This is a genomic window from Mycobacterium lacus (genome assembly GCF_010731535.1).
GTDB classification, from domain to species: Bacteria; Actinomycetota; Actinomycetes; order Mycobacteriales; family Mycobacteriaceae; genus Mycobacterium; species Mycobacterium lacus.
In genome coordinates this window covers 1,383,471-2,306,216 of record NZ_AP022581.1, presented here as the reverse complement: position 1 = coordinate 2,306,216, position 922,746 = coordinate 1,383,471, and the positions used below count along the sequence as shown (strand labels likewise).

The 922,746-nt window shown below is 66.7% G+C and carries 735 protein-coding genes, 3 tRNA genes, 73 pseudogenes and 5 riboswitches (1 of these 816 cut by a window edge); of the genes and pseudogenes, 343 read left to right on the top strand and 468 right to left on the bottom strand.

Features of this window, described 5'->3' with window-relative positions; genetic code table 11:
• Nucleotides 1-54 precede the first annotated feature (54 nt).
• A complete protein-coding gene (locus G6N24_RS10535; protein WP_085161939.1) occupies nucleotides 55-3,309 on the top strand; it encodes a helix-turn-helix transcriptional regulator in 3,255 nt (1,084 codons plus the stop codon).
• Nucleotides 3,310-3,375: 66 nt separating this feature from the next.
• Here the strand turns inward: G6N24_RS10535 and G6N24_RS10530 are convergent, their stop codons facing one another.
• Nucleotides 3,376-3,786: a J domain-containing protein gene (locus tag G6N24_RS10530; RefSeq protein WP_372514574.1), complete on the bottom strand. Its 411-nt coding sequence runs from the start codon at nucleotides 3,784-3,786 to the stop codon at nucleotides 3,376-3,378.
• A gap of 239 nt (nucleotides 3,787-4,025) precedes the next feature.
• Nucleotides 4,026-4,448, bottom strand: a complete 423-nt coding sequence (locus G6N24_RS10525; RefSeq protein ID WP_269151276.1) for an Hsp20/alpha crystallin family protein — start codon at nucleotides 4,446-4,448, stop codon at nucleotides 4,026-4,028.
• 127 nt (nucleotides 4,449-4,575) lie between these two features.
• Between G6N24_RS10525 and G6N24_RS10520 the strand changes: the two genes are divergently transcribed.
• The 16 genes from G6N24_RS10520 (at nucleotide 4,576) to G6N24_RS10445 (ending at nucleotide 21,710) form a co-directional block, all read left to right on the top strand.
• Nucleotides 4,576-4,938, top strand: a complete 363-nt coding sequence (locus G6N24_RS10520; protein WP_085161941.1) for a MerR family transcriptional regulator — start codon at nucleotides 4,576-4,578, stop codon at nucleotides 4,936-4,938.
• A gap of 319 nt (nucleotides 4,939-5,257) precedes the next feature.
• A complete protein-coding gene (locus tag G6N24_RS10515; RefSeq protein ID WP_085161893.1) occupies nucleotides 5,258-6,862 on the top strand; it encodes a UDP-N-acetylmuramoyl-L-alanyl-D-glutamate--2,6-diaminopimelate ligase in 1,605 nt (534 codons plus the stop codon).
• Nucleotides 6,859-8,397: a UDP-N-acetylmuramoyl-tripeptide--D-alanyl-D-alanine ligase gene (locus tag G6N24_RS10510; RefSeq protein ID WP_085161894.1), complete on the top strand. Its 1,539-nt coding sequence runs from the start codon at nucleotides 6,859-6,861 to the stop codon at nucleotides 8,395-8,397. Before G6N24_RS10515 ends, G6N24_RS10510 begins: the two co-directional genes overlap by 4 nt.
• Nucleotides 8,394-9,473, top strand: a complete 1,080-nt coding sequence (gene mraY, locus G6N24_RS10505; protein WP_085161895.1) for a phospho-N-acetylmuramoyl-pentapeptide-transferase — start codon at nucleotides 8,394-8,396, stop codon at nucleotides 9,471-9,473. Before G6N24_RS10510 ends, mraY begins: the two co-directional genes overlap by 4 nt.
• A gap of 1 nt (nucleotide 9,474) precedes the next feature.
• A complete protein-coding gene (gene murD, locus G6N24_RS10500) occupies nucleotides 9,475-10,941 on the top strand; it encodes a UDP-N-acetylmuramoyl-L-alanine--D-glutamate ligase (RefSeq protein ID WP_085161896.1) in 1,467 nt (488 codons plus the stop codon).
• Nucleotides 10,934-12,493, top strand: coding sequence for a putative lipid II flippase FtsW (ftsW, locus tag G6N24_RS10495; RefSeq protein ID WP_085161942.1), 1,560 nt, complete (start codon nucleotides 10,934-10,936; stop codon nucleotides 12,491-12,493). Before murD ends, ftsW begins: the two co-directional genes overlap by 8 nt.
• Nucleotides 12,490-13,695: an undecaprenyldiphospho-muramoylpentapeptide beta-N-acetylglucosaminyltransferase gene (gene murG, locus G6N24_RS10490; RefSeq protein ID WP_085161897.1), complete on the top strand. Its 1,206-nt coding sequence runs from the start codon at nucleotides 12,490-12,492 to the stop codon at nucleotides 13,693-13,695. Before ftsW ends, murG begins: the two co-directional genes overlap by 4 nt.
• Nucleotides 13,692-15,170 (top strand): UDP-N-acetylmuramate--L-alanine ligase, encoded by a 1,479-nt coding sequence (gene murC, locus G6N24_RS10485; RefSeq protein WP_085161898.1) that lies wholly within the window; start codon nucleotides 13,692-13,694, stop codon nucleotides 15,168-15,170. Before murG ends, murC begins: the two co-directional genes overlap by 4 nt.
• Nucleotides 15,171-15,196: 26 nt before the next feature.
• The gene (ftsQ, locus tag G6N24_RS10480) at nucleotides 15,197-16,117 is read left to right on the top strand and encodes a cell division protein FtsQ (RefSeq protein WP_232070790.1); all 921 of its coding nucleotides are present in this window, start codon (nucleotides 15,197-15,199) and stop codon (nucleotides 16,115-16,117) included.
• A gap of 201 nt (nucleotides 16,118-16,318) precedes the next feature.
• On the top strand, nucleotides 16,319-17,458 hold the full coding sequence (ftsZ, locus tag G6N24_RS10475) for a cell division protein FtsZ (RefSeq protein ID WP_085161943.1): 1,140 nt from the start codon (nucleotides 16,319-16,321) through the stop codon (nucleotides 17,456-17,458).
• A 91-nt stretch (nucleotides 17,459-17,549) separates the two neighbouring features.
• On the top strand, nucleotides 17,550-18,257 hold the full coding sequence (gene pgeF / locus G6N24_RS10470; protein WP_179963482.1) for a peptidoglycan editing factor PgeF: 708 nt from the start codon (nucleotides 17,550-17,552) through the stop codon (nucleotides 18,255-18,257).
• Nucleotides 18,258-18,262: 5 nt separating this feature from the next.
• Entirely contained in the window at nucleotides 18,263-19,039 is a 777-nt protein-coding gene (locus tag G6N24_RS10465) for a YggS family pyridoxal phosphate-dependent enzyme (protein WP_085161901.1), read from the top strand.
• 81 nt (nucleotides 19,040-19,120) lie between these two features.
• Entirely contained in the window at nucleotides 19,121-19,765 is a 645-nt protein-coding gene (locus G6N24_RS10460) for a cell division protein SepF (protein WP_085161902.1), read from the top strand.
• Nucleotides 19,766-19,937: 172 nt separating this feature from the next.
• Nucleotides 19,938-20,228 carry a YggT family protein gene (locus G6N24_RS10455; RefSeq protein ID WP_085161903.1) on the top strand — a complete coding sequence of 97 codons (291 nt, stop codon included), beginning with the start codon at nucleotides 19,938-19,940 and terminating at the stop codon, nucleotides 20,226-20,228.
• Between the two features lie 246 nt (nucleotides 20,229-20,474).
• Nucleotides 20,475-21,266 carry a DivIVA-like cell division protein Wag31 gene (wag31, locus tag G6N24_RS10450; protein ID WP_085161904.1) on the top strand — a complete coding sequence of 264 codons (792 nt, stop codon included), beginning with the start codon at nucleotides 20,475-20,477 and terminating at the stop codon, nucleotides 21,264-21,266.
• A gap of 87 nt (nucleotides 21,267-21,353) precedes the next feature.
• On the top strand, nucleotides 21,354-21,710 hold the full coding sequence (locus G6N24_RS10445; RefSeq protein WP_085161905.1) for a hypothetical protein: 357 nt from the start codon (nucleotides 21,354-21,356) through the stop codon (nucleotides 21,708-21,710).
• Nucleotides 21,711-21,946: 236 nt separating this feature from the next.
• On the opposite strand, the gene G6N24_RS10440 is transcribed toward G6N24_RS10445, so the two are convergent.
• From G6N24_RS10440 to G6N24_RS10430, 3 genes and pseudogenes are all read right to left on the bottom strand, one after another.
• The gene (locus G6N24_RS10440; protein WP_085161906.1) at nucleotides 21,947-22,381 is read right to left on the bottom strand and encodes a type II toxin-antitoxin system VapC family toxin; all 435 of its coding nucleotides are present in this window, start codon (nucleotides 22,379-22,381) and stop codon (nucleotides 21,947-21,949) included.
• 3 nt (nucleotides 22,382-22,384) lie between these two features.
• Nucleotides 22,385-22,838 (bottom strand): annotated as a pseudogene (locus G6N24_RS24470) (type II toxin-antitoxin system Phd/YefM family antitoxin).
• A gap of 650 nt (nucleotides 22,839-23,488) precedes the next feature.
• A tRNA-Leu gene (locus G6N24_RS10430) sits at nucleotides 23,489-23,574 on the bottom strand.
• Between the two features lie 137 nt (nucleotides 23,575-23,711).
• Between G6N24_RS10430 and G6N24_RS10425 the strand changes: the two genes are divergently transcribed.
• Both G6N24_RS10425 and G6N24_RS10420 read left to right on the top strand, forming a co-directional pair.
• Entirely contained in the window at nucleotides 23,712-25,067 is a 1,356-nt protein-coding gene (locus tag G6N24_RS10425) for a M20/M25/M40 family metallo-hydrolase (protein ID WP_085161908.1), read from the top strand.
• 27 nt (nucleotides 25,068-25,094) lie between these two features.
• Nucleotides 25,095-25,625 (top strand): YbhB/YbcL family Raf kinase inhibitor-like protein, encoded by a 531-nt coding sequence (locus G6N24_RS10420; protein WP_085161909.1) that lies wholly within the window; start codon nucleotides 25,095-25,097, stop codon nucleotides 25,623-25,625.
• A gap of 135 nt (nucleotides 25,626-25,760) precedes the next feature.
• Here G6N24_RS10420 and G6N24_RS26075 read toward each other — a convergent pair whose 3' ends face one another.
• Both G6N24_RS26075 and G6N24_RS26070 read right to left on the bottom strand, forming a co-directional pair.
• Nucleotides 25,761-27,770 (bottom strand): beta strand repeat-containing protein, encoded by a 2,010-nt coding sequence (locus G6N24_RS26075; RefSeq protein WP_308204434.1) that lies wholly within the window; start codon nucleotides 27,768-27,770, stop codon nucleotides 25,761-25,763.
• Nucleotides 27,686-29,287, bottom strand: a pseudogene (locus tag G6N24_RS26070) (hypothetical protein); the annotation flags it as partial. The gene G6N24_RS26075 and the pseudogene G6N24_RS26070, both read right to left, overlap by 85 nt.
• A 352-nt stretch (nucleotides 29,288-29,639) precedes the next feature.
• Between G6N24_RS26070 and G6N24_RS26065 the strand changes: the two are divergent.
• Nucleotides 29,640-31,568, top strand: coding sequence for a PE family protein (locus G6N24_RS26065; RefSeq protein WP_085161910.1), 1,929 nt, complete (start codon nucleotides 29,640-29,642; stop codon nucleotides 31,566-31,568).
• Nucleotides 31,569-31,606: 38 nt separating this feature from the next.
• Here the strand turns inward: G6N24_RS26065 and G6N24_RS10405 are convergent, their stop codons facing one another.
• The 3 genes and pseudogenes from G6N24_RS10405 to G6N24_RS10395 all read right to left on the bottom strand — a co-directional run bounded on the left by G6N24_RS10405 (nucleotide 31,607) and on the right by G6N24_RS10395 (nucleotide 33,913).
• Entirely contained in the window at nucleotides 31,607-32,686 is a 1,080-nt protein-coding gene (locus G6N24_RS10405; protein ID WP_085161944.1) for a quinone-dependent dihydroorotate dehydrogenase, read from the bottom strand.
• Between the two features lie 2 nt (nucleotides 32,687-32,688).
• Nucleotides 32,689-32,931: a DUF5703 family protein gene (locus G6N24_RS10400; RefSeq protein WP_085161911.1), complete on the bottom strand. Its 243-nt coding sequence runs from the start codon at nucleotides 32,929-32,931 to the stop codon at nucleotides 32,689-32,691.
• A pseudogene (locus G6N24_RS10395) lies at nucleotides 32,928-33,913 on the bottom strand (hypothetical protein). Before G6N24_RS10395 ends, G6N24_RS10400 begins: the two are co-directional and overlap by 4 nt.
• A 187-nt stretch (nucleotides 33,914-34,100) precedes the next feature.
• Here G6N24_RS10395 and G6N24_RS10390 point away from each other — a divergent pair.
• From G6N24_RS10390 to G6N24_RS10370, 5 genes are all read left to right on the top strand, one after another.
• Nucleotides 34,101-34,403, top strand: a complete 303-nt coding sequence (locus G6N24_RS10390; RefSeq protein WP_085161912.1) for a hypothetical protein — start codon at nucleotides 34,101-34,103, stop codon at nucleotides 34,401-34,403.
• Between the two features lie 152 nt (nucleotides 34,404-34,555).
• A complete protein-coding gene (locus tag G6N24_RS10385) occupies nucleotides 34,556-35,386 on the top strand; it encodes an undecaprenyl-diphosphate phosphatase (protein WP_085161945.1) in 831 nt (276 codons plus the stop codon).
• Entirely contained in the window at nucleotides 35,383-36,087 is a 705-nt protein-coding gene (locus tag G6N24_RS10380) for a histidine phosphatase family protein (protein WP_085161913.1), read from the top strand. Before G6N24_RS10385 ends, G6N24_RS10380 begins: the two co-directional genes overlap by 4 nt.
• Before the next feature lie 233 nt (nucleotides 36,088-36,320).
• Nucleotides 36,321-36,908 (top strand): DUF3090 domain-containing protein, encoded by a 588-nt coding sequence (locus G6N24_RS10375; protein ID WP_085161914.1) that lies wholly within the window; start codon nucleotides 36,321-36,323, stop codon nucleotides 36,906-36,908.
• On the top strand, nucleotides 36,892-37,707 hold the full coding sequence (locus G6N24_RS10370; RefSeq protein ID WP_085161915.1) for an SCO1664 family protein: 816 nt from the start codon (nucleotides 36,892-36,894) through the stop codon (nucleotides 37,705-37,707). Before G6N24_RS10375 ends, G6N24_RS10370 begins: the two co-directional genes overlap by 17 nt.
• A 380-nt stretch (nucleotides 37,708-38,087) precedes the next feature.
• Here G6N24_RS10370 and G6N24_RS23900 read toward each other — a convergent pair whose 3' ends face one another.
• Nucleotides 38,088-38,267 (bottom strand): hypothetical protein, encoded by a 180-nt coding sequence (locus tag G6N24_RS23900; RefSeq protein WP_085161916.1) that lies wholly within the window; start codon nucleotides 38,265-38,267, stop codon nucleotides 38,088-38,090.
• Between the two features lie 99 nt (nucleotides 38,268-38,366).
• On the opposite strand from G6N24_RS23900, the gene G6N24_RS10355 reads away from it, so the two are divergent.
• From G6N24_RS10355 to G6N24_RS23895, 4 genes are all read left to right on the top strand, one after another.
• Complete coding sequence (locus G6N24_RS10355; protein ID WP_085161917.1) at nucleotides 38,367-39,155, top strand: 3'(2'),5'-bisphosphate nucleotidase CysQ; 789 nt, start codon at nucleotides 38,367-38,369, stop codon at nucleotides 39,153-39,155.
• A 147-nt stretch (nucleotides 39,156-39,302) separates the two neighbouring features.
• On the top strand, nucleotides 39,303-40,547 hold the full coding sequence (mshC, locus tag G6N24_RS10350) for a cysteine--1-D-myo-inosityl 2-amino-2-deoxy-alpha-D-glucopyranoside ligase (protein ID WP_085161918.1): 1,245 nt from the start codon (nucleotides 39,303-39,305) through the stop codon (nucleotides 40,545-40,547).
• A 24-nt stretch (nucleotides 40,548-40,571) separates the two neighbouring features.
• The gene (locus tag G6N24_RS10345) at nucleotides 40,572-41,456 is read left to right on the top strand and encodes an SDR family oxidoreductase (RefSeq protein ID WP_085161919.1); all 885 of its coding nucleotides are present in this window, start codon (nucleotides 40,572-40,574) and stop codon (nucleotides 41,454-41,456) included.
• A gap of 33 nt (nucleotides 41,457-41,489) precedes the next feature.
• On the top strand, nucleotides 41,490-42,536 hold the full coding sequence (locus tag G6N24_RS23895) for a hypothetical protein (protein ID WP_179963481.1): 1,047 nt from the start codon (nucleotides 41,490-41,492) through the stop codon (nucleotides 42,534-42,536).
• On the opposite strand, the gene G6N24_RS10335 is transcribed toward G6N24_RS23895, so the two are convergent.
• Nucleotides 42,500-43,366: a PAC2 family protein gene (locus G6N24_RS10335; protein ID WP_085159056.1), complete on the bottom strand. Its 867-nt coding sequence runs from the start codon at nucleotides 43,364-43,366 to the stop codon at nucleotides 42,500-42,502. The two genes, G6N24_RS23895 and G6N24_RS10335, sit on opposite strands and share 37 nt — an antisense overlap.
• A gap of 84 nt (nucleotides 43,367-43,450) precedes the next feature.
• Between G6N24_RS10335 and metH the strand changes: the two genes are divergently transcribed.
• A complete protein-coding gene (gene metH, locus G6N24_RS10330) occupies nucleotides 43,451-47,029 on the top strand; it encodes a methionine synthase (protein ID WP_085159058.1) in 3,579 nt (1,192 codons plus the stop codon).
• Between the two features lie 246 nt (nucleotides 47,030-47,275).
• Here metH and G6N24_RS24465 read toward each other — a convergent pair whose 3' ends face one another.
• From G6N24_RS24465 to G6N24_RS24455, 3 genes and pseudogenes are all read right to left on the bottom strand, one after another.
• A complete protein-coding gene (locus tag G6N24_RS24465) occupies nucleotides 47,276-47,413 on the bottom strand; it encodes a hypothetical protein (protein ID WP_232070747.1) in 138 nt (45 codons plus the stop codon).
• A gap of 344 nt (nucleotides 47,414-47,757) precedes the next feature.
• On the bottom strand, nucleotides 47,758-47,967 hold the full coding sequence (locus G6N24_RS24460; RefSeq protein WP_232070746.1) for a hypothetical protein: 210 nt from the start codon (nucleotides 47,965-47,967) through the stop codon (nucleotides 47,758-47,760).
• Between the two features lie 141 nt (nucleotides 47,968-48,108).
• Nucleotides 48,109-48,313 (bottom strand): annotated as a pseudogene (locus G6N24_RS24455) (hypothetical protein); the annotation flags it as partial.
• Nucleotides 48,314-48,684: 371 nt separating this feature from the next.
• On the opposite strand from G6N24_RS24455, the pseudogene G6N24_RS24005 reads away from it, so the two are divergent.
• The 3 genes and pseudogenes from G6N24_RS24005 to G6N24_RS10305 all read left to right on the top strand — a co-directional run bounded on the left by G6N24_RS24005 (nucleotide 48,685) and on the right by G6N24_RS10305 (nucleotide 51,028).
• Nucleotides 48,685-49,673: pseudogene (locus G6N24_RS24005) on the top strand (IS256 family transposase).
• Nucleotides 49,666-49,887, top strand: coding sequence for a hypothetical protein (locus G6N24_RS25795; RefSeq protein WP_163745365.1), 222 nt, complete (start codon nucleotides 49,666-49,668; stop codon nucleotides 49,885-49,887). Before G6N24_RS24005 ends, G6N24_RS25795 begins: the two are co-directional and overlap by 8 nt.
• 109 nt (nucleotides 49,888-49,996) lie before the next feature.
• Nucleotides 49,997-51,028: an IS110 family RNA-guided transposase gene (locus G6N24_RS10305; RefSeq protein WP_085159019.1), complete on the top strand. Its 1,032-nt coding sequence runs from the start codon at nucleotides 49,997-49,999 to the stop codon at nucleotides 51,026-51,028.
• A gap of 49 nt (nucleotides 51,029-51,077) precedes the next feature.
• Here the strand turns inward: G6N24_RS10305 and G6N24_RS24450 are convergent, their stop codons facing one another.
• The 3 genes from G6N24_RS24450 to G6N24_RS23890 all read right to left on the bottom strand — a co-directional run bounded on the left by G6N24_RS24450 (nucleotide 51,078) and on the right by G6N24_RS23890 (nucleotide 52,518).
• Nucleotides 51,078-51,419 carry an integrase core domain-containing protein gene (locus G6N24_RS24450; RefSeq protein WP_163745447.1) on the bottom strand — a complete coding sequence of 114 codons (342 nt, stop codon included), beginning with the start codon at nucleotides 51,417-51,419 and terminating at the stop codon, nucleotides 51,078-51,080.
• 118 nt (nucleotides 51,420-51,537) lie between these two features.
• Nucleotides 51,538-51,927 (bottom strand): DDE-type integrase/transposase/recombinase, encoded by a 390-nt coding sequence (locus G6N24_RS10295; protein WP_163745488.1) that lies wholly within the window; start codon nucleotides 51,925-51,927, stop codon nucleotides 51,538-51,540.
• Between the two features lie 147 nt (nucleotides 51,928-52,074).
• Nucleotides 52,075-52,518, bottom strand: coding sequence for a transposase (locus tag G6N24_RS23890; RefSeq protein ID WP_179963428.1), 444 nt, complete (start codon nucleotides 52,516-52,518; stop codon nucleotides 52,075-52,077).
• A gap of 1,070 nt (nucleotides 52,519-53,588) precedes the next feature.
• Between G6N24_RS23890 and G6N24_RS10280 the strand changes: the two genes are divergently transcribed.
• The 4 genes from G6N24_RS10280 to G6N24_RS10265 all read left to right on the top strand — a co-directional run bounded on the left by G6N24_RS10280 (nucleotide 53,589) and on the right by G6N24_RS10265 (nucleotide 55,338).
• Nucleotides 53,589-53,900, top strand: a complete 312-nt coding sequence (locus tag G6N24_RS10280; protein WP_163745486.1) for a hypothetical protein — start codon at nucleotides 53,589-53,591, stop codon at nucleotides 53,898-53,900.
• A gap of 118 nt (nucleotides 53,901-54,018) precedes the next feature.
• Entirely contained in the window at nucleotides 54,019-54,360 is a 342-nt protein-coding gene (locus G6N24_RS24445) for an integrase core domain-containing protein (protein ID WP_163745447.1), read from the top strand.
• A gap of 352 nt (nucleotides 54,361-54,712) precedes the next feature.
• A complete protein-coding gene (locus G6N24_RS10270) occupies nucleotides 54,713-54,982 on the top strand; it encodes a hypothetical protein (RefSeq protein WP_197743115.1) in 270 nt (89 codons plus the stop codon).
• Nucleotides 54,979-55,338 (top strand): type II toxin-antitoxin system PemK/MazF family toxin, encoded by a 360-nt coding sequence (locus G6N24_RS10265; protein WP_085161436.1) that lies wholly within the window; start codon nucleotides 54,979-54,981, stop codon nucleotides 55,336-55,338. Before G6N24_RS10270 ends, G6N24_RS10265 begins: the two co-directional genes overlap by 4 nt.
• A 29-nt stretch (nucleotides 55,339-55,367) precedes the next feature.
• Here G6N24_RS10265 and G6N24_RS10260 read toward each other — a convergent pair whose 3' ends face one another.
• Nucleotides 55,368-56,792: a PPE family protein gene (locus tag G6N24_RS10260; RefSeq protein ID WP_085161438.1), complete on the bottom strand. Its 1,425-nt coding sequence runs from the start codon at nucleotides 56,790-56,792 to the stop codon at nucleotides 55,368-55,370.
• 125 nt (nucleotides 56,793-56,917) lie between these two features.
• On the opposite strand from G6N24_RS10260, the gene G6N24_RS10255 reads away from it, so the two are divergent.
• The 3 genes from G6N24_RS10255 (at nucleotide 56,918) to G6N24_RS10245 (ending at nucleotide 58,634) form a co-directional block, all read left to right on the top strand.
• On the top strand, nucleotides 56,918-57,199 hold the full coding sequence (locus G6N24_RS10255; protein ID WP_085161440.1) for a phosphoribosyl-ATP diphosphatase: 282 nt from the start codon (nucleotides 56,918-56,920) through the stop codon (nucleotides 57,197-57,199).
• 2 nt (nucleotides 57,200-57,201) lie between these two features.
• Nucleotides 57,202-58,062 carry an ATP phosphoribosyltransferase gene (gene hisG, locus G6N24_RS10250; RefSeq protein WP_085161442.1) on the top strand — a complete coding sequence of 287 codons (861 nt, stop codon included), beginning with the start codon at nucleotides 57,202-57,204 and terminating at the stop codon, nucleotides 58,060-58,062.
• An 89-nt stretch (nucleotides 58,063-58,151) separates the two neighbouring features.
• A complete protein-coding gene (locus tag G6N24_RS10245; RefSeq protein ID WP_085161444.1) occupies nucleotides 58,152-58,634 on the top strand; it encodes a glycine zipper 2TM domain-containing protein in 483 nt (160 codons plus the stop codon).
• A gap of 10 nt (nucleotides 58,635-58,644) precedes the next feature.
• Here the strand turns inward: G6N24_RS10245 and G6N24_RS10240 are convergent, their stop codons facing one another.
• Together G6N24_RS10240 and G6N24_RS10235 are read right to left on the bottom strand one after the other, a co-directional pair.
• Complete coding sequence (locus G6N24_RS10240; protein WP_085161452.1) at nucleotides 58,645-59,421, bottom strand: thioesterase family protein; 777 nt, start codon at nucleotides 59,419-59,421, stop codon at nucleotides 58,645-58,647.
• A complete protein-coding gene (locus G6N24_RS10235) occupies nucleotides 59,418-60,275 on the bottom strand; it encodes a RecB family exonuclease (protein ID WP_085161446.1) in 858 nt (285 codons plus the stop codon). Before G6N24_RS10235 ends, G6N24_RS10240 begins: the two co-directional genes overlap by 4 nt.
• A gap of 73 nt (nucleotides 60,276-60,348) precedes the next feature.
• Between G6N24_RS10235 and trmI the strand changes: the two genes are divergently transcribed.
• Nucleotides 60,349-61,191 (top strand): tRNA (adenine(58)-N(1))-methyltransferase TrmI, encoded by an 843-nt coding sequence (trmI, locus tag G6N24_RS10230; protein WP_085161448.1) that lies wholly within the window; start codon nucleotides 60,349-60,351, stop codon nucleotides 61,189-61,191.
• 32 nt (nucleotides 61,192-61,223) lie between these two features.
• Here trmI and G6N24_RS23885 read toward each other — a convergent pair.
• From G6N24_RS23885 to G6N24_RS10215, 3 genes and pseudogenes are all read right to left on the bottom strand, one after another.
• A pseudogene (locus G6N24_RS23885) lies at nucleotides 61,224-62,953 on the bottom strand (PE family protein).
• Between the two features lie 74 nt (nucleotides 62,954-63,027).
• Complete coding sequence (locus tag G6N24_RS10220) at nucleotides 63,028-63,321, bottom strand: DUF503 domain-containing protein (protein WP_085161602.1); 294 nt, start codon at nucleotides 63,319-63,321, stop codon at nucleotides 63,028-63,030.
• An 8-nt stretch (nucleotides 63,322-63,329) separates the two neighbouring features.
• Nucleotides 63,330-63,914, bottom strand: a complete 585-nt coding sequence (locus G6N24_RS10215) for a hypothetical protein (protein WP_085161604.1) — start codon at nucleotides 63,912-63,914, stop codon at nucleotides 63,330-63,332.
• A gap of 273 nt (nucleotides 63,915-64,187) precedes the next feature.
• Here G6N24_RS10215 and arc point away from each other — a divergent pair, with 273 nt between their 5' ends.
• Nucleotides 64,188-66,017, top strand: coding sequence for a proteasome ATPase (gene arc / locus G6N24_RS10210; RefSeq protein WP_085161607.1), 1,830 nt, complete (start codon nucleotides 64,188-64,190; stop codon nucleotides 66,015-66,017).
• Between the two features lie 4 nt (nucleotides 66,018-66,021).
• Here arc and G6N24_RS10205 read toward each other — a convergent pair whose 3' ends face one another.
• The 3 genes from G6N24_RS10205 to G6N24_RS10195 are packed head-to-tail and all read right to left on the bottom strand — an operon-like array spanning nucleotide 66,022 to nucleotide 68,101.
• Nucleotides 66,022-66,654, bottom strand: a complete 633-nt coding sequence (locus G6N24_RS10205; RefSeq protein ID WP_085161609.1) for a hypothetical protein — start codon at nucleotides 66,652-66,654, stop codon at nucleotides 66,022-66,024.
• A gap of 9 nt (nucleotides 66,655-66,663) precedes the next feature.
• Nucleotides 66,664-67,857 (bottom strand): hypothetical protein, encoded by a 1,194-nt coding sequence (locus tag G6N24_RS10200; RefSeq protein ID WP_085161611.1) that lies wholly within the window; start codon nucleotides 67,855-67,857, stop codon nucleotides 66,664-66,666.
• Nucleotides 67,858-67,894: 37 nt separating this feature from the next.
• Nucleotides 67,895-68,101: a hypothetical protein gene (locus G6N24_RS10195; RefSeq protein WP_085161613.1), complete on the bottom strand. Its 207-nt coding sequence runs from the start codon at nucleotides 68,099-68,101 to the stop codon at nucleotides 67,895-67,897.
• 110 nt (nucleotides 68,102-68,211) lie between these two features.
• Here G6N24_RS10195 and dop point away from each other — a divergent pair, with 110 nt between their 5' ends.
• The 15 genes from dop to G6N24_RS10120 all read left to right on the top strand — a co-directional run bounded on the left by dop (nucleotide 68,212) and on the right by G6N24_RS10120 (nucleotide 83,070).
• Nucleotides 68,212-69,720: a pup deamidase/depupylase gene (gene dop / locus G6N24_RS10190; RefSeq protein ID WP_163745484.1), complete on the top strand. Its 1,509-nt coding sequence runs from the start codon at nucleotides 68,212-68,214 to the stop codon at nucleotides 69,718-69,720.
• A gap of 103 nt (nucleotides 69,721-69,823) precedes the next feature.
• Nucleotides 69,824-70,018 (top strand): ubiquitin-like protein Pup, encoded by a 195-nt coding sequence (locus G6N24_RS10185; protein ID WP_085161617.1) that lies wholly within the window; start codon nucleotides 69,824-69,826, stop codon nucleotides 70,016-70,018.
• Nucleotides 70,015-70,887 carry a proteasome subunit beta gene (prcB, locus tag G6N24_RS10180; RefSeq protein ID WP_085161619.1) on the top strand — a complete coding sequence of 291 codons (873 nt, stop codon included), beginning with the start codon at nucleotides 70,015-70,017 and terminating at the stop codon, nucleotides 70,885-70,887. The genes G6N24_RS10185 and prcB overlap by 4 nt, the downstream gene beginning before the upstream one ends.
• Nucleotides 70,884-71,675, top strand: coding sequence for a proteasome subunit alpha (prcA, locus tag G6N24_RS10175; protein ID WP_085161620.1), 792 nt, complete (start codon nucleotides 70,884-70,886; stop codon nucleotides 71,673-71,675). The genes prcB and prcA overlap by 4 nt, the downstream gene beginning before the upstream one ends.
• A 260-nt stretch (nucleotides 71,676-71,935) precedes the next feature.
• Complete coding sequence (locus G6N24_RS10170) at nucleotides 71,936-72,190, top strand: antitoxin (RefSeq protein ID WP_085161621.1); 255 nt, start codon at nucleotides 71,936-71,938, stop codon at nucleotides 72,188-72,190.
• A gap of 6 nt (nucleotides 72,191-72,196) precedes the next feature.
• Entirely contained in the window at nucleotides 72,197-72,631 is a 435-nt protein-coding gene (locus G6N24_RS10165; protein ID WP_085161622.1) for a type II toxin-antitoxin system VapC family toxin, read from the top strand.
• Between the two features lie 118 nt (nucleotides 72,632-72,749).
• Entirely contained in the window at nucleotides 72,750-73,259 is a 510-nt protein-coding gene (locus tag G6N24_RS10160) for a nitroreductase family deazaflavin-dependent oxidoreductase (protein ID WP_085161623.1), read from the top strand.
• A gap of 165 nt (nucleotides 73,260-73,424) precedes the next feature.
• Entirely contained in the window at nucleotides 73,425-74,936 is a 1,512-nt protein-coding gene (locus G6N24_RS10155) for a PE family protein (protein WP_163745483.1), read from the top strand.
• A 49-nt stretch (nucleotides 74,937-74,985) separates the two neighbouring features.
• Complete coding sequence (pafA, locus tag G6N24_RS10150) at nucleotides 74,986-76,344, top strand: Pup--protein ligase (protein ID WP_139822307.1); 1,359 nt, start codon at nucleotides 74,986-74,988, stop codon at nucleotides 76,342-76,344.
• A 7-nt stretch (nucleotides 76,345-76,351) separates the two neighbouring features.
• Nucleotides 76,352-77,338, top strand: a complete 987-nt coding sequence (locus G6N24_RS10145; protein ID WP_085159047.1) for a helix-turn-helix transcriptional regulator — start codon at nucleotides 76,352-76,354, stop codon at nucleotides 77,336-77,338.
• Nucleotides 77,339-77,387: 49 nt separating this feature from the next.
• Nucleotides 77,388-78,359, top strand: a complete 972-nt coding sequence (locus G6N24_RS10140) for a helix-turn-helix transcriptional regulator (protein WP_085159045.1) — start codon at nucleotides 77,388-77,390, stop codon at nucleotides 78,357-78,359.
• A 29-nt stretch (nucleotides 78,360-78,388) separates the two neighbouring features.
• A complete protein-coding gene (tatA, locus tag G6N24_RS10135; RefSeq protein ID WP_085159043.1) occupies nucleotides 78,389-78,643 on the top strand; it encodes a Sec-independent protein translocase subunit TatA in 255 nt (84 codons plus the stop codon).
• A 20-nt stretch (nucleotides 78,644-78,663) separates the two neighbouring features.
• Nucleotides 78,664-79,560, top strand: a complete 897-nt coding sequence (gene tatC, locus G6N24_RS10130; RefSeq protein ID WP_085159041.1) for a twin-arginine translocase subunit TatC — start codon at nucleotides 78,664-78,666, stop codon at nucleotides 79,558-79,560.
• Nucleotides 79,561-79,567: 7 nt separating this feature from the next.
• Nucleotides 79,568-82,273 (top strand): DEAD/DEAH box helicase, encoded by a 2,706-nt coding sequence (locus G6N24_RS10125; RefSeq protein WP_085159039.1) that lies wholly within the window; start codon nucleotides 79,568-79,570, stop codon nucleotides 82,271-82,273.
• A gap of 50 nt (nucleotides 82,274-82,323) precedes the next feature.
• On the top strand, nucleotides 82,324-83,070 hold the full coding sequence (locus G6N24_RS10120; RefSeq protein WP_085159038.1) for a DUF4333 domain-containing protein: 747 nt from the start codon (nucleotides 82,324-82,326) through the stop codon (nucleotides 83,068-83,070).
• Between the two features lie 6 nt (nucleotides 83,071-83,076).
• Here G6N24_RS10120 and G6N24_RS10115 read toward each other — a convergent pair whose 3' ends face one another.
• On the bottom strand, nucleotides 83,077-84,054 hold the full coding sequence (locus G6N24_RS10115) for a 5'-3' exonuclease (protein WP_372514464.1): 978 nt from the start codon (nucleotides 84,052-84,054) through the stop codon (nucleotides 83,077-83,079).
• A 19-nt stretch (nucleotides 84,055-84,073) separates the two neighbouring features.
• Here G6N24_RS10115 and G6N24_RS10110 point away from each other — a divergent pair, with 19 nt between their 5' ends.
• Nucleotides 84,074-85,198 (top strand): M24 family metallopeptidase, encoded by a 1,125-nt coding sequence (locus G6N24_RS10110; RefSeq protein ID WP_085159054.1) that lies wholly within the window; start codon nucleotides 84,074-84,076, stop codon nucleotides 85,196-85,198.
• 21 nt (nucleotides 85,199-85,219) lie between these two features.
• On the opposite strand, the gene G6N24_RS10105 is transcribed toward G6N24_RS10110, so the two are convergent.
• From G6N24_RS10105 to G6N24_RS10055, 11 genes and pseudogenes are all read right to left on the bottom strand, one after another.
• Nucleotides 85,220-85,798, bottom strand: a complete 579-nt coding sequence (locus tag G6N24_RS10105) for a hypothetical protein (protein WP_085159036.1) — start codon at nucleotides 85,796-85,798, stop codon at nucleotides 85,220-85,222.
• Complete coding sequence (locus tag G6N24_RS10100) at nucleotides 85,779-87,749, bottom strand: putative alpha/beta hydrolase (RefSeq protein ID WP_085159034.1); 1,971 nt, start codon at nucleotides 87,747-87,749, stop codon at nucleotides 85,779-85,781. The genes G6N24_RS10105 and G6N24_RS10100 overlap by 20 nt, the downstream gene beginning before the upstream one ends.
• Nucleotides 87,749-87,958, bottom strand: a complete 210-nt coding sequence (locus tag G6N24_RS10095) for a DUF2563 family protein (RefSeq protein ID WP_163745482.1) — start codon at nucleotides 87,956-87,958, stop codon at nucleotides 87,749-87,751. The genes G6N24_RS10100 and G6N24_RS10095 overlap by 1 nt, the downstream gene beginning before the upstream one ends.
• Nucleotides 87,959-88,062: 104 nt before the next feature.
• Nucleotides 88,063-88,455 (bottom strand): hypothetical protein, encoded by a 393-nt coding sequence (locus tag G6N24_RS10090; protein WP_232070745.1) that lies wholly within the window; start codon nucleotides 88,453-88,455, stop codon nucleotides 88,063-88,065.
• Between the two features lie 131 nt (nucleotides 88,456-88,586).
• Complete coding sequence (locus G6N24_RS10085) at nucleotides 88,587-89,159, bottom strand: hypothetical protein (protein WP_232070744.1); 573 nt, start codon at nucleotides 89,157-89,159, stop codon at nucleotides 88,587-88,589.
• Nucleotides 89,128-91,074 (bottom strand): putative alpha/beta hydrolase, encoded by a 1,947-nt coding sequence (locus tag G6N24_RS10080; protein WP_085159028.1) that lies wholly within the window; start codon nucleotides 91,072-91,074, stop codon nucleotides 89,128-89,130. Before G6N24_RS10080 ends, G6N24_RS10085 begins: the two co-directional genes overlap by 32 nt.
• 263 nt (nucleotides 91,075-91,337) lie before the next feature.
• Nucleotides 91,338-91,748, bottom strand: coding sequence for a hypothetical protein (locus G6N24_RS10075; protein WP_139822305.1), 411 nt, complete (start codon nucleotides 91,746-91,748; stop codon nucleotides 91,338-91,340).
• A gap of 719 nt (nucleotides 91,749-92,467) precedes the next feature.
• Nucleotides 92,468-92,572: pseudogene (locus G6N24_RS25790) on the bottom strand (hypothetical protein); the annotation flags it as partial.
• Nucleotides 92,573-92,741: 169 nt separating this feature from the next.
• On the bottom strand, nucleotides 92,742-94,895 hold the full coding sequence (locus tag G6N24_RS10065; protein WP_085159024.1) for a DUF5631 domain-containing protein: 2,154 nt from the start codon (nucleotides 94,893-94,895) through the stop codon (nucleotides 92,742-92,744).
• A complete protein-coding gene (locus G6N24_RS10060; RefSeq protein WP_163745481.1) occupies nucleotides 94,885-95,424 on the bottom strand; it encodes a hypothetical protein in 540 nt (179 codons plus the stop codon). Before G6N24_RS10060 ends, G6N24_RS10065 begins: the two co-directional genes overlap by 11 nt.
• Nucleotides 95,425-95,494: 70 nt before the next feature.
• Nucleotides 95,495-96,784: pseudogene (locus tag G6N24_RS10055) on the bottom strand (DUF5632 domain-containing protein); the annotation flags it as partial.
• A 130-nt stretch (nucleotides 96,785-96,914) separates the two neighbouring features.
• Between G6N24_RS10055 and G6N24_RS24435 the strand changes: the two are divergent.
• Nucleotides 96,915-97,322, top strand: a complete 408-nt coding sequence (locus tag G6N24_RS24435) for a TNT domain-containing protein (RefSeq protein ID WP_331253228.1) — start codon at nucleotides 96,915-96,917, stop codon at nucleotides 97,320-97,322.
• Here the strand turns inward: G6N24_RS24435 and G6N24_RS24430 are convergent.
• Together G6N24_RS24430 and G6N24_RS24425 are read right to left on the bottom strand one after the other, a co-directional pair.
• Nucleotides 97,300-98,156, bottom strand: a pseudogene (locus G6N24_RS24430) (ISAs1 family transposase). The gene G6N24_RS24435 and the pseudogene G6N24_RS24430 sit on opposite strands and share 23 nt — an antisense overlap.
• A complete protein-coding gene (locus tag G6N24_RS24425; protein ID WP_232070740.1) occupies nucleotides 98,066-98,470 on the bottom strand; it encodes a transposase family protein in 405 nt (134 codons plus the stop codon). Before G6N24_RS24425 ends, G6N24_RS24430 begins: the two are co-directional and overlap by 91 nt.
• A 242-nt stretch (nucleotides 98,471-98,712) precedes the next feature.
• Between G6N24_RS24425 and G6N24_RS10040 the strand changes: the two genes are divergently transcribed.
• Nucleotides 98,713-99,288 (top strand): hypothetical protein, encoded by a 576-nt coding sequence (locus G6N24_RS10040; RefSeq protein WP_139822157.1) that lies wholly within the window; start codon nucleotides 98,713-98,715, stop codon nucleotides 99,286-99,288.
• Between the two features lie 20 nt (nucleotides 99,289-99,308).
• Nucleotides 99,309-100,400, top strand: a pseudogene (locus tag G6N24_RS10035) (hypothetical protein); the annotation flags it as partial.
• A 7-nt stretch (nucleotides 100,401-100,407) separates the two neighbouring features.
• Here the strand turns inward: G6N24_RS10035 and G6N24_RS10030 are convergent.
• Nucleotides 100,408-100,845 carry a F420-dependent biliverdin reductase gene (locus tag G6N24_RS10030; protein WP_372514565.1) on the bottom strand — a complete coding sequence of 146 codons (438 nt, stop codon included), beginning with the start codon at nucleotides 100,843-100,845 and terminating at the stop codon, nucleotides 100,408-100,410.
• 10 nt (nucleotides 100,846-100,855) lie between these two features.
• Between G6N24_RS10030 and G6N24_RS10025 the strand changes: the two genes are divergently transcribed.
• Genes G6N24_RS10025 through G6N24_RS10010 form a run of 4 tightly spaced genes read left to right on the top strand, consistent with a single transcriptional unit; the run spans nucleotide 100,856 to nucleotide 104,301 of the window.
• A complete protein-coding gene (locus G6N24_RS10025; protein ID WP_085155759.1) occupies nucleotides 100,856-101,605 on the top strand; it encodes an SDR family NAD(P)-dependent oxidoreductase in 750 nt (249 codons plus the stop codon).
• Nucleotides 101,606-101,654: 49 nt separating this feature from the next.
• A complete protein-coding gene (gene cbiE, locus G6N24_RS10020; protein ID WP_085155755.1) occupies nucleotides 101,655-102,827 on the top strand; it encodes a precorrin-6y C5,15-methyltransferase (decarboxylating) subunit CbiE in 1,173 nt (390 codons plus the stop codon).
• Nucleotides 102,824-103,576 carry a precorrin-4 C(11)-methyltransferase gene (gene cobM / locus G6N24_RS10015; protein ID WP_085155774.1) on the top strand — a complete coding sequence of 251 codons (753 nt, stop codon included), beginning with the start codon at nucleotides 102,824-102,826 and terminating at the stop codon, nucleotides 103,574-103,576. The genes cbiE and cobM overlap by 4 nt, the downstream gene beginning before the upstream one ends.
• A complete protein-coding gene (locus tag G6N24_RS10010; RefSeq protein WP_139822158.1) occupies nucleotides 103,573-104,301 on the top strand; it encodes a cobalt-precorrin-6A reductase in 729 nt (242 codons plus the stop codon). The genes cobM and G6N24_RS10010 overlap by 4 nt, the downstream gene beginning before the upstream one ends.
• Here the strand turns inward: G6N24_RS10010 and sigC are convergent.
• Both sigC and G6N24_RS24415 read right to left on the bottom strand, forming a co-directional pair.
• Nucleotides 104,298-104,852, bottom strand: a complete 555-nt coding sequence (sigC, locus tag G6N24_RS24420) for an RNA polymerase sigma factor SigC (RefSeq protein WP_232070789.1) — start codon at nucleotides 104,850-104,852, stop codon at nucleotides 104,298-104,300. The two genes, G6N24_RS10010 and sigC, sit on opposite strands and share 4 nt — an antisense overlap.
• 207 nt (nucleotides 104,853-105,059) lie before the next feature.
• Nucleotides 105,060-105,653 (bottom strand): annotated as a pseudogene (locus G6N24_RS24415) (DUF2275 domain-containing protein); the annotation flags it as partial.
• A 95-nt stretch (nucleotides 105,654-105,748) separates the two neighbouring features.
• On the opposite strand from G6N24_RS24415, the gene bla reads away from it, so the two are divergent.
• On the top strand, nucleotides 105,749-106,675 hold the full coding sequence (gene bla / locus G6N24_RS10000; RefSeq protein ID WP_085155749.1) for a class A beta-lactamase: 927 nt from the start codon (nucleotides 105,749-105,751) through the stop codon (nucleotides 106,673-106,675).
• Nucleotides 106,676-106,769: 94 nt separating this feature from the next.
• On the opposite strand, the gene G6N24_RS09995 is transcribed toward bla, so the two are convergent.
• From G6N24_RS09995 to G6N24_RS09980, 4 genes are read right to left on the bottom strand one after another with little or no spacing between them, the layout of a single operon-like run.
• Complete coding sequence (locus G6N24_RS09995; protein WP_085155746.1) at nucleotides 106,770-108,242, bottom strand: precorrin-2 C(20)-methyltransferase; 1,473 nt, start codon at nucleotides 108,240-108,242, stop codon at nucleotides 106,770-106,772.
• Nucleotides 108,239-108,865: a precorrin-8X methylmutase gene (locus G6N24_RS09990; protein ID WP_085155742.1), complete on the bottom strand. Its 627-nt coding sequence runs from the start codon at nucleotides 108,863-108,865 to the stop codon at nucleotides 108,239-108,241. The genes G6N24_RS09995 and G6N24_RS09990 overlap by 4 nt, the downstream gene beginning before the upstream one ends.
• Nucleotides 108,866-108,874: 9 nt before the next feature.
• Nucleotides 108,875-110,032, bottom strand: a complete 1,158-nt coding sequence (gene cobG, locus G6N24_RS09985) for a precorrin-3B synthase (protein WP_085155738.1) — start codon at nucleotides 110,030-110,032, stop codon at nucleotides 108,875-108,877.
• A gap of 1 nt (nucleotide 110,033) precedes the next feature.
• Nucleotides 110,034-110,519, bottom strand: a complete 486-nt coding sequence (locus G6N24_RS09980) for an Rv1419 family lectin (protein WP_085155735.1) — start codon at nucleotides 110,517-110,519, stop codon at nucleotides 110,034-110,036.
• Nucleotides 110,520-110,593: 74 nt separating this feature from the next.
• On the opposite strand from G6N24_RS09980, the gene cobN reads away from it, so the two are divergent.
• From cobN to G6N24_RS09965, 3 genes are all read left to right on the top strand, one after another.
• Nucleotides 110,594-114,169, top strand: a complete 3,576-nt coding sequence (gene cobN / locus G6N24_RS09975) for a cobaltochelatase subunit CobN (protein ID WP_085155768.1) — start codon at nucleotides 110,594-110,596, stop codon at nucleotides 114,167-114,169.
• A gap of 81 nt (nucleotides 114,170-114,250) precedes the next feature.
• Nucleotides 114,251-114,646, top strand: a complete 396-nt coding sequence (locus G6N24_RS09970) for a PPOX class F420-dependent oxidoreductase (protein WP_085155732.1) — start codon at nucleotides 114,251-114,253, stop codon at nucleotides 114,644-114,646.
• Nucleotides 114,647-114,651: 5 nt separating this feature from the next.
• Nucleotides 114,652-115,530 (top strand): type 1 glutamine amidotransferase domain-containing protein, encoded by an 879-nt coding sequence (locus G6N24_RS09965; protein ID WP_085155727.1) that lies wholly within the window; start codon nucleotides 114,652-114,654, stop codon nucleotides 115,528-115,530.
• Here G6N24_RS09965 and G6N24_RS09960 read toward each other — a convergent pair.
• Complete coding sequence (locus tag G6N24_RS09960; RefSeq protein WP_085155724.1) at nucleotides 115,527-116,225, bottom strand: dienelactone hydrolase family protein; 699 nt, start codon at nucleotides 116,223-116,225, stop codon at nucleotides 115,527-115,529. The two genes, G6N24_RS09965 and G6N24_RS09960, sit on opposite strands and share 4 nt — an antisense overlap.
• Before the next feature lie 75 nt (nucleotides 116,226-116,300).
• On the opposite strand from G6N24_RS09960, the gene G6N24_RS09955 reads away from it, so the two are divergent.
• The 3 genes and pseudogenes from G6N24_RS09955 to lnt all read left to right on the top strand — a co-directional run bounded on the left by G6N24_RS09955 (nucleotide 116,301) and on the right by lnt (nucleotide 121,147).
• On the top strand, nucleotides 116,301-116,840 hold the full coding sequence (locus G6N24_RS09955) for an FxsA family protein (RefSeq protein ID WP_139822156.1): 540 nt from the start codon (nucleotides 116,301-116,303) through the stop codon (nucleotides 116,838-116,840).
• A gap of 164 nt (nucleotides 116,841-117,004) precedes the next feature.
• Complete coding sequence (locus G6N24_RS09950) at nucleotides 117,005-118,537, top strand: amidohydrolase (RefSeq protein ID WP_085155765.1); 1,533 nt, start codon at nucleotides 117,005-117,007, stop codon at nucleotides 118,535-118,537.
• Nucleotides 118,530-121,147, top strand: a pseudogene (gene lnt, locus G6N24_RS09945) (apolipoprotein N-acyltransferase). Before G6N24_RS09950 ends, lnt begins: the two are co-directional and overlap by 8 nt.
• 13 nt (nucleotides 121,148-121,160) lie before the next feature.
• Here lnt and rbpA read toward each other — a convergent pair.
• A complete protein-coding gene (rbpA, locus tag G6N24_RS09935; protein WP_036359704.1) occupies nucleotides 121,161-121,496 on the bottom strand; it encodes an RNA polymerase-binding protein RbpA in 336 nt (111 codons plus the stop codon).
• Between the two features lie 166 nt (nucleotides 121,497-121,662).
• Between rbpA and G6N24_RS09930 the strand changes: the two genes are divergently transcribed.
• The 3 genes from G6N24_RS09930 (at nucleotide 121,663) to G6N24_RS09920 (ending at nucleotide 137,384) form a co-directional block, all read left to right on the top strand.
• Nucleotides 121,663-122,022 (top strand): hypothetical protein, encoded by a 360-nt coding sequence (locus G6N24_RS09930; protein WP_085155716.1) that lies wholly within the window; start codon nucleotides 121,663-121,665, stop codon nucleotides 122,020-122,022.
• A 313-nt stretch (nucleotides 122,023-122,335) separates the two neighbouring features.
• Complete coding sequence (locus G6N24_RS09925) at nucleotides 122,336-134,800, top strand: type I polyketide synthase (protein ID WP_163745478.1); 12,465 nt, start codon at nucleotides 122,336-122,338, stop codon at nucleotides 134,798-134,800.
• 25 nt (nucleotides 134,801-134,825) lie between these two features.
• Entirely contained in the window at nucleotides 134,826-137,384 is a 2,559-nt protein-coding gene (locus G6N24_RS09920) for a sugar epimerase family protein (RefSeq protein ID WP_085159105.1), read from the top strand.
• 51 nt (nucleotides 137,385-137,435) lie between these two features.
• On the opposite strand, the gene G6N24_RS23715 is transcribed toward G6N24_RS09920, so the two are convergent.
• From G6N24_RS23715 to G6N24_RS09870, 10 genes and pseudogenes are all read right to left on the bottom strand, one after another.
• Nucleotides 137,436-139,526, bottom strand: coding sequence for a thioester reductase domain-containing protein (locus tag G6N24_RS23715; RefSeq protein WP_170296068.1), 2,091 nt, complete (start codon nucleotides 139,524-139,526; stop codon nucleotides 137,436-137,438).
• A pseudogene (locus G6N24_RS25785) lies at nucleotides 139,469-148,084 on the bottom strand (amino acid adenylation domain-containing protein). Before G6N24_RS25785 ends, G6N24_RS23715 begins: the two are co-directional and overlap by 58 nt.
• Before the next feature lie 234 nt (nucleotides 148,085-148,318).
• Nucleotides 148,319-150,163 (bottom strand): annotated as a pseudogene (locus G6N24_RS26060) (acyltransferase domain-containing protein); the annotation flags it as partial.
• Between the two features lie 99 nt (nucleotides 150,164-150,262).
• Complete coding sequence (locus G6N24_RS09900) at nucleotides 150,263-151,840, bottom strand: type I polyketide synthase (RefSeq protein WP_269151274.1); 1,578 nt, start codon at nucleotides 151,838-151,840, stop codon at nucleotides 150,263-150,265.
• A 33-nt stretch (nucleotides 151,841-151,873) separates the two neighbouring features.
• A pseudogene (locus tag G6N24_RS09895) lies at nucleotides 151,874-158,485 on the bottom strand (SDR family NAD(P)-dependent oxidoreductase); the annotation flags it as partial.
• Between the two features lie 435 nt (nucleotides 158,486-158,920).
• Nucleotides 158,921-161,238, bottom strand: a pseudogene (locus tag G6N24_RS25775) (type I polyketide synthase); the annotation flags it as partial.
• A 177-nt stretch (nucleotides 161,239-161,415) separates the two neighbouring features.
• Nucleotides 161,416-164,811: pseudogene (locus G6N24_RS25475) on the bottom strand (beta-ketoacyl synthase N-terminal-like domain-containing protein); the annotation flags it as partial.
• A 105-nt stretch (nucleotides 164,812-164,916) separates the two neighbouring features.
• The gene (locus tag G6N24_RS09880; RefSeq protein ID WP_085161973.1) at nucleotides 164,917-165,636 is read right to left on the bottom strand and encodes a chorismate--pyruvate lyase family protein; all 720 of its coding nucleotides are present in this window, start codon (nucleotides 165,634-165,636) and stop codon (nucleotides 164,917-164,919) included.
• Between the two features lie 622 nt (nucleotides 165,637-166,258).
• On the bottom strand, nucleotides 166,259-167,455 hold the full coding sequence (locus tag G6N24_RS09875; protein ID WP_085161975.1) for an aromatic ring-hydroxylating dioxygenase subunit alpha: 1,197 nt from the start codon (nucleotides 167,453-167,455) through the stop codon (nucleotides 166,259-166,261).
• A 313-nt stretch (nucleotides 167,456-167,768) separates the two neighbouring features.
• Nucleotides 167,769-168,425, bottom strand: coding sequence for a hypothetical protein (locus G6N24_RS09870; protein ID WP_085161976.1), 657 nt, complete (start codon nucleotides 168,423-168,425; stop codon nucleotides 167,769-167,771).
• A 78-nt stretch (nucleotides 168,426-168,503) separates the two neighbouring features.
• Here G6N24_RS09870 and G6N24_RS09865 point away from each other — a divergent pair, with 78 nt between their 5' ends.
• From G6N24_RS09865 to G6N24_RS09815, 11 genes are all read left to right on the top strand, one after another.
• Entirely contained in the window at nucleotides 168,504-170,009 is a 1,506-nt protein-coding gene (locus G6N24_RS09865; RefSeq protein WP_085161977.1) for a carboxylesterase/lipase family protein, read from the top strand.
• A 5-nt stretch (nucleotides 170,010-170,014) separates the two neighbouring features.
• Nucleotides 170,015-170,170: a hypothetical protein gene (locus tag G6N24_RS09860; protein WP_163745475.1), complete on the top strand. Its 156-nt coding sequence runs from the start codon at nucleotides 170,015-170,017 to the stop codon at nucleotides 170,168-170,170.
• Between the two features lie 17 nt (nucleotides 170,171-170,187).
• Complete coding sequence (locus tag G6N24_RS09855; protein WP_085162017.1) at nucleotides 170,188-170,670, top strand: gluconokinase; 483 nt, start codon at nucleotides 170,188-170,190, stop codon at nucleotides 170,668-170,670.
• On the top strand, nucleotides 170,663-171,061 hold the full coding sequence (locus tag G6N24_RS09850) for a DUF2784 domain-containing protein (protein WP_085161979.1): 399 nt from the start codon (nucleotides 170,663-170,665) through the stop codon (nucleotides 171,059-171,061). Before G6N24_RS09855 ends, G6N24_RS09850 begins: the two co-directional genes overlap by 8 nt.
• Before the next feature lie 51 nt (nucleotides 171,062-171,112).
• A complete protein-coding gene (gene pncA / locus G6N24_RS09845; RefSeq protein WP_085161980.1) occupies nucleotides 171,113-171,673 on the top strand; it encodes a pyrazinamidase PncA in 561 nt (186 codons plus the stop codon).
• On the top strand, nucleotides 171,673-172,470 hold the full coding sequence (locus G6N24_RS09840; RefSeq protein ID WP_085161981.1) for a nuclear transport factor 2 family protein: 798 nt from the start codon (nucleotides 171,673-171,675) through the stop codon (nucleotides 172,468-172,470). Before pncA ends, G6N24_RS09840 begins: the two co-directional genes overlap by 1 nt.
• Before the next feature lie 147 nt (nucleotides 172,471-172,617).
• On the top strand, nucleotides 172,618-173,934 hold the full coding sequence (locus tag G6N24_RS09835; protein ID WP_085161982.1) for an ABC transporter substrate-binding protein: 1,317 nt from the start codon (nucleotides 172,618-172,620) through the stop codon (nucleotides 173,932-173,934).
• Nucleotides 173,931-174,875: a carbohydrate ABC transporter permease gene (locus tag G6N24_RS09830; protein WP_085161983.1), complete on the top strand. Its 945-nt coding sequence runs from the start codon at nucleotides 173,931-173,933 to the stop codon at nucleotides 174,873-174,875. Before G6N24_RS09835 ends, G6N24_RS09830 begins: the two co-directional genes overlap by 4 nt.
• The gene (locus G6N24_RS09825; protein WP_085161984.1) at nucleotides 174,862-175,704 is read left to right on the top strand and encodes a carbohydrate ABC transporter permease; all 843 of its coding nucleotides are present in this window, start codon (nucleotides 174,862-174,864) and stop codon (nucleotides 175,702-175,704) included. The genes G6N24_RS09830 and G6N24_RS09825 overlap by 14 nt, the downstream gene beginning before the upstream one ends.
• 2 nt (nucleotides 175,705-175,706) lie before the next feature.
• Nucleotides 175,707-176,777: an ABC transporter ATP-binding protein gene (locus tag G6N24_RS09820; RefSeq protein WP_085161985.1), complete on the top strand. Its 1,071-nt coding sequence runs from the start codon at nucleotides 175,707-175,709 to the stop codon at nucleotides 176,775-176,777.
• Nucleotides 176,778-176,788: 11 nt separating this feature from the next.
• Nucleotides 176,789-177,736 (top strand): patatin-like phospholipase family protein, encoded by a 948-nt coding sequence (locus G6N24_RS09815; protein WP_085161986.1) that lies wholly within the window; start codon nucleotides 176,789-176,791, stop codon nucleotides 177,734-177,736.
• 81 nt (nucleotides 177,737-177,817) lie between these two features.
• Here the strand turns inward: G6N24_RS09815 and G6N24_RS09810 are convergent, their stop codons facing one another.
• Complete coding sequence (locus tag G6N24_RS09810) at nucleotides 177,818-178,114, bottom strand: DUF3349 domain-containing protein (RefSeq protein ID WP_085161987.1); 297 nt, start codon at nucleotides 178,112-178,114, stop codon at nucleotides 177,818-177,820.
• Nucleotides 178,115-178,282: 168 nt separating this feature from the next.
• Between G6N24_RS09810 and G6N24_RS09805 the strand changes: the two genes are divergently transcribed.
• From G6N24_RS09805 to G6N24_RS09770, 8 genes are all read left to right on the top strand, one after another.
• Nucleotides 178,283-179,116: a DUF3097 domain-containing protein gene (locus G6N24_RS09805; protein WP_085161988.1), complete on the top strand. Its 834-nt coding sequence runs from the start codon at nucleotides 178,283-178,285 to the stop codon at nucleotides 179,114-179,116.
• A gap of 107 nt (nucleotides 179,117-179,223) precedes the next feature.
• Nucleotides 179,224-179,748, top strand: coding sequence for an OsmC family protein (locus G6N24_RS09800; protein WP_085161989.1), 525 nt, complete (start codon nucleotides 179,224-179,226; stop codon nucleotides 179,746-179,748).
• A gap of 10 nt (nucleotides 179,749-179,758) precedes the next feature.
• A complete protein-coding gene (gene cynS, locus G6N24_RS09795; protein ID WP_085161990.1) occupies nucleotides 179,759-180,223 on the top strand; it encodes a cyanase in 465 nt (154 codons plus the stop codon).
• Nucleotides 180,220-181,287 carry an acyl-CoA dehydrogenase family protein gene (locus tag G6N24_RS09790; protein ID WP_085161991.1) on the top strand — a complete coding sequence of 356 codons (1,068 nt, stop codon included), beginning with the start codon at nucleotides 180,220-180,222 and terminating at the stop codon, nucleotides 181,285-181,287. Before cynS ends, G6N24_RS09790 begins: the two co-directional genes overlap by 4 nt.
• Before the next feature lie 16 nt (nucleotides 181,288-181,303).
• The gene (locus G6N24_RS09785; protein WP_085161992.1) at nucleotides 181,304-181,924 is read left to right on the top strand and encodes an RNA polymerase sigma factor; all 621 of its coding nucleotides are present in this window, start codon (nucleotides 181,304-181,306) and stop codon (nucleotides 181,922-181,924) included.
• Complete coding sequence (locus tag G6N24_RS09780) at nucleotides 181,921-182,190, top strand: anti-sigma factor (RefSeq protein ID WP_085161993.1); 270 nt, start codon at nucleotides 181,921-181,923, stop codon at nucleotides 182,188-182,190. Before G6N24_RS09785 ends, G6N24_RS09780 begins: the two co-directional genes overlap by 4 nt.
• Entirely contained in the window at nucleotides 182,187-182,744 is a 558-nt protein-coding gene (locus G6N24_RS09775) for a flavin reductase family protein (RefSeq protein ID WP_139822521.1), read from the top strand. Before G6N24_RS09780 ends, G6N24_RS09775 begins: the two co-directional genes overlap by 4 nt.
• Nucleotides 182,745-182,785: 41 nt before the next feature.
• Nucleotides 182,786-183,679, top strand: coding sequence for a formate/nitrite transporter family protein (locus G6N24_RS09770; RefSeq protein ID WP_331253195.1), 894 nt, complete (start codon nucleotides 182,786-182,788; stop codon nucleotides 183,677-183,679).
• Here G6N24_RS09770 and G6N24_RS09765 read toward each other — a convergent pair.
• Nucleotides 183,624-184,139, bottom strand: coding sequence for a 6-pyruvoyl trahydropterin synthase family protein (locus G6N24_RS09765; RefSeq protein WP_085161994.1), 516 nt, complete (start codon nucleotides 184,137-184,139; stop codon nucleotides 183,624-183,626). The two genes, G6N24_RS09770 and G6N24_RS09765, sit on opposite strands and share 56 nt — an antisense overlap.
• A gap of 585 nt (nucleotides 184,140-184,724) precedes the next feature.
• Between G6N24_RS09765 and G6N24_RS09760 the strand changes: the two are divergent.
• Nucleotides 184,725-185,093: pseudogene (locus tag G6N24_RS09760) on the top strand (DUF222 domain-containing protein); the annotation flags it as partial.
• 32 nt (nucleotides 185,094-185,125) lie between these two features.
• On the opposite strand, the gene G6N24_RS09755 reads toward G6N24_RS09760, so the two are convergent.
• The 5 genes from G6N24_RS09755 to G6N24_RS09735 all read right to left on the bottom strand — a co-directional run bounded on the left by G6N24_RS09755 (nucleotide 185,126) and on the right by G6N24_RS09735 (nucleotide 191,269).
• A complete protein-coding gene (locus G6N24_RS09755; protein ID WP_085161995.1) occupies nucleotides 185,126-186,064 on the bottom strand; it encodes a fumarylacetoacetate hydrolase family protein in 939 nt (312 codons plus the stop codon).
• 540 nt (nucleotides 186,065-186,604) lie between these two features.
• Entirely contained in the window at nucleotides 186,605-187,924 is a 1,320-nt protein-coding gene (locus tag G6N24_RS09750; protein WP_085161996.1) for an acyltransferase family protein, read from the bottom strand.
• Between the two features lie 79 nt (nucleotides 187,925-188,003).
• Nucleotides 188,004-188,987: a cation diffusion facilitator family transporter gene (locus G6N24_RS09745; RefSeq protein WP_085161997.1), complete on the bottom strand. Its 984-nt coding sequence runs from the start codon at nucleotides 188,985-188,987 to the stop codon at nucleotides 188,004-188,006.
• Between the two features lie 110 nt (nucleotides 188,988-189,097).
• Nucleotides 189,098-189,853 (bottom strand): acyl-[acyl-carrier-protein] thioesterase, encoded by a 756-nt coding sequence (locus tag G6N24_RS09740; RefSeq protein ID WP_085161998.1) that lies wholly within the window; start codon nucleotides 189,851-189,853, stop codon nucleotides 189,098-189,100.
• Between the two features lie 9 nt (nucleotides 189,854-189,862).
• Nucleotides 189,863-191,269: an NAD(P)-binding protein gene (locus tag G6N24_RS09735; RefSeq protein WP_085161999.1), complete on the bottom strand. Its 1,407-nt coding sequence runs from the start codon at nucleotides 191,267-191,269 to the stop codon at nucleotides 189,863-189,865.
• A 383-nt stretch (nucleotides 191,270-191,652) separates the two neighbouring features.
• Between G6N24_RS09735 and G6N24_RS09730 the strand changes: the two genes are divergently transcribed.
• The 5 genes from G6N24_RS09730 to G6N24_RS09710 all read left to right on the top strand — a co-directional run bounded on the left by G6N24_RS09730 (nucleotide 191,653) and on the right by G6N24_RS09710 (nucleotide 195,335).
• The gene (locus G6N24_RS09730; RefSeq protein WP_085162000.1) at nucleotides 191,653-192,411 is read left to right on the top strand and encodes a hemerythrin domain-containing protein; all 759 of its coding nucleotides are present in this window, start codon (nucleotides 191,653-191,655) and stop codon (nucleotides 192,409-192,411) included.
• A 434-nt stretch (nucleotides 192,412-192,845) separates the two neighbouring features.
• Complete coding sequence (locus tag G6N24_RS09725) at nucleotides 192,846-193,727, top strand: universal stress protein (protein ID WP_085162020.1); 882 nt, start codon at nucleotides 192,846-192,848, stop codon at nucleotides 193,725-193,727.
• A gap of 41 nt (nucleotides 193,728-193,768) precedes the next feature.
• Complete coding sequence (locus G6N24_RS25770) at nucleotides 193,769-193,957, top strand: hypothetical protein (protein ID WP_232070738.1); 189 nt, start codon at nucleotides 193,769-193,771, stop codon at nucleotides 193,955-193,957.
• Between the two features lie 728 nt (nucleotides 193,958-194,685).
• The gene (locus tag G6N24_RS09715; RefSeq protein WP_085162001.1) at nucleotides 194,686-194,919 is read left to right on the top strand and encodes a type II toxin-antitoxin system Phd/YefM family antitoxin; all 234 of its coding nucleotides are present in this window, start codon (nucleotides 194,686-194,688) and stop codon (nucleotides 194,917-194,919) included.
• A gap of 26 nt (nucleotides 194,920-194,945) precedes the next feature.
• Nucleotides 194,946-195,335, top strand: coding sequence for a type II toxin-antitoxin system VapC family toxin (locus G6N24_RS09710; protein ID WP_085162021.1), 390 nt, complete (start codon nucleotides 194,946-194,948; stop codon nucleotides 195,333-195,335).
• A gap of 96 nt (nucleotides 195,336-195,431) precedes the next feature.
• Here the strand turns inward: G6N24_RS09710 and G6N24_RS09705 are convergent, their stop codons facing one another.
• Both G6N24_RS09705 and G6N24_RS09700 read right to left on the bottom strand, forming a co-directional pair.
• Nucleotides 195,432-195,767 carry a hypothetical protein gene (locus G6N24_RS09705; protein WP_232070737.1) on the bottom strand — a complete coding sequence of 112 codons (336 nt, stop codon included), beginning with the start codon at nucleotides 195,765-195,767 and terminating at the stop codon, nucleotides 195,432-195,434.
• A 405-nt stretch (nucleotides 195,768-196,172) separates the two neighbouring features.
• On the bottom strand, nucleotides 196,173-196,601 hold the full coding sequence (locus G6N24_RS09700) for a cellulose-binding domain-containing protein (RefSeq protein ID WP_085162002.1): 429 nt from the start codon (nucleotides 196,599-196,601) through the stop codon (nucleotides 196,173-196,175).
• 385 nt (nucleotides 196,602-196,986) lie between these two features.
• Between G6N24_RS09700 and G6N24_RS09695 the strand changes: the two genes are divergently transcribed.
• Together G6N24_RS09695 and G6N24_RS09690 are read left to right on the top strand one after the other, a co-directional pair.
• Nucleotides 196,987-198,468 carry a biotin carboxylase gene (locus tag G6N24_RS09695; RefSeq protein ID WP_139822523.1) on the top strand — a complete coding sequence of 494 codons (1,482 nt, stop codon included), beginning with the start codon at nucleotides 196,987-196,989 and terminating at the stop codon, nucleotides 198,466-198,468.
• A complete protein-coding gene (locus tag G6N24_RS09690; RefSeq protein WP_085162004.1) occupies nucleotides 198,465-199,643 on the top strand; it encodes a serine hydrolase domain-containing protein in 1,179 nt (392 codons plus the stop codon). Before G6N24_RS09695 ends, G6N24_RS09690 begins: the two co-directional genes overlap by 4 nt.
• 63 nt (nucleotides 199,644-199,706) lie before the next feature.
• On the opposite strand, the gene G6N24_RS09685 is transcribed toward G6N24_RS09690, so the two are convergent.
• Together G6N24_RS09685 and G6N24_RS09680 are read right to left on the bottom strand one after the other, a co-directional pair.
• Nucleotides 199,707-200,135: a type II toxin-antitoxin system VapC family toxin gene (locus G6N24_RS09685; protein WP_085162005.1), complete on the bottom strand. Its 429-nt coding sequence runs from the start codon at nucleotides 200,133-200,135 to the stop codon at nucleotides 199,707-199,709.
• The gene (locus G6N24_RS09680) at nucleotides 200,132-200,377 is read right to left on the bottom strand and encodes a FitA-like ribbon-helix-helix domain-containing protein (protein WP_085162006.1); all 246 of its coding nucleotides are present in this window, start codon (nucleotides 200,375-200,377) and stop codon (nucleotides 200,132-200,134) included. The genes G6N24_RS09685 and G6N24_RS09680 overlap by 4 nt, the downstream gene beginning before the upstream one ends.
• A gap of 432 nt (nucleotides 200,378-200,809) precedes the next feature.
• Between G6N24_RS09680 and G6N24_RS09675 the strand changes: the two genes are divergently transcribed.
• Together G6N24_RS09675 and G6N24_RS09670 are read left to right on the top strand one after the other, a co-directional pair.
• The gene (locus tag G6N24_RS09675; RefSeq protein ID WP_163745474.1) at nucleotides 200,810-201,970 is read left to right on the top strand and encodes an enolase C-terminal domain-like protein; all 1,161 of its coding nucleotides are present in this window, start codon (nucleotides 200,810-200,812) and stop codon (nucleotides 201,968-201,970) included.
• Entirely contained in the window at nucleotides 201,945-203,129 is a 1,185-nt protein-coding gene (locus G6N24_RS09670) for a cyclic nucleotide-binding domain-containing protein (protein WP_163745473.1), read from the top strand. Before G6N24_RS09675 ends, G6N24_RS09670 begins: the two co-directional genes overlap by 26 nt.
• 37 nt (nucleotides 203,130-203,166) lie before the next feature.
• Here the strand turns inward: G6N24_RS09670 and G6N24_RS09665 are convergent, their stop codons facing one another.
• Genes G6N24_RS09665 through G6N24_RS09650 form a run of 4 tightly spaced genes read right to left on the bottom strand, consistent with a single transcriptional unit; the run spans nucleotide 203,167 to nucleotide 204,531 of the window.
• Nucleotides 203,167-203,565: a type II toxin-antitoxin system VapC family toxin gene (locus tag G6N24_RS09665; protein WP_179963478.1), complete on the bottom strand. Its 399-nt coding sequence runs from the start codon at nucleotides 203,563-203,565 to the stop codon at nucleotides 203,167-203,169.
• Entirely contained in the window at nucleotides 203,562-203,822 is a 261-nt protein-coding gene (locus tag G6N24_RS09660; protein ID WP_085162009.1) for a type II toxin-antitoxin system Phd/YefM family antitoxin, read from the bottom strand. The genes G6N24_RS09665 and G6N24_RS09660 overlap by 4 nt, the downstream gene beginning before the upstream one ends.
• A 53-nt stretch (nucleotides 203,823-203,875) precedes the next feature.
• Nucleotides 203,876-204,298: a type II toxin-antitoxin system VapC family toxin gene (locus tag G6N24_RS09655; protein ID WP_085162010.1), complete on the bottom strand. Its 423-nt coding sequence runs from the start codon at nucleotides 204,296-204,298 to the stop codon at nucleotides 203,876-203,878.
• Nucleotides 204,295-204,531 (bottom strand): type II toxin-antitoxin system Phd/YefM family antitoxin, encoded by a 237-nt coding sequence (locus G6N24_RS09650; RefSeq protein ID WP_085162023.1) that lies wholly within the window; start codon nucleotides 204,529-204,531, stop codon nucleotides 204,295-204,297. The genes G6N24_RS09655 and G6N24_RS09650 overlap by 4 nt, the downstream gene beginning before the upstream one ends.
• A gap of 84 nt (nucleotides 204,532-204,615) precedes the next feature.
• Here G6N24_RS09650 and G6N24_RS09645 point away from each other — a divergent pair, with 84 nt between their 5' ends.
• Nucleotides 204,616-205,278, top strand: a complete 663-nt coding sequence (locus tag G6N24_RS09645) for a cutinase family protein (protein WP_139822524.1) — start codon at nucleotides 204,616-204,618, stop codon at nucleotides 205,276-205,278.
• A gap of 10 nt (nucleotides 205,279-205,288) precedes the next feature.
• Here the strand turns inward: G6N24_RS09645 and G6N24_RS09640 are convergent, their stop codons facing one another.
• Together G6N24_RS09640 and G6N24_RS09635 are read right to left on the bottom strand one after the other, a co-directional pair.
• A complete protein-coding gene (locus tag G6N24_RS09640; protein WP_085162012.1) occupies nucleotides 205,289-206,995 on the bottom strand; it encodes a PecA family PE domain-processing aspartic protease in 1,707 nt (568 codons plus the stop codon).
• A 69-nt stretch (nucleotides 206,996-207,064) separates the two neighbouring features.
• Complete coding sequence (locus tag G6N24_RS09635; protein ID WP_085162013.1) at nucleotides 207,065-207,922, bottom strand: PPOX class F420-dependent oxidoreductase; 858 nt, start codon at nucleotides 207,920-207,922, stop codon at nucleotides 207,065-207,067.
• Between the two features lie 125 nt (nucleotides 207,923-208,047).
• Between G6N24_RS09635 and G6N24_RS09630 the strand changes: the two genes are divergently transcribed.
• Both G6N24_RS09630 and G6N24_RS09625 read left to right on the top strand, forming a co-directional pair.
• Nucleotides 208,048-208,596: a thioredoxin family protein gene (locus G6N24_RS09630; protein ID WP_085162024.1), complete on the top strand. Its 549-nt coding sequence runs from the start codon at nucleotides 208,048-208,050 to the stop codon at nucleotides 208,594-208,596.
• 30 nt (nucleotides 208,597-208,626) lie between these two features.
• A complete protein-coding gene (locus G6N24_RS09625; RefSeq protein WP_085162014.1) occupies nucleotides 208,627-209,814 on the top strand; it encodes a glycosyltransferase in 1,188 nt (395 codons plus the stop codon).
• Between the two features lie 36 nt (nucleotides 209,815-209,850).
• On the opposite strand, the pseudogene G6N24_RS23870 reads toward G6N24_RS09625, so the two are convergent.
• A pseudogene (locus G6N24_RS23870) lies at nucleotides 209,851-210,318 on the bottom strand (hypothetical protein); the annotation flags it as partial.
• A 79-nt stretch (nucleotides 210,319-210,397) separates the two neighbouring features.
• Here G6N24_RS23870 and G6N24_RS24385 point away from each other — a divergent pair.
• The 7 genes and pseudogenes from G6N24_RS24385 to G6N24_RS09585 form a co-directional block, all read left to right on the top strand.
• Nucleotides 210,398-210,686: pseudogene (locus G6N24_RS24385) on the top strand (DUF899 domain-containing protein); the annotation flags it as partial.
• Complete coding sequence (locus G6N24_RS09610; protein ID WP_085162015.1) at nucleotides 210,683-211,168, top strand: SRPBCC family protein; 486 nt, start codon at nucleotides 210,683-210,685, stop codon at nucleotides 211,166-211,168. The pseudogene G6N24_RS24385 and the gene G6N24_RS09610, both read left to right, overlap by 4 nt.
• A 107-nt stretch (nucleotides 211,169-211,275) precedes the next feature.
• The gene (locus G6N24_RS09605; RefSeq protein WP_085162016.1) at nucleotides 211,276-211,728 is read left to right on the top strand and encodes a Fur family transcriptional regulator; all 453 of its coding nucleotides are present in this window, start codon (nucleotides 211,276-211,278) and stop codon (nucleotides 211,726-211,728) included.
• Nucleotides 211,729-211,764: 36 nt separating this feature from the next.
• Complete coding sequence (gene katG, locus G6N24_RS09600; RefSeq protein ID WP_232070735.1) at nucleotides 211,765-213,945, top strand: catalase/peroxidase HPI; 2,181 nt, start codon at nucleotides 211,765-211,767, stop codon at nucleotides 213,943-213,945.
• A 411-nt stretch (nucleotides 213,946-214,356) separates the two neighbouring features.
• Nucleotides 214,357-215,292, top strand: a complete 936-nt coding sequence (locus tag G6N24_RS09595; protein ID WP_163745472.1) for a DUF732 domain-containing protein — start codon at nucleotides 214,357-214,359, stop codon at nucleotides 215,290-215,292.
• A gap of 85 nt (nucleotides 215,293-215,377) precedes the next feature.
• Complete coding sequence (locus G6N24_RS09590; RefSeq protein ID WP_085160116.1) at nucleotides 215,378-216,421, top strand: FUSC family protein; 1,044 nt, start codon at nucleotides 215,378-215,380, stop codon at nucleotides 216,419-216,421.
• Entirely contained in the window at nucleotides 216,414-218,042 is a 1,629-nt protein-coding gene (locus G6N24_RS09585; RefSeq protein WP_085160118.1) for an FAD-binding protein, read from the top strand. Before G6N24_RS09590 ends, G6N24_RS09585 begins: the two co-directional genes overlap by 8 nt.
• Before the next feature lie 6 nt (nucleotides 218,043-218,048).
• Here G6N24_RS09585 and G6N24_RS09580 read toward each other — a convergent pair whose 3' ends face one another.
• Both G6N24_RS09580 and G6N24_RS09575 read right to left on the bottom strand, forming a co-directional pair.
• A complete protein-coding gene (locus tag G6N24_RS09580) occupies nucleotides 218,049-218,855 on the bottom strand; it encodes a DUF1906 domain-containing protein (RefSeq protein ID WP_085160120.1) in 807 nt (268 codons plus the stop codon).
• A 234-nt stretch (nucleotides 218,856-219,089) separates the two neighbouring features.
• Complete coding sequence (locus G6N24_RS09575) at nucleotides 219,090-219,914, bottom strand: TIGR03560 family F420-dependent LLM class oxidoreductase (RefSeq protein WP_085160122.1); 825 nt, start codon at nucleotides 219,912-219,914, stop codon at nucleotides 219,090-219,092.
• A 240-nt stretch (nucleotides 219,915-220,154) separates the two neighbouring features.
• Between G6N24_RS09575 and G6N24_RS09570 the strand changes: the two genes are divergently transcribed.
• The 6 genes from G6N24_RS09570 (at nucleotide 220,155) to G6N24_RS09545 (ending at nucleotide 225,819) form a co-directional block, all read left to right on the top strand.
• On the top strand, nucleotides 220,155-220,781 hold the full coding sequence (locus tag G6N24_RS09570; protein WP_085160148.1) for a cutinase family protein: 627 nt from the start codon (nucleotides 220,155-220,157) through the stop codon (nucleotides 220,779-220,781).
• A 123-nt stretch (nucleotides 220,782-220,904) separates the two neighbouring features.
• Nucleotides 220,905-222,293: an APC family permease gene (locus G6N24_RS09565; RefSeq protein WP_085160124.1), complete on the top strand. Its 1,389-nt coding sequence runs from the start codon at nucleotides 220,905-220,907 to the stop codon at nucleotides 222,291-222,293.
• 270 nt (nucleotides 222,294-222,563) lie between these two features.
• Nucleotides 222,564-222,863 (top strand): PE family protein, encoded by a 300-nt coding sequence (locus tag G6N24_RS09560; RefSeq protein ID WP_085160126.1) that lies wholly within the window; start codon nucleotides 222,564-222,566, stop codon nucleotides 222,861-222,863.
• Nucleotides 222,864-222,905: 42 nt separating this feature from the next.
• Complete coding sequence (locus G6N24_RS09555; RefSeq protein WP_085160128.1) at nucleotides 222,906-224,078, top strand: PPE family protein; 1,173 nt, start codon at nucleotides 222,906-222,908, stop codon at nucleotides 224,076-224,078.
• Nucleotides 224,079-224,265: 187 nt separating this feature from the next.
• A complete protein-coding gene (locus tag G6N24_RS09550; RefSeq protein WP_085160130.1) occupies nucleotides 224,266-225,090 on the top strand; it encodes a glycoside hydrolase family 16 protein in 825 nt (274 codons plus the stop codon).
• Nucleotides 225,091-225,231: 141 nt separating this feature from the next.
• Nucleotides 225,232-225,819, top strand: coding sequence for a TetR/AcrR family transcriptional regulator (locus G6N24_RS09545; protein ID WP_163745471.1), 588 nt, complete (start codon nucleotides 225,232-225,234; stop codon nucleotides 225,817-225,819).
• Here G6N24_RS09545 and G6N24_RS09540 read toward each other — a convergent pair.
• Nucleotides 225,732-227,432 carry an FAD-dependent monooxygenase gene (locus G6N24_RS09540; protein ID WP_232070734.1) on the bottom strand — a complete coding sequence of 567 codons (1,701 nt, stop codon included), beginning with the start codon at nucleotides 227,430-227,432 and terminating at the stop codon, nucleotides 225,732-225,734. The two genes, G6N24_RS09545 and G6N24_RS09540, sit on opposite strands and share 88 nt — an antisense overlap.
• Before the next feature lie 81 nt (nucleotides 227,433-227,513).
• Nucleotides 227,514-228,560, bottom strand: coding sequence for a M48 family metallopeptidase (locus tag G6N24_RS09535; protein WP_085160135.1), 1,047 nt, complete (start codon nucleotides 228,558-228,560; stop codon nucleotides 227,514-227,516).
• 501 nt (nucleotides 228,561-229,061) lie between these two features.
• Here G6N24_RS09535 and G6N24_RS09530 point away from each other — a divergent pair.
• Nucleotides 229,062-230,075, top strand: a complete 1,014-nt coding sequence (locus G6N24_RS09530; protein ID WP_085160150.1) for an NADP-dependent oxidoreductase — start codon at nucleotides 229,062-229,064, stop codon at nucleotides 230,073-230,075.
• Here G6N24_RS09530 and G6N24_RS09525 read toward each other — a convergent pair.
• Complete coding sequence (locus tag G6N24_RS09525; protein WP_085160136.1) at nucleotides 230,059-230,670, bottom strand: TetR/AcrR family transcriptional regulator; 612 nt, start codon at nucleotides 230,668-230,670, stop codon at nucleotides 230,059-230,061. The genes G6N24_RS09530 and G6N24_RS09525 overlap by 17 nt on opposite strands.
• A gap of 98 nt (nucleotides 230,671-230,768) precedes the next feature.
• Here G6N24_RS09525 and G6N24_RS09520 point away from each other — a divergent pair, with 98 nt between their 5' ends.
• Together G6N24_RS09520 and G6N24_RS09515 are read left to right on the top strand one after the other, a co-directional pair.
• Nucleotides 230,769-231,668, top strand: a complete 900-nt coding sequence (locus tag G6N24_RS09520; RefSeq protein WP_085160152.1) for a haloalkane dehalogenase — start codon at nucleotides 230,769-230,771, stop codon at nucleotides 231,666-231,668.
• A 407-nt stretch (nucleotides 231,669-232,075) separates the two neighbouring features.
• The gene (locus tag G6N24_RS09515) at nucleotides 232,076-233,263 is read left to right on the top strand and encodes a sensor histidine kinase (protein ID WP_085160138.1); all 1,188 of its coding nucleotides are present in this window, start codon (nucleotides 232,076-232,078) and stop codon (nucleotides 233,261-233,263) included.
• 40 nt (nucleotides 233,264-233,303) lie between these two features.
• On the opposite strand, the gene G6N24_RS09510 is transcribed toward G6N24_RS09515, so the two are convergent.
• Together G6N24_RS09510 and G6N24_RS09505 are read right to left on the bottom strand one after the other, a co-directional pair.
• Nucleotides 233,304-233,948 carry a response regulator transcription factor gene (locus G6N24_RS09510; protein WP_085160140.1) on the bottom strand — a complete coding sequence of 215 codons (645 nt, stop codon included), beginning with the start codon at nucleotides 233,946-233,948 and terminating at the stop codon, nucleotides 233,304-233,306.
• 162 nt (nucleotides 233,949-234,110) lie between these two features.
• A pseudogene (locus G6N24_RS09505) lies at nucleotides 234,111-234,855 on the bottom strand (ribonuclease Z); the annotation flags it as partial.
• 339 nt (nucleotides 234,856-235,194) lie between these two features.
• On the opposite strand from G6N24_RS09505, the gene G6N24_RS09500 reads away from it, so the two are divergent.
• The 6 genes from G6N24_RS09500 to G6N24_RS09480 all read left to right on the top strand — a co-directional run bounded on the left by G6N24_RS09500 (nucleotide 235,195) and on the right by G6N24_RS09480 (nucleotide 238,244).
• On the top strand, nucleotides 235,195-235,545 hold the full coding sequence (locus G6N24_RS09500) for a hypothetical protein (RefSeq protein ID WP_232070733.1): 351 nt from the start codon (nucleotides 235,195-235,197) through the stop codon (nucleotides 235,543-235,545).
• Nucleotides 235,546-235,619: 74 nt separating this feature from the next.
• Nucleotides 235,620-235,889, top strand: coding sequence for an EF-Tu/IF-2/RF-3 family GTPase (locus tag G6N24_RS09495; protein ID WP_085160142.1), 270 nt, complete (start codon nucleotides 235,620-235,622; stop codon nucleotides 235,887-235,889).
• Nucleotides 235,890-236,603: 714 nt separating this feature from the next.
• Nucleotides 236,604-236,759, top strand: a complete 156-nt coding sequence (locus tag G6N24_RS24380) for a hypothetical protein (RefSeq protein ID WP_232070732.1) — start codon at nucleotides 236,604-236,606, stop codon at nucleotides 236,757-236,759.
• Nucleotides 236,728-236,946: a hypothetical protein gene (locus tag G6N24_RS24375; RefSeq protein ID WP_232070731.1), complete on the top strand. Its 219-nt coding sequence runs from the start codon at nucleotides 236,728-236,730 to the stop codon at nucleotides 236,944-236,946. The genes G6N24_RS24380 and G6N24_RS24375 overlap by 32 nt, the downstream gene beginning before the upstream one ends.
• Nucleotides 236,943-237,410, top strand: a complete 468-nt coding sequence (locus tag G6N24_RS09485; RefSeq protein ID WP_232070730.1) for a hypothetical protein — start codon at nucleotides 236,943-236,945, stop codon at nucleotides 237,408-237,410. Before G6N24_RS24375 ends, G6N24_RS09485 begins: the two co-directional genes overlap by 4 nt.
• Nucleotides 237,411-237,422: 12 nt before the next feature.
• Nucleotides 237,423-238,244 carry an alpha/beta fold hydrolase gene (locus G6N24_RS09480; protein ID WP_085160144.1) on the top strand — a complete coding sequence of 274 codons (822 nt, stop codon included), beginning with the start codon at nucleotides 237,423-237,425 and terminating at the stop codon, nucleotides 238,242-238,244.
• A 22-nt stretch (nucleotides 238,245-238,266) separates the two neighbouring features.
• Here G6N24_RS09480 and G6N24_RS09475 read toward each other — a convergent pair whose 3' ends face one another.
• Nucleotides 238,267-240,051: a PE family protein gene (locus tag G6N24_RS09475; RefSeq protein ID WP_163745470.1), complete on the bottom strand. Its 1,785-nt coding sequence runs from the start codon at nucleotides 240,049-240,051 to the stop codon at nucleotides 238,267-238,269.
• Nucleotides 240,052-240,537: 486 nt separating this feature from the next.
• Between G6N24_RS09475 and G6N24_RS09470 the strand changes: the two genes are divergently transcribed.
• The 3 genes from G6N24_RS09470 (at nucleotide 240,538) to G6N24_RS09460 (ending at nucleotide 242,018) form a co-directional block, all read left to right on the top strand.
• On the top strand, nucleotides 240,538-241,182 hold the full coding sequence (locus G6N24_RS09470) for a PE domain-containing protein (protein ID WP_085155783.1): 645 nt from the start codon (nucleotides 240,538-240,540) through the stop codon (nucleotides 241,180-241,182).
• A 110-nt stretch (nucleotides 241,183-241,292) separates the two neighbouring features.
• The gene (locus tag G6N24_RS09465; protein ID WP_085155786.1) at nucleotides 241,293-241,574 is read left to right on the top strand and encodes a hypothetical protein; all 282 of its coding nucleotides are present in this window, start codon (nucleotides 241,293-241,295) and stop codon (nucleotides 241,572-241,574) included.
• A 36-nt stretch (nucleotides 241,575-241,610) separates the two neighbouring features.
• Nucleotides 241,611-242,018 carry an NYN domain-containing protein gene (locus tag G6N24_RS09460; RefSeq protein ID WP_085155789.1) on the top strand — a complete coding sequence of 136 codons (408 nt, stop codon included), beginning with the start codon at nucleotides 241,611-241,613 and terminating at the stop codon, nucleotides 242,016-242,018.
• Nucleotides 242,019-242,070: 52 nt separating this feature from the next.
• Here G6N24_RS09460 and G6N24_RS09455 read toward each other — a convergent pair whose 3' ends face one another.
• Genes G6N24_RS09455 through G6N24_RS09400 form a run of 12 tightly spaced genes read right to left on the bottom strand, consistent with a single transcriptional unit; the run spans nucleotide 242,071 to nucleotide 253,022 of the window.
• Entirely contained in the window at nucleotides 242,071-242,736 is a 666-nt protein-coding gene (locus tag G6N24_RS09455) for a CAP domain-containing protein (RefSeq protein ID WP_085155792.1), read from the bottom strand.
• Nucleotide 242,737: 1 nt separating this feature from the next.
• Nucleotides 242,738-243,070 carry a DUF732 domain-containing protein gene (locus tag G6N24_RS09450; RefSeq protein ID WP_085155795.1) on the bottom strand — a complete coding sequence of 111 codons (333 nt, stop codon included), beginning with the start codon at nucleotides 243,068-243,070 and terminating at the stop codon, nucleotides 242,738-242,740.
• Between the two features lie 7 nt (nucleotides 243,071-243,077).
• Nucleotides 243,078-243,560 carry a hypothetical protein gene (locus tag G6N24_RS09445; protein WP_139822160.1) on the bottom strand — a complete coding sequence of 161 codons (483 nt, stop codon included), beginning with the start codon at nucleotides 243,558-243,560 and terminating at the stop codon, nucleotides 243,078-243,080.
• Between the two features lie 26 nt (nucleotides 243,561-243,586).
• Nucleotides 243,587-244,111, bottom strand: a complete 525-nt coding sequence (locus G6N24_RS09440; protein ID WP_085155802.1) for a mammalian cell entry protein — start codon at nucleotides 244,109-244,111, stop codon at nucleotides 243,587-243,589.
• Entirely contained in the window at nucleotides 244,078-245,490 is a 1,413-nt protein-coding gene (locus G6N24_RS09435; RefSeq protein ID WP_085155805.1) for an MCE family protein, read from the bottom strand. Before G6N24_RS09435 ends, G6N24_RS09440 begins: the two co-directional genes overlap by 34 nt.
• Complete coding sequence (locus G6N24_RS09430; protein WP_085155808.1) at nucleotides 245,490-246,629, bottom strand: virulence factor Mce family protein; 1,140 nt, start codon at nucleotides 246,627-246,629, stop codon at nucleotides 245,490-245,492. The genes G6N24_RS09435 and G6N24_RS09430 overlap by 1 nt, the downstream gene beginning before the upstream one ends.
• Entirely contained in the window at nucleotides 246,626-247,867 is a 1,242-nt protein-coding gene (locus G6N24_RS09425) for a virulence factor Mce family protein (RefSeq protein WP_085155812.1), read from the bottom strand. Before G6N24_RS09425 ends, G6N24_RS09430 begins: the two co-directional genes overlap by 4 nt.
• Nucleotides 247,864-249,096 (bottom strand): virulence factor Mce family protein, encoded by a 1,233-nt coding sequence (locus G6N24_RS09420; protein ID WP_085155874.1) that lies wholly within the window; start codon nucleotides 249,094-249,096, stop codon nucleotides 247,864-247,866. Before G6N24_RS09420 ends, G6N24_RS09425 begins: the two co-directional genes overlap by 4 nt.
• On the bottom strand, nucleotides 249,093-250,121 hold the full coding sequence (locus tag G6N24_RS09415; protein WP_085155815.1) for a virulence factor Mce family protein: 1,029 nt from the start codon (nucleotides 250,119-250,121) through the stop codon (nucleotides 249,093-249,095). Before G6N24_RS09415 ends, G6N24_RS09420 begins: the two co-directional genes overlap by 4 nt.
• On the bottom strand, nucleotides 250,118-251,407 hold the full coding sequence (locus G6N24_RS09410; protein ID WP_085155818.1) for an MCE family protein: 1,290 nt from the start codon (nucleotides 251,405-251,407) through the stop codon (nucleotides 250,118-250,120). Before G6N24_RS09410 ends, G6N24_RS09415 begins: the two co-directional genes overlap by 4 nt.
• A 4-nt stretch (nucleotides 251,408-251,411) precedes the next feature.
• Complete coding sequence (locus G6N24_RS09405) at nucleotides 251,412-252,227, bottom strand: ABC transporter permease (protein ID WP_085155823.1); 816 nt, start codon at nucleotides 252,225-252,227, stop codon at nucleotides 251,412-251,414.
• A 9-nt stretch (nucleotides 252,228-252,236) separates the two neighbouring features.
• Entirely contained in the window at nucleotides 252,237-253,022 is a 786-nt protein-coding gene (locus G6N24_RS09400) for an MlaE family ABC transporter permease (RefSeq protein WP_085155877.1), read from the bottom strand.
• Between the two features lie 500 nt (nucleotides 253,023-253,522).
• Between G6N24_RS09400 and G6N24_RS09395 the strand changes: the two genes are divergently transcribed.
• Nucleotides 253,523-253,915, top strand: coding sequence for a limonene-1,2-epoxide hydrolase family protein (locus G6N24_RS09395; RefSeq protein WP_085155827.1), 393 nt, complete (start codon nucleotides 253,523-253,525; stop codon nucleotides 253,913-253,915).
• Nucleotides 253,916-253,929: 14 nt separating this feature from the next.
• Nucleotides 253,930-255,132: a TetR/AcrR family transcriptional regulator gene (locus tag G6N24_RS09390; RefSeq protein ID WP_085155830.1), complete on the top strand. Its 1,203-nt coding sequence runs from the start codon at nucleotides 253,930-253,932 to the stop codon at nucleotides 255,130-255,132.
• A gap of 120 nt (nucleotides 255,133-255,252) precedes the next feature.
• Here G6N24_RS09390 and G6N24_RS09385 read toward each other — a convergent pair whose 3' ends face one another.
• Nucleotides 255,253-256,620 carry an HNH endonuclease signature motif containing protein gene (locus tag G6N24_RS09385; RefSeq protein ID WP_085155832.1) on the bottom strand — a complete coding sequence of 456 codons (1,368 nt, stop codon included), beginning with the start codon at nucleotides 256,618-256,620 and terminating at the stop codon, nucleotides 255,253-255,255.
• Nucleotides 256,621-256,740: 120 nt separating this feature from the next.
• Here G6N24_RS09385 and G6N24_RS09380 point away from each other — a divergent pair.
• A pseudogene (locus G6N24_RS09380) lies at nucleotides 256,741-256,956 on the top strand (SEC-C metal-binding domain-containing protein); the annotation flags it as partial.
• A gap of 57 nt (nucleotides 256,957-257,013) precedes the next feature.
• Here the strand turns inward: G6N24_RS09380 and G6N24_RS09375 are convergent.
• From G6N24_RS09375 to G6N24_RS09350, 6 genes are read right to left on the bottom strand one after another with little or no spacing between them, the layout of a single operon-like run.
• Nucleotides 257,014-257,784: an SDR family oxidoreductase gene (locus tag G6N24_RS09375; RefSeq protein ID WP_085155835.1), complete on the bottom strand. Its 771-nt coding sequence runs from the start codon at nucleotides 257,782-257,784 to the stop codon at nucleotides 257,014-257,016.
• Nucleotides 257,771-258,823 (bottom strand): 3,4-dihydroxy-2-butanone-4-phosphate synthase, encoded by a 1,053-nt coding sequence (locus tag G6N24_RS09370; RefSeq protein WP_085155838.1) that lies wholly within the window; start codon nucleotides 258,821-258,823, stop codon nucleotides 257,771-257,773. Before G6N24_RS09370 ends, G6N24_RS09375 begins: the two co-directional genes overlap by 14 nt.
• Nucleotides 258,820-259,323, bottom strand: coding sequence for a flavin reductase family protein (locus tag G6N24_RS09365; protein ID WP_085155841.1), 504 nt, complete (start codon nucleotides 259,321-259,323; stop codon nucleotides 258,820-258,822). Before G6N24_RS09365 ends, G6N24_RS09370 begins: the two co-directional genes overlap by 4 nt.
• Complete coding sequence (locus G6N24_RS09360) at nucleotides 259,320-260,387, bottom strand: alpha/beta fold hydrolase (protein ID WP_085155843.1); 1,068 nt, start codon at nucleotides 260,385-260,387, stop codon at nucleotides 259,320-259,322. The genes G6N24_RS09365 and G6N24_RS09360 overlap by 4 nt, the downstream gene beginning before the upstream one ends.
• A gap of 13 nt (nucleotides 260,388-260,400) precedes the next feature.
• Nucleotides 260,401-262,920, bottom strand: a complete 2,520-nt coding sequence (locus G6N24_RS09355; protein ID WP_085155846.1) for an FAD-binding oxidoreductase — start codon at nucleotides 262,918-262,920, stop codon at nucleotides 260,401-260,403.
• A gap of 2 nt (nucleotides 262,921-262,922) precedes the next feature.
• Nucleotides 262,923-264,032 carry an LLM class flavin-dependent oxidoreductase gene (locus tag G6N24_RS09350; protein ID WP_085155848.1) on the bottom strand — a complete coding sequence of 370 codons (1,110 nt, stop codon included), beginning with the start codon at nucleotides 264,030-264,032 and terminating at the stop codon, nucleotides 262,923-262,925.
• Between the two features lie 213 nt (nucleotides 264,033-264,245).
• On the opposite strand from G6N24_RS09350, the gene G6N24_RS09345 reads away from it, so the two are divergent.
• Genes G6N24_RS09345 through G6N24_RS09330 form a run of 4 tightly spaced genes read left to right on the top strand, consistent with a single transcriptional unit; the run spans nucleotide 264,246 to nucleotide 269,232 of the window.
• Nucleotides 264,246-265,196: an enoyl-CoA hydratase gene (locus G6N24_RS09345; protein ID WP_085155851.1), complete on the top strand. Its 951-nt coding sequence runs from the start codon at nucleotides 264,246-264,248 to the stop codon at nucleotides 265,194-265,196.
• A 15-nt stretch (nucleotides 265,197-265,211) separates the two neighbouring features.
• Entirely contained in the window at nucleotides 265,212-266,441 is a 1,230-nt protein-coding gene (locus G6N24_RS09340) for an acyl-CoA dehydrogenase family protein (protein ID WP_085155854.1), read from the top strand.
• A gap of 1 nt (nucleotide 266,442) precedes the next feature.
• Nucleotides 266,443-267,567, top strand: coding sequence for an acyl-CoA dehydrogenase family protein (locus G6N24_RS09335; RefSeq protein WP_085155857.1), 1,125 nt, complete (start codon nucleotides 266,443-266,445; stop codon nucleotides 267,565-267,567).
• A 27-nt stretch (nucleotides 267,568-267,594) separates the two neighbouring features.
• On the top strand, nucleotides 267,595-269,232 hold the full coding sequence (locus G6N24_RS09330; RefSeq protein ID WP_085155859.1) for an AMP-binding protein: 1,638 nt from the start codon (nucleotides 267,595-267,597) through the stop codon (nucleotides 269,230-269,232).
• Here the strand turns inward: G6N24_RS09330 and tpx are convergent.
• The gene (gene tpx / locus G6N24_RS09325; RefSeq protein ID WP_085155862.1) at nucleotides 269,229-269,726 is read right to left on the bottom strand and encodes a thiol peroxidase; all 498 of its coding nucleotides are present in this window, start codon (nucleotides 269,724-269,726) and stop codon (nucleotides 269,229-269,231) included. The genes G6N24_RS09330 and tpx overlap by 4 nt on opposite strands.
• Nucleotides 269,727-269,837: 111 nt before the next feature.
• Here tpx and G6N24_RS09320 point away from each other — a divergent pair, with 111 nt between their 5' ends.
• Together G6N24_RS09320 and G6N24_RS09315 are read left to right on the top strand one after the other, a co-directional pair.
• Nucleotides 269,838-270,788 carry a GlxA family transcriptional regulator gene (locus tag G6N24_RS09320; protein WP_085155865.1) on the top strand — a complete coding sequence of 317 codons (951 nt, stop codon included), beginning with the start codon at nucleotides 269,838-269,840 and terminating at the stop codon, nucleotides 270,786-270,788.
• Between the two features lie 19 nt (nucleotides 270,789-270,807).
• Nucleotides 270,808-271,614, top strand: a complete 807-nt coding sequence (locus tag G6N24_RS09315) for a DJ-1/PfpI family protein (protein ID WP_085155868.1) — start codon at nucleotides 270,808-270,810, stop codon at nucleotides 271,612-271,614.
• Nucleotides 271,615-271,655: 41 nt separating this feature from the next.
• On the opposite strand, the pseudogene G6N24_RS09310 reads toward G6N24_RS09315, so the two are convergent.
• The 3 genes and pseudogenes from G6N24_RS09310 to G6N24_RS09300 form a co-directional block, all read right to left on the bottom strand.
• A pseudogene (locus G6N24_RS09310) lies at nucleotides 271,656-272,255 on the bottom strand (YqjF family protein); the annotation flags it as partial.
• Nucleotides 272,256-272,273: 18 nt separating this feature from the next.
• The gene (locus G6N24_RS09305) at nucleotides 272,274-273,326 is read right to left on the bottom strand and encodes an ISAs1 family transposase (RefSeq protein WP_163745636.1); all 1,053 of its coding nucleotides are present in this window, start codon (nucleotides 273,324-273,326) and stop codon (nucleotides 272,274-272,276) included.
• A gap of 218 nt (nucleotides 273,327-273,544) precedes the next feature.
• A pseudogene (locus G6N24_RS09300) lies at nucleotides 273,545-273,733 on the bottom strand (hypothetical protein); the annotation flags it as partial.
• A gap of 204 nt (nucleotides 273,734-273,937) precedes the next feature.
• Between G6N24_RS09300 and G6N24_RS09295 the strand changes: the two are divergent.
• Complete coding sequence (locus G6N24_RS09295; RefSeq protein ID WP_085160500.1) at nucleotides 273,938-274,414, top strand: MPT63 family protein; 477 nt, start codon at nucleotides 273,938-273,940, stop codon at nucleotides 274,412-274,414.
• Between the two features lie 331 nt (nucleotides 274,415-274,745).
• Here G6N24_RS09295 and G6N24_RS09290 read toward each other — a convergent pair whose 3' ends face one another.
• A complete protein-coding gene (locus G6N24_RS09290) occupies nucleotides 274,746-276,614 on the bottom strand; it encodes a fatty acyl-AMP ligase (RefSeq protein WP_085160498.1) in 1,869 nt (622 codons plus the stop codon).
• A gap of 203 nt (nucleotides 276,615-276,817) precedes the next feature.
• On the opposite strand from G6N24_RS09290, the gene G6N24_RS09285 reads away from it, so the two are divergent.
• The 3 genes from G6N24_RS09285 (at nucleotide 276,818) to G6N24_RS09275 (ending at nucleotide 281,037) form a co-directional block, all read left to right on the top strand.
• Nucleotides 276,818-278,236: a TIGR00366 family protein gene (locus G6N24_RS09285; protein ID WP_085160496.1), complete on the top strand. Its 1,419-nt coding sequence runs from the start codon at nucleotides 276,818-276,820 to the stop codon at nucleotides 278,234-278,236.
• A gap of 152 nt (nucleotides 278,237-278,388) precedes the next feature.
• Complete coding sequence (locus G6N24_RS09280; RefSeq protein ID WP_085160494.1) at nucleotides 278,389-278,691, top strand: hypothetical protein; 303 nt, start codon at nucleotides 278,389-278,391, stop codon at nucleotides 278,689-278,691.
• 3 nt (nucleotides 278,692-278,694) lie between these two features.
• Nucleotides 278,695-281,037: a hypothetical protein gene (locus tag G6N24_RS09275; protein ID WP_085160489.1), complete on the top strand. Its 2,343-nt coding sequence runs from the start codon at nucleotides 278,695-278,697 to the stop codon at nucleotides 281,035-281,037.
• Between the two features lie 85 nt (nucleotides 281,038-281,122).
• Here G6N24_RS09275 and G6N24_RS09270 read toward each other — a convergent pair whose 3' ends face one another.
• The 5 genes and pseudogenes from G6N24_RS09270 to G6N24_RS25765 form a co-directional block, all read right to left on the bottom strand.
• A complete protein-coding gene (locus G6N24_RS09270) occupies nucleotides 281,123-283,357 on the bottom strand; it encodes an acyltransferase family protein (protein ID WP_085160487.1) in 2,235 nt (744 codons plus the stop codon).
• 112 nt (nucleotides 283,358-283,469) lie between these two features.
• Nucleotides 283,470-284,741: an esterase/beta-lactamase LipL gene (lipL, locus tag G6N24_RS09265; RefSeq protein WP_085160484.1), complete on the bottom strand. Its 1,272-nt coding sequence runs from the start codon at nucleotides 284,739-284,741 to the stop codon at nucleotides 283,470-283,472.
• A gap of 54 nt (nucleotides 284,742-284,795) precedes the next feature.
• Nucleotides 284,796-285,074 (bottom strand): annotated as a pseudogene (locus G6N24_RS09260) (serine hydrolase domain-containing protein); the annotation flags it as partial.
• 247 nt (nucleotides 285,075-285,321) lie between these two features.
• The gene (locus tag G6N24_RS09255; protein ID WP_085160482.1) at nucleotides 285,322-285,714 is read right to left on the bottom strand and encodes a PIN domain-containing protein; all 393 of its coding nucleotides are present in this window, start codon (nucleotides 285,712-285,714) and stop codon (nucleotides 285,322-285,324) included.
• The gene (locus G6N24_RS25765; RefSeq protein ID WP_085160480.1) at nucleotides 285,702-285,968 is read right to left on the bottom strand and encodes a type II toxin-antitoxin system Phd/YefM family antitoxin; all 267 of its coding nucleotides are present in this window, start codon (nucleotides 285,966-285,968) and stop codon (nucleotides 285,702-285,704) included. The genes G6N24_RS09255 and G6N24_RS25765 overlap by 13 nt, the downstream gene beginning before the upstream one ends.
• Before the next feature lie 747 nt (nucleotides 285,969-286,715).
• Here G6N24_RS25765 and G6N24_RS09245 point away from each other — a divergent pair.
• Complete coding sequence (locus G6N24_RS09245) at nucleotides 286,716-291,971, top strand: PPE family protein (protein ID WP_163745469.1); 5,256 nt, start codon at nucleotides 286,716-286,718, stop codon at nucleotides 291,969-291,971.
• Nucleotides 291,972-291,998: 27 nt separating this feature from the next.
• On the opposite strand, the gene aceA is transcribed toward G6N24_RS09245, so the two are convergent.
• The 8 genes from aceA to G6N24_RS23865 all read right to left on the bottom strand — a co-directional run bounded on the left by aceA (nucleotide 291,999) and on the right by G6N24_RS23865 (nucleotide 300,607).
• Nucleotides 291,999-294,287 carry an isocitrate lyase ICL2 gene (aceA, locus tag G6N24_RS09240; RefSeq protein WP_085159512.1) on the bottom strand — a complete coding sequence of 763 codons (2,289 nt, stop codon included), beginning with the start codon at nucleotides 294,285-294,287 and terminating at the stop codon, nucleotides 291,999-292,001.
• 295 nt (nucleotides 294,288-294,582) lie between these two features.
• Nucleotides 294,583-295,206 (bottom strand): ABC transporter ATP-binding protein, encoded by a 624-nt coding sequence (locus G6N24_RS09235; RefSeq protein ID WP_308204416.1) that lies wholly within the window; start codon nucleotides 295,204-295,206, stop codon nucleotides 294,583-294,585.
• 171 nt (nucleotides 295,207-295,377) lie between these two features.
• Entirely contained in the window at nucleotides 295,378-296,484 is a 1,107-nt protein-coding gene (locus G6N24_RS09230) for an ABC transporter permease (RefSeq protein WP_085159508.1), read from the bottom strand.
• Complete coding sequence (locus G6N24_RS09225; RefSeq protein ID WP_232070785.1) at nucleotides 296,481-297,617, bottom strand: cysteine desulfurase family protein; 1,137 nt, start codon at nucleotides 297,615-297,617, stop codon at nucleotides 296,481-296,483. Before G6N24_RS09225 ends, G6N24_RS09230 begins: the two co-directional genes overlap by 4 nt.
• Before the next feature lie 71 nt (nucleotides 297,618-297,688).
• A complete protein-coding gene (locus G6N24_RS09220) occupies nucleotides 297,689-298,345 on the bottom strand; it encodes a peroxiredoxin (protein WP_085159503.1) in 657 nt (218 codons plus the stop codon).
• 251 nt (nucleotides 298,346-298,596) lie between these two features.
• On the bottom strand, nucleotides 298,597-298,998 hold the full coding sequence (locus tag G6N24_RS09215; protein ID WP_085159516.1) for an iron-sulfur cluster assembly scaffold protein: 402 nt from the start codon (nucleotides 298,996-298,998) through the stop codon (nucleotides 298,597-298,599).
• Nucleotides 298,999-299,000: 2 nt separating this feature from the next.
• A complete protein-coding gene (locus tag G6N24_RS09210; protein ID WP_085159501.1) occupies nucleotides 299,001-300,146 on the bottom strand; it encodes a LuxE/PaaK family acyltransferase in 1,146 nt (381 codons plus the stop codon).
• A 197-nt stretch (nucleotides 300,147-300,343) separates the two neighbouring features.
• A complete protein-coding gene (locus tag G6N24_RS23865; RefSeq protein WP_085159498.1) occupies nucleotides 300,344-300,607 on the bottom strand; it encodes a DUF5134 domain-containing protein in 264 nt (87 codons plus the stop codon).
• Between the two features lie 129 nt (nucleotides 300,608-300,736).
• Between G6N24_RS23865 and G6N24_RS09200 the strand changes: the two genes are divergently transcribed.
• Nucleotides 300,737-302,719, top strand: coding sequence for a cytochrome c oxidase assembly protein (locus G6N24_RS09200; RefSeq protein WP_085159495.1), 1,983 nt, complete (start codon nucleotides 300,737-300,739; stop codon nucleotides 302,717-302,719).
• A 233-nt stretch (nucleotides 302,720-302,952) separates the two neighbouring features.
• Here the strand turns inward: G6N24_RS09200 and G6N24_RS09195 are convergent, their stop codons facing one another.
• Nucleotides 302,953-303,171 (bottom strand): heavy-metal-associated domain-containing protein, encoded by a 219-nt coding sequence (locus tag G6N24_RS09195; protein ID WP_085159493.1) that lies wholly within the window; start codon nucleotides 303,169-303,171, stop codon nucleotides 302,953-302,955.
• Nucleotides 303,164-305,425: a heavy metal translocating P-type ATPase gene (locus tag G6N24_RS09190; protein WP_085159491.1), complete on the bottom strand. Its 2,262-nt coding sequence runs from the start codon at nucleotides 305,423-305,425 to the stop codon at nucleotides 303,164-303,166. Before G6N24_RS09190 ends, G6N24_RS09195 begins: the two co-directional genes overlap by 8 nt.
• Before the next feature lie 63 nt (nucleotides 305,426-305,488).
• Here G6N24_RS09190 and G6N24_RS09185 point away from each other — a divergent pair, with 63 nt between their 5' ends.
• On the top strand, nucleotides 305,489-305,860 hold the full coding sequence (locus G6N24_RS09185) for a hypothetical protein (protein ID WP_085159489.1): 372 nt from the start codon (nucleotides 305,489-305,491) through the stop codon (nucleotides 305,858-305,860).
• Between the two features lie 6 nt (nucleotides 305,861-305,866).
• Here the strand turns inward: G6N24_RS09185 and G6N24_RS09180 are convergent, their stop codons facing one another.
• Nucleotides 305,867-306,589: an MBL fold metallo-hydrolase gene (locus G6N24_RS09180; RefSeq protein WP_085159514.1), complete on the bottom strand. Its 723-nt coding sequence runs from the start codon at nucleotides 306,587-306,589 to the stop codon at nucleotides 305,867-305,869.
• A 153-nt stretch (nucleotides 306,590-306,742) separates the two neighbouring features.
• On the opposite strand from G6N24_RS09180, the gene G6N24_RS09175 reads away from it, so the two are divergent.
• The 3 genes from G6N24_RS09175 to G6N24_RS09165 are packed head-to-tail and all read left to right on the top strand — an operon-like array spanning nucleotide 306,743 to nucleotide 308,802.
• A complete protein-coding gene (locus G6N24_RS09175; RefSeq protein ID WP_085158096.1) occupies nucleotides 306,743-307,747 on the top strand; it encodes a zinc-binding dehydrogenase in 1,005 nt (334 codons plus the stop codon).
• Nucleotides 307,748-307,750: 3 nt separating this feature from the next.
• Nucleotides 307,751-308,197, top strand: a complete 447-nt coding sequence (locus tag G6N24_RS09170) for an SRPBCC family protein (RefSeq protein ID WP_085158099.1) — start codon at nucleotides 307,751-307,753, stop codon at nucleotides 308,195-308,197.
• A 50-nt stretch (nucleotides 308,198-308,247) separates the two neighbouring features.
• The gene (locus tag G6N24_RS09165; protein WP_085158101.1) at nucleotides 308,248-308,802 is read left to right on the top strand and encodes a YbhB/YbcL family Raf kinase inhibitor-like protein; all 555 of its coding nucleotides are present in this window, start codon (nucleotides 308,248-308,250) and stop codon (nucleotides 308,800-308,802) included.
• 7 nt (nucleotides 308,803-308,809) lie between these two features.
• Here G6N24_RS09165 and G6N24_RS09160 read toward each other — a convergent pair.
• A pseudogene (locus G6N24_RS09160) lies at nucleotides 308,810-309,498 on the bottom strand (NAD(P)/FAD-dependent oxidoreductase); the annotation flags it as partial.
• A 34-nt stretch (nucleotides 309,499-309,532) separates the two neighbouring features.
• Nucleotides 309,533-310,222, bottom strand: a complete 690-nt coding sequence (locus tag G6N24_RS09155) for a hypothetical protein (protein ID WP_232070784.1) — start codon at nucleotides 310,220-310,222, stop codon at nucleotides 309,533-309,535.
• Between the two features lie 287 nt (nucleotides 310,223-310,509).
• On the opposite strand from G6N24_RS09155, the pseudogene G6N24_RS25760 reads away from it, so the two are divergent.
• The 5 genes and pseudogenes from G6N24_RS25760 to G6N24_RS09130 form a co-directional block, all read left to right on the top strand.
• Nucleotides 310,510-310,680: pseudogene (locus G6N24_RS25760) on the top strand (nitroreductase family protein); the annotation flags it as partial.
• Nucleotides 310,680-311,176, top strand: a pseudogene (locus G6N24_RS09145) (SRPBCC family protein). The pseudogenes G6N24_RS25760 and G6N24_RS09145, both read left to right, overlap by 1 nt.
• 141 nt (nucleotides 311,177-311,317) lie before the next feature.
• On the top strand, nucleotides 311,318-312,310 hold the full coding sequence (locus G6N24_RS09140; protein ID WP_085158103.1) for an MBL fold metallo-hydrolase: 993 nt from the start codon (nucleotides 311,318-311,320) through the stop codon (nucleotides 312,308-312,310).
• 67 nt (nucleotides 312,311-312,377) lie between these two features.
• Nucleotides 312,378-312,854: a hypothetical protein gene (locus G6N24_RS09135; RefSeq protein ID WP_085158105.1), complete on the top strand. Its 477-nt coding sequence runs from the start codon at nucleotides 312,378-312,380 to the stop codon at nucleotides 312,852-312,854.
• 30 nt (nucleotides 312,855-312,884) lie between these two features.
• Nucleotides 312,885-313,847, top strand: coding sequence for an FAD-dependent oxidoreductase (locus G6N24_RS09130; protein WP_085158115.1), 963 nt, complete (start codon nucleotides 312,885-312,887; stop codon nucleotides 313,845-313,847).
• On the opposite strand, the pseudogene G6N24_RS09125 reads toward G6N24_RS09130, so the two are convergent.
• From G6N24_RS09125 to G6N24_RS09115, 3 genes and pseudogenes are all read right to left on the bottom strand, one after another.
• Nucleotides 313,797-314,277, bottom strand: a pseudogene (locus tag G6N24_RS09125) (anti-sigma factor antagonist). The gene G6N24_RS09130 and the pseudogene G6N24_RS09125 sit on opposite strands and share 51 nt — an antisense overlap.
• Before the next feature lie 251 nt (nucleotides 314,278-314,528).
• A complete protein-coding gene (locus G6N24_RS09120) occupies nucleotides 314,529-314,930 on the bottom strand; it encodes a phage holin family protein (RefSeq protein ID WP_085158107.1) in 402 nt (133 codons plus the stop codon).
• 32 nt (nucleotides 314,931-314,962) lie between these two features.
• Entirely contained in the window at nucleotides 314,963-315,445 is a 483-nt protein-coding gene (locus G6N24_RS09115) for an amidohydrolase family protein (protein WP_085158109.1), read from the bottom strand.
• A 76-nt stretch (nucleotides 315,446-315,521) separates the two neighbouring features.
• Here G6N24_RS09115 and G6N24_RS09110 point away from each other — a divergent pair, with 76 nt between their 5' ends.
• A complete protein-coding gene (locus G6N24_RS09110; protein WP_275996449.1) occupies nucleotides 315,522-316,814 on the top strand; it encodes an MFS transporter in 1,293 nt (430 codons plus the stop codon).
• A 33-nt stretch (nucleotides 316,815-316,847) separates the two neighbouring features.
• Here the strand turns inward: G6N24_RS09110 and G6N24_RS09105 are convergent, their stop codons facing one another.
• Nucleotides 316,848-318,110 carry a competence/damage-inducible protein A gene (locus tag G6N24_RS09105; RefSeq protein WP_456320189.1) on the bottom strand — a complete coding sequence of 421 codons (1,263 nt, stop codon included), beginning with the start codon at nucleotides 318,108-318,110 and terminating at the stop codon, nucleotides 316,848-316,850.
• A 34-nt stretch (nucleotides 318,111-318,144) separates the two neighbouring features.
• Here G6N24_RS09105 and G6N24_RS09100 point away from each other — a divergent pair, with 34 nt between their 5' ends.
• Nucleotides 318,145-319,530 carry an adenylate/guanylate cyclase domain-containing protein gene (locus G6N24_RS09100; RefSeq protein ID WP_085158111.1) on the top strand — a complete coding sequence of 462 codons (1,386 nt, stop codon included), beginning with the start codon at nucleotides 318,145-318,147 and terminating at the stop codon, nucleotides 319,528-319,530.
• Between the two features lie 45 nt (nucleotides 319,531-319,575).
• On the opposite strand, the pseudogene G6N24_RS25345 reads toward G6N24_RS09100, so the two are convergent.
• Nucleotides 319,576-323,183, bottom strand: a pseudogene (locus tag G6N24_RS25345) (PE family protein).
• A 738-nt stretch (nucleotides 323,184-323,921) separates the two neighbouring features.
• Here G6N24_RS25345 and G6N24_RS09090 point away from each other — a divergent pair.
• On the top strand, nucleotides 323,922-324,416 hold the full coding sequence (locus tag G6N24_RS09090; protein ID WP_085159483.1) for a macro domain-containing protein: 495 nt from the start codon (nucleotides 323,922-323,924) through the stop codon (nucleotides 324,414-324,416).
• Between the two features lies 1 nt (nucleotide 324,417).
• On the opposite strand, the gene G6N24_RS09085 is transcribed toward G6N24_RS09090, so the two are convergent.
• Complete coding sequence (locus G6N24_RS09085; RefSeq protein ID WP_085159460.1) at nucleotides 324,418-324,735, bottom strand: MTH1187 family thiamine-binding protein; 318 nt, start codon at nucleotides 324,733-324,735, stop codon at nucleotides 324,418-324,420.
• A gap of 62 nt (nucleotides 324,736-324,797) precedes the next feature.
• Between G6N24_RS09085 and dtd the strand changes: the two genes are divergently transcribed.
• Both dtd and G6N24_RS09075 read left to right on the top strand, forming a co-directional pair.
• Entirely contained in the window at nucleotides 324,798-325,229 is a 432-nt protein-coding gene (gene dtd, locus G6N24_RS09080) for a D-aminoacyl-tRNA deacylase (RefSeq protein ID WP_085159462.1), read from the top strand.
• A gap of 19 nt (nucleotides 325,230-325,248) precedes the next feature.
• Nucleotides 325,249-326,160: an SAM-dependent methyltransferase gene (locus tag G6N24_RS09075; RefSeq protein WP_085159464.1), complete on the top strand. Its 912-nt coding sequence runs from the start codon at nucleotides 325,249-325,251 to the stop codon at nucleotides 326,158-326,160.
• Nucleotides 326,161-326,245: 85 nt separating this feature from the next.
• Here the strand turns inward: G6N24_RS09075 and G6N24_RS09070 are convergent.
• Nucleotides 326,246-327,268 (bottom strand): annotated as a pseudogene (locus tag G6N24_RS09070) (zinc-binding dehydrogenase); the annotation flags it as partial.
• Nucleotides 327,269-327,278: 10 nt separating this feature from the next.
• Nucleotides 327,279-329,210: a flavin-containing monooxygenase gene (locus G6N24_RS09065; protein WP_085159465.1), complete on the bottom strand. Its 1,932-nt coding sequence runs from the start codon at nucleotides 329,208-329,210 to the stop codon at nucleotides 327,279-327,281.
• A 249-nt stretch (nucleotides 329,211-329,459) separates the two neighbouring features.
• Here G6N24_RS09065 and G6N24_RS09060 point away from each other — a divergent pair, with 249 nt between their 5' ends.
• Together G6N24_RS09060 and G6N24_RS09055 are read left to right on the top strand one after the other, a co-directional pair.
• Nucleotides 329,460-329,924: a hypothetical protein gene (locus G6N24_RS09060; protein WP_085159485.1), complete on the top strand. Its 465-nt coding sequence runs from the start codon at nucleotides 329,460-329,462 to the stop codon at nucleotides 329,922-329,924.
• Nucleotides 329,925-330,053: 129 nt separating this feature from the next.
• The gene (locus tag G6N24_RS09055; RefSeq protein ID WP_085159467.1) at nucleotides 330,054-331,184 is read left to right on the top strand and encodes a nitronate monooxygenase; all 1,131 of its coding nucleotides are present in this window, start codon (nucleotides 330,054-330,056) and stop codon (nucleotides 331,182-331,184) included.
• A 33-nt stretch (nucleotides 331,185-331,217) separates the two neighbouring features.
• Here the strand turns inward: G6N24_RS09055 and G6N24_RS09050 are convergent, their stop codons facing one another.
• The 3 genes from G6N24_RS09050 to G6N24_RS09040 form a co-directional block, all read right to left on the bottom strand.
• Nucleotides 331,218-331,427: an Rv1893 family protein gene (locus G6N24_RS09050; RefSeq protein ID WP_085159487.1), complete on the bottom strand. Its 210-nt coding sequence runs from the start codon at nucleotides 331,425-331,427 to the stop codon at nucleotides 331,218-331,220.
• A 73-nt stretch (nucleotides 331,428-331,500) separates the two neighbouring features.
• Nucleotides 331,501-331,791 carry a hypothetical protein gene (locus G6N24_RS09045; RefSeq protein WP_085159469.1) on the bottom strand — a complete coding sequence of 97 codons (291 nt, stop codon included), beginning with the start codon at nucleotides 331,789-331,791 and terminating at the stop codon, nucleotides 331,501-331,503.
• 11 nt (nucleotides 331,792-331,802) lie between these two features.
• Complete coding sequence (locus G6N24_RS09040; RefSeq protein ID WP_085159471.1) at nucleotides 331,803-332,210, bottom strand: hypothetical protein; 408 nt, start codon at nucleotides 332,208-332,210, stop codon at nucleotides 331,803-331,805.
• A 470-nt stretch (nucleotides 332,211-332,680) separates the two neighbouring features.
• Between G6N24_RS09040 and G6N24_RS09035 the strand changes: the two genes are divergently transcribed.
• Nucleotides 332,681-333,955, top strand: a complete 1,275-nt coding sequence (locus G6N24_RS09035) for a cytochrome P450 (RefSeq protein WP_085159473.1) — start codon at nucleotides 332,681-332,683, stop codon at nucleotides 333,953-333,955.
• A gap of 91 nt (nucleotides 333,956-334,046) precedes the next feature.
• Nucleotides 334,047-334,619: a YceI family protein gene (locus tag G6N24_RS09030; protein ID WP_085159475.1), complete on the top strand. Its 573-nt coding sequence runs from the start codon at nucleotides 334,047-334,049 to the stop codon at nucleotides 334,617-334,619.
• A gap of 38 nt (nucleotides 334,620-334,657) precedes the next feature.
• Here G6N24_RS09030 and G6N24_RS09025 read toward each other — a convergent pair whose 3' ends face one another.
• Nucleotides 334,658-335,803 (bottom strand): DUF7159 family protein, encoded by a 1,146-nt coding sequence (locus G6N24_RS09025; RefSeq protein ID WP_085159477.1) that lies wholly within the window; start codon nucleotides 335,801-335,803, stop codon nucleotides 334,658-334,660.
• A 490-nt stretch (nucleotides 335,804-336,293) separates the two neighbouring features.
• Between G6N24_RS09025 and ag85B the strand changes: the two genes are divergently transcribed.
• On the top strand, nucleotides 336,294-337,271 hold the full coding sequence (gene ag85B, locus G6N24_RS09020) for a diacylglycerol acyltransferase/mycolyltransferase Ag85B (RefSeq protein WP_085159479.1): 978 nt from the start codon (nucleotides 336,294-336,296) through the stop codon (nucleotides 337,269-337,271).
• A gap of 98 nt (nucleotides 337,272-337,369) precedes the next feature.
• Here ag85B and G6N24_RS09015 read toward each other — a convergent pair whose 3' ends face one another.
• Nucleotides 337,370-337,870: a hypothetical protein gene (locus tag G6N24_RS09015; RefSeq protein WP_232070726.1), complete on the bottom strand. Its 501-nt coding sequence runs from the start codon at nucleotides 337,868-337,870 to the stop codon at nucleotides 337,370-337,372.
• A 387-nt stretch (nucleotides 337,871-338,257) separates the two neighbouring features.
• Between G6N24_RS09015 and istA the strand changes: the two are divergent.
• Nucleotides 338,258-339,812 (top strand): annotated as a pseudogene (gene istA, locus G6N24_RS09010) (IS21 family transposase).
• A 72-nt stretch (nucleotides 339,813-339,884) separates the two neighbouring features.
• A pseudogene (gene istB, locus G6N24_RS09005) lies at nucleotides 339,885-340,635 on the top strand (IS21-like element helper ATPase IstB).
• On the opposite strand, the gene G6N24_RS25755 reads toward istB, so the two are convergent.
• Entirely contained in the window at nucleotides 340,543-340,872 is a 330-nt protein-coding gene (locus G6N24_RS25755) for a helix-turn-helix domain-containing protein (RefSeq protein ID WP_163745467.1), read from the bottom strand. The pseudogene istB and the gene G6N24_RS25755 sit on opposite strands and share 93 nt — an antisense overlap.
• Nucleotides 340,873-341,348: 476 nt before the next feature.
• Between G6N24_RS25755 and rpfC the strand changes: the two genes are divergently transcribed.
• The 6 genes from rpfC to G6N24_RS08970 all read left to right on the top strand — a co-directional run bounded on the left by rpfC (nucleotide 341,349) and on the right by G6N24_RS08970 (nucleotide 345,807).
• Nucleotides 341,349-341,759, top strand: coding sequence for a resuscitation-promoting factor RpfC (gene rpfC, locus G6N24_RS08995; RefSeq protein WP_085161633.1), 411 nt, complete (start codon nucleotides 341,349-341,351; stop codon nucleotides 341,757-341,759).
• A 66-nt stretch (nucleotides 341,760-341,825) separates the two neighbouring features.
• Nucleotides 341,826-342,299 carry an SRPBCC family protein gene (locus tag G6N24_RS08990; protein WP_163745466.1) on the top strand — a complete coding sequence of 158 codons (474 nt, stop codon included), beginning with the start codon at nucleotides 341,826-341,828 and terminating at the stop codon, nucleotides 342,297-342,299.
• 65 nt (nucleotides 342,300-342,364) lie between these two features.
• Nucleotides 342,365-343,198 (top strand): SDR family oxidoreductase, encoded by an 834-nt coding sequence (locus G6N24_RS08985; protein ID WP_085161631.1) that lies wholly within the window; start codon nucleotides 342,365-342,367, stop codon nucleotides 343,196-343,198.
• 34 nt (nucleotides 343,199-343,232) lie between these two features.
• Nucleotides 343,233-343,679: a lipoprotein LpqH gene (locus G6N24_RS08980; protein ID WP_085161630.1), complete on the top strand. Its 447-nt coding sequence runs from the start codon at nucleotides 343,233-343,235 to the stop codon at nucleotides 343,677-343,679.
• A gap of 89 nt (nucleotides 343,680-343,768) precedes the next feature.
• Nucleotides 343,769-345,085, top strand: coding sequence for a cytochrome P450 (locus tag G6N24_RS08975; protein WP_085161629.1), 1,317 nt, complete (start codon nucleotides 343,769-343,771; stop codon nucleotides 345,083-345,085).
• A gap of 251 nt (nucleotides 345,086-345,336) precedes the next feature.
• Nucleotides 345,337-345,807 (top strand): nuclear transport factor 2 family protein, encoded by a 471-nt coding sequence (locus G6N24_RS08970; protein WP_085161628.1) that lies wholly within the window; start codon nucleotides 345,337-345,339, stop codon nucleotides 345,805-345,807.
• A gap of 343 nt (nucleotides 345,808-346,150) precedes the next feature.
• Here G6N24_RS08970 and G6N24_RS08965 read toward each other — a convergent pair whose 3' ends face one another.
• The 8 genes and pseudogenes from G6N24_RS08965 to G6N24_RS25465 form a co-directional block, all read right to left on the bottom strand.
• The gene (locus tag G6N24_RS08965) at nucleotides 346,151-347,278 is read right to left on the bottom strand and encodes an amidohydrolase family protein (RefSeq protein WP_139822468.1); all 1,128 of its coding nucleotides are present in this window, start codon (nucleotides 347,276-347,278) and stop codon (nucleotides 346,151-346,153) included.
• An 11-nt stretch (nucleotides 347,279-347,289) separates the two neighbouring features.
• Nucleotides 347,290-348,642 (bottom strand): type I glutamate--ammonia ligase, encoded by a 1,353-nt coding sequence (locus G6N24_RS08960; RefSeq protein ID WP_085161626.1) that lies wholly within the window; start codon nucleotides 348,640-348,642, stop codon nucleotides 347,290-347,292.
• A gap of 54 nt (nucleotides 348,643-348,696) precedes the next feature.
• Nucleotides 348,697-349,191: a carboxymuconolactone decarboxylase family protein gene (locus tag G6N24_RS08955; protein WP_085161625.1), complete on the bottom strand. Its 495-nt coding sequence runs from the start codon at nucleotides 349,189-349,191 to the stop codon at nucleotides 348,697-348,699.
• 72 nt (nucleotides 349,192-349,263) lie between these two features.
• Nucleotides 349,264-349,605: an integrase core domain-containing protein gene (locus tag G6N24_RS24350; RefSeq protein ID WP_163745447.1), complete on the bottom strand. Its 342-nt coding sequence runs from the start codon at nucleotides 349,603-349,605 to the stop codon at nucleotides 349,264-349,266.
• A 60-nt stretch (nucleotides 349,606-349,665) separates the two neighbouring features.
• Nucleotides 349,666-349,845, bottom strand: a pseudogene (locus tag G6N24_RS24345) (DDE-type integrase/transposase/recombinase); the annotation flags it as partial.
• 1,085 nt (nucleotides 349,846-350,930) lie between these two features.
• Nucleotides 350,931-352,997, bottom strand: a complete 2,067-nt coding sequence (locus G6N24_RS08945) for an MDR family MFS transporter (protein ID WP_085155777.1) — start codon at nucleotides 352,995-352,997, stop codon at nucleotides 350,931-350,933.
• Between the two features lie 86 nt (nucleotides 352,998-353,083).
• Nucleotides 353,084-353,563: a bacterioferritin gene (gene bfr / locus G6N24_RS08940; RefSeq protein WP_085155780.1), complete on the bottom strand. Its 480-nt coding sequence runs from the start codon at nucleotides 353,561-353,563 to the stop codon at nucleotides 353,084-353,086.
• A 280-nt stretch (nucleotides 353,564-353,843) separates the two neighbouring features.
• Nucleotides 353,844-356,524: pseudogene (locus G6N24_RS25465) on the bottom strand (PE family protein).
• A gap of 284 nt (nucleotides 356,525-356,808) precedes the next feature.
• On the opposite strand from G6N24_RS25465, the gene G6N24_RS08925 reads away from it, so the two are divergent.
• On the top strand, nucleotides 356,809-357,006 hold the full coding sequence (locus G6N24_RS08925; protein WP_085155880.1) for a (2Fe-2S)-binding protein: 198 nt from the start codon (nucleotides 356,809-356,811) through the stop codon (nucleotides 357,004-357,006).
• Between the two features lie 268 nt (nucleotides 357,007-357,274).
• Here G6N24_RS08925 and G6N24_RS08920 read toward each other — a convergent pair.
• From G6N24_RS08920 to G6N24_RS08905, 4 genes and pseudogenes are all read right to left on the bottom strand, one after another.
• Nucleotides 357,275-358,587 (bottom strand): annotated as a pseudogene (locus G6N24_RS08920) (ISL3 family transposase).
• Nucleotides 358,588-358,742: 155 nt separating this feature from the next.
• On the bottom strand, nucleotides 358,743-359,195 hold the full coding sequence (locus G6N24_RS08915; protein WP_085162236.1) for a TIGR03618 family F420-dependent PPOX class oxidoreductase: 453 nt from the start codon (nucleotides 359,193-359,195) through the stop codon (nucleotides 358,743-358,745).
• 9 nt (nucleotides 359,196-359,204) lie between these two features.
• Nucleotides 359,205-359,906, bottom strand: coding sequence for an EthD domain-containing protein (locus G6N24_RS08910; RefSeq protein ID WP_085162235.1), 702 nt, complete (start codon nucleotides 359,904-359,906; stop codon nucleotides 359,205-359,207).
• Nucleotides 359,907-359,937: 31 nt separating this feature from the next.
• Nucleotides 359,938-360,870 (bottom strand): annotated as a pseudogene (locus G6N24_RS08905) (hydrogen peroxide-inducible genes activator); the annotation flags it as partial.
• Nucleotides 360,871-360,973: 103 nt separating this feature from the next.
• Here G6N24_RS08905 and G6N24_RS08900 point away from each other — a divergent pair.
• Nucleotides 360,974-361,561, top strand: a complete 588-nt coding sequence (locus G6N24_RS08900; protein WP_085162233.1) for a peroxiredoxin — start codon at nucleotides 360,974-360,976, stop codon at nucleotides 361,559-361,561.
• Between the two features lie 19 nt (nucleotides 361,562-361,580).
• Complete coding sequence (locus G6N24_RS08895) at nucleotides 361,581-362,117, top strand: alkyl hydroperoxide reductase (protein WP_085162232.1); 537 nt, start codon at nucleotides 361,581-361,583, stop codon at nucleotides 362,115-362,117.
• Nucleotides 362,118-362,140: 23 nt separating this feature from the next.
• Here the strand turns inward: G6N24_RS08895 and G6N24_RS08890 are convergent, their stop codons facing one another.
• On the bottom strand, nucleotides 362,141-362,581 hold the full coding sequence (locus tag G6N24_RS08890) for a DUF1810 domain-containing protein (protein ID WP_179963476.1): 441 nt from the start codon (nucleotides 362,579-362,581) through the stop codon (nucleotides 362,141-362,143).
• A gap of 18 nt (nucleotides 362,582-362,599) precedes the next feature.
• Here G6N24_RS08890 and G6N24_RS08885 point away from each other — a divergent pair.
• Nucleotides 362,600-363,840 (top strand): annotated as a pseudogene (locus G6N24_RS08885) (alpha-hydroxy acid oxidase); the annotation flags it as partial.
• 44 nt (nucleotides 363,841-363,884) lie between these two features.
• Nucleotides 363,885-364,010, top strand: a complete 126-nt coding sequence (locus tag G6N24_RS25330; protein ID WP_264035271.1) for a hypothetical protein — start codon at nucleotides 363,885-363,887, stop codon at nucleotides 364,008-364,010.
• Between the two features lie 13 nt (nucleotides 364,011-364,023).
• Here the strand turns inward: G6N24_RS25330 and G6N24_RS08880 are convergent, their stop codons facing one another.
• Complete coding sequence (locus G6N24_RS08880) at nucleotides 364,024-364,692, bottom strand: class I SAM-dependent methyltransferase (RefSeq protein WP_139822547.1); 669 nt, start codon at nucleotides 364,690-364,692, stop codon at nucleotides 364,024-364,026.
• A gap of 90 nt (nucleotides 364,693-364,782) precedes the next feature.
• On the opposite strand from G6N24_RS08880, the gene G6N24_RS08875 reads away from it, so the two are divergent.
• Genes G6N24_RS08875 through G6N24_RS08860 form a run of 4 tightly spaced genes read left to right on the top strand, consistent with a single transcriptional unit; the run spans nucleotide 364,783 to nucleotide 367,543 of the window.
• Nucleotides 364,783-365,172: a nitroreductase family deazaflavin-dependent oxidoreductase gene (locus G6N24_RS08875; RefSeq protein ID WP_085162228.1), complete on the top strand. Its 390-nt coding sequence runs from the start codon at nucleotides 364,783-364,785 to the stop codon at nucleotides 365,170-365,172.
• Between the two features lie 5 nt (nucleotides 365,173-365,177).
• Nucleotides 365,178-365,510 carry a TfoX/Sxy family protein gene (locus G6N24_RS08870; protein ID WP_085162227.1) on the top strand — a complete coding sequence of 111 codons (333 nt, stop codon included), beginning with the start codon at nucleotides 365,178-365,180 and terminating at the stop codon, nucleotides 365,508-365,510.
• A 43-nt stretch (nucleotides 365,511-365,553) separates the two neighbouring features.
• Nucleotides 365,554-366,288 (top strand): DUF72 domain-containing protein, encoded by a 735-nt coding sequence (locus G6N24_RS08865; RefSeq protein WP_085162226.1) that lies wholly within the window; start codon nucleotides 365,554-365,556, stop codon nucleotides 366,286-366,288.
• Between the two features lie 13 nt (nucleotides 366,289-366,301).
• Nucleotides 366,302-367,543: an NAD(P)/FAD-dependent oxidoreductase gene (locus G6N24_RS08860; RefSeq protein WP_085162225.1), complete on the top strand. Its 1,242-nt coding sequence runs from the start codon at nucleotides 366,302-366,304 to the stop codon at nucleotides 367,541-367,543.
• 3 nt (nucleotides 367,544-367,546) lie between these two features.
• Here the strand turns inward: G6N24_RS08860 and G6N24_RS08855 are convergent, their stop codons facing one another.
• The 4 genes from G6N24_RS08855 to G6N24_RS08840 form a co-directional block, all read right to left on the bottom strand.
• Complete coding sequence (locus G6N24_RS08855; protein ID WP_085162224.1) at nucleotides 367,547-369,646, bottom strand: NAD-dependent epimerase/dehydratase family protein; 2,100 nt, start codon at nucleotides 369,644-369,646, stop codon at nucleotides 367,547-367,549.
• Nucleotides 369,647-369,745: 99 nt separating this feature from the next.
• Nucleotides 369,746-371,230 (bottom strand): acetyl-CoA acetyltransferase, encoded by a 1,485-nt coding sequence (locus G6N24_RS08850; RefSeq protein ID WP_085162223.1) that lies wholly within the window; start codon nucleotides 371,228-371,230, stop codon nucleotides 369,746-369,748.
• A 133-nt stretch (nucleotides 371,231-371,363) separates the two neighbouring features.
• Nucleotides 371,364-373,763 (bottom strand): CaiB/BaiF CoA transferase family protein, encoded by a 2,400-nt coding sequence (locus tag G6N24_RS08845; protein ID WP_085162222.1) that lies wholly within the window; start codon nucleotides 373,761-373,763, stop codon nucleotides 371,364-371,366.
• 219 nt (nucleotides 373,764-373,982) lie between these two features.
• Entirely contained in the window at nucleotides 373,983-374,492 is a 510-nt protein-coding gene (locus G6N24_RS08840) for a GNAT family N-acetyltransferase (RefSeq protein ID WP_139822546.1), read from the bottom strand.
• Between the two features lie 58 nt (nucleotides 374,493-374,550).
• On the opposite strand from G6N24_RS08840, the gene G6N24_RS08835 reads away from it, so the two are divergent.
• Together G6N24_RS08835 and G6N24_RS08830 are read left to right on the top strand one after the other, a co-directional pair.
• A complete protein-coding gene (locus G6N24_RS08835; RefSeq protein WP_085162220.1) occupies nucleotides 374,551-375,399 on the top strand; it encodes an SDR family oxidoreductase in 849 nt (282 codons plus the stop codon).
• A gap of 113 nt (nucleotides 375,400-375,512) precedes the next feature.
• Nucleotides 375,513-376,346: pseudogene (locus G6N24_RS08830) on the top strand (phosphoketolase family protein); the annotation flags it as partial.
• A 274-nt stretch (nucleotides 376,347-376,620) separates the two neighbouring features.
• Here G6N24_RS08830 and G6N24_RS08825 read toward each other — a convergent pair.
• Nucleotides 376,621-376,893, bottom strand: coding sequence for a type II toxin-antitoxin system HicB family antitoxin (locus G6N24_RS08825; protein ID WP_232070783.1), 273 nt, complete (start codon nucleotides 376,891-376,893; stop codon nucleotides 376,621-376,623).
• Between the two features lie 237 nt (nucleotides 376,894-377,130).
• Between G6N24_RS08825 and G6N24_RS08820 the strand changes: the two genes are divergently transcribed.
• A complete protein-coding gene (locus G6N24_RS08820) occupies nucleotides 377,131-377,796 on the top strand; it encodes an MOSC domain-containing protein (RefSeq protein ID WP_085162237.1) in 666 nt (221 codons plus the stop codon).
• A gap of 213 nt (nucleotides 377,797-378,009) precedes the next feature.
• Nucleotides 378,010-378,672: a CPBP family intramembrane glutamic endopeptidase gene (locus tag G6N24_RS08815; RefSeq protein WP_372514581.1), complete on the top strand. Its 663-nt coding sequence runs from the start codon at nucleotides 378,010-378,012 to the stop codon at nucleotides 378,670-378,672.
• A 27-nt stretch (nucleotides 378,673-378,699) separates the two neighbouring features.
• Here the strand turns inward: G6N24_RS08815 and G6N24_RS08810 are convergent, their stop codons facing one another.
• From G6N24_RS08810 to modA, 6 genes are all read right to left on the bottom strand, one after another.
• Nucleotides 378,700-379,728 carry a zinc-binding alcohol dehydrogenase family protein gene (locus G6N24_RS08810; RefSeq protein WP_085162217.1) on the bottom strand — a complete coding sequence of 343 codons (1,029 nt, stop codon included), beginning with the start codon at nucleotides 379,726-379,728 and terminating at the stop codon, nucleotides 378,700-378,702.
• 47 nt (nucleotides 379,729-379,775) lie between these two features.
• Nucleotides 379,776-380,075, bottom strand: a complete 300-nt coding sequence (locus G6N24_RS08805) for a GlsB/YeaQ/YmgE family stress response membrane protein (protein WP_085162216.1) — start codon at nucleotides 380,073-380,075, stop codon at nucleotides 379,776-379,778.
• A 121-nt stretch (nucleotides 380,076-380,196) separates the two neighbouring features.
• Entirely contained in the window at nucleotides 380,197-381,159 is a 963-nt protein-coding gene (locus G6N24_RS08800; protein WP_085162215.1) for an alanine and proline-rich secreted protein Apa, read from the bottom strand.
• A gap of 133 nt (nucleotides 381,160-381,292) precedes the next feature.
• On the bottom strand, nucleotides 381,293-382,402 hold the full coding sequence (locus G6N24_RS08795) for a sulfate/molybdate ABC transporter ATP-binding protein (RefSeq protein WP_085162214.1): 1,110 nt from the start codon (nucleotides 382,400-382,402) through the stop codon (nucleotides 381,293-381,295).
• 6 nt (nucleotides 382,403-382,408) lie between these two features.
• Nucleotides 382,409-383,203 carry an ABC transporter permease gene (locus G6N24_RS08790; RefSeq protein ID WP_085162213.1) on the bottom strand — a complete coding sequence of 265 codons (795 nt, stop codon included), beginning with the start codon at nucleotides 383,201-383,203 and terminating at the stop codon, nucleotides 382,409-382,411.
• Nucleotides 383,204-383,212: 9 nt separating this feature from the next.
• On the bottom strand, nucleotides 383,213-383,980 hold the full coding sequence (gene modA, locus G6N24_RS08785; RefSeq protein ID WP_085162212.1) for a molybdate ABC transporter substrate-binding protein: 768 nt from the start codon (nucleotides 383,978-383,980) through the stop codon (nucleotides 383,213-383,215).
• A gap of 286 nt (nucleotides 383,981-384,266) precedes the next feature.
• Here modA and G6N24_RS08780 point away from each other — a divergent pair, with 286 nt between their 5' ends.
• The 3 genes from G6N24_RS08780 (at nucleotide 384,267) to G6N24_RS08770 (ending at nucleotide 387,382) form a co-directional block, all read left to right on the top strand.
• Entirely contained in the window at nucleotides 384,267-384,944 is a 678-nt protein-coding gene (locus G6N24_RS08780) for an SDR family oxidoreductase (RefSeq protein ID WP_085162211.1), read from the top strand.
• A 40-nt stretch (nucleotides 384,945-384,984) separates the two neighbouring features.
• Nucleotides 384,985-385,908: an LLM class F420-dependent oxidoreductase gene (locus G6N24_RS08775; RefSeq protein ID WP_085162210.1), complete on the top strand. Its 924-nt coding sequence runs from the start codon at nucleotides 384,985-384,987 to the stop codon at nucleotides 385,906-385,908.
• A gap of 82 nt (nucleotides 385,909-385,990) precedes the next feature.
• Nucleotides 385,991-387,382, top strand: a complete 1,392-nt coding sequence (locus G6N24_RS08770) for an NAD(P)/FAD-dependent oxidoreductase (protein ID WP_085162209.1) — start codon at nucleotides 385,991-385,993, stop codon at nucleotides 387,380-387,382.
• On the opposite strand, the gene G6N24_RS08765 is transcribed toward G6N24_RS08770, so the two are convergent.
• The 7 genes from G6N24_RS08765 to G6N24_RS08735 all read right to left on the bottom strand — a co-directional run bounded on the left by G6N24_RS08765 (nucleotide 387,379) and on the right by G6N24_RS08735 (nucleotide 392,160).
• Nucleotides 387,379-388,023, bottom strand: coding sequence for an urease accessory protein UreD (locus G6N24_RS08765; protein ID WP_085162208.1), 645 nt, complete (start codon nucleotides 388,021-388,023; stop codon nucleotides 387,379-387,381). The two genes, G6N24_RS08770 and G6N24_RS08765, sit on opposite strands and share 4 nt — an antisense overlap.
• A gap of 9 nt (nucleotides 388,024-388,032) precedes the next feature.
• Nucleotides 388,033-388,686 (bottom strand): urease accessory protein UreG, encoded by a 654-nt coding sequence (gene ureG, locus G6N24_RS08760; protein WP_085162207.1) that lies wholly within the window; start codon nucleotides 388,684-388,686, stop codon nucleotides 388,033-388,035.
• Nucleotides 388,687-388,707: 21 nt separating this feature from the next.
• Nucleotides 388,708-389,343 (bottom strand): urease accessory protein UreF, encoded by a 636-nt coding sequence (locus G6N24_RS08755; RefSeq protein WP_085162206.1) that lies wholly within the window; start codon nucleotides 389,341-389,343, stop codon nucleotides 388,708-388,710.
• The gene (locus tag G6N24_RS08750) at nucleotides 389,343-391,064 is read right to left on the bottom strand and encodes an urease subunit alpha (protein WP_085162205.1); all 1,722 of its coding nucleotides are present in this window, start codon (nucleotides 391,062-391,064) and stop codon (nucleotides 389,343-389,345) included. Before G6N24_RS08750 ends, G6N24_RS08755 begins: the two co-directional genes overlap by 1 nt.
• Nucleotides 391,061-391,369 (bottom strand): urease subunit beta, encoded by a 309-nt coding sequence (locus G6N24_RS08745; RefSeq protein WP_085162204.1) that lies wholly within the window; start codon nucleotides 391,367-391,369, stop codon nucleotides 391,061-391,063. The genes G6N24_RS08750 and G6N24_RS08745 overlap by 4 nt, the downstream gene beginning before the upstream one ends.
• Complete coding sequence (locus G6N24_RS08740; RefSeq protein WP_085162203.1) at nucleotides 391,366-391,668, bottom strand: urease subunit gamma; 303 nt, start codon at nucleotides 391,666-391,668, stop codon at nucleotides 391,366-391,368. The genes G6N24_RS08745 and G6N24_RS08740 overlap by 4 nt, the downstream gene beginning before the upstream one ends.
• Nucleotides 391,669-391,734: 66 nt before the next feature.
• A complete protein-coding gene (locus G6N24_RS08735; RefSeq protein WP_085162202.1) occupies nucleotides 391,735-392,160 on the bottom strand; it encodes a PaaI family thioesterase in 426 nt (141 codons plus the stop codon).
• 304 nt (nucleotides 392,161-392,464) lie between these two features.
• On the opposite strand from G6N24_RS08735, the gene G6N24_RS08730 reads away from it, so the two are divergent.
• From G6N24_RS08730 to G6N24_RS08685, 10 genes are all read left to right on the top strand, one after another.
• Nucleotides 392,465-392,881 (top strand): BlaI/MecI/CopY family transcriptional regulator, encoded by a 417-nt coding sequence (locus tag G6N24_RS08730; protein WP_085162201.1) that lies wholly within the window; start codon nucleotides 392,465-392,467, stop codon nucleotides 392,879-392,881.
• 14 nt (nucleotides 392,882-392,895) lie between these two features.
• On the top strand, nucleotides 392,896-393,855 hold the full coding sequence (locus G6N24_RS08725) for a M56 family metallopeptidase (protein ID WP_085162200.1): 960 nt from the start codon (nucleotides 392,896-392,898) through the stop codon (nucleotides 393,853-393,855).
• A 119-nt stretch (nucleotides 393,856-393,974) separates the two neighbouring features.
• On the top strand, nucleotides 393,975-395,426 hold the full coding sequence (gene gndA / locus G6N24_RS08720; RefSeq protein WP_085162199.1) for an NADP-dependent phosphogluconate dehydrogenase: 1,452 nt from the start codon (nucleotides 393,975-393,977) through the stop codon (nucleotides 395,424-395,426).
• 34 nt (nucleotides 395,427-395,460) lie between these two features.
• Entirely contained in the window at nucleotides 395,461-396,897 is a 1,437-nt protein-coding gene (locus tag G6N24_RS08715; protein ID WP_085162198.1) for a GuaB1 family IMP dehydrogenase-related protein, read from the top strand.
• An 18-nt stretch (nucleotides 396,898-396,915) separates the two neighbouring features.
• Entirely contained in the window at nucleotides 396,916-398,298 is a 1,383-nt protein-coding gene (locus tag G6N24_RS08710; protein WP_085162197.1) for a hemolysin family protein, read from the top strand.
• Nucleotides 398,295-399,347, top strand: a complete 1,053-nt coding sequence (locus G6N24_RS08705; protein ID WP_085162196.1) for a hemolysin family protein — start codon at nucleotides 398,295-398,297, stop codon at nucleotides 399,345-399,347. The genes G6N24_RS08710 and G6N24_RS08705 overlap by 4 nt, the downstream gene beginning before the upstream one ends.
• A gap of 129 nt (nucleotides 399,348-399,476) precedes the next feature.
• Nucleotides 399,477-402,011 carry a PE family protein gene (locus G6N24_RS08700; protein WP_163745464.1) on the top strand — a complete coding sequence of 845 codons (2,535 nt, stop codon included), beginning with the start codon at nucleotides 399,477-399,479 and terminating at the stop codon, nucleotides 402,009-402,011.
• A 218-nt stretch (nucleotides 402,012-402,229) separates the two neighbouring features.
• Nucleotides 402,230-404,413, top strand: a complete 2,184-nt coding sequence (locus G6N24_RS08695; RefSeq protein ID WP_085158751.1) for a malate synthase G — start codon at nucleotides 402,230-402,232, stop codon at nucleotides 404,411-404,413.
• A gap of 50 nt (nucleotides 404,414-404,463) precedes the next feature.
• Nucleotides 404,464-406,434: a substrate-binding domain-containing protein gene (locus tag G6N24_RS08690; protein WP_085158749.1), complete on the top strand. Its 1,971-nt coding sequence runs from the start codon at nucleotides 404,464-404,466 to the stop codon at nucleotides 406,432-406,434.
• Nucleotides 406,435-406,462: 28 nt separating this feature from the next.
• Nucleotides 406,463-407,323: a haloalkane dehalogenase gene (locus tag G6N24_RS08685; RefSeq protein ID WP_085158747.1), complete on the top strand. Its 861-nt coding sequence runs from the start codon at nucleotides 406,463-406,465 to the stop codon at nucleotides 407,321-407,323.
• A 14-nt stretch (nucleotides 407,324-407,337) separates the two neighbouring features.
• Here the strand turns inward: G6N24_RS08685 and gcvP are convergent, their stop codons facing one another.
• The 12 genes from gcvP to G6N24_RS08625 form a co-directional block, all read right to left on the bottom strand.
• A complete protein-coding gene (gene gcvP, locus G6N24_RS08680) occupies nucleotides 407,338-410,172 on the bottom strand; it encodes an aminomethyl-transferring glycine dehydrogenase (RefSeq protein WP_085158745.1) in 2,835 nt (944 codons plus the stop codon).
• Between the two features lie 46 nt (nucleotides 410,173-410,218).
• A riboswitch (glycine riboswitch) is annotated at nucleotides 410,219-410,353 on the bottom strand.
• A riboswitch (glycine riboswitch) is annotated at nucleotides 410,354-410,451 on the bottom strand.
• A gap of 95 nt (nucleotides 410,452-410,546) precedes the next feature.
• Nucleotides 410,547-411,188, bottom strand: coding sequence for a MerR family transcriptional regulator (locus G6N24_RS08675; RefSeq protein WP_085158743.1), 642 nt, complete (start codon nucleotides 411,186-411,188; stop codon nucleotides 410,547-410,549).
• Nucleotides 411,189-411,494: 306 nt separating this feature from the next.
• Nucleotides 411,495-411,989 carry a bifunctional nuclease family protein gene (locus G6N24_RS08670; protein WP_085158740.1) on the bottom strand — a complete coding sequence of 165 codons (495 nt, stop codon included), beginning with the start codon at nucleotides 411,987-411,989 and terminating at the stop codon, nucleotides 411,495-411,497.
• Nucleotides 411,990-412,108: 119 nt separating this feature from the next.
• Nucleotides 412,109-412,852, bottom strand: a complete 744-nt coding sequence (gene ftsR, locus G6N24_RS08665) for a transcriptional regulator FtsR (RefSeq protein ID WP_085158738.1) — start codon at nucleotides 412,850-412,852, stop codon at nucleotides 412,109-412,111.
• The gene (gene garA, locus G6N24_RS08660) at nucleotides 412,849-413,331 is read right to left on the bottom strand and encodes a glycogen accumulation regulator GarA (RefSeq protein WP_085158736.1); all 483 of its coding nucleotides are present in this window, start codon (nucleotides 413,329-413,331) and stop codon (nucleotides 412,849-412,851) included. Before garA ends, ftsR begins: the two co-directional genes overlap by 4 nt.
• Before the next feature lie 252 nt (nucleotides 413,332-413,583).
• The gene (gcvH, locus tag G6N24_RS08655) at nucleotides 413,584-413,979 is read right to left on the bottom strand and encodes a glycine cleavage system protein GcvH (RefSeq protein WP_085158734.1); all 396 of its coding nucleotides are present in this window, start codon (nucleotides 413,977-413,979) and stop codon (nucleotides 413,584-413,586) included.
• 22 nt (nucleotides 413,980-414,001) lie between these two features.
• Nucleotides 414,002-414,739: a DUF881 domain-containing protein gene (locus G6N24_RS08650; RefSeq protein ID WP_232070782.1), complete on the bottom strand. Its 738-nt coding sequence runs from the start codon at nucleotides 414,737-414,739 to the stop codon at nucleotides 414,002-414,004.
• Nucleotides 414,740-414,923: 184 nt separating this feature from the next.
• Entirely contained in the window at nucleotides 414,924-415,256 is a 333-nt protein-coding gene (locus G6N24_RS08645) for a small basic family protein (RefSeq protein WP_085158732.1), read from the bottom strand.
• Between the two features lie 31 nt (nucleotides 415,257-415,287).
• Complete coding sequence (locus tag G6N24_RS08640; protein WP_085158730.1) at nucleotides 415,288-416,211, bottom strand: DUF881 domain-containing protein; 924 nt, start codon at nucleotides 416,209-416,211, stop codon at nucleotides 415,288-415,290.
• Entirely contained in the window at nucleotides 416,204-416,833 is a 630-nt protein-coding gene (locus G6N24_RS08635; protein WP_085158728.1) for a CDP-alcohol phosphatidyltransferase family protein, read from the bottom strand. Before G6N24_RS08635 ends, G6N24_RS08640 begins: the two co-directional genes overlap by 8 nt.
• 55 nt (nucleotides 416,834-416,888) lie before the next feature.
• Nucleotides 416,889-419,210: an accessory Sec system translocase SecA2 gene (secA2, locus tag G6N24_RS08630; protein WP_085158726.1), complete on the bottom strand. Its 2,322-nt coding sequence runs from the start codon at nucleotides 419,208-419,210 to the stop codon at nucleotides 416,889-416,891.
• A gap of 99 nt (nucleotides 419,211-419,309) precedes the next feature.
• Nucleotides 419,310-420,962: an acetolactate synthase gene (locus tag G6N24_RS08625; protein ID WP_085158724.1), complete on the bottom strand. Its 1,653-nt coding sequence runs from the start codon at nucleotides 420,960-420,962 to the stop codon at nucleotides 419,310-419,312.
• A gap of 95 nt (nucleotides 420,963-421,057) precedes the next feature.
• Between G6N24_RS08625 and G6N24_RS08620 the strand changes: the two genes are divergently transcribed.
• Both G6N24_RS08620 and G6N24_RS08615 read left to right on the top strand, forming a co-directional pair.
• A complete protein-coding gene (locus G6N24_RS08620) occupies nucleotides 421,058-422,977 on the top strand; it encodes an ABC transporter ATP-binding protein/permease (protein ID WP_085158722.1) in 1,920 nt (639 codons plus the stop codon).
• A 235-nt stretch (nucleotides 422,978-423,212) separates the two neighbouring features.
• Nucleotides 423,213-424,721 carry a PE family protein gene (locus tag G6N24_RS08615; RefSeq protein ID WP_163745463.1) on the top strand — a complete coding sequence of 503 codons (1,509 nt, stop codon included), beginning with the start codon at nucleotides 423,213-423,215 and terminating at the stop codon, nucleotides 424,719-424,721.
• Here the strand turns inward: G6N24_RS08615 and G6N24_RS08610 are convergent.
• From G6N24_RS08610 to G6N24_RS08590, 5 genes are all read right to left on the bottom strand, one after another.
• Nucleotides 424,694-426,187 (bottom strand): FAD-binding protein, encoded by a 1,494-nt coding sequence (locus G6N24_RS08610; RefSeq protein WP_163745462.1) that lies wholly within the window; start codon nucleotides 426,185-426,187, stop codon nucleotides 424,694-424,696. The two genes, G6N24_RS08615 and G6N24_RS08610, sit on opposite strands and share 28 nt — an antisense overlap.
• Before the next feature lie 75 nt (nucleotides 426,188-426,262).
• On the bottom strand, nucleotides 426,263-426,763 hold the full coding sequence (locus G6N24_RS08605; RefSeq protein ID WP_163745461.1) for a VOC family protein: 501 nt from the start codon (nucleotides 426,761-426,763) through the stop codon (nucleotides 426,263-426,265).
• 101 nt (nucleotides 426,764-426,864) lie between these two features.
• On the bottom strand, nucleotides 426,865-427,560 hold the full coding sequence (locus tag G6N24_RS08600; RefSeq protein WP_085160668.1) for a TetR/AcrR family transcriptional regulator: 696 nt from the start codon (nucleotides 427,558-427,560) through the stop codon (nucleotides 426,865-426,867).
• A gap of 68 nt (nucleotides 427,561-427,628) precedes the next feature.
• Nucleotides 427,629-428,306: an Rv1815 family serine proteinase gene (locus tag G6N24_RS08595; RefSeq protein ID WP_085160670.1), complete on the bottom strand. Its 678-nt coding sequence runs from the start codon at nucleotides 428,304-428,306 to the stop codon at nucleotides 427,629-427,631.
• Between the two features lie 100 nt (nucleotides 428,307-428,406).
• Nucleotides 428,407-429,318 (bottom strand): sterol desaturase family protein, encoded by a 912-nt coding sequence (locus G6N24_RS08590; protein WP_085160672.1) that lies wholly within the window; start codon nucleotides 429,316-429,318, stop codon nucleotides 428,407-428,409.
• Between the two features lie 179 nt (nucleotides 429,319-429,497).
• On the opposite strand from G6N24_RS08590, the gene G6N24_RS08585 reads away from it, so the two are divergent.
• On the top strand, nucleotides 429,498-430,697 hold the full coding sequence (locus G6N24_RS08585) for an NAD(P)/FAD-dependent oxidoreductase (RefSeq protein ID WP_085160674.1): 1,200 nt from the start codon (nucleotides 429,498-429,500) through the stop codon (nucleotides 430,695-430,697).
• 8 nt (nucleotides 430,698-430,705) lie between these two features.
• Here the strand turns inward: G6N24_RS08585 and G6N24_RS08580 are convergent, their stop codons facing one another.
• The 20 genes from G6N24_RS08580 to G6N24_RS08480 form a co-directional block, all read right to left on the bottom strand.
• On the bottom strand, nucleotides 430,706-431,413 hold the full coding sequence (locus tag G6N24_RS08580; protein ID WP_085160676.1) for an MgtC/SapB family protein: 708 nt from the start codon (nucleotides 431,411-431,413) through the stop codon (nucleotides 430,706-430,708).
• 144 nt (nucleotides 431,414-431,557) lie between these two features.
• Entirely contained in the window at nucleotides 431,558-431,881 is a 324-nt protein-coding gene (locus G6N24_RS08575) for a DUF732 domain-containing protein (protein WP_085160678.1), read from the bottom strand.
• 70 nt (nucleotides 431,882-431,951) lie between these two features.
• On the bottom strand, nucleotides 431,952-433,361 hold the full coding sequence (locus G6N24_RS08570; RefSeq protein ID WP_085160680.1) for a PPE family protein: 1,410 nt from the start codon (nucleotides 433,359-433,361) through the stop codon (nucleotides 431,952-431,954).
• Between the two features lie 90 nt (nucleotides 433,362-433,451).
• Complete coding sequence (locus G6N24_RS08565; protein ID WP_085160682.1) at nucleotides 433,452-434,729, bottom strand: PPE family protein; 1,278 nt, start codon at nucleotides 434,727-434,729, stop codon at nucleotides 433,452-433,454.
• Between the two features lie 901 nt (nucleotides 434,730-435,630).
• Nucleotides 435,631-436,851, bottom strand: a complete 1,221-nt coding sequence (locus G6N24_RS08560; RefSeq protein WP_085160684.1) for a PPE family protein — start codon at nucleotides 436,849-436,851, stop codon at nucleotides 435,631-435,633.
• Nucleotides 436,848-437,030: a PE domain-containing protein gene (locus G6N24_RS08555; protein ID WP_139822408.1), complete on the bottom strand. Its 183-nt coding sequence runs from the start codon at nucleotides 437,028-437,030 to the stop codon at nucleotides 436,848-436,850. The genes G6N24_RS08560 and G6N24_RS08555 overlap by 4 nt, the downstream gene beginning before the upstream one ends.
• 283 nt (nucleotides 437,031-437,313) lie before the next feature.
• A riboswitch (M-box (ykoK) riboswitch) is annotated at nucleotides 437,314-437,488 on the bottom strand.
• 118 nt (nucleotides 437,489-437,606) lie between these two features.
• A complete protein-coding gene (locus G6N24_RS08545; RefSeq protein WP_085160686.1) occupies nucleotides 437,607-438,830 on the bottom strand; it encodes a PPE family protein in 1,224 nt (407 codons plus the stop codon).
• Between the two features lie 116 nt (nucleotides 438,831-438,946).
• Nucleotides 438,947-440,215 (bottom strand): PPE family protein, encoded by a 1,269-nt coding sequence (locus G6N24_RS08540; RefSeq protein ID WP_085160688.1) that lies wholly within the window; start codon nucleotides 440,213-440,215, stop codon nucleotides 438,947-438,949.
• Nucleotides 440,216-440,965: 750 nt separating this feature from the next.
• Nucleotides 440,966-442,798, bottom strand: a complete 1,833-nt coding sequence (gene eccA / locus G6N24_RS08535) for a type VII secretion AAA-ATPase EccA (RefSeq protein ID WP_085160690.1) — start codon at nucleotides 442,796-442,798, stop codon at nucleotides 440,966-440,968.
• Nucleotides 442,795-444,000: a type VII secretion protein EccE gene (eccE, locus tag G6N24_RS08530; protein WP_085160692.1), complete on the bottom strand. Its 1,206-nt coding sequence runs from the start codon at nucleotides 443,998-444,000 to the stop codon at nucleotides 442,795-442,797. The genes eccA and eccE overlap by 4 nt, the downstream gene beginning before the upstream one ends.
• The gene (gene mycP / locus G6N24_RS08525) at nucleotides 443,997-445,772 is read right to left on the bottom strand and encodes a type VII secretion-associated serine protease mycosin (protein WP_085160694.1); all 1,776 of its coding nucleotides are present in this window, start codon (nucleotides 445,770-445,772) and stop codon (nucleotides 443,997-443,999) included. The genes eccE and mycP overlap by 4 nt, the downstream gene beginning before the upstream one ends.
• A complete protein-coding gene (eccD, locus tag G6N24_RS08520; protein ID WP_085160696.1) occupies nucleotides 445,750-447,261 on the bottom strand; it encodes a type VII secretion integral membrane protein EccD in 1,512 nt (503 codons plus the stop codon). Before eccD ends, mycP begins: the two co-directional genes overlap by 23 nt.
• A gap of 270 nt (nucleotides 447,262-447,531) precedes the next feature.
• Complete coding sequence (locus tag G6N24_RS08515) at nucleotides 447,532-448,434, bottom strand: ESX secretion-associated protein EspG (protein WP_085160698.1); 903 nt, start codon at nucleotides 448,432-448,434, stop codon at nucleotides 447,532-447,534.
• 89 nt (nucleotides 448,435-448,523) lie between these two features.
• On the bottom strand, nucleotides 448,524-448,808 hold the full coding sequence (locus G6N24_RS08510; protein WP_085161053.1) for a WXG100 family type VII secretion target: 285 nt from the start codon (nucleotides 448,806-448,808) through the stop codon (nucleotides 448,524-448,526).
• A gap of 49 nt (nucleotides 448,809-448,857) precedes the next feature.
• Nucleotides 448,858-449,154 carry a WXG100 family type VII secretion target gene (locus G6N24_RS08505; RefSeq protein ID WP_163745460.1) on the bottom strand — a complete coding sequence of 99 codons (297 nt, stop codon included), beginning with the start codon at nucleotides 449,152-449,154 and terminating at the stop codon, nucleotides 448,858-448,860.
• A gap of 223 nt (nucleotides 449,155-449,377) precedes the next feature.
• The gene (locus tag G6N24_RS08500) at nucleotides 449,378-449,677 is read right to left on the bottom strand and encodes a PE family protein (protein WP_085158123.1); all 300 of its coding nucleotides are present in this window, start codon (nucleotides 449,675-449,677) and stop codon (nucleotides 449,378-449,380) included.
• 376 nt (nucleotides 449,678-450,053) lie between these two features.
• Nucleotides 450,054-451,265 carry a PPE family protein gene (locus tag G6N24_RS08495; protein ID WP_085158126.1) on the bottom strand — a complete coding sequence of 404 codons (1,212 nt, stop codon included), beginning with the start codon at nucleotides 451,263-451,265 and terminating at the stop codon, nucleotides 450,054-450,056.
• Between the two features lie 30 nt (nucleotides 451,266-451,295).
• Entirely contained in the window at nucleotides 451,296-451,595 is a 300-nt protein-coding gene (locus tag G6N24_RS08490; protein WP_085158128.1) for a PE family protein, read from the bottom strand.
• 195 nt (nucleotides 451,596-451,790) lie between these two features.
• Entirely contained in the window at nucleotides 451,791-452,972 is a 1,182-nt protein-coding gene (locus G6N24_RS08485) for a PPE family protein (RefSeq protein ID WP_085158130.1), read from the bottom strand.
• 401 nt (nucleotides 452,973-453,373) lie between these two features.
• Nucleotides 453,374-453,568: a ferredoxin gene (locus G6N24_RS08480; protein ID WP_085158132.1), complete on the bottom strand. Its 195-nt coding sequence runs from the start codon at nucleotides 453,566-453,568 to the stop codon at nucleotides 453,374-453,376.
• 168 nt (nucleotides 453,569-453,736) lie between these two features.
• Between G6N24_RS08480 and G6N24_RS08475 the strand changes: the two genes are divergently transcribed.
• Complete coding sequence (locus G6N24_RS08475; protein WP_085158134.1) at nucleotides 453,737-454,918, top strand: cytochrome P450; 1,182 nt, start codon at nucleotides 453,737-453,739, stop codon at nucleotides 454,916-454,918.
• Between the two features lie 13 nt (nucleotides 454,919-454,931).
• Here G6N24_RS08475 and eccCa read toward each other — a convergent pair whose 3' ends face one another.
• Nucleotides 454,932-459,101, bottom strand: coding sequence for a type VII secretion protein EccCa (gene eccCa, locus G6N24_RS08470; protein ID WP_085158136.1), 4,170 nt, complete (start codon nucleotides 459,099-459,101; stop codon nucleotides 454,932-454,934).
• Nucleotides 459,098-460,618 (bottom strand): type VII secretion protein EccB, encoded by a 1,521-nt coding sequence (gene eccB, locus G6N24_RS08465; protein ID WP_085158138.1) that lies wholly within the window; start codon nucleotides 460,616-460,618, stop codon nucleotides 459,098-459,100. The genes eccCa and eccB overlap by 4 nt, the downstream gene beginning before the upstream one ends.
• A 386-nt stretch (nucleotides 460,619-461,004) precedes the next feature.
• On the opposite strand from eccB, the gene malQ reads away from it, so the two are divergent.
• Nucleotides 461,005-463,161 (top strand): 4-alpha-glucanotransferase, encoded by a 2,157-nt coding sequence (gene malQ, locus G6N24_RS08460; protein ID WP_085158140.1) that lies wholly within the window; start codon nucleotides 461,005-461,007, stop codon nucleotides 463,159-463,161.
• Nucleotides 463,158-463,628 carry a nuclear transport factor 2 family protein gene (locus G6N24_RS08455; RefSeq protein ID WP_085158142.1) on the top strand — a complete coding sequence of 157 codons (471 nt, stop codon included), beginning with the start codon at nucleotides 463,158-463,160 and terminating at the stop codon, nucleotides 463,626-463,628. Before malQ ends, G6N24_RS08455 begins: the two co-directional genes overlap by 4 nt.
• Nucleotides 463,629-463,671: 43 nt before the next feature.
• Here G6N24_RS08455 and G6N24_RS08450 read toward each other — a convergent pair whose 3' ends face one another.
• Nucleotides 463,672-464,235: a hypothetical protein gene (locus G6N24_RS08450; protein WP_085158144.1), complete on the bottom strand. Its 564-nt coding sequence runs from the start codon at nucleotides 464,233-464,235 to the stop codon at nucleotides 463,672-463,674.
• Between the two features lie 244 nt (nucleotides 464,236-464,479).
• On the opposite strand from G6N24_RS08450, the gene G6N24_RS08445 reads away from it, so the two are divergent.
• From G6N24_RS08445 to biuH, 3 genes are all read left to right on the top strand, one after another.
• Complete coding sequence (locus G6N24_RS08445; RefSeq protein ID WP_085158146.1) at nucleotides 464,480-466,297, top strand: DUF4407 domain-containing protein; 1,818 nt, start codon at nucleotides 464,480-464,482, stop codon at nucleotides 466,295-466,297.
• 230 nt (nucleotides 466,298-466,527) lie between these two features.
• A complete protein-coding gene (locus G6N24_RS08440; RefSeq protein WP_085158148.1) occupies nucleotides 466,528-466,977 on the top strand; it encodes a DUF6941 family protein in 450 nt (149 codons plus the stop codon).
• A 101-nt stretch (nucleotides 466,978-467,078) separates the two neighbouring features.
• Entirely contained in the window at nucleotides 467,079-467,786 is a 708-nt protein-coding gene (biuH, locus tag G6N24_RS08435; protein WP_085158150.1) for a biuret amidohydrolase, read from the top strand.
• A 35-nt stretch (nucleotides 467,787-467,821) separates the two neighbouring features.
• Here biuH and G6N24_RS08430 read toward each other — a convergent pair.
• From G6N24_RS08430 to G6N24_RS08420, 3 genes and pseudogenes are all read right to left on the bottom strand, one after another.
• Nucleotides 467,822-468,226, bottom strand: a pseudogene (locus tag G6N24_RS08430) (cytochrome P450); the annotation flags it as partial.
• Between the two features lie 66 nt (nucleotides 468,227-468,292).
• Nucleotides 468,293-469,102 carry a DAPG hydrolase family protein gene (locus G6N24_RS08425; RefSeq protein WP_085158152.1) on the bottom strand — a complete coding sequence of 270 codons (810 nt, stop codon included), beginning with the start codon at nucleotides 469,100-469,102 and terminating at the stop codon, nucleotides 468,293-468,295.
• Nucleotides 469,102-470,442 (bottom strand): FAD-binding oxidoreductase, encoded by a 1,341-nt coding sequence (locus tag G6N24_RS08420; protein WP_085158154.1) that lies wholly within the window; start codon nucleotides 470,440-470,442, stop codon nucleotides 469,102-469,104. The genes G6N24_RS08425 and G6N24_RS08420 overlap by 1 nt, the downstream gene beginning before the upstream one ends.
• A gap of 66 nt (nucleotides 470,443-470,508) precedes the next feature.
• On the opposite strand from G6N24_RS08420, the gene G6N24_RS08415 reads away from it, so the two are divergent.
• Complete coding sequence (locus tag G6N24_RS08415) at nucleotides 470,509-471,252, top strand: IclR family transcriptional regulator (RefSeq protein WP_085158157.1); 744 nt, start codon at nucleotides 470,509-470,511, stop codon at nucleotides 471,250-471,252.
• Nucleotides 471,253-471,381: 129 nt separating this feature from the next.
• Here G6N24_RS08415 and G6N24_RS08410 read toward each other — a convergent pair whose 3' ends face one another.
• The 8 genes from G6N24_RS08410 to G6N24_RS08375 form a co-directional block, all read right to left on the bottom strand.
• Nucleotides 471,382-472,746, bottom strand: coding sequence for a wax ester/triacylglycerol synthase domain-containing protein (locus G6N24_RS08410; RefSeq protein WP_085158173.1), 1,365 nt, complete (start codon nucleotides 472,744-472,746; stop codon nucleotides 471,382-471,384).
• Nucleotides 472,747-472,859: 113 nt separating this feature from the next.
• The gene (locus G6N24_RS08405) at nucleotides 472,860-474,146 is read right to left on the bottom strand and encodes a D-arabinono-1,4-lactone oxidase (RefSeq protein WP_085158159.1); all 1,287 of its coding nucleotides are present in this window, start codon (nucleotides 474,144-474,146) and stop codon (nucleotides 472,860-472,862) included.
• On the bottom strand, nucleotides 474,143-475,348 hold the full coding sequence (locus tag G6N24_RS08400; RefSeq protein WP_085158161.1) for a M28 family metallopeptidase: 1,206 nt from the start codon (nucleotides 475,346-475,348) through the stop codon (nucleotides 474,143-474,145). The genes G6N24_RS08405 and G6N24_RS08400 overlap by 4 nt, the downstream gene beginning before the upstream one ends.
• Nucleotides 475,349-475,379: 31 nt before the next feature.
• On the bottom strand, nucleotides 475,380-476,624 hold the full coding sequence (locus tag G6N24_RS08395) for an amino acid deaminase/aldolase (protein ID WP_085158163.1): 1,245 nt from the start codon (nucleotides 476,622-476,624) through the stop codon (nucleotides 475,380-475,382).
• Between the two features lie 161 nt (nucleotides 476,625-476,785).
• Nucleotides 476,786-478,660 (bottom strand): PE family protein, encoded by a 1,875-nt coding sequence (locus G6N24_RS08390; RefSeq protein ID WP_085158165.1) that lies wholly within the window; start codon nucleotides 478,658-478,660, stop codon nucleotides 476,786-476,788.
• 169 nt (nucleotides 478,661-478,829) lie between these two features.
• Nucleotides 478,830-479,189: a carboxymuconolactone decarboxylase family protein gene (locus G6N24_RS08385; protein WP_085158175.1), complete on the bottom strand. Its 360-nt coding sequence runs from the start codon at nucleotides 479,187-479,189 to the stop codon at nucleotides 478,830-478,832.
• A gap of 54 nt (nucleotides 479,190-479,243) precedes the next feature.
• A complete protein-coding gene (locus G6N24_RS08380) occupies nucleotides 479,244-479,675 on the bottom strand; it encodes a DUF302 domain-containing protein (RefSeq protein ID WP_085158167.1) in 432 nt (143 codons plus the stop codon).
• A gap of 32 nt (nucleotides 479,676-479,707) precedes the next feature.
• Complete coding sequence (locus tag G6N24_RS08375; RefSeq protein ID WP_085158169.1) at nucleotides 479,708-479,977, bottom strand: metal-sensitive transcriptional regulator; 270 nt, start codon at nucleotides 479,975-479,977, stop codon at nucleotides 479,708-479,710.
• A 149-nt stretch (nucleotides 479,978-480,126) separates the two neighbouring features.
• Between G6N24_RS08375 and G6N24_RS08370 the strand changes: the two are divergent.
• From G6N24_RS08370 to G6N24_RS08360, 3 pseudogenes are all read left to right on the top strand, one after another.
• Nucleotides 480,127-480,435 (top strand): annotated as a pseudogene (locus tag G6N24_RS08370) (hypothetical protein); the annotation flags it as partial.
• A gap of 14 nt (nucleotides 480,436-480,449) precedes the next feature.
• Nucleotides 480,450-480,944, top strand: a pseudogene (locus G6N24_RS08365) (nitrile hydratase subunit alpha).
• A 15-nt stretch (nucleotides 480,945-480,959) separates the two neighbouring features.
• Nucleotides 480,960-481,329: pseudogene (locus G6N24_RS08360) on the top strand (thiocyanate hydrolase).
• Nucleotides 481,330-481,332: 3 nt separating this feature from the next.
• Here G6N24_RS08360 and G6N24_RS08355 read toward each other — a convergent pair.
• Complete coding sequence (locus G6N24_RS08355) at nucleotides 481,333-481,878, bottom strand: class I SAM-dependent methyltransferase (RefSeq protein ID WP_085158177.1); 546 nt, start codon at nucleotides 481,876-481,878, stop codon at nucleotides 481,333-481,335.
• A gap of 116 nt (nucleotides 481,879-481,994) precedes the next feature.
• On the opposite strand from G6N24_RS08355, the pseudogene G6N24_RS25750 reads away from it, so the two are divergent.
• The 3 genes and pseudogenes from G6N24_RS25750 to G6N24_RS08345 all read left to right on the top strand — a co-directional run bounded on the left by G6N24_RS25750 (nucleotide 481,995) and on the right by G6N24_RS08345 (nucleotide 484,884).
• Nucleotides 481,995-482,468 (top strand): annotated as a pseudogene (locus G6N24_RS25750) (TetR/AcrR family transcriptional regulator).
• Between the two features lie 182 nt (nucleotides 482,469-482,650).
• A complete protein-coding gene (locus G6N24_RS08350; protein ID WP_085158171.1) occupies nucleotides 482,651-483,382 on the top strand; it encodes a DUF2652 domain-containing protein in 732 nt (243 codons plus the stop codon).
• Nucleotides 483,383-483,577: 195 nt separating this feature from the next.
• Nucleotides 483,578-484,884 (top strand): annotated as a pseudogene (locus tag G6N24_RS08345) (ISL3 family transposase).
• A 219-nt stretch (nucleotides 484,885-485,103) separates the two neighbouring features.
• Here G6N24_RS08345 and G6N24_RS08340 read toward each other — a convergent pair.
• A pseudogene (locus G6N24_RS08340) lies at nucleotides 485,104-485,434 on the bottom strand (TetR/AcrR family transcriptional regulator); the annotation flags it as partial.
• A 310-nt stretch (nucleotides 485,435-485,744) separates the two neighbouring features.
• Here G6N24_RS08340 and G6N24_RS08335 point away from each other — a divergent pair.
• The 3 genes from G6N24_RS08335 (at nucleotide 485,745) to G6N24_RS08320 (ending at nucleotide 487,834) form a co-directional block, all read left to right on the top strand.
• Nucleotides 485,745-486,227, top strand: coding sequence for a hypothetical protein (locus G6N24_RS08335; protein WP_179963495.1), 483 nt, complete (start codon nucleotides 485,745-485,747; stop codon nucleotides 486,225-486,227).
• 435 nt (nucleotides 486,228-486,662) lie between these two features.
• Entirely contained in the window at nucleotides 486,663-487,451 is a 789-nt protein-coding gene (locus tag G6N24_RS08325) for a heavy metal-binding domain-containing protein (protein ID WP_085160357.1), read from the top strand.
• A complete protein-coding gene (locus G6N24_RS08320; RefSeq protein WP_085160359.1) occupies nucleotides 487,451-487,834 on the top strand; it encodes a DUF5073 family protein in 384 nt (127 codons plus the stop codon). Before G6N24_RS08325 ends, G6N24_RS08320 begins: the two co-directional genes overlap by 1 nt.
• Here the strand turns inward: G6N24_RS08320 and G6N24_RS08315 are convergent.
• Both G6N24_RS08315 and G6N24_RS08310 read right to left on the bottom strand, forming a co-directional pair.
• Nucleotides 487,822-489,234 carry a WS/DGAT/MGAT family O-acyltransferase gene (locus G6N24_RS08315; RefSeq protein WP_085160361.1) on the bottom strand — a complete coding sequence of 471 codons (1,413 nt, stop codon included), beginning with the start codon at nucleotides 489,232-489,234 and terminating at the stop codon, nucleotides 487,822-487,824. The genes G6N24_RS08320 and G6N24_RS08315 overlap by 13 nt on opposite strands.
• A 156-nt stretch (nucleotides 489,235-489,390) precedes the next feature.
• On the bottom strand, nucleotides 489,391-490,095 hold the full coding sequence (locus G6N24_RS08310; RefSeq protein WP_085160363.1) for a cutinase family protein: 705 nt from the start codon (nucleotides 490,093-490,095) through the stop codon (nucleotides 489,391-489,393).
• Nucleotides 490,096-490,247: 152 nt separating this feature from the next.
• On the opposite strand from G6N24_RS08310, the gene G6N24_RS08305 reads away from it, so the two are divergent.
• Both G6N24_RS08305 and G6N24_RS08300 read left to right on the top strand, forming a co-directional pair.
• Nucleotides 490,248-490,943 carry an ABC transporter ATP-binding protein gene (locus G6N24_RS08305; protein WP_085160401.1) on the top strand — a complete coding sequence of 232 codons (696 nt, stop codon included), beginning with the start codon at nucleotides 490,248-490,250 and terminating at the stop codon, nucleotides 490,941-490,943.
• A 101-nt stretch (nucleotides 490,944-491,044) separates the two neighbouring features.
• Nucleotides 491,045-493,447 carry an FtsX-like permease family protein gene (locus tag G6N24_RS08300; RefSeq protein ID WP_139822390.1) on the top strand — a complete coding sequence of 801 codons (2,403 nt, stop codon included), beginning with the start codon at nucleotides 491,045-491,047 and terminating at the stop codon, nucleotides 493,445-493,447.
• Nucleotides 493,448-493,806: 359 nt separating this feature from the next.
• Here the strand turns inward: G6N24_RS08300 and G6N24_RS24340 are convergent.
• From G6N24_RS24340 to G6N24_RS08275, 5 genes and pseudogenes are all read right to left on the bottom strand, one after another.
• Nucleotides 493,807-494,358, bottom strand: a pseudogene (locus G6N24_RS24340) (PPE family protein); the annotation flags it as partial.
• A 124-nt stretch (nucleotides 494,359-494,482) separates the two neighbouring features.
• A complete protein-coding gene (locus tag G6N24_RS08290) occupies nucleotides 494,483-495,109 on the bottom strand; it encodes a class I SAM-dependent methyltransferase (protein WP_085160368.1) in 627 nt (208 codons plus the stop codon).
• Nucleotides 495,106-495,675 (bottom strand): DUF4389 domain-containing protein, encoded by a 570-nt coding sequence (locus G6N24_RS08285; RefSeq protein WP_085160370.1) that lies wholly within the window; start codon nucleotides 495,673-495,675, stop codon nucleotides 495,106-495,108. The genes G6N24_RS08290 and G6N24_RS08285 overlap by 4 nt, the downstream gene beginning before the upstream one ends.
• A gap of 43 nt (nucleotides 495,676-495,718) precedes the next feature.
• On the bottom strand, nucleotides 495,719-496,960 hold the full coding sequence (locus G6N24_RS08280) for an FAD-dependent oxidoreductase (RefSeq protein WP_085160372.1): 1,242 nt from the start codon (nucleotides 496,958-496,960) through the stop codon (nucleotides 495,719-495,721).
• A 230-nt stretch (nucleotides 496,961-497,190) separates the two neighbouring features.
• Entirely contained in the window at nucleotides 497,191-500,040 is a 2,850-nt protein-coding gene (locus tag G6N24_RS08275; protein ID WP_085160373.1) for an MMPL/RND family transporter, read from the bottom strand.
• Between the two features lie 223 nt (nucleotides 500,041-500,263).
• Here G6N24_RS08275 and G6N24_RS08270 point away from each other — a divergent pair, with 223 nt between their 5' ends.
• Nucleotides 500,264-500,620: a hypothetical protein gene (locus G6N24_RS08270; RefSeq protein ID WP_139822391.1), complete on the top strand. Its 357-nt coding sequence runs from the start codon at nucleotides 500,264-500,266 to the stop codon at nucleotides 500,618-500,620.
• Nucleotides 500,621-500,659: 39 nt separating this feature from the next.
• Here G6N24_RS08270 and G6N24_RS08265 read toward each other — a convergent pair whose 3' ends face one another.
• The gene (locus G6N24_RS08265; protein WP_085160403.1) at nucleotides 500,660-501,763 is read right to left on the bottom strand and encodes a sulfite oxidase; all 1,104 of its coding nucleotides are present in this window, start codon (nucleotides 501,761-501,763) and stop codon (nucleotides 500,660-500,662) included.
• A gap of 164 nt (nucleotides 501,764-501,927) precedes the next feature.
• On the opposite strand from G6N24_RS08265, the gene G6N24_RS08260 reads away from it, so the two are divergent.
• The 3 genes from G6N24_RS08260 to G6N24_RS08250 all read left to right on the top strand — a co-directional run bounded on the left by G6N24_RS08260 (nucleotide 501,928) and on the right by G6N24_RS08250 (nucleotide 506,160).
• The gene (locus G6N24_RS08260; RefSeq protein WP_179963494.1) at nucleotides 501,928-502,872 is read left to right on the top strand and encodes a LysR family transcriptional regulator; all 945 of its coding nucleotides are present in this window, start codon (nucleotides 501,928-501,930) and stop codon (nucleotides 502,870-502,872) included.
• Between the two features lie 502 nt (nucleotides 502,873-503,374).
• Nucleotides 503,375-504,514 carry a glycosyltransferase gene (locus G6N24_RS08255; protein WP_085160379.1) on the top strand — a complete coding sequence of 380 codons (1,140 nt, stop codon included), beginning with the start codon at nucleotides 503,375-503,377 and terminating at the stop codon, nucleotides 504,512-504,514.
• Nucleotides 504,515-504,597: 83 nt separating this feature from the next.
• On the top strand, nucleotides 504,598-506,160 hold the full coding sequence (locus G6N24_RS08250; RefSeq protein ID WP_163745459.1) for a phospholipase C: 1,563 nt from the start codon (nucleotides 504,598-504,600) through the stop codon (nucleotides 506,158-506,160).
• A gap of 14 nt (nucleotides 506,161-506,174) precedes the next feature.
• Here the strand turns inward: G6N24_RS08250 and G6N24_RS08245 are convergent, their stop codons facing one another.
• The 10 genes from G6N24_RS08245 to G6N24_RS08205 form a co-directional block, all read right to left on the bottom strand.
• Nucleotides 506,175-506,417, bottom strand: a complete 243-nt coding sequence (locus G6N24_RS08245; protein WP_085160381.1) for a hypothetical protein — start codon at nucleotides 506,415-506,417, stop codon at nucleotides 506,175-506,177.
• Nucleotides 506,418-506,580: 163 nt separating this feature from the next.
• A complete protein-coding gene (locus G6N24_RS08240; protein ID WP_232070723.1) occupies nucleotides 506,581-507,585 on the bottom strand; it encodes a Gfo/Idh/MocA family protein in 1,005 nt (334 codons plus the stop codon).
• Nucleotides 507,578-508,807 (bottom strand): FAD-dependent oxidoreductase, encoded by a 1,230-nt coding sequence (locus G6N24_RS08235; RefSeq protein WP_085160385.1) that lies wholly within the window; start codon nucleotides 508,805-508,807, stop codon nucleotides 507,578-507,580. Before G6N24_RS08235 ends, G6N24_RS08240 begins: the two co-directional genes overlap by 8 nt.
• Before the next feature lie 89 nt (nucleotides 508,808-508,896).
• Nucleotides 508,897-510,510 (bottom strand): arylsulfatase, encoded by a 1,614-nt coding sequence (locus tag G6N24_RS08230; protein ID WP_085160387.1) that lies wholly within the window; start codon nucleotides 510,508-510,510, stop codon nucleotides 508,897-508,899.
• Nucleotide 510,511: 1 nt separating this feature from the next.
• Complete coding sequence (locus G6N24_RS08225; RefSeq protein WP_163745458.1) at nucleotides 510,512-510,667, bottom strand: hypothetical protein; 156 nt, start codon at nucleotides 510,665-510,667, stop codon at nucleotides 510,512-510,514.
• 77 nt (nucleotides 510,668-510,744) lie between these two features.
• Nucleotides 510,745-511,236: a type II toxin-antitoxin system VapC family toxin gene (locus tag G6N24_RS08220; protein ID WP_232070722.1), complete on the bottom strand. Its 492-nt coding sequence runs from the start codon at nucleotides 511,234-511,236 to the stop codon at nucleotides 510,745-510,747.
• The gene (locus G6N24_RS25745) at nucleotides 511,142-511,372 is read right to left on the bottom strand and encodes a FitA-like ribbon-helix-helix domain-containing protein (RefSeq protein WP_085160391.1); all 231 of its coding nucleotides are present in this window, start codon (nucleotides 511,370-511,372) and stop codon (nucleotides 511,142-511,144) included. Before G6N24_RS25745 ends, G6N24_RS08220 begins: the two co-directional genes overlap by 95 nt.
• Nucleotides 511,373-511,439: 67 nt before the next feature.
• Nucleotides 511,440-512,117 (bottom strand): hypothetical protein, encoded by a 678-nt coding sequence (locus G6N24_RS08215; RefSeq protein ID WP_163745457.1) that lies wholly within the window; start codon nucleotides 512,115-512,117, stop codon nucleotides 511,440-511,442.
• A gap of 23 nt (nucleotides 512,118-512,140) precedes the next feature.
• Entirely contained in the window at nucleotides 512,141-512,938 is a 798-nt protein-coding gene (locus tag G6N24_RS08210; protein WP_085160395.1) for an SDR family NAD(P)-dependent oxidoreductase, read from the bottom strand.
• Between the two features lie 10 nt (nucleotides 512,939-512,948).
• A complete protein-coding gene (locus G6N24_RS08205; protein ID WP_163745456.1) occupies nucleotides 512,949-513,107 on the bottom strand; it encodes a hypothetical protein in 159 nt (52 codons plus the stop codon).
• Between the two features lie 195 nt (nucleotides 513,108-513,302).
• Here G6N24_RS08205 and G6N24_RS08200 point away from each other — a divergent pair, with 195 nt between their 5' ends.
• Complete coding sequence (locus tag G6N24_RS08200) at nucleotides 513,303-515,828, top strand: heavy metal translocating P-type ATPase (protein WP_085160399.1); 2,526 nt, start codon at nucleotides 513,303-513,305, stop codon at nucleotides 515,826-515,828.
• Between the two features lie 273 nt (nucleotides 515,829-516,101).
• On the opposite strand, the gene G6N24_RS08195 is transcribed toward G6N24_RS08200, so the two are convergent.
• A complete protein-coding gene (locus G6N24_RS08195; protein ID WP_163745455.1) occupies nucleotides 516,102-517,613 on the bottom strand; it encodes an HNH endonuclease signature motif containing protein in 1,512 nt (503 codons plus the stop codon).
• A gap of 103 nt (nucleotides 517,614-517,716) precedes the next feature.
• Between G6N24_RS08195 and G6N24_RS08190 the strand changes: the two are divergent.
• Nucleotides 517,717-518,462, top strand: a pseudogene (locus tag G6N24_RS08190) (integrase catalytic domain-containing protein); the annotation flags it as partial.
• A 124-nt stretch (nucleotides 518,463-518,586) separates the two neighbouring features.
• On the opposite strand, the gene G6N24_RS08185 reads toward G6N24_RS08190, so the two are convergent.
• The 3 genes and pseudogenes from G6N24_RS08185 to G6N24_RS25740 all read right to left on the bottom strand — a co-directional run bounded on the left by G6N24_RS08185 (nucleotide 518,587) and on the right by G6N24_RS25740 (nucleotide 521,491).
• On the bottom strand, nucleotides 518,587-519,399 hold the full coding sequence (locus tag G6N24_RS08185; RefSeq protein WP_085158057.1) for an ExeA family protein: 813 nt from the start codon (nucleotides 519,397-519,399) through the stop codon (nucleotides 518,587-518,589).
• A pseudogene (locus tag G6N24_RS08180) lies at nucleotides 519,396-520,810 on the bottom strand (DDE-type integrase/transposase/recombinase). Before G6N24_RS08180 ends, G6N24_RS08185 begins: the two are co-directional and overlap by 4 nt.
• 69 nt (nucleotides 520,811-520,879) lie before the next feature.
• Nucleotides 520,880-521,491, bottom strand: coding sequence for a hypothetical protein (locus G6N24_RS25740; protein ID WP_085158058.1), 612 nt, complete (start codon nucleotides 521,489-521,491; stop codon nucleotides 520,880-520,882).
• A 199-nt stretch (nucleotides 521,492-521,690) separates the two neighbouring features.
• Here G6N24_RS25740 and G6N24_RS08170 point away from each other — a divergent pair.
• Nucleotides 521,691-522,176, top strand: a pseudogene (locus G6N24_RS08170) (integrase catalytic domain-containing protein); the annotation flags it as partial.
• A 219-nt stretch (nucleotides 522,177-522,395) separates the two neighbouring features.
• Here the strand turns inward: G6N24_RS08170 and G6N24_RS24330 are convergent.
• Nucleotides 522,396-522,688 (bottom strand): annotated as a pseudogene (locus G6N24_RS24330) (cyclohexanecarboxylate-CoA ligase); the annotation flags it as partial.
• 153 nt (nucleotides 522,689-522,841) lie between these two features.
• Here G6N24_RS24330 and G6N24_RS08165 point away from each other — a divergent pair.
• Nucleotides 522,842-523,768, top strand: coding sequence for a M48 family metallopeptidase (locus G6N24_RS08165; RefSeq protein WP_085158438.1), 927 nt, complete (start codon nucleotides 522,842-522,844; stop codon nucleotides 523,766-523,768).
• A gap of 338 nt (nucleotides 523,769-524,106) precedes the next feature.
• The gene (locus G6N24_RS08160) at nucleotides 524,107-524,445 is read left to right on the top strand and encodes a hypothetical protein (RefSeq protein ID WP_139822263.1); all 339 of its coding nucleotides are present in this window, start codon (nucleotides 524,107-524,109) and stop codon (nucleotides 524,443-524,445) included.
• On the opposite strand, the gene G6N24_RS08155 is transcribed toward G6N24_RS08160, so the two are convergent.
• Both G6N24_RS08155 and G6N24_RS08150 read right to left on the bottom strand, forming a co-directional pair.
• A complete protein-coding gene (locus G6N24_RS08155; RefSeq protein ID WP_085158436.1) occupies nucleotides 524,392-525,288 on the bottom strand; it encodes a decaprenyl-phosphate phosphoribosyltransferase in 897 nt (298 codons plus the stop codon). The two genes, G6N24_RS08160 and G6N24_RS08155, sit on opposite strands and share 54 nt — an antisense overlap.
• 73 nt (nucleotides 525,289-525,361) lie before the next feature.
• The gene (locus tag G6N24_RS08150; protein WP_139822265.1) at nucleotides 525,362-527,986 is read right to left on the bottom strand and encodes an FHA domain-containing protein; all 2,625 of its coding nucleotides are present in this window, start codon (nucleotides 527,984-527,986) and stop codon (nucleotides 525,362-525,364) included.
• Nucleotides 527,987-528,093: 107 nt separating this feature from the next.
• Here G6N24_RS08150 and G6N24_RS08145 point away from each other — a divergent pair, with 107 nt between their 5' ends.
• Together G6N24_RS08145 and G6N24_RS23695 are read left to right on the top strand one after the other, a co-directional pair.
• Nucleotides 528,094-528,969: an NYN domain-containing protein gene (locus G6N24_RS08145; RefSeq protein WP_085158450.1), complete on the top strand. Its 876-nt coding sequence runs from the start codon at nucleotides 528,094-528,096 to the stop codon at nucleotides 528,967-528,969.
• Between the two features lie 158 nt (nucleotides 528,970-529,127).
• Entirely contained in the window at nucleotides 529,128-529,301 is a 174-nt protein-coding gene (locus G6N24_RS23695; RefSeq protein ID WP_169716063.1) for a hypothetical protein, read from the top strand.
• Nucleotides 529,302-529,743: 442 nt separating this feature from the next.
• Here G6N24_RS23695 and G6N24_RS08140 read toward each other — a convergent pair whose 3' ends face one another.
• A complete protein-coding gene (locus G6N24_RS08140; RefSeq protein WP_085158432.1) occupies nucleotides 529,744-531,183 on the bottom strand; it encodes a protein kinase domain-containing protein in 1,440 nt (479 codons plus the stop codon).
• Nucleotides 531,184-531,662: 479 nt separating this feature from the next.
• Here G6N24_RS08140 and G6N24_RS08135 point away from each other — a divergent pair, with 479 nt between their 5' ends.
• Genes G6N24_RS08135 through G6N24_RS08125 form a run of 3 tightly spaced genes read left to right on the top strand, consistent with a single transcriptional unit; the run spans nucleotide 531,663 to nucleotide 535,404 of the window.
• A complete protein-coding gene (locus G6N24_RS08135) occupies nucleotides 531,663-532,250 on the top strand; it encodes a (2Fe-2S)-binding protein (protein ID WP_085158448.1) in 588 nt (195 codons plus the stop codon).
• Between the two features lie 3 nt (nucleotides 532,251-532,253).
• On the top strand, nucleotides 532,254-533,231 hold the full coding sequence (locus G6N24_RS08130; RefSeq protein WP_085158430.1) for an FAD binding domain-containing protein: 978 nt from the start codon (nucleotides 532,254-532,256) through the stop codon (nucleotides 533,229-533,231).
• 7 nt (nucleotides 533,232-533,238) lie between these two features.
• Entirely contained in the window at nucleotides 533,239-535,404 is a 2,166-nt protein-coding gene (locus tag G6N24_RS08125; RefSeq protein WP_085158428.1) for a xanthine dehydrogenase family protein molybdopterin-binding subunit, read from the top strand.
• A gap of 44 nt (nucleotides 535,405-535,448) precedes the next feature.
• Here G6N24_RS08125 and G6N24_RS08120 read toward each other — a convergent pair whose 3' ends face one another.
• Nucleotides 535,449-536,144: a potassium channel family protein gene (locus G6N24_RS08120; protein WP_085158446.1), complete on the bottom strand. Its 696-nt coding sequence runs from the start codon at nucleotides 536,142-536,144 to the stop codon at nucleotides 535,449-535,451.
• Nucleotides 536,145-536,325: 181 nt separating this feature from the next.
• Between G6N24_RS08120 and G6N24_RS08115 the strand changes: the two genes are divergently transcribed.
• The 9 genes from G6N24_RS08115 (at nucleotide 536,326) to G6N24_RS08075 (ending at nucleotide 546,630) form a co-directional block, all read left to right on the top strand.
• Nucleotides 536,326-537,822, top strand: coding sequence for a potassium/proton antiporter (locus tag G6N24_RS08115; RefSeq protein ID WP_085158426.1), 1,497 nt, complete (start codon nucleotides 536,326-536,328; stop codon nucleotides 537,820-537,822).
• A 111-nt stretch (nucleotides 537,823-537,933) separates the two neighbouring features.
• Entirely contained in the window at nucleotides 537,934-538,278 is a 345-nt protein-coding gene (locus G6N24_RS08110; RefSeq protein ID WP_085158444.1) for a lsr2/espR transcriptional regulator, read from the top strand.
• A 2-nt stretch (nucleotides 538,279-538,280) separates the two neighbouring features.
• Nucleotides 538,281-538,760 (top strand): NADH-quinone oxidoreductase subunit B family protein, encoded by a 480-nt coding sequence (locus G6N24_RS08105; protein WP_085158424.1) that lies wholly within the window; start codon nucleotides 538,281-538,283, stop codon nucleotides 538,758-538,760.
• Complete coding sequence (locus G6N24_RS08100) at nucleotides 538,757-540,733, top strand: proton-conducting transporter transmembrane domain-containing protein (protein ID WP_407938702.1); 1,977 nt, start codon at nucleotides 538,757-538,759, stop codon at nucleotides 540,731-540,733. The genes G6N24_RS08105 and G6N24_RS08100 overlap by 4 nt, the downstream gene beginning before the upstream one ends.
• Nucleotides 540,734-540,738: 5 nt before the next feature.
• Complete coding sequence (locus tag G6N24_RS08095; protein ID WP_085158442.1) at nucleotides 540,739-541,689, top strand: respiratory chain complex I subunit 1 family protein; 951 nt, start codon at nucleotides 540,739-540,741, stop codon at nucleotides 541,687-541,689.
• A 10-nt stretch (nucleotides 541,690-541,699) separates the two neighbouring features.
• A complete protein-coding gene (locus G6N24_RS08090; RefSeq protein WP_085158420.1) occupies nucleotides 541,700-542,362 on the top strand; it encodes a hypothetical protein in 663 nt (220 codons plus the stop codon).
• Nucleotides 542,362-543,831 (top strand): proton-conducting transporter transmembrane domain-containing protein, encoded by a 1,470-nt coding sequence (locus G6N24_RS08085; protein ID WP_085158418.1) that lies wholly within the window; start codon nucleotides 542,362-542,364, stop codon nucleotides 543,829-543,831. Before G6N24_RS08090 ends, G6N24_RS08085 begins: the two co-directional genes overlap by 1 nt.
• Entirely contained in the window at nucleotides 543,828-545,303 is a 1,476-nt protein-coding gene (locus tag G6N24_RS08080; RefSeq protein WP_085158416.1) for a hydrogenase large subunit, read from the top strand. The genes G6N24_RS08085 and G6N24_RS08080 overlap by 4 nt, the downstream gene beginning before the upstream one ends.
• 124 nt (nucleotides 545,304-545,427) lie before the next feature.
• On the top strand, nucleotides 545,428-546,630 hold the full coding sequence (locus tag G6N24_RS08075) for a cytochrome P450 (RefSeq protein WP_085158414.1): 1,203 nt from the start codon (nucleotides 545,428-545,430) through the stop codon (nucleotides 546,628-546,630).
• 38 nt (nucleotides 546,631-546,668) lie between these two features.
• Here G6N24_RS08075 and G6N24_RS08070 read toward each other — a convergent pair whose 3' ends face one another.
• The 4 genes from G6N24_RS08070 to G6N24_RS08055 form a co-directional block, all read right to left on the bottom strand.
• Nucleotides 546,669-547,064, bottom strand: coding sequence for a type II toxin-antitoxin system VapC family toxin (locus G6N24_RS08070; protein ID WP_085158412.1), 396 nt, complete (start codon nucleotides 547,062-547,064; stop codon nucleotides 546,669-546,671).
• Nucleotides 547,064-547,318, bottom strand: a complete 255-nt coding sequence (locus G6N24_RS08065) for a type II toxin-antitoxin system VapB family antitoxin (protein WP_085158410.1) — start codon at nucleotides 547,316-547,318, stop codon at nucleotides 547,064-547,066. Before G6N24_RS08065 ends, G6N24_RS08070 begins: the two co-directional genes overlap by 1 nt.
• Nucleotides 547,319-547,362: 44 nt before the next feature.
• A complete protein-coding gene (locus tag G6N24_RS08060; protein ID WP_085158408.1) occupies nucleotides 547,363-548,289 on the bottom strand; it encodes a DMT family transporter in 927 nt (308 codons plus the stop codon).
• A gap of 177 nt (nucleotides 548,290-548,466) precedes the next feature.
• Nucleotides 548,467-549,348: an oxidoreductase gene (locus tag G6N24_RS08055; protein ID WP_085158406.1), complete on the bottom strand. Its 882-nt coding sequence runs from the start codon at nucleotides 549,346-549,348 to the stop codon at nucleotides 548,467-548,469.
• 143 nt (nucleotides 549,349-549,491) lie between these two features.
• Here G6N24_RS08055 and G6N24_RS08050 point away from each other — a divergent pair, with 143 nt between their 5' ends.
• A complete protein-coding gene (locus G6N24_RS08050) occupies nucleotides 549,492-550,487 on the top strand; it encodes a diacylglycerol kinase family protein (protein ID WP_085158404.1) in 996 nt (331 codons plus the stop codon).
• 18 nt (nucleotides 550,488-550,505) lie between these two features.
• Here the strand turns inward: G6N24_RS08050 and G6N24_RS08045 are convergent, their stop codons facing one another.
• A complete protein-coding gene (locus G6N24_RS08045) occupies nucleotides 550,506-550,775 on the bottom strand; it encodes a hypothetical protein (RefSeq protein ID WP_085158402.1) in 270 nt (89 codons plus the stop codon).
• A gap of 579 nt (nucleotides 550,776-551,354) precedes the next feature.
• On the opposite strand from G6N24_RS08045, the pseudogene G6N24_RS08040 reads away from it, so the two are divergent.
• A pseudogene (locus G6N24_RS08040) lies at nucleotides 551,355-552,368 on the top strand (AMP-binding protein); the annotation flags it as partial.
• 18 nt (nucleotides 552,369-552,386) lie between these two features.
• Here the strand turns inward: G6N24_RS08040 and G6N24_RS08035 are convergent.
• A complete protein-coding gene (locus G6N24_RS08035; protein WP_232070721.1) occupies nucleotides 552,387-553,106 on the bottom strand; it encodes an ISAs1 family transposase in 720 nt (239 codons plus the stop codon).
• Nucleotides 553,087-553,437 carry a transposase family protein gene (locus G6N24_RS24325; RefSeq protein WP_232070720.1) on the bottom strand — a complete coding sequence of 117 codons (351 nt, stop codon included), beginning with the start codon at nucleotides 553,435-553,437 and terminating at the stop codon, nucleotides 553,087-553,089. Before G6N24_RS24325 ends, G6N24_RS08035 begins: the two co-directional genes overlap by 20 nt.
• A 206-nt stretch (nucleotides 553,438-553,643) precedes the next feature.
• On the opposite strand from G6N24_RS24325, the pseudogene G6N24_RS08030 reads away from it, so the two are divergent.
• The 4 genes and pseudogenes from G6N24_RS08030 to G6N24_RS08015 form a co-directional block, all read left to right on the top strand.
• A pseudogene (locus G6N24_RS08030) lies at nucleotides 553,644-555,908 on the top strand (thioester reductase domain-containing protein); the annotation flags it as partial.
• A gap of 23 nt (nucleotides 555,909-555,931) precedes the next feature.
• On the top strand, nucleotides 555,932-556,840 hold the full coding sequence (locus G6N24_RS08025) for a metal-dependent hydrolase (RefSeq protein ID WP_085160322.1): 909 nt from the start codon (nucleotides 555,932-555,934) through the stop codon (nucleotides 556,838-556,840).
• A 19-nt stretch (nucleotides 556,841-556,859) separates the two neighbouring features.
• Nucleotides 556,860-557,795, top strand: a complete 936-nt coding sequence (locus G6N24_RS08020; RefSeq protein WP_179963474.1) for an alpha/beta fold hydrolase — start codon at nucleotides 556,860-556,862, stop codon at nucleotides 557,793-557,795.
• Nucleotides 557,796-557,805: 10 nt separating this feature from the next.
• Complete coding sequence (locus G6N24_RS08015) at nucleotides 557,806-558,882, top strand: PDR/VanB family oxidoreductase (RefSeq protein WP_085160320.1); 1,077 nt, start codon at nucleotides 557,806-557,808, stop codon at nucleotides 558,880-558,882.
• A gap of 10 nt (nucleotides 558,883-558,892) precedes the next feature.
• Here G6N24_RS08015 and G6N24_RS24320 read toward each other — a convergent pair whose 3' ends face one another.
• The gene (locus G6N24_RS24320) at nucleotides 558,893-559,072 is read right to left on the bottom strand and encodes a DUF167 domain-containing protein (RefSeq protein WP_232070719.1); all 180 of its coding nucleotides are present in this window, start codon (nucleotides 559,070-559,072) and stop codon (nucleotides 558,893-558,895) included.
• A gap of 79 nt (nucleotides 559,073-559,151) precedes the next feature.
• Here G6N24_RS24320 and G6N24_RS08005 point away from each other — a divergent pair, with 79 nt between their 5' ends.
• The 6 genes from G6N24_RS08005 to G6N24_RS07980 all read left to right on the top strand — a co-directional run bounded on the left by G6N24_RS08005 (nucleotide 559,152) and on the right by G6N24_RS07980 (nucleotide 563,405).
• Nucleotides 559,152-559,856 (top strand): glycoside hydrolase, encoded by a 705-nt coding sequence (locus G6N24_RS08005; RefSeq protein ID WP_372514554.1) that lies wholly within the window; start codon nucleotides 559,152-559,154, stop codon nucleotides 559,854-559,856.
• Between the two features lie 94 nt (nucleotides 559,857-559,950).
• Nucleotides 559,951-560,178, top strand: a complete 228-nt coding sequence (locus tag G6N24_RS08000) for a FitA-like ribbon-helix-helix domain-containing protein (RefSeq protein ID WP_085160318.1) — start codon at nucleotides 559,951-559,953, stop codon at nucleotides 560,176-560,178.
• Nucleotides 560,175-560,564, top strand: a complete 390-nt coding sequence (locus G6N24_RS07995; RefSeq protein WP_085160315.1) for a type II toxin-antitoxin system VapC family toxin — start codon at nucleotides 560,175-560,177, stop codon at nucleotides 560,562-560,564. The genes G6N24_RS08000 and G6N24_RS07995 overlap by 4 nt, the downstream gene beginning before the upstream one ends.
• A gap of 73 nt (nucleotides 560,565-560,637) precedes the next feature.
• Nucleotides 560,638-562,194, top strand: coding sequence for a succinic semialdehyde dehydrogenase (locus G6N24_RS07990; protein WP_085160313.1), 1,557 nt, complete (start codon nucleotides 560,638-560,640; stop codon nucleotides 562,192-562,194).
• Between the two features lie 107 nt (nucleotides 562,195-562,301).
• Nucleotides 562,302-562,880 carry a cyclic nucleotide-binding domain-containing protein gene (locus G6N24_RS07985; protein WP_085160311.1) on the top strand — a complete coding sequence of 193 codons (579 nt, stop codon included), beginning with the start codon at nucleotides 562,302-562,304 and terminating at the stop codon, nucleotides 562,878-562,880.
• 237 nt (nucleotides 562,881-563,117) lie between these two features.
• Nucleotides 563,118-563,405 carry a DUF4189 domain-containing protein gene (locus G6N24_RS07980; RefSeq protein ID WP_139822387.1) on the top strand — a complete coding sequence of 96 codons (288 nt, stop codon included), beginning with the start codon at nucleotides 563,118-563,120 and terminating at the stop codon, nucleotides 563,403-563,405.
• On the opposite strand, the gene G6N24_RS25735 is transcribed toward G6N24_RS07980, so the two are convergent.
• From G6N24_RS25735 to G6N24_RS07855, 25 genes are all read right to left on the bottom strand, one after another.
• Nucleotides 563,387-563,629 carry a type II toxin-antitoxin system Phd/YefM family antitoxin gene (locus tag G6N24_RS25735; protein WP_163745454.1) on the bottom strand — a complete coding sequence of 81 codons (243 nt, stop codon included), beginning with the start codon at nucleotides 563,627-563,629 and terminating at the stop codon, nucleotides 563,387-563,389. The genes G6N24_RS07980 and G6N24_RS25735 overlap by 19 nt on opposite strands.
• Nucleotides 563,630-564,045: 416 nt before the next feature.
• Nucleotides 564,046-565,596, bottom strand: coding sequence for an MlaD family protein (locus G6N24_RS07970; protein ID WP_085160304.1), 1,551 nt, complete (start codon nucleotides 565,594-565,596; stop codon nucleotides 564,046-564,048).
• Nucleotides 565,590-566,759, bottom strand: a complete 1,170-nt coding sequence (locus G6N24_RS07965; protein ID WP_085160302.1) for a virulence factor Mce family protein — start codon at nucleotides 566,757-566,759, stop codon at nucleotides 565,590-565,592. The genes G6N24_RS07970 and G6N24_RS07965 overlap by 7 nt, the downstream gene beginning before the upstream one ends.
• Entirely contained in the window at nucleotides 566,756-568,333 is a 1,578-nt protein-coding gene (locus G6N24_RS07960; protein ID WP_085160299.1) for a virulence factor Mce family protein, read from the bottom strand. The genes G6N24_RS07965 and G6N24_RS07960 overlap by 4 nt, the downstream gene beginning before the upstream one ends.
• Entirely contained in the window at nucleotides 568,330-569,871 is a 1,542-nt protein-coding gene (locus G6N24_RS07955) for a virulence factor Mce family protein (protein ID WP_085160297.1), read from the bottom strand. The genes G6N24_RS07960 and G6N24_RS07955 overlap by 4 nt, the downstream gene beginning before the upstream one ends.
• Entirely contained in the window at nucleotides 569,868-570,908 is a 1,041-nt protein-coding gene (locus G6N24_RS07950; RefSeq protein ID WP_085160295.1) for a virulence factor Mce family protein, read from the bottom strand. The genes G6N24_RS07955 and G6N24_RS07950 overlap by 4 nt, the downstream gene beginning before the upstream one ends.
• On the bottom strand, nucleotides 570,905-572,212 hold the full coding sequence (locus G6N24_RS07945; protein ID WP_085160293.1) for an MCE family protein: 1,308 nt from the start codon (nucleotides 572,210-572,212) through the stop codon (nucleotides 570,905-570,907). The genes G6N24_RS07950 and G6N24_RS07945 overlap by 4 nt, the downstream gene beginning before the upstream one ends.
• Before the next feature lie 5 nt (nucleotides 572,213-572,217).
• Complete coding sequence (locus G6N24_RS07940; RefSeq protein ID WP_085160291.1) at nucleotides 572,218-573,090, bottom strand: ABC transporter permease; 873 nt, start codon at nucleotides 573,088-573,090, stop codon at nucleotides 572,218-572,220.
• Nucleotide 573,091: 1 nt separating this feature from the next.
• Complete coding sequence (locus G6N24_RS07935; RefSeq protein WP_372514589.1) at nucleotides 573,092-573,805, bottom strand: MlaE family ABC transporter permease; 714 nt, start codon at nucleotides 573,803-573,805, stop codon at nucleotides 573,092-573,094.
• A gap of 703 nt (nucleotides 573,806-574,508) precedes the next feature.
• Nucleotides 574,509-575,180, bottom strand: a complete 672-nt coding sequence (locus G6N24_RS07930; protein ID WP_085160288.1) for a TetR/AcrR family transcriptional regulator — start codon at nucleotides 575,178-575,180, stop codon at nucleotides 574,509-574,511.
• A gap of 321 nt (nucleotides 575,181-575,501) precedes the next feature.
• The gene (locus G6N24_RS07925; RefSeq protein ID WP_139822386.1) at nucleotides 575,502-575,819 is read right to left on the bottom strand and encodes a hypothetical protein; all 318 of its coding nucleotides are present in this window, start codon (nucleotides 575,817-575,819) and stop codon (nucleotides 575,502-575,504) included.
• A gap of 300 nt (nucleotides 575,820-576,119) precedes the next feature.
• On the bottom strand, nucleotides 576,120-576,491 hold the full coding sequence (locus tag G6N24_RS07920; protein ID WP_163745453.1) for a PIN domain-containing protein: 372 nt from the start codon (nucleotides 576,489-576,491) through the stop codon (nucleotides 576,120-576,122).
• A gap of 35 nt (nucleotides 576,492-576,526) precedes the next feature.
• Nucleotides 576,527-576,781: an AbrB/MazE/SpoVT family DNA-binding domain-containing protein gene (locus G6N24_RS07915; RefSeq protein ID WP_139822385.1), complete on the bottom strand. Its 255-nt coding sequence runs from the start codon at nucleotides 576,779-576,781 to the stop codon at nucleotides 576,527-576,529.
• Between the two features lie 475 nt (nucleotides 576,782-577,256).
• Nucleotides 577,257-577,333, bottom strand: a tRNA-Pro gene (locus tag G6N24_RS07910).
• 269 nt (nucleotides 577,334-577,602) lie between these two features.
• On the bottom strand, nucleotides 577,603-578,373 hold the full coding sequence (locus G6N24_RS07905) for an IclR family transcriptional regulator (RefSeq protein ID WP_085160279.1): 771 nt from the start codon (nucleotides 578,371-578,373) through the stop codon (nucleotides 577,603-577,605).
• Nucleotides 578,374-578,389: 16 nt separating this feature from the next.
• Entirely contained in the window at nucleotides 578,390-579,208 is an 819-nt protein-coding gene (locus G6N24_RS07900) for a BKACE family enzyme (protein WP_085160277.1), read from the bottom strand.
• Nucleotides 579,205-580,035: a cyclase family protein gene (locus G6N24_RS07895; RefSeq protein ID WP_085160275.1), complete on the bottom strand. Its 831-nt coding sequence runs from the start codon at nucleotides 580,033-580,035 to the stop codon at nucleotides 579,205-579,207. The genes G6N24_RS07900 and G6N24_RS07895 overlap by 4 nt, the downstream gene beginning before the upstream one ends.
• 2 nt (nucleotides 580,036-580,037) lie before the next feature.
• Nucleotides 580,038-580,943, bottom strand: coding sequence for a 3-hydroxyacyl-CoA dehydrogenase family protein (locus G6N24_RS07890; RefSeq protein ID WP_085160272.1), 906 nt, complete (start codon nucleotides 580,941-580,943; stop codon nucleotides 580,038-580,040).
• Nucleotides 580,937-581,740: an SDR family NAD(P)-dependent oxidoreductase gene (locus G6N24_RS07885; RefSeq protein WP_232070718.1), complete on the bottom strand. Its 804-nt coding sequence runs from the start codon at nucleotides 581,738-581,740 to the stop codon at nucleotides 580,937-580,939. The genes G6N24_RS07890 and G6N24_RS07885 overlap by 7 nt, the downstream gene beginning before the upstream one ends.
• A 223-nt stretch (nucleotides 581,741-581,963) precedes the next feature.
• Nucleotides 581,964-583,355 (bottom strand): ribosome biogenesis GTPase Der, encoded by a 1,392-nt coding sequence (gene der, locus G6N24_RS07880; RefSeq protein WP_085160268.1) that lies wholly within the window; start codon nucleotides 583,353-583,355, stop codon nucleotides 581,964-581,966.
• A gap of 73 nt (nucleotides 583,356-583,428) precedes the next feature.
• Nucleotides 583,429-584,115, bottom strand: coding sequence for a (d)CMP kinase (gene cmk / locus G6N24_RS07875; RefSeq protein ID WP_085160266.1), 687 nt, complete (start codon nucleotides 584,113-584,115; stop codon nucleotides 583,429-583,431).
• Nucleotides 584,116-584,198: 83 nt separating this feature from the next.
• The gene (locus tag G6N24_RS07870) at nucleotides 584,199-584,948 is read right to left on the bottom strand and encodes a pseudouridine synthase (RefSeq protein WP_085160264.1); all 750 of its coding nucleotides are present in this window, start codon (nucleotides 584,946-584,948) and stop codon (nucleotides 584,199-584,201) included.
• Nucleotides 584,948-585,643, bottom strand: a complete 696-nt coding sequence (scpB, locus tag G6N24_RS07865; protein ID WP_085160262.1) for an SMC-Scp complex subunit ScpB — start codon at nucleotides 585,641-585,643, stop codon at nucleotides 584,948-584,950. The genes G6N24_RS07870 and scpB overlap by 1 nt, the downstream gene beginning before the upstream one ends.
• Complete coding sequence (locus tag G6N24_RS07860) at nucleotides 585,640-586,494, bottom strand: segregation/condensation protein A (protein ID WP_139822384.1); 855 nt, start codon at nucleotides 586,492-586,494, stop codon at nucleotides 585,640-585,642. The genes scpB and G6N24_RS07860 overlap by 4 nt, the downstream gene beginning before the upstream one ends.
• Nucleotides 586,455-587,318 carry a ParA family protein gene (locus G6N24_RS07855; RefSeq protein ID WP_085160258.1) on the bottom strand — a complete coding sequence of 288 codons (864 nt, stop codon included), beginning with the start codon at nucleotides 587,316-587,318 and terminating at the stop codon, nucleotides 586,455-586,457. The genes G6N24_RS07860 and G6N24_RS07855 overlap by 40 nt, the downstream gene beginning before the upstream one ends.
• A 266-nt stretch (nucleotides 587,319-587,584) precedes the next feature.
• On the opposite strand from G6N24_RS07855, the gene G6N24_RS07850 reads away from it, so the two are divergent.
• Nucleotides 587,585-589,141 (top strand): DHA2 family efflux MFS transporter permease subunit, encoded by a 1,557-nt coding sequence (locus G6N24_RS07850; RefSeq protein ID WP_085160256.1) that lies wholly within the window; start codon nucleotides 587,585-587,587, stop codon nucleotides 589,139-589,141.
• Here G6N24_RS07850 and G6N24_RS07845 read toward each other — a convergent pair.
• The 7 genes from G6N24_RS07845 to G6N24_RS07815 all read right to left on the bottom strand — a co-directional run bounded on the left by G6N24_RS07845 (nucleotide 589,126) and on the right by G6N24_RS07815 (nucleotide 597,048).
• Nucleotides 589,126-590,094, bottom strand: a complete 969-nt coding sequence (locus tag G6N24_RS07845; protein WP_085160338.1) for a hypothetical protein — start codon at nucleotides 590,092-590,094, stop codon at nucleotides 589,126-589,128. The genes G6N24_RS07850 and G6N24_RS07845 overlap by 16 nt on opposite strands.
• Nucleotides 590,095-590,132: 38 nt before the next feature.
• A complete protein-coding gene (locus G6N24_RS07840; protein WP_232070716.1) occupies nucleotides 590,133-591,458 on the bottom strand; it encodes a nucleotide pyrophosphatase/phosphodiesterase family protein in 1,326 nt (441 codons plus the stop codon).
• A 159-nt stretch (nucleotides 591,459-591,617) separates the two neighbouring features.
• A complete protein-coding gene (eboE, locus tag G6N24_RS07835) occupies nucleotides 591,618-592,748 on the bottom strand; it encodes a metabolite traffic protein EboE (RefSeq protein WP_085160252.1) in 1,131 nt (376 codons plus the stop codon).
• On the bottom strand, nucleotides 592,748-593,599 hold the full coding sequence (locus G6N24_RS07830) for a TatD family hydrolase (protein WP_085160250.1): 852 nt from the start codon (nucleotides 593,597-593,599) through the stop codon (nucleotides 592,748-592,750). Before G6N24_RS07830 ends, eboE begins: the two co-directional genes overlap by 1 nt.
• Nucleotides 593,586-595,007 (bottom strand): TIM barrel protein, encoded by a 1,422-nt coding sequence (locus G6N24_RS07825; RefSeq protein WP_085160248.1) that lies wholly within the window; start codon nucleotides 595,005-595,007, stop codon nucleotides 593,586-593,588. Before G6N24_RS07825 ends, G6N24_RS07830 begins: the two co-directional genes overlap by 14 nt.
• On the bottom strand, nucleotides 595,007-595,834 hold the full coding sequence (locus G6N24_RS07820) for an SCO3242 family prenyltransferase (RefSeq protein WP_085160336.1): 828 nt from the start codon (nucleotides 595,832-595,834) through the stop codon (nucleotides 595,007-595,009). Before G6N24_RS07820 ends, G6N24_RS07825 begins: the two co-directional genes overlap by 1 nt.
• A 23-nt stretch (nucleotides 595,835-595,857) precedes the next feature.
• Nucleotides 595,858-597,048, bottom strand: a complete 1,191-nt coding sequence (locus G6N24_RS07815) for an inositol-3-phosphate synthase (protein WP_085160246.1) — start codon at nucleotides 597,046-597,048, stop codon at nucleotides 595,858-595,860.
• A 135-nt stretch (nucleotides 597,049-597,183) separates the two neighbouring features.
• Here G6N24_RS07815 and G6N24_RS07810 point away from each other — a divergent pair, with 135 nt between their 5' ends.
• On the top strand, nucleotides 597,184-597,936 hold the full coding sequence (locus tag G6N24_RS07810) for an O-methyltransferase (protein ID WP_085160244.1): 753 nt from the start codon (nucleotides 597,184-597,186) through the stop codon (nucleotides 597,934-597,936).
• Nucleotides 597,937-598,065: 129 nt separating this feature from the next.
• Nucleotides 598,066-601,317, top strand: coding sequence for a DEAD/DEAH box helicase (locus tag G6N24_RS07805; protein ID WP_085160334.1), 3,252 nt, complete (start codon nucleotides 598,066-598,068; stop codon nucleotides 601,315-601,317).
• Between the two features lie 14 nt (nucleotides 601,318-601,331).
• Here G6N24_RS07805 and G6N24_RS07800 read toward each other — a convergent pair whose 3' ends face one another.
• From G6N24_RS07800 to G6N24_RS07755, 10 genes are all read right to left on the bottom strand, one after another.
• Complete coding sequence (locus G6N24_RS07800) at nucleotides 601,332-601,880, bottom strand: Uma2 family endonuclease (protein WP_085160242.1); 549 nt, start codon at nucleotides 601,878-601,880, stop codon at nucleotides 601,332-601,334.
• A gap of 13 nt (nucleotides 601,881-601,893) precedes the next feature.
• Nucleotides 601,894-602,835 carry a site-specific tyrosine recombinase XerD gene (gene xerD / locus G6N24_RS07795; RefSeq protein ID WP_085160240.1) on the bottom strand — a complete coding sequence of 314 codons (942 nt, stop codon included), beginning with the start codon at nucleotides 602,833-602,835 and terminating at the stop codon, nucleotides 601,894-601,896.
• Entirely contained in the window at nucleotides 602,832-603,455 is a 624-nt protein-coding gene (locus tag G6N24_RS07790) for an NUDIX domain-containing protein (RefSeq protein ID WP_085160238.1), read from the bottom strand. The genes xerD and G6N24_RS07790 overlap by 4 nt, the downstream gene beginning before the upstream one ends.
• On the bottom strand, nucleotides 603,448-605,202 hold the full coding sequence (locus G6N24_RS07785; protein ID WP_085160236.1) for a CTP synthase: 1,755 nt from the start codon (nucleotides 605,200-605,202) through the stop codon (nucleotides 603,448-603,450). The genes G6N24_RS07790 and G6N24_RS07785 overlap by 8 nt, the downstream gene beginning before the upstream one ends.
• A 115-nt stretch (nucleotides 605,203-605,317) precedes the next feature.
• Entirely contained in the window at nucleotides 605,318-606,241 is a 924-nt protein-coding gene (locus G6N24_RS07780; RefSeq protein WP_085160234.1) for a copper transporter, read from the bottom strand.
• A 21-nt stretch (nucleotides 606,242-606,262) separates the two neighbouring features.
• On the bottom strand, nucleotides 606,263-607,444 hold the full coding sequence (gene steA, locus G6N24_RS07775) for a putative cytokinetic ring protein SteA (protein ID WP_085160232.1): 1,182 nt from the start codon (nucleotides 607,442-607,444) through the stop codon (nucleotides 606,263-606,265).
• A gap of 115 nt (nucleotides 607,445-607,559) precedes the next feature.
• Nucleotides 607,560-609,323, bottom strand: a complete 1,764-nt coding sequence (gene recN / locus G6N24_RS07770; protein WP_085160230.1) for a DNA repair protein RecN — start codon at nucleotides 609,321-609,323, stop codon at nucleotides 607,560-607,562.
• Between the two features lie 3 nt (nucleotides 609,324-609,326).
• Nucleotides 609,327-610,250, bottom strand: coding sequence for an NAD kinase (locus tag G6N24_RS07765; protein ID WP_085160228.1), 924 nt, complete (start codon nucleotides 610,248-610,250; stop codon nucleotides 609,327-609,329).
• Nucleotides 610,247-611,053, bottom strand: coding sequence for a TlyA family RNA methyltransferase (locus G6N24_RS07760; protein ID WP_085160226.1), 807 nt, complete (start codon nucleotides 611,051-611,053; stop codon nucleotides 610,247-610,249). The genes G6N24_RS07765 and G6N24_RS07760 overlap by 4 nt, the downstream gene beginning before the upstream one ends.
• A gap of 8 nt (nucleotides 611,054-611,061) precedes the next feature.
• Complete coding sequence (locus tag G6N24_RS07755; protein WP_085160331.1) at nucleotides 611,062-611,247, bottom strand: hypothetical protein; 186 nt, start codon at nucleotides 611,245-611,247, stop codon at nucleotides 611,062-611,064.
• Between the two features lie 136 nt (nucleotides 611,248-611,383).
• On the opposite strand from G6N24_RS07755, the gene G6N24_RS25325 reads away from it, so the two are divergent.
• Nucleotides 611,384-611,596 (top strand): hypothetical protein, encoded by a 213-nt coding sequence (locus tag G6N24_RS25325; protein ID WP_269151273.1) that lies wholly within the window; start codon nucleotides 611,384-611,386, stop codon nucleotides 611,594-611,596.
• A gap of 215 nt (nucleotides 611,597-611,811) precedes the next feature.
• Nucleotides 611,812-611,883: pseudogene (locus G6N24_RS25730) on the top strand (hypothetical protein); the annotation flags it as partial.
• Between the two features lie 14 nt (nucleotides 611,884-611,897).
• Here the strand turns inward: G6N24_RS25730 and G6N24_RS07740 are convergent.
• The 3 genes from G6N24_RS07740 to G6N24_RS07730 form a co-directional block, all read right to left on the bottom strand.
• Nucleotides 611,898-612,932 carry an HAD-IIA family hydrolase gene (locus G6N24_RS07740; protein ID WP_085160224.1) on the bottom strand — a complete coding sequence of 345 codons (1,035 nt, stop codon included), beginning with the start codon at nucleotides 612,930-612,932 and terminating at the stop codon, nucleotides 611,898-611,900.
• 1 nt (nucleotide 612,933) lies between these two features.
• On the bottom strand, nucleotides 612,934-613,764 hold the full coding sequence (locus tag G6N24_RS07735; RefSeq protein WP_139822382.1) for a tetratricopeptide repeat protein: 831 nt from the start codon (nucleotides 613,762-613,764) through the stop codon (nucleotides 612,934-612,936).
• Between the two features lie 99 nt (nucleotides 613,765-613,863).
• Nucleotides 613,864-614,247 (bottom strand): DUF732 domain-containing protein, encoded by a 384-nt coding sequence (locus G6N24_RS07730; protein ID WP_085160222.1) that lies wholly within the window; start codon nucleotides 614,245-614,247, stop codon nucleotides 613,864-613,866.
• Between the two features lie 640 nt (nucleotides 614,248-614,887).
• On the opposite strand from G6N24_RS07730, the gene G6N24_RS07725 reads away from it, so the two are divergent.
• Both G6N24_RS07725 and G6N24_RS07720 read left to right on the top strand, forming a co-directional pair.
• Complete coding sequence (locus G6N24_RS07725; RefSeq protein WP_085160326.1) at nucleotides 614,888-616,150, top strand: YcaO-like family protein; 1,263 nt, start codon at nucleotides 614,888-614,890, stop codon at nucleotides 616,148-616,150.
• The gene (locus tag G6N24_RS07720) at nucleotides 616,147-617,595 is read left to right on the top strand and encodes a TfuA-like protein (protein ID WP_085160220.1); all 1,449 of its coding nucleotides are present in this window, start codon (nucleotides 616,147-616,149) and stop codon (nucleotides 617,593-617,595) included. The genes G6N24_RS07725 and G6N24_RS07720 overlap by 4 nt, the downstream gene beginning before the upstream one ends.
• A 4-nt stretch (nucleotides 617,596-617,599) precedes the next feature.
• Here the strand turns inward: G6N24_RS07720 and tyrS are convergent, their stop codons facing one another.
• Together tyrS and G6N24_RS07710 are read right to left on the bottom strand one after the other, a co-directional pair.
• Nucleotides 617,600-618,874 carry a tyrosine--tRNA ligase gene (tyrS, locus tag G6N24_RS07715; protein WP_085160218.1) on the bottom strand — a complete coding sequence of 425 codons (1,275 nt, stop codon included), beginning with the start codon at nucleotides 618,872-618,874 and terminating at the stop codon, nucleotides 617,600-617,602.
• A gap of 19 nt (nucleotides 618,875-618,893) precedes the next feature.
• On the bottom strand, nucleotides 618,894-619,505 hold the full coding sequence (locus G6N24_RS07710) for a DNA-3-methyladenine glycosylase (protein WP_085160216.1): 612 nt from the start codon (nucleotides 619,503-619,505) through the stop codon (nucleotides 618,894-618,896).
• A gap of 59 nt (nucleotides 619,506-619,564) precedes the next feature.
• On the opposite strand from G6N24_RS07710, the gene G6N24_RS07705 reads away from it, so the two are divergent.
• Genes G6N24_RS07705 through G6N24_RS07695 form a run of 3 tightly spaced genes read left to right on the top strand, consistent with a single transcriptional unit; the run spans nucleotide 619,565 to nucleotide 621,709 of the window.
• Nucleotides 619,565-620,332 (top strand): ABC transporter ATP-binding protein, encoded by a 768-nt coding sequence (locus tag G6N24_RS07705; protein WP_085160324.1) that lies wholly within the window; start codon nucleotides 619,565-619,567, stop codon nucleotides 620,330-620,332.
• The gene (locus G6N24_RS07700; protein WP_085160214.1) at nucleotides 620,263-621,084 is read left to right on the top strand and encodes an ABC transporter permease; all 822 of its coding nucleotides are present in this window, start codon (nucleotides 620,263-620,265) and stop codon (nucleotides 621,082-621,084) included. Before G6N24_RS07705 ends, G6N24_RS07700 begins: the two co-directional genes overlap by 70 nt.
• 4 nt (nucleotides 621,085-621,088) lie before the next feature.
• Nucleotides 621,089-621,709 carry a TetR/AcrR family transcriptional regulator gene (locus tag G6N24_RS07695; protein WP_085160211.1) on the top strand — a complete coding sequence of 207 codons (621 nt, stop codon included), beginning with the start codon at nucleotides 621,089-621,091 and terminating at the stop codon, nucleotides 621,707-621,709.
• On the opposite strand, the gene G6N24_RS07690 is transcribed toward G6N24_RS07695, so the two are convergent.
• The 5 genes from G6N24_RS07690 to G6N24_RS07670 form a co-directional block, all read right to left on the bottom strand.
• Complete coding sequence (locus G6N24_RS07690; protein WP_085160209.1) at nucleotides 621,675-621,893, bottom strand: Trm112 family protein; 219 nt, start codon at nucleotides 621,891-621,893, stop codon at nucleotides 621,675-621,677. The two genes, G6N24_RS07695 and G6N24_RS07690, sit on opposite strands and share 35 nt — an antisense overlap.
• A complete protein-coding gene (locus G6N24_RS07685; protein WP_139822381.1) occupies nucleotides 621,886-624,942 on the bottom strand; it encodes an acyl-CoA synthetase in 3,057 nt (1,018 codons plus the stop codon). The genes G6N24_RS07690 and G6N24_RS07685 overlap by 8 nt, the downstream gene beginning before the upstream one ends.
• 81 nt (nucleotides 624,943-625,023) lie before the next feature.
• A complete protein-coding gene (locus tag G6N24_RS07680; protein ID WP_085160205.1) occupies nucleotides 625,024-625,335 on the bottom strand; it encodes an ESX-1 secretion-associated protein in 312 nt (103 codons plus the stop codon).
• A 68-nt stretch (nucleotides 625,336-625,403) separates the two neighbouring features.
• Nucleotides 625,404-626,525, bottom strand: a complete 1,122-nt coding sequence (locus G6N24_RS07675) for an EspA/EspE family type VII secretion system effector (RefSeq protein WP_139822380.1) — start codon at nucleotides 626,523-626,525, stop codon at nucleotides 625,404-625,406.
• 1,262 nt (nucleotides 626,526-627,787) lie between these two features.
• Nucleotides 627,788-629,515: a PPE family protein gene (locus G6N24_RS07670; protein ID WP_085160201.1), complete on the bottom strand. Its 1,728-nt coding sequence runs from the start codon at nucleotides 629,513-629,515 to the stop codon at nucleotides 627,788-627,790.
• Nucleotides 629,516-629,575: 60 nt separating this feature from the next.
• Nucleotides 629,576-629,756: riboswitch (cobalamin riboswitch) on the bottom strand.
• Between the two features lie 146 nt (nucleotides 629,757-629,902).
• Between G6N24_RS07670 and G6N24_RS07665 the strand changes: the two genes are divergently transcribed.
• Nucleotides 629,903-631,672 carry an ABC-F family ATP-binding cassette domain-containing protein gene (locus tag G6N24_RS07665; protein WP_085160199.1) on the top strand — a complete coding sequence of 590 codons (1,770 nt, stop codon included), beginning with the start codon at nucleotides 629,903-629,905 and terminating at the stop codon, nucleotides 631,670-631,672.
• A 14-nt stretch (nucleotides 631,673-631,686) separates the two neighbouring features.
• Nucleotides 631,687-632,970 (top strand): cytochrome P450, encoded by a 1,284-nt coding sequence (locus G6N24_RS07660; RefSeq protein ID WP_139822388.1) that lies wholly within the window; start codon nucleotides 631,687-631,689, stop codon nucleotides 632,968-632,970.
• On the opposite strand, the gene G6N24_RS07655 is transcribed toward G6N24_RS07660, so the two are convergent.
• From G6N24_RS07655 to G6N24_RS07510, 30 genes and pseudogenes are all read right to left on the bottom strand, one after another.
• A complete protein-coding gene (locus tag G6N24_RS07655; RefSeq protein WP_085160195.1) occupies nucleotides 632,953-634,014 on the bottom strand; it encodes a type III polyketide synthase in 1,062 nt (353 codons plus the stop codon). The two genes, G6N24_RS07660 and G6N24_RS07655, sit on opposite strands and share 18 nt — an antisense overlap.
• Before the next feature lie 130 nt (nucleotides 634,015-634,144).
• Nucleotides 634,145-637,234, bottom strand: a complete 3,090-nt coding sequence (locus G6N24_RS07650) for a type I polyketide synthase (protein ID WP_085160193.1) — start codon at nucleotides 637,232-637,234, stop codon at nucleotides 634,145-634,147.
• A 25-nt stretch (nucleotides 637,235-637,259) separates the two neighbouring features.
• Nucleotides 637,260-643,534: pseudogene (locus G6N24_RS07645) on the bottom strand (SDR family NAD(P)-dependent oxidoreductase); the annotation flags it as partial.
• Nucleotides 643,535-643,557: 23 nt separating this feature from the next.
• Nucleotides 643,558-649,906, bottom strand: a pseudogene (locus G6N24_RS07640) (SDR family NAD(P)-dependent oxidoreductase).
• 117 nt (nucleotides 649,907-650,023) lie between these two features.
• Nucleotides 650,024-651,085: a type III polyketide synthase gene (locus G6N24_RS07635; RefSeq protein WP_085160893.1), complete on the bottom strand. Its 1,062-nt coding sequence runs from the start codon at nucleotides 651,083-651,085 to the stop codon at nucleotides 650,024-650,026.
• 320 nt (nucleotides 651,086-651,405) lie between these two features.
• Nucleotides 651,406-651,650: pseudogene (locus G6N24_RS23860) on the bottom strand (PE family protein); the annotation flags it as partial.
• Between the two features lie 122 nt (nucleotides 651,651-651,772).
• Nucleotides 651,773-653,185, bottom strand: a complete 1,413-nt coding sequence (argH, locus tag G6N24_RS07625) for an argininosuccinate lyase (RefSeq protein ID WP_085160896.1) — start codon at nucleotides 653,183-653,185, stop codon at nucleotides 651,773-651,775.
• 79 nt (nucleotides 653,186-653,264) lie between these two features.
• On the bottom strand, nucleotides 653,265-654,476 hold the full coding sequence (locus G6N24_RS07620; RefSeq protein ID WP_085160899.1) for an argininosuccinate synthase: 1,212 nt from the start codon (nucleotides 654,474-654,476) through the stop codon (nucleotides 653,265-653,267).
• A gap of 13 nt (nucleotides 654,477-654,489) precedes the next feature.
• The gene (locus G6N24_RS07615; RefSeq protein WP_085160901.1) at nucleotides 654,490-654,990 is read right to left on the bottom strand and encodes an arginine repressor; all 501 of its coding nucleotides are present in this window, start codon (nucleotides 654,988-654,990) and stop codon (nucleotides 654,490-654,492) included.
• The gene (gene argF, locus G6N24_RS07610) at nucleotides 654,987-655,913 is read right to left on the bottom strand and encodes an ornithine carbamoyltransferase (protein WP_085160903.1); all 927 of its coding nucleotides are present in this window, start codon (nucleotides 655,911-655,913) and stop codon (nucleotides 654,987-654,989) included. The genes G6N24_RS07615 and argF overlap by 4 nt, the downstream gene beginning before the upstream one ends.
• A complete protein-coding gene (locus G6N24_RS07605; RefSeq protein WP_085160911.1) occupies nucleotides 655,910-657,082 on the bottom strand; it encodes an acetylornithine transaminase in 1,173 nt (390 codons plus the stop codon). Before G6N24_RS07605 ends, argF begins: the two co-directional genes overlap by 4 nt.
• Before the next feature lie 14 nt (nucleotides 657,083-657,096).
• Complete coding sequence (argB, locus tag G6N24_RS07600) at nucleotides 657,097-657,978, bottom strand: acetylglutamate kinase (protein ID WP_085160905.1); 882 nt, start codon at nucleotides 657,976-657,978, stop codon at nucleotides 657,097-657,099.
• Complete coding sequence (gene argJ, locus G6N24_RS07595) at nucleotides 657,975-659,189, bottom strand: bifunctional glutamate N-acetyltransferase/amino-acid acetyltransferase ArgJ (protein WP_085160907.1); 1,215 nt, start codon at nucleotides 659,187-659,189, stop codon at nucleotides 657,975-657,977. The genes argB and argJ overlap by 4 nt, the downstream gene beginning before the upstream one ends.
• Before the next feature lie 73 nt (nucleotides 659,190-659,262).
• Nucleotides 659,263-660,306: an N-acetyl-gamma-glutamyl-phosphate reductase gene (gene argC / locus G6N24_RS07590; protein WP_085160913.1), complete on the bottom strand. Its 1,044-nt coding sequence runs from the start codon at nucleotides 660,304-660,306 to the stop codon at nucleotides 659,263-659,265.
• A gap of 76 nt (nucleotides 660,307-660,382) precedes the next feature.
• Nucleotides 660,383-661,996 (bottom strand): PE family protein, encoded by a 1,614-nt coding sequence (locus G6N24_RS25320; RefSeq protein WP_085160909.1) that lies wholly within the window; start codon nucleotides 661,994-661,996, stop codon nucleotides 660,383-660,385.
• Nucleotides 661,997-662,753: 757 nt separating this feature from the next.
• Complete coding sequence (locus G6N24_RS07575; RefSeq protein ID WP_232070714.1) at nucleotides 662,754-663,299, bottom strand: hypothetical protein; 546 nt, start codon at nucleotides 663,297-663,299, stop codon at nucleotides 662,754-662,756.
• Nucleotides 663,300-663,376: 77 nt separating this feature from the next.
• A complete protein-coding gene (locus G6N24_RS07570; RefSeq protein ID WP_163745452.1) occupies nucleotides 663,377-664,381 on the bottom strand; it encodes an IS3 family transposase in 1,005 nt (334 codons plus the stop codon).
• Nucleotides 664,378-664,821 carry a transposase gene (locus G6N24_RS23855; RefSeq protein WP_179963428.1) on the bottom strand — a complete coding sequence of 148 codons (444 nt, stop codon included), beginning with the start codon at nucleotides 664,819-664,821 and terminating at the stop codon, nucleotides 664,378-664,380. Before G6N24_RS23855 ends, G6N24_RS07570 begins: the two co-directional genes overlap by 4 nt.
• A gap of 65 nt (nucleotides 664,822-664,886) precedes the next feature.
• Nucleotides 664,887-665,945 (bottom strand): hypothetical protein, encoded by a 1,059-nt coding sequence (locus G6N24_RS25725; RefSeq protein WP_407938721.1) that lies wholly within the window; start codon nucleotides 665,943-665,945, stop codon nucleotides 664,887-664,889.
• A 6-nt stretch (nucleotides 665,946-665,951) separates the two neighbouring features.
• A pseudogene (locus G6N24_RS24310) lies at nucleotides 665,952-666,173 on the bottom strand (PE family protein); the annotation flags it as partial.
• A gap of 141 nt (nucleotides 666,174-666,314) precedes the next feature.
• Complete coding sequence (locus tag G6N24_RS23690) at nucleotides 666,315-667,046, bottom strand: hypothetical protein (protein ID WP_139822621.1); 732 nt, start codon at nucleotides 667,044-667,046, stop codon at nucleotides 666,315-666,317.
• A gap of 420 nt (nucleotides 667,047-667,466) precedes the next feature.
• Nucleotides 667,467-667,799 (bottom strand): annotated as a pseudogene (locus G6N24_RS25315) (PE family protein); the annotation flags it as partial.
• Between the two features lie 225 nt (nucleotides 667,800-668,024).
• Complete coding sequence (gene pheT / locus G6N24_RS07545) at nucleotides 668,025-670,511, bottom strand: phenylalanine--tRNA ligase subunit beta (protein ID WP_085162835.1); 2,487 nt, start codon at nucleotides 670,509-670,511, stop codon at nucleotides 668,025-668,027.
• Nucleotides 670,511-671,554, bottom strand: coding sequence for a phenylalanine--tRNA ligase subunit alpha (pheS, locus tag G6N24_RS07540; RefSeq protein WP_085162836.1), 1,044 nt, complete (start codon nucleotides 671,552-671,554; stop codon nucleotides 670,511-670,513). The genes pheT and pheS overlap by 1 nt, the downstream gene beginning before the upstream one ends.
• A gap of 234 nt (nucleotides 671,555-671,788) precedes the next feature.
• Nucleotides 671,789-673,537 (bottom strand): fatty acyl-AMP ligase, encoded by a 1,749-nt coding sequence (locus G6N24_RS07535; RefSeq protein ID WP_085162837.1) that lies wholly within the window; start codon nucleotides 673,535-673,537, stop codon nucleotides 671,789-671,791.
• Complete coding sequence (locus tag G6N24_RS07530; protein WP_085162838.1) at nucleotides 673,534-676,473, bottom strand: type I polyketide synthase; 2,940 nt, start codon at nucleotides 676,471-676,473, stop codon at nucleotides 673,534-673,536. The genes G6N24_RS07535 and G6N24_RS07530 overlap by 4 nt, the downstream gene beginning before the upstream one ends.
• Complete coding sequence (locus tag G6N24_RS07525; RefSeq protein WP_163745450.1) at nucleotides 676,470-676,757, bottom strand: acyl carrier protein; 288 nt, start codon at nucleotides 676,755-676,757, stop codon at nucleotides 676,470-676,472. Before G6N24_RS07525 ends, G6N24_RS07530 begins: the two co-directional genes overlap by 4 nt.
• Nucleotides 676,758-676,762: 5 nt before the next feature.
• Nucleotides 676,763-677,707, bottom strand: a complete 945-nt coding sequence (locus tag G6N24_RS07520) for a hypothetical protein (protein ID WP_085162840.1) — start codon at nucleotides 677,705-677,707, stop codon at nucleotides 676,763-676,765.
• A complete protein-coding gene (locus G6N24_RS07515) occupies nucleotides 677,704-678,855 on the bottom strand; it encodes a 3-oxoacyl-[acyl-carrier-protein] synthase III C-terminal domain-containing protein (protein WP_085162841.1) in 1,152 nt (383 codons plus the stop codon). Before G6N24_RS07515 ends, G6N24_RS07520 begins: the two co-directional genes overlap by 4 nt.
• Nucleotides 678,852-679,064: a hypothetical protein gene (locus G6N24_RS07510; protein WP_085162842.1), complete on the bottom strand. Its 213-nt coding sequence runs from the start codon at nucleotides 679,062-679,064 to the stop codon at nucleotides 678,852-678,854. The genes G6N24_RS07515 and G6N24_RS07510 overlap by 4 nt, the downstream gene beginning before the upstream one ends.
• A gap of 890 nt (nucleotides 679,065-679,954) precedes the next feature.
• Here G6N24_RS07510 and G6N24_RS07505 point away from each other — a divergent pair.
• Both G6N24_RS07505 and G6N24_RS07500 read left to right on the top strand, forming a co-directional pair.
• A complete protein-coding gene (locus G6N24_RS07505; RefSeq protein WP_308204420.1) occupies nucleotides 679,955-681,100 on the top strand; it encodes a methyltransferase in 1,146 nt (381 codons plus the stop codon).
• A 361-nt stretch (nucleotides 681,101-681,461) separates the two neighbouring features.
• Nucleotides 681,462-683,276 carry an FAD-dependent monooxygenase gene (locus G6N24_RS07500; protein WP_085162845.1) on the top strand — a complete coding sequence of 605 codons (1,815 nt, stop codon included), beginning with the start codon at nucleotides 681,462-681,464 and terminating at the stop codon, nucleotides 683,274-683,276.
• 108 nt (nucleotides 683,277-683,384) lie between these two features.
• On the opposite strand, the gene G6N24_RS07495 is transcribed toward G6N24_RS07500, so the two are convergent.
• On the bottom strand, nucleotides 683,385-684,116 hold the full coding sequence (locus G6N24_RS07495; RefSeq protein ID WP_163745449.1) for a chitinase: 732 nt from the start codon (nucleotides 684,114-684,116) through the stop codon (nucleotides 683,385-683,387).
• A gap of 86 nt (nucleotides 684,117-684,202) precedes the next feature.
• Here G6N24_RS07495 and G6N24_RS07490 point away from each other — a divergent pair, with 86 nt between their 5' ends.
• Together G6N24_RS07490 and G6N24_RS24300 are read left to right on the top strand one after the other, a co-directional pair.
• Nucleotides 684,203-685,345 (top strand): DDE-type integrase/transposase/recombinase, encoded by a 1,143-nt coding sequence (locus tag G6N24_RS07490; protein ID WP_163745448.1) that lies wholly within the window; start codon nucleotides 684,203-684,205, stop codon nucleotides 685,343-685,345.
• Entirely contained in the window at nucleotides 685,300-685,641 is a 342-nt protein-coding gene (locus G6N24_RS24300; protein ID WP_163745447.1) for an integrase core domain-containing protein, read from the top strand. Before G6N24_RS07490 ends, G6N24_RS24300 begins: the two co-directional genes overlap by 46 nt.
• A 218-nt stretch (nucleotides 685,642-685,859) precedes the next feature.
• Here the strand turns inward: G6N24_RS24300 and G6N24_RS07480 are convergent.
• The 6 genes and pseudogenes from G6N24_RS07480 to G6N24_RS07450 all read right to left on the bottom strand — a co-directional run.
• Nucleotides 685,860-686,594: pseudogene (locus tag G6N24_RS07480) on the bottom strand (PE family protein); the annotation flags it as partial.
• Nucleotides 686,595-686,781: 187 nt separating this feature from the next.
• Nucleotides 686,782-687,993, bottom strand: a complete 1,212-nt coding sequence (locus G6N24_RS07470) for an IS1634 family transposase (RefSeq protein ID WP_163745445.1) — start codon at nucleotides 687,991-687,993, stop codon at nucleotides 686,782-686,784.
• Nucleotides 687,994-688,004: 11 nt separating this feature from the next.
• Nucleotides 688,005-688,526 (bottom strand): hypothetical protein, encoded by a 522-nt coding sequence (locus G6N24_RS07465; RefSeq protein ID WP_232070553.1) that lies wholly within the window; start codon nucleotides 688,524-688,526, stop codon nucleotides 688,005-688,007.
• 286 nt (nucleotides 688,527-688,812) lie between these two features.
• Nucleotides 688,813-689,604 carry a rhomboid-like protein gene (locus G6N24_RS07460; protein WP_232070713.1) on the bottom strand — a complete coding sequence of 264 codons (792 nt, stop codon included), beginning with the start codon at nucleotides 689,602-689,604 and terminating at the stop codon, nucleotides 688,813-688,815.
• 9 nt (nucleotides 689,605-689,613) lie between these two features.
• Nucleotides 689,614-690,450 carry an adenylate/guanylate cyclase domain-containing protein gene (locus tag G6N24_RS07455; RefSeq protein ID WP_372514501.1) on the bottom strand — a complete coding sequence of 279 codons (837 nt, stop codon included), beginning with the start codon at nucleotides 690,448-690,450 and terminating at the stop codon, nucleotides 689,614-689,616.
• A gap of 181 nt (nucleotides 690,451-690,631) precedes the next feature.
• A complete protein-coding gene (locus G6N24_RS07450; protein WP_085159755.1) occupies nucleotides 690,632-691,501 on the bottom strand; it encodes a PE family protein in 870 nt (289 codons plus the stop codon).
• A 351-nt stretch (nucleotides 691,502-691,852) separates the two neighbouring features.
• Here G6N24_RS07450 and G6N24_RS07445 point away from each other — a divergent pair, with 351 nt between their 5' ends.
• On the top strand, nucleotides 691,853-692,896 hold the full coding sequence (locus G6N24_RS07445; RefSeq protein ID WP_085159769.1) for an oxygenase MpaB family protein: 1,044 nt from the start codon (nucleotides 691,853-691,855) through the stop codon (nucleotides 692,894-692,896).
• Between the two features lie 153 nt (nucleotides 692,897-693,049).
• Here the strand turns inward: G6N24_RS07445 and G6N24_RS07440 are convergent, their stop codons facing one another.
• The 4 genes from G6N24_RS07440 to infC form a co-directional block, all read right to left on the bottom strand.
• Nucleotides 693,050-693,835: a TrmH family RNA methyltransferase gene (locus G6N24_RS07440; protein WP_085159753.1), complete on the bottom strand. Its 786-nt coding sequence runs from the start codon at nucleotides 693,833-693,835 to the stop codon at nucleotides 693,050-693,052.
• A gap of 20 nt (nucleotides 693,836-693,855) precedes the next feature.
• The gene (gene rplT / locus G6N24_RS07435) at nucleotides 693,856-694,245 is read right to left on the bottom strand and encodes a 50S ribosomal protein L20 (RefSeq protein WP_085159751.1); all 390 of its coding nucleotides are present in this window, start codon (nucleotides 694,243-694,245) and stop codon (nucleotides 693,856-693,858) included.
• Nucleotides 694,246-694,322: 77 nt separating this feature from the next.
• The gene (gene rpmI, locus G6N24_RS07430; protein WP_085159749.1) at nucleotides 694,323-694,517 is read right to left on the bottom strand and encodes a 50S ribosomal protein L35; all 195 of its coding nucleotides are present in this window, start codon (nucleotides 694,515-694,517) and stop codon (nucleotides 694,323-694,325) included.
• A gap of 41 nt (nucleotides 694,518-694,558) precedes the next feature.
• Nucleotides 694,559-695,167, bottom strand: a complete 609-nt coding sequence (infC, locus tag G6N24_RS07425; RefSeq protein ID WP_085159747.1) for a translation initiation factor IF-3 — start codon at nucleotides 695,165-695,167, stop codon at nucleotides 694,559-694,561.
• A 446-nt stretch (nucleotides 695,168-695,613) separates the two neighbouring features.
• Here infC and lysX point away from each other — a divergent pair, with 446 nt between their 5' ends.
• The gene (gene lysX, locus G6N24_RS07420) at nucleotides 695,614-698,946 is read left to right on the top strand and encodes a bifunctional lysylphosphatidylglycerol synthetase/lysine--tRNA ligase LysX (RefSeq protein ID WP_085159744.1); all 3,333 of its coding nucleotides are present in this window, start codon (nucleotides 695,614-695,616) and stop codon (nucleotides 698,944-698,946) included.
• 254 nt (nucleotides 698,947-699,200) lie between these two features.
• Here lysX and uvrA read toward each other — a convergent pair whose 3' ends face one another.
• Entirely contained in the window at nucleotides 699,201-702,125 is a 2,925-nt protein-coding gene (uvrA, locus tag G6N24_RS07415; protein WP_085159742.1) for an excinuclease ABC subunit UvrA, read from the bottom strand.
• 82 nt (nucleotides 702,126-702,207) lie between these two features.
• Here uvrA and G6N24_RS07410 point away from each other — a divergent pair, with 82 nt between their 5' ends.
• A complete protein-coding gene (locus G6N24_RS07410) occupies nucleotides 702,208-702,885 on the top strand; it encodes an MBL fold metallo-hydrolase (protein ID WP_085159740.1) in 678 nt (225 codons plus the stop codon).
• A gap of 82 nt (nucleotides 702,886-702,967) precedes the next feature.
• On the opposite strand, the gene G6N24_RS07405 is transcribed toward G6N24_RS07410, so the two are convergent.
• Nucleotides 702,968-703,408 (bottom strand): universal stress protein, encoded by a 441-nt coding sequence (locus G6N24_RS07405; RefSeq protein ID WP_085159738.1) that lies wholly within the window; start codon nucleotides 703,406-703,408, stop codon nucleotides 702,968-702,970.
• A 311-nt stretch (nucleotides 703,409-703,719) separates the two neighbouring features.
• Here G6N24_RS07405 and G6N24_RS07400 point away from each other — a divergent pair, with 311 nt between their 5' ends.
• The gene (locus tag G6N24_RS07400) at nucleotides 703,720-705,321 is read left to right on the top strand and encodes a mannosyltransferase (RefSeq protein ID WP_085159736.1); all 1,602 of its coding nucleotides are present in this window, start codon (nucleotides 703,720-703,722) and stop codon (nucleotides 705,319-705,321) included.
• Here the strand turns inward: G6N24_RS07400 and G6N24_RS07395 are convergent.
• On the bottom strand, nucleotides 705,310-706,716 hold the full coding sequence (locus tag G6N24_RS07395; RefSeq protein WP_085159734.1) for an MFS transporter: 1,407 nt from the start codon (nucleotides 706,714-706,716) through the stop codon (nucleotides 705,310-705,312). The genes G6N24_RS07400 and G6N24_RS07395 overlap by 12 nt on opposite strands.
• Nucleotides 706,717-706,754: 38 nt before the next feature.
• Nucleotides 706,755-708,905, bottom strand: coding sequence for an excinuclease ABC subunit UvrB (gene uvrB / locus G6N24_RS07390; protein ID WP_085159732.1), 2,151 nt, complete (start codon nucleotides 708,903-708,905; stop codon nucleotides 706,755-706,757).
• A gap of 169 nt (nucleotides 708,906-709,074) precedes the next feature.
• On the opposite strand from uvrB, the gene G6N24_RS07385 reads away from it, so the two are divergent.
• The 5 genes and pseudogenes from G6N24_RS07385 to G6N24_RS07365 all read left to right on the top strand — a co-directional run bounded on the left by G6N24_RS07385 (nucleotide 709,075) and on the right by G6N24_RS07365 (nucleotide 711,210).
• A complete protein-coding gene (locus tag G6N24_RS07385) occupies nucleotides 709,075-709,530 on the top strand; it encodes a DUF402 domain-containing protein (protein WP_085159730.1) in 456 nt (151 codons plus the stop codon).
• A gap of 87 nt (nucleotides 709,531-709,617) precedes the next feature.
• Nucleotides 709,618-709,929 (top strand): annotated as a pseudogene (locus tag G6N24_RS24295) (ATP-dependent DNA ligase); the annotation flags it as partial.
• A 154-nt stretch (nucleotides 709,930-710,083) separates the two neighbouring features.
• Nucleotides 710,084-710,302 (top strand): hypothetical protein, encoded by a 219-nt coding sequence (locus G6N24_RS07375; RefSeq protein WP_232070712.1) that lies wholly within the window; start codon nucleotides 710,084-710,086, stop codon nucleotides 710,300-710,302.
• Nucleotides 710,289-710,705: a PIN domain-containing protein gene (locus tag G6N24_RS07370; RefSeq protein ID WP_085159726.1), complete on the top strand. Its 417-nt coding sequence runs from the start codon at nucleotides 710,289-710,291 to the stop codon at nucleotides 710,703-710,705. The genes G6N24_RS07375 and G6N24_RS07370 overlap by 14 nt, the downstream gene beginning before the upstream one ends.
• A gap of 70 nt (nucleotides 710,706-710,775) precedes the next feature.
• Entirely contained in the window at nucleotides 710,776-711,210 is a 435-nt protein-coding gene (locus G6N24_RS07365; RefSeq protein ID WP_085159724.1) for a hypothetical protein, read from the top strand.
• On the opposite strand, the gene coaE is transcribed toward G6N24_RS07365, so the two are convergent.
• The 3 genes from coaE to polA form a co-directional block, all read right to left on the bottom strand.
• A complete protein-coding gene (gene coaE, locus G6N24_RS07360) occupies nucleotides 711,190-712,413 on the bottom strand; it encodes a dephospho-CoA kinase (protein WP_085159722.1) in 1,224 nt (407 codons plus the stop codon). The two genes, G6N24_RS07365 and coaE, sit on opposite strands and share 21 nt — an antisense overlap.
• Before the next feature lie 24 nt (nucleotides 712,414-712,437).
• Complete coding sequence (gene rpsA, locus G6N24_RS07355) at nucleotides 712,438-713,880, bottom strand: 30S ribosomal protein S1 (RefSeq protein ID WP_085159720.1); 1,443 nt, start codon at nucleotides 713,878-713,880, stop codon at nucleotides 712,438-712,440.
• Between the two features lie 105 nt (nucleotides 713,881-713,985).
• The gene (polA, locus tag G6N24_RS07350; protein ID WP_139822355.1) at nucleotides 713,986-716,646 is read right to left on the bottom strand and encodes a DNA polymerase I; all 2,661 of its coding nucleotides are present in this window, start codon (nucleotides 716,644-716,646) and stop codon (nucleotides 713,986-713,988) included.
• Between the two features lie 154 nt (nucleotides 716,647-716,800).
• Between polA and G6N24_RS07345 the strand changes: the two genes are divergently transcribed.
• A complete protein-coding gene (locus G6N24_RS07345; RefSeq protein WP_085159715.1) occupies nucleotides 716,801-717,334 on the top strand; it encodes a Zn-ribbon domain-containing OB-fold protein in 534 nt (177 codons plus the stop codon).
• Nucleotides 717,328-718,542, top strand: coding sequence for a lipid-transfer protein (locus G6N24_RS07340; protein ID WP_085159713.1), 1,215 nt, complete (start codon nucleotides 717,328-717,330; stop codon nucleotides 718,540-718,542). Before G6N24_RS07345 ends, G6N24_RS07340 begins: the two co-directional genes overlap by 7 nt.
• A 68-nt stretch (nucleotides 718,543-718,610) precedes the next feature.
• Here the strand turns inward: G6N24_RS07340 and G6N24_RS07335 are convergent, their stop codons facing one another.
• Complete coding sequence (locus G6N24_RS07335) at nucleotides 718,611-719,225, bottom strand: ANTAR domain-containing response regulator (protein WP_085159711.1); 615 nt, start codon at nucleotides 719,223-719,225, stop codon at nucleotides 718,611-718,613.
• Nucleotides 719,226-719,325: 100 nt separating this feature from the next.
• On the opposite strand from G6N24_RS07335, the gene G6N24_RS07330 reads away from it, so the two are divergent.
• Both G6N24_RS07330 and G6N24_RS07325 read left to right on the top strand, forming a co-directional pair.
• Nucleotides 719,326-719,402 (top strand) — tRNA-Leu (locus G6N24_RS07330).
• Nucleotides 719,373-719,651, top strand: a complete 279-nt coding sequence (locus G6N24_RS07325; RefSeq protein WP_085159709.1) for a hypothetical protein — start codon at nucleotides 719,373-719,375, stop codon at nucleotides 719,649-719,651. The genes G6N24_RS07330 and G6N24_RS07325 overlap by 30 nt, the downstream gene beginning before the upstream one ends.
• On the opposite strand, the gene G6N24_RS25720 is transcribed toward G6N24_RS07325, so the two are convergent.
• Entirely contained in the window at nucleotides 719,607-719,900 is a 294-nt protein-coding gene (locus tag G6N24_RS25720; protein WP_163745443.1) for a helicase associated domain-containing protein, read from the bottom strand. The two genes, G6N24_RS07325 and G6N24_RS25720, sit on opposite strands and share 45 nt — an antisense overlap.
• 161 nt (nucleotides 719,901-720,061) lie before the next feature.
• Here G6N24_RS25720 and G6N24_RS07315 point away from each other — a divergent pair, with 161 nt between their 5' ends.
• From G6N24_RS07315 to cydC, 7 genes and pseudogenes are all read left to right on the top strand, one after another.
• Nucleotides 720,062-721,396, top strand: coding sequence for an adenylate/guanylate cyclase domain-containing protein (locus tag G6N24_RS07315; RefSeq protein ID WP_085159704.1), 1,335 nt, complete (start codon nucleotides 720,062-720,064; stop codon nucleotides 721,394-721,396).
• A gap of 46 nt (nucleotides 721,397-721,442) precedes the next feature.
• Complete coding sequence (locus tag G6N24_RS07310; RefSeq protein ID WP_085159701.1) at nucleotides 721,443-722,786, top strand: adenylate/guanylate cyclase domain-containing protein; 1,344 nt, start codon at nucleotides 721,443-721,445, stop codon at nucleotides 722,784-722,786.
• Nucleotides 722,787-722,806: 20 nt separating this feature from the next.
• The gene (locus G6N24_RS07305; RefSeq protein WP_139822353.1) at nucleotides 722,807-723,397 is read left to right on the top strand and encodes an HdeD family acid-resistance protein; all 591 of its coding nucleotides are present in this window, start codon (nucleotides 722,807-722,809) and stop codon (nucleotides 723,395-723,397) included.
• Nucleotides 723,398-723,503: 106 nt separating this feature from the next.
• A complete protein-coding gene (locus G6N24_RS07300) occupies nucleotides 723,504-724,961 on the top strand; it encodes a cytochrome ubiquinol oxidase subunit I (RefSeq protein WP_085159699.1) in 1,458 nt (485 codons plus the stop codon).
• A 40-nt stretch (nucleotides 724,962-725,001) separates the two neighbouring features.
• Nucleotides 725,002-726,042 (top strand): cytochrome d ubiquinol oxidase subunit II, encoded by a 1,041-nt coding sequence (cydB, locus tag G6N24_RS07295; RefSeq protein ID WP_085159697.1) that lies wholly within the window; start codon nucleotides 725,002-725,004, stop codon nucleotides 726,040-726,042.
• A 98-nt stretch (nucleotides 726,043-726,140) separates the two neighbouring features.
• Entirely contained in the window at nucleotides 726,141-727,730 is a 1,590-nt protein-coding gene (cydD, locus tag G6N24_RS07290; protein ID WP_232070711.1) for a thiol reductant ABC exporter subunit CydD, read from the top strand.
• A pseudogene (gene cydC / locus G6N24_RS07285) lies at nucleotides 727,705-729,449 on the top strand (thiol reductant ABC exporter subunit CydC). Before cydD ends, cydC begins: the two are co-directional and overlap by 26 nt.
• Here the strand turns inward: cydC and G6N24_RS07280 are convergent.
• The 13 genes and pseudogenes from G6N24_RS07280 to G6N24_RS25715 all read right to left on the bottom strand — a co-directional run.
• The gene (locus G6N24_RS07280; RefSeq protein ID WP_085159765.1) at nucleotides 729,341-730,738 is read right to left on the bottom strand and encodes a bifunctional lysylphosphatidylglycerol flippase/synthetase MprF; all 1,398 of its coding nucleotides are present in this window, start codon (nucleotides 730,736-730,738) and stop codon (nucleotides 729,341-729,343) included. The pseudogene cydC and the gene G6N24_RS07280 overlap by 109 nt on opposite strands.
• A gap of 120 nt (nucleotides 730,739-730,858) precedes the next feature.
• On the bottom strand, nucleotides 730,859-731,725 hold the full coding sequence (locus G6N24_RS07275; RefSeq protein WP_085159691.1) for an acyl-CoA thioesterase II: 867 nt from the start codon (nucleotides 731,723-731,725) through the stop codon (nucleotides 730,859-730,861).
• Nucleotides 731,726-731,728: 3 nt separating this feature from the next.
• Complete coding sequence (pyk, locus tag G6N24_RS07270) at nucleotides 731,729-733,147, bottom strand: pyruvate kinase (protein ID WP_085159688.1); 1,419 nt, start codon at nucleotides 733,145-733,147, stop codon at nucleotides 731,729-731,731.
• A 71-nt stretch (nucleotides 733,148-733,218) separates the two neighbouring features.
• Nucleotides 733,219-733,656 (bottom strand): DUF2752 domain-containing protein, encoded by a 438-nt coding sequence (locus G6N24_RS07265; protein ID WP_085159763.1) that lies wholly within the window; start codon nucleotides 733,654-733,656, stop codon nucleotides 733,219-733,221.
• Nucleotides 733,646-734,050, bottom strand: coding sequence for an NINE protein (locus G6N24_RS07260; RefSeq protein ID WP_372514500.1), 405 nt, complete (start codon nucleotides 734,048-734,050; stop codon nucleotides 733,646-733,648). Before G6N24_RS07260 ends, G6N24_RS07265 begins: the two co-directional genes overlap by 11 nt.
• Nucleotides 734,051-734,115: 65 nt before the next feature.
• Nucleotides 734,116-735,597 carry a prolipoprotein diacylglyceryl transferase gene (locus G6N24_RS07255; RefSeq protein WP_085159684.1) on the bottom strand — a complete coding sequence of 494 codons (1,482 nt, stop codon included), beginning with the start codon at nucleotides 735,595-735,597 and terminating at the stop codon, nucleotides 734,116-734,118.
• Nucleotides 735,594-736,403: a tryptophan synthase subunit alpha gene (trpA, locus tag G6N24_RS07250; protein WP_085159682.1), complete on the bottom strand. Its 810-nt coding sequence runs from the start codon at nucleotides 736,401-736,403 to the stop codon at nucleotides 735,594-735,596. Before trpA ends, G6N24_RS07255 begins: the two co-directional genes overlap by 4 nt.
• On the bottom strand, nucleotides 736,400-737,662 hold the full coding sequence (trpB, locus tag G6N24_RS07245; protein WP_085159680.1) for a tryptophan synthase subunit beta: 1,263 nt from the start codon (nucleotides 737,660-737,662) through the stop codon (nucleotides 736,400-736,402). Before trpB ends, trpA begins: the two co-directional genes overlap by 4 nt.
• 10 nt (nucleotides 737,663-737,672) lie before the next feature.
• Complete coding sequence (trpC, locus tag G6N24_RS07240; protein ID WP_085159678.1) at nucleotides 737,673-738,491, bottom strand: indole-3-glycerol phosphate synthase TrpC; 819 nt, start codon at nucleotides 738,489-738,491, stop codon at nucleotides 737,673-737,675.
• Between the two features lie 133 nt (nucleotides 738,492-738,624).
• Nucleotides 738,625-739,281, bottom strand: coding sequence for a TIGR02234 family membrane protein (locus tag G6N24_RS07235; protein ID WP_085159676.1), 657 nt, complete (start codon nucleotides 739,279-739,281; stop codon nucleotides 738,625-738,627).
• Nucleotides 739,274-740,812 (bottom strand): anthranilate synthase component I, encoded by a 1,539-nt coding sequence (locus G6N24_RS07230; RefSeq protein ID WP_085159762.1) that lies wholly within the window; start codon nucleotides 740,810-740,812, stop codon nucleotides 739,274-739,276. The genes G6N24_RS07235 and G6N24_RS07230 overlap by 8 nt, the downstream gene beginning before the upstream one ends.
• A 223-nt stretch (nucleotides 740,813-741,035) precedes the next feature.
• Nucleotides 741,036-741,461, bottom strand: coding sequence for a hypothetical protein (locus G6N24_RS07225; protein WP_139822352.1), 426 nt, complete (start codon nucleotides 741,459-741,461; stop codon nucleotides 741,036-741,038).
• Between the two features lie 455 nt (nucleotides 741,462-741,916).
• Nucleotides 741,917-742,048: pseudogene (locus G6N24_RS25715) on the bottom strand (PPE domain-containing protein); the annotation flags it as partial.
• Nucleotides 742,049-742,160: 112 nt separating this feature from the next.
• On the opposite strand from G6N24_RS25715, the gene G6N24_RS07215 reads away from it, so the two are divergent.
• Nucleotides 742,161-742,625, top strand: coding sequence for a peroxiredoxin (locus G6N24_RS07215; protein ID WP_085159670.1), 465 nt, complete (start codon nucleotides 742,161-742,163; stop codon nucleotides 742,623-742,625).
• A gap of 86 nt (nucleotides 742,626-742,711) precedes the next feature.
• On the opposite strand, the gene G6N24_RS07210 is transcribed toward G6N24_RS07215, so the two are convergent.
• The 9 genes from G6N24_RS07210 to hisD form a co-directional block, all read right to left on the bottom strand.
• Nucleotides 742,712-743,860 carry a PPE family protein gene (locus tag G6N24_RS07210; RefSeq protein WP_085159668.1) on the bottom strand — a complete coding sequence of 383 codons (1,149 nt, stop codon included), beginning with the start codon at nucleotides 743,858-743,860 and terminating at the stop codon, nucleotides 742,712-742,714.
• Between the two features lie 210 nt (nucleotides 743,861-744,070).
• Nucleotides 744,071-744,424 carry a hypothetical protein gene (locus G6N24_RS07205; RefSeq protein ID WP_085159666.1) on the bottom strand — a complete coding sequence of 118 codons (354 nt, stop codon included), beginning with the start codon at nucleotides 744,422-744,424 and terminating at the stop codon, nucleotides 744,071-744,073.
• A 131-nt stretch (nucleotides 744,425-744,555) separates the two neighbouring features.
• Nucleotides 744,556-744,903 (bottom strand): phosphoribosyl-AMP cyclohydrolase, encoded by a 348-nt coding sequence (gene hisI / locus G6N24_RS07200; RefSeq protein WP_085159664.1) that lies wholly within the window; start codon nucleotides 744,901-744,903, stop codon nucleotides 744,556-744,558.
• Nucleotides 744,900-745,691, bottom strand: a complete 792-nt coding sequence (gene hisF, locus G6N24_RS07195) for an imidazole glycerol phosphate synthase subunit HisF (protein WP_085159662.1) — start codon at nucleotides 745,689-745,691, stop codon at nucleotides 744,900-744,902. The genes hisI and hisF overlap by 4 nt, the downstream gene beginning before the upstream one ends.
• A gap of 17 nt (nucleotides 745,692-745,708) precedes the next feature.
• Nucleotides 745,709-746,452: a bifunctional 1-(5-phosphoribosyl)-5-((5-phosphoribosylamino)methylideneamino)imidazole-4-carboxamide isomerase/phosphoribosylanthranilate isomerase PriA gene (gene priA, locus G6N24_RS07190; protein WP_085159660.1), complete on the bottom strand. Its 744-nt coding sequence runs from the start codon at nucleotides 746,450-746,452 to the stop codon at nucleotides 745,709-745,711.
• A gap of 2 nt (nucleotides 746,453-746,454) precedes the next feature.
• Nucleotides 746,455-747,087, bottom strand: coding sequence for an imidazole glycerol phosphate synthase subunit HisH (gene hisH / locus G6N24_RS07185; protein WP_085159658.1), 633 nt, complete (start codon nucleotides 747,085-747,087; stop codon nucleotides 746,455-746,457).
• Nucleotides 747,084-747,704 (bottom strand): imidazoleglycerol-phosphate dehydratase HisB, encoded by a 621-nt coding sequence (gene hisB, locus G6N24_RS07180; protein WP_085159655.1) that lies wholly within the window; start codon nucleotides 747,702-747,704, stop codon nucleotides 747,084-747,086. Before hisB ends, hisH begins: the two co-directional genes overlap by 4 nt.
• Nucleotides 747,701-748,855 (bottom strand): histidinol-phosphate transaminase, encoded by a 1,155-nt coding sequence (locus tag G6N24_RS07175; protein ID WP_085159653.1) that lies wholly within the window; start codon nucleotides 748,853-748,855, stop codon nucleotides 747,701-747,703. Before G6N24_RS07175 ends, hisB begins: the two co-directional genes overlap by 4 nt.
• Nucleotides 748,852-750,165 (bottom strand): histidinol dehydrogenase, encoded by a 1,314-nt coding sequence (gene hisD, locus G6N24_RS07170; RefSeq protein WP_139822354.1) that lies wholly within the window; start codon nucleotides 750,163-750,165, stop codon nucleotides 748,852-748,854. Before hisD ends, G6N24_RS07175 begins: the two co-directional genes overlap by 4 nt.
• Before the next feature lie 77 nt (nucleotides 750,166-750,242).
• Here hisD and G6N24_RS07165 point away from each other — a divergent pair, with 77 nt between their 5' ends.
• On the top strand, nucleotides 750,243-750,665 hold the full coding sequence (locus tag G6N24_RS07165) for a nitroreductase family deazaflavin-dependent oxidoreductase (protein ID WP_085159759.1): 423 nt from the start codon (nucleotides 750,243-750,245) through the stop codon (nucleotides 750,663-750,665).
• A 453-nt stretch (nucleotides 750,666-751,118) separates the two neighbouring features.
• Here G6N24_RS07165 and G6N24_RS24285 read toward each other — a convergent pair whose 3' ends face one another.
• Entirely contained in the window at nucleotides 751,119-751,388 is a 270-nt protein-coding gene (locus tag G6N24_RS24285; RefSeq protein WP_232070710.1) for a hypothetical protein, read from the bottom strand.
• A 53-nt stretch (nucleotides 751,389-751,441) separates the two neighbouring features.
• Between G6N24_RS24285 and G6N24_RS24280 the strand changes: the two genes are divergently transcribed.
• Complete coding sequence (locus G6N24_RS24280; RefSeq protein ID WP_232070709.1) at nucleotides 751,442-751,663, top strand: hypothetical protein; 222 nt, start codon at nucleotides 751,442-751,444, stop codon at nucleotides 751,661-751,663.
• Nucleotides 751,664-751,708: 45 nt separating this feature from the next.
• On the opposite strand, the gene G6N24_RS24275 is transcribed toward G6N24_RS24280, so the two are convergent.
• The gene (locus G6N24_RS24275) at nucleotides 751,709-751,960 is read right to left on the bottom strand and encodes an alcohol dehydrogenase catalytic domain-containing protein (protein WP_232070778.1); all 252 of its coding nucleotides are present in this window, start codon (nucleotides 751,958-751,960) and stop codon (nucleotides 751,709-751,711) included.
• Between G6N24_RS24275 and G6N24_RS07155 the strand changes: the two genes are divergently transcribed.
• Nucleotides 751,922-752,356 carry an LmrA/YxaF family transcription factor gene (locus tag G6N24_RS07155; protein WP_232070862.1) on the top strand — a complete coding sequence of 145 codons (435 nt, stop codon included), beginning with the start codon at nucleotides 751,922-751,924 and terminating at the stop codon, nucleotides 752,354-752,356. The genes G6N24_RS24275 and G6N24_RS07155 overlap by 39 nt on opposite strands.
• 55 nt (nucleotides 752,357-752,411) lie before the next feature.
• Nucleotides 752,412-753,134 carry a trimeric intracellular cation channel family protein gene (locus tag G6N24_RS07150; protein WP_085159649.1) on the top strand — a complete coding sequence of 241 codons (723 nt, stop codon included), beginning with the start codon at nucleotides 752,412-752,414 and terminating at the stop codon, nucleotides 753,132-753,134.
• A gap of 14 nt (nucleotides 753,135-753,148) precedes the next feature.
• On the opposite strand, the gene nadC is transcribed toward G6N24_RS07150, so the two are convergent.
• The 3 genes from nadC to nadA form a co-directional block, all read right to left on the bottom strand.
• Nucleotides 753,149-754,006 (bottom strand): carboxylating nicotinate-nucleotide diphosphorylase, encoded by an 858-nt coding sequence (gene nadC / locus G6N24_RS07145; protein ID WP_085159647.1) that lies wholly within the window; start codon nucleotides 754,004-754,006, stop codon nucleotides 753,149-753,151.
• A 61-nt stretch (nucleotides 754,007-754,067) separates the two neighbouring features.
• A complete protein-coding gene (locus tag G6N24_RS07140; protein ID WP_085159645.1) occupies nucleotides 754,068-755,663 on the bottom strand; it encodes an L-aspartate oxidase in 1,596 nt (531 codons plus the stop codon).
• Nucleotides 755,660-756,709: a quinolinate synthase NadA gene (nadA, locus tag G6N24_RS07135; RefSeq protein WP_163745442.1), complete on the bottom strand. Its 1,050-nt coding sequence runs from the start codon at nucleotides 756,707-756,709 to the stop codon at nucleotides 755,660-755,662. Before nadA ends, G6N24_RS07140 begins: the two co-directional genes overlap by 4 nt.
• 48 nt (nucleotides 756,710-756,757) lie before the next feature.
• Between nadA and G6N24_RS07130 the strand changes: the two genes are divergently transcribed.
• Together G6N24_RS07130 and G6N24_RS07125 are read left to right on the top strand one after the other, a co-directional pair.
• The gene (locus G6N24_RS07130) at nucleotides 756,758-757,480 is read left to right on the top strand and encodes an NUDIX hydrolase (protein WP_163745441.1); all 723 of its coding nucleotides are present in this window, start codon (nucleotides 756,758-756,760) and stop codon (nucleotides 757,478-757,480) included.
• A 334-nt stretch (nucleotides 757,481-757,814) separates the two neighbouring features.
• Nucleotides 757,815-759,155 carry a lipase family protein gene (locus G6N24_RS07125; protein WP_085161382.1) on the top strand — a complete coding sequence of 447 codons (1,341 nt, stop codon included), beginning with the start codon at nucleotides 757,815-757,817 and terminating at the stop codon, nucleotides 759,153-759,155.
• Here G6N24_RS07125 and G6N24_RS07120 read toward each other — a convergent pair.
• From G6N24_RS07120 to G6N24_RS07085, 8 genes and pseudogenes are all read right to left on the bottom strand, one after another.
• Entirely contained in the window at nucleotides 759,137-759,826 is a 690-nt protein-coding gene (locus G6N24_RS07120) for a DUF2567 domain-containing protein (RefSeq protein ID WP_139822454.1), read from the bottom strand. The two genes, G6N24_RS07125 and G6N24_RS07120, sit on opposite strands and share 19 nt — an antisense overlap.
• Entirely contained in the window at nucleotides 759,823-760,056 is a 234-nt protein-coding gene (gene bsaP / locus G6N24_RS07115; RefSeq protein WP_179963473.1) for a biotin synthase auxiliary protein BsaP, read from the bottom strand. Before bsaP ends, G6N24_RS07120 begins: the two co-directional genes overlap by 4 nt.
• Complete coding sequence (gene bioB, locus G6N24_RS07110) at nucleotides 760,056-761,105, bottom strand: biotin synthase BioB (protein ID WP_085161376.1); 1,050 nt, start codon at nucleotides 761,103-761,105, stop codon at nucleotides 760,056-760,058. The genes bsaP and bioB overlap by 1 nt, the downstream gene beginning before the upstream one ends.
• A 148-nt stretch (nucleotides 761,106-761,253) precedes the next feature.
• Nucleotides 761,254-764,024 (bottom strand): annotated as a pseudogene (locus tag G6N24_RS07105) (PE family protein).
• Between the two features lie 132 nt (nucleotides 764,025-764,156).
• The gene (locus tag G6N24_RS07100; protein WP_085160819.1) at nucleotides 764,157-764,666 is read right to left on the bottom strand and encodes a 2'-5' RNA ligase family protein; all 510 of its coding nucleotides are present in this window, start codon (nucleotides 764,664-764,666) and stop codon (nucleotides 764,157-764,159) included.
• On the bottom strand, nucleotides 764,666-765,346 hold the full coding sequence (bioD, locus tag G6N24_RS07095; protein WP_085160821.1) for a dethiobiotin synthase: 681 nt from the start codon (nucleotides 765,344-765,346) through the stop codon (nucleotides 764,666-764,668). The genes G6N24_RS07100 and bioD overlap by 1 nt, the downstream gene beginning before the upstream one ends.
• On the bottom strand, nucleotides 765,343-766,500 hold the full coding sequence (locus G6N24_RS07090; RefSeq protein ID WP_085160823.1) for an 8-amino-7-oxononanoate synthase: 1,158 nt from the start codon (nucleotides 766,498-766,500) through the stop codon (nucleotides 765,343-765,345). The genes bioD and G6N24_RS07090 overlap by 4 nt, the downstream gene beginning before the upstream one ends.
• A gap of 4 nt (nucleotides 766,501-766,504) precedes the next feature.
• On the bottom strand, nucleotides 766,505-767,830 hold the full coding sequence (locus tag G6N24_RS07085; protein WP_085160825.1) for an adenosylmethionine--8-amino-7-oxononanoate transaminase: 1,326 nt from the start codon (nucleotides 767,828-767,830) through the stop codon (nucleotides 766,505-766,507).
• Between the two features lie 83 nt (nucleotides 767,831-767,913).
• On the opposite strand from G6N24_RS07085, the gene G6N24_RS07080 reads away from it, so the two are divergent.
• The 6 genes from G6N24_RS07080 (at nucleotide 767,914) to treZ (ending at nucleotide 777,939) form a co-directional block, all read left to right on the top strand.
• Nucleotides 767,914-768,345 carry a hypothetical protein gene (locus tag G6N24_RS07080; protein WP_085160882.1) on the top strand — a complete coding sequence of 144 codons (432 nt, stop codon included), beginning with the start codon at nucleotides 767,914-767,916 and terminating at the stop codon, nucleotides 768,343-768,345.
• Nucleotides 768,346-768,667: 322 nt separating this feature from the next.
• Nucleotides 768,668-769,426 carry an NlpC/P60 family peptidoglycan-binding protein RipD gene (ripD, locus tag G6N24_RS07075; protein ID WP_085160827.1) on the top strand — a complete coding sequence of 253 codons (759 nt, stop codon included), beginning with the start codon at nucleotides 768,668-768,670 and terminating at the stop codon, nucleotides 769,424-769,426.
• Between the two features lie 95 nt (nucleotides 769,427-769,521).
• On the top strand, nucleotides 769,522-771,672 hold the full coding sequence (locus G6N24_RS07070) for an acyltransferase family protein (protein WP_085160830.1): 2,151 nt from the start codon (nucleotides 769,522-769,524) through the stop codon (nucleotides 771,670-771,672).
• Between the two features lie 39 nt (nucleotides 771,673-771,711).
• Nucleotides 771,712-773,904: a glycogen debranching protein GlgX gene (glgX, locus tag G6N24_RS07065; RefSeq protein ID WP_085160832.1), complete on the top strand. Its 2,193-nt coding sequence runs from the start codon at nucleotides 771,712-771,714 to the stop codon at nucleotides 773,902-773,904.
• Between the two features lie 20 nt (nucleotides 773,905-773,924).
• Nucleotides 773,925-776,222: a malto-oligosyltrehalose synthase gene (gene treY, locus G6N24_RS07060; RefSeq protein WP_085160833.1), complete on the top strand. Its 2,298-nt coding sequence runs from the start codon at nucleotides 773,925-773,927 to the stop codon at nucleotides 776,220-776,222.
• Nucleotides 776,215-777,939, top strand: coding sequence for a malto-oligosyltrehalose trehalohydrolase (gene treZ, locus G6N24_RS07055; protein WP_085160835.1), 1,725 nt, complete (start codon nucleotides 776,215-776,217; stop codon nucleotides 777,937-777,939). Before treY ends, treZ begins: the two co-directional genes overlap by 8 nt.
• A 71-nt stretch (nucleotides 777,940-778,010) precedes the next feature.
• On the opposite strand, the gene G6N24_RS07050 is transcribed toward treZ, so the two are convergent.
• Nucleotides 778,011-779,336 (bottom strand): aminotransferase class I/II-fold pyridoxal phosphate-dependent enzyme, encoded by a 1,326-nt coding sequence (locus tag G6N24_RS07050; protein ID WP_085160837.1) that lies wholly within the window; start codon nucleotides 779,334-779,336, stop codon nucleotides 778,011-778,013.
• Between the two features lie 41 nt (nucleotides 779,337-779,377).
• Here G6N24_RS07050 and G6N24_RS07045 point away from each other — a divergent pair, with 41 nt between their 5' ends.
• The gene (locus tag G6N24_RS07045) at nucleotides 779,378-780,025 is read left to right on the top strand and encodes a pyridoxamine 5'-phosphate oxidase family protein (RefSeq protein ID WP_275996405.1); all 648 of its coding nucleotides are present in this window, start codon (nucleotides 779,378-779,380) and stop codon (nucleotides 780,023-780,025) included.
• Between the two features lie 19 nt (nucleotides 780,026-780,044).
• Here G6N24_RS07045 and ilvA read toward each other — a convergent pair whose 3' ends face one another.
• The 9 genes from ilvA to fadD11 form a co-directional block, all read right to left on the bottom strand.
• A complete protein-coding gene (gene ilvA, locus G6N24_RS07040) occupies nucleotides 780,045-781,343 on the bottom strand; it encodes a threonine ammonia-lyase (protein ID WP_085160841.1) in 1,299 nt (432 codons plus the stop codon).
• A gap of 28 nt (nucleotides 781,344-781,371) precedes the next feature.
• Nucleotides 781,372-781,809 (bottom strand): nitroreductase family deazaflavin-dependent oxidoreductase, encoded by a 438-nt coding sequence (locus tag G6N24_RS07035; RefSeq protein ID WP_085160843.1) that lies wholly within the window; start codon nucleotides 781,807-781,809, stop codon nucleotides 781,372-781,374.
• A gap of 202 nt (nucleotides 781,810-782,011) precedes the next feature.
• Complete coding sequence (gene frdD, locus G6N24_RS07030; protein WP_232070708.1) at nucleotides 782,012-782,389, bottom strand: fumarate reductase subunit FrdD; 378 nt, start codon at nucleotides 782,387-782,389, stop codon at nucleotides 782,012-782,014.
• The gene (locus G6N24_RS07025; protein WP_085160847.1) at nucleotides 782,386-782,769 is read right to left on the bottom strand and encodes a fumarate reductase subunit C; all 384 of its coding nucleotides are present in this window, start codon (nucleotides 782,767-782,769) and stop codon (nucleotides 782,386-782,388) included. Before G6N24_RS07025 ends, frdD begins: the two co-directional genes overlap by 4 nt.
• Nucleotides 782,766-783,509, bottom strand: coding sequence for a succinate dehydrogenase iron-sulfur subunit (gene sdhB / locus G6N24_RS07020; protein WP_085160850.1), 744 nt, complete (start codon nucleotides 783,507-783,509; stop codon nucleotides 782,766-782,768). Before sdhB ends, G6N24_RS07025 begins: the two co-directional genes overlap by 4 nt.
• Before the next feature lie 2 nt (nucleotides 783,510-783,511).
• Nucleotides 783,512-785,251: a fumarate reductase (quinol) flavoprotein subunit gene (frdA, locus tag G6N24_RS07015; RefSeq protein ID WP_085160852.1), complete on the bottom strand. Its 1,740-nt coding sequence runs from the start codon at nucleotides 785,249-785,251 to the stop codon at nucleotides 783,512-783,514.
• A gap of 9 nt (nucleotides 785,252-785,260) precedes the next feature.
• Complete coding sequence (locus tag G6N24_RS07010; RefSeq protein ID WP_085160854.1) at nucleotides 785,261-785,494, bottom strand: hypothetical protein; 234 nt, start codon at nucleotides 785,492-785,494, stop codon at nucleotides 785,261-785,263.
• A gap of 77 nt (nucleotides 785,495-785,571) precedes the next feature.
• Nucleotides 785,572-787,443: a lysophospholipid acyltransferase gene (locus tag G6N24_RS07005; RefSeq protein WP_085160856.1), complete on the bottom strand. Its 1,872-nt coding sequence runs from the start codon at nucleotides 787,441-787,443 to the stop codon at nucleotides 785,572-785,574.
• Between the two features lie 13 nt (nucleotides 787,444-787,456).
• Nucleotides 787,457-789,277 (bottom strand): fatty acid--CoA ligase FadD11, encoded by a 1,821-nt coding sequence (fadD11, locus tag G6N24_RS07000; protein ID WP_085160858.1) that lies wholly within the window; start codon nucleotides 789,275-789,277, stop codon nucleotides 787,457-787,459.
• Between the two features lie 89 nt (nucleotides 789,278-789,366).
• On the opposite strand from fadD11, the pseudogene G6N24_RS06995 reads away from it, so the two are divergent.
• Nucleotides 789,367-789,857: pseudogene (locus tag G6N24_RS06995) on the top strand (hypothetical protein).
• Between the two features lie 147 nt (nucleotides 789,858-790,004).
• Entirely contained in the window at nucleotides 790,005-792,041 is a 2,037-nt protein-coding gene (locus G6N24_RS06990) for a PPE family protein (RefSeq protein WP_139822417.1), read from the top strand.
• Nucleotides 792,042-792,044: 3 nt separating this feature from the next.
• On the opposite strand, the gene G6N24_RS06985 is transcribed toward G6N24_RS06990, so the two are convergent.
• The 7 genes from G6N24_RS06985 to G6N24_RS06955 all read right to left on the bottom strand — a co-directional run bounded on the left by G6N24_RS06985 (nucleotide 792,045) and on the right by G6N24_RS06955 (nucleotide 799,610).
• On the bottom strand, nucleotides 792,045-792,455 hold the full coding sequence (locus tag G6N24_RS06985) for a type II toxin-antitoxin system VapC family toxin (protein WP_085160862.1): 411 nt from the start codon (nucleotides 792,453-792,455) through the stop codon (nucleotides 792,045-792,047).
• Nucleotides 792,452-792,730 carry a type II toxin-antitoxin system Phd/YefM family antitoxin gene (locus tag G6N24_RS06980; protein WP_085160864.1) on the bottom strand — a complete coding sequence of 93 codons (279 nt, stop codon included), beginning with the start codon at nucleotides 792,728-792,730 and terminating at the stop codon, nucleotides 792,452-792,454. The genes G6N24_RS06985 and G6N24_RS06980 overlap by 4 nt, the downstream gene beginning before the upstream one ends.
• Before the next feature lie 66 nt (nucleotides 792,731-792,796).
• Nucleotides 792,797-796,291 carry a DNA polymerase III subunit alpha gene (gene dnaE / locus G6N24_RS06975; protein ID WP_232070777.1) on the bottom strand — a complete coding sequence of 1,165 codons (3,495 nt, stop codon included), beginning with the start codon at nucleotides 796,289-796,291 and terminating at the stop codon, nucleotides 792,797-792,799.
• Nucleotides 796,292-796,463: 172 nt separating this feature from the next.
• Nucleotides 796,464-796,895, bottom strand: coding sequence for a type II toxin-antitoxin system Rv0910 family toxin (locus tag G6N24_RS06970; RefSeq protein WP_085160868.1), 432 nt, complete (start codon nucleotides 796,893-796,895; stop codon nucleotides 796,464-796,466).
• 291 nt (nucleotides 796,896-797,186) lie between these two features.
• On the bottom strand, nucleotides 797,187-797,675 hold the full coding sequence (locus tag G6N24_RS06965) for a hypothetical protein (protein WP_085160870.1): 489 nt from the start codon (nucleotides 797,673-797,675) through the stop codon (nucleotides 797,187-797,189).
• Between the two features lie 107 nt (nucleotides 797,676-797,782).
• Nucleotides 797,783-798,586: an SDR family NAD(P)-dependent oxidoreductase gene (locus G6N24_RS06960; RefSeq protein ID WP_085160872.1), complete on the bottom strand. Its 804-nt coding sequence runs from the start codon at nucleotides 798,584-798,586 to the stop codon at nucleotides 797,783-797,785.
• 4 nt (nucleotides 798,587-798,590) lie between these two features.
• Nucleotides 798,591-799,610 (bottom strand): SDR family NAD(P)-dependent oxidoreductase, encoded by a 1,020-nt coding sequence (locus G6N24_RS06955; protein ID WP_085160884.1) that lies wholly within the window; start codon nucleotides 799,608-799,610, stop codon nucleotides 798,591-798,593.
• 232 nt (nucleotides 799,611-799,842) lie between these two features.
• Here G6N24_RS06955 and G6N24_RS06950 point away from each other — a divergent pair, with 232 nt between their 5' ends.
• From G6N24_RS06950 to G6N24_RS06940, 3 genes are all read left to right on the top strand, one after another.
• The gene (locus G6N24_RS06950) at nucleotides 799,843-800,250 is read left to right on the top strand and encodes a group I truncated hemoglobin (protein ID WP_085160886.1); all 408 of its coding nucleotides are present in this window, start codon (nucleotides 799,843-799,845) and stop codon (nucleotides 800,248-800,250) included.
• Between the two features lie 107 nt (nucleotides 800,251-800,357).
• Nucleotides 800,358-800,978, top strand: coding sequence for an MliC family protein (locus tag G6N24_RS06945; protein WP_085160874.1), 621 nt, complete (start codon nucleotides 800,358-800,360; stop codon nucleotides 800,976-800,978).
• 48 nt (nucleotides 800,979-801,026) lie between these two features.
• On the top strand, nucleotides 801,027-801,797 hold the full coding sequence (locus G6N24_RS06940; protein WP_085160876.1) for a class I SAM-dependent methyltransferase: 771 nt from the start codon (nucleotides 801,027-801,029) through the stop codon (nucleotides 801,795-801,797).
• A 45-nt stretch (nucleotides 801,798-801,842) separates the two neighbouring features.
• On the opposite strand, the gene G6N24_RS06935 is transcribed toward G6N24_RS06940, so the two are convergent.
• Together G6N24_RS06935 and lspA are read right to left on the bottom strand one after the other, a co-directional pair.
• A complete protein-coding gene (locus G6N24_RS06935) occupies nucleotides 801,843-802,769 on the bottom strand; it encodes an RluA family pseudouridine synthase (protein WP_085160878.1) in 927 nt (308 codons plus the stop codon).
• A complete protein-coding gene (gene lspA / locus G6N24_RS06930) occupies nucleotides 802,769-803,359 on the bottom strand; it encodes a signal peptidase II (protein WP_085160880.1) in 591 nt (196 codons plus the stop codon). The genes G6N24_RS06935 and lspA overlap by 1 nt, the downstream gene beginning before the upstream one ends.
• Nucleotides 803,360-803,401: 42 nt before the next feature.
• Between lspA and G6N24_RS06925 the strand changes: the two genes are divergently transcribed.
• Entirely contained in the window at nucleotides 803,402-804,364 is a 963-nt protein-coding gene (locus G6N24_RS06925) for an asparaginase (RefSeq protein ID WP_085160890.1), read from the top strand.
• On the opposite strand, the gene G6N24_RS06920 is transcribed toward G6N24_RS06925, so the two are convergent.
• Nucleotides 804,329-805,729: a DNA polymerase IV gene (locus G6N24_RS06920; protein WP_443677536.1), complete on the bottom strand. Its 1,401-nt coding sequence runs from the start codon at nucleotides 805,727-805,729 to the stop codon at nucleotides 804,329-804,331. The genes G6N24_RS06925 and G6N24_RS06920 overlap by 36 nt on opposite strands.
• A 45-nt stretch (nucleotides 805,730-805,774) precedes the next feature.
• Between G6N24_RS06920 and G6N24_RS06915 the strand changes: the two genes are divergently transcribed.
• The 3 genes from G6N24_RS06915 to G6N24_RS06905 all read left to right on the top strand — a co-directional run bounded on the left by G6N24_RS06915 (nucleotide 805,775) and on the right by G6N24_RS06905 (nucleotide 808,456).
• On the top strand, nucleotides 805,775-806,371 hold the full coding sequence (locus G6N24_RS06915) for a class I SAM-dependent methyltransferase (RefSeq protein WP_085158540.1): 597 nt from the start codon (nucleotides 805,775-805,777) through the stop codon (nucleotides 806,369-806,371).
• A 45-nt stretch (nucleotides 806,372-806,416) separates the two neighbouring features.
• Nucleotides 806,417-807,274, top strand: coding sequence for a class I SAM-dependent methyltransferase (locus tag G6N24_RS06910; RefSeq protein ID WP_085158542.1), 858 nt, complete (start codon nucleotides 806,417-806,419; stop codon nucleotides 807,272-807,274).
• Between the two features lie 156 nt (nucleotides 807,275-807,430).
• Entirely contained in the window at nucleotides 807,431-808,456 is a 1,026-nt protein-coding gene (locus tag G6N24_RS06905; RefSeq protein ID WP_085158544.1) for a hypothetical protein, read from the top strand.
• A gap of 11 nt (nucleotides 808,457-808,467) precedes the next feature.
• Here G6N24_RS06905 and G6N24_RS06900 read toward each other — a convergent pair whose 3' ends face one another.
• The 5 genes from G6N24_RS06900 to G6N24_RS06880 form a co-directional block, all read right to left on the bottom strand.
• On the bottom strand, nucleotides 808,468-809,688 hold the full coding sequence (locus G6N24_RS06900; protein WP_085158560.1) for a peptidoglycan DD-metalloendopeptidase family protein: 1,221 nt from the start codon (nucleotides 809,686-809,688) through the stop codon (nucleotides 808,468-808,470).
• 11 nt (nucleotides 809,689-809,699) lie between these two features.
• The gene (ileS, locus tag G6N24_RS06895) at nucleotides 809,700-812,861 is read right to left on the bottom strand and encodes an isoleucine--tRNA ligase (protein WP_085158546.1); all 3,162 of its coding nucleotides are present in this window, start codon (nucleotides 812,859-812,861) and stop codon (nucleotides 809,700-809,702) included.
• A gap of 384 nt (nucleotides 812,862-813,245) precedes the next feature.
• Complete coding sequence (locus tag G6N24_RS06890) at nucleotides 813,246-813,488, bottom strand: Rv1535 family protein (RefSeq protein WP_085158548.1); 243 nt, start codon at nucleotides 813,486-813,488, stop codon at nucleotides 813,246-813,248.
• 265 nt (nucleotides 813,489-813,753) lie between these two features.
• Nucleotides 813,754-813,923: riboswitch (M-box (ykoK) riboswitch) on the bottom strand.
• A 145-nt stretch (nucleotides 813,924-814,068) separates the two neighbouring features.
• Nucleotides 814,069-814,713, bottom strand: coding sequence for a TetR/AcrR family transcriptional regulator (locus G6N24_RS06885; protein WP_085158550.1), 645 nt, complete (start codon nucleotides 814,711-814,713; stop codon nucleotides 814,069-814,071).
• A 6-nt stretch (nucleotides 814,714-814,719) separates the two neighbouring features.
• Complete coding sequence (locus G6N24_RS06880; protein ID WP_085158552.1) at nucleotides 814,720-815,847, bottom strand: NAD(P)H-dependent flavin oxidoreductase; 1,128 nt, start codon at nucleotides 815,845-815,847, stop codon at nucleotides 814,720-814,722.
• Between the two features lie 59 nt (nucleotides 815,848-815,906).
• Between G6N24_RS06880 and G6N24_RS06875 the strand changes: the two genes are divergently transcribed.
• Entirely contained in the window at nucleotides 815,907-816,353 is a 447-nt protein-coding gene (locus G6N24_RS06875) for a PaaI family thioesterase (protein WP_372514491.1), read from the top strand.
• Nucleotides 816,354-816,438: 85 nt separating this feature from the next.
• On the opposite strand, the gene G6N24_RS06870 is transcribed toward G6N24_RS06875, so the two are convergent.
• From G6N24_RS06870 to G6N24_RS06860, 3 genes are all read right to left on the bottom strand, one after another.
• Nucleotides 816,439-817,005: a carboxymuconolactone decarboxylase family protein gene (locus tag G6N24_RS06870; RefSeq protein ID WP_085158554.1), complete on the bottom strand. Its 567-nt coding sequence runs from the start codon at nucleotides 817,003-817,005 to the stop codon at nucleotides 816,439-816,441.
• A gap of 8 nt (nucleotides 817,006-817,013) precedes the next feature.
• Complete coding sequence (locus tag G6N24_RS06865; RefSeq protein ID WP_085158556.1) at nucleotides 817,014-818,117, bottom strand: zinc-dependent alcohol dehydrogenase; 1,104 nt, start codon at nucleotides 818,115-818,117, stop codon at nucleotides 817,014-817,016.
• 86 nt (nucleotides 818,118-818,203) lie between these two features.
• Nucleotides 818,204-819,958, bottom strand: coding sequence for an AMP-binding protein (locus G6N24_RS06860; RefSeq protein ID WP_085158558.1), 1,755 nt, complete (start codon nucleotides 819,956-819,958; stop codon nucleotides 818,204-818,206).
• A gap of 171 nt (nucleotides 819,959-820,129) precedes the next feature.
• On the opposite strand from G6N24_RS06860, the gene pks2 (G6N24_RS06855) reads away from it, so the two are divergent.
• The 4 genes from pks2 (G6N24_RS06855) to G6N24_RS06840 all read left to right on the top strand — a co-directional run bounded on the left by pks2 (G6N24_RS06855) (nucleotide 820,130) and on the right by G6N24_RS06840 (nucleotide 836,388).
• Nucleotides 820,130-826,450, top strand: a complete 6,321-nt coding sequence (gene pks2 / locus G6N24_RS06855) for a sulfolipid-1 biosynthesis phthioceranic/hydroxyphthioceranic acid synthase (protein WP_372514493.1) — start codon at nucleotides 820,130-820,132, stop codon at nucleotides 826,448-826,450.
• Between the two features lie 67 nt (nucleotides 826,451-826,517).
• Nucleotides 826,518-827,975, top strand: a complete 1,458-nt coding sequence (locus tag G6N24_RS06850; RefSeq protein ID WP_269151271.1) for a condensation domain-containing protein — start codon at nucleotides 826,518-826,520, stop codon at nucleotides 827,973-827,975.
• Nucleotides 827,976-828,591: 616 nt separating this feature from the next.
• Complete coding sequence (gene pks2, locus G6N24_RS06845; RefSeq protein WP_407938699.1) at nucleotides 828,592-834,885, top strand: sulfolipid-1 biosynthesis phthioceranic/hydroxyphthioceranic acid synthase; 6,294 nt, start codon at nucleotides 828,592-828,594, stop codon at nucleotides 834,883-834,885.
• 141 nt (nucleotides 834,886-835,026) lie between these two features.
• Nucleotides 835,027-836,388: a condensation domain-containing protein gene (locus G6N24_RS06840; protein WP_232070707.1), complete on the top strand. Its 1,362-nt coding sequence runs from the start codon at nucleotides 835,027-835,029 to the stop codon at nucleotides 836,386-836,388.
• A 384-nt stretch (nucleotides 836,389-836,772) separates the two neighbouring features.
• Here the strand turns inward: G6N24_RS06840 and G6N24_RS06835 are convergent.
• Nucleotides 836,773-837,285 (bottom strand): annotated as a pseudogene (locus tag G6N24_RS06835) (transposase); the annotation flags it as partial.
• Nucleotides 837,286-837,398: 113 nt separating this feature from the next.
• On the opposite strand from G6N24_RS06835, the gene G6N24_RS24270 reads away from it, so the two are divergent.
• From G6N24_RS24270 to G6N24_RS06820, 4 genes are read left to right on the top strand one after another with little or no spacing between them, the layout of a single operon-like run.
• Nucleotides 837,399-837,740, top strand: coding sequence for a site-specific integrase (locus G6N24_RS24270; RefSeq protein WP_232070706.1), 342 nt, complete (start codon nucleotides 837,399-837,401; stop codon nucleotides 837,738-837,740).
• Nucleotides 837,737-838,327, top strand: coding sequence for a tyrosine-type recombinase/integrase (locus G6N24_RS06830; RefSeq protein WP_232070705.1), 591 nt, complete (start codon nucleotides 837,737-837,739; stop codon nucleotides 838,325-838,327). Before G6N24_RS24270 ends, G6N24_RS06830 begins: the two co-directional genes overlap by 4 nt.
• Entirely contained in the window at nucleotides 838,321-839,412 is a 1,092-nt protein-coding gene (locus tag G6N24_RS06825; protein ID WP_163745440.1) for a hypothetical protein, read from the top strand. The genes G6N24_RS06830 and G6N24_RS06825 overlap by 7 nt, the downstream gene beginning before the upstream one ends.
• Nucleotides 839,387-840,310 carry a tyrosine-type recombinase/integrase gene (locus tag G6N24_RS06820; protein WP_163745439.1) on the top strand — a complete coding sequence of 308 codons (924 nt, stop codon included), beginning with the start codon at nucleotides 839,387-839,389 and terminating at the stop codon, nucleotides 840,308-840,310. Before G6N24_RS06825 ends, G6N24_RS06820 begins: the two co-directional genes overlap by 26 nt.
• A gap of 24 nt (nucleotides 840,311-840,334) precedes the next feature.
• Here the strand turns inward: G6N24_RS06820 and G6N24_RS06815 are convergent.
• The 8 genes and pseudogenes from G6N24_RS06815 to G6N24_RS24245 all read right to left on the bottom strand — a co-directional run.
• A pseudogene (locus tag G6N24_RS06815) lies at nucleotides 840,335-841,111 on the bottom strand (IS256 family transposase); the annotation flags it as partial.
• Between the two features lie 161 nt (nucleotides 841,112-841,272).
• Nucleotides 841,273-841,434: pseudogene (locus G6N24_RS24265) on the bottom strand (IS21 family transposase); the annotation flags it as partial.
• Between the two features lie 314 nt (nucleotides 841,435-841,748).
• Nucleotides 841,749-842,576 (bottom strand): phthiotriol/phenolphthiotriol dimycocerosates methyltransferase, encoded by an 828-nt coding sequence (locus G6N24_RS06805; RefSeq protein ID WP_085160446.1) that lies wholly within the window; start codon nucleotides 842,574-842,576, stop codon nucleotides 841,749-841,751.
• Between the two features lie 258 nt (nucleotides 842,577-842,834).
• Nucleotides 842,835-844,228 (bottom strand): annotated as a pseudogene (locus G6N24_RS06800) (IS1380 family transposase).
• A gap of 487 nt (nucleotides 844,229-844,715) precedes the next feature.
• Nucleotides 844,716-848,240, bottom strand: a complete 3,525-nt coding sequence (locus tag G6N24_RS24260; protein WP_232070704.1) for a beta-ketoacyl reductase — start codon at nucleotides 848,238-848,240, stop codon at nucleotides 844,716-844,718.
• A complete protein-coding gene (locus G6N24_RS06780; protein ID WP_407938698.1) occupies nucleotides 848,204-850,813 on the bottom strand; it encodes a type I polyketide synthase in 2,610 nt (869 codons plus the stop codon). The genes G6N24_RS24260 and G6N24_RS06780 overlap by 37 nt, the downstream gene beginning before the upstream one ends.
• Before the next feature lie 259 nt (nucleotides 850,814-851,072).
• Nucleotides 851,073-857,530, bottom strand: a pseudogene (locus G6N24_RS06775) (SDR family NAD(P)-dependent oxidoreductase); the annotation flags it as partial.
• A 120-nt stretch (nucleotides 857,531-857,650) separates the two neighbouring features.
• Nucleotides 857,651-859,405: pseudogene (locus G6N24_RS24245) on the bottom strand (AMP-binding protein); the annotation flags it as partial.
• Between the two features lie 821 nt (nucleotides 859,406-860,226).
• Between G6N24_RS24245 and pks2 (G6N24_RS06765) the strand changes: the two are divergent.
• The 3 genes and pseudogenes from pks2 (G6N24_RS06765) (at nucleotide 860,227) to G6N24_RS06755 (ending at nucleotide 871,654) form a co-directional block, all read left to right on the top strand.
• Nucleotides 860,227-866,540: pseudogene (pks2, locus tag G6N24_RS06765) on the top strand (sulfolipid-1 biosynthesis phthioceranic/hydroxyphthioceranic acid synthase).
• A 42-nt stretch (nucleotides 866,541-866,582) separates the two neighbouring features.
• The gene (locus tag G6N24_RS06760; protein WP_085162517.1) at nucleotides 866,583-867,842 is read left to right on the top strand and encodes a glycosyltransferase; all 1,260 of its coding nucleotides are present in this window, start codon (nucleotides 866,583-866,585) and stop codon (nucleotides 867,840-867,842) included.
• Between the two features lie 329 nt (nucleotides 867,843-868,171).
• The gene (locus G6N24_RS06755) at nucleotides 868,172-871,654 is read left to right on the top strand and encodes an MMPL/RND family transporter (RefSeq protein ID WP_085162518.1); all 3,483 of its coding nucleotides are present in this window, start codon (nucleotides 868,172-868,174) and stop codon (nucleotides 871,652-871,654) included.
• On the opposite strand, the gene G6N24_RS06750 is transcribed toward G6N24_RS06755, so the two are convergent.
• Nucleotides 871,643-873,403, bottom strand: a complete 1,761-nt coding sequence (locus G6N24_RS06750) for an AMP-binding protein (RefSeq protein WP_085162519.1) — start codon at nucleotides 873,401-873,403, stop codon at nucleotides 871,643-871,645. The genes G6N24_RS06755 and G6N24_RS06750 overlap by 12 nt on opposite strands.
• Nucleotides 873,404-873,698: 295 nt before the next feature.
• Nucleotides 873,699-874,451, bottom strand: coding sequence for a GAP family protein (locus tag G6N24_RS06745; protein WP_085162520.1), 753 nt, complete (start codon nucleotides 874,449-874,451; stop codon nucleotides 873,699-873,701).
• Between the two features lie 417 nt (nucleotides 874,452-874,868).
• Here G6N24_RS06745 and G6N24_RS06740 point away from each other — a divergent pair, with 417 nt between their 5' ends.
• Nucleotides 874,869-875,819: a glycosyltransferase family 2 protein gene (locus tag G6N24_RS06740; RefSeq protein ID WP_085162521.1), complete on the top strand. Its 951-nt coding sequence runs from the start codon at nucleotides 874,869-874,871 to the stop codon at nucleotides 875,817-875,819.
• Between the two features lie 14 nt (nucleotides 875,820-875,833).
• Here the strand turns inward: G6N24_RS06740 and G6N24_RS06735 are convergent, their stop codons facing one another.
• The 3 genes from G6N24_RS06735 to G6N24_RS06725 are packed head-to-tail and all read right to left on the bottom strand — an operon-like array spanning nucleotide 875,834 to nucleotide 878,818.
• Complete coding sequence (locus tag G6N24_RS06735; protein ID WP_163745436.1) at nucleotides 875,834-876,919, bottom strand: rhamnan synthesis F family protein; 1,086 nt, start codon at nucleotides 876,917-876,919, stop codon at nucleotides 875,834-875,836.
• 43 nt (nucleotides 876,920-876,962) lie between these two features.
• Nucleotides 876,963-878,027, bottom strand: coding sequence for a rhamnan synthesis F family protein (locus G6N24_RS06730; RefSeq protein WP_163745435.1), 1,065 nt, complete (start codon nucleotides 878,025-878,027; stop codon nucleotides 876,963-876,965).
• Nucleotides 878,027-878,818, bottom strand: coding sequence for a class I SAM-dependent methyltransferase (locus G6N24_RS06725; RefSeq protein ID WP_163745434.1), 792 nt, complete (start codon nucleotides 878,816-878,818; stop codon nucleotides 878,027-878,029). The genes G6N24_RS06730 and G6N24_RS06725 overlap by 1 nt, the downstream gene beginning before the upstream one ends.
• Nucleotides 878,819-879,263: 445 nt before the next feature.
• Between G6N24_RS06725 and G6N24_RS06720 the strand changes: the two genes are divergently transcribed.
• The 4 genes from G6N24_RS06720 (at nucleotide 879,264) to G6N24_RS06705 (ending at nucleotide 882,919) form a co-directional block, all read left to right on the top strand.
• Nucleotides 879,264-880,265: a glycosyltransferase gene (locus G6N24_RS06720; RefSeq protein WP_169716102.1), complete on the top strand. Its 1,002-nt coding sequence runs from the start codon at nucleotides 879,264-879,266 to the stop codon at nucleotides 880,263-880,265.
• Between the two features lie 196 nt (nucleotides 880,266-880,461).
• The gene (locus G6N24_RS06715; RefSeq protein WP_163745433.1) at nucleotides 880,462-881,595 is read left to right on the top strand and encodes a polysaccharide pyruvyl transferase family protein; all 1,134 of its coding nucleotides are present in this window, start codon (nucleotides 880,462-880,464) and stop codon (nucleotides 881,593-881,595) included.
• A gap of 27 nt (nucleotides 881,596-881,622) precedes the next feature.
• Complete coding sequence (locus G6N24_RS06710) at nucleotides 881,623-882,192, top strand: class I SAM-dependent methyltransferase (RefSeq protein ID WP_085162527.1); 570 nt, start codon at nucleotides 881,623-881,625, stop codon at nucleotides 882,190-882,192.
• A 49-nt stretch (nucleotides 882,193-882,241) separates the two neighbouring features.
• Nucleotides 882,242-882,919 carry a class I SAM-dependent methyltransferase gene (locus G6N24_RS06705; RefSeq protein WP_085162528.1) on the top strand — a complete coding sequence of 226 codons (678 nt, stop codon included), beginning with the start codon at nucleotides 882,242-882,244 and terminating at the stop codon, nucleotides 882,917-882,919.
• Nucleotides 882,920-882,932: 13 nt separating this feature from the next.
• On the opposite strand, the gene G6N24_RS06700 is transcribed toward G6N24_RS06705, so the two are convergent.
• Both G6N24_RS06700 and G6N24_RS06695 read right to left on the bottom strand, forming a co-directional pair.
• On the bottom strand, nucleotides 882,933-883,604 hold the full coding sequence (locus G6N24_RS06700) for a TylF/MycF/NovP-related O-methyltransferase (protein WP_085162554.1): 672 nt from the start codon (nucleotides 883,602-883,604) through the stop codon (nucleotides 882,933-882,935).
• Nucleotides 883,605-883,639: 35 nt separating this feature from the next.
• Nucleotides 883,640-885,865, bottom strand: a complete 2,226-nt coding sequence (locus G6N24_RS06695; protein WP_163745432.1) for a PE family protein — start codon at nucleotides 885,863-885,865, stop codon at nucleotides 883,640-883,642.
• A 211-nt stretch (nucleotides 885,866-886,076) separates the two neighbouring features.
• Between G6N24_RS06695 and G6N24_RS06690 the strand changes: the two genes are divergently transcribed.
• Nucleotides 886,077-886,289, top strand: coding sequence for a dodecin (locus G6N24_RS06690; RefSeq protein ID WP_085162993.1), 213 nt, complete (start codon nucleotides 886,077-886,079; stop codon nucleotides 886,287-886,289).
• 13 nt (nucleotides 886,290-886,302) lie between these two features.
• Here G6N24_RS06690 and lipL (G6N24_RS06685) read toward each other — a convergent pair whose 3' ends face one another.
• The 4 genes from lipL (G6N24_RS06685) to mutA all read right to left on the bottom strand — a co-directional run bounded on the left by lipL (G6N24_RS06685) (nucleotide 886,303) and on the right by mutA (nucleotide 892,843).
• Nucleotides 886,303-887,589 carry an esterase/beta-lactamase LipL gene (gene lipL / locus G6N24_RS06685; RefSeq protein ID WP_085162994.1) on the bottom strand — a complete coding sequence of 429 codons (1,287 nt, stop codon included), beginning with the start codon at nucleotides 887,587-887,589 and terminating at the stop codon, nucleotides 886,303-886,305.
• 64 nt (nucleotides 887,590-887,653) lie between these two features.
• Entirely contained in the window at nucleotides 887,654-888,643 is a 990-nt protein-coding gene (meaB, locus tag G6N24_RS06680) for a methylmalonyl Co-A mutase-associated GTPase MeaB (RefSeq protein ID WP_085162995.1), read from the bottom strand.
• Nucleotides 888,644-888,725: 82 nt separating this feature from the next.
• Entirely contained in the window at nucleotides 888,726-890,969 is a 2,244-nt protein-coding gene (gene scpA / locus G6N24_RS06675) for a methylmalonyl-CoA mutase (protein ID WP_085162996.1), read from the bottom strand.
• A 5-nt stretch (nucleotides 890,970-890,974) separates the two neighbouring features.
• Nucleotides 890,975-892,843 (bottom strand): methylmalonyl-CoA mutase small subunit, encoded by a 1,869-nt coding sequence (gene mutA, locus G6N24_RS06670; RefSeq protein ID WP_085163052.1) that lies wholly within the window; start codon nucleotides 892,841-892,843, stop codon nucleotides 890,975-890,977.
• A gap of 187 nt (nucleotides 892,844-893,030) precedes the next feature.
• Between mutA and G6N24_RS06665 the strand changes: the two genes are divergently transcribed.
• The 3 genes from G6N24_RS06665 to G6N24_RS06655 are packed head-to-tail and all read left to right on the top strand — an operon-like array spanning nucleotide 893,031 to nucleotide 895,290.
• A complete protein-coding gene (locus tag G6N24_RS06665) occupies nucleotides 893,031-893,792 on the top strand; it encodes a TVP38/TMEM64 family protein (protein ID WP_085162997.1) in 762 nt (253 codons plus the stop codon).
• A 51-nt stretch (nucleotides 893,793-893,843) separates the two neighbouring features.
• Nucleotides 893,844-894,383, top strand: coding sequence for a type II toxin-antitoxin system VapC family toxin (locus G6N24_RS23975; RefSeq protein ID WP_197743112.1), 540 nt, complete (start codon nucleotides 893,844-893,846; stop codon nucleotides 894,381-894,383).
• A 1-nt stretch (nucleotide 894,384) separates the two neighbouring features.
• Nucleotides 894,385-895,290 (top strand): S1 family peptidase, encoded by a 906-nt coding sequence (locus G6N24_RS06655; RefSeq protein WP_085162998.1) that lies wholly within the window; start codon nucleotides 894,385-894,387, stop codon nucleotides 895,288-895,290.
• A 112-nt stretch (nucleotides 895,291-895,402) separates the two neighbouring features.
• Here G6N24_RS06655 and G6N24_RS06650 read toward each other — a convergent pair whose 3' ends face one another.
• The gene (locus G6N24_RS06650; RefSeq protein ID WP_163745363.1) at nucleotides 895,403-895,585 is read right to left on the bottom strand and encodes a hypothetical protein; all 183 of its coding nucleotides are present in this window, start codon (nucleotides 895,583-895,585) and stop codon (nucleotides 895,403-895,405) included.
• Complete coding sequence (locus tag G6N24_RS06645) at nucleotides 895,582-896,241, bottom strand: response regulator transcription factor (protein WP_085163000.1); 660 nt, start codon at nucleotides 896,239-896,241, stop codon at nucleotides 895,582-895,584. The genes G6N24_RS06650 and G6N24_RS06645 overlap by 4 nt, the downstream gene beginning before the upstream one ends.
• A gap of 163 nt (nucleotides 896,242-896,404) precedes the next feature.
• Between G6N24_RS06645 and G6N24_RS06640 the strand changes: the two genes are divergently transcribed.
• Nucleotides 896,405-896,689: a hypothetical protein gene (locus tag G6N24_RS06640; protein ID WP_139822640.1), complete on the top strand. Its 285-nt coding sequence runs from the start codon at nucleotides 896,405-896,407 to the stop codon at nucleotides 896,687-896,689.
• 538 nt (nucleotides 896,690-897,227) lie between these two features.
• On the opposite strand, the gene G6N24_RS06635 is transcribed toward G6N24_RS06640, so the two are convergent.
• Genes G6N24_RS06635 through G6N24_RS06625 form a run of 3 tightly spaced genes read right to left on the bottom strand, consistent with a single transcriptional unit; the run spans nucleotide 897,228 to nucleotide 899,201 of the window.
• A complete protein-coding gene (locus tag G6N24_RS06635) occupies nucleotides 897,228-897,584 on the bottom strand; it encodes a DoxX family protein (RefSeq protein ID WP_085163002.1) in 357 nt (118 codons plus the stop codon).
• Between the two features lie 9 nt (nucleotides 897,585-897,593).
• On the bottom strand, nucleotides 897,594-898,739 hold the full coding sequence (locus G6N24_RS06630; RefSeq protein WP_085163003.1) for an SPFH domain-containing protein: 1,146 nt from the start codon (nucleotides 898,737-898,739) through the stop codon (nucleotides 897,594-897,596).
• Nucleotides 898,740-898,757: 18 nt separating this feature from the next.
• On the bottom strand, nucleotides 898,758-899,201 hold the full coding sequence (locus G6N24_RS06625; RefSeq protein ID WP_085163053.1) for an NfeD family protein: 444 nt from the start codon (nucleotides 899,199-899,201) through the stop codon (nucleotides 898,758-898,760).
• Nucleotides 899,202-899,270: 69 nt separating this feature from the next.
• On the opposite strand from G6N24_RS06625, the gene G6N24_RS06620 reads away from it, so the two are divergent.
• Nucleotides 899,271-900,167 carry a hypothetical protein gene (locus G6N24_RS06620; RefSeq protein ID WP_085163004.1) on the top strand — a complete coding sequence of 299 codons (897 nt, stop codon included), beginning with the start codon at nucleotides 899,271-899,273 and terminating at the stop codon, nucleotides 900,165-900,167.
• Here G6N24_RS06620 and G6N24_RS06615 read toward each other — a convergent pair.
• The 3 genes from G6N24_RS06615 to fabG1 are packed head-to-tail and all read right to left on the bottom strand — an operon-like array spanning nucleotide 900,139 to nucleotide 902,775.
• Nucleotides 900,139-901,173 carry a ferrochelatase gene (locus tag G6N24_RS06615; protein WP_085163005.1) on the bottom strand — a complete coding sequence of 345 codons (1,035 nt, stop codon included), beginning with the start codon at nucleotides 901,171-901,173 and terminating at the stop codon, nucleotides 900,139-900,141. The two genes, G6N24_RS06620 and G6N24_RS06615, sit on opposite strands and share 29 nt — an antisense overlap.
• A 6-nt stretch (nucleotides 901,174-901,179) precedes the next feature.
• Complete coding sequence (gene inhA, locus G6N24_RS06610; RefSeq protein ID WP_085163006.1) at nucleotides 901,180-901,989, bottom strand: NADH-dependent enoyl-ACP reductase InhA; 810 nt, start codon at nucleotides 901,987-901,989, stop codon at nucleotides 901,180-901,182.
• Nucleotides 901,990-902,007: 18 nt separating this feature from the next.
• Complete coding sequence (fabG1, locus tag G6N24_RS06605; RefSeq protein ID WP_085163007.1) at nucleotides 902,008-902,775, bottom strand: 3-oxoacyl-ACP reductase FabG1; 768 nt, start codon at nucleotides 902,773-902,775, stop codon at nucleotides 902,008-902,010.
• 111 nt (nucleotides 902,776-902,886) lie between these two features.
• Between fabG1 and G6N24_RS06600 the strand changes: the two are divergent.
• Nucleotides 902,887-903,726: pseudogene (locus G6N24_RS06600) on the top strand (hypothetical protein).
• A 60-nt stretch (nucleotides 903,727-903,786) separates the two neighbouring features.
• Here the strand turns inward: G6N24_RS06600 and G6N24_RS06595 are convergent.
• From G6N24_RS06595 to G6N24_RS06570, 6 genes are all read right to left on the bottom strand, one after another.
• On the bottom strand, nucleotides 903,787-904,794 hold the full coding sequence (locus G6N24_RS06595) for a VWA domain-containing protein (RefSeq protein ID WP_085163008.1): 1,008 nt from the start codon (nucleotides 904,792-904,794) through the stop codon (nucleotides 903,787-903,789).
• Nucleotides 904,791-905,744 (bottom strand): DUF58 domain-containing protein, encoded by a 954-nt coding sequence (locus G6N24_RS06590; RefSeq protein ID WP_085163009.1) that lies wholly within the window; start codon nucleotides 905,742-905,744, stop codon nucleotides 904,791-904,793. The genes G6N24_RS06595 and G6N24_RS06590 overlap by 4 nt, the downstream gene beginning before the upstream one ends.
• Entirely contained in the window at nucleotides 905,741-906,862 is a 1,122-nt protein-coding gene (gene moxR1 / locus G6N24_RS06585) for a chaperone MoxR1 (protein WP_085163010.1), read from the bottom strand. The genes G6N24_RS06590 and moxR1 overlap by 4 nt, the downstream gene beginning before the upstream one ends.
• A 138-nt stretch (nucleotides 906,863-907,000) precedes the next feature.
• Nucleotides 907,001-907,720 (bottom strand): NlpC/P60 family peptidoglycan endopeptidase RipB, encoded by a 720-nt coding sequence (gene ripB / locus G6N24_RS06580; protein WP_085163012.1) that lies wholly within the window; start codon nucleotides 907,718-907,720, stop codon nucleotides 907,001-907,003.
• A 9-nt stretch (nucleotides 907,721-907,729) separates the two neighbouring features.
• Nucleotides 907,730-909,148, bottom strand: coding sequence for an NlpC/P60 family peptidoglycan endopeptidase RipA (gene ripA / locus G6N24_RS06575; RefSeq protein ID WP_085163013.1), 1,419 nt, complete (start codon nucleotides 909,146-909,148; stop codon nucleotides 907,730-907,732).
• 249 nt (nucleotides 909,149-909,397) lie between these two features.
• Nucleotides 909,398-909,949 (bottom strand): Rv1476 family membrane protein, encoded by a 552-nt coding sequence (locus tag G6N24_RS06570; RefSeq protein ID WP_085163015.1) that lies wholly within the window; start codon nucleotides 909,947-909,949, stop codon nucleotides 909,398-909,400.
• Between the two features lie 203 nt (nucleotides 909,950-910,152).
• Between G6N24_RS06570 and G6N24_RS06565 the strand changes: the two genes are divergently transcribed.
• Together G6N24_RS06565 and G6N24_RS06560 are read left to right on the top strand one after the other, a co-directional pair.
• The gene (locus tag G6N24_RS06565; RefSeq protein ID WP_139822641.1) at nucleotides 910,153-912,984 is read left to right on the top strand and encodes an aconitate hydratase; all 2,832 of its coding nucleotides are present in this window, start codon (nucleotides 910,153-910,155) and stop codon (nucleotides 912,982-912,984) included.
• Between the two features lie 21 nt (nucleotides 912,985-913,005).
• The gene (locus G6N24_RS06560; RefSeq protein WP_085163018.1) at nucleotides 913,006-913,569 is read left to right on the top strand and encodes a TetR/AcrR family transcriptional regulator; all 564 of its coding nucleotides are present in this window, start codon (nucleotides 913,006-913,008) and stop codon (nucleotides 913,567-913,569) included.
• A gap of 51 nt (nucleotides 913,570-913,620) precedes the next feature.
• On the opposite strand, the gene G6N24_RS06555 is transcribed toward G6N24_RS06560, so the two are convergent.
• The 6 genes from G6N24_RS06555 to G6N24_RS06530 form a co-directional block, all read right to left on the bottom strand.
• Nucleotides 913,621-913,812 carry a helix-turn-helix domain-containing protein gene (locus tag G6N24_RS06555; RefSeq protein WP_085163019.1) on the bottom strand — a complete coding sequence of 64 codons (192 nt, stop codon included), beginning with the start codon at nucleotides 913,810-913,812 and terminating at the stop codon, nucleotides 913,621-913,623.
• A 97-nt stretch (nucleotides 913,813-913,909) separates the two neighbouring features.
• A complete protein-coding gene (locus G6N24_RS06550; protein WP_163745431.1) occupies nucleotides 913,910-915,538 on the bottom strand; it encodes an ABC-F family ATP-binding cassette domain-containing protein in 1,629 nt (542 codons plus the stop codon).
• Nucleotides 915,539-915,604: 66 nt separating this feature from the next.
• Complete coding sequence (locus G6N24_RS06545; protein ID WP_085163022.1) at nucleotides 915,605-916,414, bottom strand: enoyl-CoA hydratase; 810 nt, start codon at nucleotides 916,412-916,414, stop codon at nucleotides 915,605-915,607.
• Nucleotides 916,415-916,453: 39 nt separating this feature from the next.
• Nucleotides 916,454-916,804: a thioredoxin gene (gene trxA / locus G6N24_RS06540; protein WP_085163023.1), complete on the bottom strand. Its 351-nt coding sequence runs from the start codon at nucleotides 916,802-916,804 to the stop codon at nucleotides 916,454-916,456.
• A gap of 51 nt (nucleotides 916,805-916,855) precedes the next feature.
• Complete coding sequence (locus tag G6N24_RS06535; protein WP_085163024.1) at nucleotides 916,856-917,221, bottom strand: thioredoxin domain-containing protein; 366 nt, start codon at nucleotides 917,219-917,221, stop codon at nucleotides 916,856-916,858.
• A 20-nt stretch (nucleotides 917,222-917,241) separates the two neighbouring features.
• The gene (locus G6N24_RS06530) at nucleotides 917,242-919,209 is read right to left on the bottom strand and encodes a heavy metal translocating P-type ATPase (RefSeq protein ID WP_085163025.1); all 1,968 of its coding nucleotides are present in this window, start codon (nucleotides 919,207-919,209) and stop codon (nucleotides 917,242-917,244) included.
• Nucleotides 919,210-919,448: 239 nt separating this feature from the next.
• On the opposite strand from G6N24_RS06530, the gene G6N24_RS25305 reads away from it, so the two are divergent.
• Nucleotides 919,449-920,549: a PE family protein gene (locus G6N24_RS25305; RefSeq protein ID WP_085163026.1), complete on the top strand. Its 1,101-nt coding sequence runs from the start codon at nucleotides 919,449-919,451 to the stop codon at nucleotides 920,547-920,549.
• A 19-nt stretch (nucleotides 920,550-920,568) separates the two neighbouring features.
• On the opposite strand, the gene G6N24_RS06520 is transcribed toward G6N24_RS25305, so the two are convergent.
• The gene (locus G6N24_RS06520; RefSeq protein WP_085163027.1) at nucleotides 920,569-921,714 is read right to left on the bottom strand and encodes an LLM class flavin-dependent oxidoreductase; all 1,146 of its coding nucleotides are present in this window, start codon (nucleotides 921,712-921,714) and stop codon (nucleotides 920,569-920,571) included.
• A 287-nt stretch (nucleotides 921,715-922,001) separates the two neighbouring features.
• Here G6N24_RS06520 and G6N24_RS06515 point away from each other — a divergent pair, with 287 nt between their 5' ends.
• Nucleotides 922,002-922,746 carry the 5' portion of an acyl-CoA dehydrogenase gene (locus G6N24_RS06515; RefSeq protein WP_085163054.1) on the top strand. 1,085 nt of this gene lie beyond the right edge of the window, so 745 of the gene's 1,830 nt are visible here — the first part of the coding sequence; it begins with the start codon at nucleotides 922,002-922,004; its stop codon lies off the right edge, out of view.

The window sequence follows — 922,746 nt, the reverse complement described above, 5'->3', positions numbered from 1 at the left end:
CCTACTTTCGGGTCGCAGTAGTTAGCATTAGTGCGATTGAGGAGAGCGATGGGCGTGAGCGAGTTGCTGCCGCAGGGCACGGTGACATTGCTGTTGGCCGATGTCGAGGGTTCAACACGACTGTGGGAAACCCAACCCGAGGAAATGAGCGTCGCGGTCAAGCGCCTCGATGAAGTGCTGCGCGAGGTGGTCGCCGCCCATGACGGAGTACGCCCGGTTGAGCAGGGCGAGGGCGACAGCTTCGTGATCGCCTTCACCCGCGCGTCCGACGCGGTGGCCGCCGCGCTGGACCTGCAGCGAGCCACGCTGGCCCCGATCCGGTTACGCATCGGCGTGCACACCGGGGAGGTGCGGCTCCGCGACGAGGCCAACTATGCGGGTCCGACCATCAACCGGACCGCACGCTTGCGTGACCTAGCGCATGGCGGTCAGACCGTGCTCTCGGGTGTGGTCGAGAGCTTGGTCCTCGACCGGCTGCCTGATGGGGCGTGGCTGATCGATCTGGGGACTCATCCGCTGCGTGACCTGCCGCGCCCGGAGCGGGTGGTGCAGCTCTGCCATCCCGACCTTCGTGTCGAGTTCCCGCCGTTGCGGGCATCGGCTGAGACGCTCGCCCATGGTCTCCCGGTGCACCTGACGCGTTTCGTGGGTCGCGCCGCGCAGATCAGCGAGGTGCACCAGTTGCTGACCGAGAATCGGCTGGTGACCCTGACTGGCCCGGGCGGTGTGGGCAAGACACGGCTGTCGGCGCAGCTGGCCGCCCAGCTGGCGGGTGAATTCGGCGGCGCGTGGTTCGTAGACCTGGCGCCGATCACCGACCCGGATCTGGTGCCGATCACCGTCGCGCGGGTCCTCGGCCTGCACGACCAGCCCGGCTGCACCACGACGGACATCGTGGTGCGCTACCTCGGCGCACGGCGGGGCTTGCTGGTGCTGGACAATTGTGAGCATGTGATCGAGGCGAGCGCCACCCTGGTGGCGGCCCTCGCGGAACGGTGTCCGGGAGTGCGGTTGCTGGCGACCAGCCGGGAGCCGATCCGGGTGCCCGGTGAGGTGAGCTATCGGGTGCCGTCGCTGTCGTTGAGCGATGAGGCCATCGAGATGTTTGGCTTCCGAGCCCGGCGGGTGCGGCCTGATTTCCGCCTCACCGACGACAACGTCGCCGCGGTGACCGAAATCTGCGAACGCCTCGATGGCATGCCGCTGGCGATCGAACTGGCGGCCGCGCGGGTGCGGGCGCTGTCGTTGGCCGAGATCGTGGACGGTTTGCGTGACCGCTTCAAGCTGTTGACCGGCGGCACCGCGCGCACCGCGTCGAGCCGCCAGCAAACGCTGTGGGGTTCGGTGGATTGGTCGTACGCCCTGTTGACCGACCCCGAACGAGCCCTGTTCCGCCGGCTGGCGGTCTTTGTGGGCTGTTTTTTCCTCGACGACGCGCACGCGGTCGTTGGTGATGTGCCGCGCTATCAGGTTCTCGACGGGCTCACCCTGCTCGTCGAGAAGTCGCTGGTGGTGGCCAACGAAACCGCTGGCCGCACCAGCTATCGGCTAGCCGAGACGATGCAGCAGTACGCGCTGGAAAAGCTCGAGGAGGCCGGCGAGGTCGACGTTGTGCGTGCGCGCCACCGCGACCACTACACGGCGCTGGCCGCGCTGCTCGACAACCCCGGCGACGCCGAGTATGCGCGGCGCCTCGACCGGGCCGAGACCCAAATCGACAACCTGCGTGCCGCGTTTGCGTGGAGCCGGACAAATTCCGACACCGATCTGGCCTTGGGCCTAGCGTCCTCGCTGCTGCCGGTGTGGATGACGAGGGGTCGCATCCGGGAGGGGCGGGATTGGTTCGACGCCGTTCTCGCCGATGTGGACACGCGCCAGCTCGAGGTGGCGCCCGCGGTGCGCGCCCGGGCGCTGGTGGACAAGGCCGTGCTCGACGTCTTCGTCGACGCCGCGACGGGCATGGATCAGGCCCAACAGGCCCTGGCGATCGCGCGCGAGCTGAACGACCCCGCGCTGCTGGCCCGGGCGCTGACGACCTGCGGTTTGATCGCGGTGGCCGTAGCCCGCGCCGAGGTGGCAGCGGAGTATTTCGCCGAGGCGATCGACCTTGCCCGCGCCGTCGACGATCGGTGGCGGCTGGCTCAGATTCTTACCTTTCAGGCGATCGACGCGGTCGTGGCCGGTTACCCTGTCGCGGCGTGCGCGGCCGCCGAAGAGGGCCGCGACCTGGCGAGGGCGATTGGTAGCCGGTCCGATTGGTTGTGGTGCCGCTGGTGCCTCGGGTTCGCGCAGCTGATGCGAGGCGATCTTGCCGAAGCTACCGCTCAGTTCGGCGAGGTCGTGGAGGAGGCCGAGGCGGCTCAGGAAATCATGCAGAAGGCGAATAGCGTGCAGTTGCTGTCCATTGCCCTCGCATACCAAGGGGATGTGAGCGCCGCTCGAGCGGCCGCCGACGCTGCTCTCGATGCCGCTGACATGGGCGAGTTCTTCGCGGGTATGGGCTACTCGGCCTTGGCGACCACCGCCTTGGCCGCCGGCGATGTTGAAACGGCGAAGAACGCCAGCGAGGCCGCGTGGAAGATTTTGGGTTCGGTCATACCCCAGATTGCGGCGCCGCAGCGCGCGTTCAATGCCCAGGTTGCGCTGGCGGCCGGTGATGTCGCCGCGGCCCGACGTTGGTGCGACGAAGCCGTGCGCGCGTTGACCGGTCGGCATCTGATGGTGGCGCTTGCGACGCGCGCGCGGATCGCGATCGCCGAAGGCAAGCGCGAAGACGCCGCAAGCGACGCCCACAACGCACTGTGCTGCGCTGCCGACACTGGGGCATACGTGGATCTCCCGGACGTGCTCGAATGCCTCGCCGGGCTGGCCTGCGGCGCCGGCACCTATAGGGAAGGGGCGAGGCTTTTCGGCGCAGCAGAGGCGATCCGGCGCCGCATTGGCGTGGTCCGCTTCATGATCTATCAGGCGGAGTATGAGGCCGCGGTGGCGGCGTTGCGAGATGCGATGGACCGCAAGGACTTTGATGCCGCTTGGGCGGAGGGTGCGGCATTGTCCATCGAGGAGGCGATCGCCTATGCCCAGCGTGGCCACGGGTGGCGCAAACGACCGGCCACCGGTTGGGATTCGCTTACGCCGACGGAGTTGGACGTCGTGCGCCTGGTGAGCGAGGGACTGGCCAACAAGGACATCGCGACGCGGCTGTTCGTCTCACCTCGGACCGTGCAAACCCACCTGACGCACGTTTACACCAAACTTGGCTTCAGTTCCCGCGTCCAACTGGCCCAAGCCGCGGCCAGCCGCGTCTGAGCGGCAAGGCGGGTAGGCCGATTGAGTTTGCGCACCGGGCGGGAACACGTCAATGTTCGGTGGTCATCACCGACGGCGCTTGGGGGGCGTGCGGCGCCAGCGGACTGGTCCTGCTCGCAGGGGCGGCTGGGCGTTGGCGGGGTCGGTACGGGTGACAGCTATCCGGACCGGGCCGGTGTCTTTGCGCGCGGGATGGGTGTGGTCGTAGGCGGCGCGGCGTTGGGGGTCGCGTAGCAGGTCGTAGGCGGCCAGGATTTGGCGCAGTTTTTCGTCGGCGAGTGAATTCTGTTGCCGATCGCGTGTGTCGGGATGTTGGTCGCGCAGGTGGCGCCGGTAGGCGTGGGTGATTTCAGCTTGGGTCGCGCTCGGCGGCACACCGAGCACCGCGTACGGATCGGTCGTCATCAGGTACCGCGTCTTTCGACCGGGTCGATAGTCGTATAGCGGGCGGGTGCGCACGTGGGCTGTCGTGCGCACCCACCTGAGCATGCCGGCACCGTGCGGTCCACCCGACCGGGGGCCACGTCAAGCGGCGATGCGAGCGCGATCCTGCGTCAGTCGCAAAACTAGTCATGCGGGTGGACAGCACACGAGTCGGCGCGTGGTTGTTCGACCGCCGGGGCATCACCTCCTCGTCGAAGTGGCAGGGTCGAGAATGTAGGGGCGCGCTTGCCGCGAACCACCATCGGCCGCAGCCCGTTGCGGCCCGACGGTTATCAGGCGTTGATCGCGGCCTGGTGGCCGTCGCGGCTGATCTCGATGTGGCGGGGCTTGGCCTGTTCGGCCACCGGGATCGTGAGCCGCAGCACGCCGTCGTGATAGCTGGCCTCGATCTTGTCGGTGTCGAGGTTTTCTCCGAGGAATAGCTGGCGGCTAAACACGCCGCGGGGGCGCTCGGCCGATACCATCTCGCGGTTCTGGTCAAGCTCGGGGCGTTCGGCGTGCACGGTGAGCACGTTGCGCTCGACATCCAGACTGAGTGAATCCGGCATCACCCCAGGCAGGTCGAATTCGACGATGAACTGCTCGTCCTCTCGCCAGGCGTCCATCGGCATGACCGCTGGCCGGGCGGCCGTACCCAGCACCTGCTGGGTCCATCGGTCAAGTTCACGGAACGGGTCTGTACGCATCAGCACCACGTTTTCACCTCCTATGCATGCAGATTATCTATGTTGATAGATATAGATTTGTAATATCACTCTGTGTATACTTGCGCAAGTATCAGTACGAGATTCTTTGAAAGGGGGGCGGTTGACCGACCAGTCGATGGCCCGTTCGGCACGCGGCGTCTACGGCATCTCGGTGGCTTCGGAGTTGTCCGGCATTGGGCCGCAGACGTTGCGACTCTACGAGCGCCGGGGGCTGCTGACTCCGTCGCGCACCGACGGAGGCACTCGTCGCTACAGCGACGAAGACCTTGAACGCCTCAAGCGGATCACCGAACTCGTCGACCAGGGCGTCAATCTGGTTGGCATTGCCCAGATATTGGACCTGGAAGCCAAAAACAGTCAGCTGGTCTCGGACTACGCCGCCCTAGAGCTTCTGAACGCCGACCTCAAGGCCAAGCGCAAGCCGGCAGCACGCCGGCGTGCCGGGCCCGGGAAGCAACGGAAGGGTTTGGGATCGTGATGGACCACGAGCCCAACGGTTTGCTATCGATGTCGGAGACGGCGGGGCGCCACCCAACGTCGCTCACGCCGTTACGGATGAGATCGGCCGGTCGGGCTGGCGGCGCGGGGTACCCGTTGCCGTCGACGTGTGACGCGGGTTGCCGGGTAACGCCCGCACAGGGGTGATTCGCGGTGTGGCGCCGTGCCCGGCGTGTCGGCGACTTGGGCAATCACCGCGCATCGACCAAGAGCGGCTCGATTTACGCTGCCTGCTGCGGGCGCGGGAAAGCCGGGAAGGCCGGGAAAGCTCCTGGCGCGCCACGCCTAGGTAGGGTGTCATGGCCGATCATGGGGATCTCCGGCGTCGGATGGAGGTGGTAACGCAGGTGGAGTCGGTGCCCACTGGCTTGCGCCCCAATACCGTCGCGGGCGTGCCGCTGCCTGCGCTGGCGGCTGAGATCGGTGCGGCGCTGGCCGGCAGCCCTGAGCACCCCACCGCGATTCCCGACCTGGCGGTCACCGGAGTGACGCTGCGCGCCCAGGATGCGCGGCCCGGGGACCTATTCGCCGCGCTGACCGGCTCGGCGACGCACGGGGCGCGGTACGCCGGCGAGGCGATCGAACGCGGCGCGGTCGCGGTGCTCACCGACGCCGCCGGGGTTGCCGGGATGCGTGCAAACGCCGCGGCCGTGCCGGTGCTGGTGCACCCTGCGCCCCGCAGGGTGCTGGGTTCTCTGGCGGCCACCGTGTATGGAGAGCCGTCGGAGCGGATGAGGGTCGTCGGGATCACCGGGACATCCGGCAAGACCACCACCACGTATCTGGTCGAGGCCGGTCTGCGCGCCGGCGGGCGGACTGCCGGGCTCATCGGCACCATTGGCGTGCGCATTGACGGCGCCGACATCCCCAGCGCGCTGACCACTCCGGAAGCCCCCGCGCTGCAGGCGATGCTGGCGACAATGGCAGAACGCGGGGTGGACACCGTGGTCATGGAGGTGTCCAGTCACGCGCTGACCCTCGGCCGGGTGGACGGCACCAAATTCGCGGTCGGCGCCTTCACCAACCTGTCGCGCGATCATCTCGACTTCCACCCCAGCATGGAGGATTACTTCGACGCCAAGGCGCGGCTATTCGACCCAGACTCGCCGGTGCGCGCACCTACAGCCGTGGTGTGCATCGACGACGAGGCCGGGCGCGCCATGGCCGCCAGGGCCGGAGACGCGATCACCGTCAGCGCCACCGATCGGCCCGCGCACTGGCGCGCCTCCGACGTGGCGCCGATGGGCGCGGGCGGACTGGAGTTTACTGCCGAAGACCCCGCCGGCGTGCATCACCGCATCGGCATCGGGCTGCCGGGCCGCTACAACGTCGCCAATTGCCTTGTCGCACTGGCGATTCTCGACGCCATCGGGGTGTCCCCCGAGCAAGCGGCGGTGGGGCTGCGAGAAGTCCGGGTCCCCGGGCGGCTGGAGGAGGTCGACTGCGGCCAGGACTTCCTTGCGCTCGTCGACTACGCCCACAAACCGGAAGCGTTGCGCGCGGTGCTGACCACGCTGCTAGCGCCGGACCGTAGGTTGGCGGTCGTATTCGGCGCCGGTGGCGAGCGCGACCCCGGCAAGCGGGCGCCGATGGGCGAGATCGCCGCGGAGCTGGCCGATCTGGTCGTCGTGACCGACGACAATCCGCGGGGGGAGGATCCGGCGTCCATCCGCCGCGACATCCTGACCGGGGCGGCCCACGGAGGCGGTGCCGCGCAGGTGGTTGAGATTGGCGACCGTCGCGAGGCGATCCGGCATGCGGTCGCCTGGGCGGGCCCCGGTGACGTGGTCCTGGTCGCCGGCAAGGGTCACGAAACGGGGCAACGCGGCGGCGGGGAAGTCCGCCCGTTCGACGACCGGGTGGAACTGGCTCGGGCTCTGGAGGCCATCGAGGCACGGCGATGATCGACCTGACGGTTGCTCAGATCGCCGACATCGTGGGTGGCACGCTGGCCGACATTTCGCCGGAGGAAGCCGCGCAATGCCACGTCACCGGGACCGTGGAGTTCGACTCGCGCGCCGTTGGTCCCGGCGGCTTGTTCCTGGCGCTGCCCGGGGCGCACTCCGACGGCCACGACTATGCGGCCTCGGCGGTCGCGGCCGGCGCCGTCGCCGTCTTGGCCGCCCGGCCGGTCGGGGTTCCCGCCATCGTCGTCGCGCCCGCGGGTGACCGCGGTCCACAGACCGCCGGCGTGCTCGAGCACGATACCGACGGGTCGGGCGCGGCGGTGCTGTCCGCGCTGGCCAGGCTGGCCAGGGCGGTGGCCGAAGAGCTGGTCACGGGCGGGTTGACCATCGTCGGGATCACCGGGTCGTCGGGCAAGACGTCGACCAAGGACCTGGTGGCCGCGGTGCTGGGCACGCTGGGCGAGGTGGTGGCCCCGCCGGGATCGTTCAACAACGAGCTGGGTCATCCCTGGACCGTGCTGCGCGCAACCCGCGACACCGACTACCTGATCCTGGAGATGTCGGCACGCCATCCCGGCAACATTGCCGAGTTGGCGGCAATCGCCCCGCCGGCGATCGGGGTGGTGCTCAACGTCGGCACCGCGCACCTGGGTGAGTTTGGCTCACCGGAGGCCATCGCACAGACTAAAGCCGAACTGCCGCAAGCTGTTCCGTCGTCCGGTGTGGTCATCCTCAACGCCGACGACCCAACGGTGGCCGCCATGGCTGACATCACTGCCGCCCGGGTCGTCCGCGTCCGTCGCGACAACACCGGTGACGTGTGGGCCGGCCCGGTGTCGCTGGACCAACTGGCCAGGCCGCGTTTCACCATGCACGCCGGCGACGCCCAAACCGAGGTTCAGCTGGGGGTGTTCGGCGACCATCAGGTCACCAACGCGCTGTGCGCGGCTGCCGTCGCGCTGCACTGCGGCGCCAGCATCGAACAGGTGGCGTCCGCGCTCGCCGCCGCGGGTCCGGTGTCGCGGCACCGGATGCAGGTGACCACCCGATCTGACGGGGTGACCGTGATCGACGACGCCTACAACGCCAACCCCGACTCGATGCGGGCCGGGCTGCGGGCGCTGGCCTGGATCGCCCACGGGGATTCTCCAGCCCGACATCCGAGGCGGAGCTGGGCGGTGCTGGGGGAGATGGCCGAGCTCGGCGACGACGCGATAACCGAGCACGATCGCATCGGCCGGCTGGCGGTGCGCTTAGATGTGTCTCGACTCGTTGTCGTGGGAACCGGGAGATCGATGAGCGCCATGCACCACGGAGCGGCCCTGGAAGGGGCGTGGGGCTCGTGGGGGGCCGCTGCTGAAAAAGGGGCCATCAACGTGGCCAACGGCGACGCCGCCCTGGCGCTGTTGCGCGCCGAGGTGCAACCCGGGGACGTGATCCTGGTCAAGGCGTCCAACGCGGCCGGGCTGGGGGCATTGGCGGACGCGCTCGTCGCCGACGGGCCTATCAACGGCGGGGGCGCGCGCCCGTGAGACAGATCCTCATCGCCGTGGCCATCGCGGTGACCGTGTCCATCCTGTTGACCCCGGCGCTGATCCGGTTATTCACCAAACAGGGGTTCGGCCATCAGATCCGCGAAGATGGCCCGCCGAGCCACCACACCAAACGCGGCACGCCGTCGATGGGCGGGGTGGCCATATTGGCCGGCATCTGGGCGGGTTACCTCGGCACGCATATCGCCGGGCTGGCGTTCCACGGCGAGGGCATATCGGCATCGGGTCTGCTGGTGCTGGGCCTGGCCACCGCGCTGGCTGGCGTCGGATTCCTCGACGACCTGATCAAGATCCGCAGGTCACGCAACCTCGGATTGAACAAGACCGCCAAGACCGTTGGCCAGATCACCGCCGCGGTGCTGTTCGGGGTGCTCGTGCTGCAGTTCCGCAATCCCGCCGGGCTGGTGCCGGGCAGCGCGAACCTGTCCTACGTGCGCGAGATCGCCACCGTCACACTGGCTCCGGCGTTGTTCGTGCTATTCTGCGTGGTCATCGTCAGCGCCTGGTCGAACGCGGTCAACTTCACCGACGGCCTGGACGGACTGGCCGCCGGCTGCATGGCAATGGTCACCGCGGCCTACGTGCTGATCACGTTCTGGCAGTACCGCAACGCGTGCGTCACCGCGCCGGGCCTGGGCTGCTACAACGTGCGCGATCCGCTGGACCTGGCACTCATCGCCGCCGCGACCGCGGGCGCGTGCATCGGCTTCCTATGGTGGAACGCCGCACCGGCCAAGATCTTCATGGGCGACACCGGATCGCTCGCGCTGGGCGGCATCATCGCGGGACTGTCCGTCACGAGCCGCACCGAGATCCTCGCCGTCGTGCTGGGCTCGCTGTTCGTCGCCGAAATCACCTCGGTGGTACTGCAGATCCTGACCTTCCGGACCACCGGACGCCGGGTATTCCGGATGGCGCCCTTTCACCACCACTTCGAGCTGGTCGGCTGGGCCGAAACCACGGTGATCATCCGTTTTTGGCTGCTCACCGCGATCACCTGCGGTTTGGGAGTGGCGCTGTTCTACGGTGAGTGGCTCGCCACGATCGGTGCCTGACGTGCTTGACCCGTTGGCGCCGGGCGCGCCCGTGTTGGTGGCCGGTGGCCGGGTGACCGGCCAGGCGGTGCGGGCGGCGCTGACCCGGTTTGGTGCGGCGCCGACGGTGTGTGACGACGACCCGGCCATGCTGCGCCCGTACGTGCAGCGCGGGGTGGCGACGCTGGATCCGGCGGTCGCGATACAACGCATAGCCCAATACGCCCTGGTGGTCACCAGTCCCGGTTTCCGGCCGGAGACGCCCGTGCTGGCCGCCGCCGCGGCCGCGGGCGTGCCCATCTGGGGCGACGTGGAGTTGGCCTGGCGGCTCGACGCGTCGGGCAGCTACGGGCCGCCGCGGCGATGGTTGGTCGTCACCGGCACCAACGGCAAGACGACCACGACGTCGATGCTGCACGCCATGCTGGTCGCCGGCGGCCGCCGCAGTGTGCTGTGCGGCAACATCGGCAGCCCGGTGCTCGACATGCTGGGCGCGCCCGCGGACATCCTCGCCGTCGAGCTGTCCAGTTTCCAGTTGTACTGGGCGCCGTCCCTGCGGCCCGAGGCCGGCGCCGTCCTCAACATCGCCGAGGATCACCTGGACTGGCATTCCACGATGGGCGCCTACACCGCGGCGAAGGCCCGAGTGCTGGGCGGCCGGGTGGCGGTGGCCGGGCTGGACGACAGCCGGGCCGCGGCGCTGCTCGGCACCGCGGCGGCGCCGATACGGGTCGGCTTCCGCCTCGGCGAACCCGCGGTGGGGGAGCTCGGTGTGCGCGACGGCCACCTGGTTGACCGCGCCTTTTCCGACGACTCCGACGAGCTGACCCTGATGCCGGTCGCGTCGATACCGGTGCCGGGCCCGGTCGGCGTGCTCGACGCCCTGGCCGCGGCGGCGCTGGCGCGCTCGGTCGGGGTGTCCGCCGAGGCGATCGCCGGAGCGGTGGCGTCGTTCCGGGTGGGCCGGCACCGGGCCGAGGTGGTGGCCGTCGCCGACGGAGTCCGTTACGTCGATGACTCCAAGGCCACCAACCCGCACGCCGCCGAGGCGTCGGTGCTGGCCTATCCGCGCGTGGTCTGGGTGGCCGGTGGCCTGCTCAAGGGCGCGTCGATCGACGCCGAGGTCGCGCGAATCGCGCCCCGGCTGGTCGGCGCGGTGCTGATCGGCCGGGATCGCGCGGAGGTTGCCGAGGCGTTATCACGACACGCGCCCGATGTCCCCGTCGTCCAGGTTGTGACAGGCGAGGATATTGAGATGCATGCGACGGCTGAGGCTTATGAGACAAAAGTCGACAATTCGCGCGAGCCCCTCGGCGCTCGTGTGATGACCGCGGCCGTGGCCGCGGCCCGAGAAATGGCCAAGCCCGGTGACACCGTGCTGCTGGCACCGGCCGGCGCGTCGTTTGACCAGTTCACCGGCTACGGCGACCGTGGCGACGCGTTCGCGTCCGCCGTGCGCGCCGCGGTCGGGGCAGGCGGGCGTGGGTAACGCGCTGACCCGGCTGCTGCGCCGGGAGGAGACGCCCGCGGCCGAACAGGCCGAAGCGGGGCAGACGACCCCCGAGGGCGCGAAGGTTGCGACCAGACCCGACGAACACGATCCGCGCACCCGGTTCGGGGCCTGGCTGGGTCGGCCGATGACCTCGTTTCACTTGATCATCGCCGTCGCCTCGCTGCTGACCACGCTGGGTCTGATCATGGTGCTATCGGCATCCGGCGTGCGGTCCTACGGCGCCGATGGGTCGGCATGGGTGATCTTCGGCAAGCAGGTCTTGTGGACGATCATCGGCCTGATTGGTTGCTATGCCGCGTTGCGGATGTCGGTGCGGTTCATCCGGCGCATCGCGTTTTCCGGTTTCGCGATCACGATCATTCTGCTGGTACTCGTGCTCATTCCGGGAATCGGCAATCTCGCCAACGGCTCGCGGAAGTGGTTCGTGGTCGCGGGCCTCTCGATGCAGCCCTCCGAGCTGGCCAAGATCGCGTTCGCCATCTGGGGAGCGCACCTGCTGGCCGCGCGGCGGATGGAACGCGCGTCCCTGCGCGAGATGCTCATTCCGTTGGTGCCGGCCGCGGTCATCGCGCTGGCGCTCATCGTGGCCCAGCCCGACCTGGGGCAGACGGTGTCACTGGGCATCATCTTGTTGGCCCTGCTGTGGTATGCCGGGCTGCCGCTGCGCGTGTTCGTCAGCTCGCTGGCGGCCGTCTTTGTTTCGGGCGCGGTCCTGGCGATGTCCGAGGGTTACCGGTCCGACCGGGTGCGCTCGTGGCTGGACCCCGAGAACGATCCTCAAGACACCGGCTACCAGGCGCGGCAGGCAAAGTTCGCGCTGGCCCACGGTGGCATCTTCGGCGACGGTCTCGGCCAGGGCGTCGCCAAGTGGAACTACCTGCCCAACGCGCACAACGACTTCATCTTCGCGATCATCGGTGAGGAGCTCGGCCTCATCGGTGCGCTCGCGATGCTGGGGCTGTTCGGGTTGTTCGCGTACACCGGGATGCGGATCGCGCGCCGGTCCGCCGATCCGTTCCTGCGGCTGTTGACCGCCACCACGACGATGTGGGTGCTGGGCCAGGCGTTCATCAACATCGGCTACGTGATCGGGGTGCTGCCCGTCACCGGGCTGCAGCTGCCGCTGATCTCCGCGGGTGGAACATCAACGGCCACAACGCTTTTCATGATAGGAATAATGGCCAATGCCGCCCGCCACGAGCCCGAGGCGGTGGCCGCGCTGCGGGCCGGGCGCGACGACAAGGTGAACCGGATGCTGCGGCTGCCGCTGCCCGAGCCGTATGTGCCGACCCGCCTGGAGGCGTTGAGAGACCGCAACAAGGCTCGCCCGCAACCGGCGAGGGCGGGCAAGCCGCGGCAGCCCGCTGCGCGGACCTCGCGGCAGGCTTCCCGCGCGGCCGATCGGCCCGTGCGCCGGTCTGGTGCCCCAACCCCCGTGCGGGGAGGGCATCATAGAGCTGGCCAGCGGCACGCCGGCCCGCGTCATACGGGGCGCGCACGCGCATTGGAAGGTCAGCGTTACGGGTGAACGACACCGTCAGCGAGCCGGCCGGCGGGGTTCAGGCTCTCCACCAGTCCGGTCGGCAGGCAGGCGGGTCGTTGTCGGTCGTGCTCGCCGGCGGCGGTACGGCCGGCCATGTGGAGCCCGCGATGGCCGTGGCCGACGCGCTGAGCGTCCTGGACCCGCGCGTCCGCATCACCGCGCTGGGCACCCGGCGCGGGCTGGAGACCAGGCTGGTGCCCGAGCGCGGCTACCACCTCGAACTGATCACGCCAGTGCCGCTGCCGCGCAAACCCAGCCGCGACCTGGCCCGGCTGCCGCGGCGGGTGTGGCGTGCCGTCCGGCAGGTCCGCGCCGTGCTTGACGACGTCGACGCCCACGTCGTCATCGGTTTCGGTGGCTATGTCGCGCTGCCGGCCTACCTCGCCGCCCGCGGGATCCCCGGGCTGCCACGTTCAAGGCGCCGCGTTCCGGTGCTGATCCACGAGGCCAACGCCAAGGCGGGGCTGGCCAACCGGATCGGCGCCCGCACCGCGGACCGCGTCTTGTCGGCGGTGCCCGACTGCGGCTTGCGGCGCGCCGAGGTGGTGGGGGTGCCGGTCCGGTCGGCCATCACCGCACTGGACCGCGCGGCGTTGCGCGCCGAAGCCCGCGCCCACTTCGGCTTTGCCGACGACGCACGGGTGCTGCTGGTGTTCGGCGGTTCGCAGGGGGCGGTCTCGCTCAACCGGGCGGTCGCGGGGGCCGCCGGCGACCTGGCCGCGGCGGGCGTGGCCGTGCTGCACGCCCACGGACCCAAGAACGTCCTGCAGCTGCGGGCCGCGGAGCGGCGTGATCCCCCGTACGTCGCGGTGCCTTATCTCGACCGGATGGACCTAGCGTATGCCGCCGCCGATCTGGTGATCTGCCGGGCCGGGGCGATGACGGTTGCCGAAGTGTCGGCCGTTGGCCTGCCTGCGATCTACGTGCCGCTGCCGATCGGCAACGGAGAACAGCGGCTCAATGCGCTGCCGGTGGTCAACGCCGGTGGCGGGATGCTGGTCGGCGACGCCGAACTGACGTCGGGTCTGGTCGCTCGGGAGGTGGCCGGGCTGCTGACCGACCCGATGAGGCTGGCGGCCATGACGGCGGCCGCCGCGCGGGTGGGGCATCGGGATGCGGCACTCCAGGTGGCCCGGGCGGCGCTGGACATCGCGCGACAGGCACGGGCGGCCGGGGGAAAAGCGTGAACGCCGAACAGCTGCCGCCCGAGCTGCGGCGGGTGCACATGGTCGGCATCGGGGGAGCCGGGATGTCGGGCATCGCCCGCATCCTGCTGGACCGGGGTGGGCTGGTGTCCGGGTCTGACGCCAAGGAGTCGCGCGGCGTGCACGCGCTGCGGGCCCGGGGCGCGCTGATCCGGATCGGACACGACGCCTCGTCGCTGGACCTGCTGCCCGGCGGCGCCACCGCCGTCATCACGACCCATGCCGCCATCCCCAAGACCAATCCCGAGCTCGTGGAGGCCCGCCGCCGCGGCATTCCGGTGATATTGCGCCCGGTCGCGCTGGCCAGGCTGATGAACGGGCGCACCAAGCTGATGGTCACCGGCACGCACGGCAAGACGACGACGACGTCGATGCTCATCGTTGCCCTGCAACACTGCGGGCGGGACCCATCCTTCGCCGTCGGCGGGGAGCTCGGGGAGGCCGGCACCAACGCCCACCACGGCAGTGGCGACTGCTTCGTCGCAGAGGCCGACGAAAGCGACGGCTCACTGTTGCAGTACACGCCCGACGTCGCCGTAGTCACCAACGTCGAATCCGACCACCTGGACTTCTACGGCAGCACCGACGCGTATGTCGGCGTGTTCGACTCCTTCGTAGAGCGACTTGCCCCCGGGGGCGCGCTGGTGGTGTGCACCGACGACCCGGGAGCGGCCGCGCTGGCCCAGCGCACGGCCGAGCTGGGAATTCGGGTGCTGCGGTACGGATCCGCGGGTGAAGACCAGGCCGGCACGCTGGTGTCGTGGGAACAGCACGGGACGGAGGCGGTCGCCCACATCCAATTGGCCGGTGAGCCGAACCCACGCGTGATGCGCCTGTCGGTGCCCGGACGGCACATGGCGCTCAACGCCCTGGGCGCGCTGCTGGCCGCGCTCGAGATCGGCGCCCCGGCCGACGACGTGCTCGACGGGCTGGCCGGTTTCGAGGGGGTGCGTCGCCGCTTCGAACTGGTCGGGGCGTCTGGAGAGGGCAAGGCCCCGAATTCACTGGTGCGGGTGTTCGACGACTATGCCCACCATCCGACGGAGATCAGCGCGACCCTGGCGGCGGTGCGCACGGTGCTCCAACAGGGCGGCGGGGGTCGGTTGCTGGTGGTGTTCCAGCCCCATTTGTATTCGCGGACAAAGGCTTTCGCCGCCGAATTCGGTCGCGCGCTGGGCGCCGCCGACGAGGTGTTCGTCCTGGATGTCTACGGCGCCCGCGAACAGCCGCTCGCCGGCATCAGCGGAGCCAGCGTCGCCGAGCACGTCGGCGTGCCGGTGCGCTACCTCCCGGACTTCTCGGCGGTCCCCGAGGAGGTGGCCGCGGCCGCCGGCCCGGGTGACGTGATCGTCACGATGGGCGCCGGCGACGTGACCCTGCTGGGTCCGGAGATTGTCACCGCGCTGCGGGCACGCGCGAACCGCAGCGCGCCCGGCCGCCCGGGGGTGCTGCGGTGAGCGAGCGGAGCGACGGCCCGACCGAGCTGGCGGCTGATGACGTGACCGGCGACGCCGGTGACCGCGAGGACAGCGCCATCACCGAACCGCTCGTCGCGCAGGACGCTCAAACGCCGGCCGACGCAACCGATTTCGAGGGGCCGCGGCGGCGCGCCCGCCGGGAACGGGCCGAGCGTCGTGCCGCGCAGGCTCGCGCCCGCGCGATCGAGCAAGCCCACCGTGAGGCCAAACGACGGGCCAGCGGGCGTATCGTCGCGGAGCCCAAACGCGCTGCGCGGGGGGTTGTTCGGGGCCTGAAGATGGCGCTGGCGACGGTGATCCTGGCCGTCGTCGGGATCGGACTCGCGCTGGTCCTCTATTTCACGCCGGCGATGTCGGCCCGCAGCATCGTCGTCACCGGGATTGGCGCGGTGACCCGCGAGGAGGTCCTCGACGCGGCCGGGGTGCGGCTCGGGACGCCGCTGCTGCAGATCAACACCAACCAGGTCGCCGACCGGGTGGCCACGATCCGGCGGGTGGCCAGCGCGCGGGTGCAACGTCAGTACCCGTCGGCGCTGCGGATCACGATCGTCGAGCGAGTCCCCGTGGTAGTGAAGGATTTTCCGGACGGGCCGCACCTCTTTGACCGCGACGGCGTCGACTTCGCGACCGCTCCGCCGCCACCGGCGCTGCCGTACATCGACGTCGACGATCCCGGACCAAGTGACCCGGCGACCAGGGCCGCGCTGCAAGTATTGCTCGCGCTGCGTCCCGAGGTCGCGGGTCAGGTTGGCGAGATCGCGGCCCCGTCCGTCTCCTCGATCACGCTCACGCTGGGTGACGGGCGGGTGGTGATCTGGGGGAGCACCGATCGGGCCGAGGAGAAAGCCGAAAAGTTGGCCGCGCTGCTGACGCAGCCTGGACGCACCTACGACGTGTCCAGCCCCGATCTGCCGACCGTGAAGTAGTGCTCGTCACGCTTGACCACAGAAAAAAACCCGCGACGCGTCGGCGCGCCTGCAGGGATAGCAAGTGTCGGACCCATACGGTTCTGGTTACGCGGAACAGCTTGACATAACTCTAACTCTATGGTTGAGGTTGAGAGTTTGCCAAGCGGACACACCGAGTCCCACCAGGGAGACTGACCTCATTAGGGAGGAAGGCGAATGATGACCCCGCCGCATAACTATCTGGCCGTCATCAAGGTTGTGGGTATCGGTGGCGGCGGCGTCAACGCCGTCAACCGGATGATCGAGCAGGGCCTCAAGGGCGTGGAGTTCATCGCGATCAACACCGATGCGCAGGCGTTGTTGATGAGCGACGCCGACGTCAAGCTCGACGTCGGCCGTGACTCGACCCGCGGGCTGGGCGCCGGCGCCGACCCAGAGGTCGGACGCAAGGCCGCCGAGGACGCCAAGGACGAGATCGAGGAGCTGCTGCGCGGCGCCGACATGGTGTTCGTCACCGCCGGCGAAGGCGGCGGCACCGGCACCGGGGGGGCGCCCGTCGTCGCCAGCATCGCCCGCAAGCTGGGCGCGTTGACCGTCGGCGTCGTCACCCGGCCGTTCTCGTTCGAGGGCAAGCGGCGCAGCAATCAGGCCGAAAACGGCATCGCCGCGCTGCGGGAGAGTTGCGACACCCTCATCGTGATCCCCAACGACCGGTTGCTGCAGATGGGGGATGCCGCGGTGTCGCTGATGGATGCGTTCCGCAGCGCCGACGAGGTGCTGCTCAACGGCGTGCAGGGCATCACCGACCTGATCACCACGCCAGGGCTGATCAACGTCGATTTCGCCGACGTCAAGGGCATCATGTCCGGTGCCGGCACCGCCTTGATGGGCATCGGTTCGGCCCGCGGTGAAGGCCGGTCGCTCAAGGCCGCCGAGATCGCCATCAACTCGCCGCTGCTGGAGGCCTCGATGGAGGGCGCGCAGGGCGTGCTGATGTCGATCGCCGGCGGCAGCGACCTGGGTCTATTCGAGATCAACGAGGCGGCCTCGCTGGTGCAGGACGCCGCCCACCAGGACGCCAACATCATTTTCGGCACCGTGATCGACGACTCGCTGGGCGATGAGGTGCGGGTCACCGTGATCGCGGCGGGCTTTGCCGCCAGTGGGCCCGGGCGCAAGCCGGTCGTGGGGGAAACCGGCGGCGCTCACCGGATCGAGTCGGCGAGGGCTGGCAAGCTGACCTCGACGCTGTTCGAGCCGGTCGACGCCGTGAGCGTCCCGTTGTCCACCAACGGTGCGACCCTGAGCATCGGTGGCGACGACGACGACGTCGACGTGCCGCCTTTCATGCGCCGTTAAGGGGCCCAGCTTGCATGCCACAGCGCGACACACCCGCCGTGGCCGGGCGTCCGTGCCGTCCGGCTGGCAACGGGCTCCGGATACTGGGCATGTGAGCGTTCGCATCCGGCGGGTTACCACCACCCGGGCGGGGGGCGTGTCGGTACCCCCGTTCGACACCTTCAACCTGGGTGACCATGTCGGGGACGACCCGGCGGCGGTGGCGGCGAACCGCGCCCGGCTGGCGGCGGCGATCGGCCTGCCCGGCGAGCGGGTGGTGTGGATGAACCAGGTCCACGCGGATCGGGTCGAGGTGGTCGACCGTCCGCAGAGCGCTGCGATCGCCGACGCCGACGGGCTGGTGACCAGCACCCCCCGACTGGCGCTGGCGGTGTTGACCGCCGACTGTGTGCCGGTCTTGCTGGCGGATGCGCGCGCCGGCGTTGTCGCGGCGGTCCACGCCGGTCGCGTCGGCGCCCAGCGGGGCGTGGTGGCCCGTGCGGTCGAGGCGATGCTCGGCGTGGGCGCGCGGGCCCACGATATTTCGGCACTGCTCGGCCCGGCGGCCAGCGGCGCCAACTACGAGGTGCCCGCCGCGATGGCCGACGAGGTCGAGGCGGCGTTGCCGGGCAGCCGCACCACCACCTCGGCCGGGACCCCGGGCCTCGACCTGCGCGCCGGAATCGCTTGTCAGCTGCGCGACTTGGGTGTTGTGTCCATCGACATCGACCCCCGCTGCACGGTGGCCGACCCGACGCTGTTCAGCCATCGCCGCGGTGCGCCCACCGGGCGGATGGCGTCGTTGGTGTGGATGGAATAAGCGCGATGGCGGTGGACGTTTGCGCGCGAGGCGACCGCGAATCGCAATTGATGCGGGCGCTGGCCGCAATTAGGTCGCGGCTCGCGGCGGCCGCAGAGGCGGCCGGTCGCAATGTGAGCGAAATTGAACTTCTCCCTATTACCAAATACTTTCCAGCAACCGACGTCGCGATTTTGTCCCGATTGGGTTGTCGGGCCGTTGGCGAATCGCGGGAGCAAGAGGCTGCAGCAAAGGCTGCCGAACTCGCTTCGCTGTTAGCAAGTTCACCACGGGCGGACGCGCGCGGCGTGCAGTGGCACATGGTGGGCCGCATCCAGCGGAACAAAGCACGGTCACTGGCCGGCTGGGCCCACACCGCCCACTCCGTCGACGGCCCGCAGTTGGTAACCGCGCTCGATCGGGCGGTGGCCGCGGCGCTCGCCGACCGGCGCCGCGAAAACCCGCTGCGGGTTTACGTCCAAGTCAGCCTCGATGGTGACGTGTCGCGTGGCGGCGTCGACATCTCGGCATCCGGCGCGGTCGAGGCGATCTGCGCGCAAGTGGAGGAGTCCGAGGGCCTGGAACTGGTCGGATTGATGGGCATCCCGCCGCTCAACTGGGACCCGGATGTGGCCTTTGACCGGCTGAAATCGGAGCACAGCCGGGTGCTCGAGTCGTTCCCGAACGCGGTGGGTCTGTCGGCCGGCATGTCGGCCGACCTCGAGATCGCCGTCAAACATGGTTCGACGTGTGTGCGTGTCGGTACCGCGCTAATGGGTCCGCGGCGGTTACCGTCACCGTGAGTAGTCACTGTAGTCACATCTTCATCACAGACACCAAATGTCCCAGGCCTAGAAGGGGTTGAGCCCAGAAGGGGTTAAGCGATGAGCACACTGCACAAAGTCAAGGCCTACTTCGGCATGGCTCCGATGGAGGACTACGAGGACGACTATTACGACGACCGGGCGCCTTCTCGCGGTTATTCGCGGCCCCGTTTCGACGATGGGTACGGCCGCTATGACAGGCCCGAGTACGACGATCCCCGCGGCGACCTGCGTGAGCCGGCCGACTATCCGCCGCCGAGCAGTTATCGCGGCGGCTACGGGGAGGAGCCCCGTTTCCGGCCCCGGGAGTTCGACCGGTCCGAAATGGCCCGTCCGCGCTTGGGGTCGTGGTTGCGCAACTCCACCCGCGGCGCGTTGGCGATGGACCCGCGCCGGATGGCGATGATGTTCGAGGAAGGCCACCCGCTGTCGAAGATCACCACGCTGCGGCCCAAGGACTACAGCGAAGCCCGCACCATCGGCGAGCGGTTCCGCGACGGCACCCCCGTCATCATGGACCTGGTGTCGATGGACAACGCCGACGCCAAACGCTTGGTCGACTTCGCGGCCGGCTTGGCCTTCGCGTTGCGCGGCTCGTTCGACAAGGTCGCGACCAAGGTGTTCCTGCTGTCGCCGGCGGACGTCGACGTGTCCCCTGAGGAGCGTCGCCGGATCGCCGAAACCGGTTTCTACGCCTACCAATAGCCCACCCGCTCCGCTACCTTGCACGGTCGGTCGCGGGTTGGGCCGGCAGCGGAGGCCATGACGCGGTTCAAGCTCGGATGTGTCTGGTCAGCCGAGTCGGTACGCTAGCCATTGCTAGCCCGCATGGGCGGCTGACGTTCTCATCATTCTCATCGGTAAGGTCGGGCTCTCGTTGGCGCTGTTTTTTCAGATCCTTGGGTTTGCGCTGTTCATCTTCTGGCTGCTGCTGATCGCTCGGGTCGTCGTTGAGTTCATCCGGTCGTTCAGCCGTGACTGGCATCCCACCGGCGTCACCGTGGTGATCCTGGAAATCATCATGTCGGTCACGGATCCGCCGGTGAAGCTGCTGCGCCGGCTGATCCCGCAACTGACCATCGGCGCGGTACGTTTCGACCTGTCCATCATGGTGCTGCTGCTGGTCGCGTTCATCGGTATGCAACTGGCTTTCGGTGCCGCGGCGTGAGCCTTTGCCCCACCCCACCGGAGACGGTTCGGCCACGATTTGGCGACAAGTTTGGCGCGCGTGATTTTTCAAATCTAAGGATTGTGATTTATTGGCCTTAGAGATTGAAATTGCTCCTTATTTATTCGTCCAATCGGCAACCGCCGAGTCTGGTGTGACAGGATGGACGGCAGTTGCACGACGGCTACCGCTCCGTTCTACACTTTCCAGATCGTTTGACCGTCCAGGAACTCGAGGGGACAAACAATGCCGCTTACACCTGCCGACGTCCACAATGTGGCGTTCAGCAAGCCGCCTATCGGCAAGCGCGGGTACAACGAAGACGAGGTTGACGCCTTCCTTGACCTGGTGGAAAACGAGCTGACGCGCCTCATCGAAGAGAATTCCGATCTGCGTCAGCGGATAGCGGAGCTAGACCAGGAGCTGGCCGCCGGGGGGCGTGTTGCTCCACAGCCCACCGCGGAGGTGCCGGTTTATGAACCCGAACCCGAACTGGTAAAGCCTGCACCGGTGACTACTCCTGCCGGTCCGGTGGGAACGACCGAGGAACAGGCCATGAAGGCCGCTCGAGTTCTGGCCCTTGCGCAAGACACCGCCGACCGGCTCACCAGCACCGCCAAGGCCGAGTCGGACAAGATGCTCGCGGATGCCCGCGCCAACGCCGACCAGATCGTCAGCGACGCCAGGCACACCGCGGAGACCACCATCGCCGAGGCCCGGCAGCGCGCCGACGCGATGCTGGTCGATGCGCAAACCCGCTCCGAAGCCCAATTGCGCCAGGCGCAGGAGAAGGCCGACGCGCTGCAGGCCGACGCGGAACGCAAGCACTCCGAAATCATGGGTACCATCAACCAGCAGCGCACTGTGCTTGAAGGCCGCCTCGAGCAGCTGCGGACGTTCGAACGCGAATACCGCACGCGGCTCAAGACCTATCTGGAATCACAGCTCGAGGAACTCGGACAGCGCGGGTCGGCGGCACCTGTCGATTCCAGCGCGGACGCCGGGGGGTTCGACCAATTCAATCGGGGTAATAACTAGCCGGGGGGCGTGCGCGGGGTTCAAGTCCGGCGCTGCGCGCCTCTTGATAGGTTTGGCAGTCGCTGCACCTCGGCTGGAGGATGACCGATGCTGCTCATTGCGCTCGTATTGGCCCTGATCGGGCTCGTCGCGCTGGTATTCGCGGTGGTCACCAGCAATGAGCTGGTCGCCTGGGTGTGCATCGCCGCCAGCGTGCTGGGTGTGGTGCTGCTGATCATCGACGCGGTGCGGGAACGCCAGCGACGCGAGGCGGGTGAAGAGCAGAGCGAAGACCAGGCCGGGGGCGGCGAAGACGAAGAGGGCTACGTCGACTACCCGCAGGAAATCGCCGATGACAGTGAGCAGGACGAGGGCGACGGGGATACCGCGGTTGAGGCCGCGGAAGCCGACGTGACGGAGGAGTCAGCGGTAGCCGCCGAGCGCGGCGACGACGCGACCCCGTAAGAACCCGTCTAGGACGCCAGCCGCTCGGCCAGTGGCCAACCGGCGTCGCTGCCTGGTCGCGGATCGAGCGTTGTGCGCCGTCCGAGCGGCGAGATTGCCGTGGCGGCAATCTCGCCGCGAAAGCCGGATGTGTCAGAGGGGGGACTTGCCCACCTAGACACGGGTTGCGACCTGGCGAATCGGTACTTGATCGTCGTCTGTGCTGGGGTTGACTCACTCCAATGTCGAGCGGTGGGCTAGGGGTCGAGTTGGGCGGGGGCGACTCGGCACCCGGCGGCTTGTGCTCCGGTGTGCAGGCGTCGGTCCCAAACGGCGACGATCAGGCCGGGGTCGCCGACCGCCAACGCGCTGGCCAGATGGACGGCGTCGGCTCCGCGTAAGGCATGGACTCGGGCGAGGTGGCCGGCGTGCTGTTCAACCGTCGCGGTGAGTTCGACTGGGCGGGTGGCGGCCCAGAAGTCCTGCAAGTCGCGCTCGGCTTCGGCGAGCTCGGATTCGGTTAGGTCGTGATTGCGGGCTGCTGCGGCGAGTGCGGCGCGGACTTCGGGGTAGGCCAGGCGGCTGGACAATGCGGCGTCGCAGCCGTCCCATAGCGCGGACGCCAGCGAGCTGCCTGTCTCTGTGGTGAGAAGTTTGACGAAGGCGCTGGCGTCGAAGTAGACGAGCGGCACCGGTCAGCGCCGCTGGTCGCTGACGCGGTCAGACACCGGCCGCCGCGGTCGGGGTCCGGACCGTCCCGCAGCGACGGGCCGCTGGGCGGTGGCCTTACCAATCAGGCCTTCGGCCGTGAGTCGCTCCAAGGTGCCTGCGCTGTCCAGCGCAGCGAGTCGCGCGACCGGCATTCCGCGGTCGGTGATGACGATCTCATCACCAGCCCGAGCCCGATCGAGCCAATCGCTGAGGTGCGCGCGCAACTCGGTCACGGATACATCCACACCGTGAACTGTACACTCACTGAACCGTAATTTGTACATGTCACTACGGAGTGCGGCAACGACGACCTGAGAGATTGACCTGCGCAAGCCGGAGGGAGGTGGCAACGGGCCGACACACCGGTTCGTCCGCGGTGCTGGTGACGTCGAGACGGTCGACGTCATGGCGGCTGGTCGCCTTGCATCCGAGCTGCATCCGAAGGTGTTGCGGCGGAAGGTGTTTGCCGGCCCCGGTGGGATATCGGCGCAGTTGGCGTTCGTGGTCCGCTGCATGGCGACGGCAGCGCCTCGGTGTCGACGCCGGGTCTAGCTTGCACCAACCAGGCTTTTGAATTCTCTGCTTGAGGTTGCCCTAGCTTTTTGTAGAGGTTGGTCCAGTACTCCATCTCGACAGCCAGTTCGATTAGATGGACCTCTATCCATCTGCTGCCTTGTCGGGTTGTACACATCGCCGAAATTCATCCAAAAATGGCCGAGTGTCCCGTCCATCGTTTCACGTAGTCGATCCCCATGACCGGATCGCTGCACCAAGAGGCCGAAGGCGACCCGCGCGACACGCCACCCGACCCGGGCCCCCGTAGCTCACAGCCGCCCCGCAAAGACTCACTGGCTCCCGGAGGCGCGAGCCCGCCGGATGCGTCATGCTCTTCTGCGGTCGTCCCGTACTCGCTCCGCACGAGCATCACGTGACACCCCCGGCATAGCATCCGCAATGGGATATTCGCCGTTCCCGCCGTACGACAGATTTAGAACATCAACGCGATGCACAATCGATATCAGCAAACTCTGAAAACTCTTTCTGATCGAGTTCAGGGCAAATTTTCAATCTGCATAGCTAATACGACGTGTCCGAGGGGGGACTTGAACCCCCACGCCCATTAGTAGGGCACTAGCACCTCAAGCTAGCGCGTCTGCCATTCCGCCACTCGGACAAAGCAACCATCTGCGGCAGCTAAGGCTATCGGATCGGCCCGCGCGGGCCCAACCCAGCCGTCGCCGTCGACACCCGGGCGAGATCGGGGCAATCAGGCCGGGCCCCGGGGCGACAGGAGTGGTAGGAAGAGTGACTGTGACCCCAGAGAGCGGTGCGGCCGCGACTTCGATCGGCCCGAGCGATGATGTGGTCGAGGTGGTCAGCAGGTTAATCCGGTTCGATACGACCAACACGGGCGAACCCGAGACCACACGAGGCGAGGCCGAGTGCGCGCAGTGGGTGGCCGAGCAGCTGGCTGAGGTTGGCTACCAGCCGGTCTATGTCGAATCTGGTGCACCGGGCCGGGGCAATGTGTTCGCCCGCCTCGCGGGTTCGGATAGCTCCCGAGGCGCCCTGCTGATCCACGGCCACCTCGACGTGGTGCCAGCTGAGGCCGCCGATTGGAGCGTGCACCCGTTTTCCGGCGCGGTCGAAAGCGACCATGTGTGGGGCCGCGGCGCGGTCGACATGAAGGACATGGTCGGCATGATGATCGTGGTTGCGCGACACTTCCGGCGGGCCGCCATCGTGCCCCCCCGCGACCTGGTGTTCGCCTTCGTTGCCGACGAGGAACACGGCGGCAAATACGGGGCGCACTGGCTCGTCGACAACCGGCCCGATCTGTTCGACGGCGTCACCGAGGCGATCGGTGAGGTCGGCGGGTTTTCCCTGACGGTGCCTCGCCGCGACGGCGGTGAGCGTCGCCTCTACCTGATCGAGACGGCCGAGAAAGGCATCCAGTGGATGCGGCTCACCGCACGGGGCCGGGCCGGGCACGGCTCGATGGTGCACGACCACAACGCCGTCACCGCCGTCGCCGAAGCGGTCGCCCGGCTGGGCCGCCACCGGTTTCCGCTCGTCCGCACCGATACCGTCAGCGAGTTCCTCGCCGCGGTCAGCGAGGAGACCGGCCTCGCTTTCGGCCTCGACTCGCCCGACCTGGACGGAACGATCGAAAAGCTTGGCCCGATGGCTCGGATGTTGAAGGCCATGCTGCGCGACACCGCGAACCCGACGATGCTCAAGGCCGGATACAAGGCCAACGTCGTTCCCGCGACGGCGGAAGCGGTGGTGGACTGCCGCGTCCTGCCCGGGCGGCAGGCGGCGTTCGAGGCCGAGGTCGACCAGTTGATCGGACCCGACGTGACCCGGGAGTGGATCAGGGATTTGCCGTCGTACGAGACCAGCTTCGACGGCGACCTGGTCGATGCCATGAACGCCGCGGTGCTGGCGATCGACCCCGACGGCCGGACGGTGCCCTACATGCTTTCCGGCGGCACTGACGCGAAGGCGTTCGCGCGCTTGGGTATTCGCTGCTTCGGCTTCAGCCCGCTGCGGTTGCCGCCGGAGCTGGATTTCACCTCACTGTTCCACGGGGTCGACGAGCGGGTACCCGTCTCTGCCCTGAGGTTCGGCACCGACGTGCTGACACGCTTCTTGACGCACTGCTGATGACACGATGACACGAGAGGACTGTTCATGACCGTGCCGCCCGACCCGTACGACGCACTACCCAAACTGCCGACATTCAGCCTGACCTCGGATTCCGTGACCGACGGCCAGCCACTGGCGACCGCTCAGGTCAGCGGGATCATGGGCGCGGGCGGACAGGATGCCAGCCCGCAGCTGAGCTGGTCGGGATTTCCCGGGGCAACCCGCAGCTTCGCGGTCACCGTCTACGACCCGGATGCCCCGACCGTGTCCGGGTTCTGGCACTGGGCGGTGGCCAATCTGCCTGCCGACGTGACCGAACTACCGGAGGGCGCGGGCGACGGCCGCGAGCTGCCGGGCGGCGCGCTGACGCTAGTCAACGACGCCGGTATGCGCCGCTACGTCGGCGCGGCGCCACCGCCCGGCCATGGCGTACACCGCTACTACGTCGCGGTGCACGCCCTCGACGTCGACAAACTCGATCTCAGTGAGGATGCCAGCCCGGCCTTCCTTGGGTTCAACCTGTTCATGCACGCGATCGCGCGAGCAGTCATCCACGGCACTTACCAGCGCGCCTAGACAACTTCGGAGCTCTTAAGCCACTCGGCGGTCGGCTCCGAATCACTGGCCAACCTCCGGATGGTATTGGTCGCCAGCGCACTAAGGCGCCGGCTGGGTCCCGACGTCGACGTGCGCCGGGTCCAGTCCGCCCAGCTACGGCAAGAAGACGTTGTTGAAGAATCCCGAAAGGTTGGTGCCGACATTTCCGATGCCTGAGTCAAAGGCGGCCTCCGTGGGGCCCAGTGTGCTCGTGTTGTACAAGCCCGAGATGGTGTTGCCCAAGTTCGCGAAGCCCGATTCCAGCGCGCCGTAGTTGATATAGCCGGAGTTTCCGGTGCCCCCGGCGTTGCCCACGCCCGAACTGTAGGCGAAGTCGTTTGCCAGGCCCGACACGGGACCAGCCGCGGAGTTGAAGAAGCCCGAAGCGTTGCCACTGCCGGAGTTGAAGAATCCCGACGAGGGGTCGGGGGTCGAATTGAAGAATCCCGGGTTCTGCTGATAACCGAAGCCGAACGTGTAGGGACCCGAGGTCCCGCTGCCGGAGGAATCAAATGTTTGGGTAATAGCGTCGTTCACGGAAATTGCGGGTCGCAGAGTGAACGCATCGTTTGTCCAGCCGCCTATGCTCCCGTCGTACACGGTTGTTGTTACGGTGGTGCACCTATAGAATGGCGGCTCGTACCAGGGGTAGCAGATGGTTTGTTGCAATTGGACCTTTATGGGGATGTCAGAAATGTGGAACGTTTCCCTAGTAATCTCGCTGATGCTGCCCGTGATCGGTATATCGATGGGGGCATTCACGTCGTAGTACCAGGGGATTTCGGGAATGGTCGACGAGTACCCGATAGAAATCAGGCCCTGGTAATCGCCTCTCCAAAAGAAGCCGTTGCTGTAGTTGCCCGAAATGAAAGCGCCGGTGTCGACATTGCCCGAGTTGGCAAGGCCCGTGTTGGAGTTACCGGTGTTGAACAAACCCGTGTTGAAGTCGCCCGGGTTGAACAGGCCGGTGTTGTAGTTGCCCGGATTGAAGCTGCCGGTGTTGGTGGCACTCGCGTTGTAGCTGCCGGTGTTGGTGGCACCCGCGTTGGCGATGCCGGTGTTGGCGATGCCGGCGTTGAACAGGCCGGTGTTGGTGCTGCACGTGTTGCCGATACCGGTGTTGTAGCTGCCGGAGTTGCCGATGCCCCAGTTTCCGGTGCCGGAGTTGCCGATGCCGATGTTGTTGGTGCCCGAGTTGAACAGGCCGATGTTGCCGCTGCCCGAGTTCAGGGCGCCGAAGCCGGTCGTGCCGTCGCCGCTGAGCCCGATGCCCATATTTCCGTTGCCGGTGTTGCCGAAGCCGATGTTGCCGTCGCCGGTGTTGCCGAAGCCGATGTTGTCGCTGCCGGTGTTGGCGAACCCGATGTTGTGGACGGCTGCCGTCAACGCGGGGCCGGTGTTGGCGAATCCGATGTTGTCGCTGCCGATGTTGCCGCTGCCGAAGTTGAGGTCGCCCAGGTTGCTGCTGCCCAGGTTGTGGTCGCCGACATTTCCGCTGCCCAGGTTGTAGGCGCCGATGTTTCCATTGCCGAGGTTGTAGGCGCCGATGTTTCCGAAGCCCACGTTGAGTTGACCCACGCTTGCCAGGCCCACGTTGAAGATCGTCCCGGTTGTGCTGTCGCGGAGTACGCCGGCCAGATTGGTGCCGACGCTCGCAAAGCCCGAGACATTGGCCGCCGACGTGAGGCCCTGGGTGCCCGTGTTGTAAATGCCCGAGACGGTATTGCCAAAGTTTGCGATGCCCGATTCCAGCGCGCCGTAGTTTATGTAGCCCGAGTTTCCAAACGCTGCGGACGAGACGTTCCCTAGACCCGAATTGTTGGCGCCCACGTTGCCGAAGCCGGATGCGCCGCCGCTGCCGGAGTTGAAGAAACCCGACGACGGGCTGCTTGTCGAGTTTCCAAATCCCGGAGCAGCTGGGACGTCGATGATCGGTATGGTGATGGGGCCGAGACCGCCTGTGCCGTTTATCCGTATCACCGTTGACCCGTCGGGGTTGCCTATGTTGATTGCCACCGTGGGTTGATCGCCGAAGGAGATTACGATGGGGTCGCCGGTCTGGGCGCCGTAGACACTGATGGGGCCGATGTAGCCGACGACTTCACCGCCGAGTCCGTCGTCCAAGCCACTGAAGGTGACTTTAGGAATGGTGAAGGCATTGATATTGATATCGGTGATGCTGACAGTGATGGGGACATTGACGGGGATCTGAACATCGAAGGATGCGGGGATTTCGGGACAGTGTTCGCGCCGCCCGTGTTGTAGAAGCCCGTGTTGTAGGTGCCCGCGTTGGCGATGCCGGTGTTGCCGGTGCCCGGGTCCCACAGACCCGTGTTGTAGCCGCCGGTGTTCTCGATGCCGGTGTTCGCGGTGCCCGCGTTGCCGACGCCCCAGTTTTCGGTGCCCGAGTTTCCGATGCCGACGTTTGACGTGCCAGAGTTGAACAGGCCGATGTTGCCGGTGCCGGAGTTGAACAGGCCGATGTTGCCGCTGCCCGAGTTTAGGGCGCCGAACCCGATTTCGCCGGTGCCCGTGAGCCCGATGCCGATGTTGTTATTCCCGGTGTTGGCAAAGCCGATATTGAAGTCGCCGGTGTTGGCGAAACCGGTATTGGTGTTGCCTGCGTTCCCGAAACCCCGGTTGTGGTCGCCGAGGTTTGCGGGACCGATGTTGTAGTCGCCGAGGTTTCCGGAGCCAAAATTATGCGAGCCGTGGTTTCCGAAGCCGACATTGAAGCTGCCGATGTTTGCGCCGCCCACGTTGGAGTCACCGATGTTTCCGCTGCCGAAATTGGAGTCACCGATGTTTGCGAAGCCCACGTTTAAGGCGCCGTCGTTTGCGAGACCTAGGTTAACGGCCGTCATCCCCGCCGCGTTGTTGCGGTAGGGGCCCGCGAGGTTGGCCCCGATGTTTCCTACTCCTGAGACATTGGCCGGTGTCGCGAGGTCCACGGTGCTCGTGTTGAGGAGTCCCGACGCGGTGTTGCCCAGGTTCGCCGCGCCTGATACCAGGTCGCCGACGTTCCTGTAGCCCGAGATTCCTGAGCTGCCGGAGGCCAAGTTCAACAAGCCCGAGTTGTTGGCGCCGACGTTGCCGAGGCCCGAGGCGCTGCCGGTGGCGGAGTTGAAGAAGCCCGACGACGGGCTGGTTGTCGAGTTTCCGAATCCTGGCGCGCCGCCGAAGTCGATGATTGTCCGGTCGGCGGGGCCGAGGCTGGCCGAGACGGGGATGACGATCACGGTAGAACCGTCGGGATTTCCAATCTGAAGTGCCGGTGTGGGGCCGCTGGCATAGATGGGCGGAATGGTGAGGGAGTTGATGGTCCCTTCCAGGATGGGGATTGGACCGAGCGTGGCGGTGGTACCGAACGGGATGTCGTCAATCGCTATCCCGCTGTAGACGGTGGTGGTGAAGCTGGCGTTCATGGGGATATTGATCGGAATGGTGGCAACCACGTTCAACGGGATCTCTGGAATATGGATCGTGTAGTTGAAGCCAATCAGGCCCTGGCTGTCGCCCCTCCACAACAGGCCGTTATCCATATCGCCGGTGTTAAGTGCGCCGGTGTCGATGTTGCCGGAGTTGGCCAGGCCGGTGCTGTAGTTGCCAGTGTTGAGTAGGCCGGTGTTGTACCCCCGCGGGCGGTTGGTGTCGCGCCCACCGATTGCTTAGCTGCGCCAGGCAGGATCACCGCCATTCATAGTGAATTTCCGGGGATCCGCAAATAGCCCCTTGGTTCGATTCCCAACCGGGGCGGTCCTGGTGACGGAGCCGGGTAGAGGATGCCCAGATACGCGAAAATGCCACTACAAGAACATGTTTCGATCGTCACCGCGGACTCGATGCATCTCCTTCTTGGCGCCGACGGCCGCGCTGTCCTCCCCCAATAGGGGGAGGAAATTTCATCTCCCAAATCCGCCATTTGGGCGAGGGCTCAGCGCCCCCGGTTAGGCGAAGTTGGTTGCTGGACTCGAACAAAGGGGGATCGAAGTGATGTCGTTCGTGTTGGCTCGCCCGGAAGCACTGGCGGCGGCCGCAGCTGATGTCGCGGGTATCGGTTCGGCACTGCGTTCAGCAAATGCGGCGGCAGTGACCCCGACGACCGCGGTATCGGCCGCGGGTGCCGATGAGGTCTCGGCGGCGGTGGCGGCACTCTTTTCCAGGCATGGTTACGCCTATCAGGACCTGAGCGCTCGGATGACCGCGTTTCACGACCAATTTGTTCAGGTCCTCAATTCGAGTTCGAACGCGTATGCGACGGCTGAGGCCGCCAATGTGTCGCCTTTCCAGGCTGCGGGGCAGCAGCTGCTCAACCTGATCAACGCACCCACCGAGACGCTGGTGGGGCGTCCGCTGATTGGCGACGGCGCCAGTGGGGCCAGTGGGTCGGTGGGCCAGCCTGGCCAGCCGGGCGGGATCTTGATCGGCAGCGGCGGGAGCGGCGGTAACAGCGCCGACCCCGGAGCGCCGGGTGGCGCGGGCGGGTCGGCCGGCCTCATCGGCAACGGCGGCGCGGGCGGCTCCGGCGGCGGCGGCGCGGCCGGCGGCAACGGCGGCAACGGCGGCCTGCTGTTCGGCAACGGCGGGGCCGGCGGCGGCGGCGGAATAGGTGCCGCCGGTGGCGCCGGCGGTGCCGCGCTTCTGCTGGGTAACGGCGGGGCTGGCGGAGCCGGAGGAGCTGGCGGCGCGGGAGGCGCCGGCGGCAACGCCTTCCTCGTTGGTAGCGGCGGTGACGGCGGGGCGGGCGGTTCCGCTGCGCGGGGAGGCGACGGTGGCTACGCCGGCCTCTGGGGTGACGGTGGCGATGGCGGGCCCGGCGGGGCGGGCGTGACCGGGACAGACGGAGCCAATCCCGGCACCAACGGCGCTACGGCGTCCGGCGGATCTGCTGGCACGTCTGTGAGCGTGACTAACGGCACGGATGCCCGCGCCACCGGTACGGCCGGCGGGACGGGCGGCACCGGTGGTCCCGGATGGGTGGGCGGCACCGGCGGCCAGGGCGGCAACGCTCAGGCCACCAGCACCGACACCCGCGGGGGCCAAAACAGCGTCATCGCTCAGGGCGGCAATGGTGGTGCAGGAGGCACGGCAGGGGCCGGCGGCGACGGCGGCGCCGGCGGGGCCGGAGGCGCCGCGACCGCCACGAGCAACAACACGAACAGCGTCCCGAATACCGTCGACGCCATGGGTGGCAACGGTGGTGACGGAGCCGCCGGCGGGGGTCCCGGCGGGGCTGGAGGCGCCGGCGGAGCCGGCGGCAACGCAACCACCAGCAACCAATCGATCGATATCAATAGGGCCGTTGGCGGCAGAGGCGGCAACGGGGGTGATGGCGCGATCGGCGCTACCGGGGGCACCGGCGGGACCGGCGGCGCCGGCGGCAACGGGGGACACGGGGGGCTGTTGGTAGGCAACGGCGGCAGCGGCGGTGTCGGTGGGACAGGCGGGACCGGCGGGATTGGCGGCATCGGGGGCGTCGGCGGCGCCGGCGGTAGCGGGGGCACCAGCAGTACCGGGACCGCCGGTAGTGGCGGCGACGCCGGCGATGGCGGGACCGGTGGGACCGGCGGGACCGGTGGCGCCGGCGGCAACGGCGGTGGCGGCGGCGCCGGCGGGCTGCTCGCGGGTGCAGGTGGCGCCGGCGGTGCCGGAGGCACCTCCGGCGACGGGGGCGGTGGCGGCACGGGCGGGAACGGCGGCGATGGCGGCGCAAGCGGTGGTGCCGGTGGTCAGGTCGGCATACGGGGTGGCGGTGGCGGTGGCGGCACCGGCGGCGCCCCAGGCTCGGCGGGCAGTGGCGGCAACGGCGGGACGGGTGGTGTTCTGAGCGGCGCCGCAGGCACCGGCGGCGCCGTCGGTGCAAGCGGCACCGTGGGCGGCGACGGCGCCGACGGCATGCCCGGCACCGGCCGCGTGGCATAGCCCACACCGGCGTCCCTGATGCCGAGGTCGGCGACTCTCTACCGGATGAGCCGCCGTGGGCCATGGGCCGAGCCCACCGCCTCACGAAGCGCGGTGAACCCGCCGTCATGCAGCCGGCGGGCGATGCCGTCGTGAATGTGCTTGGGCCACAAGCCGCCGCCGTAGATAAAGCCGGTATAGCCCTGCAGCAGCGACGCGCCCGCGGTGATGCGGTCCCACGCGTCGTCGGCGGTCTCGATGCCGCCGACGCTGATCAGCACCAACCGATCACCGACCCGGCCATAGAGCCGGCGCAGCACCTCGGCCGCGCGCTGCGCGACCGGCGGCCCGGAGATGCCGCCGGCGCCCAGCTCGTCGACCCCCGGAGTGGCCAGGCCGTCGCGCGACACCGTGGTGTTGGTTGCCACGATGCCGGCCAGGCCCAGCTCGACGGCCAGGTCCGCGATGGCGTCGACGCCGGAATCGGAGAGGTCCGGCGCGATCTTCACCAGCACGGGTGTCGAGGTCTCGGCCACCACGGCCGAAAGGATGGGCCGCAGGGACTCGACCGCCTGCAGGTCGCGCAGGCCCGGAGTGTTCGGCGAGCTGACATTGACCACGAGATACGACGCGAGGGGGCCGACCAGCCGGGCGCTGGCCCGGTAGTCGTCGACGGTGTCTGCGGCCGGGGTCCCCTTCGTCTTGCCGATGTTCACGCCGATCGGCACGTCGGGGTTGTGCCGCGCGAGCCGGATCGCCAGCGCCCCGGCCCCGTGGTTGTTGAACCCCATCCGGTTCAACAGGGCGCGGTCGGCGGGCAACCGGAACATGCGCGGCGCGGGGTTGCCGGGCTGCGGGTGCGCGGTGACGGTCCCGATCTCGGCGTAACCAAAGCCCATCGCGCCCCAGGTCGCCAACCCCGTGCCGTCCTTGTCGAACCCCGCGGCCAGCCCGAGGGGTCCGGGGAAACGCACCCCGAACACCGTGCTGGCCAGCACCGGATCCGTCGGGGCAAGCCGCCGGCGCAACAACCGGCGCACCCAGGCGACGGCGGTGACACCGCGCAGCGCCGCGAAAACGAGCGCGTGGGCACGCTCGGGCGGAATCAGAAACAGCAGCCGTCGAAGCAGCCGGTACACCGTCACAGTTCCGGCTGGTCGGGCCGCCGGTTGTCCAGCCGAGATTTCTTGCGGCGCAACAACACTCGCCTGCTGCCGTCGGTGTAGAGGCGGACCCGCGTCAGTTCCCAGCCACGATATTCGGCCTCGATCGACAGCCGGGTGGACGCGCTGAGCCGGGTGACTTCCGGCGGGAGGCGCAACGGCACCCACTCGTACTCGTCGGACATGTCGGTGTCCCAGCCCGCGGGCAGTCTGCTTTTCATGGGATGCCCGCCGCATGCTCGATGACCTGGACTCCGGCACCCGACCCCGACACTACATAGAGCGTCCCAGACGCTTGGTCGAAGGCCAGCAGGTTGGGTTGCTGCACGGTTGGGTAACGCACCTTGTCGACGGGAATTCCGGTGGACAGATCGTAACCAATGACCATGTTCGACGCAGTCTGGGACACCCAGGCCAACCCCCGCGACCCGACCAGCCCATTCGGGGCCTGCCGCACCGAGTAGGCCTGGCGCAACATCAGCGGGGTCCGCATTTGAACAACAGCCGTACACCAGCAGCTGGCCGCCGCGAGTGTCGGCGACCAGCACCACGCCCAGCGGATCGCTGGCCAGGGTGGTGGCGCCCTGGCCGGCCCGCAGCGCCTGCCCGACACGACCGTCGGCGCCGATCGTCGTCACCGAGGTCTGCTCGCGATCCAAGACGATTGTCGTATTGCCTTGTGTCGCAAGGGCATCGACGCGCGCGAAGAGCTTCGTGCAATTGGCTATGCTGGCGGTTCCGGAGGCGAGGATGCACACGGCGCCGTCGGCGCTGCCCAGCGCCAGCTTGCCGTCGGCCCGGAGCGCGATCGCGGTGAACTCCGCGCGCGGGGCGTCGGCCACGCTCACCCGTGCGCCGTGGCCGGCGGACAGGTCGACCGCGACGTAGCCGCCGCGGGCGGCAAAATAGGCCGTGCCGCGACCGTCACCGGTCACCGCGGTCGCAGCCCCGGCAGGGCAATGACATGCGGCGGGACTTGCGCACCGCCAAACACCGTGATGCTGGCCGGCCCCGAGGGGTCGGGGCCGGGGGTGAGCACTGCCAGCTGGCGAGTGCCTTCGTCATATATCGCCGCTTGAGGATGGCCACCCAGCGGGTGCACCGCGCCTGCGGGGGATCCTGCGACACGGGTGGCGACACCGCCGCCTGTGCCGGCTCGATGGTGGGAGGGGGGATATCGAGCGGGTTCGACGAACACCCCATCACGCGGCCCGTCACCGCCAGCAAAGTCGCCAAGCTAGATATACAGCGGTGAACTGCGAGTTTATGCTTGGCTGGCAACGCTGCGCCTGCGACCGTGAGACATCAGCTCCGCATCTTCGGAAACGTTGTCGTATCGATCTCGCCATGTTGCCATCACAAGGTGGTACCGGGGAGGTATCCTCTCGGCATGACCGTCACCGCTGACCGGCATGTTGCAGACCATGAGTTTGCTGTCGAAGACATGATCGCGGGAATTTTCGCTAGCGGGTACGGACAAGTCGGTGATGGGCGCAGTTTTTCGTTCCATATCGAGCACCGCTCGCTCGTTGTCGAGATTTACCGGCCGCGACTGGCCGGGCCGGTTCCGCAGGCCGAGGATGTGGTCGCGAAGGCGGTCCGGAGCCTGGTCGACATCGACCTCACCGACGAGCGCAGTCTTGCGGCCGCGGTGCGCGACTCGGTCGCGCGCGCAGTGCCGGTATCGCGTTAGCCCGGCGATGATGCGGGCCGTACGGCGGCCCGTTGCGGGGGTACCCCCAGCCGCGTACCGGCGAGGGGGAGAGCCGGGCAATTGTGGCTAGTCGGGTCCGCTAGCGGAGCCCTGTACCGGGTACGGTCGTCGTCGTGACCGCGGTTTCGGCGATGTCCTGGTGGCAGGTCATCGTATTGGCCGTGGCGCAGGGTTTGACCGAGTTTCTGCCGGTGTCATCGTCGGCGCACCTGGCGATCGTGTCGCGGATCTTCTTCACCGGCGATGCCGGCGCCTCGTTCACCGCCGTCAGCCAGTTGGGCACCGAAGCTGCCGTGCTGGTCTACTTCGCGCGGGACATCGTGCGGATCGCCAAGGCCTGGTTGAACGGGCTGCTCGTCAGGGCTGCGCGCAACGCTGACTATCGGCTCGGCTGGTACGTCATGATCGGGACCATTCCGATCTGCATCCTAGGTCTGCTTTTCAAAGACGAGATCCGGTCGGGGGTGCGCAACCTATGGGTGGTGGCGACGGCGATGGTGGCGTTCTCGGCGGTGATCGCCCTCGCCGAGTACCTCGGTCGCCAGAGCCGTCACATCGAGCAGCTGACCTGGCGGGACGCCGTGGTGGTGGGCATCGCGCAAACCCTGGCACTGGTCCCGGGCGTCTCGCGGTCCGGGTCGACCATCAGCGCCGGGCTGTTTGTCGGGCTCGAACGCGAACTCGCTGCTCGATTCGGCTTCCTGCTGGCCATACCGGCGGTGTTCGCGTCCGGGTTGTTCTCCCTGCCCGACGCTTTCCACCCGGTTACCGAGGGGATGAGCGCGACCGGTCCGCAGCTGCTGGCGGCCACCGTGATCGCGTTCGTCATCGGTTTGACCGCCGTGGCCTGGTTCCTGCGGTTTCTGCTGCGACACAGCATGGATTGGTTCGTCGGGTACCGAGTGGTCGTCGGCGGGGGCGTGTTGATCCTGCTGGCGACCGGGGCGCTGGCGGCGACATGACCGTCATCCTGTTGCGGCACGGCCGGTCCACCTCGAACACCGCCGCCATCCTGGCCGGTCGTTCCGAGGGCGTCGACCTCGACGACAAGGGCCGCGCGCAGGCCGCCGGGCTGATCGACCGGGTCGGTGACCTGCGGCTCCGGGCGGTGGTGACTTCGCCCATGCTGCGGTGTCGTCGTACCGTCGAACCATTGGCCGACGCGCTGTGCCTCGAGCCCGTCATCGACGAGCGGCTCTCGGAGGTCGACTACGGCGAATGGACCGGCCGCAAGATCGGCGAGCTGGTCAACGAGCCGTTGTGGAAGGTGGTCCAGGCCCATCCCAGCGCCGCGGTGTTTCCCGGCGGGGAGGGCTTGTCACAGGTGCAGGCCCGCGCGGTGGCCGCCGTCCGCGAACACGACCGGCGATTGGCCTTGGAATATGGCGGCGACGTGCTCTGGCTGGCCTGTAGCCACGGCGACGTCATCAAGGCGGTGATCGCTGACGCGTTCGGCACGCATCTGGACAGCTTCCAGCGAATCACCGCCGACCCCGGGTCGATAAGCGTCATCCGCTACACCCAGCTGCGACCGTTCGTTGTGCACGTCAACCACACCGGTGCGCGGCTATCGGCCGGGTTGCGCGCCGCGCCGCCGTCGCAGCGGCAGCCCAACGGCGAGGTCCCGTCCGGCGAGGCGGTGCTCGGGGGGTCCGCCGACTAGCCAGTGTCCGCGGATGTGCCGTCGCGCATCGAGCCTGCGTTCAGGGCCGCCGCCGAGGCCGGCAGGGCGGCCTGAGTGCAGGCTCGGCGCCACCGGCGCAGGCTCGACGGGACGACTAAGCTCGTGCATCGGGCGGCGCATCGCGGTGTCGCGCGTTGATCCCCTCAGCCGCCGGGGCCGCGCCCGCTAACGAATCGCACAGCAACACCAATTGCCGGTATTTTGGAGATGCCATGGCCCGCGCAATTCACGTATTCCGCACGCCCGACCGCTTCGTGGCCGGGACGGTTGGCCAGCCCGGAAACCGCACCTTCTACCTGCAGGCGGTGCACGACTCCCGGGTGGTTTCGGTGGTCCTGGAGAAGCAGCAGGTCGCGGTCCTCGCCGAACGCATCGGAGCGCTACTGCACGAGGTGCATCGCAGATTCGGCACGCCGGTGCCCCCGGAGCCCGCCGAGGTCGATGACCTCAGCCCGCTGATCATGCCGGTAGACGCCGAGTTTCGGGTCGGGACCATGGGACTGGGCTGGGATTCGGAAGCGCAGACCGTGGTGGTCGAATTGCTGGCCGTCACCGACGCGGAGTTCGATGCCTCCGTGGTGCTCGACGACACCGAGGAGGGCCCCGATGCGGTGCGGGTGTTTCTGACGCCCGAGTCGGCGCGGCAGTTCGCCACCCGGTCCAACCGGGTCATTTCGGCGGGACGTCCGCCGTGCCCGCTGTGCGACGAACCGCTGGACCCCGAGGGACACATTTGTGCGCGCGCCAACGGTTACCGGCGCGAAGCGCTGCTCGGGCCTAGCGATGACACCGAGGGCTGACGAGCGTGAGGTGTTGCGCGACGGCGCGCTGACGGTCATCGGACGCATCCGCTCGGCCAGCAACGCCACCTATTTGTGCGAGTCGACACGGGGACAGCGCAGCGTGCACTGCGTCTACAAGCCGGTCTCCGGCGAGCAGCCGCTGTGGGATTTTCCCGACGGAACACTGGCCGGCCGCGAACTCAGCGCCTACCTGGTGTCGACACAATTGGGCTGGAACATCGTGCCGTACACCGTCATTCGTGACGGACCGGCGGGGCCCGGCATGCTTCAGCTGTGGGTGCAGCAGCCCGGCGATGCTGTTGGTTCCGATCCCGAGCCCGGTCCCGACCTGGTCGATCTGTTTCCCGCGCGCAAGCCGCGACCGGGGTACCTGTCGGTGCTGCGAGCCTACGACTACGCCGGCGACGAGGTCATCTTGATGCACGCGGACGACATCCGGTTGCGGCGGATCGCGGTGTTCGACGTGCTGATCAACAACGCCGACCGCAAGGGCGGCCACATCCTGCGCGGCCTCGACGGCCACGTCTACGGCGTCGATCACGGTTTGTGCCTGCACGTCGAAGACAAGCTGCGCACGGTGCTGTGGGGTTGGGCCGGCAAGCCGATCGACGACGAAACCCTGGAGGTGGTGGCCGGGCTCGACGATGCCCTCGGCGACCGGCTTGGCGACGCACTGGCCGGGACGATCACCCCTGCGGAAATCCGCGCGCTGCGGCGGCGCGCGCTCGCGTTGCTCGACAATCCGGTGATGCCCGGGCCGAACCGGCATCGTCCCATTCCCTGGCCGGCGTTCTAGGTTCCGGTTGCCCACCGCGTGAGCACGCGGGCGTCAACTCAGCGTTGCAGCGGATTCTCCCAGCGCAGATCCGCAAAGCGGGCGAAGTCGGTGTCGGTGGAGTAGAGCGTCAGACCGTTCTCAATAGCCAAAGCGGCCAGCATCGGGTCCTGGTTGCGGGGTCCACGCGACGGGAGCGGATAGCCAGCTGTCGACGATGTCGATTGCGGCAGCGGGCGTCAAGGGTCGCGGAAATGCTCGCGGATGAGTCCCGATGCGCAGGAACGCTGCCATGCTTTGCCACGGCAAGCCGACCCGTCGGGATCCGTTGAGCTGCGCCGAAAGCCAGCCGACCGCGGCGCGATGTTGTGCCGCACGCTCGTCGACCGCGTAGAGCGGCGTCAGCGACTTGCCGGGCCGTCCAGCGTCTCGATGGCGTCGGCGACATTGGAGTAGTCGATGCCCTCGCCCATGTCATAGGTCTGCTGACGAAACCGTTTGGTGGCTTGCTTTTTCGACAGGCCATTGCGGGTCAGCCGCACGGCGGCGACGCCGACGGCGAAGGTGATAGTGACGCGCACCCCACAATTCTCGCTGCATCCCCAATTCGGACAACCAAGCATCATGATGCGCCCGATCCCTCAGTCACCACGCACGCTCGGCTCGGCGATACTGAAGCGGTGAGCGCCGCCGCACGTGACCTGACAGACGCCGCGCTCGCCGCCGATCTGGCTGCCGATGCCGGGAAGCTGTTGCTCGAGGTGCGTGAGGAGATCGGTTTCGGGCATCCGTGGGCGCTCGGCGAGGCGGGTGACACCGAGTCAAACTCGCTGTTGCTGCGCCGCCTGCGAGCCGAGCGCCCGGGTGATGCGGTGCTCAGCGAGGAAGCCCACGACGATCTGAAACGCCTGAAGTCCGACCGGGTGTGGATCATCGACCCGTTGGACGGCACCCGCGAATTCTCCACGCAGGGGCGCGACGACTGGGCGGTACACGTCGCGCTGTGGCAACGCCATGCCGACGGCAGGCCGCAGATCACCGACGCCGCGGTGGCGTTGCCGGCCCGCGGGAACGTCGTGTACCGCACCGACACCGTGACGGCGGGGGCGGCGCGGGTCGGCGTTCCCAGCACCGTGCGGGTCGCCGTCAGCGCCACCCGGCCACCCGCGGTTCTGCACCGGATACGGCAGACGTTGGCCGTCCAACCCGTGGCGATCGGCTCGGCGGGCGCCAAGGCGATGGCTCTCATCGACGGCGAGGTCGACGCCTACCTGCATGCCGGTGGCCAATGGGAATGGGATTCGGCGGCGCCGGCCGGGGTGGTGCTGGCCGCCGGCATGCATGCATCGCGCCTCGACGGCTCGCCGCTGCAGTACAACCAGCTCGACCCGTACCTGCCCGACTTTGTCATGTGCCGCGCCGAGGTGGCGCCGATTCTGCTCGGCGCCATTCGGGACGCGTGGCGCTAAGCCAGCCAGGCGGTCGACCAGATTGCCCCCATGGCTGTGATTTCCGGGAAGCGACAACCATGGGGGCAATCTCGCTGGCGAGCGACCAGCCGGGCTTAGGCCTTTCCGGCCCGCTCGGTGCGTTCGGCACGCTTTAGAGTCGTTGGCATGCAGTTGTGGTCGTGCGCACCGGTCCCCACAGTGCCGGGAAGCGGGCCGGAGCTTCGGCTGTACGACACCGCCGACCGGCAGGTGCGCCCGGTGGCGCCCGGCCGCAAGGCCACCATGTACGTCTGCGGGATCACCCCGTATGACGCCACCCATCTGGGCCACGCCGCCACCTACCTCGCGTTCGACCTGGTCCATCGACTGTGGCTGGACCTCGGTCACGACGTGTACTACGTGCAGAACATCACCGACGTCGACGATCCGTTGTTCGAGCGCGCCGATCGCGACGGCGTGGACTGGCGCGACCTCGCCGGGCGTGAGGTGGGGCTATTCCGCGAGGACATGGCGGCGCTACGGGTGCTGCCCCCGCATGACTATGTCGCGGCCACCGAGACGGTTGCCGAGATGGTCGAGCTCATCGAAAAGATGCTGGCCTCTGGGGCGGCGTATGTGCTCGACCCGGAAGTAGGGGGACACCAGGACGTCTACTACCGGGCGGGCGCGACGCCGCAGTTTGGCTACGAGTCCGGTTATGACCGCGACACCATGCTGCGGCTGTCCGAGCAGCGCGGCGGCGATCCGGGCCGGCCCGGCAAGGCCGACGAGCTCGACGCGCTGCTGTGGCGGGCCGCGCGGCCCGGCGAGCCCAGCTGGCCGTCGCCGTTCGGTCCGGGCCGGCCGGGCTGGCACGTGGAGTGCGCGGCGATCGCGCTCAGCCGAATCGGCAGCGGCCTGGACATTCAGGGCGGGGGCAGTGACTTGATCTTTCCGCATCACGAGTTCACCGCCGCGCATGCCGAATGTGTCACCGGCGATCGGCGATTCGCCCGCCATTACGTGCACGCCGGGATGATCGGCTGGGACGGGCACAAGATGTCCAAGAGCCGCGGCAACCTGGTGCTGGTGTCGGCGTTGCGGGCCCGAGGCGTCGAGCCGTCGGCAATACGGCTGGGCCTGCTGGCCGGGCACTACCGCGCGGACCGGTTGTGGACCGAGCACGTGCTCGACGAGGCCACCACCCGGCTGCGGCGGTGGCGCTCCGCGACCGCGCTGCCGGCCGGACCCGACGCCGCCGACGCGATCGCCCGGGTGCGCCGCTATCTGGCCGACGATCTCGATACGCCCAAAGCGATTGCCGCACTGGATGGTTGGGCCACCGATGCGCTGGAGTACGGCGGCCACGATGCCGCGGCGCCGAAGTCGGTGGCGACCGCGATCGATGGCCTGCTCGGGGTGGACCTGTAGTCGCCGCGGCGGTACGTTTCGGCCATGACATCGCTGCAGGGCAAAGTCGTCCTCATCACGGGCGGTGCCCGGGGAATCGGGGCCGAGGTCGCGCGCCGGCTACGCAACAAGGGCGCCAAACTCGTAGTGATCGATCTGGGCAAGGACGAGCTCGCGGCGATAGCCGCCGAACTCGGCGACGACGAGCGAGTGCTGACCGTCGTCGCCGACGTGCGCGATCTGCCCGCCATGCAGGCCGCGGCCGGCCAGGCCGTCGAACGCTTCGGCGGCATCGATGTCGTCGTGGCCAACGCCGGCATCGCCAGCTACGGCTCGGTGCTGCAGGTCGACCCGGAGGCGTTCAAGCGGGTGCTGGACGTCAACGTGCTCGGTGTCTTTCACACCGTGCGGGCGACGTTGCCGGCGGTGATCGACCGCCGCGGTTATGTGCTGATCGTCTCGTCGCTGGCCGCGTTCGCGGCGCCTCCCGGGATGGCGTCCTACGACATGTCCAAGGCCGGCGTCGAGCATTTCGCCAACTCGCTGCGCCTCGAGGTCGCGCATTTCGGCGTCGGTGTCGGCTGCGCGCATATGTCGTGGATCGACACCGCCCTGGTTCGCGACACCAGGTCCGACCTGCCGTCGTTCGACCAACTACTCGCGAGGCTGCCCTGGCCGTTGAACAAGACCACGTCGGTCAACAAGTGTGCGGCGGCGTTCGTCAAGGGCATCGAGGGCCGCGACCCTCGGGTGTATTGCCCGGACTGGGTCGGCCTGTTCCGTTGGCTCAAGCCCGTGTTGTCCACGCGGCTCGGCGAATTTCCCATCCGCAGAACCGTTGCCGAGCTGATGCCCCGCATGGACGCCGAGGTCGCCGCGCTCGGTCGTTCCACCAGCGCCTACACCCAAGGCTTGGAAAAGCGGCCGTAGTTGACCCGGCGGGGCTACGATTTGTGACGATTTGTGTGGGCCGTCAGTGAACTGAACGGAGGACAACGTGTCTTTTGTGATCGCGGTAGCGCCGGAGATCGCGGCGGCGGCTTCGGATTTGGCTGGGATCGGTTCGGCAATGGCGGCGCCGGTGGGCACGGCGGCACCGGCGTCACCGGGGCAAACGGGGTGAACCCGACCGTCAGCAACAACACCGCGGCGCCCGGCGCCGCCGGCACGAACGACACCCAGACCGGCAATGCGACCGGCGGGCCCGGCGGTTCCGGTGGCACCGGCCTGGCCAGCGTCACCGGCGGCACCGGCGGGCACGGCGGGGACGGGCAGTCGACCGGGGGAGGTCTCGCCAGGGGCGGCGACGGCGGCGCCGGTGGCCTGGGCGGTGCCGGCGGTACCGGCGGACAAGGTGGCGCGGGTTTGTCCAGCCTTGGTTCATCCATAGCAGGTACGGGCGGCACCGGCGGCGACGCCAGGGCGTCGGGCGGGGCGGGCGGTGGCGGCGGGCTGGGCGGGACCGCCCAGAGTCCTTCCGCCAGCGCCAACGGGGGAAGCGGCGGCACCGGTGGTCGGGGCAATATCAGCGACGTGGCCGGCAACGCCGGAGGTGACGGCGGTCACGGCGGGCTGCTGATCGGCGCCGGCGGGGTGGGCGGTGTTGGCGGTGTGGGCGACGCCGGGGGGCGGGCGGTGCGGGTGGCACCGGCGGGTCTGCCGTGGCCAGCCCCGTCCTTGGTGGCAAGGCCCAAAGCGGCGGCGGTGGCTTCGGCGGTGATGGCGGCGACGGCGGCACCGGAGGCACCGGCGGTGGTAGGGGAGCGGGCGGCTCCGGGGGGCGCGGGGGCTGGCTATTCGGTCGGGCGGGAGCTAGCGGCGCTGCCGGGGGCGGCGGCGAGGGCGGGGCCGGCGGCACCGGCGGCGCGTTCGGGGCCGGCGGCCCAGGCGGAAGTCCCGGCGGCGCCCCGGCATCAACGGCAAGGCCGGGAACGACGGCAGCCAGGGCGCCCACGGCTGAACCGGCGCCCCGATTACCGCCCAAATCCCGGCCGTCGCCGGCGCAGATAGCGCTCGAACTCGGCGGCTAGCGCGTCGGCGTCGATGTTGCCGACGTCCACCGCCGCGTCGCCATGCTGCTCCAGCGACTGCACGTAGTCGGCCAGCTCGTCGTCCTCGGCGGTCATCTCGGTGACCTCTCGCTCCCATGCCTCGGCCAGCGCAGGCAGGTCGGCCAGCGGCACCTCGACGTCGAGCACGTCCTCGACTCGGCGCAGCAGGGCCACGGTCGCCTTCGGGTTCGGCGGCTGTGACACGTAATGCGGCACCGCCGCCCAGAACGTCACCGCCGGGATGCCGGCCGCCACGCAGGCGTATTGGAAGACCCCGGCGATGCCGGTCGGGCCCTCGTAGCGGGTTTCCTCCAGGCCGAAGTGGTGCGCCGACTCGGGGGAGTAGGCCGCGCCGGTGACTGGCACCGGCCGGGTGTGCGGGGTGTCGGCCAGCAGCGCCCCCAGGATCACGACGGTGTCGACGTTGAGCTTGTCGATGATGGCCAGCAGCTCGTCGCAGAATGTGCGCCAGCGCATGTTCGGTTCCACCCCGTGCATCAGCACGACGTCGCGGTCGCTGCCCGGCGGGCGGCAGTGTGAGATCCGCATCGCCGGCCACTGAAGCTCCCGGGTGACGCCGTCGACCTGGCGGATCTCCGGACGATTCACCTGGTAGTCGTAATAGGCCTCGTCGTCGATCTCCACGATCGGACGGGCTTTCCAGATGGCGGCCAGGTGAGCCACCGCGTCGCTGGCCGCGTCACCGGCATCGTTCCAGCCCTCGAAGGCCGCCACGACGACGGTGTTATGCAGTTCGGGCAGTGTTTCGCTGCCATCGGACGGGCTCACAGAATCAGCGTACGGCCTGGGCCTGACCTGTCAGAGCGCTGTCAACGACTGAGGAATTTCCCAGAGGCCGACTATCCTTGCCCTGTGACTGCAGCAAACGAACACCACTACGACACCGATCTCCTCGACGTTTTGTCGCGGCGCGTGGTGGTGGGCGACGGCGCCATGGGCACCCAGTTGCAGGGCGCGGACCTCACGCTCGACGACTTCCGCGGCCTGGAAGGCTGCAACGAGATCCTCAACGAGACCCGCCCCGACGTGCTGGAAGCCATCCACCGCAACTACTTCGAGGCGGGTGCCGACGCCGTCGAGACGAACACGTTCGGCTGCAACCTGTCCAACCTCGGCGACTACGACATCGCCGACAAGATCCGCGACCTGTCGGAGAAGGGCACCGCGATCGCCCGCCGGGTCGCCGACGAGATGGCCACACCGGACCGCAGACGCTACGTGCTGGGGTCGATGGGGCCGGGCACCAAGCTGCCGACGCTGGGCCACACCGAGTACGCGGTCATCCGTGACGCCTACACCGAGGCCGCCCTCGGCATGCTCGACGGCGGCGCCGACGCCATCCTGGTGGAAACCTGCCAGGACCTGCTGCAGCTCAAGGCGGCGGTGCTGGGGTCGCGTCGCGCGATGAAGCGGGCCGGGCGGCACATTCCGGTGTTCGCGCACGTCACCGTGGAGACCACCGGCACGATGCTGTTGGGCAGCGAGATCGGCGCGGCGCTGACGGCCGTCGAGCCGCTCGGCGTGGACATGATCGGTTTGAATTGCGCGACCGGGCCCGCCGAGATGAGCGAGCACCTGCGGCACCTGTCGCGGCACGCCCGCATCCCGGTGTCGGTGATGCCCAACGCCGGGTTGCCGGTGCTGGGCGCGAAAGGCGCTGAATATCCGCTGCTGCCAGACGAATTGGCGGAGGCGCTGTCCGGTTTCATCGCCGAGTTCGGACTGTCGCTGGTCGGCGGCTGTTGTGGTACCACCCCGGCCCACATCCGGGAGGTGGCCGCCGCAGTCGCTGACGTCAACCGCCCCGAGCGCCACGTCACCTCCGAGCCGTCGGTGTCGTCGCTGTACACCGCCATCCCGTTCGCGCAGGACGCCTCGGTCCTGGTGATCGGCGAGCGGACAAATGCCAACGGCTCCAAGGGCTTTCGTGAGGCGATGATCGCCGAGGACTACCAGAAGTGTCTGGACATCGCCAAGGACCAGACCCGCGACGGCGCACACCTGCTGGATCTATGTGTCGACTACGTGGGCCGCGACGGCGTGGCCGACATGAAGGCACTGGCCAGCCGGCTGGCCACGTCGTCGACGCTGCCGATCATGCTGGACTCCACCGAAACCCCGGTGCTGCGAGCCGGTTTGGAGCATCTGGGTGGCCGCTGCGCCATCAACTCGGTCAACTACGAGGACGGCGACGGCCCGGAGTCGCGCTTCGCCAAGACCATGGAGCTGGTCGCCGAGCACGGCGCGGCGGTGGTCGCGCTGACCATCGACGAAGAGGGTCAGGCCCGCACCGCGGAGAAGAAGGTCGAGATCGCCGAGCGGCTGATCGCCGACATCACCGGCAACTGGGGCGTCGACGAATCCTCCATCCTCATCGACACTTTGACATTCACCATCGCCACCGGGCAGGAGGAGTCGCGCCGCGACGGCATCGAGACCATCGAGGCGATCCGCGAGCTCAAGCGGCGTCACCCCAACGTGCAGACCACGCTGGGCTTGTCCAACATCTCGTTCGGCCTCAATCCCGCTGCGCGCCAAGTGCTCAACTCGGTGTTCTTGCACGAATGCCAGGAGGCGGGGCTGGACTCGGCGATCGTGCACGCGTCGAAGATCCTGCCCATCAACCGCATACCCGAAGAACAACGCAACGTCGCGCTGGACCTGATCTACGACCGCCGCCGCGACGGCTATGACCCGCTGCAGGAGCTGATGCGCCTGTTCGAGGGCGTGTCGGCGGCGTCGTCAAAAGAATCCCGGGCCGCCGAACTGGCGAAACTGCCCCTGTTCGAGCGGCTGGCGCAACGCATCGTCGACGGCGAACGCAACGGCCTCGAGGCAGACCTCGACGAGGCGATGACGCAGAAGCCGCCGCTGGAGATCATCAACGAGAACCTGTTGGCCGGCATGAAGACCGTCGGCGAGCTGTTCGGCTCCGGCCAGATGCAGCTGCCGTTCGTGTTGCAGTCCGCCGAGGTGATGAAAACCGCGGTCGCCTACCTGGAGCCGCACATGGAAAAGGCCGAAGGTGACGCCGGCAAGGGACGGATCGTGCTCGCCACCGTCAAGGGCGACGTGCACGACATCGGCAAGAACCTCGTCGACATCATCTTGAGCAACAACGGCTACGAGGTGGTCAACATCGGCATCAAGCAGCCGATTGCCAACATTCTCGAGGTCGCCGAGGACAAGAGCGCCGACGTGGTCGGCATGTCGGGCCTGCTGGTGAAGTCGACCGTGGTGATGAAGGAAAACCTCGAGGAGATGAACACCCGGGGAGTCGCCGAAAGGTTCCCGGTGCTGCTCGGCGGCGCGGCGCTGACGCGCAGTTATGTGGAGAACGACCTGGCCGAAGTCTACGAGGGCGAAGTGCATTACGCGCGAGACGCTTTTGAGGGCCTGAAGCTGATGGACACCATCATGAGCGCCAAGCGGGGCGAGGCGCCGGACACCGACAGCCCGGAGGCAATCGCGGCCCGCAAGAAGGAAGCCGAGCGCAAGGCCCGTCACGAGCGGTCCAAACGCATTGCGGCGCAACGCAAAGCGGCCGAAGAGCCGGTCGAAGTGCCCGAACGCTCCGATGTCGCGGCCGATGTCGAGGTCCCCGTTCCGCCGTTCTGGGGATCGCGGATCGTCAAGGGCCTAGCGGTGGCCGACTACACCGGCCTGCTCGACGAGCGAGCGTTGTTCTTGGGCCAGTGGGGTTTACGCGGTGTGCGCGGCGGACAGGGACCGGCGTACGAGGACCTCGTCGAGACCGAAGGCCGGCCCCGGCTGCGGCACTGGCTCGACCAGTTGTCCACCGACGGCATCCTGGCGCACGCCGCCGTGGTGTACGGCTACTTCCCGGCGGTCTCCGAGGGCGACGACGTCGTGGTGCTCACCGAGCCGAAAGCCGATGCGCGGGAGCGGTTCCGGTTCACCTTCCCGCGCCAGCAACGCGGCCGGTTCCTGTGCATCGCCGACTTCATCCGGTCGCGAGAGCTGGCCAGCGAGCGCGGCGAGGTTGACGTGCTGCCATTCCAACTGGTGACCATGGGCCAACCCATCGCCGACTTCGCCAACAAGCTGTTCGCGTCCAATTCCTATCGCGATTACCTCGAAGTGCACGGGATCGGCGTGCAATTCACCGAGGCGCTTGCCGAATACTGGCACCGGCGTATCCGCGAGGAGCTCAAGTTTTCCGGGGACCGGGCGATGGCCGCTGACGATCCCGATGCCGTCGAGGACTATTTCAAGCTCGGCTACCGTGGTGCCCGGTTCGCCTTCGGTTACGGCGCATGCCCGGACCTCGAGGACCGGGCCAAGATGATGGAGCTGCTGCAGCCCGAACGCATCGGCGTGACGTTGTCCGAGGAGTTGCAGCTGCATCCCGAGCAGTCGACCGACGCGTTCGTCCTGCACCATCCCGAGGCCAAGTACTTCAACGTGTGAGCGCAAACGCCTGTGGTCGGGGGGCACAGCCACCCACCGACAGAGCACCCGATCAGCCGGGGTCGCCGTGGGTCCGTCGGTGCCGTTTGCTCCCTGCGCGCCCCACTTCCGGGGCCATATGCGCGCAGCGGTCACGAGGTGCCTCACGTAGAAGTGAGCGCGAAGCGGTGGTTGGTGCCTCGCGCATGGTGAGCGCGTGGGGGGCTTGCACTACTTCGCGGTGGCCAATCGGTTGATTGACGGTTGTCATGCTTGCAGGTCGAGGCGGCGGGCGGCGGACAGGGCCTCGGTTTTGGTCTTGGCCAGGTCGAGCAGCTGCATTTGGATGGTGTTGATCTGACGGGTCAGATCGGCGGGGTTGATGCCCTCGATTCGGGCGGCCACGTTCGAGAGTTGTTGTGCATAGGACTCCCGATGCCTGTAGGCGCTGCCACGGGGTGGCCGGGCTGTCGTAGATGCGCTTGCGGCGACCGTCAGTTGTGGTGGTGTAGCCGACCGGCTTTTTCGTCGGGGTGAAGAAGTTGCACCGCAGCGACACCAACGGCCACAGCTCGTTGAGCAGCTCCAGCTCTTCGGGGGTGTCATAGCGGCAGTAGAACGCGTGTTTGCGCACCACATGATTGTTCTTCGACTCCACATGGGCCTGGTCGTTCTTCTGGTAGGGCCGCGAGCGGGTCTGGGCGATGTCGCGGGCCTGCAGCCAGTCGGCGACCTCGTGATTGATGAACTCACCACCCGCAATCCGAATCGAAAACCGCCATCGGGAACGGAAAACGCTGCTGCAGTTCCTCGATGCCCTCGAGGATCCACGTGACGGCGTTGTTGCGGATCGAGTGGTTCTCGGTCCAGCCGATCACCAGATCGGTCATCGTCAGCGTGCGGGCGAACTCGCCGATCAACGTCGGGCCGCAGTGCGCCACGGTGTCGGCCTCGATCACTCCCGGGGCCTGGGGCGCCTCATCGGCGCAGGTGCGGATGGAGATCGAATTCCGCAGCAGCGGGTTTGGTGGTCGAGATGCCCTTGATGCGCATCGCATCCCGGGCGGGTTTGAGGTAGCGGTCCACGGTGGCCGCGCTCATTGTCTTCAAAAGCGGCAGCCATAGTTCGACCATGACCACCAGGTACTTGCCGCACGGCATGCCCATCAACGCCCACACATGCTCCAAAAGGGCCCTGGCGTCGTCGCTGAAGCCCCGCGGTCGCAAGCTGCGCCCATCGACCTGCTCGGCCGGTGCCGGCAGCCTCGGGCCGGTCAACAGCCGCCGCGCCGTCGAGCGGCCCATCCCCGTGGTCGCCACCACCCGATCCAGGATCGCGGTCTTGTCCGCCGTGGACGCATTGCGGTACTGACCTCGCAATTTGTTGGTTACCTGCCGTCTTGCGGCCACGTCGATCTTGCCCTTCACAGAGCAATGATCAGAACCTGTGGATGGGCCTCGGCGAGGCGGCGTGATTGGGCGCACCTTCCCGAGGATGATCTGAATTCCCAAGTTGTCTGATCAAGGACCGGCGTTGACGCGCTGGTTCGGGAAGGTACGACCATGCTCAATGTAGTCCCTGAGGCCGGCGATCGTGATGGTTCGGCTGCTGCGCCGGTCGCGTTGGCGGGCCCGGTGTCGTGATCGATGAGATCGTGCGCGAGGGCGCGCGGCAGATGCTGGCCGCGGCGTTGCGGGCGGAGGTGTCCGCCTACTGCGCCCGGTTCGCTGATGAGCGCGACGAGAACGGGCATCGGCTGGTGGTGCGCAATGGCTATCACGAGCCCCGCGAGGTGATGACGGCCGCGGGTGCGATCGAGGTGCACGCCCCGCGGGTCAACGACCGCCGTGTTGACCCGGAAACCGGTGATCGGGTGCGGTTTTCGTTGGCGATCCTGCCGCCGTGGGCGCGCAAGACCCCGCAGGTGGAGCAGGTGCTGCCGCTTTTGTATCTGCACGGTCTGTCGTCGCAGGATTTCGGGCCGACGCTGGGGCAGTTCCTCGGCTCGGCCAAGGGCCTGTCGGCGGCGACGATCACCAAGCTGACCCAGGCGATGACCCAGGCCGAGCAGGAGGCGTTCGCGGCACGGGATCTCTCGGGGGTTGATTACGTGTATGTGTGGGCCGACGGCATTCACGTCAATGTGCGCCTGGAGGAGACCAAGTTGTGCCTGCTGGTGTTGATCGGGGTGCGCGCTGATGGGCGCAAGGAGCTGATCGCCCTGGCTGACGGCTACCGGGAGGCGGCTAAGTCGTGGGCGGATCTGCTGCGTGATGCCAAACGTCGCGGCATGCGGGCGCCGGTGCTGGCGATCGGGGATGGGGCGCTGGGGTTCTGGGGCGCGCTGCGCGAGGTGTTCCCGCAGACAAAGGAGCAGCGCTGCTGGTTCCATAAATCTCGAATGTTCTTGGAGCGCTGCCGAAATCAGCGCATCCTGGGGCGAAGAAGGCGTTGGCGGAGATCTGGAACGCCGAGGACAAACGCCACGCACTGGACGCGGTGAAGGCGTTCGAGGTGGCCTACGGCGCCACGTACCCCAAGGCGGTCGCCAAGATCACCGACGACCTCGAGCAGCTGCTGGCCTTCTACGACTTCCCGGCCGAACATTGGGTGCATTTACGCACCACTAAACCCGATCGAAAGCACCTTCTCGACGGTGCGTAATCGGAGCAAGATCACCAAGGGTCCGGGTTCGCGCGCCGCAGGAATCGCCATGGCCTACAAGCTGATCGAGGCCGCACAATCACGCTGGCGCGCGGTCAACGCCCCACACCTGGTCGCCCTTGTCCGTGCTGGCGCCAAATTCGAGAACGGCAAGCTCGTCGAACGACCCGACGAACCGGTCACTGAAGAGACCCAGAAGGAGGAGGCCGCCTGAAAATCTTGATCCACAGGTATTGATGCGATGAAGGGGCGGGGCCTCCGCTCCTCGTGACGTTCCCGGCGGATGCTGGGGGTGTTACTTCCACAAACAAAGGGAGGCCCCTATGGACGAGTATGACGGCAGGCAGTTCGTCGGGATTGATCTGCATCGGCAGCGGTCGGTAATCGTGCGCCAGTGTGAATCTGGGGAGCTGCTGTCTGCGGTTCGGATCGTCAACGATCCGGTGGCGCTTCGACTGCAGCTTGAGCAGGCTGGCTCTGACCCCGAGGTGGTGCTAGAGGCGACCTACGGCTGGTATTGGGCCGTTGATGTGCTGCAGGAGCACGGAGCGCATGTGCATTTGGCGCATCCGTTGGGGGTCAAGGGATTCCGCTATCGGCGGGTCAAAAATGACGTACGTGACGCCGCTGATCTGGCTGATCTCCTGCGGATGGGCCGGCTGCCCGAAGCGTGGATCGCTCCACCGCAAACCCGCGAGTTGCGGGAGTTGGTGCGCTACCGCGCCAAACTGGTCGCGCTCCGATCCGGACTGAAGGCCCAGGTGCATGCGGTCCTTGCTAAGGCTGGCGTACTGATCTCGGCGTCGGATTTGTTCGGCGTTACCGGCCGCCAACGGCTGGCGAAGGTGCCACTGGGCGCCGCCTACGCCCAACGAATCAGCTCGCTGCTGGAACTGATCGACATCCTTGACCGCCACGAAGCACGCTTCGCCGCGATAATCGCCGAACGTTTACGCGCCGACCGCGGCTATCAAGTGATCCAGCAACTGCCCGGCGTTGGGCCAGTGCTGGCGGCGGTGTTCGTCGCCGAAATCGGGGACGTACACCGTTTCTCGGGCCCCGCCCGCCTGTGCTCGTGGGCCGGGTTGACCCCCACGCACCGCGAATCAGACAAAGTCGTGCGACGCGGACATATCACCAAGCAGGGCAGCAAACTCGTCCGCTGGGCGGCGGTCGAAGCCATCCAGCGCCAGCCCGACACTGCCAAGATCACCCTTGATCGCAAACGGATCGAGGGCCGCCGCGGCCGCAACATCGCCAAGATCGCTGCAGCCCGCAAGCTGCTCACTCTCGTCTACTACGGGCTGCGCGACGGACATATCCGCGCCCTGGCCCACCGACAGGTGGCGGCGTGAGCATCTCGGACGCAACGGTAGCTGTCAAGGTGTTTGAGACAGCGTCTCACTATGTGGACACTATTTTCGGTTGTGGGGTCGGTGGGTTGATCCATGCCGCGGTCGGTAGTTTCGGGGGCTGTGGTGGGCTGCTAAACCGGTTGGGGTTGGCGGCGTAGGCATCGGCCATGACCCGGGCTCGTTTGGCCTGGATGTCGGCGGCGGTGCCGAAGTACACCGACGCCGGTGTGTGCAGGCCGAGCGCGGAATGGCGGTGCTCGTGGCGCAGGTAGTCGAAGAAGTCTTTGCACCAGGTGCGGGCGTGCTCGATCGAGTCGAACCGTTCGGGAAAATCGTTGCGGTACTTCAGCGTTTTGAACTGGGATTCGCTGAACGGGTTGTCGTTTGACACCCGTGGGCGCAGTGGCTGCGCGCCACGCCGAGGTCGATTAGCAGCTGGGCGACGTTCTTCGACGTCATCGCCGAACCCCGGTCGGCGTGGATCGCGCCGGGCCGCCCGTGTAGCGCGGTCAGCTCGGCCATCCAGTCCTGGCGATGTCGGCGTCCTCGTGGTACTCGACGCGCCAGCCGACGGGGTAGCGGCTGAAGATGTCCAGCATCACGTAGAGCTGGTAGAACTCGCCGCGCACCGGTCCCGCCAATTTGGTGATGTCCCAGGACCACACGTCGTTGGGTTGGTGGGCGACCAGCTCGGGTTTGACCCGCGGCGGGTGTGTGGCTACCCGCCGCCGTTCGCGGGTCATGTTGTGCGTGCGCAGGATCCGGTACATCGTGGACTGCGAGCACAGGTAGACGCCCTCGTCGAGCAGCTCGGCCCACGCGGGCGACCGCCTTGTCGGCGAAGCGCGGCTGGCACAACACCGTAAGGATCTGCGTGCGCTCGGCCGCGTCGAGCGCATTGGGCGGCGGTCCGCTCGGCCCGGGTTTGCGGCGTGGACCGGCAGGGCGGTTGCGCTGCCGATACAGGCTCGCGCGCGGCTTGCCCAGCAGCGCGCACGCCTTCGCGGTCGAGGTCAGCCGCTCCACCTCGGGCAGCAACTGTGCGATCACTTCTTCGACCCGGGCCGCGTGCCCGTGCTCTCGGAGAGCGTCTCCAAGAGCGCGTGTGCTTTTCCCACCAGATCCAACGCGGCCCTCGTGCGTTCAAGCTCGGCCTCGGCCCGTTCGGCCCGCTTCCGTAGCCGTTCGATCTCGGCCTGGTCGCGGTCCTTACCACGACCGCCTGACCGGGCCAGCCCGTCCAACGCGCCCGCGTCGCGCGCTCGGCGCCACTCCACGATGTGCGATGAGTACAGGCCCTCACGCCGAAGCAGCGCACCCCGCGCACCTGGCTCGGTCAACGCGTCGTACTCGGCCACAATGGCCGCCTTGTACTCCGGGGTGAAGTTGCGCCGCCGGGGACGATCCGCCCGCGGACCCTGGGCCGAATCGGTTCCCACGCCTTCATCATCGGCGCTACCCTTCCGGACCTCAGCCAAAGTCGCCGTCATTGTTCGTTGCAATCCTTACTTGCCCTCAATACCTGGTCAGATATTTTCGAACCCTGCTGTCTCAACTAACCCTGCCAGAGAGGGCAACACGCGTGCGGTTGTGCAATTGTCTGATCTGACCCCCGTCATCTCGGCGCGGTCGCCGTTTTGATTGACCCCGCGTGTTGCAACGCGCACCGCTCCATGCCCCCCAACCGGCGCGGGTGCGAAGGGATGACCGGCAGCCGAGGTTTCGGCCCTACCCCAACCCCATAGGCATCAACTGTGGAGACGTTGCACCAACAACCACATAAGCTCCGCCGAACACCCAATCGACTTCCCTCTCTGGCAGGGTTAGTTGAGACAGCAGGGTTCGAAAATATCTGACCAGGTATTGAGGGCAAGTAAGGATTGCAACGAACAATGACGGCGACTTTGGCTGAGGTCCGGAAGGGTAGCGCCGATGATGAAGGCGTGGGAACCGATTCGGCCCAGGGTCCGCGGGCGGATCGTCCCCGGCGGCGCAACTTCACCCCGGAGTACAAGGCGGCCATTGTGGCCGAGTACGACGCGTTGACCGAGCCGGGTGCGCGGGGTGCGCTGCTTCGGCGTGAGGGCCTGTACTCATCGCACATCGTGGAGTGGCGCCGAGCGCGCGACGCGGGCGCGTTGGACGGCTGGCCCGGTCAGGCGGTCGTGGTAAGGACCGCGACCAGGCCGAGATCGAACGGCTACGGAAGCGGGCCGAACGGGCCGAGGCCGAGCTTGAACGCACGAGGGCCGCGTTGGATCTGGTGGGAAAAGCACACGCGCTCTTGGAGACGCTCTCCGAGAGCACGGGCACGCGGCCCGGGTCGAAGAAGTGATCGCACAGTTGCTGCCCGAGGTGGAGCGGCTGACCTCGACCGCGAAGGCGTGCGCGCTGCTGGGCAAGCCGCGCGCGAGCCTGTATCGGCAGCGCAACCGCCCTGCCGGTCCACGCCGCAAACCCGGGCCGAGCGGACCGCCGCCCAATGCGCTCGACGCGGCCGAGCGCACGCAGATCCTTACGGTGTTGTGCCAGCCGCGCTTCGCCGACAAGGCGGTCGCCCGTGTGGGCCGAGCTGCTCGACGAGGGCGTCTACCTGTGCTCGCAGTCCACGATGTACCGGATCCTGCGCACGCACAACATGACCCGCGAACGGCGGCGGGTAGCCACACACCCGCCGCGGGTCAAACCCGAGCTGGTCGCCCACCAACCCAACGACGTGTGGTCCTGGGACATCACCAAATTGGCGGGACCGGTGCGCGGCGAGTTCTACCAGCTCTACGTGATGCTGGACATCTTCAGCCGCTACCCGTCGGCTGGCGCGTCGAGTACCACGAGGACGCCGACATCGCCCAGGACTGGATGGCCGAGCTGACCGCGCTACACGGGCGGCCCGGCGCGATCCACGCCGACCGGGGTTCGGCGATGACGTCGAAGAACGTCGCCCAGCTGCTAATCGACCTCGGCGTGGCGCGCAGCCACTGCGCCCACGGGTGTCAAACGACAACCCGTTCAGCGAATCCCAGTTCAAAACGCTGAAGTACCGCAACGATTTTCCCGAACGGTTCGACTCGATCGAGCACGCCCGCACCTGGTGCAAAGACTTCTTCGACTACCTGCGCCACGAGCACCGCCATTCCGCGCTCGGCCTGCACACACCGGCGTCGGTGTACTTCGGCACCGCCGCCGACATCCAGGCCAAACGAGCCCGGGTCATGGCCGATGCCTACGCCGCCAACCCCAACCGGTTTAGCAGCCCACCACAGCCCCCGAAACTACCGACCGCGGCATGGATCAACCCACCGACCCCACAACCGAAAATAGTGTCCACATAGTGAGACGCTGTCTCAAACACCTTGACAGCTACCGCTTCGACTCCAACTGAAGCATGCGCTGAACCTCTCAGCCCCCGGTGTCAAGGTCGTTCGTCCTCGCTACGCTGCGGGCGCTCCACCTTGACACCGGGGATCGGTTCAGCGCTGTCCACAACGAGGTCGAACCCGCTTAAAACGCACCTTGACAACGCCCTACCCCTTCAGGGATGACAATTGGTCCCCTTCACATCGGGCAAGCCTTCCGCGCTACGCGCTCAAAATAGCCGAGGCACCACCGTCGGCTACGCGCTCAAAGTACGTGAGGCACGTCGGGTCATAGTGCCTTCTATAAGTTATCTGTATATTCATGCCTATGGCGACGACATCTATGCAGCTCGACAGCGAGCTACGTGACGAGCTGGCGAAGATCGCCGAGCGTGACTATCACGGTGTGCCACTGGGCGAAGCGCTCCGGCGTCTGGTCAGAGAACACCAAATCAGTCGGATCATCCGCCGGTACGAAGAACTGCGCGCCGACCCCGACGAGTGGGCCGGTTACCAGGCTGAAGCGCGGCTGACCGACAGCTCGGCTGGCGACGGGCTACCAGACGCGCGCGTGGAGTACCCGGAGTTCAACCAGTGAGCCGGACGCTGAGGCTGGCGCCGTGGCAGGTGTGGCTGGTGGACTTCGGTCAGCCGATCGGACACGAGCAGGGCGGTCTGCGCCCGGCCGTCGTGGTTGGGTCTGCGACGCATTGTCGCTTTCCGATCGACATGGCGCTCGTTGCGCCGATGACCACACGCGATCGGGGCCTGGACCACCACGTGCGCATCGATTCCTCTGAGTCGGGGCTAGACCGGCCGAGCTGGGTGCGCACTGAGGAGATCACGGCCGTGTCCACTCAGCGGTTCGCGCGGTCCAAGCCGATTGGCACCGCGTCACCCGCCGAGATCGCCGGGCTGCGCGTGTGGCTACGTGAAATGGTGGCTTTCTGCTGATCGTTCCGATTGCCCGAGGCCTCGAACATCTATTGTTGGTCGCTCCACGTGCGCGGCAGCATCGGCTCGTGCGGGGCCTCGGCGAATTCGCCACCACCCAGATGCATCAGTCCTTTAGCTTGTCCGGCAACCGATTTCGGGATCGTTCCGGTGAATCCGAGCGCATCCATCCCACGGTCGCCGGCGGCGACCTGCTCGGCCACCGCCGCGTCCGACGTGGCCGCGCGCCCGCCGTCCTCCAGGAACTCGAAGCGGTAGTGGCGCAAGCGGCCGCGCGCCTTGCCGGCTTTCTTGACGCTGGCCGCTGCCTGGTCACCGGCGAGTGCGGCGGCGGCTGCGGCGTCCGCGGCGACACCGGTGCGCCCTTTTGTCGTGGCGATCGGGGCGAACCCTTCGCCATCGGGACCGCCGACCGCGTAAAACCCTTGGGCGGCGCCGAATCCGGGAGCCGGGGGAGAGGCCGGTGCCGCGGACGCGGTCGCGGCGGGGGCGGCAGTCGCAACCGGGGCGGCGGCGTTGCCGGTGCCCGCCAGCGTGACTCCCGTTGTCGCGGGCCAACTCCGCTGGCCGGGCTCATCGGAGTGAACGCTTTCGACCAGTGGCACTGGGTCTTGCGCTATCGCGCAGAGCCCGGCAAGACCGCTAAGGCCAACGGGCAACAGGACGGGACTCGCCATCGTAGTGAACGGCCCGAAGTAGATGAGAGGGTCCAGCACCAGGTATGCGAGAAACGTGAAGACCGGGCCGGTCACGAAGGAGATCAAGGCGTCCAGTGCCTGGACGACCAGGTTTCCCAGCGGCCCCGAGAGCAATTCGGCGGCCAGATTTCGGAGGAACTCCAGCAAATCCTTGAGTAGCTGAAGGATCAGCTTCGTCGGGTCGGGGAAGCTGCTACCGGAGTCGGAGGCGGCCTCGGCGGCGACGATTCGGGGCGCGGGTGGCGTCGTGGGGGGCGCCGTGAGGCCTTCCTCCGAGACCGCTTGATAGACGTTCATGGCGGTGGCGGCCTGGATCCACATGCGCAGGTAGTCGGCCTCGTTAAGGGCGATGGGGATGGTGTTGACACCGAAGAAATTGGTGGCAACGAGGGCGCCGTGCACGGCGTGGTTGGCCGCCAATTCGGCGAGCGTGGGCATGGCTCCCAACGCGGACGTGTAGCCCGCCGCGGCCGCTTCGTGCGCGCCGGCCGCCGCGCTGGCCACCGCGCTGGCCTCGCGCAGCCAGTAGAGAAACGGTTGATGGGCCGCGACGAACCGCTCCGCGCTCGGCCCTTCCCACGCGCCGCCCTGAACGGCGGCGAGGATGCCCGCGAGTTCCGTTGCGGTGTCGCTGTAGTGGACAGCGAGGCCGTGCCACGCCGCGGCAGCGGCCAACAGCGGACCCGGGCCGGCGCCAGTGGAAAGCCGCGCGGAGTGCACCTCTGGGGGAAGCGCGAACCACATCGGGAAGGGCACGATCGGCTGCCTCCTTCGACAGGCGGACAATAACAAGGTTAGGCTAACCTAGTTTAGGTAAGGCTAAGTCTGGTGGGTTTTCGAGAAAGCCCGGGCGAAACCGCCGTGACTTTGCTGGCTGGCGCATGGAACAATCCCTGGCCGTGAAGACCTTCGAGGATCTGTTCGCCGAACTCGGCGAGCGCGCCCGCATCCGGCCGGCCGGCAGCGCAACGGTGGCTGCGCTGGACGCCGGGATACATGCGCTGGGCAAGAAGATCTTGGAGGAGGCCGGCGAAGTGTGGTTGGCCGCCGAGCACGAACCCAACGACGCGCTGGCCGAGGAGATCAGCCAGTTGCTCTACTGGACCCAGGTGCTGATGATCTCCCGTGGATTGTCCCTCGAAGACGTCTATCGGAAGCTGTGAACATGTTGCGGATCGCGGTTCCCAACAAGGGTGCGCTGAGCGAGCCGGCCACCGAGATCCTCGCGGAGGCCGGATACCGGCGCCGCACCGATCCCAAGGACCTCACCGTCATCGATCCCGTCAACAACGTCGAGTTCTTCTTCTTGCGGCCCAAAGACATTGCCATCTACGTCGGGTCGGGGGAGCTCGACTTCGGGATCACCGGACGGGACCTGGTGCGCGATTCGGGTGCGCCGGTGCGCGAACGCTTGGCGTTGGGTTTCGGGTCGTCCAGCTTCCGTTACGCCGGCCCCGCGGGCCGGGACTGGACGGTGGCCGACCTGGCCGGAAAACGGATCGCCACCGCCTACCCAAATCTGGTCCGAGAAGACTTGGCCGCCAGGGGCATTGAAGCGATGGTTATCAGACTCGATGGCGCGGTGGAGATTTCGGTGCAGCTCGGTGTGGCCGATGCCGTCGCCGACGTGGTGGGGTCCGGCCGCACCTTGAGCCTGCACGACCTCGTGGCTTTCGGTGAGCCGCTGTGTGATTCGGAGGCGGTGCTCATCGAGCGCGCCGATCACGGCGGCCATGACGGGGGCCAGGCCGCGGCGCGCGATCAACTGGTCGCCCGGGTGCAGGGCGTGGTGTTCGGTCAGCAGTACCTGATGCTCGATTACGACTGTCCGCGCGCCGTTCTTGACAAGGCCACGTCGATCACGCCGGGATTGGAGTCACCGACCATTGCCCCGCTCGCCGACCCGGACTGGGTCGCAATCCGCGCGCTGGTGCCCCGCCGGGGCGTCAACGAGATCATGGACGCGCTCGCCGCCATCGGGGCCAAAGCGATTCTGGCGTCCGACATCAGGTTCTGCCGATTCTGATCGCCCGGCTGGGCGGTCGTGTTAGCGTCCCGCTGGGAGCCGCTCCCGGTCCACATCGTCGCCAGGCTGTCTGTCCCAGGAGGGTCGCCGTGACGCACGTCCTTGTCCTGTTGCTCGCCTTGTTGATCGGCGTCATCGCCGGGCTGCGCTCGCTGACCGCTCCGGCGGTGCTCGCCTGGGGCGCGTTTCTGGGCTGGATAAACCTGCACGGGACGTGGGCATCCTGGGTAGGCAGCGTCATCACGGTCGTGATCCTGAGCATTCTTGCGGTGGGCGAACTGGTCAACGACAAACTTCCCAAGACACCGGCTCGCACCGCCCCACCGGTGTTCGCCGCCCGGATCGTCTTGGGCGCGTTTGCCGGCGCGGTCATCGGCACCGCGTGGGGCTATCGGTGGGGCGGGCTCGGGGCCGGTGTGATCGGCGCCGTGCTCGGCACCGTGGGTGGCTTTCAGGCGCGCAAACGTCTGGTGGCCGTCAGCGGCGGCAAGGACCTGCCGATCGCCTTGCTGGAGGATGCGGTCGCGGTGCTCGGCGGCTTCGCCGTCGTTGCAGCGACGGGCGCTTTGTGACGCTTCGAGCTCACCTGTGCCGGACCAGGAGAGTCTGGGCCGACGTGCCAACAAATCCGGCTTTGTCGAAGACCTCGGCCGTGGTCACCCCCACGCCGTCGGGTCCGACGGACGCGCGGGCCCGCAGCGCGAAATCGCTGCCGGTCGGCAGTCGGTGCAGATGAACGACGGTGTCGGTGTTCATGAAGAAGGACTGCCTCGGGTCCAGGACCGCTCCGACACCGTTGGCGCAGTCCACCACGGCGGCCAGCCGCTGCAGCGCCGTGGTCGGGTCGGTGTCGACGACGTGTGCCAGCGGGGTGAACCAGGACACGGCGGCCGAGCCCGATTCGGGGTTCTGCGGGCGCCAGTGCAGCGCGTCGAAATAGCCGCCGACGTCCGCGAAGGCGGCCGGACGCGGCCGCGCCGGTCCCTCCACCAGCGGGGGGTAGCGGTCGGATGCGACGTCGGCGGTGTCGCTGATCGCCAACAGCCACGCCGTCACCCGCGCCACCACGCGCTCTGCCACCATTTCTGCGGCCATCATGCAGATCCGCGAGCCCGGGCGCTCCACCCAGGCCCGCGCCCGCACCGGGGTCACCGGTATTGCCCCGAGGATGTCCAGACTGAGCCTGCCGACCCGCAGGCCAGAGCCCGCCGACAATTCCTCGATCAGCTTGGTCAGCAGCGCCAAGGGCGGTGAGCCGTGCTGAATTTCGGGGTCCCAGTTGCTTCGGGTGTAGTCGGTCGGACCGAAGACTTGAAAGTCAGCCGCGGTGCCCAGGCGACGGTAGTAGCAACCGTTCATGCCGCCGGCTCGGTCGGGTACAGCGACTCCGGCCATCCCGGGTAAGGCGGTGGCGTCCCACCGAACACCGGACAGTGCTGTCGATGGGGGCACCACTCGCACAACCGCGACGGGCTGGGGCGGAAATCGCCTGTCGCACCTGCGGATTGGATCGCGCGCCAGATCGCCATCAGCGTCTTCTCGAAACGCAGCAGCTCGTCATGGTCCGGCGAGTAGTCCAGCAACTGGCCGTCGGCCAGGTAGATCAGGCGCAACCGGGCGGGCAGCACACCGCGGGAACGAAACAGCGCCACCGCGTAGAACTTCATCTGGAACATCGCCTTGAACTCGGCCAGGGCTCGCGTGGCAGGGGGCGCCTTGCCGGTCTTGTAGTCGACCACCCGCAGCTCGCCGGTGGCGGCGACGTCGATCCGGTCGATATACCCGCGCAGCAGCGTGCCGTCGGCCAGTTCGACCTCCACGCGCTGCTCGCAGCTTTGCGGGTCGAACCGCGTCGGGTCTTCCAGGCGGTAATAGCCGGACAGCAATGCGCGGGCATCCTCGAGCAGTTGAGTCCGCTGGCCGGGATCCAGCTCGGCGGCCAGCCCGGGCTCGGCAGCGATCACCCGGTCCCAGGCGGACCCCACCAACGACCTCGCCGTGTCCGGGCCGCGCAGACCCGCCGGTAGGCCGTAGAGCTGCTCGAGCGCGGCGTGCACCACCGACCCCCGCAGCTGCGCCGCCGACGGCGCCTCGGGCAACCGGTCGATCGCGCGGAACCGGTACAGCAGTGGGCACTGCTTGAAGTCGGCGGCCCGCGACGGTGACAGCGCCGGGCGCAATTCCCGCGGGGATACCTCCGACCGGTCGCTCATGCCCGCAGCCTAGGACCGGGCGCCGACAACCCCGAGCACCGGCCGCGGCGAGTCGGCTGGCACGCTAGACGGCGTGTCAGCACCCGGCCCGTTCACCGTTGGCGAACGCGTCCAGCTGACCGACGCCAAGGGCCGCCACTACACGATGGTGCTCACTGAAGGCAGCGAGTTCCACACCCATCGCGGCTCGATCGCCCATGACGCGGTGATCGGTCTGGAGCAGGGCAGCGTGGTGAAGTCCAGCAATGGCGCCCTTTTCCTGGTGCTGCGCCCGCTGCTGGTCGACTACGTCATGTCGATGCCGCGCGGGCCTCAGGTCATCTACCCCAAGGACGCCGCCCAGATCGTGCATGAGGGCGACATCTTTCCCGGCGCCCGTGTGCTGGAGGCCGGGGCGGGCTCCGGGGCGCTGACGTTGTCGCTGCTGCGGGCGGTCGGGCCGCAAGGGCGGGTGATCTCCTACGAGCAGCGGGCCGATCACGCCGAGCACGCCCGTCGCAACGTGACGGATTTCTATGGCGGGGCACCGCAGAACTGGCAGCTGATCATCAGCGACGTCGCGGACTCCGAACTGTCCGACGGTTCCGTCGACCGGGCGGTGCTGGACATGCTCGCGCCGTGGGACGTGCTGGACGCGGTGTCGCGACTGGTGGTCGCCGGCGGTGTGCTGGTGATCTACGTGGCCACCGTCACCCAGCTGTCCAGGGCGGTGGAGGCATTGCGCGCCCAGCAGTGCTGGACCGAGCCGCGGGCGTGGGAAACGCTGCAGCGGGGCTGGAACGTCGTGGGCCTGGCCGTCCGGCCGCAGCATTCGATGCGCGGGCACACCGCGTTCCTGGTGACGACGCGACGGTTGGCGCCGGGCGCGGTCGCCCCGGCGCCGCTGGGTCGCAAGCGCGAGGGGCGCGACGGCTGAGAACGCCGAATCGCGCCGTCCTCCAAATCGTGTCACCCGTGCGGGCCGGCTGTGCCCGGGGCGCCAGGGATGCCGATGAGCCGCCCACCGAACCCGCCGACGCCAGCAACCCCGCCGATTCCGCCGGCGCCAGGCGTGATACTGGTTCCCCCGCCGCCGCCGTCGCCTCCGTCACCACCTCCACCGATCAGCCGGGCGTTGCCGCCGGCGCCGCCTGCCCCACCGTTGCCGCCGGGCATGCCCACGAAGGAGTCCCCGCCGGTGCCGCCGGTACCCCCGGTGCCGCCTGCCCCACCGTCGCCGTACAGCAGCCCGCCACCGCCGCCGGCCCCACCGTTGCCCCCCGTGCCGCCAGGCCCGCGCGTGACAAAGGGGCCATCCCCGCCGCTACCGCCGGCGCCGCCGTGGCCGCCGGTGCCGATCAACAGCCCGCTGCCACCGGCCCCACCGTGCCCGCCGTCGCCACCGCCACCGGGCCCACCGCCGCCACCATCGCCGCCGGTTCCGCCGGCCCCACCGTCGCCGAGCAGCGCGCCGCGACCACCGGTCCCGCCGCGCCCGCCGCCCCCGCCCCGGTAGTTACTGCTTCCGCCGTCGCCGCCGTGGCCGCCGGCCCCGCCGCTACCGATCAGCAGCCCCGCATCACCGCCGGCCCCGCCGGCCCCACCAGAGCCACCGGACCCACCGGGATTCAAGCCAACGTCACCCATGCCACCGGTGCCGCCCGCCCCGCCGTTGCCGTAGAGCAGTCCGCCGTCACCACCGGCCCCACCGGCCCCGCCGGCCCCGCCGATGTACGGAGCGAAGTTGCCGTGGCCGCCACCACCGCCAAAGCCACCGTCGCCGATCAGTCCGGCGTGCCCACCGGCCCCGCCGGCCCCACCGGTCCCACCGGCTCCAGTGGCGCCCGTAGGAAAGTTGCCGTCGCCGCCGCGCCCGCCGGCGCCGCCGCCGCCGTACAGCAGCCCACCAGCGCCGCCAGCGCCGCCAGCTCCACCGTCCCCACCGTCCGCGCCAGTACCGCCCATCCCCCCTTTGCCGCCGGCGCCGCCGGGCCCGCCGGGCCCATCAGCCCGGCGCTGCCGCCGGCCCCACCGAGGCCACCGGCCCCGCCGGGCACGCCGGCCCCGCCGCCGCTCTCGCCGGCACCTCCAATACCTCCGGCGCCGCCGGCCCCGTACAGCCACCCACCGCTGCCGCCGTGTCCACCTGGCGCGCCGTTGCCCCCGCCGGGCGTACCTGCCCCGCCGGCCCCGCCGGCGCCGCCAACGCCGATCAAGCCGGCGTCGCCGCCCGCCCCGCCGGCCTGGCCGATCCCACCCGATCCGCCGGCCCCGCCATTGCCGTACAACAGGCCGCCGGCCCCGCCGGCCTGGCCGGTGCCCGGCGCGCCGTTGGCGCCATCACCAATCAACGGGCGCCCCAAGAGCAGCTGGGTCGGGGCGTTGATTACGCCCAACAGGTCCTGCAGCGGGGTAGCGGCAGCGGCCTCGGCGGCCGCATACGAGCCCGCACCGGCGGTCAGCGCCTGCACAAAGCGGTCATGAAACAGTGCCGCCTCGACGCTTACGCCGTGATAGGCCTGGGCGTATGACGAAAACAGCGCCGCCACCGCCGCCGACACCTCATCAGCGCCAGCGCCCACCACCGTGGTGATCCGGGCGGCCGCCGCCGCGTTTGCCGTGCCCAGCGCCGAGCCGATGCCCTGCAACTGTGCGGCCGTCCCGGCCATCGTCTCCGGTGTCAGGATGACAAACGACATGGAATACCTCCCTTGGCCGAATCAAGCGTATGGCGGTCCCAGCCTGGAAGTCTCGGCTTTGGCACGACCTACTCCTAGTCGTCGCTGCGGTGCAGACCCCGGCGCACCGACAGCAGCTCGAACTCCGGGTGTGCGGCAACCAGGCGCTCGGCGGCGTCGAGGACGTCGACGACGTGGCTGCGGTCGCCCGACACCACGGACACTCCGACGCCCGCCCGGCGGTACAGCTCGTGCGAGCCGGTCTCGGCGGCCGACACCGAGAACTTGCGCTGCAGCTCCGCGACGACCGGCCGGATCACCGACCGCTTCTGCTTGAGCGACCGCACGTCGCCCAGCAACACATCGAATTCGAGCCAGCCAATCCACATACCGCGGATCAGCCGGAGGGAGTCGGAGTCGGGGCCGGATTTGGAGCCTCGGCTGGCGCGGACGGCGCCGTGGGCGTTGCACCCTGCGAATTGCTCAGGGCCAGCAGCATTTCCGCGGTCTCCCGGGACAACTGCCAGCCCCCTTGGTGGGGCGTGAACTCCATCGGGAACGTGAACACGGCGCGGTTCGGTCGGGCGGTGTTGACGCTGATCGTGGCCAGCACATCGGACGGGTTCTGGTCCGACCAGGCAAGGTTGGTCGCGGTGAAGGTCATCGGCAGATAGCCGCCGTCGCGCAACGCGTTGCCGAACTTGTCCAGCTTGGCGGCGCTTTCGGGTGTCGCGCCTTCGATCAGGTTGACCTTGTCGGTGCCCGGCACGGCCGGGTCGGCGAGACGCGTCAGCACGGCGGTCAGGGCTTCGGGTGCCGGCAGGGGGGCGGACGGCATAGCCGCAACCGCACCCGAAGTGCTCGGGTTGGCTACTTCGGCGGGCGTCGGCGAACTAGTGGACGCGCCATGCGCGCACCCGGCCGACCCGAGCGCCGCCACCACGAGGGCGACGCCCAAGGCTACGGAATCGTGTCGGAGCATCCGGGCGCGCGCTCGGGTTATGCGCACATTCTGACGGATGCCACAGAAGTCACACCGAGGGCCGCCGCACCGGCGACGGCGACGGCCGCGACGCCAATGGCGAGGGCTTTTAACGTCACGGCAATCCTTTCGCTCGGTCTGAACCGACGCAGAGATTACCAGTGGGAACCGCGACGCGACTTTTCGTGGACTTTTGACTCCACACATGAAGCGCCAATCGCCGGTAGCGTTGATGTATCCACTCACCAGTCTGGTGCGGGAGAGGAGGGCAACATGGGTGAGTCAGACCGTTCTGAAGCATTCGGTACCCACCGCGATATGCCCTTGTCCAGCGACGATGCGGCCGAATTGGAACAGCTGCGCCGTGAGGCCGCGGTCCTGCGCGAACAGCTGGAGAATGCGGCCGGGCCGCACGGCCCGGCGCGCTCCGCCCGCGATGTGCATCAACTCGAAGCCCGAATCGACTCGCTGGCGGCCCGCAATTCCAAATTAATGGAAACTCTTAAAGAGGCCCGTCAACAACTGCTGGCGCTGCGCGAGGAAGTCGACCGGCTCGGTCAGCCGCCCAGCGGCTACGGCGTTCTGCTGTCGGCGCACGACGACGACACGGTCGACGTGTTCACGTCGGGTCGCAAGATGCGCCTGACGTGCTCGCCCAACATCGACACCAAATCCCTCAAAAAGGGTCAGACGGTCCGGCTCAACGAAGCCCTGACCGTCGTGGAGGCCGGCACGTTCGAATCGGTCGGCGAGATATCCACGTTGCGTGAGGTGCTGGCCGATGGGCACCGGGCGTTGGTCGTCGGCCACGCCGACGAGGAACGCATTGTCTGGCTGGCCGAACCCCTGATCGCCGAGGACCTGCCGGACGGGATCCCCGATGCCCTCAACGACGACACCAAGCCCCGCAAGCTGCGGCCCGGCGACTCGCTACTGGTCGACACCAAAGCCGGCTATGCCTTCGAGCGCATCCCCAAGGCGGAGGTCGAAGACCTGGTGCTCGAAGAGGTGCCCGACGTCAGCTACCAGGACATCGGTGGTCTGACCCGCCAGATCGAGCAGATCCGCGACGCCGTCGAGCTGCCGTTCCTGCACAAGGAGCTGTACCGGGAGTACGCGCTGCGCCCGCCCAAGGGTGTGTTGCTCTACGGCCCGCCCGGCTGCGGCAAGACGTTGATCGCCAAGGCGGTGGCCAACTCGTTGGCCAAGAAGATGGCCGAGGTCCGTGGCGACGACTCTCGCGAGGCGAAATCGTACTTCCTCAACATCAAAGGCCCCGAGCTGCTGAACAAGTTCGTCGGCGAGACCGAGCGCCACATCCGGCTGATCTTCCAGCGCGCGCGCGAGAAGGCGTCGGAGGGCACGCCGGTGATCGTGTTCTTCGACGAGATGGACTCGATCTTCCGCACCCGCGGGACCGGGGTCTCCTCCGACGTCGAGACCACCGTGGTCCCGCAGCTGCTGTCCGAGATCGACGGCGTGGAGGGACTCGAGAACGTCATCGTGATCGGCGCCTCCAACCGCGAGGACATGATCGATCCCGCCATCCTGCGGCCCGGGCGCCTCGACGTGAAGATCAAGATCGAGCGCCCGGATGCCGAAGCGGCAATGGACATCTACTCGAAGTACCTGACCGAGTCGCTGCCGGTGCACGCCGATGACCTTGCCGAGTTCGACGGCGACCGCGGGGCCTGCATCAAGGCGATGATCGAAAAGGTCGTCGACCGGATGTATGCCGAGATCGACGACAACCGGTTCCTGGAGGTCACCTACGCCAACGGCGACAAGGAGGTCATGTACTTCAAGGACTTCAACTCCGGGGCGATGATCCAGAACGTGGTCGACCGGGCGAAGAAGAACGCCATCAAGTCGGTGTTGGAGACCGGTCAGCCGGGTCTGCGCATTCAGCATTTGCTCGACTCGATCGTCGACGAGTTCGCCGAGAACGAGGACCTGCCCAACACCACCAATCCCGATGACTGGGCCCGGATTTCGGGCAAGAAGGGTGAGCGGATCGTCTACATCCGCACCCTGGTCACCGGCAAGAGTTCGAGTGCCAGCCGGGCTATCGATACCGAATCGAACCTGGGGCAGTACCTGTAGGTCGTCAGCCGGTCACCAGCGAATAGCTGTTGGTGAGGTCGTCTTGGAGGACGCGGGCCGCGCGTGTGGTGGTGTCGATCCGCAACTCGCCGGTGAGCACGCGCGGATGGTAGGACCACCCTGCCGGCAGGTCGAGCCGTTCACCCAGCTTGGGTAGGTCGGCTCGGGACAGGTCGGGGTCCACCACCTGGCTCCAGGTCTGCATCACCCAGCGCTGTCCCTTGGGGTCCTGGAGTTCGTAGACCTCTTCTCCGGCGTTGAAGACGAAGACCGTGTTGCGGCTGACCTGGTTGACGGTGTAAGGCGCCGGGCTCATCGACGACAACAAGACCGTGGCCTGCTGGAGCATCTCGATCCCGCCGAACGTCTTGGTCACCGGCGGGCCCTGGGGAGCCTTTTCGATCGCATTCATCAGCCAGTAGCGCGGACCGTTGAGCAGGGCCGCGGCCGCACCGTGTTCGGTGGCGAGGGCTTGCGGATCGAGCGCGGACCACAGCTCGGCCGGACAATCGTTGAGCGGGAAGCTGTTGTAGACGGTTGCCTGTGGACCGGCCTCTCCGGGCGTCACGAGAAGAACTTCCCCGTAACGCTTACCGGATATGTCGGTCACCGGTTCACGGACCTGGTCGCTGGACATCAGGTGAAGCTAATCATTGCCGGCAGCGACGTCAACATCGCCGCCCGGCGCGGCCAGGATGTTCCCTCGGTAGCGGTTGCGCGCGATAAGGGCGGTGTGCAGATCGTCGATCAGGGGGTCGAGGAACTGGGCGCGGTACTCGGCGTCGTCGACCGCGCGGGCGCTGATGTACATGAACGTCAACGCGCCGAGGAAAAGGCACATATTGATCAGCGATACCGGCGCCGGAAACGTCATGCCGAACACCGTCGCGGTGGTGACCTCGGTGTGTGTCCATTCCCTGAGCAGTGGTGGCGTGAGAATAATCAGCCCGAGAACCAGGTAGATCGTGGCGCCAACGGATGCCACCACCAGGATCTCGACGAGTTGCGAGGCAGCAAGCAGGAATACCACGTTGATGCGTTCGGTCCGTTTGAGCGGGGAGCCGGGCGAGGGGTCGGGCATCGTCGCGAAGGGCGTATCGGCCAGGCTTTCGCTGCCTTCCGGCGGCACCGCGGTCGACCGCAGCAGCGGCCTGACCCGCTCCAGGGTCTTGGATACGACGAATGCCGCCGCGATCACGACCAGAAAGATCATTGCCAGCCAGAGCCGCTGCCCGCTGATGTTCGCTGCCATGAGCCAGACGTACGTGTTGAAGAACACCAATGCGGTCAGCAGCACAATGGGAAGGGCGCGAATCGCCAGCGTGCCGACCGTCGCGAGGTGCGACAGCGTCATGCGTACCGCCCACCCAAGCACCGACCCGACACCGCAGCCAGTCAGCATCAGCACCAGGGCCAAGATCGCGCCAACTCGTAGCAATTGGATCGGGCCGGCTTCGATGACTGCTGATACGGCCGCGAACGCCACCCCGATCGTCGCGATCGTCGCCCGCGTCTGTCTGCCTGGTATCCGCGATACCAGCCAGCCGACGATAACGGCCAGCGGAAGGGCAATGGCGAGTATCCCCAGGATCACCCATTCGACGGTTGTCGGAGTTCCGAGGATCTCGATCTCGCGGCCCGCGGTGATCACAAAGATCGCGAGCAGGCAGCCCTCGACGGTCGCCCACGCTGCCAGCACGGGAGCCGGGCGCGACCAGAGCCGGCGACACTGACCCCGCATCGTCAGCACCGACGGCAGACCCCGCTTTAAGAACCAGCTTTCAGCCTCGGCAGTCGCCGATGCTCGCCGCGCCAATGGGCGGCGCAGAGAGACGCTCACTGGTGCACCCTAGCGCCGGCCATCCCCGCCCGTGCTACTAGTTCAGCCCGCTGCTGATGAGTTTCTCGGTGTCATTTCCGGCGGCCGTGCCGTCGGTGCGTTTGTTGATGTGGTCAAAGACAGCGGATTCGGCGACGGCGACGGTCTGGCCGGGCCTTCGGTTGGGTACGTTGAACGGCTTGTTGACCAGTGACCCCGTGATCTCGGCCGCTCGCCCACGGCACGGGTAGGTGATAGATCGCAAATGCGACCGTACCAATCCCGCCTCGCCCCCTCGCCGCTGCGCGGCTGGGAGGTACCCCCACCTCGGCCCGCTGCGCGGGCCGCATCGTCGCCGCGCCTAAGCTTCAAGGCATGCAACGGATTATCGGGACGGAGGTCGAATACGGCATTTCGTCGCCGTCGGACCCGACCGCCAACCCGATCCTCACCTCGACGCAGGCGGTTCTGGCGTACGCCGCCGCCGCCGGTCTTCAGCGCGCCAAACGCACCCGCTGGGACTACGAGGTGGAATCCCCGCTGCGGGACGCCCGGGGCTTCGACCTGAGCCGCTCGGCCGGCCCACCGCCGGTGGTCGACGCCGACGAGGTCGGCGCAGCCAACATGATCCTGACCAACGGGGCGCGGCTCTACGTCGACCACGCGCACCCGGAATACTCCGCGCCCGAGTGCACCGACCCGCTTGACGCGGTGATCTGGGACAAGGCAGGGGAGCGGGTGATGGAGGCGGCCGCCCGGCACGTCGCCAGCGTGCCCGGAGCCGCGAAGCTGCAGCTGTACAAGAACAACGTCGACGGCAAAGGCGCCTCCTACGGGTCGCACGAGAACTACCTGATGTCGCGGCAGACGCCGTTCTCTGCCATCATCGCGGGTCTCACCCCGTTCCTGGTGTCCCGGCAGGTGGTGACCGGTTCCGGCCGGGTCGGCATTGGGCCCTCTGGTGACGAGCCCGGGTTTCAGCTCTCGCAGCGCTCCGACTACATCGAGGTCGAGGTCGGACTCGAGACCACGCTGAAACGCGGCATCATCAACACCCGCGACGAACCGCACGCCGACGCCGACAGGTACCGACGGCTACACGTCATCATCGGTGATGCCAACCTCGCCGAGACGTCGACCTACCTGAAGCTGGGTACCACGGCGCTGGTGCTGGACCTGATCGAAGAAGGCCCGGCCCACGGGATAGACCTCATGGACCTGGCGCTGGCGCGGCCGGTGCACGCGGTCCATACGATCAGCCGCGATCCGACGCTGCGCGCGACGGTGGCTCTGGTCGACGGTCGCGAACTGACCGGCCTTGCGCTGCAACGGATCTACCTCGACCGGGTGGCCAAGCTGGTCGACGGCCGCGACCCGGACCCGCGCGCGGCCGACATCGTCGCGACCTGGGCGCACGTGCTCGACCAGCTCGAGCGCGACCCGATGGACTGTGCTGAGCTGCTGGACTGGCCGGCCAAGCTGCGATTGCTGGAAGGTTTCCGCCGGCGGGAGAACCTCAGCTGGTCGGCTCCCCGGCTGCACCTCGTCGACCTGCAGTACTCCGACGTCCGGCTGGACAAGGGCCTGTACAACCGGCTGGTCGCGCGCGGCTCGATGAAGCGCCTGGTCACCGAACATCAGGTGCTCAATGCGGTGAACAACCCGCCCACCGACACCCGCGCGTACTTCCGCGGGGAATGCCTGCGCCGCTTCGGAGCCGAGATCGCCGCCGCCAGCTGGGACTCGGTGATCTTCGACCTGGGTGGCGACTCGTTGGTTCGCATCCCGACGCTGGAGCCGCTGCGCGGCAGTAAGGCACACGTCGGGGCGCTATTGGACTCGGTGCACAGCGCGGCGGAACTGGTGGAACAACTGACCAGCTGAAAGTCGTTAGACGGGAAACGTCGGCGTTGACCGGTAGGGTAGAGGGACCAAGCGGGCGTGTGACGCGGCCATTACACAAGCCCAGACGAAGCAGGAGGCGGCGATGGCTCAGGAGCAGACCAAACGTGGTGGCGGCGGCGGAGACGATGAGGACTTCGCCGGCAGCACCGCCGCGGGCCAGGAGCGTCGCGAGAAGCTGGCCGAGGAGACCGACGACCTGCTCGACGAGATTGACGACGTCCTCGAGGAGAACGCCGAGGACTTCGTCCGCGCGTACGTCCAAAAGGGCGGACAGTGACCTGGCCGTTCCCCGACCGCCTGTCCACTAACTCGCCACTTTCCGGAGCCCCCGCCGTAGACCTGTCGTCCTTTGCTGACTTCCTGCGCCGCCAGGCACCGGAGTTGCTACCGGCAAGCATCAGCGGCGGCCTGCCGGCCGGCGATGCCCAATTGCCGCACGGCACCACCATTGTCGCGCTGAAATACCCCGGCGGCGTCGTCATCGCCGGCGACCGGCGCTCGACGCAGGGCAATATGATCGCCGGGCGCGATGTGAAAAAGGTGTACATCACCGACGACTACACCGCGACCGGCATCGCCGGCACCGCGGCGGTCGCCGTCGAGTTCGCCCGCCTTTATGCGGTCGAGCTCGAACACTACGAGAAGCTCGAGGGCGTTCCACTCACGTTCGCCGGCAAGATCAACCGGCTCGCGATCATGGTGCGGGGCAACCTGGCGGCCGCGATGCAGGGGCTGGTGGCGCTGCCGCTGCTGGCCGGCTACGACATCCACGCATCCGACCCGGAGGCCGCGGGGCGCATCGTCTCGTTCGACGCCGCCGGCGGCTGGAACATCGAGGAGGAGGGCTACCAGTCGGTGGGCTCGGGGTCGATCTTCGCCAAGTCGTCGATGAAGAAGTTGTACTCCCAGGTCAGCGACGCCGATTCGGCGTTGCGGGTGGCAGTGGAGGCACTCTACGACGCCGCCGACGACGATTCCGCCACCGGCGGACCGGATTTGGTCCGCGGCATCTACCCCACCGCGGTCACCATCGACGTCGACGGCGCGGTCGACGTGCCGGAGAGCCGCATCGCCGAACTCGCCCGGGAGGTCATCGAAAGCCGTTCGCGCGCTGACACTTTCGGCCTCGATGGCGGTGAGAGGTGAGCTTCCCTTATTTCATCTCGCCTGAGCAGGCGATGCGCGAGCGCAGCGAGCTCGCGCGCAAGGGCATCGCACGGGCCAAAAGCGTGGTGGCGCTGGCCTACGCCGGCGGTGTGCTGTTTGTGGCCGAGAACCCGTCGCGGTCACTGCAGAAGATCAGCGAGCTCTACGATCGCGTCGGCTTCGCGGCCGCCGGCAAGTTCAACGAGTTCGACAATCTGCGCCGCGGCGGGATCCAGTTCGCCGATACCCGCGGCTACGCCTACGACCGTCGTGACGTCACCGGACGGCAGCTGGCCAACGTCTACGCGCAGACGCTGGGCACCATCTTCACCGAGCAGGCCAAGCCGTACGAGGTGGAATTGTGCGTCGCCGAGGTCGCGCATTACGGCGAGACGAAACCGCCCGAGCTCTATCGGATCACCTACGACGGGTCGATCGCCGACGAACCGCATTTCGTGGTGATGGGCGGCACCACGGAGCCGATCGCCAACGCGCTCAAGGAGTCCTACACCGAGAACGCCGACCTGACCGACGCCTTGCGGGTAGCGGTACGGGCGCTGCGGGCGGGCAGCGCCAACGGCGGCGATCAGCCCGCGCTCGGCGTGGCCAGCCTGGAGGTGGCGATCCTCGACGCCAACCGGCCACGGCGCGCGTTTCGTCGCATCACCGGCGCCGCGCTGGAAAAACTGCTGCGGGAACTGGATCGCAAAGACGCCAAGGGATCGAAGGCATCTAAGGACTCCAAGGGTGCCAAGGACTCCAAATCCGACGGCGAGTCGCCGGATTAGGTCTGACCTAAGCCAGGCTTAGGTCTGGTTCGTAAGTTCTGCGCATCACCTAAACGCGCCGAGGTCGACGCTTCGCAGAGAAAGATCAAGAGCAGGCCCGCAGAACGTCGATCTCGGCGCTGGGATGGTATCAGCCGACGCCCGACGAACTTGCGGACCAGACCGGCTTTGGTTTGCGGCCTGTATTCGGGGCTGGCCAGCTCGGCCCGTGGGTGAAATTGACTGCATGCTGTCAAAGATTTTGATGTTATGCTGTCAAAATGCGCACCACGGTGACGTTGGACGACGACGTCGAGCAGTTGGTGCGGCGCCGGATGGCCGAGCGGCAGGTGTCCTTCAAGAAGGCGCTCAACGACGCGATTCGCGACGGTGCTTCCCGGCGACCCGAACCGGGGCGGTTTGTGACCCGCGCCACCGACCTGGGCGTGCCCGGGGTCAATCTCGACCGGGCGTTGCAACTCGCCGCCGAGCTCGAGGACGAGGAACTTGTGCGTCGTCAGCGGCGCGGGTCATAGCTGTCCATGAAGATCGTCGACGCGAATGTGCTGCTGTATGCGGTCAACACGTCCAGCGAACACCACACGTCGTCCTTACGCTGGCTCGACGGCGCGCTATCGGGCGCCGACCGCGTCGGGTTCGCGTGGGTCCCATTGCTGGCATTCGTTCGGCTCGTGACCAAGCATGGTTTGTTCCCCCGCCCGATGTCTCCGGAGGACGCCATCGGTCAGGTCGCGGATTGGCTCACCGCGCCGAGCGCGGTGCTGGTGAATCCGACCGCACGCCACGCCGACCTCATGGCGAGAATGCTGGCGCAGGTGGGAACCGGCGGCAACCTCGTGAACGACGCCCACTTGGCGGCGCTTGCCGTCGAGCATCGCGCCAGCATCGTGTCTTACGACAGCGATTTTGGCCGATTCGACGGCATGCGCTGGGATCGTCCGTCGGCGCTGCTGTGATGGTTTGTCAGGGCGTCATGCGCGGGTTGCACAAGCTCGGCCACCGGCGGCCTCGGCAAACGTTGACGGGAAAGTAGAATCCCACTCTCGACGGGCTCGACTTCGGGAGAATGCTGCTATGCCGGCCCGGTCCTTCGACGACGCAAATGTGTTTCATCGAGCGATGCGCGCTGTTGCCGGCACCAAGGCGGGCCGCGTGATCTTCCGGCCGACCGCACACCGCCTTGATCAAGTTGTCAGTAAGCTCACCGGGGGCAGGCATAGCTTCGCGGGGATCGCGGCCGGTCTGCCGACGGTCATCCTTACCACCACCGGCGCCAAGTCGGGGAAGCCCCGCACAGTAGCCCTCTTGGGCATCCCACATCCCGACGGCGTCGCCGTCGTCGCGGCTAACTATGGCTCGCTTAGACACCCTGGCTGGTATCACAACCTCAAGGCCAACCCGGCAGCACAGGTGACGATCGAGGGCGATAACTGGGATGCCGTCGCCCGGCTCGCCACACCCCGCGAGCGCGCGGATATATGGGCGAAAGGCGTCGAGCTCTATCCCGGTCTCGCCAAGGAGCGAGCGTGGGCCGGCGACCGGCAGATCGAGGCCTTCATCCTCAAGCGCGAGCTCGGGTCGTAGTTGTGGCCGAGGCGCGCAGGCGTGGTTCGGCCCACGCGTCACGGCGGCGAACTGGTGTGCTGAATACCGAGATCGGGCGCCGGGATCGCGATACGATCCTGCTACCACACACATCGATGGTTCCCGGCGAGAGCCGAGTCATTTCGAGGTGGTGGGAGGTACGCAGTGTCGTTTGTGATTGCGAGCCCGGAGGCCTTGGTGGCGGCGGCCACGGATCTGGTGGCCATCGGTTCCACGATAAGTGCCGCGAACGCGGTGGCGGCGTTCCCGACGGTGGGGGTGTTGGCGCCTGGCGGCGATGAGGTGTCGGCGGGCATCGCGGCGTTGTTCGGCATTCACGCCCAGGGCTATCAGGCGGTCAGCGCCCAGGCGGCGGCCTTCCATGAGCGATTTGTGCAGCTCTTGAGCACCGGCGGGGCTTCGTATGCGAGCACCGAGGCCGCCAGCGCCCAGCAGAATCTGCTGAACGCCGTGAACGCGCCCACTCAGGCGCTGTTGGGGCGCCCGCTGATCGGCGATGGCGCCGACGGGGCCGATGGTCCGGTGGGGCAGCCCGGCGGGCCCGGGGGGATCTTGTGGGGCAACGGCGGCGACGGTGGGAACAGCACGAATCCCGGGGTCGCCGGTGGCGCGGGCGGGGCAGCGGGATTGGTCGGCAACGGCGGTAGGGGCGGCACTGGCGCACCCGGCGTACCCGGTCTGGTCACCGGGGGTGACGGCGGTCCCGGCGGTAACGGCGGTAACGGCGGTCACGGCGGGCTGCTGTACGGCAACGGCGGGGCGGGCGGGGTCGGTGGTAACGGCGGCGACGGTGTGGGCAACCTGGGTGCCGGCGGCGGGGGCGGCGATGGCGGCCTGGGGGGCGCGGCCGGGTTGTTCGGCAACGGCGGGGCCGCCGGGGACGGCGGTGATGGTGGGCTCGGCGCGAGCGGCTTCGCGGCCGGCGGCAGCGGCGGCAGCGGCGGCTTCGGCCAGTTCGGCGGCACCGGCGGGCTGCTGTACGGCAATGGGGGCGCGGCCGGCTCCGGGGGCGAGGGTGGGGACGCGGGCACCGGCACCTCGTCTGACGGCTTCGCCGGCTTGGGCGGCAGCGGTGGCCGGGGCGGCGACGCCGGGCTGATCGGTGTCGGCGGCGACGGCGGTGACGGCGGTGAGCCCGGCGTCGGCCCTCGCCTGTTCCAGGTGGGTAGCCGCGGCGGCGATGGCGGGGCCGGCGGTTGGCTGTACGGCGACGGCGGCGACGGCGGCGACGGCGGCAATGGAGGGCTGCCGTTCGTCGGTACCACCAACGCTGGCGCCGGCGGCAGCGCGCGGCTCATCGGCAACGGCGGCGACGGCGGCAACGGCGGAATCGGCGCGCCCGGCTCGGCCAGCAGCGGTGGCAACGGCGGCGCCGGCAACCCCGGAGGCAACGGCGGCAATGGCGGCCTTGTGTTCGGCAGCGGTGGCGCCGGTGGGGCCGCCGGCCAGGGTGGGCCCGGGACCACCGGCTCCGGCGGGCCGGGCGGTGCCGGCGGGCACGGCGGCACCGCCTACCTGATCGGTAACGGTGGGCCCGGTGGGGCCGGCGCGGGCGGCGGAACCGGCTCTCCTCCTGGGGCCGGCGGGCCCGGGGGGAGCGGCGGCAATCGCGGGCTACTGTTCGGCGTCCCCGGCGCGTCCGGTCCAGCCGGTTGATGGGCGCGGCCGCGCACCGTCGTGGCCAGACAACCAGTACTCTCGAAATGTGCAGCGGCGAATCATGGGCATCGAGACCGAGTTCGGTGTCACCTGCACGTTCCACGGCCACCGCCGGCTGTCCCCGGACGAGGTGGCCCGCTACCTGTTCCGGCGGGTGGTGTCCTGGGGCCGCAGCTCGAATGTTTTCTTGCGCAACGGGGCCCGCCTCTACCTCGACGTGGGCAGCCACCCCGAGTACGCCACCGCCGAATGCGACAGCCTGGTGCAGCTGGTTACCCATGACCGTGCCGGCGAATGGGTGCTCGAGGACCTGCTCGTCGACGCCGAGCAGCGGCTCGCCGACGAGGGCATCGGCGGTGACATCTACCTGTTCAAGAACAACACCGACTCGGCGGGCAACTCCTACGGCTGCCACGAGAACTACCTGATCGTGCGGGCCGGCGAGTTCTCCCGGATTTCCGACGTGTTGCTGCCCTTCCTGGTCACCCGCCAGCTGATCTGCGGGGCCGGCAAGGTGCTGCAGACCCCCAAGGCGGCCACCTTCTGCTTGAGCCAACGTGCCGAGCACATCTGGGAGGGGGTCTCGTCGGCCACCACTCGCAGCCGGCCGATCATCAACACCCGCGACGAACCGCACGCCGACGCCGAGAAGTACCGGCGGCTGCACGTCATCGTCGGCGACTCGAACATGTCCGAGACCACCACCATGCTCAAGGTGGGCACCGCGGCGCTGGTGCTGGAGATGATCGAAGCCGGCGTGGCGTTCCGTGACTTCTCGCTGGACAACCCCATTCGCGCCATCCGAGAGGTCAGCCACGACATCACCGGCCGCCGGCCCGTGCGGCTGGCCGGCGGGCGTCAGGCCAGCGCGCTGGACATCCAGCGCGAGTACTACACACGCGCGGTCGAGCACCTGCAGACCCGGGAGCCCAACGCGCAGATCGAGCAGGTGGTCGACCTGTGGGGCCGTCAGCTCGACGCCGTCGAGAGCCAGGATTTCGCCAAGGTGGACACCGAAATCGACTGGGTGATCAAGCGCAAGCTATTCCAGCGTTACCAGGACCGCTACGACATGGAGCTGTCGGACTCGAAGATCGCCCAGCTCGACCTGGCCTATCACGACATCAAGCGCGGGCGAGGTGTCTTCGATCTGCTGCAGCGCAAGGGGCTGGCGGCGCGCGTCACCACCGACGAGGAAATCGCCGATGCGGTCGACCGTCCGCCGCAGACCACGCGCGCCAGGCTGCGTGGTGAGTTCATCAGCGCCGCGCAGGCCGCGGGCCGTGACTTCACCGTCGACTGGGTACATCTCAAGCTCAACGACCAGGCGCAGCGCACGGTGCTGTGCAAGGACCCGTTCCGGGCGGTCGACGAACGGGTCAAACGGCTGATCGCGAGCATGTAACGAGAGTATGGCGACCGCGAAAGTCGAACGGCTGGTAAACCTCGTCATCGCCCTGTTGTCCACCCGCGGCTACATCACCGCCGAAAAAATCAGGTCCAGCGTGGCGGGTTATACGAACAGTCCCAGCCCCGAGGCGTTCTCCAGGATGTTCGAGCGCGACAAGAACGAGCTGCGTGACCTCGGCATCCCGCTCGAGGTCGGCAGGGTATCCAATCTCGACCCCACCGAGGGCTACCGGATCAACCGCGACGCCTACGCGCTGCCCCCCGTCGAGCTAACCCCGGACGAGGCGGCCGCGGTCGCCGTTGCCACCCAGCTCTGGGAATCGCCGGAATTGATCACCGCCACCCAGGGCGCGCTGCTCAAGCTGCGGGCCGCCGGGGTGGACGTCGATCCTGACGCCCCCGTGGCGATCGCGTCGGCGGCGGGCGTGCCGGGCTTACGCGGTTCCGAGGACGTTCTCGGAATCCTGTTGTCGGCCATCGATTCTCGGCAGGCCGTGCGGTTCCCGCATCGGTCGTCGCGCGCCGAGCCGTATATCACCCGAACCGTCGAACCGTGGGGCGTCGTCACCGAGAGGGGTCGCTGGTATCTCGTCGGCCACGACCGCGACCGCGACGCGACCCGCACCTTCCGGTTGTCGCGGATCGGCGCCGACGTCACGCCCGTCGGCCCGCCCGGGGCGGTCGCCGTGCCCGACGGCGTGGACCTGCGCGCGATAGTGGCCCAGGCGGTCGGCGAGGCGCCGACCGGCGCGCGGGCCACGGTGTGGGTTGCCGAGGGGCGGGCCACCGCCCTGCGTCGCGCCGGCAGGTCCGTCGGCCCCCGGCGACTGGCGGGCCGCGACGGCGAAGTGATCGAGCTCGACATCGGGTCCAGCGACCGGCTGGCGCGGGAGGTCACCGGATATGGAGCCGACGCGATCGTGCTGGCGCCGCAGTCGCTGCGCGAGGATGTGCTGGCCCGGTTGCGCGCACAGGCGGGTCAGGCATGACGCGCGCCGGCGACGATGCAGAGCGCAGCGATGCTGAGGAGCGGCGCAGATGACACCCGTGTCCACCCGCCTGGTGCGGCTGCTCAACATGGTGCCGTACTTCCAGGCCAACCCGCGGATCACCCGCGCGGCGGCGGCCGCCGATCTCGGGGTGTCCACCGAGCAGCTGGAGAAGGACCTCAACCAGCTGTGGATGTGCGGCCTGCCCGGCTACTACCCCGGTGATCTCATCGACTTCGAGTTCTCCGGCGACACCATCGAGGTGACGTTCTCGGCCGGCATCGACCGGCCGCTGAAGCTCACCTCGCCCGAGGCCACCGGCGTGTTGGTGGCGCTGCGGGCGCTCGCGGACATTCCGGGCGTGGTCGATCCGCGGGCGGCGCGCAGCGCGATCGCCAAGATCGCGGCGGCCGCCGGCGCCGTCGGCCACGACAAGGTGGCGGCCGCCGTCCTGAGCGAGCACGCACCCGCCGAGAGCCGGGCGGCGGCGGCGGTGCGCGCCGCCGTGCGGGACAAGCGCGCGCTGACCATCGACTACTACTCCGCGTCGCATGACACGCTCACCACTCGGATCGTCGACCCCATCCGGGTGCTGTTGATCGGCGGCCACAGTTATTTGGAGGCCTGGTCACGCGAGGCCGAAGGGGTACGGCTGTTCCGTTTCGACCGCATTGACGACGCCGCCGAGCTGGACGAGCCGGCCGCGCCGCCGCAGCCGGCTCTGCAGGCGCCGCCGGACACGTCGCTGTTCGACGGCGACCCATCGCTGCCGTCGGCGACGCTGCGGGTGGCACCGTCGGCGTCGTGGATGTTCGAGTACTACCCGATGCGGGAGGTGCGCGGGCTGGCCGACGGCTCCTTCGAGGTGGCCATGACCTACGCCTCCGACGATTGGATGACGCGGCTGCTGCTGGGCTTCGGGTCGGCTGTGCAGGTGCTGGCGCCGGAGTCGCTCGTGCAGCGGGTACGCGCCGCCGCGGCGACGGCTCTGGACGCCTACCAGGCGGCTCCGCTGCGGTAACATCGGGTGGACGTCTGGAGGTAATCAAAGTGGGCAGTCTTAGTCCGTGGCATTGGGCGATCCTCGCCGTCGTGGTGATCGTGTTGTTCGGTGCCAAGAAGCTCCCCGATGCGGCGCGTTCGTTGGGCAAGTCGCTGCGAATCTTCAAGTCCGAGGTCCGTGAAATGCAGAACGAGAGCAAACCGCAACCGTCTGCCCTCGAAACCCCCACGCCGGTGCAATCCCAGCGGGTCGACCCCCCCGCGGCTACCGAGCAGGGTCACACCGAGGCACGGCCGGCCTAGCCGGCATCGCTGTCGCTTCAGTGCGCGCCGCCGCCCTACTCAAACGGCTTAACCCCCGCAACAGACGCAGTCGTGTCAATCCCGACGCGACCATGTCTCTCGTCGATCACCTGACCGAGTTGCGCACCCGGCTGTTGATCTCCCTGGGCGCGATCCTGATCACCACGATTTTCGGGTTCGTGTGGTACTCGCATGCGATCTTCGGGCTGGAGAGCCTGGGTGAGTGGCTGCGCCATCCGTATTGCTCCTTGCCGCAGTCGGCGCGCGCGGACATCAGCGCCGACGGGCAATGCCGGCTGCTGGCCACCGCGCCGTTCGACCAATTCATGTTGCGGCTCAAGGTCGGGATGGCGGCCGGGATCGTGCTCGCCTGTCCGGTGTGGTTCTACGAGCTGTGGGCGTTCATCACGCCGGGGCTCTACAAGAAGGAGCGCCGATTCGCGGTGGCGTTCGTGATTCCGGCGGCCGTGCTGTTCGTGGCCGGTGCCGTGCTGGCGTATCTGGTGCTGTCCAAGGCGCTGGGCTTCTTGCTGACCGTGGGCAGTGACGTGCAGGTGACCGCGCTGTCCGGCGACCGGTATTTCGGCTTCCTAGTCAATCTGCTGGTGGTCTTCGGGGTCAGCTTCGAGTTTCCCCTGTTGATTGTCATGCTCAACATGGCGGGCCTGCTGACCTATCAGCGGCTGAAGTCCTGGCGGCGCGGCTTGATCTTCGCGATGTTCGTGTTCGCGGCGGTATTCACGCCCGGATCCGACCCGTTTTCCATGACCGCGCTCGGGGTGGCGCTAACCGTGCTGCTCGAGTTGGCCATTCAGGTCGCGCGGCTGCACGACAAGCGAATCGCCAAGCGCGAGGCCATGATCCCCGATGATGAAGCGTCTGTCATCGAACCGCCGTCGCCGATCGACGTGACATGAGTCCGGCGTGAGCGACCTGGCCGAGCTGGCCCGGTTCACCGCCGAGCTGCCGTTCTCGCTCGACGATTTCCAGCAGCGGGCCTGCGCCGCCCTCGAACGCGGCCACGGCGCGCTGGTCTGCGCACCGACCGGCGCCGGCAAGACGGTGGTCGGCGAGTTCGCCGTGCACCTGGCGCTGGCGGCCGGCGGAAAATGCTTCTACACAACGCCGCTCAAGGCCCTGAGCAACCAGAAACACACGGACCTGACGGCACGCTACGGCCGCGACCGGATCGGGCTGCTGACCGGTGACCTGTCGGTCAACGGCGATGCGCCCGTGGTGGTGATGACCACCGAAGTCCTGCGCAACATGCTTTATGCCGATTCGCCTGCGCTACAAGGACTTTCCTATGTGGTGATGGACGAGGTGCATTTCCTCGCAGACCGCATGCGGGGTCCGGTGTGGGAGGAGGTCATCCTGCACCTGCCCGACGAGGTCCGCGTGGTCAGCCTGTCGGCGACGGTGAGCAACGCCGAGGAGTTCGGCGGCTGGATCCAGACCGTGCGCGGCGACACCACCGTGGTGGTCGACGAGCACCGGCCGGTGCCGCTGTGGCAACACGTCATGGTGGGCAAGCGCCTGTTCGACCTGTTCGACTACGACCGCGACGACCATCACGTCAACCCCGACCTGTTGCGTCATATCGCGCATCGCCGCGAGGCCGACCGGATGTCGGACTGGCAGCCGCGCCGTGGCCGGCCGGGTCGCCCGCGCTTCTACCGGCCACCGTCACGGCCGGATGTGATCGCGACGCTGGACCGCGAGGCGCTGCTGCCGGCGATCACGTTCGTGTTCTCCCGGGCCGGCTGTGACGCCGCCGTCCAGCAATGCCTGCGGTCGCCGCTGCGGCTGACCACCGAGCAGGAGCGCGCGCAGATCGCGGAGGTGATCGAGCACCACTGCGGCGACCTCGCGGACACCGACCTGGCGGTGTGCGGCTACTACGAGTGGCGCGAGGGGCTGATGCGTGGGCTGGCGGCCCACCACGCCGGGATGCTGCCGGCGTTCCGCCACACGGTGGAGGAGCTGTTCGCCGCCGGCATGGTCAAGGCGGTGTTCGCCACCGAAACCTTGGCGCTCGGCATCAACATGCCCGCCCGCACCGTGGTCCTCGAGCGGTTGGTGAAGTTCAACGGGGAGCAGCACCTGCCGTTGACGCCGGGGGAGTACACGCAGCTGACCGGCCGCGCCGGCCGGCGCGGTATCGATGTCGAGGGCCACGCGGTGGTGATCTGGCATCCCGACATCGACCCCACCGAGGTGGCCGGATTGGCCTCCACCCGTACCTTCCCGCTGCGCAGCTCGTTTGCCCCGTCGTACAACATGACGATCAACCTGGTCCACCAGCTGGGTCCCGAGCAGGCGCACCGGCTGCTCGAGCAGTCGTTCGCCCAGTATCAGGCCGACGGATCCGTCGTCGGTCTGGTCCGCAGTATCGAACGCGGCAAAGCGATGCTCGACGAGATCGCCGCCGAGCTGGGCGGCCCGGATGCGCCGATCATCGCGTACACCCGGCTGCGCGCGCAGCTGTCGGAATTGGAGCGCGCGCAGGCCCGCGCGTCTCGGCTGCAGCGACGCCAGGCCGCCAGCGACGCGCTGGCCGCGCTGCGCCGCGGCGACATCATCACGATCACCCACGGCCGCCGCGGCGGGCTGGCGGTGGTCCTCGAGTCCGCCCGCGACAGCTCGGACCCGCGGCCCTTGGTGCTGACCGAACACCGATGGGCGGGGCGGATTTCGTCGGCCGACTATTCGGGCGCGCAGGAGCCGGTCGGGTCGATGACGTTGCCCAAGCGGGTCGAACACCGCCAGCCGCGCGTCCGGCGCGACCTGGCCTCGGCGCTCCGGTCGGCGGCCGCCGGGCTGGCGGTTCCGGCCGCCCGTCGCACCCGGGAGCGCGCGGGCGGGTCTGGCGACCAGGAGCTGGCGTCGTTGCGGGCGCAATTGCGCCGGCATCCCGCGCATGACGCCCCCGGTGTCGAGGACCAGATCCGCCAGGCCGAGCGGTACCTGCGAATCGAGCGGGACAACGCGCAGCTGGAGCGCAAGGTGGCGGCCGCCACCAACTCGTTGGCCCGGACGTTCGACCGCATCGTCGGGCTGCTCACCGAGCGCGGATTCATCGAGGGCCCGGCCAGCGATCCCCGGGTCACCGACGACGGCCGGCTATTGGCCCGCATCTACAGCGAAAGCGACCTGTTGGTCGCCGAGTGCCTGCGCACCGGCGCATGGGCGGGTTTGAAGCCGGCGGAGTTGGCGGCGGTGGTCTCGGCGGTGCTCTACGAGTCGCGCGGCGGCGACGGGCCGGGTGGCCCCTACGGGGCCGCGGCGCCCACGCCTCGCCTGCGGCACGCGCTGCACCAGACGGCGCGGCTGTCCACGGCGTTGCGCGCCGACGAGCAGGCGCACCGGATCGCGCAGAGTCGTGAACCCGACGACGGCTTTGTCACCGTCATCTACCGCTGGGCCCGCACCGGAGACCTGGCCGCGGCGTTGGCGGCCGCCGATAACGGGTCACCGTTGTCGGCGGGCGATTTCGTGCGCTGGTGCCGTCAGGTGCTCGACCTGCTCGACCAGGTTCGCAACGCGGCCCGCGAGCCCGAGCTGCGGGCCACCGCAAAGCGCGCGATCAACGATGTTCGGCGCGGCGTCGTCGCAGTTGACGCCGGGTAGGCTGGGCCAGGGCTAGGGTTACAGCATCAAAAGGGGACTGAGGAGAAACGATGAGCGGACCACAGGGATCGGACCCGAACCAATCGTGGCAACCGCCCGGCCAGGGTGGCGATCATTCCTCGGAGCCGACCATGGCGGCGGGATCGCCATGGCAGCAGCAGCCGACCCAGGAGGGCACGTGGCAGGCCCCGGCATACCCGCCGCCCTACCAACAGCCGGCCGAGCCGGCGTATCCGCAGCAATACCCGTCGCCGCCGCCCGGCTACGGGCAGGACTTCGGTTCGCAGGCCACCCAGTTCGGGCCGCCACCGCAGTTCGGGCAATCCGCACAATACGGCCAGTACCCGCAGCAGCCTGGCCAATACGGCCAACCTGCGCAGTACGGCCAGCCCGGCCAGTACGGTCAGCCCGGCCAGTACGGTCAGTACGCGCCCTACGACCAAGCGGCCAAGGGCTCGAAGCGCTCACTGGCTGTGATCGGCGGCGTGATCGGCGGGATCGTCCTGCTCCTCATCATCGGCGTGCTGGTCGTGGGTTTTTGGCAGCCAGGGTTTTTCGTGACCACCAAGCTGGACGTCAACAAGGCGCAGGCCGGCGTGCAGCAGATCCTCACCGACGAGACCAACGGCTACGGCGCCAAGAACGTCAAAGACGTCAAGTGCAACGGCGGCGCCGACCCCACCGTCAAGAAGGGCGCCACGTTCGAATGCACCGTTAGCATCGACGGCGCCTCCAAGCACGTAACGGTGACGTTCCAGGACAACAAGGGCACCTACGAGGTCGGCCGGCCGCAATAGGGGTTATTACGGCAGCGCGTCGAGCGACTTCTGTAGGCGGGTGATCGATGATCCGACACCGAATGCGGCCGCCAGCTCGGCGGTGCGCGCCGGGTCGGCGGCGACCAGCGGCAACCGGTCGGTGGCCGTCGACAGGGTGACCGGCGCGTCGGTCGCTACCCGCACCACTGGGCCCGCGGCCTCGATGTAGGCAAGCGCGGCCAGTAGTTTCGACCGCAGACCCTTGGCCATCGTCGACTTGGGGTCACGGGCGGCGGCCAGGATCCGATCCAGCGAGCCGTGTTGGGCCAGCAGGGTGGCCGCCGTCTTCTCGCCGACGCCGGGCACACCGGGCAGGCCGTCGGACGGGTCGCCGCGCAACAACGCAAGTTCGGCATAGGCGGGGCCGGCCCGGTCCACCGGCACTCCGTAGTGCTCGGCGACGTCGGCGGGCCCGAACAGGGTGGCTTTGGACAGTCCGCGACCCAGGTAGAGGACCCGAACGGGCACGGGATCGTCGGCGACGACCTGCAGCAGGTCGCGGTCGCCGCTGACGACGATCACCGGGTCGCGGCGCTCGCGCGCGGCCAGCGTGCCCAGCACATCGTCGGCCTCGAAACCCGGCGCGCCCGCCGTCGGGATCCCGAACGCGTCCAGCAGGCCCATGATCATGTCGACCTGGGGCGTCAGCTCGTCGGGCACTTCCTCGATGTCGGGCTGGCCATTCGGTCCCGTCTCGGCGACCCGATGCGCCTTGTACGACGGGACCCGATCCACCCGGAATTGCGGGCGCCAATCCAGGTCCAGGCACACCGCCAGCCGGCTGGGCTTTTGTTGGGTGATCACCACCGCCATCGAGTCGATGAATCCGCGAACGGCGTTGACGGGCCGGCCGTCCGGAGACGTGATCGACGACGGCACCCCGAAGTACGAGCGAAACCACATGCTGGCGCCGTCGAGCAACACTAGTGGGGCGCCACTCATCGAGCTTGGCGGAGCGGGCATGCGGGCTATCCTGCCAGCCATGGCTTCTCGCCGATTCAACACCGAGGTGTATGCCCGCCGGTTGGCCGCGGCGAGGGCCGCGACCGCCGAGAGCGGCCTCACCGGTCTGGTGATCACCCCGGGCTACGACCTGCGTTACCTCATCGGCTCGCGCGCGCAGACGTTCGAGCGACTCACCGCGCTGGTCTTGCCGGCCTCCGGCGATCCGACGGTCGTGGTGCCGCGGCTGGAGCTGGCTTCGCTCAAGGAGTCCGCCGTTGCGGAACTGGGTCTACAGGTGCGGAACTGGGTCGACGGCGACGATCCGTACCGGTTGGTGACGATCGCTTTGGGCGGCTCGCCCGCCGCGACCGCCGTCACCGATTCGATACCGGCGCTGCACCTGTTGCCGCTGGCCATCACGCTCGGAGTGCTGCCGGTGCTGGCGACCAATGTGCTAAGTGAGCTCCGAATGATCAAGGAGGAGGGCGAGATTGATGCGCTGCGCAAGGCCGGTGCGGCCATCGACCGGGTTCACGCCCGGGTGCCGGAATTGTTGATCCCGGGCCGCACCGAGGCCGAGGTCGCCGCCGACATTGCCGAAGCGATTGTCGCCGAAGGGCATTCGGAGGTGGCGTTCGTCATCGTCGGCTCCGGCCCGCACGGGGCCGACCCGCACCACGGATATTCGGATCGACGGCTGGCGGTCGGCGACGTTGTCGTCGTCGACATCGGAGGTACTTATGAGCCCGGATACCACTCCGACTCGACGCGCACCTACAGCATCGGCGAGCCTGATTCTGATGTGGCGCAACGGTATTCGATATTGCAACGGGCCCAGCGCGCGGCGTTTGACGCGGTTCGTCCCGGTGTGGTTGCCTCGGAGGTCGACGCCGCGGCCCGCGATGTGCTGGCCGAGGCCGGACTCTCCGAGCATTTCGTGCACCGCACCGGGCACGGCATCGGGCTGTCCGTGCACGAAGAGCCCTACATCGTCGCCGGCAATCAGCTGCCGCTGGCCGCGGGCATGGCATTTTCCATCGAGCCCGGCATCTACTTCCCGGGCCGCTGGGGTGCCCGCATCGAGGACATCGTGATCGTGACCGAGGATGGCGCGGTCTCGCTCAACAACCGGCCGCGCGAGTTGGTCGTGGTGCCGGGTTGATGTGAGCGCGGGTGGCCGTCTTCATGGCGTGACTAGTTCGTTGGTGATGTCGGTGCTGTTGGTCTTGCCGTCATTGCGGTGGTTCGTCGTGTTGCGGCATTGGCCATACAGGTTGATTTGTCCGTAACTGTGGTCGGACGGTACGAAACTCATGTTCGCGGTTACGCCGTTCTTATGCAGGGTTGTGCCGTGGAAGTGCTGACCCGGTGGGGCGCCGTCGTTCCAGCCGTGTGACCGCATCGCAGCCCGAACCTGCTGAAAGTACGCGTCGGGTTCGCCGTGCAAGAGGAAGCTCATCGAGACCCAGCCCATATAGGGCGGATCGCCTTGGTCGTTGCAGGAGGCGAACGAGAATCCCCCGCTAACACCCTGCAGGTCGGCGGCGGCGACGATTTGTTTGGCCGGCTCGATCACCTGGGCCATGGTTTGATCGTCGGTGAGCGGGTGGGCGGAGTCGTCCCATGGATTAGAGGAACCCGCGGAATGTGGTTTGGGCATCACCAGCGCACATCCTCCTAACAACATGGCGACGACGGCTGCCGCGGCCAGCAGTGCTTGCCGTGACACGAAGTGCCGTCGGTCAGTGGTGGTGTTGGTCATCGAAAACATGATCGTCGGTGATAGATCCCGGGGGGCGACCCCACTCCGGGTCGACGCTGGCCGGCGTGCCCGGGATATCGACGCTGACCGAACCCAGGCCCGGAATGTTGATCTCCACGCTTGGCTGATGACGAGGTTGGGCCAACATGCCGTCGGATGCCAGCGTGTCGCCGTGGCCCGAGGCGATGTCGGCCATGCTGTGCAAGGCCTCGCTGCCGGGATGGTAGTAATGCGAATGGTCGTGGGGGTTAATGGCGTCGGAGCCGGGTACTTCGGCGCGAAACCGCACCGATCCGAATCCGTCGCCGGCAGGGTCGGTGCCCAGGCCGGCGGTTAAACCGAGCAGCTGACCGCCAATGTTGTCCCTGTTCACATAGTTGCTGAGGCCATCCAGCTGCCCGAGCATGCCGATTGGGTCGGTGGAGGCGTCTCCCACGTACACGCGGCCGCCGTCCAGGTGAAAGCTGGCGGCGCTGCGGGCCAGGTCGGTTCCGGGGCAGCCCAAGAGCACAGCGTCGTTGGCGTGCATGCCGCCCAGGGCGAAAGCGTCGGCCACCGTGGTCGAGCCGTAGGAGTGGCCCAGCACGGTGACATGCCGGCCGTCGCCGAGGTGTGTTGCCCACAAACCGTTGACGTCCTGCGCCAGTGCCGCACCGCCGGTTCGGGCCAGCATTGGGGTGGCGATCCGTGGATCGGTGAAGTCGTTGGGGGCGTCATAGCCCATCCAGGCGATCACCGCCGTGGGGTTTTTCGGGTCGGCGGCATTGGCTTGACCGTAGAGGTTGAGCGCGTCGTTGTGGCCGTCGTGCAGCCAGCCGCCTTTCACGCTGCTGCTGGTGCCGGGCACGATCACGGCGGTGCTTTTCGCGGTGTCCGGGTTCCCGATGGCGATCGCGGCGCGCCCCTTACCGCCGAACGCCAGCGGGTCGTAGGCGAACAGGTACACCGGGTTGGGGTGGAGGGAATCGTTACCCACGTCGTGGTCGAGGCCCTGCTTGGTCTGATCGGCGTTCCGATAGCGGGTGATGTCGGTGGCTGACAGGCCATACTTCGCCGGATTACCCACCACGTCGTCTGCCGACACGCCGTATCGGCTGGCGATGTCGCGGAGCCGAGTGAGGTCCTGGGTCATCACCGCGATATTGGCATCGCTGCGCGCGCTGACTGGAACGCCGTTGAGGTTGCCGATCTGCTCGGGTTGCTCGGCGAGCAGACGTTGCCGCTCCTCGGGTGTCAGCGACGTCCACCACTTGTGCACGTCCTCTGCGCTGGTGCCTGATGGCGGAATCTGAATCGGTTCTTCAGGTTTCAGCGGCGATTCCGGGGCGTCCAAGCCTTGGATAGCCGCCGGGTCGTACCCGTCGGTGCGCAGCGTGGTCAGTGATCTCTCCAAGTAATCCGAGTAGCCGTTGCGTATTGACTCAAGCTGGCCCAGAGTGGATTTGGTGTCGTCAATAGCGTCCTGTTCAAGAGTGGAGATCAGCGCATCAAGCTCGGATCTCTCGGCCGCGGTGAGGCGTGCGTCTTTCTCCAGTTCCAGCGCTTGACCGATTTCGTTGTCGAGCTGTTGCAACCGAGCCGCTAGGGTCGCGATCTGCCCGCCTGCGGTGCGTTGCGCCTCGGCCAGGGCGGCCGCGATGTTTTCCAAGTCGACCCCGATCTTGGGTAATTGTAAGGACTGCGCACCCAGTGACTTGGTCACCCGCTGCACCTCGGCGGAGTCGTTGATCGGATGGTCGCCACTCTCTCGATTCCAGGCTGCCTCAAAGCGGCGCCGGGCTTGATCGAAGGCGGCGTCGGCCTCGGCGGTGCATCGGCCTGCAGCGTGAAAGGCCTCCGCTAGATCGGAAATCTGCGCTGGGCGACCAGCTTGCAGGCTTTGATTGATCGCCCAGGGATCACCGCCTGCCTCGGCGATCAGCAGCGGGATGCCTATGTAACGCAGCTGCATCACACCACCCGCAGTCCGATGGCGTTGCCGTCATCCATGTCGGTGAACACCATGGCAGCCCGGTGCCCACTGCGTCCGGCTTCGGTCAGCGCCTCCTGGCGGGCGCGCAAGGTTCTCACATGTCGGGCGTGCGCCGCGCTGACCGCGTCGTGAAACGTCTCGACGGCGGGAAAGTCACTGAACACCGCCGTTGCCCCCGAGTGCAGCAAACCAGCGTCGCACCACGGAATTGCCGATCGACACGACAGGCGGGCAGCTGTCGATGCGTTAGGACAAAGACAGTGAGCAGAACGCGCGGTTATCTCGCGGGCCCTCATCCCGCCTGCAGCTGGTCGGTGACGTCGTACCATTTGCCGTCGTGGCGGTGTTCGCCCATGTTGCGGCACTCGCCGAAAAGGTCGACTGAGCCGTCTTTGTACATGCCGCCGCTTTTGCCGATGATCGCCATGACGCCATCTTTGTGGATGACCGTTCCGAACAGGTGCTTGCCCGTTGGTGGGCCGGCGGACCAGCCGTGAGTGACCATCGTTTTGGCGATTTGTTCAAAGTAGGTGTCGTGGTCGACACCGGCGGGTACGTCGAACGACATGTCAACTCGGCCCCGGAAGGGTGGGTCACCCTGGTCGTTGCAGGATTCCCAGCCGAAGACCCCTGAGACATCTGGTAGGCCAGCGACTTTCGCGATCTGCTTGGCCGGGTCGATCACTTGGGCCCTGGTTTGCTCGTCGGAGAGCGGATGAGCGGGATGATCCCGGTCATCGGCAAAAGGAAACATCGGTGAACAACCTCCTAAGACGAAGACGACGGCGGCCAGCGTGGCGGTGATTTGCCGGACTTTCATCCCGCACGCAACTGGTCTTCGATGCTGAATCCGTTGCTGTCATGGCGGTGGTTGTTCATGTTGCGGCACTCGCCGAACAGCTGGACAGCCCCATCTGCGCCGAGAAAGGGACTTATGCCGATGTCCGCCCAGACGCCCTCTTTGCGGATCACGGTACCGAACAGGTGCTTCCCTGAAGGCGCACCCGCTGACCAGCCGTGGGCGACCATCGTTTTGGCGATCTGCTCGTAATAGGCATTGTGGTCTATACCTGCGGGCACGTTGAATGTCATGTCCACTCGGCCTCGGTAGGGCGGGTCGCCTTGGTCGTTGCAGGATTCCCAGCTGAAGCCCCCTGAGACATCTTGTAGGCCAGCGACTCTCGCGATTTGCTTGGCGGGGTCGATCACCTGGGCCATGGCTTGTTCGTCGGAGAGCGGATGAGCGGGACGATCCCGGTCATGGGCAAAAGGGAACATCGGCGAACAACCTCCTAAGACGAAGACGAGGGTGGCCAGCGTGGCGATAACCAGTGGCAGCGGGCGACGCGAGAAGAAGCTATTTGAAATCATGGTTATTGGTGACAGCATTTCCCGGCCGGTCCCATTCCGGGTCGACGGTGACTGGTGTGCGGATCGCGACATGCGGTAGCGGAATCGTTCCAAAGGGAGTGTGCACCTCGGTTGGAGTGGAGATCCGTTCGTCGGCTCGGTGGGGGGCCAGCATACCTTCTGGTGCCAAGTTGTCGCCGCGGCCGACGGCTATTTGGGTCATGTTGTGCAGCGCCTCGCTGCCCATGTCGTAGTAGTGCGAATGATCGTTGAACCAGGGGACAACGTTGTGCGAGCCCGCCACTTCGGCGCGGAACCGCACCGACCCAAAGCCGTCATGAGCCGGGTCGGCGCCGAGTCCCGCCAACGGCCCGAGCGGGCTCCCGATACCGTCGTTGACCGCGTTGGGCACACCGTTGCCTGTTTCGCCGATCCAGCTGATCGCGTCGGTGGAGGCCGCACCGACATAAAGCCTTCCGCCGTTGAGGTGAAAGTCGGCGGCGCTGCGCGCCAAATCGGTTCCGGGACAGCCGATCAGCACGGCATCGTTGGCTCGCATGCGGCTGTTGGCGAACGCGTCGGCGACCGTCGTCGAGCCGTAGGAATGCCCGATGACGGTCACATGTGAAGGGATAGCGCCATCATGGGTAACTGCCAGGCCGTTGACATCTGCCGCGAGTAGCGCGCCTCCCTGGCGTGCCATCCAGGGGGTGCCGACCTGTTGCAGCGTCGACGGGTCGGTGGCGGCGCGATCCGGATGCTGAAAGTCGAACTCGGGCGCGTCGTAGCCCATCCACGCGATCACCGCCGTGGCCTGGCCTGGATCGGCTTTCGACGACTGGTCGTAGAGGTTGATGGCGTCGTTGTGCCCGTCGGACAGCCAGCCGCCCTTCACGCTGCTGTTGGTGCCCGGCACGATGACCGCGGTGTTGTGCGCGCGATCCGGGTTTCCGATCGCGATCGCGGCCCTGCCCTTGCCGTTGAACGCCAGCGGATCGTATGCCCACAGCATGACGGGCCGCGGGCGACTTGCGTTGGTTCCGCGACCGTGGTCGAGGCCCGCTTTGGTTTGCTTGGCGTTGGTGTAGCGGGTGATGTCGGTGACCGAAAGCCCGTATTTCGCAAGATTATTGACCACATCGGCCTCGGACACCCCGCGCTGGCGTGCGACGTCGAGGACACGATTGAGGTCGTCGGTCATCACCGCCTGGTTGACCGTGTCGCGTATCTCAGCAGGAATGCCGTTGAGGTTGCCCAATTCCGGCGGGTGTTGATCGGCCAGCAAGCGCTTTTGCTCGTCGCTGAGCGAATCCCACCACCGTTTGACTTGCTCGGGGCTGGTATCGGGCGGCGGGATCAAAAGCTCATCCACACTTCGTATCTCGGCCGGGTCGGCTCCGTCGGTTCGCAGGTTGGCTAGGCCGTTCTGCAACATCGCCGAATAGCCGTCGCGAATGTGCTTGACCTGAGCCAGGACTGCTCTGGTCGCAGCAACCGCTTCCTCGCACAGAGCGTCGGCGCATTCGTTGTCGTCTTCGGCAAGCGCTTCGCCGATCTCGTCGTCAATAGCTTCCAGGTCGTGCTCGAGCGCTGAGATGTACCAGCCGGCAGATCGTTGCGCTTCGGCCAGGGCGGCCGCGATGTTTTCCAGGTCGACGGCGATCTTCGGCAGTTGTGCCGCCTGTAGGTTCAGCGACTTGGTCACGCGCTGCACCTCGGCGGAGTCGTTGATCGGATGCTCGCCGTTCTCCCGATTCCAGGCCCACTCAAAACGCTGAAGCGCCTGCTTGAACGCGGTGTCGGCCTCCGCCGTGAAGGCACCCGCATCGTGAAACGCTTGCGCGAGATCGGAAATCTGCGCCGGCCGCCCGCTTTGCAACGTGGCATTGACCTGCCACGGATCGCCGCCGGCCTCGGCGATCAGCAGCGGAATGCTTATGTGGCGCAGTTGCATCGCACCGCCCGCGCTTCTCCGCGTCGCGCTTGTCCGCCTCTTTGAACGATGCCGCAGCAGTGTGGCGCGGCCTCGAAGTCGCCGAATATCCCTGGCATCGGCGCAGTCTGCGTCAGATGAAAGGCGTCCGCGTCAGTATCGACGAACATCGCTGACCCTTCCCGCCATCAAGCTTCGGCAAAGGCTAACTTGAGCGAGGTTCCCGGTCAATTCAGTCGAAGCCACCGCTCGCCTGCGGGCGGCCAGGGTGGCACATGCGGTGTCTACCTGTCTGTAAGCAGCATTAGCAACGCGTGCAGCGCATCGGTCGCGGCCCGTTGTACCGCGTCGCGCTGGGCATCGACACCCAGTTCGTCGCCGCGAATCTGGGCAACCACCGCCGCGGCCATTGCCCGCCGCTGCGCTCGCGCGTAGGCCTGCTCGATACCTGCGGTGGCACCTGCCTCCAGCAACACGTTCTCCACATCGACGAGCAGCGTGCGCGCGTCGCGCATGTCGCAATCGGCGCCGGTGACCCTGCGGCGCGCCTGCCACAGCCCAGCCAGGCGCCCGTAGACCGACTCACGGGCGCCGCGCACACCCTGATGCAGCGGGCCGTAGGTGAGGTCGTCCCCGTGTTGGGGATCCAGCAAGTACCGCACGGGTTCAGCGGCCGCGACGACGTCGGTTGACACGTCGCCCTGCAGCCGCGCAAATCACATCGAACGCCGCGGACGGCTGGTCACTCACCGCCGTCGGCGTTCTCGTCTGCGACGGTGCGGCCATATTCTTTGGCGTCGGGCAGCAGGATGCGCCTGCGGACCACCGGCTTGCCCTCCGCGGGTGTTGTGACCGGCGCACTCGGGGGCACGGTCAGGCGGCCCTTGACCGGCTGGCCGTTAGGGACGGCGGGTGCGGTGATGCGCTTCTCGGCCGGCTTATCCTTGCTGCCTTCGCCTGTAGCGCCCATCGCGCCCGGCGGCACCATCGGCATACCGGCCATGCCGGTCGGCCCCGCCGCGGGCGGTGTGCCACCGCTCGGTGGCGCCGTCACCGACTTGCCCGGCGCCCCGGCGGGAGTCGTCGGCGGCGACGACGTCGGCACGGGTGGCGGGCCGAGATAGCCTGTCGGGGTGGTGCCGCCGCCCCCGCCGCCGGCGCCGACGCGACCACCACCGCCACCGCCGGCGCCAACACCGGGTTCGCCCTCGATACTGCCGACGAGCCGCGCCCCGTCGGCGGCCTCCAGTCCTGCAGCGCCGTGGGCCTGCTGGAACGCGCTCATCAGCGGCTGCATGGCGCCCTGCCCCGCCTGCATGGCCTGTTGCGGAAGCTGCGTCAGCGGGCCCATGACGCCACCAAGCGCGCCGCTGATCGCACCGCCGATGCCCGACGCCATCTGCGGGATCATCTGCGCCATCCCCTGCGCGCCCACCCCCTGCATCTGCTGCGCCGCATCGGCCTCGTTCGCCGGGAACTTGCGCGCGGCGTCGGCCGCATGAGCCCGACGATCGGCGTCATCGGCCGCGATGTCGGCGTTGGTGTCGGCGAGATCGGCGTTAGTGGCCCCGCCAAATGCCGACATCAAGCCGTCGATTGGCGAGCGGGATGAATGGGTCCCGGTGCCAGCGGCGCCGGTGGCGGCTTGCCGGCGGCCGCCCCATAGTCCTCGGGAAACGCCTGGATTGTCATGCGGATCTCCTCGTTGATGTGGCGGTGATTGCCCAGGCGAGGTGATAGTTCGCCCCCGTTTGGTCGCCTTCGATTAACGCGTTGATCGCGGCCAACAGCATCCAGTCGGCTACCGCGGCGAGGTCATGGTTTGGGTAGGCCGCCAGCACCGCGTGTTGCATTTCGGTTGCTCTGTCGCGCAGTAGCTCGGCCTCGTTGTCCGGCACTCCGTAATTGCGCGTCGCGGCCACCGCGACCGCTTGGGCGATGCGGGGTAATCCGTCGCGGCGGCGCACGGAGTCGGCCAGTGTGGGTCCGAGTTCGTCGATCTTGGGCAGGGTGCGGGCGGTGCGGTCGCCGGTCAGGGTGGGTGTGTCTGGTTCGGGTTCGCCGAGGTAGCCGTGGGGTTGGTGGGCCGCGGCGATTGCGACGGCGCCCAGCAGGTCGACGACGTTGGCGTCGGCGCGCCGGGTGGCCGGCTCGAGTAGCGTCACGTGGGCGGGCAGCCGAACATGCGGGGGTATCCAGCCGCCGGCCAGGTCGGTGACCAGCAGCGTGGTCCGGTTGTCCTCGCGCAGCCCGGCCGCCCACGCTAAGCCCGGTTCTTGGCGGGCTACCGCGTCGACGATGCGCCGCAGGCGTTGCTGCTCGGCGGTTCGGCTGGCGGTGTCGCCGGCGGTGGCTCCGGCCGTGGCCGCGGCGGTGGCTCCGGCGATTGGCGGGGCGCCGCTGGGGGGTTGACCCGGGGTGGTGGCTTGCGCGTCGGATTTGACGACGGGCGACATCACCGAACCCCCGGCTGCAGGCGACGAGGGCGCTACCGCGGCCCCCGAGACCGGACCGGCCGGGACCGACGGGGCTGCGGGTGGGGTGACGACCGGTGGGCGCAGGTCGGAGCCGTAGGCCGGCAGCGGTCCCGCCGACGGGCTTCCGGCCAGTGGCGGAGCCGAACTAGCCGCCGGGCCGGCGGCCATCACGGGCGCTACCGGGGTCATGCCGCTATCCGTGGGTGATGGCGCCACCGGCGCCGGGCTTGCAGCCGCCGGGCCGGCGTCTTGCCAATGCGGCAGCGCGGCCGTCGTGGCCGGGACTGTCGGGGTGGCCATCACCGGCGATGTCGCCGGCGGCGCGGCCGACGACAGGGGTTCGGAGGCCGCGTGCATCGCGCCCTCCGACAACGACTGCGCACCGGCGGCCGCCGGCGCGCCGGTCATCATGCCGGTGGTGAACGACTGGCCCAACGACTGCGGTGAGAGCGGTGCGGAAGACGCCGCCGCCGGCGGCACAGCGGCCGGCAACGACGGGCCGCTAATGCCAACCGCGGTTGGCGCACCTGGTGGTGACGGTGGCGTGACGGTACCGGGTGATGGTGGGGCGGGTGATGCTGGCTGGCTACTGCCGAACGCCGATGCTGTCGATGACCTCGGTGTGCCGCCACCTGGCACCGATGCACCCGGTGCCGGCTGACCACTGCCGAAGGCCGACGGTGCCGATGACCTCGGCGCGCCGCCACCTGGCACCGATGCACCCGGTGCCGGTTGATCACTACCGAATGCTGACGCTTCTGGTGGAGAATCCGCTGGCGGCGAACGCAAGTCGTCTGCGGTGAGTGGGCGCGGCCGCGGGGGACTGTCGAGGTTCACACCGTGGAGCCAGGTGCGGGCGTCACCGCCGATGGTCTCGTCGAGCACTCGCTGTGTCGCGTCAATGATGTTCGACATTGCAGTTGCTCCGGCATGGGCGGCCATGGCGTTGGATTCCTCGATAACCAGGTTCACGGCCGCAACTTTCGCCTCTATCGATCCTTTGCCAGCAAGGATCTGGTCGATCTGCTGATTACCGGACTGTGCGATCTCGGTCAGTCCATCACGCAAATGATTCACTGCATCCGCGACTCGATCGCTTTGGTCACTTTTGACCTCGCACTGGCGCACGATGGTGGCCAGACGCTGCTCGCCACGCCAATACCGCTCGATCAAATCGTCGGCCGTGCGTCCCCGATTGCGGGACAACTGTGACCGTTCGTTCTGTAGGTCGGTCGCCTCGTGGCGTTTGAGCTCTGCTGCCTCGCGCCAATACGTGACCGCGGCGGTCGGCGCGTCGGGCCGTGCGGGCCACCACGCGCCGACCAAGAGCGCCGACCACTTGCCCGGCGGCAGGTCAGCCGCCACCGCACACGGCCTTCATTCGCGCGTCCTTAGCGTTGACGTCATCAACCATCGCCTGCCACTTCGGATCGTCCCGGTGCAGAAAGCTAGCCGTCGCGCTGGCGCTGGTGAACGCCTCAGCCAGTGTCATCGCGGCGGCACGCTCGGCGGGCGCTAGCGCCGGGGTCGCACTCACTGCTTGCTCAAGCATCACTGCCCCATTCACAGTGGCGACCCCTGCGAGCGCCCTGTCACCACCATGGGTGTCGATTTGGACCGAGCGCGCCGCTAGCTTGTAGACGTCACACAACTTCTGATGCGCGGCAGCGGTTTCCGCAGCGGTGTACGTGGGTGCGGCCGTCGTTCCCGGGACCGCCGCTGGCCCGCTGGTCGTAGGGCGTGTCAATGCCACGATCAAAGCTGCGGCGCCCAGCACAACGGCCACTATGGCGAGGCCGGCCACACCCACGAGTGGCCAGGTGCGTGAGCGCGCTGGGTGTGTGGGATAGGTCGGTGTCCACTGGCCTGTGGTGGGTGGGGGAGTACTCGTCATCCGACTAAGGCTATTCGCGCCGCTGTTTTTGCGCACTCCAGTGCCTATCGGCAGCGCGTGCGGTGATCCGGTCCGCAACCGCGGCAAAGTCATGACTTAAGAGGCCGCCAGCACCGCGTGTTGCATTTCGGTTGCTCTGTCGCGCAGTAGCTCGGCCTCGTTGTCCGGCACTCCGTAATTGCGCGTCGCGGCCACCGCGACCGCTTGGGCGATGCGGGGTAATCCGTCGCGGCGGCGCACGGAGTCGGCCAGTGTGGGTCCGAGTTCGTCGATCTTGGGCAGGGTGCGGGCGGTGCGGTCGCCGGTCAGGGTGGGTGTGTCTGGTTCGGGTTCGCCGAGGTAGCCGTGGGGTTGGTGGGCCGCGGCGATTGCGACGGCGCCCAGCAGGTCGACGACGTTGGCGTCGGCGCGCCGGGTGGCCGGCTCGAGTAGCGTCACGTGGGCGGGCAGCCGAATGTGCGGGGGTATCCAGCCGCCGGCCAGGTCGGTGACCAGCAGCGTGGTCCGGTTGTCCTCGCGCAGCCCGGCCGCCCACGCTAAGCCCGGTTCTTGGCGGGCTACCGCGTCGACGATGCGCCGCAGGCGTTGCTGCTCGGCGGTTCGGCTGGCGGTGTCGCCGGCGGTGGCTCCGGCCGTGGCCGCGGCGGTGGCTCCGGCGATTGGCGGGGCGCCGCTGGGGGGTTGACCCGGGGTGGTGGCTTGCGCGTCGGATTTGACGACGGGCGACATCACCGAACCCCCGGCTGCAGGCGACGAGGGCGCTACCGCGGCCCCCGAGACCGGACCGGCGGGGACCGACGGGGCTGCGGGTGGGGTAACGACCGGTGGGCGCAGGTCGGAGCCGTAGGCCGGCAGCGGTCCCGCCGGGGCGCCGGCGGTTAGCGGTGCGACGGAACTGGCGGGCGCGCCGGCGGCCATCACGGGCGCTACCGGGGTCATGCCGCTATCCGTGGGTGATGGCGCCACCGGCGCCGGGCTTGCAGCCGCCGGGCCGGCGTCTTGCCAATGCGGCAGCGCGGCCGTCGTGGCCGGGACTGTCGGGGTGGCCATCACCGGCGATGTCGCCGGCGGCGCGGCCGACGACAGGGGTTCGGAGGCCGCGTGCATCGCGCCCTCCGACAACGACTGCGCACCGGCGGCCGCCGGCGCGCCGGTCATCATGCCGGTGGTGAACGACTGGCCCAACGACTGCGGTGAGAGCGGTGCGGAAGACGCCGCCGCCGGCGGCACAGCGGCCGGCAACGACGGGCCGCTAATGCCAACCGCGGTTGGCGCACCTGGTGGTGACGGTGGTGTGACGGTACCGGGTGACTGGGGATGCTGGCATTACCGGTGAAACGCCTGATGGGACCGGCGTTGGTCATGGACCACCAACCCCAACGAAGGTTCCAGGCATCGACTACTCATTGCCCGCCGCTGATGCATTGCGGGTCCTAAAGTATCCAGGTGCTGAGTTCTCGCGATTGGCGGACGGGGGTGTTCCGCCCAGTGTGTTTGAGGGCTACGAACCGTTAGCTGGACGAACCGTGCAGGAATTCGAAAGGGAATTCACGATTGCGGGCTCAAGCGGCGAAATACGGTGGGATTGGGACGTTCAAGCTCCCAACAATGGATTCGCGGGAGATCCGTTGGAGACCAATCACATCCCCACCGATCTCCGGCTCGACCGCCTCGGGTCAAACGCAGGAGGCTACCTGTCGCCTGAGGGAACCCCGCTAGTGGAACGTGCAACTCCTCCTGGCCTAGCAGCGCAATACCACGTATTCGAAGGTACCGGCAGATCAGTCCCGCCGGGCAAGGATTGGCTGGTGTTGCATGGCTCTGCCAAGGATGCATTCGGTCAGCCCGGCGGCAGGGTGCCGGAAAAGTCGCGTCTCATGAGGTCAGGACCAGTTTGAGGGCATGGTCTGGGTGTGTGGCGTGGTGGCGTAGGCCGGCGGCGATGTTGTCCCAGCCGGTGATTCGCAGGATGCCGATGGCGAGGTTGCGGCAGGTGGCCATCACCCGTGGTGCTTGGCCGGTGCGTACCTGCGAGGAGTCCTCGGCGAAGGTGACGTCTCGGACCCAGTGGAGGCGATTTTCTATGCTCCAGTGCCCTTGGACCCAGGTGGCGAGCCGCTGGGGCGGTGCGGCCGTGTGGTTTGCTGAGGTGATCAGGTACACGACCTCGACGGTTTTGCTTCCGTCAACGGTGACGGTGCGGCGCAGCTGGGCGACTTGGGTTGCACCGGGAAAGTCGATCCAGTCGGGAACGTCGGCGACCTTGATCGAACGGGTGATGTGTCGGCCACGCTCAGCGGCCCGGGTCGTGTGGGCGGGCATGTCCTTCCAGGGCAGTGTCTTGAGCTTGTGGTGCAGGGTCGGCATATTCGCCTTCACTGTGAACACGTAGTCGCCGCCTGCGCCGGTGATGAGTGTGGCGGTATCGGTTTGGTGTGCATCGCATCGAGGGTCACCACTGCATCGTCGAGATCGAGATGCCTCAACAGTGTTCGCGCAGCGGGTATTTCGTTGCTCTTTGCGTCGACGGCCACCTGTCCTAGCACGACTCCGGCACCGTGGTCGAATGCGGCGATCAGGTGTGGGGCCTTGCCACCAGCGCGGGTGCGCGCGCCTCGGATCGTCTTGCCGTCGATGGCGATCACGCGACGCTGCTCGACGGTGAAGGTTCGCGTCCACATCCACACGCCCAATGCTTGGTCGAGGGCGTCGGCATCGAGGCGGGCGAACAATTTGCGCAACGTCGATTCGTCCGGGCGCTGCCGCTGGTGACTCCGAACGAAGCCAGTGTGCCACTTGCCGCCTCTGCGGCCCATTGGCCGATCGCCGCGAACGACCGGCACCCGGCCAAGGTAGCTGTGACCGCCAGTGCGAGCACCCCGGCCAACGAGTAGCGCACCCCGCGCCGGTCGCGTGGGTCGGGCACTGTCTGCAGGGCTTGCAACAGGCGTTCGTGGCGCGTCGGGTTCGCATCGGCAGGCGGCGTCGGAGAAGATGGCACGTGGGTGTGACCTCGGGTTCGGATGGTTGGCTTCGCAACCTGCATCCAAGCCCGTTGGCCACACCCGCCACATCCGACACGCCGGTCACACACTGATAACGGCCGAGGTCACAGCTCTACGCATCAACCTTTCCGGCGCCCTGAGCCCGGCGGCGGCGAACAATGGATCGTCCTTGACACGAAGACCGGACGGCCGGTTCCGGTTGAGGAATTGATTAAAGCGCGACTACTAAAAGAAGTCGATCCACCAAAATGATATACTGGTCGTCCAGATTTGAAGGAGCCACATGGTGGTCTTGAAAGCAGCTGATCCTGCTGTTGTTGAATTGATTGATCGATATAATAGGTGGCGACAAATATACTGCTATGCAGGCAAATCGGCACCCGATGACGCTGACTTGAATGGCGGTCGCTTATACTTTCGTTACGGCTATCCCTATCCGGATTGGTGGGCTTTCATGCTCGAGGCCACCGCAGAGGACCATTATCGGTGTCTACGAGCTTCAACGGAGCGCAGCGTAACTCCGATTGAATCGGCTCAAGGAACTTTTGCGCGAATTCAAGATGCCGGGAAATACATGATCTATGAAGTAGCGGAATCGCTCCGAATTAGTTGCCGACTGGAACCCATAAGTTGGCGATGGGACGACGCGGGCCTCGATCCCCGGGTAGATGCCTATGTTCAAAGTGATCAGGTGGTCAAATATGTACTGCGGAGCAATCCCAATGCTTACTTTGTCATGACGCGCGGTGATGTGCCGTACAGTCACATCCTTCCGCTCTCGTATGACGAGTTAGATGCCGTGCTTCTCGAAGGCTTTCCCGAGAGCGTTACGGCGCGGTTGAATGCCGAACCAAGCTGACGAACTGCCAGGCTAGTTACCACGACTCGCTCAACAGCCTCAGCCAAGCGTTCACGGTCTCGCACGCCGACTCGAACCAGCAGCTGTCGATGACCCAACAGCTGGACATCGACGTCCGCAGCCTCGAGCTGGACCTGCACTACATCCGCCGACTCGACCTCTTCGGGGCCCCGGGCGTCACCGTGTGCCACGGGCTCGGGCCAAAGGAAGCGAACCTGGGTTGCACCACCGAACCACTCTTCGCCAAGGTGCTGCCGGAGATCGCGACTTGGTTGAACGCACCCGGGCACGCCGGCCAGGTCATCCTGCTGCTCATCGAGGACCAATTGCAGGACCCGACGGCGTACGCGTCGGCGCTCGCCACCTTCGACCAAGTGCTGCGGCGCCCGAACGGAACAAGCCTCATCTATCACCCCGACCCGGGCCAGCGCGCCGCCAACGGCTGCGTCCCGCTGCCGCGTGACGTGTCGCGCGACGACGTCCGTGCCTCCGGCGCGCGGGTCGTGCTCGTCAGCTCCTGCGTCCTGGGCTGGTCGACCACCGTCTTCGACTGGACCAACGAAGAGGTGCAAAATGGCTCGACCTCCGGGTACCGGCCGTACCCGACGTGCGATGCCAGCTACGGCACCCCCGTCTACGCCTCCAGACTGGTCCGCTACTACGAGGACTCCACGCTCGTCGCGGCCCTGGTCAACCCGACCCGGCCACCCGCCAATCCGGAGGCGCTCACCCCGGCGAAGGTGCGGGCGATGACCGACTGCGGCGTCAACCTGTTCGGCCTCGACCAGCTGCTCCCCGAGGACGGGCGTATCCAGGCCTCGCTATGGAGCTGGGCACCGGGCGAACCGCGCCCGGGCGCCGGAACCTGCGCCCTGCAGGGAGCGGACGGTCGCTGGGTCGCCGCGCCCTGCGGCGACGCGCATCGCGCCGCCTGCATGAGCGCAAACGGCACCTGGACCGTGACGCCGAGTCCCGTGACGTTCGCCGCGGCCCCGTCGGCCTGGGCGGCCGTCGGCGTAACCTTCGCGCTGCCCCGAACGGGCGACCAGAACGCGCGCCTGCACGCCGCGGCCGGGCCCACCGGTGGCACATGGGTGCGCTACGCGGTTCCGGCGGAAGCTACTCCGTACCCCGGTCAAGCAGATCCGAGGACCCAAGCACTCGCTCCACCTGGACCTCGATGACCACCCGGCGGGGGTTGGGCCGCGGGGTTCGGTAGCGCTGGGCGTAGCGCAATTCGGCGTCGCGCACGGCGTCGATCTCGCTGTTCACCGACGCCTTGCCCTCCAGCGACAGCCAGCGGGCGCCGTCGACCTGGCTCAAAACCGCCAACCCGCCACGATCGGCGTTGACCGCCTTCTGGGAGCCGCCGGTGGTGATGACCCGAGCGACATGGGTCTTGGGATCGAACGTGAACCCCACCGCCACCACATGCGGCGAACCGTCGGCCCGCAGCGTGGTCAGCATGGCCAGATGACGTTCGGACAGAAACGCCAGCGCGTCCTCGGTGAGCCGGGTGGTGGTGGTAGGCATCGCCCCCACGCTAGCGCAGGTCATAATCGCAGCCGTGGAGGACACGGGCGCAGGTCCGGTGCTAATTTTGGGCGGCCGCAGCGAGATCGGCACCGAGCTCGCGCGACGCCTGGCCCCCGGGGCCACGGTGATACTGGCCGCGCGCAAAGCCGACCAGCTCGGCGCGCAAGTCGCCGCGCTCCGTAAAGCCGGTGCCGTCAACGTCCACACCAGGGAGTTCGACGCCGACGACCTGGCCTCGCACGGTCCGCTGGTCGCCTCGATCATCGCCGACTACGGCCCCATCGCCACCGCGGTGCTGGCCTTCGGGATCCTCGGGGACCAGGCCCGCGCCGAAACGGACGCAGCGCATGCGATAGCCGTCGTGCACACCGACTACGTCGCCCAGGTCAGCATGCTCACCCATCTGGCCGCCGCGATGCGCACGGCGAACAAGGGATCACTGGTGGTGTTCTCCTCGGTGGCCGGGGTGCGGGTGCGCCGTGCGAATTACGTCTACGGCTCGGCCAAGGCCGGCCTGGACGGCTTCGCCAGCGGGTTGGCCGACGCGCTGCACGGCTCGGGGGTGCGGTTGCTGATCGCGCGGCCGGGGTTCGTCGTCGGGCGCATGACCGCGGGCATGACGCCCGCGCCGCTATCCAGCACCCCTGCGCAGGTGGCCGCCGCCACCGCACGCGCGTTGACCAAGGGGCGGCGCACCGTCTGGATACCGTGGGCGCTGCGGCCGATGTTCTTCGCGATGCGGCTGCTGCCGCAGTTCGTGTGGCGCCGGATGCCGCGATGATCCGCGCCGGCGACGATGCAGAGCGAAGCGATGGGGAGGAGCGGCGCTTATGATCGTCGTGGTCGGCATCGGCGCCGACGGGATGGCCGGGCTATCGGAGGCATCACGCTCCGAATTACGAAGGGCCACAGTGATTTACGGATCAAGACGACAGCTCGACCTGCTCGACGATACCGTGCCCGCGCCGCGCCGCCAGTGGCCGTCGCCGATGCTGCCCGCGCTGCAGGCGCTGCCCGTCGACGGCGCCGACGTGCACGTGGTCGCTAGCGGCGACCCGCTGCTGCACGGCATCGGCGGCACCCTGATCCGGTTACACGGCGCCGCCAAAGTAAGAGTGCTGCCCCACGTCTCCGCGGTGACGCTGGCCTGCGCACGAATGGGGTGGAACGCCCACGACACCGAGGTCATCAGCCTCGTCACCGCGCAGCCGCGCACGGCGGTGCGCCGCGGCGGCCGGGCGATCGTGCTGTCGAGCGACCGGTCCACGCCGAAGGCCCTGGCGGTGCTGCTCAACGCCCACGGCCGCGGCGACTCCGAGCTCAGCGTGCTCGAACAGCTCGGCGGCCCGGGCGAACGCCGCCGCGACGGCACCGCGCGGGACTGGGCCACCGCCACCCAGGACGACATCGACGACCTCAACGTGATCGCCGTCCGCTACCTGCCCGACGAGCGCGTCTCATCCCTGCCCGACGACGCCTTCGTCCACGACGGCCAGATCACCAAGCACGGGATCCGGGCGGTCACCTTGGCGGCGCTGGCGCCGCGGCCCGGGCAGCGGTTGTGGGATGTCGGCGCGGGCTCGGGCAGCATCGGCGTCGAGTGGTGCCGAAGCTGGCCGCACTGCACCGCGGTCGCGTTCGAACGCGACGAGCGGCGCCGCCTCAACATCGGATTCAACGCCGCCGCCTCCGGCGTGGAAATCGACGTGCGCGCCGATGCGCCCGGCCAGTTCGACGGCGCCCCCGAGCCGTCCGTCATCTTCGTCGGTGGCGGGCTGACCCAGCCCGGACTCCTCGACGCCTGCCTCGACCGCCTGCCGACGCAAGGACGCCTCGTCGCCAACGCCGTCACCGCGGAATCGGAAGCCGTACTGGCACAAGCCTATTCGCGACACAAAGGCGAGCTAAGGCGCTTCCAGCACTACCGGGCCGAGCCGCTGGGCGGCTTCACCGGCTGGCGTCCGCAGCTGCCGGTCACCCAGTGGGTGGTGAGCAAGCGGTGACCGTGTATTTCATCGGCGCGGGCCCCGGCGCCGCGGACCTGATCACCGTCCGTGGCCAACGGCTGCTTCGAAGATGCCCGGTGTGCCTGTATGCGGGTTCGATCATGCCCGACGACCTGCTGGCCCAGTGCCCGCCCGGCGCGAGGATCGTCGACACCGGTCCGCTCACGCTCGAACAGATCGTCACCGAACTCGCCGACGCCGACGCCGCCGGTCGCGACGTGGCGCGGCTGCACTCCGGTGACCCATCGCTCTACAGCGCGCTGGCCGAGCAGTGCCGCCAACTCGACGCGCGGGGCATCGACTACGAAATCGTCCCGGGCGTACCGGCTTTCGCCGCGGCGGCCGCGGCGCTGGGACGCGAGCTCACCGTCCCCGGTGTCGCGCAGACGGTGACGCTGACCCGCGTGGCGACCCTGTCGACACCGATGCCGCTCGGCGAAAACCTGGCCACGCTGGCCAAAACCGGCGGGACCCTCGTCCTGCACCTGGCGGCAGCCCAGATCGACCACATCGTCGGCCAACTGGTGGTCGGGTGCTACCGACCCGAAACACCGGCCGCGGTAGTGGCTTTCGCGAGCTGGCCACAGCAGACCGTGCTGCGCGGCACCCTGGCCGACATCGCCACCCGGATGCACGACGCCGACATCACCAAGACCGCCGTCATCGTCGTCGGGGACGTGCTGGCCGCCGAGGGGTTCACCGACAGCTACCTGTACTCGACTGGGCGCATCCGGGGGACCCACTGATGCGGGTGCTGCTGCTCGGCGGCACGGCCGAGGGGCGCGCGCTGGCGAAAAGCCTGCACCCCCACGTCGACATCGTGAGCTCCCTGGCCGGCCGGGTGCCGGACCCGGCCCTGCCGGTCGGCCCGGTGCGCATCGGCGGGTTCGGCGGTGTCGACGGGCTGCGACGCTGGCTGCACGCGGAGCGCATCGACGCCGTCGTCGACGCCACCCACCCGTTCGCGGCGACCATCACCGCGCACGCGGCCGAGGTGTGCACCCAGTTGCGGCTGCCCCACCTGGTGCTGGCCCGCCCGGCGTGGGATCCCGGTGCCGCCACCGTCGTGGCCTCCGACGTCGAAGCGGCAGAAGCCATTGCCCGGCAACGCTATTCACGGGTCTTTCTCACCACCGGTCGCTCGGGCGTCGCGGCCTTCGCCGACAGCGACGCCTGGTTTTTGATCCGCGCGGTGACCGCCCCCGACGGTGCCTTGTTGCCGCGTCGCCACCAGCTGGTGCTGTCCCGCGGGCCGTATCGCTACGACGACGAAATCGCGCTCCTCGGCGAGCACCGCATCGACGCGCTGGTCACCAAGAACAGCGGCGGCGACATGACCCGGGCGAAGCTGGATGCGGCTGCCGCACTGGATATATCGGTGGTGATGGTGGCGCGGCCGCCATTGCCGGCCGGGGTGACGGCGGTCGGCACCGTCGGCGAAGCCGCCGATTGGGTCGCCAGACTGCGCTAACCGGTCAGGTCGTCGCGCTCGTCGTCGGCGAGCAGGGCATCGCGCGCTCGGGCGACGCGGGACCGGATGGTGCCCACCGGGCAGCCGCACACCGCCGCGGCGTCCGCGTAGGACAGGCCAAGGAGCTGCGTGAGCAGCAGCGCTTCGCGTTGCTCGGCGGTGAGGTCGGCGATCATCGTGGTCACTTCGACGAGGTCTTCGAAGCCGCGGGCGTGGCGATCGCTGGCGAGCAGGTGTTCGGGATCGGCGCCGTCGGCGGCGCGGGGCCGCGATTGGATGTGGCGGATGTGATCGGCGACCACCCGGCGCGCGATGGCCAGCAGCCAGGTCCGGGCGGTGGAGCGCCCGGAGAACCGCTGGATGGCGCCGATCGCCCGCAGGAAGGTTTCCTGTGTCAGGTCGTCCGCGCTGGCCGCGTCCGACAGATAGGTGACAAACCGCCACACGTCTTGCTGGGTGGCCTTGATGAACGCCTCGAGCGCCCGCGAGTCCCCGGCCGCGGCCGCCAAGGCGAGCGCGGTAACGGCCTCGTCGTCGCTGGACGCGCTCATGGGCATCCACCTTAAACGGGAAGGCGCGCCCTGCCTACGACCGGCTGTCGTAGAACGGTTGATCGGCCAGAGGTGTCCGCGGCGCCGACCGTGTGACGCGGCTGTCGGCGGGGTGGGCGTGACGGGTTCGCCGTCGTTTGGCCGCGATCGCCGCGACCCGCTGCGGTCTCGTGCCACCAGCAACGCGAACGCCAGGCCGGCCAGCACCGGTGCGTGACTGGCGATGCGGGCCGCGGTCACCTGGCCATTCCAGGCGTCGATGGTCACGTAGTACACCAGCGCCAGCGAATACGCGCCGGCAATCGCGGCCACGCCCACCGCCGCGCCGGTCCAGATGCCGGCCGCGATCATGGCCAGCCCCAACGCCAACAACCACGCGGTGGACTCGTGCAGCAAATGCGCGCCGGCCATGGTTCCAGGCGCGCCGGGCATGGCATCGTGCCCGTGGGCGGACATGATGCCGAAATCGATTCCGCCGATTTGGGCGGCCGCGATCGCCACCTGGAGCACGCCGACCGCGAGCAGCCCCCATCGGCGGTACCGCGAGCCGGGTCCGCGCAGCCAGCGGCGATACCACGGGGTCGACACGACGCCGGCGCTCGCCAGGATTCTGTCGGCGAGGTCGGGCCCCTGACCCGGGTCAACGGTGGCGAATCGGCGGGTCTGTGCGGCCGCGTCGATCAGCCAGGCCCGGCACCTGCGGCACGATTCCAGATGGGCATCGACCTGCTGCGCGAGCACCTGCGGCTGCTCGCCGTCCAGTCGCGCAGACAGCGCCTCCCGCGCAACGTCACACCGCATCCCTGCATCGTCGCGCATGGCTGCTCGGCGCGCAAAGACCGGGCCAAACGTGCATCATGCCCACACCCGCCGGTGAGGGCATGTGATACTGCGGCATGCGCGAAAGCGGTAGGCCGGACACCGGCTTCGGCCGTCGAGAGCTGCTGCTGGCGGTGACCACGCTGGCGCCCCTGGCGGCTTGTGCGCGTCACCCGAACACCGCTCGTCCGGCGGCGCCGCCCACCCGGGCACGCCAGGATCTGGCCGCACGCTTTGCCGAATTGGAGCAGAAACACCAGGCGCGGCTGGGGGTGTATGTGCCCGCAACCGGCCCCACCGCCGAGATCGCATACCGCGCGGATGAGCGGTTCGCGTTCTGCTCCACGTTCAAGGCGCCGCTGGTCGCGGCCGTGCTGCACCGCGGTCCACTCACGCGCCTGGACAGGGTGATCACCTACACCAGTGACGACATCCGGTCGACGTCGCCGGTGACCCAGCAACACGTCCAGGACGGGATGACCATCAAGCAGCTGTGTGACGCGGCGATCCGCTACAGCGACGGCACCGCCGCCAACCTCCTGCTGGCCGATCTGGGCGGGCCCGCGGCGTTCACTGGGTACCTGCGCAGCCTGGGCGACGCCGTCGGCCGTTTGGATCAGGAAGAGCCGGAGCTGAACCGGGACCCGCCCGGGGACGAGCGCGACACCACAACTCCTCACGCGATTGCCCTTGTCTACCAACAGCTTGTCCTCGGTGATGCCTTGAACACCGACAAGCGGGCGATGCTCACCGATTGGATGGCGCGCAGCACCACGGGCGCCAAACGCATCCGGGCGGGATTTCCCGCCGATTGGAGGGTGGTCGACAAGACGGGATCGGGCGACTACGGACGAGCCAACGACGTCGCGGTGGTGTGGTCACCCAGCGGTGACGCCCACGTCGTCGCGGTCATGTCCGATCGCGTGGCCGGCGGGTATGACGCCGAACCCAGCGACGCCCTCGTCGCCGCCGCGGCGACTTGCGTTGCCGAGGTCCTCGCGTAATCGCTTCGCCCGCGCCCAGCGTGCACCGGCTGCGAAAAATTGCGCTCGGATTCGCGGCGGGTGCACATTCGGCGAGCGTCCAGCCAGCGTCACCTCATGTCGGGTAGCGCCGCGGAGTGAACACCCGGTCGCCGGAATCCGCTGAGTACCACTGGGTTTGGGAGGAGCCGACGATCAGCAGGCAGCGCATGTCGACGTCGGCGGGGTTCAGGTCGGCCAACCGCACCACCCGGACGTCCTCGTCGGGCCCGGAGACGTTGCGCCCGATCACCACGGGCGTGCCGGGTTCGCGGTGGGCCAACAGCAGGTCGCGCATCGCACCGACCTGCCAGGTCCGCGTCTTCGACGCCGGGTTGTAGATGGCCAGCACCAAATCGGCCGCGGCTGCGGCGGTCAGGCGCGCGGCGATCACCTCCCACGGCTTGAGCCGGTCGGACAACGAGATCACCGCGTAGTCGTGGCCCAACGGGGCCCCGACCCGGCTGGCGACGGCCTGCGCGGCCGTCATCGCCGGAATCACCCGGATCCGCACGCCCGGCCACTGCTTGGCTTCCTCCAGCACGGCCGTGGCCATCGCGAACACCCCCGGATCGCCCGACGACACCACCGCCACGGCGCGCCCTTGCTCGGCCAGCGAGCAGGCCAGGCGCGCCCGCGCGGGCTCGTCGGCGTTGTCGCTGGGATGGCGCCGCTGGCCGTCCCGGACCGCGACCCGGTCGAGGTAGCCGCGGTAGCCGATCAGATCGGTCGCTCTGGCCAGTTCGCGCCGGCTCTGCGGAGTCATCCAGTCGCTGTCACCGGGCCCCAGGCCGACCACCGCGACGCCGCCGGCGATCGACACTGGCCGCCGCCCGCCCGGCAGCACGGCCAGCGAGAAGTACGGCACCGCGGACTCGTCGACCTCCGACGCGGGCAGCACGCGTTGCCCGGGGGTGCTGGCGCGCTCCACGTAGAACGCGTCGTCCAGCTGACCAGACGCCGAAAGTGCTTCCCGCACATTGTGATACGAACGGCCCAGTTTGAGCACCACGGCCGCGTCGGCGTCGGCGAGCCGGCGGGCCAGCTCGGCGGCCGGCAACGTGCCGGGCAGCACCGACAGCACCTCGTCGCCGGTCACCAGCGGGGTGGCGACAGCCGCCGAGGCCGCGCTCACCGACGTCACACCGGGCACGATGACGGCGTTGAACCGACGCGTCAGCCGGGTGTGCAGATGCATGTAGGAGCTGTAGAACAGGGGGTCGCCCTCGGCGAGCAGCGCGACGTTGCGCCCGGCGTCGAGGTGCGCGGCGATCCTGCGGGTGGCGTCGGCGTAGAAGTCCTCGAGCGCGCCGGCGTAGCCGCCGGGGTGATCGGTCGGTTCGGTGGTCACCGGATAGATCAGGTGCTCCTCGATCTGACCGGGCCGCAGATACGGTCCGGCGATACCGCGGGCGATGCTGCGACCATGGCGGGCGCTGTGGTAGGCCACCACGTCGGCCTCGGCGATCACCCGGGCGGCCTTGACGGTCACCAGCTCCGGGTCGCCGGGCCCCAGCCCGACTCCCCATAGCGTGCCCCGGGCGGTCATTCGCTGCCGGTCGCCATCGCGTTGACGGCGGCGGCGGCCATGGCGCTGCCGCCGCGGCGGCCGCGGACCACCAGATACGACATGCCGCGCGGCCGATCGATGAGTTCCTGCTTGGCTTGCGCGGAGCCGACGAAGCCGACCGGTCCGCCCAGCACGGCCGCCGGCGCCGCGACGCCCTCGTCGATCAGCTCCAGCAGCCGGAACAGTGCGGTGGGCGCGTTGCCGATGGCCACGATGGCACCGGCGAGCCGGTCGGCCCACAGTTCCACGCCGGCCGCCGAGCGGGTGGTTTGCCGACGGGCCGCCAGCTCGGCCGCGCGCGGATCGGCGACCAGCGTCACCACCTGGTTGCCGGCGGGCAGCCGCGCGGCGGTGATTCCGGCGGCCACCATCGACGAATCGCACAGCACCGGAGCGCCTTCCGTTAACGCGGCGCTGGCCCGGGTGACGACGTCGTCGGTGTAGGCGACATGTTCGGTGACATCGACCTGCCCGCAGGTGTGGATCAGCCGGACCACGACGCGGGCCACATCGGCGGGGAATCGCGTCAGGTCGGCTTCGGCGCGGATCGCCGCGAACGACAGCCGGTAGATTTCGGCCGCGTCGCGGATGTAGTCGAGCACCCGCCCACCCTAAGGGCTGTTTGCGTGGCGACCGCCGGCGCCCGGCTTGGCCGCGCTTGCGGTCGCCACGGACCTCACAAGCCTGTACCCCTGTCCAGTGGCTACCAGGACCTCACCGGCGGGCGGGCTGCCGCATGCGCGTTCGCAGCCGACGAAGTGCCGATGCACGACGGATGCGGCGCCGTGTGGACCCAGTGACTGCGCCGCATCGGTTCGCACGTCAGCGGCCGAGCGCGCGCAGCCCGGGCTGCCCGTGCACGCGCTGACGCGCAGCCAGGGCGAGGCTTCGTCGAACACCAGCCCCAACGGCGCCAGCACCCGCAACGCGGCGTCCGCCACTTCTTCACTGAGATCGCACACCAGCACCGATCGCCATGGCGTGACCACCAGCGGGGCCTCGATCGCGGCGAGACACTCCGCGACACGTGCGGCCAGGACTCCCAGCGGCACCGCGGCGCCCAGCGCGACACGGCCGTCGTCCTGCGGTATCCAGCCAACCGGTCCCCGGGTGAGGGGCGGGAACGCCGGGCGTAGCTCGACCCCCGGCAGCAATTTGTTGATGTCCGCCAATTCACTTACCCGCCAAGCCTTTCCGCGGACTTCGACAAAGCGCAGCGCAATGGCGAGCAGCGTCTCGGTGACATTGTTGACCCGCACACCGGTATTACGCCCCGCGAGCACCAGCGCGCAGCCGTCGTCCAGCACGTGCACGCCGACGTCGGCGCCCAGCCCGGACACGTCGGCGCGGCCGTCGTCGACACTGAACCAGAAGCGCCCGCCCAGCTCGGCGAGCGCGGGTTCGGCGCGGATCGCGGCGTCCAGCTCGCCCACCCACGGCCGAACGTCGGCCTTCCCGCCGACCCGGCCGGACAGCGGCGACGCGACGATGTTGCGGACCCGCTCGTGCGTCGCCGACGGCAGCAGGCCGGCGGCCGCCAGGGCGCCCGCCGCGGCCTCGACATCGCGGATCCCGCGCAGCTGCACGTTGCCGCGCGCGGTCAGCTCGAGCGTTCCCGAGCCCACCCCGCTCGACAAGCGGGCCAGCGTCGCCAACTGGGCGGCGGTGATGATTCCGCCTGGCAGCCGGACCCGCACCAACGCGCCGTCGGCGGCCTGATGCACCCGCAGCGCGCCCGGGCAGGCGTCGATGTCACGCGCTCGGGGCATGTCACGAAACGCTATCCCACTGTTCGTCTTCGACGTCCGCGATGCAGTGGTAGGCGATCACCGGAGTCCCGGGCCGCGCGACGCCGCCGGAAACGTTGAGGCAGGGACCGAGCGCACTGGTGAGCTGGCCGTTGCTCTGGTGAGTCCACCGCCCGTTGTCCGCATTGGGATGGCAGGGCATGAGCAGCACCGGGGTGTTGTCCGCTGCGCCACTGATGCTCAGGCAATTCCCCGGGACCGCCACGCTTTCGATCTGGCCGGCGGGGTTGAAAGCCCAGAGCTGGGACTTCGACCCATCGCAGGGGTTGACCATCGTCGCGGTGCTGCCGCCATTCGGGCCGTCGAGACACCAATCGCCCAATCGGCTCCTCAACTGGACCGGGTCGGCGGCACGCGCCACGCCCGCGCCGAGCAGCGCGACACCGAACCCGGCGCCGGCCACGACAAGGGCCCGACGCACACCGGCCATCAAGTGCGATTCCTGCATTTCCGCTCCTCACGTCCCGTGTAATAAGGTTCCCACCCCAGCCCGCGGCAATCACCGTGCGGTACGAATGGGGGGTGGTTGAGCCGAGCGTCCTGCTGTTGTCGACCTCCGACACCGACCTCATCAGCGCCCGTTCCAGCGGGAAAAACTATCGGTGGGCCAACCCGTCGCGGCTGTCCGATTCAGAACTGCCCGGCCTGCTGGCGGACGCGTCGATCGTGGTGGTGCGGATTCTCGGCGGCTACCGCGCCTGGAGGAGCGGCATCGACGCGGTGATCGCCAGCGGCGTGCCGACGGTGCTGGTCAGCGGCGAGCAAGCCGCCGACGCCGAGCTGACCGGTCTTTCCACGGTTGCGGCCGGCATCGCGGTGCAGGCGCACATCTACCTGGCTCACGGCGGCGTGGACAACCTGCGCCAATTGCACGCATTCCTGTCCGACACCGTGTTGATGACCGGTTACGGGTTCACACCGCCGGTGAGGACCCCGACCTGGGGTGAGCTTTCGCGCGCGGATGCCCGGCCCGGCCCAGGCCCGACGATCGCGGTGCTGTACTACCGCGCGCAGCACCTGGCCGGCAACACCGCCTATGTCGAGGCGCTGTGCCACGCAATCGAAAACGCTGGCGCGCGTGCGCTGCCGGTCTTTTGCGCGTCGCTGCGCACCGCCGAGCCGGAGCTGCTGGACGCGCTCGGCGACGCCGACGCCATGGTGGTCACCGTGCTGGCCGCCGGGGGCTTGAGACCCGCCACTGCGTCGGCCGGCGGTGATGACGACAGCTGGAACGTGGAGCACCTGGCGGCCCTGGACATCCCGATCCTGCAGGGTCTCTGTCTGACCAGCCCGCGGAATCAATGGCGTGACAACGACGACGGCCTGAGCCCGCTCGACGTCGCCAGCCAGGTGGCGGTGCCCGAGTTCGACGGCCGCATCATCACAGTTCCGTTCTCGTTCAAGGAGATTGACGACGACGGGTTGATCTCCTATGTCGCCGATCCGGAGCGCTGCGCCCGGGTGGCGGGGTTGGCGGTCCGGCACGCGCAGCTGCGGCACGTCGAGCCTGCCGACAAGCGGGTGGCCGTGGTGTTCTCGGCGTACCCGACCAAGCACGCCCGCATCGGCAACGCCGTCGGGCTGGACACCCCGGCCAGCGCGGTGGCCCTGCTGCGCGCGATGCGCGAGCGCGGGTATCAGGTGGGCAACCTGCCGGGTGTCGACGCGGGCGACGGTGACGCGCTCATCCATGCGCTGATCGAACGCGGCGGACAAGACCCCGACTGGCTCACCGCCGGACAGCTGGCCGGCAACCCGATCCGGGTGCGCGCCAAGGACTATCGCGACTGGTTCGCGACCCTGCCCCACGAGCTCACCGAGGCCGTGCAGGCGCACTGGGGTCCGCCGCCGGGGGATCTGTTCGTCGACCGCACGAACGATCCCGACGGCGACATCGTCATCGCCGCCATGCAAGCCGGCAACGTGGTGGTGATGGTGCAGCCGCCGCGTGGCTTCGGGGAGAATCCGGTGGCCATCTACCACGATCCGGACCTGCCACCCAGCCACCACTACCTGGCCGCCTATCGGTGGCTGGACGCGGGCTTCGGGGCGCACGCCGTCGTGCACCTGGGCAAGCACGGCAACCTGGAGTGGCTGCCGGGAAAGACGCTGGGCATGTCGGCGGCCTGCGGAGCCGACGCGGCGCTGGGCAACCTGCCGCTGATCTACCCGTTCCTGGTCAACGATCCCGGCGAAGGCACTCAGGCCAAGAGGCGGGCCCACGCGGTGCTTGTCGACCATTTGATCCCGCCGATGGCCCGTGCGGAAACCTACGGCGACATCGCGCGTTTGGAACAGTTGCTCGACGAGCACGCCAGCGTCGCCGCGCTGGACCCGGGCAAGCTGCCCGCCATCCGCCAGCAGATCTGGACGCTGATCCGGGCCGCCAAGATGGACCACGACCTGGGACTCACCGAACGTCCGGGAGAGGACTCGTTCGATGACATGCTGCTGCACGTCGACGGGTGGTTGTGCGAGATCAAGGACGTCCAGATCCGCGACGGTCTGCACATTCTCGGGCAAAAGCCAACGGGGGAGACCGAACTCGACTTGGTGCTGGCAATCCTGCGGGCGCGCCAGCTGTTCGGCGGCGAGCATGTCATCCCCGGCCTGCGCCAGGCGCTCGGCCTGGCCGAGGACGGCACCGACGAACGCACGTCGGTGGATCAGGTCGAGGCGGCGGCGCGCGCGGTGGTCGCGGGGCTGCAAGCCACCGGCTGGGACCCCGCCGCGGCCGACCGGCTCACCAGCAGCGCGGACGTCGCGGCGGTGTTGCGGTTCGCGGCCACCGAGGTGGTGCCGCGGCTGGCCGGCACGGAAGCCGAGATCGACCAGGTGCTAAGAGCTCTGGACGGCCGGTTCATCGCGGCCGGGCCTTCGGGCTCGCCGCTGCGCGGCCTGGTCAACGTGCTGCCCACCGGGCGCAACTTCTATTCCGTCGACCCCAAGGCGGTGCCTTCGCGGCTGGCGTGGGAAGCCGGTGTGGCGCTGGCGGATTCGTTGCTCACCCGCTACCGGGACGACCATGGAGGGTGGCCGCGGTCGGTCGGGCTGTCGGTGTGGGGCACCTCGGCGATGCGCACCGCCGGCGACGACATCGCCGAAGTGCTTGCCCTGCTGGGTGTTCGGCCGGTCTGGGACGACGCCTCGCGCCGGGTTGTCGGCCTGACGCCGATTCCGGTGGCCGAGCTGGGCCGGCCCCGCATCGACGTGACGGTGCGGATCTCCGGGTTCTTCCGGGACGCCTTCCCGCATGTCGTGACGATGCTCGACGACGCGGTGGGGTTGGTCGCCGACCTCGACGAGCCCGCCGAGGACAACTACATACGCGCGCACGCCCAAGCCGACCTGGCGCAACACGGTGACCGACGGCGTTCCACCACAAGGATTTTCGGATCGAAACCGGGAACCTATGGGGCCGGCCTGCTGCAGCTGATCGATAGCCGCAACTGGCGTGACGACGCCGACCTCGCGCAGGTGTACACCGCCTGGGGCGGATTCGCCTACGGGCGCGGTTTGGACGGTCGGCGCGCCACCGATGATATGAATCGCCAGTACCGGCGCATCGCGGTGGCCGCCAAGAACACCGACACCCGCGAACACGACATCGCGGACTCCGACGATTACTTCCAGTACCACGGCGGCATGGTGGCCGCGGTGCGCGCACTGACCGGACAGGCGCCCGCCGCCTACATCGGCGACAACACCCGAGCCGACGCGATCCGCACCCGCACACTGTCGGAGGAGACCGCCCGGGTCTTCCGCGCCCGCGTGGTCAATCCGCGCTGGATGGCCGCGATGCGCCGGCACGGCTACAAGGGCGCCTTCGAGATGGCGGCGACCGTCGACTACCTATTCGGCTACGACGCCACCGCCGGGGTGATGGCCGACTGGATGTACGAGCAGATCACCGAGCGCTACGTGCTGGATCCGGAGAACCGCAAGTTCATGGCGGAGTCCAATCCGTGGGCGCTGCACGGCATGGCTGAACGGCTGCTGGAGGCGGCCAGCCGCGGCATGTGGGCCGACCCGCGCGCGCACACCCTCGACGGCCTGCGCCAGGCGCTGCTGGAAACCGAGGCCGACCTGGAAGGTTAGTACGGCGAGCAGACGCAGAATCGCACGCGGAACGCCTTCCGCGTGCGATTCTGCGTCTGCTCGCCGGGTAGGTTGGCACCCGTGAAGCCAACTTTTGCCGACCTCGCCAAAGCGCAATACATCCTGCTGACCACCTTCACCAAGGACGGTCGCCCCAAACCGGTCCCGGTCTGGGCCGCCTTGGACAGCGACCGCGGCGACCGCCTGCTGGTCATCACCGAGGGAAAGTCGTGGAAGGTCAAGCGGATCCGCAATACCCCCCGCGTGACGCTGGCCATCTGCGACATACGTGGTCGCCCGAAAAGTGAGGCCGTCGAGGGCACCGCGGTCATCCTCGACAAATCGCAAACCGGCGCGGTCTACGAGGCGATCGGCAACCGGTACGGCATCGTGGGCAAGGTCTTCAATTTCTTCAGCAAGCTACGCGGCGGCATGGAGAACAACATCGGCCTCGAGCTCAAAGTGGCCAGTGGCTGATCCCCATGAGCACCGTCCTGATCCCCATTCCGGACCGTGACTTCGACCCGACCGAGGTCGCGGTCAGCTGGCGGGTCTTGACCGCCAACGGTCACCGGGTGGTCTTTGCGACCGAAAGCGGCAGGCCGGGCGTCGCCGACGACATCATGGTGACCGGGCGAGGTTTGGACATCTGGTCTGCGCTACCGGTTTTCGGCGCTGTCGCGATAGTCGGGCGAATGCTGAGGGCGAATAAGGACGGTCGCCGCGCCTATGCAGAAATGCTGCAATCGACCGAGTTTCGGCATCCGATCAGCTGGACTCAAGCCACCCTCGACGGCATCGACGCTCTGCTTTTGCCCGGCGGGCACCGCGCCCGGGGAATGCGCAGCTACATCGACAGCGACACGCTGCAGCGGCTCGTCGTGGATGCGTTTGCCCGCGGGGTGATCGTGGCCGCGATCTGTCACGGCGTGCTGCTCGCCGCTCGCAGCATCGATCCGACCACCGGCCGGTCGGTCCTCTACGGGCGCAGGACTACGTCGTTGACATGGGCGATGGAGCGGCGCGCCTGGCAGCTGACCCGCCGCACCCGTTTCTGGGATCCCGATTACTACCGCACCTACCCCGACGGGCCCGGTCAGCCCGGTGGGTACATGTCAGTGCAGTCGGAAGTTACTCGCGCCCTTAAAGATCCATCGGACTTCCGCGACGTCGCCCGCGGATCACCGCACAGGTGGCTGAAGAACTCCGGGATGGTGCGGGACACGACGACCGACTCGCGACCGGCATTTGTCGTCGTCGACGACAACTACCTGTCCGCGCGCTGGCCAGGCGATGCCCACACCTTCGCGACCGCCCTGTCCCAGAAGCTGAGTCAACGTCCAAGTGGCCCACCCTCCTAGCCCGCGCGCAGGTGTTCGCCGAAGAACGTAAAGACACGGCTCCAAGCGTCTTCGGTCGCGGCCTCGTCGTAGCCGAACCCCATGATGCGAAGCAGCGGTTGGCCGGGCAGTTTGTTCGCGAAGCTGTGCCCGGCGCCCGGGTAGGTCTTGATGTCGGCGGTGATGTTCTTGGCCGCGGTCACTTCGCGCAACCGTCTGGGTGCGCCCACGCCCAGCGGGTCGCGGCCGCCGAAGCTCGCCACAATCGGGCACGCCTCATCCAGCGTCTCGCTGAGGTGGCGCGGCAGCGGGGTGCCGTAGAACGGTGCCGACGCGCCAAAACCCTTGGGCGACATGATGAGTGCGAACCCGCCGCCCATGCAGAAGCCCGCGATCCCGACCTGGCCGGAGCATTCGGGCATGGCCAGCAGGTGATCGCGGGCGGCCAGAATGTCATCAACGGCACGGCCCCGTTTCGTCAGCAGCTCGCGCATGACCCTGGTGATGCAGCGGGCGCGGCCGCCACGGGCGTACAAGTTGGGCGTGAGCGCTAAATAGCCCGCGCCGGCGATGCGCTTGGACACCAACTCGTTGTCCGGCGCATAGCCGACCGCGTCGTGGACCACCACCACGCCGGGCCAGGGGCCTGCACCCTGGGGGCTGCTCAGCAGCGCGTCGATCGGTCCGGCGGGGGTGTCGATATCAATCGTTGTCATGACGTCATCTAACTGCAGCCTTGGCGTCGGCCTTCACGGAACTTGGGCGCGGTCCGCGGACGTTGGCGTCACATGGTGTCGCGGCTGCTTCTCCTCTACGCCGTCGTCGAGCTCGCGGTGGTTTTCGCGCTTGCGTCGACGATCGGTTTCGGCTGGACCCTGCTGGTGCTGCTGGCGACGTTTGTGCTCGGGTTCGGCCTGCTCGCGCCGCTGGGTGGGTGGCAGCTTGGGCGCCAGCTCGCCCAATTGCGATCCGGTCTGACAGAACCGCACAGCGCGCTGAGCGACGGCGCGCTGGTCACCATCGCCTCGGGCCTGGTCCTTGTTCCCGGTCTGGTCACCACGGGGTTGGGACTGTTGCTGTTGGTGCCTCCGATCCGGGCTGCCGCCCGCCCGGGGCTGACTTCACTTGCGGTGCGGGGCTTCCTGCGGCGCGTGCCGCTGACCGCCGATGCTGCGGCCGGCGTCGCCGGTGCCTGGAACCTCCGCAACACGGGCGACGGCAGGGACTTCATCGACGGCGAGGTCATCGACGTCATTGACGTCGAGCCGCCGGTCTTGCCGCAGCGTGCGACCGGCGACGAGCCCCCGGCGCCGCCCGCGTCGTCGGTCTGAGTTCGATTGCCCGGCTGCCCCTGGGGCCGCGCCGCGGCCCGCATCGTCGCCGGGCGAAACACGAGCCCACGTAGGTTTGCGGGGTGACCCCGAAGGCTCCGATCGCCACGAAGCTGCTGCTGAACGGCCGCGTGCACAGCCCCACCCACCCCGACGCCACCGCCATGGCGGTGCGCGGCGACGTCGTCGCGTGGCTGGGCAGTGACGACGTGGGCCGCAGCCAGTTCCCGGACGCCGACGTGCAGGATCTCGACGGCGCTTTCGTGGCGCCGGCATTCGTCGACAGCCACATCCACCTGAGTGCGACCGGCCTGACGCTCAGCGGGCTGGACCTGCGACCCGCCACCTCGCGAGCGCACATGGTGCGGATGGTCGCCGACTACGCGGCCGCCCACCCGGGCCGGCCGGTGTGGGGGCATGGCTGGGACGAGTCGGCGTGGCCCGAGAATGCCGCGCCGAGCACCGCCGACCTGGACGCGGTGCTCGGCGACCGGCCCGCCTACCTGGCCCGTGTCGATGTGCACTCCGCGTTGGCCTCGACCGGGCTGCGACGGCTGGTCCCCGGGCTGAGGGCGGCGGCCGGTTTCACACCGCAGCGGCCGCTGGCTGGCGACGCGCACCACCTGGTCCGCGCCGCGGCCCGCGACTTGCTCACCGACACGCAGCTGGCCGCAGCCCGGGAAGCGGCGCTGGATGCGCTCGCCGCGGCCGGCATCGTCGCGGTGCACGAATGCGCCGGACCCGACATCGGCGGGCTGGACGATTGGCGGCAGCTGTGCGGCCTCGAACACGGCGTCGAGGTGATCGGCTACTGGGGCGAGGCGGTGACCACGCCCGCACGGGCCCGCGCGCTGGTCGATGAGACCGGGGCCCGCGGGCTGGCCGGAGACCTGTTCGTCGACGGTGCGCTGGGGTCGCGCACCGCCTGGCTGCACGAGCCGTACGCCGACGCCCCGGATCGCGTCGGCGCCTGCTACCTCGACCCCGACGCTATCGTCGCGCATGTCCGGGCGTGTACCGAGGCCGAGGTGACCGCCGGTTTCCACGTCATCGGCGACGCCGCGGTCTCGGCGGTGGTCGCCGCCTTCGAACGGGTCGTCGACGACCTCGGTGTGGTCGCCGTCGCGCGGTGCGGGCACCGCCTCGAGCACGTGGAGATGGTGACCGCCGATCAGGCGGCGAAGCTGGGCGCGTGGGGGGTCATCGCCAGCGTGCAGCCCAATTTCGACGCGCTGTGGGGCGGTGGCAACGGCATGTATGCCCGTCGCCTCGGTGCACAGCGAGCCAGCGAACTCAACCCGCTCGCACTGTTAGCATCCCAAGGCGTGCCCCTCGCGCTCGGTTCCGACGCCCCGGTAACAGGTTTTGAGCCGTGGGCGAGCGTGCGCGCGGCGGTCAACCACCACACCCCGGGCAGCGCCGTGTCGGCGCGCGCCGCGTTCGCCGCGGCTACCCGCGGTGGCTGGCGGGCAGCCGGTGTCCGCGACGGGAAGACGGGCACCCTGGTGCCCGGAGCGCTGGCCTCCTATGCCGTCTGGGATGCCGGGGCTCTCGACGTCAGCGCGCCCCGAGACGGCATTCAGCGCTGGTCCACCGACCCGCGTTCCCGGGTGCCCGCGTTACCGCGGCTGGGCCCGACCGACGCCTTGCCGCGCTGCCGCCAAACCGTGCATCGGGGTGCCGTCATCCATGGCTAGGGAATGGTTCGCCGCGCGCCGGCGACTGGCGCAAGCCGGCGCCGGGCTGGCGGCGCGGCTGCCCGCCGTTCGGGCCGCGACACAACCACGTCTGCCGCGGCTGGTGGCCGCCGTCGTCGCCGGGCTGCTGCTCTACGCCAGCTTCCCGACGCTGAACTGGTGGTGGGCCGCGGTCGTCGCCTTCGCGCTGCTGTCGTGGGTGCTGACCCACCGCGCCACCACACCGGTGGGTGGGCTGGGCTACGGCTTCCTGTTCGGCCTGGCGTTCTACGTGCCCTTGTTGCCGTGGGTCGGCATGCTGGTCGGCGCGATGCCCTGGGTGGCGTTGGCGACGGCGTGCGCGTTCTTCCCGGGTCTCTTCGGCGTGTTCGCCGTCGTGGTGCGCCGGCTGCCGGGCTGGCCGATCTGGTTCGCCGTGGTCTGGGCGGCGCTGGAGTGGTTGAAGTCGATTGGCCCGTTTGGCGGATTTCCCTGGGGATCGGTGGCCTTCGGCCAAGCCGATGGCCCGCTGCTGCCGTTGGTTCAGCTCGGTGGGGTCGCGCTGCTCTCGACGGCGATCGTGCTGGTGGGATGCAGCTTCACCGCGATCGCGCTGGAGATCGAGACGTGGTGGCGCGCCGGTGGCCAGGCGCGCGGCCGCGCGGACGGAGCGGGTGTCTCAGGATCCGCCTCCAAAACTGGTACAGGTGCCGCTACTCCTCCGCCCGCGGTCGTGCTGCCCGGTGCCTGCATATGCCTGGTGTTGTTCGCCGCGGCCGTCGCCTGGCCGCAGGTGCGGCACGCGGGGGTCGGGTCAGGCGGTGAGCCCACCGTCACCGTCGCGGCCGTGCAGGGCAATGTCCCCCGGCTCGGGTTCGACTTCAATGCGCAGCGTCGAGCGGTGCTGGACAACCACGTCCGCGAGACGCAGCTGCTGGCCGAGGACGTCCGTGCGGGGGTTGCCCCGCAGCCCCAATTCGTCATCTGGCCGGAGAACGCCTCAGATATCGATCCCCTCGCCAACGCCGACGCCGGGCAGCAGATCTCGGCGGCGGCTGACGCGATCGGCGCGCCTATCCTTCTCGGCACCGTGCTCGACCTTCCCGGTCGCCAAGAAAATCCCGAATACACCAACACGGTGCTGGTGTGGAACCCGGTCACCGGCCCGGCCGACCGCCACACCAAGGAAATCGTGCAGCCGTTCGGCGAGTACCTGCCCATGCGGTGGCTTTTTCGGCATCTGTCCGGGTACGCCGACCGCGCCGGCTACATGGTGCCCGGCAAGAGCACCGGCGTGGTGCGCATCGCCGGCGTACCGGTCGGGGTCGCCACCTGCTGGGAGGTGATCTTCGACCGCGCACCGCGAAAATCGGTTCGGGGCGGCGCGCAGTTGTTGGCCGTGCCCAGCAACAACGCCACCTTCAACCAGACGATGAGTGAACAGCAACTGGCCTTTGCCAAAGTTCGGGCGGTAGAGCACGACCGATACGTCGTGGTGGCCGGCACCACCGGGATCAGTGCGGTGATCGCGCCAGACGGTCACGAGCTGGTCCGGACGAACTTCTTCGAGCCCGCCTATCTCGACATCCAGGTGCACCTCAAGACGAGGCTGACCCCCGCCACACGGTGGGGCGCGATCCTGCAATGGATCCTGGTCGCGGCGGCCGGGGCGGTCATTCTCGCCGCAATGCGGCACAATGGATGGTTCGCGCATCGAACCCGTCGGCGGCCCAAGCCCCAGGAGGAACCCGTCGGCTCCGGTGCGCCAAAGGACGCCGAGGATGCGGGGGGCGGCCGACACTCACTTGGTTTCGGGCGACGAAGTAGAGGAGCTATATGACCACCGGCCACCCGGCGCCCCGAGTCCCGGGCAGTCGTCCCAGCCAGCGCGTTCTGGTGATCATCCCCACCTACAACGAGCTGGAGAACCTGCCGCTGATCCATCGGCGGGTAAGGACCGCCTGCCCCGACGTCCATGTGCTCGTCGTCGACGACAGCAGCCCCGACGGCACCGGCCAGCTCGCCGACGAGCTGGCACAGGCCGATGCCGACCGCACCCACGTGCTGCACCGCACCGCGAAGAACGGGCTGGGCGCGGCATACCTGCAAGGTTTCGCCTGGGGCCTGAGCCGGGATTACGCGGTACTCGTCGAGATGGACGCCGACGGCAGTCACGCGCCCGAACAGCTGCACCGCCTGTTGGACGCCGTCGACGCGGGAGCCGACCTGGCCATCGGCTCGCGCTACGTCGACGGGGGGGCGGTGCGCAACTGGCCGTGGCGGCGCCTGGCGCTGTCCAAGACGGCGAACACCTATTCGCGGCTGGCGCTCGGCATCGGTGTCCACGACATCACCGCCGGTTATCGCGCCTACCGCCGCGAAGTGCTCGAGACGATCGATCTAGACAGCGTCGACTCCAAGGGCTACTGCTTCCAGATCGAGATGACCTGGCGCACGATCAACACCGGTTTCGTCGTCGTCGAGGTGCCGATCACATTCACCGAACGTGAGATCGGCGTGTCCAAGATGAGCGGATCCAACATCCGCGAGGCGCTGGTCAAAGTCGCTCGATGGGGCCTCGACGGGCGGCGCACCCGTGCTCGGGCCGCGCGCGCTCACGACAACGCGTAACTGCGGGCCCCGGTCAGCCGCGACGCCGCGACCTAATAAGGTCGAGGCGCTCCTTGAGGAGTTCCTCGAGTTCTTCGACCGAGCGACGCTCTAGCAGCATGTCCCAGTGTGTGCGCGGTGGCTTGACCTTCTTCGGCTCGGGCAAGTCACCCTCGATCAGCGTGCCCTCCATGCCGTTGCGGCACAACCAGGTGCCGGGAATCTCGGCGTCGTCGGCGAAGGGGACCTCGAACTCCTCGCCGTTCTCGGTGCGATACCGCGCGATCTGACGCGGTGCGAGATCGTGGTTACGGTCGGTCTCATAGCTCACGGCTCCGAGCCGACTGCCTCGTAGGACACGATCAGCCATAGGGCGGTACTCCTTTGGGTCCGGTGAGCTGCTGGGCTCCTGCGATTATCTCCGCTTAAGCAAACGTTAAGAGCGTTTGCCTAGTTCCCGTGGTCCGCGCGCGGCGCGCGACGCGACCATTAATGATACCGGGATCGGGGGCTGCGGCGGACTAAAGTCGGCAGGCGTGACGCGTCGTGCCCGGCCTCAGCCATGCCGCTGGTGTGGTCGAGACGTGACCGACGTCGGGATGGGCCGTCGCCGCCAGTATTGCCGGCAGTCCTGTCGGCAGCGTGCATACGAGCAGCGGGCCATGATGACCCGGGGTGGGGGCGGGGCGGCGCTGGCCTTGCCGGCCGACGCCGTGGTGCTCTCGGCCGACGATGCGGCCGACCTATCGGATCGCGTTTACCAGGTGCGATGTGCGGCCGAGGACGTCGCCACGGCGCTCGACGAAGGAGCCGGGGCAACCGAACTGCGCGAATTGTGCGACGTGCTGGTTCGGGCCGCCAGGGCCGCCGACGGCTGGCGCCGCGTGGGCGTCTGACGGGGCAAGATTCGGGGTCTTCAGGCGCTGTCGCAGCGCCGGCTGTGCACAGCCGGTACAGTCGCGCCAGGGCCGGCGCGCACCGAGCGCGCCGGGTCAGTTGTTTGCGTAGAAGCTGGGAGTATCGGACGTTTTGAAATCCCGCCAGAGTTGGCCATACTCACCAGCGGCATTCTTGGGTCGGACAGCAGCACGACGCTGGTCGAGAAGAATCCGACTGCGCTTCGTGCAGCAACTCCCGTGACTCGGCGAGAGCCGCATCCGGCGGTTTAGCGACGACCAAATGCTAGGTGAGGGTTAGGCGAGGTTACTGATGGGTGATCAACTCCAGCATGCGACCGAAGCGCTGCGGAAAGCGCTGGTCCAGGTTGAACGCCTGAAGCGCACCAACCGCGCGCTGCTGGAGCGCTCGAGCGAGCCGATCGCGATCGTCGGTATGTCGTGCCGCTTCCCGGGCGGGGTTGATTCGCCAGAAGGCCTGTGGCGGATGGTGGCCGAGGGCCGGGACGTGATGTCGGATTTCCCGACCGATCGTGGGTGGGACCTGGCCGGGTTGTTCGATCCGGACCCCGACGTGCGTCACAAGTCATACGCGCGCACCGGGGGCTTCGTGGACGGGGTCGCGGACTTCGACCCCGCCTTCTTCGGTATTGCGCCCAGCGAGGCGCTGGCGATGGACCCCCAGCATCGGATGTTGTTAGAGCTGTCGTGGGAGGCGTTGGAGCGGGCGGGGATCGACCCGGGCGGGTTGCGCGGCAGCGCCACCGGCGTGTTCGCCGGCCTCATCGTCCAGGGCTACGGCATGTCGGCCGAGGAGATCGAGGGCTACCGCCTGACCGGCATGACCTCCAGTGTGGCCTCGGGTCGGGTGTCGTATGTGCTGGGGTTGGAGGGCCCGGCGGTGTCGGTGGACACGGCGTGTTCGTCGTCGTTGGTGGCGTTGCATATGGCGGTGGGTTCGCTGCGGTCGGGCGAATGCGACCTGGCGCTGGCCGGCGGCGTCACCGTCAACGCCACGCCGACGGTCTTCGTCGAGTTCAGCCGGCACAGGGGCCTCGCGCCGGACGGCCGGTGCAAGGCGTACGCCGGGGCGGCCGACGGGGTCGGCTGGTCCGAGGGTGGGGGAATGTTGGTGGTGGAGCGGCTCTCGGATGCGCGGCGGTTGGGGCATCCGGTGTTGGCGGTGGTGCGGGGTTCGGCGGTCAATCAGGACGGGGCGTCCAACGGGTTGACCGCGCCCAATGGTCCGTCGCAGCAGCGGGTGGTGCGGGCGGCGTTGGCCAGCGCGGGGCTGAGTCCGGCCGAGGTTGATGTGGTCGAGGGCCACGGGACCGGCACCACGTTGGGTGATCCGATCGAGGCGCAGGCGTTGTTGGCGACTTACGGGCAAGACCGTGCCGAGCCGCTGTGGTTGGGGTCGATCAAGTCGAATATGGGTCACACGCAGGCCGCCGCGGGGGTGGCGGGTGTGATCAAGATGGTGTTGGCGATGCGCCATGAGTTGTTGCCGGCGACGTTGCATGTCGATGAGCCTTCGCCGCATGTGGATTGGTCGGCGGGGGCGGTGTCGTTGCTGACGCAAGCCCGGCCTTGGCAGGCCGGTGGTCGTGTTCGACGGGCTGGGGTGTCCTCGTTTGGGATCAGCGGCACCAATGCGCACGTGATTCTCGAGGCGGTCCCGGTTGAGCCGCGCGCCGGGGGTGGCTGCGCGGTGCCGGTGGTGCCGTGGGTGGTGTCGGCGAGGTCGGCGGCGGCGTTGGGGGCTCAGGCGGCCCGGTTGGCGGCTTTTGTGCGTGCGGATGACGGGCTGGATGTCGCCGATGTGGGGTGGTCGCTGGCGGGTCGGTCGGCCTTCGAGCATCGGGCGGTGGTCGTGGGCGGGGATCGCGACCGGTTGCTGGCCGGGTTGGATGAGCTGGCCACCCTTGATCTTGACGAGGTCGGCTCGGTGATTCGCGGCACGGCCACACCCGCGGGCAAGACCGTCTTCGTCTTCCCCGGCCAAGGCTCCCAATGGATCGGCATGGGCATCGAATTGCTCGATACCGCACCGGTATTCGCCCAGCAGATCGACGCGTGCGCCGAAGCCTTTTCGGAATTCGTGGACTGGTCGCTGACCGACGTCCTGCGTGGCGTGCCGGGCGCCCCGGGCCTGGATCGCGTGGACGTCGTGCAACCGGTGCTGTTCGCGATGATGGTGTCGCTGGCCGAGTTGTGGAAGTCGGTCGGGGTGCGTCCGGATGCGGTGATCGGCCATTCCCAAGGGGAAATCGCGGCCGCCTACGTCGCCGGCGCGCTGTCCTTGCACGACGCGGCACGGGTGGTCACCCTGCGCAGCAAGTTGCTGACGGCGCTGGCCGGCCCGGGAGGCATGGTGTCCATCGCGTGCGGCGCCGAACGCGCGCGGGAGTTGTTGGCGCCCTTGGGCAATCGGGCAAGCATCGCCGTGGTCAACGGCCCGTCAGCGGTCGTGGTGTCGGGTGAGGTGGCGGCGCTGGAGGAGCTCATCCAGCTCTGCACGGAGCAGGAGCTGCGCACCCGCCGCATCGACGTGGACTATGCCTCGCATTCGGTTGAGGTCGAGGCGATTCGCGGCGAGCTCGCCGAGGTTCTCTCGGGGATCGAGCCACGTTCCTCGCGCACCATCTTCTTCTCCACGGTGACCGGAAACCGGTTGGATACCGCGGATTTGGATGCCGACTACTGGTATCGCAACATCCGCCAGACCGTGCGGTTCGACCAGGCGGTGCGCAGCGCGTGTGAGCAGGGATACCGCACCTTCATCGAGTCCAGCCCGCACCCCGCGTTGATCGCCGGTATCGAAGACACGTGTGGCGACAGCGTTCACGGCGGCACCGAGGCCGTCGTCGTGCCCACCCTGGGCCGCGGGGATGGCGGTCTCGAACGGTTCTTGACGTCGGCTGCCTCCGCGTTCGTTGCGGGTGTGAGCGTCGACTGGCGCGGTGTGCTGGACGGGGCAGGTTTCGTCGAGTTGCCGACGTATGCCTTTGAGCGGCGGCGATTCTGGCTGTCCGGCGATGGGGTGGGGGCCGACGCCGCCGGCCTGGGACTGGGTGCCAGCGAGCACGCGTTGCTGGGTGCGGTGGTGGAGCTGCCGGCCTCGGGTGGGGTGATGTTGACGGGACGGTTGTCGCCCGGTGTGCAGGGGTGGCTGGCCGATCACGCCGTGTCGGACGTCGTGTTGTTCCCGGGCACCGGGTTTGTGGAGCTGGCGATCCGCGCCGGCGACGAAGTCGGCTGCTCGGTGGTCGACGAGTTGACGCTGCAAGCGCCCCTGCTGATGCCGGCTGCCGGCACGGTTGCGGTGCAGGTGGTGGTCGGCGCGGCCGATGACTCGAATTCGCGTGGCGTATCGATATATTCGCGCGCGGACGCCGGATTGGGATGGGTTTTGCACGCCGAGGGCGTCTTGAGGTCAGGGTCGGTCGAACCGAGGGCCGATTTTTCGGTGTGGCCGCCGGCCGGCGCGATCGCGGTGGATGTGACCGATGGCTATGACCGGTTGGCGACGCGCGGCTACCGCTACGGACCGGCGTTTCGGGGGCTGACCGCGGTGTGGGCCCGTGGCGAGGAGATGTTCGCCGAGGTGAAGCTGCCGGAGGCGGCCGGGGGAGTCGGCGGCTTCGGCGTGCATCCGGCGTTGTTGGATGCGGCCCTGCACGCGGTCGCGATCGCGGGCGACCCGGATGAGCTCGCAATGCCCTTCTGCTGGCAGGGCGTGTCGCTACACGCCGCCGGGGCCTCGGCGGTGCGGGCGCGGATCGCGCCGGTGGGGCCGTCGGCGATGTCGGTGGAATTGGCGGACGGGCTGGGGTTGCCGGTGTTGTCGGTGGCCTCGATGGTGGCCCGCCCGGTGACCGAGCGGCAGCTGAGGGCGGCGGTGTCGGGATCGGGCCCGGACCGGCTGTTCGAAGTGATCTGGTCACCGGCGTCCGGGGCCTCGGCGGTGGGCTCCACGCCCTCGCATGAGGTGTTCGAATCCGTTGCGGCCGAACAAGATCCGGTAGCCGGCAGCTACGAGCGCACGCGCCAAGCGCTGGCCGCCGTGCAGGCATGGTTGACCGAGCGCGACTCGGGCGTGCTGGTCGTGGCCACCCGCGGCGCGATGGCGTTGGTGAACGAGGACGTCACCGACTTGGCGGGTGCGGCGGTGTGGGGCCTGGTCCGGTCGGCCCAGACCGAGCATCCCGGCCGGATCGTGCTGGTCGATTCCGATGCGCCCCTTGATGATGCGGCGATCGCGGCGGCTTTGGCGGTCGGCGAGCCGCAGGTGTTGTTGCGAGGCGGTCGGGTGTACACGCCGCGGGTGCAGGGCAGCCGGGCGGTCGACGGCGTGCTGGTGCCGCCGGGCGACGGCCCGTGGCGGTTGGGTCTCAGCAGTGCGGGCACGTTCGAGAATCTGCGGCTGGAGCCGGTTCCCAACCCTGACGCGCCGCTGCGGCCCGGCCAGGTTCGGGTGGCCATGCGCGCCATCGCCGCCAACTTCCGCGACATCATGATCACCCTGGGCATGTTCACCCACGACGCGCTGCTCGGTGGCGAAGGCGCCGGCGTGGTCGTCGAGGTCGGCCCCGGCGTCACCGAATTCTCGGTCGGGGACCGGGTATTCGGGTTCTTCCCCGACGGCAGTGGCACGCTGGTCGCCGGCGATGTCCGGCTGCTGCTTCCGATGCCCGCGGACTGGTCATACGCCGAAGCCGCAGCCATCTCAGCCGTTTTCACCACCGCGTACTACGCGTTCATACATCTCGCCGACGTGCGACCGGGCCAGCGTGTGTTGATTCACGCCGGCACCGGCGGGGTGGGCATGGCCGCCGTGCAGCTGGCCCGTCATCTGGGCTTGGAGGTGTTCGCCACCGCCAGCAAGGGTAAGTGGGACACGTTGCGGGCCATGGGCTTTGACGACGATCACATCTCCGATTCGCGCAGCCTGGAATTCGAGGAGAAGTTCCGGGCGGTCACCGGTGGTCGTGGCTTCGATGTGGTGTTGGACTCGCTGGCGGGCGAGTTCGTGGATGCGTCGCTGCGCCTGGTGGCCCCCGGAGGGGTGTTCTTGGAGATGGGCAAGACCGACATCCGCGACCCCGGGGTGATCGCCCAGGAATACCCGGGTGTGCGCTACCGCGCCTTCGACCTCTTCGAGCCCGGGCGTCCCCGGATGCACCAGTACATGCTCGAACTCGCTGAGCTGTTCGACGCCGGGGTGCTGCGGCCGTTGCCGGTCACCACGTTTGACGTGCGGCGAGCTCCCGCGGCGTTGCGGTATTTGAGTCAGGCGCGTCACACCGGAAAGGTCGTGATGAGCATGCCGGACGCGTGGGCGGCCGGCACGGTGTTGGTCACCGGCGGCACCGGGATGGCGGGTTCGGCGCTGGCCCGTCACCTGGTGGCCCGTCATGCGGTGCGCAACCTGGTGCTGGTGAGCCGGCGCGGTCCGGACGCGCCGGGTGCCGAGGAATTGGTGGCGGAGTTGCGTGCTGCCGGTGCCGAAGTGCAGGTGGTGGCGTGCGATGCGGCCAATCGGGAGGCGTTGGCGAAGGTGATCGCCGACATCGGGGTGCAGCACCCGCTGACCGGGGTGATTCACGCGGCCGGTGTGCTTGACGACGCGGTGGTGACATCGTTGACGCCGGAGCGGGTAGACGCGGTGTTGCGGGCGAAGGTGGACGCGGCGTGGAACCTGCATGAGTTGACCCGCGATGTGAATGTGTCGGCGTTCGTGATGTTTTCGTCGATGGCCGGGCTGGTGGGATCGTCGGGCCAGGCCAACTATGCGGCGGCCAACACCTTCCTTGACGGGTTGGCCGCGCATCGGCGGGCCCACGGGCTGGCGGCGATCTCGCTGGCATGGGGCCTGTGGGATCAGGCCAGCGCGATGACCGGCGGGCTGGACGCGGCCGACCTGGCGCGGCTGGGTCGCGACGGCGTGCTGGCCCTGTCCTCCGAGGAGGCGCTGGAATTGTTCGACACCGCACTGATTGTCGACGAGCCATTCCTCGCGCCCGCCCGCATCGACCTGGCGGCGCTGCGCGCGCACGCGGTCGCGGTGCCGCCCATGTTCGCCGATCTGGTCAACGCGCCCGCCCGGCGCCGGGTCGACGATTCGCTTGCGGCCGCTAAATCGAAATCGGCTCTGGCGCATCGTTTGCACGGGTTGCCCGAAGCCGAACAGCACGCCGTTCTGCTGGACCTGGTGCGCTCCCATATCGCCACCGTGCTGGGCAACACGACGCCCGAGGCGATCGACCCGGATAAGGCGTTCCAGGAGTTGGGCTTCGACTCGCTGACCGCGGTCGAAATGCGCAACCGGCTCAAAGCCGCTACGGGCCTGGCGCTTTCACCGACGCTCATCTTCGACTACCCAACCCCTAATGGCCTCGCGAAGTATATCCGCGCCGAAATCGCCGGAGTCCCACAAGAGATCAAGCCCGTACCCGCGGCGCGAACCACGGGAGACGATCCGATCGCGATCGTCGGCATGGCTTGCCGCTACCCGGGAGGGGTGAATTCCCCCGACGACCTGTGGGACATGTTGGTCCAGGGCCGCGACGTGCTCTCCGAATTCCCGGCCGACCGCGGCTGGGACCTCGCCGGGCTGTACAACCCCGACCCCGATGCGGCGGGCGCGTGCTACACCCGCACCGGGGGCTTCGTGGATCGGGTCGCCGACTTCGACCCCGCCTTCTTCGGTATTGGGCCCAGCGAGGCGCTGGCGATGGACCCCCAGCAGCGGATGTTGTTAGAGCTGTCGTGGGAGGCGTTGGAGCGGGCGGGAATTGAACCCGGCGGGTTGCGGGGCAGCGCCACCGGTGTGTTCGCCGGGGTGATGACCCAGGGCTACGGGATGTTCGCCGCCGAGCCGGTGGAAGGCTTCCGCCTGACCGGCCAGTTGTCCAGCGTGGCCTCGGGCCGGGTGTCGTATGTGCTGGGGTTGGAGGGCCCGGCGGTGTCGGTGGATACGGCGTGTTCGTCGTCGTTGGTGGCGTTGCATATGGCGGTGGGTTCGCTGCGGTCGGGCGAATGCGACCTGGCGCTGGCCGGCGGCGTCACCGTCAACGCCACGCCAGACATCTTCGTGGAATTCAGCCGCTGGCGCGGGTTGTCACCGGACGGCCGGTGCAAGGCGTACGCCGGCGCGGCCGACGGCACCGGGTTCTCCGAGGGCGGGGGAATGTTGGTGGTGGAGCGGCTCTCGGATGCGCGGCGGTTGGGGCATCCGGTGCTGGCGGTGGTGCGGGGTTCGGCGGTCAATCAGGACGGGGCGTCCAACGGGTTGACCGCGCCCAATGGGCCGTCGCAGCAGCGGGTGGTGCGGGCGGCGCTGGCCAGCGCGGGGCTGAGTCCGGCCGAGGTTGACGTGGTCGAGGGCCACGGGACCGGCACCACGTTGGGTGATCCGATCGAGGCGCAGGCGTTGTTGGCGACTTACGGGCAAGACCGTGCCGAGCCGCTGTGGTTGGGGTCGATCAAGTCGAATATGGGTCACACGCAGGCCGCCGCGGGGGTGGCGGGTGTGATCAAGATGGTGTTGGCGATGCGCCATGAGTTGTTGCCGGCGACGTTGCATGTCGATGAGCCTTCGCCGCATGTGGATTGGTCGGCGGGGGCGGTGTCGTTGCTGACGCAAGCCCGGCCTTGGCAGGCCGGTGGTCGTGTTCGACGGGCTGGGGTGTCCTCGTTTGGGATCAGCGGCACCAATGCGCACGTGATTCTCGAGGCGGTCCCGGTTGAGCCGCGCGCCGGGGGTGGCTGCGCGGTGCCGGTGGTGCCGTGGGTGGTGTCGGCGAGGTCGGCGGCGGCGTTGGGGGCTCAGGCGGCCCGGTTGGCGGCTTTTGTGCGTGCGGATGACGGGCTGGATGTCGCCGATGTGGGGTGGTCGCTGGCGGGTCGGTCGGCCTTCGAGCATCGGGCGGTGGTCGTGGGCGGGGATCGCGACCGGTTGCTGGCCGGGTTGGATGAGCTGGCCACCCTTGATCTTGACGAGGTCGGCTCGGTGATTCGCGGCACGGCCACACCCGCGGGCAAGACCGTCTTCGTCTTCCCCGGCCAAGGCTCCCAATCGCTGGGCATGGGAATGGGATTGCACGCCGGATACCAGGTATTCGCCGAGGCGTTCAATACGGTCGTCGGCGAACTGGACCGGCACCTGCTGCGCCCGCTGCGCGAAGTGATGTGGGGCCACGACGAAAACCTGCTGAACACCACGGAATTCGCGCAGCCGGCACTGTTCGCGGTGGAAGTTGCCCTGTTCCGGCTGCTCGAATCCTGGGGCATACGACCCGATTTCGTGATGGGCCACTCGGTCGGCGAGCTGACCGCCGCGCACGTCGCCGGCGTACTGTCCCTGGAGAACGCCGCGGTATTGGTCGCGGCCCGCGGCCGCTTCATGCAGGCCCTGCCGGCTGGCGGAGCGATGACCGCCGTGCAGGCCACCGAAGCGGAAGTGCGGCCGCTGCTGGGCGCGGAGGTCGACATCGCGGCGGTCAACGGCCCTAGTTCGGTGGTGATTTCGGGCGCACAGGACGCCGTGGCCGCGGTGGCCGACCGGCTCCGCGCCGACGGCCGCCGGGTGCATCGGCTGGCCGTGTCGCACGCGTTCCACTCCCCGTTGATGGAGCCGATGATCGACGAATTCGGGACGGTCGCTGCCGGGCTCGCCATCGGGCAGCCCAGCATCGGAATCATCTCCAACGTGACCGGGCAGTTGGCCGGCGATGACTACGCGTCGCCGACGTATTGGAAGCGGCATGTCCGGGAAGCGGTGCGGTTCGCCGACAGCGTGCGCTTCGCGCACTCGGCCGGCGCAAGCCGCTTCCTCGAAGTCGGGCCCAGTAGCGGTTTGACGGCGTCGATCGAAGAATCGCTGGCCGATTCCCCGGTCCTGACGATGTCCGCTTTGCGAAAGGACCGCCCGGAGCCGGTGACCCTGGCCAACGCCGCGGCACAGGGCTTCGTCGCCGGCATGGACGTGGATTGGCGCGCTGTGCTGGGTGAGGCGAATTTCGTCGAGTTGCCGACGTATGCCTTTGAGCGGCGGCGATTCTGGCTCTCCGCTGATGGCGCCGCCGCCGATGCGGCCGGCCTGGGGCTGGAAGCCGGCGAGCATGCGCTGCTGGGGGCGGTGGTGGAGCTGCCGGCCTCGGGCGGGGTGGTGTTGACGGGCCGGTTGTCGCGCGGCGTGCAGGGGTGGTTGGCCGATCACGCCGTCGGCGGCGTGGCGATCTTCCCGGGGGCGGGCTTCGTCGAGTTGGCGATCCGCGCCGGTGACGCGGTCGGCTGCGGCGTGGTCGACGAGTTGACGCTGGCGGCCCCCCTCGTGTTGCCGCCGACCGGATCGGTTGCGGTGCGGGTGGTCGTGGCTGGCCCGGACGAATCGGGAACGCGCGCTGTATCGGTGTTTTCGCGTGCCGATAGGGGTAGCAGCTGGCTGTTGCACGCGGAGGGCGTGCTGAGCGCGGGCTCCGCGCAGCCGGCCGAGGATCTGTCGGTGTGGCCGCCCGTGGGTGCGGTCGCGGTGGACGTGGGCGACGGGTACGAGCGACTGGCCGAGCGCGGGTACGGGTACGGGCCAGCGTTCCGGGGACTGACCGCGATGTGGCGCCGTGGCGAGGAAGTGTTCGCCGAGGTGTCCCTGCCCGCGGATGCGGGGGTGTCGGTGGCCGGGTTCGGGGTCCATCCGGTGCTGCTGGACGCGGCTTTGCACGCCGTGGCGTTGAGCGCCGAACGTACCGAGGTTCCGGAGGGTTCGGTTTTGGTGCCGTTCTCGTGGCAAGGGGTTTCGTTGCACGCCGCGGGGGCGTCGGCGGTGCGGGCGCGGATCGCGCCGGTGGGCCCGTCGGCGGTGTCGATCGAGTTGGCCGACGGGCTCGGGTTGCCGGTGTTGTCGGTGACGTCGATGCTGGCCCGGCCGGTGACCGAGCGGCAGCTGAGGGCGGCGAGGTCGGGCTCGGGTCCGGACCGGCTGTTCGAGGTCGTCTGGTCGGCCCAGCCGTCGTCCGCGGTGGAGCCGGTGCCCGTAAGTCTTTGGGGCACAACCGAGACGTCTGAGGCAGCAACGGTCGTGTTCGAGTCCCAACCATTCGACGGTGACGTGGTCGCCGGGGTCTACGCGGCCACGAGTTCGGTGCTGAGCGTGTTGCAGTCGTGGCTATCCCGCGACGGCGCTGAGCAGTTGGTGGTGGTGACGCGCGGAGCGATGGCGTTGCCGGGCGAAGACATCACCGATTTGGCCGGCGCGGCGGTGTGGGGGTTGGTGCGCTCGGCGCAGACCGAGCATCCGGGCCGGGTTGTCCTGGTCGATTCCGATGCGCCCCTTGATGATGCGGCCGTCGCGGCGGTACTGGCGGCCGGGGAGCCGCAGGTATTGTGGCGCGGCGGGCTGGTGTACACCGCGCGGGTGCGGGGCAGTCGCGCGGTCAACGGTCTCTTGGTGCCTCCGGGTGACGGACCCTGGCGACTGGGCATGAGCAGCGCCGGCACCTTCGAAAACCTGCGGTTGGAGCGGATTCCCGACGCCGATGCGCCGTTGCAGCCCGGCCAGGTTCGGGTCGCCTTGTCGGCCATCGCCGCCAACTTCCGCGACGTCATGATCGCGCTGGGTCTTTATCCCGACCCCGACGCCGTCATGGGTGTCGAGGCCTCCGGTGTGGTCCTGGAAACCAGCTCGGAAACCAGCTCGGAGCAGGGATCTTTCGCGGTCGGCGACCGGGTCATGGGCCTGTTCCCGGAAGGGACCGGAACGATCGCCACCACCGACCAGCGGCTGCTGGTCAAGGTGCCGGCGGGGTGGTCGCACACCGCCGCCGCCACCGCCTCGGTGGTGTTCGCGACGGCCTTCTACGCGCTGGTGGATCTGGCCGCCGTTAGGCCCGGTCAGCGAGTGTTGGTGCATGCCGCCGCCGGCGGGGTGGGCATGGCGGCGGTACAGTTGGCCCGGCACCTCGGCCTGGAGGTGTTTGCCACCGCCAGCCGCGGCAAGTGGGACACCCTGCGCGCCATGGGATTCGACGACGACCACATCTCCGACTCGCGCGGCCTGGACTTCGAGGACAAGTTCCGCGCGGTCACCGGCGGCCGCGGCCTTGATGTGGTATTGAACTCGCTGGCTGGCGAATTCGTGGACGCGTCACTGCGTTTGGTAGCCCCGGGCGGGATGTTCTTGGAGATGGGCAAGACCGACATCCGCGAGCCGGGCGCGGTGGCCGAGCAGCACGCGGGCGTGCGCTACCGCGCCTTCGATCTCTTCGAGGCGGGACCCGACCGCATCCAGCAGATCCTCGCCCGGCTGGCCGCGCTGTTCGGCGACGAAGTGCTGCGCCCGTTGCCGGTCACGACGTTTGACGTGCGGCGCGCGCCCGCGGCGTTGCGGTATCTGAGCCAGGCCCGCCATGTCGGCAAGGTCGTGATGACCCTGCCCGACGCGTGGGCGGCGGGCACGGTGCTGATCACCGGCGGCACCGGGATGGCGGGCTCGGCGTTGGCGCGCCACGTCGTCACCCGTCATGGGGTGCGCAACCTGGTGCTGGTGAGCCGGCGCGGTCCGGACGCACCGGGTGCCGAGGAATTGGTGGCCGATCTGGGTGCGGCCGGTGCGCGGGTTCAGGTGGTGGCATGTGACGCGGCCGACCGGGCGGCGCTGGCCAAGGTGATCGCCGATATCCCGGTGCAGCATCCGTTGTCGGCCGTGATGCACACCGCCGGGGCGCTCGATGACGCGGTGGTGACGTCCCTGACTCCCGAGCGCGTCGACGTGGCGTTGCGGGCCAAGGTGGATGCGGCGTGGAACCTACACGAGTTGACCCGCGATCTGGATGTATCGGCGTTCGTGATGTTTTCGTCGATGGCCGGGCTGGTGGGATCGTCGGGCCAGGCCAACTACGCGGCGGCCAACTCGTTCCTGGACGCGCTGGCCACCCACCGGCAAGCCCAAGGGCTGCCGGCCATCTCGCTGGGATGGGGACTATGGAATCAGGCCAGCGCCATGACCGGCGGGTTGGCGACCGTCGATTTCGCACGGTTCGCCCGCGACGGCGTCGTCGCGATGTCCTCCGAGGAAGCCCTCGAATTGCTCGACACCGCAATGATTATCGACGAACCGTTCATGCTGCCCGCCCATATCGACTTGGCCGCGTTGCGGGTCAAGTTCGATACCGGCACGTTGCCTCCGATGTTCGTCGATTTGATCAACGCGCCCGCCCGGCGCCAGGTCGACGACTCGCTCGCCGCCGCGAAGTCGAAATCAGCCCTGCTGCAACGTCTCGAAGGTCTGCCCGAAGACGAGCAACACGCCGTCCTGCTGGACCTGGTGCGCTCACACATTGCCACCGTGCTGGGTAGCGCCAGCCCCGAAGCCATCGACCCGGACCGGGCCTTCCAGGAGTTGGGTTTCGACTCGCTGACCGCGGTCGAGATGCGCAACCGGCTCAAAGCGGCCACCGGCCTGGCGCTGTCGCCCACGCTCATCTTCGACTACCCGAACTCCGCCGCGCTGGCCGGCTACATGCACTCCGAACTGGTCGGCAACTCGGAGCAAACCGCCCCGGCCGCCGCAGCCGGGGAGGCCGAGATCCAGCGGGTCGTAGCGTCCATACCGGTCAAGCGCCTCCGGCAGGCCGGCGTGCTGGACCTGTTGCTCGCCTTGGCAAATGAAGCCGACGGTAGCGGTGAGGTGGCGCTGCACGAGACGACGGAACAAGACATCGCGGACATGGACCTCGACGACCTAGTCAACGCGGCGTTCATGAACGACGACGAGTAGCCACGATGCGTCCCGGGAAAACTCAGTGAGAGTCGCGGTCACCGGGGCCAGCGGCGTGCTTGGCCGCGGCCTCGTCGCCCGATTGCTCAGTCAGGGTCACGACGTCGTCGGGATCTCCCGTCATCGACCCGAAAGCTGGTCGAGCGCAGCTGATTTCGTCGCGGGTGATATCCGGGACCTGGCCGCCGTCCGGCGCGCCATTGCCGGCGCGGAGGTCGTCGCGCATTGCGCCTGGGCGCGGAGCGCGGACGGCACCGTCAACATCGAGGGCACCCGCAACGTTGTCGCGGCGATGGCCGAGGCCGGGACCACGCGGGTCGTTTTCGCCTCCACCCCAATGATTACCGACGGCCGGCACCAAGCCCACATCGAAAGGATGCTGTCGGACTCCGGGCGGGAATGGGTCGCCGTCCGCAGCGCGCTCGTTGTCGGCCGAAATGTCGACAACTGGGTGCGGAAGCTGTTTGCTCTGCCGTTGTTACCCGCCGGGTCCGCCGATCACGTGGTACAAGTCGTGCACACCGACGACGCGCTGCGGCTGTTGGCCCGCGCGATCCTGGACACCGGAATCGATAGCGGTCCAGTCGATCTCGCCGCTCCGGGTGAGTTGACGTGGCGTCGCATCGCGGCCGCCCTCGGGCGGCCTCTCGTGCCCATCGGTCCCCGAGTGCTCCGGCGCGTCACGTCATTCGCCGAACTCGAGCTTGTGCAGCGCGCACCGCTGATGGATGTCACGCGCCTGCGTGACCAGTGGGGATTCCAGCCGGCCTGGAACGCCGAAGAATGTCTCGAAGACTTCGCCCTGGCGGTGCGCGGCAGGATCTGCCTGGGAAAGCGCGTTTTTTCGCTGCCCTGGCGGCTGGCGCATATCCCGGACGTGCCGGCCGTCGACGCGCCGGCTGACGACGGAGTGGTGCCGAGATTGGCCGGCCCAGAAGGGGACAACGGCGAATTCGACACGCCGATCGACCCGCGCTTCCCGACGTACCTGGCCACCAATTTGTCGGAGGCGCTGCCCGGTCCGTTCTCGCCGTCGTCGGCGTCGGTGACCGTGCGCGGCCTGCGCGCCGGCGGCGTGGGCATCGCCGAGCGGTTGCGGCCAGGCGGGGTGATCCAACGGGAAATCGCGATGCGGACGGTCGCGGTGTTCGCGCACCGGCTGTATGGGGCCATCACGTCGGCGCATTTCATGGCCGAAACCGTGCCGTTCGCCAAGCCCGCGACGATCGTCAGCAACAGTGGGTTCTTCGGACCCAGCATGGCGTCGCTGCCGATCTTCGGCGAGGAGCGACCGCCGGCGGAATCAGGCCTTTTCCGCAGGCGGTTGCGCACCCTGCGCAACATCGGGGTGTTCGGCGTCAACCTGGTGGGCCTGTCGGCCGGCTCGCCCCGGGACACCGACGCCTACATCGCCGATGTCGATCGCCTGGAGCGTCTTGCCGGCGACGACATCGCTGCGCTGGACGATCGGCGGCTGCTCAGCCTGATCTTGTTGGCGCGCGACCACGTCGTCCACGGCTGGGTGCTGGCCTCGGGGTCGTTCATGCTGTGCGCCGCGTTCAACGTGTTGTTGCGCGGTCTGTGCGGGCGGGACACCGCCCCGGCGGCCGGGCCGGAATTGGTCAGCGCGCGATCGGTGGAGGCGGTGCAGCGGCTGGTGGCCGCGGCGCGGCGCGACCCGACCGTGGTTCGTGTGTTGGCCGAACCGGGGGAGCGCCTCGACAAGCTAGCCGTCGAGGCACCGGGGTTTCATTCCGCGGTGCTCGCCGAGCTGGCGCTGATCGGGCACCGTGGTCCGGCGGAAGTCGAGATGTTGTCGACCAGTTACGCCGACGATCCGGAGCTGCTGGTGCGCATGGTTGCCAAAGCGCTGAGCGCTGCGCCCACGCCGAGCCCCCGGCATCCGGTGATCCCGTTGCGCGCCAAGCCCGTTGCCTTGCTGGCCGCGCGCCAGCTGCGCGACCGCGAAATCCGCCGCGACAAAATGGTGCGCGCTATCTGGGTGCTGCGCCGACTGCTACGTGAATACGGGCGTCGACTGACCGAAGCCGGCATCTTCAACGCCCCCGACGACGTGTTTTACCTCCTGGTTGACGAACTCCTGGAAATCGATGCACTGCCGCAAGAGGTTTCGCAACTGGTGGCACGGCGCCGAGCCGAACATCACCGGCTGGCCGCCGTCGTGCCGCCGACGGTGTTCAGCGGGAGTTGGCAGCCAGTCAGCATCGCGGCGACAACGCTTACCGGCGGGGATACCCTGCGCGGCGTCGGCGTCTGCGGTGGACGGGTCCGCGGCCGGGTGCGGATCGTGCGCCCCGAGACCATCGACGACCTGCAGCCCGGCGAGATTCTGGTTGCCGAGGTCACCGATGTCGGCTACACCGCCGCCTTTTGCTACGCCGCTGCCGTGGTGACCGAGCTCGGCGGCCCGATGTCGCATGCCGCGGTGGTCGCCCGCGAATTCGGGTTCCCTTGTGTGGTGGACGTCCAAGGGGCCACCCGGTTTCTGCCGCCTGGAGCACTCGTTGAGGTCGACGGCGCCACGGGAGAGATTCATGTGCTCGAGCTGGCTGTCGAAAGGTAGACGGCCGCTTCGCGCATCGACCCCCATCGCGTCGCCGCGGTGGCCGCCTGCTCAGAGCAGTCCGAGCAGCTTCAGGTCGGTGACGTATTTGACGATGATCGGCGCTGTGATATGTGGGATGTCTTTGGCGGGGCCGATTTTCGCCTTTTGCACCGCGGCGCGGAACCGGTCGGTGGGCGCGACCGATCCGCGGGTGGGCGGTGGGGGCTCCGGGTGGTCGTGCATAAGCAGCAATAGCGGCAGCAGCGAGCGCTGGCGCTGTCGATCCGGCAGGCCGCGCAGGCCGGCCTCCAGCTGCTGCGCCCAGTCGCCGTAGTCCTCGATCCGCCGGATCGGTTGACCGGCTTCGATTAGCCAGTCGACGTACTCGTCGAGTCCGATGCCGTCGTCGTGTGGGTTCATCACGTGATAGGTCGCGAACCCGTCGGCGATCTGTGCACCCAGTGCGCTGATCGCTGCGGCGACGAATTCGACTGGCAGACCGTCGAAATGGGCGCGTTGCCGGTTTCCGTTCTCGTCGAGCTGGTAGAACGAGGCGGGCGCGATGCCGGTGGCGATCAGGCTCAGGATCAGCCGGGTAAAGGTGTCCGGCACGTTGAGTTGGCCCGCATAGGTGGTGTCGGCCATGATGTCAGTGCAGCGGAACACCGTGACTGGCAGCCCGCACAGGTCGTTGGCCTCCCGCAGCAGCACCTCGCCGGCCCACTTGCTGTTCGCGTAGCCGTTGCGGTGGCTGTGGTTGTTGACGCGGGTAGGGCTGATGATCCGAATGTCGGCGTCCTCGGTGAACGCGGACCGGTCGAGTGGCTGGCCCACCGCCGCGGTTGACACGTACGCGTAGGGCTTCAGGCTGGTGGTCAGCGCGAGACGGATCAGCTCGGCCGTGCCCAGGGTGTTGGGGCCGAACAGCTGGCTGTAGGGCAGTAGATGGTGGACCTGGGCCGCGGGGTCGACGATCAGGTCGACCGTGTCGGCCAGCCGCTGCCATGTTTGCCGATCGAGTCCCAAGTCGCGCTCGCCCTTGTCGCCGGTGATCACTTCCAGATGGTCGCCGGCCAGTTCGCGGTAACGACGCCATAGCTTTGGATCGCTGTCGAACGTGCTGTCGAGCCGGCGCCGTGCGTGTTGGTCGGATTCGGCTCGCACCAAACAGATCACGGTGCCGTCGACCAGGTCCATCCGCTGCAGCCATTCCAGCGCCAGGTATCGCCCTAGAAAGCCGGTGGCGCCGGTCAGCAGCACCGTTTTCACCTCGGCGCTGGCCCGCGGCAGATGGGGTGCCGCGGCCAGCGTCGTGGCGTCGATGAACTTGTCCAGTGTGAGGTCGCGGGCGTGCACCTCGTCAGGGGCGTCTTCCCCCGGTGAAAGGCCGTGCACGGACGCAAAGCTGGGTCCTTCGAGGTGTTCGATTTGCCGTCGGGCGACGTGAAGGGGGGCCAGATCGGATGGGGTGGGTTTGCCCCCGTTGTCGCGGACGTATGTGCAGATCCCGGTGAGGGCCTCGAACCACAGCTCACCTAGCCGGGCGATCTGGACGTCATCGAACACCGACGATGCCCAGGTCCAGTTGGCCTGTAGCCGTGGGCCGGTGTCGCTGTCGACGGTGACCGCGTTGAGTTGCACGGTATGCGTCAGCGGCAGACTTGACTCGTCGCGCGTCGGTGGGGTCAATGGCAGGTCGGAGTTGGTGATGTGCCACAGCCCACCATCGGCCGGGACTTGCCCGGCTGAGATACCAAGGCGGCCTAGGTAATTGAATGCTATGGGCGGGTCGGCTCCGGTGAGCTCGGTGTCGGGGTTGAGGTAGCGCAGTAAACCGTAGGTTAGGCCGTCGGGTATGGCGCGGAGCTGTTCTTTGGCGTCCTTGATCACCGATTCCACCACCGCGTCGCCGCCCGCGATCTGCGTCCAGCGCAGCGTCCATACCGTCAACGCCACGGGGTATTTGATGGTGAACCAACCGATTGTGTGCGACAGGTCGATGCCGGGGGCGATTTCTTCGTGGCGTCCGTGACCTTCGACGTCGATGGTGATCGGGGTGTCGGGGTGGCCCAGAAATTCCGCCCATGCCAGGGCGTAGGCGATCAACAAAATCTCGTGCACCCCGGTGTGAAACGCGGCCGGGACCGCTCCGAGCAGCATGCGTGTGGTGTGGGTGTCCAGCCAGACCGATTGATGCCTGGGGCTTGTTGTGGCGGGGGCGCGGGTAGCGCTGGCGGGGTTGCCGAGATGTGTTGCCACACCGGCAGTTGATTGGTCACCGCCTCGCTGCGCGCGTGCATGGCCAGCGCCGAGGCCCATTGGCGAAACGAGGTGCCCGCGGTGGGCAGCACCACGTGTTGTCCTTGGCGGTGTTGGTTCCAAGCGGTGTTGAGGTCGTCTTGGATGATGCGCCATGACACCCCGTCGACGCCGAGATGGTGAATGGCTAATACCAATTGGGCTGTGGAGGAAATCCAGATCGCGCTGAGCATCGCTCCGGCGGTGGGTTGGAGCCGTGACCAGGCCGTGATCAGCGCTTCTTGTGTTAGCTCGTTTTGCTGCTGGAGGCAATCGCGTGCGTGCACCGAACCCGGTTCGGGTACGGATAGTGACCAGCCGCCGGCGGCGTCGGGGTCGACGCGTAGCCGCAGCATGGGATGGCGGTCCAGCAAGGCCTGCAGCATGATGGCGACGTCGGCGTCGGTGACCCCCTGGGGGGCCTGTATCACGAATGTCTGATTGAACTGCTCGACGGGGCCGTGGATGCCTTGCAGCCAGTGGATGATCGGTGTCGCGGTCACTTCGCCGACTCCGTCATCCGCCCCGGTGTTGTCCCGGTTGGCGAACCGGGCGAGCTGCGCGAGCCCGGCGACGGTCTGCGCGGTGAAGACATCGCGTGGTCGGCAGCTGAGCCCGGCGGCGTGTGCCCGGGCGGCGACTTGGATCGCCAGGATGCTGTCGCCGCCCAGGTCGAAGAAGGAGTCGTCGACCCCGACCCGGTCCAGCCCGAGTACCTGGGCGTAGATGCCGGCCAGGATGTCTTCGACCGGGCTGGTGGGGGCGCGGTAGCGGTCCGAGGTGTAGTCGGGCGGGGGCAGGGCGTGGGTGTCGAGTTTGCCGTTGACCGTCAATGGCAGTGCCTCGAGCGCTACGACGGCTGCGGGCACCATGTAGTGGGGCAGCCGCTCGGCCAGCTGAGCGCGCAGGTGAGCCGGGTCGGCCGCGCCAACGACGTAGGCCACCAGGCGTTTGTCGCCGGGGTGGTCCTCGCGGGCGATGACCACGGCGTGCTCGACGCCGTCGAGTTCGGTCATGGTGGTGGCGATTTCGGCGGGTTCGATGCGGTATCCGCGGAGCTTGACTTGTTCGTCGGCGCGGCCGACGTAGTGCAGTTGGCCGTCGGCGCTCCAGCGGACCAGGTCTCCGCTGCGATACATCCGCACGCCGGGATCGCCGAAGGGGCAGGCCACGAACCGGGATGCGGTCAATGCCGATCGGCGCCAGTAGCCACAAGCCACCCCGGCGCCGGCGATGTACAACTCACCGACCACGCCGGCGGGCACTGGCCGCAGCCACCGGTCCAGCACGAACAATGCCGCGCCCGGCACCGGGCGGCCGATCGGTGCGGTTCCCGAACCTGGTTTCAACGGCGCGCTCATCGACACGTACATCGTGGTTTCGGTCGGGCCGTACTGATTGACCATTACCCGCCCGTCGGCCCAGCGGTCCACGACCTCGGCGGTGGCAGGCCTCACCGCCGACGACCAATGCCACTGATTCCAAGCGCTGGGGCGCCAACACCGTGACCGCGGAGGGGGTTTGAACCAGCATGTCGACTTTTTCGGAGACCAGCATGGCGTGAAAGTCCGTCGGGGAACGGGTGATCGATTCGGGTATCACCACCAGCCGCCCGCCGTGCAGGAGCGCGCCCCAAATCTCAAATACGGAAAGGTCGAAGGCGTACGAATGGCATTGCGTTATCGCTTGTCCCGCCGCGGGTGCGAACGAGCCTGGTGCCGCGATGAGTTGGGTGATGTTGTGGTGGGTGACGGCAACACCTTTGGGGGTTCCGGTGGTGCCGGAGGTGTAGAGGATGTAGGCGAGGTTCTCGGGGCTTGGGTGCGGCAGCGGGTGGCTGGGGTAGGAGGTGTTGGTGACGGGGTCATCGACGTCGATGACGGGGCACCCGTCCAGCCGGCCCGCCAGCTCGGCGGTGCTCAACACCGCCACCGGTTCGGCATCCTCGAGCATGAACGCGATCCGCGCCCGCGGCAGCATCGGGTCGACCGGCAGATAGGCCGCCCCGGTCTTCAAGACCGCCAGGATCGCCACAACGGCTTGCGCCGAGCGCTCGAACATCAGCGCCACCACATCACCAGGACCGATCCCCCGGTCGGCCAATCGGTGAGCCAGACGGTTAGACACCTCATCGAGGTCGCGGTAACGGCACGAGGTGCCCGCAAAGGTCAGCGCGACCGCTTCGGGTGTGCGCCTCACCTGCGCAGCAAACAGCGCCGGAACCGATGCCATGGTTGGGGTGGTGGTCAATGTCGCGCGATTACCCCAGGTGTCGAGGCGGCGACGTTCGGTGTCATCCAACAGATCCACCGACGACAACCGCCGCCCCGGATCAGCCGTCATGGCCATCAACAGCGTGTGCAACCGGTCGACGAAAGCATGGATCGTGGTCGCGTCGAAAACATCGGTGCGATACTCCACGGCGACTTCGATTCCGGCGGGTTCACCGGCGTCGGTGAAGCGTTCGGCTAGGGAAAACACCAGGTCCATGCGGGCCGCCCGGGTGTCCACCGGCGTGGGCGTGACGTCCAGATCGTCCAGGGTGATCCGCGGGTCACGGTGATGTGCGAAGTTTTGCCACGCCAACATCACCTGAACCAGGGGGTGATGGGTCATGGACCGGGTCGGGTTCAGTCGATCGACGAGCACCTCGAAGGGCACGTCCTGGTGGTCGAAGGCCTCCAGGCTGCGCGTGCGCACTTGCGTGAGCAGTTGGGTGAAGGTCGGATCGCCACCGAGGTCGACGCGCAGGACCAGAGTATTGACGAACATGCCGACCAGGTCGTCGAGCGCGGGGTGGGCGCGCCCGGCGACCGGGATCCCTACCGCCACATCCGGGTTGGCGCTGAGTTGGGATAGCAGCGCGGCCAGGGCCGCGTGGACGACCATGAAGCCGGTGGCGTGGTGTTCGCGGGCCAGAATGGCCACCCGCCGTTGCAGCGCGGCCGTCCAGTGAACGGTCACCAGGGCGCCGCGGTGATCGGCGACCTGGGGGTAGGGGCGGTCGGTGGGCAGGTCGAGGCGTTCGGGCATCCCGGCTAGGGCGTTTTCCCAGAACTCCAGCTGGGTGGCGATGCCGCTGTGTCTGTCGGTGAGATCGCCGAGATATGCGCGCTGCCACAATGTGTAGTCGACGTACTGCACCGTCAATTCAGGCCACTCCGGTGCCCGCCCGGCACGCCGGCACGCATAGGCCGTGTTCAGATCGGCCGTCAGTGGGGTCAGTGACCAGCCGTCGGCGGCGATGTGGTGCACGGTGAGAACCAGCACGTGGTCATGCTTAGCGACGTTGAAAAGGCATGCACGCAAGGGGATTTCGCCTGCCAGGTCGAAATTGTGGCGGGCCGCGAGGTCGATCTCCTCACGCAGCCGGTTTTCCGGCCACCGGGTCGCATCGACGACTCGCCAGCCGACGTCCGATCCCCCGCGGGGCAACACCAGTTGCCGCGGTGTCCCGTCGACCGCGGTGAACACCGTCCGCAGGCTTTCATGGCGGTCCACTACGTCGGTCAGCGCGCGGGCCAATGCGTCGACGTCGAGCTGACCTCGCAATCGCAGCGCCCACGCCATGTTGTAGACGGGCGATGGTCCCTCCAGTTGGTCGAGGAACCACAACCGGTGTTGGGCAAACGACAACGGCGCCACCGCGGGCCGCTCTCCGGCCATCAGGGGCATGCGTGGAGGTGAACACACGCCGATGTGGGGCGCCAACTGGGCCACCGTGGGTGCGTCGAACACGGCGCGTACCCGCAGCTGGGCATCGAGGGTGGTATTGATGGCCGCGATCACGCGCATCGCCGAAAGCGAGTCCCCGCCCAGGTCGAAGAAGGAGTCGTCGACCCCGACCCGGTCCAGCCCGAGTACCTGGGCGTAGATGCCGGCCAGGATGTCTTCGACCGGGCTGGTGGGGGCGCGGTAGCGGTCCGAGGTGTAGTCGGGCGGGGGCAGGGCGTGGGTGTCGAGTTTGCCGTTGACCGTCAATGGCAGTGCCTCGAGCGCTACGACGGCTGCGGGCACCATGTAGTGGGGCAGCCGCTCGGCCAGCTGAGCGCGCAGGTGAGCCGGGTCGGCCGCGCCAACGACGTAGGCCACCAGGCGTTTGTCGCCGGGTGGTCCTCGCGGGCGATGACCACGGCGTGCTCGACGCCGTCGAGTTCGGTCATGGTGGTGGCGATTTCGGCGGGTTCGATGCGGTATCCGCGGAGCTTGACTTGTTCGTCGGCGCGGCCGACGTAGTGCAGTTGGCCGTCGGCGCTCCAGCGGACCAGGTCTCCGCTGCGATACATCCGCACGCCGGGATCGCCGAAGGGGCAGGCCACGAACCGGGATGCGGTCAATGCCGATCGGCGCCAGTAGCCACAAGCCACCCCGGCGCCGGCGATGTACAACTCACCGACCACGCCGGCGGGCACTGGCCGCAGCCACCGGTCCAGCACGAACAATGCCGCGCCCGGCACCGGGCGGCCGATCGGTGCGGTTCCCGAACCTGGTTTCAACGGCGCGCTCATCGACACGTACATCGTGGTTTCGGTCGGGCCGTACTGATTGACCATTACCCGCCCGTCGGCCCAGCGGTCCACGACCTCGGCGGGGCAGGCCTCACCGCCGACGACCAATGCCACTGATTCCAAGCGCTGGGGCGCCAACACCGTGACCGCGGAGGGGGTTTGAACCAGCATGTCGACTTTTTCGGAGACCAGCATGGCGTGAAAGTCCGTCGGGGAACGGGTGATCGATTCGGGTATCACCACCAGCCGCCCGCCGTGCAGGAGCGCGCCCCAAATCTCAAATACGGAAAGGTCGAAGGCGTACGAATGGCATTGCGTTATCGCTTGTCCCGCCGCGGGTGCGAACGAGCCTGGTGCCGCGATGAGTTGGGTGATGTTGTGGTGGGTGACGGCAACACCTTTGGGGGTTCCGGTGGTGCCGGAGGTGTAGAGGATGTAGGCGAGGTTCTCGGGGCTTGGGTGCGGCAGCGGGTGGCTGGGGTAGGAGGTGTTGGTGACGGGGTCATCGACGTCGATGACGGGGCACCCGTCCAGCCGGCCCGCCAGCTCGGCGGTGCTCAACACCGCCACCGGTTCGGCATCCTCGAGCATGAACGCGATCCGCGCCCGCGGCAGCATCGGGTCGACCGGCAGATAGGCCGCCCCGGTCTTCAAGACCGCCAGGATCGCCACAACGGCTTGCGCCGAGCGCTCGAACATCAGCGCCACCACATCACCAGGACCGATCCCCCGGTCGGCCAATCGGTGAGCCAGACGGTTAGACACCTCATCGAGGTCGCGGTAACGGCACGAGGTGCCCGCAAAGGTCAGCGCGACCGCTTCGGGTGTGCGCCTCACCTGCGCAGCAAACAGCGCCGGAACCGATGCCATGGTTGGGGTGGTGGTCAATGTCGCGCGATTACCCCACTCATCCAGGCGAGCGCGGGCGGTGTCATCAAGCAGACCAAGCGACGATAACCGCAGTTCAGGGTCGGCAGTCAGTGCGGTGAGGATGCGCAGGTAGTAGGCGACGATAGTGGTGACGGTGTCGCGATCGAAAATGTCGGTGGCGTATTCGATGCTGGCCGGCAGGGGTTGCGGGGGCCGGCCGGGCGGCTGTTGCGGGGCGACAATTTCAATCTGGAGATCGAATTTGGCGCCATGGGGACGTGTGGGTATCGGTTGCGCCCATAGCCCTGGGAACTTCATCGTTGGTAGCGGAGTATTTTGCAACACGAAAGCCACTTGAAAGAGTGGGTGGTGCGCCGTCGAGCGGGTGGGGTTGAGCCGTTGCACTACGTGTTCGAAGGGAACGTCTTGATGGTTGTAGGCGGCCAGTGCCTTTCGCCTCACCTGGGCCAGTAATTCGGTGAAACTGGGATTTCCAGCTATCTGGACACGCAAAACCCAGGTGTTGACGAAGAACCCGACCAGCTCGGCGAGCGCGGCGTCGGTGCGCCCGCTGATGAGCCCGCCGATCATCACGTCATCACCGGCGCCCAGTTTGTGCAACAGCACCGCTAGCGCGGCTTGAAACACCATCGATGCCGTCGCTTCGCAGCTTTGAGCTAACTCCTTGACCCGCCTTTGCAGGTCGGTGTCGATGACGAAATCGACCACGTCACCGGCAAAGGACTGCCGGGCGGGTCGCGGCCGATCAAACGGCAACACCGTCTGCTCGGGTGCCCCCTTCAGCTCGGAATGCCAATAGGCCAGCTGACGTGATAGCACACTTTCTGGGTCCTCATGGCTACCTAAGAATTCGTGCTGCCAAAGTGTGTAGTCGGCGTATTGCAGTGATAGCGGCGACCACTGGGGCTTATGGCCTTCGCCGCGGGCAGCATAGGCACGCACGAGATCAGAAAAGAAAGCTACCATCGAGGCGCCGTCTGCGGCGATGTGGTGGATCACCACCACCAACACGTGTTCAACGGCCGAAAGTTTCAATAGCTCGGCGCGGATCGGGATCTCGATTGCCAAATCGAACAGATAGCCTGCAGCGTTACTTATCCGGTGGGCGAGCTGTTGTTCGTCACAGACATCGATGACGGCAAAAACCGGTTCGTACTCGTCGATCGTCAATATTTGCTGATAGGGGGTTCCCTGCTCACAGATGAACAGTGCGCGCAAGCTTTCGTGGCGTTCGATCACATCGCCGATGGCTGCGCGAAGTGCCTCCACATCGAGATCCCCGGTCAACCGCAGCGCCAACGGAATGTTGTAGATCGGCGCAGAGGCAGCGGTCTGTTGGCTGAACCACAACCGGCGTTGGGCAAACGACAACGGCAACCGTTGCGGGCGCACGTGGGGACCTAAGACAAAGCCCGATGCGTCCACCGTGGGTGCGGATCCTGGCGTGATGGCATCGGTAGCGGCGGTGAGCAGACTGGTCAGGTGGCGGGCGGTCGCGGCGGGGGTGAGGTGGTCGAAGGCCAGGGTCGCCGGCAGGGGTAGGCCGGTGTGTCGGGTCAAGGTGTTGCGGAGTTCAAGAGCGCTCAGCGAGTCCATCCCGAGGTCTTTAAACGGTCGGTCGGGATCGAGGGCGGCCGGGTCGGGATGGGCCAACACGGCGGCGGTGGTAGCGGTAACCAGGCGGGTCAGGGTGGCCAGTTGTTGTTGCGGGGTCTGGCCGGCCAGCTTTGTGGTTAACGTGTCGGCGGTGATGGTGGTGCTGGCCTGCCGACGAGGGGTGATCAGAGCCGAGAAGATCGCCGGCACGGCGCCGTGCCGTGCTTGACGAGCCAGCGCGCGGGTGTTGAGCGGGGCCGGGACCAGGCTGGGGTGTCGGCATGCCAGCGCGGCATCGAACAAAGCCAGACCGTGCTCGGTGGTGATCGGAATCAGGTTGTTACGGGTGAACCGGGCCCGGTCCACCACGTCCAGACCCGCGGTCATCGTGCTGGCCGTTTGCCAGTAACCCCACGCCAAACTGGTTGCCGGCAAACGTTTGCGGCGGCGTTGCTGGGCAAGCGCGTCCAGGAAAGCGTTAGCCGCCGCATAATTGGCTTGCCCGATGGCCCCTAGGACCCCCGCCGCCGAGGAGAACACCACAAATGCGTCCAGCTCAGCATCAGCGGTCAGTCGATGAAGATGCCAAGCGGCGTCGGCTTTCGCGGCCAACACGGTGTCGAGTTGGTCACCGGTCAGCTCACTGACCACCGCGTCAGCGAGAACCCCGGCGGTGTGGATCACAGCACATAACCGGTTTTGGGCACGGATGCCGGCCAATACCGCAGCCAGTTGCTCGGCGTCGCTGGTGTCACAGGCGGTGATGCTGACCTGGGCGCCCAGCTGCGTCAACCGCTGATAAAGATCGTCCGCCCCGGGAGCGGTCATGCCGCTGCGAGACACCAACACCAGATGCCGAACACCGTAACCAGTGACCAGATGCTCAGCAAAAACGCCACCCAACGTCCCGGTGCCCCCGGTAACCAACACCGTGCCCTCAGGATCGAACGCGACGGGGGTGGACGCGGTGTGGGGCCGTGCGGGTATCTGGGCCCGGGTGAGTCGGGGGCCATGGACCACACCGTCGCGCAAAGCAAGTTGAGGCTCTGTGCTGGGTCGCCGGGCGGGGTTGGCCAGGGCGGCTAAGACCTTGATCAGGGTGTGCTCAGTAGTCGACGTGGTATCGATATCGACCACAAAGATTCGGCCCGGGTGCTCGTTCTGTGCGGTGTGGAGCAAGCCCCACACCGCGGCGTGGGCTAGGTCGGGGGCCCGATCATCGGGGCTGATGCTTACCGCATGGCGGGTGAGGATCACCAAGTGAGTCTCGATAGTGTCAGCGCGGGCCAACCAGGTTTGCAGCCCAGCCAGGACATGACGGGTCAAGGCATGCACCCGCTGTAAAGGATCGGGGTGATCACCGCTGGGCGGCGGCGACGCTAGATCCCAAACCACCAATGCCGGCCAGGAGTCCACCGCGGCCATATCGGAATAAACAAGCCCTTCATCCAGACCAGCGGGGAAAAGCTCGGGCTGCTCACTGATCAGCGCCCACGCCGGTAGAACCCGCGCGGCGGGAAGGACCTCAGCCGATAGCGCCGGCCAGGCCAACTCAAACAAACCCTCCCGCGAAACCCCGGCGGCGTGTTGGAGACTGTCGGTGTCGGGAAGAGCCCGCAGGGTGACTGTGTCGATGGTGATGACGGGGGCGCCGGCGGGGTCGGTGGCGTGTAGTGCGAAGGTGTCCGCTCCGGTGGATGTGAGTTGGACGTGGAGTCTGGTGGCCCCGAAAGCGTGCAAGGTGACCCCGGCGAATGCGGACGGAAGCCGCGGTGTTGCTGGGTCACTGGTGTGGTCGGTGTCGTAGAACGCCGTGGCCAGGGGATGGAGGGCGGCGTCAAGTAGGGCGGGGTGGATACCATAGCCGCTGCTATCGATGTCAGCGGGCAACGCCACCTCGGCATGAATAATGTTGGGGTTAACCGGGTCGCTGCCCATGCCCTGCAACGAGCAAAACGCGCCGTCGTAACGCAAGCCCTGCTGGGCGAGCTGCTCATAGAAACTGTCTCGCTCGACGGCGGTGATGACCTCTGCACCAGCTGAAGGTGAAGTCCGAGAAGGCGGGGTGGAGGGTCGGTTGCTCAGCGTACCGCTGGCATGCGCGGTCCAGGTGGAACCCCTGTGCGGGTAATTACCGGTGCGCGCGTGGACGCTAAAAGCCCGCCGGCCCTGCTCGTCGAAAGGATGCACGCTGATCTGCAGATCAGCGGCAGCGCCCGCGGCAAGGACCAGAGGAGCCTGCAAAATCAGCTCATCAATGACCGGACAACCAACGTACTCACAGGCCTTCAGGACCACATCAATAAACCCGGTCGCCGGGAACACCACGGTGTCATCGACCTTGTGGCCGGCTAGCCAACCGTGTGCGGTTGTCGATAGCCGTCCGGTCAACACGATTTGGCCTTGGTCGGCCAGCTCGGTCAGCGCGCCCAAAAAGGGGTGATCGGGCTTGTCAAGCCCGGCGGCGCTGACATCTAGACCTGTCGGCGGGGTTAGCCAGTAGGGGTGGTGTTGGAAGGGGTAGGTGGGTAGTGGCAGGTTGTGGGCGCCGGGGTAGAGGGTTGTCCAGGTTGGGCTGTGGCCGTGGGTGTGCAGGTGGGCCAGGGTGGTGGTGATGCTGTCGAGGTCGGGGTGGTCGCGGTGCAGGGTGGTGATGACTGCTGATTGGTGGTGTTCGGGGGTGTTGGCCAGGGTGTCGGTGAGGGCGGGGGCTAGTACTGGGTGTGCGGATAGTTCTATGAATAGGTGTTCGCCTTGGGTGAGCAAGGTGGTGATGCTGTCGTGGAATCGGACTGGTTCGCGTAGTTGGCGGGCCCAGTAGTGGGGGGAGGTGAGTTGGTCGGCGGTGGCGGGTTGGCCGGTGAGTGTGGAGATGATCGCGGCGGTGGGCGTGTTGAGCTTCACCCCGGTGGTGATGCGTTCGAATTCGGCTGCTGCTGGGTCCATCGACGCCGAGTGGAATGCGTGGCTGACCCGCAGTGGGGTGACTTGGTAATGGGCTGCGGTGCAGTGTTGGCTGAGGCGCTGGATTTGATCGGTCGGCCCGGAAACCACCACCGAGGTGGGGCCGTTGATCGCGGCCAGGGCCACTTGGGGATAGTGGGGTAGCAGCGTGTCGAGGTCGGCTTCGCTGGCGGTGATGGCCATCATTGCGCCCGCAGCGCAGGCCTGCATCAGTCGGCCGCGTGCGCTGACCAATACCGCGGCGTCTTGCAGGGTGAACACGCCGGCGATGTGGGCCGCGGTTAGTTCGCCCACGGAATGACCCAGCAGGTAGTCCGGGGTGATCCCGGTTTGGGTGAGTAGGGCATGCATGGCCACGCCGAAGGCGAACAGCGCCGGCTGGGCGTACATGGTTTGGTTGAGCAGCTCAGCCTGGGCGCTACCGGGGTGGGCGAAGATCACCTCGGCGAGGGGAACCTCGAGATGGGCGTCGAAGGCTGCGCACACCTGGTTGAGGGTTTCGGTGAAGTGGGGGTGGTGGGTGTGCAGCTGGGTGGCCATGGTGGGGTGTTGGGCGCCTTGGCCGGGGAAGATGAACACGGTTTTGGGTGGGTGGTGGGCGAGGTGGGGGTGTGTGGCCGGGGTGGGGTTGGTTGGTGGCTAGTGCGTGCAGGGCGTGTAGGAGTGCGTTGGGGTCGGTGGTGGTGGTGGGATGGGAAGGTGCGGGTGGTGGGGGGGTGTTCGCGTAGGTGTTGGTGTAGTCGGGCGGCAGGCGTTAAGGGCTGTGGGGGTGCGGGCGGAAAGCGGCCAGATCCGTAGGGGGTTGGCTGGTTGCGGGGTGGGTGGTGGTGGTGGTGGTGGGGTGGGGGCTTGCTGGATGATCAGGTGTGCGTTGGTGCCGCTGATGCCGAAGGAGGACACTGCTGCGGTGCGGGGGTGATCGGTGCTTGGCCATGGCTGGGCGGTGGTCAGCAATCGTATGGTTCCGGTTGACCAGTCGATGTGTGGGCTGGGTTGGTCCACGTGCAGGGTCGGCGGCAGCACGGCGTGGTTGAGGGCGGTGATCATTTTGATCAGCCCGGCGGTTCCGGCGGCGGCTTGGGTGTGGCCGATGTTGGATTTGACCGATCCCAGCCATAGGGGGTGTTGGCGGTGGGGGCTGGCGCCGTAGGTGGCCAGTAGTGCCCCGGCTTCGATCGGGTCGCCGAGGGTGGTGCCGGTGCCGTGGGCTTCTACGACATCGACGTGGTCGAGGGGGATGGCGGCGTTGGCGGCGGCTTGGGTGATGACCCGTTGTTGGGCGGGTCCGTTGGGGGCGGTCAGGCCGTTGGAGGCGCCGTCTTGGTTGATCGCTGATCCGGCGATGACGGCGAGGACGCGGTGGTGGTGGCGGTGGGCGTCGCTGAGCCGTTCGAGCACTAGCACGGCGGCGCCTTCGCCCCAGCCGGTGCCGTCGGCGGCGGCGGCGAATGGTTTACATCGGCCATCAGCGGCCAGGCCGCGTTGGCGGGCGAACTCGATGAATGGTGCCGGGGTGCTCATCACGGTGACCCCGCCGGCTAGGGCCAGGCTGGATTCGTTGTTGCGCAGTGATTGGCATGCCAGGTGGGTGGCCACCAGCGATGAGGAACAGGCGGTGTCGATGGTGATCGCTGGGCCTTGTAGCCCTAACACGTAGGCCACCCGACCCGAGGCCACGCTGGTGGCCGCCCCGGTCAACCCGTAACCCTCCACCCCGTCGGCACCGCCCGCACCGGGGGTCCCATAGCCCTGCACTCCGACCCCGGCGAATACTCCGGTGTCGGAGCCTTGCAGGGTGGTGGGGTCGATGCCGGCGGTTTCCAGCGCTTCCCAACACACTTCCAGCAGTAGTCGTTGTTGGGGGTCCATCGCGGTGGCTTCGCGGGGTGAGATCCCGAAGAATTCGGCGTCAAACCCGGCGGCGTCGGTCAAAAATGCTCCCGAGCGGGTGTAGGTTTTGCCGACCGCGTCGGGATCGGGGTCAAACAATCCCGCCAGATCCCAGCCCCGGTCGCTGGGGAAAGCCCCGACCGCGTCGATGCCGTTGTGGACCAACTCCCACAACGCTTGCGCCGAATCCACCCCGCCGGGCAACCGGCACGCCATCCCCACCACCGCGATCGGCTCAAATGCCGATGCCAATAGTTGCTTTAAACTCTCATTCTCAATTAGAGACTTTCGCAGAGCTTCTGTTACTTTTTCTAGTGAAATTTCCATTGCGTCCTTATCTTGAAGCTAACGGCGCCAGAGTCAGTGATTGGGCAGCACCGTAGCGACCAAGTCCTCCAAACTCATATTCGCAATATCAGATTTCTTGTGCCGATGAGTGACGGTATCGGCGTCATCCAGCATTAGTCGTTGCAAGACGGCCAATACGTTGGCTCGTGCTAAGCGTTCAGCAGGAATCGATGCGACCAATTCTTGAATCTGTTTGACATGGTCGATGCTGGCGGGGGTCGGGGTGGCCGCATCGGTGAGCAGGCTCATCAAGTGCTGGGCGATGGCGGTGGGCGTGGGGTGGTCGAAGACCAGGGTGGCCGGCAGGGGTAGGCCGGTGTGGCGGGTCAAGGTGTTGCGGAGTTCCAGGGCGGTCAGGGAGTCGATGCCGAGGTTTTTGAAGGGTAGGTCGGGATCGAGGGTGGCCGCATCGGGGTGGGCCAGCACGGCAGCGGTCGCATTGATCACCGTCGTGGTGAGGGTGGCCAGTTGGTGTTGGGGGGTGTGGCCGGCCAGCTGAGTGGCTAGTCCATCGGGGCTGGTGGTTGCGGCTTGGGGGCGGGTGGTGACCAGCGTTGACAGGATTGGGTGCAGGGTGTTCTCGCGTGCTTGTCGGGCCAGCGCTCGTTTGTTGAGGGGGGTGAGGATGAGGTTGGGCTGGTGGTGGGTGAGGGCGGTGTCGAAGAGGGCTAGGCCGTGTTCGGTGGGGATTGGGGCCAGTCCGTTGCGGGTCATGCGGGTGTGGTCGAGGGATGTTAGGTGAGCGGTCATGCCGCTGGGGGTTTGCCAGTAGCCCCACGCCAAACTGGTGGCGCCGGGCTGTTGGCGGTGGCGTTGCTGGGCTAGTGCGTCAAGGAAGGCGTTAGCGGCCGCGTAGGCGGCTTGTCCGGGGGCGCCCAGGAGCGCAGACACCGAGGAGAACAAGATAAATGTGTCGAGGTCTTTATCGGTGGTGAGTCGATGTAGGTGCCAGGCGGAGTCGGCTTTGGCGGTTAAGACGGTATCGAGTTGGTCGGCGGTCATTTCGGTTATGACGGCGTCTTCGAGGACGCCGGCGGTGTGGATGACGGCGGTGAGCCGGTGTCGGGATGGAATATCGGCCAATAACGCGGCTAGTTCGGTGGGGTTGCTGGTGTCACAGGCGGTGATGTTGACTTGGGCGCCCAGGCTGGTGAGGTGTTGGTGTAGTTCAGCGGCGCCGGGGGCGCTCGGGCCGCCGCGTGAGACCAGCAGTAGATTCCGGGCACCGTATTGGGTGACCATATGCTCGGCGAACAGGCTGCCTAGCATCCCCGTGCCGCCGGTGATAAGGACCGTGCCGTCTGGGTCGAGCACTTTGGGAGGGGTCAGCACAATTTTTCCAGTGTGCAGTGCTTGGCTCATGTCGCTGAAGGCTTGGGGGGCTTGGACAAGGCCGTAGCTGGTGGTGGGTATGGGTTTAAGGACACCGGCGGTGAACAGCTCGGTCAGGGCATTCCACGTCCGACTAAGACTGTCCGCGGGTGTGTTGGCCAGGTCGTAGGCCTGGTAGTCAACTCCGGGGTGGGCAGTGTTGACGTCGCTGGCTAGACGGATGTCGGTGTTGCCGAGTTCGATGAAACACCCGCCGCGGGAGAGCAGTTGCAGCGAACCATCGATGAAGTCTCCACGAAGGCTGTTGAGTACCACGTCCATGCCAAGCCCGTTTGTGACGTGGTGGAAGGCGTCGATGAAATCCAGCGTGCGTGATGAGGCGATGTGCTGGCGGGGAATGCCCAGATCGGCAAGGACGGAGTGTTTGTGTGGGCTAGCGGTGGCAAAGATCTCAGCGCCGACGTGGTGGGCAATCTGGATGGCGGCTTGACCCACGCCGCCGGTGCCGGCGTGGATAAGCACCCGCTGCCCCGCCGATAGTTGCGCGCGCTCGACTAGGGCAGTGTAGGCGGTGAGGAACGCGACCGGGACGGAGGCGGCCTGGGTGAACGACCAGCCGGCTGGGATCGCAACAACCATGCGGTGGTCGGTGATGGCGTTGGGGGCAAAAGCGTTATTGGGGAATAGGCCCATCACGGCATCACCGGGAGCAACGGTGGTCACATCGGGGGCCGTTTCGATGACCACACCGGCGCCTTCACGGCCTAACCCGTCACCGGAGATGGCTCCTAACGCAACATCGATATCGCGGAAACTCAGCCCGGCGGCGCGGATGGCGACCCGGATCTGCCCGGGGGGTAACACGGTGGCCGGCTCCGTTGGCACCAAGGCCGGGTTGGCTAAAACGCCCTTGCCGGTGGTGGTCAGTTGCCAGGTCGGGGCTTGCGGCGGGGTCAGGGCAAGCGACGGGGTCAGTCGGGGTCTATGCGCGATGCCGTGGCGTAGGGCCAGCTGGGGTTCGCCGGCTTGTGCCCGTGTCGGCGTGGCCAGGGCGGCTAGGACGTTGATGATGGTGCGGTCGGTGGCGGGGGTGGTGTCGATGTCGAGCACGGTGATGCGGTCGGGATGCTCGTTTTGAGCGGAGTGGATTAATGCCCACGCTGCGGCATGGGCCAAATCGGGTGCTTGGTCGTAGACGTTGACGCTCACCGCGTGGTTGGTGATGATCACCAGGCGGGTGTCGAGGGTGTCGGGGCGGGTCAACCAGTCCTGCAGTTGGGTAACGGTGCGGCGGGTCAGGCTGTGGACGTGCTGCAGGTAATCAGCATCGGCGGGATCTGCCTGGGGTAACGGCCAGACCACCAGATCGGTGTGGGTCAACTCGATGCGGGCCAGCTCGCTGTGGAAGGGGCCGTTGCGCAGGCTCGGGGGCAGCCGGGATGGGTCCGTGGTAATGACCGCCCACACCGGTGGGGTCGCCACCGGCGGGAACGCATCCTCGGGCAGGCACGGCCATTCCAGGTGGAACAACCTATCGCGCAGTGCGGCCGGGACGGCTGGGCTGATGTGGTTGGGCCGGGCCCGCAGGGTCAGTGTGTCGATGGTGATGACCGGCGCGCCGGCGGGGTCGGTGGCATGCAGTGTGAAGGTGTCCGCTCCGGTGGATGTGAGTTGGACGTGAAGGCTGGTGGCCCCGATAGCGTGCAAGGTGACCCCGGTGAATGCGAACGGAAGCCGCGGTGTTGCTGGGTCACTGGTGTGGTCGGTGTCATAGAACGCCGCGGCCAGGGGATGGAGGGCGGCGTCGAGTAGGGCGGGGTGGATCCCGTAGCCGGTGATGTCAGTGTCGGCAGGTAGGGCCACCTCGGCGTGGACGGTATTTCTTAGGGTCGGGTGGTGGCCGATCCCACGCAACGATCGGAACGGAGGTTCGTAGTGGAAACCTTGTTGGGCCAGGTCTTGATAGAAGCTGTCCTGATCGATGGGGTCGACACCCGGTGGCGTTGAAAGGGGGCCGGACACGAGATCCGCGCCGGTGCTCAAAGCGCCGGTGGCATGCAAAGTCCAGGCCGTGGGGCCGTGTGTGCCGCCGGTTCGGGAATGAAGGCTAAAGGGGCGCCGCCCGTTGTCCGCAACGGCCTGCACCGTGATCTGGACATCGGTGGGCGTGTGGTCAAACAACGCCAACGGGGTGTGTAGGACCAGCTCGTCAATCACCGGGTACTGGGCGTACTCGCCGGCCTGCAACAGCAAATCGATGTACCCGGTCGCCGGGAACACCACGGTGTCATCGACCTTGTGGCCGGCTAGCCAACCGTGTGCGGTTGTCGATAGCCGTCCGGTCAACACGATTTGGCCTTGGTCGGCCAGGTCGGTCAGCGCGCCCAAAAAGGGGTGATCGGGCTTGTCAAGCCCGGCGGCGCTGACATCTAGACCTGTCGGCGGGGTTAGCCAGTAGGGGTGGTGTTGGAAGGGGTAGGTGGGTAGTGGCAGGTTGTGGGCGCCGGGGTAGAGGGTTGTCCAGGTTGGGCTGTGGCCGTGGGTGTGCAGGTGGGCCAGGGTGGTGGTGATGCTGTCGAGGTCGGGGTGGTCGCGGTGCAGGGTGGTGATGACTGCTGATTGGTGGTGTTCGGGGGTGTTGGCCAGGGTGTCGGTGAGGGCGGGGGCTAGTACTGGGTGTGCGGATAGTTCTATGAATAGGTGTTCGCCTTGGGTGAGCAAGGTGGTGATGCTGTCGTGGAATCGGACTGGTTCGCGTAGGTTGCGGTACCAGTAGTGGGCGTTCATGGTGGTGGTGTCGAGTGGTTGGGGGGTTAGTGCGCTGTGCACGGTGGTGTAGAGGGGGATGCGGGAGGGTTGGGGGGTCAGGTCGGCTAGTTCGTGGAGTAGGTGTTGGCGCAGGTGTGTGACCTGTGGTGAGTGTGAGGCGTAGTCGACGGCGATGGCGCGGATGTGGATGCCGTGTTGTTGGCAGTGGGTGCTGAATTGCTTCATGGCGGTGGTGTCGCCGCTGATGATGGTGTGGGTGGGGCCGTTGATCGCGGCGATGGTCAGGGTGGTGTTCCAGGGTTGTAGGTGGGGGTGGAGTTGTTCGGGGGTGAGTCGGACTGAGGCCATGGCGCCGTGGCCGGGGAGGGTGCTGAGTGCTTGGCTGCGGAGGGCGATGATTTTGGCGGCTTGGTCGAGGGGTAGTGCGCCGGCGATGTAGGCGGCGGCGATTTCTCCTTGGGAGTGTCCGATCACGGCGTCGGGGGTGATGCCGTGGGAGCGCAGTAGTTCGGCCAGCGAGACCATGATGGTGAATAGGACGGGTTGGATGACTTCGACGCGGTCCAGTGGTGGTGCGCCGGGGTTTTGGTGTATGACGTCGCGGACTGACCAGCCGGTCCATGGGTGCAGGGCGTGGTCGCATTGGTTGAGGGTTTCGGTGAAGTGGGGGTGGTGGGTGTGCAGCTGGGTGGCCATGGTGGGGTGTTGGGCGCCTTGGCCGGGGAAGATGAACACGGTTTTGGGTGGGTGGTGGGCGAGGTGGTGGGTGTGTAGGCCGGGGTGGGGTTGGTTGGTGGCTAGTGCGTGCAGGGCGTGTAGGAGTGCGTTGCGGGGGTCGGTGGTGGTGGTGGGTATGGTGATGGCCGCGCGGTGGGGGTGGTGGGTGCGGGTGGTGGCCAGGCTGTGGGCCAGGTCGGTGAGGTTGAGGTCGGGGTGTTCGCGTAGGTGTTGGTGTAGTCGGGCGGCTTGGGCGTTAAGGGCTGTGGGGTGCGGGCGGAAAGCGGCCAGATCCGTAGGGGGTTGGCTGGTTGCGGGGTGGGTGGTGGTGGTGGGGTGGGGCTTGCTGGATGATCAGGTGTGCGTTGGTGCCGCTGATGCCGAAGGAGGACACTGCTGCGGTGCGGGGGTGATCGGTGCTTGGCCATGGCTGGGGGTGGTCAGCAATCGTATGGTTCCGGTTGACCAGTCGATGTGTGGGCTGGGTTGGTCCACGTGCAGGGTCGGCGGCAGCACGGCGTGGTTGAGGGCGGTGATCATTTTGATCAGCCCGGCGGTTCCGGCGGCGGCTTGGGTGTGGCCGATGTTGGATTTGACCGATCCCAGCCATAGGGGGTGTTGGCGGTGGGGGCTGGCGCCGTAGGTGGCCAGTAGTGCCCCGGCTTCGATCGGGTCGCCGAGGGTGGTGCCGGTGCCGTGGGCTTCTACGACATCGACGTGGTCGAGGGGGATGGCGGCGTTGGCGGCGGCTTGGGTGATGACCCGTTGTTGGGCGGGTCCGTTGGGGGCGGTCAGGCCGTTGGAGGCGCCGTCTTGGTTGATCGCTGATCCGGCGATGACGGCGAGGACGCGGTGGTGGTGGTGGTGGGCGTCGCTGAGCCGTTCGAGCACTAGCACGGCGGCGCCTTCGCCCCAGCCGGTGCCGTCGGCGGCGGCGGCGAATGGTTTACATCGGCCATCAGCGGCCAGGCCGCGTTGGCGGGCGAACTCGATGAATGGTGCCGGGGTGCTCATCACGGTGACCCCGCCGGCTAGGGCCAGGCTGGATTCGTTGTTGCGCAGTGATTGGCATGCCAGGTGGGTGGCCACCAGCGATGAGGAACAGGCGGTGTCGATGGTGATCGCTGGGCCTTGTAGCCCTAACACGTAGGCCACCCGACCCGAGGCCACGCTGGTGGCCGCCCCGGTCAACCCGTAACCCTCCACCCCGTCGGCTGTGTTGGTGGGGTGCGGTTGTGCCCAGGTTCCGGCGAATACTCCGGTGTCGGAGCCTTGCAGGGTGGTGGGGTCGATGCCGGCGGTTTCCAGCGCTTCCCAACACACTTCCAGCAGTAGTCGTTGTTGGGGGTCCATCGCGGTGGCTTCGCGGGGTGAGATCCCGAAGAATTCGGCGTCAAACCCGGCGGCGTCGGTCAAAAATGCTCCCGAGCGGGTGTAGGTTTTGCCGACCGCGTCGGGATCGGGGTCAAACAATCCCGCCAGATCCCAGCCCCGGTCGCTGGGGAAAGCCCCGACCGCGTCGATGCCGTTGTGGACCAACTCCCACAACGCTTGCGCCGAATCCACCCCGCCGGGCAACCGGCACGCCATCCCCACCACCGCGATCGGCTCATCGGTGTGTGCGGCCAGGGGGGCGGTGACGGGGGTGGCGGCGGTGCCGGAGAGCAGGCCCATCAGGTGTTGGGCGATGGTGGTGGGGGTGGGGTGGTCGAAGACCAGGGTGGCGGGTAGGGGCAGGCCGGTCATTGCCGCCAGTCGATTGCGTAGTTGCAGCGCGGTCAGCGAGTCGATGCCGAGGTTTTTGAAGGGTAGGTCGGGATCGAGGGTGGCCGCATCGGGGTGGGCCAGCACGGTGGCGGTGGCGTTGAGTGTCAGGGTGGTCAGGATGGCTAGTTGATGTTGGGGGGGGTGGCCGGCAAGTTGTGCGGCCAGTTGGTCGGGGATGGCGGTGGGGGTGGGGCTGGTGTGGGGTTGGGCGCTGCCCAATTCGGCGAGTAGGGGGTGGGCGCGGCGGGTGGTGAAGACGTCGTGGAATTGGTCCCAGTCGACGTCGGTGATGGTGATTAGGGTGTCATCGACGTCGAGGGATTGTTGCAGCGCGGCCAAGGCGGTGTCGGTCGGGATTTGGTGCAGCCCGATGCGGGCCAGATAGTCCAGGGTTTCTTGGGAGGTTGTTCGGTCGTCTGCCCAGGTTCCCCAGGCCGGGGCCACAGCGTGCCAGCCCTGGGCGCGCAGTGTGGTGGTCAGGGCTTCGATGTGGGCGTTAGCCGCCGCGTAGGCGCCCTGGCGGGTGCCGCCCCAGGTTGCTGCCGCTGAGGAGAACATGATGAAGGTTTGGGGTGGCTGGTCGTGAAGTGTGGTGATGAGGTTTTGCGCGCCGAGCGCTTTAGCGGCATAGGTTTGGGTGAACTCATCGAGGGTGGTTTCGGCGAGGGTGGCCCAGCCCAGAGACGCTGCGGCATGCACGACGGTGTTGATCGGACCGTGTTGGGTGCGGATGTGGTCGATCACGCCCGCAAGGGCGTGGCGATCGCAGAGGTCTACCGATGCGGTGGTGGTGCTGACTCCTGCGGCGTGCAGTTGTTGTTCTAGTTCGGCTATTTGTGGGTGTTGGGCGGCGGTGCGGCTGAGCAGGACCAGGTGGCTGGCTCCGGCGTGGGCGAGCCAGCGGGCGATGCGCGGGCCCAGTTGGCCGGTGATACCGGTGATTACGGCGGTCCCTGAAGGTTTCCAGCGGTGTCGGTGATCGGCGGGCAGGGGTGCGGGTTGCAGGCGTCGGGCGTGCACACCGTGGGGGCGCAGGGCCAGTTGGTCTTCCGGTTGTGGGCAGGTCAGGATGGTGTGCAGGCGGGTGATGTCGTGTGCGGTGGGCACGGCGGGAAGATCGATTAGCCCGCCCCACCAGTCGGGGTGTTCCAGGCACACCGATTGTCCGAGCCCCCACACCGCGGCCTGACTGGGCGTTAACGGCTCCTCGTCGGCGCTGAGTTGGGCCCCGCCGCGGGTAAGGACCCACAACGGCAGGCTAAGTCCGCTATCGCCATAGGCTTGCACCAGCAAAAGCGTGGACACCAGGCCGGTGGATGGTCCGGGCAACGTGGGATCGGTGCGGTCGTGCAGTGCCAGCAACGACAACACGCCATCACAGCCGGTAGCGGCGCTTTGTTCTACCAGCAGCGCAGCTAACCCGTCTCGATCCAGGTGGTCGGTGTCGATGGCCGCGGTGCTGAATTCTGTGGGATGGCCCGTCACCAGGGCCTGCAGCCAGGGATTCTCGGATTGCTCGGGATGGGTCAGGATCAGCCATCGTGGCCGGGTTGGGGGGAAGGTGTTCGCGGTGATGGCTTGCCAGCTGACGCGGTAGCGCAGTTTGTCCACCGCTGAGCGGTCGGTGAGTTGTTTGCGCCATTGCCGCAAGGCGGCCACCACCGGGCCCAGTGCTGCCGCCTGGGCTGTGTCTTCGATGCCCAACAGCTGCGCGACGGTGTCCACGGCGTCGGTGTCCACGGCGTTCCATAACTGGCCTTCGGCGGGCTCGCTGGGCGGGCTCGGGCTGGAGGCCGGCGGGGTTAGCCAGTAGGGGTGGTGTTGGAAGGGGTAGGTGGGTAGTGGCAGGTTGTGGGCGCCGGGGTAGAGGGTTGTCCAGGTTGGGCTGTGGCCGTGGGTGTGCAGGTGGGCCAGGGTGGTGGTGATGCTGTCGAGGTCGGGGTGGTCGCGGTGCAGGGTGGTGATGACTGCTGATTGGTGGTGTTCGGGGGTGTTGGCCAGGGTGTCGGTGAGGGCGGGGGCTAGTACTGGGTGTGCGGATAGTTCTATGAATAGGTGTTCGCCTTGGGTGAGCAAGGTGGTGATGCTGTCGTGGAATCGGACTGGTTCGCGTAGTTGGCGGGCCCAGTAGTGGGGGGAGGTGAGTTGGTCGGCGGTGGCGGGTTGGCCGGTGAGTGTGGAGATGATCGCGGCGGTGGGCGTGTTGAGCTTCACCCCGGTGGTGATGCGTTCGAATTCGGCTGCTGCTGGGTCCATCGACGCCGAGTGGAATGCGTGGCTGACCCGCAGTGGGGTGACTTGGTAATGGGCTGCGGTGCAGTGTTGGCTGAGGCGCTGGATTTGATCGGTCGGCCGGAAACCACCACCGAGGTGGGGCCGTTGATCGCGGCCAGGGCCACTTGGGGATAGTGGGGTAGCAGCGTGTCGAGGTCGGCTTCGCTGGCGGTGATGGCCATCATTGCGCCCGCAGCGCAGGCCTGCATCAGTCGGCCGCGTGCGCTGACCAATACCGCGGCGTCTTGCAGGGTGAACACGCCGGCGATGTGGGCCGCGGTTAGTTCGCCCACGGAATGACCCAGCAGGTAGTCCGGGGTGATCCCGGTTTGGGTGAGTAGGGCATGCATGGCCACGCCGAAGGCGAACAGCGCCGGCTGGGCGTACATGGTTTGGTTGAGCAGCTCAGCCTGGGCGCTACCGGGGTGGGCGAAGATCACCTCGGCGAGGGGAACCTCGAGATGGGCGTCGAAGGCTGCGCACACCTGGTTGAGGGTTTCGGTGAAGTGGGGGTGGTGGGTGTGCAGCTGGGTGGCCATGGTGGGGTGTTGGGCGCCTTGGCCGGGGAAGATGAACACGGTTTTGGGTGGGTGGTGGGCGAGGTGGTGGGTGTGTAGGCCGGGGTGGGGTTGGTTGGTGGCTAGTGCGTGCAGGGCGTGTAGGAGTGCGTTGCGGGGGTCGGTGGTGGTGGTGGGTATGGTGATGGCCGCGCGGTGGGGGTGGTGGGTGCGGGTGGTGGCCAGGCTGTGGGCCAGGTCGGTGAGGTTGAGGTCGGGGTGTTCGCGTAGGTGTTGGTGTAGTCGGGCGGCTTGGGCGTTAAGGGCTGTGGGGGTGCGGGCGGAAAGCGGCCAGATCCGTAGGGGGGGTTGGCTGGTTGCGGGGGTGGGTGGTGGTGGTGGTGGTGGGGTGGGGGCTTGCTGGATGATCAGGTGTGCGTTGGTGCCGCTGATGCCGAAGGAGGACACTGCTGCGGTGCGGGGGTGATCGGTGCTTGGCCATGGCTGGGCGGTGGTCAGCAATCGTATGGTTCCGGTTGACCAGTCGATGTGTGGGCTGGGTTGGTCCACGTGCAGGGTCGGCGGCAGCACGGCGTGGTTGAGGGCGGTGATCATTTTGATCAGCCCGGCGGTTCCGGCGGCGGCAGGTGTGGCCGATGTTGGATTTGACCGATCCCAGCCATAGGGGTGTTGGCGGTGGGGCTGGCGCCGTAGGTGGCCAGTAGTGCCAGCTTCGATCGGGTCGCCGAGGGTGGTGCCGGTGCCGTGGGCTTCTACGACATCGACGTGGTCGAGGGGATGGCGGCGTTGGCGGCGGCGGGTGATGACCCGTTGTTGGGCGGGTCCGTTGGGGGCGGTCAGGCCGTTGGAGGCGCCGTCTTGGTTGATCGCTGATCCGGCGATGACGGCGAGGACGCGGTGGTGGTGGCGGTGGGCGTCGCTGAGCCGTTCGAGCACTAGCACGGCGGCGCCTTCGCCCCAGCCGGTGCCGTCGGCGGCGGCGGCGAATGGTTTACATCGGCCATCAGCGGCCAGGCCGCGTTGGCGGGCGAACTCGATGAATGGTGCCGGGGTGCTCATCACGGTGACCCCGCCGGCTAGGGCCAGGCTGGATTCGTTGTTGCGCAGTGATTGGCATGCCAGGTGGGTGGCCACCAGCGATGAGGAACAGGCGGTGTCGATGGTGATCGCTGGGCCTTGTAGCCCTAACACGTAGGCCACCCGACCCGAGGCCACGCTGGTGGCCGCCCCGGTCAACCCGTAACCCTCCACCCCGTCGGCACCGCCCGCCGGGGTCCCATAGCCCTGCACTCCGACCCCGGCGAATACTCCGGTGTCGGAGCCTTGCAGGGTGGTGGGGTCGATGCCGGCGGTTTCCAGCGCTTCCCAACACACTTCCAGCAGTAGTCGTTGTTGGGGGTCCATCGCGGTGGCTTCGCGGGGTGAGATCCCGAAGAATTCGGCGTCAAACCCGGCGGCGTCGGTCAAAAATGCTCCCGAGCGGGTGTAGGTTTTGCCGACCGCGTCGGGATCGGGGTCAAACAATCCCGCCAGATCCCAGCCCCGGTCGCTGGGGAAAGCCCCGACCGCGTCGATGCCGTTGTGGACCAACTCCCACAACGCTTGCGCCGAATCCACCCCGCCGGGCAACCGGCACGCCATCCCCACCACCGCGATCGGCTCATCGGTACCGGTGGTAGCGGGCTGCACCGCCACCGGGCTAGTCCGTCCAGAGAGCTCAGCTTCCAAATAGTTAGCCAACTCTGATATCGACCCGTAATCCCACCCGACTGTGTCAGGCAGCTGCAGGCCGGTCATTGCCGCCAGTCGATTGCGTAGTTCGACCGTCATCTGCGAGTTGAAACCTAGCTCTGAGAAGGCGAGTTCCGTATCTACTAACTGAGCATTGGTTTGGCCCAGCATCATCGCAACCTGTGAACCGACCGCATCCACCAATAGTTGGTGGCGCTGTTGCTGCAAAACTTTCAGTTGATCGTGAAGCTTAATTCCACGGCCATTTCTGCCCAAAGTCTCGACGTTCGCGACCGACGCGTTGTCACGCTGAGCGGACGCGTCCTTCGACGCTGGCATAGTGGAAATCTGCCAGATTGGTTTTGTTGGACTTTTGGCGCGCAGATCGCTGCGCACTAATTTTCCAGTTTCAGTTCGAGGGAGCCGCGGTACGATGGCAAATCTATGCGGCACCTTGAACGAAGACAACTGAATGCGCAATCGCCGGTGAATCTCGTGTATAACCGACTCATCGAGTGAAGTGCCACTCTTGGGAACGATGAACGCCTGTAGCGCTGACGCACCGGTGGATTCTCTTACCCCGACGACGGCGGCCTCGGCCACACAATCGTGCTCAAGGATAAGCCGCTCAACCTCGTGCGGATTAATGTTCATGCCGCCGACAATTTCCAAATCATCTGCGCGACAACAGTAGCTAAGCCAGCCGTCACGGTCGATAAATACTCGATCCCCAGTGTCGAGCCAATTCCCATTCATGGGGAGAGCATCATTCGGCCGATTCCAGTAGCCCGCTGTGATCGATGGTCCTTGAACCCATAGGCTTCCCTCGACCCCAGGTCCGGCTGTGGTACCGTCACACGCCACTACCCGGATCTCATAAGGGCTAAGAACCTTTCCCACGGTTCCAAGGCGCCATTCGTCAACCGTATTGGACACAAACGTTTGTCCGACCTCGGTCGAGCCAATTCCGTCAAGGATAGGGATGCCGTCAAAGAATTTCATAAGGCGTTGAGCCAAACTCAACTCAAGAGCCTCGCCGGCTGATACTATGCAGCGGAGCGACTGGAACGAATCGGGAGAGCACGTGTCGACAACGCTTGCAAAAAAGGTTGGAACACCGTAGAGCACAGATGGTCTAAATCTCTCACTAAGCTTAGCCACCACTTCCGGGGTCATCGCCGTCGGGTTGACCACCGCGGAACTGCCTGTCGCAAGCGGAAACCAAACCGAATTTCCCAAGCCATAGGCGAAATACATCCGAGCGGAACTTAGTCCGATGTCTGCTGGAGCGAGCCGTAATGCGGTGCGACACATAGCGTCAACAAACGCCGCGACATCGGCATGCCGATGAAGCACGGCCTTGGGCGGACCCGTCGTACCAGATGTATAAGTAGCGTAGGCAACGGCGTCGCCGCTCAGGGGTTCGTAGTCTGCCGGCTTGGCTCGGGTTGCATCCGAAAACAGCTCTGAGGCCGCCACAACGATCGATCGCTGAAATCGATCGCGTAGCACGTCAGACGTCACGACAAGCGCTGGCCCGATATCGCGCTCCGCAAATGCGTGGTCCTCGGGACGAAGCTCGGGGTTAACGATAAACGCCAGAATCCCGCGTGCGAGGCTTGCCAATAATAGCTGGACTAAATCCAACGAATCGGGGAGACACAACAGGATGCGATCTCCTCTGGAAAGGCCGCGGCGACTGAGCACTTCCGCGAGACGTGCTGCGCCGTCATGGACTTGGCCATGAGTCACGGGTTGTGGCGCATAATAGGCAGGCGCGTCGTGCCATCCGGCTTCTGACGACCGCCTGGCGAGCAATCTTGCTAGGTTCTCACTCTGCACTATGCTAAGTTCCGCCCTTGACAATGGCAGTGTCGAAATAATTTGCGGCGATCAACGCAGCAACTGGTTGAGGAATTCACCAACATCTATTCCGATTCGGTTGCCTTAACAGACTGGCGTTTCCTGTTGTATCGAACCTTCATGGCAACGTTCAGAAATACCCATGTCAAGTGCCGCGTGATCATCAGATGCGCCCATTACTGTTTTGGTCGAGCAAGCGAATATGCTTTCGGGGAAGTATTCGGTGATAGCGATAGCTGGCTGGCCGCTGATAATGACGCGGTATCGACGCGCGACAGCTTGCCGGCTTAGGTTCGGATACTCATCAACATCCAGCCAGTCGGGCAACGCGCATGTCCAGAACTTAGGGGTCTCCTTGAATGCCTCAATACGGTTAGCTAATAGCAGTTCGCCAACAGGGTAACTTATCTCGGTCAAATTCTCGATAAACTCGCTCGGCGCCAGATCAACTGAGGTCAATGATTCTGCAACTACGAGCAGTTTTCCTGAAGACCGTCCTTTAAGTAACACCTGTCGGTGGATTGTTCGGCGTTTGGGAAACCGCTCCGGATCGGTCGCTTCTGGCGCCGAATCATGGATATCTTGGTTGACAACCTGTGCAATCACTTCTTCATTGGCGAGGATGCTGAGTATCCGAGTGAGGGTGCCATTCGTTGCTAGCAGTATGCGAAGATCACGGCTGAATTGTCGGATTTCTTCATCTCTGAGGAAGGTTGCGCGTAATTCTTGCTTCATTCCCGTGAAGTACTCCCAGCATGTTGCGTCTGACGTGCCATCATCGGGGCGCTGCGGGGCGAACGCCAAACGGCGGCATCGAAAGTGTGTGCGTGATTGACGTTTTCGGTGGACGTGCCCATACCGCGCCTTCACGGGATGCAGGGACAGATCTCGCCGGCGGCTGCTCGGCGCTGAGAACGACCGCAGAGGCAATAATAGCAGTAGTTGATAGTTGCAGGGCCGGGCCTATCACCGGCTTGCGACGTGCGGGTCGGTTGCATCTCGGCGCGGTCACTCGCCGGTGGTTCCCTGTGGTGTGGCGGCGACATTGCGGCCTACCAGGTCTTCGTGCTGCGCGGCGCGGGTGGCGCTCGTTTCTGCGCCGTACGCGGGCGACCCGGGCGGGCCGCATGGTATGTCGACCCGGTGATGCCGGCTGTCGTAGGCGGTGCTATGCCGGCCCGGAAGCAGCCGCATTTGGCTGCGCCGTATGGTCAATCGGGCGGCAAATCATCGAGAGGTTGGCCGGGCTCGACTGGTTCGCGGGGCCGGTTCCGTTTGAAAGCCGCGTGGGCTGTTCCGGTCGGCGCCCGGTAGTTGCCGCGGGCCGAGTGGCATCCGTCGAGATGTCGGTGTCGGCCAAGCCTGGTAGCCAACAAGACGAGCGCACGGCGCTCTTGCAGCCGCACATTGGGGTTACGGCGGAAGCCTACGCTTGAGTAGCGATGAATCGAGCCAGACGGTCGCTAAGGGTGGCGTGAAAGTGCCCGATAGCGCTCTCGTGCCGTCCGAACTCCACAAATTTGTTCGCTCCCGCGCGGAAGCCACGTTGGACGCCCGCCGACATTTCGTTGTCCTCCGCGACAACGCGGGTAATGTAGCGAGCAATTTCCTCGGGGTCAGGCTCCGGTTCGGCGTCGAGCGATAGTCTCTGGTCAGCGTCAGTTCTGGCCATCGTGTAGAACGTAACCTGGCTGTGGTCAACGTCTATCGGGTCGACCACGACTACCTGACCGAGCTGTGGGAACGCCCCGAGGATGACGTTGGGGAACAACTGATAGACAAATGTTGCCGGCACATTTCCCTGCCAGGTTGTTTCCGGGTGGTCGCGGAGCTGTTCAATCGAGCGGTAGGGGAACGTAACACGAGCATTCGGGCCGAACGCCTCGACCACGGTGAGGTTGTCGTATAAGTGCGGGAGCGTTTCCTTGTGAGTCCAGCGGATGTGGTACCCCTCCAAGAACTGCTCGATAAGTACCTTCCAATTGATGGCTAACCGACTGGACTCGACGGATATCAACCGCTCGGCCGGCAGGAATTTGTCTCGCCACGGCGTCGCGTCCGTCAGCCAGTCCAGCGCATCGTCGAGATCGGAGTTCGCGAAGCTGGTGCCGCCAGAATCCAATGCGCCGATAACGATGAGCCCATCCGCCTCATAGCTCTCGACCTCGATCAGACCCCGCGTCGACATGTCCAAATCGGGGAATCCGTCCGCGTGCGGGACATGCGATAGCGCGCCATCTAGACGATATGTCCAGCCGTGGTAGCGGCACACTAGTGCATGGGAACACCCGGCGTCCTCGACCAGGGCGAAACCACGATGCCGACATGCGTTGCGAAACACCCGAGCCCGTTGATCGTGCCCACGCACAGCGAACAGGGGCACCCCGAAGGCTGCTCTTTCTACGCGATCGCCCTTGTTGGGGATGATTGCGGACGGAACGAACACGCTTGGCATGCTGCGCAGTAGGTCGAGTTCCTGAGCGAACCGGTTTGGATTCACGTAGTTTTCAACGGGCTCGCGCCAAGGGGTGCCTTCGTCGGTGGTGCCCCCGTCGACATGGGCAAGAACGCGCTTAACGATCTCCACATCACCGGCAACCAACGGCTTGGTGGTCCAGCTCATGGGTGCAGGATAGCGACTTTGAGGTCTACTCGCGTTGCCAACGAGGTCACGACGGAACTCGACCTTGGGCGCAGGAATCCACGCCGGATATGACGAGATCGCCGTTATGCCCGAACCCGATCTGTCGCCAGGCCTGGTTGCGCAACGCGGAGAACGCCAGCCGTAGCCGAGGAAGGCGTTGAGGTATTCAGCAATTCCACGTGGTTAGTAGGCCAGCGCATCGATGAGCCGAGCATATTGGGCTGCAACAGATTCCGAGTCGGTTTGGTTCCTTAACCGGGTGCAGCAAGGCGTCGTTCGCACCGCAGATTCCTCAGCAGCCGAAGGCTTCGCCGGCGCCGTCGGGCGGCGGCACGGGCTTCAGGCAGCCGAACGGCTCGATCCCGGCGCTGCTGAACCGGACCGCGGACTGATGGGCGTAGTTCACACAAAACAAGCCCGCGTGTTCCGCGCGGCATCGGTAGTCGCCGATTGACAACGTGTCCCCGTTTACCAACTCTGGTCCATTGCCGTAGACGAACGGTCCCGGGTCGGCGCGGGCGGACCCGACCTGCAGTTCGGTGCCGTCGAAGTCGACCCAACCGCCCTTCCATTCGCCATAGGTCGTCTCAGGCTTGGGCGGTGGATTTACCAAGCGGACCAGACAGGCCAGGGCGCCGCCGGTGTGCTTGGCGTCGGTCATGCAGGAAACGTCGCCGGCCTGGGCGCTGAAGGCAACGTCGGCGCCGAGTTGGGTGGTGACGCCGTCGCGCGTGGCCACGTGATAGCCCTTGGGGTCGGCTGGGTGACCTGCCTCGATCCAGGCGATGACGGCGGAGATCGCGGCTCCGGCGGTCGGTGCCGTCAAGGGCGCCGCCGGAGAGGCGCCAGACACCGCGGTCGTGTTCGGCGTCCGCCTCGAGCCGCCCTCGACCGGGTGTGAGCATCCGGCAATGAGCAACGACACTGTGACCAGCGCGGCGATCCGCATTCCGTCAGGCTAGTCGCGACGAGCTCGAATTCGGCGCTGCGGCCGCCGTGTCCCCGTCGAGTCGGCTACCGTCGGAACATGCACGAGCGCACCGTCCGCGCACGCACCATCACGGGCATCGTCGAAGGCTTCACTCGCGACGGCGTACACCGCTGGCGATCCATCCCTTACGCGCGGGCGCCACTGGGGGCGCTGCGATTCCGGGCGCCACAGCCGGCGCAGCCTTGGCCGGGTGTGCGCCACTGCCATGGCTTCGCCAACTGTGCGCCCCAGCAGCGTCGCTACACCATGGTCGGCCTCGGCAGGTACCAGCCCATGAGCGAGGACTGCCTCACCCTCAATGTGGTCACGCCCGAAGCTACCGGCACCGAACCACTCCCGGTCATGGTGTTCATTCACGGTGGCGGCTACATCCTGGGCAGCTCGGCCACCCCGCTGTATGACGGCGCCGCGCTGGCACGCCGCGGTTGCGTGTACGTGTCGGTCAACTACCGGCTGGGCGCGCTGGGGTGTTTGGATCTGTCGCCACTGTCGACACCGGAGATCTCCATCGACAGCAACCTGTACTTGCGCGATCTGGTGCTGGCGTTGCGCTGGGTGCATGACAACATCGCGGAGTTCGGCGGCGACCCGGGCAACGTCACCATCTTCGGCGAGAGCGCGGGCGCGTGCATCACCGCCACGCTGTTGGCGGTGCCCGCCGCCAAAGGCCTGTTCTCCCGGGCGATCTCGGAAAGCCCGGCGTCGGGCCTTGTGCGGTCTAAGGAGATTGCCGCCGAGTTCGCGACCCGCTTCGCCCACCTACTCGGCGCGCGCACCAAGGATGCCGCCCATGCGCTGCTGCAGGCATCGCCGGCCCAACTCGTGGAAACACAACACCGTCTGATCGACCAAGGGATGCGCGAAAGGCTGGGCGCCTTCCCGATTGGGCCCGTCGTGGGCGACGACTGCCTACCCTTGGATCCCGTCGAGGCGATGCGGCGCGGTCAGGCGCACCCGGTGCCCCTCATCGTGGGCACCAACGCCGAAGAGGGCCGGCTGTTCACCCGTTTCCTCGGAATGCTGCCGACGAACGAATCGATGGTCGAAGAGCTGCTGGCCGACGCGGAACCGGCCGCCCGCGAACGCATTACCGCCGCCTACCCGAATTACCCCGAGCCGTCGGCATGCGTCCAGCTCGGCGGCGACTTCGCGTTCAGTTCGGCGGCGTGGCAGATCGCCGAGGCCCACACCAACCACGCGCCCACGTATCTGTACCGCTATGACTACGCGCCGCGGATGCTGCGCTGGGCGGGATTTGGAGCCACCCACGGCAGCGAACTTTTCGCCGTCTTCGACATCTATCGAACCAGGTTCGGCTCGTTGCTTACCGCGGCCGCCGACCGGCGTCCCGCGCTGCGGGTCAGCAACGAGGTGCAGCGACGCTGGCGGTCCTTCAGCCGCACCGGCGTACCGGGTGACGACTGGCCGATCTACACCCAGTCCGACCGTGCCGTCATGGTTTTCGACCGTAAGAGCCGCATCGAATTCGATCCGCACCCGCACCGCCGGATGGCGTGGGACGGCTTCTCCCTGGCACGCTGACCACCATGGACACCGCGCTAGCCATCGAGCGCCCCGCCGACCTCACCGCCGCGTGGCTGACCGCGACGATCCGGGCAGGAACGGTCGCCGATTTCGCCGTCGAGCGCATCGACATCGGCCAGATGAGCGAGGACCGCAACATGCCGGCACGGCCCGGGTGAGCAGGACCATCGTGGTGATGGGTGTCTCCGGGTCGGGCAAGTCCACAGTGGGTGCGCGACTCGCGCACCGGCTGCGGGTTCCCCACATCGACGCTGACGCCCTGCACCCGCCACCCAACATCGCGAAAATGGCCGCCGGCCAACCCCTCAACGACGACGATCGCTATCCGTGGCTAGAGCGGGTCGGCGAGTGGCTGGCCGCCCACCGTGACGGTGGCGTGGCGAGTTGTTCGGCGCTCAAACAGAGGTACCGCGACCAGCTGCGTGCGCGCTGCCCACGGATTGAGTTCTTACACCTGCGCGGCTCACCGGAGCTGATCAGCCGGCGACTGGCCCACCGCTCCGGCCATTTCATGCCCCCGGCGCTGTTGCGCTCGCAATTCGACGCCTTGGAACCTCTCGGGGCCGGCGAACGCGGTGTCACCGTGGATGCCGGCCGGGACGTCGATGACATCGTCGATACCTTCCTGTCGTTTTCCGCAGCGGGGCATTATGTATGAAACCGCGGTTGCGCTAACGGTGGCCCTGCACTTGGCCTTCATTGGCTACGTCGTCGTCGGCGGTTTCCTCGCGCTGCGCTGGCGACGCACGATGTGGCTGCACGTGCCGGCGGCGTTCTGGGGCATCGGCATCGGCACCCGGTGTGTCGACTGCCCGTTGACCGGGGTGGAGCGCTGGGCCCGTGCGCGCGCCGGAATGGCGCCGCTGCCGCCGGACGGATTCATCGCCCACTACCTCACCGGGGTGATCTATCCCGTCGGCTGGGCACGGGGCGCGCTGCTCGTCGCGTTCGCGGTGGTCGCGGTGTCATGGGCCCTGTATGCCCGGCGCGGACGGCGCCCGCCCGGCGCGGCCACCACCGTCAGCGGCGGCGCGTGCGACCGGAACTGACCCGTCCGGCGGCCCCGGTCGCGCCCGCCCGACGACGCTATCGTGGGTTGCGTGCGGGCGTTGATCATCGTCGACGTGCAGAACGATTTCTGCGCGGGCGGCTCGGTGCCGGTGGAAGGCGCCGACGCCCTACCCCGCGCGATCAACGATTATCTAGCCCGTGAGCACGGCTACGACCACGTCGTGGCCACCAAGGACTACCACATCAACCCCGGCGACCATTTCTCCGACCGGCCGGATTACTCGTCGTCCTGGCCACCGCACTGCGTGGTGGGGAGCTTCGGCGCGGAGTTCCATCCAGATCTCGACACGAGCCGCATCGAGGCGGTCTTCTGCAAGGGCGCCTACAGCGGGGCGTACAGCGGCTTCGAAGGAGTCGACGAAAACGAGACACCGCTGCTCGACTGGCTGCGCCAACGCCGGGTCGACGAGGTGGACGTGGTCGGTGTCGCCACCGATTACTGTGTGCGCATGACCTCCGAGGATGCGGCCCGAGCGGGCTTTGCGACCAGGGTGCTGCTGGACCTGACCGCGGGTGCCGGGGCGCTGTCGACCGTGCAGGCAATAGAGGAGATGCGCAATGCCGGCGTCGCCGTGGGCTTGAGCTCCTGATGTCGCCCCCGGGCCGCGACGATCTCCTGGCTGCGGTGGAGCGGTCGCCGCGGGCGGCCGCCGCGCACGACCGCGACGGCTGGGTGGGGCTGTTCACCGAGGACGGCCGGGTCGAAGATCCGGTGGGTTCGCGGTCGCATGTGGGGCGCGAGCAGATCGGCCGCTTTTACGACACCTTCATCGGCCCGCGTGACATCACGTTCCATCGGGACCTGGATATCGTCTACGGCTCCGTCGTCGTGCGCGATCTCGAGCTCGAGGTGGCGATGGGTCCAGCCGTGAATATGCGCATTCCCGCCTTCCTGCGCTACGACCTCCGAGAGGTCAACGGCGAGTTGCAGATTGCCGTGCTGCGCGCCTACTGGGAGTTGCCGGCGATGATGCTGCAATTCCTGCGCACCGGATCGCGAGCGATGGTGCCCGGTCTGCAACTGTTCCGGGGCCTGTTGAGCAATCAGGGGTGGTCCGGCATCGCGGGCTTCCTGACCGGCTTCCGACGGGCGGGCCGGCGGCACAAGGATCTGGTGAACACCTTCTTGCGCGCTGTCGCGCGGGGAGACAAGCCCGCCGCCGTGCGTGCGCTATCGCCAATTGCCACAATAACTTTGGGTGATGACGACTTGGTGGACATTGCCGAACTCGGCGAGCAACTCAGCGGGGCGAGCTGGGCGAAGACGAACGGCGCGGGATCCACGGTGACAGCCTCGCTCGTGACCGACCGTGGGCGCGGCGTTCTGTTCGCCGACGTGGCCCGGCGCGGCAACGAGATCCGCAGTGTCCGCTATTTTCCGGGCTGATCACGGCTGGTTTCGCCTAACGTGCACCTGTTGCAAAATCCGCTCAGGATCTCGCGCTCATTGCACGCTCGGCGCGGGGTGGCCCGTTCGGAAAATGTGACTGTGAGGGCACTAGGAGGCCGGTAACGGGGCAGGATCGGGAACACCATGTTCGATAAGCCATTCCGGCGTCGGAGCCTGTTGCGGGGCGCCGGTGCGCTCACCGCCGCGGCCGTGGCGCCGTGGGCCGGCGGGTGTGCTTCCGACGACGACGCGTTGACCTTCTTCTTCGCGGCCAATCCGGAAGAGGCCGATGCCCGGATGCGGGTCGTCGACGAATTCCGGCACCGGCATCCCGACATCGGGGTGCGGACACTGTTGTCCGGGCCGGGCCCCCTGCAGCAGATATCGACGTTTTGCGCCGGCGGCAGGTGTCCCGACGTGCTGATGGCGTGGGAGTTGAGCTATGCGGGATTCGCCGACCGAGGGGTCTTCCTGGACCTGGGCACCCTGTTGGATCATGATCGCACGTTTGCCGCGGAGCTTGGCTCGGACAGCATCGGAAAGTTGTACGAGACCTTCACCTTCGACGGCGGTCAGTATGCGCTTCCGGAGCAGTGGTCCGGCAACTTCTTGTTCTACAACAGGGAGCTTTTCGCCAAGGCTGGCGTGCCGGCACCACCCAGCGGCTGGGAGCGGCCGTGGACTTTCGCCGAATTCCTCGACGCGGCCACGGCCCTGACCAAGCGCGACGCTGCGGGTAGGGTTACTCAGTGGGGATTTGTCGACACCTTTGTGCCGCCCCTGTCCGCCGGGCTGTTTGCCATGAACAATGGTGTGCCGTGGTCCACCCCGCGGATGAACCCGGCACACCTCAATTTCGGCGACGAAGCCTTCATCGAGGCCGTCCAGTTCTACGCCGACCTGACCACCAAGCACAGGGTGGCCCCCACCGCGTCCGAGCTCCAGTCGGTCGCCACGACGGATCTTTTCTCGGTGGGTAAGGCAGCCATGGCGCTCGGCGGGCACTGGCGATACCAGACGTTCGACCGGGCCGACGGCTTGGATTTCGATGTCGCCCCACTGCCGTTGGGCCCCAAGGGACGCGATCCCTGCTCCAATATCGGCGCCACCGGGCTCGCGATTGCGGCGAGCAGTCGGCACCGGGAGCAGGCGTGGGAGTTCGTGAAATTTGCGACCGGCCCCGACGGACAGGCGTTGATCGGTGAAACCAAACTGTTCGTGCCGGTGCTGCGGTCCGCGATCAACTCGCCCGGATTCGCCGAATCCCACAGCAGGATAAACAATCTCGCCGTGCTCACCGGGGGTCCCGCCCATTCAAAGGGCCTGCCGATCACGCCGGCGTGGCCAAAGGTCTCTGCCCTGATGGACCGCAGCTTTGGGCCCGTGCTGCGCGGCTCTCGGCCGGCGACGTCGCTGACAAGCCTGTCGCGGGCCGTCGACGAGGTGCTGCGCAATCCATGACGGCCGTCGACGAAGCCGCGCCGGCTACCGCGAAAGGCCGGCTCCGCCCGTGGCGCCGGCGCGCGTGGGCCGGGCGCCTATTCGTCGCGCCCAACCTGGCCGCGGTAGTGGTGTTCATGCTGTTTCCGCTCGGATTCTCGCTGTACATGAGCCTTCAGAGGTGGGATGTGTTCACTCCCCCGAAGTTCGTGGGCCTGAAGAATTTCGCGGGGCTGTTCGCGTCCGATCCGTTGTTTCTCATCGCCGTGCGCAACACCGTGGTTTTCACCGTCGGGACCGTGGCGCCCACGGTCGTGATCAGCCTCCTCGTTGCGGCAATGCTGAACCGGAAAGTCAAGGGCATAGGGGTCTTTCGAACAACCGTCTTCCTGCCGCTGGCCATCTCGTCGGTGGTGATGGCGGTCGTCTGGCAATTCGTCTTCAACACCGACAACGGCCTGCTCAACATCATGCTCGGCTGGGTCGGGATCCGACCCGTCCCGTGGCTGGTCGAGCCAGGGTGGGCCATGGTCTCGCTGTGCCTGGTCAGCGTGTGGCGCAGCGTGCCGTTCGCCACGGTCGTGTTGCTGGCTGCGATGCAGGGCGTTCCGGAGACCGTTTACGAGGCCGCCAAAATCGATGGCGCAGGCGAGATACGGCAGTTCGCTTCGATCACGGTGCCGCTGATCCGCGGCGCCCTCTCGTTCGTCGTGGTCATATCGATCATCCACGCGTTCCAGGCGTTCGACCTCGTCTACGTCCTCACCGGCGCGAATGGCGGACCGGAGACCGCAACATACGTCCTGGGCATCATGCTCTACCAGCACGCATTTGGGTTCCTGGAGTTCGGTTACGCGTCGGCGCTGGCGTGGGTGATGTTCGCCATCTTGCTGGTGTTGACCGTGCTGCAGTTGCGGATAACCCGGCGCCGGTCGTGGGAGGCTTCCCGTGGCCTCGGCTGAGCGAGTGGTCAAGCGCAACATCTTTCGCGGCATTGCCGTCTACGCCGCGCTGATCGGGATCGCCTGGTGTGCGCTGTTCCCGATCATGTGGGCGTTGTCGGGCTCCTTGAAGAACGAAGGCGAGGTAAGCGAACCAAGGCTGTTGCCCGCCCACCCGCGGTGGTCGAACTACACCGAGGTGTTCGAACTGATCCCATTCTGGCGAATGTTCCTCAATACCGTGCTATACGCCGGATGCGTCACCGCCGGCCAGGTGTTCTTCTGCTCACTGGCCGGATATGCCTTCGCGCGGCTGCAGTTCCGGGGCCGAGACACGTTGTTCGTGTTGTACCTGGGCACATTGATGGTGCCGCTGACCGTGACCGTGATCCCGCAGTTCCTGGTGATGCGGACCGTGGGGTGGGTCGACACTCCGTGGTCCATGATCGTGCCCGGCCTGTTCGGCAGCGCGTTCGGCACCTACCTCATGCGGCAGTTTTTCCTCACCCTCCCGGCCGACCTCGAGGAGGCGGCAATCCTCGACGGTTGCACGCCTTGGCAGATTTACTGGCGGATCCTGCTGCCCCACGCGAAACCCGCGGTGACGGTGCTTGGGGTGCTCACCTGGGTCAACGTCTGGAACGACTTTCTGTGGCCGCTGTTGATGATTCAACGCAACAACCTATCCACGCTGACGCTGGGCTTGGTCCGGTTGCGAGGCGAATACGTGGCCCGGTGGCCGGTGTTCATGGCAACGTCGATACTGATCATGCTGCCGCTGGTGATCATCTATGCGATCGCGCAACGCTCCTTCGTCCGCGGAATTGCCATGACCGGACTCGGCGGATAACCGTGGCTTCGGTGAGTTTCGAGCAGGCAACGCGGCGGTATCCGGGCACCGATCGACCGGCCCTGGATCGGCTGGACCTCGTGGTCGCCGATGGCGAGTTCGTGGTCTTGGTCGGTCCGTCCGGGTGTGGCAAGACCACCTCACTGCGGATGGTGGCCGGATTGGAAACGCTGGATTCCGGGCGGATCCGGATCGGCGACCGCGATGTCACCGCTGTCGATCCGAAAGATCGCGACGTTGCGATGGTCTTTCAAAACTATGCCCTCTACCCGCACATGACGGTGGCCCAGAACATGGGCTTCGCGCTGAAAGTCGCCAAAACCCCGAAGGCCGAGATCCGTGACAGGGTGCTGGCCGCCGCGAAATTGCTTGACCTACAACCGTATCTGGAGCGCAAACCGAGCGACCTCTCCGGTGGGCAGCGGCAGCGGGTGGCGATGGGGCGCGCGATCGTGCGCCGCCCACAGGCATTCCTGATGGACGAGCCGCTGTCTAACCTCGACGCCAAACTTCGCGTGCAAACCCGCAACCAGATCGCCGCGTTGCAACGGCAACTGGGCACCACAACGGTTTATGTCACCCACGACCAGGTCGAGGCCATGACCATGGGCGACCGCGTCGCGGTCCTGCGCGACGGTGTGCTGCAGCAGTGCGCGCCGCCTCGCGAGCTCTACCGCAACCCCGACAACATATTTGTCGCCGGATTCATCGGATCTCCGGCGATGAACCTGTTCACCCTCCCGATCGTCGATTCCGCCGTGTCGCTGGGGGACTGGCGTATCCCGTTGGCGCGTGAGATCGCCAGCGCGGCCAACGAGATCGTCGTCGGCGTCCGCCCCGAACACTTCGAGCTGGGCGGCCTCGGCGTCGAAATGGAGGTCGACGTGGTCGAAGAACTCGGCGCGGATGCCTACCTGTACGGGCGAACCACTGGCTCCGGCAAGGTAATCAGTCAGCCCATCGTCGCGCGCACCGACGGTCGCGACCCACCCGAACGGGGGAGCCGCGTGCGTCTGCACCCGCAGCCCGGGCACCTGCACTTCTTCGGTGTCGACGGCCGCCGGATGGGCTAACCTGACTACCAATGAGCACGGCTCGGGTTGACCTGGTGTGTGAAGGCGGCGGTGTCCGCGGTATCGGGCTGGTCGGGGCGGTGGACGCGCTCGCCGCCGCGGGCTATGTGTTTCCCCGGGTCGCGGGGACCAGCGCGGGTGCGATCGTCGCGTCGATGGTTGCCGCCCTGCAGGCCGCGGGCGAACCGCTGACGCGGCTTGCCGAGGTGATGCGCTCTATCGACTATCGGAAGTTCCTGGACCGCAATCTGATCGGGCATGTGCCGTTGATCGGTGGGGGACTCTCGCTACTGGTGTCCGACGGCGTTTACCGGGGGGCATACCTGCAGGAGCTGCTCACCGGGTTGCTCGCCGACCTCGGTGTGCGCACCTTCGGGGACTTGCGCACTGGCGAAGAGCCAGAACAGTTCGCCTGGTCGCTGGTCGTGACCGCCAGCGATCTGTCGCGACGCCGGCTGGTTCGCATCCCGTGGGATCTCGACTCCTACGGCATTGACCCGGACGACTTCTCGGTGGCGCGCGCGGTGCATGCCTCGTCGGCGATTCCGTTTGTGTTCGAGCCCGTTCGGGTGCGTGGCGCCACGTGGGTCGACGGTGGGCTGTTGTCGAACTTTCCGGTGGAGCTGTTCGACCGGGCCCAGCCGCGATGGCCGACGTTCGGGATCCGGCTGTCGGCACGTCCCGGCATACCGCCCACGCGTCCGGTGTATGGGCCGGTGTCGCTGGGGATAGCCGCGATCGAGACGCTGGTGAGCAATCAGGACAACTCCTACATCGACGATTCGTGTACCGTGCGGCGGACCATCTTCGTGCCCGCCGAGGATGTAAGCCCAATCGATTTCGACATCACCGCGAAAGAGCGGGAAGGCCTCTACCAACGCGGATTGCAAGCGGGCCAGGAGTTCTTGAAGACGTGGAACTACGCGGACTACCTGGCGGCCTGCGGCCCGCCGGTCTAGGTGGCAAGCGACTGGGGCGGCACAAACGACCAACTCAGGCGGAAAAGGCACCGGCACAAGCGGTTTGCCGATGCCGCGGTCTTACCCGGGATGACCGCGTGAACATCCGATCGCGTCAAGTCGACGGTGAACACGCTCGATGTCGTCCAGAGACGGCATCTGGTGGGTGATCCGGGTGATCTCGACCCCGACGTCGGCATTACTTACCGGCCAACGTCGGCGCGCAATGAGTTTGCTTGTGATGGCGGTGATCTCGTCGTTCGTTAGTCGCCGGGGCAGCAGCGCTACCACAGCCACGTGACCGGTGACCGGCATGCGGGTCGGGTAGCCGGCGCGCACGAAATTGACGATCTTCGACACTCGATCGGCCAAGTGCATACGTCCACCTCGCTAACCGCCATGCGCTGAGCCCCGGCGGCACGTCCCACCACGAATAGCAACGTAGCAGCGCTGAGGTCATCGACGGGCCAACACCACACGGTTGATGCGGAATCTTTGTAGGCGCGTCGCAACGACGTTCGGTGGGAGCCTTCCTAGGATTGCCGTGTGCCGGATCGCTATGGAACCGACGTGCTGGCCGCGGGTCGGCGGAAGGTCCGCTCGACGGAGCACCCGGTCGAGCTGGGCATGGTCGTCGAGGATGTGGAGACCGGTTACGTCGGCGCTGTGGTTCGACTCGAATATGGCCGCATCTACCTGGAAGACCGCCACGGCCGCACCCGTGGTTTTGCGCTTGGCCCTGGGTATCTTCTCGAGGGCCGCCCGGTGATCCTCACCGCGCCGCGCCGATCGGCGCCCGCCGTCGCGAAGCGAACGGCGTCCGGCTCGGTCGCGGTGCCGGGTGCGCGCGCCCGGGTCGCCCGCGCCAGTCGGATCTATGTCGAGGGCCGCCACGACGCCGAACTGGTCGCGCAGGTCTGGGGTGCCGATCTGAAAATCGAGGGCGTCGTCGTCGAGCACCTCGGCGGCGTTGATGACCTGGTAAACATCGTCGCCGAGTTCGGGCCGGGTCCCCGGCGCCGGCTCGGCGTCCTCGTCGACCACCTCGTCGAGGGTTCCAAGGAGGCGCGCATCGCGGACGCGGTACGACGCGGACCCGGTGGTCCCCACACTTTGGTCGTCGGTCATCCCTATGTCGACATCTGGCAGGCGGTGAAGCCGCAGCGGCTGGGCCTGGCGGCCTGGCCGGCCGTGCCGCGCCATGTCGAGTGGAAGCACGGCGTGTGCGAGGCGCTCGGCTGGCCGCACGCGGACCGGGCGGACATCGCCAACGCGTGGCGACGCATCCGTTCTCGGGTACGCGACTGGAACGACCTTCAGCCGGCGTTGATCGGCCGGGTCGAAGAACTCATCGACTTCGTGACGCTGCCCGGCGAGTAGCGGGGTCGTGGCGCAGTGTCGCAAATCACTCCCGTCCGCCGTCACGTATCGGGACTGGCCGCGCACTAAACCTGCGAAACCCATTCGCTGTGAACCCGGAGGAGCTTATGTCCGACGTCCTTGTCATCGATGCTGAAGGCCTTGACCGCCTGTCGTGTTCGGCGAAGGCCAACCCCGCCACCGGCAAGAAGACCCTGAAGGCGAAGACGGTTTGCGAATCCGGGTTCCGCAACATGACCTATGTCCGCGACCTGTCCCCGATGCTGGTCGGCGAGCCGCCCGCACTCCTGGGCGACGACTCGGCGCCGAACCCCTCGGAGACCACCCTGGCCGCGTTGGGCTCTTGCATCTCGGTCGGCTTGCTGGCCAACGCCACGCATCGCGGCGTCACCCTGACGAAGATCGAGGTCGAGATGGAGGGTGACATCGACATTTCCGCCGTGTGGGGGGTTGGCGACACCCCGGAGGGCAAGATTCTCGGCTTCACCGCGGTCCGCTGCGCCGTTGCCCTGGCCGGGGACGCCGACGAGCAGACGCTGCAGGAGATCCACGACAACGCGATCGCGTGGTCGCCGGTGGTGAACACGTTCCGCCGCCCGGTGAGTGTCGACTCGACTCTGGTCATCGGCTAGGCATGGCGACATGACCAGGACCCACCTCGCGGAGGTCATCACGCGGGCGCGCGTGGACAAGGGGTTGAGCTGGGCGCAAATCGCCGAGGCGATAGGCAAGGACCGGGTGTGGACCGTGGCGGCGCTGCTCGGCCAGCATCCGCTCTCGGAAGAGGACGCGTCGACCGTCGCATCGCTTCTTGACCTCGATGACGATGCCGTCGCCGTCTTGCAGATGGTGCCCTACCGGGGAAGTCACGAGGCCGTGCCGTCCGATCCGACGATCTACCGGTTTCACGAGGCGCTGTCGCTTTATGGCCCGGCGATCAAGGAACTGATCCACGAGGAATTCGGCGACGGCATCATGAGCGCGATCAACTTCCGAATGAGCGTGCAACGCCGGCCCGACCCGCGGGGAGATCGCGTGATTGTCACGTTCGACGGCAAGTTTCTCGACTACACATGGAATAACACTGAACAGGAGGTGTCGCCGTGACCGCGACGATAGACGCCGCGATCGGCCTGCTCGATTCGGAGCTGCTGGCAGACATTCGTGCCCACGCCGACGGGCTGGACCGCGGCGAGGACACCTCCCGTCGCAGCTTCCCGGCGCTCGGTTCCGCCGGTCTGCTCGGGGTCGGCGCGCCGGGTAATGCCGACGGCAGGCTTGCGCAGATGGCCGATGTGATCAGGCTTATCTCCGGCGAGTGTATGAGCACCGGGTTCTCGGTGTGGGCCAACCGGATGGCGGTGGAGTATTTGCTCACGGCCGGCACGCCATACAGCCGGGCCGCGGTCAAGCCGCTGTTGGCCGGCACCGCGCTGGGGATCACCGGCATGGCCGCGGCCTTCAAGGACGCGGCCGGCTGCGGCTGCCTCGAACTCACCGCCACAACGGTCCCGGGTGGCTACCGGTTGAACGGTTCCATCAGGTGGGCCAGCAACCTGTATGAGGATTCGATGTTGGTGACCGCGGCCCGAACCGAGCGCGGCGACAAACTGATCGTGGCCCTGCCGCTGAACGCGCCGGGCATCACCGTGGGTCATCACTTCAAGCTGTTGGCCATGGATAGCACGGCCTCTTCGTACCTCGAGCTCAGCGAAGTGGAGATCGCTGAGGGGCAAGTCTTGTCCACGGACTTCGACGGGTTTCTGGACGCGGTCCGCCCCACTTTCCTTGTCTTGCAATCGGCCATGTGCCTGGGGCTGGCCAGGACCGCGATTACGCAGAGCAGGCTCGGGCTGACCGGGGTGAATTCGGTCTTCACCCCGGATGTCGACCTGCTCGCGGGCAAGCTCACCCTGGCCGAGACGACGTTGGCGAGCTTGGCCTCGGCCGTCGGCGGAACCCGGCCACCCAGCAGGAAAGAGCTGCTGTCGTTGCGGCTCAGCGCGGCCGAGATCGCCAGCGCCTGCGCCGCCTTGGAGATCCGGACGGCTGGCGGCAAGGGGTACGCGAGCCGAACCCCGGCGAGCCGCCGCTATCGGGAGGCCGCGTTCGTCCCCGTCCAGTCGCCATCCGAGGCCCAGCTGCGCTGGGAACTGGGCGGGTGCCCTTGAGCGACGGCCCGGGTCGATGGTGACCCCGGCCGCGAAGCGGCCCGGGGGGCCTGAGTCTGGGCATTTGGTTGGCGGGATCCCGCTGGCCACCCTGGTGCGCGACTACCACCGGCCGATGGTGAATTTTGCCTGCACGATGGTGCATTCACCGGCGTTGGCCGAGGAAGCGGTGCAGGAGGCGTGGGTGCAGGTTCTCCAGTCCTCGGGCTCCTTCGAGGGCCGTTCTTCGGTGGCCACCTGGTTGTTCGGGATCGTCAAGAACACCGCCTCGCGACACCGCCGCCGCGAGTCCCGGATCCGCGACCATGAGGTGCTGGCCGCGGACGACGCCGACCCGCTGTCGGGCCGCATGCACCCCACCGGCCACCCCGACGCCGGACACTGGCGCCTCCCGCCGTCACGGCGATTTCTCCCCGAGGACCAAACCGTGGGACGCGAGCTCGTTGAGTGCGTCCGGGCGGCGCTGGACGCGCTGCCGGCACGGCAACGACGGCTCGTCATCCTGCGTGACCTCGTCGGTACGCCCGCCGAAGAGGCGGCCGAGATCCTTGAGCTGTCCGCCGAGGCGCAGCGCGCCCTGCTTTACCGCGCCCGAGGAAACCTCCGAAACGAACTGGAGAAGCGGTATCAACGATGACCGTCTACGACAACACCGTTCCCGCGATCGATTGCGTCGATTTCGTGCGACTCGTCGACGACCTTGTCGACTCGGACCCGCAGCAGTGGGGGGCAATGGTGGCCAAACACCTCGAGGAGTGCCCTCCGTGCCGGGTGTATCTGGAACAAATGCTCGACCTCAAGATCCTGCTCAACCACGTTGTTGACGGGGAGAAGCTCAGCGAGGAGCACATTGCGGGGGTAATCAGCGCGATCAACACCCTCAGGAGAGGCCAACCCGGATGAATACCAACTCGCAGTCGCCGAAACTCGTCAGCCTCGGAGAACAGGTGTGGACGATCGGCGGGCCGGTCGACGCGGCCGCGATGCGAAATGCCATGGGCGCGTTCCCTTCCGGCGTCACCGTCTTGACCACCCGCCTGGGTGACAGGTCCGTCGGAATGACCATCAGCTCGTTCGCCTCGGTGTCGATAGAGCCGCCCCTGTTGCTGCAATGCGTGGCGCGCAGCGCCGGCAGCCTCCCGGCCTTCCGCGTGGGTTGCACGGTGGCCGTCAATATTCTCGCGCGCGACCAGGCGGACCTGGCGCGCCGGTTCGCCAGCAAGGTCGAGGACCGGTTCGAGGGAGTCGAATTCGACGCCGATGACGGCGGCTGTCCCGTCCTCGCCGGCGCCGCGGCATCCGTAAGCGGTTGCATAGACCGCATTTACGACGCCGGCGACCACGTCATCCTCCTCATCCGAGCCCGCGCCGTGCGCCGCAACGGCGCTTTGCCGCTGCTCTACTACTCGGGCCGCATGCACGACTGGGTCGACGCCGTGACTTCGGTCGCTTCCTAAGCGGCGCAGCGGCTCCCGTACTTCACGAAAGGACAGACCCGGTGTCCGAGAGCGTTGCGAGACCGTACCCCGTTCAGACCGCCGGCCGCGCCGGCGGCGATCCGTTCGAGCCCCTCAGCGTGGGGGCCATGGTGGACCGAATAGCCGACATGGCCGTCGAGAAATCCGCGCACCCATGTGGATTTCTGCTGCGCTCGCTGGTTGGCGGCGCGATGGTGGGTTTCGGCGCGCTGTTGTCTTTAGTGGTGAGCACCGGTGTCAGGACGCCGGGCATCGCCAGCCTGCTGATGGGCCTGGCGTTCGGCATGTCCTTCGTGCTGATCCTCGTGTCGGGGATGTCGCTGATCACTGCCGACATGGCGGCCGGCTTCTTCGCGCTACTGCAACGCCGCATGAGCGGTGGCGGCTACATTCGGCTGCTGGTCATCGGCCTCGGTGGCAATATCGTTGGCACGCTGGTGTTTATCGCGGTCTGCGCTGCCGCCGGGGGCCCGTACCTGGGCGCCTTCGCCACGCGCGCGGCAACCGTGGGCGCCCAGAAGGCCGGCCAGTCCTTATGGACCACCTTCTTGCTGGCGGTGCTGTGCACGTGGTTCCTGCAAACTGCCATGTGCATGTATTACAAAGCCCGCAGCGACGTCGCGCGGATGGGATTTGCATTCTACGGCCCGTTCGCGTTCGTGATCGGGAGCGATCAGCACGTCGTTGCCAACGTCGGATTTCTAGGACTTCCCCTATTGCTCAACGCATTTCACCCCTCCGCGCCGCACTGCGGCATCGCCTGGGGTTTGGGCAGCCACGGCTTGGTCACGAATATTTGCGTCACCAGCATCGGCAATCTCGTCGGCGGCACCCTATTTGTGGCGCTGCCGTTCTACGTCATCGCGCGACTTCAGCCGCCAGAACGCCAGCAGGTTGCACTGATGGGGCATTGACCATGAGGTCACCCGGCGGGTAGGCGAACTTCGGCCCGCGATCGTGGGCCAGGTATATGGCCTCGTTGTTGGAGCCCTCGGTCAGCTGCACGTACACCAGGTCGAGGTCGGGAATGCGTTCCTCTGTCAGCTGCCCGATCGCCGCCGCGATCGCCTCGGTGGTCGGCCTGTCCCGCAACGTGTATCGCTTGAGGTCGTGGCGGATCAGGTAGTCAAGGAAATCGTCGTCCTCGTGCACGACGAACGCGTGGTCGAATAGCTCGTCCACCATCGCCCTGAGCTGGGCTTTGACCGCTCCGAACTCGACCCGCGGCGGCCACCCCGAACCCTGCTCGAACATCCACCAGCAGGTGAAGTTGTGGCCATGGATGTTGCGGCACTTCTCGCCGGCGCCCGTGAGCCCGAGGATGCGGTGGCCCGCGCTGAATTCGTGTCTGACCCTGACGCAGGTGTTACTCATGTTCAGCCTCTTTTCACCGGCCGCCCTCGTGCAGCGGAGGCGGCAATACGGTCAATCTGAATCGTGGTCCGTCGGCTTGGCCCGTTCTCGGCGCTCACGTTGCAACCTCCCGGCTTGTCGGCGCTGCTTGAGCAGCTCCGACATGTCCCGGACTATACCGTTTACGATGCCGTTACGCGTGAGTAATTTCTGTCGGTCGATCGGCCACCAAAGCGGATGAATTCGCTGTCCGCCAATTGACGTACATTGTTTGTCCAGGGGTGGCGTTTCGCCCGTGAATGACCCGCGGTGAAAAACACTCGCGGACAAACCCGACCGGGCGGGATATTCACCGCGCATCGCTGAGTTCAGACGTCGGGAAATCCCGGGTGACCGCTGGTCACGTTTGATGTTGGTCCGGGCGCGGCACTTCGCTGTGCTGTCGAACCCAAAGCCGCGCTTTGTGTGCAGTCGCGTTGGCATACGTCTGGGCCGTGTCTGAGCAACTTTCGGGGCCATGGGATCTCTGTAATCCCTTGTGTCACTGTGGCTTCAGTGGTCGCAGTGCGGGGGTTTTTGTCGGTGGCTCTTCGTGGCATTGGGGGTATGGGTTCGAGCGGTCGCGAACAGATCGTTGAGGTCTTTGATGCGCTCGACGCGGACCTGGACCGCTTGTGCGAGTTGTCCTTTGACGTGTTCACCACCCCCGAACGGTTGCGGGCGTTGGAGCGGCTGGAACGTGTGGCGCGCCGGCTGCGGGCGCCGCAGCACGCGTCGATCAATCAGCTCGCCGCGCAGGCCAGCGAGGAGGAACTGGGCGCCACGTTGCGCTCGGCGCTGGCCGACCGGCTGCGCATCACCCGGGCCGAGGCCGGCCGGCGCATCGACGACGCCGCCGACCTCGGGGAGCGTCGAGCGCTCACCGGCCAGCCGTTGGCGCCGCGGCTGACCGCCACCGCCAAGGCCCAGCGCCGACGATCACGACGGGCACGCCCCGCAAACCCGAGTCACGCATATCGGACCGTATTGCGCTGGGTTCCCAGATCGATGGTCCCGTCGTCGGTGGCCACCGATGCCTCCACTACGTCACCGTCGCGCAGGTATTTGGGGTTGGCGGCCTGACGCTTGAAGAACGCTCTCCACTTGATGGCCGGTGGCAACAGGTTTCCGATTATCTCCAATGGTCTGGGCGGGGCGCTCAAGGCGGTGCCGACCGGGGTGCCGGTGAGGATCAAGTCGCCCGGGGCGAGCTCTTGGAATTGGGTGAGCGACTGCAGCGCTTGCAGCGGCCGGTGGAGCATGTCGCCCTCGACGAGCGAGTTTTGCCGTTCGTCACCGTTCACGCTCAGGCGCAGCCGCAGGTCACCAAACCGCTTGAGCTCATTGGCATCCAGCAGCACCAGCTCGGGTCCGACCGGGGTGAACGTAGGGTAGGACTTGGCCTCATAAAACTGGGTCTGCGGAAGCTGTATGTCGCGCGCCGACACGTCGTTGGCGACGACCAAACCGGCGACGAACTCGGTGAGGTTCGCGTCGGAAATGCTTGTGCCGACTGGGATTGCGCGTCCAATCACCAGTCCTATCTCCACCTCGTAGTCGAGCAGCGTGACGTGGCTGGGTTTGACGATGTCATCGAACGGACCGTTGATCGACGCGGATGCCTTGCGGAAGAAGGTCAGCGGTACCGACGCCGGGTCCATGCCGGCGTCAGTGACATGAGACTCGAAGTTGGTCATCTGAGCCACCACTCGGCACGGCCTGGTCACCGGCGAAATCAATCTCAGACTGTCGACGGCGACGGTGTCTGTGCCGGCCGTGGCGGCCTCGATCGCGGCCCGATCGGCCAGCAGCTGCGCGGTCGTGGCCGCGGTGGTGCCGATCTTCGCGGCGCCGGCGGGCGTCTTGACCCACCAGGCGTCGACGGTGTGCAGTACGGAAATGGTCATGAAGCGGGGACTCTCAGTAGCCCTGCTCGTTGTGCGGGCCTTTGTGCGGGTCGCCGCGGGCGCCGATCTTCGGGTTCATCGCGATCTCCAGACATTCGACCGACGAAATGGAAATCGTCACAGGTGATTCATACTCCCAATTTGCCGAATGAGGGCAGTGTGGGCGTGGTGTCCGCCGGCCCTGGCCACCCAACCGCCCTCAGTGGCGCAGACGGGCACCGGGGCGGCGCGGGTCAAGGCAAACGTGCGCGCTTTCGCATGTCGGTCGACCACGGGGTCGCGCAACCGGGGCACTTCAGGTGCAGCCGCGTTGCCCGGTTGCTCAGCAGATACTGCCAATGGGTGCCGCAGTTGCGGCCGCTCCGGCATTGCCCACACGCGGCGCCCCAATTGCACTGTGGGCAGGGCAACCATGCGCGCCGGGGGCGTCGGCGTGTGGGTCAATCAGAACTTCACCCTCGAGCTCAGCCTTCCCGAGGCGATCTAGGCTAGGTGGCCTACCCACATTAGAGTCCCAAGTGTCACCGTGCTCGGTCGGCGCTAGGGCGCGGAAGCTGCTGAGCGTCGGCCGACCTTTGCGGGTCGACATGCCACCAGGATCAGCCCCGCGGCGAAGACCAGCGCGATCACCCACGGAAAATGCCCGTCCGGGGCAAAGCCGTCGGCGGCAAAAATGTGCAGGCCATAGGCGGCCATCGCGGCGCCGGCCAGCATCACCGGTTCGGTCCAGCGATCTGGCAGCGGCACGCTCACCATCGGCAGCGGGGCGGCGAATATGTGCCGAAGCCACCACAACAGCACCATCTCGACCGCCGTCACGAGGCACAGGACACCCGCCCACTCCAGCCGGGCCAGCCACCACGCGGCCGTTCCCTCGGCGGGTTGCGGCAACACCCCGGCCGGGTAGGCGGCGGCGGCCACGATCACGGCGGGCACCATGTGCCACAGGTAAAGGGCCATCACGTTGGCATTGGCGGTGGACAAGACGCGCCGCACCAGACGGGAACGCAGCGCGCGGTTGAGCGCGGGCGCGACCGACACCGCCACTCCGGCCTGCGTGCACCCGAACGCCAGCATGGCCACCGTGGGCGGGGACGTGTTCTGCACCGGTTGACCGGGGACGCCGATCATGCTGACGGGATAGTGCCCCAGCCAGATCAGCAGCGCCAGCGCGATCGCCGAGACGACCGCGAGCGGCACGGCTGTCCGACCCGCTAACTGCCCTTCGTGCCAAGCGATTCCGAGTTGGTAGAGCATCCCCCAGCACAGGAAGTAGTTGAGCCAGCCGAGGTGGGGCACGTGGGCGCCCATCGAGGCGGCGTCCACAATCGCGACTCCCGCCGCTAGCGCCGCCGGTACCAACAATCCGCAACGGCGTTGTGCCGCAATAGCAATGGGCGTCAGCGATGCCACCACTAGGTAGACGGCGAGGAACCACAGATGCATCGCCACCGCCCACCCCGCGTACTCCAACACGGAACCGGGCATGCGGTGGGCCTGCAGCAGCACCGCCACCGCCGACATCAGCCCGACGTAGACCGTTGTCGGTCCCAGTACTCGCGCCAGCCGATGCCGAAGCCAGGCCCTTCGCGTCACGCCGTCGGCGCCGTGGCGATGGTTCCACGACACTGCGCCGGCGTAGCCCGCCACCAGGAAGAACACCGGTACCGCCTGGAAAGGCCAGGTCAGCCATTGCGTCCAGGGCAGGTCGACCAGCGGGTTCTGCCGACCGAATTGTCCGTCGCGATAGGTCACGGATCCGGCGAGCCAGTGCCCGAGCACGATGAGGACCACACCCGATACTCGATAGAAGTCCACGGCCAGGTCGCGGACTGGCGGTGCGGTGTTGGCGTGGCCCATCAGCTTGCGGAAAGCCTGACGCGGTTCACTAGCGCGAGCGTACTCGGCTGTCCTCGGCCGGCCGGGCGCCCACCAGTCGCTAACGGTGTGGATAGGCGTGCACGAGAGCGGTATCGAGTCTCGGGATGGCGTGGGTTAGTTCGTGTTCGGCTTCGTGAGCGATTCGGTGCGCGTCTTGCAGGCTGGTGGCCGGGTCGATATCGAGTTCGGCGTCGGCGTGCAGCCGGTGTCCGATCCAGCGCAGCCTGACGCTGCGGATCGCTCGGACTCCGGGTTGCGCTGTCAAGGCCGTCTCGGCCGCGGTGACGAACTCAGGGTCGACGCTATCCATGAGACGCCGAAGAACGTCGCGGGCCGCGGTGCGCAGCACGGCTAGGATCGCGACAGTGATGAGGAGCCCGACGACGGGGTCGGCCATCGGATGGCCCAGTGCGACACCGGCGGCGCCGAAAACCACGGCGAGTGAGGTGAATCCGTCGGTGCGGGCGTGTAGGCCGTCGGCGATGAGCGTGGCCGAGCCGATTCGTCGCCCGACCCGGATCCGGTAGAGGGCGACCAGCTCGTTACCGATAAACCCGACCACTCCCGCGGCTACGACCCAGCCGAGGCTTCCGATGGCGACCGGATGGATCAGGCGCATCACGGCCTCGTACCCGGCGATGAGTGCCGATCCGGCGATCGTCGCGATCACGAACAATCCGGCGAGGTCTTCGGCCCTCCCGAAGCCGTACGTGTATCGCCGTGTGGCAGCGCGTGTTCCCAGCGAGAACGCGACCCATAGCGGCACCGCGGTGAAGGCATCGGAGAAGTTGTGGATGGTGTCCGCGGCTAGCGCCACCGACGCAGAGACGACCACGATCGCCACTTGAAACGCGGCGGTGACACTAAGGGCGAGCAGGCTTACCTTCATCGCACGTATAGCAGACGCACTGGCCGACCGCGCATCCTCGATGCTGTCGGCGGCATCGTGGCTGTGCGTCGAGAAGATCTCGGCAAGCAGCCGACGCGCACCGGCCGGATGCTGGTGTTCACGGGCGTGGTGATCGTGGAAGGTGTGAGTCATCGCCGCCCCGAGCCCCAACGGTCGCGCTCCAACTCGCTATCTGCGTGCATACGCAAATAGTAAGAGATGATGGTCGTCTTGTGCCATCCAAGCGCCGCGACGCGAACGGCTTAGAGCTTGCGCACCAGAGCGGCCGCGCGCACGTCGTCGCCGACGACGAAGTGCATGCGCACGGCGCCGTCGCGCTGGTCGTGGCGGATCGTCACGGGTTCACCGAATTTGATGGGGCTGCGGTACTCGAGCACGGCGCGGTAGGGGGCCGCCTCCAGGTCGGGCACCTGGCCGAGTATCTCGTGCACGCCATGCCAGTAAACGGTGTTGTTGACGTGCTCGAAGTGGTCAATATCGGTGCGACGCAATGGGAATGGAGTTTCGCTGCCGTCTTGGATCGGCGCCGTGAGCCACGGGCGCCACTTGAGCCGGTGGTCGTCGGTGGTACTGCCGAATCGCGCCAAGCAATCGTCGGAAAGGCGTGCGGGTGTCAGGGTGTCCTTGTTCATGCAGATCCAGAAGCCTTCGGTTTCGATCCGTCCCCCGTTCGAGCCCTCGAGCTGCACGCGCATGTTGCACCACCGCGTCGACAGCCCCGCACACCAGCGGCGGAAGGTGATATCGCTCGGTATCTCGATCGGCTCGAGAACGTCGATCACCGTGCGCAGGACGATCCAATGGGGATGGACGTCCGCCAGGTTGGCATCGGCAAGATGCTCGGCACCCACCTCCTGGACATAGCGCGCGACGCCGTCGAGACGCAGTCGCTTGTGCTCATCGATGTCGGTTGTGGCCAGTCGCCAGCCGGTTTGGTAGACATAGCCGTCGCCGGGTAGCTCCACAAGCGCCGTGTCTGCATCGGAATTCTGGGCCACGGCCTCTCCTCAGGGTTGTCCGGCTGCCGCCGGGGCAGCGCTGCGCAGCGTCTCGAGTTGCTCGGCGGCGGCGGTCAGCCTCTTCTGGAACATCGACACCACTCGCTCGCGCACCCGCGGCTTGTGGGAAAGCGGCGGAAGCAAGTCCGCGAGCAGGTTCAACCGCGCCGAGCTGAGCCAGTCCGTCAGGTCGGCGTCGTCCAACCAGCGCTGAAAGTTACGGAGATCGGATTGCGTCAGTCGCAGCCAATCCAGGTCGGAGTCCGGATGCGGAATCGGCGTGCATAGTTCGTTTTTCACCGCATCGCCGTCGTAGGCGCATTCAACGTGTGCGATGAATGCGGCACTGAACACCTGCTGGCATCCCCGCACCGCCTGCAGGGTGATGCCGTCGGCGTCGAAAACCGGCTTGGCCGGACGTTGTGGCGCTCCGTCGGCGGTGCAATCGATGTACAGGGCCGAGGGGGAGGAAGGGACCGATCCGCCGTCGAGCACGATCGCGCCGGGCTCGATGGATCGGACGTGGCCCAACCTGACGATGTCGGTGATGCGACGCAACTGGACGAGTTCGGGGTGCGACACGGTCGCGCACCGATACATGGCCGGCCGCACCGACGGATCGATGCGCAGTAGGGTTCCGGCACTCTCCAGCCGGTCGAACAGGTCCGCGGCCGACGCTGCGGCCCCGATGGCCTCGAGGGTGGCCCCAAAGCTGGACCGGAACTTGTCGATGAACGTGGGGCCTGGCTGTAGCGTTGCGCGATCGATCAGCCAGGAATCGCGCGGCATGATCCAGGTCAGTTTGTCCGGGCTGATGTCGTGTCGCAGCAACCAGAGGCAGACGTCCATGCCCGTCTTGCCGGCGCCGACGATCACGTACCGGTCCTGCGCCGTGAATTTCGGCAGTTCGTTCGGAGCGATGCAGACGACACCCGGGGCGACGGTATAAGGCGCGGGCCGCATCGAGGGCACGATGGCACGCAGGTAGCTGGCATCGACGATGCGCCGCTTGACGGTGACCGTGTATTCGGTGCCCGCGAGTGTGAGAAAACGGCCGTCGCCCAGATACTCGCTCATCGGGAAGTAGGAAACACGCCCCGTCGGAAGAAATTGTTGCTGCATGACGCCGTCGAAGTATGCACATATCTCGCCGACGGGAGCGAGCTCATTGAGCCCCCGGTTCCAACCGACGCGGTCAATGGTGTTGTTGCCCAATGCCCTTGAGTTGACGCCGTAGTAGGCCGAGGGTTGGTGCAGCCGCACGAATGGGTAGGCGGTGGTCCAGTGCCCACCAGGTTGACACGCACGGTCGACGATGACGATGCGGGCGTCGGACTCGGTGATGAGCGTGTCGGTGAATGCCATACCCATGGCTCCGGCGCCTATCACGAGGTAGTCGGCCTCGATCGCCTGCATGGGCACTCCTTTGTCCAGGCCCTTGGCGGGCCGATAAACGACCGTGGCCGAAACGATAGCGCCGAGCCGGTTGGTGACGCGAAACGCGTCAACGATGTGGACAACCCGAACTCACTGTGCGCTGTCCAAGGTGGCGAAGTTCGCCGAGGTGACGGCACGTCACAGCGTCGCTGCCCACGACGTAACCGGACGGTGTTCAGCCGGATCGGCCGGCAACGGCGGCACAGGCGGGCCGGCGTGAGCCGTCGTCGTGTATTCGGTCGTGTCGCGGACGGATTCGGCGGGTTGTCCATTCTCGCGGGGAACGCGGGCCCTGATATCGTCTATCAATATCGCCAGTCGATATCGATGTGGGATGCCGGAACCGGTTACCGACCGGTGCAGTGGTCGCGACGGCGAGGGAAGGTGTGATCGTGACGCAACAGTTGCCATCGGCGGTGGGCCGGCGCCGTCTTCTCGGGGTCTCGATATCCGCAGCAGGCGCGGTCGCGCTCTCGGCATGTGGCAGCTCGCAGCCCAAGCCCAGCCCGGGCCGGCCTGGCGCAGCGTCGGAGCAGGAAGTGCCGGTCGCTCCGCCCGAGGACCTGATGCGCGAGCACGGCGTGCTCAAGCGCGTCTTGCTGATCTATCGAGAGGGGATCCGCCGCCTGCAGGCCGGTGAGCAGGCGCCCGCTCGAGCGCTCAACGAGAGCGCGCAGATTATTCGAAGCTTCGTCGAGGACTACCACGCACATCTGGAAGAACAGTATGTCTTCCCCAGGCTGGAACGAGCGGGCAAGCTCGCTGACCTCATCGCCGTTTTGCGGACGCAGCACCAGCGCGGCCGTGTGCTCACGGACCGGGTGCTGGCCACCAGCGCCGGGGCGGCAGCATCCGATCAGCCCGCGCGAGATGCCCTGGTGCAAGACATGTCGGCATTCGTCCGGATGTATGAGCCGCATGAGGCGCGGGAGGACACGGTCGTTTTTCCGGCATTGCGTGACGTTGTGCCCGCCGTCGAGTTTCGCGACATGGCCGAGACCTTTGAAGACGAGGAGCACCGGCGCTTCGGTCAGGCCGGCTTTCAAGGGGTCGTCGATAAGGTCGCCGATATCGAAAAGAGCCTTGGCATCTACGACCTAAGCCAATTCACCGTCACCTAACTAATTCGGTCAGCATTGGTCGGCGACTCGTCGCACCGTGACCGTGGTGTACGGCGGAAATTGGAAATTGAAGTGTGCAAAGGGCCCCGCTAGCCCGATTTTCAGCCGGGGGTGTGACGCCGGGGTGCAAGCCTCGTCAAGCGGGGGTTAACGATTCGGCTTTGTGGGCTGACTTCTCACTTGGATCGGGCCAGGCCGACCCGTCGTGGTTGCACTTTTATACAACTCCGCAGTCGAGAATGGCCGTTGGCTGAATCGATCCTCCTCGGCCGCCTCGTTGGAGACGCCGGTCGTTGCGCCGCTGGCGATCTCATCGCCGGTGTCAGACCGATGAGCCAACAAGGCCCGAAGACCATATGCTTGGGGTCTAAAGCCCCATGCTCAAAGAAGGTCCGGCCAATAGCGTTTTCGTGACTGCCACCAAGGGGAACAAAATGTCTGCAACGGTGAAGCGCTACGGCATCGTCGTCGGTGTCGATGGATCGGGCGCATCGAATGCCGCCGTGGGCTGGGCGGCGCGTGATGCCGCGATGCGAAATGTCCCGCTGAATCTGGTCTACATGTTCAACTTATTCGTGCCGACGTTCCCGCAGATACCGATGCCGACCGGGGTTGCTGTATGGCAGGAAGAAGACGGCAAGAAGGTTCTCGAGCAGGCGGTCAAAATCGCCGAAGACGCCGTGAAGGGGCATCGGGCGATCACAATCGCAAGCGAGGTGAAGTGCTCGCCGCCGGTGCCGACGCTGGTCGAACTTTCCAAAGAAGCGGAGATGGTCGTCGTGGGCAGCCACGGGCGCGGCGCGCTCGCCCGCATCGTGCTCGGCTCGGTCAGTTCGGGCGTGGTGCGCGGCGCGAGCTGTCCGGTCGCGGTCATTCACGGCGGAGAGCCGTCAATGCCCCACCCCGAGCAAGCTCCCGTGCTGTTGGGAGTCGATTGCTCGCCAGCTTCGGAGCTTGCGGCGACGATCGCGTTCGATGAAGCGTCGCGTCGAGGTGTCGGGCTGACGGCATTGCACGCCTGGAGCGATGTTGCGGTGTTCGAACGTCCACCGCTGGAGGACTGGAAGTCGGAAGCGGAGCGGAATCTGGGCGAATGTCTCGCGGGCTGCCTAGAGAGCTATCCCGATGTCACGGTGCACCGACTCGTCGTTCTTGATCACCCCGGTCGAGAGCTGATCGAAGAATCGCATTCCGCTCAGCTTGTCGTGGTCGGGGGCCACGGCCGAGGCGGGCTGACGGGCATGTTGCTGGGTTCGGTCAGCAACGCGGTTGTTCATTCGGTTCGTACGCCGGTGATCGTGGCGCGGCCGTCGTAAGGAACGAGCCCGGGACGCAGCGGCTGGACAGGAGAAGCGCGGTGGCAGAACGGTTGGCGGGAAGGGCCGCACTTGTTACTGGCGGCGGGCGCGGCATGGGCGTCTCGCACGTGCGGACACCATGGGCTTCGCGACCACCCCTTGGCGACGGGGATCTGGACGGCGCCGGCGCGTTCCGCGCGTGGCTGCCTGACGCGCTTTTCGTTGTGCCCGCCTCGCTTGCGCTGTGAGGTTGAGCACCTGAATGTCGAGGGCGGGGCTCTGGTCGACCCCAAATGGCCACCCGTTACGCCGCGATGGCGACGGCCAATTGGTCTATCGCGGCACGCGGTTCACCCGCATCGTCTGGGGCAAACTTGTCGACGAGCGAATCTTGCCGGTACTCAAGCGTCGACGCCCGCGCTCGTGTGAGGGCGGATCGGTCGTTCGGCCAATCGTCGCAGCGACAGATGCCATTGTTGTGTCGTGCGTGGCGACGACGAGGTCCTCGAGGCCGGTGCGTAACGCCGATGCGAGGTGAATCGCATCGAGCGTGCGGATGCGAGGGATGATTGCTTCTGCTTCCTGCAAGACGGCGTGGTCGTTGGGATGGTGTCGACGAAATCCAGAATCTGGTCCCCCCCGGTCGGCGACTGGCAAGCCCCTCCTGCCGTAGGACGCGAGTGATCTCGGTGCGAAGGATGCGCGCGGAAACGACGCGATCGTCGTCTCTCCCGGTCGTGCTGTCGAACCACTGGGCCGCTGACGCCGAATGGCCAAGCATGATGCGTATCGCCACGGAGCTGTCGAGATAGTAGTACGTCACCACGGGCCCTTTTCTTCGTTGAGAAGCTCATCGATTGTCTTTGCCGTGGTGAGGCGACCCGGCGCATCGATATGCGCCCCTTGTTTCTAGCGCTCCATGGAAGTAAAGACTAATCGGACTAGTCTAACTAGTTATCAGTGGTATGCTGGATGCGTGAAGTCCGTGACCAGCACGGAGGCAAAGGCCAAGCTCAATGCGATCTTGGCCGAGGTCGAGCGGACGGGCGTATCGGTCATCATCACCAGCCATGGACGTCCGGTGGCGGTACTCACGCCGGCGCATCCACGGCCACGAAAGTTCGGTCAGTTGCCGGCACTTGTGGTGCCCGATACGTTCGATGAGCCGCTTCCTGATGCGGAGATCGCTGCGTGGGAAGGCAATTCGTGACTTCGGAGCGCCAACCATCGCCACCTCTGGCCGTTCTCTTGGATACAAATGCTCTGCTTTGGCTGGTGAGTGCGCCCGAGAAAGTGTCAACCGCGGCGCGTGAAGTGCTGAGCGAGTCGACTAACCAACTCATGGTTTCGGCAGCATCGGCGTGGGAGATCGCGATAAAGACCCGTTTGGGGCGTCTCGACGGTGAGCCGCTGCTGTCAGCGTGGTCGGACGTTATTGCCGACATGACCGCTACCAACCTAGCGATCGACGCGGGAGATGCCATTCTGGCTGGGCGCTTGCCGTGGGAACATAAAGACCCGTTCGACCGGGTGCTTGTGGCTCAGGCTGCCCGACGGAACCTCACCATCGCGACTAGCGACGCTCACATCGTGACCGCTGCGCTTACGCCAACGCTGCGAATCTAACCGCGCCGTGTGCTGCAGCAACAACCTAATTGAAAGGTGATTCGTCACCGTGACGTATCAATGGCGGTGGGGGGGAGTGGGAGGAAGGCTCGTCGGTCACCGGCTACGAGGCCGGCCCCGGAGGTGTCGAATCGCTGATCCGCGCCGGTGCGACGTCTTGCCGATCAGTTCGGCGCGTGCCGCCGCGTCGCGCGACAGGGTGATCCGCTGTTGAGCCGCGACCGCCCAGGATTGGAATCTCGCCAGTCTCTCGTCACGTGACGGAAGGACGTCGTGCTCGACGAGCAAGTTGCGCATGTAGTCGGTCGTGCGGCCCGCTGGCAGTTGGTCAAACACCTCATGGGTGAGGGTGGAGTGGCGGGCCAGCTCACGCAGAACCGATTGGACGTGGGATTGGCGGATCCATGTCAGGCCACTGTTGGGGCGGTGCATCGTGATTCTGCTCCGTGCTGGTCAGCGGGTCGCCGCGGCGCAGAACGACTGAGAAAATCAACCAATCGTCAAGGGGTGCGAGTCTTTTCATCTAATGCAACTCGCTACCTTTAAGTGCCGATAAGCGACTCGCTACCTTTAAGTGCCGATAAGCGACATTATGTCAAGTAAACCGTCCGCGTCGGGGACCGCATCCGCCAAGGCAAGGTCACCGGGCTGGCCAAACCTGCCCTGCCACAGCTTCGACGCGAACGCCGCATGGCCCGAAATAATCTTGACTGCAAAGGATCTCGTTACCTGCCGGTGACACGGGACAGGTAAACATGCCGCAACCCGAAAATATCTGCCGCACAAGCCAACCCGAGGTCAACCCGCAAACCGACCTACCGGCATGCAGAACCGCCTCTAGGTGCAAGGAATGTGCTCATTGAGCACACAATTCGACGGTGGCGAGTAGGAACCGGTCAGCACGCCTCTCAGACCACCTGTGGCTGAACCACCGGGTGCAATGACGCGATTCCAATTCGCGGGAGTGAGAACAAAGTGCGTGCCAGATTGGGTAAGGGTGCTATTCCATGTGTGCGAGACGGATTGTCCCACTGGCATGTCGAATTCAAGCTTCCAATCGGTGAGCGGCACCATGCTCGAGTTGGTGATGGTGAAGCGGGCGATGAAACCGGTCTGCCACGTGTGTTCCACCGACAACGTCGCCGTGGCCGCAGCCGCACGAGCTACGGGGGTGATGGTGAGTCCGAGGATGGCAACTATCAATGCCGACACGGTTAGGTGAAGCGCTGTGCGCCAGCGCTTCACGTAATTGTCCAGTCCGGCCATAGCAGCCAACACTAAAGCCAAACAGGCGACATCCCCCTCGCATCGCGGGTAAGCTGCAGTACCTTTGCTCAACTGAAACCGACACGAAATTTTGCCTCGGTCCGCCCTGAAATATGTGTCAACTCGGCCGAACGCGAACTTGCGGACTCCCGGCCCCCACCACCGCTCAAGCTTCACTCGCGGCGATCCGCGGCAACAGCCCGTGCTGCGCAACGTTGGATACGCCCGGCCGGCGGTCAGGTACTCCACACGTCGACACGGCCATGGGCAGGGCGCACACTTGTGCAATGCAGGTATGTCATTTCATCGCTGCCGCGCTGACCGCAGCGCCTCCCCCGCCGCGGTCCCTGCGCCGGGCCCAGGCGTCAACGTCACCGCGGCCGGCGTGATCGTGCACGCCGGCGGACCTGAGCCCGAGCCGCGCCGCCCGCTTAGCGGCCTCTCGGACCTACGTGCGTTCTTTCACACCAACACCGTGCCGCTGTACTTCATCTCGCCGACCCCGTTCAACCTGCTGGGCATCGATCGCTGGGTACGAAACTTCTTCTACCTGACCTACTTTGACTCCTTTGAGGGCGCACATTCGCGCGTCTTCGTGCCCCGGCGGCGCGACCGCATTGATTTCGGGTCCATGGGGGATGTGTGCAACCACCTCCTGCGCGATCCCGAGACACTCGAGTTCATCGCCAACCGAGGGCCCGGCGGCAAGGCCTGCTTCGTGATGCTTGACGAAAAGACCCAGGCCCTCGCGGACGAGGCGGGGCTCGACGTCATGCACCCCCCGGCGGAGCTGCGCCATCGCCTGGGTTCCAAGATCGTCATGACGCGCCTAGCGGATGAGGCGGGCGTTCCGAGCGTGCCTCACGTAATCGGGCGCGTCCGCTCCTACGACGAGCTGTCGGCGCTCGCGCAGAACGCCGGGCTGGGACATGACCTCGTCGTCGTGGCCGCATATGGCGACGCCGGCAGCGCGGTGTTCTTTGTGCGCGGCCAGCGCGACTGGGACGATCACGCCGGTGACCTGGTCGGGCAGGAAGTCAAGGTGATGAAGCGCATCCGCAATGTCGAGGTGTGCCTCGAAGGCACCGTGACCCGTCACGGCACTGTGATCGGTCCCGCGATGACGAGTCTCGTCGGTTACCCGGAGCTGACGCCGCGCAGGGGCGGCTGGTGCGGCAATGACATCTGGCGCGAGGTGCTGCCGCCCGCACAGACGCACGCCGCGCGAGAAATGGTGCGGAAGCTGGGCGACGTGCTGCGCCGCGAGGGGTACCGCGGCTACTTCGAGGTGGACCTATTGCACGACCTGGACGCCGACGAGCTCTACCTCGGCGAAGTGAACCCGCGCCTCAGTGGCGCCAGCCCGATGACGAACTTGACCACCGAGGCCTACGCCGACATGCCGCTGTTCCTCTTCCACCTGCTCGAGTACATGGACGTGGAGTACGAGCTCGACATCGAGGAGATCAACTCGCGCTGGGAGCGCGGCTATGGCGAAGACGAGGTCTGGGGTCAGCTGATAATCAGCGAGACCTCGCCGGATGTCGAGCTCTTCACTGCAACCCCACGCACAGGTGTGTGGCGCCTCGACGACGAGGGGCGTGTCTCCTTTGCGCGTCAGGGCAACGACTGGGCCACGCTGCTCGACGAATCCGAAGCCTTCTACATGCGTGTCGCGGCGCCTGGGGACTTACGCTGCGAGGGCGCCCAACTGGGCGTGCTCGTCACCCGCGGGCACCTGCAGACCGACGACTATCAGCTCACCGAGCGCTGCCGGCGCTGGGTCAAGGGCATCAAGGCGAAGTTCGCCTCAACACCCCTGGCGCCGGCCACGCCGATCGTCTCGCGGCTTGTCGCACGAGCGTGAGCAGCGTCCCGGCCGGCATCTCCCTGGACAACTGGTTATCGGCACCCTATTCGCAGTGGTCAGTCCAGCACGTCGAAGTCTTGGTGCCGACCGCGGTTATCTCGCGCGGGACCGCGCCGGCCGCGGCGTTGCCCGCGTCCGGTGCTCCGGTGGCCGAAATCCCGGTGACCAGCACTGACGGAGTGGCCACCACCGTTGGCGCGGTAATGGCCACCACCGCTACCGACGGGTGGGCCGTCGCCTGCCGCGGGTCGATGGTGGCCGAGGAGTACCTCGGCGGCCTCGGGGCCCAGACGCGGCACCTGCTGTTCTCGGTGAGCAAGTCGCTGGTGGCAGCCGTCGTTGGCGCGCTGCACGGGGCCGGTGCGATCGAGCTGGACGCGCCGGTCACGGCGTTCGTTCCTGCCCTGGCGAACTGTGGCTACGCCGGTGCGACGGTGCGTCACCTGTTGGACATGAGGTCCGGTATCGCCTTCTCGGAAAACTACCGCGATCCGGCTGCCGAGATTCACATCCTTGACCAGGCGATCGGGTGGGCGCCCAAGAGGGGGCCGGACGTGCCCTCCACGCTGCAGGACTTCCTGCTGACCTTGCGGCAGAAGTCGGCGCACGGCGGCCCGTTCCAATATCGCTCGTGTGAAACCGATGTACTCGGCTGGATCTGCGAGGTCGTCGGCGGTGAGCGGATGCCCGAACTGATGTCGGAACTGCTGTGGACCCGCATCGGCGCCCAATGCGACGCAACCATCGGCATAGACGCGGTCGGCACCGGACTGTTCGACGGCGGCATCAGCGCCTGTCTTACCGACATGATCCGGTTCGGGTCGCTGTTCTTGCGCGACGGTGTCTCGCTGACCGAGCAGCAAGTGGTGCCGGCGGCGTGGATCGCCGACACTCTCCACGGCGGTCCCGACTCGCGTCAGGCGTTCGCCGCCAGCCCCGACGACACCGGATTGCCCGGCGGAATGTACCGCAACCAAGTGTGGCTTCCCTACCCGGGCAGCAACGTCGTGTTGTGCCTGGGCATGTGTGGTCAGATGATCTACGTCAACCGCGCCGCAGAGCTGGTCGCCGCCAAGTTATCCACCCAGCCGCACTCCGATGAGCCGCTCATGGTGGACACGCTGCGCGCATTCGATGCGGTGGCACGCGAACTGGCGGCAATCACCAGTTAGCCCCGGGGTTCCGCTGACCGCTCCACACGGGCGAACCTCTCCCCTGCTCCAGCGGCATCCTTGCTACGACGTCGCGGTGGCCCACGGATTCACCGCGTCGATTCCGGTGTCGGCGAAGTCGTCGACGTTGCGTGTTCCCAGTCCAGCGCTCCAGCAGCGGCAGATGGCCGCAATTTGCGCGTCCGCCATACTGATTGGCCGCCCAATTTGTTCTCGGGCGGCCACGATTTCCCCGTAGTGCGTTGCCGCCTGCGCATCGAACGGCAGGATCTGGTCTCGAAAATCCTCCGTCAGCAGTCCTTCGACCTTGGTGTGTAGCTCTCGCTTGCGGCTCCCTTCCGGCAACCGGGCTACGCCACACATCAGCTCGGCCGCCGTCACCACGGTGAGCACGACATCCGCGGCGGAGAACCCGTCGACCCAACTGACGACCGCAGGCTCTGGTGCATGGCGCATTAGCTCCGACACGACGTTGGTGTCGAGGACGATCACTCGCCAAGCCCCGCAGCTCGAGGACGCTCGGTGCGGTTCGGCAGTTCGAGGTCCGCGTCCCCGATGTCCGAGAACCGCTGCCGAATCCGGGTAGCCATTCCGGGACCGCTCGACGGGCGTTCCAACACGGCGCGCAAGATCTCCCGGACCTCGGATTCCATCGAGCGGCCGTGCTCTGCGGCGCGCACGCGCAGGGCCGCCTTGAGGTCGTCATCGAAATCGCGAATCGTCAAGGTCGCCATCCACCGCTCCAACTCTTGCTAGCACTGCAGTCAATGCTAGCGGATTTCCATCAGTGGCGGCAGTATCGCGGTTCGGGAAACACACGCTCACGCAAGACGCTTGCGCGCCTAGCAAGAGTGTGTTCGCAATCTTGTAGTGGACGCCGATGGGTGGTCTGCATAACGTGACCTTGCATGCAGAAGCCCTGGTCAGAACCCGTCCGAGCAGCATGTCGTTCCCGGCGGATGAAGACCTCGCACCGCGGGCGGCACCTTTCGGTCATTGATTGCGGGAGGAACGACGATGTCGTTTGTGGACGCGGCGCCGAAGGCTCTGGCGGCGATTGTCGGAGTTGAGCACCATGCCCGACGTCCATGATCGCTGAAGGTCCGGCGGATGCATTTCATCAGGCCTGTGGACGCACTCCCGACGTTTGCCGGGCGGACCGGCTGATGACGAACGCGTGGGGCTTCGCGGTTCGCTCGCTTCGCATTCCGTTGCGCGTCGGTGTGCGGCAGGCGTCTTTTCATCGCGCCGAGAGCGCCTCGATTGTGGTGGCGGTGGCTCGCGACGCGGTGGGTGTGGGCGAAGGCTGCCCGCGTCCTTACCAGACCGGTGAGGATATCGACTCCGGCGTGGCTTGGCTCAACGCCATCGCCCCCGCCGCGCTGGCCGCTGCCAGTGACCTTGCCGGCCTGCGGGAGTTCGTGTGGGAACGCCGGGTGGAGCTGGATCAGCACCCAGCGGCGTGGTGCGCGCTGGAGCTGGCCCTGCTAGACGCGCTGGCGCGCGAGGCCGGGTGCAGCGTCGAGCGGCTGCTTGATCTTCCGGAGACCACGACGCGTTTCGTTTACACGCTGGTCCTCTCCGATGGGCCGCTGGAGGTCACGTGGGCCCAGCTCAAGCGCGGCTTCGCGGCTGACATCCGGTGCTACAAGGTCAAGCTCGGCGCGGATGCCCAGCGCAACCGCGAGCGTCTCGATCTGCTGTGGCGCCTGGCCCCAGGTCCGATCCGGGTGCGCCTCGACGCCAACAACCTGTGGGGAAAAGACAGCAAGGCCGCGATCCGCGAGCTCGGCGCGCTCGCCCCGCTGTTTTACGCGGTCGAGGAGCCGCTGGCGCCGCGGTGTCCGACCGAGCTGGCGCGTGTGGCCCGGCAGGTCGATACCGCGATCATTCTGGATGAGAGTCTGTGTACGCTCGCCGACCTGGCGCTCTACGGCGATCGCGGCGTGGAGTGGATCGCCAACCTCAAGGTCTCGCGTTGCGGCGGGCTGCTGCGCGCCATCGAGCTGGCCCGCGCCGTTCAAGCGCTTTCCTGGCCCGTGGTGGTCGGCGGCCAGGTTGGGGAAACCTCGCTGTTGACGCGCGCCGGCATGGTGCTGGCGCGCGCGGTAGGAGATTCGCTGGCGGGTATCGAGGGCGGCGCCGGCGAGCTGCTGTTGGCCCGCGATCCTGTGCGACCGGTGCTGCAGTTTGGTGCCGGCGGGGTCGTCGATTTGGCTCGCAGCGGGTGTTCGCGGCGGGGTTTTGGCCTGGACGCTGCCTGGGCGTCCACCGTCTGTATGGAGGATGACGATGGCTTGGTTGAGCAAGCTCGTTCAGCTATGTGACTACCGCACCGGCCGCTTCGACGCCTTCGTGGTCCGCAGCGAAGACGATCGCCGGGCCTGCGTGCGACTGTTGGACCGCGTGCGTGGGGAGGAGCTGGGCCGCATCTACGGGCGCAGCGCGCTGGACAGCGCCGCCTTCGCCAGCGAAAAGGTCGAGGACACGCTGCTGGCCTGTCGTGACACGCGCACCGGCATGATCATCGGTTGTGTGCGCTCGACCCCTGCCGATCAGGTGGCGCACCTGGCGGCGAGCCAGCAGGAGTACCACCTGGATCGCATCCCGAGGGAACTGCTGGCGCGCACCGTGATCGGAACGCGGTTTGCCGTCCAGCGGGACTATCGCCATAGCGTGGCTTCCCTGGTCCTCAAGGAGAAGGCTTACCGCGAGACGATGCGACTGGGCTATGCGCTGTCTCTGATGACCTGCGAGCCGGGCCTCTTCAACTACTACACCGCCCTGGGCTATCGCCCCATGGGGCGGGTACACGCCGGATTCACGTGCGGCTTCCGGATCACCATGGCGATGGTCCACCATGACCGCGAGCACCTGGAACGCGTGCGCTCTCCGCTGGTCAAGGTGCTGCGCAGCCACCGGGGACCGCTTGACGAGGAAGCCCTGCGCTGGTGGGCGGACTACGAGCGCCGGCACGACACCGTGAACATCGGGCTTGCGCGCTATGTGCAAACCGATTCCGCGATCCACGGTGCGCTCAGCGAGGGCATGTCCCCCAAGGGCGTCGCCGAACTGTTGCACCACGCCTACCTGGTTGATTGCCTGCCAAGGCATTTGATCATCGCGAAGGGAGACGGCGGACGCTCGCTTTTCATCGTGGAGCGCGGGCGGGTCGCAGTCGAGAGCGGCGGGCGTGTGGTGGCGACATTTGCGGCCGGCGAGGTCTTCGGTGAGCTGGCGTTGATCCTGCGGGGTGCTCGCACCGCTGATGTGCGCGCGGCGGGCGCCGGCACCCGCGTCCTGGTGCTCAGTCAGAGTGCGCTGCAACGGGTAAGCCAGGCTGCAGATCAGGCGGCGCTGTGGCGGAATCTGGCGCGCGTGTCTGGCGCGGCTGCTGCTGGCGCGCACCTGCATCCGTACTCATCCCCAACCCCGGCCGAGGGCGTCTCGAGTCCGGCGACTGGTCTACCCGTCGGCAGCCAATAACACGATCCGCGCCGTCGTCGCCGGCCACCGCGACAGGCTAGACACGCACAATCGTCAAGCCGGCGACCCCGTCGAGGGGATCGAAGTCATCGTCTTGCGTCACCACCGGCAGTCCCCGGGAAGCTGCGATGGCGGCGATCCAAAGGTCGTTGATGCGGACTCGCCGACCGGCTTCTGCGAGATGGATTCGAAGCCGCGCCCACATCCGCGCTGCGTCGTCGTCGACCGGAAATGCGACGATGTCGGCAGTAGCGTCCAGTGTTGCCAGTCGTTGCGCTCGAATGTCCGCCGAGGCGGCGGCGAGCACGCCGAGGTTGAGCTCGGCCACGGTGACGACGGTGGTCGCCAGTTCGTCGGGGAGCCGCGACGCATCGGGCAGGCGACCGCTCTCCTGCGCGATGAATACTGACGTATCGAGCACGCCGGCGGAGGTCACGGCAGCGGACCAAGCTCGTCGGAGGTGTCCCCTGCTAGCTCAGCGAGTTCCTGGCGCAACGCAAGATCCGCTTGCGCGCGCTCGAGCCTCCGCAGTAGTTCGTCACGGCCTAACCATCTGCGTCGGGTCGGCCGCAGAGCGGTGAGAAGGGCGACCGCCTTGCCGTTGACGGTGACGGTGATATCTTCACCAGCCTGCACGCGCCGGAGCAGCCCTGCGGTGTGATTGCGCAGTTCTCGGGAGGCAACTTCCGACATGCTACGAATGTAGCAAAGTTGTAGCCAGGCTGTTGAGCCGCGACGACGCGCTCCTAGCGAGTGTCCGGATGAGCGATAGGGCGCAGTTCCAGCCGCGGGATCCCGGCAAAATCAATTGGGTTGCATGTGTAGAGCGCGATCCCGTGAGCGATCGCGGTGGCGGCGATCAGTGCGTCGTAAGCGCGTGCCGCCGGTTTTCGCCCCGATGCGCGCAGGGCGGCGGCCACCCCGCCGAATGCTCGCGCGCAGTCGGCGTCGAACGGGAGAACCTCAAAGTCAGCCTCAGCCTGCTGCAGATGTTGCTGGCGTGCGCTGCGCTCGTCATCGCTGGGGGCGACATGCGGGCCGACGGACAGCTCCGCCAGGGTGATCGCACTGATCACCGATTCGTCGGGAAGGGTCGTCGGGTCGGCGATCTCACCGAGAAGGATCACCGTGGACGTGTCGAGGATTCCGCGCGTGGATGGCTCATTCACGGCGATGGATCGATCAGGTTATCGATATCGTGGCGCAGAGCGTCGGGATTTACTCTCGGGAGATGCCTGCGGCGGCGAATAAGCTCGGCGGGGCCGGCGCTGGGATGTGGGAGCGGCCGCAATTCGGCCACCGGGGTGCCGTCACGGGTTACCACGATGCGCTCACCCCGCTCGACGCGGCGCAGCACTTCTCCCCCGCTGTTGCGCAACTCGCGCACTGTCACCGATCCCATGACCGCAAGCGTATCACCGGTGAGACACATGCCACCGTTGATGCTGATGCGCCGCCGTCGCCGGCGGTATGCAAGCATGTGGCGGTGACTGCCCGCAGGCTTACTCGCATCGTTGGTGTCTCGGTTGTGACGACGTGGGCGCTGGTGAGCGCGCCGATCGGCGCGCCCGCCGCGTCCGCCGATCCATGCTCGGATGTCGCGGTGGTTTTCGCTCGCGGCACCCATCAAGAGCCGGGTCTCGGCGACGTCGGCCAGGCATTTGTCGATTCGCTCGGCTCGCAGATCGGCGGGCGGTCCGTGGCCGTCTACGCGGTCAACTACCCGGCGAACGACGACTACCACACGAGCGCGTCCAGCGGCGCCGACGACGCGAGTGCCCACATCCTGGACACCGTCGCCAGCTGCCCGAGCACCAGAATTGTGCTTGGCGGGTATTCGCAGGGCTCCACGGTGATCGATTTGTCCACCACGACGATGCCCGCTCCGGTGGCCGAACATGTCGCGGCCGTGGCCCTTTTCGGCGAGCCATCCAGCGGGTTCTCCAGCATGTTGTGGGGTGGCCAGCCGCTGCCGACAATCAGCCCGCTGTACGGCGCCAAGACCATCAACTTGTGCGCCCCCGACGACCCGATATGCTCCCCGGGCTCGAACATCATGGCGCACGTTTCCTACATCCAGTCCGGGATGACAAACCAGGCCGCGACATTCGCGGCCAACAAGCTCGGTCAGGCGGCTTCACGCGCCTAACGGGTACGCCTCACACTGTGTGATCAAAGACCGTCGTCCCGACACCGCCGGGGCTGTAGTCGATGTACACCTGTTGGAGTGAGAAGGGCAGGAAGCCGGTATTCATCAAGCCTGATGAGATGACGGTCGGCTGGTAATTGTTCGTGTTGAAGGAGTAGAGCCTCTGAGTGCCCCCGGCGTCGGCGTAGACCTCAATGTTCGTGTTCGCCGGTAGCGTTCCGGACCCGATCACGGACGACGGCATGGTTCCCGTGACGCCACCGGAGTCGATGATCGACGGAACGGGCTGGAGAGGCCCGCCATCGACCGATACCCACAGGGTGGTAATCGGCGCTCCGGTGACCGAGACGTTGGGGCCAGGCAATGTGTTGGGCCCGAACGTCAGCTCACCCCCGGGCATGTCGATGAGAACACCCTGGCTGAGGGTGCCCGGCAGGGCCGTGGTCGGAATGCTGGGGCCCGGGCCCGTGGCATTCGGTCCGACACCCAAGACGCCGTCCGCGCCGGCCGAGGCGAAATACGCCTCGAACGGGGTCAACGTCGGATTGGCGAGCCAGGCTCGCAGAGACGACGTGATCGCGTGGGGCGAGGTCGGGACCGCGAAGAGGACGGCGTTAACGCTGGTGGGCGCGGTGACGAGGCCATTCCCGAAATCGACCGTCGTGTTGAAGGTGGCGTAGACATAGATCAGCCCGCCGCTGTAAGCGCCGATCCCAACGTTCGTGGGCAAGCCGAGCTGCTGTAGCCAGATGTCTTGAATCGGGACCACGAGACCAGCGGACCCGGTGTCGACGATCACGGGCACGGCCGGTCCGCCGTTGACGGACGTGTACACCAACGGCTCGGTGACGTTATAGATGTGCAGCGGGACGGTCCCGTTGACCGGGCCGCCCGTCCCAAAGTGCCCATTGGCCCCGGCGGGGCCCCACAACCAGCCGCCGTGGCCGCCGGTGCCGCCGCCGCCGACAAACCCGTCCTCGAGGGCCGCGGTTTGGCCGGCGTCTCCGCCGGCGCCGCCCATCCCGCCGGGGCCGAGCAGGCCCGCCCAACCGCCAGCTCCGCCGAGTCCGCCACTCGCGGCGGCCTTGGTCGGCGCGCCCGTCGGGCCGGCGCCTCCCGGCCCACCGGGCCCGCCGGCACCGTACAGCCATCCGCCGTTGCCGCCGGCCCCACCGGGTGCGTTGGGTCCGCCGGCACCCCCGGCGCCCCCATTGCCGATCAGCCCCGCCGCACCGCCGGCACCGCCGCCGACCCCCGACGCCGTCTGGGAATAGCCGTTGCCACCGTTGCCATACAGCAGCCCACCGGCCCCGCCGTTGGGGCTCGCGGCCGTCCCGTTTGCCCCATCGCCGATCAGCGGACGCCCCAGCAACAGCTGGGTCGGTGCGTTGACCACCCCCAACACGTCCTGCTCGAGCGTCTGCAACACCGACGCGTTGGCGGCCTCCGCGGCCACATACGACCCGGCCCCCGAGCTCAGCAGCTGCACGAACTGCTGATGAAACGCGTTGGCCTGCACGCTGAGCGCCTGATACTCCTGCCCAAACCCGGCGAATAGCGCCGCCACCGCCGCCGATACCTCGTCGGCGGCCGCGGCGGCCAAGCCAGTGGTGGGAACAGCCGCGGCCGCGTGCGCCGCGTTCAGCGCCGCACCGATGCTCTCCAAATCCGCTGCCGCCGACGCCAGCAACTCGGGAGCCACGACCAGAAGCGGCACACCGCCCCCTTCCGCGTCAATCAGCAATCCATGTGCGCCTACAGCGTATCGAGGTCCCGTCTCGGCATCTCAGTTTTCAACGCACCGGTCATACGTCGAACGACTCGCAGGCTGGCCGAGAGCATCGTACGCAGGCGACGGAATCAACTCCGCGTGCACGGTGCGGCCGAACTTGTCCCGCATCAGTCGGTGCGCCAACGGCACCACCACGCCATGCAGGAAGGGATATTTCTGGCGGAGCAGACGCCCCGCCTTCCGGTACTCGGCCCCGTCCAACAAGCGCACGCCGCCGGGTTGCGTCGATCCGGTCGGCCTGCCCGATGCCGTAGCGGGCCCGAAGTCGACGTTCGGGTTGCGTCGAATCCGGCGCACCTTGATCGCCCGCTCGAAACTACGGAAGTAGGCGCGGTCGCCATCCACCACGATGCTGACCGGGCTGGAGCCCCCGGTGCCGTCCTTGCGATACGTGGTGAGCCTGATCGTCTTCTGGCGCACGAATGGCGCCAGGCTCTGGCTGGTCGCGGTGGCAACGGGGCCCAGAACATAGCCGAGTTGGCGTAGCCGCAGGGCGAACGCCACGACGAGGGCCACCGACACCGCGCCGAGCGCCCATGCCTGCGCGACCGAACCACCCACGTCGAGGTCCATCACGTGGTTCACCGTGTGTACGGTGTTGGCCACGATGAATCCGGCGAGCGCGGTGGCCAGCGCGTCCCCCCAGATCAGCGCAAGCAGCAGTGCGGCGCCCAGGCCCAGCTGGAAGGCGCCGACGTCGTGCAGGAAGTGCCGGTGCGCGTGAAACTGGACGACCTCGGCGAATGACGTCGGATCGACCAGGCACCAGACCCCGATCCCGACGGTGGCCACCCCCACCAGCGCCGTCACCGCGACCAGGTAAACCCGCGCCAGCACGCCCAAGCGATTCATCGCGTCGCCCCTTCCACAATGTTTGTCCTCAATCGATAGACGGGGCTGGGTGCCGATGCGTGACGGCACCCGCCGGGCCAAAGCCGCCGTTTGCCCGCCTGCGCCGCGGAACTACGCTGGCGGGCATGGCCACCGAGTCCACCATGCTCCCCCTTGGCACCCCGGCACCGTCGTTCACCCTGCCCGACCCGGCCACCGGCGCCACGGTCAGCCTCGACGAGCTCACGGGTCCCGCGCTTGTCGTCACCTTCATCTGCAACCACTGCCCGTACGTCCAGCACGTCGCCGCCGCGCTCGCCGCGCTCGGTCGGGACCTCGCTGACCGGGGTGTCGCGATGGTCGGCATCTGCAGCAATGACGTGGCCACCTACCCGCAGGACGGACCCGATCAGATGGTCGCCGAGGCCCGCCGCCACGGCTGGGCGTTTCCGTACCTCTACGACGAGACCCAGGACGTGGCACGGGCCTTCTCCGCGGCCTGCACGCCCGACACGTTCGTGTTCGACGGTGAGCGTCGACTCGTGTACCGCGGCCAGCTCGACGACTCCCGCCCCGGGAACGGCCTACCGGTGACGGCCGCTGACGTCCGCGCGGCGGTCGACGCCGTGCTCGCCGGGCGGCCCGTCGACCCGAACCAGCGGCCGTCGATCGGGTGCAGCATCAAGTGGCGGTGAGCCGGGTTCACGCCGGCCGATGAACCGCCGATGAAAGTTGTGCTGGCAGGCTACGGAAGTCGCGGCGATGTCGAGCCTTTCGCCGCCGTCGGTCGCGAACTGTTGCGCCGAGGTCATGAGGTACGCATGGCGGTCCCGCCTAACCTGCTTGGCTTCGCCGAGTCGGCGGGGCTTGCCGCGGTCGCCTACGGGCCGGACTCGCGGGAGGCGATGAACCCGGCCACGGATTTGGTTCGCAACTTGGCGACGAAGCTCCGAAATCCGATGAGCATGTTGACCGAGGTGATTGAGCACCTCAGCCAGGTCAAGGCGGACAAGGGCGCGACGCTGGTGTCGCTGGCACCAGGGGCCGACCTGATATTGGCGGGCATCAACGAGCAGGGTGTGGCGGCCAGCGTCGCGCAGTATCACGGCATTCCGCTGGCCGCGCTGGACGTTTTCCCGGCGCAGCTTTGGGCATCTGGTGGGCTGGGTCCGCTTGTCACGAAGGAGACCGACGATGCTGCGCGCCGCGCGCTCGGCTTGCCGGCGGCAACCGGCTCCGCAACGCGACTGGAAATCCAGGCCTACGAGCAGCTTTGCGTGCCCGGGCTGGCCGCCGAATGGGCCGAATTGGATGTCCGTCGGCCCTTCGTCGGCGCGTTGACCCTGGAGTTGCCGACGGATGCCGACGACGAGGTCTCGTCGTGGACCTCTGCTGGAACGCCGCCCATCTACTTCGGCTTTGGTAGCACGCCGATCGCATCCTGGGCCGACACGGTCACCATGATCGGTGCGGCCTGCGCGGAGTTGGGCGAGCGAGCGTTGATTTGCAGCGGCCCAAATGACTTCACCCAGATCCCCCAGTTCGACCACGTCAAGGTTGTGGACGCGGTGCGTCATGCGGCCATATTTCCGGCTTGCCGCGCGGTCGTCCACCACGGGGGCGCTGGCACCACGGCCGCGGGCATGCGGGCCGGACTCCCCACGTTGATCCTCTGGTTCTGGCTCGATCAGCCGATGTGGGCCGGGGCCATCGAACGGCTGAAAGTCGGCTCGGGGCGGGCCTTCTCGGCCACCACCCCGCAATCACTGGTCGCTGACCTGCGCTCCATCCTCACCGCGCAGTGCCGCGCTCGAGCCCGTGAGATCGCCGCCCAGATGACCGAGCCCGCCAAAAGCATGGCCAGTGCCGCCGATCTCCTGGAAGACGCGGCCCGCGTCGAGAGCGTTGGCTGATCGGCGAAGGCCCAGTCACCGGAATACCGCGAGCGATCACGTCCCGGCGAACCATGCGGTCGTCACCGCGCGGGTCTGCGGCCGCGGAAAGTGGGTGGCCGGTGTGCCCAGTTGGCCGACCTTGACCGTCCACGCCGGAGCCGACCGGTCGATGCAAGCACCCCCAGAACCCACGCCCTGGCCGGGCAGCCACAAGACCGCGAGGTTCGCGCCGGCGTCGCCGCACCCGTAGGCGCCGACGTAACCGTCATCGCGGCCACCCCATGCGCCGCCGTTGCGAAGCAGGCAACGCGTGCCGTCGTCGAGAACCAGCGCGAACGGCTCTTGCGTTGCGGGAGCCCGCACCGGCGGGAGCGGTCCGCGGTAGGTCACCCGATGCAGGCGCTTGTCCCACGGATTGTCCACGCACAACAGCAATCCGGGCGTCGATGGCCAGCAGGTGCCGGCACCCGCCGCGCTGGGCGAACAGTAGTGGACGTTGTCGGTGACCGCCGACGGCGACGGCGTCGCAGCCCTCCCGCCCCTCGTAGATCATCAGACTTGGCGTGCCGCGCTCGACGAACTGCGCTAGCGCGAGAAGGCCACCACCGGACGGATCGAGGAAGCACTCGCCTACCAGCACAAGGCCGGCAACCTGATGGCCTGGTACTCGTCCTCGCAGAGCCCGTTTGCCGCCGACATGGACGCGCCGCCCGGCGGCGGCTTTGCGGTCAATGCGTTTCTGCCCGCAGGCGACACCGTGTTCCGCACAGGCATACGACGGGGAGGAATGGCTGGACTCGCCCGAGGGTTGGCCCTCGCGGCCGACGTACTCTGAATGGCTGGATTCCCCCGATATCGCCCGCGCCTACGACCCCAAGGACAACGCATGACCGCGAGCACCGAACGCTACGTCGTCACTCGGACCATCCCGGCTTCCCCGGAGCAGATTTTCGCCGTCCTCGCCGATCCGTCACGCCACCGGGACACCGAGCCCGGTGACTGGGTCCGCGACGCGGCGGACACCGCACCGATCACCGGCACCGGGCAGGTCTTCGCGATGAACATGTACCTGACACAGGCCGGCGGTGACTACGTCACGTACAACCTGGTCACTGTGTTCGACCAGGACCGTTCCATCGGATGGATGCCGGGTCAGCTCGACGACGCGGGCAACCACGCTCCCGGCGGTTGGTTCTGGCGCTACGACCTTGCTCCCAACGGGGACCGCACAGACGTCACCCTCACCTATGACTGGAGCGCCACGCCGCAGGACTTCCGCGACCGGATCGGCGGGATGCCCGCGTTTGCGGAGGATTACCTCGCCGCCTCGCTGGTGACGCTGGAGCGCTCGGTACTGCGGACGATCACCTGAGCAGCTGAGAGCAGCGTTCACACCCCCACCCGTTCACCCCGAATCAATGCGCCGCCCGCCTGGGCAAAGTCTTGACTGATTCCAAATAAGAGCGTAATAGTGGCAGGGTGGCCTCAACGGCGGACTACACGGAGAAGCTCCGGACGGCCGATTTGCGCGTGACCCGGCCCAGGCTGGCCGTGCTCGAGGCAGTAGACGCAAATCCGCATGCCGACACCGAGACAATCTTCTCGGCGGTGCGGATCGGTCTGCCTGACGTCTCTCGCCAGGCCGTTTACGACGTGCTCAACGCCCTGACGGCGGTGGGTTTGATTCGGCGGATCCAGCCATTGGGGTCGGTGGCCCGCTATGAGTCCCGGGTCGGCGACAACCACCATCACGTCGTGTGCCGGTCCTGCGGCGTCATCGCCGACATCGACTGTGCGATCGGCGAGGCTCCGTGCTTGACCCCGTCCGACGACAACAACGTCCTGGATGGCTTCGTCCTCGACGAGGCCGAAGTCATCTACTGGGGCCTGTGCCCCGACTGCTCGACCGCAATGCCCGGATCACAGCCGTGATCATGGCCCGATTCACCCACACCCGGAAGGAATGCCGTGTCATCCGATACATCCGCTAGCCCCTCGCCCAAGCTGAAGGCGCATGGCCCCCTGACGAACCGGGACTGGTGGCCCGATCAGGTCGACGTGTCGGTGCTGCACCCGCAACCGCCCCAGGCCAACCCGCTCGGCGAGGATTTCGACTACGCCAAGGAGTTCGCCAAGCTCGATGTCGAGGCGCTCAAGGCAGATTTGATCTCGGTGATGACCACCTCTCAGGACTGGTGGCCCGCCGACTACGGCCACTACGGCGGCCTGTTCATCCGGATGAGCTGGCACGCCGCCGGCACCTACCGCATTCACGACGGCCGCGGCGGCGGCGGCCAGGGCATGCAACGGTTCGCCCCGCTTAACAGCTGGCCGGACAACGCCAGCCTCGACAAGGCACGCCGGCTGCTGTGGCCGGTGAAGAAGAAGTACGGAAACAAGATCTCCTGGGCGGATCTGATCATCTTCGCCGGCAACGTCGCTCTGGAGTCGATGGGATTCAAGACGTTCGGCTTCGGCTTCGGCCGCGAAGACGTCTGGCAGCCCGAAGAGATCCTCTGGGGCGAAGAGGACGAGTGGTTGGCCACCGACAAGCGCTACTCCGGTGAGCGCGACCTCGCCCAGCCCTACGGCGCGACCACCATGGGTCTGATCTACGTCAATCCGGAAGGCCCCGAAGGCAAACCGGATCCGATCGCCGCGGCTCGCGACATCCGTGAGACGTTCGGCCGCATGGCGATGAATGACGAGGAGACCGCCGCGCTCATCGTCGGCGGCCACAGCTTCGGCAAGACCCACGGCGCCGGCGACGCCGATCTGGTCGGCCCCGAACCCGAGGCCGCCCCGATCGAACAACAGGGACTCGGCTGGAAGAGCTCCTACGGCAGCGGCGTGGGCAAGGACGCCATCACCAGCGGCCTGGAAGTCGTCTGGACCTCGACCCCGACCAAGTGGGGCAACGGGTACCTGCAGAACCTGTACGGCTACGAGTGGGAGTTGACCAAGAGCCCAGCGGGAGCCTGGCAGTTCAAGGCCAAGGACGGCGCCGGCGCGGGCACGATCCCCGATCCGTTCGGTGGACCGGGCCGGGCCCCGACGATGCTGGTCACCGACATCTCGTTGCGCGAGGACCCGATCTACCGGCGGATCACCCAACGTTGGCTGGACCACCCCGAGGAACTGTACGAGGCGTTCGCCAAGGCCTGGTACAAGCTGCTGCACCGCGACATGGGTCCGATCAGCCGCTACCTGGGGCCGTGGGTTCCCGAGCCGCAGCTGTGGCAGGACCCGGTTCCGGACGTGGACCACGAGCTGGTCGACGACAAGGACATTGCGGCGCTGAAGAGCAAGGTGCTCGAGTCCGGCCTTTCCGTTCCGCAGCTGGTGAAGACGGCCTGGTCGGCCGCGGGTAGTTACCGCAACACCGATAAGCGGGGCGGCGCAAACGGTGGACGGCTTCGCCTCCAGCCGCAGCGGAGCTGGGAGGTCAACGAGCCCTCCGAACTGGACAAGGTGCTGCCCGTTCTCGAGCGCATCCAGCAGGAGTTCAACGGCTCGGCCTCCGGCGGCAAGAAGATCTCACTGGCCGACCTGATCGTGCTGGCCGGGTCCGCCGCGGTCGAGAAGGCTGCCAAGGACGCCGGTCACGAGATCACGGTGCATTTCGCGCCCGGGCGTACCGACGCCTCGCAGGAGAACACCGATGTGGACTCGTTCGCGGTGCTCGAACCGCGGGCCGACGGGTTCCGCAACTATGCGCGGGCCGGCGAGAAGGCACCGCTGGAGCAGCTGCTGGTGGAGCGGGCGTACCTGCTGGGTGTGACCGCTCCAGAGTTGACAGTTCTCGTCGGCGGCCTGCGTGCCCTCGGTGCCAACCACGGCGGCAGCAAGCACGGCGTGTTCACCGACAGGCCGGGCGCGTTGACCAACGACTTCTTCGTCAACCTGCTCGACATGGGCACGGAGTGGAAGGCGTCGGAGTCGGCGGAGAACGTCTACGAAGGATTCGACCGCTCGTCGGGACAGCTCAAGTGGACAGCCACCGCGAACGACCTGGTGTTCGGGTCGAATTCGGTGCTGCGCGCGCTGGCCGAGGTCTACGCCCAAGACGACGCCAAGGAGAAGTTCGTCGAGGACTTCGCCGCCGCGTGGGTCAAGGTCATGAACAACGACCGGTTCGACCTCAAGTAGCGCCGGGGCAGATCGTCGACACCTAGCGACACCCCGCGAGCCGACGGCTCGCGGGGTGTCGTCTATTTGCGGCGGCCTCGGCAAGCCCGAAGCTGCCCGCTGGCCAGATCTAAGGGTCCTTCGGCTCTACCCCGGTGGGGTATATCCGCGGCATACTGCGAGAGCATCGACAACGGATACGGAGGTACCGCTCGTGAGATCGAAACCGCGGGTGCAAATGGCGAGCAGCTCCGATGTCCTTTTCGGGATCGCACTCTTCGTTGCACCCGCCATGGCTTACTCCCACACCGCATCGGCGCCGTGAACGACGTCATGGCGCCTGGGAAACCCTGACCAGACAGCCACACGAGTGGCGTAGATCGCGATCCCGAGCCCGCCAGGTGACGGGTCTAACGGAACGGAAACCCTGCCATGTTCACCGGCATCACCAGCCACGCCGGTATCCTGGTTACCGCCATGGTGGCGCTGACTGGCGCCGCAATTCTGCGCGGCGGCGCAGCAGTGGGCGACCAAGACCAGGACCAGCAGTTTCTGGCATTGCTCGACAAAAAAGAAATCCCCGCTGTCGCGAACGTGCCAAGCGTTATTGCCGCGGCCCATAAGGTTTGTCTCAAACTCGATGCCGGCATGCCGGTGGGCGACGTGCTGGACGGGCTGAGAAACGATGCGTACAACATAGATCCGGTCGTGCGTCAGTACCCCGCCCGCCTCACGACCACCATGACCCGATTCATCGCTGCGGCAGTGCAGATCTACTGCCCGTACGATCAACCCAAGATCGCTGCCATCATGGCGAGTTTCGCGCCGGGATCGACGGAACCGGCGTACCGGGTCGCCGGGTACTCGCACGACGCGGCGGTGGCGCGGCCGGAACCGACGGGCGCCGGTGCGGTGCGGCTGTCTCATGTGATAGACGGCCGGGTTTTCGTGGCGGGCTCGCTGATCGGAGCGGTTCCCGCGGGGGATCCCCTGTTACCGAACCCGCCGCAGATTCCGGGACCACCGCCGCCGACGGCGCAGATCCTGACACCACCCCCGCCGATGGCGGCGCCGTCACCAAAACAGTCGCCGCCGGCACCGCAACAGCCGCCGCCACCGCAAGAGTCCCCGCCGCCACCGCAAGAGCCGCCCCCGCCGCCGCAGGAGCCCCCGCCGCCACCGCAAGAGGTAGTGGAGCCTCCCGCTGATGCTCCTCAGCCGGGGGGCGCTGCCGGCGGCGGCAGTGGTGGCAACGGCGGCGGCGGCGGTATCGGCGGCGGCGGCAGTGGCGGCAACGGCCGTGGCGGTCCGGTCGAGCCGGCGCCGGCGCGACCCACACCGCCGGGCTTTATCAGGCTCGCACCGTGAGACAGGAACCGAGCCCGTCGGCTGCCGTCCAAACGTTCATTCCGGCTGGCGAGCATGACCGCGTGTAGTGGTGTAGGCAAGCGTGGTGAACACTTCGCTGCTAACCCGGGCGATTGACGGCGGCCATGCGGCTGTTCGACGACTCCGTGACGTGCTGTGGGCGATCACGCAGGCATCGGCCGCCGCGGGCATCGCGTGGTACATCGCCCACGACGTGGTCGGTCATCCGGACCCGTTCTTCGCACCGATCGCCGCGGCGGTCTGCGTGTCGGCGAGCAACGTGTTGCACGTGCAGCGCGCGATGCAGAACATCAGCGGTGTGGCATTGGGGATCACCCTGGGCGCCGCGGTGCAACTGCTACTCGGCACCGAATCGATTGCCATCGCCGTCGCGGTGTTCGCCACCCTGTGCGTTGCGGTGCTGGTCGGACACGGGTTCATCGCGCAAGGCCTGACGTTCGCCAACCAGGCCGCCGGTTCCGCGATTCTGGTCGCGGCGATGGCGGGCGGCGATCGCCTATTCGAGCGCCTCCAGGAGGCCCTGATCGGTGGCGGTTTGGCCTTGGTGTTCGTCGTGCTGCTCTTCCCGCCCGATCCGCTAACCATGCTCCACGACGCTCGCGTTGGCGTATTGGGCGCCCTGCACAACGTCCTCGCTCAAACCGCGGATTCGGCCGGCGCGCCCGCGACGGATACGTCGGGCCGACCGCACTCGGCCGTGGATCGGGTGCACGAAAGGCTGGGCGAGCTCACCGAAGCCCGATCCAACGCCCGCCACCTAGTCCGGACCGCGCCGCTGCGGTGGGCAGCACGCAACGCTGTGCGAGGCGCGGATGAACAGGCCGCGCATCTGCCCCTGCTCGCCGGCTCCGTGCTGCACTTGGTTCACCTGGCGCCGACATTCGCCAGCATCTCCCAGCCCGCACGGGTCGCGATTGGGGACGTTGCATCGGCCCTGCGCCTCGCTGAGGTAGATCCCGAGGCAGCAACCGCGCACGTCGCCGCCGCGGGCCGCTGCGCCTCGGCCCTGGCCTCAGACGACTGCAGCACAAGGGAATTGGTGCTCACCAGCGTCGTCCGGACTTGTGTGGAGGACCTACAACACATGCTCGGCTTGCGGCGTGACTGAGCAGGACGACGACGGCGCCGCGTGGGACGAACGGGCCGATGTCGTGATCGTCGGGTTCGGCGCAGCAGGTGGCTGTGCCGCGCTCGCCGCCAGGGAACAAGGCGTCGATGTCGTCGCGATCGATCGCTTCAACGGCGGCGGCGCGACGGCGCTCTCCGGCGGGATCATCTACGCCGGGGCGGGCACCGCAATTCAACGGCGGGCAGGAGTCGCCGACAGCGTCGAGCAGATGCTGGCCTATCTGCGCCTCGAAGTCGGCGACGCCGTCGACCCGGCGACGCTGGAATCGTTTGTGCGTGAGAGCCCCGCCATGATCGACTGGCTGGCCAACTACGGCGTCCCCTTCGACGCCACGCTATGCCCGTACAAGACGTCGTTCCCCAACAACCGCTACTACCTCTACCACTCCGGCAGCGAGAACTCCGGCGCCTTCCGCCGACACACGCCCCCGGTGCCGCGCGGACACCGGGTCAAGGGCAAAGGAACGTCCGGCAAGAAGCTCTATCGGCCGCTGGCACAATCGGCGCAAGAGCTCGGGGTCCGACTACACGCGCACACCCGCGCGACGCGCCTGATCCGCGACGCCGAAGGACGGGTCACCGGCATCGAGGCGATGACATTGCGTGGCGCCCCGGCAGCGGTGCGCGCGACGTACGCGCGGTTGGCGGCGTTGTCCGCCAAGCCGGGAATCTACTATCCCCCGCTGCGGCGGCGCACCGATCGGCGGCTGCGGTCCCTCGAGCGCCGCTTCGCCGAGCACATCCGCATCCGCGCCCGGCGCGGGGTGGTGCTGTGCGCCGGCGGGTTCATCGCCAACACCGCGTGGATCAGCCAGCACGCGCCGCTGTTCGCCGGCGGTCTGCAGTTGGGCACCAGCGGTGACGACGGGAGCGGCATCGACTTGGCCATGAGCGCCGGGGCCGTCGCCGGCCGCATGGACAACGTCTCCGCGTGGCGCTTTATCACCCCGCCCAGCGCGTTTCTGTCCGCGCTGATCGTCAACCGCCACGGACAGCGGATCATCGACGAATCCCGTTACGGCGCCGCCGTCGGCCAGGTTATCGTGACCGAGAACGGCGGCAGCGCCTGGATTCTCGCCGACGCCGACGTGATGCGGACGGCGCGGCGCCAGCTCCTCACGCAGGCGCTGTGGTTTCAGCGCGCCCAGGCCGCCGCGCTGATGGTGGCCGACTCCCGGCGTGCGTCGACCCTTACCGAGGTGGCCCGCAAGGTGGGCATCGACGCGGACGGCCTGAACGCCACCGTCGCGGCGCACAACAGTGCCATCGACAACGGCGAGGCCGACCCGATGGGCAAGCCCGCCGAGTTCGTCCGCCGTATCGGATCGGGACCGTACACGCTGCTCAACATCTCGGTGCGGCCCAGCTTGTTGAACCCGACCCCGATGCTCACCCTCGGCGGCGTCAAGGTCGACGCGGCCAGCGGCGCCGTCGTCACCGGGTCCGGCGATCCGATCCCCGGGCTCTACGCTGCGGGACGCACGGCGATCGGCATCTGCTCTAACGGCTACGTCAGTGGGCTTTCGTTGGCTGACTGCGTGTTCTCTGGACGCCGAGCCGGCACCCACGCCGCTCTGGCCGACGCCGACGCGGCACCCTGATCACGATCATCGATCGAAATCCCACTGCCCGAAATCGGTTGCAAGGACCTCGTCTACATCCACATGAATACCGCCTAAGAGCGGGCCCGGATTCGCGGGGCTGTTGACCACCTCCTGGTACAGCACCGCCGTGGGCTCGCGCTCGCCGTGCGACCACGCCTTCGTCTGCCATGCCCATCGGTGGCCGGCGGAGGTGGAGCGCCCAACGACGCCGTCTTTGATCGCCCACGCACATGCCTGGCAATGTCCGTAGATACCGGTGCGCTCCACGCCCATTACCGAATTGATTCCGCGAAACCAGTCGACCGCAAGGCCATTCCAGGTGTCGAGATCGATATCGTCATCGATGCTGAAGAAGATTGGTGCCGAGTTCGGGCCCCCGGCCGCGGCGTGTAGCCGCAGGGCGGTCTGGGCGTCTGCCACGCCGCCGTCATAGCCGCGGGTGAAATCCGACGGCGCCGACCAACCAGGCTTGCCGTACTGGAAGTTGCTGACGATGTGGAGACCCGCGGCGCGCAGCGCGTTCGCGTATTGGCGGGTGATGGGTTTTGCCTCGAAGTTCGCGCCCGGCCGCGACTCGGACACGTAATTCACCACCCCGTCATAGCCGGCCGCTTTGATCTCATCCGGCGGGATCGTCCGCTCGGCAAAATCAATCAGTCTGGTGTTGGCGGCTGATGCCTGCGGGGCGTCGGGGCTGGTGGTCAGTGGCCCCAGGCTCAGCAGGACCGGTGAAAAAGCATATTTGAGGACTTCGCGTCTGGAGACAGACCGCCGTCCGCCGCGTCCGCAGGGCGCAGCCGAATCGTGCACCGCGCGATGGTAACACGGCGACCGCCGATCCCCGGTAGGTACCCACAGGGGTATTTTGCCACGTGGTCGGACGGGCTGCGTCAACCCAACCGCCGCCGCGGCAGACCACCCCGTCGCCGCTCTCGCCGTCGGCCCGGGGTGGACCCACTGGCCCGACCGCCAAGCGCCCGCTGCGCCCAGCTTACGAGTTGCGTTGCAGTGCAACCATTTTTGCTTGCGACGCCTGCATGTTGGTCAAGCGAGTGCGGCACAGCGCTCGAGTAGCTCTAACGTCGGCGGCTCACGGAACGCCAATACCATGTGCTCGCAGCCGAATTGCTCGAATTCGGCCAACAGCGCCAGCTGCTCGTCCACCTGTCCCGGCATTGCCGGGTGCAGCGGCACTTGCGCGGAACGCCGGAGGTCGGCAGGATCGCGGCCCACTTCGGCGCACGCCATATTGACCTGGGCGTTCACCTCGCCCCACCTCTGCGGACCTTCATGGCCGGGCATGTTCCACTCGTCGGCCTGACGCGCGACGACACGCAGCATCTTCGGCTCCGTGCCCCCCATCACGATCGGCGGGTGCGGGAGCTGGAGCGGCTTGGGCTCACAGAGCGCGCTCTCGAGGGTGAAGAACTTCCCGGTGAAGGTCACCGATTCCTCGGTCCAGAGCCTGCGGATCACGGTCAGTGCCTCGTCGACCATCGCGACTCGGGTGCCGGGGCTCGGAAAGTCGATCCCGTACCCGCGGTGCTCGGCCTCGTGCCATCCGGCGCCGAGCCCAAAGCTGAGCCGACCGCCGGAGATGTGATCGACGGTGACCGCCATGTTGGCGAGCACCGCCGGATTCCGATACGTCACGCCGGACACCAAGCAGCCGATCCGTGCCCGCTGCGTCACCACAGCCATGGCGGCCAGCGTCGTCCATCCCTCATACGTCGGTTCGGTGTGGTCCTTTGGTCCGAAGAAGTGGTCGTAGTCCCACACCCCTTCGAAGCCAAGACCATCGGCGGTGCGCCAGAAGTCCGCCAACTCGGGGTATGTGAAGCTCAGCGCGAATTTAACCGAGATCCGCATGCGGTGATAGTAGGGTCGGTGACGTTGTTGTGCGGCGCAAATCTCCGCACCGGCCATCAGGCGGCTCGGGCCGCATTGTCACCGGAGGCGCGGGCATCGTTGCCAATTTCCGGCGAGCACGGGTTCATCTTTCGCCGCGAACCGCGGGGCGCGAATCGCTAACATCTTGCTGTGCGCGTCTTAGCTGTCGGTAAAGCGTTTGACGGTGGCGCCGCGGCGGTCCTGATCGCCGCGGCGCTGATGTTCACGGCTGTAGTGTTGCCGTCCGGGATCCTGTGGGCCGCGCCGTCGGCCGCCGCGGCGAACTGTCCGCAAGTGGAGGTCGTCTTTGCCCGCGGCCGAATGGAATCACCCGGGACGGGCGCGCTGGGCAACGCGTTCATCAACGCGCTCAGCTCCAAGATTCCGGGCAAGAGCATGGGTACGTACGCGGTGAAGTACCCCGCCGACACGGAGGTCGACGTCGGCGCAAACAACATGAGCCAACACATCCAATACATGGTGAACAACTGCCCGGACACGCGGCTGGTGCTGGGCGGGTATTCGCTTGGTGCGGCGGTCACCGACGTGGTGCTCGCGGTGCCCATGGCCGCCTTCGGTTTCGACAGTCCCCTCCCGCCGGGCACCGACGAGCACATCGCCGCCGTCGCGCTGTTCGGCAACGGGAGCCAGTGGATGGGACCGATCACGAACTTCAACCCGATCTACAACGACAGGACTATCGAGCTGTGCCACGGCGCCGATCCCGTCTGCAACCCGGCCGACCCAAACACGTGGAAAGAGAACTGGCCGCAACATCTTGCCAACGCGTACATCGCGGCGGGCATGGCCAACCAGGCCGCCGACTTCGTAGCTGGCAAGTTGTAGGTGAGAACGCGGACGGATCGGGACGCCGAGGAACCGAGCGCTTCAGCGGTAGACCGCTGTGCGGCGGTCGACCCGCGAACAGGAGGACGCGCGATTAGCAAGCTTGGTTTCTGGAGTGTTGTCATGCTCGGGATCAACTCGATAATCGGAGCGGGCATCTTCCTAACCCCCGGCGCGGTGATCAAGCTCGCCGGACCCCTCGCACCGCTTGCCTACATTTTGGCCGGCCTTTTCGCCGGCGTGATGGCTCTGGTGTTCGCGTCGGCGGCGAGGTACGTCAGAACGAACGGCGCCTCCTATGCCTATACGACGGCCGCGTTTGGGCAGCGGGTAGGCATCTACGTCGGTGTCACCCACGCGATCACCGCGTCCATTGCCTGGGGGGTGCTGGCGTCGCTGTTCGTCTCGACGCTGTTGCGAGTGGCCTTCCCGGGTAAGGCCTGGGCGGACAACGACCAACTGCTGAGCGTGAAGACGTTGACGTTTGTCGCCCTCATCGGCGTGCTGTTGACCATCAACCTGTTCGGCAACCGCGTGATCAGGTGGGCGAACGGAACCTCAACCCTGGGCAAGGTGTTCGCGCTTTCCGTCTTCACCGCCGGCGGGTTGTGGGTCATCGCCACCTGCCGCGTGAACAACTATGGAACGTCGTCGTCGGCGTACCACCCGGCGTCCTACTCACTGCTCGGCGTCGCCGAGATCGGCACGAGCACCGCGTCGAGTTTGGCCCTTGCCACGATCGCCGCGTTGTACGCCTTCACCGGTTTCGAATCGATCGCTAACGCCGCCGAGGAAATGGACACGCCGGATCGCACCCTCCCGAGAGCGATACCACTGGCGATCTTCGCCGTCGGAATGATCTACCTGCTTGCCGTGGTGGTCGCGATGCTGCTTGGTTCGGACAAGATCGTCGCCTCCCACGACACCGTGAAACTGGCGGCGGCGATCGGCAACGACGCTTTCCGAACGGTCGTCATCGTTGGCGCCCTGGTATCGATGTTCGGCATCAACGTGGCCGCCTCGTTCGGTGCCCCGCGTCTTTGGACCGCGCTGGCGGATCGCAGAATCCTGCCGACCGGCTTGTCCCGCAAGAACCGTTTCGGCGTGCCGATGATCGCCTTCGGAATCACGGCGTCGTTGGCGCTCGCGTTCCCGCTGGCGCTTCGGTTCGACAACATGAACCTCACGGGCCTAGCGGTCATCGCCCGATTCGTCCAGTTCATCATCGTGCCGATCGCGCTGATCGCGTTGGCGCGCTCTCAGGCCGAAGAGCATGCGGGGATAAGGCGAAATGCTTTCACCGACAAGGCGTTACCGATCGTCGCCGTTGTTGTCTCGGTCGGCCTGGCAGTGTCCTTCGACTACCGGTCCATCTTCCTCACCCGGGCTGGCCCCAACTACTTCTCGATCGCCTTGGTCGCGTCCACGTTCATCGCGGTACCGACGCTGGCCTATCTCCACTACTACAGAACCCTTGGGCGGGTGGGGGCAGGGCCCGGGCTCGGCGAGTAGCCGCAGCTGCCTAAGAATGCATGCCAAATTCATAAATTCAGCGTGAATAATTTCCTTGCTAATTGCATATGAAACGCATATATTCGGGCCGAATATCTATGCGAGAAAAACGTTCGCTCGAGCGGAGAAATTAAAATCAACGTGAGTGTTGACGAAAAGCAAAGATCAGGGCCGATTCGCCCGGCCCGGGTGCATTGAATATATCGGCAGCCGATCTATATCGTCCCGTGGCAACAGAACAGGTCTTTCTCGCCCGCGAAGGAAAACCGCGTGTCTTTCGTAACTGCGTATCCAGAGCAGCTGGCGGCGGCTGCCAGCAATCTCCAGTCGATCGGCGCCGCGATGATTTCCGGCAACGCGGTCGCTGCCGGTCCGACGACCGCGGTCGTTCCGGCGGCGGCCGATGAGGTATCAGCGCTGACGGCGGCGCAGTTCGCTGCGCATGCCCAGCGGTATCAGGCGCTGGCCGCGCGTGCGGTCAGGATTCAAGGGCTGCTGGCGGCGACGCTGGCGGAGGGTGCGGGTTCATACGCGACCACGGAGGCGGCCAACGCGGTGTCGGCCGGTTAAACGGTCGGTCGAGGGGCCTGAAACATGGCGGGGGTTTGAGACATGGATTACGGGTTGTTGCCGCCCGAAATCAACTCCGGGCGAATGTATACCGGTCCGGGTGCGGGTTCGCTGCTCGCCGCCGAGGCGGCGTGGACCGGGCTGGCCGCTGAGTTGCACGCGGCCGCGGCGGGTCATCGGTCGGTGATTTCGGCGCTGACCAGCGGTCCGTGGCTCGGGCCGTCGTCAGCTTCACTTGTCGCAGCGGCGGCTCCGTTTGTGGCTTGGCTGGACGGCAGCGCCGAACAGGCCGAGCTGGCCGCAAGCCAGGCGGGGGCGGCCGTCGCCGCGTACGAAACGGCGTACGCGGCGACGGTGCCTCCGCCCGTGATCGCGGCTAACCGTGCGCTGCTGGCGGCGTTGATCGCGACGAACTTCTTCGGGCAAAACACCCCGGCGATCGCCGGCACCGAGGCCGCCTACTTCGAGATGTGGGCCCAGGACGCGGCGGCGATGTACGGCTACGCGAGCGCCGCGGCGACCGCGACACAGTTGACTGATTTCGCGGAGCCGGCGGAAGTGGCCAACCCGACCGGGCTGGCCGATCAGGCTAATGCGGTCCTCAACGCGGTGAACAATTCCGCGCAAGCCAACGTGCAAAACGTGCTGGGCATGGTAAATCCCAGGATCGTCGACGTATTGAAGACCCTGTCTGCACCAATCGCCGCCAAGCCGATAGACGACTTCCTTGTGAAAAACACGTCGCTCGACGACATGGTCACGCTGTACAGCAAGTACGTGGTGCCGTACGTCTCGTCGGCGCAGATGGGGGTTCAGGTCGGGCAGTCCTTTGGGCAGATCAGCAACGGGATTACAGCCATGACGACGTTTATGAAGGGGCTGGCGCCCGTGGCCAAGGCGGTCGAAGGAGCGGCTGCGGCGGGGTCGGCCGCAACAAACGGCGCCGGCAACGTCGGGGGTGTGGCGGCGGGTCTGGGGAAGGCGCTGCCGCTGGGGGCGTTGTCGGTGCCGCCGAGCTGGGCGCCCGTGAACGCCGTGACCAACCCTCCGTTGGCGGCCCTTACCAACGCCGCTGCGGCCCCGGCCGCCGCGGAAGGCCTGAACACCCTTCCGATTGCCCCATTTGGGCAGTTGGTTGGTAGCAACTACGGGCGCAATCTACCGAGCTACGGTTTCAAGCCTGCGGTGATGGCTAAACCGCCGGCCGCCGGGTAAGAGATCTCGCTTACGATCCTTCGGAAACGCGCGAGCACCGGCCGGGCTCGCTCCACGTTGAGTTCAACGAAGACGGTGCTGTGGCTTGCGGCCCCGCGCGACATGGGCTTACCCGTTTTCGGCGCCGCACTGCGAGCCTGGGCCGGCTTTCGCGCGGCACCGCGCCGGCTGCTATCGTCCCCTGCTTATGCCCGAGATGGATCGTCGCAGCCTGCTGCTGATGATGGGTGTCGGCGCGTTGGCCACCGCGATGCCCCTTCCGGAGGCCCAGGCGCACCCGTCGCCACCTGATGCGCCGTCGCCCAATGGCCAATCGGGAAGCTACCTCTTCCAGGACGACTTCGATGGCCCGGCCGGCTCGGCACCCGACGCGTCGAAGTGGACGGTCGCGCGCGCCCGAGAGCAAATCAAGGATCCGACGTTTTGGGAGTTGCCCGAGAACATCGGGCAGTACCGCGACGACCGGCAAAACGTATTCCTCGACGGCAAGTCCAACCTGGTCATCCGTGCCGCGAAAGACGGCAGCACCTACTACAGCGGCAAGATTCAAAGCCCGTGGCGGGGAGGCGTCGGCCACACGTGGGAGGCCCGAATCAAACTCGACTGCCTCACCGCCGGTTGCTGGCCCGCCTGGTGGTTGGGCAACGAGGACCGCGGCGAAATCGACATTTTGGAGTGGTACGGCAACCGCAACTGGCCGTCGGCAACCACCGTCCACGCCAAGTCAAACGGCTCCGAATGGAAGACCCACAACATCGCGGTGGACAGCGGGTGGCACACCTGGCGATGCCAATGGGACCAGGCCGGCATGCGTTTCTGGCAAGACCATGTGGACGGCGCGCAACCATACTTCACTGTGTCGGCGAACTCGCTCTCCGACTGGCCGTTCAATGATCCTGGCTACACGGTGTTTCCGGTGTTGAACCTTGCGGTTGCCGGATCCGGTGGCGGTGATCCCGGACCGGGGAGCTACCCCGCGCAGATGCTCGTCGACTGGGTGCGTGTCTGGTAGGACGCCGCCCGGCGGCTTGGCACTACGTCAGCGCTACTATGTCCATAGTGATATGTCGATGAGGGAGCCCTTGGAGCCAGCCACGTGCCACCGAGCAATCAGCCTCGGCGTGACAAACTCACCGACGCCGCCATCGGGATAGTGGCCGAGCAGGGTCTGCACGGCCTGTCACATCGCGCGGTCGACGAGGCGGCCGAGGTGCCGCGGGGAACCACATCCAACTACTTTCGTTCGCGGGAAGCGCTGGTGGCGGCGGCGATTCAGCGCATCGTCGACCTTCACTTCGCGTTGATTGCGGAACTGCGCGCCCAATACGCGGATGCGGGCGGGGCGGTCAACGTGGCGGACTTTCTTGGCGACGTGGTCGATCATGCGCTGACCCGTTATCCGGGCCGCTACCTCGCGATGCTTGAACTGGCCCTGGAGTGCGCCCGCAAGCCCGAACTGCGCGAGGTGCTCGACCGCATTACCGCCGACGCCATGGGGCTCACGCGTGCTGCCCATCGCGTGAACGACACCGAACCGTCGAGGGAAGACGTCGAGCTTCTCGGCGCGTTCTACAACGGCATGCTGTTCACCTCGCTTGTGATGCCGCAGACCTTGGGCGCTCGCAGCCCCGGTGAGATCACGCGCACCATGATTCACAAGGTCCTCGAGCCGAGCCCCGCGGGCAGCCGGGCGGCCAGATCAGCCAGGAGCCGATCGACCCCCACCGGCCGACCGCGGTAGCCGATGTGCGCGTCCGGCCGGACGACGAACGCGCACGACGACTTCACTCCGTATTGCCGGTGCGCCGACCGATCCGGATCACCAAGCGCCAGCGGGTGATCGGCGAACCGCTCCGCACTGATCACGCGCGCCCGCACCAGCCCCGGGTAGGCTCGCTCGATCTGTGCGGCGATCCGGCATAGCTCGACGGCCGGTCGCGCCTGCTCGTCGAGCCCGGTGAACAGCAACACGGTGTGGTGGATGCCGCGGAACGTCGCGTACAGGCGTCCCGGTCGTCCGTCGATCAGCACGTCGGCCTCGCGTGCCCGGTCGCCGGGTGCCGGCGCAGCGCCCCAGCCCGTGCCGTCCGCGGCGTTGAGCGGGCTGTCCGGGTAGTGCAGCCGCAACTGGGCCAACATGCCGACAAACCGGCGCTGCAGGGAGCGTCGAGTGAGCACTCGCGCGGCCACCATGGGGCCGAGCCAACCGCGCGCGATCGTCGATATCGGGTTGTGCCCGACGAACGCCGCGAACAGCCGGTCGGTCGTCTTGAGCAACTGGATGCCGACGGGGTGACGCTCGGCCTGGTAGCTGTCGAGCAGCGCTTGATCGCCGATGCCGCGTTCGACGAGGGCGAGCTTCCAGGCCAGGTTGTACGCATCCTGGATGCCGGTGTTCATTCCTTGGGCCCCGGCGGGACTGTGCACATGCGCGGCGTCGCCGACCAAGAAGATGCGCCGGTCGCGGTAGACGGGCACGACTCGGCTGTGCACCCGGTAGCGGGTCACCCAGTGCTCCCTGATGACCTTGGCGGCCAACGGCACTCGCTCGTCCAGCATCGCCTGGAACTCTTCGTGGGTTGGTTCGCTGTACTCGGCACCGGGTCCCTCGGGCCCCAGCGGTACATTGCCGAAGATTCGGAACCGGTTCTCGCCGGGCATCGAAAACGCCGCGAAAATGCCTGCGGCACTAGGAAACCCGTACAGTCCGTCATGCGGCAGCTCCCAATCGATTTCGGCGTCAGCCATGATGAACTCGTCACGGTAGGTGGAGCCGGCAAACTCGATGCCAGCCGCCTTGCGCACCGCGCTGTGTGCGCCGTCGCAGCCGATGACCCACCGGCACCGCACGGTCTCGATCGATCCGTCCGCCCCGCGCAGCCACGCCGTCGCGGTATCGCCGTCTTGGGTCAGATCGATCAGTGCCCGTCCGCGATCGACCTCGACGCCCTGTTTGGTCAGCGACTCCGTGAGTATCCGCTCGGTGTCATGCTGGGAGAGCGTGCGCAGGGCGGGATGGGCGGTGTAGTTCCGCGGCCCGCTCAACGCGCCGTCAAGGTCGAGTCGCACCCGCTTTTTCCTGAATACGAGGGTGAGCGAGGTGGCCGGGCTGCCGGCCGCGAGCGCCTCGTCGATCACGCCCATGTCGTCCAGGATCTCCAACGTCCGGGGCTGCACGACCAGCGCACGCGACGTCCTCGCCGGCGCGGCCTCGCGATCAACGATCCGCACGGCGACGCCGTGGCGTGTCAATTCGTTTGCCATCGTCAACCCGGTCGGTCCCGCGCCGACGACCAGCACCGGGGTCAACCGCTCGTCCATCGCCGCCCAGCCTTCCGGATAGAAATTCTTCAATCGATGAATTATCACTACAACTGTAGTACTACCGGAGACATAAGGCAATGGCGGACAGCGGCGGCGTCCCCTCGCCGGCCGCTATTTCGAGCCCTGCCGCCATTCGGTGATCTTGCGGCCCAACGAATCGGCCGCGCTCGTGGCGGCACGCCCCACGCCGTCGACGATGCCACCAAGACCCTCGCGGATGCCTTTGATCAGGGGGTCATCGGACTGGTCGAAGCCGTCCTTGTAATGGCGGGCGGTGTCACCGAGGTCGTCTGCGAAGGTGGCCTTGTCGTCGTCGAGCCGCCGTGGGTAGTCGCCGGACAGCACCTTTCCGTAGCCGCCGGTGTCTACCCATGCGGTCAGCGCGGCCGCTCGCAGCACCGAGAACGGATGCGTCTGCAGCTCCAAGTTCAGCAGTTTGAGCACGCCGTCGCGCATGTCACCGGTTTTCTCGTATTCCCGGGCCTGGGCCAAGAAGGCCTCCGAGTCCAGCTTGTCGAGCCGGCTTCCGCCGGCCAGCTTCATCTCCACCCGGATCGCGGCATCCACGTCCTGGCAGCAGAGCAACCCGGCGCGGTCCCCGGACAACTCCGATTTGCGCTGCCATTCCATCAGGGCGGCCACGATCGCGCGCAACGCCCAGCCGCCCACCGGCAACACGCCGAATGACCGCGCCAACCGCATCAGGTGCATCGTCATCGTGCGGTATACCGCGTGACCGGACATCGCGTGGCCGAGCTCGTGACCCACGATGAATCGCATCTCTTCGTGCGTCATCAGGTCGTAGAGCCCGGAGGTGACCACGACGAACGGCTTATCCATCCCGATCGTGAATGCGTCCGCGATCGGCGAGGCCATCACATAGAGCTCGGGTCTCGTCGGCGCGTCGAGGACATCCACGCACTCGTCGAGCAGGGCGTCGAGGTCCGCGAACTGGCGCGGTCCGACGCGTGCCGCACTGGCCAGGTACAGCAGCCTGTGCTGGCGCTCCCGCAGCATCCCGGACATCAGCTTCAGGACCTGGTCGAAACCCTTGAGCCGGCGCAGCGCGGACAGGGCGGCCCGGTCAGCGGGGTGCTCCCACGCGCGTGAGCTGATCCCCGGAAACGTGTTGCGGGTTGTCGCGGGTGGCTGAGACATTGACGCTGTCCCCTCGGTCGTCGCGTATCCAGGATACGGCGCCGCGCGGAGGCGATTTCTCAGCTCATGCGTCAGGCGGGTGCGTCGGCGCCGGGGCACGCCCTGAAGTCGGCGGCGCGCTGGCGGGCGAGAAATGCAGGATGGCGGCGCATCTCTTCCTGGCGCTGACATTCGCGCTGCCGGGCTGCGGTCCAAACGGGGTGCGACTGAAGGAAAATCACATTTGCCTCTGACGCATTCGCCACGATTATCGACTCCTCTCGGCCGGCAACGCCAAACCCACTGCCCCGTGGGTCTTAGCCTCGATATCCAGGGTTGCCAGCAAACCTGTGATCAAACTGTGTCCAAAGATGAGAATTAACCGTGAATTCGCCGCGCGTCGGGGGCCCACGCCGAAAGGACGGCAACCACCGGTGACACGGCGGGCAGACGCGAAAGCCCCCAATTGGTGGCCCAAATGGGGGCTTTCGCGTCTGCCCGGCGCATATGTACGGTGCGGTTATGCCGGATCGAAACCGCCGTTTTCTGTTGCGCGAGCGCCCCAGCGGGCGCATCGGCCCCGACACCTTCGAACTCACCGAGGAGGCGATGCCCGAGATCAAGGATGGCGAGGCACTTGTTCGCGTCGACTGGATCTCGCTCGATCCGACAAACCGCATGTGGATCAACGACACCCCGACGTATCTGCCACCCGTCGGCATCGGCGAGGTGATGCGCGCCGGCGGGCTCGGCGACGTCGTCGCGTCGAAGAATCCGAACTATCCCGTCGGACAGATCGTGCAGGGCCTCGTCGGCTGGCAGAAGTACGTGGTTGCGTCGGACGCAATGCCGTTGTTTCCGGTGGACGTCGCCGAGGGCGTCCCGCCGAGCACCTACATGGGCGCGCTCGGGATGACCGGGCTGACCGCGTGGATCGGGGTCCGCGACATCGGCAAGCCGCAGCCGGGCGAGACGGTCGTCGTCTCGGCCGCGGCGGGCGCGGTCGGCTCGGTCGCCGGCCAGCTCGCCAAGGCCAGTGGCGCGCGCGTCGTCGGGATCGCCGGCGGACCTGAGAAGTGCGCGCTGTTGACCGACCGGCTTGGCTTCGACGCCGCCGTGGACCACCGTGCCGACGATTGGGCCGCCCAGCTCGCCGCGGCGACCCCGAACGGCATCGACGTCGACTTCGAGAACGTCGGCGGCGACGTCATGGACGCGGTCTTCGCGCGACTGAACATCCGTGCGCGTGTTGCGCTTTGTGGCTTGATCTCCGGATACAACTCGGCTGACCCGCCGCCTGGACCACGCGCCTTTGGAAACTTGCTCATTCAGCGTGCGACGCTGCAGGGCTTCATTGTCCTCGATCACTTCGGCCGTGCGCCGGAGGCGATCGGCGAGATCGCCAGCCTGATCGCCGAGGGCAAGCTGACGCCGCTCGAGACCGTCGTGGAGGGCTTCGAGCAGCTGCCGACGGCGATCAACATGCTGTTTGACGGCAAGAATGTCGGCAAGCTGGTGGTCAAGGTCTCACCCTGAACTCATCGGCGAGATGGCCGTCGACGAAGTCGTGCAGCGCGGGTGCCAGGGCGGAAACACTCGAGCCATGCAGCTTGGCGAGCAAGATAAGGCCCTGGTAGTGCGCGAATAGAGCATGGGCGAGTCGGTCGGGGTCGACGCCCTCGCGCAGTGTTCGGTGAGCCGCGGCGTCGCGGCAGATCTTGGCTAGTTGAGCTTCCAGCGCGGCCAATCGCGCGGCGAGGTGAATGCGTACGGCTTCGTCGGTGGTGGAGAGCTCGGCGGCCATGTTGCCGAATGGGCAGCCGACGAAGCGTCCGAAGTCCGCGTGAAGCGCCGTCTGGATGGCAACGATTGCGTCCGGAATCGCGTACAGCTGGTCGGCGGGAGTCGCGCCGGGCTTGCTGGCCAGACGGGTCTGGAATACCCGCATGTGCCGGTCGATAACCGCTTTCGCCAGGTCAGCTTTCGACGAGAAGTAGTGGTAGAAGCTGCCTTTGCGAACGTCAGCTGAGGCACAAATCTCCTCGACTCCCACATCGTGGTAGCTGCGTTCGAGGAACAGTCGTGCGGCGACTGACACGATGCGGTCACGAGCGTTCGAGGTCCGTGGCACTCACGAAGTGTAGTAGATAGTTGACTGGTCGGTCAAAAATCGGATAGGTTGTCCAGCGTCGTGCACGCGCGGCCCGGTACCGAATGGAGATGGCGGCAATGAGTTCCACTGCCTCGGAGGTTTTCCGAACACCCGATTCGCGTTTCGAGAGTCTTCCCGGCTACCACTTCGCCCCCCACTACCTCGAGGTCGATGGGCTGCGGATGCACTATCTGGATGAGGGGCCGCGCGAGGGATCGCCCGTCGTGTGTTTTCATGGCGAGCCGAGCTGGGCCTACCTCTACCGCAAGATGCTGCCACCGCTCGTCGCGGCCGGGCATCGGGTCGTCGTGCCCGACTACGCCGGGTTCGGCCGCTCCGACAAGCCCACGGACCGCCGCTGGTACACGTTCGACCGGCACAGTGAATCGGTCGCCATGGTGCTGGGCGCGCTTGAGCTGCAGCACGCAACCGTGGTCGTTCAGGACTGGGGCGGCCCGATCGGCCTGCGCTGGGCGGTGGAAAACGCCGCCCGGGTTGATGCGCTGATGATCATGAATACCGGCCTGTTCACCGGGCGGGTGTCCAAAGGATTCCTGGCCTGGCGCAATTTCGCCGAAAACAACCCGGATCTACCCGTCGGCGTCGTTATCCAGGGCGCCACGACCACGCAACTTTCCGATGACGTCGTCGCCGCATACGACGCACCATGCCCCACCGCCGAGTCAAAGGCCGGCGCCGCCCAATTCCCGCTGCTGGTGCCCACCAGCGACGACGCCCCGGGCGTCGAGGAGATGCTCGCGATCAGCGACGAGCTGTCCCGGTGGCACAAGCCAACTCTGGTTGCGTTTTCGGATACCGACCCCGTCTTTCCCTACCCAAAGGCGGGACAGGTTTTTTGCGACTTGATCCCCGCCGCCCGCGAGCAGGTGCGGATCGAGGGCGCCGCGCATTTTCTCCAAGAAGACCGCGGTGAGCAACTCGCCGAGGAACTGCTTGGTCTGCTCGCCACGGTCTAGCCAGTCCAGCCGTGACGCCGCCCTGCCGGGCTATTGGCCAAGCCCCTGGCCGGGCGAGGACGGCGGTCCACTGCCCGGGCGCCTGAACGCGCGAGTCTGCATCCAGGACGCCCAGTCTGCGCCCAGAGTGCCGCGGACCGCGATTTCGTCGCGCCCAGCGCAGAATGAACACCTCACCCGGTTCGGGCAACGCCGGACCCGCGTGAACCGCACTCCTAGCGGACGATCTCCACGCTCGCGTGCGTCACCGTCGTCCGATCGCAAATGCCGAAGCTCCCCCGTTCGGGGGAGGACAGTTCCGCCTGCTGATCCGCCAATCGCTGGATCCGATTGAGGCAGAGGCGATCTACATTCGCGGGATGGGACCAAGCCGAAGGTTCACGCGGCCGCCGTATGTTAGGTAAACGATGAAAAGCACGGATGTCGAGCAGGTCCTCGGCAAGCAGCGGTTGCGGTCATTGCAGGCCGGGTCGGTGCTTCGTGTCGGCGTCGTCATCATCATGATCGGCGCGATGCTGATCGGGACCGATCCGAAACGATGGCCCACGCAGGCCGTGCTGCTTAGTGTCTACGCATTCGTTACGGTTGGGGCGCTGATAGGGGCGTTTTCGAGCCCAAGTCACCTGTTTAGCAGCGACAGTCCGATATTGACGCTCGCACTGGTTGACGTGGTGGCCGTGTTCGGCTTCAAGCTGTTGTCGCCCGGCGGATACATTCCGCTGTTGGTGATGGCGCTATTGCCGCGCATGGTGGCCGTCGAGCTGTCGTTGCGACGGGCCGCGACCGTGCTGGCTTGCAGCCTGGCGGTATTTACCGCATCGGTTCTCCTGGACCCGGTGATCGCGCCGCGCCTCGGTCCGGCGGTTACGGCGTTGATAGTGCTGATATACGGGTTCATCTGCGGCACAGCGTTATTGGTGGTGTTCTTCCGATTGCGGAATGTCGACGAAATGGTCAGACTTACCGCCTCCCGTGAGGAGCTACTTGCCGAGACGATGACCGCCTCGGAGGCGGAGCGGAGGCAGATCTCGGAGTCCATCCATGATGGACCTCTGCAAGATGTGCTGGCGGCCCGTCGCGACATCGCCGACTTCCTCAAGGTGGCCCCAGATGCGCCCCTCGACCATGCATTGGCAAGCCTGCACGATGCTTCCCGGCAACTGCGCGAGGCAACCTTCGAGCTACACCCAGCCGTGCTCGAGCAGGTTGGCTTGGCCGCTGCCGTCGAAAAGCTGGCCTCCGTTGCCTCGGCCCGTTCGGGCATAGCCATCACAACCGACATCGACTACCCGGACGCCAACGACGTCGACCCGATCCTATTCGGGGTGATTCGCGAGTTGTTGTCCAACGTGGCCCGTCATTCGCGGGCCAGCACGGCTTCGGTGAAACTCGCAGTCGCCCATGACATTGCTCGTATCGACGTGGCCGACGACGGCATCGGTGTCAGCGGTGACGCCGCGGCGCGCCGTCTCGCGCAGGGACACATCGGTCTGGCCTCACATCGGGCGCGAGTGGAAGCCGCGGGCGGCACGCTGAGCATCATCGATGAGCCCATCGGGGCCCACCTACGCGTAGAGCTGCCTCTTCGGCGCTGATGCCGCATCTCCTCGGCGATGACGGGCCAGCGGCCTCATTTCATTCCACCAGTCGACGCCGCATGGCCTCGGCGACGGCGGCCCCACGATCCGAGACACCAAGCTTCTCGTACAGGCTCTGCACGTGCGTCTTCACCGTGCTTGGTGCCAGGTGCAGGCGCGACGCGATCTGCGGAACCGACAACCCGTCGGCCATCATCGTTACCACCTGGACCTCACGCTCGGTGAGTAGCGCCGTGTCTCCCCTGCCGCGCCGTTTGACCTCACCGGCCAACCCACCTGCCACCCCGGCGGGCAGGTATGTGTCGCCGCTGGCGCATCTGACCACCGCGTTCACGATCTCGTCGCTGTCGGATTCTTTGGTCAAGTATCCCGAAGCACCCTCGGCCAGGGCCTTGTAGACAATCGAACTGTCATCAAAGGCGCTCAGCAGCACCACGTGAGTGGGCAACCCATCGCGGGTTATCGCGTGGGTGACCTCGAGGCCGTCCAGCTCGGGCATCTTGTAATCGAGAAGGGCGACCGCGGGCCGCAGTTGCCTGATGGCCTCCAGCGCCGCGCGACCGTCCGCCACCTCGGCCACGACCTCGACCCGTCCGCTGGACTTCAAGGCGCGCGCCACGCCTTGGCGCGTTACCGGGTGATCGTCGGCGACGACGACTGTGACTCGGGTGGGGTCGGCCATGGGCTGCTCCAAGCGCTCTCGGCAAAGCTGGGCCCGGCTGACGGTCAGTCGGGCGCCTTCTCATTGTTGCTTCCCCGTTCGAATGGCGCGACAAATTTCGCGCGCGCCCGGTCACGTCGGTGCCGGACGATTCGGAGGCGTGGGCGGCCGTGAATGCGCTCGTCAGGTGGTGCCGTTCACCTCGATGCGGTGCAGGTCGGGCCCCAGCTCGATGCGTCCGCCGAAATGCGCGGCTGCGCACGCCCGCCATGCCTCCTCTTGCCCCGGCGCGATCGGCGGCACGCAATGGGTGAGCACCAACGTGCCCACGGCGGCGCGCGACGCGGTCGAAGCGGCCTCTTCGACCGAGGAATGGTAGTCGCAGACGTCTCGAATGCGTTGCTGGGGCAACGTTTTCAGGAGATCCTTGCGAATCACGCTATGCACCAGGGCGTCCGCGCCGGCGGCCAGCTGGTCAAGGCCGTGGCACGGCACGCTGTCACCGGCCAAGACGACCGACACGCGGTCGTGCTGGACGCGAAACGCTATCGTCGCAGACACGGGCCGGTGGCCCGTGGGTGCCACCAACACCCGAACTCCGTCCCGGTCCCACGCCTCCCTCGGTGTGTTCGTGAACCTCGACGGCGGGGGGCTGCGTCAGGTCGGCGTGGTGGGCAATCCGATAGGCGATATCAGCGGAGAAGGCGGCCAACGTCGCCTTGACCATGGCGGCAGTTCCGGGCGGGCCGATGATTGGCAATGGCGCCGGTTCGGGTCCAAATGTGGTGACCCACCGGGTGATCAACACGTCACCGAGATCGGCGATGTGGTCGCTGTGCAGATGGGTCACCAACAGCGCCGTCAGCGCGTTGGCGCTCACGCCGACAGCGGCCGCGCGCTGCAGCACCCCTCTGCCCGTGCCCAGCAATGTCACTTCAATCACGCCACTGGTATGCCACAACCATTGCCTCAACGCCAGCGTGTCCCACGGGTTCGGTGACCGGCCGCCGCGACACCGCGCAGCTCCCGGCGGGACCCGGTATGTGAGTGAAAACCCTGCTGCACCAATGTGTTTCGCTTTCTCGCGGCCGCCCATGCATGCGCTGCGGCGGGGCCGCGGACTTCGTTGTCCTCCCCCAATAGGGGGAGAGAATTTCGTCCCCCGGATCGGGCGTTCATCCGACTGATTTGTCGCGTTCGGCAGCCGATAGTGGTCAGTGAGGCAAACAACGGTTTGCAAGCAAGCCAACTAGACAGGGGAAGCGACATGAACGGCACAGCCCAGCCGATGAGCAGCGGCAAGAATCGGACCCGCAACGCGCCTCGGCGCGCGCGATCCTGGCTATCGGCCGCTGCGCTGGTGCTGGCGATGGCCGGAGCCGCGGGAGCCCTCGCCCTCGCCGCCCCCGCGCAGGCTCGGGCCGATGCCTGCGCCAGCGTGGGCGGCCGACACGTCTCGGTGGGTGGTTGTTCGGATGTCGCCGGTACCGTCGAGCAATACGCGTCGTCGCAGGACTCCACTCCGCCCCCACCGCCGCCGGCCCCGGCCGGCAGCGTCAACGCATGCGCTGACGTGGGTCGGTACTTCGACGTCAGCGGCTGCGTCGGCACCGGCTAGCAAACGGACGCGGCTGACGCGCGTCTGATCAGTCTGGCATTTCGCGGTGGCCGTCGGGCCAGTAGCGTTGCCGCATGTTCCGCATGACGGTCCAGGACGTGTTCTTCATCCGCGGTCGCGGGCTGGTCGCCACCGGCTGCGTGGAGTATGGGGAGCTGCGCGTCGGTGACACGGTGCAGATCAACGGCGGGCGCGGCGTCACGGTCGACGCTATCGAGGCTTTCCGCAAGAAAAGGGACACCGCGACTGCTGGCGACAACGTCGGCCTGCTGTTCAGGAAGCTCACAACGAGCGATCTTGCCGCCGGAGACGTGATCACATCCGCGGGCGCCTTCCTGGCCTGACGGGATCGTCATGGCGTCGCTGGCTGGCGCGAGCAGACGCAAAGTCCCCCGAAAACGGCCGTTTTCGGGGACTTATGCGTCTGCTCGGCGCCGCCAACGAGGCGGACCCGAACACGGCGCGTTACCGGTCGAATGAGGCTCGTTGGCGGTTGAGTATGACCTCATGGAGATCGATTCCGGCTACCCGCGATTGCGCCAGCGGCGTGGGCGTCGAGTAGCACCCGAATGACCGCGGGATCACCTTCTCGACCGGTGACGCGACCGGCATGGCCGCAGGTGGTGGGTGCTGCGGCTCTCGCCATGCTCGGCGCCTGCGGTGCGGTCTTGGTGGTGATCGGGCCGGGTTCGAACGAGGCGAAGTCCCCCTCGGCGAGCCTGCTATCGCGATCGGACTGTTAACTCGCCACGGCGTTGCCCGACAGCGCCGACTTCCTGGTGGACTGGGGCTATTCGTTGGCCGGGCGGTTACAGCGGACCACGCCTTCAGGCATCCCAACGTCGAGCACCCCACGCCGCGACCGGGCCCGGTGGCCGTCTACACGCCGGCCACATGCGCCAACATCCCTAACATCCTGAAGCAGTCTGGGGCATCCCTGGCCGCTTATGTCGAGGTCGACCGGTACCCCAGATCGTTGTGCAGGACGCCGTGGCGGCGGATGCCGCGGCGACCGGGAGCGACGTGAACACGGACCCAATAGCCGCTTTGCGATCTGGGTGGCCCCCGACGGGCCGGCGCGGATCGCCAACTATCTGGACTGGCTCGGGCCATGCGGCGCCTACCGCGTCACCAACTACGACCGTGACGGCGAGGTCAAAGACGAGCGCACCGTCACCACGGTTGGTGGAAGCGCGCGCAGCCGCCGGCGCTGACGCCGCCGTCGCGGTCACCACATCCTTCACCACCAGCGGCAGCCACGATCCGCCGTCGACGTACCACGTCGTCTACTACGCGGTGCGCGGTGTCCTGCTGGAATGCTCCATTTACATGGAGGGCTCCGACGCCGACCAGGTGAGGCAAGTCGCCGCTCGCACACTGCAAAGGCTGCGTGCGATGTGAGCGGCCCCTCGCAACGGTGGCCACGGCTGATCGCTGCCGCGCTGTACGTGCTGGCGACCGCCGATCCGGACGGCGTCGCCGACCGTAAGGACATCCGCCTGATGGTCGGCCGTGAATTCGACCCAGCCGGGTTCGACGCGATGATTGCGCTGGTGTCGCGGTGCTCACGCTTCACTACCGCCGGCGCCGGTGCGTACACGGTGACCATCCTCGAGGATTCTCGCCCGGCCGACGGGCCGCAGCGCTTCCGGTACGCGCTCACCTCGACGCTGAGCGGGAAACCGGCCGACGCGACGCGGACCGAATACTTCTCCTACGCGCGCCGATCCGGGTTGATCCTGACGGGTTCGGCCAGCTCCGGCCACCAACAAGCGTTCGGCGCCCTCTCCGAGCGCACCTGCGCGCAATCGGCGCCCGCTGACCTGATCGGTCCACACCTGTTCACAGCGTGGCAATCGGCGTAGTGTCGCCAAGCCATGACAAACGAGATCCGTTTCGCCGAAGCGAACGGGCTGAGGTTCGCCTACCTCGAGGAGGGCTCCGGGCCGCTGGTGCTCATGCTGCACGGGTTTCCCGACACGGCGCACACGTGGGACGATCTGCGCCCGCGGATCGCCGCCAAGGGATACCGTGCGGTCAGCCCATTCATGCGTGGATACCACCCCAGCGCGATCCCGGATCGAGACCCCGATCAAGAGACCCTGGCACGCGATCCGCTTGCGTTGATCGAAGCCCTCGGCGCCGGCGACGCCATCGTCATCGGGCACGACTGGGGAGCGTCGGCGGCATACGGTGCGGCGGGGCTGTGCCCGGATCGAGTGACGAAGCTGTTCACCATCGGCATCCCCCACCCCGCAACGCTCAAGCCGTCGCTGAAGAAGCTTTGGGGCGCCCGCCATTTCGCAGCATACAAGCTGCCGGGCGCGCCGAACCGCTTCGCGCGCAACGACTTCGCAGCGCTCCCCGCCATCTATCGGCGATGGTCCCCGCTCTGGAACCCCGACCCCAGGGAGTTCGACGCCGTCCGGGCGGCCTTCTCGAACCAGGCGAGCTTGAACGCGGCATTCGGCTATTACCGAAAGCTCTCCCCGATACTGTCGGCGTCACTGAAGGCCCGAATCACCGTGCCGACGGTCGTGTTTGCGGGGCTCGACGATCCCATCGTCGAGCCCTCGGACTACCGGGCCGCCGCCCGGATGTTCGAGGACGAATACGTCGTCGAGGAGGTCCGAGGCGGGCACTTCATGCATCGGGAGCATCCAGAGACGTTCGCCGAGCGGCTCTTGACCCATCTGTGACGGGTCAGGCGGGCAGCCGCGGTCACCCGTGGTTGCCGGCAGTGCCGTCGGTCCCGTCGAAGTCGGGGGTGCTGACGCCGCCGCTTCCGGCGGTGCCGCCATGAGAACCGGTAGACCCCAGACCCAAGCCGGCCGCACCGCCGCTACCCGCGCTGCCCCGGGTGCCGCCCTCACCGCCGGTGCCGCCGTCGCCGCCGCCGCCGACCGCGCCCTGCTTGCCGAGCAATCCGCCGCGTCCACCGGCGCCACCGTGTCCGCCGTCGCCCCCGTTGCCGCCATCGCCGCCGTGGCCGGCGTTGCCGCCGTTGCCGCCGTTGCCGCCGATGGCCTGACCAGCCGGGGCACCGGCATTGCCGCCCGCGGCGCCGGCGCCGGCGTCGCCGCCGTGCCCGCCGCCGCCGCCCGCCCCGCCGGCGCCGCCGTGGCCCCCGACCCCGCCGTTGCCGGCCAGCAACCCTCCGGCGCCGCCATTGCCGCCCGCCCCGCCGGCGGCGCCGAGACCACCATGCCCGCCGGTGCCGCCGTCGCCGCCCGATCCCCCGGAACCGCCGTGGGCGTTGGCGTTCGAGCTGTAGGCGCTGTTGGAGGTGGTCGGGACGGGGTTGAGGCCACCGCCGTCACCGCCGGCGCCGCCGGCAGAACCGGCGCCGCCATGGCCACCATCACCGCCGTAGCCGCCGTTACCGCCGTTGCCGACCAGCAGCCCGCCGCGCCCCCCGTTACCGCCGGCGCCGCCGGCGCTGCCGTCCTGACCGTTCAGGCCGACGCCGCCGTCACCGCCGTGACCGCCCGAACCCCCGGTTGCCGTGTTGGCCTGCGAGCGGGCGTAGCCGCCCTGACCGCCGTCACCGCCGCTGGCACCCCCGGCACCGCCGGCACCGCCGTCGCCACCGTTACCGGCGGTGGCGCTCGAGCCGGCGTCGCCTACGACAGTGGTATCGGCATTGCCGCCACTACCGCCGGTACCGCCGTCGACGCCGGTGGGGCCGGGTTGGCCGTCACCGCCGTTCCCGCCGGAGACGGCACCGGATTTGCCGACTTGATTACTGGAGCCTGCTCCGCCAGCGAGGCTGGGGTCGGTGCTGGATGTGGGGTTTACGCCGTCCGCCCCGGGCATGCCGGCGCCGCCGTTGCCGCCGTGACCGCCGGCACCCCACAGCCCGGCATCGCCGCCGGCGCCCCCGCTGCCGCCGGCCATGCTGGTCGCCGTCGCGTTCCCGCCGTTCCCGCCGTTACCACCGTTTCCGTACAGCCAGCCGCCGCGACCACCAGCCCCGCCGTTCGCGCCGGCGCCGCCGAGCCCGCCACTGCCACCGCTGCCGATCAGCCCGGCCTCGCCGCCCGCACCGCCGGCCTGGCCGGCCGCACCCGACCCGCCGTCGCCGCCGTTGCCCAACAAGATCCCGCCGGCTCCGCCGCTTTGGCCGGTCCCCGGCGCCCCGTCGGCGCCGTTGCCGATCAGCGGGCGACCCACTAACGCTTCGGTGGGCGCGTTGATCACGTTGAGCACCTGCTGAAGGGGCGAAGCGTTGGCCGCCTCGGCGGCCGTATATGCGCCCGCACTCGAGTTGAGGATCCGCACAAACTGGTCGTGAAACGCTGCCATCTGAGCGCTCAGACCCTGATAGGCCCGGGCATGCGCGGAAAAGAGCGATGCCACCGCGTGCGACACCTCATCGGCACCCGCGGCCAACAGTGCGGTGGTCGGCGCCGCCGCCGCATTTGCCTCGCTCAGCGCCGAACCGATGCCCGCCACATCAGCCGCTGCCGCCGCCAGCGCTTCCGGGGTAGCCAACACGAACGACATCACCATCGATCCCCTTTGTTCGAGCGGATTTCGTCACCGAGCGGACGTTCGGCCCACCAACCACTGTCACCTCACTATGTCCGAGGGGCCCTCGGCCAAATGGCGGATTTGGGAGATGAAATTTCCTCCCCCTAGTGGGGGAGGACGTCGCGGCTGCGAATTCCACTTCCGCGGGTGTACCGCTTCGGGGCGCACCCCGCTACGCACCGTCGTGTGATGCACCCAATAGACCGGCGCCCATGGTGATGGCCGTCACCGTCGAATTTGTTCTCAAGGACCAATTTTGAGCCGCTAATCGGCCCGCAAGCTGCTCATTCGCCGAAACGTGCTGGCTAGCCCCCCGGGGTGCCTCTAGAATTGTCCTATCGTCCGGCGTAGCTGGACCGGGGTTTAGGGCCGTAATCGCGCCGGAGACCCCACTGACGTTGAGTTGTTAGCGGTCGTAACGAACGGTTTCCGCGCACAAACGCACAGGAGCACACGCAAATGGATTCCATGTCACACGATCCGGCCGCCGGCGACATCGGTTCACAATTGGTCGAAATTGGCGCCCGCGGCCTCGACTCCGGCGCCGCCGCAGCGATGACGGTGACCGGGCTGATACCTGCGGGCGGCGAAGAGGTCTCGGCGCAGGCGGCGATGGCGTTCGCGGCGGAGGCCACCTCCATGCTGGCGTCCAACACTGCTGCTCAGGAAGAGCTGATGCGCACGGGCGCGGCGCTGACGGACATCGCGCGCATCTACAACCAGACCGACGGGGACGCCGCCGGCGCCTTGACGTTGGGTGCCGCTGCGATGTCCCGCCACCCGCTGGCGGGTGGTTCGGGCGCAAGCGTTGGCGCGGGATTGGCGCGCGCCGAGGTGCTGCCCGGTGCGGCCGGCACGGCCGCCCGCACGCCGCTGATGGCCGGACTGATCGAAGCCCCCTCTTCGCCGATGGCACAGGCCGCCGCCAACGCCGGATCATCGGCGGCAAGCGGCGCCGCCCCGCTGGGCTCGATGGGTCAAGGTGCTGCCGGCGGCGGGTCATCCAAGGCCGGGTTGGCGTCGAGCACAACACCCGCCCAGGATGAGGACGATGACCAGCGCGCGGGCCGGGAAGACCAGCAGCCTGGTGAGCGCGTCTTGTAAACAAGTCGCCCATTTCTCACATCACCGCTTCGCCGAAGCGCGTAGCCACCACCGGGCCGGTCTCTTAGGCTTGCGGGGTCACCTGAGCAGCAAGCGAAAGAGAGGCTGTAGTGACCGAGCCCGAGATGGCCACAATCTTGCGGAACCTGAAAGTCCCGGAGCGAATGACCGGTAGCCAGGCACTCCGCGACTTTTTGCTCATCCACATCGACGACCAAGAGTCGCTGGCGAACAACCCGGAACGACTCAAGCAGTTAAACGGGCTCCTCATCCTCTCGCACCTGGAGGTTGTCAACGCTCTTGGGGCGTTGGAATCGGCAGCCGCTGAGCGGCACGTCGAGCAGTTTCGGCGAGAGATCAACAAGAAGTACCGCAAGCGCAGATGGTTCTGAAGCGGCGAATGCATCCACGGCGTCGTACCGTGTGGTGTGCGGTGGATCGTTGACGGTATGAACGTGATCGGGACTCGCCCGGACGGATGGTGGAAGGACCGCCACGGCGCGATGGTCATGCTGGTGGACCGGCTGGACCGGTGGGCCTCGGAGCACGGCTGCGACGTGACGGTGGTGTTCGAACGGCCGCCGTCAACCACTATCCGCGCCGCGGTGATCGCGGTGGCGCATGCGCCCGCGGCGGCCGCCAACTCGGCCGACGACGAGATCGTCCGGTTGGTGCGAGCCGACGCCCGGCCACACGAAATTCGTGTCGTGACATCGGACAAGGCGTTGACCGACCGGGTCCGGAGCATAGGTGCATCCGTCTATCGGGCGGAAGGCTTCCGCGACCTCATCGATCCGCGCGCCGCGAAACCCACGGGCCGTGGTGAAGCGAAGTGATCGACTCATTGCCGGTGGCTCCTGACAGCCTTCGGCAGGGGCCGGCGCTTGGCTACTGCGGCGGCATGGCGGGCGGGGGATACACGCCGCGCAGGATCCACGGGAGCCAGCTGATGCCGTATTCGAGCTCGTCGCTCGCGTCGTAGTCGGGGCTGGGATCGATCGGGACGTTCTCCTGCAGGGCCACCGGAGACGGCGGCCCGGTCTGCGCTCCCCTCGGTGGTGTCTGCGGAGCTCGATCGGGTTGGCCGTAAACGGCCACCACGACGGTGCGGTCCGGGGCGTTCTCCGACCACACCCCGATGTGGCTGTTGGCGCAATTGGACATGATCGCGAAATACGCGGGGTTGTAATACCACTGGTTGATCAGCTCGATGCCGCTGATCGCGATGGCGGGATTGATCGCCACGGTTTCGGCCGCCTTGCCATGGAAGCCGGCGGCATTCGCGCGGTCTTGCGGCGTGGACCCGTCAGAACCGATGTCGTCGTTGAGGTTTCGGTTGTTCAGCATATCGAGGGTGTGCCATTGGGCGGCCAGTTGCAATCGCGGGTCGATCTTGATGTCGTTGGTGCAGCCGGCCTGATGTTGAAGGGTGTAGACATTGGCGACCACACCGTCGTTGAGCCGCTTGTTGTCGGCCTGCGCGGCGGGTGCACCCAACGCGGGGCCGGCGGTCAGGGCGAACAACGCGGGCAGGGCCAGCAGTCGGTGCCGCATGTCAATCTCCTTTGGCTACCGAGCGTCGCAACTGCCAGATCAGCGCGGGGCACAGTTCGTTGACCGCCTGGCCGAGCAGATAGGAGGCCTGGTATTCGTCGGCGGTGTTGAAGTCGGCCTTGATGTCGCCGATGAGCCGTGCATAGGTGCGGCCCGCAGTTACCTTGTCGCAGAGGCCATGTCCGTAGCTCAAGGCGGCGTCGGCGCTGGCGAAGTTGTAGCCGGGACGCACCGTGACGTTGACCAGATAGGCCACCTCATCGGCGCGCGCACTCGGTGTCGCCGCCGCCGTCGCGACACCGAATAACAGCGCACCCGCCAGCACCCGCTGCATTGTCGGCTCACACCGGGTCGAATTGCGACATCAGCCAACGCCCGTCGACCTTGTCGAGGGTGACCCGGACGCTGGATGCGGTGTTGGTCGGCTCGTCCTGCCCGACGACGATGGTCTGGTTCACGAACAGCAGCACGACGGCATGGTTGGTCGAAGCCGAAACCGACGCCGCGCCTGGGACAGTGGCCACCGCCGAGATCTGCTTCTGTTTTGCTCCGGGGATCACCACGTCACGGGTCAGCTGGGTGTAGGCGTTCAGGAACGCACCGGTCAACCTGCCCCGCGCGGCCTCGAGATCGTTTTGCACGGTGTCGGGCCGGTAGGACAGCAGCGCGATGGTGCCTTCGCTGGCGGCCTGCACGGATTCCGCGCGGGCAACCGCGGCGGCGCGCGCGAAGGTGTCCTGCCATTTCAAATAGCCCGCGGCGGATGCCAACAGCAACGCCAGCCCGGGCAGCAGCGTGTAGGCGATCACCCGCGGCCAGCGGATGCGACGCGGCTCGCCGCCAGCGCGCCTCATGGCACGAATCCGACGTCAGAAATCTTGGCCCGATCGCCGACCTTCTGGACGGTGATACGCATTCGCCACACCCGCGGAACCGGGTCTGCTTCACCGGCGTTCGTGGTCTGCACCGACACCGCCACCAACGCCTGGGCCGTGTCGGCGGTCTGCGCCTGAAGCCCGGCCTCGGTAATGGTGCCGACGGTGGTGGCCTGAGCTTGCTGGAGCACTTCGATGAATGGCTGTGAGCGCCTGACGAAGTCGTTGTAGAACTCGCCTGTCGCGCTGTCCAGAATGCGGCGCACATCGGCGTCGGCATGCCGCCAGTCGATGGTCGTCAGGTTCAGCGCGCCCTGCCGGGCCACTTGCAGAAATTGACTACGCTGGGCCTGCTCCTGCTGCGACTGGTGAATGCGAAATCCCAGCCAGCCCAACAGCATCGCCAATGCCACGGCGGAGGCCACGCCGAACAGCATCGCGCGCCGCGGCGCCGACATATCCTCCGTCAGCTGCCCGGCGGCAGCAGCATCGTTTGCCATGTCTTGTCCTTCGGTGCGGTGTGAGCCAGGTCGGATTGGGTGTACTGATGGCCGTCCGGCCCGGTGTAGGTGCCGGTGGCCGGGTCGTACTGCGCGGCGGCCATGGGCGGCAACTGCGGGATGCCCTGGCCGGACAGGGTGGCATTGGGGTCGCCTTTCCAGTTGAAGCCGTCGCCCAGTGGCACGTACTGCTCGTCGCTCTCGCACAACTTCACGGTCGGTGCCCGCTTGCCGGGCACGGTTTCACACGGGATGTTGCGGGCGCCACGGACGTTGAGCGGCGAGTCCTGCGGCACCCGGCAGTACAGGTCGCCGGCCGGGCGGTCCGGGTAGTCCTCGAACGTGGGGATGCGCTGTTGCTGGGCCGGCAGGAACCCGGTGGTGCACGGCGGCGGCAGGTTGAGGTTGAGGTTGAAGCTCAGATACTGACCCCGGTAGTCCTGCTTGGTGTTCAGGTTCGCAAGGATCCCGGCCTGTTCGGCGCCGATGGCCATGGGGAACACCACCAGCAGCTGTTCGATGTCGTTCTGGTAGGTGAGCGCGACCTGGCCGACGCTGACCAGGTTGGCCAGCAGGATGGGCAAGGTGGGCTGCACCCGTTCGATCAGTTGACGCATCTCCCCCAATGCCGGACCGCTGCGGTCGATGACCGCGCCGACGGCGGCGTCGTGCGTCTGCAATTCCGCGGTGACCGCGGCCAGGTGCGAGGCCCACCCGGCGATCGCGTCCGACGTGTGGGTCTGCGAATCGAGCACCGGCTGCGCCTGGTCGATCAGCGCCAGCAGCGGGTCGAGGTTCGTGCGCGCATCGATCGCCAGGTCCGACGATCCCGTGATCAGCCGGGAAAGTTCCGGGCCGAGCCCGCCCACCGCGGTATACGACTCGTCGATCACGGTTTTCAGGTTGTCGTGCGGTATCGCCTGTAGTGCGGTGTTGGCCGCGCCGAGTAGGACATTGATGTCCGGCGGCACCGAGGTGTCGGCCAGCGCGATGACGTCGCCGTCTTTCAGCGGCGGCGAGGTGGCGTCGCGGGGCAACAACTCGACGTACGATTCGCCGATCGCCGTGTGGCTGTGCACCTCGGCTTTGAGGTCGGACGGGATGTCGATGCCCGATTTCAAAGAAAGGACGGCCAGCACTCCGCCGTCGGTCAGCCGCACCGATTCCACCCGGCCGACCTCGAAGCCGCGGTAGGTGACGTTGCCGGAGCCATAGAGCCCACCGGACTCGGGCAGCTCCATCGTCACCGTGTAGCGGCCGACGCCGAACAGCATCGCCGGCAGTTTGACGAAGTGCAGAAACGTGACGGCCAGTACGCCAACCGCGATCACGGCGAAAATGGCCAGCTGCACGATGACTCGTCGTGGTAGATGCAGCATCAGGGCCCCTGGTCCCAGTGGTAGGCGGCGGTCAGCGGATTGCCGGGGGTGCCCCGGTAGCCCGCGGTGCACGGGCTGGGAAATTGGCCGATCGTGCGACCCCACTGCAGCTCGAGCTGGGTCAGGTGACACTCCCACCGGGTGCCGGTAAACAGGCCCTGGTCGATACGGCTAAGGGTGAGGTCGACGATCGCGGTCAGGTTGGCGTAGTCGCCGCGCTGGAAATTCTCGAATGTCTCATTTGGAAAGGGGAAGGTGGCCAGTAGCGACAGCGACCGGGTCAGGGCGGGACCGGCGTTGGCGAGTGACTCCAAAACGGGCCCGATGTGCCTTAATTCGTTGACGAGGTTGGCCTTGGTCTTGTTGACCGAGTCGACGGTCAGCGCGCTGAACTTGCTCAACTGGTCGGCCGCCTCGACGAGCTTGTCTCGTTCGTTGTTGAGCACCGCGAGCGCGTCGGGGATGGTCGTCAGGGCCCGATCCAGGACCGGTTGCTGGGTGGCGAACTTACCGACCAGCCGGTTCAGGCTTTCGGTGGCCGCGATGATGTCATCGGACTGGTCGTTGAGGTGTGCGGAGAACTTGTCCAGCTGACCGATCAGGCTGCGCAGGTCTTGTTCGCGCCCGCGAAAGGCGGTGCTCAATGCCTCGGTGATGTCCTGTATCTGGCCGAGCCCGCCGCCGTTGAGCACCAACGACAGCGCCGCCAGCGTCTGCTCGGTGCTCGGGTAGGCGCCGCCGCGCGACAGCGGAATGGTGGAGCCCCCGCGCAACTTGCCTTGCGGCGCTTCGTCTTTCGGTATGCCCAGTTCGATGTGGTAGGAACCCAGCAGGCTGGTCGTGCCGATCTTGGCCGTTGCGTTGGCGGGCAGGTTGACGTCGCCATCCAGCCGCATGGTCACCAACGCGTGCCACCCCTGGCGCTCGATTTTGGTCACATGGCCGACCGTCACGTCGGCAACGCGCACCCGCGAGTTCGGCTGAATGTTGTTGACATCGGGCATCTGTGCCTGGATCAGGTAGGACCCCGGGCCGTCGCCCTGTGTGCCGGGCAGCGGCAGCGAATTCAGTCCGCGCCAGCCGCAGCCGGATACACCGATCACCGCCAGGATCAGCGTCAGGATCAGACTGACTCTCATGAGTGACCTTCCGGCGGCGTCATCATGCCGCGCAGGCCAGCCGCGGGATCGGTGGCTTGCGGAACGTCATCGGGCCGCATCCAGTCCTCGCTGTAGGTGACCTCGTTGGGCCTCGCCTGCGCACCGACGAAGAGGTTCTCCCCCAGTGGCGGAAAGTTGTATTGGCGGTTCTTCACGATCGGCGCCAGGTACTGCACGCAGAGTTTCGCCGCTTGCTCGCCCCCCAATCGGGAGGCGGCCTGAATCGCGCCGCACAGGAAGGCGATCGGGTTGGCCATGTTGGTGCCCGCCAGCGCGCCGGTCAGCGAACCGTTGGCCGGTTCGAAGATGTTGTTGAAGTTCTGCAAGACCGTCGGGCTGATGTGCAGGGTCTGCTTGATGTCGTCGAGGCTGTCGACCAGCGCCTTGGAGATCGACGCGAGCTTGTCCGATGTCGTGCCGATCGCCTCACGGTTCTCGGCGGCGAAGCCCTGCACGTCGGCAACGACCGCGTTGAGGTCCTCGACCGCCGCAGCGATCTTGTTCGGGTCGTCGGCCAGCAGTGACGACACCGCGGCCAGGTTGTGGTTCAGCTGTTCGAGCAGATCCGCGCTGTCGTGCAGCGCCGTCACCAGCGTCGACAGATTTTTTAGGGTGGTAAAGATGTCTTTGCTGTGGTCGCCCAGCGCCGAAACCGCCTGCGACAGTTTGACGATGGTGTCGCGAATCGTGGAGCCTTGCCCGCGCAGGTTGTCGGCGGCGGTGTTGATGAGGGCACCCAGCGTGCTGACACCGCCCGGCTGGGAGGGCTTCAGCAGTTCGGTGAGCCGCTGAAGCTGCGCCCGCAAGTCGTCCCACTCGACCGGCACCACGGTGCGGTCCTGGCCGATGACCGCGCCGTCGGCCATGATGGGCCCGCTCGTATACGGCGGCGTCAGCTGGATCGCCCGGCCCGTTACCAGTTGCGGCGACAGGATCGCCGCGGTGGCATCGGCGGGGACCTTGTGCTTGCGATCGAACCAGAACGAAATCTTGGATCGCAGCGGTTGCGGTTCGATTTTGAGGATCTTGCCCACCGGCACTCCCCGGATGAGCACGTCGTCTCCGGCAAACACACCGTTGCTGTTCTCGAAGTAGGCAACGACGACGGTGCGGCCAACGCTCCCGGCGGTTCGCATGGCGACGATCACGCCCGCGACGAGCACCAAGGCAAGGGAGGTCGCCAACACGGAGCGGGCACGTCTGAGTTTCGCTGTCACGGTTGGCCTTCGGGTTGCTGGGCGGGCGGCCCGGGCGGTGGACCGCCGGGCGGTGGGGCGGGCGGCTGCTGCCGGTAGGGATAGCGCGGATCGCCGGGATTGCCGGTGATCGCATCGGGCAGCGTCAACCGCGGCTCGCCGCCCTGGCCTGTCCGCGGGTACGGGACCGGCAACGGCGGTGTCCCGGGTTGACCGGTTGGCGGGTCGGTCAGTTGCGACGGGAGCAGGGTGGCCGGGTCCAGCCCCAGGTCGGAGAACGCCGCACTGATGAACGGTTGCACGAACTGGCCGGGCAGCAGGTTCGCCACGTACGCCTTGAAAAAGGGGCCGGACGACAGAGATTCGCCCAGCGACATGACGTACGTGTTGATCAGCGGGATGGCCTGCTGCACACGGTCCTTGCGGTTTTCGACGATCGCCAGCACCCCGTTGAGCTTGTCCAGCGCCGGCCGCAGCTGTTGCCGATTCTCGCCGATGAAGCCCTGAAGCTGCCGTGACACCGCCGAGATGTTCGCCCAGATCTGATCCAAGGCGGCGCTTTGGGTGCGCAGCTGCGCCAAGAGCGCGGTGGTGTCACGCACCAGGTCGACGATCTGGTCGGTGCGCTTGGCCAGCACGCCAGTCGCTTTCGCGGCGTTGTCCAGCAGGCCGCGCAGTTGGGCGTCACGCTCGTCGAGTGTTTCCGCGAGCCGGGCCACCCCCTCGATCGCGTTCCGGAAATCCGCCGGTGTATCGGCAAAGGTTTGCGCCAGGGTGCCCAGCGATTCGGACAGGCGGTCGGTGTTCAATCCGCTGATGGTGGTGGCCAGGTCGCCGAGTGCGTCGGGCAGCTGATAGGGCGACCTGGTTCGCTCGATCGGGATGGGACCCTCGAGCTGGCCCTCGCCCCGGGGTGTGACGTCGAGGAACTTGCTGCCCAACAGGCCCTTGGTCTTGATCGCCACCTCGGTGCGGTTGCCGAGCCGAATGGTGTTGTCCACCTTGAACTTGACCAGCACGCCGCGCCCTTCGAGTTCGATGCTGGACACCTTTCCCACCGGGTAGCCGGAGACTTCGACCGTGTTGTCGGTCCGCAGTCCGCCGGCGTCGGCGAAATAGGCTGAGACGCCTTTGCCCTGATCGACAAAGGGGAGTCGCTGGTACTGCAGGGCGCCCAGCACGCCTGCGGCCATCGTCACGATGCCGGCGGCGCCGACGGCCAGCCGATTGCGTTCGGCGAAGGACTTCATTTCGGCGCGCACCGGCCCGTGGCCTGACCGGCCACCTTGACGTACACGGGCTGGCCACCCTTGCCGTTGACCTTGAGCACGACGTCGCACAGGTAGAAGGCGAAGAAGTCACCGTACATGCCCTGGCGGACCAGCGCCTGGTATTTGTCCGGCAGCGTGTTGAGCAGATTGTCGAGGTAGTCGTGGTCGGCCAGCGCGATGCTTGCGACCCGGTCGGTTTCGCGAACCACGGTCGACAACGGCATCCGGGCTTGCGCCAGTAGGTCGGCGACCGAGCCGGCGGCGGCGTCAGTGAAGGCCACCGCGTTGGCGATGTCGGTCTTGCGTTCGGCGAGCCCGTGCACCAACTGCGACAGCGATGTCACCGATTGGTCCAGCCGGTCGCTTTGGCCCCCGAGCGAACCCAGCACCACGTTGAGGTTGTCGATCACCTGCCCGATGAGCTGATCTCGGTCCGCCAACGTGTTGGTCAGCACCGCGGCCTGATCCAGGAATGACGCGATGGTGGGGCCTTGTCCCTGAAACGCCTGCAGCAGCTGTTCGCTCAGCGCGTTGACCTGGTCGGGGTTCAGCGCACGAAACAGCGGCTTGAAGCCGCCGATCAGGGCGTCTAGGTCCAGCGCCGGTTTGGTGCGGGCCAGCGGAATCGTTTGGCCGGGGCTAAGTATGGTGAGCCCGCCGGCCCCTTCCTCCAGCGCCAGGTAGCGGTCGCCGAACAGGTTGTCGTAGCGGATCACCGCCCGGGTTCCCTGCGTGAGGGTGACCGAGTTGTCGGCGGTGAACTCGACGCGCACCGTCGCGTCCGGGTTGATCGAGATCTTCTTGACCTTGCCGACCTCGACGCCGGCGATGCGAACCAGCTTGCCCTCCCGCAAATTCGATACGTTGGTGAACTCGGCGTAGTAGGTCTTGCCGTCGCCGAACCGCACCTCCCCGAAGACGGCAACCAGCAGGAATGCGGTCAGCGCGCAAACCGCGAGGAAGACGCCGAGGCGCACTACGACGCCCATCAGGTTTTCCCTCATGGCTGCCCCCCCGGTTCTGGGCCGGGCACCGGTACTGCGGGGTTCGGCCCGACTGCCGGCCCGGGGATGCACTGGCGGATAGACGGCGGCTGGGGCACGGCACGGGTCACCGGGAAGTAGTCAGCCCAGCAGGGATGCCCGAGGCCGGGGTTGGGCCGGATGTCGAGCCCGGTTCCCCACCCGGTGTTGGTGACGAGCTGGCGCACCGGGAAGTTCTTGGTGGCGTCCGGCAGTGATCCACACCCCGGCCGTCCGCCGGGACCGCCCCTGGCGGCGACGCGTGGCAGGTTGTCGGGATAGGCATACGGGTCGTTGCCCAGCAGCAGCGCGACGTCGAGTTGCAGCGTCCGGCCGTCGGCACCGCCCCATGCCGAATAGCCGCCGTTGTCGAGATACCACTTGGCGCCCTGCAGGAAGCAGGTGTACTCGGAGTGGTATTTGAAGAGCAGGTTCGTGGTGGGCTCGAGGATGTTGACCGATGCGGCGAGATTGTCCCTGTTGCGACCGAGCAGGTTGGTGCCGGTGTTTGACAGGCCAATCACGTTGAGCAGCAAGGCATCCAGCGCTGCCGAATGATTCACGACGGTGGTGCCGGTGGTGCTGGCGGCGTTCAGGATGGTCAGGATGTCCTGGGCGGCAGCGCTATAGGTGTCGGTGAAGTTCTTGACGGATCGCCAGTTTCGGCGGATGGTCTCGCTGCGCGCGTTGAGTGCTTGCAATACCTGGTTGAGGTCGGTGGTGGCTTGGCCTAGCCGTTGGCCTTTCCCGCGTACGGCGTCGGCCACCGCGGTCAGCACGGCGTTGAGCTTGAGCGGATCGATCATGTTGAGCAGGCCGACGAGGTTTTCGAACACGGTGTTGATCTCCGTGCTGACGTTGCGCGAATGCAATACGGCGCCGGCGGAAAGCCGAGCGCGACTTGGGTTCTCCGGCATCACCAGGTCGACGAACTTGGCGCCGAACGCGGTGGTGGCGCTGATCTGTGCCTCGACATTGGCGGGGATATGCCGGATCTGGTCGGGGTCGATCTCGAGGTTGAGGCTGGTCCCGTTCGTGCGGTCGCCGATCCGGCTGACCCGGCCGACCTGTACGCCGCGCATCATGACCTTGGCGCCGGCATCCATCACCAGTCCGGAGCGGTCGGCCGTCAGCGTCACTGGGACATGGGACCGGAGGCTGCCGTTGAAGGACACGGCCGTCACCAGAACAATCACACCGGTCGCCGCGAGCAGGATCAGCGTCCACCACGCGTCGTGCAGACGGTGGCGACTTGGCTTGCGTCTCATGGCATTAGCTCGCCAGGTGGAAGTTCGGGGACTGGCCATAGATTGCGAGGGTCATGATGACTATCGCGATCGACGCGACCACCATCGAGGCACGCACGGCCCGGCCGACGGCCTCGCCTACCCCGGCCGGCCCGCCGTGCGCGGTGTATCCGTAGTAGGTGCACACCAGCATGATCATCAGAGCCACCACGACGACCTCGAACGACGACCAGAGCACGTCGGTCGGGCGCAGGAACGTGTTGAAGTAGTGGTCGTACACCCCGGAGCCCTGGCCATAGACGGCCGTGGTGCCGAGGCGGGCGGCCAGATAGGCGGTCATGAGCCCGACGCAGAACAGCGGTACGGCCACGACCACTCCCGCCAGCACTCGGGTGCTGGCCAGGTAGCTGACGCTGCGGATTCCGATCACCTCGAGCGCGTCGATTTCCTCGTTGATCCGCATCGCCCCCAGCTGCGCGGTGGCGCCCGCTCCGACGGTGGCCGCCAGCGCGACCATCACCGTCCCCGGCTGAATTTCGCGGGTGTTGAAGAAGGCGGACGCGAAGCCGGTTAACGCCTCTACGCCCACGGAGGCGAACTGGTTGTAGCCCTGCACCGCCACGATGGCGCCGGTGGTCATCGCCAGGAACCCGACGATGACGACGGTTCCGCCGATGACGGCCAGGACCCCGGTCCCCAAACCCATTTGGGCGATCACCCGCAGCAGCTCGCTGCGGTAGTGCATGACGGCATCGGGAATCCCAGCCATGGCGGTGATGTAGAACCGCATCTGCGATCCCAACCGATTCCATTCGCCCACAAGGGTTTTTGTCATCGTCATGGGTTCACCTCAGGACACCATGAACGGCATGCCGACGGCGGTGACGATGATGTTGATGACGAACAAGACGATGAAGGCGAACACCACGGTTTCGTTCACCGCTCTGCCGACGCCGGCCGGGCCACCGCCGACCGACATGCCCTTGTAGCAGGCGATCAGTCCGGCCATCAGCCCGAATAAGGTCGCCTTGATCATCGAGATGACGACGTCGACCGTGTGGGTCAGCGTGGTCAGACCCGTCACCCACGCACCCGCCGAGACATGCATGAGAAACACGGAACACAAGAACGCGCCGATGAGACCGGTCGCCGTCACCACCGAACTCAGGGCCAGCGAGACCGTTGTGGCCGCCAGCACCCGGGGAACGGCCAGCGCTTGGATCGGGTTGATGCCCATGACCCGTAGCGCGTCGAGTTCCTCACGAATGGTTCGCGCGCCCAGGTCCGCGCACATGGCGGTGGCGCCCGCGCCCGCGACCACCAAGACCGTGACTATTGGGGCGCTTTGGTCCACGGTGAAGATCGCGCAACCGGTGCCGGAAAAATCCGCGGCACCGATGTCGGTCAGCAGGACGTTGAAGAGGAACCCCGAAATCACCGCCCACGGGATCGTCATCAACACCCCTGGCAGCGTCGACACCCGCGCCACGAACCAGCACTGAAACAGGTATTCGCGCCACGCGAAAGGTGGCCGGAACATCGACACGAAGGTGTCCAGTGTCATCGCGAAGAAGTCGCCCATCGCGCCTACCGGCCTCGTGACTGGATGAGCCGCTTGGTCGACCGCGATCACCATGTCGCCGCGCACCCCCGGACAGGTCGAACTGGACGAGTGACACCGCCGAGGGTACGCGACCCAACACCCATATGTCCATAGCCGGTACGCAATATATTCAGGACTAAATCTGTAAACATCCAAGCAAAACCCCAGTTATGCCCAGTGATGTATATTGCTAGTACTGCTTGGTAAGGGGTCTAGTGTCGCCCCGCGGGTGCGCCCGACGGACACAACTTGATCGCTCTGTGCATGCGACAAATCGTGCGGAGGCAGCGTCGGCGCACGTGCGGCTGGCCAGCGTGCCCGAATTCGCCTGAGGCCAGGCGTACGCACCACTACCGAGCCCGATGTTGCAGGCGTGCCGAACGGGCGAGCCATGAATCCGCCAAATATGTCTATGAGTGATATGCCAGACTAGTGACATCTGACCCACAAATACCCATGTCGTAGCGCATGTATCATGCCTGATGTATTTTATGGGTCCGAGAGAAGGCGATACCCCTTAAGGAGCTGTTCGCATGACCGATACCAGGGAAGCCAGCGAGAAGGTCGTCCGCGACTTTCTCGGCTCCTGGCAGGGACGCAGCCTCGAAACCATCTGTAGCGCCTTCGCCGACGACGCGGTCTACCACAACGTGCCCGTCGAGCCGATCGAGGGCATTGCCGGCATCCGCTCGATTTTCCAGTCTTTTCTGGACGCGTTCTGCGACGCCAAGCTCGATATCGTCACACTGGCAGCCGAGCCCGGCCGGGTGCTCGTCGAACGAGTCGACTACTTCACCATGAATGACGGCCGCAAAGTCGTGCTTCCCGTGGCCGGCGTGTTTGAGGTGAACAATGGCAAGATCACTCGCTTCAGCGACTACTTTGACCTTGCGGACTTCGAGCGGCAGAGCGGGATGAAGCTATAGGGGGGGTCGAGTCGATGGAAACCGTCGCCCAACCCGTTAGGCGCCGGCCAAAGGACCGGAAGCAACAAATTCTCGAGCAGGCCGTCAGGCTCTTTATCGACCGCGGCTTCCATTCGGTCAAGTTGGAGGACATCGCCGAGGCAGCGGGAGTGACCGCGCGCGCGCTGTATCGGCACTACGACAACAAGCAGGCGTTGCTCGCCGAGTCGATCCGGACCCGCCAGGAGCAGTACCAGAGCGCGCGTCGGCTCACCGATGGCCAGGCGGAGCCGACACTTCGGCCGCTGAGCGCCGATCTGCCGGACCTGATCGCAGCGGCCGTCGCATCCCGGTCCTTGACGGTGTTGTGGCAGCGCGAGGCTCGTTACCTCAACGAAGCCGACCGCGCGGAGGTCCGGCACCGCATACAAGCGATCGTGGCCGGCATCCGCGCCAGCGTCCTGTTGGAGGTGCCTGACCTGAGCCCGCCGCACTCGGAGCTGCGCGCGTGGGCGGTGTCCTGCACGCTCACCAGCCTGGGCAGGCACAATCTGACCCTTCCGGCCGACGAACTCAACGACTGCCTGTACCAAGCGTGCATGGCGGCGGCGACGACGCCTCCCGTGTGCGAGCTGACGCCCCTTCCGAACGTCGCTGCGGCGCCGGACGGGGAAGGTGTGCTGTTCTCTCGCTACGAAACCCTGCTGGCCGCGGGCGCGCGACTGTTCCGCGCGCAGGGTTACCCGGCCGTCAGCACCAGCGAGATTGGAAAGGGGGCCGGAATCGCGGGTCCCGGGCTGTACCGCTCGTTCCCTTCCAAGCAAGCCATCCTGGATGCGCTGGTTCGGCGCCTCGACGAGTGGCGCAGTCTCGAGTGCATCCGCGTGCTACGCGCGAATCAGCAAGCGGCGCAGCGTCTCCGGGGACTTGTCGAAGGTTATGTACGCGTCAGTCTGGACGATCCGGATCTGGTGGCCGTGTGCGTTACCGAACTCTCGCACGCTTCCGGCGAGGCGCGCGACGGTTACATCAGGAATCAGACCGACCGCGAGAACGTGTGGATCGAGCTGATCCGCGCGCTGGTCCCCCAGACGACCGTCGCACGGGCGCGACTGCTCGTCGCGTCGGCGATCAGCTTCATCGAAGACGTCGCGCGCACATGGCATCTCACCCGCTATGCCGGCGTAGCGGACGAGATTACCGCCCTGGCGATGGCGATCCTGACCAGCGCGGCTTGAAAGTATCCACGACTCGGTGGCGCGCCCAGAACGGCGGCCTCGGCCCCAAGCACTACGGCTTGCTCGACCTCATGCCTGCCGGCGATGCCGACCAGGCGGCAACGTCTTCGTGGTGCGACGTCAATCGGGTTGGTCGTCATCGTCGGGTTCGCACAGGATTTTCTCGGGGTGGTGGTACCGATTAATTCGCGGTTGCCCGTGGTCTAGATGGGCCGACGGTAGCCACTCGACCTCGCCGTGGCTGTTGGTGCGGGTTTTCCAGCCTTTTTCGACAAGGCGGTTGTGCGGGCCGCAGGCCAGTGTGAGGTCGTTGATGTCGGTGCGCCCGGTGGCCGCCCACGCCGTCACATGATGCACCTCACTGTGGTAGGCCGGGGCATCGCAACCCGGCTTTGTGCACCCACGATCCTTTGCGTAGAGCATGATTCGCTGTGCCGGGGACGCTAGCCGCTTGGCGTGATACAGCGCCAGGGGTTTGCCACCATCGAAAAGCGCGAGGTAGTGGTGCGCGCTGCTCGCCATGCGAATCAGGTCCGACATCGGCACCCGGGAACCGCCCCCGGTCACACCCTTGCCGGCGGCGGCTTCCAGTTCCTTCAGCGTGGTGGTAACGACGATGGTGACGGGCAACCCCCGATGCTGCCCCAGCTCGCCGGAGGCCAACAGCCCGCGCAGCCCGGCCAAAAATCCATCATGATTGCGCTGGGCCTGGCTGCGGGTGTCCCGCTTGACCGCGTCCTCATCGGGTGTGTCATCCACGACCGGGGTTTCATCGTCGGGGTTGCAGGCCCCGGGTGCGGCCAGCTTGGCCAACACGGCCTCGATCGCGGCCCGCAACTCCGGGGTCACCAGGCCGCTCATGCGCGACATCCCATCGAATTCCTGCTTACCCAACGTGATGCCGCGCTTGCGGGCGCACTCCTCGTCGGAAAAGTTGCCGTCGGGATTGAGCCAGTCCATCAGCTGAGTGGCCAGCCCGCGCAGGTCGTGGGGGCGACGGGTGGTGGCCAGGTCGGCTAGCTGCGCTTCGGCGGCCTCGCGGATACCGAGGTCCACCGCGGCGGGCAAGTCCCTGAAGAAGGCACGGATCTCCTTGATGTGCCCATCGCCGATCTTGCCCTCGCGCTGGGCGGCCGCGGTCGCCGTCAACTGCGGTGGCAGCGGTTCGCCGGTCAGGGCGCGCCGCGGACCGAGGTCTTCGGCTTCGGCGATGCGGCGGCTGGCCTCAGCGGGGGTGATGCGCAGCCGGTCGGCCAATGCCGAGCGTAGCCGCCCGCCGAGTTCTTCTTCGCTGGCTTGTTCGGCGAGTTGGTTGATCACGGCGTGCTCGGGTGTGCGCAGTTGACGCTTCACCTGTTCGAGGGCTTCGAGCACTCCCAGCCGTTCCGGGGTCGTCAACACGTCGAACGTCAACTCACACACGCGTTTCGCTTCGCGACGGAACGCGCCGATGACCTCGACGATGTCCTCGCGAGTGCTCGAACTCATAGGCAGAATCCTACGAACCGCCACTGACAAGAACCGGCCGTCATGGTCGCGGAACGATCAGTGACGCAAAATATTTCGCTTACAGCGAAAGCAGCTGCCGCCATCGCGATTCCGGGCAGCGTGGAGCCGTTCTCTGCCTGGTGCGTCGAACAGGGTCGGGAGCCTGATTCCCCGGAGGCCCGCGCCGAGTATGCCGCGCACTTGACAGCGCAGGGCGACCACGACGTGATCGCCTGGCCGCCGGGCCGCAACCTGCAGTGCTGGTGCGGATCCGGGCGAAAGTACAAAAAGTGTTGTGCCGCAATGTCGTTCATCGACACGGAATCTGCGTCGTGAAGACGACCCGCTTGTAGGTGACGTTGCACGACGTCAAGCCGGCGCTCGCCCGGGTGATCACCACAGCGCGGCGATTGTCCCGCCGTCGGCAATCTGCGTGGTGCCGTTGATCATTGACGCATCATCGGACAACAGAAAGGCCACGATGCTGGCCATCTCTTCCGGTGCGGCCATGCGGCCCTGCAGGCGGGCGATCATCGCGCGCGCGCCGCCCTCGCCGAGCGCTTCGTCGAACATCGTCATCGCCGTCTGCTGCATCGGTGTGTCGACGAACGCGGGCAACAGCGCGTTGGCGCGAATGCCCGACGAGCGCAGCTCCGCTGCGGTGACGCGACCCAGGTGACTGATCCCGGCTTTGGACATGCCGTATGCCGCGCTGCCGGCCACCCCGATGTGGCCGGCCAACGACGACACGTTGACGATGGCTCCCCCGCCCCGCTCGATCATCTTCGGCGCGGCGTGTTTGGTGCACAGCCATGCGCCGCGCAGGTTGATCGCGATCACCCGATCGAAGTCTTCGACCGCCGTGTCGAGGAGCGAAGTCAGATGGACGACACCGGCATTGGCAACGAGCTTGTCGACGCCACCGAACGCGGTGACGCAGGCGTCGACCATGCCGATCACCTGCCGCTCGTCGCTGACATCGACCCGATGACCGATTGCGCCGGAACCGATTTTCAGTGCGGCCGCATCGGCCGCGGCGCCGTCGATGTCCGCACACAGCACGCTGCATCCCTCCGCGACGAGGCGCTCGGCCACCGCGAACCCGATGCCGGCTCCCGCCCCGGTCACGATCGCAGCCTTGCCGGCCAGGTCAGGATGCGTCATGGATTACCTCGCGAATGGCCCCGAACAGCACAAGACCAAATCCTGGCATGTCGTCGGACAATGTGAGCTCATACACCCCGAGATCACGCAGAATCCACGCCACGGTATCCGACACCGCATCCCCGGCTGCGCTGCGGGCGAACAGACCGCAGGCGCGTGGTCGTCCCGGTGGGCGTAGGTACAGGATGACGCCGCTGCCCTGGGCCGACATCCGCGTGAGCGCGCCGCGGAGTTCCCCGCCGCATCGGCACGCCTTCGAACCGAACACATCGCCGGTCAGGCATTCAACGTGGATGTGCACCGGCACAGGTATGCCGGCGTCCGGCGCACCCACGATCACGACCAAATGCTCGCCGCCGTCATGCGCGTCACGAAAGCCGATGACACGGGACTTGCCGGCCCACGTGGGCACGAGCGCCTCTGTGAGCCGGACCACCTGTGGTTCGGTGCGCCGCCGATACGCGACGAGTTCGTCGATCGAGACCACGGCCAGCGCGTGTTCGACGGCGAATTCGACTAACTCGGTGCCGCGGGCCATCCGTGCGGGATCGCGGTGGGAGACGATTTCAGACAGCGCCGCGGCACGTCGACGTCCGGCCAGGTAGGCCAGGTCGACAGCTGCCTCGGCGGGTCCCTGCCGGCCAAGCACACCGTGAGTCCGGGTCTGCAGCGGGACAACATGGCCCGGGCGAAGGAAGTCCGAAGCATCCGATCCGGGCGACGCGAGTGCGGCGATCGTCCTGGCGCGGTCGCCTGCCGAGATTCCGGTGCCTGTCCCGCGAAGGTCGACCGACACCCGGTGTGCATCGTCGCGGTGACACATGGGCGGAAGGTTCAGCCGTTCGCATTCGGAACCCGGCAACGCGACTCGGATATAGCCCGAGGTATGGCGGACGGTGAAAGCCAGCAGCCGCGGGGTCGCGGCCTCGGCCGCGAAGGCGAGATAGCCGTCGCGATCGGTGCCGTCGGTGAGGACGACGGGATGCCCTGCCGCGACCGCGGTGATCGCGCGGCGCACCCGCACATCGGTGGTTTTCATCGGCGCTCCACCGAAAGTCGGCGAAACCGGCTGCCGTGATAAACGAGTGGCGGTGTGTCGGGATCGGTTCCCAGCGCGCGGATTTCGAGCAGGGCGATGAGGTGATCGCCCGCCGGAACCTCGGCGCGCAGGCGGCAGTCCAACCAGGCGCTGGCTCCGTGAATGACCACTGCGCCGCTTGGCAGCTCCGCCCAGGCCACCTCGGCGAACCGGTCGCCGATCGTGCGCGACAGGCTCAGGCAGGTTTGGTGGTGGCCCTCGGCGAGCACGCTAAGGCCGAGACGTGGACTGAGTCGCAACCCGGGCCACGTTGTCGAGCCGTTCTGAATGCAGAGGGAAACCAAGGGCGGGGCAATCGAGACGGGGGCGAACGAGCTTGCCGCCATTCCGATCGGCTTGCCGTAAGCCATCGCACCCACCGCGATCACGCCGGACGGGAAACAGCCGAAGGCCCTTCGCAGTTGGGCTTCGTCAAGACGATCGGCGAGCAACGGATTCACTGACGCAGCCCGCCAAGGAAATCGAGCAGCAACCGGTTGGTCTGCTCGGGCGCTTCCTGCTGAATCCAGTGCCCGACATCGGCGATCATGTGGGTGCCGCGATAGTTCGGCATGACCTCGTGCGCGCGGTCGAGGGCCTCGGCGCCCCAGGTGGTGCCGACGTCGTACTGTCCGCCGATGAACATCGCCGGCGGGGTGAGGGGCTTGCCCTCCTGATCGGCCAGGTCGTGCCAGTCGTTGTCGATGTTGTGATAGAAGCTCAGTGGTCCGCCGAAGCCGGAACGCTCGAACTCGCCGGTGTAGAAATCGAGATCGGCCTCGGTGAACCACGCCGGCATCGTCTCCGGATAGATGAACGCGTCCTTGAGCCGTGCGCCCTGCGCCATGCAGAGCGGGCCGGCACGGATCACGTCGATCGGGTCCATCGATGCCAGGACGTCGGCGTCAATCCCTGCCTCGATGGCCGCCTTGGTCGCCGCGATCATCCCCTCACCGGAGACCGTGTACGTCAGCCCCAAGAGCCACGTCCGCACGTCTTCTTCGATCTCGGCGATGATGCCGTCCTGCGCGGAGAAATAGTCCTGGTACCACACCCGGCCCTCGCCGGCGAGCTCCACGTGGTAGTCGTTGGGCCGACGCTCGCCGAAGGGACTGCCGGGCAGGCCGATGACGCCGCGACCGGCGAACGGAACGCTGACCCCGACCACGCCGGCGCATCGGTCCGGATGCAGCCATGCGAAGGTCCAGGCGACCGGCGCGCCCCAGTCATGACCGACGACAATGGCTTTTTCCGCACCGTAGGCGTCGAGGACACCAACGACGTCGCCGACCAATTCCCTGATGCGGTAGGCCGATTGCACGCGGTACTTCGACGAGCGCCCGTACCCGCGCTGGTCGATGGCCACCACGTGGTAGCCCGCGGCGGCGAGCGCCGGGATCTGATGGCGCCACGAGTACCAGGATTCCGGAAACCCGTGCAGCAGCACCACCAAGGGTCCCGCGCCGTCCTGGACGGCATGGATCCGGGTGCCCCGACAGTTCAAGTTTCGATGGACCTGCGACATCTTCGCCTCACTCCTAAGCACCCACAAGTTGATCCACGGGGGTGGCTGGGACCGAACGGTTTTCGTAGTTGCGGGCGATCAGCGTCTTCTCCCCCGACAATCGGGTGCGCGCCCACTTCCCGATGACGCGGCTGGCGATCCCGGGCTTCATCAGCGCCGACGGTGGCTTGACGAGGTGGACGACGGCCAGAAACTCGCGGTAGGCGCCCAGATCGTCGTGCACCAGCTCCACCAGGCGGTCCATGTACCACGTCAGTACGCGGAAATAGAACGGGCGCTTCTTGTCGACGTCCTTCATCCAGTCGAAGCGCAGGTTCTGCTCCCGGATCACGAACCAGGCCGTGTCGGCCATCTTGGCGATCGACCGGTAGTACCGGCGCGGCAGATCGCGATGTCGGCCACCGTACTTGGCCAGCAACACCTGCATCTCCCGAACTTCCTTGAGCGCCAGGCTCATACCGAGCCCGGAGACCGGGTCGGCGCTGGTGTACGCGTCACCAACGGCCACCAGCGCGCGCGGCAGATTGCGCTTCTTCTCGTAGCGCAGACGAAGCATGTTGGGATAACGGAAGTTGTAGATCGGCGAGGCAGGCTCCAGCCCGTCGATATTCTCCCCGATCACCGGTGACGGCATGAGATCGGCGAATTCCCGGAACTCGCGGGCGGTACGCGGTGGTGAGTAGCAGTTGTACGCCACCAACGACGTGGACAGGATAGTGCGCGAGCTGTCGGTGTAGTACTGCGCGGCGTAGGTGTCCTCGAAGGGACGGTATGCATAGCAGATCACCATCACCTTGTCCTGCCATCGCCGCTCCGGTGGAACCCGGTGCTGCATCGTGGAGTAGAAGCAGTTGATGATGTCCTGCTCGACCTCGGGGGCCCCAATGCCGATGCGCTCCAAGAACTCCGGAACACGGGTGTTCTTGCCGGAGGCGTCCACGACGAACTCGGCGGGTACCACCTCGAGTTGGCCATCCTCGTGCTGGACGGCGACGCCGATGACGGAGTTGGCGGCGCGATCGAACACCAGGTCGGTGACCTCCGACTCGTAGCGGAAGTCGACCCGCGGTTCGTCGTCCAGCCGGCGGCGCACACACCATTCCAGCAGCGGACGCCCGGCGCAGACGATCTCGATGTCGCTGGTGCCGGGCTTCTTCCAGGTGCCACCCAGGCGAATCCGGTACTGGGCGGCCATGTCGACCCTGAACGCACCTTCGCGCACCATGTCGTCGACGATGCCGGGGAAGAAGCGCTCCAATTCGATCTGTCCGGCGGTCAGCAGGTGATGGAGGTGCCAGCCCTGGGCCGCGCCCGGCCTGCCCTCGCGGCGGCGATGCGGGCCGTCCTTCTCGAGCACGATGACCCGATCGAAGGTTTCGCTGCATACCTTGGCCGCGGCGATGCCCGCGATGCTGCCGCCGATCACCACCGCGGTGCCGCGGCCGCGGCGGCGCACTTCGGCGATGTCCACGCCCGCGGGATCGAGGTGGGCCGGCCTACGGCTCCGCGCCGCGCCACTGGCCACAAACTTCTCGTAGTACAGCCCGACACGATGGAAACCGTTGCCGTCCAGCCAGGTTCGGGCGGCTTCGACCATCGCGCCCGGGCCGCAGAGATAGACGTCGGCGTCGCCGCCGGCCAGCATCCGCTCCTCCAGCAGATCGGTGACCAGCCCCGTCCGCCCGTCCCAGTCGGCGTCCGGGCGCGCGACGATGACATGCAGTTCCAACCCGGGAACACGGCGCTTCAGCGCCTTCAGTTCGTCGAGCTTGCACAGGTCTTCGGCGGCCGTCACGCCGTAGAGCAGGTGGACCGGGTGGGCGGTATCGGCGCCCAGGCTCTGGGCCATCGCCAGGATCGCCGACAGACCCGTGCCGCCCGCGACCAGGATCACCGGCCGCACGACGGGGCGCAGGTAGAAGTTGCCCTTGCTGCACCGCAGCGCAATGTGGTCACCCGGCTTCGCGCGGTCGCGCAGGTAGTTCGACATCACGCCGTCCGGCAGCAGCCGGATGATGAACTCTAATTCGCTGCCCCCGTCGGGGGGATGCGCGTAGGAATAGTTACGCCATGCGTTCGTGCCGGGAACCTGCAACTGGGCGAACTGGCCCGCTTTGTAGTTCAGAGCGCCGGCCTTGGACGAGAAACCCGTCGACACGTCCACCCGCAGGATGGCGGTGCTGGGCGACACCAAGTCGACCGCGGTCACCACACCGTCGCCGGTGACCAGCAGTGCGGCGTTGTCGTCGGCGGGATACTGCAGTTCGATCCGGCAATCGGACTCCGCGAACGTCTGGCATGTGAGGATCTTTCGTGCCTCGCGCTCGACATCGGACAGTCCCTCGGTGCGCCCCATCTCGTAGCGGCCGGCGGTACAGGTGGCCACGCAGGTGCCGCAGATCCCGCTTTGGCATTCGTTGACGATCGCCACACCGTGTTCCTCGGCGGCATCGAGCAACGTCTGGTCCGGTCGCACCGGTATCGTTTTGTGCGTTCCGTCGGAATAGCCGACTGTGACCTGACGATTCGCCATTGCTAGACGACCGCAGCGACCGGTTTCTTGGCGAGGCGGGCGTTGAGTCTGGGCATGACCTCTTCGGCCAGCAGCCGTAGCGACTCCCTCCACGGACCCGGGTTTTCGATGTAGTCGAACCCGAGAACCAACAGGTGGCCGAATCCACCGACCTGGTCGTAAGTGGCCTCGAGTTTGTCAACCACCGTCTCCACCGAGCCGACCACGAACGTGTTCTCGGCAAGGTATTCCGGCGTCACGTCGTCGTCGGGCACCGAAGGATTGTGCTTGTAGAACTTGGTCATGCCGAACATGCGAAACGTTGGCAGCACGTACTCGCGCATGGCGCGTCCCATGGTGCCGTCGACGGCATACCGGAACGCCTGCTCGTCGGTCTCGGCCACCAGCACCTCGCGCACCAGTCGCCAGTCGCGGCGATCCGGGGTGCGGCCGCTGCGTTCGGCCCCTTCCAGCACCGCGTCCCAATGCGTGGCGACGTATTCGGTGTTGAGGTCCAAACTCATTGGCAGATAACCGCGCTCGCCGGCCAGTTTCAGCGTTTCGGAACCGGCGCTGAACCCGGTAACACCGATGGGCGGGTGGGGCTTCTGATACGGCTTGATGTGGCGCTTCATCAAGCCCTCGAACATCGGCGCAATCCCGTTGGCGTTCCAGTACTTTCCGCGATGCTCCCAGGGCTCGTCCTCGGTCCAGATGCGCAACATGATTTCGAGCGCCTCGCGGGTCATCTCGCGATGTTCGCCGTTCTTTCCGTCCACGTCGTACAGTGCCCAGTCGCCCGGGATACCGCTGGCGCCAACCCCCAGCATGAAGCGGCCTTGGGCGAGGTGGTCGAAGTACGCGACGCGGTGGGCCAATTCGACCGGGTGGTGGTAGGGCAACAGATGCGCGCCGGGCGCGAGCTTGATGCGGCTAGTGCGCAGCAGCGCCTGCGCCAGCAGCAGATCGGGTGCACAGATCGGCTCCCACGGCACGGTGAAGTGTTCGCCGACCCAGGCCTCCACGTAGCCCAGCTGATCGGCCAGCTCGATGATGTCGAGGTCCCATTGGGTGGCGTCGTAGAGGCTGCGCTCTGGCGGGTGGGCCGGCATGAGGAATATTCCGATCTCCATGTTCAACCCTTCCGTTGGTTGGAGCGCGGCAGCTTCTATAGGCATACCACAGTACTATCAAGATACTTCATTGGGCACAAGAGTCAGTTTTTTAGGTAATTTGTGTTGCTACCCGATCATCATGGCCGTATTGACTATGGACATCATGGGCGACAGCCGCGTAATCTCGCACTCGCCACCCGTTCAGCGCGCAGTGAGCAGTAAGGAGCCGCCATGAGCGTCACCGGGGTCAGTCCGGTCGATCGCCGGTCGGATGGAAACCCTTCTGTGCGACCGTTCGAGTACATCGCCTACGAGACGATCGACGACGGCCGCATCGCGGCCATCACGCTGGATCGTCCGAAGCAGCGCAATGCGCAGACTCGCGGGATGCTCGTCGAGCTGGGCGCCGCATTCGACCTCGCCGAAGCCGACGACACGGTTCGGGTGGTGATCCTGCGGGGCGCCGGCCCCTGCTTCTCGGCCGGGCACGACCTCGGCTCGGCCGACGACGTCCGCGAGCGCGCGCCGGGGCCGGACCGCCACCCCACCTATCAGTGCAACGGCGCAACGTTCGGCGGGGTGGAGTCGCGCAACCGGCAGGAGTGGCACTACTACTTCGAAAACACGAAGAGGTGGCGCAACCTTCGGAAGATCACCATCGCCCAGGTGCACGGGACGGTCCTATCCGCCGGCCTGATGCTGGCGTGGTGCTGCGATCTGATCGTCGCAAGTCAGGACGCGGTGTTCGCCGACGTCGTGGGGACCCGGCTCGGGATGTGTGGGGTCGAGTACTTCGGCCATCCGTGGGAGTTCGGGCCGCGCAAGGCCAAGGAACTCCTGCTCACCGGCGATTCGATCGGAGCCGACGAAGCCCACTCGCTCGGGATGGTGAGCAAGGTGTTTCCCGACGACGAATTGACGGACAGCACAATCGAATTCGCTCGCCGGATCGCAAAGCTGCCGACCATGCCGGCGCTGCTCATCAAGGAGTCGGTGAACCAAGCCGTCGACGCCATGGGCTTCCTAACAGCGCTGGACGGCTGCTTCAAGATCCACCAGCTCAACCACGCGCACTGGGGTGAAGTCACCGGCGGAAAGCTGTCCTATGGAACGGCCGAGTACGGGCTCGACGACTGGCGCGCCGCACCGGACATCCAGCCCGCGACCAAGCAGCGACCCTGACTCCGGGGTGCAGACATGGACGTCGGCTATCCGCCCGAAGCGGAAGCGTTCCGCGACCGGATCCGCGCCTTCCTGGCCGACCACCTGCCACCCGGCTGGGCGGGGCCCGGGGCACTGCGGCCCGACGAGCGGGAGGCGTTCGCCCGGCGGTGGCGGCGGGCACTCGCCGCAGCCGGCCTGGTCGCGGTGTCCTGGCCCAAGGAGTACGGCGGCGGTGGCCTTTCCCCGATCGAACAGGTGGTGCTCGCCGAGGAACTCGCCCGGGCGGGCGCACCCGAACGGGCGGAAAGCGACCTGCTCGGCATCGACCTGCTGGGCAACACGCTGATCAGCCTGGGATCCGAGGAACACAAGCGGCGGTTCCTGCCGCGGATTCTCTCCGGCGATGATCGTTGGTGCCAGGGATTCTCCGAGCCCGAGGCCGGCTCGGATCTGGCGGCGGTGCGGACCGGGGCCGTGCTCGACGGCGACCATTGGGTGATCAACGGCCAGAAAATCTGGACCTCGGCCGGAGCCACCGCGAACTGGATCTTCCTGCTGGCCAGGACGGACCGAACCGCACCCAAACACAAGGGTCTGTCGTTTCTGCTGGTGCCCATGGACCAGCCCGGCGTTGTGGTTCGGCCGATCGTCAACGCCGCCGGACACTCCTCGTTCAGCGAGGTCTTCTTCACCGATGCCCGCACCCCGTCCGCCAACGTCGTCGGCGGAGCCGGCGCGGGCTGGTCGACCGCGATGACCCTGCTGGGTTTCGAGCGCGCAGCGCAAATAACCACGGCGGCAATCGATTTTGGCCGAGACCTGGAGCGGCTGTGTGAGCTGGCGGCCGAGCGCGGGTCGCACACCGACCCACGCATCCGCGACGCGTTGGCGTGGTGCTATGCGCGGGTCCAGATCATGCGCTACCGGGGCTACCGCGCCCTCACCCTGGCGCTGAGCGGACAGGTCCCCGGCGCCGAGGCCGCGATCACCAAGGTCATCTGGAGCGAGTACTTCCGGCGGTATACCGAACTCGCCGTCGAGATCCTCGGGCTCGATGCGCTCGGTGCGCAAGGTCCGGGCAACGGTGGAGCGCGGGTGGTCCCGGAGGCGGGCACCCCGAACTCCCCCGCTTCCTGGATGGACGAGCTGCTCTACGCTCGCGCCGCGACGATCTACGCGGGCAGTTCGCAGATCCAGCGCAACGTGATCGGCGAACAACTGCTCGGGCTGCCCAAAGAGCCACGCCGGGAAATCGTGGGCTGACATGGATTTTCGTTACAGCATCGAACAAGACGCTTTTCGGGCGTCGTTGCGAGGCTTCTTGGATGAGCAGGCCGCTGGCGCGCGGGTGCGCGAGGCGGCCGCCGCGGATGGCCACGACAGGAGGCTGTGGCGGCGGTTGTGCACCGAACTGGAGCTGCCGGCGCTGCACGCCCCACCGGAGTACGGCGGGGCCGGTGCCACTCTTATCGAGACCGCGATCGTGTTCTGCGAACTCGGCCGCGCGCTCACCCCGGTTCCGTTTGCGGCGACGACGTTCGCGATCGACGCGGTGCTCCGAATGGGCGACCAGGAGCAGTGCAAGAGCCTGCTTCCCGGTCTGCTCTCCGGAGAAACGATAGGAGCGTTCGCGGCTAGCGGCCCCAACCAGGTTCATCCATCCGGGGCCACCGTGCGGGCCGACCGCCGTGACGGCCGTACCCTGCTCACCGGCGACTGCGGGCCGGTGCTGCACGGCCACGTCGCCGATGTATTCGTGGTGCCGGCGGTGGCCGACGGCGCAGTCTTGTTTTACGTCGTGGCGGCCGACGCTCCCGGCGTCGCGGTTGAGCGCTTGCCCTCGTTCGACATCACGCGTCCGGTCGCCACGCTGCAGCTCACGCGGGCCCCGGCCGAAACCCTGGCCGCGGGCTCGGCGGACGACCTCGAGCGGGTGCTCGATGTGGCCCGAATGCTGCTGGCCGCCGAAATGCTCGGCGGCGCCGAGGCATGCCTTGACCTGGCCGTCGAATATGCCAAGAGCCGAAGGCAATTCGACCGGCCGATCGGCTCGTTCCAGGCGGTCAAGCACGCCTGCGCCGACATGATGATCGAGGTCGATGCGACCCGGGCGACGGTCATGTTCGCCGCGATGAGCGCCGTTGACGGGGAGGAGCTGCGCATCGCCGCGCCCCTGGCCAAGGCGCAGGCCGCGGACGCGTTCGCGCTGTGCGCCGGTTCCGCCATCCAGATCCACGGCGGCATCGCCTTCACCTGGGAGCACGACCTGCACCTGTACCTCCGTCGCGCCAAGACCACCGAGGCACTCTTCGGCAGCAGCGCCCACCACCGGGACCTGCTTGCCGACCGCGCCGGCCTGTCGGCGACCTCGCACGCGTCCGACGGCTAGATTTATGTCGTCGACCGGACGAAGGACATGATCAGCTCGGGCGCGCATTCCTATGACGCGGGCCCCGTCGACGCGCCCCTGCTGGACGAGACGATCGGGGCGAACCTCGAGCGCACCGTGTTGTCCTATCCGGACGTCGAGGCGCTTGTCGACGTCGCCGGAGCCCGCCGCTGGACCTACTCGCAATTGAACGCCGAGATCGACTGGGTAGCACGAGCTTTGATTGCCAGCGGGATCGAGCGCGGCGACCGGGTCGGCATCTGGTCGCCCAACCGCCCGGAATGGACGGTCCTTCAGTACGCGACGGCAAAGGTCGGCGCGATCCTGGTCGCGATCAACCCCGCCTACCGCACCCACGAGTTGTCCTACGTGCTACGCCACTCGGGCACCCGGTTGTTGGTGTCGGCTGAGATCTTCAAGACCTCCGATTACCGAGGCATGATCGACCAGGCACGTTCCGAGGCTGCCGAACCGCCGGAGGTGGTGTTCCTGGGAACCGATGACTGGGCACGGCTGCGGCAGCGCGCCGAACGGGTGCCCGGCGAAGCATTGCGATCCCGGATGGCCACGCTAAGCCCGTCGGATCCGATCAACATCCAATACACGTCGGGCACAACGGGTTCGCCCAAGGCCGCTGCCCTGTCACACCGCAACATCCTCAACAACGGCTTCTTCGTCACCGAACTCATCGGGCTGGGGCCCGGAGACCGGCTGTGCATCCCCGTTCCCTTCTACCACTGCTTCGGCATGGTCATGGGCAATCTGGGCTGCACGACCCACGGCGCCACCATGGTGATCCCGTCCGAGGGTTTCGATGCCGCCGCAACGTTGAAAGCCGTTGAATCAGAGCGTTGTACCGCTCTGTACGGCGTGCCGACGATGTTCATCGCGATGCTCGGCCACCCCGACCTCGCCGCGCGCGATCTGTCGTCGCTGCGGACCGGGATCATGGCGGGGGCCTCGTGTCCGGTGGAGGTCATGAAGCGCTGTGCCGACGAGCTGAACATGTCCGAGGTGTCGATCGCCTACGGCATGACCGAGACGTCGCCGGTGTCCTGCCAGACATTGATCGACGACGACCTGCAACGTCGAACCGAGACGATTGGGCGGGTCCACCCGCACGTCGAGATCAAGATCGTCGACACCGGTACCGGCGAGATCGTCACACGCGGTCAGCCCGGTGAACTGTGCACCCGCGGCTATTCGGTGATGCTGGGCTACTGGGGCGACGAGGACAAGACTCGCGAGGTCATCGACGACGACGGCTGGATGCACACCGGTGACCTGGCGGTGATGCGGGACGACGGGTATTGCGTGATCGTCGGCCGTATCAAGGACATGGTCATCCGCGGCGGCGAAAACGTGTACCCGCGCGAGATCGAGAACTTCCTGCACACCCATCCCGACGTCGAAGACGTTCAGGTGATCGGAGTTCCCGACGACAGGTACGGCGAGGAGCTCTGTGCCTGGATCAAGATGCGTCCCGGCCGCTCGCCGCTCGACGCCGACGCGCTACGGGCGTTCTGTTCTGGGAAGCTCGCGCACTACAAGATTCCGCGCTATGTCCACATCGTCGACGAGTTCCCGATGACGGTCACCGGAAAGGTTCGCAAGGTCGACATGCGGGCCCAGTCGATCCGGCTGCTCGGACTTTCGAACACCTAGCCGCCCAGCGCGGCCAGCGCGGCGTCGTAGTCGGGTTCTTGCGCGATTTCCGGCACCAATTCGGTGTACGTGACGTTGCCGTCGGGGCCGATCACCACGACGGCGCGCGCAAGGAGCCCGGCCATCGGACCGTCGGCGATCGTGACGCCGTAGGCCTCACCGAAGCTGTCCCGGAAAGTCGAGGCCGTCTTGACGTTCTCGATGCCCTCGGCGCCGCAGAAACGCTGGAAAGCGAACGGCAGATCCTTTGACACGCAGACCACCGACGCGCCGCTTGCGGCGGCACGCTCGTTGAAGGTTCGTACGCTCGCCGCGCAAACCGGGGTGTCCACGGACGGAAAGATGTTCAGCAACACGGGTTTACCGCGGAATTGGTCGCTGCTGAGCACCCCGAGGTCGCCGCCGGTCAGGGTGAACTCTGGGGCCGGAGATCCGACGGCAGGTAGCTCGCCGACAGTATTGATCGGGTTTCCACGCAGGGTTATCTGTGCCATGCGCACAGTCTGCCAAGGCCGGCGGGGCGCTTTTGGCCCAGGGGCCGCATGTCCTAATTCGTGGGGTATATGGCGTAGACGACATGCCGTCGTCTGGCCAAGACTGGGTCCATGACTCGCAAGGTGGTCGTCGTCGGCTTCCCCGCCGTGCAGCCGCTCGACGTGGTGGGGCCCTACGAGGTGTTTACCGGCGCGTCGTTGCTGACCGACGGTGGCTACGACGTCGTGCTGGCCTCCGTCGAAGGCCACCCGGTGACCACCCCAGCCGGGCTGACCTTCATGGCGGCGCCGCTGCCAGACCCGGGCGACCCCGTCGACACCGTGGTGCTGCCCGGCGGCGGAGGTATCGGTGACGCGCGATCCAACCAGGGGCTCATGGGATGGATCAAGGCGGTGTCGGGCACCGCCCGCCGTGTCGTCAGCGTCTGCACCGGCGCGTTCCTCGCGGCCGAAGCGGGGCTGCTCGACGGCCGCCGCGCGACCACGCACTGGGCCTTCGCCAGGCGGCTGGCCCGCGAGTTCCCGGCCGTCGACGTGGATCCGGACCCAATCTTCGTCCGCAGCTCGGAGACGGTCTGGACGGCGGCGGGCGTCACCGCGGGAATCGACCTGGCGCTGTCGCTGGTCGAGGACGACCACGGCACCGAGGTCGCGCAAACGGTCGCCCGCTGGCTCGTGCTCCATTTGCGCCGACCGGGCGGGCAGACACAGTTCGCGGCGCCGGTGTGGATGCCGCGAGCCAAACGGACGTCCATCCGCGAGGTGCAGGAGGCCATCGAGGCCGAACCGGGGGGCCCGCACAGCATCGACGACCTGGCCCGCCGGGCGGCGATGAGCCCACGCCATTTCACTCGGCTGTTCACCGACGAGGTCGGTGAGGCGCCCGGTCGGTACGTCGAGCGCATCCGCACCGAGGCCGCGCGCCGGCAGTTGGAGGAAACGGACGACACCGTCGTGGCGATCGCCGCCCGGTGTGGCTTCGGCACCGCCGAAACCATGCGGCGCAACTTCATTCGCCGGGTCGGCATCCCGCCGGACCAATACCGCAGGGCCTTCGCGTAATCCGAGTAAGGAGAAATCGATGACACAGATCGCATTCGTGGCCTACCCGGGCTTCACCGCGCTGGACATGATCGGCCCGTATGAGGTGCTGCGCAATCTGCCGCACGCCGAGGTGCGGTTCGTGTGGCACGAAGCCGGGCCGATCACCGCCGACTCCGGAGTGCTCGTGATCGGCGCCACGCATTCGCTGGCCGAAACGCCTTCGCCCGATGTGATTCTCGTGCCGGGTGGTCCGTCGACCCCGGTGCACGCGCGCGACGAGAGGCTGCTCGCGTGGCTGCGTCAGGCCCATCAGACCGCCAGCTGGACGGCGTCGGTGTGCTCGGGCTCGGTCATCCTGGCGGCCGCCGGCCTGCTTACCGATCTCCGTGCGACGTCGCACTGGCTGACCATTCCCGCGCTGAAGGCTTTCGGCGCGATCCCCGTCGCCGACGAGCGGATCGTGCACCAGGGGAAGATCGTCACGAGCGCGGGCGTGTCGGCAGGCCTTGACCTCGCCCTGTGGCTGGCCGGGGAGATGGGCGGGGAAGGCCGCGCTAAGGCGATCCAACTCGCGATCGAATACGACCCGCACCCACCGTTCGATTCCGGCCACACGTCGAAGGCGTCGGCAACCACGAAGGCCGCCGCGACTGCGCTGCTGTCCAAGGACAGCGTCAAGCCGGCCAACCTGAAGGCCACCACGATGCTCGCCTGGGATCGGGCGCTGACGGCGGTGCGCTCGCGGCGACGAAAGCGGGTGGTCAATCCTTCACGGAATCCAGTGCGAACACTGGGATTTCGCGAGGTGCCCGACGACGGTAGCCGACGGGCTCCGACACCGTGATCGACGGTGGATACACCTGTCCGTGAGATCACACTGCGCGATCACCGGACGAGGCAGGGGCGGCCGAAGCGGGTTCGCACACCGGGTGAGAACAGCGCGCGCAACCGCTCGCCGGCGGGTCGCACCCCGCTCGCATCCAGCAGCTCGTCGTCCAGCTCGATGATTTCGGCCGCGCGCAACGGCCACGGTGCGTGCTCGTTTGGCACCCACCACGTCCGTCCGGCCTTGCGGGTGTGTGCGCCCCAGCGGGCGGTGAGCCAGATCTCCAGCGGCGTCGGATCGATCACGTCGCCAACGGCGATCGTCAGCCGGCTGCGCAGCCCGCGCCGCGGCCAGCGCCGCACGCTGTGGTAGGTGATCCGCTGGCCAGACCGTGTCATCCGCATCCTCGCCCAGGTGTAGGGAACGCCGAGGCCGATGCGGGTCACCGCCACAACGGCCAGGCGAGTTGTCTCCAGCGACCGGAACAGGACGCCGTGGCGGCCGGCGTCATCAATCGAGTACAGCCGGATGTTCGTCTCCGGAAAGCTGCCGAAATACGGAAGCGGCACCGCGGTGCCAAGTTTGGTGCTGTTCATGACGAAAGCGACCAACGCCACATAGGTCATGCCATCGGCGAAGACGTCGGGGCGGGTCCAGGGTGCCGGAAAAGTCGCGTCTCATGAGGTCAGGACCAGTTTGAGGGCATGGTCTGGGTGTGTGGCGTGGTGGCGTAGGCCGGCGGCGATGTTGTCCCAGCCGGTGATTCGCAGGATGCCGATGGCGAGGTTGCGGCAGGTGGCCATCACCCGTGGTGCTTGGCCGGTGCGTACCTGCGAGGAGTCCTCGGCGAAGGTGACGTCTCGGACCCAGTGGAGGCGATTTTCTATGCTCCAGTGCCCTTGGACCCAGGTGGCGAGCCGCTGGGGCGGTGCGGCCGTGTGGTTTGCTGAGGTGATCAGGTACACGACCTCGACGGTTTTGCTTCCGTCAACGGTGACGGTGCGGCGCAGCTGGGCGACTTGGGTTGCACCGGGAAAGTCGATCCAGTCGGGAACGTCGGCGACCTTGATCGAACGGGTGATGTGTCGGCCACGCTCAGCGGCCCGGGTCGTGTGGGCGGGCATGTCCTTCCAGGGCAGTGTCTTGAGCTTGTGGTGCAGGGTCGGCATATTCGCCTTCACTGTGAACACGTAGTCGCCGCCTGCGCCGGTGATGAGTGTGGCGGTATCGGTTTGGGTGTGCATCGCATCGAGGGTCACCACTGCATCGTCGAGATCGAGATGCCTCAACAGTGTTCGCGCAGCGGGTATTTCGTTGCTCTTTGCGTCGACGGCCACCTGTCCTAGCACGACTCCGGCACCGTGGTCGAATGCGGCGATCAGGTGTGGGGCCTTGCCACCAGCGCGGGTGCGCGCGCCTCGGATCGTCTTGCCGTCGATGGCGATCACGCGACGCTGCTCGACGGTGAAGGTTCGCGTCCACATCCACACGCCCAATGCTTGGTCGAGGGCGTCGGCATCGAGGCGGGCGAACAATTTGCGCAACGTCGATTCGTCCGGGGCGCTGCCGCTGGTGACTCCGAACGAAGCCAGTGTGCCACTTGCCGCCTCTGCGGCCCATTGGCCGATCGCCGCGAACGACCGGCACCCGGCCAAGGTAGCTGTGACCGCCAGTGCGAGCACCCCGGCCAACGAGTAGCGCACCCCGCGCCGGTCGCGTGGGTCGGGCACTGTCTGCAGGGCTTGCAACAGGCGTTCGTGGCGCGTCGGGTTCGCATCGGCAGGCGGCGTCGGAGAAGATGGCACGTGGGTGTGACCTCGGGTTCGGATGGTTGGCTTCGCAACCTGCATCCAAGCCCGTTGGCCACACCCGCCACATCCGACACGCCGGTCACACACTGATAACGGCCGAGGTCACAGCTCTACGCATCAACCTTTCCGGCGCCCTGGGGGCGGGTCCCGGGCGGGTACATATCCGCAACGGTTTCCGGCAGCACCGGCCAGTGGACGAAAGTCAGCTCACCCCAACGCTGGTCGAACGTAACCGGGCCCGGCAACGGTGGCGGGGTAACCGGGTATCCCGCAAGGACCGGGCTGTCGTTGGATTCGCCGGGTAACGGACCTGGTGTGGCGGTCATCTCACCATCGTGACACGCGGCCTGGCCTATCAAGCCTTACCAGTCGTCTCGGTCGGTGGATAATGATCGGCCGGCCGCCAGCACAATTACAGCCGCTCATGGCACCAAATTTTTCTGGAACCACCGGTCATTTGCGGATTAAGGTGTGTATTGCGCCAGGTGGCGTCACATGATGTGGTTGCCCAAACGATCATGGGAGCACAAATGAAGATCACGATGACAAAGACCGTAGGTGCAATCGTGGCCACGGCAACGATTGCGATCAGCAGCGCAGCGATCGCGTTGGCCGCCTATCCCATCAACGGCAAACTTGGCAGTGAGTTAACGATGACCGACTCCGTTGGTCAAGTTGTCCTCTCCTGGAAAGTCAGCGATCTCAAATCGAGCTCCGACACCATCCCGGGCTATCCGGTCGCCGGCCAGGTTTGGGAAGCCACCACCACCGTCAATGCGATCTCAGGCCCCGTCACCCCGGCCATCTCGCAGTTCAATGCCCGCACAGCTGACGGCGTCAACTATCGGGTCCTGTGGCAAGCCGCAGGTCCGAACACTATTAGCGGAGCCACTATCCCCCAGGGCGCACAGGCGACCGGCAAAATCTACTTCGACGTCACCGGTGAGCCGCCGACCATAGTCGCAATGAATAACGGAATGGAGGATCTGCTGGTTTGGGGGCCGTAAGCAGATGCGCCTCTCGCTCTAATACACGCCAATTCGCGAGTGAGGTATTGGGCTTGGCGGCTCAGCGAGCTTGATGCGGGGCTCCTCACCGGCGCCTCGTTGACGCGCGGCGGCACCGACGCGGCGCGCATTCAAATGACAAACGACCCCCGCAACTGGGCTTGCGTCACTCGCGCGCGCCTGACCGGCAGTTGTGCGATTGACCAGCTGGGCCTCGCGGGGGCTGGCCGGATCCGCCCTGGGCGGCAAAAGTGCTGACCGACGAGGAATTCGGGGAGCTGAACCAGCGTCTGCTCGCTCGATGAACGCCGGTCGGCATGGGGGCTTGGCTTTAATGCACACCCAATTCGCCGCTGAGGTATTGCGCGCGGCAGGCTCGTCGAGCCAGTTTGCCGCTGGTAGTGCGCGGGATGGCGCCAGCCGGCAGGAAACGCACGTCGGTGGCGTACAAACCATGGCGATGCGACACCGCCGCGCGGATGGCATCGATGGAAGGCTGCGGATCGACGCGGCTGGTGCCCGCGGCGCGTTCGGCGACGATCACCAGGCGCTGGGTATCCGAAGCATGCGCGGTGTCCGATCCCGGCAGTTCGTTCGCCGGCACGGCAAAAGCCGTGACATATCCCCGCCGCACCGTCGGCGAGGCCTCCGCGGTGGTGGCTTCGATGTCCTGCGGATAGTGGCCAAAGCCGTCGATGGTCAGCAGGTCCGCGATTCGGCCGGTGATGTAGAGCTCGCCGTCGAGGTACACGCCGAGGTCCCCGGTGCGCAGCCAGGTGCCTTCGACCGCCGCGCCGCCGGCGTGGCTACCCTGCGTGAGTCTCGACCGGAGCTGGGCACCGAACGTCAGCCGGGTTTCTTCAGGCCGTCCCCAGTAACCGCGCCCGACGTTGTCTCCCTGCAACCAGACTTCACCGACCGCACCGTCGGGCAGTTCCGCGCCGGTAGCGGGATCGACGACGACGGCCCACAGGCTGCGCGCTATCTGACCGCACGACACCTGCGCGACGGCGTTGGGGGCATCGGCCGCGACGGGCACTGCGCGACCGGCGCCCAACTGTTCGCGGTCGAGATACACAACCGACGCCTCCGCGTCGGGCGCGATGGTCGCGACGAATAGCGTCGCCTCGGCGATCCCGTACGACGGTTTGAACGCCGTGCGCGGTAACCCGTAGGGCGCGAACGCCTTGTTGAACGTCGTCACCGCATCGATGCTGACGGGTTCGGAACCGATGATCAGCACCACGTTGCTGAGGTCGACATCCTCCCCCGATGCGGGAAGTCCGCGCTGAGCGGCCCACTCGTAGGCGAAGTTCGGTGCGGCGGTGACCACGCGGCCCTCCCGCGAGCCGGCGGCCAACGCATGGATCCACCGCTGCGGCCTGCGGACGAACGCCGCCGGCGACATTAGGGTGGAATGTCCGCCGTATACCGCTGGAAAACCGATCATGGACAGGCCCATGTCGTGGTAGAGCGGTAACCAACTGACGCCGTGGGTGTTTCGGTCCAACAGGTCGATAGACAGGATCATCTGCACCAGGTTGGTGCCGACCGCGCGGTGGGTGATCTCGACGCCGACTGGGGGTCGTGTCGAGCCCGAGGTGTACTGCAGGTGGGAAATCGCATCGATGTCCAGCTCGACGGGGGTGAACCGCTCCCCCGCGGAATCGGGTATCTGATCGATGACGACGATGTGCGGCCTGTGTAGCTGGGGCAGTTTGTTCAAGAAACTCTCAACCGCGTCCTTCGCCGCGGTTGTCGTCAGCACGAGTGTGGGCCGCGAATCGCGAAGGGCGGTCTCGAGACGTTCGGCGTGGCCGGGCAGTTCGGGGGCGAACAGCGGCACCGCAACGGTGCCCGCCTTGACCGCCGCGTAGAAACCGGCGACGTAGTCGATGCCCTGTGGGGCAAGGATCGCCACCCGGTCGCCGGGCCCCGCGGCCTGCTGCACGTGCGCACCGATGGCCTGCAATCGGACTCCGAATTGGGTCCAGGTCACTTCGACGGCGTGTCCCTCAGAGCGGGCGTAGTCCAGGTAGCGATATGCAATCGAGTCACCCACATTGGCGATGTTTCGCTCGATGAGAGATATCAGCGTGGTGCCCGGCGGCAACGCGATGCTGCCGTCGGCGCCCAGGCAGTCCTCGATCTGCAGCAGGCCCTTTGGAGCCATGGAGTCCTGCCGGGAACCGCAATCCATAACCGCACAGTTTAGGCGTCCGGCGCATTTCGGCCGATCCCCCGGATCGGCTGAGACAGGCCGCGCCTCCCCGGGCTTTCCCACCCGGCGAGATTGGTCCAGGCGCGTTAGAGTCCGTGCGGTATCCGGCGGGGCGAACGCATCCCCGCGGCGACGACCGGTGGCGTCGGCATAGCCGAATGCTCAGGCATTAGGGAAGGTCAATGACGACAGATCAGGCCCGAAAGGCCGAACGGCGCGGCTTGACGGCGCGTCTCACCACGCTGTGTGTCCGGTATGTCGAACGCTTCATGCCAGACCCGTACTTGTTCGCGGTCATCCTGACGGTGCTCGTGGTCGCGCTGGTCGCGCTGCTCGTCAGAGGCGCGACGCCCACCGGTGTGCTCAGGGCGTGGTACGCCGGAGTCTGGGGATCGCAGAACATCTTCACCTTCGCCTTCCAGATGGTGCTGGTCCTGGTGACTGGCTACACGCTCGCCGAGGCGCCAATTCTCAAGCGGGCCATCGTCGGCATCGCAAGCAAACCGAAGAGTCAGGTTCAAGGAGCCCTGCTGTGTTTCGGCGTCAGCGCCGTCCTGTCTTTGGTGAACTGGGGGCTTGGTCTGGTATCGGGCGCCTTGATAGCCCGCCAGGTCGCAAAACGGCTTGCGGGTGCACATTTCGGCTACCTTATCGCCGCCGCGTTCATGGGGTTTATCGTCTGGACGCAAGGCCTGTCGTCGTCGATCGCGCTTGCGAACACCGACACCAGCAGCCCAATCAACGTGATACACAAGATGACTGGCACGATCGTGCCGCTGCAGCTCACGATATTGGCGCCCTACAGCTGGCTGGCCGCGGTGGTGGTGCTGGTGCTGCTCGCCATCGCAATTCGGCGGATGGAGCCGACGCAAAGCCTGCAACCCGATCCCGCGGTCTTCGAGGGCGAGGAGCCCGTCGCGGCCCCGACCGCTGACACACGGACGTTTGCCGAGTGGCTGGAAAACCTGTGGATCCTCAATGTCGCGGTCTTCGTCGCGGGCATAACCTACTTCTGGCTGAGCGGCTTTGCGCTGAACATCTCGTCGATGGTCATGTTGTTCACCGTGACGGCTGCGTTGCTACACCGAACGCCGATTCGGTTCATCCGCGCGTTTTCCGGCGCGGCGAAGGTGTCCGGTCCACTGCTGCTGCAATACCCCCTCTATGGCGGCATCGTTGGTCTGCTGGGCTATCTGCCCTCGACATCAGGGGCGGCAGGCAAGCCGCTGCAGACGTTGCTCGCCGAGGCGCTCGTGACGGGCGCCAACCAGTACACCCTTCCCTTCCTGACCTTCATCGGCTCCGTCATCATCTCGTTGTTTGTGCCGTCCGGCGGTGGGCACTGGGCCGTGCAGGGGCCGGTGGCGGTTGACTCGGCGCTCGCTCTTGGTCAACATTCACCGGCCTACCTCGGGCTGACCTCAATGGCGGTGGCGGTCGGCGAGGGTGTCGCGAACATGATCCAGCCGTTTTGGCTGCTGCCCCTGCTCGCCATCGCGAAGCTCAACGTCCGCCAGGTGATGGGTTTTACGATCATCGCCTTCCTGATCGGTTTGGCGGTCTCGAGCGCCGCGGTCCTCATTGCCCCCCATGTGCTTTGACGTCGAACCGGCCATGAACCGGCCGGCCATAAGCTAGCGCGCGCCATCTTCCGACACCCTTGCCAAACCCCAGCTGGTGGCATAGGCCTAAACACATGACATCGAACGAGCCGCAGCACCCAAGCCACTCCGAAACGAGCGGGCTCAGTCCAGTGATCGACAGTCTCGGCCCGCGGCTGCGCGCCGAGTTCGAGGAGTTGCAGAAGTCGGAGCGCACAATTCTTGCGGCACTGGCGAAACCGGATGCCGCCCGCCAGTTCGCCGCCGACCCGCTGACCACGTTCGCGGCTCTGAGGATCGAGGTGCCGCCGATCATCAAGCAGCGCCTCAAGGCGGCGCCGCTGACCGGCGATGCCCCCGACCTGCACCGGCCCCGGTCTTTCCGGTTGCCGAACGGTCAGGTGCTCACGGCAAACGTGAACATCCGGTTCACCGGCGCGCCGAAGGTGGGTTAAGCGATGTCTGGAGAGCAGACCCACGGCTACGACCTCGTCGTCGAGTTCGCCGAACAGGCGTATCAGCAGTTACTGAGCGTCGTGTTCGATACCGGCGGATTTCTCCTGGGCACCATCCTGGGTGGCCTCGGGATCCATCTCGATCCTGCCACCCCGTTCTCGGTGACCGTTGCGTTCGACCAGCCGGGCGGCCTCCCGCCCGGTGCCACCGACGTCGTCGACATCCGCGTGCTGCTCGGCGATGCCGGCGCGCTTGGGGCGCTGCGCATCGTCGCCAGCGTCGACGTGGACACCAGCACCAACGGAATCGACCTGGTACGAATCGACCTCGAGCACAAGCTGTGGCTGACCGAGATCGCGGTTGCCGGGTTCCCGATCCCCGGCCTCGATGGGCTCTTCGCCAACTTCCTGCGGCAGAACGTCAAATTGATCCCGCTGGTGCCCTTCCCGGTCGACCATGCCACCAGCACCACCACCCAGATGAAGAACGCCGACGTGCATATCGTCGACGACACGTCACCGGCCGACAAGGATGCCTCCGCGTTCCTGGTCACGTTCGGCGGTGGCAGTCCCGGCGACAAGGCAGCTTTCACACAGAGCTTCATCTCCGGGGGCGGCAACGGGGGCATCGTCGCGTCGATGGGCTGGGTATGCCGGGTCATCAGCCCGATGATCGACAGCTCCCTGAATCTGGGCGGCGCGTTCACCAACTGCAGGCTGACCCGCACCGTCCGCATCGACGAGGACAATGAGGTCGATCTGACCGGCCTGTCGATCACCGCGGGAGACGATGGTGCGCTGCATGTTCAGGTCAAGATCGCCAAGTCGGGGTTCTGCTATTCGGCCACCGGCACCGTCGGGGCGAAAATCACCATCGCGGTCGCCGGCGGGCAACTCGTGGTGCAGGTCCAGGCGGACGATCCCAATGTCGACGTCGACATTCCCTGGTATTGCTGGGTGGCGGGCGCGGTGATCGGCGCGCTGCTCGGGGCGCTGCTCCCCAGCGTCATTGGGGTGATCATCGGCGCGGTGCTGGTCCCGCTCATCATGTACATCGCCGAGGAGGTGATCGAGGGCACCATCAACAGCGTCGCCGCACACATCGCCGACGCGCTGAACCAGCTGCTGGTGCCGGTGAACATACCCGCGGTGGGCTTCAATGTGATCTTTAGCGACGCGCGCATCGACGACGTGCAGATCGGATGCCGGATCAAGGTCAACGACACCGCCCCGGTGCGTGCGGCCGGCACCGTCGTCGTGCCGAACGGCGCGGCGTTCGACCTCGACAGCGGCAAGGTGGGCGCGCGCGACATGCCCAGCGGTGACCTCGCGGTGGTCGGCGGCCCGTTCGATCGCAGCGTGCAGGCGGTGTGCGGTGCGCGCTGGGCCCGGACCGGTCTGCGCGACTTCAACGGCCTCTACCGCGCGGCCGTCTACGGTTACTCCTACGCTGCGCCCAACCCGATACCCCTTGCCGACCTGGCCACCATCGACCCGTTCGGGTTGCTGTTCGGCAACCCGTTCAAGGAATCGCTGCGCATCTACGGCGTGCGCACCAACGAAGCCAGGTGGGCGGCCGTCCAGGCCGTCGAGGTGACGCTCGACCACATCCGGTTCCGCTACATCACCTGGGAGAAACCGCTCGCGGCGGTGCAGATCGTAGGCGGCTTTACCTGTCCGCCAAGCGTTTTCGGCACCTTCGGTGAGGTCGCCAAGCCGGGCTCGGCGGTGTTCGTGGCGTCACCGGCGTTGCGCGCCGGCCTGGGCCAGGTCACGTCGGCAACCGGTGCGGTCGTCAGCGCCACTGGGACGCAACAGGATCCATGCGGCCAGATGCGCGAGGCGGTCCGCGCCATGGTCCCCGCCACGGCGCCGGCCAAGGGGGTCGATGCCGTAAAGGACGCCATTCTGGCGTTGCCGCTTATCGATCGGCGCATCGGCACATTCGTCGGACCGATCGTGCGGACCAGGCGCCCGGAAGGCCGATTCGACGCCATTACAAGCGGTTTCGGGCCGGGGCAGAAGGCCAACTGGCAACTCGACGGCAACGAGCTGCAGGGGGCCAGCGGCCAGCAGGACCTCGGCGGCGGTGTGGTCGCGCACTATCAGATCACCGGGACCACCCTGCTGCTGACGCTCGACGCGAACCAGCCCGTCGAGATGCTGCTGTCGGTCACCGTCGTCGACGACGCCGCGCATGCGGCCTCGGCCCAGCGGTGCGTGCATTACGAGCCGCGATGCACCGGCCGGGGCCGCCTGACGCCTACGTGGAGCGACTACCGGACGGCGTGGTTGGCGAACTTCGGTGTGGTCGAGGTTCCGACGCCGGCGTCCGTCATCGGCTGACCCCGCCGCGGCTTTACCCGCGAGCAGACACAGAATTGCACGATTTGAACTCAAATCGTGCAATTCTGTGTCTGCTCGTGGGATGTCAACTGTGGGCGAGGGCGCGGTCAGCCAGCGCCACGAATGCCGGTGCCATCAGCCGGGAGTATTCGAGGGTTACGTGACCCGCGTCGACGTAAACCAGAGTGTTGCCGACGATGACCGGGCAGCGGTTCGCGGTGCAGAACAGTTCGGTGAGGTCGACGTATTGTCCGCCGCCGGCTTTGGTGGCGGCGGCCTCAGCTGCGATGCCGGGTCGGTTGAACGCGATCGACATGGGCGGCGAGCAAGCCGTCGCGTCATCGAGGTGCGCGGACAGGCAGCCCGGCACCGATGTGTTCAGATGCGGGATCGGCCCGAGCACCAGTACCTGGGCACCGGTGCCGCGCAGCTGCTGCACCAGGCGGGTCAGGCTGTCGATCCACGCCGCGTCGTATGACGTAAAACCTGCCAGCCAACCATGGCTGTTGCTGCCGACGTATCCCCGAAACAGGCTCACCACGATCAGCCGGGGATGCTCGGCGCGTAACCGGGCGATGATGTGAGCGCGCCAATGCCCGCACCGATCAAAGTGTTCAACCAGTCCACTGACGAGGTGGTTGGCGGTGGGCAAGTCCATCAATGGGCAGGCCATCTTGGCCATGGTTTCGAGTCGCCAGGGCCGCTGCGGGGCGATTTGCTGGAACGCCGGAATCCACATCGCGGCATGCGAGTCGCCGACTAGGGCCACCGTCGTCTTCGAGTCGGTATCGCCCATCGCGCACTCGGGCTGCCCGCCTTGGAAAGGCGTGCGCAGGCAGCCGTTGAACAACATGGCCGGAAGTTCGGCTGCCGCGTCGGCGACCGGCGGGTTCAGGTTCGACGGTACGGCTTTCAGCTCGGCGGATGCCGCGACCGCGTCTTGTACCTGCGCGAACACGTACTGCACCGCCGCGTCGTAGGCCTGGGCGTTGTCCCCTGTCGGGCGAGGCGCCGCGGTGATCGTCAGCGCCGCGGCCGGTGCGCCGCGCCCAACCGGGATAGTCACCGGCAGCGATGACGCCCATACCAGCAACGCCACGCCCACACAGACCGCCATCGACGTGGCGACACCGCCGACCGCCAGACTGGCGACGGCAGAGCGGCGCACGCGAGCAGCGAATCGCACCGGATTCTCGATGAAACGCAGTGTGAGCACCGCCAGCCCACCAGAGAACAGGACCGCAACCAGCCTGCCGACGAACCCCAACGGGTGGCCCAGCAATGCTGGTGCGAGCACCAGGACCGGCCAGTGCCACAGGTACCACGAGTACGACACCCGCCCTATCGCCCTCATCGGCGACAAGGCCAGGACCCGGCTACATCCCTGCCAGGGTGCGGCACAGCCGGCACCGATCACCAGCGCTGCACCCAGCACCGGCAACAGTGCCGCGGTACCCGGATACATTGTGGCCGAGCTCAATTCGGTGCAGGCCACTAAGATCAGGGCCAGCCCGCCCCATCCCGTGATCACCGCGGCTCGCGCCGGGAGTCGGCGCCACTGGCCGGCCGTGAGCGCAACCAAGCCGCCAGCAGCCAACTGCCAAGCCCGCGTAGGCAGCGAAAAGAACGCCGCGAGAGGCATTATGTAGGTGATCATCAGCGACAGCGCGAACGACACGAGCGCGACCAGCGCAAGGACCACCAGAAAAGGTCCTTTCGACCGGGGAGCATCGGCCTTGGCGCGTCGACGCGTGCGCCGGACAAGCCATGCCGTACCGATGATCAACGGCGGCCAGACCAGGTAGAACTGCTCCTCGACGCCCAACGACCAGTAATGCTGATACGGCGAGGGCGACAGGATGCCACCGAAATAGTCGACCTGTTTGCCGATGAACCAGTAATTGCTGACATACAACGCGCTGGCGATCCCGTCCGTAAGGACGCCCCGGGCCTCCAGCGGGGGTAACAAGGCAGCCGAGGCGATCGCGGTGACGACGCCTACCGTGGCCGATGCCGGCAGCAGTCGGCGGGCCCGCGCCCCATAGAAGCGGTCCAGCCGCACCGTACCGACGGTGCTCACCTCGCGCCAGAGCAGCCCGGTGATCAAGAAGCCCGAGATAACGAAGAACACGTCCACGCCGACGAACCCACCGCCCACACCGGGCACCTCAGCGTGAAACAGCAAAACGGCCAACACCGCGACAGCGCGCAGGCCCTCGATATCCTGGCGGAATCCCGTCTGCTCCGGCCGCTGACCCGCCACCGCTTCAATACGGCTAACGCTCTCGGGCTGAGAGCTAACGCTCACGGTCTGGCGCATGAGCACTCACTGTATATATAAGTGTGTCGACGGCGACCGAAAATTGACTGAATGCGTGGGTCGATCGGCCCGGTTGGGCACTGGTCAGGTGTCGGAGCGATCAGCAGCGTCGTTAGGAGGCCGGCTCCTGCTGCTCGGGCCCGCGGTAGGGTGCGCCGAGGTGCGGCACCTCTAGGGGGCCGCCGCGCCGCGCCGCCGAGATGGCACTGCTCAACAGCGGAGCCAACCCCGCGAACGAGCCAATATCCCACAACATCAGCGTCAGCAGGCGGTTGTGCACGTAGGCGAACGAGCTGCCGGTGGCCGGATCGGCCCACCCGAGGGTTCCGCCGAGGCCGATATGGCCGTACCCCGCCAAGAGCCCCGGGATCGGCGACGACTGATAGCCCTGGTGGTAGGTGAACGGAATGCCCAGGTTCAGGTCCGGCGTCAGATCGGGCTCCCCCTGCAGTTCGCTCACCAGCTCTGAGGACAGCAGCCGAGTTCCGTCGATCACGCCGTCGTTGGCGATCGCGCCATACACCTTGGCCAGGGCACGCGCGGTCACGACGCCATTGACCGCCGGAACCTCTCCATCGAGAAACGGCATGTCGCCTTGCAGCATGGACATGATGCCCGGGAAGTAGATCGAGCCGAGAAGGCCGGAGAACGACAGCCCGGCAACTTTGGGCGCTACGAAGTCGAGCAACGGCGTGGGGATCCTCGCTTGGGGGAATAGCGTCTGCGCCGCCTTGGTGGGCGCATCGGCCGGCGGACGGCCGAGATGCAGACCGTCGGTGTTGAGCGGGAGCGCGAGCTCTTCGCGGAACAGGTCACGCATGCCCATGCCGGTCACCGCCCGGGCCAGCCCGGACAGCAGCCAGCCGTAGGTGATCGCGTGATAGGCCGTCTTTCCGAGCGTGTGGTCCACCGGCGCCGCGGCCAGCCGCTGTTCCATCAGGAGATGGTCCAATACCTCCTTCTTGCCAACACCCTTGAGGTGCGCCAGCCCAGCTCGATGCCGCAACACGTCGCGGACCGTGATCTCGGACTTGCCGTTGGCTCCGAACTCCGGCCAATACTCGGCGACCGGCACGTCGTAGGACAGCAACCCGCGGTCGACCAGCCGGTGGATCACCGTCGCGGCCAACCCCTTCGTGGCGGAAAACACCATTGCTCCGGTGTCGGCGGTCCACGGCGTCTTGCCACGCCGATCTGACCAGCCCGTCCAGACATCGACGACCTGCACACCGTCGATGTACACCGACAGCGCCCCACCCCCGAACATGCGTGCGGGGAACAGCGCAGCGAACGCTCGGACGACGTTCGCGAAACGTGAGTCGCAGGCACCTTGGGCGCCGGCTGGCAGGCCACTCTCGCTCGTCAACACAGACGCTTTCGGCATACCGTGAATGATTGCACGCCTTGGCCGAATTCTTGATCTCATGGCCGTGCCCGGCTACATCCAAATGCGCCCCAATGCGTCGGCCATGCCTTCGGGGTCCTGTGTGTCCACGCTGGTGGCCACCGACGTACGGCGGTCGCTGCTGACGCGGAAAGCCGTGACGAATCCGGCCCACGCGCCGTTGTGGTCGAGTTGACCGTTAGCGAGCGAAAAGATTCCGGCGCCGTAGCGGTCGCCGCCACCCGGTTCGGTTTCCACCGCTCCGGCAAGTTGCGCGTCGAGCAGCTGCGGGCCGCCCACCTCGCCGGTTCGGTAGTTGTCCCCCCAGCGAGCGTCGGATTGGTGCCCGCGCGATGGAATGGGGCGATGAAGTATCCGAACCTCAGCTTGGCCATAGGACGCTCCCGTGGGATCGGCTTGCCCGAACCTTAACGCCGCATGGTCGCGTCCCGATCAGCCCGGCCTCACCTGGGATGCTGCCGTTGCCGTTTGGTCCGGCGCTGCCAGTGCGACCGAAAGCTGTTGCTACCAAGGCGGCGCCGGCCAAGCGACCCGCGGTTTCCGCCGAAGCCCCGGGCGTTCAGGTAAAGGTGCGCGTGTTGACGTCGGGCAGCTCGCCGAATTGAGCGTGCCGGTCAGTGGTGAGGATGGTGCGGCCGGTGGCGCGGCCGGTGGCCGCAACGATCAGGTCATGGGGCCCTCGGCGCTGGCCTTGTCGGGCGGTGTAGGCCAGCAAGGCTGCATGGTGTTCGGCCACAGACCTGTCGTAAGCATGGACCGGTATGACGGCGAGGACCTCGTCGAGGAATGCTCGTTGAGCTGCTTGCCGTCCGGCGTCCTGATCGAGGTGCACCCCGGCAAGATATTCGGCGATGACAATTGCCGGGATGGCGACGTCGACATCATCTGGAACGGTGGCCCGTCCCCGCACGGCAGCCACGAGCACGCCGGTGTCGAGGATCAGGCGGTCCACGGGTCCCGGTCGCCCTCAGATGATGCAGCGGCCCGCGCGGTTTCGATGGACTCGGCAAAGTCGTCGTCAAGAGCCGCGGCGCCCCGCCATCGTGTCAGTACCGCATTCAGTGCTGCACCGGTCACCGCGGGTGCTGGTGCGATTGACGCGACGCGGCGACCTGCGCGCGTCACCACGATGGTTTCACCCCGCTCGACGGAATCGAGCACCGCCGAGAAGTTCCTCGACGCCTCTGACGCTGTGACTTCCCGCATGCAATCAGAATATCGCAATCTGAATTTCAGATCCCACCGTAACTTTATGTCTCCGGCCGCCATGACGGACCGCAGCCGAGCCGGGCGCGAAGCCTTGATTGCGGGTCGGCATGACGACAACCGGTGGCGCGAACATACCCGACTCGCTCCAAGCGTTGAGGTCGGTCGGCAGTCGGTGCAAGAGCCCACTCCTCCAGCTGATCGCACGGCCGAACCAAACCGCCGGCATACCGCCAGACGCAGCTCGCTGACACCGCGGTCCATCCCAGTAATCATGCCGCACAACAACCGCAGGGGACATGTCAGCACCACGGTCGATCACCTCCCCATAACGCGTGCGCCACTCGGTAGAAATCGAAATACTGTAGGGGGTCACTGTAGGGGCCCTTTCAATTGGGTTTGCGGCGGGCTTGGATAAATTCATCGAGGTTTAAGCCGATCAGTTGCTGGCACAAGCCGTGCCTGATCGGCGCGGCCAATCTCGTTGGTCGCGGATTTTGACGACGCAGCACCACACAATCGCTTTACATCGAAGGTGTAAACGCCCGCCATTCAGGGCGTCATGTAAAGAAAGTTGGCATTTCCGATAAATTGTTATTACAATCAGATAACGTTTCTGAAACTTATCGATAACTTAGAACAGATGATTCAAGATCAACGCGTAGCTTCGTGCGCTATAACACGGGCCGCGGGCGACTGGCCTGAGAGCTTCCGTTTATTCCTGGTGAGCCGAAAAAGGTAGGAACGATGAACTTTTCAGTGTTACCACCGGAGATCAACTCGGCCCTGATATTCGCCGGTGCGGGGTCGGAGCCGATGGCGGCCGCGGCGGCGTCCTGGGCTGGCCTGGCAGAGGAACTCACCTCGGCGGCAGCATCGTTCGGATCGGTGACGTCCGGGCTGACCGGCGGGGCTTGGCAGGGTGCCTCGTCGATGGCGATGGCAGTGGCGGCGGCGCAGTATGCGGAGTGGCTTAGCGCGGCGGCCATCCGGGCGCACCAGGCGGCCACGCAAGCGGGTGCCATGGTGGCCGAGTTTGAGGCGGTCCGGTCGGCGATGGTGCAGCCGGCGATGGTGGCGGCCAATCGTTCCGACTTGGTGTCCCTGGTGTTTTCGAACCTCTTCGGGCAAAACGCCCCGGCGATCGCGGCCATAGAGGCCGCCTACGAGGAGATGTGGGCCCTCGATGTGACAGCGATGTCTGCCTACCATGCGGGCGCTTCGGCGGTCGCCTCGGCGCTGACGCCGTTCACTCAGCCGTTGCTGAGCCTGGCGAGCCTGCCGGCCCGGGTGGCTGCGTCAACGGCGGCCCTAGCGGCCGCCGTTGACGCAGCCGTCGCGGGCGCCCCGAACGTGATGAGCAATATCAATATCGGCTTTGCGAACGTGGGCTTTGGAAACGTCGGCAACGGAAACGTTGGCAATCTCAGCCTCGGCAGCGGAAACGTCGGCAACTACAACATCGGGAGCGGGAACCTCGGCAGCTTCAACATTGGTGGCGGAAACCTCGGCAGCAATAACTTCGGCTTTGGAAACCTCGGCAGCAATAACTTTGGTTTCGCAAACGTGGGACCCGGACTGACGGCAGCCTTCAGCAACTTCGGCTTTGGCAATACCGGCAGCAACAACATTGGCTTCGGTAACTCGGGTAATGGGAACATCGGCTTCGGCAATACGGGCAACGGGAACACCGGAATCGGCCTCACCGGCAACAATCGATCGGGTTTCGGTGCCCTGAACTCCGGCGCCGGCAATATCGGTTTGTTCAACTCGGGCACCGGCAATATCGGCATCGGAAACTCAGGCACCGGAAACTTCGGCATCGGAAACTCAGGCACCAGCTACAACACGGGCATCGGCAACTCGGGCGAGGCGAACACCGGATTCTTCAACCTCGGCATAGCCAACACCGGCATCGGCAACGTCGGCAATTACAACACCGGTGGCTTCAACCTGGGGAGCTTCAATACGGGTAACTGGAATACAGGCAGCTCCAACACCGGCGGCTTCAACCCCGGCAATCTCAACACCGGCTGGGGCAACACCGGCGACGTGAACACCGGCGCGTTCATCTCTGGCAACTACAGCAACGGCTTCCTATGGCGCGGCGATTACCAAGGTCTGACCGGCTTTTCCGGCACAATCGCTATTCCCCCAGCCGCGCTGGACCTCGATGTAACCGGCCTCCTCGGCCCGATCACCGTGCCGCCGATCCATATTCCGCCAATAAGCCTGGGTCTCAACAGTTCCGGCGCAATCCTTGGCCCGATCGCGGTGCCGCCGATCCATATTCCGCCGATCAGCTTGGGTCTGAATAGTTCTGGCGCCATCGTCGGCCCCATCAGCGTGCCGCCGATCCAAATTCCGCCGATCAGCTTGGGTCTGAATAGTTCTGGCGCCATCGTCGGGCCCATCAGCGTGCCGCCGATCCAAATTCCGCCGATCAGCTTGGGTCTGAATAGTTCTGGCGCCATCGTCGGGCCCATCAGCGTGCCGCCGATCCAAATTCCGCCGATCAGCTTGGGTCTGAATAGTTCTGGCGCCATCGTCGGGCCCATCAGCGTGCCGCCGATCCAAATTCCGCCAATAAGCCTGGGTCTCAACAGTTCCGGCGCCATCGTCGGGCCCATCAGCATCCAGCCAATTAGCGTTAACCAGTTTGGGTTATCGCTATCTAGCGATCCACTAGTCATCCCGATTACGATTCCCAAATCCTCCTTTACCTTCGGCATCTTTCCCTTGCCGCCCGCCCCAGGCACCATCGGTCCCTCCACGATCGATCTGACCGTAGGCGGCATCACAGTGAGCGGCAGCATCGGCCCCATCAACACCCCAATCGTCAACATTCCCGGTATCCCGTTGGGTGTCAATGTGGGTGGTGTCGTCGGTGATCCGTTGAATGGCATTACGTTGTTCCCGGGTGGGTACACGCTGCCTGGGATTCCGTTGGGTGTCAATGTGGGTGGTGTCGTCGGTGATCCGTTGAATGGCATTACGTTGTTCCCGGGTGGGTACACGCTGCCTGGGATTCCGTTGGGTGTCAATGTGGGTGGTGTCGTCGGTGATCCGTTGAATGGCATTACGTTGTTCCCGGGTGGGTACACGCTGCCTGGGATTCCGTTGGGTGTCAATGTGGGTGGTGTCGTCGGTGATCCGTTGAATGGCATTACGTTGTTCCCGGGTGGGTACACGCTGCCTGGGATTCCGTTGGGTGTCAATGTGGGTGGTGTCGTCGGTGATCCGTTGAATGGCATTACGTTGTTCCCGGGTGGGTACACGCTGCCTGGGATTCCGTTGGGTGTCAATGTGGGTGGTGTCATCGGTGATCCGTTGAATGGCATCACGTTGTTCCCGAACGGCTACACCCTTCCCGGAATCCCGTTGATCCTCCATGTGTCCGGCCCCATCGGCCCGATCAATATCCCGATCGATATCGGCGGAGGCCCGGGTTTCGGAAACTCGACCACCACCCCATCCTCGGGCTTCTTCAACAGTGGCACCGGCAGCGCATCGGGCTTCGGAAATGTCGGGGCGGGGGCTTCGGGTTTCTGGAATGTTGCTGGGAGCCTGGGTAACTCAGGTTACTTCAACGGCGGGCCGCTGACATCGGGCGTTTTGAACGTGGGCAACACCGTTTCAGGCCTCTATAGCACAAGTACCCTGGGCCCGGGGACACCCGGCTTCGTCTCGGGCGTCGGCAACGTCGGCAGCCAACTCGCGGGCTTCTTGCGCGACGGCGTGGCCGGGACAACCCTCAACTTCGGAGTCTCGAATCAAGGCAGCCTCAACCTGGGTAGCGCAAACCTCGGCGACTACAACATCGGCAGCGGAAACGTCGGCAGCTACAACTTTGGCTTCGGCAACGCCGGCGGCAACAACTTCGGCCTCGGCAACCTTGGCGGCAACAACTTCGGCTTCGGCAACGTCGGTGGTAGCAACTTCGGGTTTGCGAATACCGGTCCGGGATTGACGGCAGCCCTGCACAACATCGGTTTTGGCAACATCGGCAGCAATAACGTCGGATTCGGCAACATCGGTAACGACAACTTCGGCTTTGGCAACACCGGCAACGGAAACGTCGGTATCGGGCTGACCGGCAACGACCAGGTCGGGTTCGGCGGCCTCAATTCGGGCAGCGGAAACATCGGCTTCGGCAACTCGGGCACCGGAAACATTGGCTTTTTCAACTCGGGCACCGGAAACTTCGGCATCGGCAACTCCGGCAGCTACAACACGGGCCTGGGAAACGCGGGCGATGTCAACACGGGCTTCTTTAATGTTGGCAGTGTTAATACGGGCATCGCCAACACAGGAAGCCACAACACCGGCAATTTCAACACGGGCAGCATCAATACCGGCGACTTGAACCCGGGCAACACAAACACCGGCTACTTGAACGCAGGTGATTTGAACACCGGCTGGGGCAACACCGGCGATGTCAACACCGGCGCGTTGATTTCGGGCGACTTAAGCGACGGCTTGTTGTGGCGGGGCGATTACCAGGGCTTGCCCGGCTTCTCGGCCACAATCACTATTCCACCAATCCCCCTGGGCGTCCATGTGACCGGCGGTGTCGGGCCCATTACCGTGCCTGACATTAATGTGCCGGCAATTCCGCTCGGCATTAACGCGGTAGGTACCGTCGGTGCGATCACGGTGCCGGCTATCTCTATTCCGACGATTCCGCTGGGTATTAGCGCGGCGGGTACGGTTGGTGCGATCACGGTGCCGGCTATCTCTATTCCGACGATTCCGCTGGGTATTAGCGCGGCGGGTACGGTTGGTGCGATCACGGTTCCGGCTATCTCTATTCCGACGATTCCGCTGGGTATTAGCGCGGCGGGTACGGTTGGTGCGATCACGGTGCCGGCTATCTCTATTCCGACGATTCCGCTGGGTATTAGCGCGGCGGGTACGGTTGGCGCGATCACGGTTCCGGCTATCTCTATCCCGACGATCCCGCTGAGCATTAACGCGACCGGCACGGTCGGCGCGATTAACGTGGGTAGTATCACAGTGCCTGGAATTCCGGTGAGAATCGGCGTGACAGTACCCGTCGACATCACTATTCAACAAATTCCGTATAGCGTCGCTCTCGTCGTTTCGGGCTCCATCGGCCCCATCACGCTGAGTCACTTTAACATTGGCCCCGTATTGACCGGCGGGACCGGTTCAATCGTCGTCAACGGTGTCAATATTCCTCAGTTCGGCCTCAGCGTCCCGCTCAGCGGGCAGGTGAGTGGGTTTACGATTCCGGGGTTCAATATTGGTCAGTTTGGTCTGAGTATTCCGTTGAGTGGTCAGGTGAGTGGGTTCACGATTCCGGGGTTCAATATTGGTCAGTTTGGTCTGAGTATTCCGTTGAGTGGTCAGGTGAGTGGGTTTACGATTCCGGGGTTCAATATTGGTCAGTTTGGTCTGAGTATTCCGTTGAGTGGTCAGGTGAGTGGGTTTACGATTCCGGGGTTCAATATTGGTCAGTTTGGTCTGAGTATTCCGTTGAGTGGTCAGGTGAGTGGGTTTACGATTCCGGGGTTCAATATTGGTCAGTTCGGTCTGAATATCCCACTGAGTGGCGAAGTCGGTGGATTCACCATCCCGGGCATCAGCATCGGCGGGTTCCCCCTGGACGTCGACATGAGCGGCGAATTAGGGCCGATCACCATCCCGATCAATATCGGCGGCACCCCGGGCTTCGGCAACACCACGGCGGCCCCGTCGTCGGGCTTCTTCCACACCGGAGGAGGAGGCGTATCGGGCATTGGAAACATCGGGGCCGCGGTTTCGGGCCTGGGGAACCAGGTGCCGGACGCATTGCCGGGGACAGTTTCGGGTTTCTACAACGTCGGGCACCTGGAATCGGGCCTGTGGAATCTGGGCAACACCATCTCAGGCCTGTACAACACCAGCCCGGCTGGCATCCTTACGTCAGCCTTTGATTCCGGCGTCAAGAACGTTGGCGAGAAGCTCGCGGGCTTCTTCCGCACCGGCAGTGGGCCGTAGCGGCTCGGGTTGGCGGAGCGGCTGCCGCTAGCCCTCCTTGGTGATCAGCTTCCGCAGCGCCATCCGATCGGGGGTCAGCAGCTCGGCGATGCGCGGGTGGTTCACCTCGGCGATGATGATTTCCCCGACTTCCTGATAGACCTCGCTGAAGACGCCGTGGGACTTCATCTTTGAGGTCTGGTACAGGTTGTCCTCGGTGGGCGTGACGTAGTACACCGCGTCGGCCTTGAATCGGTGCACCAGCCAGAGGTGGATCAAGGTCATCAGCCGCTTCTGCCGCAGCTTCTCGGCGAACGTGTTCTGATCGCGCACCTGCAGGATGCTGCGGCCGTGCCGGTCTTTGATGGGATCGAAGACGACGTTGGCCAGCGGCTCGTCATCGCCGCCGTAGATTCCGAGTTCGAGGACATCCGACCCGGCGCGGCGCGGGCGCAGTTGCACGCGAAGCTTTTCGCCGAGCTGGTAGTGCTCGCTCCAGAGCGCAAGCCATTCCTCCAGCAGCTTCTTGGGGACCTCGGTCTGCACCAGGTGTTGGTGCTGGGTGGAGCCTTTGCCCATGGCCTTGGTGGTTGCCGTGCGTCCCGAGGACGCGGCCAGCGCGGCGTCGCTGCGCGGTCCGCCGACCAGGGTTTGCGGTGTGCGGTAGGGAGACTCGACCAGGCGCATCTTGCGCTGCAGGCGCGCCAGCGCCAGCATGCCGTCCTGTCGCAGCGCTGTGGCGAATTCCTCGGCGGCGACGCCGTCGATCTGGTGCCCGCCGTAGGTGATGAAGTTGAAGACGAAGCCCATCTTGCCGAGCTCCTCGGGGAAGCGGCGCATCTCCTCGTCGGTCATGCCGGTGGTGTCCCAGTTGAACGACGGCGAAAGGTTGTAGGCCAGCATTTGGTCCGGGAACTCGGCGTGGATCGCCTCGGCGAACTGCCGGGCGTCGGCGAGGTCGGCGGTCTTTGTCTCCATCCAAAGGATGTCGGCAAACGGCGCCGCCGCCCGCGACTTGGCGATCGCATAGGGTATACCGCCGCGGATCTGGTAGTAGCCCTCGGGCGTCTTTGCCAGCTCGCAGTCCCACGGTGGGTCGACGCCCAGCTCCCTGGCCTTTGCCCGGGCGGTGTAGAGCGACGCACGCGCGGCGAACGCCCGCCAGTCCGCGGGACTCATGCCCGTCGGTTCGCCTTCGCTCTCCCCGAACTCCAGTACGTCTGCCACGGCCTCGCCGTAGGTCATCAGCCTGGCGTCGTCCTCCCAGGCCGCCACGAACCGCGATTCGACCTGGTCAAACAGATCGTCGATCGATTGCTGCCCGTCCTGCAGCCTCGCATTGACGGCGTCGGAGACCAAGCTCAGGATGCCTTGGCGCTCAAGCCAGGCGGCGGCAGCCATGTACTCGCCGTCGCTCAGAGAGTAGAGAAGGTGGCCATTGAGTTCCTTGACACCCAGTTCGTAGAAGCGCCGCACCAATGCCAGGAAGCAGGACTTGTAGGAAGGAACGTTGAGGTTGGTGGCGCCGAGGAGGAACGGCTGGTCGCGCTCGTCGGCGCGGCTGTCGATCAGGTTGGCCGCTTCGGCGTCGGTGCGCGCCACGATGATCCCGGGCACCCGCATGATGTCGAGCTGGAAGCGGGCGGCGTTGAGGCGCTTGATCTGTTCGTCCGACGGAACCAGAACCTTGCCGCCCTGGTGGCCACACTTCTTGGTGCCCGGGCGCTGGTCCTCGATGTGGTATCCCGGCACGCCGACCTCCACGAAGCGGCGAATCAGGTTGCGCACGTGCGGATCACCGCCGTGGCCGGTGTCGGCGTCGGCGATGATGAACGGGCGAAAATCATAGGACGGGGCCGCGGCGCGCTGCGGTTCCGTCATGTGCAGGCGCAGGTACTCCTGATTGCGATCGGCGGTGAGCAGCGCGCGGACCAGTACCGCGGCGTCGTCGGGCACCTGGCTCAGGGGGTAACTGGCGAGGTCGGGCCCCGGGTCTTCGGTGGTGGAGCCCTTGGCGGAGGTTGCCCAGCCACCGAGGTAGATCGCCTCGATGCCCATGCGCTTCATGCTCACGGCCTGCCCCGGGGAGTAGGGGCCGAAGGTCGTGATGCTCTTTTTCGCGGCGAACAGCTCGCGCAGCCGATCGTAGAAAGCCGCCGCCGCGTCTCGTGCCACGGTGTAGTCGGTCGGGATCGTGCCGCGCTGCTCGGCGACTTGGCGGGCCGTGTAGAGGCGAGTGATCCCGGCAAACCGCGGGCTGTCGAAGTATCGCTGCGTGGCGGCGACATCCAGCTCGAACGGCGTGTGGACCGCGGTGTCCGTTTCGGCGATGGCCATGGCCTTACGCTCCTCTTCAGCCCCGTTTGCTCTGACGGAGAGAGTGTATCCCCGAACTCGATGTTTGAATCACCGGCTGACGCGATGCCGGCGGCGATCGAGATAAGCTCGCGGACCTTGACCCGCTGAAGTTTGCCGCTCGTGGTTCGGGGAGCGGACCCGCGGAGCAAGAACAATGTCGTCGAGGGACAACCCGAAACCCGCTTCGGGTCGCTTGGTCAGTCCGGCACGCACCGCGTCGACGCTCTCGCCGGCACCCGGACGCGTTGGTGCGGTTGGCGTTTCGGTCATCGATCTAGGACGCCGCGCCGACGAGCAGACCGTCCTGCAGATGCAGCACGCGGTCGGCGATCGTGTCGAGGCGGGAATCGTGAGTGACGATGACGACCGCCGAAGCCTGGGCCCTGGCGGCCGCGGCGAGCTGTGCACTGACCTTCTTGCCGGTGACGGAATCGAGGTTGGCGGTTGGCTCGTCGGCCAGGATCAGGTCCGGTCCCATGGCCAGCGCGCGGGCGGCCGCGACCCGCTGTTTCTCCCCACCGGACAAGGCCGGCGGCCGGTGGTTGGCGCGGTGCGCCAGGCCGACCGACTCGAGCAGCTCGTTGGCCCGTGCCATCGCGATGGCCTTCCGGACTCCCGAATAGCGAAGGGGCAAAGCGACATTCTCGGCGCTGGTCAGCGAGTGCAGCAGGTTGTAGTCCTGGAACAGATACCCCAGGCGGATGAGGCGCAGATTCGCGCGCTCGCGTTCGCAAAGCCGGCTTGCGTCCTGGCCGCCGATCAGCACCGAGCCGGAATCGGGCGTCAGAAGTAGGCCCATCACCAAGAGCGCCGTCGTCTTGCCGCCACCGGACGGTCCGACCACGAGGACGACCTCGCCACGGTCCACCGACAACGTGACGCCCCGCAGCGCGTGCACCGCGGCCTCGCCGGTTCCATATTGGTGTCTCACGTTGGTCAGTTGCAGCACCGGGCCGGAAGTGTGGTCCAGCACGGGTTTACGGCAACTGCCACACTTGGGCGCGGACACGTCTTCTTGGCACACCGAGCAACGCATGTGGGCTCCTACCTTCTCGGATTTCGAGGGATTTCAACGTCGGAAGGCCGCCGCGGGGTCGAGTCGTGATACGCGGCGCAGCGGCAGCAGTGATCCGAGGATCGCCATGACAGCGGTGGCGCCGGCCATCGCCGCGAGCATCGTGGGTGTGATCTGGACGGTGACATCGCCCATCCGATCACGGATGGCGAACTGCGCCGCGTAGGCGATGCCGGCGCCCACCAGATACCCAAGTCCGACGATGACCGCGGCCTGGCCAAGCACGGTGCGGCGCAACTGGGCTGGGCGCACCCCAAGGGCGCGCAGCACGCCGAAGTCGGCCAGCTGTTCGGTGGTGACCGCCAGCACCGTCAGCCCCACCAGCGCGACTCCCACCAGCGCGGCGATGGCGATCATAGTCTTGAGCGGACGGCCGATCATCGACACGATGATGGCGCGGCTATTGTCGGCGAACGCGGCCGAGGTGAACGCGTCCATGCCGGGCACGCCCTTGCGTATCGAGGCCGCGATTCGCTCGGAGCCGTAGCCGTCCTTGGGCTGTACCAGGAAGTAGGACACGCGATTTCCGGCGCGCAGCAGTCGCGCGGCGTCCTGCAACGAGACGAACGCGTAGAAGTTGCCGATGGCGGCGGTTTGATTGGACAGGCCGACCACCGTGAAATGTTCGTCGACAACCTGTACCTTTTCGCCGACGTGAATCCCGTTTTTCCTGGCCAGTACCCGGTCCAGCACGACCTCGCCGGGGTGCTGAATGTTGCGGCCGTCCGCAAGCGACCACGGTCCCCCCACGCCGGTGTTCGGGTCGTAGCCGAGGACGAAATACGCGGTGTGCGAGCCGTCGTGGACGAAGTCGGACGGGAGCCCGAGGATCGGATCGACCGATCCGACGCCGGGAACGGCCGCCAGCCGGGCTGTGCCGTCGGCGGGCAGCCACGACACCGCCTTGAACATCTGGGACACGCCGGGCTGCACCACCCACACCGCTCTGTTGGAATGGTCGATGTACGTGGTGACCTGGTTGGTGGTGCCGACGAAGATGCCGCACATCACCAGCACCAGCAGCACCGCGAACCCGACTCCGCACACCGAAAACACAAACCGGGCACGCTCGGCGACCAGGTTTTTCACCGCGACGATCACCGCAGGCCCCGCTTCCCACCGGCGATCCTGCGGAGCCGCTCGACCGCCCGCGTTGTCGCCGACACGACGCGGTCGACGTCGGTCTCGGACACATCGGGTCCGAGCGAGAAACGGACGGTGGATCGCGCCGCGTCGTCATCGATGCCTTGGGCGGTGAGCACGTGCGAGACCGAGTCGTGCCCCGCATGGCACGCCGACCCGGTCGAAACGTAAATGCCTTGCATGTCGAGCACATCGGCAAGGGTGTCGGCACGGACCCCGTCGAAACGCACGCTGACCGTCTCCGCCAACACCGGCTCGGTGACGTTGCTCCGAACCCCGCCGGCGCCCGCAAGACCAAGGAGCAATCGCTCACGGAGCTCTCGCATCCGCAAGCGGTAGCTCATCGACATCCGTGCCAGGCAGACGTCGGCGGCCGCGGCCATTCCCATCGCGCCGGGCACGTTCTCCGTGCCCGCCCGTCGCCCGTTCTCCTGGGAGCCGCCCCGCACCAACGGAAGCAGGCGATGGCCGTGGCGGACGGCGAGGGCGCCGACACCGCGTGGGCCACCGAACTTGTGGGCCGACACCGACATCAACGACGCGCGCACCGTGGCGAGGCTGAGCTTTCCCGCGGTGTGCACGGCATCCACATGCAAAGCGACGCCGGCGCCGGACGTTACCGCGGCGATCTGGTTGATCGGTTGAATCGCGCCGGTCTCGTTGTTGGCATGCATCACCGAGACCAGCAGGGTGTCGGGCCGCATCGCCCGAGCGATTGCCGCCGCGTCGACATGACCCGAGGGATTGGGGTCCACGATCGTCACCTCGACACCCAATTGCGCTAGCGCACGGGCATTCTCGAGAATGGCCGAATGCTCGATGGATGTCGTCACAAGATGTCCGGAGAACCTGCGCGCGGCGAAGGTTCCCCATAGCGCCATCGTGTTGGCCTCGCTGCCGCCGGAGGTCAGGACCACCTCGCTGGGCATGACACCGAGGAGCAGGGCGATCGACCGCCGGGCCCGGTCCAGCGCCTCGGCGGCCGCCCGGCCGGCGCCGTGACCGCTCGACGGGTTGCCAACGAGCAGCTGGCCGGCGTTGACGGCTCGGCGCGCGGCCGGGTGCAACGGTGCGGTGGCGGCATAGTCCAAATACACGGCCGCGGTGGCGCCTTCGGGCGCCAGACCCTTGCTAGCGAGCGACGACAGTGTTGGCATCGCGGTCAGGGGCTGGGGACGATCCGAAGGTAAGGGAGGGGGGATTTCCAGCCGTCAGGATAAAGCTGGCGAGCCTGGTCGTCGGAGACCCACGGCGCGATGATCACGTCGTCACCCTGACGCCATTGAGCCGGGGTGGCAAGGCCGTGTGTGGTGAGCAGCTGAAGGGAATCGATCACCCGCAGCACCTCGTCGAAGTTGCGGCCGGTTGTCATCGGATAGACCAACACGAGCATGATGACTTTGTCGGGCGCGATCACGAAAACATTGCGCAGAGTGGCGTTTTCCGCCGGTGTGCGTTCGGTGGGGTCGCCGGCCGTATCTCCGGGCAGCATGCCGTAGGCCTTCGACACGGCGTAGTCGGTGTCGGCGATCAATGGATAGTTGGGAGCCGTGCCCTGCGTATTCGCGATGTCCTCGGACCATTTGGCGTGGTTGTGAAGCGGGTCGGTGGATAGGCCGATGATCTTGACACTGCGGCGGTCGAATTCGGGTTTGATCCGCGCCATGTGGCCGAGCTCGGTCGTGCATACCGGGGTGAAGTCGCGCGGGTGGGAGAACAGCACCGCCCAGCTGTCGCCGATCCACTCGTGGAACTTGATCGGACCGTGCGTGGTCATGGCCTCGAAGTCGGGGGCGATGTTGCCGATCGTCAGCGTCATGAGCGAACTCCAATCCGGGGGGTTGCAAGGATGGTGGGAATGGTGGGAATGGTTGGCGAACCTTCAACCGCGGAACGCTGCCGCGGGGTCGAGTCGTGATAGGCGGCGCAGCGGCAGCAGTGATCCGAGGATCGCGATGACAGCGATGGCGCCAGCCGTCGCCGCGAGCATCGTGGGCGTGATCTGGACGGTCGCTCGGCGACCAGGTTTTTCACCGTGACGATCACCGGAGCTGGCCGTTCGCCTGGCTGCTAGCAGGTGGCGATTGTGTCGGCATCGTCGTGAATTCCCTTGCGGTAGTTGTCGGCAAGCCGGTGTGCCGCGTCGGCACCCAGGGTTGCCACATGCTGTTGCTCGGGTCGCAGCCCGCCCGACCATTGACGCAGTTGCGCGACCTCAAGACCGGCCACATCGTCGATCCGCATGTCGCGCAGGCGTTCGGTCAGGATTGACGCAATCGCGAGGGCAGCCGAACAGCCGTATGCCTCGAATCTGACCTCGCTGACGACGTCGTCCTGGACGCGCGCGGTGAGCAGGATGCGGTCGCCGCACACCGGGTTCCCCACAAACGCGGAGGCGTCGGCGCTCGAGAGCCGGCCGCAATTGCGGGGATTGGTGAAATGGTCGATCGCCGTGGCGCTGAATCGAGGCATCGCTATGCCCGAACCGCTGTGTCCGCCAGCCCGCACTCGGTGACGACTTCTCGCGAGTCGATGTACTTTTCGATGCTGACAGCGCAGCACCCCAGTTCGGCGCCGTGCCGGCGGCGCCGGAACCGCACCGTTTGGCCGGTGCGACCGCACGGGCAGTCGCTGTCGTCCACCTCGCCGATGTCGTCGGACAACAGGAACCCGGGATATGCGGTATTCAACGCGTCGAGGATGGCGATGCCCCCGGTCCTGCCCGGTCCGAGTTCGATTGTGGGATCAGCGATGTCGCGGACAGACACGTAGCACCAGGGGGGCACATGCTTGCGATGGTGCTCACACTCGATGGCCAGCATGTTCGACTCGATCATCCCGTACATGTCGCGGATGCGGGCGCGGTCGATTCGGAAAACGCGCTCGGCCTTCTCGTTGAACTCGTCGCGGCTGATGGATCGCCCCGTGTATTGCTTCCACCCGCCGAGCATGATGATCAGCGAGTCAGGGTCCAGGGACAGCGGAATGGATTCCAGTTCCATAAATCTCATGAGCCTGGCGATGATGAATGGTGGCCCGACGATGTGCCGTGTCATCTTCTGCTCCCACTTGCGCAGGTAGGCGAGCGCTTCCTCGGGGTCGAAGGAATAGTCACGTACGACATAGCTGTGGTCGTCCAGCATGCCGGTGAGCAGATTGAAGACCTTGACCATGCCCATCTCGGGGACTTCGGCCGGCGACGGACACAGGAACAGTCCGGCGCCCTGGGAGATACCGAAAAAGTCACGGTAGCAACCGAATATCCCCGTCGACGCCCGGGTCACGGTCGTCGCATCCCGCCTGGCGACCGACGGCACCCCACTGGTGCCGGTCGACCGGATCTCGATCTCGATGTCCTCGAGACCCGTGGTCAACAGGACGTGCGCGCCGGCCTGTTTGAACATGCCGACCGGCAAGAGCGGAATCCGGTGCAAGTCCGCGAAGCCGGCGACATCATCGGGGCCGACCCGGGCGGCGTCGCATTGCGCCCGATAGAACCGGTTCGCCTCGAAATGCACGGCAAATGCCGAACGCACCGCAGCGGTGAGCGATCGTTGCCACTCGGACCGCGGCACGCGCAGCGCGTCGCCGGGCATCCCCAGCATCGTCACCAAATCCATCAAACAGCTCCTTCGAGAGGCCGCACACGGGCGATAAGCCCCGCCAGGGTCATCGTCTACTACGCAACGTAGTACTTGCCGTCGCAATCAATCAGTGGCGAGTCGCGTCTCTGGGTGGGTAGTCGCGATAGGGGGGCAATGAGTTCCTGTGACCTAGACCACACCCCCTGGGCGCGGCCGAACCACCTGCCCCCGGGTCAGGCGTGAAATAGTATGGCGCCGAACATAATAGCCATCCCCGCGGCCATCGTCACGAACCATCCGGCGGCCGGCAGGAAGAACACCGCTGGCCCCGCTGCCGGCAAGTGTGTGGCCCACGGCCAGGCCATTACCGCCATCCGATCGCCATCGATGGCCGAGGTCCACGGTCGGCCTTCGGCGCGGATGGCGAAGCCGGATACGGCCGCGCTCAGCACGAATAGTCCGGTGATCGCCCAACGCAGCAGGACATCACCGATCATGCGAGGCTGGGCCGATCAGCGGTGGGGTTCTCACCAAAATCCATGCGCTCCGGCACTGGTCGGTGCCGACAATCGAAGGTCGCCGACCACCCGCGCGTGGCCTGCGGATAACGGCCGTAAGCTGCAGGGGTGCGGACTGACGAGCCGACCGAACAGACGTCGTCGGCGCTGCGATCACCCCGACCGATCTCTGTGCGGATAGCACAGATGATAGGTGGCGTGCTGGTGGCCTCGGTCGCGGTCGCCGCCTACGGGCTGGTCTCCGGGGCGCACCGCTATACCGCGGCCGGCAATCCGTATCCCGGCGGACTCGTCGGCGTCGCCGAACCGGTCGGGTGGTTCGCCGCGTCGCTGTCGGGTGCGCTGTGCCTCGGGGCGTTGGCCTACGTGGCCATGATGTCGCGGCCGCAACCGGATGGCCTACTTGATGCCGGGGCGTTCCGGATCCACCTGCTAGCGGAGCATGTTTCGATCGCCTGGCTGTTGCTTGCCACGGCGATGGTGCCAGTCCAGGCCGCCAACGACTCCGGTGTCACGCTACCCGAGCTGCTCGGTGGCGCAGCGCTATTGGATTCCATTGCCGCCTCGGAGACCTCGCGCGGGTGGATCGTCAGCGCGATCTGTGCGCTGCCGGTTGCCGTGACGTTGCGCTTTATCACGCGTTGGGCCGGTCACGTTGTGCTGCTGATCCCCGCCTTGATTGGGGTGATTGCGACCGCGGTGACCGGTAACGCGGGGCAAGGACCCGACCATGACTATGCCACCAGCGCGGTGATCGTGTTCGCGGTCGCGGTCGCCATGCTGACCGGGCTGAAGGGCGCCACCGTGATAACGCGGGCGGCACCAAATCGCCCCGTGCTGGTGGTGCAGGTTGTCTGCGGATTGCTCGCGCTCGGGTATGGAGCGGTGCTGCTGTTCCTCCTCGGCTCCGGTGGGGCGATCGGCTCGGACTTCGGCCGGCTCGGTCTGGTCGCCGGGATTCTGTTGACGCTGGTGTGCGCGTCGGACTGCCGGGCGTTGGTCGTCGCCGCGCGATCCCGGCCACCCGGTCGTGGCTCGGGAATCACCGCGTTGGCCATGGTGGCCGTGACGGCGGCACTAGCCGCGATGGCCACACAGACCGCGCCGCGATTTCTCACCCACAGGTTCACGCCATGGGACGTCTTCTTGGGCTACGAACTGCGGCAGCCGCCGAGCGTCCTTGGCCTGCTGACCGTCTGGCGCTTCGACGGCTTCATCGGGGCTGCCGCGATGGTCCTTGCCGTCGGATATGCGGTGGGCTTCGTCCGCTTGCGTCGGCGCGGCAACGACTGGCCGGTCGGGAGATTGGCGGCGTGGCTGATCGGTTGTGCCGCACTGGTATTCACCAGCAGCTCGGGTGTACGGGCGTACGGGTCGGCGATGTTCAGCGTGCACATGGCCGAACATATGACGTTGAACATGTTCATCCCCGTCCTGCTTGTGCTCGGCGGGCCGGTCACGTTGGCGTTACGGGTGTTGCCCGCCGCCGGTGACGGACAGCACCCCGGCCCCCGCGAATGGCTGACCTGGCTGCTGCACTCCCGGGTCACGACCTTCCTGTCCCACCCGATCACGGCCTTCATCCTTTTCGTGGGATCGCCGTATATCGTTTACTTCACACCGCTGTTCGATACCCTGGTTCGCTATCACTGGGGCCACGAGTTCATGGCCGTCCACTTCCTGCTGGTCGGCTATCTCTTCTACTGGGCGATCATCGGTATCGACCCGGGGCCGCGCCGACTCCCCTATCCGGCACGGATCGGGCTGCTGTTCGCGGTGATGCCGTTTCACGCGTTCTTCGGAATCGCGCTGATGACAATGACGTCGGCGGTCGGTGGTGGGTTCTACCGGTCGGTCAATCTGCCCTGGCTGGAGAGTATCGTCGCCGACCAGCACCTGGGTGGTGGAATCGCCTGGGGTGCAACCGAATTGCCTGTCGTCCTGGTGATCGTGGCGCTGGTGGCCCAGTGGGCACGTCAGGACCGCCGGGTCGCCATCCGCGAGGACCGGCACGCGGACAGCCGCTACGCCGATGACGAGCTGGACGCGTATAACGCGATGCTGCGGGAGTTGTCCCGGATGCGGCGATGAAGCACTCGCAGCTAGAACGCTGCTGATGTAGTCCCCCTGGCTGGTCGGCGCAACGGCAAGCTGGTCACATCGGTCACGCGAGTCTCCTCGGGTTGGCGTGTTCGTGGTGCCCACCTCGCAGCGACAAATCCCTTGCGTTCCTTACGTTGTCGCTGTGAGCCGGGCAAACCATGTACCGCCTCGACCCAGATGCCTGCGGCAGATGTGACTACCGCAGCCCAGGACACTCGTGACTAATCGACTATCGAGAAGTTCCCGCGACCGGCCAGCGCTGCCTGAACCTGCGCGCGGGTGAGTTCGACATCGGTGGAAATCCGCACCGTCGATGTGCCTTCGGTGTCCAGGTCGACGCTGACCGCGCTGACGGAACCCAACGAGCCCAGCGCGGTGGTGACGGTGTCGACGCAGCCCTGGCAGCGCAGTCCGTTGAGGGAGAAAGTCTGTTCAGCCATGGCTCAACTGTATTGGGGTGTATCGGTGACCAAAATTCCGCAGCCGCAAGCTATTTGAAACAACAAAAAACGACGAGAACGCCATAGCGGCACCGGCGATCAGCGGGTTGAGCAGCCCGGCGGCGGCGACCGGAATCGCGGCGACGTTGTAGCCGAACGCCCAGACCATGTTCAGCCGGATCGTCCGCATGGTTGCCCGCGCGAGATCCAGCGCCTGCGGAACGATATCCAAATCGTCGCGGACCAGGACGATGTCGGCCGCGCCGATCGCGACATCGGTGCCACGCCCGATCGCCAGACCCAGATCCGCGCTTGCCAGGGCCGGGCCGTCGTTGATCCCGTCGCCGACCATCGCGACGATCTGCCCCCGATCGCGCAGTTGGTGGATCAGCTCAACCTTGCCTTGCGGCAGCACATCTGCCACGACGGTGTCGATGCCGACCCGGGCCGCCACCGCGTCGGCGGCGGCCCGGTTGTCGCCGGTGAGCAGAATCGGGAGCAGCCCGCGGCGGCGCAAGGCGGCGACGGCGTCGGCCGCTGAATCCTTGACCGTGTCGGCGACCGTGATGGCACCACGGACGACACCGTCAACCGACACGAAAACGACTGTCTCGCCGCGGGACTCGCCCTCGCGCCGGGCGGAATCGAGAACGGCGTCGGCTGTCGAATTGCGGGTGACCCAGGACGGCTTCCCGACTTCGACGCGGCGTTCCCCCACGACTCCCGATACCCCGCACCCGGCGATCGCCGCAAAGTCGGTGACTGGGGCCGGATCGGGAGAAGCGGCCACGATGGCCGTCGCCACCGCGTGCTCGGAAGCCGCCTCGACGGCGGAAGCCAACGCGAGAACTTCGTCGGAGCCACACCCGCCGGTCGATGTCACCGAGCTCACCGTCAAGTGCCCGACCGTCAGTGTGCCCGTCTTGTCGAAGACCACGGTGTCGATGCCATGGATGGTTTCCAACGCCCGGTAGCCCTTGATGAAGATCCCCAACTGCGCGCCCCGTCCGGACGCGACCATCATGGCGGTGGGGGTGGCGAGCCCGAGCGCGCACGGACAGGCGATGACCAACACCCCGAGCAGCACCGAGAAAGCGCGGTCGGGGCCCGCTCCCGCGGTCAGCCATGCCGCGGCCGAGAGTCCGGCGATGACGAAGACCGCCGGTACGAATACGGCCGCGATGCGATCGGCGAGCCGCTGAGCCCCGGCCTTCGACGCTTGCGCCTCCTCGACAAGGCGGACCATTGCGGCGAACTCGGTGTCGGCGCCGACCGCGGTGGCCTCGACTACCAGGCGGCCGTCCAGCACGACGGTGCCGCCGACGACGGTGGCGTCCGGATACGCACGGACGGGGTTCGCCTCACCGGTCATCGCGCTCATATCGATTGCCGCCGTGCCGTTCACAACGACGCCGTCGGCGGCGATGGTCTCGCCGGGCCGAACGACGAATCGTTGTTGGGTTTTCAGTTCTTCGGCCGGTATCACCAGCTCGGCCCCATCGGGCAGCAGCACCGTCACGTTCTTGGCACCAAGGGCGGCCAGGGCCCGCAGCGCGCTGCCGGCCTTGGATTTGGCACGGGCTTCGAAGAACCGGCCGGCAAGGACGAAGACGGTGACTCCCGCGGCGACTTCGAGATAGATCGAGTCGCTGTGCAGGATCGCCTGCCAAATTCCGTGGGTTTCCCGGGGGGGCTTGTGGACCAAGACCGTCGAAAGCGACCAGGAGGTGGCCGCCACGATGCCCACCGAGATCAGCGTTTCCATGGACGCGGTGCGGTGGCCTGCGTTGCGCACCGCGACCCGGTAGAAGGGCCAGGCGGCCCAGGTCACGATGGGCGCCGCCAGGGCGACCAACAGGTACCCCCAGCCGCCGAACCTGGTGGTGGGCACCATCGCGAACATGGTCGACAGATCGGCCAGTGGCACGAACAGCACGGCTGCGACTATCAGCCGGCGCAGCAGGCTGCGGGCATGGTCGGCGTCGGGATCCCGGTCGGGGGCGGCGGACTCCTCGTGCACACCCGCCTGGTATCCGGCCTGCTCGACCAGCCGGCACAGTTCATCGACCGGGATGCCGACGGCGTCGATGGTCGCAACTCGGGTGGCGAAATTGACCGACGCACGCACGCCGGGGACCTTGTTCAGCCTGGTCTCGACGCGGCTCGCGCAGGCCGCACAGGACATGCCCGAAACGTCCAGCCGGACACGCCGCGCGGAGTCAACGTCGGGGTCGGTCACCAGCGGAGCGGTCACGGCCCTCCTCGGATCGGCATAGTTGGCACCCGTCAGCGTACAAGCGCAGGTAAGGTCACCGCCGTGCAGGCAGAATTGCGGTTTGACCGGTGGTTTCTTCCCCTGTCGGTGCCTCTTGGGCTGGGTCCGGCAAGCAGCGAGCTGCGGGTCGATGCGGGCAACCTTCACGTCAAGATGGGCTGGGCGTTTACCGCCGACATCCCGCTGGCCGCTATCAAGAAGGCCGAGGTGAGCAACGCGCGGGTGTTCAGCGCGGGCGTCCACTTTTTCGGCTCCCGGTGGCTGGTCAACGGGTCGCGCAAGGGCCTGGTGGCGCTGACGATCGACCCACCGGCGCGGGCGAAGGCGGTGTGGCGAAAGTCGGTGACCGTCGGCACGTTGGTCGTCAGCGTGACCGACCCTGAGGCGTTCGTCGCCGCGTGCACCGCGAAGTAGCCCGCTTCAGTGGGGGCGCCCGCCCCCGTGCGCTGTGAGCCAATCTCGTTGGCGACGGACGAACCCCGCGTCGACGACGTTCCCGTGGCCTGGGACGTAGATGGCGTCGGGCCCGCCGATCGCGAGTAACCGATCGAGCGTCGCGGGCCAGGCCGCCACGTCGGAATCGGCGTCGATGGAGGGGTCGGCGGATTCCTCGACGAGATCACCGGCGAAGACCACGACGGGGTCCCTTTCATGGTCGGCCGGGGGCGCCACCACGATCAGGTCCGCGGTGGTGTGGCCGCGGCCCGGGTGGGTGACCGTCACGGTGCGATCGCCGAGGCCGATGACGGTGTCGAGGATCCGATGCCGCGGCGGCCGCAAGGCCGCGATCGCGCGGTCGATCTCCGCCGCCTGCGCACCGTAGCTCAGCGCGTCCTCGCGCAGCAGGCCGGCCGCCGATTCCAAGTATTCGGCAACCCCAGGTGCGCAATAGCTCTCGGCGTCGGCGAACATCGAGGAGCCCAGGACGTGGTCGAAGTGCTTGTGCGTCAACACAATATGCGTCACGTGGCACCCCGTGATCTGTCGGACGTCCGCGTCGATCGCGGCCGCTTCGGTGAGCGTGGTGCCGGTGTCGACGACGAGCGCTCCGGTGCGGCCCCGCACCAGCCCGATCGTGACGTCGCAGAACGGCAGACGACAGCGATGCACGCTGCCGGTCAACCGCTCCCAGTCGCAATGCACGGTGAGCAAGGTAGCCGCACCCCCGGCCGAGCAGACGCAGAAGCCCCCCAAAAGGGCCCTTTTGGGGGGCTTCTGCGTCTGCTCGCCGGCCGGACTGTGCGACGATCGGCGGGTGGCAGTCCCGCCCGCAGCGTCCCAACAAGGAGGGCACACATGCGTGTGGTCGTGATCACCAAGCATGGCGACCCATCGGTCTTGCAGGTGCAGCAGCGTCCCGACCCGCCGCCGCCGGGCCCGGGCCAGCTGCGAATCGCCGTCCGCGCCGCCGGGGTGAACTTCGCCGACCACCTCGCGCGTGTCGGCCTGTACCCCGACGCGCCGAAACTTCCGGCGGTGGTCGGTTACGAAGTCGCCGGGACGGTCGAGGCCGTCGGCGACGGCGTCGATGCCAACCGCGTGGGCCAGCGTGTCCTGGCCGGCACGCGATTCGGTGGCTACGCCGAAATCGTCAACGTCGCGGCAAGCGACTCGGTGGTGCTGCCCGATGCGTTCAGCTTTGAGCAGGGCGCCGCGGTGCCGGTCAATTACGCGACGGCGTGGGCGGCGCTGCACGGGTACGGATCGCTGCGCGCCGGCGAGCGGGTGCTGGTACACGCGGCGGCGGGTGGCGTCGGCATCGCGGCCATTCAATTCGCCAGGGCGGCCGGCGCCGAGGTGCATGGCACCGCATCGCCGGGAAAACACAAGAAGCTCGCCGAACTGGGGGTGGACCAGGCGATCGACTACCGCCGCGACGGCTGGTGGAAGGGCCTCGGGCCGTATGACATCGTGCTCGACGCGCTCGGCGGGACCTCGTTGCGGCGGTCCTACGGCCTGCTGCGCCCCGGCGGAAGGCTTGTCGGCTACGGGATTTCGAACATGCAGCAGGGCGAGAAGCGCTCGCTGCGCAGGGTGGCTCCACACGCGTTGGCCATGCTGCGGGGCTTCAACCTGCTCACCCAGCTGGAGGAGTCGAAAGCCGTGATCGGCCTGAACATGCTCCGACTGTGGGACGATCGCGGCACGCTGGAGCCCTGGATCACGCCGCTGGCCAAAGCGCTCGACGACGGCATCGTCTCCCCCATCGTGCACGCGGCGGTGCCATTCGCCGACGCCGGTCGGGCGCACCGGATCCTGGCGGCACGAGAAAACGTCGGCAAGGTTGTGCTGGTGCCGTGAGCGATGGCTGCCACCGAGTCCCGTGAAGTCGTCATCGAGGCGACGCCCGACGAGATCATGGACGTGTTGTTCGACCTCGAATCGCTGCCCGAGTGGTCCTCGGCTCACCGGGAGGTCGAAGTCCTCGAACGGGACGCTCAAGGTCACCCGAGTAAGTCCCGGCAGGTCGTCAGGGTCGCGGGTGTGGGCGATGAGCAGGTGCTGGCCTACGACGTGCACGACGACGGGGTGAGCTGGACGCTGGTCAGCGCCAAACAGCAACGCGCGCAGCACGCCCGGTACACGCTGACCCCCGAAGGCGATTCGACCCGGGTCCGCTTTGAGCTGACGGTAGATCTCGTCGCGCCGCTCCCGGGATTCCTGATCAAGAGGGGGGCCAAGGGCCTGATGGACACGGCCACGCAGGGCCTGCGCAAGCGGGTGCTCGAGGTCAAGAAGCGCGGCACATAGCCCCGGTGGACGGCTATCTTCGCGAACCTCGGTCAGCGACACTGACCTGTATGAAAAGCACAACGGTAAGCACACTTCATCGCATCGCATCGGTGATCGCAGTCCTGCAACTCGCGGCTATGGCAGCCTGCTACGCCGCCGCCAACGGTCGCGCAGCCCCTGCCGGCGGGCCGCTGACGATCACCAGTCCGGCATTCGCCGACGGCGCCCCGATCCCTGTGCAGTACACCTGCAAGGGGGCAAACATCGCACCACCGTTGACGTGGTCGGCGCCGCTGGGGGCCGCACTCGTTGTGGACGACCCGGACGCCGTCGGCGGAACCTACGTCCACTGGATCGTGATTGGAATTGCGCCTGGGTCCGGCAGCACCGCGGATGGCCAAACTCCGGCTGGGGGACGCACCCTGCCCAACTCCGGTCGCCAGGCCTCCTACTTCGGGCCTTGCCCGCCCGCGGGCACCGGGACACACCACTACCGGTTTACCCTCTACCAGCTTCCCAACACGTTTGAACTCCCCGCGGGATTGGCTGGAGCGCAAGCGGCGCAGGCGATTGCGCAGGCCGCAACCGCAAAGGCTCAGCTCATCGGGACATTCGGGGGTTGAGCCCGGATTACGACGCGTCGTCGAGCGCCCGATAGGCGGCGTTGTAGCCGGGAATGAAGGTTATGCCCGGGCCGCCATGGCACCCGGCGCCACCGAGGTGGAGGCCGTCGATCGGGATCGGAAAGTCGAGGAAGCCTTTGGCCCCGGGGCGATTGGGTCCCATCAGATCCGGGTGCAGCAGCCCGTGGCAGAAGTCACCGGCCTGCGCGCCGAACATGGTGTCCATGTGGTAGGGGGCATATGTGATTTTGCGGATCACAATGTCCTTGAAGTTGGGGGCAAACCGGGTGATCTTGTCGATAACCCGTTGTGCCATCGCATTTTTGAGATACCCATGCTGGTCACGGCCGGCTTCGACCGGGTGCGCGTACGCGAACGCGCCCGCGGCGTGCTTACGGTCGGCCCCAGGCTCGCATCGTGCAGGGAGGGGATCCGCATTCCCGTCGACGGGTTGTCCGGGGCAATGTCCTGCCGACATGTTTCCCATTGCAGCTGTTGAGATTCCGGCGAGCCGACAATGCCGACCGACTGCTGCATTCCGGCGTCGTTCAATAACTCGCAAGGCGGTGCGAATTCGGGCAGCCCGGCCAGGGCGAAGTGGATTTGCACGAAAGAGGCGCGATGATCGCGCCCGGATATCCGTGCGATCAGTTCCGCGGGAACGTGCTCGGATGCGATCAGGTCGGTGAGCGTGACGTGAGCGCACGCTCGAAGCCGTGAGCGCCCCGCATCAGTACAGCGGCGACCACTCGGACGTCCGCAGCAACCGGGTGGTCCACTGATCGCGCAGGTCCAGGGCGTCGTGCATCCAGGTCCCAGGGGCACGGTGCTCGGCGGGAATATGCGTCCGGATCAGGTCGAGCAGCGCCTCCGGTCTCGTGATGCGCTGCATCAGGATCACCTCGCGGCGCACGTGGCTGCCGAGGGCGGGCTGGAACGCGGCGTGCATTGTCAGCATCGACGTTGGTTGCTCGAGGCTCTTGGCGTATACGTCACCGCATCTGACGATGTACTCCTCGAACTTGTCCTCGTAGGGCCACATGGTGTCCTCCATGTAGAGGCTCATGTCGTGCTCGCGCCCGTCGACCGGCACCTCGTCGAACGACACCTGCAGCAGGGGCGACCACGGGAGCGGCACCAGCAGTTTCGCGTCGACGTCATGGCGCATCTCGTCCAGGTTGCGCATCCACTCCTGCAGATCGCCCTTCTGGACCCGCTTGGTCAGGCTCTCCCATGCCGCTCCGTCGCGAACCGCGGTCACGGTGATCACGGTGTAGGCGGGGCCGCTGCCATGCGCCTGGTTGGTGTACCACAACAGCCGGGCCTCGTCGCCGGCGGCGAGCATGGGCATCCAGCCGTGTCGAAATGCTGCCTCGAAGTCGTCTTCGGCGCGCCCGCGCACCTTGTGTACCTCGTGCATGAACAGCACGCCGAAACCTCCCACACGCGGCGCTCCACCCTGACCGCCTCGTCCCACGGACGGTAACTCGGACAGATCAACGTGTCGAGAGGCCCGTGAACTGCGCCCGGCTGCGCGCCTTCCCGTCGGGCGTCGCAGACATGCGGCGTTCGCGCTTACCCGGCCTGCGCAGCCGAGTCGAGAATCTGGTTTTCTCAAATCGGTATTCATCGTCACCGGGCGGGAGTTCGCGCATGAGCAGGCTCAACGTGCCGGCTGGCGCTGGCGGCGAAGCGGCGATGATCTGGACGCTGCATCTGGCAAAGGAACAGCAGGTGGCCGAGTTGCTGGGAATCCCGGCCACGGTCACGCAGGCCGCGCTGTTCGCGGTGGCGTAGACCATCGGCACCAACTTCCCGCCGGCCGCGCGGCCGCCCGCGGAGACAATCACCTTCTGGGACGGCTGGGGAGAACGCTGATGCGGTCCTACACCCTGCGATTCCATGTCGACGCGCCGCCGCAGAAAGTGTGGCGGGTCCTGCATCCGCCGCCGCCACCGAACTCGCCGCGGCCGCGGGTCCTCAAATGGCCCACCGGCAGCATGGAGATCCTCAACGACGGCGACGAAGCCGGCGAGGGTCTGGTCCGCACAAGCGTCTTCGACGTGCCCGAATACCTGCTGTCCGGCGGCAAGGCGCGGTCGTGGGAGACCGTCACCGAAGCGGAGCTCAACAGGCTTTCCCGATATGTGGCCGTCGGCCCGCCGCCATGGTCCCGCGCCGAGGGCTATCACCAGCTCGACGAACAGCCCGACGGCACCACGGTGCTGACCTTCCACGCGACGTATCACGCCTAACAACCCGGTGCCGCGTTTCTTCCTCGAGCGCCCCAGAGCCCGGCGAGATTTCGCCCGGCCACCTCGAGACCTACGAGCACGCGCTCAGCTACGCGGGCCGGGTGACGCGGCTGACCTGAGAGCGTGCCGTAGCGCTCACGTGTTCTGTGCCGTGCAGCACATGGATAGGGATCGGATGCCCTGGAACCGGTCCAACCGCGGCGCTGGAAAACGCGGTTGATGAAAATATGGGCGGGGGCCGGACTTGAAAGGGTGTCGACATGACCGGCCAATCGGGCGTGCTTGTTCCCCTCGATTCGCTGATCGTCGAAGTGCTCAGCGACAACGTCAGCGACGCCTACGTGAGCAAGACGCCGTTCGCCCAGTCGGAGATGCAGAACGTGGTGGACGCCGGTGCAAGGTTGATTTCGGGCCGCAGCCTGCTCGTTGCCAACCTGGGTTACGGCTTGCGACTCAGGTCGCTGGCGGGGCCGGTCGAGCACGTGCTGTTGTTCGACACCGGCACCGAGGGTGCCGCGTTCATCCGCAACTGCACCAACCTCGACATCGACCTCGGTGCTGTCGAGGAAATCGCGATCACCCATGGACATTGGGACCATATGGGGGCGCTGATCGAGGCGATCGATGGGGTCGTGGCCCAGCGTGGCTCGGTGACAGTCCACGTCAACCCGCTGATGTTTCGCGAACGCGGTCTGGAACTGGCAAGCGGGCAGGTAATACCGACCGAGCGAGTCCCTACCCCGGCCGCGATGCGCGCTCACGGTGCGATCGTCGTGAACGACGCAGGTGAACGGTGGCTGCTCGATGGCCACTTCTACTACAGCGGCGAAATTCCGCGCGTCTGCCCGTTCGAGACCGGCAGATCCGACCATCTCTGCCGGCCAACCGACGACGCCGCGTGGGAGCCCGATCCCTTGCTGCTCGACGAGCGAATGCTGGTGGCCCACGTGCGCGGCCTCGGGCTGATCGTCTTCAGCGCGTGCTCACACGCCGGCATCGTCAACGTGTGCACGGAAGCGGCCAGCCGCTTCCCCGATGTCCCGATTCATGCGGTCATGGGCGGATTGCACCTCGGCGGCGTGATGGAGCGCATCATTGCCGAGACGGTGAAAGGCTTGGCGCCGTTTAACATTCGCCACATCATCGCCGGACACTGCACGGGCTGGCGTGCCGTCCACGCCCTAGCCGACGCATTCGGCGACCGGGTGAGCCAGTCCGCGGTGGGAACGAGTTATCGCTTCCAAGCGATTTGAGCCGAGCGATGGGGGTTGCCGGCGGGCGGTTCGAAATCGCCTGCTCACCCCGGTACGCTGCGGTCCTATGGGTTCGAAGGCGAATTCACCTGTTGCCGCGAGACTGGTCGTCGCGGGGCTGATTCTTGTGGGCTGGGTTGCGTCCGCGGGTGTCGCGGGCGCCGATCCGCAGCCGGCGCCATCACCCGCACCGAAAACGACGATGGACCACGATGGCACATACGTCGTAGGGACCGACATCCTGCCGGGTACGTACAGCTCCGCGGGACCGGTTGGCAACGGAACGTGCTATTGGAAGCGGATGGGCAACCCGGATGGCGCCCTCATCGACAATGCGCTGAGCAAGAAGCCGCAGGTAGTGCAGATCGAACCGACCGACAAGGCGTTCAGGACGACGGGCTGCCAGCCCTGGCAGAACACCGGCGGCGAGGGCAATGCGCCGGCCGAGCTGCCCGGACCCGCCGCCGGAGCCCAACTGCAAACCGATCTCGGCATCCTCAACGGATTGCTCGGTCCGAACGGACAGCAAGTACCTCAATCCTGAGTGACGCCGGATTTCGGCTACCGTCCTGCTGTGGTCACCGGTGCGCAACAAGTCGTCGTGATCGGCGCCGGCGTGAGCGGGTTGACGTCGGCCGTGTGCCTGGCCGAAGCGGGCCGGCCGGTGCGGGTGTGGACGGCCGCACCGCCGCGAGAGACCACCTCGGTGGTGGCGGGTGCGGTGTGGGGCCCGGTGTTCACCGAACCCGTCGCCAGGACGCTGGCCTGGACCGAGGAGTCGCTGCGCGAGTTCCGCGAACTTGCCAAGCACCCTGCGACCGGGGTGCGCATGGCGCCGGCAATGACCGTCGGTGAGCTACCGGCCGGCGACGAACTGCCGCCCCAGGCCAAGCTGATCCCCGACCTGCGACCGGCCGACTCGGCCGGTCTGCCCGAGGGCTTCCAGACCGGGTATCGCGCCACTATGCCGATGATCGACATGCCGCAATACCTCGACTACCTGACACAGCGCCTGGCCGCGGCCGGCTGCGAAATCGAGGCCCATCCCGTGCGGTCGCTGGCCGAGGCCGCCGACGCCGCCCCGACCGTGGTCAACTGTGCCGGTCTGAGCGCCCGAGAGCTGGCCGGCGATGACACCGTGCGGCCGCTCTTCGGCCAGCACGTCGTCCTCACGAATCCCGGCCTGCGGCAACTGTTCCTGGAACTCAACCGCGGTCCGGAGTGGACTTGCTATTTCCCCCACCCGCGGCGTGTTGTCTGTGGAGGCATCAGCATCCCTGACCGCTGGGACACCACCCCGGATAGCGAGGTAACCGAGCGGATCCTGCAGCGCTGCCGCCGGGTCGAGCCGCGGCTCGCCGAGGCCCAGGTGATCGAGACGATTACCGGACTGCGTCCGGACCGCCCGCGCGTGCGGGTGGAGGTTGAACCGCTCGGGCCGGCGCGGTGCATCCACAACTACGGCCACGGCAGTCATGGCGTGACCCTATCGTGGGGCTGCGCGCGGGAGGTGGCCCGCCTCGTCGGCGCGGGGTGAATGGGCCTCAGGCCGGCGGGGCCAGCGCGGATTCGACCGTCGCATACATCGGCAGCAGGCGGCGCAGGCCACACGCGGCAATCGTGCGGGCCACGATCGGCTGGCTGGTGACCAGCCGCAGGTTCACGCCGCGGCGGCGACACCGCACCGAGGCCTGAGCCAAGACGGCGTACGCACACGACCCCATGAAATCGATGTCGCGAAGGTCGATGACGAACGGACCGGGCGCGATGGCGATGGCGGCGCTCCGGCTCACCAATCGCTGCCACGCGGCCTCGTTACTGGCGTCAATGTCACCGCCGACATGAACGACCACCGCCGAGCCGTTGCACTCGGTGACCGCGCGCAGACCAGTGTGGGAGTCACCACGTTGCGAGCTCAGCCGCGTGCCTGCAGGACCTGATGTTGACCCGCTCGCGACCGTCTTCATCTTGTGCAACATCCCGTCCGTCGTGTGCTGGTAGCTGCTGCCGTCCTGCATCGGAAGGCGGGCACGCGCTGTCATCGTGCCACAGACAACCCGTCTTCACGGTGGTAGTAAGCATATGTGCAACAGGTCCTGACAATGAAGGATGTCGTAACGCAAATTTTTGCATTGTTCCCACCGGCGGACGCGCACCGACGGCGACCTCATTTGCCGTCTTTCGAAAGATAGCTGCTGCTACGAAGAAACGAGCACGACTAACGTCGAGTGACGCGCCGGACGTCGCGACCCAGCAGCGACAGTAGCCAGCTCACGATCGACAACACGATCGCCGCCCAAATCGCGGTCCACCAGAAGTGGTCGATCTGCAGTCCCCAGTGAGTGGTGTGTTCGGTGATCCGCGCGGTGATCCACAGCATCAACGCGTTGACGACGACATGGAAAAGGCCAAGCGTCACGATGTACAGCGGGATCGCCAGGAATTGCACGATGGGTTTGATGAATGCGTTGACCAGACCGAAGATCACCGCGACGACGAAGATAATGCCGATCCGCTGCAACGTCGTGTCGCCGCCGACAAAGCGCATCCCCGATACGAATTGAGTGACCACCCACAATGCGAACCCGGTCAGCGCCGCACGCAGGAGAAAAGGCACCATGTGCCGATCTTGCCATGTAAGAGCCGCGTCAATCAGTTCAACCCGTAGAAGCGCTGCGCGTTGCGCCCGCCGATCTTTTCGCGCGCCTCCTCGCTGATGTCCGTGCGGGTGCGCAGATGCTTGGTGCTTTGCGGCCACTCGCCATCCCAATGCGGGTAGTCGCTGGCGAACATGATGAAGTCGGCGCCGAGCACATCGATCACCCCGGGCAGGATTGGCTCGTCGGGTTCACAGGTCACCCAGATGTTGCCGGCCTGCAGGTAGTCATGCGGATCACGGCGCCAGCCACGCTCGACCCAGTCCCCTCGCTTCTCGAAATGCTCGTGCAGGCGGTCGATAAAGAACGGGACCCAGCCCGCGCCAGGGCCTCGGTCTTCCGGGTAATTGCGGCCCTCGATCGTCAGCCGCAGCCGCCCGTCCGTGCTGGGCTTGACGTAATCCGGCCAGCGTTTGATGGCCTCGATCGCCAGCGTGGGATTCTCGGCGACGTGCCCGTCGGCATCGATGATCCGCATAAACCCGGAACTTTCTCGCGCCGATCGAAGGTGCAACCTCCTCGATCGGTCCCAGCGTCGGTGCCCCGGGTTCTCGATGCTGCTCCGGGTACTGCACGATGCTGACGTGACAACGCAACGGATCAGCGCCGATCAGCGAAACTCCGTCATCGCGGCGTTCCTGGGCTGGACGATGGACGCCTTCGACTATTTCATCGTGGTGCTGGTCTATGCCGACATCGCAAAGACCTTTCACCACACCAAGGCTGAAGTCGCTTTCGTCACCACCGTCACGCTCATGATGCGCCCGGTGGGTGCGCTGCTGTTTGGCCTCTGGGCCGATCGGGTTGGGCGGCGGCTGCCGCTGATGGTGGACGTGGTGTTCTACTCGGTGGTCGGATTCCTGTGTGCGTTCGCGCCGAACTTCACCGTGCTGGTAATCCTGCGGCTGCTGTACGGCATCGGCATGGGCGGGGAATGGGGCCTGGGTGCGGCGCTGGCCATGGAGAACGTTCCCGTCGGGCGGCGCGGGTTTTTCTCGGGGCTGTTGCAGGAGGGCTACGCATTCGGGTACCTGCTGGCGAGCGTGGCATCGCTGGTGGTGATGAACTGGCTGGGGCTGTCGTGGCGTTGGTTGTTCGGTCTGAGCATCGTCCCGGCCCTGATCAGCCTGATCATCCGATACCGGGTGGCGGAATCCGACGTTTGGGAGGCCGCGCAGGACCGGATGCGGCTCACCAGCACCAGAATCCGCGATGTGCTGCGCGACGCGGCCATCATCCGCCGTTTTATCTACCTGGTGCTGCTGATGACCGCGTTCAACTGGATGAGCCACGGTACCCAGGACGTCTACCCGACCTTCCTGACGTCGACAGCCAACGACGGTGCCGGCCTGTCCAGCTCGACCGTCAAGTGGATCGTGGTGGTCTACAACGTCGGCGCCATCGTTGGCGGGGTTGTCTTCGGCACGCTGTCACAACGGTTGAGCCGGCGCTACACCGTCGTTTGCTGTGCGGTATTGGCATTGCCGATCGTGCCGGTCTTCGCCTACTCGCGCACCGCGGCGATGTTGTGTCTCGGCTCGTTCCTGATGCAAGTCTGCGTACAGGGGGCGTGGGGTGTGATCCCGGCGCACTTGACCGAGATGTCGCCGGATGCCATTCGCGGCTTCTACCCCGGTGTGACCTACCAGCTGGGTAATCTGCTGGCGGCCTTCAACCTGCCGATCCAGGAACGCCTGGCCGAAACCCACGGCTACTCCTTCGCGCTGACGGCGACGATCGTGCCCGTGCTGATCGCCGTCGCGGTGCTGACACTGATCGGCAAGGACGCCACGGGAATCCGCTTTGGGACGGCCGAAAGTGCCTTTCTCCCAACAGAAGTGACGTGATCAGATCTCGAGATCCAGCGGATGACTCCCTGGCTACTGGGTCAGCGCGCGCAGCAGCAGGTGCATGGCCACCGTCGTCGAGCGCTCGCGAATGTCCGACCGGTTGCCGGGAAGCCGCACCGTGCGGGTTTCGCCCCGCCCATCGGCGAGCATGACCGTGAAACAGACCGTCCCCACCGGCTTTTCCGGCGTACCCCCGCCCGGCCCGGCGATTCCGGTGATCGCGACGGCGGTGTCGGCACCGAAGCGCTGCAGTGCGCCCGCCGCCATGGCCTGCGCGACGGGCTCAGACACCGCCCCGTGCGCCTCGATCAGTGCCGGGTCGACGCCGAGCAGCTGGACCTTCGCCTCGTTGGAGTAGCTGACCACACCGCCCATGACGTAGTCGGACGAACCGGGGCGATCGGTCAGCCGAGCCGCCAGTAGCCCGGCGGTGCAGGATTCGGCGGTCGCTACCCGACGGCCGGCCAGCAATCGTGCGACCAGATCGTCTACGTGCGAACCGTCTTCGGAGTAGACGTGGCGCCCGTGGCGGTCGCGGAGCAGCCCGATGAGCCGCGCGTACACGTCGGCGGCCTCCGGCTCGTAACGGGTGACCATCTCAATCTCCCCGCGCCGCAAGCATGTGGTGATCTCGAGTGAGCCAAAGCCGGGAATGGATGCTTCGGCGCCACGAAGCGTTTCGGCCAAGGCCGACTCGGGCAGCCCAAACATGCGAAGGGTCCCCTGCCGATAGGCCGTCCGGCCGGCGATGGCCGCCTGCGCCGCGGACGTCTGAATGGCCCTGCGCCACATCGGCTGTAGCTCGCGCGGGGGTCCGGGAAGAACCATTACCGGCGGTTTTCCGGGCACGACGAGACCCGGCGCGGTGCCCACCGGATCGAGCACGTGCGACCCGGCCGGGATCAGGGCCTGCTTGCGGTTTGCGGCGCGCACCGACGCGAAACTTCCCGGATCGACGTGCACCATAAGGGATTTCAGGATGTTGGCGATCTTGTTCTCAAGCCCGTCGTCGAACACCAGGTCGCGCCCGCAGAAGCGGGCTACCACCTCGACGGTCACGTCGTCGGCCGTCGGCCCCAGGCCGCCGCTGGTGACGATCAGGTCCACGCCTTGGTCCGCCATGAATCGCAGCTGCGCGTCGATGTCGGCGGGGCGGTCGCCGCAGATCGTGATGTGCGCCAGCTCGACCCCCAGCTCAAGGAGCCGATCGGCGATCCATGGGCCGTTGCGGTCTTGGACCCGACCGGTCAGGACTTCGGTTCCGGTGACAACGATGCCCGCACGTGCGCTCACCGCGATGAGCCTACGCATGAACTAACCTGAGGCCGTGGCGCAGGCGCCCCGGACTCACAGGACTCGTTACGCCAAGTGCGGCGAGATGGACATCGCCTACCAGGTGCTCGGTGATGGTCCGACGGATCTGCTGGTGTTGCCCGGGCCGTTCGTCCCCATCGACTCGATCGACGACGAGCCGTCCCTGCACCGCTTCCACCGGCGCCTTGCGTCGTTCGCCCGGGTGATTCGGTTCGACCATCGCGGCGTAGGACTTTCGTCGCGGATGCCGTCGATGAAGCTGCTGGGGCCTAAGTTCTGGGCCGAGGACGCGATCGCGGTGCTCGACGCGGTCGGAAGCGAGCAGGCGACGATCTTCGCGCCAAGCTTTCACGCGATGAACGGATTGGTTCTTGCCGCCGATTACCCCGAGCGCGTGCGCGGGCTGATCGTCGTCAATGGATCGGCGCGCGTGCTGTGGGCGCCCGACTACCCGGTCGGTGTCCAGGCGCGTCAAGCTGATCCGTTCATGACGGTCGCGCTGGAGCCCGACGCCGTCGAACGGGGTTTCGATGTGCTCCGCATCGTCGCTCCCACCGTCGCCGACGATGATGTGTTTCGCGCGTGGTGGGATCTCGCCGGCAACCGTGCGGGGCCGCCAAGTATGGCGCGCGCCGTGTCCAAGGTGGTGACCGAGGCCGACGTACGAGATGCCCTGGCGCGCATCGGGGCACCGACGCTGATACTGCACCGCGTCGGGTCGACCTTTATCCCCATTGGGCACGGTCGCTACCTGGCCGAGCACATCGCCGGATCACGGTTGGTCGAACTACCGGGCGCAGACGTCCTGTACTGGGTCGGCGACACCGGGCCGATGCTCGACGAGATCGAGGGGTTCATCACCGGCGTCCGCGGCGGCGGCTATGCCGAGCGAGTGCTCACCACGATCGTGTTTACCGACATCGTCGGCTCGACCGAGCGCGCCTCTTTGCTTGGTGACGGCCGGTGGCGCGACCTGCTCGACCGTCACGACACCATCATCCGCCACGAGCTCGGTCGATTCGGCGGGCGCGAAGTGAATACGGCCGGAGACGGTTTCGTCGCGACGTTCACCAGCCCGAGTGCCGCGATCGCGTGCGCCGACGACATCATCGATGCGGTCCGTGTGCTCGGCATCGAGGTGCGGGTCGGCATTCACGCGGGTGAGATCGAGGTGCGGGGCGTCTTGGGACGTGACGTCGCCGGTTTGGCCGTGCATATCGGTGCGCGGGTCGCGGCGCTGGCCGGGCCCGGCGAGGTGCTGGTGTCTTCGACGGTGCGCGACATTGTCGCCGGTTCGCGGCGCCGGTTCGCCGAGCGCGGTGAACGCCAACTCAAAGGGGTGCCGGGCAGTTGGCGGCTGTACGCACTGGTACGGGAGCGCGCGGCGGTCGGGTCCTAGCGGCCAGGGCGCGTCGATGGCCGCGGGTGCGTGCCGGGCGACCCGTTATAGCGACCCGGTGGCGCCGGTTGCGCCGTTGGCGCCGGGGAGACCGCCGGCACCGGCGGTTCCACCGCTCCCGCCGTTCCCGGGCTGGGCATTCGTCGGGAAGACATGCGCGAAGGCGCCACCGCCGTCGCCGCCGTTGCCGCCGTTGGCGGACAGGTCCGAGCTGTTGCCGCCCTTGCCGCCGTCGCCGCCGGTGGCGACTCCGGCTCCGTACGCGTACGCAGCACCGCCGGTGCCGCCGCCCCCGCCGGTGCCGCCGTTGCCGGCGTTCCCGGCATCGCCGCCGAGGGCGTCTCCGTCCCCGTAGTTGGTCGCAGTACCGCCGGAGCCGCCGCTGCCGGCAAAGATGACGGCGTCACCGCCAGCACCACCTTGGCCGCCGGTGGCGTTACCCGTGCCGGCGTAGATGGTCGCGCCACCGCCGCCGCCACCGTTGCCCCCGTTAACGCCAGAGGGGAAGTCATTGAAGCCGATGCCGGCATCTCCGCCCCTGCCGCCGGTGATGTTATTCGCGTTGAGGGCGTTGTTGATTTCCACGCCGCCGCCGGCGCCGCCGTGACCGCCGCCCCCGCCGGTGGGGCTGTTGCCGCCGTTGCCGCCGTCGCCGGGGGTGGCGCTGCCGAGTCCGGCGTTGTACGCATAACCACCGAACCCGCCGTTCCCGCCGCCCTGGGCACCGTCACCGCCGGCCCCGCCGTTGCCGGCGGTGGCGCCGGCGGTGGATGCGGCGTTGAAGACACGGGCGTCGCCGCCGCCGCCGCCGAACCCGCCGGCGCCGCCGGCGCCGGATAGGCCATTCGCCCCGGCGTGTCCGACGGCGTTTCCGGTTCCAAAGCTGTACGCGGAACCGCCCTGGCCGCCGCCCCCGCCGTTGAAGCCGGTGCCGCCTTTCCCGGGGGTGCCGCCGACGGCGTCTCCGCCTCCATAGTTGGTCGCGGTACCGCCGGTGCCGCCGATGCCGCCGGTGCCGGTGGCGCCGGTGGCATTGCCGCCGGTGCCACCGATGCCGCCGATAGCGTTGTGCGTGGAGGCGCTGCCGCTGATGTAGGCGTCGCCGCCGGCCCCGCCGTGCCCGGGTTGCAAGGCGCTGCCGTTGTCAAGGCCGGTGCCGCCCGCTCCGCCCGCGCCGCCGATGGCATCATGCGGATTGGCGGCGTTATCGATTTGTACGCCGCCGCCTTGGCCGCCGCCCCCGCCGCCGCCGGTGCTGCCGGTGCCGCCGTTGCCGCCCGTGCCGGGGGTGATGCTTCCGGTTCCTTGGGTGAACGCAAAGCCGCCGAAGCCGCCGGTCCCGCCGCTGGTGCCGTTGCCGCCGATCCCGCCGTTGCCGGAGGTCGCGCTGGCCGTAGATGCGGCGTTGAAGATGCGCGCGTCGCCGCCACCGCCACCGGCCCCACCCGTGCCGGTGGCGTTATCAAGGCCGTTCGCGCCCGCGGCGCCGGTGGCGTTGCCGGTTCCGAAGGCGTACGCATGGCCGCCTTGGCCGCCGCCCCCGGCGATCGCCGGGCCGGCGCCGCCGAGCCCGGGGACGCCGCCGAGGGCGTCTCCCTTGCCGTAGTTGGTTGCGGTACCACCGGACCCGCCGATGCCGCCGGTGCCGGTGACGGCGGCGCCGCCCACCCCGCCGGTGCCGCCGATCGCCTTAGCCGTGGAGGCACCGCTGTCGATTTGCGCGTTGCCGCCGCTCCCACCGTGTCCGGGTTGGGTGAAGCCACTGTTATCCCAGCCTGTGCCGCCCGCTCCGCCGGCGCCGCCGATGGCGTTAAACGGATTGGTGCTGTTGCCAATTTCCGCGCTGCCGCCGTCGCCGCCACCCCCGCCGCCGAAGGCAGTGCCGGCACCGCCGTTGCCGCCGTTGCCGGGCGTGACGTTTCCGGTTCCGGCGGTGAACGCATTACCACCGTTGCCGCCGCGCCCGCCGCTGGCGCCGTGGCCACCGGCCCCGCCATCGCCGGCGGTGGCGGTAGCCGTGGAGGCGCTGTTAAGGGTAAGCGCGTCGCCGCCTCGACCGCCGTTACCGCCGTTACCGGCGCCTATGCCGTTGCCGCCGTCGCCGCCGGCGCCGCCGGTGGCGTTCGCCGTTCCCGCGTTAACCGCGTCGCCGCCGTCACCGCCGTCGCCGCCGTTGCCGTTGCCGGCACCGTCGCCGCCGCCACCGCCGTCTCCGCCACCGCCGGCCAGCGAACCCGGGGCTCCGCCGTCGCCGCCTCGACCGCCGCTGCCGGAAACGGTGGCGTTGCCGCCCTTGCCGCCGTTGCCGCCGCTGCCGTACGCACCGCCGGCCCCGCCGTCGCCGCCCCTACCACCGTCACCGAGGCCGGTTTCAATGTAACCGGCACCACCGGCTCCGCCATTGCCGCCGTTGCCCGGGACTATGGTGCCGGTGGCGCCGGTCGCACCGGCCACGGCGCCGGGACCACCGGCCGACCCACCGACGCCGCCGACCCCGGGCGCGCCGGGGTCACCGCCGTTGCCGCCCGTACCACCTGGTGTGGTCGCGTCGGGGCCGGCCCCACCGGTGCCGCCGTTGCCCGGTGCCCCGGGGTCACCGCCGACGCCGCCAGCCCCGCCGTTGCCGTTGGCGCCGGTGGTGCCGAACAAGGCTGAGCCGTGCCCGCCTACACCGCCCGCACCGCCCTGGCCGCCGGCGCCGCCGGAGCCGCTGTTGCCGCCGTTACCGCCGGTCGCGCCCAGTGTGGTGGTGTCCCAGCCGTTACCGCCGGCCCCGCCGGTGCCACCGGCCCCGCCGACGCCGCCCTGGCCGCCGTTACCGCCGGCCCCGAACAACAGCCCGCCGTTACCGCCGGTACCGCCGTTACCAGCGTTGCCGCCGGCTCCGCCCTGGGTGCCGGTGCCGCCGGTCGGAGTCATCGAGGTGCCGGGGTTGCCGGCGATCCCGGCCGCGCCGGCCCCGCCCACACCGCCGGGCCCGCCGTTGCCGAACAACAGTGCGCTGCCGCCCAGCCCGCCGGACCCGCCGTTCACGCTGGCCCCGCCGACCCCGCCGGCCCCGCCGGCGCCGCCGTTGCCCCACAGCCAGCCGCCGGTGCCGCCCGCCCCACCGGCCCCGCCGCCGGCCCCGCCGGTCCCGCCGGCGCCACCGCTACCGATCAGCCCGGCCGCACCACCGGCCCCGCCGCCCTTGCCCGACGCGCCCGAGCCCCCGTTGCCGCCGTTGCCCCACAAAATCCCGCCGGCCCCACCGTTGGCCCCGGTCCCCGGCGCCCCATTGGTACCGTTACCGATCAGCGGGCGCCCCAACAGCGCGTTGGTGGGGGCATTGATCACTGCCAACGCGTCGTCCACAAGGGTTTGCAGCGGCGAGGCATTGGCGGCCTCCGCGGCCGCATACGCGCCGCCCGCTGTGCTCAACGCCTGCACGAATTGAGCATGAAACGCCGCCGTCTGCGCACTCAGCGCCTGGTAGGCCTGGGCGTGGCCGGAAAACACCGTCGCGATGGCCGCCGACACCTCATCGGCGGCGGCGGCCAGCACCGCGGTGGTTCGGGCCGCGGCCGCCGTGTTGGCCGCGCTGAGCGACGAGCCGATGCCACATCCGCTGCCGCCGCCGAAAGCATCTCCGGTGTCGTGAGGACAAAGGACATCGCTGCCTCCCAACCCGAATCGCGTGTCGGTGAGGTACACAGCGTACGCACATTTCGCTGTCAGAAATCCGCGTTTCCGTAAATACTTACGCCCGCGGTTATGCCTCATGGCGTGCGCAAACTCGCCATCGAGAGCGCCCGGCCGGCGAAGGTCGAGCCGGAATCGTCGGGTAGATCGGTAAGCCGACGTTATCGGCGCGTAATTGACTGTGCAGCTTGGCATTTGGTCGATCCGATCGGCGAGAACCACAGCAGGCCGCAGCGGAGATGACGCGGCGGTTGCGCCGTCTCAACCGGGCGTGCCGGGTTGGCCGGGTTGGCCGGGCTGTCCTGGCTCACCACCGGGACCGGGTGCGCCGCCAGGGCCACCCTCGCCACCCTCGCCGGGCTGACCGCCGGGGCCGGGTGCTCCGCCCGCGCCGCCGTCGCCGCCTCGACCTCCGTCGCCGCCCCTGCCTCCAACTCCGCCTCTGCCCCCGGCACCGCCCCTACCGCCGGCTCCGCCCCTGCCTGCAACTCCGCCTCTGCCCCCGGCTCCGCCTCTGCCTCCGGCTCCGCCGGGTCCACCGACGCCGCCGGTCTCACCGCTGTCGCCCGTCATGCGGTTCTCGCTCGCGCTGAAGCGAGGTGATGAGTCATCGGTGTGCCTCTCTGCCGGCCCCGTGATTTGTGAGCTCGCGCCACGCTACCTGACCGCCAGCTATCGTCCGAAGCGCCCGTCTGCGGGAGAATGTGTCGATGATCGAGTTAGACGTGCTTCAGGCTGACGTGACCAAGCTCGAACTCGATGCGATTGCCAACGCGGCCAATACCCAACTCCGCCACGCCGGCGGCGTCGCTGCCGCGATCGCACGCGCCGGCGGGCCCGCGGTGCAACGCGAATCGAACCAGAAGGCGCCGATCGGCCTTGGGGAGGCGGTCGAGACCACCGCGGGCGAGATGCCGGCGCGCTATGTCATCCACGCGGCCACGATGGAACTCGGCGGCCCGACGTCGCCCGAGATCATCAGCCGGGCCACCGCTTCTACCTTGCGGAAGGCCGACGAACTCGGTTGCCGCTCGCTGGCGCTGGTGGCGTTCGGCACCGGGGTCGGCGGCTTCCCGCTCGAGGATGCGGCGCGCCTGATGGTCGATGCCGTTCGGCAGCACCAAGCGACCTCGCTTCAGCGGGTCGTGTTCGCGGTCCATGGCGACGCGGCCGAGCGAGCGTTCCAGGCCGCGGCGCGGGCGTGAGCTAGGCATCGCCTGCCTGCCTGGATAGATAGCGTTCGACGGATTCGACCTTCTGCGTCATGGTGTCGGAGGCGCCCGCTCGCCAGTCGACCTTGATCATCGTGCTGACCCGCGGTGCCCGAGCGGCGACGGCTTCTACCGCGCGCTGCACCACCGCCATCACCTCTTCCCAGGTATCGCCTTCGATGACGGTGAACATCGAATTCGTCTCGTTGGGCAACCCGGAATCCCGAACCACCCGAACCGCTTCGGCCACGATCTCGCCGACGCCCTCCCCCACGCCCAGCGGGGTTACCGAAAAGGCGACCAGCACAGACATACGACGAGCGTACCCAGGCCGGCAGGTTCACACTCAGAGTCGGCCTGGCAGCATCGAACCCCATGCGGGTTCTGGTGCAACGGGTCTCATCAGCAGCGGTGTCGGTGAACGGTGAGGTGGTCGGCGCCATCCGGCCGGAGCGGCAGGGCCTGCTCGCATTCGTCGGTGCCACCCACAGCGACGACACCGACAAGGTGCGGTGGCTCGCGGAAAAGTTGTGGGGGTTACGTATTCTCGCCGACGAGAAGTCGGCTTCCGATGTCAACGCGCCGATCTTGGTGATCAGCCAATTCACCCTGTATGCCGACACGGCGAAGGGCCGGCGGCCGTCATGGAACGCCGCCGCGCCCGGTGCGGTCGCCGAGCCGCTGGTCGCGGCGTTCGCGGAGGCGCTGCGAGAGCTGGGCGCGCACGTGGAAACCGGCGTATTCGGCGCCCACATGCAGGTCGAACTGGTCAACGATGGCCCGGTGACGGTGATGCTGGAACTGTGAGACCGGGTACGTTGGCCCGATGACGATGCCTGAATTTGGATCGCTGCGTTCCGACGATGACCAGTGGGACATCGTCAGCGGGGTCGGCTACACGGCCCTGCTGGTGGCGGGATGGCGCGCACTGCACGCCGTGGGCCCGCGGCCGCTGGTTCGAGACGAATTCGCCAAGCATTTCATCACCGCTTCACGCGACCCGTACCTAACCGGGCTGCTCGCCCACCCGGGAACCTCGGACGACGAGACCGCCTTTCCCCGCCTGTATGGCGTGCAAACGCGCTTCTTCGACGACTTCTTCCGGTTCGCCGGCGATGCAGGCATCCGGCAGGCGGTGATTGTCGCCGCAGGCTTGGACTCGCGCGCCTATCGCCTCGAATGGCCCTTCGGCACAACAGTTTTCGAAATCGACCTGCCGAAGGTCCTGCAATTCAAGGCTCGGGTATTGGGCGAGCGGGGCGCGAAACCCAAGGCCCGCAGGGCTGAGGTGGCCGCCGACCTGCGCACCGATTGGCCCGTCCCGTTGAAAGCGGCCGGGTTCGATCCGCGACAACCCAGCGCCTGGTCGCTGGAGGGACTGCTGCCCTACCTGACCGGCGACACGCAAAACCTCCTGTTCGCCCGGATCGGCGAGCTGTGTGCGTCAGGCAGCCAAATCGCCGTGGGCGCCTTGGGGACGTGTTTGGATCACGAGCAACTCGCCGCTCTAGAATCGACCCATCCCGGAGTCAACATGTCCGGTCACGTGGACTTCTCGGCTCTCACCTACAACGACACGACCGATCCCGCGGGATGGCTGGCGGTGCATGGATGGGCTGTCCAACCCATTCGCAGCACGCTTGAATTGCAGGCGGGTTACGGAATGACCCCGCCGGACGTGGACGTGAAGATCGACAGTTTCATGCGCTCGCAGTACATCACGGCGACGAAGGTGTGAATCCGTGAATCGGCGACTGTGGATCTGGCGACGCGACGCGCCGGCGTCGCGTCGCCAGATTCACAGTCGGCGCCAGCGCCATTACGGCGTGAGCAAAATCTTGACGTCCTCGCCCGACCGTGACCCCGCGATCGCATAACCCTTGGGGGCGTCGTCCAACGGCAGTGTCGTCGTGAAGATTCCGTCGACGTCGAGGCGGCCGGATGCGAGCAGCGGGATCAATTCCGGCCACGTGCGCTGCACCGGTGCCGTGGTCATGCGCAGCGTGATGCTGCGCATCAGACAGCTCAGCGCGGGAAGCGGAAACGGTTGCAGATCGTGCACACCGACAACCGAGACGGTTCCGCCGGGTCGCACCGCACTGAGCGCGTCGGCCATCGACGCGTCGGTGCCGACGGCGTCGATCACCGAGTCGGCGCCGCGCCCGCCCGTCGCGGCGAGTATGGCCTCGGCCGCCGGCGACGTGACCGGCGTGGCACCCCAGTTGGCGGCACGGTCCAAGCGGCCGGCCACGCGGTCGACGGCGAAAACCGTTGCAGCACCTTGTATAACCGCGCTGCGCAGCGCGCACAGGCCGACGGCTCCCAGGCCGATCACCGCTACCCTGTCGCCGGGCGAGACGTCGGCCCGTTGGGCCGCCGCCCAGCCGGTGGCGAGGTTGTCCGTGAGGAGCAGCGCCTGCTCGGTGGTGATCCCGTCGGGGATGTTAAGCACCTGGAAGTCGGCGGCGGGCACGGCGAGCAGATCGGCCTGCGCGCCACCGAGCGCGCCGGCGCCGAAGATCCGCAGGCCGGAGAAGCACATGACCGGGTCACGGGTGGCGCACCCCGGGCAGGCGCCGCAGCCGGCCACCGAAGACACCATGACGACGTCGCCAACCTTGACGGTGCGCGCCTGGGGCCCGGCCTCGACGACGGTGCCGACCGCCTCGTGGCCCAGGGCCACCGGCTCGGCCAGCGGGTATTCGCCCTCGTAGAACTGCAGGTCGGATCCCGCAGATGCCGGCGGCGGTTACGGCGACGACCACTGCGTCGGGACCGGGAAGCGCCGGATCGGGGCGGATGTCGACCCGAATATTGCCGGGCCCGTCGATGACTACCGCGCGCATGTCGGCGTGTTCACTTCCCTTGGCGCAGCAGGAATTGGGACCAGTCGGGCTGGCGAACCGCGGCCCAGTACTGGTCGAGTCGCCACGGGCTGACGGTGTGGATCTCCCCGTCGGCGTTTTTGAAGTAGGAGTGTTTGACGGCCGGGTGTGACCACACCATCTTCTTGACCTCGGCCTGCGTCCGTTGATGCCACCCCGCGGCCGCATCGGCGGTCGGCTCCAATGAGTGCATGTTCGTCTCCACAAGGCGCTGCAGGCACAGGTTGATGTAGCGCATCTGGAGTTCGGAATTGAAGATCAGGCTGCCGCCGTGCGCGAGATGGGCCCCGGGCCCGTAGATGAGAAAGAAGTTCGGGAACTCGGGCACGGTGATTCCCAGGTAGGCGTACGGGCGTGTCCCCCACCTGTCATGCAGGTCGATTCCGTTGCGGCCGAGGACTTTCACAGGCCACAGCACATCTGTGTGGCGAAATCCGGTGGCATAGATGATGACATCGACGTCGTGTTTCACGCCGTCCACGGTGACGATCCCGGCGGGTGCGATCCGCTCGATCGGGGTACGCACCAACTCGACGTCTTCGCGCCGCAGGGTTCGCAGCCAGCTGCCGTTGTCCTGCAGCGTCCGCTTGCCGGTTGCGGGATAGTCGGGCATCACCTTGGCCAACAGCTCTTCGTCCGTGCCGACCTGGCTGGTGATCCACTGGGTGAACATCATCCGGGCGGCCGCGTTGATGTCGCTGACGGCATAGTCCTGGTCGGCATACTGTGGATCAATCCGCGCCGCGTCGAGCCCCTTGTCGGCACCGGGCCACATGACCAGGAACCGGTACCATCTCCCATAGAACGGCAGATGGCGCATCGCCCAGTGCACACCTTCGCCAACTCGCTCGTGATACATCGCATTCGGGAACATCCACTGGGCGGTCCGCTGAAACACAGTGAGCCGCATGACATCCGGGGCAATGGCGGGTGCTATCTGGAAACCGCTGGCGCCGGCTCCGACAAGCGCGACGCGCTTGCCGGTCAGGTCGACGCGGTGGTCCCAGGCCGCGGAATGAAACGACGGTCCCGCGAAGGTGTCGGCACCATCGAATCCGGGGATATATGGGCGATTCAACTGGCCGACCGCCGTGATGACCGCCCGCGCTCGCAGCGCGCTCGCCTGCCCGTCGGCCGAGCGCAGCGAAACGCACCACATGCCGTCGTCGTCGTTCCACTCCGCCGAGACGGCCTCGGTGTTCCACCACACGTGCTCGGCCAGGCCGTGCTTGTTCATCACGTGGGTGAAGTAGTCCAAAAGCTCCGACTGCTCGGCGAAGAAGTGCGTCCAGTCGATGTTGGGTTCGAAGCTGTAGCAATAGAAATGGTTTGCGACGTCGACACGCGCCCCGGGATAGCTGTTCTCCCACCACGTTCCGCCGGGACCGGCGTTCTTTTCGACGATGGTGAAGGGAATGTTGGCCTGCTTGAGCCGGATTCCGGCCAGGATGCCGGATTCGCCGCATCCGATCACGACAACCGGGAGCCGTTGTGCGCTCTCGGTCGGCAAGGCCGCCGGGCGGCGGGGATCGACCCCGTCGAGATCCATCTCTTCGAAGACCAGGGGCAGGTAGTCGTCGGGAACGCGCTCGCAGGCGGCCCAGTCCAGCATTTCCCTGATGAGCTCGTGGCTGAGCGGCCGCGGTTCGGGGCAGCCGCGGTCTCGGTAGTCGGTGATCACCGGCAGCGCCTCGGCGCGGGCGCGGGCCTTGTCCTCCTCGGACATGAACCCCTGGACCTCGTTGAGGAAGATGCCCATCTGTTTGAAGTCGCGGACGAAACGGGGATTGCCCGTGATGTGCACGAGCGACAGCAGGAGCGTCGGGATGCTGACGTCGTCCAGCGCGGCAGCGATCTCCGAGGTGGGCGTCGCGAAGGGCTCGCCGGCGTACGGGCTGCGCATCGCGCCGATCCTTTCGGTGACCGCAATTACGATACCCTACGTTGCGTAATTGGCAGCACTACGCTACCCCCGGCGCCCTAGTGGATCAAGAGCCGCTGGCCACCGTTGGTATCGACGAAAGGGCGGCAGTGAGCGTACCCGGGAAGATCGCGCGATGAGAACCTGTTCTCATGCGCGGATTCCGTCGCTTCCGGGCCTGCGACCTCGCCGGGCGACGGTGTCCTACACGAGCGGAGGTGAATGAGCGTCGTGGCCCCGATACTCACGGCCTGCAGCGGTTTCTTGCTCGCTGTCCTGTGGATGGATCTCATTTTCGATACCCAGGTTTTCGGCCACCGCAAGGCGCATGATGGCCTGCCGGAGCCTGTGCTGGCTTCCATCGCGGGGTATTACCATCGCGCGACCACCACATCGGGCCCGATGAGCCGGCTGATTGTTTTGGTCATGGTGATCTTGTTGGGCGCGTTAGGGTTTCAAGCTGTTCGCGGACACGATCCCGGCTGGCTGCTGGCAACGTCGGCCGTTCTGACGGGTGTCCCAGTGGTCGTGGCGTTAACGCACACGGTCCCCAACGCCGTTCGACTGGGTTATCGCAGGGACGGTCCGGTCGACCAGTCCCGCCTCGCGCGATCCATCTGCCGCGATCACCTCCTATGCGCCGGGTGCATGCTCACTTTCCTGGTGCTGTGGGTGACACACACCGTGGTGGTGTGACTGCCTGGTGTGACGGGTCGTAGTGCGAGACCTCCTGGTCAGGGTCGGCTGGCCACCTCAGGGGGGTCCGTACTAAACTAGAACACGTTCCAATTCTCTGAGCATCGGTCAAGCTTCCCAGGAGCAGTTATGCACACTGCCATTTGCGACGAACTCGGAATCGAGTTTCCAATCTTCGCCTTCACCCACTGCCGCGATGTCGTCGTCGCGGTCAGCAAGGCCGGGGGTTTCGGGGTGCTCGGGGCGGTCGGGTTCACGCCCGAGCAGCTCGAGATCGAGCTGAACTGGATCGATGAGCACATCGGCGAGCACCCATACGGGGTCGACATCGTCATCCCGAACACATACGAGGGCATGGATTCCCACCTGTCCGCGGAGGAACTCGCCAAGACGCTGTGGGCAATGGTGCCCAAGGAGCATCTGGACTTCGCGCGCAAGATCCTCGCCGACCATGGCGTCCCGGTTGACGACGCCGACGAGGACAGCTTGCAGCTGCTCGGCTGGACCGAGGCGACGGCCACCCCACAGGTCGAGGTGGCGCTGAAACACCCGAAGGTGACAATGGTCGCCAACGCGCTCGGCACCCCGCCGGCTGACATGATCGGGCACGTCCACGACTCCGGGCGGAAGGTGGCCGCGTTGTGCGGGTCGCCCTCGCAGGCCCGCAAGCACGCTGACGCGGGTGTCGACATCATCATCGCCCAAGGTGGCGAGGCCGGTGGGCACTGCGGCGAGGTGGGCTCGATCGTGTTGTGGCCCCAGGTTGTCAAGGAGGTCGCCCCAATACCCGTGTTGGCGGCGGGTGGCATCGGCAGCGGCCAGCAGATCGCGGCGGCCTTGGCGCTGGGCGCCCAGGGGGCGTGGACGGGCTCGCAGTGGCTGATGGTCGAGGAAGCGCAGAACACCCCGGTTCAGCAGGCCGCGTACATCAAGGCGAGCAGCCGTGACACCGTCCGCAGCCGTTCGTTCACCGGCAAGCCGGCGCGGATGCTGCGCAACGACTGGACCGAGGCGTGGGAACAGCCGGACAACCCCAAGCCGCTCGGTATGCCGTTGCAGTACATGGTCTCCGGAATGGCCGTGCGGGCCACCAACAAGTACCCGAACGAGACCGTCGACGTCGCGTTCAACCCCGTCGGGCAGGTTGTCGGACAGTTCACCAAGGTGGAGAAGACGTCGGCGGTCATCGAGCGCTGGGTGCGGGAGTACCTGGAGGCGACCACCAGATTGGACGAGCTCAACGCCGCCGCCGCCGTCTGAGCGCGACGCCGAAGGCGTTGCAAAATAAGTTCTCTAGTCGTCCTTGCCGGTGAACACCTCTTTGGTCCGGTCGACCGCATGGGTGGCGATGTCGATGGAATTCTGGACGATGCCGCTGGCTCCGCCCGCGATATCGCCGCGGATGATGTCACCGGCGTTGTCGACGATGTCCGAGGCCTTTTCGACGGCGGTGGTCGCGATGTCCCTGACCGCGTCGACCGCGTCTTTGGGATTGAAACCCATCGGAGTCTCCTCTTCGTTGACGGGTGTTTGGTATGACTGTAGACCCGGCGAACGCGCGCGGTGGATGCCCAATTCAGTGGTCGACGAGGGCGCGCCAGTAGTCCTCCGGTATCTCGGCGCCGGACCGCAAGACGCGCGCGAGCCCGGCGGCCATCGCGATGCCGAGCAGTCCCAGCCATAATCCCGCGAGCCCGATGATCCACCAGAGCACCGCTGTCACCGTCGGCCACGGCGATAGCACGGCGAGCACGGGTGCGAAGAAGAAACCGGTCCCGATGTACCACGCCGAGCCAGCCCGATCGGACGCGAGCACGAAGCGCAGCCACCGCGGGATCGGTGATTCGGTGGTCTGATCTTCGCGCATTATCCGACCGGCTACGGCTCAGGCGGGAAGAACCCTGCCCCGGTGAACCATCCTTCTTGCCATCCTTGAGCCCCCAGGCAGAGCATCGGGAGTCCGGCCGGCGACTGTGCCGCGGCTTGCGGGCCGGGGCACTTCGCGCCGGCCTGCTGGACCCCATACAGCGGGTAGGAGATCACCCAGTACCCGGTGGTGGCGGCGGGGAACTGGTTTGGTGGTGGGAAGTGGCAGGCTTCCGCCTGGCCGCTGGGGCCGCGTCCAAAGATGAAGCGTTCGTAGTTGTCGCACGGAGCGCCCAGCGATGCGTCGTAGTTCATCCCCGGCACGTCGCCCTCGTAATGCTGCTGGTCGGCACCGGCGACTGGCGCGACGCCGGTCGCTACACCCGTGAGCGCGGCGGCGGTGAGTAGTTCGCGAATCATGTTCCACCCTCGGTGTTTGTGCGACCTGGCCCCACAATCCCGGGCCGAGCCACCCGGTGACGTGCACCAAAGCATAACGATTGTGGCGCGGGCCACAAAGGTTGATCGGGTCCCAGAGATTGGCGCCGCGCGAACGTATGCTGCCCGTGGCCTGCCGAGCACTGGGCGTCCCCGTCGACCGACTGGCGAGGCTGACGGTCGCGGCAGTTGTCGTAACGAGCTGCAGCGGGCGGGCCAGACCGTCGTTGTGTTCGTCCTGGCCGCCGGGGGCGTGGACGACGCCGTCGAGCCCCATGAAGTCGCTCAAAGCGACGCGCACCTGTTGGTGTGCAGACCGGCGATGTGCCCAAAACTCATCGCAGCCGAACACGTTGCAATTCAGCCATGGCGAATCGCGCTTCGATGCTTCCCAACTGGGGTACAGCAATAGATTATTGGCACGAGACAACGTCGTATCGAGGAGCGGGCCTGTGCCGACCACCAAGCCGATCCCCAATCTGCCTCCCGGGTTCGATTTCACCGACCCTGACGTCTACGCCGAACGGCTGCCGGTGGAAGAACTAGCCGAGATGCGTCGAACCGCCCCGATCTGGTGGAACGAACAACCGACGGGAACGGGAGGGTTCGACGACGGCGGTTTCTGGGTGGTGTCCAAACACAAGGACGTCAGGGAAGTCTCGCTGCGCAGCGACGTCTTCTCCAGCCTGCAGAAGACCGCCCTGCCACGCTACAAAGACGGCACGGTCGGCGAGCAGATCGAGCGGGGCAAGCTCGTTCTGCTCAACATGGACGCGCCGCAGCACACCCGGCTGCGCAAGATCATCTCCCGCGTTTTCACTCCCCGGGCCGTAGAGCGCCTGCGCGACGACCTCAACGAGCGGGCCCGGCGCATCGTCGAGGCGGCGGCGGCCGAGGGATCCGGCGACTTCGTGGAACAGGTCTCCTGCGAACTGCCGCTGCAGGCCATCGCCGGGCTGCTTGGCGTACCGCAGGAGGACCGCAAGAAACTCTTCCACTGGTCGAATCAGATGGTCGGTGACCAGGATCCCGAGTTCGCCGGCAACGACGCCATGGCCGCGTCGGCCGAACTGATCATGTATGCCATGCAGATGGCCGCCGACAGGGCAAAGCACCCGGGGCAAGACCTCGTCACGAAGCTGATCGAGGCGGACATCGACGGCCACAAGCTCTCCGACGACGAGTTCGGCTTCTTCGTCATCCTGCTCGCGGTGGCCGGCAACGAGACCACCCGAAACTCCATCACCCAGGGCATGATGGCCTTCACCGATTTCCCCGACCAGTGGCAGTTGTACAAGCGGGAGCGGCCCGCCACCGCGGCCGACGAGATCGTCCGGTGGGCCACACCGATCACGTCGTTCCAGCGCACCGCGCTCGAGGACTACGAACTGTCCGGCGTCCGGATCACGAAGGGCCAGCGGGTGGTGATGGTTTACCGCTCAGCCAATTTCGACGAGGACGTATTCGACGATCCGTTCACCTTCAACATCTTGCGTAATCCCAATCCGCATGTCGGATTTGGCGGCACCGGCGCGCATTACTGCATCGGTGCCAACCTGGCCCGGATGACGATCGACCTGATTTTCAATGCGATCGCCGATGTTGTGCCCGATCTGGAATCGATCGGCACACCCCAGCGGCTGCGGTCGGGCTGGCTCAACGGGATCAAGCACTGGCAGGTCGACTACCACAGCAACGAGGCAGCAAAATGCCCTGTGGCACACTAAATATCCATCTGACGGGGAAGCCGCATGCGCACCCACATACGGTCAGCGGGCGCGCCCCGCACCGTCCTCGCGATGTGAGACACCGCCTCGAATGGCCCTGGCATATCGTCGTTCCGTGACCGAGACCTGGACGCTGGACGCGTCCGATGGCGAGTTGATCATCCGCACCGGCGTCGCCGGCAGGGCCGCGCGCATGGGTCATCGTCTCACCATCGCGATGACCCGGTGGCAGGCGATGGTGAACTGGGGCGGCGCCGAACCCGTTACCGCGGAACTCGTTGTCGAGGTGGATTCCTTCGAGGTGTTGCGCGGCGAAGGCGGCGTGAAGGGCTTGTCGGTGCCCGAAAAGGTGTTGGTGCGGTCCAACGCGCTGAAGTCGTTGAGCGTCAGTCGGTTTCCCGAGATCCGGTTCACGGCCGACACCATCGACAGGACCCGCCATGGGTACCGTCTTACCGGGGCATTGGACATCCGCGGGAGGTCGCTGGCGCACGTAATCGATTTGTGCACAAAGGACCTCGGCGACTCGTGGCGAATGTTCGCCGAGTCCAGGGTTCGCCAGTCCGATTACGGCATCAAGCCCCACTCGCTGTTGATGGGCTCGGTGCAGGTCGCCGACGAAGTCACGGTGTCTTTCACTGCCGTTCGGGCCAAAGACGATTGAGCTGACGGGCCGCATTCGAAATGGCGCGCCCGGCTCCGTTAGCGCGGCGGGCGAGAGTCGCCGTATGCGCCGGAGATATGCTCGAGCACCCGGGTCAACAGAGGCGGCCGAGTATTGGGATCCTGTTGCGGTGCAGCCGCGCTGGGTGGCTCCTCCGGCGCCGACGGTCCCGCCACCGATCCCCCCGAGCTAAGGCGAGCGGGCCGCTCTTCCCGTGACGTTGGTTGGGGTGCTACCTCGCTGGTCGGCGGCGGGAGCTCCGCGGGCGGCGGAACCGTCGGCGCCACGGCCACTGCGATGTGGGGCGTCGACTCGTGCCCCGCGTGCCGGGTTGTTCCGGGATCTTTGTCCGGAACCAGCTGCAGGCCCACGGCCAGCGACAACGAGGTCACCAAGGTGACCGCCGCGGCGCTCAGCACGGTAACGGCCCCGGCGTAGGACAACCGCCCGGGCCGGATGGGCGCCGGGGTGGGCTCACTGGCATCTGCTACCAACTGCGCGTCGGTGAACTCCGTGCTCTGAGCCGCCGCCAGGGCCGCGCCCCGTGCCACCGTCACCTGCGCCATGGTCTGCGCGAAAACCGGTACCGGCAACGCGTTGTTGAGTTGCCACGAGAAGTCGCCGACGTCCGGGCCGGAACCGACCACCACCACACCGGTCGGGCGCCATGCGCTGCGGTCGAACATCCCGGTCAACCAGGAAGTCAGCCCATCGAAGCCGCCGCGCACGTGCTTCACGGCCGTCCGTGTCTCTTCGTCGTGCGTGTCGACCATGACGACGGTGGCCCACTCGTGCTCGAGAATGCACACCGCGGTCTGCTCGTGGCCGATGATGGGCGCGATGGCCCGCGCCAGGGTCTCGACGGAGTCCAGCAACCGAACTGGCACGACATTGTCGAAACCCGCGTGCGCTAATGACTCCAAAAGCAACGCCGCCGGCGCGGACGCCTCGTCGTTCCAGGTCACACCGATGACACGAACGCGGTGATTGCCGGCGGCTGCGACTTCCTGTGCCCGCACAACTTCTGCTGCCACCTGCTCGGCGGCGTTGACGGCGCGTACGCCGTGGCCGCCGCACAGCTCTACCTCGTGATGGTCCAGGATGGTGCCGTCAGCGCCGTGTCCTTCCGCGAGGACCCAGCCGACGGTGGTCGGCGTCACTGATAGCCCAAGTACCGTGTCCAAAATTCTCGCACCTCAGTCGTTCCCGGATACTCGACACGGTGCACCCGTCCCGCGAGGCACCCCAGAGCCCAGGTGCGGCGGGACGTGAGCGCCGGAACGGACCGGGATATAGCGTGGTCTCCATCGGCTTGCTTGGAGCGAGCCTACGCGGTCGAGGCAAGTTCGGCTTCGCCGGTGTCGTTGCTCAACGGAAACCAGCAGGTGGCTTGACCGAAATTGACCCGGGATGGGCCGGCCCTGTCGCCGACTCCCCCGTTCCCGGTGCGTAACGCGTGGATAACGGCTGGCGTGTGCGCCGTTCAGCCGAGCTGGGAAGGGGTTATAACGAATGCGGCAAACCCGCCGTGGCCCCCATAGCACACTTGCTGCTCCCGCGTCGGTAACCGATGCCGAAACGGAACGAGTTCGCGTCCAGATCGACATTTGGCGCACTCCCACGGTAAGTTCTGCCCGGGGGCACGACACATTTAAGGAAATAAGGGGCACAGGTATGACACAGGTGAGCGGGAAGATTCGGGCCTGGAGCCGCCGACTGCTGGTCGGCGCAGCGGCCGCTGCCACCCTGCCGGGTCTGGTCGGACTCGCTGGCGGGGCGGCAACCGCGGGAGCGTTCTCCCGGCCGGGTCTGCCGGTTGAGTACCTGCAGGTGCCGTCGCCGTCAATGGGCCGCAGCATCAAGGTCCAGTTCCAGAGCGGCGGGAACAATTCGCCTGCGGTGTACCTGCTCGACGGCCTGCGTGCGCAGGACGACTACAACGGCTGGGACATCAACACGCCCGCGTTCGAGTGGTACTACCAGTCGGGCCTGTCGATTGTCATGCCCGTCGGCGGGCAGTCCAGCTTCTACACCGACTGGTACCAGCCCGCCTGCGGCAAGGCCGGTTGCCAGACCTACAAGTGGGAAACATTCCTGACCAGCGAGCTGCCGCAATGGCTGTCGGCCAACCGGAGTGTCAAGCCCACGGGCAGTGCCGCGGTCGGTCTCTCGATGGCTGGATCGTCGGCACTGATCCTGGCCGCCTACCACCCGCAGCAGTTCATCTACGCCGGCTCGCTGTCGGCCCTGATGGACCCCTCCCAGGGGATGGGTCCCTCGTTGATCGGCCTGGCGATGGGTGACGCCGGCGGCTTCAAGGCCTCCGACATGTGGGGCCCGTCCAGTGACCCGGCGTGGGCGCGCAACGACCCCACCCTGCAGATCCCGAGGCTGGTCGCCAACAACACCCGGCTCTGGGTCTACTGCGGTAACGGCACCCCGTCCGAGCTGGGCGGTGCCAACGTGCCCGCCGAGTTCCTGGAGAACTTCGTGCGCAGCAGCAACCTGAAATTCCAGGATGCCTACAACGCCGCCGGTGGCCACAACGCTGTGTTCAATTTCGACGCCAACGGAACGCACAGCTGGGAGTACTGGGGTGCTCAGCTCAACGCGATGAAGGGTGACCTCCAGGGCGCTTTGGGCGCCGCCTGAGCGGCCTGACAGGCTAGCCGCCGCGGGGCTTGACGGGTAACGCCGTCAAGCCCCGCGGCGATTTCGCAGCCCTTTTCCGGATACCCACGGGCGCCGGGTTACCCGATCGGCTGGAACTGGCCGGTGATATCGATCCACCCGGTGGCGTCCCTGCGATGGTCGTTCATATTGCGGCACTGACCATACAGGCGCATTACCCCCAGGTTCTCATCGTCGTTGTCGCGGTAAATGATCGCCGTCACGGCGTCCCTGGAGAGGGTCTTGCCAAACGTGCGGTTGTTGGGCGGTAGACCCTCGCTCCAGCCGCGGGCAATCAGCGCCGCCGTAATGGTCGGGAAGTAGGTGTCAGCACGCGTTTCGGCGGGTAGCGCGAAGGTCAGGTAGATTGCGCCCTGATACGGAGGATCGTCGCGCTCCTTGCACGACATCAACAGATAACCTGCCGTCTTCGTCCGCAGGCCCGCGGCGGTGACGATCTGCTTGGCCGATTCGACGACCTGCGCCTCGGTCTGCGCGTCGGTGACCGGATCACCGGGGTGGTCGAGCACGTCGGACGGCGAGGTATGGAGTCGGTCGACCATCAGGAATGCCCCGCCCAACAGTAGCGACACCGCGAGCGCGGCAGCAATCAGGGCTCGGGCCCACGCCGAGCGCAACCATGCCGCGGATTTGCCGCCTCGCCGGATCATCAGCTGGTCGGGCTCGTCATGAGTTTTTCGCCGTCAGCACAACGCGCGCGGTGATCCCTACGGGTTGGGCTGGTATCGGCGACGAGAGGGCGCGCGACCTCTTCGTCAGTTGTCAGCGGTCACGCAATTCCCCAGGTTTGAGGGGTTGTCCGTCACGGAATTCCCCACCCTGGCTGTCAGGTAATTCCCCACCCTGGGCGGTGTGTCTGCCGGGTGTGGGCCTCGCACACATGTTCGCTCTTGATCCGTCGGAGTACGGCGGACGAAGGGGCACTGATGGCGAGGAGAGATATCGAGATGTTCGATCTGATCGAGTTGTACACGCATTGGCAGGCTGGTCGCTCACAGGTGCAGTTGTGGCAGTCGCTGGGGATGGATCGTAAGACGATCCGCAAGTATCTGGCCCCGGCGGTCGCCGAGGGCATTGGCCCAGGCGGAGAACCGCTGAGCGCCGAGCAGTGGGCGGCGCGGATCGCGCAGTGGTTTCCCGGACTGGATGATCGCGGCGCGCGGGCATCGACGTGGCCGTTGATCGACCGGCATAGCGACCGGATCAAGGACTGGCTGCACGCCGATGTTACGGTCGCCACGATCGCGCAGCGGCTACGTGACGACCATCAGGTCGACGTGTCGGAGTCCTCTGTGCGGCGTTGGGTGGCAATGAATTTCGCCGATGAGGTGGCTCGTGCTCGGGTGAGCGTGCCGCGCGGCGAAGTGCCGCCGGGCAGCGAAGCGCAGATCGACTACGGCCGGTTAGGAATGTGGCTGAACCCGGCCACAGCCAAGCGAGTCGCAGTGTGGGCGTTTGTCATGGTGCTGTCGTGCTCGCGGCACCTGTTCGTTCGCCCTGTGGTCAGGATGGACCAAACCACCTGGTGCACTTGCCATGTCGAGGCATTCGAATTCTTCAATGGTATTCCGGCCCGGCTGGTGTGCGACAACCTCAAGACCGGGGTGGACAAGCCCGACCTATATGACCCGAAGATCAACCGCACCTACGCCGAGCTGGCCGCCCACTACGACTGCTTGATCGACCCGGCCCGGGCGTTCAAGCCCAAGGACAAACCTCGTGTCGAGCGGCCGATGCCGTATGTGCGGGATTCGTTCTGGCGGGGCCGCGAGTTCACCTCGCTGGCTCAGATGCAGGGCGAGGCGGCCCGGTGGAGCCGGGAGGTGGCCGGGCTACGACATTCACGGGCCCTCGACGGCGGCCAGCCGCTGCGGGTGTTCGAAGCGATCGAGGCCGATACGTTGAAACCGTTGCCGCGCCACGCGTTCGAACTCACCACCTGGTCTATCGGCACCGTGGGGGTCGATACGCACCTCAAGGTCGGCAAGGCCCTCTACAGCGTGCCATGGCGGCTGATCGGGCGGCGCCTGCACGCCCGCACCGCCGGTGACATCGTGCAGATCTTTGCCCACAACGAGGTCGTCGCCACCCATGTGCGGCGGGCCTCGGGCGCTCCACCGACTTCTCCCACTACCCGCCGGAGAAGGTCGCCTTCGCGATGAAAACCCCACCTGGTGTCGGCACACCGCCGCCCAGGTCGGCCCCGCCTGCGAAGCGGTGATCGCCGAATTCATGCGCGACAACGCGATCCACCACCTGCGCTCGGCGCAAGGAGTGCTCGGGCTGCGCGACAAGCACGGCTGTGATCGGCTCGAAGCCGCCTGCGCCTGCGCGATCGCCGTCGGCGACCCGGCGTATCGGACCATCAAGGGCATCCTGGCCGCCGGCACCGAACACGACGCCACCACCGCCGAACCGGCCACCGGCGCCGCCGCCACTACCGCGGCGTTCCTGCGTGGCCCCGACCAGTTCGCCACCGGCGACACCGGCGGAGTCGGCTGAAAGTCACCCGGGTCCCGGAATCTGACCGAATCACAACCCACATAAGCTATTTCACAAGGAGAACACGACTTCATGGGTATTTGTGACCCCGCGCTGCGCAACGCGCTGCGCACTCTGAAACTGTCGGGCATGCTTGACACCCTCGACGCCCGGCTAGCCCAGACCCGCAACGGCGACTTCGGGCACCTCGAATTCCTGCAAGCACTGTGCGAGGACGAGATCGCCCGCCGCGAATCGGCCGCCCTGACACGGCGCATCCGCCGCGCGAAGTTCGAAGAACAAGCCACCTTCGAATCCTTCGACTTCTCCGCCAACCCGAAACTGCCCGCCGCCATACTGCGCGACCTCGCGCTGCGCTGGCTCGACGCCGGCGAGTCGGTCATCCTCTACGGACCCGTTGGGGTAGGCAAAACCCATGTGGCACAAGCACTCGGGCATGCTGTAGCCCGACGCGGCGGCGACGTCCGTTTCGCCAAAACCTCTCGGATGCTCGCCGACCTCGCCGGCGGGCACGCCGACCGCAGTTAGCCAACGCATCCGCGAATACACCAAACCGCTCGTGTTGATTCTTGATGATTTTGCGATGCGCGAGCACACGACCATGCACGCCGACGACCTCTACGAGCTAATCAACGAACGCGCGGTCAGCGGCAAGCCGCTGATCTTGACCTCCAACCGCGCCCCCAACGACTGGTACGGCCTATTCCCGAACCCGGTCGTCGCCGAATCGCTACTCGACAGGATCATCAACAGCAGCTACCAGATCCTCATGGACGGACCCAGCTACCGGCCCCGCAAACGGCCCGGACGCAGCGTCAGCTAGACAACGCCACCGCGGGCACGGTACACATACCATCGAGGCCCGCACCTGGGGAATTCCGTGACGGCAGCCCTGGGGAATTACGTGACGGTCGACAGTCAGTGGCGGCAAAGATCTCCGCCTTGTGTTGTCGAACTGGCGGTCGAGGGCGCCGCGCGTCAGACCCGCCGCCGTCGCGATCGCCAGAGTCGTGACGCCCGCGAAGCCCTGCTCGCCGTAGGGCTTCCGTCCGGCGGCCATGGGCCGCGTACGGGTCGCGGCCGTTCGCTCCGCCCGGTTGCGGCGCGGTAGAGGGACAACGACGAGCCCGGCCGGCGCCGAACTATCAGGGTCGACGTCCATGCAGCGTGCACATAACTTTCGTACTGAGTGTCTGTAAGTTCTCTCTTGAAGGATAGCCCAGGGTGATCACCACTCAGGTCTTCGCCGAACGTGCAGGCAGGGCGAAAATGCGGCCGAAATTTCGCAGTGAGTGCACGCTGGGCGTGCTGACGACGCCGGAAGCGCCGCGATAACGGCTGCGCTATTCGACAGCCCGTATCAACGGGCCCTGGCAACCCTGACCGACTCGCACCGCCAGGCACCGCCCCCGGCTTGATTCGGCCGGCTCGGTGGCGTTTGCCACCCGGCCGCGCCGATCTCGGCGTGATAGAAATCCGATCTCGCCAGATCTTCTGATCGGTAACGCTTTGGATACGTCCGGCGAAATGCCGGGCATGACAAACTTCAGCAGGCCGCTCATCAGAACCGCAACGATCGCTGGGTTCGTCGCGGCGTCGATGTCCCTCTCCCCCGCAACCGCGAACGCCGCCCCCGTCGTGAACTGGGACGCGGTCGCGCAGTGCGAGTCCGGCGGTAATTGGGCAGCCAACACCGGCAATGGCATGTACGGCGGGCTGCAATTCAAGCCGGCCACCTGGGCCGAATACGGCGGTGTCGGCAATCCGGCGGCCGCCTCCAGGGAGGAGCAAATCGCGGTAGCCAACCGGGTTCTCGACGAGCAGGGACTGGACGCGTGGCCCAAGTGCGGGGCGGCTTCCGGCCTTCCGGTCGCGCTGTGGTCGAAACCCGCGCAGGGCATCAAATCGATCATCAACCAGATCATTCAGGCGAGCATTCCGCACTGAGGATCCACGCCGACAGGGGATCAACGCCGACGGGGATCATCCGCACTCTATGACCCGGCGCAGGGCATGTGTTTGGATCAGGCCATGGAAGGTTCGGCCACAGTGCATATGGCAGCGCCCGCGGACAAGATCTGGGATCTGATCGCCGATGTGCGCAACACAGGGCGGTTCTCCCCGGAAACCTTCGAGGCCGAGTGGCTGGGCGACGCGACCGGCCCGGCGCTGGGCGCTCGATTCCGCGGTCATGTTCGGCGAAACGAGATCGGGCCGGTGTATTGGACGACGTGCGAGGTGACTGCGTGCGAGCCGGGACGTGAGTTCGGGTTTGCGGTGATGCTGGGCGACAGGCCGGTGAACAACTGGCACTACCGGTTGGCGCCCTCGGGGGACGGCACCGACGTGACGGAGTCGTTTCGGCTCAATCCGTCCCCGCTGCTGGGCGTCTACTGGCTGTTCGGTGGTTTCCTGCGAAAGCGCCGCAATGTCCGTGATATGACCAAGACGCTGCAGCGCATCAAGGCGGTGGTCGAGTCGGACTGAGGGGTCGGTTCGATCACGGCGCGGCAGCGATCTCAATCGCGCGGCGGAAGGTTCGGAGGCCGGGCATGGTTAAGTCGGTGTTCATCACCGGCGCGGCCAGTGGAATGGGGCGTGAGGGAGCAAAGCTCTTCCACGCCAAGGGCTGGCGAGTGGGGGCGGTAGACCGAAACGACGACGGCCTTGCGGCGCTGAACCGTGAGCTTGGCGCCGAGCGCCTCTGGACCCGAGCCGTCGACGTCACCGACAAGGCGGCCCTGGGCAGCGCCCTCGCCGATTTCTGTGCCGGGAATGTCGGCGGAGGGCTCGACATGATGTGGAACAACGCCGGAATCGGCGAATCCGGCTGGTTCGAGGACGTGCCGTATGAAGCCGCGATGCGCGTCGTCGACGTGAACTTCAAGGCGGTGCTGGCCGGCGCGTACTGCGCACTGCCCCACCTCAAGAAGAATCCCGGCAGCCTGATGTTCTCGACATCGTCGTCCTCGGGCACCTACGGCATGCCGCGGATCGCGGTGTACTCGGCGACCAAGCATGCGGTCAAGGGACTGACCGAGGCATTGAGCGTGGAGTGGCAGCGCCTTGGAGTGCGGGTCGCCGACGTGCTGCCCGGCCTGATCGACACCGCGATCCTCACCACGACGCCCGACCACTCGAACGATGGCGTGCTGACGCGATCCCGCGACGAGATTCTCGCCGTCGCGCCCAAGAAGGGCCCGTTTCGGATGATGCCTGCGGTTAGTGTGGCCGAGACGGCGTGGCGGGCCTACCACTCGACTCGCTTGCACTGGTACGTTCCCAAGAGCCTGCGCTGGATCGACGTGCTCAAGGGTCTTAGTCCGGAGGCCGTGCGGGGTCGCGTCGTCAAGTCCCTACCCGCGCTGATACCAAAAGAGCAATAAAGGTTTCGGGCACGCCGGATGGCGCGAGCGCGGAATGCCCCGAACGGAGGTATGGCCAGTGCACAACCCGTTTGCCGTGGTGGCCGGAGCGGCTTTGGTTGTCGTCGCCGGTGTTTCCGGATGCGCGGGAGCCCAGACGGTGCCCCGGAAAGCCGCACGTCTGACCCTCGATGGTGCAACCCACACGGCACGTCCACCCGCGTGCAGCCAAGAGCAGTCGTACCGGAGCATCGACATCCGCGACCGCGACGGCCAGGTGCAAGCGGTGGTTCTGCTCACCGGCGACCGGGTGATCCCGCAATGGGTGAAGATCCGTAACATCGACGGGTTCAACGGCAGCTTCTGGGAAGGCGGCGTGGGCGACGCCCGCGTCGACCTCGCCAACCGCACGTACACGATCACCGGCAGCGCCTACGGCATCAGCGACCGCAATCCCAACAAAGTTGTGACAACGGACTTCAAGATCGTCGCGGAGTGCTGAAACGCGGCGGGCAAAGTTAAGCCGGGCATCCTCGACCGGGCCTACGCTTGGTGAAATGACTTGCCGAGCCGCCGAGCGACGGAGGGACCGTGAAGGACAGATTGCACTGGTTCGCGCTGCACGGGGTTATCCGCGGCATGGCCGCGGTTGGGGCCCGACGGGGCGACCTGCAGGCCCGGCTGATCGCAGATCCGGCGGTCGCCGCCGACCCGGTGCCTTTCTACGACGAAGTGCGACACCACGGCCGCCTGGTCCGAAACCGCGCCAACTGTGTGACCGCCGACTATCGGCTAGCCCACGAGCTGCTGCGGTCGGACGATTTCCAGGCCGTCTCGCTCGGCGATAACCTGCCGACGCTCTTGCGCTGGCTGGAGCGGCGCACCCGCGACAATCTGCTACACCCGCTGCGACCACCGTCGTTGCTGGCCGTCGAACCGCCCGATCACACGCGCTATCGCAAGACCGTATCGGCCGTGTTCACCTCGCGCGCGGTCGCCGCGCTACGCGATCGGGTCGAGCGGACCGCGATCGGCCTCTTGGACCGGCTCGCCGAGCAACCCGGCGTCGTCGACGTCGTCGGGCCGTATTGCTCGCAATTGCCGATCACCGTCATCAGCGACATCTTGGGGGTGCCGGACCACGACCGTCGGCGCGTCCTGGAGTTCGGTGAACTGGGCGCACCGAGTTTGGATATCGGGGTGCCTTATCGGCAGTACCAGCGCGTGCAGCTGGGTATCAGCGGATTCAACTCTTGGCTGGTGGGGCATTTGCAGCAGCTGCGGCGCGCCCCCGGTGACGACCTGATGAGTCAGTTGATCCGGACGGCTGAAAGCGGTAGTCCCGAAACACGTCTCGACGAGACCGAACTCCAGGCCATCGCCGGGCTCGTGTTGGTCGCTGGCTTCGAAACCACAGTAAACTTGTTGGGCAACGGAATTCGCATGTTGTTGGATGTGCCCGCGCAGCTGGACACCCTGAGGCAGCGCCCGGAGCTTTGGCCCAACGCGGTGGAAGAAATCCTGCGGCTGGATTCGCCCGTCCAGCTCGCCGGACGGGTGGCCCGCAAGGATGTCGAGGTGGCGGGCGAGTCGATCAAGCGCGGCGAGTTGGTGGTGATCTACCTGGCCGCCGCCAACCGCGATCCGTCGGTATTTCCCGATCCGCACCGTTTCGATGTCGAACGCCCCAATGCCGGAAAGCATCTCGCGTTCTCGACGGGCCGCCACTTCTGCCTGGGGGCCGCCCTGGCGCGCGCCGAGGGCGAGGTCGGGTTGCGCACCTTCTTCGACCGTTTCCCCGATGTGCGGTCCGCGGGCGCCGGAAGCAGGCGCGAAACCCGGGTACTGCGGGGGTGGTCGACGCTACCGGTGATGCTGGGGCCGGCTCGGTCGATGGTTGGCCGGTGACCGGTTCCCGTGGGCGCGGCGAATATACAACGCGATTCGCGGTCGCTGAGCGGTCGGTGGGCGGAACCACATCGGACTGCACTTGCACGACCGGACGTTGGTCTCAGTGATCGATCGGCTGACGGTGATCCAGGTACCGGTCGCGTAGTAGCACGGGCCAGTATCGTTGACAAATGCGTGGTCGGCGCCGGGTTCGACGACCGGGCCGGCGCGGTTGACACCCGCGCGGTGACCGAGTTTATTGGCCTTCCATGACAGAAGTTTCGACGATCGCGGCCCGAGAAGTAGTACTCGGGATGTGGCAGGCACTGTCGCGGCGCGATTGGGATGCGGTCAAGACGTTCTTGTCGGAGGACTGCCTCTACGTCGACATGCCGGTCCCCGCCGTGGGTGCGCGCGGCCCGGACGACATCGTACAACGGCTCAAGGTCGGGCTCGAGCCGCTTGCCGGCTATGAGAACCACGACGGTCTGCTGCTGTCCAACGGGTCCGATGTCATGTACGAGCACGCCGAGACATGGACGTTCGCAACAGGCGAGCACGGTGTGCTGCGATTCGTCACCGTGCACAAAGTCACCCTGCAAGACGGTGAAGCGAAAATCGCGGTCTGGAAGGACTATTGGGACATGGCCAGCCTCACCAGCTTCGCGCCTGCTAACTACTTCGGGAACCTGGCGAATGGGGATGCGAGCTGGGTTTTCGACGCGACGGGCCTGGTCTAGCGACGCCGCCGACGTGGTACCCCTCGCGGTTGGACGGAGCGGCCAGCTGGTCACATCAGCCACGAGTCTCCGTGGGTTGGGTTGTTCGTTGTGCCCATCTCGGAGCGACAAATCCCTTGCGTGCCTTACGTTGTCGCTGTAATGCGGGCAAACTGTGCGCCGGGTGGACCCAAGGGTTCGTGGGGCCGACGCGACTACCGCAGCCCAGGACACCGCCGATCGAGTGACGAAATCAGCAACGCTACGCGTTCCACTGCCGCGGTGGCGGCGGCACTGGGCTCCTCACGATCCACGGGGCCGACGCAGCCTGCGGCGCCACCAGGCCAGCGGCCAGCCTCGGCGCTCATTCCCCGGCAGCGCCGACGTGGTAGATGCGGGCGGCGTTGCGCCGGGCAATGAGGTCGACGACCCGGATCGCATCGGTCTCGCTCCAGTCGCCGCTATTCACGAAGTTCCGCAGTACCCGGTGAATACCGTTGCGCCACAACGCTGCGCCGAGGAAGTGCAGCTCCGCGGGTCCGAACCCATCCGACGAGTAGAGGATCTTGCGGAAGGGCGCCAGCTCGAGCAGCCGGGCGATGAAGGCCGGTGCCCTAGCCCCCAGGTAGCTCACGCTCAACCCGCCGTCGAGATAGACGTTGTTGAAGGCCTGGGCCAGATAGCCGGCTTCGCGCTCGTAGGGATAGCAGTGCAGCAACACGATCGGCGTCTCCCCGGACTGCCGCAGAAAGTCGAGCAGGTACAGCGGGTTGGTCTTGTGCAGGTCGCAGTCCCGGTCGCCGAAGCCGACGTGCAATTGCAGCGGCTTGCCCAGGCGCAGCGCCTGGTGCAATCCGAAACGCAGTAGAACGCGATCGCATAGCCGGGTGCCGCCGCGGTCGCGCCACCGGGAGGCGGCCTCGGCCACCTGCGAGGCGGGCGGCTCGGTCAGGTCGCCGTCGAACCCTCCCCGGTAGGCCAGGATGGACTTGGTGCCGACCGCGGTGGCCGCGCGCCGGCGCAGGATCTCGTCGAAGGCGGACGCGTAGTCGCCCGGTGCCCGTGCCGCCTGCTCGGCCACCTGCTCGAGGCGCACCACCTCGTGAGCCCGGCCCCCGGACAGTTGGCTCAGCTGGGTGACGTCCGCAACACCATCAATCCCGGTGTCCACCAGCCAGTCGCTGACTGCGGCGGCTCGCAGAAACAAGCGGGCCAGCTCGGCTTCGCTGAACTGGCTGCGGCGCTCCCAATACGCCTGTGGATCGACATGGTGAGGCAGCCCCAGGACGGGAGCACAGCGGTTGCGTATGGCGAAGCCGAGTTGTGAGTCGAACCCGGAATCGAAGTCCGCAAGCGGTTCGGTGTTGGCCTCGTTGATCGCGTTCTCGAACCGCTGCCGGTCCCCCGCGTTCAGCCAGCAGCCGTGCACGTGCTGGTCGACCAGCGCCACTTCGCCGATGTGATGGGCCAAGGCCGAGGAGTCGGACCCCATGACAGGCTCGGTCATAGGCTCCAGGCCATGCGGAACTTTTCGGCGAGCTGCTCGGGGTCGAGGTCGCCGTAGCGGTCATGCTCCAGCCGGCGGACGGCGACCACCATGTCGACCACGGGATCGCCGAGGATTGTTCGCAGCAGCTTCGAATTATCAAGCGCGGCAATCGTTTCAACCTGACCTTCGGGCAGTCGCACGATGCCGGCGTGATCGCGGTCCGAATCGGAGAGCTTCGCTGGGTCGATCGTCGTTTCCGGCGGCAGCGCCAATTCGTGCTTGATTCCGTCGAGCGCCAGCCCGAGGATCGCCGCCGAGGCGAGGTACGGGTTCGCCGAGGGATCGACCACTTTCACCTCGACATTCCCGCCATAGGGGTTTCCGGGGCCGCTCTTAACGAATCGCACTGCCGCCTCACGGTTCTCGGTGCCCCAACAGGCATACACCCCGGCCCAGTTACCGGGGCGCATCCGCAACCCGGACACGATCGATCCGCACAGGATGCCCTGGGCTTGCGGCAATCCGCGCAGTAGCCCGGCCACCGCACCCTCCCCCGCCCGCGTCATGCCCGCCGCGCCTGGCCCGTCGGAAAACAACGGGCCTTCCGGGGTGCTCAATGAGAAGTGCTGGTGGGCACCGGATCCGACGCTGCCCGCGAAAGGTGACGGCGACAGGCTGACGCGCAGCCCGTGGCGGCGGGCAGCGCGGCCGATGATCATCCTGGTCAGCACCAGCTGGTCGGCGGCGGCCACCGGCCCCAGCGGCGTCAACGAGATCTCGAACTGGTTGGCCCCGTACTCGGGATGGAACTGCTCGATCCCCACGCCGGCCGCCGCGGCCGCGGAGTTGACATCGCGCACAAAGGCTTCGTGCTCGAGGATGCCGGCGAGGCCGTACTGCGCCCACAGCGTCGACGGCAGCCGGCCACCGTCCGCATCGACGAGGAGGAATTCGATTTCGTGGCCGATCACCGCGTCGATGCCGGCTTCGGCAAGCGCCGCCTCGATCCGGCCGAGGGTTCCGCGGCTGCACACGGGGACGGGGGTGCCGTCCTGCTCGAAGAACGCGGCGGGTGCCCAGGCCAGCCCGTCGCCGACAATGCGCAACGCCGAAAGGTCGATGCGCAGGCGCTGATCGCCGACCACACCGACGTCCTCGGTGAACGCGATGCCGCTCTGGTCGATGGCGAAGGCATGCCACGACGGGCTGGCGCCCAAGCCGGGATCGGCGAAGGTGTTGGTCCGCCGTATCGGCACCGTCTTGGCGTGCGTGAGCCCGGCTGGGTTGACGACGGTGCCGATGACGGTGTCGACGCCCTCGGCCTCCAGTTGGGCGATCGCCGCGGCGGCAAGCGGTGTGGCGGTCATGGCTGCCATTCTGCAGCGTGAGCCGGCCCCGGAGACGCAGGCTGCTCGGTGGCGCTATGCGCGGCTGGGCAGGGTGAGCTTGCAGGCCTGGCCGATATCCAGGGTCCGCAGCACCCTTCCCATGCCCACCCACAGCGCGCAGGACAAGGCCAGGTCGGCAAGCAACTCCTCGGAGAAGTGTTCGCTGCAGCGTTTCCAGAAGTCTTCGTCGTCGCGCAGCGCCGTGTGCCCGGTGGCGAACCGATGCGCGAATTCGGCAGCCAGCCTTTCCTGCGGGCTGTATCCCGGCCAGGTGCGCCACTGCAACGCGTGCTCGTACAGCTCCTCGTCCACACCCGCGGCAGGGCCGTCGGCATCGCGGGTGTTGACGCAGACAACGCATTCGTTGTCGTGGGCAATGACCGCTCGCGCGAGCTCGCGTGTGCGCATCGGCAGCCGGTTGCAGGTGTAGACCGCCCGGCTGAAGTTGGCGAGCGCGCCGCCGAGTTCGGGGGATTTCACGACCCAGCCGGCAATGTCGTCGTCAGCGAATGCTCCGATTCGGCTCATGGCGTGATGGTACGCCGAGCGGCACGTGTCCGGGCCTGCGGTAGCTGTCAAGGTGTTTGAGACAGCGTCTCACTATGTGGACACTATTTTCGGTTGTGGGGTCGGTGGGTTGATCCATGCCGCGGTCGGTAGTTTCGGGGGCTGTGGTGGGCTGCTAAACCGGTTGGGGTTGGCGGCGTAGGCATCGGCCATGACCCGGGCTCGTTTGGCCTGGATGTCGGCGGCGGTGCCGAAGTACACCGACGCCGGTGTGTGCAGGCCGAGCGCGGAATGGCGGTGCTCGTGGCGCAGGTAGTCGAAGAAGTCTTTGCACCAGGTGCGGGCGTGCTCGATCGAGTCGAACCGTTCGGGAAAATCGTTGCGGTACTTCAGCGTTTTGAACTGGGATTCGCTGAACGGGTTGTCGTTTGACACCCGTGGGCGCGAGTGGCTGCGCGCCACGCCGAGGTCGATTAGCAGCTGGGCGACGTTCTTCGACGTCATCGCCGAACCCCGGTCGGCGTGGATCGCGCCGGGCCGCCCGTGTAGCGCGGTCAGCTCGGCCATCCAGTCCTGGGCGATGTCGGCGTCCTCGTGGTACTCGACGCGCCAGCCGACGGGGTAGCGGCTGAAGATGTCCAGCATCACGTAGAGCTGGTAGAACTCGCCGCGCACCGGTCCCGCCAATTTGGTGATGTCCCAGGACCACACGTCGTTGGGTTGGTGGGCGACCAGCTCGGTTTGACCCGCGGCGGGTGTGTGGCTACCCGCCGCCGTTCGCGGGTCATGTTGTGCGTGCGCAGGATCCGGTACATCGTGGACTGCGAGCACAGGTAGACGCCCTCGTCGAGCAGCTCGGCCCACACGGGCGACCGCCTTGTCGGCGAAGCGCGGCTGGCACAACACCGTAAGGATCTGCGTGCGCTCGGCCGCGTCGAGCGATGGGCGGCGGTCCGCTCGGCCCGGGTTTGCGGCGTGGACCGGCAGGGCGGTTGCGCTGCCGATACAGGCTCGCGCGCGGCTTGCCCAGCAGCGCGCACGCCTTCGCGGTCGAGGTCAGCCGCTCCACCTCGGGCAGCAACTGTGCGATCACTTCTTCGACCCGGGCCGCGTGCCCGTGCTCTCGGAGAGCGTCTCCAAGAGCGCGTGTGCTTTTCCCACCAGATCCAACGCGGCCCTCGTGCGTTCAAGCTCGGCCTCGGCCCGTTCGGCCCGCTTCCGTAGCCGTTCGATCTCGGCCTGGTCGCGGTCCTACCACGACCGCCTGACCGGGCCAGCCCGTCCAACGCGCCCGCGTCGCGCGCTCGGCGCCACTCCACGATGTGCGATGAGTACAGGCCCTCACGCCGAAGCAGCGCACCCCGCGCACCCGGCTCGGTCAACGCGTCGTACTCGGCCACAATGGCCGCCTTGTACTCCGGGGTGAAGTTGCGCCGCCGGGGACGATCCGCCCGCGGACCCTGGGCCGAATCGGTTCCCACGCCTTCATCATCGGCGCTACCCTTCCGGACCTCAGCCAAAGTCGCCGTCATTGTTCGTTGCAATCCTTACTTGCCCTCAATACCTGGTCAGATATTTTCGAACCCTGCTGTCTCAACTAACCCTGCCAGAGAGGGTGCGGTGGGCGTCGGGCATCGATCCCCACGGTCGTCGGCGCGCTGTGGCGCCAATCCCGTTGGGCCAGAAGCCGATACTGTGCGGGCGGAGATCGGGTTGGCGGCTCGGCATGCGCCCGGTCGCGTGTTCGGCCCACAAGGCGGCTATTTGGTCAGGGCGAGGCTACCCGGCTGCGTCAGATCCTGATACCAATCGCCCTCGGCCAGAACGTGATGCGCGATGCGGCCCAGTGCGGCCTCCACTTCACGCTTGTCGGGTCGGTCCTCTGACCCCGGTGATCCCACGAGGTTGTCCACCGTCCACTCGAGGATCAAAGTCGTTAGCACATCGACCTGCTGGAGCCCGGATTGACTGAGCGACAGTGTGTCGCCGTCGACCAGCACGTAACCGTTGTCAGCCAGTCGGTCGAATGTCGGTTTCAGAACCTCGATGGGCACATGCAGGTGCTTGGCGATGTCGCTCAGCCGCGCCGTGCCGAACAACTGCTCGTATTGGTTGATCCGCAACACGCCCCACAGTTCGGCGGCGTCGAGCACACAACCGGATTGGGCTGCGATGCTGCGCAGGCGCTCATCCGGCGTGTTGTGCAACATGCGCCAGATCGCGGCTTCCAACACCGCGTCCCGCGATCCGCCGCAAGGCATACCGAACCCGTCACCGAGGTGGCCGGCGCTGTTGTGGATCTGCCCGATCGGCGCATCGCGCAGAAACAGCGCGACGATGAATCCGACCAGCGCCACCACGGCAGCCCAAAAAAAGACCTGCGTCAGCGACTCGGCATAGGCCCGGACGAAAGGTGCGGCGACGTCAGCGGGTAGCCGGTGCAGGGCCGTCGGCGAGCTGACCGCCGTCCCGGACACATCGCTACCCGACAGTGCGGGGGCCATTCGCCGGTTGAGGAAGTTCGCGAACAGTGTCCCGAATATCGCCGCACCAAACGAACACCCGACCGCACGGGAGAAGGTCACACCCGACGTTGCGACACCCAGGTCCTCGAAACAGGAGGTGTTCTGCACGATGAGGACCAGCAGCTGCATAGACAGCCCGATCCCGGCACCCAAGACGACCAGGTACAGCGACTGTACGACAGCCGGCGTCGACGTGTGCATCTGCGACAGCAGCAGAAATCCGACCGCGATCAGCGCATTGCCAGCGACCGGAAAGAGCTTGTACCCAGTCCGGCTGACCAGCGCGCCGCTGCTGATCGAGCCGATCAAGATGCCGATCACCATCGGCAGCGTGCGCAGACCTGACGTCGTCGCCGAGGCGCCGTTGACATACCGCAGAAAGAGCGGCTGGAAGATAAGTGCGCCCAGCATCGCGAATCCCACCGCGAAAGCAAGCGCACAGCACACGGCGAATATCGAACTGCGAAATAGGCGAGGCGGCAGAATGGGCGCGCTCGCGCGGCTTTCCACCCATACGAAGAATCCCAGCGCCGCCGCCGAGCCGGCGAACAGCCCGATAATCACGGGCGAGTCCCAGGCGTAGTTGGTGCCGCCCCAGCTGGTGGCCAGGATGAAGCCCGTCGCACCCAACACCACCAACAGGATCCCGAGGTAGTCGATGACCGGCCTGGGGCGTTGGGGCAGCGCCGGAATAGCCGTTGCCGCCAGCACCAGCACGACCAGCGCGACCGGCATGTCGATCCAAAACGCCCACTGCCAGCTCAATCGTTCACTGAGGTAGCCGCCCACCAAGGGACCGGCCACCGTCCCGATCCCGAACACGCCCCCCAAGATGCCCTGGTAGACGCCGCGATGCCGTAATGGCACGACATCTCCGACCAGTGTGCTCGCCGTGACGCTGATAACGCCGGCGCCCATACCTTGGAGCGCCCGAAAGATCACCAGCATCGTCATGTACTGCGACAGCCCGCACAGCGCAGAGGCGATGGCGAACAGCACGACAGCTGCCAGGAACAACCGCTTGCGGCCGAACAGGTCACCGAGCTTGCCGGCGAGCGCGACGACGCTGGTCGCGCCGAGCAGAAAGCTGGTGACCATCCAGGACTGGTGCTCGGCATCGCCCAGATCATCGACGATTGCGGGAAGCGCCGTCGCGACAATCGTCGCTCCCAGCGCCGCGAGCAGCATCGCGAGCACGAGCGCCACGAAGATGAGGTTGCGTCGTTGCCGGCTGATCGGTGAGCCGCCGGCATGTGCGTCCGGGAGTTCGGTGGCCTGTGCGATTGCGGTCGGGCTCGTCATGCTCGCTCCCATCGACGTTGCATCAGGTGATGCCGCAACCCGCTGTGAGCGTTTCGAACATTACCCCGCCGAGCCTCGAACTGGGGTCACTTCGGCGGGCGGGCGACGCACTGCGCCGAGTACAGCTCCTCGCCGAGCTTGTCCATCAGCTCCAGCTGCGTTTGCAGATAGTCGATGTGCAGTTCCTCGTCGGCCACGATCTTCTCCAGCAGTACGGCGCTGGTGGTGTCCTGCTTCTCCCGGCACATGATGATTCCGGGCTTGAGCCGGTCCAGCACCTCGAACTCGATCGCCAGATCGGCCTCGAATTGCTCGCGCAGCGTCTGGCCCACGCGCAGGGAAAAGAGGCGCTGGTAGTTCGGCAGCCCGTCGAGCAGCAAGATGCGGTCGGTGATCTCCTCGGCGTGCCGCATTTCGTCGAACGACTCCGCGCGGGTGTGCGCCGCCAACTCGGTAAAGCCCCAGTTCTCTTGCATCTTCGAATGCAGGAAATACTGGTTGATCGCGGTGAGTTCGGCGGTCAATTGCTCGTTGAGCAGGCGCAAAACGTCCGGATCACCTTGCATGATCACTCCTAGGCGTGTGAGGGCTGTCGGGTCGGGCCGCCGCAGGTGGGCCGGGCTGGAGCACCACGTGCGGGGCTGTGGCAGCGCCGTTGTGCGGTGCCGGCTCTGAATCTAGTGCAGCAAGCGGCCATCGGCGCCACCTTTGGCGGGTCGTCGGCGCGTCACAAAACCGGAACTCCGTCCGGTTAGCCGGGGTAACCACCACCGACCAGCGGCGCAGCCGACATCGGTGGCCACACCGCGATCACGACGGCGCGCGGGACCCACCGTTAAGCGCCGACTACCCGTTGGACCCGTTCTGTCCCAGCAGCGACCCGCCGGTACCACCGGTGCCGCCGGGCCCACCGGAGTCACCGGGCCCGCCGTCCCCGCCGTCGCCGATCAACCGGGCATTGCCGCCATTGCCGCCGGCGCTCGCGACGGCCGCCGCGCTGGCCCCGGCGGCCCCGCCGGCACCGCCGTCGCCGATCAGCGCGGCGGTGCCGCCGTTGCCGCCGGCGCCGCCGGCGGCCAGGGTGCTGGGCCCGCCGGAGCCACCGGCCCCGCCGTGGCCGAACCACTGGGCGCCGTTACCGCCATTCCCGCCGCTGCCGCCAGGACTGCCGGCAATGCCGGCCGCGCCGCTTCCTCCGGCGCCGCCGCTGCCGACCAGGCCGACCGCGTGGCCGCCGTTACCGCCGGTCCCGCCCACGCCGAGGGTTGCCCCGGCGTTGCCGCCGTGACCGCCGTCGCCGAGCAGCGTCCCCCCGTTACCGCCGTTGCCGCCCGCGCTGTCCAAGCCGGCCCCGCCGCCGTGACCGCCGTTGCCAATCAGTCCGGCGTTGCCGCCGTTGCCGGCGGTGCCGGACACCTCGGCGGCCCCGCCGTCACCGCCGTTGCCGAACAGCCACCCGCCGTTGCCGCCCTTACCGCCGACCCCACCGACGGCGCCGATGCCGCCTTGGAATCCGCCGTGACCGCCGTGACCGATCAGCCGAGCATCCCCGCCGGGCCCGCCGCTGGCCCCACCCCACCAGTCGGCGCCACCGTCACCCCCATTGCCCCACAACAACCCGCCGACCCCGCCGGCCCCGCCGGCCCCACCGACACTTGCCAAGCCGCCCCGCCGGCCCCGCCGGCCCCACCATGGCCGAACAACCCAACAGCGGCGCCCCCGGCCCCACCGGCCCACCGGCAGCTGCGGTGCCCAGCCCGCCGACCCCACCGACACCACCATTGCCCCACAGCCACCCGCCGGCCCCGCCGGCGCCACCGGCAAAACCGCTCGCCCCCGGCCCGCCGGCACCGCCGTTACCGCCATTGCCGATCAACCCCGCGGCCCCACCAGCCCCACCGGGCTGACCCGCCAAACCATTACCCCCATTACCGCCGTTGCCGAACAACAACCCCCCAGCCCCACCAGGCTGCCCCGGCGCCCCATTGGCACCATCACCGATCAGCGGACGCCCCAACAACGCCTGCACCGGCGCATTCACCACATCGAGCGGATCCCCCAATAGCGTCCCGGCCGTGCCGTTGGCACCGGCGGGCCCACCGGAGTCACCGGGCCCGCCGGGCCCGCCGTCGCCGATCAACCGGGCATTGCCGCCGTTACCGCCGGCGCTCGCGACGGCGGCCGCGCTGGCGCCGGCGGCGCCGCCGTCCCCGCCGTCGCCGATCAGCCCAGCGGTGCCGCCGTTACCGCCGGTGCCGCCGGCCGCTGCATCGCTGGACCCGCCGGACCCACCGCCCCCGCCGTGGCCGAACCACTGGGCGCCGTTACCGCCATTCCCGCCGCTGCCGCCAGGACTGCCGACAAAGCCGGCCGCGCCGCTTCCTCCGGCGCCGCCGCTGCCGACCAGGCCGACCGCGTGGCCGCCGTTACCGCCGGTCCTGCCCACGCCGGTTGCCCCGGCGTTGCCGTGACCGCCGTCGCCGAGCAGCGTCCCCCCGTTACCGCCGTTGCCGCCCGCGCTGTCCAAGCCGGCCCCGCCGCCGTGACCGCCGTTGCCAATCAGTCCGGCGTTGCCGCCGTTGCCGGCGGTGCCGGACACCTCGGCGGCCCCGCCGTCACCGCCGTTGCCGAACAGCCACCCGCCGTTGCCGCCCTTACCGCCGACCCCACCGACGGCGCCGATGCCGCCTTGGAATCCGCCGTGACCGCCGTGACCGATCAGCCGAGCATCCCCGCCGGGCCCGCCGCTGGCCCCACCCCACCAGTCGGCGCCACCGTCACCCCCATTGCCCCACAACAACCCGCCGACCCGCCGGCCCCGCCGGCCCCACCGACACTTGCCAAGCCGCCCCCGCCGGCCCCGCCGGCCCCACCATGGCCGAACAACCCAACAGCGGCGCCCCCGGCCCCACCGGCCCACCGGCAGCTGCGGTGCCCAGCCCGCCGACCCCACCGACACCACCATTGCCCCACAGCCACCCGCCGGCCCCGCCGGCGCCACCGGCAAAACCGCTCGCCCCCGGCCCGCCGGCACCGCCGTTACCGCCATTGCCGATCAAACCCGCGGCCCCACCGGCACCGCCGGGCTGACCCGCCAAACCATTACCCCCGTTGCCGCCATTGCCGAACAACAACCCCCCAGCCCCACCAGGCTGCCCCGGCGCCCCATTGGCACCATCACCGATCAGCGGACGCCCCAACAACGCCTGCACCGGCGCATTCACCACGTTCAGCACGGCCGAGGCGTTGGCCGCCTCGGCAGCCGCATACGACCCCGCACCGGCGGTCATCGCCTGCACAAACTGGGCATGAAACACCGCCGCCTGCGCGCTCAACCCCTGATACGCCTGGGCGTGCGCGCCGAACAACGCCGCAACAGCCGCCGACACCTCGTCACCCCCGGCGGCCAACACCCCCGTCGTCGGGGCCGCCGCCGCCGCATTGGCCGCACTAATCGCCGACCCGATACCGGCCACATCCGATGCTGCCGCCGCCACCATGTCGGGCACCGCCACCACAAACGACATCACGGCCTCCCCTCAGCGCAAACACATCACGAGTACGGACATGATTCGCACCGAGAATATCGCGATCCGGCCACGACATCCGACGGTTACATCGACAGATACCAACGGATTCCGAGAAAACGACTGCAACTGGCGGCTACCGGGATGAGCCGGAGGCTTAGGTTAGACTCCGCTAACCTACTTAGGTTAGACTCCACTAACATGGGTCCGGTTTATTGGGCGCCGCAGCCGGCCGTCCCGACGACGCGGGATGCGATACGTGAGCGCGCGGCGGGGGTTGGCTGATGTATGTATGCCTGTGTGTCGGGGCCACCAGCCAGACCGTCTCCGAGGCCGTCGCGCGTGGCGCATCGACATCCAAAGAGATTGCCGCCATGTGCGGGGCCGGCGGCGACTGCGGGCGTTGCCGTCGCACACTCCGGGCGATCATCGCCGCATCCCGACTCGTCCCAGCACAACTCGAACCCGCCCCGTCGCGCTAGCGAGGGCGTGTGCTGAGAGCCAACCTCCCGGCGAACAGTCGCAAAAGCGCCCGAAAAGGGTGCTCCTGACCTATCCGTGGGTTGATGGGTTGGAAGTTTCTTCTTGCTCCCTTCCGCGATAGTTGCTCGTTGGCGCTGCCTGCGTGGGAGGTGTCCATGTGGAGCCCCCCGAGCGCAGCGAGGCGGAACGACATGGACACCGACGCGCGGGTGGCGCAGAATCGGCGACGCTGCGGAAGGGGCCCGCCAGGGGTGCCCTGGTGGGGTGTTAGCCGCGGCCGGGCAGTGTGGGGCGGTGGCCGCCGAGGGCGAGCATGGCCAGCGCGATCAGTGCGGCGGGGTTGTGAAACCCGAACGCGACGCGGGTCAGGACCCGGATTTTGGTGTTGGTGGATTCGATCAGTCCCTGGGACAGGCCGTGGTCGAGGGCGGCGTCGATGGCCTGGCGGTGGCGCACGATGCGGCCGGCCAGCTCGACGAATACCGGGATGCGGCAGCGCCGCGCCCAGGAGATCCACCGGTCCAGGGCCTGTTTGCCTTCCTCGCCCTTGACCGAAAACACGTGCCGTAGGCCCTCTTTGAGCAGATAGGCACGGTATAGCCGGGGATCGGTCTTGGCGATCCAGGCCAGTTTGGCGGTTTGACGTTCGCTGAGGTCTTCGGGGTTTTTCCACAGCGCATAGCGGGCACCCTTGAGCCGCCGTGCCCGCTCATGACCCGGCCGCGGCGCGGTGTTCTTGGCGGGCCGGCCACGGCCCCATTTGGCCTCGGTACGCGCCAGCGTCCGCGCGTCATTCCAGGCCCGGCGCCGCTCGGCGTCCAGGGCCTCGGTGGCCCAGGCCACCACGTGAAACGGATCGGCGCAACGGATCGCGGCCGGGCAACGCTCGGCGACGACGTCGGCGATCCAGTCCGCCGCATCGGCGGACACATGGGTGATCTGCGCGGCCCGGTCGGCACCCAGCGCGTCGAAGAAGCGCCGCAGGGTGGCGGTGTCGCGTCCGGGCGCGGCCCAGATCAGGTGGCCGCTGTCGTGGTCGACCACCACCGTCAAATACTTGTGGTGGCGTTTGTAGGCAATCTCGTCAATGCCGATACGACGCAGATTGGCGAACCGATCGACGGTCTTTTCGGTGTCGGCCCACACCCCGGGCCACGACTGCCCCCACGGTGCGCCAGGCGATTCGCATCAGTTCGCACACCGCGGTTTTCGAGCAGGCCACCGCCAGCCAGGCCACCGTGTCATCAAAGGCAAACGTGTGTCCAGCATGGTGACGCGCCCACGGCACCATCACCACGGTCGGCCCATGGGCGGGGCAATTCACCCGCGGCGCCTCGGCCTCCAAAAAACACCCGGATCGTGCCCAAGTCCAAGCCCCGCCACCGCCGCGGTCCCTCACCCCGGTCATACCAGGGCGCCTTGCGTTGACAGCGGCCACAGCGGCCCGACATACCGCTGCGCGAGCGCACCCGCGCCACCACCAACTCCGCGCCATCGCCGTCTTCAGCGAACTCGATGTCCTCGATTACCGTGCGGCGGTCGACACCAAGCAGCGCACGCCATAGCCTCACATTGCGCACGTCGTTGCTGGCTCCTTTGGTTTCGGACCCTTCACAAGCCAGAAACCTTAAGCCACAACGGCGTGCGCCCCTACTTCGCTGCTATCCACCCACGGAACTGTCAGAAGAGCCCCGAAAAGCGTGCTTTTCGGGCGCTTTTGCGACTGTTCGCCGGGCTAGCCGTTGCTGTAGACGCGGGTGGGCTCGATCAGCACCACGGCACGCCGCTCGGCGGCCATCACCCGGTCGTACTCCGGCCAGTTGTCGTGGGTGCCGCCCGCTGCGGTGAACACCTCGCGCAGCAGCAGCCGCAAGCGGTCGGCATGAAAGTCTGGGCCCAGCCAGGCCTGCGGATCATCGGGGCCGGCCAGCTCCGCGCGGCCCTCGACCGTCGCCCATTGCCAGCCGTTCTTGAACGTGACGGCCAGTTGCGGCCGCGCCCGCAGGTTGGCGAGTTTGACCTTGCCATACGTGGTAAAGCCCAGGACCGGTTGGCCGCCCGCCGGGTGCGGCAGCAGGCCGACGTTGACCAGCGAAGCCTGCACGGTGCCGTCGGCGCGGACGGTAGAGACCACGGCGAGACCGCTTTCTGCCGCCGCCAGAGCCACGGCGTCTTTCAGTGTTGTCATGTGAGGTCCTCAATCCCGGAATGGTGTTCTGAATACGTAGCGACTAGTCGGCACGGTGTCGATGTTCTCGTTCGCGCCGAATGCGGTTGTGCTGGAGACCATCCGGCCAAGCCGGTGCCGCAGGTCGTTCTCGTCGGCGGCCCCGAAGAACGCCTTCACATCGGTGATCGCCTCCGCCGGGAACAACTCTTCGACGATGCCCGCGATTCCCGGTGCGCCGGGCGTCAGGGTCCGTACCACCCAGTTTTGGGTGTAGCCGAACGTCGCCTGCGTCTCGAGGGCCACCGTCGTATGGTCGCGTTGCCAACGGTTCAGCCACGTCTCCTGGTCCAGGCCGGCGGGCCGGCGCAATAGTGCGATGTTAGCCAAACCCGGTGTGCGAGAGCCCGACTCGAGTGCGGGCGCACGCATCGGAACCGACTCGGTCACCACGTACGCGCCGAGTTGCTCGCATTCCTGGGCCAGCAGGCGCAGCGCCGCCGCCGTCTGGGCGCCGTAGCATTGCTGGGTCCACAGGCTCACGACGGCGGCGACCGGCGGGTCCAGCGTCGTCAGCGTCATCAGAGAGTGACGCACCGCACTGTCCCGGACGTTGACCGAGAGCCCGGGAACACCCAGCCCCAAGAGCGCGTCGGCGACCGGCCCTCGTTGGCGGGCGCACCAAGCGTCATCCGGCTCGGGGCGCATGAGCACGGCGATTACCTTCTCCATGGGCCGAACTTAGTGTCTGGCCCGCCTGCTGTTTGACCAGGCGTACCGGCTGTTTATCGGAGACCAATTCTCCGATGATCCCGGCGAGCCGCCGATAGGACGCATCGCGACGACTGGAAGACCGAAACACCAGGCCGATCCGTCGTCCGGGGCGGGGTGCGGCAAACCGCGCGAGGCCGACCCGGCTGCGGGCGGCCTCGACGGGCACCGCGCTCTCCGGTATCAGCGTCACCCCCAATCCGCCCGTCACACATTGGACGGCGGTGGCCAGCGACGCTGCCCGGGTGTCGGCAAGTTCGGCCCGCACGCCGGCCTTCTCGCAGATGTCCAGGGCCTGATCGCGCAAGCAGTGGCCCTCGTCCAGCAAGAGCAGCGGCAAGTCCGCCAACGCCGCGGCGGGCACCCGACGCTTGCCGGTCAGCGGATGTCCGGGGGGCAGCGCCAGCACGAAATCCTCCTCGTAGATCGCAATCTCGGTGATCCCGGGCGATTCGGCGGGCAATGCGATCAGCGCCGCGTCCAGCGTTCCTTCGCGTAAGGCCGCCAGGAGGCGTTCGGTTTGGTCTTCCACGACGCGCACCGTCAGCACGGGCAGCCGGCGCTTCAGTCCCGCCAACACGGTGGGCAGCACGTAGGGAGCCACGGTGGGAATCAAGCCCAACCGCATGCTGCCCTGCAGCGGATCGGACGCCCCCACGGCGGCGCTGGTGAATGCGCTCGCCGCCTCGAGCACGGCTTGGGCGAGCGGCAGCAGTTGCGCACCTTCGGTCGTCACGCGGACCCGACGCGTGGACCGCTCGACGAGGTTGGTGCCGAGGCCGGCTTCGAGCGCGGCCAAAGCTTGCGATAGCGTCGATTGACTCACGCCGAGAGTTGCTGCCGCACTGCCGAAATGGCGCTTCTCCGCCACCGCGACGAACGCCCGCAGCCCGGCCAAGGTCGGGTGAAAACTCTTATCGGGCATACCTATGAGTATAGTGTGATATATCACCTTTACTTCACACCGGTCGCGCGGCAACATGGTGTCAGACGAGACTAATCTTGAATAAATCCAGATAAGGAGCGCCATGTCTCTGCTGACAATTGGTGAGCAGTTTCCCGCCTACCGTTTGACCGCACTGATCGGCGGCGACCTCTCCGAGGTCGACGCCCAGCAACCCGGTGACTACTTCACCACCATCTCGAGCGATGACCACCCGGGAAAGTGGCGGGTGGTGTTCTTCTGGCCGAAGGACTTCACCTTCGTGTGCCCGACCGAGATTGCCGCGTTCGGCAAGCTGAACGACGAATTCGAGGACCGCGACGCGCAGATCCTTGGCGTCTCGATCGACAGCGAATTCGTGCACTTCCAGTGGCGTGCGCAACACGAGGACCTCAAGAAAGTGCCCTTCCCGATGCTCTCCGACATCAAGCGGGAACTCGTCGGAGCCACCGGAGTGCTCAACGCCGACGGCGTCGCGGACCGGGTGACCTTCATCGTTGATCCCAACAACGAGATCCAATTCGTCTCGGCGACCGCCGGATCCGTAGGGCGCAACGTCGACGAGGTGCTGCGGGTCCTGGATGCCTTGCAGTCCGACGAGCTGTGTGCCTGCAACTGGCGCAAGGGCGACCCGACGCTCAACGCCGGTGAACTGTTGAAGGCTTCCGCCTGACACCCGATCGGAGAATGCGATGAGTGTAGAAAACCTCAAGGCCACGCTGCCTGAGTACGCCAAGGACCTCAAGCTCAACCTGGGTTCGATCACCCGCAGCGCCGCGCTGAGCGAGGAGCAGCTGTGGGGCACCCTGCTGGCCAGTGCCGCGGCGACGAGAAATGCGCACGTGCTGGGCGAGATTAGCGCGGAAGCGGCCGAGAACCTGTCGGCCGAGGCGTACAACGCGGCGCTGGGAGCCGCGTCGATCATGGGTATGAACAACGTGTTCTACCGTGGTCGCGCATTTCTGGACGGCAGGTACGACGATCTGCGTCCCGGATTGCGCATGAACATCATCGCCAATCCGGGCGTGGACAAGGCCAATTTCGAGCTGTGGAGCTTCGCCGTGTCGTCGATCAATGGCTGCGCGCATTGCATGGTCGCCCACGAGCACACGTTGCGGGAGGCGGGGATAAGCCGTGAGGCCGTCCTGGAGTCGTTGAAGGTCGCGGCAATCGTTTCCGGTGTGGCACAAGCGATCGCCGCTGCACAGACGCTGGCGCCTGTGGGCTGATCCTAATTGGCGGAGCCTGCAGCCTATCTGTCGGTGAGCCGGGCGACGGTCAGCGGATCCTCGTTGCCGCCGTAGTACTTGTCGAGCAACGCGACGAAGTCTGCGTTCTCGTCGGTGGCACGGGCGAACAGGGTCATCGACGAGCGCAGCTTGAGGTCGTCGGGCGAGCCGAAGATCTGCCCGATCGAGCGGTCCGGTACCTGGTTTACCAGCCGGGTGCACTCGGATAGCCGCGGCCCGAGCAGCTCATGTCGCAGATAGGCGCGGGCTTCCGCCAGCCCGGAGATGCCGTAGCGGGCCGCCGTCGGACTGCTGCCCAGCCCCCGCAGCTGCGGGAAGACAAACCACATCCAGTGGCTGCGCTTTCGTCCGGTGCGCAGTTCGGCGACGACGCTGCGGTAGACCGGAGCCTGCGCGTCCACGAATCGCTTCAGGTCAAACGGGTCGCCAGCCGGAGAAGTCACATGACTACGGTTGCACACATGGCGGTCAAACGACGAGTGCCCAGTATCCGAGACCTGGCGCCGCTGATCCAGTTCGAACGGCCGCAATTCAACCGCGCCAAACGCCGCCTGGACGCTGCGCTGACCATCGACGACTTGCGACGCATCGCCAAACGGCGCACCCCCAGGGCGGCCTTCGACTACACCGACGGCGCCGCCGACGACGAGCTGTCGCTGAAGCGCGCCCGACAAGCCTTCCGCGACATCGAGTTTCACCCGACGATCTTGCGTGACGTCACTAACGTGACAGCCGGATGGGACGTGCTCGGCCAGCCGGTGGTATTGCCGTTCGGGATTGCGCCGACCGGCTTTACCCGGTTGATGCACACCGAGGGTGAGATCGCCGGCGCACGGGCGGCGGCCGCGGCCGGGATCCCGTTCGCGCTGTCCACCTTGGCCACCTGCTCGATCGAGGACGTGGTCACCGCTGTGCCGCAGGGCCGCAAATGGTTTCAGCTCTACATGTGGCGCGATCGCGACCGCTCGGCGGCGTTGGTGAGGCGCGCGGCCGACGCGGGCTACGACACCATGCTGGTCACCGTCGACGTTCCGGTTGCCGGCGCGCGGTTGCGCGATGTGCGCAACGGGATGACGATTCCGCCGGCGTTGACGCTCCGAACGGTGCTCGATGCGGTCGGCCACTCGCGTTGGTGGTTCGATCTGTTGACCACCGAGCCGCTGGCGTTCGCGACGCTGGATCGCTGGTCGGGCACCGTCGGCGAGTACTTGAACACGATGTTCGACCCGAGCGTCACCTTCGACGACCTGGCTTGGATCAAGGCCCAATGGCCGGGCAAGCTCGTCGTCAAGGGCATCCAGACACTTGACGACGCCCGCGCCGTCGTCGATCGCGGCGTCGATGGCATCGTGTTGTCCAATCATGGTGGCCGCCAACTTGATCGGGCACCAGTGCCCTTCCATCTGTTGCCGACGGTAGCGCGTGAACTCGGCAAGGACACCGAGATCTTGCTGGACACCGGCATCATGTCGGGCGCCGACATCGTGGCCGCGATCGCGCTGGGAGCGCGCTGCACGCTGGTCGGGAGAGCCTACCTCTACGGTCTGATGGCCGGCGGTGAGGCGGGAGTCACGCGTGCGATCGAGATCCTCGCGGGCGGGGTGCTCCGGACCATGGCGCTGTTGGGTGTGACGTGCCTCGAGCAGCTTTCGCCCAAGCACGTGACGCAGTTCCGTTAGTCCGGCGAGTAGGGGCACCCACCCAGGGCGAGCAGACGCAAAAGCACCTGATTTCGGGGGTTTTAGGGTGCTTTTGCGTCTGCTCGGCAGGAGACTGCTCGACGCGCTGACGGTCAAGCCCGTGACCGACGTGGCCGAGATCGTCGCACCGGCACTGGAACCGGCGAGGTCGGCGGCTATCGCGGCGGCCTGAAAATAGCGGCGCCTCAGCGGGGCACGGTCGCCTGCGTGACGCGCCACAGCCGGCGGGGCAGCTCGCCTTCCTCGAAGTCGTGGATCTGGATCAAAGTCCAGCCGTCCGCCAGGGTGGTGACCAAGTCGCGGGTGAAGAAGTGCACGGCGAAGCCTCCGTGCTCGTAGATATCGTCGCCGTGTGCGATGCCGGCGCCGTAATGCGCATCGCCGGTGTGCCGGACGGTGTAGACAAACAACCCACCGGGCCGCAGTATCCGGCGTACCTCGCCGACCACCGCCCGGATCTGCTCGGTGGACAGCGCCATGCACAGCAGCATGTGCGCGAACACGGCATCGGTCGATGCGTCCGGCAGCGGTAGCGGCGTGCGCATGTCGTGCACGGTTGTCGTGATGCGCTGGGCCATTCCCGACGCCTGCGCGGCTTCGCGCAGTTGTTGCAGACCGGTGGCGCTGAAATCCAGCGCGTGCACCGCGAAACCGTGGCGGGCGAAAAACAGCGCGTCGCGGCCGTGACCGGCGCCAAGCTCGACCACGTCGCCCGCACCTACGTCGCTGAAAACCTGCGCGGCGTAGACCCCTGCGGCCGAAGGCTGGTCACCGTACATGACCGGATGTGCCGCGTAGGTGGAGTCCCAGTGCAGCCGTTGTGAGTCCACCCGGTTGCCGGGGTCAGCTGCCATACCGCTCATTGTGGCGTGCCGGTCGGTGGCGCGCGCCCGCAGTGGAACAGGATCGCCCGACCGCCGCCGCAACGGGGCAGAATCGGGAATATGACCGACCTTCGAAAACTGAAACGGCAGGTAATCCACCGCGTGCAACGGCTAGTGGTCAATCCGATTGGCCGGCAATTGCCGGTGACCATGCTCGAAACCACCGGGCGCAAGTCGGGGCAACCTCGGCGCACGGCGGTGGGCGGAAAGGTGGTGGACAACAGCTTTTGGATGGTCTCCGAGCATGGCGAGCATTCGGATTATGTCCACAACATCAAGGCCGATCCCGCCGTACGGGTGCGTATCGGCGGGAAGTGGCGCACCGGAACCGCGCATCTGCTGCCCGACGATGACCCGCGGCAGCGGCTGCGGAGCCTACCCCGGCTGAACAGCGCGGGCGTGCGCACCATGGGTACCGACCTGCTGACCATCCGGGTGGATCTGGACTGACGCGCGTGGCCTATGACACAGACCTCGCGGAGCGCATTCGTGAGCTGCTGGCCCAGCAGCCCGGTGTTGACGAGAAACGGATGTTCGGCGGGCTCGCGTTCCTGATCGACGGACACATGGCCGTCGCGGTCAGCGGTCAGGGCGGACTGCTGGTGCGGGTGCCGCCGGGCGACACCGACAAGCTGCTCGGTCGCGCCCATGTCAGCCCTATGGTGATGGCGGGCAGAGAGGCCCGCGGCTGGTTGCGCATTGCCGCCGACGGCGTCAAAACCAAACGTCAGCTACAAGGTTGGGTGACGCGCGGCGCAACCTACGTACGCGGCCTACCGCCCAAGTGACCGTCGCGGTTAGTGAGCGCCCGGTGCGCCGGCAGGTGACCGGTTGAAGATACGGATAGGCACGTCGGGGTGGTCCTATGACCACTGGACCGACGTGCTGTACCGGCCCGGGCTTGCGCCGGCCAAGCGGTTGGCCCGCTACGCCGAGGTTTTCGACACCGTCGAATTGAACGCCAGTTTCTATCGCTGGCCCAAAGATTCGACGTTCACCGCCTGGCGCGAACAGTTGCCGGACGGGTTCGCCATGTCGGTCAAGGCGCATCGCGGATTGACCCACTACCGCCGGCTGGCCTCGCCCGAACCCTGGATCGAGCGGTTCGAACGCTGTTGGCAGTTGTTGGGTGACCGCCGCGGCGTGCTGCTGGTTCAGCTGCATCCCGAGCACCACCGCGACAGCTCTTCTGAGGAACGCCTGGATTCCTTCCTGCACAGCGTGCCGACGCCGATCCGAGTGGCCGTGGAACTGCGACACCCATCCTGGGACGCGCCCGCGGTGTACGCGCTGCTGGAACACCACCGCGCCGCCTATGTGGTGATGAGCGGTGCGGGTCTGCGGTGCATCCCGCGGGCCACCACCGACTTGGTGTACGTCCGGATGCACGGTCCCGACCCCGGCGCGATCTACACGGGTTCGTACACGCCCACCGACCTGCGATGGTGGGCAGACCGCATCACCAAATGGGACGGCGAAGGGCGCGACGTATGGATGTATTTCAACAACGACCTGGGCGGCCACGCCGTGCGCAATGCGCTGTCGTTGCGGCAACTTCTTCGATAAGTAGGCTGGGGTAATGGCCAGCGCGACCACATTCGTCATCGTCGGCGGCGGGCTTGCCGGGGCCAAAGCGGCAGAAGCACTGCGCGACAACGGTTTCGACGGCCACATCATTCTCTTCGCGGCGGAGGAGCAGCTCCCGTACGAGCGCCCACCGCTGTCCAAGGAATTCCTGGCGGGCAAGAAAACGCTCGACGAGTTCACCGTGCACAACTCGGACTGGTATCGCGACCACCATGTCGACCTACGGCTCGCGACGCCCGTCACGGCGCTGGATCCCCCCGCACACACGGTCGGCCTTCCCGACGGCGCCACCGTGCACTATGACAAGCTGCTGCTGGCCACGGGATCGGCGCCGAGGCGCCCACCGATACCCGGCGCCGACGCCGCCGGCGTCTACTATCTGCGCACGATCGACGACGCGAAGGCCCTGGATTCCGTTCTGGTCGAGGGCTCTTCACTCGCGGTGGTGGGCGCCGGGTGGATCGGCCTGGAGGTGGCCGCGGCCGCTCGCCGGCGCGGCGTCAACGTCACCGTCGTCGAGATCGCCAAACAGCCGCTGCTGGCCGCCCTCGGTGAGGGGGTCGGCGAGGTGTTTGCCGAACTGCATCGCGATCACGGGGTGGACTTGCGGCTGCAGGCGCAGGTCAAGGAGATCACCAGGGCCGACGGCTCGGATGCAAAAGCCAGCGGCCTGCGGATGCGCGACGGATCGACGGTGGCCGCGGATGCCGTGCTGGTGGCCGTTGGCGCGAAACCCAACATCGAACTCGCCGAACAGGCCGGGCTATCCGTGGGTGACGGCGGCGTGCTGGTCGACAGCTCGCTGCGCACCAGCGATCCCGACGTTTACGCCGTCGGCGACATCGCCGCCGCCGAACACCGCCTGTTCGGCACCCGCATCCGAACCGAGCACTGGGCGAATGCGCTGAAACAACCCGTGGTCGCCGCGGCCGGAATGTTGGGCGAGCCGGGCGAATACGCCGAGCTGCCCTACTTTTTCACCGACCAGTACGACCTTGGCATGGAGTACGTCGGGCACGCCCCGAGCTTCGACCGGGTGGTGTTCCGTGGCGACGTTGCCCGCCGCGAGTTCGTCGCCTTCTGGCTCGACGGCGACAACCGGGTGCTGGCCGGGATGAACGTCAACATCTGGGACGTGCTCGACGACGTCAAGGCCCTGATCCGTTCGAGGGCCCCCATCGACGCCGACCGGCTGGCCGATCCGCAGTCCCCGCTGTCCGCCCTGGTGGGTTGACCGCTACTCGGGGATATTCCAGGTGTGGTCGATAACGTCGGGTGGTCCCTGTGCCTGCAAACGTTCCCGCTCGGCACGGCGGCGTTTGATGCGTAGCCGGGCATCGGCCGGCATGGTGACGACTTCATCGCAGGTCAGGTAGTACACGTCGTCGACAAGATCGATCAGGTCCGCCGCGACTCGCCGAGACCCCAGCTCGCGCAACGCCATCCGCAGCTCGTGCGTAAACCGGATGGTGGTGTCGTGGGCCAGCTCGCGGGAATTGCGGGCGCTGGCGGCCATTCGCCGGGACAGCGTCGACGGTGGCGGCGGCTCGGCGGGAGCTTCGGCCGCCTGCGCACCCACCATCAGCAGCAGCGCCGGATCGTCGCCGAACGTCGGGTTGGCCAGCTCGGCTTCCCCGGGTCCCCGGTGCCCGATCCGGGCGATCGCCGCGTCGACGGCGGCGGCCGTGGCCGGAGACAACGCGCGCACACTGGCGAGGTTGCCCTCCCGGGCCAGCCCAACCAACGGCGGATCAGCGCGCAACACCGTCGCCAGCGCGGCGGCCTCGGCCGCGATCAGGCCGCTCTCCATGATGACGCCCACCCCGGACACCCTCGACCCCGCGCGGGTGTGATCGAGCGTCGCCGCGGTGACGCCCGTGTCGATCACCCACAGCGCCGTGAGGATCCAGCCTTGGTGAATCCGATCCCGCAACAGCCGGATCCGGACTTCCAGGCCTGCGTCCGGCAGCAGGGCCAGCTGTTCGGCGCCGAGGTGCTCCGCCCTCGCGGCGGCGACGTAGGCCTGCGTATCGGTCCTGATGTGCCGCAGCAGGGACAGGGATCGCGCGGTGACCACCACCTTGGCGACTGACCCCAGCGGTCCGCTGGCGAGCTGAGGGCGACCGAACGGCAGCAGTTCGGCGATCGGCGGCTGCTCTCCGAGCGCGCGTTGGGTGACGGCTCGCTCGTCCCAGCCGGGCAGCTGGGCGGCGGCGACGATATTTGCCGATACCCCGACATAGGGGCGGTGACCGAACACCGCGATCGCCCTGCTCCCCCACTCGTCGGCAACCACATCGCCAAGCGCCAGCACGCGACCCATCACCTGACCGGCCCTCCGCAGTGCGCTCAACTGGACATCCAGCGTCATCGGGGTCAACGGTCCCGGGAGGGCCTCGGCCAGGCTGCTCGCGCTGAATACCGGGAACCGTGGATCGATCCGGTCGTCGAACTCGCCCTCCATCCCGTCCGGTGCCGCGGAACCTAACGGTGCGCTTTCGGTCGGCTGCGGCCGTGGGAGGGCCTCCACCGGCAGCGACAGTTGACCCGACCCATTGGTCGCGCCGGCGGCATCGAGCCTGCGGCCGACCAGTCCGCGTCCGGTGTCGACCACCGCCGCGACCGCCTGCCAGCCGAATTCGAATCCCCAATCTTCTTGGGCCGTAGTGATATCCATCTCTGGAATCAACCGTGCCCAGCTACGAACCCGATGCGTCCGCAACCGCGGGTCGACCGATCGCAGCAGCCGCCACGCGGTGATCACATTGGTGGTATCCGGGGTGGCGAGGTCCACGACACCGTTGCGGTCGGTGTCCAGCGCCACAATCAGGAACCGGACCAGGTCGTCGAGGTGCAGCACCCGCATCGGCCGCTCCGAGACCTTTGCGCGGAGCAGCGTGGCCACGGTGCGGCACACCATCCAGTCGAGTTGGCGGCCAACCGGCGGCGCGATCCGGATGACCAAGCTCGGCGCCCAGCCGGTCGAGACCAGCGACTCGGCCTGCTGGTAGAGCTCGGGCCGCCCGGCGGCCTGGGACACGAAGAGCAGCCGGGCGCCGGCTCGTGCGGCCGCATGGGCCACGTGCGCGGCCCCGGTGACGCCCGCGCCGCCCGGCGCGCTGGTGTCGACCGGGGCCAGATGGAGCACCGCGTCGGCTTCGGCGGCCAGCTCGTGCAGCACCGGGTCACGCAACGGCGCGCAAACGAACTCGACGTTCGGGTCCAGGCATTCGTGCGGGCGCTCCGCAATGCCGCTGACCGTGTGTCCGGCAGCAATCAGCTGCCGTGCGACCAGCCGCCCGAGCGTGCCGGAGGCGTCGGTAACCAGGATCTGCACCTGGGCTCACCTCCCCCAACGTTCACTCATGACAATAAGCACGTCGGTGCGGCTGCGCGAGGAGTCTCGTTTTTACGCGACACCGGCGTGACCGGCCAGTTACCCTAGGGTCGCGGTGCCGTCGGAGCCGACGGCAACCTTGGCGCCGGCGATATCTTCGCTGACCGTGACCGCGGCCGAGGCGGGATCGGTGATGACCGCCAGGGCGCGCGCCCCACCAGGCGTGCGGACCGCCAGGAAGGCCTTCTCCGGTTGTCCGTCCCGGTTGAACGGCGTCGTCCACGATTCCACGGTGCCGACGCCTTCCCACTCGAGCAACCCGTCCCGGGTGGGCTCGCGATCCACCGCCGGCTGCACGTCTTCCCACCGGAATTCGGCCGGCGGTTCGGTGCCGTAGACGCCGAAGCTGTGCTTGGTCAGGTGACCACCGTTGGCGGTGATCAGCCCGCGCCGCCCGGGATTGGCCACCAGCCGTTCGGCCATGGTGGCGATGGAGTGCATGACGTAGTTGCTCCACGGACCGCCCGCGAAGGTCAGCCCGCCGGTGACGGTCAACGGGCGGTCGGGGTCATCGAGGCCGAGGCCGAGTTCGGCCGCGGCGACTTGGACGGCGGAGGGAAAGCACGAGTACAGGTCGACATAATCGATCTCGTCGATCGCCAGTCCCGCCAGCTCCAGCGCTCGTGCACCGGCGATCCGGATGGCCGCCGACCGGTGCAGCTCGGCACGCTCGGCGATGGCGGGGGTGTCGTACGCGGCGGTGCCCGCCTGCGGATAGACCCAGCGCTCGGCGGGTATCCGCAGCCGCGTCGCCAGCTCGACCGACGTCAACACCAACGCGGCGCCCTGGTCAACCATGTTGTTGGAATTCATCAGCTTGGTGTACGGCCAGCTGATCATCCGGTTCTGCGGGCTGGGCTGCCGGATGTCGTCGGCGGTCACCGGTTTGCGGATCCACGCGTGCGGATTGTCGACCGCGACGGCGTTGAAGCGTGCCCACAGCTGGCCGACCCGCTTGCCGTGGTCGGTGACCGATTCGCCGTTCGCGATCCGCAGCGCCTGCTCGAACATCGGATACACGTAGGCGGGCCGGTCGCACTTGATCCTGAGCTCGGCCTCGCCGAACATCGCCACGTTGTCGTCGGTGACCTCGGGCGTCGGAACCGATTCGTCTTGAACGGTCCACACGAGTTTGCTGCCCTTGGCGCGCAGCCCGGTCCGGGTGCGCCAGGTTTCGGCGCCGGCGAGCAGCACCACGCCGGCCCGCCCCTGCTGGATGTCGACGCATGCCCGGTTGACCAGAGTCTGCGGCATGTTGCCGCCGACGCCGCTGTAACCCGTGCTGAAGCTCGCGGCTCCGACGCGTTCGCCGAGCAGCAGCCCAGGATTTCGGTAATGTGCCGACAGCGTGTGCACCACGCGAACGGCGTCCACGGCCTCAAGCACCCGGGACTCCGCGGCTTGCCGGGCGGCGGTAACCATCAGGTCGACCGGCTCGACGGACGGCATGTCCGGGTCGATGTCGTCGCGATGGTTGACCTGGCCGTAGCCGACCAACACCGGTGTTCTGGGGTCGACGCGCATGGCTCGAACGTAGCGCGGCGACCCCGAACGTTTCGAGCGGGCCGGGAAGTGGCGCCGATTGTGAATCTGGCGACGCGACACGCTGGCGTCGCGTCGCCAGATTCACAATCGCGGCCACATTCTTGGCGGCCTGCTAGTGACTGCCCGCGGGCGCGAACAGCACGCGGTCGGTGATCATCCGCTCGGTCTCCTCGGCGCTCATCCCAAGCAGCTTGCGACAGATCTCGCGGGTGTCCTGCCCTGGCAACGGCGCCGGGCGCTGGGGCGCCGGCGGGATGTGACGAAACGGCGCCGGGCCCGTCTCGGTCGGAAGTGGATGGTTGATCAGGGGATGCACCATGTCGCGGAGCACCTTTCGCTCGATCAGCTGCGGGTCCTCGAGCAGATCCGGTGGGCGGTTCATCGGGCCGGCCGCGACCCCGGCTGACTGCATTGCCTGGGCGACCTGAGCGGGGGTGCGAGTGTGGGTCCAGGCCGAGACGAGGGCCACCAACTCCTTTCGGTTGACCACCCGCGACTGACCGGTCGCGAAACGCGCATCGTCGGCCAGTTCCGGGCGCTCCATAACGGATGCGGCACAACGCCAATCGCCATCCGACTCGATCGAGATCACGCACCATTCGTCGTCGCCGGCACATGGGTAGACGGCGTGCACACTGGTGTCGTCACGGATCTCGGCGGTACCGGCCCCCAACGCGGCGTGGGTGAACAGGGTGTCGAGTTGATTGACGGCGACCTCGGCCTGGGAGATGTGGACGTGAGCCCCCGCGCCGGTTCGATCGCGGTGGATGAGCGCGGCCAGCGCGGCGATCGAGGTGATCCGCCCAACCATGTGATCGGGGAAGATCGTCGTCGCGTCGTAAAAGGCATGCCGGGCGTTTTCCGGCGGCGCTTCGTCGGACGTCCACAGCCGGGTGACGCCGGTGGTGGCGCGGACCAACGGACCGTAGCCCATCCGGGTGCTCCAGGGACCCTTGTGCCCGAACGCGCTGCTGCCGGCGAGCACGATTCGCGAATTGAGAGCATGCAGCGCGTCATAGGAAAACCCGAGTGCGGCAAGGGTTCCCGGTTTGAAGTTGAGGAACACCGCATCGGCGTCGGCGACCAGGCGGCCGAAGATCTCCTTGCCCGGCGTGCTGCGCAGGTCCAGGCCCAGACCCAGGTGATTGCGGTGGGTCCGGGCGAACGATTCGCTGATGGGCTCGCCAATCCGGGCCTGCCGCAGCCCATCCGGGTAGTCGGCACTTTCGACTTTGATGACCTCGGCGCCCAGATCGCCGAACAGCCGGCCCACCTCGCCTCCGGCGACGATGATACCCAGATCGAGGATGCGCAGCCCGTCGAAAGGGTAGCCGCCCACCCGGCCCGGGGGTGACGCGACGACCGCGGGCTCAGCTAGCCAGCGCGGGTCGTCCCGCCCCGCGGCTGGAGCCGGCGTACGAAAGCCCGAGCGCTGCCCGTCGACGACGAAATATCCCGTCGGCACCGGCGTGCGCACGCCGGGGACAACCTCGACCTCGGTGATCGCGCCCACCGCCTCGAAATGTTCGGAGGCCAGGATGCGCGACGGCGTCAGCACCGCGGCGATCGGCACACCCACCGCTTGTCCGGCGGTCACCAGATCCTTCATGGTCTGTTCGGCACACAACGCCTCGACCAGGACGCTGATCTGGGGCCAAGCGGCAAGACGCGCGCCGATCACGTCATATTTGGGGTCCTGGAATTCCTCCGGCTCGCCCAACCAGCGGCGCAGGCCGCGCCATTGCCGCGGCGCCATCACACACAACCGGACGTAGCCGTCCTTGCACGGATAGATCGGGTAGGCGTCCTGGTTTTTCGGACGGCCCCGCCACTGCCCGGTGCCGCGCCGGCCGGCAGCAACCTGGCCGTGTGCCCCGAACGCCGGGTCGAGCGCCAAGACGACGGCGTCGAACCGCGAGAAATCGATGTAATCACCTGTGCCGCACCGCAATCTGTTGTAGTAAGCGACGAGCACCGACCAGGTCGCTTGCGCGGCGGCGGTGGCCGACGCGATGCCGTTCGGCGGCAGCACCGGCGTGCCGGTGGGTGGACCCGACCGCGACAGCGAGCCCGACATCGCATACAACACGGGATCGGTGGCACGCCACGACGAGCGGGGCCCCGTTGCCCCGAAGTCGGTGATCGAGAGCACCACCAGCTGGTTGTGGCGATCGGCGAGCTCGGCGCACGACATCCCAAACGCGGCGGCCTGCCCGGGAAGGCCGCTGTCGACGACGATGTCGGCGCTGCCGGCCAGTTCGAGAAACTGTTGGCGGTCGTTGTCGTCGAGCGGGTTGAGCACCACGCTGCGCTTGTTCGCGTTGTGTACGGCGAAGGAAAGGCTCACGCCGCCCAGCGTCGGGAGCACGTCCCGCGCCGGGCTACCACCCGGGGGTTCCACCTTGAGAACGTCGGCACCGAGGTCAGCGAGCAGGCGGGTCACCCCGTCGGCGTGGGCACCGGACAAGTCGAGGACGCGCACGGCATTGAGCAACCGGTCGGGCACCTGCATACCGTAGCTGCCCCACCACGTTTGACACCGAGCCAACCGCTCTCACCGAGGGGGCCGGGCGCGAACATCGCCGTGTCGGCGACGTCGCGGTGGTCTTGTGTGCCACACCAGTCCCGCGTTCGGACGGTAGACGTTTTGCCCGCCTCCGAGCGACACGACTTCCCGCCGGAGGCGTCAACTTGCGGTTTTGCCGCTCAGAGAAAAGATTCCGAGAACCCCTCAGACGGGCGTGCGTCGATAACGCACTTCTGCTACTGGCGCATCGCCGAAAGTCTCGGTGCGGCGTGCCCCGTCGAACCGCCACCCGTCGCGTTCGTAGAACCGCCGAGCGCGGACGTTGCCGTCCAGCACCCACAGCGCGGCGCTCGTCACGCCGACCCCCCGCATCCTTTCCCGGGCCGCAGTCATCAGCAAACGCCCAACTCCGGTCCGCATACGGGCGGGATCGACGTAGATCGCCATAAGCTCGCCGTAATTCGATAAGTCCGTGTCTCGGTATAGACCCGTGGTAGCTAAGCCGCAGATGGTCGAACCGTCGACCGCGACCACGGTGGACGGCAACCGAAGCCCCATGCGCCCAAACCTGTATCTGCGCGCCCAGACTTCGGGATCGAGAGCGTCGAGGTAGTCCTGGGCGATCAGGCCGCGGTAGGCCGACTGCCACGACCGGACGTGCACTCGCGCGACGTCGAGCGCATCGTCCGGAACGGCCGATCGCACGTGAGTCACCCATGCAGTATCGCCCCGGTGATTGCGCGGCGACGACGTCGAATGCTGTGCTTGCTGTATGGCGGGCGCTGCATCCATGGGTCTCAAGGTCCGGGACAAGGTCATCGTGATCACGGGCGGCGCACGGGGGATCGGATTGGCCACCGCGACCGCGCTGCACAAGCTGGGCGCCCAGGTGGCGATCGGCGACATCGACGAGGCGAAGGTGAAGGAGTCGGGTGCCGACCTCGGCGTCGAGGTGTACGGGAAACTCGATGTCACCGACCGGGATTCGTTTTCGGACTTTCTCGACCAGGTCGAGCGCCAACTCGGACCGATCGACGTGCTGGTCAACAACGCCGGCATCATGCCCGTCGGCCGGATCGTCGACGAGCCGGATGCGGTCACCCGGCGCATTCTGGACATCAACGTCTACGGCGTGATCCTGGGCAGCAAGCTGGCGGCGCAGCGCATGGTCCCTCGCGGGTCCGGACACGTCATCAACGTCGCCTCGCTGGCCGGGGAGATCTATGCCGTCGGGCTGGCCACGTACTGCGCCAGCAAGCACGCGGTGGTCGCGTTCACCGACTCCGCCAGACTCGAGTACCGATCGGCTGGCGTGAAGTTCTCCGTGGTACTGCCGTCGTTCGTCAACACCGAACTGATCGCGGGCACCGCAGGGGTCAAGGGATTCAGGAACGCCGAGCCCGCGGACATCGCCGACGCTATCGTCGGGCTGGTCGTCCATCCCAAGCCACGAGTGCGGGTGACTAGGGCGGCCGGCGCGATGGTCGTGTCGCAGAAGTTCATGCCGCGTGTGGTGTCCGAGGGCCTGAACCGCATCCTTGGGGGCGAGCACGTGTTCACCGACGACGTCGACGTCGAGAAGCGCCGGGCCTACGAGGCTCGCGCTCGCGGCGAAGAATGAGTTCCGCCTAGCGCGGTGTTCATCGAAGGCGCGCACAATCGGCCAAGTGAGCCTAGAAACCCGAGCAACCCAAACGACTCAACGCGCGGTTCATTCCGACGACGAACTGAACCTCTTACCTGCTGACCTCCCACGTCTGGCGGCAGGACCACAACGGCTCGTCGCATCAGGACCCCGGATTCATCGACCTGGTCGCCAACAAACGCGCGGAGGTGACGCGGGTCTACCTGCCGCCGGACGCGAACACCTTGCTCTCGGTGGCCGACCACTGCCTGCGCAGCCGTGACTACGTCAACGTCATCGTCGCCGGCAAGCAGCCCGCGCTGGCCTACCTCACCATGGACGAGGCCATCGCCCACTGCACCCGCGGAGTGGGCATCTGGCGGTGGGCAAGCACCGCAACAGCCGAACCCGACGTGGTGCTGGCTTGTGCCGGAGACATCCCGACGCTGGAGACGCTGGCCGCCGCCGACATCCTGCGCCGCGAGCTGCCCGAGCTGGCTGTACGGGTGGTCAACGTCGTCGACATCATGCGCCTGCAGCTGGAATCCGAGCATCCACATGGCTTGTCCGACAAGGAGTTTGACGCGTTGTTCACCCGTGACAGGCCGGTGATCTTCGCCCACCGCGGCTATCCGTGGTTGATCCACCGGCTGGCCTATCGGCGCGCCAATCACGCTCGCATGCACGTGCGAGGGTTCAAGGAGCGTGGCACCACGACGACGCCGTTCGACATGGTCATGCTCAATGACCTGGATCGCTACCACCTGGTCATAGATGTCATCGATCGCGTGGACGGGCTGGGCAGCCGGGCCGCCATGTTGCGCCAGCGCATGATGGATGCCCGCCTTGCCGCCCGCAGTTACACGCGCGAATACGGCGAGGACGACCCACAGATCGCGGGGTGGACCTGGGAGTCGAGCGAGCGGAACGAACGCAGTGAGTGACGGGAGCGAGACGACCCATCGGACCTGGGAGTCGAGCGAGCGGAACGAACGCAGTGAGTGACGGGAGCGAGACGACCCATCGGACCTGGGAGTCGAGCGAGCGGAACGAGCGTAGCGAGTGATCGGAACGAACGCGGTGAGTGACGGTGTCTTCGTCATAGCGCCCGGTTCGCTCGGTCATGGGTCAACGCGATTACGGCAGCTCGCGCCTGGTAATCAACCGACCATCAAGACCACGGACACGTTGGGGCAATCCGTTGGTGGCCCTTGGCAGTCACGCAGACCGTGACAGCTTCAGGTTGACCAATTGGTTAAGCGAGACGCCTTGCTCTGCCGCCTCGATAGATAAAGATTCGTGCAGCTCCGGAAATGTACGCACGCCGAACTTGCCGCTGTAGGTCCGTTCAGTAAGCGCCTGAGGAGCGGCTTCGCCGTTTGCGTGCATGTCGGCGACAACCTCATCAACGACCTGTTCGATACCGGCGACGGCTTCATGAGCGGTTTCGGCCAGCCAGGAGAGCGACGGGAACTCAGCGCACAGCCCCACGTATTCGTCATCCTCTGGCGACCATCGGGCGCGGTAGGCGCGCCTCCTGCTGCGGACTTCCGCGTTGTCGGAGGCGCCCGCTGGGTTCGCCGCATAGCCACTCACGATCGAAGGAGCGTGACCTATGTGAGTTCTTGTCACACGGCAGACGCTGACGATCCGCGCATAACGTTCAACCACGGATAGGCCGTGGACGAGCGAAGCTGCTCTCGGCGCTAGCCTGGGCGGGTGGCGAACGTGTTGTCGGTCAACTTGGCTCGTGCTCGACGCAATCCCGATCCGCGCGCACAGTCGACGGTGACGGGCATCGGCAAAGTGGCCGCAACCGAGCCGGTCATGGTGCGCGCACCCGGGCCCATGCGGGGTGGTCTCGGCAGCGGACTCGTCGGCGACACCATCGGCAATCCGAAGGTCCACGGCGGTGATGACCAGGCCGTCTACGCGTATGCGCGAGAAGACCTCGACGCATGGGAAACCCAACTTCGGCGCACGCTCACCGACGGAATGTTCGGCGAGAACCTGACCATCTCGGGCGTCGATGTCACCGGGGCACGCATCGGTGAACGCTGGCGCGTCGGCACCGACGGCTTGGTGCTGGAAGTATCGGCGCCCAGGACACCGTGCCGAACGTTCGCGGCTTTCCTGAATTTGAGCGACTGGATCAAGACCTTCACCCACGCCGGGAAACCTGGCGCCTACCTGCGGGTGATCTCCCCCGGGACGGTTCGTGCCGGCGACGCAATCACAATCGATCACCGCCCCGATCATGACGTGACCATAGGGCTGGTCTTTCGAGCCCGAATGTCGGAGCCGGAGCTGCTTCCACGGCTGTTGGCTGCCGACGCGCTCTCGGCTGAGCTCACGGCCTACGCGCGCCGCCGGCTGGGCCCGAACGACGGCTGACCGGCTGTAGCAGCGTGCGGGGGGCAAAACGCCGGCCAATGCCGTCGTCGTTGGCGAAGTGCGCGGATGCCGACCCGCCCCGCGGGTAGACTCGCCACGATGCATGGTCACGCCCCCGGACAAGCCGCCGCCAGCGTTCAGCTCGACGCGCTGGTGTCGCGGCTTGCGGCGCTGGACCGGTTTCGGATCTACGTCGACATCGCCGTCGTCGTGATGGTGCTGGTGTCGACAAACCTGATCGCGCACTTCACGACGCCGTGGGCAAGCATAGCGACGGTCCCGGCTGCGGCCGTCGGGCTGGTGATCCTGATCCGCTGCAGGGGTCTGGGCTGGGCCGAGCTCGGCCTGGGCCGCGAACACTGGAAGTCTGGGCTGGGTTATGCGCTGGTGGCCGTTGCGGTCGTGATGTCGGTGATCGCGGTCGGTGTGCTGCTACCGATGACCCGGCCGATGTTCATGAACAATCACTACGCGACGATCTCCGGCGCGCTGGTCGCCTCGATGCTGATCATTCCGCTGCAAACCGTCATCCCCGAAGAGTTGGCCTTTCGCGGGGTATTGCACGGCGCGCTGCACCGGGCCTGGGGATTTCGCGGCGTCGCCTTAGCGGGCTCGCTGCTGTTCGGTCTCTGGCACATCGCGACGTCGCTGGGGTTGACGAGCAGCAATGTCGGTTTCACCCGGCTGTTCGGCGGCGGGATCGTCGGGATGCTGGCCGGGGTGACGTTGGCGGTGTTGGCCACCGGGTCGGCCGGGTTCGTATTCAGTTGGCTGCGCCGGCGCAGCGGCAGCCTGATCGCGCCGATCGCATTGCATTGGTCGCTGAATGGGTTGGGCGCCCTGGCGGCTGCCCTGGTTTGGCACCTGAGCACCTGACGGCGCCGGGCCGGACGCGGTCAGAAGTTAGACCAGCAGCACCGCGGCGCCGGCGACACGCCCGGCGCTGAGATCGGCCAGCGCTCGATCGGCTTGTGCGAGCGGGTATTCCGGGGTGGTGACCTCGATGTGGTGCTGGGCCGCGAAGTCGAGGAACGCGCGCGCATCGGCCCGGGTGTTCGACGTGACCGACCGCACCTGGCGCTCCTGGAACAGGTGACGTTGGTAGTTGAGGGGCGGAATATCGGTCAGGTGGATCCCCGCGATCGCGAGGGTGCCGCCCCGATCCAGCGCCTCGCACGCGGGCAGCACCAGGTCACCGACCGGGGCGAACAGGATCGCGGCGTCCAGCGGAACCGGCGGCGGATCGGCGGCGGGTTGGGCCGACGCCGCGCCAAGTTGCAGCGCCAGCTCGCGCGCGTCGGCCCCGCGCGTCATCACGTGGACCTCGGCGCCTTGCGCAAGCGCGACCTGCGCGGTGATGTGGGCGCTGCCGCCGAACCCGTACAGACCCAACCGGCCACCGGGCGGCAGCTCGGCCCGCAACAGCGAGCGGTATCCGATGATGCCGGCGCACAACAGCGGCGCAAGCTCGCTGTCGGTGTAGCCGCTCGGCAGGTGGTGCGCGAAAGCCGCAGGGACCGTGGCGAATTCGGCATACCCGCCGTCGGCATCCCAGCCCGTATAGCGGGACTCCGGACACAGGTTCTCATTGCCTCGCCGGCAGTACTTGCACGCCCCGCAGGTATGGCGCAACCAAGCGATACCCACCCGGTCCCCCACGCCGAACTCGTCGCCGGCGGCTGAGCCGACTTCCAAGACCTCGCCGACCACCTCGTGGCCGGGGGTTACCCGGTGGCGGTGCACGGGAAGGTCGCCTTCGGTGACGTGCAGGTCGGTACGGCACACCCCGCACGCCCGCACGGCCACCAGCAACTCGGACGGCCCGGGCCGGGGCACCGCGGTGGTAACTCGTTCCAGCGGGCCGGTTTCCATCGGACCGGGCCGACGGACCTGCCACGCGGTCATCGTGGTGGTGGTCACCTGTGAGGCCATCGCTTCATCATGCCGCTATTGGCCACGGCCGCAATGGTTCAGCGCAGCTAGCGCCTGCGCGCCAGACCGACGACCCAAAGCAGGATCACCGAGCCCAGGATCGCGGTGAACAACGTGAACCAAAAGCCGCCGGCCGCAGTATTGACGACGAAGCTCAGCAGAAAACCGCCGATCAACGCGCCGACAATGCCGATGACGATGTTCATCAGGATGCCGGACCCGCTGCCTTTGACGATCTTGCCGGCGATCCAGCCCGCGATAGCACCGATAATGATGTAGCCAATCCAGCCGACCGAGGTCAGCGTTGTCGACCGGGCAAGGTATTCGGTGGCAGCCATGACGTCCATGAGGGCTCTCCTTGCATCATCTGGCAAAGCCAGCTCCGATACCGGGGTAAGTTCGGTATACCCCGTTTTCGTCACGCTTTGAGTGCCAAGTTGGCGACGGCCGGGCCAACCCGAGGCGTCATCAGGCGGGCTGGGTCCGTTGTGGTGTTGGGGCAACGGTCGGACTCAGTTCCGCGGCGGGTGCCTGCGCGGGTGCCGGCGCGGGCGCTGCCGGAACCGCCTCCGGGGCCGGCGAAGGGGGCGAATAAGGCCGGATCGACTCGGCGAGTGCCTTGGCCGCACCCTTGTCGACCGGGTTGTTCGCGGTCCCAAGCCACACCACAAACCAGCGCTGCGGAGAACCGGCGTTGGGGGTGGTCGCAGTGGGCGAGCCGATCACGCCGGTCCAGATCTGACCGTTCGGCTTGCTGGTATCGCTGAATTTCACCTCGTAATACGACGCACTTCCGGTCAGGCCGTTCGCGTTGAGCGGGGTGGTCTCCTGGTTGATCCGCGTGCCGGGGTAGGGCATGAAGAACTCACCCATATCCGAGCCAAGCCGGACGGCGGCCTTCGGGTTGGTGGTCTCAGCGCTGGCGTAGAGCTTCTGGTCCAGTCGGCCGAGCACTATGCGGGTGTCGTTGGCCACCGGCGGCGGCTGGTCAGGCAGGGGCGGCGGCCCGGTCGTCTTGCTGAGCAGCGCCGAGCCGTAGTCGAGGTGGGAAGCGTCCGACTCCACCCAGCCGGGGGGCACGACGAAGCTGAATCCGCCGACGGCGTTGGTGACCCGGCCGGGTTCGGGTGCGTTGGGGTCGATGACCGGGGGCGGTGGCGCGTTCGGGTCAACCGGGGGCTGCGGCGCCGCATTGGGATCGCCCGGTTGGGCGCTCGGCGTGCTGGTGGTCGCCGGTGCCGGTGCGGGTGACGCCGCTGTGGCCGCCGGCGGCGTGGCCGCGGTTGTGGTCGGCGGGGGCGCGGGCTCCGGATCGGCGCTCGAAGTCGCCGGCAGCGCGATGGTGACGACGCTGGCTCCGGTCACCGCGGTGATCGCCAGCGTCGCCCACAGTCCCTTACGGCGTGTCGGGGTCGGGTCCACCTGATTCATGGCGACGAACCTACCGTGTTACGGCTGTGACGCAAGGAGGGCGTGCTGTCTATGCGCGGACTATGCCGTTCGGTGTCCGCACTGTTGCCTGCGCACGACATTTCAGGCATGAATCCAGTTCGCGGCCACCGACTTACGGTTGCGCGTCCCGCTGTAGTGCCGGGTGCAGCGCCACTTCATGAGCTTTGACGCTGAACCAGACGCGTGTTCCGGGGGTTAACGGCAGCTCCGCGGCGGCGTCGACGGTGATGAGCGCGGCCAGTCCGGGTGCCCCATTGGGCTGGTCTTGGCCACGCACCAGGACGTCGGCTCCGCGGGTGTCCAGCTCGGCCACGGTCACTTGGACGGTATTGCGGGGGCTGCCGCGGGGCGGGTCTTGATACACCGCCACGGCGGCCGGGGCGAATACCGCGACCGCCTGCTGTCCGCTCGCGAGCCGCTCGGCCGCACTGCCATGCCAGTGCGCGCCAGAACCGGTGTGCAGCAAGCCGTCCGGGCCGATCGTGCCGTTGACCAAGTTCACGCCCGCGATGCGGGCTCCGAAATAACTGCGGGGTGCGGTGAGCACTTCCGGCACCGGGCCGATCTCCGAAATCTTGCCGGACTCCAGGATTAGTACTCGATCGGCAAGGGTGAACACGTCCATCAGGTCGTGGGTAACGAGGATGACGGCGCAGCCGCTTTGGGTGACCACGGTTCGCAGCACCGTGCGGATGGCCGCTGCCGCGGCCACGTCGAGCCCGTTCAGCGGTTCGTCGAGCAGCAACACGTCGGGTTGGGCCGCCAACGCCCGCGCGATCGCGACCCGCCGAGCTTGACCGCCCGAGAGCTGCCGCGGCTTGCGGTCAGCCAACTGTTCGGCGTCCACCTCGCGCAGCCAGCGCAGCGCCGTTGACTTCTCGTGGGGTCTCCGCCAAGCACGCCCGGACCGACGGCTGCGCGGCCCGAAGGCCACGTTGGCGGCCACGCTCAGGTGCGGGAACAACAGTGGATCCTGTAGGAGTAGGCCGACCCGGCGGTCGTGCGTCGCCACATTCACCCCGGCCGCGGTGTCGGTCAACACCCGGTCCCCCAAGCGCACCAGGCCCTGATCGGGGTGAACCAGCCCGGCGATCACATGCAGGGCCGTGGACTTGCCCGCGCCGTTGGGTCCGAGCACCGCGAGCACCTCGCTTGCGGACACCGAGAACTCCACGTCCAGATGGCGCCCTGCCATGACCGCACGAAGCTGCAACTCGCTCATCGCCGGCTACCTGATGTCCGTCCCGGTCAACCGGCGAGCGCCCAGGCCCAGCACCACCAGTGCCGCCACCGCCACCAGCAGGATCGACAACGCCACCGCCGCGTCGGGGTCGCTCACTCGTTGCAGGTAGATCTCCAATGGCAGGGTGCGGGTGACCCCTTGCCGGGAGCCGGCAAACGTCAACGTCGCGCCGAACTCACCGAGCGAGCGCGCGAACGCCAGCACCGCCCCGGACAACATGCCCGGTAGTAGCAACGGCAGGGTGACCCGCCACCAGACCGTGGTGGGCCGGGCCCCGAGCGTCGCCGCCACCACCTCGTAGTCGGCACCCGCGCTGCGAGCGGCGCCCTCGAGAGAAATCACCAAGAACGGCAACGAGACGAAGGTTTGTGCCAACACCACCGCGGTCGTGCTGAACGCGACGCTGACACCGGCGGCCGCGAGGTAATGGCCGATCAATCCGAGCCGGCCGAATGCGTAGAGCAATGCCACGCCGCCGACCACCGGCGGCAACACCAGGGGCAGCAGGATCAGCGGGCGCAGTGGCCGCACCAGCCGCGTGCGGCCGCGGGCCAACACCAGCGCCATCGGAACCCCCAGCAGCACACACAGGCCCGTGCTCGCGGCGGCGGTCTTCAGGCTCAGCAGCAGCGCCGTCTTCGACGACGGACTGGTGACCAGCGACCAAAAATGCGGCCAGTCGACCTTGACCGCGATCGCCACCAGCGGCAGCACCACGAAGATGGTCCCCACGGCGGCGGGGAGATAAACCCAGCGGGGCGGATTCGTAGGCCGGTGCACGGGTGGTCGTCAGGGCTTGGCGAAGCCCGATTGAGCCAGGATCTGCTGACCTGCCTCAGAAGTCACCATGGCCACGAACTTCTTCGCCGACGTTGGCTGCGGCGCCTTCTGCAGCACCGCGATGGGGTAGGCGTTCACCGCGCGGGCGGCCTCGGGAAACTCGACGGTCACCACTTTGTTGCCGGCGCTGAGCGCGTCGGTGACATAGACCAGCGCGGCGTCGGCCTGTCCGGTCGTGACCTTGTTGAGGACATCGGCCACATTGGGTTCCTCGCTGACCGGGTTGAGCCGCACTCCGGTGGTGTCTTCGATGCGCCGGGCTGCCGATCCGCAGGGCACCGGCCGCTGGCAGACCACCACGGCAAGCCCCGGCTTGCCCAGGTCCGCGAAGGATGCGACGTTCTTCGGATTGTCCGGCGCGGTGACGATGACCAGCGTGTTGGCGGCGAAGTTGGTCGGATTACCGGCCAGCAACCCGGCCTTGGCGACCGTGTCCATGTGTGCGGTGTCTGCTGAGGCGAAGACGTCGGCGGTGGCGCCCTGGGTCAGCTGCATCGCCAGCTCCGAGGAACCCGCGAAGTCGAAATCGATCCTGGCGCCCGAGTTTTCGGTCGCGAAGAGCTCACTGATCTTGGTGAACGCCTGCCTCAACGAGGCGGCCGCGAACACCACGATCGGCCGGGCGGACCGCGACGGCTGCGAGTTCGAACCGCACGCCACCAGGCCCGCGACCACCGTCGTGGACAGCAAACCGGCCAGCACCCCGATCCGACGCATGGCTGAAACCTTAGCCTCGAAAGGACGGCGCCCGTCAACGCGAGAGCGGGGCGGCTGAATAGTTACGAAAATTGTGCGCGCCGCGTCGGCGTGGAATTTCGCCTGATAGCTACTGTCCAGTAACATCAACGGGGATCGACGCCATAACACACGCTGAGATCCCAGGCATTGCGGTTCCGAGATCCCGTGGTGCGCCCACCATCGGAATCACGTTAGCCGCGCCGTGCGGGGCACATGCGGTGGTGAATCGCCAGGGTCTGGGTTCAACGGTGAACACGAGGAGGTCATGGCTGTGGAGGTGCTGGTCACCGGGGGCGACACCGATCTGGGGCGCGTGGTAGCCGAGGGCTTTCGCGACGACGGTCACAAAGTGATCCTCGTCGGGGCACGCCGTGGCGACCTCGAGGTCGTCGCCAAGGAGCTCGACGTGGACGCGATCGTCTGCGACACCACCGACCCGGCCAGCATCGGCGAGGTCCACGGGTTGTTCCCCCGTCACCTGGACACCATCGTCAACGTGCCGGCACCGAGGTTCGACGCCGGCGACCCCCGCGCCTATTCGCTGGCGGATGTTGCCAACGCGTGGCGCAGCGCCCTCGACGCGACGGTGCTTTCCACTGTGCTGACCGTGCAGGCGGTGGGCGATCACCTGCGCTCCGGAGGCTCCATCGTCAGCGTGGTGACGGAGAACCCGCCCGCCGGGAGCGTCGACGCGGCAATCAAAGCCGCCCTGTCGAATTGGATCCAGGGCCAGGCGGAATTTTTCGGCACTCGCGGAATCACGGTCAATGCCGTCGCGTGTGGGCGCAGCGCCCAGGCCGGCTACGAAGGCCTGTCGCGCACGCCCCCGCCCGTCGCGTCCGAGATGGCAAGGCTGGCGCTGTTTCTCACCACACCGGCGGCTCGTCACATCACCGGCCAGACGCTGCACGTCAGCCACGGCGCGCTGACCCACTTCGCCTGAGCCTCTTTCGGCTTCGGAGCCGATCGCTACGGTAGGTACCGTGGCGATCAGGCTTGGATTACAAATCCCCAAGTTTTCCTACGGCACCGGTGTGGAAAGGCTTTTCCCGTCGGTCCTCGCCCAGGCGCGTGAGGCGGAGGCAGCAGGCTACGACGCGCTTTTCGTGATGGACCACTTCTATCAACTGCCCATGCTGGGTCCGCCCGAGGATCCGATGCTGGAGGCGTACACGGCCCTCGGCGCGCTGGCCACCGCCACCGAACGTCTGCAGCTGGGCGCGTTGGTGACCGGCAACACCTACCGCAACCCGGCCCTGCTGGGCAAGATCGTCACCACGCTTGACGTGGTGAGCGCGGGCCGGGCGATCCTCGGTATCGGTGCCGGCTGGTACGAGCTCGAACACCGCCAGCTCGGGTTCGAGTTCGGCAGTTTCACCGACCGGTTCAACCGGCTCGAAGAGGCGCTCAAGATCCTCGAGCCGATGATCAAAGGTGAGCGGCCCACGTTTTCCGGTCACTGGTACACCACCGAGTCGGCGATAGCCGAGCCGCGCTATCGCGACCGCATCCCGATACTGATCGGCGGCGGTGGTGAGAAGAAGACCTTCGCGATCGCCGCGCGCAGCGCGGACCATCTCAACATCGTCGCGTCGCTCGACGAGCTGCCGCGGAAGGTGGAGGCGCTCGCCGCCCGGTGCGACGAGGCCGGCCGGGACCCCTCGACGCTGGAGACCAGTTTGATGCTGACGGTGATGATCGACGAGAACGTCAACCCCGATCAGCTTCCCGAGCGGGTGAGCGGACGCATGGTGGTGGGCAGCCCGGCGCAGGTTGCCGACCAAGTCCAAACCAAGGTCCTCGACGCCGGCGTCGCTGGGGTGATCATCAACTTGTCCCCGCACGGGTATAGCCCCGGAGTCATCACCACCGCCGGCGAGGCACTGCGCCCGCTGCTCGGTCTGTAGCCAAGCGTCGGGGGCCGGTGTGGCTGATCACACACGCTCGCGCTTGGGTATCAGGAGTCGGGCTTGGCTACCCTTGACAGGCGTGAGTCCCCACCCCGAAGACACGGCCCAACCAGGTCGTCGACATCAGGTCGTCATCATCGGATCGGGGTTCGGGGGACTCAACGCGGCAAAGAAGCTCAAGCGAGCCGACGTCGACATCAAGCTGATCGCACGGACCACGCATCACCTGTTCCAGCCGTTGCTGTACCAGGTCGCCACCGGGATCATCTCCGAGGGTGAAATCGCTCCCCCGACCCGCGTCGTCCTGCGCAAGCAGCACAATGTCCAGGTGCTGCTGGGCAACGTCACCCACATCGACCTGGCAAACCAATGCGTCGTCTCGGAGTTGCTCGGTCACACCTACGAAACCCCCTACGACAGCCTGATCGTCGCCGCCGGCGCCGGCCAGTCGTACTTCGGCAACGACCATTTCGCCGAATTCGCCCCCGGCATGAAATCGATCGACGACGCCCTGGAGCTGCGCGGACGGATCCTGAGCGCCTTCGAGCAGGCCGAGCGGTCCAGCGACCCGGAACGACGGGCCAAGCTGCTGACGTTCACCGTCATCGGCGCCGGCCCCACCGGCGTCGAAATGGCCGGGCAGATCGCCGAATTGGCCGACCACACCCTGAAGGGCGCTTTCCGGCACATCGACTCCACCAAGGCGCGGGTGATCCTGCTCGACGCCGCGCCCGCGGTGCTGCCGCCGATGGGCGAAAAGCTCGGCGAGAGGGCCGCCGCCCGGTTGAAGAAGATGGGCGTGGAGATCCAGCTGGGCGCGATGGTCACCGATGTGGACCGCAACGGCGTCACGGTCGAGGACTCCGACGGCGCCGTCCGGCGCATCGAATCGGCCTGCAAGGTCTGGTCCGCCGGGGTCCAGGCCAGCCGGCTCGGCCGAGATCTCGCCGAGCAGTCAACGGTCGAACTTGACCGGGCCGGCCGGGTCAAGGTGCTGCCCGACCTGTCCATCCCCGGGCACCCGAACGTGTTCGTCGTCGGTGATATGGCCGCCGTCGAGGGCGTGCCGGGGGTGGCGCAGGGCGCTATTCAAGGCGCCAAGTACGTCGCCAATACGATCAGGGCCGAACTCGCCGGGGCCGACCACACCGAGCGCGAACCGTTCCAATACTTCGACAAGGGTTCTATGGCCACGGTATCGAGGTTCTCGGCGGTGGCGAAGATCGGTCCGCTCGAGTTCAGCGGGTTCATCGCCTGGCTGATATGGCTGGTGCTGCACCTGGTGTACCTGATCGGGTTCAAGACCAAGATCACCACGTTGCTGTCCTGGACGGTGACCTTCCTGAGCACCCGGCGCGGTCAGCTGACCATCACCGACCAGCAGGCGTTTGCCCGAACGCGGCTCGAACAGCTGGCCGAATTGGCGGCCGAGGCGCAGGGGTCGGCGGTCGGCGCGCGGGTGGCCAGTTAGCCAGTCAACCGGTCAGCCTGCCAGGTACTCAGCGTTCCCCCGTCGGCCAACGCTAGTATCGTCGATCCGGCGTCGATAGCGTCGGTGAATGCCGTTGCAGGATAGCGCAACTCGCTGATTGTAGCGCGTGGCGCCGCAAGGATGTCGTCGGCCGATGATTCGGCGCCCAATTCCACTCGGTGCCGCAGCAACGGACGGTCGTTCCGGTCGGCGTGTAGCGATCCTGACCAGAACCCCTCGCGCTCATCGCATCTGCCGATCTGGACCCGCTCCCGGAAGCGGACCCGGCCGTCGCCATGCAGCCGCAAGGCCACCCGGGACAGATGCCGGGCGGCGGCGGCGACGACGGTCGGCTCCAGGTCCACATCCAGGGTCCCGGTGACGTCGATTTCCCAGCGGGCGTGCGAGGTGCGGCTGCGCGTGCCGGGCAGGGCCACGGTGGCGGCCGCGCTGCGCAGCCGAAGCAGCGCGCCCCGTTCGACGATCACCCGTATGTCGATGGTGTCGCCGCCCAGCGGGATGGCCGCCGCGGATACCAGGTGCGCGGTGTGGGGCGCGGTGCAGCGGGCCGTGAGGCCGCCGCGGCAGTGGATGCGCGGCAAGCGGTTTCGCGAGGCGACCAGCACGACCCTAGACAGCATGGGCGTCCATCAGCTGACCAGTTGGGCGCGAACCCACCCCACCACCTCGGTGGCGGCCGGGTCCTGGGTCAGCGATTGCAGCACGGTCGGGCGCCCGCCGCGCACCGCGTCGGCGTCGCGGGTCATCACCTGCAGATCGGCGCCCACCAGCGGGGCCAGATCGGTCTTGTTGACCACCAGCAAATCCGAGTACGTGACCCCGGGCCCACCCTTGCGGGGCACCTTGTCGCCGCCGGCCACGTCGATGACGAAGATCTGGACATCCACCAGGCCCGACGAGAAGGTGGCGGTGAGGTTGTCGCCGCCCGACTCGACCAGGATCAGATCCAGCCGGTCGTGGGCGGCGATCAGGTCGTCGATCGCATCCAGGTTCGCGGTGATGTCATCGCGGATCGCGGTGTGCGGACAGCCTCCGGTCTGCACGGCCGCGATCCGGTCGTCAGGCAGAACGGCATGCTTGCGCAAGAAATCGGCGTCCTCCGTGGTGTAGATGTCGTTGGTCAACACCGCCAGCGACAGTTCGTCGCGCAACTGCCGGCATAGCGCCGCGACCAGCGCGGTCTTGCCGGAGCCGACCGGGCCGCCCACCCCGACGCGCAGCGGCTCGCCCGGCTGGCGGACCCGCTTGGGTCGATCGTGATGGGGGTGCGGGTGATCGTGCATTTGATTGACCTTTCCGGACTTTCAGGAGGTGAACAGGGGCCGCTCGCGTTCGGCGTGGCGTTGCGCGAGCGTGTCGAGCAGCGGGTCGGACAAGTCGGCCAGCCCGGCGCTCGCCTCGGCGGCGGTGCGCTCGCACAGTTCGGACAGCCGGAACGTCAGCGCGGCGACGTCGGCAGGATCCAGGGCCAGCAGTCGCTGGGCGGCGGTGGCCGAGGCGGTCATCGTGGTGTAGACGATGTGCAGTGCGCTGTGTTCGGGGGTGAGACCGCTCACTGCCCCGACGCGGCCAGCGGCCACCGCCAGATGCGGACGCGGGCCCAGTTCGTCCCAACCGGTGCCGGGCCAGATGCGCCGGGCCAGTCGAGCCAGCCCCCGGCCCTGGCTGCGCGACGCGTGTCTGGCGGCGGGAGCCGGTGTGCGCGAGTCGGTTTCGCGATCGGCCTCATCGACGCTCAGATCGCCCCGATGGACCGCCGCGGCGATCGACGCCGTGACCAGCCCGTGGGTGCGGATCCGCCGCTTGAGCAACGCCTCCAGCGTGGCCACGTTGGTCACCATCCCGCTGGTGACGGCCTCTTCCAGGCCGCCGGAGTGCACGTGTGAGCCGGCGGGAAGTCGTGAGTCGGCGAGGGCGAGAAGCACCGCGAGCGAGGCCATCAGAACAGGAAATATCGTTGTGCCATCGGAAGCTCGGCCGCTGGCTGCTGTTGCCATACCTGACCGTCGATACGCACGGTGAAGGTGTCGGGGTGCACCTCGATGCTGGGCAGAGCGTCGTTGAGCGGCATATCGGCCTTGCCGACGGCACGCACGTCGCCCACCGGCACCAGCCGGCGGTGCACGGCGAGCCGGTCCGCCAGGCGCGCATCGATGGATTGCGGTGCCACGAAGTGCACCGAGGTGGCCGCGGCCGTGGCCGGGGCAGAGCCGAACATCGGGCGGGGCAACACCGGTTGGGGCGTCGGGATGGAAGCGTTCGCGTCGCCCATCGCCGCCCAGGCGATCGCACCGCCCTTGAGCACGGCATGCGGGCGCACCCCGAAGAAGGCCGGCTCCCACAACACCAGGTCGGCCAGCTTGCCCACCTCCACCGAACCGATCTCATGCTCAAGGCCGTGGGCGATGGCCGGGCAGATGGTGTACTTCGCGACATAGCGCCGCACCCGAGCGTTGTCCGCCGGACCATCACCGGCCAATGAGCCGCGGCGCGCCTTCATCACATGCGCCGTCTGCCAGGTGCGCAGCACCACCTCGCCGACGCGTCCCATGGCCTGCGAGTCGCTGCCGATCATCGAGATCGCGCCCATGTCGTGCAACAAGTCCTCGGCCGCGATGGTGGACGGCCGGATCCGGCTCTCCGCGAACGCCAAGTCCTCCGGTATCCGGGGATTGAGGTGGTGGCACACCATCAGCATGTCGAGGTGTTCATCGAGGGTGTTGACCGTGTGCGGACGGGTCGGATTGGTGGAGCTGGGCAGCACATTCGGCTGCGAGGCCACGGTGATGATGTCCGGGGCGTGCCCGCCGCCGGCCCCCTCGGTGTGATACGTGTGAATCGTGCGTCCGGCGATCGCGCCGAGGGTGTCCTCGACAAAGCCGATCTCGTTGAGGGTGTCGGAATGCAGTGCCACCTGCACGCCGGCCGCATCGGCGACGGTCAAGCACGCGTCGATGGCGGCGGGCGTGGATCCCCAGTCCTCATGCAATTTGAAACCCGCTGCGCCGCTACGCAATTGCTCCCACAACGCGTCGGCGCTCACGGTGTTTCCCTTCCCGAGCAAGGCGAAGTTCACCGGCCAGCAATCCAGCGACTCCAGCATCCGGGCGAGGTGCCACTCGCCGGGCGTGACGGTGGTGGCCTTGGTGCCCTCGGCGGGCCCGGTGCCGCCGCCGATGATCGTGGTGGTGCCCGCGCCGATCGCTTCGGCGATGATCTGCGGGCAGATCAGGTGGACGTGACAGTCGACGGTTCCGGCAGTGACGATTCGGCCGTTGCCGCCGACGACTTCGGTGGAGGGCCCGACCACCAAATCCCGGTGCACGCCCGTCATGATGTCGGGGTTGCCGGCCTTTCCGATCCCGACGATGCGGCCGTCGCGAATCCCGATGTCGGCCTTGATGATTCCCCAGTAGTCGATGATCACGGCGCCGGTGATCACCGTGTCGGGCGCGCCTTCGGCGCGGCTGGCGCGTCCCTGGCCCATCGACTCGCGCAGCACCTTGCCGCCGCCGAACACCGCCTCGTCGCCGGCCAGGCCCGGTCCCCCGCTGCGGTCCTCGGTGATCTGGACCAGCAGGTTGGTGTCGGCCAGCCGGATCCGGTCGCCGGTGGTGGGGCCGAAAAGCTGCCCGTAACGCTCCCTGGACAGCCGGGTCATCGGAGGGGTCCGGGTGGGTTCAGGGTCAGGCCGTGCACCTCCCGGCGCCCGCCCAGCGGAACCAACCGGACGGACCGGGGCACGCCGGGCTCGAAGCGCACCGCCGTGGCCGCCGGAATGTCCAAGCGGTACCCGTGGGCCGCCGCGCGGTCGAACGACAGCGCCGCATTGGCCTGCGGAAGGTGGACGTGGCTACCGACCTGCACCGGACGGTCGCCGGTGTTGACGACCCGCATCTCGAGGCGCGGCGCGGCTTCATTGATCTCGATATCGCCTGTGCTGTAAAGGAATTCGCCGGGAATCATGCGATCGGGTGATGGACGGTGACCAACTTCGTGCCGTCCGGAAACGTCGCCTCCACCTGCACGTTGGCGAGCATCTCCGGCACCCCCTCCATGACGTCGTCGCGGCGCAACACGTCACACCCGCTGACCATCAGCTCGGCCACGGTGCGGCCGTCGCGGGCCCCCTCGAGGATGTGATCCGTGATGATCGCGACAGCCTCCGGGTGGTTGAGGCGCAATCCGCGGGCCCGGCGGCGACGGGCCACTTCGGCGGCGTAAGACAGCAGCAGTCGCTCCTGTTCGTGCGGCGTCAGGCGCATGCTCTGCGATCCTGCCACGAGATGTTGGTGACTTCAGCACTTGTGGGCGCTGGCGGCTGGCCAGGCTCAGCCGTCGCCGGGCGGTGTTTCGAGGTTTTGCAGGCGCACCTGACCGCGGGCCACCACCCGGGCGTTCGCGTCGGTGATCGTGACCACCCACAGCTGCTGGCGCCGACCGCGGTGGATCGGCTCGGCGACGCCGTACACCATCCCCGAGCTGATCGAACGCAGGAAGTCCGTGTTGTTGTTGACGCCGACCACATTCCCGCCACCGCGCGTGGCGAGCCAGCTGAAGGCGGCCATGCTGGCCATGCTCTCGATCATCGAGCAGTAGACACCGCCGTGCACGAGGCCCATCGGCTGCAACAGTTTGGGCGTGACCTCGAGCTGCGCGCGGGCGCCATCGGGGCTGAGCTCGGTGACCTGCAGACCCAACTCGGCCTCGAACGGCCCCGAGGAATTCGGCGGGATGACCGTGTCCGGCGGTTGCACGCCCTTGTGTCTACACCATCCCCCAAAACGGGCGAGCCCCGTACACCGGGGCACGGGGCTCGCCGATCGAGTGGACCGGGGGTCGCTGCAGCCCTCAGGACTCTGCCGCGGTCGTTGTCGCTCGACGCCACCTAGCGTAGGCAAGGCTGCCCTAATTTTGCAACCCTCAAGGCCGGGCTGGCGTGACGATCCTCACAAGAGGTGAAGCCGTCGGCACAGTTTGGGTACGACGCCCGGTAGTAAGCCGGAGTACGCTGGTTTCACTGCCGAGGGAGCCGATGGAGCTGATGGAGCTGATGGAACCATGGCCAAGTTGACGCGGCTGGGAGATCTGGAACGCGCCGTGATGGATCACCTGTGGTCCACGCCGGAACCCCAAACCGTTCGCCAGGTGCACGAAGCGTTGTCGGCGCGGCGCGACCTTGCCTACACCACAGTCATGACCGTGCTGCAACGGTTGGCCAAGAAGAATCTGGTCTCTCAGATTCGCGACGACCGGGCCCACCGCTACGCGCCCGTGCATGGGCGCGACGAACTGGTTGCCGGGCTCATGGTCGACGCGCTGGCCCAGGCGGAGGACTCCGGCGGCAGACGGGCCGCACTGGTGCACTTCGTCGAGCGAGTGAATCCCGACGAGGCGGACGCGCTTCGGTGCGCACTCGCCGAATTGGAGGCAAACCAACGCAATTCGCCATCGGCTGGCGCTGCGGCGGAGGACTGAGGGAGACTGGCAGCGTGTCCGCGCTGGCCTTCACCATCCTCGCGGTGCTGCTGGTCGGCCCGACACCGGCCTTGTTGGCCCGAGCGACGTGGCCGTTGCGCGCCCCGCGAGCCGCCATGGTGTTGTGGCAGGCCATCGCCGTGGCAGCCGTCCTTTCGACGTTCAGCGCGGGCATCGCGATCGCCAGCCGGCTGCTCATGCCCGGCCCCGACGGCAGGCCCACCGCCAGCGTCCTCGGCTCGATCGACCGGCTCGGCTGGCCGCTCTGGGCGGCTTATGTCGCCGTCTTCGCGCTGACCGTGCTGGTGGGTGCCCGCCTGGTGGTCTCGGTGTTGCGTGGGGCCATCGCGACCCGACGGCGGCGGGCCCACCACCGCATGGTGGTCGATCTGGTCGGGGACCGATTCAGTGCGCACGATGCGGCCCGGGCCCGGTCCTGCGCGCGCACGCGCGCTCTTCGTGTCCTGGACGTCCCGCAGCCGCTGGCCTACTGCCTGCCCGGCGTGCGCAGCCGGGTCGTCGTCAGCGAGGGCACGCTGACCGCCCTCACCGACGCCGAGGTCGCCGCCATCCTCACCCACGAGCGGGCTCATCTGCGCGCCCGCCATGACCTCGTTCTGGAGGCGTTCACCGCGGTGCACGCCGCCTTTCCGCGGCTGGTCCGCAGCGCCAGCGCGTTGGGGGCGGTGCAGCTCCTCGTCGAGCTGCTGGCCGACGACGCCGCCGTTCGCGCGACTGGGCGCACTCCCCTGGCCCGGGCGCTGGTTGCCTGCGCGGCCGGGCGGGCACCGTCCGGCGCGCTGGCCGCGGGCGGTCCCAGCACGGTGCTGCGGGTGCGCCGGCTGTCCGGGCGCGGCAACAGCCCGGTGCTGGCGGCGGCCGCATACCTTGGCGCCGCGGCGGTACTGGTGGTACCCACGATCGCGCTGGCCCTACCGTGGCTCACGGAGCTGCGACGGCTGTTGAACGTGTAGCGCGAGCCAAACACCTTGGAGCACCACGGGTCCGCTGTGTCACAGTGTTGTCGGATCGGCTTTCGAAAGGGCGCCCGACGTGGCGCCGGAAATGGTTCTCCAACCTGAGAGGCGAAGAGATGAGTCCGTCGGATTCCAAGACTGCGACCGCCCAGATCGGCGTTACCGGCCTGGCCGTGATGGGCTCGAACATCGCCCGGAATTTCGCCCGGCATGGCTACACGGTGGCGCTGCACAACCGGTCGATCGCCAAGACCGATGCGCTGCTCAAGGAGCACGGATCCGAGGGAAACTTCGTGCGCAGCGAGACGATCCCCGAATTCCTTGCCGCCCTGCAGCCCCCGCGTCGGGTGTTGATCATGGTCAAGGCCGGCGAGGCCACCGACGCCGTCATCAACGAGCTCGCCGACGCCATGGAACCGGGCGACATCATCATCGACGGCGGCAACGCGCTGTTCACCGACACGATGCGCCGCGAGCAGGCGATGCGCGAGCGCGGCCTGCACTTCGTCGGCGCCGGGATCTCCGGCGGTGAAGAGGGCGCGCTGAACGGACCGTCGATCATGCCGGGCGGGCCCGCCGAGTCGTACAGGTCGCTAGGACCGCTGCTCGAGGAGATCTCCGCGCATGTCGACGGCGTGCCATGCTGCACGCACATCGGCCCCGACGGCTCCGGGCACTTCGTCAAGATGGTGCACAACGGGATCGAGTACTCCGACATGCAGCTCATCGGCGAGGCCTACCAGCTGTTGCGCGACGGGCTGGGCATGAGCGCACCGCAGATCGCCGAGGTGTTCACCGAGTGGAACAACGGCGACCTGGACAGCTATCTGGTCGAGATCACCGCCGAAGTGCTGCGCCACAAAGACACAAAGACCGGCAAACCCCTGGTCGACGTCATCCTCGACGAGGCCGAGCAGAAGGGCACCGGCCGCTGGACGGTCAAGTCCGCCCTGGACCTGGGTGTGCCCGTAACCGGAATCGCCGAGGCGGTGTTCGCCCGCGCGCTGTCCGGCTCGGTAGCACAACGCAAGGCCGTCAGCGGCCTGGCTTCCGGCCGACTGCGCGAAAAGCCCACGGACAGTGAGACTTTCACCGAAGACGTCCGCCAGGCCTTGTATGCCTCCAAGATCGTGGCCTACGCGCAGGGTTTCAATCACATCCAGGCCGGCAGCGCCGAATTCGGCTGGGGCATCGCACCGGGCGACCTGGCAACCATCTGGCGCGGCGGCTGCATTATCCGGGCGAAGTTCCTCGACCGCATCAAGGAAGCCTTCGACGCCGATCCCGACCTGGCCAGCCTGATCGTCGCGCCGTACTTCCGGGGCGCAATCGAATCGGCCATCGACAGCTGGCGGCGTGTGGTGTCCGCCGCGGCCCAGCTCGGTATCCCCACTCCCGGCTTCTCCTCGGCGTTGTCGTACTACGACGGACTGCGCACCGAGCGTTTGCCCGCGGCGCTCACCCAGGCCCAGCGCGACTTCTTCGGTGCGCACACATACGGGCGGATCGACGCGCCGGGCAAGTTCCATACGCTGTGGAGTGGGGACCGCGCCGAGGTGTCGGCCTGACCACCGGCCTGACTAGATTGGTGAGCAGGACGAAATGAAGTTTCTGGACGGGCACCGACCCGGATACGACCTGACCTACAACGACGTCTTCATCGTGCCGAACCGCTCCGAGGTGGCGTCGCGGTTCGATGTCGATCTGTCCACCGCCGACGGCTCCGGCACCACCATTCCGGTGGTGGTTGCCAATATGACCGCGGTGGCCGGGCGGCGGATGGCCGAGACGGTGGCGCGCCGCGGCGGGCTCGTGATCCTGCCGCAGGACCTGCCCATCCCGGCGGTGCAGCACACGGTGGAGTTTGTCAAGAGCCGTGACCTGGTGCTCGACACCCCGGTGATGCTCGAGCCCGACGATTCGGTGTCCGACGCGACCGCGCTGATCCATAAGAGGGCGCATGGCGTCGCGGTGGTGGTCTTCGAGGGCCGTCCGATCGGATTGGTCAGCGAAGCGTCCTGCGCGGGGGTGGATCGCTTCACCCGGGTGCGCGATGTCGCCGTGACGGACTTCGTGACCGCGCCGGTGGGTACCGAGCCGCGCAAGATCTTCGACCTGCTCGAGCACGCCCCCATAGCCGTCGCGGTGCTGACCACGGCCGACGGCACGTTGGCGGGGGTGCTCACCCGCACCGGGGCAATCCGCGCCGGCATCTACACTCCGGCCACCGACACCGCCGGCCGGCTGCGGGTCGGCGCGGCCGTCGGCATTACCGGAGACGTGGCCGCCAAGGCCCGGGCCCTCGCCGAGGCGGGCGTCGACCTGCTGGTCATCGACACCGCGCACGGCCACCAGGTCAAGACGCTGGAGGCGATCAAAGCGGTCTCGTCCCTGGGCTTGGGTCTGCCGCTGGCGGCGGGGAATGTGGTGTCGGCGGAGGGAACTCGCGATCTCCTCGAAGCCGGGGCCACGATCGTCAAAGTCGGGGTCGGGCCGGGCGCGATGTGCACCACCCGGATGATGACCGGTGTTGGCCGCCCGCAATTCTCTGCCGTGCTCGAATGTGCCTCTGCCGCAAGGCAGCTCGGTGGCCACGTGTGGGCGGACGGCGGAATCCGCCATCCGCGCGACGTGGCTCTGGCGCTGGCTGCCGGTGCGTCGAACGTGATGATCGGGTCGTGGTTCGCAGGTACCTACGAGTCCCCCGGTGATCTGCTGCGTGACCGCGACGACCAGCCGTACAAGGAGAGCTACGGTATGGCATCCAAGCGCGCGGTGGTCGCCCGGACCACCACGGACAGCCCGTTCGATCGCGCCCGCAAGGCGCTGTTCGAGGAAGGCATCTCGACGTCACGGATGGGGCTGGACCCCGACCGGGGCGGTGTCGAGGACCTGCTCGACCACATCACCTCCGGCGTGCGCAGCACCTGCACCTATGTCGGTGCCACGAACCTCGCGGAGCTGCATGAACGGGCCGTGGTCGGTGTGCAATCAGCGGCCGGGTTCGCCGAAGGCCATCCCCTGCCCACCGGCTGGTGAGCGGCGGCCGGGTCGCCCATGAACCTCACCGTCACGATCGTCAGCACGCTGGCCATCGTCGCGCTGACCATCGGCACCGCGGTCTTCGTCGCCGCCGAATTCTCGCTCACCGCGCTGGATCGCTCCGCCGTCGAGGCCAACGCCCGGGCCGGTAACGGCCGAGACCGCGTCATCCGGCTCGCCCACCGTAGGCTGTCCTTCCAGCTCTCGGGTGCGCAGTTGGGCATCTCGATCACCACGCTGGCGACGGGTTACCTGACCGAGCCGCTGGTGGCCAAGTTTCCGCATCCGGCGCTGACCGGGATCGGACTACCCGATCGGGCGGCCGACGGCCTCATCACGTTCCTGGCGCTGGCGACCGTGACATCAGTGTCGATGGTGTTCGGCGAGCTGGTCCCCAAGTACCTCGCCGTGGCGCGTCCGCTGCCGACCGCCCGCGCCGTCGTACTGCCACAGTGGGTGTTTTCGGCGCTGCTCACGCCGGCGATCCGAATGACTAACGGAACGGCGAACTTGATCCTGCGGCAATTGGGCATCGAGCCCGCCGAGGAGCTGCGGTCGGCCCGCACACCGCAAGAGCTGGTGTCACTGGTGCGCAGCTCCGCGCGCCGCGGCACGCTGGACGACGCCACCGCGTCGCTGATGCGCCGATCGCTACAGTTCGGCGCCCTGACGGCGGAGGAGCTGATGACGCCGCGGTCCAAGATCGTGGCGCTGCAGACCGACGACACCATCACCGACCTGGTTGCGGCCGTCGCCACGTCGGGGTTCTCCCGCTTCCCTGTCGTCGACGGTGACCTGGATGAGACCGTCGGCATCGTGCACGTCAAGCAGGCGTTCGCGATTCCGCCCGCCGATCGCGCGCGCACGCGGTTGACCACGATCGCAAAGCGGGTCCCGGTGGTGCCGTCGACGCTGGACGGCGACGCGGTGATGGCGCAGATCCGCGCCAATCCCCTGCAGACCGCGATGGTTGTCGACGAATACGGCGGGACCGCGGGCATGGTCACCATCGAGGACCTGATCGAAGAGATCGTGGGCGACGTGCGCGACGAACACGACGACGCCACGCCGCACGTGGTGGCGGCCGGCAGCGGATGGCGGGTATCGGGCCTGCTACGCATCGACGAGGTTGCGGCCGCAACCGGTTATCGAGCCCCCGAGGGGCCCTACGAGACGATCGGCGGTTTGGTGCTTCGGGAGCTCGGCCACATCCCGGCGGCCGGCGAAACGGTTGAGCTGACCGCATTGGACCTCGACGGGCTGTCGGACCGCTCGGTGCACTGGCGGGCAACGGTGCTGCAGATGGACGGTCGGCGGATCGACCTGCTCGAGCTGACCGAACTGGGCCCTCCTGGTGAATCGGGCAGCGATTCCGACCCGGGAGGGATCCGCGGATGAACGACCTGCTGGCAGTGGTGTTGGCGATCCTGCTGATCGGCGTCAACGCGTTCTTCGTCGCCGCGGAATTCTCGCTGATCTCGGCGCGCCGCGACCGCCTGCAGGCGTTAGCCGAGCAGGGCAAGGCGAGCGCGGTCACCGTCATCCGGGCCGGCGAGCAGCTCCCGGCGATGCTGGCGGGCGCGCAGCTGGGTGTCACGGTGTCCTCGATCCTGCTCGGCCGCATCGGCGAGCCCGCGGCCGCCGACCTGCTGCAGGCATCGTTCGGGTGGGCCGGCATACCTCCGGCGGTGCTGCACACGCTGTCGTTCGCGGTCGCCCTGGCGATCGTGGTGACGCTGCACGTGCTGCTCGGCGAGATGGTGCCGAAAAACATCGCCCTGGCGGGCCCGGAACGGACGGCGATGCTGCTGATCCCGCCCTATCTGCTCTACGTGCGACCGGCGCGCCCGTTCATCGCCTTCTACAACACCTGCGCCAACGCGATCCTGCGGGCGCTGCGGGTGGAGCCCAAGGACGAGCTCGACATGACGGTCTCCACGGTCGAACTGTCCGAGATGATCGCCGAATCGGTATCCGAGGGATTGCTGGATCGTGAGGAGCACACCCGACTGACCCGCGCGCTGCAGGTTCGCACCCGGGTGGTCGCCGACGTCGCGGTGCCGCTGGACAAGATTCGGTCGGTGCCGGTCGCCGCGGCGGGCTGCGGCCCGACGATCGGCAGCGTCGAACAGGCCCTGGCCCGGACCGGTTACTCACGGTTCCCGGTGGTCGGGCTGGGTGACAAGTTCGTCGGATACCTGCACATCAAGGACCTGTTGACGCTGGACGGCGATCCACACAGCGTGATCGATCGGGCGCTGGTTCGCCCGCTGCCGCAGCTTCCCGCATCGCTGCCGCTGGCCGATGCCCTGTCGCGGATGCGTCGCAGCAACAGCCATCTGGCACTGGTAACCGGCGACGACGGCGGCGTGGTCGGGATGGTGGCCCTCGAGGACCTGGTGGAGGATCTGGTCGGCACCATGCGCGACGGGCCACACGGAGACTGATGACGGTGACGGGTCCCGTCATCCAGGAACGGGACGAGAAGATCCGAAACGCCGGGAATTAGTGATCCCCTGACGCATACGCTATGAGTGGTCGGCTGGTCTTTTGCAGAGTGGCGTGAGGAGGCCGTGGTGTCGTTTGTGGTGGCGGTGCCCGACATGGTGGCGGCGGCGGCATCGGATCTTGCCGGTATCGGGTCGGCGATCAGTGCGGCTAATGCGGCGGCGGCGGCCCCGACGACGGGGCTGCTGGCCGCCGGGGGTGACGAGGTGTCGGCGGCCGTTGCGGCCTGCTTTAGCGGGCATGCCCAGGCGTATCAGAGGTTGAGCGCGCAGGCGGCGGTGTTTCATGCCCAGTTTGTGCAGGCGATGACCGCCGGTGCGGGGTCGTATGCGGCCGCCGAGGCGGCCAACGTGTCGCCGCTACAGGCCGCGCTCAACGTGGTCAACGCGCCCACGCAGGCGTTGTTGGGGCGTCCGCTGATCGGCGATGGTGCCAATGGGGCGCCGGGGCAGCCTGGTGGGGCTGGCGGGTTGTTGTTCGGCAACGGCGGTAATGGGGGTAATGGTTTGGCGGGCCAGCCCGGTGGGGCCGGTGGGGCCGGGGGCGCCGCTGTCGGGTTGTTCGGCCATGGTGGGGCCGGCGGGGCCGGCGGGGTCGGCTTGACAAGTGTCGGTGGGGCCGGCGGGGCCGGCGGCGTCGGCGGGCTGGTGTACGGCAATGGCGGTGACGGCGGCGCCGCCTGGTTGGGTGGGGCCAGCGGCGGGCCCGGAGGCGATGCTCGGCTGATCGGCCATGGCGGTCACGGCGGATTCCAAGGCGGCATCGGCGCCGGCGGTGGCGCCGGCGGTAAGGGCGGCAACGGCGGGTGGCTGGTCGGCAACGGCGGTGACGGCGGTGGCGCCGCCGTCACGGGCACGGCCGGCGATGGCGGCAACGCCGGGCTGTTCGGCAACGGCGGTAACGGCGGCTGGGCCGGGCAAAACAGCGTCGCTGGCGATGGCGGCACCGGCGGGACGCTGATCGGCGATGGTGGCAATGGTGGCAACGCCATAGCTCGCTTCAACCTCGTGAGCGGGGCCGGTGGTCACGGCGGCCACGCCGTCGGGCTGATCGGCAACGGCGGGGCGGGAGGCATCGGAGCGACCGGCACCGGCGTTGCTGGCGGAAATGGTGGTAACGGCGGCAACGGTGGCCAGTGGTTCGGCAGCGGCGGGGGCGGTGGGTCCGGCGGGTCCAGCGATGCAGCGGCCGGCGGCACCGGCGGTAACGGCGGCACCGCTGGGCTGATCGGCAACGGCGGGGACGGCGGGGCCGCCGGTGTCAGCGCGGCCAGCATCGCGGGCGCCGGCGGCAACGGCGGCAATGCTCGGTTGATCGGCGACGGTGGGACCGGCGGGCCCGGCAATTTCGGTGGGCCCGATGGGGCCAACGGCACGCCCGGGTCACTGCTCGGGGATCCGCTTGACGTGGTGAACGCGCCCACGCAGGCGTTGCTGGGACGCCCGCTGATTGGCGATGGCGCCGATGGGGCGCCCGGGCAGCCGGGTGGCGCCGGCGGGTTGTTGTTCGGCAACGGCGGCAACGGCGGCAATGGTTTGCCAGGCCAGCCGGGCGGTCCCGGCGGGGATGCGGGGTTGATCGGTAATGGCGGTAACGGCGGCACCGGCGGGCCGGGGACGACCGGCTTTGCCGGTGGTGCCGGTGGGGCCGGCGGTTGGCTGTTGGGCAACGGTGGTGCCGGTGGGATCGGCGGGCTCGGCACCGGGGCGGATGGCGGAGCCGGCGGAGCCGGTGGGACCGCTGTCGGGTTGTTCGGCCATGGCGGGGCCGGAGGGGCCGGCGGAGCCGGCTTGCTCGGCGTCGGCGGGGTCGGTGGAGCCGGCGGCACCGGCGGGCTGTTGTACGGCAACGGTGGTGACGGCGGTGCCGACTTTGCGGGTGGGGCCAGTGCAGGGGCCGGCGGGGACGCTCGGCTGGTTGGCCACGGTGGTAGCGGCGGGTTCTCAGGAGCCATTTTCGCCGTCGGCGGTGCTGGCGGCAAGGGCGGCACTGGTGGATGGCTGTATGGCAACGGTGGTGACGGCGGCGCCGCGATTCTCGGGGTGGGCGGTGACGGTGGCAACGCCGGGCTGGTCGGCGACGGCGGCACCGGCGGCGGGGCCGGTTTCGAGAGCATCGCGGGCACCGGCGGCAACGGCGGGACACTGATCGGCAATGGTGGCGACGGCGGCAACTCTGTGACAACCGTGGGGTTCGGTGGAACCGGCGGTAACGGTGGCCACGCCGTCGGGCTGATCGGCAACGGCGGAGCTGGCGGCATCGGCGGCGCCGGAATTGCCGCCGCCGGCGGAAAAGCCGGCCACGGCGGCAACGGAGGCCAGTGGTTCGGCAATGGCGGGGCCGGTGGGTCCGGCGGGTCCAGCACTGCGGCCGCCGGCGGGACCGGGGGCAACGGCGGCGCCGCCGGGCTGATCGGCGATGGCGGGGACGGCGGGGCCGCCGGTGTCAGCGCCGCCGGCGTCCCTGGCGCCGGCGGTGACGGCGGCAATGCCCGGTTGATCGGCGACGGCGGTGACGGCGGGCCGGGTGACTCCGGTGGACCCGGCGGTACCGGCGGTACGGGTGGGTCGCTGTTCGGCCAGAACGGGTCCGACGGGACGTAGTAGGCTGGACGCCCGGCCCGTATGATCTCACGGGCCACCGCAACTTGGCGATCGCTGTCGAACAATACGCCTGCGTTGCCAGCGCACGTTCGCGCTGGGCGCTACACCGCGGCGGGCAGCGTTGTTGGCCTATTGTGACCTGGCCTTGCGGGCCGCCGGATGCGGAAGTGATGCCGTCGGCCGGTAGTCTGAGCTAATTGCCAGTAAGGGAGGAAGTAATGACGGATCGTGTGTCGGCGGGCAACTTGCGCGTCGCCCGGGTGCTCTACGACTTCGTGAACAACGAGGCCCTGCCTGGCACCGATATCGACCCGGACAGCTTCTGGGCGGGCGTCGACAAAGTGGTCACCGACCTCACCCCGCAGAACCAGGCGCTGCTGAACATCCGCGACGAGCTGCAGGCCCAGATCGACAAGTGGCATCGGCATCGGGTGATCGAGCCGATCGACATGGACGCATACCGTCAGTTCCTCACCGAGATCGGCTATCTGCTGCCCGAACCGGACGACTTCACCATCACCACGTCGGGGGTCGACGACGAGATCACCACCACGGCGGGCCCGCAGCTGGTCGTGCCGGTGCTCAACGCGCGGTTCGCGCTGAACGCCGCCAACGCCCGCTGGGGTTCGCTGTACGACGCCCTGTACGGCACCGACGTCATCCCGGAAAGCGACGGCGCCGAAAAGGGCTTGACCTACAACGAAGTTCGCGGCGGCAAGGTGATCGCCTACGCACGGAAGTTCCTCGACGACAGCGTACCGCTGTCGTCGGGCTCCTACGCCGATGCCACCGGGTTCACGGTGCAGGACGGCCGGCTGGTGGTTGCCCTGCCGGACGGGTCCACCGGCCTGGCCGACCCCGGCCAATTCGCCGGCTACACCGGCGCAGCCGAGTCGCCGGCGTCGGTGCTGCTGATCCATCACGGTTTGCACATCGAGATCGTGATCGATCCGCAGTCGCAGGTCGGCTCCACCGACCGCGCCGGCGTCAAGGACGTGATCCTGGAATCGGCGATCACCACGATCATGGACTTCGAGGACTCGGTGGCCGCTGTCGACGCGGCGGACAAGGTGCTGGGTTATCGGAACTGGCTCGGCCTGAACAAGGGCGACCTGGCGGCCGCGGTGGACAAGGACGGCTCCGCGTTCCTCCGGGTGCTCAACAGGGACCGGAACTACACCGCACCCGACGGCGGCCAGTTCACGCTGCCCGGACGCAGCCTGATGTTCGTCCGCAACGTCGGCCATCTGATGACCAACGACGCCATCGTCGACGCCGAGGGCAACGAGGTGTTCGAGGGCATCATGGATGCTCTATTCACCGGCCTGATCGCCATTCACGGGCTGCGGGCAGGCGAGGCCAATGGGCCGCTGGTGAACAGCCGCACCGGTTCCATCTACATCGTCAAGCCAAAGATGCATGGCCCGGCCGAGGTGGCGTTCACGTGTGAGCTGTTCAGCCGCGTCGAAGACGTGCTGGGGTTGCCGCAGGGCACCATGAAGGTCGGCATCATGGACGAGGAGCGGCGCACCACCCTCAACCTGCGGTCGTGCATCAAGGCCGCCGCGGACCGCGTGGTTTTCATCAACACCGGATTTCTGGACCGCACCGGCGACGAGATCCACACCTCGATGGAGGCCGGCCCGATGGTGCGCAAGGGCAGCATGAAGAGCCAGCCGTGGATCCTGGCCTACGAGGACAACAACGTCGATGCCGGCCTGGCCGCCGGTTTCACCGGTCGCGCCCAGATCGGCAAAGGCATGTGGACCATGACCGAGCTGATGGCCGACATGGTCGAGCAGAAGATCGCCCAGCCCCGCGCCGGCGCCACCACGGCGTGGGTGCCCTCGCCCACCGCGGCCACCCTGCATGCGATGCATTACCACCAGGTCGACGTGGGCGCGGTGCAAAAGGAGTTGACCGGACAACGGCGCGCCACGGTCGAACAGCTGCTGACCATTCCGCTCTCCGAGGAACTGGCCTGGGCTCCCGAGGAGATCCGCGAGGAGGTCGACAACAACTGTCAGTCCATCCTCGGCTACGTCGTGCGCTGGGTCGAGCAGGGCGTCGGCTGCTCGAAGGTGCCCGACATTCACAACGTGGCGCTCATGGAGGACCGCGCCACCCTGCGGATCTCCAGCCAGCTGCTGGCCAACTGGCTGCGCCACGGCGTGATCACCAGCGAGGACGTGCGAGCCAGCCTGGAACGGATGGCACCGCTGGTCGATCAGCAAAACGCCGGCGACGCGGCCTATCGCCCGATGGCGCCCAACTTCGACGACAGTGTCGCGTTCCTAGCCGCGCAGGAGCTGATCTTGTCCGGGGGCCAGCAACCCAACGGCTACACCGAGCCGATCCTGCATCGCCGTCGTCGTGAATTCAAGGCTCGCGCCGGTGAGTGATTTCGCCTTCGAATTGCTCACAGGTCGACACAGCAGACATTGGCATCGGTATGGGTCGGCATAGCAAACCCGATCCCGAGGACTCCCCCCACGAGCCGTTTGAGCCCGCGCCTTCGGACTCCCCGGGCACCTACGGCTACTTCTCCGACGAGGAGCCTTACCCCGCTGCCGGTGCCGGCGACGACGAGTACCCCGACTTTCCGCCCCGGCCGGAGACTGCGTCGACGCCCTCGGAGCAAGCTACCGCCCCGCCGCCGCTGTTCCAGGCCAGCCATCGAGGGCTCGGTGATTGGCGGGGCGGCCATCGCAGCGCGGGCGGGCGACGGGGGGTCAGCGCGGGTGTGATCGTGGCCCTCGTCGCGGTCGTGGTGGTCGTCGCGGGGGTGATCCTGTGGCGCTTCTTCGGGGACGCGTTGTCCCACCGCTCGCACACGGCTGCCGCCCGCTGCGTGGGAGACACGGACACCGTCGCCGTCATCGCCGACCCATCGATCGCCGACAGCGTGAAAGAGCTCGCCGACAGCTACAACGCGTCGGCCGGCCCCGTCGGTGACCGCTGCGTTGCGGTGGCGGTCAAACCGGCCGGATCCGACGCCGTGATCAATGGTTTCATCGGCACGTGGCCCCCCGAATTGGGCGGCCAGCCCGGATTGTGGATCCCGGCCAGCTCGATCTCCGCGGCACGGCTCTCCGGAGCCGCAGGCCAGAAAATCATCAGCGACAGCCGCTCGCTGGTGACATCGCCGGTGCTGCTTGCGATCCGGCCCGAACTCCGGCAGGCCCTGGCCAACCAAAACTGGGCGGCACTGCCCGGCCTGCAATCCGACCCCAACGCGCTGGCCGCCCTGAACCTGCCGAACTGGGGTTCGCTGCGGCTGGCGCTGCCGATCACCGGCAACGGCGACGCCGCGTTTTTGGCCGGCGAAGCCTTAGCGGCCGCGTCCGTACCCGCAGGTGAGCCGCCGACGGCCGGCGTCGGCGCGGTGCGCACCCTGATGAGCGGGCAGCCCAAGCTCGCCGACGACTCGCTCACCGAGGCGATGAACGCGCTGCTCAAGCCCGGTGACGTGGCGCCGGCGCCGGTGCACGCCGTGATCACCACCGAACAGCAGCTGTTCCGGCGCGGCCAGTCGATGTCGGATGCCAAGGACAAGTTGGGTTTCTGGCTGCCGCCCGGGCCGGTCGCGCTCGCCGACTACCCGACGGTGCTGCTGAGCGGTTCGTGGCTGTCGCAAGAGCAAACCACGGCGGCCAGCGCGTTCTCGCGCTTCATGCACAAACCCGAGCAACTCGCGAAGCTGGCCAAAGCCGGCTTCCGGGTCACCGGCGTTAAGCCTCCGAGCAGCCCCGTCACCAGCTTCCCGGCGCTGGCGTCCACCCTGTCGGTGGGTGACGACGGAATGCGCGCCACCCTGGCCGACACCGTGGCCACGCCGTCGGCCGGAGTGGCCGCGACCATCATGCTCGACCAGTCGATGCCCACCGACGAGGGCGGGAAGACCCGGCTGGCCAACGTGGTCGCGGCGCTCGACAACCGGATCAAAGCGCTGCCGCCCAGCTCGGTCGTCGGGTTGTGGACGTTCGACGGCCGCGAGGGCCGTTCGGAGGTGTCGACCGGGCCGCTGGCCGACCCGGTGAACGGCCAGCCTCGCTCGGCCGCCCTGCTGGGTGCCCTGGACAAGCAGTATTCATCCGGTGGCGGGGCGGTGTCGTTCACCACGCTGCGCATCATCTACCAGGACATGCTGGCCAATTTCCGTGCCGGCCAAGCTAATTCGGTGTTGGTGATCACCGGTGGGCCGCACACGGACCAAACGCTCGATGGGCCGGGGCTGCAGGATTTCATCCGCACCAGCCAGGACCCGGCCAAACCGGTCGCGGTCAACGTCATCGACTTCGGCGCTGACCCGGACCGGGCCACCTGGGAGGCGGTCGCCCGGCTCAGCGGCGGCAGTTACCAGAACCTCGCGACGTCGGCCTCCCCCGACCTCGCCACGGCCGTCAACACATTCTTGAGCTGAGCCGCCGGGGCGCTCGGGGCATACCATCGTGGGCGTGGAGTTCACCCCGGATCCTCAGCTGTATCCGTTCGAGTCGCGCTGGTTCGACAGCTCGCGCGGCCGTGTCCACTACATCGACGAGGGAGACGGCCCGCCGATCCTGCTGTGCCACGGCAACCCGACGTGGAGCTTCCTGTATCGGGACATCATCGTGGCGCTGCGGGACCGCTTCCGCTGTATCGCGCCGGATTACCTCGGTTTCGGGCTTTCGGAGCGACCCCCGGGATTCGGCTACAAGATCGACGAGCACGCGCGGGTGATCGGCGAGTTCGTCGATCACCTGGCCCTCGACGGCTACCTGACGATGGGCCAGGACTGGGGCGGGCCGATCGGCATGGCGGTGGCGGTGGAGCGAGCCGATCGGATACGCGGCATCGTGTTGGGCAACACCTGGTTCTGGCCGGCGGACACGCTGACGACGAAGCTCTTCAGCAGGGTGATGTCCAGCCCGCCGATGCAGTACGCGATCCTGCAGCGCAACTTCTTCGTTGAGCGGCTGATCCCCGCGGGAACCGAGCGCCGGCCCAGCGCCGCGGTGATGGCGCACTACCGGGGTGTGCAGCCCAACGCCGCGGCCCGGCTGGGCGTCGCCGAGATGCCCAAGCAGATCCTGGCTGCCCATCCGTTGCTCGCACGGCTCGCCCGGGAAGTGCCGGCCAAGCTGGGTGCCAAACCCGTCCTGCTGGTCTGGGGCATGAAGGACATGGCGTTCCGACCCGGCCCGTCAATCCCGCGGATGCGCGAAACGTTTCCCGACCATGTCCTCGTCGAGCTGCCGACCGCCAAGCATTTCATCCAGGAGGATGCGCCGGACCGGATTGCCGCGGCGATCATCGAGCGATTTGGCTGACGGCTCGGGCCGGCTCAGGCATATGCCTCCACCGGCGGGCACGAGCACACCAGATTGCGGTCGCCGTAGGCGCCGTCGATGCGACGCACGGGCGGCCAGACCTTGGGCCGAAATGCCGTGCCCAACGGGTAGGCGGCTTCCTCGCGGGTGTACGGATGGTTCCAGTCGGACACCAGCAGGCACTCGGCTGTGTGCGGTGCGCCGCGCAGCGGGTTGTCGTCGACGGTCCAGATTCCGGCCCCTACTTTGTCGATCTCGGCGCGAATGCCGATCATGGCCTCGCAGAACGCGTCCACCTCGGCGAGGCTCTCGCTCTCGGTCGGCTCCACCATAAGTGTGCCGGCCACCGGGAAGCTCATCGTTGGCGCGTGAAAGCCGTAGTCCGCCAATCGTTTTGCGACATCGTCGACGGTGATACCGGTCGACTTGGTGATGCCACGCAGATCGAGGATGCATTCGTGGGCCACCATGCCGTTCTCGCCGGTGTAGAGCACCGGGAAGTACTCGTCGAGGCGGCGGGCGATGTAGTTGGCCGACGCGATCGCGGCCAGCGACGCCGCCCGCAGACCGTCGGCGCCCATCATCCTGAGGTAGGCCCAGGTGATCGGCAGAATCGACGCCGACCCGTACGGCGCCGACGACACCGGGTTCCCATGAGGCAACTCGGGGGCGAACGGGTGACCCGGCAGGAACGGGGCCAAATGCGAGCGCACCGCGACGGGCCCAACTCCCGGGCCGCCGCCGCCGTGCGGGATACAGAATGTCTTGTGCAGGTTCAGATGGCTGACGTCGCCGCCGAACTTGCCCGGCCGGGCCAAGCCGACCAGCGCGTTGAGGTTGGCGCCGTCGACGTACACCTGACCGCCGGCGTCGTGCACGGCGGCGCAGATGTCGGCGATGTCGTGCTCGTACACACCGTGCGTGGACGGGTAGGTGATCATCAGGGCCGAAAGCCGGCCGGCGTGTTCGCTGACCTTGGCACGCAGATCGTCGAGGTCGACGTCGCCGTTATCGTGGCAGCCCACCACGACTACCCGCATACCGGCCAACGCGGCAGACGCGGCGTTGGTGCCGTGCGCGCTGGACGGGATCAGGCAGATGTCGCGGTGCGGTTCCCCCCGGCTGGCGTGGTACTCATGGATCGCCAACAGGCCGGCGTACTCGCCCTGCGAGCCCGCGTTGGGTTGCAGCGAGACCGCGTCGTAGCCGGTGATCGCCACTAGCCAGCTCTCCAGGTCGGCGATGAGCCGACGCAACCCCGGAGTGTCGGAAGCCGGGGCGAACGGATGCTGACGCCCGAATTCCGGCCAGGTGATCGCCTCCATCTCGGCGGCGGCGTTGAGTTTCATCGTGCACGAGCCAAGCGGAATCATGCTGCGGTCCAAGGCGATATCCTTGTCCGCCAGCGCGCGCAGGTAGCGCATCATCGCGGTTTCGGTGTGGTATTGGGTGAACGCGGGGTGGGTGAGGAACTCCGATGTGCGCGTTTCGATATCGACACGCGCCGGGTTGGTAGCCGATAGACCGAACGCGTCCAGAACTACGGCCACATGGGCGTCGGTGGTGGCTTCATCACAAGCCACCGACACGTGGTCGGCGTCGACGCGCCACAAGTTGACCCCGTTGGCCTTGGCCGCGGCCAGCACCTCGTCGGCGCGCCCCGGCACCCGTGCCAGCACCGTATCGAAGAACTGGTCGTGCACTAACGCGTCGCCCAGGGCGCCGGCGATGGCCTCGGCGTGGGCATGCGTCCGGCGCGCGATGCTCTTCAGCCCATCGGCGCCGTGATAACTGGCGTACATCGCGGCCATCACCGCCAACAGCACCTGTGCGGTGCAGATGTTGCTGGTCGCCTTGTCGCGGCGGATGTGCTGCTCGCGGGTCTGCAACGCCAGCCGAAAGGCCGGCGTGCCGTCGCTGTCGACCGACACGCCGACCAGCCGGCCGGGCAGCTGACGGGCATGCCTGGTGTGCACCGCGAGGTAACCAGCGTGCGGCCCGCCGAACCCCATTGGGACGCCGAACCTTTGAGTGGTTCCAAACGCGACGTCGGCGCCAATCTCGCCGGGCGGCGTGATCAGCGTCAGCGCCAACAGGTCGGCGCCGATCCCCACCAGTGCGCCGCGGTCGTGGGCCTGTCGCACCAGAGCCGTCCAGTCGGTGATGCGCCCGCTGGCACCCGGCAGCTGGGCGATGACGCCGAAGAACTCACCGTCTGGCATTCCGTCGCGCAGGTCGGCGGTCACGATTTCGATGCCGAGCGGCTTGGCGCGGGTGGCCAGCACGGCGGCGGTCTGGGTGAACAGGTCGACGTCGACGGCCAGCCGGTTGGCTGGGCCCTTAGGATTCGAGACAGCCCGGTGCATCAAGGTCATGGCCTCCGCGGCCGCGGTGCCCTCGTCGAGCATCGACGCGTTGGCGATCTCGAAGCCGGTGAGGTCGGTGACCATGGTCTGGAAATTCAGCAGCGCTTCTAACCGGCCCTGACTGATCTCAGGCTGATACGGCGTGTAGGCGGTGTACCACGCCGGGTTTTCCATGATGTTGCGCAGCAACACCGGGGGTGTGAGCGTGTCGTAGTAGCCCTGTCCGATCATCGACACGGCGACGGTGTTGCTGTCGGCCAGCGCCCGCAGCTCGGTCAGCGCCTCCGCCTCACTGGCGGCCGGCGGCAGCCGGTCCAGGCCCGGCGCGACGCCGGCGTCGGTGAGCGTGTCGAGGATGCCCGACGGGACCGCTTTGGCCGCCAGGTCGTCGAGGGAATCGACACCGATCACGGCAAGCATGGCCGCGACTTCCTGGCTGTCCGGGCCGATGTGCCGCTCTGCGAATGCTGAATGGTCGGTCACTGGCGAAACTCCTGACGTGGGTATCACAAAGAAAAGGGACTAGCGGCCCTCTCCCTCTGTCTTCACCCGTTCGCCAGGCGCCTGAGAGATTCAGCGACGCGTGCACCGGGAGGTGGGTGTCGCCTTTCCCCATCGGCGGGTGAGGACCGCTCGGGGCCGCCACCGCTTTCCAGAGGCATCGTTATTCCGCGCGGTCCGGGTGCCTGAGAGGTTGACGGAGAGGTGTTGCTCCTTCGGCGTCTGTAGCTGGCGGCCACAGAACTCTCCCGCACGAGTGCGATGCGTCTCCCAGTCTACTGCCGAGCAGACACAGAATCGCACCCCAGGCACCCGCCGCGTGCGATTCTCTGTCTGCTCGCGGTGGGAATTCTCCGCTAGCCGATCTTGCGGTCGCGGTGTTTTCGCCGGGATGCCAGCTCGTCTTCGGGGGCGGCGATCGACTCACCGCCGTCGGCGCGCTCGCCGCGGAAGTCGGCGATGACGCCGGTCAACTCACGCATCGCGCCGGAAACAGCGATGCCGAACACACCTTGGCCGCCTTGCAGGAGGTCGACCACTTCTTCGGCCGACGTGCACTCGTACACCGTGGTGCCGTCGGAGAACAAGGTGATGTTGGCCAGATCCTGGACGCCGCGCTGGCGCAGATGGTCGACCGCGACCCGGATGTTGTGCAGCGAGATACCGGTGTCGAGCAGCCTTTTGACAATCTTGAGAACCAAGATGTCCTTGAATGAGTAGAGCCGCTGACTGCCGGAGCCGGCCGCGCTGCGGATCGACGGGACTACCAACGAGGTCCGTGCCCAGTAATCCAGCTGCCGGTAAGTGATGCCGGCGATCTGGCAGGCGCTCGGCCCGCGGTAGCCAACCAGCTCGTCGGGCACGGAATCGTCGGGAAACAGCCCGGGTTGCACCGGTGCGCTCGTTGCGGTGAGGCCATTGGCGGCGCTGTCACCCCCGCTCGCGGTGTCCGCGGGGTCGGCAAGGTCCAGCTGGTCTTGACGTGGCTGGTCGCTCACGGTGCTTCCTCTCGCCGATCGCGCTCTTGTCAATAGCTGCGTCGATGGCTGCCCCCCACAGCCACGTTTGTTCAGGCCCCGAGTGCTAGAGAGCATACGCTGTCGAGCGGTCGCGGTGCTCCCCGTTGATCATCAAGTCGTCTTCAAAGTATGGCCTTCGCCGGCGTACTTGGGCGATATCCGGCAGGCGTGTCGACATCGCAGTTTGTGAGATGAGACTCATCCGTGACGTTGGTGGCCCGCCGCCTCCCCCGCACCCGGGGCACCCCCACAGCCCGCCGTTGCACGGCGCGCATCGTCGGCTCGCTAGGTGGCCTTGAAATCGTCGGGCGACACGCTGTCGAGGAACTCCTTGAACTTCTCCACCTCGTCCTCGCGAACAGCGGTGTTGGGTTCCTCGTCGCTCTCGTCGGGAATCAGTAGGCCCGCCTGGGCGAGTACCGCCTCCTCGACGTAGATCGGAACGCCGACCCGCAGTGCGATCGCCACCGAGTCCGACGGCCTAGCCGACACCTTGATATCGCGGTCGAAGATCAGATCAGCGTAGAAAGTGCCTTCCTGTAGATCCACGATGCGCACCTCTTTGAGCGAATGACCAAGTGCGGCAATGAGATCCCTGATCAGGTCATGCGTGAGCGGACGGGGTGGCTCAACGCCTTGCTGCTCCAGCGCGATGGCGGCCGCCTCCGACTGACCGATCCAGATCGGCAGATACCGGTCACCGTTCGCCTCGCGCAGTAACAGCACCGGCTGGTTCTGCGGCTGCTCGACGCGAATGCCGACAACACGAACTTCACCCATCTGTGCCTGCCCTCCGCACATGCCTGGCCGTGTACGACTAGCGCTCGGCACGACGACGCGGTGAACGCCATGCCCCGACCATGTCGTCGAACACCAAGCTGTCCAACGAAGTCTAGTCCTCAGCGGTGCAGAACGTCGCGAACCGCCGACTTGATCAACGCGGTATGCAAAGTGATGGCAAGTGCGGCCACCTCACGCACCAAATCGTCGGCACGGTCACGGGCGCCGGCCTTGCCGGCCTTGACTACCGGCCCGGCGATTTGGGCGATCAGGTCCGACTGCCGATCGGCCGCTGAGCGGAAGGCGCGCAGATGCCGCGGCTCCACACCGTAATCGGACAGTGCCCGCGCGCATTGCAGGATCACGACCGCGTGTTCGTCGAAGAAGCCGCCCGGCCCGGTGGTGATCACTCCGGATTTGAGCAGCGCCGACAGTAGCTCGTCGTCCACGCCGGAGCGCTCCAGCAGGTCTTCCCGGCTCAGTCGAATGCGGGTGGGCGCCACCGCCGCCGCGTCGGATCCGGTGGGAGTTGCCCCGCTGCCCGTCACCGACACCAATCGCGGTGCTCCGTAAGGAGATCCAAACGGTGGCAGCGCACCGTCGGGCTGGGCATCCAGCTGCGCCCGGATCACCTTCAGCGGCAGGTAATGATCCCGCTGGGCGGTGAGGATGAAGCGCAGCCGCGCGCAGTCGTAGGCGGTGAACCTCCGGTACCCCGACGCAGCCCGCTGTGGTGTGACCAGCCCCTCAGCCTCCAAGAAACGAATCTTGGAGATCGTGACATCGGGGAAGTCCGGCCGCAGCAACTCGAGGACGGCCCCGATCGACATCCCGGCCAGTGCCGGGCTATCGGGCGCGCTCACTGGCCTCCGCTTCCCCCGTCGTCGCCTTGCTTGGGCCCGGTCAAGAAGACCAAGCGGAACTTGCCGATCTGGACTTCGTCGCCGTTCGCCAGGACCGCCGAATCGACCGGCTCGCGGTTGACGTAGGTGCCGTTGAGACTGCCGACGTCCACGACGTGGAATTCGTTGTTTTCCAACCTGAATTCGGCATGGCGGCGACTCACGGTGACGTCGTCGAGAAAGATATCGCTGTCGGGATGCCGACCGGCCGATGTGATGGGCTGGTCGAGCAGGAAGCGGCTCCCGGCGTTGGGTCCCCGCTTGACGACCAGCAGCGCCGATCCCGCCGGAAGTCCCTCGACCCCGGACACCGCGCCCTCGGCACCCGCCTGAGCGGGAGCTTCCAGTTCGCTGAGGAAGTCGGCGCGGAAGACGGAGGTCGTCTCCACGGTGACTTCGTCAGAGGTCTGGTCCTTCTCTCTATCCGCGTTGTCCGTCACCCGCTGCTCCTCACTGGCCGCCGTGGCGTTGTTTGCCGGGGCCGTTCGGCCCGCGTTCCGCTACGATTACCGCCCTTTACCGCTTGTCAATTCCCATAGTGCCGATGTGTCGACCGTACCGCGCACGGCCCTGCAATGTGCCCACCACTACAGGATCGTAAGCCTGGTTGCCCGGCTGGGCCGGACGCCCACTTCGGCCGTGTCATCGCCCGTCTCGTCGCCGCGAAAGGCTGGCACGGACCTTAGCAATCGTCATTCGGTGAGTGTGCCGCGGTAGGCCTCCGCGTCAAGCAGTGTCGCGACGGCTGACTCCAAAGCGGCGACACCAACCTGCAGATCTACCAGCCAGCCGGCACCGTACGGGTCGGAGTTCACCAGTTGCGGGTTGCCTTCCAGATCGGTGTTGACCGCAGACACCTTGCCCGCGATCGGCGCGTACAGATCCGACACCGATTTCGTCGATTCGACTTCCCCGAAGGCTTCCCCCGCCTTCACCTCGGTGCCGACGGTGGGCAATTGAACGAAGACGACGTCGCCTAGTGCCGACTGTGCGAAGTCGGTGATCCCGACACGTACGGTGTTATCTCCGCTTCGGCGAACCCACTCGTGTTCGGCGGTGTAGTGCAGTTCGGCCGGGATATCGCTCACGTTGATCCTGTTCTGTTGTCGGTCACTTGACGGGCTGAGCGTATTGGTGTGGTTTTGGTTGCCGCAAGGTGGTCACGTCAACGCGGTCGGCCTGTTGCACCGAAATGCGCCCACCAACGCGTTTGACGCTGTCCTCGGCGCCACCGGGAATGTTCATCGCCGCAGCCAGGGTCGGCGGATCGCCAATCGCCAGAATCGAATACGGCGGCGACAGCGTTTTGGTGTCGACGGTCAGGGAACCCGGATTGCCAACCACCCACGTGTCGACACCGACTCGCACGGACTGATGACCGTCGTTGATCTCGATCGCCTCGGCGCCTGCGGCGCGCAACTCGTTGATCACGTCGAGCATCGCCTCGGGTGCCACTCCTGGACCCGGATCCTCGATCTTCACGGTGACACCAGGCCCGGTGGCCCCCACCGCGCCGACCAGGATGGACAACGCGGCCAACCTGGCCTGGGCGCTCTCAATGGCGGCTTGATCGGAATTGCCTGACGCCTGCAACGAGTTCAGCGTGTTCTGCAGCTCGCTGACTTCGGTGTTCAGCGTTGCCTCGCGCTGCCGCAACGAATCCAGCAGCACCAACAGGTCTGCGGGACGCGCCGTTTCGAGCGAGTCACCCGACTTTGTCTCGCGGACCTGGGTGACGATCGCGATCCCCAAGACCAGGCACAACAAGATCGCCAGCACCCCGAATATCAGACGTGACCGTCCGCCGCGCAGCAGCCCGGACAGTCCGGTCCGGTGTACCGGCCCGATCTCGGGCCGCGGACGGTTCCCCGGTAGTTCGTGACGGCCGCCCCGGCGGGCTTCGCGGGGCTCGGCTCTTGGGTGACCGCGCCGGGCTGGCGCGTCGGCATTCTCCCCGTCTGGGGGACCGGCGCCTTCCGGGGGGGCTGATGCCTTCAGGGGGTCCTTGCTCACGCTGACCTCGTCATCTCCATCATGCGCCGAACAGCCGGCGCCGAAGCGCGGCGGTGTTGCCGAAGATGCGGATACCCAACACGACGATGATCGCGGTGGACAGCTGCGTACCGACGCCCAGCTGGTCACCGACGTAGACGATCAGGGCAGCTACTAAGACGTTGAACACGAACGACACCACGAACACCTTGGGGTCAAAGATCCGCTCGAGGTAGGCCCGCAGCCCGCCGAACACCGCATCGAGCGCGGCGACCACCGCTATCGGCAAATAGGGCTGAATGACCTCGGGCACGCTCGGATGAAAAACCAGTCCCAGCACGATGCCAACGGCAAGCGCCGCGATCCCGATCATGCTCGTCGGATTCCCGTCCGGACTTCTCTCACTAGTGCCCAATCTGTTTGGCGAACTTGACATCCCGGATCGCTCCGGCGGGCAGTGCCAGACCGTCGCCGACGTTCACGCTGACGCCGACGCCGTAGGACATCTCCAGCAGCCTAAGACGGTGCAGACCGGGACTGCGATCGAAGGTGTCTTGCATCGCGTGCGGCGGCCCGATCGCGAGGATGGTGTACGGGCTGCTGGTGGGATTGTTGTCGACCAGGATCGCTCCGCCGGCCTGACGGATGGTCACGTTCGGACCGATGCGGGCGCCGTCGATCGAGATGGCCTCGGCGCCGCTCGCCCATAGCGAGTTGACGACGAGCTGCAGGTCGCGGTCCAGAATGATTTGCTGGCTGCCGCTCACGCGCTGCTTGGATACGTCGGAAAGGTTATGACCGACACCGGGGTCGGTCACGACTACCGTCAGACCGGGGCCGATGACCGGTGTGCTGGCGGCCGCCAGGCTGATCGCGTCGAGACGGGCCAACAGCCGCTGTCCCTCGGCGTCGTCGGCGAGCGCGAGGCGCTGCACCTCGTCCACCTTGGCCGCGAGCATGCTGCGCTGGCCCGCCAACTTGGCGGCGGATGCTTGCGTCGCACGCGCGCTCGTCGCAAGCAGCTGCTGGGCCGTGCGCACGCCGGGCGCAACCGACCGGGCTTGTGCGACCGCGGCGGCAAATACGGTGGCGACCAGGGTTGCCGCCAGGGCCTGCCAGAACCACCCAAGAGCGCGGGCTCGCCTATCCGGGGGTGTGGCAGCGCGGTTACGCCTGGCCGCAGCGGCGGCGTAACCGGGATCCAGATGTTCGGACAGCAGCGCGCGAAGCAGCGAAGGCACGGGGATGTGCTGCGGCCGCGCGGCCTCGTGCGCGCTGCGGCCGGCGTTGGGGTCGTAGCCGCCGAGCAGCCTGTTGGGCTCAGCCATGTTCACCGGCCTGTCCGGCCACCAGCTGCCGGCTCCGGTCCTTGAGCTTGGGCATCCGGCGCATCACCATGGTCATCTGCACCGCATACAGCACAAACGCCCACAGGTATGCATAAAGACCCCAGATCAGAAATCCCCAGCCGCAGGCCCCCAGCGCGCGGCTCCACAACGCCCCCCCCTGCCCCAGCAGGACCAACGGAAAGCCGGACATCAGCGCGAAGGTCGCGGCCTTGCCGACATAGGTCACCGGCAGCGCCGACAGCCCGCGGCTGCGGAGCAACGGCAGCGTCGCCGCCAGTAGCGCATCGCGTGCCAGCAGCGTGATGACGAACCACCACGGCACGATCCCAGCCAATGCCAGCACCACCGGGACGATCACCATGTAGAGGCGGTCGACGGCGGGATCCAGCAGCACGCCCAACCTCGATGACTGGTTCAACGTCCGGGCGATCTTGCCGTCGGCCCAGTCGGAGGCGCCACTGAACATCAGGATCCCCACCGCCCAGCCGTCGGCGTGCGCGACGAGCAGCACATAGACGAACACCGGGATCAGCGCCAAGCGGATGAAGCTTAGCGCGTTGGGCACCGTCAGTACCCGATCCTTTGGGGTGCCGGGCTCCATGAGGCGTGACATTAGTCCGGGGATGTTGCGGTCCGTCAAACGGATCGACGCTCGGTCAGCGGAAGATTCCGGGCAAGCTCAGCGTGGAAAGCGTGTCATCGGACAGCGGGTTGTCGTTGACCATGTAGGTCCACGTCGACGTCGGCCGCGCCAGCTTGGATAGATCCAGACCCGGTTCCTTTTCCAGGACATTGGCTGTTTCGAACGTCTGCTGAGCGGCCTCGATCGCGTCTGTGGCCAGCGACGCGAACGCGTCGACGGCCAGCCGGTGAAACTCGTCGAGCGGGTTTTGCCGACCCAGCGCCCGCAAGTGGATGCTCTCGCGGATGTCGGCCAGATATGCCAGATGATCGGCCCAGCCGCGGTCGAGGTGATACAGCATGATCAACCGGCAGATCTTCTCGAGGCGTTTCTCGGAAAGGCCTTCGGCCAGCTCTTCATATCGCTTCGGCGCGAGCTCGGCGAGCTCCTCGCGCGCGGTTGCGGTGCGCAGCAACGTGTTTCGCCGGTCGACGATGATCGCACGTTGCTGGGCGATCAATTGGTTATAGCGCCACGTATTGGCGTGCACGTCCAGCATCCGGCCCTCGGCGACACGCTGGGCATGATCGAGCAACCCGGCCGCCTTGGGGCTGACGATCCGGCCGTCCTCATCGGTGTCCATCGGCAGCTTGTTGGTGTCGAGGTTCGCCGCGACGACGTCGTCCTCCCAACTGGAGAAGAACACCGACGATCCCGGATCGCCCTGGCGCCCGGCCCGACCACGCAGCTGATTGTCCAGCCGCTCGGTGTGATGCCGGCCGGTGCCCACCACGTGCAGCCCGCCCAGTTCGGCGACCCGGTCGTGGTCGGCCTCGTCGGACCCGCCGAGCCGGATGTCGGTGCCGCGCCCGGCCATCTGGGTGGACACCGTGACCGCGCCGAACTTGCCGGCCTCGGCGATCACCCGGGCCTCCTCGGCGTCGTTCTTGGCGTTGAGCACCACCGCGGGCACGCCGCGACGCAGCAGCCGCTCGTGCAGCTCCTCGGATTCGGCCACGTCACGGGTGCCGACCAGCAGCGGCTGGCCGGTCGCGTGCACCTCGGCGATGTGGGCGACGATGGCGTCGTTCTTGGCGGCGGCGGTGATGTAGACCCGGTCGGACTCGTCCTCGCGGATGTTCGGGGTGTTCGGCGGTATCGGTGAGACGCCAAGCTTGTAGAACTGGCGCAGCTGCTCACCGGCGGCCAGCGCGGTGCCCGTCATGCCGCACACCGTTGCGTAGCGGTTGATCAGCGCCTGCACGGTAATGGTGTCGAGCACTTCTCCCGTTTCGGTGGTCTCGATGCCCTCCTTGGCCTCGACGGCGGCCTGCAGGCCGTCCGGCCAGCGCTGCAGCTGCGCGATTCGGCCGCGCGACGCGTTGATCAGGTGCACCGCGTCGTCCCGGACGATGTAGTGCACGTCGCGCTGCAGCAGCACATGCGCGTGCAGGGCGACGTTGACCTCGGTCAGCGTGCTCCCGACGTGTTCCTCGGAGTACAGGTCGATGCCACCGAGCGCCTTTTCCACCTTGAGGGCACCCTTCTCCGTCAGGTGGACGTTGCGGTTGTCCGAGTCGGTGTCGTAATCGGTGCCCGCTTCCAGCTCGCCAACCAGCCGGATGATCTCCAGCCGCGGGGTCTCCCGGTGCGTGGTGCCGGCCAGCACCAACGGCACCAGCGCCTCGTCGACCAGCACGGAGTCGGCCTCGTCGATCAGCGCCACATCCGGATTGGGTGATACCAGGTCGTCGACGTCGGTCACCAGCTGATCGCGCAGCACATCGAAGCCGATCTCGTTGACCGAAGCGTAGGTGACATCGCAGCCGTACGCGCTCCTGCGCTCCTCGCTCGTCGACTCTGCGGTGATCCAGCCCACCGTCAGGCCCATCGCCTCCAGCAGCGGGCCCATCCACTCCGCGTCGCGGTGGGCCAGGTAGTCGTTGATGGTCACCACATGCACGTGCCGTCCGGCCAGCGCGTAGCCGGCGGCCGCGATCGCACCGGCGAGGGTTTTGCCCTCACCGGTGGCCATCTCGATCACGTCGCCGTCAAGCATCCGCAGCGCACCGAGCAACTGCACGTCGAACGGTCGGAGCCCGGTCGTCCTGTCCGCCGCTTCCCGGGCGATCGCGAGGAACTGCGGGATGTCGTCGGCATCAGCTAGGTCGTCGAGGTTGAGCAGGCCCGCCGCCTTGCGCAGCTGCTCGTCGTTGAGATCGGCGGCTTCCCGGTCGTAGTCTGCCGACGCGGTGACCGCCGCCATCGAACGGGTTCGGTTCTTTTCCGTGCTGGCGCCGAGCATTCGCCAGAATCGGCTGCTCAGGCGGCCCGGTTGCGTTGAGGTCTTGGGCACAGGTCAACGGTACGCGACCGCCAGCCGGCGCGAGCGTGCGTGTTTGCCCGCGACACGGCGGTCACCGGCGTACCGCCGCGCACGCTCGCGGTCAAGTAACTACGCGAGGTTGGAGCGACGGGGATAGGCAATTGTTGGGTCGGTAAGGACGTTGACGACGGCCGGCAGGCCACTGGCGAAGGCACGTTCGAGCGCCGGACGAAGCTCAGCGGGCGCCGACACCAGCTCGCCATGACCGCCCAGCGCGCGCACCACCTCGTCGTAGCGAGTTCCGGGTCGCAACTCCGCCACCACCGAATAGCCGTACAACGCCTCCATCGGATGTTTCTCGAGGCCCCAGATCCCGTTGTTCCCGATCACCGATACCACGGGCACGTTGTGCCGGACCAGGGTGTCCCACTCCATGCCGCTGAAGCCGAATGCGCCGTCGCCCTGCAACAGCACGACCTGACGGTCCGGCCGCGCCAGTTTGGCGGCCAGGGCGTAACCGGGGCCCGAACCAAGGCAGCCGAAGGGACCGCTATCCAGCCAGCAACCTGGGAGATAACTATCGATAACCCGCCCGGCATATGACCCGAAATCGCCGGCATCGATCACGATGACGGCGTCGCGGTCCAGCAACGGGGCCAGCTCGGCGTACACCCGCATCGGATGCAACGGGATTCGGTCCGCGGCGAGTTCGGCCCGCTCGAGGTCACGCGCCGAGGTCTCGGCCGCCCGCAGCTCGCCGATCCAGTCCTGATGGTCTGCCCCGCCCGGCACGGCCAGCGCCGACAGAATCGCGGTCAGGTCCCCGTACAGCGCGTCCGCAACGGGCCGCGGATGTTCGCGGTCGGGTTTGGCACGGTCGGCTACGACAAGCCGGGTTTGCGACCCGAACACCGCACCGAAGCCCAGCCGGAAGTCCATCGGCACGCCGACAATCAACGCGACGTCTGCCTCGCCCAAGGCCTTTGACCGCGCGCGCGAGAAGGCCAACGGGTGATCGGCCGGCACCGTGCCGCGGGCCATGCCGTTCATCAGCACCGGGATCAGCCGTTCCTCGGCGAGGCGTAACAGCGCCGCCTCCGCATGACCCCACCAGACGTTGGTGCCCGCCATGATCACCGGCCGCTGCGCCGCGGATAGCAGGCCCGCGACGCGGTCCAGCGCGTCGCCGTCGGGTGCGGGGGCCGTCGGGAGATCCGTCAGGGCGCCCGGGCGGCTAATGCTTTCTGGGTCCTCCGACATGGAGAACACGTGGTCCATCGGGAAGTCGATGAATCCCACCCCCGACGGAGCGGTGACCGCGGCTCGCAACGCTTCGTCGACGAGCCGGCCCGCGGCGTCCGCCGAATGGGCGGTGGCGGCGAAGCGAGCCAGCGGCGCCACGAACGGCACGTGGTCGATCTCCTGCAGGGATCCCATGCCCCATCGCAGCGCTGGGGCGCGGCCGCCGAGTACCAGCAGCGGCGACTGGTTCTGCTGGGCAGCCGCCATTGCGCTCATCCCGTTGGTGACGCCCGGCCCCGCGGTGAGCGCGGCCACGCCCGGCAGTCGCGTCACCTTCGACCAGCCCTCGGCGGCGAACGTCGCGGTCTGCTCGTGGCGGGTATCGACCAGGTGAACGCCCTCCGCGCGGCAGCCGTCGTAAATGGAAAACAGGTGGCCGCCCGACAAGGTGAAGACGGTGTCGATGCCGTTTGCCCGCAGGCGCCGCGCGATGAGCCGGCCGGCGTGGATGGTCTGGGTGGGGGCGGCGTCGGTGCTCATAAGCGCAGCCTATCCATAACCTTCAGGTACCTTCGCCGAAGGATTTCTGTTCCAGCCGCCTGCCCGAACACTTCGCCTGTGAGGAGAGACCGACCTTGGGCCCGAAACCGTTTACGCCATCGATCGACTGGTCCAGCGCATTACTGGACTCGTTGTGGTGGATTACCAGGGCGTGGGTGATCAGCGCCGTCTGTGTCCTCGCCGTGCTGGTTCTGTTCAGATATCTCACGCCCTGGGGCCGGCAATTCTGGCGGATCACTCGCGGGTATTTCGTCGGAGCACACAGTGTCCGCGTGTGGGTGATGCTTGGGGTGCTGTTGACGTCGGTTCTTATTTCAGTGCGTCTCATGGTGTTGTTCAGCTACCAGGGCAACGACTTGTATACGGCGGTGCAAAAAGCGGTCCAGGGCATGGCGGCGGGCGACGACCAAGTCAAACAATCTGGGATCCACGGCTTTTGGATGTCGATCGGGATCTTCAGCGTGCTGGCGGTCCTGTATGTCATCCGGATCATGGCCGACGTCTATCTGACGCAGCGGTTCATCATCGCCTGGCGCGTGTGGCTGACCGGCCACCTCACCGATGACTGGCTGGACGGCAGGGCATATTACCGGGATTTGTTCATCGACGAGACGATCGACAACCCGGACCAGCGCATCCAGCAAGACATCGACATCTTCACCGCCAACGCCGGCGGCACCCCGAACATCCCGTCCAACGGGACGGGCAGCACCTTGCTGTTCGGCGCCGTCAACGCGGTGGCCTCGGTGATCTCGTTTGCGGCCATCCTGTGGAACCTGTCCGGAAATCTGAATGTCTTTGGCATCGAGTTGCCGCGCGCGATGTTCTGGACCGTTCTGGTCTACGTGGTGGTCGCGACCGTGGTCGCGGTCTGGTTGGGGCATCCGCTGATCCGCCTCAGCTTCAACAACGAGAAACTCAACGCGGCGTTTCGTTATGCCCTGGTGCGTTTGCGGGACGCCGCGGAGGCGGTGGGCTTCTACCGTGGTGAGCAAGTCGAGCGGGTGCAGCTATGGCGGCGCTTTACTCCGATCATCGACAACTACCGCAGGTTCGTTCGCCGGACCATCATCTTCGGCGGATGGAACTTCGCCGTTTCGCAGGCGATTGTTCCGTTGCCTTGGGTGATCCAGGCGCCGCGACTGTTCGCCGGCCGGATCGACTTCGGCGATGTCGGCCAGAGCGCGACGGCATTCGGCAATATTCAGGACTCCCTGTCGTTCTTCCGCAATAACTACGACGCGTTCGCGGCCTTTCGCGCGGCCATCATTCGGTTGCACGGGTTGGCCGAGGCCAACGCTCAGGGTCGCGCACTGCCAACAATGCTGGTCAAGCCGAGTGAAGAGGCAACGGTTGAGCTACGCGATGTCGAAGTCCGCACGCCGGGCGGCGACCGGCTGATCGACCCGCTCGACGTGGCGCTGGATCACGGTGAGTCGCTGGTGATCACCGGGCGCTCAGGGGCGGGCAAGACCACGCTGCTGCGCAGTCTCGCCGAAATGTGGCCCTACGCTTCGGGAACGCTCTGCCGCCCCGACGGCGAATACGCGACGATGTTCTTGTCGCAATTGCCGTATGTGCCGCTGGGCAGCCTGCGCACCGTCGTCTGCTACCCGAACTCGCCAGGTGACGTCTCCGACGATGAACTGCGAGACGTGTTGACCAAGGTCGCCCTGGCGCCGCTGATCGGGCGGCTTGACGAAGAGCAGGATTGGGCCAAAGTGCTCTCTCCCGGTGAGCAGCAGCGGGTGGCCTTTGCCCGCATCCTGCTCACCAAGCCGAAGGCGGTCTTCCTCGACGAGGCCACCTCGGCCCTCGACGAGGGCCTGGAATTCGCGCTCTACCAAATGCTGCGCACCGAATTGCCGGACTGCGTCGTGGTCAGCGTCAGCCATCGGCCCACCGTCGAACAGCACCACCAACAACAGCTCCAATTGCTTGGCGGTGGTCCGTGGCGGCTGGGCCGGACTAAGGCGACACCCGCCGGAGTGTAAGCCATTGCCACACTGCGCTTTTAAGCCTTCCACTCAAGCCATGCCGGTCCCGTCGCCAGCCGTGTGCGCCGCAAACGCATCACCGGCCACCGGGTCGCTGTAGGCGCGGACCGAGCTTTTGCGATTCAGCGAAGTCTGCTCCTGGATCGCGATACGCTATCCCTCGAAATCTCGACAGCGACCAGGGGATCCGTAGCGGCCCCTACGGGGCCACAAGGTGTTGATGAGGTGCCAGATGTCATTTGTGGTCACGATCCCGGAGGCGCTGGCGGCCGCGGCGACCGAGTTGGCAACTGTCGGCTCGATGATCAGCAGCGCGAATGCAGCCGCCGCGGGGCCGACCGCACGGGTCTTGGCCGCCGCGGCCGATGAGGTGTCCGCGGCGATTGCGGCCGCGTTTTCCGGCCACGCCCAGGCCTATCAGGAGCTGAACGCCCAGGCGGCAGTGTTTCACGGCCAGTTGGTGGCGGCCCTCAACGCGGGCGGGGCGTCGTATGCGGCCGCCGAGGCCGCCAACGCCGCCCCACTTCAGGGCCTGCTGGACGTGGTGAATGCGCCCACCCTGGCGTTGCTCGGGCGTCCGCTGATCGGCAACGGCGCCAACGGGGCCCCCGGGGCCGGGGCAAACGGCGGGGATGGCGGGATATTGATCGGCAATGGGGGGGCGGGCGGCTCGGGTGCGCCCGGCATGCCGGGCGGCAATGGAGGGGCGGCCGGGCTGTTCGGCGCCGGCGGGGCAGGAGGCGCCGGTGGGAACGTAGGGACGGGCACCGGAGGGGCCGGTGGGGCCGGCGGGTCCGGCGGGCTGCTGTACGGCGCCGGTGGCGCCGGCGGCGCCGGCGGGCGCGCCGGCGGAGCTACCGGCATCGGTGGGGTCGGTGGGCCCGGCGGCAATGGTGGGCTGCTGTTCGGCGCCGGCGGGGCCGGCGGCGACGGCGGATTCGCCGCCAAGGCTGGTAACGGCGGGCCCGGCGGGGCTGGTGGGCTGCTGTTTGGCGCCGGCGGCGCCGGCGGGGCAGGCGCAACGGGCAGCGGCACCAATGCCCTCGGGGGTGCTGGTGGGGCCGGCGGGGCCGGTGGGCTGCTGTTCGGCACTGGCGGGGCGGGCGGCGCCGGCGGTGACGGCGTGACACTCTTGGGCACCGCCCCCGGCGGGGCCGGTGGGGCCGGCGGCACCGGTGGGCTGTTCGGCGTCGGCGGGGCCGGCGGCGACGGCGGAATCGGAACCGGCGGAAGCGGTGGCGATGGCGGGGCCGGCGGGTCCGCCCTGTTCTCCGGCGACGGCGGCGCCGGCGGCGCGGGTGGGGTCGGTTCCACCACCGGGGGGGCCGGCGGGTCCGGCGGCAACGCCGGCTTGCTGTCCGGCTCCGGCGGTGGCGGCGGGGCCGGCGGATTCGGCGGGGGGCCTGCAGGTGTTGGCGGTGCCGGTGGGGCCGGCGGCAATGCGGGCCTGCTGTTCGGCGCCGGCGGTGCTGGTGGTGCCGGCGGATTCGGCCTCGGCGGGGCCGGCGGGGCCGGCGGGCAGGGCGGCAAAGCCGGGCTGATCGGCAACGGCGGTGACGGCGGCGCCGGCGGGAATGGCACGGCGGCTGCGGGCGGTGCCGGCGGTAATGGTGGCAGCGCCACTCTGGTGGGGACCGGTGGTAACGGGGGCGACGCCGGGATCGGCACACCCAACGGCAGCGTCGGCATCGGGGGTGCCGGCGGGCTTTTGGGTCAGAACGGGATGAACGGGTTGCCGTAGCCGGGGCGCCCGCGAGTTCGCGCTGCCGCGTGCGCCCCGGCACGGCGCCCAAAAAACGAGCCCTCACCCAGCTGCGTGCCGCTGGCGTATCCCTTGCCGTCCTGGGCGATGTTGGAGGCGCATGCACCGGCCGCATAGAGGCCGGCCACCACCGTGCCGTCGGCGCGCAGAACTTGACCGTCCACCGATGTGGCCAGCCCGCCGATGGTGAACCCGGCATACATCGCCTTGCCGAGCGACATATCGAACGCCCCCCACGGGCCTTGATCTTGCGGCGCAAGGAATTCCGGCTGCTTATGGAAGTCGGGATCCTCGCCGCGCGCCGCGTAGGTGTTGTAGCGGTCCAGCGTCGCGACCAAATTGCCCCGCGGGATGCCAAGCGCTGCTTCCATGTCGGGCACGGTTTCCCAACCGTCGATCAGTGGCACCAGCGGCATCTTCGGGTGTTCCAAGTGCGCCTCGTCGACGATCAAGAACGCCGCGCTATCGGGCTGATCCATGATGAACCCAGCCGTCCTGGAATGGTAGGAGTCCTCGGCCACGAACCGCTGTCCGAGTTTGTTGACGATGATCCCGGTGAGCAGGATCGACGGCGGGTACGGCGGAGCCGTAATGAAGATCTGGTCCATGTGCTGGGTGGCTCCGCCGGCCGAGACGCCCAGCCGGATGCCCAGGCCGTCGTCGTAGGTGTTGCCGAGCACGAATGGCTTCTCGGCTAACTTCGGCGTGTATTTGGCCACCATCTCCGGGTTCATGACGAATCCCCCGGCGGCGATGACCACCGACTTCGCCATGATTGCACCGGTTTCGGAGAACCGCTTCCACATCACCCCGGTTACCCCGCCGGATTCGTCCACTATCAACTCGGTCGCGCCGGTCTCATAGCGGACCTGCACGCCCAGGCTGGCGGCTCGCTTGAGCAGCAGATCAATCACCATGCCGGCGCCGCCGGTGTCGCCGGGTACCGGCACCTTGTGGCCGCGCGGCGCCGGCACCGCCATCTCCAGGAACGGCCACACCTTCTCGTTGCCGGTGAACATCAACCCTTCGGTGTTGGGCTGGATCACCGCCTTGCCCGGGAAGTAACTGCGCTCGAACTGAAAGCCCAAGTCTTCCAACCAATTGAAATGCTCAACGCTGCCGTCGCAGTAAGCGCGAATCTTGGCGTGATCGGGCTCCCGCGACACCGCGACCAGGTACTTGTACATCTCCTCGGGCGAGTCGGGATGGCCGGTGGCCTGCTGCACCGCGGTCCCGCCGCCCAGATAGAAGTGTCCTCCCGCGAGGGCGGTGGTACCGCCCGCCGCGGCGGCTCGCTCCAGCACCAGCACCCGGGCGCCGGCGGACGCCGCGCTGACTGCCGCGCAGCCGCCGGCGATGCCGAAGCCGATCACCACCACGTCGACGTCATCCGACCAGGACTCGACTGCGTCCGCCTTGACCGTCGCGGGTATCTCTGTGCTCATTGGCGCCACTCCTCTCCCCCGCAAGCGGGGGTACCCCCACATCGCTTCTTCGTTCTGCATCGTCGCTGGCGCGGCTCACCGCTGCTCCTGTTTGACATAGTCGTAGAACGCCCTGATCTCCGGCGACAGGTATGCGATCTCCACGAACGGCACCCCCGCTTGCGGCGCCGACACATACGCGAAGTGCATGCCGCCGGGCATCACGCCTTGCTGTACAACGTCGGCTCCGTGGCGCGCGCTCTCGGCGAGCGCTTCGTCGAAGCGCTCCAGGCTTTCGGCCTCGATGCAGATGTGGTGCAAGCCCGGACCCTTGTCGCGCAGAAAGTCACTATAGATATTCTCCCCGCGGACCGGCGAGATCAGCTCCAGCTGGGTGTCTCCGAGATAGCTCAGCGAAATACTCGCGACGAAATCGGCGGGCTTGCCATGGTAGCTGCAGGTCTCGGGTGCAAAGTGCACGTCGGGTATCCGCACCCACTTTCGGATGCCTAACAGGCCGGTGAGGGCGGTTTCAGTGGCATCCAGGTGCGGGGTAACCCACGCGATTTGGGTCGGCGACTGAACGGGAGGGTTCATCGTCTCGCAGGATAGCCCAGCCCACGTGCCGCCAGAAAGGGCCCGGAAAGGCTTTGCCGCCGTCGGCCGTGCCGGGTCAGGAAGACGCAAGTGAACACGTTCTAATTTCGGTCTGCATGTTGAGTCAACAAACCCACCAGCAGCCGCATCTGGTTGTCGAACACTGCCTCGGGGTCGGTCAGCATGTCGGCGCCGTATTGCCCGAACACCTCCAGGCTGATCGCGCCTACGATGCCGGCCCAGAGGAGGAAGCACTTGGCCATGACGTGATCGTCGCCGGGAAAGCCGAATTCATGACGAATCCGCTCGAAATCAGACGACATCGGTTGTGGGGCGGGCTCATTGGTCAACATGATGTCTCCGGTGGCGATCCCCGCGGCGACCGCGTCGAAGATCGCCCCCACGACGCGGGTGCCGACCGCGACCGTGCGCTCCGCCGGCGCGTGGTAGCCGGCTACTGGGCTGCCGTAGAGCAGGGCCCAGCGGGCCGGGTGTGCGACCGCCCAACTACGCGCCGCGTGTGCGATGGCGACGACGTCGTCGCTCCACACGTAGCCGACGGTGTCGCGTGCCCGGTCCACCGCGTCGGCCAGGTCGGAATAGGAGTCGACAACTAGCAGAGTCAACAGCTCGGTGCGGCTGGACACATACCGGTACACGGCCGACGACACCATGCCCAGGTCGCGGGCGATCGCACGCAGCGACAATCCGGCCGCGCCACGATCCACGAGTTGGCGGCGGCCGAGTTCGATGATCTTCGATTCGATCTGCTCCCGCGAGTCCCGGCGCTTACCCACGCCGCCAGTCTGGCACGGTCGAGATCACTGCTCTTGGATTTTGCGCGATGCGTGACGGGCAATTTCGCCTAGCTGGCGCTGGCCCGCGAGCCGAGATCCTCGCGGACCTGCTCGGTGACGGACTGCCACGATACGGCAGCGGGAAAATCGCCCCACATGCTGTTGAAGATCCCGACAATTTGGCCGGGGCCCCCGGGTGGAACCAGGTACACCGGCCCGCCCGAATCCCCCTTCTGGCTCAGGACGCCGTGGGACATGGTGAACCACCCGTTGTTGACGCTCTCAACTGTGCCGCAGGTTTCGCCGGTGATCACGCCGAAATGGCACACGGCTTGCCCGGGCGCAACCACCAAGCCCGGCAGGGATTCCAGCCGACGCCCGCTCGGTAGAACATTGCTCGCCATGACGTTGTCGGCCAGCGCTATCGCCTCGTAGTCGGTGATGACCTGATCGGTGGCCACCGTCGTGCCGCTGGGCGTGTTGTCCCGGAAGGCCGCGAGATGGCCGATGGGGTTTTGTTCCCTGTCGGTGACGTCTCCCCCGCCCCGGCAATGCCCCGCCGTGAAGGCGATTTTCAGGACGGGGTCAACGTAGGCCAAGGTACAGACCCGGTTGTGCTGGTGGATTTCCATGCCAGGAAAGACCAACGTCGGATCGGCGTTGGCGGCCACAGGCGATACGGCCGATGCGAGCGCCGCGGCCGTTACCGCTGCGATGACTGCGCGCATTACCAGGCCGCGCACCATGGACTCCGATCCTTCGAGGCCGGCACAGCGCCGACCGCAGCTTGACGTCGCGGGGTAACCCACCCCGTCGTTAGGCTTTTCGCGCAGTCGGGGGTCCGCGTTACCGAGACGTGGCTACCTCGGTTGCGTCGTCGGGTTGACCTGCCGCGCGGGGCTCCCAACCTGGTGGTCCGAACACGTAACCCAGCCGGTCTCGCAGGCGTGTGGCCGATCGCCAGTCGCGAGCGATCGCCACGTATTCGCGGGTCTGCAGTTTCCAGATGTTGAACGTGTCGACCTGTTTGGTCAGCCCGTAGTGCGGGCGGAACAGCTCCGGCTGGAAGCTGCCGAACAGCCGGTCCCAGATGATGAGGATGCCGCCGTAGTTCTTGTCGAGGTAGACCTTGTCCATCCCGTGGTGCACCCGGTGATGCGACGGCGTGTTCAAGACGAATTCGAACGGCCGCGGCAGCTTGCCGATCCGCTCGGTATGCACCCAGAACTGGTAGATCAAGTTAAGCGACCAGCTGAAGAACACCATCCAGGGGGGAAGTCCCAACAACGGCAACGGAATCCACATCAAGATCTCGCCGCTGTTGTTCCACTTTTGGCGCACCGCGGTGGCGAAGTTGAAGTATTGGCTCGAGTGGTGGGCCTGATGAGTCGCCCAGATCAGCCGGACCCGGTGGGCTATGCGGTGGTAGGTGTAGTACAGCAGGTCGACGCCCAGGATCGCGATGACCCAGGTGTACCACCGGGTCGCCGCGAGGTGCCAGGGCGCCGCGTAGGCGTAGATCGCGGCATAGCCGAGCAAGGCGAGAGTCTTCCAGGCGGCGGTGGTGGCTATCGAAACCAGCCCCATCGAGATGCTCGCCACCGAATCGCGGGTGTGGTACGCGCCGGACACCGGTCGTGGCTTCCCCGATTTGTCGGTGGCACCCGCCTCGATTTCTTCGAGCTTTCTCGCCGCCGTCCACTCGAGAATCAGCAACAACAGGAAAAACGGAATGGCGAACAACACCGGGTCCCGCATTGGCGGGGGCAGCGCGGATAACAAGCTTGCGAGGAAATCCACACACACAGATTACGATGTTCCCCGCTGCGACCTCCACGCATTCACGGGCACGCATGTTTTGCTTGATCCCTGTGGGTGTTGCTGCCCGGTCGCGGCGCGGCAGCCGCGCTGGCCTAGATTTGTGAGGTGTTGAGCAATTGAGCGCTGTGCTCGTGATCGGCTCTGGTTTCGCGGGCCTATGGGCGGCCCTCGGCGCCGCCCGACGACTCGAGGAGCTGGCCGTCCCAGAGGGCACCGTCGAGATCACCGTGTTGAGCACCAAGCCTTTTCATGACATCAGGGTGCGCAACTACGAAACCGATTTGAGCCCCTGCCGCATCTCACTGAATGATCTGCTCGACCCCGCCGGCGTCGCGCACGTCGTCGCCGAGGTCACCGAAATCGACTCCGACGCCCGCACCGTCGCCACGTCCCGCGGTGCCATACACCGCTACGACCGCTTGGTGCTGGCATCGGGCAGTCACGTCGTCAAACCCGCCATACCTGGCCTGCTGGAGTTCGGCTTTGACGTCGACACCTATGACGGCGCGATCAGGCTGCGTCGGCACCTGCAGGCGCTGGCCGACGGCCCACCGACCCCCGCGGCCTTTACCGTTGTCGTGGTCGGTGCCGGGCTGACGGGGATCGAGACGGCCTGCGAGCTGCCGAACAGGATGCGGGCACTGTTCACCCATTGCCGGGCCGCCCCCCGCGTGGTGTTGGTCGACCACAACCCGTTCGTCGGCTCCGACATGGGCCAATCGGCGCGGCCGGTGATCGAAGAGGCCTTGGCGGACAACGGCGTCGAAACTAGGACGGGTGTCAGCGTCACCGCGGTCGACGAGGGCGTGGTGGCCCTGTCATCGGGTGAGCAGCTGGAGGCGGCCACCGTGGTTTGGTGCGCGGGCATGCGGGCCAGCTCGCTGACCGAGCAGCTGCCGGTGACCCGCGACCGGTTGGGCCGCGTTGAGGTCGATGATCATCTGCGGGTGATCGGGGTGCCCACGGTGTTTGCCGCGGGTGACGTGGCCGCAGCCCGGATGGACGACGAGCACCTGTCCGTGATGTCGTGTCAGCACGGGCGCCCGATGGGCCGCTATGCCGGCTACAACGTGATCAGCGACCTGTTCGGCGCGCCGATGCTGGCACTTAGGATCCCTTGGTATGTAACGGTTCTCGATCTCGGACCGGCCGGCGCCGTCTATACCGAGGGGTGGGACCGAGTGGTCGTGTCGCGTGGCGCGCAGGCCAAGGCCACCAAGCGAACCATCAATAGCCGGCGGATCTATCCGCCGCTGACCGGCAACCGCGCCGACCTGCTGGCCGCGGCTGCGCCCGACCTGCAGGCCCGCCCTTAGCCCCGGATTCACTCGGCCTGCGCCTGTTCGCCGGCATACCAGTGCACGGCGTAAATGCCCGGCTGCAGGGATAATTCGGCGACCATCCGCTCGAGCTTGGCCGGCGTGTGGCCGTCCATCAGCAGGTGCGCGGTCAACGTGACCTTGTCGTCGTCGGGCCCGCTCGTGTGGATGCCCCGTAGCGTGATGTCGTTGTTGCTGGTGTGTTGCACGATCTGGGCGCGCGCGTATTTTGCGGATTTGGGCCGGCAGATCACCTGGACCTGGTAGGGCTGTAGACCTTCCTCTTCTTCGACGGCGTTGTCGTGGTCGATCAGCCGGCCAAGGGGACGCCCCAGCACATGGATGGCGATCACGGTGCCGGTGCCGATCAGCGTGAACGCCAGGTGTCCCGAGGCGGCCAGCACACCCACCGCCGCCGAGCACCACAGGGTGGCGGCGGTGTTAAGGCCCCTGACATTGAACCCCTCGCGCAGGATCACCCCGCCGCCGAGGAAACCGATCCCGGACACCACGTAGGATGCGACCCTGGTGGGGCTGCTGTCCTCGGTGGCGACCGCATAAAGGACGAACAACGTCGCACCGGCAGCCACCAGTGCGTTGGTGCGCAGGCCCGCCATCCGCGCGCGCCACTGCCGCTCGAATCCGATGAATGCGCCGCATCCCACCCCGACGGCCAGCCGGAGCGCGAAATCGGCGACGGTCAGGGTGTGCATGACGCTGCGCTCCCTTCCTGACCCGCCGGCGAGGGGCAGCTAAGCACATGCGGGTTAACATCAGGTGGCCCTGGGTCAAACCGGCTGCGTTGCGGTGACCGCCAGGCAAATCACCGACGACGTCTAACCCACCGGTAGCAGCTCTCAGGCGTGGCTGAGGTGATGGGGGCAGTAGTATTTCGCCGCAATCAGGGCGAACTGAGACGCCGCCTCCATATCGAATCCGGGATTGTGGGTCTTCACGTCGTGGACGAGCTCCAGACCCGATTCGCCGTGATCCAAGCAATGGCACACCGCTTGTCCGGCCCCGATGGCCTGGGCCGGGTCGGAGTAGGCGATGCCGGCTTGTCGCAGCGCGGCGAGGAAGCCTGCGTCGTCACCGCCGCCGCCGTCGTCGGGATCGCCATACGCCGGCGCGGCAAAGCCGATCATGGAACTAGCGCAGAGCAGCGCCAGAAGCGTTTTCATAACTCACCATTCTTCCATGTCGAGGACAGGGCTATCGGGTTCGTATGGTGGCCAAAGTATTTGGCCTCCGCTAACCCAACTGCGCTTCCGACGGCACGACTTTGGGCTTGTCGCGTTTGGACAGGTGCACCGCGTGGATGCCGGGCTTTTTCGACAGTTGCTCCAGCAGGCTGTCAAGACCTTCCTGATCGACCGTGTGGTGCTGGACGCTTTCGGGTTTCTCCGAGATCTGTGCGACCAGACGCTTCAGCTTTTCCGGCGACGTGGCGTCCTTGAGGTCTTTGAGCGGGGTGAGACGGCCTCGGGCTCCGGTACGGCTCAAGGCGCTGGGTGCCCCGGCGCCCAAGGCGCTGCCGAGCATGCCGGCCGCAGACATCGAACCGAGCAGGCCCCCCTCGCCGAGCGCGGCCGCCGGCACGGCGTCCGGCCCAGCTGCCGACAAGGCGGCAGCGACCATCCTGACGGCCGGCGTGGCCGTGGCCCAGCTCGGCGGAACCGTCAACGCGCCAACCAATGTGCCGCGCCCGAAGTTGGCCGCCACGTTGTCCGGCGACACCGCGCTGTACAGCGTGCCCCGGCCAAAGTTGGGCACGCCAAGCCCCAGCCCGCCCCCCAACGCATCCTTCGGGATCTCGCCAAGGCCCGGGGTCGGGGCAAACTTGAGGAACTGTGACACGGGAAAGTTGATGAGCAGCCCGATGTCGTTGAACTGCGTGGTAAAGGCGAGTGGAACCTTCACTGCCGAGTACAGGGCCGTGAACGTCGACGCGCCGGTCGGCCCAAAGAGGGCGTTCAGGAGGGCGGTGACTGCGGCGGTGTAGTCGGTCGCGAGGTCCGCGCCTATTTGCAGCAGCCACGACACCGGGTCAGCTACCCCCAGGAGGGACTGCGCACTGCTGGCCGCGGCGCCGGCGGCCTGGCCCACCGCGGCCGCCTGGCCGGCCAGCCCGACCGCGTTGGTGATCTGGGGCGGCTCGGTGAACGGCGTCACCTGTGACGCGGCCGCCGACGAACCGGCGTAGCTGTCCATCGCCAGGGCGTCCTGGGCCCACATTTCGCCGTATTGGGCCTCGGTGGCCGCGATCGCCGGGGTGTTCTGCCCGAAGATGTTGGTCGCCACCAGCGACGCCAGTTGGGTGCGGTTGGCCGCGATCTCTACCGGCGGCACGTGAGCGGCGAACGCCGTCTCGTAGGCGCTTGCCGCCGCGGTGGCCTGGCTCGCCGCTTGCGCGGCCTGTGCGGCCGTGGCCTGCATCCAGGTCAGGTAGGGTGCGACGGCGGCCGCCATGGCCAGCGACGAGGGACCCACCCAGGGCCCGCTGGTGAGGCTCTCGATCACCGCCGAATAGGCGGCCGCTGTGGACTGTAATTCAGCGGCCAGCGCGTCCCAGGCGGCCGCGGCGGCCAGCAACGGCCCCGATCCGGGACCAGTGTAGATCCGGCCCGAGTTGATCTCTGGCGGAAACGCTGCATAGAACATGTCCGTACCCCTTACCTGGTCGTGCGCGCCCGGGAGGCCCGTGGTGGGCCACTGCTTGTCGTCTCGGCTGTCATCGCGGTTCCGCGCCCGTCACTCGTCGAGGGCCGGTATCACGATGATCGTGGCCGCGGCGGGTTCAGCCTCGGCGACCACACCGCCGAGCGACTGCGCCGCGCCACCGCCCGCGGAGCCGAATGCGGTTGCCCCCAGGGCGCGCCCGGCCAGGCTCGACAGGGCCATCTGGCTGAACACGCCGCCCTCGCCGGCGAAGGATGCCGCGGCCGGGGCGGCTACCACGTTGGCGGGTAGCACCGAGGAGACCAGTCGCATTGCGGGGGCCGCTTGTGTCCAGCCTTGCGGCACCGACATGCTGCCGACCAGGGCCGCGCGGCCCATCGACCCCGACACCGGCGCGGCGCTTGACGTCAAGCCCGCCGAGCCTAGCTTTCCCAACTCGGGGGCCAGCGGCGCCAACCCCCCGGTGATGGGTTTCGGCCCGGCGAGATAGGCGGCGACGCCCTGCCCGTTTTGGCCCCAGGCGTATGCCTGACCGAACGACAGGAATGGGCCACCGGGTATGGAAGTCCAGCCCTGGATCGAGTACGGACCGGTGAGGGTCGCCCAGATGGTGTTCCAGTTCGCCAGGTCGGTCGCAAGCCAGGGCGGCAACGAGATCCCCGGCAATGCCGCCGACGGCGACCCCGTGGTGACCGCCGTGGCCAGGTTCTGCAGCGCAGCGGGCAACGAGGTGATCAGCTGGGACAGCTGCGTCGCTATGTCCGAGCTGGCCGACGTGCTGGCGGCCTGGGCTGCCGCGGCCGATTGCGCGGCCGCCGCCGACGGGTTCGTGGTTTGGGGTGGCTCGGTGAACGGTGTTAATTCCGACGCGCTGGCCGACGAGCCGGCATACGAATACATGGTGGCGGCGTCTTGGGCCCACATCTCCGCGTACTGGGCTTCGGTGGCTGCGATCGCGGGGGTGTTCTGCCCGAAGATATTGGTGGCGATCAACGTCATCAACAACGCGCGGTTGGCCGCGATCACCGGTGGGGGTACGGTGGCCGCAAACGCCGCCTCATAGGCACCCGCGGCCAACCGGGCCTGGGTGGCAGCCTGCTCGGCCTGAGCGCCCGTGGCACCAATCCACGCCACATACGGCGCCACTGCGGACGCCATCGCGATCGAGGAGGGACCCGTCCACGGCCCGACGGTCAGGCTCTCGATGGTCGACCCGTAGGAAGCCGCTGTGGACTGCAATTCGGCGGCCAACGCGTCCCAGGCCGCGGCCGCGGCCAACAGGGGCCCCGAACCCGGACCCACATACATTCGCCCCGAGTTAATCTCCGGCGGTAGCGCCCCAAAATCCATATCTGTTACCTCCGGTCCCCTCGATGGCCGCCATCGTAATCACGCCCCCGACGGGCTGCCCACAAATCAGGACGAGCTCCTATCGAGTTCACCAAATAGCCCAATGTTCGCTTCCCGTCAATCTTACTTATTTGATGTCAACAGATGCGCGTATTCCCCCACACAAAAAATCTCTTACGGCTCGCGTTCTGCCCCGCTTCGGGTTCTCCGAACCTGATGTAGCGATCATCCTCAGCATGGTTTATTTGCGTTGCGTTCCGCTCAGGTAATCGCAACGTAAAAACTCGGTGTCACCCCTCGCCGGTGGTCGGTGAGGCCAACCACCAGCTATCACATTACTCCACCATAAGCCCTGTTCGATCGCCATGATTGCCATCCGTCAGGCAACGGATCGCGACCGATTCACCTGCCTACAGAATGACGAAAATCACCAACGGGCGACACCGCCGTCAAAGCATTTCTTCCTGCGTCGATCGTGAACTCTGCGACCCCTTTTCGTTCCATTTTGAAATACTCGAGGCGTTAAATTTGCGTTCAAACCACGATTATTACGAATCACGCCGAGTTTGCGGGCAGGCCAATGATCGCCGGCCGCGAGCTTTCCGATGACCGTTGTTTCCGCACCGACGGCCGCATGATGACGGCCTGCGCCATCGCTAGCAGGGGACGCCGTAGTCGAGTCGCATCCTGCTGGAACCGCGGCGCGACCCGCCCCATCGGCATCGACGTCGCTGACCTGGTAGCTAACTGGCACGGCGCGTTCTCCCATCGGTTTTGGAAAGAGTACGCACAACGTTATGAAGTACGTCACAAAAACAGCTGCCACCTGGCTGTTCGATTACTGCCAATGTGCTGAAAGGCCCCAGTTTCCACTAGCCGCAGTTGACAAATGCGGCCCCGCCTATCCGGCAGCGGGAGGTCGCGCGACGAACGTCGGCCGGAAGCCGTATTGAGGGAGAGCCCGGCCAAATCCTTGGCCGGCCATGTTGCCGAATGGCATCCCGGGCATGCCGGCTGCCACCGTTGGAGGGGGCGCAACCATGGGTGTGCCGCCCAACGCGGAGGCTAGGGGGCTGGTCAATGGTGCTGCAGCGGTCCAGCTTGGGGGTACCGACAGCGCGCCGACGGCGCCCGCGTTGCCCAAACCACCCGATACCAGGCCGCCCAGCCCGCCGGTGGGCGTGGCTGGGCCTACCAGCGCGGTAGCGACCCCGCCAGCCCCAGCCGCTTCGATGCCCTCCTCGGCCGCGTTCGCGGCTGCCGCACCGCCGAGCAAGCCTAGAAAAGGCGCAATCGTGTTACTCGGCAGGAAAAGCCCGGACGACGCTATCGTGTTCCAGAAATTCGAGTTGGGATCCAACAGGGTCGCTAGTTCCTGCAGCAGTTCCTGTAGCCAGGTGGGTTCGGAACCCAACATGCCCAGAATTCCCGACTGCCCTGACGAGGGCGACAAACCGGACGACGAGAGTCCTTGCAACAGGTTGGGGATCGCCGACATCACCTGTGAGAGCGTCGACTGCTGGTTGCCCGCGGCTGTCGCGCTGGCTTGGGCGACCGCGGCCGACTGCGCGGCAAGCCCGGTCGCGTTGGTGGTCTGCTGGGGCTCGGCGAACGGGCTCAGTTGGGTAGCGACCGCCGAGGACCCCGCGTAGCCGTACATGGCCGCCGCGTCTTGGGCCCACATTTCGGCGTACTGCGCCTCGGTGGCCGCGATCGCGGGGGCGTTCTGGCCCAGAATGTTGGTCGCGATCAATGCCATCAGCTGGGCTCGGTTGGCGGCGACGACCGGTGGCGGCACGGTTGCGGCGAACGCCGTTTCGTAGGCTGCCGCCGCGGCCGTGGCCTGCGCGGCGGTCTGTTCGGCTTGCACGGACGTGGTACTCATCCAGGTGACGTAGGGCATGGCCGCGGCCGCCATCGACGCGGATGCCGGTCCGTGCCATTCTTCGCTGGTCAGCGCCGTGAGCACCGAACCGTAGGACAGCGCGGTGGCACGCAGTTCTGCAGCCAATCCGCTCCAGGCCGACGCGGCGGCCAACATGGGGCCCGAGCCTGCTCCGGAGTACATCCGCGCGGAGTTGATTTCGGGCGGCAGCGTTGCGAAATCCAGTGCGGCGGTCATCGTCGATCTCCTTGTTTGCTGGCTGAAGTGGCGTTGGCGGCCTCGGTTGCCGCATATGAACCTGCGCTGGTGTTTACAACAGTGACCAGCAGCTCGTGAGCGGCCAGCGCTGATCCCACGCCATCCAAGGCGCTGGCGGCCGCAGCTAAGCCCGGTGGATGCGTCATCACAAACGACATCGGGCTAAATCCTTACCGGAAGAAATCCAACCCGGGCCGGTAGCCATTTCCGCGCGAACTATTCACACGAGACCGCGAGGCGGACGCGTGAAATAAAGCCTTCGGAATAACCGGTTCAGAATGCGAAAACGGCGCCGGGGTCGGATCGGAACGAAATGGTCGTCGATCTCGAATACGGACTATCGCCGGGACTCACTTCGCTTCTCACCTCCTCACGGCCAGGGCACACGGGGATGCCGACGCGGTGCACATCGGGGATGAGGGACCAGCCAAATAGCCGGACGCGACACCCCTCTCGTCAGAGCTTTGGCACCACACGGCGTATCCGGCCGGTCAAGCCGGAAGCCACTTGGGCTCAACCCTTAAGCCGGGAAGAGCTGTCCTGACCCTGGGCGTCTTTCGACGTTCGAGGTCAGTGGCCTGTATCCGTGCAGACGCCTCACCTAGCGAGGTGCATGCGGAGCCCATCGTGGCACTCGAAGCGATGGGAGTCAACCCACTAGGCGGGCAAGGCAACACCGAGCTTGTAAATATGGGGTTAACCATTCGCTCGTCATGTACAACCGCCAACTCTCGTCAGCCGGCGGCCGGTGGGCGCGCCATGATCGTCGGCCGAAATCCGTATCGAGGACCACTGCCGAAGCTATGCGAGTAAACACCAGGAGCCGGCATACCGGGCACACCGGGCATGCCCGCACCTGCCTCCGGCACCGCAATGGTGCTAGTCGAGCCGGCGCCCGGGAGTGGGGTACCTGCGAGCTTTGCCACCTCGATGGCCGCCGTCCAGCTCGGCGGAACAGACAATCGCCCGACCAAGGCCGCCTGGCTGGAACCCGCCGTCACTCCCCCCAAACCCGATTGGGCGACCGTCGCCCCAGTCCACGCGGCGTCGGGAGCGGGGCCCATCACCGGGAAAGCGACCTCAGGCGCCCCGCCGAGGGCCACGGCGTTGATGTCGGACATCGCACCCGTGACCGCAGGCATGATAAGTCCGGGAGCGGTGTATCCGGCTGACACCAAACCGTTTACCAACGTGGAGTTAAGGAAGAGCCCGTACGGGTTTCCATCGTTTCCATCCAGGAAATTCAGGATGTCGGCGAGCAGGCCGGACCCGGGAATGGCGTCGAGTGGTGAGGCCGCAGCCGGTGACGCGAGTCCTTGCAAGCTCGCCGGCACCGCCGACATGAGGTGCGGCAGCTCCGTCTGCGTCAGGCTGCCCACGGCAGCGCCGGCTGCTTGGGTGACCGCGGCGGCCTGGCCGGCCTGCCCGGACGGGTTGGTGGTCTGCGCCGGTTCCGTAAACGGTGTGAGCGCCGCGGCCTCCGCCGAACTCGCGGCATACCCGTACATCGCTGTCGCATCCTGCGCCCACATCTCGGCGTATTCGGCCTCGGTAGCCGCGATCGCTGGTGTGTTGATGCCCAGGAAATTGGTGGCCACCAGCGCCAGCAATCGCGCACGGTTCGCCGCGACCACGGCCGGCGGCACCGTCATCGCGAACGCGGCCTCAAAAGCCGCCGCAGCCGCCGCGGCCTGACTGGCAGTCTGGGCGGCCTGCAGGCCCGTGACGCTCATCCACGTCACATACGGGGCGGCCGCGGCCGCCATCGCGGACGATGCCGGCCCCAGCCAGCCTTCGCTGACCAAAGCCGAGATGACCGATTCGTATGCCGTTGCGGTCAAATGCATTTCCGCGGCAAGGCCATCCCAGGCCGTCAGAGCAGCCAGCATTGGCGCCGAGCCGGGCCCCGAATACATGCGCAGGGAGTTGACTTCGGGCGGGAGCGCTCCGAAATCCATTGCCTGCACCTCCTTTAACCGACCTTCAACCGACCCCTAACCAACGGGCCTTGTTGGCCTCGGTGGCCGCATGCGAGTCGGCACCGATCACCAACATCGCGGGGATCTCCCCCGGATCATCCAGCGGCTGGTGGGCGTCCCATGATCGTCGGCCGAAATCCGTATCGCGGAGCGTTGCCGAAGCTGTGCCCGTAAATGCCGGGAGCGGGCATACCGGGCACCCCCGGCATGCCCGCCGCAGCTTCGGGGATAGCGGCGGAACTGGTCCAGCCGCCACCTGGGGCCGCAGCGCCGGCGTGGTTCGCCACCGCGGTCGCCTCCGTCCAGGTCTGCGGCACGGACAACCGCCCGACCAACGCCGCCTGGTTCGTGCCGGCCGAGACCGCGCCCATCCCCGGCGAGCCCGCGGTCAGCTCGCCCAGAACCGGCAAGCTTTCGGGGCTGGCCGGCGACAGCGCGGGTATCCACGTCGGGTTTCCTTCGCCGGAGCCCATGGGTGGCAATGGGGCTTGCTGTGCGCCCAGTGCTACCGCATTGAAGTCGGCCATTGCGGACCAAACGGCGGGGCCGACGATGGCGGGGCTGACGTACCCGGCCGACGTGAATCCGTTCACCAGGTTGGAACTCAAGAAGATGCCGTAGGGATTTCCATCGTTTCCATCCAGGAAATTCAGGATGTCGGCGAGGATGCCCGACCCGGGAATGGCGTCCAGTGGCGAGGCCGCCGCTGGCGATGCGAGTTTTTGCAGGCTCGCCGGCACCGCCGACATGAGTTGCGGCAACTGCGTCTGCGTGAGGCTGCCCACCGCACGGCCGCCCGCATGGGTGACCGCCGCGGCCTGGGAGGCCTGCCCGGACGGGTCGGTGGTCTGCGCGGGTTCGGTAAACGGCGGCAGCGTCGAGGCCGCCGCAGAGCCGGCGGCATAGCCATACATCGCCGCCGCATCTTGCGCCCACATTTCGCCGTATGCGGCCTCGGTCGCCGCGATCGCGGGCGTGTTCTGACCGATAAGGTTGGTCGCGACCAGCGCCGCCAACTGAGCACGGTTAGCCGCCACCTCGGCCGGGGGCACCGTCATGGCGAACGCGGACTCAAATGCACCCGCAGCCGCGGCTGCCTGACGGGCGGTCTGCTCAGCCTGCATGCCGGTGATGTTCATCCACGCCAGATAGGGGGCAACTGCGGCCGCCATCGACTCCGACGCCGGCCCCAACCAATCGTCGCTGGTCAGTGTTGAGATCACGGTCTCGTACGCGGCTGCCGTCGAACGCAGCTCTGCCGCAAGCCCATCCCAGGCCGTCACAGTTGCCAGCATCGGCGCCGAACCCGGCCCGGAGTACATGCGCAGGGAATTGATTTCCGGTGGTAATGCTCCGAAATCCATTGCCAACACCCCCTCAGCCGGCCGCGACCGAGTTGGCGGCTTCACCGGCCGTTGAGGCCGGCGATTCCGGTTGTGTCACAACGAAACACATCGAACTTCTCCTCAATACGGATAGTCCGACCCAGCTACGGGACCTTGGCCGCCGTGATTAAGTCGGGGTGCTGCCCCTAGCACGTGCGCCATGGCTGCGCTGTGTGCTGTAGGTGCTCGGCGCCAGCCGATTCAAACGGCGGCAGGAGTGCCGCGACCGGATCGGAGGGAAACGGTCATCGTTTTCGTACAGGCGGTATCAATTCGGCCAGTCCACGCCACCTCCCGTCACGGCCGGGGCACTTACGGGAGTGCCGCCGTGGTTGCGCTAACTGGGATGAGGCCACCTAGCGAATTTGCCAGGCGCGGGCACCCCTCTGGCCCCAGCTTCGGCATGACCAAGAGTATCCGGCCGAAGCGATAACCGAAGCCAGTTGGGCCGAACCCACGCAGCGGCAGGAGATCCCTAGCTGGCGGTGGTCGGGTGGCGATCGACGTTTATCCCTTTCCAAACCCTCATTCCATGCAGCGACGTGGCTTGGCGACGAGCAGCCGGCGCCATTTCTGGCAACAGGAACACGCCTCGCTCGGGGCGTGGTGAATTAGAGCGCACCCAATAGATGCCGCCGGACCGCGGCGACTAGTAGCGGTCCTTGGGGATTGCTCGAACGCCACCTCGACATTCGCAAGGATTAGCTGCCGAGGCTGTGCGGGAAGGCGCTATGTCCTCTTCTTCTCTGCCACCGCAGCACTGAGGCCTTCGGCAAGGTCCTCACGAGTCAACTCCTTGAACCGGCGAAGTTGGTCTTCGCTGAATTCGGTGAGATCGCTGGCCAGCACCGCGTCGAGCGCTTCATCGTCGAGGCGGAAACTGCGGTGGTCGCGGGCCTTCTCGACCACATTTCGCACGAAGCCGGCATTGCCGAGAATATCGATACCGCGGATCAGGTCTCCGTCTTCGGAATAGTTCTCGTCGAGGTAAAACTTTGTGTAGGCCGGTCGCAACACCTCGGCCTCTTGGTCGGTGATGATGTCCTGGTGCTCCTGGCCCATCAAGCGGGTGAGCGCAAGCAACTCTTCCGGGGTGTAACTGAAGAACTCGATCACTGTCGAAAAGCGCCGTCGCAGACCCTGATTCACCTCTAGCATTTTTTCCATCGCCTTGGCATAACCCGCCCCGAACACCACCAGTTCGTCACGATGGTTCTCCATGTACAGCAGCAGAGTGTTGATAATCGCGTTGCCGTATGGGTCGCCTTGGGAATAGCCGCGCTCGTGCAGGGTGTGCATCTCATCGAAGAACACCGCCCCACCCAGGGCCCCCTCGAGCATTTCTTCGGTGTTCTTCTCCGCGTCGGCCATATACCGGCCTAGCAGCTTGGTGCGGCTGGTCTCCACCACCAGCGGTTTGCGCAACACGGTCAACCCACACAGCTGCTTGGTGAAGGCCCTGGCTACCGACGTCTTGCCGGTGCCCGGCGGCCCCAGCAACAAGGTGTGCCGCGATGTCACCGGCACCGGGAGGCCCATCTTTGCGCGGGCCAAGTTGACCTTGGTCGTCGACTTGATGAGTTTGATTTCCCGCTTGGCCTGCTCCATGCCCAGCATCGCGTTGAGCTCGGCATCCCCCTCCGCGAGGTACTTCGCAGCCATCGCGGCGTGGCGAGCGGCTTCGGTCTGCGCGCGGGTAGGTGCGCTGTCCGGATCCCACGGATCCGTGCGGGCCTCAATCGTCTCCGGGTCGGTAAGAATGAGCCGAAAGTTGGGGTTGTCCAACGCTTCACGGGCCGGGGTGAACTTTGCATCGCGCGAATACACCCGGCGCAACAGTTCGACGGCCTCTTCCTCGCGACCCACGTGTCGCAGGCACATGCCCTGCGTGTATAAGGCGATGTTGGCGGCGCCTGGCACCCGGTCCCCTTCGATCGCTTCCTGGCCGCGGCGGAAGGCTTCCTCGAAAACCCCTAGCGACGCAAGCGCCGTGGTCGCCATCGCCGCGCCCGCAGCCTTCAGCTCGGGATGACGCCAGGGCGTTCCTTCGGGAAACTGGACGAGCACATCCGGCCAACGTCCGGTCCGGAAGTAGAGTACGCCGCGCACGTAGTTGACCAACTCGGCATCAAACGGATGGCGGGGGTCGACACCGTCAAGTAGTTTCGAGGCCTCTGCGTAGCGTTTCGCCTCCGCGAGAACGGCGGCGTACCCGCACGCCAGCGACTCGACGCTGGTGATCGCCAATCGCAGGAACAGTCCGTCGGAGACCTCTGGACGAAACTGCAAATCCGTGACCCCCAGACGGCGGGTCTCCCACCCGAACGTCCTTACCGCCGCCCACGCGCCTGCGAGTACTTCGATGCTCTGGTCGCCCGCCAGCACCCGCGCCAGCCAGGCATCGCACATCCCCGGATCGAGGGTGGTCGCCGTGTTGAACATCTGGGCAGCCACCTGCGGATTGTGGCTGGGCTGCAGCCCGTTAACGGAGATTCCCGACGCCAGTAAACCGGCGACCATCGCGTTACGGGCGTCCTCGGCGGATGACTGTGGGCGGCTCATTGCCCTGCAGTCAAGCTCGTTGAGCTCTCCTGCGTCTGGCCGACTGGCAGTGCCAGTTCGTCGTGGTCGCGCAGGTCCCGGCTGGGTACGACCAGTGGCGGGCGGATTGCGGGGGCGGGCAGGCTGGCGCGCACGGCGGCCAACTGGCGCCCGGTGAGCCGATTGAGCCCGGCCGATACCTCCTTGGGCAGGCGGGCGTGACTGTGGTAGCGCACCCAGGCCGACAACCGCGGCCGCCCCCCGCGCGTGGTGAGCCGGATGGTGATCACCGTCGCGCCGATGTCCGGGTTATCGGCCGGCCATAGCTGCTCGAGGCTGTCGGAGGAGATATCCGACGGCGTCACCCAAAAACTGGTCGCGTAGCCGTTGAAGTGCTTCAAATGCCGCCACCCCGGACGACTCCACGTCGGCTCCAGATCGGCCAGCACGGCACTATCCACCTCGGCCAGCTCGTCCGCCGTCAACGGCCGCGCCGCGCAGCTATGCCCGTCAAGATCTTGGGCCAACCGCTCGGTCGCCGCCACTAACGTCGACGCCAACGAATCACGAGTGGCCACCGCGGCCACGTTGCGCTGCGGATTCATCCGCAACACCAACCACGTCCGACGCAGACCCGCAACGGGCCGATCACCGGCGCCGTGCTGTTCGAGCCCCCACTCCTGCAACGCCGACAAGTTCGCGTCACTGGCCCCGCCGCGCGCCTGCACCGACACAATGTCAACGCCATCCAGGTGAATATCGAACTGCCGCAACCCCTCAGCCACCGACTGCACCGACACCACCGCCGACGAGGCCGTCCGATGCCGATGCCGTCCCGACGGATCATGTTCCCCGTCGTCGACCGCGATCGCCGTCACCAACTGGCCCTGATACTCACGCACCCCGACTGTGTCCCGCCCAAACCGGCGCTGATGATCGATCGCCGGCGTACACCCGGCCGCCAATGCAGTTCCCTGATCGGCAGACCAATCCCACAGCCACGCGGCCAACCCCGACACCACCGTGATCCCGTGATAGCTGACCACCGACAGCAACGTTACCGCCACCGCCAGGCCAACCCCCACCCACCAGGCCACCCGATATTCGCCCTGCCACGACTGCGGGCAGTGACTGGCCACCACCAAGATCAGCACGTCGAGCAAAAACACCGCGGTCACCCGCGGCCACGACAAAGCCAACCCAAACCTGCGCTGAGCTTTCATTGCTGCTTCCGTGATCGACGCATCAAAGATGCCGTACCGAATACCGCTCCGGCTATGAGCAACGCCCCGGTCAAGCCGCCAGCCGCCACCCATACCGGCACCATATTGCGGGCATGGGGCGGCGTGGGCAGCTGCAGCGGGGCGGACAGCTGCTTCGGCGGCCTTGCCGGGCCCTCAGGCACATCCCACGTGAGTGCCGCCACCGGATCGACAACACCGTAGCCGACCTGATTGTCCACCCCGCGCGCCGGCGGTCTGGCCGTATGAATCAACCGGTTGATGACTTGGTATGCAGATAGCTGCGGGTACTTGGCGCGTACTAGCGCGACCACCCCGGACACGACCGCGGCGGAAAAGCTGGTGCCGGCCGGAACCAGCAACGAATTGTCCGGGCCGTCAATCGCATTGATCACACCGTCGTCACGGGGTGAGAGTCCGACGACGTCCGTTCCCGGCGCCGAGATCGACACCCACGGTCCAGCGATGCTCATTTGACTTAACGGCTGACCATTGGAATCCACGGCGCCGACCGTCAGTACATAGTCGTGGAACCAGGAGGGTGTCACCACAGTGGTGACAGCATTCCAGGCGCGGGGATCGTTCGGCTGAAGGGGGTCAAAGATCGGGTTCTGCTTGCAGTCCTTCTTGCTGCTGTCACCGGCGGCGGCCACGATGACCGCGTTCTTGTCGACAGCCGCGTAGCGGACCGCGGCACCAAGGACGCGCTGATCGATGACGTTGCGCGCACTCATGCATGTCACATCGGAGATGTTGATCACCGAAGCTCCCATGTTGGCAGCATGCACGATCGCCCGCGCCATTGTCTCGACGTTGTCGATCTTTGCCTGGGTCTGCGGATCTTCGTCGCCGGTGTAGGCATCCTTGAGGCCAAAGGCCTGGCTTGACTGACGGATCGCGATGATGTCGACGTCCGGAGCGATCCCGCTGAAGGCGTCGGGGCCCGCCGGTGGCGTCCTCGGTGGCGCCACCGGTGCCGGGTCGCGCGGGTGCGGGTTATCGACGGTCATCACCCGTGCGCCCCCGGAGTAGCCGGGAATTGTCACTGTGCCGCCGCCGTGGCTGGCCGCCGGAGCCTGCTGCGGCCCCGGCGCTGGCCCAGGCGCTGGTCCCGGCGCTGGTCCCGGAGCTCCGCCGGCTCCCTCTTCCGGGGGCGGAGCGGGAACCACGGTCACGGTTTGCGGCAGCGGTGACAGGGTCACAGTCTGTGGTGGTGGCGGTTTTGGGGGAGGCTCAGTGGTCGGAATGGTGACCGGCCTGCGCGGTACCGCCGGAGGCGGTACCGCACCGTTCGCCGGCGCGGCGCCGATCATCGACGCCACGATGGTCCCGTGCGCGTCACAGTCCGACAAACCGTCGCCACCCGCCATCACGTAGTCGCCGCCGGGGATCAAATGCGGAAACCTGGGATGTGGGGTCACACCGGTGTCGATGACGGCGACCTTCACCCCGGCCCCGCGGCCGAATTGCCACGCCTCCTGCAAGTTCAGCATGTCCATGTACTTCGGCTGCAACCGAAAGTCCGTGCCAGGCAAAACCCCTACCTCGGTGCAGTAGGAGTTCTGCTTCATCGGTGCGAGCGGTCCCGGCGGACCGTCAGGCGGCAACGCGCCCGGATCAATCGCCGGCGGCGTAATTGCAGATGCCGGAGGCAAACCTACTAATGCACCTGAGGTCAGCAGGATTGCGGCGACGGCCGCTCGAGACGCGCGACCGCACCGCAACCCTCCGCTACCGGTACCGGATCGCTGCATACACATCCATCAACCACAATGCCAGCGGGAATATCGGCATCAGGCAGAGGTACTCAATCCATTCCACAAACTTGCGGAACAACGGGCTGTAGATGGTGTTTGGCACCACCGCCGCGGCCGTCAACCCCGCCGCCGGCAACAGCACCAAGATCGCAACTCCGATTGACACCGACAAGGGCGACGACAACACCAGCGCGTACCGCACAACTATCGCGGCGACCATGATCACAGCCGTCCCGGCCAAGGTGATGGCCTGCCAGCGGTCTACGTAGGAACGACCGCGCAGCAGCACAAAGCCTGCGATGAACCCGGCCATGATCAGCGGCAGCCAGCGTTGCCCGGTGTGCGGATTGCATAGGGCGGTCACGCACGCGATCATCAGGGTGCCCAGCCCCACCAACAATCCCGACAAGAACGACCGTGCGCGTTCGGCCTGAAGCAGCACATCACGGACTGAGGCCGGCCCCTCCAGGGTGGGGGGACCGCCGCCGGATTTCACCACGGTGGTCGGCAGATCGGGTCGAGCCTCAAAAACCCATCGGCTCGTGGCGGACGGGAACACCGGCAACCGGATGCCGGCCAACCGTCGGGATAAAGCGGGCGCGGCGTGGTACGCCAGCACACAGGCCAGCACCACGCCGGCCAGCAGGGTCACCGCGCTGGCCGCCGCGACCATCCGCGCCAGGCTGGCAATTGTCGCCAACACGCTAATGGTGACAATCGCGGTGTAGATCCCGAGTCGGCGTCCGGTGAACCGCAAGGCCAACATCGCAGCGACGGCGAGCACCCCAAAGCCCAAGACCGCTTGGGGGGATCCCACCGGCCCCGGCGGTGCCGCCGCCGCAGCGATTGTCACTGGTGCGAGCGCGCTCAGCAAGATGATGTCGCCTACGCGGCGATCCTGGTCGGTACTCGCCCGCATCAACAGCAGCATCGACACCGCCAACGTCAGCACGCCAATCACCCCGGCATAGATGGTTGTCAACCACGAGTTGTGGTGCCAGCGCCACCAACCCAGCAACCCTGCTGCGAGGATGACCCCCACCGCCACCATCGACGCGCCGACCTGTACGGCGACGATCGGGTCGATCGCGGCGAATCGCTTGCTGAGATTGGACGAAACCGCGGTGGAGATGTGCTCGATGACTTGCGATCGACGTTCGGTGTCCGTGATGAACCGAATCCACAGTCGGTCGCCGTCATAGACGTCCTGTTCAGTCAGCGACTGGGTGGCACGCAACGGCGTGCCGTCAACCAAACACAGCGCCCACCTGCCGCGCCCCGTGGCCTCCAGCGGGGTTTCGCCCAGCTCCCTCAGCCGGCTGTTGACCACCTTCAGCAGCGGGTCGGTCATCACCGAAACCGGAGCGTTGGCATCCAGCAGCACGCCGATCTGGACGCCGCCGCCAGCCATGACGCCGACTACTACGGCTTGGGGCGACGAGACAGACTCAACGTCGGTCTGCGGCGCGTCAGCAACTGCGGTCATCTCCCTGCACCCCCTGCCATGTCAAATGCCTGACTCCGTGACTTCAGCAGCGCGGGGCGCGCTTTCGGTCGACGCACTGCGGTGCCGCGCTCTCCCGGAAGGAGCAGCTCGACTAATTCCGAATTCATCTGCCTCGCCTCGCGACTAATGGTTTCTCACGACATCAATTTTCAGCTTTGCAGCCGAGTCTAGAGCAGTATGCCTCGTTCGCATCCCGACCGCATTTTATAACCAAATACGCTGTTTCACTGTGTATTTCGTAGCCCGTTGTCAAACCCTGCTATGCGTTTTCCACTCGCCGTATGGCAACGTATCCAATACGGTCTTCACCCCTACTTGCACCAACTGCGGGGTCGCCGGGCAGATGGCAAGCCACGCCTCGCCGGAACCCGCCGTTCGTGCCTGTTGGTAAAGAGCGATGCGCCCGCCCGATCCGTCCTTCAGGGACAGCACCGACGCACTGGGGCCCTTCGCGTCGTCGCGGTACTGGCGCGCGTAGACCGCGACCTCGGCCGCGGGATCAGAGAGCGCCTGGCCCAGTGCGGCGACGGTGGCGGCGCTGATGCCCATTCGCCGTAGGTCGCCGCCGGAGAACACGTTGAACCCCGATCCCTGCCATGCCTTGGTTGCTTCCAGCATCTCCTCCAGGGGCACGTTGACCGCGTTGATCGCCGCGGGGTCGGCGTGGTGAATCGATTCCAGGCCGTCGATCACCAGCGCCGCGATCGAGGCGCTATCCGTGACCGACACATCGTCGACGGTGATGTCGTTGCCAACCCGAACCGCTGACACCCAGTGCTGTCCGCGGCGCGCCAGCACCACCCGGAACTCGTTGTCCGGGATATCGCGCGAGCCAGGAGGTTGGTCGTCGCCTTCGACGACTCCATAAAGCAGTTTGCCGCGCGACAGTAGGGCGACGACCTCGAGGTCCGGCGCAGCGAGCACCCTCATCCTGGCGGCCACCTGCTCGTTGACCTCGTCGTTGACGACGATGCCCTGCTCGCGCATGACCGCCATCCCCGGATGCTCGTTCAGCCAGTCGTTGTTGTCGGTGGATACGTACGGCCGGCATCGCAGCTCCGGCGCAACGTGCCGAATATCCAGCAGCGCCTGAAGCATCCAGAAGCCGTCGACGTTTACCGTGATGTCGGTGCGGGTGCTCTGTTGGTCCATCACTACCTCAAATGTCGACGTGCCAGTTGACTGCAGGCCACGGCAGCACACCGCCTAGGGGTGTGCTGCCGCGCCTGAATGTCGTCGCCTTATGCCCAGCTGGAGCCGACGGCGCTGTCGGTGCTTGCCATGTTGCTGCCGGCGGCTTGCACCTTCTGGCCGTGGGCGTTGGCCTGCTCGTAGATCACCTGGAAGTTACGGCCCAACTGGGTGATGAACTCCTGGCACGCCACCGAACCGGCGCCGCCCCAAAAGTCCCCAGCGGCCAACACATCGCGAACGATCGCCTGGTGCTCGGCCTCGAGTGACGCGGCCTGCGCCCGGATGGTGGCACCGTGCGCGTCCACGTCCCCGAACTGGTAATTAATCGTCATATCGGTGTTCTCCTAATCTAGGTAGCCTACGCAGTGGCGGCTTACGGCGCTAGCTGCTGAGGATCTGCTGCGAGGCTTGCTCTTGCTGTTCGTAGTTGTTGGCGTCGCGGATCAGCCCGTCGCGCACCCCGTGCAGCATGTTCACGATGTTGCGGAACGCCTGATTCATCTGGCTCATGGTGTCCAGCGACGTCGCCTCCGCCTGGCCGCTCCAGCCCGCACCCGAGATGTTCTGCGCGGACGCCCACATCCGACGGGCCTCGTCCTCGACCGTCTGGGCGTGCGTTTCAAAGCGACCCGCCATGGCCCGCATTTCGTGCGGGTCGGTCATAAAGCGTGAGGTCATACTTCCTGTCTCCTTTATTGCTTAACCGTTGATAAATTTCTTGCAATGGCCGGGACCGGTCACGCGCTAGCGCCCCCGCCGACCCGAAAACACATGGATCGTCCCCCCTTTCCGTCCCCCCACCGTGGAGTTGTAGTCAACGGCATACTCACGGCGGTCCGGGGCACTTCCAAAATCCCTTCGTCAGACACCAAATCGCCGTGCGGAAAGACCGCCTGGCCGGTCAGCCGGTCGCGGCCGCGTTCGCGGCCTCGGTCGCCGCGTAGGAGCCGGAACTGGTCGCCAGCGTGTTGACGAACATCTCGTGGATGGCCGCAGCCTGGGCGCTGACGGCCTGGTACATCTGCGCGTGCGCGGCAAACTGAGCGGCGGTCAGCGCAGACACCTCATCAGCCGCCGCGGGCACCACGCCTGTGGTTGGGGCAGCAGCGGCCGCGTTCTGGGCGTTCATTGCCGAGCCTATGCCCTGCAGGTTTCCCGCCGCCGCTGCCAAGGCCTCCGGCTGTGTGGTCACGAACGACATGCTGTTTCCTCCCTCGAACTATCCCCAGCAACCACTCTCTGCAAGAGAGTAGATGACTGCGTCATGCCACGTTGCCTTCGCCGCCAGCTGTTCACACTTGTTCACGAGTTGCTACGGCGAATTCACCTGTGGTAACGCCACAGTAACAGCGTTCGGGCCGGTTGTCGGGCCACTCGGCAGAGTCAGCGCCACGCGCGCGCACAGACCGCAGCTATCCGTCGTCGCCGGGCGGCTGACCAGCGCATTTCTACGTCAGCAAGTCGAGCGGTCAATAAAATCTCGCGGCCGGCAAAGGCGCGTCGGGCACGCGGCTCGGGACCTGTGCCGACGGACCCCGGTCCAGCGCGGCGTTCCGCGGGCCGTGGTAGCGGATGAGCTAGCCGGCGAAGGGTGGGCGGGCCATGACGGTGGGCCGGAATCCGTAGCGGGGGCCCGAGCCGGCCGCGCCGGCGCCCGTGCCGGCCAGCGGCATGCCGCCGAGCAGGTTTCCCGTCCCCGCGGCCTCGGGGGCCGCGGTGATAGTGCTCACCGGCAGCGGGGCCGCACCCGGGTGCAGGCCGGGCATGGTGCCATTCCACACCGGCGGGACCGAAAGCTTGCCGACCGAGGCGGCACTGCCCAAACCCGCTGACACCGGCCCACCGCCGCTCAGCATCCCCCCTAGACCGCCTAAGCCCTTGGCCGCGTCCGCGGCCGCCGCCGGCGCGGCCCCGCCGATCAACCCCAACGTCTTGGCCGACTGCACAAAGTTGTTCGCCATACCAACGCTGAAGTACGGCAAACCCTCGGTGTTATAGAAAAAGCTCGCGTAGGGCCCATAGGCGGTCAACAGCGCCGACAACGAATTCGGGAAGGTGGACGTGCCGAACAAGATCTGCCACAGCCACGACAATGGATCACTGGACGCGGCCGCACTCGACAACTGTCCGGTCAGCGGCGAGGCCAGGCTGTGCAAGGCCGAGGAAGCCGCACCGATGAACTGCTGCAGCGTCTGCTGAGCCGAACCCGCCGACGTGCCCGCAGCCGCGGTCACCGCCGCGGCCTGCGCACCGTGAGCGGCCGGATTGACGATCTGCGGCGGCGACGAAAACGGCGTCACCGCCGCAGCACTCGCCGAGCTACCCGCATACCTGTACATCGCCGCGGCATCTTGAGCCCACATCTCGCCGTACTGGGCCTCCAACGCCGCAATCACACCCGTGTTCTGACCAAACACATTCGACGCCAACGCCTGTGCCAACTGCGCACGATTGGCCGCGATCACCGGCGGCGGCACCACCGAGGCAAACGCCGTCTCAAACGCCGCCGCGGCCGCCCTGGCCGAAGTGGCCGCCTGCTCGGCCGCCGCGGCCATCCCACTCATCCAGGCCACATACGGCGCCACCGCGGCCGCCATCGACGCCGACGCCGGACCCAGCCACTCCTCACTGGACAACTGAGTTACCACCGTGTCATAGCCGGCAGCCGCCGAACTCAATTCCGCGGCCAACCCACTCCACGCCGACGCCGCAGCCACCATCGGCGCCGACCCCGGACCCGAATACATCCGCACCGAGGTGATCTCCGGCGGTAACGCACCAAAATCCATCACACTCACCCCTTGACCCGTCGGGACCGCTTAACCCGCCGCGGCCGCGTTAGCCGCCTCGGTCGCCGCATACGACCCCGAACTCATGCCCAGGGCGTGGACAAACATCTCGTGAATCGCGGCCGCCTGCGCACTGACCACCTGATACATCTGCGCGTGCGCGGCAAACTGCGCCGCCGTCAACGCCGACACCTCGTCTGCCGCCGCCGGCACCACCCCCGTCGTCGGGGCCGCCGCCGCAGCATTTTGCGCACTCATCGACGAGCCAATACCCGCCAACGTGCCCGCGGCCGCGGCCAACGCTTCAGGCTGCGTCGTCACATACGACATCCGATCTCCTCCTCAATAACCTTCCGGCACAACGACCTTCAGGGATTTGATTGCCGATACGGTAGTTGCAATCCGGGGCAGCACCGCCGCCGGTGGCAACTATTCACTCCTGGACGACCACTTCTCACCCTCCGACAACCGCTGTTCGCGCACGGTTCAGCCGATCGCCGGCCAATCATCACTATGGTCATAGCGTTATCCGGCCGACGGTGGACGAGTTAGGACGCTTTGCCGGAAGCCGTATTTGTGGGTGAAGCCCGCGGCGGCGCGCCGACCGGCGCCGCGCATCGGCAATCCGTTGAGCACACCATTGGCCGCGTTGGGTGAGCCGGCGGCGGCGACATTGGCGCCCACCAGGCGCGCGACCCGCTGCTCCAAGGCCGTCTCCGTGGCAATCCAGGTCGGCGGCACCGACAACGGCCCCACCTTGACCGCCGACGCCAAGCTTGCCGACGCGGGCCCACCGCCGCCTAGACCCAGCCCCGCAAACTGCGGCGTCGGATACCACGCACCACCCGAACCGGCCGTCGTTCCACCAGGGCCAAACGTCAACTGCTGCCCGATCGAGGCAAAGAACTGCGGTATGCCCACGGCGAAATATGAAAGACCCATGGTACGAACCAAGGAGGTTCTCATTGCGGGGGTGATCGTCCCCAACAACTGCGCAATCTGCGAGTTGTTCAGATCCAGCATGGCCGCCGACGCGGCTGTCGATAGTTGCTGCAGCAACCCGGGCACCGCGGAGCCGATCGTCAGCTCTGGGGCCGCCGCGGCTACGGTCTGTGCGGAAGCGGCGCCCGGCGTCGCGGCGGCCTTGCTGACCGCGGCTGCCTGTGCGGCCAGCCCGGTCGCATCGGTGGCCTGTGCGGGCTCGGTGAACGGTGTCAGCTCCGAGGCGGTCGCCGAGGCACCGGCATAGCCGTACATCGCGGCGGCATCTTGGGCCCACATCTCGGCATACTGCGCCTCGGTGGCCGCGATCGCCGGCGTGTTCTGACCGAAGAAGTTCGTCGCGATCAGCGTCATCAACAACACCCGGTTGGCCGCGATCACCGGCGGAGGCACTGTCATCGCAAACGCGGCCTCATACGCCGCCGCGGCCGCCCGGGCCTGCATGCCCGCCTGCTCCGCCAACTCAGCCGCGGAGTCCAGCCAGGTAAAATAGGGCGTGGCCGAGGCCACCATCGCCATCGACGCCGGACCCAACCACGGCGAACTGGACAACTCCGAAATCACCGACGCATAGCCGCTGGCAGCCGAACCCAACTCCGCGGCCAGCCCATCCCAGGCCGCAGCGGCAGCCAACATCGGCCCCATCCCCGGGCCGCTATACATCCGGCCCGAATTGACCTCCGGCGGTAACGCCCCAAAGTCCAACTCCGCTCCTCCTCAGCCGACCGCGTCAACATCGGCGATCTCGGCTACGTTGTGGGACCACGGGGCGATCCATACCGCCGCGCTCGATTCGCACCGAATCACCGCTGATGGTCTCGATGGTCCGGCAGCAGCCTGCTGACGAAGCGAGTTGTACTGCTGCGAAATGCTTCTCGTTCGGCGGCCGGCCCTCGGTCGTTCGGGCTAGCCGATGCGCTCCAGGCGTTCGTCGTTGAGCCAATGGCGGGCGCTGGTTCGTTATCGAACAGCCGCACATTTGAGACCATAGAGGACGAAACGGTGCTCCGGCGCTCGCGCAGCGAACTATTCATTCCCTGCAGACTATTGTTAAGCCGCCGTTAAGCCGTGAGTTGCCCATGAGTCCGGTTCGGTCTTGACCACCGTCAGTCGTCCTCAAGGATGAGCGCCATCTCGGGGCAGGCGGCGACGCCGTCTCGGGTCACCTGTTCGTCCTCGGGTCGCACCTCGTGCTCCTCGAGGATCGAGTAGCCCGAGTCGTCGATCGGGAACAAGTCTGGATCGACGGCGTAGCACTGGGCATGCCCCACGCATCTCGACCGCTCGAGGCGAACCTTCACGGGATTTCCTCTCCCGACCGCTGCGGTCACCCGCCAGACCGAATAAGACGGATTGATACATAGATTAACCGGTCGGTGCAGCCGAACCGGCGGATTGGTGGGTGTTTCCCGCACGTGCGATATTGGCTGCGTCAGCGTCGGCGAGACAGGAACGGACACATCAGAAACATGAGCACTCTCGACGAGGGCCAGGCTGGCGCGTTTCATCTACCGCGGCTTGAATTCTCGACCCTGCCGATGGCCACTGACCGGGGTCTCGGGTGGAAGACCCTCCGCGACGCGGGGCCCGTAGTCTTCATGAACGGCTGGTACTACCTGACTCGGCGCGAAGACGTGCTCTCGGCTCTGCGGAACACGAAGGTGTTCTCCTCCAGGGAGGCGCTCCAACCGCCGGGAAATCCACTGCCGGTGCTTCCGCTGGCGTTCGACCCGCCGGAGCACACCAGATACCGCAGGATCCTGCAGCCCTTCTTCAGTCCGGCCGCATTGAGTAAGAAGCTGCCGGAACTGCGTGACCACACGGTCGCCATGATCGACGCGATCGCCGACCGGGGCGAGTGCGAAGCGATGGCAGATTTCGCGAATCTGTTTCCATTTCAGCTGTTTCTGGCCCTGTACGGACTGCCGCTACAGGATCGTGACCGTCTGATTGCCTGGAAAGACGCCGTCATGGGCATGTCGGACAAGCCCTACCCCTCTCACGAGGACATCGCCGCGCAGCAGGCCCTATTCGAGTATCTGGTGGCGGCGATCGCCGAACGCAAAAAGCATCCGGGCCCAGACGTGCTGTCGCAAGTCCTCATCGGCGAGGACCCGCTCAGCGAGATCGAGGTGCTGGGCTTGAGTCACCTGTTGATACTGGCCGGACTGGACACCGTGACGGCGGCGGTGGGTTTCTGCCTGCTCGAACTCGCGCGCAGGCCGCGGCTGCGGGAGATGCTTCGCGACGAGCCCAAGCAGACGAGGGTTTTCATCGAAGAGATCGTCCGGCTGGAGCCGTCGGCGCCGGTGGCCCCCCGGATTACCACCGACTTGGTCAATGTCGGCGGCATGACGCTACCCGCGGGTTCACCGGTGCGGTTGTGCATGGCCGCCGTCAACCGTGACGGCAGCGACGCGATGTCTACCGACGAGTTGGTCATGGACGGAAAGGTGCACCGGCACTGGGGGTTTGGCGGCGGACCGCACCGTTGCCTGGGGTCGCATCTAGCACGCCTTGAGCTGACCCTGGTTGTCGGTGAATGGCTCAAGAGAATCCCCGAGTTCGAGCTGGCTCCGGGCTACACGCCCGAAATCCGATTCCCGTCGAAATCCTTCGCGCTCAAGACATTGCCGCTGCGGTGGAGCTGAACGGGTCACCGAGCTACTTGCGCACCTCGGTCGCCGCCACCTGGACGAACACACCGGTGTCTTCCGCCATCAACAGGCCTCGGCCGCGGGGCAGCGGACCGCCCTTCATCTTGCCGCGGATAAAACCCTCGTCGGGGTCGGCGTCCATCACCAGCAGCGGTGCATTCGCCTGATGCAGTGCCCGCAGCATCGGGTCGCTGCCTGCGGAGGACCAGCCGCCGAAGGTGCGGGTGACAATCACGTGCAATCCGACGTCGGCGGCCCGGGTCACCCAAGGAACTGCCTTGTGCAGAGGTGAATCGAAGCCAGGTGGCAGCTGCTGGATGTCGTCGACGATCAGGAAGATTTCCGGGCCGCTCCACCACGACCGCGCCAACAGCTCTTCCGCGGACAACCCAGGTGGAGGCTCGCGGCCTGCCAACGCCGCCGCCAGATCACCCATCATTGCCTGCACGCCGTCGAGGTTGTAGGCAAACTTCTCCACATAGTCCGAGCCCAGCGCGGTCAGCAGCTGACGGCGCGGATCGACCAGCCATACCTGTGCCGAAGGTCGCCCTTGGGGCGGCGTGGGTGCGCTGCTCGAGCCGGGGGCATACAGCCGACCGATTTCGGACATGATGGTGGCCAGCGCCGTGGTACGCCCACATTCGCGCCGACCCGTAATCATCAAATGCGCGTTCTCGGCGAAATTCAAGTACACCGGCTGCAGGTCCAATTCGGATATCGCCCAGGCGATTCCGCCCGCGCCGACCCCTTGACGGATGTCTCGTGCGGCCAGTTCGCGCACTTGCTCCACGCCGAACCGCGCCGGCAGGCGGCGTACCGGCGGGGCCTGACCGCTGGTGAGGCGGCTCACCGCCGCGACCACGCTGTCGGACTCGAAGACGTTGTCGGGTGTGCTCGCCAATGCCGGCCGCGCCACCAGTGTGTGCAGGCCCGCCTGCGGGTCGCTGTCGAGTCGGACGTAGTTGACCGCAACCATGCCCCGGCCCGGCTTGACCGGAACGTCCTTGGCGAACCTGGATCTCACCAACTTGGCATCTTCCACCGCGGCCAGGCGCAATTCGACCCGGGAACCAAACCCGCTACGCACCGGCGGCCGTAGTTCCGATTCGCGATCGGCGGTGACCACCACGTGCACGCCGAACGAGGGCCCCTGATTGATGATCTGGTTCACCTGTTCGATCAGCACTTCGTTTTCTTCGGCAAGCGCGCGGTAGTTGTCGATCACCAGGTAGACATCGCCGAACCCGTCGTTGGGCACCGGGCCAGCCTCACCGCTGAACTTGCGGCGCCGGAACACCTCCATCGAGGCGATTCCACATTCGAGGAAGCTGCGCTTGCGCTCGCGGACCAACGCCAGCAGTTCGGCCACCGTCCGGCGCACGCCGTAAGGGTCCGTGGGACCGGCGACCTCACCCACATGGGGCAACTGGGCCACGGTGGTCAACGCGGTGCTGCTGTAGGCCAGGCAGTAGAACTGGACCTGCTCGGGTGTGTGGGTCAACGCCGCCGAGCAGATCAGTGTCTGCAGCGCGGTGGTCTTTCCCGAACCGCCGGCGCCCAGGATCAGCACATTGGCGCCCGGCCCGGAAGTGTCGACCGTCCACGGCGGCTGATCATGCTTGAACGGGCGGTCGATGATCCCGATCGGGAACACCAGATCCTTGGCGGTGCCGTAGTCCTTTTGCCACTGGCGACCCAGGAACCGGTCGACCAGTTCATCGATGGCGACCGGCACGGTTAGCGGCGGCTGCCATAACCGGTACGGCTCGAACTTGATCTTGCGCAACTGATCAATGATCACCGTCCCGACTTTCGGTGTCCTGATCCCTTCCTCGTCCTCGTCGTCCTCTTCGCCCTCGATTTCGAACACCTCGCCATTCGATTGCGCCGCCGCCGGCTCGACCTCGGGGCCGCCCACGCTCACCTCGAGCGGAGTGAACGAGTTCGTAAATAGTTGCGGGCGAACGTAATCGATGCTGTGCACCAACGCTGGCGCCTCCTCGCCGTCGATAGTGACGCCGGGGCGGTAGTAGTCCCGCCACAGGAACTCGGCCTGGAACCGGATGATGTCCTCGAGACTCTTACGGAAATAGCCCAACCCGGCCTGGGCCGGCAGGTTCACCGCATTCGGCACCCCGGCCGCCTGTGCGGCCCCAGCGGTACGCGCTTTCAGTACCAAGCGGTAACCCATGTTCTCCATGAGCTTTTCGGCGCGGCTCTCAATGGTCTGCGAGGCCATCATCAGGTGGATCCAGTAGGCGCGGCCCTGCCGGCCGATCGAGTCGAGGACATCCACCGCGGTGGGCATGATGCGGAACCACTCGTAGAACTCGTCGATGACCACGACGAGCATCGGCAGCGGCGCCATGTCCTGCCCCCGCGCCCGCATTCTGGACCGTACCGAGTTGTACTCCTTGGCGTCGTCGACACCGGCGCTGTCGCATACCGCCTTGCGGCGGGCGATCTCGCCCCACAGCGCGTCTAGGAAGCGCTCCATCAATGCCTGGTCTTCTTCCAGGTCGGTGATGATCCGCGACACGTGCGGCACGCCGGCGAACGGCTTGACGGCCGACCCACCCTTGAGGTCGGCCAGAACGAACTGCAGCTCCTCGGGCGGATGGCCGAGCATCAGCGACTCGATCACCGTTCGCACCAGGGTCGATTTGCCCGAACCCGTTGTACCCGACATGACACCGTGCGGGCCGTCGCCGCCTTCGTCGAGGGACTTCATGTCCAAGAACAGCAACTCGCCGTTGTCGGACCGGTTTCCGAACGGTGCCCGCAACCGCGACCTGCCCATCGTGTCGGTGCGCCTGCCCCACAGCTCGTCGAAGTCGATCGAGCCGGGATCGTCAATCCCGTAGTAGGACAAGATGTCTCGGGCGCCGATGTGGGCGACCCGCTGGCCGATCTCCTCGTACGCCTCGGCGAGCCGCCAGCGCGCCAGCTTCTGCGCGAACTCTTCTGCCTCCGCGATGCTGAGCTGGTCGGTGAGGGCGAAGAACCATGCCTTGTCGTCGATGACCATCCAGGTGTCGCGGTCACGAGGCAGCGCCTCGATCACGCCCAACTTGTCGAATTTCAGCACCCGCTCCGGAACGTCTGTCCACATCGCAGCGCCGGTCAAGTCGAAGAACGTCACCCCGTCGACGCCCTCGGCACTGATGACATACTCCCACTGAGGATCTGCGACGTCGGCGATGATCACGTGGTGAGGGGTAGGCGTCTGCGCGGACGAACTGGCATGCCGCGGCGTGAATGAACCACGGCCGGCGAACAATTCGGCTTGCTCCGCGGCGAATTCACGCACCGAGCTGTAGACCATCCGCGCGTTACCCGCCGCGTCCTGACGCCGAGGATCGCCGAAGTGCGGAAGCCACTTCACCCAGTCCCATTGCTCCAAATCGGAACTAACAACGATCATTTGCACGTGGTCGGGCCCGTGGGAGAACGCCAGCTGGCAGATGATCGCCCGCATCAACCCCAGTACCTGCTCGCGCTCGCCGACCAGCGCATACCAGGGTTCCACCAGAAGGGAAACCATCTTGGGCAGGTTGTAGACGACGCTTTGGTAGCGCCCGAATTCCTGCAGTGCCTTGCCGGTCACCGGCTCCAGTTCGATGTCGGTCGGCATGTTCTGCGGCTCGCCCCAGGTCACCTCGGGACGGGTCATGCCTACGCCGACTCGCACCACGCCGAAGTTGAGGTCCTTGCCGTCGGGCTTGCGCTCCCACATCCGCTGCGATCCGACGGCAGCCGCCAGCGTGGTGGGTGCCGGGTGAAACCAGCGGTAGTTGGCGTCCATGCTGTCCGCCGACTCCTGGGCCGTCTCGCGCAGCATGTCCAGCATCAACATGAACTGAGCGCGCATCGCGTCCAATTTCGGCCGGCTCATCTGCTGCTGGCCGCCGAACCGGCCGCCGAACATCATCATCGCCATCCCGCCAACCATGAAGATCGGGAAAATCGCGCCGGCGCCCATGAATAGGTGTGAACCGCTGGCGAAGACCATGCCCACCATGCCGATCAACAGGCCGATCACCAGGACGCCCACCACCACGATCCACCAGGGCTTGCCCTCCGGTGGCGGAATGCTCAACGGCGTGGGCAGGACGATGTTCTCCGGCTTAATTACCGGGGCCTTCTCCGGTGTCGGCCGCGCAAACCCACGTTTCACTTCGGTACCACCAACTCTGCAGGGGTCATGTCCATCGGTAGGGTGTCGTGCTCTACTAACGCATCCGCTCGTGACAGCGTCGGGCCTTGTGGCAATAGCCGCAGCGCCACCCACGGCGCCAGGCTGGGCGCCAGGTTCAAACCCAATGCCTCGCGCGCTTCCTTGGTGTCGTCAACTCCGAACCGCGCGCCCGCCTCCGTCAGCCACCACAGCGATTCCGTCGTTTGGGCGGCCGGATTGTTGCCGGTGACGGCGACGAAGTTCGCATAGTCGGGGCCGAAATAGACCTGGTCCGCTTCGCGGCCACTCGTGTCGGACTTCACCAGGGTCACCACCTTGTTCACGTCGGTGGCCCTGACCGGGATGGTGGGCCCGGTCACCACTTGGACCCGGGACCGGTTCTCGCCTGCCGTCCGCTCCCACCACCAGCACGTCGCCGGATTTTCGCGAAGGTCGACTACCTCCAACGGGTTGTCCGGGTAGGCCGACAGATCCATCCTGTTGACCACCGGCATTTTCGCCAACGCGGACGGTTCGACGGTCACCGGCTTGGTATTCCCCGGGCCACCCGCATTCTGCAGGATCTGTGCGACCAACGGCGGAAGCGTCTGCACGCCGTCGGTCAAAACCAGGGAATACTGTTGCGGCCCGCTGATCTGGGGTGTGACAAGCACGGTCCCGACGGGACCGGGAGCGCCGGCAAACGTCGCCGCGGCGCCCGCGTTCGGTATTTCGGGGACCACTAACTCCGGCCCCACCGGCAACGCGTCGTACAGTGCATGACTCATCGGTTTTGCCTGACTGACTTGCTCCGGGGTCAACCCCAATGGCAACAACACCGACCGGTCGGTTGCGTCGATCTTTGACCGACGTCCCTCGCGGATGACCCACGCGTCGCCGCCGTAGCTCAACACCACCGCGTCCGACCCGCTCAATACCCGTCGGTGACTCGTGAGGTCCGGGGCGCCGTCTATCACCGTCACCGTCACCCCTCCGGGCGCGCTGACGCCAGTTGAGGTGGCGACCGTGTCACACACCAGCCAGGACGACGCCGGTGGACTCTTTGGCGCAAAAGTCGACGGCGCACCCGGGATACCCACCAGCGGCCCGTGCGGCATGCCGGCGATCTGGCTGGACTTGACCAGGTGCGGGTTATCGGGCCGCCCGGTGATCAGCCGAGCCGATGCCAAATTCAACGCCGGATACAACCTGTCACCCACGCGCACGTACAGCGCGCCGGAGTCACGGTCGGCGATGATCGGCGACTCATTGATCTGACCGGACGGGCTGATGAACGACCACAGCAACGCCCCCAGGCAGATCACCAGGGCCGCGGAGATAGATGCCACCACCGCTAGCGTCTGGCGACGGCCCGGTTCGATCTCCATGCGCACCCGCCAGCGTGTCAACGCCATCGCGGTGCGTCGCGCAAGGAATTGATAACCGGTTACCTGGGTCCGCGTCGACAACCCAAGGCCATACCCCGACCCCCGCTGCCCGCGGCGCTCTTCAGCCACGTTTGATCATCCTCCGGCCCCGACAAAATGCCTGAATATCGCGTATCACCGCGTCTTCACATCGCTAACCGTAAGGTACCCGCGCAGGCCGCGCCACGCGGCACAATAGGCGATCAGCCGTGTTCACCATTCCGTCGCCTTCCGGTCGACAAAGTCGCGAATCGCGCCAAACGCGGCCCGCGGCACTGACCTGCCACTTTGTCCAATCCCCCACGGATACCTCGTGTTCCCATAGGCATGGTAACGATCAATGACCAAATCGGCTTGTCGAGTCGTGAATTCCGGTGTTCCCTCCGCCGATCCGCTTGGTGATGGCGCGCCACAGCTAACGGATCACGCCACGCGACGGCCCGGCGGATCCCCGCCACAGCGTGCAAGATGGCGGCATGACTGAGCTGGCGCCCTCGCTGGTCGAACTTGCCAAGCGATTCGGCATCGCTACCGGGTACGAGGACTGGACCGGCCGGCATGTACTCGTCTCGGAAGCCACGCTGGTCGCGGTGCTCGCCGCCCTCGGCGTCTCGGCGAGCAACGAGCGGGAGCGCAACGCGGCCCTGACCGCGCATCTGCGGTCGTACTGGGCACGTCGGTTGCCAGCGACCATCGTCGCGCGGGCCGGCGCGCAGGCGCGGTTCTGGGTGCACGTGACCCACGGTTGCCCGGCCGAAGTGTGGTTGCAGCTGGAGGACGGCACGGTGCGGGGCGGGGTACGACAGGTCGACAACTTCACCCCGCCGTTCGATCTTGACGGACGCTGGATCGGCGAAGCCAGCTTCGTGCTGCCCGGCGACCTGCCCCTGGGCTACCACCGCGTGCACCTACGTTCTAGTGATCTTGAGGCCAGCACCGCGCTCATCGTGACGCCGGATTGGCTGGGGCTTCCGGAAAGGCTAGGGACCCGCCGTGCGTGGGGCCTGGCCATCCAGCTCTACAGCGTGCGGTCGCAAAAGTCGTGGGGCGTTGGTGATCTCACCGATCTGGCTGATGTGGCACTGTGGTCGGCGACCCGGCATGGCGCGGACTTTGTGCTGGTCAATCCCTTGCATGCGGCGGCGCTGGCTGGGCCGTCACGCCTCATGGAGCCGTCGCCGTACTTGCCGACATCTCGGCGCTTCGTCAACCCCATCTATCTTCGGGTCGAGGCGATTCCCGAACTCGCCGACCTGCCCAAGCGCGCGCGGGTGCGACGATTGGGCGCGGAGGTCCGGCAACGGGCCGGCCAAGTGGACACCATTGACCGTGACGGCGCGTGGGCGGCCAAGCGCGCGGCGCTCAAGCTCCTGCACCGGGTGCCACGGTCGGCGGGCCGCGAGCTCGCATACGCGGCCTTTCGCGCGCGGGAGGGCCGCGCCCTCGATGACTTCGCCACATGGTGCGCGCTGGCCGAGACGTACGGCTCCGACTGGCATCAATGGCCGGAATCGCTGCAGCATCCGGAGGGCCCGGGGGTCGCGAAATTCGTCGACAAGCACGCCGACGCGGTCGATTTCCACCGCTGGCTGCAATGGCAGCTCGACGAGCAACTCGCCGCGGCGCAAGCCCAGGCGGTGCGGGCCGGAATGGCGTTGGGCATCGTGCACGACCTCGCCGTCGGCGTGCATCCCGATGGGGCCGATGCCTGGGCGCTGCAGGACGCCCTGGCCCTGGGAGTGAGCGCGGGCGCGCCGCCGGACGAGTTCAATCAACTCGGCCAGGACTGGTCGCAGCCGCCGTGGCGGCCCGACCGGCTCGGCGAGCTGGAGTATCGCCCCTTCCGCGCACTGATCCAGGCTGTGCTGCGGCATGCGGGTGGGGTGCGCATCGACCACATCATCGGACTGTTCCGGCTGTGGTGGATCCCCCACGGCGCCGCGCCGACCCAAGGCACCTATGTGCGCTACGACCATGAAGCGATGATCGGCATCGTCGCCCTGGAAGCACACCGGGCCGGGGCGGTCGTGGTCGGCGAAGATCTCGGCACGGTCGAACCATGGGTCAGGGACTACTTACTATTGCGCGGCCTGCTCGGCACGTCGATTCTTTGGTTCGAGCTGGATCGCGACGGCCACGGTGGTCCCCTGCCGGCCGAGCGCTGGCGGGAGTACTGCCTGTCGTCGGTTACGACCCACGACCTGCCGCCGACGGTCGGCTACCTGGCTGGCGATCACGTCCGACTCCGCGAGTCGCTGGGGTTGTTGACCAGGCCCGTCGAGGCGGAACTCGCATCCGGTCGGACCCAGCAGGCGGCCTGGATGGCCGAGTTGCGCCGGGTGGGGCTACTGCAGGACGGTGCCGAAGCCGACCCAGAACAGATCGTCGTGGCCCTCTACCGGTACCTGGGCCGAACGCCGTCTCGGCTGTTGGGGGTGGCCCTGACCGACGCGATTGGTGATCGCCGCGCACAGAACCAGCCGGGCACCACCGACGAGTACCCCAACTGGCGGGTTCCGCTGACCGGGCCCGACGGCCGGCCGGTGATGCTCGAGGACGTGTTCACCAGTCGCAGGGCGGCCACCCTGGCCGAGGCGGTGCGCGCCCAGATAGAGCGGGCAGGTCGCTCGTGAGCCTTTCAGTGACCGACCGAGCCGCCCTCAGCGACTTGGTACACCGGTATGCAGTCTACGTCGACAATCGTCAATTCGATTCTGTTGCAGCGCTTTTCACTGCGAAAGCCCAGCTAACGGTGCCTGATCCGCCGGCGGCGCTCGAACCGGTCGTTTCACATCGGGGCCGGCAAGCCATCGCCAGCGCGGTCGGCGCCGTTGGCCAGGCCGTGCGTACCGAGCACGCGATCGTCGGTGAGGTCTACGACGCGGGCCCACAGCCAACCAGCGCGCGGGGGCGCGTCGCATGCATCGCGCACCATTGGATTCAGCGCGCGGATGAGGTGGTCGATGCGGTTTGGCACCTGCGCTACGACGACGGGTACGAGTTGACCGACACCGGCTGGCGGATCAGCTGCCGGGCGTTGACCATCAATGCGATTGAGATCCTGCCGGTGCACCGGTTGCGACCAGGCGACGCCGACTAAGCGCGTCCGGGCGGTGTTCTACTCGATGGGCCTCGGGGCCACATCACGGGCCGGTCCAGGTGGAATCCAATTGTTCGGCGACGTCGATGACCTGCGCGGCTTGGGATTGGGGCGAATCGATTTCGTCGGCGACGTACTGGGCGATGAATCGCCGGATCTCGCCGTCAACCCCGGCAAGGATGCGTAACACCTCGCCGCGGATGGATGTGGACGACACATTGACGGTGATATCGGAAGGCCGCGGTTTCGCGACGTCGACGATCAACAGCAACGGCTCGGCGGCACGTGCCGTCGCGCGCAACGCTATGTCGCCGGCAACCACGAAACGCTGTTTGTCGAGGCGAAGGTCGAGAAGCAGGTCAATCGACAGCGGAATGTGAATCACAAACGTGATGAGGTCCCCCAGCTTTCGCGTGACCCGAGGCTCTTTGATCTTGACATTCGCGCTGACCTTGGCGATCCCGCCCGGACCCTGCGCGATCGGTTCCATTGCGAACTCGCTGCCCGCAATAGCGGCGAATGCGGCGGCGACACGGTCCGGGGTGACGGCGACTTCGAAGAATCTCCGGCCGAAGTCTTCGTAGGTGAGGTAGTCGTGATGTTGCATAGGCTTATACCGTCTCACGTAACCCGGCATAACGGCCGCTGATCCGCTCGCGTCGCGGGAATTTCGCGCCAGATACGGCCCAGATACGGCCGGGGAGCCGGGCGGCCAACGGGCGCGGTAACCCGGGCAGTGCGCTCTGCCGCAACTGAGTCGGGTTGTGAACCACACCACAAGCGGCCTCTTCGATTCGGTGTGTCGGGCGGCGGCCTGCCAGGCTTGGAGCATTGGAGGTGTTTGGAGTCTCATGTGCGCCCACGAAATTCCTGAGCAGCGCTCGGCCGTACCACGGATCGAGGGCCTGCTCACCTGGCTCGGCGGCGGACACTGGCGCGAGCTCAGTGAACGTCACGAGCGGTCGACGCACGCGGTAGCCGGCGCGGTTGTCGTGCTGGGGGCCCTGCTGGCCTGGCTGGTCGCCAGCCTGGCCGTGGGCGAGTCGGCGCGCGTGCCAATATGGGGCGTCGTCGCGCTGACTCTGGTCTTCGGTCTGCTGGTGGGCGCGGTGACTCGTGGCGTCGCCAGCGGCCCCGCCCGGGGTCGGCCCGGTATTGCGGGACGCGCGGCGGTCGCCGTTGCCATCGGCGTCGTCGTCGGCGAGCTGGCGGCGCTCGTCATGTTTTCCGGCTCGATCGATCACCGTCTCGACGAGCGAGCCCTGCGCAACGCCGATTCGGCGCCGGCCGTCGCGCAAGCGTCGGCCGCGCTCGTTGCAACGCGCGAGGTGCGCGTTGCGCTCGACAACGCGGTCGAACACGCTCGCGGGCATCTGGACAACGCCCTGGTTGTCGCACGCTGCGAATACCATCCCACGCCAGCCTGCCCGCAGACCCGGATCACCGGTGTTGCCGGTCAAGGGCCCGAAACACGAACGGCAAATCAGCTTCTCGGCGATGCGCAGCGTGAGCTGGACAACGCTTTAGCGGCTCGTGAGCGCCAAGCACCCGACCTGGATGCCAAGCTTGCGCGCGACGAGCAGGCACTTGCCGAGGCACGCCACGCCGTGGTTGCGGATGCGGGCCGGGGCCTGGGCGCGCGCTGGGTCGCGATGAACGACCTGACCTGGGCCAGCGCCGGCGCCCTGGTCCTGCGGGCGCTGACCGTCGCGTTTTTCGTGCTGTTGTACCTGCTGCCGCTGATTCTGCGGCTATGGCGCGGTGAGACGACTCACGATCGCCACGCGGCCGCACGTGCACAGCGCGAGCGCGCCGAGCTCGAGGCCGACACCGCGATCGCGATCAAGCGGGCCGAGGTGCGCCGCGCCGCCGAAATCATGTGGGCCGAACATCAACTCACCCAGACCCGCCTTGCCATTGAGGCCCAGGCCGAGATCGACCGCGAGCAGCAACGCCGTCGAGTCGTCGAAGCGCTCGAGGCACCTGTGCGCGCTTCGGCGGAGCGTACCTTCGAGCCAGTGGAGGAAGACATGTACCTGCCGATTGCAGCCGAAGCGGAGGCTGCCAGCCGAGCAGTAGCCCAATTGCCTGCTGGGGCACCGGATCCCCGCCCCGATACCCCGGAGAACCTGCCGGCACAGGCCGAGCCGGGCGGCGCCGTTCAACCCCGTGAGGAGCGCGGCACCCCGCTGATCCCGTTGATTCCGGATGCCACCAAGGCAGCGGCCCGCTGGATTCGCCCGTTGGTGCCGCCGTTCGTCGCGCGGGTCATCGACAACACCACTCAGCCGCTGCGCACCGCGCGTCAGGTGTTCGAAGAGGTCGAGGAGATCGCGTTTTCGTTCAAGCGCACGCGCAAGGTGACGGTCAATTCGGAGAGCTCCGACGCCAGCGAGCAACCGCCAGCCATATCCCCGGCTGCTGACGCGGCTGCCACCAAGCGGATCGAGTCGTCACGCGAGGACCCTCAGGAAGGCGACACGGGAAACCACCACCAATTAGACGGCAACTCTGGGCATCCGTCCCTGGATCGGGTACCTCCGAAAGACCTGGCGGGCCTGTCGGTTGGATCGACCGACCGCGACGGCCGGCCGGAGCTGATGAAGCGGGACGGACCGCGTGAGCTGCGGTCGCCCGAGGGTCCGCGGCAACTGCCGCCGGGAAAATAACGCTTGCTCCCTATGGCTGAAACTCGGTGAGTCGTCCACCCGGCCGGAGCGTATTATCCTGCCGACGGGAAAAGGCGGTCGCAGCCAGTTTGAGGTCATGGCCCTGACCGACCTTTCGTGGAGCTGGGTCGGGAACAACACAAGGATCGCGTGGAGTTTGTGACGGCGACAATGGCAGGGCACAATCTCGCGGTGGCAACCGGAAGACCGCTCGAGGCGCCGGCGGCCCGATGAAGGTCAGCCTGTTTCTCGCGGACGCAGCCCAAGCCGACGCGCAATCGGGGAAGGTCCATGCTCTCGGGCTGGGGTGGCGGCAGTGCCAAACACCCACCCCCCCTTTCGCTTTGGTGCTATTCCTCGATATCGACTGGGATGAGACCAACGAACAGCACAAGTTGACATGCCAATTGCTGACCACCGATGGCGATCCGGTGATCGTGACCGGGCCACAAGGGCCGCAGCGACTCCTCTTCGAAGCCGCCGCCGAGGCGGGCCGTCTCCCCGGGGCAATACACGGCACCTCGGTACGAATGCCACTCACCCTCAACATTCCGGCCGGAATCCCCTTGGAACCTGGAATCTACGAATGGCGGGTGGAGGTAGAGGGTTTCGAGCAGGCCACCGCAGTCGAGGCCTTTGTCGTGGTCGGCCCTAGCCACCCGATTTCGCTGGCCGGGTAGAGCACCACGATGTTGTGGAAACAGTTTAGCGCCTGCGTCTTTGACGGGGCCGTCCGCACAATGCTCAGCGCAGCAACCACATTCACCGTGCTGGTCCGCCGATGAACACCGCCAATCGCGTTACCGTTGACGCCACCCCGTATGTCTGGCCGTTCGACGGCGATATTCCACTCGACAGAACGGCGCTGATCAACATCGACTGGCAGGTCGACTTCGTGGGCGAGGGCGGCTACGTCGACACCATGGGCTACGACCTGTCGTTGACCCGTGCGCCGTTGGGTCCAGCGCAAAAGGTGCTGCAGGCCGCGCGCGAGGTGGGGCTGTTCATCGTGCACACGCGAGAGGGCCACCGCCCCGACCTCAGCGACCTGCCGCCCAACAAGAGGTGGCGATCGGCACGGATCGGCGCGGAGATCGGCTCGCTGGGACCATGCGGACGCATCCTCGTTCGCGGCGAACCTGGGTGGGAAATCGTTCCGGAAATGGCACCGCTGCCGGGCGAATCCGTGGTCGACAAGCCGGGCAAGGGTGGCTTCTACGCGACCGACCTCGACCTGATCCTGAAGGCCAACGAGATCACCCACCTGATCTTCACCGGGATCACCACCGACGTGTGCGTCCACACCACGCTCCGCGAGGCCAACGACCGCGGGTACGAATGCCTTCTGGTATCCGATTGCTCCGGTGCCACTGACTACACGAACTATCTGGCCGCACTGAAGATGATCACCATGCAGGGCGGCGTCTTTGGCGCCCACGCCATCAGCGCCGCGGTCCTGGATGCGTTGGACAGGTTGCAGGCACGCTGAGATCCTCCGGCGGTGCCGGCCGGCGAACGGCGCCGCTATCGGACTGCCAACTCAAGACGTTCGAGGCGACACACCAGGATGCTGGGCAACCACTGCCCGACGTTGGCCGCCTCGATCACTGAGGTGCGATCGAGCAGCATGGGCAATTCGATCGGGGCCTCCAAGCGCGCCAGCGCCGCGTCGACAAAGAAGTGCGCCCCATGACCAAAACTCATGTGGCCCTTGGCTTCGGCGCGGTCGAGGCAGAACTCGCCGGGCGCCTCGAAATGGGCGGGATCGCGGTTGGCGGCGCCCCATATAAGCAGCGGGTGTGAGTCAGCCGGCAGATCGACGCCACCCAAGGTGGTGTCGTTCGCCACGTGCCGGTAGTGCCGCCGGAACGGCGCCTCGTAGCCCAGGGTCTCCTCGATGAATGCTCCGAGCAGCTTGGGTTCTCGTAGCGAAGCCGAATGCCAACTGGTCCAACGATTTGTTGCGCCCGCATTCACCGAGCAGGGCTTGGCCGTTTACTCGTCGCCGAATGCGTCATATAGCTCGGGCAAGAATCCGGCCAGGTGATTCATCTCCTGCGCGCAATGCACCAGCAGATTGCGAGCCGTGGCTTCCGAGACGCCAAGGACCTTCGTCGCGATGGGACGCACCGCCTTGGACGCGACGCCAGGGGCGTTGCGCACCGCGATGTGCGGCCCGCCCATCCAGAAACGTGACCGCATCTCTGTTCCACCTGTTATGGAACGGACCTGATGGACGAACCAGCCCGCGTCGACCGGGACATCACCGGAGCCTAACCGCGCACAGATCGACACCGCTTCGTCGCTGTCGGCAGGCAGGCCCATGGTCGTCGGCGAGACGAATTGGATTGCGGCGCGCAGCTTTGTCGATCCGATGTACTCGTTGATCATCGAGCAGCGGCCGATGTAACGCTCGGCGCCCCGGCGACCCGCATCACCGCCGTCTTTCCAAGCGGCGGACAGGTGGGCTCGCGGGTGCCACAGCTTGTAACGGCGGGTATCGCTGCCGTGCCAGCCGAACCACCATGACCACATCCGGGGGGTGACCCCGGGCATGTCGGTGCGCACGGATACTTGCATGCTGCCGTCGTCGAGAACCCCGTAGCCGTTCTCCGTCGGCTGGTACCCGTCATCGGCGATGCTCGTGACGTCCTCGAATGCCAACAATGCCATCCCGCCCTGCGGACCATGGTGCAAGGCCTCGACGACATGCTGTGGGAGCGGGGCCATCTCGGGCCTGAAGAACTTGCCGAACGGCGTATTCGCATCGTGGTTGCGGTAGCCGAGGTAGAGCTCGCTGGCCATCAGATTCGCCCCATCCAACTGTTGAAGAGGCCGTCAGGGTCATATTGGGCGCGTACCCGGTCCAGCCTGGCCATGGCTTCGTCGGTGGCGAACCGGGCCGGACGGGCGCCGAGGTTCTCGTCGGCAAGTTGGATGCCGGTGGCCAGGTGGGACATGGCGGCCATGTTGGATCGCGCCCAGTCGCCGTACTTGTCGTCGTCGCCGGCGTCCTGCCACGAACCATAGAGCGCCAGGTAGATCTCGTCTTCGATGCTGTAGGCCATGTCTTGGCGGGTCGGCGACGGTCCCCAATTCAGCCATAGGAAGTGCGACGGGTGCGGCGGCATCGTGTCGAGGATCGTCCGGATGCCCGGCAGCAGCGCCTCAGCCGATGCCGATGTCCACATGTTGTCCGCCGTGTAGCGGTGGTCACTGCGGTAGTGAGTCATCACGACCTCATACCAGGCGGGCAAATCGGTTGGCATGTAGGGGTTCTTGACGATCGCCCGGTCGACGACCGGGCACGTGTCGAAGATGGCCAGGGCTTCTTGGGCTTCCTTTTCGGTGTCGGCGAACGCCGGCGACGCGCACACGATGGCCGGGATGTCGAGGCCCATCTCCGGGACGCTGCGGGTCGCCAGCATCTGCATCTCGACGCGACGGTCCACCTCGGCGCTGACGCTGCGGGCCCAGGTGTAGACCTCGTCGGCCAGCTCGAATGGGTAGACGTACACGCTGGTGCCACAGACGGCCGGGCGCGGATACAGCGTCAGGTAAAAGGCGGTGACCACGCCGAAAAAGCCCGGGCCGGCGCCGCGCGCCGCCCAATACAGGTCGGCGTGATTGTCTGCATCGCAATGGATCTGCTCACCGTCGGCGGTGATGACGTCCAGGCCGACGACACTCTCGCATGCCGGGCCAAGGACCCGGCTGTTCCAGCCATACCCGCCCTGTAGCAGATAGCCGCCGACACACACACCTTTGCAGTGGCCGCCTGGGAAGAATAGGCCCTGCGCCTCCAGGTCGGCCATGAGCAGGCTACCGCCCTTGCCCGGACCGACGACCGCGAGGCGCTTGCCGGCGTCGATGGTGACGTGATCGAGTCGGCTCACGTCGAGTAGCATGGCGCCGTCGCGGAGATGGCTGGCCGCGAAGCTGTGTCCACCCGAGACGATGCTGACCCGATGGCCGTTGGCCTTGGCATAGCGGATGCCCGCGATGATGTCGTGGGCATCGAGGGCCTGCACAATCACCTCGGGGTAGCGCTCGGGCACTCGTTGATGCCAAACAGTTCCCCGGCGTGCGGCTTCGTACCCGTCGTCGCCGCGGAAGTAGTGCCGCCCGGCCGGTAGCGCGCCCATCGAGGTCTCCTTCGATCCGTATTGCGGTTCCTAGGAATCCATAATGCGGTCCACTATAGTGGAGGAGTGGCGCGCACGGAACGAAATTCGCCGGCCAATCGCGACGAGGGCATCCAGGTGCTGCGCCGCGCCGCCGCCGCGCTCGACGAGATTGCCGCCGAACCGGGACAATTGCGCCTCGTCGACCTCGGCGAGCGGTTGGGGCTCGCCAAGTCGACCACTCGCCGCTTGCTGGTCGGCCTGGTCGAAGTCGGACTGGCCAGCGTCGACTCGCACGGCCGCTTCTCGCTCGGTGAGCGCCTGCTGGGATTCGGCAGCGCCACTGGAGCGCACATTTCGGCAATATTCCGGCCGACCATCGAGCGGGTGGCGCGCGCCACCGGCGAGACAGTCGACCTGTCGATCCTGCGTGGCCAGCGCATGTTGTTCATCGACCAGATCGAATCGTCGCACCGACTCCGGGCGGTCTCGGCCGTCGGGGTCCGGTTCCCGTTGGCCGGGACCGCCAACGGGAAAGCAGCCCTGGCAGCTCTTGACGACGCCTCCGCCGAGGCCGCGCTGTCCCGATTCGCCCCGAAGGTCGCCGCTGGGCTGCGCCGCGAAATCGGCGAGATCCGGCGTACCGGAATCGCATTCGACCGCGACGAACACACGGCAGGGATCTCGGCCGCCGCCATCGCGCGGCGGGCCGCCGGCGATAGCGTGGTCGCCATCTCGGTGCCGACACCCACCGAGCGATTTTCGGAAAAGCAGCAGCGCATCGTCTCAGCATTGCGCGCCGCCGCGGACTCACCAGCCTGGACGCGCTGAGCGTGTAGCGCCGGTGCCACCAAAACCGCCTTCAGGTATTCCGCCGTTGTGGCCGGCAGCCCGCTGCCCTGGTGGCCCGGGTTCATGCGGGCCGGGCGTAACGAGGCACGTCGCGCGCCGGCTGCCCAATCAGCTTGCGAGCGCTAGCACCTCGTCGAAACCCGCGACGAGGGCGTCATAGAAAACATCGAAGTCGGGTATGGCGGCGGTGTCGACGTCTATGCCCAGAGCGCAGGTGTCGACGTAGGTCAGCAGTGTGACGTTGACGGCCGATCCGATCGTCGGGCCGAACGCGTACTGCTCGGTGACCGCGGCGCCGCCCAGGAAAACTGGCACCGGCACACCCGGCACGTCGCTGGCGACGAAATCGACGTGGCGCAGGACCGAACCGATGTACCACCGCGGCATCAAGTTGAGGACGCCGGCGATCAATTGTGTGTAGGGCAGCGACTTTTCATCGCGCACCGCGCGGGTGCGCCGATGTATCACCGCGATTCGTGCTGCCGGGTCGGCCTCTCCCACGGGCACGTCGAACCGCATCAGCGTGATCCGGTTTCCGCCCATTTCATCGGCCTTTGTCCGCAGGTTGATCGGCATCGTCAAGTGCAGGTCGCCGACCGCGACGCCGTGTTTCTCGTGGTAAAGACGCAACCCACCCGCGATCCCGGCGACAAACGCATCGTTGAGCGCCCCACCACAGCGGTGCGCCGCCTCGCGCAGTTGCGGCATTGGTACCCGGTGCACTCCGAGTCGCCGGATCAGGCCGCGGTCCCTTGCCATCGGCGACCCGGTCCGGCTGATCGGTCGGACCGTCCGGTAGATCGACGTCGCGGTGGCCATTGCCGTACCCGCGGCGGCAAGGGGTCGTCGGACGCTGTCGTACATCACCCGTGGGGCCCACTTCACCGCGCCGGTCAAGGCGTTTCCCAGCAGGCCGGTCCCGTAGCGCCAGGTGGCACGGTACCCGCGCAGCGGCGATGCCCTGGACACCTCGGGCTTTGCGGGTAGCGGCTCACGCTGACGGTAGTCTTCGGAGAGGTCGAACAGGTGCATCGCGATCTGGATGCCGCCGACGCCGTCCGTAAGGGCATGGTGGAACTTGCAGATCACGGCCGCGCCGCCATTTTCCAGGCCGTCGATCAGTGTCGTCTCCCACAGCGCCCTGGCCCGGTCGAAATCCTGCATCTGGGCCACCCGGGCCATCTCAAGCACGTCGTCGAGAGTCCCGGCCCCTGGAGTGGCCGTTCGCCGCAAGTGGTAGCCGAGGTCGAAATCCGGGTCATACTCCCACCGGGGCGGGGCCGGCGGCGGCGATGGCACCACGCGCTGCCGAAACATTGGCAGCTTGCGGCTCAACAAGTCGAATCGCGCTCGCACTGCGTCCCACTCCGGGGATCGATCCAGCAGCACGACAGTTACCACGGTCGATCGCAGGCGCGGATCGCTTTCCATCGCCCAGGTAAACGCGTCGCTGTTGCGCATGAATTCGCTCATGATGGTTTCGAGCAAAAACTTACGGGTGGCGACCGCCAACGTCACGAGGTTGTTGGCAGACAATGACTTTGGTCCCTACAAGTCGGGCCATTCGTCTGTCAGTCGGCGCCCGGTCACTTGCCGAGGACGCGACGGGTGTAGTCGTTGAGAAAAACGCGATCGGGATCGAGACGGTCGCGGACGGCGGCAAACCGGTCCCATTGCGGATAGCGCTCGCGGAGCGTGGCGGCGGTCTGGTAGTGGCGCTTGCCCCAATGTGGCCGGCCCGCGTAGTCGTCCATGATCTCCTCGACGGCGCGGAAGTAGGTTTCGAACTCCATGCCGACGTATTGGTGCACGGCGATGTAGCAGGTATCGCGGCCGTGGGCGGTCGACAAGAACGCGTCGTCGGGGGCGCCGAAGCGGACCTCGAGCGGGAACATGATCGGCAAACCACGACGGCGAACGAGGTCGATGACGCGCTGGGTGGCCTCGCGCGCATGCTCGCGGGGAATCGCGTACTCCATCTCGGTGAATTTGACGTTGCGCGCGCTCGCGTAGACCTTCCAGCCACGGTCCTGAACGGCCGCCTCCGACATCAGACTTGTCATGAGGCGGTTCAGTCTCGGTGCCGTACCCGGGAATTGCCGCCCGGCGCGGCAGATCATGCTCAGCCCGGCGTTTTCGAAGTTTTCGTTGATCCGGCGTTTCCAGGCGGGCCTGGGCTGCGGCTCCTCGTCGCTGCGGCGCGTGCTTCGCGTCAACGCCGTGTCCCCGTAAGGAAACACGAAGAACTCAAAGTGGTCGTTGCCGTCCACGTGCTCGTCGAGCCGCTCGAGCGTCTCGGCCAGCGGCCGGCGCTCGTCCTTGCGATGCAACGTGAACAGCGGCACTACCCTGAGGGTGACCTGTGAGATCACTCCCAGGGCACCGATCGACACCCGCGCCGCCAGGTAGTCGTCACCCTCCGACAGGCTGAGAATGTCGCCGCCGGCGGTGATTAGCCGCAGCGAGACGATCTGCGCCGACACGTTGGTAAAGCGGGCCCCCGTCCCGTGCGTCGCGGTCGCGGTGGCGCCGGTGATCGATTGCCTATCGATGTCGCCCTGGTTCTCCAGCGCGAGCCCCCGCTCGGCCAGCTGGGCAAACAGCGTGTGCAGTTTGGCGCCACCCTCGACCGTCGCCAGACCGCTCGCCGGGTCCGCGTCGATGATCCGCTGCAGGCCGGTCATGTCGATCATCACCCCGTCGGTGCAGGCACAGTCGGTGAACGAGTGCCCGCTGCCCACCGCACGCACCCGCTCGCCGCGTTTTGCGGACCGCGCGACGACTTCTGCCAGCTCGGCCTCGGAGGTGGGCCGCGCGATCGTCGATGGTGCGCAGACCTGCTCGCCGGGCCAGTTGCGCCACACGGGGCTCATCGGGCAAGCTCCCGCACCACGGATTCGGCGACGGTGGCGGCGTGCATCACGGTCTGGTAGCAAAGGTTCTCGGGCGTATCGGACAACTGGTGGTAGTTCGCCACCGACTTGTGGCGGTTGATCGACACGAAGCACGCGGTCGGGTAGCCAGCGCGGCTCATAAGCACGGCGTCTGTGCTGTTGCGCGACCGGATGCCCCGCCGCACAGGCGCATCGGCGCGCTCTGCGGCCCTGATCACCAGATCGCGAAACGGCCGATAGAAGTAGTCCTCCATGACCGTGGTGCCCTCTCCCTCCAACATGATCAGCTCGGGTGAGCCGATGGTGTCAAAGTTCAAAAAGTAGGTGCGCTCGGGGTCGAGCTCGGGTTTGTGGCGCGCCATGAACCCGTAGATCCCGCCCTGCAGCGTTTCCTCGGCGCCGAGGGACACGAGGAGCACGCGCACGCCCTTCACCGGCCGCTCGCGCAGCCGTTCGGCGAGCGCGACGAGCAGGGCGACGGCAGAGAGATTGTCGTTGGCGCCGGGAACGACGGGGCTGTGAGCGATGTCGGCGAACGCGCCGGCGGAAAGAGCGCTACCCACGGTTCCCGCGATCATCATCGCGCGGCTGCCGCGTAGGGCGCCGATGCCGGCGAGCGTGGGCGCGAGGATGGGCCCCCACCAGTTCGGCAACTGGGTGTCGATGCGCTCGACAATCCCGGGGAAGCGCTGAACAAAGAATTCCTCGATATGAGCCTCGAAGAACTTGCCGCTGTGCGCCGCGTCGTGGTGAGCGCATGCCACGACGGTGAGATCACCCGCCAGATCGCCGGTCTCGGCCACCACATTCCAGGTCGTGCGGGGCTTTTCCGTTGTCTTGCGCGCGAAGCGAGGCCCGTTCGAGCAGTCGTCGGCGATCGCAAGTCCGGCGGCCACCCCTGCCAACGCGGCGGGGACGCGCAGCCGCCGGCTGACCAGGCCCGCGATGCCGGCCGCCACCCCGATCGCCGACAGCTTGAAGTGCAGCTGCGGGTAGCCGTCGAGGTACTGCTCCTCCTCGATGCGTGCATTCTGCGCGCCCGCCGTGCGCAGGCGTTCAACGATCCAGGCGGCCGCCTTCTGCTCCCCGGGCTCGCCGGCTGCGCGCTCGATGGGCGCGAGCGTCTCGACGACCTCTCGCATCGTGGCCAGTTCGGTCGGCAGTGCAGTGATCGCCGTCATCGGCAGCTCCTTTTTACGCGTAGTTCCGGCATCACAGAAATGTGCGCCCCTCACCCCGGTACGTGGGCACGCTGTCAACGATCTGAGCGCCGCGGACCAGATACAGGCGGTCGAACCGCTCACACAATTCGCCGGCCTTGGTGTGGCGGAAGTAGATCTTGTCACCGATCTTCAGTCCCCGGGCCGCGGGACCCGTCAGTGGCGTCTGGACCTCACCGGTGCCCTCCATCGGGTCGAGCTTCAGCCCAGCCGGCAGATAGGGAGTGGGCATACGGTCCTTCGCGCCGACTCCGCTGGCCAGATAGCCGCCCCCAAGCGCGGTCACCGTCTTCGGGCCGGGCCGGCGACACACCGGCAGCGCGAACATCGCCGCCGGCTGCAAGGTGAACGTCGAATACGAGTCGAACAGGGTCGGCGCGTAGAAGCCCGAGCCGGCGGTTGCCTCGGTGATCGCCGGCTCCTGGGCGACCAGCTGCAAGTCGCCGGTGCCGCCGGCGTTGACGATCTTCAGGTCGGCGACGTGGCGCACGAGCTCGACGGCGCGGGCGCGGCGTTCGCGCAACTCCGCGATCGATTGGCGCTGCATCCACCCGACCACCGCGTTTTGCACGCGCTTACCGGGGACCTTGTCGCCAAAGCCCGCGATGTGACCCTCGTACGCCATCAGCGCGACCAGCTTCAGCGCCGGCCGGCGTGCGATCTCGACCGCCAATGCCCGCGCCTGTTCCGGTGTGTGCAGCGGGGACCGCTTGGGCCCGATCTTCACGCGCCCGCCAGCGCGCCAGTAGCCGGCGTCGAGATCCAGACACAGCCGCACCGGATGGCCGGTCGCGCTCTCGATCAGGTCGAGGTGGTCGACGCTGTCGACCATCACGATCGGCGCATCCTCCGGGTTCTCCGCGGTCATTTCGCCCAGCTCGCGTAGGGCCGTGCGGTCCGTCGTGGGGTAGGCGAGCAACAAATTCGTGAAACCGAGCCCGGCCAGCCAGAGCGTCTCGGGCAGGGTGAACGTCATCAGCCCATCGAACCGCTTGTTGGCGTCAAGGATTTCGCGCTGTAACGGCCTGCAGCGCAGGGACTTTGACGCCACCCGGATCGTCTTGTCGCCCGCACGCGTGAGCATCTGTTGGGCGTTGCCCCACATCGCGTCGAGGTCTACGAACGCAAAGGGCCCATCGTGGTCGGCGAACGCCTCCGCGTAGCGCCGCAGCCGGCCCTGCGCGTCCATCCCGGTCGGCCCATCCGGACGTTGTCCGCAACGTGCCATCTCATGCACGCCGTCACCCTACTGAACATGGGTCAACTCTCATAGGCGCTTTGCCGTCTCGGCGCGAGCTGATCCGAAGTGACATCAAATTGTGTGCGGTCTGCCTTCGAAATCGCCCCGAAGTTGTGCAGATTGCCCATTTCGGTTGGCCTACGCGGCGTGTGTGCCGCTTAAGTCCCTGGCGTGCCGTTTTGGCCGAACAGCAATCCGCCGGCGCCACCGGCGCCGCCAGCGGCCCCACCGGTGCCGTTCCCGCCGTTGCCGCCATTGCCGATCAGCAGAGCGTTGCCGCCGTTACCGCCCGGACCGATTCCGCCGGGAGCACCGCCGCCACCGACGCCTCCGTTGCCGAACAGGACCGCACCCCAACCGCCGGAACCGCCCACACCGATCCCACCGGCACCACCGGTCCCGCCCGCGCCACCGTTGCCGAACAGCAAGGCCGCGTTGCCGCCGGCGCCGCCGTTGCCGACGCTGCCCGCTCCACCGGTTCCGCCATTACCGCCGGTGCCGCCATTGCCCCACACGAAACCGCCATTGCCCCCGTTTCCGCCTGCGGCGTACAACGTCCCGCCCACGCTGGTGGCGCCACCGTTGCCACCCATGCCGCCAACACCGAACAGCAGCCCGGCGCGCCCGCCATTGCCGCCGGTACCGCCCACCACCAGCGCATCCTGTGTGCCGGCCCCGATGCCGCCGCCGGCGCCCCCAAGGCCGCCGGTGCCGGCGAGCTGGGAATCGCCTCCGGCTCCGCCGAAGCCGCCGGAGCCCGCGAAGCCCGCGGTGGTGGTGCCGGTGCCACCGTTACCACCCAACGCACCGTTACCGCCGCCGCCACCGGTGCCGTACAGCAGACCGCCCGGGCTGCCGGTGCCCCCGAGGCCGCCCACGCCACCCTCACCGCCCTGCCCGGCGCCGTTGTTTCCACCGTTTCCGCCGGCTCCGCCGTTACCGCCGGCCCCGCCAGTCCCGATCAGCCCGATGGGGCCGCCATCACCACCGGAGCCACCGTGGCCGCCGAAGCTGGCGAACATTCCGTCGCCGGCTCCGCCGGCACCGCCCGCCCCGCCGGCTCCGGCGTTGCCGAACAGCAGACCGCTCTGTCCGCCGAGACCGCCTTGGCCGCCATAGCCGCCGATGCTTTGGACGGTCGAGTTGCTAAGCCCGCCGGCCCCGCCGGTCCCCCCCGCCCCGCCATAGCCAAACGCAAGCGCGCTCGCACCGCCGGCGCCCCCGGAGCCGCCGACGCCGCCGGCGGGAAGGATGCCCGGCGAGGGGCCGGTGGCGGGCGCGACCCCGCCGACCCCGCCGTTGCCGCCGGGGCCACCGAAGCCGTAGAACCAGCCGGCGCCGCCGCCGTTCCCGCCGGCGCCGCCGGAGGTGCCCACGCCGCCCGCCAGCGGTGCGGGACCGCCGTTCCCGCCGGCTCCACCGGCGCCGCCGTTGCCCCAGAGCAGTCCGCCGTTGCCGCCAGCACCCCCGTTGAACCCGTTGACGCCAACGGTGGTGGCATTGGCGCCGGCGCCCCCGTTCCCGCCGTTGCCCCACAGTCCGGCATTACCGCCGTTGCCGCCGCCCTGGTTGGGCCCACCGGACCCACCGTTGCCGCCGTTGCCGAACAAGATGCCACCGTCGCCCCCGTTTTGCCCGGTTCCCGGCAGCCCGTCGGCGCCGTTGCCGATCAGCGGGCGCCCAAGCAGCGCCTGGGTGGGCGCGTTGATCAGGCTGAGCAGGTCTTGCTGCACGGATTGCAGAGGTAAGGCGTTGGCCGCCTCGGCGGCAACATACGAGCCCGCACCCGCGGTAAGGGCCTGCACGAATTGTTGATGAAACATCGCCGCCTGGGCGCTCAACGCCTGATATGCCTGCGCATGCGCCCCGAACAGCGCCGCAATGCCCGCCGATACCTCGTCGGCGCCGGCCGCAACCAGTGCCATCGTCGGAGTCGCCGCGGCGGCGTTAGCGGCGCGGATCGACGAGCCGACGTTCGCCAAATCCGAGGCCGCCGCAGCCAGCACCTCCGGGGCCGCGATCAGGTACGACACTGGGGACCTCCCACCACCTCATGGAAACCGGCGGGCGCCCGGTCGCCATTGTCCTCGGCAAAGGGTATCGCCATCGCGCCACGACACCCCGCATTTCCGTTCGACCTGCCATGCGTTTCGCCGGGCGGTCCCGGAACGTTTCAACGAGGTCGTCCCCTCCGCGCCCCGACTACGCCGGACGGGTGTCAGCGAACTCGCAAAATGCGGCGTAGGCCCGCGCGCCATGAATGGTGGCCGGTCCACCGTGCATGAGGATGGTGACACCGATAGCCTCGGCGGCTTCCTGCGCGGTGGCACCGGCGCGTGCGGCAGCCTGAGCGTGCGACGCGATGCAGCCATCGCACCCCTGCACGATCCCGATCGCCAGCGCCATGAGCTCCTTGACGCCGCGACTGAGTGCACCGTCGGCAAACGCGGCGCCGCTCAGGGCCGCAAACCCCTTGTAGACGTCGGGAATTTGCTTGCGGAGGTCGCGATGTTGCGGAAGTAGGTCCTCGAGGATTTGGTGGTGATGTTGACGGTCTGACATAACCGGCAGAATACCCATACGGGTATTGTTCCGCACGAACCACCCTTCAACGGCTCACGCTTGTGACTGTTCGGCAGCCCCCACATCGGAATGGCCGAGGGAGTCGATGACAGTCTGCAGCCTGCCTGAAACTTCCTCGGCGATTCCGACGAGCTTTGGTTCGCCCGTAACCTCCACCATCAGCTGGGGATTCATCGCTTCGACGAGCACGGTGCCGGCCCGCTCGGGGTCCGCGCGCACGACGACATTGCAGGGCAGCAACAGCCCGATCTGGCGATCGACCTCCACCGCCCTGTGCGCCAGCGGCGGATTGCACGCGCCGAGGATGAGATAGTCCTCCATCTCCTCGCCGAGTTTGGCTTTCAGCGTTGCCTGCACATCGATTTCGGTCAACACGCCGAATCCCTGCTCGGCGAGCGCCTGGCGAGTGCGCGTAACCGCGTCGCCAAAGGTGGTCCGCAGCGCGGTGGACAATGCGATGTTCATGACCGACTTCTCCCGTCCGTTTCGGGTCCGTTTCAGGCGAGCGCCAGGAATAGCTTCTCCAGCTCGGCCTCGCTCAGCGGTGCCGCGCCCTCGGCCGTGGCCCCGGCAACGCATTCCTTCAATCCGGTAGCAACGATTTTGAACCCGGCACGGTCGAGGGCACGCGACACCGCGGCGAGCTGGGTGACCACTTCCTTGCAGTCGCGGCCCTGCTCGATCATCGAAATCACCCCGGCAAGCTGGCCCTGGGCACGACGCAGCCTGTTCAATACCGCTGCGATGCTCTCTTGATCACCGATCACGGTCGATCCTCCAGTCTTGTTGATCTCTCCCGATCGTACCCATGGGGGTATCTGGGCGCCAGCCGTCCGGGCCGGGAATATACCCCATTGGGTATATCGCTATGCCGGCATGCGGCCCGACACGGACGGACTGACCATGGGCACAATCAATCTCAGCTACAACACGTTCGAATCAACGATCGTCGATAATCCCCTTGTGTTGGTCGGATGCGCCCACGCCCGATCTCATGGACCACGAGCGATTCACCGCCTATGTCAAAACGCCACACGACGTCGGAGGTGAGCCGGACGCCCCGCTCGAATTCCAGAACAAGCAGTACGAGATGTGGGAGCTGAACACCTATGTCATGTACGAGGTTCTCGGCGGGCGCGGAATCTGGCTATCGGAGGAGCGACGCCGGATGGGCAACGTCGACTTGGGCCGCACGATCTACCTCGTACTCCCTGAGCGTTGGCTCGAGAGGACCCCAGCATGACCGCTGACGATCACGACCACGATCGCACCGCCGCGCCCATGGTGGACGAGATCACCGACTTCGAAGTCCTCGAGATCGCCCTTCGCGAATTATGTATCGAGAAGGGGCTTTTCACCGCCGAAGAGCATCGGCGCCTCACCGAATCCGCTGAACACATCGGCCCGACTCCTGCCGCACACATGGTGGCTAGGGCATGGCTTGATGCCGAGTACAAGAGGCTCGTCCTCACCGATGCGCTGGCCGCGGCAAGTGCTTGCGGAGTTCGGACTATACCTGCCGGCGGACGTCGAGATCCGAGTGGAGGATTCCACCAGAAGCACCGGTTCATGATGATGCCCGTGCGCCCTGACGGAACCGACGGCTGGGACGAGGATCGGCTGGCCGAAATAGTCACTCGGGATCGCCTGATCGGTGTCGCGTTGCCCAAGGTGGGCGTGACAACCAACGTTATCGCCGAAACGCGCCCGGCCATCCATCCCGCGGACCACTGATCCGGCGACAATCAGGTGGATACAACGGACAAACCGCCCACGGCCGATGACTCCGCCATCGCGTTGCTGGCGAAAATTGTTCAACGCAACCAGGTCTGGAGCCGCGTGGCCGCCAAGTATGGGGTGGGCAATCCGTTGCCACCGTGGAAAACCAGCCTCGACGGCATTTGTGATGCGCTTGATCAAAGCTCCTGCGGCCCAGAGATTCTCAGCCTACGATCGACGAAATGAAGAGGACTCGCTGTCGGCGACCGTCTATGCCGACCTGCCCTTCCCGGAGAACCAGCTGGCTTCGCTGGCGCACTCGCTGGTGCTGCGCGGCGTGATCGACGAGGCCGAACTCGAGGGCCGCATGGCGGCTGTCCGCGCCAGGCTGGAGGCCTGAGCGTCAAGCCCGTGCGAGCAGCCAGGCTTGGCCCTGACCTTCGCCGGCGGCGATCAGATCCAGTTGGCCAAACGTAGCCAGCAGCTCGCCAGGTGTTGCGCGGAACCGCCCTGGGACGGCGCCTACCTCGCTGAGCGCGGCGATCGCCAGTAGCCCGCCCGGGGCGAGTCGTTCGACGATGTCCTGGTCGAGACGGCGATCCCGGAACCTATGGCAAAGAATGACGTCGACGGGCGGCCCGTCCGGTAGGCCGTCGTCGAGGTCGAAGACCTCGAATCGGCAGCGATCACCCACGCCACTGCGCTCGGCCAGATCCCGTGCCTGACCAATAGCTACCGCCGAGATGTCCAACCCCCAAACGTCCAAACCCCGGCGGGCCAACCAGACCGCGCCGAGTCCGTGCCCACAGGCGAGATCGAGGGCCTGCCCTGCGGTTGGGAATACCTCCGCGTGCCCCGCGAAGACGCCAGGAGGCCCAACCGCACCGGCCGCTGCCGATGCCTGGCTCGTGTACAGCTCGTCCCAGCGGAGCCGATCCTGCTCGGCCACAAGCGCCACCTTACGAACGGCCGGGCGCTCGCGCACGATTCCATCGGCCGTGAAGCCGGCGAAGTAGCACACTTTCTGGCGCTGGACCGGTGTCCAAGGACGCTGCCGCACCGGTTATGGCCGCCCAGCCGACCCGCCACTCGGACCGTCGGCCGGAGCAAACGATCCACAAGGTCCTCGATGCCGGATTGGCCGAGCTGCGCGAATCGTCGTACGCGCGTCCCTGACGATGCGCTACTACGCGACCCGCCGCTGCATGCCGACATCAACGACACCGCCAAACCCGGGTCGGTGCGACGTCGCGGGACATGGCGCTGGGGGTCGCCGACGAACCCGAGTTGACGACGGCATGCGGCGAGGCCCTGATGGCCGACGATTCGGCGGTGACACCCTTGCGAGAACAGATCGCCGCAGAGCTAGCCAGGCGAATCGCGGCCGCGCCGGGGCCGGGCTGGCCACGGGCACCGAGGTCCAACCCTGCAGATGACTCTCACCGATGCCCCGATGACCGCCCGGTTCGTCACCTACCAGGAGATCGCCGGGCAACTCGACGCGCGGTAAACCCCATTCTCGGCGCATCGGTAGCCTGAAACGCCCGGCCGCCCAGTCGAATTCGGTGCTCCAATCCCGTGCCCATGCCAAATAGATTGGTGGACAAGGTAGTTGTCGAGCAAGTCGGAAGTCCGGAACCCGCCGGCCTCACTCCGCGGCATCGGGATGTACCGCACCCGGTAGCAACCGGCCCGGGTCACGCCACTACACTCCCCAACCCATGGCCATCCGGCGCGCCGTTCTCGTCATTGCCGACATCGGCGGATACACGAATTACATGAACTGGAACCGGTTGCACCTGGCCCACGCGCAGCAAACGGTAGCGGAGCTGCTGGAGTCGGTCATTGACGCCGGCAGAGGGCTGAAGCTGGCCAAGCTGGAGGGCGACGCCGCGTTCTTTTGGGCCCCGGAGGGCAACGCCAACGTGGTGGTGTGCGACCGGCTGTTCGGCATGCGCCGGTCGTTCCTCACCCGGCGGGAAAGGATCAAGAAAGACCATGCCTGCGACTGCGCGAGCTGCGCGCAGCTGGACCGCCTGTCGCTGAAGTTCGTCGCCCACGAGGGCGAGGTAGCAGAGCAAAAGGTGAAGCGCCGCATCGAGCTCGCCGGCATCGACGTCATCCTCGTGCACCGCATGCTGAAAAATCAGGTGCCGGTGCCGGAATACGTGCTGATGACCGATGTCGTGGCACAGTGCCTCGATGAGCCGATTCGCCTGCTGTGCAAGCCACTGACTCATGACTTCGAAGGCATGGGACAAACGTCGACCCACTACATCGACCTCGCCTCGTCCGAAGTGCCACCACCAGCACCAGACCGCAGCGCGTCCGGCCGGCTGGGGGCCAAGTTGAGGTTCGAGTTGCGTGCGTTGCCGTTCGCCCTGGGCTTCCGAAAACCCGCTGCAGGCTTTCGCAATCTGGGCCGCGGCGTCAAGGAAGGGCTGCCCCAATAGCGCGGCGACCAACCGTAACTCTGCTCAACAATTTTGCGGCACAGCGCCTTTCGGGCGCAGCGCTGACTAAACCGCGAAAATTAAGGCTCTTCTGACAGTTCCGTGGGTGGATAGCAGCGAAGTAGGGGCGCACGCCGTTGTGGCTTAAGGTTTCTGGCTTGTGAAGGGTCCGAAACCAAAGGAGCCAGCAACGACGTGCGCAATGTGAGGCTATGGCGTGCGCTGCTTGGTGTCGACCGCCGCACGGTAATCGAGGACATCGAGTTCGCTGAAGACGGCGATGGCGCGGAGTTGGTGGTGGCGCGGGTGCGCTCGCGCAGCGGTATGTCGGGCCGCTGTGGCCGCTGTCAACGCAAGGCGCCCTGGTATGACCGGGGTGAGGGACCGCGGCGGTGGCGGGGCTTGGACTTGGGCACGATCCGGGTGTTTTTGGAGGCCGAGGCGCCGCGGGTGAATTGCCCGCCCATGGGCCGACCGTGGTGATGGTGCCGTGGGCGCGTCACCATGCTGGACACACGTTTGCCTTTGATGACACGGTGGCCTGGCTGGCGGTGGCCTGCTCGAAAACCGCGGTGTGCGAACTGATGCGAATCGCCTGGCGCACCGTGGGGCAGTCGTGGCCCGGTGTGGGCCGACACCGAAAAGACCGTCGATCGGTTCGCCAATCTGCGTCGTATCGGCATTGACGAGATTGCCTACAAACGCCACCACAAGTATTTGACGGTGGTGGTCGACCACGACAGCGGCCACCTGATCTGGGCCGCGCCGGACGCGACACCGCCACCCTGCGGCGCTTCTTCGACGCGCTGGGTGCCGACCGGGCCGCGCAGATCACCCATGTGTCCGCCGATGCGGCGGACTGGATCGCCGACGTCGTCGCCGAGCGTTGCCCGGCCGCGATCCGTTGCGCCGATCCGTTTCACGTGGTGGCCTGGGCCACCGAGGCCCTGGACGCCGAGCGGCGCCGGGCCTGGAATGACGCGCGGACGCTGGCGCGTACCGAGGCCAAATGGGGCCGTGGCCGGCCCGCCAAGAACACCGCGCCGCGGCCGGGTCATGAGCGGGCACGGCGGCTCAAGGGTGCCCGCTATGCGCTGTGGAAAAACCCCGAAGACCTCAGCGAACGTCAAACCGCCAAACTGGCCTGGATCGCCAAGACCGATCCCCGGCTATACCGTGCCTATCTGCTCAAAGAGGGCCTACGGCACGTGTTTTCGGTCAAGGGCGAGGAAGGCAAACAGGCCCTGGACCGGTGGATCTCCTGGGCGCGGCGCTGCCGCATCCCGGTATTCGTCGAGCTGGCCGGCCGCATCGTGCGCCACCGCCAGGCCATCGACGCCGCCCTCGACCACGGCCTGTCCCAGGGACTGATCGAATCCACCAACACCAAAATCCGGGTCCTGACCCGCGTCGCGTTCGGGTTTCACAACCCCGCCGCACTGATCGCGCTGGCCATGCTCGCCCTCGGCGGCCACCGCCCCACACTGCCCGGCCGCGGCTAACACCCCACCAGGGCACCCCTGGCGGGCCCCTTCCGCAACGTCGCCGATTCTGCGCCACCCGCGCGTCGGTGTCCATGTCGTTCCGCCTCGCTGCGCTCGGGGGGCTCCACATGGACACCTCCCACGCAGGCAGCGCCAACGAGCAACTATCGCGGAAGGGAGCAAGAAGAAACTTCCAACCCATCAACCCACGGATAGGTCAGGAGCACCAAAATTAACGCGGGAATCGTTTGACGTCGGCCCCTGGTACACGGTGTCGACGATGGTGGCGACGCGCTCGTGCAGCGGATCACCGCAGACCGCATTCGACGGCAGCTCACCGCGCCTCTCCGCCGTGCGGTCCAGGACCGCGGCCCACAGCCCGTCGATGTCGCCGAACGGGTACTTCACGGCTCCCCGGGTGGCAGCCGCCCACCTATGCGACGCGATCGGCCGGCGCCGCACCCGGTTCGCCGAAGGCCAGGGATCGCAAGGCAGCCTCCACCATGCCTTCGCGCGTGGCCAGGCCGCGGCTGTTGGCACGCCGCGCCTGTGCGTGCGCTTTAGGCATCCGCGCGATGTTAGTGGCTGCGCTCGGGCCGCCAGCGCCCGCCGACGGGACGGCGCTGACCGACACCTGCGTGTGCTGGGGAAACCGACCCGGTTGAGCTAACTGATGTTGCCGCCGCACCGGCGGCCTGAATCGCCGACGTCCTAGAAGGTGGTGCCGAACACTCACCAGAGTCGTTCGACACGCTTTATAGTCCTGGTCGGATCAAACAGACGGCTCGCGACCATCCGACTGTCGGCGGGTGCTTCACCGCCGTTGGCTTCAGCGATCCGCAACGGGCCGACGTTAACGGTCTGGGGCCGAAGGAGGAATTGACGTGTCCGGTCTGGGACAGATCGCGTTGGGCAGTGCGCCCGTCTTTGGTGGTGCCTTACTGGCCATTGCGGCTGGGCAATTCAAGGGCCCCAACTTTCGCGAACAACTCAAGCAGGATATGGACCTGCTCGATCGGCTTCCCGCGGACGCCCCTCAACGCGCCGAGCTGCAGCGCACGATCGATGGCCGCATCGACGACCTGGTCGACGCCGCCGATCGAAGTCGCGCCTTGCGCAAAGCCGCAATGTCCTACCAGGGAAATTGGCGAGACATTGTGCTCTTGCTCTGTGTGCTGTTGTTCACGGTCATCTGGTGGGAAGTCAACCACAGCCGCAGCAACTGGCTGCCGATGTTTGTCGTGTTGATCCTGCTGTCAGTGGTTACCGCCGTTTATGCGTTGCGCGGCATCCTGCGCAGCGCCACTTCGCTCCTTCGCGGCCGGCACCGCGATGATCGGCAGCATCAGACCGCCCGGTGAGGTCAGCGCGCGCCGCGCACAGGCCCCGGACAGGCGGCGGGGGTGCGATGAGCACCGAGACGGCCGGACATCAGCCCGCGGGAATTCCACGCCTTCAGGCGCTGCCGCTGACGTTTCCGTTGGTGGCGCGATGACTCATGTCTCGGTCGCTGCGGATCGCTGCGTTGGGCACGGACGCTACTACGCACTGGCGCCTGACCTCTTCGACGCCGACGAAGGCGCACGCTCGACCGTCCGCGTCGAGTAAGTCTCCGTTGAGCGGACCTCGCGTATAGTGCTTGCGGCGTAAGCAATTTGACTAGTTGCGGGACATAAGGATGACCCAGGTGCCCTCCCCGATCGGTGAGAGCTTTCGAACCAGAGCATGCGAATATGGCACACGCTCGCTGTTTGCGCGTCGTACGCTGACGCAAACCAGAGAAGGGACGCCTGCCGATGCAACCCAGCGCGCTTGATCCGGTGGCCAGCGAACGGCTATCGCACGCTGAAAAAATATTCACGTCCGACTTGTCGATCAACGAATTCGCGCTGCTGCACGGAGCGGGGTTCGAACCCCTCGAGTTGGTCATGGGCGTTTCGGTGTATCACGTCGGCTTTCAAGTCAGCGGCATCAGGCAGCAACAGGAACTGGGCGTCCTGACCGAGGCGACCTACCGGGCGCGCTGGAACGCGATGCAGCGCATGCAGGCCGAAGCCGATGCGCTCAACGCGGACGGAATCGTCGGCGTCCGCCTCAGTTGGCGCAATCAAGGCGAGGGCGGCGAACACCTGGAGTTCATCGCGGTCGGCACCGCGGTGCGATACACGGCCAAGCCCGGGGCATTTCGCCGTCCCAACGGGCAAGCTTTCTCCAGCCATCTGTCAGGTCAGGACATGGTGACGCTGTTGCGCTCCGGATTCGCACCGGTCGCCTTTGTGATGGGCAACTGCGTATTCCACATTGCCGTGCAAGGGTTCATGCAAACGCTCCGCCAGGTGGGCCGCAACGTGGAGATGCCGCAGTGGACGCAGGGCAACTACCAAGCGCGTGAACTGGCGATGTCGCGCATGCAAGGCGAGGCGGAGCGGGACGGCGCGACCGGCGTGGTGGGTGTGCACTTCTCCATCTCGAACTATGCGTGGGGAATGCACACCGTGGAGTTCTACACCGCGGGAACCGCCGTGCGCCGCACCGGCGCCGCGGAAACGATCGTGCCGTCGTTTGTGCTTCCGATGGATCGCTGATGGATGATTTCGATGCCGAGCGAGTGAGCCGCGCGATCGCGGCCGCACTCGCCGGTCCCGGCGGGGCCGCGTTGGTGGTAAAGGTGTTCGCTGGACTTGCGGGAGTGGTGCACACGCCCGCGCGGCGTGGTCTGTTCCGTTCGAATCCCGAGCGAATCCAGATCGGCGACTGGCGCTATGAGGTCACCAACGACGGCCGACTGCTCGCCGGACACTTGGTGAACGGTGTCGTCATCGCCGAGGACATCTTGATTGCCGAGGCGGTCGGTCCGCACATCGCCCGTGCCCTCGGGCAGATCGTGACCAGATATGGTGCGAGCGTCGTCCCGAACATCAACGCCGCCGTCGAGATTCTTGGCACCAGCACCGGTTACAGATTCTGATCCGCCTCCAGGTGGCTGCCTTCGGGCCGCTCATCGCGGCATTCGAGCATCTCTTTGAGCGCGTCGGGGAACCCATCGGCGATGTCCCACAGATCCGGCAGCAGGTCCGGACAAGCGATGATGCCGATGCCCAGTTCCCCGTTGAGCGACATGACGGTGATGTTGAGTCCCGAGCCGAGGAGCGGCCCGAGGGGATACATCGCGTCGATCTTGCAACCCAGGAAGTACAACTGGGCCTGCGGCCCGGGCACGTTCGACAGGATCAGGTTGTAGACGGGGCTGTGGCTGATCGGGATGCGCGGCAGGATTTTCATGGCCGCGCCGAACATCGTCGGGCCGCCGAACTGCGTCCAATCATGCAGCAGGGTGGGGCCGATGGCCGCGGTGTGGTCTTTGGCGGCGGTGTTTCCCGCGGCGATCGCACGGATACGCTCGGCGGGGTCGCTGATTTGGCTCTCCACCCGGCAGAACATCCAGGTGGTGTGGTTGCGGCCGGGTCGGGTGGACTGGTCATGCATAGACACCGGCACGGTGGCCACCAACGCGGTGTCGGGCAGCTCGCCGCGGTCGAGCAGGAACCGCCGCAGTACTTCGGCGCACAACGCCACCACCACGTCGTTGACCGTCACCCCGAACCGGTCCTTGACCCTCTTGACGTCACGCATATCGAGTTGGGTGTATGCGATATTGCGATGCCGGCTGACGGGGCAGTTGAACGGGGTCGGCGGGGCCGAAAACGGTGCGGCCATGGTGCGACCCCCGCGCGCACGAACCACCGTCCGCACCAGTGTCAGCATCGTCGCCGGTACCACGGTCGCCAGCCGTAACGGCCGTGCCGCGAAACCCACCAGCCCGCTCACGGCGATCTGCAGCGGATTGCCGCCGCCCGCGCCACGAACAGGCTGCGGTGGCGGCGCGTCGGGTCGCAGGCTGCATAGGTGGGCAAGCAGGTTCGCGCCGGCGACGCCGTCGACGACGGCGTGGTGGACCTTGAGCATGACCATCACCGTGTCGGCGCGGGCGCCGCCCTCGATCACCCACATCTCCCACAACGGGCGATCGCGGTCCAGCGGCAGCCCCGCGACATATCCGCAGATCTCGGCCAGCTCGCGGCGTCCCCCGGGCGCTGGGACACCGACTCGGTGCAGGTGACGCCGCAATTGGAATTTCTCGTCGTCTACCCATACCGGGTGGTCCAGGTTCAGCTGGGTGTCAGCGAGCTTCATCCGAAATTCCGGCACCGCTTGCACATGCGTGGCGAGCGCGGAGCGAAACCGGCCATACGTGTAGCCGCCCGGCATCGTCGAGGTGTCCAACTCCACCACGCAGCACACGTTCAGCGGTTGCGTCGGCGTCTCCAAATAGAGGAAAAAGGCGTCAAGCCCGCTTAGTCGTTCCATAGCCGCCCCACCCGACTAGTGGATTTTGGATTCCCCCGACTGAGACAAAGTTTAGGCACCGACAAGGCGCGGATCTAGTCGCCGACGGACCTTTTCCGCGTTAAATGTTGATGACGGGGTGGCGATTGTGACCGCCGCGCGCTACGCGGAACACCATCAATGGCCCCTACCGGTCTGGCTGAGGTGACCGGCGGCGAAAGTTGCCGCTTGGTCGACCATTCCGTCGCCGGCGTATGCGTTGTGCGCCGCCCAATCGCCTCCTGCAGAGCAGACCGGATCGCCGGCGGTGCACAACTGGCTCGTCTTAGCGGCATACAGCGGGCCGATCACGATCGGCGGCGCCCCAATCGAATTCATGAATTGGCTCGACGGCGTTCCGAACAAAGTGACCGCAGCAATGTGATCCGCGACGTCGGGCGGCAGCGGCTTGGGCGCGTCCGAGGGCGCGCCATCCGGTACCGCCGCCGAGGTGACGAAACCGATGATCGCCGCACCCTGGGAGAAGCCCCCGAGCACCATCTTGGTGTCGGGACAGTTCGCGACCGTTTGTTCGACGTGGGAGCCCGCGTCGTTGATGCCGCTCATCGCGGTGGGGAAATCCATGGTTGCTGGGTAGTTGACCGGATACACCGTCATGGACTTCGGGCTAATTTTCGGGCGCAGCGAATCGACGAATGCCTGTCCGATCTCACCAACGCCGGGTGGCTCGCCGGTGCCGCGCGCGAAGACCACCTCGACGTCGGGGCACGACGGGTTGGATGTGAGCGGGACAGCGGACGCGGAGGGCACCGGTGCAATCAGCGGTGCGCACGCCGTGACGACTGCCGCACCAACGAATCGACCGGTGGCAGATACGTTCATGCGTCAATAATGCCCGATGCATATAATTTGCCGCGACGAAGGGGCGGCCGCCGTTGAACCGATGGGCACTGCAGCCCGTTGCATCCCATACCAGCGTTTTTAAGGCACCCATGAGTAGACGGCGCGATACCACCGAACCGCCCGCCCGTGAGCTGACCATCGAATTACGGGATGTGGTGCGGGAATACCGGGTCGGCGGCCACACCGTGCGCGCGCTCGACGCGATCAGCATGCGGCTGGACGGCGGACAGTTCGTGTCGGTCGTCGGGCCGTCGGGAGCGGGCAAGAGCACGCTGCTGCATCTGCTCGGCGCGTTGGACTCCCCCGACTCCGGGTCGATCACCTTCGACGGCGACGAGATCGGCCGGCTCAGCGAGGAGCAGCAGTCGCAGTTTCGCCATCGTCGCGTCGGCTTCGTCTTTCAGTTCTTCAACCTGTTACCGACCCTGTCGGCGTGGGAGAACGTGGCAGTCCCCAAGCTGCTCGACGGTGTCCGGCTGCGCAAGGCCAAACCAGACGCGCTTCGGCTTCTCGATCGGGTCGGAGTCGGCAACCGGGCCCAGCACAGGCCGGCGGAACTGTCCGGCGGGCAAATGCAGCGGGTCGCCGTGGCTCGGGCACTGATGATGGACCCACCACTGATCCTTGCCGACGAACCAACGGGAAACCTCGATTCCACGACCGGCGCTTCCATTTTGGCGCTGCTGGCCGAGATGGCACACGAAGACGGCCGCGGTCGACTGGTGGTGATGGTGACGCATAATGCGAATGCCGCGGCGGCGACCGATCGCGTGATCACGCTGCAGGACGGCCGGGTCGGTGCCGACGCATTGGTGGGTGCGGGGTGAAACCGCGCTCGACGATAGCCGCGGCCGCGAGCCGGTTGCGCCTATTCAGCCTGCGGGAACTCGCGGTGCATCGTCGGCGCACCATCGCTTCGATCGCCGTAATGGCTGTGTCAGCAATGTATCTGGTCGCGATACTCGGCATCTTCGGATCGATCACCGGATCGGTCAATCGCCTGGCCGATGGGATCGCCGGCATCGCCGCGCTGGAAGTATCGGGGATCACCGACGCGGGATTTCCCGACACGATAACGGCGGACGTAGCCGCCGTCCCCGGCGTCGCGACGGCTGTTCCGCTGATCCGCGCGTCGGCGTCAACACCGTCTGGACCGGTTCTGCTGCTGGGTGCGGACGCCGGTATCGCCGCGTTGGGTGGCGCGTTGAAAGATGCTGTCGCGGAGCATCAGTTGGCGGCGCCGGCCCAGGCGCCAAATGGTGTTCGAGTCGGGCCTGGCGTTGGTCGTGCGAAAGGCGAAACGTTTCAACTGGGCTCGGGTGCAGTGACCGTCACGGAGGTACTGGGCGGCAAGCGACTCGCGGATCTCAACGGTGGCCATTACGTGCTTGCCCCACTTGCATTGGCGCAGAGCGTTACCGGGCGATTAGGGCAGCTCGATTCGGTACTTATCACCACGAAACCGGGCACTGACCTTGCCGCCGTCCGCGCGTCGGTCTCCGCCGCGGTGAACAGCCGGGCAATCGTCGCGGAACCGAGCATGCGGGCCACGCGCGCAGGCGACGGCGTCAAGATGATGAACTACATGGCCCTGATGGGCGCAATGGTTGCGTTGGCGGCCGGCGCCTTTCTGATCTACACGACGATGACCATGGCGATCACCCAGCGCCGGCCGGTCATCTCGATGCTGCGCGCGATCGGCGGCCGACGCGTCACAATCGTTCGCGACATGGTCACGGAGGCAGCGATTCTCGGACTGATCGGCGGAGCTATCGGGTCGGGCCTTGGAATACTCATGGGCCGCATTGCGATTGGTCGATTGCCGCCGGCCATGACCCAAGGGCTGGAAGCACGCGTCATGTACTGGCTGCCCGGCTACGCGATACCGACTGCCGTCGTGACCGCGGCACTGACCAGTGTGATTGCCTCCGCGATGGCCGCCCGACAGGTGTATAAGGTTTCACCGATCGAGGCGCTGGCGCCTGTCGGGGTTTCGGCGTCGGACCGCGTGCCGCGCTGGCTGCGGATCACAACCGGGGTTGGCGCCGTCGCCATGTTCGCGGCGTCGATCCCGTTGGTCGTCGGCCACCGTGGCGTGTTGGCAGTTGTCGCGATGGCAGCGGTGTTCTCCGCCGAGATCGCGCTTGGCTTCGCGCTTGCCACGCCGATCGTGCGAGCCACGGCCGCAGCGGCCCGAATGTTCGGATCGGTGGGAGCGCTCGCAGCGGCGACGATCGAGCGTTCCCCGCGACGCGTGTGGGCCACGGCGATGACGTTGCTCATCGCCGTTGTCACTACCGTTGCGATCACCGGCACGAATACCGACATGATCCGGTCGGCGCGTGGCATCTTCGCGCCGGTATCCGATGTCCCCGTATGGGTCACCGCGGATCCTCCCGACAGCTACCCCACCACGCTTCTCCCACAGGGTCTTTCGGAAAAGGTGGCGGCTGTGCCGGGCGTTGCGCGCGTCACCGAGGGCGCATTCGCGTTCGCAGTCGTCGGCGCCAAACGCGTGATGCTCGACGGGTTTTCCCCGGGCACCGCCGATCCGCTCTATCGCGCGCTCACCGAGCGGGTGCGCAACGAGGTGCTCGCCGGCCGGGGGGTGGTGCTCTCGCAAAATCTGGGTGAGGCGTTGAGCGTCCGGGTTGGCGACCGGCTGCGGCTGCAAACTCCGCATGGCCTGCGGCTGATCGCCGTGCTGGCCTTGGTGCCGTACTTTTCGACGGTGATCGGCACCGTTGGCATGAGCCTCGATCAGATGCGGGCGTGGTTCGACCGCCCGGCCGCGACCGTACTGCAGATTACCGCAGCCGTTGGCGCGGATCCGAAGCGCTTGTTGGCCGACGTCCGCCGCGCGGTGCCCTCGCCGAACTACGTGTACGACGGTCGCGCGGAGCTGGCCGGACTCGAGGCGCCGCTGCATCAGAGCATGTTCATCGCGAATGCCGTGTGGATCATCGTGGTGGTGGTGGCCGCGGTTGCTCTTCTCAACACGCTGACGCTGTCGGTCCTGGAACGCCGCCGGGAAATCGGCGTGCTGCGCGCGATGGGATCCAGCCGTCGGTTGATCCTGCGGATGGTGCTGGCCGAGGCGGTAGGTATTGGTGCCGTCGGCGGGGTCTTGGGACTGCTGTTCGGCCTGACGGACCAGAAGCTGTTCAGCCTCGTCAGCGGGGCGATGATGAATTTCCAAGTCAGCTTCCGGCCGAGCTCTATGGCGCTGGTGTTTAGCTTCGGTGCGCTGGCGATCAGCCTGCTGGGCTCACTGCCACCCGCACGGCGTGCGGCGAGACTGAACATCATCGAGGCCGTCGGCGTCGAGTAGGAGCGGCAACTTCGGCGACGGGCTGCCGCCGCTCCACGCCGGGGTCATCAGAAGCCGAGTGGAAGAAGCGCAATAAACAGTGGGGCTAGCGGATCCGTGACAGGAAGGGCGAACGAACTATTCAGGAACGGTAGGACCGGACTTTCGAACCGATTCACGGTTTGTCCGGGCGCGCCTAAACCGAGCGAGGTTTCCTGCCCAGACGTCAACGTATTGTTAAAGAACGGGCTCTCGACAATAAGCCCAACGAAATTGTTCTCGGCGGAGTCGCCAAGTGCCGTGATTGTGAACGGTCCGAAGCTTTGGGTTTGGCTCTCTAAGCCTGGGTCGCCCGGTACGGGGTTGGTGACCGGATTGAGGCCCAGCACCCCGGCGAGCTGGCTGGCCAGGTTTCGCAGTGATTGCTGCCACGGGGCAAGCTGAGTCGCGGCCGCCGAGGCCCCGGCATGATAGCCCACCATCGCGGCCACATCCTGGGCCCACATCTCCTCATACTGGGCCTCAACGGCCGCAATCGCCGGCGCGTTCTGGCCGAAGAAATTCGACAACACCAACTGCACCAACCCATTCCGGTTGGCCGCCACGGCCAGCGGATGAATCGTCGCCGCCCGCGCGGCCTCGAATGCATCGGCCACCGCTTGTGCTTGCCCGGCCGCCCCCGTCGCCCGAGCCGCCGCCGCGCTCAGCCACCCCGCATACGGAGCCGCCGCGGCCGTCATCGCCTGAGCCGCCGGACCCTGCCACGCCTGACTCGCCAACCCCGACGTCACCGACGAAAACGACGACGCCGCCGCGGACAACTCGTCGGCCAACCCATTCCAGGCTGCGGCGGCCGCCAACATCGGAGCCGAACCCGCACCAGAGAACAGCCGCGCCGAATTAACCTCCGGCGGCAACACCGAGAAATTCATCACCCCAGGCCCCCTGTTAACATTTTTCAGACCCCGCCGCGGCCACATTCGCGGCGCTTATCCCCGTCGCTATCCCCGGCACCGAACGGCAGAACTTGAGCCTATACCCCGCCGCGACGTAGGTTCAAGGTTCCACCGACGTGGCAATTCCTTGCAGGTGAGGTGTGCACGGGGGCGGCACCAAGGTTCGTGGGATGCTACGCAACCCCGACGTATCGAATCCAGCTGCGGCGATGGCGTCGATGGTTCGGCGGTTCGGATGACAACCGGAAGCCAGCCACGACCACGGCTTTGCGACCACGTCCTGGAACCGGCCCATCGCGCCCTCCCCTCGGACGTGTTCGAGAACGACCAGCCTGCCTCCGGGCACGAGCACACGCCGGATCTCGCCCAACGTGGCGGCGACATCATCGACCGAGCACAACACCAGCCCGATGTGTACCGAGTCGAAACTGTTGTCCGGGAACGGAATCGACTCGCCCGTCCCGTCGACGATGTCGACCGCAACGCCGTGGCGACGGGCAAGACGGGACGCCATCCGCCGGAACGCCGCCACCGGCTCCACCGCGGCGACCGAGGTCACCGCGGGCGGCACAAACTTCAAGTCGGTCCCGGGACCAAGACCGACCATCAGCAGCCGGCCGGTCGCAAACGCGATCGCCGCTCGCCGATACCGGTTGTAGAAAAGCCGATCGAAGATCGGCTGACCGAATCGATACACGTATGGGAACAACGGATTCCTGCGCGTTATGTGCCACCTAGATCCAGTTGGAATGGCGGGTAATCGTCACGCATCAACGATACGTACACCGCCACCCGGTAACGCCAACGGACGATGCCCATCAGCAGGTCGAACATGCCCCGGTGAATCGTCCCGGTACACAGCAACCACACCGCGTTGATGACGCAAAGAACTTGCAGCAGAGGCTCCATCGCCCAGCAAAGGAGTATCTGAGGGATCCCCAGCAGCCACCACTTCAGCAGCACCGCCCAGTTCGTGAGCCGTTCCGGATAGTCGACCTCGAGATCGCCCGGGTAGTCCGGCCGAGACGCGAGCGTGAAGGGCGGATACTTGTCGGTGCTGTTCATCGGGAATCGGTAATTCATGACTCGCCACGACCAGCGCAACACGCCGACATTGAAGTCGAAGATGCGGCGCGGATACCGCCCGGTGACCAGGATCGCGACGCCGGCAATGACCGTCAACACCGGATACACCAAGTAAAGAAGTATCAGTATGGGATAGTGCGGGACGGCCAGCACGCACCATTTGACGAGCCAGAGCCACCGTGAAGGCGCGTCGACGGCGCCTCGCACTCGGACGTGATCGCCCGAAATGGAAACCGGATCAGTGTCGGGATTATTCATAGGCCTGGCCGAGACGCACAGCAGGCGGGGCTGTCGCCGCGAGATCGTGGCTGATCCTTGCGGACATCCGGCGGTGACTCGTCAACCGCAGAAACGTCATCAGTGCCCAGGTGTGGAGCCGGTCGGAGATCAACGCCGCCGGCCGCAGCACCGACTCACCGTGGGCCACTCGCAGCGACGCAACCCGAGATACCGCCCCGACCCGATGTCGCCTTGTCTTCTCGTACCAGCGCAGCGCGCCGGCGAGATCACAGCTGTGGTTTGCGCGCGGGAGATCCGACAGCGCCTTGCGTAGCACCATCGTGTCGAGCAGCGCCTGATTGGCCCCTTGCGCGAGCGTGGGCGGCATCGTATGCGCGGCATCGCCAAGCAATGTCACGGGGCCCCGGCCGCGCCGAGGAATCGGGTGCCGAAAATGCGGGAACGGCGAGGGGGCCAGATCGTCGTCGGTCAACGCGGTGAGCACTCGATCGACCGAGTCGGACCAGCCCGTGAAATTGGACCGGATGAGCTCGATCGGGCGCCGGGGCCTGACAAAGTCATACGTCCACGGCAGGTCGAACCACCACTGCACCTCCGAGCCACCAGCCGGCCACAGACCCGTGTTGCCGCGCTCGCCGATGATGACCTGCGCGGCGTGCTTGTCATCCACGGCGTCCGGGAGGGCAATCAGCCCTTGCCAGCTGCACCAGCCCGTCGGCTGCGCATCCCGCGCGCCGATGGCGCCTCGGATCGCCGAATGCAGGCCGTCCGCACCGATCAGCAGGTCTCCCTCGGCCGAACCGCCGTCTTCGAATTCGACCCGCACCCCGTCGCGGGTGGTGACCACCCCGGCCGCGCGGCAGTTGCATCGGATGCGCTCCGCCGGAAAGCCCTCCAGCAGCCGCTCAAGCAGGACACGCCGCGGAACCATCCGAACGGGAGCGCCCAGCCGATCGATGATCGCGGCCACGTCTAAAGTGGCCAGTCGATGACCCCTGGACGTCAGCACCCGCACGCTGGACAGCAACTGACCCGCCCCGTGCATGTCGACGCCCAGCTGCCGCAGGACGGTCTCGCCATTGGACCAGATCGTCACGGCGCCGCCGCCCGCCTGCACCGCTGGCCGCTGATCGAAGACGGTCACGTCATGTCCGTCGCGCAGCAATCCCCGGGCCACGGAGATGCCGCTCACGCCGGCGCCGACGACAAGCACCCGAAGCGACCGAGCCGACGGCGCGTTCGACACCGCCATCAGCCTCGCCAATCCCCGTAGCCGGACATGTGTAAGAAATCAGCTTTCCGGTCGCCTCGTCCCCAAACCTGAATCTATGACGACAACGGGGCCGCTGAACAGGGGTACGGACAGATGACAAGGCTGTCGGCGCCGCTTCGGCTCGTCATTCTCCAGCACACGAAAATGCGCACGAATCGGTTCAGGGAATCCGTTGGGCGAGGCCAAGACCGGAATCGGCTACCGCGACCCTACCCGACTTCGGCGGTCAACCGCGCAGGCACCTGAGGGTTGCTGACAGATCGACGCGGCCACCAGAGCCAGCGACCAAACACCACCATCAGCGCCGGCAGTACAAAGGCGCGTACCACGAGGGCGTCGAGCAACAGACCGAGGCCGACGGTGACGCCGATCTGTGCCACACTCAGCACGCTACTCGTGGCAAGGGCGAATACCGTTGTCCCAATAACGATTCCAGCGGAGGTAGCCACCGCTCCCGTCGCGGCGAACGCTCGGATGATGCTGGTGCGCGGCCCACCGGGACTTTCTTCGCGGATCCGTAGCGCGAATAGCAGGTTGCAGGTGGAGCCCACCGCTACCAGCAAGACAAACGCGATCGGCGGCACCGACCAGTGCACGTTATAGCCAAGAATGTGGTGCCAAAACAGCACGCTGGCACCGAGTGCGCAGACGTACGATGTCGCGATGGTGCCGAGAACCACCAGCCCGGCAACCGGACTTCGAAGGAGCGCTACGGCTATCGCGAGGACAACGGCCAGTGTGATGGCGGCCATCAGGCCGAGGTCACCGCCGACAATATCCTGCAGGTCGCGGGTGGCCGGCCCGACGCCCGTGAGTTCGACCGCGGTCGGTTTGAGGGGGCCCGCTTTGGTCGCGTCGTTTACGGCAGCAACGATCGCGCGAGCACGCTGGGCGCCATCGCTACCCCATTCGCGCCCGTCGCCGTAGACGAGCAGACGGGTCGCATGCCCATTTGGTGAGACGAAATCACCCAAGACAGCCCGCAAATTGGGGTCGGTCAGGATCTGCCGGGAGGCGTACAGGTCCACGCCGCCGGAACTCCCCTGGGAGACGGTGGCAAGTTGGTGCAAGTGGCTGGGCAGCTCCTGTAGAGGCGTTGGGCCCACATTGTTGAGCACGTCTCTGACGCCCGCCGCAAGCGCGCGTATCTGCCCCAGCTGATCACCGACGCTGTTCATGACGTTCGGCAGACTGGGCGCACCGGATGCCGCCGCGGCGGCGTCCGCGATCCCCTTCGCGAGCTGTCCTGCTGCGTTGGTCAGCTTCGTGCAGCCTTCGACAACAGAGTTTGCCCACTGGACCGCCTGTTGGGCGGACGAACACACCGGGTTTGCCGGGCAGTCTGGTATAGCCACCGCGAAGCTTCGCAACGGGTCGAAAATGTCGGCGACGTCACTTGCGCGGTCTTCAAGTTTGGCTATCGCCTCCTGCATCAGATGGACGGCCAAACCCACCTGACCAATCCCGTAGGTGCCCTGCTGCAGGCCAGTCTGAAGCAGATCAAGCGAGGTCAATATGTCACCCACGGCGTTTTCGAGATCCGTGAACGTCGCCTCCCGGGAGGTGAGCTGGTCGGAGAATTCGTCGAGCCGATCGCCGATATTCCCCGCCGAAGCTTGCAAGGCAGCTTGTTTCGACACCATTCCGGTGGGATGACTCGCCGACTGCACCATGCGGACCCCGGTGATCGCCATGATCGCGGCGGTGATTTGTTCGACGGCAGTCAAACCGGCGGGATTGCGGATGTCGTGGTCGGTCTCGATCGTGACGACGTCGGGCAGCAGCTGGTTCGGGGGAAAGTGGCGGTCGACAGCCTGGTAACCGCGGGTGGATTCGGCCCCGGGTGGGGTCGCCGCTGTTTCGTCCCAACCGATCGGCACGCCGGGCAGGGCTATCAGCAGGATGAGTACGAATACGCCGCCGGTGACCAAGATCGGCGCCGGCCAGCGCGCCACGGCGGTGCCGATGCGCCGCCAGCGGCGCCCCAGGCGCTTACGTTGCGGCGGTTTGGCTAGGTTGGCCCGGCTGGCGAGCGCGATAAGGGCCGGCGTCAACGTCAGTGCGGCCAGGCCGACCACGAGAACGCCGATGGAGCAAAGGATTCCGGTCGTCGCGAACATACTGATCCGCGCAAGGCTCAGCCATCCCACAGCGGCGAGGGGCGCGACAACGATAAGTGTCGAACCCACGATCGCAGGCGCCACACCACGGTATGCGTCTGCCAACGCTGTCGGTGGAGCAACGTCCTGCCTTCGCCATTCGTGGTAACGCCCGATCAGGAAGATCGAGAAGCCGGTACCGGCCCCGACGGCCACAGCAACACTCACTGCCATGGAAAACAGCGAAACGCCGATGAGATTTTCGTCGATGAGGTAGGAAACGATCGGCTTGGCCACGGCTAGAGCCGCAAGGGCCGACGCCAGGGGCACCATCGCGGTGATCAGCGATCGGTAAACGATCAACAACAGGACTAGCAGCACCGCGATTGTCGTCGCGGTGATGAGCTGCATTTGCCTTTCGACCGCCGCGAACTCGTCCATGATGGTGGCGCCAGGTCCGGTGATGAATATCCGCAAACCGTCAGGGGGGTGCTGTTGCGCCACAATGCCGCGCGCAGCGGTAATCGACTGGCCGGCCTGCGATGTTCCGGCCATGCCTGCCAGGCGCATGGTCGCCGTCACCGCGTGACGATCGCTGCTCAGGGCCGCGCCCGCGACCGCCGGGATTCCCCACCAGTCGGTTACCTCGACGACATGACGGGAATCGGCGCGCAGCGCCCGGACCAGTTGATCGTAGAAGGCGCGGTCGCGGTCATCGAGGGTTGCGCTTCGTTCCAGGACCAGGTAACCGATGTTGTCGCCGGGCGGTTTGGAGAATGCCGCCGCCGACCGTTGCAGGGCAACAGCCGTCGCGGTGCCGGCCGGCAAGAATGGTTGATCGCGGGCGGCGACCAGCCCTTCGATCGGCGGAGCAAAGTTGTTGCCCAGGACGATGGCGAGGACCCAGACGCCGACGACCAACGGCGCGAAACGATAGATGAATCGCGCAATGACGATCACTGGAGCGGCCTCATGGGCACCGGCCGGTCACGTATCACGCCGTTGAGTCGTTGAGTCAACTGCCGCGTCACCTTCGCCTCGTTCGACGTCGTGCCGTAGCCACCCGCTTGGGTGGCCAATTCAACCGCCTCGGCAGTGGCTTTCCGGTGGTCTTCGGTCCGTGCAGCCGTGATCATCGAAATCCTAGTCACCTGCCTTCCGGACTAGGTTAACGTCCCCCGCCGTGCGCACCACGCGATTTCTCTTGCAACGCTCGCTGGCCTTCGACCGGATCGGCCGGCGCATCCCTGGGTTACTGTTCTCACACGGGGAAGGAGCTTGTCGGGGCAGCGTGAAAGGGGCGCCGCGCGATGAGGATTTCTCTGACGGTGGCCGACGCGGCGATAACGACGTTGGTGGCGGCGACGCTGGTGGCCGGCTGCAGCACCCATCCGAAGTTATCGTGCTGGTGTTCACCGAGGGCAAGGCGTTCGTCGAGCTGCAATTCCACGGGCCGCCGGACTCGCCCGTGCCGCCGGATTTCGTCACCGATGTCGGCCAAAAGCAAGACACGGCCATCAAGAAGGCCCTCACCAGCTGACCGTGCCCGCGCGCTACTTGTCTGCCGCTGTCCGCCGACTCACCCGACGCTCAGTGCGACACGGGCCCACGCGTTGTTGCCATACCCGCGCGGATTCCATAGGGAGGCCGCCGATTCGGGCTGTAGGGCACCGGTGTCGTCCCACGCGCGCGCGGTGATGGTCAACGGTCCGCGATCGACGTCGACGGTCACCGACCAGCGCCGCCACGACCATTTGCTGGGCGCAGGACGTAGGTCGCCTTGCCGCCACGTGAGGCCGTCGTCGAGCGATACGTCGACGCGCTCAACGCTGCGGCCGTCGCCCGCGATCGCATAACCGCGGATGGTCAGCGCACCGGGCGGCACATGGTCACCGTCGGTCGGGTCGAGGATGTCGCAGTTGAGCGCCAGCGACGACAGCGAAATACCTTCGCCCGGTGCGGCCATGTCGGCGTCGGCGTCGGGTGGCAGGATGCGGTAGTCCAGGGCCTGAAAGTAGTTCTGCGACGGGCCGGGTTGGACGGTGACTGTGGTGACCCACTTGACGCTCCGGGCCCCGACGTAGCCGGGAACCACCACTCGAACCGGACCACCGTGGGTGCGCGGTAGCGGCTCGGAGTTCATCCGCCACGCCAGCAGCACTTCCGGTGACATCGCCTTGCTCAGCGGGATCGAGCTGCCGTAGGACTGGACGGGCCGCGCCTCCGGAGCGACGTCTGGCGCGTCGAAGGCAACATGGCGACCCTCCCCTCGATCCGCTCCCGCGGCCCCGAGAATGTCCGCCAGGCGCACACCGCGCCACTCCGCCGTCGAGATCGCCCCGTGCCCCCACGGCTCCTTACCCGGGATCTGCCGCACCCGCAGTAGCTCCGCTCGCCGATTGCCGGCACACGCCAGCGTCGCCACCACACTGTGTTGGTCGAACTCGGTGGTCAGCTGTGCATAGGTCACGTCCAGCGGCGCGTCCACCAGCCCATCGACGCGCAGGCGCCATTGCCGCGGCGCGATGTCCGGGATCGGGCCGTGGTTGCGGGCATAGAACGCACTGACCGGGGTGATGTCACTACTCGCCAACACCGCCGGAGGCGGCTCAGCGTTGTACGGCACGCGTCCACGCACGATCATGTCGTCGCGCTTGCCCCACGTTGCCGAACCCTCTGGCATAGCAATCCTTGATACCTTCGTCATCTTCTCTTCCTCGGTCAGGCCGTACAACTCCATGGTGCGCTGTTGGCCGAGCCGTCAGTAGGGATATTGGCCTTGTGTCCCCACAAGCTCTCCTTGTGACTATGCGCCCGCCCACAAGGTTGGCTTGTGTATCCTTGAGCATGCCGCCGCTCAGCGCTCACATGCCCGAACTGTCCGCTTTCGAAATCTTCTTGGCGATCGCCCGGACGGGCAGTCTCGGCGCCGCGGCCCGGGAGTTCGGGCTGACGCAGCAGGCGGTATCGGCACGATTGGCATCTGTCGAGGCTCAGACCGGCGTCGCGCTGGTGGTGAGGACGCCACGCGGTTCACGGCTGACGCGCGCCGGGGTCGTCGTCGCCGAGTGGGCGGATCGGCTGCTCGACGTCGCCCAATACGTGGACGCCGGATTAGCGTCGCTACGATCCGAAAGCCGCAAGCGCGTCCGGGTGGCGGCGAGCCTAACGATCGCCGAACACCTGATGCCGCGCTGGCTGGTGTCGCTGCAGGTTGCGACAAATCGACTGGGCGCCGTCGCTCCCGAAGTCATCATGACCGCTACCAACAGCGATCAGGTGATCGCCGCCGTACGCGACGGGAAAGCCGATCTTGGCTTCATCGAAACCCCCAACGCACCAACAGGATTACGCAGTCGCATCATCGGCCATGACGAGCTCGTGGTGATCGTTCCCGCCGACCACAAGTGGGCACGCCGCCAACGAGAGCTGACCGCATCGGAACTGAGTCGAACGCCACTTGTGACCCGCGAACCAGGATCGGGCACGCGTGATTCGTTGACAGCGGCGCTGCGCAAGGCGCTCGGCGACTCGATCCAGCAAGCGCACCCGGTCCTCGAATTGTCGTCTGCCGCTGCGGTGCGCGCCGCCGTCGTAGCGGGCGCGGGGCCCGCGGTCATGAGCCGACTGGCGGTTGCCGACGACCTGGAAATCGGACGTCTGCGCACGGTGGCGGTGCCCGAATTGAGCCTGGGGCGACAGCTCCGGGCTATCTGGGTGGGCGGGCGCGTTCCGCCCATCGGGGCTGTGCGAGACCTGCTTAGCCACATCACAAGTCGCGCTGCGAACTAGCGCGCGAGGTGTTGCGGCGAACGTGAACTCACGGCGAAGTTTCGGCCCTTGGATTCATGCGGTCGGTGCAACACCGTGTTTGGAGGTTGCGATGCCGAGTGGTTACCCGTGGTCGAGGTCGGTGCGGCGAGAGTTCATTGGGCCTAACGCCGGCCGAGATTGCGCGGCGCTCAGCACTACCAGATGTTGCACTGACCACTTGACAATGAGGCGAACTTTTCGCCGTGGGTTCACGTTCGGCGGGTGGCCGACCGACGCTTCGATCTGGGGCCAGGCCGGCAGGTGCGCGAGCAGACCACTGTCAGCGCGATTACCTGTTAGTCAGCCGGAAACCCCATCGTGACGTGTTGCGGGTCGCTGTCGGTGTGATGGCGCGCCTGTGCAGCTTCAACGCCAACACCGCCCTCGCCAAACAATCCCGCTGAGCAGAGTTCATGGACTGTTCAGGCAACCGTCGGCGTCACGTCGTTGACCGCACACGAGTGCCGGTTGTCCTCACGGTATGCGTGTCGTACAGGTCGCCAACTTCTATGGACCTCGTTCCGGCGGCCTTCGTACCGCCGTGGACCGGCTGGGGGCCGAATATCGCGCCTCCGGCCACGAGGTGTTTCTGATCGTGCCTGGCCGTCGCGCCGATCGAAGCCGGCTGCCCACGGATGTCGTACGAATCACCTTGCCCGCCAAGCTAATTCCATTCACAGGCGGCTATCGGGCGGTGATGCCCGGACCTGTGCGCGCACTGCTGGAGGCGCTGCGGCCCGATGCCCTGGAGGTCTCCGACCGGCTCACCCTGCGGTCGCTGGGCCGGTGGGGCCGCGAACACGACGCCACTACGGTGATGATCTCCCATGAGCGTCTCGATCGCCTTGCGGGGCAGTTTCTTCCCCGTCGCACCGCGCAGAAATTCGCGGACTTCGCCAACGCGCGCACCGCCGCCAGCTACGACACCGTGGTGTGCACCACCGCATTCGCGCGCAAGGAATTCGACCGCATCGGCGCGACGAATACGGTCACCGTCCCGCTGGGCGTGGACCTGGAAACGTTCCATCCGCGCCGCCGCTCCGCCCTAGTGCGGCAACGCTGGGCCGCGCCAGCGCAGATCCTGCTGGTGCACTGCGGCCGGCTGTCGGTGGAAAAGCACGCCGATCGCAGCATCGATGCCGTCGCCGCGTTGTGCGACGCCGGCGTCGACGCCCGCCTGGTCGTCGCCGGAGAGGGCCCACTGCGAGCCCGGTTGCAACGACAGGCAGCCGGGCTGCCGATCGACTTCACGGGTTTCATCTCCAATCGCCATACCGTCGCCCGGCTGCTGGCCGCGGCCGACGTCACGCTGGCGCCGGGGCCGCACGAGACGTTCGGGCTGGCCGCGCTGGAATCGCTGGCCTGTGGAACACCGGCCGTGGTGTCGCGCACGTCGGCTCTGACCGAGATCATCACCCCGGACAGCGGCGCCTCCGCCGACAACCACCCTGAGGCAATCGCACACGCCGTCCGCGCCATCGTCAACCGGCCCGAACGCCACCGCCGCAGCGGTGCGAGGCGTCGCGCCGAGATGTTCACCTGGCAGCGGGCGGCAGCCGGGATGCTGGCGACGTTGAGCGTCGGCTCCAACCGCAACGACGATTCTCACCACACCGCATAGCCCGGCAAAGCATGCAAATTCGCGCCCGACACGCCGTTGGCGCGCCCTGGCAAATGGACCCTGGTCCCTAACCTTGAGCTGATATGCGCGGCAAGGAGGCCACCACGGTGAGCGAAAGCCGAATTCTCGGAATGTCGCGCCGAGAATTCTTGGCCAAGGCTGCCGGTGCCGGCGCCACCGGGGTGTTGATGTCGCTGGCCGGTCCGGTGATTGAAAAGGCGTATGGCGCAGGGCCCTGTTTGGGTCATTTGACAGACATCGAGCACTTTGTGTTGTTCATGCAGGAGAACCGCTCATTCGATCATTACTTCGGAACGCTCTCCGGCACCGATGGATTCGACACCCCGTCGCCGCTGTTTGCGCAAAAGGGCTGGAACCCCATGACGCAGGCACCCGACCCCACCGGCGTCACGATACCCTACCGATTCGACACCACCCGCAGCCCTATCGTCGACGGCGAGTGCCTCAACGACCCGGACCACGGCTGGGCGGCGATGCACGAATCGTGGAACGGCGGCGCCAACGACAAATGGCTGCCGGCGCAGACCAACAGGGGACACATCCCCACCGTGATGGGTTACTACCAGCGCCAAGACATCCCGGTCCACTTCCTGCTGGCGGACGCCTTCACGATCTGCGATCGCTACTTTTGCTCGGTGTTGGGGCCCACCCTGCCCAACCGGTTGTACTGGCTGAGCGGCACTCTGGACCCCGACGGAGCCAATGGTGGGCCGCAGCTGGAGAGCCCCTACACCAGCCCGACTCAGCGGTTCAGCTGGCGCATCATGCCGCAGAACCTCAGCGATGCCGGGATCAGCTGGAAGGTATATCGCAACAAGACCCTCGGGCCCCTTGGCTCGGAGCTTAGCTTCGGCAACTTTGTCGAGTACTTCAAACAAACCGCCGATCCGCGATCGGATCTCGCGCGCCGCGCCCTTGTGCCGACCTACCCCCTGGATTTCCTTGCCGACGTCAAGACCAACAGACTTCCGCAGGTTTCCTGGGTGGTGCCCAACGTCCTGCAGTCCGAGCATCCCGCATTCCCGGTGGCAGCCGGCGCCGTCGCGCTCGTGATAGTGCTCAAGATTCTGCTGTCCAATCCGGCGGTCTGGGAAAAGACCGCGCTCATCGTCAGCTATGACGAAAACGGCGGCTTCTTTGATCACGTCGTACCGCCCACCGCACCGCCGGGCACGCCCGGCGAATACATCACGGTGCCCGACATCAATGCAGTCCCGGGCTCCGGCGGCATTCGGGGACCGATCGGGTTGGGCTTTCGGGTCCCCTGCTTCATCATCTCCCCGTACAGCCGCGGCCCCCTGATGGTCCACGACACCTTCGACCACACGTCACAGCTGCGATTGCTCGAAACGCGATTCGGGGTGCCGGTTCCCAACCTGACCCCCTGGCGCAGAAGCGCGGTCGGCGATATGACGTCGGCGTTCAACTTCGCTGTCCGGGCAAACCCGTCGCCACCCAACCTGAACCATCCTGTGGTTGGCGAGCTGTCGAAACTGCCGCAGTGCGTACCCAACGTGGTGCTGGGATCTGCGCATTATGGGATCCCCTATCGAGTGCCCTACCCGCAGACCATGCCCACGCAGGAAACCGCGCCCACGCGCGGCATTCCGAGCGGCCTCTGCTAGACCGATTACCGACCTCAGGTGCAGGGTATCCCGTGCGGGCCCCCGATCCAGTGGCCGGGCGGAGATTGCCAGGGGCACACCTGCTTGATCTGTCCGGGTGGCAACGGGTTCGGCGCCCAGTCGTCGACGTGCGGCGCCGGTGGCCCTGGTATCCATGGCCCCGGATCGGCCGGCGCCACACCCGTGCTCAGCCCGAGCGCGGCAGCGCCCAGCGCACCGGCCAATGCGGCTGTCCCGGCGATCTTCTTCGCAATCATTCGCGGCCTCCTTTCGGCCCGTGCCCGCCCCCTCGTGAGCGGCAAAAAGTTGACGTGCGGATTAGACCGATCCCACGACCGCCTCGATAAAACCAGGTTACCCGACCGTGCCGGATGTCAAACGTGAGCGCTTCGCCGCCGCTGACCCGCTGTTGTCGGAAGTTCAACACGGCTCGCGGAGTGGCAGGCCGGCGGCGCGATAGATCGCATCGATGACGGTCATGTTCTCCACCGCGCCTTCCGGCGTCGTCTTCACCGGTTCGCCGCGCAGCACCGCGGCGGCGAAGGCATCGAGCTGGTACGCGTAGGAGGCTCGACGCGAAAAGCGTTCCACCCGTTTGCTGTTGGCGGATCGGATCGAAAGGCGGTGGAAGAACTGGGGCACTACGGGGTTGAGCGCACGCAGCTCGCTGCGGTCCCCGACCACGCGAGCGCTGATATTCAACAGATTCGACGACCACATTGAGCAGCGCACCCGGCCCGTATGCCCGCCGGCGAACCGCAATTCCGCCGTCATAGCCCGGTCGATCTGCGGATCGCGCAGCTTCGCTTGCGCCGAAACGACTTCCGGAGTCGCACCGCCGAATGTGCGGGCCATATGGACGGCATAGCAGCCGGCGTCCATTGTCGCGCCGCCGCCAAGCGAGTAGTCATACCGGATGTCGGAGAACTTCGGCAGCGGGAAGCACAAGGCGGCCTCCACCCGTTCGAGGGTGCCCAGCTCTCCCGAGGCGATGATTTCCTCGATTCGCAAAGCCAGCGGATGGTAACGGTAGTGGAATGCCTCCATCACGACCCGATCCGATGTCGCGGCCAGTTCGGCGATCTCGCGCGCTTCGGCGGCGTTGGCGGTGAACGGCTTTTCGCACAGCACGTGCTTACCGGAGGCCAGCGCAGCTCGCGTCCACCGGCCGTGTAAGCCGTTGGGCAGTGGGATGTAGACCGCATCGAGATCTGGGTCGGCGATCAGCGCCTCGTACGTCTCCAACACCCTGGGGATGCCATGTTTGCGCGCAAAGGCCTGAGCCCGTGACGCGTCGCGTGCCGCCACCGCGGCCACCACGACCTCGGCGCTTGCCTTGGCGGGGTTGGTAAGTGCCAGGGGCGCGATGCGGGCCGCGCCCAGGATGCCGATGCGCAGGGGGGCGCGTTGCTCGGACTCACCCACTGCCGGGCCCGCGACGGGCGAACGCGGGCGCATGCTCGGGCCGGACCCCAACGCCGACGAAATAGGCGGGCACCACCGACAGCCACGGCAGCCGCTCGACCAAGCCAAGCACTGCGGCCGGCGGCGTGGGGTCCTCGCCGCGCAACAGCGGACCGACCAGTCGACGGTGCAGCACCCGTTGCACTGCTTGGGTCACCGCGGTCGGAAACACGCGACGGCGGCGGACCGCCGCCAGATCGCGGCGCGTCACCCGGTGCTCCCGCAGCGGTTCGGCCAGTATGCTCGCGGCCGCGACAGCATCTTGAACCGCCAGGTTGATGCCGACACCGCCCACCGGAGACATCGCGTGCGCGGCGTCGCCGATGCACAGCAAGCCATCGGTATGCCAGCGACGCAGCCTGTTCACCCTGACGTCGAGATGCTTGACGTCGTCCATGGACGTCAGCCCACCCACCGACTCGGCTGCTTCCGGCACCACCTCGGCAATATCGCGACGAAATGCATCGATGCCCCGCGCACGCAACTGGGCGTCGGCGCCCTTGGGGCCGAGGTAGGCGATCTGGAAATAACCTTCGCGGGGGATCACCGCAAAGGCTTTGCCCGGCGCGATGCGAGGCAGGAAGGAGAACTCCGTTGTGTCTTCGCGCGCCAGCTTGAACCACCACACATCGAAGCTCACCGGGTATTCGTGGGTCCTGAGACCCGCCTCATGGCGCGCGATCGACCAGCGGCCGTCACACGCCACCGTCAACTCCGCCCGTAGTTCACCGGGGCCCTCCGGTCCGTGGTAGCGCACCCCGACAACCCGGTTGCCCTCCCGCACCAGCCCGGTGACTTCGGTCTTCATGCGCAGCGTGAAAGTGGGCTCGGCTGTGGCGGCCTCGGCGAGCAGGTTCAGTAGGTCCCACTGCGGCACCATGGCGATGAAGGGGTGGGGTTGGCGCAGACGCTCGAAGTTGATGTAGGTCACCGCGCGCCCGTCTTTGTGGAACGTCGCCTTGCGAAGCTCGGTGTAAGGCAACCTCGTGAAGCGATCCCACAAGCCCAGTTCGTCGAGCAGCCGCATCGTGGTCGGATGCACCGTGTCACCGCGAAAGTCGCGCAGGAAGTCGCCGTGCTTCTCCAGCAGGGTGACCCCGACACCCGCTCGAGCGAGTAGCAGCCCGAGGACCATCCCGGCCGGGCCGCCGCCAACAATCGCACACGTGGTTGTCTGAGCCATTAGCGCTCAAGCATACGGGTCGGCCGACGGGCCGCCGCGCGCAGCTGGGCCTTCTCTCAAAATCGGCTTTGCCGCAACGGATTAGCCCGTCAGGAGAAACTCTTCGGGTCGGCGTCGTACACCGAGATGGGATCCAGGATGACCCCGTTGTCCTCGACGTAGCGGTCCCACAGCGCGAGGAGTTCGGCCAGCTTCTCGGGTCGCGCGGCGGCCAGGTCGTCGATTTCACCCGGGTCACGGGAGAGGTCGTAGAGCTGCCAGGTGCCCGGGCCGTACGGCGTGGGCAGGTAAAGCGCCTTCCAGTCGCCCCGACGGACGGCGCGGCGCCCGAACAACTCCCAACCGGTGCCGGCATCGGCGTCATGCACCGCCTCGGCCGCGCCCGACAGATACGCCACCAGCGAGCGGCCGCGCATCGGTACCACCTCACGGCCGCGGTAGTCGGCGCCGGGATGCCTGGCACCGGCCAGTTCCAGCACGGTCGGGGCAATGTCCATGACGGTCGCGAACGCTGTGCCGATCTGCTGCTGCCGGGCAAAGCCCGGCCAGGTGAGGAAGCCGACCACCCGGATCCCGCCTTCCGTGGTGAACGCCTTGTGCAGCCGCGACGGCGCGGTGGCGGCCTGTGCCCAGCGCGGGCCGTACCACACGAACGAGGTGGGGCCGCCAAGGTTGTCGAGGCTGTTGTCGCAGTGTTTTTCGATCTGCGCGGCGATCTGGGCACCGCGAAGCGGCATCGCCTCGACGATCGCACCCTCTGCGCCGTTGTCGGACAGGAAGATGACGACTGTGTCGTCGAGCTCGCCGGTCCCGGTCAGGTAGTCGATCACCCGGCCGATGTTCCAGTCCATCCGGTCGACCATCGCCGCATAGACCTCCATGCTGCGGGCCGAAAGCGCCCGCTCCTGTGCCGTCATGTCCGCCCACTCCGCGGCGCCGTCAGCGACGACCGGGTGCGCCTCGACATCGGGCGGGCAAAGGCCGAGCCGCTTGAGCGCGCCCAATCGCGCCTCGCGCAGCACGTCCGGTCCGGCGTCGTAACGGCCGCGATAGGCCGCGATGGATTCGGCGGGTGCCTGCAGCGGCCAGTGTGGCGCTTGAAACGGCAGATAGGCGAAGAAAGGCCGGTCGTCATCCCCGGAACGCTCGCGGAAGAACCGCAACAGGGTATCGGTGTAGAAGTCCGAGGAGTAGAAGTCGTCGCCAACCGTGACGAAGTGGTCATCTTCGGTGTAAAGCGTTGGCACAGATAAGAAGCTGCGAGCCGCGGCGCCACCGTAATGGCTGGCGCCGGCCGGCAGCAGAGCGAACGAACGCTCGAATCCGCGCGCCCACGGCGACGTCTCGATCGTCTTGCCCAGATGCCATTTGCCCGACATCAGCGTCAGATAACCGGCGTCGCGCAGCAGCTCGGGAAACGCAATAACCCGGTCGTTCAAATAGCCCTCGTAACCGGGTGCGCCGCGGAATCCGGGGGCGGCGACCTCCAGCATCGTGCCGAGGCCGGCCACATGGTGATCGGCTCCGGTCAACAGCATCGCCCGGGTGGGCGAGCAAGCCGGCGCCGAATGAAAATCGGTGAACCGGACGCCCGCGTAGGCCAACCGGTCCAGATTGGGCGTATTGATCTCGCCGCCGAAGGCTCCGATGTCGGAAAACCCGAGATCGTCTGCCACGATAACCAGGAAGTTGGGCCGCTTCACGCTAACGCATCCGGTCCGGTGTGGCGCCCACATCGGGATTGCTGCCGACGCGAGGGTTGAGCGCTTGCAACCGCTCGACTTCCATTAGCGCCAGAGGGTAAACGTAAAGCACCGCTTCACAACTCAGCGTGCGCAGGTCGTCCGGCACTACACTCATCGGCCGCCCCTTCTGACGACGAGCCCGCATCTGGCGAGTCCAACGTACTATGCGGCCCAAGGCCTCACCTGCCCGGACTACCGACCATCGCCGGCCCGGCCGATCACCTCGATCGCACAATTGACGCCTGGCACCCGTGACAGACGTGCATCCGCGGTGAGCAACACGGCATCCAGGGCCTCAGCGAGGGCAACATATGCAGCATCGTAGGGCGTAATCGCATGCCGCAGTTCCCATATGCGGTGTAGCAACGGCTGGTGCCGGGCCCGGCGTAAGGGCAGATCCTCCAGGTCGGCTACCGCTGCGGCGGCTCTTCGAGCAGGTATCAGTTTGGCGGCCACATGGCGGCGCCATACCGAGACCACCTCGAGATCGACGAGTTCGGGAGCGGCCAACATTTCGTCCGCCAATCGTTCGCGGGCGAGCTGGCCATCTGTCCGATCATCGCCCAGGGCTACCGCCAATATGCTCGCGTCAACGACGATCACGTTCTGCCCGAACGTGATCGACAGCGACCGTAAGGGACACCCGGCCACCGCGCCGTTCGGCGACACGGTCGAGAACCTCATCGAGAGTGGGCTGATTCGCTTCGGCGATCAGCCGGCTCCGCAGGTATTCCTGCAGGGACTGATGCGCACGCGCGGCCCGCTCACGCAGAACCCGGTGGGTGTCTTCAGGAACATCCTTGATCTGCACGCTAGGCATGGCGCCATTTTGGCGCCAATGGCGCCAAAATACAACCACGCCTTGCACCCGGGCGGACACCTTCGACTTATCCTTTGATCTCGCCGGCGATCCCGCGTTCGATGCTCGCGCGGGTGTTGCCCGGCAGCACGATAAGGCCGTCGAGTTCGGCGCGCGCCAAACCATATGCATGCTGACGTTCTTGTGGCGTCGCAGCGCTGTCCGACGCCACCCGCAGCAGGTTCTGGGCGCGCGCCAGCCGCTGCCGTTCGTCCCTGGAGAAGTCGCCTCGGCGTCTGCGGATCGCCTCCGCTTCCGCGGCGTTGAACGCGGTCACATAGTCCTCGACCGCATCCAGATAGCGTCGGGCAGCCTCGCGGTCGTCGAGAAGATCCTCCGCCCGCGACGGTCGCTGAAAGTCGGCTGCCAGCTTGGCCTTATGAAAGCGCGTCGTGACGGGGTCGCGCATGTCGGTCATGACCGGGAAGTCAAGCAGCTTGGCGGCGTCGAGTTCGTATTCCAGCCAGCGTGCATCCGTTTGATCGTGTGCATCGATCGCGCGTCTGATCGCCCGCCACTGCGCCGCTTGATTGCCGGCCGTGGCCGCACCGCACTCCGCGCTCGCGGGGTTCGTCGGCGCGGGATCGCTAGGCCGCTCGCCTGACCTTCGGTTGATGGACGAGATGGCGCGGATGCCGGCGTAGATCACGCCGACGACCGGCGCGACCACTACTAGCAATTCGACCAAGCGAAACAGCAGGCCCACGAGGCCAGGATGCCATCAATTCATTACCGCTTGCCGGTTTGACCCGCGGCGATCTCGTCGGCGGCCCGGGCCGCGATGTCCCCGGCCAGGCGCGACGAAATCTCGGGTGCGTTCGCCGCGAACCGTGCCAACACCCGCTGGCGTAGCGGCGCCACCGTGACCTCGCCGCGATTGCGCTCGATCGCGCTGACGACGGCGGCTCCGACCTGCTCGGGCCTGCCGGTGCCAATTAGCGGTGGCGACGCGGCCCCTGAGTCGGCAAACATCCCGGCGCCGCTGATCGCTCCCGGGCTGATCACCGACACGCCGACACCAGCGGGCCGCAGGTCGTCGCGCAGACACAGCGCGAAGCCCCGGATCCCGAATTTCGTCGCGGCATACAGCGAAGCGCGGGCCGTCGCCGTTTTGCCGGAGATCGACGAGACGAAGACGAAATGCCCGGATCCCCGCTTGGTGAACGCCGGAATCAGTTCCCGCGTCATCTGGACCGGCGCCTCGAGGTTGACCCGGAGTGCCCGGTCCACCTGCTCGGCGGTGAAGCTTTCGAGCCTGCCGGAGGCCGGCAGCGCGGCGTTGGCCACCAGGACATCGATCTCGCCCGCATCGGCCAGCAGGGCGAGCGCGGCGCCGGGCTCTGCGAGGTCGCCGACGACCGTCCGGTGGCCACACCCCGGCAGCGAAGCCGCGAGCTGGTCGAGCTCTTGTGCTTTGCGTGAGCTCAGGATCAGGCGCGCGCCGCGGCCGGCAAGCGCCGCGGCGATCGCCCGTCCGAGGCCGCCGGTGGCGCCGGTGAGCAGCACGGTCTTGCCGGTTAATTCCATGGCGACGACGCTAGCCGATCCTCCCGAGGTACTTGAAGCTGTTCAGCACGTCGTAGCCGACAGGCGTCGCACGGAGCGTCGAGATCAGCCGCACTGGCGTCGCCTCCACCGTCTCGTAGGCGGCCAGTGCGGACGTTCCCCCGCAAGCGGGTGTTACCCCCAGCTCCACGAAATGCCGCCTCGGATTCCACTTTTCTTTGTCGCGGACGGGGCCGGACAGTGGATGCCGCACATCCGCCAATCGGCCAGCAACGATCGGCAACTGCGGCGAGTGCCGTGACCTCGGGATCTGGACAGGTCACCAGCGGCTATTGGCGGTACGCCCCACAGCATTAGGCTGTGCCCGACTGACGAGGAGTTCGTGATGACAAACGTCGATATTGCAGTGCTCGCGGGCGCAGCCCTGGTGGTTGCGGGGTTGGCGTGGTATTTCTTCGCCCCCCGGCGTGCCCACGCCGCGGCGGTCAGCGACGGGGTGCAGCGGGTCCACGTAACGATCCGCGGCGGATACAGCCCCAACGTCGTACAAGTGCGTCAGGGCATACCGGTGGAGATCGAATTCGACCGGCAGGAAACCGGGGATTGCAGTTCCCGAGTGGTCTTTCCCGACCTTCACTTGTCGGCGTCGCTGCCGGCGCATCGGCGGACCAGCGTCAGGTTCACCCCGCCACGAGCGGGGTCGTTCGGATTCTCCTGCAGCATGAATATGATCTACGGCACGCTCATCGTCACCCCCAGTGGTCAGGACACTCAATTCCCCGAACAGCCTTACGCTGCAACGGATTACGTACCAACAGAAGCCACCGAGGAGCCGACTGCCGCGGATACGGAAGCCGCGCAGGCCGAGGAACGGCGCGCCGACATCGCCGACCTGACCCGTCGGGTCATGATCGGGGCGCTGCTGACCGCGCCGGTGCTCTACGCGGTGATGGCCCAACCGCTAGGCGCCCATTGGGTACCCGCGGTATTGCTCAACCGCTGGCTACAGTTGGCGTTTATCACGCCCGTGATGTGCTACGTCGGTTGGCCGATCCATCGCAGCGGCTGGCTGGCGCTGGTCCATCGCAGCCCCGACATGAACAGCCTGATCACCCTGGGTACCTCCGCGGCCTACGGCTACAGCCTGCTGGTCACCGTAGCCGCGACGGCCCTACCACCCGAAGTGCGCGACGTGTATTTCGAGGCCGTCGGGGTAATCCTCACCCTGATCATGGTGGGCCGGCTGCTGGAAGCACGTGCCAAAGCCGGCACCGGCGAAGCCATCCGGGCCCTGCTCGGGCTGCAGGCGCGTACCGCGCGCGTCGTACGCGGCGGCAGCGAAACCGAGATCCCCATCGATCAGGTGGTGGTAGGCGACGAGATAGTCATCCGCCCCGGGGAGAAAATCCCGGTAGACGCCACCGTGATCTCCGGCCAGTCCGCCGTCGATGAGTCCATGGTGACCGGAGAATCGATGCCAGTGACCAAACACGGCGGCGACACCGTCATCGGCGCGACCGTTAACACCACCGGCTCGCTGCGGGTGCGCGCGGTCAAGGTGGGCGCGGACACCATGCTCGCCCAAATCATTCGTATGGTGCAGCAGGCCCAAGCGTCCAGGGCACCGATTCAACGACTGGCCGACGCAATCTCGGGGTACTTCGTGCCGGTCGTGATCGCCATCGGCATCACCACTTTCGCGGTGTGGTTCGTCGCCGGCCCGGCACCCGCGTTAACGCAAGCCCTGGTATCGGCGGTGGCAGTGTTGATCATCGCCTGCCCGTGCGCGCTGGGCTTGGCTACCCCACTGTCGATCATGGTCGGCACCGGGAAGGGCGCGCGCGCGGGCATCTTGATCCGCTCGGCCGAAGCCCTGGAAACCGCGCACCGGCTGGACACCATCGTGCTCGACAAGACTGGCACCATCACCGCCGGCAAGCCGGCACTCACCGATGTTCAGGTGACCGGGACACTCGCGGAGCGAGAGCTCGTTTCCCTCGTTGCCGCCGCGGAATCCGACAGCGAGCATCCGGTCGCCACAGCGATCATCGGCGGGGCGCGCGATCGCGGCATTCACATTCCCGCCGCCGAGTCCTTCACCTCGATCACCGGCAAAGGGGTCCGGGCCACCGTCTCAGGCCGTGCGCTGCTCGTCGGCACCGCTGCACTGTTAGCCGAAAATGGCGTCACTACGGACGAACTAGAGCCGATCAGCACCGAGCTGGCGGCCGCCGGCAAGACCCCACTCCACGTTGCGGTCGACGGCCAGCCGGCCGGGGTGCTCGCCGTCGCGGACACGGTCAAGGACGACTCCGCCGCCGCGATCGCGGCCATGCGCAAGCTGGGTTTGCAGGTCGTGATGATCACCGGAGACGACGCGCGCACCGCCGCCGCGATCGCCAGCCAGGTCGGGGTCTCACGGGTGCTCGCCGAGGTGCTCCCCGAACACAAGGCCGGTGAGATCCGCCGGCTGCAAGCCGGGGGGCGCCGAGTCGGCATGGTTGGTGACGGCATCAATGACGCACCCGCCCTCGCGCAGGCCGACGTCGGCCTCGCCATCGGGACCGGCACCGACGTCGCTATCGAAGCCGCTGACATCACGCTCATTTCCGGGTCACTGGCGGGGGTGGTCACCGCGATCCGGCTCTCGCACGCCACCATGCGCAACATCCAGCAGAACCTGTTCTTCGCCCTGATCTACAACGCCATTGGCATCCCGCTCGCGGCCGGCGTGCTCTACCCACTTCTTGGGCTGCGACTGTCACCCATGATCGCTGCCGCCGCCATGGCCCTGTCTTCGCTGTCGGTGGTCGGCAACGCCAACCGGCTACGCCGCTACCGCGTCGAGCCGTTGGCTCCTGCCCCACCGCAAATCATCGAACCTCAAGTGGAAACCGCCGCGGCCCCCTAGGCCGCATCGTCCGTCAGAGTGACTCTGGATTCTCCCGCATTTCGACCGGCACCCTTGTCGTCCACCGCACGGAACCACCAGTTTTGCGTGAAAACCGCTGCAGGAGTGAGCTTCTCACCCAGCGCCTGCTCGGTACCATACATCGCGCGGTAGGCGAGGATGCGGTCGAGGCCGATCCAGCAACCCGCGGCCCGGCCGATGCCCGCTAGGGATGACCGATCTTCGCGATTCTTGTAATCCCTTGCAGGACAGGTGCTTCCACTACCCTCCAGGTCAGAACGGTGGTGGGTCGTGGTCGGTGTCGGGTAGGGCGGGGCCGGGGTAGCTCGAGGGCTCGGCTCGCGGCGTGGTGCGGGCGTGGTGGTTGTGGCGGCGTTCGGTGGCGATGCGGTGGGCGCGGTCTTGGGCGCGGGTGCGGCGGCGTTTGGGCATCATCGCGGTCCGGTGGGCGCAGTAGTCGTGCGGGGGGTCGGCTTCCGGTGCCGGCATACCGCCGACCGCGCGGCACAGGCTGGGAAACAGCAGCGCACTGCCCGGGGTGGTGACATAGGTGTGCCCCGACGGTGAGGTGAAAATCAGGGTCCCGTCGGGCAATTGCCGTTCCCGCCAGCCCCAAAAGGTCTTCACAAGGTGATGGGTTCGGCATTTGCAGTTCAGGTTGGCCGCATGGGTGGGCCCACCGGCGGCGTAGGGGATCGAATGATCCACATCGCAATCGACGGCGGGCCGGTCACAGCCGGGCCAGCGGCAGGTCAGATCCCGGCACCGCACAAAATCGGCCAACGCCTTCGAGGGCACATAGCCGGGCTCGGGTGGGGCATCGCCGGGATGGGCCAGCGGTACCAGTGTGGCCGTCTTCGCGAGTTCGGCGATCAGTTCGGGGGTGATCAGCCCGTCGGCGCCCACCATCGAGGCCGGCGCCGAGCTGGTGCCCTCGAGGCTGGCGGGTTCGGCGATCACATGGATCACCACCGGGGCCGCACCCGGGCGGGTGGCGGCCGGGCAGTCGGTGCGCCCGCAGCCACAGCCCAGCCGATCCGCCCCGGCGGCCAGCGCCCCCAGCGCGTCGGCGCGGCGCTGCTCGCGGGTGCGCGGATCGTGTTCGCACACGGTGGCCGCCAACGCCGACAGCCGCTTGTCCAGTGCGTGGGCGTCGACGCTGTACAGGCTGCCGTCGATGCGCGAGAGGCCGTCTTGGTCCTGTCCGATCGAGATCTGCCGATCGGCCTGATACTCCTTACGGCGGCGCACCGCATCGGCGTCGACGCGGGCCACGATCCTATCGACCGCCCCGGACAGCCGGGCGCTGGTCAGCGAGGGCCAGCGCGTCACATTGAGCGCCACCAACTCATCCACCGCCGCCAGCACCTCGGGGTCGACGATCAGATCGGTGCGGTACACGATCGTGGAAAACGCCCGAAAGTCGATCTCGCCGGCCACAAACACCGCAGCGGTCTTGGGTAGCCGCTCACGCATCGCGCGCGCATACCGCAGCCGGCCGGCGGCGCGCGCCTGACTGATCCGCAACGCCGCACCCACCTCGGCGGCCACGGCCTCCATGGTGTCGATCGCCCAGTCCTCGGTCTCCGAAGAGCGCGAGAGCCGAGAGGCGAACAACTCCCCCATCGCCACCAGCTGCGCGGCGGCGGCCCGGTTCTCCGCCCGAGCGGCCGCACAGATCCGCTCTATCAGCCCCGCCGACTCCGCGGTGGTCGACGGATGGCGCCGCTCGACGTGCTCATCGAAACGGGCCACCACCTCCGGATCGAGCACTTGTTCGAACATACATTCGATACTAGCAGACCCCGCCGACCGCGTTGACTCATCAGAAATGCGCGCGAAAGGGTGATTCGTTGCCTCACTGAAAATGCGCGCGTACGCCCAGTGGATGGGGTTGACGTTGGCCGAGCGCAGAGCAATCACCGAGACGACCGCGACCCGCTACCAGCTGGCGAGTAAGGGCGTTAAGAGCCGGATTCTCGACGAGTTGTGTGCGAACACCGGGTGGCACCGCAGCCATGCCCGCAAGGCGCTCAAAGCGGCGCTGCAACCCAAGATCGTCACCCCGCGCAGTCCCCGGCCCGTGAAGTACGGGCCCGATGTCATTGCGGCACTGACGCTCTGCTGGACAGTGCTCGGAATGCCCGCCGGCAAACGGCTTGCGCCGATGCTCGGCGAACTGGTGGCCGTGCTGCGTCATTTCGGGGAGCTGGTCATCGATGAGGACACCGCCGAACTACTGGTGTCGATGTCGGCGGCCACCATCGATCGCCGCCTGGCCGGTGAGCGAGCCAAACACCGTAAGGGGCGTGTGGGCACCAAGCCGGGATCGCTCTCAAAAGTCAGATCCCGGTGCGCACCTGGGCAGAATGGGACGACGCCCGACCCGGGTTCGTCGAGATCGACACGGTCTTTCACGACGGCGGCAATCGCGGTGGGGGCCATGCCTTCACGCTGACGGTCACCGACATCGCCACCGGCTGGACCGAGAATCGCTCACTGCCTGACAGGGCCGCCAAGACCGTGTTGGCCGCCCTCAATGACATCGCCCGCAGGATGCCGTTCCCGATCCTGGGGGTGGACTCCGACAACGGATCAGAATTCATCAACGAAGACCTGCTCAGATGGTGCCAAGGTGTTGACCGGCGCTCAGGATGAGCACGATGGCGGCATTGACGGTGAGGGTGTGCGGTCATGAAATGACCCCGCCGGGAGATGTCCGGCGGGGTCGGTGGTGTTCGGGGTGTCGGGGTGGTGTTCAGTCCGCCGTGACTTCGGCGATGGCCGTGCGGGTGGAGGATTCATCCACGATGGCCTTGTCGGCGGCGAAGGCGGCGACGAGGGCTTGCAGCGCGAGGTTGTTGACGGCGCGCGGATAGCCGCGGCTGGTTTGATGAACGAGCGTGACCGCGTCGTCGGAGAACAGCGTGTCGTCACGCCCGGCCAGCGCCAGGTGGTGACGCAGGTAGCTACCGGTCTCCTTGTCGGTCATCGGCTGCATCGTGTAGCGCAGCCCGATGCGCTGGTCGAGCGCGGCGAGCACGCCGAGTTTCATCCGCCGCCGCAGGGTGGGTTGGCCGACGAGCAGGCAGGCGAACGGGCTCGACGAGTCGAGATCATGATTTGTCAAGAGCCGCAACGCTTCTAATTGGTCATAGCCGAGCAGGTGGGCCTCCTCGACGACCGCTACGGGGGTGCGTCCGCGCTCGGCGTGTTCGGCGGCCAGCGCGTCGGCGGCCTGTGGGGCCAGGGTGGCGTGATGGGTCAGCGGCTGGCCGCCCAGTGAGGCGACGATGCGGTGGTGGATGCCGCGCACCCCGACGGTGGGATCGGGCAGGTAGATGACGGTGTGGCGGCTACGGTCCAGGGCGGCCAGCGCGGCGCGCACGGCGACGGTCTTGCCGGCGCCGACCTCGCCGGTGATCACGCCGATACGGCGATCGGCGATGCACCAGCCGATGCGGGCGACCGCTTCGTTGTGGGCGCTGTGGCGATGCAGCATGGAAGGGGCCAGATCGCGGCCGAACGGCATCCGGGAGAAACCGTAGTAGGAGATCAGTTTGTCCATCATTGTGGTCGGGCCTCCTGGCCGGTGAGAAGGTCGAGCTGGCCGGGGATCTGATCGGCAGCCCCGGACAGGGCGGCGTAGTTGACACCGCGGGCGAGCTCGGCCGCGTGCGCGGTCTCGATCAACTTGGCGTAGTCGATGCCACTGGGTTTCGGTGGCGCGGTGGGGGTTTCGGGTTTGGCTTTCGGGTGCGAATGGCGCCCGATGTGGTGCGGGGATCGCCAGCCCCATCGGGACGCCGGCCAGACGGACCTCGATGCGGGTCAAATCGAACGGGTCGAAGACCAGCTCGACTTTTTCGGCCGACCAATGCCGGGTCGACCTCGTAGCTATTGCCGTGTAGCGCCACGGTGGCGGTCTTGGTCACGCGGCGGTATTCCTCCCACAGGAATGCCTCGGTGAGCGTCTGCGGGGCGGGCAGCGCGATGGGGCCGGTGACTGACCAGCGGGCCAGCGGGGTTTGTCCGGTTTCGGAATGCACCGTGCGGTGATAGACGGTTTCCACCCAGGCTGCGAAGAGCCGATTCAATTCGGCCAGATCGGTCACGTGGTGACGGCCGACGACGTCGGGGTCGCCGGTGATCTCGACCAGGAACTGCTCGCGCACGGTCCTGAAAAACCTCTCTATCTTCCCCCTGCCTTCTGGCCGACCTGGCGTCGAATGAACCAGGCGCACACCGAGCTTCGCGCACGCCCGCAACAACCACGTATCCACATAGGCCGAGCCGTTATCGACATACACCGCAGTCGGCACGCCGCGGGAGGCCAGCGCCGGGCGCAGCGCGGCGGCTAGGCGCACGGTGTCCTCGGCATAGCCCCAGCGGTAGCCGGACAGCAGCCGGGAATGATCGTCTAGAAAAGCGAACAAGTAGGTCTTGCGGGCCTGGATTCGTAAGCCGTGTAACGCATCTCCAACCCACAGGTCGTTCGGGTGCTCGGCCTCGAACCGGCCGAACACCGCCGGGGCAGACCCGCCGGCGGTGGCGCCGGTGAGCCCGAGCCGGTGAAAGTTGCGCTGCAAGGTGCGTTCATCCGGTGCCCAGCCCAGCTGGGTGCGCAGGATCCGGCGGATCGCCGCGGCGGTGCGCTCCGGGTTCTCCCGCCGCAGCGCCACCGCCAGCTCCAGCACCTCGGCCGGGGTGCGCGGCGTGCATTGGCGCGGGCTGGGCACCAGCGCGTCGAACCCGCCGGCCCGCCAGTCCCGGATCCACCGATCGATGGTCTGCCGACTGATACGCACCCGCCGCCCGAACGGGTCGAGGTGCTCGCGCGAGGCCAACTCGCGCACCATCTTTCCCCGCTGCTTGGTGGAATGCGCCGGATCCGCCGCCTCCCGAATCAACTGATACCGAAACAACCCGATCGCCCGGGCCCGCTCCGCGCGCACCTTCGCCTCATCATCGCCGACCGCCACCGGCCGCTCCTTTCCGTTTGCTGTCCTTGAAACACACGACAGCGCACAGAATTACGGCCACATCGACGGCTACGGCAGGGTCGACTCGTGTTGCACCCGCCGGTCGGGCCAGCCCGGCGCCAACAACCGCCCACCCGACATCGCCACCGCGGCCTCGGCCAGCGACACCGTGGGCAGCGCGAACCGGCGCGCGATCACTGCCCCGACCGCAGCCATCACCGTCACCGCATCGGCGAACACCCCGCCTGCCGCATCCGGCATCACCGGATCCGGGTCCACCGCACGCAGCCAGACGGTGAACACCGACCGCACCGACTCGGCCCGCTCAGCGAAGCGCCGCAACCAGCCCCGCACCGTCTCACCCGGGCGACCCAGAACAGCTGCGATCCGCCGAAACCCCAAGCCACACCGCGCTTTCGCAACCAACGCCGACACGATCACCGCCGCCGCATCGGCACGGCGCAGTAGCGCGCTCACCGGCAACAACACATGCGTCACCCCGCAGCCGGTGCACCGCGACCGGCGCGGACAAAGCTGCGCCGGCCCGTCCGGGCCACGCACCTGCCGCGACCTCGCCCATCCCCAGCCCGCCAGCACGGCGCTGCCACACGTTGGGCACCACAACTCACCCGCCGCCAGCCTGCGCTCGACTCCATCAAGATCGGCCTCTACGGTGACCACTGCGCCTCCAAGCGCGAACAGACGGCCCTCCCGCAGCTCCGGCCAAAGAGACAACGGGAGGGCCGTCACCTCCAATGACCTGATCACCGTGCCGCCCCGACACCACAAACAGCAACCGACACCGACCGACCAAGACCAGCTGCTCAGCCCCAGCGCCGGAACGCTACCCCCACGTGGTCACCCTGGATGCCCCCGAACACAAGGCCGCCAAATCACCTTCACCCGGGCGCGGCCGGGCAACAAGAACGACGGCTGTCACGTCGAGCAGAAGAACTGGACGGTAGTGCGCGCCACCGTCGGCTACCACCGCTACGACACCGCCGCAGAACTGTTGTTACTCAACGAGATCTGGCAGCTTCAGTCCAAACTGACCAACTACTTCTACCCACAGCAGAAACTGATATCCAAGGTCCGCAAAGGAGCCAAGGTATCCAAGAAACATGACGAGGCGACCACCCCGTTTCATCGCACGATCGCGCACCCAACCACGCCCGTGGAGCGCATCGTGGCGCTGACCCGGACCTACTCCCTGATCAATCCCGCCGCCACCCAGCGCCAGCTCCAAGCCCTGACCGCCCAGCTACTCACCCTCACCACCACCAAGACCGGCCCCACCGCCCAACCCCAGGTCAACAAGCGCGCACGTTTACGTGAGGCAACGAATCCACCTACGCGCGCATCTTGACATGAGGCAACAGGCGACACCCCGCCCCCGCGCTCAATCACACAAACGTCGAGGATGCTTCATCGAACTGCCCGACAAAACCACGCGCAAACGTTTCAACACGCGAGGATCTTCCTCTGGATGATCGGGTAGTTCGTCGACCACGACGAGTCGTTCGAGCAAGCGTGAATCGGGCATCGCGACCGGATCCACGCGTCGCAGGTGAACATCTTGTCCTGGTGCGGGCTTGCTTCGCCCTGTCTCGGTAACGTCTCGGTCGTGGGCGAAGAGCCCGACCGCCATCTCCGGCACGATCCGCCTGCCGGTGCGGAGTCGGTGTTGCGGTGAATCGTCCACCGTGGTGCCCGATGAGGTCTTCGAACTCAGTGGCCGGCGGATACTGCAACGCCTCACTCGGGCGAACCCGACACGCAACAACCTCAGGCGGTAATCCCGGAAGCGCGGCCGGCCATCAGCATCGTCAATTACGCGCTGACTCCCGACAACACGGTGAGCCGCGTTCGCTGCATTGCTATCGCCCAGCGATGGCTGGCTAACACCGCGGCCGGTTGAGACCCTCGACTATGCCAAGAATTCGTTGAGAATCCTCCAAGGGTGGCCTCGGACTCTAAGCCGTCCGCAACAAACGGCAACAAACGACATCGCAGAGGAGTCCGAAAACCGTCATGGCCATCGTGGAATCGCCGGCGAACGCTTACCCACCCGCTCCCCACCCCTTCTACGGCGCGCCGCCCCGACCCGGACAACCCGCGGCAGGCTACCCGGAACGACCCCATCGCCATCCCTGGGAGATCGGACTTCTGGTGCTGGTCATCGCGTCCAGCGTCCTGCTCTATCTACTCGCGTGCGTGATGGTGCTGTCCGGTAGCGTCAGCTTGCTCTGGCTTTCGGTCCTGGCCACGCCGGTCGTGCTGTACTTGCTCCGCGGGTTGACCTACGGCCGGCAACGAGCTAACGGCGTCAAGATGTCACCCACCCAGTTTCCCGAGGGCTACTGGCTCGTCGTTGAGGCGGCCCAGCGGTTCGGTCTCAGTGAAGTACCGGACGCCTATGTCGTGCTGGGCAACGGCCTCATCAACGCCTTTTCCAGCGGGCACGGCTTCCGTCGCTATGTGGTGGTCTACAGCGACCTGTTCGAGATCGGCGGCCAGGCCCGCGATCCCGAAGCGCTGGCTTTCGTCATCGGCCACGAGGTCGGCCACATTGCCGCGGGGCACGCCTCCTATTGGCGCCAGCTCGGTCAGCTGGCAATGAAGATCCCGTTCCTCGGCCAGACGCTCTCGCGGTCAATGGAATACACAGCCGACAATTACGGATACGCGCTTCGTCCCACCGGAGCCCAGCGAACCATCGGTGTGCTCAGCGCCGGGAAGTATCTGCTCAGGTCGGTTGATTTCGACGGCATGGCCGACCGGGCCGGCTCCGAGGCCGGATTCTTCGTCTGGCTGGCCAACATGTTGTCCTCGCACCCGGTAAACACGTGGCGCGCGGCCGCGCTGCGCGACCGTGCCGTCGCGGGTTCCCTGTTCTTCCGGCCGAAGCGACCGGCGCCGGTGGTGCCTGCACCCGCAAACATCGCTTGGATGCGCTAGTTCCCAGCGACGACAACGAAACATCCAGATTGCGGAGTGCCTAAACGTGGTGTGTTTCGCACCATTTTGGGCAATACCCATCGGTACGCCTCACGTTGATCGACGGCAGCACAGAGGAACGCGCAAATGACCACCATAGATGGCCCGGGTCCGACCGGACCTGCTGAGCGGCGCCGCAGACAGACCACTGGCCCTGCTCGGGACGGCCAACGCGCCGAAATCAACAGCGTTGTGCCACAAGGCGTTTTGCTGATGTCGGGATCGGTGGCGACGCCCTCGGTGTCGGCTTGCCGCATGAGCGCTGTGACCGGCAGCAGCCTCCGAGGAGGAACATCCGAATGAAAACCAAGGTCGTGGTGGTGGTGATTGGGGGGATTGTCGCTCTCACGCTCCTACTGCGCTACTTCACGCTCAGCCGAGCCGGAATGCCGGTGGGGTGGATGCTCTACCTGGGATTGCCCGTCACGGCGGCGGGCGTGCTGTTTGCGCTGCTACTCGTCGACCTCGGCGCGGGTTGGGGCGTCCAGGAGCACAGCAGCCGCGCGGGGCCGCGTCCGCGGGCGCTTCCGTTGCCCATGTCGCGCGTCTCCGAACGGCTGCGGGAGCTCGAGGACCCGCACGTCTCAACCGAAAGCGATTGCGGCGCAGACCGTCGCGATCCAAGCGACGATCATTAGCTGTATGACGTGGTCGCCCAGGAAGATGCCTTCGGGTTCACCGGCCAGGCCGCCGTCGATGTCCACGGCGTAGCGCAGGATTGCGATCGTGATCGGGATCGCCGAGACCGCAAACCACGACACGGCGTGCCCGTCCTGCTCGAATGCCCATAGCCCGTAGAACAGTGCGACGGCGGTGCCCGACATGGTCCAAACGAATCGAAGGTAGGCACCGCTGTAGCTGTCGAGCGACTTGCGAATCTTGGCGCCGGTACGCTCGGCGAGCTGCAGCTCTGCGTAACGCTTGCCCGCCACCATGAACAACGCCATGAACGCCATCACCACCAGGAACCACGGCGACACCGAAATGCCGGTCGCCGCGCCGCACGCGATCGCGCGGATCAGGTACGCCGACGCGACAATGCATATGTCGAGCACCGCTTGGTGTTTGAGACCGAAGCAGTAGCCGAGCTGCATCGCGAGGTAGATCGTGATGACCAGCCCGAGCGCCTGGGCAGTCATCGCTGAGATGGCGAACGAGGCACCGGCGAGCACGATCGCCAAGGTGCAGGCCAGTGCCGGTGAGACCACCCCGGCCGCGATGGGACGAAACCGTTTGACGGGATGCTGCCGGTCGGCCTCCACATCGCGGACGTCGTTGATCAGATAAATCGACGAGGCGGCCAGGCAGAACACGACGATCGCGACGACCACCTTGCAGAGAACATCCCGGTAGTCGTGATTACCGCCGACGGTGGCCACGGGCGCGCCAACCACCAGAACGTTCTTGATCCATTGCCGAGGTCGCAGCGCCTTGATGATGCCAGTCGCTAGATGGGCGGGCGGCCCCACCTCGGGGGACACTGGGCTGCTCACGAGGGTTGATTATGACCGCGGTCACCCGTGATCTCAGCGACTCGGCGGAATCGGCGAGTGATCAGCCGCCCTTGAGACGAATCTTCCAGCGCACAAAGCCGAGGTAAACGATGCTCAGTGCCGCCAGCATGCCCATGTCGAACCACCACGCGCCGGGCGTGTGACGCCAGTGCGAGTCCATCGGGACCGACGGGACCTTATCCTCCAAGCTGAGCAGGTCGATGGTGGAGGCTGACGCCGCGAAACCCCATCTGGCCGGCGTGGCCCAGGACATCTGGTCAAGCCCGATACGCGCGGTGACGGGAATCATGCCGCCGGAGAACACCAGCTGCGACATGACCGCCACGACGAGCAGGGGCATGATCTGTTCGTTGGACTTGGCCACCGACGACAACGCCAACCCGAGCATCGCCGAGGCGACACAGGTCATAGCGACGTCAGCGAACAGCTCCAGGGCCGGAATACCCAATGCCACCGCACCCTGAGTGGGGCCGCCCTTGCCGCCCACCGCGATCGCGGTAACGATCGCCGACTGGATGATCGCGAACACGGTGTAGACGCAGACCTTTGCCAACAGGTACGCGGAGGTGGACAGACCAACCGCCTGTTCGCGCAGGAAGATAGCGCGCTCACCGATGAGGTCGCGGATGGTGAGCGCGGTCCCCATGAAGACCGCACCAACGTTGAGCAGCACCAGGATCTGCCCCGGCTCGGTGGGTGCGCTGCCCATCGGGTTTGGCCTGCCAAAGCCGACATCTCCGGGCACCGACATGGACAGCGAACCCATGATGAACGGCAACAGCGCGAGGAAGATGAAGTAGCCCCGGTCTGAGACGATCAGCCGAACCTGTCGCCTGGCGATCGTGGAGAACTGCCGGAACAGGCTGGTATGCGTCGGCTCGCCCAGCTCGGCGGGTTCTTCCGCGGGTGGCGGTGGCGGGGGCGGACCCGTGCGCGCCAGGTACCGGGCCTTGGCCGCGTCCGGGTCGTCGGCGACCGTGCTGAATATGTCGGCCCAGTTGGTCGTCCCCATCGCCGCGCCGATCTGGCTGGGCGGCCCGCAGAACGCGGTCTTACCGCCGGGGCCCAGCAGCAGAACCTGATCACAGACGTCCAGATAGGTCAGCGAGTGAGTGACCACGAGCACCACCCGACCGGCGTCGGCCAACTGCCGCAGCATGGTCATGACCTGCCGGTCCAGCGCGGGGTCCAGGCCGGATGTCGGTTCGTCCAGGATCAGCAGCGACGGCCCGGTCAGCAGCTCCAGCGCCACCGACGCGCGCTTGCGCTGGCCGCCGGACAACTTGTCGACCCGGGTCTCGAGGTGCTTGGACATCTCGAGTTCCTCGAGCACTCGGGCAACCACCTGCTCGCGGTCGGCCTTGGTGGTGTCCGGCGGCAGCCGCAGTTCGGCGGCATACATCAGCGCCTGCTTCACGGTCAGCTGACCATGCACCACGTCATCCTGCGGCACCATGCCGATCCTGCTGCGCAGCGAGGCATATTCGGCGTGCACGTTGTGGCCCTCGAACACCACCGTGCCGGCGGTCGGGTGTGTGTACCCGGCCACCAACCTGGCGAATGTCGACTTGCCGGCACCCGACGGACCGATGACGGCCGTCAGCATTCCCGGGCGCGCGATCAGCGAGATGTCGTCCAGCAGCTGCTTGTTGCCCTCGATCGTCCACGTCACCCCGCGCACGTCGAGGCCCCCGGCGGCCGTCGCCGCCGCCGTCTCCTCCCGACGTGCCAGCGTGCCGTCGGCGAAGACGAGGTCGATGTTGCCGATGGTGACGACGTCGCCGTCGTGCAGCAGCGCGGCCTCGACCCGGGCACCGTTCACGAAGGTGCCGTTGATGCTGCGGTTGTCGCGGATCTCGATGCCACCGGGCGTTGGGACCAGGGTGGCGTGGTGGCGCGACGCCAACACTTCGGGGATGACGATGTCGTTGTCGTCGGCCCGACCGATCCTGACTGAGCCCGGCGGCAACTCCCCCGACGGCCTGCCCGGCCGCAGGATCTTCATCATCGAGGTCGCGATGTTTCCCGTCTCGCCGCCGCGGCCGCCAGGCGGGGCCAGCGGCACTTGGGATTGCGTGGGTGGCCGGTAGATCTGCGGCGCCGGCTGCGGCCCACTGGGCGGTCGTAGCGGGTGCCCGCCGGTTGGGTACCGGGGCTGCGGCGCCGACGGGTGGGCCGGCTGCGGTCCGCTGGGCGGCTGCGCGGGCTGCAGCCGCGATGTCGGCGGCGGCTGGGGAGGCTGGCCGGGCCAGTGCGCGCCCGCCTGCGGCGGCGCCTGGGACGGCACCGATCCGCTGGGCGGGTTGACGATCCGCAGCGATGTCGTCTGCGGAGGGCGCCCCACCGAACCCTGGTGTCGACCGACCTCGAACGTCAGCGCCGGACCATCCGGATTGCCGATATTGACCTGCTGACCGTCGTGAATGTCGACGCCCGGCACGCGACGGTTGTTGACGTACAGCCCGTTGAGGCTGCCGTTGTCAATGGCGACCCATCGGCCCTGGTCGAACCGCAGCACCAGGTGTGCCCGGGAAATCAGGGGGTGCCCGACGCGGACGTCTGCCCGCAGGTCACGCCCGACGACGACATCGTGTCCTGCTGCGAAGGTACGCTCAGCTCCGTTGTATCGCACCGTCAGCACGGGTGGGGCTGCTTGGCTCATCATCGCCAACTGTAACGGCATCGGTGCCTAGCGCACTCAAATCGGCGCCGCCGGCCGGGTAGGGTTCGGTGGAATCTTCCGCGGCCGTGGGAGGGAGCGAGCGCAGCGTCATGACCGAATCCGGCGCCACCCGCGTGGCGGTCTACTTCGACTTCGACAACATTGTGATCTCGCGCTACGACCAAGTGCACGGCCGCAACTCGTTCCAGCGGGACAAGGCAAAGGGTTTGGATACGGAACGGCTTCAGTTGGCGACCGTCGACCTGGGCGCCATCATGGACTTCGCGTCGTCGTTCGGCACCCTGGTGCTCACCCGGGCCTACGCCGATTGGTCCGCCGATGTGAATGCCGCTTACCACGGCCAGCTCGTCGCCCGCGCCGTCGATCTCGTGCAACTGTTTCGGGCCGCCGCGTACGGCAAGAACGGGGCCGACATCCGTCTGGCCGTCGACGCGGTCGAGGACATGTTCCGGCTGCCCGACCTGACGCATGTGGTGATCGTCGGGGGCGACTCCGACTACATCGCCCTCGCCCAACGCTGCAAGCGCCTCGGCCGCTATGTCGTCGGCATCGGGGTGGCCGGTTCGAGCAGCCAGTCGCTGGCCGCGGCCTGCGACGAGTTCGTCACCTACGACGCGCTGCCCGGGATACCCACCGCCGGCACACGGGCGGCCCAGCCCAAGAAACGCGGCCGCCGCGCGAGCACCGCTGAACGCGACGACGAGCCGACCCCGCCCGACCCGCAGGAGGCCGCCACCGGCCTGCTCGAGCGTGCACTTCGGATCGGCCAGGAAAAGGACGACACCGACTGGCAGCACAACTCCGTGGTCAAGGCCCAGATGAAGCGGATGGACCCATCGTTCAACGAGAAGTCGTTGGGATTTAAGACGTTCAGCGACTTCCTGCGCTCCCGCGGCGACCTCGTCGACCTGGACGAGAGCAGCACGACGCGTATGGTGCGCCTGCACAGCGACGCCGCCTCGTAGACACCAAACCGCTATCCGCCTCCCCCACGGCCGGCGCATCCCCGGTCAGCGGGTGTGTCTGGTCGGTCAATGTTGTGTTAAAAACTCCCCCGCGTATCGCGCTGGAGCGACTGGACCGCATAGATTTTTAAGTCAGCCCCTGCCGATTGGAAGATGTCATGCCCACCCTGCCCACTTCCGAAACGCGCCTCCGCGAGGAGTTGCGCAACTACGCCGTTGAATTACGCCAGCTGGCCTACACGCTGCCTGGCGGGATAGGCGAACACAATCTGCTCGGATTGTCGGACCGGATGCGCGCCGCCGCGGACAACACTGTCCGCAAAGGGGCCTAAACCCAGCGAGCGCCACTCAACCGACAGCAGCACCGCCACGTCTCGCGGTTAGCCGCGCAGGTGGTCATAGACGCGCGCTATCCGCAAGCGACCGACGCGGCTTTAATGGCCCGTGCCACCCCAGACGCCCCACCTCGCAGCGCCGAATACGACTTCATCGCGGCCATACACGCACTCCATGCTTGCAGCGGGCCTCAGGGATGCGGACATGCGAGCATCTGGGTTTCCGGGCTCGATCTTGAACGATGCGATAGCGGCGGGCGGGTCGGTCGAAATTCTCAATACCCCTACCAGTTTGGCGTTCATCGCAGTGGCTGATCGCCAGCCTCGCCGATCCGGTACTTGCAAATCCCCGGCGCCAGCGACTCGGTGCAGCAACGAAAGGCCGCGTCCCAGCTGACCTCCTGCCAGTGGCCGTCGCTCGGACGCAAACCTCACGCCGTCACGGCCACCCGTTGCTTCTGCGGATCTCTTCGCGGCACTCACGGCGGGTCTGGCCGGTCTGTTGCATGCAAATGCGAATCGGCGACTCCTGCTCGGTGGGTAGCGGCGTCTCGCTCGGCTCGGCTGTGACCGTGACCGTCGGATTGGACACGGTGCCTTGGGTCAGCGACCAGATAGCGGTGTTGGTGCCCTGCAGCGTCGAGCAGTAGGCGGTCGCCCCGGTCTTTGTGACACCGGTGCTGCCGACCGGGGAGCAGTTGGCCCCGATGACGACGACGGGAGCCGGTGCCACGGAGGTGAAAGTCGACGTGTCGGCGGCCGCGGAAGTGGACGGGGTGGTCTGCGGCGTCACGGGGCCCGAAGGCGTGAGCGCCGGCGTGGTCTGAGGCGTCGTCGGGGCCGCCGAGCTGGTGCTGGTGGCTGGCGACGCGGCGCGCTCGTCGTCAGCGCGCCTGGTCTCCAGCAACGCCACGGCGATCGCGGCGATCAGCAATACCGCCAGCACCGCGGGCACAAGGACGCCCGCTCGCAGCGGCGAACGTCGGGCGGGCGCGGACCCCGCGACAGGTAGGGCGAGACTCGTTTCGTCGGGATCACCACCGCCCAACTGATGGCCGAGGGCGCGGGCGAAGTCGACACACCGCTCGAAGCGTTCCTTGGGCTCCTTGGCCAGCGCCTTGGCGAACACCGGGTTCAGGCCCGCCAGTTCGGGATTGCGCTCGCCGATCGCCGGGGGTGACGCGCTGAGGTGCTGGCTGATCACCACGGCCGGGTTGGCGTGCTGGAACGGTGGGGCGCCGGTCAGCAGGTGGAACGCCGTCGCGGCCAGCGCGTACTGATCGGCACGTCCATCGAGTTCGCTGCCCATCAGCTGTTCGGGTGCCGCATAGGACACGGTGCCCACCGTCATGTTGGTGGCGGTCAATCCGCTCGGGTCATCGACCAGACCGGCGATCCCGAAATCGGCCAACAGAATTCGGCGGTTCTCGGAGTCGGGCTGGGCGAGCAGGATGTTCGCGGGCTTGACGTCGCGATGCAGCAGCTTGTGCTGGTGGGCGTAGTCGAGCGCCTCGGCCACCGCGGTGATGATCTCTGTGACCTCGGGGCCGGGCATCCCGTTCGGGTAACGATCCTTGAGCAACTGTCCGGAGTCGGTGCCGTCGACGAAGTCCATGTCGATCCACAGCTGGCCACCGGACTCGCCGCGATCATGCACGGCGACGATGTGCGGGTGCCACAGGGAGGCCGCGACATCGGCTTCGCGATTGAACCGCTCTCGGTACTCGCCGTCCGCCGAGACCTCGGGCCGCAAGACCTTGAGCGCGTCCTGCCGGGGCAGCCGGGGGTGCTGTGCCAGGTACACCTCGCCCATTCCGCCGGATCCCAACCGTCGGACGATCGTGTAGCCGGCGAACGTCGAACCATCGGCGAGCGGCATGGCCGCATCGTAGCCCGCTGGCTCCCGTGGTGGTGCGCTTGTCCGGCCAACGGCAGGTGGACAGGTGGGGGAACGGACCGCTCGCCGCGCTGGCCACCGAGGTTCGTCGCGGTTGGCTATGCTCCGAGCGGACGACGCGCTGCCGCCGAGCCGAGACCGTACGAGGCGAGCAATCACAGCAGCACGCAGTACGTCTCTTCTTGCGAACTGACCTCCGATTCACCGTGGAGTCATCATTTCAACCCCAACGCGAAGGAGTTACGATGCCACCTACGCCGCTTTCCGGATCGCCTTCGGCGCCCTGAAGCATCCCCGACGAGTCGATCGATGTGGCCCTGTGGGTCACACAGCACCGCGAAGATATCGGACGCGGCCTCGCCGCGCGCCGCAGTAGCGCCGCCGGCCGTCCGGTGAGACAAACGTGGGCTAGTTTCCGGTTTTTCGGGAAGGTTCCGAGTCGCCGGTCCTACAGTGAATCCGTGGATGGCCGGCTCGGGTTACAGCTCAACCGTAGGACGTTCGTGGGCGCCTCCGCCGCCTTGGGCGGTGCGGCCGCCATCAGCACTGTTGCCGGATCTGACCGCACCACGCGACACCAAAGCCACACCGCCGTCGTGCGTGCCGAGATCAACGGCCAGCACCGAGAAATCCCCGTCGACAACCGCACGTCGCTGCTGGACATGCTGCGCGAGCGGGCGGGACTGCCCGGGACAAAGAAGGGCTGCGACCACGGCGCGTGCGGTGCGTGCACGGTGCTGGTTGACGGTCGCCGGATCAACTCCTGCCTGACGCTCGCGGTCATGCACGACGGTGCGCGGATCACCACCATCGAAGGCCTGGCCGAAAACGGCAGACTCCATCCGCTCCAACAGGCGTTCATCGATGAGGACGCGTTCCAGTGCGGCTACTGCACGCCCGGCCAGATCCTGTCCGGCATCGGGTGCATCGCGGAAGGGCACGCGAGCTCTCCGGCGGAAATACGGGAGTGGATGAGTGGCAACATCTGCCGCTGCGGGGCCTATACCAACATCGTCAACGCGGTCGTCACCGCGGCTCGAAACCATTAGCACGTGTTTCCGTTTCGCTACACCAAGGCCGCCGACGAGCGGTCGGCGTTGCGGGCCGGGGCGGCCGGCGCCCGCTACCTCGCCGGCGGCACCACACTGGTCGACCTGATGCGCGAAACCGTCGAACGCCCAAATTGGCTGGTCGATATCAACGCCCTCCCCTATACCTCGATCGACGTACAGCCGGGGAAAATTCGCGTCGGAGCCCTCGTGCGGATGTCCGATCTCGCCGCTCATCCGGTCGTCCTGCAACAAGTTCCCATGATTAGTCAAGCCCTCGATCTCAGTGCCTCCGCTCAGCTGCGCAACATGGCATCGATCGGGGGCAATCTCTTGCAACGCACGCGATGCCTGTATTTCCGCGACGCGTCAGCCGCATGCAACCGGCGCACCCCTGGCGCCGGCTGCTCGGCAATCGAGGGACGCAACCGCGCGAACGCAATACTTGGCACGAGCCACCGCTGCGTCGCGACCCACCCGTCCGACCTCGCGGTTGCATTGTTGGCGCTGGACGCCGTCGTGGTGGCTCGACACACGGCCGGGGAACGGCAAATTCGGCTTGCGGATCTGTTCCGGCAGCCGGGCGACTCACCGCAGCAGGAGCACAACCTTCGCCCGGGCGAACTGATCGTCGCAATTGAGGTGCCGGTCGGGCCCGAGGCGCGTCGCTCCGGCTATCTCAAGGTGCGCGACCGCGAATCTTACGGGTTCGCACTGGCGTCGGCGGCCGTGGGACTCGACACCGCCGCGGGCGCGATACGCAGCGCGAGGGTCGCGGTTGGCGGGGTCGCCACGGTGCCGTGGCGCTTGCCGGCCGTCGAAGCAGCGCTTCGCGGCCAGCCAATCGATGCCGAGGTGTTCCGCCGCGCCGCCGCACTTGCCGTTGACGGGGCAAAGCCTCTGCGCGACAACGGTTTCAAGCTCGAACTCCTCAAGCGCACTGTCGAGAGACAATTAGCCACCGTGGCGGCCCTGCCATGATGCAGCCATGACGCACGCGGTCACCACGCAGGTCTTCTCCGGTCAGCCGATCAGCCGGGTCGACGGCCCACTGAAGGTGACCGGTGCGGCCCGCTACGCGGCCGACAACCAGGTTCCCGGATTGCTGTACGCCACGCTGGTCTGCAGCACGGTGGCATCCGGCGCCATCGACCGTATCGACACCGGTACCGCACTGCGGCAGCGTGACGTCCTTCGAGTGCTGACCGACTTCGCCGGGGTGAAACTGCCGTTCGACACACGCCGGGTTTCCTACTTCGGACAGCCGGTCGCCATCGTAGTCGCCGCTACGCTCGAGGCGGCAGCCCATGGAGCAGCGGTGGTCGACGTCCGCTACTCCAGCCGGCCGCCGCTGACGGATATCGATGCACCGCAAGCTATTCCGCAGCCGGGCCGCTTCGTTCACGACTACGCCCGCGGCGACCCCGACCATGCGATGCGCCGTGCCGCCGTGGTCACAGACCTCCAGTTCGCCATCGCGCGCAACGATCACAACCCCATGGAATTGCCTGCAACCGTTGCTCAGTGGGACGGCGACCAGCTCACGGTATGGGACAAGGTCCAGAGCATCAGCGCGGCGCGGCACTCCTACGCCGCTGCCCTGGGTGTACCGGACGAACACGTACGGCTGATCTCGCCGTTCGTCGGCGGCGCATTCGGCAGTGCCAGCCTGATCTGGCCGCATCAGCTGCTGACCGCATTCGCCGCTCGCCTGATGCGGCGACCCGTCAAACTGGTGCTGACTCGTAAGCAGATGTACACCGCAATCGGCTACCGACCTACCAGCCGGCAGCGCATCGTGATTGGGGCGGACCGATCCGGGCATCTCGACGCCATCATCCACGAGGGCCGCACGGAGACAGCCAGATACGGGGCCTATGAGGACTCACTCCTGCGCAATCCGCAGTTCCTCTACCGCGTCCCCAACATGCGATCGACGTATCGCGTTGTGCCACTGGATATCAACCTGCCGACCTTCATGAGGGGACCCGGGGCGGTCACCGGGACGTTTGCGCTCGAGTGCGGCATGGACGATCTCGCCCACCGGCTGGGCATTGACCCCATCGAGTTGCGGTTGCGCAACGAACCCGACGTCGACCAGACCAACGGCATGCCCTTTTCCACGAGACGACTCACCGACTGCCTCCGCCAGGGCGCGGCAACCTTCGGGTGGCACCGGCGAAATCCGAAACCGGGGACCACCCGCGACGGCGATCTCCTCGTCGGGATCGGGATGGCCGCAGCCGCCTATCACACGTATCGTAGTCAATGCGCCGCCATCGCACGGGTTTTCGCCGACGGCACAGCCGAGGTGCGAAGCGGAACCAGCGACATGGGACCCGGAACGCATACGTCGATGACGCAGGTTGCCGCGGATGCCCTCGGGATGCCGCTGAGCCGGGTGCGATTCACCCTGGGCGACAGCAGGTTCCCGCCGGCGCCGCCGCACACGGCTTCTCGGACCACGGTATGCGTGGGTTCTGCAGTGTTCGCTGCCGCTAATCTGCTGCGCGACAAGCTGATTCGCATGGCGGTAACTGACCCGGGGTCGCCGCTCAGTGGTTTGCGCCCAGAGGATGTTGCCATTACCGATGGCCGCATGTTCGCGATCGCCCCACCCGAGCGCAGTGAGTCGTATCAGGACCTGTTGCGTCGACGCGGCTGGTACGCGCTGGATGCCGAGCAGACCTGGACGCCGGACGATTCGGAAAACCGCTACTCGATGTACTCCTACGGAGCCGTATTCGCTGAAGTCGCCGTCGACCCACTACTTCCGACGGTGCGGATCCGCCGCATCTATGCGTGCTACGACGCCGGCCGGGTGATCAATCCCAAACTCGCACACAGTCAGGCGATCGGCGGCATGGTCGGCGGGATCGGGATGGCGCTCCTGGAGGCGACCCAACTGGATCACCGGGACGGCCGGGTTGTCAACGCGAACATCTCCGACTACCTGGTTCCGGTCAACGCCGACATCCCGGCGCTGGACGCGACCTTCTTGCCCGGCGAAGACATGCTCGTCGACCCGATCGGCGTCAAGGGACTCGGCCAGGTGGTGATCGTCGGGGTGCCTGCAGCGATCGCCAACGCGGTGTTCAACGCCACCGGCAAGCGAGTCACCGAGTTGCCCATAACCGTTGAGAAGCTGCTGTAACCGACATCGAAGAGGGCGATCCGGCGCCACCCGGCCGCTAGGTGCTATCCGGACTCGCGGTCGGTCGGCGCGCGAAGATGATTGGCGCTGTGAACGGCGGCCCGGAGAGAACCCTCCGAAGAGTTGTCGGCGACGAACAGCATCTCGTCGCCGGCTTGGAGCACGTCGTCGGCCTGGGGAACGACCACACTGTCGCCTCGAAGCACCGTGACCAAAGCGGTGTTCCTCGACAGATCCAACTCGCCCACTCGCCGCCCCACCAGTGGATTGTCTTCGGGCAGCGTCAGTTTCGCCAGGGCCGCCCTGCCCCCGCGGAGCCCCATCAGCCGCACCAGGTGGCCCACGTCGATGGCACCCTCGATCCCGGCAACCATGGCACCCGGCGCCGAGACCGCCACGTCGATACCCCACGCCCGGCCGAACAGCCACTCGTTGTGCAGGTCGTTGATCCTCGCCACCACCCTGGGCACGCCGAACTCGACCTTGGCCAGCAGGCCCACGACGAGATTGGCCTTGTCGTCTCCGGTCGCGGCGATCAGAACGTCGCACGTCTGGATTCCCGCTTCTTGTAACGAGGTCAGTTCGCACGCGTCGGCATGTAGCCAATCCGCATCGGGGACGGTATGTGGTTCGAAGTTGCTGCGCTCACGTTCGATCAACAAGATCTTGTGCCCGGAATCCAGCAACTCCCGCGCGACCGAACGCCCGACCTTGCCCGCGCCGGCGATCCCGATCCGCAATTTTCGTGTCGCCACCCAACCATCTTGTCTCATCCGGGTCGGCAGAAAGCGGGCACTTCGCGCCATACACGGGGCGCGTGGCGGACCTGGTACTGATTTACTGGCAGCACGCCAAAGTCGCAGCCCCCGTCGGACAATGTGCGCCCGCTGCCGGGGTCACCGTGAACGGGAACGAAACGAAATGAGTTTGCAACAGCTGTATCTGGCTTTGCTGATCGGTGGCCTCGTGCTGCTGGCCAGCATTGTGGGTACGCGAGTGGCGACTCGCGTCGGGTTTCCCAGCATGCTCCTCTTCCTGCTCGTGGGTGTCGTCGTCGGCGAAGACGGGCTCGGCCTGCAGTTCAGCGACGTGCAACTAGCCAGGAACCTGGGCACGGCGGCGTTGGCGCTGATCCTTGTCGAAGGCGGTTTGACCACCCGGTTCACCGACATCCGCAAGGTGCTGGCGCCGGCGGCCGCATTGGCCACCGTCGGCGTCGCCGTCAGCACGCTCATCACCGCAGTCGGTGCGCATCTGTTGCTCCGGATGGACTGGCAGGTCGCGTTGTTGCTCGGGGCGATCGTCTCGTCCACCGACGCTGCGGCGGTGTTCTCGGTCCTGCGGGTGCTGCCCTTGCCCCGGCGCATTGCCGGACTGCTCGAGGCCGAGTCCGGCTTCAACGATGCGCCCGCCGTGATTCTCGTGCTCATGTTCAGCGTGGTGCCCTTCGTGTTCGAACCCGAGGGCGCGGTCACCGACCTCGCGTTCGAACTCCTAAGCGGAGCCGCGATCGGACTGGCGGTCGGATACTTCGGCGCCCTCGCGTTGCGACGCATCGCGCTGCCCGCATCCGGCCTGTACCCGATCGCCACGTTCGGGTTGGGGCTGGTCGCGTTCGCCGCCGCCGGCGAGGCCCATGCCAGCGGATTCATCGCCGCCTACCTGGCCGCGGTGGTGCTGGCCAATTCGGGATTGCCCCACAGGTCGACGACTCGGTCGTTCGCCGAAGGTGTCGGCTGGTTGGCGCAGATCGGACTGTTCGTGCTCCTCGGACTGCTGGTCAACCCGAGTGCACTGACGGTTGACGTGGTCGCGGCGATCGTCGTCGGACTCCTCTTATTGCTGGTCGCCCGGCCGGTTTCGGTGGTGGCATCGCTCGCCGGGTTTCGCGTCCCGTGGCGCGACCAGGTCTTTCTGTCCTGGGCGGGATTGCGCGGCGCGGTCCCCATCGTCTTGGCGACCTTTCCGATCGTCGCCGGCGTTCCGGACAGTTATCGCCTGCTCAACATCGTGTTCGTGCTGGTGGTGGTATTCACGTTGGTGCAGGGCCCCAGCCTTCGCCCGATCGCTCACCGGCTGCGCCTGATTTCCCGCGAAGCCACCCGTGAGATTCAGGTCGAAGCGGCGCCCCTCGACGTGCTCGACGCGGAACTGCTGACCATGACCGTGCAACCGCCGTCCCGGCTGCACAACGTCACCATCCTCGAACTCCGCCTGCCCGACCCCGCCGTGATCACGCTCATCATCCGCGACGGCCACACCTTCGTCCCGGGACCCGACACCCGCATCGAGACCGGCGACGAACTTCTGATCGTCACCACCAGCAGGACGCGGGCCGCGACCGAGGCCCGACTTCGTGCGGTGAGTCGGAGGGGCAAACTCGCGTACTGGTTCGACGAATACGGCGAACCCGACTGACGGTGACGCTTGCCGCCCACCGGTGCTCGACCGCGCAGCCCCAGCCCCGACAATCTGATAAATTTTTCAACTGGTCGACTGTCGGATTGCTGAAGTCTTCAGGAGATGCAGGTGGAATCGGAGCCGCTCTACAAGCTCAAGGCCGAGTTCTTCAAGACCCTTGGGCACCCGGCGCGGATCAGGATCCTGGAGCATCTGGTGGAGCGGGATCGCTCGGTCGGTGAGCTGCTGGCCTCCGACGTCGGGCTGGAATCGTCGAACCTGTCCCAGCAATTGGGAGTGTTGCGCCGGGCGGGAGTTGTCGCCGCACGCCGCGACGGCAACACGGTGACCTATTCGATCGCCTCGCCCGATATCGCCGAGCTGCTCGCGGTGGCTCGCAAGGTGCTGGCCAGGGTGCTTAGCGATCGCGTCGCGGTGTTGGAGGACCTCCGCGCCAGCGGCACGGAGAAGTAGCGATGGGCTGGGTCGCCAAGATCTTCCGCGTCGGACGGGTCGTCGAGCCCGCCGGCGCGCAGCCGGCTCCGGCGGTGGAACCGCCTGCGGGGGTGCGGGGTTCGCTGCAGATCCGGCATGTCGACGCGGGGTCCTGCAATGGGTGCGAGGTGGAAATCTCGGGAGCATTCGGCCCCGTGTATGACGCGGAGCGCTTCGCGGCGCGGCTGGTCGCCTCGCCGCGGCACGCCGATGCGCTGCTGGTAACCGGCGTGGTGACACACAACATGGCCGGCCCGCTGCGCAATACGCTCGAGGCGACGCCGCGCCCGCGGCTGGTGATCGCGTGCGGGGATTGCGCCCTGAACCGAGGGGTGTTCAAGGACGCCTACGGCGTGGTCGGCGCGGTCGGCGAGGTGGTCCCCGTCGACGTCGAAGTCGCGGGATGCCCGCCGACACCCGCCGAAATCGTGGCGGCCCTGCGATCGGTGACCGGAAAATGACCGTCGCACCGACAGCCCCTGTTGCGTCGGCGCCAAACATGTTGCCCCAAAAGGGCTTCGGTTCGGCCGTCGCCGGGGTCGTCACGTCGGCCGTCGGCGTCGGCGGTGTCGGGTTGGGTCTGCTGGGCCTGTTCGGATCCGTGCGCGCGATGCGTGTGGGCTGGCTGCTTCCGCTGTCCGGAATACAGATCGAACTCGGCCGGTTGGGCGGATTCTTCATGGCGCTCACCGGTGGGGTGGCGGTTCCGGTCGGTTGTTACCTGATCGGGTATGCGCGGCGCGAGCACCTGGGCGGGGTCACGCTGGCGGTGGTGCCGCTGTTCGTCGCGGCAATGATCCTGGTGCCGGCCGCGGGTTCGGTGACGACGTTTCTGCTGGCGTGGGAGCTGATGGCGATCACGTCGCTGATCCTCGTGCTGTCCGAGCACACTCGCCCGCAGGTCCGCTCGGCGGGGCTGTCGTACGCAGTGATGACCCAGCTGGGGTTCGTCGCGATCCTGGTCGGACTGATGGTGCTGGTGACGGCGGGAGGAGCGGACCGCCTCGCCGACCTCGCGGGGATCCCTGCCGGACCCCGCACCGCCGTGTTCGTGCTGACGCTGGTCGGGTTTGGTTCCAAGGCGGGGCTGGTGCCACTGCACGCCTGGCTGCCGCGGGCGCACCCGGAGGCGCCCAGTCCGGTGTCGGCGCTGATGAGCGGAGCGATGGTCAACCTGGGCATCTACGGCATCGCCCGCTTCGACCTGCAGCTGCTCGGGCCGGGCCCCCGCTGGTGGGGGCTTGCGCTGCTGGGGGTTGGTGGCGCCTCGGCGCTATACGGGGTCCTGCAGGCCTCGGTGGCCACCGACCTCAAACGGCTGCTGGCCCATTCGACGACCGAGAACATGGGCCTGATCACGCTGGCGCTCGGCGCGGCAACGCTTTTCGCGGATACCGGTGCGTACGGCCCGGCGTCAATCGCCGCCGCGGCGGCGGTCCTGCACCTGTTGGCGCACGCGGCGTTCAAGGGCCTCGGGTTCCTGGCCGCCGGGTCGGTGCTGGCGGCGACCGGGCTGCGGGATCTTGACCTGCTCGGCGGGCTGGCCCGCCGGATGCCCGCGACCACCACATTTTTCGGGGTCGCCGCGCTCGGCGCGTGTGGGCTGCCGCTGGGCGCGGGCTTTGTCAGCGAGTGGCTGCTGGTCCAGTCGTTGATCCATGCCGCTCCCGGACGCGACCCCATTGTGGCGCTGACGACACCGCTGGCGGTCGGCGCGGTCGCGCTGGCCACGGGCCTGAGTGTGGCGGCGATGGTCAAGGCGTTCGGGATCGGCTTCCTCGCCCGCCCCCGCTCACCGCGGGCCGACGGGGCGCGTGAGGCACCGGCCGGCATGCACGCCGGGATGGCGATCGCGGCGGCCGCCTGCCTGACGCTGGCGGTGGCGCCGGTGCTCGTCGCGCCCGCAGTGCGGCGGGCCGTTGCGACGCTGCCGGCCGCACGGACCGTCGAGTTCACCGATCTCGGCGCCGTGGTGCGGCTGCCCGGGGTGTCCGGATCGATCGCACCCGGCGTGATCGCCGCCGGCGTGGTCGCCGGCGCGCTGGCGGCGGCCGTCCTCGCGCGCTGGCGTTTCCGCCGGCGCCCGGCACCGGCCGTGTTGCCGCTGTGGGCTTGTGGCGCAGACGATCTCACCGCGCGCATGCAGTACACGGCCACGTCGTTCGCCGAGCCGCTGCAGCGGGTCTTCGACGACGTGCTGCGCCCGGACACCGGCGTCGAGGTCACCCCCACTGCCGAGTCGCGATTCATGGTCGACAGGATCACCTACCGGACCGCGATAGCCGACGCGATCGAACAGCGCCTCTACACCCCCGTGGTCCAGGCGGTGGCCGCCGCGGCCGGGCTCATGCGGCGCGCCCACACCGGCAGCGTGCACCTGTACCTGGCTTACGGCGCGCTGGGGGTGCTGATCGTGCTGGTGGTCGCCCGGTGAACGTGATCTCCTACTGCGCGGGCGCGGCGCAGATCGGCGCGGTCATGGTGGGCGCGCCGCTGGTGATCGGCATCACGCGCCAGGTGCGGGCACGCTGGGAGGGCCGGGCCGGCGGCGGACTGCTGCAACCGTGGCGCGATCTGGTCAAACAACTTGGCAAGCAACAGATCACGCCGTCGGGAACGACGGTCGTATTCGCGGCGGCGCCCGGGATCGTCGCCGGGACGACGCTGCTGATCGCCGCGATCGCACCGCTCGTCGCCACCGGGTCACCCCTGGACAGCAGCGCCGACTTGTTCGCCGTGGTCGGGCTGCTGTTCCTGGGCACGGTGGCACTAACCCTTGCCGGTATCGACACCGGCACCTCGTTCGGCGGCATGGGCGCAAGCCGCGAGATCACTATCGCCGCCCTGGTGGAGCCGACGATCCTGCTCGCCGTGTTCGCGTTGTCCATCCCGGCCGGATCGGCCAACCTCGGTGCGCTAGTGGCAAGTACGATCGAGCACCCCAGCCACGTCGTGTCCCTGGCCGGCGTACTCGCATTCGGGGCGCTGGTGATCGTCATCGTGGCCGAGACCGGACGGTTGCCCGTGGATAACCCGGCCACCCACCTGGAATTGACCATGGTGCACGAGGCGATGGTCCTCGAATATGCCGGCCCGCGGCTGGCATTGGTCGAGTGGGCGGCCGGGATGCGGATCACGGTCCTGCTGGCGCTGTTGGCAAATCTGTTCTTTCCGTGGGGAATTGCCGGTGCCCAGCCCACCGCCCTCGACGTGTTGACCGGCGTGACGGCGGTGGCGACCAAGGTCGCGGTTCTCGCGGTGCTGCTCGCGACATTCGAGGTGTTCGTCGCCAAATTGCGATTGTTTCGGGTGCCCGAGCTGCTGGCCGGCTCGTTTCTGCTGTCCCTGCTCGCGGTTACCGCCGCCAACTTCTTCACCGTGCAGGCGTGAGGGCCCACCGATGACCGACGCTGATTTCTCGATCCTGGTCGACTTTGCCGCCGGTGGGCTCGTGCTTGCCTCGGTGCTGATCGTCTGGCGCCGCGACCTGCACGCCATCGTGACATTGCTGGCGTGGCAGGGCGTGGCGGTCGCAGCGATCCCGCTGCTGCGCGGTATCCACGATCATGATCACGCGCTCATCGGGGTGGGCCTCGCTGTCATCGCGCTGCGCGTGGCGGTGTTGCCCTGGCTGCTGTCCCGCGCGGTGGGCGCCGAGGCGGCCGCGCAACGGGAGGCGACCCCGCTGGTCAACACCACCAGTTCGCTGCTGATCGCCGGCGGGCTGACCGTCGCCGCTTTCGCCATCACTCGGCCGGTGGTCAATCTGGCTCCGGGTGTGACCATCAACGCGGTGCCCGCTGCGTTCGCGGTGGTCCTGATCGCGCTGTTCGTGCTGGCCACGCGGCTGCACGCGGTCTCACAGGCGGCCGGATTCCTGTTGCTAGACAACGGGATCGCCGCGACGGCGTTCCTGCTGACCGCCGGGGTGCCGTTGATCGTCGAACTCGGCGCCTCGCTGGACGTGTTGTTCGCCGTCATCGTGATCGGCGTGCTGACAGGACGGCTGCGACGCACCTTCGGCGGAGCCGACCTGGACAAGTTGCGGGAGTTGCGGGACTGATGGCCATTCTGTTGCTCGCCGCGATCCTCGCGCCGGTCGGCGCGTCGATCGCCGCCCTGGTCGCCGGGTGGCGGCGGCTGACCGCAACGCTGACCCTGGCGTCCGCAGCGACCGTGCTGGCATGCGCCGCGGGGCTGGGATTTCGGGTGGGGTCCCGGGCGCAGTTCGCGCTGGGCGGATTGCTGCGCGCCGACGCGCTGACGGTGACCATGCTCATCGTCATCGGCATCGTCGGAACGCTGGCCACCTGGGCGAGCATCGGTTACCTCGAGTCCGAACTCGCACACGGCCACACCGACGAGCGGGGCGCTCGCCTCTACGGCGTGCTGACGCCGGCGTTTCTGGCGGCGATGGTTCTCGCGGTGTGCGCCAACAACATCGGCGTGGTGTGGGTGGCGATCGAGGCCACGACGGTGATCACCGCCTTCCTGGTCGGCCATCGTCGCACCCGCACCGCGCTCGAAGCCACGTGGAAGTACGTGGTGATCTGCTCCGTCGGCATCGCCATCGCCTTCTTGGGCACGGTGCTGCTGTACTTCGCCGCCCGATGCGCCGACGCGCCCGCCGCCCAGGCGCTGAACCTCGACGTCCTTTCCGGATACGCCGGCCGCCTGGACCCCGGGGTTGCCCGGCTGGCCGGTGGGCTTCTGCTCATCGGCTACGGCGCCAAGGCGGGCCTGTTCCCGTTCCACACCTGGCTGGCGGACGCGCACAGCCAAGCCCCCGCCCCGGTGTCCGCGCTGATGAGTGGGGTGCTGCTGTCGGTGGCATTCTCGGTGCTCATCCGATTGCGGCCGATCATCGACGCAGCCACCGGGCCCACCTACCTGCGCAACGGGCTGCTGGTGGTCGGGCTGGTGACGCTGCTCGTCGCGGTGCTGATGCTCACCGTCACCGGCGACATCAAGCGGATGCTGGCGTATTCGTCGATGGAGAACATGGGCCTGATCGCGATCGCGGCGGCCGCCGGCACGACCTTGGCGGTTGCCGCGCTGCTGCTGCACGTGCTCGCCCATGGGATCGGCAAGACCGTGCTGTTCCTGGCGGGTGGTCAGGTGCAGGCAGCGCACCACTCCACCGCCATCGCCGACATCACCGGCCTCATGCGGCGGTCACGGCTGATCGGCGCGTCCTTTGCCGCCGGCCTGATCGTGTTGCTTGGGCTGCCGCCATTCGCGATGTTCGCCAGTGAGCTGGCCATCGCGCGTTCCCTGGCCAGCGCGCAGCTCGCCTGGGCGCTGGGTGTGGCGATGCTGCTGATCGCGATCGGCTTCACCGCCCTGGCACGCCATTCCGGACGCATGCTGTTTGGCGCCCCATCGGCGGGCATGCCGTCGATCACCGTGCCGGCCACCGCCGCGGCGGCCCTCATCGTCGGCATCGTCGTCTCGGCGGCCCTCGGCATCACCGCGGGGCCGCTGACCGACCTGTTCGGCATCGCCGCCAGCAATGTGGGTGTCCCGCGATGATCCGAAACCGGATCAGCAACCGGGTATCCGAGAACGGTTTGATCGAGATGGCCGAGCAACTCCTGGCCGATTCGTTTCGCCTGGCCCTGGTCGCCGCCCACGACGACGGAGACAGCCTGCGCGTCGTCTATCTATTCCTGGCCGGCCGGCCCGACCGCCGTGTCGAGCTGGAATACGTTGTGCCGATTGATAATCCGAGTGTGCGATCGTTGGCCTATCTGTCGTTTCCCGCCGGCCGGTTCGAGCGCGAAATGGCCGACCTGTACGGAATCCGCCCGGTCGGCCATCCCAAGCCGCGCCGGCTGGTCCGCCACGCGCATTGGCCCGAGTGGCACCCCATGCGCACCGACGCCGGGCCCGCGCCCGAATTCACTGGTACCGAGGCCTTTCCGTTCCTGACCGTCGAGGGGCCTGGGGTATACGAGATCCCCGTCGGCCCCGTGCACGCCGGCCTCATCGAACCCGGTCACTTCCGGTTCTCCGTCGCGGGCGAGACGATCGTGCGCCTGAAGGCCCGGCTGTGGTTCGTGCACCGCGGCATCGAGAAACTCTTCCACGGCCGCGTTGCCACCGGGGCACTCGATCTCGCCGAACGCATCAGCGGCGACACGTCCGCCGCGCACGCGCTGGCCCACAGCCTGGCGATCGAAGACGCGCTGGGCATCGAGCTGCCCGACGAGGTCCACCGGCTGCGCGCCCTGATCGTCGAACTCGAACGGCTCTACAACCATGCCGCCGACCTCGGCGCCTTGGCCAACGATGTCGGCTACTCGCTCGCCAACGCCCATGCCCAGCGGATCCGCGAAAGGTTGCTGCGGCTCAACGCCGCCGTCACCGGGCACCGGCTACTGCGCGGCGCCATCCACCCGGGTGGGATTGCGCTGCACGGTCTTCCGGACACCGACGAACTTGGGACGCTCGCCGCCGATCTCGCCGAGGTCGCCGGACTGACGCTGGCCAACTCGGTTGTCCACGACCGCTTCGCCGGCACCGCCATCCTGCGGCCCGATGACGCCAACGCCCTTGGCTGCCTGGGCTACGTTGCCCGGGCCAGCGGTCAGCGCACCGATGCCCGCGTCGAGCACCCCACCACCGCGCTGCCCGTCACCGAGATCGGCTCCCCCGACGGCGACGTCCTCGCCCGCTACACCGTGCGGCGCGACGAATTCGCCGAGTCCACCGCTCTCGCCCGACACATCGTCGAATCGCACTCCGGCCCAATCGAATACGCTGCCCCGGTTCACCCGGTAGGCGCCCCAAGCAGCGGCGTCGGCATCGTCGAGGGCTGGCGCGGCACCATTGTTCACCGCATCGAAATTGACGGCGCCGATCGCATTACCCGCGCCAAAGTTGTTGACCCGTCGTGGTTCAATTGGCCCGCACTCCCCGTCGCCATGGCCGACACCATCGTCCCCGACTTCCCGTTGGCCAACAAGAGCTTCAACCAGTCCTACGCCGGCAACGACCTGTAGGCACCTGGAAAATCCCGGCGTGTCCGGCGATCCCGCGCGATCCCTTGCCTTCGGCCAGTAACACGGTTACGGTACTGGCAGTAACGCCGTTACTCGCATCTCACCGAGCCTTGAAGCGGGATCAATGACTACCGCCAACGACACCGAGGTCTACTACGACCCCTACGACATCAACATCACCGCCAACCCGTACCCGACATTCGCCCGGCTGCGCGACGAGGCGCCGATCTATTACAACGAACGCTACGACTTCTGGGCGCTATCACGATTCGCGGACGTCGAGAGAGCACTGGCCGATTGGCAGACCTTCTCCAGCGGCCGAGGGGACATCCTCGAGCTCGTGCAGTCCGATTTCGACATGCCGCCCGGCGTGATGATGTTCCAAGACCCGCCGATGCATACGATGTTGCGCGGGGTGATGTCGCGGGTGTTCACCCCGCGTCGGATGGCCGCGATCGAAGAACGGATCCGGCGGTACTGCATCGGTTGCCTGGATCCGCTGGTCGGCTCGGACGGCTTTGACATCATCGCCGAACTCGCCTCGATGATGCCGATGCGCGTCATCGGCATGCTGTTGGGAATTCCCGAGGATGACCAAGTCAGCGTCCGTGACGCCAATGACGCCAACCTGCGCACCAAGCCCGGCACGCCGATGAAGGTCGTGAATCCTGACAAAATTGCCGACGGGAGCATCTACGCCGAGTACATCGATTGGCGCGCCGAGAATCCCTCCGACGACCTCATGACGGCGTTGCTCAACGTCGAGTTCGAGGACGAGCACGGCGTGACGAGAAAGCTCACCCGCAACGAGGTGCTGCACTACACACAGGTCGTCGCCGGTGCCGGCAACGAAACGACCGGTCGGCTCATCGGCTGGCTGGCCAAGGTGCTCGCCGAACACCCCGACCAGCGTCGGGAAGTCGCGGCAGACCGATCGCTGCTGACGCGTGCCGTCGACGAAACGCTGCGGTTCGAGCCGACGGGTCCGCACGTCGCGCGCTACGTCTTGCGCGATGTCGACTGTTACGGCACGACGGTGCCCGCCGGTAGCGCCGTGCTGCTGCTGTTCGGGGCAGCAAACCGCGACCCGCGCCGCTACCAGAACCCGGACACGTTCAACATCCACCGCGACAACATTTCTCACATCACGTTCGGCAAGGGGGTGCACTACTGCCTCGGGGCGAATCTAGCGCGCCTGGAAGGCCGGGTCGCTCTCGACGAGTTACTCAACCGCTGGCCCGAATGGGGTATTGACTACGACAGCCTCAGGCTGGCGCCAACCTCGACCGTGCGTGGCTGGGAACGGCTGCGCGTGACCCTCGGGTGAGTTGGCAATCTCGTCGTGATCTCGCCCGTCAATGGGCTTTAGACAGCGAGAACCACGTGAATGTCGGTGTGTGCGAAGTCGTCACGTTTACACAGGAGCGGCTGGCCGCTGACCTTGGCCAGGGCGTAGGAGAAACAGTCGCCATAGTTCAGGCCGGCACGATGCCGCCCCTTGCCGTAGGTGCGGTAGGCGACTCGTGCGGTCTCCGCCTGGTTGGAATCGACGCTGACAAGGTCGACTGCGGCGCGATGGAGCCACAGATCTAGCTCCCGTCCCCCCGGTTCACCGAAGCGGGTTTCGATCACGATCGCCGCCTCCAGGTAGGACGCTGTCGACATCAGCCGAACATGATCCGCTTCCACCGCTGCCTCGAACCGCCCGGCGTCAGGCTCATCGTTGAGCATCGCGACCAACGCAGATGTGTCGATCACCATCAGACAGGCAAACCTCGCTCGTCGTAGCCGAGGACCTCATCCGCGGTTCGAGTGTCGAGCACCGGCAAGGCCGCGCAGCGGCGGCGGATGGCCGCTAACTCCTCGCGCAGCGGAATCGACCTCGCGCGCCCGGTCTCGCGGGCGAGCCGTTCCCGCAACGCGACCACCACCGCTTCGGTCAACGTCTCACCCGTGCGCGCTGCCAGTTCCCTGGCAAGGCGGTCGGCCTCGGGATCTTTGATGCTCAACGCCATGGTCGAGATTATATATAAATAGCAAGATTCTAGACGCCGCCGCGTCAGTCGCTCAGGCGCTGCGACGGAGCCTTCGGCTGGGCGATGACTTTCACGTCACGCCCCGCCCCGGCCGCCATGGTGGCGGCCTCACCGCGAGCCAGGGCCACGGTCGCGACGATCACCAGCACCGCCGACGCCACCAGCAAGATCCACTCCGGGCCGTTGGCCTCCAGCGTCTCCTTGAGCACGGTGATCCCCAGCACCGTGGCCACCACTGGCTTTGCCACGGTAAGCGCCGGCAAGGAGGCGGTCAGCGCGCCAGCGCGAAACGCTGACTGCTGGAAGATCATCCCGGCCAGCCCGGCGAGCACCCAGGCGTACAGCTCGGGGGCATACGGCAAGTTGCCAGCGCCCGTGTGAAGCACCTCGACGAGACCCTTGGTCAGCACCGCGAACAGCGCCAACGACGAACCCGACACCACCGCGAGCAGCACCGCCGCGGCCGGACGATCCGACCAGATCCGGGCGCCCAGCACGCAAAACCCCAACGCCGGACCCATCACGAGCGCCACAACGATCCAGGTTGCCAGCGAGCCACGGTAGTGGCCGGCCGTCGGATCCCCGGCCGTGATGACCGTCGCCAACGCCCCTGCCAGCAATACGGCCCACAGCCACTCCCGGCGGGTTATCCGATGACGGGTCAATCGCGCATAGATGGGTAGGGCGAACAGCAACACCGTCACCTGCAGTGCCGTGACCAACATGACCGAGCCCCTGTCCAGGGCCGCGGCGAGCAGGCAGTAACTGGCGATGTCGCCCGCACCGCCGAGCCACCACCGGGTGTTGCGCACCAACATGCCGAACAGCGTCAAGTGACCGACCGGTTCGTCGGTGATCTCCTGTGCGGAGCGCTGACGGATCACGTTTCCGATCGCGGCTGCCAGCGCGGCGCACAGGGCGAGAACTGCCGCGATATCCGTATTTGACATGGGTGGCCTCCTCGCCGACGTCCGGGCCGGAAGTCGCTACGCACACGGGGTATTCACCGACGCTTCTCTCCCGCGGTGACTCTGGTGCGCAATGAATGCTCAGCCGCCCCCGCGGTGAAACCTCCTCAATTCCTACCTGAACAACCTAGGCATGCGCCGCGGGAACACGGTCGAGCCTCAAAGCGGAAACGTGGTACCCGTGAGCTGTTCGGAAAGCTCCCAAAGTGCGGCGGCGGTGGTTGCGCGCTTCGCCAGCCAGCTGCGCCAGATCGGCTGGGTGCGGCCGTAGAGGCCGAATCGCGGGCCGACGAACGTGTCTCCCGGTAGGTCCTGCGATACCGCGTACAACGTCTGCCGAGCGCCGAAGTCGGCATCGGTTGCCACGACACGGTCGGCGGCCAGTACCACCGCGTCGGTCAACTTGCGGCCGGAGCGGCCCTGCAGGTTGGTGTGCGACCAGCCGGGGTGGGCGGCCAGCGCGCGCAGCGGAGAGCCGGCGGCATCCAGGCGCAGCTGCAGCCCGCTGGTGAACAGCAGGTTGGCGAGCTTCGACTGGCCATAGGCCAGCCACCTCGAATACCGCCGGGACTGCCAGTGCAGGTCCTTGACGCGGACGTCGCCAATCATGTGCAGCAGCGAGGACACCGTCACCACCCGGTCGGTGAGCTTGGGCAGCAGCAGGTTCGTCAACGCGAAATGACCGAGATGATTGGTGCCGATGTGGCGCTCGAAGCCGTCGCACGTCAGCGCGTAGTCGACGGCCATGATGCCGGCGTTATTGACCAGGACGTCGACCTTGTCGATGCCGTCGGCGAAACGCCGGACCGAGGACAGGTCCTGGAGGTCGAGTTGGCGCACCTCGACTTCGCCCGTTTTGGGGCCGGTCATGAGCGCGGCCGCGGCGACACCCTTCGCGGTGTCGCGCACCGCCAGGACGACGTGGGCACCGACCCGGACCAACTCGCGGGCGGTCACCTCGCCCAGCCCACTGTTGGCGCCGGTGACGATGGCGGTGCGCCCCGCGAACGAGGGCAGGTCTGCGGCGGTCCAACCGGACATGGCAGCCACACTAAGTGTCGAAATCACGACGGGCTTCCGACCCGGCGTTTCCGGCGTGATCTCACTCGCAACGGCGTCGCAGGTATCGTGCCGAGAATGGCCGGCGGAATCCCACCCGGGCACCTCAGATCGCGGACCGCCGCATGTATTTAGTCGTCATCGTCAATCCGCTCGCACGCAGGAACCGTGCCGCGGCGGGTGATCGCAGCGCCGACCTGCGGCGCATCGTCGGCCCATGCGGCGAGGTGCATGAAACCGCTTCCGTCGAGGACCTGCGCGGTATCGTGCAGCAGCTCGATCCACGAGTCAGCCACCTCGTGGGCGACGGCGGCGACGGCGTGCTGCACTGGTTGGTCAATGAAACCTGGCAATGGATCGGCGATCCGGAACGCTGGCCGACATTCGTGCCCACCAACGGTGGCAGTGTCAACGCTGTCGCGCGCAAGGCACGGGTACGCGGGCGGGCCGATGCGATTCTGCGCGCACTGATGGCCGCCGCCCAGGCGGATCGGCCTCCGCCCGAGGTGTGCCTCGACACCCTGGAACTCGACGGCGAAACCGCCGACGGCGCAACGTTTCATCGGCTCTGTTTTGGGCTGGCCGCCGGAGGTGTCGGCAACCGGTTCTACGACAAGTACTACGCCAACCCCGACCATAACCGGACGGCGGTCGCGCGAACGATCGCTCGCACGTTCGGCGATTACCTGACGTCTAAGGTTGCCCCGGGCCGCTCCGATAGGAGCAACTACGCATCTCACCTCTTCGCTCCGACGCACGCCCGCGTCCTCATCGATGGCGAGGAGGTCCCGACGCGGACACACAGGCTGCTGCACGCCGGCGCGATCGACCTGCGTATCGGCGGTCCGTTTCGGCTCTTCCCCAAGGCCGCCGAACCCGGTGCGCTGCATTTCCAAGCCGGGGAGACATCACCCTCGAGGATCATTGCGCAGCTTCCCGCGGCACTCACCTACGGCACGATCCGCGGTGACCGGATACGCGACGTCAACGGCAAAGAGATGATCATCGAGGCCGAGGGCGAGCCGCTGTCGCCGATCATCGACGGCGAGCGTTTCGCCGGCATCGTCAGGCTGGTGGTTCGTGCCGGGCCGCACATCCGCGTCGCCCAGGTGGGGGCCTGACGTCGGCCCCGGAGGGAGTCACCGCTGGGACTGAATGGTGCGGGTGATCTGGGCGGCGAGTTTGGGGTCGCTCAGCAGTTGGTCGACGAGCGCGGACAGGACTTCTTGTCCGGTGACGCGGGTGAGGCCGATGCGGTCAGCGGCGTCTCGCTGCCAGATGTCGAGGGCTCGATGTTGGGCGGGTGAGAGGTCGACCGTGCGTCGGACGCTTGTTCGTTGGACGCGTGTTCGTCCGATCGCCACAGGTTCGGTTGGCGCCGCCGCGATGCGGTCGGAAGTGTGGTTCATCGTGGTGGTCTCCTGTCGGCATCGAACGTCAGTAGATGGCCAGATCAGTATATCCGTAGATCATGAGATGCCCGCCGATGGCGTCGTCGTCCAAATGCTTTGCTTTTGGCATCTGTGCGATTGCTGGTTTACTTTATCTGCTCGATCACCATTGCAGTGTACTGGCGCTCACAATGATTTGCGAGTAAACGCCTGAAGAGGGCATTAGCGATGGTTGGCGTCCGCGGGGGCGAGGCGCATTCTGCCGTAATCATCACTAAGTACGGAAATACGGAGATGCGCACACCAGTATCGCCGTAACTGCTGAGAAAGCCCCACTACCTGCCCATAGTTGCTGTACTGACTTACTGATAACAGTATTTACGGGATCCTTGAACTCCTGATACGCGGTCGATCTAGGGGCGGCAGACGCCAGAGACGTGCATCGCATATATAGGTATATACGCTTGTTCGCCAAATTAACATTGTGAAATTAGTGTTCAGCACCTGTAAAGTCGCTTGTATGCTTTGCTTGCTATCCGTATGTGGCGTTACCATTTTCTTGATCAATCGCGATGGGGGAAGAGGATGACTCCGACGATGGAGACGCTGATTGACTACCTGCGGATGTGGGAAGCGCGCAGACCGGACCAAACCCTTTTCCGGTTCGTCGACGCCGCAGGCCGCGAGCTCGAGCACTACACCTACCAGAGCTTCGCCGAGCGGACGCGTGAGCTGGCCGCCTACCTGTTCGCCGAGGCCGGGCTCAGGCCTGGTGAGCGGGCGCTGCTGGTCTACCCACCGGGTCTGGAGATGGTGGCGGCATTCTTCGCCTGCGCGCGCATCGGGGTGATCGCCGTACCGGTCAGCCCTCCCTTGCCCATGGCGTTCGAGGCGGGCTTGGCCAAGCTCGGCTTCATCGCGCGGGACTGCCAGGCAAAGGCTGTCCTCTCGACTAAGCAGTTTGAGTACGACTACCGGCTGCTGCTCGGCCACCGTCAAGGCGCGGTGCCCTGGCCCGAGACCGAGCGGCTCCCGGAACTGCCCTGGTTCGCGACGGACGGCACGCAAGACTTCGGCGGCGCCCCCGTGGCGGACGTTCCCGGCCCGGTGCTCTTCCTGCAGTACACGTCCGGCTCCACCAGCGACCCCAAGGGCGTGATCGTCAGCCACGCCAACGTCATCGCCAACGCCTCGGCCTTCGACGGCGACGAGGTAGCGGTCAGCTGGCTCCCGCAGCACCACGACATGGGGTTGATCTCCGCTTACTTGTTCATCTTGGCGGGCGGCGGCACCACACATGCGATGTCGCCGGTCGACTTTCTCCAGCGGCCGGCGGCGTGGCTGCGGCTCGTCAGCGACGTCCGCGCCACCCACACCCCAGCGCCCAACTTCGCACTGGAGTACTGCCTGCGCGAGGACAAGCTCCCCGCGGCCGAGCTGGCCGGGATCGACCTGAGCAGCCTCGACAGCATCGTCGTCGGGGCGGAGCCGCTGCGCGCCAAAACCTTCGCGCGCTTCCGGCAGCGCTTCGCTCCTTACGGTCTGCGGCCCGACGCGCTGACCGGCGCTTTCGGCCTGGCCGAAAACACGCTGGTCGTGTCCGTCCCAGGGTGCCGGAAAAGTCGCGTCTCATGAGGTCAGGACCAGTTTGAGGGCATGGTCTGGGTGTGTGGCGTGGTGGCGTAGGCCGGCGGCGATGTTGTCCCAGCCGGTGATTCGCAGGATGCCGATGGCGAGGTTGCGGCAGGTGGCCATCACCCGTGGTGCTTGGCCGGTGCGTACCTGCGAGGAGTCCTCGGCGAAGGTGACGTCTCGGACCCAGTGGAGGCGATTTTCTATGCTCCAGTGCCCTTGGACCCAGGTGGCGAGCCGCTGGGGCGGTGCGGCCGTGTGGTTTGCTGAGGTGATCAGGTACACGACCTCGACGGTTTTGCTTCCGTCAACGGTGACGGTGCGGCGCAGCTGGGCGACTTGGGTTGCACCGGGAAAGTCGATCCAGTCGGGAACGTCGGCGACCTTGATCGAACGGGTGATGTGTCGGCCACGCTCAGCGGCCCGGGTCGTGTGGGCGGGCATGTCCTTCCAGGGCAGTGTCTTGAGCTTGTGGTGCAGGGTCGGCATATTCGCCTTCACTGTGAACACGTAGTCGCCGCCTGCGCCGGTGATGAGTGTGGCGGTATCGGTTTGGGTGTGCATCGCATCGAGGGTCACCACTGCATCGTCGAGATCGAGATGCCTCAACAGTGTTCGCGCAGCGGTATTTCGTTGCTCTTTGCGTCGACGGCCACCTGTCCTAGCACGACTCCGGCACCGTGGTCGAATGCGGCGATCAGGTGTGGGCCTTGCCACCAGCGCGGGTGCGCGCGCCTCGGATCGTCTTGCCGTCGATGGCGATCACGCGACGCTGCTCGACGGTGAAGGTTCGCGTCCACATCCACACGCCCAATGCTTGGTCGAGGGCGTCGGCATCGAGGCGGGCGAACAATTTGCGCAACGTCGATTCGTCCGGGGCGCTGCCGCTGGTGACTCCGAACGAAGCCAGTGTGCCACTTGCCGCCTCTGCGGCCCATTGGCCGATCGCCGCGAACGACCGGCACCCGGCCAAGGTAGCTGTGACCGCCAGTGCGAGCACCCCGGCCAACGAGTAGCGCACCCCGCGCCGGTCGCGTGGGTCGGGCACTGTCTGCAGGGCTTGCAACAGGCGTTCGTGGCGCGTCGGGTTCGCATCGGCAGGCGGCGTCGGAGAAGATGGCACGTGGGTGTGACCTCGGGTTCGGATGGTTGGCTTCGCAACCTGCATCCAAGCCCGTTGGCCACACCCGCCACATCCGACACGCCGGTCACACACTGATAACGGCCGAGGTCACAGCTCTACGCATCAACCTTTCCGGCGCCCTGGTGTCCGTCCGGGGGCGTCAGACCCTGGCGCTGAATAAGCGGGCGCTGCAGCAGAATCTCGCGCGAGTCGAAAAGGCCCTGCCCGAGAACAACAACCAGGCCCCAGTGGTGAGTTGCGGCAAGCCCGCCGCCGGGAACGTGGTCCGCATCGTCGATCCCGGGTCGCGGCAGGCCTTGGGCGAAGGCCGGATCGGCGAGATTTGGCTGGACGGACCGTCCAAGGGAGGTGGCTACTGGCACCGCCCCGACGTCACCGCGGAGGTCTTCGGAGCCCGCATCGCAGGCGATGACCACCACACCTATTTGCGAACCGGGGATCTCGGGTTCCTGTACGAGGGCGAACTGTTCGTCTGCGGCCGCACCAAAGACCTGATCATCGTCCGCGGCGTCAACTGTTACCCCTCGGACATCGAGGCCATCGTGGGGCAGGACGCGCATGTCCGCGACGGCTGCGTCGCCGCGTTCTCGGTCGAGCGCGATGAGGGGGAGGTGCCGGTCGTGGTCGCCGAGGTGCGAGACGGACAGGCCCTCCCGGACGCGCACGCGCTGGCGCGGGCGATCCGCAGGCATTGCCACATCGACCCGAACACCATCCTGTTCGTACCGGCGCACAGCATTCCCAAGACCACGTCGGGAAAGATCAGGCGCGCGCAGACCCGCAAGCTCTGGCTGGACGGCAAACTGCCCGTGGTGGCGAGTTACACCCACCAGATCCCCGAAGCGCCGGACGCCGCCGCGGGTCCGCTGGAACGCTTCCACCACCTCATCGAGAGCTACGACCTGACCGGTCAGGAGGACTGCTCCTTCGCGGATCTCGGGATCGACTCGCTGGCCCTGGCCGAGCTCCGCGCCGACCTGCAGGCGTTGCTGGCTGAGCACGGCGCGGGGGCGGTGGCCGAGGAGGTCAACGCGCGCCTGCTGCAGCGGCTGACGGTCGCCGAGTTCTTCCGGCTGATGCGGCAATTCGGCAGCGGGTCCGGGGAGTGCGGGCAGCCGCTGCACGCCCTGAGGCAGGCGCTCGACCAGATTTCCGCCGACTACGACGAGTACGAGGCCACGCAGATGCGCGCCGACGCACAGCTGCCCCTGCCGGCATTGCCACCAGCGCGAACGGGCGCGCCCAGCGACATCCTGTTGACCGGCGCCACCGGATTCCTGGGACCGTTCCTGCTCGCCAGCTTGCTCGGCCAAACGTCGTACACCCTCCACGCGCTGGTCCGCGCCACGGATGCGGCACACGGCCTGGACCGCATCGTCGCCTCGCTGCGCCGCGCTCGGCTATGGTCCCCTGCGCTGGAGGCCGAGGTCAGGGCGCGAGTGCGGATACTCTGCGGGGACCTGGCCGAACCTCGGCTGGGCGTCGGTGAGGCTGAGTTCCAGCGACTGGCCGAGGGCATCGATACCATCGTCCACAATGGGGCCCTCGTCAACTACGTCCGGACCTACGACGCGCTGCGGCCCGCCAACGTGGCCGGCACGTGGGAGCTGTTGCGGCTGGCCATGACCGCGCACCGGAAGACCTTCCACCTGGTCTCCAGCACCTTCATCTACGGCTGGAGCACCAAGCCGGTCGTCGGGGAGTCCTACGCGAACGCCGAGATGAGCGGCCTAGACTTCGGCTACTCGCAAACCAAATGGGTCGCCGAGCAACTGGCGCTAGCTGCGCAGCGGCAGGGACTCGACGTGCGCATCTACCGGCCCTCGCTCATCTCCCCCACCAGTGCGGGCTTTGGCAGCCAGGACGACATTTTGGTGCGCCTCACGGCGTTCATGATCGAGCACGGCGTGGCCGTCAGCGCGCTCAACCAAATCAGCCTGCTGCCGGCGGACCTGATCGCGGATCACATCGTCGCGCTGATGGGCCTTCCGGCCGAGACCGTCTGCGGTCATGTGTTCAATATGACCGCGGATGGCTACTACAACCTGATGAACATCACGCGGCTGTTGTCCGAACGCTACGGCTACCGCTTCACCTACTACGACATCCCGTCCTTCGCCGAGCAGTTGAACGTCCGGTGTGCGCCCCGCGACCCGCTTTATCCGCTGGTCGATTTCCTCACCCGCTCGTCCGACAAGATCGCGGCGATGCGGGACAAGCGCTACGACAACACCCAGTACCGGCGGGCGCGCGCGCTGGCCGGGGTCCGCCTGCGCGAGCCGTCTCTGACCGATACGGTCGACGACCTCGTGCGGTTTCTGCGGGACGCGCGTCTGATCACCGACGAGACCGAGGACACGCAATCCATTGCATAGCCACTCCGCGGGGGAGGTTCACCATGTTCACTGTCGACGACCGGGCAGCGGGTCCGCATGACGCCTCGCTCGATCACGAGCGAATCGTCCTGCAGGCGCGTGACGTCGAGTTCGACTGGGCGAAGCTGCCGTTCTATTACGTGCCCAACGAGCCCTTCGCCACCCATTTCTGCAACGTCCTGCACCTGCTGCTGCCAGCGGGCGAGGAGTTCATCGTCGATGTGTTCAAGAACGCGTTGCCGCTGATCAGGGACGACCAACTGAGGCTGGACGTGCAGGGATTCATCAGCCAGGAGGCCATGCACTCCCAAGCCCACTCGGGTGTGCTCGACCACTTTGCGGCCAAGGGCATTGACGTGACACCGTTTACCAACCAGATGGCCTGGCTGTTTGGCAAGCTCATCGGTGACCGGCCCCGTTGGAGCCGGCGACGACGGCAGCGCTGGTTGCTCGAGCGGGTGTCGATGGTGGCGGCCCTCGAGCATTACACCGCCATCCTGGGCGAGTGGATTCTCGACACCCCGCAACACGACACCCTCGGCACCGACCCGGTGATGTTGGACCTGCTGCGCTGGCACGGTGCTGAGGAAGTCGAGCACAAGGCGGTTGCGTTCGACACCATGAAGCATCTGCGCGCCGGATACTGGCGGCAGGTGCGCACCCAGCTGCTGGTGACGCCGTCGTTACTGTGGTTGTTCATCCGCGGCGTGCGATTCATGTACTCGGTGGACCCACACTTGCCGCCGGGAACCAAACCGCGCTGGCGGAACTACTTCGACGCGGCGCGCCGGGGTTTGGTGCCCGGGCCGTTCGAATTCCTGCGGGTCATTGGCGCGTACTACACGCCGAGTTTTCATCCGTCCCGGCTGGGCGGGGTGGGACGCGCCGTCGACTACCTGGCCAGATCGCCTGCCGCCCGGGCGTCTCACTGAGCATCGAGGAGCGGCGTCCATGCCCAACACCACCGTGACCGCATCGGACGGCGTACCCCTGGCGGTGCACGCCTACACCGAGATCGACGCGCAGCGCCCGACCATAATGGCCGTCCACGGCTATCCGGATAACCACCACGTGTGGGACGGGGTCGCCGAGCGTCTCGTTGACCGATACAACTTCGTGGCCTACGACGTGCGCGGTGCCGGCGAATCAGCGCGCCCAGCCAAATGCTCGGGATACGCACTCCCCCAACTGATTTCGGACATCAGCGCGGTGATCGACGGCCTGGGATTGGACGGGGTCCACCTGTTGGGCCACGACTGGGGATCGATCCAATGCTGGGCGGCGGTCACCCACGACTCGGCGAGCGCCAAGATCGCGTCGTTCACCTCGATCTCCGGTCCGCACCTGAACTATGCGGGCCGGTTTCTGCGGTCACCGCGCACACCTCGCGCGGTGGCCGACGTGGCCAAACAGATCCTGGCCTCCAGCTACATCTGGTTCTTTTTGTGCCCCGGTGCGCCCGAGGTGGCGATCCGGTCCCGGGCAACGGTGAAAGTCTTTGAGGCGGTGGAACGTATCGGCCGGCCGAGCACCCACAGCCAGCACCGTGCGGCGTACCGGTCGATCGATGACTACCTCAACGGGCTCAACCTGTACCGAGCCAACATGCCCGCGCCGATTCTGGCGCCGCCGGCGCAGCTGCCGCAGACAGCAGTCCCGGTGCAGGTACTGGTAGCGCGCAAGGACTATTTCGTGTCGCCTGCCCTACAGCGATTCACCGGGTCAATTCCCGCCCGCGGCAGGGTCATTCCCATCGAAGGCGGGCACTGGGTGGTGAGCTCGCGTCCCGCCGTCGTGGCCCGGCTCACCGGCGAGTGGGTCGACCTGGTCCTCGAGGGTGCGGCTCCCGCGGCCGAGTCCGTCATCGCCGCCGGCCCCCGGAGGTAGGAAATCTACTGTGTCGCAGACTATCTGGAGCAGTCGACCCGCCGACCTGTACGGTCGCCGCAAGCGTGACCGGGTTTACACAGCGTTGTGGGGCGTCGGTGTTCTCTTCGGCGGCTTCGCGTCGGCGTCGCGGTGGACACCGTCTCGGATAGCGCCGGTGCGGCGGACCAACATCGCGGTGGTCACCAAACGCGAACTGCTCGCACCCGACGTGGTCGCTTTGACGTTGGCCGACGCGCAAGGCGGGTTGTTGCCGTCCTGGACACCCGGCGCGCACATCGATGTTCGGCTGCCCTCGGGCCGCCGTCGGCAGTACTCGTTGTGCGGTGCACCCGGGCGGCGCACCGACTACCGCATCGCGGTACGCCGGATCGCCGACGGCGGTGGCGGCTCGATAGAAATGCATGACACCTTCGAGGTGGGCGTCACTGTGGTTTTCGAAGGCCCCCGCAACGCGTTCCACCTCGTCACCGACGAGCACGAGGTGTTGTTCGTGATCGGCGGCATCGGGGTGACGCCCATCCTGCCCATGATTCAGCTGGCTCATCAGCACGGAATCGATTGGCGCGCAGTCTATGCCGGGCGCAGCCGCCAGTACATGCCCCTGCTCGACGAGGTGGTGGCGGTGGCACCGGATCGGGTCACCGTGTGGGCCGACGACGAGCGGGGTCGAATGCCCACCGCGGCGGACCTGCTTGCCGACGCCGGGCCGACGATCGCCGTGTACGTGTGCGGCCCGCCCGCCATGCTCGAGTCGGTGCGCACTGCGCGCGACAAACACGCCAATGCGCCACTGCACTACGAACGGTTCAGCCCGCCGCCGGTCATCGATGGTGTCTCCTTCGAGCTGGAACTCGCGCGTTCGCGGCGGGTGCTCAGCGTGCCGGCGAACAGGTCGGCACTTCACGTGATGCTCGACCACGATCCGACGACCGCGTATTCGTGCCAGCAAGGGTTCTGCGGGACCTGCAAGCTCAAGGTGCTGGCCGGGGAGGTCGATCGTCGCGGGCGCACCGCGGAGGGCGACGACGAAATGCTGGTCTGCGTCTCGCGCGCGAAGAGCGGACGCGTGGTGATCGACGCCTGAGCGGGCGCGCTCAGCGCAGCACGCGAAAGCGCTTCAGCCGTGCTCTGGCGCCGGCCACCAACTTCACCCGCGCCTGGGGTACACCGAGATGCTGGGCGAGGAGGCGGGACACCGCGGCGTTAGCCTTGCCGTCCACGGCCCGCTCGGGCACGTAGATTGTCAGGTCGGTGTCGACGCCGACCTCGACCATCGGGCCCTTCCGACTGCCGGGCTTGACCCTGACGCTGACGATGTCGCTGCCGCTCACCACGCTTTCACGGTAGGAGAAGATTGCCAACCGGGTGCCACCCGACACTAAGCTGCTGTTCGTGCGCATAGCCGTGGTCGCCAACGGCCGGGGCCGCTGGTTGGCATTCGCGGCCTCGCTCGCCGTCTCCGCCGCCATGCTCTACGCCCAAAGCACAGAGCGCCCGTGCTGCGTTGAGACCCCGGCGGCAACCCCGACAAGCCCGGGGCCTGCGCCGGCCGGCGTGACGCAGACCGCCAGCCCCGCAGAGGCCGACCTGTTGGCGGCAAACGCGCCTGTCGCCGCCCAGCAATTCCTGTTCGCGTTGCCTGCCGGCGTCGCGTCCGAACAGGGATTGCAGGTCAAGACCATCTGGGCGGCCCGCGCCATCAGCGTGATGTTCCCGCAGATCACCCGCATCTTCGGGTTCCGACAGGATCCCCTGAAGTGGCACCCCAACGGGTTGGCGATCGACGTGATGATCCCGAACCACGACACTCCCGAGGGCATCGAGCTCGGCAACCAAATCGCCGGGTACGCCTTGGCGAACGCGAAACGATGGGGAGTGCTCCATGTGATCTGGCGGCAGAAGATTTATCCCGGCATCGGCGCGCCGAGCTGGACGGCGGACTACGGCTCAGAGACCCTCAACCACTACGACCATGTTCATATCGCCACCGACGGCGGCGGATACCCGACCGGGCACGAAACCTATTACATCGGCTCGATGAGCCCCACCACCGGATGATCGATGCGCGTGACCCTGCCGAGGCGCCACGCTTTCCAAAGCGACCCAAAGGTCTGCGGTCGCATGTGCTAAGCATGCTTGCTATGCTGATAGCATGCCAATGATGGTTCAGATCCGCAATGTGCCCGATGAACTTGTCCACGAACTGAAGGCCCGAGCGGCGGCACAGCGGATGAGCCTCAGCGATTTCCTGCTTGCCCGGCTCGGCGAAATCGCCGGAGAGCCGACCCTCGACGACGTCCTCGACCGCCTCGCGTCGCTGCCGCGCCGCGACCTCGGCACGAACGCCGCCGAATTGGTCGCCGAAGCCCGATCCGAATGATCGTGTTGGACGCCTCGGCTGCCGTCGAGCTGGTGCTCGCGACGGGCTCGGGCGCCGCGGTCGCCCGGCGCCTGCGCGGTGAAGCACTGCATGCCCCTGCCCATTTCGATGTGGAGGCGATCGGCGCGATACGCCGAGCGGTCATCCGCCGGCTGCTCAGCGACCATGAAGGACTCGTCAGCGTTGCCGACTTCCAAAGCCTGCCGGTTCGGCGTTGGCCCACAAAAGCACTTGCCCAGCGCGCCTACCAATTACGACACACTCATACCGTGGCCGACGGAATGTACGTCGCCCTCGCCGAGGGCCTCGAGGCGCCGCTCGTCACGTGCGACGAGCGACTCGCTCAATCCCATGGCCATGACGCAGACATCGAGCTGCTTGCCTGACCATCCGGGGCCTGGCATTGCCGACCGATAGTCTGATGCCCTGAACGCCTGCGCTACTTCGAGAGGTAACGACATGCCTGCACCGTCAGCCGAGGTCTTCGACCGCTTGCGTCAGCTGGCTTCCATCAAAGACGTCGACGCGCGCCAGACCACGACGATCGATGAGGTCTTCACCGGCAAGCCGCTGACCACGATCCCGGTCGGCACGGCCGAAGACGTCGAAGCGGCATTCGCCGAAGCCCGGGCGGCACAGATTGCTTGGGCCAAGCGTTCGGTCGCCGAGCGCGTTGAGATCATCCGCCGTTATCGCGACCTGGTCATCGAGAATCGCGAGTTCCTCATGGACCTCCTGCAGGCCGAGGCGGGCAAGGCCCGATGGGCGGCGCAGGAGGAAATCGTCGATCTGATCGCGAACGCGAACTACTACGCGCGCGTCAGCGCCGACCTGCTCAAGCCGCGCACGGTGCAGCCGCTGCTCCCGGCTATCGGCAAGACCACGGTTGGCTATCAGCCCAAGGGCGTCGTCGGGGTGATTTCGCCGTGGAACTACCCCATGACGCTCACGGCGTCCGACTCGGTGCCCGCTCTTCTCGCGGGCAACGCGGTGGTGCTCAAGCCCGACAGCCAGACGCCGTACTGCGCGCTGGCTTGTGCCGAGTTGCTGTACAAGGCCGGCCTGCCGCGAGCGCTGTACGCGATCGTGCCCGGTCCCGGCTCGGTGGTCGGCACCGCAATCACCGACAACTGCGACTACCTGATGTTCACCGGCTCGTCCGCAACTGGCAGTCGGCTCGCAGAACATGCGGGCCGCCGGCTCATCGGTTTCTCGGCCGAGCTTGGGGGCAAGAACGCGATGATCGTCGCGCAAGGAGCCAACCTCGACAAGGTCGCCAAGGCGGCCACCCGCGCCTGCTTCTCGAACGCGGGCCAACTGTGCATCTCCATCGAACGGATTTATGTGGAGAAGGACATCGCCGACGAGTTCACGAGCAAGTTCGGCGCCGCGGTGCGGAGCATGAAGCTCGGCACCTCGTATGACTTCTCGGTGGACATGGGTAGCCTGATCTCGGCGAGTCAGCTGGAGACGGTGTCGTGCCACGTGAACGACGCAACGGCCAAGGGCGCCAAGGTAATTGCGGGCGGCAAAGCTCGGCCAGACATCGGGCCGCTGTTCTACGAGCCCACCGTGCTCACCGACGTCACGCCGGAGATGGAGTGCGCGGCCAACGAGACCTTCGGGCCGCTCGTTTCGATCTACCCGGTCGCCGATGTGGATGAGGCCGTTGCGAAAGCCAACGACACCGACTACGGGCTCAACGCCAGCGTGTGGGCCCGCTCCACCGCCGAGGGCCAGAAGATCGCTGCGCGGTTGCGGTCAGGGACGGTCAACGTCGACGAGGGTTACGCGTTCGCGTGGGGCAGCCTCAGCGCGCCGATGGGCGGGATGGGCTTGTCCGGCGTCGGCCGCAGGCACGGCCCCGAGGGCCTGTTGAAATACACCGAGTCGCAAACGATCGCGGCCGCGCGCGTGTTCAATCTCGATCCGCCCTTTGGCATTCCGGCGACCCTTTGGCAGAAGTCGCTATTGCCGATAGTGCGCACGGTGATGAAGCTTCCCGGTCGGAGGTAACGGCGGAGCTCTTGCATTCGCTGACACGCTCTGACTTGCCACTACTACGGCAAAATCCGCGTTAGGCTCCTCGATGTCAGTGTCGCATTCCATATCGGGAGCCCACTATGGTCGACGACGAGGGACGTGCAAAGCAAGACGCACGTCGGCTACGCGAGTTCGCCGCATTCGACAAGTTCACGGATGATGAGTTGGAGCGTCTCGTCCGAGCGGCACATCACACTTCGCAGTCGGTGCCATGGCCGCTGATTCGTGAGCAGACTCCGTCCGACGCTTGCTACATCCTGCTCAGCGGGGAGGTGGGGGTGTATGTCGGCCAGGACCGCATTGCTGTGTTGGGGCCGGGCGAGGTGATCGGCGAATCTGCGCTCCGCCGTGGGAAATTGCGTTCCGCGACCGTGACGACGATCGGGCCGGCCGATGTGCTGCGTATCGAGCGCGATGATCTCGCCCGCTTGCTCGACGAGATACCCGCACTGCGCGAAATCATGGAGGCGACTGCCGCCCAACACGTGCCTGCCGCCCAGCCGCCGAAGCCAAAACCGCCACGCTCCAACGTAAACGCCTCGGTCCCGACGGAGTTGGTCGAGCGATTCCAGCAGGCCGCCCACACCGCCGGTGTGGGCATTGCGGCCGCGCTCGAGGATGCGCTCACCCAGTGGATCGAGCGGAACAGCACAGCGTAGGCATCCGAACAAGCGCAGCTCAGGTTCGCGCCCGTCCCTGGCGAGACCGGTTGCACGCCAAGGATTTTGAGGATTTCGCAAGCGCCGCATCCGAAGCTGAGTTCGTCCACCAAAACAGCTCACGAGGTCCTGCAATGATCAGCCACCGCAGCTACACGTTGATCGCCGAGGCCGGTGCCCGCGCCGCTCTCTTCAGCGGTGCGGTCGCGCTGTCACCCGCTGCGCAGGCGGTAGGAATTGACCACTACGGCCATGGTCGCCTACTCCCCCATCACCGGCTGGACGGGTTGGGCCAACAACGCCGCCACGATGGAGGAGGCCACGCACATCGCGCTGGGCAATTGCCAGCAGCACGGCGACGGTTGCACCGTCGCGTCGTGGGCTCGAAATGGTTGCGTCGCTTTGGCTCTCGGGTCTGACCGGTGGGGCGCCGACTGGGGATTGACCGCGGCGGCTGCTCATAACGCTGCGCTGGCCAGGGTCCCGTCGGGCCGGATCGTCGAGCTTCATTGCACCGGTGAGTGACCACTCGCGGCACACCCCGGCGACCTGGTGCGGGAACTGGCGCTAGCGATTGGGCTCGTGCGGGCGTCGTTCTTGGCGACTGACACGATCCGAGCAACCAGCTTGCCGCGACGGACAACCTCGATCATCTGCCCTGACGTGACCCTGTCGAAATAACATCCCGCCCGCTTGCGCAATTCGTCAAGCTCGATCCGCTGGCCAGTGTCCGCTGGAACGGGGGTCATCCTCGGATCACCGGCACACACGATCCGCGCCAGTAACCTGCCGCCACGGACGACATAAATCGTCTCCCCAGCCGCAACGCGATCGAAGCACCGGCCGGCCCGCGTTCGCAGTTCGTCAAGCCCGACCCAGCCACCAGCGTCCCGTGCCACGCCTGTCACAGATCGCGCCGGGATCGGAGCCACCCTCCAGTCGCCGACTGGCACGATCCGTGCCACCAACTTGCCCCGACGGACAATATCGATCGTCGCCCCGGCGGCAACCCGCTCGAGATAGTTACACGCGTCACTTCGGAGTTGGCCTAGGCCAATCACTTCCCGCGTGTCGCGCCGATCACTGTGTTCACCGGCCGGCCGCGGGGTTGTTGAAACCGACCGCGGTATGCCTTCGGACGAGCCGCCGGCAACGCCGGGGGGATTCAGCCGGGCGGCGCCAGCATGTCCTTCCATCCGTCGTCTCCTGTTTTGCTCGAATTTTCGACCGCGTACTTGACACCGTCGGGCCCTATCAGTTCACCGCTCTGCGGGCTGTAAACGGCCGGGGGCGGCCCGCCGGGGATGTAGACGCAGGGGTTTGGCTGCTGCCCGTTGCACTGGACGGTGCCCGATCCCGGCCGCTGCAGTGGATCGCTGATGGGAGGCGGTGTCCCCGCCACCCTGTCGGAAGGCGCCGGGTTGAGGCCGTTGTTGATCGATGGCGCGGGTATCACCAGCCCCGGCTTCACGGGTTGGTCACAACGCGCTGCCGGCGCCGGGCAGGTCAGGAGCTGGTTCGGATCGCCGTACCACGGGTTGGTGCCCATCGGAACGTACGGATTGGGGTCGCGGCACTCCCGCGGCGTCGCGGCGCGTTTACCGGGGACATCGACACACGGAAGGTTGCGTGCCCCGCGCACGGCGTTGGCCGGAGTGTCTTGCGGGATCTTGCAATATGTTCCCGACGGCATCGGCGCCAGGCTGGTATCCGCGGGAGACCGCCACTGGGATGCCGGGAGAAAGCCGGTCAGACACGGCGGGGGTTGGTTGATCGTCAGCGAGGTGCCAAGCGCCGCGTAGCCCGGAAAAGGCGCTGTTACCGTCTGTCCTTCGGCGGCGCCCTGCGGGTAGGCCACCAGCAGTTGCTCGACACCCTTGCGGTAGCGCTTGAGCATGTCCAGCACGATCTCGAGATTTGCCAGCGTCTGTGGCAGCGACTCGCGGACATCGCCGAACACCGCGTTGACCTGATCGGCGGTCGGCGCCGCTTGGGTCAGGATGCGGTGCACGTGCTCGTCGGCTTGCGCGCCCTGCGCGGCCAGGATGTTTAGGTTATGCGCCCAGCGCTCGATCGCGCCACCCGAGTCGACCTGGCTGTCGATAATCGGCCCGGAGTTTTGGATGATGTCGTCGATATCAGAGATGTTGGTCTTGAAGTCGCCGGCGATCGCCTGCGTCGCATCGACCAGGCGTTGTAGCGCGGGGCCCAACCCGCCGACCGCTTGGGCTGTTTCATCGAGCAACGCGGCGATCTTGTCCTTGGGCAGCGCGGCCAGCCCGCGGTTGGCGGCGTCCAGCGCCGGCCCGATCTCCGTGGGCACGGTGCCTGTGGCAATGGTCTGTCCCGGCGAGAAGTACCTGCCCGGGTTGCCGACTGACACCAGGTCCAGATATTGCTCACCGACCGCCGACACCGAATGCACGTTCGCGGACGCGTCGATCGGGATCTTGTAGCGATTGCCGATGCTCATGGTCACCCGCGCGCCCCTCTCGGTCGGCTCGACGGCGGTGACCGTGCCGATAGTTTCACCGCGATAAGTCACGTTGGCCGTCCTGTACAGACCGCCCGACGCGGGCAGGTCCGCCTTCAGCGTGTATTGGCCGATCCCTACCGCAGTGGGAATCCGCAGGTAGTACCCGCCCAGCGCAACCGCTGTGATGACACTGATGATGCTGAACAGGATCAGCTGTCGCCAGACTAAGCGGGTCAGCATTGCCGGTCCGCCCTTTCGACCAGCGGCCCGCCCGGGACGTCGTTGGGGTTCGGTGTGTACCGGACGTCGGGGATCATCGTTTCGGGGTCGCGGCCCCACGATTGCTCGAGCGCGCGCAGCGCTCCGGAGAACCCCGTCCCGGTGAGGATCGCGTTGTCGACAGCGCTCAGCGTCAGGTCGAGCGTCAGCGACAGGTTGAAGTAGTCGCCGCGGAACGACTTAGGCACGGCGTCTAGGTCGAACGGCCGGACGAGGATCAGCTTGAGTGCGCGGATCAGATATGGTGCGGCACGGCCGAGTTCCCGCAACGGGCACTGCAGCGACAGCAGATCCTGGTGGAGGTCGCTCCGCGAGGCGGACAGGTATTGGTCGGCAACCCGGCTGAACGCCCCCGTCGCGTCAACCGCGTCGAGCAAGAGGTTCTGCTTGTCGGCGAAATGTTTGATCAGCGGTGGGAATTCGGTGAGGACGCGATCCAGAACGTCCGAGCGGCGACTCACATATGCCAATAGCCGGTCGGTGGAATCGATGGCTCGGGTGATGTCCTCGCGTTGTTCGTCGAGCCGGGCGGTGAAGGTGTCCAGCTTGCCTAGGAAGGCACGGATCTGGTCGGCCCGCCCGGTCACGACGTTATAGACCTCGTTCTGCAGTGTTTCGATGTTCGGGACGCCGCCTGCGCGCAAGATCATGGCGAGACTGGCCAGCGTCTGCTCGGTCGTCGGGTATGCGGACGAGTTTTTCAGCGGGATGGTGTCGCCGTCCTGTAGTCGATCCGGGGACGGGTTGGGCGGCGCGGCGAGTTCCACATGCTGAGAACCCAGCAGGCTTGTCTGCCCGATCTTGGCGGTGGCGTTTTTCGGTAACTTGACGCTCTTGTCCAGGCGCAGTGTCAGCGTGGCGACCCAGTTCTTCAGTTGGATCGCGCGCACCGTGCCCACGAAGACATCGGCCACCCGCACCCGGCTGTTGTCGTTCAGGGCCAGCGTGTCGGGCATCTGCACGTAGACGGTGTAAGAGCCGCGCCCGCTGCCCGGGCCGCCGGGCATCGGCACGTTGGCGATTCCGCGCCAGTTCGCGCACGACGTCACCGCCACGGCAGCCCCCAGCAGCGCCAGCCCCTGCCGGGCCCGGTATCGGCCTCGTGCGCAAAATGCGCGCCTCATGAGCCCGGTCCCGTCGATGCGGCCGCCTGCGCGGGTGGTGGTCCGGCGGGCGTCGGCGCGACTGGGCCCGAGACCACGCCTGGAGCCGGTGGCGGCGGCGGGATCGGCACCTGCGGGGCCTGCACGCCGATGGGTGGCAACACCGGGTACTCGTCGTACGCGTTCGGCGGTCCCGGCGGGGTCTGCAGCCCTGACGGCGGGGGTGCGATATCCGCGCCGCCCATCAGTTCGGCCAGAGATTCGGGGGTCAACAGACCCGCCGTGATCGGCCCCACCTGCGTGCCCTGCATGCCCGGCGCCACAACCCAGCCGGGCTGGGTGTTGCGGTGCGACAGCGGGGTATCGGGCACCCAGATCCCGGGCACCGTAGTGTCCTTGTACCCGTTCGGCGGCTGCAGCCGGGGCTCGGAGTAGGCGATTTCCTTGGGTAGCGTCTCGGCGGTGCTGAACAGGTTCAGTCCTAACGGGAGGTAGTTGAACTTGATCGCATCGAGAATTGGCGCCAGGTATTGCGCACACAGTTCGGCGGATTCTTGATACCCCAGCCGGCTACCGGCCTGAATCATGCTGCACACGAATTGCATCGGGTTCGCGAAGTTGGGGATTGCCGGGATGGACATGACCGCACCGTGCGACGGGTGGTAAATCTGGCTCAGGTTGGTCTCCAGGGTCGGCAAGACGTGCAGGGCGGTCTCCAAACCGTTCAGCGGCTCGGGTTGGACCAGCGTGGTGGTCAGGTTGGCGAGGTTGTCAACGTCGCGCGCGAGCACCTCGCGGTTCTTGACCAAGAACGGGCGCAGGGTCAAGAGCAGCCCGTCGAACTGCCGTATCGCATCGGCAAGCTCATGGTCGGACCCGGTCAGTTTGTCGGTGAACTGGGCCAGGTTGTTGTTCAACGCGACGAACTGCTGGTCATCTTTGTGCAAGGCGTTGACGAACAGCGCCAGGCTGTGCACCACCGCGAAGAAGTCGCTACGGCCCTCGTTCAGCGCGGTCAGCGCCCGCGACAGGCTGTCCAGAGTCGTGTTGATTTGCTTACCCTTGCCGGCCAACCCGTCCGCGGCAGCCTCGATGAGGTCACCGAAGGGGCCCTTGGGCTGCTCGGGTGTCGGGCCAAGTTTGGAGATGATGTTGGCGACGCTGTCGCGCAGTTCGTCCCACTCGGTCGGCACCTGGGTGCGCTCGATGGGGATCACCGCGTTATCGGCCAGCACCGGACCCCCTTTGTAGGGGGGCTCCAACTGGATGCTCCGCGACGCCACCAGGGTGGGGTTCACAACCACGGCAGACGCGTTGGCGGGGACCTTGTACTTGTTGTTGTAGTGAAAAGTCACCTTCATCTTGTCGCCGGCCGGCTCGACCTTGTCGATCGAACCCACGCGAACGCCCATGATCTGGACCCTGTCTCCGGAATAGAGCGCGTACGCCTCCGGGAGGTAAGCGACAACGGTGTTGTTGGTCAGTTTCTGGTAGAGCCGCCAGCCGACGAACCCGGCGCCGAGTGCCAGCACGACCACCAGCGAGGTAATGACCCTCCGGAGCCGCGGGTTGCGGATATCGAAGACGGGACTCAATTCTGGCTGCCTCCCGTCCCACCGGGTGTGATGAACGGGGCCGGCAGCTGCGGTCCGGGTCCCGGCGGCGCGGGTGGCCCCGGCGGCAGCCCGGGCACGAACGTCGACGGCGGCGGGATGGGGCCGGCCGGTTGCAGGCCCTCGGTGCGCGCCCCCGGCGGCGCGTCGGGCGGCAGCGGCACCGGTGTGCCCGGTAGGTCCGGGGGCGGCTCGCCCGGCCGCCCGGCGATCGCGATCGCTGGTGTCGGTGGCAGGCCGTTCGGGTTCGGCGGCGACGCCTGGACGTCGAGCGGCGCCGGGAAACTGCCGCCGAACGGGCCGACGTCTACGCCCGCGCACGGCAGCGGGTTCCACGGCCGCGGCAGCGCGTCGGGCGGCGGGGTGTACGAACATGCTGTTCCCGGTGGGACGGCCGGTCCCGGATGCTCCGGGGTGCCTTCCAGCACCGGTGGTGCGGGCGGCGGCGCGCCGTTGGGGAATCGGGTGCCGTTGGGATCGGGCCAGCGGAACTCGGGCAGGCCGGCGCTGCGCCAAAAGTCCTCCGGGTCGATGCCGCGCTTCTTGAAGGCGGCGTCGACGAATGGCTGCAACATCCAGTACGGCAGCAAATTTGCCAGGACTATCTTGAAGTACGGTCCCGACGCGACGGACTCCCCTAGCGAGGCGGCGAATTGGCCGACATACGTGAGGGTTTGAGCCAAGTCGTCTTTGCGTGCCACCAGCACGTCGCTGAGGGCGCGCAACTGCTCCAGCACAGGATTCAGGTTCGGGTTGTCGTTGATGAACCCCTGAACCTGGGCCGAGAATGCGGAAACGTTCCCCAGTAGGGCGTCGATGGCCCGTCCACGTTCATTGAACGCGGCCACCAGCGTCTTCGCGTTGACCAGCAGCCGGTTGACTTGTTCGCTGCGGTCACCGAGCACGCTGGCCACCTGGTTGGCCTGAGCGAGCAGATGCTTGATCTGTTCGTCGCGTTTACCGATGGTGTCGGAGAATTTGGCCAAACCGTCGAGGGCGGCACTCAGGTGCGGGTAGGTCTGATCGATGGTCTGCGCCAAGACATTCAGCGACCGCTTGACGGTGTCGATGTCCCAGCCGGTGGCGGCCTTGGTGACGTCGAAGGTCGCGTCGTAGAGCTGATAGGGGGTGGTGCTCTGACCCAGCGGCAACACGCCCCCGGGCCGCAACCTCTGGGTGCCCCGCGACTCGATCTCGAGCACCTTCTTGCCCAGGATGGTGTCGGTCTTGATCGCGACTCGACTGTCGGTGCCGATGGTGTTGCCGCCGATGGAGAACTTGATCCGGACGTGGTCGCCGGCGATCTCGAGCGCCTCCACCTTGCCGACGTCCACACCGGCGATGCGCACCTTGTCGTTCTTGTTCAGTTGACCGGTGTCGGTGAACTGCCCGTAGTAGCTCGGACTGGCAAACAACATCGGGACACTGGTGAAGGTTTGGCCGACGGCGACGACGAGCCCAAGGACGGTGATGCCCATGAGCCCGACACGGCCGCGGTTGAACTCCGTCAGCGTTCTCATTGCGGCGCGCACCTACCCGTGGGCTGCTGCCAGATCCTGACCGTGCGGACCGGGCCTCCGGGCTGCAGTCCATTCCACTTGATCGTGAGGTCGCACACGTAGAAGTTCACCCAGTCGCCGTAGAGGCCGATGCTGCGCCCGATCAGGTTGAGCGCGGTCGGCGTCTTGTGGATCAGATCGTCGAGCTGATCCCTTTGTTCGACGAGCGGCTGCTGAAGAGCCTGCAGGTAGTTGATCTCCTTGTGCAGCAGCGCGCGGTTGTCCGCCAGCAGGTCGGCCACCGTTCCGGCGGCGTTGCTGATGTCCGCGATGCCGGCGGCCAGCGGATCGGCGTGGTTGCGCAGCCCGGTGATCAGTCTCTCGAAGTTGTCGACGGTCTGGTCGAACTCCTTGCGATGCCGCACCGTGGTGTCCAGCACGATGTTCAGGTTCTTGACCACCTCGCCGATCGCCTGGTCGCGTTCGGCAACGTGGGCGGTCAGCCGCGCGGTCTGGTCGAGGATGTCGTTGATGGTCCCGCCCTGACCCTGAAACACGGTGATGATGGCCGCCGCGATGGTATTGACCTTCTTCGGATCGAGCGCCCGGAACAGCGGCTTGAAACCACCGATCAGGGCGTCGAGATCCAGCGCCGGCGACGTTCGAGACAGCGGGATGAATCCGCCCGCCGGCAGAACCCGGTCAAAGCCCTCGCCCTCGGCGCGTTTGAGCTCCAGGTAGCGGTTACCGAGCAGGTCGAGATAGCGGATCTGCGCGGTCGTCGACTGGTAGAGCGGTATCGAGCGGTCGACGTCGAAGTCCACCCGTACCCGCATGCCGCCGTCGATCAGCCGCACCTTCTTGACCTTGCCGATCTCCACCCCGGCGGCGCGGACGAACTGGCCGTCGCGCAGCCCGCTGGCATTGCTGAATTCCGCGGAATAGCCGTTGGTTCGGTTGAAGCGCATCTGACCGAACACCACGACGATCGACATGGTGATCAGCAGCAGCACCAACGCGACGGTGCCGAGCTTGATAGCGGTGCCGGTGATTTTCATGGGTTGATCGTGTTGTCCCCGACCTGACGGCCCCACACATACTCGATTGCGTACGGTGAGCCGGTGTCTACGTGGTTGTACGGCGCGAGACTGGCGCCGGTGTCCACCACCAGACTCGGCGCCGGCCACAGATCACGGGTGACGGGCTGCCAGCAACCCGGCGCGCCCCCCGGCCCGCCGCGAGCGTTCACCCGCGGCAGATTGTCCGGAAACACATAGGGATTCGGCGCCCCGCCGACCAGTCCGGCGAGCCCCAGGAGGCCCTGGGTGAGCACCGTGCCGGTCAGCCCCGGGAGGGTCAGGATGCCGCCCAACCCTGACGTCAGCTCGGTCATGGTTCTCAGCGCGTAGCCGTTGCCGCCGCCCGTCGTGTCATACGCCGCGGGTTCGGCGCCGTAGTAGTTGTGGATGGTGCAGAAAATCTCGGGACTGTACGTGTCGAGCAGCCCGGCGGTAGGCACCAGATCGGCGATTCCCCGCTGCAGGTGGGGCCCGCCGCGGGCGAAGATGTCCGCGCCGGTGTTGCCCAGCCCGGTCGCGGCCAGCAATGCGGCATCGAGATCGGCTTCCTGCCGGTGCAGCGTGCGCGCCGTGACCACCGCGTTGTTGAGGGAGTCGAACAGATCCGGTGCGGCGTTGGCGTAGATGTCGCCCAGGGCAGCCAGCTGCGCAATGTCATGTCGGATCTGCGGCATTTGCGGATTGATGTCGTCGAGGATGGCGTTGCCGTTGACGATCGATTGCCCGAACTTGTCGCCCAGCCCGGTCAATGCCTGCGCGGTCGCGGCCAGCGTCAGGTTCAACTTGACCGGATCCACCTTCTCGGCGATCGAGGTAAGCGTCTCGAACAACGTGTTGAACTCGGACGTCACCGACCTCGCATCGATCACTTGCTGTGCGGTGATGCGCTGTGGCGTCGGATTCCTCGGTGAGGTCAACGACACATACTTGTTGCCGAACACCGTGGTCGCCCTGATGTTGGCGTCCACATTGGCCGGAATCAGCGTGATGTACTTCGGATCCACATCCAAGACGAACTTGGCCACCGGCGTACCGTCCCGGTGGATCTCCGTTATGCTGGCCACCCGGCCGATTTCCACCCCGTTGTAGGTGACCTTCGACCCCGGATCCATCACCAAACCCGCCCGGGGAGCCACCATCGTCAAGCGCGTCTTCGGCGTGAACTGGCCCCGAAACTGCAACCACACGACCGCCAACACCGCGGCGGCCACCACCAAGAACACCGCGGCCGCCGTCTTGTACGGCGGGATACGTGGCGGGTTCTCCTTTGCCGGCATGGTCATGACGGCTACACGGTGAGGTTGAAGTTCGGGTTTTTGCCGTAGACCGACATCGCGGTCAGTACGACCACAACAACGATGGTGACCAACGACAGGCGCATCGACCGGCCGACCGCTTCACCGACGCCCACGGGCCCGCCGGTGGCGGTGTAGCCGTAGTAGCAGTGGGTGGTCATCACGACCACCGCAACCAGGATTACCTCCGCGAACGACCAGCCCACGTCGTCTAGGCGCAGGAATGTGTGGAAGTAGTGGCTGTACGTGCCGGCGGACTGCCCATACAAGAAAACAGTGGTGACCTGCGCGGACAGGAAGGCCAGGGTAATCCCCAGCCCGTAGAGCGGGATGATCACGATCAGGCCCGCCACTACCCGGGTGGACGCCAGGTAGGCGATCGACCTGATACTCATCACCTCCAGCGCGTCGATCTCCTCGCTGATGCGCATGGCGCCCAGTTCGGCGGTGGCGCCGGCACCGACCGTGGCGGCCAGCGCCTGGCCGGCGGCCACCGGCGCCACAAACCGCACATTGACCATTGCGGCCAAGAAGCCGGTGAACGCCTCGACACCGATGTTGCCCAGCGACGCGAAGCCCTGGATGGCGACCAGTGAGCCCGCCGACAAGGTGATGAAACCGACAATGGCGGCGGTGCCGCCGGCCACGGCCATCGCGCCGGTACCCATCCCCATCTGGGCAACCATCCGCACCAGCTCCTTGCGGTAGCGGTGCAGGGCGAAGGGGATCTGCGCGACCGCGCTCAGGGCGAACCAGATCATCTGCCCGATCTCGACCAGGAGCCGGGCCGGGGCCTCCCCGTATCGCCTAAAGGCGGCCCGCGGGAAGCCGCCATGTGGCGCGGCAGCCGCTGTAGCCGAGGCCATGTCAGCGCCCCGTTCCGAACCGGACACCGATGGTGGTCAGCGCCGCGTTTACCGCGAACAGCGCGATGAAGCACAGCACCACCGTTTCGTTGACGGCCGTACCCAGACCTTTAGACCCGCCGCGGACGATCAGCCCGCGGTAACACCCGACCAGGCCGGCGATCAGCCCGAACGTCGCGGCCTTAATAAACGCGATCACCACCTCGGGCAGGCCGGTGAGCGCTGTCAACGTGGAGAGGTAGGCACCGCTCGAGACGTTCTGCAGGTACACGCTGAAGAGGTAGCCGCCCCCGAGGCCGACCGCGATCACGAGGCCGTTGAGCAGCACCGCGACGACTGTCGAGGCGACGACGCGGGGCACCACCAGCCGATGGATCGGGTCGATGCCGAGCACCTCGAGCGCATCGATCTCCTCGCGGATGGTGCGAGCGCCGAGGTCGGCGCAGATGGCGGTGCCGCCGGCGCCGGCGACCACCAGCACCGTCACGATCGGGCCGAGCTGGGTGACCGCGCCGATCCCTGCACCAGCGCCGGAGACGTCGGCCGCGCCGAACTCGGCGAGTAGGACGTTGAGTGTGAAGATGAGCAGCACGGTTTCCGGGATGGACACCGCGATGGTGGGCAGCAGCGATACCCGCATGAGGAACCAGCCATTCACGATGAACTCACGCCATTCGAACGGCAGCATCAGCGCTTTGCCGGTCAGCACGCACATTCGGAAGAACCCGCCGGCCACTTCAGCCCCTGGTCGGATGTGGCTGCCTAGCTTGCCGGCAATCGCGTTCGAGGTAGTCATCGCAGCGGCCCCCGACATGACCACGCTCGGCGCGTCACAACCGCAACATTTGTCCCCGTCGAGGTCGTCAGCCTCGCGCTCACGACCGATATCTGGCACGAAATATATTCCGCTAGAACATATTTCGAACTTTGTTTGAACGACGACGATCTCCGACTTCTTCGCCCCCAGTTCCGGCGCGACGATTCTTCGTGCGGCCTGCGGCGTAGCGCCTCACCGTGTTGCCGATGCCGGTCGACCACGTGGCCTTCCCTACCGGCGGTGTCGGTCCCTGGCCTCCGGCTGCATGTCGCCTTCGACTGCTCCACGCAGCAACTATTGCATTCGACCGTACGGTCAGTCAATGTGTGAATTGCACCGCCTGAGCTTCACCACAGCCCGCCCCCGAGCCTCTCGGCGCTCCGCTTTATACGTGGTCATTACCACGCCTTTCGTGCATCTTTTGGGTGACGGCGCGCATTCATCGGTCGCGCAGCGACTTGAACGATGAGCGGCCTTCGAGCGAGAATATCGACTGTACGTACAGCCAGGGCTTCCTCGCGTTGCTTCAACGCCCGACGCCGCGGCGCACCGGCTACCGGGGTCGCCTATTTCTCGCCAACTGGCCGCGGCAACGGCGCGGTCAATCTTTCGAACTCGTCACCGCGTCAAGGCATTCACGCACCACCGAGATGACGTCCGCGGAAGGGTTCGCCCACTTGCTAAGCCCCAAGCGGTCGAGCAGCAGTCCACCGAGGAACACGTCGACAAACGCGGCCCCGACTTGTTCGGGTGTCCGGGAATCGGCGGGATCGAACCACACCCACATCCACTGAAGCGATCCCCACAGCTGCAGTGACGCCAGATCGACATCCACGCTCCGGAACACACCGCTCTCTACGCCTTTGCGGATCTCGTCAACCGTGAGCGTTTGCAATTGCTGCCGCAACTTACGCACTTGCCGCATCGCCGGGTCGTCGGACAACTGAACCACCTCGCGCTGGCTCGCCACCGTCGCGTTGCGGGCGATTACCTGTAGCAGCGTGGAGGCGTAAATGATTGCGGCGATGCGTTCGTGGGGCGCGGCCAGGCGATCCCATACCATCCGTAGCACATCGAGCTGGTGGGCCAGGTGGGTTTCTTCAAGCTCCCGCAACATCTGCGCTTTGGTTCCGAAGTGATGAACGATGGTGCCCTTAGACATGCCAAGCTCGTCGGCGATGTCGCCGATATTCGTTCTGTCGTACCCACGTTCGGCGACATAGCGGACAAACGCGTCGAGAATCTCGCTACGCCTGCCAGGCGATCTGGGCATCCCAACCCCTCGCATTAACTAACCGTACGGACGGTCTATCATAAACCTTCGCGACGTGATCGTCCCCTGCCTGGTGCGCCGCCCGCTGGACAGCCTGACACGGACGTCATTCTTATGCACAATCCCTGGACTTCAGTCGTGGTGTCCGGGCCACTTGTTTGCGTATCGAGGAAGTTCTGAAGTCCTTACCGCACGTCTCCGCGCGTATCGGTGAGCCCCCACCAGAAGCGACACGCCGAGTGCACCCGCGGACCCCTGGTCGGCAGATGACGCGGCTAAACGGCCTGCAGAGTATCGTCTACTTGCCCGGTGCCCGGTAGCTCACAGGCGCTGCAACGCCCTGCAGCCACTGAACCCATCCGGTGCAGTCACGACATACATGTTCGAACCAGGTGCTGACTTAATTTCACCGGCGCTGTACATGGTCATGAGTTCTCTGCCATCACTGTCGGCAACGCACACATAGGTGTCGGTCTCGGCGTCATAGTCGAAGCTGTCCCAGGCCAATACGAACGCTAAGCAGTTGCCGTCGCGGTCCGCGACGACAAGTTTGTGCACACCAGACTCCTTTAGTAATTCGGCATCCTGCGCGCGCTCCTGGGGGACCTGGCCATTGTGGACCGTTACGCTGTTCAACATCCGTGTACTCCCTTAGCGAGATTGTCTCCATCTGGTCCGGTGCGCTCAAATACTCCGAACGTACCGGACGTTACTCCTCGGATACCGCCCCAACCAGGGCATTACGGTTCCATCAAGAGCTCGAAAGCCGCTTAGCGCCGAGGCCTTCGTTCCCCGGGGCTCAGGGGGTGATCGGCATTTGAAGCTGCGACCACTTGACCCGCAGGAAATCGCGGTAACGAGCTTCCGCAAGTCACCAATCGGATCCACGCGGTCCGCGCAAATGACCCGGCCTGCCGTCGAGCTTCACGAAGCGCGTCTCTATGTCGGCACCAGTCGGGCCGAATGGGCCTGGCCGGCAAGCTTCCTATCGAAGGTCCACAATGGTTCGGCGTTCGACAATTCCGCGTATGTGGCCAGGCAGCAATCCTCGAACGACAGCTGCGGGTGAACGGTGAAAAACGCCAGTGCGCGCATGAGCATGTCACGGTTGCAATCGATCTGAGTCAACGACGTCAGGCCCTCGATGGCCTCGGCAGCCGCGGCGCGGCTGAATTCGTAGTGGCGGCACAGAGCGAAGACGACCTCGATGACGGCAACATCCGACACAACGAATGAAGCACCGGTACTTTCAACGAGTGCCACTGCCGCCGCGTGCTGCTTCGGAACATCGTTAAGCAGCAGGCGGAGCACGACGTTGGCGTCAAGTGAACCGCCAGATGTAGCCATCAGCCCTGCGACTCGCGCTGGGACTGGTAGAAGGCATCGACATCCAGCAGCGGGCGGGTGCCCGGCTTGATATGCCGGCTAACGCGTTCGCTCAACTCGTTGACACTCGGCGGTTTGGTGATGATGAGTTCCCCGGTGTCCTCGTTGAGATGCGCACGCAACACGCCCCCCGAGTCGGCTACACCGAGCCGGCGGCGAATGGCGACCGGAAGCGTCGTTTGTCCCTTCCTGGTCACGGTAATGGTTATGTCCATGTTCATTACTCTACCGTCCTTCATTACATATAGCCGATGTAATGGCGATAGCCCTGAACGCGCTGTCGACGGCTTGAACCGCTTGTTCGATGGTCATGCTCGGTGTCCGGCGAGCCATTTCGTCGTGGCAGCCCAGGACGTAGCGGTAACGCGTCTTCCCAGGTCGCCTGCGGTTTCCGTGGCCAGGGCCACGATGGGTGACTTTCATGGACGCGCAGGTCGTGCAGCATCGCGCATGACGTGTGGTCCCTTGGGTGGTCCCAGCGTGACCTCCCTCGACGACCTCCGGGAATCATCTCAGAGATTCCCCGACGATCCGCCTCCCATTGTCTCAAAAACCTTGACAGCTACCGGGGTGCGGTAGAAGTCGGATGTGGTGTTCTTGGCATGGCGATGGCGACACTTGCACTGTTTGACGCCGCGGCGGCGCGAACACTCGGATTCTCCTGAGGCGATGGTCAGAGCCTGTTGCGCTTGGTCGGGCTGACAGGATTTGAACCTGCGACCACTTGACCCCCAGTCAAGTGCGCTACCAAACTGCGCCACAGCCCGGTCGTGCTCAGTGTCACCGGCGAGTCCACCGGCGGCAGGTCGACAGCCTACCGCAGACGAACCAAAACCCCGCCACGGGCTCTAAAGCGGCCTGCGAGTCGGCCCGCCCGACCCGGACCCACAGCAACCACGAGTGCAACGTCCGCCCATTGGGCGGCGTCAACTCCGACGATAGGGTCAAGCGGTCACCGTCGGTGGTGTACATGATCAAGCCCTGCGCATCCTCACCGTGCGCCCCAACTAGCTTGTCGCGCAACGCTTCTGTCGTCTCAAGCCTTCGTGGTCTTGAACCAAGCGTTCACTTCGTGCGCCCATGCCAGCAAAGCCCGGGCGAGTTCGTCTTCGCGGCCGTAGAACCGCTGCGCCGGAACGGGCACGCTGACGGCGACCAACTCCGAGCTCACCCCCGGCAGCGCGACCCCGACGGCACAGATGCCTTCGGTCTGCTCCTCGCGGTCATAGGCGACACCCTCGGCCCGGATGCGCTCGAGCTCTTCGCGCAACGCCGCCCGGTCCGTGATGGTGCCAGGGGTGAGCGGCACCAGGCGACTGGGCAACGCGTGAGCATACTGCTCGGGCGATAGAGCCGCCAGCAGCGCTTTGCCGTTGGCGCAGCAGTACAACGGGAACGACTCCCCCACCGCGCTCGTGGCCCGGAGCCGGCGCGGCGGAACAACCTGGTCGACGAAATCCGCCCGATCGCCATCCAGGATCGACAGGTCCACCGTCTCATCCAGCCGCCGCGACAGCTCCATCAAGAAAGCGTGCATGTCAGTGACAACACCGAGTCGCACCGTGCTGGCCATACGCGCGATCTCCGGGCCGAGCCGATAGCGACCGCGAGGCCCGCGCGAGGCCACCAGCCCCTCGTCTTCCAAGGCGTTGAGAATCCGGCTCACCGTGGAGCGAGCCATCGTCAGACGTTCGCCAATCTCTGCCTGGCTCAGACCACCAGGGTGTGCCTGCAGCACCCGCAACAACTCACCGGCCCGAGCAATGACCTGGATGCCGCTGCCGCGATCTTCGGCGTTGACGCCCACCGGTGACCTCCTCTACTCAGGCGCCGCGCGGCAAACACAGCAGGGCTTCGGCTTCCTCGACCGAGGCGATCGGCAGGTCCAGGGCCTCGGCAAGGCGCATCGTGCGCTGCACCAGCGCCAAATTGCTCGGCGCCAGCTCACCCTTGCGCAAATAAAGCGTGTCCTCAAGCCCCACTCGGGCATTGCCGCCCAGGGCAAGTCCCATCGCCGTCAGCTCCACGTTGGCCCGCCCGATCGCGATGACTTGCCACACGGCTCCGGGAGGCAGCCGGCGCACCATCGTGAGCAGGTTATCGGCGGTGGCGGCCATGCCTCCGCGCACCCCGAGCACGATGCTGAACTGCAACGGCCTGGCCAGCAGGCCTTCCTCCCACAGCCGCAGGCAGGCCTCGAGGTGCCCGGTGTCATAGATTTCGAGTTCCGGCTTGACGCCCAGTTCACGCATTCGTCCCGCCAGGCGCCGCACGGCATCGGGCGGGTTGCGGAATTCGCCGGCGCCAAAGCTCATCGAGCACGGGTTGAGCGTGGCCATCCGCGGCCGCAGCTCGACCAGCTTTTCGCGCTCCTCGAAGGGCACCGTCAGACCGACCCCGGTGGACATCTGGACCAGGATCGGGCACCGCTCGCCGATAAGATCCATCGCCCGGCGAGCGATGTTCAAATCGGCTGTGGGCCGCTCGTTTTCGTCACGCAGGTGGATGTGTGCCACCGCCGCTCCGGCGTGATAGGCGTGCTCGACCGCGGTCGCGATTTCCTCCGGAGAGGTCGGCAACGCTGGGTTGTCGGCCTTGGTCGCGATGGGTCCGGTGGGGGCGACGGTGATGACGACGCTCATGCTGCGGCCCCCGTCTCGATGCGGTAGGTGCCGGTGGGGTCGAGGATCGCCACCAGCCGCACGATGCACCCGTCGCCGCCCACCCAGCGCCACGGGAACGCCGCGAAGGTGACGCGCCTGCCGGTGACCTTGTCCAGGTCGCCGCCGACGTTCTCCAAGCCGTAGATGCCCCTGGACAGGATCGCCCGGTGGCAGGGCTCCCAGTCCGGGAAGTCGTCGCGTACCTTGCGACCGGTCTCCTCCTCGTATTCGCTTACCGCCCAAGGCAATAGGCCGCCGAGGTGTTCGGCGGGACCGTGCGGACCGATCGACGTGGCGAGCGGGTGATCCAGGGCCTGGGTGTCGGTGCCGACCGCCTTGATGCCGTTGGTTGCGAACCACTCGCCGGCCTCTTTGCCGAAGCCCGGGGAGTAGGCGTAATACTCGGCGCTGTCGGTGTATTTGTGGTGCCACCCGGTGTTGACGATGACGATGTCCCCGGGCCGGATCCCGGGTGTGGCTTTTTCCAGATCCTCGGGGGTGACGACCTCCCACTTGTTCTTCGGGATTGAGACGACGACCCCGGTGCCGAAGAAAGCACTCAGCGGGATCTCCTCCAGAAACGGCGTGCCTTCGACCACGTGCGCCGGCGCGTCGATGTGCGTGCCGGAATGCATTACGGTGGTGATCTTTTGGGTGAGGACTCGGCTCTTGGCCATGCCGTGCAGGCGCTCGATTTTCACATCCTCGAAGTACGGCCAGGCGGGCACACCGTGTCCCCACGGGTGCGACAGGTCGTAGAACTCCAACTTCGATTCGCCGTTGCCGAGCGGCCAAGTGAAACTCATGGCTATGTCTCCCTTATGTTTTCAAGCTGCGCGGTGATGTGTTCGGCAAGCCGCGCGGCGGTGGCCTCGCGGGCCCCGGCGGGCCAGTCGAGGAAGCCGTGACCGGTGCGGGCCCCGAGTCGTCCGTCGGCGACCAGCTCGCGCAGCAGTGGGCTAGGGTGCGGGTCGCGGTTGAGGCTCGGAATTACCGCTTCGTGGATGGCAAGGGTGAGGTCCAGGCCGATGTAGTCGGCGTTTTCCAACGGACCCAGTGTGGCCAGCCGCAGTCCAATCGTGTTGCGTACCACCAGGTCCACCGTCGCCGCGTCGCACACGCCCTCGGCGACAAGCGCGATCGCTTCGCGCCACAGGGCGTGCTGCAGCCGGTTGCCGATGAAGCCCGGGGCGTCGCGCCCGACGCGGACCGGCAGCTTGCCGGCGTGGGTCAGCAGCGCCACGACGCGGTCCGTCGTGTCCGGGGCGGTCCTTTCGCTGGGCACCACCTCGACGACCGGGATGAGATCCGGCGGGTTCCAGAAGTGTGTCCCGATGACCCGGCCGCGGTCGCCGACCCGCTCGGTGACGGCACCGATCGGCAGAACGGAGGTGTTGGTCGCCAGCACGGCGTTGGGAACGAGCCGAGCCATCCGTTCGAAGAGTTCCTGCTTGGCGGCGAGGTCTTCGATGATGGCCTCGATCACCAGGTCTGCGTCCTCTACCGCCACAGCCAAGTCGGCGACGGCGGTCACCGAGCCGCGGTCCGCACCGGTCACCTGTTCGGCCTCTGCCGTTGCTGCGTCGAGGATTTCGACGTTGGTGTCGGTGATGACGACGTCGAGGCCCGCCGCGGCCAGGACGCCGGCGATGCGGCGGCCCATGAGGCCGGCGCCGACGACGGCGGCGCGGGAGAAACCGCCCGGGGTCAGCATGCCGTGTAACCCCCGTCCAGATACATCACCTGGCCGGTGTAGAAACTCGACGCGTCGCTGAGCAGATAGATCAGTGCGCCGACGAAATCCTCCGGTTCGGCGAAGCGGCGCAACGGGATCCGGGCGAACATCGCCTCGCGGGTCTTGCGCCCCCGCTCGTCGTCGGCGTACATCCATTCGGTCAACTCGGACCGGAAGACGGTTGGGGCAACCGCGTTTACGCGGATTCCTTGCGCGCCCCACTCGGCCGCCAAGGTCTTGGCCAGCAGGTGGGTGCCGCCTTTCGACGGGCAGTAGGCGCTGTAGCCGGCGGGGTGACCGAGCGCGCCTCGAACCGAGGAGACCAGCACGACGCTGCCTCCCGCACCCCGCTTGAGCAGCACCCGCCCGGCCGCCTGGCACACCAGCCAAGCACCGCGCACGTTGGCGTCCATCACCGCGTCGAAGTGCTCGACGTCCATCTCGGTGATTGGCTGCACGTGGTTCATGCCCGAGGCCACCAGCACCCCGTCGAGACGTCCGTGGCGGGCGACCGCCGCCTCGACCATGGCCCGCGCGTCGGCCGGCGTTTCGGGCCTGCGCGTGACCACCGCGGCGTCTTCGATACCCGCGTCTTCGACCAGCTCGGCCAGGCCCGCAGCGTTACCGCCGGCCAGGGTCAGCCGGGCGCCCGCGTCGGCGAGTGCCCGGGCCGCAACGCCGCCGAGCGCACCGGTGGCGCCGGTGATCAGTATCGATTTGCCCTGCACGCTGAACCGCGTCAAGCCATGGTTCGGTGCTCGTTGTGTGGTCGTCACCAGCGTGCCACTTTTTTCCTGCAATACGGTTATTTCAGCCTGCACAGTAGGAAAATCTAGCCGCACCCGGCGATCAAAGTCAACGATGAAATCCTGTGATATAGCTTTTTTTGCTCGCATCGTGGGACACACTGCCCGTCCCGGGTGCGCAACCGATGGGCCGCGGCGGCGGACTGTTGTTCGGCAACGACGGCCCGGCCGGGTAGCCATTCAGCCCGCACACTCAGCGGCGCCTGGCGCCCCGCTTCTCGCGCACCCGCACGTTGATGCGGATCGGGCTGCCCTCGAAGCCGAACGCCTCGCGCAGCCGTCGTTCCAGGAACCGGCGGTAGCCGGCCTCCAGAAAACCCGTCGTGAACAGCACGAACGTCGGCGGCCGGGCCGTCGCCTGGGTGGCGAACAGGACGCGCGGCTGCTTGCCACCGCGCACCGGAGGCGGCGTGGCCGCCACCACTTCTTTGAGCCAGCTGTTCAGCGGTCCGGTCGCGATCCTCGTGTCCCACGACGCCAGCGCGCTCTCCAGCGCGGGCACCAGCTTCTGCACCGCGCGGCCCGTCTTGGCGGAGATGTTGACCCGCTGCGCCCAACGCACCTGCACCAGCTCGCGGTCGATCTCGCGCTCCAGCAGATCGCGACGGTCCTCGTCGACCAGATCCCACTTATTGAAGGCCAGCACCAGCGCCCGCCCGGCCTCGATGACCATGGACAGCACCCGCAGATCCTGTTCGGTCAGCGGCTGCGACGCATCGATGAGCACGATCGCCACCTCGGCGGCATCGATGGCCCCGTGCGTGCGCACCGAGGCGTAGAACTCATGCCCGCTGGCCTGACCGACTTTGCGGCGCAAGCCCGCGGTGTCGACGAACCGCCAAACCTTGCCGCCCAATTCGATCAGGGAGTCCACCGGGTCGACCGTCGTGCCCGCGACCTCGTGAACCACCGACCGCTGATCACCGGCCAGCTTGTTCAGTAAGGAACTCTTGCCCACGTTAGGTTTGCCGACGAGCGCGACCCGGCGGGGGCCGCCCGTGCCCGATGCCGACTCCCCCACCATGGGCAGCGCGGCAAGCACCTCATCGAGCAGATCGGCCACGCCGCGCCCGTGCATCGCGCTGATCGGATGCGGCTCACCTAGCCCCAGCGACCATAACGCCGCCGCGTCGGCTTCGCCCTTCTCGCTGTCAACCTTGTTGGCGGCCAGGAAGACTGGCTTACCGGATCGCAACAAGATGCGCGCGGCGGCCTCGTCGGCCGTGGTGGCGCCAACAATGGCGTCCACCACCAGGATCACCGCGTCGGCGGTGCGCATGGCCACCGACGCCTGCTCGGCCACCAGCTGCTGCAGGCCCTCAGCGTCGGGCTCCCACCCCCCGGTGTCCTGGACCACGAACCGGCGTCCAGCCCACAACGCGTCGTAGGAGACCCGGTCGCGTGTCACGCCGGGAACGTCCTGCACCACCGCCTCCCGTCGGCCCAGGATCCGGTTGACCAGCGTCGACTTGCCGACGTTGGGCCGACCGACTATCGCCACCACCGGCGCCGGCCCTGATTCCTCCGTCTCGGAATCGACGAGTTCCCAGTCGCTTTCGTCGGTCCAGGTCCCCTCCTGGGTCACGAGCGCCGCTCTCCCCCGCACGCGGGTGGTGCCCCCACCTCATCGCTTCGCTCTGCATTGTCGCCGGCGCGGGTCACGACACGACCTCGCTTCGCTGCCTCACCAAGTCCAGCAGGTGGGCGACCACCTCGGCCTCGGTCATGTCGCTGGTGTCGACGACGATCGCATCCGGGGCCGCCCGAAGTGGCGACACCGCCCGCGTGGAATCCAGATGGTCACGGCGTCGCACGTCGGCCAGCACGGCGTCGTAGTCGTCGGCCAGGCCCGACGCGACGTTCTGGTCGTTGCGACGCTGCGCACGGGTTTCGGCGGATGCGGTCAAGAAGATCTTCACCGGCGCGTCGGGCAATACCACGGTCCCGATGTCGCGACCCTCCACCACGACGCTGCCCGGGCCGACTGCCATGGCTCGCTGCAGGTCGACGAGCCGGGCGCGCACCGCGGGAACCGACGACACCGCCGAGACCGCCTGGGTAACCTCATCACCGCGGATCTCGGATGAAACATCCTCTCCGGCAAGGTAACAGCTGCTCGCGTCGGGGTCGTAACCCACCGACATCCGCACCCTCGATGCGACCGCCGCGACGGCCTGGGCGTCTGTCGGATCAACCCCGGCGCGCAACACCGCCAGCGTCACGATCCGGTACATCGCCCCGGTGTCCAGGAAGCGCGCCCCCAGAGCATGTGCCAATCCCCTTGAGACAGAGGACTTTCCGGTGCCTGCCGGGCCGTCTATGGCGACGACAATGCCTCCGCTCACACCCCGATGATTCGCTTCACTCCCGTCACTAACTGGAGTCGGATCGTTCGTCTCGTTCCCGTCACTCACTACGCTCGTTCCGCTCACAGGCCCACCGCTTTGTACAGCTGCCCGATCTCGTCCTGGCGCAAAGCACGGATGCTGCCCGGACGCTGCTTACCCAGCGACACCGCGCCGATGTCGGTACGCACCAGCGCCTCCACCGGGAAGCCCGCGGCCGCCAGCAGCCGACGCACGATGCGATTGCGGCCTTCGTGCAAGGTGATCCGCACCAACGTCTTACCGGGGATCGCGTCCACCACCGCGAAATCGTCGACGTGCGCCGGCCCGTCGTCGAGCTCGATGCCCGACCGCAGCTTCTTGCCGAGCCCGCGCGGCACCGTCCCGGTGACCGTCGCCACATACGTCTTGGGCACTTGGTGGGAGGGATGCATCAACCGGTGCGCCAGTTCGCCGTCGTTGGTCAACAGGATCAGCCCCTCGGTGTCGGCATCCAGCCGCCCGACGTGAAACAGCTTCTTGTTGCCGCGGACCCGTCTCTCGATCACGTCGCCGATACACGGCCTGCCGCGATCGTCCGACATGGTCGAGTGCATACCGCGCGGCTTGTTCAGCGCCAGATACACCAGCGAGCCGTCGACAACCACCCTGGCCCCGTCCACGCGGATCACCGAAACATCCGGGTCGACCCGGGTGCCCAACTCGGTCACCATCCGCCCGTCCACTTCCACGCGGCCGTCGATGATCAGCTTCTCGGCGGCCCGCCTCGACGCAATCCCGGCCTGCGACAACACCTTCTGCAGCCGGATGCCTCGGTCTTCAATATCGACCATCAATCCTGGTCCACGTCGAACGATAGCGTCTGGTCGGGCGGCTGGCCGCCGCCCAGTTTGATGAATCGCGGCTCACTGTCCAGGGATTCGGTCAAGTCCTCGATCGTGTCGACGTCGGGCAGCAGGGGCGCGATATCGGGCAAGTCGGCCAGTGAGGTCAGCCCCAACCGCTCCAGAAACAACTCGGTGGTGGCGAACGTGACAGCGCCAGTGTCGGGATCGGAGCCCACCTCGGTGATCAGGCCGCGCGCCAACAGAGTGCGCATGACGGCGTCCACGTTGACACCGCGAACCGCACTCACCCGCGCGCGCGTCACCGGCTGGCGGTAGGCCACCACGGCCAGGGTCTCCAGCGCGGCCCGGGTGAGCTTGGATCTCGCGCCGTCCAGCAGCAGCTTCTCCACGTAGGGCGCGAACCGGGCACGGGTGTACAGCCGCCAGCCCTCGCCGGTATGACGCAGGTCGATGCCGCTGTCGCGTTCGGTGAGCTCGTCGGCCATCAGCCGCAACTTGGCGGCGACCCGATAAACGGGTTGCTCAGTGGCCGCGGCCAGGGCCTCGGCGGTCACCGGAGTGTCCACCACCAGCAGCAGCGCCTCCAGCACCCTGCCAAGTTCGTCAGGATCCATCTCCGCGGGCTCGGCGATGTCCGGGATGCCACCGCCCAGATCGAGGTCGGGCATTTCCTCGGTCACAAGCGCCGCTCCTCCTCATCGCTCCCCACCGCATCGCCGGCGCGGCTCGGCCGCTCCCCCGTCCACGAAACGTGGAGCACGCCAAGGGGCTCTAGCTGCTCGAATGCTACCGCCCGCGATCGATACAGTTCGAGCAGCGCGAGGAAGCGCCCGACGATCTCGATCGGCGCCTGACAGTCGGCGACCAGCTCGGAAAATGATGCCCACTGGCCACTGCCCCGCGCTTCCAGCATGGTCAGCAGCAGCTTGGCCTGCTCGGGGACCGAGACCTGCAGCTCATGCAGATGCCCGGTGGCTACCGTCGGCACCGGCCGCGGGGTGAACGCTATCGCTGCGATCTCGGCGAACCGGTCGGCGTCGACGCCCAACATCACCTCAGGCAGCAGACCGGCGAATCGGTCTTCTAGTGACACCGCGCGCGGATAGCTGCGCAACGCGTTGGCTTCGAGCTCGGCGAACATCTCCGCGACGTGCTTGAATGCACGGTATTGCAGCAGGCGGGCGAACAGCAGGTCCCGCACCTCCAGCAGGGCCAAATCCTCATCGTCGTCGACCTGTCCGGCGGGTAACAGCCGAGCCGCTTTCAGGTCGAGCAAGGTGGCCGCGATGACCAGGAACGCCGTGGTCTCCTCCAGACCCAGCTGGGAACCGATCGCCTTGGTATAGGCCACAAAATCGTCGGTGACCTGGTGCAGCGCGACCTCGGTGACGTCGAGGCGGTGCGCGAAGATCAGCTGCAGCAGCAGATCGAACGGCCCCTCGAAGTTGGTCAGCCGGACCTGAAAGCCCTCGCCATGCGCGCGGCGGCCGTTCACACGCCGAATCGGTCGATGAACTCGCGGGCCAACGATCGGTAGGCCAGGGCACCCCCCGACTTCGGGGCCCAGGTTGTGATGGGTTCGCCGGCGACGCTGGTCTCCGGGAAGCGGACCGTGCGGGTGATCACGGTGTCGAACACTAGATCACCGAACCGCTCCACCACACGGGCCATCACCTCGCGCGAGTTGATGGTCCGCGGGTCGTAGCGGGTGATCAGGATTCCGCTGATCTCCAGCTTCGGGTTGAGCCGGTCGCGCACCTTGTCGACGGTGTCGGTGAGCAGCGCCAGGCCACGCAGCGAGAAAAACTCACACTCGGTGGGGATCACCACGCCGTCCGCGCAGGCCAGCCCGTTGACGGTGAGCAGACCCAGCGATGGCTGGCAGTCGATAAGCACAAAGTCGTAGCGGTCCAACACCGGGTACAGCGCGCGGGCCAGGGTCTGCTCCCGGCCCACCTCGTTGACCAGCTGGATCTCGGCGGCCGACAGGTCGATGTTGCTGGGCACCAAATCCATGTGCTTGATCCGGGTGTGGATCAGCACATCGTCGATCGACACCCGCGGCTCCACCAGCACGTTGTGGATCGTCTTGTCCAGCTCATAGTGCGGCACACCCAGGCCCGCCGACAGGGCACCCTGCGGGTCCATATCCACCAGCAGCACCCGCCGGCCATACTCGGCGAGCGCGGCGCCCAGGTTGATCGTCGACGTGGTTTTCCCGACGCCACCCTTCTGGTTGCACATCGCGACCACCTTGGCCGGGCCGTGCGAGGTGCGCGGCGGGGGCTCGGGGATGGCCCGCGGCGGCCGCCCGGTCAGGCCGATCTCGCTGACGTGGTCCGGGTCGTCGGTCATGCCTGGCGGCGGCTTGTGGTGACGCGCATCTGGGTGGACATCGCAGGAAAGTCTAACGGCTAGGCGCGCCTGCGCAGGGAGACCCGCGGGCAAATCAAGCAGCTATTGCGCGGTCGAGCCGGGCAGCGTCGGTCCGCCATCGCAGCGCCCCGCGATCATCTCTTGACCCAGTCTCGCTAGCCGATGTCTTGGCCGCCGCTCGGCTTCGGCAAGAGCGGCGAGGCGAATCTCACGAAGCACGGATCCTGTGTGTGATGCTGTCTCGCATGGACCGTACGGGCGCAGACCAACCCGACCAGCTCGATGCGCGGCTGCTGCGGATCGCGGGCGTCTGTGTCCTGGGTTCGCTGATGGCGATCGTCGATACCACGGTCGTCACCGTCGCGCAACGCACATTCGTCACCGCGTTCGACTCAACCCAGGCCGTCATCGCCTGGACGATGACGGGCTACACCTTGGCCCTGGCCGCCGTGATCCCATTGGCGGGTTGGGCGGCCGACCGGTTCGGCACCAAACGACTCTTCATGGGCTCGCTTGCGGCATTCACGCTGGGCTCGCTGCTGTGCGCCATGGCGCCAACTATCAATCTGCTCATCACATTTCGGGTGGTGCAGGGCCTGGGCGGGGGCATGCTGATGCCGCTGGTCCTCACCATCTTGACCCGCGAGGCAGGTCCGAAGCGGCTCGGCCGGGTGCTGGCCATTCTGGGCGTCCCGATGTTGCTCGGCCCGGTGTTCGGGCCGGTCCTGGGCGGCTGGCTTATCGACAGCTACGGCTGGGAATGGATCTTCTGGATCAATCTGCCAATCGGCCTGATCGCGTTCGTCCTCGCCGCCGTCGTCTTCCCACCCGATCATTCGACGCCGTCGGAAACCTTCGACCTCCTCGGCATGCTGCTGCTCTCCCCCGGCTTGGCGACCTTCCTGTACGCGGTGTCGGTCATCCCCGGCCGCGGCACGGCGGCTGATCGCCACGTGTGGATCCCGGCCTTCCTCGGGCTGGTGTTGATCGTCGGGTTCGTCTTTCACGCGCTCTACCGCGCCGATCACCCGCTGATCGATCTGCGCCTGTTCACCAACCGGATGGTCACGCTGGCCAACACGGCGATGTTTCTGTTCGCCGCATCCTTTTTCGGCGCCGGGCTGCTGTTCCCGAGCTATTTTCAGGAGCTGTTGCACCAGACGCCGTTGGGGGCCGGGATGAGCATGATCCCGCGAGGAATCGGCGCCATGGTGACCATGCCGCTGGCCGGATCGTTGATGGACAAGCGCGGACCCGGCAAGATCCTGCTGGTCGGCATCACGCTGATCGCCACCGGCATGGGCATTTTCGCCCTCGGGGTCGCCAAGCAGGCCAACTATGTGCCGACCCTGTTGGTCGGGTTAACGGTCATGGGCCTGGGCATGGGCGCCACGATGACGCCGCTCTCGGCGGCCGCCGTGCAGGCCCTGGCCCCGCATCAGATTGCGCGGGGTTCGACGCTGGTCAACGTCAACCAGCAGGTGGCCGCCTCGGTGGGAACCGCGCTGATGTCGGTGATCCTGACGGGCCAGTTCAATCGCAGCGAAAACGTTTCCGCGGCACACGAGATCGAGCGCTTGCGTGCAGACGCCGCCCGACGCGCGGTGCCGGTTGACCCGTCGACGATGCCACCGCAAGCCCTGAACGCTGACTTCAAAGGCAATGTGCTGCACGATCTTTCACATGCCTACACGGTGGTGTTCGTGGTGTCGGTCGTGCTGGTGGCGCTGACCTTCATCCCCGTGGTCTTCTTGCCGAACCGGCCGGGGGACCAGCCGCGTGGCCGTCACAACACTTCTTGATAGGTGCCGCCCTCAACGGCGGGCGCCGCTTGCCGTGGAATCGCCAACCTCTCGCGAAGCTCTGCCACTGGTACCTCGGTGTAGAGTCGCCAGTCCCAACTTCCAAATGTGAGGTCGGCGTTGCATTCGAGGCCGCGTCGAAAAGCATCCATATAGCCAGCAGGATCCAGTTTTGCGATGGTCGTTTGCGACCGAAAGTCAATCTTGATGCCGGCCTGAAACTGCAACAGCACCAGCAGCAGGGGTGCAAATGGATTTCGAGCCTTGTATCCGGCCGTGAACGCTCCGGCAAGGATCTCACCGGCGGGCTCCGTCGAATACGCCGACAAGATATGCGCCACGTCATGCCCAACAATGAACTCCCCCGTAGTGCCTTTCTCGCCGGGGAACCTCAGGTTGTTCCGAACATAGTGCGCCCAGAGTTCGCGTCCGAGTGACCCCGGTTCGAGGAGGCCCAGCTTGTGATAGGACGCGGCAAGCACGGGGTCGGTCGAAAACCCGAGATACCCGGACATGTTGTCCCAAAAGCCTTTCAGAACCTGAATACGAGAGGTGCCGTGGCTGCTCATGAGCTTTGCCCTGATTCGCATCGCGCCGATGAATTCGCGTCCGCGAGCAATGTCGAGCAGGTCATCTAGGAACCTGTCGTAACAACCCAGCGCCCTAGCGATGCTGCGGCTCGCCTCGACCCTCGACAGCCGAACTTTCCCGCGCGCGAAGATCGCCGCAGTCATCAGGAACAACACGCAGCGTTTAGCAACGTCGGATTCGAGCCTGACCGACATTTCGTCGGCCGGTCGCTCGGCAAGCTTTCGCCAGTCGATGTCGTCATCGGCAAGATACACGCATGCAGCTTCCAGGAGCCTCTCATCTGCCGCTGAGAGTCCATCGGACGCGGCAACATTCGCCATTGCAGCAATGCTGGTTTGGAAGTCACGTTTCGTTGGCAGCATTGGGGCCTTCTCCTTGAGTGCTCGGCCGGACGACAACACTATCTTCGAGGCGCGTGCGCATCGAGGACAAGATCGCGCACGGCGGTGACGGGCATGGGCGCCGACGAGTCGGACAACAGGTCCGGCGACGACGTGATGACGAGCGGGGTGTCGGCCTCAGAGTCCGGCAGTCGCCCGTGTGTCCCCCCGACGGACGCGCCGTTGAGGGCGATGACCCCCATGGTGTACCGCAGACCCAGCGCCTTCTTTACCAGGGCCGCAGCGACTTTGGCTTTGACCGCCCGATCGTCGGGGTTCATCAGCAATTCGGCGGGGTCATACCCGGGCTTGCGGTGGATGTCTACGCACGGCGCGAACTCCGGGGCGCGGTCGTCGTCGAGCCAGTAGTAGTAGGTGAACCAGGCGCCCGGCTCGGCGATCGCCACCAACTCTCCGGATCGCGGGTGATCGATGGCCAGCGTTTGCTGCTTCTTCCGGTCGAGCACCTCGTCGACACCGTCCAGGCCGCGAACCAGGTTGGCGACCCGGGCGAGATCCGAGTCGTCGCGCACGTAGATGTGGGCTGCTTGATGGTCGGCGACGGCGAACGCTCGAGATGTCCACGGGTCCAGGTACTCCCGGCCCTGCTGGGTGTAGACGTTCAGGTAGCCTTCGCGGCGCAGTTCGCGGTTGATGTTCACCGGAAGGTTCGCCCCCGCTATCCCGTACTCGGAGACGACGATGACCGTTGTTCCCTGCTGCGCGGCCAAGCCGAGCAAGGGAGCCAGCGCCCGGTCCACGGCTCCGGCCGCCGTGATCGCCTGCGGCGCATCCGGGCCATAGCGCTGAAGGTCGTAGTCCAGGTGCGGGATGTACGTGGTGAGCAGCGTGGGCGAATAGCGTCGGATTATCTCTATCGACGCCTCGACGAGCCAGCGCGACGACGTGATCGACGCGGTTGGCCCCCAGTACTGGAACAACGGAAACGTGCCCAGTTTGTCGGTCAAGATGTCATGCAGAGCCGATGGGACGACGTAGCAGTCCGGCGATTTGCGTCCATCTTGGTGATACACCGGCCGCGGCGTGACGATCACGTCGTTGCTCGCGTTCATCGCGTACCACCATCCGACGTTCGCCGACGTGTATCCGTCGAACCGACCGGCGGCCGTCTCCCACACCTTCTCGCCCGCCACCAGCTTGTTGCTCTGGCGCCACAGCAGCACTTCCCCGAGGTCACGGAAATACCAACCGTTGCCGACGATTCCGTGCCGGTTGGGCATCAGGCCGGTCACCATCGACGACTGCACCGAACACGTAACCGCCGGAAATACGGGGGCAAGCGGCCTCATGGCGCCTTGCGCAGCGAGCGCCGAAAGATTCGGCATATGCCGTAGCAGAGGCCGGGTTAGTCCAACGACGTCAATCAGCAGAACACATTGCGTCATGAGCGCCGCTCTCCCCCGCAAAGCGGGAGGTGCCCCCACCTCATCGCTTCGTCCCCCGCAAGCGGGAGGTGCCCCCACCGCAGCGTCGTCGGCGCGGCGTCATGCCGGATCCCGCACACATACGAGTTCGTCGAGCCAGCGAATCTCGGCCGCGATGTCCTCGGCCAGGCTGCCCATGCGCAGCGACGGCGGCAGGACATTCCAGGTGTAGGTTTCGATTTCGACATCGACCGGGCCCGCGATCGTCCCGTCGCGCAGCAGACCCATGACTTCGGCGAGGACGTGCGCGGTGTTGTCCAACGGGGCGGGCGGCCGGGCGTGCAGCGGCACGTGGTAGTGCACCCGTGCGCTGCCCGACCTGGGTGTGGACGGGTCGTCCAGGGATAGATCGTCTCGGAACCACTCGTGACCGTCCGCGTCGACACCGTTGACCTGATGCAGGTAGGGGGAGTCGGCGAACTCGGCGAACGCTTCGGCGACACCCGCGGCGGCAAGGTCATGGATCTCAATAGCGTTGGAGGCCTGTATCTTGACCACCTCGACCCCGCTCTCGGCCAGCCCGGCCACGACGTCGGCAGGGGTCTCGTACATCACCGCCAGATGACAGGTATCCAGGCACAGAGCGATATAGCGCGGATCCACGTCATTCTCGCCGACCGCCCGCGCGAACCACCCCATTGCGTCGCGACAGGATCCGATAACGCAGCCGGGTTCAGGCTCGACGGCCAGCCTGATCCGATGCCCCGACTCGTCCTCGATGCGGCGCAGAACATCGCCCAGCCTGCACAGGTTGTGGCATGCCTTGACGTTGACCTCGTCGTCCCACGGATCGGCCCAGCCCAGCGGTAGCGTCGAGATCGTGCCGTGCGAGGCGTCGGCCATCAGCGAGCCGAGAACCTCGGCGCACCCTTTCGTGTATTCCAGTCGCTCCGGCGTTGTCCAATCCGGTTGGTAGACAGCGTGCTTCACCAGCTCACCGTGGAAGGCTCCGTAAGGAAACGCGTTCATGGTCACCACCGCGAGCCCGTTGTCCGCCAGCATCCCGGCCAGTCGGCCGCGGGCTCGCCGATCGCCGGTCAGCTGACCCACGGTGCGACCCGGCAACCACAGCCCGATTCCGAGTCGCTCGAGCCCGGCGCGTTCGCGCGCCGGAGCGAAGACCGACAGCACGTGGCGCTCCAGCACGTCCAGATTGTCGGCGGCAACGACGTTGCTGCAGTACGACAACATCAAGGTCTTTCCCCGCGGTTGATCGTGTTACCCGCGAACGCCGCGTCCTGATCATCGCTGAGCAGGCGAAGCTGTCCGCTTTGGCCGTAGAACTCGACCGGATTGCGCCACATCACCCGATCGACGTCGTCTTCGGTGAACGAGGCCGCCAGCATTGCCTGTGCGGTCTTGGCCGTCTTGAGCGGATCCGATCGACCCCAATCGGCGGCCGAGTTGACGATTATCCGCTCGAGGCCGTAGCGCTGCATCAAGGCGACCATGCGTCCCTCGTCCATCTTGGTGTCCGGGTAGATCGAAAAGCCTGCCCAGCAACCACTTTCCAGTGCGGGCTCTATGGTCACCTCGTTCAGGTGGTCCAGCAGTACCAGAGCCGGATCGATTCCTACCCGCTTGACCACCTCGATGCTGGCCAGCGTTCCGCCGAGCTTGTCGCGATGGGGCGTGTGAACCAGGGCGGGCATCCCACGCTTGGCTGCCATCTCCAACTGCGTCTCGAACACCGCGGTTTCGTCGGATGTCATCGAGTCGTAGCCGATCTCGCCGACGGCGACCACACCGCTCTTAGAGAGGTAGCGCGGTATCTGCTCGAGCACCGGGCGGCAACGACTATCATTGGCTTCCTTCGGATTTAGTGCGATGGTGCAATTGTGCGCGATGCCGAACTGTGACGCGCGATATCGTTCCCAGCCGATGAGGCTGTCGAAGTAGTCGATAAACGACGCCGCGTCGGTGCGGGGCTGTCCGAGCCAGAACGCCGGTTCCACGATTGCCCGCACACCCGCCGCGTACATGTTCTCGTAGTCATCGGTGGTACGAGAGGTCATGTGAATGTGTGGGTCAAATATCCTCACGATGGGCCTCCGTTGTGTTGGCGGTCAGCAACCTCTCGACATCGGCGGGCACCGAGCGCCCGGCCGCTCGGCGTTCGCTGATGTAATCCGTTGCCATGCGCGCCAGTTCGGCATCGACGCGAGTGGGCAGGCCAGGCACCTCGCGCAACGGAACGCCCATGAACACCAGCTTCATCACGCCGTCGCGCCAGGCGTGCTGAGAAAGGAAGCGGGTGCCGAACCCGGCGAGCGCGGCGGTGACCAGCCGTGGATCGTTGCTCCGCAGAGCGTCCTCGGCCAGGCCGACTCCCGTTGCCGTCGTAGTGGAGCCGAGCTCGCCGCGCAGCGCCGCGACCTCCAATCCGCGCAGCACGGCCAGGCGTTCGTCGGTGTCGCCCCACCGATAGAGCTTTTCGACGAGCGCGCAGGCCGCCTCGTCGCCGATTGCGGCGAGCAAGACGGTGAACAGTTTCTCACGAGCCAACATGATCGCATCGCCGGATCCTCCGACCCCACGTGCCGCCCCGGGAAACAGCTCCACGATCTTGTCCGGCGAGCGACCGATCTCCTGTGCGGCCGTGTCGAGCCATGATCTGGCCGCAAGCGGCAACCGGGCCACCTTGATCGCCCACATGCTTCGGCGCAGCACGTTCGGCGCGTCGTGCGAGTGGCGCGGCAGCTCGACCGAGGCGATGCCGCCAAACTCGATGCTACGCAGGGCATCCATCACGGCACCCAGGTCGAGATCGCCCTGGCCGAACTCGAGATGGTCGTGCTTGTGCGGCGTCATGTCGTCGAGGTGCACGTTGACGAGCTTGTCGCCCACCTCGGCGATCGCCGTGTCAGCGCCACTCGGTTCGGTCATCACGCAGTGACCGACGTCCAACGTGACGCCGAGCCGCGGCGGGTCACCGAGTGCCCGGCATACGTCGCGCACCTGCTGCACGGTCTCGACGAACATGCCAGGTTCCGGCTCGAATCCCAGTGTCACCGCCTTGCGCTCGGCGTAATCGACCACCCGCGCGAGCCTGCTCAGCAGCAGGCCGCGGGTGGCGTCCGGGTCGCCGTGGGTGACGGCGTAGCCCGACCACAGCGAGACGCAGGTGGCCCCGAGGTCGGCGGCGATATCGATTGCGCGCCGCAGGAATTCGACGCGGGGTTCGCCGTCGACGTCGACCAGTGACGGTTTGTGCTTGTGACGTGGATCCAGGAGATAGCGCGCTCCTGTTTCGATGGCCACCTTCAATCCATGCGTGTCCAGCAATGCCCGCAGTGCGCCGAGCTGAGAACCGAGATCGGCATCGAAGGGCCGCACGTGGGGATGGCCGATGGTCAACGCGACGGCGGTATACCCCTCGTCGGCGATCAACGCCAGCGCATCGGCCAGCTGATGATCCGCCAAACTGTTCGTGTTGTAGCCAATGTCCATCAGGTCACCTCGGTGGGTTTCGGCGCAGAAACTTTGAGGCGCAAGCCGATTGCCAGTCCGCCCAGCGCGAGCATGGCGCCAGGGCTGGGCGATCGGGCGGCCAGCATCGCCTGGACGCCGATCGTCGCCGCGATGCCGTTGCGCACCGCACCCCGGATCACCTCCGCGGTGGGACGCTGCCACGCCTTCCACAGGCCGGGGCCAAACGACCACAGGTACACGGCCGCCGCCGGCGCGGCGCGATACCACGGTCTAGCGGTGGCCAATCCCGCTGTGGCGACCCCACCCGCCACGCCCGCGACGGTCGCCGGCAGGCCGCGCTGTGCGCCGCTGACTTCGCGTCGGGACAACAGGGTGATGGCGGTGGTGTGCACGCCGATCACCGACGCCGGCACCAACGCGGGGCGATGGCCCGGACCGGCGCCGAGCATGACGTCGAGAAACCGGCAACCCGCCATGACCACCGGTCCGGCAGCGGTGTCCTTGGCGACCAGGTCATAGGCGGCAACGCACAACGTGATCCGGCCTGCGGCGGCCAAGCCGTGGCGCCCCCCAACCGCGGTCGCGGTCGCGATACCGGCCGCGGCCAAGCCCGCGGCGAGCGACAGCGCGGAGTCGGGCGACACTCGTCCGGAAGGAATGGGCCGCTCGGGGCGTTCGATCGCGTCACGCTCGCGGTCGGCATAGTCGTTGAGCACCATGCCGCTGCAATACAACAGGGCCGATGCCAGCGGCAGCGCCAGACGCCATCCCGTTAACGGACGCCCCGACCAGATGGCGCCCACGGCACTATCGCCGAGAACCGTGAGCGCTGCCGGCGCCCTCATCAACTCGAGGCAGTCGCTAACCTTCACAAGCCGGCGGGCGACGACGTCGAAAAAGAATTAGCCCACCGCAGCAACGCATCGTATTGCGCCGCCAGCGAATGCGTTGAGCAACCCCACGGTTCCTTGAAGAAGAAGCCCAGCTCGCCGACGACGCCGCGGGCGCCGCGACCGCGGGCCATCGCCAAGAGACGCGCGACGTCGAGAACCAGTGGCGCGGCCAACGAGGAATCCGGTGCGGACCAAATGGTTTGCAGCGTGATCTGGCCGCCGAGAAATCCGGTGGCATGGATGTGATCCCAGGCAACCTTGGTTTCCCCGAGGTCCGGGACGTAGTCGATGTGCAGCGGGGCGGTGACAGCTCCGCCGAGCATCTGCTGGATGCCCCGCTGCTTGCTGGCAAGCTTGGACTGCACGGCGACCGGATCGGCCAGCGTGGCGCCGTCGCCGCCGCCCAGCAGGTTGGTCCCGGCCCACGAGTGGACGTGCATCGCGCGTGCGGCGAACATGGGGGCCAACACGGTTCGCAACAACGTTTGACCGGTCTTGGCGTCCTGGCCGGCGTAGAGGATACCCGCGTCGTCGGCCAACGTCCGCAGCGCGGGCAGGCCCAGGGTGGGAGACGGGGTGAAGCAGGCGTAGGCGGCGCCGTTGCGGATTGCGGCAAGGGCGGTCAGTGCGCTCGCCGGCAGCACGATGCGGTCCTTCTCGGCCAGCGCCGGCATCAGCAGATCGGGGTCTTGGTACTCCGGCAGGTCCACTGCCGGTGGCTGGGTGGACGCCACGTCGATGACGACGAACACGTCAAGTGACTGCCGCGATACGAACCCGGCCATCGCATCGCTAAGCCGGTCGACCAGTTCTGCCTGGGTGCGGGCACCGGCGGCTGCCGGGTCCGCGGTTGCCATGCACGACGGGCCGACGATCCGCTCATCGGTGGCCGCGAGTCGGTCGGACACGGCGGCGACCACCCGCGGCGGCAACAGCCCGGCCTCGACGAGCGCTTCCGCGCGCTTGACCAACGGAATGGTTGAGATGTCGCGCCCGGCCACCGCGAAATCGGCAAACTTCGGCAGGGGCGCGTCGGTAAAGTCCGCGGTCGCCGTCACGCAACCGGTGTCGGGGATCAGGCCCGCGCTGAGTGCGTAGAGGCCCACGATCGAGGTGGTTGCCACCGAACCCCGGGCGCCGGTAAGCCAAAGTCCGCACCGCGTCATGCGCTCACCCCGGATGTGGTGTCCTGGCGGTGCATTCGGCGGTCCTCGCGGGTTAATTCGGGATATCGATCTAGCATTACTGAGCAAAATGCTAACAGCTGTCAAGGCCACGCCTACCAGCTAAAGTGGTCCCTGATGAGCCTCAAACAACGCCTGACGCCGTTGCGGTGGTCCGTTTTGCGGATGGGACTCGGGATTCGCTCCTACCTCAACACCGGCCAGTTCGGCGACGGACGCGAAGGAGCGGCCGTCGACTACGTGCTCGAGAACGCGCGGGCCGGCGACATCGACGACGTGCTGGCCACCATCGACACGTTCGCCTACGACAAGTCGATACTGATCAACGTCGGCGACGAGAAAGGCGAACTGCTCGACGCCGCGGTGCGCCGCGCCGACCCGGCGGTGGCGCTGGAGTTGGGCACCTACGTCGGATACGGCGCGATGCGCATCGCCCGGGCCGCACCGAACGCCAAGGTGTACTCCGTTGAGCTCTCCGAAGCCAACGCCGCAAACGCCCGGCGGATCTGGGCGCACGCCGGCGTGGCCGACCGGGTGACCTGTGTGGTCGGCACCATCGGCGACGGCGGGCGCACCCTGGACGCATTGGAGGCCGAGCACGGATTCGCCTCTGGCATCGCCGATTTCGTGTTCATCGATCACGAGAAGACGGCGTACCTGGCCGACCTGCTGAGCATCCTGGACCGCGGCTGGCTACACCCGGGCTCGATCGTGGTGGCCGACAATGTCAAGTTTCCCGGCGCACCGAAGTACCGCGCATACATGCGCCAGCAGCAGGGCAAGCTCTGGAACACCGTCGAGCACAAGACACATCTCGAATACCAGTCGCTGGTGTCCGATCTGGTGCTGGAGTCCGAATACCTGGGTTAGCGCCGGCATGCGGCGCGGTGTCGCCACAGCAGAATCCTGAACCTCATCTGCACCACTTTCGCGTGACACGCGGCGCGGTTGGGACTTCCTGTCGGATCGGGTCGTTACGGTGCGGGGGTGCAATCGCTGATGTATCCGTCGATCGACCTCGAGGACGCCCACTCCCGGCTGGGCGCCGACACCTACCGCCGGGGCCTGGACTACGCGCGCGGGGGACGGGTGGTGCGGTGCCTATGGGACCCCGACGAGGGCAGCCTGGTCGGCAACGTTCGAGGTAACGGGAGCCGCACCTACACCACCACCGCGCAACTGTCTGCGGACTTCGCCGACATCTGGAGCCTCGATATCGGGCTGTGCACGTGCCCCATGCAGGTGGACTGCAAGCATGTCGCCGCAATCATGATCGCCGCCACCGGAACCGCCAAGACCCGCACCCACCGCGTGTCGCCCACCCCGGCGGCGCCGCGGGCGCCGTCGGCGTGGCGGCAGTCGCTGGACGCGTTGTTTCCCCCGGCTTCGCCGGCCGACGCGCCCACCACACCGCTGGCCATCGAGCTGAACCTGGTCGCGGGCGGGCCGGCTCCGGCACTGGACGCACGGCTGGTGCGCCCGGGCAAGCGCGGCGGCTGGGTTGCCGGCGACCTGAGCTGGAGCAGGGTTTCCATGCTGCGCCACTACGGTTATCCCGACACCCACGTTCACCTGCTGCAAGAGTTCTACGCCGCCTACCGGGCGTCGGCCTCGAATTCGACTGGCTATTACAGCTATTCGTACTCGGATGTGAAGACGATCTCGTTGTTGAAGTTCGAGTCTCCGCAGTTGTGGCCGCTGCTGGACGAGGCCCGGCGAATCGGCGTGCGGCTGGTGCAGCCCCGGTCCCAGCACGACGTGCCGCCGTATGCCACGTCGCGGCTATGTCTCGACGTCATGGCCGACGAGTCGGGCGCCCTCGCGGTCACGCCCGTGCTCCACGTCGACGGCGCCGCGGCCCGTCCGGCTGCCTTCATCGGATCGGCCGGGCATGGGGTGGCCTACACCGACGGCGGGCTGCGGCTCGCGCGGCTGGACAAGCCGGTGCCGACGGCGTTGCAGCGCATGGCGCTCGACGGACAAGCCCTGGTGATCCCGGCGGCCGAGGCGGCGCGGTTCGCCGCCGAGTACTACCCGAGGTTGCGGCACGTCGCGGCGGTCACGTCGTCGGACGAGTCGTTCACGCCGCCGGCGATCGCCGGTCCGACGTTGGCGCTGCGCGCCGAGTATCGGGGCGAGCACGAGCTGGATTTGACGTGGGAATGGGCATATCGGGTGGGCGACAGCGAGTTTCGCTCGCCCGCTGGCGCCGCGGGCGAAGTCGGCTACCGCGACTTCGACGCGGAGAACAGGCTGGCCTCGGGTATCGATGCGCCGTTGGAACGGTTCGGGCTCCGAGCCGAGGGCGGCACGCTCACCCCCTGGACACGATTGTCCGGCCTTCAGACGATGCGGTTCGCCACCGAACTCCAGCCTCTGCTCGCCGGGCTGCCCGATGTCGTGGTGGAGGTGACCGGCGACCCGGTCGACTACCGGGAGGCGAGCGGTTCCCTCGTCATCGAAGTGACCACGGACGCGGTTCCCGGCGAGACGGACTGGTTCGATTTGGGCGTCGCGATCAGCGTCGAGGGCAAACAGATCCCGTTCGTCACCGTGTTCACCGCGCTCGCGCGTGGACAGTCGCACCTGCTGCTTGCCGACGGCGCGTACTTCGCGCTGGACAAGCCCGAGCTGGTGAAGCTGCGCCAACTGATCGAGGAGGCGCGCGCGCTGACCGATTGCGAAGAGGGATCGGCTCGCATCAGCCGGTTTCAGGCCGGGCTGTTCGACGAACTCGCCGAGCTCGGGGTGGTCACGCGCCAGGCCGAGGAATGGCGGCGCCAGGTCGGTGCGCTGCGGGCGCTGCGGAGTCTGGAACCCGTGGCGGCGCCGGGCGGCCTGCACGCCGAGCTGCGGCCCTACCAGGCCGACGGATTCTCGTGGCTGGCGACCCTGTATGCCCACGGGCTCGGCGGGATCCTCGCCGACGACATGGGCCTCGGCAAGACCATTCAGTCGCTTGCGTTGATCTGCCATGTCCAACAACTAAATTCGGCTCGGGAACATTCTGTTGGCGCGCCGTTCTTGGTGGTGGCACCCTCGAGTGTGGTCGCGAACTGGGTCAGCGAGGCCGCGCGGTTCGCGCCGGGACTGTCGGTGCGCGCGATCGCCGATACCCTGCGCCGGTCCGGCGCCGACCTCGGCGAGCTGGCCCAGTGCGCCGACATCGTTGTCACCTCGTATACCTTGTTCCGGCTCGACTTCGAGGCCCACGCCGCCCAAGCGTGGTCGGGGCTGATCCTGGACGAAGCCCAGTACGTGAAGAACCGCCACGCCAAGACCTACCAGTGCGCACGCAAGCTGGCGGCGCCGGTCAAGATCGCGATCACCGGCACACCAATGGAGAACAACCTCATGGACCTGTGGTCGCTGCTGTCGATCACCGCCCCCGGATTGTTTCCCAACCCGACGAAGTTCGCCGACTACTATGCCAAGCCGATCGAGAAGACCGGCGACCCGGAGCTGCTCACCCTGTTCCGCCGTCGGATCAAACCTTTGGTGAAGCGCCGCACCAAGCAGCTGGTGGCCGCCGAGCTGCCCGCCAAGCAGGAGCAGGTGCTCGACATCGACCTGCCGCCCCGGCACCGCGCGCTCTACGACAAGCGACTGCAACGAGAGCGGCAAAAGGTGCTCGGCCTGCTCGACGACATGCAGCGCAACCGATTCACCATCCTGAAATCCCTCACGGTGCTACGCCAGCTGGCGCTGCACCCCGGGCTCGTCGACCCGGCACACGACGCGCTGGCCTGCGCGAAGATCGATGCCCTCGTCGAGCACCTGCGCGAGATCGCCGACGGCGGTCACCGCGCGCTCGTCTTCAGCCAGTTCACCCGCTTCCTCGGCCGGGTGCGCGAGCGCCTCGACACCGAGGCGATCGACTACTGCTACCTCGATGGGCGAACCCGCAACCGCGCCCGGGTGATCCAGCGGTTCAAGGACGGAGCCGCGCCGGTTTTCCTGATCAGCCTCAAGGCCGGCGGGTTCGGGCTGAACCTCACTGAGGCCGACTACTGCTTCCTGCTTGACCCGTGGTGGAACCCGGCCACGGAAACCCAGGCCATCGACCGCACCCATCGCATCGGCCAGACCCGCAACGTCATGGTGTACCGGCTCACCGCCCGCGACACCATCGAAGAGAAGGTCATAGCACTGAACGCCCGCAAGGCGAAGTTATTCGCCAGCGTCATCGACGACGGTGACGCGTTCGGGTCGGCTCTGACCGCCGACGACATCCGCGGGCTGCTCGCGTGATCGGGCCCGGCCGGTCACTGGCCCAGCTCGTCGAGGTCGAGGCGCAGCGGAACGGGAGCAGTGGTGGTGAATGTGCCGGTCACCGCCGGTGATTCCGGGTAACCGAACTCGCCGGGGAGGTGCAGCGCGGTGAGTGTTACGGGTGGGCCAAGCTCGACGATCCAGTAATGCTCGATCCCAGCTTCGGCGTATTCGGAGCGCTTGGTGACGGTATCCGTCCGTCGCGAACCCGGCGATACCACCTCGATTGCCGCCAGCACATCCGGGCCCTCCAAGCGTCTTTCCGGGCCCTCTTTGCGGGTGATCACGATATCGGGGATGCGTACCGTGGGCGGGTAGGCAGCATCGACGCAGACCTCGAATTCGATGATCGCCTCCAGACCGGCGGGCAGCTGATCATCGAGTTGCTTGGCGATGCCGAACACGGCCCGGGCATGCGGCCGTAACGGCCGTGGCGTCACGATGAGCACGCCCTCCTGCAGCTCGACGTGGGCACTGTTGTCCTCCGGGAGAGCGGCCCAATCCTCGATGGATAGCAGCTTGGGCAGGTGCACGCTAGTCATCGCGGTCCGTCTCCTAATGTGCCCGGGGGTGGGCTCCGGCCCAGACTTCGCGCAGCGCACGGACCGTGACCAGAGTGTAGATCTGCGTCGTCGTGACCGAGGCATGACCCAGCAGCTCCTGCACGACGCGGACATCGGCGCCGCCCTCGAGCAGGTGGGTGGCAAAGGAATGCCGCAGCATGTGCGGCGAGACACCCGAAGTGATGCCGGCGCGCTCGGCGGCGTCCCGCAAGACCTGCCACGCGCTTTGCCGCGACAACCGGCCACCGCGCGCGTTGAGAAAGATGGCCGGCGTCCCGCGGCCGCGACGAGCCAGCTCCGGGCGTCCGCGCACCAGATAGGCGTCCAGCGCCCGCACCGCGGGACGTCCCACCGGCACCAGCCGCTGCTTTCCGCCCTTGCCGCGCAACAGCACCGACCTGGCTTCCGTATCGACGTCGTCGACGTTGAGGCCGACGGCTTCGGAGATCCGCGCTCCGGTGGAGTACAGCAGCTCGAGTAGAGCCCGGTTGCGCAGCGTCAGCGAGCCGTCGGCCGGGCTATCCCCGCCGGCGCCCTCCAGCAGTGCCAGCACCTCGTCGATCGTCAGGCTCTTGGGCAGCCGGCGGCCCGGCGTCGGCGGCCGGACCGCCCGGGCCACGTCCAGTTCCGCCAGACCCTCGGCGGCGGCGAACCGATGCAGCCCACGCACCGCGACCAGCGCCCGCGCCGCCGACACCGCTGAGAGCCCAACCGCGCCGGAGTCGGGGTCCCCGCGGCGCAGCGCGACCAGGAACTCGCTGACGTCGTCCTCGCCGACCTTGGCCAGATCGTGAATCCCCCGGTCCGACAGGTGCTTCGAGTAGCGACGCAGGTCGCGCCGATACGAGCTCAAGGTGTTTGCCGCCACCCCTCGCTCGATCGTCAGATGATCGAGGTAGCCCTGCAGTTGTGCGTGCAGCGCGAGCGCCGTCATCGCGCGGCCTTTCGCGCCATGAATGCCGTCGGCTTGTCGCTCCATGGGGCGTCCACCGGACGCGGCTGGGCTAGCCCGTTGGCTACGGCGTGGGCGGCCAAAACACCCGCCACTGCAATCGAATTGACGATTTCGCCGCAGAGCGCCTTCCGGGCGGCCTCGACGAGGGGAAACCACTGCACCGTCATGTCGGCTTCTTCGTGATGCGCCTCGGGCCGGTCCACCGCGCTGAGTCCGGTGGCTAGATAGACCCGTACCGACTCGTCGCTGAAGCCCGGCGTGGAGTCGAGGTCGACGAGCACCTGCCACGTATTGGCCCGCAGGCCGGCCTCTTCCACAAGCTCGCGGATCGCGGTGAGGTGTGGCTGCTCCCCCGCGACATCGAGCAGCCCGGCGGGCAGCTCCCACAACCGTCGACCGAGCGGGTGGCGGTACTGATAGACCATCGGGATGTTGCCGTTGTCGTCCATCGCCACGACGGCGACGGCCCCGTAGTGCTCGACGACATCACGTACCGCGATGGTGCCCCCCGGCATCCGCACCTGGTCGCGGCGCAGCGCGAAAATCGCTCCGCTATGCAAGGTTTCGGACGATACTGTCTCGAAGCAGTGCTCAGCCACGGGCCGCGGGTTCGGGTAGCGGCCGTGCGACGTTGGTGCGATGCTGGCTGCCGTTGGGCGAGTGCTGCTCGGGCATCTCGACGGGGAGCAGCTCCGCGGACTTGTAGTCGATGGCCGCCCCGACGAATGCGACGAACAGCGGATGCGGCCGGGTGGGTCGACTCTTCAGTTCGGGGTGGGCCTGGGTGCCGACGACGAACGGATGCTGATCTGGCGGGTATTCGACGAACTCCACCAGATGGCCGTCCGGTGAGGTTCCGCAAAACCGAAGGCCGCTTTTCGCGATTTTGTCCCGGTAGGCATTGTTGACCTCGTAGCGATGCCGATGCCGCTCGGACACCTGTGTCGTTCCGTATGCCTGGGCCACAATCGAACCCGGCTCCAGGACCGCGGGATAGGCGCCCAGCCGCATGGTGCCGCCCAGATCCGCCTCGCCGGCCACGATCTGTTCTTGATCGGCCATCGTAGAGATCACGGGATCCGGTGTGGCCGGGTCGAATTCGGCCGAGTTGGCGTCGGTGAGGCCGACCGAGCGCGCGGCCTCGATCACGATGCACTGCAGGCCGAGGCACAGCCCCAACACCGGCAACCCGCGTGCCCGTGCGTGCGCAATGGCGCCGATCTTGCCCTCGATTCCCCGGATGCCGAATCCGCCGGGGATCAGCACGCCGTGCACATCGCCCAACGCCGCCGCGGCGCCACCGGCCGTCTCGCAGTCGTCGGAAGCCACCCAATGCATTTCGACCTTTGCGTGGTGCTTGAAACCCCCGGCACGCAGCGCCTCGGTGACCGACAGGTACGCGTCGGAAAGCTCAACATATTTGCCTACCAACGCGATTCGCACCACCTCGTGCGGTTCGTGAACCCTGCGCAGCAGGTCGTCCCATTCGGTCCAGTCGACGTCGCGGAACGGCAGATTGAGCCGGCGCACCACGAAGGCATCCAGCTCCTCACGATGCAGCACCTTGGGGATGTCGTAGATGGACGGTGCGTCCGGAGTGGAGATCACGCCGTCGATGTCGACGTCACACATCATCGCGATCTTGTTCTTCAGCGCTTCGGGAACATCGCGGTCGCAGCGCAGGATCAATGCGTCCGGGGTGATACCGATGCTGCGCAGCGCGGCCACCGAGTGCTGGGTCGGTTTGGTCTTGAGCTCACCCGACGGGGCCAGGTAGGGCACTAGCGACACGTGCAGAAAGAAGACGTTCTCCCGGCCCAGGTCGTGGCGGACCTGCCGGGCCGCCTCCAGAAAGGGCTGTGACTCGATATCGCCCACGGTGCCGCCGATTTCGGTGATGACGACATCAGGGCGGTTGCCCGCTGCATCCGGTTCGGCCATGGCGACGATGCGGCGTTTGATCTCGTCGGTGATATGCGGAATCACCTGGACGGTGCCACCGAGGTATTCACCCCGACGTTCCTTGGCGATGACCGTCGAATACACTTGTCCGGTAGTAACATTCGCCGACCCGGAGAGGTCGCGATCGAGGAAGCGCTCGTAATGGCCGACGTCGAGATCGGTCTCGGCGCCGTCCTCGGTGACGAAAACCTCGCCGTGCTGGAACGGGTTCATGGTGCCCGGGTCGACGTTGAGGTACGGGTCGAGCTTCTGCATCGTGACCTGCAACCCGCGAGCGGTCAATAGTTGTCCAAGGCTGCTGGCGGTGAGACCCTTGCCGAGCGAGGAGGCGACGCCGCCGCTGACGAAGAGGTGCTTGGTGGCGGTTTGCGGGTGCTTACGCACTGGCGACCTCCGTGAAGACGGGCAGGGCTTGACGGTTTCTAGCCTCAGCTGGGCCTGCCGACCCACGGAAATCCACCCTAACATCCGCGACGGCCTGCCGCGGCGAACACGCCGCCTACTGCGGAACGGTGACGGAGGTCGCGCCGTGACCGGTGCCGTACTGCCCGGGATGGCCGCCGTCGATCAGATCGTGCAGGGCGAGCACGGCGGTGATCCGCCCGGGCTCGGCGTCGACGTCGTCGACGGTGCTGATCGCGCCGGCCATGCCGGCATCGGCGCGGGTCACGGCGATGGCGGCAGCGCCCGTCGCCGAGCCGCCCCGGCCCGCGAGCAGGGTGCCCGAGCCGCGAGGCGCCAACGCCGCGGCGAACCGGGCCACGGTGACCCCCCGATTGCCGGCATCGACGGGTAGCGCGCCGCCGGTGACGACCAGGGCGGCGTTCGCCGCGGCGATGTGGTCAGCCGGCTGGTAGGTGATGAACCCGGTCTCGCGCAGCGCCCCCAGCACGGTGTCTCGCTGGGTGGCCTCGATTTCTGACAGCAAGGCGATGCCGAGCAGGTCACCGGCCTGCGAACCCTGGTCGACGAGCTTGGTGCTCAATTGGGTGCCGGCCGGCAGGATCGCCGCGTTCACCACCGAACGCAGCTTCTCCCCGGAGTTGGCGTCGACAAACTCCTGGGTCAGTGACACCGTCGCGGTGACCGAGCCACCTGCCTGGGCCACGATCTTCGACAGCCCGGCGACATCGTCATCGTTGGCATCCGGGGTGCGGAAGATGACCACCGTCTTGCCGCCGAGCGCGTCGTGCACTATCCGGCCGCGCACTTGGGCGTCGAAGTTGTTTGCCGCGCTGAGCTTCTCGTTCAGCGCGTTCTTTTGGTCGTTGAGCCCACTGATCTGCGTGGCCAGGTCACGCTTCTCGTCACGCAGGCTAGACAGCAGGGTGTCGGAGAAAAACCCGGAACCCAGCACCACCCCCACGGCCAGCGCCAGGAAGACCGCGGCCAGCGAGATCGCATGTTGGCGTAGCGAGATCATGAGAGCACGTCCTCGAAAAAACTACGTGACCAAGTGCTGCACCCACAGGGAGAAGCGGTTCCAGTAATCGATGATCCAGTGCAGAACCACGGCGTCGGTGCGTGACACCCACAGCGCGACGATCACGGCGATCAGCATCGTCAGCGCCAGCAGCGCGATGGCGCCGGCCGAGATGTGGCTGCGGTACAGGGTGGCGACCGCCTTGGCGTCCACCAGCTTCTCCCCCACACGCAGCCTGGTGAGGAAGGTCGAGGGATTGCTTTGCGCGCGCGTCCGGTCGAAGAACGTCTCGATGTTGGCCGTATGGCCGGCCGTGACCAGCAACGCGGCGCCGTGATGGTCGGCCAGGAGCAGGGCCAGATCGGTCGCCGAGCCCGCGGCGGGAAACGTCATGGCCCCGACACCGAGATCCTGGATGCGTTCCAGGCCCGGCGCGTGACCGTCGGCGTCGGCGGGCAGCACCACCTGGGCACCGCTCTTGAGAACCTCGGTGCTGATCTGGTCCGGGTCGCCGACGATGAGTTGCGGGCGATAACCCGCCTTGCGCAACACATCCGCGCCGCTGCCGACGCCGACCAGCACCGGTTGATACTCCTTGATGAACGGCTTGAGGGCCTTCAGATCATCGGCGGCGCCCGGCTCGTCGGCGACGACCACCACATGCCGGCGGCGCATGTCGACGTCGATGTCGGGGATGCCGATACCGTCGATCAGCAGCGGGCTTTCGCTCTTGATGAATTCGATCGTGTTGCCCGCGAACGCCTCCAGGTGGGCGGCGAGTCCACTCTTGGCCTCGCGCATCAGGTCGGCGATGTCGTGGTCGGTGCGCTCGGTGCCGCGGATCAGCCGACGATCGCCGGAGTACACCCCGCCTTCGTAGAGCCGAATCTTGGCGCCGTCCTTGACCTTTTTGAAAACCTCGGGCCCGGTCTCGTCGATCAGGGTGACGCCGTTGTTGACCAATACCTCCGGGCCGAGGTTGGGGTAGCGGCCCGAGACGGACGGCGATGCGTTGACGACGGCGGCTATGTCGGCTTCCACCAGCGCGTCGGCGGTGATGCGGTCCAGATCCAGGACATCGAGGACCACGATGTCGCCGGGACACACCCGCCGCAGCAGCCGGTCGATGTTGCGGTCCACCCGAGCCGTGCCGACGAGACCCGGCCTGGAGGTATTTCGGGAAAGCAGCGCTGACATCCTCATGGGGCGATTCTGTCGGTGAAGCGCGGCGGTATCGAGGAGGCGCGCCGTAACATTAGCCTCAGAAGTTATATAATGTCACATCTGTCACAGGCAGATCACGCGCTCGCGGCGGTGTCTAGATCTCGTCGTTCTGCGCGGCCTCCAGCAGCTCGCGGGCGTGCGCGCGGCCGCTGTCGGATTCACCGAGCCCGGCCAGCATGCGGGCCAGCTCCGCTACCCGGTCTTCGCCGGTCAGGCGCCGCACCCCGCTGGCCCCGTCGCGCCCGCTGCTATGCACCATCAGGTGCACATCGGCGTACGCGGCGACCTGCGGCAGGTGCGTCACCACGATGACCTGGTGGGTACGGGCCAGGCGCGCGAGACGGCGCCCGATCTGTACCGCCGCCCAGCCGCCGACGCCGGCGTCGACCTCGTCGAACACCATGGTGGTCCCGGAGGCCGAGGCCGCTAGGACCACTTCCAGAGCCAGCATCACCCGCGACAACTCGCCACCGGATGCGCTCTTGGCCAGCGGCAGCACCGTCATCCCCCGGTGCGCGGCGAAGCCGAATTCGATCTGGTCGATCCCGTCGGCGCCGGCACGGGCCAGCTCGCCCGAGGGCAAGCCGAGGGCGACGGGTTCGCCGGGATCGTTTGCGCCGGCCGCGTCGATGGTCACGCCGACGGTGAATTCGGCATCGGCCATGGCCAGGGCGGACAGCTCCGCGGTGACCTCTTTGGCCAACCGCTTGGCCGCCTTGCGGCGGATCTTGCTGAGATCGATTGCGGCCTCCGCTAATTCGCGCCCGAGCTCGTCGGCACGATTCGCCAACCCTGCCAACGCCTCTTCGGAAACGTCGAGTTGCGCCAGCCGCTCGCGCGACTCCTGTGCCCACCGCAGCACCCCGTCGATGTCGACGGCGTATTTGCGGGTCAACGTGCGCAGTTGGGCCTGGCGGGCCAGCTTGGCGTCCAGCGCGCTGGCGTCGGCCGGCAGCTCGTCGAGGTAGTCGCCGAGCTCGCGTCCCGCGTCCACCACCACGGTGAGCGCCTCGCCGATTTGTTCCGCCAACGCCCGCAGTTTGGCGTCACCGGTCGATTCCAGGGCCGTCCGCGCGCGCGCGAGGCCGTCAGCGGCGCCGGCCCCGAACGCATCTGCCTCGTCCGAGGTCCCGGACAACGCCGCGCGCGCACCGGCCGCCGCCTCGCGCAGCGTGTCCAGTTCGGAGAGCCGAACGATGTCGGCGACCAGCGCGTCGTCTTCCCCGGGTAGCGGGCCGACGGCGTCGATCTCGCTGAGCGCGAATTTCAGCCGATCCGCCTCCTGGGCGAGTTCCCGGGCCCGCTCGCGGCGGTCGACGAGGTCGCGCCGCGCCGACACCCACGCGTCGCGCAGCTTGCGATAGCGCTCACACGCGGGACCAGCGCCCGCGAAGCGGTCCAGCGCGCCGCGCTGTTCCTCGGGCCGCATCAACCGCAGCTGGTCGTTCTGCCCGTGCAGGGTGAGCAGCTCGTTGGTAAAACCACTCAGTGACTTGGCGGGCACCCCGCGGCCGCCCAGGTAGGCCCGCGACGGTCCGTCACGGCTGACCGAGCGCAACGCGATCACGCTGCCATCCTCGTCGCGCTCTGCCCCGCACGCGTCCAGGATGCTGTCGAGGTGGGCTACCGCGGCATCGTCGAGATCGGTTGTCGTGAAACGACCTTCGACAACCGCACGATCAACCCCGGAACGCACGCGGGTCGCATCGGCGCGGGCACCGCCAAGCAGGTGCAGCCCGGTCACCACCATGGTTTTGCCGGTGCCGGTCTCGCCGGTCAGCACGGTCAGGCCCCGATCGAACTCCGCGGTGGCAACGCTGATGGCGCCCAGCGACTCGATTCGTATTTCGGTAAGCACCGGCTACTTCCCGCGCCAACCCGTCACCGGCAACCGGAATTTGCGCACCAGGCGGTCGGTGAACGGCGCGCTGTCCAGCCGGGCCCACTTCACCGGCGTCGCGCAGCGGGTCACCTCGATTCGGCTGCCGGCCGGAATCACCATTTCGCGACGGCCGTCGCAGAACATCAGGGCGTCGTGACCGTCGGCCTCGACCTCGATCGCGACGGTGGCATCGGGACTGGTGACCATCGGGCGGCCGAACAGCGCGTGAGCATTGTTGGGCACCACCAGGATTGCCTCGAGGTCGGGCCAAAGCACCGGACCGCCGGCGGAGAACGCGTAGGCCGTGGATCCGGTGGGCGTCGATACCAACACCCCGTCGCAGCCGAACGCCGACACCGGCCGGCCGTCGATTTCGAGGACGACACCGAGCACACCCAACCGCGGGCCCTTTTCCAGGCTGACTTCGTTAAGCGCCCAACCCCGCTCGACGATGCGGCCTTCTTGGCGCACCACGACGTCCAGCGTGAGCCGGTCTTCCACCTGATAGTCCCGCGCAACAACGTGTTCCAGCACCCGGTCGATCGCTTCCGCCTCGGCTTCGGCCAGGAAACCGATCCGGCCCAGATTGACGCCCAGCACCGGAATGGCGACGTTGCGGGCCAGCTCGGCGGCCCGCAGGAAGGTGCCGTCGCCACCAAGAACCAGCACCAGTTCGCAGCCGTCGGCGGCGTGCGGGTCCTCGTCGACCACCTCGATCTCGACGCCCATGGCCCGCATCTCGTCGGGAGCCAGATGCACCGATCCCCTGTCAACCGCCTCCGCCGACAACACGCGAAGCGCAATTCCGTTGTCGCCCAATACTTTCTCTACCCGCCGCGCGGTATCGGTCGCTTCGTCGCGCCCGGTGTGAACCACCAGCAGGACGGTACGTTGAGCGGTCACCGTGGGCCCTCCCCGACGGCGCGCCGCACCGCGTCCGTCAACGCATCGGCACGCAGCGCGTTGTCGGCCTCGGCCCGCAGCCACAGGAAGTACTCGACATTGCCCGACGGGCCCGGCAGCGGGCTGGCCGTGACGCCGACGGTGTGCCAACCCAACTCCCCGGCACGCCGCGCGACGGCTAGCACCGAGTCGGCACGCAATGCCGGGTCGCGGACCACCCCACGCGGACCGACCTGGCCCTTCCCCACCTCGAACTGCGGCTTCACCAGGGGAACGATATCGGCGGCGGGCCAAGCGCACCCAGCCAGCGCGGGTAACACGGTGGCCAACGAGATGAACGACAGGTCGGCCACCACCAGGTCGACTCGGCCACCGATCGCTTCGGGTGACAGGTCGCGAGCGTTGGTCCGCTCGACGGCGATCACCCGCGGGTCGTTGCGCAGCTTCCACGCCAGCTGGCCATACCCGACGTCGGCGGCGACCACCTCGGCGGCGCCACGGTCCAGCAGCACCTCGGTGAAACCACCGGTCGAGGCGCCCACGTCGAGGCAGCGGCGGCCCTCGACGGGAATCCCGAAGGCGTCCAGCGCACCGATGAGTTTGTGCGCCCCGCGCGACACCCAGTTCCGTTCGTCATCGGCGACGGTCAGCGCCGCCGTCACGGCCACGGCGGTACCCGGCTTGACCGCCGGCATGCCGTCGATGCTCACCTTGCCGGCGCCGATCAACTCCGCGGCCTGCTGGCGGGAGCGCGCCAGGCCGCGCCGGACCAGCTCGGCGTCAACGCGGGCACGCCGTGGCATCCGCGCACTCAGCCCTTCTCCGCCGAGTCCAGGGCAGCCAACAACACGTCGTGCGCCTCCGAAAGGCGACGGGCTATCTCTTCGAGCTCGGCTAGAGATGGCCCGTCTGCCAGGTTTTCTGGGTCGGCGGTGTCGGGTAGCTGAGCAAGCAGCGACTCGATTTCAGCGCGAATCTGCTCGGGATCGATAGTCATTGCGCTCCTTACGGTAGCTGACGGTGGTGACCCGCTGCGCCCGGCTTCGCCGCGCTTGCGATCACCACGTAGCTGACGGTGGTGACCCGCTGCGCCCGGCTTCGCCGCGCTTGCGATCACCACGAAGCTGACGGTGGTGACCGCTGCGCTCGGCTTCGCCGCGCTTGCGATCACCACGAAGCTGACGGTGGTGACCCGCTGCGCCGGCTTCGCCGCGCTTGCGATCACCACGAAGCTGACGGTGGTGACCCGCTGCGCCCGGCTTCGCCGCGCTTGCGATCACCACGAAGCTGACGGTGGTGACCCGCTGCGCCCGGCTTCGCCGCGCTTGCGATCACCACGAAGCTGACGGTGGTGACCCCCAGCGCCCGGCTTCGCCGCGCTTGCGATCACCACGAAGCCGACGGTGGTGACCCCCAGCGCCCGGCTTCGCCGCGCTTGCGATCACCACGAAGCCGACGGTGGTGACCCCCAGCGCCCGGCTTCGCCGCGCTTGCGATCACCACGAAACCGACGGTGGCGACCCGCTGCGCCCGGCTTCGCCGCGCTTGCGATCACCACGAAACCGACGGTGGCGACCCGTCCCCCGCAAGCGGGAGGTACCCCCAGCGCCCGGCTTCGCCGCGCTTGCGGTCACCACGAGTCCTTGCCTAGTCACCCTGCATCAGGGACCAGCGGTGCAGGGCGTCGCGGGCCCCGTCGTCGGCGGCATGAATGCGCCAGGGCCGCCCTCGAGGATCAGGGTGGTGCGCCTGCCAAACCGCGCTGGCGACGGCGCGAACGATCGACAACCCGTCGTCTTCGGTGACAGGGTTGCGTTGTTCGCCGTGACTGCTGACCGTTACTGCCGCGCCATCGACGTCGACCCGCCAGCCCGGCTGTGGCCCCACCGCGAGGAGCTGGCCCTCCTGATGCAAGCAGCGCAGGTCGTGGCCGATGTAGGTGGGCCGGCGAGCCGGTTCGGCGTGTACCGCGTCTCGCGCGGTGTTGACCCCGGTGAGCACCATCAGGCTGGGCAGGCCCACAGCGTTGGCGCCCTCGATATCGGTGTCCAGCCGATCACCGACCACTAGCGGCGCGCGGAAGTCGCCCCTACCGATCGCATCGGTCATCAGTTGCGGCGCCGGCTTGCCCGCCACCTGGGGCTCCGCGCCGGTGGCGGTTCGCAGCGCGGCCACCAAGGATCCATTGCCGGGCAGCTGGCCTCGCTCGGTGGGCAAGGTCGGGTCGACGTTGGCCGCCACCCACAGCGCGCCCGCCCGGATGGCCAGCGCGGCCTCGGCGAGATCCGGCCAGCCGATGGTCGTCGAGAGGCCCTGGACGACGGCGACGGGGTTGTCATCGTAGCGTCGCACCGGATGCAGCCCCGCGGCGGTGATTTCGTCGGCCAGCGCTTCGGTGCCCACGATCAGGACCCGCGCGCCCGCCGGCAGTTGACCGGCCAGCAGGTGCGCGGCGCTTTGGGCGCTGGTGACGACATCCTCGCCGGTGGCGGTGAAGCCGAGTTCGCGCAGGTGGGCCGCGACCTCGTCGGCGCTGCGCGACGCGTTGTTCGTGATGAACAGCGTGCGGCCGCGCACGTCGGCCAACGACCGCACCGCGCCGTCGGTGGGCTGACGACCGCGAAACACCGTCCCGTCCAGGTCGATCAGCAGGCAGTCATGTTCCTGCGCAATCGTTTTCACTTCAGCCAAGCTCGCTGACCCGGTCTTCGGCGTCGGTGACGCCTTCGACGTCCGCCGCCGCGCAGCGCAGGAACCATTGCAGTGCCTCGTCGTCGCGGCCGAGTGCCAGCAGCGTCTCGGCGTAGGCGTAAAACAGCCGCGCGGCGGTCGCGCCCGTGCGGTTGGGGTCCAGCCGTGGCGTGGACAAAACGGTCAGCGCCTGCTCCAGCTGCCCGAGGTCGGCGCGCGCGCCGGCGGCAACGATGCGCAGCTCATCGGCATCGTCGCCGCTCAGCTGAGCGGCCTCGGGTCCGCGCGCCAGTTCGATCGCCCGCTGCGGACGGCCTAGACCGCGCTCGCAGTCGGCGATCAACGCAAGCAGCGGGGACTTGCTGCCCATTCTGCGGGCGGCGCGCAGTTCGGCCAGGGCCTGGGCCCAATCGCCGCAGTAGTACGCGGCGATTCCGACGGCTTCGCGAATGGCGGCGATCCTGCTGGACCGGGCACGGGCCGCGCGCGCGTGGCGCAGGGCGGCCTGCGGGTCCTCGTCCAGCAGCTCGCCGGCGGCGACCAGGTGGCGCGCGACCGCGTCGGCGGTGGCACGGTCCAGGGTGCTCAGCTCGCGCCGGATCTCGGGCGCCAGTTGCCTGGCATCGATGTTCGGGGGGATCGCCGGGCCGCTGTCGGGTGGGCGATCTGAGCCAGCGCAAGCGTGCTGGGGCTGCACCGGACGCGCCCGGCCGGGCCCCGACCACGGAACTTCGCGCTGGCGCCGCGGGCCGCCGCGTGACGCCCCCCCGGATGCCGGTCGCGGTCCTCGCCTACCCCCGCGACCACGGCTGTCGTCGACCACTTGGTACAGGTTACGGGCACACCGGACAGGCTGACAATTATTGTGCGCCGCGAACGGAGACACCGCCGACGGCGGTGGCGGCAAGCCCGGGCCAATCGGTTAGGCCTGGAGCCGGTTGGGCAACAGCGGCGCGATCACCGCGGGGCAAAACGTCGCTATCGCGACGATGGTGAACGCGCCCGCGGCGTCCCGGGACATGCCGCTGCTTTCGGCCATTCGCGAAGTGATGGAATCGAACGTCTCACCCGGCGCAACCACCATCGGACAAACCGACCGGCCCAGCGCCATCGTGCCTGCCGGTTGGCTGTATGAGATCCCGGCGTTGTTCAACGCCGTCAGGAAAGCGCTACCCATCATGTCGGCGCGCGTCGGCGCCGGCCAGGTCGCCGCCGCGCCAAGCACGCCGGCGGTCACCGCCAGCAACCGCAGGGCCGTCGCCTGCCGCCCCGCTAGCCAGGTCCGTCTGCCACCGTCCGCCGTCATCTCCCGCTTCTCACCTGCCCGCTATTGCACTTGTGTCGCTCAAATCACCGTGACAACAGTGCTCACCAAGAGTCACAACGACGGCACTGTGCGGTAAAGGTTTGCACACTTACGCGTTTGCAGCGGGCCGGCGCATGCCACAAGGTGCTAGTCCCCCGATCGGTGGACACGGCGTTCATACCGCTGAGGGACACGATTTTTCCTCCTGCCATCAGCTAGTAGTGGGATAGCCGACGCGCCCAAGCCGTCCAAAGATGGGTCTCGACACGGTAATCGGCCACCGCGCGATGCCGCTCACAACAAGTCGAGCAAAGGAGGAGGTGACAATCACATGTCCCACGAACTCCTGTTCTGTGAAGGCGAGGCCGCGTACTCGTCTCCGGCGTTCCACGCCACCGACGTCGCCGAATGAGCAACGCTCAGTAAAGCTCGCTGGCCGACTCGGCGGGGATCTCATCGCCCCCCAATCCCCCCAATACTGAGATCCCCGCCGAATCTCAATGCTCGATCACCGCGGCGAATTAGCCTGATATTCACCGATATAGCCGCCAGCGGGGGTCTCATCGCCCGCCTCCCCCCCGAGATGAGATCCCCGCTGGATCCCAGCGCCACCCAAGCCCCAACCAAGTACCGTAAGGCCATGTCGCAATTCCCTTGGCCCGGCACCGAGCAGCTCACCAAGGCGCCAGGGGGCCCCGATTGGTCGCACTGGACGACGCGCGTTTTGGGCCATGCCGACCCGACCAAGATCGGGCACCGGGCGGGCACCCACCGCATCATCTCCCCCGACCAGACCTGGCTGGCCATCCAACCCCTGCTGGAACCGGCCGGCATCACCCGCGTCGCCGACCTGACCTGGCTCGACGATCTCGGCATCCCCACGGTGCAGGCGGTTCGCCCGGCCTCGCTGACGTTGTCGGTCAGCCAAGGAAAAGCCACCACATACCGCGCCGCCCAGGTCTCAGCCGCCATGGAATCCTTGGAGAACTGGCACGCCGAGAACATCAAACCGGACCTGTTGTCCACGGCGGCAAAGGATCTCGGTTCGACTCTGACGTATGACCCCGCGGACCTCAGCCGCCCCCCCGGCAGCCTCTACCACCCCGGCGCCAAGCTCGACTGGATGGTCGCGACGACACTGCTGACCGGCCGCCGAACCTGGGCGCCCTGGGCGTCCGTCGTGGTGAACATCGCGATCAGCGATCGCTGGGGACCGCCGATGTTCTCCATGGACACAACGGGATTGGCCTCGGGCAACAGCTACCACGAAGCCACCCTGCACGCCCTCTACGAGATCATGGAACGCCACGCCATGGCCATCGCGGATCCTGGATCGACCCTGTTCGAGGTGCCGCTTGACGACGTCGCCGGCTCGGACTGCGCCGAACTGGTCGAGATGATTCACCGAGCTGGAAGCGAAGTGCAGGTCGCCCGGATCGACACCTGGGACGGTTTCTACTGCTTTGCCGCCGAACTAACCTCACCGATGGTCGAGGTGCCGTTCAGCGGTAGCGGTCTACACCACGACCCGAATGTGGCGTTGTCGCGCGCGATCACCGAAGCCGCGCAATCGCGGCTGACGGCCATCAGCGGAGCTCGCGAGGATCTGCCCGCGGCGATCTACCAGCGGTTCGCCCGCGTGCACACGTATGCCCCGGCCCAGCGATCCATGCAGTCGATCCCGAACGCCGAGCCAACGCCGTGGCACCTCGAGTGCACCGACTCGCTGGCCGACCTGTTGACTTCGGCGACGACGGCGATCACGGACCGGTCGGGCATCGAGCCGCTCGCCGTGGTGTGCGACTTCGCCGACGGTTGTGTTCCCGTCGTGAAGGCCATTGCCCCCGGCCTGAAGGCATCGATCGTCTCGCCGATGCGCACCCCACTGCAGGACCCAGCATGACCGCCGGCGCAAGGATCGTCGTGACCGCGGGACCCTCGATCGGCGTAGCCGATATCCGCGCCGTGGTGCCCAATGCCGAAGTGGTACCGCCGATTTCGTTCGGCGATGCCTTTCGGTACGGATTGCGCCCGGGCGACACGCTGCTGATCGTCGACGGACTCTTCTATCAGCAGGCGTCGGTTCGCCACAAAGAGCTGCTGACCCTCATGGACGACGGCGTACGGGTCGCCGGTTCGTCGAGCATGGGCGCATTGCGCGCCGCGGAGCTTCATCCGTTCGGCATGGAGGGCTACGGCTGGGTTTTCGAGGCCTACCGCGACGGCGTCCTGGAGGCCGATGACGAAGTGGGGATGGTGCACGGCGACCCCGAAGACGGTTATCCGGTCTTCGTCGACGCGCTGGTCAACATCAGGCAAACCGTGGCGCGGGCCGTCGAATCCGGTGTGTTGTCCGCGCCCCTAGCTGACCAGCTCATCGAAACCGCACGCAATACGCCGTTCACCATGCGCACCTGGAACCGGCTCCTGGAGGCGATTGGCGCACCCGAAAGCCGCAGCCTTGCAAGCCAATTGCGCGCATTGCGGGTCGACATCAAACATGCCGATGCCGTGCTCGCGCTGAACGAGATCCTGCGCGGTCAAGGCAGCGGCGGAGTCCGGCCCGGCCCACCCCCGACGGTGTGGTCGGAGCGTTGGCGTCAGCGGTGGGCACCACCCACACCCGTCGCCGTCACGGCCGGGGACGGTGCCGAGTCCGTTGTCGACATCCCCGATGTCGACGTGCTGGCGTTGCTGAGCGTGTGCGCGACCGACCGATGGGCCTACCTGCCGGCGCTGGAGCAGGTCGCCGCCTGGCACTGGGCATTGACGCACCCCGACGAGGGCGGCAGCGTTCGGGACTGCGCTTCGCGTGCCGCCGCGGAGGTGGGCGCCGAAAGTTATGAGAGTGCGTTGGAAACGGTGGCGCACCGCCACGCGTTGGCCACCGGCGTCATTGACGAGTCCGGCTTTCCCGAGTCGGTCAGGTCGTTTTGGCTCACCGCCGAGGAAAGCGCAACCCTTGGTGACGACCCAATTTCCGTCTCGGCGCGGCTGACCACCCGCACGCTCTTCTTCTCCCGGTCGCTCCCCGCGATCCAGCACTTCCTCGAGCTGCTGCGCGACGACCCACGATTGCCCGAATGGCGCGCGATGGCGGCGCGAGCCTTGGCCAGGCGTGACGAATTAGCCTGTCAGAAGCCGCATTTGAACCTGCGCCGGCCAGATCCGAGGCAACTCAAGGTGCTGTTCGGCAAACGCTGGGGTACCCCGGTGGACCGCATCGAATTGGCCCAACGCGGCCTGATGACCGAGGACGCCTTCTACAACGCCGCTACCCTGTTCGCCGTCGCCGCCGCTGACGACCAATTGCCGCAGATCAAGGTCGGTACCTTGGGCGCGCGTTGACTCCTCACCCCACCCTTTCCACCCCGGCCACGTTTCGCTTGCCGCGGCGCAGCACCAGCCAGCGGCCGTGCAGGAAATCCGACGTCCGCGGCGCCCATTCGTCACTCTCGACGCGAATGTTGTTGACCGACACGCCACCTTCGCCGATCGTGCGTCGCGCCGCGCCTCTGCTGGCCGACAGGCCGGTGGCCACCAGCAGGTCGACGATCCCGTCGGGACTGCCGGGTTTCAGCTCGGCGACCGTAGTCTCCCGCAGGGCCGCGGCCAGCGTCGCCTCGTCGAGGCGGGCCAGCTCGCCGCGACCGAAGAGCGCCCGGCTGGCGTGCTCGGCGGCCTCGGTGGCGGCCTCGCCGTGTACCAGAACGGTGAGCTCGGTGGCCAGCCGGCGTTGGGCAGTCCGGTGTTGCGGGCGTTCGGCCGTGGCCTGTTCCAGCTCGGCCAGCTCGTCGGCGGAAAGGAAGGTGAACCACCGCAGATACCGGATCACGTCGGCGTCGGCGATGTTGATGAAGTACTGGTACCAGGCGTACGGGCTGGTCATCTGCGGATCCAGCCACAAGCTGCCGCCGCCGGTGGATTTGCCGAACTTGGTGCCGTCGGCGGCGGTCACCAGCGGAACCGTCAGCGCATGCACTGTCGCACCGAGCTTCTGGCGCACCAGGCGGACCCCGGCGATGATGTTGCCCCACTGGTCCGAGCCGCCGATCTGTAGCACGCAGCCGTGGCGCTTGTGCAACTCCACGTAGTCGTTGGCCTGCAACAGCATGTAGCTGAACTCGGTGTAGGAGATCCCCTCCCCTTCCAGACGCCGCCTGACGGTGTCGCGGTCCAGCATCACGTTGACCGAGAAATGCTTGCCGACGTCGCGCAGGAACTCGATGGCCGACATGGTGCGCGTCCACTCGAGGTTGTTCTCGATGATCGCGCCCGTTGGCGAGCCGTCGAAGTCGACGAAGCGCTCCAGTTGTCCGCGGATTCGCTCGGTCCAGTCCACGACGGTGTCCGCCGCGTTGAGGGCGCGCTCACCGACGTCGCGCGGGTCACCGATCATGCCGGTGGCGCCGCCCGCCAGCACGATCGGGCGATGGCCGGCGCGTTGGAAGCGCCGCAACGCCAGCAGGGGCACCAGGTGTCCGGCATGCAGGCTCGGCGCGGTGGGATCGAATCCGGCGTACACCGTCAGCGGCCCACGCTGCGCCTCGGCCGCCAGCGCGTCGAGGTCGGTGGACTGCGCGATCAACCCGCGCCAGCCCAGCTCGTCGAGGATGGTCATGCCCATGGTTGAAGAGTCTTGCAGGCTAGTCACTGGCGCCCGGTGCAGGTGCCCGAGGACTTCGGCGGAAGGCCGAGACTTCCGGTCGGCCCGCAAGCCACAACCGCCAGGGTCGGTCGGCGGCCTGGCTGACCCCAACGCGGGGACCCGACACCGCTCCGCGCGCCTCGTTAAGGCTCAGCGTCACCGGACTGGACGGGTCAAATAGGTCAATCCCGTTGTCGGCCATAGTGATTCCCAAGGCTGAACACAGATTACCCGGGCCGCGCGCCAGCGCCACACCGCGCACCGCCGCGCCGCGCCGGGACCTCGCGACGTCGCAGCCGTCTTCGACGGCCGCGGCCCTGAGCAACACGGCGGCAGCCGTGCCATCGGGTCCGCACGCGACGTTGGCGCAGACGTGGATCCCGTGGCTGCGGTAGGTGTACAGGCGTCCCGGCGGCCCGAACATCACGGCGTTACGGCCATTGAGACCCCGGTACGAGTGCGCCGCGGCGTCCGGCCACGGCCCGTCGGGAACCCCGCCATACGCCTCAACCTCGACGACTATCGCGCGCACTCCGCGTCCGGTAATCGTGGCGCCGAGCAGGCGACGCGCGGCGGCGACCGGGTCGACCACCAGTTCCTCAGCGCTCATCGGACAGATTGTGCACCCCACCCTTGACAATGGCGCATCGGGGCCTCAATATTCATCGCATGATGAGTTCATCGAGTGGTGAATTACGGGCGAGCGTCCCCGAGCCGGCCATCAGCATCGAGCACCTGCGCGTGATTCGTGGCAAGCGCCCGGCGTTGCACGACTTCTCGGTGCAGATCGCCCAGGGCACCATCACCGGACTGCTCGGCCCGTCCGGCTGCGGCAAGACCACGCTGATCCGCTCCATCGTCGGCACTCAGATCGTGGCGTCGGGCACGGTCACCGTGCTGGGCCACCCGGCCGGGTCCGCGGCGATACGACGTCGGGTCGGCTACCTGCCGCAGGCCGCCACCATCTATGACGACCTGCGAATCATCGACAACGTCCGCTACGTCGCGTCGTTGTATGGCTTCGATGGCCAGGCAGCCGATCATGCGATCGAGCGGGTGGGGCTGAAGGATCACCGCGCCGCCTTCTGCGGCAATCTCTCCGGCGGTCAGCGCACCCGGGTGTCGCTGGCGTGCGCACTGGTCTGCCAGCCCGAGCTGCTCCTCCTCGACGAGCCCACGGTGGGCCTGGATCCGGTCCTGCGGGTGGATCTGTGGGAGCAGTTCAGCGAGCTCGCCCGCGCCGGGACCACGCTGCTGGTCTCCAGCCACGTCATGGACGAAGCGGACCATTGTGGTGACCTGTTGCTGATGCGCGAAGGCCGCCTGATTGCCCACACGACTCCGACCCGACTACGAGAGGACACCTCATGCACGTCACTGGAGGAAGCGTTCCTGTCCATCATCAAGCGCACCACCACGCCGCCCCAGGCCGGATAGGGCTGAAGGCCTACGCGGCCACCACGATGCGCATCCTGCGCCAGCTGGCCGTTGATTACCGCAGCGTTGCGATGATCCTGGGGGTGCCGGTTCTGGTCATGGTGCTGATGTACTACATGTTCCAAAATGCCCCGCATCGACCGGGTACCCCGTCGCCGTTCAACAATGCGTGCCTGATCCTGATTGGCCTATTCCCGCTCTTCCTGATGTTCATCATCACGTCGATAACGATGCAGCGGGAACGGGCCTCCGGAACCTTGGAGCGCATCCTGACCACACCGCTGCGCCGGCTGGACCTGCTGCTCGCTTATGGGACCGCTTTCTCGATCGCCGCGGCCGCGCAGGCCACTTTGACGTGCGTGGTGTCGTTTTGGTTCCTGGGTTTCGACACTGCTGGCAGCCCCGCATGGGTGTTCGTGATCGCGATCGTCAACGCCGTGCTGGGCGTGGGTCTGGGTCTGCTGTGTAGTGCGTTCGCCCGCACGGAGTTTCAGGCAGTGCAGTTCATACCGCTGGTGATGGTGCCGCAGCTGCTCCTGGCCGGCATCATCGTTCCGCGCGAAGCGATGTCGGACTGGCTGCAGTGGATCAGCAATGTCATGCCGGCCAGCTACGCGCTGGAAGCCCTTCAACAGGTTGGCGCGCATACGGAATTGACCAGTATCGCGGTCCGCGACATCGTCGTCGTGCTGGGTTTCGCCGTCGCGGCGTTGTGCCTGGCCGCAGCAACCCTGCGGCGAAGGACGCCGTAACACGTTGCCTGACAACATAAAACGCAGGAGGCGCGGGCGGCCGGCCGGGAACTCCGATACTCGTGAGCGCATCCTGGCTAGCGCTCGGGAATTGTTTGCGCGCAACGGCATCGACCGAACGTCAATACGGGCGGTAGCCACGGGGGCGGGAGTGGATGCCGCACTCGTGCATCACTACTTCGGCACCAAAGAGCAGCTTTTCGCTGCCGCAGTCAATGTTCCGATCGACCCGATGATAGTGCTCGCGCCGATGCGCGAAGCCCCCGTCGAGCAGCTCGGAACCAAGTTGGCGTCGGTCTTGCTGGGACTGTGGGACTCCGAACTGGGCGCGGGGCTCATCGCGACAATACGGTCGCTGATCTCCGGCGCCGACGTGAGTTTGGCGCGCTCCTACCTCCAGGACGTGGTTGCGGTGGAACTGGGGGCGCGCGTCGACATCCCCCCGGGAACTGGCAAGATCCGCACCCAGTTCGTCGCGTCGCAATTGATGGGGGTGGTCATGGCGCGCTATGTCGTGAAGGTCGAGCCGTTCGCGTCGCTGCCGGCCGAACAGATCGCGCAGACCATCGCGCCAAACCTGCAGCGCTATCTCACTGGGGATCTGCCGGACGGCCTTGCGCCATGAACCGGGCGTGCTCGTCATCGTCGACATCGCGGGCCTCGTCAATCAGCAGCACCGGGATGCCGTCCTCGATGCGGTACGCGCGGCGCAGCCGGGGGTTGTAGAGAGCTTTGCAGTCATCGACGAGCACCAGTGGACCCCGGTCGGCGGGGCACACCAGGATGCTCAGGAGCCAAGCGTCAAGCATCGGCGTGCTTTGGCCTGCCGCTCAGCTCGGCGCGCGCCGTGGGAGTCAACCGCCGGAAGTCGTTGCTGGCGGGGTCGAAATACCAGGCGTGGCGTCCCGCCTTGGGGATCCCGGCAGCGCGCAGGGCGCCGACGATGGGGCGGTAGGTCGTCGGATTCAGCGGCAACCCCGGCACCACGTGCACCACGTCGGGCCCCAGGCCCACCGGCATGCTCGCCACGGCCTCGGTCAAGTCGGCCGCGGTGATCGTCGCTCCCGGCCGTAGCATCACCGCCGACACCGCCACCTGTCGGCCTCCGGCCGAGACGCCGTAGGTCACCGCGAGGTCGACGCCGTTGATGCCGCCGAGCGCGTCGGTGACCGGCTCCGCGTAGACCATCCCACGCGCGGTGCGCACCACCGAGCCGCGCCTCCCCAGCAGCCAGTAGTCCCCGTCCTCATCGCGGCGGAACAGATACTCCGTCGATATCCAGGTGTCGGCGGGGGCGAAGACGCCACGTTTGACCGACGCGGTCGGGTCGATCGGCCCACGAGACTGAGCGAGCAACACCCCAACCTCGTTGGTTTCGGCCACCTGGACGAAGCCGCTGTCGTTCTCCAGGATCAGGTCATGTTCGGCGTCGTAGGCGCCGAGTTCGACACGCCCAGCACCGGGCAGCGGACGGCCCTTGCTGCCGATCTTGGCGCCGGAAACGTTGGCCAGCACCGCCTGTCCGTCGGTGGTCGCGAAGAACTCGACGACATGCGCCGGCGCGAAGGCGTCGACGACGCGGGCCCACAATCCGGTTGGCATTCCCGAGCCGATGAACAGCCGCACCGGATGATTGCCCTGCAGCACAAACGCCGGATCGTCGACGACCTCGCGAAGCATGGCCCAGGTGTACGACACGACCGTGACGCCGTACTGGCGCACCTCCTGCACGAACCGGTCCGGCTGCAGGCCCCGCGACAGCGCGATGCGGGTGCCGCCGACGACGGCGCCACCCAGGTTGACCAACAGCGCGGACTCGTGGTGCAGCGGCGTCAAGCAGTACACGGTGTCTTTGCGGTCGAGCGCGGCCGTCGAGGCGGTTCCGAAGGCCGACACCGCCCAGCGGTAGTTGGTGATCTGCTTGGCGACGAGTTCGCCACCGGCCGTGCTGAATGCGATGGCCGCCAGGTCGCGCGCCAACCCGGGGTTGGGCCGGTACCAGGCGGGCAGCTCGACGGCGTCGGGGTCGATCTGCTCCATGTCAATAACTTGGCCCTGTTCAAAGGCGTCCTCCGGCAGATGCAGATCACGTGATTCACCGCCGCCCAGCACCAGTACCTGACCAGGCAGCCGGCGGGCGGCATCGAGGTTGGTCGGGTCGGTCAGGATCTCGGTGACTCCGCCGAGGCGGACCGTCGCGGCCAGATCGGCGTCCGGCCGCATCACGACGGCCACCGCCCCCAGCCGGGACAGCGCGGCGATGGCCACCAGCGCGCTGGGCCGCGTCTCCATCAGCACACCCACGCGGTCTCCCTGCCGCACCCCGACCTCGATCAGGCCACGAACGACGTTGTTGATGCGTCGGTTCACGGCCTCGTAGGTGTGCACGCGCCCGTCGAACAACAGGAATTCGCCCTGCGGGGCATCGTGCGCCTGTTCGTCGATGACACGGCCGAGCGAGATTCGGGTGTGGTCGTTGAGCTGTCCCAGCCGGGCCAGCCGCGGCAGGGTCCGGACCGTCTCCACGGCCAATGTGCGCACGGATCGGTTCGCGGCGACGACCGCGTCGGCGGCGCCGCGGGCGAGCGCCAGCGCCGCCTCGGAGACCTCACCAAAGCCGTGCGCGATCCGGGAACTCATCGCGACACCGCTGTCGGTGTGTTCGGCCGGCTGCTCGACCATCAGGCCGATATTCCCCGGCTTGTCACCGTCGGCCGAGATCCAGAGCACCCAGTCGGCCACGGTCGGCCAGCTCTGGTGTGCGGCCCGGGACCCCACGACGAGACCGAAATGGCCTGTCCGAATGAGGCATTCGTAGACCTCGGCGTTGGGCGCGGCGCGCCGGATGCCGCGCACGGACGCCGGCTGGCCGATGTCGTCGACCTCGCCGACGAACGCCAGTATCGGGCAGGTGATGTCGGTGAGCGTCACCATCTGGCCGCTAATGGCGAAGCCGCCGGTCATCATTCGGTTATGGGCGATGAACTGCTTGAGCAGTTCCGAGATCGCCGGGCCGGACCAGGCGATCCAGCCTTCCGACTCGAGAAACCTGCGCTGTTGTTCCCGTGGCAGCAGCGCCTCACGGTCGTGCAGCTGACGCAGGAAGTCGACCCGGGCCTTGGCGGTCTTGAGTGGGTCCATCATTTGAAAACCCATGCGCGCCATCCAGCTTGGGATGTCCAACCGGTTGAACACGTGATCGGCCATGAAATCGGCGACCGCGGCGCCCATGTTCGCCGGGATGCCCATGGGCAACGCGGCCAGGGTATCCACCGGCGAGCCGAACGCCACCACGCTGGCGATGTCCTTCGAGCGCCGGTATGCCGCGGCCTGGTAGCAGAACATCCCGCCCTGCGAATAGCCGACGAGGTGCACGTCGTGGCCGGTGGTGTCCTTGACCGTGTCGATTGCCTGACTGAGCGCGACGATGTGGTCTGCCAGGGTGCGACGCATCCCGCCCTCGACCTTGTCGGGTGAGCCGAAGTCGATGACCCAGGGATCCAGCCCGCTGGCGTGCAGGATTCCCACGGCGCCGTCCTCGCGGGTGACGTCCCACATGTCTGCCGACATCATCATCGGGTGCACCATCAGCACTGGCGGGCCCACGGGTGGATGCCCCGGCCGGCTGTCCGGCGGAAAGTACCGTCTCAGTTTGTACATCGGGACGCTCTCGACGATCTGGGACGGCGAGGGAACGCTGCCCGTTTCCAGGCCGCCCAGTCGCAGGACTTCCAGACCGTTCTGTGCCGTGGCCACCAGACGCTCTACGGGTCTCGTGACCATCGAAAAATTGAGATCCACAACTGCTCCTGGGTGCTCCCTGACTAGGCCTTGACCAGCGTGGACATCATGGCACATCGGCCGACCGCGGTTTTCGTGACGCCATTTACCCGCGAACCCCGACGTCTTCGCGTCTCCACCCATGCGAACCCGACGTGATCAGCGAAAGAAATTGCTGAGCATGTCGGCCGTTCCTTCGTCGGTGTCGACGTAAGCCCCGGCGGCCCTGTGAAGCTTTTCGGCAAGCTGATTGGCGACTTGTTGGAGGCCGTCACCCGTGGAACTGCGGATCGACTCGAACTCGGCCAAGATCTGGTTGAACAGCGAGCAGAATGAGCCGTGGGTGGTGGAAACCGACTGGCTCATCCCGGTGACCATGCCGATCGCCGATCTGATGTCGACCGACACGTTCTCGTGAGTCCGCTCCAGCACGCTCAAGAAGTCCGGCACGACGTATACCGAACCCGTCATCGCTATTCTCCTTCCACGCTTACTGTTTCGCTACGCCATTGGCCCGCAGGGACGTTCGCGCAGTCGTGTCAAATACTGATGGGCTGCTTCTGCGCCTTTTCACGAGTCACCGCCGGGGCATCGACGGGCGCACGATCCGCATCTACTGCGCCCGAGGCGGCGCCATTCCTGCCATCTTCCCTCGATCGCCGCGCCGCGGAATGCGGCAATGCGCCCGGCGAGGACAGTCCGCCCGACTGGGTCTGCGCGGGCGCCTGCGAACTCGCCAGCTCCGGGAACTGGCCGGTCTGACCGACGTTGCCCACCGAGCCGACACCCGCTGAGAGGGCACGCATCTGACTCATGGAAGAACTCACGTTGCCCATTGCCGGAAAGCCGGCACCGCTACCGAGGTGAGCCGGGTCGGACAAGCTGGCCAGGCCCGACAAGTGGGTCAGGTCGGGAGCGACGGCCGAGCCCGCCGAGCCCCCCGAGCGGGACAAAGAAGTCAAGCTGGACAGGAAAGATAGACCACCCAGCCCGGACCCCGATGAAGAAAAGAGACCGGCTATCTCCGACCAGGCCGAGTACAAGTCGGTCTCCAATTTCGACAAGAATTCCTTGATATCGTATTCGATGTCTGAAAAGAAATCTATCACTTCAGTTTCAATCAGGGCTTCCAGCAGCTCGACTAGCTTCCATAGCGCGGCAAGCAGTTTGGCCGCGTCTTCCGCCGTCTTTAGCGCCAAATAAGCCAGCGCACCCATGACCATGGCCATCACGGGAGTAGTAATCGCAAGCTGAAAAACAGCCGATATTTCTCGGCCGACCAGAGGTATATAAGAAAGGACGACGGCGACGGGGCGCACCTTCTCTAGAATATTCTTTCCAAATGACAAGACATCTCGTGTCTTCTTGACCGCGTCCGCTTGTTCAGTTACCAGCGTTCCGGTTATGTAGTCCAAATCCGCCATAATCTCCTCGCGGAGATGCTGAAGTTCGTTCCGGTTGGAATACTTTTCCGCGGCGGTGCCCATCCAATTGTCACCCGGCGCGGCTGATCCCTGCTCTTCGGCGATTTGGGTGAACCGTGACGAACTGTTGTGGAAGAGGTCCCCTGATATCGGTATGCCGAGCCCAAGCAATGCTTCAAACCCGTCGATGGTATCGATTGCCGAATCGATGATCCAGGCTCTATCACCCATTGCCATCCATCCTCTCGTCCTAGTCCCGATACGGTTGCTATCCGACACCTGCCACGCAGTACGGCAGAGCAGTGATGGCAGTTAGCGCGCCACCGCATGGCTCTGCGACTTTGACCGAACCAATCAAGGATGAAGTGGGTCCGTGGCCACATACTCGGCGGCGTCATTAAACGCGGCGCTGCGCTCGAACGGCTACCCGACGACGGCCCGCACGGGTACATGACTTTCGCCAATCCGGTCGGGCGAAGAGTGGCTGATGGAGGCGGGATGACTACGAGTGGGTGTTCGCACAATGGCATGTAATGGCCGGCGAGGCACTAGTGTTTTCGGCACTGCCGAAAACGCCCTAAGCAACCGACAACTTATGCCGCCAGAGGCATCTCCCGCACCATTCGTTGCTACCAGAACCCGAAGATCGCACTTGAACTGCCCGACTTCTTCAATTCGCCGAGTCATACGCCGCTCCTCGAACAAGGAACCCATCACAATGAAGCAGTGCGACGAACCTGATACATCACGTCAACTCTTCGGCAGCAGCGGCCACCGAGCTGTCACCTTTTCCCGGCCGGGTAGCCAGAACCCCGCGACAGCCAACGCAAGTTGCTAGTGCGAAGAGTTGTCTAACGCAACAGTTGTCCTCTGCGCGAAACAGTAGGCCGCGAGGGGCCTACAGCGCAAGGGTTTCTTGTTGGGAATCTCGTTAACGAAACGATGAATTGACGGTGAGCAGCCCACTGCGACCGAGGGTTTCGGGGGCGGGCATCATGGGGACAGCGTCACGGCTGGTGGTCCGCCCAGTGCGGGCCACCGAGTCAAGCGCCTTTGCTGGTGGTTTGCGTCTTGGCGGGTCGGCTGTCGTTGCCCAAACGGTCGGCGTTGTACCCCGCCAGTCTTGGCGGCCCCGGACGTTGGGATTCACATGGGCTATACGATTGCGCGACAACGCTTTTAGCTTGCCGATCTGCTGGCCAGGGTCGCCATGGCCAACGCCGATGTTGGGCGCGGGGACGAACCGGGCGGCATCGTCGAGCCGCTCGGCGGTCAGAGATACGGTCGACAAGCGACACGTTGGCAGACATGTCGCTTGGTTCCAGCGAGTACGAGAATGCCTGGCACACAGGCTAATAGGAGCTTATTGGCTATCCGTTACCGGCGCCCAATGGCGCTGCAGACGCGAGGCCTGCGGACTGCGCTGGGGCGCACACGTCGGCGATCCACGTGAGCGCTTGCCTTTGTCCCACCGATTTGCCGTCGACGGCACGGATTCATCAGCTGTCGTCGTCGCCGTCTCCTGGTTCGGAGGAGGGCCCTGAGTCGGCGCCCCAGGTCCCCGGCATCATCGGCATGCGCGGGCCGCCGCCGAAAGCATCGTCGGTCAGCGTTGTCAAGCCCGCCGCCGTAGCGGTCTGCGTAGGTAGGGTTCCGGCAAAACCCAGGGTTCTCGCGCCCCGATCCGAGGCTGCCGGCGCGACCCGTTGCTCGTCATCGGGCTCCAGGTCCATGTACTCGTAACCGCGGCCGACCTGTTTGACCTTCGCCCGGCGGCGCCGCTGCGATCGCGCCGGCTCCTGGGGCGTCGGCGCAACCGCGGGGGCCTCGACACTGTCGGGTTCGGCCGCCTTCTTTCGGGCACCACTGCCCGCCGCCTTCCTGGCAACCGAGTCCAGGCCACCCGCGAGGTAGCCGAAGCTTTCCATGCCCGCACCCATGCCCGCACCGATGCCCGCACCGGTCACCGGCGGTGGTGCGGTAGCCGGCGGCGGTGGCGGCGCCGGCGTGGGGGCCGAAGCGGTCGCCTCCGCGGGGGCCGGTGCCGGGTTCGGGGTGGACGTCGGGATGCTCGGGGCGAGCGCCGCGACTGGCGGCGGTACAGGTGCCGTGACGGACAGCGCGGCTGGGGGCACCGCAACCAGCGCCGCCAAGCCCTTGGCGCCAATCGGCACCAACACGGCGCCGGCAGCCAACGACGCCGCCGGGGCGGTCACCAAGGCCATGACAGCCGGCAGCAGCACAAGCGTCTGCTCGAGCAGGGTCTTAAGCAACGCGATGGTGTCGGTGATGATCGTGCCGATGGCTTCGACGGTGGCGAATAGCAGGGCGAAAGCGATAGTCGCGGGATTGCCCGTGGCGAACGCGGCCGCGAGATCGGCCGCGATGAATGCGAAGGTTTGCGACAGCAAGGCGACGTAGGTACCGATGTCCATCGGGTAGCCGAGGGCAAACGCGATGTTCAGCGGGCTAAGAAAAGTAAGGGGATTCCCGAGGATGAGCAGGTAAGGATCAATTCCGGCGAACATCGTTTGCAGGAAGGGGATGTGGGCCAGCCAGTCGATAGCCGGTTGGATGACGTTGTTGTAGAAGGCGGTGTAACCGATCTCCTGCAACCATTGCAGGATCTGGTTCTGCCAGTCGGGGGGCGACCCGAACAACTCGTCGGAAGCGGCCGCCGGCGCGTTGGCTTTCATGATCTGCGGCGCCGTCGTGGTCCGCGGCGCGGCGGCCACCGCGGCACCGGCAACGCCCTGATAGGCGCTCATCACGGTGGCGGCCTGAATCCACATCCGCACGTAGTCGGCCTCGTTGAGCGCGATCGGGATCGTGTTAATGCCAAAGAAGTTGGTCGCCACCAACACTGCGTGCGCGGCATGATTGGCGGCCAGCTCCGGCAATGTGGGCATGGCAGCCAGTGCAGCGGTCCAGGCGGCGGCCGCGGTTTCCTGTCGGGAGGCCATGGCCGCGCTATCGGCGCTGGCCTGCGTCAACCACGCCAGATACGGCGCATGGGCGGCCACATATACCTCGGCGGCCGGGCCGTCCCAGGCCCCGGCCTGCACCGCCGCCAGCAGCGCCGCGAGTTCCTCGGCGGTCTCAGCGTATTCGGTGCTCAGCGAACTCCAGGCCGCCGCGGCAGCCAGCAACGGGCCCGGGCCCGGGCCGCTGCTCAGCAACGCCGCGTGCACCTCAGGCGGTGAGGCCATCCAGATCGGGGCGGTCATCGGAACCCAAGAACGGGAAGCATCGATGTCGATCAGCTCTCTCGGGGTACACCGCCCCGGGTCGCAGGACGCGATGACGCGAGTCTCCTGGCTCTCGGATCGTCGCTCGCCTCACCTTCCAGCTGGACGCCGTGGCATATGAGGGTGGCTCCCCGATGACAGTGGCGGGACCGCGCCGGATTCACACCGGCTTCCTGCATCGTCATCGCCTTACGGGTGGATATTGTTGCATTCCGCCGGTCCAACCGATAGCTGAGCGACGGGTAACCCGGCCGGCGCCGTCGACGCGCACACGCAGGTGACAACGGAACCATTGCCGGCCAATACTTTTCGTGATCCTGAGAATCTGCTGGAAGTTCTGATGGTGCGGCGGGTAGCGTCGGCCCGGTGGCGCACCTGCTCGGAGCTGAGGCCGTACACCTGGAATATCCGACCCAGGTGGTATTCGAGTCGGTCACGCTCGGGGTGAACGACGGCGCGCGGATCGGCATCGTCGGACGCAACGGCGACGGCAAGTCGAGCCTGCTGGGCCTGCTCACCGGTGAGCTGCGGCCGGACTGCGGCCGCGTCACCCGACGCACCGGCGTACGGGTGAGCGCGCTGAGCCAGGCCGACACCCTCGACCCGGACCGCACGGTCGGCTGGACGCTCGTCGGCGACCAACCCGAACACCGGTGGGCGGGCAACCCGCGCATCCGCGACGTCGTCGGCGGGCTAGTGTCCGATATCGCCTGGGACACAATGGTTTCCACGCTCAGCGGTGGCCAACGCCGACGGGTGCAGCTGGCCAGGCTGCTGGTGGCCGAATGGGACGTGATCGCGCTCGACGAGCCCACCAACCACCTCGACATCGAAGGCATCACCTGGCTCGCCGGCCACCTGCGGCAACGCTGGCCGCGCGCTAGCGGCGGGCTGCTGCTGGTGACACACGACCGCTGGTTCCTCGACGAGGTCGCCACCACGATGTGGGAGGTGCACGACGGGATCATCGAGCCGTTCGAGGGCGGGTACGCCGCGTACGTGTTGCAGCGCGTCGAACGGGACCGGCTGTCCGCCGTGACCGAGGCCAAGCGGCAGAACCTGATGCGCAAGGAGCTGGCCTGGCTGCGTCGCGGGGCACCCGCGCGAACGTCCAAGCCCAAGTTTCGCATCGAGGCCGCCAACCAGCTGATCGCCGACGTGCCGCCGCTGCGCAACAGCGTCGAGTTGGCCAAGCTGGCGACCGCGCGGCTCGGCAAGGACGTCATCGATCTACTCGACGTCTCGGTCTCGTTTAACGGCCGCCCGGTGCTGCGCGACATCGAATGGCGGATCGGCCCGGGCGAACGCACCGGCATCGTCGGGGCCAACGGTGCCGGGAAATCCACCCTGCTGGGATTGATCGCCGGCACCGTCCAGCCCGATACCGGGCGGGTCAAGCGCGGCAAGACCGTCAGGCTGGCGGTGCTCGACCAGCAGGGCGACGAACTCGCAGCGCTCGCGGGCGACCGGATCGCCGACGTGCTGGGCCGGCTGCGCGGCGGCTACGAGGTCGAGGGCCGTGAGGTCACCCCCGCCCAACTGTTGGAGCGACTCGGTTTCGCGCGCGGCCAGCTGTCCGCGCGGGTCGGCGAGCTTTCGGGCGGTCAGCGGCGGCGCCTGCAGCTGATGCTCACGCTGTTGAGCGAGCCGAACGTGCTGCTCCTCGACGAGCCCACCAACGACGTGGACACCGACATGCTGGCCGCCACCGAGGACCTGCTCGACTCCTGGGCCGGCACCCTGATCGTCGTCTCGCATGATCGGTACCTGCTGGAACGGGTCACCGATCAGCAGTACGCGATTCTGGATGGCCGGTTGCGACACCTGCCCGGCGGCATCGACGAATGCCTGCGGCTGGCTGCCCGTCCCAGGCCGGCGGCCGTCGAGGCGCCGCCCGCCAAGCCGAAGGCGATGTCCGGCGCGCGGCGGCGTGCCGCCGAGAAGGAACTGGCCACGATCGACCGCCAGCTCGCCCGCCTGGCCGAGCGGATCGCGGCCAAACACACCGAACTCGCCGAGCACGATCAGTCCGACCACGTCGGCATCACGCGCCTGACGGCGGAGCTGCGCGCCCTCGAGGACGAGGTCGTCGCGACGGAGGGACGCTGGCTGGAGTTGTCGGAGGTGCTCGAATGAGTGCCTACCGCACGGTGCCCTACTGGCCGGGGGAGGCGCTCCTCGCGTTGTACCGGCGGCGCGGCCCGGTGATCAACTCCGGGGTCGGCAGGCATGGCTACACCTATCTGCTGGGGGCGGAGGCGAACAGGTTCGTGTTCGCCAATGCCGAGGCGTTCAGCTGGCGGGAGACCTTTGAGAGCCTGGTTCCCGTCGACGGCCCGACCGCGCTGATCGTCAGCGACGGGGACGACCACCGGCGCCGTCGCAGCGTCGTGGCACCCGGGCTGCGGCACCGGCAGATCCAGGACTACGTGCAGACCATGGTGACCAATATCGACGCGGTGATCGACGGCTGGCGGCCCGGCCAGCGGCTGGACATCTACCAGCAGTTCCGCTCGGCGGTCCGGCGCGCCACCGCCGAGTCGCTGTTCGGCCAGCGCCTGGCCATCCACTCGGACTTCCTCGGCGAACAACTGCAACCCCTGCTGGACCTGACCCACCGTCCGCCGCAGGTGATGCGGCTGCAGCGACGACTCAACTCCCCCGGCTGGCGGCGGGCCATGGCAGCGCGGACACGCATCGACGGCCTCGTCGACGCCGCCATAGCCGACGCTCGCAACGATCCCCGGCCCGACGACCATATGCTGGCCATGTTGATCAACGGGCGCTCCGAAGAGGGTCAGACGCTGAGCGACAACGAGATTCGCGATGCGATCGTCTCGCTCGTCACCGCCGGCTACGAGACCACCAGCGGCGCGCTGGCTTGGGCGACCTACACGCTGCTGACGCTGCCCGGCGCCTGGGACACCGTCGCCGACGAGGTGGACCGCGTGCTCGGTGGCCGGCCGCCGGCCACCCCTGACCTCGACGCGCTCGCCTACCTCAACGGCGTTGTCCACGAGACGCTTCGGCTGTACTCGCCCGGAGTCATCTCGGCCCGCCGGGTGATGCGCGACCTCACGTTCGACGGTCACCGCATCCGGGCGGGACGGTTGCTGGTCTTCAGCGCGTACGTCACCCACCGGCTCGCCGAATTATGGCCCGAGCCAAGGGAATTCCGTCCGCAGCGCTGGGACCCCAACTTACCGGGCTACCGCAAACCGGCACCACACGAGTTCATCCCGTTCAGCGGGGGGCTGCACCGGTGCATCGGGGCAGTGCTGGCCACCACCGAGATGACCGTGATGCTGGCCCGGCTGGTCGCCAGGACCACGCTTCGGTTGCCGGCTCAGCGCATTCGGGCGGCCAATTTTGCGGCGCTGTGCCCCCGGCCGGGGCTGACCGTCGAGGTCACGCGATCAGTGCCAGCGCAGTAAGACGAGTTCAGAGCAGAATCCCGGACCCATCGCCAGCATCAGCCCCGGGCTTCCGCTGGGCGGCTTCTTGGCGATCGTGTCACGCAAGATGTGCAACACCGAGGCCGACGACAGGTTGGCGACCTCACCGAGCGAGCGCCAGGTCAGCTCGAGCGCCTGCGGGGGCAACGCGAGGCTCCTGGCAATCGCGTCGATGACCTTGGGACCACCGGGATGGCTCACCCAGGCGCCGATGTCGTCCGTGCTTAGCTGGTGCATGGCGAGGAACGCAGTGACGTCGTCGGCAAGGTACCGGTCGATAAGGGTGGTGAGGTCCGGCGAAAGCCGCAACTGCAGGCCGTGGGAACCGACGTCCCAGCCCATGATGTGCAACGAGTCGGGGTACAAGCTGCTGCGCGAATCGACAATGTCGGGCCCGCTCGCGCCGATTCGCTCGGCACGACGGTCGCCGACGGCGACCACTGCGGCCGCGCCGTCGCCGAACAGCGCGGTCCCGACCAGGCCCGACACCGTCGGTTTGACCGCGGGGTAGGTAAGCGAGCAGAGCTCGACCGACACCAGGACCGCGACGTCGTCGGCCGCGCCACGCAGGTAGTCGTGCAGCCGGCCCACGCCCGCTGCCCCGGCCACGCAGCCCAGACCGAACAGCGGCATCCTGCGCACGTCGGGGCGCAGGCCAATCCGCCCGGCGATCCGCGCATCCAGCGACGGGACCGCGACACCCGTGACGGTCGTGGTGGCGATCATGTCGATGTCCCGGGGTGCCAGGCCCGCCTCATCGAGCGCGCCCATCAGGGCTTCGATGCCGAGTTCGACGGCCTTTTCGATGAAGATCTCGTTCGCTTCCCCGAAGTCGATCAGCGATGGATACCGTTCCAATGGCAGCACCAGGTGGCGGCTGTTGACCCTCGCGGCGGCATGCAGGCGCCGAACGATCTCCTCGTGCTCCTTCAGACCGGGGAATTCGACGAACGAGTCGGTGATCTCACGCTGGCCGTAGCGGTGCGGCGGCAATGCCCCGAATACAGCTGCGATGACGCTCATGGCCCTGCTTTCTAGGTATTAAACGCGCGTCTAATATAGGTCGGCTAACCAACACTTCTCAGGCTTGAGAGTTTATGGGTGTTTGCGCGTTCTTGCAAAGCCGGTCATAGTCAACGTCTGTCACATTTCGTCATTCAATGACGTCGTCGTCGTCCGCCGGGCGGAGCGCCATCGCAATTAACGCCTGGGGGCTTAACGAGTCGATGACGTCGTCGCTGACAGCCCCTTCTAACAGGGGTTTTTCCGACGCGCCGGCCAGCAGCAATAATTTGTCCAGCAGTCCGGTTCGCCGGAGCTCGTGAATAGGGATCCGCATTAGCAAAGACCGAATCTTCTCCTCGGCCAATTCGTCATGACGACTGCCCGACAGTTGTTGGCCGAGGTAATGTGCCAGCGCTGTCGGCGTGGGATGGTCGAAGATCAGGGTGCGCGGCAGCACTAATCCGGCCGGGCCCATTACCGCTTTGAGTCGATTGCGGAGTTCGACCCCGGCCATTGAGTCGAATCCGAGGTCTTGAAAGGCGCGGCCGGCATCGATGTCAACGGGGCTCGGGTGACCCAGCACGACCGCCGCATGCGTGCGCACCAACTCCACCAGCTGGCGGTGCCGCTCCGTGGGGGGGAGGCCGCGTAACCGTTCCGCCACATTGGGCATGGGACGCTCGACCGGCGCATCCCCGGCGCCGCCCAGCCAATATCGCCGTCGCTGGAACGCATACGTCGGCAACTCCACCCGCCGGGCCGCCACGCCGTTGAAGACCGGACCCCAATCGACGCCCACACCCGCGGTGAACAATCGTCCCAGCGCGGTGACGGCCGACGCCACTTCCGGGCGATCCTTGGCCATGGCGACCACCGTCGGGTCCGCCTCACCGGCAGACTTTTCCGACAGCGAGTCCGCCACCGCGGCCATCACCGCGCCACCGGGACCCACCTCGATAAACACCCCGGCCCCTAGCGCCTCGACGGCACGGACACCGTCGGCAAAGCGCACTGGTTGACGCACATGATCGGCCCAATACTGCGCGGACCCGTATCCGGGTCCGGCCAACTGCCCAGTCATGTTGGACACCAGGCCAATTCGCGGCTCCGCCGGGACGAGCTCGGCCAGCGCATCGCGAAACTGCTCGACCATGGGCTCCATCAAGGTCGAATGGAACGCGTGCGAGACGGCCAACCGATGCACGCGACGGCCCCGCTGCGCCAGCCGATCCGCCACCGCCATCACCGCGGGGGCGGAACCCGAAATCACCACCGCGTTCGGGCCATTAATGGCCGCGATGCTCACTCCATCGATGAGCAGCGGCGTCACCTCGTCTTCGCCGGCGGCCACCGCAACCATCACCCCGCCGGCCGGAAGCGCCGCCATCAATTGGCCCCGCGCCGCGACTACCTTGGCCGCGTCGGCCACGGACAGCACCCCGGCCAGACACGCGGCACTGATCTCCCCGACCGAATGGCCCATCACGAAATCGGGTACCACAGCGCAGCTTTGGAGCAACGCGGCCAACGCCAGCTCCACGGCCAACAACGCCGGCTGGGCAAACTCGGTACTTTCCAGCAGCTTTCCGTCCGCGCCCCACATCACCTGTCGCAACGGCAACCGCAGGTACCGATCCAACGCGGCCACCACCTCGTCGAACGCCTCGGCGAAGGGCGGAAAGCGCTCGTGCAACTGCCGGCCCATTCCCAGCCATTGCGAGCCCTGCCCGGGGAAGGCGAACACCGTCTTGCCCTGTGACCGCACGCGACCGACCACGGCGCCCTGCTCGCCAGCGGCCAGCGCCGCCAGCCCCGTGGTCAGCGACTCACGGTCCGCGCCCACCAGCACCGCCCGGTGCTCGAACGCCGAGCGCGTCGACGCCAACGACCATCCCACGTCGGCCACGCGCAGCCTGTTATCGGTGGCGATGTGCGCCAACAACCGCCGGGCCTGGTCCGCCAGCGCCTCGGCGGAACGGCCGGACAGCACCCACGGAACGACCGCGTTATCGTGATCGGCCGCACCGATTTCCGCCGCCGCGAGCAGCGTCGGAGCCTGTTCCAGGATCACGTGCGCGTTCGTCCCGCCCATCCCGAATGACGACACGCCCGCCCGCCGCGGATTGTCCCCCATCGGCCAGGGGGTCAGCGCGGTGTTGACCCGGAGCCCCAGCCTTTCCAGATCGATCACCGGACTGGAGTAGTTGAGACTTGGTGGTATCGAAGCGTTTTCGATCGCCAACACGGCTTTGAGCAGACCCGCAATCCCCGAGGCGGCCCCGGCGTGGCCAATGTTGGTCTTCACCGACCCCACCATCAGCGGACGATCGTGCCGTTGGACGAATACCTCCCCCAGCGCGCTCGCCTCGACAGGGTCGCCGACCTCGGTGCCGGTTCCATGCGCCTCGACGAAATCGATCTGCCCGATGTCGAGCCCGGCGTTAGATAGTGCTCGCCGAATGACGTCGGCCTCCCCGGCGGCCGACGGCACGGTCAGCCCGGCGGCGGCGTCTCCCGCGTTGCCGACGGCGCTGCCGCGAATGATGGCGCGGATTCGGTCGCCGTCGTCGAGGGCCGCACGTAACGGCTTGAGCAGCACGAGTCCACCGCCTTCGCCGCGCACGTAGCCGTCGGCACGTCGGTCGAACGCGCAGGTGTGGCCCGAGGAGGACAGGGCACCGAATTCCGCTTCGAGCGTTGTGGTTTCGGCTGCCAGGTTGAGATGGACGCCGCCGGCTATCGCCATCGGCGATTCACCGGTGCGGAGGCTTTCACAGGCCAGGTGAACGGCGACCAGCGAAGACGATTGCCCGGAATCCACGGTGACGCTTGGGCCATGCATCCCGAAGGCATACGAGAGCCGGTTGGCGATCATTCCCCGGCTGACGCCGGCAAACGAGTGATGGTCGATATCGTTCCCGTCGAGCGTCAGAAACGCGTAGTCGTCGTTCATCGCTCCCAGGTAAACCGCGACCCGTTCTCCGCGTACGGCTGCCGGAACGACATGCGCGTCTTCCAGCAGTTCCCATGTCAGTTCGAGGGCCAGACGCTGGCGGGGATCCATCGCGGACGCCTCGCGCGGCGAGAGATTGAAGAAGCTGGCGTCGAAGTCGGCGACGTCGTCGATGGATCCGGTCACCTCGCGCCCGTCACGAACCAGCTGCCAGAATTCGCGGGGATTGACGGCAGCCGGGAACCTGCACGCGAGTCCGATGACCGCGATGTCCGTCGGTTGCATGCCGCCCTCCGCTAGCGCTCGCTCGTTACGTTCCGAGTTCTTCGTCGAGGATGGCGAAGAGCTGGCTTTCGGTGGCGGTGGTGATGTCGTCGTCGTCGGGCTCCTCGGGGTCGAGGTGGGCGCGCAACGTGCTCAGGAGGGTTTGGATGCGAGTGGTGAGGTGTGGTTTGTCCTCGGGTTTCCAACCGGTGTGGTTGAGCAGTGTTTGCAGTTCGCGGGTGATCTCGTTGAGGCGCGCCAGCGGGTTGGGTTGGTCGGCGCCGCTGGTGGTTTCCGCCAGCTGATCGTCGAGGTGTTGGGCGAGCGCGGTGGGGGTTGGGTAGTCGAAGATGAGGGTGGGCGAAAGGGTGAGTCCGGTGGCGGTTTTGAGTCGGTTGCGCAGTTCCACGGCGGTCAGTGAGTCGAAACCGAGGTCTTGAAAGACGCTGCCGGCGTTGATGTCCGCGGCGTTGGTGCGGCCCAAGACGGTGGCGGCGTTGCTGCGGACCAGGTCCACAAGTTCGCTGTGCCGATGCTCGGCGGACAGGCCGTGCAGCCGGGTGACGAGGCCTGTCATCGAGGCCGCGGTGTCGTCGTAGACGACACGTCGGGTGGGGCGCGCGACCAGCCGACTCAGCAGGGGCAGCGCGGCGCCGTGCTCGGACAGCGCGGCTGGGTCGAGGCGGGTAGCCACGAGCGTGGGGCGTTGGGTCAGCATCGCCTCGTCGAGCAGGTGCAGGGCGTGGGGGGTGGACAGCGGTGTGAGTCCGAGGCGCCTCATGCGGGCTTTGTCGTGATCGGCCAGGTGTTGGGTCATGGCACTGGTTTGTTCCCAGAGGCCCCAGGCCACCGACAACCCGGGTAGGCCCCGGGCGCGGCGGTGGGCGGCCAGCCCGTCGAGAAAACTGTTGGCCGCCGCGTAATTACCCTGCCCGGAGCACCCACGATCCCGGCCATCGAGGAAAACAGCACAAACGCCGACAAATCCATGTGTTCGGTAAGCTCATGCAAATTCCAGGCCCCATCAACCTTGGCCCGCAACACCGCATCCACCCGCGCCGGTGTCAACGACGCGATCAGCCCATCATCGAGCACCCCCGCGGCATGAAACACCCCCTTAAGCGGATAGCGCGGATCCAGCCCGGCCAACAACGCCGCCACCGCATCCCGATCGGCCACATCACAAGCCAGCACCGACACCCGCGCCCCCGCGCCCTCGAGCCGACCCACCAACTCATCGACTCCCGGGGCATCGGCACCGCTGCGGCTGACCAACACCACATGGGCCACCCCGTAACGGGCCACCACATGCTCGGCCACCGCCGCCCCGGCCATCCCGGTACCCCCCGTGATCAGCGCCGTGGACCCCGCCAACCCCCCACCCGCCACGGTCAACACCACCTTGCCGACATGACGGGCCTGACTGACAAACCGATACGCCGCCGCAGCACACCGCACATCAAAAGCCTTGACCGGCAACGGCTCCAACACCCCAGCAGCAAACAACCCCAACAACTGGGCCAGCATCACCGCGATCCGATCCGCACCGGCCTGCATCAAATCAAACGCCCGATACACAACACCGGGATGGTTAGCGGCAACCACCCGCGGATCACGCACATCGGTCTTACCCATCTCAATAAAACACCCACCACCGACCAACAACCGCAACGACGCATCCACAAACTCACCGGCCAGCGAGTTGAGCACCACATCAACCCCCGCCCCCTCGGTGACCGCCAAAAACTTCCGCTCAAACTCCACACTCCGCGAATCCCCGATATGCTCATCATCAAACCCCATCGCCCGCAACACATCCCACTTACCACGACTAGCCGTGACGAAAACCTCCACACCCCAATGCCGCGCCAGCTGCACCGCCGCCATCCCCACCCCACCGGCAGCCGCATGCACCAACACCTTCTGACCCGCCCGCACCCCGGCCAACACCGACAAGCCATACCACGCGGTCAAAACACCACCGGCACCCTGCCGCCCGCACCAACGACCAACCCACCGGCACCGCGGTCACCAACCGCGCATCCACCACCGCCTCAGAACCCACCACCCCAACAACCCCATCACCGCATCACCAACCGCCAACCCCGCCACCCCCGGACCAACCTCAACCACCACCCCCGCACCCTCAACACCGATCTGTCCACCACCGGGATACATCCCCAACGCCACCAACACATCCCGGAAATTCACCCCCACCGCGGCCACCGCCACCCGCACCTGCCCGGCACCCAGCTCCACTCGTGGACACGACCGCACCACCAGATCCTCCAACGTCCCCCCACCACCAGCGCTGACCCGCCACCCCCCCGCCGGCAACTCCAACACCGCCCCTGCCCCCACTGGAACCAACCGAGCTGCATGCGCCACACCTGAACGCACCACCACCTGCGGCTCACCACAACCAATAACCTCCGCCACATCCAACGACCCATCCGAATCCGACCTGACACTCTGCGCCGAACGCACCAACCCCCACACCGCCGCACCAGCCAAATCCGTCACATCCTCACCGGCCAAACCCACCGCACCACGCGTGCACACCACCAACACCCCCGACCCCCCACCGGCCAACCACGACTGCACCACCCCCAACACCTCATGCACCGCCGCATACACCGACCCACCACCACCACACCATCACCACCAACACCGTTGGACCCCAACGACACCGGCGACCACACCACCTCCAACAACCCCCCCCCCACGCGGCACCACAGCCGACAACACCCCCGCCGACACCGGACGAACCACCAACTCCCGCACCGACAACACCGGCAACCCCACCCCATCGGCCAACTCCACCGACACCGCCCCCAACCCCACCGGCACTAACCGCACCCGCACCTCGACGCCCCCACCGCATGCAAACACACCCCGCCACGAAAACGGCAACACCGTCGCACCCCCCTCGCCGGCCACCCCCAACGCATGCAACGCCGCATCCAACACCACCGGATGAATCCCAAACCCACCCCCGACCACCGCAACCTCCGGAACAGCCACCTCAGCGAACACCTCCTCACCCCGCCGCCACATCGCCCGCAAACCCCGAAACGCCGGACCATACTCATACCCCCGCCCAGCCAACCGCTCATACGCACCGGCCACATCCACCGCCACCGCCCCCACCGGCGGCCACACCGACAAATCCGCCCCCGGCCCCACCGAACCCGCGCTCAACACACCCTGCGCATGCAACACCCACACCGAATCAGATTGCCCACCACACGAATACACCGACACATCACGACAACCCGAATCACCCACAACACCCACCACCACCTGCACCCGAACCCCGCCAACCTCCGGCAACACCAACGGAGCCACCAACGTCAACTCCTCCACCACACCACAACCAACCTCATCACCAGCCCGCAACACCAACTCCACAAACCCCGCCCCCGCAAACAACACCACCCCACCCACAACATGATCGACCAACCACGGCTGCCCAACCCCCGACAACCAACCCGTCAACACCACCCCACCCGAATCCGGCCGCTCCACCACCGCACCCAACACCGGATGACCAACCCCCACCAACCCCACACCCCCCACATCCACCAACCCCACCGACCCACAAGACAACCAAAACCGCCGCCGATCAAACGCATACGTCGGCAACTCCACACGACGCCCGGCGCCAAAAACCGCCCGCCAATCCACACCCACCCCGGCGGTGAACAAATGCCCCAGCCCGGCCAGCAGCGACTCGGCTTCGGGGCGGTCCTTGGCCAGCGTGACCACCGACACCGCCTGCTCAGCGGTCAACGACTGTTCCACCGCGGCGCTGAGGCCGCCACCAGGACCCACCTCCACAAAAACCCCGGCCCCCAACGACTCTGCGGCCCGCACCCCGTCGGCGAATCGCACCGGCTGCCGCACGTGCTCGACCCAATACTGCGCCGACCCGTATCCGGGTCCGGCCAACTGCCCAGTCAGGTTGGACACCAACGCAATCCGTGGTTCTGCGGCCGAAACCCCGGCGAGCAGCCGCGAGAACTCCACGAGCATCGGGTCCATCAGCGCCGAATGAAACGCGTGCGACACCGGCAACCGATGCACCCGCCGACCCTGCTGCGCCAAGCGATCCGCCACCGCGGCCACCGGCGCGTCGGCACCCGAAATCACCACCGCGTTGGGGCCATTGACGGCCGCGATGCTCACTCCTTCGGTAACCAACGGCGCCACCTCGTCTTCGCGGGCGGCCACCGCCACCATCACCCCACCGGCGGGCAACCCCGCCATCAACCTGGCCCGCCCGGCCACCACGTTGGCCGCATCCGGCAGCGACAACACGCCCGCCACATAGGCGGCGGTGATCTCGCCCACTGAATGGCCCGTCACGACGTCCGGCAACACGCCCCAGTGCCGCAGCGACGCCGCCAACGCCACCTCGACGGCAAACAAGGCCGGCTGCGCGAACTCCGTGCTTTGCAGCAGCGCGGCATCGCCACCCCACATCACCTGCCGCAGCGGCAACCGCAGATGCGGGTCCAACGCCGTCACCGCCTCGTCAAAAGCCTTGGCGAACACCGGGAATTGCTCGCACAGCTGTCGGCCCATGCCTAGCCGCTGCGCGCCCTGGCCGGGAAAGACAAACGCGGTCTTGCCCACCGATCGGGCGCGCCCCACCACCACACCGGGATCCGGATCACCGGCGGCTAGCCCGAGCAACCCCGCCAGGAGATGGTCGCGGTCCCTGCCGACCACGACTGCCCGATGGTCGAACACGGACCGCGTCGTCACCAACGACCAACCCACATCGGCCAGGCTCAGGCTCGCATCGCCGGCCACATGGGCTGCCAGCCGCTTGGCCTGATTGGCTAGCGCCCGCTCCGAACGAGCGGACAACACCCACGCTGTCACCAAGTCATTGCGCTCGGGCGCAACGCTTTCCGGGCTTTCAGGCTCGGGCGGCCGTATCGGTGCCTGTTCCAGGATCACGTGCGCATTGGTGCCGCTGATCCCGAACGACGACACCCCCGCCCGCCGCGGACCATCTCCTGCCGGCCACGGCCGCGCCTCGGTCAACAACGACACCGCCCCCGCCGACCAATCCACATGCGGCGTCGGCACATCCACATGCAACGTCTTGGGCATCACCCCATGGCGCATCGCCTGCACCATCTTGATCACCCCGGCCACCCCCGCCGCCGCCGACGTGTGACCGATGTTGGATTTGACCGACCCCAACCACAGCGGCCGATCCGCCAGCCGATCCCGCCCATACGTCGCCAACAGCGCCTGCGCCTCAATCGGATCCCCGAGCACGGTCCCGGTCCCGTGACCCTCCACCACGTCCACATCGGCCGCGGTCAGCCCCGCGCTGGCCAACGCCGCCCGGATGACCCGCTGCTGGGACGGCCCATTCGGTGCCGTCAGCCCGTTGGAGGCGCCATCCTGATTCACCGCGGACCCCCGCACGAGCGCCAACACCGGATGCCCCAACCGCCGCGCATCGGCCAACCGCTCCACAGCCAAGACCCCCGCCCCCTCCGACCATGCGGTGCCATCGGCGGCGCCCGCGTACACCTTGCACCGACCGTCGGCGGCCAGCGCCCGCTGCCGGCTGAACTCCACGAACGCAGCGGGCGTGGCCATCACCGTCACCCCACCGACCAGCGCCAGATCACACTCCCCCGACCGCAGCGACTGCGCCGCCAGATGCAACGCCACCAACGACGACGAACACGCCGTATCCACCGACACCGCAGGGCCTTCCAACCCCAGCACGTAGGCCACCCGCCCCGAGACCACACTCAACGTCGAACCGGTGAGCCCATAACCCTCCAGTTCACCCTGCACTTCGCCTCCGTAGCCGGCGTGGATCACGCCCGCGAACACCCCCGTCGGCGAACCCCGCAATCCCAGCGGGTCAATCCCGGCGCGCTCCAAGGCTTCCCACGACAACTCCAGCATTAGCCGCTGCTGAGGATCCATCGCCAGCGCCTCGCTGGGGCCGATACCAAAGAACCCGGCATCGAAATCTCCCGGATTCCTTAAGAACGAACCCTGGCGTACGTACATTTTTCCCGGGACGTCGGGGTCCGGGTCGTAGAGACCTACTGTGTCCCAGCCCCGGTCCGCGGGAAAGTCTGACACCGCGTCGCGGCCCTCAACCACCATCTCCCACAAGGCCTCTGGGGAGTCCACACCACCCGGATAACGGCACGCCATCCCCAACACCGCCACCGGCTCCGACAGCTTGCCCTCCAATTCCGAGAGACGCCGCCGAGTGCGCCGCAGATCCGCGGTGAGGCGCTTCAGGTAATCAACATGTTTGGCGGTGCCCGACACTGGCGCTCCTTGTCGTGAGGGTCCTACGTTCCGAGTTCTTCGTCGAGGATGGCGAAGAGCTGGCTTTCGGTGGCGGTGGTGATGTCCTCGTCGTCGGGCTCCTCGGGGTCGAGGTGGGCGCGCAACGTGCTCAGGAGGGTTTGGATGCGAGTGGTGAGGTGTGGTTTGTCCTCGGGTTTCCAACCGGTGTGGTTGAGCAGTGTTTGCAGTTCGCGGGTGATCTCGTTGAGGCGCGCCAGCGGGTTGGGTTGGTCGGCGCCGCTGGTGGTTTCCGCCAGCTGATCGTCGAGGTGTTGGGCGAGCGCGGTGGGGGTTGGGTAGTCGAAGATGAGGGTGGGCGAAAGGGTGAGTCCGGTGGCGGTTTTGAGTCGGTTGCGCAGTTCCACGGCGGTCAGTGAGTCGAAACCGAGGTCTTGAAAGACGCTGCCGGCGTTGATGTCCGCGGCGTTGGTGCGGCCCAAGACGGTGGCGGCGTTGCTGCGGACCAGGTCCACAAGTTCGCTGTGCCGATGCTCGGCGGACAGGCCGTGCAGCCGGGTGACGAGGCCTGTCATCGAGGCCGCGGTGTCGTCGTAGACGACACGTCGGGTGGGGCGCGCGACCAGCCGACTCAGCAGGGGGGGCAGCGCGGCGCCGTGCTCGGACAGCGCGGCTGGGTCGAGGCGGGTAGCCACGAGCGTGGGGCGTTGGGTCAGCATCGCCTCGTCGAGCAGGTGCAGGGCGTGGGGGGTGGACAGCGGTGTGAGTCCGAGGCGCCTCATGCGGGCTTTGTCGTGATCGGCCAGGTGTTGGGTCATGGCACTGGTTTGTTCCCAGAGGCCCCAGGCCACCGACAACCCGGGTAGGCCCCGGGCGCGGCGGTGGGCGGCCAGCCCGTCGAGAAAACTGTTGGCCGCCGCGTAATTACCCTGCCCCGGAGCACCCACGATCCCGGCCATCGAGGAAAACAGCACAAACGCCGACAAATCCATGTGTTCGGTAAGCTCATGCAAATTCCAGGCCCCATCAACCTTGGCCCGCAACACCGCATCCACCCGCGCCGGTGTCAACGACGCGATCAGCCCATCATCGAGCACCCCCGCGGCATGAAACACCCCCTTAAGCGGATAGCGCGGATCCAGCCCGGCCAACAACGCCGCCACCGCATCCCGATCGGCCACATCACAAGCCAGCACCGACACCCGCGCCCCGCGCCCTCGAGCCGACCCACCAACTCATCGACTCCCGGGGCATCGGCACCGCTGCGGCTGACCAACACCACATGGGCCACCCCGTAACGGGCCACCACATGCTCGGCCACCGCCGCCCCGGCCATCCCGGTACCCCCGTGATCAGCGCCGTGGACCCGCCAACCCCCACCCGCCACGGTCAACACCACCTTGCCGACATGACGGGCCTGACTGACAAACCGATACGCCGCCGCAGCACACCGCACATCAAAAGCCTTGACCGGCAACGGCTCCAACACCCCAGCAGCAAACAACCCCAACAACTGGGCCAGCATCACCGCGATCCGATCCGCACCGGCCTGCATCAAATCAAACGCCCGATACACAACACCGGGATGGTTAGCGGCAACCACCCGCGGATCACGCACATCGGTCTTACCCATCTCAATAAAACACCCACCACCGACCAACAACCGCAACGACGCATCCACAAACTCACCGGCCAGCGAGTTGAGCACCACATCAACCCCGCCCTCGGTGACCGCCAAAAACTTCCGCTCAAACTCCACACTCCGCGAATCCCCGATATGCTCATCATCAAACCCCATCGCCCGCAACACATCCCACTTACCACGACTAGCCGTGACGAAAACCTCCACACCCCAATGCCGCGCCAGCTGCACCGCCGCCATCCCCACCCCACCGGCAGCCGCATGCACCAACACCTTCTGACCCGCCCGCACCCCGGCCAACACCGACAAGCCATACCACGCGGTCAAAAACACCACCGGCACCCCCGCCGCCCGCACCAACGACCAACCCACCGGCACCGCGGTCACCAACCGCGCATCCACCACCGCCTCAGAACCCACCACCCCCAACAACCCCATCACCGCATCACCAACCGCCAACCCCGCCACCCCCGGACCAACCTCAACCACCACCCCCGCACCCTCAACACCGATCTGTCCACCACCGGGATACATCCCCAACGCCACCAACACATCCCGGAAATTCACCCCCACCGCGGCCACCGCCACCCGCACCTGCCCGGCACCCAGCTCCACTCGTGGACACGACCGCACCACCAGATCCTCCAACGTCCCCCACCACCAGCGCTGACCCGCCACCCCGCCGGCAACTCCAACACCGCCCCCGCCCCCACCGGAACCAACCGAGCCGCATGCGCCACACCCGAACGCACCACCACCTGCGGCTCACCACAACCAATAACCTCCGCCACATCCAACGACCCATCCGAATCCACCAACACCACCCGACCCGGACACTCCGCCTGCGCCGAACGCACCAACCCCCACACCGCCGCACCAGCCAAATCCGTCACATCCTCACCGGCCAAACCCACCGCACCACGCGTGCACACCACCAACACCCCCGACCCCCCACCGGCCAACCACGACTGCACCACCCCCAACACCTCATGCACCGCCGCATACACCGACCCACCCGGCTCGCACACCACCACACCATCACCACCAACACCGTTGGACCCCAACGACACCGGCGACCACACCACCTCCAACAACCCCCCACCCCCACGCGGCACCACAGCCGACAACACCCCCGCCGACACCGGACGAACCACCAACTCCCGCACCGACAACACCGGCAACCCCACCCCATCGGCCAACTCCACCGACACCGCCCCCAACCCCACCGGCACTAACCGCACCCGCACCCTCGACGCCCCCACCGCATGCAAACACACCCCCCGCCACGAAAACGGCAACACCGTCGCACCCCCCTCGCCGGCCACCCCCAACGCATGCAACGCCGCATCCAACACCACCGGATGAATCCCAAACCCACCCCCGACCACCGCAACCTCCGGAACAGCCACCTCAGCGAACACCTCCTCACCCCGCCGCCACATCGCCCGCAAACCCCGAAACGCCGGACCATACTCATACCCCCGCCCAGCCAACCGCTCATACGCACCGGCCACATCCACCGCCACCGCCCCACCGGCGGCCACCGACAAATCCGCCCCGGCCCCACCGAACCCGCGCTCAACACACCCTGCGCATGCAACACCCACACCGAATCAGATTGCCCACCACACGAATACACCGACACATCACGACAACCCGAATCACCCACAACACCCACCACCACCTGCACCTGAACCCGCCAACCTCCGGCAACACCAACGGAGCCACCAACGTCAACTCCTCCACCACACCACAACCAACCTCATCACCAGCCCGCAACACCAACTCCACAAACCCCGCCCCCGCAAACAACACCACCCCACCCACAACATGATCGACCAACCACGGCTGCCCAACCCCCGACAACCAACCCGTCAACACCACCCCACCCGAATCCGGCCGCTCCACCACCGCACCCAACACCGGATGACCAACCCCACCAACCCCACACCCCCCACATCCACCAACCCCACCGACCCACAAGACAACCAAAACCGCCGCCGATCAAACGCATACGTCGGCAACTCCACACGACGCCCGGCGCCAAAAACCGCCCGCCAATCCACACCCACCCCGGCGACGTGGGCCTGGCCGACGGACAGCCAAAGCCGGTCAAGCCCACCGTCGTCGCGCCTCAACGATGGAATGATGATGGCGTCAGGGGAATTCGGACCCGCCGACGTCGCGCAGGTTTCCTCGATGCTGGCGATCAACACCGGATGCGGGCTGGATTCGATGAAGACCTGATACCCGCCGTCGCGTGCGCTGCGTACGGCCCGCGCGAACTCGACCGTTCGCCGGATGCTCTGGAACCAGTAGTCGGCGTTCAACGCGCCGGTGTCCATCCGCTCGCCCGTTACCGTCGAAAAGAATTCCACCGGGCACGAGTGGGGTTCGATACCGGTCAGCGCCTGGATGAGGGGCGCGCGGATCGCGTCGACGTGTGCCGAGTGGGAGGCATAGTCGACGTCGATCCTGCGGGCACGCAGGTTGTCGGCGTCACAACGCCGCACCAGCTCCTCGAGGGCGTCTACCGCGCCGGAGACGACCACCGCTGAAACACCGTTTACCGCAGCGATATTCAGCTGATCTCCCCACGGCGCCAACAGCTCTTCCGCTCGTGGTAGCCCACACGCCAGCGAGACCATGCCCCCGGCACCCGAGAGCTTCAGCAGCAGCCGGCTGCGCAGCGCCACTACCCGCGCGGCGTCTTCCAGCGACAGCGCGCCCGCCACATACGCCGCCGCAATCTCGCCCTGCGAATGGCCGATCACCGCGTCTGGGACGACGCCCAGTGAGCGCCAGAATTCGGCAAGCGACACCATCACCGCCCACAGAACCGGCTGCACCACATCGACCCGGTCGAGCCCCGGGGCACCCGCCACTCCACGAATCACATCGATCAGGGACCACTCCACGTGCGCAGCAAGCGCCGTATCGCAGCGCTGCAGATGATCGACGAATACCTTTGTGGGGGTAGGGCCCGGTTCCGGGGGAGTTTCGAGTAACTCCGCTCCCATGCCGGCCCATTGCGAGCCCTGGCCGGGAAACACAAACACCGTCTTGCCCACCGCCTGGGCACGCCCCACCGCCACGGCGGCGCCCGGCTCGCTCGCCGCCAGCCCGGCCAAGCCCGCCATGAGCTGCTCACGGCCGGCGCCCACCACCACAGCGCGATGCTCGAACATCGACCGCGTCGTCGCCAACGACCACCCCACGTCGGACGCATCCAGGCCCTCATCGGCGCCCACATGCTCCAGCAACCGCCGCGCCTGGCCCGCCAAAGCCCCGGCCGCACGGGCAGACAACACCCAGGGGACCGCCACATCGGCGCTACCACGCTGGGCCGCAACACTTTCCACTGGAGCAGGTGCCTGTTCCAGGATCACGTGCGCATTGGTGCCGCTGATCCCGAACGACGACACCCCCGCCCGCCGCGGACCATCTCCTGCCGGCCACGGCCGCGCCTCGGTCAACAACGACACCGCCCCCGCCGACCAATCCACATGCGGCGTCGGCACATCCACATGCAACGTCTTGGGCATCACCCCATGGCGCATCGCCTGCACCATCTTGATCACCCCGGCCACCCCCGCCGCCGCCGACGTGTGACCCATGTTGGATTTGACCGACCCCAACCACAGCGGCCGATCCGCCGGCCGATCCCGCCCATACGTCGCCAACAGCGCCTGCGCCTCAATCGGATCCCCCAACGTGGTGCCCGTCCCGTGACCCTCCACCACGTCCACATCGGCCGCGGTCAGCCCCGCGCTGGCCAACGCCGCCCGGATCACCCGCTGCTGGGACGGCCCATTCGGCGTCGCCAGCCCGTTGGAGGCGCCATCCTGATTCACCGCGGACCCCCGCACGAGCGCCAACACCGGATGCCCCAACCGCCGCGCATCGGCCAACCGCTCCAGCACGAGGGCGCCCGCGCCCTCGGAAAACCCGGTCCCGTCGGCGGCGCCCGCGTACGCCTTGCACCGACCGTCGGCCGAAAGTGCGCGCTGCCGGCTGAATTCGATGAACATCGCCGGGGTGGCCATTACCGTCACCCCACCAGCGAGCGCCAGATCACACTCCCCCGACCGCAGCGACTGCGCCGCCAGATGCAACGCCACCAACGACGACGAACACGCCGTATCCACCGACACCGCAGGGCCTTCCAACCCCAGCACGTAGGCCACCCGGCCAGAGGCCACACTCAACGTCGAACCGCGCAGTCCGTACCGCTCAAGGTCGCCGGGCACCCGGCCTTGACCCCCATACGAACCGTGAAACACCCCGACGAACACCCCCGTCGGCGAACCCCGCAGACCCAACGGGTCAATCCCGGCCCGCTCCAACGCCTCCCACGACACCTCCAACAACAACCGCTGCTGGGGATCCATCGCCAGCGCCTCGCTGGGCGCGATGCCGAAAAACGTAGCGTCGAAACCCGCCACATCGGAGAGAAATCCGCCGCACCGGGCGTAGGACTTCCCTGTCGCGTCGGGATTTGAGTCGAACAACCCGGCCAAATCCCAGCCACGATCCGCCGGGAAGTCCGATACGACGTCGCGGCCGGCGGCGACCATCTCCCACAATCCGTCGGGCGAATCCGCCCCACCTGGATAACGGCATCCCATCCCCACCACCGCCACCGGGTCGGTCGCACGGGCCACAAGCTCTCGGTTCTTTTGCTTCAGCCGCTCGTTGTCCTTCAGCGTTTTGCGCAGGGCCATGACGAGCTCTTCTTGCGTGCTGTTCATCCAACCCGGCCTTTCGTCCTGCTCAAACGAACGGGTGAAGCCGCGCTGCGTGTCCCATCGCCGTCACGTCCTACAAGGCGATGCGTTACGGGCGGAGGGAGAGTCCACAGGTACGCATCAGTGCCAGCGCAACAACACGAGTTCGGAACAGAATCCGGGACCCATCGCGATCATCAGCCCCGGACTTTCGCTGGGCGGCGGTTTGGCGATGGTGTCACGCAGCACATGCAGCACCGATGCCGAGGAGAGGTTGCCGATCTCACCCAGTGAGCGCCAGGTCAGCTCCAGGGCATCCGGTGGCAGGTCGAGGGTCTCGGTGATGGCGTCGATGATCTTGGGGCCGCCGGGATGGGTGACCCATGCGCCCACGTCGGTGGTGGTCAGGCCGTGCGCGGCCAGAAACTTGGTGACGTCCTCGCCCAGATACTGTTCGACGACGACCGCCAGGTCCCGGGATAGCACCAGCTCGAACCCGGCGGCGCCGACGTCGTAGCCCATCGTGCGCAGCGAGTCGGGGTAGAGGTGGCTGCGTGAATCGAGGATGTCCGGCCCGGCCGCGGGCGTTTCTTCCGCGCGACGTTCGCCGACGGCCACCACCGCGGCGGCTCCGTCAGCAAACAGCGCGCTGCCGACCAGCCCGGCCAGCGACGGCTTGTAACCCGGGTAGGTCAGTGAGCACAGTTCGACCGAGACCAGGGCGGCGACGCCGTCGGGCGCGCCCCGCAGGTAATCGTGCAGCCGGGCCACCCCCGCCGCCCCGGCGACGCAGCCCAGGCCGAAGAGCGGCACGCGGCGCACATCAGGGCGCAGCCCCAGCCGTCCGGCGATCCGGGCATCCAGCGACGGCACCGCAAGACCGGTAACCGTCGCGGTGATCAGCACATCCAGGTCACGGGGCCGCAGTCCGGCCTCGTCGAGCGCGCCGGTCAGCGCCTCAACACCGAGGTCCACGGCCTTTTCGATAAAAATCTGGTTTGCCCGGCCGAAGTCGGTCAGCGTCGGATACGCCTCGATTGGCAATGCCAGGTGACGACTGTTGACTCTGGCGCTGGCGTGTAGCTGCCGAACAATGTCCTCGTAGCCCTCGAAATCCGGAATGCTGACGAAAAAGTCGGTGAGTTCTTGCTGGGAATAGCGATACGGGGGCAAAGCGCCGAACACGCCTGCGATGACGCTCATTGCTCCCACCCCTTTGATACGAAAGATCTAGGTAGAACGGTTCAACCGGATCGCTTAGACCCGGCAGTTTAATCGGCTTGGAACTGCCCGGCAAAGTTGCGGCGTGGCTGGCTCAGCGCGGGCGAGCGCCTGCCGCCGGGCGCGATCGAAGAGCACGTTCAGTTGGCCGGCAGCTTGACGCCGGGACACCGCCCTGATGGGGGGCAACCTTCGATGACCGCTGAATGAATCCCAACGTGGTCTGAACATGCACTTCACGGTGTTGTCCGTACGCCCGCCCTTTGCGCACCGGGTGAGTGCGTTCACCAGTCGAGCAGTTCCTGCAGCGGCGAAGCGTTGGCGGCCTCAGCGGCCGCATACGATTCCCCGCCGGCGGCCAAGGCGCACACAAACTCATCGTGTAACGCCGCGGCGCTGCGGCCGTGGCCGCCGACACCTCGTCGGCGCCCGCCGCCAATACTCCCGTCGTCGGAGCCGCCGCCGCATTGATCGGCGACCCAATACCGGCCGAATCCTCGGCCACAGCCGCCAGCGTCTCCGGTGCCGTGATCACAAATGCCGTCACCGCGCTCCCATCCACTCACCACGAAGCGTCGCGCCGCAGAATGACCGGATCGTATCGCGATCCCGACAGCACGCCCGACGTTTCCTCCGACTCTGCGGCCGGCCTTGCCGGCGCAGCCGAAGCTACCGCCGCAGCCGCTGCCGTAGGCGGTCCGCGCTCGCGCGGACCAGGTTTAGCTGCGTGGCAACCTGACTCGGTGCGGTGCCGCCACGGGAATCACGTGACGACACCGAGCCTTCGATCGTCAGCACCTCGCGGACCTGCGGCGTCAGGTCGGGGCTGATGGCCGCCAGCTCGTCGTCGGTCAGCTCATCGAGGCCGACGCCGCGCCCCTCGGCCGCACGCACGGCCGCGCCCGCGGCCTCATGCGCCGACCGAAACGGAACGCCCTGCCGCACCAGCCATTCGGCGATGTCGGTGGCCAGCGTGTAGCCGGCCGGGGCCAGGGCCGCCATCCGCTCGACATCGAACGTCAGACTGCCCACCAGTCCCGCCATCGCCGGCAACAGCAACTCCAGTTGGGCCACCGAGTCGAACACCGGCTCCTTGTCTTCCTGCAGGTCGCGGTTGTAGGCCAGCGGCTGGGCCTTCAGCGTCGCCAACAGCCCGGCCAGGTTTCCGATCAACCGCCCGGACTTGCCGCGGGCCAGCTCGGCGATGTCGGGGTTCTTCTTCTGCGGCATGATCGAGCTGCCGGTGGACCACGAGTCGTGCAGGCTGACGTAGCCGAATTCCGTCGAGCTCCACAGGATGATGTCCTCGGCCAGGCGCGACAGGTCGACGGCGATCATGGCGAACACGAACGCCGCCTCGGCGGCGAAGTCCCGGGCAGCGGTCGCGTCGATGGAATTGTCGGCGGCGGCATCGAAACCGAGGTCCGCGGCGATCGCGTCCGGGTCCAGACCCAGCGACGACCCCGCCAGGGCACCCGCGCCATACGGGGACACCGCCGCTCGCCGATCGAAGTCGACGATGCGGTCCACATCGCGCAGCAGCGGATGGGCGTGCGCGAGCAGGTGGTGCGCCAAAAGGATCGGCTGGGCGGACTGTAAGTGGGTCTTACCAGGCATGATGGCCGTCGGATGCGCGGCGGCCTGATCGGCCAGCGCGGTCACGACGTCGAGCACACCTTTGGCGACCCGGCGCACCGCGTCGCGCAGCCACATCCGGAACAGCGTGGCCACCTGGTCGTTGCGCGAGCGGCCGGCCCTCAGGCGGCCGCCCAGGTCGGGACCCACCCTGTCGATCAGTCCGCGCTCCAGCGCGCCGTGCACATCCTCGTCGGTCACCAGCGGGCCGAAGCTGCCGTCGACAATGTCTGCCGCGAGGCTGTCGAGGCCGGCGAGGAGGCCGTCGCGTTGCTCCTCGGTGAGCAGCCCGGCGCGGAAGAGCACCATCGTGTGCGCCCGGGACGCGGCGATGTCGTAGGGGGCCAGCACCCAGTCGAAGTGGGTGGACTTGCTCAAGGCGGCCAGGGCATCGGACGGACCGGCGGCGAACCGCCCGCCCCACAACGACCCCTCGTTGGTGCTCACCTTCTTGTGCCGAGCAGACGCAAAAACTCCTTTGCGCCCGGCGTGTCGCGGACTTTTGCGTCTGCTCGCCGTAGCAGGGTCACCGCAGATCCCGGCGGGCGGCGAGCTTGGACGACAGCCCGTGCACGTAGACGAAGCCCTTCGCGGCGGACTGGTCGAAGGTGTCGCCCTCGTCGTAGGTGGCCAGGTTGAAGTCGTAGAGCGATTCGGCGCTGCGCCGGCCGTTGACCGCGATGTGGCCACCGTGCAACACCATCCGCACCTCGCCGGACACGTGCTCCTGGGTCTTGGCGACGAAACTCTCCAAGGCCACCTTCAGCGGCGAGTACCACAGCCCGTCATACACCAGCTCGGCCCAGCGCTGGTCGGTCTGACGTTTGAACCGGCCTAGGTCGCGCTCCAGGGTGACGTGTTCGAGTTCGGTGTGCGCGGTGATGAGCACCATCGCTCCGGGTGCCTCGTAGATCTCGCGACTCTTAATGCCGACGAGCCGATCCTCGACGACGTCGAGACGCCCGACACCCTGCGCGCCGGCGCGGCGGTTGAGTTCCTCGATGGCGCCCAGCATCGACACCGGGTTGCCGTCGATCGATACCGGCACGCCCTGTTCGAAGCCGACGATCACCTCGTCGGGGGTGTTCCAGTTGACCGTCGGGTCTTCGGTGTAGGCATAGATGTCCTTGGTGGGGGCGTTCCACAGGTGCTCCAGGAAGCCGGTCTCTACCGCGCGGCCCCACACGTTTTGGTCGATCGAGAACGGCGAGCGTTTGGTGACATTGATCGGGATGTCGTTTTCCTCGGCGAAGGCGATGGCCTTCTCTCGCGTCCACGCGTAATCGCGGACCGGCGCCAGCACCTCCAAATCCGGTGCCAGCGCGGCGAATCCGACCTCGAACCGAACCTGGTCGTTGCCCTTGCCGGTACAGCCGTGCGCGACGATGCCGCCGCCGTGCTCACGTGCCGCCGCGACCAGGTGCTTGACGATCAGCGGCCGGCTGATCGCCGACACCAGCGGGTAGCGGTCCATGTACAGCGCGTTGTTGAGGATCGTGGGAAGGCAGTAGCCCTCGGCGAATTCGTCGCGGGCGTCGACGACGACAGCCTCGACGGCGCCGCAGTCCAGCGCACGCTGGCGCACCACCTCCATGTCCTCGCCGCCCTGGCCGAGATCGATCGCCACCGCCACGACCTCGCGTCCGGTCTCCTTGCCTATCCAGCTGATCGCCACCGAGGTGTCCAGACCGCCGGAATACGCCAGGATGACCCGCTCTGACCCTGAGGAATTTGACACTGGCCAATCTCCCTTACTGAATGTTCTCGAACATGCGGGCGAGCTCCGCGCCAGTCATGGGCTCGCGGGCGACCACAAGGATGGTGTCATCACCGGCGACGGTGCCGACGACCTGGGGCAGGGCCGCGCGGTCGATCGCGCTGGCCAGGTAGTGCGCCGCGCCCGGCGGCGTGCGCAACACGGCGAGGTTACCGCTCGCGTCGGTCGACACCAGCAACTCACCGAGCAGCCGCGACATCCGGTCGGTGCCGCCCGACACTCCACGCACCGGGCTGCCGTCCTCGGGCACAACGTAGACGCCGGTACCGCCGTCGGCGCCACGCAACTTCACCGCGCCGAGTTCTTCGAGGTCGCGCGACAGCGTGGCCTGGGTGACCTCGATGCCGTCGGCGGCCAGCAGCGCGGCCAGTTCGCTCTGGCTGTGCACCGACGCCGTCGACAGGATGGCCACGATGCGGGCCTGACGACCGGCGCGGTTGATCTCGGGTGCGGCCTTGGACCCGCCGCGGGTCATGGTGAACGCTCCAGCAGCCACACCAGCAGCGCCTTCTGAGCGTGCAGCCGGTTTTCGGCCTCGTCCCAGACCGCACTGGCTGGTCCGTCCAAAACCTCATCGGTGATCTCGTCCCCACGGTGGGCCGGAAGACAGTGCAGCACAATGGCTTCCGGGTCAGCCAGGCCCAGCAGTCGCTCGTTCACCTGGAACGGCCGGAACGGCTTGACGCGATCCAGCCCGTCGTCCTCTTGGCCCATCGACGTCCAGGTGTCGGTCACCAGCACGTCGGCGCCCGCGGCGGCCGCGTCGGCGTCGGCGGTCACCGTCACCGAGATGCCGGTCACCTGGGCGCGCTGTTCGGCCGCGGCGAGTATCGACGGATCGGGCTGGAAGCCGTTGGGTGCGGCGACGGTGACGTGGATGCCGGCCGTGGCCCCGCCGAGCAGCAGCGAGTGGGCCATATTGTTGGCGCCGTCACCGAAGTAGGCCAGCCGCAGGCCGCCTAGTGACCCCTTGCGCTCGGCGATCGTCTGCAGGTCCGCCAGCACCTGGCAGGGATGGAACTCGTCGGAGAGCGCGTTGATCACGGGCACCGTGGCGGTGGATGCCATCGCAGTGAGCCGCTCTTGCCCGAAGGTCCGCCAAACGATGGCATCGACATAGCGGGACAACACTTTTGCGGTGTCCTGCAGGGTCTCGTCGCGGCCCAGCTGGGTGCTGCGGCCGTCGACGACGACGGCGTGCCCGCCCAACTGGGCGATGCCCATTTCGAAGGAGAACCGGGTGCGGGTGGAGTTCTTGTCGAAGATGACCGCGACCCCGCGCGGCCCGTCGAGCGGACGCCGGCTGAACGGGTCCTTCTTCAGTTCGGCGGCGAGCTGCAGGACGTCGGCCTGCTCTTGGGGGGACAGGTCGTCGTCGCGCAGGAAATGGCGGGTCATTGCGGCGCTCCAGGCTCGTCCAGGATTCCCGGCAGCGCGGCGACGAAGCCGTCGAGCTGTCCTTCGGTGATGATCAGCGGCGGCGCCAGCCGGATGACGTTCGGAGCGGCCGCGTTGACCAGGTAGCCGGCGTCGCGGGCCGCCGCCTCGGCGTCCTTGGCGCGTGGTGCCGTCAACACGATTCCCTGGAGTAGTCCTCTGCCGCGGACGTGGTCGATCAGCGGGTGACCCAGCGACTCGATGCCGTGCCTGAGTGATTTCCCCAGTACCTCGGCACGCCGCACCAGGCCGTCGGCCGCCAGCACCCGCAGCACCGCCAGCGCCGCCGCGGTGCAGACCGGGTTGCCGCCGAAGGTGCTGCCGTGCAGACCGGGGGTCAGCAGGTCCGCGGCCGGCCCGACGGCCAGGCATGCCCCGATCGGCAGACCGCCGCCGAGCCCCTTGGCCACGGTCACCACGTCCGGGGTGATGCCGTCATGCTGGTGGGCGAAAAAGGCTCCGGTGCGGCCCATTCCGGTCTGCACTTCGTCGAGCACCAGCAGGGCGCCGTGGCGCGCCGTGATTTCCCGGGCGGCCACTAGGTAGCCCTCGGGCGGGACGACGACACCGCTCTCACCCATGATCGGTTCGAGGAACACCGCGGCGGTGTCATCGCCGACCACGGCGGCCAGCGCTTTGGTGTCGCCGTACGGGACGTGTGTGACGTCGCCGGGCAGCGGCGCGAACGGCGCCTGCTTGGCCGGCTGACCGGTCAGCGCCAGCGAACCCATCGTCCGGCCATGGAATGCCTCTTGTGCGGCAACGAGTTTCGTGCGTCCGGTAAGCCGGGACAGCTTGAACGCCAGCTCGTTGGCCTCAGTCCCGGAGTTGCAGAAGAACACCCGCGTTTGCTTCTCGGCTCCCAGCAGGGCGACCAGCTCCTCGGCCAACGCGATAGCCGGTTCGGTGGCATACAGATTGGAGGTGTGGCCCAGCGTCGACATCTGATGCGTAACGGCCTCAACGACGGCGGGGTGGCGATGGCCGAGAACGTTGACCGCGATGCCGCCGAGTAGGTCGATGTACGTCTTGCCGTCGACGTCGGTGACCAGCGCGCCGTCACCGCTGGCCAGGGCCATCGGTGGGGTGCCGTAGTTGTTCATCATCACGGCCTCCCACCGCCGGCGCATGGTGGTCGTTTGGCTCACGCGCTCACCACCTTGGTGCCGGTTCCCGCGTCGGTGAACAACTCCACCAATACGCAGTGTTCGACCCGCCCGTCGATGATGTGCGCGCTGGGCACGCCGCCGGTGACCGCCCGCAAACACGCCTCAACCTTGGGAATCATGCCCGCCTCCAGCGTGGGTAGCTGTTGTGCAAGTGTGGCGGTGTCGATTTCGCTGACCAGCGAATCCCGATCGGGCCAGCTGGTGTACAGGCCTTCGACGTCGGTGAGTACCAACAGCTTTTCGGCTTGCAGGGCTTCGGCCAGCGCGGCCGCGGCGGTATCGGCGTTGATGTTGTGCACCACGCCGTCGGCATCCGGCGCGAGGGTCGACACCACCGGGATCCGCCGCGCCGCAATCAGATCCAGCACCGCCGCGGTGTTGACCTGATCGACGTCTCCGACCAGGCCGATGTCGGTGTCGACGCCGTCGACGGAGACGCTGCGCCGCACCGCGGTGAAAAGTTGCGCGTCCTCGCCGGTGATACCGACGGCGTAGGGCCCGTGCGCGTTGATCAAGTTGACCAGTTCGCGGCCGACCTGCCCGAACAACACCATCCGCGCCACATCGAGCACCTCCGGTGTGGTGACGCGGAAGCCGCCCTTGAAGTCGCCTTCGATGCCAAGCCGCCGCAGCATGGCCGTGATCTGTGGTCCTCCCCCGTGCACGACGACGGGATGGATACCGCAGTTGCGCAGAAATGCCATGTCGGCGGCGAATGCCTGCCGAAGCGTGTCGTCGGTCATCGCGTTGCCCCCGTATTTGACGACAACGACCTTGCCGTGCAACTGCTTGAGCCAGGGCAGGGCTTCCGCCAACACGCGCGCTTTCGCGTGTATCGACAAAGCTTCCAGCGTCATGAGCTGTAGGCCGAATTCTCTTCGACGTAGGCGTGCGACAGGTCGGTGGTTCGGACGGCGGCCTGTGCGTCGCCGACGGCGAGGTCGACGGTGATGTCGATGTCGGCCCCCGAAAGATCCACGTCCCGCGCGCCGGGAACCCCAACGCCGTCGATGCACACCGCAGAACCGTTGAACGACACGGTGATTCGATCAGGGTCGAGGGTGACGGGTGCCATGCCGACGGCCGCCAGCACCCGGCCCCAGTTGGGGTCGGACCCGAAAACCGCGGTTTTGACCAAGCTGTCGCGAGCGATCACCCGGGCGGCAGTGACGGCGTCGTCTTCGGTGGCGGCACCGGTCACGGTCACGGTGACGCGCTTGGTCACGCCCTCGGCATCGGCCTGCAGCTGAAGGCACAGGTCGTCGCACACCCGCAGCACGGCGTCGTCGAGATCATCTTGGAGCGGGGCAATCTCGCTGGCTCCCGACGCCAACAGCAGCACGGTGTCGTTCGTGGAACAGCTGCCGTCGATGTCGAGCCGGTCGAAGGTGCGGGCGGTGGCGCGGCGCAGCGCCCGATCGAGCGCTGCCGGCTCGGCGACCGCGTCGGTGGTGAGCACGCAGAGCATGGTGGCCAATGACGGCGCCAGCATCCCCGCTCCCTTGGCCATCCCACCGACCGTCCAGTTGTTCCGATGATGTAGCGCAACCTGTTTGGGCACGGTGTCGGTGGTCATGATGGCGTGAGCGGCGTCCTCCCCGCCATGCAACCCGCCGTGCAGCTCATGCACGACGTGCGCAACACCGGCGAGCACCCTGTCCATCGGTAGCCGGTCGCCGATCAGCCCCGTGGAACAGACCGCGACCTCGATGGCCCCGGTCTCGGTTCCCCAGTCCGACAACGTGGCCGCGACCGCTTCGGCCGTGGCGTGGGTGTCCTGAAAGCCGGCCGGTCCGGTGCACGCATTGGCGCCGCCGGAGTTGAGGATCACCGCACGCAACTGCCCGGTGCTCAGCACTTGCTGGGTCCACAGCACCGGTGCGGCCTTCACCTTGTTACGGGTAAACACTCCGGCCGCCGAATAGTCGGGGCCCTCGTTGAAGACCAGGGCAAGGTCCGGGGCCCCGGATGCCTTGATTCCGGCGGCAATTCCGGCGGCCCGAAAGCCTGCCGGGGCGGTGACGCCCTGGGCACGCACCAGCCGCGTCACGTCAGCCACTCCCGTCATGGGGCCACTTCCCCGCACAGATGGGTGCCCCCCACGAGCCCGGCCTCGCTGGCATGATCGTCGCCGACGCGGATCACGGCGCCACCCCGACCACCGAAAGGCCATCGGTCTCCGGCCAGCCCATCGCCAGGTTCATCGATTGCACCGCGGCGCCGGCCGTGCCCTTGACCAGGTTGTCGATCGCCGCGATCGCCACGAAGGTCTCGGCCTCCTCGTCGACGGCGACGGCGATGTGCGCCGCGTTGCTGCCGATCACGGCGCCGGTACGGGGCAGCTGCCCGTCAGGCATCAGGTAAACGAAAGGTTCTGCGTGGTAAGCCTTTTCGTAGGCGGCCCGCAACTGGGACAGGGGCGAGCGGGTGCGCGCGGTGCAGGTGGCCAGGATGCCTCGGCTGGCCGGGATGAGCACCGGGGTGAACGACACCGTGACGTCGTGATCGGTGACAGTCCGCAACCCCTGCGCGATCTCGGGGGTGTGCCGGTGGGCGCCGGCGATGTTGTAGGCACGCGCCGACCCGATGACCTCCGAGCCGAGCAAGTCGGTCTTGGCCGCGCGACCGGCACCCGAGGTGCCGCTGACGGCAACGACGGTAACCGCTGGCTCGATGAGGTCCTCGGCCACCGCGGGTAGCAGCGCCAGCAGAGCCGCGGTCGGATAACAGCCGGGAACCGCGATACGGCGTGCACCACGCAATTGCTCTCGCGCGCCGGGCAACTCGGGCAGCCCGTAGGGCCAGCTACCGGCGTGTGAAGACCCATAGAACCGCTCCCAGGCCCCGGGGTCGGTGAGCCTGAAGTCCGCGCCACAGTCGACGATCAGGGTCTCGGTGCCGAGTCGTTCTGCGAGCGCCGCCGAATGCCCGTGCGGCAGGGCGAGGAAGACCACGTCATGTCCACCAAGCACGTCGGGCTCAGTGGGTTCGACTACCCGCTGCGCTAGCGGCGTCAGGTGCGGATGGTGCTCACCAAGCGAGGTGCCGGCACTGGCAGCGGCGGTGACCGCACCGATCGTCAGCCGGCCGCCGCCGTACGCCGGATGTCCAAGTAGCAGCCTGAGGATCTCACCGCCCGCATAACCGCTGGCACCCGCAACAGCAACCCTTATCGCGTCGGCCATTCCGTGATTGTGCATGGTTATGCAGCAGATTGCAAATATATCTTGTGGTCGGCTATGCCCGCCAAAGGCCCCCGGCCTAGGCAGCGAGCTTTAATCCAAAGCTCGCCCGCAAGGCGGCCTGAATAGCTAGCTCAAGGTCGACCAAGGCGTCAGTGACATCGGCAGCGAGTTCCACGGCGGCGCTGTCCAATGTTGTCACGATGGCGCCACCAGTCTGAGCGATCCCCGTGGCGGCTCCTCCAATACCCGTCACCAGGGCCTCGCCAGTCTGGACCAGCCCCGGGAACCCAACACCGATGCTCGCCATCAGGGCGCCGCCGATCTGGGCCGCTATCCCAGCCACCGCCCGCTGCCAGATCGCCGCGAGGGCCTGACCGATCTGCGCCATCCCAGAAAGCCCTGTTCCTAGGCTGCCCGCCAACGCCTTAGCGGTGTGCAGCAGGCCCGTGATGCCACCACTCAAATTGACTGCCAACGCTTCGCCGGTCTGGACCAGCCCCGATAGCACGCCATTCAGATTCGCCGAGAGGGCCGCACTCAGCTGCACCATCAAACTGCCAAGCCCACCCAAGTTACCCAGGCGGGCCGCCAGACTGCCGGCCAGGGATTCCCCGGTCTGCACCAACCCCGACAGACCACCACCGAAACTGCCGACCAGGTCGCCGGCCAGGGTTTGACCGGTTTGTGCCAGACCCGACAGGCCACTGTTGAGGCCCGCCGCTAGTTGTTGCCCGGCTTGCACCAGCGCCGACAGGCCCGCGCCATTCAGGCTCGCCGACAACACCGCACTCAGCTGCACCATCAAACTGCCAAGCCCAACCAAGTTACCCAGGCTGGCCGCCGACATCCCGGCCAGGGTTTCCCCGGTCTGGATCAGACCCGACACTCCTGCCCCAAGGCCGCTAGTCAAAGTGCCGACTAAGAATTGCCCCGTCTGCACGAGACCCGACAGGCCACCACTCAACCCGGCTGCTAGCGCCTGTCCGGTTTGCACCAAAGCCGACAGGCCCACGCCATTCAGGCTCGCCGACAGGGCGGCGCTGATCTGGGCCGCCAGCTCACCATTCAAGACAGCAGCCAGGGCCGCACTAGCCTGGGCGGTCAGCACGGCGCCGGTACCTGACATAAAGGCGCCGAGATTCTCAAGCGCAAGCCCAGTCCTCACGAGCACTTCGCCGGTCTGAACTAGCCCGGCGCCAAGTCCCGACACGAGGACACCACCGGTCTGCAGAGCAAGCCCCGAAAGCCCAGCGCCCAATCCGGTCACCAGTGCACTACCGACCTGAACTGCCAGCTCGCCACTCAAGCCCGCCGCCAGCGCACCGCCAGCCTGGGCACCTAGGCCAGCGGTGGCAGTCTCCGCCGTCATCAAGGAACCCACGTTCTGGACTAGCGCACCAACGTTCGCAGCCTCGGCATCGATGTACGCCTCCGCGCCGGAGTTCAACAAGTTGACGAACTCTTTGTGGAACGCCGCTGCTTGGGCGTTGAGAACTTGAAATTCCTGGCCGTAGTTGCCGAATAACGCCGCGATGGCGGTCGATACCTCATCTGCGGCCGCGGCCACCACCCCAGTCGTGGGGGCCGCTGCCGCCGTAGTGACCTCGGCCAGCGCCGATTGAATGCCTGTTAAATCCTGGGCCGCCGCCTGAACAAGCTCCGGCGCCGCGATCACAAAAGACATGTTCATGTCCCCACGACAAATGAACTGCTTGTGACCCGATGAGCCCGAATCATCGGCAAAATGAGCCTAGCCCAGTGCGCGCGCAAATACTGGAAAATCGTGATCTTTCATAGTATTTGACATGAATCCAATACTCCAAGGGCGGTGGACGAGTCGATCCGCAGCCCGGGGCTCAGCTCCACTAGGACCGCGCTGACGTACTACCCGTGGCTGTACGGAGCGACACAAGTTGGTCACATCGGTCACGCGACTCTCCGCAGGTTGGGGTGTTCGTTGTGCCCACCTCGCAGCGACAAATCCCTTGCGTGCCTTAAGTTGTCGCTGTGAGGCAGGCAAACCCGTATACCGCCTCGACTCAGGGATTCGTGCGGTAGATGTGACTACCGCGGCCCAGGGCGCCCCGGTCTGGTGACTAAAGCAGCGTCCGATCTGGCAGGTCGTCCTATACCGAATCCGCGGCCCCGCGACCCGCCCTGATCGCTAAACACGTGTGGCAGAATAATTTTCACGTGCCGCTTCGCTAGGGAGTAGTCGTGATAGCCCGCGCGGCCCCGGCCCTAGCGCAACAGACGGCCCCGGTCAGCGCACCGCACTGCCAGGTGAGAAGCCTGCAGCGGATTGCGCCAGCACGCCCCTCAAGGAGTTGACCAACTTAAACGTCTTTGTATTGCACCGCTTTTCGACCCAACTCCGATCGTGACTAGACCAGGGACAGGCCGACGACAACTTCACCGATTAGTTCAACGCTCCCGCATCAGGACGTCTACGCCGCGGGGGTGATTGCGTCGGCGAGCTGCCGGGGCACGGAGTTCACCAGTGCGGGAAGCAGTCCGCCAATCTGCGTGCCGCCGAGGGTCAGGTTGATCGGGATATCTATCCCGAGGATGTTCAACGGCACCGTCGCCGTAATGGGGTGCGGCGGAACGAGAAGCCCGTCGAAGGGCAAATGGATGACGACCGGTATGTTGACGGACCCCAAAAGCGGCACGTCGAAAGTCACCGGCAGCGTCATATCGACGATGGTTTCGCCGTTGAGGAAGCCGTCAAGGACCACGGCTGGGGCATCGATCAGACCGCCGACCACCATGAAGGGGTTTCCGGTCGCTATGCCAGAACCAATAGTCGTCCCGGCCGTTGCGAACGCGTCGAGTCCGGCAACCGGCGCACCCGCTACCGCAAAGAGGACCGACAACGGCAATCCAAAATTGGCGCCGAGTACTAGCGCGGGGGGATATAAGGTTCCCGAGATCGTCGTCGAGACGCTCGTGTCGGTAAGCGTGGTGATCACGTTGCCGAAATTGTGGGTCATCTGTGCAGGAATAGAACCAGCGGGCATGAGGCTCGCAGCGCCCCGGTAGCTGTCAAGGTGTTTGAGACAGCGTCTCACTATGTGGACACTATTTTCGGTTGTGGGGTCGGTGGGTTGATCCATGCCGCGGTCGGTAGTTTCGGGGGCTGTGGTGGGCTGCTAAACCGGTTGGGGTTGGCGGCGTAGGCATCGGCCATGACCCGGGCTCGTTTGGCCTGGATGTCGGCGGCGGTGCCGAAGTACACCGACGCCGGTGTGTGCAGGCCGAGCGCGGAATGGCGGTGCTCGTGGCGCAGGTAGTCGAAGAAGTCTTTGCACCAGGTGCGGGCGTGCTCGATCGAGTCGAACCGTTCGGGAAAATCGTTGCGGTACTTCAGCGTTTTGAACTGGGATTCGCTGAACGGGTTGTCGTTTGACACCCGTGGGCGCGAGTGGCTGCGCGCCACGCCGAGGTCGATTAGCAGCTGGGCGACGTTCTTCGACGTCATCGCCGAACCCCGGTCGGCGTGGATCGCGCCGGGCCGCCCGTGTAGCGCGGTCAGCTCGGCCATCCAGTCCTGGGCGATGTCGGCGTCCTCGTGGTACTCGACGCGCCAGCCGACGGGGTAGCGGCTGAAGATGTCCAGCATCACGTAGAGCTGGTAGAACTCGCCGCGCACCGGTCCCGCCAATTTGGTGATGTCCCAGGACCACACGTCGTTGGGTTGGTGGGCGACCAGCTCGGGTTTGACCCGCGGCGGGTGTGTGGCTACCCGCCGCCGTTCGCGGGTCATGTTGTGCGTGCGCAGGATCCGGTACATCGTGGACTGCGAGCACAGGTAGACGCCCTCGTCGAGCAGCTCGGCCCACACTTGGGCGACCGCCTTGTCGGCGAAGCGCGGCTGGCACAACACCGTAAGGATCTGCGTGCGCTCGGCCGCGTCGAGCGCATTGGGCGGCGGTCCGCTCGGCCCGGGTTTGCGGCGTGGACCGGCAGGGCGGTTGCGCTGCCGATACAGGCTCGCGCGCGGCTTGCCCAGCAGCGCGCACGCCTTCGCGGTCGAGGTCAGCCGCTCCACCTCGGGCAGCAACTGTGCGATCACTTCTTCGACCCGGGCCGCGTGCCCGTGCTCTCGGAGAGCGTCTCCAAGAGCGCGTGTGCTTTTCCCACCAGATCCAACGCGGCCCTCGTGCGTTCAAGCTCGGCCTCGGCCCGTTCGGCCCGCTTCCGTAGCCGTTCGATCTCGGCCTGGTCGCGGTCCTTACCACGACCGCCTGACCGGGCCAGCCCGTCCAACGCGCCCGCGTCGCGCGCTCGGCGCCACTCCACGATGTGCGATGAGTACAGGCCCTCACGCCGAAGCAGCGCACCCCGCGCACCCGGCTCGGTCAACGCGTCGTACTCGGCCACAATGGCCGCCTTGTACTCCGGGGTGAAGTTGCGCCGCCGGGGACGATCCGCCCGCGGACCCTGGGCCGAATCGGTTCCCACGCCTTCATCATCGGCGCTACCCTTCCGGACCTCAGCCAAAGTCGCCGTCATTGTTCGTTGCAATCCTTACTTGCCCTCAATACCTGGTCAGATATTTTCGAACCCTGCTGTCTCAACTAACCCTGCCAGAGAGGGCCCTGAATCTCCCGGCCAGGGATGGCGAGGATCGGGAACAGGTCTGCTACCGGACCAAGCAATCTGATGTCGTTCAAGTTGCTGGTGTCGAATCCGGTGATGAACACATTGAGCAAGGCCTTCGTCGCGTCGTTAACCGCGAGGTTGTAGTTGCCCGCCGCAATGTCCTGGAAGGCCGGCTGCATGTCGGCAGGCAGGCCAGCCAGCCCGATCTGGAGGTCTCGGCCCGCTTCCGAGAGTGATGTGCCGATGATCTGGAAGTCGCTGATCGTGCCGTTGACGAACTGCTGCGCGTAGAAGCCCGCGTTGAAGGCCACGAGGCCCTGGACGCCGGTTTCGATGGTCTCCGGCAGATGCGCCACCTCGGTCGGGAGGTTCTGGATCGCGAGTGTGAGGTCCCTACCGACCAAGTACGCGTAGCCCTGCTGGTTGGCGATGACCTGGCGCAGGAAGGGGAACGGGTCAGCCGCCCAGTCGCTGTAGAGGGCAGCCAGGTTGGCGTTGGTGTGCGCGAAGAGCTGCTGCCATGCACCGCCGGGCGCGGGGGTAGTGGGAGCACCCCCGGTGGGCGGGAATAGCCCCGGTAGCAACGTCCCGAGCCCCTGCAGGCCGGGCAGGGTTGCGAGGCCACCGGCGATCGCGCCGATCTGGTTGGACAGGAACGCGGCGCCGTCGCCGCTGATCAGAGCGGATACGGCGGCACCGACCTGCTGGCCGGCGCTGTCGAGGAATGGGCCCAAAGGTCCGTTGCCGACGAGCGAGGTTAGGGCGCCGTTGCCGCCGATGAGCGGGCCCAGGAGTCCGCCGGTGCCACCGAAGAGGATCGGGTCCAATAGCCCGCCGCTGCCGCCGAGGATCCCGCCGATGCCGCCGGTGCCGCCGCCGAGGAGGGATCCCAGGGGGCCGCCGAGAGGATCGGCAGCGGCCGCGGCGGCGCCATTCGAAACCGCAGGGGCAATTACCGCGTTCAGCAGATTCCGCTCTGCGTTCGCAACTTCAGTGCTGAGATAGGCAGCCGCGCCGCCGTTCAACAAGCGCACGAATTCGGCGTGAAACGCTGCCGCCTGCGTGTTGAGGGCTTGGAATTCCTCGCCTTACGTGCCGAACAGCCGTGAGATGGCCGCCGATACCTCATCGGCGGCCGCCGGCAGCACCTCGATCGTAGGTGTCGCCGCCGCCGCGGCGGCCGTGGTAAGCGCGGAACGGATACCTGCCAAATCCCCAGCGGCAGCCGCCACCGTCTCCGGCTCAGCGATTACAAACGACATACCCCGTCTCCCGCCATCGACACACGACGCTCGACGCGAGTACCCCGTGGATGTCGACCCCAAACCAGATTGAACAGCACGCCATCCTCATCCGCGGGAAATCAGGCATCGATCGATGAGCAGGCGCACCCGCCTCGAGGACTACAGCGAATCGACAGGCGGGATAACGGGAGCCGGGGCGCCAAGTGCGGCCGCGAGGTCCGCGGGCAGCAAGTTCAGCAGCCCCGGAATGATGCCGCCAAGGGGGGTGCCCGTGACGACGCCGTCCAATGTCAGACCCGGTATCCCAAGCCCACTGGCGTCGACCACCGCGCTGTAGGGAGCCGGACTAACGAGGATTCCCGACAGCGGAAGGTTGAGGGTGGTGGGGAGACCCAATGCCGTGACCGTCAGCGGGACCGTCGTCTGACCGTTGAGAAAGCCGTCCGCGAAGACAGCCGGAGCGTCGAGGATCGCGGCGGCGGCCCCCAGCACGTCTCCGGTTTGTGCCGCGTTGGCAAACGCAGTCGCGCTGGAACCCAAGGCGCTCAGTCCGTTGACCGGCCCGCCTAACGCATCGATGGCCAACGCCACCGGTAAGCCCATGCGGGTGTTGATGTCTACCCCAATCGGTAGCACCGGATTGCTCGGGTCCGGGATCAACGTGAACGTCGAGGTGACGCTGGTGTCCGTGACCGTGTTGACGAGGTTGGTGAAGTTCTGCGACACCTGCGCGGGGACGGAGCCGGCTGGCAACAGGTTGGTGAAGTTCTGCGCCATCTGCCCGGGGATGGCGGAGATGGGCAGCAGGTCTCCCAAGGCGCCCATCGGCGTGATCGTGGCGACGCCATCCGACCCCACAACGACATCGAAGCCCGAGAAGAACGGGTTCAAGAGGCCCCCGCCGATCAGGCTCCGCCCGCCCGGTGACGTCGCCGGCCATGAAGGCCTGGTTCGCGGCTTGGAAGCTCGCCGGCAATGCGTTCAATCCCGTCACGAAGTCGTTGCCGGCGTTCTGCAACGATGTGGCAATTAGCTGGCCATAGCCGATCTGGTTATCGACGATCCCCTGCAGGACAGCCGCCGGGTTGGCAGCCAACAGACCCTGGATGCCGGCTTCGACGCCTGCCGGCAGGTTGGCCAATTCGGCAGGCAGGTTCTGGACGACACCCTCGAATCCCATGGCTATCGTCTGGCCGTAGGTCGCCTCGTTGGTGAGGAACTGGCGCAGGAAAGGCGCCGGGTTAGCGGATATGGCGCTGCCGAGGGCTTGCAGGTTGGTGGCCGTATTCGAGACAAGCGTTTGGTACGGCCGGCGACGGTGGCGCCGAAGTCGTTGAGCAACGCGGGTGCCCCGGCGGCGGCGTTGGCGGCCTCGGTGCGCAGATATGCGGCGGCGCCGGAGTTCAGCAAGCTTACGAACTCGTCGTGGAATACCGCGGCCTGGGCGCTGAGAGCTTGAAATTCCTGGCCGAATGAGCCGAACACCTGTGAGATCGCCGCCGACACTTCGTCGGCACCCGCGGCGAGCACCCCGGTTGTGGGGCCCGCTGCGGCGGCGGTGGCCTCCCCTAGCGCCGAGCGGATACCCGCCAACTCCCCGGCCGCTGCTGTCACCATCTCCGGCGCCGTGAATACAAACGACATACCAATCCCCTCTCGACCCACCACGGCAGTGACCACTGGTCACCCAATCAGACATGAATCTAATGTCATGTAACCCGCCGGCTATGCCGTGTGCGCAAGTCTCAGCAGATTGCCAGGTTTCATTACGGAATCAGCCAGAACCTCGCGACCACGCCTACGGGATCCGACATCGAACCCGTCATGAATCCATTCTGGGGGGCAAACGACCCCGCGCGTCGACAAGACTCAGCTGCGCAACACGGCGCCGACACGTTCGGACGCGCACTGCACCGCGGCATCGCGCGCCGCGCTGGCGTCGTCTTCGGTCAGCGTGCGGTCCGGGGCCCGGAACCGCAGCGCGAACGTCAACGACTTGTGCTCCTCACCGATCTGCGGGCCGGTGAACACGTCGAACAACCGGATGTCTTCGAGCAGTTCGCCGGCCCCCTCGCGAACCGCGTCCTCCACGGTCTGCGCGGGCACGTCGGCGGGCACCACCAGGCTGACGTCCTGAAAGACGGCCGGGAACGGCGACACTCTGGGCGCCGGGAGCAGCTCCACGATGGGAATCGCGTCCAGGTTCAGCTCAATAGCGCAGGTGCCCTCCGGTAGGCCCGAGCGCTCGATCACCGCCGGGTGCAACTGCCCCGCGTGCCCGACGGGGGTTTCCCCGACAAGCACTTCGGCGCACCGGCCCGGGTGCCACGGCAGGTACCGCGCCGCCCGCAGAACCACGTCGACTCCGCTGGCGCGCGCGACGATTCGCACGGCTTCAAAAGCGTCCGCGGCTTCGACGGGACGGCCGGGCCCCCACGGGCCTCGCGGCTCACGCAGCCCGGTGAGCACCGCGGCGACGTGCTGGGGTTGGCGGGGCAGGGAGCTGTCCAGCATGGCGATCTCCTCATCGGTGGGCCGCCGGTGGACCGGGATGAGCTCCACGCCGCGAGTCTGCTCGGTCGGCTGGACCACCTGCGCGACGGCGAACAGCGCCACGTCGACGAGGCCTCGGGATACGTTGCGCCCCAACGCTTCCAGCAGAGCCGGCAGCAGCGTGGTGGCCAGCTGCGGACGATCGGCCTCCAGCGGGTTGAGCACGTGCGTCGTGCTGCGTCGAGGATCGTCGGTGGGCAGCCCCCACAGGTCGAACACACCGGCGGGCAGAAAGGGGGTGGTGAGGATCTCGACATAGCCGGATTGCGCCAGCGACTTGCCAATCGCGCGGCGACGCTTTTGTTTGGGGCTGAGCCCGCGGCCCGCGGGCGCCGACGGCAGCACCGAGGGAACGACCTCCAGTCCCTCCAACCGCAGCACCTCCTCGACAAGATCGGCGGACTGCAGCAGATCCGGTCGCCAACTGGGCGGGGTCACGATCAGATCGTCGCCCTCTTGGGCCACCGCAGCGCCGATCTGCCGCAGCCGCCCGGCGGTGGTTCCCGGCGCATACGCCGCCCCGGCGATGCGGTCCGGCAGGTCCACTGCCATCCGGATCGGCGGCAATGACCAGTCATCACGTGGCGGGTCGCCCCGCCAGTCGGTCAGGGTGGGCGAAACCGCTCCCCCGGCGATCTCGGCGAGCAGCGCGGCGCAGCGGTCCAGGGCGGCCACCGAAATGGCCGGGTCCACCGAGCGTTCGTAGCGGCGGGCGGCCTCGCTGGGCAGGTGCAACCGCCGCTGGGTGCGCGACACCGCCGCCGCGTCCCACACCGCGGCCTCCAGCAGGACGTCCGTGGAATCGGCGCGCACCTCGGTGGTTGCGGCCCCCATCACGCCGCCGATCGCCGCGGTCGCGACGTCGTCGACGATGAGCACATCGGCTGGGTCCAGCCGGCGCTCGACGTCATCGAGGGTGACGACGGTCTCGCCGGGCCGGGCAAACCGAACCCCCAAGCCGCCGGTGATCCGGTTGCGGTCGTGCGCATGCATCGGGTGGCCCAGTTCGAGCATCACGTAGTTGGTCACGTCCACCGCCGGGGAGGTGGCGCGGATGCCGCACAGCAGCAGCCGGCGCTGCAGCCACCAGGGCGACACGGCCGCTGGGTCGATCCCCGTGACCGGGCGCAGCGCGAACCGGCGCACCCCCGTTTCGGCCTGCACCGTCAACGGCCATGCCGGTCCCCGGACGGGCAACGGGGGCACGCTGGCCGGGTCGACGAAGTCGAGGTCGTAGGCGCATGCGATCTCGCGGGCCAAGCCGCGCACTGACATGCAGTAACCGCGGTCGGGCGTGATGGCCAAGTGGTAGACCACATCGTCCAATCCGAGCAGCTCGCCACCGTCGGCTCCGGGTTCGGCGGTTCCGGGCGGTAGCACCAGGATCCCGGAATGGTCTGCCCCCAAACCGAGTTCGGCCGAAGAACAGATCATCCCGTCGGAGTTGCGGCCGTAGGTCTTGCGGGCCGTGATGGCGAACCCGCCGGGCAGCGTGGTGCCGGGCAATGCCACAACAACCAGGTCCCCAACCACGAAATTAGTCGCACCACAAACAATTTCACGATGTCTGCCGTCACCGATGTCCACCCCGCAAGCCCGGATCGGCTTTTTGAAGTCGGTCAGCTCTTCGATGTCGGCCACCCGCCCCACGGTCAATGGGCCTTCCACCGGACCGAGGGTTATCACCTCCTCGACTTCGTGGCCAATGCGCACCAGCGTCTGCTCGAGATCGCTTGGCGCAACGTCCCATCCGGGCGCTCCGACCGCAACTATTTCACGCAGCCAGCTATGAGGAACGCGCATCAGGCGCCCACCCCGAACGGCAACGAGAATCGCATGTCACCCTCGACCATGTCGCGCATGTCGGGAATGCCGTTGCGGAACTGCAGGGTTCGTTCCAGCCCCATCCCGAACGCGAAGCCCGAGTAGATCTCTGGGTCAATTCCCGCGGCCCGCAAAACGTTTGGATGCACCATTCCGCAGCCGCCCCACTCCACCCAGTCGGCGCCGCCCTTCTTGTCGGCAAACCACACGTCGAACTCGGCGGACGGTTCGGTGAACGGGAAGAAATGCGGCCGGATCCGGGTGCGCGCGGCCGGGCCGAACTCGGCACGTGCGAAGGCGTCCAGCGTTCCACGCAGATGCGCCATCGACAGACCGCGATCCACCGCTAAACCCTCGACCTGGTGGAAGACGGGCGTGTGGGTGGCGTCGAGCTCGTCGGTCCGGAAGGTACGGCCGATCGAGATGATGTAGACCGGCAATTCGCGCTCTAACAGGGCGCGCACCTGCACCGGTGAGGTATGGGTGCGCAGCAGCTGGCGGGAATCCTCCGGCGCGATGTAGAACGTGTCTTGTTCGCTGCGCGCGGGGTGATCGGCGGGGAAGTTCAGGGCATCGAAATTGAACTGCTCGGTCTCGACCTCGGGGCCCTCGGCCAGTTCCCATCCCATCGCGACGAAGGTATCGGCGATGTGCTCGGCCAATATCGTGATCGGATGCCGGGCGCCGGGCGGCTGCCGGGTCGAGGGCAGTGTGACGTCGATGCGCTCGGCGATCAGCACGGCCGCGTCACGCTCCGCGCGCAGCGTCGCCAACCGTTCGTCATAGCTGCGCTGCGCGTCGGCGCGGGCGAGATTGACCCGCTTGCCGACGTCGGCGCGCTCTTCCCTGGGCAGGCTGGCCAATGCCTGGCGCGCCAGCGCCAGCGCCGAGCGGTCACCGAGGTGCTCGGTCTTGATTCGGGCCAGCGCATCAAGGCTGTCCGCCAGCGCGATGGCCTGCTGGGCGGCGTTGACCGCCTTCGCCAGTGCTTCCGGCGACAGGTCGACGGGTTGATCACCCACGCGGCGACACTCTCCTTGTTGACGAGGCTGTTCGGGCTGCCCGGCTTCCCCCGCACGCGGGTGCTACCCCCATGTGGGGCATCGCACTGCGCAAGCTTCCGCGCCCTGCCCGACCACCTTGCCACACCGACCCGCAACGACGTCACCCTCACCCCAAACCCCGGCCACCATGCTCACCGAACCCATCCCCGACCAACGACGCGCCTACCGACCTCCGGCTCTAGGCGTGGGTGTCTAGCGTGATCGGGCGGGCGTCGGTGATGCCGCGAGTCCGCCTGGCTTACCGGCGCTGGCCTGTGTTGGGGGCTCGGCCGGTGTCCTCGTAGTCGCTGCGCCGATTGTTTGCTGCAGCAACAGTTCTCGAGCGGTGTTGCGACGCAGCTTGCCCGAGGCTGTCTTCGGCAAGGTTCCGGGGGGCAGCAGCCGCAACTCGCGCGGTGCGTGCCCGACTCGGCGGTTCACGGTGGCTATGATGTCGCGGCCAATGCGCTGGCGCACGGTCTCGTCGTCGGGGGTGTGAACCTCGGCGAGCACTGCGAAGCCCTCCCGCTCGGCGTCGATGCGCACCGCGATCACGCAGCCCTTGCGCACACCGTCGACGGTCTCTGCGGCGCGCTCGATGTCGTGGGGATAGAGGTTCGCCCCGGCCATGACGATGACATCCTTGGTGCGACCGCACACATAGATCCGCCCCTCGTCGTCGAGGTAGCCCAGGTCGCCGCTGTCGAACCAGCCGTCACCGCCGGTGAGCGGAACCACCCCGTCCGACGTGAGGCAACTGCCAGCGATCGCAGGACCGCGAAGTTCCACGGCGCCGATTTCCCTGGGTCCCAGCGCCGTTCCGTCTCGGGTGACGCGCACGTCCATGCCCGTGACCGGGAACCCCAGACACACGACGTGCTGCGCGTTCTGCGAGTCGTCGAGAACCGGCCGCGCGCGGTGTGCCTCCTTGAGATCCTGCGCGGAGATCGAGTCGACAGTCGCCCCGCCATGAAGTTGCGCCATCGACACCACCAGGGTGGCCTCGGCGAGGCCATACGCGGGTGTCATTGCGCTCGGCCTCAGTCCAAAGCGGGCCCCGGCAGTGGCGAAGTTCGCCAGATCTCGGTGGTCGATGGGTTCGGCCCCGTTCACCGCGACGCGCAGCGACGAGAGGTCGATCCCGCTGGGGTGGGCACGATGCAGAACACGGGCCAACACGGAGTACGCGAAGTTTGGGCCGGAAGTAATGGTCGCTCGGTGCTTGCTGATCAACTCGGCCCATAGAAGTGGTCGCCGCAAGAACTGGTCGGGCGGGACCACGACGGTTTCCACACCCACCTGCATGGGGAACTGCACGAACGCGATCATGCCCATGTCGTGCGAGAGCGGCAGCCAGCTGGCCATGACGTCCTGGTCGGTGTCTATGTCGAGCGCATCGCACAGTGCGACGGTGTTGGCGGCGAGATTGGCGTGACTGATTTCGACGGCCTTAGGCGCGCCCGTCGATCCCGACGTCAGCTGGCGCAGCGCGATGTCCGCCTCCTCGGCCTCATCCGCGTCGTCGGGCTCAATCGGTTCGCCGGCGCGCAGCGAATCGACCGTGCAGACGGCCACGTTGTGGGCCGACAGCGGACCCATCGCCATCAAAAAGGGCTCCCCGACCACGACCATGTCCGCGTGGATCATCCGGATCGCGCGCACGGTGTCGGCCAGCCACACGGCTGGGTCGGTGCGTGGTGTCGGTTGTTGGAGCATCGTCAGCGCGGCGCGGCGCAGCCAGATCGCCTGTGCGAGCGATGCCACATCCGCCGCGTCTGTGGCCAGTACGGCGACCGACCCATGGCGGCCAACTCCCCCGACGGCTAAATTGCCGGCCATCCGCTTCGCCTGATCGTGGACTTCGCTCCAGCTCAGCCGCCGGGAATTCGCAAGGCTGCCCACGGTTAACCCGCGGGGTGACGATGCCGCAACCGAACGCATTTCGCGGGTCACGATGCTCATCCGGCCACCCCGGCCGTATCGAACCAGCGCGCCAGGAACTCGACCAGATCGCCGACGCTTCGAATTTTCGAAAGCACCTCCGGGACGCCGATGTGTCCAAGTTGGGGATATTCCGCGCGCAACCTCTCGATGAGTCGAAGTTGCAGCAGCGAGTCGTAACCCAGGTCTTCGGCGAGCCGGCTGGACCAGCCCAGCCGAGCTACCGGATAGCCGCCGACATCGGCGATGATTGCCAGTAGTTCACTCTCTCGGCTGGGCGGCACTGGCTCGGGCCGCTCCCGCTCGCCGACGGGTATGACCGTCGCCGACGGGGTTGGCGGGGCCACCGCACCGACACCTCCCTCGAACCAGAACCGATGGGCGGTGTTGAAGACGTAGGGCGGAATACGAGGCAGCCGGCCAGCCGGCCTGCCATACAACGGCGTGAGGTCCGGGGAGTACCCGTCGCGCAGCATCGACGCCGCTACGACGAGCAGCTCGGTTCCGTCTGAATTCGGTCCAGTGCACAACGGCAGCGACCGAGTTTGCGACGGTAGTCCGCACTGCATCGCCAGGGCGAGCAGCGTGGGACGCGGACCTGCCTCCGCAACGCAGTCGGCACGTGCGGCACTGCCGGCAGCCACAACGGCGTCGAAAAACCTTACCGGTGAACAGATCTGGTTGGCCCAGTAGTCGCTGTCCAGTTCGGGGCCCGCGACTTGTTTGCCAAGGACGGTGGAGAAGAGTGGGAATTGCGCGCGGCCTGGCGTGAGCCATGACAGCTCGCGCCGAAATTCCGCCACGATGGGCTCCATCAGCGGCGAATGAAAGCCGTGAGAAACACTGAGGTATAACGCTTTTCCACCCTGCTCGCGTACCGCGGCATAGGCCCGTGCCACCGCGTCGGCGGCACCGGAGATTACCAACGAGCGGGGCCCGTTAACGGCCGCGATCGCGCAGTCGGGCTCTCCGGCGACCAACGCAACGGCGTGCTCGACACCGAGGTCGACCGCGATCATCGCGCCACCTGCGGGTAAGGAGCCGATCAGGCGTCCTCGGATCGCGATCAGCCCGGCCGCATCTTCGAGGGACAACACACCGGCCAGGCAGGCAGCGGCGACCTCGCCGACGCTGTGACCAATGCCGAAGGCTGGGCGGATCCCGGTCTGCAGCAGCGTCTTTCCCAGCGCATAGGAGACCGCAAACAACGCCGGCTGCGCGAGGCTGGCGTGATCGAGGCCGGGATCGTCGCCAAACATCACCGAGCGAAGCTCCGACGATAGGTGCGGGTCGAAGGCGGCCGTCACGGCATCCAGATGTTCCCGGTATCTGGGATTGGCGTCGTAGAGCGGCCGCGTCATACCCGGGTATTGGGTGCCCTGGCCTGAGCACAACAGCCCGACCGCGGCGGGTACCTGGCGCATCGGGGCGGACGACGCCAGGTCGGCACGCGCGCCGGCGAGAAATTCCCGTAGCCCTTCGACCAGGGTGCCGTGGTTACCTTCCAGCGCCAGGCGAAACCGATGCGACCGCTTAACGACGTTGGTGGCGCGGCACCAAGGGGCCAGCCGTTGGGGGTCGACGGTCTGCAGCACGGCGGCTACCGAGGCGGCGTTGCGTCGCAGTGCCTGCTCGGAGGGCGCCGACAGGGTCAGGACACCGGTCGCACCGGGATGGGGCGCCGCTGCGCTCGGCGCCGACTCCAGCACCGCGTGCGCGTTGCTGCCGCCCAGTCCGAATGAGCTCACGGCGCCCAACGCGCCGCCGGCCGGCAGTGCCTGCGGACCGTCGGCCAGGCGCAGCCCGTGCGCGTCCAGACGCAGTCTGGGGTTGGGGGTGTCGCCGAAGACCGTCGGCGGCAGCATGGAATGGTGCAGCGCGAGACAGGCTTTGATGAACGACGCGATCCCCGCGCTGCCCTCGGTGTGGCCGATGTTTCCCTTGACCGAACCCAGCAGGCATGGCGCGCTGTCGCGTGTCTTATGAATGTCGCCGAGCGCGTTGGCCTCAATCATGTCGCCGAGGCTCGTGCCGGTGCCGTGTGCTTCGACGAAGTTGAGCTGCGCGGGCTCGAGTTCCGCCAGGTCGAGTGCGCGGCGCATCAGATTCACTTGAGATCGGCGGTTCGGGGCGGTGATTCCGTTGCTGCGACCATCGTGGTTGGCGACCGAACTCTTCACGACGGCGTAAATCGGCTGGCCGTCGGCAACGGCATCGTCCAGTCGGCGCAGCACAACCGCCGCCACGCCCTCACCGCGGCCGATACCGTCGGCGCACTTGCCGAACGGTTTGCAGCGGCCATCCGGTGCCGAGAGTCCGGCCTGCGTGTAGAAGATCGAAAGCCCAGGTGTCAGAAGCAGGTTCGCACCGGCGGCGATGACCGTGTCGGTTTCCCCGGAACCTAGCGCGACACATCCTTGGTGCACCGCCATCAACGATGACGAGCAGGCGGAGTCGATCGCCATACTCGGTCCGGTGAGGTTCAGGTGATACGAAATACGGTTGGCCGTCATGAAGTAGCCGCTGCCCGTGCCTCGAAACACGGTAAGCCCCTTGAAGTCGAGAATCTGACGAAAGCCCCACTCACTGGACATCATCCCGACAAAGACCCCGGTCGGCGTGCCGGCCAGCGAGCGGGGATCGATTCCGGCATCTTCAAGGGCGCGCCACGCTGTCTGCAGGAGCAGTCGCTGCTGCGGATCCAGCGCGGCCGCCTCGACCGGCGCGATGCCGAAAAACTCGTTGTCGAATGCATCCACGTCGTCGATGAAATGGGCGCGTCGAGTATTCATCGATCCGGCGGCACCGTCGGGATGGTAATAGGTGTCGATGTCCCAGCGCTGCGAAGGCACTTCCGCGTCGGTGACCACGCCGTCCATAAGCAGCCGCCAGAACGCGTCCTTGTCGCGAGCTCCCGGGAATCGGCAGTCGATGCCGACCACGGCGATCGGTATCACTGCGCCTCTCCCCCGGCGACCAGGTACTCCGCGATTGCATCGATGGTCGGGTAATCCCACACTATGGTGGTCTCGACGTCGAATCCCTTCTCGTACCGCAGGTCCGCGCACAGCGCCAGGCCGGAGACGGAGTCGATCCCACAGTCGGCCAGCGCGGTATCGATGCCGATCGTGTCTGGCGGAACGTTGACATATTCCGCGACCTTCATCGTCAGCCACTCGACAAGTTCCTGATACTCCGAAGTGTCGGCGGCAACCGGGGTTTCACTCCGAATCGCGCTCACCGGCCTCACGAGATCGCCGCCTCGCAGACAGGCACCTCGACGATGGAGATCCGTCGGCGTACTAAACCATCCACCACACTGCCGAACCACGCACCACCGGCAAGAGCAGCGCATCCGAACAGCGGCAGACCGACCACGATGGCGACCGCGAGGCCGAGCACGAACAATACGAGGCCCGCGACATAGGCTGTCGCTCCGAATCGCTGAGCCGACCTGACTGCTGCGCCCCACCTCCGAAAAACTGACCCGGCGACGAGATCCGCCGCGGCCAGGGTAGGCACGACGGTCGCCGCGTCCCGCGGGCATCGTCGCGACTCACCGATGCATCTGCCCACATCGGCGATCCGAGCCAATTCGGCATCGCCGATCCCGGCCCTGCCGAACCACAGGAAGGGTTCGCGGCGGCCGGTCAGCAGCCAACGCAGAGTGGTCACTAACGTTGTCGCCTGCGGCCGAGTGTCGGTTGCAGCGATGACCCCAACGTGTTGAGCACCAGCGGATCGCAGCAGGGCGGATACCTCAATCGCGGCCGAGTACCACATGTTGCGGCAGGCGATCAGCGAGACGACCGACCGGTTGCGAACGGCCTCGGGATGCGCTTTCAGCAGTGATCGCACGGGAATCGACGGCGCCAGATACCAGACTTGATAGGCCAGGATTACCAGTTCCTCTGCGTCGGTGCGGAATCCGCCCGCCGGCTCGATGAGATCGATGAGCGAGTTGGGATCCACCGCCGCGGGGAACACCCCGAAGAACCGGCGGATCGACCACGGAAACGGGAACCTCACACGCGGTTCGACGTGTACCCAACGGATATCCCACTTTTGGGCGACCAGCGGAGCGGTCAACGCATCGGCGACTTCGTGCAGCTGGCCGCTCTGCGAGTAGAGATACACCACGGCGCGCGGGTGACGCAGCTGGGCCGAGACAACCTCCGGCGGCGACGTCATGGCGTGGAGTGCGAAGCCGAAGCGGTCGTTACCGCAGTCAGGTGCATGAACGACATGACGAACCGGCCCGACTCCGGAACCATGCACAGCAACGTGTCACCGTCCCTGATCAGGCCCTCGGTCATCATCTCGTCGAGAATGACGAAGATGGCTGCGCTGCCGATGTTTCCGACCTTCGTAAGGTTGCTGTACCAGGCTTCGGGTCCGCCCGATGGAAGGCCGCGCCGGGCGAACTCGTCCATCATCATGGACTTCATCCGTTCACTCGAGTAGTGCGCGGGAAACCATGTCACCGTGTCCGGGTAGAACTTGCCTGCGACGAGCAGCCGTTCGTATTCATCCACTCCCACGCGTATTAGATGCGGCAGCAGGGAGAGTTCCTGGCGCAGCACGAACGCACCGTCGGCGGCGGCCGCCGGGACGTTGGGGTAGTCACCCCAGGTCTTCTCACATGCGTTGTCGTTGGTACCGAAGAACATGCACGTCTTCTCGGTGTTGGCAAACGACGTCAGCGAGATCCAGTCGATGCGAAGGCTGACCCCCGATGCAGCGGGTGCGCTCTGAATCACCGCGGCCCCCGCTCCGTCCGAGAGCATGTAGCGCAAGAACGCGGTCTCCAATGGCAGCGACCCGACCTCGTCGACCACCGCCATCTCCTCATAGCGAGTGCTCTTGAATACGCGTGAGGCCAGCTCACTGGCCACGCAGACAGCATTGCGCTTTTCGCCGATTGCCACCTGAAGGTAGGCGTTCTTCAACGCCATCATCCCGCTGCTGCAGATACCGTGCGCGGTCGCGATTTCAAGTGGCCCGTACCCCAGCTCACCGTGCACCATGCTGGCATGCCCGGGACCCATCAAATCGGGTATCGTCGTTGCCGCCGTGAGCAGTTCAACGTCATTAGGGCCTAGTCCAGCCCGCTGGGTGGCGTTGCGCACCGCGGCGGCCGCCATCGCCGTATTCGAGACCAGAGTCCGTTGACTCTTGTCAATGGCATAGTGGCGGGTCTTGATTCCGCAGTTCGCCAGCACGAGGTCCTTGAGATTGGACGACGCGCGTCCCGCTTTTCCGATGTAGTCTTCGATTTCGTCGTTGGAAACCGGGTAACCGGGCAGGAACGCGCCGGTTGCGGTGATGTACGCGCTCATGCCGCTGTGGCTCGAATGATCGAGTTATCAACCAGACGCTCGTCCACAGGCCGCTTGCGCCGCTTTGAAAACACAAACGTCATGAAATCGGACGTACGTAGCCGGGCCCTGCACTTGGGCTCGAGGATGTCACCAATGGCGAGAACGCCAAGCGAACCCAGTCTCAGATCGACCAGCATGGGTTCAACGGTGCTTTGATTGGCTTCCATGCCGTGAGCCTTTGGGTAGCAGACGATTTCGCTTTTCACATACTGTGCAAGTGACACAAGAGCCACCGACCTTTCTCAGCCCTTTCTCAGCCGACCCATTGCTGGCCCAGATTCCCCACCTACGTTGGCTCGGCAGCTGCGGGTGGATCGTTTGGGCGCAGCCAGCAGGTGCCGCACGTCGACCAGTCGAATGTTAATTTCCCATGTTGCGGGCTAACTGCATCGTTAGCGCAAGAGGCGGTGCGGTCGCCCAAACCAGCGAGCACGGCTTCGTGCATCGCCCGAGCGATCACAGCGTTAGCAGGATATCCAGTTCATCCCCGGTTGCGTCCACCAATGTGGTGTATGGATTGAGCCAGTGACAGCGGTTGCTGATCAACAGCTGCATAGCGCTTGCGGCCGTTGGTCTACTGTCGGTTTCCGCACCCAGCCGATTGCGAGTCGATCACCGTAGCCCGGGGCAGCGCTGCAGATCGCATACACCGCCAGCGGCGGCGGAAACTGGTGTACCGGTATCGTCAGGTGATCGCTTCCGCGCGAGGTGACAGCGTGCACCCAACGCTGCTCTACGGCAATGCTTTTCGGCACATCCGAAGATCGGTGGGGTTTCCCGGCAGCGATGTCAACGGCTTCGGCGGCGCCCAGCGGGTGCCTGTTGGCAGCGAAGATGGATACACTGCGCAACAGCGCCAGCCCAGGAGTCCTGAGGCGGGCACAACACTATCGGCTGATGATGGCGTGTGAACTCCATACTGGACCAGCGGAATTGGCGCCACTGAGCTACCGCGGTCGACCCCGGTCACACGCATCACACGGCCAAAACTCGGGAAGGACCAAGCATGGTAAAACAATCCGCGTCATTAGCCATACCTACGGCGCCCGTTCGGCTAGTGCGCGCACTGGAACGCGTCCGTCACCACCTCTACCGTCTGCATCAAAAACTCGTCCCGGCTCCCATTGCCATGACGGAACTGATCATGGGGCACATGGCGTCGCAAGCCATCGCGGTGGCCGCCGAACTTCGGGTGGCCGACGCGCTGGCAAACGGGCCCCTGCATCGCGACGAATTGGCTCGCGAGGTCGGCGCGAACCCTGTGGCGCTGGCGCGGCTGCTGCGCGCCCTGATTTCCCGCGGTATCTTCCGTCAACTGCGCGACGGACGCTACGCGCTGACTCCGATGGCCGACACGTTGCGCTCGGATGCGCCCGTCTCGGTGGCGGGCTGGGCGCGGTATTACGGCTCACAGGAATACCGCGAATTCTGGTCCTTTCTTGTTGAAGCGGTGCGGACCGGACAGTCGGTCGTTCCGTCGCTGCGGGGCGTGGACGGCTTTGCCTACCTAGCTCAGCACCCTCAATTGGCCTCGCTGTTCAACGACGGCATGACGGCCATCTCCGAAGTGGCGGCGGCTTCGGTGGTGACGGCTTACGACTTTGGTAAGTTTTCCGTAGTCGTCGATGTCGGCGGTGGACACGGACGACTCTTGGCGGCGGTCTTGGCTGCCGCGCCCAACGCCCGCGGTGTACTCTTCGATCTGCCCAACGTCGTCACCGGTGCGCCGGAAGTGCTCGACCGCGCGGGCGTCAGTGGCCGGGTGCGTGTTGAGGGCGGCTCGTTTTTCGACAGCGTGCCCACCGGCGGAGACGTCTACATTCTTCAGTTCGTCATCCACGATTGGGGCGATGAAGCGGCTCAGCGGATTCTCCGGAACGTCGCCGAAGCGGCGCACGATCAGGCCACGCTACTACTGGTGGAGATGGTGATCCCCCAGCATCACCGCGAGTTCGCCGGCAACTGGGCCGACCTGGACATGCTGGTACTCGGTGAAGGCCAAGAGCGCACCGCCGCGGCGCATCAAGAGCTCCTGCGGCGCAGTGGTTTTCAGCTGACGCGGATTATCCAAACCGTTTCCCCGTTTTGCGTGATTGAGGCTTCTCCGATTGCGCGGGATGCCCGGCGGCCTCGACCTCTCGCCGGCACGACGCGTGAGCCAGATCGCGTGCAGAGTAGCCGAGTCGGCGCACCACCCAAGTAGCAGGACGATCAAATTGTCACGAACACAACATCTTCCAATCAGGAGCGAGTCGGGAGGAACCACCGGGTGTCAACGAATTGTGCCCCGTCCACCCCGCAGATATCGACAGTTTTCGTCGGTGGTTCACCGCCATGCTGAATGCGCGGGCCCAGCGGCATCGCCGACATGGCCGGCATCCGGGACAATGTGGCCACCGACATCACGACTCGACTTAGCGGTCGTTGGCGGACCAGCGTCCTGGTTTCGACGCGGTCGACTCTGTCTTGGTACGGGATTTCATGCACGCTCGGCACCCTGCACCGCATTTTGCCAGTTTGAAGGTGAACCACCAATTCCGGCCGCCGGACAAAGAGCTGAGTGAATGGCCGACAACCAAATCGTCATCGTGGGCGGTGGTTCGACCGGCTGCACGCTTGCCTTGCTCCTGGCCCGGCTAGGCGTAGCCTCCGTCGTTGCCGAACGTCGCGAGGAACCCCTCTTCCATCCTGCCGCCCACGTCATTAACGCGCGCTCCCTTGAGATCTGGCGTCAGGCGTCGGCCTCACTCGCAGAAAAGATCTTTGCGCTCGCTACGCCTTTTGAGAAGTTGGGAAGCATCCGCTGGTGCTGCGGGCTACTTGACCCGCCGCTGGGCGAGATAGATGTGACATCGGACGCCGAGTTGGTGGCGCGACTAAAATCCTACAGCCCGTTCCTGATATCCCATGTTGGCCAGCATCTCCTGATGCCGGTCCTGTGGGCCGCACTGGAACGGGAACCCCTAGTCGACTTTCGGCGTGGCACATCGGTCGAGCGGGTCCGCGAGACCTCCGACGGCATCGTCGTAGACATCCAACCTCGGCTAGGGCTGTCCGACCGGGTAGCCGCCCGCTACGTCGTCGCCGCGGATGGCGCAAACAGCGTCCTCCGCGAGCACGCCGGAATCGGGATGACAGGCAAGATCCTGGCCCGCATCGGCAGCGTCTTCTTCCACGCCCCCCGCCTGTTTGATGGCGACACGCCCACGCCGTTGTTGACCTGGATATATCAGCCGAGGTTCTGTGGCGCCCTGATCCCGCACGCCAACGACGACTACGTGCTGATGACGCCGTACCTCCACCGGCGGCAAGCGGTCGTACGGGATAGCGCAGCGTTCTGGAACCAAACGCTCCGCGAAGTACTGGGTACCGCCCGCGGCTTCGCTGTCCACTCCACCAACACGTGGACCATGACCTCACAGATCGCCGAGCGCTTTCGGCGTGGGCGACTGCTGCTCGCGGGTGACGCCGCGCACCGTTTCCCGCCCGCGGGAGGTTTCGGTCTCAACAGCGGCGTGCAGGATGCACAGAACCTTGCCTGGAAGATGGCAGCAGTTGTCAAAGGACACGCCCACGCCGCCTTGCTCGATACCTACGATCCCGAGCGGCGACCAGTCGTGGAACGGTTCGCGCAACAAAGCGTCAGGAACTATTTCCGGCTCGACGAGGTCACTGCTCCGCTTGGCATCACTAACCGGGCAATGTGCAGAGCTACCGAGGCTGTCGCCAGTCCGCCGCTCGCTTGGCTGCCGGACCGGCTGCTGGGATTGGCATGTGACCGCGCGACGAAGATGCAGACCAAGCGTACGCGGATGCTGCTGGCCGGAGATGCCCGCGCCCGGCGCCTCCGCACGCAGATCGCGGCGCTCATCCCGGGTCAACTCGAACACTTCGTGTTCCAAGGCCTTGAATTTGGCTACACATACCGGGGCCCGCTGATAGCCCCGGAGTCAGGTGAGACACCGCCCGATCAGTCCACCATCGTCACCTACCGACCTACCACTAGGCCCGGGGCACGCCTGCCGCACGCCTCGGTTCTTCACGAGGGCCGGCCGGTCTCGGTTCATGACACCCTCTGCTCCGAAGGGCTCACCCTCTTCACCGCAAGTGCTCCTCAATGGACCGCCGCGCTGCGCAAACAACAGCATCCGGCCACACTTCCGGTCATGGTGCGAGACCTTGCTGCCGCGGAACCACGAGATCAGGGCCACTTGCTAGCGCTGTTTGAGGTTGGTCGTCAAGGCGCCGTCCTGGTGCGTCCCGATGGACATGTCGCATGGCGAACCACTAAGCCAGCCCCCGGAGGGAGTGCGGACCTCCGCCAGTTCCTCGAGCAACGATGGCTGCCCTATTGGCAGCGCACGCACCGCAAAGCATGACCCGGTCAGGCGACGGGACCGTGCTGCCGCTCCACCGAGTCCAACCCCGACGGCAATAGCCGCCAACCCCCTGCGGGCGCGCCTGACGGAGCCATCGGTGCGTCGCGATCAGTCGTCGAACTGCCCGAAGATGTGGGAGTAGTCCCAGGTGTCTTGCGCCACCCCGCTGCTGGTGTTGGACAGGGTGCCCACTGGACCCGGGTAGTCGCGGTTGATCGACCACATGTGCAGTCCGCCCATCCCCTTCTGCTCGGCGAAAGTGGTCAGTTTCTGCGCGTCGGCAAGGGTGAAGATTTCGTTGGGATCGTCGTTGACTCCGATCATCGGCGTCACGTCGATCATCGACCAGATCTGCGCGTCGGTCTTCGACGGATACAGCGGCACCAACTGATCGTGGACGGCCGTCGCGGCCTGGATCGCGTAGTCGCCCATCTTGCCCTCATACGACAGGTTCGGGTCGTAGTAGTCCATCGCCATCACGTTCACGTGTCCGATGTCCACGCCGTTGGCGATGGCGTTCTGGACCACCCGCATCCCGTCGGCGGTCAGACCCGTGGTCATCACGGGAAGGGTGAACGAGACCTGCACCGGGGTGCTGTTGGCGTTGCCTGCCGCCTGCAGCGCAGCGATGGCCTGCGAACGGCGCGTCAGCGATGCGAGGTCGGCCTGGGCCGCGCCTTCGATGTCGAAATCGAGTTTGTGGATTCCGTAGGCGTCGATCACCGACTGGTATTTCGCGGTCAGCGCGGTCACGCTCGTAGTGGTCTGAGCGAGTTCCTGGTTCGCCGCGCCACCGAAGGAGATGGTCGCGTCGACTCCGCCGTTGTGCAGGGTGGCCATCGCCCTCTCTGGCAGGGTTAGTTGAGACAGCAGGGTTCGAAAATATCTGACCAGGTATTGAGGGCAAGTAAGGATTGCAACGAACAATGACGGCGACTTTGGCTGAGGTCCGGAAGGGTAGCGCCGATGATGAAGGCGTGGGAACCGATTCGGCCCAGGGTCCGCGGGCGGATCGTCCCCGGCGGCGCAACTTCACCCCGGAGTACAAGGCGGCCATTGTGGCCGAGTACGACGCGTTGACCGAGCCGGGTGCGCGGGGTGCGCTGCTTCGGCGTGAGGGCCTGTACTCATCGCACATCGTGGAGTGGCGCCGAGCGCGCGACGCGGGCGCGTTGGACGGGCTGGCCCGGTCAGGCGGTCGTGGTAAGGACCGCGACCAGGCCGAGATCGAACGGCTACGGAAGCGGGCCGAACGGGCCGAGGCCGAGCTTGAACGCACGAGGGCCGCGTTGGATCTGGTGGAAAAGCACACGCGCTCTTGGAGACGCTCTCCGAGAGCACGGGCACGCGGCCCGGGTCGAAGAAGTGATCGCACAGTTGCTGCCCGAGGTGGAGCGGCTGACCTCGACCGCGAAGGCGCGCGCTGCTGGGCAAGCCGCGCGCGAGCCTGTATCGGCAGCGCAACCGCCCTGCCGGTCCACGCCGCAAACCCGGGCCGAGCGGACCGCCGCCCAATGCGCTCGACGCGGCCGAGCGCACGCAGATCCTTACGGTGTTGTGCCAGCCGCGCTTCGCCGACAAGGCGGTCGCCCGTGTGGGCCGAGCTGCTCGACGAGGGCGTCTACCTGTGCTCGCAGTCCACGATGTACCGGATCCTGCGCACGCACAACATGACCCGCGAACGGCGGCGGGTAGCCACACACCCGCCGCGGGTCAAACCCGAGCTGGTCGCCCACCAACCCAACGACGTGTGGTCCTGGGACATCACCAAATTGGCGGGACCGGTGCGCGGCGAGTTCTACCAGCTCTACGTGATGCTGGACATCTTCAGCCGCTACCCCGTCGGCTGGCGCGTCGAGTACCACGAGGACGCCGACATCGCCCAGGACTGGATGGCCGAGCTGACCGCGCTACACGGGCGGCCCGGCGCGATCCACGCCGACCGGGGTTCGGCGATGACGTCGAAGAACGTCGCCCAGCTGCTAATCGACCTCGGCGTGGCGCGCAGCCACTGCGCCCACGGGTGTCAAACGACAACCCGTTCAGCGAATCCCAGTTCAAAACGCTGAAGTACCGCAACGATTTTCCCGAACGGTTCGACTCGATCGAGCACGCCCGCACCTGGTGCAAAGACTTCTTCGACTACCTGCGCCACGAGCACCGCCATTCCGCGCTCGGCCTGCACACACCGGCGTCGGTGTACTTCGGCACCGCCGCCGACATCCAGGCCAAACGAGCCCGGGTCATGGCCGATGCCTACGCCGCCAACCCCAACCGGTTTAGCAGCCCACCACAGCCCCCGAAACTACCGACCGCGGCATGGATCAACCCACCGACCCCACAACCGAAAATAGTGTCCACATAGTGAGACGCTGTCTCAAACACCTTGACAGCTACCGTCGCGCTGGTGACCCACGGATCGTTCAGCCCGTATTAGGTGCCCCAGGACGGATTGCCCTGTGCGTCGCTGACGACGAAGCCGAGCGTGACGGCTTCGATTCGCCCGTCGCTGATGGCACCCGCGTAGTCGAATTGGGGCCAGAGCGTCATGTCGACATAGGGAGAGAACTCGCCCGACGATGTCCCGCCCGAAGGGGGAGGCGGCGGCGTCACGGCGGTGCCAATCTGCCCGGGGCTTCCGGCGACGCCAATGAGCCCGGCCTTCCCGCCCAAGCCCCCCGGCCCGGGGTTGCCGCCGTTGATGCCCGCCACGGCCGGTCCACCGTTGCCGCCGGCGCCGCCGTTACCCACCAGCTGGCCACCGCTGCCGCCGTTACCGCCGGGCGCGCCGGCGCCGCCGGCGCCGCCGGCCCCGCCGTTTCCGAACCAGCCGGCGTTACCTCCGGCCCCGCCGGCCTGGCCGGGCCCGCCGGCGGCACCGTTGCCGCCGCTGCCGTACAGCAGCCCTCCGTCCGCGCCACGACCGCCCGGCGTCGTGGCGTTGGCCCCGTTGCCGATCAACGGGCGCCCCAGCAGCGTCTCGGTGGGCGCGTTCACGAGGGCGAGCGCCTGATGTTCGACGGACTGCAACAGCGACGCGTTGGCCGCCTCGGCGCTCGCATACCACCCCGCGCCCGCGGCCATTGTCCGCACGAAGTGGGCGTGGAACGCCGCCGCTTGGGCGCTCAGGGCTTAATATTGCTGACCGTACGTGCCGAACACCGCCGCGATGGCCGTGGACACCTCGTCGGCGGCCGCCGCAACCACTCCCGTCGTCGGACCCTCCGCGGCGTGGGCCGCGCTCAGCGCCGAGCCAATTCCCTCCAACTCCGCCGCCGCGGCTATCACCAGCTCCGAATCCGCGATGAGAAAAGCCATGCCGCATCCTCATCCCCCGACCGAACTACCACGACCCGGCTACATTCCCATGAAATCCCCACACTTTCAACAATGTCGTCCGCCCGCAGCTAAACCGAAGTTAAGGCTGTTCTGATAGGCGAATCCGCGGTTTGACCTGGGGGTTTGTTGGTTTTGGTGGGTGGTTGTTGTGGCTACGCGGCGATGGTCAGTGGGATGGGGGCCTCGATAAGGTCGAAGGCGCGGCGCTGGTGGGGGGTGGGGTCGGTGAGCTTGTCGATTTCGATGTCGGTGTCGTGGTAGCGGATCCGGTCGCGGGTGAGGGTGCCCAGGTGTGTGAGCAGGTCGCGGAAGCTGCCGACCGGGTTGCCGTCGTCATCGTGTTTGGTGGAGGCCTTGGCTTGGGCGGTGGCGGAGCGGCGTGCGGGGCTACGGGGTTGTCCCGTTGTGGGGGTGCTTGGTCGGTGAAGGTCAACGGTGCCCAGGCCTTGCGTAGATGCCAGGTGAGGTAGCAGGCGAGCATGCAGATGAGCATGTGGGCTTTGACCCGGTCTTGGAGGCGGTGGTGGATGGGCCGCAGGTCGAGGTCGTCGGATTTGATGATGCGGAAGTCGCGTTCGACGTTGGCGAGTTTCTTGTAGCTTTCGACTATGGCGGCGGGGTCGAGGGCCTGGGCGTCGACGCTAGTGCGCAGGACATAGATGCCGTCGAGGGCCGCTTCGGCGTCGATGGCGGCCTGGTCGCGGTGGTAGGTGAAGGCGGTGTCGGTGATGGTGAGGTGGAAGTGTTTGCCCACCTTGAATTTTCCGCTGACCCTACCGACCTCGATGCCGATCTTGTCGGCGCCGGACAGGGTGCCCTTGGTGACGCGTTCGGCGATGTGGGCCAGCTCCTTGTCGGTGGCGGCCAGCAGGTCTTGGCGCTTGCGGGCGCGTTCGGCGGCCAGTGCTGGGTTGCGGCAGGCGATCAGCCGTTCGCCGGGGTAGTCGGGTGGGTGATCTCGGCGAGGTCTTGCTGGTCGAACAGGCTCATCTGCAGCGGCCCGTCGTCGCGAGCGAGTTTGGCGATCGACGGCGCGCAGCGCGGTGATCCAGTCGAAACACGCTGCGTCGTCGGGGGTGTCGTTGAGTTCGCGCAGCTTGTCGATGCGCGCGCCGGTGATCATGCCGCGGTCACCGACCAGGATCAGCCGCTGGATGGCGAGCTTGTCTTTGATCACCTCAACGATCTGGGTGAACGCGCTCGGGTCGCTGGTGTTGCCCGCGAACACCCGCACCGCGACCGGGCGCCCGTCGGGGTCGGTGAGCACACCGTATTCGATCTGCTGGCACCCTTTCTTGCCGTCGCGGGAATAGCCGTGTGCGGCCAGCTCGCAGCAGCGCCCGGTCACCCACGAGGAACTCAGGTCGAACAACGCCATCCGGCCCGGGTTCACCGACTCCGCGAGATGCTTTGCGGCCAGCTTCTTTCGATCGTCTCCTGGCGGCTGACAAGCCAGTCCATCGCCGCGTAGATCTCATCGGTGGATGCGTCGGCCACACCCAGGTCGACCCCGAGGGTGGTATCAGACCACCAGCCCAGGGTGGATAGCTTCGATTTTGGCCGCACCACCCGCGAGATGATCAACGCGACAGCAATGTCGCGGGCCCGGCATGGCGGGCCTAGCAGTGCGGCCAGCTTGAGCTTGCCCGCCATCGCCGCCACCGCTGCGACATCACCGTGCGGCAGCGACCGCGTCTTGCTGAACTCGCTGCCGGCCGCCACGAGCGTGTGCCCCTTAAGCGTCGCCTCGATGGCGGCGATCGCCTCCGGCGGGAGCTTGGACAGGTTCGCCAGAGTTTGGTGGCGCACCTTGCCCCCGTCGCGGAACGAGCGGCGCAGCAGGATCGTCTCGTAGAGACGTTGCTCGCCTGACTTCGTCACGTATCCACGCAGATTCCGGGCTACGTGCATCGAACCTGAGTATGCCGCCACGCCGTTATCCTAACGCATTCTCATCACACAACGTCGTAACGACACACCATATTCGTGGCTACACTCGCCAACTGTGATTCTACTGATTTCCCAGGTCGGCTACACAATCCTCGAGTACCAGCGGTCGGAACTTCGGGCTAAATACACTGCCTCGGAGTCCAATTCGATCGATGCCGAGAATTGAATTCAATTCTGCCAATGCCGAGTTACACCGACATGCCATTCATCTACACGGCACTTCGGTGAATTATCGTGGAAACGACCCTCAGACGCTCAGCACCGGCAGCGGACCGGTCGGCGCTGAACCGCGCGCCGCGTTCAACGGGATGAGCTTGTAAGCCGCCAGCGCGCCCAGGGTGCCCAACGCCGCCCCACTCATCGAGGTCCACCCGGTGTGCGCCAGCAGCACGAAGCCGAAGCCCGAAGACACGATTAGCAACGCCCAGCGCACCGGTGTCCAGCGGGCGGAACGGCCGAACCGGATGGCCACCACCATGCCCAGCAGCAACGCAACGGCGTGGCCGGCATCGGTGAAGCCACCGCCGGAGACGGCGGTCACCAGGCCCACCACCAGCCACCAGCCGATCCAGGCGGACCGCCAGCGCCGCGGGATCGCCGCCGTCAGCGCGCCGAGCACCGCGAGGGCGCCGTAGCTCATTCCGACGTCAGAAGCGCGGCTGATCGACAACGGCAACCAGCCCAACTCGACGGACGCCGCGAGCACGGCCGCCACCAGTAGCGTCGCGCCGATATGGCCGAGGACAAACGCCAGGGTCAGCCGCAGGCTGCGCAGATGCAGTTCGGCCAGTGCCAGCAGGCACACCAGGCACGGTAGCCAGAAGTAGAGCGGGCCGTCGTCGATGACGAACGCGCTGTTCCACAGGGTCCCCAGGTGGCCGCGCGCCAGGTTGTGCAGGTTTGTGCTGGCGTGCCGTATCACCTGTTCACGCGCCTGCGGGCCAAGCATCAGGATGGCGATGCTGACTGCGGCCAGAGAGGCCACGTAACCCACGGTGAATCGAACCCGGGCCAGCCGGGACAAGATGCCGTAAATCATCGCCTTCCACTATGCATCGAGATTTGTCTCGTCCGTATCATCGCCAGCTGTCAACTCTCGTACAGTCTTAAGGCGATATATCGCCAAGTCCGGGGGAATACCGGTGAGTTTGCTGGTGAAGACGGGTCGGCGTGCGCGCTTGGCGACGACACCCATTGCGTCCAGCTCGCTGTGCGGTATCAAGTCCAGCGTAGTGCTCGACACCATGATGCCACCCTTCGTGGCTCGTTCCATAACCCGGGCGGCGATGTTGACGTCGACACCGAGCCAGTCGGCGGCCAGCCGCTGCGGTCGACCAGTATGGATGCCGACCCGCATTCGTGGTCTATAGCCTTCCACCTCAACCGATTTCATCGCTTCCCGGGCGGCCAGCACCGCCCTGACGGCGACGGTTGGGAAGCGGAATACCGCCATGATCCCGTCGCCCATCCGTTTGACGATGTGCCCGCCGGCGTCGAGCAGCGCCGGCTCGACCGCCCGCGCCACCTGCCGCAGCAGCATCAGCGCCGCATCGTCGCCGGCTTGCAACGACCACGTCGAAAACCCGACCAGGTCGGTGAACACCAATGTCACTTCCGGGTTTGCTGGCTGCCGGGACACCGCCTCGGTCAGCGCCTGCCAGACCTGTAGCACACCCAAGCTGACCTCGCGCGAGGCCGCATCACGATCCCCCAGCAGCCGGTCGGCAGCGCGTGCAGCGGCCCGCGGTCCGCCCTCGCCGGCGGTGGACAGCGGGTCGCCAAACTCGGGATCGCCGGGCAACAGCCGCCGCGCACGACGAACAAACGCCACCACGCCTGGGCTGTGGTTCGTCTGGCGGAACCACCTGGCCGCACTGCGCATCATCCCCGGAGAGCGTCGCGGCGGCGTCAGCGCGGTCGCCGTCTCTTCGGGCACGCCAGACTCCGGGTCAGCAGGCCCGACTTCCACGCTGGCAAGGGTAGGCGGTTCGGGCAGCGGCGGGCAACGACCACCGGCTTGCCTGTGTCGAAACTCGCAACAACCGCCTGATCGCGGTGTCACACCCCTAGTAGCCGGGGATCACACCGTGGAGTAGGGCGGGAACAAGTCCGCCGAACTGCGTGCCGCTCAACGCGATGACCGTCGGCGTCCCACTCGTCGGCGTGGCCGTAACCGTGACGGGCTGAAGCGGGGTCAGCAGCCCTCCAACCGGAACGTTGAACCCGAACGACCTGTATCCCAATCCCGCGGGTGCCGGGACCGTCTGCGATATCGTTTCGTGGCCGAACAGGAAGCCCGTCACGACGTCGCCGGGAGCATGGACGAGTGCGCTGGCGGCACCCAGCAGGTTCCCGCTGGAAGCCGCGTTGGCAAATGCCGCGCCGCTGTGTTGGAGTGCGGTCAGCGCGACGTAGTACGGGCCTACCGCATCGACGCCGAGTGCCAGCGGCGTGGGCAGTGCGAATGATCCTGAGTCGAAAGCGATTTCGCCCGTAATCAGGTCGACCGTTCCGTTTAGCGTGAGCGAGATGGGGCCCAGCGGGGTGTTCGTATTGACGAGCGGAGCGCTGAAGGGCGCGGTGGGGCCCAGAAGTGGAGCCACCGCGCCGGTGACCGTGGTGCCGACGCCACCGCCGCCGGTGACCAGCGTGGCGTTGGCAATGTCGGCGCTGACATATGCGCCAGCGCCGGCGTTCAACGCGCGCGTGAACTGATCGTGAAACGCCGCTGCTTGGGCGCTGAGGGCTTGATATGCCTGCGCGTGTGTCGCAAACATTGCCGTGACGGCCGCCGACACCTCATCGGCGGCCATGGGCGCAAGCCCGGTCGTGGGCGTCGCCGCCGCCGCATTCGCCGCATTCAGCGCGGAGCCAATGCCCTCCAATTTCCCGGCCGCCGCACCCACGATGTCCGGCACCACGCTCAGAAACGACATAACCGGTCTCCTCTTGACGAAAAGGAAATCACCAAGAAATCGCCAGAAGGCAAAGTGTACTCTCAGCAAGCCTGATCCGGTTGACGTCTTTTCGGCGCTTTTGGCCAACAGCTTTCACCGGACTCCCGAATTACAAGGGTTCATCGGCCGAGAATCGCTACGCGGACCACCCCCGCTCGCGGCTCGGCGGGTTCGTCGCGACCCGCCACAAACGGCCTGGTCACAGGGCTGCCACACCGGTATGGACGCGCGATAACGCCCTCGTTGGGCATCGGCCGAAATCGTGGACAACGCACGTTGTCAAAGTTATCGTGAGGCCCATCAGAGCCCAATCAGGAGCAGGAGGCCGTGATGACCGCGACATCGACGACATCCGCTGATCCACTCGGACCCGATTCCCTGACTTGGAAATATTTCGGAGACCTGCGCACGGGAATGATGGGTGTGTGGATCGGCGCGATCCAGAACATGTATCCAGAGCTCGGCGCCGGTGTCGAGGAGCACTCAATCCTGCTGCGCGAACCGTTGCAACGGGTGGCCCGGTCGGTGTACCCGATCATGGGCGTCGTCTACGACGGCGACCGGGCGGCACAGACCGGCCAGCAGATCAAGGGCTACCACCGCACGATCAAAGGAGTCGACGCGGCGGGGCGCCGCTATCACGCGCTGAATCCGGAGACGTTCTACTGGGCCCACGCCACATTTTTCATGCTGGTGATCAAGGTGGCCGAGTACTTCTGCGGAGGCTTGACCGAGGCCGAAAAGCGACAACTGTTCGACGAGCACGTGCAGTGGTATCGGATGTACGGGATGAGCATGCGCCCGGTGCCGAAGTCGTGGGAAGACTTCCAGGAGTACTGGGAGCGCGTCGGCCGCGAGCGGCTGGAGATCAACCAGGCGACCCTGGACATCTTCAACATGCGGATCCCCAAGCCGAAGTTCGTGCTGATCCCCACCCCGATCTGGGACCAACTGTTCAGGCCGTTGGTGGCGGGTCAGCGCTGGATCGCGGCGGGCCTATTCGAGCCCGCCGTTCGGGAGAAGGCCGGGATGCGCTGGACACCGGGCGACGAGATCTTGCTCAGGTTGTTCGGAAAGTTCGTCGAGCTGGCTTTCCTGGCGGTGCCCGACGAGATCCGCCTGCACCCGCGCGCGCTGGCCGCCTACCGCAGGGCCGAGGGGCGGCTGCCAAGCGACGCGCCGCTGGTCGAAGCGCCCCGTTTCATGGCGCCACCGCGCGACCGACGCGGGCTGCCGATGCACTACTTCCCCCCTCGTCCCCGCTCCCCTTTCGACCCCGCCAGGGCCCTGATGGAGCGCGCGGGATCGCTGGTGCACAGCACGTTGTCGATCGCCGGCCTGCGGCCGGCCCGGGGGCGCACTCGGGCGGCCTGAGGCTGCTCACTCCTGGGTTTGTCGCGACCGAGGCAAGCGGTCACGCACACGCGTCGAGATTGACGTTTCGCAGATAAACGTCGATCGCGGTGGTGGGATGGTCGTCGGCCGGCGCCCGACGGACTTACCAGCGCGACCCCGCCTAGGGTGCGCCTAGGGTTCAGGGAGTGCGGCCAGCGCCCGCGCGCTCTGATAGAGGCAGATCGCCGCGGCGGCGGCCACGTTCAGGCTCTCCGCGCCACCGGACATCGGGATGCGCACGCGGTGGTCGGCAGCGTCGGCAATTACGGCCGGCAAGCCGTGTGATTCCGGTCCGAACAGCCATGCCGTCGGCGCGGCGAGGTCAGCCTCGTGAAGGGGCAGCTCGCCGTCCAGCGTGGTGGCCAGCACCTGCAGCCCGGCCGCGCGCAACGCCGTGACGGCGGCGCGGGCATCGGGCGCGACGACAACCGGGATCGAGAAGATGCTGCCGGCCGAGGCGCGCAGACATTTGCCGTTGTACGGATCGACGCCATGTCCCGCGAGGACGACGGCCGCGGCTCCCATCGCGTCGGCGATCCGGATCACCGTGCCCGCGTTGCCTGGCTCGCTGATCTCGACGGCGGCCGCGATCAGCCGGGGTGAGCCGGTCAGCACATCCTCAAGCCGGGTCTCCGGCATTTCGCACACCGCGACCAAACCCGCCGGAGTTACCGTGTCGGACAGCGCTTTTGCGGCGCGCTCGGTCACCACATGGACCGGCGCCCGCTGCCCGGTCAGCAGTGACTGGTGCCGCCGCGCCGCGGGCTCGGTCACAAACACGTCCCGGACCAGCCCGCGCGCCGACGCGGCCTCGACCAGGTTAGGGCCCTCGGCGAGAAACCGCCCCGCGCGCCGCCGGCCGACGTGGCGATGCAGCTTGACCGCCGCGACCACTCGCGCCGAGCGCTCGGTGAGCACCGGAAACCCGGAGCGCGAAGTCAGGCAGCCTCTCCGGAGGGCGCGTTGACATCCTCGGGCAGGGCCGCCCGGGCCACGTCGACGAGCGCAGTGAACGCCGCCGGATCGCTGACCGCGATGTCAGCGAGGTTTTTGCGGTCCACCTCGATGCCCGCGGCCTTGAGGCCCTGGATCAACCGGTTGTAGGTGATGTCGTTGGCGCGCGCAGCGGCATTGATTCGCGAAATCCACAACTTGCGGAACTCGCCCTTGCGCGCGCGGCGGTCACGGAAGGCGTAGTTCAGCGAATGCAGCTGCTGCTCTTTGGCTTTGCGGTAGAGCCGGGATCGCTGGCCGCGATAGCCTTTCGAGGCCTTCAGGACGGTGCGCCTCTTCTTGTGGGCGTTGACTGCCCGCTTCACGCGTGCCATGGATGTTCCTACTCTCGTTCAGACGTAACTGGTCGTAAGGGCGGGAGCCGGCGCTAGGTGGTCGTCCCGCGCGCCGGTCAGCCGTTCAGCAGCGAATTGACCCGCTTGGTGTCGTTGGCCGACACCACCGTGCGGCCGTCCAGCCGCCGGGTGCGCCTGGTCGGCTTGTGCTCGAGCAGATGCCGGCGGTTAGCTTTCTGACGGACGATCTTGCCGGTCCCGGTGCGCCGGAACCGCTTCGACGCCCCGCTGTGGGTCTTGGCCTTGGGCATGTTTCCTCTAATTTCTCGGTTCTGCTGGTCTCGCTGTCAGGTCAGTTCGGTGAAGGTTTGGTGTCGCCGGCCGCATTGGGATTGGTTGCTGGCCCCGCCACAGGTTCACCCGGGTGGCGCGCCCTGGCGCGAGTCTTCGCACCGCGGTGCGGCGCCAGCACCATCGTCATGTTGCGTCCATCCTGCTTGGCCGAAGTTTCGACGAATCCGTAGTCGGCGACATCGGCGCCCAGCCGCTGCAGCAATCGATAGCCCAACTCGGGCCGCGACTGCTCCCGTCCGCGAAACATGATGGTGACCTTGACCTTCGACCCCGCCTCCAGGAAGCGGATCACATGACCCTTCTTGGTTTCGTAATCGTGATCGTCGATCTTCGGTCGCAGCTTTTGTTCCTTGACGACGGTCTGCTGCTGGTTCCTACGGGATTCGCGTGCCTTCTGCGCCGCCTCGTATTTGAACTTGCCGTAGTCCATGATCTTGCAGACCGGTGGTCTGGCATTCGGGGCCACCTCGACAAGGTCGAGATCGGCATCCGCGGCGACGCGGAGTGCGTCTTCGATACGCACGATGCCTACCTGCTCCCCTCCTGGGCCAATCAACCGGACTTCAGGTACGCGGATGCGCTCGTTGACGCGAGTCTCAGTGCTGATGGGGCCTCCCTTTGTTGGCTGCTATGTGATCTTCACCCGCGACCGCTGCCCCGGCCCCGTCAGGATCAGCGGCGAAGACACCACTGCCATCAGCAAAAAAGCCCTGCACCAGCAGGGCCCAATGCCGACCGATCGCGGCTCAAATTTGCTCAAGCCGCCCGCGCCACGCGCAAAACAGGCATTGCAAGATGCCTGTGACCGGACCGTATGGCCTTGACGAAGCCTTGAAACCTTCTCGTGGCCAGCGGTGGGAGTGGGACTCCACTTACTGTCCCTGGCGCTAGCCAGGATGGTCGCAGAGGTGAGTCTAACAGCCCTGCCGCGTCAACTCGATATCAAACGGCACCGGGCGGCGGCCCCCGCACACACCATGCACACCAAACCGATCCGACGGACAGGGAGCAACGCCAGGCATTTCACGGATTGGAGGAATATCCTCGCGGTCTGTGACAGTCACAAAGTCTCGCCCGGAGAGCAGGCCGGCCTCCCGGTACCGGTGGGTGCCCGCGGCGGCCGGCTGGACTGTCGGAGTCATCGCCACCCTGTCGTTGCTGGCGAGCGTGTCGCCGCTGGTCCGGTGGATCATTAAGGTTCCCCGCGAATTCATCAACGACTACCTGTTCAACTTCCCCGACACCAGCTTCGCGTGGTCGTTCGTGCTGGCATTGCTGGCCGCCGCTCTGACCGCGCGAAAACGCATTGCCTGGCTACTGTTGCTCGGGAACATGGTCCTTGCCGCGGGGTTGAACGCCGCCGAGATCGCCGCCGGTGGCAACACCGCCGCCCAGAGCTTCGGCGAAAATCTCGGATTTGCCGTCCATATCATCGCGATCGTCCTTCTGGTGTTGGGCTATCGGGAGTTCTGGGCCAAGGTCCGCAAAGGCGCGCTGTTCAAGGCGGCCGCGGTGCTGGGTGCCGGCGGGGCCATTGGAATCCTGGCGTCTTGGGGCCTGGTCGAACTGTTCCCGGGATCGCTTGCGCCGCAAGACCGATTGCCCTACGTGGCGAACCGGGTCATGGGATTCGCCCTAGCGGACCCCGACCTGTTCACGGGCAGACCGCACGTGTTCCTCAACGCGATCTTCGGATTGTTCGGCGCCTTTGCCTTGATTGCCGCCGCGATCGTGCTGTTCCAATCCCAGCGCGCCGACAACGCACTGACCGGGGAGGACGAATCCGCGATCCGCGGCCTACTCGAGTTGTGGGGAAAAAACGACTCGCTGGGCTACTTCGCCACCCGTCGCGACAAGTCGGTGGTGTTCGCGCCCAGCGGACGTGCAGCCGTCACCTACCGCGTCGAGATCGGTGTCTGCCTGGCCAGCGGTGACCCGGTCGGAGACCCGCGAGCATGGCCCCAGGCGGTCGACGCATGGCTGCGGCTGTGCCAAACCTACGGCTGGTCACCCGGTGTGATGGGCGCCAGTTCACAGGGGGCTCAGACATATCGCGAAGCCGGCCTGAACGCGCTCGAGCTGGGCGACGAGGCCATCCTGCGCCCCGCCGATTTCAGATTGTCCGGCCCCGACATGCGCGGGGTGCGCCAGGCCGTGACCCGGGCGCGCCGGGCCGGGCTGACGGTGCGCATCCGGCGCCACCGCGACATCTCCGGCGACGAGATGGCGCAGACCATCGAGCGCGCGGATGCCTGGCGCGACACCGAAACCGAACGTGGCTTCTCGATGGCGCTGGGCCGGCTCGGCGACCCGGCCGACTCCGATTGCTTGCTGGTGGAGGCGATTAAACCCGACCACCAGGTGGTGGCTCTGCTGTCGCTGGTGCCCTGGGGCACCACCGGTGTCTCCCTCGATGTGATGCGCCGTTCCCCGCAATCCCCCAACGGCACCATCGAGCTCATGGTCAGCGAGCTCGCCCTGCACGCCGAAAGCCTTGGCATCAACCGCATCTCGCTGAACTTCGCGATGTTTCGGGCCGCCTTTGAGCAGGGCGCCCAACTCGGGGCCGGCCCGATCGCCCGGTTGTGGCGAGGGCTGTTGGTTTTCTTCTCCCGGTGGTGGCAGATCGAGACGCTCTACCGCTCGAACCAGAAATACCAACCGGAATGGGTGCCCCGCTACGCCTGCTACGAGGACGCCCGATTGATCCCCAAGGTTGGGGTCGCCTCGGTGATCGCAGAAGGCTTTCTGGTGTTGCCGTTCAGCCGGCGCGACAAGGTACACACTGGCCACCATCCGGCCGTGCCGCCCCCGCTGGTGGCTACCGGCCTGTTGCATCCCGACGGCACGGCGCCGGACGTGAGCCGCTTACAGGTAGCGGACCTCAACGGTGCGGACGTTGTCCGACGCCACCTGCCCGAGCAGGTGCGTGTCCGGCTGGCCAAGTTAGAGAAGCTGCAGGGCAACGGTGTTGACGCCTATCCGGTGGGACGTCCGCCGAGTCGCACGGTCGCACAGGCGATGGACGCCGACGACGGGGAAACCGTCTCGGTGTCCGGGCGCATCCTGCGGGTACGCAACTACGGCGGTGTGTTGTTCGCCCAACTGCGCGACTGGTCCGGCGAAATGCAAGTGCTGCTGGACAATTCACGCCTGGAACAAGGCCGCGCCGCGGATTTCAACGCGACAATCGATCTCGGTGACCTGGTCGAAGTGACCGGGCACATGGGGCAGAGCAGAAACGGAACTCGATCGTTGATCGTCGGAAGCTGGCGCTTGACCGGTAAGTGCCTGCGGCCGCTGCCCAACAAGTGGAAGGGGCTGACCGACCCGGAGGCCCGCCTGCGGACCCGCTATGTCGACCTGGCGGTTAACACCGAGTCCCGGAACCTGATCGCCGCCCGCAGTAACGTGTTGCGTTCTGTCAGGGACACGCTGTTCGCCAAGGGATTCATCGAGGTCGAAACCCCGATCCTGCAACAGATCCACGGCGGAGCCGCCGCCCGCCCGTTCGTCACCCATATCAACAGCTATGACATGGACCTGTTCTTGCGCATCGCGCCGGAGCTCTACCTGAAGCGGCTGTGCGTCGGCGGCGTGGAGCGGGTGTTCGAACTAGGTCGAGCCTTTCGCAACGAGGGCGTGGATTACAGCCACAACCCCGAATTCACCTTGCTGGAGGCCTATCAGGCGCACGCCGACTACCTGGTCTGGCTCGACGGGTGCCGCGAGCTCATCCAGAACGCCGCCCAGGCCGCCAACGGTTCGCCCACGGCGATGCGGCCCCGGCAGCAGGATGATCCACACGGCGACGACCGCCTCGCACCGGTCGACATCTCCGGTGTCTGGCCGGTCAAGACGGTGCATGACGCGGTTTCCGAAGCGCTGGGGGAACAGATCGACGCCGACACCGGCTTGACACAACTCCGCAAGTTGTCCGACGCCGCACGCATTCCCTACCGGGCACAGTGGGATGCCGGCGCGGTGGTGCTGGAGCTGTACGAGCGCCTGGTCGAGGGCCGGACCGAGAAACCGACCTTCTACATCGACTTCCCAACGTCGGTGTCGCCGCTGACCCGACCCCATCGCAGCAAACGCGGTGTCGCCGAACGTTGGGACCTGGTGGCGTGGGGCATCGAGCTGGCTACCGCCTACAGCGAACTCACCGACCCGGTGGAACAGCGACGCCGTCTGCACGAGCAGTCCCTCCTTGCCGCCGGCGGCGACCCCGAGGCGATGGAGCTCGACGAGGACTTTCTACAAGCAATGGAATACGCGATGCCGCCGACGGGTGGTCTTGGGCTGGGCATCGACCGGTTGGTCATGCTGATCACCGGGCGCAGCATCCGCGAAACCCTGCCGTTTCCGCTGGCCAAGCCGCACTAGTCCGAAGTTGCGGCACGCCGCAACTTCGGACTAGGCGCGCGGCGGGCGGGTTCCCGCGGGCGCTCCCGCCCCGGCTCAGCGGGTCAACACCGCGGGCAGATAACCGCCGGCAAAAGCCGCGCGGCCACCGTAGCGTGGCAGCATGGCCCCGATGAAACTGAACGAGTCCGCGGTGAGGGCGGGCAGATTCGCTTAATCCCCGCCCTGCGCGCGGTCTCGATGCCGTGACCGCAGGCTCGCTGCGCGCGTGCCGGTCATGCGCTGACCCGGCGGCGTCGGTTGGACCGCTCCGGCGCGTCCGCGGGCGCGTCGCCGCAGCCGACGACCTCGGACAGAAACTTCCCGGTGTAGCTCTCCGGCACCCCGGCGACGTCCTCTGGAGTTCCTTGGGCGACAACGGTTCCGCCGCCGGCGCCGCCCTCCGGGCCCATGTCGATGATCCAGTCCGATGTCTTGATCACGTCCAGGTTGTGTTCGATGACGATCACCGTGTTGCCTTTGTCGACAAGGCCGCTGATGACGTTCAACAGCTTTCGAATGTCGTCGAAATGCAGGCCCGTCGTAGGCTCGTCGAGGATGTAGATGGTGCGGCCGGTCGAGCGCTTCTGCAACTCCGATGCCAGCTTGACCCGCTGCGCCTCGCCGCCGGACAGCGTCGGCGCGGGCTGGCCGAGCCGCACATAGCCCAGGCCAACGTCGACCAGGGTGCGCAGATAGCGGTGAATGCCGGTGATCGGCTCGAAGAACTCCGCCGCCTCCTCGATCGACATGTCCAGCACTTCGGAGATGGTCTTGCCCTTGTAGTGCACCTCAAGCGTTTCCCGGTTGTAACGGGCGCCATGGCAGACCTCGCACGGCACGTACACGTCGGGCAGGAAGTTCATCTCGATCTTGATGGTGCCGTCACCGGTGCACGCTTCGCAGCGACCGCCCTTGACGTTGAACGAGAACCGGCCGGGTTGGTAGCCCCGAACTTTGGCCTCGGTGGTGGCCGCGAACAGGGTGCGGATCTTGTCGAACACACCGGTGTAGGTGGCCGGGTTGGATCGCGGCGTGCGTCCGATCGGCGATTGGTCCACCCGCACCAGCTTGTCGAGGTGATCCAGCCCGCTCACCCGGGTATGCCGGCCAGGGACTTGGCGCGCGCCGTTGAGCCTGTTGGCCAGCACCGCGGCCAGGATGTCGTTGACCAGTGTCGACTTGCCCGACCCGGACACACCGGTCACCGAGGTCAACACGCCGAGCGGAAAAGCCACGTCGATCCCGCGCAGGTTGTGCTCGCGGGCGCCGACGACGGTGAGCTGACGCCGGTGGTTGACAGGACGCCGGATGGCGGGGATCTCGATGCTCTCCCTGCCCGACAGGTAGGCGCCGGTGATCGAGTTCTCGTTTTCCAGCAGCTCGCGATACGGCCCGCTGTGCACGATGCGGCCGCCGTGCTCGCCGGCTCCGGGCCCGATGTCGACGATCCAGTCGGCGTGGGCGATGGTGTCCTGGTCGTGCTCCACGACGATCAGCGTGTTGCCCAGATCCCTTAACCGGGTAAGGGTTTCGATGAGACGACGGTTGTCGCGCTGGTGCAGGCCGATGGACGGCTCGTCGAGCACATAGAGCACGCCCACCAACCCGGAGCCGATCTGGGTGGCCAACCGGATGCGTTGCGCCTCGCCGCCGGAGAGCGTGGCCGCCGCGCGGGACAGCGACAAGTACTCCAGCCCGACATCGAGCAGAAAGCCGAGCCGCGACTGGATTTCCTTGAGCACCTGCCCGGCGATCGCCTGCTCGCGCGGACCCAGGGTGAGGCGCTGAAGAAAGTCCGCGCAGTCCGAGATGGACAGTTCGCAGACCTCCGCGATGGATTTCGCGCCCCGCTCCCCCGCCGCCAGCGTCACCGCCAGAATCTCCGGCTTGAGGCGGGTGCCCTCGCACACCGGGCAGGGCACGTCGCGCATGAAGCCCTCGTAGCGCTCCTTCATCTGCTCGGATTCGGTCTGAGACATCTTGCGTTGCAGAAACGCCAGCACGCCCTCGAAATCGGCGTAGTAGGAGCGGGTGCGTCCGTACCGGTTGCGGTAGCGCACGTGCACCTGCTCGTCGGAGCCCTCCAGAATCGCCTTGCGGGCCTTGGCCGGCAGCTTGCGCCACGGCGTGTCGACGTCGAAACCCAGCGCGTCGCCCAGCCCGGCCATCATCCGGGTGAAGTATTCGGCGGTGTGGCCGTTCGACCATGGCGCCACCGCGCCCTCGGCCAGCGTGCGATCCGGGTCGGGCACCACCAGGTCAGGGTCGACCTCCTTGCGGATTCCTAGGCCGGTGCATTCCGGGCAGGCTCCGTAAGGCGAGTTGAACGAAAACGACCGCGGCTCCAGGTCGTCCACCGCCAGAGCATGCCCGTTGGGGCAGGCCAGCTTCTCGGAGAACCGCTGCTCGCAGGAATGGCCCGGCCGGTCGTGCCTTTTCTCGTCGGGAAACTCCAGCACCACGATGCCGTCGGCCAGGTTGAGCGCGGTTTCCACCGAATCGGTGAGCCGCTGCTTGGCGGTGGCCTTAACGGTGAGGCGGTCGACCACCACCTCGATGTCGTGCTTTTCCTGCTTCTTCAGCTTTGGCGGGTCGGTCAACGGATGCACCACGCCGTCGACCCGGACCCGGCTGTAGCCCTGGGCGTTGAGCTTATCGAACAGGTCGGCGAACTCGCCCTTGCGGGTGCGCACCACCGGGGCCAGCACCAGGAATCGGGTGCCCTCCTCCATGGCGAGCACCTGGTCGACGATTTGCTGGGGTGTCTGGCGCGCGATCCGCTCCCCGCAGATCGGGCAGTGCGGAGTTCCCGCGCGCGCGTACAGCAGCCGCAGGTAGTCGTACACCTCGGTGATCGTGCCGACCGTCGACCTCGGGTTGCGGTTCGTCGATTTCTGATCGATGGACACCGCGGGGGAAAGACCCTCGATGAAGTCGACGTCCGGCTTGTCCATCTGCCCCAGGAATTGGCGGGCGTACGCCGACAGCGATTCGACGTAGCGCCGCTGTCCCTCGGCGAAGATGGTGTCGAACGCCAGCGAGGACTTGCCCGATCCGGATAGTCCGGTGAAGACGATTAGCGCGTCACGGGGCAGGTCGAGGTCGACGCTGCGCAGGTTGTGCTCGCGCGCACCCTTGACGATGAGGCGGTCAGCCACTCGGATCCTTCCACAAACGAAGCTCGCTCCCATGCTATGTGGCCCTACCGACAAGCCTCCGGGGGCCAGTAACCTGACCGCTATGGCTACCGTCGATGACAATTACACCGGACACGTCGAACCGGGCACCGCGGCTCGTCGCACCCTGCCCGGCGCAACCATCGTCAAGGCGTCGGTGGGCCCGATGGACAACAACGCCTACCTGGTGACGTGTTCCGAGACCGGAGAAACACTTCTGATCGACGCCGCCAACGACGCTGGGCTCCTCATCGACCTGATTCGGCGTTATGCCCCGAAGCTGTCGCTGATCGTGACCAGCCATCAGCACTTCGATCACTGGCAGGCGCTGGCGGCGGTGGCCGAGGCCACCGGCGCGCCCACCGCCGCCCACGCGATCGACGCCGGCCCGCTGCCGGTCAAGCCGGATCGTTTGCTGGCGGGGGGCGACACCGTGCAGATCGGCGAGCTGACGTTCGACGTGATCCACCTGCGCGGCCACACCCCAGGATCGATCGCGCTAGCGATGGGCGGCCCCGCGACCGACGACGTGACCCACTTGTTCACCGGCGACTGCTTGTTCCCGGGGGGCGTCGGACGGACCGCCAAATCGGCAGACTTCGAGTCGCTCTTCACGGGTGTGAAGTCGAAGATCTTTGATCGATTCGGTGACGACACCGTCGTCTATCCGGGACATGGAGACGACACAACCCTGGGTACGGAGCGTCCGCATCTCGACGAATGGCGCGACCGAGGCTGGTGACGCGGGGGGACCGGAGCTCGCCGCCACGCCGAACCCAACGGCGGTAACCACCCGGGCTCGCGAGTCAAGCCTGGCCGTGCGATCAGGTGGTGTGCACGATCAGCACGTCAACCTTCGCCCGCCGCGAGACGTTGGCCGGCACGGATCCCAGGAGCCGTCCCGCGATGGTGCTCAGACCGACGTTGCCGACCACCAGCAGATCCGCTTTCGCTTCCTCGGCGAGGTTCACCAGGGCGTCGACCGGGGCGCCGACAATCGCTCGCTCCTCGACGTTTTTTGCTCCGGCGTTGTGTGCCCGCTCCTTGGCGTCGTGCAGGATCTCGTAGATCGGGGCGGTGCCGGTGACCTTGTAGCTTTCGTCCTTGAGGATGTCGGCGGCTCGAGCGTCGTCGTGGTGTGGCAGGTACGCCGACGCGATGATCAACGTGGCATCCGCCCCGGCGATCTGCGCTGCCCGGTCTACCGCACGCATCGACGAGTCAGATCCGTCGGTTCCGACCACAACGGTCCGATAGGCGCCCATTTACCCTCCCAGTGTCGGTTGCTACGCCAACCCCAGACAGTATCGCGTTGCCGGACAAAGATGGCTCAGATTAACCACACGGCGACCGCGTGGCGCAACCCGCGTTTGGCCCGGTCAGGTCGAGCGAATCGGACAGTAATCTCGGTGGCACCCCGGTCCCAGGCTCCCGCCCCACACTGAAAGGCTTGCAGCACAATACCTTTCGCACAACGCACGGGCGGCATGCTAACCATCCGCCCCCCGGCCGGATATCCGCCGGCCGCATACCTGGTGACCAGGCTCATCGCGTGGACCCTACAGTGACAAGCATCATGGCTGTTTCGACCCTTGACAAGCGGCCTCGCTCGGGTCCTGAGGGCCACGCCGACGAGTTCGCGCCCGCGCGCCGCCGCGGCCGGCGGCTCGATCCGCTGGCGATCGCCGTGCTGGCCACGGTCATCGGCGGCGCCTGGGCGAGCAGGCCATCGTTGTGGTTCGACGAGGGTGCGACCATTTCCGCCGCTGCCAGCCGGACGTTGCCGGAGCTGTGGAACCTGCTCGGCCATATCGACGCGGTGCACGGCTTTTACTACCTGCTGATGCACGGCTGGTTCGCGATATTTCCACCGACGGAATTCTGGTCGCGGGTTCCCAGCGCTCTGGCCATTGGGGGCGCCGCCGCCGGGGTCGTGGTTTTCACCAAACAGTTGGCACCTTCGGGGCGGGGCACCGCGTTGTGCGCGGGCGCGGTTTTCGCCATGCTGCCCCGGGTGACCTGGGCCGGGATCGAAGCCCGCCCGTACGCCCTGGAGGCGACCGCCGCCGCCTGGCTGACCGTGTTGTTCGTCGCCGCGGTGCGGCGCAACAACCCGTGGCTGTGGCTGCTCTACGCGCTGACGTTGATGCTGTCGATCTTGGTGAGTATCAACCTGGTGCTGCTGGTGCTGGTCTACGCCGCGATGCTGCCGGTGCTGGCCCCCGGGAAATCTGGGAGGTCCCCCGTGGCCTGGTGGGCCGTCGCCTCCGCCGGGGCGATCGGGGCCATGACGCCGTTCATGTTGTTCGCCCACGGCCAGGTGTGGCAGGTCGGCTGGATTGCGGGACTGAACAGGAACATCTTCCTCGACGTCGTGCACCGGCAGTATTTCGATCACAGCGTTGCGTTCGCCATCCTGGCCGGGCTAACGGTCGTCGGCGCCATCGTTGTCGCGACCACATCTCGTCGGGCCGGGGCGCCGAATCCCGATGGCGAAATCCGGCGCCTGTTGCTGGCGAGTGCCGCATGGATCGTCATTCCCACCGCCGCCGTCCTGATCTACTCGGCGATCGTCGAGCCGATCTACTACCCGCGCTACCTCATCCTGACCGCCCCGGCCGCGGCCGTCGTGCTGGCGGCCTGCATCGTCACGATCGCCCGCAAGCCGTGGATCATCGGCACCGTCCTGGTGCTCTTCGCCGTCGCGGCGCTTCCGAATTACCTGTTCACACAGCGGAGCCCGTATGCCAAAGAGGGCTGGGACTACAGCCAGGTGGCCGACGTGATCAGCGCCCATGCCGCGCCCGGGGACTGTCTACTGGTCGACAACACCGTGTCCTGGAAGCCCGGGCCGATCCGCGCGCTGTTGGCCACGCGGCCGGCGGCCTTCCGGTCGCTGATCGATGTCGAGCGCGGTTTCTACGGCCCCAGGGTCGGCGCGCTGTGGGACGGTCACGTCGCGGTGTGGCTGACGACGGCCAAGATCAACAAATGCCCGACGTTGTGGACGATCTCTGGTCGCGATAAGTCACTGCCCGATCATCAAGTCGGCCAATCCTTGTCGCCGGGAAACGCTTTCGGGCGCACGCCTGCCTACAAATTTCCGAGCTACCTCGGCTTTCGCATTGTCGAGCGGTGGCAATTCCACTATTCGCAGGTCGTCAGATCAACGCGGTGAGCGACGGTCGCGGTGCGTCGCCTGGTAGGACGCAATGACGCCGACAGCGGCCAGGACGGCGAATACCGAGTACAGCCAGCGGGCTTCGGCCGCGTCGCCGCCCCTGGCCGTGTTGACCACCACGCCGGCCAGCCCGGCGCCGAAAGCCGCCGATATCAACTGAACGATGTTGATCGCCGCGGCCGCCGCGCTGCTCTCGGCAGGGTCGTCGACGGAGTCCATCGCACGCACAGCCAGATGCGGCCAGGCCATGCCGATGCCGACCCCGGTGATCAGCAACCCAAGCGCCCAGAGCGCGACAATCCCGACGGGGGCGTCGACGCGCTGGGTGGCCGCGGCCAGGGCCAGACCCGTTGCCATCACCAGCGGTGCGGCCGCGATCACATGCCCGATGACTCGTATGTTGTTCAGCACTGCGCTGGCGATCTCGCTCAACGTCCACCCAATCGCGATCGCCGCGCCCAGAAATCCGGCCGCCACCGGCGTCAGGTGTCCCAGTCGCTGACCAAACAGCGGCACGTAGGTGACCACCATGGCAGCGACCATCTGGACCGACATCGTCAGGTAGATCCATTTCAGCGGTCCGGGCCCAAATACGCTGTGCGGCAACACCGCCGCATGCATCCGCCAGTCGACGACTATGAATATCCCGACGAGCAGCGCGCCGGCGGCCAGCAGCCCGGCGGTCTGCACCAGGTAGCGCGGCAGCTCGGCCACACTGACTGCCAGCGCGGCGGCCCCCATCAGCAGCAGCGACCAGACCGGCACCTTGTGCGCCGGCTTCGCGCCACCCTGCCCGGCGCGACCCACGGTCAGCACGGTCACCACCGATATGACCATGAGCGCGGCGAAGATCACCATGGCGCCAAATGCCCAGCGCCACAGCCCGAACTGCGCGAACAGCCCGCCCATGGCGGGCCCGATCAAGGTTGCGACCCCCCACATCGCCGACACCAGCGCCGAGCCGCGGGTCCACAGCGAGTGGGGCAGGGCGGCGTTGATGAGCGCGTAGCCCAGCCCGGCCAGCAGGCCGCCGGCCAGCCCCTGCAGGGTGCGTCCGGCTACCAGCACCTCCATGCTCGGCGCCACCGCGCACACCAGGCTGGCGACACCAAAGACGGCCAGCCCCATCAGATACGACGAGCGCGCGCCGACGCGCAGCAGCATCGGGTTGACCGTCGTCGCGGCGACCACCGACCCGACCAGATACAGGGTCGTCACCCAGGCATACAGCGTGCCGCCACCGATCTCGACGATGGCGCTGGGGAGCAGGCTGATGGTCAGAAACTCGTTGGTCGCATACAGCGCAACGCCACCGGCCAGCACAATCGACGTCCCCGGATGTCTACCCAGCAGCTCACGCCAACTGCCCGTCTCTCGCGCCGTTTCGGTCACAGCTACACCGTATGGGGTAACGGGCGTCGCTGGCCGCGTTACGTCAGGCCGGCGGCGTCCATCCCGCGCAGTTCCTTCTTGAGGTCGGCGATCTCGTCGCGGAACCGGGCGGCGAGCTCGAATTGCAGGTCGCGCGCGGCGGCCATCATCTGCGCGGTGAGGTCCTTGATCAGGTCGGCCAGCTCGGCGCGCGGCATGGCGGAGGTGTCACGGCCCTCGAAGATGCCCGCGCTCACCGCACGGCCCGGTTCACCCTGGGCACGCCGACCGCGGGACGCGTTGCGCCCGGACCCGCCAACCTCGACGTCGTCAGCCTCGCGATAGACCTGGTCGAGAATGTCGGCGATCTTCTTGCGCAGCGGCTGCGGATCGATCCCGTTGGCCTCGTTGTAGGCGATCTGCTTGGCCCGTCGCCGGTCGGTTTCGTCGATGGCTTCCTTCATCGAGTCGGTGATCCTGTCGGCGTACATGTGGACCTCGCCGGAGACGTTGCGGGCGGCGCGGCCGATGGTCTGGATGAGGCTGCGCGACGACCGCAGGAAGCCTTCCTTGTCCGCGTCGAGGATCGCCACCAGCGACACCTCGGGCAGGTCCAAGCCCTCGCGCAGCAGGTTGATGCCGACCAGCACGTCGTAGTCGCCGAGCCGCAGCTGGCGCAGCAGCTCCACCCGCCGCAACGTGTCGACCTCGGAGTGCAGGTAGCGCACCCGGATGCCCATCTCGAGGAGGTAGTCGGTGAGGTCCTCGGCCATCTTCTTGGTCAGCGTCGTCACCAGCACTCGCTGGTCGGTGTCCGCGCGTTTGCGGATCTCACCGATCAGATCGTCGATCTGCCCCTTGGTGGGCTTGACCACCACCTTCGGATCGACCAGACCGGTGGGCCGGATCACCTGCTCGACGATCTCGCCGCCGGACTGGCTGAGCTCGTAGGGCCCCGGGGTGGCCGACAGGTAGACCGTCTGCCCGATCCGATCGGCGAATTCTTCCCAGGTCAGCGGGCGATTGTCGCACGCCGACGGCAGCCGGAAGCCGTACTCAACCAGGTTGCGTTTGCGCGAGATGTCGCCCTCGTACATGCCGCCGATCTGCGGGACGGTGACATGCGACTCGTCGATGACCAGCAGGAAGTCCTCCGGAAAGTAGTCGAGCAGCGTTGCCGGGGCTGAGCCGGCGGGCCTCCCATCGATGTGGCGGGAGTAGTTCTCGATGCCCGAACAGAATCCGACCTGCCGCATCATCTCGATGTCGTAGTTGGTGCGCATGCGCAGCCGCTGCGCCTCCAAGAGCTTGCCCTGGCCTTCCAATTCGGATAGGCGTTCGGCTAATTCCTGCTCGATGGTGGAGATGGCGTGGGCCATCCGCTCGGGCCCGGCGACGTAGTGGGTGGCCGGGAAGATCCGCAGCGAGTCGACCTGGCGGATCACCTCGCCGGTCAGCGGGTGCAGGTAGTAGAGCGCCTCGATCTCGTCGCCGAAGAACTCGATACGAACGGCCAGCTCTTCGTACGAGGGGATGATCTCGACGGTGTCGCCGCGGACCCGGAACGAGCCGCGGGTGAAGGACAGGTCGTTGCGGGTGTACTGCACGTCGACCAGCAGCCGCAGCAACCCGTCGCGCGGCACCTCGGTGCCGACCCGCAGCTCGACGGAGCGGTCCAGGTAGGACTGCGGGGTGCCCAGGCCGTAGATGCAGGACACCGAGGCCACCACCACCACGTCGCGGCGGGACAGCAGCGCCGATGTGGCCGAGTGCCGCAGCCGCTCCACGTCCTCGTTGATGGAGCTGTCCTTCTCGATGTAGGTGTCGGTCTGCGCGATGTATGCCTCCGGCTGGTAGTAGTCGTAGTACGACACGAAGTACTCGACCGCGTTGTGCGGCAACATCTCTCGCAGTTCGTTCGCCAGCTGGGCGGCCAGCGTCTTGTTGGGCGCCATCACCAGGGTGGGCCGCTGCAGCCGTTCGATCAGCCACGCGGTGGTCGCCGACTTCCCGGTGCCGGTGGCGCCGAGCAGCACCACGTCGCGCTCCCCCGCGTTGATGCGCCGTTCCAGCTCGTCGATGGCGGCCGGCTGGTCGCCCGCCGGCGCGTGCGCGCTGACCACCTCGAAGCGGCCGCCGGTGCGCACGATCGCCTCGACGGGGCGGTATTCCGAATGCGCGACGACGGGATGCTCGGTGGCGAAGGCCATGCCAACCAGGGTAGAACCAGGCACCGACATCCGGCGTCGCGACCGAGAACCTACCGTGGCGGGTCCGCGTCCGGGTCACCGTAGGTGCCGGTAGTGTCGGGTCATCCACCCACCGAAGCATGAAACGTTCGACCTCATCGCCCGCACCAACACCGATCCGAAGGGCATCGTGCGGGCCGTCGACGAGTACGCGGTGCACCCGTGGGGGCTCTACCTGGCGCGGCCCACTCCCGGCCGGGCCCAGTTCCACTACCTCGAGTCGTGGTTGCTGCCGTCGTTGGGCTTGCGCGCCACCGTTTTTCACTTCAATCCGGGCCATGAACGCGACCACGACTACTACCTCGACGTGGGCGAATACACACCTGGGGAGACCGTATGGCGTTCCGAAGACCACTACCTCGACATCGAGGTTCGCACCGGCAGCCGCGCGGAACTGGCTGACGTCGACGAGCTGCTCGACGCCGTCCGGCACGGCCTGTTGACCCCCGAGGTCGCCCAGCGGGCGGTGCGGCGCGCCGTCGACGCGGTCGACGGCCTGGCCCGCAACGACTATGACCTATCCCGCTGGCTAGCGGGCAAGGGGATGAAAGTCACCTGGCGCGGGGCAGCACCAGCCGGCGTTTAGTGACCACGATGCGTTTCGTCTTTGAAATCGACGGCGTGCTCGTATTCCCGAGTCGGTGTTGTCCGGCCGCGTCCTGGATGGACTGTCATGACGGATCTCGCAGGCCTGCCTGCGCGGTGCGCGCGGCGCTGCACGACGAGCCGCTGCCCGATTGGCGAACTCCCCGCTGGCGACGCTGACCGGGAAGCGGTTTTCCGACCCGCGCCGGATCTGCGAGCACAAGTTGCACAAGTTCGACGGGATGCGCTGCCTGGCGTTTCGCGACGGCGACCGGGTGCGGCTGTTGTCGCGGAATCGCCAGCCGCTCAACGGAACTACCCTGAGCTTGTTGACGCGCTCGCCGCCCAGCGCACCCGCCGGTTCGTCGTGGACGGCGAGGTGGTGGCGCTCGAGGGACGACTCGGGGATTCAGCCGAAGGATGGTCGTATTGCCGGTCATCCCATTCGCCGCTGTTGGGTTCGGCGCACGCGACGGCCCTGTTACGTGGACAAGGCTTCGCAGCTAACTGTGATGCAGTGATACTGTGAAACTGTGAAAAACATTACGGTATCGGTGGACGACGAGGTCTATCGCAGGGCGCGGATCCGGGCCGCAGAGCTTGGCAAGTCGGTGAGCGCCCTCGTTGCCGAATTCCTGACCTCGCTTGCCGAACGCGAGGCCGAGTTCTCCCGTCTCGAGGCGAAGCAGCGGCGAATCCAGAACGAAATCAGTGCCTTCCGGGCGCGGGATCGCCTGAGCCGCGACGAGGTCCACGACCGTGCGCTTCGTTGACACCAACGTTCTGCTCTACGCGATTTCACGAGATCCCGAGGAGCGCGACAAGGCACAGCGCGCGCAGCAGATTCTGGCGGGCAGGGACCTGGCGCTTTCCGTCCAGGTTCTGCAGGAGTTCTATGTTCAAGCGACTCGCGAGAGTCGGCCCGATCCGCTCACGCATGAGCAGGCCATGGGGCTGGTGGAGTCGTTCCTACGGTTTCCCGTCGTCGCGACTAGCACCGAATTGATGCTGGCCGCATTTGCGATACGCCAGCGTTTCCGTTTGTCGTACTGGGACGCCGCGATCCTTGAAGCTGGCCGCTCTGTTGGTTGTGACGTCGTCCTCTCGGAGGACCTGAGCGACGGCGAGGACTATGCGGGGATACGCGTCGAGAATCCGTTTCGCACAGGCGATTAGCCCTCGGGCGGGATCACCCCTGCTCGAGGAGGCTAGGGCGTCAGCAACGAACAGCGTAGCCTTCGCAGTCATGGGCTCTAACAGGCGCACCTGGATGCGGATTGCCGCGCTCACGGTCATCGCGGCCGGCTCGCAGTCAAGCCCGGCGACCGCGTGGGCTGACCTCCACAACATCACCTACATCGCCCGGATCGACGGGGTCGCACCCGGTAGCCAGGCCACCTTCGTGATCAACGGCGGCCAAACCAGCAGCGCCGGCTTGAGCGCGGTGCCCGGCCACGTATTCGAGGCCAACACGGTGCTGGCCGATCCGCGGCAGGCCGGCATGCAGATCTTGCTGCACTGGCCCTATTCGGCCAACGTGCACTGCGAGATCGACGTCGACGACAACGTCGCCACCCAAGTTGATCGACTGGTCGCGCCGGCGCCAAACAGCGCCGACCCCATGAACGGCGTGCTGCAGTGCGGCGCGACACCAAACCCGCTAGGGCTGCCATCCGGTTGAGTCGGCCCACTCCCACGCCCGCCGGTAGGCGCCGAGGAACCACGGCTCCTTGGCGGTAACGTAGCGCGCGATATCCCCGTCCCCACCGGCATCGGCCGCGCGCTTGACGGCCAGGTAGTCGGCGCGAGCACTTGGGTTGGCCGCCAGCCAGTCGGCAAAGAGCAGGGCGAACTGCTGATTGGGCCAACCGTCCACCCGGATGTGCACGTTTGTCGGCCGGCCGGGATCCGCCGAAGCGTGAATTCGCTTACGCCACAACGCACTATCGTTGCTGTGGTCATAGCGGCCCGCGGTGCTGCGGGCGTCGGGCTTGGCGGTGTCCTTGGTGATGCGGTCGAGGCGCGGATAGCCTGCGGCCAGCAAGGGCTCGGCCAGTTCGTCCGCCACGTCCAACGATTCGACGGTGACCTGGACGTCGATGACGTCCTTGGCTTCGAAGTCCGGTACGGCGGTTGACCCGATGTGGTCGACTCGCAACGCCCGGTGGCCGCACGCGGTCTTCAGCCGGGCGATAATGCGCCGTGCCTGGTCCGGCCAGCCGGGGTCGGCCGCCACCAGGCGTGCCGGTGCGGGTGCAATCTGGCGCGTACTCAGGTTGTGCGCGAACGGCAGTATCCGGTTGTGCCACACGTCATTGGCCCGCTCGACCAAATCCCCCGGTTCGCCCGAGTTGTCCAGCCAGACGTCGGCGACGGCACGGCGCTGCTCGTCGTTGGCCTGGGCGGCGATCCTGGCGCGGGCGTCGTCCTCAGACATGCCGCGTTGCTCGACCAACCGTCGCACGCGCAGCTCCACATCGGCATGCACGATGACAACCAACGGGAACAGCGGGGCCATCCCGGATTCGACCAAAAGCGGAATGTCTTCCACCACAACGGTATCCCCGGAAGCCGCCGCCACTGCCGCGATAATCTCTGCACGGCGTTTGGCTACCAGCGGATGAACGATCCCGTTGAGCTTTCTGCGCGTCTCGTCGTCCCGGAAAGCCTTGGCCGCCAGGGCCGGCCGATCCAGTGAACCGTCAGGTTGCAGGATGTCATGACCGAAGGCTGCAACCAGCGACGCCAGCCCTTCGGTACCCGGCTCGACCACCTCGCGCGCCAGGACATCCCCGTCGACGATGACCGCGCCGCATTGCGCGAAGGCGGTCGACAGCACCGACTTCCCGGCGCCGATGCCACCGGTCAGCCCGACGCGCAGCATGACGTGAGAGCGGTCCGAAAAAGATCAAGCGCTGCCGGCGAGCTTTTCCCGCAGCGCGGCCAGTTGAGCGTCGCTGGCCAGCGACCCGCCCGCGGCTTTCCCCGACGGTGCGCCGTTGGCCGGGGCATCGGAACCGGCGGCCCCTGCTGTTTCAGCGGCGGCGAACTTCTCCATCTGCGTGGTGTGCATCTTGTGACGACGTTCGGCCTCGGCGTAACGGGCTTCCCACTCGGCACGCTGGGCGTCGAATCCTTCCAGCCACTCGTTGGTTTCGGGGTCGAAGCCCTCGGGGAAGATGTAGTTGCCCTGCTCGTCGTAGCTGTCGGCCATGCCGTACTTCGCCGGGTCGAACTCCTCGGTGTAGTCCTCGTTGGCCTGCTTGAGCGACAACGAAATCCGGCGGCGTTCCAGGTCGATGTCGATGACCTTGACCATCGCGTCGTCGCCGACGGCAACCACCTGGTCGGGCACCTCGACGTGGCGCTCGGCCAGCTCGGAGATGTGCACCAGGCCCTCGATGCCCTCCTCGACCCGGACGAACGCGCCGAACGGCACCAGCTTGGTGACCTTGCCGGGGACGATCTGGCCGATGGCGTGGGTGCGGGCGAAGTGCCGCCACGGGTCTTCCTGAGTTGCCTTGAGCGACAACGAAACCCGCTCACGGTCCATGTCGACGTCGAGCACCTCGACGGTGACCTCGTCGCCCACCTGCACCACCTCGGACGGGTGGTCGATGTGCTTCCACGACAGCTCGGAGACGTGCACCAGACCGTCCACACCGCCCAGGTCGACGAACGCGCCGAAATTGACGATGGACGACACCACACCCTTGCGGATGGTGCCCTTCTGCAACTGGTTGAGGAACTCGCTGCGCACCTCGGACTGCGTCTGCTCCAACCAGGCGCGGCGGGACAGGACCACGTTGTTGCGGTTCTTGTCCAGCTCGATGATCTTGGCCTCGATCTCCTTGCCGATGTAGGGCTGCAGATCACGAACCCGGCGCATCTCGACCAGCGAGGCGGGCAGGAAGCCGCGCAGCCCGATGTCGAGGATCAGGCCACCCTTGACCACCTCGATCACCGTGCCCTTGACGGCCTCGTCCTTCTCCTTGAGCGCCTCGATGGTGCCCCACGCGCGCTCGTACTGGGCCCGTTTCTTGGACAGGATCAGCCGGCCCTCTTTGTCCTCCTTGGTGAGCACCAGGGCCTCGACCTCGTCGCCGACGGAAACGACCTCGTTGGGGTCGACATCGTGCTTGATGGACAGCTCGCGGGCGGGGATGACCCCTTCGGTCTTGTAGCCGATGTCGAGGAGCACCTCGTCCCGGTCCACTTTGACGATGGTGCCTTCGACGATGTCGCCATCGTTGAAGTACTTGATCGTTTTGTCTATTGCGGCGAGAAAATCCTCGCTGGAGCCTATGTCGTTGACGGCTACTTGCGGCGAGGTGACGGCGGGACTCGGCATGTTGTTGGGTTGCTCCGGACAGGTTGGGTCGTAGGGACAAATCGGGATTTACCTGTCGAGGCTACTCGACGGTGCACACGCTGGACAAACCCGGCTAGCGCGCGGCTAGTGCGCGGCAGCGTCCCAGCTGCGGCCGTAGCCCACCGACACCTCCAGCGGGACGTCGAGCGGGTAGGCGCCGCCCATCTTGGCACGCACCAGCGCCTCGACGCGCTCGTGCTCACCGGGCGCGATCTCAAACAGCAGCTCGTCGTGGACCTGCAGCAGCATGCGCGACGCCAGCCCGGCCTCGTTGAGCGCCGTGTCGACCCCGATCATGGCCACCTTGATGATGTCGGCCGCGCTGCCCTGGATCGGCGCGTTGAGCGCCGCTCGCTCGGCGGCCTCGCGCACCTGACGATTGCTGCTGTCCAGCTCGGGCAGATAGCGCCGTCGTCCCAGCACGGTCGAGGTGTAGCCGTCCTTGCGGGCCTGCTCGACGACGGCCATCAGATAGTCGCGCACCCCTCCGAACCGGGCAAAGTACTGGTCCATCTGGACCTTGGCCTCCTCGGTGGAGATCTTCAGCTGCGTGGACAGCCCATAGGCGCTCAATCCGTAGGCCAGCCCGTACGACATCGCCTTGACCCGGCGCCGCAGGTCGCCGGTGACCTCCTCGATCGGCACGCCGAATGCCCGCGAGGCGACGAACGAGTGCAGGTCCTCCCCGGTGTTGAACGCTTCGATGAGGCCTTCGTCGCGGGACAGGTGCGCCATGATCCTCATCTCGATCTGGCTGTAATCGGCGGTCATCAGCTCGGCGTATCCGTCCCCCACCACGAACGCGTCGCGGATCTGGCGGCCGGCGTCGGTGCGGATCGGGATGTTCTGCAGATTGGGCTCGGTCGACGACAGCCTGCCGGTGGCCGCAATCGTCTGGTTGAAGGTGGTATGAATCCGACCGTCGTCGCCAACCGCCTGCAGCAACCCGTCGACGGTGACTTTCAGCCGAGTGACGTCGCGGTGGGCGAGCAGATGCTGCAGAAACGGGTGCCCGGTCTTTTCAAAAAGACCCTGCACAGCGTCCGCATCCGTGGTATAGCCGGTCTTGGTCCGCTTGGTCTTGGGCATGCCCAGTTCGTCGAACAACACGACCTGCAGCTGCTTGGGCGAACCCAAATTGATTTGCTTGCCGATCACCGCGTATGCGGCCTCGGCGGCGTCGCGGATCTGGTTACCGAATTGGCTTTGCAGCTCGCTCAGCAGCTGTAAATCAACAGCGATGCCGGCGCTTTCCATCTTCGCCAGCACCCGCTGGACCGGCAGCTCCATCTCGCCCAGCAGGGCGGCGGAGTCGATGCGGTCCAGTTCGACGTCCAGCGCATCGGCCAGATCGGCGACGGCCCGGGCCCGCAGGATCGTGGTTTGGATCGCCTGGACGTCCGTGTCGCCGTCATCGAGCAGCGAAAGTTGTTGCTGCTGTGGTGTTTCCGCACGCAGCTCCCGACGCAGATAGCGCAGCGAAAGATCGTCCAGGGCGAAGCTGCGCTGCCCCGGCCGCACCAGGTAGGCCGCCAGTGCGGTGTCGGAGGTGACACCGTCGACCGTCCAGCCTCGGCCCGCCAGGTCGTGGATGGCCAGCTTCGCCTCGTGCAGCGCCTTGGGCTTGGCGGGATCGGCCAGCCAAGCGGCGACCGCAGCCTCTTCGTCGGGGGTCAACGTGGCGGTATCGATGTAGGCGCCGTCCCCATCGGCGGCGGCAATGGCCAGTGCGGTGGCGTCTCCGCCGTGGGGCAGGTGGGTGCCCACGACCGCCAACCCGCACCGGCGTCCGTCAGCGGCGTGGGCGGCCAGCCACCGTCCGACCGTGCCGGGCTCCAGCGCGCCGCCGCGCACGTCGAACCCCTCGTCGACCTCGGGCTCGACGGCAGCCAGCGTGTCGAACAACCGGTCGCGCAACACCCGGAACTCCAGGTCGTCGAAGAGCCGGTGAATGTGGTCGCGGTCCCACGGCTGCAGCCGCAGGGTGTCCGGGGTTTGCGCGAGCGGCACGTCGCGCACCAGGTCGGTGAGCTCCCGGTTGCGCACCACGCTGGCCAGGTTCGCCCGCAAGGCGTCGCCCACCTTGCCGCGCACCGAGTCGACGTTGTCGACCAGCGATTGCAGCGAGCCGTACTCGGCGATCCACTTGGAGGCGGTCTTCTCCCCCACCCCGGGTATGCCGGGCAGGTTGTCGCTGGGGTCGCCCCGCAGGGCGGCGAAGTCAGGGTACTGCTTGGGGGTTAGCCCGTACTTCTCGACGACGGCCTCCGGTGTGAAGCGGGTGAGTTCGCTGACGCCTCTGCGCGGATAAAGCACCGTCACGTTGTCGCTGACCAACTGCAGCGAGTCGCGGTCACCGGTGACCACCAGCACGCGGTAGCCCTCGTTTTCGGCTTGGGTGGCCAGCGTGGCGATGAGGTCGTCGGCCTCGTATCCCGGCTCGGCGAGCACCGTGATGCCCAGAGCGCCCAGGACTTCCTTGGTGATGTCGATCTGGCCGTAAAACTCGTCGGGCGTCGACGACCGGTTGGCCTTGTATTCCGGGTAGCGCTCGGAGCGAAAGGTCTGCCGCGAGACGTCGAACGCCGCGGCGACATGCGTCGGGGCCTCATCGCGCAGCAGGTTGATCAGCATGGCGGTGAAGCCGTACACCGCGTTGGTGGTCAGGCCGCCGCGGGTCTTGAAGTTCTCCGCCGGCAACGCGTAGAACGCGCGGAACGCCAGCGAATTGCCATCCAGCAGCATCAGCGTCGGCTTGGCCTTCTCGTCGCTGGCCTCAATGGCGGTAGTCACGGCTCACTACTCTAGGCATCCGGTGTGACGCACGACGCGTCCCAACCGCGCCGACCAAAACTGCAACACGTTTCAGTTTTGGGCTGGGGCTCGGTAGTCTGGGCGGGTGCCAGATGTCACCAGCCGAGAACCGGCGATCGACGGGTGGTTCGCCACCGACGCCGCCGGCAACCCGCATCTGATCGGCAGCAAGTGCCCCGGGTGCGGCACCTACGTCTTCCCACCCCGGGACAACAACTGCCCCAATCCGGCCTGCGACGGCGACACACTAGAGTCCGTCGCACTGTCGCGCCGCGGCAAGCTATGGAGTTACACCGAAAACCGCTACAGCCCGCCCCCGCCTTACCCGGCCCCGGACCCCTTTGAACCGTTCGCCGTGGCCGCGGTGGAGCTGGCCGACGAGGGGCTGATCGTGCTCGGCAAAGTGATCGAAGGCACGCTGGCGGCCGACTTGAAGGTCGGCATCGAGATGGAGCTGACGACCATGCCGCTGTTCACCGACGACGACGGCGTCGAGCGCATCGTGTACGCGTGGAGGCGCGCCGGCGACGATGCAGTGGGGGCACGCCCCCACACGTGGGAGGTACCCCCACCCGCTTGCGGGGGACGAAGCGATGCGCAGGAGCGGCGCAAATGGTGAGCGTCACGAACGCCCCCGAACCCGTCTACATCCTTGGCGCGGGCATGCACCCCTGGGGCAAGTGGGGTCGCGACTTCACCGAATACGGCGTGATCGCCGCGCGGGCCGCTTTGCGCGACGCCGGCTTGGACTGGCGTCAGATCCAGCTGGTGGCCGGCGCGGACACCATCCGAAACGGTTATCCGGGCTTCGTCGCCGGCGCGACGTTCGCGCAGAAACTCGGCTGGAACGGCGTGGCGGTCAGCTCGAGCTATGCCGCGTGTGCCAGCGGCTCCCAAGCATTGCAGAACGCCCGCGCCCAGATCCTGGCCGGCTTTTGCGACGTGGCGCTGGTCATCGGCGCCGACACCACGCCGAAGGGCTTCTTCGCGCCGGTGGGTGGCGAGCGGAAAAACGACCCGGATTGGCAGCGGTTTCATCTGATCGGCGCGACGAACACGGTGTACTTCGCGTTGCTGGCGCGCCGCCGCATGGACCTGTACGGCGCCACGGTCGAGGACTTCGCTCAAGTGAAGGTCAAGAACTCCAAGCACGGGCTCAACAACCCGAATGCCCGCTACCGCAAGGAGAACTCGATCGACGACGTGCTGGCCAGCCCGGTGGTCTCGGATCCGCTTCGACTGCTTGACATTTGCGCGACGTCAGACGGCGCGGCGGCGCTGATCGTGGCGAGCGCGAGGTTCGCCCGCGAACACCTCGGCTCGCTGCAGGGGGTGCCGTCGGTTCGCGCGATCAGCACGGTGACTCCGCAGTACCCCCAGCACCTGCCCGAATTGCCGGATATCGCAACGGATTCCACCGCGGCGGTGCCCGCACCCGACCGGGTGTTCAAGGATCAGATTCTTGACGCGGCCTACGCCGAAGCCGGCATTGGGCCCGAAGACGTGAGCCTGGCCGAGGTCTACGACCTGTCCACCGCGCTGGAACTCGACTGGTACGAACACCTTGGGCTGTGCGCCAAGGGGGAGGCGGAGGCGCTGCTGCGCAGCGGTGCGACCACCATCGGCGGGACGGTTCCGGTCAACCCGTCCGGCGGGCTGGCCTGCTTCGGCGAGGCCATCCCCGCGCAGGCCATCGCCCAGGTCTGCGAGCTGACGTGGCAGCTGCGCGGTCAGGCCACCGGCCGACAGGTGGAGGGCGCGAGGGTCGGCGTCACCGCCAACCAGGGCCTGTTCGGGCACGGCTCGTCGGTGATCGTGGCGCGTTAACTGCCGAGAAGACGCAAAGGTCCCCGAAAACGGCCGTTTTCGGGGACCTTTGCGTCTTCTCGCGGGAGCTACTCGGCAGGGGTGTCGAGGGTTTCCAGGACCACTTCGGCGACCCGTTTCATGGTGGTCCGGCGATCCATGGCGGCGCGCTGAATCCACTTGAACGCCTCCGGCTCGGTCATGCCCTGATTGGCCTGCAGCAGGCCCTTGGCGCGTTCGACGAGCTTGCGGGTCTCCAGCCGGTCAGCAAGCGTCGCGACTTCGCGTTCCAGCGCGGTGATCTCGCTGAACCGACTGACCGCCAACTCGATGGCCGGGACCAGGTCGCTGGCGGTGAACGGCTTCACCAGATAGGCCATGGCCCCGGCATCGCGTGCGCGTTCGACCAGGTCACGCTGGCTGAACGCGGTCAGCACAACGATCGGCGCGATACGTTTGCTGGCGATCTCCGACGCGGCGTCGATCCCGTCGCGGCGCGGCATCTTGACATCCATGATCACCAGATCGGGTCTATGCTGCTCGGCCAGCTCGACGGCTTCCTGGCCGTCGCCGGCCTCGCCGACGATGTCGTACCCCTCCTCTCGCAACATCTCGGCCAGGTCCATCCGGATGAGCGCTTCGTCTTCCGCGATCAGGACCCGGCGTGGCACGGCGGCATCGGCGTCGGTGGTAGGGCCGGTCATGACGGACATTGTGTCGTGGGCGGCTGCAATCAGGAACCTTGGGGGGCGGCGAGTCGGGAAGAGGCTCCTCTAAGGTAGGAGGCCGGACCCCGAATGCAAAGCCCTCGTATCCCAACTGGCAGAGGAAACGGACTCAAAACCCGTCCAGTGTGGGTTCGAATCCCACCGAGGGCACCACGTCGAAAGGATCGCAACCTGATCGATGCCGCCGGCGGCCCGGCGGCGGCTGCCGGTATCATCCCGGTGCTGCAACGCTGCTGGCCCTCCATCGCCACGGTGGCCGCCCGGCTGTGGCGCACGACCGACGTCCGCCACGACGACATCTGCGCCGCGCTGGGTATCCCGGCCGCCGACACTGGCCACGAATTGTCCCTGATCCGATCAGGTTGCGCGCCGGGCTCGTTTACGATCAAACGACCCGCCTGACCTTCCGACCTCGCCGCCGTCGCAGCACCACGGGGCAACCGAAACCCGAGGAAGAAACAGCGCTGGAGGCTCGTTGACGTACTCCGGCAGAAGCGCGTCGGCGCGCCCCCATTTGTCCGCCTTGGGTGTCCAAGTGCAACGGGGAAGTTCCTCCAGTTGTTTCGCGTATTCGGTACGTAATGAGCCGGTTTTCTTCCGCGACCGTACTGTGTTGACCCATTGTCCGAGCTGAAAGCCGTCCTCGGTCACGAACCGGATTGGCACCTGCGAGGTCCCACGTCGTGAGCGTCGCTGTGCGTAGATCCCGAATCGCGACAGCACCGAATGCACCGCGCGACGAGGCCGACAGATCCCGGCCGAATTCCCCAACGCCTGGGCAAGCCCCAATTCAACGGCTTAGGCTTTGATTCATGGCGGCTAAAAGGGCCAGTTCCCCGCCGGGGGGATTGCCGGACGATTCGTCGCGATGTCCAGACTGTGTCCGAGCCGTGCGGGCTGGCAGCCGCGCCCGCAGCCAACACATCGCCGAAACCGCAGCCCGCCGGGAACGCGTGCTCATCATCATCGCCGTGCTGGCGGCAACGGTGAGCCTGGGCTTCGTGGTCGTACAACTAGCAATCGGAGCGTGGTCCTCGCAACTCGAATGGGTCAACGTCAGCGCCGCGATAGTTTTCGCCATTGTCCCATTACTTCGACGCTCCGGAAGATTAGTCGCGCCACTCACCCTTGTCGGCGCCGCTTATGCCGCGATCTTTGCCAGCTGCTGGGATGTGGGCACCGGTTTGGGCTCGCAGTTCTTCTTGCTTGTCGCAGCGTCGCTGGTGGTACTGCTGCTGGGCATCGAATACATCGCCTTGGCTGTGGGACTAGCGGCAGTCGCCGCCGGTTTGATCGTCGCGCTCGAGTTCCTGGTTCCAAACAATACGGGGCTGGAGCCAGCCTGGGTCGAGTCACTGGCCTTCGTCCTCACCACCGTCTCCGCCTGCGGGATAGTGGTCGCCGCGATGTGGGTCTCGCTAAGAGACACCGCTCGGGCTGAGGCGGTCATGGAGGCCGAGTACGAGCGATCCGAGGCCTTGCTAGCCAACATTTTGCCGGCCAGCATCGCCGACCGCCTCAAGGAGCCCGGACGAAACCTCATCGCCGACAAGTACGACGAGGCCTCGGTTCTGTTCGCCGACATCGTCGGCTTCACCGAGCGCGCCAGCAGCACCGCACCGGCCGACCTCGTCCGTTTCCTGGACCAGCTGTACGGCGCTTTCGACGCGTTGGTGGACAAGTACGACCTGGAGAAGATCAAGGTCAGCGGCGACTCCTACATGGTGGTCAGCGGGGTTCCTCGGGTGCGGTCCGACCACGTCCACGCACTGGCAGACTTCGCGCTCGACATGGCCGCTGTTGCGGCCGAACTCAAAGATCCACTTGGCCGCTCGGTACCACTGCGGGTGGGCATGGCCACCGGCCCCGTGGCTGCCGGTGTCGTGGGATCTCGCCGGTTCTTCTACGACGTCTGGGGTGACGCGGTCAATGTCGCGTCCCGGATGGAATCCACCGGCACAATTGGGCGGGTTCAAGTGTCCGATGAAGTCTGCGAGCGCCTCAAGGACGACTTTGTGATGCAGGAGCGCGGTCACATCGACGTCAAAGGCAAAGGCGTCATGCGCACGTGCTATCTCGTCGGTCGCAAGGCAGTTGGCCACGCCGGCAAATTGGCTGCCGAACGACAGCATACTGCCCACGTCTGACCTTGGTGTCACGCTGCGGCTTTGGATAACGGCTAGGCTTTGATCCGTGGCGGCTAAGAAATGCGGTGCCCCACCAGGAGTGCTCGGCGGTTCGTCGCGACACCCGGATTGTGTCGCGGCTGTGCGGAGTCAAACTCGCGCCCCCAGTCAGCACTACGCCGAAATCGTGTCGAGGAGGCAGCGCATACTCAGCATCACCGCATGGCTGGCGGTGGTGGTGAGCGGGACCTTCGTCCTGGTGCAACTGGTCAGCGGATCATGGTCCTGGCAGATCGGGCCGATCAACGTCGCATCCGCGGTGATCTTCGCGATCGTCCCGCTACTTCATCGCTACGGGGAATTGGTTGCGCCGCTGACGTTCATCGGCGCCGCCTACGTGTCAATCTTCGCCAGCTGCTGGGACGTTGGCACCGGTTCGGGCTCTCAATTCTTCTTCCTGATCGGGGCCTGTCTGGTGGTGCTGCTGCTCGGCATCGAACACATCGTGCTCGCGGCAGGACTGGCGGCGGTTGCCGCGGGTCTGATCATCACACTGGAGTTCACGGTCCCCCGCGATACCGGGCTGCAGCCGGCATGGGCCCAGTCGGTGGGTTTCGTTCTCACCACCGTCTCCGCGTGCGCGATGGTGGTCGCGACGGTGTGGTTCGCGTTACGCGACACCGCCCGCGCCGAGGCGATCATGGAAGCCGAGCACCAACGTTCCGAGGCGCTGCTTGCCAACATGTTGCCGGCCAGCATCGCCGAGCGGCTCAAAGAACCCGAGCGAACCGTCATCGCCGACAAGTACGACGAGGCCTCGGTTCTGTTCGCCGACATCGTCGGCTTCACCGAGCGCGCCAGCAGCACCGCGCCGACCGACCTGGTGCGGTTCCTGGACCGCCTGTACAGCGCGTTCGACGCGCTAGTGGACCAGCACGGGCTGGAGAAAATCAAGGTCAGCGGCGACTCCTACATGGTGGTCAGCGGGGTTCCGCGGCCGCGACCCGACCACGTCCAGGCGCTGGCGGACTTTGCGCTCGACATGGTCGACGTCGCCGCCGGGCTGAGGGATCCGCATGGCCGCTCGGTGCCGCTGCGGGTCGGCCTGGCCACCGGTCCCGTGGTTGCGGGCGTCGTGGGATCTCGCCGGTTCTTCTACGACGTATGGGGCGATGCGGTCAACGTCGCGTCGCGGATGGAATCCACCGACTCGGTGGGACAGATTCAAGTACCCGCTGAGGTCTACGAGCGGCTGAAGGATGAATTTGTACTGCAGGAGCGGGGCCGCATCAGCGTCAAAGGGAAGGGCATCATGCGCACGTGGTATCTCGTCGGCCGCAAGGGGGCCGACAGGGTCCCCGACGAAGCCGGCGACCTGCTTGCCGACGAACCCCGAACCGCTCACGTCTAACTCTGTACCGAAATCGCCACATGCGTCACACTGGTGACATGGAAACCCTACTTGTCTCGGGCCCTGTCCCACGCTTGTTGCCGCATCTGTGGAAATCCGCGCTGCTGTCGGGAATCCTTTCGCTGGTCCTCGGCGTCCTGGTGCTGGCGTGGCCAGGCATCTCGGTCCTGGTTGCCGCGATCGCGTTCGGCGTCTACCTCATCATGACCGGTGTCGCGCAGGTCGTGTTCGCGTTCAGCCTGCATGTTTCGGCGGGAAGCCGCATCCTGTTGTTCATCAGCGGGGCGGCGTCGCTGATTCTGGGTGTGCTGGCGTTTCGCCATTTCGGCAACGCGGTCCTTTTGCTGGCCATCTGGATCGGCATCGGGTTCATCTTCCGCGGGGTCGCCACCACGGTTTCCGCCATCAGCGATCCGGCTCTGCCGGGACGAGGGTGGTCAATTTTCGTCGGCGTGATCAGCCTGATCGCCGGCATTGTGGTGATAGCGGCGCCGTTCGAGTCGATCATCACCCTGGCGATCGTCGTGGGCATCTGGCTCGTGGTCATCGGCGCCTGCGAGATCGGCTCGTCGTTCGGCATCCGCAAGGCCTCGAAGACGCTCGGCGGATAAGCCTCGCGATCCGGCACGCGATAATGCCCGTAGCGCTCAACAGTTCGGGCTACTACACTTCGTCGTAGTTGACCAGCTAGCTCCCCGCAGTCCCGGGAGATGACACATGAATGTCGTCGACATCTCGCGGTGGCAGTTCGGTATCACCACCGTCTACCACTTCATCTTCGTGCCGCTGACCATCGGGCTGGCTCCCTTGATCGCCGTGATGCAGACGGTGTGGGTAGCCACCGGTAACCCCGCCTGGTATCGCCTCACCAAGTTCTTCGGCAAGCTCTTCTTGATCGACTTCGCCATCGGGGTGGCGACGGGGATCGTGCAGGAGTTTCAGTTCGGTATGAATTGGAGCGAATACTCCCGGTTCGTCGGCGACATCTTCGGCGCCCCACTGGCGATGGAGGGCCTGATGGCCTTCTTCTTCGAATCCACCTTCCTCGGGCTGTGGATCTTCGGTTGGACCAGGTTGCCCCGCCTGGCGCACCTGGCCTGCATCTGGATCGTCGCGATCGGGGTCAACGTATCCGCGTTCTTCATCATCTCGGCGAACTCGTTCATGCAGCACCCGGTCGGTGCCCATTACAACCCCGCGACCGGCCGCGCCGAGTTGCACAGCATCGCCGCGCTGGTCACCAATAACACTGCGCTAGCGGCGTTTTCACACACCGTCATGGGTGCGTTGTTGACCGCGGGCACGTTCGTGGCCGCGGTCAGCGCCTGGTGGCTGGTCCGTTCGCGTACCGCAACCGTTGGCCCCGGCACCCGCGCCATGTATCGTCCCGCGACCATCCTGGGTTGTTGGGTCTCGCTGGCCGCCGCAGCCGGCCTGTTCCTCACCGGTGACCTCCAAGGCAAGCTGATGTTCCAGCAGCAACCGATGAAAATGGCGTCGGCCGAATCACTGTGTGATACCCAGACCGATCCGGACTTTTCGATCCTGACGGTCGGCAGGCAGAACAACTGCGACAGCCTCACCCGTGTCATCGAGGTGCCTTACGTGCTGCCGTTCCTCGCCGAGGGCAGGACCAACGACGTGACGTTGCAGGGTGTGCGCAACATCCAGCAGGACTACCAACAACGATTCGGACCAAACGACTACCGGCCCAACCTGTTCGTCACCTACTGGTCGTTTCGCGCGATGATCGGGTTGATGGCGATCCCGGTGCTGTTCGCACTGATCGCGCTCTGGCTCACCCGGGGCGGCCGAATCCCGGATCGGCGGTGGTTCTCCTGGCTGGCGCTGCTGACCATTCCCACACCGTTCCTGGCCAACAGCGCCGGGTGGGTGTTCACCGAAATGGGCCGCCAGCCGTGGATCGTCGTCCCCAATCCGACCGGTGACCAGCAGGTCCGGCTCACCGTCGCGGCCGGTGTCTCAAACCACGCCTCCGGCATGGTGGTCACCTCCCTGGTGACGTTCACGCTGCTCTACGCGGTGCTCGCGGTCATCTGGTGCTGGCTGCTCAAGCGCTACATCGTCGAAGGGCCGCAAGAACACGACGCGGAACCGGTCGCGCCCCCGGCACCCGAAGATGCCGAAGTGGCGCCGCTGTCGTTCGCCTATTAAGGCCAATCGGCCGCCTACTGACCCCGAAGGGAGCTGACCGGTGGGACTGCAACAAGTGTGGTTCGGTGTCATCGGGGTGCTGTTCCTCGGTTTCTTGGTCCTCGAGGGCTTCGACTTCGGTGTCGGCATGTTGATGGAGCCGTTCGCCCGGTTCGGCTCGGGCGACCCCGAAACCAATCGGCGCGCGGTGCTCAACACGATCGGCCCGGTCTGGGACGGTAACGAGGTCTGGCTGCTCACCGCGGGCGCGGGGATGTTCGCCGCGTTTCCCGGCTGGTACGCGACCGTGTTCTCGACGTTGTACCTACCGCTGTTGGCGATCCTGTTCGGCATGATCCTGCGTGCGGTGGCCATCGAATGGCGCGGCAAGGTCGACGACTCGACATGGCGGGGCTGGGCCGACGTCGGTATCGCCGCCGGGTCCTGGTTGCCCGCGGTGCTGTGGGGGGTGGCGTTCGCCATCTTGATCCGCGGACTCCCGGTGGACGCCGACGGTCACGTCCAGCTGTCGCTCACCGATGTGCTCAGCGCCTACACCCTGCTGGGCGGTGTGGCCACCGCCGGACTGTTTCTGCTCTACGGTGCGGTATTCGTCGCGTTGAAGACCTCGGGTTCGATCCGCGATGACGCGTACCGATTCGCGGTGTGGTTGTCGATTCCCGTAACGGGATTGGTTGCGGGCTTTGGGGTTTGGACGCAATTGGCGCACGGCAAGGACTGGACTTGGGCGGCGCTGGGGGTCGCGGTGGTCGCGCAGCTGGCGGCGGTGTCATTGGTGTGGCGCCGCGCTTCCGATGGGTGGGCGTTCGCCTGCACCTTGCTGGTCGTCGCGGGGGTGGTGGTTCTGCTGTTCGGCTCGCTGTACCCGAACCTGGTGCCCTCGACGCTGAACAGCGACTGGAGTGTGACGATCTACAACGCGTCGTCCACCCCGTACACCCTCAAGATCATGACGTGGGTCACGGCGATCTTCGCTCCGCTGACGGTGGCGTACCAAGGATGGACGTACTGGGTTTTCCGGCAACGGATCTCGGCTGAACGGATACCCCCGCCGATCGGTCTGGCGAGGCGCGCATCCTGAGCGCACACGACGCGCTGGCCGGCCGGAAAGCCCGCGGCCCACTGGACCCGCGATGGTGGCGGGCGTCGACGGCGCTGCGCCGCTTCCTGGTCGCCGCGGTGGCGTGTGGGGTGGTGATTTCGGGCTGCGCGGTCGGCTCGGCCGTCGTGCTGGCGGGCATCGTGGCACGCATCATCACCGATCCCTCGACACGCGACGTGCGCTGCTGGCTAGGGTCGCTGTCAATCCTGTTGGCGCTGTGGGTCGTCCGCGCGGTGACGCACTGGCTTGAGGCGCGGCTCGGCCAACGCGGGGCTAGCGCGGTGATCGCCGACCTCGCCGGTCAGGTGCTCACCGCGGTGACCGCCCGTCAGCCTCGTGAACTGGCGGCACAGCGGGACGCCGCCTCCGTGGTAGTCACCCGCGGCCTCGACGGCCTGCGTCCGTATTTCGCCGGATACCTGCCCACCTTGCTGCTCGCGGCGATCCTGACCCCGGCCACCGTTGCGGTGATCGCGCTTTACGATCTGAAATCGACGCTGATCGTGGTGATCACGCTACCGCTGATACCGGTCTTCATGGTGCTGATCGGACTGGCCACCGCCGACCGATCACAGGCCGCGCTGGCCGCCATGACCACCCTGCAGGCCCGGCTGCTGGATCTGATCGCCGGTATCCCGACGCTGCGGGCACTGGGCCGGGCCCGCGGCCCGGAAGCCCGCATCGCCGAACTCGGTGCCGCCCATCGGCGTTCGGCGATGGCCACGCTGCGGATCGCGTTCCTGTCGGCGCTGGTGCTCGAACTGCTGGCCACACTGGGCGTGGCCCTGATCGCGGTGGGCATCGGTCTTCGCCTGGTGCTCGGCGAGATGACCCTGGACACCGGTCTGACCGTCTTGTTGTTGGCGCCCGACGTGTACTGGCCGCTGCGCCGCATCGGTGTCGAGTTCCATGCCGCCCAGGACGGTCGGACCGCGGCCGACGCGGCGTTCGCGCTCCTCGGCGACCCGGGCCCCGCCACGACCGGACGGCAGACGGTCACCGCCCGCGGCGCGGTGATCCGTCTCGAAAAGCTCGGCGTCGCCGGCCGAGACGGCCGCTGCCCGTACGATCTGACCGCAGCGATCGAGCCGGGCCGGGTGACGGTGCTGACCGGCCAGAACGGCGCGGGCAAGAGCACCACGCTGGAGGCGATCGCCGGGCTCACCGTGCCGTCGTCGGGCCGAGTCACGGTGGCCGGGGTCGACGTCGCCGAGCTGGCGCCCGCCGCTTGGTGGCGCCAGTTGGCCTGGTTGCCCCAGCGACAGGTGCTGGTGCCGGGGACCGTGCGCGACAATCTGCGTCTGCTCGGCGACGTGGAGGACCTTGAAAGCGCTTGTGCAGCAGCCGGATTCGATGCGGTGCTGGCCGAGCTACCCGAAGGGCTCGATACCATGCTGGGACGCGGAGGCGTCGGGCTCTCACTAGGACAGCGGCAGCGACTCGGCCTGGCCCGGGCGCTCGGATCGTCAGCCCCGGTGCTGCTGCTCGACGAGCCCACCGCACACCTGGACGCCCACACCGAGGAGCGGGTGTTGCGGGCCATAGTCGAGCGCGCCCACGCGGGTGCGACCGTGGTGGTGGCCGGTCATCGCGATCGCGTGGTCGCGATCGGGGACCAGGTCGTCGAGGTGACCTCGGATCATGGAGCGCGTTATGCGTCCATCTGATCCCGCGGCCGCGTTGGCACTGTTGCGTCCCCGGCTCCCCCGCATCCTGGCAGCCATCGCGCTCGGCGTGCTGTCGCTGGGCAGTGCGCTGGCGCTGGCCGGGGTTTCGGCGTGGCTGATCACCCGGGCCTGGCAGATGCCGCCCGTACTGGACCTGTCCGTCGCGGTGGTGGCGGTGCGGACGCTCGCGATATCACGGGGCGTTCTGCACTATTGCGGGCGACTGGCCACCCACGACATGGCGCTGCGCGCAGCCAGCTCGGCACGGACACGGATCTATCACCGGCTGGCCACCGAACCATCGGCCGCGGCCGTCCGGCTGCACAGCGGTGAACTGGTGGCCCGAGTCGGCGCCGACGTCGATCAACTGGCCGACGTGCTGGTGCGCGCCCTGGTGCCGATCGGTGTCGCGGCGGTGCTGGCGCTGGCCGCGACCGCGGCGATCGGCGCCATCTCGCCGCCGGCCGCCGCGGTGCTGGCCATCTGCCTCTTCGTTGCCGGGGTCATCGCGCCCCGCATCTCCGGCAGGGCCGCCGCAACCCAGGAGGCATTTGCCCGGCAACACCATTCCCAACGCGACCAAGCGGCGATGATCGCGCTCGAACACGCCCCGGAGCTTCGCGTCGCCGGCGCGCTGCCGGATGTCATCGCCGAATCGCAGCGCCGCCAACGTGCGTGGGGTGCTGCCCTGGACGCCGCCGCGAAACCGGCCGCCGTCGCCGAGGCAATGCCGACCCTGGCCATCGGGGCCAGCGTGCTTGGCGCGGTGGTAACCGGGATCGGGTTGGCACCCACGGTCGCGCCCACCACACTGGCCGTCCTGATGTTGTTGCCACTGTCCGCGTTCGAGGCGACGGCTCCGCTACCGGCCGCCGCGGTGCAGTTGACGCGATCACGGATCGCGGCGCGTCGCCTGCTCGACCTGGCTCCGCTCGAGCGCGCTCGTCCGGCTCGGACCTCGACGGCCCCGCCGGCGGTCACCGGGAGGTTGTCCGCCGATGTGGATTCGGGTCACCCCGATTCGCAGTCAACCCACGTCAGCGTCGACCTGGTGCCCGGCGCGCGCCTGGCCGTAACCGGCGCCAGCGGCTCCGGTAAGACGACGCTGCTGATGACGCTCGCCGGCCTGCTGCCACCGCTGCACGGGCAAGTGCTGTTGGACGGCACCGATGTGAGCCAGTTCGATGAAGACGAATTACGCAGCACCGTCAGCTTTTTCGCCGAGGACGCACATGTCTTCGCCACCACCGTCAGGGACAACCTGCTCGTCGCGCGGGGAGACTGCGGGGACGACGAACTGGTGGCGGCCCTGCGCCAGGTGGGTCTGGGCGGCTGGCTCGCCGGTTTGCCCGAGGGTCTGTCGACGGTGCTGACCGGCGGTGCGCAAGCGGTCTCGGCCGGCCAGCGCAGGCGATTGCTGCTGGCCCGGGCGGTCATCGCCCCCGCACGCATCGTGCTGTTGGACGAACCCACCGAGCACCTCGACGCTGCCGACGCCAAACTCATTTTGGGTGATCTGTTGGCCGGGCATCCCAGGCTCATGCGCACAAAAACGGTCGTGGTGGCCACTCACCACCTGCCCGAGGACATTCGCTGTACGGAACTACCTCTCACAGGTGTCGCCGGCGCGGCATGAACTCCAGCGACAGCAATACGACCAGCAAGGGAAGGAGCTGGCTCAGCGATACCAAGGCATACCGGTGGGTGTCCAATGCGTGAAACTTGCGCACATATCGGTACAGCGATTCGAGTGCTATCAACGGGTCAAGAAAGTGAATCAACCGGTAGAACAGGCGCCGCAACCGGCCGCGATTCTGGTCGTCGAAAATCTCCGTGAAGGCCGCGAACGCCAGCGATAGCCGCTGCGCCCCGGCGGCCTTGGCCGCCATGATCATGTCGACGCTGAGCCGTTCGTCGATCCCGTTGGGAGATCCGCGGCGCCGCCGTGGCACGTCCAAGGTGATATCACTGCCACCACCTGCGGTCGCGTACCGATGAAAGCCCTGGATCCGCCCCGAGGAATCCCTCGCGATAATCAGCTGTATTCCGGGGTATCGGCCTTCGAGCACGCCATCCAAGTTCATGCAGAACCCGCGATCGGTGTGCGCCCCGCTGCCCGACGCCCGCAGCATTTCGGTCAGCTCCGCCAACTGCTGGTCATCGAGTCCTTGCTCGGCCACGATCTCGGTGGTGATGCCGAAGTTATGGGTGCGCTGCACCGCCTGGCGCAGGTTGCGGAACTTGCGCCCCACCATGTCGAAGCCGGCCACGTCGACGACAACATCCCGGCCAATCGGTATGGCCCGCAACGATTGTCCGATCACCACGGGGTCGCTCCACAGGTTGAGCCGGCGTTCGCTACAGCCCAACACCACGATCCGCCAGCCGTGGGCACGACACATCACAGCGAAATCGGCGACCAGCTCCGGGAATTGGGTCTCGTCGCCAATCGGGTCCCCGCCGACCACCGCATACCCCATCCGCGTTCGGTAGGCCACGGCCGCGGTGCCCGTCGCGTTGAAGTGGTAGGCCCTGCCCGGCTGCATGGCGAACGGCGCCAACGGGTCTGCGCTGGTGGCGTTGATCAGTTGCCACACTCGCGGAAGATCCTCGGGTCGCGGATGCGACGACGTCGGCCACATCAGCACCAGCCCCGAACCGGCGATCAACATGTTACCGAGCAAATCGAAAGACAGCACGTGAGAGCCCACCCCCGCCACGACGAACAGCGCGGCACCCGTCGCGTGCATGGCGGTCACCGGACGACCCAGGAAGATGCCGCGCGCGATCAACGCCACCGCCGCCAGAACCGTCAGCGACCAGCACAGCCGGCCGGCGGCGTGCCAATCCTCATGTCGGTAGTCGCGCGCAAGTATCGCGATCAGCCAGCACGCCGCGCAGAACAGGGCCAGCGCGCCGACCCACCGCGCCGCGGGCGAATCGACGTGAACGACAACACGTTCGCGCGCACGGGGCTTCGGCGCGACATCGATCGACGGGTTGTTCACACCCACCTCCGGTTGCGTTGGCGCCGCTCACCCTGCGGATCACCGGCCGCCACTGCTCAATACCCGACCACCCGAACGTTACGCCTGAGGTGGCCGCCATGTTCGCCGTTATCTCGTGGACTATCGGCGCGGGGCGGGAAAATATTTCAGGACACCCTCCTGGACCACCGTGGCAATGAGTTGCCCGGCGCGGTCGAAGAAATGCCCGGTGCCCAGCCCCCGGGAATCGGCGGCCACCGGCGAGGACGTCGAGTACAGCACCCAGTCGTCGAAGTTGACCTGCCGGTGAAACCACACCGAGTGGTTGGCGGACGCCGCGAAGATGCGATCGTAGCCCCAGGAGAGCCCATGGGTGGTGATGACCGAATCCAGCACGGTGGTGTCCGACGAGTACACCATCGTCGCCGTGTGCAGCACCGGGTCGTCTGGCAACGCCCCCAGGGCCTTGACCCAGACCCGGTTGTGGGCGAGTCGATCACCCTTGTCCCGCATCACCCAGGCCGGGTCGTTCGTGTAACGCCATTCGATCGGTTGCAGCGCGTTGACGAAATGCGGGACGGTCTCCTCGTAGCCGCGCAACAGCTCGCCGATTGGCGGCCGGGTGTGGGGATCGTCGACCTCCGGGGGTGCGACCGCGTGTTCGAGGCCTCGACCGCCGGACATGTACGAGACCAACGCGGAGGACAACAGCATCCCGTCCTGGACGGCGTCGACGCGCCGGTTTGCGAAGCGCCGCTCATCACGAAGTCGCACCACGTGGAATTCGATGTCCTTGGCCGTATCACCGCCGTTGACGAAGTGCACCGAGAGGGCGCTCGGCGGTAGGTCGTCCCGGGTCAGCGTGCGGCTGCTCGCGACGAACGATTGCGACATCAGCTGCCCGCCGAATGTCCGCAACGGGTTCTTGCTGGGATGCGATCCGATGAACACGTCGTTGGCGGCGGGTTTGAGGTCCAGAATCGCCAGCAATTCCTCGAAGTCGGACACGGGTTAGACGTCATCCTCCCCGATCCGGTGCACGTGGATCAGGTTGGTCGAACCTACCGTGCCCGGTGGCGCGCCCGCGACGATGACCACCAGATCGCCGCGCTTGTAGCGACCGAGTTCCAGCAGCGACTTGTCGACCTGGCGGATCATGCCGTCGGTGGACTTCATCTCCGGGACGATGAACGTCTCGGTGCCCCAGGTCATGGCGAGTTGACTGCGCACCTCGGGCCACGCGGTGAAGGCGAGCAGCGGCAACGGGGTGTGCAGCCGAGCCAGTCGTCGCACGGTGTCGCCGGACTGCGTGAACGCGACCAATGCCTTGGCGTCGAGTCGCTCGCCGATGTCGCGGGCGGCATACGAGATGACCCCGCGTTTGGTGCGCGGCACATGCGTCAAGGGCGGGGCCGCCGTGGAATTCTCCTCGACCGCACACACGATCCGCGACATCGTGCGGACCGCTGCCAGTGGATACTTGCCGACCGAGGTTTCCCCGGACAACATCAGCGCGTCGGCACCGTCGAGCACGGCATTTGCGACGTCGGAGGCCTCGGCTCTGGTCGGCCGGGAGTTCTCGATCATCGAATCGAGCATCTGAGTCGCGACGATGACAGGCTTTGCGTTTTCCCGCGCCATCTGGATGGCCCGCTTTTGCACCAGCGGGACCTCTTCCAGCGGCAGCTCGACACCTAGGTCGCCGCGAGCCACCATGACCGCGTCGAAAGCCAGCACGATGGCTTCGAGATTATCGATGGCTTCCGGCTTCTCGAGCTTGGCGATCACCGGTACCCGCCGCCCGATCCGATCCATCACCTCGTGGACCAGTTCGACATCCGACGGGGAACGCACAAAAGACAGCGCCACCATGTCGACGCCGAGGTCCAGGGCGAACGTGAGGTCTTCGATGTCCTTGTCCGACAGGGCCGGCGCGGACACGTTCATCCCCGGCAGCGAGATGCCCTTGTTGTTGCTGACCGGGCCGCCCTCGGTGACAGTGCAGATCACGTCGTCGCCGTCGACGCCGGCGACCACCAGCCCGACCTTGCCGTCGTCGACCAGAACCCGGTCACCGACGACGGCGTCCTGGGCCAGCTTCTTGTAGGTGGTCGACACCCGGTCGTGGGTGCCTTCGCAATCGGCGACGGTGATCCGGACCGTCTCACCGTCGGACCAGTAGGTGGACCCGGTGGCGAAGCGTCCGAGCCGGATCTTCGGGCCCTGCAGGTCGGCGAGCACGCCGACCGCGCGGCCGGTGATGTCGGAGGCCGCACGCACCCGCTCGTAGGCGGCTTTGTGATCGGCGTAGTCGCCGTGGCTGAAGTTCATTCGGGCGACGTCCATTCCGGCCTCGACCAGCGCCCGGATCAGCTCGTCCGATTGGGTTGCTGGGCCGAGGGTGCAGACGATCTTCCCGCGTCTCGTCACGACGACACAGCATAGTCTCGGTTGCGGGTCATCGGCGCGCATCGCAGGTAGCGGAGCATTGATCCGCTCGACTACCCGCCAAGAACGGTCGGCACCAGCGGGAAGCCGGGCAGGTTTCGTAGCACCGTCCAGACGACGGCCGCGACGGCGACGGTCAGCGTCGCTGGCATCGGCAGCCACGATCGGCCGGTTCGGCGGCGCAGCAAGACCCATCCGGCCAGCAGCGGGCTGCCGGCGAGTAAGAAGACGTTGTCGTTGACGCTGGCCGCGAGGTCTGCGTGCAGCAGGTCGTGCACCATCCGAAGGCCACCGCAGGCCGGGCAGTTCCAGCCGGTAAGCAGTTTGAACGGACAAAGCGGGTACACCGAGTTCGTGTCGTGCGGGTCGACGAATCCGATGTAGCCGAGGGCGCCGGCGAGCAACACACCGGAACCGGCAGCGGCGTAACGATGACGCTGGCCATGCCGACGGCACTGCCCCGGGCTCGGGGCGGCGCGGTTAGGTCCCATCGCGCAGCGGGCGACCCCATCGGTCGCTGGCATTGTCGGTCAAGATCAGCACCGCGTCGATGACGCCCCAGATGGCAGCGCCCAACCCGCAGGTCAACCAGCCCACGAGCAGCTGAGCGATGCCCAACCCCGTCTGACCAACGTAGATGCGACCGATGCCGACGATCCCGATCAGTCCAAGCAGCTGCAACAGGCCCGCGATCGTCTTGGATTTGTCCGAATATGGTTGCCCGGTAACGGGATGCCGACCAAAGGGTGCGGAAGGGTCGTAATAGCCACCGGACCCCGGATACTGCGGGTAGGACGGATACGGCGGCGGATACCCGGACGCATATCCCGGTGGCGGGATCGGCGACCCGGGCTGTGCGCCCTCGCCCGACGACTGGTCGGTCACGTTCTCAGCATGCCAGATTCGGCGGGCTGCCGCCCGGGCCAGATGGTGGGCAACTCGCGGCGCCGTTACCGTCCCGACCGCGGTCTCCTCGGCCGGAACCGCCATCGGCGCCGCACTGCGCCGGTGCCTTCCGGCGCCGCATCGCGGTCGCGGGCCGACGTTTCCTCGGCGCTCTCCGGGGTCCCGTCGGCGGCGATCTCGGTACACACGTCGTCTCCCACGTGTTCCGGCGCGGCGAGCGCGGGTTCCGCTGGTTGCTCGCCGCCGGTCTCCGGCTCTTCGGCGTCAGGCTCTTCGGGCTCTTCGGGCTCGACGGGCTCGACGGGGTCGGCCTCTTTCGCTTCAGGCTCCTCAGCCTCGGCAGCGGCAGGCTCGGTCTCTCCCGTCTCGGCCTCGACTTGAGGTTCCTCAGCCTGGGCCTCTTCAGGCTCGGCCTGCACGGTCTCCGGCTCCACGGCTTCGGCCTCGACCGTTTCGGCCTCTTCCGCTTCGGCGTGCACGGTTTCCGGCTCCACGGCTTCGGCCTCGACCGTTTCCGGCGCCGCGACCTCGGCAGCCGCGATTGTTTCCGCCGAATCCAACTCGTCCTCTCGTGCCGCGGCCGGCGCCGCCGCCGTCACAGCGGTAGCCGACGCGACAGCCGCAAGCTCAGCTGGCTCGGGTACTTCCAGGACATATTCGGTGCCACCCAGCGTCGCCGGATCCTCGCGGCCCTTCGGCGCCAGAATGATGTAGACCACGGCGCCGATGAACACGAAAGTCGATGTGAAGGAATTGATCCGGATTCCGGCGATATGCGTGGCGGTGTCGTCACGCAGCAGCTCGACCCAGAATCGCCCGACGCAGTAGCCCGCGACATAGATTGCGAACAGTCGGCCGTGACCGAGTGTGAAACGTCGGTCCACGTAGATCAACGCGACGAATACCAGGACGTTCCAAATCAATTCGTAGAGAAACGTCGGTTGCACGACGAGCGCCACCTGTCCCGTCGACACTCCGTCCAGCGAATGCGGATCCACGAATCCCGAGGGATCGCGGCGATAGAAGATCTCCAGGCCCCACGGCATCGTGGTTTCCCGGCCGTAGAGCTCTTGATTGAAATAGTTCCCGAGCCGACCGATGGCCTGCGCCAATATGATTCCCGGAGCCATCGCGTCGACGAAGGCGGGCAACGGGATTCCACGACGTCGGCAGCCGATCCACGCGCCGACGACGCCAAGGGCGACGGCGCCCCAGATGCCCAATCCTCCGTCCCAGATTCGCAGCGCCGCCCCGAAACCGGCGCCACCCTGACCGAAATACGTCCGCCAATCGGTGGCGAGGTGATAGAGCCTGCCGCCTACCAATCCAAAAGGCACGGCCCACAGGGCGATGTCGTAGCTCACGCCGCGCTCCCCGCCGCGGGCCTCCCAGCGCCGGTCGCCAATCAGCAGCGCGACCACGATGCCGGTGATGATGAACAGCGCGTACGCGCGAATGGGCACCGGCCCAAGGTGCCAGACCCCCTGCGGCGGGCTGGGGAAATACGCGAGCAACCTGTGTGTCATGCCGACATCCTTTGACGCACACCGGCAGCGAGTTGCTCGGTCAGTGCGCGCAATGTCGGCAAACCGTCACTCAAAGCCGACACCAACGCGGAACCGACGATGACACCGTCGGCGTACGCGCCGATCTGCGCGGCGTGCTCGCGCGACCGCACCCCCAGGCCGACGCCAACGGGTATGTCCGACACCGCCCGCACCCGGCGTACCAATTCGGGTGCGGTCTGCGACACCGCATCCCGCGCCCCGGTGACACCCATCGTCGAGGCCGCGTAGACGAATCCGCGTGATGCCTCGACCGTGCTCGCCAACCGCTGCGGCGTCGACGACGGCGCCACCAGAAAGATGCGATCCAACCGATGCTCCTCGGATGCCGCCAGCCACTGCCCAGCTTCGTCGGGGATGAGATCCGGGGTGATCAGGCCGTGTCCGCCCGCCGCTGCCAGGTCCCGGGCGAATGCGTCAACCCCATAGCGCAGCACCGGGTTCCAGTACGTCATCACCACGGCGCGTCCGCCGGCCAGGCTGATCGCCTCGACCGCGGCCAGCGTATCCCGCACCCGCACTCCGCCACGAAGCGCGGCCTCGGTTGCCCTTGCGATGGTCGGTCCGTCCATTCCTGGATCCGAATACGGGACGCCGACTTCGATGATGTCGCAACCCGATTCGACGAGCGTCGTCATCGCGTCCACCGAGGTCCGCACGTCGGGATAACCGGTTGGCAGATAGCCGATCAGTGCCGCGCGACTGTCCTTGCGGCATAAATCAAAGATCGGTCCGAGCCGACTTGCTTCGCTCTGTTCCACGGTCATTGTTCGGTGGGCCCTAACAACCCGAACCACTTGGCCGCCGTCTCGACGTCCTTGTCGCCGCGGCCAGACAGATTCACCACAATCACTGCGCCCCTTCCCAGCTCGACGCCCAGCTGCAGGGCACCGGCCACCGCGTGCGCGGATTCGATGGCAGGGATGATGCCTTCCGCGCGGCATAGCAGGCGGAATGCATCCATCGCCTCCGCGTCGGTGATGGGCCGGTATTCGGCGCGTCCGGATTCCCTAAGCCACGCGTGTTCCGGACCCACCCCCGGATAGTCCAGACCCGCAGAGATCGAGTGGGATTCGATGGTCTGGCCGTCCTCGTCCTGCAGCAGGTACGAGAATGATCCCTGGAATGCCCCGGGCAACCCGCCGGTGAATGTCGCGGCATGCCTGCCCGTCTCGACGCCGTCGCCCGCGGCCTCGTATCCGACCAGACGCACACCGGGATCATCGAGGAAAGCGTGAAAGATCCCGATCGCATTGGATCCCCCACCCACACAGGCCACGACGGCGTCGGGCAGCCGGCCCGCCTGGTCCTGGATCTGCACGCGTGTCTCCATGCCGATGATCCTCTGAAAATCACGCACCATGGTCGGGAACGGATGCGGTCCAGCCGCGGTGCCGAAGCAGTAGTAGGTGTCCTCGGCGTTGGTAACCCAATCCCGGAACGCCTCGTTGATGGCGTCCTTGAGCGTTTTCGAGCCCGTCTCGACCGAGATGACCTCGGCACCAAGCAGCCGCATCCGTGCCACATTGAGCGCCTGACGAGCGGTGTCGACGGCCCCCATGTAGATGACACACTCCAAGCCGAGCAGCGCACACGCGGTGGCGGTGGCCACGCCATGCTGACCGGCGCCGGTCTCGGCGATCACCCGGGTCTTACCCATCCGGCGGGCCAGCAATGCCTGACCGAGAACATTGTTGATCTTATGAGAACCGGTGTGGTTCAAGTCTTCTCGCTTCAGGAAGATGCGCGCCGACCCGGCGTGCTCGCCCAGCCGTGTGGCCTCGTACAACGGCGATGGCCGTCCGGCGTAGTGCGTCTGCAACTCATCGAGGGTGTCCAGGAAATCCGGGTTGACGCGTTCCTTCTCGTAGGCGGCGGTGACCTCCTCGATCACGGCCATCAGTGCTTCCGCTACGTAACGGCCACCGTAGATGCCGAAATGACCACCCGAGTCCGGGTCATGGCGAGTGGGTTCGGTGACGGCGGCGCTGGTACGCGGAATATCCGGGCGGGATAGATCTGCCATTACCAAGCGGCTAGCGAGCCGGTTTCGGACAGGACGGGTGGGTGCCCGCGGTGACCAGATCGGCGACCGCCGCGCGCGGGTCACCACTCTTGACCAGGCCCTCACCGACCAGCACGGCGTCGGCGCCCGCGCCGGCGTACGCCAACAAATCTCCGGTACCACGCACACCGGATTCGGCGATCCTGATGACGTTGCTGGGCAGCCCGGGAGCGATGCGCGGGAAGCAATCCCGATCCACCTCCAGGGTCGCGAGATCGCGGGCGTTGACGCCGATTACCTTGGCCCCGGCCTTCAGCGCCCGGTCGGCTTCCCGCTCGGTGTGCACCTCGACGAGAGCGGTCATACCGAGTGATTCGGTGCGGTCCAGCATCGACACCAACGCAGATTGGTCCAAAGCGGCCACGATGAGCAACAACATATCGGCACCATGCGCGCGCGCCTCATGGATCTGATAGGGCTGCACCACAAAGTCTTTGCGCAGCACCGGAACTGAGACCGCGGCCCGCACGGCGTCAAGGTCGTCGAGCGACCCCTGAAAATGTCGCTCCTCCGTCAATACGCTGATGATCCTGGCGCCGCCATCCTCGTAGGCCCGCGCCAGCTCCGCCGGGTCGGCAATGGTGGCCAGTGACCCCGCTGACGGGCTGGCGCGCTTGACTTCGGCAATGACCCCGATACCGGGCTCACGCAAGGCGGCCATCACATCGAGTGGCGGTGGCGCCGCGGCGGCGGCGGCCTTGATTTCGGACAGGCTCACGCGGGCTTCGCGCGCGGCAACGTCGGCCCGGACTCCCTCGAGGATGGAGTCGAGCACGGATGCCGGACTCATGCCTGTCGTTTCCTCTCCTGCTGCGATCCAGCTGCAATCGAGCTGCAATCCGCTGCCACCGCGCCGCCACGACGACCCTCGGCCGATTTTCGACGACGTTCATGAAGGGTAGCGACCGTCGGCGCGCGGTCCGTCACCGCCCCTCGGTGTCGGACCCCGGCGACCGTTCGGTCGGGTCGCGACCCTCCTCGAGGGCATCCCAGATCATCCGCTCCGACAACTGCTCCTGCTCCGCCTCCAGCGGAGCCGTGGCGGCCTCATCGAGCAGCGCCATCGAACGCCGAACAGCGGGCACCGCATACTTCGTCGTGCCCTCGCGAGCCGACCGCATCAACAGCACGGCCGCGACCACGGTGCACACTGCGGCCAGCACGGCGGCCACCGCGCCCCAGTATTCGCGAGCGCTGCCCACCAGCGTCACCACCGGGACATGCGCGAGATCCGCTCCGCGCACCGCCACGTCGGGGAGCACCCACAGGCTGATGCCCAGATACCCGACCGCAAAGCTCGCCACCGCCAGCAACCCCGCCAGCACCCGCAGCGGCCAGCCGCGCACGGCGAGCGCGGCGATGGCCGCGGCCAGCATCAACATCGCCGACGGCTGCAGTGCGGTCGACCACGACGCCCCGGAAAGCGTCACCTCCTTGGGCGGACCCAGCCCGTCGAACGAGCGGATCACGACCCAAGGCAGCCGGGACGACGTCCACAGCGCTCCGGCGGCGACTACCAGCAGCAACTGAGCAATCCGGATCGTCAGCGCACCGCGCCGGTCGGGCCGGGCATCACCCATTGCGGCTCACATCGGGAGCGGTCAGCGTCTCGGCGGCGGCGATCGCATTCAGCACGGCCCGCGCCTTGTTGGTCGCTTCAGTGTGTTCGTAGGGGCCGTTGGAGTCGGCCACCACCCCGCCACCGGCCTGAACATAGGCGGTCCCGTTGCGCATCAGCGCGGTGCGGATGGCGATGGCGAAGTCGGCGTTGCCGGCGAAGTCGAGGTATCCGACCACGCCGCCATAGAGGCCGCGGCGCGTCTTCTCGACCTCTTCGATCAGCTCCATGGCCCGCACCTTCGGCGCGCCCGACAGGGTGCCGGCCGGGAAGCAGGCGGTCACCGCGTCCACGGCGGTGCGGCCCGCGTCCAGCACGCCAGTCACCGTGGACACCAGGTGCATGACGTGGCTATAGCGTTCGATGTGGCTGTAGTCCTCGACCCGAACGGTTCCGGGCGTGCAGACCCGGCCGAGGTCGTTGCGGCCGAGGTCGACAAGCATCAGGTGCTCAGCACGCTCTTTGTCGTCGGCCAGTAACTCCTTTTCCAGCAGCTGATCTTCTTCCTCGGTCGCCCCCCGCCACCGAGTTCCGGCGATCGGATGCGTCGTCGCACGCCGGTCATGGACGGTGACCAACGCCTCCGGGCTGGACCCGACGATCGAAAAATCAATTGCGCCTTGGCTATTGGGCACATTCAGCAGATACATGTAGGGACTTGGGTTGGTCACCCGCAGTATGCGGTATACGTCGATAGGATCGACGTCGGTGTCGAGTTCGAAGCGCTGCGAGGGCACCACCTGAAAGGCCTCGCCGGCCGCAATCTGCTCCACGAGATAGTCGACGATCTTGCCGTATTCCTCGGCCGTGCGCTGCGCTCGAGGGCGCGGCTCGGGTCTGCTGAACGTGGCAACGGTGGAAGGCAGTGGCTGACCGAGCGCCGCGGTCATCACGTCCAGCCGCGCGATCGCATCGTCGTAGGCCGCGTCCACCCGTTCGTCGGTGCCGTTCCAGTTCACGGCGTTGGCGATCAGCGTGATGGTGCCCTCATGGTGGTCGACCGCCGCCAGATCGGTGGCCAGCAGCAGCAGCATGTCCGGCAGTCGGAGGTCATCGACGGCCAGCTCAGGGAGGCGCTCCAGCCGCCGGACCAGGTCGTAGGCGAAAAAGCCGACCATGCCGCCCGACAACGGCGGCAGCCCTGGCATGGCGGCAGTGGCCAGCAGCTCCAAGGTGGCCCGCAGTGCTTGCAGCGGGTCGCCGCCGGTCGGTGCGTCCTGCGGCACCGCGCCCAGCCACACCGCCTCGCCGTCACGCACGGTCAGCGCGGTCGGCGCGCCCGCGCCGATAAACGACCACCGCGACCACGACCGGCCGTTCTCGGCCGACTCCAGCAGGAACGTACCCGGGCGGTTGGCGGCCAGTTTGCGATACGCCGACAGCGGAGTCTCGCTGTCAGCCAGGACCTTGCGAATCACCGGAACCACCCGGTGCTGCGCCGCCAGCACGCGGAAGTCCGCCCGCGAGGTGGTGGTGGCAAGGTTGGCGTGCACCGCTTCATCCTCGCAGATGCGCTGATCAGATCCGGCCTGTCCGGGCGACAATGTCGCGATGCACCCGCGGTGGCTCGTCACATCCGCAGTGGCTGCCGCCGGGAGGGATGCTCTTTTTGCCCGCCTCAGCGCGACGGGCGCGCGGGGCCGACGAGGGCGTCTGCCGTGACGACCAAGTTGTCGCGCTGAGGCGGGCAAATCGTGTGCGCGCCGCCGCAGATACTCATGTCACGCCTGAGGCCGATGCGGCGTAGATGGCGCGGGCCCGCTCGGCCTGACCCGAACGCTGCGAGCCCGAGAAATCCAATGCCGGCGGCGAGAACTCGAAGGTGGTGGCCGAGCCGCCGGTAGCGGTCGCGCTGAGGTTGTTGATACCAGGCAGCAATCCCGAGACCCCAGCCGCGTTGAGGTTGCCGGACGCGGCGTGGGCGGAACAGCCGGTGCCGGCAACGACGGTGGCGATGTTGGCGTTGCCGTCATAAGCATTTGCGTGGCTGTTATCACCGAACAAGACGCCGGCGATGGTGCCGTTGCGGAGTATTGGTTCAGGGTCCCCGGCTGAGGCATCGCTGAAACCGCCGTGGGCGAAGGCGAGGTTGAGGTTGCTGGCGGGGCCGCCGGCGACGCTGGGGTTCCCGCCGGCCTTCACGGAGCCGGGGTCGCCGAAGGCCACGGCCCCGTTCGCGGTCCCAGCAAGGGCCGAGCTGTAGCTGCCGGAGACGACGGCGAGGTTGCCGTAGTCGTGGTTGCTGGACCCAGCCGAAGCCGAAGAGTTGTTGCCGTTGACGGCGGCGGTGCTGCCGATGCCCCGGTGGCGCTGCTGTTGTTGCCCAATAGGGTTGCCGTGCAAAGGGTGCCGTTGGCAATGGCGGTGTCGTTGTTGCCAATGGCCGGTGCGAGGGAACCGAAGCCGGGGGTGATGGGGTTGGCGGTGGCGTTGCTGTCGGCGCCGAAGGAGAACGCGACGCCCCCCGCGTCCGAAAAGGCATGCACGGAGCCCGACCGGAACAGCGTCGTGCCGAAGACCGACAACGCGACGTCCGGAACCGGATCCGCCGCCTGGGCGGACGCGCCGGTCTGGTCGCGCAGGGTTGGCAGCAACCGCTGGAACGGGGTCAGCTGCGCGGCCACCGCCGAGGCGTCGGCGCAACAGCCCACCATCGCGGCCACGTCCTGGGCCCACATCTGCTCATATTCGGCCTCGGCGGCCGCGATCGCCGGGGCGTTAAGCCCGAACCAGTTCGGCAGACCAACCGCACCAATGAACTTCCGCACGGAATTGACCTCCGGCGGCAACACCGAAAAGCCCGGCGCCGCCGCTGATCGGGCCGAGCGTAGCCTAACGGCCATGAAGACAGGTGACACCGTGGCCGACTTCGAACTTCCCGATCAAAGCGGAACACCACGCAAACTCAGCTCCTTGCTCGCCGACGGGCCCGTGGTGCTGTTCTTCTATCCGGCGGCGATGACACCCGGCTGCACCAAGGAAGCCTGCCACTTCCGCGACCTGGCCAGGGAATTCGCCGCGGTCGGAGCCAGCCGGGTCGGCATCAGCACCGATCCGGTGCCCAAACAAGCCAAGTTCGCCGACACGCAGAACTTCGACTACCCGCTGCTGTCGGACGCCGACGGCACGGTGGCCACCCAATTCGGCGTCAAGCGCGGCCTGCTCGGCAAATTGATGCCGGTCAAACGCACGACCTTTGTCATCGACACCGATCGTAAGGTGCTCAACGTGATCGCTAGCGAATTCAGCATGGACACCCACGCCGACCAAGCGTTAGAGACGCTGCGCGCCCGCTCGTCGGCGTAGCGGTGGCACCACCTCGCGAGCAGACGCAAAGGTCCCCAAAACCGCCCGGTTTTGGGGACCTTTGCGTCTGCTCGCCCTAAATCACCCTACAATCGCGGGCGAGGAACAACGTTGGCGCGCAACGCGAATCGGGAAGAATCGTCCCCGCCGGCGCCGCGCCCCGGAAAACCGAACGGCATGATTGGCAGGCCGGTGGGTCCCCCCACCGGAGCGCCAGCCCCGCCGGTGCTGGACAGCGGCACACCGGCAGGGGCGCTCGGCACCGCCGCCGAAGCCCAGCTCGGCGGCACCGACAGCGCCCCAACCGTCACCGCCCGGCCCGCGCCCGCCGCGACCCCCGAAGCTCCGCCCAGGCCCGACGGTGTGGCCGACGTCAGCGCGCCGAGGCTGGGTCCCGCCGCGTGGACACCTGCGCCCACCGCTGTTTCGACCGAGCTGGCGGCGCCGGTCAGGTTCAACGCATCCGTTATGGCACCGACCACTGTTGACGCCGCGTCGCTGCCCGTCCCGGCCAGGGATTCCAAGTCCGTCAGGCGCGACGACAGCGATGACAGCCGCGAGATGGACCCCGGCGATGCCAAGCCCTGCAATGCCTGTGGCACCGCCGAAGTCAGTTGCTGCCCGGCCGCCACGATCTCCCGGGCGCGGATCCCGGCCGAGCTGCCGACGGCTTGGGCAGCCGCGGCCGCTTGGCCGGCCACGCCGGCAGGGTTGGTGGTGGCAGCAGGTGGCGCAAACGGCGTCACCCTCGCGGCCGACGCCGACGACGCGGCGTAGGCATACATCGCGGTGGCATCCTGGGCCCACATTTCGGCGTAGTGCGCCTCGGTGGCCGCGATCGCCGGAGTGTTCTGCCCCAGAAGGTTGGTCGCGATCAGCGCCATTAGCTGGGCGCGGTTGGCGAAGACCACCGGCGGGGGCACCGACGTCGCACGCGCGACCTCGTAGGCGCCCGCGGCAACCCGGGCTTGTGTTGCCGCCTCCTCGGCCTGGATAGCGGTTCGGTGCAGCCAGCTCACATGGATTCCTGCCGCACCCAACATCGACGCCGACGCGGCGCCCAGCCACGGTCCGCTGCCGAGCTGTGCGGTCACCGAGTGATAGCCCGACGCCGCCGTGATCAGCTCGACGGCCAGCACATCCCAGGCCGCCGCGGCGGCCAGCATCGGCGCTGAACCGGGACCGGCATAGATACGAGTGGAATTGATTTCAGGCGGTAGCGACCCAAAGTCCATCTCTACCCGCCTTTGAATAGCGGTCAGCTTCGACCAAAAACACGGAGCTCTCCTAGAGAATTCAAATATTTGAATGTGAAATGTGGACCGCTGCCGCGCGATCCAGGCGTGTGGTACCTACGCGCGAACCCAAAATGGGCGATTGGAGCGGCGGAGGCTGCGCAACCCGGCTGTCACCGCACAGCGACGAAACAGCCTGGCGCTAACCGATTAATGGCGCGTGACGCAGAACTGAGCCAGGAGGTCCCGATTGGCAAGATGCGTGATGGGCGCCCAGGCCGCAGCCACGCCGGCGTGGTACCACCAGGACACGGCCGCCAAGGCCGGCGCAGAAGGCCAGCGCTGCAATAACACCGCGCGCAACCGTGGTGGTAGCGCGTGGATCGGCGAAACCCTGGCGGATCCCTGTTCGGCTACCGACGACGCGGTGCGGATCGAACCCGCTCGCTCGATGTCGCCACTACCTTGCGACACCACCACGGCGGGCGTCGTGACAGACTCGCTGTCGCCGAATAACAGGTGTCCATAACCGATTACGCCAACCAGCACTGCAATGGCTGCCATGACCGCAATGGCTGCCTTGACGGCAAGAACGGACCGCGGCCATGTCGGCCTACATCGGTCGGTGGGACTCACAGTGCCGCCACTATATCACGAGTTGCGCCGAATCGTGCGTGGTCGACTCACCACCCCAACTAGTCCTCGGGCTCCAGCAGAACGGCGGCGTCGAAGCAACTATGGTCACCGGTGTGGCAGGCGCCACCGACTTGGTCGACCGTCAACAGCACCGTGTCACCGTCGCAATCCAGGCGCACCGAGTGGACGCGCTGAGCGTGCCCGGAAGTCGCTCCCTTGACCCACTGTTCGCCGCGGGTTCGCGAATAGTAGGTGGCCTCACGGGTTTCCAGGGTGCGGGCCAGGGCGTCGTCGTCCATCCAGGCGACCATCAGCACGTCGCCGCTGCCACGCTCCTGCGCGACGGCGGTGAACAATCCGTCGGCATTGCGCTTGAGGCGTGCGGCGATCTGTGGGTCGAGCATCATCGGATCCTCACTGTGATCTTTTCGGCCGCCATCGCGGCCTTCACCTGCCTGATCGTCAACTCCCGGAAGTGAAAGACGCTGGCCGCCAACACCGCATCGGCTCCCGCGGCAACCGCGGGCGCGAAGTGCTCCGCCGCCCCGGCGCCGCCACTGGCGATGACCGGCACCGCGACCGCGGCGCGGACGGCCCGCAGCATCGGTAGGTCGAATCCGGCTTTGGTGCCGTCGGCGTCCATCGAGTTGAGCAGGATCTCCCCCACCCCGAGGTCGGCGCCGCGGGCCGCCCACTCGACGGCGTCGATCCCGGTGCCGCGACGACCACCATGGGTGGTGACCTCCCAGCCCGACGGTGTCGGGGCGGAGCCGGCGGGCACCTTACGGGCGTCGACGGACAGCACGATGCATTGGGAGCCGAACTGCCTTGCCATCTCGGCGAGCAGGTCGGGGCGGGCGATGGCGGCGGTGTTGACCGAAACCTTGTCGGCGCCCGCGCGCAGCAACACGTCGACGTCGGCCACCGTGCGCACCCCACCGCCGACCGTCAGCGGGATGAACACCTGCTCGGCGGTGTGGCGCACCACCTCCAGCATGGTGGCCCTTCCCGACGACGACGCGGTCACGTCGAGAAAGGTCAGCTCGTCGGCCCCCTCCGCGTCGTAGGCGGCCGCGAGCTCCACCGGATCGCCCGCGTCCCGCAGGTTCTCGAAGTTAACGCCCTTGACCACTCGCCCGTCGTCGACATCCAGGCAGGGGATCACCCGTACCGCAAGGCCTTTGCCGTCGTACATCTCAGTGGTCCCCCGGTTCACTCCCGAACCGCGGCGAGCGCCTGCGGCAACGTGAACCGCCCGGCGTAGAGGGCCTTGCCCACAATCGCGCCCTCGACGCCGCGGCCGGTGAGAGTGGCTAGCTTGTTCAAGGCGCGCAGATCGTCCAGGCTGGCCACGCCGCCGGACGCGATCACCGGGGCGTCGGTGCGGTCGGCAACCCGGGCCAGCAGGTCGAGATTGGGGCCGCCGAGCGTGCCGTCCTTGGTGACATCGGTGACGACGAACCGCGAACACCCTTGGCGGTCAAGGCGTTCCAGCACATCCCACAGGTCGCCACCGTCGGTTTCCCAGCCGCGACCGCGTAACCGGTGCTCGCCGTCGACGATTCGGACGTCCAAGCCGACGGCCACCTTGTCGCCGTGCTCGGCGATCATGCGCGCACACCACCGCGGGTTCTCCAGCGCCGCCGTGCCCAGGTTGACCCGAGCACAGCCGGTGGCCAGCGCCGCGGCCAGGGAATCGTCGTCGCGGATGCCGCCGGACAACTCGACGCGCACGTCGAGCTTGCCCACGACCTCGGCGAGCAGGTCGCGATTGGACCCGCGACCGAACGCGGCGTCCAGGTCGACCAGGTGGATCCACTCGGCGCCGTCACGCTGCCAGGCCAGCGCGGCGTCCACTGCCGAGCCGTACTCGGTTTCGCTGCCGGCCTTCCCCTGCACCAGGCGCACGGCGCGACCCTCGACGACGTCGACGGCGGGCAACAAAATCAATGGCATCGTTAAAGCCCTTCGACCCAGTTGCTCAGCACGGCCGCCCCTGCGTCCCCGCTCTTCTCCGGGTGAAACTGGGTGGCCGACAGCGGTCCGTCTTCGACCGCCGCCAGAAACGGCACCCGATGGGTGGCCCACGTCAGCAGCGCCTCGGATGACCCGGCCCAGCGCCGCGCGGCATAGGAGTGCACGAAGTAGAACCGGTCGTCGGGGCCCAAGCCTTTGAACAACGAGCTGCCGGGAGCCGCCCGCACCACGTTCCAGCCCATGTGCGGGATCACCGGGGCATCCAGGCGGGTGACCGCGCCCGGCCACTGGCCGCAGCCTTTGGTCTCCACCCCGAATTCGACACCCCGGGCGAACAAGATCTGCATGCCGACGCAGACCCCCAGCACCGGCCGTCCGGCCGCGACTCGCTCGGCGATGATGCGCTCCCCCGCGATTTTCCGCAGGCCCGTCATGCAAGCCTCGAATGCGCCGACCCCGGGAACCACCAGCCCGTCGGCCGCCAGCGCCGCCCCCGCGTCGGCGGTCACCTCGACCGAGGCGCCCACCCGCTGCAGAGCGCGCTGTGCCGATCGCAGGTTGCCCGACCCGTAGTCCAAGACGACCACCGATTTTTGCCGAAAAGGGCTTGTCACAGAACACCTTTGGTGGACGGCACACCCGACACCCGCGGATCGGGTTCGACGGCCTGACGCAGCGCGCGGGCCACGGCCTTGTACTGCGCTTCGGTGATGTGGTGCGGGTCACGCCCATACAGGACGCGCACGTGCAGCGCGATGCGGGCGTTGGCGGCCAGCGATTCGAACACGTGCCGGTTGATGACGGTGTGGTAGGGCACCGAGCTTCCGGCAATGGTGGTGTGCTGCAGGTGATCCGGTTCGCCGGTGTGCACACAGTAGGGCCGGCCGGACACGTCGACGGCCGCGTGGGCCAGCGTCTCGTCCATCGGGATGAAAGCGTCCCCGAACCGGCGGATGCCCTTCTTGTCGCCCAGGGCCTGCCCCAGGGCCATGCCCAGCGCGATCGCGGTGTCCTCGATGGTGTGATGCGCCTCGATCTCGACATCGCCCTTGGTGCGCACGGTCAGGTCGAAGCTGGCGTGACTGCCCAGCGCCGTCAACATGTGGTCGTAGAACGGGACACCGGTGTCGACGTCGACCTGGCCGGTGCCGTCGAGGTCGAGTTCGACGACGATGTCGGATTCACGCGTGCGGCGCTCGATACGCGCGCTGCGGCTCACGGTGGTTGTCACGATGCTCCTACGGGGCTGGGGGTGGCTGGGACCAATTCGGTGGCAGCGATCCGGGCGCTCGCTCGCAGGAACGCGTCGTTTTCGTTGGCCAGTCCGGTGGTGGCGCGCAGGTAGCCGGGGATGCCGACGTCTCGGATCAGGATGCCGGCGTCCAGGTAACGCTGCCAGGCGACCGGCGCGTCGGCGAACTTCCCGAACAGCACGAAGTTCGCGTCGCTCGGGATGACTCGAAAGCCCATGCCGGTCAACGCGGTTGTCACCCGCTCGCGTTCGCCGATCAGCGTGGCCACACTGCCCAGGGTGTCGTCGGCGTGCCGCAACGCGGCCCGGGCCGCGGCCTGAGTGACCGACGACAGGTGATACGGCAGCCGCACCAGCAGCATGGCCTCAACCAAAGCCGGCGTGGCGATCAGGTACCCCAGCCTGCCGCCAGCGAAGGCAAACGCCTTGCTCATGGTGCGGGTGACCACCAGTTTGGTCGGATACTCCTCGATCAGGGCCACCGCGCTGGAACGCGACGAGAACTCACCGTAAGCCTCGTCGACGATCAAGATTCCGGGCACGACGTCGAGCAGCTTGCGCAGATCCGGAAGCGAAACACTTTGTCCGGAGGGGTTGTTGGGACTGGCGATGAATACGACGTCCGGGTTGCGTTCCGCCACCACGGCGACTGCGCTATCGATGTCGAGGCTGAAGTCGTCGGCGCGCACGGTCTCGATCCACTCGGTGTGCGTGCCGTCGGAGATGATCGGATGCATCGAATAGGACGGGACAAACCCGATCGCGGTGCGCCCCGGCCCGCCGAACGCCTGCAGCAGCTGCTGCAGGATCTCATTGGAACCGTTTGCTGCCCAAACGTTTTCGACACCAACCCGGGTCCCGGTCTGTACGGTCAGGTAGGCGGCCAAATCGGCGCGCAGCGCCACCGCGTCCCGGTCGGGATAACGGTGCAAATCGACGGCCACCTCCCGTACCGACCGCACGACGTCGTCGACCAGCGCCTTGGTGGGCGGGTGCGGATTCTCGTTGGTGTTCAGCCGCACGGGAACCGTCAATTGCGGTGCACCATAGGGCGATTTGCCGCGCAGGTCGTCACGCAGCGGCAGGTCATCCAGCGTGGCTCGCCGTTCGGATGGCCGAGGTCCCGTCATCGCTCGAACCTCCGCCGGACCGCCTCGCCGTGGGCCGGCAGGTCTTCGGCCTGGGCCAACGTAATCACGTGCCCCGAGACGTCTTTGAGGGCCGCCTCGGTGTAGTCGACGACGTGGATGCCGCGCAGGAAGGTCTGCACCGACAGGCCGCTGGAATGCCGGGCGCAGCCCGCGGTCGGCAGCACGTGGTTGGACCCGGCGCAGTAGTCGCCGAGGCTGACCGGCGACCATGGACCGACGAAAATGGCCCCGGCCGAACGTATCCGGCCGGCGACATCCGCCGCGTCGACGGTCTGGATCTCCAGATGCTCTGCGGCATAAGCGTTCACGACTTTGACGCCGGCGTCGAGGTCGTCAACCAGGATGATCGCCGACTGGCGTCCAGTCAGCGCGGCCGTCACCCGCTCGCGGTGCACCGTGGTCTGCAGCTGGGCGGCCAGCTCGGTATCGGTGGCGTCGGCCAGGTCCACGCTCGGGGTGACCAGCACGCTGGCGGCCAACTCGTCGTGCTCGGCCTGACTGATCAGGTCGGCGGCCACATGCGCCGGATCGGCGCTGTGGTCGGCCAGGATGGCGATCTCGGTGGGCCCGGCTTCGGCGTCGATGCCCACCTGCGAGCGACACAGCCGCTTGGCGGCGGTGACGTAGACGTTGCCCGGCCCGGTGATCATGTCGACGGGCGGCAGATCCGCGCCGTCGGTGTCGGTGCCGCCGTAGGCCAGCAACGCCACCGCCTGTGCCCCGCCGACGGCCCACACCTCCTCGACGCCGAGCAACCGGGCCGCGGCCAGGATGGTTGGGTGCGGCACACCGTCGAACTGGACCTGCGGCGGGCTGGCGACCACCAGCGAGTCGACACCGGCGACTTGGGCCGGCACCGCGTTCATCACCACGCTGGACGGGTACACCGCGTTGCCGCCGGGCACATACAGCCCCACCCGCTGGACCGGCACCCAGCGTTCGGTGACCGAAGCGCCCGGGCCGAGCTTGGTGGTGACCTCGGTGCGGCGCTGGTCGGCGTGTACGGCGCGGGTGCGCTCGATCATCACCTGCAGCGCCTCCCGGACGTCGTTGTCCAGGCCGGCCAGCGCCACCTCCGACGTCGCCTCGGGCACTCGCACGGCCCCCGGCCGCACGCCGTCGAACGACGCACTGAATTCCAGCGCCGCCTCGGCCCCGCGCTCGGCTACGGCCTGCACGATCGGCCGCACCGTCGGCAGCACGGTCTCCACGTCGGCGGCGCCGCGCGGCAGCGCGGCGCGCAACCGGGCAGCAGTCAACTCCGCGCCCCGCAAGTCAATGCGGGCCATCGGCCCAGGCGGTGAGGTCACGTGGCCCATTGTCCCAGAGCAACTCAAGTCAATATCCGACCGGTAGTGTGGCCCACATGTCCGCCAAGGATCACCCCAACAACGCCCCGGGCATCCCGATGGTGTATCCCCCGTGGTTCGAGAACATTCAGGTCAAGTACGTCAACCCGGCGCTCAAACCGATCGCGCGCTACCTACCCGGAACGGCGACCATCGAGCACCGCGGTCGCAAGTCGGGCAAGCCGTACCGGACCATCGTGACCACCTACCGCAAGGGCAACCGGCTGTCGATCGCGCTGGGCCACGGCAAAACGGACTGGGTCAAGAACGTGCTGGCCGCCGGCGAGGCCGACGTGCACTACACCCGTCGCAAGCTGCACATCACCAATCCACGGATTCTGCCCGCCGGCTCCCCCGACGGCTCGGACGCTCAAGGGCTGCCATGGCTGGTGCGCGTGCAACTGCGCCGGATGGCGGTTCTTGTCGCCGACATCGACTAGTTGTGCGGGTCGGTAACGCGCTGGTCGGGGTGTTGGGTTGATCAGGTTGTTGGGATCGTGGGGTGTGCCCGATGGTTTCGATGATGGTGGTTTGCTCGAGCTTGACCCCGCTGTGCGGGTAGATCCTCAATTCTTTGGCGCCGAAGCCGCTGGTGGACAGGGCGTTTCGGCTGTTCGGCCGGGATCACCAGGGTCGCCGCCACGGGTGCCGCCGCGGCGACCCGCCACCGGACCGGCCAGCATTGCGGCCCGCTGACCCGCCCGTCGATTCCCGGGCGCCTGAACACACGAGTCTGCATCCAAGACGCCCAGTCTGCGCCCAGCGTGCCGCGGACCGCGATTTCGTCGCCCTCAGCGCAGACTGAACACCTCACCCGGGGTCGGGCAACGCCGGACCCCGGGAACCGTTACCGACCCGCGCTCGCTAGGCCCTGGTGAAGACGGTCTTGCCGGTCATCGCCGACCAGACCGAAGGGGGTCCTCCCACCCAACGACGCGGTCGACGGCCGGCGACAGGTCCAGTCCGTTGGCGAGCAGTTCGGGCACGTGCGGGATGACCTCCCGCGCATTGACCCGCCCGGTGACGAATCGCACGCCACGGGTGTACATCGCGAGCAACGGCACCTCGACCGTCGGTTGGTAGTAGACCCCGGTGTCGGTGCACACTCCGTCGGGCCAGGTGGCACGCAGCGTCGCGGCCAGCAACGCCGGATTGGCAGACACGTGTGCGCCGTGACCGGATACCGGCCCCAGGACTTGTCCGGCTTGTCCCGGTCATGGACCGCCGCGCCGAGCTTTTCGGCGGCGGCCAGCCGCCGCTCATCGGTGTCGACGTAGTCGACATGGGCCCCCAGCGCCGCCCCGAAGGCCGCCACGTACAGCCCGATCGACAGCCGGCCGACCACCAGGGCGCGGCGCTCGGCCGGTTCCAATGTGGCCAGTTGCGCCCGGTAGCGACCTTGCCGCCTTGGATCGGGATCAGCATCGCGTCGGCGTAGGGCACGAGCACGAGGTCCGACATGAACCCGCCCCATCCAGACCGGCTATCGGGCCATCCCGTAAGTCGCCATCAACGGCACCGACCCGCATGAACCGGTGACGCCGCGGCGACATTCGCGGCAGGTTCCGCAGCTGATCTGAAAGGGCACGACGACCCGGTCACCCACCCGGACGTCTCTCACGTCGTCGCCAAGCGCGACGACCTCGGCCAGTCCCTCGTGACCGACCGCATACCCCGGCGGCAACGGCCCCCGGCCGTGGCAGAGCGCGACGTCAAGATCGCAAAAGGCCACCATCAGCGGCCGCACCAGCGCCTGCCCGGGCGCAGTGATCGCCGGGTCGGGCACCTCGCGCCATGCGTAGCCCGGCGTCGGTGGATCGATCTGCTCGCGGCGGGACTAACCGGCGACCAGCGCGACGGCTGCCCCATCGAGCCGATCGCCACCGAGTCGGTGAACGCCAGCCCGGAGGTCCGCGCAGCCTCGGCGCGTGCCTTCGCGGGCTGGTGCGCGGCGATCGGGGACCGGCTGCGCCTGGAGGGCTGGCCCCCGGCGGAGGCGGAACAGGTTGGCATCGCGGTGATCTCGTTGATCGAGGGGGCGTTGATCCTCTCCCGCGTCGCCGGTGACACGGCCGCGCTCGACGCCGCCAAACCCGCGGCGCGTGCGCTCCTGCGCCGCCAAAGCGGGTAACACGTGATAAACGTAGTGGCGTGCCACTCTTGACGGCTCCTATCGCGCGATCGCGTTGACCGGCACGGTTGGTGAGTTTCTCCGGGTGGTCGACCTCACCGGGGTCTTCGGCAATGCGGTGCTCGGCGGGATCGTGGCACGGGAGCAGCGGATGGATCCCGTCGGATTTGCTGCGTTGGCAACGTTGTCCGGCCTCGGCGGCGGGCTCATCCGCGACACGCTGCTGCAACACGGCCCCCCAGTGGCGCTGACCGACTACTTGTATGCGATTGCCGCGATCGCGGGAGCGATCGTCGCCTTCCTCGCGCCGGTGCACGACCGGATCTGGGGCCTGACCTTCCCGGTGGTAGACGCGCTAGCCCTGGGTTGCTGGGCGGCCGCGGGGGCGCAAAAAACCCTGGACGTCGGCCTGGGCTGGCTGCCGGCGGTGCTGTTGGGCACCATCACCGCGGTCGGCGGCGGCGCGCTGCGGGACCTGACCGTGCGACGAGTTCCCCAGATCTTCGGCGGCAACACGCTCTATGCCACCTGCGCCGTCGCGGCCAGCTTTGTGGCGGTCGTCTTCAGCTATAGCGGGCAAGCGCCAGCGGGCACGGTGGTGGCGACCTGCGTCGGTGCCGGGCTCTGCCTGCTCGCGCGCTGGCGCGGTTGGCAGTTATGGCAGGGCTTGGCGTGGGAATACGCGATTCAGCGTCCGCCGGGTAAGCGCTGGCCGAGGATCAACGTAAGGGTTGACCGCACGGCTGCCCCAGGTCCCGAGCATTCGGACGAAGACTGAGGAGACATCCAGACCTACATGTCCAGGCCAATATCGAGAACCCGTACCGAGTGGGTCAACGCACCGACGGCAAGGTAGTCCACACCGGTCGCGGCATACGCCGCCGCGGTATCCAGGGTGAGCCCGCCGGAAGACTCCAGTTTGACGGCGGGCGCGCGGGCGTCCCGACGCTGGACGGCCATCTGCGTCTGCCACACCGGGAAGTTGTCCAGCAGGATCAGCTCGGGCTCTTCGACCAGCACGTCGTCAAGCTGCTCGAGTGAGTCCACCTCGACCTCGCATGGCAGCTCCGGTGCGGCGGCCCGCACCGCCCGCAACGCCGCGACCACCGATCCGGCTGCCGCCACATGGTTGTCCTTGATCAACGCGGCGTCACCCAGGCCCAGCCGGTGGTTGAGGCCACCGCCGACGCGAACCGCATATTTCTGCAGAGCACGCAGGCCGGGCAGCGTTTTGCGGGTATCCCGAATTTGCGCCTTGGTGCCGCGCACTGCGTCGACCCACGCCGCCGTCGCGGTGGCGATTCCCGACAGGTGGCAAACCAGGTTCAGCATGGTGCGCTCCGCGGTCAGCAATCCGCGCGTCTGGGCCTCCACCGTCAGCAGCGGCGCACCCCGCTGCACCCGCGCGCCCTCCTCGACCCGGTCCAACACCCGATAGCCGGTGGCGCCGAGGACCTCGTCGAGCACCATCAGCACGACGTCCAATCCGGCGATCACGCCGGGTTCCCGGGGAACCATCGACGCGGTGGTCAGCACACCGGCGGGCACCGTCGCCAACGTGGTGACGTCGGGGCCGTAGCGAAGATCCTCATCGAGACCGCGTCGAATGGTGTCTCGCACGGCGGCCAGCTCGCAGTCGGACAATTGCATTAGCGCCGCTCTCCCCCGCAAAGCGGGAGGTGCCGCCACTGCATCGTCGCCGGCGCGGGCATCAGCCGACCGCCGCCAGCGCCTCCACCAGCACGGCCTGGTGGTCGTCAGCCAGCCGGACCACAGTGCTTCGCGCTTGGTCGGCCGCGGCACCCGGGTACTCCGCGCGGTGGTGACAGCCGCGGCTTTCGTTGCGGGCCAGGGCCGCGACCGCCACCGCACGGGCGGTCAGCGTCAACGCGACGTCCTCGAAGTCGCGACGGGCCGCCACGTCACGAACCGGCGCCGCCGACAGTGCGTCGGACAATCGCTGCAGCCCCACGGCGTCGCGGACCACCGAGGCGAACCGGCTCATCGCGCGTTGCAGCTCGCGGCGCGTCGGCGCAGCGTGGGCAATCGGCTCGGGCAACACCGCGCGGCGACGCCCGGCCACCGCCGCGTGCTCCGCCGCGGCCCTTCCGGCGCGACCACCCACCACCAAGCCTTCCAGCAGGCTGTTCGAGGCCAGCCGGTTGGCACCGTGCATGCCGGTGCGGGCCACCTCGCCGGCGGCGTACAACCCGATCAGCTCGGTTTGGCCGTACACATCGGTGACGATGCCGCCACAGCTGTAGTGCGCTCCCGGAACAACCGGGATGGGTTGCCGGACCGGGTCGATTCCGGCGCTCCGGCACGCCGCGGTGACGGTCGGAAACCGCGACTCGAAGCCCTCGATGCCACGGGCGTCGAGGTAAACACACGGATCGCCCGTCGCCTTCAACCGCGCGTCGATGGCGGCCGCGACGACGTCGCGCGGCGCCAGGTCGCCCATCGGATGAACGCCGGCAGTGATCGAATTGCCTTGCCTGTCAAGCAATGTCGCACCCTCACCGCGAATTGCCTCGGTGATCAGCGGCCGGCGGCCGCCGGCACAACGTCCGCGGCCGTCGAACAGCATCGTCGGGTGGAACTGGACGAACTCGAGATCGCTGACCGCGACGCCGGCCCACAGCCCCAACGCGATGCCGTCGGCGGTGGAGCCGCCTGGATTGGTGGTGTCGCTGTAGAGATGCCCGAGCCCGCCGGTGGCCACCACCACCGACGGTGCGCTGATGACACCCGATCCGTCGGGATTGACGGCAAGCACCCCGGTCACCGCGATCCCGTCGTGCAGCACTCGCAGGGCCACGTGGCTGGTGCGGATGTCCAGCACGCCGGCCGCATGGTCGAGCACCCGCTGGACCTCGGCGCCGGTGGCGTCGCCGCCCGCGTGCACGATGCGCCGCCGGGAGTGCCCACCTTCGCGCGTCAGCGCCCAGCGGCCTGGGGCCGACTCGTCGAACCGCGCCCCGTCGCCGACCAATTCAGCCACCGCGCGGTAGCCGTCGGCGACGATCGAGTACACCGCGTCTGGATCGCACATACCCGCGCCAGCGGCCAGGGTGTCGGCGACGTGAGCGTCGATCGAATCCCCGTCTTCCGGGTTGTCGGGCAGCACCACCGCGATGCCGCCTTGCGCGTAGTGCGTCGCGGTCGCCCCGCACCGCCTGTCCGCCTTGCTGAGCACGACGACCCTGCGCCCGGCGCGATGGGCTGCGAGCGCGGCCGCCAATCCGGCGACGCCGGTCCCGATCACGACGACGTCGGCCGCATCCCGCCAAGCGGGACCGGCGTTCATTCGCCGCCGCCCGGCTGCCCGATTTCGATCATTCGCTGCACACTGCGGCGGCCGGCCGCTGCGATTTCCGGATCGACGTGGACCTCGTCGGCCCCCGCTACCAGGCAACGCAACAAGGCCGCGGGGGTGATCATCTTCATGTACCTGCACGACGCGCGGTCATTGACCGCGCGGAAGTCGACACCCGGTGCCGCTCGGCGCAGCTGATACAACATGCCGACCTCGGTGGCGACCAGAACCCTGCGCGCGCGCGTCTCGTGTGCCGCATCAAGCATGCCGCCGGTGGACAGGATCTTCACCCGGTCCGCCGGGAAGGCGCCTTCGCCAGCGAGGTACAACGCCGAAGTAGCACAACCACATTCGGGGTGTACAAACAGCTCGGCATCGGGGTGCAAGCGGGCCTGATCGGCGAGCTCGTCGCCGTTGATCCCGGCATGCACGTGGCATTCGCCGGCCCAGACATGCAGGTTCTTGCGGCCGGTCACGCGGCGGACGTGGGCGCCGAGGAACTGGTCCGGGCAGAAAAGCACCTCGCGATCGGGGTCGATGGACTGCACCACTTCGACCGCGTTGGACGACGTGCAGCAGATGTCGGTGAGCGCCTTCACCGCCGCCGTGGTGTTGACGTAGGAGACGACGACAGCATCGGGATGGTCTTGCTTCCACGCACGCAGCTCGTCGGGGGTGATCGAGTCGGCCAGCGAGCAGCCGGCCCGCTGATCCGGAATCAGGACGGTCTTGTGCGGGCTGAGAATCTTGGCGGTCTCGGCCATGAAGTGCACGCCACAGAACACGATGGTGTCTTCGGGCGCCTCGGCGGCGATGCGTGACAGCGCCAGCGAATCCCCCACGTGGTCGGCGACGTCCTGGATGGCCGGCAGTTGGTAGTTGTGCGCCAGCACGGTGGCGCCACGCAAGCGCGCCAGTCGGCGGACCTCGGCGGCCCACTGCTCGTCGCCGTCCACCCCCGTGTAGCCGGTAGGCGTGTTGACGATGCGGTCCGTCATGTCGTCCGCGAGCCGGTCCGTGCGATCCAAAATCGTCATGGCCGCTCCTTTCGCGCGCGAGGAGGTTTTCGACTTATAATCGAAAACATGCCCAATGGTAGCACCGCTCACGAAGTGCTCGCGGTCGTGTTCCAGGTCCGCGAGGTTACGGGGCAGATTAAGGGGGGCTCTCAAACAGAAAAACCACAACTTAACGTGCTGTTATGGGAACGCGCCCGGGAGCCGCAACGGGGCGCTTGGTCGCTGCCGGGCGGGCGGCTGCGCAACGACGAGGACATGACCACCTCGGTTCGGCGCCAACTCGCCGAGAAGGTCGACTTGCGAGAGTTGGCACACCTGGAACAGCTCGCGGTGTTCTCCGACCCGCACCGGGTGCCGGGCACCCGGGTGATCGCATCGACCTTCCTTGGGCTGGTGCCCTCCCCCGCCACCCCCGAACTGCCCCCGGACACCCGCTGGCACCCGGTAAGTTCCCTGCCACCGATGGCATTTGACCACGGCCCGATGGTGACCCACGCCCGGGCCAGACTGATCGCCAAGATGTCGTACACCAACATCGGATTCGCCTTGGCGCCAAGAGAATTCGCGCTCTCCGCGCTGCGCGATATCTATGGCGCAGCGCTGGGCTATCAGGTCGATGCGACCAACCTGCAGCGGGTGCTAGCCCGTCGCAATGTCATCGTCCAGACGGGGACTATCGCGCAGTCCGGCCGCAGCGGCGGTCGCCCGGCGGCGTTGTACCGCTTCACCGATTCCCAGCTGCGGGTCACCGACGAATTCGCGGCACTTCGACCTCCCGGCCAGCCTTAAACCCGTTCGAAAGTACTGTCGCAGCGCTCAACGTTATGGCCCTCGTATCACATCCGGGCGGAGCACTTGTTTTCGATTCTTCGAACTCGCTGTCAGATACCTGCCAATTTGTGGGATAACGCGCCGAATGTGACGCGCCGCACGCCGCGCCCGAATTCCGATTTGGCGTCGATGACGGTAAATTGCATAAGAGTCAGATAAGACTGCATAAGACTTGGTTAAGAGGCGCTGGCCGCCGATGAGGTGCCGGCGCCGAAGTGTGACTAGGCTACCTGCGCGTTTCATTCGGGATCGTTCGGGCGCGAGGATGCCGGTGGCCACGAAGGGAGCCTCAATGGTGGAGCTCGGCAATCTGGCGGGGGCGCGCGCCGCGGAGTGGATAGGCCGCCCGCCGCACGAGGAGTTGCAGCGCAAGGTACGCCCGCTGCTGCCGTCGGACGACCCGTTCTACCAGCCGCCGCTCGGCTACCACCATGCCCAGCCCGGTACGGTGCTGCGCTCGCGCGACGTTGAGCTGGCGTTTTTGGGTCTCATACCGCAGCGCCTCAGTGCGACCCAGTTGCTGTACCGGACGATGGACATGAACGGCAACCCCGAGGCGGCGGTCACCACAGTGATCGTCCCGGCCGACTTGACTCCCGAAAAGCCCGTGCCGCTGCTGTCCTACCAGTGCGCGATCGACGCCATGGCATCGCGCTGTTTTCCGTCCTATGCGCTGCGGCGCAGGGCCAAGGCGCTCGGGTCACTGACGCAGCTCGAGCTCCTGCTGATCACCGCCGCACTCGCCGAGGGTTGGGCGGTCTCGGTACCGGACCACGAAGGGCTGCAGGGGCTGTGGGGCACACCCTACGAACCCGGCTACCGCGTCCTGGACGGCATCCGCGCCGCCTTGGGTTCAGAGCGCCTAGGTCTGTCCGAGTCGGCGCCGATCGGCCTGTGGGGGTATTCCGGCGGCGGGCTGGCCAGCGCCTGGGCGGCCGAGGTATCCGGCGGGTACGCACCTGAGCTCGACATCGTCGGGGTCGTGCTGGGCTCCCCCGTCGGCGACTTGGGCCACACGTTCCGCAGGCTCAACGGCACCTTGCTGACTGGTCTTCCGGCGCTGATGGTGGCCGCGCTCGCACACGCCTATCCCGGCCTGGAGCGGGTGATCAAAGAGCACACCAACGAAGAGGGTCGCGAGCTGCTCAAGCGGCTGGAGACCATGACGACGGCGGAAGCCGTCCTGCGCGTGGCGAACAGGGACTTGGGCGACTTTCTCGACAAACCGCTCGAGGACATCCTGTCAACGCCGGAGGTTGTGCGTGTCTTCGCCGACATCAAGCTTGGCGCCTCAGTGCCGACACCGCCGGTGTTGATCGTGCAAGCCGTGCACGACTACCTCATCGCCGTCGACGACATCGACGCGCTGGCCGACGCGTATTCGGCCGGCGGCGCCCAGGTCACCTACCATCGGGACGCCTTCAACGAACATATCTGCCTGCACCCGCTGTCCGCCCCGATGACACTTCGCTGGCTCACCGACCGGTTCGAGCGCCGACCGCTGACCGACCATCTGATCAGGACCACGTGGCCGACCATGTTCAATCCGATGACCTACATCGGGATGGCTCGACTGGTCAAGATCGCGGCCAAGGTCATCACTGGCAGGAAGCTTCACCGCCGCCCGCTGTGACGCCCGGCTGTGGACACGGCGGCTTCCGCGGCTTCGGGCGTCACGGCCAGCGGCTTCGACGACGCGTCGACCGGCGGGTAGCCGCCCAGGTCATCGCGTGCGTTACCGGCCGCGAGCAAGGCATATACCAGTGCGGCGGCGGCGGCCGGCGACAGCAGGGTGGCGGCCACCAGCGATGGCCGGCGGTCGAAAAAGACCGGCGGTGCCTGGGTGACATAGGCCAGCTTGTGGTCGGCTCCCGATAGCGCTACCACGTCGAAATCCAACGCGCCGTAACGCAGCCGAACCAACACGGCCCCCACTGCCGCGGCGGCCGCCGCAGCGGCCACCAAACCGGTCGAGAGCCCGACGACCATGCCCGGCCCCCGGTGTGCCCGCCACTGCCACACCAGCACGGAGGCCACCACCGCCACCACATTCAAGAGCCCGAGCATCAGAAACGGCGCGACGAAGAAGTTGCTGGATTCGGTGCCCAGATAATCGTGCACCCGCTCGCCCGAGCGGGTGAGGGCCACCACCGCGTGGATCGCAGGGGCGATCCACGCCCACAGCGCGCCGACGAGCACACCCGTTGCCGCTAGGCCCAGCGTCACGACGACGATCGCGCGGGAACGCGACGTGTGCGGGGCGCCGGGCGGCCGGGGTTCCGCGGGTTCGGCTTCTTCGGTCACCGCTGCTCCAGGCCGGCGGAGTCCACCTGTCCGTGTCGCGAGCACCGTGCCCACCAGCCGTCGGGGCGAACCTGCACCACCATCCGGCGCCCGCATTGCGCGCAGAACCGCGGCGGCTCAAGCCCCAACTGGGCCGCCGTGGGGTTGGGCGTGCCGGCCAATTCGCCGGTGTAGACGTTGTAGACGCCTGCGGCGACCGGAGCGCCAGGTGTTGCGGCCACGATTCCCACTACAGGCTGGCGTTGAGCGCCTTGATCGGCATCTGGAGGTCTTCGAGCAGTTCCAGATCGGCTTCGGCGGGCCGGCCGAGCGTGGTCAGATAGTTTCCGACGATCACGGCGTTGATGCCGCCCAGGATCCCCCGCTTGGCGCCGAGGTCACCGAGGGTGATCTCGCGACCACCGGCGAACCGCAACATGGTGCGCGGCAACGCCAGCCGGAAGGCGGCCACCGACTTGAGCGCTTCGCCGGCGGGCATCACCTCCAGGTCGCCGAAGGGGGTACCAGGCCGCGGGTTGAGGAAGTTCAGCGGGACCTCGTCGGGGCCGAGCTCGGCCAGCTCGACGGCGAACTCCGCGCGCTGTTCCAGCGTCTCCCCCATCCCGAGGATGCCGCCACAGCACACCTGGATCCCGGCGTCACGCACCATCGACAACGTCTGCCAGCGCTCCTCCCAGGTGTGCGTGGTGACGACGTTGGGGAAGAACGAGCGGGCGGTCTCGAGGTTGTGGTTGTAACGATGCACACCCATCGCCGCGAGCTGGTCGACTTGCTCGGCGGTCAGCATCCCCAGCGAGCAGGCGATGTTGATCTCGACCTCGTCGCGAATCGCCTCGATGCCCGCCGCGACCTGGGCCATGAGCCGGTCGTCGGGTCCGCGGACCGCGGCCACGATGCAGAACTCGGTGGCGCCGGACTTGGCGGTCTGCTTGGCCGCCTCGACCAGGCTGGGAATATCCAGCCAGGCGCTGCGCACCGGTGAGGCAAACAGCCCGGACTGGGAGCAGAAATGGCAATCCTCCGGGCAGCCACCGGTCTTCAGGCTGATGATGCCCTCGACCTCGACCTCGGGCCCGCACCAGCGCATCCGCACCTCGTGGGCCAGCGCCAGCAGTTCCTCGAGCCGGTCGTCGGGCAGCCGCAGCACCCGCAGCACCTGGTCCCGATTCAACCCCTCGCCGCGCTGCAGCACCTGTTCGCGGGCCACCGCCAGAATGTCGGTCTGATTCGCTCCCCTGTGGTCGGCGTCGGTCATCGGTCCAGTAGCCGCCTGCGTCACCAAATGCTCCCCTGGTAATCCTTGCTTTCCGGAAGATCTGCCACAGGCTCATCGCAGCCCGGGCGCGACGGTGTTCAGGCTAGGGTAGCGGCACGCACGCGCACAAACGCCACGTGGCCGAGGCGGGTCGTTGGCCGCACTGCACCGGCTACATCTGCCCGGTGGTCCCGGGCAAGCCCAACACGGTGCCACCGGTGCCGCCGGTGCCGCCGGTCCCGTTGGAAACAACCCCGATCCCGGCGTCACCGCCGTCACCGCCGTTACCGATCAGCTGCGCGTTGCCGCCGTCGCCGCCGTTGCCCCCCTTACCGGCGACGCTCGTGTTCTGCCCGCCGACCCCGCCGGCCCCGCCGCTGCCGATCAGCGCGGCCATGCCGCCGGCGCCGCCGTCGCCGGCGACATTGCTGCCGGCGCCGCCGTTACCGCCGGCGCCGCCGTCGCCAACGAGCAGGGCGCCGCGACCGCCGACCCCGCCGGCCCCGCCGGTGCCGTTCAAACCCAGGGCGCCCTGCCCGCCGGCGCCGCCGGCCCCACCGTTGCCGAACAGCCCGATGGCGGCCCCGCCGGCCCCACCGGCCCCGGCCAGCCCGCCGACGAACCTCTGGCTGTTCCCGCCGGTGCCACCCGCCCCGCCGTCGCCGGCGAGCATGCCGCCGGCCCCGCCGGCCCCGCCGGCGCCGGCGTCGAAGCCGTTGCCGCCGGTGCCACCCGCCCCGCCGGTGCCAAACACCCCAGCATGGCCGCCGGCCCCACCGCTGCCGGCCGGGGTGCCCTGTCCGCCGGTGCCGCCGGCCCCACCGTTGCCGAACAGCCCGATGGCGTTGCCGCCCGCCCCGCCCGCCCCGGCGCCGTTGTTGCTGCTGCCGCCGGCGCCGCCGGCACCGCCGGCGCCGACGAACAGGCCGCCCTGACCGCCCACGCCGCCGGCGCCGCCGCTGGCGGTGCCGCCAGCTCCCTGCCCGCCGGCGCCGCCGTTACCGAACAGCCCGATGGCGTTGCCGCCCGCCCCGCCGGCGCCGCCGGCGCCGGCGAGGATGTCGGTGGAGACCCCGCCGGCGCCGCCGACCCCGCCGTTGCCGACGATTAGGCCGCCGGCGCCGCCGGCGCCGCCGGCCCCTGCTGCCCCGGCGGTGACGCTCCCGCCGGCGCCGCCGGCGCCGCCGTTGCCGAACAGCCCGGCCGCCCCGCCATGGCCGCCGGGCCCGCCCGCGCTCGTGCCCGACCCGCCGTCGCCCCCGTTACCGAACAAGATCCCGCCGTCCCCACCGTTAGCCCCGGTCCCCGGGGCCCCGTCGACACCGTCGCCAATCAGCGGGCGCCCCAACAGCGCCTGGGTGGGCGCGTTGATCACGTTGAGCACCTCCTGTTGCACGACCTGCAGCGGCGAGGTGGCGGCCGCCCCATCACCGGGCAACCCCAACAGGATCCCACCGGTGCCGTCGGCTCCGCGGGTACCGTCGGAAACAACCCCAATCCCGGGGTTACCGCCGGCACCGCCGTTGCCGATCAGCTGGGCGTTGCCGCCATTGCCGCCGTTGCCCCCCGTGCCGGCGGGGTTCAGGTTCTGCCCGCCCACCCCGCCGGCGCCGCCGCTGCCGATCAATCCGGCCGTGCCACCGGCGCCCCCGGCCCCGGCGACCAATCTTCCCACCCCGCCGTTACCGCCGAGGCCGCCGTCGCCAACGAGCAGCGCGCCGCGACCGCCGGCCCCGCCGGTCCCGCCGGTGCCGGCGCCGAACGCGCCCTGCCCACCGGCCCCGCCGGCCCCACCGTTGCCGAACAGCCCACTGGCGGCCCCGCCGGCCCCGCCCGCCCCCCCGGCCCCGGTAGCGTTAATCGGGTTGTTGCCGCCGTTGCCGCCCGCGCCGCCGTCACCGGCGAGCATGCCGCCGGCCCCGCCGTGCCCGCCGGCGCCGCTGCCGGAAGTGCCCTGCGCGCCGGCCCCACCGGCGCCGCCGTCACCGAACAGCCCGGCGTCGCCGCCGGCCCCACCGGCCCCGCCGGTACCGCCGCTCCCGCCGGCGCCGCCGGCCCCGCCGATGCCCGCGAGCATCCCGCCGGCCCCACCAGCCCCCCCGGACCCCCCGGTGCCGCTGCCGCCGCCGGTGGCACCGGCACCGCCTCTGCCGCCGTCGCCGAACAATCCGGCATGGCCACCGGCCCCACCGGACCCACCGGTGCCAGCGCTCGCGGATTGACCGCCCACCCCGCCGGCCCCGCCGTGACCGAACAGCCCGATCGCGTTGCCGCCGGCCCCGCCGGCCCCACTGACTCCAAAGGTCGCGCCGGAGACCCCGCCGGCGCCGCCGGCCCGCCGTTGCCGACGAGTAGCCCGCCGGTGCCGCCGGCGCCGCCGGCCCCGGCCGGGCCAACCCCGCCCACGCTCCCGCCGGCTCCACCGGCGCCGCCGTTACCGAACAACCCGGCCGCCCCGCCATGCCCGCCCGGCCCACCCGCGCTCGTCCCCGACCCCCCGTTGCCCCCGTTACCCCACAAAATCCCGCCGTCCCCACCGTTAGCCCCGGTCCCCGGCGCCCCGTTGGCGCCGTCGCCGATCAGCGGGCGCCCCAACAGCGCCAGCGTGGGCGCGTTGATCGCGTTGAGCACCTGCTGCTCCAGGGCCTGCAGCGGCGAGACGGCGGCCGCCTCGGCAGCGGCATACGAACCCGCGCCCGCGGTCAAGGCCTGCACAAACCCCGCATGGAACGCCGCCGCCTGAGTGCTGAGCGCCTGATAGGCCTGGCCGTGCGCACCAAACAACGCCGCCAGGGCCGCCGACACCTCGTCCTCGGCCGCGGCCAACACCGCCGTCGTCGGGGCCACCGCCGCCGCGTTGGCCGCGCTGATCGTCGAACCGATACTGGTCAGATCGGTCGCTGCCGCCGCCAGCACGTCGGGCGCCACCACCACAAACGACATGACCCTCACCCCTACCCGCTCAGGACAGCCGAGGCCAACGCCCGGTCATCGTCGAAGAATCAGCGCAAACCGATCGTAAGCCCGCCACCGGCTTCACCAGTCGATTTCCGCAATTACTCCTCTCGGATCACCTCAGCCGATCGGATGCTCGGTCCGATTACCGCCGTCCCACCGGCGCAAGCCGGCGAAGTGGCCGTTGATCTGCGACGGCCGGCCCGCGATGCGCAGTGCCCGCCCCAGTTGGGGGCCACCGACCCGGCGGGCCAGCGTGACATGTCCGGTCCACTGGCCGGGCAGGCTGTTGGACATCGCCTGCGGCGCCAGATGCGGAAGGCTTAGCCGGTGCACCTCGGCGTGCAGGGCCAACAGCTCGCTCGTCGGCACCACGAGCCGTGCGAACACGACGTTGGCGCGGCCGAACAACACCGGGGCACCGATCGCGCAGCGCAGCGGCAACCGGGCGGCGAGCGGACGCAGCAGCTCGTCGACCTCCGGGGCCACCCGTTCGGCAACGGCCAGGGTCACATGCGGACGACTGGCCGGCGCCTGGCTGGGAATGCCGGCGGCGGCCAGGTCCGCCCAGATGCGACGGATCGCCGCCTCGGTATCGCGGTCGAAGACCAGCTCGATCGAATGCACCATCAGCCGACCAACGTGGTCACCCAGTCGCGGTCAAACGCCTTCGCGCTCATGCCCGCGAAGCCCGCCGCGTCCATCGATCCGGCCCCGGCGGGCAGCGCGGCCCGCACGGGCGCCAGCCGGGCCAGCGCAGACCGATTCGACGTTTCCGCCAACCCGGGCCCTGCCGGCCAGCTGCCGATCACCAACCCTGCACACGAAACCCCGTGTACGGCAAGCGATTCCAACGTCAGCGCGGTGTGGTTGAGGGTGCCGAGTCCCGCGCCGACCACGACCAGCGCCGCGGCCCCCAGGTCGACGGCGAGATCCCGCAGTGTGACGCCAGCGCCGGCGAGTTCGACCAGCAACCCGCCGGCGCCTTCGACCAGCGTCAACCGTCCGGGCCGGTCCAGGCCACGGATGAGCCGCAGCACCCGGTCGCGGCCGGGTAATGCCAGCCCGGCCTGCTCGGCGGCGGCGGCCGGCGCCAGCGGACACGGATATCGCGCCAATCCCGCGAGCTCGCTCACCCCGGACAGTCGGCCCACCTCGGCGAGGTCATCGTCGCCAACGTCGGTGCCGGTCTGAACGGGTTTGCACACCGCGACGTCAATGCCGGCCTGACGGGCGTGCGACGCCAGCGCCGCGCAGGCGACGGTCTTGCCGACCCCGGTGCCGGTCCCGGTGACGACCAGGACGGTCAACGGCGCGCCATGGAGAGAACGTCCGTCAGCACCCGTCGGGCCACCTCGAGGTCCCCGGCCTCCAGGGATGCGCGCGCGGTGAGCCGCAGCCGCGACGTCCCGGCGGGCACGGTCGGCGGCCGGAAGCACCCCACCTTCACGCCGGCGTCCAGGCAGGCGGTCGCCGCGGCCAGCGCCGCCTGGGGATCACCCAGGACCACCGACACCACCGCCGCCTGTGGCACCGCTGACCCCACGGGCACATCACAAATGCGGGCCAGTTCGCGCGCATGCTTCAGGACCGCCGCGGGACGCCACGGCTCGGCCTTGAGCACCCGCAGCGCGGCCAGCGCGGCACCGACCGCCGCCGGCGCCAATCCGGTGTCGAAGATGAAAGGCCGCGCGGCATCGATCAGGTGAGCACGCACGGGCGCCGGCCCAAGAACCACACCCCCCTGGCTGCCGAGCGCCTTGGACAACGTCGTCGTCATCACCACATCGGGCGCGCCCGCCAGGCCCAGCTCGTACAGCAGACCGCGGCCGCCGCCGCGCACGCCGAGCCCGTGCGCCTCGTCGACCAGGAGCAGTGCGCGGTGGCGCCGGCATACCTCGTGCAACTCGCGAACCGGGGCCAGCGCGCCGTCGGCGCTAAAGACCGAGTCGGTGACGACGACGGCGCGCTCCTCGTCGCGTGATTCCAGGGCCGAGTCCACGGCGTCGAGGTCGCGGTGCGGGGTCACCACCACCCGGGCCCGCGACAGTCGACACGCATCCACCAGCGATGCGTGCGAATGAGCGTCGGACACCAACAAGGATCCCGGGCCGGACAGGCCGACCACCGCCCCCAAGTTGGCGGTGTATCCCGACGAGAACAACAAACCCGCCGAGGCGCCGACGTACTCGGCGAGCTCGGACTCGAATTCCTGGTGCAGCTCGGTATCGCCGGTGACCAGGCGCGAACCGGTGGCGCCGGCGCCCCAGACGCGCAATGCGGCAACGCCTCCGTCGATCACGTCGGGATGTTGGGAAAGGCCGAGATAGTCGTTGGAGGCCAGATCCAGCTCGGCGGCAACGGCGGGACGCGGCCGTAGCGAGCGGCGCAGTCCGGCCTCGCGGCGTTGCCGCTCCACCGCCTCCAGCCAGGCCAGCGGTGACGTCCGCAGGGGTGCCTTCATCGGCCTAGATCTTATGGGAGCCTGCGAGCGTTGCGACCTCGACCATCGCCGAGGTGATCTGGGCGATCTCGGCGGGCGGGCAGATGTACGGCGGCATCGCATAGACCAGGTTGCGGAACGGGCGTAGCCAGACGCCGCGGTCCAGCGCCGCGGGCGTGGCGACCGCCAAGTCGACCGGCCGGTCGCACTCGATGACGCCGACGGCGCCGCACACCCGGACATCGGTGACGGCGGGCAAGGCGCGGGCGGCTTCCAGGCCGGCGGCCAGGTCGGCGGCGATCTCGGCGATTCGCGACCGCCAGTCCTGACCGAGCAGCACTTCGATACTCGCCACCGACACCGCGCAGGCCAGCGGATTGGCCATGAAGGTGGGCCCGTGCATGAGCGCGCCGGCCTCGCCGGCGCTGATGGTGTGCGCGATGTCGGTTGTGCACAAGGTCGCGGCCAGGCTGAGGTAGCCGCCGGTCAACGCCTTGCCGACACACATGATGTCCGGGCTCACCCCGGCGTGGTCGGCGGCGAACAGTTCCCCGGTGCGGCCGAAGCCGGTGGCGATCTCGTCGAGGATCAGCAACACCTCATGACGGGAGCACATGTCGCGTAGGTCGGCCAGATAGCGCGCGTCGTGGAAGCGCATCCCGCCCGCGCCCTGCACGACCGGCTCGACGACCACGGCGGCCAGCTCGGCCGCGTGCTGCGCGAGTTGCTTTTCGAACGCCGCGCTGTAGCCGGGGTCGTAGTGCCGTGGCACCTGCGGCGCGAACACCTGGGGGGCCAGGATGTCGGTCCACAGCGAATGCATGCCGCCGTCGGGATCGCAGATGCTCATCGGCGTGAAGGTGTCGCCGTGGTAGCCGCCTCGCCACGTCATCAGCCGCCGCTTGGCGGGCAGCCCGAGGCTGCGCCAGTGCTGCAACGCCATCTTCACCGCGACCTCCACCGATACCGACCCGGAGTCGCTGAAAAACACCGTCTCCAAACCCGGCGGCGTGATATCCACCAGCAGCTGGGCCAGCCGGGCCGCCGGCTCGTGGGTCAGGCCGCCGAACATGACGTGGTTCATCGTGCGCAGCTGTGTGGCCAGGGCCGCATCCAACACGGGATGGCCGTGACCGTGGATCGCGGTCCACCAGGAGCTCATCGCGTCGAGCACGTCGATCGGCTTGCCGTGGCGGATCAGCGTCAGCCAGGCGCCGCGGGCGGCGACGGCCACCACGGGCGGTGCGGCTTTCCTGCCGATCCCGCTGTAGGGGTGCCACAAATGGGCGGCGTCGATCGCGCTGATCTGCTCGGGGGTCAACCCCGGACCCAAAGGTCCAGCCGCAGCCATGGGGACCGACACTAATGCAGCCACACAACAGCGCGTTGCAGTTGCGGTCGCAGAAACGCCGGCCATCGGGGAGCATGCATGACATGGCACCGCCGAATCAGCCCGAAGACGCTCGCCCCGGCTCCGCCACCGAACCCCCGTCCGCCCATCAGGCGCCACGGGTGCTCAAGCTGCGGATCGTGCCCTGGGACGTGATCTGCACCCTCGCGATTTTGGGGGTGCTCGTCGTCTTGGTCTCGATGACCAGCTGGCCAACGCGCCTCTTCGCCTTCGCCGACCACGTGTGCCTTTCGGATGATTGCCCGCCGGTGCCCTACGGCGTCAACTACTACATCTACCCGGTGATGTGGGGCGGCATCGGTGCGGCCGTAGCCGCCGCCGTGCTCGGCCCGTTCGTTTCGATGGTGAAGGGTTGGTACATGTCGTTCTGGCCGATCATCACGATCGCCGTCATCACCCTCACCTCCGTGGCCGGATACGCCATGACCGGCTTCAGCGAACGCTATTGGCGCTGACGGCGCCGCCTCGGCGAGACTGAAATCACAACTGCCCATAGGGGTTTGGGCGGCGCCAGTCACTGTCCGGTCACGTTACGACAAAAAATCTTTCGCGGATCTAGCCGGCTATGGACACCGCCTTCTTCTGTTGCCAAAGTGGCTGTAGTGACTGGTGTGAATACAACGGGCAAACCGCCTGATTCACGTTCCCCGGTGCCATGCAGCTCCGTTTGACCCGGCCCGGTGGTCATCGCGGGTGTCATGGCAGGGCGGCCGACGCGCGCAGTCACCGCGCCGAGGCTCACACGACCCGAGAGGGCCAAGGAGGTTGGAATCCCACATGAATCGCATCTACGCCTTCGCGATCGGTCTGGCGATGATGGTCGCCGCGATGGCCGCGCCCGGCCTCGCCGCCGCGGACCCCGGCACCAAGCCGATGGACTACCAGCAGGCCACCGACGTCGTGATCGCGCGCGGCGTTTCGCAGCGCGGCGTGCCGTTCTCCTGGGCCGGCGGCGGTGTCAACGGGCCCACTCGGGGTACCGGCACCGGTATCAACACGGTCGGATTCGACGCCTCCGGCCTGATGCAATACGCCTATGCCGGCGCCGGGATCAAGCTGCCGCGTTCGTCCGGCCAGATGTACAAGGTCGGACAGAAGGTCCTGCCCCAGCAAGCACGCAAGGGCGACCTGATCTTCTACGGCCCCGAGGGCACGCAAAGCGTTGCGATGTACCTCGGGAACGGGCAGATGCTCGAGGTGGGCGACGCCGTCCAGGTCTCGCCGGTGCGCACCAGCGGCATGGCGCCCTACCTGGTCCGGGTTCTCGGGACCCAGCCGGCGCCGCAGGCGCCAGTGCAACAGGCGCCGGCGCAGCAGGCCCCGTTGCAACAGGCGCCCGCCCCGCAGTTGCCGTTGCAACAGGCGCCGTTGCAGCGGGCGCCACTGCAGCAAGCGCCAGCCCAGCCGGCGCCAGCACAGCAGGCCCCAGTACAGCAAGCCCCATTGCAGCCGATGCCATTGCAGCAATCGCCAGCACAGCAAGCGCCGTTGCAGCGGGCGCCATACCAGCAGGCACCCGTCAGTATCACGCGATAACCGTTCTCGGCCTCCCGACCGGCCGCCACCTGCCCATCTGCCGGGACATCGGCTCTCGGGGGGAGGCGGCGGATTCGGTAAATTGGCTGTCGATCATGGTCAGCCTGTCACCGCCCCCACCACCGGCCGGCATTGCGGAGCCGGCCGGAGAATCGGGCGCGACGACGACTCGGACCACGGGTTTCCATCGTCACGACCTCGACGGCTTGCGCGGCATCGCGATCGCACTGGTCGCCGCGTTCCACATCTGGTTCGGGCGGGTCTCCGGCGGCGTGGACGTGTTCCTGGCGCTGTCCGGGTTCTTCTTCGGTGGCAAGATTCTTCGCGCCGCGCTGGACCCGGACCTGTCACTCTCGCCGATGACCGAAGTGGTCCGGCTGGTCCGCCGGCTGCTTCCGGCTCTGGTCGTGGTCCTGGCCGCATGCGGGCTGCTCACGATCCTGGTGCAACCGCAGACTCGCTGGGAGACGTACGCCGACCAAAGTCTGGCCAGCCTGGGCTATTACCAGAACTGGGAGCTGGCCAACTCGGCGTCCGACTATCTGCGGGCCGGCGAAGCCGTCAGCCCGTTGCAACACATCTGGTCCATGTCGGTGCAGGGCCAGTTCTACCTCGCCTTCCTGCTCCTGGTCGCCGGGTGCGCCTATCTGTTTCGCGTCTCACTGGCGTCGCACCTGCGGACCACCTTCGTGGTGCTGCTGAGCGCGTTGACAACGGCGTCCTTCGGCTATGCCGTCTTTGCCCATCAGGCCAACCAGTCAACCGCGTACTACAACAGCTTCGCCCGGGCGTGGGAGTTGCTGCTGGGTGCACTCGTCGGCGCGCTGGTGCCCCACATCCGTTGGCCGATGTGGCTGCGCACCGTCGTCGCCACCGTGGCGCTGGCGGCGATCCTGTCGTGTGGGGCCCTGATCAACGGGGTCAAGGAATTCCCGGGCCCGTGGGCGCTGGTACCGGTCGGGGCCACGATGCTGATGATCCTCGCCGGGGCCAACCTGCAAGGCCATCCCGGCACCCGCGACCGGATGCCGCTGCCCAACCGAGTGCTGGCTGTCGCGCCGCTGGTGACACTCGGCGCGATCGCCTACTCCCTGTATCTGTGGCACTGGCCGCTGCTGATCTTCTGGCTCTCCTATACCGGCCACCGCCACGCGAATCTGGTCGAGGGCTTGGCCGTGTTGCTGGTATCAGGTTTGCTCGCGTACCTGACCACCCGGCACGTCGAGGACCCGCTACGGTACCGTGCGCCCGCCAACGCGACACCGCAATTCCAGGCGCGACGGCCGACGATCGCGCTGGGATCGGTGGTCGTGCTCCTGGGCATCACCCTGACCGCCACCTCGTTCACCTGGCGCGAGCACGTCATCGTCGTGCGCGCTGCCGGCAAGGAGCTGAGCGGACTTAACGCCCAGGACTATCCCGGGGCGCGCGCCCTGACCGCCCATGTGCGGGTGCCCACGTTGCGGATGCGGCCTACCGTCCTGGAAATCAAAGACGACCTCCCCGCGACCACCAGGGACGGCTGCATCAGTGACTTCGTCAACCCGGCGGTGGTCAATTGCACCTACGGCGATGTCGACGCCCCGCGGACCATCGCACTGGCCGGCGGCTCGCACGCGGAACACTGGCTGACCGCACTCGATCTGCTCGGCCGCATCCATCACTTCAGGGTGGTGACGTACCTCAAGATGGGCTGCCCGCTGTCCACCGAGGAAGTCCCGCTGATCATGGGCAACAACGCCGCATACCCCCAGTGCCGTGAGTGGGTGCATGCGACGATGGACAAGTTGGTCGCCGACCATCCCGACTACGTTTTCACTACGTCCACTCGACCGTGGAACATCAAACCCGGCGACGTGATGCCCGCCACCTACATCGGGATTTGGCAAACGTTGTCCGACAACAACATTCCCATCCTCGCCATGCGGGACACCCCGTGGCTGGTCAAGGACGGCCAACCGTTCGATCCCGCGGACTGCCTGGCCAAGGGCGGCAACGCACAGTCGTGTGCGATCAAACGCTCGCAGGTGCTGGCCGATCGCAATCCCACGCTCGACTTCGTCGCGCAGTTCCCGCTACTCAAGCCGCTTGATATGTCCGACGCGATCTGCCGCGCCGACGTCTGCCGTCCGGTGGAGGGAAACGTGCTGATCTACCACGGCGCCCATCACCTGTCCCCGACCTACGTGCGGACCCTGGCCGGCGAGCTCGGCCGGCAGATCGCAGCAAACACGGGCTGGTGGTGACCGAAGCTGGACCGCATCGGACACGGATAAGGTCGAGTGATGTCGTCGACCGAGAACGCACCCGACACAGCCGAGACCGCCGTCGACACCTCTCCCGCGTTGTCGAGGGTATGGCCTGGGTCCGCGTTTCCGCTCGGGGCTACGTACGACGGTGCCGGCACTAACTTTTCGCTGTTTTCCGAAGTCGCCGAGAAGGTTGAGTTGTGCTTGATCGCCGACGACGGGGTGGAAACCCGAATCAATCTCGACGAGGTCGACGGATATATCTGGCATTGCTACCTGCCGAGCATCACGCCCGGACAGCGTTACGGCTTTCGGGTGCACGGGCCGTTCGACCCGGCGGCCGGCCATCGATGCGATCCGAGCAAGCTGTTGCTCGACCCGTACGGGAAGTCGTTCGACGGTGACTTCGAGTTCGGGCAGGCATTGTTCTCTTACGACCTGGCGGCCGCGGCGGAAGACCCGTCGCAGACCGGCATTCCGCCGATGGTCGACTCGCTGGGCCACACCATGACCAGTGTCGTGATCAACCCCTTCTTCGACTGGGCGTCGGACCGCGCACCCAACACGCCGTATCACGAGACGATCATCTACGAGGCCCACGTCAAGGGCATGACGCAGACCCATCCGGGCATCCCACAGGAGTTGCGCGGGACCTACGCCGGGCTGGCTCACCCGGTGATCATCGATCACCTCAAGTCGCTCAACGTCACGGCCATCGAGCTGATGCCCGTGCACCAGTTCATGCACGACCATCGACTGCTCGACCTTGGATTGCGAAACTACTGGGGTTACAACACGTTTGGTTTCCTGGCCCCGCACTATCAGTACGCCTCGAACCGGAAGCCCGGCGCCGCGGTGGCCGAGTTCAAGACGATGGTGCGAACCTTGCACGAAGCCGACATCGAGGTCATCCTCGACGTGGTCTACAACCACACCGCCGAAGGCAACCACCTCGGTCCGACCATCAACTTCCGCGGCATCGACAACGCCCACTACTACCGGCTCGTCGACGAGGATCTGCGCTTCTACAAGGATTTCACCGGCACCGGCAACAGCCTCAACGCCCGGCACCCGCACACCCTGCAGCTGATCATGGACTCGTTGCGCTACTGGGTGCTCGAAATGCACGTCGACGGCTTCCGATTCGACCTGGCCGCCACTTTGGCCCGCGAGCTGCACGACGTCGACCGGCTCTCGGCGTTCTTCGACCTGGTGCAGCAGGACCCGGTCGTCAGCCAGGTCAAATTGATCGCCGAACCATGGGATGTCGGCGAAGGCGGCTATCAAGTCGGCAACTTTCCAGGCTTGTGGACCGAGTGGAACGGGAAGTACCGCGACACCGTGCGCGACTACTGGCGAGGCGAGCCCGCCACGCTGGGCGAGTTCGCTTCCCGGCTGACCGGGTCGTCGGACCTGTATGAGGCGACCGGGCGCCGCCCCAGCGCCAGCATCAATTTCGTTACCGCCCATGACGGATTCACGCTGGCCGACCTGGTGTCCTACAACGAGAAGCACAACGAGGCCAACGGCGAGGACAACAAGGACGGCGAGAGCTACAACCGGTCCTGGAACTGCGGCGTCGAGGGCCCGACCGATGACCCGAGCATCGTGGAGCTGCGTTATCGACAGATGCGCAACATCATGGCCACCCTGATGGTCAGCCAGGGCACCCCGATGATCGCACACGGCGACGAGATCGGACGCACCCAGCTGGGCAACAACAACGTGTATTGCCAAGACTCGGCGCTGTCCTGGATGGACTGGTCACTGGTCGAGAAGAATTCGGATCTGCTGACGTTCACCCGCACGGTGACTAGCTTGCGCAAGAAACATCCGGTGTTTCGCCGCCGCCGATTCTTGAAGGGGCAGCCGATCCGCAGCGGCGCCGAAGTCCGCGACATCGCCTGGCTGACGCCGGCCGGCCAGGAAATGACGGCGCAGGACTGGGACAACGACTTCGGCAAGAGCATCGCAGTGTTCCTCAACGGTCAGGCGCTGCCGGAACCCGACCGGCGTGGCGAACGTGTGGTCGACGACTCGTTCCTGTTGTGCTTCAACGCCCACGACCATGAGGTCAACTTCCTCATGCCCCACGATGACTATGCGCAGGAGTGGACCGTGGAACTCGACACCACCAGCCCCACCGGCGCCGCCGAACGGGTCGTCAAGGACGGCGAGGAGATTGCACTGCCGGCACGCTCGGTTCTGATACTGCGTAAGACCCAATAGCCCATAAGGCCCAGTGACACATGGCGTTTCCGGTTCTATCGACCTACCGGTTGCAGCTGCGCGGCGCGTCTAGCGGATTCGGCTTCACCTTTGCCGACGCCGAGAACCTGCTGGACTACCTCGACGACCTCGGCATCTCGCATCTGTACCTGTCCCCCATCCTGACCGCGGTCGGCGGGTCCACCCACGGATACGACGTCACCGACCCGACGACCGTGTCGTCCGAGCTGGGCGGCCCCGACGGTCTGGCCCGGCTGTCGGCGGCCGCCCGCCGACGCGGGATGGGCCTGGTCGTCGACATCGTGCCCAACCACCTCGGGATCGGCAGTCCCGAGCAGAACGCGTGGTGGTGGGACGTCTTGCGGTATGGCCGGTCGTCGGACTATGCCGCGTTTTTCGATATCGACTGGGACCTGGCCGATGGCCGAATCGTGCTGCCGCTGTTGGGTTCCGACGAGGATGTCGCCAACCTGACCGTCGACGGTGACGTGCTGTGGCTCGGTGACCTGGCGCTGCCGATCGCCCCGGGAACCGGGGACGGCGCCGGGCCTGACGTGCATGACCGCCAGCGCTACCGGCTGGTGGGCTGGCGGAGCGGCCTGTGCGGCTATCGCCGCTTCTTCTCGATCACCTCGCTGGCCGGACTGCGCCAGGAGGATCGCGCGGTGTTCGACGCCACCCATGCCGAAGTGGCCCGCTGGTTCGCCGAAGGACTTGTCGACGGCGTGCGGATCGACCACCCGGACGGATTGTCCGACCCGTACGGGTATTTGGCGTGGCTGCGCGAGCTGATCGGCGGCGGAGCCTGGATCGTGATCGAGAAGATCCTGGCGGTCGACGAGGCCCTGGAGCCGACCCTGCCGGTGGCCGGCACCACCGGCTACGACGCGCTGCGGGAGGTGACCGGAGTCTTCGTCGACCCCGACGGGGAGTCGGCGCTGACGGCGCTCGCCGAATCCGCCGGGCTGGACTATCGCGCCATGCCGGAGACGTTGGCCGACCTCAAGATTCGCATCGCAACCGACACGCTGGCCAGCGAATTGGGCAGGCTGCGCCGATGCGTCGTCGCGGCGGCGGGCGCTGATGATCCGCTGCTGCCCGAGGCAGTGGCCGCCGTGCTCAGCCACATCGGGGTCTACCGCACCGATTACCGCGGCCTCGCCGCGATCCTGCCCACCGCCATAGCCGAAACCCAGGCGGCGGCACCCCAGTTGGGGCCGGCGCTGCAGGTCCTTGCCGCGGCCTTGGCCCATGGTGGCGAGCCGGCCACCCGCCTGCAACAACTGTGCGGCGCGGTGACCGCCAAGGCGGTCGAGGACTGCCTGTTTTACCGCGATGCCCGGCTGGTGTCGCTCAACGAGGTGGGGGGCGAACCGCACCGGTTCGGTGTCGGCGCAGCGGAATTCCATCACCGCGCCGCGGCTCGTGCCCGGCTGTGGCCGCGCGCGGTGACGGCGCTGTCCACGCACGACACCAAACGCTCAGAGGACGTGCGTGCCCGCATCGGCGTGCTATCGCAGGTGCCGTCGCTGTGGGCCGAGTTCGTGGCGCGCAGTGAAGCGCACGTCCCCTCCCCCGATCCCGCGACCGGATTGTTCTTGTGGCAGAACATCTTCGGGGTGTGGCCGGTGACCGGCGAGGTCTCTGGCCATCTTTGCGACCGGCTGCACGCCTACGCGCAGAAGGCCATCCGGGAAGCGGCGTGGCACACCTCGTGGAACGACCCGGATGCCGCGTTCGAGGATGCGGTGCACCGGTGGCTGGATGCGGTGCTCGACGGGCCGGTGGCGTCGGAGCTGACCAGGCTTGTCGCGCGGCTGCACCCGCACGCCGAAAGCGACGCGCTGGGCCAAAAGCTGCTCGGATTGACCGTGCCCGGTGTACCCGACGTCTACCAGGGAACCGAACTCTGGGACGACAGCCTTGTGGACCCCGACAACCGCCGCCCGGTCGACTACTCCGTTCGGCGGGCGGCCCTGAAAGCGTTGCAGCATCCCAAAATCCGGGTGGTTTCTGCCGCGCTTCGGCTGCGGCGCGCCCGCCCCGACTGTTTCCTGGGCGGCGATTACCTTCCGGTGCTCGCCTCCGGCCCCGCTGGCGATCACGTGGTGGCGTTCCTCCGCGGGGACGATGTCCTCGTCGCGGTGACTCGCTGGACCGTGCGGCTGGCCGAAACGGGCTGGGGTGACACCGTGGTACCACTGCCCGGCGGCTCGTGGACCGACACGCTCACCGGCACCGCGGTCGGTGGGCTGATGCCCGCCGCGGAGCTGTTCGCGGACCTGCCGGTCGCCTTGCTGCAGCGCGGCGATGGCTGAATTCCGCGTGTGGGCACCCAAGCCCGAGCTGGTGCGCCTCGACGTCAACGGCGTAGTTCACCCGATGAGACGCTCGGATGACGGCTGGTGGCAGGCGAGCGTGGATGCGCCACCGGACGCCCGCTACGGGTACCTGCTCGACGACGACCCCACCGTGCTACCCGACCCACGATCAGCGCGCCAGCCCGACGGGGTACACGCGCGCTCGCAGCTGTGGGACCCTTCGGGTGCCAGCTGGACCGACGACGACTGGACCGGCCGGCCCGTGGATGGCGCCGTGATCTACGAACTGCACCTCGGAACCTTCACCGGCGCCGGCACTTTCGACTCCGCGATCGAAAAGCTCGACTACCTGGTCGATCTCGGAATCGACTTCGTGGAGCTGATGCCGGTCAATTCCTTTGCCGGCACACAAGGCTGGGGATACGACGGCGTGCTGTGGTACAGCGTGCATGAACCCTACGGTGGGCCCGACGGCCTGGTCCGGTTCGTCGACGCCTGCCACGCACGTGGCTTAGGGGTGCTGGTCGACGCGGTGTTCAACCACCTCGGGCCGTCCGGCAATTATCTGCCGCGGTTCGGTCCCTACCTATCCTCGGCCAGCAACCCATGGGGTGAAGGCATCAACGTCGCCGACGCCGGCTCCGACGAGGTGCGCCGCTACATCATCGGGTGCGCGCTACGCTGGATGCGCGACTTCCACGCCGACGGCCTGCGGCTGGACGCGGTGCACGCGCTGGTGGACACCACCGCCGTCCACATCCTCGAGGAACTCGCCACCGAGACCGAATGGCTCTCAAGGCAGTTGGGCCGCCCGCTGTCGCTGATCGCCGAAAGCGATCTCAACGACCCGCGGCTGATCACATCGTGCGACAAAGGCGGCTACGGGATAACCGCGCAATGGGACGACGACATCCATCACGCCATCCACACCGCGGTGTCCGGCGAACGACAGGGCTACTATGCAGATTTCGGCTCGCTGGCCACCCTTGCACAGACGTTGCGCCATGGCTTCTTTCACGCCAGCACGTATTCATCGTTCCGGGGGCGCCGTCACGGGCGTCCGTTGGACACCGTAACGGTCCCGGCGACCCGGCTGATCGCCTACACCTGCACCCACGATCAGGTCGGCAACCGCGCCCTCGGTGACCGCCCGTCGCAAAACCTCACCGTCGGCCAGCTGGCCATCAAGGCGGCACTAGTGCTCGGAGCTCCCTACACCGCAATGCTTTTCATGGGCGAGGAGTGGGGCGCGTCGACCCCGTTCCAGTTCTTCAGCTCGCATCCCGAACCCGAGCTGGCCCGCGCCACCGCGCGGGGACGCAGGTCCGAGTTCGCCGAGCATGGCTGGGACGCCGAAGACATTCCCGACCCGCAGGACCCACAGACCTTCCAACGCTCCAAGCTGGACTGGGATGAGGCCGCCTCCGGCCTACACGCCCGGCTGCACAAGCTGTACCGCGAGCTGATCGCGCTGCGGCGCAACGAACCTGATCTGGCCGACCCATGGCTGGACCACCTCGTTGTCGATTACAACGAAGAGCAACGCTGGATCATGATGCGCCGCAACCGAATTGTGATCGCATGCAACTTGGGCACCGAGGCGGCGCGGCTGCCGGTCGGCGGTGAGCTGGTGCTGGCCTGGGAGCAGCCAGCCATCGGCGACAGGGCCACCAAGATACCAGCCCATTCCTTTGCAATACTCCGCTCCCCATAGTGCGCGAGCAGACGCAAAATCTCCCAAAACCATGCTGTTTTGGGGGATTTTGCGTCTGCTCGCGCGGCCACTCACACGCTGCGACGGCCGGTACCGTGCACCGCCTCGGCGACTGCGTCGGCCAGCGGATCGATCTCGTCGCTAGCCAGATCAGCGATGGTGATGCGCATTCCCGGCGCCGTGCCGATCCGGAACCGCGTTCCCGGCGCCGCAACCCAGCCAGCGTTGAGCAACCGGGTGATCGCCACCGCCTCGTCGGGCACCGGAATCCAGACGTTGAGCCCGGACCGACCGTGGGCGGCGACGCCTCGATCGGCCAGCGCCGCACATAACCGCGAGCGGTTGCTCGCGTAGCGCTCCTCGGCCCTGAGGACGAGGCGCGTCGCCGCGTCGTCTGACCACAAGCTGACGGCGAGGTCCTGTAGCAGCCGACTCACCCAGCCCGGCCCAAGTCGCAGTCGTCCGTGCACCCGCTCAACGGTGCGGCGATCTCCAGCGAGGACGGCCAGCCGCAAGTCGGGGCCGTAGGCCTTCGACGCCGACCGTACGAAAGCCCACCGGCGCGTGCACCCGCCCAACGATTGCAGTGGCGCGCCGGCGATGCCAGCGCAGTGGTCGTCCTCGACGAGCAGCAGGTCGCCGGACCGGCCCGCCAACAGGCTGCGCAGTGCGCCGGCGCGATCCGCGGTTAACGCTGCCCCGGTGGGGTTCTGCGCGCGACTGGTGACCACTACCGCCCGCACCCCGCGGCGCAGCGCCCGGGCCATCTCCAGAACCAGTGGCCCATCGTCGTCGACCCGAACCGGTTCGGCTGAAAGCCCCAGTGCCGCAAGAAGATCTAGCAGATTGGCCCAGCCTGGATCCTCGACGGCAACCCGGTCACCCGGACGCAGGTATGCGCTGAGCACCCGCTCGATGCCATCCAGTGCGCCGCTGGTCACCGTGACGTGATCGGCCCCGACGCCGTCGGCGGTCAGGTCAGCACGGGCGAACTCGGCAAGCGCGGCCGACACCGCCGACTCGCCGTACAGCACCGGCGTCCGGGAAGCGGCGGGCAATCGGGCGTCGGCAATGGGCAGCAACGCAGGGTTCGGGTTACCAGTCGACAGATCGCGCGCGCCCGCGGGGACGCCAAGGCCGAGCAGGGATCGGGGCGTGGTCGCGGGCCGATCGCGCACCCGGGTTCCGCGCCGTCCCGCAGTTTCGACGGCCCCGCGATCGCGGAGCAGGCGGTAGGCGGCGGCAACGGTATTGACGTTCACGCCGACTTGTGCAGCGACTTCGCGGATCGGCGGAAGGGTGTCGCCGGGCGCCAGGCGGCCCTGCGAGATGGCCTCCTCGATGCTGCCCGCTATCGACTCCGCGCCCTTTCCCGAAATCCGGTATTGTACTGGCACAGTAGAAATTATGTACTAGTACAATATGCAAGGCAATCACATTGGATACCGCATACCGCCCCACGCCGCGAACCACCCCCACCCGCTACCGGGAACGTGCGCGTTACGACCGCGAGACCGTCCATCGCATCCTCGACGAGGCCTTGATCTGCCACCTCGGTTACATCAGCGCCGGTAGACCGGTGGTCTTACCGACGACGCACGCTCGCCACGAGGAAACGCTCTACGTGCACGGCTCCACCGGCAGCGGCCCGATGCTCGCCGCCAGGGCGGCCCCGTCGAGGCTGCCCGTCTGCGTCACCGCCACGCTCGTCGACGGGCTAGTGCTGGCTCGCTCGGCAACGCACCATTCATTGAACTTCCGCTCGGTGGTGGTCCTGGGCGCGGCCCGCCTGGTCGACGACCAGGCCGAGAAGCTGCGGGCGATGCGCGCCCTCCTCGACCACATCCGGCCCGGGCGCTCCGCCGACTGCCGGACGCCCAACGCGCGCGAACTCGCCGCCACCGCGATGCTCGCGCTCGACCTCGTCGAGGTCTCGGCCAAGGTGCGCAGCGGCGGCCCGGTCGACGATCCGGAAGACGCCGCACTGCCACACTGGGCCGGCGTGGTGCCGCTGCGCCTGACGCCCGGCACACCGGAGCCGGCCGACGATCTGGATCCGGCCACCCCGCTGCCGCCGTATCTGTAGCAGGGCCGATACGACGCGGCTACAAGAGGTAGCGATAGGCCGGGGAGCCGGGTTCGAGGGTCTCGATGTGAATCTCGGTTGCCCGCATCCGGGCCAACAGGCCATCCAGATCCGCGGCCGACCCCAGCTCGATACCCACCAGCGCCTCACCGGTCTCGCGGTTGTTGCGCTTGACGTACTCGAACAAGGTGATGTCGTCGTTGGGACCCAGCACCTCGTCGAGGAACCGGCGCAACGCGCCGGGCTCCTGCGGGAAGTCCACCAGGAAATAGTGCTTGAGGCCCAGGTGCACCAGTGAGCGTTCGAGCACCTCGCCGTAGCGGGACACGTCGTTGTTGCCCCCCGAGATCAGGCAAACCACCGTGGAGCCGGGTTCGACGTCGGCTTCCAGCAGGCCGGCGACCGATAGCGCGCCCGCCGGTTCGGCGATGATGCCCTCGTTTTGGTAGAGGTCGAGCATCGCGGTGCACACCGCCCCCTCGTCGACCGTGGTGATCGACACCATGTCACCGGCGGCCGCCAGCGCGGCATAGGTCAGCGTGCCCGCCCGGCTCACCGCGGCGCCGTCGACGAACTGGTCGACGTGGTCGAGCGTCACGGGCTCGCCCGCGGCCAGCGCGGCCATCATCGCCGCGGCGCCGGCTGGCTCGATGCCCAGCACCGCGGTGTTGGTCGTGCGCTCGGCCAGGTAGGTGGTAATGCCGGCGATGCAGCCGCCGCCGCCCACCGGGACCACCACCAGGTCGGGCTCGGCCGTATCGTCGGGGAGCTGAGCAAGCACCTCGGCGGCAATGGTGCCCTGGCCGGCCATGGTGCGCGGGTCGTCGTACGGAGGCACCAGCGTGGCGCCGGTGCGTTCGACGTCCTCGAGCGCGGCCTCGGCGGCAAGATCGTAGGTCGCCCCGCCGACGATCAGCTCGATGAACTCCCCCCCGTGGTAGCGAATCCGGTCGCGCTTTTGCTTGGGCGTCTTGGCGGGCACGTAGACGCGGCCGCGCACACCCAGCGACCGGCACGCGTAGGCGAAACCCTGCGCGTGGTTACCCGCCGAGGAGCACACCACGCCGGCGGCCAGCTCCTCGTCGGACAGCTGCACCAGCAGGTTATAGGCCCCGCGCAGCTTGTAGGAGCGCACGATCTGCAGGTCCTCGCGTTTGAGGTAAACCGTTGCGCCGGTGATGGCCGACAATCGATCGCACAGGTGCAAGGGGGTGGGCGTGACCACCGGGGCGATCCGCCTGGCCGCCTGGTCGATGTCGGCCGCGCGCAGCGGCAGTGTCATCGGACCTTGAAGGCTCCTGCTCAGTTCGGCGGACACCGGTCAATGGTGCCATCCAGCAGGCGATTCACGGCACCGGGGTGAGCACAAACACCGGAATCTGGCGGTTGGTTTTCGTCTGGTACGCGGCGTAGTCCGGCCAGACCTCCACGGCGCGCTTCCACCACGTGGCCTTCTCGTCTCCGAATACCTCGCGGGCGTCGTAGTCGCCGGCGACGGTCCCGTCTTGCAGCTCCACCCGCGGATTCTTCTTGACGTTGTGGTACCAAACCGGATGCTTCGGCGCCCCGCCCAGGGAGGCGACGATTGCGTACTCGCCGTCGTGCTCGACGCGCATGAGCGGGGTTTTGCGGAGCTTGCCGGTCTTGGCTCCGACGGTGGTCAGCAGGATGACGGGCTTTCCCTGCAGCTGTGTGCCGTCGGTTCCGCCGGATTCCATGTACTTCTCGGCTTGCTCGCGGGACCAATCGAGCGGGCTAGGGGCATATTCACCGGAAAGAGGCATGCCAACCACTCTAGGCCCCGGCGAGCCACGACCAACCACTGTCCCGGCCACAGCCGATGCTTCGAGCGGCCGGAAATCTGCGGCGGTAATACCCTGAAGCGCCCACGTAAATTCGGGGGTTTCCGATGAAGCTCCGGCGTGCTGATCGTTGGCGTCGTGGTTGCAATGGCGCTCGAATGGCGTAATCCCACCACGAGCCGGCTCACGCGGTGAGCAATACCCAACCCGTGATCACCGATCCCACCAGGGCTGCGCCGTAACAACACGGGGCGATCACCCGGTCGAACCCGCCCAACCGGAACCCGTGCTCGAGCACGAACCGGAATCGATGCGCCCAATGGAACAGGGCCAACACGCCGATGCCGAGAAGAACCAGTTTGGTCAGCGGATTGCGCACTAGTGCCAGCAGATGAGCGTGGTCTGGCGCCCCGAGCCACCCGAGCGGAAACGCCAACCCGAACAGGAACAGCAGAACCGGCAGAACGAGCGCGGCGGCCATGCCCCCGGAACTGAACAGCAGCCACAAGAAGGGCTCGGCTGACCGTGGACGCGGCCTTGGGCGGGGCGCAGTGGTGCTCACGACGTGACCATCCAGGCGACGATCACCGACACGAGCAGCCATGCCGCGTAGTGGCCCGCAAGAACCACGCGCCCAGGAACACGATTACCCCGGATGTGTAGCACAATGGCACGCGGCGCCAGACCGAACCAGGTAACCGCGTGTAGCAGAAGGAAAATCCATGCGACGACGTTCACTGCAACCACGGCGGGATTGGCGCTGAAGTCCAGGAAGCGAAGGTATGAATCCCGACCGGCGCCAACCGCATTCACCAGCAGCAGCAGATAGGCAACGGACCAGGCCACGAAGACGCAACTGATCTCGCGAAGCATGAACAAGAGGTAGGACCGTCGCTTCGCCCACCAGTATCTGGCGACGGGCCGACGATAGGTGCTTGTCATCGCGCGCCCTTGGGCAGCAGCAATGCCTTCACCGAATCTATTGCCGCGGTGAGCTTGTAGCGCTGTATCGCGCCTGCCGGATCGACCCCCTTCGGACAAGCCGTCGAGCATTCGCCCACCAGGGTGCAAGCCCAAGCGCCAGCGGCCGCGGCGAGGACGTCTCTGCGCTCGGCGGCGCCTTCGTCGCGCGAATCCAGGTTGTAACGCTGCCCCAGAGCGATCGCCGCCGGACCGAGAAAGCCCGGGTCCAGCGCGTACACCGGGCATGCCGAGTAGCACAGCATGCAGTTGATGCACAAGCTGAACTGCTTGAATTCGTCTAATTCCGCGGGGGTCTGCAGGTATTCACCATCCTCGACGGACCGCTCATCATCCCGGATGAGCCAGGGCTTGACGCTCGGCAGCTTGGCCATGAAGTCACCGATGTCGACGACGAGATCGCGGATCACGGGGAAGTTTCGCATCGGCTCCACTCGCACCGGTCCCGGGAGGTAATCGACGAGGAACGTCGCGCACGCCAATTTCGGGTCCCCGTTGATCGTCATGCCTGAGCTGCCGCATATCCCCATCCGGCACGACCAACGGAAGGTCAGCGTCCCATCGAGGCGATCCTTGATGTAATTCAGACCGTCCAGGACGGCCCACTCACGGTCGAAGGGAACTTCGTAAACCTGCAGGACGGGCGCGGATTCGATTTCCGGTCGATACCTGGAGACCTCCATGACTATTCGCTCGGCCATCGCTACCTCCCATATACCCGTTCGCCCGGAGGCCAGCGCGTAATCGTGACCGGAAGGTAGTCAACTCGCGCCGTTCCGTCGGGTTCTCGATAAACCATGGTGTGTGCCAAGAAATGTTCGTCGTCGCGGTTGGGGAAGTCGGTTCGCTGGTGCGCGCCGCGGGATTCTTCGCGGCGCAAAGCGGATTCGATGATCGTGTGTGCGACGTCGAGCATCCCCGACAACTCGATTAGCGACATCAGCTCCGTATTGAACGTGCGGCTGTGATCGTCGATGCCCACCTTCGCGAATCGATCTTGCAGCACTCGAATCTGGTCGACCGCCTTGGTGAGGGTGGGTCCGTCTCGATAGATTCCGGCGGCGGTTTCCAATGTGGCCCGCATGTCCGCGCGAATGTCGGCGATTCGATCGCTGCCCTCGGCATGGCGACTCAGCTCGCGTTCCAGGCGTTGCGCCTCCGTGCGTGCCTGCGCCTGCGCCGCGGACGATGCGCTTCGGACCGTCTGCACGTATTCCGCCGCGGCGCGGCCCGCTCGGGCTCCGAACACCAGGCATTCCGGCAGCGAGTTCGACCCTAACCGGTTGGCGCCATTGATGCTGACGCATGCCGTTTCGCCTGCGGCGTATAGCCCGGAAAGCGTTGTGGCGCCGTCGATATCCGTGTGAACGCCACCCATCATGTAGTGCACCACGGGTTGCACGGGGATCAGTTCGGTAACCGGGTCGATGTGTTGGTAGTCGCGGCACAACTCGCGGATGAACGGCAACTTCTCGTTGATCAGGTCTTCGCCGAGATGCCGGATGTCGAGGAAGACAACGGGTCCGTAAGGCGTGTCGACCGTTCGTCCCTTTTCGCGCTCGTGGATGAAGGCCTGAGACACCCGGTCCCGGGGGCCGAGCTCCATGCTGCGCAGCTTCGGCTCGGGTGTGGGTTTGCCGAGGTCGTAATCCTGCAGATAGCGGTAGCCGTCCTTGTTAAGCAACCAGCCGCCTTCGGCTCGTGCGGCCTCGGTGATCAAGATTCCGGTGAACGGCAGTCCGGTGGGGTGGTACTGGACGAATTCCATGTCCTTCAGCGGCGCGCCGGCCCGGTAGGCCAGCGCCATTCCATCACCGGTCTTGATGTTCGCGTTGGTGGTGAACGGAAACACCCGCCCGCATCCGCCGGTGCAGATGATCACCGCGTCGGCAAGGATCGTCTCGATTCGTCCGGTCGCCAGCTCAATAGCGACGACACCACATACCCTGCCCTCGTCGACGAGCAAGGTAGTCGCAAACCACTCGTCGTAGCGCACGATGTCCCGGTATGCCAGGAGGCGCTGAAACAGCGTGTGTAGCAGGTGAAATCCGGTCTTGTCTGCGGCGAACCAGGTGCGTTGCTTTTTCATTCCGCCGAATGCGCGAACGGCAATGCGTCCGTCCGGCTTACGGCTCCACGGACAGCCCCAATGCTCGAGCTGCAACAGCTCCCGCCGCGCCTCGGCCACGAACACCCCGACCGCGTCCTGGTCGCACAGCCAGTCGCTACCGGAAACGGTGTCGTACGCGTGTTCGTCCAGGCTGTCGTCGTCATCCGCGACGGCGGCCGCGCCGCCCTCTGCCGACACGGTGTGGCTGCGCATCGGGTAGACCTTGGAGACGATTGCCACGTTCGCGCGCGGATTCGTTTCGGCTATCGCTATTGCGGCGCGCAAGCCGGCGCCACCCGCACCGATCACCACGATGTTGTGCGTCGCGGGCATCGCCTTGGCTCACGCCTCGTGATCGCTGGAGTGCTCGTCCTTCAGCACTTTGCCGTCGTGGCGGATCGTTCGTATCCGAGTAGATCCGTCGTGGTAGACGTGCCGGATTTCGCGGCAGCCGCAGGAGAACGTGAAGTCGCTATACGAGAGGCCGTCGTCGTCTTTTTCGACATGGTGGTCGCCGTCTGCCATGTGCCCGCAGGGCGCCTTTTGCTTCGGGAAGTGCGTCGTGGCTGCAATCATCGCCTCGCCTCCGCGGTGGTCGCCGAGTGATTTAGATCACATCCAGGCTAGGCCTGCCATCCCCGCGCGTCTACCGGTCATCGCCTCCTGGCCAATTCGGCGATCGCGTTGACCCGTCGAGTGGCCGTCGCGATCTCGTCCGCGAACTCCTGCCGGCGCTTGGCCATCCGCCCAGTGTCGGAGCCCACTAAGTCGACCAGCTCGCGATGCCGAGCCAGGCGCAACGCGGTCTTGAACAGTTCCATTGACCTCGACTCGGCGCTGGCGATTCTGCGCTGCAACTCCCACTGCTTGCCGACCGCAAGGCATTCGGCCAGAAAGCCTTCCTCGTCGAACGATTCATCCTCGTGGGCGGCCAGCCGGTCGGCGACGATGTGGTAGGCGTCCAGGAATGGCCGCAACACCAAGTGAGCCAGCAGCACATCGGCCGACTCCAGCAACCGCCGCACGTCGGCCGCGGCGGCCGGCTTGGTGGTGTCTGCCGCCGGCCCGATCAGACGTACTTCGTCGGCGAGGTCCTGCTCAAACTGGGCGCGTGCGGAGAACAAGAATTCGAACTTCAACAGTTCGCGAAGACGCAGTGCCTCGTCGCGCACCGTTGCCGGGGACACCGAGCCTCCCTCGGACAGCTCGACAGCCGCCAGCAACGCCATCTCGGCGATCGCGCGATCGACCAGGATGTGGATTGCGGTGTTGCGGTAGAACGCCGCCACCAGGTGCTGGTCCGCGCCGATACCCCAGACCGCCTCGGTGCCGGCGTCGTAGACACTGACCACACCCGAGGAAACGAGCTGGTGCAGGGTCCAGCGGATCGTCGAGCGATTCGTCAGGTCGGCGGCACCGGCCACCGTCCAGTTGCGAGCGGCGATGTAGCTGGCCAAGGGTCGCACCGTGGCCAGCACCTCGCTGATGGACAGCGAGCGGTCCGCGCCCAGCAGCGCGAGATTCACCACCGCGGTCGGGGTGACCGGTGTGGCACGGTTGATCCGGTGTTCCACGTCCAGCGCGACGCGTTCGATCTCGGTCCCGGTCCCCGCTTCGTCGACGCGCAGTTCCTCCAGGCGCTTGCGCAACGGCAGCGGTTCGCCAAAGTCGAGGTAGGCGCGGCCGAGCCGCTCGCCCTGCTGGCGCGCCAGCCGGATCAGGAACCGAAGGTCTTCGGGCCGCTTCACCGCGCCGTAGGCCTCGGTGGTCATCGCTTCCACCTCGTGCAGCTGGTCGTACACGATCGACGTTGGCACCAAATACACTTCGGGACCGTCGATTTCGTCGACGGCGTCGGTGATGTAACGCAGGATCCCGAAAACCGGGGGCCGCAGTTTGCCGGTTCTGGTCCGTCCACCTTCGATCGACCAGGTGAGGTTGGCATGGTTCTGCACCAACTGCGCGGTGTAGGCACGCAGCACGAACCGGTAGACCGGAATGTCTTTGGTCTGCCGCCGGATGAAGATGGTCCCGGTGCGCTTGGCAAAGCCGCCCATCGGGAAGAAGTTCAGATTCGACCCGCCGAAGGTCAGCGCGGGCGCCAGCCGGTTGGCCTGGATCGCCTCCGGCAGCAGCATTCCGTCCAGGTAGGACCGATGCGAAAACGCGAACGCCAGCGTGGCCCTGCGATCCAGCTTGCGCAGATGCGCGATCTGGTCCTCGTCCACCAGCACGTCATAGGCTCGCATCAACCAGCGACTGAAGCCGCGCCACGCGTGCACGGCCCGCTCGTCCAGCGAGGCCGCCATCTCGCGCAGGTAGCCGGCGGCCTCGGCGCGCACACTGTCCGGGTCGCGCCCGAGCTCGCCGGCCAGTGCGGTCAGCCGCTCGTCATACCAGCGGGCCGCTAGCAACTGGGCGACCTCGGCCGGGTCGGTGGCCAACGGTGTGGTCGACTCGTCGACAATGCCGGTGCGTTGCAATAACTTTCGCGCTCCTATCCGGCCGACTTCGCGTGCAGTCACCGCCGCGCCCCCGTCACACCGGTTGCGCCGTTGGTGCGGCGGGCTCGTGAATCTGCGGTCCGGGCTCGGACGCGTAGAGCTCCTCGATCTCGGCGGAATATTTGGTAGCGATCGGCCGGCGCTTGAGCTTCATCGTCAGCGTTATCTCGTCACCGCCGGGCTCCCACAAGGTGGGCAATACGCGGAATCGCTTGATTTGTTCCACCCGAGACAGTTTCGCGTTGCCCGCGGCCACCCCGGCGGCAATCTGCGCGATCACCTCGGGGTCAGCCGCCAGCGCCGCGGGCGAGGCGTCCAGACCGTGCTTGGCCGCGTACGGGCCCACCGAGTCGGCGTCGAAGACCATGAGTGCGGTGTTGTACGGTCGCCCATCGCCTACCGCGAGCATGACGCCGACCATCGGGCAGGCGGCCAGGATGGTGTTCTCGATGTTGGCCGGCGACATGTTCTTTCCGGCGGCGTTGATAATCAATTCCTTCTTGCGGTCGACCACGCGCAGATAGCCTTGCGGGTCGACATCGAAGATGTCACCGGTGTGCAGCCAGCCGTCGGCGTCGATCGCCTCGGCGGTCTTCTCCGGTTCCCGCCGGTAGCCCTTCATCACCAGCGGACCTCGGACCAGAAACTCGCCGTCGTCGGCGATCTTGCCCTCCAGGCCGGGCAGCAGCTTGCCCACGGTGCCCAGGCGCGCGTCACGGGGATGGCTTGCGGTGGCCACGCAACTCAGCTCGGACATCCCCCAGATCTCGGCGATCGGGATGCCGATGCCGGCGAAGAACGCCAGAGTCTCCTTGGGGATCGGCGCCGCACCCGAGAGCGCCCACCGAACCTCGGCGAAGCCAAGCCGCTCCCGCAGCTTGGACAACACCAACTCGTCGGCCTTGGCCCAATCGGCGGCCACCCGATCCGACATGGGTTCGTCGGCGAGCAGCGCGTCGGCGCGCTTGGCGGCCACCGACATCGCCCACGACAACGCCTGCCGCTTCATCTCGTCGGTCTCGTGGCTGACCGTGAATTCGATTCCGGCCTTGAGCTTTTCCCAGACGCGAGGCACAGCGCCCCACACGGTCGGCCGCACGTCGGGCAGCGCCGCCACGACCGCACGCCCGTCGGAGACCGCGGTGACCTGGGTGCCGAACATCTCCTGCAGGTATAGCCCGGTCATCCGGTCGGCGATGTGCGCCGTCGGCAGGAAGGACGTCACCCGATCACCGAAGCGGACTCCCAGCACCTCGTCGATGGCGTATCCCTCGAACAGCAGGTTGGTATGGGTCATTTCGACACCCTTGGGATTGCCCGTCGTGCCCGACGTGTAGATGAGAGTGATCACGTCGTCGGGTTGCACAGCACGCCAGGCCGACTCGAAGTCGAAGTCGTCCGACGCGGCCGCGTATAGGTCGTCGACGGACAACGTCCCGTCGGGTGCGCCATCGATGCAGACGATGTGCTGGATGGGGGTGCCGCTGGCGCGAACACGATCGACATACTGCGCCTCGCAGATCACCACCTTGGTCCCCGCGTTGTCGAACACGTAGGTCAGTTGCTCGGCGGGCAGCGTGTTGTACACCGAAAACGACGTCGCCCCAACGTGTTGGGCGCCCACCTCGAGCGGGTAGAACTCCACCCGGTTGGACATCATCAGCGACACGGTGTCGCCGCGCCGCACCCCCAAGCCCGCCAGGCCGGCGGCCGCTTGCCGCACCTGGGCCGCGTACTCCCGCCACGTCAACGACTGGGCGCCGCCGGGCGTCCGCAATGCCACGGCATCCGGATCGATCGCCGCGGTGCGCTGGAACGCCTCGCACATGGTGGCCGGACGCTCGGTTGTGGTCATTCCCGTTCTCCTTGGCGCCAGATCAGCACTGCCCCGGTGAGCGTACGTCCGCGCCGAGCACGTTGGCGATAGTGGCCTTCAATCCAGGCATCGACGTCAGTGACCCGTCCCCCCTGGAGCAGACCGCGTTGCTGACCGAGTACGCACGGGCATTGGACAGCCGATGGCCGACGAGACGCTCGCTGCTGAAGTCGTCGACAAGATGCTCGACGACCGAGTGCGGGCGGTCACGGCCGGGCATCCCGACGCCTTGTCGTAGATCTCGGCGCGGGGCTGGATTCGGGCGTGCTTAGCGTCGGCCCGCCGCCGGTCGACTGGTACAGCGTCGACCTCCCCCACGTGATCGCGGTGCGGGAGCGAGTGATGCCCGCCAGCGACCGAGCCCACCCGGTTGCCGCCTCCACGGGTGCCCGAGTCCTGGGATCCGCGGTTGACGCTAGTGCAAGAGGCCAGCCTGGCTCATGCGCGCGAAGTTGACCTGTTCCCGGGCTGGATACGGATCGCTACCAAGGTATCCAGGAAGTTCACGGCTGGCGCGCGCAAAACGCGAATTCTGCGCTACCGGTTTGCCCCCAGGTGATTGCCGCGCGCGGTGGCCGCACGCGTTACACGGATTTAACCCGCACCCGCCCGAAGCGCTCCTGCTATTCGTAGGATTCGCTGCAATCCGGGCCCAAGACAACGTCCGCAGGCCCAGTGAACGTGACTGCCTGACGGGATGGTTGTGATGAATTTTTCGGTGTTGCCGCCGGAGGTCAATTCGGGGCTGATGTTCGCCGGCGCCGGGTCGGGGCCGATGCTGACGGCGGCGTCGGCCTGGGATGGGCTGGCCAGCGAGCTGGGTTCGGCGGCGGCATCGTTTTCGTCGGTGACCTCGAACCTAGCGGGCGGGCCCTGGCAGGGCCCCGCGTCGGCGGCGATGACGGGCGTGGCCGGCTCCTACGCGGGGTGGCTAAGCACAGCGGCGGTCCAGGCTGAGCAGGCGGCGCGCCAGGCCCGGGCCGCAGCGTCTGCGTTCGAGGCGGCGTTGACGGCAGCTGTGCACCCGGCCGCGGTGTCGGCCAATCGGAGTCAATTGATGGCGCTGGTGGCCGCGAACCTGTTGGGGCAAAACGCCCCGGCTATCGCGGCCACCGAGGCCGTATACGACGAGATGTGGGCCCAGGATGTGCTCGCGATGCTTGGCTATCACGGCGAGGCGTCGGCGGTCGCCTCGGCATTGACGCCGTTCGCGGTGTTGCCGGGCCCGGCGGCCTCGACCGGCGGCGCGGTGTTGGTCGCGGGGTTTCCGTTTCTCGACCTGAGCAACGTCACCATCGGGGGCTTCAACGTTGCCAGCGGCAACCTGGGCGTCGGCAACCTTGGCAGCTTCAACCTGGGCAGCGCCAACACCGGCAACACCAACTTCGGCCACGCCAACATCGGCAATCTCAACCTGGGCAGCGGCAACATCGGCAGTTACAACCTGGGTGGCGGCAACACCGGGAACTTCAACCCGGGCAGCGGCAATAAGGGCGACCTCAATTTAGGTAGCGGCAACACCGGCCGCTACAACCTGGGCGGCGGTAACGTCGGCAGCCATAACTTGGGCAGCGGTAATACCGGCGATACCAACTTCGGCAGCGGAAATATCGGGAATCTCAACCTGGGCGGCGGTAACACCGGGAACTCGAATTTTGGGTTCGGCAACACCGGTAACACCAACTTTGGCGACGGCAACAACGGCGACACAAATATTGGAAGCGGCAACTTTGGCAGTGGGAATCTCGGCTTCGGCAACAAAGGTAGTAACAATATCGGCTTCGGAAACAACGGTAGCAATAACATCGGCTTCGGGCTCACCGGCGATAACCAGATGGGTTTCGGTCTCCTGAATTCGGGCATCGGGAATATAGGCTTCGGGAATTCGGGCAACGATAACATCGGCTTCTTCAACTCGGGCAACGGCAATATCGGCGTGGGAAACTCGGGCAACGGGGTTGGGGCGTTGAGCGTGGAGTTCGGCAGTTCAGCCGATCGCAGCTCGGGCTTTGGCAACTCGGGCGAGCTCAGCACGGGCATCGGCAACGCGGGCCAGCTCAGCACGGGCTGGTTCAACTCCGCCACCACCAGCACGGGCTGGTTCAACTCGGGCACCACCAACACCGGCTGGTTCAACTCCGGCACCACCAACACGGGAATCGGAAACTCGGGCGGCGACGGGGTCACCGGCAGCATGGGTATGTTTAACTCCGGCCATACCAACACCGGCAACTTTAATGCGGGCAACATAAACACGGGTGACTTCAACTCGGGCAACGTGAACACCGGCTATTTCAACTCGGGCAACATCAACACCGGTTTCGTCAATTCGGGAGATCTCAACACGGGATTGTTCAACGCGGTTGACCAGCCCGTGGCGAACTCTGGCTGGCTTCACACGGGCACCAATAACTCGGGCTACACAAACGTCGGCACCTACAACTCGGGCTTCGACAACAACGCCCGCGACGAGCACGCTGCATTTGTTACCGGTAACTCCGGCCTGGCAAACGTGGGCAACTACAACGCGGGCATCATCAACGTAGGTGACTATCTCTCCGGCTTTAGAAACTCGGTACCCACGATCACCGGCACAGGAGCCAACTCGGGTTTCGTCAACGTGGGAACGTCGATCTCGGGCTTCTTCAACTTCGGCAACCTTGCGTCGGGCTTCGCGAACTTCGACGACGCGGTCTCGGGATACCTCAACGGGGACGATCACGTGTCGGGTTGGATCCACTAGTGTTCAGCGGTCTATACCTGGCGACGCGGTCGCGAGGCCGACCTCGCGGCAGCCGTCCAACAACCGGTGGTCATATGTGACGAACGCTGTCAGTTCCCGCTTGATCCGGGATGCGGCCGCGAGGTGAATCGCGTCGAGGGAACGCAGGGTAGCCGGGCCGATTGTTTCAGCGAGGGTCATCACCGTTTCGGTAAGCGGGAGGATGTCGAGCCCGTCGAGTAAGTAGCGTGCACGCTCGGCTTGGCCTGGTTCGCCGTAGCGAGCAACAACTCTCATCAACTCGACCCGGCCGAGCGCGCTCGTCGCCGCATGTTCGCCCCGGCCTGTTTGCGCGGTGAGCCAGCCGCGCAGTTCGGGCGTCGCAGGTTCGGCGATGAGCAGCTTGGTCAGAGCCGAGGTGTCCATGTAGATCACTGCTCGTTGCGCATCTCGCCCAGAACATCGGACAGGTTGCGCTTGCGGCCCCGCGCCGGTGCGGCCGCGAGATCGAGGAGGTTCTGTGGACTGCGAGCAGGAATGAGCGTGCCCGATTCGATCAGGGTGTCGCGAGAACGCTCCGCCGCGTGCACAGGAACGAGTCGGGCTACGAGCCGCCCGCTGTTGGTGATGGCGAATTCCTCGCCGGATTCAACCCGGGCGAGGTATCGCGATGCGTGTTGTCGTAATTCTCGGACTCCTATTGCCTCCACCGCTCCATGGTAGCACCTAGTGTGCTACATTCCTGATTTGCTGTGGGCGTGACGTCAAGCGCCCGCTCAGCCGCCCACGCACCCCGGACCAAGCAGCTCCTTGAGATCCCCCATCAGCGCCGGCGAGGGTGTCACCCGCAGCGATTGATCCAGTTCCAGGGTGGTGATCCGATCGCCGCTGATGAGACGCAGATGCACCTGCGACGTGCCGGGGTGGCGCGCCAGCACCTGTTTGAGCGCACTCACCTTGTCGAAGGTGCACTGCCGGGTGGGCAGGCTGACGGCCAGCGGCCGGTTCGCCGCAGCGCTGGAAAAGTCGGGCACCACAAGTTCGTTGGCGATCAACGCGATCCGGTCGTCGCGCACCGCCACCTTGGCGTTGACCAGCACCACCGCGTCGTCGACGATATCGGCGCCGTAGGTGGAGTACGTGTGTGGGAAGAACATCACCTCGATGCCGCCGGTCAGGTCTTCCAATTGTGCTGAGGCCCACGGCATTCCGTTCTTGTTGACCCGTCGGTTCACCGCAGCCAGGATGCCGCCCACCCGCACCTGGGCCTCGTTGGGGACATCGCCGTCCAAGATCGCCGGGATCGCCGTGTCGACCTGGGCGGACAGCAGGTGCGCGACCCCGTTGAGCGGATGCCCGGACACATACAGGCCCAGCATCTCGCGCTCCAGGGCCAGCCTGTGTTTGTCCTCCCACTCGTCGTCGGGCACCTTGATGCTGAACACTGGGTCTGCGCTGCCGCTTCCTGCCTCGCTCCCGCCGAACAGGTCGAATTGCCCCATCGCCTCGGCCTTCTTGGTGCCCAGCACGGAGTCCACCGCGTCGGTGTGCACCAGGAAGAGGCCCTTGCGTGCATGCCCGAGCGAATCGAACGCGCCCGCCTTGATCAAGGACTCGGTGACCTTCTTGTTGCATGCCGAGATGTCGATCTTGTTCAGGTAGTCCGAGAAGTCGGTGAACTTACCCTTGTCGCTGCGGGTCTTGAGCAACGACCCCACCACGTTGGCGCCGACGTTGCGCACCGCGCCCAGGCCATAGCGAATGTCGTCGCCCACCGACGCGAAGTTCAGGCCGGACTCGTTGACGTCCGGCGGTAACACCGTGATGCCGAGCTTGCGGCAGTCGGCGAGATAGACGGCGGCCTTGTCCTTGTCGTCACCCACCGAGGTCAACAGGCCGGCCATGTACTCGGCGGGATAGTTGGCCTTGAGGTAGGCCGTCCAGTAGGAAACCATGCCGTAGCCGGCGGCGTGTGACTTGTTGAACGCGTAGTCGGCGAACGGCAGGATGGTGTCCCACAGGGCCTTGATCGCGCCCGGCGAGAACCCGTTGGCCCGCATGCCGTCGGAGAAGCCCTCGAACTCCTTCTCCAGCACCTCGCGCTTCTTCTTGCCCATCGCCTTGCGCAGAATGTCGGCTCGGGCGAGCGAGTAGCCGGCCACCTTCTGCGCGATGCGCATGATCTGCTCTTGGTAGACGATGAGGCCGTAGGTCTCGGCGAGGACTTCGCGCAGCGGTTCCTCGAGTTCGGGGTGAATGGGTTTGATGGCCTGCCGGTTGTTCTTGCGGTCGGCGTAGTCGTTGTGGGCGTTCATGCCCATCGGGCCGGGCCGATACAGCGCGATGACCGCGACGACGTCGTCGAACCCGGTCGGTTGCATGCGGCGCAGCAGGTCGCGCATCGGGCCGCCGTCGAGCTGGAACACCCCCAGGGTGTCACCGCGGCCCAGCAACTCGTAGGTGGGTTTGTCGTCGAGCGGCACGGATTCCAGGTCGAGGTCGATGCCCCTGTTGGCCTTGATGTTCTCGATCGCGTCGCCGATGATCGTCAGGTTGCGCAGGCCCAGGAAGTCCATCTTCAGCAGGCCGATGGCCTCGCACGCCGGGTAGTCCCAGCCGGTGATGATGGCCCCGTCCTGGGGTCGCTTCCACAGCGGGATGGCCTCGGTCAGCGGCTCGCTGCTCATGATCACCGCACAGGCGTGCACGCCCGCGTTGCGGATCAGGCCCTCCAATCCGCGGGCCGTTTGGTAGATGGTGCGCACGTCCGGGTCGGTTTCGATCAGGCCGCGGACCTCGGCGGCCTCCTTGTACCGTTCGTGGTTGGGGTCGGTGATGCCCGACAGCGGAATGTCCTTGGCCATGATGGCCGGCGGCAGCGCCTTGGTGATCCGGTCGGCGATCGCGAAGCCGGGCTGGCCGTAGTGGATCCGTGCCGAATCCTTCAGCGCCGCCTTGGTTTTGATGGTGCCGAAGGTGATAACCTGGGCGACCCGGTCGTGGCCCCACTTGTCGGCGGCGTAGCGCACCATCTCGCCGCGGCGACGGTCGTCGAAGTCGATGTCGATGTCGGGCATCGACGTGCGCTCCGGGTTGAGGAAGCGCTCGAAGAGCAGACCGTGCGGAATCGGGTCGATGTCGGTGATGCCCAGCGCGTAGGCGACCAGGGAGCCGGCGGCCGAGCCGCGGCCCGGGCCGACCCGGATGCCCACCGAGCGCGCGTGGCTGATCAGGTCGGCCACGATGAGGAAGTAGGACGGGAATCCCTTGGCGCAGATGACGTCGATCTCGTAGGCAGCCCGCGTGACGTAGGTCTGCGGCGGACCCGCGGGAAATCGGCGCCTCAGGCCGGCGTCCACCTCGTGGCGTAGCCAGGACGCCTGGTCGTGCCCGTCGGGCACCGGAAAGATGGGCATCCGGTCGCGCGGTGTCCACACGTCTGCGTAGGACTGGACCCGCTCGGCGATCAACAACGTGGAGTCGCAGGCGCCGGGCACCTCGTCGTCCCAGATCTGGCGCATTTCGGCGGCCGACTTGAGGTAGTAGCCGTCGCCGTCGAACTTGAACCGGTTCGGATCCGACAGCGTCTTGCCGGTTTGCACGCACAGCAGCGCCTCGTGGTTGTGGGCGGCGTCGCGGGTGACGTAGTGGCAGTCGTTGGTGGCCAGCGGCGGAATGCCCAGCGTGCGGCCGATCTCGAGCAGCCCCTCCCGGACGCGGCGTTCGATCGCCAGCCCGTGGTCCATGAGTTCCAGGAAGTAGTTGTCCGGCCCGACGATCTCGCGCCACTTGGCCGCCGCCTCCAGCGCCTCACGATCCTGGCCCAGGCGTAAGCGGGTCTGCACCTCCCCGGACGGGCAGCCGGTGGTGATGATGATGCCCTCGGCGTGCTCGGCGATGAGCTCGGCATCCATGCGCGACCACTTGCTCAGCTGGCCCTCGAAGGAGGCCAGCGAGGACAGCTTGAACAGGTTGCGCAGGCCGGTCGCGTTCTCGGCGATCATGGTCAGGTGCGTGTAGGAACCGCCGCCCGATACGTCGTCGGCCTTCTGGCTAGGGTCACCCCAGGAGATGCGCCGGGTATCAAAACGGGAAGCGGGAGCAATGTAGGCCTCGACGCCGATGATCGGCTTGATCCCGGCTGTCGTCGCGGAGTTGTAGAACTCGCTGGCGCCGAACATGTTTCCGTGGTCGGTCATCCCGATCGCGGGCATGCCAAGCCGCTCCACCTCGGCGAGCATGGGCGCGATCTTCGCGGCACCATCCAGCATCGAATACTCGGTGTGGTTGTGCAGGTGCACGAAGGACGACGCGCGATGTGGGGGCACCTCCCGCTTGCGGGGGACGCTCGCGCGAAGGGCAGACGAACCGGTCATAGGGACGCCAGTCTATGACCGAGCACCGACGTCTTTCGGGCGTGTCGCCGAGTGTGTCCGAATCTCTTTACGCGTACAGCTCGACGAATTGCTTCAGCGACTTCTCCACGTCTCCCTTCACCGCGCGGGCCGCCGCCGAACCCACCGGACCGAACAATGACCGCCCGCCCATCTCGAGACGCAGACCCAACGTCGAGCCGTCCTTGTTGGGCCGCACGGTCAGCGTGACACCGTACTTCGTCCCGCCCTTCCCGGATCCCGACATCGCGACCTCGTGCGGGGGATCCCACTTCGTCACCGTCCACGTCACCCGGTTGCGCATGCCCTTGGCACGCGCCACGCCCACGATTTCGACCCCTTCGCCCAGCTCGTCCGGCAGGTCGCTGCGCCACCCCTCGTGGATCACGAGCCACTCGCCCAACTCCGACAAATCCGAAACGCGCTCCCACGTCCGTTGCGGGCTCATCGGGACGTCGGCAGTCATCTCAACAGCGGCCATCGCCTGAGCCTAATCGCGACGACGGAACGCGTCACAAGGCCCACTATCCCCAAGCCGCAGGCACTGGCGCCTGCGCGCCGGTAGGTAGGTCAATAGTCGTCTGGCGATCCGTGGCCACCCTCTGACCATGCGGCCTCGACGATGGCTTGGCGTTTCGCGCGTTCCCTCGCGAGTCGTTGGTGCCCCCACGCGAGCAGTGCCTGCTCCAACCATTCGATTCGCTGCAGCGGAGTCATCGACGCGCGCGCGGCCCTTCGCTCCTTAGCGTGCGGGCTCCAGCCACCCCAGTCGTCAGGCATCCGGCTCCTCTCTCAAGGCTTCGATGTCCGCGATGTCTTGGGCGCGGCCCGCCAGCTCCTTCATGCGAATCAAGTGGGCGCGTGACGCAACCAGAACCTCAATGTCACCCAGTGGCATCGGCTCGGCGGCCGCGAGCAGCTCTGCTGGCGCGATCGGCGGGGCGGCAAACAGGTCGACTTCCATGGCTGGATTCTCCGGATGGCACATCGAGAACACCATCAAGTTGCGTTCCATTACCCACGAGCGTCGAATCTCGTCATCCGCAAAGTTCCTTGCCGCCACCGGCAGCCTCGGGCGAAGCCCGAGCGCAGTCAGGGCGTCGATTGCCTTACGCGCATTTTCGGGGACGAGGTCGATAACGATATCGAGATCCACGGTGGCGCGAAGATGGCCGTGCAACGCAACCGCGACCCCGCCAACCACGACATATCGAACCTTGGCGGCCGTCAGAGCGCCGAGGACGTCGAGGTATGGACGCACGCCATTCAAGGTACGCGCCGGGGGCCGTCAGCTGGGCATACACGCTGGTCACGCACAGACCCTGGCCACGAGATGCTCGCCGCTGACGGTGCAGCCCGACAGGTAGCTCAGCGGCCGGGTCCGCCGCGCAGTTTGTTGCCGATCCGGATTCCGGGCAGCAGCAGGCTGCGGGGTAGCAGTCGGCCACCGGTGCTGACGACCTTGGGCACCACCCCGGGCACCACGCTGCGCTTGCCGGCGAGCATCCCGCCGATCGCGGCCTCGGCGACATCGTGCGGCGAGACCTGCGCGATCGGGATGCTGAACCGCTCGGCGCTGGCGATCTCGGCCCACTCGGTGGGTACCGGACCCGGGCACAGGGCGGTGACCGACACGCCCGTTCCGTGCAGTTCCTCCTGGACGGCCTCGGAGAAGGTCAGCACGAAGGCCTTGGTGGCCGAGTACACCGCCATGTAGGGAATCGGCTGGAAGCCGGCAATCGATGCGATGTTGAGCACCGCACCGGCTCGGCGCTTGACCATGCCGGGCAGGGCCGCGTGGGTGAGTTCCATCAACGCCAACGCATTGAGGGTGACTTCCTCGCTTTCGCGTTCGAACGGCAACTCGTAAAAGCGCCCGCTGGTGCCGAAGCCCGCGCTGTTGCACAAGCCGGCGATCGGATCGCCGCGCAGGCGATCGGCCAGCTGGGCCCGGGCCTGGGCATCGGCGAGGTCGAGCGGCAGGACCTCGACGCCGACCTTGTGCTCCGCGCGCAGCTGATCGGCCAGCTCGTCGAGGCGTTCGCGCCGCCGCGCGACCAGCATCAGCGGGAAGCCGCGGCCGGCGAGGCCGCGAGCCAGTTCGACACCGATCCCGGAGGAGGCGCCGGTGATGACGACGGTGGTCTCTTTGTTGGGTTTCGGAAGGCTCATCGCGTCACCAATGTATTCCCCGGGTCGCCTGCAGGAACGTTTCGCTTCTTTTGTCGAGATGATCCGTTGTGTCAGTGGTGGATTCGCGCCCCTTGGCCGCCGCGGAGTCGTCGAACATTTCGAACGCACGGTTGCGGACGCGGTCCATCACCGCCGGGTTGATGGCGTCGGCCACGGCGGCGAATTGTCCAAACGGTGAGCTGGCCCGCCGGGGACGGTGCAGGATCGCATCGGTGATCACACCGGCCGCCTGGTCCGGTGACAGCGCGGGGAATTTGTCGTACATCGTGGTCGGGCTGATCATCGGGGTGCGCACCAACGCCATGTGCACGGTGGTGAACCGGACATTTTCGTTGACCGTCTCGGCCTGCAATGCGTCGCACAGGCTGTCCAGGGCGGCCTTGCTGGCGATGTAGGCGCCGAAGCGCGGCGCGCGGGTCTGCACGCCGACCGAGGAAACGTTGATGATGTGCCCGAAGCCACGTTCCCGCATCCCCGGGATGAACTTGAGGATGAGCTGGACCGCACCGAGGTAATTCAGCTGCATCGTCCGCTGGTAGTCGTGGATCCGGTCGTAGGACAGCTCCAATGATCGCCGAATCGACCGCCCGGCGTTGTTGATCAGAATGTCGACACCACCCAGATCGGCGAGCACCTGGTCGGCCATCGCGGCGATAGCGTCCATGTCGGACAGGTCGCACGGGTACACGTGTGCGGTCCCGCCGTTGCCGCGGATCTCGCTGGCTACCTTTTCCAGATTCTCCCGGGTGCGCGCAACCAGCACTACCGTGCCGCCCGCTTCCGCGATCTTCTTCGCGGCCGCCTCGCCGATGCCCGACGAACCACCGGTGATGAGGACGGTCTTGCCCTCGACCGCGTCGCTGAGCTTGCGGCCCTGCACCGCGTCGAGCAGGTTCCTCAGATAGAACGGCCGGTATCGCCCAGCCGAGTTGGGGGTGTTGACGATGTTGGACATTGCCGCGAACGGCTTTTCGACGAGGTTCGCCAGGTCACCAAGGTTCATCGAAGGTCGCTCCTGATGATGGTCAGTGTGGGTGATGTGCCACGGGTCATGCAGCCAACCTAGCGACATCTTTGACGAATGGCCGCCAGCTGCCTGCCATCGGGCCAGTGCCACGCGGGTGCCGACAGTTCGATGCGAGCGCGGTCACGATGCAATCGGCTTGTTACGGAAGGTAATCCGAGGGCGATCGCGCCCTAACGCACGCGCAACAGCGAGATGTTGCACTGTGAAGATGGGAATACTGTCACGCTTCCGCGCGCGCGAGCCGATCAGCATCTACGACACCATCGGCGGCCACGAAGCGATCGAAGCCGTCGTCGAGGACTTCTATGTTCGCGTGCTCGCCGACGATCACCTGACCCACTTCTTCGCGGGAACCAACATGAGCCGCCTCAAAGGCAAACAGGTGGAGTTCTTTGCGGCCGCTCTCGGCGGGCCCGAGCCCTACACCGGTGCGCCGATGAAGCAGGTCCACCAGGGGCGCGGCATCACCATGCACCACTTCGGCCTGGTGGCCGGGCACTTGGAGGATGCGCTGACCGCGGCCGGAGTGCCGTCGGAGACGGTCACCGAAATCCTCGGCCTCGTCGCACCGCTGGCCTCCGACATCGTATCGGGCCAGACCCGGGCCAAGGTCTGAATCGCCCTGGGCAGATTGTGGAGGGGAGCAATCTGCCCAGAAGATTCCCAGCACCATCGGGCGTGTCGCGCTGCGGGTCCAACCGCTGCGCCCGGTAATCAGCACGTATGAAACCGATCGCCGTTATCGCAGCAGCTTTGGTCCTGGGCGCCTGCGCCTCGACAACAACACATCCGGCGGCGCCGGCCGGCACCACTAGCCCATCACCGGCCGCGGCACCCTCGATCGACTGCACCAAGACCACCAACAAGGCGCAGCAGCTGGTCTGCGATGATCCGCAACTCGGCGGCCTCGATCGCGGGCTCCAGGACTCCTACCGGCGAGCGCTGGCTCGTCCCGGGGCGGACACCGCGGCGCTGACGGTCGCTGAAAATGCCTGGGCGACACAGCGCGACGCGTGCGCGCAAAACGCCGATATGCGCACCTGTGTCTTGGAGGCCTACCAGACGCGGCTGGACGAGTTGGCGATCGCCGACCCAGCCACGGTGACTCCACCAGTCGTCACCTACCGCTGCCCCCCGGCGGACGGCCCATTGACCGCCCAGTTCTACAACCAGTTCAGCCCGCGGGCCGCGGTGGTGAACTGGAAGGGAAACCAACAGATCTTGTTCCAACAACTGTCCGGCAGTGGCGCACGGTACGGCCGACAGGGCATCGAATACTGGGAACATCACGGCGAGGTCCGCCTCGACTTCAACGGCGCCAAGATCCTCTGCAACGCCCCGTGAAGGCGGTCAACCTCTGCTGTCGCAACACGTCCGGGTGACAATGCAGTCATGCGTCGCTCGTTCGAGTCTCTGGTGGCGGAGGCCATGGCAGCGCCCGCGGAAGGCTGGGACTTCTCCTGGCTCGACGGGCGTGCGACCGAGGAACGGACGTCTTGGGGCTACCAACGGCTGATGAGTCAACGGCTGGCCATGGTGTCAGCCGCGCTGGACATCCACACCGGTGGCGGGGAGGTGCTGGCGGGTGTCGAGAAGTTCCCGCCGACGATGGCGGCCACCGAATCGTGGCCGCCCAACGCGGCGCTGGCCACCAAGCGATTGCATCCGCTCGGAGTGGTTGTTGTCGCGACGCGCGACGAGCCGCCGCTGCCGTTTGCCGACGAGTCGTTCGACCTGGTGACTAGTCGACACCCGATCACCGTGTGGTGGACCGAGATTGCCCGGCTGCTGCGCCCTGGCGGCACCTACTTAGCGCAGCACCCCGGACCGGCGACGGTGTCCGAGCTGCTGACACAGGTGATCGGGCCGCAGCCGCGGTTATGGTCCCAGCTTGAGCCGGCCGCCCAGCGCGCCCAGGCCCAGGCCGCCGGGCTAAAGATCGTGGACATGCGCATGGAGCGGCTCCGAGCCGAATTCTTCGATATCGGCGCCGTCGTCTATTTCCTGCGCAAGGTGATCTGGACGGTGCCGGACTTCACGGCCGCGCCCTACTACGAGCGGTTGCGGGTACTGCATGAACGCATCGAGGCCGACGGGCGCTTCGTCACGCACCCGACGCGCGTTCTCGTCGAGGCGCGCAAACCGGCTGCCGAACAGACGTAAATGTCCCCAAAACCCAGCGGTTTTGGGGACATTTACGTCTGTTCGTCACCCCTCGTCTCGCAATACGTCAAGCGCGTGCTGCAGATCGGGCGGGTACGGGCTGACGATCTCCATCCGCCGGCCGTCGGCCGGATGCGCGAAGGCCAGCGACCGCGCGTGCAGCCATTGTCGTTCCAGCCCAAGCTTTTTCGCAAGCTTCGGGTCGGCCCCGTATACCAGATCACCGCAGCATGGGTGGTGCAGCGCGGCGAAATGCACCCGGATCTGGTGGGTGCGGCCGGTTTCCAGATGCACGTCCAGCAAGCTGGCGGCGACGAAGGCTTCCAGGGTGTCGTAGTGGGTGAGGCTGTGCCGACCGTTCTTGGTGACCGCGAACTTCCACTCACCGCCGCGGTGCCGGCCGATCGGCGCGTCGATGGTCCCGCTGGACGGATCGGGATGCCCTTGCACCAGCGCGTGGTACCGCTTGTCGACCGTTCGTTGTTTGAACGCCCGCTTGAGCACCGTGTAGGCGTGCTCGGAGAGCGCCACCACCATCACCCCGGAGGTGCCGACGTCCAGGCGATGCACGATGCCCTGCCGCTCGTGCACACCGGACGTGGTGATCCGGTAACCGGCCGCGGCAAGGCCGCCGAGCACGGTGGGCCCGGTCCAGCCCACCGACGCGTGCGCGGCCACCGCCGCCGGCTTGTCGACCGCGACGATGTCGTCGTCGGAGTACAGGATCGTCATGCCCTCGACGTCGACGGGCGTGTTCTGAAGCGGTGGCGGCTCCTCGGGCAACCGGACCTGCAGCCAGGCGCCCGGTGTCAGCCGATCGGCCTTTCCCGCCTGTACCCCATCAAGTTCGACGCCGCCGTCTTCGGCGATCGCCGCCGCGGCCGTCCGGGACAGGCCCAACAGGCGGGCCAGCCCGGCGTCGACGCGCATGCCCGCCAATCCCTCCGGAACGGGCATCGAACGGTCACTCATCAGCGCCCGTCGGCCTTCCGTCTGCCGACGGTATCGAAGTCAAACCCGAAGATCGACAGCACCACGAGCAGGATGGCGCCCCCCACCACCGACGGATCCGCGACATTGAACACCGGCCACCAACCGACCGACAGGAAGTCGACGACGTGTCCCCGCAGCGGGCCCGGCGCCCGGAAAAAACGATCGACCAGGTTGCCCATCGCGCCGCCGAGGATCATCCCGAGGCCCAGCGCCCACCAGGGCGACACCAGCCGCCGCCCCATCCAGAAGATGCCGACCACCACACCCGTCGCGATCAGCGTCAGCACCCAGGTGTATCCGGTCGCCATCGAGAACGCGGCGCCCGAATTGCGCACCAAAGTCCAGGTCACCGTGTCGCCGATGATCGACACCGGCTGGCCGGGGGACAGCAGCTTGACCGCAAGCACCTTGGTGACGATGTCGAGGGTCAGCACGGCTGCCGCGACCGACAACAGCAGACGCAGCCGCCTGGGAGGCGTCTGCAGTGCGGGCGTCTCGGCGTCCCCAGCCTTCCCGGCTTCCCCGGTCGACGTCAGCGGATCCGCAGATCCGGTTGGTTCGTCACGCACTCCCCCATCATCCCCCAGATGCAACGCGGCCCCCGTATGCGGATGGGCTACCACGCGCGCGTGCGCAATGATCCCATCATGAGCCGACTCACCGTCATCACCACGGGAGGGACGATTTCGACGTGCACCGGCGCCGACGGGGTGCGCCGGCCCGCCCGCACGGGCGCGGAACTGGCGGCGGGCCTCGACGTCGATGTGATCGATTTGATGGCACTGGACAGCTCGGTGCTGACGCCGGCCGACTGGGATCGGATTCACGCCGCGATGCGGGCCGCCATCGATAACGGCGCCGACGGCGTGGTCGTCACCCACGGCACCGACACCATGGAAGAGAGCGCCCTCTGGCTCGACCTCACCTATGCGGGCAAGGTGCCGGTCGTGCTGACCGGCGCCATGCGCAGCGCCGACGCCCCGGACGCCGACGGCCCGGGCAATCTGCGCGACGCGCTGGCGGTGGCGGCCGACCCGGCCACCCGTGAAGCCGGTGTCCTGGTCTGTTTCGCGGGCCGGGTGTTGCAGCCGTTGGGCCTGCGCAAGGTGGCCACCGAGGACCCGAGCGGCTTCGCCGGCACGCTCGTGGGAACCGTCGACGGCGGCGTCACGCTGACGCACACCAAGACCCGGCCGTACCTTGGCGATCTCGGCGCCGCCACGGCGCCCCGGGTCGACATTGTCGCGGCGTACCTGGGAAGTGACGCGGTGGCGCTTGATGCCTGTGTGGCCGCCGGCGCGCGAGCGGTGGTGCTGGAAGCGCTGGGCTCGGGCAATGCCGGGGCGGCAGTGATCGACGGCGTGCGCCGCCACTGCCGCAACGGGGTGGCGGTCGCGGTGTGCACCCGAGTCCCCGGCGGGCGCGTCAGCGCGGGCTACGGCCCCGGGCATGACCTGGTGGAGGCGGGCGCGGTGATGGTGCCACGGCTAGCACCGTCGCAAGCCCGGGTTTTGCTGATGGCGGCGCTGGCCGCCAAGCTATCGGTCGCCGACGTCGTCGGCCGCTGGGGCTGAGCTCGGCTCTTCGACCCGCAGTTCACCGACATAGTCCGGCCAGTCCAGGCTGTCGACCGGATTGGCGCCGGTGAGGTCGCCGGAGTCGACGGGAAACGTGCGCGCCGGCCCTGGGCCCGAACCCCGAGTCTCGAACCGCACGGTGACCACGCCGTGGCCCGCGCCCTGCACCCAGCCGTGCCCGAGATCGCGGTGGCTGACGTCGTCGCCGACCCGCCACGCCGAAGTCCCGTGCCCGGGCGGCGTGGCGGGAAACGCGTCGGGCGCGTGGTGGGATTCAGCCGTCTGTGGCGCCGTGTCCAGGTCCGGGAACAACGACTCCTGGCGCACATCGCTTAGGGCCGAAAACCCAACGCCGAGTAGGCGAATGGGCCCGATCTGGCGAGGATCGAGCAGCAGCCGCCGGGCCACCGCAATCAGCGCAGGCGCCTCGGCCGTGGCGTAGGGCAGCGTCGCCGAGCGGGTCAGCGTGCTCATGTCGGATTTCTTCAACTTCACCGTGACGGTGCGTGCACCGCGGCCGTCGCGCAGCAGGCGCCGGTGCGCGTGCTCGGCGATCGGGTCGATCGCTTCGTACAGCTGATCCAGGCTGGTCAGATCCTCTGCGAACGTGGATTCGGCGCTGATCTGCTTGGCCTCGGCGCGCTCGGCAACGGGACGGTCGTCGATGCCGCGCGCCAGCCGGTGCAGCGCCGGCCCGATCGTCGCACCCAGGATGTTGGCCGCCTCGGCGTCGGTCAGCGCGGCCAGCTGCCCGATCGTCTCGATGCCGAGTCGATGCAGCTTGTCTTCGGCGACCGGACCGATGCCCCACAGCCGCCGCACCGGCAGCCCGCCGAGCAGCGATTCTTCTTCCGCGCGCCGGACCACCCGAATGCCGTCGGGTTTGGCCAGGCCGGAGGCGATCTTGGCGACCTGCTTACCCGAGCCCGCGCCGACCGAGGCGACCAGGCCCGTCTCCTCGGCGACCCGTCGCCGCAAGTCCTCGCAGAACTCCTCGACATCCCCGGCTGACGCCCCGGCAAGTTGGGGAGGCTCACCGAAGGCCTCGTCGAAGGACAGCTGCTCGACGACGGGCACCATGGTCCGCACGGTGTCGAAGACGCGCCGGCTGGCCACCCCGTACACGACCCCGCGCGGCGGCAGCACCACCGCGGTCACGCCGATCAGTCGGCGTGCCTGATGCATCGGCATGGCCGATCGGGCGCCGAACACCCGCGCCTCGTAGCTGGCACCGGCCACCACGCCCCGCCCGCCCAGCCCGCCGACCAGTACCGGCCGCCCCCGCAGGGTGGGCCGGGTGAGTTGTTCGACGGAGGCGAAGAACGCGTCCATGTCCAGGTGCAGCACCCAACGGGACTCCACAATTGCCGATGCTATTTCGGGCGAACTGCGGCTACCGTCGGTGACATGGCAATGAACCTCTGCCACAGGTTGTATTGCGCCTCGAATCGCTGGGCGCAGGAAGTCGAAAGCCATGTGTTGCCGTGGGCGCTCGCCGGCGTGGAACTGGGCGACAACACCCTCGAGATCGGACCGGGATACGGCGCGTTTCTGCGCGTGCTGGTGGACAAGACGCCAAAGCTCACAGCGGTCGAGATCGATGCCCCGATGGCGCAGCGGCTGCGGCGGCTGTACGGGGACCGTGCGCGCATCATCAACGGGGACGGCACCGACACCGGATTGCCCGCCGACGAGTTCAGCTCGGTGGTGTCGTTCACGATGCTGCACCACGTCCCCACCGCCGACCTGCAGAACCGGCTGTTTGCCGAGGCCTTCCGGGTGCTTCGGCCCGGCGGCGTGTTCGCCGGCAGCGACGGCGTGCCGACTGTGACGTTCCGAATCCTGCACATCCGCGATACCTGCAACCCGGTCCCGCCGGAGACCATGCCGGATCGCTTGCGCGCAGCGGGATTTCACAACGTCCACGTCGAAGTCGGCGCCGGCAGGCAGCGCTGGCGCGCGGTCAAACCCCAGGCGCCACTACCGTCCCGGCGCACGCCGTGAGCGGTCTTTTACGTACCACGACCGGCGGACAGGAGGTTATCGGGCGTGAATTCGCATGATGCCGCCGGACAACTGCCGCCTGCCGATCCCACAACTCAATTGTTCAGCCCTCCGGGTCATTTCTATTCGCCGATCTCGAGCGTGGCCGACGCCGATCGTGCCCGCGCCCAGCGCGCGGGGCTCGAGCTCGCCGAGCCCTACGACCTTCGCGCAGCCGAACAGGTCGAACTCGCCCATCGCCTGGGGCCGAAATGGGCTGATTTCTCGCAGTCATGGTGTCGCTACGACCCGGTAAACCTCTGGTACGGGCTCGGCGACGGAGCGGTTTATTACTCCATGCTGAACGCGCTACGGCCGAAACACCTTGTGGAAGTGGGGTCGGGCTTTACCTCCACCATCGCCCTCGATGTGCGCGACCACGACCTACACGACCTAGAACTCACTTTTGTCGAGCCCAATCCCGAGCGCTTACTAGGCCTGCTCAAAGACGGCGACCACAAGGCGATAACAATACACAAGAATGCCGTTCAAGACATTCCTATCGAAACATTCGATAAGCTCGGCAAGAATGACATTCTTTTTATCGACAGTACGCACGTCAGCAAACCGGGCAGCGATGTCAACTGGCTACTTTTCAGGGTGCTGCCGCGGCTAAGCCCCGGCGTGGTGATCCACGTTCACGACATTTTCTATCCCTTCGAATACCCTGACTCGTGGCTGGAGCAGCGTCGCAGCTGGAACGAGTCATACCTGTTGCGTGCATTCCTGAGCTACAACAACGTCTTCCAAATCATGTTCTTCAATTCCTGGATCTGGCAGAAGCGCCCAGAGATCGTGCGCCGATACCTCCCCGAGAGCGTCAGCGAGGAACCCGGCAGCATCTGGCTCCGCCGCGTCGCTTAGCGGCCCAGACCCTGAAACCGTGAAAGGTAGGACCACATAGACGAAGTGATCGATGGTCTGGTGGTTCCTTCACTAGACTGCGAAGCCACCCAGACAGTTCACCCACCCCGATCACAGGAACGTCGCGTGCCCCCGTCCCTTACCGCGACCACTGCCGTGGACCGATACGGTGGTGATTTCTCGGCCGAAGTCCGCCGCCAAGTCGAGGCTTGGAGTGCGCATCCCGCCCTCGCCGAGCTGGTCGACATGTTCGGTGGGAGCCTCCCGCAGGGCCTCGGCCTCGCGGCCCGGCTGGCGTTTCTGGACGAGTTCAGCGCGGTGTGGGATTACCGGGGCCGGGCACGGGCCCGTGGCGGCGGCCGGGTGCACAGCCAGGATGCCGCCGGCGCGGTCAGGTGGTTGATCCCGCGACTCAACTCACCCGCCTCGCAACTGGACAAAATCACCGCGCTGGCCGGCGAGCTGGGCCTCACGGGCGAATCGGCGCCCGAGGGAGCGGACTTCGACTACATGCTGGTGATCGGCGGTGGGCGCTACACCAACCTGCTCCGGGCCGGCTACGCGCGAGAAATGGCCACCGGTCGACGTATCGGCCATGTGGTGCTGGCCGCCGCGTCGCGGCGCCTCCTGGACTCCGAAGAGGACGCGGTCGCCAGCTGCGCGCCCGGCGCACGGACGGAATTCGAACTCCTGGTGGCCGCGGCGGCCGACGCCTTCGGGCTCGACGCCCGGCAGGCCGGCGACCACCTGCGGCGACGGGTCGTCCGGCCCCAGCGCGACCGGACGGTGTGGAATTTCACGCCCGATACCAACGACGTCGGCGTGCCGATCACTTTGCTCGAGACACCCTCCCCGGACCCGGACAACCGTCGGGCCAACTCCGGGGACACCTATACCTTCGCCGCGCGGACTGTGGGCATGCATCGGTCGACGTGCCTGCTGGTGACCGGTCAGCCGGTCGTCCCGTACCTACACTTCGAGGCATTGCGAACCCTGGCGCTACCCTTCGAAATTCGCGTGGAATCGGTGGGCTTCGGGGTTGACCGGTATAACAGGCTAAGTGCGTTGGACCAACAGCATCCGGCCAAGCTGCTGCAGGAGGTCCGCTCGGCGATCCGATCCGCCCGGGCCCTCGTCGAACAGCTCGCGACCCCGGTGGGCAAGCCCGCGTCCGACGGGTGACGCCGGACGTCTCAGACGGCGACGGTGCAGGGCGTTGCCGGCGGATAGGTGCCCGACACCGGCCGCGGCCGTCCCCGCGGTGGCCACGGTTGCAGGCCCATGTTCGCCAGATAGCGCACCGGATCGGCGTGTCTGCCGTCGATATGGACCTCGAAGTGCAGGTAGCCGTCCGTTGATCCGGTTTCGGGGCCGATTGTGCCGATCCGCGCGCCCGCGGTGATGTGATCATCGATAGCCAGCCGTCGCTCGCCGTGGGACCGGAACACGTAGACGGTATCGACGCCCGCGTTGCAGATCGTCACCGCCCAAAGTCCGTTGTCGTCGAGTTCGGTTGTGCGGCAAACGACTCCGGATGTGACGGCATATATCGGGGTGCCCGGCTCGGCGGCGAGGTCGACGCCGGGGTGAAACGCGCCGGCTCGGGGTCCGTATCCGGAACCGATCGCCAGGCGCTCCCGGTCGATGGGCAGCCGCGTACCCGGTTCGGCGGGGTCGAAGTCGCCGCGTACCCGCCGCCAGTAGTCGGCTTTCAACAGGTCGATCTCGTCGAGCGCGTAGCCGAACAGCAGGGCTCGGTCGTAGGAGACCCCGAAGTTCAACAGACAGTCCGGATCGAGCCTGCGGTAGTGCTCGACTTTCGCGATCCGTTCAGCAAGGGTGGCCCACCCGGTGTGCAGCAATCGAATCTCGTTCACCAGTGCGATACGACCGTGATCGGTGATGTTGGCCGGCCAGTGCGGGTTGTGAATAGCTTTTCTTCCGGCACACAGCCCCGGACGCCAACGCCAGAACGGCCCGCGCACGGACTCGGCGGTTCCCATGATCGGGATCATCTCTGGGTAGTCCGGATCATTCCAGCTGGGGATCATCGGGCACATCAGCGCCGCGACGTCGTCCGGCGTGCGGGCGAGGACCTCGCGAATATCGCCATCGGCCGCGACCACCTGATCGGAATCGACCATCACGATCCAGTCGGGGCGGCAGAAATCGGCCATGCGATACAGCAACTCCAGCCCGGTGGACTCGGGGATCAGCCACGGCGTGGGCGGCAGATCCGGGCGGGCGCGAACGACGTTCGTCACTGCCGGGTGTTGTGCCAGGATCTGCGCGGTGTTGTCGGTGCTGCGGTCGTCGATCGCATAGATGTCATCGCACCAGCCGGACAACGAGTCCAAGACTCGGGGCAATACCTCCGCACCGTTGTGCACCCGAAACAGCGCCAGAATCCGCATCGTCCCGCCACTCACCCCGGGCAGCCCGCCCTCCCATCGCGGCCTGCTTCGACCTTGGCGATCGCGACCCGAACACCGTCACCGATCTCCGCCGCATCGGCCGGCTCCCCGAATTCGAAACTGGTGGCCAGGATTTCGCCGGCGATGAGATCGCGGTGGGTCCGCGCCCAGTCGACCCGCTCGGCCGGCACCGACATCACGACCCGGATGCGGTCGGACACGTCCAGCCCCGTCGACTTGCGCAGCTCCTGCAGTTCGCGGATGCGGTCCTTGGCCCAGCCCTCTGCCTCCAGTTCGGGAGTCACCGTGCCGTCCAGAACGACAAGACCGGCGCCGCCGGGCAGTGCCGCGGTGAACTCCGGGTCGGCAGCCACCAGCCGGGAACTGTATTCGTCGGGTTGCAACACTGCCGGGCCCGCGGTCACGGTGCCGTCCGGATTGAGGACGCCTTCCCCCGCCTTGACCGCCTTGATGGCGGCCTGCACATCCTTGCCCAGCCGTGGGCCGGCCACGCGGGCGTTGACGGTGAGCTCGAACCGGCCGTAGCTGTCGATCGCGTCGGTCAGTTCGACGCGCTTGACGTTGAGCTCGTCCGCGATCAGGTCGGCAAACGGCTTCAGTCGCTGCGGATCATCCACTGCCACCGTTAGTTTCGGCAACGGCAGGCGAACCCGCAGCTTCTTGGCCTTACGCAGCGACGACGCCGCCGAGCATACCTCGCGGACCTGGTCCATCGACGCGACCAGATCGGGGTCCGCGGGTAGCTCGTCGCCTCGCGGCCAATCCGTCAGGTGCACCGACCGCTCACCGGTGAGGCCGCGCCAGATGATCTCGGTGGTCAGCGGTAACAGCGGCGCGGCCAGCCGCGCGGTCACCTCCAGCACGGTGTGCAGGGTGTCGATGGCGTCGACGTCTTCTTCCCAGAACCGCGAACGCGACCGTCGCACATACCAATTCGTCAACGCCTCGGCGAACTGGCGTAGCTGTTCGCAGGCCCCCGAGATGTCGCAGACCTCCATCGCCTCCGTGAGGTCGTCGCGCAGCGCCGCCAGCTTGGCCAAGATGTAGCGGTCCAGCGCGTGCGACGAATCGGCGCGCCAGGTACCGACTTTCGGTGCGTATAGCGCCAGGAAGCTGTAGGCGTTCCACAACGGCAGCAAGACCTGCCGCACCCCCTCGCGGATGCCTTGTTCGGTGACGATCAGGTTGCCGCCGCGCAGGATCGGCGAGGCCATCAGGAACCACCGCATGGCATCGGACCCGTCCCGGTCGAACACCTCGGTCACGTCGGGATAGTTGCGCAGTGACTTGCTCATCTTCTGGCCGTCGGAGCCCAGCACGATCCCGTGCGCCACACAGGTTTTGAACGCCGGCCGGTCGAAGAGCGCGGTGGCCAGCACGTGCAGCGTGTAGAACCACCCGCGGGTCTGCCCGATGTACTCGACGATGAAGTCACCCGGGTAATGCCCGTCGAACCAGTCACCATTCTCGAACGGGTAGTGCACCTGGGCGTACGGCATCGAGCCCGAATCGAACCACACGTCGAGCACGTCGGGGATGCGCCGCATCGTGCTGCGGCCGCTCGCGTCGTCCGGGTTGGGACGGGTGAGCTCGTCGATATAGGGCCGGTGCAGGTTGGTCGGCCGCACCCCGAAGTCGCGCTCCAGTTCGTCGAGGCTGCCGTAGACGTCGATCCGGGGGTAGGCCGGGTCGTCGGACTTCCACACCGGGATCGGGGTGCCCCAGTAGCGGTTTCGGGAGATCGACCAATCGCGGGCACCCTGGAGCCACTTGCCGAACTGGCCGTCCTTGACGTGCTCGGGGTGCCACGTGATCTGCTGATTCAGTTCCACCATGCGGTCGCGGAACTTGGTGACGGTGACGAACCAGGACGACACCGCCCGGTAGATCAGCGGGTTGCGACAGCGCCAGCAGTGCGGGTAGGGGTGCTCATAGGTTTCATGGCGGAGCAGCACCGCACCGTTCACGGCCGCCGGACCGCCCTGGTTCTTCAGGTCACGGATGATCTGCGCGTTGGCGTCGAAGACGTGCTGCCCCTGGTAATCCGGGACGGTCGCGTCGAAGCGGCCCTTGGAGTCGACCGGGGTGACCGGCACGATGCCGACCGTGTCGGTGGTGACCATGTCGTCCTCGCCGTAGGCCGGCGCCATATGCACGATGCCGGTACCATCCTCGGTGGTCACGAAGTCCCCTGGCAGCACCCGAAAGGCGTTGGGCGAGTCCATGAAGTAGGCAAAAGGCGGCAGATACCGAGTGCCCAGCAGGTCGGCGCCCCGGTAGGTGCCCACCACCTGGGGCTCCTCGCCGAGTTCACGGGCGTAGGCGGCCAGCCGTGCCTCGGCCAGCACGAAACGACGATCACCGACCCTAACCTGCACATAGGTGACGTCCGGGTTGACCGCAACCGCGAGGTTGGACGGCAGGGTCCACGGTGTCGTCGTCCATACCAACAGGTAGGCGCCGTCCCATTCGCCACCCACCACCTTGAGGCCGACCGTGATCGCGGGATCCTGGCGGCTTTGGTAGATGTCGTCGTCCATCCGGAGTTCGTGATTGGACAGCGGGGTTTCGTCACGCCAGCAGTAGGGCAGCACCCGGTAGCCCTCGTATGCCAGGCCCTTGTCCCACAGCTGCTTGAACGCCCAGATCACCGACTCCATGTAGCCGAGATCCAGTGTCTTGTAATCGTTGTCGAAGTCGACCCAGCGCGCTTGGCGAGTCACGTATTCTTGCCATTCGTCGGTGTAGCGCAACACCGATGCCCGGCACGCGTCGTTGAACGCGGCGATCCCCATGGCGTCGATCTGGGATTTGTCGGTGATGCCGAGCTGGCGTTCGACCTCGAGCTCGGCGGGCAACCCGTGGGTGTCCCAGCCGAAGCGGCGCTCTACCTTGTAACCGCGCATGGTGCGATACCGCGGGACGATGTCCTTGACGTAGCCGGTGAGCAGGTGCCCGTAGTGGGGCAGCCCGTTGGCGAACGGCGGCCCGTCGTAGAACACGTATTCCGGCGCATCACCGCGGCGCGCGATGCTGGCGCGGAAGGTGTCGTCGTGGAACCAGTACTCGAGCACCTCCAGCTCGAGTGCCGAGAAGTCCGGCGCCCCGCCGGCCAGCTTCGGATACGCCCTGAACTCAGCGTTCTTGGTCAAAGCGCGTCGTCTCCCCTGTGCCCTGTGGCGCTTCGCGCAGGAGCGCTGCGCGCCTGTGATCAGGTCCGGGGACGACGCCATGCTGGTGCGTGAACGCCGCGGTACCACCCCGCTTGCCACGCGCGACGCGTGACCGCTCAACTTCGGCTGTGACGGGCCAACCCGTTCGGTTCTACTGGGCCAACCGGGCCTTACTGGGCCAGTGGGCTGTTCTTCCGAAGGCTCCCCGGTGATAGCCGGATCGACGCCGCTACGTCGATTCTACTTAAGCGGCACAAATCCCATGATTCAACGCCGCGGCCCCCAAGGGGTCACCTGGCCGCACGACCCCGCATGCGGTCGAGTAACCCCTTGGAGCCGATCGATTCCTCGCGATCCATCGGATCAGGCCTGGATTTCGAGCACGCCGACGCGCCACAGCGCCGCGTAGAGGTGACGCAACGGGATGCTCAGCAAACGAGCGGCGCCACCCACCAGCGGGTCCCCATCGGCACCGAAGAGTCGGGCGTCGACCTGGCGCGCCACCTTCTTGGGCGCGGGGGCCGCAATGGGGGTGTCATCGCGCACCACCTGCAGCGTGGGCGCGGGGGCTACCGTTACTACTTCGTCGTACAGGGCTGCGGTCATGCTCGCCTCCTAGGCGGAAATCGAAACGTGGACATATGGACTGACTTGGTCCGTCCCGCAACGGTTCCGATCCAAGGACGCTGTTTGACGACTCAGCTGAGAACGTCGCGCCGGGGACCGGATCGGGACGAAACAAAGCCCGGATATCGGTCCGGACTGTCACTGGAACTCATACGTCCCTCACCTCCTCGCGGTCACGACACGTGCGGGCATCCGCACGAACAACACCGAGCAAAGGAGCACAGAATCCGACGAATGTCGGGGATCCGCACCCCACTCGTCAGAGCTTTGGCACTGCACGACGTGTCCGGTAAACCGGAAGCCACCTGGGCTCAACCCTTAAGCCGGGAGGAGCTGTCCTGACCCGGGGCGTCTTTCGACGTTCGGGGTCAGTGGCCTGTATTCGTGTAGACGCCTCACCTAACGAGGTGCTTACCCGACCGATCATGCATGACCAGCCCGGCGCGGTCAACGTGATCCGGTCCGCGTGGCCGAATCTTTACGGTTCCACATTGCGTGTTGACAGCCGTTAACCAGGTTCAGGGTCCCTGACCTCGCCCTATGGGTGTGGGTGCCGCGGTCAGCGTGGGCGCAGCCCGTCGAGCACCAGCGACGCGACGAAGTCTGCCACCTGGGCGGCGGTGACGTCGTCGTCCGTGCTAAGCCGCCGGTGGGCCAACTGGCCCACCAGCGCCGCCAGCGTGTAAGCCACCATCCGGGGCGGGGCGGCCACCACTTCACCGCGTTCTTGAGCGGCGACGATGACGGTTTCGATGTCGTCGATGAACCGCTCGTAGATCCCGCCCAGGTGCTTTTCGAATCGGTCGCCAAGCGAATACGCGTCGCGGAGAAGCAGCTTGACGGTGGCCCTGTCGGCTTCGAAGAACTCGAACGTGGCCTGGACGGAGGCCTCCAACAAGGCCCGAAGCGACGCCTCTCCCCCTGCGCCGTCGACCGGCCCGCCGGCCCCGTTCAGCGCCGCCGTGAGATGTGCGCGCAGCGCCTGCTCCTCTACCGCCATCAAGGCGTGGAACAACTCGTCCTTGGAGTCGAAGTACCAGTAGATCAAGCCGTACGCGAGGCCGGCCTGTTTGGCGATGTCTGCGACGGTGGTGGCGTGAAAACCCTTGCGGGCAAAGACTTCTTTGGCTGCGGCCATGATCTCGTCGCGCCGGCGCGACTTTTCTTCGTCGCTGACGGCCCGGCGCCGCCGAGTGGTGCTCACCCCGCGTCACCGATCAACGAGCGCGTCGAGTCGCCCGACGGTGTCGATGAACTCCTCGACCATGTCGAGCACCACCGAGCGCACCGGCCGCACCCTATCGAGCGATCCGACCACCTGGCCAACGAAGTAGGTCGCCAGTTCTCGGGCCTTTGCGCCCGGATGACTGGCGGCCTGGTTGATGCGCAGCTGCGGCCCGGCGACCAGAGCGGTCTGCAGGGGCATGGCAAGGGGGTCCGGGCTATCGGGCCGGTCCCACTCGTCGGTCCAGGCCGTGCGCAGCATCCGCGCCGGCTTGCCGGTCAACGACCGGGACCGCACCGTGTCCGACGAGCTGGCGGCCAGGAACTTGTCCTTGACCACCGGGGGCGTCTCGGCTTCCTCGGTGGTCAGCCACACCGACCCGCACCAGACCCCTCCAGCGCCCAGGGCCAGAGCCGCCGCCATCTGGCGGCCGCGGGCGATCCCGCCGGCCGCCAGGACGGGAAGCGGGTCCACGGCATCTACGACTTCGGGGACCAGGACCATGGTCGCCACCTCACCGGTGTGTCCGCCGGCCTCGGTGCCCTGCGCGACGATCAGGTCAACGCCCGCGGACGCGTGCCGGCGCGCGTGTTCGGTGGTGCCGGCCAGGGCGGCCACCAGGACGTGGTTGTCGTGGGCTCGCTCGACGAGGTCACGCGGCGGCGGCCCGAGCGCGCTGGCAATCAGCCGGATGTCGTGGGCGAACGCGACATCGAGCAGGGGCTCGTAGCCCTTGGGCGAGATGTTGAGCCCGCCCCCCGACCCCGCGCGTTGCTCCCCGGCGGGCTGGGCGATGCCGTAACGGGCCAGCAAGTCGTCGACGAACGTGCGGTGCTCCTCGGGCAGCAGGTCGGCGACCTGCTGCGCGTCGATTCCCCCCAGCTCGGCGCCGACATACTTGGGCGGCAACAACAGGTCGACCCCGTACGGCTTGCCGCCCGTCTGCTCCTCGATCCAGGTCAGCTCGCTCTCCAGCCGCTTGGCGCTGTGCGCGACAGCGCCGAGGATCCCGAACCCACCCGCATTGGTCACCGCGGCCACGACATCGCGGCAGTGACTGAATGCACAGATCGGGAACTCGACGCCGAGCAGGTCGGCCACTCTGGTCCGCACTTCGACGACGCTATGGGTTATTGATTGATATGTCAATCGAATGGGGTAACCTAGCCGCCATGCCCGAGCCGCTGACCGCACCCTTGTCCCCCGAAGAGCAACACAAACGTCGCCAGGCGGTGCGCGACCTGATGACGAACACACCGTTCATCGGCGGGCTCGGCATCGTGTTCGAGCGCTACGAACCCGATGACGTCACGATCCGGCTGCCGTTTCGAGCAGACCTCACCAACGACGGCACCTACTTTCACGGCGGCGTGATCGCGGCGGTGATGGACACCGCCGGCGCCGCCGCCGCCTGGTCGAACCACGACTTCGACAAGGGCATGCGCGCCTCCACCGTGGCGATGAGCATCCAGTACACCGGCGCCGCCAAACGCAGCGACCTGCTGTGTCATGCCCGCACCGCCCGACGCCGCAAGGAACTCACCTTCACCGAGATCACCGCCACCGATGCCGACGGCAACGTCGTCGCGCACGCGGTGCAGACCTACCGGATCGTCTGAGCCGAAACGCTTTACGCCCTCGCCCAACGTGCACACAGTGCGAAAAATCTCACCGAATTTCGCCATGGTGACACGTTCGGCGCGATCACTCGGGCGAAAGGCCGTCGGGCGGCCAGCTGGACACGCCGTCTTCCAACGGGACCCTGAGGCTGTGCAGAATCGAGGCGACCATTCGCCATGCGCTTATCGCGGTGACCAATTCGATGAGAACCGTCGTGTCACCGTCTAATTCACGCTCGCAAGCCGCCCAGCTCTCGGCGCTCACCGCGCCGTCGCGCACCACGTCGTCGGCGGCCGCCAGCACGGCGCGCTCAGCGGCACCGAACCCGTTGTGCGCCCGCCAATCCCGCACGCCGAGCAGGTCATCGGGCGACACGCCAAGGCCCGAAGCGACGCGCCAGTGCTGGGTCCATTCGTAGTCGCACCCGGTGAGCCAGCCGATCCGCATGATCGCCAACTCGCGCAGCCGTGAGTCCAGGGCGCCGTGCCACAGCATGGTGGCGAGCATGTCGTTGAAGGCGCGCGCCAGTCGCGGATGGTTGAGCAACACCTGGAAGATGCTGAGCTCGGCCATGTAGTCGGGCACGCCGGCTTCGTCCGCGGCGGCCTTGGCCTCGTCGACGGGCAACGGGGGCACCCGGGGTGACTTCATGGGTGGGGTCATGGTGTGAGCACTCCGTGTACAGGCGGGACACCCTCGCGTTCACCGGCCATAGTAGCCAGCAACTCCTCCGCGCCTTCGAGCCGCACGCAGCGGCGGGGCAGACTCTCGAACGGATATCGACCGGACGCCAACAGGTCAAGCGCCGCCCGGTAGGCGCCGTCATCGACGCCCAGGGCGCCGATGACGCGCAGCTCCTTGAGCACAACCAGGTCGGGCGAGAATCCCGGCGCGCCGCTGCCGAAACCCCGGGTGCCGGCGACAACGACGGTTCCGGCGGGACGGGCGAGCGCGATCGCCTGGGCGAATGCCCCGGGTGCCTTCGCGGTCACGTCGATGACGACGTCCGCCAGCCCACCGGTCGCCTTTGCCAGGGCCGCTACCGGGTCCTCGACGGCGACGTCGACGGCCAGGTCCGCTCCGAACTGCGCGGCCAGCGTCAACCGGTCGGCGTCGCGCGGGCCCAGCCCGGTCACCATCACGAACCCGGCGCCGGCCCGTTTTGCGGCCGCCGCAGCACATAGTCCCCGGATTCCGGGGCCCAGCACCGCCACGACATCGCCCGGGCCGGTTTCGGGAACCGTTACCCCCCAACGTATTCCGGCGCCCAGCGGGTTGAACAAGGTGGCAACTTCCGGGCTGAGATCACCACTCACCGGCAACACCATCGAGTCGGGAGCCAGATACTGGTATTCGGCGTAGCCACCCCACAGCCCGGGCTGGCGGTCGACCGGGATGAACCCATACATGTCGGCCAGGCCGTGACGTGCACAACGCCGGTGGTCGCCAGCGAGACAGTTTGCGCACTGGCGGCACGACTGGAATACCTCGACGGCGACTCGGTCGCCCGCGGACACACCCCACCGCCGCGCCGCACGCGGTCCGATCACCTCGATCGTCCCGACCGTCTCGTGGCCGGGGACGAACGCAAACCCACCGGCAAGTTCGCCGGTGTACTGCTCGTGATCGGTGCCGCACAGCCCGCAGGCCTCCACCCGCACCAGCGCGTCGTCCTCGCCAATGACCGGAAGAGGAAACTGCCGGACGACCAGGCTGCGCGGGGCCTCCAATACCAGTGCCCGCGCCACCGCGCCGTCCGACATACCAGCACACTATGAATCGTTGACAGGCGAGTCAATCAGCGTGGTAAAACGCTTGCGGCACAACCAGATCGATGCACGAAGCGCGATCAGGCGTCCAACCGGGTGAACTCACGTTGCCGGTAGAGCTCCACACACTGTGATCGCCTGATCTTGCCGCTCGTGGTGATGGGAATCGACCCGGGCGAAACCAGGACGAGGTCGGCCACGCTCAGCCCGTGCGACTCGAATATCGCCGCGGTGACGTCACGTTTGACGGCGCGCAGCCGCGCAAGCGCATCCTCGTCGGAGTCGCTCCGCTTCTTGAGCTCGATGATGGCGACCAGCTTCTCCGAGCCGCCCTCCGGCACTCCTATCGCCGCGCAGCGGCCCGCGGTGATCTCCTGGATCGTCGCCTCGATGTCGTCGGGAGAGTGGTTGCGCCCATAGACAATCAAGAGATCCTTGATCCGGCCGATAATGAACAGCTCGCCGTCGGAGAAGAAGCCCGAATCCCCGGTTCTCAGCCAGGGACCCTCGGGTGTGCCCTCCGAAGGGGTGACGATCTTCGCGCCGAACGTGCGCTCGGTCTCCTCGGGTTTGTGCCAATACCCGGTAGCGACGTTGCCGCCTTGCACCCAGATCTCACCGACCGTGCCCTCCGGACACTCGATACACGTGTCGGGATCGACGATGCGCACCAGCTGGGAATCCGCGGCGCCGTAACTAACCAGCGGTGTGCCGCCGCCACCCGGGCACGGCTTGGCGTGGCCGGCAGGCAGCTGTTCGGACTCGAAGTGAACGATTTCGGGTGGTTCGCCGACACTACGGGTCGCGATGTACACCGTCGCCTCCGCCATGCCGTACGCGGGCCGCAGCGCCTTGGGGGCAAATTTGAAGGGGGCGAACCGATCGGCGAATCGCTTGAGGGTGGCGGGCTGGACCCGCTCGCTGCCGTTGAGGACGGTGTGCACACCGCCGAGATCGAGCCCGGCCATGTCGGCGTCCGATGTCTTACGTACCGCCAAGTCGAAAGCGAAGTTCGGTCCTGCCGAGATCGTGCGGCCGTGGCGCGCCAGCAACTGCATCCATCTAGCCGGCCGCTGCAGGAACCCCACCGGGCTCGTCAACACGGTGGGGAGACCCGCCAGTATCGGCATGATGGTTCCCAACAGGAGACCCATGTCGTGATAGAGCGGCAGCCAGGACACCACCGTCAGGTCCGGTGGGACAACTCCCCCCTCGGGGGCAAAGAAGTCGGCGATGATCTGCTCGAAATTGGCAAAGACATTCTTGTTCGAGATCATCACCCCGGCGGGCGCACGGGTGGATCCCGAGGTGTATTGCAAATACGCGGTTTCCGGCACGTCCTTACCGGTTGGGCGAGCGCCCGGACCGCGGGATCGCTGCCGAGAATCAAGGTCCAGCGAATCGAGTTCAATGATCGACGGCGCGTTTTGTCCGGGCTGTGGCCGTGCATAGTCAGTGACATTGTCGACGGCAGCGGACGTCGTCAAAATGACCGCGGGCGAAGTGTCGCCCAGCACCGAAATCGTGCGCTCGTCGTGGGCGCCACCGTACGGAACCGACAACGGAACGGCGACAAGTCCGGCCTGCAACGCGCCGAGAAATCCGACGACGTAATCGAGTCCCTGCGGCGCCAGGATCACCGCCCGATCACCGGTCGACCCGCAAAGTCTGAGCTGCTCGGCGAGATTGAGCATTCGCCGATATAACTGCGACCACGTCAGGGCCTCGGCAACCCCTTCCCAGTCCTTCTCATAGTCGATGTACGTGATCGCAGAACCATTGGGGACCAGGCTGGCACGCTCGCGCAGCAGAGCGGGAATCGAAGAGCCGGCCACGGCAGCACACTACCTCGAACGCTTCGTCAACGTTGACAAAACCTGCCGAGACCCGCTTCGCCGTCGGCATGGCCCGTGTCGGCGTCCCTGACAGGCCCTGCTCGCCCCCTTCCCCCAAAGCGGGACCGCTCGGGCGGAGAAAGAGTCGGCGCGTTGATCCCCGGCCGGACCGTGCCGAACAGGGAGGATGACCTCGTGGATCGGACACATGTCACCCCGGTTGCTGTGATCGGCATGGCGTGTCGACTCCCGCATGGCATCGATTCCCCGGACGCATTCTGGGAGGCGTTGCTGCGGGGCGACGACCTGATCACCGAGATTCCCGCCGACCGCTGGGACGCCGACGAATTCTACGACCCCCAACCCGGTGTGACCGGTCGGTCCGTTTCGCGGTGGGGCGGGTTCCTGGAAGATGTTGGCGCCTTCGATCCGGAGTTCTTCGGCATCAGCGACCGGGAAGCAATTGCGATCGATCCGCAGCATCGCTTGCTCATGCAGACCTCGTGGGAGGCCGTGGAGCACGCCGGCATTGCTCCAGAATCCTTGAGTGGCTCGCTCACCGGTGTGTACGTCGGTGTGTGCCACCACGACTACGCGTTCGTCACCAGCGACGCGGGTGCCCTAGATGACGCGTACGCGTTCACCGGAACCGCGTTCAGCATGGCTTCCGGGCGGGTGTCGTACTCGATGGGGCTGCGCGGTCCGGCGATGACCGTGGACACGGCGTGTTCGTCGAGTCTGCTTGCCGTGCACATGGCTTGCCGCAGTTTGCACGAGGGTGAGAGCAACCTTGCCTTGGCGGGCGGCTGCATGGTCATGCTGGCACCGCACACGTTCAACTCGGCGTCCGCGCAGGGCATGCTGTCGGCCACCGGACGCTGCCGGACGTTCGACGTCGCCGCAGATGGGTTCGTCCGTTCCGAGGGCTGCGCCGTCGTGGCGCTCAAAAGACTGCCCGATGCGCTGCGCGACGGCGACCGGATTCTTGCCGTGCTGCGCGGCACCGCGACAAATCAGGATGGGCACACCGACAACATCTCAACCCCGTCGATGGATGCACAGGTCGTGGCTTATCGGGCCGCGCTGGCGGCGGCCGGCGTGGACGCCCACACCATCGGCATGGTCGAGGCGCACGGCACCGGAACCCCGGTTGGCGACCCGATCGAATTCGGCGGCCTCGCGCGGGTGTACGGCACCGACGGAACTCCATGTGCGCTCGCGTCAGCCAAGAGCAACCTGGGACACACCGAGGCCGCCGCTGGCGCGGTGGGGATCATCAAGGCGATCCTGTCGCTGCAACATGGCGTGGTGCCGCCCATGCTCCACCACACCCGGCTGCCCGACGAGCTCGCCCAGATCGAGACCGGACTCTTTGTGCCACAGGAGATCACGCCGTGGCCGGGGCGGAATGCCGCGGCGCCCCGGCGGGCGGCGGTGTCGTCCTACGGCATGTCGGGCAGCAACGTTCACGCCATTCTCGAACAGGCCCCCGAACCCGTAGCGGCGCGCACCGCGACGGCACCGCTCGGGCCGGCCGTCGGCGTGTTTGCCCTGTCGGCTACCTCGGCCGAGGCGCTGCGCCAGACTGCGCGCCGCCTGGCCGACTGGGTGCAGAACCGCGCCGACTCGGTGGCGCTTTCGGATCTGGCCTACACGCTGGCACGTCGGCGTGGCCACCGGCCGGTGCGCACCGCGGTGATCGCCGCCGGCCATACCGAGCTGGTCGAGCGCTTGCGCGAGGTCGCCGCCGGCGACACCCCCTTCCAGACCGCGGTGGGCCACGACGACCGTGGGCCCGTGTGGGTGTTTTCCGGGCAAGGTTCGCAGTGGGCTGCCATGGGTGCGGACCTGCTGGCCAACGAGCCGGTGTTCGCCGCGACCGTGGCCGCCGCGGAGCCATTGATCGCCGCCGAATCCGGTTACTCGGTCACCGAGGCGATGACCGCACCGCGGACCGTGACCCGGATCGACCGCGTCCAGCCGACCGTGTTCACCATGCAGGTCGCGCTGGCGACCACCATGAAGTCCTACGGAGTCGCGCCAGGGGCGGTCATCGGCCACTCACTGGGCGAGGTGGCCGCGGCCGTAGTGGCGGGCGCGCTGTCGCTGGAAGACGGAGCACGGGTCATCTGCCGTCGCTCGCGCCTGTGCACCCGGATTGCGGGTATCGGCGCGATGGCCGCGGTCGAACTGCCCGCGCAGCAGGTGCGGGAGGAGTTGACACGTCGCGCCGCCAATGACGTCGTGATTGCCGTCGTGGCTTCCCCGCAATCCACCGTGATCGGCGGCGCCACCCAGGCCGTTCGCGACCTCGTCGAGGCGTGGGAGGCGCGCGACGTGATGGCCCGTGAGGTCGCCGTCGACGTGGCATCACACACCCCGCACGTCGATCCGATCCTCGACGAGCTGTCCCGGGTGCTGGCCGACGTGGCCCCGATGACACCGCAGATTCCGTATTACTCGGCGACCCTGTTCGACCCCCGCGAACGTCCGACGTGTGACGCCCGCTATTGGGTGGACAACCTGCGGCACGCCGTGCGGTTCTCCGCTGCGGTACGCGCGGCTCTCGAGGACGGGTACCGGGTATTCGGCGAGCTGTCACCGCACCCGCTGTTGACCCGCGCGGTCGAGCAGACCGCCACCAGCCTCGACATCCCGGTAGCCGCGGTGGCCGGCATGCGGCGCGACCAACGCCTTCCGCACGGGTTGCGTGGGTTGGTGGCCGACCTGCACGGCGCGGGCGCCGCCGTGGACTTCTCGGTCCTCTACCCCAGGGGACGCCTGGTGGACGCACCGCTGCCGGCGTGGACGAGCCGTCGCCTGCTGCTTGAACCCGACAGTACGGGCCGTCGGGCGGGCGCCACGACCCCCAATACCGTGGTGGAGCATCCACTGTTGGGCTCGCACGTGCAGCTGATGGAGGAGCCGGAACGGCACGCTTGGAGGGCCGAACTCGGAACCGCGACCCTGCCTTGGCTGGGTGACCATCAGATCCACGACGTGGCCGCGCTTCCGGGGGCTGCCTACTGCGAGATGGCGTTGGCCGCGGCGCGCACCGTCCTCGGCGAACGGTCCGAGGTCCGCGACATCCGCTTCGAGCAGATGCTGCTGCTCGACGAGGAGTCGCCGGTGGGCGTCGTTGCGTCGGTGCAGGCGCCCGGCCGCGCAACGTTCGACGTGGAGACGCTCCGGCAGGGCGAACGGGTCCGGCGGGCCACCGCGATGTTGTGCGCCATCGATGACCCGCACCAGCCGCCCGCACGGGACATCGACGCTTTACGGACAGCCCATCCGTGTCGCCTCGGGGGCGACGAACTGCGAAAGTGGTTCGACACCCGCGGTGTTCGGTTCGGACCCGCTTTCACCGGCCTCGCCGCGGCCTATCGATCGGAAGGGGCAATCGACGCGGTGCTCGCCGAGGTCGATTTGCCGAGCGCGATCAGGACACAGCAGTCCGGCTACCACGTGCACCCCGCGCTGCTCGACGCCTGTTTCCAATCGGTGGCGGCCCACCCCGCCGTCCCGGAGGCCGGCGGTGTGGGCTATGGCGGCCTGCTGCTGCCGCTGGGTGTGCGCCGGCTGCGGGCCTACGCGTCGACTCGCAACGCCCGCTATTGCCTCACCACGGTGACCGCATGCGGCGCGAACGTCGAAGCCGACATCGACGTGATGGACGAGCACGGGACCGTCGTGCTGGTCGTGCGTGGCCTGCAGATGGGCACCGGCTGTTCCGCGAGCGCCGACCAAGATCGCCTGCTGCGGGATCGGCTGCTGACCATCGAATGGCAGCGCCGCGAGCTACCCGAGGCGGACACCCCGGCAGCCGGGAAATGGCTGTTAATCGGCACTTCCGACGCGGCCGAACCATCGATGACCGAGTTGACCGACGCGTTGCGGGTGCACGGCGCGGAATGCCTGACCATGCGCTGGCCTCGTCGCGCCGACCCAGCGACCAGTGCCGAGCGACTACGCGGCCGCCTCGAGGCCGGCGGTCTCAACGGTGTCGTGATCCTCGCGGGACCCCCCAACCGCGCCGGTGGGGGCCCGCGCCCCGGCTTTCTAGGTAGCGAGTCCGTCCGGCATCTGGTACGCATCACACGCGAGCTGGCGGACATTGGTGGGCAGGCCCCGAGGCTGTACGTGGTCACGAGAGGCGCCCAGACGGTGCTGGCCGACGACTGCCCCAATCTCGAACAGGCGGGGTTGCGCGGCCTGCTGCGGGTGATCGGCGCCGAGCACCCGCACCTGCGCCCAACCCAGATCGACCTCGACGAGCCGACCGGGGCCGAGCGCTTGACACGCCAACTGCTGGCCGGGTCCGAGGAAGACGAGACCGCGTGGCGAAACAACGAGTGGTACACCGCGCGGTTGTGCCCGGCTCCGCTGGGCGCCGAAGAACGGCGAACCCGCGTCGTCAGCTATGGGCGTGACGGGATGCGCATGCAGATCCGCACGCGCGGGGACCTGCAAACGATGGAACTCGTTGCGTTCGAACGGGTTTCGCCAGGTCCCGGACAGATTGAGGTCGCGGTCACCGCGTCCAGCATCAACTTCGCCGATGTGCTCGGCGTATTCGGCAAATACCACACCTTCGGGCCGCTGCCGGGGCTGGGCACCGATTTCGCCGGCGTGGTGACCGCGGTCGGGCCCGACGTCACCGGACTCCAGGTCGGTGACCGTGTCGGCGGCCTCTCCGCCAAGGGGTGCTGGGCGACGTTTGTTCTCTGTGACGCGAGGCTCGCCGCCAAGATCCCGGCGGGCCTGACCGACGCCCAGGCCGCCGCGGTGACCACCGCATCGGCCACCGCCTGGTACGGCCTACACGACCTGGCTCGGGTCAAAACCGGTGACAAGGTGTTGATCCACTCGGCAACCGGAGGGGTGGGCCAGGCGGCGATTGCCATCGCCCGTAGGGCGGGAGCCGAGATCTTCACCACCGCCGGCAGCCCAAAACGCCGACAGATGTTGCGCGACATGGGCATTGAGCATGTCTACGACTCGCGAAGCATCGAGTTCGCCGAGCGGATCCGCCGCGATACCGATGGCGAAGGCGTTGACATCGTGCTCAACTCGCTCACCGGCGCGGCACAGCGCGCGGGAGTGGACCTGCTCAACTTCGGTGGACGATTCGTCGAGATCGGCAAGCGGGACATCTACGACGACACCCGGTTGGGCCTCTCTCCGTTCCGTCGCAACCTCGCCTTTTTCGCCCTTGACCTGTGGCTGATGTCGATCACCCATCCCGATGCGTTCCACGACCTATTGAGCACCGTGTACCGGCTCACCGCCGAGGGAGCGTTGCCCATTCCCGAAAGCACCCACTACCCGCTCGCCGAGGCAGCTACCGCAATCCGCGTCATGAGCGCAGCCGAACACACCGGCAAGCTCATTCTCGACATACCGCAGACCGGGCACAGCAGCGTGGTGACGCCGCCCGAGTGGGTTCGCGTTTTCCGCCCCGACGGCGCCTACATCATCACCGGCGGTTTGGGCGGCCTCGGATTATTTCTCGCCGAAACGATGGCTGGGGCGGGCGCCGGCCGCATCGTGCTCAACTCCCGGTCGGCGCCCAACCAAAAAGTGCTGGAGACAATCGAACTCATCAGATCCACCGGGTCCGACATCGCGGTGGAGTGTGGCGACATCGCGCTCGCGGACACCGCGGCGAGGCTGGTCGCCGCCGCAACCGCCACCGGGCTTCCGTTGCGCGGCGTGCTGCACGCGGCCGCCGTGGTCGAGGACGCCACCCTGGCCAACATCACCGAGGAGTTGATCGAGCGCGACTGGGCGCCGAAGGTGCATGGCGCGTGGAATCTGCACCAGGCCGCCGCATCCGCGCCGCTGGACTGGTTCTGTTCGTTCTCCTCGGCCGCGGCCCTGCTGGGTTCGCCGGGCCAGGGCGCCTATGCCGCGGCCAACAGCTGGCTGGACTCCTTCGCTCGCTGGCGGCGGACGCAGGGCCTCCCCGCCACCGTGATCGCATGGGGTGCGTGGGCCGAAATCGGCCGCGGCGCAGGCCTGGCCGAAAGCGGCGACACCACGATGATCACTCCCGACGAGGGCGCCTACGCGTTCGAAGCACTGCTGCGGCACACCCGCGTATACAGCGGTTATGCCCCGCTCGTCGGATCACCCTGGTTAACCGCCCTGGCGCAACGTAGCCGCTTCGCAGACGCGTTCGGATCGACCGAGCGCGCCGATCACAGCAAGTTCCGCGCTGAACTGTCCGAGCTTCCGCTCGATGAATGGCCGACCCACCTTAGGCGCATGATCTCCGAGCACGTCAGCCTGATTCTGCGTCGCACGGTCGACCCGGACCGTCCGCTGTCCCATTACGGCCTCGATTCACTGGGCAACCTGGAACTGCGTACCCGCATCGAAACCGAAACCGGGATACGCATCCACTCGACCGACATCACCACGGTGCGCGGTTTAGCGGAGCGCATGTGCGAAACGCTGGCGGCCACCGAAAACGCCACGGCGACAATGTAAGGGTCAACCGCTGAGATGAAATACCCTTGACGTCAGCGCTGACCCTTAAGGAGCGATGTTGGTTGTCTTGGGCCATCTGGGTCTGGAGACCGTCGGCAACTGGGTTCCGGCCCCTGGGTGCGTCTGGCTATGGCAGCCCTCGCCAAGCTCGCTCGAGAAGGCACGGCAAGCGCCGAAAAGTGCCGTGCCACCGAGCTATATCCAAGCCAGGCACCTGCGTAGTTATCGCGATCAAGCGGCGCAGGGCCGGGACCTGTCGCGGCTCGTGGTCGCCGCCTTGGACATTCGCGGTCAGTGCGACATCCGCGCCATGACGTACGTCATCAATTCGCACCTGCGCCGGCATGACACGTATCGCAGTTGGTTCGAATTCACCGACGCCGGCCACATCGTCCGGCACACGATCAGCGATGCCGCTGATATCGAGTTGATCCCGATCGAGCATGGCGACATGGCGCCGAAACAATGGCAGGACTACATACTGGCCACGCCGGGTCCGTCGGAGTGGGATTGCTTCAGGTTCGCCATTATTCAGCGTGACGACCACTTCACACTGTGTATCAGTGTTGATCATCTCCACGTCGATGCGATGTTCATCAGCGCCGTGTTCTTCGAGATCCAATCGATGTACGACGCCCTGATGGATGGTCACGGCCCCATCGCCCTGCCCAGCGCCGGCAGTTATGACGAGTACTGCCTGCGCGAGCGCGCATACACCTCGGCGTTGACGTTGGAGTCCCCGGAGATACGGCAGTGGATTGAATTCTTCGAACGCAACGGGCGCGCCCTTCCTGCCTTCCCGTTACCGATGGGTGACACATCGCTGGTGGCCACTGGTGAGTTGCTGTCGCTCCAGCTCATGGACGCGCGCCAAACCGCCCGATTCGAAGCCGCCTGCATGAGCGCCGGCGCCCGGTTCAGCGGTGGTGTGTTTGCGTGCGCTGCGCTGGCCGAATACGAACTCACCGGCTCGGAAACCTATTACGCGGTCACTCCCACCAGCACCCGCAGCACTCCGGCGGAATTCATGACCACCGGTTGGTTCATCGGCCACATCCCGTTCGCCGTCGGAATCGGGCCCTCCTTCGCTGAGACGGCCCGTAACGCTCAAATGTCCTTCGATGAGAGCGCCCATCTGGCCAACGTGCCTTTCGAGCGGGTGCTGGAACTGGCGCCCTGGCTGAACAAGACGCCGCCTGGAGGCGGCTTTCCCATGCTGTCATTCCTCGACGCGGGCGTGCCGCCGCTTTCTGCCGTCATCGCCATGCAGCTGGACCGCATGAACGCCAAGGTCTTCAGCGACGGCAGGATCGCCGCCCGGGTATGCATGTGGGTCAACAAGTTTCAGAACGAAACCACCGTCACCGCGTCCTTCCCGAATAATCCGATCGCCCATGAATCGGTGGCGCGGTACCTGCAAGAAATGAAATCGGTCTACGTTCGCGTCGCCGAGGGTCTCATCGACCGGCCGAGTGAAATCGCCGTCGGCCGCAACGGCGCTCAGCTTCAATGGCAAAGGCTCTAAGCGACTCTGATCACGCTGCATTTGCAACTCGGCCGACGAATTTCTCGAATTCATGCATGCACGGACAGCGAAAGGCGTAGCCTGCACGGCGATCCGCAGTTGGGCAAGCCGCGTACCGTTGGTGAGCCCCACAATTCAGCTACCCGTATTTCCCAGTTGAGGAATTCTACTGCGGCGGCGGCCGATAGCTAGTGACGTTCGCGCAACCGGGCCGCAACCAACCCCCACCCTCAGACCCGCGACGGCAAACCCAGGAAGATCAATCTCGGGCCCAGCGGCTCCCAGCACCCTCGGGGGCTCGCCGGATGCGGCGTGGCGTGCGCGATGACATGGCAAGACGCTATTGACCGACGGATCAATCATGGCCGTCACAGGGACGTAACTTGCGCGAGCGTCAGCAACTTTTTTTGTACGTCCGCACGATTTTTCCACGCGCGCAAGGCCAAGCCGCTACGCTCTGATCACGCCACGTACTTAAGGTTGGCTTCGATGGGGGTCAGTGAGTTCTGCGCGCTGGTTGCTGCAGTTTGTTCCCGGCACGTACCGAGTTTCGACGATGTTCCTCGAAGCGCCCATAAGACCGCGAAGCCAGTGATAAGAACTTGGAAGCATACGTATGGAGAGAAGAAGAACCGTGGATAAGACGCGCGTAACGCCGGTTGCCGTCATCGGTATGGCGTGCCGGCTACCGGGGGGCATCGACTCCCCTGACCGCTTCTGGGAGGCGTTGCTGCGTGGCGACGACCTGGTCACCGAGATCCCCCCTGACCGCTGGGACATCGACGAGTACTACGACCCCGAGCCCGCCGTGCCCGGACGGACGGACTGCAAATGGGGCGCGTTCCTGGATAACGTCGGCAACTTCGATGCTGAGTTCTTCGGGATCGGCGAGAAGGAAGCGACCGCGATCGATCCGCAGCACCGCTTATTGCTGGAAACCTCCTGGGAGGCCATGGAGCACAGCGGTCTGACACCGGACTTGATGGCCCCGCGGACCGGGGTTTTCGTGGGGTTGGTTCATACCGACTACCTATTGGTGCACGCCGACAGCCATAGTTTCGAGGGACCGTACGGGAATACCGGCACCAATGCCTGCTTCGCGTCCGGGCGGGTCGCTTACGCCATGGGACTGCACGGTCCCGCGGTCACGTTGGACACCGCATGTTCTTCCGGCTTGTACGCAATCCACCTGGCCTGTCGCAGCCTGAACGACGGCGAAAGTGACATTGCGCTGGCGGGCGGTGTCTACGTAATGCTGGAACCGCGGAGGTTCGCGTCGGGCTCGGCGTTGGGCATGTTGTCTGCGACCGGGCGTTGTCATGCGTTCGACGTCGCGGCGGACGGTTTCGTCTCCGGCGAGGGCTGCGTCATGCTGGCCTTCAAGCGGTTGCCGGATGCGTTGGCCGATGGTGACCGGATTCTGGCCGTGATCCGGGGCACGGCCGCCAACCAGGACGGCCACACCGTCAACATCGCGACGCCCTCGGTGGATGCGCAGGTCGCGGTGTATCGGGCGGCGTTGGCTGCGGCCGGTGTGGACGCCGGCACCGTCGGGATGGTCGAGGCGCACGGCCCCGGCACCCCGGTGGGTGACCCGATCGAATACGCCAGCCTGGCCGAGGTGTACGGCGTCGACGGCCCCTGCGCGCTCGCATCGGTGAAGACCAATTTCGGGCACACGCAGTCGGCCGCCGGAGCGCTGGGGCTGATGAAGGCGGTCCTGGCCCTGCAGCACGCAGTCGTGCCACAGAACCTCCACTTCACTGCGCTGCCCGATCAATTCGCCGAGATCGAGACCAATCTTTTTGTGCCGCAAGAGGTTACCCCGTGGCCCACGACCGACCATCAGGCGCCCCGACGCGCGGCGGTGTCGTCGTACGGCATGACGGGGACCAATGTGCACGCCATCGTGGAGCAAGCCCCGGAGCAAACCCGCGCAGCCGCGCAAACCACCACGGGCGTCGAGGGCGCGCTGCTGTTCGCGCTGTCATCCAGCTCCGAGGACGCTCTGCGCCAGACCGCGGCGCGGCTGGCCGACTGGGTCGACGCCCAGGGCCCGGACCTGTCGGCCTCGGATTTGGCCTACACCCTGGCTCGGCGGCGCGGACACCGGCCGGTGCGCACCGCCGTGCTGGCCAGCAGCACCACCGAACTGACCGCGGCGTTGCGCGAGGTCGCCACCGGGGATACCCCCTACCCGCCCGCGGCCGGCCACGACGACCGCGGACCGGTCTGGGTGTTCTCCGGGCAGGGCTCGCAGTGGGCGGCGATGGGCGCCGAGCTGCTGACCACCGAGCCCGTGTTCGCCGCCACCGTCGCCGAGATTGAGCCGCTGATCGCCGCGGAGTCCGGCTTCTCGGTGACCGAGGCGATGACCGCACCCGAGGTCGTCACCGGCATCGAGCGGGTGCAGCCCACCCTGTTCGCCATGCAGGTGGCGCTGGCGGCCACGATGAAGTCCTACGGCGTGCAGCCGGGTGCGGTGATCGGCCACTCCCTGGGTGAGTCCGCGGCCGCCGTGGTCGCCGGGGCGCTGTCGCTCGCAGACGGGGTGCGCGTGATCTGCCGCCGCTCCACGCTGATGACCCGCATCGCCGGCGCCGGGGCCATGGCATCGGTGGAACTGCCCGCCCAACAAGTGTTTTCGGAGCTGATGGCGCGCGGCGTCGATGACGCCGTGGTCGCGGTGGTGGCCTCCCCACAATCCACCGTGATCGGCGGGGCCACCCAGACGGTGCGCGACCTGGTGGCCGCCTGGGAGGAACGCGACGTGATGGCCCGCGAGGTGGCCGTCGACGTGGCCTCCCACTCCCCCCAAGTCGACCCCATCCTCGACGAGCTCGCCGAGGCGCTCACCGACCTCAGCCCGCTAACCCCGCAAGTCCCCTACTACTCGGCGACCTCGTTCGACCCGCGCGAGGAACCCTACTGCGACGCCTACTACTGGGTGGACAACCTGCGCCACACCGTGCGCTTCGCCGCCGCGGTACAGGCCGCCCTCGAGGACGGCTACCGGGTCTTCACCGAGCTGACCCCCCACCCCCTGCTGACCCACGCGGTCGATCAGACCGCCCGCAGCCTCGACATGCCGGTCGCGGCGCTGGCCGGCATGCGCCGCGAACAACCACTACCCCACGGGCTGCGCGGACTGCTCGGCAACCTCTACGCCGCCGGCGCCGCGCTGGACTTCTCCGTGCTCTACCCCACCGGCCGGCTGATCGACGCACCGCTGCCCGCATGGAGCCACCGACGCCTGCTCATCGACGACACGACCGATCGCGTCGCCCATGCCAATACCGTCGCCGTGCACCCGTTGTTGGGCTCCCACGTGCGGCTACCCGAGGAGCCGGAGCGCCACGTGTGGCAGGGCGAGGTCGGCACCAAGGCACTGCCCTGGCTGGCCGATCACCAAATCCACGGTGCGGCCACCCTTCCGGGGGCTGCCTACTGCGAGATGGCGTTGGCCGCGGCGCGCACCGTGCTCGGCGAGGCGTCCGAAGTCCGCGATGTCCGGTTCGAGCAGATGCTGCTGCTTGATGACGAGACCCCCATCGCCGTCACCGCAACGGTCGAGGCGCCCGGCGTCGTCCCGTTCACGGTGGAAACGACCCAAGACGGCGAACGCGCGCGCAAGGCCTCCGCGGTGCTGCACGCCGCCGAGGACGACGACCGACCACCCACGAAGGACATAGCCGCCCTGCTGGCCGGCCATCCGAACCCGACGGAAGGCGAAGATCTTCGGCAAGAGTTCGACATGCGCGGCATCCAGTTCGGTCCGACCTTCACCGGCCTGGCGACCGCCCACACTGCCCAGGAGACTGGCGGCACCACCGTCCTGGCCGAGGTCAGCATGCCCGGCTCGATCCGCTCCCAACAAGGCGCCTACGGCGTACATCCCGCACTGCTGGATGCATGCTTCCAGTCGGTGGCGGCCCATCCCAGTATGCGCAATGCCGGTAACGGCGGCCTGCTGTTGCCCCTGGGCGTTCGCCGGTTACGTGCCTACGGCCCGGCGCGCCACGCCCGCTACTGCCATACGACGGTGACCGCGTGCGGCTTGGGCGCGGAGGCCGACCTCGACGTGCTGGACGAACACGGCACCGTCCTGTTGGCCGTGCGCGGCTTGCAAATGGGCACCGGCGTCTCGCAAAGCAGTGAGCGTGATCGTGTCTTGAATGAGCGCCTGCTGACCATCGAATGGCAGCAGCGCGAGCTACCCGAACAAAGCCACGCCGAGCCCGGCACCTGGCTGCTGATCAGCACCTCTGACGCCGCGGACCTGATGGCCACCGAGTTGACCGACGCACTGAAGCTGCACGACGCGCAGTGCACGACCATGTCCTGGCCGCAGCATGGCGACCATGTCGCCCAGGCCCAGCGCCTGCGCGCGCGGTTAGAAGCCGGCAGGTTCACCGGTGTGGCGGTGGTCACCGCGCCGCAGAATGGCAACCCCGACGAGGAATCCCCCGTCCGTGCTGGTGCGTACGTCAAGCATGTGGTGCGCATCGCCCGCGAGTTCGCCGAAATCGTGGGCCAGGCACCGCGGCTGTATGTCGTGACCAGAAACGCCCAGACCGTGCTGGCCGACGACCGCGTCAATCTCGAGCAGGGCGGACTGCGGGGGCTGCTGCGGGTGATCAGCGCCGAGCACCCACATTTGAAGGTCAGCTACATCGACGTCGACGAGCACACCGGCGCCGAGCAGGTGGCGCGGCAACTAGTGTTGGCTGCCGAGGAAGATGAGACCGCCTGGCGCAGCGACGAGTGGTACACGGCGCGGTTGTGCCCGGCTTCGCTGCGCCCCGAGGAGCGCCAAACCACCGTCGTTGACCACGAGCGGCACGGCATGCGACTGCAGATCCGGACCCCCGGCGACCTGCAAACCTTGGAGTTCGCGGCGTTCGACCGGGTCCCGCCGGGCCTCGGAGAGATCGAGGTCGCGGTCAGCGCGTCCAGCATCAACTTCGCCGATGTGTTGGTCACTTTCGGCCGCTACCAGACCCTCGACGGGCGCCAACCGCAGCTGGGCACCGATTTCGCGGGCGTGGTGACCGCGGTCGGGCCCGATGTGACCAACCACAAGGTCGGTGACCGTGTCGGCGGCATGTCCCCCAACGGCTGCTGGTCCACGTTCGTCACCTGTGACGCCCGCCTGGCCGCCACCCTGCCAGAAGGGCTGACCGACGCTCAGGCAGCGGCGGTAACCACGGCGAGCGCCACCGCATGGTACGGACTGCAGGACCTGGCGCGAATCAACGCCGGCGACAAGGTGTTGATCCACTCCGCCACCGGCGGGGTGGGCCAGGCGGCGATCGCGATAGCGCGCGCCGCCGGGGCCGAGATCTTCGCCACCGCGGGCAGCGAGAAGCGTCGGCAAATGTTGCGCGACATAGGAATCGAGCACGTCTACGACTCACGCAGCGTCGAGTTCGCCGAGCAGATCCGCCGAGACACCGACGGCTACGGCGTCGACATCGTGCTCAACTCCGTCTCCGGCGCCGCGCAACTGGCGGGGCTCAAGCTGCTGGCCCTCGGTGGACGCTTCGTCGAAATCGGCAAGCGCGACATCTACGGCGACACCAAGCTCGGGCTCTTGCCGTTCCGGCAGAATCTCGCGTTCTTCGGTGTCGACCTGGGGTTGATGTCAATCAGTCACCCCGCTGCGGTGCGCGAGTTATTGGCCACGGTGTACCGCTTGACGGCCGAGGGTGTGCTGCCGAAGCCCGAGAGTACCCATTACCCGCTGACCGAGGCGGCCACCGCAATCCGGGTGATGGGTGCGGCCGAACATACCGGCAAGCTCATCCTCGACGTCCCGCATGTCGGCCGCAGCAACGTCGTGCTACCTCCCGAGCAGGTCCGGGTCTGCCGCGGCGACGGTTCCTACCTCATCACCGGTGGCCTGGGCGGGCTGGGTTTGTTCCTGGCCGAGAAGATGGCGAGCGCCGGCGCCGGGCGCATCGTGCTCAGCTCGCGCTCCCAACCCAGTCAAAAGACATTGGAGACCATCGAACTAGTCCGGGCGATCGGGTCTGACGTGGTGGTCGAGTGTGGCGATATCGCCCAGGCCGGCACGGCTGAGCGGTTGGTGGCCACGGCGACGGCCACCGGGCTGCCGTTGCGTGGCGTGCTGCATGCGGCCGCCGTGGTCGAGGATGCCACGTTGGTCAACATCACCGCGGAGCTTATCGAGCGTGACTGGGCGCCCAAGGTATACGGCGCCTGGCATCTGCACGAGGCCACCGCGGGCCAGCCGTTGGACTGGTTCTGCTCGTTCTCCTCGGCGGCGGCCCTGGTGGGCTCACCGGGTCAGGGCGCCTATGCGGCGGCCAACAGCTGGCTGGACGCCTTCACCCACTGGCGCCGGGCCCAGGGCCTTCCGGCCACCTCGATCGCCTGGGGCGCCTGGGGTGAGATCGGTCGCGCCACGAAGTTTGCCGAAGAAGCCGGCGCTGCCATCGCCCCCGACGACGGCGCCTACGCCTTCGAAGCGCTGCTACGGCACGACCGCGCCTACACCGGCTATGCCCCGATGATCGGATCACCATGGCTGAAGGCCTTTTCGCAGCGCAGTCCGTTCGCGGAAATGTTCCAGTCCATGGGGCAAAACCGTTCGGGCACGAGCAAGTTCCTCGCCGAGCTCGACGAGCTGGCACAGGACGAGTGGCCCGCCCGGCTCCGGCGGCTGATCTCCGAGCAAATCGGGCTAATCCTGCGCCGCACCGTCGACGCCGACCGTCAGCTCACCGAGTACGGCCTTGACTCACTGGGCAGCCAGGAACTGCGCATCCGCATCGAAGCCGAGACAAAGATACGCATTACCACATCCGACATCTCCACCGTCCGGGGTTTGGCGGACCTGCTTTACGACAAATTGACATCAAAACGCGACATTGCAGCACCCTCATGAGGTAGGAATGGACCTAAGCGCCAGCTGCGCTGCAGGGGCCAGGAATGAGGAGGGACCGTGATCATAGGTGGGGGCTCAGCCGATGTCACTCTGAGTGTGGGAATAGTCCATGACTGGGAGCCTGGAGCAGGTTCGGTCGCGGTGTGGCAGCCAACACCTGCCTCGATTGCGAAAGCTCGGCAAGCGCCGGCAGTTACGGCGCCGCCCAGCTTCGCGCAAACCAGCCATTTGCGTGGCTATGTCGAATTCGAGGAGCGCGGGCTCGATTATTCACGGCTGGTCATGGGCTCCTGGGACATGTCTGGTAGGTGCGATATCCGGACCATGACTCATGTCATCAACTCGCACCTTCGCCGCCACGATACCTACCGCACTTGGTTCGAGTACAAGGACGCCAATAATATTATTCGGCATAAGATCCAAAACCCCCGCGACATCCAGTTGGCTCCGGTTCACCTTGGTCAGTTGACGCAGCCTGAATGGCGAGACTTCGTGCTGTCCACGCCGGATCCGCTGCAGTGGGACTGCTTCAGATTCGGCTTGATTCAGTACGAGAATCACTGCACGTTCTTTGCGATTGTCGATCACCTCCACTGCGACCCAGCGTTGATCACCGGGCTGTACGTGGAGGTTCTGACGAACTACCAGTCGCTGGTAGCGGGCAAACCGCCCGTTGCGTTGCCGGCCACGGCCAGTCATGAGGAATTCTGCATACAGGAGAAGGCCTACGCGGACACTATGACCTTGGATTCCCCCGAGATCCGCAAATGGATCGAGTTCGCCGAGAGCAACGGCGGAGGCATGCCCGACTTCCCATTGCCCCTCGGTGACCAGTCAGTTCACTGCGGCGGCGACATCATCGTCGAGCGGCTGCTGAATCCAGAGCAAACAGCGAAATTCGAAGCCAACTGCATCGCAGCGGGCGCCCGATTCAGCGGCGGTTTGTTTACCTGCGCGGCGTTGGCGCACTACGAATTGACCGGTCAGACAACCTACTATGGGCTTACTCCCTTCGATAAGCGGAGTTCTCCCGCCGAATACATGACAATGGGCTGGTTCACTGGCATCGTCCCGTTCACCGTGCCGATTGACCCGGACTCATTCGACGAGACCGCCCGTGCGGCTCAGGCGTCATTCGACGACAACCTAGACCTCGCGAAGGTGCCTTACCATCGCGTACTGGAATTGGCGCCCTGGCTGAAACCACATGGCCCACAATTCACCATGATGAACTACATGGACGCTGGCCTTCCTCCCCTTTCCGCGATCGTCGCCACCGCATTGGCGGGGCGGAATGCAACCGCCTACGATGACGGCAAAAATCCGGCTTACCTGTATTTTTCGGTGATCCGACTCTTCGACGAGATATCCATTATGGCGAATTTCCCGAACAACCCGATTGCCCGCGAGTCCGTGTGCCGTTACGTGGACGTTCTCAAGTCCGTGTATGAACGGGTTGCCGAAGGCCGCCACACTGCCGCGGCAGTTCAAGTAGCGCGATAGGAATCGACGCAGTCTAGTCCCAGCCGTAACGACGGAATGGCAGCGGTAACGCGAGATTAGGCGCTGCGTTGACCTCACCCTGCGCCCCAGCGCAAAGGCGGGTTTGCCTCTCAAATTGTGATAGAAGTCACGGCAATCTTGATACCGACGCCGCCACCATTGGTATCGACGCAGGACCGGAGGGGACGAAGTATATAGCGTCGGCGTGCCCCATGTGAGTGTATTCGTCAAATTCGACCGGTTTCGCACACTTCCGGGGCTCCTTGGCGGCGAGGCCCGGGGCGAACAGGTATCGATCGCCCGCGTGTGAGTCGCCCCGGTAGCCGCGCTCAGCAAAGCTGGTAAGTACTGCCCTCAGCCAACACCCACCAACCGCGCATCACGTCATCGAGTCAGCGCCTGCCAATCTTCCGCCGCCGCAGGTTGACCTGCAGGTTTGCCAGCGACCCTTGGTGAGTTCGCTGGAACTTGCGCGCAAGCTAAGGGCGGCCGGGCTGCCCGTAGTTCTTCCATGGAGAACATCGGAGAGGTAGCGGCGGGTGACCTGCCATTCGTCGTGGGCTTCGATGACCACCGCGGTGGCCAACCGCAAGAACGCCGCCGGTTGGGAAAAATCTCCACGACATCGGCCCGGCGTTTGATCTCCTTGTTCAAGCGTTCGATCGGATTGTTTGACCAGATCTTTTGCCAATGAGCCTTCGGGAACGCAGTGAATGCCAGCACGTCGGTCTTGGCCTCACCCATCATCGCGGCCACCTTCGGGAAGCTGGCCGCCAGAGTGTCAGCCACCCGGTCCCACTGGTCAGCGACATCGGCGGGGTCGGTGTGGGCGAAGATCGTCTTGACCGCCGCGGTGACCGCCGGGGCATGCTTGGCCGCCACCGCGGTGTGCAGGTTATCCGTTAACCGGCCCTCGTCGGGGCGACACGCTCGGTGCATGTGAGGTCCCACCAGTGAGGCGTTTGGGCGTTGACACTGGAGGTCGGTGGCTTTCCGCGTGGGAGGTGCCGATGGGGCTTCGGGTAGCCGGTGACGGAGACGTTTTCTTGCTTGCCGCGGATGCCGCCGCCGGGCAGAGCGACGACGTCGCAATGGTGAATCGGTTTCTGGCGCACCTGAAGGGTAGGAACTTCGCCCGCGCGACGCGGCGCGCATATGCGTACGACGTGTTGAATTTCCTGCGGTTCCTCGCCGGGCACGGCATTGGTCTGGCCGAGGTGCGGCCGCCCGACTTATTCGACTATCTGGACTGGCAGACCCAGCCCAAGCGCACCGCGGGTTCGACAGTGGTCCGGTTATGCGAGCGGCGGGCGCTGCCCCAGCGACGCAGAATCGGCGCATTGCCGCGGTGAGAGCACTGTTCGAGTTCGCGGAGATCACCGGCATGGTGACGACCAGCCCGGTGCCGGCTCCGCGGCGCACCAGTGGGCTTCGGGCACGTCGGGGCCCGCTGGGGCATATCCCGGCTCGTCACCGCAGACCGGGCGGTCGGCTGGTGCGGCAGCAACAGCTACTGCCGGAAAGCCTTGAACTGGCCGAGGTTGAGGCGTTCCTGGCCGATCTGGGCACCCATCGCGACCGTGCCATGGTGCTGCTGATGCTGCTTGGCGGACTGCGCGCCGCTGAGCGGCCAGCGGATTGCGCGACCGAGCAATGCTTCGTTGTGCTGCGTGGGCCGACCGTGGGACAGCCGTTGACCGAGGCGGGGATGCGTCGGATCTTCCGCACCCACCGGGCTCGTTCGGGCGCGGCGCGGGTGCGGCCACACCGGCTGCGTCACACCTACGGAACCCAGTTGGCCGCAGCCGGGATCGATCTGCTGGTGCTGCGGAACTTAATGGGGCACGCCAGCCCCGAGACGACGGGCAAGTACGTGCATCTGTCAGCCGAGACCCTCGCCGCCGAGTACACCGCCGCACGTAAGGAATCGCCATGGTGAGCGTCGCGGCCGCCAACCCGGCCACCGCACCGCTTCGGACGAGCGCGCAGCTGCTCGCGGCCTACGACGACCACGTCGACGCGCTGACAGTAGCCAAGGGTGTGCAGTTCGAACGGCGCCGCGCCGCCCGCCGGTTCCTGCAGCAGCATCCCGACCCGGCGGTGTGGATGCGCCGCCCCACCCCGGCCCGGTTAACCGACCTGCACCGGCTAAAAGCTTGGCCGTTCCTCTCCTGGTGTTTCGTGCACCGGCACCTGGTTCCTGACGTGGAGCTACTGCTGGCCAAGCCCGGCGGGTGCGGGCTGCCGGTTGAGTGGGCCGCCCACGAGCCCGACAACTTGGCCGCGGTCGCAGAGGCCGCCGCGGTGCTGGGCTGGAGCAGCAACTGGCAGCGGCAGGTCGGGCTGTTGGCTGCCTCGACGATCTGCCTGCACGTGGGAAAGCCCGTGCGGCAGCTGACCGAAGACGACTTCGCTGCCGTGCTCGGACAGCTGGATGGATCAGCCGTGTTGTCGGCCTCGGCGCGTCACCATGCCCGCACCCGGCTGTTCGGCTTGCAGCAGGCCTGCTACCAACTCGGGAGCCTGACCACCCCGCCGCGACAGAGCGGGCCGGTGGCAGTTGGGCCACTTGCGCACGCCGCTGGTGTGCGCCAGCCGCTGATCCGCACGGAGGTGGTCCGCTACGTGCAGACGATCACCACTACGCTGCGCCCCTACACGGTTGCCGGGCGAACCAAGGCGTTGCGGGTGTTCTTCGACCACCTCGCCGACCAGCACCCCGAGGTGACCCGGCTGGAGCAGATCGAACGAACCCGCCACATCGAGCCCTACCTGGCATGGGCCCGGACCCGGCCGTGGCGCGGCAAGAACCGGGAGCGCCGCACCGTCGGCGTGGTCGTGTTCCACCAAGATGTGGTCGACCTGCGCTGCTTCTTCGAAGACATCGCCGGCTGGGGCTGGCCTCGGCGCCGCCGCGGCGGCTGCTGTTCTACGCCGACATCCCACGCACCCCGACGCGCTGCCCCGAGCGCTGACCCCAGACGTCGACCGGGCACTGATGGGTGCCGTCGCCAACCTCGATGACGCATTCGTTCGCACCGGCCTGCTGCTGTTGCGCGCTACCGGTATGCGCGTCGGTGAACTGCTCGACCTGGAACTGGACTGCCTGCTGGACTTCGTTGGGCACGGCACCTGGCTGCGCGTGCCGGTGGGCAAGCTGAACTCCGAACGCATGGTGCCGCTGGACCCCGACACCGTGCAGGTGATCGATGCCTGGATCGCCCAGCGGGGCCGCCAACGTGCGCTGCCCCATCCCCGCGACGGCCGGCTGACCAAGTTCTTGTTCCTCGAACACGGCCGCCGCCCAACGTCATTCCGGCTGCGCAAAGGCCTGCTCGACGCGGCCGCCACTGCCGGGCTGCGCGGCCGCGACGGAAAGCTGCTGCACATCACCCCACACCAGCTGCGGCATACCTTCGGCACCAGCCTGATTAACGGCGGTATCGGGCTGCCCGCGCTGATGGCCCTCATGGGCCACGTCACCCCGGAGATGACACTGCGTTACGCCAAGCTCGCCACGCCCACCATCCGCAGCGCCTACCAAGCGGCGATGGACAAAGTCCGCGCCGGTCAACTGCTCCCCCTGACCGTCGTCAACGCCGCGCCGCCGGTGCCCGACAAAGTCGCCTGGCTGCATTCGGAAATGCTCAAAACTCGTCTCGCGCACGGCTTCTGCGCCCGCCCCAAAGCCGCTGGGCCGTGCCCCTACGCCAACATCTGCGAGCAGTGCGACTTCTTCGTCCCCGACCCAGCGGCCACCACCACGATCAGCGCCCAACTCGACGACATCCGCGCTTTACAGGCCGATGCCCAAGCCCGCGGCTGGGACGACGAAGCTGCCCGCCACCAGCGCGTCGCAGCGAACCTCGATCAGCACCTCCAACGACTACGCCGCAACCCCTCCACCACCCCGCCCTCTTGACCCTGACCACGAAGGCCGGTTAATGCGCATGAAGTGCACCCGGCACCGCTGCCATGATGAACCCGTGAACTGTTGTGCCACAGCGGCTTTGAGACCGGCATGCGCATCAGAGATGACCAGATGCACCCCGCGGAGTCCACGCGCTTTGAGCGATACCAGGAACTCACGCCAGAACTCGTAAGACTCGCTGTCCCCGACAGCGGCGCCCAACAATTCGCGGGTCCCGTCGATCGAGACACCGGTGGCCACCACCAGCGCCTGAGAAACCACGTGAGCCCCGATACGGACCTTGCAGAACGTCGCATCGCAGAACACGTACGGAAACTCGGTGTGGGTCAGACTGCGGGTGCGAAACGCCTCGATCTCCCTGTCCAGGCCGGCACAGATCCGCGAGACCTCCGATTTGGACACTCCGGCCTGCACGCCCATCGCGGCGACCAGGTCATCGACGCTGCGCGTCGACACGCCGTGCACGTAGGCCTCCATGATCACCGCGTGCAGCGCCTTATCGATGCGGCGGCGCCGCTCCAGCAGCGACGGGAAGAATGACCCGGCCCGCAGCTTGGGGATCTGCACCTCGATGTCACCTGCGTTCGTCGACACCGTCTTGGGCCGGTGCCCGTTGCGGTGCACCGCACGGCCCTCGGTGCGCTCGTAGCGCCCGGCACCGATCGTGGCGGTGGCCTCAGCTTCGATGAGCTGCTGCAGCCCGGCACGGATCAACTCAGCGAAAACCGCGCCCGCGTCAGCGGACTTCAGCGCATCGAGTTGGGCAAGCAGGGCAGAATGGTCCTGGGTCATCGCGTTGTGTGTCTTCCTGTGAGTCACTTTGGTCGGTAACTCACTGACCACTACGCGATGGCCCACCTCAACACCGGTAGCGACACACCCAACAACAGGTCCGGCACGGTCGCCCTCGGCTTCCGAAACTCCACCACGCCAGGGGACTTACCCTGTCATCATTAATCATCGAGACAGCGGATCGCCACGTCGGGCTCTGGTACCGGCCGAGTGACGCTGATGTGCTTGCGGCGCAACGCTTTCGCTGCTTCGACGTGGCTTGGGTCGGAGATAGTTTGATGGCGAGCTCAGGCCAGTTCGTGGTCGGCGACCAGCTCGCCGTCACGAGGTCGGCGACGGTCACGTGGCGAACCCTTGTGCCCGGCGTGGATTGCGGCGGTCACCAGACTGATCAGGGTGTGCGACTGGCCGGCGGGACCGCTGATGCCAGATTCGCTTGTGCACGAATCCATTCCAGGCTCACAGGTAGCCGAACAATGTGGGCGTGATGGCGGAGGCCGCTATGTCGAACGACTTAAAGGTTTTTGGTAACAAGGGTTTTGGGAGTTTGGGCTATGGGCGGAATTCAGTAGCGATATCTAAACCGTACTCAGGACCAGTGAAAGCGCTTGCGGCATAGTGTCTTGCGTACGCTGCCTCAATTCCTGATAAAGCAGAACATCCGGTATGTAACCTCGCCGTTTTCTAGACGACGGTAGATCAACGAGTCCTTTCCGCTGGCAAAATCGTTGGCGATGTTTTGTAGGAACGCGATATTCGGCAGACGACTCTTGATCTGGCCCAGAAGCCGATTCTTCTCCAGCCCGCGCATAACCTCCGCATTGATGATCTGTTCCGACAGCAGTCGCATGGGGGCGTTGGCAAGCGTCGCCTTCCACGCGTCGACGCCTTCGGCGTCCCGAATATCGGCGTACAGGAAATGCCCGCCCGGGCGCAGCACGCGGGCCACTTCCTTGAGGAAACCGGCGAAGTCAATGTAGTGGATCGCGGCTTCGATATTGATCACCGCATCGAAGGACTCATCGGGAAACGGCAAGCTCTCGGCGTTGCCCTGCACGAATCGCAGATCGGGCAGGTTGTGCCTCTTTCGGCAAAACTCTATGCCGACAGTGTTCAAATCCAGGCCCGTGTAGGAGGCCGGGTGCAGGGTCCGCATGATGTACGAAGCGCCGCCGCCGTGGCCGCAACTGACCTCGAGCACATCTTTGCCCGTGAGATCCACCTGGGTTGCGGTGCGGTGGTAGAGCTGAATCGGCAGCCGGTCGGGCTCATCGGACGCCGCCAGCGGCAGGGCCATCGGCGGATCCTCCTCATATCCCCAATTGAGGAATAACACGTCATCTCGTGTGAGCAAGCGACTGAGGAACCGGTAGCCGTACTTGAAGCGTAAGTTCAGGAGTTTCAGGAAGGTTGGATTGCGGTTCAGCCGGTAGATGAGCTTCTCGCTGGGCGTACGTAGCACCATCGGGCCAGTATGACACGAACCCGGGGAGGAACATGGCGAATTGGCCACAGGGCCCTCCGCCACGCGGGTGCTGATATTCCGTTGGTGTTAGCCTCGATTTTTCGCGCTGCTTGATGGGTGGGGTGTGAGCGGGGTTCTGGCCGGCTGGTGACGCCGATTCTGGCAGGTGGGTGCGACAGGTCGCCGGCTGTCGTGCCGGTGGGCGGGCTTCCTGGGGGCCGGGGTCTTTCGTCTGGTCGGGTCAGGGAGGTCGGGTGGTTAGGTGAAGGCGGCGCGGATGCGAATCCAGGCGGCGGTGATGGCCTTGGCCCAGCGCCAGGTGGCGTCGATGCGCAGGCGAACCTGGCGGGCGCCGCGGGTGATGCGGGCGGCCACGTGCAGCACCCGGTAGCGGAAGGCGGCGATCTCGCAGCGCGCCAGGTCCGGGTCCTCGGTGAAGCCGATCAGTTTGGTCCAGGCGATCAGATCGGTGGCTGCCAGGACGATTTCAAGCCAGGCGGCATTGGCGTCAAAAGCACTGAACGGTAGATTCCGCAGGCCGGTGGCTTTGGCTTGGCGGATGCGGTCTTCCACCCGGGCGTGTTGGCGGTGGCGCAACTCCAGGCCGGCCAGCTGGCCGGGGATGGCCCCGTCGGCGGTGTCGGTGAGAAACCCGGTGACCCGGTGGCCGTCAGAATCGGTGAACCGCAACTGGGCGCCGGGGTGCGGGCGCTCCTTGCGTAGGACCAACCGCGTGCCGGCCGGCCAAGCCGACAGATCCACCAGATCGGTGGCCTCGGCGACCCAGGCGCCGTCGCGGATGGCGCCGTCGGTGTCGATGGCCGGATACCAGGCATCGGCGTCGTTGAGGATCTCGACAGCGTTTTGCACGCGGGAGTCGATGACCGCGCCCAAGGAGAACCCCACGTGCGCGGTACGGCAGGCCGCGGCGAACCCGTAGGTGGCCCCGGCCGAATCCGAGCGGATCAACACCGCCGGCCCGTCGGGGTTGTCCGGGTCGGGACGGTAGGCCGCCGGTAGCGATTCCAGCGCCTGCTCAAGAACGGTGATGTGGTCGGCGGTGGTGTTCGAGCCGGCGTTGCCTGCGCGCAGCAACCCGGCCAAGGCCTCCCCGGCGGCGATGTCGGGACGGTCCAAAAACACCAGCAGCGGGTGGAATCCGAAGGTTTTCTTCCAGGTCGCTGCCGCGTTTTCCTTGTTGTCGGAATGATCAACGCAGATGGTGGCATCGACATCCAGGTGCAGCCACCCACCGTGCTCGGGGCCCCGGCCGCCCACGCCTGGGCGCGGGCATGCGCGCGGGCCGCCCGAATCCCCGGCAGATGCGCGGCGTCGATGCGCTCATCAACCAACCGCCACAGCGTGCTCGTCGAGGCCACCGGCCCGAACGCCTGCTGGCGGTCACCCCACAATGCGCCGACCGAATCGATGCAGTCCGCGCCGTCGGCCACCGCCGCGGCCAGATCAGCGAACACCACCCCGGGTGCATGCATCCACGGCCCCCGGTAGGTATCGGCCAACACGGCTGTGACCTGCGACGACAGCCCGGTCAGATCGGCGACCTCCCGCAGCATGCCCACCCCGGCATGCGACACGACACCGGCACCGTCGGCTGATACTTTCACCCGCGGACCCGCTGCGCTACCGTTCACTTAGAAAGTGCCTCCCCGCTGGATACTGACGACTTGAAGAAACCTCATTATCCATTGCAGGACAGGCACTTTCGCTAACTCAACACCGTGTCACGCACAGTTTCGCGAAAAATCCGGGTTAGTCGATCGGGGCGGACAGCTTCACGGCCAATTCGGCCTTCCATCCCACATGCGACTTCGAGTCAAACCTGCCGCCTTGTGTGGGCGCAGGTCCAACCTGTCCTGGCGTCGGTCATGCCCTTGGCGCCTCCGTGGCCGGAATGCGTTGCCACACTCGGCCTTCAGACGTCCAGGGGACTCAAGCCCTAACACGAGCACGACCAACCCGCCGCCTGCCCGCTGAAGATTGAAGAGCCGATGCAACCTGTCACTGGGCGAGCTTACGAATCACTCCGCGCCCGGATGGCTCTTGACCGCGCCCATCAGGCAAGCTCTTCCCGGCGCCAAGAGCCTGGCGCGAAGCCGAGCCACGCGAAAAACGGCGTTATCAGTCGATCTCAGCATTGAGATCGAATTCGGCGAGGGCACGCGATACGGCCTCGCTCAGCTCATCTTTAGTATTGTTTGACCGCTCGAGAAGATATGCGGAGACACTGAGATACATCTTCCCGCGGCCCCGCCCGGAAAACACCAACAGTCGTCCACCCATGCACTCGAGTGTGTTTCTTGTAATGCCGGGCTCGAGTCCTCTTATGTACACGTAGTCGGCATCGGTGCCATCGGGCCGGTTCATCGCCGCGGGCACGTCACCGACATTGGAGCAAGTCACGCTGGCACCGCCCCCCGCCACCCCTGCCAGTCTCCTGGCCATCCACTTCGGTGTCATCGCTGCCAGTGGGAGCGGCGCCAAATACTCGTCGTCGGGGTTCTCGATCGCTTCGAGGATCGCTTGCGTGATCTTGACGTGCATTTCCCCGAGGTCCTTCGCCGCGAGCGTCGGGTCGACTGTGACGTCGACATTTGTGAGCGCATTGCCACGGGTATCGCCTTCGGTCCGTCGCGATACCACAAATCGTAGAGTGACCTGTCCGTCGTCGTGAACACGCCCCACTCCGACGGCAAGTCTGGACGCAAGTCCTGCCACAAGCGAGTTACTGCTTGCGCCAAGACTTTTCGCACGAGCATCCCATTCCGCGAGGTCGATGTATGCGGTCACGGCAGGCACGTCGACTACCTGATCGTCGCCGGCCGCCGTCGGGGAAGGTGGTGGCGCTTTGATCGTTGATTTGAGAACTCCGCGGTCGCGCCTGGCCCTTCGAGCTGCTGCGGCCAGCGCCCGCCCAACGTCGGGCAGGTCCTTGACGGTTTGCCGGAGGTCCTCACGGACCGCCCGCCAGCGGGTGCGCGATCCCGCAGGCGGATAGCCCAGATCGGGCGTTCTGCCCTCGGCGGCATCGGCGATCGCCTGGCCGAACCCGATCGCGTCGACGATCGTATGCGTAGCCACCAGGCTTACCGCGGTCCCGCCGTCCTCGAGCGGCAGCACCCCGAGATGCCAGCCGGGTCCCCACTCCGGATCTACGGCTAGGCGGGCCCGCTCGTCGGCCCATGCGTTCACCTCGGCGCGCGGCCGCGGCGTCGCGACCATATCGATGTCCGCCGATCCAGGAGACCAGACCCAGCGATCACGGGCGAACGGTAACGGAGAGCGTTCGATCCTGCGCCCCAGGAACCCGCGTCCGAGATTGCGGTGAAACTGTCGTAATCCATCAAGGTTGACGGCACGGTCGTATACCCAGGTGACCTGCATCAGCGCGCCGTGAACCGCTCGCAGCGCGAGAAATCCCGCTTGATCCAGGTAATCGAGCCTATTGTCCAACGGCTCGTCGAGACGCGTGCTGACCTGTGCCGCTGGGACCGTAGGCGCTGCGGCGGTGTCGGCAAGTAGCTCGGCGAGGTGGGCGGCGAGCGTCGCCGGGGTGGGGTGGTCGAGGACGAGGGTTACGGGTAGGGCGAGGCCGGTATGTTGGTCGAGGGCGTTGCGCAGCTCGAGGGCTGTCAGCGAGTCGATACCGAGGTCTTTAAACGCCAGATCTGGATCGAGGGCAGCGGCGTCGGGGTGGGCCAACACATTGGCGGTGACGCTGGCCACCACTGTGGTCAGGGTGTGGAGCTGTTGTTCGGCGGTTTGACCGGCTAACTTTTCCCGAAGCCCCGAGGCGCTCGCGGTCAATGTGCTGCCGCTGCTGCTTTCAGTGCTATTAGCGCCTGACGCCAATTCGGTCAGTAGTGAGTGCGAGCGACGGGCGGTGAACGCCGGCAGGAATCGATCCCATGAAACGTCGGCAATGGTGATCAGTGTGTCGTTTGCCTCGATGGCCTGTTCCAGCGCAGCCAGCGCAATGTCGGGGGGGATCGGGTCGACGCCGAGCCTCTGCAGATAGTCGACGATCTCCTCCCACATGGTGCCGGTCTCGTCGGCCCAAAGGCCAAACGCCGCTGACACCGCCGCGCATCCGTTGCTTCGCAACCGCGTGGCCAGCGCATCGACATGGGCGTTGGCGGCCGCATAGGCTCCTTGCTGCGCACCGCCCCACGTCGCTGCCGCGGAGGAGAACAAAATGAAGGTGTCTGGCGGTTCATCCGCAAGCAGCTCCACCAGGTTATTGGCCCCAACCGCCTTGGCGGCATAACTGGTCGAGACTTCTTCAGCAGTTGTGTCGGTTAGGGTGTTCCATCCGATGGCTGCTGCGGCATGCACAACGGTCCTAATAGGTCCGTATGCACTGCGAATGTCGGCCAGTACGGCCGCCAACGCTGACCTATCGCTCACATCGACGGATACCGATGTCGTGACCACCCCACTCGCCTGGAGTTCCCTTTCAAGTTCGGCTAACTCGGGGTTCTCAGCGGCTTTGCGGCTTAGCAGGACAAGGGGGTTTGCACCCCGTTCTGCCAGCCAGCCAATGACGTGTCTACCCACACGCCCTGCGGCGCCAGTGACCACAGCCGCTCCAGATGGTTTCCAGCTGCCCACACGCTCTACACGCTCTAACGGCAACGGCGCCTCGACCAAGCGACGCGCATGCACACCGTGTCGGCGTATCGCGAGCTGGTCCTCTGATTGTGGGCAGCTCAGTATCCCGTAGAAAAGCTCGATGTCGCGCGCTGACGGACTTTGCGGAAGATCAACCAACCCTCCCCACTGGTCGGGGTGCTCGAGGCATACCGACTGTCCTAGCCCCCACACAGCGGACTGGCTAGGACTCGCAGGACCGTCATCTGTGGATACAACAACCGCACCTTGGGTGATGACCCACAACGGTATTCCGAGACCGGAATCGCAATGAGCTTGCGCGAGAAGAAGTGTCGAGAGCAAACCGACCGATATCCCAGAATAATCTCGATGCGCCCGCTCATCTGTTGCCATGAAGGAAACAACGCCGTCAAAATGAGCCCGCGTTGCAGCATTCGTTAACGACGCGGACAAAGCGCTTCTCTCGAGTTCACTTGGCTCGATCGTGAGCACATCGACCGCCTCGGCATACCTTGCAGCCAAGCCGGTGATCCACACGTCATCGGCTTGTTCGGGGAAGGCCAAAACCAGCCATCTAGAACGTGTGGGAGGGAAGGTTTTCGGGGTAATTGCTCGCCAGTCGACCCGGTAGCGCAACTTGTTCGCCGCTGACCGCACACCTAGTTCACTGCGCCACTGCCGCAAGGCGCGGACAACAGCTGCCAGAGTTGCCCCATTTTGGGCATCGCCTAACCCCAACACCTGCGCGAACGTATCGACAGCGTCATCATCAACGGCTTTCCACAGCGCACCTTCAGCAGGACCGCTGACCCCGGCGTCGCCGGTCGGGGTGGGGGCCAGCCAGTAGGGGCGGTGCTGGAAGGGGTAGGTGGGCAGTGCGACGGTGCGGGCGTGGGGGTACAGGGCCGACCAGGACGGGCTGTGGCCGTGATTGTGCAGCTGGGCCAGCGTGCTGGCCAGGCTGTCGTGGTCGGGCCGCTCGCGGTGCAGCGTGGGGATCACCGCGGACTGGTTGCGCCCCGGGGTCTGGGCCAAGGTGTCAGTGAGCGCGGGCGCCAACACCGGATGCGGGGACAACTCCACAAACGTGCACTCACCGGCGGCCAAAGCTCGACCACGGTGTCATGGAACCGGACCGGCTCACGCAAGTTGCGATACCAGTACTCGGCATCCATGGTGGTGGTGTCGAGGGGCTCAGCCGAAAGCGCTTTCTCCACAGTGGAATACAGCGGGATGCGGGCGGGCATCGGAGTCAGCTCGGCCAGCTCACCCACCAGGCGCTCGCGTACCGGTTCCACCTGTACGGAATGCGAAGCGTAATCCACCGCGATCTGGCGGATGTGGACACCGTCACGCTCACAGGCCGCGCTGAACTCCCCCAGCGCGCCAGGATCACCACTGACGATGGTGTGAGAGGGACCGTTGATCGCCGCAATGCTCAACGCCTGGCCCCACGGCCGCAGCCGCGGGTGCAGCTCCTCAGCCCCCAACAACACCGAGGCCATACCACCGGCACCACCTAGGGCACTGAGCGCTTGACTGCGCCGCGCCACCACCCTGGCGGCCTCAGCCAAGGAAAACACCCCAGCGATATACGCCGCAGCGATCTCCCCCTGAGAATGACCGACCACCGCATCAGGAACAATCCCATAATGGCCCAACACCTCGGCCAACGACACCATCATCGTGAACAACACCGGCTGAACCACATCAACCCGGTCCAGCCCCGCAGCCGCCGGATCCTGACCCAAAACCTCACGCACCGACCAACCCGTAAACGGGCGCAACGCCTCATCACAGGCATCGACCATGCCGGCAAAAACGCGGTGGCGCTCATAAAGCCCACGACCCATGCCCAGGTATTGACCACCCTGCCCAGGCAAGACAAACACCGTCTTACCGCGAAGATGAGCCAAGTAATGATGCTGGACCAGCTGCGGATGGGGCCGCCCGCCGCCCAAGGCATCCAACGCATCCAGCAGGTCTTGGCGCCCACCGGCGGCACCCACCGACGCGGTGATCACCGCCCGATAGGGATGATGAGTGCGAGTAGTCGCCAAGCTATAAGCCACATCGGTCAAATCCAGGCCAGCACGCTCAACCAGATACCGGTGCAACCGCCTCGCCTGAGCACCCAACGCCGCAGGACTACGCGCCGACACCGGCCACATCGCCAACCCAAACTCAACACCCGCATCGGCAGTCTGCTCAGCCGACCCACCCGCCGGCACCGGAGCCTGCCGCAAGATCACATGCGCATTGGTGCCGCTGATCCCAAACGAGGACACCGCCGCGGTGCGCGGATGATCGGTAACCGGCCAAGGCACCGCCTCGGTCAACAACCGCACCGCGCCCGCCGACCAATCGATGTGCGGACTCGGACGATCAACATGCAACGTCGGCGGCAAACTGTCATGGTTGAGCGCCTCAACCATCTTGATCACCCCGGCCACACCGGCAGCGGCCTGGGTGTGACCAATGTTGGATTTGACCGACCCCAACCACAACGGATGCTCACGCCCACGGCCGGCGCCGTACGTAGCGATCAACGCCCCCGCCTCGATCGGATCACCCAAAGTGGTGCCAGTGCCATGAGCCTCCACCACATCAACCTGATCAAACCCAATACCCGCGTTAGCCACCGCCTGAGTAATCACCCGCTGCTGAGCCAGCCCACTAGGAGCGGTCAACCCATTAGAAGCACCATCCTGATTGATCGCCGACCCCACAATCACCGCCAACACCGGATGACCATGACGCTGCGCATCACCAAGACGCTCCAACACCAACACCGCCGCACCCTCACCGAAGCCGGTGCCATCAGCAGCGGCGGCAAACGCCTTACACCGCCCATCAACAGCCAGCCCACGCTGCCGGGCGAACTCAGTGAACACCATCGGCGTGGGCATCACCGTCACCCCACCAGCCAACGCAAGAGCCGACTCACCATGACGCAACGACTGACACGCCAAATGCGTAGCCACCAACGACGACGAACACGCAGTGTCAACCGTAATGGCCGGCCCCTGCAAACCCAGCGCATAAGCCACCCGCCCAGAAGCCACACTGGTCGACACACCCGTCAGGGCATACCCCTCCGCACCATCAGAACCACCCCCCCCATACGCCTGTGCCCACGACCCGACGAACACCCCCGTCTGCGAACCCGCCAACCCGGCCGGATCAATCCGGGCGGTCTCCAACGCCTCCCAACACACCTCCAACAACACACGCTGCTGAGGATCCATGGTTTGAGCCTCACGCCCAGAAATCCCGAAAAACTCCGCATCAAACCCCGCGGGCTCGGCCAAAAACGCCCCCGCGCGGGTATAGGTCTTGCCCACCGCATCCGGATCGGGATCAAACAACTCCGCCAAATTCCAACCACGATCAACCGGAAAATCCCCCACCGCATCGACGCCGCCGACCACCAAATCCCACAACGCCGCCGCCGAATCCACCCCACCAGGAAACCGACACGCCATCCCCACCACCGCAACCGGCTCATCGACACGCGCAAGAAGGGCACGATTCTGTCGCTTCAGCCGCTCGATTTGTATTAATGAATCACGAAGAGCTTCGACTACATCGTCGTTTTCAATAGCCATTCTAGAGATCTATTCCTAATTCCTGAATCTATTGCTAATTGCTCTTATTTTCTCGAGCAACGCTCATAAGTTCGCTCAGGCTCATGCTTGCAATCGCTTCCTCTTTTGGCTCCGGCACCGATGAATTCACATCTTCTGCGATCTCACGAAGCATCGCAAGAACCCCTGCCTCAGCAAGCCGTTTCTCTGGAATTATTGAGATGAGACGCTGAATTTCGCTCTCCGGCAATTTTTGAGTGCCGTTGATACCGGCACTTCCGGATAATTGTTCGCGAAGGTGCCTAGCCAGAGCGGCCGGCGTGGGGTAATCGAAGGCCAGGGTTGCGGGCAGCGTGAGGCCGGTTTGTTGGTTTAGGGTGTTGCGTAATTCTAGGGTGGTCAGTGAGTCGATACCGAGGTCTTTAAAGGGACGGTCGATATCGAGCGCAGCCGGGTCGGGGTGGGCCAATACAGCGGCGGTGGCGCTTGCCACCATGGTGGTCAAGGTGTGGAGTTGCTGTTCGGCGGTTTGACTGGCCAGCCGCGCCGCCAAACCCCCGGGGCTGACGGTGGCGGCTCGGGGGCGGCTGGTGGTCAGGGCGGAAAGGATCGGATCCAAGGCGTTGTTGCGCGCGCGGCGGGTCAACACGGCAGTGTTGACAGGGCTGGCCACCAGGTTGGGCCGCTGACTGGCAAGTGCGGCGTCGAAGAGGGCCAGGCCCTGCTCGGTGGTGATGGGGATGAGGCCGGCGCCGGCAATGCGGGTCAGGTCGGTCGTGCTGAGGTGGGCGGTCATGCCGCTGGGGGTTTGCCAGTAGCCCCAAGCCACGCTGGTGGCGGGGTGTTGGGTGTGATGGCGGCGGCGGGCCAACGCGTCGAGTAATGCGTTGGCGGCAGCGTAGTTGGCCTGCCCGGGGCTGCCCAGTATTCCCGCGGCCGAGGAAAACAGGATGAACGCGGCCAGATCGCGATCGGCGGTGAGCCGATGCAGATGCCAGGCGGCGTCGGCTTTGGCGGCCAGAACGGCATCGAGTTGCTGCGGGCTCAATTCGGCCACCACGGCGTCATCCAGGACACCGGCGGCGTGGATGACCGCGGTCAACGGGTGGTCGGCAGCGATGGTGTCAAGTGCTTCGGCCAGTTCGGCAGGGTCGCTGATATCACAAGCGGTGATAGCGACTTGAGCGCCCAGCCCGGCCAAACGTTGTTGCAGTTCACTGGCCCCCGGACCGTTGAGCCCCCTGCGAGACAGCAGCAGCAGATGCCTGATGCCGTAGCGAGTGACCAGATGTTCGGCGACAAGCGCGCCTATCATCCCGGTGCCGCCGGTGATCAGCACCGTGCCCTCGGGATCCAACACCGCCGGAGGGGTCAGCACGATCTTTCCGGTATGCCGGGCTTGGCTCATGTCGCGGAAGGCTTGAGGCGCGTTCAGCAGGCCGTAGCTGGTGGTGGGCAGCGGCTTGAGGACACCGGCGGCAAACATCGGCAACAGCGCCGCCCATGCTCGTAGCAGGACTTCCGCTGCCACGCCGCCCAGATCGTAGGCCTGATAGTCGACGCCCGGATGGGCTGCGGCAACGTCGTCAGCCAGGCGGATATCGGTCTTGCCAATTTCGACGAAACTGCCCCCGCGGGGCAGCAGTTGCAGCGAAGCGTCCACAAAATCGCCGCGTAGGCTGTTCAGCACGACATCCATGCCCTGCGCACCGGTGACCTCGCTGAAGGTGTCGACGAAATCCAGCGTCCGCGACGAGGCGATGTGCCCGCAATCGACCCCAAGCTCGTTGAGCACCTGATGCTTGTTCGGATGGGCGGTGGCGAACACCTCAGCACCAAGGTGGCGAGCGATCTGGATCGCGGCTTGCCCCACCGCGCCAGCGCCGGCGTGGATGAGCACCCGCTGCCCCGCCGACAACCCAGCGAGTTCTACCAAGGCGATATAGGCGGTCAAAAACGCCGTCGGAACCGAGGCCGCCTGAGCAAACGACCACCCCGGCGGGATGACAACCACCGCGCGGTGGTCAGTGATGGCGGTAGGCGAAAAAGCGTTGGGGAATAGACCCATAACCGCATCACCTGGACGAACGCTGGTGACGTCGGGGGCGGTGTCGACGACAACCCCGGCGGCTTCAGCGCCGAGGCCCTCATCGGCGATGGCCCCTAACGCCACCACCACGTCGTGGAAATTCAGGCCCGCGGCCCGTACCTGGATGCGAACCTGTCCCGAAGCCAGCGCCGTGGGGGGGCTGGCGGGAACCAGCGTCAGATTTGCTAAGTCACCTTTACCGGTAGTGGCCAAGTGCCAGTCGGGGGCATCCGGCAGGCTCAGGCTCGCCATACGAGACAAGCGGGGGGTGTAGACAACACCGTTACGCAGGGCCAGCTGCGGCTCACCGGCCGGTCGTCTCGAGGCGATGGCTAGCAGGTTGTCCTTGCTAGCAGCACTGTCATCGGTATCGAGCACAATGATCCGGTCGGGTTGCTCTTGTTGAGCCGTGTGAATCAACGCCCAGACCGCCGCATGCGCCAGATCGGGGACACCGTCATAGACGCCGACGCTGACCGCCCGAGAGGTGATGATCATCAGCTGGGTGTTGGCGGTCTCGGGCCGGGAGAGCCAGCTCTGCACCTGGGCCAAAACATGGCGGGTCAGCGCGTGCACGCGCCGCAGCGGATCAGTCTCGCCTTCTGGCTGCTCCCCAGGTCGGGGCAGCGGCCAGATCACCAACTCCGGGCATGGGGTCAACGTAGCCAGGTCGGCGTGGATCACCCCGTCGGACAAGCTGGCCGGCAGCCGCTCGGGCGCATCGGCGCACACCGCCCACCCCGGTGGTTGAACTGACGAGGGACCGGGCAGATCGGGCACCGACAGCCAGGTCAGCTCGAACAGGCTGTCCGATGTCGCGGCTGACGGGGCCGGCCCGCCGATGCGGTCAGAGACCGTGCGCAATGTCACCGCACTAATGGTGATCACCGGCGCGCCGGTGGGATCGGTCGCGCGCAACTCAAACGTGTCCTCGCCGGTGCGGGTTAGCTGCACATGCAGCTGGGTGGCCGCAGTCGCATACAACGTCACCCCGGTGAACACGAACGGAAGCCGCAGCGACCCCGAATCTGCCGCACCCATACCGTCCAGCACGGCCGCCAACGGGTGCAGGGCCGCATCCAACAGGGCCGGGTGAATACCGTAGCCCGCGACATCGGTGCCGGCGGGCAATGTCACCTCGGCTTGGACACCCTCAGATCGCGCCGCATCGGTCGCGATACCACGCACGGACCGGAACAGACCGCTGTAGCGGTAACCGCGTTGGGCCAGCCGTTCATAGAAGTCGTCCTGGTCGAAACTCGCCACGCCCGGCGCCGGCGCAAGCGAGACCTCGGCAGCGGGCTGAGCAGCGCTTAACGTCCCACTCGCGTGCAACATCCACGCGCCAGACTGGCCACCGGTGCGCGAGTGCACGTTAAACGGTCGCCGCCCGTGCTCATCGAAGGGCTGCACCACGATCTGCAGATCGGTCGGCGCATCACCCGACAGGACCAGAGGAGCATGCAAGATCAGCTCATCGATCGCAGGGCAGCCGCTCAACTCACCGGCCCGCAGGATCACCTCGATGAACCCTGCCGCCGGGAACAACACGGTGTCCTTGACTTGATGGCCGGCCAGCCAGCTCTCGGCGCTCAGTGATAGCCGCCCGCTGACCATGATCTGGTCTTGGTCGGCCAGCGCGGCGACCGCGCTCAACAAGGGATGCTCCGCGGGGTCCAGTCCGAGCCCGCGGGCGTCGCCGGTCGGGGTGGGGGCCAGCCAGTAGGGGCGGTGCTGGAAGGGGTAGGTGGGCAGTGCGACGGTGCGGGCGTGGGGGTACAGGGCCGACCAGGACGGGCTGTGGCCGTGATTGTGCAGCTGGGCCAGCGTGCTGGCCAGGCTGTCGTGGTCGGGCCGCTCGCGGTGCAGCGTGGGGATCACCGCGGACTGGTTGCGCCCCGGGGTCTGGGCCAAGGTGTCAGTGAGCGCGGGCGCCAACACCGGATGCGGGGACAACTCCACAAACGTGCACTCACCGGCGGCCAAAAGCTCGACCACGGTGTCATGGAACCGGACCGGCTCACGCAAGTTGCGATACCAGTACTCGGCATCCATGGTGGTGGTGTCGAGGGGCTCAGCCGAAAGCGCTTTCTCCACAGTGGAATACAGCGGGATGCGGGCGGGCATCGGAGTCAGCTCGGCCAGCTCACCCACCAGGCGCTCGCGTACCGGTTCCACCTGTACGGAATGCGAAGCGTAATCCACCGCGATCTGGCGGATGTGGACACCGTCACGCTCACAGGCCGCGCTGAACTCCCCCAGCGCGCCAGGATCACCACTGACGATGGTGTGAGAGGGACCGTTGATCGCCGCAATGCTCAACGCCTGGCCCCACGGCCGCAGCCGCGGGTGCAGCTCCTCAGCCCCCAACAACACCGAGGCCATACCACCGGCACCACCTAGGGCACTGAGCGCTTGACTGCGCCGCGCCACCACCCTGGCGGCCTCAGCCAAGGAAAACACCCCAGCGATATACGCCGCAGCGATCTCCCCCTGAGAATGACCGACCACCGCATCAGGAACAATCCCATAATGGCCCAACACCTCGGCCAACGACACCATCATCGTGAACAACACCGGCTGAACCACATCAACCCGGTCCAGCCCCGCAGCCGCCGGATCCTGACCCAAAACCTCACGCACCGACCAACCCGTAAACGGGCGCAACGCCTCATCACAGGCATCGACCATGCCGGCAAAAACGCGGTGGCGCTCATAAAGCCCACGACCCATGCCCAGGTATTGACCACCCTGCCCAGGCAAGACAAACACCGTCTTACCGCGAAGATGAGCCAAGTAATGATGCTGGACCAGCTGCGGATGGGGCCGCCCGCCGCCCAAGGCATCCAACGCATCCAGCAGGTCTTGGCGCCCACCGGCGGCACCCACCGACGCGGTGATCACCGCCCGATAGGGATGATGAGTGCGAGTAGTCGCCAAGCTATAAGCCACATCGGTCAAATCCAGGCCAGCACGCTCAACCAGATACCGGTGCAACCGCCTCGCCTGAGCACCCAACGCCGCAGGACTACGCGCCGACACCGGCCACATCGCCAACCCAAACTCAACACCCGCATCGGCAGTCTGCTCAGCCGACCCACCCGCCGGCACCGGAGCCTGCCGCAAGATCACATGCGCATTGGTGCCGCTGATCCCAAACGAGGACACCGCCGCGGTGCGCGGATGATCGGTAACCGGCCAAGGCACCGCCTCGGTCAACAACCGCACCGCGCCCGCCGACCAATCGATGTGCGGACTCGGACGATCAACATGCAACGTCGGCGGCAAACTGTCATGGTTGAGCGCCTCAACCATCTTGATCACCCCGGCCACACCGGCAGCGGCCTGGGTGTGACCAATGTTGGATTTGACCGACCCCAACCACAACGGATGCTCACGCCCACGGCCGGCGCCGTACGTAGCGATCAACGCCCCGCCTCGATCGGATCACCCAAAGTGGTGCCAGTGCCATGAGCCTCCACCACATCAACCTGATCAAACCCAATACCCGCGTTAGCCACCGCCTGAGTAATCACCCGCTGCTGAGCCAGCCCACTAGGAGCGGTCAACCCATTAGAAGCACCATCCTGATTGATCGCCGACCCCACAATCACCGCCAACACCGGATGACCATGACGCTGCGCATCACCAAGACGCTCCAACACCAACACCGCCGCACCCTCACCCCAGCCGGTGCCATCAGCAGCGGCGGCAAACGCCTTACACCGCCCATCAACAGCCAGCCCACGCTGCCGGGCGAACTCAGTGAACACCATCGGCGTGGGCATCACCGTCACCCCACCAGCCAACGCAAGAGCCGACTCACCATGACGCAACGACTGACACGCCAAATGCGTAGCCACCAACGACGACGAACACGCAGTGTCAACCGTAATGGCCGGCCCCTGCAAACCCAGCGCATAAGCCACCCGCCCAGAAGCCACACTGGTCGACACACCCGTCAGGGCATACCCCTCCGCACCATCAGAACCACCCCCCCCATACGCCTGTGCCCACGACCCGACGAACACCCCCGTCTGCGAACCCGCCAACCCGGCCGGATCAATCCGGGCGGTCTCCAACGCCTCCCAACACACCTCCAACAACACACGCTGCTGAGGATCCATGGCCTGAGCCTCACGCCCAGAAATCCCGAAAAACTCCGCATCAAACCCCGCGGGCTCGGCCAAAAACGCCCCCGCGCGGGTATAGGTCTTGCCCACCGCATCCGGATCGGCATCAAACAACTCCGCCAAATTCCAACCACGATCAACCGGAAAACCCCCCACCGCATCGACGCCGCCGACCACCAAATCCCACAACGCCGCCGCCGAATCCACCCCACCAGGAAACCGACACGCCATCCCCACCACCGCAACCGGCTCATCGGTCTCCCGCCGCAACGCCACCTGCGGGGCCGCCGCAACCGACCCGTCCATCAGCCGGCCCAGGTAAGTGGCCAACGCGGCAGGCGTCGGGTAGTCGAACACCAGCGCCGGGGATAAGACCACTTGGGTGACGTCCTTGAGCCGGTCAATCAGCTCGGTCGCTTTCACCGAGTCGAACCCCAAGTCCTGAAAGGACCAGTCGGGGACGATGTCGTCAGCGCTGGGGCGGCCCAACACCGTTGCCGCCTGCTCGCACACCAGACCTACCAGCAGGTCGTGCTGCTGCCGACGGAGCGTGCGCAGGCGATGGGCCACACCCCGGTCGGCCCCGGCGCCCACGCCGGTGTCATCGACGATGCGCCGCTCTGGCCGGGAGATCGGCGCGTCTAGGCGGGTGAACTCATCGCGCAGATATCGCTGTAGACACTCCCTTCGTCTCACCTTGCCGCTTGTGGTGATGGGGATCGAACCTTGGGCCACCAGAACGACATCCGCCATGCTCAGACCGTGCGATTTCGATACCGCCGCGATGACGTCACGCCTGATGGCGCCCATCCGCTTCATCGCAGCGTCTTCCGATTCATCCACCTGCCTGAGTTCGACGATGGCGACCGGCTTGTCAACGCCGTCATCGTCGGGAACCGCTATCGCAACGCAGCGGCGTCGGCTGATCTGCGAGATCGTCGCCTCGATGTCGTCGGGAGAGTGGTTGCGCCCGTAGACGATCAGCAGATCCTTGAGACGGCCGATGATGAAAAGCTCACCGTCGAAACGAAAGCCTGAGTCCCCGGTCCTCAGCCAAGGCCTCTCTGGTGTGCCCTCCGTGGGGTCGACAATCGTTGCGCCGAAGGTGCGCTTGGTCTCTTCAGGCTTCTGCCAATAGCCGCAAGCAACGTTGGCGCCATGCACCCAGATCTCGCCCACCGTTCCCGCTGGACATTCGATACTCGTGTCGGGATCGACGATGCGCACAAGTTGGGTATCGACCGTGCCGTAACTGACCAGCGGTGTGCCACTGTCACTTTCACAACGCTCCGCTTGGCCCTCAGGCAGTTTGGCGGAGTCGAAGTTGACGACTTTGGGTGGTTCGCCTGCCTTGCGGGTCGCGATGTACACCGTCGCCTCCGCCATCCCATATGAGGGTCTCAGCACCGCGGGGTCGAGGTTGAAGCGGGCGAAGCGGTCCGCGAAGCGCTTGAGCGACGCGGGTTGTACCCGCTCGGCGCCGTTGAGGATGGCGTGCACGCCGGAGAGATCGAGCCCCGCCACGTCCTCATCTGAGGTTTTGCGTGCCGCGATGTCGAAAGCAAAGTTCGGCGCCGCCGAGAGTGCCCGAGTATTGGACCCGAGCATTTGCATCCATCGGGCCGGGCGCTGCAGGAATCCGACCGGGCTGGTGAGCGTGGCGCGCACGCCCGTCAGTATCGGGAAGATAATTCCCAGCATGAAACCCATGTCGTGATAGAACGGCAGCCACGACACCACCGTGGTGTCCGGTGGCGCGACCTTTCGGTATTCCCCGAAATAGTCGGTCATTATCTGGTCGAAGTTGGCGAAAAGACTTTCGTTCGAGACCATCACACCGGCCGGTGTCCGGGTGGAACCCGAGGTGTACTGGAGGTACAAGGTTTCCGGCGCTTCGCGGCCGGCGACGCCTGAGCCCGGCGCCGGGGAAGGTACCCGAGTGTCTAGGTCCAGCAAATCAACTTCGAGGACCGCCGGCCCGCTTTTTCCGGATTGGGGCTGTACATACGGGGTCAGATTGTCAACAACCGACGAAGCCGTAAGAATGACGGCGGGCGATGTATCGGCCAACACCGAAGAGGTGCGCTCGTCGTGTGCGCCCCCATAAGGAACCGAAAGTGGCACGGCGATGAGGCCTGCTTGCAACGCGGCCACAAAGCACACGATGTAGTCCAGTCCCTGCGGCGCCAAGATCACTGCGCGGTCACCGGTGGCCCCGCATCGCATGAGTTGTTGTGCGAGGTTTGACGTTCGCCGATGGAGCTGCGACCACGTCAGGCTTTGCGCAACGCCCGCCCAATCCTCCTGGTAATCGACGAAAGTGAACGCTGTCTCATCCGACAGCAAACCGGCGCGCTGTTGCAGCACAGCCGGAATGGAGAACTCAACCACGACTCGACGATAGAGGACGAACAAACGCCGCGCGGCTAAATCGGCGCAGCGCAGAAGAGTGCTGTTGAGCACAGCCGCGCCGTTCACCGTGCCGTCACCGAGCATCCGCACCTACAGACCGGCGGGTTGTTAGGCAAGAACAATGTCCCCAACTTGGACCAGTGCCGGCAAGCGCTTTCCAGCCGGGTACTCGGCTTTTGCAAGCCCGGCCAGCCGCACCGCCACGGGTTGATCGGCAAACGACTTGGCAGTTCCCCACCAGACGACGTCATCGCTTATTCATCGTCGATGGCCACGATTCGACAGTAGTCATTCGGTGCTTCGTCAACGCCACCTAGCTCCAAACACGTTGGAGTACAAGGGAAAACAAGCAAGATCAGGCGCATGCGCCCTTGCGAAGGTCCACCGGCTCAGCTTCTCCGATCCCGAGGCCAGGCGTCCACCCCGCGAAGCTGGCAAGAGGAAGGCTCCCAAGGAACCAGCGGGCCCCGATGTCGACATGGCGGCCCCACCAAACGTGAGTCTTCGTGCCTCGGCGACGACGCGATCCTGGAGTGCACCGGCAATTTTTTGGTACGTCCGCGCGATTATTCCGCGCGTGTGGGGGCCGACCAGCTACGCTCTGGTCACACCGGGGGAGGCGGCGGTTCCGCGTGGCGTGGCGATGTTTGCTCGGCGTTTCCTGAGCCCGGATCGGAACTCGAGGCGGTTTCCCGGAACCGCTGACACGATTTCGGAGCCACTGATGGGAACGGAAGTACAGGTAGGAGAGGTGAACCAGCGTGGATAGGAAGGGTGTTACTCCCGTCGCCATCATCGGCATGGCGTGCCGGCTGCCGGGGGGCATCGACTCCCCTGATCGGTTGTGGGAGGCATTGCTGCGCGGCGATGATCTAGTCACCGAGATCCCTGCCGACCGCTGGGACGCCGACGAGTACTACGACCCCGAACCGGGCGTACCCGGACGGTCAGTGTGCAGGTGGGGCGCGTTCCTCGATAGCGTGGGCGACTTCGATCCCGAGTTCTTCGGTATCAGCGAGAAAGAAGCGACGGCGATGGATCCGCAGCACCGCTTGCTGCTGGAGACCGCATGGGAGGCCATCGAGCACGGCGGTATGGCGCCGGACAAGATGGGCGAGTTGCAGACCGGTGTGTTCGTGGGCTTGATGCATGACGACTATCAGTTCGTCCATGCCGATGCCCAGACCTTGGCGGGGCCGTACGGATACATGGGCAACAGCTTCGCCATGGGATCCGGGCGCATCGCCTACACCCTTGGACTGCACGGACCCGCGATTACGGTAGATACCGCCTGCTCCTCTGGCCTCACCGCGATCCACCTGGCCTGCCGCAGCCTGAACGACGGCGAAAGCGACGTTGCGCTGGCGGGCGGCGCCTCGGTGATGCTGGAACCCCGCAAAGCGGCATCGGGGTCCGCCCTCGGCATGTTGTCTGCGACCGGGCGTTGTCATGCGTTCGACGTCGCGGCGGACGGTTTCGTCTCCGGCGAGGGCTGCGTCGTGGTGCTGCTCAAGCGGTTGCCGGATGCGTTGGCCGATGGTGACCGGATTCTGGCCGTGATCCGGGGCACGGCCGCCAACCAGGACGGCCACACCGTCAACATCGTGACCCCGTCGCGGCCCGCGCAGGTCGCGGTGTATCGGGCGGCGTTGGCTGCGGCCGGTGTGGACGCCGGCACCGTCGGGATGGTCGAGGCGCACGGCCCCGGCACCCCGGTGGGTGACCCGATCGAATACGCCAGCCTGGCCGAGGTGTACGGCGTCGACGGCCCCTGCGCGCTCGCATCGGTGAAGACCAATTTCGGGCACACGCAGTCGGCCGCCGGAGCGCTGGGGCTGATGAAGGCGGTCCTGGCCCTGCAGCACGCAGTCGTGCCACAGAACCTCCACTTCACTGCGCTGCCCGATCAATTCGCCGAGATCGAGACCAATCTTTTTGTGCCGCAAGAGGTTACCCCGTGGCCCACGACCGACCATCAGGCGCCCCGACGCGCGGCCGTATCGTCCTATGGGTTCTCGGGGACCAATGTGCACGCCATCGTGGAGCAAGCCCCGGAGCAAACCCGCGCAGCCGCGCAAACCACCACGGGCGTCGAGGGCGCGCTGCTGTTCGCGCTGTCATCCAGCTCCGAGAACGCTCTGCGCCAGACCGCGGCGCGGCTGGCCGACTGGGTCGACGCCCAGGGCCCGGACCTGTCGGCCTCGGATTTGGCCTACACCCTGGCTCGGCGGCGCGGACACCGGCCGGTGCGCACCGCCGTGCTGGCCAGCAGCACCACCGAACTGACCGCGGCGTTGCGCGAGGTCGCCACCGGGGATACCCCCTACCCGCCCGCGGCCGGCCACGACGACCGCGGACCGGTCTGGTGTTCTCCGGGCAGGGCTCGCAGTGGGCGGCGATGGGCGCCGAGCTGCTGACCACCGAGCCCGTGTTCGCCGCCACCGTCGCCGAGATTGAGCCGCTGATCGCCGCGGAGTCCGGCTTCTCGGTGACCGAGGCGATGACCGCACCCGAGGTCGTCACCGGCATCGAGCGGGTGCAGCCCACCCTGTTCGCCATGCAGGTGGCGCTGGCGGCCACGATGAAGTCCTACGGCGTGCAGCCGGGTGCGGTGATCGGCCACTCCCTGGGTGAGTCCGCGGCCGCCGTGGTCGCCGGGGCGCTGTCGCTCGCAGACGGGGTGCGCGTGATCTGCCGCCGCTCCACGCTGATGACCCGCATCGCCGGCGCCGGGGCCATGGCATCGGTGGAACTGCCCGCCCAACAAGTGATTACGGATTTGACGGCGCGCGGCGTCGATGACGCCGTGGTCGCGGTGGTGGCCTCCCCACAATCCACCGTGATCGGCGGGGCCACCCAGACGGTGCGCGACCTGGTGGCCGCCTGGGAGGAACGCGACGTGATGGCCCGCGAGGTGGCCGTCGACGTGGCCTCCCACTCCCCCCAAGTCGACCCCATCCTCGACGAGCTCGCCGAGGCGCTCACCGACCTCAGCCCGCTAACCCCGCAAGTCCCCTACTACTCGGCGACCTCGTTCGACCCGCGCGAGGAACCCTACTGCGACGCCTACTACTGGGTGGACAACCTGCGCCACACCGTGCGCTTCGCCGCCGCGGTACAGGCCGCCCTCGAGGACGGCTACCGGGTCTTCACCGAGCTGACCCCCCACCCCCTGCTGACCCACGCGGTCGATCAGACCGCCCGCAGCCTCGACATGCCGGTCGCGGCGCTGGCCGGCATGCGCCGCGAACAACCACTACCCCACGGGCTGCGCGGACTGCTCGGCAACCTCTACGCCGCCGGCGCCGCGCCGGACTTCTCCGTGCTCTACCCCACCGGCCGGCTGATCGACGCACCGCTGCCCGCATGGAGCCACCGACGCCTGCTCTTGAGCTGCGCCGGGCAGGATTCGCGGGCGCACGGGGCGTCCATGGTTCCAGCGCATCCGCTGATGGGGGCGCATGTGCGATTGCAGGAAGAGCCGGAGCGCCACGTGTGGCAAGGTGAGGTCGGCATCGCGACGCAACCCTGGCTGGCCGACCACCAGATACACGACGCGACCGTTCTTCCGGCGGCTGTGCACTGCGAGATGGCGTTGGCCGCGGCGCGCACCGTGCTCGGCGAGGCGTCCGAAGTCCGCGATGTCCGGTTCGAGCAGATGCTGCTGGTTGGTGACGAGACCCCCATCGCCGTCACCGCAACGGTCGAGGTGCCCGGCGTCGTCCCGTTCACGGTGGAAACGACCCAACACGGCGAACGCGCGCGCAAAGCCTCCGCGGTGCTGCACGCCGCCGAGGACGACGACCAGCCCGCTCCGCAGAACGTGGCTGATCTGCTGGCGAGCCATCCGAACCGGGTGGACGGCGCTGACATTCGACAGTGGATGGATGAGCGTGGCCGTCGTCGATTTGGTCCGGCTTTTACGGGCCTAGCCAGCGTGTTCACCGCCGAAGGGACCGGCGACACAATGCTCGCCGAGGTCAGCGTGCCGGGGCCGATCCGCACCCAACAGGGCGCCTACGGCGTGCACCCAAGTCTGCTGGACGCCTGCTTCCAATCGGTGGCGGTTCATCCCGGTATCCGCAACGCCAGCAATGGCGGTCGGCTGATGCCATTAGGTGTCCGACGGCTGCGTGCCTACGGCTCGGCCCGCCACGCCCGCTACTGCCACACGACGGTGACTGCATGCGGCTCAGGCATCGAAGCCGACCTCGACGTATTAGACGAAAACGGCACCGTGCTGCTGGCCGCGCGTGGACTGCAGATCGGCACCGGCACCTCCGATACCAGTGAGCGTGATCGTGTCTTGAACGAGCGCCTGCTGACCATCGAATGGCAGCAGCGCGAGCTACCCGAACAAAGCCACGCCGAACCCGGCACGTGGCTGCTGATCAGCACCTCCGATGCCGCGGACCTGGTGGCCACCGAGTTGACCGACGCACTGAAGCTGCACGACACACAATGCACGACCACGAACTGGCCCCGGCATGCCGACCATGCAGCCCAAGCCGAACGCCTGCTCGCCCAACTCGAGGCGGACGCGTTCACCGGTGTGGTCGTGCTCACCGCACCGCAGAACGGTACCCCCGACGAGCAATCCCCCGTCCGTGCTGGTGAATACGTCAAGCATGTGGTGCGCATCGCCCGCGTGCTCACGGAATCCTTGGGCCAGGCACCGAGGCTGTATGTCGTGACCAGAAACGCCCAGACCGTGCTGGCCGACGACCGCGCCAATCTCGAGCAGGGCGGGTTGCGCGGCTTGCTGCGGGTGATCAGCGCCGAACACCCGCTGATGAAGGTCACCCACATCGACGTCGACGAGCACACCGGCGCCGAGCAGGTGGCGCGCCAACTGCTGCTCGGTAGCGAGGAAGACGAGACCGCCTGGCGCAACGACGAGTGGTACACCGCGCGCATGAGCCTTACTCCGCTGCGCCCCGAGGAGCGCCAGACCACCGTCGTTGACCACGAGCGGCACGGCATGCGCCTCAACATTCGCACCCCCGGCGACCTGCAAACCTTGGAGTTCGCGGCGTTCGACCGAGTCCCGCCGGCCGCGGGAGAAATCGAAGTTGCAGTCGCCGCATCCAGCATCAACTTCGCCGACGTCCTTGTCGCGTTCGGCCGATACCCCAGCATCGACGGGCAGATGCCAGCACTCGGTATGGATTTCGCCGGCGTGGTGACCGCGGTCGGGCCCGGCGTCACATCTCATCGGGTAGGTGACCACGTCGGTGGCTTCTCCAAGAACGGGTGCTGGGCTACTTTCGTCACCTGCGACGCCCGCCTGGCCGTGACGCTGCCGCCCGGCCTCACCGACGACGCGGCCGCGGCGGTAAGCACCGCACATGCCGCGGCCTGGTATGGCCTGCACGACCAGGCCAGGATTGCCGCCGGCGACAAGGTGTTGATCCACTCCGCCACCGGCGGGGTGGGCCAGGCGGCGATCGCGATAGCGCGCGCCGCCGGGGCCGAGATCTTCGCCACCGCGGGCAGCGAGAAGCGTCGGCAAATGTTGCGCGACATGGGAATCGAGCACGTCTACGACTCACGCAGCGTCGAGTTCGCCGAGCAGATCCGCCGAGACACCGACGGCTACGGCGTCGACATCGTGCTCAACTCCCTGACCGGCGCCGCACAGCGTGCCGGGCTGGAACTGCTGGCTATCGGCGGACGCTTCGTGGAGCTTGGCAAACACGACGTCTATGCCAACGCCCGGCTGGGGCTGCTCCCATTCCGGCGCAACCTCACGTTCCACTATGTGGATCTGGCATTGATGGCAGCGAGCCACCCGCAGCGGATCAGCAACGTGCTGTCCACGGTGTATCGGCTCGTCGCAGACGGTGAGTTGCCGGTACCGGAAGTCGCTCATTACCCGCTTGGCGATGCCGCCACGGCTATCCGCGCAATGAGCGCGGCGGAGCACACGGGCAAGCTCGTACTCGACGTGCCCCACGAGGGCCAGAGCACCGTCGTGGTACCGCCCGAACAGGTGTCGGCGTTCCGGAGCGACGGCTCCTACATCGTCACCGGCGGGCTGGGCGGCCTGGGCCTGTTCATCGCCGAGAAGATGGCCAGCGCCGGCGCCGGTCGCATCGTGCTCACCTCGCGCTCTCAGCCCAATCCGAAGGCGCTGGAGACGATCGAGCTCATCCGCGCGATGGGTGCCGATATCGCGGTGGAGTGCGGCGACATCGCCGACGTCGGCACCGCAGAGCGTTTGGTGACAGTGGCGACCGCCACCGGCGTCCCGTTGCGGGGCGTAGTGCACGCCGCGGCGGTGTTCGAGAACGCCATGCTCACCAACATGACCGACGAACTCCTCGATCACAACTGGATTCCAAAGGTCCACGGCGCGTGGAACTTACACCAAGCCACGGCCAATCAACCTCTGGATTGGTTCTGCATGTTCTCCTCGGCGGTCGCCCTGCTGGGCTCGCCCGGGCAGGGGGCCTATGCCGCCGCGAACAGCTGGCTGGACGCGTTCACCCACTGGCGGCGAGCCCAGGGCCTTCCAGCCATCTCGATCGGGTGGGCATTGTGGGCCGACGTCGGCCGTGCCGCCACAATCCGAGCCGAGATCGGCGAAGACGAGGCTCTCGAAGAAGGCGGCGAAGGCACCGCCTTCGCCCACTGGCGCGACACCGCTATCACCGCCGACGAGGGCGACTACGCGTTCCAGGCGCTGCTGCGCCACGACCGCGCGTACACCGGCTATGCCCCGATGATCCCATCCCCATGGTTGACCGCCTTTGCGCAACGTAGCCCGTTAGCGCAAATGTTCCAATCCACCGGTCTAAACCGTTCCGGCACAAGCAGATTCCTTGCTGAGCTGAGCGAATTGCCGATCGAAGAGTGGCCCACCCGGATCCGGCGCCTAGTCGCGGAGCAAGTCGGCCTGATTCTGCGCCGCACCATCGACATAGACCGTCCGCTGACCGAGTATGGTCTTGACTCACTGAGCAGCCAGGAATTGCGGGCCCACATGGAGGCCGAAACCGGAATACGCATCACCGCTACCGATATCAACTCCACCGTGCGTGGTTTGGCGGATCTGCTGTACGCCAAGTTGGCACCCGACGCGGGTGCGCCGGCGCCAAGCCAGAACGAATGATGAGGAGATGAAACGCGGGATGACCGACGGCTGGGTTCGCCGATGAAATGTGTCTTGGCAGTCCATGGAACCCGCGGCGACGTCGAGCCATGCGCCGCTGTGGCTGTGGAGCTGCAGCGCCGAGGGCACCAAGTCCGTATGGCGGTCCCACCCAACCTGATCGGATTCGTCGAGTCCGCGGGGCTGACCGGTGTCGCTTACGGGCCGGATTCGGGCGAACAGATAATCGCGGTCGCGGCGTTTGTTCGGAACCTCACCAAAGTGCAGAATCCCCTCACCCTGCTGCGCGCCGCCAAGGAGCTTTACGTTGGGGGCTGGGCGGAGATGGGCAAGACGCTGGCCGCGCTGGCCGACGGGGCCGACCTGTTGATGACTGGCCAGACGTACCACGGCGTCGTCGCCAATGTCGCCGAGTACTACGACATTCCGCTGGCGGCGCTGCATCATTTCCCGATGCGGATCAACGGCCAAATCAAGATTCCGTCGGTACCGACGCCGGCGTTCCTGATGCGCTCCGCGATGAAAGCGACGGTGCGCTTTTATTCGGCCGTCAGCAAAGAGGTCGATCGTACGCAACGCCGTGAACTCGGCCTACCACCGGCAGCCGCACCGGCGGGACAACGGATGCTAGAACGCGAAGTTCCCGAAATCCAGGCCTATGACCAGGCTTTGTTTCCCGGACTCGCGTCGGAGTGGAACGGTCAGCGACCCTTTGTCGGCGCGCTGACGATGCAGTTGCATACCGAACCCAACGATGAGCTCGAGTCGTGGATCGCGGCGGGAACACCGCCGATCTATTTCGGCTTTGGCAGCACACCGGTGCAATCCCCCACCGAGACGGTCGCCATGATCTCGGATGCCTGCGCCGAGCTAGGCGAGCGAGCCCTGATCTATTCTCCAGCGACCGATTCCCCCGGCTCCAACCCGTTACCCCACGAAGACCACGTGAAACTCGTTGGCCTGGTCAACTATTCGACCATCCTTCCGATGTGCCGCGCGGTGGTCCACCATGGTGGCGCCGGTACCACCGCCGCGGGCCTGCGGGCCGGGATGCCCACGTTGATTCTGTGGGATGTCGCCGACCAGCCGATCTGGGCGGGTGCGGTCCAACGGCTGAAAGTTGGCTCCGCCAAACGCTTCACGAACATCACGCGCACGTCGCTGATCAAACACCTCCGGCGTATCCTTGCGCCGGAGTGCGTCGCGCGGGCGGGCGAAATAGCCACTCGGATGACCAACCCGGCAGCCGCCGTCGCCGCGGCCGCCGATCTGTTGGAGGATACGGTGCGCCTGAAAGCCTGACCGCCGGTCGGTGGCCACTACCACCGTGGCGCCAGACCGATCCCAGCCCGTGCCCCGGGGCGAAGCACGCGTGCGACTTCAGCCGGGAAGCGCACACGGCGGATCAGCACGACCGTGCAGGTTTGAGGTCACAGAGCTACCGCACCCAGACTCCGGATCTTGCTCGCCGGACCGGCGAAAACCCGGCCGGCCGGCCCGCAATTAGGCCCGTGACCAGGAAATTCATCGCGGCGTCTGCGCACCACCGTCAAGGTAACGGCAACATCACGGTTAACGGGGGAATTGTGATTTCCCCGCGAGCGAGATGCTGCGACTTGTACGGTTGATGAGTGGCGGGCCAGAAAGTCTCACATGAGCAAGCCAAAGTCGGGGGGCTCTTCGACCGCATCGGCGATTTCGTCATCCAGTGGCCGCTGATCGTCATCGGGGTCTGGATCGCGGTGGTTGCCGCCCTGGCGCTGCTGCTTCCACCCCTCCAGGCGCAGGCCGCACAGCGCGAGCAAAAACCGCTACCGGACGACGCCCCGACCACGATCACCACCCGCGAGATGGGCAAGGCGTTCCGTGAGACGGGATCTGGCTCCCTGCTGCTGGTGATCTTGACCAACGAGAAGGGGCTGGGACCCGTCGACGAGGACGTCTACCGCAAACTGATCGACAACCTGCGCCAAGACACACAGGACAAAATGTCGGTACAGGACTTCCTCAGCGTGCCGCCGATGCGCGAGATCTTGGAAAGCAAGGACAAGAAGGCCTGGAACCTACCGATCAACTTCCCCGGCGACCCGACCGCGCCCGAGACTCAAGCGGCCCTCAAACGGGTCGGTGAGATCGTCAAGAAGACCGTCGCGGGAACAAGCCTGACCGCCAACCTCAGCGGACCCGTGGCCACCGTAGCCGACCTCCAGGCCCTCGGTGAGGCGGACGTAAAGATCATTGAGATCGGCACCGCAGTCAGCGTGCTGATCATCCTGATCATCGTCTATCGAAACCTGATCACCATGCTGATGCCGCTGGTCACCATCGGCGCGTCAGTGGTGGGCGCCCAGGGCCTGTTGTCCGGGCTGACCGAACTGGGCCTGGTCGTGAACATGCAGAGCATCGTCTTCATGACTGCGGTAATGATCGGGGCCGGAACCGATTACGCCGTCTTTCTGATCAGCCGCTACCACGACTACGTGCGGCACGGCGAAGATTCCGACCAAGCGGTCAAGAAGGCCTTGATGTCCATCGGCAAGGTGATCGCGGCGTCGGCGGCCACCGTGGCGGTCACCTTCCTCGCGATGGTCTTCACGAAACTGGAAGTCTTTTCGGCAGTCGGTCCGGCAATTGCGGTCTCGATCATGGTGACGTTTCTCGCGGCGACCACCCTGCTGCCCGCGATCCTCGTGCTCACCGGACGGCGCGGCTGGATCAAGCCACGACGCGACCTAACTACTCGCTTCTGGCGGCGTTCGGGCACGCGCATTGTGCGCCGGCCCAAGATCCACTTGGTGGGCAGTCTGGTTGTGCTGATCATCCTGGCCGGCAGCGCAAGCCTGATCCGGTTCAATTACGACGATCTCAAGACGGTGCCGCAGGACGTCGACAGCGTCAAGGGATACGAGGCCCTGAATCGTCATTTCCCGATGAATGCGATGACTCCCATCGCGCTGCTCGTACAGTCACCCCGCGACTTGCGGACACCGGCCGCTCTCGCCGATCTCGAGATGATGTCCCGCCGGATAGCCGATCTGCCCGACATTGTGATGGTGCGCGGCTTGACCCGGCCCAACGGGGAACCGCTGAAGGAGACCAAAGTCTCGTTCCAGGCGGGTGAAGTCGGCAGCAAACTCGGCGAAGCGTCCGGCGCGATCGCCGACCACAGAGGTGACCTGGATAAGCTGGCCGGCGGTGCTCGCCAGTTGGCCGACGCCCTGGCCCAGATACGGGACCAAGTCAATGGGGCCGTCACCAGCGCCAGCGGGCTAGTCACCACACTGCAGGCCATGATGGCGCTGATGGGTGGGGATAGGACGATCCAACAACTCGACCATGCGTCCCAGTTTGTCGGGCGCATGAGGACGCTCGGCGACAATCTGAGTGGGACCGTCGCGCAGGCGGAACAAACGGCCGTCTGGGCCAACCCGATGGTGATCGCCCTCAATTCCAGCCCGGTCTGCAACAAGGACCCGGCCTGCGTGAAGTCGCGCGGCGAGTTGGCGGCGATTGTCGAGGCCGAAAACAACGGGCTGCTCAGGTCGATTGCGGCGCTGGCTGTCACCCTGCAGCAGACGCAGGACTACCAGACGCTCGCCCAGACGGTCGGCAAACTGGATCAGCAGTTGAAGCAAGTCGTCAACACCCTCAAGGCGGTCAACGGCCTTCCGACAAAGTTGGCTCAGATGCAAATGGGCGCCAATGCTCTCGCCGACGGCAGCGCGGCAGTAGCCGCAGGCGTGGAGGAATTGGTCAAGCAGGTCAAAACGATGGGCTCCGGGCTGAACGAGGCCTCCGACTTCCTGCTGGGGATGAAGCGCGACGCGGAACGGCCGTCGATGGCGGGCTTCAACATCCCACCGCAGATCATGACCCGGGACGAGTTCAAGAAGGGCGCCCAGATTTTCCTGTCGCCCGACGGGCACGCGGCGCGGTACCTCGTGCAAAGCTCGCTCAACGGGGCCACCCCCGCAGGCATGGATCAGGTCAACAAGATCATCGCGGCGGCGCAGTCGGCACAACCGAACACCGAGTTGGCCGACGCCAAGGTTTCCCTGTTGGGAGTTCCGACCGGGCTTCGGGATATACGAGACTATTACAACAACGACATCAAATTCATCGTCATTGCAACGATCATCATTGTGTTCTTGATTCTGGTCGCTCTGCTCCGGGCGATCGTTGCGCCGCTATATCTGATCGGTTCGGTGCTCGTTTCCTATTTGTCGGCCCTGGGCCTCGGGGTCATCGTGTTTCAATTGATATTGGGCCAGGAAATGCATTGGAGCCTGCCCGGATTGTCCTTCATATTGTTGGTCGCGGTCGGCGCTGACTACAACATGCTGCTCATCTCCAGGATCCGTGACGAGTCGCCGCATGGTGTGCGTGTCGGCGTCATCCGCACGGTGGGTTCGACCGGCGGCGTGATCACCTCGGCGGGTCTAATCTTCGCCGCGTCAATGTTCGGCCTGGTGGGCGCCAGCATCAACGTCATGGCCCAGGCCGGTTTCACCATCGGGATCGGGATCGTGATCGACACCTTCCTGGTGCGCACCGTCACCGTGCCGGCCTTGGCCGCGATGATCGGCCAGGCAAACTGGTGGCCATCGACACTGGGACAAGGCGAAGCTCCGCTGATGAGTCTGCGCAACCGCATAAGGAAAGCCAGCCTCCAGCTGTCCGGGATGCTCAACCGCACGGCCAAGACCCCGGTGTCCGGGCGGCCGACAACGAACGTCGCGCCCCGATCCAACGGACATGGCCAGGACGATGTTCTTGCCAAACTTGACGGATACCCGCTTTACGACCTCGGCGGGCACGCAATTCCGCTGTTCGGCCCCGTCGGTCTGCCCCAGCTGACCAACGCGTGCACGACGACCGCCGAGGGCAACGGCAAAGACCCCACAATCGACCTGACTGGGCAAGCGCTACCGTTGTTCAGCCTCAGCCCGCAAAACGGCAACGGCCACCCAAACGGCACAGACGGCCGCGAGCACCCGCTGGACGATCTGACAATCCACCCGCTTCCGCTGTTCGGCTGCCCGGTTGGAGTGTCACACGACGGCGTCGACGGCACGACGCGGCCGCCGGTGAAACCGGCCCACCTAAACGTCTAAGCGAGTGAACTTCGCGTGACGGTACAGCTCCACACATTGCGCGCGTCTGACCTTGCCGCTGGTGGTGATAGGAATCGAACCCGGGGAAACCAGAACAAGATCCGCCACGCTCAGGCCATGTGATTTCGAAATCGCCGAGGTGACTTCACGTTTCACGAAGCCCAGCCTCTCCACCGCTTCCTCGTCGGACTCGTTCCTTTTCTTGAGTTCGATGATGGCGACCAGCTTCTCGGCGCCGTCCTCGGGAACCGCGATCGCCGCACAACGGCCGGGCGTGATCTCCTGGATGGTCGCCTCGATGTCGTCGGGAGAGTGGTTGCGCCCGTACACAATCAAAAGGTCCTTGATGCGGCCCATGATGAACAGCTCGTCCTCGGAGATGAAGCCGGAATCTCCGGTCCGCAGCCAGGGACCGTCCGGCGTGCCGGCCGCGGGGTTGACCAGCGTTGCACCAAACGTGCGCGCAGTCACGTCGGGCTTCTCCCAATAGCCCGAGGCGACGTTGCCGCCGTGAATCCAGATCTCACCGACCCTTCCCGGCGGGCACTCGATGCATGTGTCCGGATCAACGATACGCACCAGCTGAGTCTGCGGATTCCCGTAGCTGACCAGCGGTGTGCCGGTATCGCTTGCGCAGGGCACCGCTTGGCCGTCGGGCAGCTGGTCGGATTCGAAGCTAACAATTTTCGGCGGTTCGCCGGCCTTGCGGGTCGCGACGTAGACGGTTGCTTCCGCCATCCCATAGGACGGCCGAATCACCGCGGGGTCAAGGTTGAAGCGGGCGAACCGATCGATGAACCGCTTCAGGGTGACCGGCTGTACCCGTTCGCTACCGTTGAGGATGCTGAGCACGCCCCCGAGATCAAGCCCCGCCATGTCGTCATCCGATGTCTTGCGTGCCGCAATTTCGTAGGCAAAGTTCGGTGCGGCCGAAAATGCTCGACTGTTGGTTGCCAGCATTTGCATCCATCGGGCCGGTCGCTGCAGGAATCCGACCGGGCTCGTCAGCACGGCGCGAACGCCCGCAAGAATCGGAAAGATAATTCCCAACACGAAACCCATGTCGTGGTAGAACGGCAGCCACGACACCACGGTGGTGTCCGGCGGAGCAACCTTCCCGTTGAACCCATAGTAGTCGGTCATGATCTGTTCGAAGTTGGCAAACAGGTTCTTGTTCGAGACCATGACACCGGCCGGCGTCCGCGTGGACCCCGACGTGTACTGCAAATACAGCGTTTCCGGGCCCTTGTTACCGGTGCCGCGCGAGGCCGGCCCACGCGACCGTTGCCGGGAGTCCAAATCCAGCAAATCAACTTCGATGATTGACGGTGCCTTGTGCCCGGGCTGCGGCTGTACGTATTCGGTGAGGTTGTCGACGACCGAGGACGCCGTGAGAACGACAGCGGGTTGAGTATCGGCCAGCACCGACGTGGTGCGCTCGTCGTGAGCGCCACCGTATGGAACCGAAAGCGGAACTGCGATAAGGCCGGCCTGCAATGAGGCCAGAAAGCTAACGACGTAGTCAAGCCCTTGCGGCGCCAATATCACTGCCCGGTCGCCCATCGACCCACTTTGTTGGAGCTGTTCGGCGAGGTTCAACGTGCGCCGGTACAACTGAGACCACGTCAGCGTTTCCTCAACGCCGTCCCAATCCTGGTCGTAGTCAATAAATGTGAGCGCCGTATCGTTGGGCTGCAGACTCGCGCGCTCGCGCAGCACGATAGGAATCGAGGATTCAACCACGGACATCAGACTACCTTCGGTAGGGACGGTTCTTGGCCGTAACGGGACGCGCGCACCTGCATCAACGGTCCTTTCGCGACAACGCTCCGGCGACGCCACGGGCGCCGTCGCACAGATCGATACGACCACCGTGCAACCAGTCCACCCCCGGCCCGGCCCCCAAACACCACGCATCGTCGTGGCGACGGGCATACATTCGTGTATCTCCCTGGCCGGGCTGACAACTCAAGACGAGTTGCGTGAAGCCGCTTCACGCACGTTCGACGAATCGGACTGACGGCAGAGATCGACTAGCTGCGGCTCAAAGGCCGGCCACGCCCTGGACCAGCATGATGGAACCCATTACCACAAGCAGCGTCAGGGTGATCTGCCGACGATGGGCGCGTAGCCAGCAGTCGATCCGCCTCAGCACGGCTTCGGTCTGGCGTGGAACCACCAAGTGGGCTACCAGCGGAATTTCGATGACCGTGAGCACCAACAGAATGAACACGAGGAATGCGCTGACCTGTACACCGAGGCCCGCTCCCGAGGCCATGATGACGGTCAGCGCCGCCACGGTCTCGATGGGCGGGGCCGACGATGTGAGGCCGACGATGAACGCCGGCCAAACAAAGCCGCCGCGCGTGAGCATGTTGTGGCTAACGGCGGCCATTCGGGCAATCAGGCCGGGTCGATCCGGTTGCAGCAGCACGGCCGGAGCACCGCCGGCGCCGACCGGGACCTGTGCTCGTACTCGCTCGCGGGCCACCATGTGGATCGCGATCGCCAGCGCGATCACGCCGAAGGTGAGCTGAAGCCGGCTGCCCGCAAGGACTACCACGGCGGACCTGAATTCATTGGTCACCGACGCCGCGGTTTGAATGGCCACAACCGCGATATCGCGGAGGAATACCAATACCGCCACCGCAAGCGCGACACCCGCCACCATGCCCCCGAGCCAGAAGGCGAACAAATTCAGCATGGGTTGCCGCCGCGTGACCAAGACGGCCGCAAGGCCAAGACGGATGGGGTCGGTGGCCATGACCAAGCCCAAGAACAGCACGCTATTCCACATCACCGGGGACGTTACTCGGCGGCGGCGTATCTCGTGGCGTTACTGGCGAATTGGTACATCCGGCTTTTGAACAGCTACACCCGCCCACCACTCGGCCAGTTCGCCGTCGCGGGCGGCGAACTGGAGCGACGGGTTTGCCCAGTCCAACGGCTCACCGTCAAGGAGCGGTCTTGGTGACGCATCGTTAACAGCGGCGAAACAATTGCGGCCGTGTGACCTGCGCCGGGAATCCCCGCCAACGGCCATCCGGGCGGGTTTGCGCAGGGCTATGCTAAGGCGGCTTTGCCGGAAGGACAGAAGGGGTAGCCGTGCGCCAAGGCGACAGAGCCGCCAAGGGTCCCGGCAGGGGGGATGGGGCTGCCACAGCAAACGGGGTGGCACGGTGCGCCGCCCGCTGATGGATCGGACTCGGTAGCTATGCGCCCCAACGATGTTGACGAGTTGCCTGCGCAACCCACCGTCTCCGTGTGCGTACCCATGTACAACAACGGCACTTCGATCGTTCGTTGTCTACGTAGCATCCTGGATCAGGATGGCGTTGAGTTCGAGATACTGGTCGTTGACGACGATTCCTCAGACGATTGCGCCGCCATCGCCGCAACGATGCTCAGAAACGGAGACCGGCTGATACGCAACGAATCTCGAGTCGGACTCAATGGGAACCACAACAAGTGCATCGAACTCGCGCGCGGCAGCTGTATCCAGTTCGTCCACGGCGATGACTGGTTGCTCCCCGGAGCCCTGCAGACACTCGCCGCATGTTTCGACGATCCGGCTGTCGGACTCGCTTTCGCGCCCCGGCGGGTGTTGAACCGTGACGTTCCATGGTGGTCGCGAACGGTGGGCAAGCCCCATATCTTCTTTGTGAAGCTCCGCGAATACAACCAGGGCCCACCACTGGTTACTCAGATGATGTTGATGGGCGCCGGCAGCAATTGGATAGGCGAACCGACCAGCGTGATGTTCCGGCGCCAGCTGGCACTCGACGTCGGATGCTTTCGAGACGACATCTATCAGCTCGTCGACTTGGACTTGTGGCTCCGCTTGATGTTGCGGTCGGCGGTCTGTTTTGTGCCACAGGAGCTGTCCGTGCGCACTCAAACGGGTGGCACCGAATCGGTGCGCAACGCCAAGACCCGGCGAGGCTGGCTGGACCAGCTACGCATTCTCACCTGGCTGATCGTGGACCCGGCCTCGACCACGGTGATTCGGAACGCCGCCCGGGCTTGGTGGTTGGTTGTCTGGCTGATGCTGTACCTACTCGTCGCGGTGTTCGGGCCACAGCGGTGGTCGCGGCTGAAAACCTTGGCGCGCGCACCCGTTCACGAGTTCGCCCACGCTCACCGGTTGGCTGACCGGCTCTCGTGACCCGCCGCGCTGAGCTATGGGCGCGGCCAACGGCGGGAAGTCATCGGGCGGTTGGCGCCACGAACAGGCGCGGTCAGATCCAGGATCGCGTCGACGAGCCTATCCGCCATGATGGTGTGACGGGCGGGCCGCACCCACGCAGGCTCGCCGCAGCCCAGCCTGTCGACGTTCGATTGGATGAGTTCGTACGGGTAACTGGTGTGCCGCCCGATGAAGTCCGCTAGGTCCGCCATGGAGTGGTGCCACGGCGTGTTGTAGCGCGGCAGGACCGTCTTGAGGAACGGGAACCGCAGGTGTTCGATCAGGCCGTCCCAAAAGTAAATGGTGTTGTTGAGGGACATGGAGAACCTGCTGGCCCACTGATGCCCCGGCGAGCGCCCGTAAGTTGCTTTGATGGTGTCCGCGGAGACGAACGGTTTGATGCGAAGCCCGGCTTTACGGGCGCGCCTGGACAAGCCGATCTCGTATCGCCAGATAAGCACGCGTTTGTGGACGATGTACTGGAAGCCGTTCCAGAAGTCGTTGAGGAAGGGGCGGGTGCGCGAGTTGAGATCCCAGGCCAGAAAAAAAGACTGGAGGTGGGCGTTCAATAGCTCGGTGCTTTCGATGGCGCCGTACATGTCGGCATCGTGAAACGAGCCCCACATCTCTTCGATGGGAAACAACGGCCCGTACACGCTGTCGTTGGCGATCACGAGGCGGTCGAACTGATCCAGCGACCAGCCGCGCCGCCGCAGGATGCACCAGGCGAGATGCCACGAGCCGAAGTCCAGCGACAGCGTGCGCCGGGTGTAAATGCCGGCACACAACTCGCGGATGGGAGCCACCGACTCCGGCGTGAGGCTGGGCGAGCCGGAGACGAAAACGATCGTGGCTCCCAACCCGTGCAGCGCCTCCAGGTAGTAGGCGACGTAGGGATCGACAACACCCTGGGGATCGAAGTGTGCGAACAAGACCAGCGTGCGCCGATCGGGCGGAGGCTGCGCCGGCAGCTCCCGGTGGGTTTCGCACACGAAGCCCAAGGCGTCGCCATCCCGGCGGTAGCGCATCGCGGCCCTCGTACGCTCGGCTTCCCTGCGCAGCGTGTCACGGAGTTTCACGGCGACTCCCATAGCAATTTCGAAGCGCTGAATCGGGTTGCCATCACACGCTGTGGGCCTCGAGCCATATTCGGATTCGCTGGGCGGTGTCGCTTGGCCTGACCCAGGTAGCCTCTCCAAGGCCGAGCCGGTCCACGTTCGATTGGATGAGTTCGTATGGGTACGCGGTGTGCTGCTCGATGAACTCGCGCAGACGCGGGATGGAGTCCTGCCACGGTGTGTTGTGGCGGGGCAAGCTCGTCTTGAGAAATGGGAACCGCAGATGCTCGATCAAGCCGTCCCAAAAGAAAATGGCGTTGTTGACGGATCGCCTGTTGGACAACACCGTGGCGCGCTCATGCGCCGGCGAGAGCGGATACGTCGCTTTGATGGCGGCCGCGGAGAGGAATGGTTTGAGGCTGAGTCCTGCTGTGCGAGCACCCGTGGACAAGCCGACCTCGTACCGCCGGATGAGGAGGAGCTTGTCGATCGTGTACTGGAAGCCCTCCCAGACGTCGTTGAGGAAGGAGCGGGTGCGCGAGTTGAGGTCCCAGGCGAGAAAAAAGGATTGGAGGTGGGGGTGCTGCACGGTGCTTTCGATGGCGCCGTACATGTCGGCATCGTGAAACGAGCCCCACATCTCTTCGATGGGAAACAACGGCCCGTACACGCTGTCGTTGGCGATCACGAGGCGGTCGAACTGATCCAGCGACCAGCCGCGCCGCCGCAGGATGCACCAGGCGAGATGCCACGAGCCGAAGTCCAGCGACAGCGTGCGCCGGGTGTAAATGCCGGCACACAACTCGCGGATGGGAGCCACCGACTCCGGCGTGAGGCTGGGTGAGCCGGAGACGAAAACGATCGTGGCTCCCAACCCGTGCAGCGCCTGTAGGTAGTAGACGACGTAGGGATCGACAACACCCTGGGGATCGAAGTGTGCGAACAAGACCAGCGTGCGCCGATCGGGCGGAGGCTGCGCCGGCAGCTCCCGGTGGGTTTCGCACACGAAGCCTAAAGCGTCGCCGTCTCGGCGGTAGCGCTGAGCAGCCCGGTACGAGCTGCGCTCGGTTTCGTTGCGGAGCCTGTTCAGCAGTGCACCGGTGATCTCAGACGCTCGGTGATGGATCATCATTCGGAGGCGAGATCGGCCTCGAGATTCTTCGTTGCGAGGGCGAAGAAGTCGGTCTTGGTGGTCGTGATGTCCACGATCGCAAAGCCCACGTGATCGAGCACTTGCTCGATCAGGGGAACATCAAAAACGTGATGATGAAGAGTTCGGTTCTGATAATTTTTCAGGCTGCGTGCCCTAAATTGTTCCGGGGTGCCCGCGGGCGGGTCCATGCTCAGGTCGTGCAGCGTCAAGATTTCATCCAGGTGGGTGAGATCATCCTCCCCGACATCGCGGGTGAAGTCGTCGAGCAGATGGTCGAACTTCGTGACCGGGCGCCGGTGGTCGAAGTTGCTTTTCTGGTTGGGAAGAACCAATACCAGGGCGCCACCACCTTTGATCACCCGTCGCCATTCCGTAAGAGCTTTGATGGGGTTGGCAACGTGCTCCAGACAGTTCGAAGACAGCAGGAAATCGTATTGCGCAGTTGGGATTCCGCTGAGGTCAGTCGCTTCGGAAATGAATTGATGGCCGGATCTATCGCCACCATAGTTGAACTTCCCGCCGGCCTCGATGCGACCCTCCCAGACCGTATCGGCGGAGAAGTTGACTCCATCCAGTCCGCCAACGAATTGATAGAGCGGCAGCACGGTTTTGAACAATGCACTGGGGCCGCCGATCTCGATTCCGTATTTGTTCTCAACGAACGACTGATATTTCTGACGAAAGGGCAGTCGCCATCGCGAATACTTCATGACATTGAACAGGTCAACGGGCGACTTCGGCGCGAACTCTTTAACTGTCCCCAGCATCATTTTCCTTTTCGATCACAAAGAGCTGACGAGGGCGCTCAAGCGGACATGGGTGCGCGCGAGCGTCCGACGCGCGCCACCGGCCGCGCCCGGACGGCAGCGATCGTGCCCCGTCGCACATCGAACGCTGGTTTCCACACATACTCCCCCGGCCGTCCACGACGGGGCGCCGGACCTTGCATCCCAGGTTTCCCGTCGCACGAAGTTTTGCAGATTACGCCGGTCGTTGTGGCGAGAATTCGGTGATTGGCCCGGACGCACATGGGCTGCCGACGCCATCGCTATGCTTCGCGAGGAACATTTGCATCCAATTCTTCGTGGCGAACCCCGAACTCGTAGAGTTGGCCGACCTGCCCGACATGGCTCACGACGTCGCACGGATCCTGGCCGTCGCGCAGGAAGGGAGCTCACAGTGACCGACAAGACAGCAGCGAACCCACCCAAGGTGAGCGTGGTGTCGACCACCTACAACCAGCAGGCCTACGTCCGCCAGACGTTCGACGGCGTTGTCGCCCAGCAGACCGACTTCCCGGTGGAAATTGTCGTCGCCGACGATGCGTCGACCGATGCCACGCCAGCGATAATCCGGGAGTACGCTGACCGCCACCCGCACCTGTTCCGGCCGATCTTCCGGTCCGAGAACGTCGGCTACAAGGCGAACCTGATCGGCGCCTTCGCGGCTACCCGCGGCGAGTACGTCGCGTGGTGCGAGGGGGACGACTACTGGACCGATCCGACGAAGCTCAGCAAGCAGGTGGCGTTCCTCGACCGGCATCCGGAGACGACGGTGTGCTTCCATCCGGTGCGGGTGGTCTGGGAAGGCGGCCAGGCCGACGATTACGAGTTCCCACCGGTCTACTGGCGCCGCGACCTGAGCCTGGAGGAGCTGCTAAGGCGGAACTTCATCCAGAACACCTCGGTCATGTACCGCCGCCTCCGGCGCTACGACGACGTCCCGGCCGCCAGCGCGTGTGTCGACTACTACCTGCACGTACTGCACGCAGTCCACGGCGACATCGCCATGCTGCCGGAGACGATGGCCGTCTACAGACGCCATCATGAGGGCATGTTTTCCGACGCGGTCGTGGACCCCGCGAAGTTCTGGCTGTCGCATGGTCTCGGGCATGCGGCGACGTTCGACGTGATGCTTGGGTTGTTCTCCGAGGATCCCGCGCGCGAGGAGATCCTGGGCGAGCAGGTCGACTACATCCTCCGCCAGATCGCGAAGGTACCGGGCCCGGAGGGTCGCGCCGTGCTCCTGGACGCCATCGCGCAGCACCCGAGGTTCGCGATGGCGGCCCTGCGGCACCACTGGGCCCAGACTGCCTGGCGACGGCTCAAGAGCAGGCTCGCCACCGAAATGTCGGACTGGAGGGCGCAGGTGTATGTCCACTCCGCCCGAATCAGGCGTCAGCTGGGAAGGGTCAGGGGTCGCGTCCCCGGATAGGCAGGCACAGCCCCTTCGAACGCCCCGCGCAATTTTCGACCATGGATGCAGCCGACCCGCTAGGCTGCTGATGACTTCAGGCACTAGAAGTCGATTTCGATGCGGGGGGCCCATGGTGTGCGGGCAGTGGATCCGCGCGCGATCTGCAGCATGCCCCGCCCGCCTCGGATTCGAGGATCTTGAGGAGGACGTTGTCGTGCGGATACTGGTCGACCAGAGCGGATACGAGCTGCTCAACCTGGGTGACGTTGCGATGCTTCAGGTATGCGTCGGCCGGCTCAAAAATCTCTGGCCGAACGCCGACATTGACGTGCTGACGCGCTCACCGCAACGGCTGAGGCAGTTCTGTCCGGGCGCTACCGCGGTCACGCCGGACATCTCCCCTCGCAAGTCCCGCCGTTCCGACTCGCGCCGACTCCCCGGGGCCCTATGGCGTGCGGATCTCGTCGTATCCAGCGGCGGCGGGTTCATCAACGACGTCTTCTGGTTTCACGGGAAGCGGGTCCTGACCCTCCTGAGCCTGGCGCAGCGACTCGGTAAGCCGACCGCAATGTTCAGCCAGGGCATTGGGCCGCTAACCCATCCAAAGCTCACCCGCCTGGTCACGCGCATCATGCCACGGCTTCTCGTCATCGGCCTTCGCGAAGGATTGGGCTCCGTTCCCGTGTTGCGAGCTCGTCGAGTGAACCCAGAGCTCATTCACGTGACGGGGGACGACGCACTCCTCTTGGCGACGACCCCGGAACGACCACCAACGGGGACCGCCATTGGCCTCAACATGCGGGTCGCTCCGTACAGTGAGATCGACAGCGGCCTCGCCAGCCGAGCCGGCGTGGTTACCGCTGAATCAGCCAGTCGCCGTGGCGTAACCGCCTTACCGTTACCGGTGTCGCGCTACCAAACTACGTTCGACCTGGACGCCATACAGAACGGAGCTTCAGGCAGGGAGAACGGTGCGCGGCGCGACGCCGACGACATCCTCACGCCGGAGGAACTCGCCGAGCGTGCCGCCCGCTGCCGGGTGGTCGTCACAGCGAGTTACCACGCCGCCGTCTTTGGTCTCGCCGCTGGAGTACCCGCGGTTTGCGTGACCAATTCGCGCTACTACGACCTCAAGTTCGCGGGCCTCGGCGCGCAGTTCCCGGGTGGCTGTCATATCGTGCGACCGGGGCCATGCTTCGAGCGCGAGCTGTCGGACGCCATCGATCGTGCTTGGGACGCTAGCGAATCCGATCGCGACCACATGCATTCGGCGGCTAAAGCGCAGATCGCGCAGGCAGATCATGTCTATACCCGGTTCAAGTCGCTAGTCGCGGCGACCGCGACCTAGGTCAATGCGCAGTAGGGAGCCTGCACCGTGCTGAGGGGACTCGCCACGTTTCTCCGGAAGACCGACTACCAGCGCTGGTCCGATCCCACCAGCTTCGAGGCGTCGTGGGAGCCCCGGACCGCGCGGGCCGCCGAGCTGGTGCCAAACCGCAGTCGTGTCATCGAGTTTGGAGCGGGCAATCGAACCCTCGAGCAATCCCTCGACCCGTCTTGCGCCTATGTGCCATCCGACATCGTCGACCGGGGGCCGGGGACTCTCGTTTGCAATCTCAACGAGAGGCCGCTGCCAGACCTGGGCGCCGGCGTTTACGACGTCGCCGTGATGCTGGGGGTGCTGGAATACCTGCGCGACGTGCCCTCGGTGCTCGATTGGCTGGCGAAGCAGATCCCGGTCTGCGTGGTCTCGTATGTTTGCTTGGAATCCCAACGGTATTCGCTGCGTGGCATGCGCGAGACTCGTGGGCGTCTGCGGGGTGGTTGGATGAACAACTATCGCGAACACGAGCTTCGCTCACTCTTCCAAGAACGAGGCTATGAACAACTCTCGGTGGAGAGCTGTATCGGCAATCGGTTGTTCGTTTTTTCGCAGCGCCGCTGAGGCGGTGGCCACCCGTACAGCCGATGTATCCGATATATAAGCTTTCGTCGTGGTCCGGCGCTTGCTTGTCTTCCCGACGCTGTTCAGTTCTTCACGTTGGCACCTGGACCGATGGATCGCCGAAGCCGGCCGGGTGGGTACCGGCAAGTCGTTCCGTGTGCTGGACGCCGGGGCGGGAATTGCGCCGTATCGCAAGCACTTCGAGCATGTCACGTACGAGACTGCCGACTTCGGCGAGGTCGACAAGGAGTACTCTCATCTCGACTACGTTTGTCGGCTCGAGGAACTCCCGATGGCTGACGAGACGTATGATCTCGTGCTCTGCAGCCAGGTGTTGGAGCACATCCCCGATCCGCTGCCCGTCCTTCGCGAGATCAGGCGCGTACTGAAGCCTGGTGGGCAAGCGTGGCTCAGCGCACCGCTCTGCTACGAAGAACACGAGGTGCCCTATGACTTCTATCGCTATACGCAGTTCGCATGGCGGCACATGGCCGCCGAAGCCGGCTTCACCGTGGAGTCACTCGAATGGCTTGAGGGGTACTACGGCACCATCAGCTATCAGCTGATGATGGCAAGCAATAACTTGCCGATGATATGGCTGCCCGTTCAACTCGTCTTTTTCGTGCTGTCCTTGGTTTTCGGGTTCCTGGACACCAGATTCAAGATCACCGGCATGGGCATGCCGAAGAACTACCGCTGCGTGCTGCGACGGCCTGGCCCCGACTAGGGCGGTCGCTCGGCTATCCGACGGCGGCAGCGTAGCCGAGCACCAGATGACCCGCCTCCCGCACGGTCGTGAATCCGGGATACGCGTTGAGGTGTTCGTCGGTGGCCTTCTTGGCGCCACCGTAGACGAAATAGTCGTCGATAATCACCCGCGCGCCCGTCGTCAGCCAGGGCGTGATCCGTTCCAGGCAGAGCTTGACGGGGTCATACCAGTCACAGTCTAGGTGCGCCAAAGCGATCGGCCAGTCGGGGTTCAACGTGTCCTCGAACAGCCCCGGGTGCAGGTGCGGCCGCACACCGTACCTGGTGAACGATGCGGACACCCGGGGCAGCAGATCGCCCAGGTATCCGTAATACGTGTCCCCGGCTAACCCCTCGGACTGGCCGGAGGCGATCACCGCATACCGCTCGTGTGCCTCGGACGGGTCATCCGGCCCCGGCGGAGGAATTTGGCCGAACACGTCGTAGCCGTGAAATTCTCGGTCTTTGAGGGCTCTGGCGAGTAAGATTCCCGAGCCTCCCAGGGCGACACCGCACTCGATGACCGCTCCCGGCACGCCGCGGACTTCGTCGGCGGCAAGCTTCAAACTGGCGAGCCTTTCGTAACTCAGATAGGTGAGATGGTTCCTGCGGATTTTCCTCGCCAATCCCCCGGCAGCCAACGCGCTGCGAAGCTCGGTAAGCATCACATGAGTGTAGGTATCGCTCGCACGCGACGGCGTCATTTCAACGACTCGAGGATTGCCCCCACCCACGAAGGATGCACGATTTGGTAGGTGAAGGAAGCGGTATAGATGCCGATGTTATTGACCATTTGCTGAGCGGCGCCGCCCGTCGCGCCGTTCAGCCAGTTGCTGAGGTCGGTAGCCGCCGATGCGAAGAATTCGGCACGCGCTTCACCGCACTGTTGCGCCAAGGCCGGATCGAGCTGTGTCAGCGCATTCATCAGCACGGGCACATTGGCGTGGGCGAGCGGCGGCAACCCATAGTAGGCCAGAGCGGCGTTGATTCCGGCCGCGTTGCTCTGGTCTAAGCCCACAAGAACGTTGACGGGGTCGAGGTTCGGGAACAGCCCGAACGGGGTCACCTCGTTCGCGTATGTCGTTGGGGCGAAAGGATCGTCGTAACCCAAATCGACAACGTACTTCAAGGTCGGCTGCGTCAAATCGATAAACGGCTCGACGACCGGCCGCAGGATCGGCACCGCCTGCTGCAGCTGATTCAGCGGCTCCAGGAGCGGCAGGGTCTCGCTCGGGATCATGTAGTAGGTGGTGTTGCCGTTGTAGCCCGGCGACGTCGCCAGTTGTTGTGCGCTGGCAAGTTGTTCGGGCGTCAGCGACGCGTAGCCCAGGTGCGCGTAGGCCATTCCCATGCCCGCATTGATGTCTGCCAGGAGGTTGATGGGATAGCGGGGGAAGTGCGCGAAGCCGTCGTACTGGATGGTGTAAATGTCGGTTTGGAACGGGGTATTCGGGTTGGTCGGTGCGAACACGCTCGGCAGACCCGGGGTGCCGAATTGTCGCGCATATAAGCCCCCGTTGGGATTGTTGGGATCGCCCAGCAGCACGAAGTGCACCGATGTGGGATCGACGCCGGCCTGTGCGAGTGCGTCCATTTCCAGCGAGGCGATAGTGGCGCTTTGGGAGTAGCCGAGGACGACGATGTCTTGTCCCGCATAGGTCTGGGTGATCGCGATGTGCAACGCCTTCACGCCTTCGTCGATCGACTGGGTGAGGCTCAGGTCGAAAAGCCCGGTGTTCGGCGCGGATTGCTCGGGGGTTGCCAGGCCGATGGAGTTGATCGGCCCGTACAACGGATTGATGAATCGGCTGACGACGCCGTCAAAGAACGCCGGAGTCGGCAGCCCGGAGCGCAGCGTGCCGCCGTCGAGCCCGGTGCCGCCCATGATGAGCGCAATCGGGCCGCCGCCGCTTGCGGGCGCGGACACGGTGCCGGTGCCCCCGCCGCCATTGGCGCCGGGACTGCCGCCGAACGTGCCGACGGCGGCCCCGCCACCGCCGCCCGGTCCGGCCCCCTGAGCGCCAGCGCCGCCATTGCCACCTGCGCCGCCGTCGCCGTACAGTATGCCGCCATTGCCACCGGTTCCGCCCGGCCCGCCGACGCCCAGGGGGTTGGCGGTGTTGACTCCGCCGGCCCCGCCGGCCCCGCCGGCACCGAAGAATCGCGCGTTGCCGCCGAGCCCACCGGGGCCGCCGTAGCCAATGCTGCCGTCCAGAGCGGCACCGCCGGTGCCCCCGGCCCCGCCGGTGCCGTAGATCAGCCCGCCCAGGCCCCCGGGTCCGCCCGTGCCGGGCGGGGCGGCGGCCGTCCCCGCCCCACCGGTTCCGCCCGCCCCGCCGATGCCGAACAGCCCGGCGTTGCCGCCGAGCCCGCCATTGCCGCCGGGTCCGCCGGTCCCACCGGTTCCGCCGTTGCCGAAGAGCCCGGCGGCTCCCCCGTTGCCGCCGGCGACCCCGACGTTCGTGCTGTTTCCCCCGTTGCCCCCGTTTCCGTACAGGATCCCGCCGGCCCCGCCGGGCTGGCCCACCCCGTTGACGGTTGTCCCGTTGGCGCCGTCGCCGATCAGCGGGCGTCCCAGCAGCGCACGAGTGGGCGCGTTGACCGCGTTCAGCACATCCTGCTGGGCCGTCTGAAGCAGCGACGCGTTGGCGGCCTCGGCGGCGGCGTACGCCCCGGCGCCCGCGTTCAGCGCCTGCACCAACTGACCGTGAAACGCGGCCGCCTGGACGCCGAGGGCCTGATATTCCTGGGCGTACGCGCCGAACAACCGTGCGATGGCCGCCGAGATCTCGTCCTTGGCGGCCGGCACCAATTCCGTGGTCAGGGCCGCAGCGGCGGCGTTGGCGTCGTCGATCGCGGAACCGATATTCACCAAATCCGCGGCCGCCGCCGCCACCGTTTCCGGGGTGGCGATCACAAACGACACCGCGCCCTCCCTCGAACGATGACGATCCGCTACGCCCGGCCCCCACCAGCGCACTTCGTCGGAGCAGATCCTACCGTGATCCCGGGTACGCTCTGGCGCGTTTGAAAAGGTCCGGCGCGGCGCCGAGTCCTGGTTGTCGTTGACGGCGTTTTGCACCCACTTGATGTCTCTCCTGGCCTACTGTTCACCGCAGATCCGAGAAAGGGACGCGATGAGCAATCACACCTACCGCGTGATCGAGATCGTCGGAACCTCACCCGACGGAGTGGACGCGGCAATCCGCGGCGGCCTGGCCCGAGCGGCGCAGACAATGCGCGGCCTGGACTGGTTCGAGGTGGGCTCGATTCGCGGCCACCTGGTGGATGGAGCTATCGGCCATGTCCAGGTGACGATGAAGGTCGGCTTCCGCCTGGAAGACTCGTAGCCCCCAGGGCGAGTCAGCCCGCGACGGCTCCGGGCTCGCGGAACGGCGACCCGAACTCGGCCACCGGCTCGAAGCCGCGCTTGCGGGCTTTCGCGGCGGCCCTGCGGATCAGGGCGTAGAGTGCGGCGAACCCGGCGTGGTCGGTCAACACGAACGGTGTCAGCAACCGGTTGTGCACCAACGCAAACGCCACCCCCGTCGCGGGGTCGGTCCACCCGACCGACCCGCCCATCCCGGCATGACCGAAGCCCGGCATCACGTTCCCGAAGGGCACACTGTGGTAGCCCAGGTGGAATGCCAACGGCACCAAGAGGTTCCGATCCGGCCGGAGGTCTCGCCGGCCGGTCAGACCCGCGACCAGCTCAGGTGACAGGAATTGGGTGCCGTCGATCTGGCCACCGTTGGCAATCGCTCCGTACATCCGTGCGAGCGCACGAGCCGTCACCACCCCGTTAGCGGCCGGAATCTCGGCGTCCAGCAACGGAATATCACCCTGGACCGCGGCCATCATGCCCGGGAAGTACATGGAGCGGTATCCGCCGGACAGCTGATGGGCGACCCGGTGTGCCACACAGTTGATGATCGGATTGCCAACGATGTTCTGCGGCATGATGATCTCGGCGACCCGCGTCGGCGATCCGGCCGGTGGCCGGCCCAGGTGGAAGCCGTCGGTGCGCAGCGGCTCGGCGAGTTCTTCGCGGAACAGGACGCGCATGTCCTTTCCGGTGACGGCCCTGGCGAGCCCCGACAACAGCCAACCGTAGGTCAGGGCGTGGTAGGCCGGTTTGCCCAGCAGGCGTCCCGGCGACGCCGCCGCCAGCCGATCCTCCATGAGGACGTGATCCAGCAAGTCTTCCCATTTGGCGCCGCGCAAGCCCGACAAGCCGGCCCGGTGCCTCATCACCTCGCGGACGGTGAGGTCCGACTTGCCGTTGGCACCGAACTCCGGCCAGTAGTGCGCAACCGGAACGTCGTAGTCGATCAGCCCCCGGTCGACGAGCCGGTGGATGACGGTGGAGGCCATTCCCTTGGTCGCCGAGAAGACCATGGGCGCGGTGTCCGCCGACCACGGCACCTCCCCGCGGCGGTCCGACCAGCCGGTCCATAGGTCGACGACGGGCTGACCGTCGAGATACACCGCCAACGCCCCACCACCGAATCGGCGCGCGGGGAACATGCTGGCGAAGAAGCGAACGACGCAACCAAAGTGTGAGTCCGCCGCGCCGGACATACGACGACCCGCGTCGGGGTCATCGTGGGGAGGGACCGCGCGGCGATCGACTCGGGTGTCTACCTTCACAGGCTCGAATTTACTGGTATCCGACACTTGCTTAATGGCAAACAAAGATTAATTTACCTTTCCGTTAGGTCGACGCGACGTCCAGTATTTGCTGGGCCGCCATAGCGGGGGTTAACTCCCCCGCCCGGACCTGGCGCTCCACGTCGGCGCGGATCTTGCGCACCGCGGGGTTTGACAGCACCCGGTCCAGCACCGTGTCGCGGACCATCTGCCAGGTCCAGTCGACTTGCTGATCGCGCCGACGGGTTTCGAACTCTCCAGCTTCGGTCAGCGCCTGACGATGGCGTTCGACCGCGTCCCACACTTGCGTCAGACCGGTCCCCTCCACCGCGCTCATGGTCAGAACGGGTGGTCGCCATAGTGTTTCGCGCGGGTGGATCAGCCTGATCGCCGCCGACAGGTCCCGTGCGGCCAACCGTGCATCAGCCACGTGCTCCCCGTCGGCCTTGTTGACCACTACGATGTCGGCCAGCTCCAGCACGCCTTTCTTGATGCCCTGCAACTGATCACCGGAACGCGCCAGGGTCAGCAAGACGAAGGTGTCGACCATGTTGGCCACCGCCACTTCGGACTGGCCGACGCCCACGGTCTCGATCAGGACCACGTCGAATCCCGCGGCCTCCAACAGGACAATCGCTTCCCGGGTGGCCTTTGCCACCCCGCCCAGCGTGCCCGACGTCGGCGACGGCCGGATGTAGGCATCCGGATGCACTGCCAGGCGCGCCATCCGGGTCTTGTCACCGAGAATCGATCCGCCGGTGCGCGTCGACGACGGGTCGACCGCGAGCACCGCCACCCGATGCCCCCGCTCGATCAGGTAGACGCCGAGCGCCTCGATGGTGGTGGACTTGCCCACCCCGGGAACCCCGGTAATGCCTACCCGAACGGCGTTCCCGGATTCCGGGAGCAATTTCAGCAGCAAGCGCTGAGCCCGCTCACGATGGTCGGCGCGGGTGGATTCCAGCAGGGTGATGGCCCGCGGCAGTGCCGCGCGGTCCCCGCGGCGCACGGCCGCGGCCAATTCCTCGACCGTGTCGTTGTTTTCGGATGTCATGTGACCGCGCCGAGTGTAACCGCACTGCGAAAAATCGCGCGGAATTTCGCAGTGACGCTACGCTCGCGGACTCGGTTCAGCATCAATCCAGTGAGTATCCCAGCCGCTCGGCGAGCTTGTGCAGCAAGCCGATTGCGGCGTCGGCGATCACAGTACCGGGCGGATAGATGGCGGTGGCCCCGGCGGCGTACAGCTCGTCGAAGTCACCGGGTGGGATCACCCCACCGACGACGATCATGATGTCGGGCCTGCCCACCTCGGCCAGCGCGTCGCGCAGCGCCGGCACCAGCGTGAGGTGACCGGCGGCAAGCGAAGACACCCCGATCACGTGCACGTCGTTGTCGGCGGCCTGACGCGCCACCTCCTCGGGCGTGGAGAACAGCGATCCGACGTCGACGTCGAACCCGATGTCGGCGAACGCCGTCGCGATCACCTTCTGACCGCGGTCGTGGCCGTCCTGTCCCATCTTGGCAATCAGGATGCGCGGCCGGCGGCCGTCGGCCTCGGCAAACTTCTCCACGAGCTGGGTGGCTTGAGAAAGGGGGGCGATGTTTCCGCCTCCTTTGACTTCGTCACGGTAGACCCCGGCGATAGTACGGATCTCGGCCTGGTGGCGCCCATAGACCTTCTCCAAGGCGTCGGAGATCTCGCCGACGGTGGCTTTGGCCCTGGCCGCGTCGATGGCCAAGGCAAGCAGGTTGTTGCCCAGTCCAGGTGCGGCGGCGGCACGAGACAGCTCGGCCAACGCGGCGTCGACCGCCGCCTGATCCCGGCTTGCCCGCAGCTCTCGCAATTTGGCCAGCTGCTCGGCGCGCACGCGGCTGTTCTCGACCTTGAGGACCTCGATCTCGTGGTCCTCGTCGACCTGGTACTTGTTGACCCCGATCACCGGCTGCTGGCCGGAGTCGATACGGGCCTGGGTGCGCGCGGCCGCTTCCTCGATGCGCAGCTTCGGGATGCCGTCGCTGATGGCCTGGGCCATGCCACCGTGCTCGGCGACCTCGCGGATGTGTGCCCGGGCCCGTTGCGCCAGTTGATGGGTCAGCCACTCCACGTAGTAGGAGCCCCCCCAGGGGTCGATCGGCCTAGTGGTGCCCGACTCCTGCTGCAACAGCAACTGGGTGTTGCGGGCGATCCGCGCCGAGAAGTCGGTGGGCAATGCCAGCGCCTCGTCCAACGCGTTGGTGTGCAGCGACTGGGTGTGGCCCTGGGTCGCGGCCATGGCCTCGATGCAGGTCCGGGCGACATTGTTGAAAGGGTCCTGGGCGGTGAGCGACCACCCCGACGTCTGCGAGTGGGTGCGCAACGACAGGGATTTGGCGTTCTTGGGTGCAAACTGTGCGACCAGCTCGCTCCACAGCAGCCGGCCGGCCCGCAGCTTGGCCACCTCCATGAAGAAGTTCATCCCGATGCCCCAGAAGAAGGACAGCCGGGGCGCGAACGTGTCGATGTCCAAGCCGGCGTCCAGGCCGGCCTTGATGTAGTCGACGCCGTCGGCGAGGGTGTACGCCAGCTCCAAATCCGCTGTGGCACCCGCTTCTTGGATGTGGTAGCCGGAGATCGAAATGGAGTTGAACTTCGGCATCCTGGCGCTGGTGTAGGCGAAGATGTCGGAGATGATCCGCATCGACGGCTTCGGCGGATAGATGTAGGTGTTGCGGACCATGAATTCTTTGAGGATGTCGTTCTGGATGGTGCCGGCCAACTTCTCCGGCGGCACGCCCTGCTCTTCGGCGGCCACGACGTACAGCGCCAGGATCGGCAGCACGGCGCCGTTCATCGTCATCGACACGCTGACCGCCGATAGGTCGATCCCGTCGAACAACTGCCGCATGTCGAGGATGGAATCGATTGCCACGCCGGCCATTCCGACGTCACCCTGAACCCGGGGGTGGTCGGAGTCGTAGCCGCGGTGGGTGGCCAGGTCGAAGGCAACGGACAGGCCCTTCTGACCGGCGGCCAGGTTGCGGCGGTAAAACGCATTGGAATCCGCGGCGGTGGAGAACCCGGCGTATTGGCGGATGGTCCACGGCTGGTTGACATACATCGTCGGGTAGGGGCCGCGCAGATACGGCGGCTCGCCGGGGAAGCTGTTCAGTGGGTAACCGTCGGCTGCTGCGGCGCGGCGATCGGCGCCAATGTAAACCGGTTTGACCTCGATACCTTCCGGCGTGTGCCACTGCAGCTGATCGGGCGTGTACCCGTGTGCCGACGCGGCGGCCGCGACGTGCTTGTCCACCGCGGCTGCCGAAGCCGGCTGCACGGCCCGGTCGCCGCGCAGCGGGATATCGGCGAAGCTACCGATAGCACGTGTGGGGGTCGTCATCGTGGCTAGGCTCCCAACCGGGTGAGCAGATTCGAAAGGGCTTGGACCGCATTGATTTTCGCGGTGAGAAACTCGTCGGGCCGGTGCGCGGGCCCTTTTGGCTTCCCCAGCGCTTTCTCGGGCCCCACCAGGTAAACCCGTGATACCCCCGCGCTTCGGGCCGCCGCCACAATGTCGGGGCCCTCGTCGTGGTAGCGCTTGTCGGTGCCGCAAATCACCACAACAGCCGGCGACCCCGCTTGGGAAATAGCTTGTGCGACACCGGTGACGTCGACGGGTCCGGGGTTAATCGCCGCTATGCCGCCCGACGCCAGCAGGTTTGCCGCGAACGTCGCCCGGATATTGTGCTCGGCCAGCGGGCCCAACGGCAGCAACAGCGCCCGCGGGCGCGAACCGGTGCGAGCTAGATAGGCGTCCGAGCGATCGCGCAGCGCTTCGAATTGCGCCGCGTAGCGTCGCACTGGGCATCCCGAATCACTGTGCCGCAGGGGGGGTTCGGCAAGATCCGGATATTCGTTGACGCCGGTGATCGCGGTGCGCCGATGCGCGATGTCGTCGATGCGGCGCGCCGCAACCTCGGCGATCTGGCCGGCAATGTAGTCGCGGGCATCGACGAATCCGCCGTGAGCCGCCCGCGCTTCGATGGCCTGGAAATACTGCCATGACCGCTGCGCCAGCTGTTCGGTGAGGTCCTCGACAAACCACGATCCCCCAGCGGGATCCAATACCCGCCCGACGTGCGACTCCTCCAAGAGCAGCAGCTGGGTGTTGCGGGCGATCCGGCGCGCGAAGTTGGTCGCCATGCCGGGAAAGCCACCGGGGATTGCCACGTCGAAGGGGAACACCAGCACCGTGTCGGCGCCGCCGACGCCCGCGCCGAAGGCGGCCACCGTGCTGCGCAACATGTTCACCCACGGGTCGCGCTGGGTCATCATCGGCAGCGACGTCTCCGCGTGCAAGGTGGCCGCGCCGCCCTCCGGGTCGCCCGCGACGTCGGCGACCCGCGCCCACAGCTGGCGCATGGCCCGCATCTTGGCGAGCGTCATGAACTGGTCGTCATCGGCGGCGAGCCGGAAGCTGATCTGGCGCAGGGCCTGGCCGACCGGGAGCCCGGATTCGGTGAGCAGGCGAAGGTAGGTCACCGCGACGGCGATACTGGCCGCGAGCTCCCACGTCGCGTTGGCGCCGAGGTTGTGGAAGGCGGGCCCGTCGACGGTGATCGCGCGCACCCCCCGGTGGCCGGCCCCCCGCGAGGCGACCGCGACGACTTGTTCGATCGACGGGGCGGGACGGTCGCTCAGCGGCGCGGTCAGCGGGTCGGCACCCAGGTCGATCGACACCGTGGTGCGCTGGTCGGGATCCAGCTGGGCCAGCATCGCCAGCATGACGTCGCACGCGTCCGGGTAGTCGGCACCCGCATCGAGGATTACCGGCGCCAGGTTCAAGTGGACGCCCGCGAGCACCCCCTCGAGCTGGTCCGGCGCCACACCCGACTCCCCCACCCGGACCAGCAGCGCGCTGACCCCGTCGCTCAGCGCGGCCAGGACGGCCGCGTTCGTGTCATCCGACGCGCCGGGCCCGGGAAACGCCTCGGCAACCTTCCAGCCGGAATGCACGTCACGCAAACCGTCACCGCCACGCACATAGGGCCACTCGCCCGGCAGCGGCGGCTCCGGCAGCTCGTCGAACGCGGTGTAGAGCGCGCGGATGGCGAACCCCTCATACGTGGGGGTATCCAGCCGCCGCTCGGGTTGGCCGGCCAATGATTCGGCGGGACCACTCCGCGTGCTCTTGGACAGCACGCCGGCGACCGCACTGCGCCAGCGCCCCCGAACCTGTTCTAGGTCGGCGAGCTCGGGTACATCAATGGACACCGACCGCTCCTGTTTTCGCAGCAACTGCCTGTATTGCACGGATTGCTTCGGGATTGCCACTTACTAAGCAGGCTAATTGATTGCCCGGCCCGCATGGGCGCCGAGGTGCGACGACCGTCTCGGCCGATGGCGAAACGCCAGCGCGGGGAAACGAGATATTCATCTTCGCCACGTAGCCTTGGCAGACGTGACGGCCCCCGCCATCTGCAAAACCACCGACACGGTGCGCGTTATCGCTGCCGCGGTCGGCGCCGCGGCGCGCCAGCTGTCTCGGCCGCGGATCGTGGGGACAGTGGTCGGAATCACAACGTTGGTGGCCGTGGCATTGCTGGTTCCGCTGCCCACCGCAGTGGAGTTGCGTGACTGGGCGACGTCGGTCGGCCCCTGGTTCCCGCTGGCGTTCCTTTTCACGCACGCCGTCGTCACGGTGGTCCCCGTCCCCCGCACGGCATTCACGCTGGCCGCCGGGCTGTTGTTCGGCCCGGTGTTCGGCGTGCCGATCGCGGTGATCGGCAGCGCGACGAGCGCGTTGATCGCGATGCTGCTGGTGCGGGCGACCGGATGGCGCCTGAACCGCCTGGTTCGCCACCGGGCCATCCACCGGCTGGACGAGCGCCTGCGCGAGCGGGGCTGGCCGACCATCTTGTCGCTGCGGTTGATTCCCGCCGTACCCTTTGCCGCGCTCAACTATGCCGCCGGCGCCTCGGCCGTGCGGTTGCTGCCCTACACCGTGGCCACGCTGGCCGGTCTGCTACCCGGCACCGCCGCGGTCGTGATCCTTGGCGACGCCGTTGCGGGTCATGCCAGCCCGCTGCTGATCCTGGTGTCCGTGTGCACCGGCGTCGTGGGGCTGACCGGGCTGGTGGTCGAGTTCCGCCATTATCGGCGGCATCACCCCAGGCCGTCGCGCGCCGACGAGGGCGTCCGCGAGCCCGCCATCGCGCGCTAACCCCATTACGGCAAGGCTGCATAATGCCTGCATTGACGCTATTGTGCAGGCGTGGTGGCGATCACCATTCGTGAAGTCCCCGACCACGTCCGCAACGAGTTGGCCGCACGAGCCGCACGAGCCGGGCAGTCACTACAGGAGTATCTGCGCGGCCTGCTCATCGCGACCGCCCAGAAGCCGACGGCCCAGGCCGTCGTCGCACGTGCCCGCGCGCGGGTGAACGCCACGGGCGTACGCCGGGACGGTGCCGCAATCCTCGCTGCTAAAGACCCCGATCGTCGGTCACCGCCCGGATTGTCTGCGACGCATCCGCGGTGGTGGTTCATCAGACGACAGGAGCTCAGCGGGGTCATCAGTGCCAACCAGGCCGCTCAAGCGCATGTCGATCTCCTCGAATTGCCGGTCGATCTGTGGCCATACGACGCGCTCTCGACGCGCGTTTGGGAGTTGGGCGCCACCCTGTCCAGCTACGACGCCGCATACGTGGCGCTCGCGGAGATCTTGGCCGCGCCATCGGTCACGCTGGACCGACGGATCCGCCGGGCGGCTGGAATCACCTGTTCCGTGTCCGTCCCCGGAGGGGACGACTGAGATGGTAGCGGTCGACGCCCGGGAACTAACGCGCACCGTCTTGCTCCTGGTCGGGGCGGTGCTGTGTCTGACGGTGGCGGTATGGCCGTTGGTGACCAATCGAGTCACGCGGAACCGCGAACCGCCCTACCCGCCGTCGGAACGCCTGAGAACCGATGGCCGGAGGCTGTCGGTTGCCGCGCTGCTGAGCGCGGCCGCGTTTGTGGCGGCCATCTGGCTGCCCGGCGGGACCGCTCGTCGGGCGCAGCCACCCATACCTTTGCCCGCGGTAGGTGCCATCGGCCCCGGCGCCGGCATCGCCGTCACCTATGCCGACGGTTCCGGCGGAATGGGCTGTACGGCAGGGTTTTTGGTGCGAACGGACACCGGTCAGGCCGGTGTGCTCACCGCCGGTCACTGCAACAAGGGCGGCCAAGCGAGTAAAACGTCCATCAATTACGCGGGGAACAACCGCTACGTGACGGTCGGTACCTTCAGCCAATCGGTCAGCGAGGGACTGCGGGGGGAAGCCCACGACATCGGCCTGATCATGCTCGACTCCGACAAGGTCCCGCGGACCTCGGCGATCGCCGCGTCGCTCCCGGTCGCCGGTGTCATGGCTGACGTAGGAATTGGCCAGCAGCTGTGCAAGTTCGGCATGAAGACCGGTAGGGCCGAATGCGGGCGGGTCACCGACATCAGCGCGAGCAAGGTGGCGTTTCTGGCGGCCAGCCAGTGCGGCGATTCCGGCGGACCGGTCTACCTCATCCAAGACGACGGCACCGCTGCGGCGGTCGGCATCCACATCCGGGGTGGGCGGCCCGACGACCCCAACCCTGGCTGCTCGACCCCGGACACGTCTTCGGTCGCCGAGCTGGTGCAGCCCTGGCTGGACACGTGGAACCTCAGCGTCGTCACCGCCGGCTGACGCGACCTTCCCGCCCAGTCTGCGCTGAGGGCGTCCAATCGTCGGCGAACGTGTCTTTGTACGCAGGATCGGCGCCGCAGACGCAGGCTCGATGGCTAATGCGTGGGCAGGCTCAGCCGGAATTGGGCGCCGCCGTCGTGCGGCAAACACACCAACTCGCCGCCGTGCGCCCGGGCCAGCGCCCCCGCACCCCCAGCACTACCAGCAGCACCGCCGGCAACGCCACCGCCAGCAGGGTCACCCGGCGCTGCAGCGACGGCGTTGGAGTCGCGGGTCCGGTCGGGGCGGGCGTCATGACCGCCGCGGCTGCAGTCGATAGCCAATGCCGCGGACGGTGTGCAGAATGCGCGGCCCGTGGGCCTCGAGTTTGCGCCGCAACCCGCTGATGTGCACCTGCACCAGGTTGGCGTCGTCGCCGTCATAGCCCCACACCGCAGCCAGGATCTGGCCGGCGCTGACGATCCGGCCCCGCTGTTCAACGAGAAACGCGAGCAGCCGCAGCTCGGTCGCGGTCAGATCCAGCCGGTGTCCGTCGCGCGCGGCGACACCCGCATCGACGTCCAGCATCAGGTCGCCCAGCTGAACCACCTGCGGCAGCCGTCCGCGTCGGCGCAACACCGCCCCGACCCGTGACACGAGTTCGGCGAGTTCGAACGGCTTGACCACATAGTCGTCGGCGCCGCCGTCGAGGCCGCGCAGCCGGTCGGGCAGGCCATCGCGGGCGGTGATCAACACGATGCCGATGTCGCCCCATTCGCGGATGACGTCGATGAGCGCGAACCCATCCCGGCCCGGCAGCATCACATCGAGCACCACCAGGTCCGGCCGCAGGCCCTCGAGTAGGCCTTCCAATCCGTGGCCGTCGCAACGGGTGTCGGTGTGGTACCCGACGTCGGTCAACGCCTCGCCGACCATCTCCCGGATGGTCTCGGAGTCTTCGACGACCAGCACCCGCGGCGCACCGACGCTGAATTGATCGGTCCGGCCCGCGACCGGCCGGCTGCCGGCGCGGCCCGCACGTGGACAATCCGTAACAAACCACGTTAACGCGCCGCGCTGAGATCAGCCTGCCGCTACCGTCTCGATTACCGACAACCAACGAGATCGGAGCGACATGACCTCGCAGAGCACCAACCCCGCACCGCCACCAGCCGCCCCCGCTCGCCGCCATTCCACGGTCATGGTGATCGGCGCCGGGCTGGCGGGTTTGGTGCTCGGCGCGCTCGCCGTCTTCGCGCTAGCCGGCGTCACGTGGAAAGTCCGCGTCGAGCTCCCCCCGCCCCTATATCCGTCGCAGCTGACGTCGACGCCACCGGGGCCGCCCGCCGCGCCGGGCCGCACGCCGACATCGGCGACGAGTGTCCTACCCGCGCCGCCTCTGCCACCACCGCACTCCTGACGAAGCGACTCGACGAGTTTCTCCAGATCCACTTCAAGTTCGGCTCCTAGCGTCAGGTTCGACCGACGATCAACGACGTGGGGAGTGCCATGACCACCGACGACAAGGAACGAGCAGCCGATTGACCAAACACGCCGCCACTCGACCGGTGTGGTGGTCGGCGCGGGGCTGGTGGGGCTGTTGGCCGGGGCGTTCGTCACCGCGGCAGCGTCGATCTTCATCTGGACCTTCGGCTTCGGGCCTCCGGGTCCGCCACCGGGGTTTGGGTCCCCGTCGTCGCATTTCGGTTACCCCCCGCCACCTGGGCCGGGCGGCCCGGTGGGTCTGGGCATGGGGCCTACCGGTCCGGCACCACACGCGCCCCGGCCGCCGGCGCCGTTCCCGGGTGGGCCTCCTGCGCTGCATCGGGGGCCTGGCGGTCCGAGCGGGCCGGCGGCGCCACAGCCTCCGGGGCCGAGCCAACCACCGGCGGCGACGCCCGGACCCCAACCGCCCACTGGTCGCAGGTGAGCGCCACGCAGTCCGAGCTGCGCCTCGCCTAAGTGCGTTCCGGACCTTTCACCGTCATCACCGCGAACGTGGTCAGGAACATCGCCGCCGGAAGCGCATTGACAGCCTTGTCCCGCGCCCGGATGTGCGCGCCCACGGCCAGGATGAAATACAACGTCAGCATCGCGGTCGTGAGCCTGGCCAAGGCGGGGAATCGGGTAACCGACAGCAGTCCGATCGCGGAGGCGGCCTTGGCCACCGGCAGCACCGGGCGGACATTCTCTGGAACACCCAGGTCGTCCAGGGTCTTCGCGACAAGGGGCAGCGGGATCGCGCACGCCACCGCATCGCCAGCCTGGAAAGCGGCAAGCGCCGCATAGGTTTTGGGTGAAGTCAACACGCTCATCTGCAGAATCTACCGAGTCAATTCGGGCGGCGCCCCGGGCGGACCGTCCATCGGCTGGCGAGCGATCGCCTCGGCTTTGGCCACCGCCTGGGCGATCGCGGGATCGGTTTCGGTGGAGAACCAGTCGGCGACCTCGGCGTCGTCCTCACCGGCGGCGTGCTTGGGCAGGTCGTCCATCGGCGACGGCTGGAACCGGAATACCCCGTCCTCGCCTGGGGTACCGAGAAGTTTGGTGAACCCCTGCAGCGCCGCGCTGAAATCGCTGGGCACCACCCACACCTTGTTGGCGTCACCCCGCGCCATTTCGGGCAGCGTCTGCAGGTACTGGTAGGCCAGCATCTCCGGGGTGGGCCGGCCGGCCTTGATCGCGGCGAACGTCTTCTCGATCGCCTTGGCCTGCCCCTGCGCCTGCAGGTAGGCGGCGGCGCGCTCCCCCTGGGCGCGCAGCATCCGCGACTGCCGGTCGGCCTCGGCGGCCAGGATCGCGGCCTGCTTGGCGCCCTCGGCGGCCAGGATCTGTGCCTGCTTGTTGCCTTCGGCCTGTTTGATCGCGGCCTCCCGAGTACCTTCGGCGGTCAGGATCATGGCCCGCTTTTCCCGGTCGGCCTTCATCTGCTTTTCCATCGAGGCCTGAATCGACGGCGGCGGGTCGATGCTGCGCAGCTCCACCCGGGCCACCCGCAGACCCCAGCGGCCCGTCGCCTCGTCGAGGACGCCGCGCAACTGGGCGTTGATCTGGTCGCGGGAGGTCAAGGTCTGTTCCAGCGTCATCCCGCCGACGACGTTGCGCAGCGTGGTCGTGGTGAGCTGCTCGACGCCGACGATGTAGTTGCTGATCTCGTAGACGGCCGCCTGCGGGACCGTGACCTGGAAGTAGACCACGGTGTCGATGTTCAGGGTCAGGTTGTCCTCGGTGATGACGGGCTGCGGCGGGAACGACACCACCCGCTCGCGCAGGTCCACCCGCGCACGCACGCGGTCGATGAAGGGCACCAGCAACGTCAGCTGCCCGCTGACCGTGCGGCTATAGCGACCCAGCCGTTCGATGACGGCGGCCTCGGCCTGCGGGATCAACGCGACCGACTTGGCCACGACGATGATGGCGAATATCACCAGGACGACCAGGAAAACCAGGCCGGCGACTGCACCTTGCATCGGAACTTCCTCCTATCGCTAGAGGGGTGACGCGCCTCTGAAGACCACCGCGGTGGCCCCTTCGATGTGCACGACGGTTACCGAATCACCCGGTTCATAGACGTCGTCCTCGTTCAGCGGGCGCGCCGTCCACACCTGGCCGTCAAGCTTGACCTGGCCGGCATCGCGGGCGACTCGATCGAGCACCAACGCGCTCTTGCCCTCCAGCGCCTGGATCCCCGTGTGCGCCCCGACGGCCGGCGTCAGACGGCGGCGAACCGCGGGCCGAACCAACACCAGCAGTAGCACCGAGACGATCAGGAACACCACTCCGTCGGCCCAGACCGGCCAGTCCATCACCCAGCTGCTGCCGGCCGCGGCCAACGCGCCGCCGCCCAGCATCAGCAAGAACATGTCGCCGGTCAGCGCCTCCGCGCCGGCCAGCACCAGCGCGAATATCAGCCAGATCAAGGCCATGAGCAAGCCCGGAGCCATGGCCACAGGATACGCGTGATCCGCCTCAGCCGCGGCGAGCAACTACACTGCGAAATCATGTGGTGTCCGAGTGCAACGCTCTCGATGTGGGCCAACGCCTGGCTCGCAGGCAAGGCCGCGCCCGACGACGTCTTGGATGCGTTATCCCTCTGGGCCCCAAGGCAATCGGTCACCGCGTATGACGCTGTCGCCGCCGGCCATACCGGCCTGCCGTGGCCGGACGTCCACGACGCCGGAACGGTGTCGCTGCTGCAAACGCTGCGTGCCGCGGTCGGCCGGCCGACGTCGGCACCAAGCGCGCCTGGTCGATTGCGCGGGACGATCAACGTGGTATTGCCGGTGCCCGGCGACGTGCGGGGACTGTCCGCGGGAACCCAGTTCGCGCGCGACGCCCTCGCCGCCGGAGAGGGCGTGATCATCACCAACCCCGACGATCCCGACACGGCCATAGGGCTCACCCCGGAGTTCTCCTACGGCGACCTTGACGAGAAGCCGGACGGCGACCCCGCGATGCCCGAATTGTGCGCGCTGACATGGATGGTGTACTCGTTGCCCAGCGCACCCGTGCTCGACCACCACGAGTTGGGCGACGCCGAATATGCGCTGCGTTCCGCGGTGCGCTCGGCCGCCGACGCGTTGAGCGCCATCGGGCTGGGATCCGCCACCTCCGATGTCGAAAATCCACGCGGCCTTGTCGAACAACTGCTGGAATCCTCACGGCAACACCGGATTCCCGACCATGCACCATCACGCGCACTGCGTGTACTGGAGAACGCCGCGCACGTCGACGCGATCATCGCGGTCAGCGCCGGGCTTTCTCGATTGCCGATCACAACGCGATCGTCGTCGGACGCCCAAACCGCCACCGACGCACTGCGGCCGCTGACCGCCGTGGTGCGCTCGGCGCGGATGGCCGCGCTAGGCGCTATCCTGCGTTCGGCCTGGCCGGACTGACCCCCACGTCCCGCGCGACGCAATGGGGCGGACGGCATGGTGCCCCGTTGACGCTGGCCAGGCAGCCCGGCACCGGGTCTGGGCCGCCCACCCGGACCGGCTCACGGCCGCAACGGAGTTCGTCGATCAGACTTGTTGCGAGCCGGGCGAACCGCCGATCGGCATTGGGGGTCGCGGCCCGGGCGAACGCCATCCCCGCCGCCTCGGCCTGTAATCGCAACTCGTGGTCGAGATCCCAAACCACCTCGATATGGTCGGCGACAAATCCGATGGGACAAACGATTACGGCCTTGACGTCGGACAGCGTCGCGAAATGGTCTGCGACATCGGGCTCCAGCCACGGAACCTGCGGCGGCCCCGAACGCGACTGCCAGGTCAGGTCGTAGTCGGCGTAACCGGCACCCGCGGCGACCAGCCTTGCGGTGTAAGCGACTTGGCGGCTGTAGAGATTGGGACCGCAGCGCTGGTCAGCCGCCACCGGGATCGAATGCGCGGTGAACACCAGGCGCGCATCCCCGGCCGGCAAGGTGCCGGCCGCGGCGGCGATAGCGTCGATGAACATTTCAACCAAGAGCGGATGGTCGAAGTAGGGACGCAGCTTTACCAGGTCGGGCGCTTCGGGACCGGCGGCTCGGCGTGCCCGGGCAATGTCCTCGACATACTGCGTGCAGCTCGAGTAACCACTCCATGCCGAGGTGACGAACACCGCAGCGCGACGAATACCGTTGTCGCGCATAGTCGTAACGGTGTCTTCGACGTAGGGTTCCCAGTTGCGATTGCCGAAGTACACCGGAAGGTCCTGCTCCGCTTCGAGCTCGGCGATCAGCGCGCGATTGATGCCGTTGATCGGCGACACCCCACCAAAATGCAGGTAATGCTCGGCCACGGCATCCAGCCGTTCGGGCGGCACACCACGACCCCGGGTGACGTTCTCCAGGAACGGCCGCACCTGCTCGGGCCCTTCCGGCCCGCCGAAGGACAGCAGCAGGATGGCATCAAATTGCATAGTGCGCTAGAGCAATTGGGTGTGCGCCCCGCCGTCGGCGAAAATGATGTCGCCCGTGGTGGCCGGCAGCCAGTCGGACAGCAGCGCGCACACCGTCTTGGCGACCGGCGTCGGGTCCTTCATGTTCCACCCGACCGGGGCGCGCTGGTCCCAGCCCTCCTCGAGGAGCTGGATCTGGGCGCCCGCCTCCTCGCCGAGCGCACCACCGACGATCGCGGCCATCGCCAGCGTCCGGATTGGCCCGGCGGCAACGAGATTGGAGCGCACACCGTACTTGCCGGCCTCGCGGGCGACGAACCGGTTCACCGACTCCAGCGCGCTCTTGGCGACCGTCATCCAGTTGTAGGCCGGCATCGCCCGGCTCGGGTCGAAGTCCATGCCGACGATGGAACCGCCGGGGTTCATGATCGGCAGCAGCGCCTTGGCCAGCGAGGCATACGAGTATGCGGAGATGTGGATGCCCTTGGAGACGTCCTCGTAGGGCGCGTCGAAGAACGGGTTGATACCCATCCCGCTCTGCGGCATGAAGCCGATCGAGTGGACGACGCCATCGAGCCTGTTGCCCTCGCCGATCGCCTCGGTCACCCGCTGGGCCAGCGTCGCGAGGTGCTCCTCGTTTTGCACGTCGAGCTCGAGCAGCGGGGCCTTCTGGGGCAGCCGGTCGGTGATGCGCTGGATCAGCCGCAGCCGGTCGAATCCGGTCAGCACCAGTTCGGCGCCCTGCTCCTGGGCCACCCGCGCGATGTGAAACGCGATCGACGAGTCCGTGATGATCCCGCTGACCAGGATCCGTTTGCCTTCGAGCAGTCCTGTCATGTCCGTCCTTGTGTGTTGTCAGTGACCCATGCCGGCGCCGCCGTCGACCGGAATCACCGCGCCCGAGATGTATGCGGCGTCCTCCGACGCGAGGAAGCTGACGACTCCAGCGACCTCCTCGGGTTTGCCGATGCGGCCCAACGGAATCGCCTGCTGCGCCATTTCCACGTACTTGGGCTCCATTGCCTGGGTCATCTCGGTGTCGATGAAGCCGGGGGCCACCACGTTGGCGGTGATCGAGCGCGACCCCAGTTCGCGAGTCAGCGAGCGGGCCATCCCGACGAGTCCAGCCTTGGACGCGGCATAGTTCGCCTGTCCCGGCAGTCCGGTCAACCCGACGACGGAACCCATGAAGATGAAGCGCCCGAAGCGCTTCTTGATCATGTTGCGCGACGCCCGCTTGGCGACCCGGAATACCCCGGTCAGGTTGGCGTCGATGACCCTTTGGAACTGTTCCTCGCTCATCCGCATGATCAACATGTCGGAAGTGATGCCGGCGTTGGCGACCAGGACCTCCACCGGGCCCTGGTGCTCCTCGACCTTGTTGAAGGCGGCGTCGACGGCGTCGTTGTTCGTGACGTCGCACTCGACGCCGAACAGCCCCGCGGGGGCTCCGGACGAGCGGTGGGTCACCGCCACCCGGTGCCCGTCGGCGGCCAAGCGCCGCGCAACGGCCAGGCCGATCCCCCGGTTTCCCCCGGTGACCAGCACTGAACGGGAGACGAACGGGGGTCGAGCCGCGTCGGGTGCGGAATCTGTGGTGGCATCGGTGGCTGTGTCAGTCACCCCGTCAACCTAGCGCCTGGGCACGGTGGCGCCTAAACCGGCTGCCCGCGAGCGTGACGTGCTGCGATTCTTGTGCGCGCTCTTGTCGGTGTGTGTCGGCACACTTCGCCCATGAACGACCCATTCATTGGGAACGAAGCTTTGGCTGCGGGCTCATTGACCCCCTACGAACTGCGCACGCGATATGTGGCGCCGCACAAAGACGTGCACGTGCCAAGGAATGCCGAACTGACGGCGGACTTGCGCGCGCGTGCCTGTTGTTGCGCTCGCGGCGCGGCGGCACCCTCGCGGGCTTTTCCGCCTCCGCCCTACACGGCTCGAAGTGGATCGACTCGGCCCAACCCGGCGCGGTCATCCACACCAATCGCCGGCGAGAAGCCGGAGTGCAGGTCTGGGAAGAGCGCATCGAGGCTGACGAGGTCGCCGTCATCAGCGGCATGCAGGTCACCACACCCGCCCGCACGCCCTCGACCTGGCCAGGCGATACCCGTTGGGCGCGGCGGTCGCCGCGGTGGAAGCCCTCGCGCAGGCGACCGAGTTGAAGATGGCCGACGTCGAGCTATTGGTCGACGGCTACCGGGGCCGCCGCGGCATGAAGGCCGCCAGAGCCGCCCTGGAATTGGTCGATCGTAGAGCCCAGTCGCCAAAGGAGACATGGCTGCGCCTGCTATTGATCCGCGCGGGGTTTCCCCGGCCCCGGACGCAGATCCCGGTCCGCAACGAATGGGGTTGGGCCGAAGCGCATTTGGACATGGGGCGGGAGGACATCAAGGTCGCAGTCGAGTATGAGGGTGAGCATCACCAGTCGAGTCGCTACCACTACGCAAGGGACATCCGCCGGCATGAAAAGGTGGCACACCGTTACGGGTGGATCGTGGTCCGGGTCATCAACGAGGACCACCCCCAAGCGTTATTCGCCGGGTACGCGAGGCACGCGCTTCGCGAGCGTAACCGCACTGCGAAAATCCCTACCCAAAATCGCAGCCAGGTTACGCTCGCGGGCCAAAGAACCTACGCAGGCAGCCGGCGATTGATCAGCAGTGCGGCCAGCCCGGCCAGCGCCAGGATCAGCGCACCCAGCCGCAGCCAGCCCACGCTGGCGTCACCCTTGATCGTCTCGTAGCCGATCTGCTGCTGTAACGACGCGTAGACGGCCTTCAACTCCGGCAGGGTCGCGGCGTTGTAGGCGTTGCCGCCGGAGAGCTCGGCGACCTTCTTCATCGTGGTGTCGTCGACGGGCACCGGCTGACGCTGACCGTTGATCTCGACGAACCCGTAGGGCGTGCCGAACGAGATCGTCGAGATCGGCACGCCCTGGTCCTTGGCGGTGCGGGCGGCCGTGAAGGCACCCTTGGGGTTGTCCGGGTTGGTCGGCATCGTCTCCTTGCCGTCGGAGAACAACACGATGCGCGCCGGCGGCGGTGTGTCGCCGCCGCCGATCACCGCGCCGACGGTGGCGATGGCCTGCAGAGCGGTGAAGATGCCCTCCCCGGTGGCGGTGCGGTCGGCGAACTGCAACTTGTCAAGCGCGGCCTTCGTCGCCTCGCGGTTGGTCGTCGGCGATACCAGCACGGTCGCCGTGCCCGCATACGCGATGAGCCCGAGGTTGATTCCCGGGGTCAGCTCGTCGGCAAACGTCTTCGCGGCCTCCTGCGCGGCGACCATCCGGTTGGGTTCGACATCGGTGGCACGCATTGATTGCGACACGTCGATCACCAGCATCACCACCGCGCGGTTGCGGGGAATCCGGACGTCGTTTGTCGGACCCGCCATCGCAATGGTGAACAGAACCATCGCCAACACCAGCAGGATCGCCGGCAGATGCCGCCACTGCGAAGGCCGTTTGGGCGCCACGCTGTCCAACAGCTCCATGTTGGCGAACCGCAGCATCCGCCGCTGGCGCGCCAGCTGCAGCAGGACGTACAGCGCGGCCAGCCCGATGACGACAAAGAGGAAGAGGAAAAACCAGGAGTGTTCGAAGCCGGACAGCGTCATCGGCCCCAGCAGCGGCAGTGTCACTGGCTTCCCGCCATTGCCCCGCGCCGGCGAGAGGCGACGAAACGGACGATGTCGGCGAGCCAGTCGCGGTCGGTGCGAAGCGTCAGTACCGGCGCCCCGCACCCGCGGATGGTCCGAGCGACATCGGCGCGGTGGGCCGCGGCGGCCCTGGCGAAATCGGTCTGCAGCTGTGCGTCGATGGTGAACTCCCGGGTCACGCCGGATTCGGCGTCCTGCAGGATGACATCGCCGATATCGGGCAGTTCGATATCGCGGGGATCGAGCACCTCGATCGCCAGCACCTCGTGGCGGGCCGCGATCGCCCGCAGCGGACGCATCCAGTTGATTGGACCCAGGAAATCGCTGATGATCACCGCCATCCCGCGGCGGCGTTCCGGCCGGCGCAGCGCGTCGATGGCCACCGCCAGGTCGCCGCGGACGCCCGCCGGGGCCTTGGGCATGGTCGCGATGGTGCGCAACATCGTGTGTTGATGCTGGCGCCCGGTGCGGGCCGGCACGCGGGTCATCGTCGCGCCGTTGGCGATCAGCGCACCCAGCCGGTTGCCACCGCCGCTGTTGAGGAACGTGATGGCCGCCGCGGCGGCCACCGCGAGGTCTCGCTTCTCACAGACGGCCGTGCCGAAATCCAGGCTGGCCGACATGTCGACCACCAGCCAGGTCTCCAGTTCCCGGTCGGCGATCATCTGCCGGACGTGCGGGTGGGTGGTGCGCGCGGTGACCGCCCAGTCCATCCGGCGCACGTCGTCACCGGGCTGGTAGAGGCGCGACTCCCCGGGCTCGGTGCCCGGGCCCGGGATCAGGCCGAGGTAATCGCCGTGCAAGACACCGTCGAGCTTCTGCTTGATGGTCAGCTCGAGGGTGCGCAGCGCCGCCGCCAGCTTCGGATCGTCGATGTCGCCCCGCAGCAACGATGGCGGGTGGACGACCGCCGGGGCTTTGCTTTCGGTCACCGGCCGCTGGCCGCGGCCGCCGCCTGCATCACCGGCGGCACCGAATGGCCTTGCTGCGGAACGGCATTCACCTGCGGCAAGGCGACCGTCTGCAGAACCCGGTTGATGATGATCTCCGGCGTGATCTCGTCTGCCAGCGCATCGTAGGTGAGCACCAACCGGTGTCGCAGCACATCGGGAATGACTTCGATGACGTCCTGCGGGATCACGTAGTCGCGCCCGCGCACCAGCGCCAGCGAACGTGCGGCGGCGATGATGCCCAGCGAGGCGCGGGGCGACGCGCCGAAGGCGACCCAGCTCTTGACGTCGTTCATCCCCAGCTGCTCGGGCGCGCGAGTGGCGAACACGACCCGGACCACATAGTCGACCAGCGCATGGTGGACGAAGTTGTTGGCCGCGATCTCCTGGAGCCGCACCAGGTCGCCGGTGTTGAGGATCTGCTTGGCCTGCGGTGGGGCGACACCCATCCGGTAGATGATCTCGCGCTCCTCCTCCGCTGACGGGTAGCCGACGTTGATCTTGAACAGGAACCGGTCGCGCTGCGCCTCGGGCAGCGGATAGACGCCCTCGTGCTCGATCGGGTTCTGCGTCGCCATCACCAGGAACGGATTGGGCAGCGGGAAGGTCTTGCCGCCGATGGAGACGTGGCGTTCCTGCATGACTTCCAGCAGGGCCGATTGCACCTTCGCCGGCGCCCGGTTGATCTCGTCGGCAAGCAGGAAGTTGACCACCACCGGACCGAGCTCGGTGTCGAATTCCTCCCTGCCCTGCCGGTAGATACGGGTACCGATGATGTCGGTGGGCACCAGGTCGGGGGTGAACTGGATGCGCGCGAACGTGCCGCCGACCACGCGCGCGAAGGTCTCCACCGCCAGCGTCTTCGCCACGCCGGGCACGCCCTCGAGCAGCACGTGGCCCTTGGACAGCAGACCCACCAGCATCCGCTCCACCAGCTGGTCCTGGCCGACGATGATCCTCTTGACCTCGAAGATGGCCCGCTCCAGCGTGTGCACCTCGGCGGCTAGCCCGTCGGCGCCACCCGACGGCGCCTCATGGGCCGGCCCGCCCGGGCCCGAGTAACCGCTGGCGCCCGCGGGGAACCCACCTGCTGATGTCATCAATAACCCTCCACAGCTCATTCGGACACGACTACCGGCACGACACATGTCGCGGGGCAGCGACGTGCCCGCGTTCAACTATTCCAGGCCTGCCGGATTCCGTCGACGCCGCGGGTCCCCCAGCAAATCGCGCCTCGGTCAGTAGTCGATGATCCGGGTCACAAAAGGCGTCATGCCGGCCTTGCGCACCGGGCTGATGGTGACCTTGCCGGCGCTTCCGGATGCCTCCAGCATCTGACCGTTGCCCAGGTAGAGGGTGACGTGCTGGCCGCCACCCGGGCCGTAAAAGATCAGGTCGCCACGTCTGGCCTGCGAGGGAGGAATGTGCTTGCCAGCGTTGTACTGGTCGCCGGAAAACCGCGGGATCAGCACGCCAACCCCCGCGAAGGCGTACCGCATCAGGCCCGAGCAGTCGAAGCCGACCGTGCCCGCGCCGGAGTCGACGCCCCTGCTGGGGCCCTCCAGCGTGCCGCCGCCCCACGAGTACGGCACCCCCAGCTGCGAGCCGGCGCGGCGGATCACGTACTCGATAGCCTGCCGGCCGTTGGCCCGCGGGATCCGGCTTCCGCTGGTGTTGTTGGCGGCGGGGGCGTTACCGCCGCCGAGGTTGATCCCCAGCCCGCCAAGAAATTGCCTGCCCAAATCGAGGGTGGTTTGGGTGGCCTGGGCGGTGGCCTGCAGCGAGGCATTGGCGACGGCGAGCGGATCTCCGGGAGCGCCCGCACTGACCGCCGCCGGCAGCGTGGGATCCCACTCGCCCGGGTCGGCCGTGGCGGGAGCCGCGACGGATGTCATCAGCCCGGTCACCGTCGCGACGATCCAGCCCAGGGTGGTCAGGCGAAAAAGCTTGTGGCGCATGGATCCTCGTCAGTATTCGATATACCGGACCACGAAGGGCGTCATACCGCTGGTGCGCACGGGCGCAACGCGAACCTTCAACCCGATGTCGGGGGCCTCGAGCATCTGGCCGTCGCCGAGGTAGATCGTCACGTGCTGGCTGCCGCCGGGCCCGTAGAAAATGACGTCGCCGCGGCGCATCTGCGAGGCCGGGATCTTGCGGCCCAAGTTATATTGCGAGCCCGAGTAGTGCGGCAGCTTGATGCCCACCCCGGCGAACGAGTACAAGACCAGTCCCGAACAGTCGAAGCCGACGATATTGGCCCCGGAATCGATTCCTTTGCTCGGACCCGCGGCATTGCCGCCACCCCAGGAATACGGCACGCCGATCTGGGACATCCCGCGCCGGATGACGTATTCGGAGGCCTGCCGCCCATATACCCGCGGAATCCTGCCCTGGGTCGTACCCGTGGGGGCGTTGGTGATGCCCGTGTCGGTGGGCCGCAAGATGCCCAATTGCTGCAGGAAGTTCCGCCCCATTTGGGCGGTGACCTGCGCCGACGTCGCCGAGTAGCCCAACACCTGGTTGACCACCGCGATCGGGTCGCCGGGAATGTTGGCGCTGGGAATCATGGGCAGCGTGGGGTCCCAGCCGTCCCACCGACGGCCACCGCCCGGCCCGGCTCCGGGATCCCACATGCCATCCGGAGGCGGCGCACCCTGCCCGCCGGCCGAGGACCAGGCCACGAGCCTAGCCGCCTGCAGTCTGGCTTGCGCCGCATCGCGCTCGGCGGCCAGCCGGTTGACCTCCGCACGCTGCTCGTCGAACTTGCGCTTGGTCTCGTTCATCGCCGCCACCGCGGCATCCTGGCTGGCCGCGGCATCGGCGGCGGCCTTGTCGGCCTTCTGCTTGGCCAGCCGTGCCGCCGACTCCTTGTTCACCTGCTCGGTCCGGGCCCGCTGCAGGTTGGCCATCACCGCCTGTGAACTGGCGGTCAGGGTCTTGGCGGCGGTCGCGGTGGCGATGATCTCGTCGGGGCTGGTCGCGCTCAGATAGCTGCCCGACGGACCGTTCATGTAGGTGGCCGCCGCGAAGCTGTCGAACCGGTGTTGAGCTGCGGCGATGGCCGCATTGGCGTCCCCGACCGCCCGCTGACTGACCTCGAGGTCGTGTTCGGCAGCGGCCGCGTTGTCCCGGGCGGTCTCCACGTCGACCAAGGCCTTGTTCACGGCTTCCTGCTCGATCTCGACTTCGGCGCTGAGGTCTTCTAGCCGCTGGTTCGCCTTGGCGACGTCGGCGATCAGCGCCGCCATCGTGTCGGCACCCTGATCAGCTGCGGCCAGTCCCGGCGTGCACACCAGCAGGGCCACGCTCACCACCGCCGGAATCGCCGGCCGCGCCAACCTCGCGGCCGGAGATGTCGCAGAGCCACGGCTGTTCCGTTTCATTCGGCTCAGATCTCCTATGGCTCACCTCGGACAAAGGCGCCAGCCCCAGGATTCACCGGCAAAGCGCCAAAGACATCACAAGCATCATTTGCACCGTACGTCACATCTGACGCTATGGAAACGTAAGTCACAAACTGCACTCTGGACGTGCGTTTAATGTGACCAAACGGTGACCTGTGGTGTTTGCCGCACAGAGAAACGGGCCCACTGTACGCGCGCCACCCGAGCCGGATGCACCAGGCTAAAGGCCTAGCTGGGTTCTCCCGCTCGCGATTCGGCGGGCTCGGCAGACGTTGCTGATCGCTTACTGCGCAGCTGCATCAACCGGGTGCCGACGGCTGCCGCGAGCACCCCGATCAGCAAGACAATGGTCAAGGCCGTCCAGGGAAACTCGGGACTGTTCAGCTCACCCAAGAAATTCTGCGCCGAGTGCACCGGGTTGCCGGTTTTGGAGATGTCTTCCCCGGCTTCCAGGGTGACGCGCGGGAATTGCGTGCTGTAGGAGCCGACGTAGTTCGGGCTGAGCGTCAATACCGTGGCGTCCGGATAGTCGGCGCCGACGACGGTCGCGATATCGCGCAAGGGCGTGTCGTTCGGCGGGTTGTGGTCGAGCACCACGATCTTGAGGTCGATGCCCTCGGCGCGAGCGTGGTCGACCACCTCGAGCAGCCCCGGCATCGCCGCCGGTGGCGCACTGACGCCGACCGCGGCGACCTCGGCCTTGATTGCGGTCATGTCGACGTCTTGCGGGATGTAGACCGGCAGGACCGGCATTGTCTGGGATACGCCTTGCCCGGTCATCGTGTCCTTCCTCCCGGAGTGCTACAGGCACCGTACGCGACCCGGCGGGAGGGCCTTCCACCACGCGCCGCAGGCGACAAGACTGCTAGGTGCGACTGCCGGGCCGCCTCAATACAGGACAAGCGTACTGTTAAGGTGGCTTCGGCCTTTCAAGCGCCGTCGACACGGCCCGTCGACGGGAGAACTTAATCCTGGGAGTTGATGTGAGCAGCAAAGATTCGGTGAATTCGTTCGGAGCCCGCGACACCCTCGAGGTTGGCGACAAGAACTACCAAATCTATCGCCTCGACGCCGTCCCCGGTACCGGGAAACTCCCCTACAGCCTCAAGGTCCTCGCCGAGAACCTGCTGCGCAACGAGGACGGCGCCAACATCACCAAAGCCCACATCGAGGCGATCGCGAACTGGGATCGGCAGGCGGAGCCGAGCATTGAGATCCAGTACACGCCCGCCCGCGTGGTGATGCAGGACTTCACCGGCGTGCCGTGCATCGTCGACCTGGCCACCATGCGTGAGGCCATCGCCGACCTAGGCGGCAAGCCCGAGAAGGTCAACCCGCTGGCGCCGGCCGACCTGGTGATCGACCACTCGGTGATCGCCGACCTGTTCGGCCGCCCCGACGCGTTCGAGCGCAACGTCGAGATCGAGTACCAGCGCAACGGTGAGCGCTACCAGTTCCTGCGTTGGGGGCAGGGCGCGTTCGCCGATTTCAAGGTCGTGCCGCCGGGCACCGGCATCGTGCACCAGGTCAACATCGAGTACCTGGCGAGCGTGGTGATGGCCCGCGACGGGGTGGCCTACCCGGACACCTGCGTGGGGACCGACTCGCACACCACAATGGTCAACGGCCTCGGTGTCCTGGGCTGGGGTGTCGGTGGCATCGAAGCCGAGGCCGCGATGCTCGGCCAGCCGGTGTCGATGCTGATCCCCCGCGTCGTCGGCTTCAAGTTGACCGGCGAGATTCAGCCGGGCGTCACGGCCACCGACGTCGTGCTCACCGTCACCGAGATGCTGCGCAAGCACGGTGTCGTCGGCAAATTCGTCGAGTTCTACGGCGAGGGCGTGGCCGAGGTGCCGCTGGCCAACCGCGCCACCCTGGGCAACATGAGCCCCGAATTCGGTTCCACCGCAGCGATTTTCCCCATCGACGAAGAGACCATCAAGTACCTGAAATTCACCGGTCGCACGCCTGCGCAGGTGGCGCTGGTGGAGGCCTATGCCAAAGCACAGGGCATGTGGCACGACCCTAAGCACGAGCCGGCGTTCTCGGAGTACCTCGAGCTCAACCTGTCCGACGTGGTGCCGTCGATCGCCGGGCCCAAGCGTCCGCAGGACCGAATCGCGTTGGCGCAAGCCAAGTCCACGTTCCGCGAGCAGATTTCCAACTATGTCGGGGACGGTTCCGCGCCGATCAGGCATACGAAGCTGGACGAGGTGGTCGAGGAGACCTTCCCGGCGAGTGACCCGGGGGAGCTGACATTCGCCAACGACGACAACGGCGGCGTGCAATCGGCCGCCGCGAACGCACATGGCCGCGTGAGCAACCCGGTGCCGGTGAAGTCGGACGAACTCGGCGAATTCGTGCTCGACCACGGCGCGGTCGTGATCGCCGCGGTCACGTCGTGCACCAACACCTCCAACCCCGAGGTGATGCTGGGCGCGGCGCTGCTGGCCCGCAACGCCGTCGAAAAGGGGCTCGCGTCCAAGCCATGGGTGAAGACCACGATGGCGCCGGGCTCCCAAGTGGTCAACGACTACTACGACAAGTCCGGCCTGTGGCCCTATCTGGAGAAGCTCGGCTTCTACCTGGTCGGCTACGGCTGCACCACCTGCATCGGCAACTCCGGCCCGCTGCCCGAGGAAATCTCGAAGGCGGTCAACGACAACGACCTTTCGGTGGCCGCCGTGCTGTCGGGCAACCGGAACTTCGAAGGCCGCATCAACCCCGACGTGAAGATGAACTACTTGGCGTCGCCGCCGCTGGTGATCGCCTACGCGCTGGCCGGGACGATGGACTTCGATTTCGAGACGGAGCCGCTGGGCAAAGACAACGATGGCAAGGACGTCTTTTTGAAAGACATCTGGCCCTCGCAGCGGGACGTGTCCGACACCATCGCGACGGCGATCAACCAGGAGATGTTCACCAAGAACTACGCCGACGTGTTCAAGGGCGACGACCGCTGGCGCAACCTGCCGACCCCGAGCGGCAACACCTTTGAGTGGGATCCGGACTCGACCTACGTGCGCAAGCCCCCGTACTTCGAGGGGATGCCCGCCGAGCCGGAGCCGGTCGGCGACATCACCGGAGCCCGCGTGCTGGCGCTGCTCGGCGACTCGGTGACCACCGACCACATCTCCCCCGCCGGCGCCATCAAGCCGGGCACCCCGGCGGCGCAATACCTCGACGAACACGGCGTCGAGCGCAAGGATTACAACTCCTTCGGGTCGCGGCGCGGCAACCACGAGGTGATGATCCGTGGCACGTTCGCCAACATCCGGCTTCGTAACCAACTGCTCGACGACGTTGCCGGCGGCTACACCCGCGACTTCACCCAGGACGGCGGGCCGCAGGCGTTCATCTACGACGCGGCGCAAAACTATGCGGCACAAAACATTCCGCTGATTGTGCTCGGCGGCAAGGAATACGGGTCCGGCTCGTCGCGGGACTGGGCGGCCAAGGGCACCCGGCTCCTCGGGGTTCGGGCGGTGATCGCCGAGTCGTTCGAGCGCATCCACCGCTCCAACCTGATCGGCATGGGCGTGATCCCACTGCAATTCCCCGAGGGCAAATCCGCCAGGGAGTTGAGGCTCGACGGCACCGAGGTGTTCGACATCACCGGCATCGACGCGCTCAACGACGGCAAGACCCCCACGACGGTGCATGTGCGGGCCGGCAAGGCCTCCGGTGCCGACCCGATCGAGTTCGACGCGCTGGTGCGCATCGACACCCCCGGTGAGGCGGACTATTACCGCAACGGCGGCATCCTGCAGTACGTGCTGCGCAACATGCTCAAGTCGGGCCTCAAGTCGGGCTAGGACCGGACGTCACGCAAACCCGTGCCCAGAGTCAGCGAGGACCATCTGGCGGCTCGCCGCCGTCAGATCCTCGACGGCGCTCGCCGTTGCTTCGCCGAATATGGCTATGACAAGGCCACGGTCCGGCGTCTTGAACACGCCATCGGTTTGTCGCGCGGTGCGATCTTTCACCACTTCCGGGACAAGGACGCGCTGTTTTTCGCGCTGGCGCGCCAGGATGCCGAACGGATGGCCCATGTGGCGTCGCGCGAGGGACTCATCCAGGTGATGCGCGACATGCTCGCCGCGCCCGATCAATACGACTGGCTGGCCACCAGGTTGGAGATCGCGCGCAAGCTGCGCAACGACCCGGAGTTCAGCCGCGGCTGGGCGGAGCGTTCCGCGGAGTTGGCAGCGGCGACGACCGAGCGGCTGCGCCGGCAGAAGCAGGCCCACCGGGTGCGCGACGACGTTCCCAGCGAAGTGTTGCAGTGCTACCTGGACCTGGTTCTCGACGGATTGGTGGCCCGGCTGGCCTCCGGTGAAGACCCGCGGCGGCTTAGCGCCGTGCTCGACCTGGTGGAGAATTCGGTGCGCCGACCGTGAATCCGACGACGCGACACTCCGGTGCGGGGTCGTCAGATTCACGGTCGGCGGCTACCGGGGCCGCGAACGGTGGTTCGGGCCGCCGCGGCTGCGCATCGTGGTACCCGACTCGCGCAGCATGCTGTGGACGGATCCGTAGGACCGGCCGGTGGTGGCCGCGAGATTGCGGATGCTGGCCCCACCCTCGTAGGCGTTGCGCAACTCGTGCAATAACTGATCGCGGGTCTTCTTTGACTTCCGCATCGCTACCTCCACATGGTGCCGATCTCCGGGACCTAGCGTAGGAACCTGCTGCCGCCCGCGGGCCGCTTTTGGGCGAAAACACCTGCCGCGCCGTGGCTCAGGCCAGCTCGATGAGATCCCGATATTCGTCGGACCAATAATCCTCGGTGCCGTCGGGCAACAGCACCACCCGCTGCGGGGCGAGCGCCTCGGCCGCCCCGGGGTCGTGGGTCACCAACACCACCGCGCCGCGATAGCTGCGCAGCGCGTCGAGCACCTGCTCGCGCGACGCCGGGTCGAGGTTGTTGGTCGGTTCGTCGAGCAGCAGCACGTTCGCCGTCGACGCGACCAGGCCGGCCAGCGCGAGACGGGTTTTCTCTCCGCCGGACAACGTGCCCGCCGATTGGTCGAGTTGCGCGCCGCTGAACATGAACGCGCCCAGCAGGCCGCGCAGATCCTGTTCGCCGGATTCGGGTGCGGCGTGCCGGATGTTCTGCCAGACCGTCTCGTCGTTGTCGAGTGTGTCGTGTTCCTGCGCGAAATAGCCGATCCGCAGGCCGTGTCCGGGTTCGAGCGCCCCGTTGTCGGGTTGCTCGACGCCGGCCAGCAGTCGCAACAGGGTGGTCTTTCCGGCGCCGTTGAGGCCCAGCACCACAACCCGGGAGCCGCGGTCGATGGCCAGATCGACACCGGTGAACACCTCGAGCGAGCCGTAGGTCTTGCTCAGCCCCTTGGCCACCAGAGGCGTGCGCCCGCACGCGGCCGGGGTGGGGAATTTGATCCGGGCCACCCTGTCGGCGACCCGTTCCTCGTCGAGCGCGGCCATCATCCGATCGGCTCGGCGCAACATGTTCTGGGCCGCAACGGCCTTGGTGGCCTTGGCGCCAAGCTTGGCGGCTTGCGCACGCAGCGCGGCGGCCTTACGTTCGGCATTCGCGCGTTCTCGACGACGACGCTGTTCGTCGGTGGCCCTGGCGTCGAGGTAGCGCTGCCAGCCCATGTTGTAGATGTCGACCTCGCCGCGCACGGCGTCCAGGAACCACACCTTGTTGACGACGTCGGCCACCAGGTCGACGTTGTGGCTGATCATCACCAGCCCGCCGGTGTGCGCCCGCAGGAAATCCCGCAGCCAGCCCAGCGAGTCCGCGTCGAGGTGGTTGGTGGGCTCGTCGAGCAGCAGCGTGGTCGAAGATCCTGCGCCACTGTCGGAGGCCGCGAACAGAATGCGCGCCAGCTCCACCCGGCGGCGCTGACCGCCGGACAGGGTGCGCAGTTGCTGCGTCAGCACCCGTTCGGGCAGGCCGAGACTGGCGCAGATGCGCCCCGCCTCGCTTTCGGCGCCGTAGCCGCCCAGCGCGACGAACCGCTCCTCGAGCTGGCCGTAGCGGCGGATCGCGCGGTCACGGGCGTCGTCGTCGGCGACCTCGGCCATCACCGCCTGCTGCTTCTCTAGATCGGTGACCAACACGTCGAGCCCCCGGGCCGACAGCACCCGGTCGCGGGCCAGCACGTCGAGATCGCCCTCCTTGGGATCCTGTGGCAGGTAACCGATTTCGCCGCCGCGGGTGACCGCCCCGGCATACGGTTCGCTCTCCCCCGCCAGGATGCGCAGGGTCGTGGTCTTGCCCGCGCCGTTGCGTCCGACCAGCCCGATCCGATCGCCGGGCTGCACCCGCAGATCGGGACCGTCGGGTGAGAGCAAGATGCGCGCACCAGCGCGGACCTCGAGGCCCGTAGCCGTGATCACAATCGCTCCTCTTGCTCATTGTCCGGCTCCTCCTCAGGCCAATCTCGGCCTGCATCGTCGCCGGACCTACTTGTCGTCGGTGAACACCGCCGGCCGCTTCTCGGCGCGCGCGGCGACCGCTTCTTCGAAGTTGGCGGTGAGCAGGCGGACGAAGAGCTGCCCCAGGCCCTCGGCCTGCATGTGCCCTTCCAGGCTGGCGGCGTCCAGTCCACCCCATAGCGTGCGTTTGGTCAACTCGATTCCCGGCCGCGAGAACGCCGCCATCCGTGCGGCGATCGCATAGCAGGTGTCCAGCAGCTGGCCCGGCGGGACCTGACACGACACCAGCCCGATCCGCTCGGCCTCCTCGGCGCTGACGTCGCGGCCGGTCAGCATGATCTCGAACGCCCGCGACGATCCGATGGCCCTGGGCAGCAGGTAGCTCAGGCCCAGCTCGCTGGCGGTCAGCCCGTTGTTGATGCCGGCCGCCCGAAAGTAGGCGCTGGTCGAGGCCACCCGGATGTCGGCGGCCAGCGCCAGGCACAGCCCACCGCCGATGGCCGGGCCGTTGACCGCGGCGATCACGGGTTGGTGCATCCGTCGCAACGCCAGGATGACGTCGTCGAGCAGCTCCATGGAGCGCAGCGCGTAGGTCGGCCGCGTCAATTGCTCGACGTGCGGCACCGTGCCCGCCGACTTGTGATCTGCGCCCGAGGAGAATCCCCGACCCGCGCCGGTCAGCACGACCACCCGCACGGCGTTGTCGTAGGTGACCTTCTCGAGGGCCTCCTTAAGCGGCACCATGACGTCGAATGCCATGGAGTTCATCCGCTCGGGCCGGTTAAGGGTGATCAGCGCGATCTCGGGTCGCGGGTGTTCAACGAGGACCAAACTCACCTTTGAAAGGTACCTGTAAGGTCGCCCGGCCCCTCGAGATCACGCCTGTTCGGCCGGTGCGCCATCCACGTCGTAGGCCTTGAGCTGCTGCACCAGGTCCTCTAGGGCTGCCGGCGGGAGGGCACCGGCCTGGTTGAACAACAGCTTGCCCTTCTTGAAGGCCATCAGCGTGGGGATGGATCGGATCTGGGCGGCGGCGGCCAGCTCTTGCTCGGCCTCGGTGTCGACCTTGGCGAACACCACGTCGGGGTGCTTCTCCGACGACGCCTTGAACGTCGGCGCGAACGCGCGACACGGGCCGCACCAGGACGCCCAGAAGTCCACGAGCACCATGTCGTTGCCGTTGATCGTTTCGTTGAACTGCGCAGCAGTGAGGTCTTGGGTAGTCATAGGGGTGCAAACACCGCGAGGCGCCGTCCTTGTTCCCTGAAGCGGGTGAGATCACAGCAAGCCTTGCTGGGCTGGCGGGGACGACTCGACCTTGAACCTGTACGCCCTGAGGTGGCGGACCAGCTCGTCCATCACCGCGGGATTGGCGATGCCGGCTTGCTTGAACACCAGCTTCCCCTTCTTGAAGGCCATCAGCGTGGGCAACAACGTGACCTGGGCCACCGATGTGAGCTCCTGCTCGGTTTCGAAGTTGACCTTGCCGTGCACGATGTCGAAGTTCTTCTCCGACGACGCCTGGTAGGTCGGTGTGAAGACGTCGCACGGTGCGCACAACGGTGCCCAAAAGTAGACGAGCACGTTGTCGTTGCTGTTGATGGTCCTCTTGAAGTTCTCGGCAGTGAGATCTCGGGTACCCACGTCGCGCTAGCGTACTGAACTCACCTGCCCGCCGCGGCCCGCCAGGAACGGTTGGTCAGCAACCGCATGCCGTTGAGGGCGACGAGGATGGTCGATCCCTCGTGACCGGCCACACCCAGCGGCAGCGGCAACTGGCCGAAGAGGTCCCACAACACCAAGGCGGCGATAAACGTGGCCGCGATGACGAGGTTGACGCCCACCACCCGGCGAGCCTGGCGAGCCAACCCGATGATCGTCGGGATGGTGTGCAGTTCGTCGCGGACGGTGACGCCGTCGGCGGTCTGCAGGGTCAGGTCGGCACCGGCGCCCATGGCGATCGACGTGCGGGCCGCGGCCATCGCGGGCGCATCGTTGACGCCGTCGCCGACGAGGAGGACGCGGTGACCACCGGCTTGCAGGCCACGGACCGCTTCGACCTTCTGCTCGGGCAACAGCGCGGCTCGCACGTCGCTGATCCCGGCGTGCTGGGCGACCCGTGTTGCCGCGCGCCCGTTGTCACCCGTCAGCAATATCGGCGGCGCGCAGGTCAACGCCGCCAGCGACGCGACGGACTCCGCGGCGTCGGGACGCACCTGATCGGTGAGTCCGAGCACACCGACGGCGATGCCGTCGCGCAGGACGATCGCGGCAGTGGCGCCGGCCTGAAGGATCGCCACCAATTCGGGCAGCGGCGCGCCCCGGTAGCTGTGCGGGCTGCACACCTCGACGAAATCGCGGCCCACGGTGGCGCGCACCCCACGGCCCGGCAACGCGCGGAAGTCCTCGGCGGCCGGGATGGCGATACCGCGCCTGCGAGCCTCCTCGACGATGGCCCGCCCGAGCGGGTGCTCGCTGGATTGTTCTGCGGCAGCGGCCAATTGGAGCAACCTGTGAACGTCGACCACGTCGGGGTTCAGCGGTTCGACGGTCGTCACCCGCGGGGCACCGCACGTCAGCGTACCGGTCTTGTCCAACGCGACGACGCTGGTGTCGGCGAGCTGTTCGACGACCACAGCGGATTTGACCAGCACCCCGTGTCGGCCCGCGTTGGCGATCGCCGCAAGCAGCGGTGGCATGGTGGCCAGCACCACCGCGCACGGCGAGGCCACGATCATAAAAGTCATGGCGCGCAACAACGTTGGCTGCAGCTGGGCACCCATCATCAATGGGATGGTGATAAGCGCGAGCGTGGCCGCCACCACGCCCACCGAGTAACGCTGCTCGATCTTCTCGATGAAGAGCTGGGTCCTGGCCTTGGTGGCCGAAGCCTCGGCCACCAATTCGACGATGCGGGCGACCACGGTCTGCGACGGGTCGCGGGCCACCACCAGCTGCAGCACCCCCGACCCGTTCACGGTGCCGGCGAACACCTCGTCACCACTGTCCTTGGTCACCGCCATCGATTCGCCGGTGATCGAGCATTCGTCGACCTCGGAGGACCCCGACACCACGATGCCGTCGGCGGGGATCCGCTCGCCCGGCCGCACCACGACCTGGTCACCGACCGCCAGCTCGCCGGCCGGCACCACCCGCTGGCTGCCGTCGCCGGCGACCAGCACTGCCCGGTCCGGCGCGAGATTCAGTAGGCCCTTGACCGAATCCGCCGTGTGTTTGGTGGCGACGTCGTCGAGCGCGCCCGAGGTAGCGAAGATCACGATCAGCAGGGCGCCGTCGAAGATCTGCCCGATCGCGACCGCTCCGATCGCCGCGACGATCATCAGCAGGTCCACGTCAAGGGCCTTGTTCCGCAACGCCTGTGCACCGGCCCAAGCGGAGCCCCACCCGCCGCCGAGGTAACAGGCCAGATACAGCGCCCACCACACGGTCTGGGGCGCACCGTTCAGCTGAGCCGCCAGCCCAGCCAAGAACAGCGCCAGTGCCAGCGTCGCCCAACGCACGGACACCACCGACCACAATGCCGCGCGCCACGTCAACGGTTGGCCTACGGTGCTTCGATCGCGGTCGATAGGAGCTTGTGGGGCAGTCAGTTCGAGAGCGGTCGGGGTCATTCCGGCGGCCTCACAAAGGGGTGGGAGTTCGTCAGGATGAACCGAGTTTAGGGACGCAGCGATCGCCAAGTATCTCAATTGCATTGCGGTATGCGATTGAATTGGTCACTGGCACAACGCAAATTGACTTCCGTGCCGGTTTGCGCAACTCACCCTGAAACAAGTGAAGAATGGGTAACATTGCTGACGAATCACGATAAGATTCTTTTGTCGCTGACGCTTCACCGGGGAGGTGCGAGATGTCGTTCGTGATCGCCAACACTGAGTTCGTTTCGGAGGCGGCAGGGAACCTGGCTCGAATCGGTTCCGCGATCAGCGCGGCCAACTCGGCCGCGACGGCGCAGACGACCTCGGTCGCGGCCGCGGCCGCCGACGATGTGTCGGTCGCCGTCGCGGCGTTCTTCGGCGCGCAAGGCAAGACCTACCAGGCCCTCAGCGCCCAGGCCGCGGCGTTTCACGAGCAGTTCGTGCAGACCCTGTTCGGCGGCGCCCAGGCTTACGCCGCCACGGAGGCCGCCAGCGTTGGCCCGCTGCAGCCGTTGCTCGACCTGATCAACGCGCCCAGCCGGGCGCTGTTCAACCGCCCGCTGATCGGCGACGGCAACAACGGCACCCTGCCGGGCCAGGCCGGCGAGGACGGGGGAATCCTGTTCGGCAACGGCGGCAATGGCGCGAATGGCGGGGCCGGCCAGGCCGGCGGCCGCGGCGGCTCCGCGGGCCTGCTCGGTTTCGGTGGCGCCGGCGGCGCGGGCGGAGCGGCCGCGAGCGGCGGCGCCGGCGGCAACGGCGGGCTGTTCTTCGGCAACGGCGGCGCCGGCGGCGTCGGCAATACCGGGGGCTTCAGCGGAGGCGCCGGCGGCTCAGCTCTGTTGTTCGGTTCCGGCGGCACCGGCGGCGCCGGCGTTGCCGGGGCGACCGGTGGCGTTGGCGGCAACGGCGGGCTGTTCTTCGGCAACGGGGCCGCCGGCGGCTCCGGCCCGGCCGGCGGCGCAGCGGGTGGCCGAGCCTGGTTGCTGGGCAACGGTGGCGCAGGCGGGGATTCTCTGTCCTTCGGGAACGGCGGGGCCGGCGGCAACGGTGGGTTCTTGATCGGCAACGGCGGTCACGGCGGCGGCGGCGGAACGACCAGCAACGGCGGGACCGGCGGCCAGGCCGGGTTGATCGGCAACGGCGGGGCCGGTGGCGATGGCGGGACGCTCACCGGCAATGGCGGCAACGGCGGCAACGCGCTGCTGATTGGCAACGGCGGCGACGGCGGCGACGCCAACGGACTTAGCACGCCCGGCACCGGCGGCCAGCGGGGGCTGCTGTTCGGCGTGAACGGCGCGAACGGCACGTAGTAGCAGCCCTACCGTTGCTTCACAACTTTTTGAGCCCGCGCAGGATGTTGAAGAACGGTGCGGTCGCGGCCACGGCTCTGCGCAGACTGGGCTGAAAGATACTCGCGTTGAAGACGACGAGATAGCGCACACCATGATCCCGCCACTCGGCGGCTTGGTCGACGACCTCGTTTGCGGTCCCGGTGAGCATGCCGTCCCTCAGCAACGACACCGGCACGCGTCTGATGTACGACCGCACCGTCTGTTCATCGAGAGTCTGCGGAACCAAATCTTGTACGCCAGAGAAGTTGTCGCCGAGCGGATGCTGCACGCCGTGCTCCGCCCACAGCGTGCCCGGAAGGTTGAGCGCGAACGTCTTTGCGGCGTCGGAATGCAATGCCTCGTCAACGTCGTCTCGGCTGCGTCCGGTCATGACGAACAGCCCCATCGCCGGCGTGACCGATGTAGGGTCCCGCCCCGCGTCGGACGCCGCTGCCCGCACCGCTTCCAGCCCCCGCGGATAGTCTTTCGGTCGCAGCACCAAGCCCGGAAACCAGGCGTCGGCGTACCGCCCGGTGACTCGCTGCATCCGCGGACCGTTCGCGGAGATCCAGATCTCGGGCCACTTCCCCCGGTAGGGCGGCAGGTCGAACACCGCCTTGCGCAAGGGAAAGTACGGCGAGTCACGCGAAACGGGCTCGCCATTGGAATTCCACAGGGCGCGGATCGTGGCGACCGCTTCCTCGAACCGCGCGACCGGTTTTGTCCAGTCCACGCCGTAGGGCTCGTTGCCTTCCCGCTCCCCGACACCCATGCCGAGCATCGCGCGGCCGCGCGTGATCAGATGCAACGTCGCCGCGGCCTGCGCGGTGACCGCCGGGAGGCGTCGACTGGCATCCGTGACCCCCACACCAAGTCGCAGTCGTGCCAACCGGTTACGCGAAGCAAGGTGACCCAGCAGAGTCCACGGTTCGAGCTGGGCATCGATCTTGGGAACGAGTCTGGCGACACCGAGGTACCGGGGTGTCGCGATCGACCGCGGAAGAACGGCGTTCAGATGGTCTCCCACCCAGAACGAGTCGATCCCGCTGGCCGTCGCGGTCAGGTAGTCGGCGCGGGCCAACAAGGTCGGAGAGTATCGAGAATTGACGATCTGATTGCCGAGTCCGACTCGAAAGCCGCCCATGCCTGCCCTCCTCTGCCCTCCGCGGCGCCGGTTGAGCGCCGCCAGCGACAGCTCGCCATGCCGTGGGCGTTTCGTCGCCCTAACACGGTAACGGCCGCGCTCAGCCGTTCGTCCGGGCCTTCATGAAAAGTTGTTGTGGGGACGGGTCGTTTAGACGGCGCCATTGACGACGGGGACGGTGACGGCCGAGGTCCCGCGACTCCGGCGCCGCGGCAGGTTACGGTTGCGTACATTTTCCCGAGTCGGCCAAACTTGGGATGAAATCGGCCGGAGCGAAGGGAAGCGCATTGGGGCATTACATCGCCAACGTCCGTGACCTCGAATTCAACCTTTTCGAGGTCCTCGACATAGGCGCCGTCCTGGGTACCGGACGCTACAGCGATCTCGACGTGGACACCGCGCGAACAATATTGGCCGAGGCCGCCCGTTTGGCCGAGGGCCCCATTGCCGAGTCCTTCGCCTTCGCGGACCGCAACCCGCCGGTGTTCGATCCCGAGGCGCACGCCATCAGCGTGCCGGACGAATTGGTCAAAACCGTGCAGACGATCAAAGATGCCGGGTGGTGGCGCCTGGGCCTGGCCGAGGAAATCGGCGGCATGCCCGCGCCGCCGCCGCTGGCCTGGGCGGTCAACGAGATGATCTACTGCGCCAATCCATCGGCGTGTTTCTTCAACTTGGGTCCCGTGTTGTCGCAATCGCTCTACGTCGAGGGCAACGAGCAGCAGCGCCAGTGGGCGGCGGCCGGTGTGGAACGCGGCTGGCAGGCCACCATGGTGCTCACCGAACCCGACGCGGGCTCCGATGTTGGAGCGGGCCGCACCAAGGCCATCGAACAACCCGATGGCACCTGGCACATCGAGGGCGTCAAGCGGTTCATCTCCGGCGGTGACGTGGGCAATACCGCCGAGAACATTTTCCATCTGGTACTGGCCCGGCCCGAAGGCGCCGGGCCGGGCACCAAGGGGCTGAGCCTGTTCTACGTGCCCAACTACCTTTTCGACCACGAGACGTTTGAACTTGGTTCCCGCAATG

Excerpts from the sequence above, each read along its gene's own strand:
- G6N24_RS10520 (WP_085161941.1), top strand. The coding sequence starts at position 4,576 with ATGGCCCGTTCGGCACGCGGCGTCTACGGCATCTCGGTGGCTTCGGAG.
- G6N24_RS10515 (WP_085161893.1), top strand. The coding sequence starts at position 5,258 with ATGGCCGATCATGGGGATCTCCGGCGTCGGATGGAGGTGGTAACGCAG.
- G6N24_RS10510 (WP_085161894.1), top strand. The coding sequence starts at position 6,859 with ATGATCGACCTGACGGTTGCTCAGATCGCCGACATCGTGGGTGGCACG.
- ftsZ (WP_085161943.1), top strand. The coding sequence starts at position 16,319 with ATGACCCCGCCGCATAACTATCTGGCCGTCATCAAGGTTGTGGGTATC.
- G6N24_RS10465 (WP_085161901.1), top strand. The coding sequence starts at position 18,263 with ATGGCGGTGGACGTTTGCGCGCGAGGCGACCGCGAATCGCAATTGATG.
- G6N24_RS10460 (WP_085161902.1), top strand. The coding sequence starts at position 19,121 with ATGAGCACACTGCACAAAGTCAAGGCCTACTTCGGCATGGCTCCGATG.
- wag31 (WP_085161904.1), top strand. The coding sequence starts at position 20,475 with ATGCCGCTTACACCTGCCGACGTCCACAATGTGGCGTTCAGCAAGCCG.
- G6N24_RS10445 (WP_085161905.1), top strand. The coding sequence starts at position 21,354 with ATGCTGCTCATTGCGCTCGTATTGGCCCTGATCGGGCTCGTCGCGCTG.
- G6N24_RS10420 (WP_085161909.1), top strand. The coding sequence starts at position 25,095 with ATGACCGTGCCGCCCGACCCGTACGACGCACTACCCAAACTGCCGACA.
- G6N24_RS26065 (WP_085161910.1), top strand. The coding sequence starts at position 29,640 with ATGTCGTTCGTGTTGGCTCGCCCGGAAGCACTGGCGGCGGCCGCAGCT.
- G6N24_RS10400 (WP_085161911.1), bottom strand. The coding sequence starts at position 32,931 with ATGAAAAGCAGACTGCCCGCGGGCTGGGACACCGACATGTCCGACGAG.
- G6N24_RS10390 (WP_085161912.1), top strand. The coding sequence starts at position 34,101 with ATGACCGTCACCGCTGACCGGCATGTTGCAGACCATGAGTTTGCTGTC.
- G6N24_RS10385 (WP_085161945.1), top strand. The coding sequence starts at position 34,556 with ATGTCCTGGTGGCAGGTCATCGTATTGGCCGTGGCGCAGGGTTTGACC.
- G6N24_RS10380 (WP_085161913.1), top strand. The coding sequence starts at position 35,383 with ATGACCGTCATCCTGTTGCGGCACGGCCGGTCCACCTCGAACACCGCC.
- G6N24_RS10375 (WP_085161914.1), top strand. The coding sequence starts at position 36,321 with ATGGCCCGCGCAATTCACGTATTCCGCACGCCCGACCGCTTCGTGGCC.
- G6N24_RS10370 (WP_085161915.1), top strand. The coding sequence starts at position 36,892 with ATGACACCGAGGGCTGACGAGCGTGAGGTGTTGCGCGACGGCGCGCTG.
- mshC (WP_085161918.1), top strand. The coding sequence starts at position 39,303 with ATGCAGTTGTGGTCGTGCGCACCGGTCCCCACAGTGCCGGGAAGCGGG.
- G6N24_RS10345 (WP_085161919.1), top strand. The coding sequence starts at position 40,572 with ATGACATCGCTGCAGGGCAAAGTCGTCCTCATCACGGGCGGTGCCCGG.
- G6N24_RS10305 (WP_085159019.1), top strand. The coding sequence starts at position 49,997 with ATGGACGAGTATGACGGCAGGCAGTTCGTCGGGATTGATCTGCATCGG.
- G6N24_RS10295 (WP_163745488.1), bottom strand. The coding sequence starts at position 51,927 with ATGCGCTCGACGCGGCCGAGCGCACGCAGATCCTTACGGTGTTGTGCC.
- G6N24_RS23890 (WP_179963428.1), bottom strand. The coding sequence starts at position 52,518 with ATGACGGCGACTTTGGCTGAGGTCCGGAAGGGTAGCGCCGATGATGAA.
- G6N24_RS10270 (WP_197743115.1), top strand. The coding sequence starts at position 54,713 with ATGGCGACGACATCTATGCAGCTCGACAGCGAGCTACGTGACGAGCTG.
- G6N24_RS10255 (WP_085161440.1), top strand. The coding sequence starts at position 56,918 with ATGGAACAATCCCTGGCCGTGAAGACCTTCGAGGATCTGTTCGCCGAA.
- hisG (WP_085161442.1), top strand. The coding sequence starts at position 57,202 with ATGTTGCGGATCGCGGTTCCCAACAAGGGTGCGCTGAGCGAGCCGGCC.
- G6N24_RS10240 (WP_085161452.1), bottom strand. The coding sequence starts at position 59,421 with ATGAACGGTTGCTACTACCGTCGCCTGGGCACCGCGGCTGACTTTCAA.
- G6N24_RS10235 (WP_085161446.1), bottom strand. The coding sequence starts at position 60,275 with ATGAGCGACCGGTCGGAGGTATCCCCGCGGGAATTGCGCCCGGCGCTG.
- G6N24_RS10220 (WP_085161602.1), bottom strand. The coding sequence starts at position 63,321 with ATGTGGATTGGCTGGCTCGAATTCGATGTGTTGCTGGGCGACGTGCGG.
- G6N24_RS10215 (WP_085161604.1), bottom strand. The coding sequence starts at position 63,914 with ATGCTCCGACACGATTCCGTAGCCTTGGGCGTCGCCCTCGTGGTGGCG.
- arc (WP_085161607.1), top strand. The coding sequence starts at position 64,188 with ATGGGTGAGTCAGACCGTTCTGAAGCATTCGGTACCCACCGCGATATG.
- G6N24_RS10205 (WP_085161609.1), bottom strand. The coding sequence starts at position 66,654 with ATGTCCAGCGACCAGGTCCGTGAACCGGTGACCGACATATCCGGTAAG.
- dop (WP_163745484.1), top strand. The coding sequence starts at position 68,212 with ATGCAACGGATTATCGGGACGGAGGTCGAATACGGCATTTCGTCGCCG.
- G6N24_RS10185 (WP_085161617.1), top strand. The coding sequence starts at position 69,824 with ATGGCTCAGGAGCAGACCAAACGTGGTGGCGGCGGCGGAGACGATGAG.
- G6N24_RS10170 (WP_085161621.1), top strand. The coding sequence starts at position 71,936 with ATGCGCACCACGGTGACGTTGGACGACGACGTCGAGCAGTTGGTGCGG.
- G6N24_RS10165 (WP_085161622.1), top strand. The coding sequence starts at position 72,197 with ATGAAGATCGTCGACGCGAATGTGCTGCTGTATGCGGTCAACACGTCC.
- G6N24_RS10160 (WP_085161623.1), top strand. The coding sequence starts at position 72,750 with ATGCCGGCCCGGTCCTTCGACGACGCAAATGTGTTTCATCGAGCGATG.
- G6N24_RS10145 (WP_085159047.1), top strand. The coding sequence starts at position 76,352 with ATGGCGACCGCGAAAGTCGAACGGCTGGTAAACCTCGTCATCGCCCTG.
- G6N24_RS10140 (WP_085159045.1), top strand. The coding sequence starts at position 77,388 with ATGACACCCGTGTCCACCCGCCTGGTGCGGCTGCTCAACATGGTGCCG.
- G6N24_RS10120 (WP_085159038.1), top strand. The coding sequence starts at position 82,324 with ATGAGCGGACCACAGGGATCGGACCCGAACCAATCGTGGCAACCGCCC.
- G6N24_RS10115 (WP_372514464.1), bottom strand. The coding sequence starts at position 84,054 with ATGCCCGCTCCGCCAAGCTCGATGAGTGGCGCCCCACTAGTGTTGCTC.
- G6N24_RS10110 (WP_085159054.1), top strand. The coding sequence starts at position 84,074 with ATGGCTTCTCGCCGATTCAACACCGAGGTGTATGCCCGCCGGTTGGCC.
- G6N24_RS10105 (WP_085159036.1), bottom strand. The coding sequence starts at position 85,798 with ATGACCAACACCACCACTGACCGACGGCACTTCGTGTCACGGCAAGCA.
- G6N24_RS10100 (WP_085159034.1), bottom strand. The coding sequence starts at position 87,749 with ATGCAGCTGCGTTACATAGGCATCCCGCTGCTGATCGCCGAGGCAGGC.
- G6N24_RS10085 (WP_232070744.1), bottom strand. The coding sequence starts at position 89,159 with ATGCTGTCACCAATAACCATGATTTCAAATAGCTTCTTCTCGCGTCGC.
- G6N24_RS10080 (WP_085159028.1), bottom strand. The coding sequence starts at position 91,074 with ATGCAACTGCGCCACATAAGCATTCCGCTGCTGATCGCCGAGGCCGGC.
- G6N24_RS10060 (WP_163745481.1), bottom strand. The coding sequence starts at position 95,424 with ATGACGAGTACTCCCCCACCCACCACAGGCCAGTGGACACCGACCTAT.
- G6N24_RS24425 (WP_232070740.1), bottom strand. The coding sequence starts at position 98,470 with ATGCAGGTTGCGAAGCCAACCATCCGAACCCGAGGTCACACCCACGTG.
- G6N24_RS10040 (WP_139822157.1), top strand. The coding sequence starts at position 98,713 with ATGGTGGTCTTGAAAGCAGCTGATCCTGCTGTTGTTGAATTGATTGAT.
- G6N24_RS10030 (WP_372514565.1), bottom strand. The coding sequence starts at position 100,845 with ATGACCTGCGCTAGCGTGGGGGCGATGCCTACCACCACCACCCGGCTC.
- cbiE (WP_085155755.1), top strand. The coding sequence starts at position 101,655 with ATGATCGTCGTGGTCGGCATCGGCGCCGACGGGATGGCCGGGCTATCG.
- sigC (WP_232070789.1), bottom strand. The coding sequence starts at position 104,852 with ATGAGCGCGTCCAGCGACGACGAGGCCGTTACCGCGCTCGCCTTGGCG.
- bla (WP_085155749.1), top strand. The coding sequence starts at position 105,749 with ATGCGCGAAAGCGGTAGGCCGGACACCGGCTTCGGCCGTCGAGAGCTG.
- G6N24_RS09995 (WP_085155746.1), bottom strand. The coding sequence starts at position 108,242 with ATGACCGCCCGGGGCACGCTATGGGGAGTCGGGCTGGGGCCCGGCGAC.
- cobG (WP_085155738.1), bottom strand. The coding sequence starts at position 110,032 with ATGCCCCGAGCGCGTGACATCGACGCCTGCCCGGGCGCGCTGCGGGTG.
- G6N24_RS09980 (WP_085155735.1), bottom strand. The coding sequence starts at position 110,519 with ATGCAGGAATCGCACTTGATGGCCGGTGTGCGTCGGGCCCTTGTCGTG.
- G6N24_RS09965 (WP_085155727.1), top strand. The coding sequence starts at position 114,652 with ATGAGCACCGTCCTGATCCCCATTCCGGACCGTGACTTCGACCCGACC.
- G6N24_RS09960 (WP_085155724.1), bottom strand. The coding sequence starts at position 116,225 with ATGACAACGATTGATATCGACACCCCCGCCGGACCGATCGACGCGCTG.
- G6N24_RS09950 (WP_085155765.1), top strand. The coding sequence starts at position 117,005 with ATGGCGGTGCGCGGCGACGTCGTCGCGTGGCTGGGCAGTGACGACGTG.
- rbpA (WP_036359704.1), bottom strand. The coding sequence starts at position 121,496 with ATGGCTGATCGTGTCCTACGAGGCAGTCGGCTCGGAGCCGTGAGCTAT.
- G6N24_RS09925 (WP_163745478.1), top strand. The coding sequence starts at position 122,336 with ATGGGTGATCAACTCCAGCATGCGACCGAAGCGCTGCGGAAAGCGCTG.
- G6N24_RS23715 (WP_170296068.1), bottom strand. The coding sequence starts at position 139,526 with ATGCTGCTCGGAGCGGTCCCGGCCGCGTTTCACACCGGGGTGCACGAG.
- G6N24_RS09900 (WP_269151274.1), bottom strand. The coding sequence starts at position 151,840 with ATGGAAATTTCACTAGAAAAAGTAACAGAAGCTCTGCGAAAGTCTCTA.
- G6N24_RS09875 (WP_085161975.1), bottom strand. The coding sequence starts at position 167,455 with ATGAGCTGGACCACCAAGCCGTTGGTTGCCGGTGATGTGGAGATCGTT.
- G6N24_RS09870 (WP_085161976.1), bottom strand. The coding sequence starts at position 168,425 with ATGCGGATCGCCGCGCTGGTCACAGTGTCGTTGCTCATTGCCGGATGC.
- G6N24_RS09865 (WP_085161977.1), top strand. The coding sequence starts at position 168,504 with ATGCACGAGCGCACCGTCCGCGCACGCACCATCACGGGCATCGTCGAA.
- G6N24_RS09860 (WP_163745475.1), top strand. The coding sequence starts at position 170,015 with ATGGACACCGCGCTAGCCATCGAGCGCCCCGCCGACCTCACCGCCGCG.
- G6N24_RS09855 (WP_085162017.1), top strand. The coding sequence starts at position 170,188 with ATGGGTGTCTCCGGGTCGGGCAAGTCCACAGTGGGTGCGCGACTCGCG.
- G6N24_RS09850 (WP_085161979.1), top strand. The coding sequence starts at position 170,663 with ATGTATGAAACCGCGGTTGCGCTAACGGTGGCCCTGCACTTGGCCTTC.
- G6N24_RS09840 (WP_085161981.1), top strand. The coding sequence starts at position 171,673 with ATGTCGCCCCCGGGCCGCGACGATCTCCTGGCTGCGGTGGAGCGGTCG.
- G6N24_RS09835 (WP_085161982.1), top strand. The coding sequence starts at position 172,618 with ATGTTCGATAAGCCATTCCGGCGTCGGAGCCTGTTGCGGGGCGCCGGT.
- G6N24_RS09830 (WP_085161983.1), top strand. The coding sequence starts at position 173,931 with ATGACGGCCGTCGACGAAGCCGCGCCGGCTACCGCGAAAGGCCGGCTC.
- G6N24_RS09815 (WP_085161986.1), top strand. The coding sequence starts at position 176,789 with ATGAGCACGGCTCGGGTTGACCTGGTGTGTGAAGGCGGCGGTGTCCGC.
- G6N24_RS09810 (WP_085161987.1), bottom strand. The coding sequence starts at position 178,114 with ATGCACTTGGCCGATCGAGTGTCGAAGATCGTCAATTTCGTGCGCGCC.
- G6N24_RS09800 (WP_085161989.1), top strand. The coding sequence starts at position 179,224 with ATGTCCGACGTCCTTGTCATCGATGCTGAAGGCCTTGACCGCCTGTCG.
- cynS (WP_085161990.1), top strand. The coding sequence starts at position 179,759 with ATGACCAGGACCCACCTCGCGGAGGTCATCACGCGGGCGCGCGTGGAC.
- G6N24_RS09785 (WP_085161992.1), top strand. The coding sequence starts at position 181,304 with ATGGTGACCCCGGCCGCGAAGCGGCCCGGGGGGCCTGAGTCTGGGCAT.
- G6N24_RS09780 (WP_085161993.1), top strand. The coding sequence starts at position 181,921 with ATGACCGTCTACGACAACACCGTTCCCGCGATCGATTGCGTCGATTTC.
- G6N24_RS09775 (WP_139822521.1), top strand. The coding sequence starts at position 182,187 with ATGAATACCAACTCGCAGTCGCCGAAACTCGTCAGCCTCGGAGAACAG.
- G6N24_RS09765 (WP_085161994.1), bottom strand. The coding sequence starts at position 184,139 with ATGAGTAACACCTGCGTCAGGGTCAGACACGAATTCAGCGCGGGCCAC.
- G6N24_RS09755 (WP_085161995.1), bottom strand. The coding sequence starts at position 186,064 with ATGACCATTTCCGTACTGCACACCGTCGACGCCTGGTGGGTCAAGACG.
- G6N24_RS09750 (WP_085161996.1), bottom strand. The coding sequence starts at position 187,924 with ATGGGCCACGCCAACACCGCACCGCCAGTCCGCGACCTGGCCGTGGAC.
- G6N24_RS09745 (WP_085161997.1), bottom strand. The coding sequence starts at position 188,987 with ATGACTCACACCTTCCACGATCACCACGCCCGTGAACACCAGCATCCG.
- G6N24_RS09735 (WP_085161999.1), bottom strand. The coding sequence starts at position 191,269 with ATGCAGGCGATCGAGGCCGACTACCTCGTGATAGGCGCCGGAGCCATG.
- G6N24_RS09725 (WP_085162020.1), top strand. The coding sequence starts at position 192,846 with ATGTCTGCAACGGTGAAGCGCTACGGCATCGTCGTCGGTGTCGATGGA.
- G6N24_RS09705 (WP_232070737.1), bottom strand. The coding sequence starts at position 195,767 with ATGCACCGCCCCAACAGTGGCCTGACATGGATCCGCCAATCCCACGTC.
- G6N24_RS09700 (WP_085162002.1), bottom strand. The coding sequence starts at position 196,601 with ATGGCCGGACTGGACAATTACGTGAAGCGCTGGCGCACAGCGCTTCAC.
- G6N24_RS09680 (WP_085162006.1), bottom strand. The coding sequence starts at position 200,377 with ATGGCGACCTTGACGATTCGCGATTTCGATGACGACCTCAAGGCGGCC.
- G6N24_RS09675 (WP_163745474.1), top strand. The coding sequence starts at position 200,810 with ATGACGAACGCGTGGGGCTTCGCGGTTCGCTCGCTTCGCATTCCGTTG.
- G6N24_RS09660 (WP_085162009.1), bottom strand. The coding sequence starts at position 203,822 with ATGTCGGAAGTTGCCTCCCGAGAACTGCGCAATCACACCGCAGGGCTG.
- G6N24_RS09650 (WP_085162023.1), bottom strand. The coding sequence starts at position 204,531 with ATGGGATCGGTGACAGTGCGCGAGTTGCGCAACAGCGGGGGAGAAGTG.
- G6N24_RS09635 (WP_085162013.1), bottom strand. The coding sequence starts at position 207,922 with ATGAATCGCTTGGGCGTGCTGGCGCGGGTTTACCTGGTCGCGGTGACG.
- G6N24_RS09630 (WP_085162024.1), top strand. The coding sequence starts at position 208,048 with ATGGCCACCGAGTCCACCATGCTCCCCCTTGGCACCCCGGCACCGTCG.
- G6N24_RS09625 (WP_085162014.1), top strand. The coding sequence starts at position 208,627 with ATGAAAGTTGTGCTGGCAGGCTACGGAAGTCGCGGCGATGTCGAGCCT.
- G6N24_RS09610 (WP_085162015.1), top strand. The coding sequence starts at position 210,683 with ATGACCGCGAGCACCGAACGCTACGTCGTCACTCGGACCATCCCGGCT.
- G6N24_RS09595 (WP_163745472.1), top strand. The coding sequence starts at position 214,357 with ATGTTCACCGGCATCACCAGCCACGCCGGTATCCTGGTTACCGCCATG.
- G6N24_RS09575 (WP_085160122.1), bottom strand. The coding sequence starts at position 219,914 with ATGCGGATCTCGGTTAAATTCGCGCTGAGCTTCACATACCCCGAGTTG.
- G6N24_RS09570 (WP_085160148.1), top strand. The coding sequence starts at position 220,155 with ATGTTCACGGCTGTAGTGTTGCCGTCCGGGATCCTGTGGGCCGCGCCG.
- G6N24_RS09565 (WP_085160124.1), top strand. The coding sequence starts at position 220,905 with ATGCTCGGGATCAACTCGATAATCGGAGCGGGCATCTTCCTAACCCCC.
- G6N24_RS09555 (WP_085160128.1), top strand. The coding sequence starts at position 222,906 with ATGGATTACGGGTTGTTGCCGCCCGAAATCAACTCCGGGCGAATGTAT.
- G6N24_RS09550 (WP_085160130.1), top strand. The coding sequence starts at position 224,266 with ATGCCCGAGATGGATCGTCGCAGCCTGCTGCTGATGATGGGTGTCGGC.
- G6N24_RS09535 (WP_085160135.1), bottom strand. The coding sequence starts at position 228,560 with ATGTCTCAGCCACCCGCGACAACCCGCAACACGTTTCCGGGGATCAGC.
- G6N24_RS09530 (WP_085160150.1), top strand. The coding sequence starts at position 229,062 with ATGCCGGATCGAAACCGCCGTTTTCTGTTGCGCGAGCGCCCCAGCGGG.
- G6N24_RS09520 (WP_085160152.1), top strand. The coding sequence starts at position 230,769 with ATGAGTTCCACTGCCTCGGAGGTTTTCCGAACACCCGATTCGCGTTTC.
- G6N24_RS09515 (WP_085160138.1), top strand. The coding sequence starts at position 232,076 with ATGAAAAGCACGGATGTCGAGCAGGTCCTCGGCAAGCAGCGGTTGCGG.
- G6N24_RS09510 (WP_085160140.1), bottom strand. The coding sequence starts at position 233,948 with ATGGCCGACCCCACCCGAGTCACAGTCGTCGTCGCCGACGATCACCCG.
- G6N24_RS09500 (WP_232070733.1), top strand. The coding sequence starts at position 235,195 with ATGAACGGCACAGCCCAGCCGATGAGCAGCGGCAAGAATCGGACCCGC.
- G6N24_RS09495 (WP_085160142.1), top strand. The coding sequence starts at position 235,620 with ATGTTCCGCATGACGGTCCAGGACGTGTTCTTCATCCGCGGTCGCGGG.
- G6N24_RS09480 (WP_085160144.1), top strand. The coding sequence starts at position 237,423 with ATGACAAACGAGATCCGTTTCGCCGAAGCGAACGGGCTGAGGTTCGCC.
- G6N24_RS09475 (WP_163745470.1), bottom strand. The coding sequence starts at position 240,051 with ATGTCGTTCGTGTTGGCTACCCCGGAAGCGCTGGCGGCGGCAGCGGCT.
- G6N24_RS09470 (WP_085155783.1), top strand. The coding sequence starts at position 240,538 with ATGGATTCCATGTCACACGATCCGGCCGCCGGCGACATCGGTTCACAA.
- G6N24_RS09455 (WP_085155792.1), bottom strand. The coding sequence starts at position 242,736 with ATGCGGCACCGACTGCTGGCCCTGCCCGCGTTGTTCGCCCTGACCGCC.
- G6N24_RS09450 (WP_085155795.1), bottom strand. The coding sequence starts at position 243,070 with ATGCAGCGGGTGCTGGCGGGTGCGCTGTTATTCGGTGTCGCGACGGCG.
- G6N24_RS09440 (WP_085155802.1), bottom strand. The coding sequence starts at position 244,111 with ATGGCAAACGATGCTGCTGCCGCCGGGCAGCTGACGGAGGATATGTCG.
- G6N24_RS09435 (WP_085155805.1), bottom strand. The coding sequence starts at position 245,490 with ATGCTGCATCTACCACGACGAGTCATCGTGCAGCTGGCCATTTTCGCC.
- G6N24_RS09430 (WP_085155808.1), bottom strand. The coding sequence starts at position 246,629 with ATGAGAGTCAGTCTGATCCTGACGCTGATCCTGGCGGTGATCGGTGTA.
- G6N24_RS09420 (WP_085155874.1), bottom strand. The coding sequence starts at position 249,096 with ATGAAGTCCTTCGCCGAACGCAATCGGCTGGCCGTCGGCGCCGCCGGC.
- G6N24_RS09415 (WP_085155815.1), bottom strand. The coding sequence starts at position 250,121 with ATGAGGGAAAACCTGATGGGCGTCGTAGTGCGCCTCGGCGTCTTCCTC.
- G6N24_RS09410 (WP_085155818.1), bottom strand. The coding sequence starts at position 251,407 with ATGAGACGCAAGCCAAGTCGCCACCGTCTGCACGACGCGTGGTGGACG.
- G6N24_RS09405 (WP_085155823.1), bottom strand. The coding sequence starts at position 252,227 with ATGACGATGACAAAAACCCTTGTGGGCGAATGGAATCGGTTGGGATCG.
- G6N24_RS09400 (WP_085155877.1), bottom strand. The coding sequence starts at position 253,022 with ATGGTGATCGCGGTCGACCAAGCGGCTCATCCAGTCACGAGGCCGGTA.
- G6N24_RS09395 (WP_085155827.1), top strand. The coding sequence starts at position 253,523 with ATGACCGATACCAGGGAAGCCAGCGAGAAGGTCGTCCGCGACTTTCTC.
- G6N24_RS09390 (WP_085155830.1), top strand. The coding sequence starts at position 253,930 with ATGGAAACCGTCGCCCAACCCGTTAGGCGCCGGCCAAAGGACCGGAAG.
- G6N24_RS09385 (WP_085155832.1), bottom strand. The coding sequence starts at position 256,620 with ATGAGTTCGAGCACTCGCGAGGACATCGTCGAGGTCATCGGCGCGTTC.
- G6N24_RS09375 (WP_085155835.1), bottom strand. The coding sequence starts at position 257,784 with ATGACGCATCCTGACCTGGCCGGCAAGGCTGCGATCGTGACCGGGGCG.
- G6N24_RS09370 (WP_085155838.1), bottom strand. The coding sequence starts at position 258,823 with ATGAAAACCACCGATGTGCGGGTGCGCCGCGCGATCACCGCGGTCGCG.
- G6N24_RS09360 (WP_085155843.1), bottom strand. The coding sequence starts at position 260,387 with ATGTCGCAGGTCCATCGAAACTTGAACTGTCGGGGCACCCGGATCCAT.
- G6N24_RS09355 (WP_085155846.1), bottom strand. The coding sequence starts at position 262,920 with ATGGCGAATCGTCAGGTCACAGTCGGCTATTCCGACGGAACGCACAAA.
- G6N24_RS09350 (WP_085155848.1), bottom strand. The coding sequence starts at position 264,032 with ATGGAGATCGGAATATTCCTCATGCCGGCCCACCCGCCAGAGCGCAGC.
- G6N24_RS09345 (WP_085155851.1), top strand. The coding sequence starts at position 264,246 with ATGAGCGTCACCGGGGTCAGTCCGGTCGATCGCCGGTCGGATGGAAAC.
- G6N24_RS09340 (WP_085155854.1), top strand. The coding sequence starts at position 265,212 with ATGGACGTCGGCTATCCGCCCGAAGCGGAAGCGTTCCGCGACCGGATC.
- G6N24_RS09335 (WP_085155857.1), top strand. The coding sequence starts at position 266,443 with ATGGATTTTCGTTACAGCATCGAACAAGACGCTTTTCGGGCGTCGTTG.
- G6N24_RS09330 (WP_085155859.1), top strand. The coding sequence starts at position 267,595 with ATGATCAGCTCGGGCGCGCATTCCTATGACGCGGGCCCCGTCGACGCG.
- tpx (WP_085155862.1), bottom strand. The coding sequence starts at position 269,726 with ATGGCACAGATAACCCTGCGTGGAAACCCGATCAATACTGTCGGCGAG.
- G6N24_RS09320 (WP_085155865.1), top strand. The coding sequence starts at position 269,838 with ATGACTCGCAAGGTGGTCGTCGTCGGCTTCCCCGCCGTGCAGCCGCTC.
- G6N24_RS09315 (WP_085155868.1), top strand. The coding sequence starts at position 270,808 with ATGACACAGATCGCATTCGTGGCCTACCCGGGCTTCACCGCGCTGGAC.
- G6N24_RS09295 (WP_085160500.1), top strand. The coding sequence starts at position 273,938 with ATGAAGATCACGATGACAAAGACCGTAGGTGCAATCGTGGCCACGGCA.
- G6N24_RS09290 (WP_085160498.1), bottom strand. The coding sequence starts at position 276,614 with ATGGATTGCGGTTCCCGGCAGGACTCCATGGCTCCAAAGGGCCTGCTG.
- G6N24_RS09285 (WP_085160496.1), top strand. The coding sequence starts at position 276,818 with ATGACGACAGATCAGGCCCGAAAGGCCGAACGGCGCGGCTTGACGGCG.
- G6N24_RS09275 (WP_085160489.1), top strand. The coding sequence starts at position 278,695 with ATGTCTGGAGAGCAGACCCACGGCTACGACCTCGTCGTCGAGTTCGCC.
- G6N24_RS09270 (WP_085160487.1), bottom strand. The coding sequence starts at position 283,357 with ATGCGCCAGACCGTGAGCGTTAGCTCTCAGCCCGAGAGCGTTAGCCGT.
- lipL (WP_085160484.1), bottom strand. The coding sequence starts at position 284,741 with ATGCCGAAAGCGTCTGTGTTGACGAGCGAGAGTGGCCTGCCAGCCGGC.
- G6N24_RS25765 (WP_085160480.1), bottom strand. The coding sequence starts at position 285,968 with ATGCGGGAAGTCACAGCGTCAGAGGCGTCGAGGAACTTCTCGGCGGTG.
- G6N24_RS09245 (WP_163745469.1), top strand. The coding sequence starts at position 286,716 with ATGAACTTTTCAGTGTTACCACCGGAGATCAACTCGGCCCTGATATTC.
- aceA (WP_085159512.1), bottom strand. The coding sequence starts at position 294,287 with ATGGCCATCGCCGAAACGGACACCGCGGTCCACACGCCGTTCGAGCTG.
- G6N24_RS09220 (WP_085159503.1), bottom strand. The coding sequence starts at position 298,345 with ATGACGCTGACGATCGGCAACATCGCCCCCGACTTCGAGGCCATGACC.
- G6N24_RS09215 (WP_085159516.1), bottom strand. The coding sequence starts at position 298,998 with ATGCCTCGATTCAGCGCCACGGCGATCGACCATTTCACCAATCCCCGC.
- G6N24_RS09210 (WP_085159501.1), bottom strand. The coding sequence starts at position 300,146 with ATGGATTTGGTGACGATGCTGGGGATGCCCGGCGACGCGCTGCGCGTG.
- G6N24_RS23865 (WP_085159498.1), bottom strand. The coding sequence starts at position 300,607 with ATGATCGGTGATGTCCTGCTGCGTTGGGCGATCACCGGACTATTCGTG.
- G6N24_RS09195 (WP_085159493.1), bottom strand. The coding sequence starts at position 303,171 with ATGGCTGAACAGACTTTCTCCCTCAACGGACTGCGCTGCCAGGGCTGC.
- G6N24_RS09175 (WP_085158096.1), top strand. The coding sequence starts at position 306,743 with ATGCGTGTGGTCGTGATCACCAAGCATGGCGACCCATCGGTCTTGCAG.
- G6N24_RS09170 (WP_085158099.1), top strand. The coding sequence starts at position 307,751 with ATGGCTGCCACCGAGTCCCGTGAAGTCGTCATCGAGGCGACGCCCGAC.
- G6N24_RS09165 (WP_085158101.1), top strand. The coding sequence starts at position 308,248 with ATGAAAAGCACAACGGTAAGCACACTTCATCGCATCGCATCGGTGATC.
- G6N24_RS09155 (WP_232070784.1), bottom strand. The coding sequence starts at position 310,222 with ATGCACGAGGTACACAAGGTGCGCGGGCGCGCCGAAGACGACTTCGAG.
- G6N24_RS09140 (WP_085158103.1), top strand. The coding sequence starts at position 311,318 with ATGACCGGCCAATCGGGCGTGCTTGTTCCCCTCGATTCGCTGATCGTC.
- G6N24_RS09135 (WP_085158105.1), top strand. The coding sequence starts at position 312,378 with ATGGGTTCGAAGGCGAATTCACCTGTTGCCGCGAGACTGGTCGTCGCG.
- G6N24_RS09120 (WP_085158107.1), bottom strand. The coding sequence starts at position 314,930 with ATGGTGCCTTTTCTCCTGCGTGCGGCGCTGACCGGGTTCGCATTGTGG.
- G6N24_RS09115 (WP_085158109.1), bottom strand. The coding sequence starts at position 315,445 with ATGCGGATCATCGATGCCGACGGGCACGTCGCCGAGAATCCCACGCTG.
- G6N24_RS09110 (WP_275996449.1), top strand. The coding sequence starts at position 315,522 with ATGCTGCTCCGGGTACTGCACGATGCTGACGTGACAACGCAACGGATC.
- G6N24_RS09090 (WP_085159483.1), top strand. The coding sequence starts at position 323,922 with ATGATCGAGTTAGACGTGCTTCAGGCTGACGTGACCAAGCTCGAACTC.
- G6N24_RS09085 (WP_085159460.1), bottom strand. The coding sequence starts at position 324,735 with ATGTCTGTGCTGGTCGCCTTTTCGGTAACCCCGCTGGGCGTGGGGGAG.
- dtd (WP_085159462.1), top strand. The coding sequence starts at position 324,798 with ATGCGGGTTCTGGTGCAACGGGTCTCATCAGCAGCGGTGTCGGTGAAC.
- G6N24_RS09075 (WP_085159464.1), top strand. The coding sequence starts at position 325,249 with ATGACGATGCCTGAATTTGGATCGCTGCGTTCCGACGATGACCAGTGG.
- G6N24_RS09065 (WP_085159465.1), bottom strand. The coding sequence starts at position 329,210 with ATGCGCAGCCCGTACGCCGGCGAGCCCTTCGCGACGCCCACCTCGGAG.
- G6N24_RS09055 (WP_085159467.1), top strand. The coding sequence starts at position 330,054 with ATGCACACTGCCATTTGCGACGAACTCGGAATCGAGTTTCCAATCTTC.
- G6N24_RS09050 (WP_085159487.1), bottom strand. The coding sequence starts at position 331,427 with ATGGGTTTCAATCCCAAAGACGCGGTCGACGCGGTCAGGGACATCGCG.
- G6N24_RS09045 (WP_085159469.1), bottom strand. The coding sequence starts at position 331,791 with ATGCGCGAAGATCAGACCACCGAATCACCGATCCCGCGGTGGCTGCGC.
- G6N24_RS09040 (WP_085159471.1), bottom strand. The coding sequence starts at position 332,210 with ATGATTCGCGAACTACTCACCGCCGCCGCGCTCACGGGTGTAGCGACC.
- G6N24_RS09030 (WP_085159475.1), top strand. The coding sequence starts at position 334,047 with ATGGCCCTGGCATATCGTCGTTCCGTGACCGAGACCTGGACGCTGGAC.
- ag85B (WP_085159479.1), top strand. The coding sequence starts at position 336,294 with ATGACACAGGTGAGCGGGAAGATTCGGGCCTGGAGCCGCCGACTGCTG.
- G6N24_RS25755 (WP_163745467.1), bottom strand. The coding sequence starts at position 340,872 with ATGGCCGCCGGACGGAAGCCCTACGGCGAGCAGGGCTTCGCGGGCGTC.
- rpfC (WP_085161633.1), top strand. The coding sequence starts at position 341,349 with ATGACAAACTTCAGCAGGCCGCTCATCAGAACCGCAACGATCGCTGGG.
- G6N24_RS08990 (WP_163745466.1), top strand. The coding sequence starts at position 341,826 with ATGTGTTTGGATCAGGCCATGGAAGGTTCGGCCACAGTGCATATGGCA.
- G6N24_RS08985 (WP_085161631.1), top strand. The coding sequence starts at position 342,365 with ATGGTTAAGTCGGTGTTCATCACCGGCGCGGCCAGTGGAATGGGGCGT.
- G6N24_RS08980 (WP_085161630.1), top strand. The coding sequence starts at position 343,233 with ATGCCCCGAACGGAGGTATGGCCAGTGCACAACCCGTTTGCCGTGGTG.
- G6N24_RS08970 (WP_085161628.1), top strand. The coding sequence starts at position 345,337 with ATGACAGAAGTTTCGACGATCGCGGCCCGAGAAGTAGTACTCGGGATG.
- G6N24_RS08965 (WP_139822468.1), bottom strand. The coding sequence starts at position 347,278 with ATGGGGTCCGACTCCTCGGCCTTGGCCCATCACATCGGCGAAGTGGCG.
- G6N24_RS08960 (WP_085161626.1), bottom strand. The coding sequence starts at position 348,642 with ATGACCGCCACACCGCTTGCCGCCGCGGCGATCGCCCAACTGGAGGCC.
- G6N24_RS08955 (WP_085161625.1), bottom strand. The coding sequence starts at position 349,191 with ATGAGCCGAATCGGAGCATTCGCTGACGACGACATTGCCGGCTGGGTC.
- G6N24_RS08945 (WP_085155777.1), bottom strand. The coding sequence starts at position 352,997 with ATGACGAGCCCGACCGCAATCGCACAGGCCACCGAACTCCCGGACGCA.
- bfr (WP_085155780.1), bottom strand. The coding sequence starts at position 353,563 with ATGCAAGGTGATCCGGACGTTTTGCGCCTGCTCAACGAGCAATTGACC.
- G6N24_RS08925 (WP_085155880.1), top strand. The coding sequence starts at position 356,809 with ATGTATGTATGCCTGTGTGTCGGGGCCACCAGCCAGACCGTCTCCGAG.
- G6N24_RS08915 (WP_085162236.1), bottom strand. The coding sequence starts at position 359,195 with ATGACAACACTGAAAGACGCCGTGGCTCTGGCGGCGGCAGAAAGCGGT.
- G6N24_RS08910 (WP_085162235.1), bottom strand. The coding sequence starts at position 359,906 with ATGGAGAAGGTAATCGCCGTGCTCATGCGCCCCGAGCCGGATGACGCT.
- G6N24_RS08900 (WP_085162233.1), top strand. The coding sequence starts at position 360,974 with ATGTCTCTGCTGACAATTGGTGAGCAGTTTCCCGCCTACCGTTTGACC.
- G6N24_RS08895 (WP_085162232.1), top strand. The coding sequence starts at position 361,581 with ATGAGTGTAGAAAACCTCAAGGCCACGCTGCCTGAGTACGCCAAGGAC.
- G6N24_RS08880 (WP_139822547.1), bottom strand. The coding sequence starts at position 364,692 with ATGGCAGCTGACCCCGGCAACCGGGTGGACTCACAACGGCTGCACTGG.
- G6N24_RS08875 (WP_085162228.1), top strand. The coding sequence starts at position 364,783 with ATGACCGACCTTCGAAAACTGAAACGGCAGGTAATCCACCGCGTGCAA.
- G6N24_RS08860 (WP_085162225.1), top strand. The coding sequence starts at position 366,302 with ATGGCCAGCGCGACCACATTCGTCATCGTCGGCGGCGGGCTTGCCGGG.
- G6N24_RS08850 (WP_085162223.1), bottom strand. The coding sequence starts at position 371,230 with ATGCGCGTCGACCCCAGAACACCGGTGTTGGTCGGCTACGGCCAGGTC.
- G6N24_RS08845 (WP_085162222.1), bottom strand. The coding sequence starts at position 373,763 with ATGCAGGTGCCCGACCGGTTGCTCAATGCCGTGCGCGTCCTCGACTTG.
- G6N24_RS08835 (WP_085162220.1), top strand. The coding sequence starts at position 374,551 with ATGGCGGGCGCTGCATCCATGGGTCTCAAGGTCCGGGACAAGGTCATC.
- G6N24_RS08815 (WP_372514581.1), top strand. The coding sequence starts at position 378,010 with ATGGTGCTGGTGTCGACAAACCTGATCGCGCACTTCACGACGCCGTGG.
- G6N24_RS08810 (WP_085162217.1), bottom strand. The coding sequence starts at position 379,728 with ATGGCCTCACAGGTGACCACCACCACGATGACCGCGTGGCAGGTCCGT.
- G6N24_RS08805 (WP_085162216.1), bottom strand. The coding sequence starts at position 380,075 with ATGGACGTCATGGCTGCCACCGAATACCTTGCCCGGTCGACAACGCTG.
- G6N24_RS08800 (WP_085162215.1), bottom strand. The coding sequence starts at position 381,159 with ATGAATCAGGTGGACCCGACCCCGACACGCCGTAAGGGACTGTGGGCG.
- G6N24_RS08795 (WP_085162214.1), bottom strand. The coding sequence starts at position 382,402 with ATGAGCGAGTTGCAGCTTCGTGCGGTCATGGCAGGGCGCCATCTGGAC.
- modA (WP_085162212.1), bottom strand. The coding sequence starts at position 383,980 with ATGCGTCGGATCGGGGTGCTGGCCGGTTTGCTGTCCACGACGGTGGTC.
- G6N24_RS08780 (WP_085162211.1), top strand. The coding sequence starts at position 384,267 with ATGGCTGTGGAGGTGCTGGTCACCGGGGGCGACACCGATCTGGGGCGC.
- G6N24_RS08765 (WP_085162208.1), bottom strand. The coding sequence starts at position 388,023 with ATGCTGTCTAGGGTCGTGCTGGTCGCCTCGCGAAACCGCTTGCCGCGC.
- ureG (WP_085162207.1), bottom strand. The coding sequence starts at position 388,686 with ATGCACGATCACCCGCACCCCCATCACGATCGACCCAAGCGGGTCCGC.
- G6N24_RS08755 (WP_085162206.1), bottom strand. The coding sequence starts at position 389,343 with ATGGCCTCGCTCGCGGTGCTTCTCGCCCTCGCCGACTCACGACTTCCC.
- G6N24_RS08750 (WP_085162205.1), bottom strand. The coding sequence starts at position 391,064 with ATGACCCGGCTGTCCAGGGAGCGTTACGGGCAGCTTTTCGGCCCCACC.
- G6N24_RS08745 (WP_085162204.1), bottom strand. The coding sequence starts at position 391,369 with ATGATTCCCGGCGAATTCCTTTACAGCACAGGCGATATCGAGATCAAT.
- G6N24_RS08740 (WP_085162203.1), bottom strand. The coding sequence starts at position 391,668 with ATGCGCCTGACGCCGCACGAACAGGAGCGACTGCTGCTGTCTTACGCC.
- G6N24_RS08730 (WP_085162201.1), top strand. The coding sequence starts at position 392,465 with ATGGCCAAGTTGACGCGGCTGGGAGATCTGGAACGCGCCGTGATGGAT.
- gndA (WP_085162199.1), top strand. The coding sequence starts at position 393,975 with ATGAGTCCGTCGGATTCCAAGACTGCGACCGCCCAGATCGGCGTTACC.
- G6N24_RS08715 (WP_085162198.1), top strand. The coding sequence starts at position 395,461 with ATGAAGTTTCTGGACGGGCACCGACCCGGATACGACCTGACCTACAAC.
- G6N24_RS08710 (WP_085162197.1), top strand. The coding sequence starts at position 396,916 with ATGAACCTCACCGTCACGATCGTCAGCACGCTGGCCATCGTCGCGCTG.
- G6N24_RS08705 (WP_085162196.1), top strand. The coding sequence starts at position 398,295 with ATGAACGACCTGCTGGCAGTGGTGTTGGCGATCCTGCTGATCGGCGTC.
- G6N24_RS08695 (WP_085158751.1), top strand. The coding sequence starts at position 402,230 with ATGACGGATCGTGTGTCGGCGGGCAACTTGCGCGTCGCCCGGGTGCTC.
- G6N24_RS08690 (WP_085158749.1), top strand. The coding sequence starts at position 404,464 with ATGGGTCGGCATAGCAAACCCGATCCCGAGGACTCCCCCCACGAGCCG.
- G6N24_RS08670 (WP_085158740.1), bottom strand. The coding sequence starts at position 411,989 with ATGGGTGAAGTTCGTGTTGTCGGCATTCGCGTCGAGCAGCCGCAGAAC.
- G6N24_RS08645 (WP_085158732.1), bottom strand. The coding sequence starts at position 415,256 with ATGATCGGGATCGCGGCGCTTGCCGTTGGCATCGTGCTGGGACTGGTT.
- G6N24_RS08640 (WP_085158730.1), bottom strand. The coding sequence starts at position 416,211 with ATGGCTGAGCCCAACAGGCTGCTCGGCGGCTACGACCCCAACGCCGGC.
- G6N24_RS08635 (WP_085158728.1), bottom strand. The coding sequence starts at position 416,833 with ATGGAGCCCGGCACCCCAAAGGATCGGGTACTGACGGTGCCCAACGCG.
- G6N24_RS08625 (WP_085158724.1), bottom strand. The coding sequence starts at position 420,962 with ATGAGCACCGACGCCGCCCCCACCCAGACCATCCACGCCGGCCGGCTC.
- G6N24_RS08615 (WP_163745463.1), top strand. The coding sequence starts at position 423,213 with ATGTCATTTGTGGTCACGATCCCGGAGGCGCTGGCGGCCGCGGCGACC.
- G6N24_RS08610 (WP_163745462.1), bottom strand. The coding sequence starts at position 426,187 with ATGAGCACAGAGATACCCGCGACGGTCAAGGCGGACGCAGTCGAGTCC.
- G6N24_RS08605 (WP_163745461.1), bottom strand. The coding sequence starts at position 426,763 with ATGAACCCTCCCGTTCAGTCGCCGACCCAAATCGCGTGGGTTACCCCG.
- G6N24_RS08595 (WP_085160670.1), bottom strand. The coding sequence starts at position 428,306 with ATGGTGCGCGGCCTGGTAATGCGCGCAGTCATCGCAGCGGTAACGGCC.
- G6N24_RS08590 (WP_085160672.1), bottom strand. The coding sequence starts at position 429,318 with ATGCGGGACCCGGTGTTGTTCGCCATTCCGTTTTTCCTGTTGTTGCTG.
- G6N24_RS08580 (WP_085160676.1), bottom strand. The coding sequence starts at position 431,413 with ATGCACACCCTGACCGTCGCCGATTTCGCGCTCCGGCTGGCCGTCGGG.
- G6N24_RS08575 (WP_085160678.1), bottom strand. The coding sequence starts at position 431,881 with ATGAAAACGCTTCTGGCGCTGCTCTGCGCTAGTTCCATGATCGGCTTT.
- G6N24_RS08570 (WP_085160680.1), bottom strand. The coding sequence starts at position 433,361 with ATGTTCTATGCAGCGTTTCCGCCAGAGATCAACTCGGGCCGGATCTAC.
- G6N24_RS08565 (WP_085160682.1), bottom strand. The coding sequence starts at position 434,729 with ATGGATTTTGGGGCGCTACCGCCGGAGATTAACTCGGGGCGAATGTAT.
- G6N24_RS08560 (WP_085160684.1), bottom strand. The coding sequence starts at position 436,851 with ATGACCGCCGCACTGGATTTCGCAACGCTGCCGCCCGAAATCAACTCC.
- G6N24_RS08555 (WP_139822408.1), bottom strand. The coding sequence starts at position 437,030 with ATGTCGTTTGTGATGACGCATCCACCGGGCTTAGCTGCGGCCGCCAGC.
- G6N24_RS08545 (WP_085160686.1), bottom strand. The coding sequence starts at position 438,830 with ATGGATTTCGGAGCGCTCCCGCCCGAAGTCAACTCCCTGCGCATGTAT.
- G6N24_RS08540 (WP_085160688.1), bottom strand. The coding sequence starts at position 440,215 with ATGGATTTCGGAGCATTACCACCGGAAATCAATTCCCTGCGCATGTAC.
- eccA (WP_085160690.1), bottom strand. The coding sequence starts at position 442,798 with ATGAGCCGCCCACAGTCATCCGCCGAGGACGCCCGTAACGCGATGGTC.
- eccE (WP_085160692.1), bottom strand. The coding sequence starts at position 444,000 with ATGAAAGCTCAGCGCAGGTTTGGGTTGGCTTTGTCGTGGCCGCGGGTG.
- mycP (WP_085160694.1), bottom strand. The coding sequence starts at position 445,772 with ATGCAGCGATCCGGTACCGGTAGCGGAGGGTTGCGGTGCGGTCGCGCG.
- eccD (WP_085160696.1), bottom strand. The coding sequence starts at position 447,261 with ATGACCGCAGTTGCTGACGCGCCGCAGACCGACGTTGAGTCTGTCTCG.
- G6N24_RS08515 (WP_085160698.1), bottom strand. The coding sequence starts at position 448,434 with ATGGACCAACAGAGCACCCGCACCGACATCACGGTAAACGTCGACGGC.
- G6N24_RS08510 (WP_085161053.1), bottom strand. The coding sequence starts at position 448,808 with ATGACGATTAATTACCAGTTCGGGGACGTGGACGCGCACGGTGCCACC.
- G6N24_RS08505 (WP_163745460.1), bottom strand. The coding sequence starts at position 449,154 with ATGACCTCACGCTTTATGACCGACCCGCACGAAATGCGGGCCATGGCG.
- G6N24_RS08500 (WP_085158123.1), bottom strand. The coding sequence starts at position 449,677 with ATGTCGTTCGTGACCACACAGCCGGAGGCCTTGGCAGCGGCGGCGGGA.
- G6N24_RS08495 (WP_085158126.1), bottom strand. The coding sequence starts at position 451,265 with ATGGATTTTGGTGCGTTACCGCCGGAGATCACCTCGGTGCGGATGTAT.
- G6N24_RS08490 (WP_085158128.1), bottom strand. The coding sequence starts at position 451,595 with ATGTCGTATGTGACGACGCAGCCTGAAGCGTTGGCCGCGGCCGCGGGC.
- G6N24_RS08475 (WP_085158134.1), top strand. The coding sequence starts at position 453,737 with ATGAGCACTCTCGACGAGGGCCAGGCTGGCGCGTTTCATCTACCGCGG.
- malQ (WP_085158140.1), top strand. The coding sequence starts at position 461,005 with ATGACTGAGCTGGCGCCCTCGCTGGTCGAACTTGCCAAGCGATTCGGC.
- G6N24_RS08450 (WP_085158144.1), bottom strand. The coding sequence starts at position 464,235 with ATGCAACATCACGACTACCTCACCTACGAAGACTTCGGCCGGAGATTC.
- G6N24_RS08445 (WP_085158146.1), top strand. The coding sequence starts at position 464,480 with ATGTGCGCCCACGAAATTCCTGAGCAGCGCTCGGCCGTACCACGGATC.
- G6N24_RS08440 (WP_085158148.1), top strand. The coding sequence starts at position 466,528 with ATGAAGGTCAGCCTGTTTCTCGCGGACGCAGCCCAAGCCGACGCGCAA.
- biuH (WP_085158150.1), top strand. The coding sequence starts at position 467,079 with ATGAACACCGCCAATCGCGTTACCGTTGACGCCACCCCGTATGTCTGG.
- G6N24_RS08425 (WP_085158152.1), bottom strand. The coding sequence starts at position 469,102 with ATGGCCAGCGAGCTCTACCTCGGCTACCGCAACCACGATGCGAATACG.
- G6N24_RS08420 (WP_085158154.1), bottom strand. The coding sequence starts at position 470,442 with ATGGGCGCGCTACCGGCCGGGCGGCACTACTTCCGCGGCGACGACGGG.
- G6N24_RS08410 (WP_085158173.1), bottom strand. The coding sequence starts at position 472,746 with ATGAGCGAATTCATGCGCAACAGCGACGCGTTTACCTGGGCGATGGAA.
- G6N24_RS08405 (WP_085158159.1), bottom strand. The coding sequence starts at position 474,146 with ATGAGCCCCGTGTGGCGCAACTGGCCCGGCGAGCAGGTCTGCGCACCA.
- G6N24_RS08400 (WP_085158161.1), bottom strand. The coding sequence starts at position 475,348 with ATGACGGCGATCACTGCACTGCCGACCGAACTGGCCACGATGCGAGAG.
- G6N24_RS08385 (WP_085158175.1), bottom strand. The coding sequence starts at position 479,189 with ATGTCAGACCGTCAACATCACCACCAAATCCTCGAGGACCTACTTCCG.
- G6N24_RS08380 (WP_085158167.1), bottom strand. The coding sequence starts at position 479,675 with ATGAACATCGCATTGTCCACCGCGCTGCGGACCACCTTTGGCGACGCG.
- G6N24_RS08350 (WP_085158171.1), top strand. The coding sequence starts at position 482,651 with ATGGCCATCCGGCGCGCCGTTCTCGTCATTGCCGACATCGGCGGATAC.
- G6N24_RS08325 (WP_085160357.1), top strand. The coding sequence starts at position 486,663 with ATGCAACCCAGCGCGCTTGATCCGGTGGCCAGCGAACGGCTATCGCAC.
- G6N24_RS08320 (WP_085160359.1), top strand. The coding sequence starts at position 487,451 with ATGGATGATTTCGATGCCGAGCGAGTGAGCCGCGCGATCGCGGCCGCA.
- G6N24_RS08315 (WP_085160361.1), bottom strand. The coding sequence starts at position 489,234 with ATGGAACGACTAAGCGGGCTTGACGCCTTTTTCCTCTATTTGGAGACG.
- G6N24_RS08310 (WP_085160363.1), bottom strand. The coding sequence starts at position 490,095 with ATGAACGTATCTGCCACCGGTCGATTCGTTGGTGCGGCAGTCGTCACG.
- G6N24_RS08300 (WP_139822390.1), top strand. The coding sequence starts at position 491,045 with ATGGCTGTGTCAGCAATGTATCTGGTCGCGATACTCGGCATCTTCGGA.
- G6N24_RS08280 (WP_085160372.1), bottom strand. The coding sequence starts at position 496,960 with ATGGCGGTGTCGAACGCGCCGTCGGCTCGGTCGCTTCGGGTGCTTGTC.
- G6N24_RS08265 (WP_085160403.1), bottom strand. The coding sequence starts at position 501,763 with ATGCCAGAGGGTTCGGCAACGTGGGGCAAGCGCGACGACATGATCGTG.
- G6N24_RS08260 (WP_179963494.1), top strand. The coding sequence starts at position 501,928 with ATGCCGCCGCTCAGCGCTCACATGCCCGAACTGTCCGCTTTCGAAATC.
- G6N24_RS08255 (WP_085160379.1), top strand. The coding sequence starts at position 503,375 with ATGCGTGTCGTACAGGTCGCCAACTTCTATGGACCTCGTTCCGGCGGC.
- G6N24_RS08250 (WP_163745459.1), top strand. The coding sequence starts at position 504,598 with ATGCGCGGCAAGGAGGCCACCACGGTGAGCGAAAGCCGAATTCTCGGA.
- G6N24_RS08245 (WP_085160381.1), bottom strand. The coding sequence starts at position 506,417 with ATGATTGCGAAGAAGATCGCCGGGACAGCCGCATTGGCCGGTGCGCTG.
- G6N24_RS08235 (WP_085160385.1), bottom strand. The coding sequence starts at position 508,807 with ATGGCTCAGACAACCACGTGTGCGATTGTTGGCGGCGGCCCGGCCGGG.
- G6N24_RS08225 (WP_163745458.1), bottom strand. The coding sequence starts at position 510,667 with ATGAGTGTAGTGCCGGACGACCTGCGCACGCTGAGTTGTGAAGCGGTG.
- G6N24_RS08220 (WP_232070722.1), bottom strand. The coding sequence starts at position 511,236 with ATGAGGTTCTCGACCGTGTCGCCGAACGGCGCGGTGGCCGGGTGTCCC.
- G6N24_RS25745 (WP_085160391.1), bottom strand. The coding sequence starts at position 511,372 with ATGCCTAGCGTGCAGATCAAGGATGTTCCTGAAGACACCCACCGGGTT.
- G6N24_RS08210 (WP_085160395.1), bottom strand. The coding sequence starts at position 512,938 with ATGGAATTAACCGGCAAGACCGTGCTGCTCACCGGCGCCACCGGCGGC.
- G6N24_RS08200 (WP_085160399.1), top strand. The coding sequence starts at position 513,303 with ATGACAAACGTCGATATTGCAGTGCTCGCGGGCGCAGCCCTGGTGGTT.
- G6N24_RS08195 (WP_163745455.1), bottom strand. The coding sequence starts at position 517,613 with ATGTTCGAACAAGTGCTCGATCCGGAGGTGGTGGCCCGTTTCGATGAG.
- G6N24_RS08185 (WP_085158057.1), bottom strand. The coding sequence starts at position 519,399 with ATGATGGACAAACTGATCTCCTACTACGGTTTCTCCCGGATGCCGTTC.
- G6N24_RS08165 (WP_085158438.1), top strand. The coding sequence starts at position 522,842 with ATGGCCATCGTGGAATCGCCGGCGAACGCTTACCCACCCGCTCCCCAC.
- G6N24_RS08160 (WP_139822263.1), top strand. The coding sequence starts at position 524,107 with ATGAAAACCAAGGTCGTGGTGGTGGTGATTGGGGGGATTGTCGCTCTC.
- G6N24_RS08150 (WP_139822265.1), bottom strand. The coding sequence starts at position 527,986 with ATGATGAGCCAAGCAGCCCCACCCGTGCTGACGGTGCGATACAACGGA.
- G6N24_RS08145 (WP_085158450.1), top strand. The coding sequence starts at position 528,094 with ATGACCGAATCCGGCGCCACCCGCGTGGCGGTCTACTTCGACTTCGAC.
- G6N24_RS23695 (WP_169716063.1), top strand. The coding sequence starts at position 529,128 with ATGCCCACCCTGCCCACTTCCGAAACGCGCCTCCGCGAGGAGTTGCGC.
- G6N24_RS08140 (WP_085158432.1), bottom strand. The coding sequence starts at position 531,183 with ATGCCGCTCGCCGATGGTTCGACGTTCGCCGGCTACACGATCGTCCGA.
- G6N24_RS08125 (WP_085158428.1), top strand. The coding sequence starts at position 533,239 with ATGACGCACGCGGTCACCACGCAGGTCTTCTCCGGTCAGCCGATCAGC.
- G6N24_RS08115 (WP_085158426.1), top strand. The coding sequence starts at position 536,326 with ATGAGTTTGCAACAGCTGTATCTGGCTTTGCTGATCGGTGGCCTCGTG.
- G6N24_RS08105 (WP_085158424.1), top strand. The coding sequence starts at position 538,281 with ATGGGCTGGGTCGCCAAGATCTTCCGCGTCGGACGGGTCGTCGAGCCC.
- G6N24_RS08100 (WP_407938702.1), top strand. The coding sequence starts at position 538,757 with ATGACCGTCGCACCGACAGCCCCTGTTGCGTCGGCGCCAAACATGTTG.
- G6N24_RS08090 (WP_085158420.1), top strand. The coding sequence starts at position 541,700 with ATGACCGACGCTGATTTCTCGATCCTGGTCGACTTTGCCGCCGGTGGG.
- G6N24_RS08085 (WP_085158418.1), top strand. The coding sequence starts at position 542,362 with ATGGCCATTCTGTTGCTCGCCGCGATCCTCGCGCCGGTCGGCGCGTCG.
- G6N24_RS08080 (WP_085158416.1), top strand. The coding sequence starts at position 543,828 with ATGATCCGAAACCGGATCAGCAACCGGGTATCCGAGAACGGTTTGATC.
- G6N24_RS08075 (WP_085158414.1), top strand. The coding sequence starts at position 545,428 with ATGACTACCGCCAACGACACCGAGGTCTACTACGACCCCTACGACATC.
- G6N24_RS08070 (WP_085158412.1), bottom strand. The coding sequence starts at position 547,064 with ATGGTGATCGACACATCTGCGTTGGTCGCGATGCTCAACGATGAGCCT.
- G6N24_RS08065 (WP_085158410.1), bottom strand. The coding sequence starts at position 547,318 with ATGGCGTTGAGCATCAAAGATCCCGAGGCCGACCGCCTTGCCAGGGAA.
- G6N24_RS08060 (WP_085158408.1), bottom strand. The coding sequence starts at position 548,289 with ATGTCAAATACGGATATCGCGGCAGTTCTCGCCCTGTGCGCCGCGCTG.
- G6N24_RS08055 (WP_085158406.1), bottom strand. The coding sequence starts at position 549,348 with ATGTCCGGTTGGACCGCCGCAGACCTGCCCTCGTTCGCGGGGCGCACC.
- G6N24_RS08050 (WP_085158404.1), top strand. The coding sequence starts at position 549,492 with ATGTATTTAGTCGTCATCGTCAATCCGCTCGCACGCAGGAACCGTGCC.
- G6N24_RS08045 (WP_085158402.1), bottom strand. The coding sequence starts at position 550,775 with ATGAACCACACTTCCGACCGCATCGCGGCGGCGCCAACCGAACCTGTG.
- G6N24_RS08025 (WP_085160322.1), top strand. The coding sequence starts at position 555,932 with ATGTTCACTGTCGACGACCGGGCAGCGGGTCCGCATGACGCCTCGCTC.
- G6N24_RS08020 (WP_179963474.1), top strand. The coding sequence starts at position 556,860 with ATGCCCAACACCACCGTGACCGCATCGGACGGCGTACCCCTGGCGGTG.
- G6N24_RS24320 (WP_232070719.1), bottom strand. The coding sequence starts at position 559,072 with ATGGTCGAGGTCGGCGTCGACACCGACCTGACAATCTACGTGCCCGAG.
- G6N24_RS08000 (WP_085160318.1), top strand. The coding sequence starts at position 559,951 with ATGCCAATGATGGTTCAGATCCGCAATGTGCCCGATGAACTTGTCCAC.
- G6N24_RS07995 (WP_085160315.1), top strand. The coding sequence starts at position 560,175 with ATGATCGTGTTGGACGCCTCGGCTGCCGTCGAGCTGGTGCTCGCGACG.
- G6N24_RS07990 (WP_085160313.1), top strand. The coding sequence starts at position 560,638 with ATGCCTGCACCGTCAGCCGAGGTCTTCGACCGCTTGCGTCAGCTGGCT.
- G6N24_RS07985 (WP_085160311.1), top strand. The coding sequence starts at position 562,302 with ATGGTCGACGACGAGGGACGTGCAAAGCAAGACGCACGTCGGCTACGC.
- G6N24_RS25735 (WP_163745454.1), bottom strand. The coding sequence starts at position 563,629 with ATGACCCCCGTTCCAGCGGACACTGGCCAGCGGATCGAGCTTGACGAA.
- G6N24_RS07970 (WP_085160304.1), bottom strand. The coding sequence starts at position 565,596 with ATGCTGACCCGCTTAGTCTGGCGACAGCTGATCCTGTTCAGCATCATC.
- G6N24_RS07965 (WP_085160302.1), bottom strand. The coding sequence starts at position 566,759 with ATGAGGCGCGCATTTTGCGCACGAGGCCGATACCGGGCCCGGCAGGGG.
- G6N24_RS07955 (WP_085160297.1), bottom strand. The coding sequence starts at position 569,871 with ATGAGAACGCTGACGGAGTTCAACCGCGGCCGTGTCGGGCTCATGGGC.
- G6N24_RS07950 (WP_085160295.1), bottom strand. The coding sequence starts at position 570,908 with ATGAAAATCACCGGCACCGCTATCAAGCTCGGCACCGTCGCGTTGGTG.
- G6N24_RS07945 (WP_085160293.1), bottom strand. The coding sequence starts at position 572,212 with ATGACCATGCCGGCAAAGGAGAACCCGCCACGTATCCCGCCGTACAAG.
- G6N24_RS07940 (WP_085160291.1), bottom strand. The coding sequence starts at position 573,090 with ATGGCCTCGGCTACAGCGGCTGCCGCGCCACATGGCGGCTTCCCGCGG.
- G6N24_RS07935 (WP_372514589.1), bottom strand. The coding sequence starts at position 573,805 with ATGTGCGTGCTGACCGGCAAAGCGCTGATGCTGCCGTTCGAATGGCGT.
- G6N24_RS07930 (WP_085160288.1), bottom strand. The coding sequence starts at position 575,180 with ATGCCCAGATCGCCTGGCAGGCGTAGCGAGATTCTCGACGCGTTTGTC.
- G6N24_RS07925 (WP_139822386.1), bottom strand. The coding sequence starts at position 575,819 with ATGTTGAACAGCGTAACGGTCCACAATGGCCAGGTCCCCCAGGAGCGC.
- G6N24_RS07915 (WP_139822385.1), bottom strand. The coding sequence starts at position 576,781 with ATGGACATAACCATTACCGTGACCAGGAAGGGACAAACGACGCTTCCG.
- G6N24_RS07900 (WP_085160277.1), bottom strand. The coding sequence starts at position 579,208 with ATGAGCGTCGTCATCACCGTCGCCCCCACCGGACCCATCGCGACCAAG.
- G6N24_RS07895 (WP_085160275.1), bottom strand. The coding sequence starts at position 580,035 with ATGAGTTTCACTTGGCCGCTCGGCAACGGCGAATCGAAGTTGGAGTTC.
- G6N24_RS07890 (WP_085160272.1), bottom strand. The coding sequence starts at position 580,943 with ATGCTGACCCCGGGCGGTTTCTCCCGCGCCGCCGTCGTCGGCGCCGGC.
- G6N24_RS07870 (WP_085160264.1), bottom strand. The coding sequence starts at position 584,948 with ATGGTCGATATTGAAGACCGAGGCATCCGGCTGCAGAAGGTGTTGTCG.
- G6N24_RS07855 (WP_085160258.1), bottom strand. The coding sequence starts at position 587,318 with ATGACCGACGACCCGGACCACGTCAGCGAGATCGGCCTGACCGGGCGG.
- G6N24_RS07850 (WP_085160256.1), top strand. The coding sequence starts at position 587,585 with ATGGACCGTACGGGCGCAGACCAACCCGACCAGCTCGATGCGCGGCTG.
- G6N24_RS07845 (WP_085160338.1), bottom strand. The coding sequence starts at position 590,094 with ATGCTGCCAACGAAACGTGACTTCCAAACCAGCATTGCTGCAATGGCG.
- G6N24_RS07840 (WP_232070716.1), bottom strand. The coding sequence starts at position 591,458 with ATGCCGAATCTTTCGGCGCTCGCTGCGCAAGGCGCCATGAGGCCGCTT.
- eboE (WP_085160252.1), bottom strand. The coding sequence starts at position 592,748 with ATGTTGTCGTACTGCAGCAACGTCGTTGCCGCCGACAATCTGGACGTG.
- G6N24_RS07825 (WP_085160248.1), bottom strand. The coding sequence starts at position 595,007 with ATGGACATTGGCTACAACACGAACAGTTTGGCGGATCATCAGCTGGCC.
- G6N24_RS07820 (WP_085160336.1), bottom strand. The coding sequence starts at position 595,834 with ATGAGGGCGCCGGCAGCGCTCACGGTTCTCGGCGATAGTGCCGTGGGC.
- G6N24_RS07815 (WP_085160246.1), bottom strand. The coding sequence starts at position 597,048 with ATGACGCGGTGCGGACTTTGGCTTACCGGCGCCCGGGGTTCGGTGGCA.
- G6N24_RS07810 (WP_085160244.1), top strand. The coding sequence starts at position 597,184 with ATGAGCCTCAAACAACGCCTGACGCCGTTGCGGTGGTCCGTTTTGCGG.
- G6N24_RS07805 (WP_085160334.1), top strand. The coding sequence starts at position 598,066 with ATGTATCCGTCGATCGACCTCGAGGACGCCCACTCCCGGCTGGGCGCC.
- G6N24_RS07800 (WP_085160242.1), bottom strand. The coding sequence starts at position 601,880 with ATGACTAGCGTGCACCTGCCCAAGCTGCTATCCATCGAGGATTGGGCC.
- xerD (WP_085160240.1), bottom strand. The coding sequence starts at position 602,835 with ATGACGGCGCTCGCGCTGCACGCACAACTGCAGGGCTACCTCGATCAT.
- G6N24_RS07780 (WP_085160234.1), bottom strand. The coding sequence starts at position 606,241 with ATGATCTCGCTACGCCAACATGCGATCTCGCTGGCCGCGGTCTTCCTG.
- steA (WP_085160232.1), bottom strand. The coding sequence starts at position 607,444 with ATGAGGATGTCAGCGCTGCTTTCCCGAAATACCTCCAGGCCGGGTCTC.
- G6N24_RS07760 (WP_085160226.1), bottom strand. The coding sequence starts at position 611,053 with ATGCCACGGCGTGCCCGCGTTGACGCCGAGCTGGTCCGGCGCGGCCTG.
- G6N24_RS07755 (WP_085160331.1), bottom strand. The coding sequence starts at position 611,247 with ATGACTATCGATCCCGAGCAGATTCGCGCTGAAATCGAGTCGCTGCTT.
- G6N24_RS07730 (WP_085160222.1), bottom strand. The coding sequence starts at position 614,247 with ATGACGGCGGACGGTGGCAGACGGACCTGGCTAGCGGGGCGGCAGGCG.
- G6N24_RS07725 (WP_085160326.1), top strand. The coding sequence starts at position 614,888 with ATGTCGCAATTCCCTTGGCCCGGCACCGAGCAGCTCACCAAGGCGCCA.
- G6N24_RS07720 (WP_085160220.1), top strand. The coding sequence starts at position 616,147 with ATGACCGCCGGCGCAAGGATCGTCGTGACCGCGGGACCCTCGATCGGC.
- tyrS (WP_085160218.1), bottom strand. The coding sequence starts at position 618,874 with ATGGGCATGACCATCCTCGACGAGCTGGGCTGGCGCGGGTTGATCGCG.
- G6N24_RS07710 (WP_085160216.1), bottom strand. The coding sequence starts at position 619,505 with ATGAGCGCTGAGGAACTGGTGGTCGACCCGGTCGCCGCCGCGCGTCGC.
- G6N24_RS07705 (WP_085160324.1), top strand. The coding sequence starts at position 619,565 with ATGATGAGTTCATCGAGTGGTGAATTACGGGCGAGCGTCCCCGAGCCG.
- G6N24_RS07700 (WP_085160214.1), top strand. The coding sequence starts at position 620,263 with ATGCACGTCACTGGAGGAAGCGTTCCTGTCCATCATCAAGCGCACCAC.
- G6N24_RS07690 (WP_085160209.1), bottom strand. The coding sequence starts at position 621,893 with ATGCTTGACGCTTGGCTCCTGAGCATCCTGGTGTGCCCCGCCGACCGG.
- G6N24_RS07685 (WP_139822381.1), bottom strand. The coding sequence starts at position 624,942 with ATGTGCCATGATGTCCACGCTGGTCAAGGCCTAGTCAGGGAGCACCCA.
- G6N24_RS07680 (WP_085160205.1), bottom strand. The coding sequence starts at position 625,335 with ATGACGGGTTCGGTATACGTCGTGCCGGACTTCTTGAGCGTGCTGGAG.
- G6N24_RS07675 (WP_139822380.1), bottom strand. The coding sequence starts at position 626,525 with ATGGCAATGGGTGATAGAGCCTGGATCATCGATTCGGCAATCGATACC.
- G6N24_RS07670 (WP_085160201.1), bottom strand. The coding sequence starts at position 629,515 with ATGACCGCCCCGATCTGGATGGCCTCACCGCCTGAGGTGCACGCGGCG.
- G6N24_RS07655 (WP_085160195.1), bottom strand. The coding sequence starts at position 634,014 with ATGAGCGTCATCGCAGCTGTATTCGGGGCATTGCCGCCGCACCGCTAC.
- G6N24_RS07650 (WP_085160193.1), bottom strand. The coding sequence starts at position 637,234 with ATGCAACCGACGGACATCGCGGTCATCGGACTCGCGTGCAGGTTCCCG.
- G6N24_RS07635 (WP_085160893.1), bottom strand. The coding sequence starts at position 651,085 with ATGAGCGTCATCGCAGGCGTGTTCGGCGCTTTGCCCCCGTATCGCTAT.
- G6N24_RS07615 (WP_085160901.1), bottom strand. The coding sequence starts at position 654,990 with ATGACCCGCGGCGGGTCCAAGGCCGCACCCGAGATCAACCGCGCCGGT.
- argF (WP_085160903.1), bottom strand. The coding sequence starts at position 655,913 with ATGACCCGCCATTTCCTGCGCGACGACGACCTGTCCCCCCAAGAGCAG.
- G6N24_RS07605 (WP_085160911.1), bottom strand. The coding sequence starts at position 657,082 with ATGCGCCGGCGGTGGGAGGCCGTGATGATGAACAACTACGGCACCCCA.
- argB (WP_085160905.1), bottom strand. The coding sequence starts at position 657,978 with ATGACGCTGGAAGCTTTGTCGATACACGCGAAAGCGCGCGTGTTGGCG.
- argJ (WP_085160907.1), bottom strand. The coding sequence starts at position 659,189 with ATGACGGGAGTGGCTGACGTGACGCGGCTGGTGCGTGCCCAGGGCGTC.
- argC (WP_085160913.1), bottom strand. The coding sequence starts at position 660,306 with ATGGCCGACGCGATAAGGGTTGCTGTTGCGGGTGCCAGCGGTTATGCG.
- G6N24_RS25320 (WP_085160909.1), bottom strand. The coding sequence starts at position 661,996 with ATGAACATGTCTTTTGTGATCGCGGCGCCGGAGCTTGTTCAGGCGGCG.
- G6N24_RS07575 (WP_232070714.1), bottom strand. The coding sequence starts at position 663,299 with ATGACCCACAATTTCGGCAACGTGATCACCACGCTTACCGACACGAGC.
- G6N24_RS23855 (WP_179963428.1), bottom strand. The coding sequence starts at position 664,821 with ATGACGGCGACTTTGGCTGAGGTCCGGAAGGGTAGCGCCGATGATGAA.
- pheT (WP_085162835.1), bottom strand. The coding sequence starts at position 670,511 with ATGCGCGTTCCTCATAGCTGGCTGCGTGAAATAGTTGCGGTCGGAGCG.
- G6N24_RS07535 (WP_085162837.1), bottom strand. The coding sequence starts at position 673,537 with ATGAGCATCGTGACCCGCGAAATGCGTTCGGTTGCGGCATCGTCACCC.
- G6N24_RS07520 (WP_085162840.1), bottom strand. The coding sequence starts at position 677,707 with ATGACGTCGCCGCCGGAGGTTGTCTCGGCCCAGCTGCGTCACCCGCGC.
- G6N24_RS07515 (WP_085162841.1), bottom strand. The coding sequence starts at position 678,855 with ATGAGCGCGTACATCACCGCAACCGGCGCGTTCCTGCCCGGTTACCCG.
- G6N24_RS07510 (WP_085162842.1), bottom strand. The coding sequence starts at position 679,064 with ATGGAAGCCAATCAAAGCACCGTTGAACCCATGCTGGTCGATCTGAGA.
- G6N24_RS07500 (WP_085162845.1), top strand. The coding sequence starts at position 681,462 with ATGGCCGACAACCAAATCGTCATCGTGGGCGGTGGTTCGACCGGCTGC.
- G6N24_RS07495 (WP_163745449.1), bottom strand. The coding sequence starts at position 684,116 with ATGGCCACCCTGCACAACGGCGGAGTCGACGCGACCATCTCCTTCGGT.
- G6N24_RS07490 (WP_163745448.1), top strand. The coding sequence starts at position 684,203 with ATGACGGCGACTTTGGCTGAGGTCCGGAAGGGTAGCGCCGATGATGAA.
- G6N24_RS07470 (WP_163745445.1), bottom strand. The coding sequence starts at position 687,993 with ATGGCGTTGTTCGACCTGAGTTCCTCGTGGGTGACCGGGCGCTGCTGC.
- G6N24_RS07465 (WP_232070553.1), bottom strand. The coding sequence starts at position 688,526 with ATGCACGTAGCCCGGAATCTGCGTGGATACGTGACGAAGTCAGGCGAG.
- G6N24_RS07460 (WP_232070713.1), bottom strand. The coding sequence starts at position 689,604 with ATGATTTACGGCATCTTGTCCCGGCTGGCCCGGGTTCGATTCACCGTG.
- G6N24_RS07455 (WP_372514501.1), bottom strand. The coding sequence starts at position 690,450 with ATGATGCGCAGTGCGGCCAGGTGGTTCCGCCAGACGAACCACAGCCCA.
- G6N24_RS07450 (WP_085159755.1), bottom strand. The coding sequence starts at position 691,501 with ATGTCGTTTCTGAGCGTGGTGCCGGACATCGTGGGTGCGGCGGCCGGG.
- G6N24_RS07445 (WP_085159769.1), top strand. The coding sequence starts at position 691,853 with ATGACCGCGACATCGACGACATCCGCTGATCCACTCGGACCCGATTCC.
- rplT (WP_085159751.1), bottom strand. The coding sequence starts at position 694,245 with ATGGCACGCGTGAAGCGGGCAGTCAACGCCCACAAGAAGAGGCGCACC.
- rpmI (WP_085159749.1), bottom strand. The coding sequence starts at position 694,517 with ATGCCCAAGGCCAAGACCCACAGCGGGGCGTCGAAGCGGTTCCGGCGC.
- G6N24_RS07410 (WP_085159740.1), top strand. The coding sequence starts at position 702,208 with ATGGCTACCGTCGATGACAATTACACCGGACACGTCGAACCGGGCACC.
- G6N24_RS07405 (WP_085159738.1), bottom strand. The coding sequence starts at position 703,408 with ATGGGCGCCTATCGGACCGTTGTGGTCGGAACCGACGGATCTGACTCG.
- G6N24_RS07400 (WP_085159736.1), top strand. The coding sequence starts at position 703,720 with ATGGCTGTTTCGACCCTTGACAAGCGGCCTCGCTCGGGTCCTGAGGGC.
- uvrB (WP_085159732.1), bottom strand. The coding sequence starts at position 708,905 with ATGGCCTTCGCCACCGAGCATCCCGTCGTCGCGCATTCGGAATACCGC.
- G6N24_RS07365 (WP_085159724.1), top strand. The coding sequence starts at position 710,776 with ATGGGCTCTAACAGGCGCACCTGGATGCGGATTGCCGCGCTCACGGTC.
- coaE (WP_085159722.1), bottom strand. The coding sequence starts at position 712,413 with ATGCTGCGCGTCGGGCTGACCGGTGGCATCGGCGCCGGGAAGTCGGTG.
- rpsA (WP_085159720.1), bottom strand. The coding sequence starts at position 713,880 with ATGCCGAGTCCCGCCGTCACCTCGCCGCAAGTAGCCGTCAACGACATA.
- polA (WP_139822355.1), bottom strand. The coding sequence starts at position 716,646 with ATGCTGCTGGATGGCAATTCGCTGGCGTTCCGCGCGTTCTACGCGTTG.
- G6N24_RS07340 (WP_085159713.1), top strand. The coding sequence starts at position 717,328 with ATGGTGAGCGTCACGAACGCCCCCGAACCCGTCTACATCCTTGGCGCG.
- G6N24_RS07335 (WP_085159711.1), bottom strand. The coding sequence starts at position 719,225 with ATGACCGGCCCTACCACCGACGCCGATGCCGCCGTGCCACGCCGGGTC.
- G6N24_RS07315 (WP_085159704.1), top strand. The coding sequence starts at position 720,062 with ATGGCGGCTAAAAGGGCCAGTTCCCCGCCGGGGGGATTGCCGGACGAT.
- G6N24_RS07305 (WP_139822353.1), top strand. The coding sequence starts at position 722,807 with ATGCGTCACACTGGTGACATGGAAACCCTACTTGTCTCGGGCCCTGTC.
- G6N24_RS07300 (WP_085159699.1), top strand. The coding sequence starts at position 723,504 with ATGAATGTCGTCGACATCTCGCGGTGGCAGTTCGGTATCACCACCGTC.
- G6N24_RS07265 (WP_085159763.1), bottom strand. The coding sequence starts at position 733,656 with ATGGGACCTAACCGCGCCGCCCCGAGCCCGGGGCAGTGCCGTCGGCAT.
- G6N24_RS07255 (WP_085159684.1), bottom strand. The coding sequence starts at position 735,597 with ATGACACACAGGTTGCTCGCGTATTTCCCCAGCCCGCCGCAGGGGGTC.
- trpA (WP_085159682.1), bottom strand. The coding sequence starts at position 736,403 with ATGACCGTGGAACAGAGCGAAGCAAGTCGGCTCGGACCGATCTTTGAT.
- trpB (WP_085159680.1), bottom strand. The coding sequence starts at position 737,662 with ATGGCAGATCTATCCCGCCCGGATATTCCGCGTACCAGCGCCGCCGTC.
- trpC (WP_085159678.1), bottom strand. The coding sequence starts at position 738,491 with ATGAGTCCGGCATCCGTGCTCGACTCCATCCTCGAGGGAGTCCGGGCC.
- G6N24_RS07235 (WP_085159676.1), bottom strand. The coding sequence starts at position 739,281 with ATGGGTGATGCCCGGCCCGACCGGCGCGGTGCGCTGACGATCCGGATT.
- G6N24_RS07215 (WP_085159670.1), top strand. The coding sequence starts at position 742,161 with ATGAAGACAGGTGACACCGTGGCCGACTTCGAACTTCCCGATCAAAGC.
- G6N24_RS07210 (WP_085159668.1), bottom strand. The coding sequence starts at position 743,860 with ATGGACTTTGGGTCGCTACCGCCTGAAATCAATTCCACTCGTATCTAT.
- G6N24_RS07205 (WP_085159666.1), bottom strand. The coding sequence starts at position 744,424 with ATGGCAGCCATTGCAGTGCTGGTTGGCGTAATCGGTTATGGACACCTG.
- hisI (WP_085159664.1), bottom strand. The coding sequence starts at position 744,903 with ATGATGCTCGACCCACAGATCGCCGCACGCCTCAAGCGCAATGCCGAC.
- hisF (WP_085159662.1), bottom strand. The coding sequence starts at position 745,691 with ATGTACGACGGCAAAGGCCTTGCGGTACGGGTGATCCCCTGCCTGGAT.
- priA (WP_085159660.1), bottom strand. The coding sequence starts at position 746,452 with ATGCCATTGATTTTGTTGCCCGCCGTCGACGTCGTCGAGGGTCGCGCC.
- G6N24_RS07175 (WP_085159653.1), bottom strand. The coding sequence starts at position 748,855 with ATGACGGGACCTCGGCCATCCGAACGGCGAGCCACGCTGGATGACCTG.
- hisD (WP_139822354.1), bottom strand. The coding sequence starts at position 750,165 with ATGGCCCGCATTGACTTGCGGGGCGCGGAGTTGACTGCTGCCCGGTTG.
- G6N24_RS07165 (WP_085159759.1), top strand. The coding sequence starts at position 750,243 with ATGTCCGCCAAGGATCACCCCAACAACGCCCCGGGCATCCCGATGGTG.
- G6N24_RS24280 (WP_232070709.1), top strand. The coding sequence starts at position 751,442 with ATGGACCGCCGCGCCGAGCTTTTCGGCGGCGGCCAGCCGCCGCTCATC.
- G6N24_RS24275 (WP_232070778.1), bottom strand. The coding sequence starts at position 751,960 with ATGGTGGCCTTTTGCGATCTTGACGTCGCGCTCTGCCACGGCCGGGGG.
- nadC (WP_085159647.1), bottom strand. The coding sequence starts at position 754,006 with ATGCAATTGTCCGACTGCGAGCTGGCCGCCGTGCGAGACACCATTCGA.
- G6N24_RS07140 (WP_085159645.1), bottom strand. The coding sequence starts at position 755,663 with ATGAACGCCGGTCCCGCTTGGCGGGATGCGGCCGACGTCGTCGTGATC.
- nadA (WP_163745442.1), bottom strand. The coding sequence starts at position 756,709 with ATGACGATTTTGGATCGCACGGACCGGCTCGCGGACGACATGACGGAC.
- G6N24_RS07130 (WP_163745441.1), top strand. The coding sequence starts at position 756,758 with ATGCCCAATGGTAGCACCGCTCACGAAGTGCTCGCGGTCGTGTTCCAG.
- G6N24_RS07125 (WP_085161382.1), top strand. The coding sequence starts at position 757,815 with ATGGTGGAGCTCGGCAATCTGGCGGGGGCGCGCGCCGCGGAGTGGATA.
- G6N24_RS07100 (WP_085160819.1), bottom strand. The coding sequence starts at position 764,666 with ATGGTGCATTCGATCGAGCTGGTCTTCGACCGCGATACCGAGGCGGCG.
- G6N24_RS07090 (WP_085160823.1), bottom strand. The coding sequence starts at position 766,500 with ATGAAGGCACCCCTGCGGACGTCACCGCTGGCCTGGCTGGAGGCGGTG.
- G6N24_RS07085 (WP_085160825.1), bottom strand. The coding sequence starts at position 767,830 with ATGGCTGCGGCTGGACCTTTGGGTCCGGGGTTGACCCCCGAGCAGATC.
- G6N24_RS07080 (WP_085160882.1), top strand. The coding sequence starts at position 767,914 with ATGGCACCGCCGAATCAGCCCGAAGACGCTCGCCCCGGCTCCGCCACC.
- ripD (WP_085160827.1), top strand. The coding sequence starts at position 768,668 with ATGAATCGCATCTACGCCTTCGCGATCGGTCTGGCGATGATGGTCGCC.
- G6N24_RS07070 (WP_085160830.1), top strand. The coding sequence starts at position 769,522 with ATGGTCAGCCTGTCACCGCCCCCACCACCGGCCGGCATTGCGGAGCCG.
- glgX (WP_085160832.1), top strand. The coding sequence starts at position 771,712 with ATGTCGTCGACCGAGAACGCACCCGACACAGCCGAGACCGCCGTCGAC.
- treY (WP_085160833.1), top strand. The coding sequence starts at position 773,925 with ATGGCGTTTCCGGTTCTATCGACCTACCGGTTGCAGCTGCGCGGCGCG.
- treZ (WP_085160835.1), top strand. The coding sequence starts at position 776,215 with ATGGCTGAATTCCGCGTGTGGGCACCCAAGCCCGAGCTGGTGCGCCTC.
- G6N24_RS07035 (WP_085160843.1), bottom strand. The coding sequence starts at position 781,809 with ATGCCTCTTTCCGGTGAATATGCCCCTAGCCCGCTCGATTGGTCCCGC.
- G6N24_RS07025 (WP_085160847.1), bottom strand. The coding sequence starts at position 782,769 with ATGACAAGCACCTATCGTCGGCCCGTCGCCAGATACTGGTGGGCGAAG.
- sdhB (WP_085160850.1), bottom strand. The coding sequence starts at position 783,509 with ATGGCCGAGCGAATAGTCATGGAGGTCTCCAGGTATCGACCGGAAATC.
- frdA (WP_085160852.1), bottom strand. The coding sequence starts at position 785,251 with ATGCCCGCGACGCACAACATCGTGGTGATCGGTGCGGGTGGCGCCGGC.
- G6N24_RS07010 (WP_085160854.1), bottom strand. The coding sequence starts at position 785,494 with ATGATTGCAGCCACGACGCACTTCCCGAAGCAAAAGGCGCCCTGCGGG.
- fadD11 (WP_085160858.1), bottom strand. The coding sequence starts at position 789,277 with ATGACCACAACCGAGCGTCCGGCCACCATGTGCGAGGCGTTCCAGCGC.
- G6N24_RS06990 (WP_139822417.1), top strand. The coding sequence starts at position 790,005 with ATGAATTTTTCGGTGTTGCCGCCGGAGGTCAATTCGGGGCTGATGTTC.
- dnaE (WP_232070777.1), bottom strand. The coding sequence starts at position 796,291 with ATGCTGGATGGTGCCGCGAAGATCGCGCCCATGCTCGCCGAGGTGGAG.
- G6N24_RS06970 (WP_085160868.1), bottom strand. The coding sequence starts at position 796,895 with ATGGCCGCTGTTGAGATGACTGCCGACGTCCCGATGAGCCCGCAACGG.
- G6N24_RS06960 (WP_085160872.1), bottom strand. The coding sequence starts at position 798,586 with ATGAGCCTTCCGAAACCCAACAAAGAGACCACCGTCGTCATCACCGGC.
- G6N24_RS06955 (WP_085160884.1), bottom strand. The coding sequence starts at position 799,610 with ATGAACCTTGGTGACCTGGCGAACCTCGTCGAAAAGCCGTTCGCGGCA.
- G6N24_RS06950 (WP_085160886.1), top strand. The coding sequence starts at position 799,843 with ATGGGAATACTGTCACGCTTCCGCGCGCGCGAGCCGATCAGCATCTAC.
- G6N24_RS06945 (WP_085160874.1), top strand. The coding sequence starts at position 800,358 with ATGAAACCGATCGCCGTTATCGCAGCAGCTTTGGTCCTGGGCGCCTGC.
- G6N24_RS06940 (WP_085160876.1), top strand. The coding sequence starts at position 801,027 with ATGCGTCGCTCGTTCGAGTCTCTGGTGGCGGAGGCCATGGCAGCGCCC.
- G6N24_RS06935 (WP_085160878.1), bottom strand. The coding sequence starts at position 802,769 with ATGAGTGACCGTTCGATGCCCGTTCCGGAGGGATTGGCGGGCATGCGC.
- G6N24_RS06925 (WP_085160890.1), top strand. The coding sequence starts at position 803,402 with ATGGGCTACCACGCGCGCGTGCGCAATGATCCCATCATGAGCCGACTC.
- G6N24_RS06915 (WP_085158540.1), top strand. The coding sequence starts at position 805,775 with ATGGCAATGAACCTCTGCCACAGGTTGTATTGCGCCTCGAATCGCTGG.
- G6N24_RS06900 (WP_085158560.1), bottom strand. The coding sequence starts at position 809,688 with ATGCGGATTCTGGCGCTGTTTCGGGTGCACAACGGTGCGGAGGTATTG.
- G6N24_RS06890 (WP_085158548.1), bottom strand. The coding sequence starts at position 813,488 with ATGACCGCAGCCCTGTACGACGAAGTAGTAACGGTAGCCCCCGCGCCC.
- G6N24_RS06875 (WP_372514491.1), top strand. The coding sequence starts at position 815,907 with ATGCCCGAGCCGCTGACCGCACCCTTGTCCCCCGAAGAGCAACACAAA.
- G6N24_RS06870 (WP_085158554.1), bottom strand. The coding sequence starts at position 817,005 with ATGAAGTCACCCCGGGTGCCCCCGTTGCCCGTCGACGAGGCCAAGGCC.
- G6N24_RS06865 (WP_085158556.1), bottom strand. The coding sequence starts at position 818,117 with ATGTCGGACGGCGCGGTGGCGCGGGCACTGGTATTGGAGGCCCCGCGC.
- pks2 (WP_407938699.1), top strand. The coding sequence starts at position 828,592 with ATGGAGAGAAGAAGAACCGTGGATAAGACGCGCGTAACGCCGGTTGCC.
- G6N24_RS24270 (WP_232070706.1), top strand. The coding sequence starts at position 837,399 with ATGGGGCTTCGGGTAGCCGGTGACGGAGACGTTTTCTTGCTTGCCGCG.
- G6N24_RS06825 (WP_163745440.1), top strand. The coding sequence starts at position 838,321 with ATGGTGAGCGTCGCGGCCGCCAACCCGGCCACCGCACCGCTTCGGACG.
- G6N24_RS06820 (WP_163745439.1), top strand. The coding sequence starts at position 839,387 with ATGGGTGCCGTCGCCAACCTCGATGACGCATTCGTTCGCACCGGCCTG.
- G6N24_RS06805 (WP_085160446.1), bottom strand. The coding sequence starts at position 842,576 with ATGGTGCTACGTACGCCCAGCGAGAAGCTCATCTACCGGCTGAACCGC.
- G6N24_RS06780 (WP_407938698.1), bottom strand. The coding sequence starts at position 850,813 with ATGGCTATTGAAAACGACGATGTAGTCGAAGCTCTTCGTGATTCATTA.
- G6N24_RS06760 (WP_085162517.1), top strand. The coding sequence starts at position 866,583 with ATGAAATGTGTCTTGGCAGTCCATGGAACCCGCGGCGACGTCGAGCCA.
- G6N24_RS06750 (WP_085162519.1), bottom strand. The coding sequence starts at position 873,403 with ATGTCCGTGGTTGAATCCTCGATTCCTATCGTGCTGCGCGAGCGCGCG.
- G6N24_RS06745 (WP_085162520.1), bottom strand. The coding sequence starts at position 874,451 with ATGTGGAATAGCGTGCTGTTCTTGGGCTTGGTCATGGCCACCGACCCC.
- G6N24_RS06740 (WP_085162521.1), top strand. The coding sequence starts at position 874,869 with ATGCGCCCCAACGATGTTGACGAGTTGCCTGCGCAACCCACCGTCTCC.
- G6N24_RS06730 (WP_163745435.1), bottom strand. The coding sequence starts at position 878,027 with ATGATCCATCACCGAGCGTCTGAGATCACCGGTGCACTGCTGAACAGG.
- G6N24_RS06725 (WP_163745434.1), bottom strand. The coding sequence starts at position 878,818 with ATGCTGGGGACAGTTAAAGAGTTCGCGCCGAAGTCGCCCGTTGACCTG.
- G6N24_RS06700 (WP_085162554.1), bottom strand. The coding sequence starts at position 883,604 with ATGCTTACCGAGCTTCGCAGCGCGTTGGCTGCCGGGGGATTGGCGAGG.
- G6N24_RS06690 (WP_085162993.1), top strand. The coding sequence starts at position 886,077 with ATGAGCAATCACACCTACCGCGTGATCGAGATCGTCGGAACCTCACCC.
- meaB (WP_085162995.1), bottom strand. The coding sequence starts at position 888,643 with ATGACATCCGAAAACAACGACACGGTCGAGGAATTGGCCGCGGCCGTG.
- scpA (WP_085162996.1), bottom strand. The coding sequence starts at position 890,969 with ATGACGACCCCCACACGTGCTATCGGTAGCTTCGCCGATATCCCGCTG.
- G6N24_RS06655 (WP_085162998.1), top strand. The coding sequence starts at position 894,385 with ATGGTAGCGGTCGACGCCCGGGAACTAACGCGCACCGTCTTGCTCCTG.
- G6N24_RS06650 (WP_163745363.1), bottom strand. The coding sequence starts at position 895,585 with ATGACGCCCGCCCCGACCGGACCCGCGACTCCAACGCCGTCGCTGCAG.
- G6N24_RS06640 (WP_139822640.1), top strand. The coding sequence starts at position 896,405 with ATGACCTCGCAGAGCACCAACCCCGCACCGCCACCAGCCGCCCCCGCT.
- G6N24_RS06635 (WP_085163002.1), bottom strand. The coding sequence starts at position 897,584 with ATGAGCGTGTTGACTTCACCCAAAACCTATGCGGCGCTTGCCGCTTTC.
- G6N24_RS06630 (WP_085163003.1), bottom strand. The coding sequence starts at position 898,739 with ATGCAAGGTGCAGTCGCCGGCCTGGTTTTCCTGGTCGTCCTGGTGATA.
- G6N24_RS06620 (WP_085163004.1), top strand. The coding sequence starts at position 899,271 with ATGTGGTGTCCGAGTGCAACGCTCTCGATGTGGGCCAACGCCTGGCTC.
- G6N24_RS06615 (WP_085163005.1), bottom strand. The coding sequence starts at position 901,173 with ATGCAATTTGATGCCATCCTGCTGCTGTCCTTCGGCGGGCCGGAAGGG.
- inhA (WP_085163006.1), bottom strand. The coding sequence starts at position 901,989 with ATGACAGGACTGCTCGAAGGCAAACGGATCCTGGTCAGCGGGATCATC.
- moxR1 (WP_085163010.1), bottom strand. The coding sequence starts at position 906,862 with ATGACATCAGCAGGTGGGTTCCCCGCGGGCGCCAGCGGTTACTCGGGC.
- ripB (WP_085163012.1), bottom strand. The coding sequence starts at position 907,720 with ATGCGCCACAAGCTTTTTCGCCTGACCACCCTGGGCTGGATCGTCGCG.
- ripA (WP_085163013.1), bottom strand. The coding sequence starts at position 909,148 with ATGAAACGGAACAGCCGTGGCTCTGCGACATCTCCGGCCGCGAGGTTG.
- G6N24_RS06570 (WP_085163015.1), bottom strand. The coding sequence starts at position 909,949 with ATGACCGGGCAAGGCGTATCCCAGACAATGCCGGTCCTGCCGGTCTAC.
- G6N24_RS06555 (WP_085163019.1), bottom strand. The coding sequence starts at position 913,812 with ATGCGGAAGTCAAAGAAGACCCGCGATCAGTTATTGCACGAGTTGCGC.
- trxA (WP_085163023.1), bottom strand. The coding sequence starts at position 916,804 with ATGACTACCCAAGACCTCACTGCTGCGCAGTTCAACGAAACGATCAAC.
- G6N24_RS06530 (WP_085163025.1), bottom strand. The coding sequence starts at position 919,209 with ATGACCCCGACCGCTCTCGAACTGACTGCCCCACAAGCTCCTATCGAC.
- G6N24_RS25305 (WP_085163026.1), top strand. The coding sequence starts at position 919,449 with ATGTCGTTCGTGATCGCCAACACTGAGTTCGTTTCGGAGGCGGCAGGG.
- G6N24_RS06520 (WP_085163027.1), bottom strand. The coding sequence starts at position 921,714 with ATGGGCGGCTTTCGAGTCGGACTCGGCAATCAGATCGTCAATTCTCGA.